Genomic DNA, 683,440 nt, shown 5'->3' with positions numbered 1-683,440 from the left:
GCCTGCAAAGCACATGTGCAAAATGCCCTATCACAATCACAAAACCCCCTGCCGAAACCGGCGGGGGGTTTTTGCGTTCCAAGCAGTGCAAGGCGACCAGGGCGATAGCCGCGGCCGGAGATTGTCCGACCCTAGGCTGTCCGGCGTCGTATGCCGCAGCATGAACGCGCAGGTGCTGGCGGCCCGGCGATATCCGTCCGCCAGCTGCTTCCGCTACTTTGCCGAAAGCGTGAACGTGCCGCAGGCGGCTGAGACGTAGTCCGGCAGGCTGTCGGCCCAGCACAGTTCGATTCGTGTTCCGTCCACGGTGCCGAAGCCGGAGCCGAACGAATCGGAGAAGATGAAGTTCTTCCCGTCCATCTGAAACACGCCGGCGAACGGTGCTTCCTTGCCGCCCGTGCCGATGACCACGCCCGCGAAGGCGCGTCCGTCCTGCACCTCGATACGGTAGGAAATGACCTTCTCGCCGTTGTAGAGCGTGAGCTTGGAGGGGTCGAAGAACGGCCCCTTGCCCATGCGGGCGGCGGCCATGTCGCCATTGCTGGTCCAGTTTCCGACGACACGCGGTGCGTCGGCCGCGTGAGCCGTCAGCGCTCCAGCCGCCAGCAGCAGCGCGGCTGGGAAAATTCTCTTCATGTGGTGCCCCTCCCTTGCCGGCGGCAGGAGTGCGAAACCGGCACCGCCGCCACGGCAAGTGTCGCCGCGGCACGGGCCGGACACAACGGCCAAGGTTGGGATGGGGCGGGACTCAGCCCCGACTGCGTCGCGCGCGGCCGGGAAGCACCTGGTGCGTGATCCAGTTGGCGATCTCCAGCGTGCGCACATCCTTGCGGATCACCGCGCCGTCGATGCCGTGGCGCCAGGCGAGGGAGGCATTGCCGGGCTCGCGCTCGAAATGCTCTAGGTCGGCGATGAAGGCGGCCTCCTCGTCCTCGTCGGCGAAGAAGCCTTCTGCCACAAGCGAAGGCTGGAGCCGGCGGAAGATGGCGGCCATCTCGCGGAAGGGATATTCGGGATGATACTGCACCCCCCAGCACGTCGTGCGGCCAACCGGAATCTCCGCTGCCTGCACGACGGAATGGTCGTTGCTGGCGAGCAGCCGCGCGCCTTCGGGCAGCGTTTCCACCTCGTCGAGATGGACGGTCATGGCTTCGAACACGGCCGGCTTGCCGTCGAAGATCGGGTGTTCTGCCCCCTCGGCGGTCATGCGGATGCGGCGGCCGAAGCCGACCTCGCGCCCGCGCGGATTGCGCCGCACCGCGCCGCCCGCCGCAACCGTCAGGAGCTGAAGGCCCCAGCAGCTGCCAAAGATCGGCACGTCGGTGGTGAAGGCCGTGCGCATCAGCTCGATCTGCTGCGTGATCTCCGGCCCGCCATGATAGATATTCAGCGAGGAGCCGGTGATGGCGATGCCGTCATAGCCCTCGATGCCGCCGGCATCGGGGAGGTTCGCGCCGGCGTCGGCCGGATAGCAGATGTCCACCGTCACCGCCCCGGGGAAGAGCTCGCGCAGGAGCTGGGCATAGCCCTCGCTCGCCGCCTGTCCACCGAAAGCCACCTGCCGGGCGCGGGCCTCTGCGGTGTTTCCTTCGACGACGAGAAGACGGGCGGCGCTCATGATGATCCTGCGGACTGAGGAAGACTAGGGACCAGCATAAGCTGCAATCTGGCGAAACCGAGAAGGCTTTCGCCCTTTCTTCTCAATGGGGGCGCATCTGCGCGTCGCGCACCAGCAGATAGGCGCCGGAGGCGATGACGATGGCGGCCCCCGCCAGCGTCCACAGGCTCGGGACCTGGCCGAACACCAGCCAGCCGAGCGCGATCATGCTGAGGATCTGCGTGTAGATGTAGGGTGCGAGCGTCGCGGCCGGCGCGCGGGCATGGGCGAGGATGAGCACGAAATGGCCCGCCCCCGCCACCGCGCCGAGGCCCACCATGGCGCCGATCACCGCCGGGTCGCGGGGCGTTTCCCACACGAACGGCAGCGGAATGCTCGCGACCACCGAACCGACGAGCGCGGTGTAGAACAGGGTCGTCTTGCTGGCATCCGTGCGCGCCAGCATGCGCGTGGTGATGGAATAGAGCGCGTAGGTGGCTGCCGCCACCAGCGAGAGGATCGCGGCGGGATGGATGCCGCCGGCGCCCGGCCGCACCACCAGCAGGATGCCGGCAAATCCCACGATGATGGCGAGCCAGCGCTCCAGCCCCACCCGCTCCCCCAGCAGCGGCCCCGCGAACAGGGCCACGAAGAAGGGGATGGAGAACATGATGGAAACGGTCTGGTCCAGCTGCAGGAACTGGAGGGCCGTGAAATTGAGCGCCGTGGTGGCGAACAGCAGCGCCGAGCGGATGATCTGCAGCCCCGGCCGCTGGGTGCGCATCAGCCCGGGCACCGTCCAGGGATTGAAAACCATCAGCGACAAAGCGAAGTGGATCACATACCGCGCCCACACCACGATCAGCACGTTGATATGGGCGCTCAGCCATTTGGCCGTGGTGTCGGTGACCGCGAAGCTCATCACTGCGAGGCACATGAGCGCGATGCCGACCAGCGGCGCCGGGGCCGGCGTGACCTTGCTGTCTCCCGGCGCACGCATGGCGGTCCTCAGTAGGTGGCGCGTCCGCCGGACAGATCGAACACCGCGCCCGTGGTGAAGGAGCAGTCGGCCGAGGCGGCGAACGCGATGGTCGCCGCCACCTCCTCCACCTGCACGAATCGCCCGCGCGGAATCTTGGAGAGCATATAGTCGATGTGCTGCTGGCTCATCTGGTCGAAGATGGCGGTGCGCGCGGCGGCGGGCGTCACGCAGTTCACCGCGATATCGTACTCGGCCAGCTCCTTGCCCAGCGACTTGGTGAGGGCGATCACCCCCGCCTTCGAGGCCGAATAGGCGGAGGCGTTGGGGTTGCCTTCCTTGCCGGCGATGGAGGCGACATTGACGATGCGCCCGTATTTCTGCGCGATCATATGCGGGGCCACCGCGCGGCAGCAGAAGAAGGGGCCGTCGAGATTGATGGCCATCACCTTCTTCCATTCCTCTTCCGGATAGTCCCAGGTCTTGTGGTTCGCCCCGGCGACACCGGCATTGTTGACGAGAATGTCGATGCGGCCGAATTCGGCATGCACCTCGGCCACCGCGCGCTCCACGTCGGCGAGGCGGCTGACGTCCACGGTCACGGGCATCACGCGGGCGCGGCCCAGCTCGTCGGCGGTCTTCACCACGAGGTCGGTGTCGCGATCGAAGATGGCGACGCGAGCGCCGGAGGCGAGGAAGCGCTCAACCACGGCGCGGCCGATGCCCTGCGCGCCGCCGGTGACGATGGCGAAGCGGTCTTTGAGATCGATGGCGTTGGACATGTTTCCCCCGGTGCGTCGCCGATCCGGCCGGCGATCCATAGGTTCTGCCGTTGGCGCGGCGGTTGGGCGGGTCTGGCCTTAATCGATTGAAAATCGATCATCCACGCATAGCGCGGGAGCGGGCGGGAGAAAAGGCCGGTGACGCATGGGGGCGGAGCGCTCCATGCGTCCGGTGCAAGGCGGGCCGGCGCGAGAGGGGGGAGCGCGCCGCAGGCCGCTCAGGCGTCCTCGTCCTCGTCGCCGGGCTCGGCTTCGTCGTCCAGGCCGCCATCGGCGCCGAGGCGCAAGGCGAGGTTCTTCTCCACCTTGCGCAGGAGCTTGCGCAGCCGCTTCTTCTCCTTGCTGTCGAGGCCGAGCACCATCTCGGCCTCCAGCTGGTCCCACACATTGTCGATGGAAGCGCCGCGCTCGCGTCCTGCATCGGTGAGGAAGACCCGCACCAGCCGGCCGTCGCCGTCCGTGGCGCGGCGCTCCACGAGGCCTTGTGTGGTGAGGCGCGCGATGGTCTTGGAGGCCGTGGGCGGGCGCACCCGCAGTGCCGAGGCGAGATCGCCCATGGTGCGGCCGTCCGCCTCGCACAGAAGCTTCAGCACGGATTCCTGCCCCGGAAACAGCCCGAGCGCGGCGAGCAGGCGCGCCGACAGCGCCTTCTGCAGGCGCGCTGTGTGGGTGAGCCTGTAGCCGATGGTCTTCTGAACCGGATCCTTCATGGGTCTCCCCCGCCGTGTCCCGAACGCGAGCGAAGCCGCGCCGGCCGCGCGCCCCCTTTATCCACATGCCGGCTTACAATTTTGCGAAGGTTGAGGCCGAAAAGGCCGGAAAGTGCGTGGTGTCGCGCCTTTAACCGCAGGGCGGTCCGCCCTCTCGCCCCGTTGCACGCCCCATGGTAGCGTCCAGCCCGTGACCGGACCCGATCGCCCCCCCCATTCCGGCCGCGGCCTTTCCCGCCGCGCGCTGCTCGTCCGTGGTGTCGCGCTGGCGGCCACGCCGCTCGTGGGCATGAGCCTTGCGACCTCGCGCGCGCTCGGCCAGCAGACCGAGGCGGACGTCATCATCATCGGCGCGGGCGCGGCCGGCATTGCCGCCGCGCGGCGCATCGCCGAGGCCGGGCGCAGCTATGTGCTGCTGGAAGCCGCCAAGCAGGTGGGCGGCCGCACGGTGACGGACACCACCCAGTTCGGCGTGCCGTTCGACCTCGGCGCGGCGCGGCTCAACATGCCGGCCGCGCGCCCCATGGCCGCCTTCGGCCGGGCGGAGGGGCTCGACATCTATCGCGCGCCCGATGGCGGCCGGCTCTATGTGGGCGGGCGCGAGGCGGGCGATACCGATTATGAGGATTTCATCGCCACGGTCCGCCGCGGCGAGCGGGCCATCGTCGCCGCCGGCGATGCCAACCGCGACATGGCCGCCTCCCGCGCCTTGCCGGACCTCGGGCCCTGGGGGCCGAGCGCCCGCTTCGTCCTCGGCCCATTCAACTGCGCCAAGGAGCTGGATCAGGTCTCCACCGTCGATGTCTCCCGCTTCGACGAGCGCGAGAGCGAGGACATCTGCCGGCAGGGCGTGGGCACGCTGGTGGCGCAGCTCGCCCGTCCGCTGACGGTGCGCCTCGAGGTGGCGGCGCGTGCCATCGATCTCAGCCCCCGCCTCGTCTCGGTGCAGACCAACAAGGGCACGGTGACCGGGCGCACGGTAATCGTCGCCGTGCCGCCGAGCCTCATCGCGGCGGGCAAGCTGCGCATCGGCCCATCACTGCCGCAGCGCTACCGCACGGCGGTGGAGAAGATCACGCTGGGCGCCTTCGACCACATCGGCTTCCGCCTGCCGCGCAATCCCGGAAATCTTGGTGCCGACGAGCTGATCTATTTCCGCGCCGACGGCCCGCGCGCCTATGCGCTGCGCGCCCGCATCGGCGGCACTGATCTCTACAGCCTCGAAGTGGGGGGCGACGTGGCCACCGGCCTCGCCGACAGCCCGCCCGAGGCCGCCGCGGCCTTCGTGAAGGCGGCGCTGACGCGCGAGTTCGGCGCCGATACCGCCGCGCGCGTCGGCAAGGTATTCGCCACCCGCTGGAGCAAGGAACCGTGGGCGCTGGGTGCCTTCTCGTGCGCCCTACCGGGCTTCGGCAACATGCGCCGCGCGTTCACCGAGACGGTGGGCGGCCGGCTCGTGTTCGCCGGCGAGCACACCCATGAGACGCTCTGGGGCACCGTGGGCGGCGCCTGGCTCTCCGGCGAGCGCGCCGCCAAGCAGGCGCTGGGGCTGTTGGGGGTGCGAACGGGGTGAGGGGGCGGGCGATCCGCCGTCTTCGCCTTCCTTTCCCACCGCCATGCCCAGGCTTGTCCCGGGCATCCACGTGGTTCGGCTGGGAATGGATCTCGGGCAGCAGCGCTAGCGGCACGACGTGGATGGCCGGGACAAGCCCGGCCATGACGGTGCCTTTTGATGCTGAGGCGCATCGCCCAAAAAGCCCGCGTGTCGCCTGAGCGAAGCAACGCCTCAAAGCCTCAGCCCGCTCAGTGCGCGCGGGCGAACATCTCGTTGAAGGAATAGCCGGCGCCGCGCACGGTGCGGATGGGGTCGGACTGGCGGCCGCGATTGATGGCCTTGCGCAGGCGGCCCACATGCACGTCCACGGTGCGCTCGTCGATATAGACGTCCTGGCCCCACACGCCGTCGAGCAACTGCTCACGGGAGAAGACGCGGCCGGGGCTCTGCATCAGGAATTCCAGCAGGCGGAACTCGGTGGGGCCGAGATGGATCTCGCGGCCGGCGCGATGCACGCGATGGGTCTCGCGGTCCAATTCGATGTCGCCGGCACGCAGGAGGGTGGCCACATGCTCGGGCTTGGCCCGGCGCAGCAGAGCGCGCACCCGTGCGAGCAGCTCGGGCACCGAGAAGGGCTTCACCACATAGTCGTCTGCGCCGGTGGCGAGGCCGCGCACCCGCTCGGTCTCCTCGCCGCGGGCGGTGAGCATGATGACGGGCAGGCGCTCGGTCTCCGGCCGGGTGCGCAGGCGCCGGCACAGCTCGATGCCGGAGAGGCCGGGCAGCATCCAGTCGAGGATGATGAGATCCGGCACGCTCTCGCGCAGGCGGGTCTCGGCCTCGTCGCCGCGACCCACGCTCTCGACCCCGTAACCCTCCGACTCCAGATTGTAACGGAGCAGGAGGGTCAACGGCTCTTCGTCCTCGACGATCAGAATACGCGCCGGCACTTTGGTCTATCCGTCACTATCGGGGCTCTCCGCCCCGTCTTCAGGTCTGGTTGATCAGCTCTGAACGGTGGTGGTGCGGCCCGGGAAGGGCAGGGTGGTGTCGCTGGAGGCGTCCGCCTTCGGGCGGCTCTCCGGCAGGTTCTGGCCCGTCACCATGTAGTAGACGATCTCCGCGATATTGGTCGCGTGGTCGCCGATGCGCTCGATGTTCTTGGCGCAGAACAGGAGGTGCGTGCACACGGAGATGTTGCGCGGATCCTCCATCATGTAGGTGAGGAGTTCGCGGAACAGGGACGTGTACATGGTGTCGATGGCGCCGTCGCGGCCCCACACGTCCACCGCCTTGGCCTCGTTGCGGCCGGCATAGGCGTCGAGCACTTCCTTCAGCTGTTCGAGCACGAGGTCGGAGATGTGCTCCACCCCGCGCACCAGCTTCGCCGGATGATACTCGCCCTCGATGGCGATGACGCGCTTGCCCACGTTCTTGGCGAGGTCGCCGATGCGCTCGAGGTCGTTGGCGATGCGGATGGCGGCGACGATCTCGCGCAGGTCGATGGCCACCGGCTGGCGCTTGGCGATGACCAGGATGGCCCGGTCCTCGATCTCGCGCTGCACCTGGTCCACGGTCGCATCGAGCAGCACCACCTTCTGGGCGAGGGCGGTGTCGCGGCGGATGAGGGAAGTGACGCTGTCGGCGACGAGGCGCTCGGCCTGTCCGCCCATCTCGACGACCTTGCGGCCGATTTCCTTCAACTCCTGATCGAAGGAGGCGACGATATGATCCGGCATCTCAGATATCCTTCAATCCGTCAGCCGAAGCGGCCGGTGATGTAGTCGCGCGTCTTGATCTCCTTCGGATTGGTGAAGATCACGTCCGAGGGCGCCACCTCGATCAGCTCGCCCAGATAGAAGAAGGCGGTCATGTCGGCGCAGCGCGCGGCCTGCTGCATGTTGTGGGTGACGATGACGATGGTGAAGTCCTGCTTCAGCTCGTCGATCAGGTCCTCGATCTTCGAGGTGGAGATGGGGTCGAGGGCCGAGGTGGGCTCGTCGAGCAGGATCACCTCGGGCTTCACCGCGATGGTGCGGGCGATGCACAGCCGCTGCTGCTGGCCGCCGGACATGCCGAGCGCCGAGGTGTGCAGGCGGTCCTTGGTCTCGTCCCAGATGGCGGCCTTGCGCAGGCACCATTCCACGCGCTCGTCCATCTGCGACTTGGAGAGCCGCTCGTGCAGCTTCACGCCGAAGGCGATGTTGTCATAGATCGACATGGGGAAGGGCGTGGGCTTCTGGAACACCATGCCGATGCGCGTGCGCACGATGGTGGGGTCCAGCTCCTTGCCGACGATGTTCACGCCGTCGAACATCACCGAGCCCTCGGCGCGCTGGCCGGGGTAGAGGTCGAACATGCGGTTGAACACGCGCAGCAGCGTGGACTTGCCGCAGCCCGACGGGCCGATCATGGCGGTCACGCGCTTCTCGGGAACCTCGAAGTTGATGTTCCGGAGCGCATGGTTGCTGCCGTAGTAGAACTGCAGGTTCTCCACCTTGATCTTGGCGGGAGCCTGCGGCGCATCGGGCTTGGCCCCCACGGCGGACGCGAGATTGAAGGTGGGATCGACGGCTGAAGTCATCTTGTCCTCGCTTGGGCGTATGGCCGTGCTTCGGAGGAATTGCGGAAAGGGCGGAAGGCGGCGGGCCTTGGCCCGCGCCGGAAATCAGTGGCCGCGGGCCAGGAACAGGCGGGACGCCACGTTGAGCACCAGCACGCCCACGGTGATGAGCAGCGCGCCGGCCCAGGCGAGGGAGACCCAGTCGTCGAACGGACTGCCGGCGAACTGGTAGATGGCGATGGGCAGGCTCGCCATCGGCTTCGACAGGTCGGTCGACATGGCGTTGTTGCCGAGCGAGGTGAACAGCAGCGGCGCGGTCTCGCCGGCGGCGCGGGCAATGGCCAGCAGCACGCCGGTGACGATGCCGGCGCGGGCCGCGCGCCAGGTGATGAACATCACCACCTTCCACTGCGGGGCGCCCAGCGCGAAGGCGGCTTCACGCAGGCCGACGGGTACCAGGTTCAGCATGTCCTCGGTGGTGCGCACGATGACCGGGATGACCAGGATGGCGAGCGCCAGAGACCCGGCCCAGCCGGAGAAGCCGCCGAAGGGCACCACCAGCAAAGTGTAGATGAACAGGCCGACCAGGATGGACGGCGCCGAGAGCAGGATGTCGTTCACGAAGCGCGCGGCGGCGCCGATCTTCGTGCCCCTGCCGTTCTCGGCGAGGAAGGTGCCGCAGAAGATGCCGATGGGGCCGCCGATGACCATGGCTATGCCGATCTGGATCAGCGAGCCGACGATGGCATTGAGCAGGCCACCGCCCTGTCCCGGGGGCTTGGTGACCTGGGTGAAGACGTTGGAGCCCAGGGCGGGGAGGCCGCGCGAGAGCAGGGTCCAGAGGATCCAGCCGAGGAGGAACAGGGCGAACACGGCGAAGCCGGTGGAGATCGCCTTGACGGCCCGGTCGGTGGCGCGGCGTGCAGCGAGGGAAGCCATGGTTCTAAAGCTCCCGGGTCAGTCGAGCCGCGAGCGCACGAGCGCCCGGGACAGAGCCAGCACGATGAAGGAGATCACGAACAGGATGAAGCCAAGCTGCAGCAGCGAGGTGAGCTTCAGCGACCCGATCGGGGCCTCGGGGAATTCGTTGGCGATGGTGGAGGCGATGGTCGCGCCCGGTGCGAACAGGGAGGCGGACATGCGCGTCGCGTTGCCGATGACGAAGGTCACGGCCATGGTCTCGCCCAGCGCGCGGCCGAGGCCGAGCATGATGGCGCCCACCATGGCGGTCTTGCCGTAGGGCACCGAGACGTTCTTGTAGACCTCGTAGGTGGTGGCGCCGATGCCGTAGGCCGATTCCTTCAGCATGGGCGGCACGCTCTCCAGCGTCTCCACGAACATGGCGGTGATGAAGGGCAGGATCATCACGGCAAGGATCAGGCCGGCGGTGAGCATACCGGAACCGAGCGGCGGGCCCGCGAACAGGGCGCCGATGACCGGCAGGTCGCCGAACAGGTCGATCAGCGGCGGCTGCACATAAGCGGCGATCAGCGGGACGATGACGAAGAAGCCCCACATGCCGTAGATGATGGAGGGCACGGCGGCGAGCAGCTGCACCGCGACGCCGATGGGCCGCTTGAGCGGCTGGGGCGCGATCTCGGTGAGGAAGAAGGCGATGCCGAAAGAGAGCGGCAGCGCCACGACCACCGCGATGATGGCCGAGAACAGCGTGCCGTAGATCATCACCAGCGCGCCGAAATTCTCGGTCACCGGGTTCCAGGCGGACGACCAGATGAAGTCGAGCCCGAAGTGCTGGAGCGCCGGCAGGCCGCCCTTGAACAGCTCGGCGATGATGAGGCCGAGAAGGATGAGGACGAAGATGCCGCTCGCCCACAGGAGGGTGACGAAGATCGGATCGGCGATCCGCCCCGTGCCCTTGGCCTTGCTGATGGGCTCTGCCGAGCCAGACCGCATGCCGTCCACCGTCGCGTCCATTGTATCCCCTGCCCCGGCTTGTCGATGCGTGTGCGCTACCGGACCTGTCGCCAGATGGAAAAGCGCCGCCCTCCTTCGAGAGCGGCGCGATCTTGTTCAGATCAGAGGACGGGCTTGCCGTCCGGACCCTTCACTTCCGACTTGAAGGCGGCCTTCACCTGCTCGACCACAGCCGCGGGCAGCGGGATGTAGTGCAGGCCCTCGGCGATGTCCGCGCCTTCCTTGGTGTAGGCCCACTCGAAGAACTTCATCACTTCGCGCGAAGCCTCGACGTTGCTCGGGTTCTTCGGCAGCAGGATGTAGGTGGGGGAGACGATCGGCCAGGCCTCGGGGGCCGGGGCGTCGATCATGGAAGCGGCGAAGTCCTTGGCGCCCTTCCAGTCGGCGGAGGCGGCGGCGGCCTGGAAGCCGGCGACCTCGGGGCTGACGAACTTGCCGGCCTTGTTCTGCAGCTGGGTCACGACCAGCTTGTTGGCGGCGGCGTAGATGAACTCGACGTAGCCGATGCCGCCCTTGGTGTTCTTGACAGTGCCGGTGACGCCCTCATTGCCCTTGGCGCCGGCGCCGATCGGCCACTGGACCGAGGTGGCCGAGCCGACCTTGGACTTCCAGTCCGGGCTCACGGCCGACAGATAGGCGGTGAAGATGGAGGTCGTGCCCGAGGAGTCCGAACGATAGACGGGGACGATGGCGTTGGCGGGCAGGGTCACGCCGGGGTTGAGGTCGGCGATGGCCTTGTCGTTCCACTTGGTGATCTTGCCGAGATAGATGTCGGCGAGCACCGGGCCGGTGAGCTTGAGCTGGTTGGTGGTGATGCCGTCGAGGTTGACGGTGGCGACCACCGAGCCGATCACGGTCGGGAACTGCAGCAGGTTGTTGGCCGCGAGCTTCTCGCCCGGGACCGTCGCGTCGGACGCGCCGAAGTCCACGGTGCGGTTGATGATCTGGTTCTGGCCGCCGCCGGAGCCGATCGACTGGTAGTTCAGGGTCGAGCCGGTCTTCTCTTTGAACTTCGCGCCCCAGGACTGGTAGACGGGGGCCGGGAAGGACGCGCCAGCGCCGGTGAAATCGACAGCCTGGGCGCTGCCGGCAAACAGCGAGCCAGCTACGGCGATCACGCCGAGAGCGGTGGTGAGCTTCACGATATCTCTCCTTGCCAAATCGGTTGCCGCTCCGGCAGGAGCCGGGGCAACTGGGCTCAGGACTCTTAGCCCCGGCGCGCCAAGGTTCTATGACGCATCCGTGACGTGGACATGACAGCCTACGCTCTTGCGTTTTCTAGCGTTTTTTCTGAGCTCGGCAAAGCTTCCAGGCGCACGGAGAAGATTGCGCCCTGTCCCAGCTCGCTTTCCACCCCCAGCCGGCCGCGGTGGCGGGCGACGATGTGCTTGACGATGGCGAGCCCGAGCCCCGTACCGCCCTGGTCGCGGCTGGCCGCCACGTCCACCCGGTAGAAGCGCTCGGTCAGGCGCGGCAGGTGCTCCGGCGAGATGCCCGGGCCGAAGTCGCGCACGCTCACCACGGCCGTTCCGTTCTCCCGGGCGAGGCGCACTTCCACCTTCTTCCCGGGGGCGCCGTATTTGAGTGCGTTCTCCACCAGGTTCTCGAACAGGCGGATCAGCTCGTCGCGATCGCCGAGGACTTCCAGGTCGCCGGACTCGCGCACCTGCTCCAGCTCCACGCCCCGGTCGCGGGCGAGGGGGGAGAGGGTGTCGCAGACGTGCGCGATGATGGCGCAAAGGTCCACCTTGGTCTGCGGCTGCACATGGGCGTTCAGCTCGATGCGCGAGAGCGAGAGCAGGTCGTCGATGAGGCGCGACATGCGCCGCGCCTGCGCCGCCATGATGGCGAGGAAGCGCTCGCGCGCGGGGGTGTCGTTGCGCGCCGGGCCCTGCAGCGTCTCGATGAAGCCGGAGAGGGAGGCGAGCGGGGTGCGCAGCTCGTGGCTGGCATTGGCCACGAAGTCCGCCCGCATCTGCTCCACCCGGCGCTGCTGGGTGAGGTCGCGGAAGGTCAGCAGCACGGCGTCCGGCGCGCGCTCGGGGGAGACGTGCAGCCGGAGCGGCACCACATGCGCCTCCAGCCAGCGGTCGAGGGGGATGCGTTCGGCGAACTCCACGCGCCGCGGCACACCGTCCGCCGCCGCCGCGCGCACCGCGTCCAGAACCTCCGGCACGCGCACGACGAAGGAGAGGGGATCGCCCACCCGCGTCGGGCCGAGGGCCAGGGCGACGCGCTGGTTGGCGGTGATGATGTTGCCGGCGGCCGAGAGCAGCAGCGCCGGCTCGGGCAGCGCCGCCACCACCGCGCAGGCCTGCGTGTCCCGCGTCGGGGGCGGAGCGGTCGGCAAAGGCGTCACCACGGGCACCGGCGCCGGCGGGACAGGACGCAGCGACAGCCAGAGCGGCACCAGCAGCACCGCCATCAGGACCGCCAGCAGCGGATCGGTCGCGCCGGAGGCGGCGCCGACGATGACCACCGCCGCGATGGCGCCCACGAGGGCAAGGCTGCGCCGCCCGCTCCGGCCATTGGGCGCGGGAAGCGGCGCTGCGACCGGCGCAGGCGAGGAAAGGGGCGGGGCCGCCAGGGCGGGAGACGGGCGGACGGGCGTGGGCTCCGCAGGGGGGACTGCGGTCATGCCGGCGAACGCGGGGACAGGGTCCGGCAGCGGCGCAGCGGCGGGCGCGCTCTCCGGCAGCGGGGCGGGCGCTAGCACGGTCGCAGACGGTACGGGCGCAACAGGGAGCGTCGCCAGTGGCTCAGGGGCGAACACCTCGGGTGCGGGCGTTTCGGCCGGCCGCGCGCGCTTCTCCGGCGCACGCCGCTCCCGCGCGGGCTTGTCCGGCTCGCGTCCCTCGGCCTCGCGACCTTCCTGCGCTGGCCCTTCCGGCATCATTCTGGCGCGCCCTCCCTTTCGCGTCATCCTACACGGCCCCGCTGCTTCTTCCCGGCGCATTTCGCGACCGCCCGTCCGACCGCCCACCTGTGGCGAATCGCCCCGGCGCGGCGGCCCTTCGATCAGGCTGCGATGCTCGCGCCCCTCCAAGAAGGCATTACGACAACCGACCCTCCGGATATTTGATTGATCGGGGTTTTTTCCAGTCCCGTACGTCAGGCCTGCGCGGAAGGGTTGCGTCCGGGCCCCGGGGCGCGTCTGCTGCGTCATGCCGTTGCAGGAGATGCCCCCGGGGCGTTCCGTCAGGTGTTGGAAAGGCGTGTCGCTCAGGACATGCCCTTGCCCACTGGGCATGCCCATCTGCTATGACGGGAGGGGGCGGAGGAGTTGACTATGGGTCAGGGTCACCGGCGCCGGACGGGCGGATGCGGCCGCCACCGTGCTGTCGCAGGTATTTCGGTGCCGGCGCTCGCCGTCGCGGCCGGGGTGCTGGGCCTTGGACTGCCGTCGGTGTCGCCCGCCAGAGCCGATCCCGTGCCCCTGCCGACCACCGATTTTTCCCTGAAAGCCGACCTCAAGCGCGGTGGCACCATCGACATCGCCCACAGCCAGGGTCGGATGCGGGTGGAGATCCAGAAGCCCAACATTCCCGGCAGCATGGTGGGCATCATCGATCTGAAGGCGCGCAGCATGGTGGTGCGCACGCCCAACCTTCCGACCATGGCGGTGGAGATCGAGCTGCCGCCGGAATACGTGCTGGGCGCCCTCACCGGCACCGGCCTCAGGGTGGGCGAGGACAAGGTGGCGGGCGAGGCGTGCGACCTCTGGAAGATCGATCCGCAGATGAAATCGGCGCTCGGCCCCACCACCGCCTGCATAACGCCGGATGGCATCGCCCTGCGCACGGCGGTGGAGATCAAGGGCACCAAGCAGACGGTGTTCGAGGCGACCACCCTCACCCGCGGGCCGCAGGATCAGGCGCAGTTCCAGCTGCCGCCCGGCATCCAGGTGGTGAAGGTGCCCAAGGGCAAGATCGGCTCCGCCCTCGGCATTCCCGGCCTCGGCGGCGGGCCGGCGGAGGCGCCCCCGGCGCCCGCACCTCAGGCGCCCGGAGCTGCCACAAAGCCCTGACGCCCCTCAGCCGAAGGTCATGGCCACCGGCACGTGGTCCGAAGGCTTTTCCCAGCCGCGGGCTTCCTTCAGCACGGTCATGGCGGTGGCGGAGGGCGCGAGGCTCTCCGACGCCCACACATGGTCGAGGCGGCGGCCGCGGTCGTTCGCCGTGTAGTCGGGCGAGCGGTAGCTCCACCAGGTGAAGAGCTTTTCCTGCGGCGGCACGAAGCGGCGCATCACGTCCACCCAGGGACCGGAGGCCTGCAACGCGCCGAGCCGCTCCACCTCGACGGGGGTGTGGCTGACCACGGTCAGGAGCTGCTTGTGGCTCCACACGTCGGTTTCGAGTGGCGCGATGTTGAGGTCGCCCACCACGATGGCGTGGTCGCCCTTGCCCGCGTCGGGCTTCAGGGGGGGCCAGCTGGTGATCTCGTCGAGGAAGGCCAGCTTGTGGGCGAACTTGGGGTTCAGCTCCGGGTCCGGCACGTCGCCGCCCGCCGGCACGTAGAAATTATGGATGGTCAGCGGCTTGCCCAGCGCGTGCGCGCCATCGAGCGTCACCGCGATGTGTCGGGCATCGCCCTTGCCGCAGAACTCGCCCTTCTCGATGCGCGCGAACGGGCGTTTCGAGAACGTCGCCACCCCGTGCCAGCCCTTCTGCCCATTGAGCGCGATGTGGGGGAAGCCCATGTCGCGGATGGCATTCAGGGGAAACTTGTCGTCCTGACACTTGGTCTCCTGCAGGCACAGGACATCCGGTCGCAATCGCTCCACGGCGGCGCGCACGATGTCGAGGCGGATGCGGACGGAATTGATGTTCCAGGTGCAGACGGTGAGGGACACGGGCAATGGCAGACTGAAATAAGGACGGGAAGACCGACGCTTACACCTGCGCAGGCGGGCGAGGCAAGAAGAAGGGGGTGCACTGAGGGAGGTGCGCGCGTCCGCCCTTACGCAACTCGAGTTTTGCGCGTGGTTGCGCCAACTGTGGCGTCGCTCCCTCCGGGAGTCTCGCAGATCCCGGATCAGCGCTCCGGTCGCGCCCCTGCCCACCATTTCGGCTTGCCGCTTTTCCCGGCAGGCCTACACTGAAGCCTTTCCAGTTCGTGGTTTTTTCCACCCTTTCATTCTTTGATGGATTGAGCGTCATGCACAACAAGAGGCTCGAGGCCTTGCGTGCCAGCCCCGGTGACGAGCGGCGGCCGGCGGATCTGGAGATCATCGCCTCCCAATACGCCATCAAGTTCCGGAAGGTGACGGGGACCCACGTGGTGTTCACCCATCCCGCCGTGCCGAACTGCGTGGCCGTGCCCATGAAAAGCAAGATCCGCGCGGCCCATGTGAAGGCGTTCGTGGCCATGGTCGACCGCATGGACGAGGGCACCGCGCCGGTGCGCGTCCGCACGCTGGCGCCGGGCACGGCGGTGGAGGTCGCCGCCTATCCCTCGGCGATCGCGCCGATCCCGGAGGCCGAGGGTGGCGGGTTCGTCGCCAGTTTCGCGGACGTGCCGGGCTGTCTCGGCGTCGGCGAGACACCCGAGGCTGCGGAGGCGGACGGGCGGCTCGCTCTGTTCGCCGCCATCGATGCCCTGAAGGCCGCCGACCGTGCCCCGCCCGAACCGGGGGCGGTTGTGGGGGTCAAGGCGGAGGCGTGAGGATGCCGGCTCAGCCGCGCCCGCCGCGCTCCTCCAGGAAGGCGGATACCGTGTCGAGCAGGCGGATGGCACCGGGCAACTGGGCGTGGGCTTCCAACTGTTGCGCGGTCTCCGGCTCCAGCGTGCGCCACCACACGATGAAGCGCCCGATCAGCGCGCGGCCGGAGATGGCGTCGAACGCCACGCCGGGGAAGGCATCGAGGCCGAACGCCGCCTCCACCTGCCGGAGGCAGCCATGCACATAGACATGATCCTCGTTCTCCAGCTGATACGGCGCCTCCGGCGCGCGGCGCTCCATGCGCACTTCGCTCAGTTCGGGAATGTAGTCCGCCTTGGTCACGCCGCCTCCGCTCGCGTCGGTCTTTGTTGGTTCGGCGTAGCAGGATCGGTGCCAGCGGCGGGGGCTGAGGCATGAGCGGGGACGATCCCACCGCCGTCGCCGCCGTGCCGGCGCTCCCCATCGCGGGCGGCTTCCGCCTGCTGGTGATGCGCGAGCTGGCGCTGGACGACGGCCCGCCGGCCTATGCGGTGATCGGCCAGACGCTGGTGCGCGCCCCGCCGCGCAGCATCCGCCATGGCGTCGCCTTCGCCCTCGCTTTCGGACCGGACATGATGGCGTGGCTCAATCAGGCGCTGGGCCGCCCCGCCTGGCGGGACGCTTCCGGCGAGACCCAGCGCAACCCGCGCTGGCCGGCCCTTGCCTGGCACCGCGCCCCGCGCACATGGCCGGGCGGGACGCTCACCACCGAATGGAGCGCCGATATCCTTTTCCCGGAGGAGGCCGACCGCGCCGCCTTCGCGCTGGCCTTCGCGGAGGCTCTGGCCGGTCGGGAGCCTGTGTCGGAAACCGCCTAAAGCACGCATCCCTGCGTTTGGAGGGCAAACGGAGGGACGCGTGCTCCAGCTTCACGTTGGAGGGCGATTCACCGATCAGATCGACCTCGATCTGATCGGATCGCGCTCAAGGTCCGCTTTTTGCTTCGCGAGCCGAAGGCCCGCGCCGGCAATTCATTGACTGATTTTGGAGGCCCCCCATGTCGGATGTTGTCGAAACCCGCTCCATTCTCTCCGAGGCCGAGTTCGATCAGCCGGTGGATGTCGTGTGGCGCGCCATCACCGATTCCGAATGGCTCGCCGTCTGGTTCTTTCCCAACGACATCCAGCCGCTGGAGGGGCACAAGTTCACCATCTGGGGCCGGCCCATCGAGCGGTGGGACGGCGAATTCCAGTGCCAGGTTAAAAGCTGCATCCCCGAGAAGGAACTGTCGTTCAGCTGGAAGGGCGGGCATGAGGAGCTGAAGGGGTTCGGCCACTACATCGACACGCTGGTGACCTGGACGCTGACGCCCACGCCCTCCGGCGGCACCCATTTCCGCTTCTTCCACGACGGCTTCGGCACCGATGCCGCCAATGACGGCGTCTTCGACGTCATGTCCAAGGGCTCGCAGAGCGTGCTGCGCACCCTCACGCGGCGCCTGCCGGATCTCATCGCCCACGGGGCGTGAGCGGAAATCGCCTCACGATCGCGCGGAGCGGTGGAACCGCTGCCATAAGGCCGCGTTTACTCTCCGGCTGATTTCTTGTGCCGCCGCGGGTGGCACCAGACCGACGAAACGGAGACGACCATGGGCCAGAGCCTTCCTCTGAATACCCCGACCTCTCTGCGGATCGTGATTGGCGACGCCGAGACCCGGGTGTCCAGTGTCGAGGACGTGGTCAAGTTCCTGCGCCAGCAGGAAGCCGGCGATCTCGCCGATTTCCTCATGGCTGATGGCACCGGCACCAACCCGCCAAGCCTGGGCGATGTGTGCGCCCGCATGGAAGCCCTCTGCGCGATGGTGTGAGGGGCTGAAAGGCTAGTCCGGCTCCCAACCGGGCGGGGCGAGTTCAAACCCTGAAAAATCGAAGGCCGGCGCCACGGTGCAGCTGACCAGCGTCCAGGCCCCGAGGCTTTCCGCCGCCTGCCACGCGAAGGGCGGCACCACGCCCTGCGGCCGCTCGCCGGCAGCGAGATCCGGCCCCAGCATCACATCCCGCTTGCCCCCGGCGTCCGCGATGCGCAGCTTCAGCGGCGCGCCGGCGTGCCAGTGCCAGATCTCCGAGGCATCCACCTTGTGCCAGTGGGAGCGCTCTCCCGCGCGCAGCAGGAAATAGATGGCCGTGGACGCCCCGCGCCCGCCGTCCGCCGCCTTTTCGCGGAACGTCTCGCGGAAGAACCCGCCCTCGGGATGGGGCTGAAGATCGAGCAGCGCGATCACCGCCTCCGCGGTGAGCGCCTGAAGGCCGGTCTCCATCCTTCAGCCCTTGAAGCTGTTCTTGCGCTCGCGCAGCTCGGTGAAGACCTCGGCCGGGTCCGCTCCGGGCATGCCGAGGCGCTCGGCCATGGCCGGATCGTCCGACCGCAGGAAGGGGTTGGCCTTCAGCTCGTCGCCGAGCTTCGAGGGCATGGTGGGCTCGCCCTTGGCGCGCTGCTCCTGCGCCTTGGCATACATGGCCGCCAGGTCCGCATTGTCCGGATCGACCGAGAGGGCGAAGCGGCCGTTGCCCAGCGTGTATTCATGGCCGGAATAGACGTCGAGGTCCTCCGGCAAGGCGCGCAGCCGCTGCAGCGAATGCCACAGCACCGGCGGATCGCACTCCAGCGCCCGCCCGCAGCCGAGCGTGAACAGCGTGTCCCCGGCGAACAGCAGCTTCTCCCCCTCGAAGAAATAGGAGGCCGGGCCGGCGGTATGGCCGGGTGTCTCCAGCACGCGGCCCACCAGCGAGCCCACGGCGACGGGATCGCCGTCCACCACCGCCACGTCGAGGCCGGGAATCTTGTCGGCCTCCGACTTGGGGCCGACGACGGTGGCGCCGTAGCGCGCCTTCACCGCCGTGATGCCCTGAGTGTGGTCGGCATGGTGGTGGGTGACGAGAATGTGAGTGAGGGTCCAGCCTTCCTTTTCCAGCGCCGTCATCACCGGCCCCGGCTCGGGCACGTCCACCACCGCCGTCGCTTCGGTGACGGGATCGTGGATGAGGACGGCATAATTGTCGCTGAGGCAGGGGATCAGGCGGATGTCGGCCGGCACTGTGTCGATCTCCGGGAGAAAGGACGGTCGAGGAAGAACGGGCTTGGCGGCTCGGGTTGCGGACCCGGCGCGCATGATCCTCTATTAAGGGGGTGAGCGGAAGTGTGGCCGGCGGGCCGCTGTCCACAGAGAGGGTGCATGTTTCTCGACGTCGTCGACCTGCGCAATTTCTACGCCCAGCCCGTGGGAATCATGACGCGCCGCCTGCTCGGCCGCGCCATCCGCGCCCGCTTCGACAATGTCACTGGCATGCGCGTGCTGGGGCTCGGCTATCCCACGCCCTATCTCGGCGTGTTCCGCGAGGAGGCGGAGCGCTGCCTCGCCGTGATGCCGGCGGCGCAGGGCGTGGTGCGCTGGCCCTCCGCCGCGCCGACGCTGGCCACCCTCGCGGACGAGACGCTGCTGCCCTTCCCCACATCCAGCATGGACCGGGTGGTGATCGTCCACGCGCTGGAGATGACGCCCAATGCGGCCGAGATGCTGCGCGAGGTCTGGCGCGTGCTGGCGCCGGGCGGGCGGCTTCTGGCGGTGGTGCCCAACCGGCGCGGCGTGTGGGCGCGGCTCGATACCACCCCGTTCGGCAATGGCCGCCCCTTCTCCCGCGGGCAGGTGGTGAGCCTGCTGCGCGAGGCCCTGTTCACCCCCGTGGGCTGGGACGAGGCGCTCTATGCGCCGCCGAGCCGCTGGTTCCTCAATACGGCGGTGGCGTGGGAACGCATCGGCGCGCGCCTGTCACTGCCCTTCTCCGGCGTGCTGGTGGTGGAAGCCACCAAGCAGCTCTACCGCCCCGTCGCCGTCCGCCGCCCCAGCCGCATCGCCGAACCGGCGCTGGAGCCGGTGCTCGTGCCAGGCGGGGTGCCGGCGGGGTGACGTTGCGGTGAAGGTGACGGGAGGCCATATTTCCTTGCATCAGGAGTGAAGCTCATGGCCCGCATCAATCGCGCCGAACCGCGCACGGTGCCCGCGACCAACGTCGCCGCGCGCCGCAAGGGTTTACGCCCGCTGCGGCTCTGGGTGCCCGACACCTCCCAGCCCGGCTTTGCCGAGGAATGTCGCCGGCAGTCGGCTCTGATCGCCAGCGATCCCGCTGAGCGGGATGTTCTGAGTGAGATTGAGGCGGTGGCTGATCACTCGGGCTGGCAGTGGGGCGAGGGGACATCGTCCTCATTGCCTTGCCGGGGGCGTACGGCAAGCCGCGCCCCGCTCTCGTCATCCAATCGGACCTGTTTGAAGGTCATCCCTCGGTGACGGTGCTGCCCATCACGAGCGATCTGCGCGATGCTCCGCTCTTCCGGATCGGGCTTGATCCCACGCTCGAGAACGGCCTGCGTCTCCCATCCGAGATCATGGTGGACAAGGCGCACACGGTGCCGCGCGACAAGATCGGCGTCACCATCGGTCGGGCGAGCGACGCGGACATGCTGCGCGTGACGCAGGCGCTGGCGCTCTTCCTCGGCTTCGCCTGAAAGCCCTACCGCTCCCGCGTCAGCAGAAACACCGCCTGCTCGCCGAGCAAATTCCACACCCACCACGGCATGTTCACCCGCACCCGGTGCCCGGACGAGTCGAGCGCCACGGCTTTCTCGATGCGCGCGTCCAGCAGTTCCACCAAAGCCACGAAGTCGCGGATGGTGCAGAAGTGGATGTTGGGGGTCTCGTACCAGGACATGGGCATGTTGTCCGTCACCGGCATCCGGCCGTTGACGAGCAGATCGAGCCGCGAGCGCCAGTGGCCGAAATTGGGGAAGGACACCACCGCCCGGCGGCCGATGCGCAGCATTTGCTCCATCACCCAGCGCGGCCGGCGGGTGGCCTGGAGCGTCTGGGAGAGGATGACATAGTCGAAGGCGTCGTCGGGATAGTGGGCGAGGTCCACGTCCGCGTCGCCCTGGATGATGGCGAGGCCGCGCGCCACGCCGGCATTCACGCCTTCGCGCGACAGTTCAATGCCGCGCGCGTCGCAATTGCGCGTCGTGGCGAGGAGTTCGAGGAGCGCGCCGTCGCCGGAGCCCACATCGAGCACGCGCGAGCCGGGGGCGACCATCTCGGCCACCACCACGAGATCGACGCGCCCGCCCTGATCGCGGACGGCGCTTTCATCCAGCACCGGCTGGCGCAAGGCGATGCTCACGCGCCCCTCCCGGCCGGCAGGCCCACCGCGCGCGCGGCGCTGTCCAGGAAGCCGCGGGCGATGGCGAACAATTGCGGCTCCTCCAAGAGGAAGGCGTCGTGGCCCTTGTCGCTCTCGATCTCGGTGAAGGAGACGCTGGCGCCGGACGCGTTCAGCGCGTGGACGATGGCGCGGGAATCCTCGGTGGGGAACAGCCAGTCCGAGGTGAAGGAGGCGACGCAGAAGCGCGTCTTCGAACCGCGGAAGGCATTGGCCAGCACGCCGCCATAGTCCGCCGCGAGGTCGAAATAATCCATGGCCCGCGTCACATAGAGATAGGAGTTTGGATCGAACCGCTGCACGAACGATTCGCCCTGGTGGCGCAGATAGCTCTCCACCTGGAAATCGGCGTCGAAGCCGAAGGTGGGCATCTCGCGGTTCTGCAGCCGCCGGCCGAACTTGTTGTGCAGCGACTGGTCGGACATGTAGGTGATGTGCGCCGCCATGCGCGCCACCGCCAGCCCGCGATGGGGCGTCACCCCTTCCGCCAGATAGCGCCCGCCGCGCCAGTCGGGATCGGCCATCACCGCCTGCCGGCCCACCTCGTGGAAAGCGATGTTCTGCGCCGAGTGTCGTGCACCGGTGGCGATGGGCATGGCCGCGAACAGCCGCTCGGGATAGCTCGCCGCCCATTGCAGCACTTGCATGCCGCCCATGGAGCCGCCGGCGACGCACAGGAGCTTCTCGATGCCGAGATGGTCGAGCAGCATGGCCTGCGCGTTCACCATGTCGCGAATGGTGACGAGGGGCATGTCGAGGCCGTAGGGCCGGCCGGTCATGGGATCGGTGGAGGCGGGGCCGGTGGTGCCCATGCAGCCGCCGAGCACATTGGCGCAGATGACGAAGAAGCGCTCGGTGTCGATGGGCTTGCCGGGGCCGACCATGGTCTCCCACCAGCCGGGCTTGCCGGTGACGGGATTGAGGCTCGCGGCGTGCTGGTCGCCGGTCAGCGCGTGGCACACCAGCACCGCATTGGTGCCGGCGGCATTGGGCTCGCCGTAGGTCTGGTAGCCGATCTGCAGGTGGTTCAGCTCGACGCCCGCATCCAACCTGAGCGGGGCACCGGCGCCGAAGCGCACCACGGGGGAATGGGGCTCGTCCGCCTCGCGCCGCGCCTCGGCGGCCGTGTTCGAGGCGACGTCCTTCCGGACGAAAGATGTCATGGGCGAACCAAGCGACGCCCGGACGCGCCTGTCAAGCACCCACACGCCTCACGGCGGCGCGGGCGTGTGCGGCTCAGGATGTGGAGAGCGAGCTTCGCGCGGCGGACATGGCGACCGCGTCGCCTTCCACCACGTCGGCGGTGACTTCGGCGCCCATGAGCACGAGCAGCTTGGCGCGGGCGCGGTTGACGCGGCTCTTGATGGTGCCGAGCGCGCAGCCGCAGACCTCCGCCGCTTCCTCGTAGGACAGGCCCGCCGCGCCCACCAGAACCAGCGCCTCGCGCTGGTCGTCGGGCAGAAGGGCGAGGGCGTCCTTGAGAGAGGTGAGGGTGGCCGACCATTCCTGGCTCGGGCCGATATTGGAATCCTGCTGGGCGAGCGCGGCCATGCCGTCATTCTCGCGCCGACGCTTGCGGATCTCGGTGTAATAGGTGTTGCGCAGGATGGTGAACAGCCACGCACGCAGATTGGTGCCGGGGTCGAACTTGTCCATGTTGGAGAGCGCCTTCAGCAGCGTCTCCTGGACCAGATCGTCGGCCTCCGTTCGGTTGCGGGTCAAAGACCGCGCAAAGGCGCGCACCGCTGGAAGGAACTCCAGCACCTGCGTGCGCAGGGCGGCGGCGTCCATCTCTGTGCGGGTCCTTTCGCTCGGCGCGGGCAGGTCCATCAGGCAGCCTATTCTTTCCGGCAATCGTGACTTTTCTGGCGGCTATGTCCGCCCGGCTCCCGGGTGTGGTCGGCGAAGCGCCCCTTCGCGGAGACGTTTCTCGAGCGTGACCTGAGCCTAACGCTACTGCTGCGGTTCCGGTTCCGCCCGCGGTTCACCGCGGACGGCGGTTCCGGTTACGCCCCTCATAGGCGGCGCGTTCAGGCGCCGCCGTTGCCGGTCCCCGGCCCCGTGCCGGTGGCCTGGCCGCTCTTCTGGCCGCCTTTCTGTCCCGCCTGCGAGGCGAGGGTGCGGTCCCGAGAGAAGCTGCGCTGGTCGTCAGCGACGCTCTGTCCGCCCTTGCGGCCGGCCTCGGCGGCCAGCGTGCGATTCTGGAAGAAGCTGCGTTTCTCGGCCGGGACGCTCTCGCCCCCCTTGCGCGCGATCGCCCGCTGCTTTTCCGCGTCCATCGCCGCAAAGCCGCGCTGGGATGTGCCCTTGGTTCGCGCCTTGTCCATATGCCCTGTTCCTCCGACTGCGATCGGCCGCTCATCGCGGCACCCGGCCGGTTCGATCCGGCGCTGTGTCTGCCGGAGCGAAACGACCCGCACTGAAGCCAATAGGCCGCCCTCCGGCCGGTGGGGTGGCCAGGACGGTCCAAGCAGTAACGAAGCAGGGACGGCTGTGGTTCCGATAAAAACACGCGGACGTCGCGTGTCAGGTCCCGTTGGGCCCGGACCCCCCGGCGGTATCGGGAGAAGCGACTGAGGGACAAGGAAAATCCCCGACGATCACCAGCGTGTCGCCGGAGCTTTTGCGGGTGAGCGTGCCGCCGAGTTGGGTGGCGAAGCCCCCGGCGAGGCCCGAGGGCTCTTCCGGCGCTTCGGCGGTGCCGGTGAGGACGAGGCGCAGGCGGTCGTCGTCCACCGTGCCTGTGATGAGCATGCCGAGGGAGGTGCTGCCGGGCCGCAGCGTCAGACCGAGCACCAGCTCCACCACCATGAGGGCGAGGGGGACGGCCATGTCTGTGGGCAGGCGCGCCTCCTCCGCCTCCACCACGAGGCGCAGATTCTTGTCCGAAGAGCCCTCGATCAGCGAGGCTAGCTCCCCGAGCAACTCGCGCAGGCGCACCTGCGAGCCGTCGTTGGCCTCGTAGAGGATGCGGTGGACGAGGGCGAGGGTGTTCACGCGGGTGCGCAGCTGATCGAAGCGGCGCCGGTCCTCGCCCTTGCCCATCCCGCCGCCATAGAGCGACAGCAGGCTGACCACCACCTGAAGGCTGTTCTTGATGCGGTGGTGGATCTCCCGCACCAGCGCCGTCTTCTCGGCGAGGTTCTCGCGCAGGCGCGCATCGCGCTGACGCACGGCGTACGCCATGTTCTCCACCGACTGGCCGAGCATGCGGAACTCGCTCGGGGCGGCATCGAGCCGTGTGGGGCGGAAGCCGTAATGGCCCTGGGCGTAGACCGCCGTGACCCGGCGCAGATACAGCAGCCAGCGCAGCACAATGCGGTCCACCGCCACCCACAGGGCGATGAGGGACGCCACCATCACCAGCGCCGGCAAGGCGAAGCTCGCCGCCACCGTCACCAGCGTCCAGCCGAACAGCCGGTCGGACGGGGAGGCATAGGCCACCACCAGCCCCTCGCGCCCGAGCGGGGTGGTGGCATAGGTCCAGCGCCGCCCCGAAGGATCGGTGCTCTCCCGCAGTGAATTGTCCGGCGCGGCGAAGGGGGCGGCCTGGAACAGGGCGCCGCTGAGCGCGCGCGCGTTGGAGACCAGTTCCTCCCCCGACGCCGTGAAGACCGCGACGACGCCTTCGGACGGGGGGACCTGCTGGCGCAGGAGATTATCGAGCCAGCCGATCTCGATGCCCAGCGCCAGCCCGCCCTCCAGCCGGCCGGCGGCGTCGCGCAGGGGGAGAAGGCCGACCACCACGTCCCGGTCGGTGGCGGTGCTGCGCACCCGGCCCGACAGGCTGAAGCCGGGCTGCCGGATCGCCTGAAGCCACCAGGCGTCGTCGCTCATATCGGTGTCGGCCGTGGGCAGGGCGGTGCAGGTGAGCTGCCCGGCGGCGTCAATGACGCCGATATTGGCGACGAAGGGCAGGGAGATGGTGGCGCCGCGCAGCGTTGCCCGGCAGGTTGGGCCGGCGGTGCGCACCTCGTCCACATTCTGCAGGGCGTAGAGAACATTCTCCGCCGAGGCGATCACGTTCTGCTGCGAGGCGGCGGCGGCCAGCGCATGGCGCAGCAGGTTCTGCCGGGCATCTTCCTCGGCGGCGGACAGTTGCATCACGCCCTGCACGATGTTGAGGGCGGCGATGGGGGCGAGCGCCAGCAGCACCATCAGGATCAGGCGGCGGCGAACGCTGTCAAACAGGGTCCGGGGCTGGGCGCCGGCGGACGCAAAGAGGGCCGCGCGGTCCCGGCTGCTGGGGCCGACATCGCGCGTCCTGTCCGACTGATCCTCACGCGGAGCGCTTTCACGCGAACCGGTCTCGCGGGATTTGGCGGCCTGCGCCCGTTCCAGATCCATCGTCGCTCCGCCACACCACTTTACTAAGCGCCAGAGAGGCATGCCGCTCCGCACGGATACCTCCGGCGCGAACGCTCGTCCGGCCGTTCGCGATGATCGCCCCGAAAGAGCGATCCGGACGCTGCGCGACGGAACCGCTGGCGGCTCGACCTCGGTACGGCCGCCCATCTTTACGTTACGTTGCCTGCCGAGCGCCCGCGAAATGTCGTTCCGCTCCCGCCGGCCTCGGCTAGGACTATAATGCGATTTGCGGCGCCCGGTTCCACGCGCGTGGAACTTGTCGTGCACGCAAGCGTTACCGGGCTTTGGCTTCAACTTGGCCCAAGACACACGTGGCTCCCAAAGGCCATCACTCCTTCGGCCCGTTCAGCTTGGCAGGGAATTCTCGCATGGCTTCCAATCCGCTTATCAAGCAGCTCCCGTTCCTGCGCCGCTACACGCGCGCCCTGATGGGATCGCAGGCGGCCGGCGACCTCCTGGTACAGAACACGCTGCAGGCGATTCTCGACGGCAAGGTCGCGGTCGATCCCGCGGTGTCGCCGCGCGTCGCGCTCTACAAGGCGTTCCACGAGACGTGGAACCGCCAGCCCACCGGCGGGCAGGTGCCCTCCCGCGCCGATGCGCGCCTCCAGGCCATGGACCCCGGCTCCCGCGTGGCGCTGCTGCTGACCGCCATGGAGGGCTTCTCCTTCGCCGAGGCATCGACCATTCTCGGCACCACCCTGTCCGACGTGGAAGCGCAGGTGGTGGCGGCGCAGCGCGAGATCGACCGCCAGCTCGCCACACGCGTCCTCATCATCGAGGACGAGTGGGTGATCGCCCTCGATCTGAAGACCCTCGTGACCGAGTTGGGGCATGAGGTGATCGGCGTCGCCCCCACCCATTCCAAGGCGGTGGAGCTGGCGCAGGGCGGCAATTTCGGCCTCGTGCTGGCCGACATCCAGCTTGCTGACGGTTCCTCCGGCATCGAGGCGGTGACGGAGATCCTGTCGAGCTTCAACGTGCCGGTGATCTTCATCACCGCCTTCCCCGACCGGCTCCTCACCGGCGAGCGGCCGGAGCCCACCTATCTCATCACCAAGCCGTTCCTCACCGAGACGGTGAAGGCGACGGTGGCGCAGGCGTTGTTCTTCCACGAGGCCCGCGCCGAACCCGAAACCGCGCGCAGCGCCTGAACGAGGGCTCGCGCGCTGAGCGCGTGAGCCGCCTCCCCGCGGAAATCGCGGGGACTACGAACTTTCCCGGGCACGCAATTGCCGTGTCGGTCGTTACACTCCCGAGCGGACCCGGAGCGAGACCCGATTGGCGGCCAGCCGGTCGCCAACGCTCCCACCGCGCCGCGTGACAAACCCTGCCGGAGACAACCATGGTCGACAAGCCGCAGATCGTGACCGCCCCCGCCGCCGAGGCCAACCTGAACGACGTGAAGTCGGACCTCGACCAGCTCAAGGCCGATTTCACCAAGCTGCTGGAAACCCTCGGCAAGACCGCCAAGCACTCGGTGAAGGGCGCCAAGGGCGAGGCCGAGAGCGCCGCCGGCGAGGTGGGCGACTGGGCTGAGGAGCAGTTCCTCACCTTGCGCGAGAGCATCCGCGAGCAGCCCATCACCGCCTGCGCCATCGCTGCGGGCGTTGGCGTCATCCTCGGCCAGATCCTGCTGCGCCGCTGATCGAGTTCCCCGGCGCCGCTTCTGTCGCGCCGGGCCATCACTCTACTCCCGAAGCCGCCGGGCGGGCTCTCCCGCCGGCGGCTTCCGCTTATCCGCTTCCGTTTATCCTTGGCCCTGCGGCCGGAAACCGAGCCGCTCCAGCGCCGCCACCAGCGTGGCGCCGTCATACGGCTTGGAGATGACCCCCACGTCGACGCGGCCGCCGAACATTTGCGAGATGTCCTGCGTGGCATAGCCGGTGGCGACGATGACCGGCAGCTCGGGCGCGATCTCGCCCAGCCGGCGCACCACCTCGTCGCCGCGCATGTCCGGTAGCCCGATATCCACGATGGCGAGCACCAGCGCGTCGCGGCCGATGTCCGCCTTCGCATTGCGCGCGTGGGAGAGCGCCGCCTCGCCGTGGGAGGCGACGGTGACCTTGAAGCCCTGGTCCTCCAGGATCTGGCTCGCCACCATGGCGACGAAAGGTTCGTCCTCCACCAGGAGGACGGCCCCCCTGAGGGCGGGTTCGTCGAGCATTCCGTTCACCTTCGTGACCAGTTCCGACTGGCTGTAGGGCTTGGTCAGGAGCTTCATTCCCGGATCGAGCCGCCCCTGATGGACCACCGCATTGCGCGCATAGGCGGTGGTGAACAGCACGCGGGTGCGTGGCAGCCGCCGCTTCACCTCGTCGGCGAGGCCTCGCCCGTCCATTCCATCGCCGAGACGCACGTCGGTGAAGAGGAGGTCGGGGCGGGCGCCGCGCGACAGGGCGTCGAGGGCGGCTGAGGCGTCTTCGGCCTCGATCACCGTATGACCTGCCTCCCGCAGGGTCGCGGCGCCCATGGTGCGGAGCTGGTCGTCGTCCTCCACCATCAGCACCACGGCGGGCGCGGCGCGGGTCTCGCCATCGGTCCGCGGCGGAGCGGGCTCGGGCACGGAGGGCGTCTCCTCCAGCCGGGGCAGATAGAGCTTCACCGTGGTGCCGTCGCCGCGCTCGGAATAGATCATCACGTGCCCGCCGGACTGCTTCACGAAGCCGTAGACTTGGCTGAGCCCGAGCCCGGTGCCGTCCTTCGGTCCCTTGGTGGTGAAGAAGGGCTCGAAGGCGCGGGCACGCACGTCATCCGACATGCCCATGCCGGTGTCGCTGACGAAGATCGCCACATACTGCCCCGGCTCCAGATCCTCATGCTCGGCGCAATAGGCCTCGTCCAGATAGGCGTTGGCGGTCTCGATGGTGAGCTTGCCGCCGTCCATCATGGCATCGCGCGCGTTCACCGCGAGGTTGAGGATGGCGTTCTCCAGCTGGTTGTGGTCGATCTCGGTGCGCCACAGCCCGCCGGCGAGCACGGTCTCCACCATCACCCGCTCGCCCAGCGCGCTGCGCAGCATGTGGGACATGCCGGTGACGAGGCGGTTGACGTCGGTGGGGCGGGGATCGAGGGGCTGGCGGCGCGAGAAGGCGAGCAGCCGCTGGGTGAGAATGGCGGCCCGGAGCGCGCCCTGCCGGCCGTAATCGAGGAAGCGGCGGATTTCCTGCGTCTTGATCTCCTGGGTGCGGGTGTCCCCCGGGTCGGCTGGCACCCGGCGCTCGGCGGCCTCGATATTGCCGATGATGATGGTGAGCAGATTGTTGAAATCGTGCGCGATGCCGCCGGTGAGCTGGCCCACCGCCTCCATCTTCTGCGCCTGTCGCAGCTGGGATTCAGCGCGCAGGCGCTCTTCCATCTCCTGCTTGAGCAGGGTGTTGGTCTCGGCGAGCTGCATGGTGCGGGCGGCGGCGAGGCGTTCGAGGTCCTCATTGGTGCGCGACAGCGCCTCGCGGGCGGCGACGATCTCGGAGATGTCGGTGCAGCTGCCGTACCAGCGGTCGACGCGCCCGTCCTCGTCGCGCACCGGCACCGCGCGGCAGAGGAACCAGCGATAGCTGCCGTCCTTGGCGCGGAAGCGGCATTCACGCGAGAAGGGGTTGCCGCTGGCGAGGCTCGCCTCCCAGGCGCCCATGACGCCGCCCTTCTCCTCCGGGTGGAGGAAGGCGTGCCATTCCACCACCTCGCCGGGCGGCGCCTCGACGCCGGTATATTCGGCCCAGCGGTGGTTGTAATAGTCGCCGGTGCCGGCCGGGGAGGAGGTCCAGACCATCTTCGGCAAGGCCTCGGCCAGCAGGCGATAGCGCTGCTCGCTGGCAGCGATGGCCTTCTCGGCGCGTTTGCGCTCGGTGATCTCCACCACGATCATGCCGACGAGGCTGATGGCCTCGCTCGAGGTGCGCACCGGGAAATAGCTGACGAGGAAATGGCGCCACACGCCGGGGGCGGCGGGCGTCGCGCCTTCCAGCTCCACGTCCGCGATCACCTCGCCGGTGGCGAGCACCCGCTCCAGCGAGGGCGTCACCGCATCGGCGAGCTGGGGCAGCATGTCGGCAAGGGAGCGCCCGGCATGCTCGCGGGCGGGAATGCCGTCGATGCGCGCCAGCATCTCGTTGACGCGAATGAAGCGCCGCTGGGCATCGAAGAAGGCGAAGCCCACAGGGGCGTGCTGCAGCAGCGCTTCCAGCGTCGCCACCACGGCGGTCTGCTCGGACGCGGCCGAGAGCAAGGCGGCATGGGCCGAATCAAGCCGCCGCAGGGTGGTGCGGACGAGCCCCGCAATGGCCCACACGGCGAAAGAATTGACGGTGAACGAAAGAAGCGAGGCCAGCGCGGACGGGGCGACACCCCCGTCGGGGCCTTCCGGCAGCAGGGCGGCATTGACGCCCACCAGGACGGCGATGGCGGCAAGTCCGCATTCGGCTCCGCACACCAGCGCGACCACGATGATCGCCGGCAGCTGGAGCAGATAGGGCGGGAATTCGACCATCCACGCGATGAGGCCGAGCCTGAGCACCAGCGCCGCCGCCACCACGGTGCCGGCGAAGGCGAAGCGCCACCACAGGGGGCGGGGCTCTGCGATGATTCTCAGGAAGAGGCCCGCGGGGCCTCGACTGGACAGGTCCATGCCTGCTCCCTGTGGCGATCGGGCCGCCACATTGCCCCCGCATGTGCCGCGGGATCAACCGCCGCTGCCCCTGTTCATTCCTGCCCGACCGGGCCGAGTAGACGTGGCGAAGCCGGCCCTGGCCGGAAGCCAGGGTCGGCAAGCCTGTTGTCCCAAGGGCTTGCGGGGTGCGGATGTAAGATCCGCGCCCCGTCCCCCCTCCCGGATCAGCGGGCGACGGGAGCCGTGGTCGCCGGCGGGGTGGCCGGGCGGTTGACGCTGCCGGTGGTGGACGGGGTCGCGTCCATCTCGGTGAAGGTCGGCGCGTTCTTCAGCTCGTCCTTGGTCTTGCGCAGCACCAGGCGGTTCTTGCCGTCGACGCGGGTCATCTCGACCGTCTGGAACGGCACCGCCACATCCTTCTCGCCGATGCCGAGGAAGCCGCCGACGCCGATCACTACGGCCGCCACGTTGCCCGAGCGGTCGATGAGGAGATCGTTGATCTCGCCGAGATTCTCGTCAGCCGGGCCGCGCACCGCGGTGCCGATGAGGTTGGACGCCATATGCTGGTCAGCCATCTGGCGGGTCACGAAGGTGGGCGCCATGCCGGTGGCTGCGGTCGTGGTGGTGCCCATGGTGCCGGTGGGCGCAGCGGTCTGAGCCATGGCGGTGGTGGAAAGAAGAACGGCTGCGGTCGCAGCGTAGATCGGCATCATCTTCATGGTATCCTCCTGGTGAGAACGTGTTCTAGCCCTATGGCCCTGTTCAAGGTGCACCGAAGCACTTGCCCTGAACGCATTCGCGCAAGGCCCTGCTCATCGTGTGCATGAAATGAAGCGCCGGCTCGACTGGCCTGCGCGCAAAGACAAGTTGAAGTCTTCGAGTGGAAGTGTTGTCTCTGCTGGCCTATCAACTCGAACCGCGCCGCCCGGTTCCCTTGCGTTTGATGCGGCCGGTAGGTTCTCTGCGGCCAAGTTCGATCGTCTGCGATCCTCTGGCGTCGGGGTCGCCGATGGCCCGTTGCCATCGGAGTGGCGATGGGATATAAAGCGAGCGCTCGCTCGTTTTTTGCTTTTGGAAGGGCGCACCCATGGATTTCTCGATCTCCCCGGCCCTCGAAGATCTCCGCCGCCGCATCGCTTCGTTCGTCTCGGACGAGATCATCCCGCTGGAAAGCGACCCCGCCGCCTATGACGCCCACGAGAACATCGCCCCCGCGCAGCTGGAGCGCCTGCGCACGAAGGCGAAGGCGGAGGGGCTGTGGTGCCTCCAGCTGAAGCCGGAAAATGGCGGGCTCGGCGTCGGCCGCATGGGCATGGCGGTCTGCTATACCGAGATGAACCGCTCCATCTTCGGCCCGGTGGTGTTCAATTCCGCCGCGCCCGACGACGGCAACATGATGGTGCTGGAAGAGGTAGGCACGGCCGACCAGAAGGCCCGCTGGCTCGCCCCCATCGCCCGCGGCGAGGTCCGCTCCGCCTTCGTCATGACCGAGCCGCACCCCGGTGGTGGTTCCGACCCCTCCATGATGCTCACGCGGGCGGAGAAGCAGCCGGACGGCTCCTATCGCATCTACGGCCGCAAGTGGTTCATCACCGGCGCGGAGGAGGCGGCGCACTTCATCATCGTCGCCCGCACCTCCAATGATGCGCGCAAGGGCCTGACCGCCTTCGCCTTCCATCGCGACGCGCCGGGCTGGCGCATCGTGCGGCGCATCCCCATCATGGGGCCGGAGGAGCATGGCGGGCATTGCGAGCTGGAGTTCGACGGGCTCACCATCCCGCCCGAGGACGTGCTGATGAAGGAAGGCGACGGCCTGAAGGTCACGCAGATCCGCCTTGGCCCGGCGCGGCTCACCCACTGCATGCGGTGGCTCGGTCTCGCCATGCGCTCGGTGGCCATCGCCCGCGACTATGCGGCGGTGCGCGAGGGCTTCGGCATTCGCCTTGCCGATCGCGAGAGCGTGCAGACCATGCTCGGGCGCATCGCCATGGAGATCGAGATCGGTCGCCTCTTGGTCATGAAGGCGGCCTACGAACTGGACCGCGGCGGGCTCGCCCGCAAGGAAATCTCCATGGCCAAGATCAAGGCCGCCAACACCCTGCACCTTGCCGCCGACACCGCCATCCAGATCAATGGCGCCCGCGGCTATTCCAAGGATACGGTGCTGGAGTGGATCTACCGCTATGCCCGGCAGGCCCGCATCGTGGATGGGGCCGATGCGGTGCACGAGATGGTGCTCAACCGCTTCCTGGAGAAGGAAGGCGACGGCTTCTGGAACTGGCCGGTGGCGGGAGACAAAGCGTGAGCGACCAGACCTCCTCCCTCGGCTTCGATGCCGCCGCGCTGGACGCCTGGCTGAAGGCTCGCGTGCCCGGGCTTTCAGGCACGCCGCGCTTCCAGGCCATTTCGGGCGGGCAGTCCAACCCGACCTTCTTCGTCACCTATGACGATCGCGCTTTGGTGCTGCGCAAGCAGCCGCCGGGCGAGCTTCTGCCCTCCGCCCATGCGGTGGATCGCGAATATCGCATCATGCACGCTCTGGCCGGCACCGGCGTGCCCGTGCCGCCCGTGCTCGCTTTGTGCGAGGACAAGTCCGTCATCGGCACCCTCTTCTATGTCATGGAGAAGGTCGACGGCCGCGTGTTCCACGACTGCACCCTGCCGGGCGTGACGCAGCAGGAGCGCCGGGCCATGTACGAGGCCATGGCCACGACGCTGGCCGCTCTGCACAATGTGGACCCGGCCGCCGTCGGCCTCGCGGACTTCGGCCGGCCGGGCAATTACTTCAGCCGCCAGATCGCGCGCTGGACCCGCCAGTGGGACCTCTCGAAGACCCGCGAGGACGCGAACATCGACCGCCTCGTGGCGTGGCTGCCGGAGCATGTGCCGGCGGACGAGACCAGCCGCATCGCCCATGGCGACTATCGCATCGGCAATCTCATGTTCCATCCCACCCGCCCGGAGGTGGTGGCGGTGCTGGACTGGGAATTGTCCACCCTCGGCCATCCCCTGGCGGACCTCGCCCATTGCGCCATGGCCTGGGTCTCGCGGCCGGAGGAATATGGCGGCATCGACGGGCTCGACCTTGATGCCCTGGGCATTCCCGCGCGCGCCGATTTCGTCGCGGCCTATCAGGCGGCGGCGACCCATGGGGCTCAGCTCACCGACTTCCACATGGCCTTCGCTTTGTTCCGCTGGGCGGTGATCTTCGAGGGCATCGCCGCGCGAGCCAAGGCGGGCAATGCGGCGGCCGAGGGCGCGGCCGACACCGGCCGCCTCGCCGAAGCCTTCGCCGCGCGGGCCGCGGCGTTCATCTGAGCGATCAGGTCAGCGCCTTCCGCACGAAGGCGTTGACCTCGGCCGCATAGGCCGGCGCCTCGATGCCGCGCTCGCGATACTTGCTGCGCTTCACGTACCAGTCCTGCAGCAGCGGCTTGATGAGCGTCGCCGCGAACAGCGGGTCGCCGGCCGCGAAGGTGCCGCGCCGCATGCCCTCGGCGACGGCGCCGGCGAGGATGCGCTCGGTGGTGCGCTCGCTCTCCACCGCGCGCTTGCGGGCCTCCGGCGGGAAGGCCTTCGCCTCCATGTAGGCGAAGACGAACCAGGGGTGCATGGCCTCGGTGAGGAGGATGTGGCGCTCGATAAGCCAGGCAAGGTGCCGGGCCGGGTCCGCGCGCACCGCCTCCGGCGCCGCGGCGAGCGCGCCCTCGGCGGCCTCCGCCACCTCCTCCAGGATCATGAGAAGCAGCGTGTCCTTGCTGTCGAGGTAGGAATAGAGCCCGCCCATGCTGAGGCCGGATTCCTCCGCCAGCTGGCGCAGGGTCATGGCGTGGAAGCCGTGGCGGTTGGCCAGCGTCAGCGCCGCCCCGAGGATGCGCGCGAGGTTCGCCACCGCCAGATGGGGCTTGCGCACCTTGATGGCGTCGCGATGCCGGGCAAGGATGCGCGCGGCGCTGGCCTCGAGGGAATGATCCGGCGCGTGAGAGTCCGCGATCTGCGCGTGCGCCGCCTGTTCCTCGCCCAATCGAGACCCCCGCCAAAGCTGTGTGCAGACTGCGGGCGGGCCGGCGAATGTCAAGCGAGGCGCTGCACCGGCGGAATTGTCCCATCCCCTTGCATCATGGCTCTGCCTTCGCTTTGCTGCCGGAAAGGGACCGGAGCCCGTCCGCATGAGCCTTCTGCGCGTTTATGCCCGCACCATCAGCCTCCTCGGGCCGGAGGCCCGGCTGGGGGCGCTGCTGGCCGGCTCGAATCTCGCTCTGGCGGTGTCGCAGTTCGCCGAGCCCATCCTGTTCGGTCGCATCATCGATGCGTTGGCGACCGCCCAGGCCGCCCAGCGCCTGCCGCATCAGGACGACCTTGTGCCGCTGCTGGCCGCCTGGGTGTGCTTCGGCCTGTTCAACATCGGCGCCGGGGTGCTGATCTCGCTCCATGCCGACCGGCTCTCCCACCGCCGCCGTCTCGGGGTGCTGACCCAGTATTTCGAGCACGTGCTGCAACTGCCGCTGAGCTTCCACGGGGAAACCCATTCCGGCCGCCTGCTGAAGGTGATGCTGGAGGGCGTCGACGCTTTGTGGGGCCTCTGGCTCTCCTTCTTCCGGGAGGATTGCGCGGCGATCCTCTCCCTCGTCATCCTCGTGCCGGTGGGCATCTACCTCAACTGGCGGCTGGGATTGGTGCTGATCGTGCTGATGGCGGTGTTCGGCGTCGTCACCGCTTATGTGATCAGCCGCACCGAGGCCATGCAGCGGCAGGTGGAGGAATACAATTCCGACCTCGCCGAGCAGACCTCCGACGCGCTGGGCAATGTGGCGGTCATCCAGAGCTACACACGCACGGAGGCCGAGGTCTCGGGCCTGCGCGACACCGTGAACCGGGTGCTGGCGGTGCAGATCCCGGTGCTGTCGTGGTGGGCGATGGTGTCCATGGCCACGAAGGCGGCGACGACGCTGACCATCCTCGCCATCCTGCTCATCGGCACCTGGCTCTACATGCAGGGCCTCGCCAATATCGGCGACATCGTCACCTACGTGGCCTTCGCCAACATGCTGATCGGCCGGCTGGACCACACGGTGTCCTTCTTCAACCGACTGATGATGTCGGCGCCGCAGCTCGCCCAGTTCTTCGATGTGCTGGACACGGTGGGCGCGGTGCGCGACCGGCCGGGGGCAAAGCCCCTGCCGCCGGTGAAGGGCGACGTGACGTTCGATGACGTGTCCTTCTCCTATGACGGCAAGCGCACGGCGGTGGCGGACGTGTCGTTTCACGCCGAGCCGGGCCAGACCTTCGCCTTCGTCGGCACGACGGGGGCGGGCAAGTCCACCGCGCTCGCGCTGCTGCACCGGGTGTTCGACCCCCAGTCCGGCGCCATCCGCATTGATGGCGAAGACATCCGCGACATCACGCTCTCCTCCCTGCGCCACGCCATCGGCGTGGTGTTCCAGGAGCCGCTGCTGTTCAACCGCTCCATCGCCGACAACCTCAAGGTGGGCAAGCCCGACGCCACCGAGGCGGAGATGCGCGAGGCGCTCGCCCGCGCCCAGGCGCTGGAGCTGGTGGAGCGCAATCCGCTCGGCCTTCAGGCGGTGGTGGGCGAGCGCGGCCGCGCGCTCTCCGGCGGCGAACGCCAGCGCCTGTCCATCGCCCGTGCCTTGTTGAAGAATCCACCCATCCTGATCCTCGATGAGGCGACGAGTGCCCTCGATGCCGCCACCGAGGTCAAGGTGCAGGCGGCGCTGGACGAGGTGATGAAAGGCCGCACCACCTTCGTGATAGCCCACCGCCTTGCCACCGTGCGCAATGCCGACCGCATCCTGGTGTTCGAGCACGGGCGGGTGGTGGAGGCCGGCTCCTTCGACGAGCTGGTGCGCCTCGGCGGGCGCTTCGCGGGATTGGCCCGCGCCCAGTTCATGGCAGGGGCGGAAGAGGCGCCCCGGCCCGCGCCTGCAGTGATCGTCGAGACATGAGCGGGTGCGACAGTCCGGGGTTGCGCACCGTCAAGGACAAGCTGAAGCCTTCATGTAAAGGTTATGCGTTTTAAAGGAGTGCGGCTGAATTGTGGCAGACAAAGCCGGCCCACGACCTGTGCCGGACCGGCCATTGGCTCGCTTCCGCCTTTTCCGCGCAAGCGAAACCGGTTATGGAAGGACAGTTCCTGCGCGCGATTTCTCAACAGGGAGCGGATCGGTTGGCGCCCACGACATCACGTTTCGCCCTCCGAGCCTCGTTTGCAGGCTGCCTGCTGGCCGCTTTCGGGCTTGTGCTTGCTGCCGGTATCCCGGCCCGCGCCAACCCGATCCTGCTGGTGGAAGCCGATACCGGTCGGGTGATCGAGCAGAAGGAGGCCGGGCGTCCCTGGCATCCCGCCTCCGTCACCAAGCTGATGACGGTCTATGTGGCGCTCAACGCCGTGCGCAACGGCCGGCTGAAGTTCGATACACCGATCACCGTCTCGCCCGCCGCGGCGGCGCAGCAGCCCTCCAAGATGGGCTTCAAGGTCGGCACCGTCGTCACCCTCGACAATGCCCTGAAGATGGTTCTGGTGAAGTCGGCCAACGACATGGCCTGGCTGGTGGGTGAGGGCGTCGCCGGCTCCATGCCCGCCTTCGTGGCCGAGATGAACGCCACCGCCGCGCACCTCGGCATGACCGGCACCCATTTCGAGAACCCGAACGGCCTGCCGGACCCGGCGCAGGTGACCACCGCCCGCGACCTCGCCATCCTCGCCCGCGCCATCATCTACCATTTTCCAGAGCAGGAAGCGCTGTTCCGCATCCCGGCCATCAAGATCGGCAAGGTGGTGCTGCGCAACTACAACCGCCTGATCGACCGCTATCCCGGCGCGGACGGCATGAAGACCGGCTTCGTCTGCGGCTCGGGCTACAATCTCGTCGCCACCGCGACCCGGGGCAACAAGCGTCTCATCGCCGTCATCCTCGGCGCCCGTTCCGGCACGGCCCGCACCGAGCAGGCGGCGCTGATGTTCGAGAAGGGCTTCCAGTCATCCTGGTCGGTGTTCGGCGCCGCCGCTCCGCTCCTGTCCGCCATCCCCAACAGCGGCGGGCCGATCTACGACATGCGGGCCGAAGTGTGCGGCGGCAAGCGCGCCGTGACCGCCTCCGAGGCGGACGACGAGCCCGATCCGCAGTCCAGCTCCAGCTTCTCCTTCGCGACGCCCGCTCTGCCCAAGTCCGGCGCGGAGCTGCTGCAGACTTTGCCGCCTTCCATGCCGCCGGTTCCGGTCTATGTGGGCACGCGCAATGCGGTGGAGGATTACGCCACCGCCTACGAGCCGGACCCGCCGAAGAAGCCCAAGGCTGCCGCTGGGTCGAAGCCTGACAGCAAGTCGGCCTCCACCGGCGACAAGCCCAAGACGGGTGGTGAAAAGGCGAGCGGGGATGCGGCGAAGAAGCCGGCGTCCACCGCCGACAAGAAGCAGGCCCAGCCGCAGGGCGCCGTCGCGGCCGGCAGCTCTGCAACGCCGAAGCCCAAGCCGAAGCCCACCCCTGCGCCCGCCAATCCCGAGGCCGCCGCCCCGGCGCCCAAACCGGCGACCTAGGTCGCCGGCTCTCCGGGGAAATTTTGGCGGCATAAGGCGGCAGGTCTTCGCCTGCTGCCAACCTCACCCTTGACCCGGCAGACCGTCTCGTAGAGGCAGGGAGGCAATCCATCCCTCCGTCCGGGAGACACCCCATGCCGGGCTCCTCCGACGCCTTCCCAACGGAAGGCGCATCCGCCGCAGAACCTGTCGCGTCCCGCCGCGGGCCGCCCGATCCCATCGCCGTCACCGTGCTCACCGGCTTCCTCGGTGCCGGCAAGACGACGCTCCTCAACGTGCTCCTCGCCGACCCGGCGCTGGCCGACACCGCCGTGCTCATCAACGAGTTCGGCGAGGTGGGGCTGGACCATCTGTTCGTGCGGCCGGTGGAGGAGGGCATCGTGATGCTCTCGTCCGGCTGCCTGTGCTGCACGGTGCGGGGCGATCTGGTCGCCGCGCTGGAGGATCTGCTGCGCGGCCGCGACAATGATCGCCTGCCGCCCTTCTCCCGCGTCGTCATCGAGACCACCGGCCTCGCCGATCCGGCGCCGGTGATCCACACCCTGATGACCCATCCCTATCTCGGCCTGCGCTACCGGCTTGACGGCATCGTCTGCGTGGTGGACGCGGTGAACGGCGACGCCACCCTCGATGCCCATGACGAGGCGGTGAAGCAGGCGGCGGTGGCCGACCGCATCGTCCTCACCAAGTCCGATCTCGTGGCGGACGCCGAAGGCCGCGCCGCCCTCGAGGCGCTGAAGGCGCGGCTTCATCGCCTCGCCCCGGCGGCGAAGATCGTCGATACGGCGGCCGGGGAAGCGACGGCGGACGCCCTGCTCGGCGCCGGCCTGTTCGACGCCAAGACACGGATACCGGACGTCGCCCGCTGGCTGGCGGCCGAGGACGTGGCGGCGGCGCAGGCCGAGCTCGATCCCTCAGGCCTCGATCCGAACCGGCATGACAGCCGCATCCGCGCCTTCACCCTCGCCACGGACGCCGCCATTCCGGCCTCGACCCTTGATTTGTTCCTGGAGCTGCTGCGCGGCACCCATGGCGCCAAACTGCTGCGCATGAAGGGCATCGTGAAGCTCTCCGAGGAACCGGACACGCCCGTGGTGATTCATGCCGTGCAGCATGTGATGCACCCGCCCGCCCGCCTCGCCGGCTGGCCCGACGACGACCACAGGAGCCGCCTCGTGATGATCGTGCGCGACCTCGATCCCAAGGTGATCGCCCGCCTGTTCAACGCCTTCCTCGGCATTCCGCAGGTGGACATGCCGGACCGCGCCGCGCTCACCGACAATCCGCTGGCCCCTCCGGGGATGGGCCGATGAGCGCGCGCGTTCCCACTCCCGAGGCGGTGCTCTCCTTCTGGCAGGCTGCCGGCCGCGAGAAATGGTTCGGCGGCGGCCCGGCCTTCGACGCGGAGGTGCGCGCCGCCCTGCTGCCGGCCCATGAGGCGGCGGCGCAAAGCGCTCTCGACGGCTGGCAGGGCACGGCGCCCGGCGCGTTCGCCCGCATCATCCTGCTCGATCAGGTGCCGCGGAATGTGTTCCGGGGCACCCCGCAGGCATTCGCCACCGATGCCATGGCGCTGGCGGCGGCGGAGAAGGCGCTGGATCGGGGGTTCGACAAGGACCCGTCCATTCCGGACGCGCTGCGCAGCTTCTTCTACCTGCCCTTCATGCACGCGGAGGACCGGGCGGCGCAGGCGCGATGCGTCGCGCTCTATCGCGCCTTGGGGCAGGAGGAAGGGCTGCGCTATGCGCTCATCCACCAGGAGTGCATCGACCGTTTCGGCCGCTTCCCCCACCGCAACGCCATCCTCGGCCGGGAGACAACGCCGGAAGAGGCGGACTATCTGTCGAACGGCGGCTTCAGCGGCTGAGGCGCGCCAGTGCGCCAGCGCCGGCGGCCCGGCCCGTGGCGATGACCGCCTGAAGGAGGTAGCCGCCCGTGGGCGCCTCCCAATCCAGCATCTCGCCGGCAACGAACACCGGCGGCAGATGCGGCGGCAGGCCCAACAGCGAAAAATCCGGGCCGATGCCATCCCAGGCGATGCCGCCGGCGGACGAGATGGCCCGCTCCAGCCCGGCATGGCCGGTGATGGTGAGCGGCAGCGCCTTCACGAGCCGGGCCAGCGTTGCCGGATCAGGCCGCGCGGGGCCGGTCGCCTCGCGGATGAGCCCCACCGCCACCGGCGCGAGCCCCGCCGCCTTGCGTAGGAAGGTGGAGAGCGAGGCGCTGCCCGGCCCGCCGCCGAGCCGCCGCGCCAGCTCCGCGCCATCAAGGTCGGGCCGTAGATCCACGTGCAGCGTCACGGGGCCGTCCGCGAGCGCCCGCCGGAGCGGTGCGGAGAGGGCGTAGATGGCCCCCCCTTCCAGTCCGGCCGCGCTCACCATGGCCTCGCCCTTCACCGTCACGCCGTTGAAGGTGAGGGCGATGCGCTTCAGGGGCGTGCCGGCGAACTTCTGGCGGAAAACCTCGGACCACGGGACGAGAACGCCCATATTGGCCGGCACGAAATCCTTTACCTCGACGCCGAGGGCGCGCAGCGCCGGCACGAAGCCGCCATTCGAGCCCAGCCGCGGCCACGAGGCTCCGCCGAGGGCGAGGATGACGGCATCCGCCTTCACCTCGGCCGGGCCGTCCGGCGTCTCGAACAGCAGGGCACCGGCGGCGTCGAAGCCCCGCCAGTCATGCCGGGGATGGAAGGTGACGCCGTTCGCCGCGAGCTGGCCCAGCCAGGCGCGGAGCAGCGGCGAGGCCTTGAAGCTCCTGGGGAAGACGCGTCCACTGGAGCCGACGAAGGTCTGCTCCCCCAGCCCCGCCGCCCAGTCGCGCAGGGCCTGCGGCGGGAAGGCGGCGAGCGCGGGGGCGAGGCGCTCCGCCGCCGTGCCATAGCGGGCAAGGAAGGCGTCGGCCGGTTCGGAATGGGTGAGGTTGAGCCCGCCGCGCCCCGCCATGAGGAATTTCCGCGCGGCAGAGGGCATGCGGTCGTAGAGCGCCACCCGGAACCCCGCCGCCGACAACACCTCCGCGGCCGCGAGCCCGGCGGGGCCGGCGCCGACAATGGCGATGGAACGGGAAGATGGGCTCACGATCGGGTCCGCAGGTGCGAGGGGCCGGGCTGGCGTCACATGGGCGGGTGTAAGCACGGCGGCGCGCCGGACGCCAGCTTTCTTGCCCTCGCCCCCGCCTGGGAGCGTGGACGGTGGGGATTTGCCGCCCCGCCCATCGACGTGCGGGCGCGCGATGCTATGTATGGGGTGGGCCGGCGCCGGCCCTGAAGGCGGCCAGATGAGCGACGAGCAGCACAGCGACGACCAGCAGGACGGACCGGGCTTCGACCTCGGCCTGCCCGAAGCTGCGCCGGCTGTCACCGCCGCGCCTGCAGCGGCCTCACCCGGCGCCTACCGGGTGCTGGCGCGCAAATATCGCCCGCAGAATTTCGCCGACCTGATCGGCCAGGAGGCCATGGTCCGCACCCTGCGCAACGCTTTCTCGTCCGGGCGGATCGCGCAGGCTTATATCCTCACCGGCGTGCGCGGCGTGGGCAAGACCACCACCGCCCGCATCCTCGCCCGCGCCCTCAATTACGAACCGGCGGACGGCGCTGCCGGCGGGCCGAGCCTCGATCTCGCGGTGATGGGCAAGCACTGCCGCGACATCATCGAATCCCGCCATGTGGACGTGATGGAGATGGACGCTGCGTCCAACACCTCCATCAACGACATCCGCGAGATCATCGAGAGCGCCCGCTACCGGCCGGTGATGGCGCGCTACAAAGTCTACATCATCGACGAAGTGCACATGCTCTCCACGGCGGCCTTCAACGGGCTGCTGAAGACGCTCGAGGAGCCGCCGGAGCATGTGAAGTTCATCTTCGCCACCACCGAAATCCGCAAGGTGCCCGTCACCGTGCTGTCCCGCTGCCAGCGCTTCGATCTGCGCCGGGTGGAGGCGGGCACGCTGGCCGCGCACCTCTCCGGCATCTGCGCCCGCGAAGGCGTCACCATCGAGCCGGAGGCCCTCTCCATCGTCGCCCGCGCGGCCGAGGGCTCGGTGCGCGACAGCCTGTCCTTGCTGGATCAGGCCATCGCCCATGGCGGAGGCACGGTGAGCGCGGATGAAGTGCGGCGCCTGCTCGGCCTCGCCGACAAGGGGCGCGTGATCGACCTGTTCGAGGCGCTGATGAAGGGCGAGATCGCCCGCGCGCTGGCGGAATTCCGCGACCAGTACGATTCCGGGGCCGACCCCGCCGTCATCCTCACGGATCTCGCGGATTTTACCCATCTCGTCACCCGCCTCAAGATCGTGCCCGATGCGGCGGATGATGCCGCGCTGGTGGAGGCCGAGCGGGTGCGCGGCAGCGAGATGGCGCAGGGCCTGTCCATGCGGGTGCTGGCCCGCGCCTGGCAGATGCTCTCGAAGGGCATCGGTGAGGTGCAGCAGGCCCCCAAGCCCGCGCAGGCGGCGGAGATGGTGCTGGTGCGCCTTGCTTATGCCGCTGATCTCCCGACCCCGGACGATGCGCTGCGCCGGCTGAAGGATCAGCCTGCGCCGTCCGCTTCGCCCTCCTCGCCCTCCCTGCCCTCGGGCGGTGGTGGCGGTGGCGGCCCCCGCCTCTCCCTCGCGCCCCGTCCGGCGGAAGCCCGGCCGCAGCCGCGCGCGGACATCCGCGTCGACGCCCGCGCGGCCATGCCCGCCGAGGGGCCACGGCTCGGCAGCCTTGCCGACGTGGCGGCGCTCGCCGCGGCCCGCCGTGACCTTGCCCTCAAGCACGGCATCGAGACGCAGCTGCGGCCCGTGCATGTGGAGGACGGGCGCATCGAGGTGGCGCTGGTGCCCGGCGCACCGGGCAGCCTCATTCAGGATCTCTCCCGCAAGCTCAACGAGTGGACCGGCCGGCGCTGGATGGTCTCGGTCTCCTCCCAGTCCGGCGGACCGACGCTGGCGGAGGAGAATGCCGCGGTGAAAGCCGAGCGGGAGGAGGGCATCAAGGCCCATCCGCTGGTGGCCGCCGTGCTCGCCCGCTTCCCCGGTGCCGAGGTGGTGGACGTGCGCACCCGCGAGGAGCCCCCCGCCGACGAGGGCCTCGCGCCTTCGGAGGAAGACTATCTGGCCGGCCCCGGTGCCGACGACGAGATCGAATTCTAGACAGGGATGACAGCACCATGCGCGACCTCATGGGCATGATGAAGCAGGCCAAGGAGCTTCAGGAACGCATGCAGCAGATGCAGGCGGAACTGGAGACCGTCGAGGTGGACGGTGCCTCTGGCGGCGGTCTCGTCTCGGTGCGCGTCACGGCCAAGGGTGAATGCAAGGCGGTGCGCATCGACCCTTCGCTGGTGAAGCCGGACGAGGTGGAGATCCTCGAAGACCTCATCGTCGCCGCTCTGGCCGATGCTCGCGGCAAGGCCGAGCGGGTGATGCAGGAAAAGATGCAGTCCCTGACCGGCGGCCTCGCTCTGCCGCCCGGCCTGAAGCTGTTCTGAGGACGGCGTCAGCGCTCCCAGATCATGCCGGCGAGGCGCGGGTCGGCGGAAAACGCCTCCCGCCCGAAGGAGAGCCGCTGGCGCGGCGCCTCGCACACGGCTGAGACGCCCTTGCGGCCCAGCAAGATATGCCACGTCCGACGCTCCACCGGAGCCGGCGCGGCAAATGCCCGGCAGGCCATTACGGCGAGGTTCGCCCCCGCATCGGGATCGCGCCCGGAGCGGTAGCGGATGATCTCCACCGCCGCCGCCCGTGCCACATCCGCGAGATGCTGGCAGGGGGCGTAGTCGATGGGGTGGGTCCAGGCCGCGCTGTCCCTTGAAAGCGGTTCCGCGGTGAGGTCGAGATGGCGCTCCGTCCGCACCTCGGCGGCGAAGGCGGTGTATTGGCTGGCGCTCCGAGGCCAGGGCGTGCCCGGCGATTCCGCGAAGAACAGCAGGCGATAGAAGGCCAACTCTGCCAGCGCCGTCTCCGGCCGTTCGGCGGCGTAATAGACGCCGGGCGTGCGCCCCGCACGGCGGAAGCGCGAGCCGTGGGGGTATGGCGGCTCGTAGCGGAAGGGCGTGAACAGAAGGTAGTCGAGGTGCCGGCACTCCGGCGGGAGGGGTGGCTTGGTGGCCTCGATGAGGTCTTCCAGCACCTTCTGCTCGTCGGTGTCGTCCACCAGCTTGAGCGTGGACGACAGGTGCTGCGCCTCGACCAGCCGCCAGCAGCGCCCGGCATAGGGCCGCGCCTCAGACGATAGCGCGTCGGGCGTCCAGATAGGCGATGACATCCATCAATCCCGGAATGGTCCTGATCTTGTCGATGGGGGCGGCGTCCAGCGCGGTGTTGGGGTTGGCGAGCCATGCACGGGCGATGCGCTCGTCCCCTCCGGCGATGGCGTCCAGCGAGCGGAAGAGGCGGACGAACAGAATGGCCAGCTCGAACGGCTTCGTGCCGGATTCCAGCGCGAACTCGCCCTTCTTCATGCGGGTCAGCGAGGCGGGGCTGAGGCCGATGACGGCGGCGAGGGTCGCCCCCGTCACGCCCAGCCGGTCGGCGGCGCGGAGCACCGCCTTGGTCAGCATGGCGCCCTGGCTCAGCGGCGCGTCGGCAAGAGGGGCAGCACGCATAGGAGCTCCCTGTGCATTCATATAGAAAGAATAGCACGAGAAGATTTCTATGGGAATATCTTCGCACTTGGGAGCGCTGAGGGCCCCCAAAAGAAAAGGGCGGCCTCGCGGCCGCCCTTCTCAATTCAACGCTGATGCGGAGGATCACTCCGCTGCGCCGGCCTCGCCTTCGGAGGCGGTGCGGCCGGCTTCGCGCTCGGCCTTGGCCTTGGCTTCCAGGTCCTCGCCGGTGGTCTGGTCGACCACCTTCATGGACAGGCGGGTCTTGCCGCGCTCGTCGAAGCCCATGAGCTTCACCTTCACCTTGTCGCCTTCCTTGACGACGTCGGAGGGCTTGGCGACGCGCTCGTTGGCCATCTGCGACACGTGGACGAGGCCGTCCTTGGAGCCGAAGAAGTTCACGAAGGCGCCGAAGTCCACCACCTTCACGACCGTGCCCTCATAGATCTGGCCCACTTCCGGCTCGGAAGCGATGGACTTGATCCAGTTGATGGCGGCCTTGATGGAGTCGCCCGAGGCGGAGGCGATTTTGATGGTGCCGTCGTCCTCGATGTTGATCTTGGCGCCGGTCTTCTCGACGATCTCGCGGATCACCTTGCCGCCGGAGCCGATCACTTCGCGGATCTTGTCCACGGCGATCTTCATCACCTCGATGCGCGGGGCATGCTCGCCGAGTTCCGCGCGGGCGGTGGTGAGGGCCTTGGACATCTCGCCGAGGATGTGGACGCGGCCGTCCTTCGCCTGGGTGAGGGCGACCTTCATGATCTCCTCGGTGATGCCGGCGATCTTGATGTCCATCTGGAGCGAGGTCACGCCCTGCTCCGTGCCGGCCACCTTGAAGTCCATGTCGCCGAGGTGGTCCTCGTCGCCGAGGATGTCGGAGAGCACCGCGAACTTCTCATCCTCGAGGATGAGGCCCATGGCGATGCCCGCCACCGGACGGCGCAGCGGCACGCCGGCATCCATCAGCGCCAGCGAGGTGCCGCAGACGGTGGCCATGGAGGACGAGCCGTTGGACTCGAGGATCTCCGACACCACGCGCAGGGTGTAGGGGAACTCGTGCTTGGCCGGCAGCATGGGGCGGATGGCGCGCCAGGCGAGCTTGCCGTGGCCGATCTCGCGGCGGCCGGGCGAGCCCATGCGGCCGGTCTCGCCCACGGAGAAGGGCGGGAAGTTGTAGTGCAGCAGGAAGTGCTCCTTATAGGTGCCTTCCAGGCTGTCGATGAACTGCTCGTCCTCGCCGGTGCCGAGGGTGGCGACCACGAGGGCCTGCGTCTCGCCGCGGGTGAACAAAGCAGAGCCGTGGGCGCGCGGCAGGATGCCGACCTCGGAGACGATCGGGCGCACGGTGCGCACGTCGCGGCCGTCGATGCGGATGCCGTCATCGAGGATGTTCCAGCGCACGATCTTGGCTTCGAGCGCCTTGAACACCTCGGAGACCACCTGCGGGTTCGGCACGGTCGTGCCGCCGATGGCGAGCTCCTCGTAATACTTCTTCACCTTGGACTTGGCGGCGCCGACGGCGGCGTAGCGGTCCTGCTTCTGCTTGATTTTGTAGGCGGCGCGCAGATCGTGCTCGGCGATCTCCTTCACCTTGGCCTCGATCTCCGAGACGTCGAGCGGCGCGAAGGTGCGGGGCTCCTTGGCGGCCTTCTCGGCGAGCTTGATGATGGCCTCGATCACCGGCTGGAAGTGGCGGTGGCCGAACATCACGGCGCCGAGCATGATCTCCTCGGGCAGCTCCTTGGCTTCCGATTCCACCATCAGCACCGCGTCGCCCGTGCCGGCGACCACGAGGTCGAGGGAGCTTTCCTTCACCTCGTCGACGGTGGGGTTGAGCACATATTCATTGTCGATGAAGCCGACGCGGGCGGCGCCCACCGGACCCATGAAAGGAATGCCGGAGAGGGTCAGGGCGGCGGAAGCGGCGACCAGGGCGACCACGTCGGGGTCGTTCTCGAGGTCATGCGCCAGCACGGTGACGACCACCTGGGTGTCGCACTTGTAGCCCTCGGGGAACAGGGGGCGGATCGGGCGGTCGATGAGGCGGGAGACCAGCGTCTCCTTCTCGGACGGACGACCCTCGCGCTTGAAGTAGCCGCCGGGGATGCGGCCGGCCGCGTAGGTCTTTTCCTGGTAGTTCACGGTGAGGGGGAAGAAGTCCTGGCCCGGCTTCGGCTCCTTGGCCGAAACGACGGTGGCGAGAACCTTGGTGTCGCCGTAGGTGGCGAGCACGGAGCCGTCGGCCTGGCGGGCCATCTTGCCCGTCTCGAGGGTGAGGGTGGTTCCGCCCCAGTCCAGCTCTTCGCGGTGGATGTCGAACATGTCTTGCTCTTTCAGTTCAGGCGCGAACGAAAAAAGCCATGAGCAAGACGGCCGGACGCGCCGCGCGAAGCCAAACCCTCATACGGGGGCTCCGACGGTTGCGTCCGGCGATCCTGCCATGGCTTCTTCCATTCACGGACCCGCAGCAGGCCCCATGCCCGCTGCGTATATGCGCCCCCGTGGCGGGGGCGCGCGGCGCCAGCCTGTCGCCGGCCGGCGCCGGAAACCGGCGTCAGCGGCGGATGCCCAGACGCCCGATGAGGGACTTGTAGCGGCCCTCGTCCTTCTTCTTCAGATAGTCGAGGAGGCTGCGCCGCTGCGAGACGAGCTTGAGCAGCCCGCGACGCGAGTGGTTGTCCTTGTTGTGGGACTTGAAGTGCTCGGTGAGGTTGGTGATGCGCTCGGTGAGGATCGCCACCTGCACTTCGGGCGAACCCGTGTCGCCGTCCTTGGCACCAAAGTCCTTGATGAGCGCCTGCTTGCGCTCTGCCGTGATCGACATCGGTCAATCCTTTCAACAGAGAGTGGGAAGGAGCCGGAAGCCCTGGCGCCGGGTCCCTCCAGGAGGTAGCGGCAGGCTCTCGGTCTCCGGTCGGCCGGGCCGGGATGTCGTCCAGCACGGTCGAGGGTGTGCGAAACGCGGGTGCGGTCCAGCGACCGCCCGTTGCCGTTTCCGTATGGTTATCAGCATATTATGCCGCCAACAGGAAACGCGGCGCCCCGAGGGGCACCGTCCGCGCGGCGGACTATAGCCAAATTTCCGCGCCCGGCCAGCGGAATGTTTCGCCGCCTCCGGGCGCGCGCGCCGTCCGTGCCCGGACGGACAATGTCGCTCAGTCGGCGCCCTGGTCGGGCATGTGGCCGGCGGCGGTGATGCCGGCGATGGCGCAGGCCTCGTCATTGTCGGAGGTGTCGCCGGAGATGCCGACCACGCCGATCACCTTGCCGTCGCCGGAACGGATCAGCACGCCGCCCGGCACCGGGATCAGCGAGCCGCCGATGGCGGAGGTGGCGGCGGCGATGAAGAAGGGCTGGTCCTTCGCCCGCTTGAACAGCGCGCGCGAGCCCATGCCCAGCGCCAGCGCACCCTTGGCCTTGCCGAGGGCGATGTCCATGCGGTTGAGGCTGGTGCCGTCCTCGGAGCCGGCCGCCTTGAGCGCGCCGCGCGCGTCGAGCACGCAGACCGCGAGCGGGTTCATGCTGCCGGCCCGGGCATGGGCGAGCGCTGTCGTGACGATGGTCTGGGCCTGATCGAGCTTGAGTTCCGACACGCCTTGGTCCTTTCCCCTTCGGACGCCGGGCGGCGTCGCGATTGCCTCTGACGTCTCCCTCTAGCCCATGCGGCGCCCGATGCGAACCGGGTGGGGAGGGCTGGAAAATCCTCTCCCCCGCGCCCCCGCCGCCGTGCCACCATGGGCGGCCCCGCCCCAGAGATCCGATCCGGGAGAGTCGTCATGATCCCCACGCGGACCGTAGCCCCGCGCCAGAGCCGCGAACCCGGGCATCGTCGCAAGTTCCTGGTGGTGGTGGACGATACCCCGGAATGCGACCGCGCCGTCTATTACGCCGCGCGCCGCGCCGCCGGCACCGAGGGTGGGGTGGTGATGCTGGGGGTTCTGGAGCTTGAAGGCGTCAGCCAGCAATGGCTCGGCGTCGCTGACCTGATGCGGGCCGAGGCGCATGAGGAGATGGAAGCCCGGCTCGCCAAATATGTCGCGCGGGCACGGCAGGTGGCCGGCGTCGCCCCGGAAACCGTGATCCGCGAAGGCGCCCTAGCGGAAGCCATCGGAGCCGTGATCCACGAGGACCGCGACATCGCCATCCTGGTGCTGGCCGCTGGGACGGGAAAGGACGGGCCGGGGCCGCTGGTGGCCTCGCTCGCCGCCGGCCATGCGGCGCGGTTTCCCATCCCCGTTACCATCGTGCCGGGCGCGCTGACCGATCAGGAGCTGGATGGATTGGCCTGAGAGCGTGCACCGCCGGGATGGATCGCTCCATCCCGGCGGTCGCGCGGTCCGGTCGAGAAACGCAAGGACTTGATCCTCGCTCGGGCCGGCGGTTCGAATGTCTGGTTGATCCGGCAGCGGTGGCGGATCGGGCGCTGACGGGCCATCACGATGCGGCGATGGCGGGCTCTTCGGCGCTGGCGTCTCCGTCGACGGGTCGAGGCGGAGCGCGGTCGGCGGCCTTCAACACCCTGCGTGCGGCGCAATTGCGGCGGGCGGGTTCGGGTATGGCGGACGTGCTATGCGCTGGGCGCGGGTCCCGCTGGTTCGCAACGGCAGACTTGCGCCTCCGGCATTTCCGTCTATATTAGCGCCGTCCCCCATGGGGATGCCTCAGCGCCATCGCAGTCGAAGGTGATGAGAGTGGGCCCCGGTCGGGACCCGCTCCTTTTCTGCTTATCCGGTGTCCCACGACATCGGAATGCGCCCTCCGGGGTGCCGCGCGGCCTGATGGCCATATGAATTTCGGGCGCCGGTGCCGAGCCGCCGCGCCCGGCGGAAAATGAACCAGCGGACGACGCCCGGCGAAAAAGCCGGTGCGAAGCGATCCGCGCCCGGAGTGACATGACCGAGATCAACGCCGTGCTCGACGATCCCAACGAGCCGCGCCTCATCACCGAGACCGGAGTGGCGGCCCGCGTCGCCGCCATCGCTTCCGGCGTGCTCGGCGGCCTTGGCTATCGCCTGGTGCGCGTGAAGGTGACGAACCGCGACGGCGGCACCGTGCAGATCATGGCCGAGCGCCCCGACGGCACCATGTCCATCGACGATTGCGAGGCCGCCTCGCGTGCCCTCTCGCCGGTGCTCGACGTGGAAGACCCCATCGCCAGCGCCTACCGCCTGGAAATGTCCTCTCCCGGCATCGACCGGCCGCTGGTGCGGCTGTCCGATTTCGTGCGCTGGGCGGGCCATGAGGTGAAGGTGGAGATGAGTGTGCCGGTGGACAGCCGCAAGCGCTTCCGCGGTATCCTCACCGGTGCCGAGGACGGCGATGCGCTGGTGCGCCGCACCGATGCGCGCGCCGACGAGGAGCCCACCGTCCGCCTGCCCCTGCGCGACATTCACGACGCCCGCCTCGTGCTCACTGATGCCCTCATCCGCGAGGCGCTGCGCGCGGCCAAGGCCGCCGGGCAGGAGCTGGACGAGGACGCCGAGGACTTCCTCGATTCCGAGGTTGATCCGCTGGAGGCCGACGACACGTTCGAGCCGGGCGATCTGGACGGCGAGCCTGCAGAGCAGCCCGCCAAGTCGGCGCGCGGCCCGGTCGCCAACAAGGGTGCCACCGGCAAGGTCGCCGGCAAGAAGGCGAAGAAATCCAAGGTCGCGGGCAAGAAGCCCGATGGAAAGAAGTCCAATGCCAAGAAGAAGGCGGGCCTCGAGACGTCCGCCTCCTCGGCCAACGCCAGCAGCGTGAAGGAGAAGCACTGATGGTCGCCGTCAGCGCAAACCGGCTGGAGCTCCTGCAGATCGCCGATGCGGTCGCGCGGGAGAAGTCCATCGACCGCAGCATCGTGATCGCCGCCATGGAAGATGCCATCGCCAAGGCCGCGCGCTCGCGCTACGGCCAGGAGACGGACATCCACGCCGACATCAATCCGCGCACCGGCGAGCTGCGTCTCGCGCGCCACCTGCTCGTGGTGGACGAGGTGGAGAACACCGCCACCGAGATCACGCTGGATGGCGCCCGTCGCCACAATCCCGCGGCGCAGGTGGGCGACACCATCGCCGACACGCTGCCGCCCTTCGATTTCGGCCGCATCGCTGCGCAGAGCGCGAAGCAGGTCATCGTGCAGAAGGTGCGCGAGGCCGAGCGCGACCGGCAGTATGACGAGTATAAGGACCGCATCGGCGACGTGCTGAACGGCCTCGTGAAGCGCGTCGAGTATGGCAACGTGGTCGTGGACCTCGGCCGCGGCGAAGGCATCCTGCGCCGCGACGAACTCCTGCCGCGCGAGACGGTGAAGACCGGCGATCGCATCCGCGCCTACATCTACGACGTGCGTCGCGAGCCGCGCGGCCCGCAGATCTTCCTCTCCCGCACGCATCCCCAGTTCATGGCGAAGCTGTTCGCGCAGGAAGTGCCCGAGATCTATGACGGCATCGTCGAGATCAAGGCGGTGGCCCGCGATCCCGGCTCCCGCGCCAAGATCGCCGTCATCTCCCGCGACCAGTCCGTGGACCCCGTCGGCGCCTGCGTGGGCATGCGCGGCTCGCGCGTGCAGGCCGTGGTGAACGAGCTGCAGGGCGAGAAGATCGACATCATCCCCTGGAACCCGGACATCGCCACGTTCATCGTCAACGCCCTTGCCCCCGCCGAGGTGGTGAAGGTGGTGCTCGACGAGGATCGCGAGCGCATCGAGGTGGTTGTGCCCGACGCCCAGCTGTCGCTGGCCATCGGCCGCCGCGGCCAGAACGTCCGCCTTGCCACCCAGCTCACCGGCTGGGACATCGACATCATGACCGAGCAGGAGGAGAGCGAGCGGCGGCAGAAGGAATTCGCCGAGCGCACCAAGATGTTCTCCGAGGCCCTCGATCTCGACGAGATGATGGGCCAGCTGCTCACCTCCGAGGGCTTCACCTCGGTGGAGGAGATCGCCTACGTGCCGATCTCCGAGCTCGCCTCCATCGAAGGCTTCGATGAGGACACCGCCGCCGAGCTGCAGTCCCGCGCCCTGAAGCACCTCGCCGAGGTGGAAGAGGCGCTCGATGCCCGCCGCAAGGAGCTGGGCGTCGAGGACGAGGTGAAGGACGTGCCCGGCGTCACCTCCAAGATGCTGGTGGCCTTCGGCGAGAACGACATCAAGACCGTCGAGGACCTCGCCGGCTGCGCCACTGACGATCTCATCGGCTGGAGCGAGCGTAAGGATGGCGAGACCATCCGCCATGCCGGCGCGCTGGACGGATTCGAGTTCTCCCGCGAGGACGCGGAAGCGCTCATCATGCAGGCCCGCGTCACCGCGGGCTGGATCGAGGCCGAGCCTGAAGCCGAGGGTGAAGAAGCCCCGGCCGAAGACGCCTGAGCCTAAGGAGATGACCACTGGTGCTCGCGATACTGGACGAGGACGAGACGGACGGAGGGCCGCGCAGCTTGTCTGCGGCGCGGGCACCCTTGTCGCGCCTGTGCCTCGCCACGCGGCGGGTGCTGCCGGTGGCCGACATGCTGCGTTTCGTGATGGCGCCCGACGGCGCCATCATCCCGGATCTTTCGCGTAAGCTCCCCGGCCGCGGTGCCTGGGTGGGCGCCACGCGGGCCGATCTCGAAACGGCGCTGAAGAAAAAGGCCTTTGGCCGCGCCTTCAAGGGCCGCGGCAAGGCTGCACCCGATCTTGCCGATCTGGTGGATCGGCTTCTCTACAAGGACGCCCTCGCCGCCCTCTCCCTCGCCAACAAGGCGGGACGGGTCGTGACGGGGCACACCAAGGTCGAGGCGGCCCTGGGCACCGGCGATGTGCTGGTCGTCCTCAACGCCAGTGACGCGCGCCCGGACGGGGTGCGCAAGCTCAATGCCCTCCTGCGACAGGTCGAGGCTGCCGGTTTCCGCGCGGCTGCCGTGGTCGATTGCTTTCCCGGCATCGATTTGGACTTGGCGTTAGGGCGGTCAAATGTGGTACATGCGGCGCTGCTCGCGCATCCGACGGCCAAAGGGTTTCTGGAGCGCTGCCACAGGCTCTCGCGCTGGCGGACGGGTACGTCCATCGGCGAGACGCTCGGGCAGGGTCCAAACCCCAGCCATGGCAACGATTTGAGCCATGGTGCTGATCTCCCGCATGACCCCGGCCGGATGCAAGGAACGGATACGGAATGAACGACACCAAGACCCCAGGCGACAAGACGCTGCATCCCGCCCCCGGCAAGACGCTCACGCTGAAGCGCCCGGTGGAGCAGGGAACGGTGCGCCAAAGCTTCAGCCATGGCCGCTCGAAGGCGGTCGTGGTCGAGAAGGTGAAGCGCCGCGTCATCGCCCCAGGTGAGGCAGGCCACGGGAGCGCGCCAGCGGCGCCGGCTCCGGCTGCCCCGCCTGCACAGGCGAAGGCGCCTGCCGCTCCGGCGGCTCCCGCCCGCCCCGCACCGGCTGCTCCCGTTCCGTCCGCTCCGGCTCCTGCCGCGCCTGCACCGGCCGCTCCGGTGGAAGCGAAGGCGCCTGCTGCGCCTCCGGCCGCTCCCGCTCCTGTCGCTCCGGCTGCTGCCGCGCCCGCGCCGGCCGCTCCGGTGGAAGCGAAGGCTCCGGCTGCTCCGGCGGCTCCCGCCCCCACACCTGCTCCGGCGCCTGCGGCTCCGGTCGCGGCCGAGCCGGCTCCTGCCAAGGTCGAGGCGGCTGCGCCCGCCGCTCCCGTGGCCGCTGCTCCGGCTCCCACTCCCGCGCCGAAGCCGGCGGCACCGTCTGCTCCCGCCGCGGCCCGTCCGTCCGCGCCGTCCGGTGCGCGTCCCTCCGAGGGACCGCGTTCCGCGTCCGGCCAGACCTCGCGCCCCGGTTCCGCAGGCCAGTCCTCGTCGCGCCCTGGCCAGCCCTCGCGGCCCGGCCAGCCGCCGCGTTCCGGTGGTCCCGGTTCGGATCGTGACCGCCGTCCCGGTGGTGGTGGTCCGGCCCGTCCCGGCCAGCAGCGTCCCGGCGGTTCCGGCGTGGTGCTGCGTACCCTGACCGAGGAAGAGCGCAACGCCCGCGCCAGCGCGCTTGCCGACGCCCGCGTCCGCGCGGTCGAAGAGCAGCGCATGGCCGAAGAGCGCCGCGCGGCCGAGGAGGAAGCCCGTCGCCGCGCCGAGCGCGAGCGTGCCGAGCGCGCCGAGCGTGAGGCCGCCGAGGCCCGCAAGCGCGAGGACGAGGCCCGCCGCGCCCAGGAAGAAGACAAGAAGCGCAAGGCCGAGCAGGAAGCGCGCAAGCGCTTCGGCGGCGAGGATCAGGGCACGAGCGCCCGTCCCGCCGGCACGACCACCGCGCGTCCGCTCACCCCCCGTCCGGCGGGCACCACCGCTCCGGCCGAGGGTGGCAGCGAGGAAGAGGAACGCCGTGGCGGCGGCGCCGTGCGCCGTGGTCCCGCGCGTCCGGTCGCCCCGGTCAAGGTGCCCCGCGCCCCCGCCGGCCAGGAGAAGCAGCGCGGCCGCCTGACGCTGGTCACCGCCCAGTCGGGTGAGGAAGAGCGCCAGCGTTCGGTCGCCTCGTTCCGCCGCCGCACCCAGCGCATGACTGGCCACCGGCAGCAGGAGAGCAAGGAAAAGATCGCCCGCGAGGTGATCCTGCCGGAGACCATCACCATCCAGGAACTCGCCAACCGCATGTCGGAGCGGGCCGTGGACGTGATCCGCATGCTGATGAAGCAGGGGCAGATGGTGAAGATCACCGACGTGATCGACGCCGATACCGCCGAGCTCATCGCCGAGGATCTCGGCCACACCGTCCGCCGCGTGTCGGAGAGCGACGTCGAGGAAGGCCTGTTCGACACCCCGGACGCCCCCGAGACCCTGCTGCCGCGTCCGGCCGTCGTGACCATCATGGGCCACGTTGACCACGGCAAGACCTCGCTGCTCGACGCCATCCGCAAGGCGAACGTGGTGTCCGGCGAAGCCGGCGGCATCACCCAGCACATCGGTGCCTACCAGGTGACCGCGCCCTCGGGCTCGAAGATCACCTTCATCGACACCCCCGGCCACGCCGCCTTCACCGCCATGCGCGCCCGCGGCGCCAAGGTGACGGACATCGTGGTGCTGGTGGTGGCGGCCGACGACGGCGTGATGCCCCAGACGGTGGAAGCCATCAACCACGCCCGCGCGGCGCGGGTGCCGCTGATCGTGGCGATCAACAAGATCGACAAGCCCGGCGCCAAGCCCGAGCGCGTGCGCTCCGAACTGCTTCAGTATGAAGTGCAGGTGGAGAGCATGGGCGGCGAGACGCTCGAGGTGGAGGTTTCCGCCAAGGAGCATCTCAACCTCGATAAGCTTCTGGAGGCGATCGCCCTCCAGTCCGAACTGCTCGACCTGCGCGCCAATCCGAACCGCGACGCCGAAGGCACCGTGGTGGAAGCCAAGCTCGATCGCGGCCGTGGCCCGGTGGCCACCGTTCTCGTCCAGCGCGGCACCCTGCACGTGGGTGACATCGTGGTGGCCGGCGCCGAGTGGGGTCGCGTGCGCGCCCTCATCTCCGACACCGGTGCCACCGTGGACGCGGCAGGCCCCTCCTTCCCGGTGGAAGTGCTGGGCTTCAACGGCACGCCGGAGGCGGGCGACCGTCTCGCCGTGGTCGAGAACGAGGCCCGCGCCCGCGAGATCACCGATTACCGCCAGCGCCAGAAGCGCGAGAAGGCGGCGGCCCGTTCCGCCACCATCCGCGGCTCGCTGGAGCAGATGATGAGCCAGGTGAAGGCTTCGGGGCGGAAGGAATTCCCCCTCATCATCAAGGGCGACGTGTCGGGTTCGGTGGAAGCCATCATCGGCGCGCTGGAGAAGGTCGGCAACGACGAGGTGCAGGCCCGCATCATCCATTCCGGCGCGGGCGGCATCAACGAAAGCGACGTGACGCTGGCGGAAACCTCCGGCGCCGCGATCATCGCCTTCAACGTGCGCGCCAACAAGGAAGCGCGCGACGCGGCCGATCGGGCGGGTATCGAGATCCGCTACTACAACATCATCTACGACCTCGTGGATGACGTGAAGAAGGCCATGAGCGGCCTGCTCGCGCCCATCAACCGCGAGACCATGCTGGGCAACGCGCTCATCAAGGAGATATTCCTGGTCTCCAAGGTGGGCAAGGTGGCGGGCTGCCAGGTCACCGACGGCATCGTGGAGAAGGGCCAGCACGTGCGCCTCATCCGCGACAACGTGGTGATCCACGAAGGCAAGCTCGCGACGCTCAACCGCTTCAAGGATGCGGTCAACACCGTGAACGCCGGCCAGGATTGCGGCATGTCCTTCGAGAACTACCAGGACATGCGCGCTGGCGACGTGATCGAGTGCTACCGCGTCGAGGTGATCCAGCGCTCGCTGTGACCTGACGACGGGCGCCATGCTCGACGTTTCCGCCTCCGGTCTCTTCCCCGAACGGGAAAAGGCCGGAGGCGTCGACGCTTAACCGGAACGGTACGGTCCAAGCCCGTCCGCTCCACAATCGAGGAGAAGGCGCCACGGCTTTGCCGGCGCCGAACGAAGCAGAAGAAAAAATGAAACCCGACACCCGCACGGGAGGCGGCCCCTCCCAGCGCATGCTGCGCGTGGGCGAGCTTGTCCGCCATGCCCTGGCCGACGTGCTGTCCCGCGGCGACCATATCGATCCGGTGCTCGCCGGGCACATCATCACGGTGCCCGAGGTGCGCATGTCGCCGGACCTCAAGATCGCCACCTGCTACGTCATGCCCCTCGGCGGCAAGGACATCACCCCCGTCATCAAGGCGCTGGCCGACAATGCCCGCCGCCTCCGGGGGGAGGTGGCGCGGCGGGTGGAGCTGAAGAGCGTGCCCGAGCTTCGCTTTCGCAAGGATACGTCCTTCGACGAAGGCGCGCGCATGGATGCTCTCCTGCGCTCCCCCCAGGTGCAGCGCGACCTCGATGGCGAGGATGCGCCCGACCAGAATCCGACCGACAAAGAGACCGACGCCGAATGACCGTCCGAGCCACTGCCGAAGCCGCGGCTGAAGCCGCCGCCGAGCCCATCGTTGAATCCGTTGTCGACACCGCCGTCGCTGCTGAAGCGGTCGAAGCGCCCCACAGCGGCGACGCCCCCCGCCCCAGCCGCGAGCAGGACAACCGCCCCCGCGCGCCCAAGCGCGACCTCGACGGATGGGTGCTGCTGGACAAGCCCACCGGCATGACCTCCACCCAGGCGGTGGCGGTGGTGAAGCGCATCTTCGGGGCGAAGAAGGCGGGCCACGCCGGCACCCTCGACCCGCTGGCCTCCGGCTGCCTGCCCATCGCCTTCGGCGAGGCCACCAAGACCGTTCCTTACGTGATGGATGGCCGCAAGACCTACCGCTTCACCGTGCGCTTCGGCGTCGAGACCGACACGGACGATTCCGAGGGCAAGGCGGTCGAGACCTCGGACCTGCGCCCCTCGGACGACGAGATCATCGCGGCCCTGCCCACCTTCCGCGGCGAGATCATGCAGGTGCCGCCGGCCTATTCGGCGCTGAAGATCGGCGGCGAGCGCGCCTATGACCTGGCCCGCGAGGGTGAGGAGGTGAAGCTGGAGGCGCGCCCCGTCACCATCTTCCGCATCGACCTCATGGAGCGCCCGGACGCCGACCATGCGGTGCTGGAAGCCGAATGCGGCAAGGGCACCTATGTGCGCGCCATCGCCCGTGACCTCGGTCGCATGCTCGGCTCGCGCGGCCATATCTGCCAGCTGCGCCGCGCCTGCGTCGGGCCGTTCCTGGAGGAGCGCCTCGTGCCCCTCGATGAGCTGCGTGACCGCGCCGAGGCCAGTGAAGAGGCGCTGATGGATGCGCTCGATCCTGTGGCGGTGGCGCTGGAGGAGATTCCCCAGCTCAACGTGACGCCGCAGGAGGCCCATCGTCTGCGCTGCGGCCAGAGCATCATCCTGCGCGGCCGCGACGCCCCCATCGTTGAGGGCCATGTGGCGGTGTCCTGCCAGGGCGCGCTCATCGCCATCGGCGACGGCGAGAACGGAGAGGTGTTCCCCCACCGCGTGTTCAACTGGGGCAAGTCCTCCGGCAAATCCTCGAACAGGCCGCCCCGCCGCAACCGCTGACGCCCGTTTCGCAAAGCGAAGCATACGGCATATCTCTTGCCTTCCTTCCGTGGGGCTTACTCACGGAAGGACGATAGATGCTGCGTTTCCGGACGCTTCGAACCTCTCTTGCCGCCGCGCTTTTCCTCGGTCTTGCCGGGGCGGCACCGGCCGGCGCCGAGAGCGTGGTCCGCTATGGCATCTCCATGGCGGACATTCCGCAGACCACGGGCCAGCCTGATCGTGGGGCAGGTGCCTATCAATTCACCGGCTACACCCTGTACGACCCGCTGGTCGCCTGGGAGATGAACGTGTCTGACCGGCCCGGCAAGCTGGTGCCCGGCCTCGCCACCGAATGGAAGGTCGATCCGGCCGATCCCAAGAAGTGGCTGTTCACGCTGCGCAAGGGCGTGAAGTTCCACGACGGCTCGGACTTCAATGCCGATGCCGTGGTGTGGAACCTCGACAAGGTGCTGGACGAGAAGGCGCCCCAGTTCGACAAGCGCCAGTCCGCCCAGGTGAAGACCCGCCTGCCGTCCATCGCCTCCTGGCGCAAGGTGGACGACATGACGGTGGAGATCACCACCAAGGACGTGGATTCGTTCTTTCCCTACCAGATGCTCTGGTTCCTGGTGTCGAGCCCGGCCCAGTACGAGAAGCTCGGCAAGGACTGGGACAAGTTTGCCCAGAACCCCTCGGGTACGGGCCCCTTCAAGCAGGACAAGCTGGTGCCGCGCGAGCGGCTGGAGCTGGTCAAGAACCCCGACTACTGGGACAAGTCCCGCCTGCCCAAGACCGACCGGATGATCCTCATCCCCATGCCGGAGGCGCTGACTCGCACCAACGCGCTGCTCGCCGGGCAGGTGGACCTCATCGAGACCCCCGCGCCCGACGCCGTGCCGCAGCTGAAGTCCGCGGGCATGAAGATCGTGACCAACGTCACGCCCCACGTGTGGAACTACCACCTCTCCGTGCTGCCCGGCTCGCCCTGGGCCGACATCCGCCTGCGCAAGGCGCTGAACCTTGCGGTGGATCGCGACGGCGTGGTGGAGCTGATGAACGGCCTCGCCCAGCCGGCCAAGGGGCAGGTGGACAAGACCAGCCCGTGGTTCGGCAAGCCCACCTTCGACCTCAAGTATGATCCCGAGGCCGCCAAGAAGCTGGTGCAGGAGGCGGGCTACTCCAAGGAGAAGCCGCTCAAGGCCACCTTCATCATCGCCGCCGGCGGCACCGGACAGATGCTGTCTCTGCCCATGAACGAGTTCCTGCAGGCGAGCTTCAAGGAGATCGGCATCGACGTGGAGTTCAAGGTGGTGGAGCTGGAAGCGCTCTACACCGCTTGGCGCAAGGGGGCGAAGGACCCGATGAACGAGGGCATCACCTCGAACAACATCGCCTATGTCACCTCCGACCCGCTCTACGCCCTCATCCGCTTCTTCGATTCGCGGCAGGTGGCGCCGGTGGGCGTAAACTGGGGCTATTACTCGAACCCCAAGGTGGACGCCCTCATCGACGAGGCGAAGCGCACCTTCGACACCAAGAAGCAGGACGAATTGCTCGCCCAGGTCCACCAGCAGGTGGTGGACGACGCCGTTCTGGTCTGGGTGGTGCACGACGTGAACCCGCATGCCCTCTCCCCCAAGGTGAAGAGCTTCGTGCAGGCCCAGCACTGGTTCCAGGACCTCACCACCATCGGCCTTAACTGAGGCCTTTGGTCCAAAAAGAAAGGGCGCCCCGAGGGGCGCCCTTTTTATTCTGGAGGGGCGATCAGAGGATCTGCGCGGCGTCGTCGAAGGCGAGGCGCGGCAGGCGGGGCATCACCTTGGAGGCATCGCCATGGCCGATGGCGGCGATGAAATTGGTCTTGGTGGTGCCGCCGGGGAAGAATTCAGCATCCACCTTCGCCGCGTCGAAGCCGGAGACGGGGCCGACATCGAGGCCGAGCGCGCGGGCGGCGAGGATGAGATAGGCGCCCTGCAGCGAGGAATTGCGGAAGGCGTGGGGCTCGATCATCCCCGGATTGTTGACGAACAGGTCGCGGAACTGCGGGTAGTGCGGAAACAGCTCGGGGATCTTGTCGTGGAAGTCGAGGGCGTAGCCGATGATGGCCACCACCGGCGCGGCGAGGATCTTGTGGTTGCTCTCCGGCAGGGCAGGGCGCAGGCGCTCCTTGGCTTCCGGGGTGGTGAGGAACACGTAGCGGGCCGGCTGGGTGTTGGCGGAGGTGGGGCCGTACTTCACCAGATCATAGAGGGCGCGGACTTCCGCTTCGCTGACCGGGGCATCGGTCCAGCCATTCTGGGTGCGGGCGGAAAGGAACAGGCGGTCGATGGCGGCGGCATCGATGGCCGGGGTGACGGTCTGCGACATGGGGGGCATCCTGTTTGAACCGGCGAAGGCGCGAAGGTGCGCGTGTGGTGCTGAGGACGTAGAACTCCACCCCCGCACCGGCAACGGCCCCGCTTCGCAAGATGCCATTGCATCCGTGCAATGCCGCAACGGGAGGCGCGATTCATCACCGGGACTGATCGGATCGCCACTTCATTTGATGGCGCACGGGCGCGCCGAGGCTCTATAAGTCGCGCCGGCGCACCCGCCGATTTCCCTCCGCGCCGCCACCCCGCTTCGTGCCCGCGAGCAAGTCATGATGTCCCCTGCTGCGCCCGTTCCCGCCTTGCCCGTGGAGGATCCCTATCTGGAGCGTGTGCGCGAGCACGTGCGCGCGCTGCCTGAGAGCGGCATCGTCGAGGTGATGAATTACGGCCGCGATCGGCCCGGCATGATCCCGCTGTGGGCCGGCGAGGGCGACGCGCCCACCCCGCCCTTCATCTGCGAGGCGGCCGCATCCGCCCTCCACGCGGGCGAGACCTTCTACACCTGGCAGCGCGGCCTGCCGGAGCTGCGCGCCGCGATCGCCCGCTACATGAGCGGGCTCTATGGCGTGCCGGAAGCGCCGGAGCGCTATTTCGTCACCGGATCGGGGATGCAGGCCATCCATGTGGCCATGGCCCTTGTGGCCGGGGCCGGGGACGAGGTGATCATTCCCTCCCCCACCTGGCCCAACGCCGCGGCGGCGGCGCAGAAGGCCGGCGCGCGCGCCGTCTATGTGCCCTTCAATTACGGGCCGGAGGGCTTCACCCTCGACCACGACCGGCTGGCTGCGGCGGTGACGCCCTCCACCCGCGCCATCTTCTTGAACACGCCAGCCAATCCCACCGGCTTCGTGGCGACGCTGGACGATCTGAAGGCGGTGCTGTCCCTCGCCCGCCGCCACGGTCTGTGGATCATCGCCGACGAGATCTATGGCCGTTTCTATTACGGCGAAGAGGCGCGGGCACCGTCCTTCCACGACATCATGGACGAGGAGGACCACATCCTCTTCGTCCAGACCTTCTCCAAGAACTGGGCGATGACCGGCTGGCGTATCGGCTGGCTGGAGGCGCACCCGCGCCTCGGCCAGATCATCGAGAACCTCATCCAGTATTCAACCTCCGGCGTCGCCGCTTTCATGCAGCGGGGTGCCATCGCGGCGCTGGATCAGGGCGAGCCCTTCGTCGCCGAGCAGATCGCCCGCGCCCGGCGCGGCCGCGATCTCGTGGGCGATGCGCTGCTCGCTACCGGGCGCGTGGACCTCGTGAAGCCGCCCGGCGCCTTCTATCTGTTCTTCGGCATCGAGGGCCGGCGCGACGTGCGCAGCCTGGGCCTCACTTTGGTGGACGAGGCCAATGTGGGCCTCGCCCCCGGAACCGCCTTCGGCCACGGCGGCGAGGGCTTCATGCGCCTGTGCTTCGCGCGCGGCGATGCGCAGCTCGCCGAGGCGAGCCGGCGGCTCGTCGCCTGGCTGGAGCGGACCGGGCCTGTGGGATCGGACGCCGCGTGAGGGGCTTGCCCTTCAGGATGCGCTCCGCTGCCTCGGCGGCGGTGACGCTGGGGGCCGGCGCCCTCGGCGGGCTGATCTTCGCGCTCCTCGGCCTGCCGGCGGCGTGGATCTCGGGCTCGCTGGTCGCCTGCATCGGCCTTGCGCTGGCGGGCATGCGCATCGACGTGCCGGAATGGCTGCGCTTCCTCGCCTTCGTGGTGCTCGGGACCTCCATGGGCACCATGCTGACGCCGGAGACCTTCGCCCGCGCCGCCACCTGGCCGGTGAGCATGGCCTGCCTCGGCGCCAGCGTGCTCGGCACCATGGCGGGCGGCACCCTCTTCCTTACCCGGGTGGCCGGCTGGAGCCGGGAAAGCGCCTTCTGGGCCTCCGCGCCCGGCGCCTTCGGCACCGTGGTCGCCATGGCGGCGGACACCAATGCGGACCTGCGACAGGTCGCCTTCGCCCAGACGCTGCGGCTGTTCCTGCTGGTGGCGGCTTTGCCCAACGTGCTGGCGGCGCTGGGCATGACGGCGGGCGGCGTGCCGCCGCCACCCCATGTCTCGACCCTCGGCGAGATCGTCGTCCTGTTCGGCGTCTGCACCGCCGCGGCACTGCTCGCGGCGCGGCTGAAGCTGCCGGGCGGCCTCATCCTCGGCGCGCTCGCCGGCAGCGCCGTGCTCCATGCCACGCGCCTGTCCACCGCCGTGCTGCCGGCGGAACTGCTCATCCCGGCCTTCGTGGTGCTGGGGGGAAGCGTGGGCGTGCGCTTCATCGGTACCTCGCTTTCGACCATCCGGGCCTATGTGCTCGCCTCGCTGGGGGCCTTCCTGGTGGCGGTGGCGATCTCGACCCTGTTCGCTTTGCTGGCCGCATGGCTGACGGGCGATGATCTCGGCAAGCTGGTCACCGCTTTCGCGCCGGGAGCGCTGGAGGCCATGACAGCCCTCGGCTTCGCCATGGGCTATGACCCGGCTTTCATGAGCGCGCACCATCTTTTCCGCTTTGCCGGGCTCTCGGTTGCGCTCCCCGTGGCGGCCCGTTTGATGTTCGCCGCCGCCGAGCAGGCGGGGCGGGACCACACGCAATAGTGTCCTGAAACCTCCCTGTCCGATGTTGCAGTGCAGCGTCGGCGGTATCAAACACTCTTCGGCTTCCGCTCCGGGAAGTGTGCGTTGGAGGACGACTTGCGTAGCCTTGATGATCTCGCCCTTCTGGTGGGCCGACTTTGCATCGCCGCTCTGTTTCTGCCGGCGGGAATCGGCAAGCTCGGCAATCTGGCCGGATTTGCGGGCTCCCTCGCTGCCAAGGGAGTTCCGGCGCCGATGGTGTTCGGGGGACTCGCCGCAGCGACCGAGGTGATTGGTGGCCTGCTCCTCATCGCCGGGCTGTGGCCGCGCTTCACCGCGATCTGGCTTGCCGGCTTCACCGTGGTCGCGACCCTTTTGTCGCACCTGTTCTGGACGTTCCCCGAGGCCGCTCAGGCCGGGCAGCAGATCCATTTCTTCAAGAATGTCGCCATCATCGGTGGCTTCCTGTTCTACTTCGCCGCCGGCCCCGGCGCGTTCAGCCTCGGCCGCAAGAAGGCCCTCTGAGGCACCGCGAAGCTCAGCCTTCGCCGTAGCGATGGAGCTCGGAGCCGTGGCGCCTCAGCCACGCCTCCGCCTCCTTGCGGTTGGGGCAGACCTGCTCCACCAGCCGCCAGAAGCGCACCCCGTGGTTCATCTCCAAGCGGTGCGCCACCTCGTGGGCCGCGAGATAATCCAGCACGAAGGCCGGTGCGAGGATCAGCCGCCACGAGAAGGAGAGGTCGCCGCGCGCCGAGCAGGAGCCCCAGCGGCTCGCCGTGTCGCGCAGCGTGAGCCGTCCGACCTCGACCCCGAGCGCCTGGGTGTAGTGCTTGACCGCGGCAGCGAGGTCGCGCCGGGCCTCCTTCTTCAGGAAATCCTGCACGCGGCGCGCCATATACGGCGCCTCGCCGGCCACGCAGAGGGAAGGCATTCCGCGGACCGCCGGCTCGATCCAGACGGTTCCGCGTGCGTCGGGGCGGTGGATGATGCGGTGGGGTTCGCCGCGCAGGGGAATGACAGCCCCATCCGCGAAGGGCACCGCCTCCGGCAGGCGCACGAGGCGGACCCGCACCCATTCGCGATGCCTCTCCACGAAAGCGCGGGCGAAGGAAAGCGCCACATGGGGCGGTGCGGTGAGGGTGACATCGCGGGAGGTCGCGCGAACCCGAAGCGTCAGCCGGCGCGCCTGCGGATGGCGCCGGACCATGACGCGCAGCAACTCGTCGTCGAGCAACAACTCGATCGTCTCCGCGCTGGGCGGGAGCGACGATTTGCGGTCCTCATTGCGAGTCTGGCGGCGAAACAGCATTGGGCAGCCGGGGCAAAGTTACCTCCGGCATCTTCCCAAGAATTTCGCCGCGCCGCCAGTACTAATTCGGCGCAATCCGGGGATAAAGCGCAGTCACATTCTTGTTGAGGGCGAACACGTCCGGCTCTTCCTCCCCCGCGGCCACCGGCGCCGGGCGGTCCGGCATGGGGCGGGCGCGGCCATCCTTGCGGAATTCCTGCGAGAGGATGAAGTCGGAAATGCGCGGCGCGATCTCGGAACGGAAGCGCGAGCCGTTGAAGACGCCGTAATGGCCGACGCCCGGCTGTTCCCAATGGGCCCGCATGTCCTCGGGGATCCGGGGACAGAGTTTGTGCGCGGCCTTGGTCTGGCCGATGCCGGAGATGTCGTCCTTCTCGCCTTCCACCGTCATCAGCGCCACGCGGTGGATGGCATCCGGCTTCACCACCTGGGAGTGATGCATGATTTCGCCCTTGGGGAGGGCATGGGTGATGAAGACATTCTCCACGGTTTCCAGGTAGAAATCCGCGGTCAGGTCCATGACGGCGAGGTACTCGTCGTAGAAATCCCGGTGCTTCTCCGCCGAGTCGCCGTCGCCCTGCACCAGGTGCCGGAACAGGTCCCAATGGGCCTGCAGGTGCCGGTCCAGGTTCATGGACATGAAGCCGTTGAGCTGCAGGAAGCCGGGATAGACCTCCCGCAGGGCGCCGGGGTGCGGCCAGGGCACGGTGGTGATGACGTTGCGGCGGAACCATTCGATGCCGCGGTCCTGGGCCAGCGTGTTCACCGCGGTGGGGGCCTCGCGGGTGTCGATGGGGCCGCCCATGAGCACCATGGAGCGGGGAACGAAGGGGTCTTCCTCCGCCTCCATGCGGGCGATGGCCATCATCACCGGCACGGCCGGCTGGCACACGGCCATGACGTGGCAGTTGCCGCCCATGCGGTGGAAGATGGAGATGAGGTAATCCACATAGTCCGACAGGCTGAAGCGGCCTTCGGACATGGGCACCAGCTTCGCATCGATCCAGTCGGTCACGTAGACGTCGTGGGTGGGCAGCATCGCCTCCACCGTGCCGCGCAGCAGCGTGGCGTGGTGGCCGGACACCGGGGCAACGATGAGCAGGCGCGGCTGCGGGCGGCGCGGCGGATATTCGAACGCGCGCTCGAAGTGCAGCAGGCGGCAGAACGGCCGCTCCCACACGGTGTTGACGTGGATCGGCACGGTCTGGCCGCCGGCCGAGGTGTGGGTGATGCCCCAGTCCGGCTTGCCGTAGCGGCGGGTGGTGCGCTCGAACAGCTCGCAGGCCGCCGCCATGGACTTGCCGATGGTGGTATGCGAGACGGGGTTGATCGGGTTTTTCAGGAACAGACGGCTGGCGTCCGCCATGGCCCGGGATGGGTTAAGCGCAGCGTATCCCATCTCGTACATCCAGTAGAGCGGAGTCGAGAGACCGATGTCGCCTTGCCGCGGCAGCCGGGTGGCACTTGCGAACTCGCCGATTGCCATGAGTGGTCCTCACCATTGCTGGCTGCCTAGAAAGGCGGCACGTTGACGCAAGCGTGAGCCGACTTCCAAGGTTGGTCAATGCCGACAAAAGACATAGACCGCTATTGTTCCGCTGCTATGGCAGTAGGGTCACTATTCCCTTTCGTGAGGCTCGCTTCCACACATCGGGACACCGGAATCGCTACTCCATGACCACCGCCTTTGTAACGCCGCCCCATGGCAGATCGTTCGGCCTGCGCCTCGACACCCTGATTCGCCTGCGCTGGCTGGCCATTTCCGGCCAAATTGCGGCGCTGGTCGTGGTCAATCTCGGCCTCGGTTTCCCCCTGCCGCTGACCTCCTGCCTCGCCGTGGTGGGCCTCTCCGCGCTGGTGAACGTGCTCCTGCGGGTCAAGTATCCGGTCGCCCGGCGGCTTGGTGACGCCGCCGCAGGCCCGCTGCTGGCCTATGACGTGCTCCAGCTTACGGCATTGCTATACCTGACGGGCGGGCTGAAGAACCCGTTCGTGCTGCTCTATCTCGCGCCGGTGATGATCTCCGCTACCGCGCTCGCCTGGAGCACGACGGTGATGCTCGGAATCCTCGCGGTGGCCTGTGCCGGCGCGGTCGGCCTGTGGACCCGGCCGCTGCCATGGGCCGGCGCGGATGTGCCGATGCTGCCGGATCTTTACCTCGCCGGTATCTGGGTGTCCCTGTCGGTGGCGGTGGGGTTCATCGGCATGCATGCGTGGCGCGTGGCCGAGGAGGCGCGGGAACTCGCCGATGCTCTGGCCGCCACGGAGCTGGTCCTGGCCCGCGAGCAGCACCTCACGGCCATCGATGGCCTCGCCGCCGCTGCTGCCCACGAATTGGGCACGCCCCTCTCCACCATCGCCCTCGTGGTGAAGGAGATGCACCGCTCCATCGGCGACAACAGCCCCTATAGCGAGGACGTGGCACTGCTGCGCGACCAGGTCGCGCGCTGTCGAGACATCCTGCAGACGCTGACCTCGCTGAGATCCGGCGACGCGCCGTTCGATCGCATGCCCCTCGCTCTGCTGCTGGAGGAGGTGGTGGAGCCGCACCGCAATTTCGGCATCACCATCGCGGTGTCGGTGAAGGACGATCCCGACGCCCCGGTCATCGCCCGCAATCCCGGGCTGCTCTACGGTCTCGGCAACCTCGTGGAGAATGCGGTCGATTTCGCCGCGACGCGGGTGGATATCAGCGCCCAGTGGACCCCTTCGGGCCTCGATATCGTTGTTGCCGATGACGGGCCGGGTTTCTCGCCGGAAATCTCCGGTCGCATCGGCCAGCCCTACGTCACCTCCCGCGCCCGCGAGCGGCAGGATGCGGACCTTGAGGCGGAAAGCGGCCTCGGTCTTGGCTTCTTCATCGCCAAGACGCTTCTGGAGCGCACCGGGGCCAATTTGACCTTTGAAAACCGCGTCCCGCCGGCCACCGGCGCGGTCATCGGCATCCACTGGCCACGCAAGGCGCTGGCGATCGAGGTGGATGGAGACGCGACAAAGGGACGCGCATTGGATTAATCTACGGGCGGATCGGCGTAAAAGCCGCATCGCTCGTGCTTGTTTGCCGGCATTGCCGATCAGGGATTGAGGAAGACGCGATGAACGAGATGCCTGAGGTGGGGGACGACCGGTCGGTTCTGATCGTTGACGATGATCGGTCCTTCCTCCAGCGCCTCGCGCGGGCCATGGAAGCCCGCGGCTTCGAGGTGACCACCGCCGAGACGGTGGCGGATGGCCTCGCTCGCGTCGAGACCTCGGCCCCGGCTTATGCCGTGGTGGACATGCGCCTCGGCGACGGCACCGGCCTCGATGTCATCTCCGCCCTCAAGAAGAACCGCCCGGGCGCCCGCGCCATCGTGCTCACCGGCTACGGCAACATTGCCACCGCTGTCACCGCCGTGAAGCTCGGCGCCGTGGACTATCTCGCCAAGCCGGCCGATGCGGACGACGTGGTGGCGGCGCTGCTCGCCAATGCCGACCACAAGCCGACCCCGCCCGAGAACCCCATGTCGGCGGATCGGGTGCGCTGGGAGCACATCCAGCGGGTCTACGAGCTGTGCGGCCGCAACGTCTCCGAGACCGCCCGCCGCCTCTCCATGCACCGCCGCACCCTGCAGCGTATTCTGGCCAAAAGGGCTCCGCGCTAGCGGAGCCCGCCAGACAGGGGTTCGGGCGCCGCGCTAGCGGTTCGCCCGTGGCCCTTCTCCTGCGCGTCAGGCGCTCCTGCGGGTCGGCCATGTCATCGCGACGACACCCGCAACCACGCAGGCAAGCCCGATCCAGGCATCGGGCGCCAGCCGCTCGCCAAGGCACAGGATGCCGATGGCCACGCCGATGGGCACCCTGAGATAGGCCTGCGCCGTGGTGCCGATGGAGCCGAGCGTCCGTACCAGCCGGAAATAGATGACGAACCCCAGCGCCGTTGAGAAGACGGACAGCAGCCCGAGCGCCACGAGGGAGCTGGCGCTGGGCGCGAGTATCCAGGGCCGGTCCACGGCGATGCTCACCGGAAGAAGCACCGCCGCCCCGCAGAGCAGGGAGCCGGCCGCCGGCACCATGGGGTCGAGCCCCTTGAACGACCGGCCGAATATGGCGGCGCCGGCATAGCAGACCGTGGCCGCGACGATGGCGAGCTGAGCCCACACTTGCTGGCCAATCCCCTCCAGCGCCTCGAACCCGACGATGAAGCCTGTCCCTGCCAGACCCGCCGTAACGCCCAACAGCTTGCGGGCGGTCACGGCCTCATGCCGGGTCGCGAGGGCCGTCAGCAGGAAGGCGAAGATGGGTGAGGTGGCGTTCAGGATGGTGGCGACGCCCGCGTCCACGGTCTGCTCGGCCCAGGCGATCAGGGTGAAGGGCACGACACTGTTCAATCCGGCCTGAAACAGGAAGCGTGCCCAGCTGGCCCGATCGCCCGGCAGGCGCATGCCGCGCGCCCGGAGGATGGCGGCAAGCAGGCCGCCGGCGATCAGCGTCCGGGCGGCGATGAAGGTCAAAGGCGGGATGGTTTCCACGCCGACCTTGATGAAGGTGTAGGACGCGCCCCAGAGGGTCGAGAGCACCAGCAGCAGAAGAAGCTCGGTGCCGAAGCGGGGTGTTTGGGCCATTGAGGATCCGGTCTCGCGAGGGCATTGGTTGGGCTCTCTAGCGGACGGTGTCCCGGGAATGCTTCGGCGGTGGCCGAAGCGTCCGGTGGTGACGGGCGTGGTTCAGGCGGCTAGCGTCCCGGCATGTCGAACATGGTTTCGGGAAATACCGTTGCCGAAGTCGCCCGCCTCATGGGCGACGTGGCGCGTGCCAACATCCTCTCGGCCTTGATGGGCGGGCAGGCGCTGACGGCGGGCGAACTGGCGCAGCGCGCCGGTGTGACGCCGCAGACCACGAGCGGCCATCTCGCGCGGCTCGCCGAAGCCGAGCTGGTCAAGGTCGAGAAGCAGGGGCGCCACCGCTACTACCGCCTCGCCTCTGCGGAGGTTGCGCAGGCGCTCCACGCCTTGATGACCATCGCCGCGGGCGGGCCGAAGCGCCATCACCCCATCGGTCCGAAAGATGCCGCGCTGCGGCTCGCCCGCACCTGCTACGACCATATGGCCGGCCGCCTCGCCGTGGCCCTTGCCGACAGCCTCTGTGCCAATGGCCATGTGATCCTTACCGATGGGGCGGGCCTGGTGACGGACACGGGCCGCCGCGTCTTCTGCGATTTCGGCGTCACTCTCGATCACGCAGCGCAGAGCCGCCGGCCGCTCTGCCGCACCTGCCTCGACTGGAGCGAGCGCCGGCCGCATCTCGCCGGCCGCCTGGGCGCGGCGCTGCTGGATCGGGCGCTGGATCTGCGATGGGTTCACCGCGCGGCGGACAGCCGGGCGCTGCGGCTGACATCAGCCGGAGAACGCGGCTTTTCCAGCGCCTTCGGCCTCCCGGCCGACTGGCGCGACGCGCCACGGCCGTGATGATTCGACCCTACATCTCCGCCCGCAGCAGGTCCGGGTCGTAGAGCACGGCGAGGCGCATGGCTGCGGCGCGGGCGAAGCGCAGGGTCAGCGCCTTGCGCGTGGCCGGCGGCAAGGGATGGAGCGGGGCGGGCCGGAGGCATTCGGCGCCGAAGGCGTCGGCGACGAACAGGCCGGTCTCCTCGGGCAGGATCTCCACCGGGAAGTCCACCGGCACCGCGAACATCAGCCGGTCGCAGAAATCCCGGTATTCGTGCCACTTGGCGTCGGTGCGGAAGTCCGTCACCGACGACTTGATCTCGATGATGGTGATCTCGCCCTTCGGCCCCATGGCGAGGATGTCGGCCCGCCGTCCGCTCACCAGCGAGAATTCCGGCAGCCCGGCCATGCCCGCCAGCGCCAGATGACGCAGCACCCCGCGCTGGACCGCCCGGGCGGTCTCCGACTGGCGGCCGTCGGGCCGCGGCTCGGGGAGGAGCGCCCGCATCGCCACCTCAGGACACCGCCTTCATCGCCTCGGCCTCGTCGTGGGAGGGCTCGGGCGCGAAGGCGCGCTTGATGGCGGCGTTGAGTTCGCCGCCGAACACGAAGATGGAGGCGGTGAGGTAGAGGAAGACCAGCGCGATCATCACCGAGGCGAGGCCGGCATAGGTGGTGACGTAGTTGGCCGGAAATTCCGCCAGATAGAAGCCGAAGGCGGTGGCCGCCACCAGCCACATGACCAGCGTCACCAGAATGCCGGGCGCCACCTCGGCGAGCTTGCGCCGTCCCGCCGGAAGCCACAGATGCGCCACCAGCAGCGACACCACGAGAATGATGGACGTGGCGCCGAAGCGCAGCACGGTGATGGTGCCCGAAAACCGCTTCAGCGCGGGCACCTGCGCCACCGCCGTCTGCCACAGCAGCGGCCCGAGCACCACGAGGAACGACAGCGCCAGCATGGCGACGGAAGCGATCAGCACGTAGCCGATGGATTCCAGCCGCAGCCAGTACCAGGAGCGCATCTCCTTCATGCCATAGGCCCGGTTGAGGCCGATGCGCAGGCTCTCGACGCCGTTGGAGGAGAAATAGAGGGCGAGCACCACGCCGTAGGTGAGCACATCGGTGCGCACCTGGTTCACCACGTTGTAGATCTCGCGGGAGATGGGACCGGCCACCTGCTCCGGCCAGGTCTCCAGAATGAGCTGAATGGTCTCCTGCGCCAGCGGCCGAAGGTCGAGAAAGCCGGCCAGCGCGGTGACGAAGATCAGGAACGGGAACAGGGACATGAGCGCCGAGAGGGCGATATGGCTGGCGATCGCCCAGCCGTCATCGGCGGAGAAGGTCCAGAACGCATCCAGAACGATATGGTAGATGCGCCGCAGCATGGGGTCTCCCGTTTCAAGTTCACATCGGGCTTTCCGGCGGGAATGGCAAGCGCCGGGCGCGCCCGTCCACCGTTCGGCTGGTGGCGCCGGCCGCCTTCGGTTAGACAGCGAGGACACGTCGCCATCCGATCCGGCGTCCGGACCGGCCGAGATTTCCCATGCCGCGCCAGCCCACTTCCCCGGCTGAACCGCCACCGGCTGCATCCCCGGCCGCCGGGCCTTCTGAGGTCGCGCCCGAGGATGCAACGCCGGAAGCCGCATCCGGCGTTCCCACGCTGCGCGATCGGCTGAGCAAGGTCATCGCCCTCGCCCACCTCAAGCTCGCGCTTCGCGCCACCATCGCCGGCATCGTCACCTATCTGCTGGCGGAGCAGTTTGCCCTGCCCAATGGCTATTGGGCGGTGCTGACCGCGGTGCTGGTGGTGCAGGCGACGCTGGGCGCCAGCCTGTCGGTCGCCATCGACCGGGCGCTGGGCACGCTGGCGGGCGGCGTCGTCGGCGTGGCCGGGGCCATGCTGGCCGGCAAGTCGCCGCTCGAGACCCTGCTCGTGCTCTCGGTGGCGCTGTTCATCGCGGCGGCGCTCGCGGCGCGCTCGACCAGCTTCAAGCTGGCGCCTGTCACGGTGGTCATCGTCATGCTGGCCCATCCCGGCGATGTCGCGCCGTGGCTGTCGGGGCTCACGCGGGTGGCGGAAATCGCGTTGGGCGGGGTGGTGGGCCTGTTGTGCGCCATCCTCATCCTGCCGGAACGCGCGCTCGGCAAGATGTTTCCCTATTGCGCCAAGGCGCTGCGGCTGACCGCCCAGTTGCTGGACCTCGGGCGGGGCGGGCTGCTCGGGCAAGGGATCGACCCTTCGGTCATCGACCGGCTCAACGGCGGGGCACGCCTCGCTTTGCGTGCGGCGGACCTGCGCCTCGTGGAGGTGCGGGCTGAGCAGGCCGGGCGGCTGACCACCCAGACCGATCCCGCGCCCGTGGTGCGCGGCGCCCGGCGGCTGTGGCATTCCGCCATCATCCTGCTGCGCAACGCCGACCGGCCGCTGGACGAGCCCGTCGCCGGCCTCGTCTCCGCCACACTGACGGCCGCGACGACGGCACTCTCCGCCCAGATGTCGGCCATCGCCGACCGGCTGGACGGCCAGCCCGTTGCCGACCTCGCCACCCGCGCCGATGCGGCAAGCGCGGCGGTGGCGGCGCTGGAGGCGCGGGTGGAGGAGCTGAACGCCCAGGGCGCCTTCGGTGCGGTGGGCGCGGAGACGCTGACGGCCCTGTTCTCGGCAGTCTCGGCCTGCGTTCATATGCGGGAGAACCTCGAGGAGCTCGCCGCGCGCCTCGCCGAGGTGCAGGGCGAAGCGCCCTGACGGCTGACTCCGGCCCTCTCCCCTCACGGCGAAAGTCGGATCGACCGCGGCGGCGGATGCCGTATCAAGGCGCATGCGCCGCACCATTTGCGGCGCGGCACCTGATCCGGGCCGATCCCGGCTTTCGTAATCAGGCGTTGCCTTGGCCCGGTTCCGGGGCAAGGATAGGTCAATTGCGCAATGCACAATCAAGGGGGAGAGTCCATGTCCGCCAGCGCCGCCGTTCAGTCCGTGCCCACCGGGGAATTCGACGCCGTGGCGCTCGGGCGTGTCGCGACCGATAGCCTGGAGAAGCTGCTGGCCGAGGCGACCTCCCTGGTGAAGGCCAAGGTGACGGATGGCGGGCGCATCTCTTCCGCTTTGCTGGAGAAGGAGCAGCGCGCCACCCACGGCCTCTCCTGGCTCGCCACCTACGTCTTCTCCGTGCGCGAGCTGGTGCACTATGCCGACCGCCTGACCGAGATGGGCAAGTTCGGCGACACCGAGAAGCTGATCGTGCAGATCGGCCTCGGCGAGTACATCGCGCAGATCCTCGGCGGCATTCCCATGAGCCAGGGCGAGATCGTCCGGCTTCCCGATCTCTACGTCTCCGGCGCGACCATTGCGGCGCTGGCCGCCGAGCCTGCCATCGCGGCGCTGGTGGAGAATGGCAACACGGCGGCCAGCCGCGCCGCGCTCGCCGACATCATCCGCGATGCGCACCTCGCAGGTACCATCGGCGAGGCGGGCCTCGACGAGACCACGGAAGCGATGCGCACCGAGATGCATCGCTTCGTGGAGGCGGAAGTCGCCCCCCATGCCCACGAATGGCACCTGAAGAACGACTACATCCCGCTGGAGATCATCTCCCAGCTCTCCGAGATGGGCGTATTCGGCCTCACCATCCCGGAGGAGTTCGGCGGCCTCGGCCTGCCGAAGGAGGCCATGTGCGTGGTCACCGAGGAGCTGTCGCGCGGCTATATCGGCGTCGGCTCGCTGGGCACCCGATCGGAGATCGCGGCGGAGCTGATCCTCGCCGGCGGCACGGATGAGCAGAAGGGCCACTTCCTGCCCAAGATCGCCTCGGGCGAGATCCTGCCCACGGCGGTGTTCACCGAGCCCAACACCGGCTCGGACCTTGCCTCGCTGCGCACCCGCGCGGTGAAGGAGGGAGACGTCTACAAGGTCAACGGCAACAAGACCTGGATCACCCATCCGGTCCGCGCCGACATCATGACCCTGCTGGTGCGCACCAATCCGGCCGAGCCCGGCTACAAGGGCCTCTCCATCCTGCTCGCCGAAAAGCCGCGCGGCTCCGACGAGAACCCGTTCCCGGCCGAGGGCATGACCGGCGGCGAGATCGAGGTGCTCGGCTATCGCGGCATGAAGGAATACGAGATCGGCTTCGACGGCTTCACCGTGCCGGCGAAGAACCTGCTCGGCGGCGAGGAGGGGCAGGGCTTCAAGCAGCTCATGACCACCTTCGAGAGCGCCCGCATCCAGACCGCCGCCCGCGCCGTGGGCGTGGCCCAGGCCGCCATGGAGGTGGGCCTGAAATATGCCGAGGAGCGCATCCAGTTCGGCAAGTCGCTCATCAACTTCCCCCGCGTCGCCGACAAGATCGTGATGATGGCGGTGGAGACCATGATCGCCCGCCAGATCACCTACTTCGCCGCCCGCGCCAAGGACGAAGGGCGCCGTACCGATCTTGAGGCCGGCATGTCCAAGCTGCTCGGCGCGCGCGTCGCCTGGGCGGCGGCGGACAACGCCCTGCAGATCCACGGCGGCAACGGCTTCGCGCTGGAATATCCGGTGTCGCGCATTCTGTGCGACGCGCGCATCCTCAACATCTTCGAGGGCGCGGCGGAGATCCAGGCGCAGGTCATCGCCCGCCGCCTGCTGGACGGCGGCAACTGAGCGGGCCGGGCAAGGGCGTCATTGAATTTAGCTGGGAGCAAATTTGAAGTTGCGATTTTCGCAACTGAGTGGCACAAAACAAAGAGTGTTTCACGCGAAACACCAAACGGCACCTGCCGGGTGGAGTAAGCGGAAACGAAGGGGGGCGCCCCTCCGGTGGCCGGACAGCGACGCCCCCAAACCGCCCCTTTACGGAGCGTTCACGCACACACCCCAGTGGTACGCCCAAGGGCGGCCACTGCGGTGCATTTTGTCGCATGACGCGACGTCTTCCTTTTAACACATTGCGTCCGAAAGAGTCCACGTGCTCAAGCTGTGGATGTCGGGCATAAGCGATTCATTTCGCTGCGGCTTTTGGCGATTTTGGCGCCAGAAGGTTGTCCTCGGTGCCCTATCTCGCTCCTGAAGGCCGGACCATGAGAAATGTGCCGCTCATCGCGGATGCCGGGCCGGCGGACGAGGCGGCGTGGCGACGGCTCTGGGCCGGCTACAATGCCTGCTATGAGGCGGACGTCGCCCCGCAAGTCATTGCTCGTACCTAGGCACGCATCCTTGATCCCGCGTCCGCGGATGTTCTGCCACCTCGCGCGGCGCGGCGGGCAGTCGGTCGGCTTCTCCATCAGCGTCCGGCATGAGGGCACCTGGGTCACAGCGCCGGTCTGCTATCTGAAAGACCTTTTCGTCGATCCCGCCTGCCGCGGCGGCGGGATCGGTCGCAGGCTGATCGCCGACTTCGTGCGCCTCGGCAAGGAGAACGGCTGGTCGCGCCTCTACTGGCACACAAGGCAGGATAATCCCGCCCGGCGGCTCTACGACAGCTTCGTCGCGGCGGACGATTTCGTCCGCTCCCGCATGAAGCCGTGACCCGGCGGCTCAGGCGAGCCGCGCTGCGTTGTCCTGCGCATAGGTCGAAAGCGCACGCGGCGCATGGCCCGTCAGGGTTTCCACGTCGCCGGTGACGCGCGCCGTCCAGCCCTCGCGGACGGGATGGAAGAGCGTGGCGAGGAAGCGCGCATAGGGCTCAGGCACGCCCGCGCCCGTGAGGATGCCGACGAAGGCGTCGTCGTTCACAGCCGTGTAGGCGATGGGCTTGCCGGTCACCGACGAGAGGATGGCCGCCGCCTCGCCATAGGTCAGCGCCTCGGGGCCGGTGAGGTTGAAGGCGCGCCCGTCGAAGCGATCGGTGGTCAGGGCCGCCGCCGCGCTTTCGGCGATGTCGCGGGCGTCTATGAAGCTCGTCTTTCCTTCGGCCGCCGGAAGGGCGATCACGCCGTGCTCGATGCCGGCCTTCCAGAAGGTGTGGAAATTGTCCGCGAACCAGTTCGGCCGCAGGATCACGAACGGCGTGCCCGAGCGCTCCAGCGCCAGTTCCACCTGCCGGTAGGGGATGGCGTCGTCCGCATCGACGCCGAGCGCGGTCATCAGCACCACCTTCACCTTGCGGGCGGCGGCCGCCTCGATCACGGGCAGGAGGCGCCCGGTGATGTCGAGGGAGCCGGTGGGCGCCAGAAGGAAGAGCCGGTCCACGCCGGCGAAGGCTGTGGCGAAGGTGGAGGGATCATCCATGTCGATGGCGACGCCCTGCGCACCGCCCACGGCCTTGCCCGTGCGGGATGCCGCCTTCACCTGTTCACCCTTGGCGAGAAGGGCCTGCACCAGCGGCTGGCCCACATTGCCATTGGCCGCGAAAACCAGAATCTGACCCGACATGATCGCTCTCCTGCTCGCCGGCGCACGATGGCGCGGGCATTCAAGGATAGGTTTCCATTGGAAACCAGCTTCCGATTGGATACATACTCTTGGTCGAGCAAGCCCAAAAGAGAGCACCTTGAACTCACATGGTCACTTCCGGGAAACCGCAGGGCGCGCCTGAGCCGGCCGGTGAGAGCTGCCGGCTTCCGTGGCCCTTCGATGTCTATGAGGCGCAATGCCCGACGCGCATGGTGCTGGACCGCATCGCCGACAAATGGGCGGTGCTGATCCTCGACCGGCTGCGCGACGGCCCCGTGCGGTTCAACCACCTCAGGCGGGACATCAAGGGCATCTCGCAGAAGGTGCTGTCGCAGACGCTGAAGAAGCTGGAGCGCGACGGGCTTCTCTCGCGGGCGGTCTTCCCCACCGTGCCGGTCACGGTGGAATACGCGCTGACGCCGCTCGGCCGGACGCTGACCGACGCGGTGGCGGCCATCGCCCACTGGGCCGAGCGCAACATGGATGCGGTGCTGGCAGCGCAGGCCGCCTATGACGCCCGGGCGGGGGGCGATCCGGGCTGACGGCGAAGCGGGGCGCTAGTCCGCCGCCTCCCCGTCCGCTTCCTCGTTCCCCGGCACATATTCCAGAATGTCGCCGGGCTGGCAGCCGAGGGTTTCGCAGATGCGCGCCAGCGTGTCGAAGCGCACGCCGCGCACCTTGCCGGACTTGAGAAGGGAAACGTTCTGCTCGGTGATGCCGATGCGCTCGGCAAGCTCGCGCGAACGCATCTTGCGGCGCGCCAGCATCACGTCGAGATTGACGATGATGGGCATGGTGCTCCCATAGCCTCCCCGCTCAGACGAAGCTCGCGTTTTCTTCGGCGATGCGTGCCGCCTCACGCATGACCGCCCCCACTCCGATGACGAGCAGGCCGACGATCACCGCCACCACGTCGTGGCTGGAGATCGAGACGGCGATGGCGCGCGTGCCCGGCGGATTGTTGAGGGTGAGGGCGATGCTCAGCGCCGCCCCGATGAAGGGGGCGAGCAGGCCCTGGAGCGCGACAGCCGCGCCGAAGCGCTCCAGCCGTACCGCCAGCAAAGCGGAGATGATCTCGCCGCGGCCGAAATCGCGGAAGATCTGGCGCACCTGAAGCAGGCCGTAGGCGAGGATGCCCAGCGGGATCGCGGAGATCGCGAGGCCGGCGGACAGGCTCGCGCCATCCAGCGCCACCGGATGCCCGGCGAGGCCGATGCGCGGGACGATCACCCGTTCCACCAGCCCAGGCGACAGCCAGATGCCGAGGCCGGACGCCATCAGCAGCAGAAGGATCACGAGGGTGGCGATCGAGAGGGTGCGGCCGAGGCGCACCACGCGGTGAAGTCTGGGGTCGATGCGATCTGAAGACATGCGAGCTTTCCTTGACGCATTCATTTTTTATCGTAAAACAGTAATTATTCAACCCAAAATGAGAGATCGGATGCGTTTCTTTCTCGCCCTCTCGCGTCCCTTGCGGACGCTTGCCTTGCTGCTGGCCGTCCTTTGTGTGGGCGCCTGCTCCCATGTTCCCGTCAGCTCCCTGCCGCAGCTGGCCACCCTCGATCTCGAAACGGCTGATCTGACCGTCCTGCGCGCCGCCGTGCGTGCGCCCAAGGAGATCGTGGCGGTGCCCGGCGGGGCGTTCGTGGTCATGTCCTACTGGCGCCAGGGCGATGAGGCCCGCAAGACGACCGTGCAGGCGGCGCTGGAGGTGGAGACGGACCCGAAGGCCCTCGCGGCGCTCAAGGAGGAGGAGCGCGCGGGCATGCGCATCACCCTGTTCCGGCTGACCGACGAGGGCCGACGCAAGCTGGAGGCGGCGCGCAGCGAGGCGCTGGCGCTGAAATCGGACGAACTGGCGAAGGGACGGCGCGCGAGCGGATCGCTCGCGGTTTCCGCGGAGGGCTGCGTGCGCGGCGCGTTACCCGCCGGACCGCTGCTGCTCAGCACTTATCTCCGGCTGAAGCCGGGCGGCAATTTCGTGACGCTGATCCAGGACATCGACCTCAGGACGCTCCTCGCCCAGGCCGGCAGCGACGAGAGCGCCATGAAGCCATGCGCAAATTGAAGCCCTGCACCAATTGAGCGGGGCCTACGCCTCGCCGGCCGGCGGAATCTCCACTTCCACGGCGTCGTGGCCGGTCAGGCGGAAGAAAGCGCGTAGGGCCTCCGGCGTGAGCACGGTGGTGCGGGCATTGGTGAGCGGGTGGCAGCCCACGAAGTCGGCGCGCATGAGCGCCGCATCGATGGCGAAGCGGACCCGGCCTTCCGTATCGTTGGCGAGCGCGAGCAGGCTCACCGAGCCGGGCAGGATGCCGAGATGCTCCATGAGCGCCTCGGGCGAGGCGAAGGAGAGCGAGCCCTTGGCCCCCAGCGGGCCGCGCAGGGCCTTGAGGTTCACCGGGGTATCCTCGGCGAGTGTCAGCAGGAAATAGGTCTTCTTCCCGTCGCGCAGGAACAGGTTCTTGGTGTGGGCGCCGGGAATGTCGCCGCGCAGCGCCTGGGATTCGGCCACCGTGTGGACGGGCGGATGCTCGTAGGTGGTGCCGGAAATGTCGTTCTGCGCGAGGAAGGCGAGAAGGGTGTCGGGCGTGTGGGGCATGGGCCGGTCGGTCTTGGCGGGGAAGACGCCAGCCTTAGACCCGCGCGGCCGCTTCGGGCAAGCGCTCCGGACCATTGCGCCGGCCAACGTCTCGCGCGCAACACGTCGCCGGTCTGGAACGCAAGAAAAGGCCGCCGGCTCGCCTGGAGCCGACGGCCGGTATGGTTCAGCGCAGCTGGGTGAGGCAGGCGCCGGCCGCCTCGGCGGCGGGGCGGGCGCCGCTCATGGAGACGGCGCCGGACTGCACCAGGGCCTTGGTCTTCTCGGTCACGAGCGCGCGCGGATCGGCAGCGCTGGCGAAGCCCGGGGCAGCGGCGGCATAGATGGCCTTGGCGTCGGCACCGAGATTGGCGGCGCACTGGTCGGCCGAGGCCTTGTCGGCAAGCGCGGGGGCGGCGCAGGCGAGGGTGAGGGCGGCGGCGCAGAGCAGGGACTTCATGGGGTGTTGCCTCCAGTGGATTTCAGAACGCGCGATCAGCGCACGCCGACGCGGTTGACCGGACCGCCGGCATTAACTCCGACTCCGGGTGCGACACCGACACCGGGCGCACCGACGCCGACGCCGGGGGTGACGCCCACGCCCGGGGCTCCGGCGCCCGGCACGCAGCCTGCGGGATAGCCGGGACGGGTGCAATGGACGGCCGCGCGTGCCGCCGGGGCGGTGGGACGGGCGACGCAGCCCTTCGGCACGCCGACCGTCCTGCAATAGACGACGGCGCCGGCAGGGGCGGTCGTCGCGAAGGTGACGATGGTGGCCGGCGGCAGTGCGGCGAGGGTGGCGGCGAGGAAAGCGGAACGTGTCAGCAGGCGCATGGCAGCCTCGGCATCCTTAGCAGACACCTGTGCGTGACGCCCGGGTTGACATCGCGCCGAGGTGACTTCGGGTCAGCTAGGCGTCATCCTGTTATACCGCAATGGCGATTCTTGGCCCCACTGGCGGCGGGCCGTTGCGGGACGATGTGTCGGAGGCGCGGGTGCTGGGGCTGGTGGCTGTGCGGGCTGGGACGGCCGTGGACTGGCTCAATGCGGCGTGCGGTGACGAGGCGCGGGGCGCGATCCTCGCCCATCCCGCCTTCCCGCGGGCGGTCGCCCAACTCGTCGGCCAGATCAGCGCGCTCTACAGCGGCAACAGGCTGCTCAACCGCGTGCTCAGTGATCGCGGCCGCAACATGTTCGGCCTCATGGTGCTTTATCTCGACGCTTTGCCGCCGGCCGAGGGCGGCGGGCTCACCGCCGCGCGGATCGTGGCCCTGTGCACCTCCACCGGCCTGTGCAGCCGGGGCCGCGCGAAGGCGATGCTCGCCCTCATGCGCTGGGGCGGATATCTGACGTCGGCGGAGCCGGCCGAGGATCGCCGGGTCAAGCCGCTGATGCCGCAGGAGAAGCTCGTTACGCTCCAGCACCAGCGGTGGCGCCTCGTGTTCGAGGCCGGCAGCGCGTTTGATCCGGAACTCGCCCGGCTCGCCCCCCGCCTCGCGGATCCCGCCTTCACGCGGGTTCTCGCGGTGACGCTGGGTGAGGCCTTTCTCTCCGGCTTCCGGCCCGTCTCCGCCGCCCCGGAACTGCTCGATCTGGTGGACCGCGACGGCGGCCTGATGGTGCTCCTCGCTTTGTTCACCGCCGAATCCGCCCGCGAAGAGCCGCCTTCCATCGCCAATCTCTCCCGCCGCTTCCACCTGTCGCGGGCCCATGTGCTCGATTTGCTGCGCCTGAGCGAGGAGCGTGGCTTGGTGGAACGTGGCGCGCGCGGTACGGGCTGCCTCTCGCCGCTCGGACGGGACGCGGTGGAGCGCTTCTTCTCCTCCATCTTCGCCGTGATGTCCGGTGCCGCCCGCGTCGCCGAGGCCCGTCTTCTCTCCGCGTGAAATCACCTTCGCCCGGAACGCCCTTTCGCTCCTGCACAATTTCCTTAAGACTAAGGTCGAAAGAGACGTGCGCCGCAGCAGCGGACGAGTCCGGGGGAGTCGGATGACGAATTTGGCACTTTCGAGCGGCCTCGCGCCGCGCGCAGAGGACGTGAAGGACCAGCCACTGCGCGACGACATCCGGCTGCTCGGCCGCATTCTCGGTGACACCGTCCGCGACCAGGAAGGCGACGAGGTGTTCGACCTCGTGGAGCGCATCCGCCAGCTGTCCATCCGCTTCCACCGCGACGACGACCAGGCGGCCCGCGACGAGCTGGGCACCCTTCTGGGGGCGCTGCCGGCCGACCGCTCCCTCGATACCATCCGCGCCTTCAGCTACTTTTCCCACCTCGCCAACATCGCCGAGGACCAGCACCACATCCGCCGCAACCGTGCCCACGCCATCGCCGGCTCGGCGCCGCGTGCGGGCAGCCTGGCCTATGCCTTTTCCCGCGCGGAGCAGATGGGGATCGACCGCGAGACACTGGCGCAGTTCTTCTCCGGCGCGCGCATGAGCCCGGTGCTCACCGCCCACCCCACCGAGGTGCGGCGCAAGAGCACGCTCAACCGCGAGATGGAGATCGCCGCCGAGCTCGATCGCCGCGAGCGCGTGGTGCCCACCCCGCAGGAGCGGGAGGAGGGCGAGGAGATCCTGCGCCGGGCGGTGCTGACCCTGTGGCAGACGGCGCTGCTGCGCCGCATCAAGCTGACCGTGCTGGACGAGGTGGCCAACGGCCTCTCTTATTACGACTACACCTTCCTCACCGAGGTCCCGCGCCTCTATTGCGCCATCGAGGACCGCCTCGCCGAGGCGGGGGACGAGGTGCAGCTCCCCTCCTTCCTGCGCATCGGCAGCTGGATCGGCGGCGACCGCGACGGCAACCCCTTCGTCACCGCCGAGGTGCTGAAGGAGACCGTGCGCCTGCACCGCGACCGAATCCTCGCCCATTACGAGGAAGAACTGGTGGCGCTCGGGGCGGAACTGTCCCTCGCCCAGCGCCTCGTGACCGTATCCGATGCCCTAACGGAACTCGCCGCCCGCTCGCCGGACCGCTCCCAGGAGCACCGCGAGGAGCCCTATCGCCTCGCCCTCGCTTACGTCCTGGAGCGCCTGCGCCAGACCGCCCGCAAGCTGCGCGGCGAGCCGCTGGCGACGATCGAGGCGCTCGCGCCCTATGCCACGGCGCAGGAGTTCCGCACCGACCTCGACGTGATCCACGACTCGCTCGTGGCGAACGGATCGAAGGTGCTGGCCCGCGGGCGGCTGCGGCTGCTGCGCCGGGCGGCGGACTGCTTTGGCTTCCATCTCGCCTGCATCGACCTCAGGCAGAACTCGGACGTGCACGAGCGCGTCGTCGCCGAGCTGCTGGAGAAGGCGGTGCCCGGCACCGATTATGCGGGCCTCGATGAGGAGGCGCGCATCGCGCTGCTGCTGAAGGAGCTGGCGACGCCCCGGCCGCTCGCCTCGCCCTTCATCGCCTATTCGGAAGAGACCTGCTCCGAGCTCGACATCCTGCGCGAGGCGGCTGCGGCGCACCATGCGCTCGGGCGGGAAGTGATCCCCAACGCCATCATCTCCAAGGCCGAGGGCGTCTCCGACCTTCTGGAGGTGGTGCTGCTGTTGAAGGAGGTCGGCCTTGTCGCCAGCGACGGGACGGGGGGCCTTGCCAGCGAGGTGAACATCATCCCGCTGTTCGAGACCATCTCGGACCTGAAGGCCTGCGCCAAGGTGATGGACCGCGCCTTCTCGCTTCCCGCCTACCGCAAGCTGGTGGCAAGCCGCGGCGCCGAGCAGGAGGTGATGCTCGGCTATTCGGACTCCAACAAGGATGGCGGCTTCGTCACCTCCGGCTGGGAATTGTACAAGGCGGAGATCGGCCTCATCGAGGTGTTCCGCGAGCACAAGGTGCGCCTGCGCCTGTTTCACGGCCGCGGCGGCTCGGTGGGTCGCGGCGGCGGGCCGAGCTATGACGCCATCCTCGCCCAGCCGGGCGGGGCGGTGAACGGGCAGATCCGCATCACCGAGCAGGGCGAGATCATCGCCTCCAAATATTCGAACCCCGATGTGGGCCGCCGCAACCTCGAGATTCTCGTCTCGGCGACGCTGGAGGCCTCCCTGCTCCAGCCGCAAAACAAGGCGCCGCGCACCGAATTCCTCACCGCCATGGAGGACATCTCGGATACGGCGTTCGCGGCCTATCGCAACCTCGTCTACGAGACCGAGGGCTTCGAGGACTATTTCTGGTCCTCCACCGTCATCAACGAGATCGCGACGTTGAACATCGGCTCGCGCCCGGCCTCGCGCGCCAGGACGCGGTCCATCGAAAAGCTGCGCGCCATTCCGTGGGTGTTCTCCTGGGCGCAGTGCCGGCTGATGCTGCCGGCCTGGTACGGCTTCGGCACGGCGGTGGAGGCCTTCGTGGCGCGCCGGCCGGACTATGGCCTGTCCTTCCTCAAGGCGATGCAGCACGAATGGCCCTTCTTCCGCACGCTCCTGTCCAACATGGACATGGTGCTGGCGAAGAGTTCGCTCGCCATCGCCTCGCGCTATGCGGAGTTGGTGCCGGACGTGGAACTGCGCACCGCCATCTTCGGCCGCATCCGCGCCGAATACGAGCTGACGCTGAAGCATCTGCTCGCCATCATGGACCAGCAGAAGCTGCTGGAGGGCAATCCGCTGCTGGACCGCTCCATCCGCAACCGCTTCCCCTATCTCGATCCGCTGAACCACCTGCAGGTGGAACTTCTGCGCCAGCACCGCGCCAGCCCCGGTGACGACAAGGTGCTGCACGGCATCCAGCTCTCCATCAACGGCATCTCGGCCGGCCTGCGCAACTCGGGCTGAGGGCGGCCGCGACCTGTCCCGTTCCGGCACAGGCCGGGACGGGCGGCGGGGGCGCAGCGGGAACGGGGCGTGACCGAATCGGCCGCGACCGGATTTTCCGGGTTCGTTCTGTCTCTGTGACGGCACTTCCTTCGGCGCGGGGTCTTCCCCGAGGCTTCGCTTGGCGCTCTAATCGAAACGATTAGGGAAGGCCCGACTCCGACGGCCACGCCCCAACAGAAGCAGCCCAAGGGATTTCGTATGCCCCTCACCCTCGGCGTCATCGCCGACGACTATACCGGCGCCTCCGACCTCGCGAACACGCTGTCAAAGGAGGGCGTGCGCACCGTCCAGACCATCGGCGTGCCGGATGCCGCGCTGGCCCTGCCCGATGCCGACGCGGTCGTCGTCTCGCTCAAGAGCCGCTCCATCCCGGCGGACGAGGCGGTGGCGCAGTCTCTGGCGGCCTATGCGTGGCTGAAGGGGCGGGGCGCGTCGCATATCCTGTTCAAGGTCTGCTCCACCTTTGATTCCACCGACGACGGCAATATCGGCCCCGTCACCGACGCCCTGCGCCTCGCCACCGGCGCCGCCATCGTGCCGGTGACGCCGGCTTTCCCGGAGACCGGGCGCACCGTCTATATGGGCCACCTCTTCGTCGGTGACGTGCCGCTGAACGAGAGCCCGCTCAAGGACCACCCCCTCAACCCCATGACGGATTCGGACCTGAAGCGCGTGCTCGCGCGCCAGAGCGCCGGTCGGGTCGGGCTGGTGCCGCTGAAGGACGTGGCGGCGGGGGCCGATGCGGTGTCCGCCCGGCTGGAAAAGCTGGCGCTGGAGGGGCGCACGGCGGCCATCGTAGATGCCGTGTTCGACCGGGATCTGGAAGCGGTGGGCATCGCGGCGGCGGCCCTGCCGCTCTCCACCGGCGCCTCGGGCCTCGGCCTCGGACTGGCGCGCGCGCTCATCGCGGACGGGCGGGTGCTGCGGCAGCAGAGCGACGGCGCGGCGCTGGCGGCCGGCATCGGCGGCTATGCGGCCGTGGTCGCGGGGAGCTGCTCCAAGGCGACGCTGGAGCAGATTGCCATTGCGGAAGGTCAGATGCCGGTGCTGCGGCTCTCCGCCGAACGGCTCGTCACCCATCCCGAGGCGGAGGTTGCCGCCGCTCTGGACTGGGCGAAGGCCCGTCTCGCATCCGGGCCGGTGCTCATTGCCGCGAGCGGGGCGCCCGAGCAGGTGGCCGAGGTGCAAGCCCGCTTCGGCCGCCATGCGGCGGGCGTCGCCATCGAGCACGGCACGGCGGCCATTTCCGAGGGGCTGGTAGCGGCCGGCGTGCGCCGGCTCGTTCTGGCCGGCGGGGAAACTTCCGGCGCGAGCGTGGACCGGCTGACGATCCCCGCCTTCCTTGTCGGCCCGGAGATCGCCCCCGGCGTGCCGCTGCTCCGCACCGAAGGCCAGCCGGGCGAACCCATGGTGCTGGCGCTGAAGTCCGGCAATTTCGGCGGGCCGAACTTCTTCGCGAAGGCGTTGGGGATGATGGGGGTGGGGTGAAAGGTTCGCCCGAGTAACCGGCCAAGCCGACGCACAGAAGAAAGCCCGGCTGAACGGGGCAGTCCGCTCGGCCGGGCTTCGTCCGCGGGTCACGTCGCGGAGCGTTCTTCAATTTTGACGTATGCGGCGCTCTGCCCAGATGGGCGAGCCCCGGCTCAGTCCCCTCCTCAGCCGCCGTGGGCGGCGCCGGAATGCGGGTCGGTATCCGAGAACGGGCTGGAAGCGGTCGCTTCCGCGTTGTCGCGGAACTGCTGAGCGCGCTGCTCCTGGATGCGGGAGCTGGCGGCCTGACGCTGGAGGCTCACAGGCGCAGCATTGATCGGCAGGCGGGCCTCATCGCTATATGCGGCGGCGGCGACAGCGTGCGCTTCGTTGTTCAGTGCGGTCACGTATTCGTCGGCGAATGCGGAAGTCGCGGAGGCGGAAAGTCCCGTGGCAATCAACGCCGCCGCAATAATCTTCGCAGTGTTCAGGGTCTTCATGGTCTTTTTTCCTATACATCCACCAGTACACGAGGTGGCGACGAGCCGTATGTGATCGGCTTCGTCTCGTTGCGAACTTATGTATTCGGAAAATTATCGCAAATCACGACGGCGTGTGCGCTGCAATAACAAAATTGTCATCGTCATCGGTGCGGAGATCGCTTTGCATTCGTGCACATGAGCGCGGAATTTATCTCCACATTGCGGAAAACGGATGCGATTTATACTTATATCGTTTGTCTACAAACATTTCATTTTATCTATATATTACAATAAGAATGAATGCAATTTCCCTGATTATATGAATATGTGAACCGCGTTTCCAGCGATCTCCTAAGTGTTCAGCGCAGTAAAAAAGCTCCGGCATCTTGCGGTGCCGGAGCTGTGCAGGCGGGTGAGCGGTCTGGAGGCTGGTCTGGGCCCGGAATAGTGGGTTGGCCGCCTCCTACTCCCCCGGCTGGAGCGCGTGGGGGGCGTGCGCGGCCGGCGTGCTCCCTGCCGGGCCGTGCCCATGCTGAGTGAGCGGCCGGTTGCCGGCCAGGCCCCGCAGCATCACGTAGAAGACCGGCGTGAGGAAGATGCCGAACACCGTCACGCCGATCATGCCGGCGAACACCGCCGTGCCCATGGCCTGCCGCATCTCCGCACCCGCACCGATGGAGGTGACGAGGGGCACTACGCCCATGATGAAGGCGAGGGAGGTCATCAGGATGGGGCGAAGCCTCAACCGGCTCGCCTCGATGGCCGCCTGGACCGGCGTGCGGCCCTCGAATTCCAGCTCGCGGGCGAATTCCACGATCAGGATCGCGTTCTTCGCCGAGAGCCCCACCAGCACCACGAGGCCGATCTGGGTGAAGACGTTGTTGTCCCCGCCCGCGAGCCACACGCCGGTCATGGCGGCGAAGAGGCCGGTCGGCACGATCATGATGATGGCGAGCGGCAGCATCAGGCTTTCGTACTGCGCCGCCAGCACCAGGAAGACGAGGAAGATGGCGAGCGGGAACACGAACACCGCCGAATTGCCGGCCAGGATGTCCTGGTAGGTCAGCTCGGTCCATTCGAAGGAGAAGCCCTTGGGCAGGGTCTCCTTGGCGATCCGCTCCACCGCCTGCTGCGCCTCGCCCGAGGAGAAGCCCGGGGCGGCGCCGCCGTTCACGTCGGCGGAGAGGAAGCCGTTGTAGCGCATGGCCCGCTCCGGCCCCGCCGACGAGCGCACCTTGAGCAGCGCCGAGAGCGGGATCATCTCGCCGGTCTGCGAGCGCACCTTCAGCGTGCCCACGTCCTCGGCGCGGGCGCGGAAGGGGGCATCGGCCTGGACGCGCACCGTGTAGGTGCGGCCGAACTTGTTGAAGTCGTTCACATAGGACGAGCCGAGATAGATCTGCATGGTCTCGAACACGTCGGTGACGGCCACATTCAGCTGGCGCGCCTTCACCCGGTCGATGTCGGCGAAGAGCTGCGGCACGTTTACCTGATAGGAGGAGAACAGGCCGGCCAGTTCCGGTGCCTGCCGGGCGGCGCCGAGGAAGGCCTTGGTGGCCTCGTCGAGGGCGGCATAGCCGAGGCCGGCGCGATCCTCGATCTGGAACTTGAAGCCGCCGATGGTGCCGAGCCCCTGCACCGGCGGGGGCGGGAACATGGCGATCATCGCATCCGGGATGCCGGCGAACTTGCCGTTCAGCTTCATGGCGATGGCATTGCCGTTCAGCGACGGGTCGCGGCGCGCCTCGAATTCGTCGAGGCCGACGAAGACGATGCCGGAGTTGGACGAGTTGGTGAAGCCGTTGATGGACAGGCCCGGGAAGGCGATGGCCGACTTCACGCCCGGCTCCTTCAGGGCGATGTCGCTCATCTTGCGGATCACCTCCTCGGTGCGGTCGAGGGTGGCGCCATCGGGCAGCTGGGCGAAGCCGACGAGATACTGCTTGTCCTGCCCCGGCACGAAGCCGGGGGGCACCGCCTTGAACAGCACGCCGGTCATCGCCACCAGCACGATGTAGAGGCCGAGCATCAGCACCTTCTGCCCGATGACGCGGCGCACGATGCCGCCATAGGCGCCGGAGCCGCGCACGAAGGCCTTGTTGAAGCCGCGGAAGAACCAGCCGAAAAGCCGGTCCATGGTGCGGGTGAGCCAGTCCTTCGGCGCGTCATGACCCTTCAGCAGCAGTGCCGACAGAGCGGGCGAGAGGGTCAGGGAGTTGACGGCCGAGATCACCGTCGAGATGGCGATGGTGAGGGCGAACTGCTTGTAGAACTGGCCCGTCAGGCCGGTGATGAAGGCGAGCGGCACGAACACCGCGATCAGCACGAGGGCGATGGCGATGATGGGGCCGGACACCTCGCGCATGGCCTTGTAAGTGGCCTCGCGCGGGGAGAGTCCGCCCTCGATGTTGCGCTCCACATTCTCCACCACCACGATGGCGTCATCCACCACGATGCCGATGGCGAGCACCAGGCCGAACAGCGTCAACGCATTGATGGAGAAGCCGAACACGTACATCACCGCGAACGTGCCGACGATAGAGACGGGCACCGCGAGCAGCGGGATGATGGAGGCCCGCCAGGTCTGGAGAAACACGATCACCACCAGCACCACCAGCGCGACGGCTTCCAGCAGCGTGTGGACCACGGCGTCGATGGAGGCGCGCACGAACTGGGTGGTGTCGTAGACGATGGAATAGTCCACGCCCTCCGGCATGTTCGCCTTGATCTCGTCCATCACGAGCCGGACGTCGTCGGCGATGCGGATGGCGTTGGAGCCGGGCGCCTGGAAGATCGGCACGGCCACCGCCTGGGTGTTGTTGAGCAGCGAGCGCAGGGCATATTCGGACGCACCAAGCTCGATGCGCGCCACGTCCTTCAGCAGCACGATCTCGCCGTTGGTGCCGCTCTTCACCACGATGTTGGCGAACTCCTCCTCGTTGGCGAGGCGGCCCTGCGCGTTGATCGAGAGCTGGAGATCGAGACCCGGCGCCCCGGGCGATGCGCCGACCACGCCGGCCGCCGCCTGTACGTTCTGGGCGCGGATTTCGCGCACCACGTCGGCGGCGGAAAGGCCGTGCTCGGCCACCTTCTGCGGGTCGAGCCAGATGCGCATGGAATAGTCGCCGGCGCCGAACAGCTGCACCTGCCCCACGCCGTCGATGCGGGCGAGGCGGTCCTTCACGTTCAGCACCGCGTAGTTGCGCAGATAGGTCGTGTCGTAGCGGTTGTTGGGCGAGATGAGGTGGACGACCATGGTGAGGTCGGGCGAGGACTTCACCGTGGTCACGCCGAGGCGCCGCACTTCTTCCGGCAGGCGGGGCTCAGCCTGCGAGATGCGGTTCTGGACGAGCTGCTGCGCCTTGTCCGGGTCGGTGCCCAGCTTGAAGGTGACGGTCAGCGTCATGATGCCGTCGGTGGTGGCCTGGCTCGACATGTAGAGCATGCCCTCGACGCCGTTGATGGATTCCTCCAGCGGGGTCGAGACCGTTTCGGCGATCACCTTGGGGTTGGCGCCGGGATAGGTGGCGCGCACCACCACCTGCGGCGGCACCACCTCCGGATATTCGGAGATGGGCATGGCCCGCATGGCGATGAGGCCGGCGAGGAAGATGAGAACGGAGAGCACGCCGGCGAAGATCGGGCGGTCGATGAAGAATCTGGACAGGTTCATGGAACCCTCCCGCCTCGGGGCGGCTGGATGAAAGGGGCGGAACGCGGGACGCAACCGGCCGTCCCCGCAGCGGTCTGCGCGCGGGGTCGGTTCGGCAATTGGGGGTGAGGGGCTGCGCCGGACGAGGGGGCGATTACGCCCGGCGCAGCCCTCTCCCGACCCCCTCCGTGCGGGGAGGGGGCGAGGCGAATTCGCTGGAGGCCCTCCCGGTCTTGGCCGGGAAGGCGGTACGTCAGTTCGTGCGGGTCGCCGCCGCTTCGCTCACGCGCATGGCGACGGGTTCGGGCGTCACCGCCGCGCCGGGGCGCACCCGGTGCAGGCCGTTGACGACCACGCGCTCGCCGGCCGCAAGACCGTTGGTGACGACACGCAGGCCGTCCACGGGAGCGCCGAGGGTCACCTCGCGCCACACGGCCTTGTTGGAGGCATCGACCACGAACACGAACTTCTTGTCCTGGTCCGTGCCCACGGCCCGCTCGCTCACGAGCACGGCGGGCGCGGCCTTGGGCTGGCCCATCTCCAGCCGCACGAACTGGCCCGGCAGGAGTCGTCCGTCCGGATTGGAGAAGCGGGCGCGGACCCGCACCGTGCCGGTGCGCGGATCGACCTGGTTGTCCACCAGCTGCATGACGCCTTCCACCGGCGGCACGCCGGAGGCGAGGGTCATCAGCACTGGGATCTGGTCGAGCCGGTCGGCCACGTCCCCGCCGCCGCCGAGCCCGGCGAGGGCACGGGCGACGGTCGCCTCGTCGGCGCTGAAGCTGGCGTAGATGGGATCAACCGAGACGAGGGTGGTGAGCACTGGCGCGCCGGGGCCGGCGGCCACGAGATTGCCCACCGTGATCTCCGACTTGCCGACCCGGCCCGACACGGGGGCGCGGACCTTGGTGTAAGAGAGGTTGAGCTTCGCCGCGGCGAGCTTCGCCTGCGCGGCCCTGAGCCCGGCCTCCGCGGCGCGCTGGCCGTTGAGGCGCTCGTCCAGGGTGCTCTGGGAGAGCGTCTTGGTGGTGAACAGCTTCTCGCCGCGCTCCAGCTCGTTGCGGGCTAGGTCGAGGCGGGCCTGGACGGAGGCGACCTGCGCCTCGGCCTCGGCCACGTCGGCCTCATAGGGCTCGGGATCGATGGAGACGAGGAGTTCGCCCTCCCTCACCAGCGCCCCCTCGCGGAAATGCACCGCCTTGATGGCACCGGCGACGCGGGATCGCACCTCCACCCGCTCCACCGCTTCCAGGCGACCGGAGAAGGTGTCGAACAGGCGCGCATCGCGCTGCTCCACGGTGGCCACCGAGACCGGCACGGCCGGCGGGGCCGCCGCCGCGGCGGGCTTGTCGGCATGGGCGCCGCCCTCCTTGGGCAGGCCATAGAGCACGCCGAACACCGCGAGGAGCGCAGCGGTGCCCAGCAGCAGGGCCTCCCGCAGGCGCGGCTTCCTTGCGGCGGGCTTGGTGGACTGGAGGGTGGGGGGCGTGTCGTTCGGAGCGGAATTCGGGGCGGTCATGAGGGCAGTCCTTGGCGGTCGGTCTGTCAGAGGACGGCCGGATCGGCCTTGAGCCGACCGGACCGTGAAGCGGGACGCGTGGAAACGAAGAAATCGCGGAACAGGTCGCGCATCGCGCTGCTCCAGGCGGCCGGTTTCGGCGCCGGACACGAAATGCTGTCGGGCCATTCGGTCGGCCCCGGCAGGATATGCACGCAGGTGAGCACGCCGGCCGAGGCGAGCGCGTCGGCGTAGCGCCGGCTCTCGTCGCACATGGGGCAGTCCTCCGCGCTCACCACCAGAGCCGGCGGCAGCGCGCCGAGGCGGGAGGAGGCGAGGGGCGCGGCATAGGGATGGGCCGCCTTCTCGGGCGAGCCGAGATAGGTCTGCCAGCCGTCCGCCCACTTGCAGCCGCAGCTGCCGGCATCGGCGCGGCGGATGGAGGCGGTGGCGAGGCTGGGATCAAGCATGGGCGAGACGAGAATCTGCCCGGCGATGGGGGGGGAGCGCTGGTCACGCGCCATCATGGCGAGGCCGGCGGCGAGGTTGCCACCCGATTCCTCCCCCGCGAGATAGAGCGGTGCGCCGCGCCCGGCGAGGGCCGCCCGGCGGCGGTAGACGTCGGTGACGGCGGCAAACAGCGCGGTGAGGGCGAAGGGAAACGGGTGCTCGCAGGCAAGCGGATAATCCGCCGAGACCACCACCGCCCCGGCCGCCGCGAGAATGCCGGAGATATAGGCCCCGTATTCCAGATTGCCGCTGGTGAACGCGCCGCCATGAAGGTGGAAGACGAGCGGCGCGAACCCCTTCGCCGGACGCGACCCATAGAGCCGCGCCGGCAGCGCGCCGGTCCCGGTCTCGAGGGTGATGGTCTGGCTGATCGGGGTCATCTGTCTCGTCCTTGCGTGCGCATGAGCCGATCCGCGGCTCTCACGCCCTTGTGCGATGCAGAAACCATATTGGCGATCTAGAAGGGGATAAACCGCGAGTTCATGAGTTCATTGTTCACACGAAGGAACAATGGTGCATTTGAGGGCCGAGGATGGACCAGCTTGCTGCAATGCGCGCCTTCACCCGCGTGGTGGAAACCGGCAGCTTCACCCGCTCCGCCGACCTCCTGCGGATGCCCAAGGCGACGCTGACCAAGCACGTCCAGACGCTGGAGGCGCACCTGCAGACCCGCCTCCTCAACCGCACCACGCGCCGGGTGACGGTAACGCCCGACGGGGCGGCCTATTACGAGCGGGCGCTCGCCATTCTCCACGACATCGACGAACTCGACGGCTCGCTCTCTTCGGCGCAGGCGGTGCCGCGCGGCAAGCTGCGCATCGACATCTCGCCTTCCCTTGCCACCCGGCTGCTGATGCCGGCGCTGCCGGATTTCGTCGACCGCTATCCCGACATCACGCTCGACGTGGGCTGCACCGACCGGCCCGTGGATCTGCTTAGCGAGAATGTCGACTGCGTGATCCGCGTCGGCGAGATCCAGGATCCGAACCTCGTGGCCCGGCGCATCGGCGTGCTGCGCTTCATCACGGTAGCCTCGCCCGGCTACATCGCGCGGTACGGCGCCCCGCAGCATCCCCTCGATTTCGAGGAGACGCACAAGCTGATCCGCTATTTCAGCGCCCAGAGCGGCCGGTATCACCCCTTTGACTTCACGCGGGGCGACGAGGTGGTGGAGCTGTCCGGGCGCTACAGCGTCGCCACCAATGACGGCAATGCCTACATCGCCGCCGCGCTGGCCGGGCTCGGGGCGATCATGTCACCGGTTTTCCAAGTGGAAGAGCACCTTGCGTCGGGCACGCTGGTGCCGATCCTCACCGAGTGGGAGGCCGGCGAAATGCCCATCCACGTGGTCTATCCGCCCAGCCGGCATCTCACCAGCCGGCTGCGCGTGTTCGTGGACTGGGTGGCCGAGCTCTTCGCCCGTTCCGAGGTTACCCGCCGCCGGGCGGCGTGAGCGCGCGGACTAGTCGTCCGAATAGCGCTGCTCGCCCCACGGGTCGCCGCGCATGTGATAGCCGCGCTCTTCCCAGAAGCCGGCCTTGTCGCGGGCGATGAACTCGATCGCCTTGATCCACTTGGCGCTTTTCCAGAAATAGAGGTGCGGCACCACGAGGCGCGCCGGGGCGCCGTGCTCCTGCGTCAGGGGCCGGCCTTCCCAGCTGTGGGCGATGAGCGCGTCCTCGGAGGCGAAGTCGGCCAGGAGCAGGTTGGTGGTGTAGCCGTCATAGCTGTGCAGCATCACCGCCGCCGCATGGGGCGCGGGGCGCGCCACTTCGAGCAGGTCGCGGGTGAGCACCCCTTCCCACGTATTGTCGTAGCGCGACCAGGTGGTGACGCAGTGGATGTCGCTGAGGCTGCGGCTCTGGGGCAGCGCCGAGAAGGCGGCCCAGTCGAGCGAGAGGGCGTTCTTCACCGCGCCGGTAACGTCGAGGCGGAAGGATTCGCGCGTCACCACGGGCTGGAGGCCGAGGTCGAGCACCGGCCAGTCGCGCACCAGATGCTGGCCGGGCGGCAGGCGCTCGGCATCCGGGCGGGCGATGCGGCCGGTCAGGAAGCGGCCTTCCTCGGCCCAGCGTTGCTTGGTGGTGGTGAGCTTGGTGTCGGGGGGGAGCGCGTCTTCGCTCATGGTGGGGCAGCTCCAGGCGAACGGAGCCGCATGATGCCACGGCCGTGGCCGGTGGGGAAATCGCCCGGCTTGCCCTGTCGCCGCATGTGTGGGAGAGGCACGCCCGAAGGACCGGTGACACCATGAGCATGGCCGAGACCGGCGGGGCGGCCCCCGCCGCATTCCCTGATCTTCTGCCCGCCCTGCGGCCGCTGCTGCCGGAACTGCGCGGCACACTTAACGCCAATGCGCCGCTCGCCGATTTCACCTGGTTCCGCGTCGGCGGCCCGGCCCAGCTCCTGTTCCTGCCGGCCGATGCCGACGACCTCGCCTATCTCCTGTCCCATATCCCGGCCGATCTGCCGGTGACGGTGATCGGCCTCGGCTCCAACCTCATCGTGCGCGATGGCGGCGTGCCCGGCGTGGTGATCCGCCTCGGCCGCGGCTTTACCGACGTGAGCGTCGAGGGCACGCGCATCGTCGCGGGCACCGGCGTGCCGGACGTGAAGGTGGCGCGCGCGGCGGCGGATGCGGGGCTCGCCGGCTTCTCCTTCCTGCGCGGCATTCCCGGCGCCATCGGCGGCGCCCTGCGCATGAATGGCGGCGCCTATGGTGGCGAGACCAAGGACGTTCTGGTGGAGGCGGAGGGCGTCACCCGCGCCGGCGCGAAGGTGCGGTTCACCAATGCCGACATGGGATTCACCTACCGCCATTGCGGCGTGCCGGATGACGTGATCTTCACCCGCGCCGTCTTCGAAGGCCGCCCCGGTGATCCCACGGAGATCGCGGCCGAGATGGCCAAGATCACTGAGAGCCGGGAGGCGACCCAGCCCATCAAGAGCCGCACCGGCGGCTCCACTTTCAAGAACCCGCTCGGCACCAGCGCCTGGAAGCTGGTGGACGCCGCCGGCTGCCGGGGCCTCATCATCGGCCGCGCGCAGGTTTCGGAGCTGCACACCAACTTCCTCATCAATCTCGGCGGCGCTACGGCGGCGGAGATCGAGGGGCTGGGCGAGGAGGTGCGCCGGCGGGTGAAGGAGACCTCCGGCGTGACGCTGGAGTGGGAGATCAAGCGGATCGGCCTTCCGCTCCCGCCGGCCTGAGCTATTAGCAAAACCTAAAACCGGACCGCGCCATGGTGCTGGCGCAAAGCTGCTCTCTTCAGAGCAGGCGCCGGCGCGCGCCGGATTCGGAACGGGAATGACGTCGATGGCCAAACACGTGGCGGTGCTGATGGGCGGATGGTCCTCCGAGCGGGAGGTGTCGCTCAATTCCGGCGCCGCCTGCGCCGCCGCCCTCGAAGGCGCCGGCTACCGCGTGACGCCGGTCGACGTGGGCCGCGATGTCGCCGAGGTGCTGGCGCGGCTCAAGCCGGACGTGGTGTTCAACGTGCTGCACGGCGCGCCGGGCGAGGACGGCACCATCCAGGGCATCCTCGAAATCCTGCGCATCCCCTACAGCCATTCCGGCGTGCTGGCCTCGGCGCTCGCCATGGACAAGGCGCAGGCGCGCATCATGCTGGCCGCCGCCGGGGTGCCGGTGGCGAAGGGCGGGCTGGTCAGCCGGGCCGCGGCCGCCAAGGCCCATGCCATGGAACGGCCCTACGTGCTGAAGCCCAATACCGGCGGCTCCAGCGTCGGCGTCTTCATCGTGCGCGAGGATCAGGAGCATCCGCCGCAGGAATTGACGCGCGAGGACTGGACCCTCGGCGAAAATCTTCTTGTGGAGGAATTCATCGCCGGGCTCGAGCTGACCTGCGCCGTGATGGGCGACAAGGTCTTCGATGTCATTGAAATCGAATCGACGCAGGCGTTTTACGATTACGAAAGCAAGTATGCACCGGGCGGCTCGCGCCACATCCTTCCGGCCCGCATTTTACCTGAAATTTACCAACGGGTGCAGATGTTAAGCCTCACGGCGCATCGAGCTCTCGGGTGCCGGGGGGTGTCGCGGAGCGATTTTCGCTTCGACCCGTCGAAGGGCGATGCCTCTGGCCTCGTCTGTCTCGAGGTCAACACCCAGCCCGGCATGACGCGGACGTCTCTGGTGCCAGAACTGGCCGCTCACGCGGGCATCTCATTCGGCGAGCTTGTGACATGGATGGTGGAGGACGCGTCGCTGGATCGCTAGGACCCCGCCCCGGCGCGGGCAGGCGACCCCCGCAGCGCCCCGGTGCAGGCTATGGCGCAAGGCCCGATGCCGCGCCCCGCGCCCCCGCGCCGCCCCCCGGGCGGCACAAGCGCCTCGCCATCGACACCCGGCCCGCCAGCCGGCTCGCGCTTTTCCTGCGCCGCCTGTCGGTGCGCATGTCCACCTCGCGCCTCGGCCGGCGCAGCGCCAGCCTCCTCGCCATCGCGGTGATCGGCGGCTTCTCCGCCTACGGCACGGTGCTCGGCGGCCATGTGGAAGAGGCGAAGGGCATTGTCATCGACGTGGCGGACGCCGCCGGCAACCTCGCCGGCTTCAAGGTGAAGGAAGTCAACATCGCCGGGCACAATCACGTCACGCCGGCGCAGATCCTGGAGACGGCGGGCATCAAGTCCTCCACGTCCATCCTCTTCCTGAACGCGGACGAGATGCGCGCGCGCCTCGAGGCGATGCCGTGGATCGCCAGCGCCAGCGTGCGCAAGTTCTATCCCGACCGGATCGAGATCGCGATCACCGAGCGCCAGGCCTATGCGCTCTGGCAGGTCAATGGCGAGATCAAGGTGATCGCCCGCGACGGCATCCCCATCGCGCCCTATTCGGACGATCCGCGCTACGTGCAGCTGCCCATCGTGGTGGGCGAAGGCGCGCAGAACCATGTCGGCGAGATCGTCGACGCGCTGGCCCGCCTGCCCGCTCTCAAGGAACAGGTGCGCGCCGCCATCTTCGTCGCGGAGCGGCGCTGGACGCTGAAGACCCGCAACGGCATCGACGTGCGCCTGCCGGAAGAGAATCTGGAGGGCGCCCTCGTCGCCCTCATGGACCTCGACCGCGAGAAGAAACTGCTCAGCCGCGACATCACCATCGTCGACCTGCGCCTGCCGGATCGCGTGGTGGTGCGCCAGTCCGACGCTGCCGCCGCCGCCCGCGCCGAAATGCTCAAGGCCCGCGCCAAGGCAAAGAAGGGAGGCCCCGCATGAGGGGACGGCTCGCCCAGGGCTTCGCGCCGAAGATGCGCCCGCTGCCGCCGAAAAAGGGCGGCATCGTCGGGGTGCTCGACATCGGCACCAGCAAGGTGGTTTGCGCCATCGCCCGGCTGAAGCCGCGCGGCGCATCCGACGTGCTGACGCGGCGCACCCACGCCATCGACGTGCTCGGCATCGGCCACACCCGCGCCCACGGCATCAAGGGCGGGGCGGTGGTGGACATGGCGAAGGCGGAACTCGCCATCCGCCAGGCGGTGGACATGGCCGAGCGCGCCTCGGGGGTGCAGATCGCCTCGGTGGTGGTCGGCGTCTCCGGCGGCCGGCTCGCCTCCCAGCACTACGAGGCCGCGGTGCGCCTCTCCGCCCCGGCGGTGGAGGAATTCGACATCCGCCGGGTGCTGGAAGCCGCCTCCACCTATGCGGTGGGCGATGGCCGCGCCGTGATGCACGCGCTGCCGGTGGGCTATTCGCTGGACGGCCGGCGCGGCATCGGCGAGCCGTGCGGCATGCTCGGCCGCGAGCTTGGCGCCGACATGCATGTCATCACCGCCGACCTCACCGCGCTGAAGAATCTCGTGCTGTGCGTCGAGCGCTGCCATCTCTCCATCGAGGCCATGGTGGCGGCGCCCTATGCGGCGGCGCTCTCCTCGCTCACCGACGACGAGATGGAACTGGGCGTCACCCTCATCGACATGGGCGCCGGCACCACCACCTTCTCCATCGTCGCCGGCGGCCACTGCGTCTATGTGGACGGCGTGGCGCTGGGCGGCCAGCACATCACCAACGACGTGGCCCGCGGCATGCCCGCGCGCCTTGCCGATGCCGAGCGTCTGAAGGCGCTGCACGGCGCCGTGGTGGCGGTCTCCTCCGACGATCACGACATGCTGACCGTGCCGCCCTTGTCGGGTGATTCGCGCGACCAGCCGCACATGGTCCCGAAGTCCCGGCTCGTCACCATCGTGAAGCCGCGGGCGGAGGAAATCGTCGAACTGTTGCGCGATCGCCTCAGGGCCTCCGGCCATGCCGGGGATGCCGGCCGGCGCATCGTGCTCACGGGCGGCGCGGCGCAGCTTCAGGGGCTTGCCGATCTCGTGGCGCGGGTCATCGGCCCGCAGGTCAGAATCGGCCGCCCGCTTGGCGTTTCCCGTCTTCCCGAGGCTGCGCGCGGCGCGGCCTTCGCGGTGACGGCAGGTCTTCTCGTCTATCCGCAGGTGGCAGGGCTCGAGCATTTCGAGCCGCGCCGGCGGCAGGCGGCAGTGGGTGAGGGACCGGGCTATTTCGGTCGCGTCGGCCGCTGGCTGAAGGACAGCTTTTAGACATGGTTAACGAAAGCTGCCGTAACAAAGAGGTCATCAAGGATTCGCGAGCGGCGGACAGGGCCGATCGGGACGGAGCAATAGCATGACGATCAACCTTCAGATGCCCGACATTCGTGAGCTTCGTCCCCGGATCACGGTGTTCGGTGTGGGCGGCGCCGGCGGCAACGCCGTTAACAACATGATCACCTCCGGGCTCCACGGCGTGGAGTTCGTGGTGGCGAACACCGATGCCCAGGCCCTCGCCCTCACCAAGGCCGAGCGCGTGGTGCAGATGGGCGTGGCGGTGACCGAGGGTCTCGGCGCCGGCTCCCAGCCGGAGGTCGGCCGGGCCGCCGCCGAAGAAGTCATCGACGAAATCCGCGACCACCTGTCCGGCTCGCACATGGTCTTCATCACCGCCGGCATGGGCGGTGGCACCGGCACCGGCGCTGCCCCCGTGGTGGCCCGCGCGGCCCGCGAGCTCGGCATCCTGACTGTCGGCGTGGTGACCAAGCCCTTCCACTTCGAGGGCCAGCGCCGCATGCGCGTCGCCGAGCACGGCATCAGCGAGCTGCAGAAGAGCGTCGACACCCTCATCGTCATCCCGAACCAGAACCTGTTCCGGGTGGCGAACGAGAAGACCACCTTCGCCGACGCCTTCGCCATGGCCGACCAGGTGCTCTATTCGGGCGTCGCCTGCATCACCGACCTGATGGTGAAGGAAGGCCTCATCAACCTCGACTTCGCCGACGTGCGCGCCGTGATGCGCGACATGGGCAAGGCGATGATGGGCACGGGCGAAGCCTCCGGCGACAAGCGCGCCATCCAGGCCGCCGAGGCCGCCATCGCCAACCCGCTGCTGGACGAGACCTCCATGCGCGGTGCCGGCGGGCTGCTGATCTCCATCACCGGCGGCAAGGACATGACCCTGTTCGAGGTGGACGAGGCCGCGACCCGCATCCGCGAGGAAGTGGACCCCGACGCCAACATCATCCTCGGCGCGACCTTCGACGAGATGCTGGACGGCATCATCCGCGTCTCGGTGGTGGCCACCGGGATCGACCCGGCGGTGATCCCCGAGCAGCTCCAGCCGGTCGCCGACCGCTTCCCTGAGCTCGCCGGTCGCAAGATCTCCAACGCCGGCCGGGCTGCCGTCGAGGCCACCCGCGAGGCGCAGATCCGCAGCGCCGTGGCCGCGATCCAGGCCGAAGACCTGATCGCCATGGAAGACGCCGCCCAGAAGGGCCAGGCCCCGCAGGCCTATGCGCCCCAGTCCTATGCCCCGCCGGCCCAGCCCCAGCAGGCTCCGGCCGACCGCGCCGTCGCCATCGACGACGTGACCATCCGCACCGCGCCGCCCAAGCCCACCTATTTCGCCGAGCCGGAGCCCGCGCCCCAGCCCGCGCCGATGGTGGAGGACGAGTTCGCCCCCTACATCCCGCCGGCCGGCCAGCGTCCGCGTTCCCCGCGCATGCCCCGTGTCGACGAGCTGCCGCTGCCCGCGCAGAACCAGATCCGCGCCCAGCGGGGTGAGCCGCCGGTGGAGCAGGCCCAGCCGGACAAGAAGCGCATGACCCTTCTGCAGCGTCTTGCGCACGTTGGTCGCCGCGAGGAGCCCGAACCCGAGCCCGCGCGCCGCGAACAGCCCAGCATGCGGGCCCCCGAGCGTCGTCCCGAGCAGCAGCGTCCCGATCCCCGCGGTGAAGGCCGTGGCGAGCCGCGCGATGCCCGCCCGACCATGCCCTCGCGTGGCGGTGAGCCGCCGGTGTCCGAGTTCGCCAAGCGTCCGCCCATGCGTCCGGCCGCCGAAGTGCCCTCGCGTCCCGGCCCGCACCATGACGACGACCAGCTGGAAATCCCGGCTTTCCTGCGTCGCCAGGCGAACTGAAGTTCGATGAAGGCTTAGCCGGCGCCGGTCTCCCCGGTGCCGGCTGCCGGCCGCCCTCCGGCCGTTTTCGCGTCCATTCCGCGGCAGCCGATCAGACGCCCACGCGCTGGCTTGAGCACGCTGCAACCTTGTGGCTTTCGCGCCACATCTCTCCCGATTCGTGTGGCTTCACCCCTGCGGAAGGCTGTAACAGAGGCCTCTCCGGCACCTTGAAACTTGCCGCTAACTATCTGATAGTTAATGGGAAATTGATAAAGGGTGTTCGTAACAGAGGGTAAGCAAGCGTGATTTGGCGTCACCCCCCGTGACGACTAGGGTGCACCCATCCTGAGGGACCGACTCGCCGACTGTGTTGACAATTTCTTTGTACAACCGGGGCGAAAGTTGGGACCCAAAGTGAAGGTTTGAGGGAAGGAGTGCGGCAAGCGGGACACACCCGTTAGCCGGAAACTTCCCCGAAACGGGACGCACCAAAGATGCAGACCACTCTGGCTCGTGAAATCGCACTCAAGGGTGTCGGCGTTCACGCCGGGGTCGAAGCGACCATCACCCTGAAGCCCGCGTCCGCGAACACTGGTGTCGTCTTCATCCGCTCCTTCGCCGATCAGGCGCCCCGCAAGGCCACCGTCAGCCGCCGTTCCGTGCAGGCCACCGACCTCGCCACCGTTCTCGGCGATCGCTCTGGCGCCCTTGTCTCCACCGTCGAGCACGTCCTCGCGGCCCTGAGCGGCCTCGGCGTGGACAATGCCACGGTCGAGATCGACGGCCCCGAAGTTCCGATCCTCGACGGCAGCGCGGGCGATTTTGTGGCCGCCATCGACGCCGCTGGCGTCACCGAAGTGCGCGGCCGCCGCAAGTTCCTCAAGGTGCTCAAGCCCGTCCGCGTCGAGAACGGCGCGTCCTTCGGCGAGCTTCTGCCCTACGAAGCCGGTTTCCGCCTCGAGGTGGAGATCGAGTTCGGACACGATCTCATCGGCCGCCAGCGCTTCGCCGCCACCATGTCTCCGGCCGTGTTCCGCCGTGAGCTGGCTTCGGCCCGCACCTTCGGCTTCCTCAAGGATGTGGAGCGCCTGCGCTCTGCCGGCTACGCCCGCGGCGCCGCCCTTGAGAACACGGTCTGCCTCGACGAGAGCGGCGTGCTGAACCCCGACGGCCTGCGCTTCTCCGACGAATTCGTCCGCCACAAGGCGCTCGACGCGGTGGGCGACCTCGCCCTCGCCGGGATGCCCCTGATGGCGCGCTACCGCTCCTTCCGCGGCGGCCACAAGCTGAACTTCCAGGTGGTGGACGCCCTGCTCGCCGACCGCGCCAACTATGCCATCGTCGAGGCTCCGGTCCGGCCCGTCCGCGACACCGTGGGTGCCGAGATCGGCGTGTCCAGCCCGGTGCCGGTGTTCGCCCCGGAAATCTGATCTTCCTCGCATCCTGAAGCTGCGGCGCCCCCTCGGGCGCCGCTTCTGTTTTGGCCGCCTGCGTCGCGGGCTCTGGCAGCCGCGCGCTTGCGAAGTTTTAACCTCGTCTCGATTTAGATGCCGCTCGCACCTCGCGCTGCGTGAGCCGGCGTGGCGGGGCGGCCACACTCCTGTCGCCGAAGGCGGGTGGGAGCGTCGGCCGCCACATTGCCGACTGAAAGCACCGATAGCGCGGAGGGGCTGTTTTCCTGCCGTGGCCGTGGGCGCGGGGGCCGAGGCATTCCGGACGCATGTAGGCGATGCCTGCGGCGGGCGGAAGTGAGGAAACGAGCAGGGGAGCGTGTCGAGGAGTGGGCGGAGGCGCCCGGCTGGCAGCCTGCCGGCCGAGCGGTTTTACCCGGCGCGATCCTTCGGTTACAAGCGGCGCCTTGAGGCGCGGGACGGAAGCTGAACCGTGATGCGATTCTTGAACGATGTCCTGCCCATGCGCACCCTTCTGCGAGGTGCCGCGCTGGCGTCCGCGCTCGTGCGCGGCGGGATGCTGGTGCTTGCCTTGGCCATGGGTCTCCTCGTCTCCGGCTGTGCCAGCGACAAGGACGACACCATTCCCCCCGACGAGCCGGCCGAGAAGATTTACAACGAGGGCCTCACCTTGCTGCGCCGGCAGGAGCCGGAAAAGGCAGCCAAGCGCTTCGAGGACGTGGACCGGGCCCACCCCTATTCGGAATGGGCGCGCAAGGCGCTGCTCATGACCACCTACTCGTATTTCGAGGCGGGCAAGTACGACGAGGCCATTGGCGTCGGAAAGCGCTACATCGCGCTCTATCCCGGCTCGGCTGACGCGGCCTATGCCCAGTATCTCGTCGCTTCGGCGCTCTACGAGAACATTCCCGACATCACCCGCGACCAGCGCAAGACGCGGCAGGCCCTCGACGCGCTCGAGGCCGTGGTGCGCAAGTATCCCAATACGGAATACGCGGCCACCGCGAAGCGGAAGATCGAAGTCGCGCGCGATCAGCTCGCCGGCAAGGAAATGGCCATCGGCCGTTACTATCTGGAGCAGCGCAACTACACGGGCGCCATCAACCGCTTCAAGGTGGTCGTGACCCAGTACCAGACCACGCGGCAGGTGGAGGAAGCCCTCTATCGCCTCACCGAGTGCTACATGGCCATGGGCATCATCGGCGAGGCGCAGACGGCGGCCGCCGTGCTTGGCTATAACTTCCCCGACAGCTCGTGGTATAAGGACGCCTACAAGCTGGTTCAGTCCGGTGGGGCCGAGCCGCAGGAGAACAAGGCGTCCTGGATCAGCCAGGCGTTCAAGAAGATGGGGCTTGGCTGATATTCCATGCTGGCGACGCTCTCGATCCGGGACATCGTCCTCATCGAGAAGCTCGATCTCACCCTGTCGGAGGGCCTCACGGTCCTGACCGGTGAGACGGGTGCCGGCAAATCGATACTGCTCGATGCCGTGTCCCTCGCCCTCGGTGGGCGGGGTGACGGCGCCCTGGTGCGCCACGGGCAGCCCAAGGGACAGGTGACGCTCACCTTCGATCTCGCCCTCGACCATCCCGCCCACGACATCCTTGCCGCCGCCGAACTGCCCGACGAGGGGCCGCTGGTGATTCGCCGCATCCAGATGGCTGACGGGCGCACCCGCGCCAGCGTCAACGAGGAGGCGGTGAGCGTGCAGACGCTGCGCCTCATCGGCGCGAGCCTCATCGAGCTGCACGGCCAGCACGCCGACCGCGCCATGGTGGATGCCGCGAGCCACCGGCTCCTGCTCGACGCCTTCGGTGGCCTCGCCGCGCAGGTCGCGGCCGTGGGCGACCTCTGGCGGGCATGGCGGACCGCCCTTGCCGAGGCGAAGGACGAGCGGGAGCGGCTGGAGATCGCCGCCCGCGAGGCCGACTTCATTCGTCACGCAGTGGAAGAACTCTCCGCGCTGGGCCCGGAGCCGGGCGAGGAACTGGCCCTGTCCGAGCGGCGCACCGCCATGATGCGATCGGAGAAGATCGCCGGCGATCTCGACGAGGCGCTGGATGCGGTCTCCGGTGGCAGCTCGCCCATACCCTCTCTGGCTGCCGCCGTGCGCCGGCTGGAGCGCCGGGCGGGCGAAGCGCAGGCGCTGGTGCGTCCGGCGGTCGAGGCCATCGACCAGGCGCTGGATGCGCTGGAGACGGCGCGCCAGCATCTGGAAGCCGCCCGTGCCGATGCGGCGTTCGACCCGCGCGAGCTGGAGCGGATCGAGGAGCGGCTGTTCGCGCTCCGCGCCGCCGCGCGCAAATATCATGTCAGTGCCGACGACCTGCCCGCCCTCGCCGCCCGCTACCAGTCCGACCTGGAGCGCCTCGACCGCAGCGCCGCGACGCTGGCGCGGCTGGAAGCGAGCGTGAACGAGGCCGGGGCAGCCTATCACGCCGCCGCGGAAGAGCTCTCCCGTGCCCGCCACAGCGCGGCCGCCGTGCTCGACAAGGCCGTCGCGGCGGAGCTGCCGCCGCTCAAGCTGGAGCGGGCGAGCTTCATCACCCGCGTCACCAGCGATCCCGCCGCGGCCGGGTCGGCCGGGCACGATCAGGTGGAATTCTGGGTGCGGACCAATCCCGGCACGCGGCCCGGCGCGCTGATGAAGGTGGCCTCCGGCGGCGAGCTGGCGCGCTTCCTCCTCGCGTTGAAGGTGGTGCTGGCGGATCGCGGCTCGGCTCCGACGCTGATCTTCGACGAGATCGACACCGGCGTGGGCGGCGCGGTGGCGGACGCTATCGGCCAGCGCCTCGGTCGCCTCGCGGAGCGGGTGCAGGTGCTGTGCGTCACCCACGCGCCGCAGGTGGCCGCCCGCGCGCGCAACCACCTCCTCATCGCCAAGGCGAGCGCCCAGGACGTGGTGGACCCGGACGCGCCCGTAACCACCCGCGTCAACGCCCTCACCGCCAGCACGCGGCGCGAGGAGATCGCCCGCATGCTCGCCGGCGCGACCGTGACGCAGGAGGCGCGGGCCGCCGCCGACCGCCTGCTGAAGGCGGCGCGCTGACCGGCTCCTGACGGCGCTTCAGTCCGCGTCCGGCTTCGATTGCCGCATGGATTTCACCTGGCCCCGCCGGTCCTTGGCGGCAAGGCGCCGTTCCTTGGAGGCGAGGGTGGGCCGCGTGGGCCGCCGCACGGGCATGACCACCGTGGCGGCGCGGATCAGCTCCACCAGCCGCTCGATGGCATCTTCCCGGTTGCGCTCCTGGGTGCGGAAGCGCTGGGCCTGGATGACGATGACGCCATCCTGCGTCATGCGCCGGCCGGCGAGGCGGGCGAGGCGCATCTTCACGCCCTCGGGCAGGTTGGGCGAGCGCGCCGCATCGAAGCGCAGCTGGACCGCGCTCGACACCTTGTTGACGTTCTGCCCGCCCGGCCCGGACGCACGCACGAAGGCGAGCTCGATCTCGTCCTCGGCGATGGCGATGCGGGGCGTGATCTCGATCATGGCGCCCTCTCCTGAGGGCGCAGCTTATGCACGGCCCGGCGCGGCCTGCCAACGCTCAGATGGCGTGGCGATTCGCGGTGGGGCCGAAATGCTCCACATAGCGGGGGCTGATGACCGAGACCGGCAGGATGATGAGAACGTCGGTGGTGCCGAACTGGTGGTCCACCACCGCGCCGTCGCCGACGAAGCCGCCGAGCCGCAGATAGCCCTTGATGAGGGGCGGCAGGGCCTGCAGCGCCTTCTTCATGTCGATGTCGGCCTTGGCCATGCGGTCCATGGAGACATGCCGGCCTTCGACGGCCCGCGCGCGCCATTCTTCCGGGGCCATGGCGTTGTGGTGCAGGAAGGACAGCGGCAGGTCGAGTTCCGCCGGATCCGTGCCCTCAAGGCTGGCGCAGCCGAACATGGCGTCGATCTTGTTGCGCAGGATGTAGGTCCACACCCCGTGCCACAGCAGCTCGACGGTCCGCTTGTTGCGGTAGGGCTTGAGCACGCAGGAGCGGCCGAGTTCCAGGAAGCGCAGGGTCGGATGGGCGGCGATGACCCCGCCCACGTCGAACTCGCCCTGGGTGTAGAAGCCGCCATGGCGGTTCGCCACCTCCTGCCGCAGCAGGCGGTACGTGCCGACCACCTTGGGCTTGCGCCGGCCGAGAACGATCTTCCCGGCGTCGTGGTCCAGCACCAGGATGTGGTCGCAGATGGTGTCGAAGCTGTCCATGTCGCGCCGGGCGAGGCGCGTGGTGGCGTCGGGCGTGGCCGACATCTCCTCGTAGAACACCTTGTAGCGCAGGCGCTGGGCGCGGCGCACGTCGCGCGCGGTGCGGGCGAGCCGCACCTCAAGCGCGCCGAGCCGGCCGAGGACGATGCTCTCGGGCTCTGTCGGCACCGCATCGCGGTGGCGCAGGCCCGAATAGGCGCGGAAATCCGTCACCAGCTTCTGCGGCCCGGGGAGCACCGGGCGGCCGGCGGGCGTCGCCTGCTGGGCGCGCAGGAAGGGGAAGGCGCCGGGCTCGGTGCCGACCATAGGCGCGGCGCCCTCGCGGCCGAAATCCTTCTTCAGGTCCTTGGCGAAGTCGCGGGCGAAATCCCGCGCGGCGTCGCGGGCGACGTCGAAGCCGCGGCCGAACAAAGCTGGCAGGTTGAAGCCGGGATCCGGTTGTCCCATTCGTTTCATCGCAACGACCCCCACTCCGGGCCGCCGCCGTCGGCGGGCGTGCCTCAACCAACGCTGGTATCGCCCTTCCGCCAGTCCGCCGCCGGGTCTTCCGGCCCGGCCGACGCGCCGCATTGGCTGCGAGGAGCGACCTGGAAGATGGCCCGCTTTTGCGGGTGCCCAGGACTTGAACGCCAGCATCACCATAGTTTTCCGACGCCACTGTGACAATGGGTGGACCGGTCGCGCCAGAGCCTTGCGATCGCGCCTTGCCGCTACGGTGCCCCAGGTGTTAGCGGCAGGGTGACGGCGCGTCGGCGCCTGTGATTCGTTGGGGGACACCATGACTTTCACGCGCATGCACCTTTCGGCCGCGCTCCTCGCCAGCTTCGCTTTTCTCGCGCCGGCGGGGGCGCAGGCGCAGCAGCGGCCGATGCCGGTGGAGGTGACGCAGGTGTTCGTGCAGGGCATCGGGCAGGTCAACGTGCTCGCCTACAAGGCCAAGTTCGTGTCGGCCGATCCCGTCACCCGCCGCGTGGTGCTGGAAGACCCCGCCGGCCGCCGCTGGGCGGTGATCGCGCCCCCGCTGCTCGGCGACCTCTCCTTGTACCGGGTGGGCGAGAACCTGCTCATCCGTGTCGCGCCGGGCGTCGTCACCGCGCTCGGCAAGGCGCATCAGGGCAAGCCGGGCGAGGTGATGGCCGAGGTCGCCATCAATGACGGCCTGCCGGGCTGGCCGGAGGGCTTCGGCATCCGCGAGGTCACGCTGACCTCCATCTTCGTGGGTCTCGACCCGGCCGCCGGCACCGTCACCTTCGAGGGTCCGGACGGCAATGTCCGCGTGGTGCGGGCGGCCAACGACAAGGTGCTCGCGGACGTGCAGAAGGTGCAGCCGGGCGACCTCGCCCAGATCACCTATATCGAGGGCCTCGCCGTCAACGCGATGCGTTGAGGCGGCGGTCGTTCCGCTCCCGGTCTAGGCCGCCGCCCGGGGCCGTTCGGCCGCGGCGCGATAGGCGAGGGCTTCCGCCAGATGGCGGCGGCCCACCCCCTCCGCACCTTCGAGATCGGCGAGGGTGCGCGCCACCTTCAGCACGCGATGGTAGCCACGGGCGCTGAGTCGCATGGCATCGGCGGCATCGCGGAGCAGCACCGCCCCGGCCGAATCGGGCGTCGCCACCGTCTCCAGCAACGGCCCGGAGGCCTCCGCATTGGTGCGCACATCGGGCCGGCCGAGGGCGGCGTAGCGCTCCAGCTGGATTTCCCGCGCCATGGCGACGCGCGCCGCCACCTCCCGCGAGCCTTCGGCCGGCGCCGGCAGCACGAGGTCCGAGGCCGAGACCGATGGCACCTCCAGATGGATGTCGATGCGGTCGAGGAACGGCCCGGAGAGCCGCGCCTGATATTCGTCGGCGCAGCGCGGCCCGCGCTTGCAGGTGAAGCCCGGCTCGCCGGCGCGACCGCAGCGGCAAGGGTTCATGGCGGCGATGAGTTGGAAGCGCGCGGGATAGGTGACGCGATGGTTGGCGCGGGCGATCAGCACCTCGCCCGTCTCCAGCGGCTGGCGCAGGGAATCGAGCACCTGCGGGGCAAATTCCGGCAGCTCATCGAGGAACAGCACGCCATTGTGGGCGAGAGAGACCTCGCCCGGCTTCGCCTTGGCCCCGCCGCCCACCATGGCCGCCATGCTGGCGGAGTGGTGCGGGGCGCGGAACGGGCGCCGGTCCATCAGCGCGCCGTCCTCGATGGTGCCGGCCACCGAGGCGATCATGGAGACGTCCAGCATCTCGGCCGGCGCCAAAGGCGGGAGGATGGAGGGCAGGCGCTGCGCCAGCATGGACTTGCCGGCCCCGGGCGGGCCGACGAACAAGAGATTGTGGCCGCCGGCCGCGGCCACCTCCAGCGCCCGCTTGGCGGTCTCCTGGCCCTTCACGTCCCGAAGGTCGAGCATAATATCTCCCGGCGGCTTCATCCGTGGCTCGGGCCGGCCCATCACCTGGCGGCCGGTCATGTGGTTGGCGAGCTGGATGAGGGATTGCGGGGCGAGGATGTCCATGTCCGGGCTGGCCCACGCGGCTTCGGCACCGCAGGGGGCGGGGCAGATGAGGCCGTGGCCCCGGGCGTTGGCGCCGATGGCCGCCGGCAGCACGCCTGCCACGGCCGCGATGGCACCGTCGAGCGCCAGCTCACCCACCACCGTGAAGCCGGAAAGCGCGTCACCGGGAATGGCGCCGATGGCCGCCATCAGGCCGAGCGCGATGGGCAGGTCGTAGTGGGAGCCTTCCTTGGGCAGGTCGGCGGGTGCCAGATTCACGGTGATGCGCCGCGCCGGAAGGGCGAGTCCTGATGCGATCAAGGCCGCGCGCACCCGCTCCTTGGCCTCGGTGACCGCCTTGTCCGGCAGGCCGACGATGGTGAAGGCCGGCAGGCCCGCGGCCACATGCACCTGCACATCCACCGGGCGCGCCTCGACGCCCTCGAACGCGACCGTCGCCACCCGCTGGATCACAGCCGCCCCCTGCCTGCTGCCTGTCTGCATCTCAAGGTAGCGGAGGGTCCCCACGCAGGCAAGAACGAAAGCGGAACAGGCGTGCTTGCGCCCGGCACCGCCGCGTCTATGCTGGAGGTAGCAAGAGGATTGGGAGAACGGAAATGGCCGCCGAAGGTGCAGGCGTGCGCAGTCATGAGGCTCATGTGGTCGAGATGTTCGGCCCGCAGGCGGCGGCCTATGTGGCGAGCGCCGTCCATGCGCGGGGCGCTGATCTCGATGCCCTGAAGTCCCTGGTGGAGGAGGCGCGGCCCGCCCGGCTGCTCGATCTCGGCTGCGGCGGCGGGCATGTGAGCTTCACCGCCGCGCCCTTCGCAGGCGAGGTGGTGGCCTACGATCTGTCCGAGGACATGCTGGGCGCCGTCGCGGCCGAGGCCAAGACGCGCGGCCTTGCCAACATCGCCACGCGGCAGGGCGTCGCCGAGCGCCTGCCCTTCGCCGATGGCAGCTTCGACATGGTGGCCTCGCGCTACAGCGCGCATCACTGGCGCGACGTGCCGCAGGCGCTCGCGGAGGTGCGGCGGGTGGTGAAGGCCGGCGGACAGTTCGTCATGATGGACGTGATCGCCCCCGAATGGCCGGTGGCCGACACTTTCCTGCAAACCGTGGAGTTGCTGCGAGATCCCTCCCACGGGCGGGACTACAGCGCCTCCGAATGGACCCGCCTCGCCGAGGAGGCGGGGTTCCGGGTGGTGCGCACGGCGCACCGGCGCCTGAGGCTGGAGTTCGCCTCCTGGGTGGCGCGCATCCGCACGCAGGAACTGCACGTCGCCGCCATCCGCTCGCTGATGGCGGGCGCGAGCGCGGATGTGGCGGCTCATTTCGAGTTCGAGGCGGACGGCTCCTTCTCCATCGACACGCTGACGATGGAGCTGGAGACGGCCTGAGCCGGCCTATTTCTTCTCCAGCATCAGGCGGCCCTGCTTCTGGATGAGATCCTTCGCCTTGCGGGCGACCAGATCCAGCATGAAGGGCAGCTCCACGGAGAGATGCACCGCGTCGTCCGCCACCTGGAGCTTGCCGCTCGCCGTCTGTCCCAGCGCGGCGATGCGGAAGTTCAGGTGATCGCCCGTCCAGTTTTCTTCGATAATGGAGATGTGGCGCGAGAAGCGCTCGCGTACCCCTGACAACCCCACTTGCAGGCGCCGTGTCGCCTCGGCCTTGCCCAGGCGGTGGGGGATGGAGGCGGTGAAGGGCTGTCCCATGAATCGGTCCTGTTATGTCCCGGCGGTGCGTTTCGTGGGACAGCGCCTGTCCCCGCACAGCGGTTCGCGCGGCGGGCCTTGGGGGCCGCCGCGACAAAGTTGGAGCTTGAGGGCTGGTGTGGCCTCAGGCGGCGCGGCGGGCCTCGATGCGGTCCCAGATCTGCGCGGCGATGTCCGGTCCGCCCAGCCGCTTGATGGCGCGCAGGCCGGTGGGGGAGGTCACGTTGATCTCGGTGAGGTTGCCGTCGATCACGTCGATGCCGACGAAGATGAGCCCCTTCTCACGCAGCGAGGGGCCGATGCGGGCGCAGATTTCCAGTTCGCGATCAGTGAGGTCGGTGGGCCGCGCCGCACCGCCGCGCACCATGTTGGAGCGTAGGTCGCCCTCGCTCGGCACCCGGTTCACCGCGCCCGCCGCCTCGCCGTCCACCAGGATGATGCGCTTGTCGCCGTGCTTCACCGCCGGCAGGAAGCGCTGGATCACCCACGGTTCGCGGAAGGTGGCGGAGAAGAGATCGTAGAGCGAGCCGAAATTGAGGTCGTCGGCGGTGAGGCGGAACACGGCGGCGCCGCCATTGCCGTAGAGCGGCTTCATCACCACGTCGCCGAACTCGGCGCGGAAGGCCTTGATCTCGGCGAGGTCGCGCGAGATCAGGGTCGGCGGCATCAGGTCCGGAAATTCGGTGACGAAGATCTTTTCCGGCGCGTTGCGCACATGGCCGGGGTCGTTCACCACCAGCGTCTTCGGGTGGATGCGCTCCAGCAGGTGGGTCGCCGTCACATAGGCCATGTCGAAGGGCGGATCCTGACGCATCAGCACCACGTCCATCTCGGTGAGCGGAATGCGCTCGCGCGCGCCGAGGGTGAAGTGGGCACCGGCCTCGTCCTGAACGGTCAGCGGCTCCACGGCGGCGAACACTTCGCCGTCGCGCATGGCCATGCGGTCGGGCGTGTAGTGGAACAGCGCATGGCCCCGCCGCTGCGCCTCCAAAAGGAGGGCGAAGGTGGAATCCCCTTGAATATTGATGCTGGCAATGTGGTCCATCTGGACCGCGACCTTCAGGGCCATGGCAATCTCCCGCTGCCCCATGGGGGCTTGGATCCTATCTATAGTCGGGCGGCGCCCACCGCCACTCGGCTCACACGTCCATCTCGAAGGCACCGGGCAGGTGCTCGGCCTCTCCGGTGCGGGCGAGCAGCACGGCGTCGAAGCGCATGTTCAGCGCAGAAAGCTCGGGGTGCTCCGCGAGGTAGGCCTCCGCCGCCGCCGCGATGCGCCGGCGCTGGCGGGGCTGCAGGGAGAAGGCGGCATCATCGAGCCGCGCCCGCAGCTTCACCTCGCAGAAGACCAGCAGATCCCCCTGCCGTGCGATGAGGTCGATCTCGCCCGCCTTGGTGCGCACCCGCCGGGCGAGGATGTGGAATCCGTGGGCGCCGAGCAGCGTCGCGGCGCGCTCCTCCCCGGCAAGGCCGCGATCGTGGGCCGCGCGGCGGCGCAGCTTTCCCGCGTCGGGCGGAGGGCCAGCCGGCGTCTCAGGCATCCGCGTCGGCGTCCCCACCCTTCGCCTGCGTGATCGCGAGGGCGCGGGCATAGACCTCGCGCTTCGGCCGGCCGGTGGCGCCGGCGACGGCAGCGACGGCATCCTTCAGGGACGTGTCCTTCAGGGCGCGGATGAGCGCCGCATCCACGTCCGCATCGCCAGCCGCCTCTTCCAAGGGCGGCCCGATGACGAGGACGATCTCGCCTTTGGGCGGCTCGGCGTCCGCATAATGGGCGGCGAGGGCGGTCAGGTCGGCGCGCCGCACCTCCTCGAACGCCTTGGTCAGCTCGCGGCATACGGCGGCGGGGCGCGGGCCGAGTACGTCGGCAAGGTCCGCGAGGCTCTCTGCGAGGCGCGGGCCGGTTTCGTAGAAGACGAGGGTGCCCGGCACGCCGGCGAGGGCGGAGATGCGGTTGCGGCGCTGGCCGGCCTTGGGCGGCAGGAAGCCGTCGAACAGGAAGCAGTCGGTGGGCAGGCCCGCCGCCACCAAGGCCGCGAGCAGCGCGGAGGCGCCGGGCACGGGGTGCACGGGGAAGCCCGCCTCGGCTGCCTCCACCACCAGCTTGAAGCCGGGGTCCGACACCAGCGGCGTGCCGGCATCCGAGATGAGCGCCACCCGCTCGCCGGCGGCGAGACGGGCGAGCAGCTTCGGCCGGGCGCTGGCGCCGTTGTGGTCGTGATAGGCCACGAGATGCGTCTGGATGCCGTAGCGGTCCAGCAGGCGACGGGAGATGCGGGTGTCCTCGCAGGCGATCACGTCGGCCGCCGCCAGCGTCTCCAGCGCGCGCACCGTCACGTCGGCGAGGTTGCCGATGGGCGTCGCGACCACATGCAGGCCCGGCGAGAGGCCGGGGGCGGGCAGGGTGGAGCCGGCGAGGAGGAAGGTCTTCACGACTCCCGCGGCGCGGCCTTCGGGGCGGCTGTGCGGGTGCGGACGATGGGGCGTGGTCATGACCCCCACCATAGTCCCGCCCGCGCCGGACGGGAACGGCCCCGCCCGCATGGCTTCACGCCATTTGTCGCGCTGCGGCGACCACCGCCTGCCCAAAGGCAAGGCCGCCGTCATTGGCCGGCACGTGCGACGGGATGAGGGGCGTGAGGCCGCGCGCCCGCAGCCGGGCGACGGTTTCCTCCAGCAGCCGGACATTCTGGAACACGCCGCCGGACAGGGCGACGGCGTGGATGCCGGCCTCGTCCGCCGCCTTTGCCGCGACCGAGACGAACGCTTCCGCCAGTCCGGCATGGAAGGCGGCGGCCATGGCGGGCCGGGGGCGCCCGGAGGCAATGTCGGCGAGGAGGGCGCGCCAGAGCGGCGCGGGGTCGATCTCCATGAGGTCGCCCTGCGCGGAGATGGCGAAGGGATAGGGCGCCGCCTCGCCCTCCGCCACGGCTTCCAGCGCCATGGCCGCCTCGCCTTCATGGGAGAGCCGGTCGGGCGCGAGGCCGAGGAGCGCCGCCACGGCATCGAACAGGCGGCCGGCGGAGGAGGCGCGGGGGGCGTTGAGGCCCTTGTCGATCATCGCCCGCAGGGTGGGCACCGGCTTGCCGGCGAACAGCGCGGCGAGCCCTGCGTCCCCGTCCACCGCCGCGCGGCGGAGCGCGCGATCCAGATGGGCGAGCAGCACCCGCCACGGCTCGCGGCTCGCCGCATCTCCGCCGGCGAGGGGAATGGGGGAGAGGCGGGCAAGGCGGCGGCTCTCGCGATAGTCGCAGACCAGCACCTCGGCGCCCCAGACGGTGCCGTCGTCTCCCATCCCCAGCCCGTCGAGGGCGATGCCCACCACCTTGCCGTCCGCGCGCCGCCAGCCATTCTCGGCCATGGTGGCGGCGATGTGGGCATGGTGATGCTGCACGCTTTCCAGCCGGAGCCCGCGCGCCTCCGCGAGGGCGGCGCCCAAGCGGCTGGCGCGATAGTCCGGGTGGAGGTCCGCCGCGATCACCTGCGGCGTGTGGGCGAAGAGGGCGGAATAATCGGCCAATGCGGTCTCGAAGGCGTCGCCGGTGGCCGGCTCGTCGAGGTCGCCGAGATGGTGGGAGAGAAGGGCGCGGGCGCCGTGGGTGAGGCAGAGCGCGCTTTTGAGCTCGCCGCCCATGGCGAGCACCGGCGGCGCCCCCTCGAAATCCTCCGGCAGTGCGAGGGGGAGCGGCGCGAAGCCCCGCCCCCGCCTGATCACGCGCAGTCTGCCGGCGGCAAAGCGCGCCACGCTGTCGTCCAGCCGGCGGGCGATGGGGCGGTCGTGCAGGAGGAAGCCGTCCACGATGCCGGCAAGGCCGGTGCGGGCCTCGTCGTCGCGGAAGATCTGTGGCTCGCTTGAACGGTTGCCGGAGGTCATCACAAGTGGCCGGCCGGCCGCCGCGATCAGCAGGTGGTGCAGCGGCGTATAGGGCAGCATCAGGCCGAGATGGCTCTGGCCCGGCGCGAGGCCGGGGGGAAGGCCCGCATCCGGCCGGAGCGGCAGCAGCAGGATGGGTGCGGAGGGGGCGAGCAGCGTCGCCTCTTCCTCCGGTGAGATGACGCAGAGGCGGTGCGCAGCGGGAAGGTCCGCCATCACCGCCAGCGGCTTGGTGGGGCGGTGCTTGCGGGCGCGCAGGATGGCGACGGCGTCGGCATCGGTGGCGTCGCAGGCGATGTGGAAGCCGCCGATGCCCTTCACCGCGAGGATGCGTCCCGCCCGCAACAACTCGGCGGCATCGTGGATGGGATCGGTGGAGGTGATCTCCGCCCCCTCCCGTTCCAGCCAGAGGCGTGGGCCGCAGGCGGGGCAGGCGATGGGCTGGGCGTGGAAGCGACGGTCCGCGGGGTTCTCGTATTCCGCGCGACAGGCCGGGCACATGGGAAAGCCGGCCATGGTGGTCGCGGGCCGGTCATAGGGCAGGCCGGCGACGATGGAGAAGCGCGGGCCACAATCCGTGCAATTGGTGAAGGCGTAGCGGTGTCGCCGGGCGGTGGGATCAGCGATCTCCGCAAGGCACGCCGGGCAGGTCGCCACATCCGGCACCACGCCGATGGAGACGGTGCCGGCCCCGCTCTCAACGATGCGGAAGCCCGGCTCCGGCAAAGCGGCCGGACGGCGCTCCACCCGCTCGATGCGCGCCAGCGGCGGCGCCTTGGCCACCAGAGCCGCGGCGAAGGCTTCGAGGGCCGCCCGCGGGCCGCCCGCATGGATCAGCACCCGCCCGCCGGCATTGGAGACGGTGCCGTCGAGACCGAGGCGCAAGGCGAGGCGATAGACGAAGGGCCGGAAGCCCACGCCCTGCACGATGCCGGAAATCTCGATGGTCTCGCCCAGCGCCCCGTCCATTTCGCCCGCGTCCATGACCCCTCAATGCACCGTGCAGACCATGCAGGGATCGAACGAGCGCACGATGTGCTGCACGGCGAGGGGCGTCGTCTCCCCCTGCCGCACCGGCGCGCCGACGAGGGCGGTTTCCAGCGGTCCGGGCTGGCCGGAGGCGTCGCGGGGGGAGAAGTTCCAGGTGGTGGGGGCGATGATCTGGTAGCGTGCGATGCGGCCGCGCTCCACCACCATCCAGTGGCCGAGCGCCCCGCGCGCCGCCTCGGTGAGGCCGAAACCGCGCCCCTCCTGCGGCAGGGATCCCTGTGCGCACCAGGGCTCGCCGGGCCTCAAGGCCCGCACCCAGTCTTCCATGGCGAGGAGCGTGCGCGCGGCCTCGATCAGCCGCCCGACGACGCGGGCGCGGACGTTGGCCCCCTCCTTCGCCGCGAGGTCGCGGGCGAGGGGCTGGCCGGCGATGACCTGTCGGGCGAAGGCGCCGGTCTCAAAGGGCAGGCCCGAAAGGCGCGGGGCCTTGCACCAGGTGTAGCCCGTCTCGTCGGCGCCATCGGGAAAGGTCGAGCCCTCGAACGGATGGTGCGGCGCCTCCCGCCCCTCCATGCGGGCGAAGGAATGATCCTCGGCGATGGCCGAGGTGTCGACCGAGCCGAGGCGACCGCCTGCGAAGGTGCCAGCCGCATAGAGCCGGCCCTCCTCCTGCGGATAGGCGCCGTAGGAGAGGAAGCGGTCGTCGGCCCGGCCCAGCGCGGCGAGGCCGAGGTCTTCGGCGATGGTGAGGAACAGGCGGAAGTCGCCGTCCGGCCCCCTCAGGCGCCAGGCGTCCAGCTCTTCCGCGTCGGCGAGCGCCGCGACGCGCTCGAGCGGGGCGCCGAAGAGGCGCGCCTCAAGGTCCGCCCGCACGGAACCGAGGGTGGCCAGCAGCCGCATCTTGTCCCGCGCGTCCGCCCCCTTGGCGACGCCGCCGGGCTGGAGCGCCAAGGTGTGCGGCCAGCGACCGGCGAGCAGGCCCATGACGTGGAGGAGTGTCGTGCGGGTGGCCAGGGCATCGCGCACGCTCAGCCCGTGGGCCGCCTTGAACCGCCGTTCGGCCTCGGCGAACCACGGCCGGTCGGCATAGGCCGCGCGGGCGAAGTCCGGCATGAAGAAGACGTGGAAGTGGGTGAGGTGGTCGGCCACGTTCTCGGTGGCGAGGATGAGGTTGGTGGCGACGCGCCCGTTGTCGGTGGGAACCACGCCCTCCAGCGCCGCCAGCGCCAGCGCCGCCGCGTGCGACTGTGACACCGAGCAGATGCCGCAGATGCGTGGCGCGATCACCAGAGCGTCGCGCGGGTCGCGCCCTTCCAGGATGCGCTCGAACCCCCGGAACAAGGGCGAGGAGACGAAGGCCTGCCGCACGGCGCCATCAGCCACGTCGAGGCGCACCTCCAGGTCGCCCTCCACGCGGTTGAAGGGGCCGACCACGAGCCGTTTGGTACCCTCGTTCATCTTTTCCTGATGTCCCGGACGGCGGGCGGGGTGACGACATGATCGCTCACCGCATTGCGGCGCAGGCGCTCGGGCGTCGCCGCCTTGGCGAGGGATGACAAAGCGATGAACCAGGCCTTGGGCATGTCGGTGGGCAGGCCCACGGGGATGCCGCCGATCTTCGGCGTCTCGATGAAGGCGTGGCCCGGCTCCTCGAACTCGGGCGCGGTGCAGTTGATGCAGGCATGGCCGCCGCGGGTGCAGGAGCCCTCACCGTTCCACAGGCGGGTGTTGCAGTCCGCATGGGCCTGGGTGCCGAGGCAGCCGAGATGCTCCATCATGCAGCCGAGGTCGCTCATCTTCTCGGCGCTGGCCTTGTACTCGTAATATTCGTTGCGCGGGCAGCCATGGTGCACGAGGTGGTCGGCGTAGAAGCGCGGGCGGCCGTAGCTGTCGAGGTCGCCACCGTGCAGAAGGCCGGCGGAGAGCAGCATCAGCGTTTCCGTCACCCAGTTGGGATGGGTCGGGCAACCGGCGACATTGATGACCGGTAGGCCGGCACGGGCGCGGAATTCGGCGCCGAGCGCGCCACCCGGCCGGCGCCCGTCATATTGCAGGCCGCAGGCATCGGCCGGATTGACGCCCGCCGCCGTCACCCCGCCATAGGCCGCGCAGGTGCCCACCGCCACCACATGCTCCGCCACGGCGGCGAGCCGGCGCACCCAGTCGATGGTCGGCGTGTCGGTTCCGGCGAGCGTATGGAAGCGCCCGGTGCCGTTCGGCCCGCGCAAGAGCGCGCCCTCGATGCACAGGGCGTCGAGCCGGATATCGCCGGAAAGCACCGCCTCGAAAAGGGCGATGGCCTCGTCCCCCGTCTCCTCCGAGAGGGTCGGGTGCCACAGGAAGCGGATGTTGGCGGAGGCCAAGGTCGCGGCGAGGTCCGGCGCCTCGGCGCAGAGCAGCGACATGGTGCAGCCGCCGCAGCCGCCCGACTGCAGCCAGAGCACGGTGAAGGGTGCGTTTCTCATGGGGCTGCCGGGAGCACGAGGGAAAGGATGGCGCCACCTTCGGGATGGTTCGCGGCTTCAAGCCGCCCTTCATGCTCCTCAGCGATGCGGTAGCAGATGGAGAGGCCGAGGCCGGTGCCCTTGCCCACGGGCTTGGTGGTGAAGAAGGGGTCGAAGATGCGGTCCATGAGGGCGTCGGGAATGCCCGGCCCGGTATCGCGCACCCGAACCGCCACCTGCAGCCCGTCCGGCGTCTCGAAGCGCGCGCCGGTGATCTCCAGACGGCGGTCGGCGCGGCCCTCCATGGCGTCCACGGCGTTCTGCACGAGGTTCATCATCACCTGATGGATATGGCCGGGATGGCCCACCGCCTCCAGCCCCTCGGGCACGGCGACCGTGATGGGCAGGTCCGGCATCTGGGATTTCGCCACCCAGTCCACCGCCGAGCGGACCACGCCGGCGAGGTCGAACACCTCCCGCGCCTCGCGCCGGTCGGAGGAGAAGCGGCGCAGGTCCGCCACGATGTCGCGCACCCGCTCGGCGCCCTCCAGCATGCCGGAGAGGGTGGCGGGGATGTCGGACAGCGCCCGGTCGATGCGCAATTCCCCCCGTGCCTTGGCGAGGGCGGTCGCGTCTGCGCCGGCATGGACCTGATCGAGATAGGCGATCAGCCGTTCGGCATAGCGCTTCATCGCATGGGCGTTGCCGTAGACGAAGGAGATGGGATTGTTGAGCTCGTGCGCGACGCCGGCCACGAGGCGGCCGAGGGACGCCATCTTCTCCGCATGGACCAGCTGCTGCTGGGTGCGCTTCAGATGCTCGTGGGCCTTGGCGAGGGCACCGTAGGCGGCGCGCAGCTCGCCGATGGGGCGGCCCACCAGCACGATGCCCACCGCCCGTCCACGCGGATCGAACCTCAGCGCGCCGTTGACCGCGATGGCGAGCGGCCCGTCCGGCGTCGCCAATGTGAACTCGCGGTCGGCGATGCGCTGGCGACGCGCGACGGTGGCGAGCACGTCGGCCGCCGTGGTCTCGGAGGAGGGGTCGAGCAGATCGGACAGGGGACGGCCGAGGAGGGCGTCGGCCCTGAGGCCGAAGGCGCGCTCGGCGGCGAGGTTCACCTGCTCCACCCGGCCGGAGAGGTCGCACGCCACCAGCACGTCGGTCATGGAGCCGAGGAGGCCGGCGATGAAGCCCTGCGCTTCTTCAAGCGCGGTGTTCTTGGCCTCCAGCTCTACCTGCTGGCGGACCAGCTCCGCATAGGTCTCGTCCATCTTGCGGATGACGGCGATCCACGCCTCGTCCGCATCGATGGCGCCGAAGTCCGACCCCGCCCGCGGCAGGGAAAGCGCGCCGGCGAGCGGACTGTCGGGCAGCTGTTCCCTCGGCGTATCCTTGCGCCCGGACATGGGCATGAGCGGTCCCCGTCGGAGGAAGTGACCGCGAAGCGTAGTCCCGCGGGTGGTACCGGCGCAATGCGCCCCTCAGCGACCCTCCACGCCGTCCCGCAGCGCGCGCAGGCGATCATAGACGTCGGGGAAGGCGTCGAGCTTGGTCACGCCCACCATGCGGATATAGGCGGTGGGTCCGAAACGGATCCACTGCACCACCTTGATGGGCACGCCGGTGCGGGCGTCTGCGCCGGTGGCCATCACCTCGAAGCCGGCCTGTCCGTTGATGCGCTGGGGCTCGGCCCGGTCGAGCTTGAGATCCTTCACGCCGGGAATGGTGGAGAGGGCGCGCAGGGCGAACTGGCGGCGCTCGTCGTCGCGTGGCGCGCCGCCGGCGATGGAGACGACGAACACCGGCTGGTCGGGGCCGTCCAGCACATCCTTCGGCCCATCGGTCAGGAGCAGCGTGGTGCCGCCCAGCGCCCGCACGGGGCGGAAGCCGGCGAGATTGGTGACGGCGAAGGGCAGGGAGTTCGCCTGATCGGCGACGCTCCGGAACGTGATGGTGGAGAGCGCCTGCCGCACCACCTTGTCGGGATAGGTGGAGAGGCCCGCCTCCGGCACCTGCACGGTGACGATGCCCGTGCCCTTTTCGCTGCCCACCAGCAGCACCCATTTGCGCACGGTGACCGGCCCTGCGGTCTGACGGCCGATGAACAGGACCGCCTTCGCGTCCTTGAGCGGGAAGTCCTCGCGGTCTTCCAGGGTCACGCCCCGCGTGTTCAGGGCCTGTTCGCTGAAGCCGGGCAGAAGCTGGTCATAGGCATCGGCCGGCATGTCCACGACCAGGATGGAAGACTTCGTCGCGTCGTCCTCGAAGCCGGCGAACTGATTGCTCTCCACCATGCCCGGCGGCGGCACGAGGCCGAGGGCCGAGCCGCGCGGAAACATCACCTCCGTCGCACCCGCCGGCAGGACCAGCGCGAAGGCGAAAAGGACAGCAAAGGCGGCGGAGAGGAAGGCGGACTTGGAAGCGAGGCGCATCGAGGGCTCCGGCGGGACCCGGCCAAAGCGGGCCTTCGCCTGCGGGCCGGTCTGCCTGTGTCCGGCGGCAATCCGGCTTTTCTGTGAATGACGTGGCGGAAAAGTGGCCGATCACGCGGCGGTGACGCGCCGCAGCGTGAGATTGAAACGCCCGCCCTCCTCGACCAGCCGGGAGGTGCCGGGCAGCAGGCGGTCGATGCCGTGGAAGGCGAGGCGGCTCGGTCCCGACAGCAGGAAGACGTCGCCCGATGAGAGGTGGATGGAGCGCGTCAGCCCCCGCCGCGTCTCGCCCCCCACGCGGAAGATGGCGGTATCGCCCAGCGACACCGACAGCACCGGCGCGGTGAAGTCCGCCTCGTCGCGGTCCTGGTGCAGGCTCATGCGGGCGTCCGGCGCATAATAATTGATGAGGCACGCCTCGGGCGGCGGCGCCCCGCCGGCGAGATGCTCCCACAGGTCCATCAGTTGCGGCGGCATGGCCGGCCAGGGTCGGCGCGTGTCCGGGTGGAAGCTCTGGTAGCGGTAGCCGGCGGCATCCGACACCCAGCCGAGCGGCCCGCAATTGCTCATGCGCACCGAGAAGGGCTGGCCGGAGCGCGGCATGGTGGGGGTGAAGAGGGGCGCTTCGGCGAGCACCACCCGGATGTCGGCGAGCAGCGCCGCCTGCGCCTCCCGGTCCAGCGCCTCGCGGAACCAGAGGGCGCCGGGCTGGAGTTCGAGGGGAGCCGGCGCGACCGCCGCAGATCCCGTCATCGGCCGGACGTCGCGATCTTTGCGCACGTGATGTTCGCGCACAGGATCTTGGCGGATTGAAGAGGAAGCGGCAGCGGCATGGTGGCTTTCCCTTGTCCTGGCGCCGGTTTTAACAAGGTAGTAACTATATATTTCATCTGAAGTTTCGGCCATATGCCGACAGAATCCACGCGGACGATGTCTTCTCGGGGCGGGGCTCGGGAAGAGGAGTTGTCGTCATGCGCAATCATCTCCTGTCGAATGGTCTTTTCCCTCGTGGTCGGACGCGTCCGCTGCTGATGGCCGGCCTTGCCGCCGTCGCCTTCGTGCCAATCGTGTTCGCCGGCGGTGTCTCCCCAGCGTCTGCCCAGACCACGGTGGCGGTGCCCGGCGGCTATGTGACGTTCACGCCGGTGCAGCGGCGCTACATCGAGACCTATGCGGTGCGCCACCCGGTTCCGCCGGCTTACATCCCCGGCGGCTTCGTGGCGGAGGTCGGGGCGGTGGTGCCGCCCGATGTCGACCTGCGCCGCTTCGGCGACGGGCCGGAGTCCTATGGCCGCTACGGACAGGCGGTGGCGCAGCCGGGATATGAGCCCGATTTCGACGATGATGGCGGCTACCAGACGCTGGACCAGGCCGGATACGCGCCGGACGCCGGCCTCTCCCAATACCGCTACGTCACATTGCCCGGCAATGAGGCGGCGGTGGTGGAGCCGCGCTCGCGCCGGATCATCCTGATCGTGGAGTAAGGCTCCGGCCGCGTGGCGGCGGCGCCGTGCCTCGGGCATAGTGCCGCCGGCCATCCGGCCGGTTCGAGGGAGGCGCCGATGGGCCCGCACGGGAAATTCTACTGGAACGAGCTTCTGACCGACGATGTGGAGAAGGCGCGGGCCTTCTATTCCGCGACGCTGGGCTGGACCTTCAGCGAGATGCCCATGGATGGCGGCCACGCCTATTATGTCGCGACCCTCGGCGGCGAGCCGGTGGCCGGGATGATGGACAAGACCGACATCCTGCCGCCCCAGGTGCCGCCCCACTGGTTCAGCTACATCAATGTGGACGATGTGGGTGCGCGCGTGGAGCTTCTGAAGGCCGCGGGCGGGCAGGTGGTGCGTGAACCGTTCGACATTCCCGGCGTCGGCCGCATCGCCATCGTCTGCGACGCCACTGGCGCCCCCTTTGGCATGATGACCGCCGCCGACCAGGGATAATCCGCCGTCGCGGTCCTGAGCTCAGGTGAGAAGGTCTGCCGCCACCAGCCGGCGGACCGCGACCCTGTCCATGTCCGCAAGGGCGGCCTTAAGCGAGTCGTCCACGTCGATGGACCGGCAGGCGTCCTCGATCACGGAGGTGGTAAATCCGTGCCGCGCGGCATCCACCGCCGACCACGAGACGCAGAAATCGAGGGCGAGGCCGGCAAGATAGACCGTATCGATCCCCCGCTCCCGGAGGTATCCGGCAAGGCCGGTGGGCGTGGTGCGGTCGGCCTCGTAGAAGGTGGAATAACTGTCGATGCCCTTGTGGTGGCCCTTGCGGACCACCAGTTGCGCATGGGGCACCTCAAGGCCCGGCGCGAAGCCGGCGCCGGGCGTGCCTTGCAGGCAATGGTCCGGCCACAGGATCTGCGGGCCGTAGGCAAGGTCGATCATGTCGTAGATCGCCCGGCCGGGATGGGTCGAAGCGAAGGAGATGTGCCCCTGCGGGTGCCAGTCCTGCGTCAGGACGACGTTGCGGAAGCCGGCGGCGAGCCGGTTGGCGAGGGGCACCACTTCATGGCCGCCGGGTACCGCAAGGGCACCGCCGGGCAGGAAGTCCACCTGGAGATCGACGAGGATGAGAGCTGCGCGCGGATCGGCTCCAGGACCCGGCACGGCGGTTGGCTTCGAAAGGGCCATCCGATTTCCTCGCGCGGCTGTGAAAAATGGAGCGTGGCGCCTGCTACCACGCCTTGCGGGGCCAAATCACCCCCCCTATATGCGCCTCGATCGCCGTTTTCGCGGCGAACCCCAATTCTAAGTTTCAGGGGGCCGGCGGATCGGTCGCGGGAGGGGCTCGCGACGTTCCACCTCGGGCGCCGCAAGGGCCCGGTCGGCCTGCCGGCAAGGAGAACCATATGGCCAAGATCATCGGTATCGACCTCGGCACCACCAATTCCTGCGTTGCGGTGATGGAGGGGTCCACCCCGAAAGTCATCGAGAACGCCGAGGGCGCGCGCACCACGCCCTCCATCGTCGCCTTCACGGAAGACGGCGAGCGTCTCGTCGGCCAGCCTGCCAAGCGGCAGAGCGTCACCAATCCCGAGCGCACCTTCTTCGCGGTGAAGCGCCTCATCGGCCGCCGCTACGACGATCCGACCGTCGAGAAGGACAAGAAGCTCGTTCCCTACTCCATCGTGCGCGCCGACAACGGCGACGCGTGGGTCGAGGCGGACGGCAAGAAGTATTCGCCCTCGCAGATCTCCGCCTTCATCCTGCAGAAGATGAAGGAGACGGCCGAGTCGTTCCTGGGCGAGAAGGTGGAAAAGGCGGTCATCACCGTCCCCGCTTACTTCAACGACGCCCAGCGCCAGGCCACCAAGGACGCCGGCCGCATCGCCGGTCTCGAGGTGCTGCGCATCATCAACGAGCCCACCGCGGCTGCTCTGGCGTATGGCCTCGACAAGAAGTCGGCCGGCACCATCGCGGTCTATGACCTCGGTGGCGGCACCTTCGACGTGTCGGTGCTGGAGATCGGCGACGGCGTGTTCGAGGTGAAGTCCACCAACGGCGACACCTTCCTCGGTGGCGAGGACTTCGACATGCGCCTCGTCGGCTACCTCGCCGATGAGTTCAAGAAGGAGCAGGGCATCGACCTGCGCAACGACAAGCTCGCCCTCCAGCGGCTGAAGGAAGCCGCCGAGAAGGCCAAGATCGAGCTGTCGTCCGCGACGCAGACCGAGATCAACCTGCCCTTCATCACGGCGGATGCGACCGGTCCGAAGCACCTCACCATGAAGCTCACCCGCGCCAAGTTCGAAGCGCTGGTGGACGACCTCATCCAGCGGACCGTCGAGCCCTGCCGGCTCGCGCTGAAGGATGCCGGCCTCACCGCCGGGCAGATCGACGAGGTCGTCCTCGTCGGCGGCATGACCCGCATGCCCAAGGTGCAGGAAGTGGTGAAGCAGTTCTTCGGCAAGGAGCCCCACAAGGGCGTCAACCCGGACGAGGTGGTCGCCATTGGCGCCGCCATCCAGGCGGGCGTGCTCCAGGGCGACGTGAAGGACGTGCTGCTGCTTGACGTGACCCCGCTGTCGCTGGGCATCGAGACGCTGGGCGGCGTGTTCACCCGCCTCATCGACCGCAACACCACCATCCCCACCAAGAAGAGCCAGGTGTTCTCCACGGCTGAGGATGGCCAGACCGCGGTGACGATCCGCGTGTTCCAGGGTGAGCGCGAAATGGCGGCGGACAACAAGATCCTCGGCCAGTTCGACCTCATGGGCATTCCCCCGGCGCCCCGCGGCGTGCCGCAGGTGGAGGTGACCTTCGACATCGATGCCAACGGCATCGTGCAGGTCTCCGCCAAGGACAAGGGCACCGGCAAGGAGCAGCAGATCCGCATCCAGGCCTCGGGCGGCCTGAATGACGCCGACATCGAGAAGATGGTGAAGGACGCCGAGGCCCACGCGGCCGAGGACAAGAAGCGTCGGGCCCTGGTGGAAGCCAAGAACCACGCGGAAGCCCTCGTCCACTCCACCGAGAAGGCCGTCGCGGAGCATGGCGACAAGGTCGGCGCGGCTGAGAAGGGTGCCATCGAGGCGGCCTTGGCCGATCTCAAGTCCTCGCTGGAAGGCGATGATGTGGAGGCGATCACCGCCAAGACCAACACCCTGGCCCAGGCCTCCCTCAAGCTCGGCGAGGCCATGTATGCGGCCCAGCAGGGCGGCGCGGAGCCCGGCGCGGCCAAGAAGGACGACGTGGTGGACGCCGAGTTCACCGAGGTCGACGACGACAAGAAGAAGTCGGCGTGACTTTAAAAGAAACCGGCGGGCGACCCCCGCCGGTTTTCTCGCCGCAGTCGCGGCAATTTGATTCGCGCCGTTTCAGGCGTTATTTCCCGGGCTGACCGGGCGCAGGCCGGACACAGCGCCGACCCTCCTTCCAGATGCTGAGCGGGGTGCGTGAGGCTGGGGACCGGCATCCGATCGCTATTGCAGCGCGATCGGGCGAGGCAAGCGCCAAAGTGGCAGGTGAAGGCAGACGATGGCCAAGCGCGACTATTACGAAACCCTCGGCTGCGATCGCGGCGCCGACGAGACGGTGCTGAAGGCCTCCTACCGCAAGCTCGCCATGAAGTGGCATCCCGATCGCAACCAGGGCGATGCGGAAGCCGAGGTGATGTTCAAGGAGGTCAACGAGGCATACGAGGTCTTGAAGGACCCCCAGAAGCGCGCCGCCTATGACCGCTTCGGCCATGCCGCGTTCGAGAATGGCGGGGGCGGCCCCGGCTTCGGCAACGATTTCGCCTCCTCCTTCGCCGACATCTTCGACGATCTCTTCGGCGGCGCCATGGGCCGCGGACGTGGTGGTGGCGGCGGCCAGCAGCGCGGGCGCGGCTCGGACCTGCGCTACAACATGGAGATCACCCTTGAGGAAGCGTTCGTCGGCAAGACAGCGCAGATCAAGATCCCCACCTCCGTCGCCTGCGAGGCCTGCAACGGTTCCGGCGCCAAGCCCGGCACCCAGCCGAAGGCCTGCCGCACCTGCGGCGGCGCCGGAAAGATCCGCCACGCGCAGGGCTTCTTCACCCTGGAGCGCACCTGCCCCACCTGCCAGGGCCGCGGCAGCGTCATCGAGGACCCGTGCGGCGCCTGCGCCGGTGCGGGGCGCGTGACGCGCGAGCGCACCCTCTCCGTGCAGATTCCGCCCGGCGTCGAGGACGGCACCCGCATCCGCCTCGGCGGCGAGGGCGAGGCCGGCGTGCGCGGCGGACCGGCGGGCGACCTCTACATCTTCCTGTCCATCGAACAGCACGCCTTCTTCCAGCGGGAGGGGGCGGACCTTTATTGCCGCGTGCCCATCTCCATGGTCACGGCGGCGCTGGGTGGCGCGGTGGAAGTGCCGACCATCGACGGCGACAAGACCAAGGTGAAGATCCCCGAGGGCACCCAGTCGCAGAAGCGCTTCCGCCTCTCCGGCAAGGGCATGCCCATCCTGCGTTCGCGCTCCGCCGGCGACATGTATGTGCAGGTGGTGGTGGAGACGCCGCAGAAGCTGACCAAGCGTCAGAGGGAGCTCCTCGCCGAATTCGACAAGGAAAGCTCCGGCGAGACCCATCCCGAATCCGCCGGCTTCTTCGCCAAGGTGAAGGAATTCTTCCAGGGCGCGGCCGGCGAGGGGGCGTGATCGGCGCCGGCGGTCAGCCGGCGCGCGCCGCTTCCATGCATTGGGCGATGCCGTCGGCATAGGACGTCTTCGCGACGGGGCCGATTGCCCGTTCGAGGGCGCTGCCGTCGAAGATCACCGGCGTGGTCATCAGATAGTGCATCTCCACGAGTTCGCGCATGACCGGATCGAACAGGCCGGCGAGGCGCAGCATGGTCTTACCCGCGACCATGAGTTTCGGCGCGCGCCCGGCGAGGGCGAAGGCCTGCCGGGCCACCTCCCGCACCGTGATGGTGCCCGCCCCCGCGAGATTGTAGCTGCGGCCGAAAACGTCCTCCCGGCCGAGCAGGGCCCGCACCACCGGTCCCACGTCCGGCACGAAGACGAATTCGTGGGGGGTGTCGATGGGCCCCACCACCTTGGCCCGGCGCCCCGCCGCGGCGGCGGCGAAGAGGTCGGCGAGGAAGCTGCGCTCCACGCCGGGGCCGTAGAAATCGGGCAGGCGCAGGATCAGGCCCTTGAGCGCGCCGCGCGCGTCCGCCTCCATCAGGATGTCTTCCTGCTCCTTGCGCATCTGCCCCTTGAAGGTGTGCGGCATGCGCGGATGGCTCTCGTCGATGCGCGCCGCCTGCGGCCGGCCAAACGGATAGGCGGTGCCGATGAGCAGCACCCGCCGCACCCCTTCCGCCTCAGCCGCCTCGATCACGGCCCGCATGAGACGGGGGTGGAGGCGGAAGGCGTCATAGGGCACGCCCACCATGTACACGAGCGTATCCATCCCGCGCACGGCTGCGCGCAGGCTCGTCATGTCCTCCGGGTTCCAGACGCGCGGGGTGGCGAGCGGATGCCCTTGGAAGGCGGCGGAGAGGCCGGCGGCGGAGCGCCCGACGACGGCGAACGGCGTGCCGGCCGCGCTCAGGGCCTGGGCGATGCTGCCGCCGACGGCGCCGGTCGCCCCGACGAGTGCGATTCGGGGCGCGTTCACGGCTTGCAGGGGAGCGGGGGAGGTCATTAAGGTGATGTCCTGAACAGTGTTCACTAAACATCGTTCATAAACTGAACATCGTTCATGTCAAGCGGCAGGGATCCGTCGTGTCCGAAGTGAAGTCCTCGCCCCCACCCGTCGGCGGCTCGCCGCGCGCCCGCCGGAAGGAAGACGCCCGCGCCCGGATCCTCGCCGAGGCGCGCCGGATCGTTCTCGACCAGGGGTTTGAAGCGCTCACCATGCGCCGGATCGCCGAGGCCGCCGGCTATTCGGCCGCCGCGCTCTATCTGCATTTCGAGAATCGCGAGGCCATCGCCCGCGAACTCGGCGAGGCCGGCATGCGCGCGCTCCTTGAAGCTTTGGCCGAGGCCGGCAAGACGGTGGACCCACTGCAGCGGCTCAAGGCCTTGGGGCTCGCCTATGCGGCGTTCGGGCGCGCCGAGCCCGAGACTTACCGGCTGATCTTCATGGAGCCGGGATTCGCGACCACCGCCCTGGGCGGCAAGGATGCGGCCGGGGCAGCGGCCTTCGCGCTTATCGGCGGCGTGTTCCAGGATCTCGCCACCGCCGGACGGCTGCGGGACGGGCTCGACCTGGAGGGCCTTGCCCTGACCTTCTGGATCGTCCTGCATGGCATGGTCAGCCTCAAGCTGACCTGCTCCGCCTTTCTCGTCGCTCCCGAGGAGGCTCTCCTAGCGGCAGCCCTCGACAACCTGCTTCACGGGGCCCTGCGCCCGAACCGCGAACCTTGACCCGGCCCCCTTTCCCGTCTAAGCGCCTGATATCCGACCCGCTCGGGCGCCCGAGGTGCAGTTGATGCTCCAGTCCCACGACCACCGCAGGCCGCTCCAGAAGCCCCTGCTCCAGAAGCCGAACCTCAAGGACGAGGTGCGTTTCCTGCAGTCGTGGTTCCAGAATCCGCTCAAGACCGGCGCGGTCGCGCCTTCGAGCCCGGCGCTCGCCAAGATGATGGCGAGCTACCTCGATCCCAAGATGGACGGCCCGGTCATCGAGCTTGGACCCGGCACCGGCCCGGTCACCAAGGCGCTGCTCCAGCGCGGCTTTGCCCCCGAGCGCCTGTTCCTGATCGAGTACAATCCCGAATTCTGCGCCCTGCTGCGCCTGCGCTATCCCGGCGTCACCGTCATCAACGGCGATGCCTACCAGCTCGGCAAGACGCTGAAGGACCGCCTGCCCGGCAAGGCGGTGGGTACCGTGTCCTCGCTGCCGCTCTTCACCATGCCGGAGAGCGAGCGCCATCGGATGGTCAACGAGGCGTTCGACCTCTCCCATTCCGGTATGCCTTTCGTGCAGTTCACCTATGCGGTGGTCTCGCCTGTGCCGCTGCTGCCGGGCGCCATCGAGGGCGAGCGTTCGCCGCGGGTGTGGCGCAACATCCCCCCGGCCCGCGTCTGGGCCTATCGCCGGCCCTGATCCTCTTCCCGGCCGGTCCGGCGCCGGCCTTACGCCGCCGGTGCCGCCCGTGACGGATTTCCTGTATCTGACCCATCCCCAGGTCCAGGTGGACCCCGCCGTCCCCGTGCCGCGTTGGGGCCTGTCCGCTGTCGGGCGGGCGCGCACGCTGGCCTTCGCCGCGCGCTTCGATCTGTCCGGCATCAGCCATGTCATCTCCTCCACCGAGGAGAAGGCGAAGGAGACGGCAGCGCTCCTCGCGGCGCCCCTCCGGCTTCCGGTCGTCATCCGCGACGGTATGGAGGAGAACGACCGCTCCGCCACCGGATACCTGCCCGAAGCCGAATTCCAAGAGATGGCCGACGCCTTCTTCGCCCGCCCCATGGAGAGCGTGCGGGGCTGGGAGCGGGCGGTGGACGCGCAGGCGCGCATCGTCGCGGCGGTGGAGGCGGCGCTCGCGGCCTATGGAGGGGCGGGACAGCGCCTTCTCTTCGTCGGCCATGGCGGCGTGGGCACCTTGCTTCTGTGCCACCTGGCGGGCTACCCCATCTCCCGCGTCCACGACCAGCCACCGGTCGGGGGCGGCTGCTGGTTCCGCGCGGGTCCCGCGCGACGGCCGGACCGCTGGCGCGCAATGGAGGAGACGGCATGACGCAGGTTGTTCAGGGCACCCCGATCCGCGCGGATGTCCGCGACAAGCTCATCGTCGCCCTCGACTATCCCTCCGTCGCCGCCGCCGAGGCCGCGGTCGCCCAGCTTGGCGACGTGGTGAGCTTCTACAAGATCGGGCTGGAGCTGGCGGTCTCGGGCGGCATCGACCTTGCCACGGACCTCATCGCCGCCGGCAAGAAGGTGTTCCTCGACCTCAAGCTCCACGACATCGGCAACACGGTGGAGCGGGCCACCGCCGCCGCCGCCGAGCGGGGCTTCGACATCCTCACCGTCCACGCTTATCCCATGACCATGGCCGCCGCCGCGCGCGGTGCCGCCGGGAGCAAGCTGGAGGTGCTGGGCGTCACCGTGCTCACCTCCTATGACGATGCCGACCTCGCCGCCACCGGCGTCGTTGGCGGCGTCACCGAGACGGTGCGCCTGCGCGCCGGGCAGGCGCGGGATGCCGGCATCGCCGGCGTCATCTGCGCCCCCACCGATGCCGCCATGGTGCGCGCCATCCTCGGTCCCGACCGCCGGGTGGTGACGCCGGGCGTGCGGCCGAAGGGTGCGGCGGTGGGCGACCAGAAGCGCATCGCCACGCCGGCCGAGGCGCTGGCGGCGGGCGCCGACCGCATCGTGGTGGGCCGGCCGGTGACGGCGGCCGAGGATCCGGTCGCGGCGGCGCAGGCGATTCTTGCCGAACTTCAGGGCGCGTGACGGGGGCGGAGCGATGGCGAAGGGCTACTGGTTCCTCAATCTGGATGTGGTCAACCCGGTGGACTACATCACCTACCGGGAGGCAAACCTCGCTTATGCGCGGACGCACGACTTGCGCTTCGTCATCCGCGGCGGGGATTTCGAGCAGCTGGAAGGCATCAAGCGCCATCGCAACGTGCTGGTGGAACTGCCCTCCTACGACGACGCGCTGAGCCTCTACAACCAGCCCGAATACCAGCGCGTGCGCGACCTGCGCCGCAACACAGCCATCGCCGACCTCGCGGCGGTGGAGGGCTATGACGGCCCGCAGCCCTCGCCGGCCCCGCCGCCCGAGGGCACGGCGGATCATCCCCGCGGCTACTGGATGGCCAAGGTGGATGTGACCGATCCCGAGCGCTACAAGGATTATGTGGCGGCGAATGCCGAGCCGCTCGCCGAACACGGCGCCTGGTTCGTCGTGCGCGGCGGGCGCAACCACTTGCTGGAAGGCCACGGCCGTTCGCGGTACGTCGTTATTGCGTTCAAGGACGTGGCAACGGCGCGCGCCTGCTATTTCTCGCCGGGATACCAGAAGGCGCTGGCCATCCGGCAGCAGGTTTCAGTGGCCGACGTCATCATCATCTCCGGCTATACCGGGCACGAGGCGGCGCCCGTCTGAGGGTGGCCTGTTCGAGGGACTTTATCCGTGACCGATCTGCGCATCGTCATCGCCGGGGCCGGCGGCCGCATGGGCCGCACCCTCATCCGCGCCATCGCCGAGAGCGAGGGGCTGAAGCTCGTGGGCGCCCTGGAATATTCCGGTTCCGCCCATCTTGGCGAGGATGCAGGCCTGATGGCGGGTGCGGGCCCGAACGGCGTCACCGTTGAAAGCGACGTCGCGCCCTCGCTGAGCGGCGCCGACGTGGTGATCGACTTCTCCACCCCCGCCGCGACGGTGCGCCTCGCCGGCCGGCTCGCCGAGGCCGGGATCGCCCATGTCATCGGCACCACCGGCCTGTCCAACGAGGACAATGCGGCCATCGCCGATGCGGCGCTCCGCACGGTCATCGTCAAGTCCGGCAATATGAGCCTCGGGGTGAACCTCCTTGCCGCTTTGACCCGCCGGGTGGCGGCGACGCTGGGCGACGATTTCGACATCGAGATCGTGGAGATGCATCACAACCGGAAGGTGGATGCCCCTTCGGGGACCGCGCTGCTTCTGGGCGAGGCGGCGGCGGCGGGCCGCAACCGCAAGCTCGACGATTGCTCCGAACGCGGCCGCGACGGCATCACCGGCCCGCGGGTGAAGGGCAATATCGGCTTTGCCAGCCTGCGCGGCGGCTCGGTGGTGGGCGAGCACATGGTGATCTTCGCCGGCACCTCCGAGCGCATCGAACTGGTCCACAAGGCCGAGGACCGCGCGCTCTTCGCCAATGGCGCGCTCGTCGCCGCCCGTTGGACGAAATGCGGAGAGACCAAGCGGGAGCCGGGGCTCTATTCCATGGCCGACGTGCTCGGCCTTGCTGATTTCTGAGTGTCTGGAGACTTTTCATGTCGGATCGCATCCTCGTCCTCGTCCGTCACGGGCAGAGCGAGTGGAACCTGAAGAACCTTTTCACCGGCTGGCGTGACCCCGACCTCACCGAGCAGGGCGTCGCGGAGGCGAAGCGGGCGGGCGCGCTCCTGAAGGCCGAAGGCCTGAAGTTCGACGTCGCCTTCACCTCGCTCCTCTCCCGCGCCCAGCGCACCCTGTCGCTGGTGCTCGGCGAGATGGGGCAGGAAGGCGTGGAGACGCTGGCCAGCCAGGCGCTGAACGAGCGGGACTACGGCGACCTCTCCGGCCTCAACAAGGACGACGCCCGGGCCAAGTGGGGCGAGGAGCAGGTGCATGTGTGGCGCCGCTCCTACGACATCCCCCCGCCCGGCGGCGAGAGCCTGCGCGATACGGTGGCCCGCACGCTGCCCTATTACAATCAGGAGATCCTGCCGCGCGTGCTGAGGGGCCAGACCACGATCGTGACCGCCCACGGCAATTCGCTGCGCGCCCTCATCATGGTGCTGGAGAAGCTTTCTCCCGAAGGCATCATGAAGCGTGAGGTGCTCACAGGCGTGCCGATGGTCTACCGGATGCGCGCCGATTCCACCGTCGAGGACCGGCGCGACCTCGCGGTCTGAGGACGCCTGCGGAGGCGGCCGGTTCGCCGGCCGCTTTCCTCCAATGCGCTCAGCTGCGCCGCGCGGCCACGAACCGGGCGGCTTCGGCGAGGATTTGGCCGCGCGCGCCGAACGGCGCAAGGGCGTCCGCCGCTTCCGCCACGAGACGGTCCAGCAGCCGGCGCGCCTCGGGCAGGCCGAGGCGGGAGACCAGCGTCGCCTTGCCGGCGGCGGCATCCTTGCCCACCTTCTTGCCCACCTCTTCCGCCGTGCCTTCCACGTCGAGGATGTCGTCGGCGATCTGGAACGCCGCGCCCAGCGCCCGCCCATAGGCGAGGAGCGCCGCGCGCTGGCCCGCGTCCGCGCCGCCGAGGAGCGCGCCCGCCTCGGCCGAGACGGCGAGCAGGGCGCCGGTCTTCATGGCCTGCAGGTCGCGGATGGCGTCCTCGCCGTGGGCGAGGGGCGTGCCGCCGGAAAAGCGCCCTTCGGCGGCGAGGTCCAGCATCTGCCCGCCTACCATGCCGCCGATGCCCGCCGCCCGCGCCAGCGCCCGCACCAGCGCTATGCGCACGGCCGGATCTGGATGGGCGTCCTCGCCGGCCAGCAGGTCGAAGGCGAGGGTCAGCAGACCGTCGCCGGCGAGGATGGCGGTCGCCTCGTCATAGGCCTTGTGGACGGTGGGGCGGCCGCGGCGCAGGTCGTCGTCGTCCATGGCCGGCAGGTCGTCATGGACGAGGGAATAGCAGTGCACGCACTCGATGGCGGTTGCGGCGGTGACGGCGGCTTCCGCCGTGAGGCCGAACAGGGCCGCCCCCTCGATCACCAGGAAGGGCCGCAGCCGCTTGCCGCCGCCCAGCGCGCCGTGGCGCATGGCGCCCATCAGGCGCTCCGGCCGCAGCCGTTCGCCGGGCAGCGCCGCATCGCCGAGCGCGGCGGCGAGCCGGGTTTCGGTGATGGCGGCGGCTGCGTCGAGCCGATCCTTGAGGGAAGAGGTCACCGTTTGGCCTAGCGTGGCTGAGAAGGGCAAGGTGGGAACGCCCAAGCGGGGCGCACCGTTGACGGGGGCCACCGGGTGCCCCAACCAGGGGGCAAGGTCAAGCCGCATGGCGGTGGGGAGGGCTGAGGATGATCCGTCTGGTGCTTCGGGTGGTGCTCGTCCTCGCCGCCATCCCGCTGCTGCTCGCCGTCCTCTACAACGTGGTCAATCCTGTCTCGACGCTGATGATCGGCCGCTGGATCACGGGCGAGCGGGTGGAGCGCGTGTGGACGCCCATCGAGAAGATGTCGCCGGCGCTGGTGCGCACCGTCATCGCCTCGGAGGATGCGAGCTTCTGCCAGAATATCGGCATCGACATCGCCGAGCTGCGCGAGGCCATCGAGAAGGCGGACGATCTCGAGGACACGCGCGGCGCCTCCACCATTCCCATGCAGATCGCCAAGAACCTGTTCCTCTGGCCGGGGCGGGACTACATCCGCAAGGCCATCGAGATGCCGCTCGCCATCTGGCTCGATCTGGTGGTGAGCAAAAGGCGGCTGATCGAGATCTATCTCAACATCGCCGAATGGGGCCCGAACGGGGAATTCGGCGTGGAGGCGGGGGCTCGGCGTGCCTTCGGCATCCCGGCCGCGCAGGTGGAGGCCCGGCAGGCGGCGCTGCTGGCGGTGATGCTGCCCAATCCCCACCGGCGTGACGCGGGCAACCCCACCGCCGGGGTCCAGCGGCTCGCCGCCCGCCTGCAGGCGCGGGTGCCGAAGGAGGGGCCGGAACTGGTCGCGTGCCTCGGTCCGCTGCGCTGAACCCGCGCCCCGCTTGATTGTTGGCCCGACACGCGCCACATGGGGGACGTCGCGCCGTTCCGGCTGAACCACCGGGCCCGGCGGTATTTTTCTCCTGCCGGCCCGCCTGAATGACCCAATCACAAGCCCCCGTGCCCGCGTCCGCCCCCCGCAAGATGAGCCCGTGGCTCAAGATCGGCCTGGAGATCGGCCCGCTGGTGCTGTTCTTCATCGCCAACGGGCGCGGCGGCATCTACGTGGCGACCGGCGTCTTCATGGTGGCGACGCTGCTGGCGCTCGGCGCCATGTGGGTGCTGGCGCGGCGCATCGCGGTGATGCCGCTGGTGTCGGCGCTGGTGGTGATGGTGTTCGGCGGCCTGACGCTTTGGCTGCAGGACGACCATTTCATCAAGCTGAAGCCGACCATGGTGAATGCCCTGTTCGGCGTGCTGCTGCTGGGCGGGCTCTACTTCAAGAAGCCGCTCCTGCCCTACGTCTTCGATGGGATGGTGAAGCTCACCGAGGAGGGTTGGCGCAAGCTCACCATCCGCTGGGGCATCTTCTTCCTGGTCATGGCGGTGCTCAACGAGATCGTGTGGCGGTCGGTCTCGACCGACACCTGGGTCACCTTCAAGACCTTCGGCTACCTGCCGCTGACCTTCGCCTTCGCCATCGCCCAGGCGCCGCTGATGAGCCGCTACGAGCTGAAGGACAGCTCCGGCACCCAGTGATGCCGCGCGGAATTTCACTCGACCGCCGTTGACGGCGTCGCGCTATGTCCCCATAAGCCCGAAAGAGGGCGCTCCATGCTGACGAAAAAGGGAAAATACGGTCTCAAGGCGGCGGTCCACCTGGCGCGTCTGCCGCCTGGCGGCTCCACGCAGGTGGCTGACATCGCCGAGACCAACCAGATCCCGAAGAAATTCCTCGACGTGATCCTGGGCGAGCTGCGCAACGCCGGCTTCCTGTCGTCCAAGAAGGGCAAGCTCGGCGGCTACCGGCTGGCCAAGCCCGCGGACGACATCATCGTCGGCGAGATGATCCGCGCCCTCGACGGGCCGCTGGCGCCCTTCCCCTGCGCCAGCCGCAACGCCTACGAGCCGTGCGAGGATTGCGACATCGCCACCTGCGAGGTGCGCCTGCTCATGGTGCGGGTGCGCGACGCCATCGGCACGGTGCTCGACACCTACACCCTCGCCCAGATGCGCGATCTCTCCCAGGAGCAGCTCGCCTCCTTCGTGGACTACATCTGAAGCCCGCGCGGCGCTTGAGCGAAGGCAACCCAAGCCCGCGCGGCGCCTGAGCCGAAACAAACCGATTCCTCGCTGTTCTTCCCTTTGTCATCGCCCGCCTTGTGCGGGCGATCCACCGTGGTGCGCCACGGTGCCCGGATTGCCGGGGACAGGACGAGTGGAGGCGTGGATCCCCCGGACGAGCCGGGGGATGACGGGCCGGCAATGGCGGCTTCCCTCACTGCTGCGCGGCGAGGAAGGTGCGGAAGCGGGCCAGCGCCACGGCGAAGAACAGCGCGCCGATGCCGAAGGTGGCGGCGAAACGCGGCCATACCGTCTCCAGCCCGGCCCCGCGATAGAGGATGGCCTGCGCGAAGGCCACGAACTGGGTGGAGGGCGAGGCCTGCATGCTCACCTGCAGCCATTGCGGCATGCTCTCCAGCGGCGTGAACCCGCCCGACAGCATGTTCATGGGCAGCACCACCAGGAAGAACAGCAGCCCGAACTGCGGCATGGAGCCGGCAAGCGTGCCGAGGAAGATGCCCAGCGACGCGGTGAAGAACAGATAGAGCGCGGCCCCCGCAAGGAACAGCGGGATCGAGCCCGCGATGGACACGCCCAGCACCCACTTCAGCACCGCGACGAGGCTGACCAGGGTTGCGACGAGGATCACCGCCCCGTTCGCCACCACCTTCGCCAGCATGATCTCGGACGGCCGCACCGGCAGCACGAGCAGATGCTCCAGCGTGCCGTGCTCGCGCTCGCGGATCAGCGCGGCGCCGGCGAGCAGCACCGAGAGCATGGTGATGTTGGTGATGAGGCCCATGGTGCCGGTGAACCAGGAGGATTCCAGCCCCTGGTTGAAGGCGGCGCGGATCTGGAGATTGACCGGGCTCGCCACCCCTTCGGAATGGCGCAGCACGAAGCGGTTCACCTCGGTCTGGAAGATGGCGGAGATGTCGTTGGCGCCGAGCCCGGCCTGCATCAGCGCCGTGGCGTCGATGAGCAGCTGAACCTCGGGGCTGCGGCCGGCGAGCACGTCCGCCTGGAAGTTGGGCGGGAAATTCAGCACGAAGGTGTAGCGCGCCGCGTCCATCATCGGGTCCACGTCCTGCGGGGCGATGGGTACCGGGCGCTGGAAGGAGGGCGGCAGCAGCGCGTCGAGGATGGCGTTGGAGAGGGCGGAATTGTCCTCGTCCACCACCGCCACGGCGGCGCGGTTGAGGTCGTGCTTCATGCCGTTGGCCTGCAGCACGATGGCGAGGGTGAAGGCGTAGACCACCAGCACCAGCAGCGCCCGGTCGCGCCACAGGCCGAGCAGTTCCTTGCCCACCAGCCAGCGCACGTTGCCGAGGGGCAGGCGGCGGGGGGCGGGGGCTTTCGCGGAGGGAGCAGGCGCGGCCATGTCAGGTCTCCTGCTTGCGAAGGATGAGGAAGGCGATGGCGAGCAGCGCCGGCCAGAAGGCGGCGGTGGCCATGATGAAAGGCAGCAGCTCGGTAAAGCTCAGCCCCTTGGTGAAGGCGCCCACGCTCACCCGCATGAAATAGGTGGTGGGAAAGAAGGTGCCGAGCACCCATCCCCCGCCCTCCAGCGAGGTCACCGGCTGGAGCATGCCGGAGAATTGCGTCGCGGGCATCATGGTGCCGATGGCGGTGCCGAACAGCGCCGCCACCTGGGTGTTGGTGAGGGTGGAGGAGACGAGCCCGATGGCGGTGGTTGCCAGCACATAGGCGAAGGCTCCCAGCGCCAGGCCGAGGAATGAGCCCTTCAGCGGCACCCCGAACAGGAACAGCGCCATCAGCACCATGACGACGAAATTGAACAGCGCCACCCCCACATAGGGCGCCTGCTTGCCGAGCAGGAATTCCAGCTTCGTCACCGGGGTGACGTAGAGATTGGTGATGGAGCCCAGCTCCTTCTCCGTCACCACACCGAGCGCGGTGAGGATGGCCGGGATGAAGATGAGCATCAGCGCGATGTTGGCCGGCACCATGGCATCGAGGCTGCGGAACGACTGGTTGTAGCGGTAGCGCATCTCCAGCCCCGCGAAGGCTGAATAGGCGCGCCCGGCCGCCTGCGCCGCATCGGCGAGGAAGAGGGTGTGAACCGCCTCCACATAGCCCTTGATGGTCTCGGCCCGGAACGGCATGGCGCCGTCGATGGTCACAAGCACCTCGGTCTGCCGGCCGGAGCGCAGGTCGGCGCCGAAGCTCGGCGGCAGTTCGATGGCGAAGGCGATGGCGTTGGATTTCAGCCGCCGGTCGAGGTCGTCGGGCGAGGTCAGCGGCGGCTGGATGCGGAAATAGGTGGAGTGGGCGAAGCCGTCGATATAGGCGCGGCTTTCCGGCGTCTGGTCGCGGTCGAGCACGGCGAAGCGCAGGCGGTCCACGTCCAGCGTGATGCCGTAGCCGAAGATGATCATCAGGAAGGCCGTGCCGAGCAGCGCAAAAGCGAGGCGCACCGGGTCGCGCTTCAGCTCCAGCGTCTCGCGCCAGGCATAGGCGGCGAGGCGGCGGGGGGAGAAGGCGGAGGGGCGCCCGGCAGGCCGTGGCTGGGGCGGGGGCAGGCGGGCCTCGGTGCCCGCGGCGCGTCCGCCCATTTCCATATAGGCGACGAATGCCTCTTCCAGGCTGGTTGCGTGCTGCGCCTCTTTCAGGGCCTGCGGCGTGCCGGTGGCGATGACGCGGCCGGCATGCATGAAGGAGATGCGGTCGCAGCGCTCCGCCTCGCCCATGAAATGGGTGGAGACGAAGATGGTGACGCCCTCATCCCGGGAGAGCCGCTGGAGGTGATCCCAGAAGCCGTCCCGGGCCACCGGATCGACGCCGGAGGTGGGCTCGTCGAGGATCAGCACCTCCGGCTCGTGCAGCACCGCCACCGCCAGCGACAGGCGCTGGCGCACGCCAAGGGGCAGGCCGTCAGAGAGGGCGTCGAGATGGTCCTTCAAGTCGAAGGTGGCGACGAGATCGGCGATGCGTTTGGCCGCCGCCTCCTCGGGCAGGGAGAACAGGCGGGCGTGCAGCTCCAGATTCTGCCGCACGGTGAGCTCGCCATAGAGCGAGAAGGCCTGCGACATGTAGCCGACGCGGCGGCGGGTCTCGATGTCCTTCGGGTCCACCGGCACGCCGAACAGGAGTGCCTCGCCGGAACTCGCCGGCAGAAGGCCGGTGAGCATCTTCATGGTGGTGGACTTGCCGCAGCCGTTGGAGCCGAGGAAGCCGAAGATCTCGCCGCGGCGGATGGTGAAGCTCACATCGTCCACCGCCACGAAATCACCGAAGCGGCGGGTGAGGCCGCGGGATTCGATGGCCACCGGCGCGTCGGCCGGAATGGCCGCCACCGGGAGCGCGGCTTCGCCGTCGCCGCGCTGGCCCTCCGGGAGCAACGCGATGAAGGCGCGCTCCAGCGTCGGCTGGCCGGTGCGGGCGAGGTGCTCGGCCGGGCTGCCGTCGGCGAGGATGCGGCCCTGGTCCATAAGCACCACGCGGCCGAAGCGGGCGGCCTCCTCCATGTCGGCGGTGGCGACGAGGAGGGTCAGGTGCGGCCGGTCGGCGCGGATGGTGTCGACGAAGTCCCAAAACTGGCGGCGGGAGAGGGGATCGACGCCGGTGGTCGGCTCGTCCAGCAGCAGGAGGTCGGGGTCATGCACCAGCGCGCAGCACAGGCCGAGCTTCTGCTTCATGCCACCCGAGAGCTTGCGCATGAGCCGGTCGGCGAAGGGGTCGAGCCCGGTGGCGGCAAGCAGCGGGGCGACGCGGGCGCCCTTGGTCGCCGCATCCTCGCCGAACAGGCGGGCGAAGAAGGCGATGTTCTCGGCCACCGAGAGGTTGGGATAGAGGTTGCGCCCCAGCCCCTGCGGCATGAAGGCGATGCGCGGCTGGGCTTCTTCCCGCGCCTTGCGCGACGCGAAGTCCGCGCCCAGCACCTCGACCCCGCCCTTTTGGATGCGCTTTGCCCCGGCGATGAGGCCGAGGAGGGTGGACTTGCCCACCCCGTCCGGCCCCACGAGGGCGACGGCGGAGCCCTCCTGAATGGCGAGGTCTACCCCGTCCACCGCCTGCGTCCGGCCATAGGCGTGGCGGATGCCGGAGAGCCGGACGGCGTCCGGGCGTGCCGCCGGAGCGGCCTCGCTCACTTCTTTGCTCCCGTATCCTTCGCTCCGGCGTCCTTTCCGGGCTCGCCGAATTCCTGCACGAGGTCGGAATCGAGCCAGGCGGGCCATTGGGCGGCGGGATCGAGCCGCACATAGCCGACGCCGGTGACGCCGGTCTTCACCTGCTCCAGGTACTTCTCCACCAGCGGCCGGGCGACGCGGAGCTTGACGCGGAACATCATGCGGTCGCGCTCGCGCTGGGTCTCCACCTGCTTGGGGGTGAACTGGGCGCGGGCCGAGACGAAGGAGACGGCGGCCGGCACCGCCCGGTCGGGCAGGGGCTCCAGCAGCAGCCGCGCCGGCGTGCCGACCCCGATGCGTCCGGCGTCGGCGGCGGGCAGGAAGATGGTCATGTAGACGTCGGAGAGGTCGATGAAGGTCAGCACCTTGCCGCCCGCGCCCAGCACCTCGCCAGGCTCGGCGAGCCGGTAGATGACCCGGCCGGACTTGGGGGCGATGAGGGTGCCGTCGGCCACGAGGCGCTTCAGGCGGTCCACCTCGGCTTCCGCCGCGCGGATGGCGCTCTCGCTCGCCGCAAGGCTCGACTGGGCGGCGGCGAGCGCGGCGGCGGCAGTGAGCTTGGTGGTGCGATACTGGTCCACCTTCTGCTCGGTGGCGAAGCCCTTGGCGACCAGCGTCTCCTGCCGCTCCAGTTCCTTGGTGGCGAGGTCCAGCTCGCCCTTGCGCTGCTCCACCACATGGAAGGCGGTGTCGCGGGACTGGCGCGCCTGCGCCGCCTGCGCGTCCGCCGTGCGCAGGGCCGCCTCGAGGTCCGAGACGTCGATGTGCGCGATGACCTGCCCCTGCTTGATGAAGTCGCCTTCCTCGGCGAGCACGTCCAGCAGGCGGCCGGCGGCCTTGGTGGCCACGTCCACCTCGGTGGCCTCGATGCGCCCGTTGCCTTCGGCGAATCCGGGGGGCAGCGCACGGCTGCGGTGCGCGAGATACCACGCTCCGGCGCCGCCTGCGGCCGCGAGGGCGACGATGACGGCGAGGATGGCAAGGGAGCGCTTCATGAGGACACCTTCAGGGGGCTGGCACGCCCCCGCGATGCCGATCGAGAATGGCACTCCCGCGGGGCGTCGGGAACCGTCTCTGTGTCAACACTTTACCGCAGCGCACGCGTCTGGCGTTGATTGAGGTCAACGGCTGTTCACCTGCCGTCCACCTCCCGCTGCAAGGCGATGGCGCCCGCCGGGTTGCGCACTTTCGCACCGCCGATGAGGTAGAGGAAGACATCGCGCGTGTCGGCCTTCTTTCCCTTCGCGGCCTTGGCCGGCGTCCCCGCCTGCGGCAGGCCGTCGGGCACCTTGCCGGCCTCCCAGTCCTTCGCCGCCTTGGCCCAGCGCGCGAGGTCGGCGGCGCCATAGCCGGTCTCGATCTCCTCGGCGGTCTGCTGGAGGCGGGCATAGGTGAAGTCCGCCGTCAGGTCGGCGATGGCGGGATAGGTCTCATGATCGGCGAAGACGATGGCGACGCCGTGCTTCCGTGCCAGCTCCACGAATTCGGGTACGACGAAGGAGGGATGCCGCACCTCCAGCGCGTGGCGCAGCGCGACACCCTCGTGCGCCTTTGGCAGCAGCGCGATGAAGGCGGCCATGTCGTCCGGATCGAAGGCTTTCGTCGCCGCGAACTGCCAGTTGATGGGGCCGAGCCGGTCGCCCATCTCGACGATGCCGCTGGTGATGAACTTGCCGACGCTCTCCTCCGCCTCCGCCAGCACGCGGCGCTGGGTGACGTAACGCGTCGCCTTGAGCGCGAACACGAAGCCGTCCGGCACCTGCCGCGCCCAGTCGGCGCAGGATTTGGCGGAGGGCGTGCGATAGAAGGTGCCGTTGATCTCGATGGTCTTCAGCACGGAGGCTGCGTGGGGCAGCTCCTTCGCGTGGGGCAGGCCTTCCGGATAGAAGACGCCGCGCCACGGCTCGAACGTCCAGCCGCCGATGCCGACGCGTATGGCCATCGCTTCCTCCTTGCGCATCCGGCCGTTACGGCAGCGGCAGGACGTGGGAATATTTCACCTGTTCCAGCGCGAAGGAGCTTTCGATGGAGGCGATGCCGTCGAGCCGCGTGAGCTTTTCCTTCAGGAAGCGCTCATAGGCGTCGAGATCGGCCGCCACCACCCGTAAAAGGTAATCGCGCGGGCCGGTCATCAGATAGCATTCCAGCACCTCCGGCCAGCCCCGTATGGCGGCGGAGAACGCATCCAGCGCCTCCTCCTGCTGGCGCTCCAGCTTGATGGAGACGAAGACGCTCACCGGCAGGCCGGCCTTGCGCTGGTCCAGCACCGCCGCATAGCGCGAGATGAGCCCCGCCTCCTCCAGCGCCTTCACCCGCCGCAGGCACGGCGAGGGGGAAAGCCCCACCTCGCCGGACAGTTCTGCGATGCTCTTGCGCCCATCCGCCTGCAGGACGGCGAGGATCTTCCGGTCGATGGCGTCGAGGCGCATGATCCTGCTCCGTCGGCTGCGTCACGCGGCATTTTATGGCGCAGGTCGCGGCAAGGTAAGGCCGCTTCGACCGGAAACGCCGCTCCGCCCACGCTACAATCGGGTTGCGGCGGGTGCTCCGGCCCGCCGGCTGAAGAAGAACCCGCCGAAGATCAAAGCGCCGAGGAAACGCCATGGCCTCCCCCCGTTCCGCCGCTCCCACCCCCCGGACCCCGCTCGCCCCGCCCTCGGCCGCCGATCTCGCGGTTTTGGCCGAGCTGGAGAAGAAGGTGCTGTGGCTGGCGAGCTGGATGATCCACAACGCCAATCACCTCAGGCCCGGCACCGACGGCCTGAAGGTCGGCGGCCACCAGGCCTCCTCGGCTTCGCTGGCCGCCATCATGTGCGCGCTCTATTTCCATGTGCTGCGCCCCGAGGACCGGGTGGCGGTGAAGCCCCACGCCAGCCCCATCTTCCACGCCATCCAGTATCTGTTCGGCCGCCAGAGCCGGGAGCGGCTGGAGAATTTCCGCGGCTTCAAGGGCGCGCAGTCCTACCCCTCGCGCACCAAGGATGCCGACGACGTGGACTTCTCCACCGGCTCGGTGGGCCTTGGCGTGGCGCAGACGCTGTTCGCCAGCCTCGCGCAGGACTACGTCCACGCCCACGGCCTCGCCGGCGGCCGGCCCAAGGGGCGGATGATCGCCCTCGTGGGCGATGCCGAGCTGGACGAAGGCAACGTCTTCGAAGCGCTTCTGGAGGGCTGGAAGCACGAGGTGCGCAACACCTGGTGGATTATCGACTACAACCGCCAGAGCCTCGACGGCGTGGTGCGCGAAGGCCTCTACGAGCGCTTCACCGGCATCTTCGAGGCGATGGGCTGGCAGGTGGTCGTGCTGAAATACGGCACCCTGCAGCAGGCCGCCTTCGCCGAACCCGGCGGGGAGGCGCTGAAGCGCTGGATCGACACCTGCCCGAACGCCGAATATTCCGCGCTCACCTTCCAGGGCGGTGCTGCCTGGCGCAAACGCCTGATGGACGACCTCGGCGACCAGGGCGAGGTGTCCGCCCTCATCGCCCGGCGCTCGGACGCCGAACTCTCCGCGCTGATGACCAATCTCGGCGGCCACGACATCGCTTCCCTCATCGCCGCCTTCGACGCCATCGATCACGACCGGCCGGTGGCCTTCCTCTGCTACACGGTGAAGGGCTTCGGCCTGCCGCTGGCCGGCCACAAGGACAACCACGCCGGCCTCATGACTCCGACCCAGATGGAAGCGCTGCGCGCGTCCATGAATGTGGGCTCGGGCCGCGAATGGGAGCCGTTCGAGGGGCTGAAGCGCCCTGAAGGCGAGCTGCGCGCCTTCCTTGATCGCGTGCCCTTCGCACAGGGCGGTCCGCGCCGCTATGCCGACCCCGCGCTCAAGGTGCCGGCGCTCGCCCCGCCGCCCAATCCCAGCATTTCCACCCAGGCCGGCTTCGGCCTCATCCTGCAGGACCTCGCCAAGGGCGAGAGCCCGCTCGCGGACCGCATCGTCACCACCTCGCCGGATGTGACCGTCTCCACCAATCTCGGGCCGTGGGTGAACCGGCGCGGCCTGTTCGCCCATGAGGCGTTGGCCGACGTGTTCCGGCGCGAACGCATCCCCTCCACCTTCGCCTGGGAGTTCTCGCCGAAGGGCCAGCACATGGAACTCGGCATCGCCGAGATGAACCTGTTCCTGACGCTCTCCGCCTTCGGCCTCTCCCATTCCCTGTTCGGTGCCCGCATCGTGCCGGTGGGCACGCTCTACGATCCCTTCATCTGCCGCGGGCTCGATGCGCTGAACTATGCCTGCTACCAGGATGCCCGCTTCATCCTCGTCGCGACGCCCTCCGGCATCACCCTCGCCCCCGAGGGCGGGGCGCACCAGTCCATCGCCACTCCACTCATCGGTATGGCGCAGGATGGCCTCGCCGCCTTCGAGCCGGCCTTCGTGGACGAGCTGGCGGTGCTGATGGAATTCGCGTTCGATTATGTGCAGCGGGACGGCGAGGGCGCCGCCGACGAGCGCAACTGGCTGCGCGACGAGACAGGCGGCTCCGTCTATTTCCGCCTCTCCACCCGCCCGCTGGAGCAGCCGAAGCGCGTCTTCAGCGATGCGCAGAAGCGCGCCATCGTGGATGGCGCCTATTGGCTGCGCGAGCCCGGCCCCAATTGCGATGTGGTGATCGCGGTGCAGGGCGCGGTGACGCCCGAGGCCATCGATGCGGTGGCCCTCATCGCCGAGGACCGGCGCGACGTGGGGCTCCTCGCCGTCACCTCCGCCGACCGGCTGAACGCCGGCTGGACCGCCGCCGCCCGCGCCCGCGAGCGCGGGTTTGTGGGGGCGCAGAGCCATGTGGAGCGGCTGCTGTCGCCCTTGCCGCGCCATTGCGGGCTCGTCACCGTCATCGACGGGCATCCCGCGACTTTGGGCTGGCTCGGCGCCGTCGCCGGCCACCGGGTGCGGGCGCTGGGGGTGGAGCATTTCGGCCAGACCGGAACGCTGTCCGACCTCTACGCCCATTACGGCCTCGACACCGCCGCCATCATCGCCGCCGCCCAGGGCATATCGTCGGGCCGGCCGCTGCGGCACCTGAAGGCGGTGTGAGGCGCGACGCCCCATAGCGTCTCTGGGCTCCGGCGGCCCGAGCGACCGCTCCCCGTGTCCGCCGTGAAGATCGGTTCGTGTCTTCACGACGGACCTTTGCGCGACCGCTTGTCCTTCGCTCCAACGTCCGCTAGAAGCGCAGAACCACGCCACCGGCGCCCACGGATCCCTCGCGGACCTCCTCCGGCGCCGGCTCTGCGGAGAGGTGGCAGAGTGGTCGAATGCACCGCACTCGAAATGCGGCATACGGGCAACCGTATCGGGGGTTCGAATCCCTCCCTCTCCGCCAGATGCCTGTTTCCCACCATCCCTGAAAGCCTCAGAATGTAACGCCCGCAAGGCTTTCATCGGCCTTGGTGTTTCTCGGTGTCTCACCCCATACCCCTGCATCGCGGTTTTGCGTTGGGGGTAGCGTCGGGGTAGCTTTCGGGGGCGTCTTTCACGCCCCCAACGCGAGCACTCCGATGGCCCTCAAACTCAATAGGCTGAACGCCCGACAGGTGGCGACCATCACCAAGCCGGGCCGGCATGCAGATGGGGGAGGCCTATACCTCGTCGTAGAGCCATCAGGGTCGAAGAGGTGGGCCTTCCTGTTTCGTTGGAAGGCCGACCCCTCCCAGCCGGGCACTGGTAAGCTGAGGGAGATGGGGTTGGGCAGCGCCGTAGGCGTTTCGCTTGCGGCGGCGCGTGAGGCGGCCGTTAGGGTAAGGGAAGCGCTGGCGCAGGGGCGTGACCCCATCGCGGACAAGAGGGCGGCCGAGAGCCGTATCAAGGTGCCCACGTTCGGCGAAGTCGCAGAGGCACACATCGCCGCCATGGCGCCGGCATGGCGCAATCCGAAACACGTAGACCAGTGGCGCATGACGCTCAGTGTGGAGCGTGGTGAAGATGGCACATACCTCGATACGGGGTATTGTCAGACCCTGCGCCTCCGACCCGTCGATTTGATCAGCGCCGAAGATGTGCTCGCTGCCCTGACGCCCATCTGGAACACCAAAAACGAGACGGCCAGCCGTGTCCGGGGCAGGATTGAAGCCGTGTTGGACGCAGCCAAGGCCAAAGGACTGCGCTCGGGTGAAAACCCCGCGCGCTGGAAGGGGCTTCTGTCGCTCGCACTCCCGAAGAGGCAAAAGCTCCAGCGCGGGCATCATGCCGCCATGCCGTATTCGGTGGTGCCGGCCTTCGTGAAGCGGCTGCGGCTCGTCCGTGGCATGAGCGCATTTGCCCTTGAGTTCGCCATCCTGACGGCCGCGCGTTCCGGTGAGGTGCGGGGTGCGCGCTGGGGTGAGGTGGACCTGAAGGCCAAGGTGTGGACCGTGCCGGCGGCACGCATGAAGGCTGGCCGTGAGCACCGGGTCCCTATGTGTCCACGTGCCGTGGAAATTTTGGAGACGTTGGCGCAGGTCAAGCAGGAGCCTGACGATTTGATCTTCCCCGGCCAACGGAAGGGTGCGCCGCTCAGCGATATGTCGCTAACGGCCCTCTTGCGGCGGTTGAAGGTCGAGGCCACCGTCCATGGCTTTCGGTCTTCCTTCAGGGACTGGGCGGGTGACGCCACTGCATTCCCGCGCGAGGTCGCAGAGGCAGCGCTGGCCCATGCCATAGGGGATGCAACGGAAGCCGCCTATCGCCGTTCCGACGCTTTGGAGAAAAGGCGACAGATGATGGATGCGTGGGGTGCGTTTGTCGGATGATGTGGTCGCGGACAATAAGTTCGCAGAACGCCCCAGCTTGGATGGGCGCGGTGATCGTGCCTGCGCAACTTAGGATCGCTCTGCAATGGAGCTAGTTATCGGAATGAGTTTCGATCGGGTGCAGCTTTGGGTCGGAACGGTCGGCGGATGCTTGGCCATCGTGCTGGGCGTTGTAAAGCTTTGGGAGACCTTTCTTAAAGACCGGCCACGATTGAGGACAAGCTACAGCTTCAGCACGGCTCCAGGCGATGAGGACACCATAACGATCTTCAACATTTCGCCCACTCCCGTGCAGGTGATCAACTGGACTCTCCAATGGGAGCCAAAGGGGTGGCGGCACCGTGAGCGGGGCAAAATCGACGTCACGCCTGATGACGGGGGAGGGGCTTTCAAGATCGGCCCGAGGGACAGCTACGTCCTCGGCTTCGATGAGCGGGACAAATTTGATTGGGGCTACCGGGCTTCAGAGGGTCGGCGCCTCACATTGACGTTGTACACGTTCGTCACGCGTAAACCCATCCGTCTAACGGTGTCAGGATAGGTCCCATCCTTTGTGGGCAGTGCTCCGTCGCGGCTGCATGGGGCCTAACTCTCATCGGGTCGCAATCATCAAAAATGGCCCATTAGCGCTGAGGGGCAAAGCGCTATGGCGCCGGCCGAGGCAAATACAATTCACCCGTTGGCCGGTTGATCAGCGCCGGGTATGCCAGTGGCTGGCCAGCCCGGCAGGCTGCGTTCGGCGGTTCGGCAATGATGGGCAGCCAATGATCGGTCTACCACCGGCTATTTCTTCTTCGCCTGTGCCGCTGCCCGCTCCTGATTGAGGGTGAAGAGGCGGGCCAGCACCTCGTCGTCCGGGAGGTCGGCCGGCCAGCCGTAGGCGGCGGCGACGGCTTCGTCGAGGGCCTTGTGGGCGTTGGCGAGCCACGTGGGGCGGGCGTTGTATAGGTTGGTGAGGGTGCGCTTCTTCAGCTCCCTCTCCGCCTCCGGGTTCACGGGCAGGATGCGGTCTGGATATCCTGGCACGACCTCCGGCTCCCGGCGCACGAGGTCAGCCGGATTGAGCCAGTTCTCGCGCAGCTCGTTGAGCCGCGCCGCCGACTTGGCGATGGCGATGGCGCGGGGGTCGACTTCATAGGCGACGGCGGGGATGTTTGGCGTGAGGTCTTCGGGAAAGGGGAAAGTGTCAAAGCAATCTCCCGGTGTGTAGATCGGATCGTTGCCCACTCCGTGAAACTGGCAATTGGCGAGCGTCCAGAGATTGTGGATTCGGCCGCTTAAAATGCCAAACATTACGTCACTCTCGCTATCAATTATTATAACGCGAGTGTCGGGAATTGCGGGGCACTCTATCCACCGGAATATTCTGTGCTTTGTGACCAAGCCGGTTGCGAGTATACGATTTTTGTTCTTGATGAGCGTCCTTATTTCAATTCCTGACCGGCGAAATTTCCACCATTTCTTACGGGATTTGGTTCTTTCTCTGTCGGCTAAATCACCTTGTAGGTTCCTCAAAAAATGGAATGGCGCTTCATACAAAGAGGCATCGTCTTCATCCAATTCATCGAAATCAATTATCCATTGTTCAGAATCCCGTAAGAATACATCTCGCACGGTATAATACCGTTTTACAACGTCGGAGTTATGGCGTCCGTTGGGGTTGAGCGGAAGGCGCAGCATGTTGATCGCGCTGCTTCGATCGATCTCGAAAGGGCCCCCCTTTTCGATTCCCCGAATCGCCTTCTTTTATTGTCAATCAACGCTTTTCGTTTTGTCATGGAGAATGAATAAGATTTCAAATCTCCGCCGATGGCCTGAACTTTAAGGCCATCAAGAAACGCGCTGTCGCTATTTTCAGAATTGCAGACGATAAGCGAAACACGAACGGCAGCCCCGTCAACTACCCACGGTTCGTCACTTAGTGCAAATGTAATTGGCGCCAATTTGTACAGTATATCGCCAATTAGTCGATTGGACGGGCTCCGAATCATGTTTGTTGCGACAAATCCAACGCGCTTCGTGTGCCTCGAAATGGCGATTGATGCCTGGAAAAACCAGTATACAACGAGATTAATTGCGGGGCTGCCGTTCGGCAGGATGCTGCGCAGCTTCCGCACATAGTCAGCTCCTAGTCGATCTGGCATCCACTTAGCACCCAAAAATGGCGGGTTGCCGATAATTACATCAGTCTCCGGCCATTCCGCCCTGGATCCATCTTTGTTCAGTAGGGCATCCCGGCACTCGATCGTCTCCAGCGGCTTGAGCACCGGGTTCTCTTGGGCCGGGAACCCGTTCTTTAGCATCCACTGGATTTCGCCGATCCACACCGAGACACGGGCCAGTTCGGCCGCATAAGGGTTAATTTCTATCCCCCGGACTACCTCCGGCCCGATCGTGGGGAAGTCACGTTCCAGCCCAAGGGCTTCGGCTTCCACCTGGGCGCGGTGCTCCAGATCCTTAAGCGACCGCAGCGCCAGATAGAGGAAGTTGCCGGAGCCACAGGCCGGGTCCAGCACCCGAAACGCCCTGAGGCGCTTCAAGTACGCGCGATGAAGCTGTTCCGCCGCGTTCAGCGCTCTTGTCCGGGCGGCCAAGGCGGAGCCTCGCAGCAGTTTCTCACGCGTCTGTTTCGGAGCATCTTCCAGCAGCTTCTCGATCTTCGCTTTCGTTTCCGCCCATTCGGCTGCGAGGGGCGCGATGATGACCGGCTCGATGATCATCATGATCTTGTCGCGGTCGGTGTAATGCGCCCCGAGCTGGCTGCGCTTGTCCGGGTCGAGTCCCCGCTCGAAGAGGGTGCCGAGGATCGATGGGTCGATATCGCCCCAGTAGCGCTTGGAGGCCTCATGCACGAGGCGGATTTCGCCCGGGGTGAGGGGGAAGACGCGATCGTTGTCGAAGAGGCCGCCGTTGAACCACGCCACCTTTTCAAACCCGATGCGGCCGCCCGTGCTCATGGCGCGGAACAGGTCACGGGCGAACGCCTCGAACTCGGCCGGCTCCTCCAGCGCCCGCTCCAGCATGCGGGAGAACATGCCCTCCTTCAGCAACTTCACGTCTTCCGCGAACATGCAGAAGACGAGGCGGTTAATGAAGTGCGCCACCTCTTCCGGCTCGTCGTATCGCGCCCTGAGCGAGCGAGCGAGTTCGGCGAACTTGCCGGCCACTTCCTCGGTGAGCTGCTGGCGGGTCTTGGTGGGCCGCAGCGCCTCGGGGTCGGCGAAGGCCGCCTTCAACCACTGCCGCTTTTCCGCATCCTCCAGCTCGGCGATGGGGATGTCGTAGGTCTTGGAGACCGAGTTGGTCCAGTTGGTGTGGATGCGGATGGTGGTGCCGATGTCCGACACGATGAGCAGCGGCGGATTGTCGAGGGCCACCGCATAGCGCTGGAGCTGGAGCAATGCCGCGTCGAGATTGGCGCGGGTGCCCTTGTATTCCCACGCGAAATGGCCGCGCTTGAACACGTCGGCAAAGCCGTGGCCGCCGCCGGTCTTGGTAGCGCCGACCTCGAAGCCGTAATCGAGCCCGGCGGCATCCACCTCGGCCGGCGTCTTCTCGCCGAGCAGCCGGCACAGATCGAGGAAATGCTCCTGCGCCGCAGCCCGCTCCTTCAGCTTCGAGTTCTGCCACTTGGTGATGAACTCATGCGGCGTCATGCTACAGACCGTCCCCCGGCTCGGCGTGTTGTCCCGTTCTAGCGCAATCTTGGATGGACGCCAGAGGTGGCTCGGGCTGGCGGGTTATACAGTCCGGCTGCCGCCCCGTTGTCGCAAGGAGGTTCAGCTCCCGCCCGCGCATGGCTGCGAACGCTCGTCGTGGAGGCCTCTACGAGTGAAGAGCTACGAGGATCGTCGTTCGGCAGGACTGGGGGTCACGCTGGAGCTGCATGTTGGGGCGGCTGCCGATATAGGCGCACCACGCTGCTCTGGCGGATAACGTGATGAGCTACATGATGGCAATTTCAAAAAACAAAAACCCAACGCGCTACATTCGCGATGGGTTTTCGTGAGCCGTAAGGCTCGGCTGGTTGGGAGTTCCAGTACCCTAAATATAGATGGTGCATCGTCGCTAGACAATGCTGGTCAGGCGCTCCAGAACGACTTTCCGCAGATGGTCCATGTGGGCGGCCTGTTCCTCATGGGACAGCCGGACTCCACGCTGGGCCGCGAAGTCAACCAGTTCGGCGCGGCTCATGCTGGCATCGTGGGCACGATGGCCGGCGTCCGGCTGAAGCGGCAGTTCGTCTTCGTCGTTTTCACTATGATCGACCGGGCCGGGGGTATGGGCCTTCAGTTCCTTCCCGTCTTCACCCTGATGAGGGCCGGCGCCAGCAACGTTCGTGGTCATCGTCGGTCTTCTCCGCTGTGGATGCGGCCAGCGCGTTGAGGCGCCGGCCATGGGGATCATTCGGCGGCGACGGCCTGCGGGACGATCGTGAAATCCTCGATCTCCTCGACGGCCGGCGGGGCGTCGGGGCGCAGGGGCGGGATGTCGAGATCGGCGAGGCGTGCGCCGTAGACGGGCGCCCGCCACGGGCGGACCATGCGCCGCTCGCAGGTCGCAAGGTGGACGGGGAGCGCGTGGGTGCCGAAGCCGGTTTCCGCCGTGATGTGTCCGGTCCGCCCATCACGGGTGTGGACCTTGGCCTCATCAACCGGAGCACCGCCTTCGCCGATCCACCGCTTCACCACCCCAGTGGCCACGATGGTTTCGGCGGTGCCGGGGATGTCGCGGACGAGCGCTTCGGCCTCCCGTTCCAGCGGCTCGGCGCCGGCCGGCAGGTCGCGGTTGACGGAGGCCACGAGTTCGTCGGCCTCGGCGACAAGACGCTGAAGGCGCAGAAGGGCTTCACGTGCGGGCGTGTAGTCGGCCAGCACAGCATCGGCCGCCGCCCGCTGCGCGGCCTGCGCGCGGGCGTAGGCTTCGCGCTTACCCTTCTCAGCCGCCTCCAGTCGGGCCGTCTCCAGCCGGTCACGGACCGCGATGAGCGCGGTCTCGGCGTCCATCAGATCATCCCGGGCGGTGCCGATGGCAGACCTGTGCGCCAGCCGGGCCTCCTCACCAGCGAAGATCATGTCGGCGCGCTGGCCCTCCAGACCATTGAGGCGGGCACGCGCGGCATCGACGGCCTTCTCGGTATCGGCCAACAGCTTCTCAAGGGCGGGCACCGTAGGGGACTTGGCGGCCTTCGGCCCGAAGGCGCGGGTCAGGGTGTCATAGATGTTCATGATTTTCCTCAGTTCTCTTTGGTCTGGTTGGTGTCGGTGTCGGTGTCGAACGTCAGCGGCTTCGCGGTGACGAGAGCGGCGTGCTCGAAGAGCAACGCCAGATCGTCACTGGCCGTGGTGGGGTCTTCATTCATCGTTGTCGGTCTCCATCATGGTCTCGTTGTTGTGGGTGCCCGCGAGCGCGGCGAATTTTCGCGAGGCGGCGAGGAGGATGGCGTCCGCCTCGGCCTTGATTGCCTTGCGGAGGGACACGTCGCGCGTGGTCTTGGCGGGAAGGCTGTCGAGCCCCACGCGGAAGGTCGCCACGATGGCGTCAACCACCGCCTCGGCTTCGGTCAAATCGATCACCCGCCCCTCAGCCTCAGCGTTCCGCAGCTCCGCCGCCCGGCGCTTTTCCCGAACGAGGGCGAGCTGTTCACGGTGCAGATCGTTGGTCCGACTGCCCTTCCGGGCCTCTGCGAGCATGTTGCGGATGGACTCAGCGAGCAGGTACTTCCCACGCCCGGACCGCACCACGACGCCGCGCTCCGCATGGTTACGAATAGTCTTCGGGGTCACACCGAGGAAGGCCGCCAGTTGATCGGCCGTCAACTCGTTGGTGAAGAGAGTTTCCGTCATGTATTTCATCTCTCGGAAACGGAAAATGGGTTTGTCACAGGGCAGAAACGCTTAAAAAGAACGCTGCCACGGCAGCGCGGGAGGGGGTGGCCTCGGAAGGACCCGTGCCCCTGCGCGCCAATGGATGCCGCCGCAAACCGCGTAGGAGGGCCAAGGGCCAGGAATTCGCGGGGGCGTGACACTGCCGCTGCCCGAGATGTCCGTGCGACTCCTCGGCACGTTCTGGCTGGGGTGCACTTCATGCGACGGCGCCGGGGCCCTAGACCGGCGGGGGCGCCACGCGTCCCGCCACCTGCTCTTCCAGATCGAGCCCCCGACGATGAGGGGGCGGATGTTGGCAGCCGTTACGGTCCGGAGGTCCACGTGGTGCTTGGCGCTTACGTAAGAGGCCGGGTGGAGCATCAGGCTTCATCCCGAAGTGCGGCTTCTGCGGACGGGCGCTTCGACAGGATCATTCCCGGATGCGCGTTCACGAATGCCGCCGGACCGGAAGGGCGGATCGGGCGGGGCCGGGACACGCTTACGCCTGCCGGCCGCCTGCACGCGGGCCAGGGTCTCGCGGCAAGCCTCCTCTGCATTGGCGCGGATGCGTTCCGGCCTCATCTCGATCCGTGCGACCGCGCGGGTATCCTCACGGCCGACCAAGCCGGCGTGCAGGCTCGCATCGTGGTGCTCGATCACGCTGCGATCCATCACGCCGCACCCCCGAGTTCAGGGGCCGACTGGGGCGGGACGGGCGGGATGTAGGCGAACGTGTGCACGTCATAGACGGAGCGGGCCACGGCCTGCCCCTTGCGGCTGACCATGAGCATCCCGAGCCGCGTGAGGTGGTCGATATAGCCGGCCTCGATCATCCGGCGCAGCGAGGACCAGACGGCAGGGAGGGGCGCGCCCACGTCTTCGGAGACCATATGGGCGGCACACGCACCGAGCGCGACCGCAAGGACGACGGCGGCATCGAAATTGGGATCGGGCGACATGGCGATGAGACCACTAAGCGCGACGGGCGGACGGCGCGGCATGAGCAATGCTCCTGTTGATGGCGGTGAAGATCGTGCCGGGCAGGCGGCTTGGCGCCGCCCGGCGGGGGGTGAGGGCGGTCGACGGGAAAAGGCGGATGACTCCATCCGGTCCGGCCGGGGTGTGGGGGCTGCCAGCCCCCACGGTCTCGCGCGCCTCAAGTGCGCGTCCGGTGTGCGCCACAGGAGCCGGCGTGGTGGCGCCCTGCCGGGTCTCAAAGGCCGGTTCGTGCACATCGGGCGGGTTCTCGGTACCGGAGTGGACGGCACCGGCGACGGCACCACGCTGCACCTCCGGCGCCTGTGCGAGCGGCGAGGGCTGAGCCGGGGCATAGGTGCCGCGCCCGGTTCGCATGATCGCGCCGGCCTTCACCAGACGGGAGAGGAGCGGCTTGAGGGTGCTACGCGACAGACTGGTGGCGGCAACGATGTCGGCAATCGTGACCGCGCCGGCCTCGACGGCGGCGCGGACGGCATCGGGCTGGGAAAGGTTGCAGATCACGTCATCCCCTCCCCTTCGGGGGAAACGATGACGCGTCGCTGCAACCTTCTTCGCCTCGCGGTACCGGCGCGATGCGGCGCGCCAGCCTGCCCGCCTCCACTCGCGCCGGAGGGCGCTATGCTGCTCACTGGACAGATCGACCGGACAGAACGGCACGGTGGTGCCCCCGGCCCGCATCGCCTCCACTTCGTTAGCGTGCAGGCGCAGGAGCCGCCCCGCTTCGCGGTCGCCCATCAATTCGTCCGGCGTGCGGTAGCTCACCACGTCCAGCACGACATCGTAAATCTGGTCGTCCGTGATGGCATCACGCCACTTGCGCGGCAGCCAGTGTTCCCGGATCGCGATCACGTCGAAGGTGTAACGCCGCCCGCCGCCATCGGCGTGCCGGAGTGCGTCGGCGACGCACTCCACGTACCGGGCGATGGCGATCTTAGTGGGCACCTCACCTGCGCCTGCGCGCCAGTTCGCGATGGAGTGGACAGCCGCGAGGCGGTTGATGGCGCGCCAGAACAGGCCGGCATCGCGGCCTTCAGGAACGCGGAGGCGGGGGCGGAAGGCGCGGGGGGCCCGCACGGCGGCGGCCATCAGCGCTCCCCCATGGCGACGAGCAGAGCCTCGACAAAGGTGTGGAAGCCGCCGTCCTGACGCAATCCACCAGTCGTCGCGACGAAAAACAGCCAGAGATTACCAAGTCCGGTAATCGCGGCGTTGACACCGTAATCCGAAGCGAAGTACATAGTCAGTGTTCCATGTTGATGGTGGCGATGTTTGACGACATTGCCGATACAAATCGAAGCGGCGCCCCTGCAGGGGCGCCGTTTTCGTTTGTATTGTTGTCAGGTGTGCGGCGCGATCTTCGCCGGGGGCAGGTTATCGATCAGGCCATGGATTTCGCTGATATCGAAGCGGACCGACTTGCCGATCTTCCGGCCGGTCAGCTTGCCAGCGCCCATCAGGCGATAGATGGTTCCACGCGAGACCTTGAGGATGTTCTGCACTTCGGGGATGGAAATCAGTCGCTTTTCGGGAGTCATGTTAAGCCGTCATAGGTCGTTTCGGACGGCTACCAATTATGCTCACAAGTCCAACGGGCAAAAGAGACGGTTGCCGACCGTTATGTCATTTCCCTTAACAAAGAACGTGATTAAGCACATGAAAAATAAAGATAAATGGCATCTTTTGCCATATGCGACTGGAGACGCGCGGTGCACAGGTGGCGGTTATTCCCCCCAAGCGGTATGGATTGGAATCAAATCGGCCGAGGCTCTAATTACATCCACCCTGTCCGCTGCTTGGCATGACCGTCCCGACGTGGCGTTTGGAAGCCTCTGTGCTGTGCGACGGATGAAATCCTGAACGCCCTGATAGGTGTTGGGGTGTTTGTTGGGGTGAAAGAATTTACAGAAATATTTTCTAAAATAAAATCATGTAGATATGTGAAAAATTCCTTCCTTGAAATCCCAGCAAAAGAGCCTGCCGCGGCTCGAGGCGGATGGACGCCGGCCCGTCATCGGTTGAGGTGACTCAGAACACCCCCGTCAGAACTTCATCCGGGCGGAGAGGACGGCCTCGAACGGAGCCCCCACGGCGACGCCGAGGTTGTTGGTTCCGATGGACGACACGTAGTAGGTCGTGTCGAACAGGTTCTTCACGTTGAGCTGGACCGTGAGCGGGGTCACCGCCCAGGGGGTCGGCTTTTCGATGGTGTAGGCGACCATGGCGTCGAATACGACGTAGCCTGGCAGCCAGAAGTTGTTGGCCGCCGAACCCGGCGCCTCGCTCTGGCCGTGGAAGCCGCCACCCACCTTCAGGGAATTCTCGGCCCACACCTTGCCGAAATCGTAAGTCGCGAACAGCGAGAAGGTGTGCGCGGCGACGTTGGCCGGCACGTTGCCCGCATATTGGGGATCCTCGACGATCTTCGCGTCGGTGTAGCCGTAGCTCGCGATGAGATTGATCTGGTCCGTGACGGCGCCGGAAATGTCGAACTCGAAGCCCCGCGAGCGCACCTTGCCGGCGGTGCGGGCGAAGGTCTCGCCGTTGATGACCTCGTTGTAGAGCACATTCTCCTTCTCGATGTTGAAGATGGCGACGGTGCCCGTGAGCCCCTTCAGCACCTCGAACTTCATGCCGGCCTCGTAGGAGACGCCGGTCTCCGGCGGCAGCGAGCCGATCTCGCTGGCGATGGAGATCTGCGGCACGAAGGAGGTGGCGTAGTTGGCATAGAAGGAGAGCTTGTCGGTGGGCTTGTAGACGAGGCCCGCCCGCGGCATGAACTCGCCGCCTTCGCCATCCGTATTGAGGTTGAACGGGCGGCCCTTGCCGGCGGTCTGCGTGTACCAGGCATAGCTGCCGCCGGCGACGACGATCCATTGGTCGGTCAGGTAGATCGCATCCTGCGCATAGCCGCTGTAGAGGGTCTGGTTGGCCTGCTGGTCGCTGTCGGCGGCGGAGACGGTGGTGCAGGCGGGCAGGGTGCCGTACACCGGGTGGTAGATGTTGAAGCCCTTCTTGTTCTTGCAGCGGATCATGTCCGTGCGCAGCACGTCGTAGTCGTTGACGTTGGCGCCGAACAGCAGCTCGTTCTTCATGCCGGCGATCGTCACGGTGCCGGTGAGGTCGGCGCGCAGGTTCTGGTCGTGCTGGGTGGAATCCTGGGTCGCGTCCGCCCGCCGCGTGAGGATGCCGGTTGAGGGATCGTAGGCGATCACGCGGGCCTGGTTGTCCGCGTAGACGTCCTGGCTCCAGGCATAATTCACCTTCAGCTTCCAGGCATCGTTGAAGGCGTGCTCGACACCGGCGAGCACGAGGTCGGACGTGCCGTTGGTGACGTTGTAGGGCTCGTCGAAGCGGATGCGCCGGTCCACCGGTACGGCCTTGCCAGTGGTCAGATCGAAGATGGTCCCGCGGTCGAACGGCACGGAATATTCGCGGTGGGTATAAGCGAGGGTGGCCGTGGTGTTCTCGCCGTACCAGGCCAGCGAGGGCGCCAGGATGCCCTGCTCGATGTCGCCGAAATTGCGCCAGTAGTTCTGGTCCTGCCACTCGCCGATGAAGCGGAAGGCGAGTCCCGTGCCGTTGATGGGGCCGGTGACATCGAAATCGCCGTATCCCCCGCCGAAGCTCGACAGCGAGCCGTTGAGATAGGCGTTGAAGGTCTCCTGCGGCTTCTTGGTGATGACGTTGATGATGCCGCCCGGCTCCTGGATGCCATAGAGGGTGGAGGCCGGCCCCTTGAGCACTTCCACCCGGTCGGTGGTGGCGTTGAAGCTGCGCGGCAGCACGGTGCGCAGACCGTTGGTGAGCACGCCGCCGTCGCGATTGTCGCCGAAGCCGCGGCGGATGAAGGCGTCCTGCGTGCCGCCGAGCGTGTTGGCCACCGTCACGTTCGAGATGTTCTGCAACACCTGTTCGAGCGTGGTGGCGTTCTGATCCTGGATGACCTCCTGCGTCACCGTGTTGATGGCCGCTGGAATGTCCAGCACGGGCATCTGGGTGAGGGTGGCGGTGGAGGTGGTGATGGCCCGGTAGCCCACCACGACGCCGTCGCCGCGTTCGGCATTCACCACGATGGTCGGAAGGTCGGTGTCGGACCCGGGGACATCCCAGGCGGGCGGGGCGGCGGGTTGCGCGGGCGGCGGCGTCTGGGCCGCAGCACTGCCGGCGCCGAGCTGAGCCAGCACAAGCAGTGAGGCCGAAAGGGATAGGCGCGCGCCCAATGGCAAAGGAGAAGTCATCAGTCCCAAAATCCCGGTCCGAGCCGCGCGGCGGCGAGAGCCGATCCGCGTTCGTGTCAGGCCGAGTTCTTCAAACCCAGATGTAGTAGTAAATTCTGGAACCCATCAAAGGCGCTGGAATGAAAGCTTGCGCGCATCCAAGCCGAAGATGCACTCCAATGCAAATGAGGTTAGCTTCGCGACAGAAAATCCCGCGGATGTCCCTCAGTCCAGCGTTGTCATGAAGCGGACAACTCACATTTAAATTATTCCAATATAAATATGCTGCACCCCGCATGACCGCCTATTGTGGATGAGTTTGGATTTCCTCAAACATGTCCGGCGTCACGCGCTTTGACTACTACATGGGCGCGCGACACAGGAGAGGGGGCGAGGCCAACGGTCGGCGCCGGTTTTTAGCCGCGGGCACTGCGGCGATCAGATATTGCGAGGAAGCTGTGCGGAACACGGCGCGGGCGGAAGATGTCACGGGAGCGGAGGCCGTCCGCTTGCGCATCGACACGCTCAAGGCCGGATATGGCCAGCGACTGGTGGTGGACGGGGTGAGCTTCACCGTCGCGGCCGGCCGCATGACGGCGCTCATCGGTCCCAACGGCTCCGGAAAGTCCACTCTGCTCGCAACCATGGCGCGCCTGCTCCAGCCGATGGGCGGAACAGTCCTGCTCGATGGTCGCGCGGTGCATGGGCAGCCGACGCGGGCGCTGGCGCGGGAACTGGGCCTCCTGCCCCAGAGCCCATTGGTGCCGGAGGGGCTCACCGCCTACGAGCTGGTATCCCGCGGGCGCCATCCCCATCAGGGCTTCCTCAGCCAATGGAGCGACGCGGACGATGCGGCCGTGGAGGAGGCGATGCACCTCACCGGCACGCGCGACTTCGCCGCGACGCCGGTGTCAGCGCTCTCGGGCGGGCAGCGCCAGCGCTGCTGGATCGCCATGGCCATGGCGCAGCAAACGTCGGTGATCCTGCTGGACGAGCCCACCACCTTCCTCGACCTGCGCTATCAGGTGGAGGTGCTGGATCTGCTCGCCCGCCTCGCGCGCGATCTCGGACGCACCGTGGTGGTGGTGCTGCACGACCTCAACATGGCCCTCGCTTATGCCGACACCGTGCTCTGCCTGAAGGACGGGCGCATCCGCGCCGTGGCCGGGGAGGGCGGAAGCCTTGCTGCGGCGGACGTGGCCGACATTTTCGGCGTGGAGGTGGAGGCGCTCGTCCATCCGCGCACCGGCAAGCCGGTGTTCGTGCCCCTCGGCGTTACACGCGGAGCGGGCACGTGAGCCTCGCGGTGACGGGCCTCGCCACCAACCGGCCCCGGAGGCGGGTCGCGCGCCCCGTCCTCATCACATCGGGCCTCATGCTGCTGCTCGTCGGGCTGGCCATCGCCCATCTCGGCTTCGGCGCGCGGGCCATCGCGCCGGAGGTGGTGGTGCGTGCGCTGATCGCCTTCGATGCCGACAGCTTCGACCACAACGTGATCGTCGAGCTGCGCCTGCTGCGGCTCCTCGCGGCGCTGGTGGTGGGGGCGGGGCTCGGCCTCACCGGGGCACTCATCCAGTCCGTCACCCGCAACCCGCTGGGTGAGCCCCATGTGCTGGGGCTGAACGCCGGCGCGGCGCTGGCGGTGGTGACGACGCTCACGCTGTCCTCCATCCTCGGGCCGCTATTGCCGGCTTCGGCGCTCGCCGCCGCGCGGCCGCTGGTGGCTGGCCTCGGGGCGATGCTTCTGTGCGCGGCTGTGCTCGGCATTGCCGCGCTGGGGCGCACCGGCATGACGCCCCTGAAGGTGACGTTGTGCGGGGTCGCCTTCTCCGCCTTCGCCGCGGCCCTCACCTCCGCGCAGTTGCTTCTGGACGACCAGACGCTCGCGACCGTGCGCCTGTGGCTCGCCGGAGACCTGTCCGGCCTCAGCTATGGCGCGCTGTGGGCCGCCTTGCCGCCCGCCATTGCCGGCCTCGCGCTCGCGCTGGTGCTCGCGGGCCGGCTCGATGCCTTGGCCATGGGCGATCAGGTGGCCGCGGGGCTGGGAATCCATGTGGCGCGCACCCGTCTCATGGCGCTCGTCGCCGCCGGTCTGCTCTGCGGCGCGGCCGTCTCGCTGGCCGGGCCCATCGGCTTCGTGGGACTGGTGGTGCCTCATGCCGTCAAGGCGCTGGGCGTGCGGGACATGAGGGGCGTGCTGCCCCTGAGCGCGCTGACCGGCGCGTCGTTGCTGGTGGCGGCGGACCTCGCCGCGCGCAGCCTGTTCGCGCCGCGGGAACTGGCGACCGGCATCGTGACGGCGCTCGTCGGCGTGCCCGTCTTCATCGCTCTCGCGGCACGGCGGCGACCATGAGGACCGTCGCCCGCGCGGCGGGCTACCGGCGGCTCAGCGCCGGCCCCGTGCGCCTGCGCCTGCGGCCACGGGCAGCGGGGGTCGCGGCAGCGCTCGTGGCGCTGATCTGCGCCGGGGCCGCTTTCGCCCTCGCCTCGGGCAGCCTGCCTATTCCCCTGCGCGCCGTGATGGCGGCGCTCCTCGCCGGCGACGTGCCGCCAGAGGTGGCCCACGTGATCACCGGCGTGCGGCTGCCGCGGGTGGTGCTGGCCCTGATCGCGGGCGCCATGCTGGGCCTCTCCGGGGCCGCATTGCAGGCCCTCACGCGCAACGGGCTCGCCGATCCCGGCCTCGTGGGGGTGAAGGAGGGAGCGAGCCTCGCCGTGCTGGTGCTCATCCTCGCCTTTCCGGCCCTCGGGGCGGCGTGGCGGCTGCCGGTGGGCATGGCGGGCGGGCTCGCGGTGGCGCTCGCCGTGGTGCTGATCGCCCGCGACCTGTCGGGCGTGCGTTTCGTGCTGGTGGGCATCGGGGTGTCGTGGCTGCTGGCCTCGGCACTGCTCGTCTTCATCACCACCGCCGACATCAACGATGTGGAGACGGCGCTCGTCTGGCTCGCCGGCAGTCTTCATGCCGCCGAGTGGACGCTCATCCCCGCCCTCGCGGTGTGGGGCGCGCTGGGCGCGGGCGCGCTGTTCGCCACCGCCCGCGCCGCCGACGTGGCGCTGCTGGGCGACGCCGCCGCCACCGGGCTCGGCGTGCGCCTCCAACGCACCGGCCTGTTCGGGCTGGCGGCGCCGGTGCTGATGACTGCGGCTGCGGTGTCCTGCGTGGGCAGCCTCGGTTTCGTCGGCCTCATCGCCCCGCACATGGCGCGGCTGGTGGTGGGTGGCGGGCAGGCTGCGGTGCTCGCCGCCAGTGGTCTCCTCGGCGCGGCGCTGGTGCTGGTGGCGGACACGGCCGGCCGTCTCCTGTTCGCCCCGCTGCAGATCCCCGCCGGCATCGTGATGACGCTGGCCGGCGTGCCGCTCTTCCTTTTCCTGCTGTGGCGGCGGCGCGACCAGATATGACCGGATCCAGCCCATGATCGCCCTGCTCCGCCTCGCGGCCCTCGCGCTCGCCTTCGCCGTCCACTTGGCCCCCGCCCACGCGCAGACCCGCTCGTTCACCGACGATCTCGGCCGGACGGTGGAGGTGCCGGTGCGCCCGCAGCGCATCGTCTCCCTGCACGACCTCGACATCACCCTGCCGCTGATCGAGCTCGGCGTAATGCCGGTGGCCAGCCATGGCCGGGTGCGGCCGGACGGCACGCGCTTCCTGCGCGCGGGGAAGCTGCTGACCGGCGTCGATTTCGACACCGCGCCCATCGCCTTCATCGGCGCCAACGCCATCGACATCGAGGCGGTGGCCGCGGCGAAGCCCGACCTCATCATTACGTCGCCCACCCGCGACACGCCCGTCTCGCAGCTGGAGCGCATCGCCCCCACCGTCAGCATCGAGCACCTGAAGGGCGGGCCGGACGCCATCTATGGGAAGCTCGCCGCGCTCACCGGCACCGAGGGCCGGCTCGCGACGCTCAAGGCGCGCTATCAGGCGCAGATCGTGCAGCTGCGCGGGCTCGTCGACACGGCGAGCATCACCGTCGTGAGCTTCCAGGCGAACCAGGGCAAGATCACCGTCTTCCATACCGACCGCGCCCTCGGCAGGGTGCTGCGCGATGCCGGCTTCCGCTTTCCGAAGATCGTCGAGGGCATCCCTGAGGGGGGCCGCATGGACGTGAGCGCCGAGCGTCTGCCCGACCTTGAGGCCGATCTCGCCTTCGGCACCTTCCGCTCCGACCTCGGCCATGGGCCGGCGGTGGAGATGGCGGACATGGAGAAGGTGATGCCCGGCTGGTGCCGCCTGATGAAGGCATGCCGGGAGGGCCGCTACGTGCTGCTGCCGCGGGATGAGACCATTTCCAATACCTTTGCCGCGCTCAATCTGGTGGCGGCCGTGGTGGAGGCTGAGGTCATCCGGCTCCGGCTCGCGCGCCGCTAGCGTGAACCGACATCACTTCGGACTCGTTCCAAACATTTGCGCACGCATGGAAAACCGCGTTCGCCTGTGCCAGCATCCCCGCCTCGGAAGGCAGGTGGGGCAGGGCCGGCAGGGGGATGACGTCACAGGGACGCAAGGCCAGGACGGACAGGTTCGGCGCGCGGCTGCGCAGCCGGGGCGCGAGTCTCTCGCCGCAGCTCAAGGTCGTTGCCGACTACATCAACGAGAACCGCCGCACCGTGCTCGGCCAGTCGGCGCTAGAGATCGCGGCGGAGACCGGCACCTCGGACGCCACCGTCATCCGCGCCGTGCAGGCGCTTGGTTTCGACGGACTGAAGGACCTCAAGGGCACGCTCGCCGGCTTCCTGGGCGGCATCGTCTCCTCGGCCGACAAGATGACCTCCACGACCGAGCAGCTTGCCCGCGATGTGGACGCCTCCATCGATTTCGTCCGCGCCGGACACATGGCAGGCATCGAAGAGGTCACGCGCCCCGAGAATCGGCGGGCCATCGCGGCGGCCATCGAACTGATGCGCGCGCGCGAGGGGATCGGCATCTTCGGGATCGGCGCCTCCGCCATTCTCGCAGACTATGTCGCCCGTCTCCTGGTCCGAAACGGCCGTCATGCCTACGCGCTGAACCGCACCGGCATCGCGCTCGGAGAGCAGTTGCTCGCCATGCGGCGCGGCGACGTGCTCATCATGATGGGACAGGCCAGCGCCCATCGCGAGGGCGTGGCGGCGCTTGAGGAGGCGCGGCGGCTGGACGTGCCGATGATCCTGCTCACCGGCGCCGCCTCGCCCGCCTTCGGCAAGCAGGCCCAGGTGGTGGTGAAGGTGCCGCGGGGCAAGTCGGAGACTGTTCCGCTGCACGGGGTGGTGCTCGCCTGCCTGGAGATGATCGTGTTCGGCCTCGCCGCGGCGGAGCCGGAACGCTCGCTTCGGTCGCTGGAGCGCCTGCACGTGCTCTATGAAGACATCCGCCGCCCCCCGCGCGGGAATTGAAGAGCGGCGAAGGCCTTGTCTATTGGTTGCTGCCCCGGCATGAGCCGGAAGCATCCGGCGCTTGGCTGTGGAGCTCCCCGCGCCCGCTTTCACCTCGGCGAAGCTGAGAACCACCAGAGCGATTCCCGGCAGCGCCCGCGCCCGATCATGGCGTGGTGGCACCCACCTTCCCTCAACCTTCCGAGACGTGGTTCACCGCGTCGCGGAGGATGTTGGCGACCGCCTGGGGCAGGGACAGCAGCGACATGTGGCTCGCCACCAGTTCCACCGTCTGGGCGTTGATGCGGCGGCCGAGATCGCGCTGCAGTTCCACGCTCACCGCGCGGTCCTGACTCGACACAATGTACCAGCTGGGACGGTCGGCCCAGGCCGGCGTGCTGATCTTGTCGCTGAACGTGGTCAGCGAGAGCGGGGTCTGCACGGCGGAGAGCACGCGCGCGTCCTGTTCGGGAAGGTCCTGCGCGACATTGGCGATCCAGCTCGCCTCGCTCATCTTGAGGAAACCCTCGCCGAACGGGGTGACGCCGCCGAGGCCGGGCGGGGTGGGATACGCATTCACCTGGTCGCCGGTCGACTGGCCGGCATCGGGGGCGAACGCCGCGACATAGACCAGAGCCTTCACCTTCGGGTCGTTGCCGGCCTCGGTGATCACGGTGCCACCCCAGCTGTGGCCAACCAGAACCACCGGACCGTCGATGGTGTCGAGCGTGCGCCGGGTGGCGGCCACGTCATCCGCGAGAGAGGTGGTGGGGTTCTGCACCGCAACGACGGCAATGCCCTCGCGCTGGAGATAGGGGATGACGAGGCGCCAGCTGGACGCATCGGCCCAGGCCCCGTGGACGAGGACGACGGTGGCTTCTTTCGAGGTGGTGGTCATCGTCGTGTTCCTCTTGGATTGAAGGGTGGTCTCGATCGACGGGGCGTCAGCCGCGCCAGCCGTCGAGGAAGTCGAGGAGGAGGCGGTTGACGGCCGCCGGCTGTTCCTCATGAGGAAGATGGCCGCAGCGCTCGATGGGGACGGCGACAAGGTTTTCGGCCATCTCGGCCCACACCTGCGCCATGTCGAAGCTCTTGCCCACTGCGCCGAAGTCCGCGCCCCAGAGCGAGAGCACCGGGCAGGCGATTTTCACCTGCGCGTCCACGAGGTCCTGCGCATTGTCCTCGGCATTGGCGCGGTAGTCGGCCATGGCGCCCCGCACGGCGCCGGGGGCGCGGTAGGCGGCGACATAGGTGTCGAAATCCGCGCCGCTGATCGTGTGCGGGTTGAAGCACCAGTCGGAAAAGAAGTGGCGCAGCCAGAGGTCCTCGCGCCCGGCGATCAGCGCCTCGGGCAGGTCGGGCACCAGATGGAACATGAAGAACCAATAGGCCTTGGCGATCTGCGCATTCATGGAGCCCGCGACGATGCGGGTCGGCACATTGTCCATCACCACAAGCCGGTCGAGCCGTTCGGGATGGTCCTTGGCGAAGCGGGTGGCGACACGGGCACCGCGGTCATGGCCGACCAAGGCGATCTTCTCGATATCGAGGCTATCGAGGAGCGCGACGAGGTCGTTCGCCATGGTGCGCTTGTCGTAGTCGGCAGCGGGCTTGTCGGTTTCGCCATAGCCGCGCAAATCGGGAGCGATGACGCGGTAATGCGCGGCGAGTGCCGGGATCTGGTGGCGCCAGGCGAAGCTGGTCTCGGGAAAGCCGTGCAGCAGCACGACGGGAGCGCCCGCACCCGCTTCCAGATAGTGCTGGCGAATGCCGTTGGCGCGAACTGTATGGTGGCGGATCTCGGTCATCGGATGTGCTTTCGGGATGGCGGCGCGGGACGGGGCGGTTTTGAGACGCCGTCCCGGCGGTCGGGTCCGCCGGCCGCGGCGCATGGAAAGTCCATGCAGCCGGTGAGACACCGGGCGCGATGGGCCATTCTCAATCTGCTTGGTGGACGCCGTGGAATGCTGTTTTCACGAGCGAACTTAGCGGCTTGCGGGCGCGGGTGTGATACGGTCGCCGGATAAGGATTATATCGCGAGCCGTTAGAATGGATTTCCTCGCCCTGTCGATCCTTGCCGAGGTGGCCGGGGGGAGCAGCCTGTCCAAGGCGGCCCGGACCTTGCGCATCACCCCCATGGCGGCGACGCGCCAGCTCTCCGCGCTGGAGACCGAAGTGGGCGCCCGGCTTGTCCACCGCACCACCCGCTCGCTTGCCCTCACTCCTGAGGGCCAGTCCTTCCTGCCGCATGCACGGGCCCTGCTCGAAGAACGCGCCAGCGCCTATGCGAGCGTGCGCCCGGTGACGGAAGGCGGCTTCGGCCTGCTGCGGCTCACCAGCTCGGTCGCCTTCGGGCGCAAGGTCATCGCGCCCATGATCCCCGACTTCATGCGCGCCAACCCGGCGCTGAAGGTGGATCTGATGATGACCGACAGCCTCGTCGACCTCGTCACCGAGGGGCTGGACCTCGCCATCCGCATCTCCAAGCTGAACGACAGCAGCCTGGTCGCGCGGCGGCTCGCCGATAATCCGCGCGTGTTGCTTGCCTCACCGGACTATATGGAACAGCACGGCGTGCCGGAGAGACTGAGCGATCTCGCGCGGCACGAATGCCTCGCGGTCAGCGGGACGACGCACTGGTCTTTCAAGACTGCTGAACTCTTGACCACGGCAAGGATCGAGGGGCGGTTCTCGGCCAATTCCATCGAAGGCCTGTTGCAGGCCTGCATGGGCGGACTGGGTGTCGCCAACCTGTCCCTTTGGTTTGTGCGGGACGAGATCGCCGACGGCCGGGTGAAGGTCATCGAACTTCAGGACGCACACCCCGAGCCGCTGGATGTCTGGGCCGTCTATCCCACCAGCCGGATGGTGCCGTCGAAGGTCCGCCTGTTCATTGACGCGCTGGCGGCTCGGCTGAAGAGGTGAGCGCGATGTCTCAGTGTGCTCCCTGGTGTGGACACGGCAGGTGGTCGATGCCGAGCAGCCGTGCGGGATTGTCTTTCATCATCTTGCGCACGTCTGAAAATGGCATGCCGAGATCGAGGAAGGTGCCGGCGAGCATGCGAAGGGTTTCCGAGGCGGGCGGAGACCATTCGAAGAAATAATCGGTGGTGATGATCGCTCGGTCAGCGCTGATCTCAGAGACGATCTCCATGGCCAGCTTGGGCGAGATGCGCTGGAACTGGGGCAGCATGCCGAGGGTGCAGAATTCGCAGACGGCATCAAGCGCAACCATGTCCCGAATTTCCTCGCGCGAGGCGGCGACAGAGTTGCTGTCGGGATGGGAAAACACCACGGACTCGATGCCGTAGTCCTTCGCCTTTTGAGCCACGGCAATGCTCTCCTTCGGCGAGATGTGGGCGGTGCAGACCAGCATCTTGTGCTCGGCGGCCACAGCGAGGCACTCGCACACTTCGGGACGCACCCGCCCGCTCTCGTCGGTCGCCCTCAGGCCGGCCTCGCGCGTGAGGCCCGCGGCGCGGGGGAGGATGTGGCCGAGGTGCCGCGACATGCCGCCCCGCTCCCGGTCGTGGGCCGCGCCCCATGTGGGGAAGAACATCACCCGGGCGCCCTGACGCGCGGCCGTCTCGACGGCCAGCGGGCTGAAGCCACCTGCGATCGGGTTCAGCGTGATCGAGGCATGGACATCGATGCCCGGCACCAGCCGGCGCAGGTGATAGGCGCGCCCGACGGTCGGCCACATGTGCGACTTCAACACGATCCCGGCCATGCCCGCGGCGCGCGCGATGGCGAGCTCGTCCCAATCCTCATGCCGTGTCCGATGATCGAAGGCTATTTCCGGATAGCCGTGATGGTGCAGGTCGATGGCCCCTCGCACCAGCTCATCTGCCGGCGAGGGACCTCCCGGCGGCATGGGATACGGGAATTCGCTCATGACTTTCGCCTCTCCAGGATCGTCGCCTCGAACGCCTTGATCTCCGGAAGGCCGAGCGCCGCGTTCGTTTCGGAAAGGCTCGCCATGCGGTCCATCCAGGGGCGGGAATCGCCGCTCGCCTTCAGGTCGGCGAGGAAAGCCGAGACCTGCCGGACCGTGATGCGCACCGTGGAGCTTGGGAAGATCACGATGGCGAAGCCCATGGCCTCAAGCTCCGCAGCAGGGAAGAGGGGCGTCTTGCCGCTTTCGGACATGTTCACCATCAAGGGCCCATCAAGCTCGCGGCCGATGATGCGCAGCTCCTCGGCGGATTCCGGCCCATCGACGAACAGCACGTCGGCACCTGCCGCGCGAAACTTGCGGCAGCGGGAAAGCGCGGCTTCCAGGCCGTGGGGACCGCGGGCATCGGTGCGCGCGATCACCACCGTGTCGGCCCGGCGGGCGGCCAAGGCGGCGTCGAGTTTGCGCAGGGCGACGTCCTCAGGCTCGACGATTTTTCCGTCCATGTGTCCGCATTTCTTCGGCCACGCCTGATCCTCGATCTGGACCGCCGCGACCCCGAGCGCCTCCATGCCCCGCACCGTGCGCGCGACATTGGCCACATCGCCATAGCCGGTGTCGCAATCCACAATCAGCGGGATATCGGTCACCTGCCGCGTGGCGCGCACCAGCTCGGCCTGCTCCGCATAGGCAACGAGCCCGATGTCGGGGACGCCATGGCGCGCCGCGGCCGCGGCATACCCGCTGACATAGGCGGCCTCGAAGCCGGCGCCCTCGATGAGCTTCAGCTCCAGGGGTGAGCCTCCGCCGGGCACGACCAGGATCTCCGGCCGGGCGAGGCGGGCGCGCAGAAGCGCTGCGGGATGGGGCAATGCGACCTCCTCGGTTTGTGGGGACGGCGCGCCCTGCTGCGCGGCGCCTCAGCGGGCCTCGCGGGTCCGGTGGGCAGGTGTGGCCCAGCGTTCCAGCCGGCCGATCATCCAGTCGAGGCCGCCGGCGAGAACGAGGACGATGAGCACCCCGAAATAGACCTGCGGCGTCTGGAACATGGTGCGGTACTGGGTGATCAGGAAGCCGATGCCGCCGGTGGAGGCGAGCATCTCCGCCACCACCACGCCGATGATCACGAGCGCGCCGCCGAGACGTAGGCCGGCGACGAGCGCCGGCAGGGTCGCGGGGATCATCACCTCGAGGATCTGCTGGCGCCGGCTCGCGCCCATGCTGCGCGCCGCGAGCAGGAGGCGCTCGTCGACGAGCTGCACGCCCGCCGCCGTCGCCAGCGCCATGGGGAACAGGCCGTACATGCCGCCGAACCAGATCTTGGATTGTGGGCCGATGCCGATCCAGGCGATCAGGATCGGATAGATGACCACGAAGGGAATGGCATAGGCCGAGGACAGCAGCGGAAGCAGGGTGAGCCGAAGCCCCCGCACGCTGCCGAGGACCAGCCCGATGACGCCCCCGCCCGCATAGGCGATGACGAGGCCCGCCGCGATCTCGCCCAGCGTCGTCAGCAGGGCCGGCGCGAAGATGCCGAACGAGGTGAAGCCGACCTCGATGGTGGCCGAGAAGGGCGCGAGAATGACCGGCGGCACCAGCCCCGCCCGGGGCAGGATTTCCCACGCGGCGATCAGGCCGGCGAGGAGCAGGAGCTGGAGCTGCCGGACGCTGACGAGCGGGCGCGCGGCCCCGGATGCGTCGGAGGTCATGTCAGTCCTTCCGGATGAGGCGCCAGATGTGATCGCGCAGGCGCCCGAACTTCTCCGTCGCCATCATCTCGTAGGTGCGCGGACGCGGCAGGTCGATCTCGATGCGTTCGAGGATCCGCCCAGGCCGATGGCTCATCACCACGACCTCGTCGCACAGATAGACCGCCTCGGTGAGACTGTGGGTGACGAAGATCACCGTCTTGCGGCGCTTCTCCCAGATGTTCAGCAGCTCGTTGCCCATGGTCATGCGGGTCTGCTCATCAAGGGCGGCGAAGGGCTCGTCCATGAGCAGGATGTGCGGGTCCTGGCAGAAGCCGCGGGCGATGGAAACGCGATGCCGCATGCCGCCCGAGAGCTGATTGGGCAGGCGGTCCTTGAATTCCGAGAGGCCGACGAGGTCGAGGAAGGCGTCCGCGCGGGCGCGCCGCTCGGTCTTGCCGATGCCGCGCACCTTCAGGGGAAATTCGACATTCTCCCGCGCGGTCTTCCACGGCAGAAGGCTTGCCTCCTGGAACACCACGCCGACGCGCTCTGGATCGGGCTTGGAGAGCAATGTCCCCTCCACCAGGATGCGCCCTTCGCTCGGCTGCATCAGGCCCGCGAGCATGAGCAGCATGGATGACTTCCCGCAGCCGCTCGGCCCGACGAGACCGACGAAGCGCCCCCGCTCGACCGTAAAGTTCACGTCGTCGAGCGCCTTCACGCCGCCGGCGCCATAGGTGTGGGTGATGTGCTCCACGGCGACATCGGCGGGCATGGGTGCGGCCCGGCCGGCACCGGCGGCGCCGCGTTCATCACTCGCCGCGTCGAGCTTGCCGGCCATCAGCCTCGCCATTTTCCGACCTTTCTCTCGTAGGCGCGCAGGGCCTCGTTGACGGTGATGCTGAGCAGGGAGACCAGGAGGACCCCCGCATAGAGGTCCGGCATCTGGAAGGTCTGCCCCCAGGTCGCGATCCGGGCGCCCATGCCGGCGCGCGCCACCGCCATTTCGGCAAAGACCACGCCGGTGATGGAGAAGATGACGCCGAGCCGCATGCCTTCGACGATGAACGGAAGCATCGAGGGCCAGTAGATCTCTGCATAGATCCGCGCGCGCGAGGCACCGTAGGCGCGGGCGAGCTTCACCAGCTCGGGCTCGACGCTCGTCACGGCCGCAACAGTGCTGATGACCAGGACGAAGATGGCCTGGAAGACGCCGAACGCCACCTTCTGCCCGAAGCCGATGCCGAACAGCAGGATGAAGGCCGGCAGGAATACCGATTTCGGAACGCTCGCCAGGAAATAGAAGAAGGGCTTGAAGACCCGTCCAATATAGTCGTTTTCGGCGAGGAGCAGGCCGCAACCCACCCCGAGCGGTGCGACGATGGCGAAGGCGAGGGCGACCTCGCTCGCGGTGATGGCGAGATCCTTCATCACGCTGCCCTCGGAGAGCAGCGTGATAAGCTGCTTCAGGACCTCGGAGAACGGCGGCAACAGCGTCGGATCGGCGAGGCCGAGCCGCGGCGCGAATTCCCACAGGGCCGCGACGAGCGCCACGGCCCCGAACTGCACGGCGCGGATGCGCCAGCTGTGCGGCGGTGCGGTCATGACCGGTCAGGGCGAAAGCGGAGTGACCGGCACGAACTCGGTGGTGTAGAGCGAGGTTGCCGGTGGCAGCTCCTTCATCCCGGCCAGCGTCGCAAGCTTGAGGGATTCCTCGACCCACTCCTGCTTGAACGCACCGTCGGCGGAAAGACCCTTCACCGTATTGTCGAACTCTTCGCCGGCGACGGCTTCGCCGAATTTCGTGGCCTCATCGATGAACTTGACCGTCCATGCGCGGTTTTCCTGCATGTAGCGGACGGCACCATAGAAGGCCGCGAGGAATTTCTTCACCGCCTCGGGCTTCTTCGCGATGGCCTCGTCGGAGGCGACCCAGACATCGGGGACGTTGGGCTTCATGGCTGCGCCGAGGTCGACGACGACGCGTCCCAACCCCGAGCTGGCGATGCGGTAGGACACCGGCGGGAAGGCAACCACCGCGTCCACATTCTTGGCCGTCAGGTTCGGAATGAGGCCCGAGCCGCCGACAGGCACGCGGGTGAAGGTGCCGCCCGACTGGCTCTCCACCCACAGGGCAAAGAAATCGGTGGCGGCGCCGGGCGAACTGGTGCCGACCTTCTTGCCCACCAGATCCTTGATGGTCTTGATGGAAGAATCCTCGCGCGACATGACCCACCATCCGCGCGGCGTGATGGTGCCCGCGCTGATGATCCTGGCCTTCACGCCCCGTGCCCGGGCCAGCGCCAGCCCCGGGGGGATGAAGTTGACGATGTCGGCCTCGCCGGCCGCAAGCGCCTCCATGGAGGCGCTGCCGCCCTGGTAGCCGGAGAACTCGACGTCCACGCCCGCCTTCTTGAACAGGCCGAGCTTCTCCGCCGCCATGATCGGCAGGACCGGGCCATAGTTCGGCGTGCCGCCGACGCGCAGCTTCGGGTTCTGCGCGCTTGCGGGGGATGCGAACGCCAGCAGCGCAATGCCGGCGGCACTCAGGAATAGGCGCCTCGTGGCCGAGATCATCTTCGTCCTCCCAGATGTGGTTGGGCCTCTTGTTGATCGAGGCCTCTGCACGCGTCGTCGCAAATGGGCCGGCGGGCTCCCTGCTTCAGGGAACGGCGCTGTAGCGGGTCTCCAATTGGTCCCAATGATCCTTGGCGACCGCCTTCTGGCGTTCATCGAACGTGGCGAGCCGGTGGCTGACGCTGGTGAGCGAGCCGTCCCGCTTCAGCGCCTCAAGAACCTCGTAGGAGGCCTTCAGCGCCGCCTGCAAAGCGGCGTTTGCGTAGAGCACCAGCGAGAAGCCCATCTGCGCCAGCTGCTCGCGCCCCGGATCGGGCGTGCGACCGCCAAAGACGATATTGGCGATCTGCGGCACGGGAAGTTCGCGCGGGATGCGGGCCAGCTCTTCGACGGTGACGGGCGCTTCGACGAAGGTCATGTCGGCACCCGCTTCGACAAAGGCATGGGCGCGTTCCATCGCCCGGTCGAAGCCTTCCACGGCGGCGGCATCGGTGCGGGCGATGATCTGGATGTCGCCATTGATCCGCGCGTCCACCGCCGCCTTGATCTTCTGGACCATCTCGGCGGTGGTGATCACTTCCTTGCCCGAGAAGTGCCCGCACTTCTTGGGAAAGACCTGATCCTCGATCTGGATTCCCGCGGCCCCCGCGCGTTCCAGCATGCGGATGGTCCGCACCATGTTCACCGCGTTGCCGAAGCCGGTGTCGGCATCCACGATGATGGGAAGGGAGACCGCGTCCGCGATGGCGGCCGTTGCCTCCACGACCTCTGTCAGGGTGGTCAGGCCGATGTCCGGCGCGCCTAGGGCCATGTTGGCGATGCCGGCGCCGCTGACATAGATGGCGTCGAAGCCGAGGTTCTCGATTACCCGCGCGAACATGGCATTCGCCGTGCCCGGCACGGTGATGGCCGCTCTGCGGGCGACCAGATTTTTTAGAACGAGCGCGGATCGCATCCGTTTCCTCTCGCCGCGGCAGGGACAGTGTCGCCAGCTAGACCCAGCCTCTGACAACTGTCAACAGTTTTGCGTTTCCGCCCGCTGCGCGAGCTTCTTCAGCAGTTGCAGGAGTGATATGGTGGTTGCAGCCTATTTTATCGGGATTCCTGTTTGCAGGGGTGCCCTTCAACGCGTGAGAGGTGCAGCCATGGCCACCCGGCCGACCCCGCTCCATTCCGATCCCCAGTCGGGGCCTGGCGTCATCGAGCCCATCGCGTTGACCTCGCTGGCGGAAGAGGCCTTCGTGAAGCTGGTGCAGGTCATCACGTCCGGTCGATATCAGCCGGGCCAGCGCCTGTCCGAATCGGAGCTCGCGCGCCAGCTGGGCATCAGCCGGGGGCCTCTTCGCGAGGCGCTGGGGCGCCTTGAGGGGCGCCTCGTGATGCGCACGCCGCGCATCGGTATCCGCGTCATCGACTTTCGCCCGGAAGAAGTCTCTCAGCTTTTCATCGTTCGCGAGGCCCTGGAAGGGATGGCAGCGCGGCTCGCGGCTGAACACATGACTTCGTCGGAGATCGCAGCACTGGGCGCGCTTCTGGAAGAGCATGGGCGGCAGCAGGATATCTCGTCCGGGCAGGCCTATCACCAGGGCATCGGCGACGATGACTTTCATTTTGCCATCATCAAGGGCGCCCGCTGTGAGCAACTGGAGCGGCTTCTTCTGGACGGCCTCTACTATCAGCTCCGCCTGCACCGGCTGAGGGCGAGCGCGCAGCCCGGCCGGGCCAAGGAGGCCTTCGGCGAGCACCGGGAAATTCTCGCGGCGCTCCTCAGCCGAAGCCCGGATGCCGCCGAAGGCTGCATGCGGCGGCACATCCGCAATGCGCGCTTGAATGCCTTGTCCTCGATCCAGGCCTCCGCCGCGGCACCCCGCGACGCGCGGCGCCAGCAACGTTCCTCCTGAAGGCTTGCTCTGCCCGGGGCGGGCTGTTTGCGCGCTTCATTTCATGCAGACAGTCCGCGACGAAAAGTTACGTAAAATCGGCCAATCACGGCTCAATCTGTCGGCAATTTCGGAAAACTGTTGACAGTTTGGAGCGCGCATGGGACTGACTTGACCATCCGCACGTCGATGCGGCGACAACAATAATGGTAGCGGCAGCGTTTGCGTGGCTGCGCCGGTCCCGCCCGAAGGGCTGCCCGGCGCCCGCGAGTCTCCCGTTGAGAGCTCCAGCCATCAAGCGTCCAAACAACACGCCGCACCTATGGGAGGTGTCGATGGTCTCGCGGCGAACAGTCTTGTTTGGCGGCGCGCTGGCGCTGACAGGTGCCGGCTCGGGACGAGCGAGCGCTCAGGTTCAGCCCATCAAGATCGGCGTGCTCGAAGACATGTCGGGCGTGTTTTCGGATCTCGGTGGGAATGGCACGACGATCGCGGCCCGGATGGCGGTTGAGGATTTCGGCGGAAAGGTGCTGGGACGCCCCATCGAGATCGTCAGCGGCGATCACCAGAACAAGCCGGACCTCGCCCTTTCCATCGCGCGCAAATGGTACGACATCGAAGGGGTCGGCCTCATTACCGGCCTGACCAACAGCGCGGTCGCGCTCGGTGTGCAAAAGCTTGCAGCCGACAAGAACAAGATCAACATCGTCCAGAATGCCTCGACGGATGTCTTGATCGAGCAGGACTGCTCCCCCAACGCCATCATCTGGAACTGGACGGCGCGCACCATCGTCCGCCTCACGGTCGAGATGGCGATGAAGACCAGCGGCAAGACCTGGTACTTCATCGTCTCCGACTATGCGGGCGGCCGCATCATGGAGGATGAGGCGACCCCTCTGATCAAGTCTGCGGGCGGCGCCGTGCTGGGAACCTCGCGCCCCCCGGTGGGCGAGGCCGATTTCGCATCCCATCTGCTCACCGCCCAGGCCTCCAAGGCGGAAGTTCTCGGGGTGGTGACTTTCGGGCAGGACTTCGTGAACCTCCTGCGCCAATGCGTCGACTTCGGAATTGTCAGGACGATGCGTCCGGTGGCCCCGTTCGCCTTTCATTCCGACCTGAAGGCGGTGGGTCCGCAGGGCATCCAGGGCATGCCGGTGGCCGCGCCCTTCTACTGGGACCTCAATCCCGAGACCCGCGCCTTTTCCGATCGCTTCCGCAAGCTGACGGGCCGCCCGCCGGATGTCGGGCATGCCGGCACCTACAACGCGTTGATCCACTATTTCAAAAGCCTGAAGGCTGCGAATACCGATCAGACCGCGGATGTGCTCGCCGCCATGCGGAAGATGCCCATCAACGACATGTCCACGAAGGATGGCTTCATCCGCGGGGACGGCATGGTGGTGCGTCAGATCTACCGGTTCGTCGGCAAGACCCCGGCGGAATCGAAAGACCCCTGGGATCTCCTGAAGTTCGTGGACACCGTTCCGAAAGAGGCGGCGTTTCCCGAGCAGAAGGATCCCAAATGCCGTCTCCTCAAGGCGTGATGGCAGCTCACAGGTGGTGAGGTTCGAGGTCGTCCCCACAGGGTGCGCGGGCGGCAGGTGAGGGTGTGGATCGGGGAGTAGGGCTTTGGCCGCGCAGCGTTCCATTCCAGCAGTCTTCATGCGCGGCGGCACGAGCAAGGCGCTCATGTTCCACGCGCGCGACCTGCCTCCCGATCGGACGACCTGGGACGCGCTGTTCGTGGCGGCGATGGGGAGCCCGGATCCCTATGGCCGGCAGTTGGATGGCATGGGCGGGGGGCTCTCCTCCCTGTCCAAAGTCTGCGTGGTCGGGCCCTCCCAGCGGCCCGACGCGGATGTCGACTACACGTTCGCGCAGGTTGCCATCGGCGCGCCCCGCGTCGACTACAGTGGAAACTGCGGAAACATGACTTCGGCCGTCGGGCCGTTCGCTGTGGATGAAAGGATGGTCGCTCCGCCGGAGGACGGCGAGGCGCGTGTCCGCATCTTCAACACCAACACCAGCAAGCTTATCCACGTGACCTTTCCCGTCGAGGACGGGTGTGCGCGGTTCGACGGCGACCTGGCCATTCCCGGCGTGAGCGGGACGGGCGCGCCCATCCGGCTCGATTTCATCGATCCGGGCGGGGCTTCGACCGGCAGGCTGTTGCCGACCGGAGCCGTGCGCGACGTGCTGGATGTGCCGGGCCTGGGACGGCTGGAGGTCTCCATGCTGGACGCGGCCAATGCGGCCGTCTTCGTGCGGGCCGAAGACGTGGGCCTCACCGGCCACGAGGCGCCCCAGGCGCTGGACGCGCGCGCCGACATTCTTGCAAGGCTCGATGCCATCCGCTGTGCGGCGTCGGTCGCGATGGGCATCGCGCCGGATATCGAAGCCGCGCGGCGGATCCCCGTCATCCCCTTCATCTGTTTCGTCGCCTCCGCGGAGGGCGACACCGAAGGCGATTTCGTCATCCGTGCGATCTCCAATGGCCAGCCGCATCGCGCGCTGCCGCTTACCATTTCGCTGTGTGCGGCTGCGGCGGCACAGATGGACGGGTCGGTCGTCGCCGAATGCCGCCGGCCGGAACGGTCCGCGGGACCCATGCGGCTGGCGATGCCCGCTGGCGTCCTCACGGTCGATGCCGACGTGGTGCGGACACCGGACGGCTGGCAGGTGCGCAGCGGCAGCTTCTACAGGACCGCGCGGCGACTGTTCGACGGCCGGGTCTGGATTCCGGGACACATCTACAGGTCAGCCGAGGGCCGAGCGTGAAACGCGCTCCCGCCGGCGCGAGCCTGTGAGCAGAGATCTGACAAGGGGTATCGATGAACGAGAATAGCCCTCATCCCAAGAGCAGCATCCCGAACCCTTTCCGGGTGGCAATACTCGACGATTACCAGGGTGTGGCTGCGCGGTTCTGGCCCGAGGGCGCCATCGCAGGCGTTGAAACGGTTGCCTTCTCGGATCACGTGGCGACGTCCGAGGATCTGGTCCGGCGCCTGCGCGGCTTCCATGCGGTCATGCGCATCCGCGAGCGGACCGCCTTTCCGGCGGACGTCATCAACGCCTTGCCCGAGCTGAAGGTGATCCTCGCGACCGGTATGCGCAATGCCCGCTCCATCGACCTCGCTGCTGCCGACGCACGCGGGATCGTCGTGTGCGCGACGGATGCGCTGCACCAGACCACCGTGGAGGTGACCTGGGCGCTAATCTTCTCGCTGACGCGCCGCATGCCGCAGGAGACGGCCTCGCTGCGCGCGGGCGGCTGGCAGATCGGTCTCGGCCGCAACCTCGCGGGGCTCACCCTTGGCATCGTCGGGCTGGGCAATATGGGCATTCCCGTCTCCCGCATCGGCCAGATCCTGGGAATGAAGGTCGTTGCCTGGAGTCCCAACCTCACCCCCGAGCGCACCGCGCCCCACGGGGTGGAATGCGTGTCCAAGTCCGATCTGTTCCGCATGTCCGACGTGATCACGATCCACATGCCGTTGACGGATGCGACGCTCGGCCTCGTCGGCGACACGGAGCTCGCGGCGATGAAGAGGGATGCGGTCATCATCAACACGGCGCGTCCCCAGATCGTCAACGAGGAGGCGCTTGTCCGCGCCCTCCTGGAGCGCCGGATCGGCGGCGCGGGTCTCGATGTGTTCGAGATCGAGCCGCTGCCGAAGGATCACCCGTTCAGAACGCTCACGAACGTGGTCGCCACGCCGCACATCGGGTTCGTCACGGAAGCGAACTACGAGATCTTCTACGGGCAGACGATCGAGAACCTGCGCGCCTGGCTCGCCGGCGCGCCCATCAACCAGATCACCGCCGCCCGCCCCTTCCTGCCGGACTCGCAGGTCGCACGACAGATGTTTGCAGCGGGTCACGTCTGACCGGCCCCGAAACGCATCCAGGACATCGCCGGAGTTTCGCATGACGCAATACAAGCTCTTCATCAACGGCCAATGGGTCGAAGAACCGGGGCAGGAACGCTTTCCCGCCATCAACCCCTACACGCGCGAGGAATGGGCCTCGCTGGCGCAGGCCAGCGACCAGCAGGTCGCGGACGCCATCGCGGCGGCCCGCACGGCGTTCGAGACCCATTGGTCCAAGACCTCCGGCGCCGAGCGCGCGCGGCTGATGAACAAGCTCGCCGACCTCTTGGCCGCGGACGCGCCGCGCATGGGCCGGCTGGAGAGCGCGGACAACGGCAAGGTCATCCGCGAGACGCAGAGCCAGATGCTGTTCGCGGCGCGGCAGTATCGCTTCTTCGCCGGCTATGCGGACAAGCTCTGGGGCAAGACCATCCCGCTCGATCAGCGCGACACGCTGGACTACACGGTGCGCGATCCCATCGGCGTGTGCGTGCTGATCACCGCCTGGAACTCGCCCATGGGGCTCTTGTCCAACAAGCTCGCCCCCGCTCTGGCCGCCGGCAATTGCGTGGTGATCAAGCCCTCCGAGCACGCGTCGGCGACCACGCTGGAGTTCGCGAAACTGGTGGAGGCCGCGGGCTTCCCGCCCGGCGTCGTCAATGTCGTCACCGGCGACGCGCGGGTGGGCAAGGCGCTGCTGGCCTCGGGCCGGATCGACCGCGTGAGCTTCACGGGAAGCCCCGGCGTGGGGCGCGAGATCGCGGCCGTGGCGGGCCGGGCCCTGGTGCCGGCCACCCTGGAGCTGGGCGGCAAGTCGCCCAACATCATCTTCGACGATGCCGACCTCAAGAAGGCGATCATCGGCGCGCTGGCCGGCATCTTCGCCGCCACCGGCCAGACCTGCATCGCCGGATCGCGCCTGCTGGTTCAGCGCGGCGTCTACAACCAAGTGGTGGAGACGCTGGTGGAGCGCGCGGGCCGCATCCGGCTCGGTGACCCCTGCGATCCCGCGACCGAGATGGGCACCGCCGCCAACGAGCCCCAGTTCGCCCGCATCCTCGGCATGATCGAAGCTGCCAAGCGGGATGGCGCGACCCTCGCCGCCGGTGGCGGCGCCGCCGAAGGCCCGGGGCTCGGCAAGGGCTTCTTCGTCCAGCCGACCATCTTCAAGGATGTCCAGAACGACATGACCATCGCCCAGGAGGAGGTGTTCGGCCCCGTCCTGTCGATCCTGCCGTTCGATACCGAGGAAGAGGCCATCGAGATCGGCAACAACACCCGCTACGGCCTCGCCGCCGGCGTGTGGACGGAAAGCCTGCAACGCGCCATGCGCGTTTCACGGTCCATCCGGGCCGGCACGGTCTGGGTGAATACGTATCGCGCGGTCGCCGTGCAGGCGCCGTTCGGGGGCTTCAAGGAGAGCGGCTTCGGGCGTGAGCGCGGCGACGTGGCGCTCGATGAATTCACCAGCATTCGCAACGTGATGATCGATTTTTCCAACGAGGAGCGCGATCCGTTCGCGGTCAAGCTATGATCGAGCACGCTTACGATGTCGTTGTTGTCGGCTGCGGCATTGCGGGCCTGTCCGCTGCTGTCTCCGCCGCGGAGACCGGGCGCCGCGTGGCCGTCCTCGAGCGCTCCTGCATCGAGGAGCGGGGCGGCAACACGCGCTGGACCGAAGCCTTCATGCGCATGAAGAACGAAAACGAAGTCTCCGACGACTTCGAAGAACACTTCATGCAGAACGCGGGATGGAACCTCGATCCGTCGCTGATCGCGGAAACCGGCCGTCCCTATGCGGATTGGTCCCCCATCGTGAAGGCGCTCTCTTTCACCGATCCGGAAGTGATCTCGACGCTCGCGCGGGAGGCCGGCCCGACGCTCTCCTGGCTTCGGGGTGCCGGGATCAAATTCTCCGACATGGCGACGTATCTCATCACGTCATCCACCACCCGCATCTGCCCGGTGGGCGGGGGCCTCGCCTTGGTCGAGGCGCTTGCTGCCGCCGCCGAGAAGCTCGGCGTCGACTTCCATTACGAGACGAGCGCGCGCGGCCTCGTACGTGCCGAGGACGGGTCGGTCGCCGGGATCATGGCGCAGACGGGGGATGGCATGCGCCGTTTCCTCGGCAAGGTGGTGCTCGCCTGTGGCGGGTTCGAGGGCAATTCGGAGATGCAGGCGCGCTATTACGGGGCGCAGGCGCGCTATATCCGCCCCGTTGCCCGGGGCGGCTACTACAATCGCGGCGAGGGCATCAAGATGGCCCTCGAAGCCGGAGCGGCGCCCTGCGGCGACTACACCGAATACCACGCCGAGCCCATCGATCCCCGGTCGGGCCAGTCCGAGCCCATCGTCTTCGTGTTTCCCTATGGCATCCTGGTGGATCGCGACGGCCAGCGCTTCGTCGACGAGGCGTCGGGCACGGTGGATACGATCTATGAAAACATCGCCCGCCTGATCGGGCGGCTGCCGGGCGGAACCGCCTATGTGATCTGCGATGCGCGGTTGGACGATGTGCCGAACTGGCAGCGCACCGTGCGGAGCGACAAGAAGCCGTTCACGGCGGACACGCTGGAAGAGCTCGCGCTCCAGCTCGACATCCCGCCGCAGAAACTTGCCGCGACGGTGGCGGCCTTCAACGCCGCAACGCGGCCGGGCACGTTCAAGCCGCTCGAGTGCGACGGGCTTTCGACCGAGGGCATTTCGCCGCCAAAGTCGAACTGGGCGCTGCCCCTCGCTCAGGGGCCGTTCCGCGCGTGGCCGATCAGCTCGGCCAATTGCTTCACCTTCGGCGGGCTGCGCTGCAATGCCAATGCCCAGGTGGTCGACCACGACGGCCAGCCCATCGCCAATCTCTACGCCGCCGGCGAGACCATGGGCATCTATTACGGCCGGTATACCGGAGCGACCTCGGTGCTCCGGGGGGCCGTCTTCGGCCGGATCGCCGGCCGTCACGCCGTCGGCGCGAACTGATCCACCAGCCGGAGGCGGGGTCATGCGGCTCGACCAAATGGTGTCTGTTCTGCGCAGCAAGAATGCCGGGCCGCTGGTCCTCACGTTCGACCTCGTCTTTCCCGACGAGGAGCGCTTCAACCACGTGGCGGCCGCGGCCGAGGCGCTGCGCGCCGAGGTCGCCCGGCGCTATGGCGAAGCGCTGGAGCGGGTCGCCGTTCACATCTACCGGCCGGCGCTCGCCATCAAGATATCGATCCCCCGAAAGGTGATGTCGGGCGATCCCGGCGACCGGGACGTCTACGGCGCCCAGCAGCATGTGCCGCTCCTTGGAATAGAATTATGAACGCAATCGAGGCCCTTCTCGACGACATCGCTTCCGGCCGTCGGCGCAGCATCCGGATCCTCGGGGCGTCGGGTCAGCTCGGCTATGGCATTCCCGCGGCGGCATTCGAGGCCGGCCTTGCGCGCCGTCCCGACATGATCGGCTGCGACATGGGGTCGATCGACATCGGACCGGCCTATCTCGGCAGCGGCAGGATGGCCACCTCCCGGGCCAGCACGAAGCAGGATCTGCGCCGGGTCCTCGGCGGCGCGCGGCAGCTGGGCATTCCGCTGGTGATCGGTTCTGCCGGATCGGCGGGCGCCGCGCCCCATCTCGAAGGCACGCTGGAGCTGGTGCGGGAGATCGCGGCGGAAGATGGCCTGTCCTTCACGCTCGCCTACATTCCCGCCGACATCTCCCGCTCCGTCGTCAAGGCGGCGTTGCGGGACGGCCGTATCAGGCCGATGGATACCATGCCCGATCTGAAGGAAGCGGATGTGGATGCCGCGGCTCACATCGTCGGGCAGATGGGTGTGGAGGCCTTCCAGCGCGCCCTGCGGACGGGCGCCGACGTGATCATTGCCGGCCGCGCCTGCGATACCGGGATTTTCTCCGCCTTGCCGATCATGGCCGGCCTTCCGGTGGGGCTGGCGATCCACATGGCGAAAATCGTCGAATGCGCGTCCCTCTGCTGCCGTCCCGGCGGACGTGACGCGATCTTGGCGACGATAGACAGCGAAGGGTTCGAGCTTGAGAGCATGAACCCCGAGCGCGCCGCGACCCCGGCCTCCGTGGCCGGCCACAGCCTCTATGAACAGGCCGACCCTTTCACCATCCGCGAGCCGGCCGGGGCAGTCGATCTCTCCAACGCCCGCTTCGAAGCGCTGGACGCGCGGCGTACCCGCGTCTCCGGCGCGGAGTTTCACCCCGCTCCGCGTCAGACCATCAAGCTGGAGGGGGCCGTCGCCATCGGATCGCGCGCCGTGCTGCTGTGCGCGGCGGCGGATCCCAGCTTCATTCACCGCATTGCGGGGGTGGTCGACCGGATCAAGGACGTGGTGCGTGACCTCGTCTGCGAGAACGCGCCGGAAGACTACCAGCTCGCCTTCCGCCTCTATGGCATCGACGGCGTCCGCCCCCTCGACGTCGACGGCGTGCCGCCCTCTCCCCATGAAGTCTTCATACTCGGTGAGTGTCTCGCGCCAAACCCGGAGCGAGCCATGCAAGTGATGCGAACGACCAAGCAATATCTGCTGCATCTGGGGTTCGAGGGGCGCATGTCGACCGCCGGCAATCTGGCGTTTCCCTTTACGCCCCCGGAGGTCGATCTCGGGCCGGCCTACCGGTTCAATATTTATCACATCATGGAAGTCGACGACATTTCGTCTCTGTTTCCACTGCGACATGAGAAGATAGACAGCATAAATCAGGTAAATGCGGTGGCCTAGACCATCAGGCGCTGGCTGTGCTCCCGGGTGGTGCGCTTCAGGAACTGCCACACCGCCTGCACGCGCGCGATCCGTTTCAGCTCGGTCGGCATCATGACCCAGTAGGTCCGCTGGAAGCTGACCTCGCTGCCCAGCACCGGGCTGAAGGCCTCGTCCTGACCGACGAGGTATGACGGCAGGATGGCGATGCCGCCGCCCGATGCGACGATGGCCATCTGGGAGAAGATGCTGGTGCTTCGGATGCCGGGATTGTTGGACTGCACGAGATTCCAGATCACCGGAAGCCCCTTGGCCGGACCGCTCTCCTCGATATAGCTGACGAAGTGGTGGTCCTTGAGATCGGACAGGCGCCTGATCGGCTTGTGCGCGGCAAGGTAGGACGGCGATGCATAAAGGCGCAGCGTGTAGTCGTAGAGCTTCGTGATGAGGTAGGGGCCGCGCTCCGGGCGGTCGATGGTGATGACGATATCCGCCTCATTCCGCGCGAGAAGGATCGGGCGGGGCTGCACGATCAGGTCCACCCGCAGATTCGGATGCTGCTTGCGCAGTTCGGCGAGATCCGTGGGGAGCACGCCGACGCCGTAGCCTTCGGTGCAGCCCACCCGGACGATGCCCGAGACCGATGGCCCGGGGGCCGTCTCCTCCTGGTCCATGTTCAGGAACAGGTCTTCGATGGCCTGCGCTTCCACCAGCAGGTTGCGCCCGCGCAGCGTCAGTTCGTGGCCGGCATGGGTGCGGGTGAACACGGGCGCGCCGACGGCCAGTTCAAGCCGCTGGATTCGCCGGGCAACCGTTGTGTGCTTGACGTCCAGGCGGCGGGCCGCCTCGGTCAGCGTGCGCGTTCGCGCCAGCTCAAGGAAGAACCGCAGATCGTCCCATTCCATCGCCGCGGCCCCGCATTGTGCCTATTTGCACACTAGCCTCACATTTCGCGGCACTTCAAGCGCGCGTGCCGTGTGTTACCAACTTCCCGTGGGTACCGATCCACCGAGCGCAGCTGCGAACCCAGCCAGACGCTCAGGCCGATGCAATGCGGCGGCTGAAAACGGACGGACCGAGGGAGCAGGTTTATGTCCAGGATTGCCTTTCTCGGCATTGGGAACATGGGTTTCCCGATGGCGGCCAACCTTGTGCGCGCCGGCCACGAGGTGCACGCATTCGACATCTCCATCGAGGCCCGGCATCGCATCGCGGCGCTGGGCGCACGGGCTGCGGAAAGCCCGCTCGAGGCCGCCGAGGGCGCGGACATGGTCATCACCATGGTGCCCAACAGCCGCGCGGTTGCGGACCTCTATCTCGGCCCCGCGGGGCTGCTCGCGAACCTCCAATCCCGGCCGTTCCTTGTGGACTGCTCGACCATCGCGCCGGAGGCGGCGCGTGATGTCGCATCCGCCGCCGGGCGGGCCGGATTCACCATGCTCGATGCGCCGGTCTCCGGCGGCGTGCAGCGCGCCGCCGAAGGCACGCTGAGCTTCATGGTGGGCGGCACGGAAGACGCGCTGGCACAGGCGCGGCCGGTGCTGGAGCAGATGGGGCGGTTCGTCTTCCACGCCGGCGGCAGCGGCGCGGGACAGGCGGCGAAGATCTGCAACAACATGCTGGCGGCGGTCACCATGGCGGCAACCGCCGAGGTGATGGAGCTGGGCGCGCGCAACGGCCTCGACGCCGCCGTCCTCACCGCCATCATGCAGAAGAGTTCCGGCGGCAACTTCTTCCTGGAGCGCTGGCATCCCTGGCCGAACGTGCTGCCGGATTCGCCCTCCAGCAAAGGCTACGCCGCAGGCTTCCAGCTTGCGCTGATGCTCAAGGACCTCGGCCTCGCGCTCGACAGCGCCCGGGCCAATGGCGCGGCGGTGCCCCTGGGGGCGCTTGCGCAGAGCCTCTACGCCCTGCGCTCCAAGGAAGACGGCGCGCCCGCCTTGGACTTCTCCTGCATCCAGACCCTCTACACGCACCAGGCCTGATCGCGGCCGCCCCCCAATCCAAGGAGTTCATCCCGTGTACGGCATCGACCACTACATCGGCGGCACCTTCAGCCGCGGCTCCGGCACCCGTTCCGGACCGGTGTTCAATCCCTCCACCGGCGAGGAGATCTATCGCTGCAACTACGCGGACCGCGCCACCGTGGACGAGGTGGCCAAGGTGGCCGTCGCGGCCGGCCGGGCCTGGGCAGCCCAGTCGCAGACGCGGCGCCTGCAGGTCATCTTCAAGATGCGCGAGCTGGTGATCGCCAATATCGAGGCGCTCGCCGAGATCACCGGCCTCGAGCACGGCAAGACCATCGATGATGCCAAGGGCGAGATCGGTCGCGCGGTGGAGGCGCTGGAGTTCGCCACCAACGCGCCGCAGGTGACCAAGGGCGAATACTCCGTCAACGTCGGCGGCGGCATCGACACCTTCTCCATCCGCCAGCCGGTGGGCGTGGTCGGCTGTATCGCGCCGTTCAACTTCCCGGTCATGGTGCCGCTCATGATGGGCGCCATGGCTGTGGCTGTGGGCAATGCGGTGGTGGTGAAGCCGTCCGAGCGCGTTCCCGGTGCCACCGCGCTCGTCAGCGAGCTGTGGAAGAAGGCGGGCCTGCCCGACGGCGTGTGGAACGTGGTGAACGGCGACGCCGAGGTGGTGAACGCGATCCTGGAGCACCCCTCCATCGCCGCCATCAGCTTTGTCGGGTCCACGGGCGTCGGCGAATACATCTATCAAAAGGGCTGTTCCCACAATAAGCGTGTGGCGGCCTACACCGGCGGCAAGAACCACATGGTGGTGATGCCGGACGCGGACCTCGAGGCTGCTGCTGCTGCCTTCATCAGCGCCGGCTACGGCTCCGCGAGTCAGCGCTGCATGGCGATCTCGCTGCTGGTGGCGGTGGGCGACCAGACCGCCGACAAGCTGCGCGCCCTCATCGTGCCCATGGTGGAGAAGCTGCGGGTCGGCTCCTACAACGACAAGTCCGCCGATTTCGGCCCGCTCGTCACCGCGGCCGCCAAGGCCACCGTCGAGGCCGCCATCGACCGCGCCGTCGCGGAGGGCGCGGAGCTGGTCGTGGACGGACGCGTCTCGGTGGAAGGCCGCAACGGCTTCTATGTGGGGGCGTCCCTGGTGGATAACGTCACCACCGACATGCAGATGTGGAAGGAAGAGATCTTCGGCCCCGTGCGCGGCATGATGCGCGTCGCCTCGCTCGACAAGGCCATCGAGGTCGTGAACGCCCACGAATACGGCAACGGGGCGGTGATCTTCACCCGCAACGGCCGCGCGGCGCAGCGCTTCTACATGGAGGTGGAAGCCGGCATGCAGGGCGTGAACGTGCCGGTGCCGGTGCCGGTCGGCCACCACAATTTCGGTGGCTTGCGCCGCTCCAAGTTCGGCGACGCCCACATGTTCGGCCCGGATGCCGCGCGCTTCTACACCAAGATGAAGACCATCTCCCAGCGCTGGCCCGAGCCCGACGCCTCCCTCGATCACGCCGTCTCCATGTCCTTCCCGAGCAACGGCTGAGCAGAGCGGAACGGGGGCCGGCGGGCCAGGGGCGCGCGCCCCGCCGCCGGCGTCCCGGACCGCGCACGCATAGCGGCGAGGGGACGAAACACCCCTCGCACCTGCCGAGGCCGACAAAGGCCCGGTCAAGACAACACAATACAATAAACAAAGATGGAGGAACGCCGTGAAGCTTATGACTTCCCTTGCCGCGCTCGTCGCTTCCGTATCCTTGTGCCAAGCTGCGGATATTTCCGGCGGCGTGGTCAAGATCGGGGTTCTGAACGACCAGTCGGGCGTCTACGCCGATTTCGGCGGCCGCACCTCCGTCGATGCGGCACGCATGGCGGCCGAAGAATTCACGGCCAAGCACAAGGACATCAAGGTCGAGATCATTTCCGCCGACCACCAGAGCAAGGTGGACGTCGCCGTCGCCACGGCGAAGCAGTGGTTCGAGGTGGACGGCGTGGACGCCATCGCCGACTTGACCAATTCGGCGGTCGCCATCGCGGTGAACACCATGGGCCGGGACCTCGGCAAGGTCACGTTGATGACCGCGCCCTTGACCACGGCGCTGACCAACGAATCCTGCTCTCCCACCGGCTTCCACTGGGGCTGGGACACCTATTCCCAGTCCGTGGGAACGGCGTCCGCTCTGCTCGATCGCGGCGAGAAGGATTGGTTCATCCTCGCCGCCGACTACGCCTTCGGCGCGGCCATGACGGCCGAGCTCGACCGCGTGGTTACGGCGAAAGGCGGCAAGGTCGTCGGCCAGGTGAAGCACCCGCTGGGCGCCAACGATTTCTCCTCCTTCCTGCTGCGGGCCCAGGCCTCCAAGGCGCAGATCATCGCTCTGGCCAATGGCGGCATGGACACCATCAACGCCATCAAGCAGGCCGGCGAGTTCGGCATCGCCGCCGGCGGCCAGAAGCTGGCCGGCCTCGCCGTGGTGATCAGCGATGTCCACGCGCTGGGGCTGAAGGCGGCACAGGGCCTGATCGTCACCACCCCGTTCTACTGGGACCATAACGCCCAGACCCGCGCCTTCTCCAAGCGCTTCCAGGAGCGCACGAAGCGGATGCCCGGCGTGGTGCAGGCCGCGACCTATTCCGCCGTGCTGCACTATCTCCAGGCGATCGCAGCCGCCCGCACCGACGACGGCAGGAAGGTTGCCGACAAGATGCGTGAGATGCCGGTTCACGATGCCTACGCGCCCAACGGCCGGATCCGGCCCGATGGTCGCATGGTGACGGACATGTACCTCGTGGAAGTGAAGACCCCCGCCGAATCCAAGGGTGAGTGGGACTACTTCAAGGTTCTCGGCAAGATCCCGGAGGCCGACACCGCGGCGCCGCTCTCCGCCTCCCGCTGCCCGCTCGTCAAGACTGCGGCTCAGTCCAAGTAGTCGCTGTCGAAGGAGAGGCAGGTTCTCGTTTGGCGGTGGCATGACGGATCGTGACACCGCCAAACGCCCTGAATGGACGCGATCACAGATCGACGGACGGAGGCCGAACAATCGGCATGACCGCGGCCTGGAAGAGGTTCGGGCTGTCCATGAAAAGATGGAAGCGCGCCATACGACCGGTGCGATTGTCCTGATCCCCTGAGCCGGGGCGCCATCGAGACGCCCCGGCTTCGATGGGTGGCAACGTTCCCACTATTCGCCCGCCTGAAGCGGGCGCTCCACCGCTGCAACGGCAATGCCTCTGCCGCAGCCCGGATGCTCAAGGTGGGGCGCGGCCAGTTCGAATACCGGCTGCGGCAAGGCGATGGACCGCCCGATCGGCTGGGGCGGGGTCGCCCGGCGCCGCAACGGCGCCTCTCGAGGCGCCGTTGATCGATACTCCGGCCTTGAGTGGGTGATGCGCGTCGGCAGAGCCTAGTGGCCGGCCATGCCCTTCACCGGAACGACGGATTTGAGCGGCTCCTCGTTGACGATGAGCTTGAACAGATCGGGCCGGGAATAGTGTCCATTCACGTCGTGATCGAACTGGGCACGGGTGATGTCGTCGGTGTCGATGTCCGCCGTGAGAATGGTCTCGCCGCTGAAATCCGGTCCGGCGATGATGTTGCCGAGAGGGCCAACAATCAGGCTGCCCCCGCGCATCAGGACATCGTCGTCATTGTCGGTGATGGTATTGCGGATATCGCCGGGAAAATTCCCGCGGGACATATATTGGCAGGCCGAGAGGACGAAGCAGCGGCCTTCCATGGCGACGTGCTGCATGGAGGGGGCCCAGGTGTCGCGATCATCGGCGGTCGGGGCGCAATAGAGCGCGATGCCCTTGCTGTACATGGCCATGCGGAGCATGGGAACGTAGCTCTCCCAGCAGATGACCGCGCCCATCGGCCCCCAGGGCGTATCGACCGCCGCGAGCGTCGATCCATCGCCGCTGCCCCAGACGAGCCGCTCTGCCGCGGTGGGCAGGGTCTTCCGGTGCTTTCCAAGCAGGCTCCCATCCGGCCCGAAGAACAGCGCCGTGCAATACAGCGTGCCGCCATCCTTCTCGATGACCCCCATCGTCAAATAGATGCCGGCTGCGCGCACCGCGCTGCCCAGGCGCTCGGTCGCAGGCCCGGGCACGGCGATGGCGCGGGAGGCATAGCCGAGAAACTCCTCGCGCGTGCCCGGCCGGCGCATGCCCACACAGATCTGGAAGTCGGCCCCCTTGGGATAGCCGCCGATGAACGCCTCCGGAAACACCGCGACCGCGACGCCCTTGCTGCCGCACTCGGCGATCAGGCGTTCCGCCTTCCGGAGAGTCGCTTCACTGTCGGCGCCTTCCGTCGCAGCCTGCACGACAGCCACCTTCAACTTGGACATGTCATCTCCTTGCCGCCGGATGCCGCCGGCGGCTTCGTTCTGTTCCGAGGAGGGGAAACGGGCGCCCACCGGAGCGATCCGATGGGCCGGGTGCGAGGGTGTCAGCCCTGCGTGATGTCCTTGTCCCGGGTCTCGGGAAGCATGAACCAAAGGACGAGGAAGCAGGCGAGTGAAACGCCCGCCAGATACCAGGCGGGAATGTTGGGGTCGCCGGTCATGCTGATGAGAGCTGCGGCGAGAAACGGACCAGGACCGGCAAGGACGGCCAGCGCCACGTTGTGGCCGACGGCTGCCCCGGTGGAGCGGATGGAGGCGGGGAAGACTTCCACCAGCAGGACCACATCCATCACGGCCGTGATGGCGACGAGGATGGCGAGGATCGCCAGCGCCGTCAGGATGAGGGCGGTGCTGCCCGTATTCATCATGAGGAAGATGGGATAGGCGAGCAGCGTCAGCCCACCGGCCGCGAAGAGCAGCAGACGGCGACGCCCCACGCGGTCACTCAGCAGTCCGATGATGGGATGCGAGATCGTATAGATGACGAGCGCGATGCTGCACAGCCAGAGCGAGCTGGATTTGCTGAGCCCCACGGTCTGCGTCAGGTGGTTGTTGGCGTAGGTGATGAAATAATACAGCGACACGCCAAACAAGGACGCGAACGCAAAGCTGAGGATGAAGGCGCGAACCTTTTCGCCGCGCGCGACCTCCTGGACATTGCCGGTCGCACGGCGGTGCTCCAGCTCCACATAGACGGGCGTATCGCTGAGCTTGCGCCGGATATACATGGCGACGGCGGCCATGATGATGGAGGCGATGAACGGCAGGCGCCAGCCCCAACTGGCGAGTTCTGCCGGCGTCAACGTGGCGGAGAGCGTCGCGGCCAGTGCCGTGCCGGTCAGAAAGGCGATGCCGGCAGTGCCGGTAATGACGCTCGCGGCGGTGGCCCGGCGATGGCTGGGCGCGCTCTCGACGATATAGATGCCGGCGCTCGACCATTCGCCGCCGACCATCATGCCCTGCAGAAACCGCAGGACGATCAGGAGGATCGGTGCGGCAATGCCGATGGCAGCATAGCCCGGCAGCAAGCCGATCAGCGTGGTGACGAGCCCCATGCCGAAAACGGTGATGATGAGGACGGCCCGGCGCCCCATGCGATCTCCCACCGGGCCGAGCACCACGGCGCCCAGCGGACGCGACAGGAAGCCCACCGCAAACACGGCCAGTGAGGACAGAAGCGAAACGCCCGGCGCGGCCGAGGGGAAGAAGGTCTGGCCGATGGTCGCGGCGAAGTAGCCGTAAATGGCGAAGTCGAACCATTCCATGAAATTGCCGATGCCGACGGCAACGGCACGTTTCTTCATGTCGATCTTCTGGCCGCCCTCCGATGGGGCGTGCGGGCGCGTCTGCGCCAGATCCAGGGTGCTCACCGATGTTCCCCATTTTTGATTTCGGTGGGCAAAGGATAGGGATTAGACACAATCTATCAAACTGATAATATAAATTCCCATGATTAATGTTGCTAATATCAATCGCCTCGACCTCAACCTCCTGCTCGTTTTCCATTGCCTGATGATGGAGCGCAGCGTCACGCGCGCCGCCTCGAACCTGAATGTCACGCAGGGGGCGATCAGCTCGGCGCTGAAGCGGCTGCGGCTGCAATATGAAGACCCGCTGTTCGTGCGGACCGGCACCGGAATGGTGCCCACCCGCCGCGCGCTCGAAATCGCCCCCAAGGTCGTCGAAGCGCTGACCGCCGTGACCGCCACCTGTGCCTCGACCAGCCGCGCGCGACAGGACACGCCGCAAAGGGTGTTCAACATCGCCATGTCGGACGACATCGAAAGCTATCTGTCACCCGACTTCGTGGAGGCCTCGCGGGAGCAGGGCATCTCGTTTGCCTTCCACCAGACGAACAGCACCTTGTGGAAGCAGACCCTCTCGGACCCGGACATCGACCTCGTCCTGTGCGCTGAACCGAAGGAACTGACGTCCCAGTTCTCGGCGCAGGTTCTTTTCTCGTCGTCCTATTCGTGCCTCTACGATGGACCGCGATTGAACCTGAAAAGCCCGCTGAGCCGGGAAGATTATCTTTCCCATGAGCATGTGCGCATATCGTTCGATGGGCGCCGTGGTTTTGTGGATGACCTGCTGGAGAGCGAAGGTATTCGCCGGCACGTCTGTGCGTCGTTCACGCATTTCGGGGGCATTCTGCCCATTCTGGCCTTCGGGCGCGCGATCGCGACCCTGCCGACCTTCGCGGCCTATTCCTACGCCCGCATCGCGCGGCTCACGGTGAGCCCTGTTCCCATCTACGTGCCCTCGTTCCGCATCTTCATGGTCTGGAACGTGAAGCGAAATGGCGACCCGCACAATCAATGGCTGCGCAATCTCGTGGTGGACCGGACGCGGCGGCTGCAGCATGTATCGAGCCCTTGAGGCCTTCACGGCGCCGCGCCGGTGGCCTCGGAAATGGGCCTATGACGCCCACACGGGGGGATTGCCGATCGATGTGCGCAAGGCGTCGGTGAAGGCGCGCACCTTCGCGCTGGGCTGGGGCAAAGCGCGAAGGAGGTAGATGCCCGTGGATCCTTCGTTCCAGGGCTCGCCGCCGAGCGGCAGGCGCACGAGCTTGCGGGACTTCACGTCCGGACCGACGACCCAGCTCGGCAGAAATGCGATGCCTAGACCCGCCTCGGCCGCCGCGCGCTGGGCTTCGAAATCATCCGAACGAAAGCTCACCGTTCCATTCCCGGCATGGCCGGCCGGGCAGCCGAGCACATCGCGCCAGCCGAGGAGATCGGCGCCGTGCAGCTTGTCGATCAGCCGGTGGGATGACAGGTCTTCTGCGCTGTCGGGCCTGCCGGCCCGCGCCAGATAGACCGGGCTCGCCACCAGCAGCCGCGCGAGGGGCGCCACCTTGGTCGCGATCAGCGTGCTGTCGGTCAGCGCGCCCATGCGGATGACGACGTCGAGGCGCTCGACGACCGGATCGGCCAGCCGCTCCGTCAGATCGAGTTCGACGTGCAAAGCGGGATGCTCGGCCTGCAGGGCCGCGACGACCGGCAGCACATAGCGCTTGCCGAAGGAGGGGAAGCAGGCGATCCGCAATGTGCCGGAGACGGAGCCATCGAAGGCGGCGACCTCCGCATGGGTGTCGGCGAGTTCGTCCAGGTGCCGCTGCGCCCGCTCGTGGAGGCGCTGGCCGGCATCGGTGAGGGTGAGCGCCCGCGTCGAGCGGATGAAGAGCGCGACCCCCAGATCCTCCTCCAGCGCATCGATCTGACGGACGATCGCCGAAGGCGTCACGGCGCGGCGCCGGGCGGCTCCGGAGAAGCTCCCGGCCCGGACGACATCCACGAAGGTGGCGAGGAATTCGGCGAAATGGGGTCTCATCTTTGCGATCCGGGCAAAGCCATTTGCAGGAGGCTCCGGCTTATCGCCGATGCCGGACACTCGCATATTCGCCGCGTCAACACAGCGGCGGCGCCCCGCCATTCGGCCGGATTCATCGCAGTCGCAGAGCGCCAGCGTTCCATCTCGCAAGATATCACGGGGTCACGGAGATATTGAAATACGCCGGCCTTGAGCCGCGCGTGACCCTTTCTGCTTCGTTCCCCCACGTATCGGCGCCCGTCGCACGCGGGGCATCCCGTTCAAACGCATATCGAGAAGGCAAGACCATGAAAATTCTGACCGACAAGATCCTCTCCCAGTCGGCCTATACTGCGGAGATCGACGTTCCTTTTGAAAAGATCGACATCGCAGAATGGCTGTTCAGCCTGCCGGAAGCGGAATATCTGCGCTGCTGCCCGCCGGATCACATCGGCTCCGGCGTCACCACCACCGACGATGGCCGCCGCATGGTGATCAATGTGGAGATGATCGGCACCGGCCTCGTCATCCAGCACTACATCGCCGAGGAGGCGACGGCGAACTATTGCCGGATGAACTCGATCTCCGACGTGTTCACGCCCGTCGGCCGCACGCAGGTCAATGTGCTCTGGGAGCTGATGGCCGAGGAGATCGAGGGCGGCAGGACCCGCTACACCAACCGTGTCACCTCGCGCCCGACCGACGTGTTCATGGATTTCCTCGCCGCGCACGGCCAGACCTTCGAGCAGGCGGCCGTCGCCCGGCAGGAAGCCGGTGGCGATCACAACCGCCGGGAGACGCCGCTCTTCGCCGCCAGCATCGGACGCCGTGCGCTCGCCAGGGCCGCGGCGAAATGAAAGCCATCGTGTTCGATGCGTTCGGCCCGGCCGACGTGCTCCATCTCGGCGACGTGTCGATGCCGGAGGTTCGCCCAAGCGATCTTCTGGTCAAGGTGCACGCCGCCGGCGTCAACCGCGCCGATCTGTTGCAGCGTCAGGGCTATTACGGCCGGCAGAGCTATGGCGAAAGCGATTTGCTCGGGCTGGAAGTGGCCGGCGAGGTTGTGGCTGTCGGCAGCGATGTTGCCGACGTCCGCATCGGTGAGCGCGTGATGGCCATCGTCGGCGGCGGTGCCTATGCCGAATATGCCCGTGTCGATCGGGGCATGGCGGTGCGCATTCCGCCGGATCTCGACGATCTCGGCGCGGCGGCTGTGATGGAATCCTTCGTCACCGCCTGGGAGGCCGCCGTGCATCTGGGCGGGACGGCGAAGGACACGTCCATCCTCGTCCATGCGGCGGCGGGCGGGGTCGGCTCCGCCGTGGTGAAGATCGCCCACGCCCTCGGCGCCCGCGTCTTCGCCACCTCGAACGCCGAGCGACGCGACGACGTTCTCGCCCTCGGCGCGGAGGCGGTTTTCGACTATCGGTCCGAGGACTTCGAAAAAGGCGTGCGCGATGCCACCGGCGGGACAGGGGTCGACGTGGTCGTCGACTTCGTCGGCGGCGACTACCTCCCGCGCAATCTGCGGAGCCTCGCGCCGGGCGGTCGTCTCGTTCAGGTCGGCCTGCTGGGAGGGCAGGACAGCACGACCATTCCGCTGGCCCTCCTGCTGCACAATCATCTTCGCCTCATCGGGACGGTGATGAAATCGCGGACGGCGGACGAGAAGCGCGCCATGGTGCGGCGCTTTGCGGAAGGCGCGCTGCCTTTGTTCGCCGACGGCCGGCTGACGCCGCTGGTCGGCAGGGTCTATCCCCTCGCACAGGCCGCCGAAGCGCACCGCGCCATGGAAGAGGGCGGCGGGTTCGGCAAGGTCGTGCTGAAGGTCGCGGAGTAGAGCCGCGGCGAACCCTCCGCGTGCCCAGCTTCAACGTGGCGATTTCAAGCCGGCACCGGCCCGGGCTAGTGTGGGCCCGAACCGGGGTGGGGGAGGGGCGGGGATGACCGAGCAGGGGGTGCTGCGCATATCCATCGGCGTCACCCTGCTGCTGGCGCTGCTGGGCATCGTGTTCGGCCTGCTGTCGGGCTCCTATGCCATCGTGTTCGATGGCGTCTACGCCCTCACCGACGCCAGCATGACGGTGCTCGCCCTCGTGGTGGCGCGGCTGATTGCGACCTCCACCGCGCCGGGGGCGTCGGCCAAGGGGCTCGTGGCGCATTTCACCATGGGGTTCTGGCATCTGGAGCCCATGGTGCTGGGGCTCAACGGCATCCTGCTCATGAGCGCGTCGGTCTATGCGCTCATCAATGCCGTGGGCAGCCTCATGTCGGGCGGACGGGCCCTCGATTTCGATCAGGCGATCCTCTACGCGGTGATTACCGTGGCGGTGGCGCTCTTCATGGCGCTGTTCGTGCGGCGGGCGAACCGGACGATCCGCTCCGATTTCCTCGCCCTCGATGCCAAGGCGTGGCTGATGTCGGCCGGGCTCACCTTCGCGCTGCTCGTGGCCTTCCTCGTCGGCCTCGCGGTGCAGGGTACGCCGCGGGCGTGGATCTCGCCCTATATCGATCCGGTGGCGCTGGCGGTGGTCTGCCTCGTCATCATCCCCCTGCCGTTCGCCACGGTGAAGCAGGCGCTGGCGGACATCCTCCTCGTCACCCCGCCGGCGCTGAAGGAGCATGTGGATGCGGTGGCCGCCGCAATCGTCGCGCGCTACGGCTTCCTCTCCTTCCGCTCCTATGTCGCGCGGGTGGGGCGGGGGCGGCAGATCGAGCTTTACTTCATCGTGCCCCAGGGCTGGCCGGCCATGCGGCTGGAGCAGTGGGACGTGATCCGCGACGAGATCGGCGCCGCCATCGGCGACGACACGCCCGACCGCTGGCTGACCATCGCCTTCACCACCGATCCGGAATGGGCGGACTGAGCCTTCGGTGCCGTTTAAATTGGTCAGGCCAATTTTCCACTTGCGGCATGGCGTCACTCCGTTCATAGAGTTTTCCCGCGCCTTATGGCGATATTGGACTGACCAATATCCCGATGCCGCGCGGGAGCCGCCCCTTGGCCGACCTGACCGACACCATCGAAGCCCTCATCGCCGAACGGGGCCTTCAGCCCGGCGCGCGCCTGCCGGCCGAGCGGGCGCTGGCGGCGGAGCTGAACGTGTCGCGGCCCACGCTGCGCGAGGCCATCCGGCATCTTGCGAGTCGCGGCCGGCTGGTGAGCCGCAGGGGCGGGGGCACCTATGTGGCCGCGCCGGCCGATGCGCCGCTGGCGCAGGCGCTCGGTCCGCTGGCGGCGGAGGCGGCAGGGGAGCCGGGCTACTGGCACGACGTGATGGAAATCCGCAAGTCGCTGGACGCGGACATGGCCTTCCACGCCGCGCTGCGCGCCGGCCCGCAGGACAAGGCGAACCTTCAGGCGGCGCTGGAGAATGTCATCTCCGCCGGCGCCACCGATGCAGCCACGCAGGCGAAAGCCGATTCCGCCTTCCACATGGCGGTGGCGGAAGCCTCCCACAATGCGGTGATGCGGCAGGTGATGGCGGGCCTCTTCGACCTGCTGCGCCACTCCATCTCCCGCAGCCTCGAAAAGCTCTACCTCATTGCGAGCACCGCGCAGGCGCTGGACGACCAGCACCGCGCCATCGCCGCCGCCATCATCGCGGGACGGCCCGAAGAGGCGCGCAAGGCCGCGCTGCTGCATCTCGAATTCGTCGAGGAAACCCTGCGGGAGATCGAGGACGACGCGGCGCGCCGCCGTCGCTCGTCCCGCGTCGCCCAACGCCAGAACCAGCAAGAGAAAGAACTGACGCCGTGATCATCTCCTCCGCCTCGGACTATCGCGAAGCCGCCCGCCGGCGCCTGCCGCCCTTCCTGTTCCATTACATCGACGGCGGCGCCTATGCGGAAGTGACGCTCGGGCGCAACGTCTCCGACCTCACCCAGCTCGCGCTGCGCCAGCGCGTGCTCAAGAGCGTGGGCGACGTGGATCTGTCCACGACGCTGCTCGGCGAAAAGCTCGCCATGCCCATGGCGCTGGCCCCGGTCGGCCTGTGCGGGATGTTCGCCCGCCGTGGCGAGGTGCAGGCGGCCAAGGCCGCGCTCGACAAGGGCATCCAGTTCACCCTCTCCACCGTCTCGGTGTGCCCCATTGAAGAGGTGCGCGCCAAGGTGGAGAAGCCGTTCTGGTTCCAGCTCTATGTGCTCAAGGACCGCGGCTTCATGAAGAACGCGCTGGAGCGCGCCTGGGCGGCGGGCATCCGCACGCTGGTCTTCACCGTGGACATGCCGGTGCCCGGCGCGCGCTATCGCGATGCCCATTCCGGCATGTCCGGCCCCAATGCCGCGGTGCGCCGCATGGTGCAGGCCGCGCTTCATCCCTTCTGGGCCTATGACGTGGGCCTGATGGGCACGCCGCACGATCTCGGCAACGTCTCCGCCTATCGCGGCAACAAGACCACGCTGGAGGATTATGTCGGCTGGCTCGGCGCCAATTTCGACCCCTCCATCGGCTGGCGCGATCTCGAATGGATCCGCGAGTTCTGGAAGGGCCCGATGGTCATCAAGGGCATCCTCGATCCGGAGGACGCCGAGGACGCGGTGCGCTTCGGCGCCGACGGCATCGTGGTGTCGAACCATGGCGGCCGGCAGCTCGACGGCGTGCTTTCTTCGGCCCGCGCGCTGCCGCCCATCGCCGACAAGGTGAAGGGGAGCCTCGCCATCCTCGCCGATTCCGGCATCCGCTCCGGCCTCGACGTGGTGCGCATGGTGGCGCAGGGGGCGGACGGCGTGCTGCTGGGCCGCGCCTTCGTCTATGCGCTGGCGACCGACGGCCAGAAGGGCGTGGAAAACCTGCTCGATCTTTTCGCCAAGGAGATGCGGGTGGCCATGACGCTCACCGGCGCGCGCAACCTCTCGGAAATCTCCAGCGAAAGCCTCGTGCGCGAGGTGGAACAGCCGCTGAAGAACATCTCCGCCGCGGCGGAGTGAGGGGAGGGAGCTCAGCTACCCCACCAACCGCTCCGCGCGGTCGCGCCTTACGCTCCTCGGGGCCGGCTTTGGCCGACCTCGACTTTCATGGACCCGCGCCCGGCATCAGCCGGCGGGCTTGTCCTTCGGCCCGTAGGCGGCCAGGAACACCCGGACGGCGCGGCCGACCGTGCGTTCGATGTCCTCGGGCGTCGGCCCTTCCGACACGCCGAACATGAGCGCCTTCACCTGATTGCCCTGGCAGAGGTTGAAGAACTCGAAGGCGGCGGCCTGGCAGTCGTCCACGTCCAGCCGGCCCAGCTCCACCTGCCGCTGAAGCAGCTCGGCGAGGCGGCGGCCACCGTGGCACGGGCCGGTCTCGAAGAAGGTCTGGCCGATGGCTGGAAATTTCTCCGCCACGCCGAACACCATGCGCACGAGCCGGATGTGGTTCGGCCGGATCATCATGTTCATGAACGTGACGCCGATGCGCCGCAGCAGGCTCTCGACATCCGCATCCGCCTCGTCGAACTCGAACAGGCGTTCGGCGGACTGGCGGCGGTCGGCCTCCACCAGCGCGCGGAACAGGTCCGCCTTGCTCTGGAAATAGACGTAGATGGTGGCCTTGGAGACCGCGGCCGCGCGGGCGATCTCGTCCATGCTCGCGCCATCGAAGCCCTTGTGGAAGAAGACGCGGCGCGCGCCGTCGATGATGTCGAGGCGCTTCTTCGCCTCCATATCCTGTTCGGCGGGCGAGGGGGCGTTCCCGTCCGTGGCGCGCTCCTTGGCGCGTTCGAGTGCCTCGTTCATGTCCGCCCTCCTTCGGCGGGTTCCTGCATGGGACCGTTCCAACATTTTGTCAAAGTAATTGACTAAACCGTTCAGTTCAATATAGTGCCCGCAGATTTTGACTAAACCGTTCAGTCAGGCCCCAGCTGGCCGGGAGAGACCAAGGTGGCTCAGATCATCAAGAAGGAAGCGGCGGCGCCCGCTCTTGCACCCGAACCGCAGCCGGATGCCCAGTCCGAAACCCCCTCGGCTGGCGTGACCGTGCTCAAGGCGCGGCGGGAGGAGACCCATCCCGCCGCGCCTGCGGTGGAAGCGGAGGCTCCGGCGCCCGCCAAGGCGCGCTCGCGCAAGCCCTTCATCTTCGGCACGGTCCTCGCCGTCCTTGCGGTGGCCGGCGGCTGGTATGGCCTCAACTGGTGGCAGGTGGGCCGCTTCCAGGTGTCGACGGACGACGCCTATGTGGCGGCCGACACGTCCGTCATCGCGGCGAAGGTCGGCGGCTACGTGAAGAGCGTGGACGTGGACACCAACCAGTGGGTCAAGGCCGGCGACGTGATCGCCCGCATCGATGACGGCGACTATCGCCTCGCCCTCCAGTCGGCGGAAAACAAGATCGCCACCCAGGAGGCGACCCTGTCCCGCTTCGACCAGCAGGAGACGGCGGCCCGCGCCACTGTCGACCAGATGAAGGCGCAGCTCGCCTCGGCCGAGGCCGACCAGAGGCGTGCGCAGGCGGAATTCGACCGGCAGGACAAGCTCGCCCGCTCCGACTTCGCCAGCCGCTCCACCCTCGACAATGCCCGCGCCGACAAGGACAAGACCGCCGCCAGCGTCGAGGCCGCCAAGGCCGCCATCGCCTCCGCCGAGGCGCAGGTGGTGGTGCTCGCCGCGCAGCGCACCGAGGCCTCGCACGTGCTCGACGAGCTGAAGACCGCCCGCGACCAGGCGAAGCGCGACCTGGACTTCACCGTCGTGCGCGCCCCCATCGACGGGGTGGTCGGCAACCGCGCCGCGCAGGTGGGCCAGCTGGTGCAGACCGGCACGCGCCTCGTCGCCGTGGTGCCGCTGGAGAGCGTCTATGTGGACGCTAACTTCAAGGAGACCCAGCTCGGTCGCCTGAAGCCCGGCCAGAGCGTCAACGTCTATGTGGACGCCTATCCGGACCACGACTTCGCCGGCAAGGTGGTGAGCGTGTCGCCGGCCTCCGGCTCGGTGTTCAGCCTGCTGCCGCCGGAGAACGCCACCGGCAACTTCACCAAGATCGTGCAGCGCATTCCCGTGCGCATCGCCATTGATCCCAAGGTGCTGGCCAAGCATGAGCTGCGCCCCGGCATGTCGGTGACGGCGACGGTGGACACCAAGTCCGCCCCCGCCACCTCCACGGCCGCCGCGCCCACCCCTTCGCCCGCGTCCTGACGCGCGCGCCCTGAGCCCGGGACAGGAGTCGCGGCCATGGCCGACACCCTGACACTGAAGCCATCCGCAGCTGGCGCCGGCGCCCCTCCGGCCGCCCCCTCCGCGCATGTGGACGGGCGGCGCATGTTCGCCTTCCTGTGCATGGTGTTCGGCATGTTCATGGCGATCCTGGACATCCAGATCGTCTCCGCCTCGCTGGCCGAGATCCAGGCCGGCCTTGCCGCCTCCTCGGATGAAATCTCCTGGGTGCAGACCAGCTACCTCATCGCCGAGGTGGTGATGATCCCGCTCTCGGGCTTCCTGTCGCGTGCGCTGTCCACCCGCTGGCTGTTCGCGGCCTCGGCGGCGGGCTTCACGATCATGAGCTTCATGTGCGCGACCGCCTCGTCCATCAACGAGATGATCGTCTATCGCGCGCTGCAGGGCTTCCTCGGCGGCGGCATGATCCCCACCGTCTTCGCCGCCGCCTATTCGGTGTTCCCGCGCGAGAAGCAGCCCATCGTGGCGCCCATGATCGGCCTCGTGGCGACGCTGGCGCCCACCATCGGCCCGACGGTGGGCGGCTATCTCACCGACCTGTTCTCCTGGCACTGGCTGTTCCTCATCAACGTCATCCCCGGCATGTTCGTGGTGCTGGCGGCGGTGACGCTGATCGACTTCGACGAGCCGGACTTTTCGCTGCTCGACAAGTTCGACTGGTGGGGCCTGCTGTTCATGGCGGGCTTCCTCGGCAGCCTCGAATTCGTGCTGGAAGAGGGACCGACCAACGACTGGTTCGAGGACCAGTACATCGTCGCCTTCGCCATCGTCTGCGCCGTGTCCTCCCTCGCCTTCTTCGCCCGCGTCTTCTCCACCGACCATCCGGTGGTGGATCTGCGCGCGTTCGAGAACCGCAATTTCTCCATCGGCTCGGCCTTCAGCTTCATCATGGGCATCGGGCTCTATGGGCTCACCTATCTCTATCCGGTCTTCCTCGGACGGGTGCGCGGATACTCGGCGCTGCAGATCGGCGAGACCATGTTCGTCACCGGCATCGCCATGTTCGTCACCGCGCCCATCGCCGGGCGGCTGATGACCAAGATCGATCCGCGCATCATGATGGGCGCGGGCTTCGCCGCCTTCGCGGTCGGTACGTGGTGGGTGACCTTCATCACCAAGGACTGGGACTTCTGGGAGCTGTTCGTCCCGCAGATCCTGCGCGGCGTCGGGCTGATGATCGCGATGATCCCCATCAACAACATCTCGCTCGGCACCATGCCGCCGGCGCAGATGAAGAATGCCTCCGGCCTGTTCAACCTCATGCGCAATCTCGGCGGCGCGGTGGGCCTCGCGCTCATCAATACGGTGCTGAACAACCGCTGGGACCTGCACATCGCCCGGCTGCACGAGCATGTGGAATGGGCGAGCGCCACGGCGGTGGAGCGGCTCGATACCATCACCGCCGGCTTCGCCAAGCTCGGCTCGGACGCCTCGGCGGCGGCGCTGAAGCAGATGGCCGCTTTGGTGCGCCAGCAGGCGCTGGTGATGGCCTTCGCGGACGTGTTTTACCTCCTCACCTTCCTGTTCTTCGCGCTGGTGATCGCCTCGCCGCTCATGCGCCGGCCGAAGCCCGGCGCCGGAGGCGGCGGGGGCCACTGAAGGGTCCGGCCGCAGACGCCAGTCTCCCTCGTCATGGCCGGGCTGGACCCGGCCAATCCCGCGCGCCGAGGCGGCCTGACGCTTCCGTGATCCCATTTGCGGAACCGCACGTTCTCACTCGCGTTGGAAGCCGGTTCGGCCGGGCTGGTCTGGCAGGCCGAGCCGATCCGTGCGCATCCTGACGGCAACGGCCCTGCGCGCCGCACCACATCCGATTCCAGCCACAGGCACCCATCCGAAGGAGGATCAGGCACCCATGGCGAGCCCCCATGATCTCGATATCAACCGGCGCGACGTGATCCTCGCCGGGGCCGCAACGGCGGTCGCCTCCTCCCTTCCCGGCGGTACCGCAGCCGCGCCTGCGCCGCTGCTGGCGGGGTCCGGCCCCAACCATGCGACGGTCTCCCTCACGGTCAACGGCGTGATCCGCGAGCTGGAGGTGGACACCCGCACCACGCTGCTCGATCTGCTGCGCGAAAACCTGCACCTCACCGGCACCAAGAAAGGCTGCGACCACGGCCAGTGCGGCGCCTGCACGGTGATCGTGGACGGGCGGCGGATCAATTCCTGCCTGTCGCTCGCGCTCATGCACGAGCACCAGAGCGTCACCACCATCGAGGGGCTGGGCTCACCCGACCAGCTCCACCCCATGCAGGCGGCCTTCGTGGAACATGACGGCTACCAGTGCGGCTATTGCACACCGGGGCAGATCTGCTCGGCGGTGGCGGTGATCGCCGAGGTGAAGGCGGACATTCCGAGCCACGTCACCGAGGATCTCACCGCGCCCATCGACCTCAGCGAGGCGGAAATCCGCGAGCGGATGAGCGGCAACATCTGTCGCTGTGGCGCCTATTCCAACATCGTGGAGGCCATCGTCGAGGTGGCCGGGAGGCGCGCATGAAGCCCTTCACCTACGAGCGCGCCTTGACCCCGGCTGACGCCGCGGGCGCGGCTGCCTCGACCCCCGGCGCCCGCTTCATCGCCGGCGGCACCAATTTGCTCGATCTCATGAAGCTCCAGATCGAGACGCCCGCCCACCTCATCGACGTGAACGGCCTCGGCCTCGACCGCATCGAGGCGAGCGAGGACGGCGGCCTGCGCATCGGCGCGCTGGTGCGCAACACGGACCTGGCCGCCGACGCGCGGGTGCGGCGCGACTATCCGGTGCTCTCCCGTGCCTTGCTGGCGGGCGCCTCCGCCCAGTTGCGCAACAAGGCGACCACCGCCGGTAACCTCCTCCAGCGCACCCGCTGCCCCTATTTTTACGACCCCGCGCAGGCCTGCAACAAGCGTGCGCCGGGCAGCGGCTGCGCGGCCATGGGCGGCTATTCGCGCCAGCTCGCCATCATCGGCGGCAGCGACGCCTGCATCGCCACCCATCCCAGCGACATGGCGGTGGCCATGCGCGCCCTCGATGCGGTGGTGGAGACGATGGGGCCCACCGGCGCCACCCGGCAGATCGCGATGGCGGACTTCCATCGCCTGCCCGGCGATACCCCGCACATCGAGACCGCTTTGGAACCCGGCGAGCTCATCACCGCCGTCACCTTGCCGAAGCCGGCGGGCGGGCGGCAGGTCTATCGCAAGGTGCGCGATCGCGCCTCCTACGCCTTCGCCCTCGTCTCCGTGGCGGCGGTGATCCAGGCGGACGGATCGGGGCGCATCGCGCTCGGCGGCGTGGCGCACAGGCCGTGGCGGGTGGAAGAGGCGGACGCCGAGCTGCCGCGCGGCGCGAAGGCGGTGTCCGAGCGCCTGCTCGCGGGCGCCAGGCCCACGCCCGAGAATGCGTTCAAGGTGACGCTCGTGGAGCGCACCCTCGGGGCCGTGCTCGCGGACGGGAGGAACTGAGCCATGAAGTTCGAGACCCCTGCCGCCGACAACCCCATCGACCAGCTGAAGATCATCGGCCAGCCGGTGTCGCGCATCGACGGGCCGTTCAAGACCACCGGCACCGCGCCTTATGCCTATGAGCGGCATGACGTGGCCCCCAATGCCGCCCACGGCTTCGTGGTGGGCGCGACCATCGCCAAGGGCCGCATCACCGGCATCGACACCGCGGCGGCGGAGGCGGCGCCGGGCGTCGTCACCGTGGTCACGGCCGCCAATGCCGGGCCGCTGAAGAAGGGCAGCAACAATACGGCGCTGCTCCTCGCCGGCCCGGAGGTGGAGCACTATCACCAGGCGGTGGCGCTGGTGGTCGCCGACACGTTCGAGCAGGCCCGCGCCGCGGCCGCGCTGGTGAAGGTGGACTACGCCCCCGCCGCCGGCGCCTTCGATCTCGGCAAGGCCATGGACAGCGCCGTGAAGCCCGAGAAGGGCGACGGCCAGGGCGGGCCGGCCGACACTGCGGTGGGCGACTTTAACGGCGCCTTCGCCGCCGCCCCGGTGCGCCTCGACGCCACCTATTCCACCCCCGACCAGTCCCACGCCATGATGGAGCCGCACGCCTCCACCGCCGCCTGGGAGGGCGACCGGCTGACGGTGTGGACCTCCAACCAGATGATCGAATGGGGCCGGAGCGATCTGGCGAAAATGCTCGGCCTGCCCAAGGACAGGGTGCGGATGATCTCGCCCTATATCGGCGGCGGCTTCGGCGGCAAATTGTTCGTCCGGGCGGATGCCATGCTCGCGGCTTTGGGCGCGCGGGCGGCGCGGCGGCCGGTGAAGGTGGCGCTGCATCGCCACCTCGTGGCCAACAACACCACCCACCGCCCCGCCACCATCCAGCGCATCCGCATCGGCGCCGGGCGGGACGGTCGGATCACCGCCATCGGCCATGAGAGCTGGTCCGGCGACCTGCCCGGTGGCGGGCTGGAGACGGCGGTGAACCAGACGCGCCTGCTCTATGCCGGCGCCCATCGCCTCACCGCCATGCGGCTCGCCACCCTCAATTTGCCCGAGGGCAACGCCATGCGCGCGCCCGGCGAGGCGCCGGGCCTGATGGCGCTGGAAATCGCCATGGACGAGATGGCGGAGAAGCTGAACCTCGACCCGGTCGAATTCCGCGTCCTCAACGACACCGAGCGCGATCCCGAAAACCCCGACCGCCCCTTCTCCCAGCGCCAGCTGGTCGCCTGCCTCCGCCTCGGCGCGGAACGGTTCGGCTGGAGCCGGCGCAATCCCAAGCCCGGGCAGGTGCGCGACGGCGACCAACTGATCGGCATGGGCATGGCGGTGGGCTTCCGCAACAACCTCCTCATGAAGTCCGGCGCGCGGGTGCGGCTCGACGGCGAGGGCCGGGTGACGGTGGAGACCGCCATGACCGACATCGGCACCGGCAGCTACACCATCCTCGCCCAGACGGCGGCGGAGATGATGGGCGTGCCGCTGGACAAGGTGCGCGTGGTGCTCGGCGATTCCGCACTGCCCGCCTCCTGCGGTTCCGGCGGGCAATGGGGCGCCAACAACGCCACCTCCGGTGTCTATGCCGCCTGCATGAAGCTGCGCGAGGACGTGGCCCGCAAGCTCGGCTTCAATTCCAAGGAAGCCGTCTTCGCCGATGGCGAGGTGCGGGCCGGCAACCGCGCCGTGCCGCTGGCGCAGGCGGCGGGCGCGGAGGGGCTGACGGCCGAGGACACCATCGAATATGGCGACCTCGCCAAGCGCTACCAGCAATCCACCTTCGCCGGCCATTTCGTGGAGATGGCGGTGGATGCGGCCACCGGCGAGGCGCGGGTGCGCCGCATGCTGGCGGTGTGCGCCGCCGGGCGCATCCTGAACCCCAAGACCGCCCGCAGCCAGGTGATCGGCGCCATGACCATGGGCGTCGGCGCCGCATTGTTCGAGGAACTGGCGGTGGACACGCGGCACGGCTTCTTCGTCAATCACGACCTCGTCGGCTACGAGGTGCCCGTGCATGCGGACATCCCGCATCAGGAGGTGATCTTCCTCGACGAGACCGATCCCATCTCCTCGCCCATGAAGGCGAAGGGCGTGGGCGAGCTCGGCCTGTGCGGGGTGGGCGCTGCGGTGGCCAATGCGCTCTATAACGCCACCGGCGTGCGGGTGCGGGACTATCCCATCACCCTCGACAAATATATCCACCGCCTGCCTGAGGTGGGGTGAGCGGGAAAATGCGCGCGCGACTGTCGGGAGTGTCCCGCGCCGTCCGTCCTTCAGGGGGACGGGCGGCGCCGCCGCCCTGGAAGGGAGATCAAGACATGCCCGGAACCGCGCGCCTGCACCGCATCCTCACCGCCAGCCCGGAGAAGGTCTATCGCGCCTTCATCGAGGCCGATGCGCTCGCCAAGTGGCTGCCGCCCAACGGCTTCACCTGCACGGTGCATCATCTCGATCCTGTCGTGGGTGGAACCTTCCGCATGTCCTTCCGAAACTTCACCACCGGCCACAGCGATGCCTTCGGGGGTGAGTTCCTGGAGCTCATTCCGGGCGCGTTGGTGCGCTACACCGACCGCTTCGACAATCCCGCCTTGCCCGGTGACATCGAGGTGACGATCGCGCTGAAGAAGGTCTCCATGGGCACCGAGGTGGACATCACGCAGTCCGGTATCCCCGACATCATTCCCGTCGAGGCCTGCTATCTCGGCTGGCAGCAATCCCTGCGCAATCTGGCGAAGCTGGTGGAGCCGGAGATCAACCAGTAGGGCTCAGGCGCCGCGCGGGCCTCCTCACATCTGCGCCCAGCTCCTGAGCAGGTTGTGATAGACATTGGTGAGCTGGAGCACTGCCGGCTCCTCGTCCGGCAGGCGGCTGCGCACCGCCATGATGGCGAGGTCGAGGTCGTAGAGCAGGGCGCGGCGACCATCGTCCGGGATCATGGACTGGGTCCAGAAGAAGGAGCCCCAGCGGCTGCCACGGGTGATCTCGCGCACGCTGTGCAGGCTGCTCGCGGGATAGACCACCGCATGGCCGGCCGGCAGCTTCACCTCGTGGACGCCGAAACTGTCCTCGATCAGCAGTTCGCCGCCGTCATAGTCAGCGGGATCGGTGAGGAAGACGGTGGTGGAGACATCCGCCCGCATCCGCCGGCCCGCACCGGGGATGGCACGGATGGCGCCATCCACATGGGCGCCGAACTTCATGCCCACGTCGTAGCGGTTGAACATGGGCGGCAGCACATGGAGCGGCATGGCCGCGGAGTTGAAGACCGGGTTGCGGCCGAGCGCGCGCAGGATGAGGTCGCCCAGCTCCAGCGCCTCGGCCGAGTCCACGGGGATCTGCAAATTCTGCTTGGATTTCGCCGCCTGCTCGCCGGCCGTCACGCGGCCGTCCACCCACGGGGAGGCCTCCAGCACGCGGCGGCAATGGGCGACCTCGGCGGCTGTGAGCAGGTTCGGGATTTCAACAAGCATCGCGCATCCAGGAACGGGGAGCGGCGGCCCGGCCATCTGACCGCGCCGCCGGATCGTGAGGGGTCAGCGAAGGGCCACTAGAAGGTGTAGCCGACGCTCAGGGTGAAGGAGCGACCCGAGGCGGGAATGGCCCGGTTGCCCCAGCCGGCCGAATAGTTCAGCGCGTTGGTGAGGTTGTATCCGTTGAGCGCCACCCGGTAATTTTCGTGCTTGTACGAGATCAGCGCATCGAGCGAGAAGGTCTCGGGAATGATGGCCGTGTTGGCGCTGTTGGTGAAATAGCCGTCGGCATAGGTGATGCCGCCGCCCACCAGCAACTGGCCCGGGATCATCCGCACCACGCCGCCCTTGATGAGGTCGTAGGTGGTCCACAAGGTGAAGTTGTTGGGCGAGACGAAGGGCACCTGATTGCCCACATAGCTCAGCGTGGTCGAGGTGAGGATTTCGCTGGCGTAATAGGCGTAGCCGGCCTGGATGGTCCAGGCGTCGGTGATGGTGCCGGTCACGCCCAGCTCGACACCCTGCACGCGCTGGTTCTCGCCGCTCTCCACGGAATCGCCGGTGACGGGATCGGTGTAGAAGACGTTGCTCTTGTCGATGCGGAAGAGCGCGGCCGTGAGGCCCAGCCTGCCGTCCAGCACCGAGACCTTGGCGCCGGCCTCCCACGTCTCGTTGTCTTCCGGCGAGAGATTGTTCTGCACGGGATTGACAACGGTCACGTCGTTGGTCGGGAAGCCGCCCTGCGGGCTGAAGGACTTGGCGTAGGAGACATAATAGGTCTGGGTCTTGGTGGGCTCCCAGATCAGCGAGGCCTTGGGGCTGAAGAAGCGGGTGTCGGAATCCGCATAGATCCAGGTGCCCTTGCTTTTCAGGCAGCCCGGCACGGTGGAGGTTCCCTGCGCGTCCACGCACCAGTATTTGTAGTCGGTGGAGTAATTGTCCCAGCGGATGCCGCCGAGGATGGAGAGCTGGTCGGTGAACCAGATGCGATCGCTGGCGAAGGCGCCGAAATCGTAGGTGTTGCTGATCTTCTGGCCGTTGTTGCCAAACGGGTTCTCATAGAGGAAGTAGCCGGTCGTATTGGCGTAGACCGGGTTCCAGATGGTGGAGAGGCCCTTGCTGCCGGAGAGGGCAATCAGGTTGCGGCTGTCGTTGACGAAGTAATAGTCGATGCCCGCCACCAGCTCATGCCGCAGGAATCCGGTATTGAACTTGGCGACCATGGTCGCGACATTCTCGGCTGCGAGGCTCTCCTGCAGGTAGCCCGGATTGCCGCCGCCGAAGGTGATGGCCGGATTGTTGCCCGCGAAGAACTGGCCGGTGCAGCTCGCGGCATAGGTCTTCGGCGTCGCGGGCACGGTGTTGGTGGAGCCGTTGCTGCAGCCGGGGACGGAGGTCGCGAAATCACGCGTGTAGTAACCGACGCGGCTGTCGTTGGTGAAGGTCAGCCAGTCGTTGATCTCGTTCTTGTAGTTCGCCGTGAACATGTTGGTGTCGGTGATGTCACGGTCGGTCTCCTTGCCGTAGAAATTGGAGCGCGGCACGCCCCATTCCGTCACCGGCTGGCCGACGGCACCGAACTTCTTCACGTCGTTGAACAGTGGCGTCACCACGGGCACGCCATAATCCGGCGTGCGGTCGCCGTGCTGGTAGAGATAGTTGAGATAGAGCGTCTGGTTGGTGCCGAGGCCGAAGCCTAGCGAGCCCATGAGGCCGTAGCGGTTGGCCTCCACATGGTCGCGGTCCACGATATCCTGATCGTTGAACATGCCGACGATGCGGGCCGCCGTGGTGTCGTCGATCTGCTTGTTGAAGTCGAACACGCCGCGATAGAGCGGGCCGGAGCCGAACTGGCCGTCCACGTCATACTTGTCGCCGCGATGCGCCTGCTTCAGCTGCATGTTGATGGCGCCGCCGGTGGTGCCGGAGCCGAAGCTCTCCGAGCTTGGCCCCTTGAACACCTCCACATTCTCGTAGGCGAAGCTGTCGCGCACATAGACGCCGAAGTCGCGCAGGCCGTTGACGAAGACGTCGCCCTTGGCCTGGAAGCCGCGGATGCGGAACTGGTCGCCGTTCATGCCGCCGCCGCCCTCGCCGATGCCGACGGTGACGCCCGGAACGTTGCGCAGCGCCTGCTCCAGCGTCGTCACGCCCTGCTGCTGCATGGTCTGCTGGGAAATGACGGTGACGGTCTGCGGCGTGTCCTGGAGGGTGCCGGGCAGGCGCGAGAGGCCGGTGGTCGCCTCGAGCGAATTGACCGGCTCGCCATCGGCGTCGACGACGATGGTCGGCAGGTCCGCGTCGGTGCCCGAGGGAGTGGATGCCTGCTGCGCGAAGGCCTCCGCCAGCGGCACCGCCGACAGGGTCATCGCAAGGCCGGCGCTCACCGTCGAACGCGACATGGCGGGCCGAAGTGTGCTCAACGCTCCCATGATCTTTCCCCGTAAGGTGAGAAGGCCCGGCAATCGGCGACGGCGCGCCACGGGCTCACATCGTCAATATTTGAGAGATGAGGATGTTCGCGAATAAGTTGTGATGAAATATCTGGTAGAAACGAATGGCTTCAAGAGTCAGTCCTGATCTGTCCGGCGTGATCTTGGCTGTAGGGAGTCTCTGGCCGCTCTCGTCAGGGCCATGTAATCGCGGTCATCAATCTGTTGCAGGAGGTATAAGGTCGACACATTCCGCAGCGCAACGATTATGTTTTTGATCGGGTCTAAGAAAGGCGGAAAAACGGCTTATGGAGACGATGTAATACGCGGTGCTACACATGATTACATCGGCTATAGCCATTCCAATTCATAATTCTTCCATTTAAGAACTGCCGTCGCCGTATTGACAGGGCGGCCCGGTGCGACGGTCAATCGCCCGTCTTCCGACCCCTCGGGGACGGCGACGGGGCGGCAGCATGAACGAGCGGATTTCCTACAGCGCCCTGAAGGGCATGAGCGTGGATGAGCTGCGCGCGGAGCTTTCCGCCGAGCCGGCGCGGAGCGCCGCGCTGGTGCGGGCGGCGGCACACAATGGCATCCGCAGCGCGCAGGTGGTGTATGGCCAGATGCTGCTGGATGGTACCGGCGTCCCGCGCGATCCGCAGGCCGCGTACCGCTGGTTCGTCATCGCCGCCGATGCGGGCAGCCTCGACGGCGTGAACATGGTGGGCCGCTGCCATGAGCTGGGCTGGGGCGTGCCGCGCGACCTCGACGCGGCCGGGCACCGCTATCGCGCGGCGGCCGTTGAGGGGCATGTCTGGGCGCAGTTCAACCTCGGGACGCTGCTGGTCAATGCGGACGATTTCGCCGCTGATCCCGCGCGCGCGCTCGACTGGTTCGTGCGGGCGGCGCGGCGGGGGCATCCCAAGGCGATGGCCATGGTCGGCCGCTTCCTGGAGCAGGGCTGGGGCCGCCCAGCCGATCCGGCAGCGGCGCGCCGCTGGTATCGCCGCGCGGCGCTGGGCGGGGATTATCGCGGCCAGTTCGATCACGCCCGCACGCGCTATGCGGACGGCGCGGCGGAAGAGGGCATCGCCTGGTTCGCCCGCGCCATCGAGACCGCCGTCCCGGACTTCTGCCGGCTGGCGGCGGAGGGCTTGCGCGCGTCGGGCGATCCCGCCCTCGTGGCCATCGCGGATCGGGCGCTGGAGCGGGTGCGCCAAGCCGAGACGGATGAGGCCGAGGCGGCGCAGGCGGCGGCCGCGCAGCGGGAGGCGGCCGCCCGCAAGGCGCGTCCGCGGCGCGGCTTCGGCCGCTGGCTGCGGCGGCGGTGAGGGCGCGTCAGTCCCGCGCCAGCGCGGTCACCGGGTCGAGCCGCGAGGCATTGCGCGCGGGGAGATAGCCGAAGCCGACCCCGATGAGGCTGGAGCACACCACGGCGGCGATGATGGAGCTCGCCGAATAGATCAGCGTGAAGTTCGAGCCCGAATAGGCGAACAGCACCCCGAACCCCAGCGCCAGCGCGATGCCGGTGACGCCGCCCACGAGGCACACCAGCACCGCCTCGATGAGGAACTGGTTGAGGATGTCGCTGCGCCGCGCGCCCACTGCCATGCGCACGCCGATCTCGCCCACCCGCTCCGACACCGACACCAGCATGATGTTCATCACCCCGATGCCGCCGACGATGAGGGAGATGACGGCGATGGCCGCGATCAGCACCGTCATGGTCTCGGTGGTGGCGGTGATGGTGTTGCGGATGTCGTCGGTGTTGATGATGAAGAAGTCCTTGGTGCCGTGGCGCTGCGTGAGGAAGCGCGTCACCTGCTGCTCGGCCACATCCATGGGCGCGTCGTCGGCCACCTTCACGGTGATGGAGCGCAGCGAATTGGAGCCGACGAAGCGGGACTGCACCGAGGTGTAGGGCAGGTAGACGGAGAGGTTCTGGCTGGAGCCGAACCCGCCCTGCTGCGGCGCCGCCACCCCCACCACGCGGGCGAACACGTCGCCGATGAGGATCACCTTGCCGAGCGGCCCGCCGGGCACGTCCGCGAACAGGGTCTTGCGCGTGTTCTCGTCGATCACTGCCTCGAGGGTGCGGGCGCGCACGCTGTCGGCGTCGAACAGCCGGCCCTGTGTCAACCGCACGCCCTTGGCGGCGAAATAGCCGTCGCCCACGCCGTTGATGAGGGCGCTGGCCTCGGTGCCGCCGAAGCGCACGGTGGTGGATTTGGACACGGTGGGCGTCACCGCCGCCACATAATGCTGGCGGGCGAGGGCGTCGGCGTCCGCCACCACCAGCGTGGTGATCTTGCCCGATCGGGTATCGCCGAAGGTGCGGCCGGCGAAGATCTCCAGCGTGTTGGTGCCGAGGCTGGAGATGTTGGCGAGCACCTTCTGCCGCGAGCCCTCGCCCAGCGCCACCACGCACACCACCGAGGCGATGCCGATGATGATGCCGAGCATGGTGAGGAAGGTGCGCAGCCGGTGGGCGTTCATGGCCAGCAGCGCCATGATGAAGGCCTCGTAGAGCCGGTCGCCGAAGGCTCGCCAGCGCGCGAGGCGCGAGGCCGGTGCCGCGGCGGGCTTGGGCTCGCTCACGATGCGGGTGCGGGCGGCGGCCGAAGGGCGGTCGGCGACGATCTCGCCATCGCGGATCTCGATCACGCGCTGGGCCCGCTCCGCCACCTTCATGTCGTGGGTGACGATGATGATGGTGCGGCCTTCCGCGTTCAGCTCGTCGAGGATGCGCAGCACCTCGGCGCCGCTGCGGGAATCCAGCGCGCCGGTGGGCTCGTCGGCGAGGATCACGTCGGCGCCGTTCATCAAAGCGCGGGCGATGGAGACGCGCTGCTGCTGGCCGCCGGAGAGCTGCCCCGGGCGGTGGCCGGTGCGATCCGCCATGCCGAGCCGCGCGAGGATGGCTTCGGCCCGCTCGCGCCGCGCCTCGGCATTGGCGCCGGCATAGACTGCGGGGATCTCCACATTGCCCAAAGCGGAGAGTTCGCCGAGCAGATGGTAGCGCTGGAAGATGAAGCCGAAATGCTCGCGCCTGAGCGCGGCCAGCTCGTCCGGCTCCAGCGCCGCCGTCTCCTTGCCGCTCACCCGGTAGCTGCCGGAGGTGGGCCGGTCGAGACAGCCGAGGATGTTCATGAGCGTCGACTTGCCGGAGCCCGAGGCGCCGACGATGGCCACCATCTCGCCGCGGGCGATGTCGAGGTCGAGGCCCTTGAGCGCGGCAATGGTGCCCTCGCCAGAGGGATATTCGCGCCACACGCCCTTGAGCTGGATGAGCGGCGCCGCGCCCGCTTCCGCCGAGGGCACCGCAAGGGAGACGTTTAGATTGGGGGCGTTCATGCCGCGGTCCCCATCCTACAGCCCGCCCATGGGCGGCGGCCGCCGCGGCGGGCCGCCGGCGCTCCCGCCGGGCGCTCCACCCACGGCCTCGCCCGTCACCACCCGCTCGCCCTCCGCGAGGCCGGAGCGGATCTCCGCCGTCACCTTGTCGTTGAGGCCGACTTCCACCGGGCGGCGCTCCACCGTGCCGTCGCCATGCAGCACGCGCACGCGCCAGCCCTTGCCGGCCCGCTCCAGCGCGGTGGAGGGCACGGTGAGCACGTTCTCCGCCCGGCCGAGGATGATGTGCACCTCGGGCGTCATGTAGGTGCGCAGGCGCCCCTTCGGGTTCGGCACGTCGAACACGCCGATATAATAGATCGCCGACGACGTCGTAGAGGACGAGGAGGACGACGACGAGCTGCTGCTGGTGGTGGAGAAGCTGCTGTCGCTCTTCAGGCTCTCCGGCGCCGGCTCGATGAAGCCGAGCTTGGCATTGTGCCGCTCGTCCGGCGCGCCCACCACGGTGAACCACAGGGGCATTCCCGGGGCGACCTTGATGATGTCGGCCTCGGAAATCTCGGCGCGCACCGTCATCACGTCGAGCTGGCCGAGGATGGCGACGGTGGGCGCGGTCTGCGTGGCGTTCAGCGTCTGGCCCTGCTGCGCCACGAGGGCGAGCACGGTGCCGTCCACCGGTGCGGTGATCTGCGTGTAGCCGAGATTGGCGCGGGCGGTGTCCACCGCCACCTGCGCCGAGATGATCTGCGCATCCAGCGCGGCGAGCTGGGCGCGGGTCACCTTCACTGCGGAATCGGCCGCCTCGAAATCCGCCTGCGAGACCGCCTTTTGAGCCACCATGGTCTTCTGGCGGGCCAGCGTCTGCTCGTTGAGGACGAGGGTCGCCTCCTTCTCGGCCTTCTGCGCGCGGGTGTTGGCGAGGGCGGCCTCGGCGGTGCGCAGGGAATTCTCCTGGGTCACGGAATCGATCTGGGCGATGAGGTCGCCCTTCTTCACCTCATCCCCCAGCTTCACCTTGATGGAGAGGATGCGGCCCGAGGCCTGCGAGCCCACCGCCACGAGGTTGGAGGGCTTCAGCGTGCCGGAGGCCAGCACCGTCTCCTCCAGATTGCCGCGGGTGACGGGCGCGGTCATCAGCCCGGTGCCGGGCACCGGGGCGGTGTAGCGGCTGTAGCCGTAGGCGCCGGCGGCGATGAGGAGCGCGAGCAGTCCCCAGCGCCATAGCCGGCGGCGGGGCTTCTTCTTCGTGCGGGTCGCGCCGGCGGCCGGCGCCGTGCGGGTTTCGTCGAGGGGCGGCAGGGCATTCACGGTCGGGCGCTCCCGTCACTGCTCGCGGGCGGCACGATGCGGGCGAAGTGGGGGCCGGTGTTCTGGTCCACCACCTCGGGCTTCGAGGTGTCGACCACCCCGTCCCAGCCGCCGCCGAGCGCCTTGTTGAGGGCGATGTAATATTTGGTGGTCGCGACCCGGCTCTGAATGAGCTGGGTCTGCGCGGAATAGAGCGAGCGCTCGGCCGTGAGCACGTCGAGGAAGCTCGTGGAGCCGTTCTCGTAGAGCGTCCGGGAGAGCCGCGCCGCCTCCCCGTAGGAGGTGACGGCGATGGTCAGCTTGCCGGTCTTGAGGCGCTGCTGGGAGAGGGAGACGGAGGCGTTCTCCACGTCCTCCAGCGCCGTCAGCACGCTCGCCCGGTAGGCGATGAAGGAGACGTCGCGGTTGGCCTCCGCCACGTCCACCAGCGCCTTGAGCTGGCCGCCGGTGAAGATCGGCACAGTGAGCGTCGGCCCGAACGCCCAGCTGATGGACGAGGCGCGGCCGAGATTGCCGAGCTGCGAGCCGGTGGTGTCGATGTTGCCGGTGATGCTGATGGACGGGTAGCGGTTCGCCTCCGCCTGGCCGATGAGGGCGGTGGTCTGGCCGAGCTGCCGTTCGGCCGCCCGCACGTCCGGGCGGTTGGTCAGCACGTCGGCGGGAATGCCGCGCGGCACCGGCAGGCGCGGGGTGGGGATGGGCTTGACGCGCGACAGCCGCAGCATGAGCGCCGCCGGCGGCTGGCCGGTGAGCACGGAGATGCGGTGGATGGCCGCCGCGAGGGAGGCTTCCAGCTCCGGGATGTTGGCCTCGGTGGAGGCGACGAGGCCGGAGGCGTTGGCGAGGTCCACGGCCGAGGCGGCGCCCGCATCGAGCTTGCGCCGGGTCAGCGCCTCCGTCTCCTTCTGCGAGGCGGCGGTGCGGCGGGCGAGGGCGATCTGCGCCTGGTAGCCGCGCACGTCGGCATAATAGGAGGCGACATCGCCCACCAGCGTCAGCAGCGCGGCGTCGAGGTCATTGACCACCGCATCCACATTGTAGGCCGCCGCCTCAACCCCCCGGCGGTTGGCGCCGAACAGGTCGATCTCCCAGCTGGCGTCGAGGCCCGCCTGATACTGGCCGTAGCCGTTGGACACGGTGATGTCGCCATTGGGACTCACCCCGCCGCCGCTGTCGCCCCGTGTGCCGGACGCGTTGCCGGTGACCTGCGGGAACAGCGTTCCCACCTGCTGGCGGTAGGAGGCGCGGGCGGCCCGCACATTGGCCTTCGCGGTGGCGACATCGAGATTGCCGGCCACCGCCTCCGCCATGAGGGCATCGAGCATGGGATCACCCATGCGCCGCCACCACGCCTTGAGCTTAGGGGCCGGCTCCCCCCGCTTCGCGCTCGCTCCCCAGTGGCCGGGGAGGGTCACGGCTGGCGTGTCGTATTCCGGCCCGACCGCACAGGCGGAGAGCGTCAGCGCCGTCAGCACCCCGAGGGCAAGGCTGCCCACGGCGGCCCGCAGGGGTCTGCGCGGGGAGCCGCCGGCGGGGGAGGGGGTCGCCGGGCCTGATTGGCCGTCTGAACGATGCACGCGCAACCTGCCTTCCCGCCCCGAATCTGAACCTGACACTGAACTCGACACTGAACCTGCACCTGAATGCCGGCCTGACACCCACCTGACACCCGGTGAAACTGCGCCACTATGGGGCATCAGTTGAACGTGTCCACGCGGACCCGCCCCTCGGCGACCCACTGCCCGATCTCCGCCCGCGCGGCCTCCGGCTTCAGCCCGCCCTCCGTCACCAGCACCTCCGCAAGGGCCTCCAGCACCGCGTCCGACATGGCCCGCCGACCGCAGATATAGACGATGGCCTTGGTCTCAACGAGCCATTCGAATACCTCCGGGGCATGCTCCCGGAGCCGGTCCTGCACCCGCGCACCGTCGTCGGGATCGCGCGAGAATGCAGTGTCCATACGGGTTAGCGTGCCATCGACGAGGGCCTCCTCGAACACATCGCGCCACAGGAAATCGCCGTCACGATGGCGGTTGCCGAAGATCAGCCACGCCGGCCCCGCCCGCCCCGAGGCGCGGCGCTCCTCGATGAAGCCGGGGAAGGGGGCGATGCCCGAGCCGGCGGCGATCATCACGATGGGCCATCGCGGGTCGGTCGGCGGATTGAATCCGGGATGCGGATCAAGCCGGGCCTCGACCGTAACGCCTTGTTCTGCCTCACGTAACAGAAATCCGGAGACCCGCCCGAGCCGTCGCGCGCCGTCCTCTGCGGTCCATTCATGGAGCCGGACGGTAAGGGCGATGCGGCGCGGATCGACACGGCTGGAACTGCCGACCGAGTAAGAGCGCGGCCGCTCCCCGGCACCCGCCGCGATCCGCACCAGATCGCCGGGCCGGAACGCGATGTCCTGCGTCCCTTCCAGCCAAATCTTCCATGTTTCCTGGGTGTTACCGGTGCCGGGCACATCGAGGCGCTGGCGGTCGGCGACGGTCAGGGCGACCGGCGGCGGGACCGCGGGCAGGCCGGCAATCTTGCAGTTCAGCGCAAGTTCGCTGCGCACCGTGTCCACCCAGCCGAGGAAGGCGCCGGAGGGATCACCATCGGCCTCCCGGAGCGGCAGCGCCTCGACCGCGCCCGCCGCCATCAGCGCCGCCTTCAGGCGCTGGCCACCGCCGCAGAAATGGGCGTAGCTGCGGTCGCCGAGGGCGAGCACGGCGAAGCGTACCCCCTTGAGATCGCTTGATTTCAGCTGCCTGAGCAGCGCACGGGTGCCGTCCGGCACCTCGCCCTCGCCGGTGGTGGACGCAATGAGGAGGACGAGGGGAAAGCGGGCGATCTCGGCCGGTTTCAGCGCGCCGATGGGCGCGAGCGTCGCCTTCTCCCCGCCCGCAATCAGTCCTTCGAAGACCAGCCCCGCCAGACGCGTGGCGGTGCCGGTCTGGCTGGCGTGCGCGACGAGGATATCGCCGCCCGCCGCCACCGGCCGCACCCGGTTGCGGGCCTTGCGCCGGACCCAGGACCAGAGGCCCGTAACCGTAAGCCCCAGAAGGACCAGAGAAATTCCGAAATTGATGGCGCCCGACCACGCCCCGCCCCAGGTACCCTCATGGATCTGCTTGACGAGGCTCGGGCCGCCGACGAGCGGCGTGACGCCGCTATCGGTGACCACAAAGCCGCCCCCGTTCCCGCCCGTCGCATCCGGCGCAATCTGCAGCATCACCGTGCCGCCGCGAAACCGGCGGGCTCCGGCGAGACGCTTCAAATCGAGATCGCGCCCGGCAATGGCGAGGGCCTGGCTGATGGCCACCGGCGGCTTGGTGCGTGGCAGTTCGGGGCGCGAGCCGGTGCCGATATGGAGCGAGAGCATCACCGCCGTGACCGGCGAGGTCAGCGTGAGCGGCAGCAGGAGCCAGCCCATGGCGGTGTGCCAGCCCATCAAACTGTTGCGGAAGCGCAGCCAGGCGAGGAAGGGCCCGGCCACCATGATCCCGAGCATCAGGAAGCTCGCCACCTCCACCACGATGCCGAGGCCGAGCAGGAGCGTCTTGTGCAGCCCCTCGGCCGTGCGGAAGATGTCGATGCCGCCGGCGGGGGCGGGCGTGTGAGCGCCGCTGGCCATGTCCCAGCGGCCGGCCACCGCCGGGTCCTGGGCCATGACCTGGAGCGCGCGGCCACCCTCTATTACGCTGATCCCGCCCGGCTGCCCGGCCTTCTCGATGGCGCCGACGAGCTGGCTCAGGGCCGCCACATCTAGCGTGGCTCCCGACCGCGGCCCTTGCCCGCTGTTCACGATGGGCCGGAAGGACAGCACCGCGCCGGTGAGGATGATGACGAGGAAGATGGGCGTCAGGATCAGCGCGATCCAGCGATGGAGAAGGATCAGCGTGCGGCGCACGGCGGCAAACGACATCTTTGCAACTCCAGACGAAACCTGAGCGTGCTGGCTGGACGCGCGGGGCGGTCTGGCTTCGGGTTCGCTGCGGATGTTCATGCCTCATCCGCGTCCGGAAAATTTGTCCCGCAGCGGTCGCTTCGTAAATGTTCGTCCCACGTGGCGGTGCTGATACAGTTGGATACAATTTCACAGTGGCCCGGTGCCCGCCTGTCGGCTCAAGTCGCATCGAAGGGAATTGGCGGCACGCCCGGCGTCCACTCCCCAGAGAACAGCAGCCCCACGGCAATATGGAACGCACGCCGCACATCCTCGTCGTCGACGATCATCGCGAGATCCGCGAACTCCTGGCCAAATACCTGACGCGGAACGGGTTTCGGGTCAGCGTCGCATCCGGCGGCGTGGACATGCGCCAGCAGATGCGCACCGGCACCTTCGACCTCGTGGTGCTGGACATCATGATGCCGGGCGAGGACGGGCTCACTTTGTGTCGCCAGCTGCGGCAGGCGAGCGACATTCCCGTGGTGCTCCTCACCGCAGTGGCGGAGGAGACGGACCGGATCGTCGGGTTGGAACTGGGCGCGGACGATTACGTCACCAAGCCGTTCAATCCGCGCGAGCTGCTCGCCCGCATCCGCGCGATCCTGCGGCGAGCGCAGGGGCCGGCGCGGGGGCAGCAGGGCGATCCCGCGCTTTATCGCTTCGACCGCTGGCAGCTCGATCCTGGCCGGCGCCTGCTGCTGGATGAGACGGGCAGCGAGGTGCGGCTCGGCAGCGCCGAGTTCCGCCTGCTGCTGGCCTTCGTCACCCGCCCCTCGGTGGTGTTGTCGCGCGACCAGCTTCTGGACATCACCGCCGGCCGTCCGGCCCAGGTGTTCGACCGCAGCATAGACAACCTTGTGAGCCGCCTGAGGCGCCGGATCGAGCGCGACCCGCAAAATCCCACCCTCATCAAGACGGTGTGGGGCGACGGATACGTCTTCGCCGCGCCGGTGGAGGTGGAGGCGTGAGCGGGCGGCTGAAGTGGCTCCTGCGGTTCCTCTGGCCGGGCAGCCTCGCCGGGCGGCTGGTGCTGCTTCTGGTAGCGACGCTGGCGCTGGCGCAGGTGCTCCTGGTGCTGGTGCTCCAGAACGAGCACGACGCGGTGGTGGCGGGCATCGTGCGCGGGCAGGCGCTCAGCCAGACGGTGACGCTCACCCGCCTCATCGAATCCATGCCGCAGGAACAGGCCGACCGTCTGGCCGGCGCCTTCACCACGCGCGGCACCTGCGCCTGGGTTTCCGCTGACCCGCCCGACCCGCACGAGATGACCTCCACGGAGGAAGGGCTCGCCCGCCTCCTGTCGCGGCGCCTGCACGGCGTCGGCAATGGAGCGCCGGCTGTTCACATCGATACCGACGGCCTGTGGAATCGCCGCTGCCCCGAGCGCAGCAGCGAGGACTTTCCCTGGCTGCGCCGCGGCACGGGCGGCCCCAGCCAGCCGCTGCGGCCGGGACTCGGAGTGGTGGCGCTCAGCGTGCCGCTGTCGGGCCAGCGCTGGCTGCATGTGGATGCGGTGGTGGGCCTGCCGGGCATCTGGAGCCGGCCCATCGTGCTCTCCTTCCTCATCTCGGCGCTGGCCGTCTCGCTGGTGACGGTGGCCTGCGTGCGCTTCCAGACCCGCTCCCTGCGCTCCCTCGCCGACGCTTCCGAACGCTTCGGCCGGGGCGAGAGCGTCCCGCCGCTCGATGTGCGCGGCCCCTCCGAGGTGGCGGCGGCGACGCAGGCCTTCAACACGATGCAGCAGCGGCTCAGCCAGTTCGTGCGCGACCGCATGCGCCTGCTCGCCGCCATCAGCCATGACCTGCGCACGCCGCTCACCACCCTGCGCCTCAAGGCGGAGTTCGTGGACGATGCGGAGGTGCGCAACGACATCGTTGCCACCATCGACGAACTGGTCGCCATCTGCGAGGCGACCCTCGCCTTCACCCGAGCCGAAGCGACCAGCGAGGAGACCCGGACGGTGGACATCGAGGATCTGTGCGCGGACGTGGTGGAGGAGTTCGCCAGCGTCGGCGCCGATGCCCGGATGGCGGACCCGATGGCGGCTCGCGTCCTGCTTCCATGTCGGCCGGTTGCCATGCGGCGCGCCTTGCGCAATCTCGTGGACAATGCGGTGCGCTATGGGCGCCGCGCCGAAGTCACCGTGGGCCAGACGGGGGCGGGCGCGGTCTCCATCCGGGTCGAGGACGAAGGGCCGGGCCTGCCGGAAGATCGCTTCGAGGAGGCCTTCCAGCCGTTCGTGCGGCTGGAACCTTCGCGCAGCACCGAGACCGGCGGCATCGGCCTCGGCCTCGCCATTGCCCGCAGCATCGTCAAGGCCCATGGCGGGGAACTGACCCTCGCCAACCGCCCCGGCGGCGGCCTCTGCGCCGAGATCGTGCTTCCGACGGCCGAGCGGAGCTGAAGGTCCGATCTTCAGCCCACTAGCCGCGGCAACGTCTCAATCGTCCTGCATCTCCAGCTCGTAGAGCGCGGCGTCGGGCGTCGCGAGCGGGGCGGAGAGGGTGGCTTTGAGGGCGGTGGCGAAGAACAGGGGCGGCGCCATGGTGCGGGCGAGGGCGACCACCTTGTCCTTCAGCTCGGCCACTTTCGCGGGGTTCTGGGCCGAGAGGTCGGTCTTCTCCTCCGGATCGGCGTCGAGGTCGAACAGCTCCACCTTCGGCGGCAGGAGAACGTGCCAGACGAGCTTCCACTTGCCGTCGCGTACGGCGCCCGTGGTGGGCTCCACGTTGTAGACGACTTCGCCGCGGCCGGGATCGCCCGCCGCCAGCGCCGCCCAGGCATCCGTGCCGTCGAGGGGCTTCGACTGCTTGAGGTCCGCGCCCGCAAGCTTCGCCAGGGTGGGCAGCATGTCTACGACATGCATCACCCCATCCGCCTGCCCGGGCTTGATGCGGCCCGGCCAGTTGGCGAGCGCCACGACGCGGGTGCCGCCTTCATAGAGGGAGCCCTTGCCGTCGCGATAGGGGGCATTGCTGGCAGGCGGGTCGCCGGCCAGCGCCCCCTCGCCTACGAACATCTTGTTGCGGGTGCCGCCATTGTCCGAGTGGAAGACGATGAGGGTGTTATCGCGCATGCCCCGCGCGTCCAGCGCCGCGACCACCTTCCCGATCTGCTCGTCCATGGCGGTGATCATCGCCGCATAGGCCCGGCGCGAGGGATCGGCGATGTGCGCATACATGTCCAGATAGCGCTGAGGTGCCTGGAACGGCGTGTGCGGGGCGGTGAAGGCGAGATAGAGGAAGAGCGGCGTCTTGGGGTCGTGCGCGCTGAGCTGCCGCGCCGCCTCGGCGCCGAACAGCTCGGTGTCGTAGCCCTCTTCCTTCACCAGCGTGTTGTCGCGATACCAGTCCGTGACGCCATGGGCTTCATGCTTGAAATGGTCGATCTCGCCCACCAGCGGACCATAGAAGCTGTCGAAGCCGCGCTGGCGGGGCCAGTATTTCCTATCCGCATGGCCGAGGTGCCACTTGCCGACGAGGGAGGTGCGGTAGCCCACCTCCTTCAGCGCCTGGGGCAGCAGGAATTCGTCGGTGGCCAACCCGTAGGTGCCGCCGGAAGGCACCACGCCCACCTGCAGGCCGTAGCGCAGTGGATAGCGCCCGGTCATCAGCGCCGCGCGGGTCGGTGTGCACAAGGGCTGGGTGTAGAATTGGGAGAGCTTCGCTCCGTCGGCGGCGAGGCGGTCGAGGTTCGGCGTCTTGATGTCCGAGCCGTGGAAGCCCACGTCGGCGAAGCCCAGATCGTCGGCGAGAATGTACAGGATGTGCGGTCGGGTCGCGCCCTGCGCCCGCGCCCCGGGGGCGAGCAGGGAGAGGCCGGCAACGGCTGCGAGGAAGCCCGCGCTGCCCGCCAGCACGTCGCGGCGGCTCGGCGCTTGTTCTTCTGTCTTCTCGGTCCGATCGGTCACTTGAAACCTCGTCAGCTGGTGAGGCGACGCACACACCGGAAGCCGATGTGCGTGGAGCCCGTATCGACGGATTGCGGCTGGCGCGCGGCCGGCCGATAGCGGCGGCAATAGCTGGGCGCACACAGGTGCGAGCCCCCCTTGAGCACCTTGCGCGGCAAAGCGAGACCGGGCGCGACCCAGTCCAGGCTGTCCTCGAGCGCGCCGCCGCGCGGGTTCCGGGGCAGGCAGCAGGCCTTCGCCGCGGGAGCGGGATGGCGCGGGCGATACCAGTCGTCGGTCCACTCCCAGACATTGCCGATCATGTCGAGGAGGCCGTAGCCATTGGGCGGGAAGGCGGTTACGGGAGAGGTGCCGACGAAGCCGTCCTCGGCGAGGTTCTCCACTGGAAAGCGCCCCTGCCAGGTGTTGGCGCGGTGGACGCCGTCGGGCGCCAGTTCGTCCCCCCACGCAAAGGCTGCTCCCTCGAGCCCGCCACGGGCGGCGAATTCCCACTCCGCTTCCGTGGGCAGCGCCTTGCCGGCCCATGCGGCATAGGCAGCGGCGTCGGTATGGCAGACGTGGACGACGGGATGGTCCTCGATGCCGGAAAGATCGCTGCCGGGGCCCTGCGGGTGGCGCCACGAGGCGCCGGGCACGAACTGCCACCAGCGTGTCCAGTCGTCGGGATCGCCTGCATCGATGGGCATGCGAAATACCAGCGAGCCGGGCACCAGCAGGTCGGGGTCGGCGCCGGGATAGTCCTCCGCGCGGGGCGTCTGCTCGGCGACCGTGACGTAGCCCGTCGCGGCGACGAAGCGCGCGAAGGCACGGTTGGTGACGGGGGTGCGATCCATGAGGAAGGCATCCACATGCACCTGATGGACGGGAGCCTCTTCCGGATAATGATCGTCCGAGCCCATGCGGAACAGTCCGCCGGCGATCCGGATCATCTCCGGATCGCCGGCCGCGGCTGGTGCGTCCTCGACGGAGCCAGTCCCCTGATGTGCGACGGTGCAGCTCTGCCCGTCCATGACCTCTCCGCCAGCGACCGTTCCGCTCTCGGCCTGGGCCCGTTCATGTCCCCCGCATGCCACGGTCTTAGCCGGCTTTTGCTCTAGCGGCAGGGGCGGGGGCTTCTCAATTGCCATTTGGCGCCACGAAAGCTCAGCGGTCCATCCGCGCGGCCGTTCGGAAGGCGAGGGGCGTGCGGCCTTCCCAGCGCCGGAATGCGCGGACGAAATGCGCCGGATGGCCATAGCCCAGGGCGCGCGACACCGACGCGACCGGTGTCGTCGATCCGCCGAGATAGAGCCGCGCCTGTGCATGCCGCCAGCTGTCCAGCTGCAATTCGTAGGACGTACCCAGCCGGGCGAGTCGCCGCTGCAGGGTGCGGGGCGAGAGGCCGAGGCTGCGGGCCGTATCTACGAGGGAGAGGGTGCCGGTGAGAGCGGTGCTGTCGAACAGGGCCTCGATCATCGCGATGAGGGCGTCGTCGCCCAAGGACACGGGCGCGGGAGGCAGGTTGGCCGCGGTGCCTTCGGGAGACGGGACAAACAGCAGGTTGGGCTGGTCGAGCCAGCGGGCATCGAACCTGATCTCGATGCCGTCGCCCGCGCCGAAGCTGACGCCGGCATTGAGCCGATCCTCGTAAAGCGTTGCCGGCGCCTTGGCGCGATGGGCGAAGCGCAGGTGCACCGGCCCGGCCTCCGCGCCCGCGATGGCGCGCAGCGCGCGCAGGGTGAAGGCGCCGATGCCCTCGTTCAGCACCTGCGCGTGCTCGGGATCGCTGTCGGCGAGGCGATGGCGCCAGAGGGCGACACCGTCGCGCTCCTCGATCGCAACCGAGACGCCGCCCTGCAGGTCCGGCATTTGGTGGTGAAGGGCGGAGAAGCAGTCGCGCAGGGTGCGGCCGGCGAAGAGGGCGCGACCTGCAAGGCCCAGCCGCATGGGGTCGGCGGCATCGGCGAGATCAAGCCCGATGGTGGCCTCGCCGCTGCGCCGGGCGAGGTGGAATAGCAGGGTCGAGATCTGGCCGCGGGCTACGACGCGATCGCCGCCGAGCGAAGTTTCATCGCAATCACGGGGCGTCGCATCGGCAAGCCCGGCCCGGCCGAACAGCGGCGCGAGCGGCACGCCCCGGACGTCGGCGACCTTCGGCAGCATGTGGACGAGCGAGAGCCGGATCGGATGGCGGTCCCACATGGGCTGCGGACTCCAAATCGGCGGGCATCAGGGCCCGGTGTGTCGGGCGTTCATCGCCCGCGACCGGTCTCCGGATGATCCGGCGCCCCCCTGCCTTTGAACCCCACCTCCGACGTCTTGGTCAAGTTCCGGTTACGTCACCTGTTGGAGGCAGTTCGGCAGGCTCAGAGCCCGCCGAACCAGGCGCCGAAATAGCCGGCATAAAGCTCCGGTGCCTCCAGGTTCATGGAATGGCCGATGCCGGGCACGGCGACGAAGCGGCAATCAGGCATCAGCGCGGCCATCTCCTTCAGGTCCGCTTCCTTGATCACCACGTCGCGCGTCCCCCAGACCACGAGATGGGGATGGCGGATGGAGGCCATTTTCCCCTTCAGCTCGCCGCTCTTCGCCTCCTTGGTGAGGGTGTCGGGCGTGCCGAACCAGATGCCGTCGGAGACCGCCCAGACCTGATCGACAATCTTGTCGAACAGGCCGGCGCGCGGGCCGGCATCGGGAATGAAGCGGGCGGGGGCGTTTGCCAGCGTCTCGTCCACGAACAGGCTGGGCGCGGTTGCGGCCATGATCTGGCGGGTGAGGTCGAGGCTCTCCTTCATCTGACCGAAGAAGGCGGACTGCTCGGGCGGGAAGTCGATGCCCTGCGGGCCGACAGGCGAGAGCGAGAACACCCGGCCGAAGCGGTCCGGCTGCTTCAGGAGCATGCGCGTGGAGATGATGCCGCCGGTGGAGTGGGTGGCGAGGTGGCAGAAGGAGATGCCGAGCGCATCGAGGGCCGCGATCATGTCGTCGGCATGCTGGGCGATGGAATAGTTGGAGAAGTCGGCGGCGGGCGCCGGCTTGTCGCTGTCACCGCATCCGCGCCAGTCCACCGCCACCGTGCGCACGCCGCGCGGGAAGTGGGGCGCCGCCAGCTCGATCCACTCCTTGCTGGCGAGATTGCCGTGGATAAAGAGGACCGTCGTGTCCCCCGCGCCCCATTCCCGGTAGGCGAGGCGAAGGCCGTTCACGTTGAGCGTCTGCATGGAGGCCTCCTTCTGGCGTGCGGGGAAGGCTTGCGCTCAGATATCGGAGCGCAAGCCCGCGGTTTCGTCCGGCGCCTACTTGTTCAGGCCGGTCGGTGCCGCAGCCTTGGCCGGGGCGGCCTCCGCAGCGGCGGGGGCGCCGTGGATAAGGCGGTCGATGGTGGCTGGCGCGCCGGTCGGGACGCGCCCGGTCTCCACGAAGTCCACCACATCCTCGGCGAAGGCGACCGGCTCGTCCGTGTGGATGAAGTGGGCGGTGCCGGGATAGATCTTCACCTGCACGTCGCGCCCCGCCGTGTTCATGCGGCGCATGAACGGCAGGACGAGCTGGCGGGAGAGATCGGTGAGCCCGTTGAAGGCGGTGCCGGGGATGAAGGGCTCCTTGTCGCCGAAGGCGAGGAAGATGGGCACCTTGATCTCGGTCAGCCGCTTGTAGAGGCTCTTGGGATCCTTCTCCTGCAGCTCCGCCACCATCGAATAGATGTCGAAGGTGAAGACATCCACCCATTGCTGCAGTTCGCGCGGATCGCCCTTGATCATGCCGATGCGCTGGGCGGTGTGCAGGCGGGCATATTCGCTGTCGCGCAGGAAGTAGCCGCTGCGCTGGGGCGTCACCGCCCCGGTGACGGGATCGCGGCTGCGGAAGTGGTAGAAGTCATCGATCTGCTGGGCAGTGAGGTTCTTCTCCCGCTCGCGCAGGCCGGTCTGGTCCCACGCCTTCTTCCAGGCGTCGAAATCGTGGGCGAAGGCGGGATCGAACAAATCGAGCTTTTTGCCCGGCGCGATCGTGACCTCGCGGGGATATTCCTCAAGACCGGCCGGTGCTTCGAGGATCAGCTTGGTCACCGCCTCGGGCCAGGAGAGGGCATAGCCGAGCACGATCTGCCCGCCCATGGAATGGCCGAGATAGGCGGCCTTCGGAACCTTCAGCTGGTTCACCACCACCTCATGCAGCACGTCGCGCATGTCCTGCAGGGTGCGGGCGGGGCTCTTGTCGAGGTTGCCCGGGCCGGACATGCCGTAATGGGGCATGTCCACGGCGATCACGCGCAGCCCGCGCTCCAGGGCGATGCGCATGATGTTGCCGTAGTGGCCGCCGAACGCGCCCTTGCCGTGGACGATGACCAGCACATCCGGATCGGCGGCCGTGCCGGCATATTCGTCCATGTAGCCGATGTCCCATTCGACACCGCGGCTGTCCTTCGCCTTGGTCTTCTTCACCGGGAAGGGATAGGTGACGAAGCTGTTCCAGAACGACTTGTCGGGGGTGATGTCGGCCGCGACCGAGGGCGTGCGGTAGGTCTTCGCGGCCATCTCGCGATTGCGGGTGAGGCGGGAGACGTCGCCGAGGAAGGCGGCGACGGTCGGATCGAACTGGCGGTTCTTCAGAATGGGGAAGACGCCGTAATGGGCGACCGGGCTCTTCTCATGCACGAAGTCGGCGCCGGGCACCTTCTCGACCGTGCGCTTGGCGCGGTCGAAGGTGAGCCATTGGTCGTTCTCGATGTGCATCACGAGGGTGCGCGCCTTGATGCGCTTCAGCTCGGCATTGATGTTGTAGGTCTCGCCGGCGCGGTTGCGCCACAGCAGGTCGACCGCATCGAACAGCAGCGAGCGGGCGGCGATGGAGGCGCCGGCCTGCGGGTTGGGCGGGTTCCAGTAGAACACATCCCGCTGCACCGTCGACCAGTCCTGCTGGGAGCGGTGCTGGAAGTCGAATCCGGTGAGGTTGAGGATCGACCAGCCGAAGGCGACGCCCTGGTTGGGGTGCTTGTCCTTGGGCAGGTTGTAGTAGTTGCCGCCGGTGGCGCGCCACTGCGGGTCGCTCTCGATGGCGGCCGACATGAGCTGGAAGGTCCAGTTGCCGACCGGGTCCTCGCCGTCCGACTGGCTGGTGCCGCCGATGGGCATCAGGCCGTCCATGAAGTCGGGATGCATCACGCCCCAGACATAGGTCTGGGTGGCGCCCATGGAGACGCCGGTGACGAGGGAGGCGCGGGCCACCTTCAGATGGTCGCGCAGCATCCGGTAATTGGCCTGCACCATGTCCTGGTAGCTGTATTGGGGGAACTTCTGCCCAAGCCCTTCCGAGGGCTTGCTGGTGCCCCACAGGCCCAGGGCGTCCACCAGCACCACGTAATACTGGTCGGTGTCGATGGGCTTGCCCGGCCCGATCACCGAGCCGCCGGAAAGCGCCGTGCCCTCCACCCATTGGGCATACATGTCGGTGGCGTCGCCGGAATAGAAGGAGTTCACCACAACGGCGTTGGTGATCTCGCCCGCGGCGTTGCGCTTCGGCGTCCCCAAAGCGATGTAGGCGGTCTTCACCGGCCCGCCGCCGAGGGATTCCAGCGTGGTGCCGCCTTCCCCGCCGTTCACCCATTTGTCTGGGCTCGACAGGTCATAGCGGCCGCCGATCCTGAAGTTGGCGACCTCGTAGAATTTCTTGAGCTGGCAAAGCCGCTGCTGCGAGCACGTGCCGGTGAGGGGCGGCTGCGGCGCCTGAACCGCCGGGGCCGGTGTGGCCGGCGTCTGGGCATAGGCGGCAGGGGTGGTCGCGGACAGGGCCGTCGCGGCGAGCGCGAGGCCCAAGGCTATGGCATACCTCATGTTTCCTCCTGCGGCCGGTCTTTGTCATCGCCGCCGTCCGGAGGAGAGAACAGCATGCCCGCGCGCCCAAGGGAAGCATGGCCGTTGGGAGGGTCCGCGCAACCTGTGGGCGGCGCGAACCCCCTAGCCGCCGTAGCGCCGCGCCGCCTCGATGGCGAGGCCGGTGCCCACCGAACCGAAGGTGTCGCCTTCGATCACCCGGGCCTGGGGGACGCAGGCGCAGATGGCCGCGCGCACATGGGCCAGCCGGGTCGAGCCGCCGGTGAGAAACAGGGCGTCGATGGCCTCCGCCTTGAGCCCCGCCGCCGAAAGGCACGACGCGATGCGCCCGGCGATGCGCTCGGCGAGGAGGCCGGTATGGGCGATGAGATCGTCATGGGAAATGCCGACCGAAAGCCCGGCCTCAAGCACCGCGAGATCGAGCACCGTGTCGCCGTCCTCCGCGACGCGGATCTTCGCCGCCTCCACGTCGAGGGCGAGGCCGTGGCCGCGCTCCTCCTCCACCGCGCGGGCAAGGCGGGAGACCAGCTCCGGCCGCGCCGCGGCGCGCTCCAGCTCGCGGATCGAGCGCGCGGTGCGCCCGTCATAGAGCCGGTTGATGGCCGACCAGGTGGCGAGGTCGTGATAGAGCGCCGCGGGCATGGCGAGCCCCTTGCGCTTCAGCGGACTGCCATGGCCGAGCAGCGGCATCACCACGGCGAGCGACAGGTGCCGGTCGAAATCCGTGCCGCCGATGCGCACGCCCTCATTGGCGAGGATGTCGGAGGCGCGGTCGGCGCGGTTCTGGTGGCCGCGATCAATGCGCACGATGGAGAAGTCCGAGGTGCCGCCGCCAATATCGGCGATCAGCGCCAGTTCCTCGCCAGCCACCTGCCGCTCGTAGTCGAGGCTGGCGGCAATGGGCTCGAACTGGAACGAGAGGGCGGTGAAACCGATGTCGCGGGCGATCGAGCCCAGGGTCTCCTCGGCGCGCTTGTCACCGTCCGCATCGCCGTCCACGAAATGAACCGGTCGACCGAGGACGACTGCGTTCAGCGCTCCGCCCGCCTCGGCCTCGCCGCGGGCCTTCACCTCGGCGAGGAATTCGCCGATGACGCCCTTGAAGCCGAGCCGGCGGCGGCCGACCGGCGTCGTCTCCTCGATGAGGGAGGTGCCGAGCACCGATTTCAAGGCCCGCATCAGGCGGCCCTGTTCGCCGCCCACATAGGCGGCCATGGCGGCGCGGCCCACCAGAGGCGCGCCGGTCCAGGGGAAGAAGATGGCGCTCGGCAGCGTATCCGCGGTGCCTTCCAGCCGCGCGAGGCGCGGGCCGTTGGGTCCGTTCAGGCCGAGGGTTGTGTTGGAGGTGCCGAAATCGAGGCCGCAGGCGGTCATCGGGGCCTCCTTGCCGTATGCGGGTGCGGAAGGCAGGGCTAGCTAGACCAAGTCTCGCTGCAGCGCAAGAGAAAGCAGCGGCACGCCCCGGGTGGATGCCGTCACCCGGGGCGGTGTTCGTCCTCAGAAATGGTAGCCGATGCTCATGAACGGCCCATGCATGGTGGTGTTGTACCGGAAGTCGCGGGTGGGCGAGGTGATGGATTCGTAATCGGTGTAGAGGGCCCGATAGCCGAGCGCCGTCGACCAGGATTCATTCCAGTTGTAGCCCACCGCCACGAGGCCCTGCGCCGAGAGCTTGGAGCTCGCCGGCAATCCGAAACCGCCGACGTCCGCCAGAGCGTTCAGGAACCACTGCTTGTTGAGCTTCCATTGCAGCGCTAGGCCGAACGTCGGGTCGAGCCAGTCCTTGGTGTCCGACTCGGAAATGGCGAAGGGCACGAAGATGGAGCTGAGGGACGTGTTGGCCGACAGGCGCTGATAGCGGAAGCCGGCCGTTGCGGAGAGGTCGAAATCGGCATCGCCCACGGGAAGCCGGTAGCCGGCGGCGCCGGACAGGATGAACAGGCGCTGGGAGAAATCGAGGAGGGGCTGGCCGGCGGTCGACAGGTTCTTGTTGGTGCCGAGCTGCGACCAGAACACGTCCGCGAACAGGGTCCAGTTGTCCTTCTTGGCGATGAAGTTGCCCATCACCGCGCCCTGGAAGTTCTGCATCACGTCGCCGAAGGTGATGTCCACCGGAATGGCCGGCAGGCGGCGGACGCCGATGTCGCCGTCGATGCCGGTCGCCCACAGGTACAAGGTGGCCTGATACTGCCAACCGGAAGCCGCCTGGGGCTGCGAAGCGGGTGCCGCGCCGAGGTCCGACGCATGGACGGGACGTGCGGCTGCCATCGCCAGCATCGCGCCCGCGACCAGCATGGCGAGCGCGGCGCGCAATCCCGTTCGCGCCCCCCGGCGCGTGCGGGCCATGCCGTCTGCCGCGGCCGAGCGGTGTGCAGCCGTTGTTTCGAACTGATGCCCCCGGACCATAATTCCCCCGTCTTGAGCGGCGCCGTCTCGCGGCGCCCCGCCGGGTCTTGTCACGCGCCGGCCGCGCCATCCTAGCGCAGCCGCGTGGGCGGAACTGCCCCGCCCACGCTATTCCCGGCCGGGTGTGGCCGCGCTGCCACGGCGGCGTCGGCTTGCGCAAGGGCCGTTCTGAAGAAATGCGGGTTTTCGCGTGCGTCGTTGCAATCATTGACGTTTCGTCATGGGGCCTGCGTTCGCGCGGGTGTGAAGCCAACTCCCCACGCTGCGCCGGTTTTGATCTTGCGCGCCACGGCGAAAGCGTGTGAACAGGCCTCGTCGCTGTCCGGCTTGCGCGGCGGCGGCCGCCGCTAGGGGTCGCTGGTAGCAAGGTCGGTCGAGACTGTGATCGGAGACGAGGGCGCCCGTGACCACGACACTGCCTCTGGTGCGCGCCGCGGCCATCGCGCCGCTGATGGTCTGGCTGCGCGACTGCGGCTATCCGCTCGACCAGATGCTGCTCGACGCCGGATTGCCGGCCGGGCTCATCGAGGATCGCGACCGTCCGATCCCGCTGATGGCCGGCATCCGCCTGCTGATGGAGGTCGTGGCGCGGGAGGGGCAGGACGTGCCCTGCCGCATGGTCGCCCATGCCGGGATCGAGGAGCTTGGTCTCCTCGGCCAGATCGTCATGTCCTCCCGAACGCCGCGGGAGGCCTTCACCAAGGTCGAGCGGGCCTATCTGCATCACGGCTCTCACGAGCTGTTCACCCTGACGCCCGGTTCCGGCAACGGCGCGGTCCGCCACGCGTTTCGCGTGCCCGTGGACTGCGAGCGCCTGTCTTTCGTCCAACAATATGTGGCCGCGCTGATCCGCACCGTGGTCCTGCGCACGGGCCATGAGGGCCAGCTGATCGAGCGGGTCGAACTGACGCCTCACCCGCGCAACGGGGTGGAAGGCGTGAGCGCCGAGTTTGGTTGCGAGGTGATGCCGTCGGCGAACCGCACCGTGACCATGGTGTTCTCCGACGCGGTGCTCGACCGGCCCTATGTGAACGGACGCCAGGTTGCCGACGTCGTCATCCCCGCAGGTTCTGCCGTGATCCGCGGCGACGGCACGCTGGCCGGCTCGATCACCACCATTCTGCCGGGCCTGATGGAGGCCGGCGCGGAGCCGGGCCTCGCCAACATCGCCGAGCTAGCTTTCATGAGCCGGCGCACCCTGCAGCGCCGGCTGGCGGCCGAGGGGACGAGCCTTTCGGATCTGATCGACAAGATGCGGGCCGAACAGGCCATCGCGCGCCTCACCGCCAGCGGCAATGCCATCCGGACCGTGGCGGCGGAGGTGGGCTATGGCTCCAATGCCAGCTTCAGCCGCGCCATCCGCCGCTGGACGAAAACCTCGCCCAGCCGCCTGAGGCGCAGTGCCCACGACGGTCGCACGACCGCCGGCGACGAGGCGGAATAGGAGCTAACGCCGGCGTGGTTTCGCGCCCGGGTGCGGAACGGGTTCCGGTTCCCTCTCCGTCTCTCCGTGGAACGAACACTGGCCGTGGTCGGCTAGCGTCTCGATCACGCGGCACTCCGCCACCCGGCCGTGGGCGCAGGCCTGGACCATGTGCTCCAGCTCTGCCTCCAGCGCCTTGAGCGAGGAAATCCGCCGGCGCACCTCGTCGAGACGGGCGCCTGCGATGGCGTCGGCCTCGGCGCAGGACTGGTCGGGGCGATCCTGCAAGGTCAGCAGTGTCCGGATGGCGTCGAGCCCGAAGCCCAGCTCGCGGGCATGGCGGATGAAGGCGAGGCGCTTCACCTGCGCGTCGTCATAGAGCCGGCGGTTGCCCTCGCTGCGCGGCAGCTGCGGCAGCAGGCCGGTCTCCTCGTAGAAGCGGATGGTGGGCACCTTCACGCCGCTGATGCGGGCGGCATCGCCGATGGTGAGGTGCGCCTGCACCGGGGCCATGGGGCTTGCTCCTCTAGTTACTAGAGCATCTAGGCTGCCACCATGACCAAAGGAAAGGCGGCATCATGACAGCCGGGCAGGTTCAGACCCGCTATCGCGTCTCGGGCATGGATTGCGCGTCCTGCGCAGCGAAGATCGAGGCCGTCGCAAGCCGTCTGGACGGGGTGGCGGAGGCGAGCGTGTCCGTGGCGGCGGCGACCTTGGTCGTGCGGCACGTTTCTGGTGCCGATCTCTCGGCCTTGCCGGCGCGGCTGAAGCCCATGGGCTATGGCCTCGCGCTCGCGAACACCGAGCCCACCCACGCGCCGGCTCCGGTCTCGGCACATGACGCCTGCTGCGGGCATGATCACGGTTCCGACCTCGGGAGCCACGACCATGGCGGCCACCACCACGCGGACCATTCCCACGCGGACCACGACCACGCCGGCCACGATCATTCCGGCCATCCAGATCAAACGGCGACTGCCGCAGGCCACGATCATGCCCAGGGTGCGGAGATGGGCGCGGGCGGCTTCTGGTCCAATGGCAAGCTGCGGCTGACCCTTGCCAGCGGTGCCGCCTTCGCGGCGGCGTTCCTGGCCGGCCTCGTCCTGCCGCAGGTTCAGACGCCCCTGTTCATCGCCGCGATGCTGGTCGGCCTTGTGCCCATCGCCCGCCGCGCGTTCGCCGCGGCGGCCGTCGGCATGCCCTTCACCATCGAAACGCTGATGACCATCGCGGCCGTGGGTGCCGTCATCATCGGCGCGGCGGAGGAGGCTGCAGCCGTCGTGTTCCTGTTCCTTGTCGGCGAACTGCTGGAAGGCTTCGCGGCGGGCCGGGCGCGCGACGGAATCAAGGCGCTTGCCGCGCTGGTGCCGAAGACGGCGCTGGTGGCGCGGAGCGGCGATTTCGTGGAAGTGCCGGCGGCGCAGCTCGCGATGGGCGACACCATCCTCGTGCGCCCGGGCGACCGCATTGCGGCCGATGGCGAGATCGTCGCGGGAGAGGGCGGAATCGACGAGAGCATGGTCACCGGCGAGAGCGCGCCCGTGACCAAGGGCGTGGGCGCGATTGTCTTCGCGGGCACCGTCAACGGCGATGCGGCGCTCACCGTGCGTGTCACGGCGACTGCCGAGGACAACACCATCGCCCGCGTGGTGAAGCTGGTGGAAGAGGCGCAGGAGGCCCGTGCGCCCACGGAGCGGCTCATCGACCGTTTCTCGCGGGTCTATACCCCCGCTGTCGTGGTCATCGGCGCGCTGGTGGCGACCGTCCCGCCGCTGCTGCTGGGCGGGGACTGGGGCGAGTGGGTCTATAAGGGGCTCGCCATCCTGCTCATCGGCTGCCCGTGCGCGCTGGTCATCTCCACGCCTGCCGCCATCGCATCGGGCCTCTCCGCCGGCGCGCGCCGCGGGCTGCTCCTGAAGGGCGGCGCGGTGCTGGAGACGGCAGGCAAGGTCACCGTGGTCTGTCTCGACAAGACCGGCACCCTGACCGAGGGACGGCCGAAGGTGACGGACGTGATCGGCCTCGCACTGCCCGAGCCGGAGGTGCTGCGCCTTGCTGCCGCTCTGGAGGGTGGATCGAGCCATCCCCTGGCGAAGGCCATCCTGGAGCGCGCGGCCGCCGAAGGCCTGGCCCTTCCCGTCGCGAGCGATGGCCGTGCGCTGGGCGGCAAGGGGGTGACGGGCCTCGTCGAGGGGCGCGGTGTGTTCCTCGGCTCCGTCGCGGCGGGCGCGACACGGGCGGCGCTGGATCGCGATTTGGAGGCCCGCCTCGCGGCGTTGAACGACGAGGGCAAGACCGTGTCCCTCCTCATCGTGGACGACGCGCTGGCGGGCGCCATCGCCATGCGCGACGAGCCGCGCGCCGATGCGGCGGCAGGACTTGCGGCGCTCAAGGCGCGCGGGCTGCGCACGATGATGTTGACGGGCGACAATGCCCGCACCGCCGCCGCCATCGGCCGCGCGCTCGGCATCGAGGTGCGCGCCGGGCTTCTGCCGGAGGATAAGCAGCGCATCGTCTCCGAGCTGAAGCGGCAGGGTGAGATCGTCGCCAAGGTGGGTGACGGCATCAACGATGCTCCGGCACTGGCTGCCGCCGATATCGGCATCGCCATGGGTGGCGGCACCGACGTGGCGCTGGAGACGGCGGATGCCGCCGTGCTGCATGGCCGCGTCCGGGACATTGCCGGCATGATCGACCTGTCCCAGCGGACCATGCGCAACATCCGCCAGAACATCGGCATCTCGCTGGGGCTGAAGGCCGTGTTCCTGGTCACCACCGTCGCCGGCATCACCGGCCTGTGGCCGGCCATCCTCGCCGACACCGGCGCGACCGTGCTGGTGACCGCCAATGCGCTGCGGCTTCTGCGACGGACGGAGGGATGATGCCCCTCGTCACGTCGGGATGCTGAGGCTCCACATCGCGTCGAACATGGACGCCTGGAAGGCCGCGAACTCTGCGCTGTCGATGATCATGCCGTAGCTTTCGCGGGCGGAGGAGATGAGCGCGACCTTGTTGCCGTAGATGAAGCAGGTCATCGCCAACTGATGGGCCGGCGGCGCGTAGCGCAGCTCGCGCCGCTGCTCCTGGCTTGACGGCCAGATGGGGGCGATGTCGCGCTCCGCCGAGCGGATGACGTGCAGCCAGATGCCCCGCCGCGCACGCTCGGTGAGATAGCGCTCCATCTCGTCGAGGCCCGGCTCGGCCATCAGCTCTTTCATGGAAAGCGTCGCCCGCAGCACCGTATCACCGCCGGAAAGGGTGTCCCACAGCGTGGTGCGGATGCCCTCCGGGCCGGGATGGAAGCGCACGTTCGGCTTGCCGGTCTCGTGGTGGTACATGGACCGCAGCACCGGCATCACGTCTTCCAGCATCTGCCGGCGCGCCTCGATGCGCTCCAGCAGCACGCCGGGGTCCTGGGCGACCACGAAGCGTCGCTTGCCGTGGTCGACGAACCGGATCAGCCCCTCTTCCTCCAGCTTCGCCAGCGCGTCGTGCGCCGTGGTCCGCGCGAGCCCGGCCTTCGCCGCCACCTCGGTAATGGACGCGCCGCCGAGGCCCACCGCCGTCAGATAGAGCTTGTAGAGAGTCCCGGTGATGCCGATCCGGGCCAGCTTCTCTTCGATGTCCGCCGTCACTGTCACTTTCCCCCGATGGATGCAGCATGTCCGATCTCGTCGGCGACGTCCATCGTCGGTTTTAGCCGATAAAAATACCGACGCAGCGCCCAAAGAATGAGCGCGCTGATGCTCGTTTGATCGCATTTGTCAGTACTATTGCCCTATCAATCATCAATTTCCGGGCCTGCTGGAATTGACGGAAATGACCGACATATCTTAGCCTTTGGACATGGCTGATCGCACTGACGTGCCGCCGGCTGGCGGAGTGAGGGAGGATGTCTCGATGGGAGCGAACGCTGAAGCGGGCGCGATGACGGCAGTTCCCGACAGTTCGGCCTCGGCGGCCCGGAAAATGCCTTGGAGCCGGCTGCTCGCCGATAAGTCGGTCCGTGCCGGCCTCGGGCTCGCCGCCTTCTTCGCCTTCTGGCAGGCGGTGACGGGGCTCGGCCTCGTGGACGGCTTCCTCCTGCCGTCGCCTTTCGCTGTGGCGCAGGCGCTGTGGGAAATGGCCCTTGATGGTTCATTGTGGATCCATCTCGCCGCCAGCCTTCAGCGCGTCGCCGTCGGCTTCCTGCTCGCCTGCGTGGTCGGGCTGGCGCTGGGTCTCGTCTGCGGCTGGTGGCGCTCGGTGTCGGATTTCGTGCGGCCGGTCGTGGAGGCGCTGCGGCCGATCCCGCCGCTGGCGTGGATCCCCATCACCATCCTCTGGTTCGGGCTCGGGGATGCGGCGTCCTACTTCCTCGTCTTCCTCGGTGCCGTCTTTCCGGCCTTCGTTGCCACTTACACCGCGGTGCGTGGGCTTGATCGCAACCAGATGAACGCTGCCCTGTGCCTCGGTGCCAAGCCCTGGCAGCTGTTCTGGGACGTGCTGATCCCCGCCTCGCTGCCGATCATCCTGCCGGGCCTGCGCATCGCTCTCGGCGTCGGCTGGATGTGCGTCGTGACGGCGGAGCTGATCGCCGCGCAGACCGGCCTCGGCTACCTGATCCAGCAGTCCCGCATGCTGTTCCAGATCAACAACGTGGTGGCCGGCATGGTCACGATCGGCCTCGTCGGCTTCGCCATGTCCGCCATCCTCGAGCGGATCGAGCGGCGGGTGAATGCCTGGGCCCCCTCCGAGCGCAACTGAGGAAAGCGAAGGAATAGCCATGCTTGCCAACGCCTCCCTCATGTCTCCCGCCGCGCCGGGCCTTGCGCCCCAGTTTTCCCCCGAGGACGTTCAGATCGACATCCGCAATGTCGGCAAGGTCTATGGGTCCAAGGTCGAGGCACCGGTCATCGCGCTTGATGGCGTGACGCTGCGCATCCGGCGCGGCGAGTTCATCTCGCTGCTGGGGCCGTCCGGCTGCGGCAAGTCCACCTTGCTCGGCATCATCGCGGGCTTCCAGTCCGCCACCAGCGGGCAACTGCTCCAGGATGGCCGGCCGATCACCAAGCCCGATCCCTCGCGCACGGTCGTGTTCCAGGACTACGCCCTGTTCGGCTGGATGACGGTGCAGCAGAACGTGGAATTCGGCCTCAAGGCCAAGGGCATGCCCAAGGCCGAGCGGGCCGAGATCGCCCGCGCCCTCATCGCCACGGTCCGCCTGAACGGGTTCGAGGACAAGTTTCCGCACCAGATGTCCGGCGGCATGAAGCAGCGCGCCGCCATCGCCCGGGCGCTGGCGCCCGACCCCGACATCCTTCTGATGGACGAGCCGTTCGGCGCCCTCGATGCGCAGACCCGCGTGCTGCTGCAGGAGGAGATTGCCCGCATCTCCTCGGAGGCCGGCAAGACGGTGATCTTCGTCACCCACGGCATCGACGAGGCAGTGTTCCTCGCCGACCGCGTGGTGGTCATGAGCCCGCGTCCGGGACGGGTGCGCGAGGAGGTTCTCGTTCCGCTGCCGCGGCCCCGCACGGCCGAGATGCGGTCCGATCCATGGTTCGTCTCCACGGTCAACGACCTGTGGGAAACGCTCAAGCCGGAATGGCAGAAAGGGGAATAATCGTGACCTCAGGACTTTCGCGCCGCCGTTTCGGCCAGCTGGCCGCCGGCTTTGCCGCCTCCCTTCCATTGGCCGCCCCATCGATCCTGCGCGCGCAGGAAGGGGACGTGGTCCGCATGTGCTGGTTCAACACGACCACCGTGTCGGCCCAGATCGCCCATGTGCTGATGCGCACGGACATCCCCGCCCGCAACGGGCTGAAGATGGAGATGATCCAGCTCGCCGCCTCGCCGGCCATCACCGAGGCGCTGGTTTCCGGTGCGGGTGACGTGGGCACGCTCTCCGATTTCGCCGCCGTGACCACCATGGCCATCGGCGCGCCGGTGACGACCGTGTCCTCCCAGGCCCGCTTCCGCTCCGCGGTGCTGGCGACGAAGAAGTCCGGCATCACCAAGATGGCGGACCTGAAGGGCAAGCAGGTCTACGGCACCTTCGGCATCACCGCGTTCCAGAATGCGCAGGATGCCGTGCTGAAGGCCGGCCTCGTGCCCGGCAAGGACATGACCTTCGTGAACGTCGGCCCGGCCGAACTGGCCGATGCCGTGGGCGCGCAGCGCATCGATGCCTTCTTCACCTACGATCCGTTCGTGAGCTTCTTCGAGAGCACGGGCAATGCGGTCGTCGTCTCGGAGAATCTGAGCCCGGTCATCGTGCTCGCCGCCAACAACCGTTTCCTGCAGAAGCCGGATGTGCTGCGCCGTCTGCTGCTCGCCAATGCGCAGGCCCTGTTCTTCGCTGCGCAGAACAATGACCTTGCCAACAGCTGGTTCCGCTCGCTGGAGCCGGCCAAGAACATTCCCGAGCCCGTGCTCCAGAAGGCGTCGAGCTACGATCCGGCGTGGAGCGCGAAGACCTTCACCGACATCAAGGTGGCACTGTCCCCCGCCCAGATCGCGCAGATGGAGACCCTCGCCAAATGGGGCGTGGAAGCCAAGCTCCTGCCGCGTCTCCCGGATGTGCCGAAGTTCGTCAACACGGCCATCGCCGGCGAGGTGGACAAGGAGATCGCCACCGGCAGCTTCGATGTGAAGAGCGTGAAGATCCTTCGCGCCTGAGGCTACCGTCCGTCACCATGGAGACGATGGTCCCGCCCCGCGCGAGGGCCATCGTCCGCCAGCTGGCAGGCGCGCCTGACGCCGGCCGCAGGGACATCATGACCGATACCCAGACACAGGCAGCCCCGCCCCCGGACGGCCCCGCCACGCGCCATTTCGACTTCAGCCTCCTCTCCGCCGAGATGCGCTACAGGCTGCTGGCGTCCACCGTCCTGCCGCGACCCATCGCGTGGGTCGTCACCATGAGCGCCGACGGCGTCGTGAACGCCGCGCCCTATTCCTTCTTCAACGTCTTCGGTGCGGACCGGCCGGTGGTCGCCCTCGGCATTCTGGCACGGCCGGAGCCGGAGAAGGACACGGCCACCAACATCCGCGCCACCGGGGAATTCGTCGTCAATCTCGTCCCCCATGCCCTCGTCGAGGCCATGAACGCGACCTGCGTGGATGCGCCGCCCGAGGTGGACGAGATGGCGCTGGCGGGCCTTTCCGCCGCCCCCAGCATCGGTGTGCGTCCACCGCGCATCGCCGAATCCCCTGTTGCCCTCGAATGCCGGATGACCCATCTGCTGGAGACCGGCCCGGGCCAGCTTCTGGTCGTCGGCGAGGTGTTGCACGCCCACTATGCCGCCCATGTACTGACCGGCGATCCAGCCCGCCCGCGCGTGGACGGCCTTGCCCTCGATCTCGTCGCCCGGATGCACGGCCCGACGGCCTACACGCGCACGCGCGACCTCTTCGACCTCGATCGCCCGCTGTGGAACGGCGCAGCACACAACAAGGAATGAGCGAAATGCCCAGGATCAAGGTGGCCGCTGTCCAGGCCGCAACCATCCCCTTCGACGGCCCTGCCGCGACCCAGCGCACCGTCGCCCTCATCGCCGAGGCTGCCGCCACGGGGGCGAAGATCGCGGTATTCCCCGAAGCCTTCATCGGCGGCTATCCCAAGGGGCTGGATTTCGGCTGCAGCGTCGGCCGGCGGACGGCTGAGGGGCGGGCGGATTTCGTCCGCTACGTGCGCGGCGCCATCACCGTGCCCGGGCCGGAAGTGGACCAACTGGCGGCGGCCTGCGCGGAGCATGACATTCATGTCGTGGTCGGCGTCATCGAGCGGGACGGCGGAACGCTCCATTGCACCGTGCTCTATCTCGGCCCCGATGGTCTTCTCGGCAAGCATCGCAAGGTGATGCCGACCGGCTCCGAGCGCCTGGTGTGGGGCTTTGGCGACGGCTCCACCCTGACCGTGGTCGATACGCCCCACGGCAAGCTCGGCGGCGCCATCTGCTGGGAGCATTACATGCCCCTGCTGCGGGCCGCCTATTACGGCAAGGGCGTCGAGATCTGGGCCGCGCCCACCGCCGACGACCGGGAAACCTGGATCTCCACCATGCGGCACGTGGCCATGGAGGGCCGCTGCTTCGTCATCAGCGCCTGCCAGGTGATGCGCCGCTCCGACTTCCCCGAAGACTATGCCAGCCGCATCGAAGCCGCCCCCGACGCCTGGATGATGCACGGCCGCTCGGTGATCGTCGGTCCCCTCGGCGAAGTTCTGGCCGGGCCTGTGCTGGACGAGGAGACCATCCTCACCGCCGAGATCGACCTGGACGACATCATCGGCGCCAAGCTGGATTTCGACCCCATCGGCCACTATGCGCGGCCCGATCTGTTCAGCCTCAATGTCGACGAAGCGCCGCAGCTCCCCGTCATCGCCCGCGGCGAAGGCTAGGGCGCGCAGGTCTACAGCGTTCCACGGCAGGTTCGAAGAGCATCTCCGCCGGCAGAAGCTGGCGGGGATGCACTACGTTGCCTTTACGCACAGACGCTGCGGCTTCCGCCTCTGGTCTTGAGAACAGTCGACGATGTGGGAATTTGATTGGTGGAGCCGAGGGGAATCGAACCCCTGACCTCTGCAGTGCGATTGCAGCGCTCTCCCATCTGAGCTACGGCCCCGAACCGTGGGAGGCGCCATTTATGATTTGGCGCCCTATGCTGTCAAGCGTGGAAAATCCCGGCGAGGACGGGATCTTCAGCCTGTCCACCGTTCCGCGTCACACCGTCTTCGGTCCGTCCATGCGCCGGCCTCTCAGCACCACGTAGATGGCCGGGATGACCAGCACGGTCAGCGCCGTGGAGGAGGCGAGGCCGAACAGGAGGGAGATGGCGAGGCCCTGGAAGATCGGGTCGGTCAGGATCACCGCCGCGCCGATCATCGCCGCCAAAGCCGTGAGAAGGATGGGCTTGAACCGGATCGCGCCGGCCTGGAGCAGCACCTCCTCGAGCGGACGACCGGGCGTGCGGGCGTGGCGGATGAAGTCCACCAGCAGGATGGAGTTCCGCACGATGATGCCGGCGAGCGCGATGAAGCCGATCATGGACGTGGCCGAGAACGGGGCGCCGAACAGCCAGTGTCCGGTCATGATCCCTATGAATGTCAATGGGATAGGCGTCAGGATGACGAGCGGCAGCTTGAACGAGCCGAACTGCGCCACGACGAGGATGTAGATGCCGAGGATGGCGACGATGAAGGCGCCGCCCATGTCGCGGAACGTGACCCACGTCACCTCCCACTCGCCGTCCCACAGGAGGGTCGGCTTCGTCTCGTCGGAGGGCTGGCCGTGGAGGGCGATCTCCGGCTTCGGCAGCGATCCGAAATCCATGTTTTCCAAGGCTTTCGACACGGCCATCATGCCGTAGACCGGGGCTTCGTAGGCGCCGGCGAGGTCGGCTGTCACCATCTCGGCGGGGCGACCGTTGTGGCGGAAGATGGGGAAGGAGGCGGGTTCGCGGACGACGCGGACCACGTCGCCGAGTTCCACCACGCCGCGCCCGCCGGGCAGGGCGTTGGCGGGGACGGGGGTCGCCAGGGTGCGTTCGTCTACAGCCTTGTTTCCCTTCGACATTTCGAGCCGGATCGGGATCGGCGCCCGGCCGCCGCCGCGGTGGGAATAGCCCAAGGTGCCGCCGGCGAAGATGCCGCGGATGGCATCGTACACATCCCCTTGTTCCACCTTGTAAAATTCGAGGTTGTCCTGGTCGATGGCCAGGCGGACGCGCTCCCCGGGGGTGCCGAAGCTGTCGTCCACGTCCACGATAAACGGAACGCTTTCAAAGGCTTGCCGCACCTTTCGGGCGACTGCGCGGCGGGTGTCCGGATCGGGGCCGTAAATCTCGGCGAGGAGGGTTGCGAGCACCGGCGGGCCGGGGGGCGGCTCCACCACCCGGAGCGACGAGCCCGGCGGAAGTGCTATTAATTTCAGTCGGTTACGGACATCGAGCGCGATCTCGTGGCTGGAGCGGGAGCGCTCGCCCTTCTCCTTGAGGTTGATCTGGATGTCGCCCTGCTTCGGCGCGGACCTGAGGCCGTAGTGGCGGACCAAGCCGTTGAAATTGAAGGGTGCGGCGGTGCCGGCATGGGTCTGGAAGGAAACCGACTCCGGCAGGTCCGACAGCGCGTTCACCATGGCATTCAGGGTGGAATCGGTGCGTTCCACAGGGGTGTCAGCCGGCATGTCCAGAATGACGGCCAGTTCGGTCTTGTTGTCGAACGGAAGAAGCTTCACCGTCACCGCGTGGGTGTAGAAGAGGCTGAGGGAGGCGAGGGTCGCCACCCCCACGGTGGCGAGGAAGGCACCCGCCCGCGCGCGGGAGGCGAGGATGGGGCGGGCCACCCGCACATAGAAGCGCCCCAGCCGCCCGCCGTCGGCAGCTTCGCCATGGTCGCCATGGGAACCGTCACCTTGCCCCGCCCGGCCGGCGATCTTCAGCATCAGCCAGGGGGTGAGGACGACGGCGACGAAGAAGGAGAAGACCATCGCCGCCGAGGCGTTGGCGGGGATGGGGCTCATATAGGGGCCCATCATGCCCGAGACGAACAGCATGGGCAGGAGGGCGGCCACCACGGTCAGCGTGGCGACGATGGTGGGATTGCCCACCTCCGCCACCGCGTCGATGGCGCCCTGCGTCCGCGAGCGCCCGTCCTTCATGGCCCAGTGGCGGGCGATGTTCTCGATGACGACGATGGCGTCGTCCACGAGGATGCCGATGGAGAAGATGAGCGCGAACAGGCTCACGCGGTTCAGCGTGTAGCCCATGAGGCGGGCGGCAAAGAGGGTGAGGAGGATGGTGGTGGGGATGACCACGGCCACCACTAGCGCCTCGCGCCAGCCGATGGCGAAGCCCACCAGCACGACGATGGAGAGGGTGGCGAGGCCGAGATGCAGCAGCAGCTCGTTGGCCTTCTCGTTGGCGCTCTCGCCGTAATTGCGGGTGACCTTCACCTCCACGTCGGCGGGGAGGGTGGAGCCGTGCGCGGCCTCTATCTGGCGCAGCACCTCCTCGGCGATGACCACCGCATTGGTGCCGGGGCGCTTGGCGATGGCCAGCGACACCGCCGGGCGCCGGGTGAGGCCATCAGGCCCCTTCTCGATATGGGTGACGTAGTGCTCGGCCGGCTGGGTGGCGAGGGTGACGTTGGCCACGTCGCGCACATAGACGGGGCGCCCATCGCGGGAGGTGAGGAGGATGCCGCCGATCTCGGAGGGGGTCTGCAGGGTCTGGCCGGCGACGAGGGTGCGCTGGCCGGCGGCCTCGCGCACGGTGCCGGTGTTGAAGGTGCGGTTGGCGCCTTCCAGCTTGCCCTGCAGCTGGGCGAGGGTGATGCCGTAGAGGGACAGGCGCTCGGGATCGGGCGCGACGCGGATCTCCTCCGGCTGCTCGCCGACGATGTAGGTGAGGCCGATATCGGGCAGCTTGGAGATGTCGGCCTGAAGCTCCCGCGCGACGCGGGTGAGGTCGTTGGCGGTCCAGCGGCTCGCGGCCTCGGGCTTGGGCACGAGGGTGAGCACGAGGATGGCCACGTCGTCGATGGATCGGCCGACGATCAGGGGCTCGGTGATCCCAACCGGGATGCGGTCGAGATTGGCCCGCACCTTCTCGTGCACGCGCAGGATGGCGGCATCCGGGCTGGTGCCGGTGAGGAAGCGCGCGGTGACGAGGACGCCGTCGTCCTCGGTCTGCGAATAGACGTGCTCCACCCCGTCGATGGCCTTGACGATGGTTTCCAGCGGCTCGGTGACGAGCTTCGCCGCATCCTCGGCCTTCAGCCCCTGGGCCGAGACGCGGATGTCCACCATGGGCACGGAAATCTGCGGCTCTTCCTCGCGCGGCAGGGTGATGAGCGCGATGAGGCCGAAGGCGAAGGCCGCGAGCAGCAGCAGCGGGGTGAGGGGGGAGGCGATGAAGGTGCGCGTGAGCACGCCGGCGATGCCGAGGGGGCGGTTCTCGCCCGAATGGGTCTCGCCCTTGGAGATCTCGCTCATGGTCAGCGCCCTGCCGCGGAGATCACGTCGCCGTCCTTGAGGCCGGTGAGAATTTCCACCCGTTCGCCGTCATCGCCGGCAAACCGCTCGCCGAGGATGACGGGCACGTCGAGCGGGCCGCCAGCGGTGGCCAGCGTCACATAATCGATGCCGTGCTGCGTGCGGATGAGGGCGGCGGGAACGGCCAGCACCGAGCGCCGGCCGATCTCCACCCACACCAGCGTGCGCTCATTGACGAAGTAGCTGCCGAGGCCATCCACCTCCACGTCCGCCATGACGCGGCCGGCGGAGATTTCCGGATAGACCTTCACGATCCGGCCTGGCCGGGCGGTGGCGGGCGTTCCGGCCTTGTCCTGCGAGATGCCGCGCTCGCCGATGCGCACCGTGCCGCCCTCGCGGATGGAGGCGGCGTGGCGCTCGGGCAAAGACAGGCGGAGGGAATAGGGGCCGGAGGCGACGCGGGCGATCTCGTCGCCGGCCAGAACCACGCTGCCGGGCGTGACCGGAACGGTGAGGACGCGGCCATCGGCGGGGGCGAGCACGGCGCCCTCGCGGGCGCGCTGGAGGATCACGGCGCGGTCGGCTTCTGAGGCCGTCACCTGGTTGGTGGCGACATCGAACTGGGTTTTTGCGGTATCGAGCCGCGCCTGGCTGGCGACGCCGCGGGCGACGAGTTGCTGGGCGCGGTCCAGCTCGATCTTCGCATTGTCGAGCTGGGAGGTCAGCTCCTTGATCCTGGCGTCGGCGGCGTTGAGGGTGAGGGCGTTCTTGTCGTCCACCACCAGGGCGATCTCGTCGCCCTCCTTCACCTTGTCGCCTTCGGAAACGGTGACGGAGCGCACGGTGCCGCCGATGCGCGCCCGGGCGGGCACCACGGTGCGGCTCTTGACCTCGCCGAAGACGCCCTTCAGCTCCGGCACCTCCACGCTGCGCACGGTGAAATCGGCGGCGCGGGCGATGCCGGACGCAGGCAAAAGGGCAGCCATCGCCACCGCGAAGGCCGCGGCGGGCGGGATGAAGCGCAGGGACATGGGTTGCTCTCTCTGCCCGGCCTCGTGCCGGGCGGGGGTTCGGTTCCGGGTGTTCAGGTGAAGGCGACGCCGGGCTTCACGCCCAGCTTCTTGAGCAGGATGGCCGCCGGGCAGAAGCCGGTGACGGACGCCTGCATCAGGTTCGCGCCCACGAAGGCGGTGAGCCAGAAGAAATAGGGCGACACGGTGAGGCCGAGGCCGAGCGACGCCAGCACCATGAAACCCGCAAACATCATGACGATGCGATCGACAGACATTATGCTGCTCCCGAAATCCTGCTTCGTCGGGGCGCGCCGTTCGGGCGCCCCTTGCGTGCGGGCTTCCCCGCGTTGCCATTGCATCTAACATTCAATTATCATAAATTCAAGACTATGAATGTTGTTGAGATGATCCCCGCCTCGGAGCAGGCGGCCGAACTCATGCGCAGCCTGTCCCACCCGCAGCGCCTGCTGGTTCTGTGCGCGTTGGTGGATGGCGAGAAATCGGTCGCGCAGCTCCGCGACGAACTCGCCATCGAGCAGGTGCCCATGTCGCAACAGCTCATGCGCCTGCGCGCGGACGGCCTCGTGGAGGCACGGCGCGAAGGCACGAGCGTGTTCTACCGCATCGCGCGGGAGGAGGTGCTGGCGGTGATCGCCGCGCTTCACAAGGCGTTCTGCCCGAACCGGGTGGAGTGCTGAGGGGCAGCCCTCGCACGTCGGACACGCTGTCGCTTGTCCCGAGAACCGCTCTCGCGCCCCGGACGCATGGAGCGCAGCGGAATGGTTCCACACAGGCCGTCATGGCCGGGCTTGTCCCGGCCATCCACGTGGTGCGGCCGGAAACATCATTCGGACATCGTCCCATCGGCCCGACGTGGATGCCCGGCACAAGGCCGGGCATGACGATGGAGTTGCGGCGAGGCTCCTACTTGCCCGCCAGACAGGCCCTTACGCTGGCCGCCAGACGGCCGTGCGCTTGATTTCCATGTCCTCCAGCTCCCGCGTCACCGGGACGGAATATTCGGCCAGCTTCGTCAGCCGGTCCTTGGGCAGATAGGTGCGGCCGGGATCGCCGATGAGCACGCCGGCGCCGCGCGCCGCGAGGGCGAGGAGCCAGGCGAAGACCTTTTCCGAAAGATCGCGCTCATAGGCGATATCGCCCGCGAGCACCGTGTCCCAGCCCTCGTCGCGCCCGATGAGGTCGTCCTGCACGGGGGAGAGCGCGACGCCGTTCGCCGCCCCGTTGAGAGCGATGGCGGCCACCGCGAACGGGTCGATGTCGGCGCAGGTGACAAAGGCCGCCCCCGCCTTCATGGCGGCGATGCCCACCAGCCCGGAGCCGGAGGCGAAATCCAGCACGCGCTTGCCGCGCACCGTCTCGGGATGGTCCAGCACATGCCGCGCGAGAGCCTGCCCGCCTGCCCAGGCGAAGGCCCAGAAGGGCGGCGGCAGGCCGAGTTCGCCCAGTTCCTCCTCGGTGCGATGCCAGATGGGCACCGCCTCATCGGCCACATGGAGCGAGATCTCCGGCACCAGCGGCACCGGGCGCAGGCGTGTCTCGGCGCGGATGAAGGCGTTGGGATCGCTGATCGCGCGGCTCACGCCTTCAGGCCGCCCATGGCGCAGACGAGGGCCCATTCCTCGTCCGTCACCGGCTGCACCGAGAGGCGGGAGAACTTCATCAGCGCCATCTCCGAAAGCCGCGGCTCGGCCTTCACGGCGGCGAGGGTGACGGGCGTCTTCAGCGGCTTCACCGCCTTGATGTCCACCATCACGAACTTGCCGGTGGGGTCGGAGGGGTCGGGATAGGCCTCCTTGATGACCTCGACGATGCCGACGATCTCCTTGCCTTCGTTGGAATGGTAGAAGAAGCCGGTGTCGCCGATCTTCATGGCGAGCATCTGCTGCTTGGCGAGGTGGTTGCGCACCCCGTCCCAATGGGTGCCCTTGGCGCCGGCCTTCACCTGCATCTCCCAGGACCATTTGAAGGGTTCGGACTTGTAGAGCCAGTGGGCCATGGCAATGCTCGCGTTCGCAATCGATTGAGCGGATGTGCCGTTTCCCGCCTTGCTTGGCAAGGCTTCTTGTCATGGCTTGCCTGCGACGCGCGAGGCCTTAATCTCCGCCGCGGCGGCGCGGGCGAATCCCGCTGCATCACATCAAGGAAGAGCACATGGTCTACGAGGTTGCCACGCTCGACATCAAGGAAGGCTCCGAGGCGGCCTTCGAGGCGGCGGTGAGGGAGGCGGCGCCCTATTTCCAGAAGTCGCGCGGCTGCATCGGCATGTCGCTGGCGCGCGGTGTGGAGACGCCCACGCGCTATCATCTCCTGGTCACCTGGGAGAGCGTGGAGGACCACATGGAGCACTTCCGCAACTCGCCCGAGTTCCAGGAGTGGCGCCGCCTCGTCAGCCCCTACTTCGCCAGCCCGCCGTCGGTGGAGCACACCACTGGAGTGGCCACCTACTTCTGAGGTGCCCGGCTTCTGAAGGCTTTCCCCGCCCCCTTTGTCCCGGGGGGCGGGGCCCTACGCAGTTTCCCGGAGTTGTTGGCTATTCCCGATCGTACATAGCTTGTTCCATCTCAATGCTCCGGCTCCGGCTTTTGGCCAGCGTGCCGGATCGCCCGTTTGGGGCGCGACGCATTTTTGGAGGCTTGCCGTGGCGATCGCTTCCGGGACGGACCCCGCGTCCGATGGTCCTGCCGCCTTTTTCCGTGCCCAGCACGCCGCCTTCGGCGCGACCCTCGGCGCCCATGCGGGCTCGGCCGAGATCGTCGACCGCATCTGGATGCAGGCCTTCTCCAGTTACGAGCACAATGTGGCCGAGCAGGCGAAGGATCTGCCGCCGCTGGCCTGCCACAAGGGCTGCGGCACCTGCTGCCGCATCCAGGTGGCGGCGACCATGCCCGAGGTGCTGATGGTGGCGCGCTATGTCCGCGCAATGTCCGAAGGCTTCCGCAAGGTAGGCATCGACCTGCCCGCCCGACTCGCCGCCGCGCAGGCCACCGCGCCCGCCGCCTCCGGCACCATGGCGCTGGGCGGGGAATGCCCGTTCCTCGCCGAGGGCATCTGCGTGATCTATCCGGTGCGTCCGCTGGCCTGCCGCGGCCACGTCTCGTTCGATGCCGAGGCCTGCATCGCCGCGCTGGAAGGCGAGGCGGACGAGGTGCCGGTCTCCGAATCCCATCGCACGGTGCGGGCGCTGGTGCAGGGGGCGCTGCAATCGGCCCTGCGCGATGCCGGCAAGCCCTGGGCGCTCTACGACCTGCTCGGCGCGCTGCGCATCGCGCTCGCCCACCCCGACGCCGAAGCCGCCTTCCGCGCCGGCGAGGACGTGCTCGACCCCGCCATCATCGCCCATGTGAGCCGCGAGGAGATGGGCCGCACCTTCGACCGGCTGAAAGCCTGAAACCCGCGCGGCGCTTGAGCGAAGACCGCGAACAAAGCCCTCGCGCCATTTCCTTCTCGCCGTCATCGCCCGCCTTGTGCGGGCGATCCACTGGGCCGACCGAGGGGTGGCGGGAGTGATGCGCAGCGGGACGGGCGGCGGGGTGGATCCCCCGGACGAGCCGGGGGATGACGGCTGTGAAGCTGAGAAGAGGCGCTGCCTCTCACTCCGCCCTTTGCGGCCTCGCCATCAGCGCCTCGATGGCGCCGTCGATGCCGAGGCGGCCGGCGAGCACCGCGTCCACGGCGGCGCTGACGGGAACGTCCACGCCCTTCGCCGCCGCCATTTCCACCAGCACGCTGGCGGTGAAGGCGCCTTCCGCCAGCTTGCCCGCCCCCGCCTCGCCCGCCCCCAAAGCGCGGCCGAAGGCGAAGTTGCGCGATTGCGGGCCGGAGGTGGTGAGGATGAGGTCGCCGAGGCCGGAGAGGCCGGTGATGGTCTCCGGCCGTGCGCCATAGGCGGCGCCGAAGCGCATCAGTTCGGCAAAGCCCCGCGCCACCAGCGCGGCCGCGGCGCTCGCCCCCAGCCGGCGGCCGGAGACGATGCCGGCGGCGATGGCCAGCACATTCTTCGCCGCCCCGCCGATCTCGGCGCCGCGCACATCGGTGGAGTGATAGAGCCGCAGCGTGGACGAGCCGAGCGCCTGCGCGAGATCCTTCGCCAGCGTCCCGTCCCGCGCCGCCAGCGTCACCGCTGTGGGGAGGCCCGCCGCCACATCGGTGGCGAAGCTTGGGCCGGAGAGCACGGCGGGCCGCGCGCCGGGCAGGGCCTCGGCGATCACCTCGCTCATGAAGGCGCGGGTGCCGCGCTCGATTCCCTTGGCGCAGGAAATGACCGGCATTCCCGCCGGCACGCGGGCGCCGAGATGCCCCAGCGCTTCCCGGCAGGCCTGCGCCGGCACCACCAGCAGCACGGCGTCGCAATCGGCCACCAGATCGAGGTCCGACACGGGCGAGACGGCGGGATCAAGGGCAATGCCCGGCAAATCGGGCCGGTTCTCGCGGGCCGCCGCCATGTCGGCCATGGCCGTGGCGTCGCGCCCCCACAGCACCACTTCGCGCCCGGCGCGGGCGGCGGCATTGGCGAGCGCGGTGCCCCAGGCGCCCGCGCCCATCACGCCGATGCGGCGAAAGCTGGAACCCGACACCGTTCAGGCCCGCGCGGTGGCAGAGGCGGCGGCCGCCGGATCGAGCGGCCAGCGGGCGCGCGGGCTCACGTCGAGCCGGTCGCGGATGCCCCGGGCCAGCCGCTCGGCCCCGGCCCAGGCGATCATGGCGCCGTTGTCGGTGCACAGCACCGGCGCCGGCATGGCGAAGCGGGTGTTCAGCTCGGCCGCCACCTTGGCGAGGCTTTCGCGGATCATGCCGTTGGCGGCGACGCCGCCGGCCACCACCAGCGCGGTGGGGCCGCGCCCCAGCCGGTCGCGGAAGGCGCGGGCGCCGGCGCGCACGCGGTCGGCGATCAGGTCCACCACTGCCGCCTGGAAGCTGGCGCAGAGGTCGGCCACGTCCTCGTCCGAGAGCGGGGCGAGGCGGTCCGCCTCCAGCCGCACGGCGGTCTTGAGGCCGGAGAGGGAGAAATCGGGCTCGCGCCGCCCCAGAAGCGGGCGCGGGAAGGCGAAGCGGGCGGAATAGCCGTGCTTGGCCTGCTCCTCCACCTGCGGTCCGCCCGGATAGGGCAGGCTCAGCATCTTCGCCACCTTGTCGAAGGCCTCGCCCACCGCGTCGTCCAAAGTGGTGCCGAGGCGGGTGTATTTGCCCACATCCTCGATGGCGAGAAGCTGGGTGTGGCCGCCCGAGACGAGCAGGAGCAGATAGGGGAAGGCGACGCCATCGGTGAGGCGGGCGGTGAGCGCGTGGGCTTCCAGATGGTTCACCGCGACCAGCGGCTTCTTGGCCGCGAGCGCGATGGCCTTGGCGGTGGTGAGGCCCACGATGACCCCGCCGATGAGGCCGGGGCCGGCCGCCGCGGCGATGCCGGAAAGCTCGGAATAATCCACGTTCGCCTGCCGCATGGCCTCGGCGATCACATGGTCCAGCACCTCCACATGGGCGCGGGCCGCGATCTCCGGCACCACGCCGCCATAGGGCGAATGGATTTCCACCTGCGAGCGGATGACGTTGGAGCGGATGTCGGATGCGCCCGAGGGCGAGCGCGTCACCACCGCGGCCGACGTCTCGTCGCACGTGGTCTCGATGCCGAGCACCATGAGATCGGGCAAACCTTGATCCTCCAGAGCCTTGCGCGCCGCCATTGCGCTGCGCCGCAACGCCGCCTATCCCGTTTCGAATCCCTCGCGCATTCTACGCATCCCTGAACGAGAATACGAAATTGGAAGAAATGTCCGGCGGAAAATCCCCTGTCGCGCCTCCAATCTTGCGCATCGGCACCCGTGGCAGCCCGCTCGCTCTGTGGCAGGCCCATGCGGTGCAGGCGGCCCTCGCTCAGGCGCTGAACGTCGCGCCGGCCGAGGTCGCCGTCGAGGTCATCCGCACCACCGGCGACCAGATTCAGGACCGGGCGCTCTCCGAGGCCGGCGGCAAGGGGCTTTTCACCAAGGAGCTTGAGGAAGCGCTGCTGGATGGCCGCGTGGACCTCGCCGTGCATTCCGCCAAGGACGTGGCCACCTATCTGCCCGAGGGCCTGCACCTCGCCGGCTACCTGCCGCGCGCCGATGTGCGCGATGCGCTGATCCTGAAATCCGGCGCCGGCCTCGCCGATCTGCCGGCCGGCGCGCGGGTCGGCACCGCCTCGCTCCGGCGCGAGGCGCAATTGCGGCGCCTGCGGCCGGACCTCAAGGTCGAATTGCTGCGCGGCAATGTCCACACCCGCCTCGCCCGGGTGAGGGACGGGGATTTCGACGGCACGCTTCTCGCCCTCGCCGGCCTCACTCGGCTCGGCCTCGCCGAGGTGGCGAGCGCGGTGCTGGCGACATCGGAATTCCTGCCGGCGGTGGGGCAGGGGGCCGTGGCCATCGAATGCCGCGTACATGACCCCGCCACCAATGCCGCCATCGCCGCCATCGCCTGCCGTGACACCGGCATCGCGCTGGCCGCCGAGCGCGCGTTCCTGACCGCGCTCGACGGCTCCTGCCGCACCCCCATCGCCGGCCTCGCCAAGGTGGAGGGCGACCAGGTGCGCCTCTCCGGCCTCGTCATGACGCCCGATGGGGCGGATGCGGCGGAAGCCTCCGGTGCGGCACCCATTGCCGATGCCGCCGCGCTCGGCACGGCGCTGGGCACGCAGCTGCGTGCCAGCGCCCCGGCTCGCGCGCTGGGATTGTGAGTTTTCGGCGTGGCCGTTTCGGTCGCGCCCCATTTCGGGTTTCGGGCGCGGCTGCCGCCGCGTCCGGTGTTTTTCGGCGCGGCACGGGTCGCGTCGGCCGTTGTTCTGCCCCGCTCTTCCGCTCGATTGATTTTGCCCATGCATGTTCTCGTCACCCGGCCGCTGCCTGCGGCGAACCAGACCGCCAAGCGTCTTCGGGCGCTGGGGCATGACGTGATCGTCGATCCCATGCTGCGGATCGCCCCCACCACGACACCGTTGCCGGATCGCCCCTTCGATGCGGTGGCCTTTACCTCCATCAACGGGGTGACGGCCTTCGCCGCCCATCCTGACGGCAAGCGCTTCCTGCATCTGCCGGCCTTCGCGGTGGGGCCGCGCACGGCCAAGGAGGCCCGCGCCATCGGCTTCGCCCAGGTGACCGATTGCGACGGCGACGCCTCGGCATTGGCCGGGCGCATCGCGGCGGTGCTCCCGTCCGGCGCGCGGGTGCTGAACCCGGCGGGGGAGGACCGCGCCGCGGATCTCGCCGGCCTGCTTGCCGCCCCCGGCATCTCGCTGGACCTCGCCATCGTCTATGCCGCCGAACCGGCCGATGCGCTGAGCGAAGAGGCCCGCGCGGCGCTGGCGAGCGGAACCGTTAAGGCCGCGCTGCACTTCTCCCAGCGAACGGTGAAGACACTGCTCAGGTGCGTCGAAGGCGCGGGGCTTAACGACACGTTGACCGGTGTGAGGGAACTGTGCCTGTCCGAGCAGGTGGCCGAGCCGTTCGTTCGCAAGGGTCTGGCGGTGGAAGTCGCCGCCGCGCCCAATGAGGACGCATTGTTCGCGCTGCTGTGACGCGGCTGTGAGGGACGGGGGCGGGCGCCGCGGTTGCGGCCCGGCCCCGGCCGGTCTATCCCGGTCCCGAAGACGGGTCCGAACCCAATAGGGAGGCACGAGCGACGCCGATGGCCACCAATACGCCGGCGAGCGACGATCCGAAGGCGGAGAACTTCTCCTCCCGACCGCCCCGCACCCCGCCCACGCTTGATTTGAAGGCGCAGGAGATCGCCCGCGCGCCCGTGGCGTCCGAGCCGGCCGCGTCCGGCACGCCGGCTGAAGAGCCTGTGGCGGCCCCCGCCTTGGCTGACGCTTCTGCCGGCACTGAAGCCCCCGAGAAGAGCGCCGAGCAGGTGGCCGAGACCGAGGTTCGGCAGGACGGCGACACGCCGGCCGACCCCCCGCCCCCGCCGCATCCGGCTCCGGAAGCCCCCCGCAAGGGCGGCGGTGGCACCGTGTTTGCGGCGCTGATCGCCGGCCTCATCGGCGGTGGCGCGGCGGCCGGCGGGCTGTGGTACGCCCTGCCCATTCTTTATCCGCCGGCCCCGGTGGCCGCGCCGAAGGTCGATCTGTCGCCGCTGCAGTCGCGCATCGCCGCGCTGGAGGCCCGGCCCGCCGTCGATCCCCGGGCCATTGCCGCCCTCTCCGAGCGGCTCGATCGCGACGAGGCCGCGCTCAAGGCGGTGCAGGACGCCCTCGCCGGGCTGAAGGCCGCGCCCGCCGCCGCGCCGTCCGCTGCCCCCGCAGCTCCCGCCATCCCTCCGGCGCTTGTGAAAAGCGTGGACGATCTCAAGACCGCCGCCGAGCAGGGCCGCGAGGCGCTGGCCGCCTTGCGCCGCGACGTGGACGCCCTGAAGGGCAGCGACAGCGCCCTGCGCACGGCGGTCGCCGCCGCCACCACCGGCACCCGCGAGGCCGGCGCCAAGGTGGAGGCTCTGGCTCCTAAGGTGGAGGCTCTGGCCCCGCAGGTGCAGGCGCTCATCGGCGCCACCCAGTCGCTCGCTCCGCAGGTGCAGGCCCTCGCCACCCAGACCCAGGCCCTCGGGCCGCAGGTGCAGGGGCTGGAGAAGCAGGCCGAGGCCATCGGCCCGCGCTTCGATGCGCTGAAGACGCAGATCGAGGAGGCGAGCGCCGCCGCCACGAAGTTCAACCGCACGGCCTCCAGCCTCGTGGTGGTCGCCGCCTTCCGCGATGCAGTGGTCTCCGGCCGTCCTTTCGCCGCCGAGCTTGCCGCCGCCCGCGCCACGCTCGGCGCCAATGCCGGCCAGCTCGACGCCTTCGCCGCGGCGGCCGAGAAGGGCTTCGCGCCCTCCGCCGCGCTCGCCGCCCGCCTCGCGCAGGAAGGGGCCGCCGCGCTCGGCGCCGCCGCTCCCGCCCCGAGCGATGCCAGGGCCTCGCTGGTGGACCGCCTGATGTCCTCGGCCGAAAGCCTCGTGAAGGTGCGCCCCGCCACCGGCCCCGGCTCGGTGGATTCGGAAGGGCTCATCGCCACCGCCGTCACCCAGGTGCGCGCCGGCCAGCTCGACGAGGCCCTGAAGACGCTGAAGCAGCTGCCCGAAAGCGTGCAGCAGCGCCTCGCCGTTCTCCGCGACATCGAGGCGCGGGCCGCCGCGGTGCGTGCCGCCGGATCTCTCTTCCAGCAGCAGCTGGCCGCCATTTCGGGGAAGGTGCCGTGATCCGCCTCGTCCTGCTCCTCATCCTCCTCGCCGCCGCCGCCTTCGGCGTCTCCTGGCTCGCCGATCGGCCGGGCGAGATCGCCGTGGTGTGGGAGGGCTGGCGGGTGGAGACCACCGTGCCGGTGGCCCTCGCCGTCATCGCGGTCGTCTCCGGCGTGCTGCTGCTGCTCTGGCGGCTGCTCTCGCTGCTCGTTCGCTCGCCCAAGCTGATCGCCGCCTTCTCCCGCCGTCGCAAGCGCGAGAAGGGCTGGCAGGCGGTCTCGCGCGGCCTGCTCGCGGTGGGCATCGGCGACAATGCCGCCGTGCGTCAGGCGCGCCATGACGCCGCGCGGCTCCTGCCGCACGAGCCGCTCACCCATCTCCTCACCGCCCAGGCCGCCCAGCTCGACGGCAAGCCGGAAGTGGCCATCGCCGCCTTCCGCGCCATGGTGGACGATCCCTCCACCCGCCTCCTCGGCCTGCGCGGGCTGCACATGGAAGCCCGCAAGGCCGGCGACAAGGCCGCCGCCTATGCCATCGCCGAGGAGGCCGCTTCGGCCGCCCCGACGCTCGGCTGGGCCGCCGATGCGGTGATCGAGGCGCGCTGCGCCGCCGGGGACTATGCCGGCGCCCGCGCGGTGCTCGAACGCCAGATGGCGCAGAAGGGCATCGACAAGGCACAGTACAAGCGCCGCCGCGCCGTGCTGCTCGCCGCCGAGGCCATCGCGCTGGAGCAGACCGATCCGCTGGTCGCCCGCGAGAAGGCGGTGGAGGCGGTGCGCCTCGCGCCCACCCTCGTGCCCGCCGCCGCCTGCGCCGGCCGCCTGCTGGGCGCCGCCGGAGAGCTGCGCAAGGCGGCGAAGATCGTCGAGACGGCGTTTGCCGCCAACCCGCACCCGGAACTCGCCGACGTGGAGGCGTATCTGCGTCCCGGCGATGCGGCCCTCGACCGGCTGAAGCGCATCCGCACCCTCGCCAACCGGGCGCCCTCCCAGCGGGAAAGCGCCATCGCGCTCGCCCGCGCCGCCATCGATGCGCAGGAATTCCGCCAGGCCCGCCTCGTGCTGGAGCCGCTGCTGGACGATCCCAGCCAGCGCGTCTGCCTGCTGATGGCAGAGCTGGAAGCGGCCGAGCACGCGGATATCGGCAAGGCGCGCGAGTGGACCGCCCGCGCCGTGCGCGCCAATCGCGATCCCGCCTGGATCGCCGATGGCGTGGTCTCCGACCGCTGGGCGCCGGTTTCGCCGGTGTCTGGTCGCTTGGACGCCTTCGTGTGGGAGGTTCCGCCCGGTGTCTCCGCCACCCCGATCCTGGAGCACGAGGCGGAGCGGGTGAAGGCGGCCATTGCCGCGGTGCGCGCCAGCGAGGAAGCCAAGGTCGCCGAGAAGAAGATCGCGGAGCAAAAGCTCGCCGAGAAGAAGCTGGCCGAGCTCAAGGCTGCGGAGCCCAAGCCGGCCGAGTCCGCGCCGGCCGCTTCGGCCGAAGCTGTTGCTGCCGGGGCGCCGGTGGTGGTCGTCGAGGTGCCCGCGCCTGTCGCATCGAACCCTCCCGAGCCCAAGGGGGCCGAACCCAAGGCCGTCGAGCCGGTGCCGGTCATCCTCGCCCCGCCCGCCGGCAATGGCGCGGACGCGCGCGGCCGGTCGCGGCAGAACGGCAAGCCAGAGAACGGAAAGAAGGCCGACGCCATCGTCGCCTTGCCGCCCCTGCCGGATGATCCCGGCCCCGAGGCGGATGCGACGGAGGAGCCGGACCCCAGCTCCAAGTCCCGGCGCCTGATGGGGCTCTGAACCACCCGTTTCCCTTCTCCCCTCGCGGGAGAAGGTGGCGCGCGGCGTATGCCGCGTGGCGGATGAGGGGGCTGGCTCCGGTCCTCACAAGGTGCGGCAACCGGAGAGGCATACCCCTCACCCCGGCCCTCTCCCGCAAGGGGAGAGGGGGCGCTGATGGATGGTATGGCTCTCCCACGGCGGATGAGGACGCCGGTTCCGGTCTTTACGGCGGTGCGGCGAAGGGGAGAGAGGCCCCCGAGAGTCCCCTTGCATCGGCCCCTCGATCAGCCTTCGCCTTGTGGCCGCCCCGCGCCGATGCTATGCGGCCCGGATGACCGCCACCGCCCAGAAGCACATCCGCAACTTCTCCATCGTCGCCCATATCGACCACGGGAAGTCGACCCTCGCCGACCGCCTGATCCAGATGACCGGCGGGCTCTCCGAGCGCGAGATGACGGAGCAGGTGCTCGACAACATGGATATCGAGCGCGAGCGCGGCATCACCATCAAGGCCCAGACGGTGCGCCTCTCCTACAAGGCGCTGGACGGCGAGACCTACGTCCTCAACCTCATCGACACCCCCGGCCACGTGGACTTCGCCTATGAGGTGAACCGCTCGCTCGCCGCCGTGGAGGGCTCGCTGCTGGTGGTGGACGCCTCCCAGGGCGTGGAGGCGCAGACGCTGGCCAACGTCTACCAGGCCATCGACAACAACCACGACATCGTGCCGGTCCTTAACAAGGTGGACCTGCCCGCCGCCGAGCCGGAGAAGGTGAAGGCGCAGATCGAGGACGTGATCGGCCTCGACGCCTCCGACGCCATCGGCATCTCCGCCAAGACCGGCCTCAATGTCGATCAGGTGCTGGAAGCCATCGTCACCCGCCTGCCGCCGCCCATGGGCGACCGCGAGGCGCCGCTGAAGGCGCTGCTGGTGGACAGCTGGTACGACACCTATCTCGGCGTGGTGGTGCTGGTGCGCATCGTCGACGGCGTGCTCAAGAAGGGCCAGCGCATCAAGATGATGGGCTCCGGCGCCGTCTATGACGTGGACCGCGTGGGCGTGTTCACCCCCAAGATGGTGGTGATGAGCGAGCTGGGCCCGGGTGAGATCGGCTTTCTCACCGGCTCCATCAAGGAAGTGGCGGACACCCGCGTCGGCGACACCATCACCGAGGACAAGCGCCAGACCGACGCCGCCCTGCCGGGCTTCAAGCCGGCCCAGCCGGTGGTGTTCTGCGGCCTGTTCCCGGTGGACGCGGCCCAGTTCGAGGATCTGCGCGCCGCCATGGGCAAGCTGCGCCTCAACGACGCCAGCTTCTCCTTCGAGATGGAGACCTCCGCCGCCCTCGGCTTCGGCTTCCGCTGCGGCTTCCTCGGGCTGCTGCACCTGGAGATCATCCAGGAGCGCCTCGAGCGCGAGTTCAATCTCGACCTCATCGCCACCGCGCCCTCGGTCATCTACCAGATCGAGATGACGGACGGCACGACCATCGATTTGCACAACCCGGCCGACATGCCGGACGTGGTGAAGATCGAGGAGATCCACGAGCCGTGGATCCGCGCCACCATCCTCACCCCGGACGATTATCTCGGCTCCGTGCTGAAGCTCTGCCAGGACCGGCGCGGCAACCAGATCGAGCTGACCTATGTGGGCGCGCGCGCCATGGTCACCTATGACCTGCCGCTCAACGAGGTGGTGTTCGATTTCTACGACCGGCTGAAGTCCATCTCCAAGGGCTACGCCTCGTTCGACTACCAGATCACCGAATACCGCCCCGGCGACCTCGTGAAGATGTCCATCCTCGTCAATGCCGAGCCGGTGGACGCCCTCTCCATGCTGGTCCACCGCACGCGGGCCGAGGCGCGCGGCCGAGTGATGTGCGAGAAGCTGAAGGATCTCATCCCCCAGCATCTGTTCAACATCCCCATCCAGGCCGCCATCGGCGCCAAGATCATTGCCCGCGAGACCATCAAGGCCCTGCGCAAGGACGTGACCGCCAAGTGCTACGGCGGCGACATCACGCGCAAGCGCAAGCTTCTGGACAAGCAGAAGGAAGGCAAGAAGAAGATGCGCCAGTTCGGCAAGGTGGAGATTCCGCAGGAAGCCTTCATCGCCGCGCTGAAGATGGACGAGTGAGGAAGACTTTGCCTGCGCCGCGAATCGGCGCAGGCTTCGCCGCGCTGATCGTCCCATGGGAGGATGCGTCATGGCGAAGTTCGAGGTTTATAAGGACAAAGCCGGCGAATTCCGGTTCCGCTACAAGGCGTCCAACGGCGAAGTGATGTTCGCCTCCGAGGGCTACAAGGCCAAGTCCTCCGCGATGGAAGCCATCGAGTCCATCAAGAAGAACGTGGCGTCCGCCACGGTCGAAGATCTCAGCAAGAGCTAGCCGTTCTGCGAGATCTGGCCCTCCTGCCGCGCGGCCGCGGGGGCACCGTCGGGTCGTGCCGGCGCAGCCGTGGTGCGCGCCGGCCGTGACTTGCCCGATGCAGCCGCCTTTCCTTTCCGGCCCACGCGCCCCTTGCGCTTCATCCACCACACCGCGACGCCGGTGATGGCGAGGCCGGCGATCACCACGCCCATCACGGCGATGATGATGCGCCCCGTCAGGCCGAAGACGCGGCCCGAATGGATGGGGAACTGGAGCTGGATGAAGACATCCCCTGCCGTGCCCACGCCCGGCAGGCTGGCGCTGCGGAACGCTCCCGTCGCGCCGTCGAAATAGAGCCAGCGCCTGTCCATGGGGTCGTCGTGATCGCCGAAGGCGACGCCGAACACCCCATAATGGGGCGAGTAGAAGATCTCGCCCGCCGGCTCCTGCCAGCCCCGTCCGCGCGCCTCCTTCAGCCCCGCCTCCAGCACGGTATCGAAGGAGAGGGTGCGCTCGCGCAGGGGCGCCAGCGGTCCGCCGGAGAAGGGCGTGGGCGTGAGCTTCGAGACGAGGCCCACCACCGGCTCCACCACCTCCTGCCGCAAATTCATGGCCACCGAGGACAGAGCGAGGGCGATCAGCACCACGAACAGCCAGAGCCCGGCCGCCCGGTGCAGGTCGATGTTGAGGCGGAAGGCACTGCCGCCCTTGATGGTGAAGGCGGATCGCCATTTGGTGAGGAACGGCCGCCCGCGCGGCAGGGTCAGCGCGAAGCCGACGAAGCCGTCCACCAGCCAGAGCAGCGCCACCCCGCCCATGAGCAGCGTGCCATAGATGCCGGGCAGGCTCAGATTGTGGTGCAGTTCATAGAGGAAGGGCATGATCTTGAGCGCGGAGAAGCAGCACGCGCCCCACAGGCGCGCCGCTAGCACCTCGCCGCTCACCGGGTCCACCAGGAAGGTATCCGCCGGGATCGGCACCGGCTCGCCCGTCGCCGGATCGATGCGCCCGAGGGCCGCGACCTCCGCCGCCTCGCCGGCTTCGTGGGGCAGCGACAGGTACCAGACACGAAAGTCGGGATGGCCGGCCTCCACCGCCCGCGCCAAGGCGTCCGGCGACAGCGGCGTGCCCACGGCGGTGGCGCGGTAGGCGGAGGGGTTCAGCCACTCGTCCAGCTCGTGGTGGAAGGCGAGGACGCTGCCGGTCAGCCCGGCGATCACCAGGAACAGCGCGGTGGACAGGCCGAGGATGCGGTGCGCCCACACCAGCCCCGGCCGCAGGGTGAAGCGCTTCGCCGGCGCCGGCTTCGCCCCGGGGCTCACCAGCGATAGCGCACGGAGGCGATCACCGAGCGTCCCTGCTGCCAGTACCAGTAGCCTTCGTTCAACAGCGCGTTCTGCTGCCCGAAGACGTTCTTCGCGTTCAACTGGAAGTTCCAGTTGTCCTTCTCATAATAGAGCGCGGCATCCACCGGATATTGCGCGCCGTTCTTGTAGAGATTGTTGGTATCCGACCAGAACGGACCGATATAACGGATGCCGCCGCCCACGCCGAAGCCCTTCCAGTCGCCGTCCTGCACGGTGTATTTCGCCCAGAGCGAGGCGATGTGCGCGGGCATGTTGGGCGGCGTGTTGCCGATGGTCGGAACATCGAGGCTGTTGATGATGCGGCCCTGGGTGAAGGTATAGGCGGCGGTCAGATCAAGCCCCTGCGCCAGCTCCACCAGCGCCTCCGCCTCGAAGCCGCGCACGCGCACGTTGCCCACCGGGAGGTAGAAGAAGCTCACCGGGTCCGGCACGGCGTAATTGTTCTGGGTGATCTGGTAGGCTGACAGGGTGAAGAAGCTGCGCCCGCCCTTGGGCTGATACTTCACGCCCGCCTCGTACTGCTCGCCGCTGGACGGCTCCAGAAGCTGGCCGCTCTGGTCCACGTTGATGGAGGGCAGGAAGGACGTCGCATAGCTCACATAAGGCGAGACGCCGTTCTCGAACGCATAGAGCAGCCCGGCCTGCCAGGTGAAGGCCTGGTCGTCGCGGCCGGCGGTCTCGATGCCGAAGCTGCTCTGGCTGGTGGAGGCGAAGTCCTGCCGCCCGCCGATGAGGAAACGCCAGCCGTTGCCGAATGCCATCTGGTCCTGAAGATAGAGCCCGACCTGATTGAGCCCCGCGCCGTCCCGCGACGTGATGGCCGGCATGACCAGGAGGTTGGGCACGTTGGGGTTGAAGATGTTCACGTCCCCCGCCGGCCCGTCGCCCATGCCGTAGGAGCTGTCCAGCCAGAGATAGTCCACGCCGCCCAGCACCTTGTGCTCGACCGGGCCGGTGGTGAACTTGGCCTGCAGCTGGTTGTCGGCCTGGAAGCTGTTCACGGTCTCGATGTAGTTGGTGGCCGTCATGGAGATGAGCGGCCCGTTCATGACGCCGTTGGCGTCCGTCCACATGCTGTGATTGTCGATGTGGCCGTAGCGGACGTTTTGCTTGGCGCTCCACACGTCGTTGAAGGCGTGCTCCAGCTGGTAGCCGATCTGCTCCTGCGTCTGCTGGATGGCGTTGTAGGTGGTCCCCATGGGGATGCGCGTGAGCATCGTGGGGGTCTGCCAATACTGAGTGTTCGAGGGCGTCCGGCTGTCCAGCACGGTGCCGAGGATGGTGAGGCGCGTGGTGTCGTTCTGGAAGGTCACCGCCGGCGCGAGGTAGAGCGCGTTGTTGGTGCTGTAGCTCACAGTCCCGTCGGCGGCGCGGGCGACGCCGGTGAGGCGGTAGAGCACGCTGCCGTCCGCGTTGGCCCGGCCGCCCACGTCGAACGCGGCCTGCGACCATGCGGGATCGCCGAGCTGGCCTTCCACTTCCGCGAACGGCGTGTCCACCGGCATCTTGGAGATGCGGTTGATGAGCCCGCCCGGAACGGTCTGGCCGTAGAGCACGCTGGCGGGGCCCTTGATGACGTCGATGCGCTCAAGGCCATAGGTCTCGGTGCGCCAGGAGGCGAAATTGGCGCTCGGCTGGGCGAGGCTGTCGCGGAAGTTGCCGCGCGACGACACCGAGAAGCCCCGGATATAGATGTCGTCGAAGCGGGGATCGTAGCCATAGGAGCCGGTGAGCACGCCGGCGGTGTAGGAAACGGCATCCACCACGTTCTGGACGCCGCGGTCGTCCATCTCCTGCCGGGTGACCACGGAGACGGAACGCGGGGTATCTATGAGCGGCGTGTCGGTCTTGGTGCCGGCGCCGGAGCGGGTCGCCACATAGCCCTCCACCGGCCCCCAGGCGGTCTCGGCCACGCCCTCGACGTTCACCGTGGGCAGCGCGACGGACGGCGCCGCCTCCTGCGCCTGCGCCATGCCGAAGCTGACGGGCACGATCAAGGCGGAGGTGGCGAGCAGAGATCTGGCGGCAAACGCAATGGTCGTGAATGGTTTTCCGGCGAGACTCTGCCGGCTGTTGCGACCCAAAGAGCCCTTGTTCCGGCGGCGATGATCGTACGGATGAGGTGTAAAGACGGGCATCGCGGGGCTCGACGCAATTGAGACGACTTCCTGCTCTTTTATTAATCAGATACCGCTGGGGCAATATGCGGGGGATGATGTCGGGTAATATTGGATTGTCTCAAAACGATAACTGTTCTGATCTTTTCAAAGAATCGAAATAGACTAATTCCAGCTAATGCCGTTTCCTCCCTGCGGCGCGACGGGCTGGACGGGTCGGGGCGGGCCGCCGTGGCACGCCTTGTGCTTTGCTCACCGCGACGCGGCCGCCTGGTCCATGCCTGTGGTCGGCAAGGGGGAAGAGATGGATTCGAGCCTGCATGCGGCTCCCGCGGTGCCGGCCGGCTACGGTCTGGAGACGGTGGTGCGCCACACCTATGAGCGCACCCGCACCGACACGTCGGGTGCGCTCGCCGACTACATTCCCGAACTGGCGCTGGTGGACCCGGATCGCTTCGGCATTGCCGCCGTCTCGGTGGAGGGGGAGGTGGTCTCGGTGGGGGATGCCGACGTGGCGTTCACCATCCAGTCGATTTCGAAGGCATTTGCCTTCTGTCTCGCCCTTGAGGTGGCTGGCCGCGAAAAGGTGCTCTCCCGCGTCGGGGTGGAGCCTTCGGGGGATGCCTTCAACGCCATCGTCTTCGATGCCGAGACCAACCGGCCCTTCAACCCCATGGTGAATGCCGGGGCCATCACCGTTTCGGGCCTGCTGGTGGAGCATCTCGGCGCCGAGGCGCTGGATTTCGTTTTGGACCGCTTCTCCGCCGCAGCCGGGCGGCGGCTCGTGGTGGACGAGGCGGTGTTCCGCTCGGAGGCCGAGACGGCGCACCGCAACCGCGGCATCGCCCATCTCCTCACCAGCGCCGGCGCGCTCACCGCCGGGGTGGACGCGACGCTGGACCTCTATTTCCGCCAGTGCTCAATATTGGTGACGGCCGGAGACCTCGCCCGCATGGGGGCGACGCTCGCCAATATCGGCGAGAACCCGCTCACCGGCACGACGGCCTTCGCGGTGGATGCTGTGCGCTCCACGCTCGCCGTGATGTTCACCTGCGGGATGTACAATTTCGCCGGCAACTGGGCCTTCGACGTGGGCGTTCCGGCCAAGAGCGGGGTGGGCGGCGGTATCCTCGGGGTGGTCAACCGCCAGCTCGGCATCGCCACCTATTCACCCCGTCTCGATGGGCGGGGCAATTCCGTGCGCGGCATCGCCGCCTTCCGGGAACTGGCCGAGGAACTGGGCCTGCACCTGTTCGACCCCACCAACCGGGGGTCCGCCATGCTCACCGCCTTTGGGCGGTGAGCTTTTCAAGGTGATTTCGCCGCCTTTGGGCGGTGAGCTTTTCAGGATGCTTCAGCGCCCTCGGGCGCTGGGCTCGAAAAGAAGGGCGCGGGGCCCCTCAGATCACGCGCAGCGCACGTAGACCATGGTGCCGTAGCGCTTGGCCACTTCCGGATCGACGAACTTCAGCACCAGGATGTTGTTGTCGAAGCGCACCACCTGACGGTCGCGCTCGCCGCCGGCCGGGTCGTCGGGCGGGCCGATATAGACCGGGCCGTTGCCCACCTGCTTGGAGACCAGCTCGGTCAGCTTGTTGTCGTCGGCGAGATACATCATCACGCCGCCATTGGTGCCTGCGGTAATGACGTAGGGCTGGTTGCCGCAGGAGGCCTTGGCCTGGGCTTCGGTGCGCGTGGCGTCGTCCGGGCGGTGGTAGGCGGCAAGGCCCCAGCGGCCGACGAGGCGGTCGGGCGGGATCGGGCTGGTATAGACCGGGCGCGCGGCCGGTGGCGGCGCGGAGGGGGTCGTCTCGCAGCCGGCGAGGCCGAGGGCCAGCACGGTGAGGGCGGCGCCGGCCAGCGCGGCGCGCGGCCGCCCGAAGGCCGTCCATCCGAAAGCGGACCGCCCGAAAGCAGACTTGGATCCCGCAACCATCTTCGTCATGTGCTTTCCGAGGCCTCCCGCCGCCTGGAACAAGAATGCGACCACCCAGACAGTCGCCTGACCATAAAGGCTTGCGCCGTCGTCGTCGATGCCGTCTGCATCCGCCCCCGTCCGCCGTCAAGCCTCAGCTCCCAAAGAGCTTATCCCACGGCTCGTTACCGCTTTGCTAGCTCCCTGATTGCTGCAGCGCGCCTTGACGTTGGCCGGGCGCGCCCTTATCTCCGCGACGAGCTTGGCACTCTTCATTCGGGAGTGCCAGAACGGCGGGCCAGTGCCCGCGCTCCCCTCGAAGAGGTAACGACCCATGTCCTTCCGTCCTCTGCACGACCGCGTGGTCGTCAAGCGCATCGAAGCCGAGCAGAAGACCGCCGGCGGCATCATCATCCCCGACACCGCCAAGGAAAAGCCCCAGGAGGGCGAGGTGATCGCGGTGGGCGCCGGTGCCCGTGACGAGAGCGGCAAGCTCGTCCCCCTCGACGTGCAGGCCGGCGACCGCGTGCTGTTCGGCAAGTGGTCCGGCACCGAGGTCAAGATCGACGGCCAGGACCTGCTCATCATGAAGGAAAGCGACATCCTCGGCGTCATCGCCAAGTGAGCTTGGCCAAGTGATGTGCCGTGTGAGTTGCTGAGCCGCTCCACAGAAACAGAATCATAAGGAGGCCGTCATGGCTGCCAAAGAAGTGAAGTTCTCTTCCGACGCGCGCGAGAAGCTCCTGCGCGGCGTCGATATCCTCGCCAACGCCGTAAAGGTCACCCTGGGTCCCAAGGGCCGCAACGTGGTGATCGAGAAGAGCTTCGGCGCCCCCCGCATCACCAAGGACGGTGTGTCGGTGGCCAAGGAGATCGAGCTCGAGGACAAGTTCGAGAATCTCGGCGCCCAGCTCGTGCGTGAGGTCGCCTCCAAGACCAACGACCTCGCCGGCGACGGCACCACCACCGCTACCGTTCTGGCCCAGGCCATCGTGAAGGAAGGCGCCAAGTCGGTCGCCGCCGGCATGAACCCGATGGATCTGAAGCGCGGCATCGACCTCGCCGTCGCCGCGGCCATCGCCGACATCCGCGCCCGCGCCAAGAAGGTCTCGTCCTCCGCCGAAGTGGCGCAGGTCGGCACCATCTCCGCCAACGGCGATGCCTCCATCGGCGAGATGATCGCCGGCGCCATGCAGCGCGTGGGCAACGAGGGTGTCATCACCGTCGAGGAAGCCAAGACCGCCGAGACCGAGCTCGAAGTGGTCGAAGGCATGCAGTTCGACCGCGGCTATCTCTCTCCGTACTTCATCACCAATGCGGAGAAGATGATCGCCGATCTGGAAGAGCCCTTCCTCCTGATCTTCGACAAGAAGCTCTCCGGCCTCCAGCCGATCCTGCCGGTCCTCGAGGCCGTGGTGCAGACCGGCCGTCCCCTCGTCATCATCGCCGAGGACGTGGAAGGCGAGGCGCTCGCCACCCTCGTGGTCAACAAGCTGCGCGGCGGCCTGAAGGTCGCGGCGGTGAAGGCTCCCGGCTTCGGTGATCGCCGCAAGGCGATGCTCGAGGATATCGCCATCCTCACCGGCGGCACCGTGATCTCCGAGGATCTCGGCATCAAGCTCGAGAACGTCACCATCGCCCAGCTCGGCCGCGCCAAGAAGGTCATCCTCGAGAAGGAAAAGACCACCATCGTGGACGGCGTCGGCGAGAAGGCCGACATCGAGGCCCGCGTGAACCAGATCAAGGCGCAGATCGAGGAGACCTCCTCGGACTACGACCGTGAGAAGCTCCAGGAGCGTCTGGCCAAGCTCGCGGGCGGCGTCGCGGTGATCCGCGTCGGCGGCTCGACCGAGGTCGAGGTGAAGGAGAAGAAGGACCGCGTTGACGACGCGCTCAACGCCACCCGCGCCGCGGTGGAAGAAGGCATCGTTCCCGGCGGTGGTGTCGCCCTGCTCCGCGCCAAGGCGGCGGTGGAGAAGGTCACCTCCGACAACGCCGACATCAAGGCCGGCATCAAGATCGTCCTGCGCGCCCTCGAGGCCCCCATCCGCCAGATCGCCGAGAATTCTGGCGTGGAAGGCTCCATCGTGGTGGGCAAGGTGCAGGAGTCCAACGATCCGTCCTTCGGCTTCAACGCCCAGACGGAAGAGTATGTGGACATGATCGCCGCCGGCATCGTCGATCCGGCCAAGGTCGTGCGCACCGCGCTCCAGGACGCCGCCTCCATCGCGGCCCTGATCGTCACCACCGAGGCGCTCGTCGCCGAGCTGCCCAAGCGCGACTCCGGCATGCCCTCCATGCCCGGCGGTGGCATGGGCGGCATGGGTGGCATGGACTTCTGATCCATCCCCCGGTCCAGAAATGAGAGAGGGCGCGGCTTCGGCCGCGCCCTTTTCTTTTGGGCTGTGCGGTACAGACGAGCGATGGGGCGACGCTGCTCCCCTCTCCCCTTGCGGGAGAGGGGCTGGGGGTGAGGGGGCTGCCTCCACATGTCCGATGCCGGTTCGGGCGGCGCGATACCCCTCACCCCAGCCCTCTCCCGCAAGGGGAGAGGGAGCCCCCCGCCGTTAGGTCCCGCAGAACGTCCGGTACCCCTCCATGGAGGGCGGCAGCCCCGCATAGGCGGTGAATTCCGGCTGCTCGTCATAGGGCCGCGCCAGCACCGTGTTCAGCCGCTCGAAGGGGCCGAGGTCGCCGCGCTCGATGGCGGCGGCGATGACCTCTTCCACCAGATGGTTGCGGGGGATGAAGAGCGGGTTCACCGCATCCATCCCGGCGCGGATGTCGGCGCCGGATCGGCCGGTCTCGGCGAGGCGCGCGCGCCAGCGTTCGGCCCAGGCGTCAAAGGCCGCCCGGTCGAGGAACAGGTCGCGCACCGGCCCGCCTGCCTCCGCATCCTCCGCGAGCGCGCCGAGGCGGCGGAAGGTGAGGGTGAAGTCGGCCTTGGAGCCGTTCATCACGTTGAGGAGGTCATGGGCGAGGGCCACATCCTCTTCGCTCGCCTCCGGCAGGCCGATCTTGGCGGCAAGCCCGGCGTGGTAGGCCGCATAGAAGCGTGCGGGGAAGGTGCCCAACGCCGCATTGGCGGCGGCGATGGCGGCCTCCCGGTCCTCTCCCATGATGGGGATCAGGCATTCGGCGAAGCGGGCGAGGTTCCAGTGGGCGATGTCCGGCTGGTTGCCATAGGCATAGCGCCCCATCTCGTCGATGGAGGAGAAGACCGTGTTGGGGTCGTAGGCGTCCATGAAGGCGCAGGGGCCGTAATCGATCGTTTCCCCCGAGACCGACATGTTGTCCGTGTTCATCACCCCATGGATGAAGCCGACGCAGAGCCACCGCGCCACCAGCGCCGCCTGCCGGCCGATCACGCCGTCAAGCAGAGCGAGATAGGGGTTCTCCGCCCCCGCGAGGTCGGGATAGTGGCGGGCGATGGTGTAGTCGGCGAGCTGCTTCACCGCGTCGAACGCCTTGCGGGAGGCGAAGAACTGGAAGGTGCCGATGCGGATGTGGCTCGCCGCCACCCGTGCCAGCACGCCGCCGGGCAGGGCACGATCGCGCACCACGCGCTCGCCGGTGGTCACTGCCGCCAGTGCTCGCGTGGTGGGAATGCCCAGCGCCGCCATGGCCTCGCTGACGATGTATTCGCGCAGCACCGGCCCGAGCGCGGCCCGCCCGTCGCCCCGGCGGGAGAAGGGGGTGGGGCCGGAGCCCTTCAGCTGGATGTCGCGGCGCAGCCCGTCCCGGCCCACCACCTCGCCGAGCAGGATGGCGCGGCCATCCCCCAGCTGCGGCGAGAAATGGCCGAACTGGTGCCCGGCATAGGCCAGAGCGATGGGCTCCGCCCCCTCCGGCACGGCGAGGCCGGCGAACACCGCCACGCCCTCGGGCGTCGCAAGATGGGCGGGGTCGAGGCCCAGCAGCTCGGCGAGGGCGGCGTTGACCTTCACCAGGGCCGGCGCCTCGACTGGCGTCGGCAGGACCGGCGCATAGAAGCCGGCGAGGTCGCGGGCATAGGAATTGTCGAACGGGAAGGCAGGGCCCGTCTTGAGGGTCGGCTGTGTGGTGCTCATGGGGCAATCTCCGCCGGGCTCGAAATGGGCAGTCCCGGACCGAACGATGGGAAAAGCCTGCCGGGTTCGTCCCGGTGTGTCCAGATTTGCGGTGTCGTCATGCCCGGGTTAGTCCCGGGCATCCACGTCGGGCCGATGGAGCGGTTAGCCCGGAATGTGTGCCCGGCCGGGCCACGTGGATGGCCGGGACAAGCCCGGCCATGACGGGGGTGCGGGGTGGACGTGCTGCCCGCGGCGGATGATCGTCCCAACGCGGGCTTAAGCCACGGCGTAGAGCGGATGCTCGCGCCGCAATTCCTCCTGCAGCACCTCCTCCACCTTCTGCAGCGCCGGCGGGCGGGCGCCGGGGCGGGTGTAGAGCAGGAATTCCATGTCCGGCAGCGCCGCGCGGTCGAGGTCGGCGACCACGGCGAGGTCCGGCCGAAGCGCCCGCGGCGAGCGCACGGTGACGCCCATGCCCGCCCCCACCGCCGCCATCAGGCCCGGCAGGCTGGGGCTGGTGAAGGCGATGCGGAACGGTCGCCCTGCGGCGTTGAGCGCGGCGATGGCGGCGGTGCGACAGCTGCACGGGTGCTCGAACAGCACGAGCGGCACCGGCGCCTCCCGGTCGAGGCGCAGCTGCCGCGCCGCGATCCAAACCATGGATTCGCGCAGCAGCAGGGAGGCCGGCAGCTCACTCTCGCTGCGAAAGCCCACGGCCACGTCCAGCTCCTCGGCGCGCAGCATGTCGAGCATGTGGGTGGTGGTACAGACGCGCACGGTGATGGGCGCCTGCGGGAAGCTGGCCGAGAGCCGGTAGAGGATGCGCTGGAGCACCTGCTCGCCCACATCCTGCACGAAGCCCAGGCGCAGCGGCTGGGCGAAGGCGCCATGGACGTGCTGGGTGAGGATGCGGTCATTGAGATCGAGGAGACGCCGCGCGTCCTCCAGGAAGGCCGCCCCCCGCGGGGTGGGCGACACGGCCCGCCCGCGCCGCTCCAGAAGCGAGAAGCCCACCGCCTCGGCGAGGCGGTCCATCTGCAGGCTCACCGCCGACTGGCTGCGACCCACCTTGCGCGCCGCCGCGGAGATGGAGCCGAGGTCGGCCACGGCGGCGAAGCTGCGGATGAGGTCGAGATCGAGATTGCGGATCATGATATGAGATTAGCAAAACTCTGGGATTTTAGAATTCAATTTTTCTCATGAGTTGGGGCGGCGTACAAGGAGCCATCGCGGCCGATGCCAAGCATCGCGCCGATGGAGGAAGAGATGCCCATTCTGAACGTGCAACTGTCCGGCACCCCGGACGCCACCCTCGCGGCGAAGGTTGCCGCCACCCTGTCCGATCTCACCGCCCGCATCCTGCGCAAGGACCCGAAGGTGACGGCGGTGGCCGTCTCCTTCGTCCCGGCGGAGCAGTGGTTCGTGGGCGGGGAGGCGCTGTCGGCGAAGGGGCGCTCGTCCTTCTCCCTCGACATTCTCGTGGTGGATGGCACCAACACCAAGGACGAGAAGGGCGCCTATCTGGAAGCGGTGTTCGCCGCCATGTCCGGCCTGCTGCCGAACCTGGACGAAGAGAGCTACATCCTCGTGCGCGAGGTGAAGGCCGATGCCTACGGCTATGGCGGGCGCACCCAGGAAAGCCGCTATGTGGAGAAGAAGCTCCGGGCGGCGTGAGTGCGAGCCTCTTAAAACAAAAGGGCCGGCGTGGTGCGCCGGCCCTTGAAGGCAATTGTGGCTCGCCTCACTTGCCGGCGAGCAGCGGCGCCAGTTCCTTGTCCCACTCGGCGATGCCGAGGGCGCCGGAGACCTTCTTGCCGTTGATGAAGAAGGTGGGGGTCGCGTTCACGCCCAGCTCCTTGTTGGCGTAGAGGGCGCTTTCCTGCACCTTCTCGCCGAGCTGCTGGTCGGTGAGGCACTTCTCGAAATCGGCCTGGCTCATGCCGGCCTGCTTGGCAACGGCGAGGAGGCCGGCGGCGGGATCGGTGCTGTAGGCCCAGGTCTTCTGCGTCTCGAACAGGGTCGAGACCATCGGGAAATATTTGTCCTCGGGCATGCAGCGGGCGAGCATGAAGGCGGCGGTGGCCACCGGCTCGAACGGGAATTCGCGGAAGATGAAGCGCACCTTGCCGGTGTCGATGTACTTCTTCTTCAGCTCGGGGAAGGTGCCGGTGTGGAAGGCGGCGCAGTGGCTGCAGGTCATCGAGGCATATTCGATGACGGTGACCGGCGCCGTGGCGCTGCCCAGCGCCTTCTCCGGTAGGGGGCTCGCGGCGGGCGCGATCAGCTTGGCCTGCTCCACCGTCTGGGCCGCGGCCGGATCAAACGACAGGGGCAGGCCGAGCCCGGCCGCCAGCGCGGCGAGACCTGCGGTGACCAGGAAACGGCGGCGATCGACAATCATGGACATCTCCGAATGGTCCGGCGGCTGGCGACCGGGCTTTCCCGATCTTGGCCGCATCGCCGGTTCCGTTAGGGCATCAGAATAGGAAACGGGGTCAGTCCGGCGCTGCACCGCCGAACCTGCATGAGAGCTTTCGCGCTCTATCATGTCGCCCTTATGGCGGGAAAGGCCTGCGCCGTCCGGCCGAGATAACGGACCGGTGAACGCCGCCGGCGCGCCGCGCGCCTCAGCCGCCGCTCCGCTCGCGCCGCACCAGCGCGCCGAGCTTGGCGAGGGAGTTCGCCAATGCCTCGTCCTCGAAGGCGCCGATCTCCTCGTTGAGCTCCTGCCGCACGGCCGCCACCGCCGCCTTGTCGGGCTTCGGCGGCACGGGAGGCGGGGCGTGGCGCGGCGGCACGGGGCCTTGGCGCAAAGTGAGCCGGCCGACGCAGCGCCAGCCGAAATAGGCGTTGATTCGCTCCACCACCACGCCGGCGGCATATTGCAGCTCGATGGCGTAGGCGCCCTCCACCCGTACCACGAGGGTCGCCGCCGCCCCGTCCTCCCGCGGCCATTGCAGCTTGAGGGGGATGCAGCGGGGCGCGAGGTCCGGGCCGACGATCTCGTCCCAGTGGGTCACCACCTCCACCACCGAGAAGCCGGCGCGGCCGCACAGGTCGCTGATCCCCGGCGCCACGAAATCGGCGAGGGGGCGCGGGCCACGATAGCGGCGGGTGAAGTTGGACGTGTTCAAGGCGTCTCCGGCGAACGGATGGGAATGGTGGACGATGTGGTGTCGGAGCCCCTTGCCCCGGCACGCGGGCGCGGCCACCTTGGCCGCATGACATCCTCCCCCGCCGCACGCGCGGCCGCAAGCGGTGCCCAAAAGTCCGGAACCGGAGCCCCGGCTCCCGCCGCGCTCCTCGCCTGGTACGACCGCCACCGCCGCCGCCTGCCCTGGCGCGCCGAGCCGGGCCGGCAGGCCGATCCCTACCACGTCTTTCTCTCCGAGATCATGCTCCAGCAGACCACGGTGAAGGCCGTGGGGCCGTATTTCACCGGTTTCCTCGCCCGCTGGCCGACGGTCTCCCACCTCGCCGCCGCGCCGCTGGAGGAGGTGCTCTCCGCCTGGGCGGGGCTTGGCTATTACGCCCGCGCCCGCAATCTGCACGCCTGCGCGCAGGCGGTGGTGGCGCGCCATGGCGGGCGCTTTCCGGACGACGAGGCGGCCCTGCTCGATCTGCCCGGCATCGGCCCCTATACGGCGGCGGCCATCGCGGCCATCGCCTTCGACCTCAAGGCGAGCCCGGTGGACGGCAATATCGAACGTGTCGTCTCACGGCTCTATCGGGTGGCCGAGCCGCTGCCCGGCGCCAAGCCGCGCATCAAGGCGCTCGCCGCCGCGCTGACGCCCGCTAAGCGACCGGGCGATTTCGCGCAGGCGATGATGGATCTCGGCGCCACCATCTGCACGCCGCGTTCGCCCGCCTGCTCGCTCTGCCCGTGGATGGAGCCGTGCGACGCGCGGGCGGCGGGGGACGCCGCGCTCTATCCGGTGAAGGCGCCCAAGGGCGAGAAGCCGAAGCGGGAGGGCGTCGCCTTCCTCGCCGTGCGGGCGGATGGCGCGGTGCTGCTGCGCACCCGGCCCGACAAGGGGCTTCTGGCGAAGATGACGGAAGTGCCCTCCACCCCCTGGGGGCCGAAACCAGAGGCGCCGGAGGCGCACGCGCCCCTCAAGACCCGCTGGCGGGCGCTGCCCGGCGCGGTGGAGCACGTCTTCACCCATTTCGCGCTGACGCTGAAGGTGCTCCGCGCCGATCTGCCGGCCGGAACGCCCGCTCCGGAGGGTCACCGCTGGGTAACGCCGGACGGGTTCGATGCGGAGGCCCTGCCCTCGGTCATGCGCAAGGTGCTCGCGCATGGGGGCGTGGAATGAACCAAGTGCCCGTGAGCCTGACTCACGGGCACTTGGTCGAGCCCGCGCGGCGCTTGAGCGTAACCCACTCGGTATCGGTCAAAGACCGAGACCGGCGGTCAAGAGATTATTCGGCGGCGATGCCCATCTCCGCCCGGAGGCGGGCGCGCAGGATGTCGATGGGGTGGCGGCGGCCCGCCTCTTCCACATGCCAGAAGGTCCAGCCATTGCAGGCCTCCGCCCCCTGGGCGAGGGCGCCGACGCGATGGATGGAGCCCACGTTCGGGCTGTCGGCCAGCGAAATGGTGCCGTCCGCCCGCACCACGGCGCGGAAGCGGCCCTTGGCGTCGGTGAGTTCCGCGCCGGGGGTGACGAGGCCACGCTCCACCAGAGCCGAGAAGGCGACACGCGGGGCCTCCCGCGCGCTCGGCGGGGCGACCAGCGCCTCTTCCGACAGCGGCTCAACGGCGTCGATGCGCTGGCGCGCCGCCTCGGCATAGGTCTCTTCGCGCTCGATGCCGATGAAGGACCGCCGCAGCCGCTTCGCCACCGCGCCCGTCGTGCCGGAGCCGAAGAAGGGGTCGAGCACCACGTCGCCGGGCTTGGTGGAGGACAGGAGCACGCGGGCGAGCAGCGCCTCGGGCTTCTGGGTGGGGTGGAGCTTGCGGCCCTTCTCGTCCTTCAGCCGCTCCTGCCCGGTGCAGAGCGGGAAGAGCCAGTCGGAGCGCACCTGCACATCCTCGTTGCCGGCTTTCAGCGCCTCGTAATTGAAGGTGTATTTCGAATCGGCGCTGCGGGCGGCCCAGATCAGGGTCTCGTGCGCATTGGTGAAGCGCCGGCCCCGGAAGTTGGGCATGGGGTTCGCCTTGCGCCAGATGATGTCGTTGAGGATCCAGAAGCCCAGATCCTGCATCAGCGCGCCGACGCGGAAGATGTTGTGATAGGAGCCGATGACGAAGAGCGTGCCGTTGGGCTTCAGCGCCCGCCGCGCGGCCAGCAGCCAGGCGCGGGTGAAGGCATCATAGGCCGCGAAGCTCTCGAACTGGTCCCAATGGTCGTCCACCGCGTCCACGCGGCTTTCGTCCGGCCTCTTCAGCTCGCCACCGAGCTGGAGGTTGTAGGGCGGATCGGCAAAGACGAGATCGACCGAGCCGGCGGGCAGGGCCGCCATGCGGGCGATGGTGTCGCCGATCAGAATTTCATTGAGGGGGAGAGCGCGGTCCGAAACCGCTCCCCGAGGTGCGGCCGGTGGGGCCGCCAAGGGGGCGATTGCGGGATACTCCGGACGACATTGACGCGCCGTCCGCCCGGCCGCCCCCTTGGCCACACTACGCATGACGCAACCCTACGCAACGCTTACTCACGATCGTGAGAATGGCGGTGATGGGTTAAGGTGGAGTTTCCATGCGGCAGATGATGCCAAAGATGCTTTTTTGCTGCAGTGCCGCAGAAATTGGCAGCGCTGACTTCCGTGACCAAGGGCGACCTGATATTTATCAACGGGTCAAGTTCGGAAATGCTGGGACATGCCCACCAGGCCTCTCTAGTCAGCGGAGCGGCTGGCTGGACCCGGTGATGGACGGGGCAAAGAACGGCGCGACCCCGGGGGCGGGATTCCAAATGGTCAATTCATCACGTCCACTTTCGCTGGGCGCCAAGCTCGAGCTTGACGATTTCAGACCTTCCGGGTTCGATTTTCTGAGGCTGATCCTCGCGCTTTCCGTTCTCGTGCCTCATGCCGCGACCATCGCTCAGGGTGAAGCCTTCGGAGAAGAGTTCTTCAACGGTACGTTCGCACCCTATTTCCAGCTTGTCCTTCCAGCCTTCTTCATTCTGAGCGGATTTCTGGTCTCCGGAAGTATGTTCCGATCCAAGACCCTCGTAATGTTCGCCGGGCTGCGCTTCATTCGCATCTATCCGGCACTTATGGTGGAGGTCATTCTCTCGGCCTTCATCATCGGCCCATTAGTCACTGTTCTTCCCCTCAGAGAATATTTCACGGACCCGCTGTTTTTCCGCTATCTGGTCAACGTGACTGGCCATATTACGTATTGGCTGCCCGGCGTTTTCGTGAACAATCCGAAGCCGCTCATCGTGAACTGGCAGCTCTGGACCGTTCCGTGGGAATTGATGTGCTACGTCGCGATCTCCATCCTGATCGTGATCGGGGTCAAGCGCCGGCGCGTCCTGGTGTTTCCGGCCCTCGGGCTGCTTTTGTTCTATTGCATCTTTGTGGAGGTGGTCCGCCCGGCGATGGCAGGGGCTCATCCCTTCGTTGCTCTCGTCGGGCACGTTTCCGGCCGCGAACTGATCGTGTGCTTCCTGCTCGGCGTGGCCTTGTTTCTCTATAAAGATGAAATTCCCTGGGACTGGCGCCTCTTCGTCGCCGCCCTTCTGCTTGCCGTTTTTTTCACGACCTACATTCCGGTCGGGCACTATATAGGGATGTTTTTTGCGGCATACGCGACGATCTTCCTCGGATTGTGCAATCCGAAACGCCGCGCATTCGTCGGCTTGAGTGACTATTCGTATGGCATCTATCTTTACGGATACGTCATTCAGCAGTTTATCGCCGACGTTTTGCCTTTCAGCCGCGTCTGGTACCTCAATTTGCTCTTCGCCGTCCCGCTGTCCATCCTGTGCGGCGTGATGTCGTGGCACTTCGTGGAAAAGCCGGCCATAAAGCTGCGCACCCATCTCAAGACGCTTGAAGAATATTGGATTCGCATTTCCCGCCGGGGAGCGGATGCGGTCCGGGCAATGGCCGGGCGGTAGGGGCGCCCGCTTGTCGGGCATTGGATAAGCGTCCGCCTTCGCAGGGAAGGCCGGCGGAGGGCGGCCGAGCGTGGTCGCGCGCTCTGCCGCAATGCGGCCCCAGGCGTCTTCGTAAATCAGCGTGTCACGGCCTTCACGATGGCCTCTGCCACCAGTTCCGCCATGCAGGCGCGGCCCTCGGCGGGGGAGCGCGCGGAGGACTGGAGATAGGAGGTGGCGCCGTATTGCTGCACCACGTTCATGCGCTCCTTGTCCGACACCGCGTCGATCTGCTTCACGATGCGGCCGTAGAGGTGCTCGTGGTCCACGCCCGGCACGAAGGGCGGGTCGATGAGGACGAGGTCGATGTTGCGCCCGCGCAGCCAGTCGGCCGCCTGCTCCAGCGTGTGGGCGAAGCTTTCCGGATCGGTGGCGGCGAGCGCGTCGGCGGTGCCGACCTGCCAGATGATGAGGTCCGGCGCCACCCGCTCAACGGCGGAGCGGATGCGGCCGAAATCATCCCGCGCGAGGCCCTGCGTCGCGCCCTCGTCGATGATGGTGAATATGATGTTCGGCAGCCGGCGGCTCAGTTCCACCTCAAGGCGGCTGCGCTTCTTGTCCGACAGCGCCTGACGGTCGGGCTGGGGGCCGATCATCAGGATGCGCACGGGGGCCGAGCGGTCCACCAGCCGCTCGGTGCGGCCGAGATCGCTGTCGAAGGTGAGGAAGATGTCCGGCACCCGGCAGGCGGTGGAAATGGCGGCCCCGGCCGCGAGCGGGCACAGCAGCACCCATGCGGCGAGAACGGCGCCGGCTGCGCGCCTCACTGCCCGTGCGCGAATGCCGGGGCCGGAGAAGCGGCACCGGGCGTCGCCTGGAGGGATGACGCCTGCGTCGGCTTGCGGCCGCGCGCCTGCCATTCGAGCGCCCATGCGAGGGACCACTGGAGCGAGAAACCTGCGGCAACGATTAGCAAATCCACGGCCAGCGCGCCATCGACCAGGGGGCGCACCACCTGCGCGCCGAGGCTGAGCACGGTGCCGAGGCAGAACACCGGCAGCGCGTGGCGGCCCATGAGGATGAGCGGCGCGGCCGACGCGCTCTTCTTCAGCCAGGCTTCCAGCGGCAGGCGCGACACGCAATAGGCCAGCGCCAGCACGTGCAGCAGGCGCGGCAGAGCGAGGTTGGTCTTGTCGAAATCCCACAGGAAGGGCGGCACGGGGGACAGATCCGGCGTTACCGGATAGCCGAGCACGGCCCACACCAGCGCCACCAGCAGATAGAGCGGCGCGGCGACGTCCAGCACCCGGTGGGCGGCGGAGCGCAGGCCCCGATCCATCAGCGCGCCGATGACGAGGCCGCAGGTGAACAGGAGCTGCCACGCCAGCGGATTGAAGAACCAGCCGCCCGGCCCGGGCCACACCGGCAAGGCGAGATCGGCGATCTGGGTGACGAGATAGAGCGTGAGCGAGACCACAAGGGCAAGGCCCAGGCTGCGCCGCGCCAGCAGCAGCAGGACCGGCGCCAGCAGCAAAAGCCCCACATAGAGCGGCAGGATGTTGAGATAGCCCGGCTGGTAGGTGAGCAGCCCGATGCCCACGAGGGATTCCAGCGGATATTGCGGGATGATGTCGAGGTGCATCCATTCGAGCATGCGCTCGTCGCCGGTGAGCACCACGAAGCCGCCCACCACCACCACGGACATCACCACCAGCACCAGATGGGCGGCATAGAGGGTGAAGGCGCGCATCCACACCCTTGCCGTGGTGCGCACACGCTCGCCGGCGGAGAAAGGCCGCAGATAGGCGAAGGCGGCGGAGATGCCGGCGAGGAAGACGAACAGCTCGGCCGCATCCGAGAAGCCGAAATTGCGATAGGTGAAGCCGCCGAAGACGTGGCCGGGAATATGGTTGATGAAGATCGTCAGCAGGGCGAAGCCCCGCCAGAAATCGATGCTCACCAATCTTTGCCCGCTCTGCGACACGCCCAGGAGCCTCCCGATTTCATTGCCGCGCATGTCCCCCCGGCGAGGGGGCGCCATAGGGCGGCAAATGCTTTGGGGGCCGGAAGGTTCCGCCTTGCCCGTGAGTCATCGCGCCGCACGCCAAGCCGGGAGAGGCTGGTGCGCGGCGGTGTCGGAAGTGTGAATCCCCGGGTGGGGCGACGGTAAATTGCGGTAACGCTACTCGGCCGCCGCCTTCAGCTCGAGCACGGTGGGCAGGCCGTTCATCTGCGCCAGCACGTCGGTGATCTGCGGCACGTTCTTAGCCCCATTGCCGAGGCCCTCGGCCGCCGCATACAGGTTCTTCACCGTGGCGCTGATGAAGGCGGAGGCGCCGGTGTTGGTGGCGAGGTTGGTGACGTAGCGCATGTCCTTGTGGGCGTTGGTGATGGTGAAGCGGTGGGCGTTCACGTTGCCCTCCAGCACGTAGCCCATGAAGGTCTGGTAGAAGCCGCAATCCATGCGCGAGCCACGGATGACGCTGTCGAAGACCTCCGCCGTCACCCCGACCTTGCCGGCGATGGCCAGCGCCTCGGCATAGATGGCGCCGTAGCCCAGCGACAGGAAGTTGTTGAGCAGCTTCATGGTGTGGCCCGCGCCCGGCGCGCCCACGCGCACGATGCGGCTGGCGAAGGCCGCCACCACCGGCTCGATCACCGCGAACGCCGCATCTTCCGCCCCCACCATGGCGGAAAGGGCGCCTTCCTCCGCCTGGATCGGCGTGCCGCCCAGCGGCGCGTCGCACAGGAAGATGCCGTCCTTGGCGAGCTCTGCCGCCAGCGCCATGGTCAGCGTCGGCTCGGAGGTGGAGGTGTCGATGATGTGGAGGCCGGCCTTGGCGGCCTTCAGGATGCCGTTCTCGCCGTTGAGCACCTCATTCACCTGCGGCGCGCCGGTGACGCAGAGCACGATCACGTCGCACTGGGCCGCCATCTCGGCGGGGGTCTTCACCTCGGTGGCGCCGCGGGAGACCAGATCCTCCACCGGCGCACGGTTGCGGTGGCCCATGACGGCGAGCGGGAAGCCCTTGGCGAGGATGTTCTTCGCCATGCCGTGGCCCATGAGGCCGACCCCGATGAAACCAACCCGCGTACCCGCCATGGCGTCCTCCCGATTCGTATCGTCGCAGCTGTCGTTGCCGTTGCCGCTAAATCGTTTAGCATGGCCGAAAGGACGGCGCGAGACGCGACAGATCCGCTATAGGGATGGCCCATGGACGAGACGATTCCTCCTCCGCCGGGTGCCGCTCACCCCGGTGCATCTCCCGCCGGTGCGCCCATCGGCAAGGTGACGCTCCAGGGCCTCGCCCGCGAACTGGGGCTGTCCACAGCCACCATCTCGCTGGCCCTGCGCGACAGCCCCATGGTCGCCGAGGCGACGCGCCTGAAGGTTCAGGAGGCGGCGCGGGCGCGCGGCTATGTGGCGAACCGTGGTGCCGCCGCGCTGCGCACGGCGCGCACCAACATCGTCGCCCTCGGCCTGCATGACATCGTGAACCCCTCCTTCACCGAGCTTCTGGCGGCGGTGGAGGATGCCCTCTCCGAGGCCGGCAAGACCGTGCTTCTGGGCGTGAGCCAGGAGGATGTGGCGCGCCAGACCCGCACGCTGGGCACGCTGGCGGAATATCGCCCCGACGCCTTCCTCGTCTCGCCGGCCGCCCATTCGCGGGTGGAGGACCTGAAGGCGCTCGCCTCCACCGGCATCGCCGTGGTGCAGGTGACGCGCGAGATCGAGGGCTCCGGCTTCGACTTCGCCGGCTCCGACGACGTGACCGGCGTGGCGCTGGGCGTGGCGCACCTGGTGGCATTGGGACACCGGCGCATCGGCATGATCGGCGGCTTCGGCGCCATCTCCACCGGCCGCAAGCGCTTCGCCGGATACAAGGCTGGCCTTGCCGCTGCCGGCATCCCGCTCGATCCGACGCTGGTAAGGGAAGGGCCGGGCCTGCGCGCGGAGGGTCGCAAGGCCATGGCCCGCCTGCTCGCGCTGGACGAGCCGCCCACCGCCGCCGTGTGCTTCAACGACCTTTCCGCCTTCGGTGCGCTGATGGAGCTGCAGGCGGCCGGGCTCACCGCCGGCCGGGATTTCTCCCTGGTCGGTTATGACGACATTGAGGAGGCGCGGGTGTGGCATCCGCCGCTGACCACGGTGCACACCTTCATTCCCGAATATGGCCGCGCCGCCGCGACGCTCGCCCTCAAGCGCATCGCCGATCCCGGACGACCGGTGGAGCGGGCGGTGATGACGCCCGAGCTGGTGGTGCGCGCCAGCACCTGCGCCCCCGTGCCGGTGAAGCGCCGGCCCCTATGATCGTTCAGGTCACCGAGGCCGACGATCCGCGTATCGCCGGTTTCCGCGCCGTGCGCGAGCGCGATCTGGTGGGGCGGCAGGGCGGCTTCATGGCCGAGGGCGAGGTGGTGCTGCGCCTCCTCGCCGGCCGGCTGGGGACACGCGGCGGCCATCGCCTCTCCTCCGTGCTGCTGTCGCAGGCGCAGGCGGAACGGCTGTCCGATCTCATCGCCGCGTTGCCCGAAGACCTGCCGGTTCATGTGGCGCCGCAGGCGGTGATGGACGCCATCGTCGGCTTTCACATCCATCGCGGCATCCTCGCACTGGGCACGGCGCGGCCGCTGCCGGAGGTGGGCGCGCTGCTCGACGGGCTGGGGCCGCGCGCGCTGGTGGTGGCGGCCCTTGGCCTCACCAATCACGACAATATGGGCGGCATCTTCCGCAACGCCGCGGCATTCGGCGCCGATGCGGTGATCCTGGATGAGGCCTCGTGCGATCCGCTCTATCGCAAGGCGATCCGCGTCTCCGTGGGGGCGAGCCTCGTGGTGCCGTTCGCGCGGGTGCCCGATGCCGGCGTGCTCATCGCGCTTCTCGCCGCGCGGGGCTTCGAGGCGGTGGCGCTTTCGCCGTCCGGGCGGGAAACGTTGTCCCGTCTCACCCGCCCGCCGCGCGTCGCCGCACTGTTCGGCACGGAGGGGCCGGGCCTTCCGGATGCGGTGATGGCGCGGGTGCGCACGGTGGCCATCCCCATGGCCGAGGGCTTCGACAGCCTCAACGTCGCCACCACCTCGGGAATCGTGCTGCACCATCTGGCCGGGGTCTAGGCCCGCCTAAGCGCCTCAATGCCCGCGCGAGGCGAGGTGGCGGTGGAGCGTGGAGCGGTGGATGCCGAGGCGGCGGGCGGCGCGGGAGATGTTGCCGTCGCATTCCTTCAGGGCGGCATCCATGGCGGCGCGGGTGACGCTGCCGAGATCGCCGGACAGGCCGGGCGCGGGATCTCCCGCCTGAGACGCCGGGAGCGATGATGCGGCGGCGGGCTGCGCAGGGCTGCGCAGATCGGTTGTCCTCACGTCGGCGGGCAGCGCCTCCGGCCCCACCGTCTCACCCGGCTCGGCGAGGGCGAGCAGCACCTTGAGCACGCCGGTGAGTTGGCGGAAATTGCCCGGCCACGTATGGCGCGCCAGCGCCTCGCGGCACGCGGGCGACAGCAGGGGCGCATCCGCCCCGGGGCCGGCCATGTCGCGCCACAGCCGCTCCACCAGCGCTTCCCGGTCGGCGAGGCTGCGCAGGGGTGGCAAAGTGACGGTGTATTGGGCGATGCGGAAATAGAGGTCGGCGCGGAAGCTGCCCTGCTCCACCAGCATCTTCAGATCGCGGTGGGAGGCGCAGACGAGGGCGAAATCCACCTTCACCGCCTTGCCGCCGCCGAGCGGCGTCACCTCCCGCTCCTGCAGCACGCGCAACAGGCGGCTCTGCAGGCCCAGCGGCATGTCGCCGATCTCGTCGAGAAACAGCACGCCGCCGTCCGCCTCGCGGAACAGGCCCTTGAAGCCGGCGCGGCGGGCGCCGGTGAAGGCGCCGTCCTCATAGCCGAACAGTTCGGATTCGATGAGCCCTTCCGGCAGCGCGGCGCAGTTCACCGCGGCGAAGGTGCGGTCCGCGCGCGGTCCGCGGGCGTGGATCTGGCGGGCGAACACCTCCTTGCCGGAGCCGGTCTCGCCCTGGATCAGCACGGGCACGCCCGCATTCATCAGCCGGATGGCGCGGCCCAGCGCCTGCTCGGTCTCCGCATCGAAGCTGGGGCCGGCGGGGGCCGGGGTGGGAGGCGGCGCGATGGCGGGCGCTGCCGCCATCCGCACGGGGGCGGGGGCCTGCCGCTCCAGCCGCAGCATGACGGCGCCGTTGGGCGTGCGGGCGCGGCGGGCATCGCCCGGGCGGCCGAGGCTGCCCTCGAACAGTTCGGAGAAGCGCCGCGCGCCCAGCGCATCCCAGCCGAGGCCGAGCAGAGAGAGGCCGGGGCGGTTGGCGGCGACGAGGCGGTGGTCCTCGAACACCAGAACACCCTCGCGCGCTGTGCCGAGGAAAGAGGGGTCGGCGTGGAAGCGCACCACGTCCCGGCCGGGGAAGGCGCCCTCGAACAGGCGATGCTCCACCTGCCCCACGGCCAGCTCCACCAGCGCCAGCGCATGATGATGCGGCACGGCGGCCGGGCCGGAGAGGTCGAGCAGGCCGACCAGCTCGCCGAAGGGATCGTGGATGGGGGCGGCGGCGCAGGTGAGGATGCCGTGCGGCTCGGCATAATGCTCGGCGCCACGCACCTCGATGCCCCGCCGCTCGATGAGCGCCGTGCCGATGGCGTTGGTGCCGCTGTCCGCCTCGCTCCAGCTCACGCCCGGCCGCAGCGCCACCTGCGCCGCGCGGTCGGCGAAATCGGCGCTGCCAACGGTGTCGAGCACGAGGCCGGTGGGATCGGTGAGGATGACGATGCCGCCCGCGGCGCTGGCGCTGAGGTGCAGCGCCTCCAGCTCCGGCCGGCAGCGGCGGCGCAGCGCCTCATACCGCTCGCGGCGGATGGACAATTCCCCCTGCGTCAGCGGCTCGGCCTTCAGCCGGCCGCCCACGGGCAGGCCGCGCTCGGCACAGCGGGTCCAGGAGCGGATGATGGGAAGGGCAAGCGCCTGCTCCGCCCCGGGCGCGCCGGAAAAGAACCGGCGGCGGGCGGTGAGCAGCTCGTCCGGTGGCGGCACCGGCGAGAGGGGCGGAAATGGCGCAGGCATGCGTCCCTCGGCTCGTTTCGCTTCCCCAACGCGACATTATACGGTGCCGACTGTCGCATTTTGCGACAGGTGTCGCGGCACCCTGTTCTTATGCGCGACAGTCTCGCACGACTATTCGTCGCGCGTAAAGTCGGGCTTCTGCGTAGGTCCGTCTGGCGCCGACAAAATCAAGATGTGACAGGATCTTCCCGCGCTGCAAATAAAGGCGTGCGGTGCAGCTTCGAGAACTGGCACGGCCGCTGCAAACCCTCTGGCACCACCCATGGGAGGGAATAATGAACAGACCAGCCTTTCTCTCGAGCGCCCACACCTCGCCCTTCAAGCCGCGCTACGGCAACTTCATCGGCGGCACCTTCGTCGAGCCGGTGAACGGCCGTTATTTCGAGAACACCTCCCCCATCACCGGCAAGGTGATCTGTGAGGTTCCCCGCTCCGACGAGCACGACATCGAGCGCGCGCTGGACGCCGCCCATGCCGCCAAGAAGGCCTGGGGTCGCACCTCCGTCGCCGACCGCGCGCTGGTGCTGCTGAAGATCGCCGACCGGCTCGAGGCCAATCTCGAACTCCTCGCCCGCGCCGAGACCTGGGACAACGGCAAACCGATCCGCGAGACGACCCTGGCGGACATCCCCCTCGCCATCGACCATTTCCGCTATTTCGCCGCCTGCGTCCGTGCCCAGGAAGGCACGCTGGGCGAGATCGATCACGACACCATCGCCTATCACTACCATGAGCCCCTCGGCGTGGTCGGCCAGATCATCCCCTGGAACTTCCCCATCCTGATGGCCGCGTGGAAGCTCGCCCCGGCGCTCGCCGCCGGCAATTGCGTGGTGCTGAAGCCGGCCGAGCAGACCCCCGCCAGTATCCTCGTGCTCGCCGAGCTCATCGCCGACCTGCTGCCCCCCGGCGTGCTCAACATCGTCAACGGCTTCGGCCTCGAGGCCGGCAAGCCGCTCGCCTCCTCGCCGCGTATCTCCAAGATCGCCTTCACCGGCGAGACCGGCACCGGCCGGCTCATCATGGGCTATGCCGCGCAGAACCTCATTCCGGTGACGTTGGAACTGGGCGGCAAGTCGCCCAACATCTTCTTCGCCGACGTGGCGGCCGAGGATGACGACTTCCTCGACAAGGCCGTGGAAGGCTTCGTCATGTTCGCCCTCAACCAGGGCGAGGTCTGCACCTGCCCCAGCCGCGCGCTGGTTCAGGAGAGCATCTTCGACAAGTTCATGGAGAAGGCGCTCGCCCGCGTCGCCGCCATCAAGCAGGGCTCGCCGCTCGATCCCTCGACCATGATCGGCGCGCAGGCTTCTTCCGAGCAGATGCACAAGATCCTGTCCTACATCGACATCGGTCGTGCGGAAGGCGCGCAGGTTCTGGCCGGTGGCGAGCGCAACATGCTCACCGGCGAGCTGGCGGATGGCTTCTACGTGAAGCCCACCGTGTTCCTCGGCAAGAACAACATGCGCATCTTCCAGGAAGAGATCTTCGGCCCGGTGGTCTCCGTCACCACCTTCAAGGACGAGGAAGAGGCGCTGCACATCGCCAACGACACCCTCTTCGGCCTCGGCGCCGGCCTGTGGACCCGCGACGGCTCGCGCGCCTACCGCGTCGGCCGCGAGATCGAGGCGGGCCGCGTGTGGACCAACTGCTACCACGCCTACCCGGCCCACGCGGCCTTCGGCGGCTACAAGCAGTCCGGCATCGGCCGCGAGACCCACAAGATGATGCTCGATCACTACCAGCAGACCAAGAACCTGCTGGTCAGCTATTCGCCCAAGAAGCTCGGCTTCTTCTGAGCGGCGATCCGACTGCCCCCTCCCGGGGCTTAACCGGGGGTGGCCGTGGCCCCGCGCGCGTTTGTTTCACCGTCCCATCGGCGCGCGCGGTGGCCTCAAAAGCGGCCATCCCCGGCTTTTCCTTTGCGTGAGTGAGTAAAGAAAAACACGGAGGGCCGACAGCCATGCGCTTCGACCGCAGACCCGTTTCCCCCGGGTCTGCGGCGTCGGTGTTTGGGGGCGCCCCGGACCAGCGACGGCGTAGCTGGAGCGCCGATCCGGGGTCCAGGAGAAAAACCGCGCAGCGGGCAATGCCTTGCCGGTGGCTGGACAGCGAAGCGCCTTCGGCAGTCCCTTGCGCTGGATTCCGGCTCTCCTTCCGCTCCGCTGCGCTCCGTTGCAGTCGGCCGGGATGCGAGGGCGCGCGCGAGACCGCAGGACGATCGGGTGCCTACCCCTTCCCCGCCTTCAGCAGCGCCAGCAGCCCCGTCAGCAGGTCCACCGGCGTCGGCGGGCAGCCGGGGATCTTGAGGTCCACCGGCACCACGGCCCCGGCGCCGTCCGTCACCGCATAGCTGCCCGCGAAGACACCGCCATTGATGGCGCAGTCGCCGGCCGCCACCACCCATTTCGGGCCGGGCGTGGCGTCATAGGTGCGCTTCAGCGCCTCGGCCATGTTCTTCGCCACCGGGCCGGTCACCAGCAGCACGTCCGCATGGCGGGGCGAGGCGACGAAGCGGATGCCGAAGCGGTCGAGATCGTAGAAGGCGTTGCCCAGCGCGTGGATTTCCAGTTCGCAGCCGTTGCACGAGCCCGCATCCACCTCGCGGATGGAGAGGCTACGGCCGAGCCGCGCGCGGGCGGCGGCGTCCAGCTCGCGCGCCAGCGCTTCTACCGCCGCGTCGTCCGGGGCGGCCTCGGTGAGGGGGGCCTTGAGGAGGCCCTGGAGCAGGAGCTTCCGCATCAGAGATCTACTCCCGAATAGGAGCAGTTGAAGGATTTGTTGCAGAGGGGGAAGTCGGCGACGATGTTGCCCTCGATGGCCGTTTCCAAGAGCGGCCACTGGAACCAGGAGGGATCGCGCAGATGCGCCCGTCGCACGCGCCCGTCGCCCTCCAGCGCCACGAAGGCGAAGACATCGCCCCGGAAGCTCTCCACCAGCGCCACGCCCTCGCCGCCACCCGCCGGCACAGGCACGATGATGTCGCCCTTGGGCAGTGTGTCGAGGAGGCGGATGATGAGGCCGAGGCTTTCCTCCACTTCGCGGATGCGCACCCACACGCGGGCGTTCACGTCCCCATCCGTGCGCACGGGCATCTCGAACGGCAGGCGGTCATAGGGCGGATAGGGCAAGGCGCGGCGGGCGTCGAAGCCGCGGCCCGAGGCGCGGCCGACGAAGCCGCCAGTGCCGAAGGTGCGCACATAGTCCGGCTTGGTGAAGCCGGTGCCCACGGTACGGTCCTGCAGCGAGGCGGTCTCGTCATAGAGCCGGACGAGGGCAGGGAAGGCGCGGCGCACCTCGGCCACCATCGCCTTCACGCCTGCGATCGCCTCCGCCGGTATGTCCTGCGCGACGCCGCCGGGCACCACGCGGTCCATCATCAGCCGGTGGCCGAAGGCACGGGCGGAGGCGCGCAGCACGCGCTCGCGCAGCACGCCGCAATGGGCCAGCATGATGGCGAACGCAGCATCGTTGCAGATGGCGCCGATGTCGCCGAGATGGTTGGCGAGGCGCTCCAGCTCCGCCATCAGACCGCGCAAGGCATGGGCGCGCTCCGGCACGGCGACCCCGCGGGCGGCTTCCACGGCGCGGCAGAAGGCGAGCGCATAGGCCACCGTGGCATCGCCCGAATGGCGCCCGGCGATGCGGGCGGCTTCCTCCGGCGTGCGGCCGGCCATCAGGCCTTCCGTGCCCTTGTGGACATAGCCGAGGCGCTCCTCCAGCCGCACCACCGTCTCGCCATAGGCGGAGAAGCGGAAATGGCCGGGCTCGATGATGCCGGCATGGACCGGGCCGACCGGGATCTGGTGCAGCCCCTCGCCCTCAACCGGCAGCACGGGATAGGCCTCGCCCGCGCCCGCATCGGGGGTGGCGGCGCCGAGCGGCGCGCGCACGCCCCAGCGGGCATGATCCAGCCACGGGCGCAGATCGGGCGCGCCCACGGGCGTCAGGCCAAAGAGATCGCGGATGGTCCGCTCCAGCCGCGCGGCGGGCGGATGGTGGCGTGCCACCGAGGGAAAGGCGCCGGTGGGGCAGGGGAGGCTGGCGAGGGCGAGGCGGCCGGTTTCCTCCTCCAGCAGCGCCATGTGGACGGCACCGCTATCCCCGAACAGAGCGGAGAGGGTGAGCCGGCCAGCGGCCAGCTCCGCGCAGAGGCCGTTCCATTCGGCCTCGTTCACGCTCACGCGCGGCCAGGGGCGGCAGGTGGAGCCGTTGCGGGCGAAGAGATCGGAGAGGTTGACCATGCCGCCCTCCTAGCCCAGCACCGCGGCCACGTGGCGGAACCACGCGACCAGTTCCGGCGGCAGATAAAGCCCGGCGGCGAAGACCAGAGCGAGGTGCACGCCCATGGGCACATAGCTCGCCTTCACCGGATCGGTGCCCGGGCTCGGCTCGCCGAAGGCGATGGCGGAGAGCTTCACCATCAGCGCCCCGAAGGCGATCAGCAGCCCCAGGACGAGGATCAGCGCCAGCCACGGCCGCGCGGCGAAGGCGCTCGTCACCACCAGAAACTCGCTCATGAACACGCCGGCCGGCGGCAGGCCGGCAATGGCCACGACGCCGGCCACCAGGCTCCAGCCGAGCAGCGGGTGGGAGGTGGTGAGCCCGCGGATCTTCGCCAGCTCCTGCGTGCCCTTCACCTGACAGGCATGGCCCACGGCGAAGAAGATGGCGGACTTGGTGAGGCTGTGCATGGTCATGTGCAGCAGCCCGGCGAAATTCGCCAGCGGCCCGCCGAGCCCGAAGGCGAAGGCGATGATGCCCATGTGCTCGATGGAGGAATAGGCGAACAGGCGTTTGATGTCGCGCCGCCGGTACAGCATGAAGCCGGCCAGCAGCAGGGAGCCGAGGCCCATGGCCATCATCAGCGGCCCCGGCGCCAGCGTGCCGGGATGGGCGGCGAGCAGCGACTTGAAGCGCAGCACCGCGAACAGCGCCACGTTGAGCAGCAGGCCCGACAGCACCGCCGAGATGGGGGTGGGACCTTCGGAATGCGCATCCGGTAGCCAGGCATGGAGCGGCGCGAGGCCCACCTTGGTGCCGTAGCCGAGCAGCAGGAAGACGAAGGCGACGTTGAGCAAAGCGGGGTCGAATTCGCGGGCGTGCTTCATCAGCACGCTCCAGATCATCCCGTCCGTGCCTTCGCCCACCACGGGCTGCGCCACCATGTAGACGAGGATGGTGCCGAACAGGGCAAGCGCGATGCCCACCGAGCCGAGCATGAAGTATTTCCACGCCGCCTCGATGGCCGCCTCGGTGCGGTAGAGGCCGACCATGAGCACGGTGGTGAGCGTCGCCACCTCGATGGCCACCCACATGACGCCGAGATTGTTGGAGAGCAGCGCCAGCGTCATGGCGCCGAGCAGCACCTGATACATGGCGTGGTAGAAGCGCAGGTTGAGCGGCGTCAGCCGCCCGGTCTCCAGTTCGTGGGCGATGTATCCCGCGCTGAACCAGGCGGTGGTGAAGGCCACGAAGGTGTTCAGCACCACGAAGACGATGTTGAGATCGTCGACGATGAGGAACGGCCCCTGAATCCGCGGCGCGCCGAGCAGCAGCAGCGCCAGCGCGAAGGTGAGGCCGCAGGCGGCGACATTGAGGAATGCCCCCACCCGATAGGAGGGCACCAGCGCCAGCAGCACCGCGCTTGCGGCCGGCACGGCCACCAGCAGGGGGGCGGGATCTACGAGGAGACCGGACAGAAGGTTCATGCGCGCCCTCCCCGGAAGCGGTCGAGGGCGTCCACGTCCACGGTGTCGAACCGTTCGCGGATGCGGAACAGGAAGATGCCGATGACGATGAGGGCGATGAGCACCGAGAAGGCGACGGAAATCTCCACCACCAGCGGCATCCCCTTGGCACCAGTGGCGGCGAGGATGAGGCCGTTCTCCAGCGACATGAAGCCGATGACCTGACTGACGGCATTGCGCCGCGTCACCATCATCAGAAGGCCGAGCAGCACCACGGAGAGGGCGAAGGCGAGGTCTTCCCGCGCCAGCGCATCCGCCGCGCCGCCCACCGCGGCGGTGGCCTTCAGCATGACGACGAGGGAGAGCGCCACGAGAGCGATGCCGGCGAGCATGGTGGGGCCGATGGAGACCACCGTCTCCACCTGCCGGTGGATGCCGAGGCGGGCCACCATCCGCGCCAGCGCCAGCGGGATCACCACCGCCTTGAACACGAGGGCGATGGCGGCGGTGACATAGAGGTGCGGCGCATCCTGCGCCAGCGCCTGCCAGCCCACGGAGAGGGACAGCACCACCGCTTGAAGCGCGAAGACTTTCAAAAGCGCATAGAGCCGGTCCTGATAGAGCATCAGGAAGCTGATGAGCACCAGCGCGCCGGCGAACAGATGGGCCACGTCGAACACGAGGCTCGCCGAGAGGGCGGCGTCCAGCGGCGTTCCGTGCGCGATTTCCAGCGTGCGGTCCATCACAGGATCCTCGACACGAAGAGGAGCAGGGTTCCGAGCAGCCCCAGCATCAGCGCGGCGCCCAAGAAGTCCGGCACGCGGAACACCCGCATCTTGGCAATCGACGTCTCGAACACCGCGAGCAGCACCGCGCCCGCCGCGAGCTTCGCGCCATAGCTCGCCATGCCCAGCAGCACCGCGCCGGCTCCGGCGCCGGCCGGCGCCAGCCCCCACGGCAGGAACACGCAGGCGACGAGGGAGATGAAGAGCAGCAGCTTCAGCTGCGCGGCCAGTTCGATGAGCGCGAGGTGGCGGCCGGAATATTCCAGAACCATGGCCTCATGGACCATGGTCAGCTCCAGATGGGTGGCGGGATTGTCCACCGGGATGCGCCCGTTCTCCGCCACCGCGACGATGGCGAGCGCCACCAGCGCCAGCGCCAGCGACACGCGCAGGCCGACGCCCGCGACCATCACCGAGGCGATGGTGGAGAGCTGGGTGGAATGGGCGACGAGGGCGAGGGAGAAGACGATCATGATCATCGCCGGCTCGGCGAGGGAGGAGATCATCACCTCCCGGCTCGATCCGATGCCGCCGAAGCTGGTGCCCACATCCATGCCCGCCAGCGCGAGGAAGAAGCGGGCCGAGCCGAGCAGCGCGGTGATGACGATGAGGTCCGCCGACCAGGAGAAGATGAGCCCGGTGCCGAAGGTGGGCACCAGCGCCGCCGCCACCCACGTCGCCGCGAAGAGAAGGTAGGGCACGGCGCGGAACAGCCAGGAGGCGTTGTGGGCCAGCACCGCCTCCTTGTTCAGGAGCCGCGCGAGGTCGCGATAGGGCTGGAACACGGAGGCGCCGCGCCGCCGGGTGAGGCGCGCCTTCACCTTGCGCACGAGGCCGGTGAGCAGCGGCGCCAGCGCCAGCACCAGCAGCATCTGGGTGCCCTGCACCAGAAGGTTCGCCATCATGTCCATAGCGCCAGCACCAGCAGCAGGAGGACGAGGGCGCCGAAGACCAGCGCCAGATATTGGCGGATGGTGAGATATTGCAGGCGGTTGGCCCGCGTCGCGATGCGCTCCACCAGCCCGGCCAGCGGCAGGAACAGGAAGGCCCAGGCGGGATCGCGCGCGGTGATCTCGATGCGCGCCGGGGCGAGGGAGCCGGGCGGCGGCATCTCCACCCGTTCGCGCGCGGCGAACAGGGTGCGGGCGAACACCCGGCGGATGGGCTGGGCGAAGGAGCCGGCGGAATATTGCGTCACCGGATCGGCATTGGGAAAGCCGCAGTCCCACGGCGGCGCGCGGCGCACCGCGCCGGTGGCGAGCCGGTGGATGATGAAGGCGGTGAGCAGCGCCGAGGAAGCGATGAAGAGGAAGACGAGGAGGCCGTTATAGGACGAGCGGCTTTCCGCGACGGGCACGATGGAGAGCCACGCCACCTCGCTCTGCGCCGGCATCCTCACCCCGACCAGCGCCGTCACCGCCGGCTGCAGCGCATCGATGACGAGGCCGGGGAACAGGCCGGCGGCGACGCAGATGCCGGCAAGGGCGAGCATGGCGGCGCGGGAGAAGGCGTCCACCTCATGGGCGTTGGCCGCCTGCTCGCTGCGTGCGCGGCCGAGGAAGACGATGCCGTAGAGCCGCACGAAGCACGCCGCCGCCAGCGCCGCGGCCAGTGCCAGCAGGGCACCCGCCGCGGGCACCGAAAGCTTCAGCCCCCAGGCCGGCAGCTCGGGGCTGAGCAGGATGGCCTGGAACACCAGCCATTCGGAGGCGAAGCCGTTGAGCGGCGGCAAAGCCGAGATGGCGGCGGCGCCGATGAGCATGGCGACCGAGGTGACGGGCATGCGGTGGATGAGCCCGCCGAGGCGGTCCATCACCCGCGATCCCGTGGCGGTGAGCACGGCGCCGGCGCCGAAGAAGAGCAGGCTCTTCATGGCCGCGTGGTTGAACACGTGGAACAAAGCCGCGGTGAAGGCCAGCGCCGCCGCGCTGCCGAAGCCCGAGGCCTTGAAGGCGAGGGCGAGGCCGAGGCCGACGAAGATGAGGCCGATATTCTCGATGGTGGAGAAGGCCAGCACGCGCTTGGTGTCGCTCTGCAGCAGCGCCTGCAGCACGCCGACGACGCCGGCAATGGCGCCCGCGACGATCACCGGAATGCCCCACCACCAGTCCGGCGGGCCGGCGAGATCGAACACGATGCGGATGAAGCCGTAGACGGCCACCTTCGTCATCACCCCGCTCATGAGCGCGGAGACATGGCTCGGCGCGGCGGGGTGGGCGAGCGGCAGCCACACATGGAGCGGCACGAGGCCGGCCTTCGATCCCGCGCCGAGCATGGCGAGCGCCAGCACCACCGCTCCCGCCCAGCCGGTGGGTGGCGCGGCGCGCATGGCCTCAAAGGTGAAGCCCCCGCCGCTCCCCGCCAGAAGGCCGAAGGCCAGCATCAGCGCCAGCGTGCCGAACGAGGCCATGAGGATATAGACGAGGCCCGCCTGCACATTGCCGGCCTCCTTGTCGTGGGAGACCACCAGCGCCCAGGAGGCCAGCGACATGAATTCCCATGCGAGGAGGAAGGTGTAGGCATCAGCCGCCAGCGGCACGAGGCTCATGCCGGCGAGGAAGGCCGGGAAGAAGGGCAGCACCCGCTCGGGCGCATGGTCGTGCCGGCCGTAGCCGAGGCCGTAGAGGCTCGCCGCCGCGCCGCCGAGATTGACCACGAACAGGAAGACGGCGGAGAGCGCGTCGAGCCTGAGATTGGCGCCGATCCACGGAATGCCCAGAGGCAGCACGAGGCCCCCCGTGGGGCCCGGGATGGCGGTGAGGGCGGAAACGGCGGCAAGAAGCGTCACCGCCAGCGCGCCGCCATAGACCACGGGGCGCCCGTAAGGTCCGCGCGCCAGCGCTGCGCCGGCCACCGCCAGCAGCAGCAGGGCGGCCACCGCCGCGAGCGCGACCAGAAGCTGGAATGTGGGAGCGAGGGTCATCTCACTCCCCCGTCACGCGCGGCGCCTTGAGGCGCACACCGCGCCCGCCGCCGTCGCTCATCACACCTTCGCCGATGAGATCGACGCCGGCGGCATCGAGCGCGCCCACCAGCTTCATCAGCGAATCCACGTTGCCGCGGATCACGCCGTCGCTGGCTTCCATGCGCTGGATGGTGGGGAGCGAGAGGCCGCACAGGCCGGCAAGGGCGCGCTGGTCGAGGCCGAGAATGGCGCGGGCGGCACGGAGCTGGGCAGCAGTAATCATGATCGCCAACGGCAGGCGTGAAGCGTGATTTATGCTGCTTACACCCGGTCTATTAAGCGATCAAGCATTATTAGTGATGTTTAAAACATCACATCGTCGCGAGGGCGGGCGCTGGGGTCGGCGCCCGCCCTTGCCGCGCGGCTCACGCCTCGCGGATGTCGTTGGCAACCCGCGCGAGGATCTCGACGATCCGCGTTTCGGCGCCGCGATTCTGCTCCAGCTTCTCGCGGGAGACGTCGCGCAGGTTCTCCAGCGCGGCTTCCACCAGGCGGGGCAGCTCGGCGCCGTGGCTCGGGCCGTTCTCGCTCCAGCCCATCCACTTCTTCACGCGGCCCATCTTGAGGCCGATCTCGGACAGCCGGCCGATGATGGCGTCGGCGAAGTCGCGGTTCTCGGCGAGATAGGCGCGGCCTTCCTCGGTGATGGCGTAGCGCTTCTTGGAGCCGTCCGCCTCGGCGGTCACGTAGCCCGCCTCTTCCAGGAAGGTGAGGGTGGGATAGACCACGCCCGGGCTCGGCGAATACCAGCCGGCGGTCTTCTCCTCGATCAGCTTGATGATCTCGTAGCCGTGGCGCGGCTGCTCGGCGATGAGCGACAGGGCCAGAAGCTTGAGGTCGCCCTGGGCCAGCATGCGGCCGATGCGGAACATGTCGCCGCCGCCGCGCCCGCCGCGTCCGCCACCACCGCGATGGCCACCGAACTCGCCATGGCCGCGGCCGGCGAACTCATGCTCTGCCATCTCGCGGCCGCCAAACTCACCGCCCATTTCGCCGCCAAAGCCGCGGCCACGGCGGGCATCCCGCCAGTCTCGTCTGCATCCGAACATTCGGAAGTCTCCTTAGATATGTCGTTAGATATAGCGACGATGGTTATATCGTTCGATATATCTATCTCGCAAGAGGGCTCTCCGAGAATTCCGTTCAGGCTTTCTGAAGGCCCGTGCTTGCAGGATCGGCCGGATCGCCGGAGTGTTCCCGTATGGCCATGACCGACCAGGACAGAGCCGCCCGCGCGGCCCACGGCCTCGCCGCTGCCGCCGCGCCCGATGTGGCGGCAGCCGTCGAGGGCTGGCTGGCGCGGCTCGCCCATGAGCGCCGCCTCTCGCCCAAGACGCTGGAGGCCTATGCGCGCGATCTCTCCGTTGTGCTGCTTCGGCTCACCGACCATCTCGGCAAGCGCCCGACGCTTTCCGACCTCGCCGCTCTGACACCAGCGGATGTGCGCGCCGTGCTCGCCTCCCGCCGGGCCGAGGGCGTGGCGCCCCGCACGCTGGTGCGCCTGCTCGCCGCCGCCCGGTCCTTCGGCCGGCATCTGGAGCGGGAAGGGCAGGGCAAGGTGGGGGCGCTCACGGCGGTGCGCGCGCCGAAGGTGCCGAAGGGCCTGCCCAAGCCCGTCTCCGTCGCCGCCGCCCGTGCGCTGGCCGATCCCGATACCCGGGCAGGCGAGGCGCGGGAGGCTTGGGTGCTGGCACGCGACGCGGCGGTCATCGGCCTGCTCTACGGAGCGGGCTTGCGCATCTCTGAAGCGCTGGGCCTGACGGCCGGGATGCTGTCGCCCGGCACGACGCAGATCACGGTAACGGGGAAGGGCAACAAGACGCGCATGGTGCCGCTGATTGCCCCGGTCCTCGCGGCGGTCGAGACCTATCGCGGCCTCTGTCCTTATCCTCTGGCGCCGGACAAGCCGCTGTTCCGCGGGGCCAAGGGCGGGCCGCTCTCGCCGCGCATCGTGCAATTGGCGGTGGAGCGGATGCGCGGCGCGTTGGGCCTTCCCGACAGCGCGACACCCCACGCTTTGCGCCATTCCTTCGCCACCCATCTCCTGTCGCGCGGCGGCGATCTGCGCGCGATTCAGGAACTGCTCGGTCACGCCTCCCTCTCCACCACGCAGATCTATACGCAGGTGGATGCCGCCGCCCTCATGAATGCCTGGCGCGCCGCCCATCCGAGGGCGCGCGCGTCATCAGGAGCCAAGGCATGACGTTCACGCCCATCCGCCCCGTCATCGAGCATCTGTCCGTCACCACGGTGGACCTTCCCCGGGCGGTACGCTTCTACGACGCGGTGCTGGCGCCCCTCGGTCTGGTGCGGGTGGCGGATTATGACGAGCCGGAGGGCGCCTCCGCCTGTTGGGGGCCGCCGGGCACATTGCCGGCGCCCGAAGGCGTGCCGGGCGCGGCGCCCTTCTGGGTGCAGTTGCGCGACGGGCCGGTGAGCCCGCCACCGGGCACCCACATCGCCTTCTGCGCGGCGGACCGGGCGGCGGTGGAGGCCTTCCATGCGGCAGGTCTCGCCACCGGTGGGACGGACTACGGCGCGCCAGGGCTGCGGCCCCAGTATGGCCCCGGCTATTACGCCTCGTTCCTCATGGACCTGGACGGCTGGCGCATCGAGGCCGTGACCTACGTTTAGAAGCGGCAAAGCCATTTGCCGGCTGTGGGCCGGCGGCGGTCTGCCCTTTCAATGCTGGTAAACGCTCCGTTATCCTTCGCAAGTGATTCGCGGCGCGCCACAGAGAGGCTGCGGCAACCGCAGGGCAGGGGAAGGACACCGGGGCGAATGGCGGAGCGCATCCGGAGGAGCGGCGCGCGGCGCCCGGCGCGCGGGCGCAGGCAGGGGCCCGCCCCGGCGACGGGATGCGCGAACTTCTGCGTCGGCACCCGCACCGCGCTGTTCGGCGGATTTCTCCTCGCCACCACCGCCCTCGCCGGCACCCCGGCTTCCGCCGACGGCTGGACCATCGCCATGAGCGCCGCCGAGGCGCTGTGGCCGGTGATCGCCTTGTCGGCCTGCGCCGTCGCCGGCCTCGTCGCCTTGCGGTCCCGTCGGGTGGCCGCCGATCTCGGCGCGCGTATGGACAAGGCCGAGGCCGAGGCCCGCGATGCCGGTGCCGCCGCTGCCCGGGCCCGGGCGGAAGCCCATGCCGCGCGCATCCTCCTCACCGCCGGCGCACCCGCTTTCATGGCCTGGAGCGGCCGCACCCTGCCGGTGGATGTGCACGGCGCGACGCCGGAAGCCTTCCGCGCCAGCCTCGGCGCTGCCTCCGTCGCCCTCGACCAGGCGCTGGAGGAGTTGCGCCGGGAAGACGGCACCGTCTCACAATTGGTGGAGACCCCGGCCGGTCCCGCGCGTCTGGAAGGCCGCAGCCTCGGCGGCGCGGGCGTTCTGCTTCTGCGTCCGGCCGATGCGGCGGAGGCCTCCGCAAAAGCCGAGGCCGCCGACTTCGCCGAGGCGGAGCGGATGGCCCATGGCCTCGCCGCCGCACTCGATGCGGCCGCGGCGCCGGCTTGGCTCCGGCGGCCGGATGGCATGCTGGTCTATGTGAACCCCGCTTTCGCCACCGCGGTGGGCGCGCCTTCGGCAGCGGAGGCGCGCACGGCCGGTCTCGATCTGCTCGACGCCCGCATCCGCAGCGCCGCTTTGACCGCCGAAGGCACGGCCGGCACGTTCCGCCAGCGGGTGAAGGCGGTGGCGAGCGGCCAGCGCCGGCAGATGGATGTGGTGGAGGTGGCCGGGCCCTTCGGCACCGCCGGCATCGCCATCGACGTGACCGGCGAGGATGTGGCAAAGGCCGAGACCGCCCGCACGGTGGCTGCCCACCAGCGCACGCTGGACCAGCTGACGACGGCCGTTGCCATCTTCGGCGCCGACGAGCGCCTCGTCTTCCACAACGCGGCCTATGAGCGCCTGTTCGATCTCGCCCCCGGCCTCCTCGACCAGCGCCCGCCGGAGAACGAAATCCTCGAAGACCTGCGCCGCCGCCGCAAGGTGCCCGAGCAGGCCGACTTCCGCGCGTGGCGCGCGCAACTGCGCGAGGCCTATCGCGCCATCGAGCCGGTGAACGACTGGTGGCACCTGCCCGGCGGGCAGATGCTGCGCGTGGTCATCACGCCCAATGCCGAAGGCGGCATCACCTATCTGTTCGATGACCTCTCCGAGCATCTGGCGCTGGAGAGCCGCTACAACAGCCTCATCCGCATTCAGGGCGAGACGCTGGACGGCCTCGCCGAGGCTGTGGCGGTGTTCGGCGCGGACGGGCGGCTCAATCTCTACAATCAGGCCTTCCTCGCGCTCTGGTCCCTCGACGCGCAGGCCATGGGCGACAAGCCCCATGTGGACGCGGTGGCCGCCATGTGCCGCCCGCTCTACGGCGAGACGGCCGCCTTCTCCCGCATCCGCCAGGCGGTGACGGCCATCGGCCCGCGCGATGCCACCACCCTGCGCATCGAGCGGCCGGATGGCCGCGTGCTCGACGGCGCCACCCAGCCGCTGCCGGACGGCGGCACCATGGTGACGTTCCGCGATGTCACCGACAGCGTGAAGGTGGAGCGGGCGCTGACCGAGCGCGCCGAGGCGCTGGAGGCGGCGGACAAACTGAAGAACGCCTTCGTCGGCCATGTCTCCTATCACCTGCGCACGCCCCTCAACACCTTGATGGGCTATGCCGATATGCTGCGTGAGGGCCTTGCCGGCCCGCTCAACGACCGCCAGCGCGACTATCTCGACCACATGCGCCAGTCCTCGGACCTGCTGCGCGCCCTCATCGACGACATTCTCGACCTCGCCACCATCGATGCCGGCGCCATGGAGCTGGACCTCGCCGAGGTGGACGTGCGCGAGCTGGTCCTCTCCGTCGCCGAGGCGGTGCGCGACAGCGTGGACGAGGCGCGGCTTTCCCTCGCCGTGAACATCGATCCCGCCGCCGGCGTCTTCGTCGCCGATGCGCGGCGGCTGCGGCAGATCCTGTTCAATCTCCTGTCCAACGCCATCGCCGTCTCGCCCGAGGGCGGCACCGTGACGCTCGGCGCCAACCGGCGCGACGGGGCGCTGGTGTTCACCGTCCGCGACGAGGGGCCGGGCGTGCCGGCGGAGGTCAAGGAGACGCTGTTCGACCGCTTCGAGAGCCGCAGCGCCGGCCCGCGCCATCGCGGGGTGGGCCTCGGCCTCGCCATCGTGCGCTCGTTCGTGAGCCTGCATGGCGGCTCGGTCACGGTGGGGCCGGCCTCGGCCACGCGCGGAACGCTCGCCACCTGCATTTTCCCGCTCGACGGCGAGCGCCGGCGGGAGGCTGCCGAATGAGCATCGTGCTGGAACGCCTCGAAGGGCAGCCGGTTGCCTGCCGCGTGGTGCTGAAGGACCTCGCCGCCACCAGCCGCCTCGCCTCGCTGATCGCCAGCTGGTTCGGGGGCAAGGACACCATCACCCTCACCGGCGATCTCGGCGCCGGCAAGACGGAACTGGCCCGCGCGCTCATCCGCGCCTTCGCCGACGATGCCGGCGTGGACGTGCCCAGCCCCACCTTCCCGATCCTGATCTCCTACGACTTCCCCCGCGGCCGGGTGGTGCACGCCGACCTCTACCGCATCCAGGAGCCGGACGAGCTGGACGAGCTCGGCTGGGACGAACTGCGCGAGAATGCGCTCCTCATGGTGGAGTGGCCCGAGCGCGCCGAGGAGCGTCTGCCGGCCGACCGCCTCGACGTGGCGCTCTACCTCGCCGCCGGCACGCGGGACGCGGCCACGCTCGGCCCGGAGGCGCGCATCGCTATCGTCACCGGCTATGGCAGCTTCGGCCCGCGCCTCGACCGGTTGATGATCGCCCAGTCGCTCATCGAGCAGAGCGGCTTTGCCGAGGCGGCCCACCGCTTCCTGCAGGGCGACGCCTCCGCCCGCTCCTACAGCCGCCTCGTGCTCGGCGACCGCTCGGCCATCGTGATGAACGCGCCGCGCCAGCCGGACGGGCCGCCACTGAAGCGCGGCCTGCCCTACAGCCAGCTCGTCCATCTGGCGGAGGATGTGAAGCCGTTCGTCGCCATGGACCGGGCGCTGCTGGCGCAGGGCCTGTCCGCGCCGCTCATCTATTCGGCAGATCTGGAAGCCGGCATCCTCGTGCTGGAAGATCTCGGCCCGGAATTCGTGGTGGCCGGCACCCCGCCCGCCCCGGTGCCGGAGCGCTATCGCCTCGCGGTGGAAGTGCTCGCCACCCTGCACAGCCGGCCGCTGCCGCGCACGCTGAACATCGCGCCAAGGGTGGAGCGGGCGCTGCCGTCCTACGACGTCGCCGCCATGCTCACCGAAATCGACCTGATGCTGGACTGGTACCTGCCGTCCCGCGGCATCCGGCTCGACGGGGTGGTGCGGGAGGAATTCCGCCTGCTGTGGCGCAGCGCGCTCAACCCCGCCATGGCCGAGCCGCCCACCTGGGTGCTGCGCGACTATCACTCGCCCAACCTCATCTGGCTGCCCCAGCGGGAGGGCCTGCGCCGCATCGGCCTCATCGATTTCCAGGACGCGGTGATGGGGCCGGCGGCCTACGACGTGGTGTCGCTGGCGCAGGATGCGCGGGTGGACGTGCCGGAAGAGCTGGAGCTCGAACTCGTGCGCCGCTACGTAGCGATGCGCCGCGAGGCGGACCCCACCTTCGACCCGCGCGGCTTTGCCCGCACCTATGCGCTGATGGGCGCCCAGCGGGCCAGCAAGATCCTCGGCATCTTTACCCGCCTCAACGATCGCGACGGCAAGCCGCATTATCTCCGGCACCTGCCGCGCATCCGGCGCTATCTCGCCCGCTGCCTCGCCCATGAGGAGTTGGGATCGCTGCGCATGTGGTATGAGGCGGTGCTGCCATCGAAGGACCTCTCCGCGTGACCGCTGCCCCCGACACGCTGCTTGACGCGCCCGCCGCCGGAACCGTCCGGATCGATACTGCCATGGTGCTTGCTGCCGGCCTCGGCACACGGATGCGCCCCCTCACCGACACCCGGCCCAAGCCGCTGGTGGAGGTGGAGGGCCGCCCGCTGGTGGACCATGTGCTGGACCGTGTCGCTGCCGCAGGCATTCCGCGCGCCATTGTCAATTTGCACCACCATGCCGACCTGCTGGAGGCGCACCTCAAGGCGCGCGCGGGCGCTCCCGAAATCCTGCTCTCCGACGAGCGCGGGGTTCTGCTGGAGACCGGCGGCGGCGTGCGCAAGGCGCTGCCGCTGATCGGCGATACGCCGTTCCTCGTCATCAATTCCGACACCATCTGGATCGAAGGCGCGCGTCCGAACCTCGTGCGGCTCATGGAGCAGTTCGACCCGGAGCGCATGGACGCGCTGCTGCTGCTCGCCTCCGCTGCCCATTCCATCGGCTATGACGGCATGGGCGATTTCCAGATGGACAAGCTCGGTCATCTGGAGCGCCGGGGCGAGCGCACCATCGCCCCCTTCGTCTATGCCGGCGCCGCCATTCTCAAGCCGGAGCTGTTCGACGGCACGCCGGAAGGCGCCTTCTCGCTGAACCGCGTGTTCGACCGCGCGGGCGCGGCAGAGCGGCTCTACGGCTTGCGGCTCGACGGCATCTGGATGCATGTGGGCACGCCGGACGCTATCGCCTTGGCCGAGGACGCCATCGAGCGGTCGAGCGATTGAAGCCCCCTAAAGCCCGCGCGGCGTTTGAGCGGGGACCACGAGAAAGCCCGCGCGGCGTTTGAGCGAAGAGGCGCTCGCGCCTCGACAGGAGTGAAGCCGTGCCGCGCGTGCTGACCATTCCGCCTTCCGCGCCTTTCCTGCCGGTGCTCGCGCGCGCCCTGCTGGATGGCGCGCTGGTGGAGGGCTTCGCGCCGCGTAACGATCCACTCGCGCTGGCCGGCGCCACCGTCTTCCTGCCCACCCGCCGCGCCGGGCGGCTGTTCGCCGAGGCGCTGCTGGAAGCGTCGGGCGGAACGGCGCTGCTGCTGCCGCGCATCGTGCCCCTCGGCGACGTGGACGAGGATGCGCTCGCCTTCTCCGAGGATGCCCCGGTGCTGGCCGCGCCCCACGCCATCGCGCCGGTGCATCGCAGGCTCGTGCTGGCGCGGCTCGTGGCGCACTGGCGCGATACGCTGTCCAAGGCGGTGGAGCGGGAGGCGGTCGCCGCCGGCACTGCTTCCACCTTCGCGCTGGCCGATGCGCTGGGCTCCCTGTTCGACGATCTGACCACCGCCGGCCTCGGTGTCGAGCGAATGGATGGGCTCGTGCCGGACGAGCTGGACCGCTATTTCAAGGTGGGGCTTGATTTCGTGCGCATCGCCCGGCGCGCCTTCTCCGCCTATCTGGCAGAGGAAGGGCTGGTGGAGCCCGCCGCCCGCCGCGACGCGCTGGTGGATGCGGAGGCGCGCCGGCTGACGGCGCTGGGCACGGCGGCCGGGCCGGTGATCGCCGCCGGCTCCACCGGCTCCATGCCGGCCACCGCGCGCCTGCTGAAGGCCATTGCCAGCCTGCCCCATGGCGCCGTGGTGCTGCCGGGGCTGGACCTCGACCTCGATGCGCCGTCCTTCGATCGGCTGGCCGATCCCGTGCTCGGCGCGCCCGATCATCCGCAATACGGCCTCGCCCGTCTCCTCGGCACCCTCGGCGTGGAGCGGCGCGAGGTGATCCCGCTGGCACCGCCGGCCCCCTTCGGTCGCGAGCGGCTGATGGGCGAGGCCCTGCGGCAGGCCGAGACGACCGACCTCTGGGCCACCCTTCCCGAGCGTCTGCCCCCGGAAGGTCTCGCCGCCGCCATGGCTGGCATCAGCGTGGTCGAGGCGGACGATCCCCGTGCCGAGGCGTTGGCCGTCGCCCTCCTGCTGCGCGACAGCCTGGAGCGCCCGGGCGAGACGGCGGCCCTCGTCACCCCCGATCGCGATCTCGCGCGGCGGGTGGCGGCGGAGATGGCGCGCTTCGGCGTGGCGCTGGACGATTCCGCCGGCACGCCGCTGGCCGATGCCCCGGCCGGGCGTCTCGCCGGCCTGCTGGTGACGGCGGCGGCCGAAGGGCTGGCGCCGGTGCCGCTGTTCGCGCTCCTCACCCACCCGCTGGCGCGCTTCGGTCTCGATGGGCAGGGAAAGGCCGACGCGGTGGCTGCGCTGGAACTGGCCACCCTGCGCGGACCCCGCCCCGCCGCCGGCATCGCCGGGCTTCGCGCGGCGTTGGACGCGCACGATCCGGAAGGCTACCGCCGCTCCGATCCGCGCAGCCGCATCGATGGCACAGCGGTCGCTGCCGCGCGCGATCTGGTGCAGCGGCTGGAGGCGGCTCTCGGCCCGCTGCTGGCGCTGGGCGACCGGCCCGGCGCCGTTCCCCTCGACGAACTCGTCGCCGCCCATCGCGCCGCGGTGGAGGCCGCCGCCGGCCGGCTCGATCCCGAGGCGGAAGACGCCGCGGAGGCGGCACTGGCCCGCACGTTCGAGACGCTGGAGCGCGTGGCTGGCGATGGCCCGGCCCTCGACCTCTCATCCTATGCCGATGCGGCGGGCGCGCTCTTCTCCGACACCATGGTCCGCCCGCGCGCGGAGCCCCATGCGCGCATCCGCATCCTCGGCCCGCTGGAGGCGCGCCTCGTCCATGTGGACCGCATGGTGCTGGGCGGTCTGGTGGAGGGCTCCTGGCCGACCATTCCCGAGACCGACCCCTGGCTCAGCCGGCCCATGCGGGCGCAACTGGGGCTGGACCTGCCGGAGCGGCGCATCGGCCTTTCCGCCCACGATTTCGCGCAAGGCTTCGGCGCGCGCGAACTGGTGCTGAGCTTCGCCGCCAAGGTCGGCGGCACACAGAGCGTGCCCTCGCGCTTCGTGCAGCGGCTGAAGACCGTGGCCGGGGAGGCCGAGTGGAACGCCGCCCGCGCGCGCGGCGCCCGCTTCGTCCGGGCCGCCCGTAGCCTCGACGAGGCGCCCGCCGTGCCCCGCGCCACCCGTCCAGCGCCGGCGCCGCCGCTGGAGCTGCGCCCGCGCCGGCTCTCGGTGACGGAGATCGAGACCTTCCTGCGCGATCCCTATTCCATCTATGCCCGCCACGTGCTCGGCCTGTCTCCGCTCGACGACCTCGACGCCCCGCCGGGCGGCGCGGAGCGGGGCAGCGCGCTGCACGAGGCGGTGGGCCGCTTCACCCAGGCGTTTCCCGATGAGCTGCCCCCCGACGCGCTGGCACAGCTGATCGAGGAGGGCGCCCGCGCCTTCGCGCCGCTGAGGGCGTTCCCGGCCGAGCACGCTCTGTGGTGGGCACGGTTCGAGCGGGCGGCGGCTTTCCTCGTCGCCTTCGAGCGCGAGCGGCGCCTCCATCTGGACCACATCGTCGCCGAGACGAAGGGCAGCCTCGACATTCCGCTGGCCGCCTCCACCTTCCGCCTCACCGGCCGCGCCGACCGCATCGAGATCAAGCGCGACGGGACGCTCGCCATCATCGACTACAAGACCGGCACTGCGCCGAGCGCCAAGCAGGCGGCCTCCCTGTCCCCGCAGCTGCCGCTGGAAGCGGCCATGGCCCGTCGTGGCGGCTTCGAGGGTGTGCCGGGCGCGCCGGTGGAAGAACTCACCTATGTGGAGCTGAAGGGCGGGGCCGACGGCGGCGCGGAAAAGCCGGTGAAGGTGAAGGACCGCTCCACCCACGATCTCGCCGAGGATGCCCTCGCGGGCCTCGAAAGCCTGCTGAAAGCGTTCGAGAACGTGGCGCAGGGCTATCGCTCGCTCGCTGCGCCGCAATGGTCCGGCCGCTATGGCGACTATGACCACCTCGCCCGCGTGCGCGAATGGGCGCTGGCCGGGGAGGAGGGCGAATGAGCAGCCCCGATCTGGCCCGCGATCCCAAGTCCGAGGCCACCCGCCGCCAGTCGGAAGCCTCCCACCCCGCCGTGTCCGCCTGGGTCTCGGCCAATGCCGGCTCGGGCAAGACGCATGTGCTCGCCCGCCGTGTCATCCGCCTGCTGCTCGCCGGCACGCCGCCGGGGCGCATTTTGTGCCTCACCTATACCAAGGCGGCGGCGGCCAACATGGCCAACCGCGTGCTCGCCATCCTCGGCCGCTGGGCGCGCATGGACGATGGCGCGCTCGATGCCGCCATCGCCGAGACGGTGGGCGAGGCGCCGGATGAAGCTCTGCGCGCCCGCGCGCGCCGGCTGTTCGCGGCGGCGCTGGAGACGCCGGGCGGGCTGAAGATCCAGACCATCCACGCCTTCTGCGGCGGCCTTTTGCACCGCTTCCCGTTCGAGGCGGACGTGGCGGCCGGCTTCCGCGAGCTGGACGAGGTGGCCCGCCGCGAGCTGATGGCGCGCATCCGCGCCGACCTCGTGGTGGCGGCGAGCCTTGCCCCCGCGTCCCCGGCCGGCGAGGCGCTGGCGCGGCTGACCGAGGAAATGTCCGACAGCGGGCTGACCGGCCTCATCGAGGCGGCGGTGGCGCTGCGGGCGCGCATCTCCCCCCTGGGTGACACGCCCGCTGCCCGCCGCGCCGCCGTGGCGCGGGCGCTTGGGCTGCCGGCGGGACTGACGGTAGCGGATGTGGAAGCCGAGATGCTGGCGAGCCCGCATCTGCCGCGTTCGGAATGGGAAAGCGTCGCGGCGACGCTCGCCACTTCCGACAAGGCCACCGACCGCAAGCGCGCCGACGACCTCGCCGCCGCTGCTGCCGCTGGGGACGACGCTTCGGCGCTCGCCGCCTATCGCGGCGTCTTCTTCGGCAGCGATGGGCCACGCTCCGACAAGAACCTGCTCACCAAGGGCATGGGCACGCGCGAGCCGGACCTTCTCGTCCGCTTCACCGCCGAGCGCGACCGCCTCGCCGGCCTGGACGACCGCCTCAAGGCGGCCTGGACGCTGGAGCGCACCGGCGCGGCCCTCACCCTCGGCGCCGAGGCCTGCCGCCGCTACGAGGCGGAGAAGGCGGCGCGGGGCCTGCTGGATTTCGACGACCTCATCACCAAGGCCGCGGCCCTGCTCGCCGAGCAGCCGACCTTCGTGCAGTTCAAGCTCGACCAGGGCATCGACCACATCCTCGTGGACGAGGCGCAGGATACGAGCCCCGAGCAGTGGAAGGTGGTGGAGGGCCTCGCCTCCGACTTCTTCTCAGGCGAGGGTGCGCGGGCGGGCGTGACCCGCACCATCTTCGTGGTGGGCGACGAGAAGCAGTCCATCTTCTCCTTCCAGGGCGCCGATCCGCGCGCCTTCGGCGCCATGCGTGCCACGTTTGAGCGCAAGGTGGGGGCGGAGGGCTTCCGCCGGGTGGAGCTGCCCCATTCCTTTCGCTCGGCGCCGGGCGTGCTGGAGGCGGTGGATGCCATCTTCAAGAGCGAGGTGGCCCATGCGGGGCTGACGCTGGATGGGGTGGGGCCCGTCCACGCCGCCATCCGCGCCGATGCGCCGGCCCTGGTGGAGATCTGGCCCACTACCGTGCCCGAGCCCCATCCTGAGCCGGACAATTGGCGGCGGCCGCTGGACGAGGTGCCCTCCGATGATCCGGTGAGCCGGCTCGCTGCGCGCATCGCCGGGTTCATCCAGGCGGGGATTGCGAACGGCCTCGCCATCCCCTCCCGCAACGGGCGGCCCATGCGGGCCGGCGACGTGCTGGTGCTGGTGCGCCGGCGCGGGCGGGTGTTCGAGGCGGTTATCCGCGCATTGAAGGAATTGAAGGACCCGCGCGTGCAGGTGGCCGGCGCGGACCGGCTCGTGGTGCCGGAGCACATCGCCGCCCTGGACCTGATGGCGCTGGGCGACGCGCTGCTCTCGCCGCACGACGATCTCTCCCTTGCGTCGGTGCTCAAGAGCCCGCTGTTCGGCTTCACCGACGACGATCTCATGGCCCTGTGCCCGCAGCGGAAGGGCACGCTCGCCTCCGTGCTCGCCACCTCCGACGATGCGCGCCACCGCGCCGCCGCCGCCCGCCTCGCCGGCTGGAAGGGCGAGGCGGAGGGGCTGCGGCCGTTCGATTTCTACGGCCGCGTCCTCGGCCGCGATGGCGGGCGGCGGGCCATGCTGGCGCGGCTCGGGCCGGAGGCGGCGGACGTGCTGGACGAGTTCATGGCGCTCGCCCGCACCTATGAGGGCGCCGAGCCGGCGAGCCTTGCCGGCTTCCTCGCCTTCCTCAGACGCGGCGGGGCCGAGACCAAGCGCGACATGGAGAGCGGCCGCGACGAGGTGCGGGTGATGACCGCCCATGGCGCGAAAGGGCTGGAGGCGCCCCTCGTCATCCTCGCCGACACGGTGGACATGCCCCGCCCGCGGATTGCCGGCGGCCTGCTCACCTTGCCGGGGGAGGGGGTGCCGGTGCTGGCGCCGCGCAAGGCGGAAGACCCGGAGGTGCTCGCCACCGCCCGTGCCACGGCCGCCGCGCGCGAGCTGGAGGAATATCGCCGCCTGTTCTACGTCGCCCTGACCCGCGCCGAGGACGCGCTGGTGATCTGTGGCGCCGAGACCCGTGCGCCGGCCAAGGACAAGCCCCACGCCCGGCCCGAGGGGTGCTGGTACGACCTCGCCCGCGCGGCGCTGGAGCCGGACGCCGACGAGGGTGAGCCGCTGGGCTTCGAGGGTAAGGTGCTGCGCTGGCGCAAGGGGCCGGGGCTGAAGGTGGCGGAGGCGGGCGCGCCCGTGCCAGCGGCGGTCGAGGAGGCGGAGGCGCTATCGTTCCCCAATCCCCCGCCGCCCGAGCCAACCTTGCGGCGCCTGCGTCCCTCCGGCATCGACGGCGCGGAGCCTCGACCGGAGCGACCGGCCATGCCGGCGCCGCTGCCCGAGAGTGCGCTGTCCCCCCTCGTGCGCGGCGATCTGGTCCACCGCCTGCTGGCCGGCCTGCCGGAGGTGGCGGCGGCCGAGCGGGAGGCGGCGGGCCTGCGCCTGCTGCGCCATGCGGCGGATGGGGTGGACGAGGCGGCGCACCGGGCGATTCTCGCCGAGGCGCTCGGCGTGCTCGGCCATGCGCCGCTCGCGGAGCTGTTCGGCGCAGGGAGCCGGGCCGAGGTGCCGGTGATCGGCCGCATCACGGGTGGGGGCGGGGAGGTGTTCGCCGTCAACGGCCGCATCGACCGGCTCGTCGTCCTGCCTGACCGTATCCTTGTGGCCGACTTCAAGACCGATCGGACACCGCCCGGGGACCCTGCGGAGGCCGGCGAAAGCTATGTTTCCCAACTTGCGGTCTATGGCGCCATTCTGTCGCAGGCGTTCGGTGGGCGGCCGGTGGAGGCACGGCTTGTCTATACGGCCGGGCCGCTGGTGGTGCCGCTCGCCGCCTCCCGGCTCGGTGCGGCGCTGGACCGGCTGGGGGTTCCGTCCCCGCCTTTCGCCTCCCTCGGCGTCAAGGGCGCGTGAACCCGCCTTGACGGGGAGGGGAGCGGCTACCTACGTTCTCCCCAACATCCAGTGGTTCTCCCCGTTCTGCCCTACGAGGTATGTCATGGCCGTCGAGAAAGTTTCCGATCAGAATTTCGATCAGGACGTGCTGAAGTCCAGCGCGCCGGTCATCGTCGATTTCTGGGCGGAGTGGTGCGGCCCCTGCCGCATGGTTGCCCCCATCCTGGAGGAAGTGTCCGGCGAGCTGGGCGAGAAGGTCCGCATCGTGAAGCTGAACGTGGACGAGAATCCGCAGACGGCATCCAAGTACGGCATCATGTCCATCCCCACCCTGCTCCTCTTCAAGGACGGCAAGATCGCCTCCCGTCAGGTGGGCGCCGCCCCCAAGGCGAAGCTGGTGCAGTGGATCAACGGCTCGATCTGAGCTTTTCCAGCCTCCGAATGCGAAAAAGCCCCCGTCACCGGGGGCTTTTTTGCGTTTGGTCCGGTGACACAAGCTTCAGCCGTGGCGTTCCAGCATCTTGCCGGAGGCGGCGACGCGCTCCACCGCGAAGGCGGATGCAGGGCGCACCCGCCACGGGCGGTCGAGGCAGAGGCTGGCATCGTTGAGCCGGGCGGCCTCCGCCTGCGCCTCGCTTTCGTTGGCGAAGCGATGGGCCTCGCGCGGGAAGAAGGCGCCGCCGGGGATGATGACGGCCTCTCCTTCCTGGGTATCGATCCGGGTTTCGCTGCCGTCGAAGAAAATCCATCCGCACGGCGCACCCGGTACGGCGCGGGCGACCAGATGGGCGAGGGAGAGGGGAACGCGGCGGCGCGAAGGCTGCCAGCGCGGCATACGGAAACTGAACATCGGACCCGTTGTCCTCTATCGCCCCTGAGGTGTCTTCCCAGTGGAAATGCTCTAGAGGGCCGGACCGTTCCAACCTGCGACGCGATGAACGTTTACAGGATGTTGCCCAGTGCGAGGCTCAAGCGGGCGGAATCGTGCAGCCTCAATAGCTGACGGCGGCGAGATAGAGCCCCGCCGCGGGGGCCATCGGGCCGCAGCGGGTGCGGTCGGCGGCGGCGAGGGCGGTGGCGAGATCGTCCGCACTCCAGCGGCCTTCCCCCACCCGCATCAGCGAGCCCACCATGGAGCGCACCTGATGATGCAGGAACGACCGGGCCGAGGTGACGACCCGGATTTCGTTGCCGTGGCGGGATACGTCCAGCTGGTCCAGCGTCTTCACCGGCGAGGCGGCTTGGCACTCGGCGGCGCGGAAGGTGGAGAAATCGTGCTTGCCCAGCAGCCGCTGCGCCGCCGCGTGCATGGCCTCCGCATCGAGCTTCTGGGGAATGCGCCACGCCCGGTCGCGGTCCAGCGCGAGATCGGGGCGGCGGTTGACGATGCGGTAGAGATAGTGCCGCTTGGTCGCGGAGAAGCGGGCGTCGAAGCTGTCCGGCACCCGCTCGGCTGAGAGCACGGCCACCGGGTGGGGCCGAAGCTGGGCCGTCATGGCGTCGCGGACCGTGTCCGTGCGCCACTCCTTGGCAAGGTCCACATGGGCCACCTGCCCGGTGGCATGGACGCCGGCATCGGTGCGCCCGGCGCCCGCCACCGTCACCTTTTCCCCGCAGAAGCGCTGAAAAGCCTCGGCCAGCACACCCTGCACGGTGGGCAGGTCCGCCTGCATCTGCCAGCCGGCGAAGGGGGTGCCGTCATATTCGATGGTGAGCTTATATCTAGGCACTTCCGGCTAATTCCAACGGAGAGAACGCTCGTGGCACTTATTGAGAATTTTGTCAGGCAGGACAAAGAGCGGTTCAAAGTTCATGAGGCCATTGAGGCACACGTTTGCTCCTTCGAAGCCGAGGGTGGGCGGGTACTTCAAATCGACACCTATGGCCGTGGCACGAGAGCCAACCCGCACAAGATAAGCCAATCGGTGCAACTGGATCGCCGGAGCGCTGGACAGCTCTATGAAATTCTGAAGGCCGAATTCGGCTTCAAGTGAGCTGCGACCCAGGTGCGAGCTTGTTTCCCCTTAGGAAGGTTTCCGCCCCCATGGGCTGCTTGCCCGCCTTCTGCAGTTCCACGAGCCGCACCGCCCCCGCGCCGCAGGCGATGGTGAGGCGGTCATCCAGTGCGGTGCCGGGCGCTGCGGACCCCTCTGCCAGCGTCGAGCGCAGCACCTTCACCCGCGCCTCCTCCGCTCCGAGGGGGAACCAGGCGCCGGGGAAGGGGGAGAGGCCGCGGATGTGGTCGTGCACCTCCTGGGCGGGCTTCGACCAGTCGATGCGGGTTTCGGCCTTCTCGATCTTGGCGGCATATTCCACGCCGGTCGCCGGCTGGGGCGTGAAGGCGAGGCCGCCGCGCTCCAGCGCGGCCAGCGCCCGGCCCATGAGGTCTGCGCCGATCACCATCATCCGGTCGTGCAAATCCCCGGCGGTCATGTCCGCCCCGATGGGGATGCGCTCCACGAGGCCCACGGGGCCGGTGTCCAGCCCGGCCTCCATCTGCATCACCGCGACGCCCGTCTCCCGGTCGCCGGCCATGATGGCGCGCTGGATGGGCGCGGCCCCGCGCCAGCGCGGCAGCAGGGAGCCGTGCAGGTTCAGGCAGCCGAGGCGCGGCGCATCGAGGATGGCCTGCGGCAGGATGAGCCCATAGGCCACCACCACCGCCACGTCCGCCTCGTGGGCGCGGAAGGCCTCCGCTGCCTCCTCGCCCTTCAGGCTCTTGGGCGTGAACACCGGCAGGCCGAAGCGCTCGGCCACCGCATGGACGGGGGAGGGGGTGAGGTCGAGCCCGCGCCGGCCGGCCGGGGCAGGCGCGCGGGTGTAGACCGCGACGACCTCATGGCCGCGCCCGACGATCTCCGAGAGGGTGGGGACGGCGAAATCCGGCGTGCCCATGAAGACGATGCGCATGAACCCTCGTGCCCCGTGATCTCCCGCCGCGGCGGGATCAGGCCTCGGCCTTGTGCTTCGCCTGCTTGGTGAACTTCTTGATGACGCGGTCGCGCTTCAGCTTGGAGATGTGATCGATGAAGAGCACGCCGTTGAGGTGGTCGATCTCGTGCTGCACGCAGGTGGCGAACAGGCCCTCGGCCTCCACCTCACGCGTCTTGCCCTCGATGTCCAGGAAGCGCACCGCCACCTTCGCCGGGCGCTCCACCTCCTCGTAATATTCGGGGATGGAGAGGCAGCCCTCGCTGTAGACGGAGGTCTCCTCCGAGGCGGCGATGATCTCGGGATTGATGAGGGCGATGGGCTTCTTGTTCTCGCCGTCGCGCGCGACATCGATGGTGATGACGCGGCGCTGCACACCCACCTGTATGGCCGCCAGCCCGATGCCGGGGGCGTCGTACATGGTCTCGAACATGTCCTCCACCAGCTTGCGCACCTCGCTGTCGATGGTCTCGACCGGGGTGGAAAGCGTGCTCAGCTTGGGCTCGGGGATGATGAGGATGGGCCGGATCGTCATTCGAGCGAGATAAGCGAAGCTGCCGCATAGGTCAACATGTTCGCCGTTTGTTCAAGGAAGAGAATCACGTAAGAAGAGAAGGTTCACGCAAGAGCAAGGCATGCCGGTTGTGCTGTTCACCTTCGGCGGACGGCCCTTCACCGTGGCCGAGGCCGCCGCGGTCGCCGCGGCGGTGCTGGCGCTGCTGCTGTTTCTGGTGCTGGTGAGCCTCGTGCGCCAGTCGCGGGCGCGCGCCGCCGTGGTCGCCGAGGAGGCGCTCCGGCGCGACGAGATGGACCGCCGCCTGCGCGAATTGGTCCGCGTCCAGTCCGAGACCGCCGGCCGCGTGCAGAGCATGACGGAGATCCTCGCCCAAAGGCAGAGCGAGCTCGCCCGCGCCGTCTCAGACCGCCTCGACCAGACCTCCCACCGGCTGGGGGAGACTCTCTCCACCGCCGCCCGCGCCACCCATGAGAGCCTGACCCGCATCGCCGAGCGCCTCGTGATGGTGGAGACGGCCGAGCGCACGCTCGGCGATCTTTCCGCGCAGGTGGTTTCGCTGCGCGAGACGCTGGCCAACAAGCAGGCGCGCGGGGCCTTCGGGCAGGCGCGGATGGAGGCCATCGTCGCCGACGGCCTGCCGCGCGGCAGCTTCGCCTTCCAGTACACCCTCTCCAACGGCAAGCGGCCGGACTGCGCCATCTTCCTGCCGGGGGATCCACGCCCGCTCCTCGTCGATTCCAAATTCCCGCTGGAAGCCGTCACCGCCTTCCGCGAGGCGCCATCCGCCGAGCACCGCAAGGCTGCGGGCCAGCGCCTGCGTAACGATCTGCTGAAGCACGTCTATGACGTGGCCGAGCGCTATTTCATCCCCGGCGAGACGCAGGACGTGGCGCTCATCTTCGTGCCGTCCGAATCCGTCTATGCCGAGATCAGCGAGCATTTCGACGGTGTGGTGCAGGAGGCCTACCGGTTGCGGGTGGTGCTGGTTTCGCCCTCCTTGCTGATGCTGGCCGTGCAGGTGGTGCAGGCCATCGCCAAGGATGCCCGCATGCGCGAGGAGGCCGACCGCGTGCGCGCGGAGGTGGCCGCACTGGTGGACGACGTGAGCCGCCTGCGCGAGCGGGTGGGCGACCTCGCCAAGCACTTTTCCCAGGTGGGCGACGACGTGCAGCGTGTCATCATCTCCGCCGACAAGATCGCCCGGCGCGGACTGCGGCTGGAGCAGCTGGATTTCGACACGCCCGGCCCGGCGCCCTCCGCTCCGCCCGAGTGAGAGGGCTTCATGCCGAAGCACCGCATCTACACCACCAGCTTCGCCAGCGTTTATCCCCTCTATGTCGCCAAGGCCGAGCGCAAGGGGCGCAGCCGGGCGGAGGTGGACACGGTCATCCGCTGGCTGACCGGATATTCCGATGCGGAGCTCATCGCCTTTCTCGCCGGAAAGACCGATTTCGAGACCTTCTTCGCCGAGGCGCCCGCGCCAAACCCGGCCCGCGCGCTCATCACCGGGATGGTCTGCGGCGTGCGGGTGGAGCAGGTCGCCGAGCCGACCATGCGCGAGATAAGGTATCTCGATAGGTTGATCGACGAGCTGGCGCGGGGGCGCCCGCTGGAGAAGATCCTGCGCAAGGGCTGAGCCCTGTTGATGTGGCTCCTGTCGGGGCTGCGGCATCTTGCGCCGCGACGCCCAAGGCGGGATGCTGGAGGCCGAAATGAATCACGCGCCGGTTGTGGCGCGCCCGTGACCCTTAAGGACGAAATGCCCGAACTGCCCGAGGTGGAAACCGTCCGCCGCGGCCTGATGCCCGTCTTGCAGGGCGCCGTGATCGAAAGCGCCGAGGCGCGCCGCCCGGACCTGCGCTGGCCGCTGCCTGAGAATTTCGCCGAACGCCTCGCCGGCCGCCGCGTGGAGGCCATCGGCCGCCGCGCCAAATATCTGCTCGCCGATCTGGACGGCGGCGAGGTGATGATCCTGCACCTCGGCATGTCCGGCTCCATCCGGGTCGAGGGGACGGAAACCCGCCGGCCCGGCGCCTTCCATTATCCGCGCGCCGCGGCCGGCCCCCACGATCATGTGGTGCTGCACCTCGCCGGCGGCACCACCGTCACCTTCAACGATCCGCGCCGCTTCGGTGCCATCCTGATCGTTCCCTACGACCGGCTGGAGAGCCATCCGCTCCTCGCCGGGCTCGGCCCGGAGCCGCTGGGCAACGCCTTCCATGCGGACTATCTCGCTTCAGCGTTCGCCCGCCGCAATACCGCGCTGAAGGCCGCGCTGCTGGACCAGAAGCTGGTGGCGGGGCTGGGCAACATCTATGTCTGCGAGGCCCTGTTCCGCGCCGGCCTCTCGCCGCGCCGCCTTGCGCACACCATCGTCACCAAGGACGGCAAGCCGACGCCACGGGTGGAGCGCCTCGTCACCGCCATTCGCGACGTGCTGCGCGAGGCCATCCAGGCGGGCGGCTCCTCCCTGCGCGACCACAAGCAGGTGAGCGGCGAACTCGGCTATTTCCAGCACACCTTCCGCGTCTACGGCCGGGAGGGCGAGCCCTGCCGCACCCGGCATTGCAAGGGCATCGTCCAGCGCATCGTGCAAGCCGGGCGCTCTACCTTCTATTGCCCGGTCTGCCAGAGATAGCGCAGCGCCGCACGGCCGCTGTGCGAGGCTGCCACTTCGCATCAAAGCCGGGACACGCTAGAGCACGTCACCCGTGTGCGCGAAGCGCCGCCGAGGCTATCGACCGGTGTCACGCCGGCTGAGGAGGAGATAGGGATGGCTTACGAGACGATCCTGTTGGAGGTGGACGAGCGGGTCGGCATCATCCGGCTGAACCGCCCGCAGGCGCTCAACGCGCTCAACGCCCAGCTCATCAACGAGCTGAACGCCGCCCTCGACGTGCTCGAGGCCGACCGCGCCATCGGCTGCATCATCCTCACCGGCTCGGAGAAGGCGTTCGCCGCCGGAGCCGACATCAAGGCGATGCAGAACTTCACCTATCCCGACACGTATCTCGACGACTACATCACCTCCTGGGAGCGCCTCTCGCGCACCCGCAAGCCGGTGATCGCGGCGGTGGCCGGCTTCGCCCTGGGCGGCGGCTGCGAGCTCGCCATGATGTGCGACTTCATCCTCGCCGCCGACACCGCGAAATTCGGCCAGCCGGAGATCAAGCTCGGCGTCATGCCCGGCTCGGGCGGCACCCAGCGCCTCACCCGCTTCATCGGCAAGTCCAAGGCCATGGAAATGTGCCTCACCGGCCGGCTGATGGATGCCGTGGAAGCCGAGCGCTCTGGCCTCGTCTCCCGCATCATCCCCGCCGCCGAGCTGATGACCGAGGCGCTGAAGGTGGCCAAGGTGATCGCCGGCATGTCGCTGCCCGTGGCTATGCAGACCAAGGAGGCGGTGAACCGCTCCTACGAGACCTCCCTCGCCGAGGGCATCCGCTTCGAGCGCCGGGTGTTCCAGTCCCAGTTCGGCCTCGCCCACCAGCAGGAAGGCATGAGCGCCTTCATCGAAAAGCGCCCGCCCGACTTCAAGGCCTGACGGCAAGGCGGGTGTCGCCCAGCCGGCCGCACCCGCCTTCCCCATCTTTCCGCGGAAGAGCGCAAAGAGCGTGTTGACAAGCAAGCCGCCCCCCCTCTATGTGTCGCGCTCCCAGCCGGCCACAACCGGACGGGGCCCAGGTGGCGGAATTGGTAGACGCGCTGGTTTCAGGTACCAGTGGTGAAAGCCGTGGAGGTTCGAGTCCTCTCCTGGGCACCATTTTGCCATCCACAGACGTCTTGTAACGTCCAATTGCGATGGTAGATCAAGTGGTTAGCCCCCTTTGATTGTCTCCCGGGGTCCACGGTGGTCCGATTGAATCTCGCGCACGCGTAGGCATGCTTGTAGGCATCGATTGTGTGCCTACAGCGAGATGCCTACATATGCCTCTCACGGATCTGGCGTTGCGCAACGCCAAGCCAAAAGACAAGCCGTACAAGCTATTTGACGGCGGTGGCCTGCACCTTCTTGTTAACCCGAATGGTAGTCGCATCTGGCGCCTCGCCTATCGATTCGCGGGCAAGCCGAAGCAGCTCTCGTTTGGCCCCTACCCCACCGTTCCCCTCGTCGAGGCGCGCCAAAAGCGGGAAGAGGCCAAGAGGCAACTTCTCGCTGGCGAGGATCCTTCCGCGGTCCGCAAGCTGGAGAAGGTTGCGGCCAGCGTGTCTTCCGCCAACACGTTTTCGGCCGTAGCCGAGGAATTCATAGAGCGCCTGAAGGGGCGAGGAATTGCCGAAGTCACTCTAGCTAAGAAGCGCTGGCTTCTTACGGATCTAGCAGGCCCCAGCTTGGGCCACCGGCCGATAGCTGAAATCTCCGCCTTCGAGATTCTATCCGTGTTGCAGCAGGTTGAGCGGAGTGGCCGGCGAGAGACGGCGCGTCGCCTGAGGTCATCGATAGGGGCAGTGTTTCGCTTCGCCATCGCGACACTCAGAGCCGAAACCGACCCAACCTTCGCACTGAGGGACGCGCTGGAGCGGCCAAAGGTGCGCCACTTATCGGCTCTCACAGATCCCAAGGCGCTGGGCGGCTTGATTCGCGCCGTTGACGAATACACCGGCTGGCCTACGGTCAGGTCGGCGCTCTTATTCACCGCACTGACATTCGCCAGGCCGGGCGAGGTGCGGGGCGCTCGATGGGGTGAGGTCGATGTGGAAAGGGCGACCTGGAGCATTCCAGCGGAACGCATGAAGATGCGCCGACCGCACGTCGTACCCCTCTCTCGCCAAGCGCTGGCGGTGCTCGCCGATATCCGCCCGCTGACCGGCGCCAGCGAGTTGATCTTCCCTTCGATCCGCTCGAACAAAAAGCTCCTGAGCGAAAACGCCATGAACTCGGCGCTGCGCCGCATGGGGTTCACCCAGGACGAGATGACCTCCCACGGGTTCCGGGCGGCGGCCAGTTCGATCCTGAACGAGCATGGGCACTCTCCCGATGTGATCGAGGCGGCCCTGGGGCATCTGGACAGCAACGAAGTGCGCCGAGCCTACAACCGCGCGACCTACTGGCCAGAAAGGGTTGTGCTCATGCAGGTGTGGGCGGACCTCCTGGACGAGTTCCGCGGGATGAATGGGAAGCGGACTTAAAGTGGGCCATACACGTAACGCGACCGGCCGGCGGTTCTAATCGAAAAATCGATGAAGATCTGAAATTTAATTGATGGAGGTCGAAATGTCATCTCATCCGGGAAAAGAAACGGTCGAGCAGCAATCTGCCTACAATGATGAGGCAACGCACCGTCGATTCGTAATTTCCGATGAACGTATTCGATATTGGTCAATTCTAGACTCCTGGACCGCTTCAGAAGCAGCGGCACTGATTCTTCTCTTGGATCCAGATCGTGTAGATTCAAAATATATCGCGCTTATGCCGGAAACCAGCGTAATTTCGCAGAAATTCAAAGACAATAAGAGAGTTATAGAGAGATCAGATGAGTTAACAGGCGATGATACACCAAAAGAAATAATAGAAGCGCTCATTATAAAAGGAATTCCTGTTCCAGAAAAATTGCAAAACGCGGTCAAAGTGTATGAAGAGGCGAGCTCATACAAATTGAATCTGCTAAAAGTTGCAAATAAAAAACTTAAAAATGATGTTGAAATATTAAAAAAGAGCCTAAATGAAAAAAGAATAGATAGCATGAAAAAGATAATAGCCTATTTCTCGATTATGACAAAAGACTATATACCGGGCAAAAATAGCAGAATACATCAAATGGTCGAAAAAGATTTAAAGGACGTTGGGGTAACGATAACTCATGACACAGTTAAGTCGGTTTTGGACGACTGCGCAGAGCTCATCGCTGAGGAGGGGGATATCGATCGCTTGATCGAGACGGCTAGCAAGCGTGTAAAGAAGTCCGAATTCGGAAAACATTAAACGACTTCGGGCACATAGCGGGGTGCTTCTGCCAAAACCATGACGGTCCAAAAAAGGAGCGTTCATGGACGTGAAGCCGTTCAATCCCAACGCGTTGCTTCGACTTCATCAGATTGTCGGAGCTCGGGGTCTAATACCGATCTCACGGTCGAAGTGGTATTCGGGTATTCAGTCGGGGGAGTTTCCGAAGCCGGTCAAACTCGGCTCTCGGGCTGTTGCATGGCGTGCCTCAGACATCGCCTTGCTTATCGAAAAGGGTGTGGGCGATGGCCGCTGACCAGAATCCCGGTCACGGTAACTGCAGTCGCTCGATACTCTCGATGTCCAAGCAACTGCTCAGCTCGACCGGCGTTGATAGGTTCAGGCCCGATGATCGCATTGCCGATCGCAGGAAGCTGATCCTGGCACTGTTTATTCGCCCCTCCGAAGGCCTCCGTAGAAGCGGCAGGCCTCGGAAGTAGCCGCAAAACACTCGCCCTTCGCCAACATCTGCACGCGCGCTCCGGCGCGCGCGCAGGCCCTTGTCTGCTGTCACGTGAGCCATCGATGGCTCACATCACCTCAGGAATCCCACATGACGCGCGCACGCACGACCCCTTGGGTCCAGCCTATCGAGATCCATCGCAACATTGACGACGACGTTCACTCGGTAAAACTCGCTTTCGGAACCGTCAGTGGTGGCCGGGCGACCTCGATTATTTCTCGATCCCAGATCGACGACCCCCGCGGAGCGAAGCGAGTTCTCGCAGCGAGAGGCGCCCGCATACCCGAAGATTGGCTCGAGGACCTGCAGTTGGCGCTGAAAGCGGAGGGGTGTGACGTCGTTAGTTCGACGAGCATCCTTGGATGGCACGGCCGGTCTTACCTTTTCCCAGATCGTGCCGTTGGCCGTGGCCGCCGGTTGGTCCCCACTAACCCCCTGCCGGTCCGCCAATGCGCGAAGGGCAAGACCAAGGCATGGCGCGAAGGGCTAGCTGAGGCGTGTGCAAGCTCCAGCTATCTCACCTTCGCGGTCAGCGTGGCGTTCGCGGGCTGTTTGCTGCGGCCAGTCGGCCAGGACGAAGGAGCCGTCTTCCACTTCATCGGGGAGTCGTCGACGGGGAAGAGCCTGGCATCGACGGCGGCTCAATCCGTCATCGAGAAGGCCGGACGAGAGCGTTTACGCACCCATGATCTGACGGGCCGTGCTCTCGAAGAGGAGGCTGCTCGCTGCAACGACTCACTCCTCGTCCTCGACGAACTGGGGCGCATCGAAGGAACACCTGCCAAGCGCCTTCAGCACGTCCAGAACCTCGCCTACAAGATGACCGGCGGGCAAGGACGCCAAAGATCCAGCCGTGCGGTCTCCGACTTCGATTTGCGCAACGTCCACTACCTCATTTTCGGGTTGTCGTCGGGAGAGGAGCCCCTGGATGGCTCGGGCATCCGACGGCGGAACGACGGCGAGCAGGTTCGCCTGATCGGCATTCCCGTGCCGACGCGTGACGAGGGCGGGATTTTTGACCTGGAGCTGTCCGGAGAGCGTCGAGCGCAATTGGCCCGCACCGCGGAGTCTGCGATCTGTGACAACTATGGCCGCCCCATCCGGCGCTTCGTTCGGCGGTTCGTCGCTGACCCCAAGGGCGCGGAGAGGGCCCGCGAACATGTCGAGCGGTTCATGGCCAGGGCTGTAACGGCTCCCTCACCCTTCGCCGAGCGGTTCGCCCGCAAGTTCGCGGTGGTGTACGCGGCCGCCATGCTCGCCGCGCAATATAAGGTAGCGCCGTGGACCAAGAAGGCGGCCGGAGCTGCAATCCGGAAGGTGCATCGGCAGGCTTGGGAAATTGTGCGACCTGCCGGCTCTGCTGCCGACGACATGCTGGTGTGGTTGCGCGCTCACGCAAGCGACCCAAAGCTGTTCCCCAAGGTGGGGATGGGGATGAAGGTGCGTTCGGGCAGGGGCAAGACCATGTTCGGGATTCGTCGTGAGATCTCGGGCGTGTCAGGGCTGGCACTCCTGCGCGATCGGCTGCCGGATATCGTGCCAGCGTGGCAGGCGGACGGTGTGTTGGCTTCCCTCAAGGCGCGCGGGTATCTCCTACCCGGCAAGGAGGCGGGGCGTTATGTGCGCCAGATCCGCGTGAAAGGCATGCATCCGCCCCGGCGCGACTATGTCGTGTTCGATCTCGCGCGCATTGAGGGGAACGCCAAGGGCGTGCCCAAGAGCAAATCTGACGCCGCCTAGTCTGGTGGCTCACATGAGCCTCACTTTTTGGCCCCGCGCGCGCAGCGCGGGGCCTTTTTGTATGGACACGCGATCATGGTGCGGCGGCACGCGCTCTAATTTTCAGAAAGCACGCCGTGAGGGTGCAAATCGCAATTCTGTAAATCAATGGCATCAGCGAATATCGATCGATGATTGGGTTTTCGACGTCGACCGTATCGCCTCCGACAGCTTCATGTGGGCCGAAACACGCTCCGCATATGAGGAGTCATGTCTGAATGAGACGAGGAGTCACGTTTGAAGAGTGAAGTCTGAATCAGGTGTTTCTGAAAGACGGTTTCATTGAAAATGAGCATAAATGCAATAAAGTTTGGATTCAGATATAGCTGAATGACTCGATAGTTCGATAAACATGCAATGCATAGCCTATCGATGCATCAACTATTCAGTGCATAAATATTGGCCGCCTTATATCGCATGTCTGCGATATATCTTTTATTTATTCAAATATGCATTTGCATAATCGAATATTGTAAATAGACATCGTGTTCATAATGTATGGATATTTGCGATGTCGAAGAAATGCGTTGAGGATTTTCGCTCGGGGTCGGCTCGTGTCGAGGGCGTTGCTAGCAGCTACGGCAAATGGGTCGAAGACCATATCGCCGATGGCTACACTGGCTACCTGGTGACATTCATGTTCAAGAATCTCTATGCCGGAACGCAGGCGGGCAAGATCGATCTCATGCATAAGGATATCGAGAGGGTCTATTCGCGGGTGGCGCATCGCTTCGCGCATCATCCAGACAAGCCTTCCCAGCGCCGGTATCTGCCCTTGCTGGTCGCCTCGCCCGATCTGCCGGTGTTCAAGACGGACAAGATGTCTGTTGCTGATGTCGCCTTGAACGATGGCCTGCATGAGCATGGCATCTTGCTCGCACCCATGGAATCCCGGTTCAGGTACGAGCTGGCCACCTGGGTTAGGGAAAATGCGCCTTGGCTCATGAAGGATACCCGCCTTCAGCGCATTCACTGCGTCCGGCTCGACACGGCCCCGGGGAAGGCCACGGGGTACGCGTTGAAGGCCAATGGACGGAGCTTGCCTGAAGATAGCCTGCTCGTCCTGCCCAAGGCGCTGAGCGAACGCGGTCAGTCAACGGATCGCGGCTACGACGAGGCTGTGAGGTCCGCGCAGGGGTGTTCGCTACTGCGGACTGGTCGCAAGAGCTACTGATCGAGAGGCGGACTCTTAGCTCCATCACCCCGCCTGCAGAAATCCGATGCTTCAGATGGCTGCATCTCTTGCCAGATTGAAAAATCTGCGCTTGAGAAGCGGCCATCTTTTTTGTCTGGGGTGGAAAATGTCGAACGATGATCACGTAAATGACGCGGGCACTCTTCTCGGGAATGTTGCGGATATTGTAGCGGCATTCGTTGGAAATAACACGGTGCCTACGGCGGAGCTCCCTGCACTTATTGCCAGCGTTCACGCCAGCCTCAGCACCCTCGCGGCTCCCCAGCCCGAAGCGGTCGTCGAACTCGTGCCGGCTGTGCCGGTGCGCAAGTCGATCACGCCGGACTATATCGTCTGTCTCGAAGACGGCCGGAAACTGAAATCATTGAAGCGACATCTCCTCGCGGCGTTTGGGATGACGCCTGAAGCCTACCGGGATAAGTGGGGCCTGCCGAAGGACTATCCCATGGTGGCCCCGAACTACGCTGCTGCACGCTCTGAGATGGCGAAGCGGATCGGGCTGGGACAGATCCGCAAGGCTGTCGCCGAGGCGCCTGTTGCTCGTGGTCGCGCGTCGACGGTCAAGACCAAGCGCAAGGCGTAGGGAGCGCTATTCGCCTTCCTGCGACCGCCAGCCGGGTTTGTGCCTTGGTCGAACTGACCAAGGCTGCATTCGTACCCGATGATGGGAAGCCGACAGGACAAAAGAAAGGGGCGGCCGAAGCCGCCCCTTTCTTCGTACTCACCGTGTATCCGCCTCAGACTGCCACCCTGCACTCCGGGTGGATTGGGGCGACCTGCGTGATGGGTCGCGTGAAGGTGGGGTAGTCCTTGTAGTCGCGCCATTCGAGCGTGACGTGGCTTTCGCTCCGGGCCACAACCACGGCCTCCCACCAGCCATCGTACTGGCCATCGGTGAACTCCGGCGCGAGAACCACGTCGCCCTTCTGCAGCCCCGGCCAGTGCTTGGCGCCCTCCTTGATGACGACGCTGATCAGCGCCTCGCCGCTGGCCGTGTCCGTCGACTTGGCAAGCATGGCAGCGGCCTTCTTGCGCGCGGGCGCCTTCGGCTCGCTCTTCGCAACATCGGCCTCAGCAGCCTTCTCATTCGATTGGGCAGGCGTGGCCACCTTGCCCTGCGTCTCGGCGATGGCGACTAGGCGCTTGAAGATGTCCTGGCGGACGCTGGTGAGCAGCGGGCGGTCGTTCTCGCCGAAGCGTCCGGCGGGGATGGCGGCGATGAGATCGGCGTCGTCGCCCTCCGAGAAGAACACGACAGATGCGCCGTTCTTCACGCCCGCGGCGGTGGCGCGTTCGGCATCGACCGAAGAGAATCGGCCAGCCTGAGCCTTGCCAGCCCAGTTTTTGGAGAAGAGAACGCACGCGAGAATGGATGTATGATTGGTCATATGAAGTGCTCCGAAATTTAGCGCTAGCTTAGCGCTGTGCAATATTAACATTATGACATTACATTTGTCAACTAAAAATTTTTAATTGGTTGCGGTGACTTTCGGGCGCGCAATTCCCGGAAACCGAGGGCCGAGCTCCACTTAGGGCAGGCTCGGCGATCGGAGTTCGGTGATGGAGGAGGAATGCGAACGGCTGCTCTTCGATTTGGCCCGATGCTCCGGGACGACCCGCTGACGTTGGCTGCGGGCCTGACAGAAGTCAGCCTCGGGACGAGATCCATAGCCCCACACGTGAGCGCCTGAATCTGACCGAGGAGATCGACTGATGGCGCGCAGCGTGGACGGCTCCTCGGAACCGGCGAAAAGGGGGCGATGCGTTTGAGTGGAATCGGACCAATTGCGGCAAGCTTGGCACCCGCTGCATACCCTGGTCGATCGAGGTGGCCTGCCTCGTGCCATCGTAATGACCTGAGCCAAATAGCACGACAGCATCGAACCGCCCGGTGCCGTCGACACGGCGCACCCGGTCCGGCATTGGCAAGGACAGCCTCGCAGATGGCCCGACGTGCTTCACCACGACGAAAATTCTGACCTCAGGCGGTGTCGGAAGGGACCTGGCCAGTGGGACGAGGGCCGTAGGTTCAATCTCCAAAGGACCTGACAGTACCAACTCGAAGAAACAGCGATCAAGCTCTTGCCACGTGCGCGGGCGCTAATTACGGCGCCCGCGCACGGCATTTAAGTCTATTCAGCTGCGGATACGAACGGTGTGGAACCGGAATTTGAGTACTGACGGTCCCAATCGGCAACGGTGCCGATGCTCTCCATCGATTTTTCGAAGACGATCGTGCTGTCCTCCATCACCGCCCGCGGATTGAACCCTTCGTCGGCAATGACGCCGTGGACGCGGCGGCGCTGCATGCCCATGTTGCCACCGTCATAGATCGGCAGGACTGAGGCCTCGCGCAGGAAGCGGCCGAACGGATATTCGGTGCTCAGGCTGTTCACGCCGACCACCTGCATGCACTTGTAGATGACGTCGAACATGGCTTCGGTCGTGTTGATCTTGCACATGGCGCCGACGAGCTCGGCATGCTGCTCGTGCTTGTCGAGATAGTCCGAGGCGCGCCAGCAGAAATAGCGGGCCGACTCGATCTTGGCGGCGCAGTCGCCGAGAATGTAGCCGACATTCTGGAAGCGGATGATCGGCGTCAACGAGCCCGCAGTGTTGGCCTTGCAGAACTTGAGGGCTGCTTCGTAGGCCGAACGCGCCATGCCCACCGCCGCGATGCCCGCCACAGGGCCGGACCAGGCGAAATTGCGGTTGATAACGAAATCGCCATTGCCGGCCGCGCCGGGCAGGAGATTTTCGACGGGAACGCGCGCATTGTCGAACGTGATGAGGGCGTTGGACGCGGTACGGTGCCCCTCCTTGTTGAGAAATTCATACGTGATGCCGGGCGTTCCGCGCTCGACCACGATGGCGGAGAGGCCCTTGGTGCCGCCGACGTCGCCATCGGTTCGCACGATCACCGTCTGCGCATTTACACCCTTGGCATCCCAGCCGCCCGCCGAAGACCACTTCTTCCGACCATTGAGAATATAGACGTCGCCGTCACGGGTCGCGGTCAGGCCGATGCCCGCGGGCCGGGGGAACGGGTTGTCGAAATTCGCAGTGCCGCCCGTGCCGCCCGGAGGCTCGCCGGCGGTCCAGCCACCGAGGAATTCGCCAGTCGGGTCGGAGGTTGCCGCGCCGATGAAGCGCTTCTTCTGCTCCTCGGTGCCATACCAGGAGACCGGCATCAGGCCGAGGCCGTTGCAGAGCACGGTGCAGGCAAAACCAGGATCGATTGCGCAGATCTCTTCGGCCGCGATGGTGAAATCGAGACACGAGAGACCGCCGCCGCCATATTCCTTGGGCAACATGGCCATGGCGATGCCGGCCTTGTAGGCTTCGACATAGGCGCCCTTCGTCTTGGCATGGGCCAGCAAAGGATCCGGCTCGCGATCAGCGTCGGGTATGACGGGAGCCAGCACGTTCTCCGCGAATTCGCGGGCCATCGTCTGGATCTGGCGTTGTTCGGGCGACATGGTGAAGTCGATTGCCATTGAAGTTCCCCTTCGTTGTTGTGCTGCTCGCACCATCGATGGCCGCGCAGACCCGTTCGCCGCGACGGGTGTCGGGCGTGGCGGAGAGGCGATATCGGGACGGCGTGCGAACACTCAAATGCTAGTTTCGACATAAAAAACTGTCAAAAGATTCTTGTGATTAAAAGGGCGCCAGGCCATGCCCGTTTGGGCGGCTCCGCAACGGCGATCCGCATCCCCTCTAGCCCTTGGCGAGATGCGTTGTGGAGTAAGGGCTTCGCTTCTATGATGGCTCAAGTATGATATGAGGATTCAACTGTGCTCAGCGGGGGAGAAACCCAGCGGCGGCTGCTTGCGCAGCTTCTTGAAGTCAAATCCGGCCTCTCTGTCGATGAACTGGCCGGGCGGCTGGACATCAGCCGCAGCGCCGTCAAGCAGCATTTGTCGGGCCTGGAGCGCGACGGCTATGTCGCACGAGGCTCGGCCCGCAAGACTGGCGGCCGGCCGGGCCAGATTTATGTGCTGACCGAAAGCGGGATCGGCATCTTCCCCAAGCAATATTCCTGGTTCTCGCGCATCCTGCTTCAGACGCTGCGTGGGCGCATCGGCGAAGCCGACCTTGGCGAGTTCATGTTCAACCTCGGGGTCGACATGTCGGCCATGGCGCTGCCGCGCATCACCGGCAAGACGCGGATCGAGCGCATCGCCGAAATCGTTCGGATCATGAATGAAACCGGCTTTGTGGCGCAGACCGTTCCTGACGAGGAGCCAGGCAAACTTCCGCGCATCGAGTGCCGGAACTGTGTCTATCACGACCTGTCGAAGGATTATCCGGAGGTCTGCCAGTTCGACATCGGGTTCATCAGCGGCCTGATGGGAGCGGGCGTGGACCAGGAGGAGTGCATGCAGCGGGATGATGGGCAGGTCTGCCGCTTCCGCTTCGTTCCCCTCGCCTGACTGCGGCCGGCAGCGCTATCTCAGAGTCTTGTCGAATGGTGTCGGCGCTACGTCCATGAAGGCGCGCGGATCGAAATCGGGGTGGCGCATGACGGACCAGATCTTGCGCATCTGCATGCCCAGATTGCCCGCATCATAGAGGGGGAAGACGGCGGCTTCACGCAGGTAGCGCTCCAGCGGATGCCGCCGGTCGAGGGCGTTCACCCCCATCACCCGCATGGCCCCGAATACGGCGCCGAACAACGTTTCTCCGCAGAAGACCTTTGCCATGGCGCAGATGGCATGGCCTTGGCTCTCATTGCGGTCGAGATAGTGCGCCGCCTTCCACGCGAAGGCACGGCAGGCCTCGATCTTCATCGCCACGTCCGCGAGCGCATAGCCGACCGCCTGGTGGTTGATGATCGGCTCCGGGCCGCCGGCTGTGTGGGTCTTCGCCCAGTCGAGCACATATTCATAAGCAGATCGCGCGACCCCGACTGCGGCAATGGCGGCCACCGGGCCGGACCAGGTGAAGGCGCGGGCAATCGCCAGGTCGCCATCGCCGATCGCAAAGGCGTTCTCCGCCGGCACGCGGCAATCCTGGAAGACGATGGAATTGTTCTGGCAGATGCGGTGGCCGATCTTGGAAATAGGCGGCTCGTAGACGACACCGGCCGTGCCCCGCGGCACAATGATCGCCGACAGGCCCTCCGTGCCGCCATGCTTGGGGGCGGTGCGGACGATGCAGATATTGACGTTTGCGCCGGCCAGATCCCAGCCGCCTGCGTTGCAAGGCCAGTATTTTCGGCCATTCAGGATATATTCGCCGTTCTTGCGGTCATGGGTCGCTGTCAGCGAAACCCCCGCCGGCCATGGCGCAGGATGGTCAAAATTGGCGGTGCCCCCGGGCGATCCCGCCGCCTCGCTAACCGTCCAGGCGGCAAGGTACTCGCCGCGCGGGTCGCTCGTTGCCGCCGTCAGCCATTTCTGCTTCTGCCGCTCGTTGCCAAACCACACCAGTGGCATGAGGGCGAGGCCATTGACCAGAAGGATTGTCGCGAAGCCAGGGTCCACCGCGCAGATCTCCTCTGCGACCACCTGGAGATCAAGGGCGCTGGTGCCGCCGCCGCCATAGCGCTTGGGGATGAAGCCCATGGCGAAGCCCAGCTTGTAGGCTTCCACGTAGGCGCCTTTCACGCCCTGGAAGGCCTTCTGCGGGTCCGCCTCCTCGTCGGCCTGCCGGACGCGCGGGGCAAGGATATCGTTGGCGAATTCCCGCGCTATGGTCCGCAGGCGCCTCTGGTTGGCCGTGAGCGTGAAATCTATCGCCATCATTGGCCTCCCAAGCGCCATGCCTCTTTTGAGCAATTTATATGCCAAAAGCTCGACGAGGTTCTCGATAAGCCCCGTCTCGCTCTCGCCACCGGTGCCGCGCGAGGCAACAAAGAGATGCCCATAGTCACGTAATCGCAGTCATCTGTGAGGTCGTTCGAAGCGAATGCGACTGCGCATATGAGTGCTCCACTCAGGCGTCGCGCGCTCAGCGGACGGGCCGCGCAGCGGGTGCCGAGGCCTCCGTCTCATCCCCTCACGCAAGCCGGCAAGCATGAGGGAAACTAATCCATACAAAACCACAAATCGTTTGTCGTGCCATAACATGCGTGAAACCATGATCTCGAGAATAAGCAGAGATTTAGTGGGATGCAGACGGCCGGTCGCGAAAAAACAATAGGCCACATAGTGGCAAGGCGGACATTGAATTCGGCCGTTATCGAGCTGAAAATCGACATCGATGATGCGCGTTTTATCGTTCCATATGAAGCCGGTGCGCATATAGACATTCACATTCCCGAAGTTGGCGTGCGGCAATACTCACTCGTCCGGCCGTATAGTCCAGGTGAGCCGTATGTCGTGGCGGTACAGGCTGCGCCGGACGGGCGCGGAGGATCGCGGTGGGTCCACCAGCATCTTCACGTCGGCGCCACGGTCGAGATCGGTGGGCCCCGCAACCATTTCCCGCTTCGCCCGGCGGAGCGGACCCTGCTCATTGCCGGCGGAATCGGCCTGACCCCGCTCATCTGCATGGCGGATACCTGCGAGCGCGAAGGGCGCGCCTATGACCTTGTCGTGTGCAGCCGGCGCGAGGAGAACGTCGTCTATTTTGAGGAACTCCTGGCGCCGCGCCGCCATGGCCAAGTGAAGTTTGTGCTGGATGACGGAGATCCCTCCCGCGGTCTCGACGTCGCGTCCCTGCTACGTGCGCAACCAGCGGGGACTCACGTCTATTGTTGCGGGCCAGCCGGCCTGATGACGGCCGTGAGCCGGGTTGGCACGGAGATCGGAGGGCTGAGCCTGCACTTCGAGGCATTCAGTGCGGCGCCGCTTGCTGCATCCGAAGCGCAGGAGGCGCCGTTCACCGTCTCGTGCGCGCAAAGCGGCGTCACCGTCGAAATCAGGCCGGGCGATACGATCCTCGACAGCCTCCTGGCGGCGGGTCTCGACGTCGACCACTCCTGCCGGGAGGGCTATTGCGGCACCTGCTTGACGCGTTGGCTTTCCGGCGAACCGATCCACCGCGACACCTGCCTTGGAGAGGTGGAGCGCAGCCGCTACGTGGCAGTGTGCACGGCCCGCGCCGAGGCCGGATCGGTTCTCGTTCTCGATATCTGAAACCTTCCGGGCGACATGACATGACGAAGAAAATCACCTGTGCATTCGGCGTCGATGTAGATGCGGTTGCCGCGTGGATAGGCACGTTCGGCGGTGCGGATTCCCCGCACGACATTTCTCGCGGCCTCTTTGCGGGCGAGGTCGGAAGCCTCCGGCTTCTCGACCTGTTCGATCGCTACGGCCTGAAGACCACCTGGTTCATCCCCGGTCATTCGGTCGAGACGTTTCCGGCCGAGATGGCGCAGGTCGCGGCACGCGGACACGAGATCGCGCTGCATGGCTACACCCATGAGAACCCGCTCGCCATGTCGCCGGCTCAGGAGGCAGACGTCCTGGATCGTTGCATCGAGCTTTTGACCGGCCTCGCCGGGCGGCGGCCCGTGGGCTATGCCGCGCCATGGTGGGAGCTGAGCCCCAACACCCCCGGCCTTCTGATGGAACGTGGCATTCTCTACGACCACTCCATGATGCATAGCGACTTCTCCTGCTATCGCCTGCGCGTGGGCGACAACTGGACCGCCATCGACTATGGCCAGCCGGCATCGAGCTGGATGAAGCCCCTGTCGCGGGGCAAGGAGACGGCGCTGATCGAGATTCCCGTGAGCTGGTATCTCGACGACCTGCCGCCCATGATGTTCATCAAGAAGTCACCGAACAGCCATGGCTTCATGAACCCGAAGGACATCGAGGAACTGTGGCGTGAGCAGTTCGATTGGGTCTACGAGGAACTGGACGAAGCCGTCTTCTCCTTCTGCCTTCACCCCGACGTCGCCGGCCGGCCTCAGGTACTGCGCATGCTGTCGCGGCTGATCGAGCACATGGCGCGGCTTCCGGGCGTCGAGTTCACGACGCTGGAGACCATTGCCCGCGAATTTGACCGCGCCCACCCCTTCGCTGGCTGATCCCATGTGCGGCATGTGCGGCATATGGAGCGGCATGGGCCATTGGTCGAGCCCCGGCAGGCACCCCGCAGGCAGGGGGCGCGATCCGCTTCCCGCCGCCGCGCGCATGGCCCAGGCCCGCGCGCTTGCGATGATCTGCGCCCACGCCGGCATCGCGGTGCGGGACTGGATGCTGACCTCGTGGATCCTTGAGGACAGGGCCGGCGGCGCATTGATCGTCGAAACACTGCCTGAAGTTTGGGAGGGAGTCGCGCGCCTGTCGGGTCGTCCCGTCGACCCCCTGGACGACGCCTTCATCGCCTGCATGGAGGCCGGCACAGCCGGCACACGATGATCCGGTCGGCAGGCGATCTCCGCCTTCCCGTGTTCATCGTCACCGGCTACCTCGGCAGCGGCAAGACGACCTTCCTGCGCCGGGCGCTCGATGATCCCGCCTTCACGCGTTCATTGATGCTCGTGAACGAGGCTGCGGCCCTCGGCGTGGACGACCATCTCCTGCGAAACGATACCGGCGCAGTCGCGCTGCTCGCCAACGGGTGCCTGTGCTGCCGCATTGATCGTGGGGTCAAGGAGGAACTGCACGGGGTGCTTGCCCTGCATCGCACGCGGAAAGACTTCGATCGTGTGATCCTGGAGTTGAGCGGGCTCGCGGACCCGTTGGCGGTGATTGCGACCATCACGTCGGACCCCTATCTCAATGGCCAGCTGCGGATCGCCCTCGTCGTCACGCTCGTCGACGGGGTCCACGCCCTGGAGAGCCGCGATGCCGCAGAGCACCGGCGCCAGATCGAGGCCGCCGACGTCGTCCTGATCACCAAGACCGATATGGCCGACCCGGACGCGTTGGCGGCAGTGGACGCCTACGTGGCCCAGATCCAGCCACTCGCACCCTGCCGTCCGGCTGCCGAGACGCGGTTCGGCTGGCTCGTCGAGCAGGCCGGGGGCCTCAGGGCAGACCGCATCGCCCACCGTGCCTTCGCCGGAGGCTGGCGGGGGGAGCGCTTCCGGCCCGCCGTGCGGCCGCCGGCCGACGCCTTTGCATGTCGACCGACGGGGCCGCAGACCTTCTGCCTGCGGGTGGAGCAGCCGCTGGACTGGAGCCGCCTCGCGCTGTGGCTGTCGCTGCTGCTGCACCGTCATGGCAACCGCATCCTGCGCATCAAGGGCTTCCTGACCCTGAAGGGAGCGGAAGCGCCCGTGCTCATCAATTGCGTCCGGCACATCGCATATTTCCCCGAGCACATGGAGCGGGAGGGAGATGCGAACCTGCCGTCTTTCCTCGTGTTCATCGTGGACGGCCTGCCCGAGGAGCGGATCGCCCGTTCGTTCGCAGCCTGTGTTGGCGAAGGGGCTGCTGCGTGGGAGACGATGCCCCCGTCAGCCAGAGAACACGTTGAAATCCGCTGATCCAGGGGGTTAGAGTTCCGGCATGCTGGCGCTTCACATTCGACATGGCCTTTCAGGACGTGATGCCATCGCGGGCCGCCAATGAAGCGCCGCCTGCCGCCGCTGCTGGCTCTGCGCGCATTCGAGGCCGCCGGTCGCCATCTAAGCTTCTCCAAGGCTGCCGACGAACTCAACGTGACCCAGGGCGCCATCAGCCGGCAGATCAAGCTGCTCGAGGACTTCCTCCACGCGCCGCTCTTCCGGCGCCTCACCCGGCAGGTGGAACTGACACCCTTCGGCCAGAGCTATCTCGCCGCCGCGATCTCGGCGCTCGATGAAATCGAGCGCGCCACGGTGCAGAGCCTGCAGGAAGCGCGCTCTCTCTCGGTCAGCGTCCTGCCGACCATCGGCGTCCTGTGGCTGATGCAGCGGCTCACCACCTTCATGATGACCTATCCCGAGATTCGCCTGCAGGTCTCGTCCTCGCTGGAGCCCGTGAACTTCAAGAGGGAGGGCGTCGATGTGGCGCTGCGCGTCGGCAAGCTTCCGGGTGCGACCTTCGATCCGAACGCCCCGCAGATCGACTTCCGGATGACGGAGACCTGGGACGACGTATCCGTCACCCCCCTTTGGGAGGACCGTATCACGCCGGTGATGAGCCGCCGGCTGTTCGAGCAGCATGGCCCGCTCTTCTCGCTTGAGGACCTCGGGCGTTTCCGACTGATCCACAACCAGAAGCGCCCGGACTGCTGGGCCGCCTGGCTCCACGCCGCCGGTGTCGGCCCCACGCAAGGCGCGGGGCGCGTGGATGTTGGCCATTCCTTCATGGCGGTGATGGCCGCGCGCGACGGGGAGGGCATCGCCTGCGTGCCCACCATCGAGATAGACAACGTGGACTGGCGCGACGAGCTGGTGAAGCCGTTCGACCTCAGCGTCCGCAGCGCTGGCGGATACTATCTGCTCTGCCCGAAGGATAAGGCTCTGACGAGCGAGGTGAAGCTCTTTTCAGGGTGGCTGGTTGGGCAGTATTGAGTGCGTGCGCCGTCCGGCAGCCGCGCGCTCGCGCCTCAGTCGAGCAGTTCGATACGATCACCGGCCGCGATCCTGCCGCCGGCCGCGACCTCTGCGTAGATCCCGAGGTCGCCATGGCCCTGATAGTCGCGGATGGCGATGGGCAGGTTGACGTCGCGAACCGCCCGGACAGGGTCGACGTTGGTCGCCGCACATCTTTTGGTTCGCCGGACGACCTGCAGCACCACCTCGCCGATGCGGAGGCGCCGCCCCACCCAGTCCAGCTCGCTCCACGCCGCCAGACCCTCGAAATAGAGGTTGGCACGAAAGCGGAGGGGGTCGAGAGGCAGGGCGAGATGAGCCGACAGATCCCCGACCGTAGTGAGGTTGATGAGCGAAATGGAGCGCATGAGCGCCACCGAATGCACGCTGACATCGGTGAACTGGTGGCCGGGGGAATGGACGACTTCGGGCTCTCCCGGTAGCGGCACGTTCACAACGCCGCCGAGGTATCCTGCCAGTGCGCCCCGCCCTGCTGCATCGTCGAGCGCGAAGGTGCGCACGTCCCTTCCATCACGGATTTCCAGCCGATCGGGCGCCTCCATGAGGCGCGACGCCAGCCGGGCGAGGCTCTCATGCTTCGCCAGCATGAGGAACTGCGTCTTCGGCGCGGGCTTCGGTGCGGACGGGTCGAACTGCAGCGACCCGTCCGTCACCGCGTAGGCGCGATCACGCGGAAAGCCGAAGCCGGCCTCCAGCACCACCTCGCCCATGGCTTCGGCCGAGAGACCCTTCACCGGATAGCGGAACAGATTGACGATGCGCATTCTGACCTCGAACGAAAGAACGGGCGCGGCGGCCGCTCCAGCCACCGCGCCTTCGCCTCACTTGACGGCGGCGCAGGCGCCGGGAACCATGGGAGAGAAGGCATCCGCGGCAGCAACCGTGGTCAACGGAGCGTAGTAATCCCACGGAGCCTTGGATTCCGAAGGCGTCTTCACCCGCATCAACTGCATCTCGTGCTCATGAAGGCCATCCGGCCGGATGCGGCCGCCCCTTGAGAAAAAATCGTTGATGGGCTCGGCCTTCATCTGGGCGACGACTTCAGTTCCGGCATCGGTCCCCGCCTTATCGGCGCTCCTGAGATAGTGCAGGGCGGCCGAATACATGCCCGCCTGGACCATGGTCGGCATCTTGCCCATTCGCTCCTTAAAGCGCTTTGCGAACTTGCGCGTCTCTTCATCCCGGTCCCAGTAGAAAGCGGTGGCAAGCAGCAGATTTTGCGCCTGGGTCAGCCCCATGCTGTGCACGTCGGTGATGAAGGTAAGCAGGGTCACCACCCGCTGTCGACCGGTGTTCGAGATGCCGAACTCGGTTGCCCCCTTGATGGCGTTGGTGGTGTCCGAGCCGGCGCTGGCAAGGGCGATGATCTTCGCATTGGAAGCCTGCGCCTGAAGCAGGAACGAGGAAAAGTCGGCTGTGTTCAACGGAAAGCGGACGCTGCCGAGCACCTTGCCCCCGCTCGCCTTGACCACGTCGGCGGTGGTCTTTTCGAGGCCATGCCCGAAGGCGAAGTCCACGGTAAGAAAGAACCAAGTGTCGCCCCCATCCCGCACGATCGCTTTGCCAACGACGTTGGAGAGCGCGTTCGCGTCGTAGACGTACTGGATGCTGTTAAGGGTGCAGGAATCGGTCGTGAGCTTCGGCGTGCTGACACCGCCCAGAATCACTACCTTGTTCTTTTCCTTCGTCACACCCGCGACTGCAAGGGCGACAGCGGAATTCGAAATGTCGAATATGGCATCTACCTTATCGACATCGTACCAGGACCGGGCGATGGAAACCCCCACGTCGCTCTTGTTTTGGTGGTCCGCAACGACCACTTCCACGGGCTTTCCGCCGAGCGCCCCGCCAAAGTCCTCCACCGCCATCTTCACCGCCGTGAAGGAGCCGTTGCCGGCATAGTCGGCATAGGGGCCCGACATGTCGGTGAGGACACCGAGCTTGACCACCCCGTCGGAGAATGTGGGATTGCTGCCGCTTTGCGCATGCACTTCCGTTAAGGAAGAAGCGCTCGCGAATAACGCCACTGTTAAAGCAATTGAATTTAATTTGATCATGTTCATACCCCGTTCCACGGTCCCTGGGGGTTTTCCTTCTCGTTGACGACTGAATCCCACTGGACGGTCGCCGGTCACAAGCCATTTTTTAGCGCTAACGAATGAGCTAAGCTCATCGGTCGCTGCGACGGCCCGCTACCGCCGCGGAGGTTGACCCTGCTTTCACGTCGACGCTCGATGCCCCATTCTCGAATTGGCGCTAACAACGATATGATACGGCAGTCACCCGATTGCCCGGATGTATCTAAATTTAAAATATTTGAGACGCGTATCAATTCAAGTGAAATCAATCGCTTGCGCGTCTCGAATTATAGTCTCATAATGCATTCATGATCATCGGCTATGCGCGCGTATCTACTGACGGACAGACGCTAGACAGCCAGATCGAACACCTCAGGACAGCGAACTGCCAGAAAGTTTTTTCTGAGACGGCGAGTGGCGCCAAGACAGATCGGCGCGAACTGCGACGCTGCATCGCTTCGCTCAAGGCCGGCGACGTTCTCATTGTTGTTCGGCTCGACCGCCTGGCGCGCTCCACGCGTGATCTGCTCAATGTGCTCGCCGAAGTGAGCGAGCGGGGCGCCGCCTTCAGGTCCCTTTCCGATGCCTGGGCCGACACCACCACGCCCCACGGAAGGCTCATGCTGACCGTGCTCGGCGGCTTGGCGGAGTTCGAGCGCGAACTTATCAAGACCCGCACAGGCGAAGGACGCATTCGCGCCAAAGCGCGGGGCGTCAAGTTCGGGCGCAAAAGCGTGCTCACTGCCGATCAGCGTGCCTATGTCGCCAAGCTGCGCGCTGAGGGTGAAAGCGTGCGGCAGATCGCCCGCGTCATGGGCGTGAGCACGGCCACTATCGGGCGCATTGCTCCGGCCCCCTAAAGGGCATGGCTCCGTAGGACATCTTGGCGCTCGTCGAGATCATCCGTAAGCGTCGTCCTGCCCTCACCTTTCGCCGGTCAGGCCAAGGTGGCGATGGTCCGAGCCTGGAGGGCTTGGGCATACAACGATTTCAGAACTTACGCTTAAATCTAGCGCCGAGGAGCCGGAGCGCCGGTTCGAGGTTTTCTCCGGAGCGGGGCGTCGTCAGGAGCTTTGGGCTTGGAGCCATGGTGAGTGCCGTGGCGCGGCGCCATGCGTTGTCGCCACAGCTACTGTTCACCTGCGCCGTGAGGCGCGCGAGGCGAGCGAGATGATCCCGGCTTTCGTGCCGGGGGTGGTTGTTTCGGAACTGGTTCCCGCATCTGAGCCGTCCGCCGCACCGTCACGGCCGAAGTGGCACGGTCGACAACGTTGCGCGGCGGCGATCGAGATCGTTGTCGCCGGGGGCCGGGTGACGATTGAGAACGGGCCCTCCTGCCTATGCCCTAAGCGCGCTTTGCACGAGTCGGGTCGCCGAAGGAAGGTTTCCCCGCACCAGCAATTCGTTGACGGGAATGACTGGTATCTCGCCCCACCTCTCGCGCATATCTGCGATGGCGGGATCAGCCGGATGCTCGCCGGTCAGAGCACCCGCGAGCGCTATCGCGAAGCGCCTTCCATCAGCGCGCGTTGCCAGGATTGGGATCGTGACAGAGCCGATGCCGGGTACTCTAACTTCCTCATCCAGCGCAAATGCGACGCCATCCGTCTGACGCTCGAGATCTTGGTGAAGCAAACGACTCGAGAACCGGATACGGCGGGCATTGAATGGCTGCATCTCTCCGCTAATGAGATAGTCGAGTAGTTCCGCCCCAACGTGTCGATCAAGCAGCCCATGCTCGAACTTGTTCTTGAAGCTCCGCAGACAGCGATAGCAGGACGCGTCGCAGTCCTCGGGACAGGTCTTCATCAGAGTCAGTGCCCGTTCGAACAGTTCGCTGCCGCAGTGCGCGACTTGACTGGCGAATCCGGCGCCGCCCGGAAGCGTGTCATAGAGGAATATCTCCGCTTCGAGCCCGCTCTTCCCCGCCGGGGTCAGCGCAGGTCGATACTCAGCCATCAACTCACCGGGCTCGATTTGGAGCATGGAGGACGCAGCCTTGGCCAGCGCTTCACTGACCGTCCGCAGCGCCACATCCGTGGGGTAGAGGCCGGGCTTGAGCGTGAGCGGTGCGGCAACCTTAAGTGAGAATAGGGCGATGTCGGTTATGAAATCTGTGCCAAGCACCAGCCCACGGGTCGTGCCGCTCCCTGGACATTGCGGCTCCTTCTCATCCGGAAACGGCTTCTCGTGCGGGCCGCTAAGCGCCGCCGATGCCTCAACGGAGGCTTCGATCCGCCCGCACTTGGTGCAGTAGTTGTAACCCTCTTGTTTTGGCCCCGTATTTGAGACTAGCAGGTGTTTGCGATCGGGCATTGCTCGGATCCGATCGTTCACCGGTACCCACTTCTCATAATCTGCCGGAGTAGGCATCGTTAGCTTCGCCCGCGTCGCGTGAGCCGTCTCGGGCATGTCGTCCGGCGAGGTCATCTCCTCCTCGTAAACGGGATGCGCAAATCCTGGCGGACGCATCCAAAAATGGGTTGGGCCGAAAGTGCCCTCACTGCCGCATGCACGACAATCGTGCGCGACCCCCGGCTTAAGCCCGGAGTCGAGTGGCACGGTCTCGGCAAAATGGCACTCCGAACACTCCCGATAGAGTCGTCGATTCTGCCATGCGTCGAAACGGTCGTTGGGCATCGGCGCATAGATCGCCCCCGACGTGTAGCATTTGCCCGAGATCCATACGGTCTTGCCGGGCGCGTACTGCGACAGTGCGACGGGCAAGGACTGCGACGGCGCAAACTTCATTACCGGCCGAAACGACGTCGAGCGATCGATATCAAAGACGTTGAAGGTCGCGACGTCGGTCGGAAACGCGTAGCGCGGAAGTACGCCGCGGTATAGCAAGCGGTCAAGCAACTTACCCGTTAAAGCTTTTTCAGGGGGCGCCTCCTCACCCTCCTCTTCGGGAACTTCGGGTGCCTCCCCCGGGTACTCCTCGACGGTCTTTTCGCCACCGAGGGATTTGGAACTCAATGCCTCATCGACTGCCTTCAGAACGTCCGGCACCATCCCCTTCAGGAGGGTCTCGCGGTCGTCATCTTGCAACTCATTGGGGATCCAGTCGGCCACGCGGGCCCGCAATTCTGCCTCGTGCGTTTTGAGCCAATTGGCGAAATCCATCCTGTTGAGAATTTCGGTTCCAGATTTAAAGCCTTCGACGGTGCCCAGCACGGAGAAGAGGCTCGGATCGGCATCAGGGTCGAATCCGGGTACCCTATCCTGGTGATAGCTTTGGAGCAGGAAGGCTCGGATATGTCGCTGTACGATGTCCGCATTGTTGAGCGTCAGCTTCGGATCGACGACAGGGCCAGCGATCATGGCCTCGGGCTGGCTGAAATAGTGTTCATCGTGACTGTCGGCGCTGCCGAAAGCAACCACGGTCGCGACCGCATTGCCTCGACGCCCCGCGCGGCCTGCGCGCTGTTGATAGTTGGCCCGCCCTGGCGGCATGTTGCGCAAGGCGACGCCCGACAATGCGCCGATGTCGATACCGACTTCCATGGTCGTCGTGCTCGAGAGCACGTCGATCGCAGTGGATCGCTTGGCTGCCGCTCCCCAGTCGAGTGCGACGTCCTGGAATAGCAGTTCATTCTCCTCGGCGCGCGAGAACACGTCCTCGCTTTGCGGGGCATTCAATTGGGCAGTGTGTTCTGCAGCGATGAGCGCCATCGGCTTCCGATCGGGATCGGTCAGTGCCGCCACGACGGGGTTGCGATAGTACCCCTTGCGCGCGGTGAAAACGGGGTCTTCCAAGGGATTGAGTGGAGCAACATTGGTGCTGGCGCAATCGAGGCAATGCGCGATCCGTGACATCGGACGGTGAACCGACCGGCAATCGCCGCATCGCACCCACGAACCCTCGAGTTCGAGAGAGAGATTCTTGCCGACAAGCCGTTTGAACCCGCTCTCCATCTCTTCGGTGAAGATCAACATCAATGGCTGTTGCCAGGTCTTATCGAACAGTTTGCGCGTGGCGCTGTCGGGGATCACGCGCTGCATGGCCCGGAACGTGCTTTTTTGTGCCCGGACGCTTGTGCCACGCCCTTTCGGACGCTTATACCATGTCGGTGGCATCGCGTTCAGCCAGAAGCCATTCGAGCGCCAACAGCGCAACCAGGCGCGGGCCAGACCGATCTTATCCTCGTTCGTTTCGGCAAGGCCGGGAATGACGGGCAGCGCGTGGACCGCCGTCACCTTGTCGGCGCTCTCACGAAGCGAAGCGAGGGCCAGGGCTTCGAGTCCCAGATAGCGGTCCTGGACTGTCTTTACGATATCATCGAGCAGCGCCTGGGGCACCGGGTCGCTCCGGTGCTTCACCCACAGCATCATCAGCTTTGCTGAATCCTCCAGTGCGCCATCGTGCACGGCCGCAGCGATCTCGGTATCCGTGGCGAAGGTCTCGCCGGGCTTCAATTCGGGTCTCAGCCGCACACCCAATGCTTTGGAAGCAAGGATTACGGCTACGTAGAGGTCGCCCAGATTGAGCATCGAGGCAACCATCGGCTGCTGGCGAAGCTTGTCGAACCCCCATACGATCAACGAGCGCAACGCATCGCGGACCGAGTAGAGCTGAAGGTTTGGTGCCAGACGCGCCGCGACCTGGCGCGAGTCGGAAAACACGAGCACCTTGCGGCCGCGCAAAGGGGCAAAACTCGTTGCCTCCTGCGGACCGGGTGGCTGGACCTGAATCTGACGCGCGACGAGCGCCTGGAAGGGTTGATCGCCTTTGGTCTGGTGATCTTGCACCGATGTTCGCCCGAACGCGGCGGTCTCGCCGCACACTGCGCAGGGCGTAAACTGCCCCCGCACTTCCGCGCGTGCATCCACCACGCCGTCCTCATCCGTCGGCGGCGTGGTGCGATCCTTCCGTAGGTAGACGGTGCGGCTGCGCGGACCGGGAACTGGTGGGTTGAGCCGACCGGTCTCGAGGTCGTACTCCGCCAATTCGACGAAATCGGTCAGCCGAGGTTCAGCCAGGAGCAGATCGAGGTCGAGCAGTGGTGCTGTCTCGATCCCTGGCATCTTGAGGCGGCGCCCCGGCTCGGACCAGAGCGCACTCGGCATGTCGATGTCGTCCGAGTGGGCCCGGGCATGGGCGGCACCACAGTTGCGGCAGGTGTAGAATTCCAGCACCCGCGAACCACATCCGCAAACTTCACGCGGCTGGCTGTACATACGACCGCACACCCCCGACCGATTCTCCGGCGCGACCTCTGAACATTCGGGATCCATGCACACCCACAGGCCGGGCAGTCCGCGATAGAAGTTGTGAATCCGGCAAGGCAGAAGGCCGGCCGCGTCCGCTGACTCTCGCGCTACGCTGCCGAGCGCGAGCAGCGATGTTACGGCTCGGTTTGCAAGGTCGGGGGCATCTGGAAACAGCGCTGCTCCCAGATCGGCCACCGCGCGCGCCGCCTTCATCGTCATGTTCACGAGCAGACCCAGTGGTGCAAAGGTTTCAAGCGCCACGAACAGACTCTTCTCCAGATCCGCAGATTGAGCCACGTGTCGGTGCGCTAGAAGTGGCGCGACGGCGGCCCGGCGTTCGGCCTCGTCTGGCGAATAGAACTTGTCGAGATCGATTGCCGCGAGAACTTCGGCATCCGCGGCCGTACCGGGAGCAGCATGTGATCGCAAATCGAGGTCACCGACCACGGGCAGGAAACTCTCAACCGGCGCACCGGACAATTGTGCACCGAACTCGCCCCCTTTGGCCGTGTCCGAAAAGCTGGCGGTCGCGCAGATGACCTGGAAGCGCTTGACGGGAATGCCGAGCCGGGCGCGCAAGCGGCGGAGGAGCAGGCCGACCTCTGCCCCAGCGGCGCCTCGATAAAGGTGAGCTTCGTCCAGAACGACGGTGAACTTCTCGTCCGGGTTTTTGGCGAGCCATGCACTGGTCTGGTCGAAAATCGTCCGTTCAATCGGACGCATCAGCATGTATTCGAGCATCGAATAGTTGGTGACGAGAAGATCGGGGGCCGCGGCTTGCGCTTCGTGGCGGGTGATCAGTTCACTGTCATCGGGTAACGTCACGGCGCGAAGAGGTTCACCGGTCTTGCGATTGACCCAGTCCGTGCCCTTGGCGCCAAACCATTTTTCGAGATCGGGCTTGGCTGGCCATTTTCCACGTTCTTGCAACTGGCGGCGCAGCTTCGCCGCGCGCTTCTGGTCGTCTGAAGCTGGACCAGAAGCTTGGCGCTCGATCTCGACATAGAAGCTCTCGAACGACGCGAGTTTCTTGCTGTCTCGTTTTCCCGATCTGACACCGGCATAGGGTGTGCGGCTCGTATAGCGCGCAAAGGTGGGCGGCCGACCGGCCCACTCGCTGAACAACTTGACCAGCCGTGGGTCGCCAAAGATGGCGCGCAACCGGCCCAACTGGTCGTTTACGAGAGCATTCATGGGGTAGAGCAGCAGTGCACGAGCGCCCCGCTGATCGCGGAACGCCTCTGGATGCTCGGCCGCTTCGCGTGCAAACTTGCCGAGGATCGGCAGCAGAAACGATTCCGTCTTACCTGAACCGGTACCGGTCATGATCACGATGTTATTGCCATCGATCAGCGCATGACGGATCGCATCGCCCTGATGGCGATAGGGCGGATCGAACAGGAGCCGCGCGTTGTCGCCGTCCCGTTTTGCGAGCGCGGCGTAGACGGCCAGGGCCGCGGGTGGAAGACCCGCGATATCTGCGAACCTCTGTCCGACCTGATATTTGGGGGTCGATTCCAGATAAGGAATCTGATGGGTGACGCCAGCACGGTCGAGCAGTGTTCGGCGCTGCTCGATGAGCGCCGCATCCCCGATGTGATAGGTTGCCTCGATGTAATCTTTGAGCGACGAATGCAGTTCGTCGATCGTCTCTTGAATCGTCCGCGCCATCTGCCCCTTGCCCCGCTATTCTTCAGATTCGAAATAGAGATAATCGCGCAGAAATGTCCGTTCTGGATCCGCTTGATTTGCGGGCACCCGAAACGACATCAGGCAATTCTCAGGCCTGAGTTCTTCACCCACGACCGTGAGGCGCCGCCGCGCCCAACTCGGCAGAGGAAAAAAGAAGTCGAACTCCGCGTATCCGTCAGTCTGGCGAACGCGATAGCGCTGAGGTCGACCCGCGCGCGCGTCGAGGGCCAGCTGAATCCGCCACGCGCTGTCACAAGCTCGCCAACGGCTGCCGGGGAGCGGCAGATCGATCAAGGCTTCGAGTTCGCCGACATTGAACCGGCCGTATGCCCACAAGTCCGCACCGTAGGCTTGCGGTCGGCGAAGGATGAACGAACCGGTCTGGCGCAGAGGCGCGCGCCAGCGATCCCGGTAGCGCCGCGTTTCCACCGTCCAGTCGAGGATGCGCATATCCGTCGTATCGGAAATTGGCGATCGCGCCCGGAGCTTGGCATCCATGTTCGCGAGCAGGGTACCGGCATCTTCCTGCTTCGGCATCTTCAGCCAGTTGTCGAGCGACAATTGCCGGAATCCGATGCCGTCGAGCAGAACAGAAAGATCTTCGCCCTCAAGCGCCGCGATCGTCCGTCTCGCCCCGCGGGCCTTCACCCGTTCTCGCAGTTCAGCCGGCAGCGGCAATGGATCGTCGCTTGCCAGCCCCGCGAGGAACGCAGTCCCCGATGGGTGAATGATGAAAGTCGGTGGAGCGGCAAACAACCAACTCGCCTTGACGGTCTCGTCCAGCGTCGTGACGTCACTGAGTTCCAGAAGGTCCCCCACCGCAACCAGAGCATCAAGCAAGCGCTCGATCTGGTCGGTGAAACTGTCATCAATCGCGACGATGTTGCGATGGCTTTCGATGACCGATGCGATCAGCGTGCGTGGTGAACACGGGCAATGATAGCCCGCCAATCGGCGCAGCGTAGCAATCCAATACGCATCATCGGTGCCGACGCCGACGGGCAGTTGCAATGCTTCCCGGGCGGACTCTATAACAGCAGCGGACGAGACAACGCTGATCATTGGCGATCATGCTCCCCGGAGTCCAACTGCGAACCGGCCGGTGTTGCAATGCTAAGCAATCGCGCTGCGCGGAGCATGAACGGCACCGCTCTGAGTGCGCTCAAATGTGCCGTGAGTCCGTCGGTCCAAGGTCCACCCTCATCGAGCCACCCCGCGATTGCAAAAGACGCGGCGGCGGCGCCGTGGGGAACCGTGCTGTAGCGCTGAGCCAATGCCTCGACTTCCGCGATGCGTTTTGCCAGCGGCATGGAGCGAAACTTCTCTATGTCCCGGGCGATGACAAAATTGAATGCCGGCGGTGCTCCCATCTGCGACCCTAGGTCCTTCAGGTCTTTTGGACCCTTCTGCGATTGCGAATATCGAGCCTCTGCCGCCGCCCAGTCTGCGCCGAACAGAAGTGCTGCCAATCTCCGCTCAAACGTTTTGATGACCGCCTGTTGGCGTGAGGCCACGAGAGGTCCGACGAGCTTTGCGCCCCGCCAGAGTTCCATTAATGCCGACAGTTGCCCGATCGGATCCTCGCTGCCGGTGTTCACGGCAATCTCCGGCGCGATCACCAGGCCAGACAAACTGCCGAGGGTCTGCGGCATGCTGACGACAAGCGCTTCCGTTCTGTTTCCGTAGGAGGCGACACACAGACCTCCTTGCTCACTGGGGTAGAAGTCTGCCTCCAGGTCTTTTGCGTTGAGTTCGATCGCGCTTGCGGGTCGTGCAAATGAAAAAAGCTGCGCGACGACGGGATCGTTACCACCATGGTCGTCTATGAGGCGTAATGCCGTTCGATTAGCACCGCGATGCCAGACCCACCGCAGGGGCGCCACCTCGCGATGAAGCGGCATCCGCCAACACCCGCTCGCGTCACCGTCGATAACGAGCCGACCTGATGTCGCCGTAAGATAGGCCCACGGATCGGTTTCCCTCTTTAGGAACCCGGACAACGCGCGCACCCAAGTCTCTCTGGTTATCGGCAGCGGAAGGGCCGCGACCTGTTCCGTCGCAAGAATGCTGCCGGCAGCATCAAGCAACTCCACGCAAATGCGAACCTGCTGCTGGGCGGGACCGAGCGCCTGGATGTTCACCTCGCCCTTCCAGAACTGGTCAAGGCTTGGCTCGGCAGGTTCGGCGGTGATCGCCAGGCCGCTGTGGTTCGTCGTTCCCGCAATCCACGGCTCGGGCGGCCGAACGGTCAGCGCGATGTAGCCGGCCGCCGCCTTTGGCGCATCGCCAATCTGCGATCGCGCTTCTACGGACAGCGTGTGCGGGCCAACATCCAAGTCAGTAAGCTTCAGAAAGATCGGGGACCCCCCGTTCGCCGGGACCTCCAGTACGGCACCCCCATCGAACTGAACGGCATAGGCTCTGACCGAATGATCGGCTTCGAGAGAAAGGCACGGGTTCTCGCCTTCCGTCCATTCGGCGAATCCTTCGCCATCCCAGCGCCGTGCTTCCAGACCAGCCGGCGCGATCCGTATTGACTGTCCGACGCCAAGGCCCATGGCGCGCAGTGTCGTGATTGCATCCTCTGAGAGATGCGGAGGCAGGTCGAAGCCGATGGCCGTTGCGCCGGTGACCACGACCGTGACGGGCGCACCGATCTGCCCCGTCGCTATTGGGGCATCAGAAACGAGCACATAACTTTGGCCCGGCCTCACCATCCGCCCGATGACTTGACGCGCCAGTCCATCCGCTCCAACGCGAAATAGCCAGATCGGCCCTGTTGTGATGCACCCGTCCGCGGCCAGCAGTTGCGCCAGCATTGGCGGCGGATCGCTGAACTGAACGATTGGCCGATCGGCAGCCGGCCACGACGCGAGAAGGCGCCGTTGATCTCCCAACATCAACCAGCCGGGTGGCATCAGCCCCGGCGAGCCGCCAACACTGCATCGCGCCCGCCGCAGATACGCGCCGAACTCGGGGGAAAGATCGGCGATCGGCCGCAGCGATGGGAGTTCGATCCAAGGCTTCCATTCGCCAGGGGCGGCACGCCGCAGTGTCAGGGCCGGCCGGATATAGGGCTGGGCCGCGGCAACCGCGATTCGCGGCGCAGATGCGTTGCCAGAACTTCCCGAAATCTGACGCGCTGTTCCCTTGAGTTGATAGCGCTCGACTACTTGTCGTGCGTCCCTGAGCCAGGCCCGCGCCGCACTCGCCTTTTGAAGATCGGCAACGATCCGCTCGAGCGTGACCGGCAGCACGAACTGGGCAACGGCCTCCGTCCGCCCTACCAACAGCGCCAGAACTATCCGACCCGCGATTTCTTCTTGTTCGAGGAAGTTGCGGAAACGAGACGGAGCATCGTGCGATACGCCGGCCAGGAAGCGACCGATCCTGGCGGGATCGTCGCCGAGCATTTTCGCGAGCGGATAGCGCCAGTGATACAGCGCACGAGCGAGATGAGATTGCAGATCTCGCGGCAACAGCGCGTGCGTAATGGGCCAGGCTATGATCGAGAACCAGGAGGCCCAGGCTCCTGTTGGCCTCAGACCTGCATACTTCTTATGAAACCGTCCGAACCAACGACGCAGTTGGCGGCGATCGACAAAATTCCGCCACTCTGGCGTTCGTCGCTCGAATGTCGTCCAGTATTCATCGCCGTCATATTCGTAGCCCTGTTCGGCGGCGTAAATGACCCAGACGAGCCAGGACTGTCCGGCTTCTTCGCTACCCAGCGACCTGTTGAGCAACTTTCCGACGATGCTTCGTTCGTCCGCGTTAAGACCGTGTTCAATGGCGAAAACTGGAAGACCGTTCGCGCGCCGCGCTTCAGCGAGTGCGGCGAAGTGCGCCTCGAGACGTTTCTGCCAACCACCAAGGGTCTCGCCCCAGCCGGCGTGCGATGCGCTACCGAGCGACCGCACTGCGGGTCCGCCATATATGATCGTTCAACCTTGCCCCCCACCAACTGCGCGAGTCCTAATTTGGCGCGCGTGCACATTAACCCCACGTGTATCTATGCGGGAAATATTTAGGAATGCTAGTCTCCCGATGTGAGACCTCGCAATGCCCGCGGGGAGTGAAAGCGCGGCCGGATTCGTCGTGACGGGTCGAGTGCTGGGAGAGAGGTTCCCGGCGCCCATCGAGGAGATCCGCGATGCCAGACACGCAGCCTCCGCTCACCCAGGTGCCGACTGGATGAGCCTCTATGCAACATCACCAACCAGATCATCGCCGAGTTGAAGGACGTCCAATTGCCCAGGGGCGCCGTCATAGAGCACGGCTTTTCCAGCCAAGACAGGCTCACCTTCCACCAGGCCATCGGACTCGGCGACAACGACCGCAAGGGCGAGGGCGGCACAACAGTCGCCGAGGCTAGACCGCTTCGCCCTTGACAGCGAGGAGGCGCGCCCGCGAAACCGACGAGGAGGCCGTTGCGATCCCGCTACTGATCCGAGGAAGCGCGCGCCTTTACCACTTTAGCTTATGGCCTGCCATCGATCGATGGGAATCCGCTGCGAAATTGGCGTTGACGCTACTCGACGCTGTTGGGTCTCGCGGCAGATCAGGGGCCGATTGGAAGGCTCAGTTGGCCGTCTGCATCAGCGTGAAGGAGAGCGAGCACGCTTGTGGGACCAAGCGGCGATAAATTAGCGAGCGTCTCCTCCCGCAGAACGCGCTTACTGAGCCAACGTCGACGCCACGCGGCGGCTACGCTGCGGACGTCAGCGGATCGAGTGTCGACGTCTGCAAGTCCCATGAGCGCGTCACGCGCGTTTGGGTCGAGTTCACAGGCGTAGAACAACCGAGGCGTGGCGTGATGCAGGATCGCGTCACTCTTCAATCCAAGGGCATCGAGGCCCTCGCGAATCTCCCGAAGCCGTGGGCTCGTTCCCTCACCAAACCGATTATTCACCCTGCGCGCGTCGTGGCGAAGAAGCGCCATGCTGCGAAGTGCCTGGGCCGTTTCGGCGCCGAGGTGGAGTGTTCCGAACCCCCCAGTCAGGCTCTCTCCGATCGCACCCCAGCGTAGATCGTGGTCAAGTTCAGGGTGATCCCGACGTGAAAGGGTTAGACGATTGTACTGACTGGAGCCAACACCATAGAGCGAAGTGGTCGTCAAGATACGCAAGTCGGCTGGTTTGGTAATCGGGCGGCCCGCCATCTGCGAGGCAATGACGCTGACTTGTCCACCATAGCGCTGCGCGTATGCATCGGCGATCTCGCGCGACGCTAGCAGCAGCGCCACCAGCTTTCCACCGAGGAGTTGATTGTAAGGGTGCACGGCGCCGCAGATGCTCACATCGGCGATCTGGCTGGACAATCCGGCTTTGCGGAATTCCGCAAAAGCAATGTCGAGAGCGCGCTGTCCAGTACTCGAAGTGAACAAACCTTCCAGCCCGGACACTGGATCGCGCTCCAGGCGTGCCGCTGTAAAAATGCGCTTAGCGAAGAGCAATTGAGACAAATTCTCAGCGCGCTTTCGCACGAAGAGCAGGTCGTCTGAGGCCCGCTTCCAGTCGATATCGTCGCCCGCGCTCTTTACCTCGCCCCGATGAGGCTTCACGCGGCCGTCTTCGCCACGGTGCTCCTCGAAGTGCCGCCGTAATTGAGCCGCCCGCGCCGCCGCGGCTCCGGCCGCCCGCTGTTCAAGGCGAAGGCACACCGCCTCGGACGGCCATCTGATTTCCTTACCCGTCACCAAGTCATCAGATCGTATCCCCTGCAGGGAGTCGGAAACGCGGCCGGAAAGAGCGGCGCCGAGTGCGGCGGCGTCCCACCGCCCAGTCTGCACGTGGTTCTGCGCGGCGTCCCGTAACCAACCTATCCACATGTCCCGGCAGGCAAGGCGCATGACCGGACTAGCCAGCATGGCGATGCCCATGATCGGCCGTAGTGGCCTCGCAGCGTTCCGAATCAGTACGAGCATCTGGCGACCAGGAGTCGCGCGGTACTCATGAGCCCATGTATGCCGGAAGTATCTCCAGATGTCGGTCAGGGCGAGTCCAGTGTCTGGGCACTTCGCCCCCGCCTCGCAGATTTCCACGACCGGGTCGAAAAGCCGGCCGAGGGCCGCTTCTCGGTCGGCGTCGCTGAGATGCAGAATCGATCGCAATTCCCGAGCGAGGTCGGCACCGTTGTCTACCAGATCCAGCACCGAACATCGACCAGCGGTGCGAGCGGTGCGCCGCTCCATACGGGTGAGAAACTGTTGAACCGACGGCTCGGCGAGTTGCCGCTGACGGGCGGCCTGCAAGGAAGCGCGCACACGCTGTTTGATGTCCTCGATGCTCTGCTTGTTCTCGCGCCCGATACCCGGCGGAGCGAAGGTAATCCGACCCTGGGCAAAATCGATCTGCCAACCCTGCTCGTGCAAGTCCGCGATGAGTAGGCAGATGGCGCGCAACTTGAGGCTGTCGCCATCATCGACGAACCGCCGTGCGAGCGAACGGAGTTCATTAGCAAAGCTGGGCGGAACGCTGCTTCCAAAGTCGAGTACGTCGTGCAGTCGGTCGCGCTCTCCCGGCGCCAGATGGGGCGAGAAGAGCCGGTGCCGTCCAGGACCGTACAGATTCTTATCCGCTGTCACCCGACCTCCAGAAATGCCCAAGGGCTCGACTACCCCCCGTCTATTTTATGGCCGATCGTACTCGAACTGCTAGCGGGCATCGCCCCAAACGCCCGCCCCAATGTCCCCGGCTTCACTGGAAAGCAGATGTAGAGCAAGCATTTCAAGCGCTTGGTTAAGGCGCTTCGACCAAGGTGACAATTGCTCTGTCGGGTCGGCTCGGCTTGCTGCACCGTCCAGCACGGCGTCGCCAAACGCGAAAAGCATTACCTCTAACGCCGCCCGCAGTTCGGGAGTGACAGTCGGCGCATCATAGACGTCGCTGAAGAAGCGATGCGCCGTGTTGAGCCGCAGCGTTCGACCGCCGCTTGTGTAGTCGATCTGGAAAAACGGTTCGTCCGGCCTCCGCTCCAGCACCGTACGATAACGTGGCGAGCGCAAATTGAGGTTTCCTTGCTCTTCCGGCAACGGCGCCGGAATGCCCATGGCACGCTCCGACAAGCGACGTTCGCCCGGCGACGGCGAAAGGACACGGGCGCGACGGTCGAGTTTGGCGTCTTTGACCTTGGCCCTAAGTTGCTCGATCGCCTTCGGTAGGCCCGCCTGCAACAATAGTTCCCACGCGAAGGGTGACAGGGTCACCTGCTGCTTCGACGTGGTGACTCCAAATGCCTCGTCGAGGGTGGCTGAGAACTCGACTTCCACCCTGATGTAGCGGTCGTTGTTGATGAAGGTCGCCCAGGGGGTCCGAGTCTGCACATCGATCAGGCGCCCGTTTCGGCTGAAAATAACGCCGTGATAGTCTTTCATGATGGGAAAGCGATCGTTGGCGTTCATACCCACCGCGTCCCGCGCCTTGTCGATCGAGCCGAAACTCGGCGGAAGCCACGCGTAACGCAGCGTGACGGTGCCTAGGTATGTGCCGTCGTCGGGATTGCGGGCCTCAACCGTAACAGGGTCGAGAGACACGGCCCTATCCTCGTCGCTGTCATGGAACCTGAACCCCGAGGTGACGAACAGCGGGTCGATTGGATCGACGTACTGTCGGTCCACATATAATGCGGCACCGCCCCGCAGCTTATGGTATGTAACGCCGAACTGGCGGCAGAGATTTTCTCGTAGTCCCAGCGCCGTCGTCCACTCGAGACGGTCGAGTTTTTCAATGAGGATGATGGTCCCCGATCTCCAGCCGGTGGGGTAGGTGGATGCGACTGCTTCGGCGATGAACGCCGGTAGTTCGGCCGGCTGCGCGGGCGGCACTATGATCTCGCCCGACCGGTTTGTGTAGTCACCAGCGGTGAGAAGATCGAGGTCCACCGTCACTGCGTGGATGAGGCCGTTGTCCACTGCCGAATAGACGGTGAAGCGCCGACCGAGGCTGACCGAGGCACAGGGTAGACCGTAGCCATATCGTCCGAGCCCGTTGCGATTGTTCTCGCGATGAGTGCCGCCCCACATCACCGCCATGCGGATCATACCGGGGTCCATGCCGTGGCCGTTGTCCAAGACGGCCAGTTGGGAGGGCTTCTTGACCGAGCCGCCTCCGAAGCCGAACAAGACGTCTACGCGGTCGGCATACGCTTGAATTGAATTATCGATCAGTTCAGCTAGCGCATTGCCGTTGCTCCGATAGCCGAGGTCGCGGATGCCGCGGACGAAAGCTTCCGGTACGATAAGCCCGAACTTTGAGCGCGTACCGCCCTCCTCTAGGTAAGATCGCTGAGCCGCGAGTGCGGACGCGAAGGTTGCGCACCGAAGCGAACCGCGGGCGCCGATCACGATCGCACCGCCGCGGGACATTTGGCGCTATGCTGGTCGATGCGACGGTGGAGCACGAAGCGGCTGATGCCCGCTAGCATCGCAGCGTCCACCAGCCGCTTGTCCGACTGGATGAGGCGAAGCGCCTGCTGGGCCAGATACTTCTGCTGGCGCTCGAACTCGGTAAGTAGGCGGTCGCTGATCTGGATATCGATGGTCATCGTCATCCTCCGTGTTCCCGGCACGTGGTCCGCTGGTCAAAACCTCCTTAGGCCAATCTATCCGCAGGATGTGCGGAGCGCAGTGCGATTTTTCAGAAGGGCGGGAGTTGGTTGAGCGGCGGGGGCGCAAAAGAGGGCTTAGCCCTCTTGCTCGCACGCGTGGTGGATCTGCCGCACCGTGTCGACGACATCGCTTGGAAGAGCGGAGAAGGGCATCTGAGCCGACTGCGCGACCGCGCCGACAGATGTGATCGCAACCGAAAGCAAGGCCGCCACAAACACGGGTTTGTGGCGGTAGACGCCGGGGGCGCCTCTGCTGGCCGTCATGACTGTCCCCCTTCGGTTGCCGTTATAAGGCCGCAGCAGCAGACAGCTCGATCCCCCAGCGGGACGCGGCGAACTGAGCTTCGAGGCTGTCGGGCTTGGCGAAGACCCAGCCGTGGTTGAGCAAGTTCTTGCCCGTGTACTCGTTGCCCTTGAGGCCGAGCCAGACCACCAGCCCCACGTCGACAACGAACAGCAGCGGCACGAGACCCTCGCGCGCGTCGGCGCTCATGGGGATGATGCTGATCAGAATGACGAAGACTCGCCAAGCCGCCATGAAGGCGCCGAGGCCATAGAGCTGGCGCAGGAACAGCGGCAGGCCGAAAACCCCGGAGAACAACACCAGCACCCAGCTGAAGCCGATCTTCACAGCCTTCAACTCACCCGTCTTCGGGTTCTTGAACGCGACCTTCATGTGATCCCCCAATGATGTGATGTGAAACGGGATGCTCAGCGCGCGGCGCTGGCGGTCGGCGCAATGACGCCGTCCTTGAGCATGAAGCCGGCAGAGCCATCGGCGAGGGCGCCCGGCACGAGTTCTGCCTCGGCCTCGCCCTGTGGCTGGATCTTTGCGATGGGTGCCGTCCAGGCCAACGTCGCGCCGGGGCCGACCTTCCGGCAGTCGCCCGAGGCGGTGAAGGCCGTAAGCGTCTGCCGGCGGGCAGGACCCGGCCGCTGCGACAGGATCGCGGCCATCTGCTGCGGCGTGCGGCAGAACAGCGTGACCTCAATGACCCGGCAGGTGCGGCCTTGCTGGCAGTCGTCAGAGGCCACAGGTTCCGGCTGCGGTGAAGGGGACGGGGATGCAGAGGCTTGTGGTCTCTGCTGAGGCGGCTGCTCCGTCGTGATGCCCTTGGCCTTCATGAGCCGGAGCTCGACCTCGGCCCGTTCGGTCAACGCCGCGTTCAGTAGCCCTCGAAGCCGAACCCCATCGCTGCCCTTGTCCTCGAATTTCAGACGGGTGCGGTAGAAGTGGACGGTCCTATCCAACTCAGTGCGCTGATACTCCAGCCGCTCAATCTCGTCTGCCCGGTCGCGTTCAGCACGCCGCCTGGCTTCCTGCTCTTCCTGCTGCCGGCGCTCGACCTGGCGCGCCGCCTCTTCGGCCCGCAATCGCTCCTCACGGGACTGCTTCTCTTCGGCCTCTTTCCGTACCGCCTGTTCGGTCAGGGCAGCGACAGCGCCTTCCTCCGCCGTCGACAGGCGAGCGTCATACCTGTCAAAGCCAGCGGATCGGCCTTCGCGGCGAGCAGAAGGCGCCGGGCCGATGGGACCGCTCCCGCGGCCTCCACGAATGTGCCACCAGATACCTCAGTGGGCGCTTCGATGTCATGCTCTTCAAGGCGAGAGAGCTTATCGACAATGCTGCGCAGGACGGCCGCTGCGTGCTGCACCTTCGGGTCGGCCATCTCCGACGGCGATACCCATTCGCCTGCGAAGCGGGTCCGCATGGATTTTGCGAGGCCAGCGAGCTGATGGTCCATGGACATGCTGTCGGTGAAGGCAATCTGGAACAGCCTCATCTGGGCACTACACAGCTCGTCGTTCGAAGCCGGCCGGCGCGCCAACTCTTCCGGACTTTGCGGCTCCCGCGACCTGGGCATCCGGTCGATGGATGTTTGGGCTGGTGTCCGGTCCGGGAGCAACTGGCCGTTGATGAACAGGTTGGCGCAGGTCCCGCCTGCGGCCTCCAGGACACGGCTGTCGAAGCCGCTTCCCCCGGTCGTGGCCATCGCCCGAAGACCGGACATCAGCAGATAGTTCTGGACCTCAAACGCGTTCAGGCCGTCCGGCAGCAGGTATTTTTGCTCGAAGATGCGGTCCTTGTAGCCGAACTCGACGCCGCGCTGGGCCATGGCGGGCGCTGGACCGAAAGCGGCGAGAATGACAGCTGCGAGCGTCGCATTATGGAAATTGGCTGAGAGTTTCATGGTTGCGCTTGTGCACATAATGGACAACTATTAATATACATTTTGTTCGTAGACGGCACAAGGGGTGCCATGAACATTTTGTTCTCATGGATCTCTTCGCAGCCAATCTTCGAGCCCGTGCCGCGGCGCTCAATCTCTCCAACGCCGAAGCCGCCCGCCGGGCCGGCCTGAACGAGCGTCGCTACTTCCATTATGTGAGCGGGGCGAGGGAGCCGGACTTGGCGACGCTGGTGAAGATATCGAAGGCGCTGGGCACGACGCCCGATGCGCTGCTCGGCGTGAAGCGCGAGCCTGAAGACCTACCCGAGCCGACGGAGCGCTCGAAGCTGATCGACCGCATGGTGTCGGCCGTGAACAATCTGGACGATTACGAGCTGGCCATCGCGGTTCAGCAGGTCGAAGTCATCCTGCGCCTCCAGGGCGAGAAAGTTGCGGCGGCGAAGGCCGAGAAGGGGTAGGGGAGGGGCTTCAGGCCCCTCATGCTCTCGTGCGCGCGAGGGCAAATTTGCGCAAGATTATTTCAAAAGAGGCATCGAACCCCTTCTGCAACCTATCGCGTAGGCATATTCGTAGGCGTCGACATTATCCACACTAAAATTTATGCATTCAAATCAAAATGATAATGAATTAATTCGAGTCCTCTCCTGGCACCACCCACTCTCTGAGCACCCGAAAACATTGATTGTTTTTGTGCTGCGTTCCCGGCCGCATACGGTGGGGAGGAGTGGGAAAGATCAGCTCACCGTTTGCCGGCACCAAGTGGTGCATGGCGTCGCCGGAAAGGCGCTTGCGGTGGCCTTCTTCCCGTAAGCGGCGGCCTGCTTTGGGCTCTCCCGTCTCCATAGATCGCCAATGAGCTGAGGCTCCGTCGCGTCGTTCTCTGCGGCGATACTGGCGCCCGCGATTGCGCAGCGCGTGGGCGGAGCAATGCGGCGGGGGCTGTTGGGGGGGCTCTGAGACATGGGAGGCTGTCCCGCGCATCGGGCGCTTCGGCGGGTGAGGGATTGATGCGCCAGCCGCGCCTGGCCCGGCCTGAACCCAATAACCTCGAACCCCAACCTCATACAGCCAGCGCGCCATCCCGCATCCGCTGCCGGATCAGCTCCTGGACGTCACCTGACGCGCCCCCTGTTCCAGCACCGCATCGAGGCCGAGTTCCGGATGGAGGTCCGCGACCACCGCGATGTCCTCCTGGATGCGGGCGATGATCCAGTCTCGCACCTCGGTGACGATCGCGCGCGTGGCCTTGTCGCGCGAGCGCACGAACTGGCAGTGCCGCCCGGTCGTCATGAGGCGCGGGCTGGCGGGGATGAGCATCTTGTTGCGCAGCCAGTGGCAGATCACGTTCAGCCAGCCCAGCGCCACGCCCTGCCCCAGCAAAGCGGCCTGCACGACGATGGCGTAGTCCGAGAAGATCATGGAATTGATCGCCGACTGTGACGCCTCGGGAAAGAAGAGGTGCGACCAGTCGGGCTGTGCTTCGCTCAGGAAGATGAGGGTTTCTTCCGTCGACTTCATCGGCCCGCGGTGGGCCTCGCTGTAGCCGGGGCTGCAGATGGGCAGGAGTGTCTCGGGCATGATGTAGGCCGCCTCGTGCCGCTCGTCCGGCCCGTTCACGAAGCGCATGCCGAGATCGACGTCGGTGACCGGTCCCGTCAAGGCGGACATGATGAGTTCGAACCGAAGCTCCACGGTCGGGAAGGTCCGCTTCAGCTCGGCCATCCGCGGCATGATCCAGTGCGTAGTGAAACCGGTCGAGACCGAGAGGGTCACGGTATCCACGCCGGCATTGCGGTCCTCGATTTCGCGCAAAGCGTGCTCGATGCCGGAAAATCCCCGCGAGATGGCTTCGTAGAGAATGAGCCCGGGCTCGGTGAGCGTCACGCCACCGGGCAGGCGGTTGAACAGCGCGGTGCCGATGTGGTCCTCAAGCCGGCCGATCATGCGGCTGACGGCGGCGGGCGTGACATTCAGCTCGCCGGCGGCGCGGGCGAAGCTGCCGCAGCGGGCCGCAGCCTCGAACGTGAAGAAGCCATTCATGGACGGCAAGGCGAGGCGGATTTTACGCATTTACATGATGTAACTTAGCCGGGATTTTTTTTCAATTGAACCCGGCGCGCAAGATTGGTCTTCTACGCCGCAACGAAGGTCCACAAGGGCCGATAAAAGCCAGAGACACAGGGGACGGCATCGCGATCACGGATCGGCTTGCGCCAGCGCGCGGGCCTGTTCGTCCGGTGACACATGCGATGTAACGTTGCCGCGTTGCTTTTCAGAGCGGGGCACGATGATTAGGCCTGCATCTTCCGGAACAGTCGGCGTATCCATCCGGAACGCCACCAAACGCTACGCCGGGTTCTGCGCCCTTGATGACGTCAGTCTCGAGGTGGCGCCCGGCGAATTCGTCTCCGTGCTCGGACCGTCCGGGTCGGGCAAGACGACCTTGCTCGGCATCCTCGGCGGCTTCGTCCAGCCGACCTCCGGGTCGGTGTTTCTTGGCGAGCGGGACATCACCTTCGCCCCGCCGCACAAGCGCGACATCGGCATCGTGTTCCAGAACTACGCGCTCTTCCCGCACATGAGCGTCGCCGAGAACGTGACCTTTCCGCTTCGCGCCCGCCGCATGCCGAAGTCCGAATGGCCGGCCAAGCTCAAGGCGGCGCTGGAGATGACGGAGCTGGGCGGGTTCGGCGACCGCAAGATCCATGAACTGTCGGGGGGCCAGCGCCAGCGCGTCGCGCTTGCCCGGGCCATGATCTTCGAGCCGCGGCTGATCCTGATGGACGAGCCGCTTTCGGCCCTCGACAAGCAGTTGCGCGAGACGATGCAGATCGAGCTCAAGCACCTGCACCGCCAGCTTGCCGCCACCATCATCTACGTGACCCACGACCAGCGCGAGGCGCTCACCATGAGCGACCGCATCGCCATCATGAACAAGGGGCGTGTGGTCCAAGTGGATGCGCCGGAGCGGCTGCACGACCATCCGGTGGATTCCTTCGTCGCCGGCTTTATCGGCGAAGCGACGCTCTTACCGGTGTCGCGCATCGACGACCGTTCGGTGGACCTCGGGGGCACGCGCATCGTCTCGGCGCGGCCGATCCCGCACAATCTGAAGCTGTTCCTGGCCGTGCACTCCGAGAAGCTCACGGTGGTGCAGGACGGCGCGGACACCTCCGCGAACATCCTCTCCGGCACCGTTTCGGAAACGCTCTACCAGGGCGAGAGCGTGCGCATCTTCGTGGATCTGGACCACGGCGCCCGCCTGAGCCTGAGGGTGCCGAGCAATCACGAAAACCGGTCCCGGATGAAGTCGCCGGGCGAACGCATCGCCGTCCGGCTGCATCCGGACGACACCATCGTGGTGCCTCAGGCGCCCTGAGACCCCGCTCCCCAATTCGACGTCCACAAGGAAAGCGTAAGATGAAGCTCTCTCAGTTCAAGGTCCTGACGTTCGACGTGGTCGGCACGCTCATCGACTTCGAGACGGGTGTCCTGAACGCCGTGCGCGCGCTGGGCGGTCCGAAGGCGGCGGCGGCCAGCGACGACGACATCTTCGAGCCCTACAAGCGCGGCCGCGACAAGTTCTATGGCCGCTCCTCCTTCGCCATGAAGGACGTCTATCTCTCCCTCGCCGCCGAACGGGGCTTCCAGAACGACGAGGCCACCGCGGAGGCCTTCCAGCTCGCCGTCCTGCGCTGGCCGGCCTTCGCGGATTCGGTGGATGCCCTGCGCCGGCTGCGCAAGAACTTCCGCCTGGTCGCCATGACCAATGCCGACCGGACGGCCTTCTCGGCCTATTCGGCGACCCTTGAGAACCCCTTCCACGACAGCGTGACGTGCGACGAGACGGGCTGCGCCAAGCCGGATCCGCGCTTCTTCGCCTTCAACAAGGGGCGCCAGTCCGCGCACGGCTTCCGCCAGTCGGAAATCCTGCACGTGGCGCAGAGCCAGTATCACGACATCGGCGTCGCCAAAGCCGAGGGCTACACGACCTGCTGGATCGAGCGGCGCCAGGGCCTGAAGGGCTTCGGCGGCACGCCCGACCCGAAGGTGCTGACCAAGCCGGACTTCCACTTCTCCACGCTGAAGCAGCTCGCCGATGCCGTGGACGCGGAACTCGACACCGCGCGCGCAGCCGCCTGAGCGAGAAGGCAAAACCTCATGGTCACCCCCGCGCTCCCGACCGACATCCCCTCGCTGTGGCAGGCGACTTCGGTCGCGCGTCCCGCATTTGCGAGCGCGAGCGGGGACCAGAGTTTCGACGTGGCAGTGATCGGTGGCGGCTATACCGGCCTCACCACCGCTCACTATCTGTCCAAGGCCGGGCTGTCGCCGGTGGTGCTGGAGGCCAACGTCGTCGGCTGGGGCGCCAGCGGGCGCAACGGCGGCGTGGTCTCCGGCAAGTTCCGGCTGGGCTTCCGCGACATCGCCAGCCGGCATGGCATCGAGACGGCCCGCCGGATGCACGATCTCGGGCTTGAGGCCATCGCGCATGTGGGCGAGATCATCGCGGAGCTGGGCATCGAGGGGGCGGACTACCAGCCCACCGGCTCGCTGCGCTGCGCCCACAATGCGCATACGCTCGAACAGCTCAAGACCGAAGCCGAGTGGCTGCGCAGTGCGCTCGCAGACACGGCGATCTCCATCCTGAGCGCAGAAGAGGTCGCCGCGGAGACGGGCTCCCATGGCTTCACCGGCGGCATGCTGAACACCCATGGTGGGGTCGTCCACCCGCTCAATTACGTGCTCGGCCTCGCCGTCGGGCTTAAGGCGGCGGGGATCGCCATCCATGAGCGCTCGCCCGTCCTGAGCCTGCGCCGCGAGGGGGCGGGCGTGGTGATCGAGACGCCGGCGGCGTGCATCACCGCGCGGCAGGTGGTGATCGCCACCAATTCCTATTCGGACCTGACGCCCGCCACCGCCGCCGTGCGCACCTCCATCATCCCGTTCCGTTCCGCCATGATCGCGACCGAGCCGCTCACCGGCACACCCGGCGCGCATCTGCTGCGCACTGGACGCAGCTACACCGAGACCCGGCGCATGATGCGCTGGTTCCGGAAGGCCGGCGATCGCCTGCTCTATGGCGGCCGCGGCGCCTTCGGGAAGACCGATCGGGAAAGCGCGTTCACCGCGCTGGAAAAGGCGATGGTGCGGCAGTTCCCCGAGCTTGCTCAGGTGAAGGTGACGCACCGCTGGTCCGGCCTCGTCGCCATGACGCTGGACAGTCTCCCCCATCTCGGACGGCTCGACGACCGGGTGGTCTACAGCGTGGGCTATAACGGCACCGGCGTCGCGCTGGCCTCCGGCATCGGAAGGCATGTCGCCGACCTGGTGACGGGGCGCCAGCCGGATCTCGGCCTCATCACCCGGCAGCCGCTGCACCCCATTCCGTTCTATGCCCTGCGCGAGCCCGCGGTGCGGCTGGTCGCAGGGGCCTATCAATTCCTCGACGCCATCGGAAGATGACGGCGGACGAGCAGACGGCTTCCAGAAGGCAAGGGCCCGAAGCGGCCAAGAGGAGAAAAGGCATGCGCTTTTCAGTCTCGATCCCGGTGATGACCGCGGCTCTGGCCCTGTCGGTGGCGACCGCCTCTGCAGAGCAGATCACCTTCGTCTCGCAGGGCGGCGCGTATCAGGAGGCCCAGACCAAGGCCATCCTCAACCCCGCCGCCAAGCTGCTGGGCATCACCATCAACCAGGACAGCGCCCCGGATGCCTGGCCGGTCCTGAAGACCCAGGCCGCCACCGGCAAGCCCATCTGGGATGTCATCGACGCGCCGACCACCATCTGCGTCCGCGGCGGCGACCAGGGCATGGTCGAGAAGCTCGATTTCTCCAAGATTCCCGCCGCGGCGTCCATGCCGGCACAATACAAGACGCCGTATTCGGTGGCCTACGAGTTCTATTCCTCGGTGCTCGCCTACAACAAGAAGAAGTTCGCCAGCAAGGCGCCGCAGACCTGGGCGGACTTCTGGGACGTGAAGGCCTTCCCCGGCACCCGTGCCCTGCGCAACCATCCGCAGGCCACCATGGAAGCCGCCTTGCTCGCCGATGGCGTGCCGGCCGACAAGCTCTATCCGCTCGATGTGGACCGGGCCTTCAAGAAGCTGGAGCAGATCAAGCCGCACATCACGGTGTGGTGGACCTCCGGCGCCCAATCGGCCCAGCTCCTGGCGGATGGCGAGATCGACATGGAGATGGCCTGGAACGGTCGTGTCGCCGCGGTGATGAAGGAAGGGGCTCCGGTGAGCTTCACCTTCAACCAGGGCCTGCTGCAGGAAACGTCCCTGTGTATCGTGAAGGGCGCACCGAACCTCGAGACCGCCTACAAGTTCGTGAACGCCGCCATGACGCCGGACATCCAGGCGAACTTCCCCGCTTATATCGACTACGGTCCGGGCAACCCGGCCGCCTATGCCACCGGCAAGATCTCGCCCGAGCGCGCGACCCAGATGCCGAGCGCGCCGGAGAACGCGGCCAAGCAGGTGCTGGTGTCGCAGGCCTGGTGGGCCTCGCCCGCCGGCGAAGACGCCATCAAGCGCTGGGCTGGCTTCGTCCAGAAGTAGGCCTGCGGCCCCGGATCGCTTCACACTCGCCGCGAATGCCGTGAAGCGATCCGGCCCATGCGGCCATGCACCTCGCGTGGCGGGCCAGCGCCCGCCCCGCAAGAATGCTCCACAAGACTGCTCCAGGAGCTTGCCATGTCGGCATCGTCATCTGATCCGTCGGTCGTCCACAAGAGGCAGGAACAGCGTCTCGTCCTGCTGCTGCTCGCGCCCTCGCTTGCCGTGGTCGGCTGCCTGCTCATCGTGCCGCTGTGCTGGCTCGTCTGGCAGTCGGTGCGCCAGGACGGCGCCTTCACGCTGGCGCACTATGCGCGGTTCTTCAGTGATGCCGTCTACTGGACGACCTTCCTGCAGACCTTCCGCATCGCCTTCATCGTCACCGCGGCGACCGTGCTTCTCGGTTATCCCATCGCCTATGTGGCCGCCGGCGCATCGCGGCGATGGAGCATCTTCATCCTCGCGATGGTCATCCTGCCGTTCTGGACCAGCGTTCTGGTGCGGGCCTACGCCTGGCTGATCCTGCTGCAGCGGCGCGGCCTCGTGAACTCGGTGCTGACCGATTTCGGGCTGATCCAAAACCCGCTGGCGCTCGTCAACAACGAGTTCGGCACCGTGATCGCGACGGTGCACATCCTCCTGCCCTTCATGGTGCTGCCGCTCTACGCCACCATGCAGAAGATCCCGGCTGAACTCACCATGGCCGGCGCGAGCCTTGGCGGCACGCCGTTCTATGTCTTCACGCGGGTGTTTCTGCCCCTGTCGCTGCCCGGCGTCGTGGCCGGCATGGTCCTCGTCTTCGTGCTGACGCTCGGCTTCTATATCACCCCGGAGCTGCTGGGCGGCGGGCGGACCTACATGGTCTCCATGCTCGTCTCGCGGAATATCGAGGTCTACAACGAGTGGGGCGCCGCCTCCTCCATCAGCATCGTGCTGCTCGCCTGCGTCTTCCTCGTCTTCCGGCTGGCGAGCCTCATCATCCCGTTCGAACGCATCATGGGGGCGCGCTGATCATGTCCCTCTCCCGCATCATCCTCTACGTGGCGGTGGGCCTCATCCTGGTCTGGCTGATGGTCCCCGTCCTCATCATCGTGCCCATGTCCTTCTCGGGCGCCCGCTTCCTCGCCTTCCCGCCGCCTTCTTGGTCGTTGCGCTGGTATGAGGCCTATCTTGAAAGCGCCGCCTGGATGCAGGCGACGCGGGTCAGCCTGATCCTCGCTGTGTCGAGCGCGATCATCGCCACGGTGCTGGGAACGGCGGCGGCCTACGCGCTGAACCTCAGCACGTCGCGCCTGGTGCGCAGCCTGCAGGTGGTGCTGCTCCTGCCCCTCGTCGTGCCGATCGTGATCACGGCCGTCGGCGTCTTTTTCGTCTATGCCAATGTCGGACTGCTCGCGACCATGAGCGGCCTGATCCTCGCCAACGTCATGCTCGGCCTGCCGTTCGTCATCATCTCGGTGCTGACGGGCCTCAGGAAGTTCGATCCGGCGCAGGAGATGGTGTCGCGCAGCCTCGGCATGAACCGGCTGCGCACCTTCTTCATCGTGACGCTGCCGCAGATCCGCCCCAGCGTCATCTCGGGCCTGCTGTTCGCCTTCATATCGGCGCTGGACGAGACGGTGGTCGCCATCTTCATCTCTGGCGGCGAATACCAGACGCTCACCAAGCGCATGTTCACGGCGCTGCGCGACGAAATCGATCCCACCATCGCCGCCATCAGCACCCTTTTGACCGCGATTTCCTTCCTCATGGTGATCCTCGTCTCCCTCAGCGCACGGACCGCGCCGCGCAAGAACGCCGACGCCTGAGACCGCGCACGCCCCGCATCTGCGTGGCGGCGGCCCAATCCGGCCGGCGCCCGCTCTCCCATTGCAGTCCCCATCTGCCGCCTGGAACCGCGACCCATGAGCAACCTCATCGCCTTCGACCTTGCCGCCCCCGGACCCGCGCGCGAGAGCAAGCCCGTGCCCGACCGGCTGATCGCCGGTGATCCGAGCTACAAGACCTGGGAGATCGCGGCGGCCGGCCACAAGGATATCCGCACCGGCATCTGGGAGGCGACGCCGGGCGTCACGCGCTCCATCAAGGGCGAGACCTGGGAATATTGCACCATCCTGTCGGGCGTCGTGGTGTTGACCGAGGATGGCGGCACCCCGCGCCGCTTCAGCGCGGGCGACACCTTCGTGCTGCGGCCGGGCTTCGTCGGGACCTGGCAAACGCTCGAGACCGTGCGCAAGCTGTGGGTTGCCGTTTCCTGATCCCGCCCCCTCACTCCGTCAGGTCCTGCCCATGGCACTCCTCTACATGGCCGATCCCGCCCGCGGCGAAGTCTGGCGCCGGCTGATCGGCGAAATGGCGCCGGATATCGACGTGCGCATCTGGCCCGACATGGGAGACCCGGCCGACATCCGCTGGGTCGCCGTCTGGGATGTGCGGGTGGATCTGGCGGCGACGTTTCCGAACCTCGAAGTGATCTTCTCCACCGGTGCCGGCGTGGATCATCTCGACCTCACCCGTATCCCGCCGGGCATTCCCGTGGTGCGCATGGTGGAGCCCGGCATCGTCGAGGGCATGGTCGAGTATGTGACCATGGCGGTGCTCGCGCTCCACCGCGACCTGCCGACCTATATCGACCAGCAGAAGCGGAACCTCTGGGTGCCGCACTATGAAACGCCGGCGGCGCAACGGCGCGTCGGCGTCATGGGGCTCGGCTCGCTGGGTCAGGCGGCGCTTGGGGGCCTCGCGACATTCGGCTTTCCGCTCGCGGGCTGGAGCCGTTCGCCGCGGGATATCCCGAACGTGGAGACCTTCACCGGCGAGGCCGGGCTCGCCCCGTTCCTTGCCCGCACCGACATCCTCGTCTGCCTGCTGCCGCTCACCGCCGAGACGCGGGGCATTCTCGATGCCCGCCTGTTTGCTCAACTGCCGGCGGGCGCCCGCATCGTCAATGCGGGGCGCGGTGGCCATGTGGTCGCAACGGACCTCATCGCCGCCCTTGATGCCGGCAGGCTCTCGGCGGCGGTGCTCGATGTTACGGAGCCGGAGCCCCTGCCGCCGGAGCATCCGTTCTGGAGCCATCCGCGCATCCTGCTGACCCCGCACGTGGCAAGTCTCACCCGGCCGGAGACCGCCGTGGTCAGCCTGCTCGAAAACCTCCGTCGCCACGCCGCGGGCGAGCCGATGATCGGCCTCGTCGAACGCAGCCGCGGCTATTGAAAGCCTTCGCCCATGTCCCTCGCCGCTGACCCCAACCTGCACCTCGCCGACCCGAGCCTCCTCGTGGAGGCGGCCTTCATCGGAGGGCAATGGAGCGCCGCCGATGACGGTGCGACGTTCGCTGTCGAGGATCCCGCAACCGGCAAGGCCGTGGGCACCGTTCCCGCCTGCGGCGCGGCCGAGACGCGGCGTGCCATCGCGGCGGCGGAGGCCGCATTCCGTTCCTGGCGCAATGTGCCGGCCGCCGAGCGGGCGCGCCTGCTGGAGCGCTGGAACGACCTCATCCTCGCCAACGCCGCCGACCTCGCGCGGATCATGACGGCCGAGCAGGGCAAGCCACTCGCCGAGGCGGAGGGGGAAGTGCGCTACGGCGCCTCTTTCGTGAAGTGGTTCGCCGAGGAGGCGCGGCGCATCTACGGCCGCACCATCCCGGCGCCCGGCGCCGACCGGCGCATCCTGATGCTGGAGCAGCCCATCGGCGTCACCGCGGCCATCACGCCCTGGAATTTTCCCATCGCGATGATCACGCGCAAATGCGCACCGGCTCTTGCCGCCGGCTGCACCATGGTCATCAAGCCTTCGGAACTGACACCGTTTTCCGCTCTGGCGGTGGTGAAGCTCGCGGAGCGGGCCGGCATTCCCGCCGGCGTCATCTCCGTGGTTACGGGCCTGCCGGCGGCCATCGGCGAGGAGCTCACCTCCAACCCCACGGTCCGCAAGATCTCGTTCACCGGCTCGACCCGTGTCGGCGCCCATCTCATGCGCGCTTCGGCGGGAACGCTGAAGAAGCTGAGTCTGGAACTGGGCGGCAACGCGCCCTTCATCGTCTTCGACGATGCCGATCTCGACCTTGCGGTGGAGGGGGCCATGGTCTCGAAATTCCGCAATGCCGGACAGACCTGCGTGTGCGCCAACCGCATCCTGGTGCAGGCCGGCATCCATGACGCCTTCGTCGCCCGCCTCGGCGCGCGGATCGCCGCGCAGAAGGTCGGGCCGGGCACGCTGCCGGGTGTCGGCATCGGCCCGCTCATCAATCGGGCGGCGACCGAAAAGGTCCGGGCGCACGTGGCTGACGCGCTGGCCAAGGGTGCGCGCGTGGCGCAGCAGGCCGACACGTCCTGCGCGGAAGGAAATTTCGTGGCGCCGCTCCTCCTCACCGGCGCCACCACCGACATGCTGCTGGCCAATGAGGAGACCTTCGGCCCGGTCGCCCCGGTGTTCCGGTTCGAGACCGAGGCGGAGGCGATCGCCATCGCCAACGGAACCCCCTATGGGCTCGCCGCCTATTTCTTCACCGAGGACATGCACCGCGCGTGGCGGGTCGGCGAGGCGCTGGAATTCGGCATGGTGGGTCTCAACACAGGCGCCATTTCCATGGAGGTGGCGCCCTTCGGCGGCGTGAAGCAGTCCGGGCTCGGCCGCGAGGGTGGCTATCTCGGCATCGCCGAATATCTGGAGCCCAAGGCCTTTCATATGGGTGGGCTGCGCCTCACGGCGCCCGTCTGACCCCAATCTCACACATATCGCAGGGAAACGTGACCATGGCCGGACGACACTATCGCATCGCCGTCATCCCCGGAGACGGCATCGGCAAGGAAGTGATGCCCGAGGGCGTGCGCGTGCTGGAAAAGGCGGCGGCGCTCTATGGCTTCAGCCTCGATCTCAACTGGCACGACTTCGCCTGCTGCGACTACTACGCCCGCCATGGCGAGATGATGCCGGCGGACTGGAAGGATCGGGTCGGCACCTCGGACGCCATTCTGTTCGGCGCGGTGGGCTGGCCGGACACGGTGCCGGACCATGTCTCGCTGTGGGGATCGCTGCTCCAGTTCCGACGGGAGTTCGACCAATATGTGAACCTGCGCCCGGTCCGGCTGATGCCGGGCGTTCCCTCGCCCCTCGTCGGCCGCAAGCCGGGCGATATCGACTTCTGGGTGGTGCGCGAGAACACGGAGGGCGAATACACCTCCATCGGCGGGCGCATGTATCCGGGCACGTCCCGCGAGCTGGTGATTCAGGAAACCGTCATGTCGCGCCACGGTGTCGACCGCGTCCTGAAATTCGCGTTCGAGCTGGCCATGCGGCGGCCGAACCGGCACCTCACCTCGGCCACCAAGTCGAACGGCATCGCGATCACCATGCCCTATTGGGACGAGCGGGTGGAAGCGATGGCGGCCTCCTATCCGGAGGTGCGCACCGACAAGTACCACATCGACATCCTCACCGCGCAGTTCGTGCTGCATCCGGACCGGTTCGACGTGGTGGTCGCCTCCAACCTGTTCGGCGACATCCTCTCCGATCTCGGGCCCGCCTGCACCGGCACCATCGGCATCGCGCCCTCCGGCAACATCAACCCCGACCGCACCTTCCCCTCGCTGTTCGAGCCGGTGCACGGCTCCGCGCCCGATATCGCCGGCAAGGGCATCGCCAATCCGGTGGGCCAGATCTGGTCGGCGGCGATGATGCTGGAGCATCTCGGGGAAATGGATGCCGCCGCTGCCATCGAGCGCGCCATCGAGCGGGTGCTGGCCGAACCTGCGGGCCGCACCGCCGACATCGGCGGGACCGCCAACACGCTGAGCTGCGGAAAGGCAATCGCCGATGCCCTCGACTGACGCCCGGCAGCGGCCTGCGTTGCCCGCGAACTCCCTTCAGGTCCTCGACCGCGATCACCTCATCCATCCGGTCATGTCGTTCCGCGGCCATGAGAAGCACGGCGTCACCGTGCTGCAGTCCGCCTCCGGCATGTTCCTGCGGGATGCCTCGGGGCATGAGCTGCTGGATGCCTTCGCCGGCCTGTGGTGCGTGAATGTCGGCTACGGGCAGGAGAGCATCGTGGAGGTGGCGGCGGAGCAGATGCGCCGCCTGCCCTATGCCACCGGCTATTTCGGCTTCGGCTCGGAACCTTCCATCCGCCTCGCGGCGCGCCTCGCGGAGCTGGCGCCGGAGGGGCTGGACCATGTCTATTTCACCCTCGGCGGATCGGACGCTGTGGACAGCGCGGTCCGCTACATCACGCATTACTTCAACTCCACCGGACGGCCGGCGAAGAAACACTTCATTTCACTCGAGCGCGGCTATCACGGCTCGTCTTCCACCGGGGCAGGTCTCACTGCGCTGCCGGCGTTCCATGCCCATTTCGATGTGCCGACGCCACGCCAGCACACCATCGCCTCGCCCTATCCCTACCGCAACCCGGCGGGCGGCGACCCTGCAGCGGTGATCGCCGCCTCCGTCGCCGCATTGGAGGCGAAGGTCGCCGAGCTCGGGGCCGAGAGCGTGGCCGCCTTCTTCTGCGAGCCGGTTCAGGGCTCGGGTGGGGTGATCGTCCCTCCGCCCGGCTGGCTGAAGGCCATGCGGGAGGCCTGCACGCGCCTCGACATCCTGTTCGTGGCCGACGAGGTCATCACCGGCTTCGGCCGCACGGGGCCGATCTTTGCCTGCCACGCGGAGGCGGTGTCGCCGGACCTGATGACCGTCGCCAAGGGCCTGACGGCTGGCTACGTGCCCATGGGCGCGGTGCTCATGTCGGACCGGATCTATCAGGCCATCGCCGACGGTCTGGCGCCAGAGGCGCCCATCGGGCACGGCTTCACCTATTCCGGCCACCCGGTGAGCGCGGCGGTGGGGCTGGAGGTGCTGCGCCTCTATACGGAGGGGGGAATCCTCGCCAATGGAGAGGCCCGCGGGCCGGCCTTCGCCTCAGGGCTCGCCGGTCTCCTCGATCATCCGCTGGTGGGCGACGCGCGCTCGCGCGGGCTGCTCGGGGCACTGGAGCTTGTGCGCGACAAGGCCACCAAGGCGCGCTTCGATCCTGCCGTGGAGCTGCCGCGCCGCCTGTTCGAGGCGGGCTACCGCAACGGCCTCATCTTCCGCGCCTTCGCCGACGGCACGATCGGGCTCGCGCCCGCACTGACCTGCACGGCCGACGAGATGGAGCTGCTTCTGTCGCGCCTCAGACGAACCCTGGACGACGTGCTAGACGACGCCGAAGTGAGGGCCGCACTCGCCTAGCCGGGAGCCCCGGAACGCATCCTTTCCGGTGACCTCCGCCATCACTGCGGGCAGTCCGGTCGCGGGCAAAGAGTGGGGGGTTATGTCACCCGGCGCTTGGCGAGCTTGCGGGCCAGCGTGCGGCGGTGCATGCCGAGACGGCGGGCGGTTTCGGAGACGTTGAAATCCGTCTCCGCCAGTGTCTCGTGGATGCGCTCCCACTCCAGCGTCTTGATGGAGCTCGGTCGCACGCCGAGGGGCACGTCCGGGTTGCCTCCTTGCCGCGCGAACGCCTCCTCGATGTCGTCGGCGTTGGACGGCTTCGCGAGGTAGTGGCAGGCCCCGAGCTTGATCGCCTCGACCGCGGTCGCGATGCTGGCGAAGCCCGTCAGCACCACGATCTTCATGTCCGGATCGAAGGCCCGCAGCTGCTGGATGCATTCGAGGCCGGAGGCGTCGAACAGCTTCAGGTCCACCACCGCGCGGCCGGGGTGGAAGCCGGTGAGCACCTCGGGAAGGTCGCCGATGCGCCCGCACTGCCGCACGCTGTAGCCCCGGCGCTCGAACGAACGCTGGAGCGCACGGGCGAAGGTCGCGTCGTCCTCGATCAGAAGCAGGTCCCGTTCACGCGACATCGGCATAATCCACGGCAAGGGCCTCCAGCGGCAGGCGCAGCTCGACGAAGGCGCCGCCGCCTTGCAGGTTGCCGGCCTCGATATCGCCGCCCAGCTTGCGCAGCACATTGATGGTGAGGAACAGACCCAACCCGCGCCCGGCCTCGCCCTTGCTGGACTGGAACGGCCGGCCGAGCTGGGCGAGGGCATCGGGGGCGAAGCCGGGACCCTGGTCGGTGACGCGGATCACGAGGTCTTCCCCCTCTTCCGCCGCCCGCACGCTGATGCCGGCGGGGGAGGCCTCCAGCGCATTGTCGAGCACGTTGAACAGCGCCTGCTGGATCACGCCGTCGCCGGTGATCGCGGCCCCCTTCGAGGTCGCGTTGGCGTAGTCTAGGGCGCTGGGGCGGCGGCTCTGCACCCAGCTTTCCACCATCTCGTCCAGGAAGTCCGACAACGGGCTGCGCTGGGCCTCCTCGGCCCGTGCCTCGCCCGCGACCATGAGAATGTGCGAGACGATGGACTTGCAGCGGCCGATCTCGGTCTGCATCTCCGCCAGCTCCTCGGCGAACGCCGGATCATCGCGGAAGCGCGGCATGTGCTGCCAGTCGTTGAGGATGACGGAGAGCGTCGCCAACGGCGTGCCGAGCTCGTGGGCGGCGCCCGAGGCGAGGAGGCCGATACGCACGATGTGCTCCTCTTCCGCTGCGCGCCGCCGGGCCTCGGCGAGGTGCGCATCGCGCCGGCGCAGATTGGAGGTGATGCGGGTCACGAACGCCACGGCGAGCACCGAGGCGAGGATGAAGCATAGGAACATGCCCTGCACGTGGAGATCGAAGAACGTGCGCTCGCCGTGATGATGTCCGCCGGCATGGGTGCCGAAATCGATGGGCCGGTAGAAGTGGGTCAGCCAGATGAAGGACAGGCTGGTGACCAGCACGATGACCCAGGCCATGGGCGGCGCGAGCAGCACTGCGCCGAGGATCACCTGCAGCAGGAACAGGGAGATGAAAGGGTTGGTGGCGCCGCCGCTCAGATAGAGCTGCAGGGTCAGCGCAGCCACGTCGAGCAGCAGCTCGATGCCCAGCTCGGTCTGCGTCACCTCCACCGCGCTGAGCGCCCGGTGAAGGCTGACGAGATTGAGCCCGACGAGGAAGAGGACGACGAGCCCCATCTCGGCCAGCGGCAGGGAGATGCCCAGCCACAGATGCACCAGGCCGATGGCCGCGATCTGCCCCGCCACCGCCAGCCAGCGCAGCGATATGAGCAGTCGCAGATTGTCGCGCGTGGCGTCGCTCTCGATGGCCGTCACGCTCATGCCGACGTCACTCCCCGGTTGCGGCAGCTGGACCGCGACCACTATCGCCCCGGCGGCCCGCGAGGCAACGCGACCTTTGCGCCCCAGCGGCACTCCGTACCTCGCGCGCCGGGGTCATTTCACCGTCGCCGCAGTGGCGGAGGCGGCCTGCCGGCGGGCCTCCTCGGCCTTGCGCATGTAGTCCAGCGTCTTGGCGCGGACCATCTCGCGATGCTCGCTCACCGCCGCCTCGCGATAGAGGTGCCGCCCGGCGCCCATCAGCACCACCACCACCAGCATCAGCGAGGCGGCAAGGCCGAACATGCGGCCGATGGCGCCATCCGGCCCGCGGATCTCGCGGATCATCACCACGCACAGCGCCAGCGACACGAGGATGGAAAAGCCGAACAGGCCGAAGGCGCCGGCCTGCGACCCACTGGTGTGCGGCAGGGTGAAGAGGGCGACAGGGCCGACGAGGAACTGGGCCATGGTTGGCCAGAACGCCCAGCGATAGCCGAGGCGGATCAGCTCGGCCCGGCTGAAGCCGGTCTCGGCGATCTCCGCATCGCTCCGCCGGCGGAACAGCCACACCAGAAACAGGCCCACCATGGCCGGGCAGGCCAGCAGGAAATGGGCGTAGCGCGGCAGCACGTTGGGCAAGGCGAGGGCGGAGAGGAAACCGTGCACGCTCCCCCATTTCTCGGGAAACAGCATCAGATTGACGTTGGCGAGGAAGATCAGGGGGATGAACAGGAAGAGCAGGCACGCGACACCGGAAATGGCGATGTGCAGGGCCTTCATCGCCTCCATGCCGTGCCAGAGATATTTGTGGATGTAGGTGAGCACGAAGGCGATCACCACAAGCGGGATGATGGACACCCACAAAGCGCCGGTGAGCGCGTTCGCAGTATAGAAATAGACCGTATAGAGGGTGTTGATCGCCAGCAGCGGCCCCACGCCCAGCACCACCGCGATGCTCTTGTTGGCGGTGATGGTGGAGGCGATTTGATAAGCGAGGCGGTCGTAGCGCTTCTGCCTCAGCCCGCGCACTTCATAGATGAAGGACAGCAATGCCCCGCCCACCATGAAGTTCACGAAGGCGATGTGCATGAGGAAGAAGACGATCAGCACCGCCACCAGCACCGGCTCCGGCGCCGGCATGGGCAGGGGAATGTCGTTGGGAACGGGAATGTTGGGGTTCATCGCGTGCCGGTCTCCCGCGTGAGGGGCGTTGCGGAGGCCTGGGTGAGGGGTGGGGTGCCGGTGAGGGCGGCGCGCAGCGTCGGGGTGATGACGACGACGCCCGCCTGCTGGGCGCCGGGGATCGGCGCGCTGTTGTGCTGGAGGTGCTCGAGATAGGCGCCCATCAGCTCCAGCTCCCGCGCATTGCCGGGAAAGGGCGGCATGAAGGGCTGGGCCTCGTGCATGTTCTCGATGTAGCCGGCGGTGAGTTCGCTCTTCCAGGGCTGGTCGCCGAACATGCGTTGGAGATGGCCGGTGATGGAATTCACGCCGTGCCCGGTGTGGCAGCGCGAGCAGGTGTTCATGAACACGTCCTTGCCGGCCCGGATGCGCGTCAGCAGCGCCGCGCGCTCAGGCGCGGCAAGGCCCTCGGGCAGGCCGCTCTTCTCGGCGTCCGTCAGCGGGTTGGAATAGGTGGCATAAGCGAGCACGCCGTCGCGCTGGAGCAGGGCGTAATCATCCACCCTGAAGCCGTTGGCATACATGTAGCTGCCGATGACATAGGGCTTGCGGACGAATTCGCGCACCCGCTCGAAGTGTCCGGTCATCCACAGGATGGCGACGAACGGCACGATCAGGACGACGCGCGGCAGGAGCTGAGGCCGGGCGATCGCCCATTGCACCACCGCGAGGATGGCGACCACGGTGACCACCGCGATCTCCAGAAACTTCTGCTGCCACTCGGCGAATTGCAGGCTGGCCAGCGCCACGCCGAAATTCTCCCGCATGGCCTCGGGCACGACCGCATAGTACCAAAGCCCGCCGGCCAGAACGAGCGGCGCCGCCACCAGCGTCCAGACCGCGATGGCCCGGAGCGCCGTCGCCCGGAAGGGATCGTCCCGCTTCACGAAGAAGGGCACGAGGAACATGGCGATGACCCCCGCCATGGCAGCCGCGAGCGGCGTGCGGAAGGCGAGTTGCGGCAGGTAGACGGGGTTGGTGAACCCGCTCCACAGGGTGTGCTGGGAGAGCCAGTTCCCCGGGTCCATCATGAAGCCGAGGATGGAGACGATGATGGCCATCGTCACCCATGAGAAGAAGGCGAGCGCGAAGCCGAGGCGGATGTGGCGCACCTTGGCGGCGCCCGTCGCCCATGTCTTCCAGGTGAGCGTATAAGCGAGGATCAGGCAGACCTCGGTGATGAATACCAGCCATTCCACGAACCACGCCCAGAAGAAGACGCGGATGAGGCTGGCGATGGAATAGGGGTTCACCAGCGACACCGACAGCCAGATGCCGACGCCGGTCAGCGCCCCCACGGTGGTGGTGATGAGGAAGGCGACGAACAGGATACGGTAGGCGAGCCGGTCCCAGCGCGGATCGCCGCGCCGGTGGCCGTACCATTCCATGGCCGCGACAAGCGGCATGAGGCCCACCGCGAGGCCGTGGTTGATGAGCACATGCAGGATGGCGATGGTGGCGATGAGGCCGCGATTGCCGAGGATATCGAGGTGGAAGACGGGAAAGTCCATCAGGCCCTCGCGGCTTCGGGCGTGGCGTCCGCGCCATCGCTCGCGCCGAGTGCAAGTAGGGCGAATTCGATGGTGAACAGCACGAGGCCCATCGTGTGGGCGAAGCTGCCGGGGGCGTGGCCGACGACGAGGCTGATGGCGAGCGCGGCAAGCGCAGCGGCGATGGCCGGCGGCGCGAGCATCACGGCGAGATCGTAGGGGTGAAGGGTCAGCTGGTTCCGGTCCACGCGCCGCAGGGCCCGGACCAGCACCGCCGCCGCGCACAGGAGGACGGCGGCGCCGCCGATGAAGCGGAACAGTTCGGCATTGCCGAGCAGGATCAGGATGGCGGTGAGAAGCAGGGCATTCACCACCGCGAGCCGGTCGGGCCGGGCGGCAAGCCAGGCTCCAAGCCCAGCCCCAAATCGAGCCCCAAGCCCGGAAAGAAAATGGGCAGTCATCATTGGTCCGTCGTGCTGTGTTCGCGGAGGACCCAACTATGGTCGGGCACCCGCACGGCACGATTGGACAAACGGTCCAAGCCGGTGCTTCAACGCGCACCAGTGGAGTGGCCGAAAGGCCAAGGCCGGGACCGGATTTGCGTGCGGTACCGGCCTTGGCGAAGCGCTATTTCGGAACGGTCTTGCTGGCGAGCGCGCGGGCGCGGTCGTCCATCAGCTCAAACCACATGGCGTTGAGTACGGCGAAGGCGGCCGCCAGCGGCAGGCCGAGCAGCCAGGCGAAATACCACATCTTTGCGCTCCCTCAGTAGGCGTGGCCGGAGCCGTCGGCGATGGCTTTCGCGTCCACCTTGCCCCACAGCACGCGGTAGACCCACGTGGTGTAGGCGAGGATGACCGGCACGAAGACCACGGCGCAGACCAGCATGATGAACAAGGTGAGATGGCTCGAGGACGCATCCCACACGGTGAGGCTCGACCGCGGGTCGATGGAGGACGGCAGGATGAAGGGGAACATGGAGAGCCCCACCGTCGAGATGATGCCGAAGATGGCGAGCGCGCTCGCGAGGATCGCGCCGATCTCCCGCCGTGCGCGCAGCGCCGCGAAGGATGCCAGCGCGCCGGCGATGCCGAGGAACGGCCCGGCGATGATCCACGGCCGCGCCCCATAGTTGGCGAACCAGGCGTGGGGCGACAGCTCCGCCGCCTTGGCGAGCGGATTGGAGGGGCCGTCCTTCGCGATCTCGCCGACGATCCGGTAGCCGCTGACGCCGAAATAGAGCCAGACCCCGCCGAGGATGAAGAGCAGGGCGGTGACGAGCGCCGCTGTGCTGCCGATGGTGCGGGCCCGCGCCTCCACCTCGCCTTCCGTCTTCAGCACCAGCCAGTTGGCCCCGTGCATCACCAGCATCGCGACGCTCAGCAGGCCGCACAACAGGCCGTAGGGGTTCAGCAGCTCGATGAGGGTGGTGCCGTCATAGAAGATGCGCAGCTCGTCATTGAGGTGGAAGGGCACGCCCTGCAGCACGTTGCCCACGGCGACGCCCATGACCAGCGCCGGCACCAGCCCGCCCACGAACAGCGCCCAGTCCCACGCCGTGCGCCAGGCCGCGCCCTCGCGCTTCGAGCGATACTTGAAGCCCACCGGCCGCAGGATCAGCGCGAAGAGGATGGCGAACATGGCGAGGTAGAAGCCCGAGAAGGACACCGCATAGAGCGGCGGCCATGCGGCGAAGATGGCGCCGCCACCGAGGATGAGCCACACCTGGTTGCCCTCCCAGACCGGGCCGACCGTGTTGATGACCACGCGCCGTTCCAGATCGGTGCGGGCGACGAAGGGCAGCAGCATGCCGGTGCCGAGATCGAATCCGTCCATGATGGCGAAGCCGATGAGCAGCACGCCGAGCAGCAGCCACCAGATGACGCGCAGGGCGTCGTAGTCGATGAGGGTGTGAAGGATCATGGCAGTCACTCCGCGGCGGCGAATGCGGGGGGAATGAGCCGGGCCTCGGGGGCTTCGTCCGGCTCCGGTCCCTTGCGGATGGCGCGGAGCATCAGCGTCATCTCGACGACGATCAGCACCGTGTAGATGGCGGCGAAGCCGGCGAGCGTCGCCAGAACCGTCCCGGCGCCGAGGCTGGAGACGGCGGCGGCGGTGGGCAGCACGCCCTCGATGATCCAGGGTTGGCGGCCCACCTCCGCGACCACCCATCCCAGCTCCGCGGCGATCCACGGCAGCGGGATGGCAAGGACGGCGACCCAGAGCAGCGTGCGGCTGCGATCCAGCCGCCGCCGTGCGGACAGGTAGAAGACGAAGGCGGTGAAGGCGATGAAGAAGAAGCCGAGCCCCACCATCATCCGGAACGACCAGAACAAGGTCGGCACGTTCGGCACCGTGTCCCAGGCGGCCTGGTTCACCTGCGCGGCCGTCGCCTTGCGCGGGTCGTCCACGTAGCGCTTCAGCAGGAGGGCGTAGCCGAGGTTGCCGCCATTGTCCTCGAACGCCTGCTTCACCGCGGGCGCAATGGCCGCGCTGCTGCCGGCGGCGCGGATCTGCTGGAGCGCATCGAAGGCGACGATGCCGCTCTTGATGCGGGTTTCGGCGTGGCCGACCAGTTCCTCGATGCCGGGAATCTGCGTCGTCAGCGTGCGCGTTGCGATGAGGCCCAGCACCCACGGCACGCGCACCGCGAAGCGCGTCTCGCGCGCCGCCTGGTCCGGCAGGCCGACGATGGTGAAGCCGGCCGGCGCGGGCTCGGTCTGCCACATGGCCTCGATGGCAGCGAGCTTCATCTTCTGGTGCTCGCCGTCGAGATAGCCGCTCTCGTCGCCCAGCACGACCACGGACAGGGACGCGGCAAGGCCGAAGGAGGCCGCCACCGTCATGGACCGCTTCGCGAGATCGATGTGCCGGCCCTTCAGCAGGTACCAGGCGGAGACGCCCAGCACGAAGAAGGACGCCGTGACATAGCCGGCCGAGACCGTATGCACGAACTTCGCCTGCGCCACCGGATTGAACAATACGGCATAGAAGTCGGAGACTTCCATGCGCATGGTCTGCGGGTTGAAGGCCGCGCCGGTGGGGTTCTGCATCCAGCCGTTGGCGATGAGGATCCAGAGCGCGGAAAGGTTCGAGCCCAGCGCCACGGCATAGGTGGTGACGAGATGTCCCACCTTCGACAGCCTGTCCCAGCCGAAGAAGAACAGGCCGACGAAGGTCGCCTCCAGGAAGAAGGCCATCAGGCCTTCAATGGCCAGCGGTGCGCCGAAGATGTCGCCCACATAGTGGCTGTAGTAGCTCCAGTTCATGCCGAACTGGAATTCCATGACGATGCCGGTGGCCACCCCCAGAACGAAATTGATGCCGAACAGCGTGCCCCAGAACTTGGTCATCTGGCGCCAGATGGGCCGGCCGGTCATCACATAGACCGTCTCCATGATGGCGAGCAGGACCGAGAGGCCGAGCGTCAGCGGCACGAAGAGAAAATGGTAGAGCGCGGTCACGGCAAACTGCAGCCGTGAGAGGTCGACGGTATCGAGGATCATGGGATCTGCCGGGACGGTCCGGTCTCCTTGTCTCCGGCTGCACCCTGCGGCGCGGCCGGATTGATTTCGGGTGGGTCGACATGGGGCAGATCTCGTGTGCGCTCATGGCGTAAGCAGCGGCTCGTAGCGCGCGTCCGTGAGCGTCTTCAGGAAGGCGACGAGCGCATCGATGCGCCGGTCGTCGAGGGCGGGCGCGTCCAGAAGCTCGGCGCGCGAAAGCGTGCCGCCGACTTCGGGGGGAGCGAATGGACGGCCGGTCTCGGGGTTGATGCGGCGCGTGTCCGACTTGGTGACATAGCTGTTGTAGAAAAGGATGACCGTGCGCAGGTCCTGGAACACGCCGTTGTGCATGTAGGGGCCGGTGACAGCGACATTGCGCAGGGTCGGCACCTTGAACCGGCCGTCCTGCCGGCGGTCCTTCAGGTGACGACCGGCGCGCAGGCCGTGATCGGTGGGCGCGCGCAGGTCGGGGTTCGCCGGCACGCCGATATTGTGAAACTGGTAGTTCGAGAAGATTTCCGTGCGACTGCCCTGCGGCTCGATCTGGTGGCAGAGGTGGCAATTGGTGAACTGGGTGGAAAAGAACAGGACGCGGCCCAATTCTTCCTGATCCGTCATCTTGTATTCGCCGCGCAGGTAGCGGTCATATCTCGAATCGAAGGGCGAGACCTCCGGGCTGCGCTCATAGGCCGCCAGCGCCTCGGTCAGCGCGGCGAAGGCGCGGGTGTCGCTGGCGAGGACATCTGCACCGAACAGCCGGCCGAAGGCATCCACATAAGCCGGCTTTTCCTTCAGCCGCGCCACCACGCTCGCCTTGCTCGGCATGGCCATCTCGACGGGGTTGAGCAGCGGTCCCCCGGCCTGCGCCTCCAGTGTGTCGGCGCGGCCATCCAGAAACTGGCCGCCGACATAGCGGCCCAGCTCGTCCCGGTGAAAGCGCGGCGCGGAGGCCGCATAGCTCGTCGTCGGGGCGTTGCGCACGCCGCGCGAGCGGCCGTCCGATCCGAGGGAGACGGCGCCGCCCGCGGTGTCCTTGCGTGGGTCGGCGAAGCCGTGGGCCGGGTCATGGCAGGTGGCGCAGGACTGGTTGCGTCCGACGGAGAGGTCGGGGGCGGAGAACAGCATCGCGCCCAGCGCGATCCGCTCGGCTTCGTCCGCTCCGGCGCGCGCACAGGGTGGCGCGAGCGCGATCAGGAGCCCTGTGGCTGCGGCAACGATGACGCGTCCTGCGGGGTGCCGCCTCGATCTTCCAGACATGGCCTCGGCGTCCATTCGCACCGTGGCCTTGTCGCCGCGTTGCGGTACGCCAGCCATTGGACAAAACGCCCGAGCGCGCTCCTTTGGCCGGCGCGAGAGGCCCGCCGTCATCGGCCGCGTCGGAGCCGGGCGCGATCGACCTCATCGCCGCGCCATCGCCCCGGCCCCCCGGATCTGTGAACTTTTCACGACGCGATGGCGCCTCGCAGGGGGTTGCGCAACGGCGCGACTTGGCCTGTAGAGAGGCAGCGGGCGCGAAGCGATGCCCGTCCTACGGGAGCTGGAGACCAAGATGGCCGACCTCATCATCATTGCCTATGATTCCGAGGCCAAGGCGGAGGCCGCGCGGCAGGAGCTGCTCAAGCTCCAGAAGGAATATCTGATCGAGCTCGGCGACGCCGTGGTGGCGGTGCGTCAGGAAGACGGCTCCATCAAGCTGCACCAGATGATCAACACCACCGTCGCGGGCGCCGCTTCGGGCGGCCTGTGGGGCGGGCTCGTCGGCCTTCTCTTCCTCAATCCGCTGCTCGGCATGGCCATCGGCGCCGGTGCCGGTGCGCTCGCCGGCAAATTCACCGATGTCGGCATCAATGACGACTTCATCAAGCAGGCGAGCTCCGCCCTCGGCCCGAACCAGGCGGCGCTGTGCGTGCTCGTCGGCAAGGTGACGGCCGACAAGGTGGTCGCCGACATGGCCCAGTTCGGCGGCACCGTGCTGCAGACCAGCCTCTCCAAGGAGCAGGAAGAAAAGCTCCAGGCCGCGCTCAAGGGCGTCTGAGACCACGGCACAGGGGGCGCCGTCCGAACGGGCGGCGCCGCTCAATCCAGCCGCTGCCGCGCCAGCCATTGGCGCGGGGTGGTGCCGAGTTCCGAACGGAAGGCGAGGCGCAGCGCTTGCGCGTCCGCAAAGCCGCAGCGCTGGGCGATGGCGTCGAGGCCGCGAGCGCCTGAGGCCAAGAGGTCCTGCGCCTGCGCCAGCCGCGCCCGCTTCAGCCAGTCGCCGAGGCTGCCACCGGTGCGTGCGCGGATGTGGCGGGTGAGGCTGCGGCGGCTCATGCCCATGTGGGCCGCGAGATCGTCGAGCGCGGGCGTCGCCGAGGGGGCGGCCCGCAGGGTTTCCAGCAGCTCGGTCACCCTTTGGTCCGCCGGCGTGGCGATGGTCGGCCGCGCGATGATCTGCGGCTGCGCGCCGGCCCGCTGCGGCGCGACCACGAGATGGCGCGCCACCCGGTTCGCCTCGCCCACGCCGGAGAGCCGCGCCATGAGGTGCAGGCAGCAATCGAGACCCGCGGCGATACCGGCGGACGTCAACACCTGGCCTTCGTCCACGAACAGGGCGCCGGCATCCACCCGCACCTCGGGATAACGCTCCGCAAAAGCCTGCGCCCGTGCCCAATGGGTGGTGGCGCGCCGGCCCTGGAGCAGGCCCGCCTGCGCGAGGCCGAAGGCGCCGAGGCACAAGCCCACCACCAGCGCGCCACGCGCGTCCGCCGCTTTCAGTTCCGCGACGAGGGCCTCCGGCACCGGCTCGTCCGCATTCCGCCAGCCGGGCAGGATGACCACGTCCGCCGCGCGGGCTACCGATAAGGGGTGCGGCGCCTCGATCACGAGGCCGCCGGTGGCGGACAGGCGGGGCGCTTGCGCGCACACATCGACGCTGTGGCCGCCGGCGAGGAAGGGCTCGCCGAACACCGCAAGCGGCGTGGACAGCATGAAAGGGCTGATGCCGTCATAAGCGAGGATGGCAAGGCGCATTGGCCCAATCTACATCATTCTTGTCCATCAGGCCACTGATCGCCCGGCCGGCGCGGCTCTAGAAGGGGGCATTCGCAGGAGCACGACATGAGCCGCACCCTTCTCGTCATCGACATCCAGCAGGATTATTTCCCCGGCGGCGTGCTGCCGCTCTGGCAGGCGGAGGAGACCGAGGCGCGCATCGTCGCCGCCATCGGCAAGGCGCGGACGGCGGGCGACCGCATCGTGCTTGTGCGCCACGTCTCCGCCGCCCCGAAGGGCCTGTTCGCGGCGGATGGGCCGGGCATCGCCATCCGCCCCGCCATCCTTGCGGCGGCGGGGGACGCGCCCGTCGTCACCAAAAGCTTCGCCGATGCCTTCCAGGAGACGGACCTTGCCGCGCATCTCGCCGGCACGGACGAGCTCCTCGTGTGCGGAATGATGACGCAGAACTGCGTCGTCTTCACCGCACTGTCGCGGGATGCGGACGGCTTTTCGGTGAAGGTGATCGGCGACCTGTGCACCGCCCCCGTCGAGGTGGTGCACCGCATCGCCCTCAACGCCATCGGCTCGAAGACGACGCTCGTCACGGCCGCCGAGGCCGGGCTCGCCTGAGCCGGGCGGGGACGGCCCCTCAGGCGAGGGCGTCGATGAAGTGCGCGAAACTCTCCAGCGGCTCGCGCACCGTCTCGAAGCTGTTCTCCGGCGCCGCGGGGTCGGCGTGGCCGAGCGCCATGCCGCAGATCACCATCTCGGTGTCGGGGATCGCGAGGCGCTCAGCGATCACCGTGCTGTAGAGCATGAAGGCGGCCTGCGGACAGGTGTGGAGGCCGACGCCGCGCGCCGCGATCATGATGTTCTGGAGGAACATGCCGCAATCGAGCCAGGCGCCCCGCTCCATGTCGCGGTCGATGGTGAAGATGAGGCCCACCGGCGCATCGAAGAACAGGAAATTGCGGGCGTGCTGCTGCCGCATGCGTCCGGTTTCGGTCTTTCCGATGCCGAGAGCGCCGTAGAGGTCCCAGCCCACCTTGCGGCGGCGGGCCAGATAGGGCTCGCGCCATTTACGGGGGTAATAAGCATATTCCTCGGCGCCGCGATCGCCGGAAAGGGAGAGCGCGTGCAGCTCGGCCGTCAGCGCCGCGAGGGGCGCACCGCGCAGCACCCGCACGCGCCAGGGCTGGATATTGGAGCCCGAAGGCGCGCGGGCGGCAAGCTCCAGGATCCGCGCGACGGTCTCGTCTTCGACCGGCGTCGGCAGGAAGACGCGGATGGAGCGGCGCGAGCGGATCGCCTCCTCGACGGAGAGGGGCGGCACGGCGGTAACTGTGGGAAGGGTCATCGGGCAGAGATCACCGGCAACGAACGGGCCCAAGCGGGCGGCGCGGAAGGTAGCGCGTGCGCGGCGGTCGTTGAAGGGGAGCGTGCCCGAGGAGAGAGACAGGGGGCGGACCCGGTATGCGCCCCGGGTCCGCCCTGAGAGCGGCGATCGAAAGAGCCCCCGCGCCCGTCCGATCGCCCGATCGCGCAGATGAAGCGCGCGCCCGCCGCCAGCAGGCGCGCTGCCGGCTAGAAGGTGGCCTTCAGGCCCGCATAAGCGGAGAAGGGCTGGCCCGGCGACTGCATCTGCGGATTGTTGAGGCCAAGATATTCCGTGTCGAAGAAGGTGCCGTAGGTGGCGTACTTGGCGTTGAACAGATTGTTGATGTAGCCGAACACCTGGATGTTGTCCGTCACCTGATAGGAGGTGTGGATGTTGGCGACCCAGTATCCCGGCAGCATGGGCGCCTGGTTGGCGTCGTCACCCACATAATACTGGCTGGAGACGGCGATCACGTCGCCGCCCACCTTCCACTTGGGCGTCACCATATAGTCGAGGCCGAACTTCAGCGTCTGCGCCGGGATGCCGGGGATGGTGTCGCCCGGCGTCACAAGCACCTGCTCGTCCACCGCATAGGGGTTGTTGGGGGAGGCGAGATAGCCGGTGAACTGGTAGGTGGCGTTGAGATAGGCGTAATTGGCGTAGAACTTCCACGGCCCGTTCACATACTGCATCTCCGCCTCGAAGCCCTGGCGGCGGGTGGCGGGGACGTTGGTGAAATAGCCGTAGCCGGTCTGCTGGCTGGCCAGTGAGATGATGTCGTTGTCGCTGTCGACGCGATAGACGCCGAGCTTCCAGTTCACCTTGCCGCCGAACAGCATGCCGTTGCCGCGCAGGCCCACTTCGTAGGTGTGCGAGACCACCTGTTCCAGCGGCGGGTCCGCCACCAGAGAGTTTTCGAGCAGGCACGGGCGGTTGGGATCGGCGCAGTTCAGCTCCAGCGGGGTGGGCGCGCGGTTGGATTCCGAATAGCCGCCGTAGAGCGTCGCCTCGGGGGTGAGCTTGTAGGTGAGGCCGATCAGCGGGTTGATGCGGGCGAAGGTGTAGTCGCCGTTGAGCTGCGGGCTCGTTCCGGTGGCATCCTGCATGGAGATCTGCGCGATGTTGAGGCGCGCGCCGACCGTCAGGGTCGCCCGGTCGGTCATGTCGAAGGCATTGGTGGCGTAGAGGCCGTAATAGGTGGCGCTCGCATTGAGGTCCACCGGCAGATAGAAGACCTGATACTGCTCCGGCAGGGAATAGTCCGGAATGTTGTGCAGGTATTTTCCGAGGCCCACCACTTCCAGTGTATTGGTGTTGGTGATTCCAAGCTCGGTATTGGACCGGAAATTGATCTGGCTCGAATCCACGCTGCCGCCGACGACGAAGTAATTGTCGTGGCCGAGCAGCTTGTCGGTGTTGGTCGCCTGCACCGAGCCGCCATAGGTCGTGGTATCGGTCCAGGTGCGGTTGATGACGCCGTAGAGCTGGTTGGGGCCGAGCGCGGTGAAGGGGATGGTGTTGCCGTTCTGGTCATAGAGGACCATCTGGCTGCGGAACGCCGCATAGGAGGGATTGGTGACCGGATTGCCGCCGCCGGGTGGGCCGGTGAACTGGTCCTCCTCCAGGCACATCTTGGTGTTGCCGACGCCCGGATTCCACTTGTTGGAGCAGGCCTCGAGATCCGCGTCGTTGCCGTCCACATGCGACTGGCTGAACTTGCGGGCATAGAGGTTGCCCTGCAATTGCCAGGTATCGGTCAGGTCGTGGCGGCCGTTGAGGGCGATGAGGCCCATGTCGTTATTTGTCGTCTGCGGCCAGGTGTAGATGGAGTTCCAGTTCTGGTTCAGCATCTCCACCGGGGTGGGACCCACCACGCCGAGATTGGTGGTGGCGGCGCTGGCGACGAGGTGAACCTCGGTCTTGTCGTTCTTCCAGCCGAGGTCGCCGTAGAAGCGGGCGAGGTCGGACGGCGACTGAAGCCGCCAGCCGTCGGAATGCACCGCGTCGGCCGCGATATAGACGCCGAAGCCGTCCTTCTCGCCGCCATACTGGATGTTGCCGCCGATCTGGCCGAAGGACCCGCCCTGGATGCTGCCTTCGAAGCCGTGATAATTGAATCCGTTCTTCATCTGGATGGAGACGGCGCCGCCCAGCGCGTTGAGGCCGAAGGCGGGATTGTTGGAGAACACCTCGGCGCGGCTGATGGCGACCTCCGGGATGAGGTCCCAGTTCACCGTGTCGCCGAAGCCCTCGTTGAGGCGAATGCCGTTCTGGTAGACGGCGATGCCCTGCGGCGTGCCCTGCAGGGGCGAGGCGGCGAAGCCGCGATAGCGGAAGTCCTGGAAGAAGGCGTTGCCCTGCACATCCGAGGTGTTGGCGCTGGGCGTGTACTGGAACAGGCCGTCGGTGACGGCGAAGGAATTCAGCCGGTCGAACTGGTCGGCGCCGATGATGGTGACGGAGCCGGGCACCTTGTCCGCATCGATGCCGGTGCCGGAGAGCGGGGTGGTGGCGACCACCTCCACGGTACCGAGCTGGAGGGTGCCGGACGAATCGCTCTGCTCCTGCGCGACGGCCGGGAAGGCCGCGAGCAGCGCAGCCGGCACCGCCGCGGCGGAGAGGCCGAGCGCCACGGCCATGGCGCGACGCGAGGTGCTTGCCGCGGCCGTCTTGCCGGCTGTCGATTTTCCGGGAGCCTCGCGGCGGGACGCCACCCGCTGCGAATGTGCGCTCCGTGAGGCCCCGCTCTCGCGCTCCCCGTGCATCGCCCGCCCCTTTCAGCCCTCGTCCGACCGGGGCCGTTTTTTTGGCGGTGTGACGTCGCCGAGATGACCCGCGCCGGGCGCCGGGAACCGTGTGGGTCGTCACACCAGAATTCTACCACGATGAAACCATAAGCGCGCCCGAAGTGCCGTCAATCGCACGCGCTGCTGAGAATCCTCTTAGGATTTCAAGGTGTGTCTTCTAGGGAACGCTGCCGGGAAATTCGGGAAGATTCGGCAAAGAAAAACCGGGAACATTTGGCAATGCAGGCCGGCTCGGTCCGTTCGTCGCGTCTTCATCGACTATAGGCCGGGCCGACAACGCTTGTCCCGTTCGATTCTTCTGCGCCGTGTACGGGTGTGAACGACAGGACGGGCCGGGTAAAAGCCGGCCCCCGCCCCTCAGCAGCCGGCGTCAGCATCCGCCACATGGGCGACGATCCCCGTCCGGCCCGGAGCCACATGCTCGGCCATGGTGTGCCGGTCGGGGAAGCCGCCATTCTGGGCGCGGAAGGGGATGGGCGTGTCCGTGAACAGCCCGCCGAGCCGCTGCCGCCAACTGGCCTTCGCCGCCTCCACCTGCTCGGCGCTGGTGAAACGTCCTGCGCCGTAGACGGCGTGGACGGGCAACACCTCCATGCCCGGATAGAACAGGGCGCCGTGGGTGAGGGGAAACAGCAGCTGGTCGATGGGGCCGTTGATGCCGCGCGGGCCGTAGTCGGCGGCGGGGCCGCCCGTCAGCACGTTCACCAGCGCTCGCTTGCCCTTCAGGATGCCCTCGCCGTAGCGGTGCTCGTTGGTGCCGTTGCTGTAGCCATAGGCGAAGCCGAAGGCATAGACGCGCTCGATCCAGCCCTTGAGGATGGCGGGGACGCCATACCACCAGAGCGGAAACTGCAGGATCACGGCATCGGCGGCGAGGAGCTTGTCCTGCTCCGCCACCACGTCGGGCGTCTGCCGGCCTGTGGCATAAGCGTGGCCCGATTCGGCGACGAAGGAGAGCCGTTCCGGGTTGGCGCGGCTCGGGAAGTCGTCGGCATCGAACACCGCCTTCCAGCGCATGCCGTAGAGATCGGACGTGAGAATGCGGTGTCCCTCGGCGGCGAGCGTCTCCACCGTCACGTCCACCAACTGGCGGGTGACGGAGGCGCGCTCCGGGTGAGCGAAGACCACGAGAACTGTCTTGGACATGATTGAAAACTCCCTGGCCCCCGCTGCGGCCGGAGCCGGCCGGAGCCGCGCGGGGGCGACGCTTCGAAGCTAGGTCGCGTCGTGCTATCTATGAAATCGCATCTCTTCTGAATTGGCATAACCAAAATGGATACCAGCTGCCTCGACCTCAATCTTCTGGTCACGCTGGAGGCGCTGCTCGCCGAGCGGAACGTGACGCGGGCGGCGGCGCGGCTGCATCTCAGCCAGCCGGCGGTGAGCGCGCAGCTCGCCCGCTTGCGCGACCTGTTCGATGATCCGCTTTTGGTGCCGGCCCGGCGGGGCATGACGCCCACCGTCAAGGCGGTGGAACTCGCCGGCCCGCTCCGCGCCGCGCTGGACCAGCTGCGCGCCACGCTGGAGGCGCGCGACTTCGATCCGGCGACGGCGGACCTGACCGTCACCATCGCCTGCTCGGACTATATCCAGGCCGCGGTGGTCATGCCGCTGGTGGTGGCGCTGCGGGCGCGGGCGCCGGGGGTGCGGGTGGCCGTCCGTCATCTGGTGCCCGATCTGATCGAGCAGCAGCTCGCTTCCGGCGAGACCGACCTCGTGCTCACCACGCCCCGGCCGACGCAGGCGCGTCTGCGCGCGCAGCACCTGTTCGCGGAGACTTATGTGCTGATCGGCCGGCGCGGCCATCCGCGCCTGCGGCGGGGCCTGTCCATCGAAGCCTATGCCGAGCTGGAGCATGTGATCGTGTCGCCCAGCGGCGGCCAGTTCCGCACCCCCGTGGATGAGGGCCTCGCCGCTTTGGGCCACCGGCGCAACGTCGTGATGTCGGCCGCCTCGTTCCTGTTCATTCCGGAGATCGTCGCCGCGAGCGACCTTGTGGCGCTGGTGCCCCGCCGCCTGCTGCGCGATTCGCCCGCGCGGCTGGTGATGATCGAATTGCCATGGCTCGCCGAAGGGTTCGATGTGGACCTCATTTGGCACGAACGCACCCACGGCCATGCCGGCCAGCGTTGGCTACGCGCCCTCATCGCCGAGGTCGCCGGCGCGGCGCCGTCCGTACCCTAGGCCGGGCCCGTCGCCGCAGCGCTCGGCGCCTACACCAATGCGGAGCCGCATTACTTGCAGACCACCGGCTTCCTGCTGGACCCGGAGGGGCGGGTGGTGAACGCCGTCTATTCCAGCGGCCCCATCGGCCGGCTGGTGGCCGAGGACGTGATCGGCATGGTCGCCTATCTCAAGTCCAAGGCCTGAGGCTCTGCCGCCACCCGCGCCGCATCAGGCGCGGGCGAGGCCGGCGGCGATCTTCTCGGCGATCATCAGCACGGGAATGTTGGTGTTGGCGGTGGGCAGGCGCGGCATGGCGGAGGCATCCGCCACATAGAGGTTCTCGCTGCCGATCACCTTGCCGGTGGGGTCGAGCACCGCCTGCGGGTCGTCCGGCGCGCCGAGGCGGCAGGTGCCGCTGGCGTGCCAGACGCCGAACACGCTGCCGCGCACGAACGCCTCCAGCCGCGCCTCGTCCACGACGATCTCCGTCAGCGAGACACCGCCGGACATGAAGCGCTTCAGCGCCATATGGCGCAGCGCCGCCGGCACGTCGAGCAGTGCGCCCAGCGCCTCGGCGAGGAGCGCGTTGGTGCGGGACACGCGGCTCAGGCGTTTCACGAAGGGCGAGAAGGCGGCGGGGAAGACATCCCCCGCATCCAGGCTCAGCGCCTCGCAGACGAGGAGGGAGAAGAGGGTGCGCACGCCCGCCTTCATCCGCGCGAGGTCGCTGGGGTCGTCCAGCAGGTTGAGGTCGGCCTGCGGATAGGCGCGCGGATCGCCCGAGACGAGGCGCACGGAGCCGCTGGACTTCGGGCGGTTGCACCACAGGAAATAGAGCCCCAGCCGACGGCCGAGCCCGTGCCAGCCCGCCCGCGCCGAGGCGGTGGCGTAGAGGTCGGAGGCCTCGCCCCCCTCCACGCCGGAGGAGAACCGCAGGGCGGCGAAGCTGGCCCGGCGATAGGTCATGGGCAGGCGTAGCCGCTCCGGCAGATACTGGCAGAAGGTGAGGGTGGGATGGTCGCGCAGGTTCCGCCCCACGGCGGGCCGGTGGATGGCCACGGGCAGGCCGAGAGCGGCGAGCGCCACCCCGTCGCCGATGCCGGCGCGCATGAGGATGGCCGGCGTCTGCAACGCCCCCGCCGTCACCACCACGCGCCCGGCGGCGACTTCGGTGACGGCGCCGTCCCGCTCCACCTCGACGCCCGCGGCGCGGGCGCCGTCCATCCTGAGGCGCAGGAGACGCGTGCGCGGCCAGATCACAAGGTTGGGCCGGGCGCGGGTGGCGGCATCGAGATAGCCGACGGCGGCGGAGACGCGGCGGTCGTGCTCATTGTTGAAGGCGGGCGGAAACACGCCGTCCTCGAACTCGCCGTTCTGGTCCAGCCGGCGCGGCAGGCCGCTCGCCGCAAACGCGTTCGTGGCCGCCTCGGCGAAGGGCGGCCAGCCGGGCGGCAGGATACGGCGGATGGGAATGGGGCCGTCTTTGCCGTGCAGCGGGCCGCCGCAATCCAGATCGCGCTCGAGCTTGATGAAGAAGGGCAGCACGTCGTCCCAGCCCCAGCCGGCGGCGCCTAGGGTGGCCCATTCGTCATAGTCGCGCGGCAGGCCGCGATTGGCGGATTGCACGTTGATGCTGGAGCCGCCGCCCATGACGCGCCCCTGCTCATAGGCGCGCGATCCCCGCGCGCCGTCTGGCCGGCGGGCGGTGAAGGCGGAGAGGCCGGGCCAGACGAAGCGGTCGCCGTGGAACAGGCCCATGGGATAGCTGTCGGCGATGGCGTCGGGCACGGCGCCGGGCGGGGTGTCCTCCCCCGCCTCGATCAGGAGGACGCCGTGGGCGGGGTCGGCCGAGAGCCGGTTCGCCATGACGCAGCCGGCGGAGCCGCCGCCGACTATCACCGTGTCGAAGAAAAGCATGTCGGGAATGGGGGCGCGGGCGGGCATCAGACCACCCCGGCCTCCTGGTAGATGTGCTTGATCTCCATGAAGTCGATCAGCGCATCATAGCCGTGCAGCCGGCCGAGGCCGCTACGGCGATAGCCGCCCGTCTCGGCTTCCGCGAACAGCTTGTTGTGGTCGTTGATCCACACCGTGCCGTTGCGCAGCGCCCGGGCCACCCGCATGGCCCGCGCGCCGTCGCGGGTCCATACGCTGGCGGAAAGGCCATAGTCCGTGTGATTGGCGCGCGTCACTGCGTCCCTTTCGTCGGCGAAGCGCTCGATCACCACCAGCGGGCCGAAAATCTCCTCCTGCACGAAGAAAGCGCCCGTGTCGGCATGGGCGAGGAGGGTGGGGGAGAGGAAGCTGCCCTTTTCCAGCGCGCCGCCGGGGCGGCTGCCGGCGAGCACCACCTCGTCGGCGAGCGCCATGGCTTCTTCCGTCTTGCGCTCCACCTGCCCGCGGGAGGCTTCGTCGATGAGCGGGCCCATCTGGCTGCCCTCGGCCGCGCCGGGGGCGATCTTCAGGCTGGCGAGGGCACCCTTGAGCGCTGCCTTCATGGCCTCATAGCGGCTCTCGTGGACGAGGATGCGCCGCGCCGCCGTGCATTGCTGGCCGGCGATGATGGTGGCCGCCGCCGCGAGCTTCGGCGCCACGGCCTCCACGTCCGCATCCTCGAACACGAGGCAGCAGGATTTGCCGCCCAGCTCCAGCGACAGCTTCTTCATGGTGGGGGCGGCGTCGGCCATGATGCGGGCGCCGGTGGCGTTGGAGCCGGTGAAGGAGATGACATCCACGTCCCGCGAGGCCACCAATGTGCGCGCCACATCGTGCCCCGTCTCGGTCACGAGGTTGACGACGCCGCGCGGCAGGCCCTCCACCTGCGCCAGCGTGCGCAGGATCTCGGCGGTGACGAGGGCGGTCTGGGTGGCGGGCTTCACCACCGCCGTGCAGCCGGCGGCGAGCGCAGGCGTCAGCGCGCGGATGAGCAGGACAGCCGGCGCGTTCCACGGGATGACGAGGCCGGCGACGCCCGCCGGCTCCTTCAGCAGGGTCGAATAGGAGCCCGGCTCCACCTCGAACACATGGCCGGGGATGTAGCGCGTGATGCCCGCATAATAGCGGATCTCCGAGACGGAGCCGGCGATCTCCCCGCGCGACTGGGCCAGCGGCTTGCCGTTCTCGGCAGTGAGCAGGCGGGCGAGGGCCTCCGCTCGTCTTTCCATGGCATCGGCCCAGCGCAGCATCACCATCTGCCGCAGACGCGGGGCCTGCGCCCATTCCGGCAGCTCGAAGGCCCGCCGTGCGGCGGCGATGGCCGCCTCGGCGTCCGCCGCCCCGCTCGCCGGGAAATGGCCGAGCACCGCGCCGGTGGCGGGATCGAGGCTCGGCGCGGTCTCACCGGAGAGCGCGCCTTGCCAGATGCCGTCGATGAGGTTCTGGGCCGCGAGCGGGGCGATGGCGTTCATGGATCCTCCCGGCCGTCCGCGACGGCCCTTATTGGTCAGCCGTGCGGTCTCAGCCGTGACCCGCCTTCAGCGCCGCCGCGCGCAGCGCGGTCAGCGTGGTCGAGGGGGTGATGGCCTCAGGGTCGATGACGAGTTCGAGCAGCGCGGGCTTCCCGTGCTCGGCGGCGAAGGCGCGGGCGCGGGCGAAGGCGTCGGCGAAGGCCGCCGTCTCCTCCACCTTCTCGCCGAACGCGCCATAGGCGCGGGCCAGCGCCGGAAAATCCGGGTTCTCCAGCGTCGTCGCGTAGACACGGCCGGGATATTCGCGCTCCTGATGGGCGCGGATGGAGCCGTACATGTTGTTGTTGACCACCAGCACCACCACGCCCGCTTTGTACTGGCAGGCGGTGGCGAGCTCCTGCCCGCTCATGAGGAAGCAGCCGTCGCCGGCGAAGCAGATCACCTCGCGGTCGGGGTGGTGGAGCTTGGCAGAGATCGCCGCCGGCAGGCCGTAGCCCATGGCGCCGGAGGTGGGAGCGAGCTGGGTGCGGAAGCCGCCATAGCGGTGGAACTTGTGCACCCAAATGGCGTAGTTGCCGGCGCCGTTGGCGAGGATGGCGTCCTTCGGCAGCACGTCGCGCAGATGCATCATCACCGCGCCGAGATCGAGCCGGCCGGGCATGGCACCGGGCGTCTGGTCGGCCTCGTAGGCGGCGCGCGCGGCCCGCACCTCGTCGCTCCACGGCATCCGCGAGCGCCAGCCGGCCGGCCCCTTGGGCTTCAGCGCGGCAGCGGCGGCGGAGAATTCCGGCATGCCCGCATTGATGGGCAGGTCCGCCTGATAGACTCGGCCCAGCTCGTTCGGGTCGGCATGAACGTGCACGAAGCGCTGCGCCGGGCGCGGCACGTCGAACAGGGTGTAGCCGTTGGTGGTCGTCTCGCCGAGGCGGCCGCCCACGGCGATGATGAGGTCGGCGTCGCGGATGCGGGCGACGAGGGCCTTGCTCGGGCCAAGGCCCGCATGGCCGATATAGTTGGGGTGGGTGTTGTCGAGGATGTCCTGGCGGCGGAAGCCCGCCGCCACCGGCAAATCGAACGCTTCCACGAAATGCGCGAAGTCGCGGCAGGCGGCCTTCGTCCAGCCGCCGCCGCCCACCAGAACGAGGGGCCGCGCGCTCTCGCCGATCATGGCGGCGAGGCGCGCCATGTCCTCGGTGCCGGGATGGGCGGCAACGCGGCGATAGGCTTCCGCATCCGCCGTCTCGCAGGTGTCGGAAAGCACGTCCTCGGGCAGCGCCACCACCACCGGACCGGGGCGGCCGGAAGTCGCGACATGGAAGGCGCGGGAGACGAGTTCGGGGATGCGCTCGGGGCGGTCGATCTCCACCACCCACTTGGCCATGCCGCCGAACATGGCGGGATAGTCCACCTCCTGCCACGCCTCGCGCTGGCGCATGTGCGAGCCCACCTGCCCGATGAACAGGATCATCGGGGTGGAATCCTGCGCGGCGGTGTGGACGCCGATGGCCGCATGGCTCGCGCCCGGTCCGCGGGTGACGAAGCAGATGCCGGGCTTCGCGGTCAGCTTGCCGTAGGCCTCCGCCATGTTGGCGGCGCCGGCCTCGTGGCGGGTGACGATGGTCTGGATCGCGCGGTCCGCTCCAGCGAGGGCGTCGATGGCCGCGAGGAAGCTCTCGCCGGGCACGCAGAACACGCGTTCGACACCGTGGATCTTCAGCGCCTCCACCAGGATTTCGCCGCCGGAGCGCAAGGTCTTCGTATTCGCCATGGTCCTGCCCGTGTCTGGTCTTGCCCGGCACGACCGGGCGGGCGAGAGCCGCGCGGGTGGCGCGACTCTCTGGTTTGAGGGAGGCTCAGCCTAGCGGAAATTGCCCTTGGTTTCCGGGATGATGAGCGTACCCACAAGGTAAAGCGCGAACACCGCGACGGCGAAGATGGAGAGCGACATGGGCAGGTCCGACGGCGTCGCGCTGGCCAGCGAGACGAAGGTGGGCATCATGCCGCCGATGGCGAAGCCGATGTTCCAGGACAGGCCCGTTCCCGAGGCGCGCATGGCGGTGGGGAAGCGCTCGTTGAGGAAGATCAGCACCGGCGCGTAGCCCGCATTGCCCATGAAGGCGATGCCGAGGGCATAGAGCACGATGGTGGAGAGGTCCGTCGCCTTCGCCATGCCGAGATAGAAGGTCGGCAGCAGGATGATGGCGGCGACGCCCACCAGCATGAAGGTCTTCTTGCGGCCGATGATGTCGCTGAGCGCGCCCACCAGCACCGCCGAGATGAGGGCGGACACCGAGCAGGCCATCAGGATGTAGGACGAGGTCTGGTTCGGCAGCTGGTTGATGAGCTTCAGGAAGGTCGGCATGTAGCCGGAGGTGAGGTAATAGCCCGCGCCGCCGCCGATGGTGATGAGCAGGTTCACCAAGAGCACGTTGCGATAGCCGCCCGCAAACAGGGCCTTGAGCGGCGCCTGGCTTGCGGTGCCCGCGGCCTTCTTCGCCGCCTTCTGCTTCTGCATCTCCTTCCAGTAGGGCGATTCCTCAAGGTTCCGGAAGATGAACCAGCCGAGGAAGGAGGAGAGCAGGCCGGAGAAGAACATCACCCGCCAGCCGGTCTCCGCGAAGGCCTCGCCCGGGAACAGGGTGGAGGTGACGAGGAAGACGATGGAGGCGAGCAGCGCACCGATGCCCGCGCCGCCGCCACCGACGAGGCCGGACATGAGGCCGCGCCAGTTGGCCGGCACCGATTCCGTGCCGATGGTGTGGGTGGAGGCCACCACGCCGCCCACGAACACGCCCTGCACGAGGCGCAGCAGCAGGAAGATGACGGGGGCGATGGCGCCCACCTGGTGGATAGTCGGCAGCAGGCCGAAGGCGGCGGTGGAGAGGCCGACGCCGGTGATGGCCACCAGCATGGCGCCCTTGCGGCCGTGCACGTCGGCATAGTGGCCGAACAGCGCCGAGCCGATGGGCCGCATCAGCAAGGTCACCGCGAAAGAGGCATAGACCGCCGCCAGCGACCAGGTGGGATGGGTGGAGGGGAAGAACAGCTGCCCCACCACCGGCGCCACATAGAGCAGGATGAACAGGTCGAACAGATCGAGCGACCAGCCGAGCACGGATGCGATGATCGCGCTGTTGCGCTGGCGGCTCCCCACCGCGATGGCGGCGGGGGCGAGGGATGTATCCTGAACAGACATCGGCGTTTCCTCCCGGCCCCTGAGGGGCTTGTTGTGTTGTCAGAAGCCCTTGAACGCGGGCTTGCGCTTCTCGTGGAAGGCCTCGACGCCCTCCTTGAAGTCATGCGACTGCCGCAGGCGGCTGTAGCAGTGGCCTTCCAGCTCGATGGCGATGGAGAGCGGGGAATCCTCGGTGTCGTTGAGCAGCTTCTTCGCCGTGCGCTGTGCCATGGGCGAGAAGGCGCGCAGCTCGTCCACGAGGGCGTCGGTGGCCTTCTCGAGGTCCGCGTCGGCCACCTTCTCGGTGGCGATGCCCCAGTCGAGGGCCTGCTGCGCGCTGATGCGCTTGGAGCGCATCACGATGTCCTTGGTGCGGGTGATGCCCACCATCATCTGCAGGCGCGCCGAGCCGCCGGAGCCGGGGATCTGGCCGAGCTTCTGCTCGGGCAAAGCGTATTGGGTGGTGTCGGTAACGATGCGGAAATCGCAGGCGAGCGACAGTTCGAAGCCGACGCCGAAGCAGAAGCCGCGGTTGGCGGCGATGACCGGCTTCGAGGCGCGGAAGGGAGCCGCGATGTTCCAGGCGAGCTTGGAGACGGTCTCCGGGGAGGCCTCCATGAAGCCCTTGATGTTGCCGCCCGAGGAGAAGTGCTCGCCCACCGCGCGCACCACGATGACTCGCACGCGCTCGTCTTCGTCCAGCGTCTCGAACACGAGGCGCAACTGGTCGCGCTGCGGCATGGAGACGATGTTGAAGGGCGGGCGGTTCAGGACGATGTCGGCGCGCTCGCGGGCTTCATCGATCTCGACGCCGAACCCGTCCAGCTTGGCGAGGCGGGGGTCGGCGAAGGTGTAGGCAACGGCCATCTTGGACTTCCTTCTGGATGATCCGGGATTTGCGGGAAAAGATCAGGCGGCGGAGTGAGCGGCGTCCGCCTCGGCTACGTATTCGCCGGCGACGAGCTGGCGGCGCAGCAGCTTGCCCACCGGGGATTTCGGGATTTCGGCCACGAACACGAAGCGGCGCGGGCGCTTGAAATTGGCGAGGCCGGAGGTGCGGCACCAGGCGTCCAGCTCGCTCGCTTCCACCGGCGCGGCGCGCTTGACAAAAGCGACGACGACCTTGCCCCACTTCTCGTCGGGCAGGCCCACCACCGCCACCTCGGACACGGCGGGGTGCAGGGAGAGGCAGCTTTCGATTTCCACCGGCGAGACGTTCTCGCCGCCAGTGATGATCATGTCGTCCACCCGGCCGGTGACGAAGAGGTCGCCGTCGGCGTCCACGAAGCCGGTGTCGCCGGTGAAGTACCAGCCGTTGCGCAGCGACTTGGCGTCGGCCTCGGGGCGGCGCCAGTAGCCTTCGAAGGATTCATCCCCGGCCAGCAGTGCGATGATCTCGCCTTCCTCCCCCTCCGCCGCGATTTCATCGGCGGACTGGGCGCCGAGGCGCACCACGCGTACCATCTGGTTGATGCCCGCGCGGCCGGCCGATCCGGGCTTGAGGATGGCCTTCTGGTCGATGGTGAAGGTGTAGATCTCCGAGGAGCCGTAATGGTTCACGAACAGCTCGGGCGAGAATTCCGCATCGAGCTTTTTCAGAAGACCATCGGTCATGGAGGCGCCGGCAAAGCCCAGCTTGCGCACGCTCGACACGTCGGTGGCGGCGAAGGCTGGATCGTGCACGAGGTCGTGGTAGAGGGTCGGCACCAGATAGAGGTTGGTGACGCGCTCGCGTTCGATCAGCGCCAGCGCGCTCTTCGTGTCGTAGCGCGGCAGGCACACGAAGGTGCCGCCGATGACCGACATGGCGAGGAGCGAGCGCACCCCCATGGTGTGATAGAGCGGCATGACGCCGAGGGTCACTTCTCCCCGCCGGTAGAGGTTCTGCGCCACATGGGCGATGCCCGCCGCCCGCTCCGCCCGGTGGCGGCGCGGCACGCCCTTGGGGCGGGAGGTGGTGCCCGAGGTGTAGAGCATGATGGACCAGGCGTCCGCGCCCGCCCGTGGCATGGGCTCCGGCGCGGCCTCGGCCAGAAGCGCGGCGAAGGGCACGGCGCCGTCCAGGCTGGTGCCCACGGCGATGGTCAGCAGCCCGGTGGCGCGCGTCGCGCCCCGGACGGCCTCGGCGGAGACCTCTTCGAACACCAGGGCTTTCGCCTCGGCATTCTCCAGTGCGAAGTCGATCTCGTCGGCCTTGCTGCGCCAGTTGATGGGGGTGATGACGACGCCGGCGAACTGGCAGGCCCAGTGCAGCGTCGCCGCCTCGAAGCGGTTCTGCAGCACGCTCACCAGATGGTCGCCGGGCTTCAGCCCCAGCCGGTCGAAGGCCGCGACCAGCGCGCCGATCTTGGCCAACCAATCGCGGTAGGTGAGGCGCAGGTCGCCGTCCACGATGGCGATGGCTCCGGGATCACGCGCCACGCTGGCGAGGAAGCTGGTGCCGAGGTCAAGCATGGGCGGGTTCCCCCTGGGCGTCTCGAAGCTCCGCGGCCGCTTCCAGCGCGGCGCGGACGATGGGCGTGTATCCGGTGCAGCGGCACAGATGGCCGGAGAGGAGATCGCGCACGGCCTCCTCGCTCGGGTCCGGCTCCGCCTTCAGGAACACGTCGAGCGACATGAGGATGCCGGCGGTGCAGAAGCCGCATTGCAAAGCGTGGTGGCGGCGGAAGGCGGCCTGAAGAACGGAGAGGCGATCCGGCGCGGGGGCGAGGCCTTCGACGGTGCGGATGGCGCATCCCTCCACCTGCACGGCGAGCGTCATGCAGGCGCGGGTGAGCATCCCGTCCACATCCACGGTGCAGGCGCCGCAGACGCCGTGCTCGCAGCCCACATGGGTGCCGGTGGCGCCGATCTCGTGGCGCAGGAAATCGGAAAGCAGAGTGCGCGGGGCGGCCTGCCCCGCCACCGGGCGGCCGTTGAGGGTGAAGCGCACGGTGTGGCGCGCGGCGGCGCTCAGGCGCGGCATCTTTTGGCCTCCTCGATGGTGGCGCGGCCGATGCGGCGCACCAGCTCGCGGCGATAGCGGGCGGTCGCGTGCACGTCGTCGCGGGCGTCCAGCTCCCACGCGAGGGCATTGAGCGCGTCGTCCAGCGCCGAGCCGTCGAGGAGCGGGAAATCGCGCGCCACCGGCATGTCGGCGACGCCGCCCACGCCGAGGCGGATGCCGGTGGCCGACACCAACGCGGCGCAGGCGACGATGGCGAAATCGCCATGGCGGCGCGCGATCTCGCGGAAGGCGGTGCCCTCGCCCTTCGGCGTGGGGAAGGAGACGGCCTCGATCATCTCGTCGTCGGCCTTGGCGGTCGCCATCATGCCGGTGAAGAAGTCGTCCGCCGCCACCGTGCGGACGCTCTTGGCGCTACGCAGATGCACATGGCCCTTCAGCGTCACGAGACAGAGCGGCAGCTCTGCGCTCGGGTCCGCATGGGCGATGGAGCCGCACACGGTGCCGCGGCTGCGGGTCTGGGCATGGCCGGTGAAGGGCAGCGCCTTGGCGATCAGCGGGGCGGCGTGCTCCAGACCGTCGGCGGCGAGGAGCCGCGCCTGCCGCACGCCGGCGCCGATCTTCAGCGCGCCCTTCTCCTCTTCCATCCGCGCGAGGGGCGCGACGCGCATGATGTCCACCAGCACCTTGGGCCGGGCGAGGCGCATATTGAGCATGGCCATGAAGGACATGCCGCCGGCGAGGATGCGGGCGTCGGAGCCCTCCTCGCGCAGCACGGCAAGCGCCTCTTCCACGCTCTCGGCGCGGACATAATCGAAGGCCGCGGGCTTCATCGCGCGTCCCTCCACAGGAGCGCGGAGAGCCGGGCGAGGAGCCGGCAGACGAGGCCGCCATCCTCTGCTGCGCCCCCGCCCGCCTTGCGGGCGAGGGCCGCGAAGAACTGGCCGATGATGACCTTGGCCGCGCCGTCCAGCAGCCGCCCGCCGACGCTCGCCACCTTGCCGCCCACGAAGGCCTCGTAGGTGTAGGACAGCTCGGTGCCGCCGGCTCCATCCGGGTTGAGCGTGATGCGACCGGAGCCGCCGCCGAAGCCGAGGTTGCCGTCCACCTTGCCGGAGAGCGTCACGGCCTTGGGCGGGTCGAGGTCGGAGAGGGCAACCTGCGCCTTGTAGCGGCCCTTCACCGGGCCGATGCCCAGCGTCACGTCGGCGGTGAATTTCGTATCCGAGACTTTCCGCACGTCGTGCGCGCCGGGGATGATGGCGGCCAGCGTGTCCGGGTCCAGCAGCATGGCCCACACCGCTTCCGGCGGAGCGGCGATACGGGCCTTGCCGGCGCCGCGCATGAGCCGCTCGCCTTTGCCGGAGGGAGCCGGCGCAGGCGCGGCGCGGGCGCCCGCAGGAGCCGGCGGCTCGGCACCGTGGATCAGCGCCGCGAGGGCGGAAGGGACCAGCGGGAGGCGCACGTCGGAGATCCTCAGCGCATCCGCCACCGCATTGGCGAGGCAGGCGGGGGTGGACATGCAATTGCCTTCGCCCACGCCCTTCGCCCCCAGCGGCGTGAAGGGGGAGGGGGTCTCGGTGTGGACGATGACCGGCTCGGGCACCTCCATGGCGGTGGGCACGAGATAGTCGGCGAAGGTGCCGGTCAGGAAGCTGCCGTCCGCGCCATAGGCGTATTCTTCCAGCAGCGCGGCGCCGAGCGCATGGGCGAAGCCGCCGCGGATCTGCCCGTCCACCATTCCGGGGTGCAGGATGGTGCCGCAGTCGTGCGCGGTCACGTAGCGGTCGATGCGGATGGCGCCCGTGTCGCGGTCGATCTCGATGCCGCAATAATCGAAGATGAAGCCGTGGCAGAGGGAGGAATTGATGTGGTCGCCCTCATCCGCTGCGGTGAGTTCCGGCGGCGTCCAGAACACCGTCTCGCGGATGGTGGGCGCGACGCCTTCCGGTAGTTGCGCCGGCGACCAGTGGGAGAGCGCGGCGACGCGGGAGAACGGCACCGCATTGGCGGGGTTCGAGCGGGCAGCGATCTTGCCGCCTGAGAACATCACGTCCTCCGCCGGCACGTTCAGTTGCGCGGCCGCGACGCGGGCGAGGCGCGCCGCGATGCGGTCCGCCGCGAGCTTGGCGGCCCCCGCCACGGCGGCGGCGAAGCGGCTGGCATAATTGCCGGAGGCGATGGACCAGGCGTCCTTGGCGGTGTCCATCTCCGCATTCACGCGGATGTCGCAGGGCTTCAGCCCCAAAACGTCCGCCACCACCTGCGAGAGCACGGTGCGGTGGCCCTGGCCCTGGGGCACGGAGGCGACATGCACCGTGACCGAACCCACCGGATCGATGGCGATGGTGGCGGTCGCCTGCGCGCCGTTCTTCGGCCCAGCCTTGTGACGCTCGGCGGGGGTAAGGACGGTGGCGATATAGCCCATGTTGGAGACGGACGGCTCCACCACGGCGGCATAGCCGATGCCGTAAATTCGCCCCTCCGCCCGCGCCGTCTCCCGCCGTGCCACAAGCTCGGCGAGGTCGCCGGCCTGAAGGCCCAGCTCCAGCGTCTTCCGGTAATCGCCGGAATCGAGCAGCGCGCCGGAGGCGGTGCGATAGGGGAAGGCGTCCGCCGGCACGAGGTTGCGGCGGATCACCTCCAGCGGATCGAGTCCCAGCTCCACGGCGATGCGCTGCATCAAGCGTTCGAGGGCGAGATAGACTTGCGGGCCGCCGAAGCCCCGGTTGAGGCCGGTGGGGCATTTGTTGGTGACCACCACGCGGTTGCGGACGGTGAGGTTCTGGATGTCGTAGGCACCGGTGAGGTTGCCGTGCATCCGGTACAGCGTCGCCGGCTCGGGCGCGCGCAGATGGGCGCCGCAATCTTCCACCTGATCGTAGTCGAGGGCGGTGATGCGGCCGTCCGCCGTCACCGCGGCGGTGAGCGTGGTGGCGCGGTTGGTGGCGGAGACGGACGCCATGAGGTGTTCGAGGCGGTCCTCGATCCACTTCACCGGCCGGCCGGATACGCGCGCCGCCACCGCGCCCAGCACGATGTAGGGGAAAATGCCCTGCTTGATGCCGAACGAGCCGCCGCTGTCGCGGGGCGTGCGCAGGCGCAGGCGATTGCCCGGCACCTTCAGCGCCCGCGAGATCACCGCATGGATGGAGAAAGGGCCCTGGAAATTGGCAAGGACATCATAGGCGTCCTCGTGCGGGTCGTACTCGGCCACGAGCCCGTAAGTCTCTATGGGCGTGCAGGAATTGCGGGGGTAGCGCACCGAGATCGCGATGCGGTGCGCCGCCTCGGCGAACGCTGCATCGGGGTCGCCATAGCGGAAGCTGCGGTCGGAGGCGATGTTGCTCGGGAAGCCGTCGTGCAGCAGCGGCGCGCCCGCGTCCATGGCGGCGAGTGGGTCCACCACGGCCGGGCGCATCTCGTAGGAGACCTCGATGAGGTCGAGGGCATCCTCGGCCACATAGCGGTCTTCGGCGACCACCAGCGCCACCGGCTCGCCAACGAAGCGTACCCGGTCCACCGCCATGGGCCAGCATTCCACCGGCGCCTTCACGCCCACCACGAGGGAGGTGGTGAGCCCCGCCACGTCCGCCCCGGTGAGCACGGCGGCGACGCCGGGCAGCGCCTTGGCGGCGGTGGTGTCGATGGAGAGGATGTCGGCATGGGCGTGGGGTGCGCGCAGGATCGCCATGTGGAGCGTGCCGGGCTTCACGCCCAGATCGTCCAGATAGCGGCCGCCGCCGGTGAGAAGGGCGGCATCCTCCACGCGCTCGATGGCGCGGCCGACCCATCCCCCCGCCTTGTCGTGCGGCGTGTCCAGCATCCCGGCGCTTCCCCTTTTTGCCCCGCAGGTGCGGCGGCTTTGGTTGGCGGGAAGGTGCCGGGACAGGGCGGCGCGGACCATGCCGAGCCGTCTCAGCTTTTACCGAGGAGTCTCATTTGCCGTTGTGCGATGCGATGAGAGATTCGCGGGGCGCTGCGCCTTTAAATCGAGCGCGGACATGCACTTCCCGCGATGCCCCGGCCTCACATTGCGATGCGAGAGATGGCGCGGAATTCGCTCGGCGTCACGCCGGTATGGTCGCGGAAGAAGCGGGTGAAGTGGGAGGGCGCGGCAAAGCCGAGGCGCTCGCCGATATCCGTGAAGCTGCCGTCCTCGGCGGTGACGGCAGCCACCGCCGCCTCCACCCGCATGACGTTGAGATAGATGCGCGGCGGGACGTTGGTGGAAGCCTCGAACAGGCGGAAGAAGTGCGCCCGCGACAGGCCGGCCTCCTTCGCCAGCGTCGACGTGTCCACCTCCTCGGCGAGGTTGGCGCGCATGCCATCCACCACGCGGCGGATGCGCCAGTCCATGCGGCGCTGGCCATCGAGGGCGCGGATGGAGAAGCTGCGCCAGGGGGTGAAGCGCTCCACCACGGCGATCATCAGGTCGGCCAGCAGCGCCTCGTGGACAGCCTTGGCATCGGGCTCGGCCATCATGGCGGCGGCAAGGTCGTGGGTGAGGCGGTGGATGCGCGGCGAGACCTCCCCGCCCGGCTGCGCGAAGAAGCCGGCGCCACCCGAGGCGACCCAGCCGGGGCGGAAGGTCTTCAGCCAGTCCGGCTCGATATAGAGGGCGAGGATGATGGTCTTGGGCCGGTTGGGATCATGCACATAGGCATGGGGCTCCCAGCCGTTCACCAGAACGCACGAACGGTCGGTGAGGGGGACGAGCCCCTCGCCGACCGCGAATTGCGTATCCGCGCCCTCGACCTTGAGGAGGACGTGGCAGTGCGGATGCGCATGGCGCACCAGCGGGCGGTCCATGTCCAGAAGGGCGACCCGCCCGAAGGCCCCGTGCGCGATCCGGAGCGCGTTCGACATCCGGCCTCTTTCTCCGCCTATCGCATCTCCGGCGAACCTGGGCTCGCCGGAGATGCGATAGGATATTAACGAGACGCATTTTCTTCACGCGAACCGCAAATCACTTCGCTTGAAAATGCTTTAGGCTTTCGCCTTCCAGGGGATCAGCATCCGCTCGATCTCGTCGAGGATGACGGAGAAGACGAAGCCGAGCAGCGCAATAACCAACAGCCCCACATACATGGTGTCAACCGTCAGCACCTGCCAAGCGTTCCAGATCATGTAGCCGATGCCGTCGGAGGCGGCGACCATCTCCGAGATGGCGATGAGGATGAGGCCCATGCCCATGGCGAGCTTTACCCCGGCCATGATGGAGGGCAGCGCCCCCGGCAGCGCGATGGTGCGGAACACCTGCCAGCGGCTGGCGCGGTAGTTGTGGCCCACGTCCAGATAGATCTTGTCGATGTTGGCGACGCCCATCACCGTGTTGATGAGGATGGGATAAAAGGCGCCCAGCGCCACCATCACCACCTTGGACATCTCGCCGAGGCCGAAGATGAGCAGCACCAGCGGCAGGATGGCGCTCTTCGGGATCGGGTAGGTCGCCGAGATCAGCGGATCGATAGCCGCGCGCAGCGGCTTCGAGATGCCCATGGCGAGGCCGAGGAACAACGCCGGCACGCCGCCCAGCAGCATGCCCAGGAAGAGGCGGCGCAGGCTGGCGAGGAGATTGGTCCACAACTCGCCTGACGCGACGAGCGCCCCGAAGGTGTGGACGATGCTGGAGGGCGGCGGGAAGAAGCGGGCATCGACCAGCCCCATGCGCGCCGCGGCCTCCCACAGGCCGAGCAGAGCGAGGGGCGTGAGAAGCCCGATGAAGCGCTCGCCGAGGAGGCCGGTTCTTTTCGCCATCACTTGCCTCCCTCTGCATTCATGCGGGCGCGCTGCACCTCGTCGCGCAGCTGCTCCCAGATGTGGAACACCAGATCGCCGTAGGCGGGATCGTGGCGCAGTTCCAGCACGTTGCGGGGGCGGGCGAAGGGCACATCGATGATGGCTTTCTCGCGCCCCGGATTGGCGGTCATGATCATGATGCGGTCGCCCAAAGTCACCGCCTCGTCCACCGAATGGGTGATGAAGACCACGGTCTTGTTGGTGGCCTCCCAGATGCGCAGCAATTCCTCATGCAGCAGCATCTTGTTCTGCTCGTCGAGGGCCGAGAACGGCTCGTCCATGAGCAGGATTTCCGGATCGTTGGCGAAGGCGCGCACGATGGAAACGCGCTGGCGCATGCCGCCGGAGAGCTGGTTGGGATAGCGGTCGCGGAAGCGGTAGAGGCCGATGCGCTCCAGCCAGAGCTTCACGCTTTCCTCCACGTCCTTCTCGGCGACCCTGCGCATTCTCAGGCCGTAGGCCGCGTTGTCGTAGACGGTCATCCAGGGAAACAGGCTGTCGCCCTGGAAGATCATGGAATTCTCCGGCCGGGTGGGGTCCGTCCGGTTCAGCTTCATGGTGCCTTCGCTGACGCTCTCCAGCCCCGCGAGCATCCGCAGGAGGGTGGTCTTGCCGCAGCCGGAGGGGCCGACGATGACGAAGAACTGGCCCTGCGGGATGTCGAGGTCGATACCGTCCACCGCCACGAAGCCGGACGAGCCGAAATACTTGCGCACGCCGCGCAGGGAGATCTGCACCGGTGGCGCGGCTTCCACCGGGTTCGGCTTCACGTTCAACATGCTCACGACGGCCATCGATCTGTCCTCCGGATGCCGGATGGGGCGGTCGCCCAAGGGGGAGGGGTAGGGGCGCCCGCGCGCGTCAGTTCTGGGCGGCCTTGTAGGGACCGAGCGCCTTCAGGGTGTTCTCGGCGAACGAGGTGTCCACCACGTCGGAGACCTTGGCCGGGCGCTCCAGATAGCCGTTCTCGGTGAAGAACTTGAGGTCTTCCGCCATGCTCGCCACATCGACCTTGCCGTCCGGGTCGATGCCGTTCGGGATCATGGTCTTGAACAGTTCGGCGTCCTTCAGGCCGGTGGTGCGCATGATGGTCTTGATGACCTCGTCCGCGCCCTTGCCGTCGAACTTTCCGCCCGCGGTGGCGTCGTTGAAGATGCGGGCCGCCTTCACATAGGCGTTCATGAAGCGCTGGGCGACGTCGCGGCGCTTGGCGATGAAGTCGCCGCCATAGAGCAGCACGGCGACCTGCTGGTTGGGATAGCCGTCCACCACGAAGCGCACGGCGACGCCGTTGTTCACCGCCTGGGTCACCGAAGGCTCGGTGGTGATGGCGGCGTCGATGGCGCCGGTGGTGAAGGCGGCGATCTGCTGGGGATAGCCGATGTAATTGTGGCTCACGTCTTTGTACGTCAGCCCGGCCTTGGCGAGGATATGCGCCATCTTGGCGTTGGTGGCCGCGCCCGGTCCCACCGAGCCGACGCGCATGCCCTTGAGGTCGGCGATGGTCTTCACCTTGCCTGAGTCCACCAGCTCCTTGCGGACCATGAGCGGCATGTAGTCGTAATGGACCGGGGTGGAGCCTTTGTCCGCCACCACCTTGATGTCGATGCCGCGGGCGGCGGCATTGTAGAGGCCGGCGGAGGAGGCGCCCGCGCCCACGTCGATCTGGCCCGCGCCCAGCGGGGCGACCATCTTCGGCCCGGAATCGAAGGCGATCAGCTGCACGTCGAGGCCTTCCTCGGCGAAGATGCCGCGCTCGATGCCGAGGTGGAACACCACGTCCGACACCACATTGTTGATGCCGACCTTCACCTTGTCGGCGGCCTGCGCGGCGCCGGCGGAGGCGAAAGCCATCGCCAGCGCTCCGGCGCAGAAGAGGCGGCGGGTCGTCGTCCTGAACATGGAAATCCTCCCGGTCTGGTGGCCGGGGCGTTGAGTGCCCGGCTTCTGTGTTGGTGCGCGGACTTGGGTCCGCGCCGGCTTCGGGTCAGGTCAGGAGACCTGGGCGACGATGCGGGCGAAGGCGGCGTTGGGGTCCTTCACCAGCGCGTCGGAGAGGTCCACGCTCTCCTCGCCCTTCACGCGGATGCGGCGGAAGGCGAGGGGATCGTCGGAGAGGGGGGCGGTGGCATCGAGGCCGAGCTTGGCGCTGATGCCGCCTGCATCGGTGGAGGGATCGAGCTTGGAGCCCAGCGCGCCGGAGACCACCACCATGTCGCGGTCGGCCTGGAAGCGGGTGGCCACCGCCCACTCGATTTCGTCGGCGCTGGAGATGTCCACGTCCTTGTCCACCACCACCACCTGCTTCACGTCATAGTGGCCGCCGAAGGCGCAGAGGATGATGTTCTTGGCCTCGCCCTCGCGCTCCTTGTCGATCTTGACGACGAGGTGATAGCGGCAGGTGCCGCCGCGGGTGAGGCGCACGTCCAGCACGTTCGGGAAGGACCGCTTGAGGTGCTGCAGCAGCGTCGCCTCGCGCGGCACGCCGCCCAGCACCAGATGCTCGAACGAGCCGCCGACGATGGTGTGATAGATGGGGTGGCGGCGATGGGTCACCGCATCCACCTCGATCACCTCGCGGGCGGCGCGCGGGCCGTAATATTGCGGGAACTCGCCGAACGGGCCTTCCGGCTCGCGCACTTTGGGCAGGATGCGGCCTTCCACCACGATCTCGGCGGCGGCCGGCACGCGCACCGAATTGGTCTTGCACTTCACCACCTCGACCGGACGGCCGAGGAGCGAGCCGGCGATCTCCATCTCGTCCTCGTCCAGCGCGCAGATGGCCTGCGAGGCGAGAAGCAGCGCCGGATGGGCGCCGATGACGATGGCGATCTCCAGCGCCGCGCCCGCCTCTTCCGCCATGCGATAATATGCGAGCGTATGGCGCGGCAGCAGCAGCACGCCGATGCGGTTCGGACCGCTGATCTGGCAGCGATGGATGGAGACATTCTGCACGCCGGTGACGGGATTGCGCGCGATCAGCAGGCCCGCGGTGATGTAGGGGCCGCTGTCCAGCTCATTGTGGGAGGGGATGGGGAGCTGGGTGAGGAGATCCACCTCAGTATGCACCACCTCCTGAACCGGGGCGGAGGTGACTTCCACGCACGGCGTCGGCTTCGCGGCGGCGGCGAGAAAGTGGGGCAGCAGCTGGTCCTCGGTGACACCGAGGGCATCGGCGACCCACGCGCGCTGGGTAAAGAGGTTCACCACCACCGGCATGTCGTGCGCCTTGCCATCCGCGCCCACGGGATGGGGGAACAGCACCGCCTTGTCGCGCTCGGTGCGCTTCGCCACGGCGGCGAGATTGTCGGCCAGCGGCAGGTTCTCCCGCGCGACCGCCAGCCGGCCCCGCGCGGCGAGATCGGCGAGCCAGGTGCGCAGATCGGGGGGCGTCTGCGCGGCGGGACGGGGGCGGGGGTCCAACATGGGTCTCAGGTTCCGCTGGTCGGGAATGGGGGCATTCAGCTGGCGGGGGCGATCTGGCGCAGGGGGGCCTTGCGGCGGCGCGGGCCGCTCTCCTCGCCCCAGCGGCGCACCGCGCCGACCTCGATGTCGAACAAATCGAGCACCCGCCCGACCGTGTGGTCGATCATCTCTTCGAGACTGGCGGGGCGGGAATAGAAGGCCGGCATGGGCGGGGAGATGATGGCGCCCATCTCCGACACCTGGGTCATGGTGCGCAGGTGGCCGGTGTGCAGCGGCGTCTCGCGCGCCATCAGCACCAGGCGGCGGCGCTCCTTCAGCACCACGTCGGCGGCGCGGCTGAGCAGGCTGGAAGTGACCCCGGACGCGATCTCGGACATGGAGCGCATGGAGCAGGGCGCCACCACCATGCCCATGGTGCGGAAGGAGCCGGAGGAGATGGCGGCGGCCATGTCGTCGTTGGAATGGCAGACGCTGGCGAGGGCCTTCACCTCCGCCACCTTGCGGTCGGTCTCGTGGGCGAGGGTGATCTCGGCGGTGCGGGACATGACGAGATGCGTCTCGATGCCGGCCGCGCGCAGAAGCTCCAGCATCCGGACGCCGTAGATCACGCCGGAGGCGCCGGAGATGCCGACGACGAGACGCTTGTGATCCTGCATGGCATCCCCTTCGCGCACTGGTGCCTGACGCCAGCCCTGAGGCGGCGGAGGCCGGACGGGGGATGTGGGAAAGGCAAGACGCATCGTTCGGGCGCCACGCGCCCGTCCTTGCCGACGATCCCTCCCCGCCACGGGCCGTTCCGGCCTTCTGGGCGACGGCTCCATGAGCCGGTCATCGAGTCATAGACAAAAGGATGTAATCACTGCAAATAATGAATGATTATCGACTTCATCATTAGCGCTGATTTCAGGCGGCGCCGCCGCGACAGTGCGAAGGAACCTCCGCCATGGACCTCAGGCAGATGCAGTATTTCCTGTGCCTCGCGGAGACCGGCAACGTGACCCGCGCGGCGCGCCAGCTCAACATCGTGCAGCCGGCGCTGAGCATGCAGATCGCCAAGCTCGAAGCCGAGTTCGGCAAGAAGCTGTTCGACCGCACTGCCCACGGCGTCTCCACCACCCCGGCGGGGGAAGCGCTGGCGCGGCTCATCTCGCCCATCGTCCGCGATGTGGAGCACGCCATGCAGGAGATGGCGCGGCTCGACGGGCGGGTGTCTGGCCGGGTGGTGGTGGGGCTCATCACCTCGGTGGCGCAGAGCACGCTGGCGAATTCCTCCGCCACCGTCGCCGCGCGCTATCCCGACGTGGAGTTCTCCGCTTGCGAGGGCTACACCGAGACCATGATGGACTGGGTGACGACCGGCCAGCTCGACCTCGCCATCATCAACGTGCCGCGGCAGAAAAGGGGGCTCGCCTCCCAGCACATCCTCGACGAGGAGATGGTGTTCGCCGTGCGCACGGATGCGCCCCTCAAGGTGCCCGGAAACCTCGGTTTTGCCGATCTGGGCGGGCTCGATCTGGTGCTGCCCTCCAAGCGCCACGGCCTGCGCGCCATCCTCGAGGCGCAGGCGGCGGAAGCCGGGATCGAGCTGAAGCCGCGCATCGAGATCGACACGCTTTCCGCGATCTGCGAGGTGGTGGCGACCACCGATCTCGCCACCGTGCTGCCCACCATCGCTTTGCATCAGGTGCTGGCGGCGGGACGGGTGCGCGGGCATCGCTTCGCCACCCCGCTCACGCGCTCCATCGCCGTGGTGCACCACCCGCGCCGGGCTATCTCGGCAGCCGCCCATGCGGTGGTGGAGGTGATCCGGCAGGATCTGGTGGATGCCGCCACCTCCGCCGCCACCTTCGTGCGGTCCCCCGCGCCTCCGCCCTCCGCGCGGCGGCGCGGGCGGAGCAAGATCAGCCGTGATGATCTCCCCGATAATCCGTAATTATTTGCGGTGATGGCTGCGTGCGCTCTACCACAGCGCAAACGAGACAAGACGGGGAAACGCCATGGCGAACGTGGCCGGAGAACGTGGCGTGAGCGAACACGCCGTTTCGCGCACCGCTGCCACCATCCCTCCCGCCGCCACGCCGGCCGCAGCGTGGGGTGCCGGCTCCGGCACCAGCGCCGCCGCGCGGCTGAAGCAGCGGATGCCGACGCTGGATTATCTGGACCGCGCCGCCCGCCGCCGCATCCCGCGCTTCGCCTGGGACTTCCTGGAAGGTGGCACCGGCGCCGATGTCGGCATCGCCGAGAACCGCGCGGCGCTCGACGCCGTGAAGCTGGTGCCGCGCTATGGCGCGCCCGGCCCGGTGGAGACCGGCCTCGACCTCTTCGGCACCCGTTATGCCGCGCCGCTCGGCATCTCGCCGGTGGGCGTGGACGGCCTCGTCTGGCCCGGTGCCACCAAGCTTCTCGCCAAGGCGGCGGCGAAGGCGCGCATTCCCTATGTGGTCGGTACGCTGGCCAGTGCCTCCATCGAGGAGGTGGCGGCCATCGCCGGCGACTGCACGTGGTTCCAGCTCTACGGCCTGCCGGGGCGGGACCATCTCGTCACCATCGATCTGGTGCGCCGGGCCGAGGTGGCGGGCGCCCGCGCCCTCGTGGCGACGCTGGACGCGCCGGTGCGCTCCAAGCGCCCGCGCGACCTCAATAACGGCCTCGTCGTGCCCTTCCGTACCACGGCGCGGACGGTGCGCGACGTGGCCCTCGCCTGGCCGTGGGCGCTGGCGCTGGCGAAGGCCGGCACGCCGCAATTCGCCAACATGGCGCCCTATGTGGCGGCGCCGGCGACGCTGCCCAAGACCGCCGGCTTCGTGCAGAGCGAGATCAAGGGCACGTTTTCGTGGGAGGCGGTGAAGCGGCTGCGCGATGCCTGGCCGCGTGCGCTGGTGATGAAGGGCATCCTGCACCCCACCGACGCGGAGCTGGCGATCTCCATCGGCGTGGACGGCATCCTCGTCTCCAACCACGGCGGCCGCCAGCTCGATGCCGCGCCCGCCGCCATCGACGTGCTGCCGGCCATTGCCGCCGTGGTGGGGACACGGGCGACCGTCCTCTACGACAGCGGCATCCGCTCCGGCCTCGATGTGGTCCGCGCGCTGGCGCTGGGGGCAACCAGCACCTTCTGCGGCCGCGCCTTCCTCATCGGCCTCGCCGGCATCGGCGACGGCGGCGCGGATTATGTGGCGGAGCTGCTCATCGAGGAAGTGCAGGTGGCCATGGGCCAGCTCGGCGTGCGCGATCTGGCCGCGCTGAAGGGCGTGGAGCGCCGCCACGAGCGGGCCTTCGCGTTCAGGCCATAACTCAGGTGGGGGCGGCCTCATGACCCCCGGCAAGGTGCTGCGCGCGCTGAGGCTCAGATCGCGGATGCGATGGCCCGTACGGCGGCCTCTTCCTCAGGGCGAAGCGGTCGCGCGGCGAAGGACGCCACCACCTGCGCCATGGCGGCGAAGGCGAGCGCCGCCGCATCGGTCTGGGGCGGTGCAGGCGGGCCGTCTGCGAGGGCGCCCAGCTCTTCCAGCTCGATGATCTCGGCGGCGATCTCGATGGCCTGCACCTGCGCGCGCAGCTTCGCCGTGCGGTCGTCCGGTGCAGGGCTGGGGCCGGTCTTCAGACGGCGGCGCACGGTGCGCAGCGCCTTCACCACCTCGCTGTGCCACTCGGCCACGCGCGCCCGCGCGGCGGCGATGTCGGTGGCGCTCACCTCGCGCCGCAGCACGGCCCCGCGCCAGGCGGCGAAGAGGAGGATGTTGACGTCGAGCCCGGTCGCCTCCTGCAAGGCGAGGCAGGCGGGCGGCACGCCTTCGCGGGCATAGAGGGCGAGGGCGAAGTCCTTCAAGGTGGGGGTCTCGTCCGCCATGGTTGCGCCCTTTCTCGTCTCCCCCGAAGCCTTAAGGGAGGGGCGCGAGCGGCGCAATTCATCCGCATTGCCGCGCGGCCGGAAGGCTGCTTCACTCCGCGAAAATGGAGGCGCGCTCATGGCCGGTGCCGGAGACAGGATTTCGCCGAAGACCTTTGTGCTCGTCCATGGCGCGTGGCATGGCGGCTGGTGCTGGCGGGACGTGGAGGACCTGTTGCGGGCGCGAGGCCATCGGGTGTTCACGCCCACGCTCACCGGCCTCGGAGAGCGGCGCCATCTTCTCGGCCCCGACATCAGCCTCTCGACCTTCGTGGCCGACGTCACCGGCGTGATCGAGGCGGAGGAGCTTCGGGACATCATCCTCGTCGGCCACAGCCATGGCGGGGCGGTCATCAGCGGTGTGGCGGATGCCATGCCGGAGCGCATCCGCGCCCTCGTCTATCTCGACGCCACCATCCTCAAGAACGGCGAGAGCGCCTTCGGCGTGCTGCCGGCGGAGGTGGTGGCGGAGCGGCGACGGAAGGTGGCGGAAGCGGGCGGCATCGCCATGCCGGTGCCGGAGGTGACGGCCTTCGGCGTCCCCGTCGACCATTCCCGCGCGGACTGGGTGCGCCGCCGCCTGACGCCCCATCCGGTGGGCTCCTACGAGAGCCCACTCGCACTCTCCCATCCCGTCGGCAACGGGCGGCCCTGCACCTACATTTCCTGTACCGACCCGCTCTATCTGCCCATGGAGCCCGCGCGGGCCTATGCGCGGCAGGCCGGCTGGACTTTCATCGAGATGCCCACCGGCCACGACGCCATGGTGCTGGAGCCGGAGGCGCTGGCGGGGCTGCTGGAAGGCGTGGGGTGAAGCCTCAGTACTTTAGCTTGGCATAATAGGAGGTCGCCGCCGCCGCCCGCGCCTCGCCCAATGTGCGGATGCCGCGCGCGCGGAGCAGGGGCAGCAGCTTCAGGAAGATGTCCGCCGTCACCAGCGCATCACCCAAGGCGGTGTGGCGGCCGGAGACAGTGACGCCGAGGCGGCCGGCGATGGCTTCCATGCTGTGGCTTTCCTCGCCCGGATGGGCGAGGCCGGCCAGCAGCAGCGTGTCCAGCACCGGCTGGTCGAAGGCGACGCCGCTCGTCTCTTCCTTCAGGGTGAGGAAGCGCATGTCGAAGGCCACGTTGTGGCCCACCAGCACGGTCTCCGCCGCGAAGGCGTGGAAGGCGGGCAGCACCTCGCCGATGCGCGGCTTGCCCCGCACCATCTCCGGCCGGATGCCGTGCACCGCGATGCCGGCCTCGGGGATGGAGCGGCCGGGGTCCACCAGTTGGTCGAAGCATTCGCTGGCGAGGATGCGTCCGTTGACGATGCGGGTGGCGCCGATCTGGAGGATCTCGTCGCCGCCGGCCGGGTCGAGGCCGGTGGTCTCGGTGTCGAACACCGTATAAGCGAGGTCGCTCAAGAGGCGGTCGTCGCTGGCATGGCTGCCGGCGCTAGCGGCGAACAGGTCGAAATCGAAATAGGCCGGCCGGCTCTCCGCCGGGGCCGCCGCCTCGGCATGGCCCTCGGAAGCGGCCGGTAGCAGGAAGCGGAAGCAGGCGCCGGTGCCGGAGCGCGCCCGCTCCAGCCAGAGCTCGCCGCCATGGCGTTCCACCACGTCGCGGACGCAGAGCTGGGAGGTGCCGCCCATGGGCGTGCTCTGCCAGCCGCCGCCTCCGGTGGCCGCACGGGCGTCGGCGAAGGCGAGGTCGAGATGCACCCGCCCGCCCGCCGGGGTCAGGCGCAGCGCGAAGGCGGGATCGGCCCCGCCCTCGGCCTCCGCCACGCGGGCGGCGAGGAAGGCGAGGGCGCCGATGAGGGCGAAGCTGTCTACGCTCAGCCAGATGTCCGCATCCACCTGATCGGTTGCCACGGCATGGCCGGTGTCGGCGGCAATGCGGCGTGCGGCGGCGGCGGCGAGGTCCGCGCCCAGCATGTCCTGCAGCGGCCAGCGGCTGCCCATGTCGCCCGTGGCATCGGCGGCCAGCGACAGGCGGGTGCCGAGCCCCATCACCTCGTCGCGCACCACGGCCTGGAACCGCTCGCGGTCGGACGCGTCGAGGTCGGGATAATCCAGCATGTCGAGGGCCGCCTGCATGGCGGCGAGCGAGGCACGGGCGGATTCGTTGAGGTCGATGAGGGTACGGTCCTGCCGGGCGCGGGCCTCGTATTCGTCGGTGATGTCGTCGAGCAGCAGCACGAAGCCGGTGATCTGCTGGCCGGTCACCGCGCCGCCCGCCTCGGCCCGCACCGGGGCAAGCAGCACCCGCACCAGATGGCCCAGCGGCGTGGTGGTGACGAAGCGGGCGGAGGGCCGCGCCTCGCCCCGGCCCATCAGCCGCTCCACCGTCTCGCGCGCATGGTCCATCAGCGCGCGGTCGATGACGGTGTGGATGGAGCGGCCGAGGCCGATGGGATCGGCGCTGACGCCCTCCGCCGTTCCGGCCGTGCGGAACAGGCGGCGGAAGAGGGTGCGGGCGCGGGCGTTGTAGAGGAGGATGCGGCCTTCGAGGTTCAGCACCACCACGGACTGCTCCAGCTCCGCCATCAAGGCCGCGAGCTGGTCGCGCTGGAAGGCGACGTCGCGGCTCGCCTCGGCGACGAGCCGGGCCATGTCGTCCTGTAGCGTGCGGCGCTGGGCGGCGAGATCGTTCACCACCTCGGCCAGCGCCTTCAGCCCGGCCGGGCCGGTGACCGGAACGTGAGGCGCGGAAGGATCGCCCGCCAGCACCCGCGCCACATCGGCGAGACGGGCCGGCGCCTCGGCATGGATCCCGTAGAACCGCCGCGCGAGCAGCCCGGCACCGGCGGAGAACAGAACCCACCACAGCACCAGAACCATGCCGTGGCTCTCGGCCACCGGGGCGAGGGCGCCGAGAAGCGCGGAGCGCGCATCCCCATCCAGCGCCATCAGCAGGAAGCCGGCGCCCAGCACCAGCCACAGCGCAAGGGCGAGCCCCGGCAGCAGCATGGCCAGAACAGCGCCCATCCCCCGCGGCAACCTCATGCAGGAAGGCTCCCGGCGGGCGGCTCGGCCAGCATGTCCTTCACCTTCTGCATCAGCTCGCGGGTGGAGAAGGGCTTGGTGACATAGGCGTCCGCCCCGGCGCCGACGCCGCGGGCCATGTCGGTCTCGCGGCCCTTGGCGGTGAGCATGACGATGCGGGTGGAGCGCACCTCGGCATCCGCCCGCACGGCCTCGCACACGTCGAAGCCGCTCATGCCCGGCATGGTGGCGTCCAGCAGCACGAGGCGCGGATGCTCGCGGCGGATCGTCTCCAGCGCCTCGCGTCCGTCGCGCGCCACCAGCACGGCGAAGCCCTCGCGCTTCATCATGAATTCCAGCGAGACGACGATGTTGGGCTCGTCATCGGCAATGAGCACCTTGGCCCCCTGGGGGCAGGGCGCGGGCGTCGGTCCCGTCTCCACTGCGATCTCCCTGTCCATGGCGTTTCCTCCTCATGTGGTCTCTTCGGCTTCTGCCGACGTTGTTTGTGTCGGGGCGTTCGCCCCTTGGGACCGGAGCGGCAGCCGGAAGGCGAAGCATGCGCCTTTGCCCGCCTTCTGATCCAGCCAGATCTTTCCGCCGAAATGATCCACGATCCGGCGGCTGATCGGAAGCCCGAGCCCGGTTCCGGGCGGGCGGTTCAGGGCATCGCCGCCCTGGCGGAACTTCTCGAAGATGGTGTCGCGGTCGGCGGGCGGTACGCCGGGGCCGTTGTCCTCGACCTGCACCTCCAGCCCATCGGCGTCGGCCAGAAGCCGCACATCGATGCGCCCGCCTTGCGCCGGCACGAATTTCGCGGCGTTGGAGATGAGGTTCAGCATCACCTGGGTGAGGCGGTCGGGGTCGGCCTTCACGGACGGCACCGCGGCGGGGGCGGTGAGCACGATCTCGGCCCCCTTGGTGCGGGCGAGTTCCGCGGTGGCCTTCACCGCGTCGGCGACGAGGGCCTTGAGGTCCACGTCGGTGCTGTGCCACTCGGCATGGCCCGATTCGATCTTGGCCATGTCCAGCACCTGGTTGACGAGCCGCCCCAGCCGCTCGCTCTCCCCCACGATGATGCGCAGGAAGTCCTGCCTCTGCTCGGCCTCCATGTCCGGCGTGTCCAGCATCAGCTCGGACAGAGCGCGGATGGCGGTGAGCGGGGTGCGCAGCTCATGGGTCACGGACGACATGAAGTCGTCCTTCAGCTCGTCCAGCGTGCGCAACTGGGCATTGGCGGCGGAGAGTTCGGTGGAGGCGATCTCCAGCGAGCGGGATTTCTCCTCCAGCGCGCGGGCATAGACGCGCAGTTGGGAGGCCTCGTTGAGGATGTCCATCACGTCGCCGGCGTTGAGCGGCTCCTCGTCCGCCACCGCCGCCACCAGCACGCGGGCCGAGGCCGCGCCGACCGCACCGGCAATGCGGCGTTCCACGATGTCCACGAGGCGGGCATCGGCGGTGAGGTCCGCCACGTCGCCGGTGCCGCTGTCGCGGGCGTGGTCCTCGAAGATCTGACGGGCGGTATCCGCGCCCAGCAGGCGGCTGGCGAGGGCCTCGAGGTCGGCCCGATGGGCGCGGCCGCGCCAGAAGACGGGATCGGCGGCGCTGCGGCCGCGGGCGAACACGTCGACGAACAGCAGCGCTTGGCTCGCCTCCCGCCCGGACGGCGCGCGCCAGAGCGAGAGCCCCACATAGAGCACGCCGTTGACAAACAGGCTCCAGAACAAGGCGTGGGAGAGGTTGTCGAGGCCGGAGAGGCCGAACAGCCGCTCCGGCGCCAAGGCGGCGATGCCGAACGGGCCATGGGTGAGGAAGGCGGCGTCCATCCAGCCGGATTTCGCCACCGAGGGCAGCATCAGCGTATAGGCCCACACCGCGAAGCCGCCGAGGAGCCCGCCCAGCGCGCCGAGGCGCGTGGCGCCGCGCCAGTACATGCCGCCCAGCAGCGCCGGGGCGAACTGCGCCACCGCCGCGAAGCTGATGAGGCCGATGGAGACCAGCGCATAGGCCTCCCCCGCCACCACGAAATAGAGATAGCCGAGCAGCAGCACGCCGAGGATGGCGGCGCGGCGGATGTTGAGGAGCAGCCGCGTGAGGTCGCCCCCGTCCGCGCGGATGAGCTTGAGGCGCAGCAGCGCCGGCATCACGAGGTCGTTGCAGACCATGGTGGAGACGGCGATGGTCTCGACGATGAGCATCCCCGTCGCCGCCGAGAGCCCACCCACATAGGCGATGAGCGCCAGCCCGCCCGCCCCGTGCGCCAGCGGCAAAGTGAGGACGAAGGTCTCCGGGTCCGCGCCCTTGCCGAGCAGCACGAGCCCGCCCAACGCCAGAGGCAGGACGAAGATATTGATGGCAAGGAGATAGGCGGGAAACACCCAGGCGGCGCGTTTCAGGTGCCGCTCGTCCACGCACTCCACCACCATCATCTGGAACTGGCGGGGCAGCAGCAGCACGGAGAGGCCGGAGAGCAGGGTGAGGCTGAACCACTGCGCCCAGGCGAAATTGCCCGCCCCCGAAAGCGTCAGCAGGCCCTTCACCCCCGGCAGCGCCGAGGCGCGGGCCCACACGTCCGAGAAGCCGCCGAACAGGCCGTAGGTGACAAAGGCGCCCACCGCGAGGAAGGCCACGAGCTTCACGAGGGATTCCGCCGCCACCGCCGCCACCATGCCCTCGTGCCGCTCGGCGCTGTCGAGGTGGCGGGTGCCGAACAGGATGGTGAACAAAGCGAGGGCGAGCGCCACCAGCAGGGTACCGTCCTGCCACCAGCTCGGTGCCGCCGCATGGGCGCCGGTGGCGGTGAGCACGGTGTAGCCGGCGGAGACGGCCTTCAGTTGCAGGGCGATATAGGGGACGATGCCGACCACGGTGATCAGCGTCACCACCGCCGCCACCAGCGGGCTCTTGCCATAGCGGGAGGCGATGAAATCGGCGATGGAGGTGATGCGGTAGGTGTGGGCGATGCGGATCATCTTGCGCACCACCACCCACGCCACCAGCATCACCAGTGTGGGGCCGAGATAGATGGGCAGGAACCACACGCCGGTGGTGGCCGCGCGGCCGACGCTGCCGAAATAGGTCCAGGCGGTGCAATAGACCGCCAGTGACAGGCCGTAGACCCACGCATTGCCGATGAGCGAGCGGCCCTCCCGGGCGCGCCGGTCGGCGAAGGCGGCGACGGCGAACAGCGCCGCCAGATAGAGCGCGGCGACACCGATAACGAGGGCGGGGGAGAGGGCGGGTCCCATCGCGCCGCCTCAGTGCTCGTCCGGCTCGGCCGGGAGGAGGGGCGCGGCCGAGCCGGTCCCCCGCCGCTCGCTGGCCAAGGCCAGCGCCGCGATCAGCGCGCCCCAGATGGCGAACAGCGCCACCGGCAGCAGTGGCAGGCCGAAGACGGTTGCCTCCGTGTCCCACACCGCCAGCAGCGGGAAGTTGAAGGCGAGCATGCCCAGTGCCGCCAGCGCGATCAGCACCTGCCGGTCCGGTCCTTGGCGGTCCGGCCCGCGCTCGCGCCCTCCCGGCGGCTCGGCAGGCTCTGCGGAGGCGCGGCCGGGGCTCATAGGGCGTCGAACCGGTAGTGGCGGGAGAGCCATTGCTTGAAGCCGCGCACGATGGCGAGGGCCTCCTTCAATGCCTGCCGGTCCAGCGTGCCGAGGTCGGCGAGGCGCAGCGCGTTGCTGGGCGGCCGGCCGTCGGCGATCTGCCTGAGGTTACTGGAGAGCTTCATGCCCATGAACAGGCGCAGCGCATCGGTGAGATCGCGGGCGAAGCCCTCGTCCATGTGCCCGGCCGCCACCAGAGCGGCGAGCCGGTCGGCGGTGCCGAGGGCGGTGATGCGGTGCTCCAGCGCCAGCGCCCGCACGCCGTGGACGAGGGGGAAGATGCCGAGCTTCTTCAGGTCCACCTCTGCCGCGCCGCGCCCGGTGAGGCCGGGCAGGCGGCTCCACCAGCTCCCGCTCTCGCCGAAGCGATCCACCGCCTGGGCGAAGCGGGCGAAATAGCCGTGGTCGCCCATCATCAGGAAGTCCACATTCGCCCGCGCCGCCGCGGCCAGGGAGGCATCGCCCGCCACCGCCACGGCATCGAGGAAGATGGCGAGGTTCATGGGGCCATCCTGCACGCCGCCGTGGATCCAGTCCTTCAGCGTCTCCTTGAAGGCGGACAGCGCCTGGCACCAGGTCGGCCGGCTCAGCATGACGCCGCCGGGGCAGGGGGGATAGCCGAAATCGATGAGCGCGGCGGTGAAGCGGGCGGTGACGTCGTCCAACCCCGCGAAGGCGAAGCCGTCCCTGAGGATCAGGCCGTTGTCCTGATCGGTCTTGATGATCTGCTCGCCGCGCCCCTCGCTGCCCATGACGATGAGGCAGGAATTGGCGCGCAGCTCCTCGGGCGCCAGCAGATCCCACAGGCGGCGGAAGACCTGGGCGTTGAGTTCGCCCACCAGCGCGGCGATCACCTCCACCCGTACCCCGTCGGCGCTGAGCACGGCGACCATGCTGTCGATCTGCCGTGCGGCGGCCTTCAGCTCGTCGAGGCTGCCCGCCTGGGCAGCCTCCAGGGCGATCAAATGGGAGTGGTTGGCGACGAAGGCCATCAGGTCGAGCTGGCCGAGCACGCCGAGGATGCCGTCCCCGCCGGCGGCCCGCCCGCCGCCCTCGCGCACGAGCAGGCGGTGGATGCGGTGGCGCAGCATGAGGATGAGCGCCTCGAACAGCTCGGCGTCGGGCGCGATGCACCACGGCTCGAAGGTCGCGACCTCGCGCACCATGAGGGCCGAGGGAGGCGTGTCGCGGGTGAGCGCGTCGCGCAGGTCGGTGGTGGTGAAGATGCCGATGCGGTCGCCGTCGCGCACCACGGCCTCGCTGAGGCGGCGGGCGGAGAGATCGCGGCAGAGGGAGACGAGGTCGGTCGCCCCGTCCACGAAGAAGGGCTTGCGCAGATAGACGTCGCGCACCCGCGAGGTCATGAGCGAGACCAGCTCGCGCCGGTCCCGTTCTGACGGCGATGCCCGCCCGGGGGCGGGCGGGCCGGACGCTGCGGGGGCGTCCTCGGGACCGTGGGGGTCTGTGCCCCGGGCCGTGGCGGCCCGGGGTTCATCCTCCCGGCGGTCCCCGTTCGGGGGGCCGGTCATGGGGTCCGGCCGTGGCATGGTCTCAGCCTAGCACGGGGTCAGTGCCCCGACGCCTCCGATGCACCGATGCCCGTCTCGGAGCGCACTTCCTGCGCCGGGAAGCCGGCGCGGTCGATCTTCGCCCGCTGGCTGTTATCGAGGATCGAGAACAGCCAGATGCCGACGAAGCCGAGCGTCATGGAGAAGAGCGCCGGCGAGGTGTAGGGGAAGGGCGCGGAGCCGGCCGGGTTGCCGAGGGTGGCTTCCCACACCGAAGGCGAGAGCACGGTCAGCAGCACCGAGGACAGGAGCCCCAGGAAGCCGCCGATGACGGCGCCCTTGGTGGTGCAGTCCTTCCACAGCACCGACATGAACAGCACCGGGAAGTTGGCCGAGGCGGCAACCGCGAAGGCCAGCGACACCATGAAGGCGATGTTCTGCTTCTCGAAGGCGATGCCGAGCAGCACCGCGAGGATGCCGAGGGCCACCGTGGTGGCGCGCGAGACCTTCAGCTCCGAGGCGCTGTCGGCCTTGCCCTTCTTGATGACCGTCGAATAGAGGTCATGCGACACCGCCGAGGCGCCCGACAGCGTGAGGCCGGCCACCACCGCGAGGATGGTCGCGAACGCCACCGCCGAGATGAAGCCGAGGAACACGTTGCCGCCGACCGCATGGGCGAGGTGCACCGCCGCCATGTTGGAGCCGCCGATGAGGCCGCCCTTGGCGTCGAGGAACTCCGGATTGGTCAGCACGAAGGTGATGGCGCCGAAGCCGATGATGAAGGTGAGCAGGTAGAAGTAGCCGATCCAGCCCGTGGCCCACATCACCGACTTGCGGGCTTCCTTGGCGCTGGGCACCGTGAAGAAGCGCATGAGGATGTGCGGCAGGCCGGCGGTGCCGAACATCAGCGCCATGCCGAAGGAGATGGCCGAGATCGGGTCCTTGATGAAGGTGCCCGGACCCATGATGGCCTGGCCGGCGGCAGCCGCGGCCTGCGGCGTGGTGCCGGGCTTGGCGGCGGCGAGATTGGTCTTCACATCGACCGCGGCGGCGAACATCTTCTCGGGCGAGAAGCCGAAGCGCCAGAGCACCATGAAGGCCATGAAGGAGGCGCCGCCGAGCAGCAGGCAGGCCTTGATGATCTGCACCCAGGTGGTGGCCGTCATGCCGCCGAACAGCACGTAGACCATCATCAGCGCGCCGACGATCACCACCGCCATCCAGTAGTCGAGGCCGAACAGCAGCTTGATGAGCTGGCCGGCACCGACCATCTGGGCGATGAGGTAGAACGCCACCACGACCAGGGTGCCGGAGGCGGCGAACACGCGCACCGGGGTCTGGGCGAAGCGGAAGGCGGCGACGTCGGCGAAGGTGAACTTGCCGAGGTTCCTCAGGCGCTCCGCCATGAGGAAGGTCAGGATCGGCCAGCCGACGAGGAAGCCGATGGAGTAGATGAGGCCGTCATAGCCGGAGGTCATCACCGCGGCGGAGATGCCGAGGAAGGAGGCGGCCGACATGTAGTCGCCCGCGATGGCGAGGCCGTTCTGGAAGCCGGTGATGCCGCCGCCCGCGGTGTAGAAGTCCGCGGCGGACTTGGTCTTCGCGGCCGCCCACTTGGTGATGTAGAGCGTGCCCATCACGAAGACGGCGAACATGGTGATTGCGGTCCAGTTGGTGGACTGCTTGTCGGCCTGCCCGAGATCGCCGCCGGCGGCGAGCACCAGCGTGGGGGCAAGGACGAACGCCGCCAGGGCGCCGATGGCGAGCGCGCGGCGGGCGTAGGACGTCGGGAGCGTCGCGGTCACTTGAGCGCCTCCTGCTTGATCTTCTCGGAGAGCGCGTCGAATTCGCCGTTGGCGCGGCGCACGTAGATGGCGGTGATGAGGATGGTGAAGACGATCACGCCGAAGCCGATCGGAATGCCCCAGGTCATCACGCCGTCACCGATGCGCGCCGCCAGCACATCCTTGCGGAAGGCGATGAGCAGGATGAAGCCATAATACACGATGAGCATGGCCAGGGTGAGGATCCACCCGAAGCTCGAACGGCGCGCTTTGAGCGCCTTGTAGTTGGGATCAGCCGCAATGCGTGCGGCCACGGAGTTTTCCATGGGTCGCGCCTCCCTGAAAGCCCTAGGTACCCCAAGGGCCCCGGTTGTTATCTCGTGATCGACCTTGGCCTTAGACGGCCTCGTCACCCTGCACTCTGTACCAGAGCCGATGGCCCGCGCTAGTTGAGGAAACCCCGTACTTTCGGCCATACGCCGAATGTATTGTGCAGTGCGCTGCGCGCTTCTGTGGAACGCGCGGGAATCGATGATCTGCAAATGGTTGGCGTCGATATTGACGTTTTATTACGTGGCGTGGCGGGCTTTTTTCCGGGCAGGAAACGGTGTTTTTGCAGGAGGGCGGTCCCCTAATACTTTCGGGTGAGGGATGACCCGGATTGGCCTTTGGTCGTAATTCTGACGTTGGGGAAGGGGTCGGCCGGCGCGGCTCCAACGCGATCTGGCGGCGCCTCCCCGTGCTCCCGTTTCCGTCCGGTGTTACAGGTGGCGCAGGGACGAAACCGGGGGGACACCATGGGCAGGACCGTATCGCTGCGCTCGGACGCGCTGTCGGCGGAGATTTCCACGCTGGGCGCCGAGCTTCGCGCGCTTGCGGACGCCGAGGGCCGCGCTCTGCTGTGGCACGGAGATCCGGCCTTCTGGACCGGCCGCGCGCCGCTGCTGTTCCCCATCGTGGGCGAGCTGCCGGACCTCACCCTCGTGCACGAGGGCAAGGGGCACCCCATGCGCCGGCACGGCTTCGCGCGCTTTTCCGAGTTCGAGGTGGTGGCGGAGGCGGCCGACCGCGCCACCTTCCGCCTTCTGCCCACTGAGGCGACGCGGGCGGAATACCCGTTCGATTTCGCGCTGGAGGTGACCTTCGCGCTGGACGGCGCGACGCTCGCCATGGAGGCGGTGGTGACGAATCCCGGCCCCGGCGTGCTGCCGGCGAGCTTCGGCTACCACCCCGCTTTCCTCTGGCCGCTGCCCTATGGCGGCACCCGCGCCGAGCATCGGGTGATCTTCGCCGAGCCCGAGCCCGCGCCCATCCACCGCCCCGTCAACGGCCTGCTCTCCCGCGCCAGCGAGCTGAGCCCGGCTGCCGACGGCGTGCTCAAGCCGGATGACGCCATGTTTGAGCGCGACGCGCTGATCTTCCTCGGCCTCAATTCGCACCGGCTCCAGTATGGCGTGCCGGGCCGGCCGGGGCTGGACATCACCTTTCCCGGCATGCCGGACCTCGGCATCTGGACCAAGCCCGGCGCGCCCTACCTCTGCATCGAGCCGTGGTCCGGCTATGCGACGCCGGAGGGCGATACCCGCCCGTTCGTGGAGAAGCCGGGCCTTCTCCACATCCCCGCGGGCGAGGAACGCCGCTTTGTGATGAACGTGTCCCTCATCCCCGAGGTGGCGGCCTAGGGGTGGCTAAGTGCCTTTGCCGCCGCGCGGTTTTGGCGTGCATGCGGCAAAGCTCAAGGCATCATCCCCCGCCGGTTGGGGCTGCCATGCGTCATGCCCCTTGATGGAACGCGCCGGGTTTGCTTCCATCACGGGTATGACCACCGGCCTGATCGAGATCCGCAGGGCCAAGCCCGCCGACGCCAAGGCGATCGCGGCGGTCCATGACGACGCGTGGCGCACCGCCTATCGCGGCATCATCCCCGGCATCGAGCTGGAGCGTATGGTGGAGCGGCGCGGCCCGCGCTGGTGGGATGCCGCCATCCGCCGCGGCAGCCGCCTCTCCGTCCTGCTCGTGGGCGAGGATATCGCCGGCTACGTGAATTACGGCGGCAACCGCGCCAAGGCGCTGCCCTATGGCGGCGAGATTTACGAAATCTACCTCCACCCGCAATATCAGGGCCTCGGCTTCGGCCAGCGCCTGTTCGCGGCGGCGCGGCGCGATCTCGCCATTGCGCGGCTTGGTGGTCTCGTGGTGTGGGCGCTGGCGGAAAACGAAAGCGCCGTGGGCTTCTATCAGGCGTTGGGGGGGCAACCGGTCGCATCCTCGACCGAGCAGTTCGGTTCGAAAACGCTGGACAAGACCGCCTTCGCTTGGCAGCGGTAGCGCCCGGACGGGCACCCGCCCGTCGGGTCCGAAGCGCCTGCGCAGCCCTGCGTGGCGCGGATTCGACTTTGGTCGGAGCGGACCCGAAGTCCCGCAGCCAGTGTCAAGAGCGAGCATCCCATGCGCATCGACGCGATCCCGATCGGCAAGAACCCGCCCCACGACGTGAACGTGCTGATCGAAGTCCCGATCGGCGGGGAGCCGATCAAGTACGAGATGGACAAGGCCGCGGGCACCCTCTTCGTGGATCGCTTCCTCTATACCGCCATGCGGTATCCCGGAAACTACGGCTTCATCCCGCACACCCTCTCCGGCGACGGCGACCCCTGCGACGTGCTGGTGGCCAACACCCGCGCCATCGTGCCCGGCGCGGTCATCTCGGCCCGCCCGGTCGGCGTGCTGCTGATGGAGGACGAGGCCGGCATGGATGAGAAGATCATCGCCGTGCCCTCCTCCAAGCTCACCAAGCGCTACGACAAGGTGCTGAACTACAACGACCTGCCCGAGATCACCCTCAAGCAGATCGAGCACTTCTTCGAGCACTACAAGGATCTGGAACCCAACAAGTGGGTGAAGATCGTGGGCTGGCGCGACGCCGCCGAGGCGCAGAAGCTGATCCTCGAAGGCATCGAGCGCGCCAAGGCCGAAGGCAAGGAAGGCTGAGGCCTTCCCTCCCTCGTCTCAGGTCATCGCCGGCGCTCTCCGGCTTTCGCCCCGTCGCCCTCCGGCTTGACCGGAGGGCCGTTCCCCGGACAAGCGACGGCGCAGCCGGAGCGCTGATCCGGGGTCCAGCGCAAAAGCGCCGCGCAGCGGGCAACGCTTGAGAGCGCCGGGATTACGAAGCGCCTTCGGCGGCCCCCTTGCGCTGGGCCCCGGCTCGCATTGCGCGTTCGCTCCATGCGTCCGGGGCGCGAGGGCGTCTCACGCCGGCGCCTTCGACTCCAGAATGAGTTTGCGGATTTCCGGCAGGCAGGAGCCGCAATTGGTGCCGGCCTTGAGCCGCGCCCCCACCGCCGCCGCATCGGCGGCACCTTCCCGAATAGCGGCGAGGATGGTGTCCTTCGGCACCCCGAAGCAGGCGCACACCAGCGGACCGCAGGAAGCATTCGCGCCCGCCCGGCGGCCGGAGAGCACGAGGCGCCGGTCGGCGGCCGAGACCTCGGACGCCAGCAGCCCCTTCAGCGCATCCCACGCCACGCGCTGGCCGGCGGCGCCGATGAACACCGCGAAATCAAGCCGCCCGTCCGCATCGAAGGCGGCGGCGCGATAGAGGCCGGAGGGCGTGTCGCTCAGCTCGGCCACGTCGGCCGGGCCTTCCGCCGTCACCCACTGCGCCCAGTCCTGCGGCCCCATGCGGCCGGCGATGCGCCAGCCATAGCCTCCCTCCAGCGCCGCGCGCGCCCACCACACGCCCTCCGGCAGGGCCATGGGGCGGCGCGCCAGAACGAAGCCCTCGAACGGGGCGGCGTAAGGGGAAAGCGCGGCGGGCGTTGCCTTGGCGTCCGGCTGGCCGGAGATCGGATCGGTCACCGCATGCACAAGCGCGCCGACGCGGCCATCGGACGAATTCGCGTGGCTCCAATGAATGGGCGCGAACAGGGTGCCTGGCCGCTGGCCGGCGTCCACCACCACCTCCAGCACCGCGCGGCCGTGGGCGCTCGTCACCTCGGCCAGCATCCCGGTCGCCAGCCCCAGCGGCGCGGCATCGTCCGGATGCACCGCGACGAACGGTGCCGGGATGTGCGCGCCGAGCCGGGGGGCAAGGCCGGTGCGGGTCATGGTGTGCCACTGGTCGCGGATGCGGCCGGTGTTGAGCAAGAATGGGTAGGGGCCCGCCCCCTCCGCCGCCGCGACGGGACGCGGCGCCACAAATCTTGCGCGCCGGTCCGGCGTGAAATAGCCGCCGTCCGCGAACAGGCGCGGCGTGCCCTCCGCCCGGTCAGCGGGCAGGGGCCATTGCAGCGGCGTCATGTCCTCATAGGCGGTCTCGGAGAGGTCGGCGAAAGCGGAGATGTCGAAGTCGCGCGTGCCGCCGTTCTCGAAGCCGGACAGCGCCGCGTGCTCGCGGAAGATGTCTGCCGGCCCGCGCCAGGGGAAGGCATCGCCGAAGCCGAGGCGCTCGGCCACGCCCTTGAGCGCCCACCAGTCCGCTCTCACCTCGCCGGGGCGGGGCAGGAAAGGGCGCTGGCGGGAGATGCGGCGCTCGGAATTGGTGACGGTGCCGTCCTTCTCGCCCCAGGCGGCGGCCGGCAGCATCACATGGGGGCGGCAGGCGGCGGTATCGTTGGCCTGAACGTTCTCGGACAGGACGAACAGCTCCAGCCCCGCGAGGGCTTCGCGCACGGCGTCCGCCTCGGGCAGGCTCACGGCGGGGTTGGTGCCCATCACCCACAGGGCCTTGATCTCGCCCCGGCCGATGGCGGCGAACATGTCCACCGCCTTCAGACCCTCATGCTCCGCCATGTGAGGTGAGCCCCAGAAGCGGCGCACGCGGTCCACCTCGGCGGGGGAGAAGCCCATATGGGCGGCGAGCTGGTTGGCGAGCCCGCCCACCTCGCGCCCGCCCATGGCATTGGGCTGGCCGGTGAGGGAGAACGGCCCCATGCCCTCCCGTCCGATGCGGCCGGTGGCGAAATGGCAATTGAGGATGGCATTCACCTTGTCGGTGCCCACCGCCGACTGGTTCACCCCCTGCGAATAGCAGGTGACGGTGCGCTGCGTTTGTGTGAACAGCGCGAAGAAACGTTCCACGTCCTCCACCGCCAGCCCGCAGGCGCGCGCGGTGGTTTCGGCATCGGGCGCCATCGCGCGGGCGGCGGCGAGCGCCTCGGCAAAGCCCGTGGTGTGCGCCTCCACATAGGGGGCATCGAAGGCGGGGCTCTGCGCCAGATGCACGAGCAGGCCGGAGAAGAGCAGCGCATCCGTGCCGTGGGCCAGCGGCAGGAACAGGTCCGCCTCGGCCCCCGTGTCGGTGCGGCGCGGATCGATGACGACCAGCTTCGTGCCCCGCGCCTTGCGCGCCGCCTCCATGCGGCGGAACAAAACGGGATGGCACCACGCCGTGTTGGAGCCGGTGAGGACGATGAGGTCCGCCCGGTCCAGATCCTCATAGCTTCCCGGCACCGTGTCCGAGCCGAAGCCGCGCTTGTGGCCGGCGACGGAGGAGGACATGCACAGGCGGGAATTGGTGTCCACGTTCGCCGTGCCGAGGAAGCCCTTGGCCAGCTTGTTGGCGGCGTAATAATCCTCGGTCAGCAACTGGCCGGAGAGATAGAAGGCCACCGCCTGCGGCCCATGCCGGTCGATGATGTCCCTGAGGTCGCCGGCGATGCGGTCGAGCGCGTCGTCCCAGCTCGCGCGGGCAAGCACGCCGTCCGCGCCGCGCACCAGCGGATGGAGCAGGCGGGTTTCGAGCCCCAGCGTCTCGCCCAGCGCCGCGCCCTTGGAGCACAGGCGGCCGAGATTGGCGGGGTGGTCATGATCCCCTTCCACCAGCGCGCCGCCGCGCCCGTCCGGCGTCGCCTTCACGCCGCAGCCGACGCCGCAATAGGGGCAGGTGGTCTTCACCGAAGGGGGCGAGGCGAGCGGGGCGTTCATGCCGATCCTGCCTGAGGCTGGGCGATCATTTCTAGCTCAGTACACATCGGCCTGATAGCGCCCGGCGGTCTTGAGATCGGCGACGAATTTTGCCGCCGCCTCGGCCGAGAGCCCGCCATGGGCGGCGGCTACATCCGCAACGGCCTGCTCCACGTCCTTGGCCATGCGCTTGGCATCGCCGCAGACATAGAAATGGGCGCCGCCCTTCAGCCAGCCCCACAGCTCGGCGCCGGCCTCGCGGATCTTGTCCTGCACATAGACCTTGCGGTCGCCGTCGCGGGACCATGCGGTGTCCAGCCGGGTGAGGCAGCCGGCGGCCTGAAGGCCGGAAAGCTCGTCCTCATAGAAGAAATCCGTCTCACGCCGCTGGTGGCCGAAGAACAGCCAGTTGCGCCCCGGGGCCTTGGTGGCCAGCCGCTCGTGGAGAAAGGAGCGGAACGGCGCGATGCCGGTGCCGGGGCCGACCATGATGACGTCCTTCGCCAGATCCTGCGGCAAGGCGAAGCCGTGGGCCTTCTGGATATAGGCCTTCATCCGCGTGCCCGGCGCGAGGCGGTCGCCGAGGAAGGTGGAGGCGACGCCGAGCCGCGTGCGGCCGTCGCAATCATAGCGGACCGCATCCACCGTGAGGGTGAGGCGGCCGGGCGTGGCGACGGGGCTGGAGGAGATGGAATAAAGGCGCGGCTGCAGCGGCTCCAGGCACTCGATGAGGGCTTCCGGATCGGGCCGGATGCCGGGGAATTTCTGCAAGGCCGCCAGCACGTCGAGGGTGGCGGCATCGCCGTCCGGATCCTCGCCATTGGCGAGCGCGCGGGCCTTCACCTTGCGCTCGCCGCCGACGAGGTAGGAGATGAGGGTGAAGAGCGCGTCCGGCGCCGATTTCAGGCACACTTCGCGGGCCAGCACCTCGGCGAGCGTGTGGCCGGCGATGGGGAAATCGGCGGGGGCGTGCAGCGCCTCCAGCACGGCCGCGACGAGGCCGGGATCGTTCACCGGGAAGACGCCGAAGCTGTCGCCGGCGGCATAGTCGATGCCGGAGCCGGCAAGGTCGAACTCCACATGCCACGTCTCCTTCTCCGAGCCGGCTTTGTTGAGGCGCGTGCGGGAGAGGAAGGTGACTTCGCCGGGATTTTCGCGGGTGCCGGTGGCGGCGGGCGCCGCGTGGACGACGGCCGGGGCGGGGGCTTCGGCAACAGGCGCGGCCTCGGCGGGGGCGGAGGTTTCCGCCGCCAGCTGCTTCAGCATGCGCAGCGTGTCCTTGCCGCCGGGGGCGCAGAGGTTGAGCTTGCTCTCGGCGCCGCTCGCCAGGGCCTTGGCGTAGCTCTCGCAGACATAGCCGCATTGGCCGCAATCCTGCTGCGCCATGGCTGCCATCATGCGCCGGGGCAAAGGCTTGCCCTCGGCCAGCGACATGCGCTCGGAAAGCGGCATGGCGGGGTCGTGCCAGGGCGCGCCATCGTCCTCCTCGGCGACGGCTGGCGCGGAGATGTCCGGCATCAGCGCCGCCGCGTCGCCGGCCGAGAGGGCCATGGGGGCGGGCGCCGTCTCGGTGGAGAGGATGGCGGCGAAGAAGCCGTTCAGCCACGCGCGCTGCTCCGCCGTGAAGGGGGCGCTGTCGGGCAGGACCGGGACGATGGGGGGGCGGGACTGGAGGCTCATGGGGCGTGTCTCTGGATCAGGAGAGCGCCTGCGGCGCTCGTGTCTTGCGCTGGGCCCCGGCTCGCATTGCGCTGACGCTCCATGCGTCCGGGGCGCGAAGCCGGTCTCGTGTCCCGGCCGACTGAAACGAAGCGGAGCGCAGTGGAAGGAGAGCCGGGACCCAGCGCAGCACGTCGCGCAGCGGCAAATTCCTTCTGCCTTGCTCGCTCATGCCGTCGCCGCCAGCGCCTTCAGCGCGTCGGGGTCGAGGCGGCGGGTGAAATCGGCGAAGGTCTCGCCCGCGGCGCGATGGGCGACCCAGCTTTTCAGCAGGCGTTCCACCACGGCCGGGGCGTCGTCCGCCGGCACGTTCTGGTAAAGCTCGCGGGCGATGGCGGCCGCGCTGCCGAAGCCTCCGCCGACGAGGATGTGATAGCCGTCCACCGTGTCCCCGTCGTCATTGACGGGCACCCGCGCCCCGATCAGCCCGATATCGCCGATATAATGCTGGGCGCAGGAATTGTGGCAGCCGGTGACATGGATGTTCACCGGCTCGTCGAGGGCGACCCGCTCTTCGCAGTGGGCGAGGATGGCCCACGCGGTGCCCTTGGTGTCGGCCGCCGCGAAGCGGCAGCCCTTCGCCCCCGTGCAGGCGACGATGCCGGCCTGGAGCGGTGTTGCCTTCGTGCTGAGGCCGAGGGCTTCCACCGCGTCCATGACGGCAGCGATATCCGCATCGGCGACGCCGGAAATGAGCAGGTTCTGCCAGACGGTGAGGCGGATGTCGCCATCCCCGAAGCGCGCCGAAATGTCAGCGAGGCCGCGCATCTGCGTCGCGCTCATGCGGCCCACGGGGGTGGCGATGCCCACATAGTTCAGGCCCGCCTGCTTCTGCGGGTGGACGCCGAGATGAGCGAGCCGGTCCGGCTCCGCGCGCGGCTTCACCGCCTCGGCGGCAAGGCGGGTGAAGGGGCGGCCGAGCTTTCCTTCCACCAGCTTCAGGAATCCGTCGAAGCCCATGGAATCCAGCACGTATTTCAGCCGCGCCTTCTTGCGGTCGGTGCGGTCGCCGGTGTCGATGAAGGCGCGTACGATGGCCGCCGCCACGTCCACCGCCTCCTCGGGGCGCACGACGATGCCGGTGTCGCGGGCGAAATCCTTGTGGCCGGTGATGCCGCCCAGGACGAGGCGCAGCCACACGCCGGGGGCGATGCCGAAGCCGTCCACCACCTCCACCGCCTGGAAGCCGATGTCGTTGGTGTCCTCCAGCGCGCCGATGGTGCCGGCGCCGTCGAAGGCCACGTTGAACTTGCGCGGCAGGCCGTACATGTCGCGGCTGTTCAGGATGTAGTGGTGCCACGCGCTCGCCAGCGGGCGGGTGTCGAGGAGTTCCTGGGGGTCGATGCCGGCGGTGGGGGTGCCGGTGACATTGCGGATGTTGTCCGCGCCGGAGCCCTTGGCCGTGAGGCCGAGGGAAACCAGCCCCTCCAGCACGGCGATGCCGTCCGTCGGCGGGATCTCGCGGATCTGGAGATTGGCGCGGGTGGTGATGTCGGTGAACCCGCCGCCATGGCGCTCGGCAATGTCGGCGACGCCGCGGAACTGCCAGTGGGTGAGGATGCCGCCAGGAATGCGCATGCGACACATGAAGCTGTCCTGCGCCGGCGCCACGTAGAACAGGCCGTGATACTTCCAGCGCAGCACGTCTGGCCCCTTCGGAAAGGTGCCCTCGCGGGCGGCGGCCCGCATGCGGTCGTAGGCGTCGAGGCCCAGTTCCTCGCGCTTGGCCTTCTCCTCGGGGGTGAGCTTCCTGCCCTCGGCCTCGGTGCGCGCCATGGCGCGGTGGCTGGCGGCATCCGGCCCGGTCGTCTCGGCGACAGGCGCGGCCGAAGGCGCGGGGGCAGCCCCCCGGGCGATCTGCACGGCCTTGGCGCCGGAGACGAAGCCTTCCAGATAAAGCTTCTGGTCGAGGGTGAAGTCGGCGCCCATGGGGTTTCCTTTCTTTTTCTTGTCAGGCTGCGGCCGCCACCGCATCGCGGCCGAACGCAAGCTCGGTCCGCATGGCGGCGATGGGGGTGCGGCGGGTGATGAGGTCGAGGTAAAAGAGGCCGTCCGCCGTGTCGCCGAACAGCACGGCGCCGGCGAGCCGGCCATCCTTCACGATGAGCCGGCGGTAGACGCCGAGCCCGCGATCGGTGAGCACGATGTCCTCGGTGCCCGGCCCTCCCGTCACATCTCCGGCGGAGAAGACGGGCACGCCCGACACCTTGAGATTGGTGGAGACGACGGAGCCCTCATAGCGCGCATCCTCCCCGGCGAGGCGGCGGGCGAGCACGCCGGCCTGCTCATAGGCCGGGGCGACGAGGCCATAGGTCATGCCGCGATGCTCGGCGCATTCGCCGATGGCGAAGATGTCGGGATCGGACGCGGCGAGGGTGTCGTCCACCACGATGCCGCGCTTCACGTCCAGCCCCGCCGCGCGGGCGAGGTCCGCATTGGGGGTGACGCCGCAGGCCACCACCAGAATGTCGGCGGGAATGACGCGGCCGTCCTTGAGGCGCAGGCCGGTGACGCGGGTGTCGCCTTCGATGGCCTCGCTCGCGGCGCCCAGCAGCACCTCGATGCCCTTGGCCTCCACCGCGCGCTTGAGGAAGGCACCGGCGGCGGCGTCGAGCTGTCGCTCCATCAGCCGGTCCTGAAGGTGGACGAGGCGGGTCTCGACGCCCGCGCCGGCCAAACCGGCGGCGGCCTCGATGCCGAGCAGCCCGCCGCCGATGACCACGGCGCGCGTGCCCGGCACGGCGGCGGCGGCGAGCAGGGCCTCCACGTCGTCGAGATCGCGGAAGGTGTGGACGCCGGGAAGGTCCATGCCCGGCAGCGGCAGGCGGATGGGGTGGGAGCCGGTGGCGAGCACCAGCTTGCCGAAGGGCAGGCGGCGGCCATCGGCGAGGATCACGTCGCGCGCGGCGCGGTCGATGGCGGCGGCGGGGGTGCCGTATTGCAGGGTCACGCCACGCTCGCGCCACCAGGTGGCGGGCTTCATCTCCGCCTCGGCGGCCGTCATGTGGCCGGCGAGCACCTCGGAGAGGAGCACGCGGTTATAGGCGAGGTGCGGTTCCGCCCCGATCACCGCCACGGCGTGGCGGCCGAGCGCGCGCCGCGTCAACTCCTCGCAGAGCTTCGCGGCGGCCATGCCGTTGCCGATGACGAGAAGGGGCTCGCTCACGCTGTCCTCCTCACTCGGCCGGAACCGGCGCCTCGGCGGAGGCGGCGATCATGACGGAGGAGAGGATGCCGTAGGCCTCCACCCAGGCGTCCTTGGTCTCGGGCGTGAAGTCGGGGCCGATGCCGCGCTCCAGCGTCCAGATCAGCGCGGCACCGACGGGGGCGTAGTGTTCGTCCTTCACGCCATAGGCCACGTGTTTGCGGGCGAGGCTCTCGGCGGCGGGGACGATCTTCGAGAGGTCGTTGAGGCCGGCGACGACGAGGCCGAGCGTCGCCATGAGCTTGGCGCCCTGGAGGCTCATGTCGCCCTTGAACAGGGGCTTCACCTCGGGCGCGATCTCGAACAGGCGGCCGTAGAAGAGGGCGGCGGCTGTGTCGGCGATGGGCACCACCTTGCGGAACGAATCCTGGATCAGCTCGATCTGGCTCGGGGTCAGGCTCATGACAAAATTCCTGATGAAGGGCGCACGAACCCGCGCGCGCCGGTTGGGCACGTGGTGTCGGCGGACCGCGGAGTGGCGCGGGCAGGCCCGCGCCTGGTGTCAGGTCAGGCGGCCTCGACGAAGCGGTGGCGCTCGTGGAGGAATTTCAGCACCGCCTCGCGGGCCTTGAGGTAGGTGGCGTTGGTCACCAGATCGAGGCGCTTGCGCGGACGCGGCAGGTTCACCTCCAGCACCTCGCCCACATAGGCGGACGGGCCGTTGGTCATCATCACGATGCGGTCGGAGAGCAGCACCGCCTCGTCCACGTCGTGGGTGATCATGAGGATGGTGTTGCCCAGCGTGGCGTGGATCTGCATCACGCTGTCCTGAAGATGCGCGCGGGTGAGCGCATCCAGCGCGCCGAAGGGCTCGTCCAGCAGCAGCACCTTCGGCTCCATGGCGAGCGCCCGGGCGATGCCGACGCGCTGCTTCATGCCGCCGGAGATTTCGGACGGGCGCTTGTCCTTGGCATGGCCCATCTGCACCAGGTCGAGATTGTGCAGGGTCCAGTCGTGCCGCTCGGCGCGCGAGCGGGTGCCGGAGAACACCTTGTCCACCGCGAGGCGCACATTGTCGTAGACGGTGAGCCAGGGCAGCAGCGAATGGTTCTGGAACACGACGGCGCGGTCCGGGCCGGGCGCGTTCACCTCCCGCCCGTCGAGGATCACCCCGCCGGTGCTCGCCCGGGTCAGCCCCGCGACGATGTTGAGCAGCGTGGACTTCCCGCAGCCGGAATGTCCGATGATGGAGATGTACTCCCCCTTGGCGATGTCGAGGGAGACATCGCGCAGCACCTCGGTGGTGGCGGCGCCGCGGGAGAAGGTCTTGCCGATCTGGCTGAGCTCGAGATAGGCGGGCATCGAAGCCTCCTTGAAGATGGGGTCGGGCGGGCTCAGGAAGCCTGCGTGCCGCGGGTGACGAAGGAGCCGATGCCGGCCACCAGGCGGTCGAGCACGAAGCCGACGAGGCCGATGTAGACGAGGGCCACGATGATGTCGGGCAGGCGGGAGGAGTTCCACGCATCCCAGATGAAGAAGCCGATGCCGACGCCGCCGGTGAGCATCTCCGCCGCCACGATGGCGAGCCAGGACAGGCCGATGCCGATGCGCAGGCCGGTGAAGATGTAAGGCGCCGCCGAGGGCAGCATGATCTTCCAGAAGAATTCGAGCGGGTTCAGCCGCAGCACCTGCGCTACGTTCCGGTAATCCTGCGGGATGTTCCGGATGCCCACCGCAGTATTGATGATGATCGGCCAGATGGCGGTGATGAAGATCACGAAGATGGCGGAGGGGTTCGAATCCCGGAACGCGGCGAGCGCGATGGGCAGCCATGCCAGCGGCGGCACCGTGCGCAGCACCTGGAAGATGGGATCGAGCCCGCGCATGGCCCACACCGACTGGCCGACCACCGCGCCGAGCGCGATGCCCGCCACCGCCGCGAGTCCGAAGCCCACCGCCACGCGCTGGAGCGAGACCAGAACGCGCCAGCCGAGGCCGATATCCTGCGGGCCGGCGACGAAGAACGGGTCGAGGATGAGGTCCTTCGAATCCGCCCAGATGCGGCTCGGCGCCGGCAGGGTGGCGCCCGCGCCGGAGCACAGGATTTCCCAAAGGAGGCCGAGCAGCACCACCATTACCAGCGGCGGGATGACGGTGGCGGCGACGGACTTCGCATAGCCGGGCCAGCGGGACGGACGGCGGACGGCGGCAGGTTTCATCTTGACGACTTCTGCTGTCCCGGAGCGTCGGACCTCGCGGGGCGGCTCCTTCAAGGCGGTGACGGACATGGGCACTAGCTCCGGGTCTGGATATCGGGAGAAGCCCTCTCCCCGCGGGGAGAGGGCGGGCCAGTGAGGCTCAGGCCTCGACGCGCTTGATGCCGAGGCTCTTCAGGTAGGCCTGCGGATCGGCGGGATCGAAGACCTTGCCGTCGAAGAAGGTTTCCTTGCCGCGCGACGACGTGGCGGGGATGTCGCCGGCCGCGACGCCCAGCTCCTTGGCCGCCTCGCGCCAGATCTCCTCGCGGTTCACCTTGGCGACGAGGGCGTTGATGTCGATGGACGGGTCGAACTTGCCCCAGCGGATGTCCTCGGTGATGAACCAGGCATCATGGCTGCGGAAGGGATAGGAGGCGTGGTCCATCCAGAACTTCATGTACTGGTCGGAATTCTTCACGACGCGGCCGTTGCCGTAATTGATGTCGCCGATGGCGCGGCCGTAGATGTCGGAGACCGGCACGTTGAACCACTGCCGCTTTCCGACGATCTCGGACATCTCCTTCTTGTTTTCCATCTTGTCGCACCACTGCTGGGCCTCCATGACGGCCTTGAGGATGGCGCGGGTGGTGTTGGGGTTCTTGTCCACGAAGTCGGCGCGCATGCCGAGCGCCTTCTCGGGATGCTCTTTCCAGATCTCGCCGGTGGTGCAGGCGGTGAAGCCGATCCCCTGGTTGACCAGCTGCTCGTTCCACGGCTCGCCCACGCAGAAGGCGTCCATGTTGCCGACCTTCATGTTGGCCACCATCTGCGGCGGCGGCACCACGATGGTGGAGACGTCCTTGTCCGGATCGATGCCGGCCGAGGCCAGCCAGTAGCGGATCCACAGATCGTGGGTGCCGCCCGGGAAGGTCATGGCGATCTTTACTTCCTTGCCCTCGGCCTTCTTCTTGGCGAAGGCCTCCTTGAGGGCGCCGGCATTGGCCGTGACCTTCAGGTCCTTGTATTCGTTGGAGACGGAGATGGCCTGCGCGTCGAGATTGAGCCGCGCCAGGATGTACATGGGGGTGGGCACGTTGTTCTGCGTCACCTTGCCCGTGGAAATGAGGTAGGGCATGGGGGTGAGGATGTGCGCGCCGTCGATGCCGTTCTTCTCGCCGCCGAGCACGAGATTGTCGCGGGTGGCGCCCCACGAGGCCTGCTTCACCACCTCCACGTCGGGCACGCCGTGCTTGGCGAAGAAGCCCTTCTCCTTGGCGATGACGAGGGGCGAGGCGTCCATGAGCGCGATGTAGCCGAGCGTCGCCTTGGTGGTTTCCGGCGTCGCCGCATAGGCCGCCGGCACGCCGCCGGGGAACGCCATGCGGATGCTCTCGAACAAGGCGGCGGTGCCGAGGGCGGCGGCGGTGCCCTTGAGGAGCGAGCGGCGCGAGACGCCGGTGGCCTTGGCGTCGGGCGTGGCGGTGGAGGCGGTCTCGTTGGGTCCGGACTTGGAAGCGTCGCTCATGTTCTTTCCCCTGGATCGGCAAAGGCGGACGAGGAGACCCGAAACGAAAAAAGCCGCGGACATGCTCACGACCTTCCGGTCATGGCTGTCAGCGGCTCTGCTGCGGGTCCCATCGTTGGGACGAATATGGGGCGCGGTCATCATCGACTGCGCCGGACTGATAAAAGCAAGTGATGGGCCAACTGCGCCCGGATGCTTAGGGCTTTGATTCTGAGATTGAATTTCGACTGATGAAAAATTGGGCGTGCGCGGTGTCTGCACTTCCGTTGTTCATCTAGTGATGCAGATGCCTGCGAAGTGTGCGCTGCGGCACGGCTTGGCCGTTGGGTTGGCGGGCTTCCCCGCCCCGGCGACGCGCGCGTTCGGCGGGTGCCACGGCTCTTGTTCCTGGCCGCCCCCTCGGGCATCGTGCGCGCCTTCGATCGACCCCCGATCCAGACCTCTGATCGCCGCTGCCGCCGGACCTTTGAAGGACGCCCCATGTCCCCCTCTCCCCGCCCCCTCAAGCCCGGCGACCATGTGTTCCTGGTGGATGGCTCGTCCTTCGTGTTCCGCGCCTATTTCCAGTCCATCAACCAGGACCGGAAGTACAATTTCCGCTCGGACCGGCTGCCCACGGGTGCGGTGCGGCTGTTCTGCACCAAGCTGTTCCAGTTCGTGCGCGACGGGGCGGTGGGCATCCGCCCCACCCACCTCGCCATCGTGTTCGACAAGTCGGAGGATTCGTTCCGCAAGGAGCTCTACCCCGACTATAAGGCAAACCGTTCCGAGCCGCCGGACGAGCTGATTCCCCAATTCCCGCTCATGCGCGAGGCGGTGCGCGCCTTCGGCCTCATCCCGGTGGAGCAGGCGCGCTACGAGGCGGACGACATCATCGCCACCTATGCCGAGCAGGCGGTGAAGGCCGGGGCGGACGTGCTCATCGTCTCCGCCGACAAGGACCTGATGCAGCTCATCGGCCCCAAGGTCGCCATGTACGACCCCGCCTCGGGCGAGAGCGGCGGGCGTGGGGCGCGGCCGGAGCGGCGCATCGGCCTCGGCGAGGTCGTGGAATATTTCGGCGTCCCGCCGGAGAAGGTCACGGACGTGCAGGCGCTGGCCGGTGATTCCACCGACAACGTGCCCGGCGTGCCCGGCATCGGCATCAAGACCGCCGCCCAGCTCATCGCCGAATATGGCGACCTGGAAACGCTGCTCGCCCGCGCCGGCGAGATCAAGCAGCCCAAGCGGCGCGAGTCGCTCATGAACAATCAGGACGCCGCGCGCATCTCCAAGCAACTCGTCACGCTGGTGCGCGACGTGGCGGTGGAAGTGCCGCTGGAAGACCTCGTGCTGGAGGACCCGGACGCCAGGCGCCTCATCTCCTTCCTCAAGGCCATGGAATTCACCACCATCACCCGCCGCGTGGCCGAGGCCTATGGCGTGGAAGCCGGCGAGGTGGACCCGGACCCCAAGCTGGCGCCCAGCGGCGGCGATCTCTTCGCCCCCGCCGCGCCCCACGCCGCAGACGGCGAAGCGCCCGCCGCCGTCGCCCAGCCGGGCGCTGCCCCCGCTGCCCCCAGCGGCACACCCACCCCCTCCGATCTCGCCCACCAGCGCGCGCAGGCCGCGCGGGCGACGCCGGTGGACCGCAAGGCCTACCGCACCATCCTCGATCTCGCCGAGCTGAAGGCGTGGTGCGCGAAGGCCATCGACCTCGGTGTCGTTGCCTTCGACACCGAGACCAATTCCCTCGATCCTATGCAGGCGGACCTCGTGGGCGTCTCGCTGGCGCTCTCGCCCAATGAGGCCTGCTACATCCCGCTGCTGCATCAGGGTGCGGGCGACGGCCTGTTCAGCGAGGGGCTGCTGCCGGGGCAGATTTCGCTTGGCGATGCGGTCGCGGCGCTGAAGCCGATGCTCGAGGACAGGGGCACGCTCAAGATCGGGCACAATGTGAAGTATGACGAGCTGGTGCTGGCCCGCCACGGCATTCAGGTCTCGCCCATCGACTGCACGATGTGCATGTCCTACGCGCTGGACGCGGGCCGGAACGGCCATGGCATGGACGAGCTTTCCGTCCTCCATCTCGGCCACCAGCCCATCGCCTATTCCGAGGTGACGGGGAAGGGCAAGGCGCAGATCACCTTCGACAAGGTGGCGCTGGAGCCCGCCACCGCCTACGCCGCCGAGGATGCGGACGTGACGCTGCGCCTGTGGCAGGTGCTGAAGCCCCGCCTCGCCGCCGAGGGCCGGACCACGGTCTACGAGACGCTCGAACGTCCGCTCATTCCCGTGCTGGCGCGCATGGAATCCCGCGGCATCGCCATCGACAAGGCCATTCTGGCGCGGCTCTCCTCCGAATTCGCACAGGGCGCGGCGCGGGTGGAGGATGAGATCGCGGAGCTGGCCGGTGAGCGGCTGAACGTGGGCTCGCCCAAGCAGATGGGCGACATCCTGTTCGGCAAGATGGGCCTTCCCGGCGGCACCAAGACCGCCACCGGCATGTGGTCCACCAAGGCCACCGCACTGGAGGAGCTGGCCGAGCAGGGCCACAAGCTGCCGCAGAAGATCCTCGAATGGCGCCAGCTCTCCAAGCTGCGCTCCACCTATACGGACGCGCTGCCGAACTTCGTGCACCCGCAGACCAAGCGCGTCCACACCTCCTATGCGCTGGCGGCCACCACCACGGGGCGGCTCTCCTCCTCCGATCCGAACCTCCAGAACATCCCGGTGCGCACCGAGGAAGGCCGGCGCATCCGCCGCGCCTTCGTGGCGGAGGAGGGCAATCTCCTCGTCTCGGCCGACTATTCGCAGATCGAATTGCGGCTGCTCGCCGAGATCGCCGAGATCCCGGCACTGCGGCAGGCCTTCACGGACGGGCTGGACATCCACGCCATGACGGCCTCCGAGATGTTCGGCGTGCCGGTGAAGGACATGCCGGGGGAAATCCGGCGGCGCGCCAAGGCCATCAATTTCGGCATCATCTACGGCATCTCCGCCTTCGGCCTCGCCAACCAGCTGGGCATTCCGCGCGAGGAGGCGGGGCAGTACATCAAGCGCTATTTCGAGCGCTTCCCCGGCATCCGCGACTATATGGAGGAGACCAAGACCTTCTGCCGCGAGCACGGATATGTGGAGACGCTGTTCGGCCGGCGCTGCCACTATCCCGACATCGCGGCGAAGAACCCGTCTCTGCGCGCCTTCAACGAGCGCGCCGCCATCAATGCCCGCCTCCAGGGCACCGCTGCCGACATCATCCGCCGCGCCATGATCCGCATGGAGCCGGCGCTGGTTGAGGCGGGCCTGTCCGCGCGGATGCTGCTTCAGGTCCACGACGAACTGGTGTTCGAGGTGCCGGAGGCCGAGGCCGAGGCGACCATTCCCGTCGTGCGCCACGCCATGGAGAGCGCGGCGGTGCCCGCCGTCCATCTCGCCGTGCCGCTGAAGGTGGACGCGCGGGCGGCGAAGAACTGGGAAGAGGCGCACTGAGGGGCGGCGTCTGGGCCGACTGCAACCCGCCTTTTCGCTGTCATGCCCCGGCTTGTCCGGGGCATCCACTAGGCCGACGGCCGCTCAGCGCATGCTGGCACCGCGCCCGGCCACAGGTGGATCCCCCGCACAAGGCGGGGGATGACGTCGGGAGGGAGCGAGACCGCCCGAGATGGTTGACGCATCCGCCCCCCAAACTGCTAAACACCCGCCATCCCCAACAAGAGGACACATCATGAGCATCGAACGGCTCGACAAGGGCGCCCGCATGAGCGAGGCGGTGATCCACGGCAACACCGTCTATCTCGCCGGCCAGGTGGCCGAGGGGCCGGACGTGGAGAGCCAGACGAAGGCCGTGCTCGCCTCCATCGACAGCCTGCTGGCCCGCGCCGGCACCGACAAGTCGCGCATCCTCACCGCCACCATCTGGCTGTCGGACATCAAGAATTTCGCCGGCATGAACAGCGTGTGGGACACCTGGGTGGACAAGGCCAATCCCCCCGCCCGCGCTACCAGCGAAGGCAAGCTCGCCGCGCCGCAGTTCCTGGTCGAGATCATCGTCGTCGCCGCCCGCGGCTGATCTTCAAGTCCCCGCGCGTTGATCCCCGGCGCGCGGGGACTTACCTTTGGTCTTTCGCAGTACCGGAGTCCTCGACCCATGGCCGCCCCCGGCGCCGAATCCAGCAGCCCCCGTGCCCCGCGTGAGACGCGGCAGGCGCGCATGGAGGCGCTTGCCCGCCTGCCGGTGTTCTTCGGGCTCGAGGGCCGGCGCGTGCTGGTGGCGGGCGGCGGCGAGCCGGCGGCCTGGAAGGCGGAGCTTCTCTCCGCCGCCGGTGCGCGGGTGGAGGTGATCGCCCCGGCCGTCTGCGAGGACATCTGGCGGCTGGCCGGCGCGCCCACCCACGGCCCCATCGCCGTGCATGTGCGCGACTGGCATTCGGACGACATCGAGGGCGCCGCCCTCGCCATCGGCGATTTCGAGGATGCGGCCGAGGCCGAGCGCTTTTCCGCCGCCGCCCGTGCGGCCGGCGTGCCGGTGAATGTCATCGACCGGCCGGCTCTGTGCGACTTCACCTTCGGCGCCATCGTCAACCGCTCGCCCCTCGTGGTGGGCATCTCCACGGACGGTGCCGCCCCCGTGTTCGGACAGGCGGTGCGGGCCAAGATCGAGGCGCTGCTGCCCTCCGGCTTCCGCGCCTGGGCGCAGGCGGCGAAGACGTGGCGCGCGGCGGTGACCGAGCGCGGCCTCTCCTTCCACGCCCGCCGCGCCTTCTGGGAGCGGTTCGCGGCAAAGGCCCTTTCCGAGCCGCATCGCGCGCCGGAGGAAGCCGACCGCGCCGCTCTGTTCGCCGCCATCGAGATTGAGGGCACCGCCCCGCAAGGCCGCTCGGGCGCCGGCGGTTCCGTGGTGCTGGTGGGCGCCGGGCCGGGCGATCCCGAGCTTCTGACGCTGAAGGCCGTGCGCGCGCTGCAATCGGCGGACGTGGTGCTCTATGACGACCTCGTTTCCGGCGCGATCCTCGATTTCGCCCGGCGCGAGGCGAAGAAGATGCTGGTGGGCAAGACCGGCTACGGCCCCTCCTGCAAGCAGGACGACATCAACGCGCTGATGGTGGAGCTGGCCCGCGAGGGCCGCCGCGTGGTGCGCCTCAAGGGCGGCGAGCCCATGATCTTCGGCCGGGCCGGCGAGGAGATCGCCCATTGCCGCGCGGCCGGCGTGCCGGTGGAGGTGGTGCCGGGCATCTCCTCCCCGCAGGGCGCGGCGAGCCGGCTGGTCACCTCCCTCACCCACCGCGACCACGCGCGGCGGCTGCAATTCGTCACCGCCCATGCGCGCGACGGGAAGCTCCCCGCCGATCTCGACTTCAAGGCCCTCTCGGATAAGGCGGCGACCACCGTCGTCTACATGCCGCGCCGGACCCTGCCGGACCTCGTGCGCAACCTGCTCGCCGCCGGCATCGAGCCGGCAACGCCCGCCGTGGCGATCTTCTCGGTCACGCGGCCGGAGGAGAAGGTGGTGATCGCCACCGTCGCCAGCCTCACCGAGGCGGTGACCCGCGCCGTGGACGCGGGGGCGGAAGGCCCCTGCCTCGTGCTCTATGGCCATGCGCTGTCGGAAGTGGCGGCGCAGGATCTGCCGCAGGCGGCCGAGGCGGCCCGCGGCTAGCTGCCTGAACCCCTTTCAATATGCGAACGCCGGCGCTGAGGGCTCAGCGCCGGCGTTCTGCTTCGTGGCGGGCGTCAGGCTTGCTGCTCGCTCCGGAGCACGGGCACGGCCAGCGCCTCCGTGGGCTCGGGCATGGCGACGGGCGGGCTCGCCTCGCCGGCCAAAGCGGCGGTGAAGCGGGCGTGGTCCAGCTCGCCTTCCCAACGCGCCACCACCACCGCGGCGACGCCGTTGCCGATCATGTTGATGACCGCTCGCGCCTCGCTCATGAAGCGGTCGATGCCGAGGATCAGCGCCATGCCGGCCACCGGGATGGTCGGCACCACCGAGAGCGTGCCCACGAGGGCGATGAAGGACGCGCCCGTCACCCCCGATGCGCCCTTGGAGGTGAGCATCGCCACGGCGAAGATGGCCATCTGCTGGGTGAAGGAGAGGTCCGTGTTGGTGGCCTGCGCCACGAACAGGGCGGCCAGCGTCATGTAGATGGACGTGCCGTCGGTGTTGAACACGTAGCCGGTGGGCACCACGAGGCCGACCACGGGCTTCGGCACGCCGGCGCGCTCCAGCTTCTCCATCAGGCTCGGCAGGGCCGAGTCCGAGGAGGAGGTGCCGAGCACGATGAGGATCTCTTCCTTGATGTAGGCGAGGAACTTCAGCACGCTGAAGCCCGCCCACCAGCAGACCGCGCCGAGCACGCCGACCACGAAGATGGCGCCCGTTAGGTAGAAGGTGCCGATGAGCATCATCAGCGGCCCGAGCGAGGCGACGCCATATTTGCCGATGGTGAAGGCCATGGCGCCGAACGCGCCGATGGGGGCGAGGCGCATGATGACGTTCAGCGCCCCGAACACCAGATGGGCGCCGGCCTCGATGGTGTCGCGCACCGGCTTTCCGCGATCGCCGAGATGCGAGAGCACGTAGCCGAACAGCACCGAGATCAGCACCACCGGCAGGATGTCGCCACGGGCGAAGGCATCCACCACCGTGTTGGGCACGATGTTGATGAGGAAGTCGGAGATGGACTGGTCCGCCGCCTTGCCGGCGTAGGCCTTCACCGCCGCGCTGTCGAGGGTGGCGGGATTGGCGTTGAAGCCCGCGCCGGGACGCACCACGTTGGCGACGATGATGCCGATGGCGAGGGCGATGGTGGACATCACCTCGAAATAGAGCAGCGCCTTGCCGCCGACGCGGCCCACCTTCTTCAGGTCGCTCATGCCGGCGATGCCGGTGACCACCGTGCAGAAGATGACGAGGGCGACGATCATCTTGATGAGCTTGATGAAGACATCGCCGAGCGGCTTCATGTCCACCGCCACCGCCGGCCACAGATAGCCGACGATGATGGCGAGGGCGATGCCGATGAGCACCTGGATGTAGAGCACCTGATACCAGGGTTTGCGTCGGCGGGCGGCGTGGGCTGTGTGGGCCATTGGGGCTTCCTCCGGGTGGGCGGGCGGGGCTGCGCTGCCCTCGTGTTGGTCTTGTGTTCTTGGGGGCAGTTACGGTTTCAGGGCGTTCCGGCGACAGCCGCCGGCACGGGGGTTGCGGGCGTGGCGGGGGCCAGCGGCATCACCAGCAGCACCACGGCCGGCGCGGTGCCGGCATTGCGCAGCTGGCGGGCCTCGCCGGGGGCGAGGCGGCAGGAATCGAGGCGGGCGAGCCGCACCTCCTCGATGCCGTTGGAGAGGAGGAGCTCGCCCTCCAGCACTAGGTAGATCTTCTCGACGTTCGAGCCGTCGAGGGTGGTGCCGCCGCCCGGCGCCAAAGTGGAGAGGCCGAGCCAGACGGTGTCCGCCGGTCCCGCCTCGCGCCCCTGGAGGCGCCGCATCTCCATCAGATGATGGCCTGGGGCCTCATAGGCGGGCGCGGCGTCGATGCGCACGACGTGCATGGCTCACGCCTCCGGCAGCAGGAGCACGCGGTCCTGCGACGATCCCATCACCGCCGCATAGGCGGCGCGGGCTTCGGTGAGGGGGAAGAGCGCGCGCTCGTGGATGGGGAAGGGTTTCAGCGCCCCCGCCGCGAAGCCCGGCGCCAGCGCCGCCAGGAGGCGGCCCGTCTCCACCGAGTTCAGGGCGATGGTGTCGATGCCCACATAGGTGTGGCGGCCCTTGTAGAAGGCGAGGATGTCGAAGGTGACGAAGCGCTCGATGGCGGCGATGAACACCGCGCGCCCGCCCACCGCCATCGCCTTCTGGCCGATGTCGTAGAAGGGATCGCCCACCGTGTTGAACACGATGTCGGCGCCCTTGCCTTCGGTCAGGTCGCGCACGCGGGCGGGCACGTCCTCGGCGCTCGCATTGAGCACGAGGGGCGGCACGAGGGCATCGCCGATGAAGGGCTCCGCCCGCCGCACCACGCCGATCACGCGGGCGCCGCGCCAGGCGGCGATCTGCGCCACCGCCTGCCCGACCTTGCCGTTGAGGCCGAGCACCAGCACCGTCTCGCCGGGCTGCGGCAGGCCGGCGCGGCGAAGGCCTTCCCAGGCGGTGACGAAGGGCACGCCGATGCCCGCTGCCTCGCGCAGGGAGATGCCCTGCGGCACCTCCACCACGGCGTCGGCCTCGACGATCATGTGGCTGGCCTGCGCGCCGTCCTGGCGGATGCCGAGGTCGCCGGAGGAGCCGAACACGTTGCGGCCCAAAAGCGCCTCGGGGCCGGCCACCACCGTGCCGGAGAAATCCCGGCCGGGGGTGCGGGGGAAGACGGCATAGGGCATGAGCCCGGTGGCCGCCTTGGCATCGGAGGGGTTCACCGCGGCGGCGGCGATCTTCACCACCACCTCATCGGGGCGGAGCGCGCGCAGGGGCGCCTCTTCCATCACGAGGTCGATGGCGGCGTAGCTGTCGGCCTTCGCGTTCAGCCGCAGGCCCCGGCGGACGATGGGGGCGATCTGCGGACGTTCGGCAACGAGAGTCATGGCAGGCAGAGTCATGGCGTGATCCGTCATTCGGCGGCGGCCGGAGCGCGCTCCGGACGGGCGGGGGCGAGGCCGAGCAAAGCGCGGGCCTCGGATGGGGTGGCGATGGTGCCGCCGAGCGCCTCGACGATGCCGCGCGCCTTGGTGACCAGCGCGGCGTTGGAGGGGGCGAGCACGCCGCGATCGAGATAGACGCTGTCCTCCAGCCCCACCCGCACATGGCCGCCGGAGAGATAGGACATGGCCACCATCGGGAATGCAGCGCGGCCGATGCCGATGGCGGTGAAGGCCGTGCCGGCCGGCAGCAGGTTGCGGGCGTAGAGCACGGTTTCCGGCGAGGGCTGGAAGCCGTAGCGCACGCCCATGACGAAGGAGGCAAGCACGGGGCCGGCAAGCGTGCCGTCGGCCAGCAGATCGTGCAGCAGGGCGATGTCGCCGGAATCGAACAGCTCGATCTCCGGCTTCACCCCGGCTTCAGTGATCACCTTGGCCATCCGCCGCACATTGGCCGGCGTGTTGATGACCACCGCGCTGCCCGAATACATGGTGTTGAGGTCGAGGGTGCAGATGTCCGGCTTCAGCGCCGCGATATGGGCGACGCGCTCTTCCGGCGGCAGCAAAGTGGTGCCCGGCGCGGCGACCTTGGGATCGTCGGCGGAGGGCACGAAGCGCCCGCCCGGCCCGGTGGTGATGTTGAGGATCACGTCCGGGTTGCCGGCGCGGATGAGGCGGATGGTCTCCTCATAAAGCGCGAGGTCCATGGAGGGCGCGCCGGTGGCGGGATCGCGCACATGGATGTGCACCACCGCCGCGCCGGCATCGGCGGCCTCCAGCGCGGAGGTGGCGATCTCAGCGGGCGTGATCGGCAGATGGGGCGTCTGGTCCGGCCGTGTGAGGTTGCCGGTGATGGCGCAGGTGATGAACACCCGGGGCAGGGGCGCGCGCATGGGTTCGGCTTTCCTCAGAGGGCCCGGCCGCCATCGACCTGGATGGTGTGTCCGGTCGAAAAGCCGAGCATGGTGGCGCAGGCGGTGATGGCGGCGGCGATGTCCTGCGCGTTGCCGATCCGCTTGAGCGGGGTGGAGGCGCTGACCTTGTCGTTGAAGTCGGCGCCGCGTCCGGGCACGAACTCGGTGTCCACCACCCCCGGCGACACGGCGAGCACGCGGACCTCCGGCGCGAGGGCGCGGCCCAGCGCCTTGGTCATCACGTCGATGCCGGCCTTGGCTGCGCAATAGGCGATGGAGGAGCCTACGGCGGTGAAGGCGGCGATGGAGGAGATGTTCACCACAAGCCCGTCCCCGGAGGCCTTCAGCAAAGGCGCGAAGGTGCGGATGGTGGCGAACTGGCCGCGCCAGTTCACCTGCAGCATCCGGTCGATCAGCTCGTCGGTGAGCGCATCGAGATCGGCGTGGGGCACCGGCTTGGTGAAGCCGGCCGCATTCACCAGGATGTCGAGGCGGCCATAGCGGGCGGCGATGGCATCACGCAGCGCCACGAGGGACGGCGTGTCCACCACGTCGGCGACGAAGGCGGCATGGCCCTCGCCCAGCTCGGCGACAAGGGCGGTGGCGGCCGCCGTGTCCTTCTCGGCGGCGAGATGGCTGATGACCACCTTCGCGCCGGCCGCCTTCAGCATGCGGCTGGTCTCGGCACCGATGGCGCCCGCGCCACCCACCACGAGGGCGACCTTGCCTTCGAGCGAGCGCGGATAGGTGGGGCTACGGCCGATGGCGGCGGCCGGGGGAGCGGGGGAATGGTCGCGCGGCGACACTGCGTCGGTTCTCACCGGCGTCTCCTTTAAGGGTTCGCGAAGATCGGGAAGGGGGAGTGCGCCGCCGCTCAGCGGATCGGCGGCACCGGCAGCTTGGCCTCGCCCGGCTCCATGACGAAGGCATAGTCGAGCCGGTACCACGGCGCGCCCGCATCGGGGGCCGGCGGCGTGCCGCGGCCTTCGGCGAAATCGCCCACCAGCGCGCGGGTGACACCGAAGACCACGTCGCTGTCGAGATGGCCGTCGTCATCGACGAAGACCTGCGTGATGAGCGTCTTGTAGCCCGGCCGGTAGGCGAGGAAATGCAGGTGCGCCGGGCGGAAGGGGTGGCGCTTCTGCGCCTTCAGCAGGTCGCCCGCCGGGCCGTGGGTGGGCACCGGATAGCCCGCCGGCTTCACCGAGCGGAACCAGAAGCGCCCCTCGGCATCGGTGCGGAACTTGCCGCGCAGGTTCATGTCGACCTGGTCGGGGTCCTGGTTCTCGTAGAGGCCCACGGGCGAGGCCTGCCACACATCCACCTCCACGCCGGCGAGCGGACGGCCCTCCGGATCGGTGACGCGGCAATGGGCGAACAAGGCCGGGCCGGGCGTCGGCGAGCGCAGGATGGAGCCGCCATTCTCGGTCTGCGGCGAATGCATGCGCCAGAACGGGCCGAGCAAGGCGGCGGCGGTCTCGGTGGCGCCGTTCTGGCCGTTGTTCAGCAGGCACACCAGCGTCGAGAAGCCGATGATGTCGGAGAACAGCACCGCCTCGTTGTGGCAGTCGTTGGTGGCTTGTCCGATGCGGTTGAGAAAGTCGAGGCCGAGCTCGAACTCGGCCTCGGTGAGGCGCACCTCCCGGGCGAAATCGTGCATGTGGCGCACGAAGGAAGCCATGACCTGCCTGAGGCGCAGGTCGGGGGCCTTTGACATGGCGTCGAGGACGACGTCGGTGAGGGTGGACGCATCCTCGATGATGTGGGAGCGCGGCTTCAGCTGCGCCTCCAGCATGTCCAGTCCGGTCGTTTCCAGTCCGGTGATCTCCAGTCCGGCAACCATTGGCGTTCCTCCGCGCTTTGTCGCGTGCGCTTGTTGTGCGATCGATTGCACGATAATGCGCGAGCGATTGCACAAGTCAAGCGCCGAATCGCGGCGCGGGCCGGACGACGTCAAAAGCGGGATCAGGCGGGGCGGGTGGAGCGGGGCTTGCGCGGTGCCTTTGCCCGGGCTTCGGCCGCCGCGCCGCGCGGCGCGGCGGTGGAGGCGCGGGCGATCAGCCGGGCGGGCACGAGGGCGAGGGTCGGCGGCGTTTCGGGCTGCGCGATCTGGTCGAGGAGGATGGAGGCGGCGCGCGCGCCCATGGCCTCATGGCCGATGCGCACGGTGGTGAGGGGCGGGGCCACCATGTCCACCAGCGGCATGTCGTTGTGCCCGACGATGGAGAGGTCCTGCGGGATCCTCAGCCCGCGCTGCTGCGCCTCCTGATAGGCGCCGAGCGCGATGAGATCGTTGCTGGCGGCAATCGCCGTGATGTCCGGCCAGCGGTCCAGCAATTCGGCGGCGGCGACCCGCCCCGCCTCGCGATTATAGGCCGTGGCGGTGGTGACCGCATCGGCCGGAAGGCCCGCCGCCGCCATGGCGTCCGCGAAGCCGCGCCGGCGCAGCACGCCGGTGGAGAGCCGCTCCGGGCCGGCCAGATGCCCGATGCGGCGATGCCCGAGCCCGGCGAGATGCGCGACGGCGACCGCGATGCCGCCCGCATCGTCGCTCACCACCGTGGAGGCGCGCAGGCCATCCTCGCCGCGATTGACCAGCACGGTCGGCACCCCCGCCTTGAGGCAGAGGGAGACGGTGGCATCGTCGCGCTTGGCGGTGGCGAGCACGAGGCCATCCACACGCCGGGCGATGAGCTTCTCCACGATGTCGGCCTGCCCGGCCTCGTCCTCGCCGCTGTCGGCGACCATCATGGAATAGCCGCGCGCGGCGAGCGTCGCGCCGATGCCGCCGAGGATGGGGGCGAACACGGGATTGGCGAGGTCCGGCACCACCACGCCGATGAGGCGGGAGCGCCCCGTGCGCAGGGAGGAGGCCACCGCATCCGGCCGGTAGCCCTGCCGCCGCGCCTCCGCCTGCACCTTCTCCACCACATCCGCCGAGATGCGCCGGCTCTGCTCCGGATCGAGCGCGCGGGCGACCGTGGAGCGATGCACGCCCACGGCATCCGCGACGGACTGGAGCGTCGCGCCCCGGGCGGCGGCAGGCGGCTTGTGGTCTTTCCTGGGCATGCGCGTGGTACGTGATCCGGCGATTCGCTCTGGCGACCCCCACGATACAAGCTTCCCCGCCGCGCGCACGCGGCAAGCGCGCCGCGGGCGATGAGACGCACCGGCCCCCGCCGTCTGCGGCGGGGGCGCCGTGTGGCGTCCGCTCAGACGAGGAGCGGACCACCGGCGTGGCCGGGGTGGAGCGCGTCCCGCAGGTGGGTGGCGATGGCCTCCATCCCGTCCGCGATCTGGTGCGCGGTCGCCGTGCCGGCGCCGTGGCCCGACAGGTCGCTCCACAGGGTTTCCAGCACATGGGTGACGGCGGGATCGATCTGGGCCGCCAGATGCGCGATCTCGGCGCCAGCCCCCTCGAAAGCGCCGGCGGGGCCATGGGCGTGGGCGGCTTCCAGCGCGGCGGCGCGCTTTTCCAGCACGTCGAACAGTTGAGGCGACGCCTCGCTTACGCCGGACAGGCTGGCCATCGCCGAGGCCCAGAGCTCCGGACCCGACGCGGGGGCAGCTGCGGCCGTGGATTCCGGCGCGAGGGCGAAGCTTGCAACCATGGGCGTCGCGCCGCCCGTGCCGGTGAGGGTGACGCTCACATTCTGGGTGACGGTGCCGCCATGGTGGTCGTCCAGCGTCAGCGCGAAGGTCTCCACCTTCGTCTGGCCGGCCGCCAGCGGCTCCACCTTGGTCTCGTCCACCACATAGGACCACACCACGGCGCCGGTGCCGTTCATGTCGCTCACAACCTTGGCGGAAAGCGTCCCCAGCGCTCCGTCCGGCGCGGCGACGCTCACCGCGTGGGTGTCCTTGGCATCCGCATCGGCGAAATAGAACGTGCCGGCCGCACTCAGCGTCTTGCGCGCCGCGTCCTCGGTGAGCGTGGCGCTGGTGACGGAGGTGGCGGGGATCGACGCCATGAAGACGTCGGAGGCATTGTTCACGTCGTTGGCGACAAGATTGGTCGCGTCGGATGCGAAGATGACGTGTGCGCCATCGGGCGTGAAGACGGGGTCGCTGCTGGCGCCATTGGCCTCGGGCGCAATCCGGGTGATCGCCCCCGTCTGAAGGTCGGCCACGAAGATGTTCGAGACGCCCCCGGTGTTGCCCGGCAATGTCGATTCAGAGGACGAGAAGACGATCTTGGTGCCATCGGGTGAGAATGAAAAGCTGTCGCCGACGGAACCATCATTCGGGAGAACCCCGCCGGGTGAACTCACGCAGGTGACCTCGCCGGTCTCGATATCCTTCAGATACAGATGGGTGCCCCAGACTTCGCCCCCCGGTGTGACCGAGCTTTCATTGGACACGAAGGCGATCTTGGTGCCGTCCGGCGAGAATTGGGGGAGGATTTGATGCGCGGTCGCCGCGGTAACGTACGTTACGTCGCTGCTGTTGAGATCCTTGATATATATGCACTGGCTGTCGCTACCGAACTTCGGGCCCGACTGATCGCCCCAGGCAACGAACACGAGTTTGGTGCCGTCCGGTGAAAAGTCGGCATTGAAGCCGCGTGTCGCGTTCGAGGGGTTCGCCTCGTTGATCGCGATCTGAGTGGCGATGCCGGTTTTGAGATCTTTTACATAAAGCCCACTGCCATCGGTGTCTCCGGGCAGGTTAGGAACGCCGGCAACGAAAACCATCTTGGTGCCGTCGGGCGAAAAGACGGGGTCTCCACTGCCTCCTGGAATCTCTCTTCCCGTTGAATTTGTCGAGACGCGTGTGACTGCACCCGTACTAAAGTCTCTGATGAAGATATCGCTTCCCTCGTTCGTGTCGCGTGCCACGAGGTTTGATGCGGTCGACACGAAGGCGATCTTTTGCCCGTCAGGCGAGAATGCGATGTCTGTCGCCCCGGGGGCACTCACGAAGGCGCCGGGGTCTCCGCCGAGGAATGTGACTTCGCTGGTCCGGATGTCGACCGAGGTGAGACGTGTAGAGCCCATATCTCCTGTCGACTCAAAAGCCACTTTGGTGCCGTCGGGAGAAACAGCGATGCTCGAAATGTCTTCGTAAAAAGAGCCGGCGGCAATCTTCGAGATGGGACTAGCCGGGCTGGCCGAGATAATTGTCGGCGCGCGGTCTTCGAACGCGAGCGTAAGATGCGCCGTAGTCGAATTTTTTTCTGTATCAGTGACCGTAATCGCCACATCCTTGGTTTGGGGCTCGGGGCTGAGCGACCGATTGCTGTAGGAAATCTGATCTATAAGACCACTCATTTGAGAGTCAGAGATGGCGACATTGCTCTTGAAGGTCAAGGAAAGGTCATGGCCCATGACCCCTTCGGCCGATACCGTTCCGACAACTTTTCCGTCGAGATACAGTTTTGTGCCGACGATGCTGAATGCACCTTCAGAAAGATAAATCAAATCATCCGTATTTCCGTCGCTTAAATGTACGGTTAGCTTTCCACCCTTGAATCCCGTTCCATCCGGATTGGAAACGTGCGCGTCTCCGTCGATGACCACGCCTTGGGAGGCTGTCGACAGGATGTGCGACGAAACGGGCCCCAGGTTGGAGAACACCGGTGCGTCGTTCTCCGCCTTCACCTTCAGCTGCATGGTCGCGGAGATCGAGCTGTGCTCGGCGTCGACGGCGGTGAAGGTCACCGCGTGGGCGGCGGCGGAGGGGGTGTTGCTGGGGTTGGAATAGGCGATGGCGCGGGCGAGGGCCGTGGCGGCGTCATCGCTGACCGGCTGGTCGAAGCTGACCGTGATCGTGGAGCCGGAGACAGTCTCCGTGCCGATCCGCGCGCCGTTGTAGAAGACGACCGTGGCGCCGGTGCCGGCATCGCTCCCGAGCGTGATGCCGCCGACCGCGGCGATGGAAAGATGGTCGTCCACCCCCGCATTGGCCAGCTTCACGGTGAGGCTGCCGCCCTGGAAGCCGGTGCCGTCCGGATTCTTGAGGGTGACGTTGGAGTCCAGCACCACCGGGCCGGCGTTTACGGTGTTTTCCGCAAGCGTCTTCGACCGGTCGAGCCCCCCAAAAGCGGGCGCCTTCGTCTTCGTGGCCATTTTGTGCAACTTCCCTGACAGTCACACAAGCAGGAGTAGCCGTGACGGGTGCCAGGGTCCACCTCGGATCGAGGGGCGCGCGGACAAATCTTGTATTGCAGCGCGAAGACTACTGACTTTACGTATCGGAATATGACGTTGCGGAATATCGTGACTTGAACGACTTTCCGGATGCATGCCCGGGATCTCGCCCGGGCATGATCTTCATGAAGCGCGTGTCGCCTCACATGTTGGGATAGTTCGGCCCGCCGCCGCCCTCGGGGGCGGTCCAGGTGATGTTCTGGTTGGGGTCCTTGATGTCGCACGTCTTGCAGTGGACGCAGTTCTGCGCGTTGATCTGGAAGCGCGGCGCGTCCGCCCCCTCCTCGATCCACTCATAGACGCCGGCCGGGCAGTAGCGGTTGGAGGGGCCGGCATAGATGTCGTGCTCCGACGCCTTCTGCAGGGCCATGTCCTTCACCACCAGATGCACCTGCTGGTTCTCCTCGTGATTGGTGTTCGAGAGGAACACCGAGGAGAGCTTGTCGAAGGTCAGCACGCCGTCGGGGCGGGGATAGGTGATCTTCTTGCAGTCCTTGGCCGGCTTCAGGAAGGCGGCGTCGGTCTTGCCGTGCTTCAGCGTGCCGAACAGCGAGAAGCCGAAGGTGTTGGTCCACATGTCCAGCGCGCCCAGCGGGATGCCGAGGAAGGTGCCGAACTTCGACCACAGCGGCTTCATGTTGCGCACCTTCTTCAGGTCCGCGCCGATGGCCGAGGAGCGCCAGGCCGCCTCGTAGCTCGCGAGCTCGTCGTGGCTGCGCTCGGCGGCAAGGGCGTCGAGCAGGTGGTCGGCCGCCAGCATGCCGGAGAGCACCGCATTGTGGCTGCCCTTGATGCGCGGCACGTTCACGAAGCCCGCCGCGCAGCCCACCAGCACGCCGCCGGGGAAGGAGAGCTTGGGCACGCTCTGCCAGCCGCCCTCGGTGATGGCGCGGGCGCCGTAGGAGATGCGCTTGCCGCCCTCGAACGTGTCCTTGAACAGCGGATGCGTCTTGAAGCGCTGGAACTCGTCGAAGGGCGAGAGCCAGGGGTTCTGGTAGTTGAGGTGGACCACGAAGCCCACCACCACCTGCTCGTCGTCGATGTGATAGAGGAAAGCGCCGCCGCCGGTCTTGGAATCCAGCGGCCAGCCGAAGGCGTGCTGCACGAGGCCGGGCTTGTGCTTCTCCGGCTTCACCTTCCAGAGTTCCTTCAGGCCGATGCCGAACTTCGGCACGTCGCGGCCCTCGCCCAGATTATACTTGGCGATGATCTTCTTGGTCAGGTGCCCGCGCGCGCCCTCGGCGAACACGGTGTAGCGGCCGCGCAGTTCCATGCCGCGGGTGAATTCGGGCTTCTGCTCGCCCGTCTTGTCCACGCCCATGTCGCCAGTGGCGATGCCGATCACCGCGCCCTTGTCGTCATAGAGGATCTCGTCGGCGGCGAAGCCGGGATAGATCTCCACCCCCAGCGCCTCGGCCTTCTGGGCGAGGAAGCGGCAGACATTGCCCAGCGAGCCGACGTAATTGCCGTGGTTGTTCATCAGCGGCGGCATGGCGAAGTTCGGCAGCTTCACGCCGCCGGCCGGGCCGAGCAGATAGAAATGGTCGTCCGTGACCTGAACGGTGAGGGGTGCATCCGCCTCCTCCCGCCAGCCGGGGATGAGGGCGTCGAGGCCGATGGGATCGACGACCGCGCCGGAGAGGATGTGGGCGCCGACCTCGGAGCCCTTCTCCACCACCACGACGGAAACGTCGGTGCCGCGCTCGGCCGCCTGCTGCTTCAGGCGGATGGCGGTGGCCAGGCCCGCAGGGCCGGCGCCGACCACCACCACGTCGTAATCCATGCCCTCGCGCTCAGGCAGTTCCGCCGCGCTCATACTCCGGCTCCCGTGTGTCAATCCCGTTGATTGGACTTTTTCCACGACACGCCGGCAAAGACAACCGCGGATTGCCCCTTAGGGCAACATCTTGCCGTATGTGGGAACATAATGCCGTTATGCCGAAAACAGTGGACGCACCCGGCCGGGCGGGCTACGCGCCGGCAGCGCCACTGCCGTGCGCAGATGTCTTTCAAAGGTGCCCTTACCCACGGCGCCGTTCCCGCCTAACCTCGGGGGGCAACCCTGAGGAGGCCGCCCATGAGCGCCCCAATGAGCGCCCCAATGAGCCCCGACGACGTCCGCGCCTTCGCCAACCGTCTCATGGACGAGGTATGGCGCCCGTTCGACCACACGGCGCTGCCGCGCTTCTATCATCCGGACGTGGTGGGCCATCACCGCGCGCAGACGCTGGCGCTGGCGGACATCGCCAATCGCCTGCAGTGGGACGTGCAGAATTTCGGCAACCCGGTCTATGACATCCGCGACATCGTGGCCGAGGCGAACCGCTTCGCCATCCGCTTCCTCTATTCCTGCACCATGATCGGGACGGAGGAGGTGTTCGCCACCGAGGTGATCTATTTCTACCACCTGCGCGATGGGCGGATCGCCGAGTTCTGGCTGCTCTCCGGCATCGATTTCGATTACAAGCAGCGCCCCGTCTGAGCGTTCCGGCGGGCCTGCGGAAGCATTTTCACGCGAAGCAGATCGCTTCGCGTGAAGAACATGCGGCAACGATCTAGAGTGAGCGGATGGACGTGACCGCCGACCGAGACTTCGACGACTGGGCCGACATTCTCGCTTTCCACTGGGAGGCGGGCGTGGACGTGGCCATCGGCGAGGTGCCGGTGGACCGCTTCGCCGAGAGCGCCGCCGAGCCGAGCCGGCCCCGGGCCCCGGCCGCTCCGGCGCGCGATTCCGCCGCAGGCGCAGCAGGCCTTGCGCCGAGAAGCCCGGCCCCGTCCCGCAACCAGCCCGCTTATCCCTCGGCGCCGGCGACGCCCACCCTGGTCACCCAGCCGCCGGACGAGGCGGTGATGGGCGCGCGCGAGGCCGCCCGGGCCGCCGCGAGCCTCGACGAGCTGAAGGCGATCCTCGACGGCTTCGAGGGCTGCGCCCTGAAGCGCACCGCGAGCCGGCTGGTGTTCGCCGATGGCAATCCGGCCGCCAAGGTCATGTTCGTGGGCGAGGCGCCCGGCCGCGACGAGGACCAGCAGGGCCTGCCCTTCGTCGGCCGCTCCGGCAAGCTGCTGGACCTGATGCTGGCCGCCATCGGCCTCGACCGCACCAGCGCCTATATTGCCAACGTCATTCCCTGGCGCCCGCCGGGCAACCGCACGCCGACGCCGCAGGAGACGGCGGTGTGCCTGCCCTTCATCGCGCGGCAGATCGAGCTGGCGGACCCGGACATCCTGGTTTGCCTTGGCGGGCCTTCGGCGCAGGCGCTGCTTGGCACCACCGAGGGCATCACCAAGCTGCGCGGCCGGTTCATGGATTACGACACGGGCACCCGCACCATCCGCGCCATCGCCACCTTCCACCCGGCCTATCTGCTGCGCACGCCGCTGGGCAAGCGCTTCGCCTGGCGCGACATGCTGGCGGTGGAGGCGCTGCTGGCGGGGAAGGGCGGGGCCTGAGGGGCGGGGGCGGGCCCTGCCTTCACGCCGCGGCCAGTTCTTTTCCGATCTTAGCCTTTGTCATGCCCGTGCTTGTCCCGGGCATCCACGTCGGGCCGAGGAATCTCGCGTCAAAAGGTGTTCCCAGCCGTACCACGTGGATGGCCGGGACAAGCCCGGCCATGACGACCGTTCCGGGCGATCATCGCGCGATAGGAACGGCCCCTACTTCCCGTACCCCAGCGGGGCGCTGACCAGCGAGGAGTTGCGGTAGCGGGGGTCGGAGGTGACTTCCTCGCCCACCCAGTCGGGCAGCTCCACCTGCTGGTCGATGCCGTCCAGCTCCACCTCGGCCATGACGAGGCCGTCATTCTCGCCCTCGAACACATCCACCGTCCACAGACGGCCGGCATGCTCCACGGCATAGCGGGTCTTCTCGATCAGCGGCCGGGCGCACAGCGTCTCCAGCATGATCCGGGCGTCCTCGACGGGGATGGCATATTCGAATTCGGCGCGGGACAGGCCCTGCGTCTTGCCCTTCACGGTGATGAAGGCATCGCCGTCGGCGATGCGGATGCGCACCGTCGCCCCCTCCTGCGAGAGGTAGCCCTGACGGATCGGCGTCGCGCGCGCACCGGCTCGCCATGCGTTGGAGGTCACGAGGAACTTGCGCTCGATCTCGACGGGCATCTTTGGGCCGGCTGGACTGTGAATATCCCAGCATAGACCCAAGGGGGCGCCCCTCGTCCAGTCCCGCAGATGGCGACCAAGACCCGATCCGGTCGAAGAAAACGATTTCAGGCTGCCGCATGCGTCAACAGGCAGCACCTTACGATGTGCCGACGCTGGTCAGGCTCACGTTTCGCAGATGCGGGAGCGCGCGCGGAACGTGCGCTCCCGTTTGTGTTGCACGCGTCAGGCGTGGACCTTGGACTTGCTGCTCTTCGCCGCCCCGGTGTCGAGGTCATCCCGCGAGGGCGGGTTGGTGGCGCCGATGGTGGTGATGCGCATGATGTTGGTGGTGCCCGGCTTGGCGAAGGGCACGCCGGCGGTGATGGCGAGGCGGTCGCCCGGCTTGCCGAGGTCGTGCTCCACCGCGGTGCGCACGGCGGTATCCACCATCTCGCCGAAGGAGTGGATGTCCTCCTTCATGTGCACGGCGTGGACGCCATAAGAGAGGGCGAGGCGCCGGGCGGTCTCCACCTTGGGGGTGAGGCCGAGGATCGGGATGGCCGGCCGCTCGCGGGCGGCGCGCAGGCCGGTGGTGCCCGAGAGAGTGAAGGCGACGAACGCCGAGGCATCCACAGCGATGGCCGCCTGATAGGTGGCCTTGGTCACGGCGTCGCCGATGGTCTTGCCCCATTCCGCCTGGGTGGCGTCCAGCACCTGCCGGTAGCCGGGATCGCGCTCCACGTGGCGGATGATGTCGTCCATGAAGGTCACGGCCTCCACCGGGAACTGGCCGGCGGCGGTCTCGGCGGAGAGCATCACGCAGTCCGCGCCCTCATAGACGGCGGTGGCCACGTCCGACACCTCGGCGCGGGTGGGCACGGGGGCGGTGATCATGGATTCCAGCATCTGCGTCGCCACGATCACCGGGCGGCCATACTTCCGGGATTCCGCGATCATGCGCTTCTGCAGCGCCGGCACCTCGGCCAGCGAGATTTCGACGCCGAGGTCGCCGCGCGCCACCATGATGGCGTCGGAGAGCTCCACCAGCTCGGTGAGATGCTCCACCGCGGCGGGCTTCTCCATCTTCAGCATGATGGCGGCGCGGTCCTTGATGAGGCCGCGCGCCTCGTGGATGTCCTCCGGCCGCTGCACGAAGGAGAGGGCGATCCACTCCACCCCCGCCTCGCAGGCAAATTCCAGGTCGAGGCGGTCCTTTGCCGTGAGCGGCGAGAGGGGCAGCACCACGTCCGGGATGTTGAAGCCCTTGTTGTTGGAGAGCTTGGTGCCCGCCACCACCTGGGCCTCCAGGAAGCCGGCGCCCTTCTTCACCACCTTCAGGCGCACCTTGCCGTCGTCGCACAGCACGGTGGAGCCGACGGTGAGGGCTTCGAGAATGTCCGGATGGGGGATCGGCACGCGGGTTTCGTCGCCGGGGCGGTCCACGTCGGCGTCGAAGTGCAGCACGTCGCCGGGCTTGAGCGCGATGGAGCCGTCCTTGAAGCGGCCGATGCGGAGCTTGGGGCCCTGCATGTCGGCGATGACGCCGATGGGCCGGTTCATCTCCTTCTCCAGCCGCCGGATGCGGGCCAGCACCTCGCCGTGATCGGCCTGGGTGCCGTGGGAGAAGTTGAGGCGGAACACGTCCACGCCGGCAAGGAACAGCGCCTTCAGCTTCTCCTCGCTGTTGGAGGCGGGCCCGACCGTGGCGACGATCTTGGTGGCGCGCTGGCGCTTGAGGGTGTGGTGGCGCTTGTTGGGCATGGTTCGTCCTCCGGCTCGGCGCGTTCGCGCTCGGTTCAACGCGTTTTAGGCGGCATCATGCGCGCCTTTGATGTACGCATAAAGTCGCATAAACGGCAGCAAGGCTGACCGTTGCGGACAGGTCAGGCTTCCGCTTCGCCCCCCGTGCGGCGCCGGAGGTGGGGGGCGCAAATTGAAGCGGCGGAGGCGCGCCGGGAACGCTGTCGGCGCGCCTCTTCCGAAGGGGCCGCGCGGACCCGTCCGGGGTGCCGGCGACGCGGGGCAGGGAACGCGCCGCGCGTCGCCAAGGGTGTCGTGGCTCTGGGAGTGGTGGGGCGCCCTCAGGCGTCCGGGGCCACCTTATGGTTGGCCATCAGCTCGAGGGCCTTGACCATGGCGGAGTGGTCCCACTTGGAGCCGCCATGGGCGGCGCAGGCGTTGAACAGCTCCTGGCAGGTGGCGGTGTTGGGCAGGCTCACGCCCAGCGCCTTGGCGCTCTGGAGCGCAAGGTTCAGGTCCTTCTGGTGCAGCTCGATGCGGAAGCCCGGATCGAAGGTGCGCTTCACCATGCGGTCGCCGTGGATCTCGAGGATCTTTGAGGAGGCGAAGCCGCCCATGAGCGCCTCGCGCACCTTGGCCGGGTTGGCCCCCGCCTTGGACGCGAACAGCAGAGCCTCGCCCACCGCCTCGATGGTCAAAGCGACGATGATCTGGTTGGCCACCTTGGTGGTCTGGCCGTCGCCATTGCCGCCGACGAGGGTGATGTTCTTGCCCATCTTCTCGAACAGGGGCTTCACCTTCTCGAACGCGCCGTCCGGCCCGCCCACCATGATGGTGAGGGAGGCGGCCTTGGCGCCCACCTCGCCGCCGGAGACCGGGGCATCGAGATAGTCGCAGCCGAGGGCGTTGATCTTCTGCGCGAAGCCCTTGGTGGCGACCGGCGAGATGGAGCTCATGTCCACCACGATCTTGCCGGCCGACAGGCCTTCGGCGACGCCGCCCTTGCCGAACAGCGCCTCTTCTACGTGCGGGGTGTCCGGCACCATGGTGATGATGATGTCGGCGTGCTTCGCCACCTCGGCGGAGGAGGCGCAGGCGGTCGCGCCCTTTGCGGTCAGCGCCTCCGGCACCTTCACCACGTCATAGACGAACAGCGTGTGCCCGGCGTCGATGAGGTGGCCGGCCATGGGGCCGCCCATGATGCCGAGGCCGATGAATCCCACGTTCATGTGCGTTTCTCCTGAAGAGTGCTTGTTGTCCTGAAGCGGGCAGCCGCTCAGCCCTTGTAGGGGGCGAACCAGCCGATGCCTTCGTCGGTCGTGGTCTTCGGCTTGTATTCGCAGCCGATCCAGCCGTCATAGCCGGTGTCGTCGATGGCCTTGAACAGGAAGGGATAGTTGATCTCGCCCGTGCCCGGCTCGCCGCGGCCGGGATTGTCTGCCAGCTGGATGTGCTTGATCCGGGCGATGTTGTTGCGGATGGTCGGGGTGAGGTCCCCTTCCATGATCTGCATGTGGTAGATGTCGTACTGGAAGAAGATGTCGTCCGCGCCAACTTCATCCAGCACCGCCAGCGTCTGCTTGGTGTTGTGCAGATGGAAGCCGGGGATGTCGCGGGTGTTGATGGCCTCGACGACGAACGGGATGCCCGCCTTCTTCAGCTCCGCCGCGGCGAACTTCAGGTTCTTGACGAGGGTCTCATGGACCTTCTCGGTCGGCACGTCCTTGGGGGTGAGGCCGGCGAGGCAGTTGATGGCCTTGGTGTTCAGGGCCTTCGCATATTCGATGCCCTTGCCGACGCTGTCCTGGAACTCGCCCTCGCGGCCGGGGATGCAGGCGATGCCGCGCTCGCCCGCCGCCCAGTCGCCGGCCGGCAAATTGTGCAGCGCCTGGGTGAGGCTGTACTTCGCCAGCTTCTCGGCCAGCACGTCCTTCTCGAAGGGATAGGGGAAGAGATATTCGACGCCCGTGAAGCCGGCATTTGCGGCCTTCTCGAAGCGGTCGAGGAAATCGATCTCGTTCCACAGCATGGTGAGATTGGCGGCGAACTTGGGCATGCGTCTCTCCGCGGGCTGAGCCGTTGTGGCGCACTGTCATGCCCCGGCGGGGCCGGGGCATCCAGGCTTTTTTAAATCGATAAGAGTGTTTCCACGCCGGCCTTACTCGGCCGGCTCCAGGGAACGAACCTCGCTGAGCGGGACGTCGAGGACTTCCTCGAACTCGTTCACGGCGTTGATCTCGACGCCCATGGCGATGTTGGTCACGCGCTCCAGGATGAATTCCAGCACCACCGGCACCTGATGCTCGTCCATAAGCTTCTGGGCGTTGGCGAAGGCGTCCTTGAACTCGTTGGGCGTGCGCACGCGGATGGCCTTGCAGCCGAGGCCCTCGGCCACCGCCACATGGTCCACGCCGTAGGCCCCGACTTCCTCCGAATTGATGTTGTCGAAGGAGAGGCTGACCTCGAAGTCCATGTTGAAGCCGCGCTGCGCCTGACGGATCAGGCCGAGGTAGGAGTTGTTCACCACCACGTGCAGGTAGGGCAGCTTGTGCTGGGCGCCCACCGCCAGCTCCTCGATGAGGAACTGGAAGTCGTAGTCGCCCGAGAGCGCGACGATCTTGGCGTCGGGCCGCGCGGCGCGCACGCCGAGGGCCGCCGGCAGGGTCCAGCCGAGGGGGCCGGCCTGGCCGCAATTGATCCAGTGGCGCGGATGGTAGACGTGCAGGAACTGCGCGCCGGCGATCTGCGAGAGGCCGATGGTGGAGACGTAGGTGACGTCCTTGCCCAGCGCCTCGTTCATCTCCTCATAGACGCGCTGCGGCTTCAGCGGCACGGCGTCGAAGTGGCTCTTGCGCAGCATGGTCTGCTTGCGGGAGAGGCATTCGTCGGCCCACGCCGTCCAGTCGGGCAGCTTGCCGGCCGCCTTCAGTTCCTTCGCGGCGGTCACGAACAGCTCCAGGGCCGCCTTGGCGTCGGAGACGATGCCGAAGTCGGGGCCGAACACGCGGCCGATCTGGGTGGGCTCGATGTCCACGTGGATGAACTTGCGGCCCTGGGTGTAGACCTCCACCGAGCCGGTGTGGCGGTTGGCCCAGCGGTTGCCGATGCCGACCACGAAGTCGGAGGCCAGCATGTTCGCATTGCCGTAGCGATGCGAGGTCTGCAGGCCGCACATGCCGGCCATCAGCGGATGGTCATCGGGGATGGTGCCCCAGCCCATGAGGGTGGGGATGACCGGGATGCCGGTGAGCTCGGCGAACTCCACGAGGAGGTCGGAGGCATCGGCATTGATGATGCCGCCGCCGGCGACGATCAGCGGCCGGTCGGCGTCGAGGATCATCCCCATCGCCTTGTCGATCTGCGCCCGCGTGGCGGACGGCTTGTAGACCGGGAGGGGGGCGTAGGTGTCCTCGTCGAACTCGATCTCTGCCATCTGCACGTCGATGGGCAGGTCGATGAGCACCGGGCCGGGGCGGCCGGAGCGCATGACGTGGAACGCCTGCTGGAACACCATGGGCACCAGGGCCGGCTCGCGCACGGTCACCGCCCACTTGGTGACGGGCTTGGCGATGGATTCGATGTCCACCGCCTGGAAGTCTTCCTTGTAGAGGCGGGCGCGGGGCGCCTGGCCGGTGACGCACAGGATCGGGATCGAGTCCGCCGAGGCCGAATAGAGGCCGGTGATCATGTCCGTGCCGGCGGGGCCGGAGGTGCCGAGACAGACGCCGATATTCCCGGCCACCGCGCGGGTGTAGCCCTCGGCCATGTGGGAGGCGCCCTCCACGTGCCGGGCGAGCACGTGGCGGATGGAGCCGCGCGCCTTCATGGCGGAATAGAGGGGGTTGATGGCCGCACCCGGAACGCCGAAGGCGCAGGTGATGCCTTCCTTCTCGAGAACACGGACGGCGGCGTCGACGGCGCGCATGCGGGCCATGGCAGTCCTCCCTTGGGGTCTTATTGCTTCGTCCTCACGGGCCGCGATCCTCAATGGACCGTTATGCGGGTTTTTCGCGGCCTTGGACTTTCGTCTTGGATACGCCCGCGTCGTTTTCGCTTCTATGGGAAGAAACGGAATGACATTCGTGCCGTCTGAGCAATAATGCTGCGGGGCGCACCCGCTGCCCGCCTCGGGCGGTGACAGGGTGTGGCAAATGGGGGAGGGCGGTATGCTGGAAGGTCGGCGGAAGGGGCTCGCGGCTCTGGTCCTCGGGGCCGTGGCGGCGACGGTTTTCGTGTCGGGCGCCGGCGCGCAGGCGCTGAGCGAATTGTCCTGCAAGGCGCTGTGGTACCAGCGCAACGCGGTCTATGCGGAGCAGGGCTATTGCTTCAAGACCAAGGACGCCATCGCCACCTTCGGTGCCCGTTGCTACGCGCCGTTCGGCAAGCTGACGCCGGACCAGCAGCGCTTCGTGAACGAGGTGCAGGCCTGGGAGGCCCGCAAAGGCTGCCGTTGAGGGCGCTGCCGCTGAGCCGGCTTGCGCTGGCGGGCCGCCGTTAACCGGCGCATCCGGCAGTTGCGAGAAGATCGCAGAGGGCCGCGACGATCCCGCGCGGCATGCTATAGATACCGTCCCGCCCCGTCGGGGCCCCGTGCGGTCGTCCGCCCGCTGCTCCGCCCGACCGAACCCGAACGACATCGCCGGCGCCCATGACCGACATCGCCACGCGCGTCTACAACCACACCTGGAAGATCGACCCCATCGTGCGGTCCGTGCTCGACACGGACTTCTACAAGCTCCTCATGGGCCAGACGATCTTCAACCGGCACCGGGCGACCCGCGTCACCTTCGGCATCCATAACCGCTCCACCTCGGTGCGGCTGGCCGACATCATCGACATCGGCGCCCTGCGCGAGCAGCTCGACCATGTGCGCTCGCTCTCGCTCACCCGCGGCGAGAGCACCTGGCTGCGCGGCAACATGTTCTACGGCAAGAGGCAGATGTTCTCGCCGGACTATGTGGCCTGGCTCGAGGCCTTCCGCTTCCCCGCCTATCACCTCGAAAAGTGGGACGGCCAGTACGAGCTGACCTTCGAGGGACCGTGGGTGGAAACCACCATGTGGGAGATCCCCGCCCTCTCCATCATCAACGAGCTGCGCTCGCGCGCCGTGCTGAAGGACATGGGCAAGTTCGAGCTGCAGATCCTCTATGCCCGGGCCATGGCGCGGGTGTGGGAGAAGGTGCAGTTCCTGAAATCCCTCGCCCCCATCAACATCGCCGATTTCGGCACCCGCCGCCGCCACGGCTATCTGTGGCAGGACTGGTGCGTGCAGGCGCTGATGGAAGGGCTGGGGGAGGGCTTCCTCGGCACCTCCAACTGCCTCATCGCGCTCAGGCGCGAGGTGGAGGCCACGGGCACCAATGCCCACGAGCTGCCCATGGTCTATGCGGCCCTCGCCCGCAACGACGACGAGCTGCGCTGGGCGCCCTACCAGGTGCTCGCCGACTGGCAGGACGATTATGACGGCAATCTGCGCGTCATCCTGCCCGACACCTACGGCACCAGCGGCTTCCTCGAACGCGCCCCCGACTGGGTGACGCACTGGACCGGCATCCGCATCGACAGCAAGGACCCCATCGCCGGCGGCGAGGAGGCCATTGCGTGGTGGAAGTCCCGCGGGCAGGACCCGCGGGAGAAGCTCGCCATCTTCTCCGACGCCCTCGATGCGGAGGAGGTGGCGCGCATCCATCGCACCTTCTCCGGCCGCATCCGCCTCGGCTTCGGCTGGGGCACGCTGCTCACCAACGATTTCCGCGGCCTGGCCCCGAACGGGGCGCTCGACCCCATCTCCATCGTCTGCAAGGTGGTGGCCGCCAACGGCCACCCGGCGGTGAAGCTCTCCGACAACCCCACCAAGGCCATGGGCCCGGCCAGTGAGGTCGAGCGCTACAAGAGGGTGTTCGAGGTGGGCGAGCAGGAAGTGCGCACCGCCCTCGTGTGAGGTGTGCGGCGCGCCCTTCCGCCGGCTCAGTTCTTCAGCGCCGCCGTCCCGTCCACCGCTGCCGGGAACGGCAGGTCCGTGACCAGCCGCGCGCTCGGCTTGTCCTGGGCGAAGATGGCGTCGAGATCGAGGGTCAGGAAGGTCGTCCGGTGGGCATAGTCCGAGATGACCATCCGGTTGTGGGTGAGATCCTTGATGGCCACCCACTGTGTGTAGTCGGAGACCACCGTTTCACCGTCCTTGCTCTGGGCGACCCCGAGCGGAATATCCACCGTGTTCAGGATGTGGCCGATGGTGGTGATGGCGTCGGCGCCGTCCTTCGGCTGGGCCATGGAATGGCGCATGAAGGCCGCCCGCACGAAGCGCGAGGGCGGGGTGAAGTCCCCCGGCAGCCCGGTGGCACCGCCGCCCTGGCCGATGGCCGTGACATTGGCCGTGCCGAACCGGCGGTCGTTGACGCCCATGGTGGAGAGATTGAGGTAGTTGCGCAGGTTCAGCAGGTGCCAGTCATAGGGCGGCGAATTGGTGAGGACGCTCGCCACGTTGTCGTGGATCTGCAGTTCGCCGCCCACATATTCCACGATGATGCTGGCGCCCGAGCGGTCGGTGAAGACCATGTGGATGGTGGGCGGGGTCGGCCCGCTCGGCAGCGACGCGTCGGCCCAGACCTTCGTCTTCTCAAGCGCGGCGCGCACATCGGCCACCGAGCCGTGCATGCCGAGCGCCCAGGCGCCGAAGCCGAGGATGGAGACGTAGGACGTGTCCGCCTTGGTCACCGTCTGGTAGGTGGTGAAGCCGGGCAGGAAATTGCCGCTCATGCCGAGGCCGGCCGCGTTCTGGCCCTCGATGATGGCACCGCCGGGAATGACCTCGGCGCTGATGCCGACGGCCGAATAAAGTGTCGCCACCTTCTTCTCGGGCAGGCCGAGATCGGTCGGGGCGGTCAAGGTCAGCGTGGTGCCCTTGGGGATGCTCTTGAGCGTCCATTTCATGTCGAACGCCCATTCCATGGTGCGCCCGGCGATCACGGTCTTGTCCGCCGCGACCACGTTCACCGCCGTGCACGCCACGGCGAGACCGGCATTCTGGATGGGAAGGAATGCGGCGAGGGCTGCCGCCAGGATGCGTTTCAAGGGTGCTTCCTCCGTTAGGGTGCCGCCGATCGCCGCTTGGGCCCCGGCCGTGACTTGAGCAGGGAAAGGCTGACGTCTGATGAACGGGCACGGCGCCAAGCGGGGTGCCGGGCGGGCGTGAATTCGCTTTAAATGCATCGAGTTTGTAGTATAATAAATGGATATACAGTTTTTCGATGTTTATTGGAGATGACGATGGCGACGCTGCGACTCGGCGATGTGGTGCCGGATTTCGAGGCCGTGACGACCGAAGGCCCGATCAAGTTTCATGAGTGGCTCGGCGATAGCTGGGGCATCCTGTTTTCCCACCCCAAGAACTTCACCCCGGTCTGCACCACCGAGCTGGGGCAGGCGTCCCACCTCAAGCCCGAATTCGACAAGCGCGGCGTGAAGCTGCTGGGCCTGTCGGTGGATGCCATCGACAATCACCCGGCCTGGGTGGGCGACATCAAGGACGCCACCGGCGCCACCCTGAACTTCCCGCTGATCGCGGATTCCGACAAGAAGGTCTCCGACCTCTACGACCTCATCCACCCCAATGCGAGCGACACCGCCACCGTCCGCTCGGTGTTCATCATCGGCCCGGACAAGAAGCTGAAGCTGTCGCTCACCTACCCGGCCTCCACCGGCCGCAACTTCGCGGAAATCCTGCGCGTGGTGGACAGCCTGCAGCTCACCGCCAAGCACTCGGTGGCGACGCCGGTGGACTGGAAGCAGGGCGACGACGTCATCATCGTCCCCTCGCTCTCGGACGACGCCGCCAAGGAGAAGTTCCCGGACGGCTGGAAGACTGTGAAGCCCTACCTGCGCGTGGTGCGCCAGCCCGGCGCGTGAGTCGCGTCTTTGCATGACCGTCGCTCTCCGGCTTGACCGGAGGGCGACGCGGTGCCCCGGACAAGCGACCGCGCAAGCCGGAGCGCTGATCCGGGATCCAGCGCGCAAGCCCCGCGCAGCGGGCAAAACCTGAGAGCGGCAGGATTACGAAGCGGCTTCGGCGGTCCCTTGCGCTGGGCCCCGGCTCGCATTCCGCTCACGCTGCGTGCGTCCGGGGAACGGGCGCGGAGAGGCCCCCGCGCCGGAAGCGGCCTCAGGCCGACATGATGTAGTCGCGCAGCTGGGCGCTCTCGCGCTCCATTTCCTCCACGCGATACTTCACCACGTCGCCGATGGAGATGATGCCCACCAGCTTGCCGCCGGCCACCACGGGCACGTGGCGGAAGCGGCCGCGGGTCATGCGTTCCATGATCTGGGGCACGGTCTCGTCGGGGGCGCAGGTGACGACCGCCTTGGTCATCAGGCCGGCCAACGGCTCGCTGAGCACGTCCACGCCGCGCTCGCCGATGAGGCGCACCACGTCGCGCTCGGAGATGATGCCCTCCACCCCCATGTTCGCATCGGTGACGACGATGGCGCCGATGCGGTTGCGCGCGAGGCTCGCCACGGCATCGCCGAGGGTGGCTTCGGGGGACAGGGTGACGATGTCGTTGCCCTTGCGGCTCAGGATGACGGTCACGGACATAGGCGCATTCTCCCTAGCTGGTGGATCCAGGGGCCCGCTCCGCCGGCGGGGCCTTCTCTGGAAACGATCCGGACAGGGATGATCCCTCGCATCGCAGTGCGACGCAAGCGCGCAGCGCGCCCTGTGCACCCCGACCTTGGCACTAGAAACCGGCTCAGGCCCTGCGTCGGCGCGGGATCGGATCGAACAGGGGAAACAGCAGCAGGCCGGCGACGAAGCCGCCGATATGGGCCTGCCAGGCCACCTCCGCGCCCTCCGTCCCGGGCAGGGAAACGCCGAAGGCGAACAGCAGGTTGAAGGCGAACCACGCGCCCACGAAGATCAGCACCCGCTTGTCGCTGAAATTCTCCTTCAGCGAGCCCGCCGGCTGGTGATCGGAGAAGATGGTGCGGTAGCTGGACAGCGCGCCGCCCGGCGCGAAGGCGAAGCGCACTGCCGCCGCCATGGTGCCGGAAATGGCCGCCGAGGCGCCGATGAGCGGCGCGATGGCATCGGGATTGGCGAGATAGTGCGCCCCCGCGCCCGCCGCCGCCGTCACCACGCAGAACAGCACGAACCGCCCGGAGCCGAATCGCCGCGCCACCGGCGTGCCGAAGGCCAGCAGCCAGACGAGATTGACGATGAGGTGCATCCAGTTGGCGTGGAGCAGCGCATAGGTCACCACGGTCCACAGCTTCGGGCCGATGCCGCCCGGCAGATAGAACATGGTGTCCGGCAGCGAGTAGCGGGCCGGGATGAAGGCGAAATAGGTGAGCAGCTCGATATCCGCATCCTCGGAGAGGAGCAGCACGCGGACGGCGTGGATCAGCACCAGCCCAAGCGTCAGCACCGCCACCGCGCCGGGCACGTTGAAAACGGGCTCCCGATGCGATGTGCCGGGATGGGTGGGGCGGTCGAGCACGTCCTGCACATAGGAGCCGCCGCCCCGCGCGGCAAGGGAAAAGCGTGGCGGAGCCACCCCTCTCCCCTCGCGGGAGAGGGGCCGGGGGTGAGGGGGCTGGCGCCGCTCGTCCCGACTTCGGTCAAGGGGAGAGAAAGCCCCTCACCGGGGGGAGCTGGGGAAAACACCCGCGCAGCGGGACAAGGCCTGAGAGCGGTGGGATCAGGAAGCGCCTTCGGCGGTCTCTTGCGCTGGACCCCGGCTCGCATTCCGCTTCGCTGCATGCGTCCGGGGCGCGAGGGAGCTTCGCCCCCTACAGCGCGTAGCGCAGGCCGAAGCGCACTTCCTGCGCCGTGGTATTGCCCAGAGCGAGGCCGCCCGCATAAGAGGGGCTGCCGAGGTCGAGATAGCGATAGCCGAGATCGAGGCTGAAGCTGCTGCTCACCGCGAAGGACACGCCCGCGCCCGCCGCCCAGGCAAATTCCCAGGAATTGCCGGCCGGGCTCAGGGCCGCAGGCGCGCTCAGCGAATCGATTGCGAAGCCCGCGCCGATGCTCAGATACGGCGTGAAGCCGGCAAGGGTGATGATGTCCCAGTAGACGCTGGCGAGCCCCACCGTGGCGCTGGCGCCGACCCCGGGTCCGATGGGGGAGAGGCTGGCCGCACCAAGGGAGAGATATTCGATGCTCACTTCGGCGCGCAGGAACGGGAAGAAACGATAGCCGATGCCGCCACCCAGCGACCAGCCGGCGCCGTAGACGTCGAGCCCGGTGGGCAGGCCGAGATAGGAGAGGCTGGCGCTGCTCGTGGGGACGTAGCCCACGTCCGCACGGACATACCAGCCGGAGGCGGCATCCTCGCTCACCGCGGGGGCGGCGAGGGAGAAGTCGCCGGGCTTGCCGAGCGAGGCCATCATGGCCTCCATCTCGGCGTCCGCCTTGTCGGCGGCATGCGCCGCGCCGGTCAGCGCCATCATCGCGAGAGAGGCCAGAAGAAGATGCCCGGCCCGACCAAACACACCCATCATGACGACCCGCCCGAGAAATGCTCTGGAGGCAGGTGTGCCACGGGGAGCCTTAAAGCCGGATTAACCCTGATGAAGAGTTAAGCTCTGGCGCGGCAAGGGAATTCGGAGCAGCGGCAGCGCGTCTTCGTGCCGTGTCGTGGCCATCTCTCACCACCGTCATCCCCCGGCTTGTCCGGGGGATCCACCCATCGGCCTGCGCGCTGTCTGCCGGTTCATCCCGGCCCAACCGTGGATCGCCCGGAACCCGGCTGCTGCCGGGTTCCGTCCTTGAGAACGGAAGTCGGCAGAACCCGACTTCCGGACACGCCGGGCGATGACGGAGGAGAGGGGTGCACCGGCGTTGCGTTGCGGTCCGGTCCCCCCGGTCAGGCCGGAGGGCGACTGCTGCGGACGAATGCGCCCCGCTCAGGCGGCGGCGCGCTGGAGGGCGTCGATCACCTCGTCCACGACGGTCTCCACCAGATCCCTGTCGTCGCCCTCGCCCATCACGCGGATGACCGGCTCGGTGCCCGAGGGGCGGATGAGTAGGCGGCCGTGGTTGGAGAGGCGGCGCTCGGCGTCGGCGATGGCGATCTTCACCTTCTCGTTTTCCAGCGGCGCCCCGTCGAGATAGCGCACGTTCTTGAGGATCTGCGGCAGCGGATCGAACCGGTGGCAGACTTCGGAGACCGGCTTGTCCTGCCGCGCCACCACCGCCAGCACCTGAAGCGCCGCGACGAGGCCGTCGCCCGTGGTGGAATAGTCGGACAGGATGATGTGGCCGGATTGCTCGCCGCCCACATTGTAGCCATCCGCCCGCATGCGCTCGAGCACGTAGCGGTCGCCCACCCCGGTGCGGGCCATCGTGATGCCCTCGCCGGCGAGGTGCCGCTCCAGCCCGAGATTGGACATGACGGTCGCCACCAGCCCGTCGCGGGCGAGGCGTCCGTCTTCCTTGAAGCTCTCGGCGATCACGGCCATGAGCTGGTCGCCGTCCACCGTGTGACCCTTCTCGTCCACGATCATCACCCGGTCGGCGTCGCCATCGAGGGCGATGCCGATGTCGGCGCGCACTTCGCGTACCTTGGCGGCGAGCGCGGCGGGGGAGGTGGAGCCCACGTCCCGGTTGATGTTCATGCCATCCGGCTCGACGCCGATGGAGATCACCTCGGCGCCCAGCTCCCACAGGGCCTCCGGCGCCACGCGGTAACCGGCGCCGTGGGCGCAGTCCACCACCACGCGGATGCCCTCGAACGACTGGTTCCGCGGCAAGGTGCGCTTGGCATATTCGATATAGCGGGCGTGCACGCCCTCCAGCCGCCGGGCGCGGCCGATCTCGGCGGGCTTGGCGAGGCGCTTGGCGAGGTCTTCGTCGATCAGTTCCTCGATCTCGCGCTCCACCTCGTCGGAGAGCTTGAAGCCGTCCGGGCCGAACAGCTTGATGCCGTTGTCGTCGAACGGATTGTGCGAGGCGGAGATCATCACGCCGAGGTCGGCGCGCATGGAGCGGGTCAGCATGCCCACCGCCGGCGTCGGCATGGGGCCGAGCAGCAGCACGTCCATGCCCACCGAGGTGAAGCCGGCCACCAGCGCGTTCTCGATCATGTAGCCGGACAGCCGCGTGTCCTTGCCGATGACCACCCGGTGGCGATAGTCGCCGCGTTGGAACACCAGCCCCGCAGCCATGCCCACCCTCAGCGCCAGATCCGCCGTGAGCGAGGCATTGGCGCGCCCGCGCACGCCGTCCGTTCCGAAATACCTGCGCGACATGGTCCCTCTCGTCGCCGTGAATCCCGACGCGCCGTGCCCCCGCCGGCGGCCGCTGGTCCTGCCTTTAGCATCCGGGAGCCGCCGCGCGGCATCACGTCTCGTGACGCTCCGCAACGCGCACATCCGCCTGAGCTTCGGGCAGGCCCCTTCTGTGAGCAGACTGACGGAATTGTTCAGAACGTCGCTCCCGTTGCAAGTGCGAAGGCGCCGGGCCGGCCGGGGCGGGCGCCATTCCTTGCGAAAAGGTTAAGGGGTAGGTGCCGGCCCCGGCGGACAGCGCCCGAGCCGGCCCGGCGATTGCACCGCATCAGGGTGAATGCTACCCCTCGCCGAATCTTCCGGAGACTTCCTGTGACTGCTGCCCTCGACGTCCTCGCCATTGGCAACGCCATCGTCGATGTTCTCTCCCGCGCCGAGGAGGATTTCCTTTCCGCCAACGGCATGGCCAAGGGCGGCATGGCGCTCATCGACGAGGCGCGGGCGGAGGCGGTCTACGCCGCCATGGGCCCGGGCACCGAGGCCTCCGGTGGCTCGGCCGCCAACACCGCGGCGGGCGTCGCCTCGCTGGGCGGCAAGGCCGGCTTCATCGGCAAGGTGAAGGACGACGTGCTCGGCACTGTGTTCGGCCACGACATCCGCGCCGCCGGCGTCGCCTATGGCACCCCCGCCGCCGCCGATGGCCCGGCCACCGCGCGCTGCCTCATCCTGGTGACGCCGGACGGCGAGCGCACCATGAACACCTATCTCGGCGCCGCGCAGAACCTCGTGGTCGCCGACATCGACGCCGCCATGGTGGAAAGCGCGGCCGTCACCTATCTGGAAGGTTATCTGTGGGACCCGCCGGCGGCCAAGGAGGCCTTCCTCGCCGCAGCCAGGATCGCCCACGGCGCCGGCCGCAAGGTGGCGCTCTCCCTCTCCGACACCTTCTGCGTGGACCGCTACCGCGCCGAGTTCAAGAACCTCATCATCTCCGGCACCGTGGACCTCGTGTTCTGCAATGAGGGCGAGCTGAAGTCGCTCTACGAGACCGCCGATTTCGACGCGGCCGTGGTGGCCCTACGCCGGGATGCGAAGGAAGCCGTGGTGACGCGCTCGGAAAAGGGCGCCTCCTTCGTCACCCGCGCGGCGGTGGTGAGCGTGCCGGCCCATCCGGTGGAGCACGTGCTGGACACGACCGGCGCGGGCGACCTCTTCGCCGCCGGCTTCCTCACCGGCTACACAAGCGGCCTCGACCCGGCCACCAGCCTGCGCCTCGGTGCGCTGGCGGCGGGGGAGATCATCGGCCAGATGGGCGCCCGGCCCCAGCGCCCCCTCATCGACCTCGCCCGCGAGGTCGGCCTCATCTCTTGAACGGTCTCATCTCGTGAGCGACCCCACCCCGTGAGCGACCTGCCCGCTGCCCCGGAGGACGCCGGCCTTCCCGCCCCCGGCGCGGATGCGGCCGAACGGGCGCTCGCCGCCATCGAGGCGAAGGCCCCGCTCATCATGGTGCTGGGCGGCGCGGGCACGGGCAAGACCACCTTCCTGCACGAACTGAGGAAGGCCCCACGCGGCCGGCAGGTGGTGCTGGCGCCCACCGGCGTCGCGGCGCTGCAGGCGGGCGGGCAGACCATCCATTCCTTCTTCGGCATTCCGCCGCGCCTTCAGAACCCGGACGAGGTGAAGCCCCGCGCCCAGGTGCGGCGCCTTCTGAAGAAGCTCGACCGGGTGGTGATCGACGAGATCTCCATGGTGCGGGCGGACCTGCTCGACGCGGTGGACATCTCGCTGCGCATCGCCCGCGACAATTCCGAGCCCTTCGGCGGGGTGCAGATGGTGCTGGTGGGCGATTTCCTCCAGCTGCCCCCCGTGGTGCCCTATGCCGAGCAGGAGATGCTGGGCCGCATGGGCTATGAGGGGCCGTTCGCCTTCCATGCCAAGGCGCTGGACGGGCGGGAGGTGACGGGCGTGCCCTTCACCTTCGTCCACCGCCAGACCGACCGCGCCTTCATCGCCATGCTCGACGCCTTGCGCCGGGGCCGCGGCGCCCGCGAGGCGGCGGAGGCGCTGAACGAAGCCTGCGTGCGCCCCCACCGCGAGGGCACGCAGCCCGTTCTCCTCACCCCCACCAATGCCCGCGCCGACGCCTACAACGCCCGCGGCCTCGCCGCCCTCTCCGACGAGGGGCGCGAATTCGGCGGGCTGCTCAAGGGCGAGTTCGGGCTGGAGGGCGACCGCCTGCCGGTGGCGGAAAAGCTGGTGCTGAAGCGCGGCGCCCGCGTCATGGCCCTGCGCAACGATCCCGCCCGGCGCTGGGTGAACGGCTCGGTGGGCACGGTGACCGGCCTCGGCCCCCATTCGGCGCTGGTGAAGCTCGATTCCGGCCCCAGCGTGGAGATCGAGGCCTTCACCTGGGAACGCATCCGCTACGGCTGGGACGAGCCCGGCGGCCGCCTGGATGCGCAGGTGGTGGGCACCTACACCCAGCTTCCGCTGGCCCCCGCCTGGGCCCTCACCATGCATAAGGCTCAAGGCCTCACCCTCACCGACGTCCGCATCGACTTCGCCGACGGCGCCTTCGCGCCCGGCCAGGCCTACGTGGCCCTCTCCCGCGCGCGGACGCTGGAAGGCCTCTCGCTGGTGCGGGCGATCACCGGGCGGGATGTGCGGGTGGACCGGCGGGTGGCGGAGTTTGTGGAGCGGTTTGAGGGGTGAGGGGCATTAGCATAAGGGCAATCAGATGTTGGATGCATCCAGAGCCAAAACGAATTTTCCCGCCTGAGCCTATACTCAATCAAAAGCGGTTCTTAGGTCTGGTCTGAAAGTGTATTTGGGAGGAACATAAAGTAGGGATCTTGCAAGAGGCTTGCGCGGATCTCGGCTTAAGGGCATCGAGAAACATGCATTCCGCATAACAATTTGCGCAGAATTTTCATTGACTGTGATTTTAAACGGGTCGCTCCAATAATTTCGTTCGTTTTCGCTGTAATTCGATATTTTTTCGCCGGCTAAAATAATTTGAGACGTTACTGGAATATTTTTAACGAATGAATTGGGGTTGAAATATTGGGATCTCATTAAAAGTCCGCTGGTTAAAAGTGATATTTGATATCCAAACTCCCTGAATAAAGCTAAATATCCGACCGAAAATAAAGAAATTTGATGACGCGTACTAATTATAGTTTCATTCAGGTCAGACTGAATGAATTCTCGAATTGATGGGTCATAATATTTTCCCTTCCAGCTATTGCATCCATTTCCCGGTATTTTTCTGTTCTTTATAATTAGCGGGCGACGGCATAACAACGTGAGTCCGCTACGCTCATTTTGTGGGATAGCCAGTCGTGCTTCCGGCGGGTCGCACGCTAGCGCTTGTTTCGGAATTATATGTTCAACCGAAAAGTCTTCAAAGCCAAGGCGCCTGAAGCAGGTGGGGCATAAGAGCAGATCGTTATCTGAAAAATACGGGACCAAACTAGTTAGATCGCCCCGCATTCGATGCCAAAGTCTCTGTTTTATCGACGGTATATCGATCTCGCTCATCGCCGCCTGCCAAGAGGTTCTTGTTTCTGATTGTATTCCTTCAGGGCCTCATTGAGGCCTAACTAATATGAGCTTTGGAAAATAAGTCTCGTACCGTCCTACATCCCGCGTCATCAGATCATACCCCGCCACGGCCGCATGTGCGCCAATGAAAAAGTCCGGCAGTGGGGAGGTGCGTGCGCCGCCGCGTCGGCGATAGGTCTGGAAGCATTTGCCGGCGAGGAATGCGGCCTCGAAGGGAATGGCTTCGCGCTCGATCAGTTGGGCCGGCAAGGCCGCTTCCAGATCCTCGATACGGGAAAACCGCACCGAGACTTCCGCATAGACCACGGCATTGATGACAAGGCGGTTCCGGTCCGCTGCCGCGGCAAGGGCGGCGCTGGACCAGTCGAACCATTTGGGGTCTTCGGTCAATACATCCAGCAGGATGTTACTGTCGATAAAGACCGTGCCCATCACCCTTTCCGCGTCAGCGCCATGATGGCATCGGTGGAAAGAGCGACGTCGCCGCGACCGCGCATCTGGCGCACGAGGCGCGCGCCGCGGCTTTCCTTCCGGGCTCGCGTCGGCCGCAGGGTGACGACCTGCCCGTCGAAGCTGAATTCCACTTCGGTGTCTGGCAGCAGGCCGGCCTTGGTCCGGATGTCGGCCGGGATCGTGACCTGGCCCTTGGATGTGATGCGCACGATCGCCTCCACAATTTCTTACTTTAGATTGTAAGAATGATTGCGGCCCTCTGCAAGGCGAGTCCGTCCACGAGCGCCTGCCAGACGACTTCGGAGCGCTCAATTCAGACGGTATTATAGTGCTATTGTCGTGTCGCCGGCCTCCTGCCGCCCGACTGTCAGCTGAACTGCCACCCTAACCCCACCGATACCCCCACCGAACACCCGGTGAAACACCCCCGGAACAGGCGGTCAGGCCGCCCTGCCAGGACAGGGCAGGCCCTTCGGCCGGCGTCCCTCAGTCCCAGATCTGGAACATGTTGTCGCCTTCGGTGCGCGAGGCGGGATTGCCGTACATTACGCCGCCATGGCAGGCTCCGCGGGAATCCACGGCGATCCAGGGATGTGTTCCATAGGTCGGCTGCACCACATTCGAGTGCGGCATGAGCGTATGATACTTCTTCCACTCGCCGTTGAAGTCGATCCACATGATGTTGAGCGGAATGTTCGATTCATTTACGAACATCACCTTCACCGGCGCATTGCTGTTCTGCGAGCGGATGGTGCCGAAGGGTGGGCAGTTCTTGCCGTTGGTCGCGTTCTGCTGCGGGGCAGGGGGCGGGGACGCCTTCTGGCCCCGGTTGCGCGCGCACTCCATGGCCTTGTCCAGCGCCTGGGCGGCCCCTGCCAGCTTGAACGTCTGCTCCCCCCGGTCCAGGTTCACCGAGAATTCCGGCAATGTTCTGAAGGCGTTAACCTGGTCGCCATTGATCATCATGGAGGCCCAGCCATCCCCCTCCGCATGGAACGTCCCCATCTCCGCCGCCCCGCCGAAGCCGTAATAGACATCCATCGGCCCGGAGACATTGCCATAGTAAGGCACCCCGATCTGCCAGGATTTCCCATCCGTCCCAATGCGGAACTGCACCTTGCCGTTGTCGATGTCGGCCGCGCAATAGCCGAACCGGTTGCCGTCATAGACCACCGAGATGGTCCAGCGCCCGGCGCGGTCATAGGCCTGCTCCTGCGCCATGGCCGGCAGCGCCGCGCCGATGGTCGAGAGGGTGAGGAAGCCGGCAAAAATCCGTGTCCTGAAAGTCACTTGTCCGCTCCCCCGCCCGGGTATGGTTAACGCGGGGTTAATATTTTCGCCCCCCTTCACTGTCAAGCTCGCGGCTGGTCGCGGAGGGGCAGGCATGCCTCGCCGAGGTCGCGGGAGATGGCCTATAAGCGGGCAGTTCCAGCGGCAGGTCATCATGTCAGACGAGCGCGAAGCATCCCCCCTCATCACCTTCGACGATTTCCTGAAGGTCGATATCCGCGTCGGCACCATCGTGGCGGCGGAGCCCTTCCCCCAGGCGCGCAAGCCCGCCTTCAAGCTGACCATCGATTTCGGGCCCGAGATCGGCGTGAAACGGTCGTCGGCGCAGATCACCGTGCATTACACGCCGGAGGATCTGGTGGGGCGGCAGGTGGCGGCGGTGGTGAATTTCCCGCCGCGCCAGATCGGCCCCTTCATGTCGCAGGTACTGACCCTCGGCTTTCCCGACGAGAACGGCGCGGTGGTGCTGATCTCGCCGAGCCTCAAGGTGCCGGACGGCGGCCGCCTGTTCTGATCCTCACGCCTGCGCCCAGCGCTCGGATTTGAACGCGGTGGCAATGGCTTGCGCGCGGGCGAGTGCGATATCGTCGGTGTCGAGCCCGCCTTCTTCGAGGCTGGCGCAGGCGTCACGGGCGGCCCGCAGCAGCTCCACCTTCGGGTGGGTTTCGCCCATGCGATCGCCATGGCCGAAATAGTCGCAGGTGGCGACCAGCATCAGCGCCTCGAACAGCTCGGGATCCCGGAAGGCTCCCGTGCGGTCCAGCATGGCGGCCAGCGGCCCTGCGCGGACCGGCGAGGCGCGCTGCACCCGCTCGCATTCGTGGAGGGACAGCAGCGCGAGGTCGCGGCAGCGCTCGGGCACGTCGTAGCGGTCGCAGGCGGCCGCGATGCGTGGGATGGCGCGCTCGATGTGGCGATAGTGGACGGGTAGATGCTCGCGCGGGGAATCCGATTTCCCAGCGTGCATCAGCAGCAGTGCCGTGCGCACCTCCAGCGGCGCCGCCCGTCGCCCCGCTTCGTTGAGCGAGGCGACGAGGAGGACCCCGAGGTCGATCTCGTCCGCGGTGTCGGTGATCTGCGGGATGCCGAAGACCGCGGAGATTCCCGGGAAGAGCTGTTCCAGCACCCCGCATTCGCGCAGCGCCTTCACCATGGCGCCCGGCCGCGCTCCCATCAGCCCGCGGGAAAATTCCGCCCAGATGTCGCCGGGGGCGAGACCATCGAGCGCCCCGACCTCCATCTGCTCGAACATCATGTCGAGCGTCTCCTCGTCCGCTTCGCTCCCCTCGGCCAGAAGCGCGGCGAGGCGCAGCAAAGCGAGGCCCGGATGGGTCTGGGCGAAATCCGAGGGCTGGAAGGGTGGAGGCGGGGGCAGCTTGTCCATCCCTCCAGTGGATCATCAGCCGGCGAAGAGGGGCAAGCCCAAGCTTCGGGCATGCCCAAAGAATGGGCTAGACTGGGATGCGCACGGTCGCCCTGAGGCCCCCCATGGGGCTGTCGGAGAGCTGGATGTCGCCGCCATGGGCGCGGGCGATGTCGCGCGCGATGGAGAGGCCGAGGCCGGAGCCACCGGCATCCTGGTTGCGCGCATCGTCGAGGCGCAGGAAGGGGCGAAACACCTCCTCGCGCTTCTCCTCGGGAATGCCGGGGCCGTCGTCATCCACGGTCACGATCAGGTAGCGCGCATCCCGCGTGCCGGAGATGGCGATGCGGCGCGCATGGCGCACCGCATTGTTCACGAGGTTACCAATGCAGCGCTTGAGCTGGTCGGCCTTCACCTCCACCAGAGGTGGTCCCATGAAGCTCGCCGTGGCGGTGGCGCCGTCGCGCTCGGCATTGAGGCGCAGGTCCTCGATCAGCTCTCCCATGTCGGTGAGGGCGGCCTGCTCGCCGGGGTCGCCGCGGGCGAAGGCGAGGTAGGCTTCCAGCATGCCCTGAAGCTCGTCCACATCCTTCTTCAGTGCCTCGCTTTCGCCCTCCGGCAGGAAGGCCAGCTCCAGCTTGAAGCGGGTGAGGATGGTGCGCATGTCGTGGGAGACGCCGGCGAGCATGGTGGTGCGCTGCTCGATCTGCCGCTCGATGCGCCGCTTCATCTCCAGGAAGGCGATGGCGGCCCGCCTGACCTCACGGGCGCCGCGGGGGCGGAAATTCTCCACGTCGCGCCCCTTGCCGAAGGCCTCGGCGGCGTCGGCCAGGTTCTCGATAGGGCGGATCTGGTTGCGCAGGAACAGGATGGCGACGGCCAGCAGCACCAGCGAGGTGCCGACCATCCACAGCAGGAAGATGTGCGAGTTGGAGGCGTAGGCCGCATTGCGCGGGGCGAAGATGCGCAGCACCGCGTCATCCATCTTCACCCGCACTTCGATGAGCATGGAACGGCCCACGGTGTCGAGCCAGAAGGGCTGCTTCAGGCGGAGGCCGATCTCGCGGGAGAGGGCGGCGTCCAGCACCGAGAAGAAGGGCTTTGGCCCCGGAGGTGGCAGATCGGTGGGCGGCAGCACCGCTACGTTGAGTGATAGGTTGCGCGAGGCGAAAGAGCGCAGGGCGATGTGGTCGTTGGCCTTGGGCAGCATGTCGTAGAGCGAGACGACAGCGGAGATGTCCTGGCTGACGGCGGCGGAGAGGCGGCGCGTCACCACATTGTAGTGGCGCTCCATGAAGACGAAGGCCAGCACCGATTGCAGGATCACCATCGGTGTGACGATGATGAGAAGCGAGCGCGGATAGAGCCCTTTCGGCGTCACCCGGTTGAACCAGGCGGCGAAGCCGTTGGTGGTGTCTCTCAGCCAGACGAGAACCAGCCTCGCCCAGTGCCGGACGCCTGAAGGACTCTCCGCCACGCTCAAGGCGTCACCACCAGCCGATAGCCGATGCCGCGCACCGTCTGGAGATAGACGGGATTGGCGGGGTCGCGCTCGAGCTTCCGGCGCAGGCGGTTCACCTGCACGTCGACGGCGCGCTCGCTCGCCGCTCCGCCGCCGGCCAGCGCGAGGCGCTGCACCGTATCGCCGGGCGCCTCGGCCAGCGCCCGCAGCATGTCGCGCTCGCGCTCGGTGATGCGCACGATCTCGCCGTTGCGGGTCAGCTCGCCGCGTTCCAGATGGAAGGCGAACTCGCCGAAGCGCACGCTCTCGATGGCCTTCTGCGGCGGCGGCAGGGCGCGCTTGAGGATGGAGCCGATGCGCAGCAGCAGTTCGCGCGGCTCGAAGGGCTTGGCGAGGTAGTCGTCCACGCCGGCTTCGAGGCCGGTGATGCGGTCGGCGGTCTCCGAACGGGCGGTGAGCATGAGGATGGGAACGGCAGAGCCGCGCCGCAGGTCGCGGGCGAGGTCGAGGCCGCTCTCGCCCGGCATCATCACGTCGAGGACCAGTAGGTCGAAGGCGAGGCCCTCCAGTCGCGCCCGCGCCTCGGCGGCGGAGGCGGCGGTGCTGACGCGATAGCCGTTCTCAGTAAGGAAGCGGGACAAGAGCGTACGGATGCGGCTGTCGTCGTCCACCACGAGCAGATGGGGGGCGTCGTCGGCCAAGGCGACGGTCGCGGCCTCAGCCATGGTGCGGGGCCTCCCGGAAAGCGCGAAGGATCATCTGGGTCTCGTTTTCTGGTGGCCGCATCGGCGGCAGGAGCCGGGAGTCAGGAACCTGGCGGCAAAGATCAGCGGCAGTTCGCGCTTCACCCACGCCGCGCCCGTGCGGAGCGATCCGCCCGCTCGATCAGTCGCTCCACGGGCACACGATCCTCCGGGTCGATCATGGCGAGAAGAAAGCGCCGCACCGTGTCCCGGCCTTCCGGTCCGCTGGCTTCCAGCGCGGTCTCGATGCGCCGGCTCTGCAGCGCCACGAACTCGCGCGCAAGGGTCTCGCCTTTGGCGGTAGGAAACAGCAGGCGCTGACGCCGGTCGGAGGCGCCGGCCCGGCTCTCCACGAAGCCTTCATCCACCAGTTCCCGCAGCACCCGGCCCAGGCTCTGCTTGGTGATGCGCAGGATGTCGAGCAGGTCGGTTACGCGCATCCCCGGATGCCGGTTGACGAAATGGACCACGCGATGGTGCGCGCGCCCGAAGCCGATGGGCGCTAGGATCTCGTCCGGATCGGCCACGAAATCGCGATAGGCGAAGAACAGCAGCTCGACAAAATCCACCAGCGGTGCGGCCTCGACAGACGTCGGAGCGGGGGCATCGGCGGCGGTCTTGGGTGCGTCCGTCAGGGCGAGCGCGGAATTTATGTCAGCCATGTTGACTTTTTTCGTTTTGATCGTTACCCAAAGAGCGTGTTCCACGAAATGATCGGTCGCGGGCATCGCCCAACTGGTTCGATCGTTTCGCGGCTTTGCCGGCTTTGTAAGCAGGCGTAAAGATATCCCCATGCGGGACCGCTGGAAAGCTGCGGTGACGCAGGGGGGAAGCTGCGCGCACGACGCGGTCTGAACAGGAGTTGAGAAGATGAGCGCTCAGGGTGTCCCCTTCGACCAACGTGACGGCTGGATCTGGTACGACGGCGTCTTCGTGCCGTGGGCCGATGCCAAGCTGCACGTGCTGTCCCATGGCCTGCACTACGGCAGCACGGTGTTCGAGGGCGAGCGCGCCTATGGCGGCGAGATCTTCAAGAGTGCCGAGCATTCCGAGCGCCTGCGCCTCTCGGCCGAGATGCTCGACTTCACCATCCCCTACACCATCGGCGAGATCGACGCCGCGAAGAAAGCGACGCTCGAGAAGAATGGTCTCGTCGACGCCTATGTCCGCCCGGTGGCGTGGCGTGGCAGCGAGATGATGGGCGTCGCCGCCCAGAAGAACACCATCCACCTCGCCATCGGCGTGTGGGAGTGGCCGAGCTATTTCGATCCCGAGCAGCGCCTCAAGGGCCTGCGCCTCGATCTGTCCGAGTGGCGCCGTCCCGATCCGGCGACCATCCCCTGCCGCGCCAAGGCCGCCGGCCTTTACATGATCTGCACCATCTCGAAGCACCGGGCCGAGCGCCGCGGCTTCGCCGATGCGCTGATGCTGGACTATCGCGGCTACGTGGCCGAGTGCACCGGCGCCAACGTGTTCTTCATCAAGGACGGCGTGATCCACACCCCCACCCCGGACTGCTTCCTTGACGGCATAACCCGTCGCACGGTGATCGACATCGCCCGCCGTCACGGCATCGAGGTTGTGGAGCGCCACATCAAGCCGGAGGAACTGACCGGCTTCTCCGAGTGCTTCGTCACCGGTACGGCGGCTGAAGTGACCCCGGTCGGCTCCATCGCCGACTGGACCTTCACCCCCTCCGGCATCACCCACCAGCTGATGGATTCCTATTCGGCTGAGGTGCGCCCGAAGCAGCAGGCGGCCTGAGCGCCTGAGATTTGCGACGGATAAAGGGGCGGCGCCGGCATCGGCGTCGCTCCTTTCCGTTGGGGGAGTTGACGCACGCGTCCTGTCCGGCCAAACCTTGCCGGGTGAGCGATACGCCCCCCCTCTCCCTTCTGAAGCGCGGCCTTCACCGTCTCGAAGGCCTTCCCATCGTCGGCCCGCTGCTCGCCTCGGTGAGCACCATGGAGCGGGCGACGCTGGTCGTCGTCGGCTTCATCGCTTTCGCCTTCTATCTTTTCCTCGTCGTCGCCGACGAGGTGACGGAAGGCCCGCCCGGCAGTCTCGACCGGGGCATCCTCCTCGCGCTGCGCAATCCCGCCGACCCGTCCGATCCCCTCGGCCCGCCCTGGGTGGAGGAGATGATGCGCGATCTCACCGCGCTCGGCGGCACAAGCGTGCTCACCCTGCTGACGCTGGCAGTGATCTTCTTCCTCATCCTCACCCGCAAGCGCCATGCGGCGCTGCTTGTGGCGGTGTCGGTGGCAGGCGGAACGATCCTGTCGCAAGGCCTGAAATGGGGCTTCGACCGCCCCCGGCCGGACCTCGTGCCCCATGGAATGTCGGTCTATTCCCAGAGCTTTCCCTCGGGCCACGCCATGCTCGCCGCGGTGGTCTACCTGACCCTCGCGGCCCTGCTCGCCCGCACGCAGAAGCGCACGCGGGTGAAGCTGTTCCTCCTGGGTGGGGCGGCGGCGATCACCGTCATCGTCGGCATCAGCCGCATCTATCTGGGCGTGCACTGGCCCACCGACGTGGTCGGCGGCTGGGCGCTCGGCGCCGCCTGGGCCTCCACCTGCTGGCTCGTCATGCTGTGGCTGCAGCGCAAGGGCGGGGTGGAAGGAGAGGCGAACGGATCGGGCGCCTCTCCCCGGGACTAAACTGAAGCCTCAGTCGAACAGGCTGGAGACCGATTCCTCGTGCGCGGTGCGGGCGATCGCCTCGCCGATGAGCGTGGCGATGGAGACGACGCGGATGTTGCGCGCCACCCGAACGGCCTCGGTGGGCAGGATGGAATCGGTGATCACCAGTTCCTTCAGCTTGGAAGCGGTGACGCGCGCCACCGCTCCGCCCGAAAGCACGCCGTGGGTGATGTAGGCAGTGACTTCCTTGGCGCCGCGGGCGAGCAGCGCATCGGCCGCATTCACCAGCGTGCCGCCCGAATCAACGATGTCGTCGACCAGGATGCAGGAGCGGCCCTCCACATTGCCGATGACGTTCATCACCTCGCTCTCGCCCGGCCGCTCGCGGCGCTTGTCGACGATGGCGAGCTGGGCGTCGATGCGCTTGGCGAGCGCGCGGGCGCGGACCACGCCGCCCACGTCCGGCGACACGACCATGACGTTGGAAGTGTCGAACCGCTCCTTGATGTCCCGCACCATCACGGGCGCGGAATAGAGGTTGTCGGTCGGGATGTCGAAGAAGCCCTGGATCTGCCCGGCGTGCAGGTCCAGCGTCATCACGCGGTCGGCACCGGCGTGGGTGATGAGGTTGGCGACCAGCTTCGCGGAGATGGGCGTGCGCGGGCCGGGTTTGCGGTCCTGGCGGGCGTAGCCGAAATAGGGCAGCACCGCCGTGATGCGCTTGGCCGAGGCGCGGCGCAGCGCATCGATGATGATGAGCAGCTCCATCAGGTGATCGTTGGTCGGGAACGAGGTGGATTGCACCACGAACACGTCCTGTCCGCGCACGTTCTCCTGGATCTCGACGAAGATCTCCATGTCCGCGAAGCGGCGGACCACCGCCTTGGTGAGCGGCGTCGCAAGATAAGCGGCGATGGCTTCAGCGAGCGCGCGGTTGGAATTGCCCGCGACGAGCTTCATGGGACCGTTCTCCGCTGACATTGGGACGCTCCGCCCGGCACCGGGCCTGATCGAAGGGTCGGAAACGAGACTTGTCCGGCTCTGATAGGCGGGCCGTCACAATGTTGTAAAGAGCCACGGCGTGGCAGAAGGCGGGGCCACCCCATCGTCCGCGCCGGCTGTTGCTGGAATGTCGTGTCGCCCGGTCAGTTCGCGGCGTATCCGAGGACCGTGCCGGACGTTTCGAGGGCCGCCACGGGCACTCCGGCAGGATCGGGCCGGATCGCGGGCTCGGCCGTCGCGGGCTTTTCGTCCTGCGCCGCGGGAGCTGAGGCGGTGGCCGTGGCGACCGGTGCGGGCGCCGTGCCGCCGACGCCGAGCGTTTCGGCGAGACTGGCCATGGACTTGTCGGCGATGCGGGCGAGCACCTTGTCGTCGCAGGCGGCCCAGCCGTCCGCGACCTTGCCCTTCACCCGCCCGGCCGGCTCTTCGCCGGAAAGTCGGGCGACCCGGTTCTGGTTGCGGTCGTAGACGTCCCAGGCGTAGGCCACTGTGGCGGTGCCCTTCTGGACGTGCATGGCGAGGTAGCCTTTGACCCGGTAGGCGGCGCCGCTGGAGCGGGAGGCAACCGCCACGCGCCGCGTCTCCGCCTCGGAATTGAGCTGACCCACAAGCTTTTCGAAGGTGGCCTGGGGCGGCCCGTCGATGCTGTCGAAGGCGACCGCGCCGCCACCGCCGGAGTTCGCCATGCCCGAGCCGTCGGTCTGGCAGGCACCGAGGGCGAGGCACAGGGCCAGCCCGGCAAGGCGAAGTGGGGAGATGAAGCGGCGTGCCGCATGGGGAGTTCCCGCGCGTTCCGCTGCTGCGTCCACGACCCCTGCCACTGATACCCGCATGACGGCTCCCGGCGTTGAGCTTGTCGCCGAAGGGGTAGCGGGAAATGGCGGCCGGGTCCAGAAAAACGGTTAAAGTGCGGTTAACGGCTGCAGGAAATACCGGAAGGTCAGTGCCGGCCGCGGGATGTGGTTGATGGCTCCTTAAGCCTTCCGCCGCCTCAGCCCAGCGACTGGAGAAGGCCGAGCAGGCGCACCGAGCCCTCCGGCCACGGCCCATAGCCCGCCTCGGCGTTGATGTGCCCGGCATCGCCCGCATCGACGATGGCCGCCCCCCAGTCGAGCGCGAAGCCTTCGGCGCGGCGATAGTCGCAATAGGGATCGGTCCGGCTCGCCACCAGCACGGAGGGGAAGGGCAGGGGCGCCGTGGGTACCGGCGCAAAGCCGGCGATGGCGGGGTCGATGTCCGCCCGATCGATGTCGGGCGGGGCGACGAGGAAGGCCGCCCTCACCTTGCCCGCCGGCAGCAGCGGTACGGCATGGACGAGGGTTGGCACGCCGAGCGAATGGGCGATCACCACTACCGGCTTGTCCGCCGCCGCCACCGCTTCGGCCAGGCGGCGCGGCCATTCCGTTGGGTCGGGCCGGTCCCAGTCGGCCTGCATCACCCGCCGGGCGGCGGAGAGGCTGCGTTCCCATCGGCTCTGCCAGTGGTCGGGGCCTGAGCCCTGCCAGCCGGGGACGATGAGCAGGACGGCATCGGAAGATTTCATCGGTATTTCCGCAACGTCAGGCGAGGGTGATGGCGGCCATCAGCCGGCCGTAGTCCGGCTCTTTGCGGTGGGTGGTCCGGCGATAGGAGAAGAAGCGCTCTTCGTCCGTATAAGTGTCGAGGCCGAGGTCCTGCACTTGCCCCACGCCCGCCTGCTCGAGCCTGAGGCGGATGAAGCCGGGCAGGTCGAACAGGGAATGGTGCGCCCGGTCGGCGGGGGCGAAGAAGCGGGCGAAGCCCTTGTCCTCGGAGAGGAAACGCCCGACGAATTCCTCGCCCACCTCGTAGCTCGGCTGGCGGATCAGCGGCCCGATGACGGCGCGGATATTGGCGCGCCGCGCCCCGAGTTCCTCCATACGTGCGACGGTCCCGGCGACGATGCCGCCGACCGCCCCCTTCCATCCGGAATGGGCGGCGGCCACCACCCGCGCGCCGGGATCGGCGAACAGAATCGGCCCGCAATCGGCGATGGAGATGGCGGCGGCGATGCCGGGCGTCGCGGTGACGACCGCGTCGGCCTTGGGTGCGGTCTCGCGGGTCCACGGCTCGGTGGCGACCACCGCGTCAGCGGAATGGACCTGCCAGCAGGCCAGGAGGTGCGAGGGCGCGACGCCCAGCGCCTCGGCCATGCGGGCGCGGTTCTCCGCCACGGCGGCGGGATCGTCATTGGAGCCGGTGCCGCCGTTGAGGCTGTGATAGATGCCCTGCGAGACGCCGCCCCGACGGGTGAAGAAGGCATGGCGGATGCCGGGCAGGGCGCTGAGCAGGGGCGCCTCGATCTTCATCGGTTGAACTCCTCGGACGGGTCGAATGCGGGCGGCGTGCCTAGGTGAGGATGGGCGAGCGCGAGCACCTTGAACAGCCGCCCCATCTCGCCATCCCCCGTTCCGGCGAGGCGGCGCGCTGCCGCGGCGATGGCGGCCGCGGCCTCGGGCGCGGCATCGCGCATCAGCCGGTCGGCACGGGCGGCAAGGCCGAGGCGGGCGAGGAAATCGCCTTGCTCCAGCGGCCCGAACGCCTTTAGCCCGGCTTCCTGCCCCAGCAGGGCAAGGCGGGCGAAGTCCACATGAGCGGTGAGATCGGCCTCGCCGGGATCGGCGAGGGGATCGGCGAAGCGGTGGGCCTTGAGCGCTTGCAATGTGTCGCCATGGCCGCCGGCATGGCCGTAATCGATGGCGAGGGCGATACCCCCCTCGGCGGCGATGCGTCCGGCCAGCGCACGCGCGGGTCCGCTTTCCATCACTTCCAGGACGGCGCCCGGTGAGGGCAGCGGCAGGTGAGCGGCGAGGGTGGGCGCCATGCGGGAGGGGGCGGCGTCGAGGCCGAAGGTGAGTTGTCCCTGGGCACCGACGCCAACCCTGCGCTCATGCCAGCCCGCGCCGGTCCATACATACTGATCCACCGGCAACGCATCGAAGAACTCGTTGGCCAGGACGATGGCCGGTCCAGCGGGCACATCCTCGATCCGGGCGTGCCATGAGACCCGCGCGCCGGTCCGCTCCTCATGTGCCACGAGCGCCCGCGCCTGCGCCTCGCGCAGCACCGGGCTTGTCTCCACCAGATGGATGCGCGCCGCCGCGCCGAACGCCGGCACGAGACGCGCCGCGCGCAGGGCATCGGCCATGAGGGTGCCGCGACCCGGGCCGAGCTCCACCAGCCGGAACAGGCCCGGTGCGCCCATCTGCTGCCAAGCGGCCACCGCCCACAGGCCGAGAAGCTCGCCGAACATCTGGCTGATCTCGGGGGCGGTGGTGAAATCGCCCCGCGCGCCGAGGGGGTCGCGCGTCACATAATAGCCGTGCCGGGAATGGCCGAGGCAGAGCCCCATGTAGCGGCCGACGGGCATGGGACCTTCGGCGGCGATCAGCAGCCGAATTTCCTCTTCGAGGGGCGTGGTCACGGCGCCGGCTTGCGCTTCAGCGCGTAGAGCAGCAGGCCGAGGCCGGCCAGCACCAGCGGCACCGAAAGCCACATGCCCATGGTGGTGCCGAAGGCGAGATAGCCCAGCTGCACGTCCGGCTCGCGGAAGAATTCGCCGATGATGCGGCCGATGCCGTAGCCTATGCCGAAGATGCCCGCGGCGACGCCCGGGCGCCTCAGCTCGCCGCTGCGCACCACCAGCAGCATGATGAGAAAGAGGACGATACCCTCCAGGCCCGCCTCATAGAGCTGGCTCGGATGGCGCGGCGGGGGGCCGCCGTGGGGGAAGACGATGGCCCACGGCACATCCGCCGGCCGGCCCCACAGCTCGCCATTGATGAAATTGGCGAGCCGGCCGAAGAACAGCCCAATGGGCGCCACCACGGCGGCGACATCGAGCATCGAGAAGACGGGGATGCGGCGGGAGCGGGCGAACAGCACGAGCGCGAGCAGCGTTCCGGCGAGCCCGCCGTGGAACGACATGCCACCCTTCCACACGGCGAAGATGTCCGCCGGGTTCTGCGCGAAGAAGGCCGGATTGTAGAACAGCACATAGCCCAGCCGGCCGCCCAGGATCACACCCAGCGTCGCCCAGAACAAAGCGTCGTCGAGATCCTGAGGGGTCATGGGCGAGGTGCCGCCCCACAGCGCCGGGCGGGAAACCAGCCGTCGCGCCAGCAGCCAGCCGATGACGAGGCCGGCGATATAAGCGAGCGCATACCAGCGGATGGCCAGCGGTCCGACCTGGATCAGCACCGGATCGATGGCGGGGAAGGGCAAAGCGAGGGTGGGCATTGTCTCCCCGTATGGCGGCACCGGCGCGCCATCTGCCGCGACCGGCCGGAGCGCGTCAAGCCACCGGCGCCGGCGCCTTCGGTCGCGCCATATTTTCCCTTGGGTCAGGTGGTATCTCGGGACGAAACCGGAGGAGCACGCCATGGAAGCGCAGACGGAGCGGGAGCAGTCTCCGGAAGAATGCTGGCTGAGGCGGCTCGTGGGCGAATGGAACGTGGAGGCGCCGGCGCCGGACGGCGAGGGCACCATCAAGGGGCGCGAAACGGCGCGCCTTTTCGGCAGCTGGGTGCTGCTGGAAGGCTCCTCTCAGATGCCAGACGGCAGCGTCCATGCGAGCCTCATGACGCTCGGCTTCGATCCGGCGCGCGGCAGGGTGGTCGGCAGCTGGGTCGGCTCCATGATGAGCCATCTGTGGGTCTATGAAGGCGGGCTCGATGCGGCCGGGACGACGCTGACCCTCGACACAAGCGGTCCCGCCATGGACGGCAGCGGCGCCAGCGCCGACTATCAGGACGTCATCACCTTCGAGGGTGAGGACACACGCACCCTCACCTCGCGCCAGCGCCAGCCGGATGGCGCGTGGCGTGACCTGTTCTGCGTCCGCTACAGCCGCGAGGGCTGACAGTCGGTGACGCGGCTGTGCGATGTTGCGCTGCACCCTTGCGTCGCGCCCGCTCTGTCGCCATGTTCGCCGAACCGGCCTGCGCCGGACAGATTTTGCCGCGAATGACGCGGGCTTGGCCTCAGGAGGCTCCCATGACCCAGACCACCGGTCGCCTTTTCGACGAGATGGCGCGTCTCGTGAACGATGCCGCTGGCGTGGCCCAGGGTGTTCGCCGCGAGGCCGAGACGGTCATGCGGTCGCAGATGGAACGCTTCCTGCGTGACATGGACCTCGTGAAGCGCGAGGAGTTCGAGGCTGTGAAGGACATGGTCGCCGAGGCCCGCATGGAAAATGAGCGCCTCTCCGCGCGCATCGCCGTGCTGGAGGCGAACCTGCGCATCCACACCCATCCTACCGCCTCCGGCCCGACCGGCCCGGAGACCGAAGTGCCCAGCGGAGCCGCCTGACACCTTCCGCAGCGGAATATTCGGCGACTTCCCGCCCCTGCGACAAAAGGGCACTGAACGGGTGGCGCACACACAATCTGTCGTAGCGGGGAAAACTTTACCCGCGATATACTGATTTTCGTGGCGATTCGGAGCCGGTTCGTCGTAGCGCTCGAATACGACGGGGCGCAGCCTCGCCAGGATGCTCTCTTGAAGGACACGCTCTTTCGGGACATGTCCTGACGGCGAGCCTCCGAACGGCACGCCGCATGCGCATGCCCTGGCTCCTGTCTGCCCGTGGCCTGTCACACGGAGTGCCGCTTTCGACCCTCTCCGCGTTCCTCACACCGCGAGGTCGAGGCCATGTCTCTCATCGACATCGAAGCCGATGCGCCGGCGAACCCCGTTGATCTCGTGGAGCAGCTCGCTGCTCTGCGCGACTGGTCGTTCGAGCGCTCCGACGAGGACGAGATCACCCTCTCGCTCGCCAGCCGCTGGACGGACTGCCATGTCTCGTTCCAGTGGATGGATGAGCTCGAGGCGCTCCACGTGGCCTGCGCCTTCGACTTCAAGGTGCCGGAGGGGCGTCGCCCCGAGGTGCTGAAGCTCCTCGCTCTCGTCAACGAGCAGATGTGGCTGGGCCATTTCGACATGTGGTCGCAGGAAGGCGTCATCATGTTCCGCCATGCGCTCGTGCTGGCGGGCGGCGCCACCGCCTCGGACCGGCAGTGCGAGGCCATCCTCGATGCCGCCCTCGATGCGGTCGAGCGCTACTATCCCGCCTTCCAGTTCGTGGTCTGGGCCGGCAAGACCGCCCGTGAGGCCATGGACACGGCCATGTTCGAGACTGTCGGCGAGGCCTGAGCCTCGCCACCGGGGCCGGCGGCAGCCGGCCCTCTGGTTCCCGCTGTTGGTGCAATCCCCGCCGCCGATGTGGCGCGGGGCGTGAGCCTCCTCTATGTGATGTCCTCTGCGGGGCCCGCGGACGCGGGCGTGCCCGTAGAAGGTCCGGTTCAAGAGGCGGTCATGAGCGAGAGCGTGCTGAAATCCCTGTCTGGTCCGGTGGTGCTGCTCGGCTGCGGCAAGATGGGCTCGGCCATGCTGGAAGGCTGGCTCAAGCTGGGCCTCCCGGCGGACAAGGCCGTGGTGCTCGATCCCAACCTGACGGCCGAATCAGCGTCGGCGCTCGCGGCCAAAGGTGTCTTGGTCAATCCCGCGCACGCGGCCATCGCCGCGCCGTCCGTCCTGCTCCTCGCGGTGAAGCCGCAGGTGGCGCCCGAGGCGCTGCCGGCGGTCGCCGCGCTCGTGAAGCCGGGTACCCTTGTCGTCTCGGTGATGGCCGGGCGCACCATGGCGTTCATGGGCAACATCTTCGGCGCGGATGCCGCGATCGTGCGCTCCATTCCCAACACCCCGGCCGCCATCGGGCGTGGTGTGAGCGTCGCGGTGCCCTCGCCCGGCGTGACGCAGGTGCAGAAGGATCTCACCGCCGCGCTGCTCGGTGCCATCGGCATCGTCGAATGGGTCGATGACGAGGCGCTGATGGACGCCGCGACCGCGGTCTCCGGCTCCGGTCCCGCTTATGCCTTCCTCCTCGCCGAAGTGATGGCGCAGGCGGGCGCGGCCGCTGGCCTTCCGGCGGACCTCTCCGCCCGCATCGCCCGCGCGACCGTGGCCGGTGCAGGGGCACTGATGGACCAGTCCGACCTTTCCGCCGCGACGCTTCGCCAGAACGTGACCTCCCCGGGCGGCACCACGGCGGCGGCGCTGGCCGTTCTCATGGATGAAGGCCGCGGCTTTCCGCCCTTGATGGTGGAGGCCGTCGCCGCCGCCACCCGGCGCGGCAAGGAACTCGCCGGCTGAGGGGCATCGTCTCTTATCGAGGAGTAGGGCCATGACTGCGGAGACCGCGCGCGAGGCCTGCCTGCGCAGCTTTCTCGATCTTTTGGCCGAGAAGCCGTTTCGCGCCATCTCGCTGTCCGAGGTGGCCGCGCATTGCGGCGTGCCGCTGGCGCAGATGCGTGCGTCGTTCGCATCGAGCGATGATCTCCTCGCCGCCTTCTTCCGAACGACCGATCGGCAGGTGCTTGCCGAGGGCGGCCCCGAAAGCGACGATCTGGCGGGGGAGGGGCCGCGCGAGCGGTTGTTCGAAGTGCTCATGCGCCGCCTCGATGCGCTGGAGCCCCACAGGGAGGCCATACGCGGCCTCACCCGCTCCGCCCGTCGCGATCCGGCCCTCGCGCTGACGCTGCTGCGCCTTTCCGAAGGCTCCCAGCGCTGGATGCTGGCCGCGGCCGGCATCGATTGCGCAGGCCTGTCCGGCAGCGTCAGGGCCAAGGGGCTGGCTGTTCTGTTCGCCCGCGTGCTCGACACCTGGCTCAAGGACGAGGATCCGGGCTTGGCGCCCACCATGGCCGCGCTGGACCGCGAGCTGGAGCAGGGCGGCAAGCTGCTCGGGATGCTGGACAACCTCGCCTACATCGCCATTCCCTGGCGCAAGCGCCGCGCCTCGTCCCAGTCCACCGATGCTCCGGCGGAGGAGCCGGCGCCCGCCGCCTGAGGGGGGTGCCCCACCTTGCTCCCGCGCCGCCGGCCTGCCATGGGTCAGGCATGAGCGCCCCCCGCGAAGAGCCCATTGCCCTCTACATCGACGCCGACGCCTGCCCTGTGAAGGAGGAGGCATACAAGGTCGCCTTCCGCCACCACATCCGTGTGCTGGTGGTGGCCAATGCGCCGCTCATGGTGCCCCGCCATCCGCTGGTGGAGCGGGTCATCGTGCCTGCCGGACCGGACGCGGCTGATGACTTCATCGCTGCCCGCGTTTCGCGCGGGGATGTGGTGGTGACAGCCGACGTGCCGCTCGCCTCCCGCTGTGTCGCTGCCGGGGCGGCGGTGATTGCGCCGGATGGTCGACCCTTTACCGCCAATTCCATCGGCATGCAGCTCGCCACCCGGAACCTGATGGAAGATCTGCGCTCGGCCGGCGCCATCACCGGAGGTCCGAAGCCGTTCTCGCCGCGCGCGCGGTCCGAATTCCTCTCCGCCCTCGATCTCGCCATCGTGCGGCTGAAGCGGGCCGGCTTCCGCCCCGCGCCGCCGCCCGAGGCCGGGTGACGATCAGAAGCACTCTTCCTCCAGCCTTTTCAGGTCGGTCAGCGCGACCTCGTCCTCGTGCTCCTCGAATAGCTCGACCATGTAATAGACGTGGGAATGGAGCAGCAGCAGCTTGTCGCAGATCGTGGCGCCGCCCGCCTCCGCGGCTGCCAGCCGGGCCTTGAAGCGGTCCCAGAAGGCGTTGCCGTGGGCCGGGTCGTCGATGTAGCGGAACAGGTGCGTGAGCACCACCTTCATGTTCCCCTCGAAATCGATGCCCTGGAAGGTCAGGTAGCGGTCCGGCGCTTCGAGCGCGAAGGGCAAAGCGGGAAAGCCGGCGGCAGCTTCGGTCATCCATCGTCCTCCATCGGGCGCCGAAGCGCGTCGGGGAGACCATGGGCGGCGAAGGGAGCCGGCTTCAAAGCAGAAGGCGCGATCCACGAGCGTCCTGCACCAACGGCATCAGGGCTGCACGAACGGCAGTCGGCTCCGCGCCTCAGACACCCAACCGCCGCCGGATGTCCGCTACCTTGCCCCGGCTGACCGGGACCCGTGTCTCGCCGGCATCCGCCATGACGAGATGCCAGCCGCCGTCCTCACGAGCGGCGGCGCGGACATGGCGCATATTGACGAGATAGCGCCGATGCACGCGCACGAACTGGCCCGGATCGAGCCGGCGCTCCAGATCGGCGAGCGGCCTCGGGCAGAAGGCGGAGAAGGTGGCGGTGCGTGCCTCCGCATAGTGCCCCTGCGCCACCAGGAAGGCGACTTCGGTCACGTCGATGAGGCTGATGAGGTCGCCCTTGCCGCGCACCAGCGGGAGTTTCATGAGGGGGCACAGAGCCGCCGTGGCCTCCGCGCCCGCCACCGCCAGACCGTCCACCTCCAGATCGGCCCCGGGGGTGCGGCCCATCATGGGCGCCTCGACCAAGGCATGGATCATCATCAGGAAGCCGTCGGGCGGGGCGTCCGGTGCTGCCTCGAGCCGGCTGACCTTGGCGACCAGCGTGCCCATGGCGGTGGTCACCACCAAAGAGGAGGTGCCGTCCTGCGAGGTGCGGGCCCGCTCGACGAGAAAGGCCACCTTGTCCCGCGCCTCTCCGGGATGCAGCGAGAGGATATCCACACCCGCGAGCCGCTGCCCCGGCGGCGCGAGCAGCCGCATCGCCACCGGATTGACCGAACGGATGTGCAGATCCGCGTCGAGCAGCACGACGCCGACCGGCGTGCGCTGGAGACGGTATTCAAATGACTGTGCGGTGGCGAGAGACGGGCTCGCGCGGGGTGTGACGGCCATAGCTCCCCATCGGGCTCCCGATCCAGTGCCCCATCGGGCGGGGGTATCCTACGCCGGGTGGCCCCCATGCCAAGGCCGAGCCGCCCCAAAAACGCCCGTTTGCCACGATGAGGCCGCATGGATACTTTACGCGCCCTCGTCCCGGTGCGGCGTCGCCGGCAAGGTCCTGCTTCGGCAGGCCATCCCCAAGTCCTGGATCCCGAAGCTCTCAGCTCATGACCGACATTTTCCACGAGATCGAGGAAGACCTCCGGCGCGATCGCCTGCGCAAGCTCTGGGACCGTTTCGGCGGCGTCATCATCGCCGCCTGCGTGCTGGTGATTCTCGCCGCGGCGGGCTGGAGCGGCTACCAGTACTGGCGCCATGAGCAGGCGGTGAAGGCCAGCGAGGCCTATCAGAGCGCCGTCGCCCTCTTCGATGCCGGCAAGATGCAGGAGGCCGAGACCGCCTTCGCCGCCATCGCCAAGAGCGGGCCGGCCGGCTACCGCACCCTCGCTCTGTTCCGCGCCGCTGCCGCCGCCACCGCCCGCGACAAGGCGGCCGGCATCGCCGCCTTCGATGCCATTGCCGCCGACAATTCCGTGCCGCCGCTCGCCCGTGACCTCGCTTTGGTGCGTGCCGCCCTGCTGGTGGTCGATACGGCCGGCCTGCCGGAAGTGAAGCAGCGCATCGGCGGCATTGCCAACGGCACCGGCCCGCTGCGCCACTCGGCGCGCGAGACGCTGGCGCTGGCCGAGCTGAAGGCCGGCGACCTTGCCGCCGCCAACAAGACCGCCACCGACATCACCACCGACAGCGACACCCCGCCCGGTGTCCGTTCTCGGGCCGAGCTCATCCGGCGGCTCACTGCCTCGGCCACCGCCCCCGCGGGTGAAGCGGCCGCGGGCACCGCGCCGACCCAGTGAACCCCGTGAGGAGCCGCATGACCGCGCCGCGCATGAGGAGGACAAGCTTGATGATGGCACGCCCTGTCACCCGCAGCCTGCGCCTCGCGCTCGCGCTCGGCCTTGCCTTGACGGCGGCCGGCTGCGAGACGCTGGAGAACCTCAACCCGTTCGACCAGAAGAAGCCGCCGGTGCCAGGCACCCGCACCCCGGTGTTCCCGAACGGCGTGCCGGGGGTCGACTATTCGTCCGGCCTCGGTCAGCCGAGCAACGCCAACGCTCCCATCGACAATCTGCCGGCGACTCCCCCGAAGGGGAAGCCGCAGCAATAATCCCTCAGACCTGAAGCCGACCGCCGGCCGCGAGCCCATTTCATGACCTTTTCCCTGGCTATCGTCGGGCGCCCGAACGTCGGCAAGTCGACGCTGTTCAACCGCCTCGTGGGCAAGAAGCTCGCGCTGGTGGACGATCGCCCCGGCGTCACCCGTGACCGCCGCGAGGGCGAGGGGCGGCTGGGCGACCTCACCTTCCGCATCGTCGACACCGCCGGTCTCGAGGAGGCGACACCCGCGAGCCTGGAAGGGCGCATGCGCGCCCAGACCGAGGCGGCCATCGGCGATTGCGATGCCATCCTGTTCATGATCGACGCCCGCATCGGGCTGACCCCGACCGACCGCGCCTTCGCTGATCTGGTGCGCAAGGCGGGCAAGCCGGTCATCCTTGTCGCCAACAAGAGCGAGGGGCGGGCCGGCGAGGCCGGGACACTGGAAGCCTTCGGCCTCGGCCTCGGCGATCCCATCCCGCTCTCCGCCGAGCATGGCGAGGGCCTCTCCGACCTTTACGACGCCCTCTGCGACGCTCTGCCCGAGCAGACGCGGCTGGAGGAGGAGGATGAAGAGGAAGAGGGCGACGCGGACGAGGTGCCCGTCGAGGGGGAGGCCGAGCCCGAGAAGCCCCGCCGGCCCATCAAGGTGGCGGTGCTCGGCCGGCCCAATGCCGGCAAGTCCACCCTCATCAACAAGCTGCTCGGCGAGGATCGCCTTTTGACCGGCCCCGAAGCCGGCATCACCCGCGATTCCATCTCGGTGAACGTGACCTATGCCGGCATTCCGCTAGAATTGTTCGACACCGCGGGTCTCAGGAAGCGCTCGCGCATCGACGACAAGCTGGAGAAGCTCTCGGCCGCCGACGCGCTGCGCGCCATGAAGTTCGCCGAGGTGGTGGTGATCCTCATCGACGCGACCCGCCCGTTCGAGGAGCAGGACCTGCGCATCGCCGATCTGGTGGCGCGCGAGGGACGGGCCCTCGTCATCGGCTACAACAAGGCGGACCTCGTGCCCCGTGGCGGCCTCGCCACCCGCCTGCGCGAGGAGATCGACCATCTGCTGCCGCAGGTGAAGGGCGTACCGATCGTCCCCCTCTCCGGCCTCATGGGGCATGGCCTCGACAAGCTGGTGGCAGCCATCGCGAGCGCCCACAAGGTGTGGAACAAGCGTGTCGCCACCAATCCGCTCAACCGCTTCCTGCAGCAGGTGACCGAAAACCATCCGCCGCCGGCGGTGTCCGGGCGGCGGATCAAGTTGCGCTACATGACCCAGCCCAAGGCGCGTCCGCCGTCCTTCGTGCTGTTCTGCTCGCGCACCGATGCGGTGCCGGAGAGCTACATCCGCTATCTGGTGAACGGCATCCGCGAGACGTTCGATCTGCCCGGCGTGCCGATCCGGCTGACGCTGCGCGAGAAGGACAACCCTTACGCCGATTGAGGTCAGCCCTTCAGAAAGGCGGCCTGATCGAAGATCTCGCCGAACTGGGTGCCGACGCAATCCGGCTCCGGGTGCTTCACCGGAACCGGTCCGACCGCCGCATCGAAGATGTCCGGGCGGTAGACGCCCATGGCCTCGCGCGCGGCGTCGGCGGCGAATTCGCCCTGACCGGCGGCGACGATCTGGGCATACATCCAGAGCGCATGGTCCGGTGACGGCCGGTTGGCGCCGTCGCGGTTGAGCACCAGATAGTCCGGATGCGACCTGAGCACGCCGCCCGGAGCGGTGTGAAGCCTCCCATCCAGGGTGCGGCGGAGGATATCGGCCGGCAGATTGAGGTGGCGTGGCTCGCCCAACAACTTGGCGAGATCCTCATGGTTGGCCGGGTCCTCACACCAGCGGGCGGCGGCGTAGAGGGCGCGCACGAGGCGGTGCAGAACCTCCGGCTCGGCATTGGCGAAGCGGGCATGGACGCCCAGCACCTTCTCCGGCACCCAGCCAAACAGCTCAGCCCCCAGCACCGCGATGCGCCCGACGTCCGCATCAACTGCCACCGAATTCCAGGGCGAGCCCACCGAGAATCCGTGGATGAGCCCGCCGCGCAGGCTTTCCGCCATGAAGGGCGGGGGCACCACCACGAGCCGCACGTCGCGGTCCGGGTCCACCCCGCCGGCCTTCAGGAAATGGCGGATGAGGTAGGTGTGTGTTGAGAAGGAATAGACCGCGGCGAACACCAGCGGGTCACGCCCCTCTGCCTTTCTCTGCCGCACCACCTTGCCCAGGGCCAGCGCCGCTCCGGGGGCTGTGGCGAGGTCTTCGCCCACCTCTCCCATAGCCGCATAGACGTGCTTGTCGATGGTGATGGCGCTGCCATTCAGGTTGAGCGCGAAGGGCACCACCAGCGGCACCCGCACATGGCCGAGGCCGAGCGAGGAGGCGATGGCGAGCGGCCCCAGCATGTGGGCGCCATCCAGGAGGCCGATATTCACCTTGTCACGGATGTTGGCCCAGGAGACCTCCTTGTGCAGGTCGATCTCGATGCCCTCGGCCATGGCGAAGCCGCGTTCGGCGGCGGCGATCAGTACGGCGGCGTCGGTCAGGGGGATGAAGCCGATGGCGAGGCGTCTCATCGCAGAAGCTCCGCGGCGGTGATGATGGACTGGGCGATGTCGACGATGCGCTTCTTCTCGTTCATGGCGGTGCGGCGCAGGAGGTGGTAGGCGGCCTCCTCGTCGATGCCCTTCATCTTCATGAGCAGCATCTTGGCCCGGTCGATGGCCTTGCGCTCCTCCAGCTGGGTCTTCGCCTCCTCAAGTTCCGCCTTGAGGCGGGCGAAGGCGCGGAAGCGGGAGATGGTGGTTTCGAGGATCGGCTTCACCCGCTCCTTGCGCAGCCCATCCACCACATAGGAGGCGACGCCCGCCTCGATGGCGTCCTCGATGGTCTTGCTGTCGGTCTGGTCCACGAACATGGCCACCGGCCGCTTCACCTCGCGGCTCACTTGGAACATCTGCTCGATGGTGTCGCGGGAGGGATCTTCGAGGTCGATCAGGATCACGTCCGGATCGATGGCGTAGATGCGCTCCAGGAGATTGTTGCGGCCGGTGATGCGCAGCACCGTCTCGAAGCCCGCCTCCTTGAGGCCCTCCTCCAGGATGGCGGCGCGCACGTCGCTCTCGTCGACGATCACGATCCTGAGGGTAAGGTCGTTCGCCATGGGGGTCCGGGGTGGGGCTGTCCGCTGGGGCTGGCGGACTCGGATGATACCTCACCTTCCGGAGCCGGTGCGGTCAAGCCTTCCCGTGCGCCACGCCGAGGCCGCCTCGTGACGGGTGCCATGGACCTTGCCCCCAAGTCCTTCTAGAACGCGCGCGGTGGAGCGCGGCGGCAGGCCGGCCTGCGGCGATCCGCTCCAGTTCGTTCCCGTCCCGGCCGCTGTTGCGGCGCCCCGCCGGGCACCTTGAAGGCGTCCATGCGCGACCTTGCCGATTACACGCCCGCCGAATGGCTCGCGCTGACCCCGCTCGCCCAGCGGCTGCGGCGCGCCCGCAACGTGCTGGTGGATCGCATCTACGCCCGCCGGCAGGCCCCGGAGCAGGGGGAGGTGGTGGCGCGCATCGCCGCCGAGCGGGCGCCGGTGGTCGCCTTCACCGTCGCCTTCAACCTGCCGGACGCTGTGGATCTTCTCGCCGATGCCATGGCGCGCTTCCTGCCGGGGACGCCGCTGGTGGTGTGCGACAATTCCACCGACCCAGCCGCCCGTACGGCCATCGCTGCGCTATGCGCGCGGCGCGGGCTGACCTACTGCCCCTTGCCGCCGACGCCCTATCGCGGGGCGCGCAACGGGTCCCGCTCCCATGGCGTGGCGCTGAACTGGATCTATGCGAACCTCATCCGGCCCGCCGCCCCGCGCGCCTTCGCTCTGCTCGACCACGACCTGATCCCGCTGGAGCCGACCGACCTTGCGGCGCGGCTCGCGGGCCAGCCCTGCTACGGCATGGTGCGCGAGGGGGAGGGCAATGACGCCTGGTATCTGTGGCCGGGCTATTGCGTCATCGATTTCGCTGCGGTGAAGGCCCTACCGCTCGATTTCGGCACCGATACGCCGCTCACCCTCGACACCGGCGGGCAGAACTGGGGCGTGCTCTACCGCCACCTCGACCTCGCCTCGCTCCGGATGTCGAGCCGTCGGCGGGTGCATCTCGCCGACTCGGCAACCGGTGAGATGGAGCCTTTCCTGCTGGCGGACGGCTGGCTCCACGTGGGCGGCGCCGGCCATCGCGGCGGCGGAGCGGGGGCGCTTGAGCGGGTGCGGCAGGCCTATGAGGCCGATCCCGACGGGCTGATCGCGCGCCTCAGGGCGAGTCCGGAGCGGCTCAACGCATAAAAAAGCGCCGCCGGCTGGGCCGACGGCGCGTTTACTCAGAAGAAGGGGCCGCGCCTCACTCGGCGGCGGCGGGAGCCTTGGCGCCCTTGGCCTTCTTGCCGCCCTTGGCATCGGTCGTGCGGTCCTGCCGCTCGGCGATACGGGCAGACTTGCCGCGGCGGTCGCGCAGGTAATAGAGCTTGGCGCGACGCACCTTGCCGCGACGGACCACCTTGATGGAATCGATCAGCGGCGAATAGACCGGGAACACGCGCTCCACGCCTTCGCCATAGGAAATCTTGCGGACGGTGAAGCTCTCGTTCAGGCCACCGCCGGAACGGGCGATCACCACGCCCTCGTAGGCCTGCACGCGGGTGCGCTCGCCTTCGACCACCTTCACGTTCACAGTCACGGTATCGCCGGGCTGGAACTCGGGAATGGCCCGCTTCTCGGCGAGCTTCGTCGCCTGTTCGGCTTCGAGCGTCTGGATAATGTTCATTGTCGCCAACCTCTTGGTGCCGCTTCGGAGCATGTCGCCCCGGCGCCACGTCGTGTCGTTTTAAGTTAAGGGACGCGGCTCCATACAGGAGAAAAGGAGCGCTGTCATTCCCTTTCCTTCATGGATCCGTCACCCGCCGGGGGAAGAAGGTCGGGCCGGCGCGCGCGCGTGACGGCTTCCGCCTCGGCCTGCCGCCAGCGGGCGATGCGGGCATGATCGCCCGAGGTGAGCACCTCGGGGATGCCCTTGCCCTCGAACAGCTGGGGCCGCGTGTATTGCGGATATTCGAGCAGGCCGTGGGAGAAGCTCTCGTCCGTGCCGCTCTCGACCTTGCCCATGACACCGGGAATGAGCCGCACGCAGGCGTCGAGAAGCAAAAGCGCCGCCGCCTCGCCGCCGGAGAGCACCACGTCGCCCACGCAGACCTCCTCGAGGCCGCGGGCCGCGACGATGCGCTCGTCCACCCCCTCGAACCGCCCGCAGAGGATGACCGCGCCCGGACCCGCCGCAAGCTCACGCACGCGGGCCTGCGTCAGCGGCCGGCCGCGCGGGGTCATCAGCAGGCGGGGGCGGGCATCGTCCGCCCCGGAAACCGCGTCGATGGCGCGGGCGAGCACATCGGCCCGCATCACCATGCCCGGGCCGCCGCCGGCGGGGGTGTCGTCCACCGAGCGATGGCGATCGAGGGCGTGGTCGCGAATCTGCACCGCCTCCAGTCCCCACAGCCCGTTCGCCAGCGCGCGGCCGGCGAGCGCATGGCCGAGCGGGCCGGGGAACATCTCCGGATAAAGGGTGAGGACACTGGCGCGGAAAGTCATGGGGAGAAATGGGCGCGGGGCGGGGGCGGTGTCAAATCCGCGTGCGCCTCAGCCCTCCTTGTCCTCGCCGGCCTCGGGCTCGGGGTCGCGGCGCTCGACGAAGGCTTCGGCGACGACCAGCCGGCCCGCCTTCACATCCACCACCGGAACGGCGGCGCGGGTGAAGGGCACCATGAGCGTCTTGGCCCGGATGCCCGGGAGGGCAGGGGCATATTCAAGGATGTCGCCGGCGCCGAAATCGTGCAGGGCGGTGACGGTGCCGATGCGCAAGCCGGCTTCGTCCTCCACGGCGAGGCCGATCAGGTCCGCATGATAGAAGGTGTCCTCGTCCTCCGGCGCGGGCAGGGCCTCGCGAGGGACATAGAGGTCCACGTTGGTCAGCGCCTCGGCGGCGGTGCGGTCGGCGACGTTGGCGAGGCGGGCGACGAAATGGTCCTTGGCCGCGCGCAGCGCCGTGATGCGATAGCGGGTGCGGCCGGTGGCATCGGTGAGCGGGTCATAATCGAGGATCGCGGCCGGATCCTCGGTGAAGACGAACAGCCGCACCTCGCCCCTCACGCCATGGGGGGCGCCGATGCGGGCGACGAGGACGCGGTCGGTCATCTGATCTCCGGTGCTGTGCGCCTTCAACGGGTTGGCGGCGGCGGCAGCGGCTCTAGCCCTTATGGGAGCGCTTGCCAAGCGGAAGGCCGCGCGTCTTACGCCACGCGTCGCTTTCGCGCTCCCCCGACGTCCATCGGATGCTTGCCCGCCGGCGGCGGCTGAGGCACCTTGCGCCCCCATGTCGAGCCATGCCCCCCAACCCATCCTTCTCGATGCGGTCCGCCTCTCCGGCCTCCTGGACCGCATCGCCGCCCGCATCGGCGCAGCCCATGTGCGCACCGACGCCCATGACCTCGCCCCCCATCTGGTGGAGGGGCGGGGCCTCTACCAGGGAACGACCCCGGCGCTGGTCGAGCCTGCCAATACGGAGGAAGTCGCCTTCGTGGTCGCCGCCTGCGCCGAGGCCGGCGTGCCGGTGGTGCCACAGGGCGGCAATACCGGCCTCGTGGGCGGGCAGGTGCCGTTCGGCGCGCTGCTGCTCTCGCTGCGCCGGCTGAACCGCGTCCGCGACCTCGATCCGGTGGATCTCACCGTCATCGCCGAGGCCGGCTGCACGCTGCATCAGGTGCAGCAGGCGGCGGAAGGGGCGGGCTGCCTGTTCCCGCTGTCCATCGGCTCGGAAGGCTCCTGCCAGATCGGCGGAAACCTCTCCACCAATGCCGGCGGCACGGCCGTGCTGCGCTATGGCAACATGCGCGAACTGTGCTTCGGCCTTGAGGTGGTGCTGCCGGACGGGCGCATCTGGAACGGGCTTTCGCGCCTGCGCAAGGACAATACCGGCTACGCTCTGAAGGATCTCTTCATCGGAGCCGAGGGCACGCTCGGCATCATCACGGCCGCCGTACTGCGCCTTTTCCCCGCGCCCCGCGCCCGGGCGACGTCGATGCTCGGCATCCCTGATCCCGAGACCGCGCTTTCCCTGTTCCGCCGCCTGCGCAATGCCGCCGGCGACAGCCTCACCGGTTTCGAGATCATGCCGGACTTCGGCATGGAGATCGTGCTCAAGCACATGCCCGGCTCGGTGCGCCCGCTTGCGGAGCGGCACCCCTGGTACGTGCTCGCCGAACTCACCTCCACCCGCCCCAACGACGACCTCTCCCAGCTCGCGCTCGACACGTTCGAGGCGGCGTTCGAGGCGGGCGAGATCGAGGATGCGGTGGTGGGCTCCTCGGAAGCCCAGTGCGACGCGCTGTGGAAGCTGCGCGAGGATCTTTCCGACGCGCAGAAGTTCGAGGGCGGCTCCATCAAGCACGATATCTCCGTGCCGGTGTCCAAGGTGCCCTTTTTCATCGCCGAGGCGACCCGCCTGTGCGAGGCGCACATGCCGGGCCTGAGGGTCTGCGCCTTCGGCCACATGGGCGACGGCAACATTCACTACAATCTCAGCCAGCCCGAGGGCATGGACAAGGCCGCCTACCTTGCCACCTGGGAGGAGTTCAATCGCATCGTCCACGATCTCGTGGCCTCGCTCGGCGGCTCCATCTCGGCGGAGCATGGCATCGGCATCCTCAAGCGCGAGGAACTGCCCATGTACAAGGACAAGGTGGCGCTGGAACTGATGGCGGCCATCAAGCGCGCCGTGGACCCGCGCGGCCTCGCCAATCCTGGCAAGGTGCTGCTGGATTGAGCAGGCAGGCGCGGCTCATGGGCCGCGCCTGTTTTCCGGCCGTCTGCGGCTCAGGCGCCGCGTGGTTTCTTGGCGTTGCCTTCTCTCAGGCGCCGCGCGGGCTTATCGGGGAGGGCAGAGCCCCTAGTCCGGCCGGCGGCGCACCGCGAAGGCAGTGCCGACCGCAACGGCGAGGGCGGCTGCAGCGCCTGCTATCACCATGCGCGGATGGTGGTGGTCCAGCATCAGGCCGAACAGCAGCGGGCCCACCAGCGAGCCGATGTCGAAGCCCGAATAGACGATGCCGAACACCTTCCCCGTGGCCCCGGCGGGCGCAGCGCCGCGCACCAGCACGTCGCGCGAAGGGGTGGTGAGCCCCATGAAGAAGCCAACCAGCGCGATCAGCCCCACCGTCACCTCAGGGGCCGCCTGAAGCCAGGCGGCGAGGAAGCCGAAGACCGCCGCGGCAGCAAGGCCACCCATGGCGATCTGGTGGTGCTGGGCCGAGCGATCCGCCACATGCCCGCCGATGGCGACGCCCGCGGTATTGCCCACCTGGAACAGCGCCACGGCCAGCGTCGCCAGCGCCACCGCTGCGCCGAAGCCTTCCTGCAGCGCGACGATGGAGAAGCTCTGCAGGCCGGAGAGGGCCACGGAAGTGAGGGTGAAATAGAGGAAGGCCATCAGCACCACAGGCATGGCCAGCACCTGCAGGAACGACAGCGGTGCGCCTCCTGCCGCCGCATGGACGGCGCGTCCCGCTGGCGCGCGCAGCGGCCCGCGGAAGACGGCGAGCAGGAGCCCGACCAGCAGCACCAGCAGCCCCATGGCGATGAGCGCCGTGCGCCAGCCGAAATGGGCGCCGATCGCGGCGGATACGATGGGCGACAGGCCGAAGCCGACGCTGCCGGCGATCACATGGGCGGCGAAGGCGCGCCCGAGCCGGGGCGCCGCCACCTTGTGGCTGAGGATGGAGAGGTCGGCCGGGTGGTACACGGAGTTGCCGAGACCGGCGAGCGCGGCGAGGGGCAGCAGCAGCAGATAGGTGGGCGCAAAGCCCATGGCCGCCGTCGCGGCACCCTGGGTGAGGATGCCGGCGAGCAGCAGCCGGTCGGCGCCGAAACGGTCCACCAGCACGCCGGCCGCCACCTGCCCGCCGCCCGAGAACAGATAGAAGACAGAGAGCACCAGCCCCAGCTCGATGAAGGAGACCTGGAGGTCGGCCCGCATCATGATGAAGAGCGGGGCGAGCGCGAGCTGAAGGAAATGGCTGCAGAAATGAGCGCTGCAGACGGCGCCGATGGAGGAAACCTCGGCCGCGGGCCAGCGGGCCGCGCGCGCTTCGATGGACATAACAAGCCTCTCCGTCCCCGGCGGGGCGCCGGGATCAGACCGGCACGGCTGCGCCGCCCCGGATGCTGCGTTTCCCCCTCTCTGGTCGGCTGGAAGCCGTTGCGCCGGCGCTTTCACGCGTCAGCGGTCGACCTCCGGTGAGGGTTGGCTCCCTCGATGCTTCAGGCACGTGTTTCCAAGACCCTGCCGGGCACGCTTACCGCCTCGGCGCGCCGCACGCACGCATATTCTGCCGTGCACTCGCACTGGCGCAGCATCAGGCGTCAAACACGCGGACAAGGTCAGCGGGTGCGGCGCGGGCCGTGGCCGCCGAAGTAACGCAGGGTCAGGCAGGTGATGTCGTCGGCCTGCGGCGCGCCGCGCTCGAAGACGTGCACCGCCGCCAGCACCCGTTCGTTCAGCTCGGCCACCGACCAGTCGGCAGCGCCGCTGCGCAGCAGGTCTTCGACCCGCTCTTCGCCATAGGGCTGCTCGTCGATGTCGAAGGCCTCGGTCACGCCGTCCGTATAGAGGAAGAGCGTGTCGCCGGGGGCTAGGTGCAACTCGTGCTGCTGGTAGACGAAGCCTTCAAGCACCGCCACCGCCATGCCGCCGGTGGAGGGCACGGTGGTGACCTCGCCGGAACGGGCGATGCGATAGGGCAGGTTGTGCCCGGCATTCACGTAGGTGACCTTGCCCGAGGAGAGGTCCACCACGCCATAGAGCACGGTGACGAACAGCATCTGCTCGTTTTCCACCGCGAGCAGGTCATTCAGGCGGCGGATGCAGCCCGCCGGCGAGCGTTCGAACAGCGCGGTGGAGCGCAGCAGGGTGCGCGAAATAGCCATGAACAGGGCGGCCGGCACGCCCTTGCCCGAGACGTCCGCCACCACGAAGCCGAGCGTGGTGTCGTCGATCATGAAGTAGTCGTAGAAGTCGCCGCCCACCTCGCGGGCCGGCGTCATCTGACCGTGCACGGCGACGCGTGCATCCGGTGGGAATTCCTTGGGCAGGATGGCGAGCTGCACCTGCCGGGCGATCTCCAGCTCCTGCTGGAGGCCGGCGAGCTTGGTCTTGGTGATGAGGGCCTCGCGCAGCTCCACCACCATGGAGGAGAGGCGGGTGTGCTGCTCGACGATGCGCCGGGAGAGATCGTGGAGCACGCGGGCGACGCGCTTCAGCTCGTCGTCATTCTCGTTCTCCTCGCCCTTGGCGAGCAGGGCCAGAACCTCTTCGCGATCGGTGGGGTCGATGGCATCGGCGAGCGCTTGCAGCTCGCCAGAGATCACCACCTCCTGCCGCCGCCGCACGCGCTCGCGCTGGCGCCGGCTCTCGGCCAGGGCCTGCACGTTGCCGCGCAGCGCCACCACCGCCTCGGCGATGCGGCCGATCTCGTCATTGCCGGCATGGCCCACCGTGACCGAGGTGTCGCCGCGCGACAGGGCCTGCAGCACGTCGATGGCCGATTCCAGGGGGCGGAAGCTGTACCAGAGGAAGACATTGAGTCCGACGACGCCGAGCAGCACGAGCCCGATGGCGCCGGCCACGGCCGACTGGCGAATGAAGGCGGTCGCCTGCACCGTCTGCGTGGTGTCCTCCAGGCTCACGAGCGCGCCCACGGCACTGCCGCTCACGTCCGCGACCGGAATGGAGGTGACGTTGTAGTTGCGCCCGTCGAGCATCAGCTGCTCGGCGGTCGGCCGGCGGGGCGTGATGGAGACCTTGGCCCGTTCCCACAGGCGGAAATCGGTGCTGGCGACCACCCGCCCGCGCAGGGTGATGAGGGTGGTGGCAGCGCTGATGCCGCGGGCGAATCGCTCCATGCCGAGGGCGGCGTCGCGCCCGAGCACCAGCACGGCCCGGCCCCGGCCGGGCAGTTCCACGGTGCGGGTGGTGATGACGATCACCTGCGAGCCGCTGATCTGCCGCAGCCCGGAGAGCACCTCACCCTTGAGCGCTCTGTCGAGGCTGCCGGCGTCGAGGATGTAGCGGGCATTGGTGGTGCCGTCGCTGAACACCACCTCGCGGTCGGCCGCCACCACCTCGAAATAGGTAGCGGGGTCGTCGATATCGATGCCGACCTCCCGGATCGCCGCGGCGATGCCCGGACGGTCCGAGAAGCTCAGCGCGATGCGGAAGGGCGATGAGGTGTCGATGCGCTCGAGGATGCGGGCGAGGTTGGCGGTCTGGAAGGCGACGATCTCGCGCCAGAGGACGGTCTGCCCCTCGATGGCCAGCTCGCCCTCGCGGGCCTGGGCGACGCGGTCGCGCAGCACCGTGGCCCCCCAGATGCCCAGCATGAGCACGGTGAAGCCGGTGGCGACGATGAGAGTGATGCGGGTCCGCAACAGCATCACGACCCCCGCACCTTGTCGGCGCGGCCGGGCGGCGCCATGACCTCGCGCCGGACCCGTTCCACGTCCGGCCTGAGCCCGCCGTCGAAATCCACCGCCAGAAGCTCCTCCGCATAGGCCTCGAACACGGATCGACGCTCGGCGACCCTGCGGTTGCCGTGCTCAAGTTCCCGGAAGGCGCGGCCCACGGCCCCCCGTGCGCTATGGCGTCGGCGGTGCTGCATCATCACGTCGCGGTCGCCATAGTGGCCATTCACCGCCTCGGCGAGGCCGTTGGCGAGGCGGGCGCGGGCGCGCTCGAGCGCATTGCCCACCAGCAGGCCCGCGGCCAGCGCGGCCAGCGCCGCGCAGACCGTCACCACCACCGCTGCCTTCAGGCCGATATCGGCGAAGGAGGTGGCGAGGGCGGCGGGATTGGTGGTGACTTCTACCGCCGCCACCGTATTGCCGTCCACCACCACGGGTGCGCTCACCGAATCGGTGCCGGAATGCTCGCCGATGGCGCTGCGAATTTCGCGTCCGTCCGATCCGCGCAGCACGATCTGGGTCAGGCCCGGGGTGCGGGTCAGCGTCTCGGAGAGGTGCTGTTCCACGCCGGGAAGGAGCTTCAGGGGAATGCCGAAGCGCGCCGCCTTCTCGAACTGCTGGGCAAGAGTGCGGGCGACCGAGGTGCCGATCACCAGCGCGTCGCGGCGCGCACTCTCCTCGACCCGGGCGCGATAGCCGTTGAGGAGCACCGCCGCGGCGATGCCACCGAGGACGAGGGTAAGGATGAGGGCGAACAGCCCCGTAACGAGGCGCGCGCGGCCGCTCTCGGCGATCTCAGGCGGCATCGTCGAGCGCTCCAAGCTGGCCGAGGCCGCGGTCTACCCTGGCCTCGGCATCGCGCCAGCTCTTCACGGTGGCCTCGGCAAGCGGCGTGAGGCCACCATCGTCGCCGGTGGATCCGCCTTCGCCGCGCAGCACCTTTGCCACCCGGTCGAACGGCCGCGTCAGCATGTGGACGAACGCCAGGGCGGCAATGATGGCGGCGACCGACGCGGCAAGCGAAAGCAGCCCTGTGCGGATCAGAAGGTCGAGGCCGAGCCGGTCGGAGCGGGCGCTGCGCGCCTCGTCCGACACCGTGACCGAAATGCCGCCGGCGACGCCGAGGTCGTTCTCGAAGCGGGTGCCGAACACCGTGTCGCCGCGCTCGGCGGCTGCCCACTGGTTGTCGTCGGCGAGGCGCTTCACCCAGTCCGGGCTCACCTCCTCGCCGATCACGCTGCGGTCTGTGGAATAGATGGCGCGACCGGCGGAATTGAAGATGTCGATGGCCAGGATGGAAGGGTCGCCCGCCTTCTCGCGCTCGATGCGCGGCTGAAGCAGGGAAATCTGGTCGAGGACGAGGCCGATGGAGAGATTCGCCTCGGTAGAGGCGCGCAGCGTGCCGAGCAAATTGGCGACGCGCGCACGCTCGATCTCCTCGCCCACCCGGTCGCTGGCCGAGAACGCGATCACCGCCACCGCCACCACCGCGGCGGTCACGGATACGACGGCGACCAGGATGAGCCGGCTTACGAAAGTCATGCAGGGAACTTCGGTGGGATGGACGGCCGGACGTTAACCGCGCACTCGCAGCCAAACCAGACAAAAAACTGCCCTGCGACCAAAAAAACCTGCATTGTCAGCTTGCTTTTCGTGGCATGAAGGTCGGGCGGGGCGGGGTCGGACCATAGGGCAAGGGGCCACGGGTTCGGCGCGAAAGTCGAGACGCCAAGGGTCGAGCGCGAAGGGTCATGAGGCGGACCACACTGGGGCTCATCATCGTGTTCGCGTTGATCGCGGCCGCGTGCGTCGCCTTCGGCGCCTATTTTTCCTACGTGACACTTATAAACGCGCACCGCGGGGTCATTGAGGCCCGTTGCGGCATCGCTGCTCAGCGGGTGGTGGACGTGGCGGAAAAGGCCGCTTCCCTCGGCATCGCCCTTCCCGCGCAGCAGGCCCTGACCGCGGTGCTGGAGCGGGAGACCCGCGTGGAGGATGCGATCCGCTCCATGGATCTGACCGACGAGCACGGCATCGTCCTCTACTCCAGCGAGCCCGGCCGCGTCGGCCTCGATACGACGCGGGACAACGAGCGCGGCCTGACCCGCCCTGTACGCAACGATATCGGCCAGAGCCTCGGCCGCGTCGTGGTGCGCTATGACACCAAAATCCTCACCGATGGCGCCTCGGCGCTGGCGTCCGACCTCAGGCGGATTTCGCTCCCGACCCTCCTGTGGGCCGGTGCGGCAACCCTGGTCATCGGCCTGCTTCTCGCCGCTTTGCTGCAGCGGGCGGTCCGGCGTGCCGCGGAACCGCATCTGTGGCCGCCCGCCGCCCGCGCCGCGCTCGCTTCGGTTGAAGAGGCGCACCGCACGACCCAGCCGCCGGCCGCCGGCGCAACCGGTGGGGGCGCCGCATGATCGGCCTGCGCGGCGGCATCTCCATCGCCATCGTCATCATCCTGTGTTCGGCTCTGGCCGTGATCGGCTGGGGCGCGGAACAGGCGGCCCAGCGCACCATCGCACCGGAAATCGTCGCCAAGGCGAATTCGGTGGGCCGCGCCGCCGCCGACCTCGTCCAGCGCGCGGCAGTGGTTGGTGTGCCGTTCGACCGGCTGGTTGGCGTGAACCGCTATTTCGACGACTTGCGGGCGGCCAATATCGAATTCACCCAGATCAGCCTGAACGCTGCGGGCGGCAAGGAACTGGCGCGGTCCGGCGAGGCCTCGTCCGGCGGCGACGCGCCACGGGTCTTCGTGCCGGTGGAGGATGCCGACGGCCATCGCCTGGGCGACGTGATGATCGTGGTCGATCCCAGCGTCGTGTCCCAGCAGGTTGGCGCGGTTCTGGTCGACGTCGCCTTCATCGGCATCGTCGCGCTGCTGGTGGCGCTGGAACTGGTGGCTCTCGTCGTCGGCACCCGCGGCCTCGAATCGCTGGTGGCGGTGGAGCGGCGGCTGAAGGCGCTGAAGCGCGGCGTGCTGTCCCGTCAGGAGGGCGGCGCGGGCGCTGCCGGCGACCTCATCCTGCCCATCGATCGGCATGTGGAAACGCTCGCCGAACGCCATCTCGCCCTGCGCGCCGAGGCGGAGCGCAGGGGGGACGGCGAGGCCATCGCCCGGCTTGACGAGATCGAGGTCCGCACGGGCCTTGGCCGGGTCCAGGCGGCCGAGAGCGAGGCCGCCATCGCGGTGCGTCCGGCCCTGTTCCTGTTCATGCTGGCGGAGGAACTCACCCGCCCGTTCCTGCCGCGTGCCGCGCAGGCCCTCGGCGTGCCCGCGGGCTTTGGTCCGGACATGTCGGCCAGCCTGCCCATCGTCGCCTTCATGGCCGTCGTGGCGCTGTGCCAGGTGCCGTTCGCCTCCTTGTCCGAGCGGCTCGGCCGGCGCCCCGGCTTCCTCGCCGGCGCGGCGCTGGCGGCGGCCGGCTATGTGGTGTCGGCGATCAGTCCGCATTATGACGTCTTCCTCGCCGGGCGCGTCGCCACGGCGGTGGGCTATGCGCTGGTGTTCGTCTCCGCCCAGGGCCACGTGGTGGACCTGTCCTCCGGCGCCGCCCGCAGCGCGGCTCTGGCTGTGTTCGTGCGCGCCATCATGGTGGCGAGCCTGTGCGGGCCGCCTATCGGCGGCGTCATCGCCGACAGGCTCGGACCGGGCGTCGCCTTCGGGACCTCGGCCGGTCTTGCCTTGGTGGCACTTCTGGTGGCGCGACTGACGCTGCCGGCCGCGGAGCGGCATCGCAGCGTGGCCAATGTGGGGCTCGCCGATCTCAAGGCTGCGGCGCGCGCGCCAGGTCTGATGTCCCTGCTCCTCGGCTGCGCCTTCCCCGCCAAATTCCTCTTCGCGGCCCTCTGCTTCCTGCTGGTGCCGCTGGAGCTGCAGCGCGAGGGCTTCTCCTCCGCGGCCATTGGCCGCTTCCAGATGATTTATCCGGTCCTCATGGTGATCGGGGTGCCCTTCTTCGCCGCCCTGGCCGACCGCTTCAGCGCCCGCGCCGGTTTCGTGGTGGCGGGCGGACTGGTGTCTGGCATCGGCGCCATGGCGGTGCTGCTCCATCCCTCCGTGGCGCTGATCGTGGTGGCGCTGGTGGCGCTGGGCTGGGGACAGGCCATGTCCATCGCCTCCCAGTCGGCGCTGGTCGCGGATACCGCCACCAGCATGGGGGCGGGCCGGGCGGCCGGTGTGCTGGGCCTGTTCCGGCTGGTGGAGCGGTCCGGCAACGCCGCCGGTCCCGCTAGCGCCGGCTTCCTGCTTTCGACCTTGGGCTTTGCGTCGGCTACCGGTTTTCTCGGTGCTGTGGCGGTAGCCGGAGCTGTGTTATTTGCGCTATCCGGACGCAGAATCTTCGTCCATCATTCGCGCCGCCCATCCTCTGCGGCCGCCTCGGAAGGGAGTTCCGCCTGATGGATCGCCGTTCCCTCCTCGCACTCGGCCTCGGCGCGGGTGCTGCGGGGCTGGTGGGCTCTGTCCCCGGCGCCTTCGCCCAGACCAACGGCACGAACGGCCAGCCGCGACCAGCCGGCGCGCCTGCGCCTGCGCCAGCCGCCCGTGGCGACGCGTTCCGCGTCCTGATGCTCACCTTCCGCGGTGATACCGACGTGGAGCGCGGCTTCCGCGACTACTTCGCGGCCAACGACATCAAGGTCGAGTTTATGACCCGCGACGTGGAGCGGGACGCGAGCAAGGTGAAGCCGATCCTCGCGGAAGTGCTGCCGACCTTCCGGCCGAACCTCATCTATACCTACGGCACGCCCCTTACTCTCGGTGTCGCCGGCCCCTATGACGCGCCGCCCACCGCCGGCTTCGTGCGCGACATCCCGGTGGTTTTCGCCCTGGTGGCCGCGCCGGTGCAGGTGAAGATCGCGCCTTCGCTCGCCTCTTCGGGGCGCAACGTGACGGGCGCGGTGCACGTGGTGCCGACCGACGTGCAGTTGCGCGCCATGCAGAGCTACAAGGCCTTCAAGAAGGTCGGCGTGATCTACTCGCCGAACGAGAGCAACTCGGTTGCCATCATCGACGAGATGAAGGCCTTCGCCGGTACGATCGGTGCCGAGGTCCTGGCCCAGCCCCTGACCATGGTCGGCAACAAGCCGACCGGTGACGGGGTCGAGGATTTCGTGCGGAACCTGAAGGCGCAGGGCGCCGAGTGGCTCTACCTGCCGGCCGACACCTTCCTTGCCACCATCTTCGACCGGGTGGGCCCGGCGGCGCTGGCGGCGGGCCTGCCCACCTTCGGCGCGACGGAATTCTTCCTGCGCGAGGGGCTGGGGCTTGTCGGGCTCGTCAGCCGGTATTATTCGGTGGGCCAGCTCGCCGCTTCCAAGGCGGCCGAAATCCTGGTGCAGCACGTGCCGCCGCAGGACATCCCGATCGAGACGCTGAAGCGCTTCGCCCTCATCATCAACATGAACGTGGCCAAGCAGCTCGGCGTCTATCCCCCCATCGCCATGCTCAATTATGCGGAAGTAATCACGTGATGAACGCCCTGCGCGAGGCCGCGCCGACCTCTACGCTGACGCAGCGCATGCTCGGGCCGGGCGATCTCGACGCGATCGACACCCTTCATCATCTGGCCATCGGGCCGCTGGTTCGCCCGGAAGTGGTGAAGCCGGAAAACCGTTCCTACTTCGAAAGCATCCTCAGCGGCCGCGGCCTGGTGATCGGGCTCTATGACGGCCCGCTGCTCGCCGCTTACGGCATCCTGCAGCACGACCATGCGCCCAAGGACGGGCCGCACAAGATGCTCGGGATCGATCCCGCCTTGTCGGTTGGCCGGTTGGCCGGCGCCTCGGTGCACCCGGCCTATCGCGGGCGGGGACTGCAGCGCGTCCTGATCGCCGCCCGCGTCGATGCGGCGCCGGCCGACATGGTGCTGTTCTCCACGGCCGCGCCGGTGAACACGCCGAGCTGGGCAAGCCTGCTCTCCGAGGGCTTCCCCATCTACGACATCCAGCTCTTCTTCGGCGGCTATGCGCGCTATGTGATGGTGCGCGACTTCACCACCTTCGATCCGCAGGAGACCCTTCTCGTCGATCCCCTGGACACGGCGCGCCAGAAGGAACTCTTCGCCGAGGGCTGGCACGGCTACGCCCGCTGCCGCACCGATTCCGGGGCTGCCGGCGTGCTCTACGCCCGCCCCCGTAAGGCCTGATACTTCAGCCGGCGGCCCCGTCCGGGCCTCTGCTCCGCGTCACGAAACTATCGTATGATTCGCTGAATCTGTGCCCGCGCGGTGCGGGCATCCCGATCCAGAGAGATACTGGCCCCATGAAGATCGAGAGGACCCCCCTCGGCCCCGACATCATCCTCGTCCGCCTCGAGGGCCGGCTGGATATTGCCGGCGCGGCAGCGGTGGAGCCGGAGTTCAAGTCGTCCTGCGAGGCCGCGCGCGTGCTCGTGGTGGACCTGTCGAACACGCCGTTCATGGCCTCCATCGGCATCCGCCTGCTGCTCGCCGGCGCCAAGGGGCTGCATCGCAAGGGGGGAACCATGGGGCTGTTCGCCTGCGACCCCCAGGTGGAGAAGGTGCTGCGCGCGACTGGTGTCGACCAGCTCGTCGGCATCCACGCCACGCGGGACGAGGCGCTCGCGGCGGCGGGCGTCTCTCCGGCAACCTGACGGCGGATCCCATGGCGACGCCCGAGGCCGGAACCCTCGTATCGACCATCGATGTGGGCGCGCGCATCGACGACATCACCGACGCCACCGGCTGGCTCGGCACGCTGGCCGATGAGCAGGGCTGGCCTGATGCCACCCGCTTCGCGCTGGAGCTGAGCCTCGAGGAGGCCCTGACCAACGTCGTCTCCTACGGCTTCGCCGGGACCGACCGGCAGCCTCGGATTCGAATCGAGTGTTGGCGCCTGCCGGAAGGCCGGGTGGCGGTGCGCCTCATCGACAATGGGGTGCCGTTCGATCCCACCAGCATCGCCGAGCCGGTGGTGCCGGATAGCATCGAGGACGCCAAGATCGGCGGCCACGGCGTGCAGCTGATGCGCCATTTCCTCGAGACCCTCGACTACAACCGCGAGGGCGAGGAAAACCGGCTGACACTGGTGGCCAAGCCGGCCGGGTGAGACTGCTCACAAGAGTGTCGCACTCCGCGGTCTATGGTGGCCGGTCGGGGGATCGTGCCGCGGCATCCGCGGAAACTTGAGCGCGTCTGCGGCTTTCCTCTGGTGCCGCTGGGTCTTTTTTATCGATGCTTGTCATTGCCGAGCTCCTGGCCGGCCTCGGCCTTCTGTTCGTCGGCCTCAAGGCCATGGCCACCCACCTGCAGCAGGCCACGGGCCGCAAGGTGCGTGCACTGCTGCGCCGGGCGACGCGCTCCCCGGTGATGGGGCTGCTGTGCGGGACGCTGGCGGGCGTGGCCACACAATCCTCCAACGCCGTCGCGGTCATCAGCGGCAATCTCGTGCGCGGCGGCGCCTTCACCACGCGCGATGCCATCCCGGTCGTCGCCGGCGGCAATGTGGGCACCGCGGCGCTGGTGTTCGTGGCGGCGATTGATTTCCGCCTGCTCGTGCTCTACATCGTCGGCCTGGTCGGCATCGCCTTCCATTTCAAGCTCGACCGCCGGCGCGGCATGGCGCAATGGATGGGCGTCGCCTTCGGCCTCGCGCTGGCCCTGCTGGGCCTTGACTTCATCAAGCAGGCGCCACGGGCGCTGGATATTGCGTCCGTCGCGGGCAGCCTTGCCGACCACCTGACGCCGCTCCTCGGCTTCTTTCTGGGGCTTGCAGTTTCCGCCGTCAGCCAGTCATCCTCGACCCCCACGATCCTCGTCTTGGCGCTGATGCAGGCCGGAATTCTCGGTCTCCACGATGCGGTCTTCATCGTGCTCGGCGCGAACCTCGGTTCCGGCTTCGCGGCCATTCTCTCTGCCGGCGGGCTGGAGGGGACCGGCCGCCAACTCTGCTATATCCATGTGCTGGTGAAGGCCGTGGGCTGCCTCATCGTCGGGGCCTTCTTCGGCTTTGGCGAAGTCGTCGGCTTCGACGGGTTCGCTGCCCTCTCTGCTGTGGGCAACGACACGGCGTCCATGTCCCTGTCGGTCCTGTTCCTCGCCCTTCAGGTGGCGGGCGCGATCCCGGTCGCCTTCGCGCGGGGGCTTTCTGAGAAATTCGCCGCCGCCATGAGCCCGCCGACGCTGGAAGATGGCGCCTCCCGCCCGCGCTTCATCCATGACGATGCGCTGGCCGATCCCTCAACCGCCCTCGATCTCGCGGTCAGCGAGACCCTGAGACTCATCAAGCTCCTGCCGATCCTGCTGCCGGACCTCGACCAGAAGGACAACGGCGACGCCGGTGAGCGGCTGGCCCTGTGGCGTGGCGCCGCCTCGGTGGGCCTTGCCGTGGACCAGTTCATTTCGGAGCTCATCGCCGTCGGCCTCGCCCGCGACAGTCTCGAGGTCGCCCTGCATCACCAGGCGCTGGTGGAGAACGTGCGCACCCTCCAGGACACGCTGCACGACTTCACCGAGGTGGTGGAGGGCTTTGACGAGGTGCCGCCGCTCGCCTTCGCCCTCTCCGAGTCGTTGCGAGCCATCACATTGTCCCTCGCCGACGCCACCGATGGGCCGGCCGATGATCTCGACCTCATCATCGCGCTCTCCGGTGATCGATCGGAGATGCTGAACCGCATCCGCCGTCAGCTTGCCGCTACGGCACTCGACGCCGGCGCGGACGCGCGGCAGCTGCTGCTCGCCACCAGCCTGTTCGAACGGGCGATCTGGCTGGTGCGGCGCAGCGCGATTGCGTTGCGCATGCCCGAGAATGAGGATAATCCGGTTCGTCCGGCCGCCGCGGAGGCGGAGATCAAGCGAGTAGAGGCCGATGCACATCGAACGTGAGCAGGTCGGAAGCGACGTGGTGCTGAAGGTGGCGGGGCGTCTCGACACGCCGAACGCCAAGCCGTTCGAGGCGAGCCTGATGGAAGTCGTGTCCATGACCGATGGCGGGATCGTGGTGAACCTCGCCGGCGTGGACTACGTGTCCTCCTCCGGCCTGCGGGCACTGCTGGTCGCCGGCAAGGCCATGCGCGGGGCGAAGCGCAAGCTCGCGCTCTCGTCGCTGCAGCCGCAGATTCGTGAGGTGTTCGACATCTCCGGCTTCTCGACCCTGTTCGAGATCAACTGATCAAGCCGGGTCGCTGGGCGGGAGCGGTCGCAAGGATGCTCTAGCCTCCCGCGACCGGCGCCCACAGCACGTCCTCGATCCGCCGCGCCCCGCTCGCCAGCAGGGCGAGCCGGTCGAAGCCGAGCGCGCAGCCGCTTGCCGGAGGCATGAGGGCCAGCGCCGCGAGGAAATCCTCGTCGAGCGGATAGCGCTCGCCGTACAGCCGCTTCTTCTCGTCCATGTCGTTTTCGAAGCGCCGGCGCTGTTCGGCTGCGTCCGTCAGCTCGCCGAAGGCATTGGCCAGCTCCAGTCCGCAGCAATAGAGCTCAAAGCGTTCGGCAAAGCGCGGGTCGTCCGGCTTCGGCCGGGCGAGAGCCGCCTCGCTCACGGGATAGTCGGTGAGGATGGTGGGGTGGCCGAGGCCCAGATGAGGCTCGATCTTCTCCACCAGCACGCGCGAGAAGACGTCCCCCCAGGTGTCGTCGGGCGCGGTGCGGATGCCGGCCTCGGCCGCGGCGCGGGCGAAGGCGGCGGCATCGGGCGGGGCGCCGGGAGCCGGCAGAAGGGCTTCGAGGTTCATCTCTGCATGACGGGCGAAGGCCGCGACGAGCGTCAGGCGCTCCGCCAGGGCGAAGGGATCGCAGGCCTTGCCGCGATAGTGGAAGGCCGAGACCCCGCCCGCCTCGGCGGCGCGGACGAGGAGGATGGCGCAATCCTCCATCATCGCCGTGTAGGGCGCGCCGGCGCGATACCATTCCAGCATGGTGAATTCCGGATGGTGCGCCATGCCGCGCTCGCGATTGCGGAAGACGCGGGCGAACTCGAAGATCGTCGGCTCCCCGGCTGCCAGCAGCTTCTTGGCGGCGAACTCGGGCGATGTGCGCAGATAGAGCCGGCGCATCGCCCCGTCCGGCCCAACCAGGTCCGTGCCGAAGGCGTGGAGGTGTGTCTCGTTCCCCGGCGAGACCTGAAGCACCGGTGTCTCGACCTCGATGAATCCGTCTTCCGTGAGGGCTGCGCGCACGGCGGCAGCGATGCGCCCGCGCGCGAGCAGAAAGGGGCGGCGATCCGCATGAACGTCCGGCCGCCACCACGGAGGGGAGGGGGGAACCGGCGAGGAACTCGATACCGCCATGACATAGGGTCCTCGTTGCGGCCACCTGTCTTGCTAGCCGCTGGTGCGGCCCAGAGCCGGAAAGACGGGGGCAAGACTGGCGTTGCGCGCCATTATCGCTATGGTGCGCGCCGAACCAGCCAGACGGCGCCGCCGTCCCCCATTTTTCAATCGGCGCGGGCGCCGCGCATCTAGGTCAAGGAAGAGCCGACGTGGTCAAGGTTATCGCCAGCACCCTGCGCAAGGGCAACGTGGTCGACATCGACGACAAGCTGTACGTTGTTCTCACCGCCGAGAATATCCATCCCGGCAAGGGCACGCCGGTGACGCAGCTCGACATGCGCCGCATCTCCGATGGCGTGAAGATCTCCGAGCGCTACCGCACCACCGAGCAGGTGGAGCGGGCCTTCGTGGAAGATCGCCCGCACACCTTCCTCTACGAGGATTCCGACGGCTACACCTTCATGAACCCGGAAAACTATGATCAAGTGACCGTGCCGAAGGATGTGATGGGCGACCAGTCCGTCTATCTCCAGGAAGGCATGGAATGCATGCTCTCCACCCATAACGGCGTGCCGATCGCCATCGAGCTTCCGGCCCGCGTGGTGCTGGAGATCGTGGACACCGAGCCGACCGTGAAGGGCCAGACGGCCTCCTCGTCCTACAAGCCGGCCGTTCTTTCCAACGGTGTGCGCACCATGGTGCCGCCGCATGTCTCCGCCGGTACCCGCGTGGTGGTCATGACCGCCGATGCCTCCTACGTCGAGCGGGCCAAGGACTGACCTTCGTGCGATGCCCCGGAAGGGCACATTTCAGCCCTTCCGGTGTTCCCCAATGCCTTGCTGCGGTGCGTGGAACTTTTTTTTCCGCGGCTGGTTGAACCCGGACATGGCCCTGTGGGGACATGCAGTCAGCCAAGGCGTAGAAGAATGATCTTGTCGGGAAGGCGGGTTCTCGTCGTTGAGGACGAGTATCTCGTGGCACTGGGGCTCGACGACAATCTCAGGTCGCTGGGCTATACCGTGGTCGGGCCGGTCGCGAGCCTCGCCGCTGCGGTCACAGCCGCTTCGTCTGAGCAGATCGATGCCGCCATTCTCGACGTCAATCTCGCCGGAGAGCCGGTTTATCCGGCCGCCGCGATCCTTGCCGAACGCGGCATCCCCTTCATCTTCTGCTCGGGCTACACTGGAAGCGTGCGCATGCCGGCGGAGTTTGCCGACGCGCCGCGGGTCGCCAAGCCGTATACCAGCCGCGTCATTGCCGACGCCCTCGCCGACCTGATCGGGGCGGGAGCGGGCTCGGGGGGTGGTTCAGGCGGCGGCGATCACGGGAGGCGGAACGTATCCGCCTCCAACGATATCTAATCCTTCAAAAAGCTCAGCTCAGGCCGCGCCGGTCGCCTTGTTGGCCTCGGCCTTCGGTCCGCCGCGGGCAACTCCCACCATGGCCGGACGCAGCACCCGCTCGCCGATCACGTAGCCCGCCTGGACCACCTGCACCACAGTGCCGGTCGGCACACTCGGATCCGGCACCTCGAACATGGCCTGGTGGAGGTTCGGATCGAACTTCTCCCCCTTCGGCTCGATCTTGCGAATGCCGTGCTTCTCCAGCGCCTTGACCAGACCGCGCTCGGTCAGTTCCAGCCCATCCAACAGCGCCTTGAAGCCGCCTTCGGCGGTCGCCTTGGCCTCCGCCTCCACCGAGCCGAGGGCCCGGGCAAGATCGTCCGCCACGTTCAGCACGTCGCGGGCGAAGGAGGCGATGCCGTAGGTCTTGGCGTCCTGGATTTCCTTCTCGGCGCGGCGGCGCACGTTCTCCGCCTCCGCGAAGGCGCGCAGGAACTTGTCCTTGAGGCTAGCGATCTCGCCTTCCAGACGCGCCTTGTCGCCGGCCGGATCGCCGATGGCGGCGTCCGCCATGGCGGTGGCTTCCGCCTCGGCGGTCGCCTCGTTCACCTGCGCATTGCCCTGCGCGGTACCGTTTTCGCTTGCGTCGCCGCCGGTCTCGGGCGCGCGCTTCTGCTCGCTCATCCGGTTACTTCCCCTGCCTTGAGATTCGCCCGGGGTCACCATGCCGCCGGGCAAAGGCCAATCGTCCCGGCGCATATCGGGGCGATGGGGGGAAAAATCAAGTCGTAGTGATCCTTATCCCTCACGCCGCGTCCGCGCCCGGTGCACCGAGGATGCGGCTGACCAGCCGAGCGGTGAAGTCCACCATGGGGACGATGCGGCCATAATTGAGCCGGGTCGGGCCGATGACACCGAGCACGCCCAGCACCCGGCCCTGCCCGTCGCGATAGGGTGCGACGATGGTGGAGGAGCCGGAGAGGGAGAACAGCCGGTTCTCCGAGCCGATGAAGATGCGCAGCGCCTGCGCCTCCTCCGCCCGGCCGAGCAGTTCGGAGACCTCGCGCTTGGTCTCGAGATCGTCAAACAGCAGGCGGATGCGCTCCAGGTCCTCCAGCGCGCGCAGATCCTCCAGCAGTTTCGCCTGCCCGCGCACGATGAGGGTGCGCTCGCCGGGCCCGTCGCCGGACCAGGAGGCAAGCCCGGCCTCCACGACGCGCGCGGTGAGGGCATCGAGATCGCGGTTGAGCTCGGCGAGGAGGCTGTCCATCTCCTGCCGCGCATCGGAGAGGGTACGGCCGCGGATGCGGGCGTTGAGGAAATTGGTCGCCTCGGTGAGGGCGGAAGCCGGCAGGCCCGGGGGCAGCGCCAGCGCGCGGTTCTCCACCTGCCCGTCCTCGGACACGAGGATGACGAGGGCGCGGCCCGGTTCCAGCGGAACGAACTCCACATGCTTCAGGCGCGGGTCCGTCTTGGTGGCGGTGACGACCCCGGCACCGCGGGCGAGGCCCGACAGCAAGGCGGAGGCTTCCTGCAGCACGCCTTCCACCGTTGTGGTCCGTGCGGCGGCAAGCACCTGCGTCTCGATATTGGCCCGGTCGCGCTCGTTGACGTCGCCCACCTCCATCAGAGCATCCACGAAGAAACGCAGGCCGCGCTCGGTGGGCAGGCGACCGGCGCTGGTGTGGGGGGCATAGATGAGGCCGGCCGCCTCCAGGTCCGCCATCACGTTGCGAACCGAGGCGGGGGACAGCGTCATGGGGATCAGGCGGGCGATGTTGCGCGAGCCGACCGGCTCCCCGGTGGCGAGGTAACTCTCGACGATCTGGCGGAAAATCTCGCGCGAGCGCTGGTCGATTTGCGCGAGGCCGCCGGACGACAGGGGCAGGAACGGATCGAGCGCCACGGGTTCAGCCTTCGAAGCAAAGGATTTTGCTGTCCCTAATGTGTCCCTCGCGGGGGCTGGGTTCAAGCGCCGGGCGGGCGTCGTCGCGCGCCTTGCTTTCCTCTGGGCGCGCGGCGCTCTAAAAGGAGCGCCCATGACGCACAATGAGGTATCCATCATGCGCCCCAGCAAGCGCGCCCCCGACGAGATGCGCGCGGTGTCCTTTGAACGGGGCGTGATGCGCCACGCGGAAGGCTCCTGCCTCGTGAAGTTCGGCGACACCCACGTTCTCGTCTCCGCGACGCTGGAGGAGCGCCTGCCGCCGTGGCTGAAAGGCCAGGGACGCGGCTGGGTGACGGCGGAATATTCCATGCTGCCCCGCGCCACCCATGACCGCACCCGTCGCGAATCCACCACCGGCAAGCAGTCCGGTCGCACCCAGGAAATCCAGCGCCTGATCGGGCGTTCGCTCCGCTCGGTCACGGATCTCGTGGCGATGGGCGAGAAGCAGATCACCATCGATTGCGATGTGCTCCAGGCCGATGGCGGCACCCGCACTGCTTCCATCACGGGCGCCTGGATCGCCCTCCATGACTGCCTGAGCTGGATGAAGTCCCGCTCCATGATCAAGGAAATGCCGCTCAAGCAGCATCTGGCGGCGGTTTCCTGCGGCATCTACGAGGGCACGCCCGTGCTCGACCTCGACTACGCCGAGGATTCGGTGGCTGAGACCGACGCCAATTTCGTCATGACCGGCACCGGCGGCATCGTGGAAATCCAGGGCACGGCGGAAAAGACGCCGTTCACCCAGGACGAACTGCTGTCGCTGCTCTCCCTCGCCCGCTCGGGGGTCGATCAGCTCGTTTCCCTGCAGAAGCTGGCGGTGGGCTGATGTCGCGCCAGCTCACCGGCCAGCTCGTTGTGGCGACCCACAATCCGGGCAAGCTCATCGAGATGAAGATGCTCCTCGAGCCGCACGGGGTGGAGGCGATCGCTGCCGGCGACCTCAACCTGCGTGAGCCCGAGGAGACCGAGGAGACGTTCGCCGGCAACGCGCGGCTGAAGGCTGTGGCGGCGGCGAACGCGTCGCAGCTGCCGGCCTTCGCCGACGACAGTGGGCTCGTCATCGACGCCCTCGGCGGCGCGCCGGGCATCCACACCGCCCGCTGGGCGGGACCCGACCGCGATTTCGAGATGGCCATGGAGAAGGTGGAGGCCGAACTTCAGAAGGTCGGCGCCACCGAGCCCGCCCAGCGCCATGCCCGGTTCGTCTCGGCACTCTGCATCGCTTGGCCGGATGGGCATCTGGAGGAGTTCGAGGGCACCGTGGACGGCACCCTCGTCTGGCCGCCCCGCGGCGCCAAGGGTTTCGGCTACGATCCCATGTTCCTCCCCGAGGGCCATGTGAAGACCTTCGCCGAGATGACCGCGGACGAGAAGCACGGCATGCCGCCCAAGGGCTTCGGCCTCTCCCATCGTGCCCGCGCCTTCCTGAAGCTCTCGAAGGCGTGCCTGAAGGGGTGACGACGATCTCGAACACCGCGCCCTCCGTGAGCGCTCCGGCACACCCTCTCCCGTTCGGGAGCGAGGGTGTCGCCGATACGGCGGGCGGCTTCGGGGTCTACGTCCATTGGCCATTCTGCAAGGCCAAGTGCCCCTATTGCGACTTCAACAGCCACGTCCGGCTCGTGCCGCCGGACGAGGCGCGCTATATCGCGGCCTTCCGGCGCGAGATCGCCCACGCGCGGGCGCTGTCGGGACCGCAGAGGGCGCAGACGGTCTTTTTCGGCGGCGGTACGCCCTCCCTCATGGCACCCGCCACTGTGGGCGCGATCCTGGAGGCCATCAACGAGGCCTGGCCGCTCACCGCCGATGCAGAGGTGACACTGGAGGCGAACCCGACCTCCGTGGAGGCGGAGCGGTTCCACGGCTACCGGGCCGCGGGGGTCAACCGCGTCTCCCTCGGCGTTCAGGCGCTGGACGATGCGGACCTTCAGGGGCTCGGGCGGATGCACTCGGTGGCGGAGGCGCTGGCCGCCGTCGCCATCGCGCGTCGAGCCTTCGATCGCGTCTCCTTCGATCTCATCTATGCCCGCCCGCGCCAGACACCGGATGCCTGGGCGGCGGAGCTGCGGCGCGCGCTCGGCGAAGGCTGCGAGCACCTGTCCCTCTACCAGCTCACCATCGAGCCGGGTACGCCGTTCGAGCGGCTGTACGGCGCCGGAAAGCTCATTCTTCCCGATGACGATCTCTCCCGCGCCCTCTGGGACGTGACGCAGGAGGTGACGGCGCAGGCTGGCCTTCCCGCCTACGAGGTTTCCAACCATGCCCGGCCGGGGGCCGAGGCGCGGCACAATCTCGTCTACTGGCGCTATGGCACCTACGCCGGCATCGGCGCCGGAGCCCATGGGCGGCTGGTGTCGGGCGACATGCGCCACGCCACCTTCACCGAGCGGTCGCCGGAAGAGTGGCTGAAGCGGGTGGAGGCGGACGGGCACGGCGTCATTTCCGACGAGACGCTGTCGGCAGCCGAGCAGGCGGACGAGATGCTGCTCATGGGCCTGCGCCTGACGGAGGGCGTGGACCTCGCCCGTCATGCCCGCCTCGGCGGCCGCATCGATCCGGAACGCCTCGCCACGCTGGAGGCGGAAGGGCTGGTGGCGTTCAAGGACGGCCGGCTGCGCGCGACCGCGGCCGGCTTCCCGGTCCTCAACGCTGTCATCGCCGCGCTGGCGGGGTAGGCTCGCCGCGCGGGAACGCTTGCCAACGCCGCCCCGCCTGCTTAAGTCCGCGTGGGGCTTGAGACTGCCTGCCGAGGAACGCGCACCATGTCGTTGGATGCCGACCAGATCGTCGAACGCCGCCGCCTTCGGCGGAAGGTCACATTCTGGCGGGTGCTCGGGGTGCTCGGCGTCGTCGCCGCCGTGGCGGTGGGCGTGTCGGCCCTGATCGGCCGCGACATTCCCGCCTCCTCGCCCCATGTGGCGCGGATCATGATCGGCGGCATCATCCGCAACGATCGGGAGCGGGTGGAGCTTCTGGAGGAGATCGGGCGGTCCCGTGCCAGCGCCGTCATCCTGTCCATCGACAGCCCCGGCGGCACCGTGACGGGCTCCGAGCAATTGTTCGACGCGCTCCGCCGCCTCGCCGCCAAGAAGCCGGTCGTTGCCGTGGTGGAGGGCGTCGCCGCCTCTGGCGCCTATATCGCGGCGCTGGGCGCCGACCACATCGTGGCCCGCCGCAATGCGCTGGTCGGCTCGGTGGGCGTGATCTACCAGTTCCCCAACTTCACCGAGCTGCTCAAGACCGTGGGTGTGACCATAGAGGACATCAAGTCCTCCCCGCTCAAGGCCTCGCCCAATCCCTATACGCCGGTGACGCCTGAGGCGCGCGCCGCCGTGGATTCGCTGGTGAAGGACAGCTACGCCTGGTTCAAGGATCTCGTCGGCGATCGCCGCAAGCTCTCTGATGCCAAGCTCGCCAACGTTTCCGATGGCCGCGTCTTCACCGGTCATCAGGGCCTAGAACTCCAGCTCGTGGACGAACTCGGCGACGAGCGCACCGCCCGTGCGTGGCTCGCCCGGGAGAAGGGCGTGAGCGAGGCTCTCAAGGTACGCACCTGGCGCACCAAGGAGGTTGGCGACGAATTCGGCTGGCTTCTGGGCACCGCGCGCGGGGTCGTGAGTGCGCTCGGCTTCCCGCAGGCGGCAGCGCTCCTGACGGATGCGGCGAAAGGCGCGCTGGAGCGCGGTCAACTTGACGGTCTGTTGGCCCTCTGGCACCCTCGGAGCTAGGGTTAGGGTCGCTTTTACAAGCGCTTGGCGGCCATCCGTCAGCACCGATAACAATGCCGGACGTCCGGCCGCCCACCGCCCGCCATTGAGGGCTATGGCTCGCTTTCGGCGGATGATTTCGAGGGAACTGGGGCCAAAATGATCAAGTCCGAGCTCGTCCAGAAGATCGCCGAGGCCAATCCGCACCTCTACCAGAGGGACGTGGAGAACATCGTCAACGCCATCTTGGAGCAGATCGCTTCCGCGCTGGAGCGGGGGGATCGTGTGGAGCTGCGCGGCTTTGGCGCCTTCTCGGTGAAGAAGCGCGACGCCCGTGTGGGGCGCAACCCGCGCACCGGCAAGCAGGTGGACGTGAGCGAGAAGACCGTTCCCTATTTCAAGACCGGCAAGGAGATGCGCGAGCGTCTCAACGCTGGAAAGTAGGCCCCGTGAGCCGCTTCCTCTCCATCCTCATCGGCCTGCCGCTGGCGATCCTCGCCGTGGCTCTGGCCGTTGCGAACCGCAAGCCGGTGACGCTCTCCCTTGATCCGTTCTCGCCGGATCATCCCGCCCTGTCGGTGACGCTGCCGCTGTTCGCGATCATTTTCGCGGCGGTGATCGTCGGGGTCATCGCCGGTGGGGCCGTCACCTGGGCGCGGCAGGGCCGCTATCGTCGCGAGGCGCGCGCCGCCCGCCGCGAGCACAAGCGGGCCGAGGCTGCCCGCCCGGCCCCTTCCTCGCAGCTCGGCTTGCCCGCGCCGCGGCACTGACCGTTCTTCTTTCGCTCTGTTTCGAGCTTCAGGAGCCGTCCCGTGCGAACGGGGCGGCTCTTTCGTATGGGCTCACGCCCGCTTGCCGTCGGGACGAGCGAGGTGGCGCCGTGCGATGGGGAGCACGAGGTGTACCATGCCCATCACCATGGGCGGCACCGCCAGCAGCGTCGAGGCCCAGATGGGCCATCCCGCGGTGATGGGCGAGAGGAGCGCCAGAATGGCATTGATGAGGGCGTAGGCGCCGATCATCATCAGTCCCAGAAAGCGCAGGTGTGCGAGAATGGCGAGGCTGCTCATGGCAACGGTTCCTGAGGCGATGCGTACCTAAACGAAACGATCCGTTCCGATATGGTTTGATATATACGGTCCGTTTCGTTATGCAAGAGGAAATTGGCGAAAGGCCCATCCGATGCCCGAGACCAGCCCCGCAGACCGTCGTCGCTCATCCATTGGCGCGCGGCGCAATCCGGATGCGGAGGCGGCGATTCTGACGGCAGCCCGGGCACTGCTCGCGGAGCGCGGATATGCCGGCTTCTCCATCGAGGAGGTGGCCCGTCGCGCCGGGGCCGGCAAGCCGACTATCTATCGCTGGTGGGCGACCAAGGCGGACCTGCTGATCGACGTCTACGCGGCGGAGAAGGCGAGCCACATGGCCCTGCCCGATACCGGCGCCCTCTGGAGCGACCTTCTCGCCTATACCCGTGCGTTGTGGGGCTTCTGGCGGGACACGCCGTCGGGCAGCATCTTCCGGGCGCTCATCGCCGAAGCCCAGACCACCGACGCCGCCCTTTCCGCCCTGCGCGACAAGTTCCTGCCCGACCGGCTCCGCGACCTCTGCCACATGTTCGAGCGCGCAGCGGAACGCGGGGAGATCCCTGCGTCGGAGATCGACGATCGCGTTGGCCTCTATATCGGCTTCAACTGGCTGCACCTGCTGACCGACCGGCTCGCCGATGATGCGCCGGCCATCGAACGCACGGCACGGCTCATCGCCGGCCAGCGGCCGGGCCGCACCTGAGCGCCGGTTCGGCGTGAGGCGCCGTCAGTAGAAGCCGACGGGGAACCAGCGCAGATAGAGGTCGGTGTAGACGCCCTTTTCCCAGATGCGCTGGAGGGCAAAATCCACGGCGTGGCGCAGCGTATCGTTGCCTTCCTTCACCGCCACAGAGAAGCCATCGCCGAAGAAGCGGCTTTCGGTGAAGGGGCCGCCCACGAAGCGGCAGCAGGCGGCGCTGTCGGTGCCGTTCAGCCAGAGCGCCAGGGTGATTCCGTCGCCGAACAGAAGGTCCACCTGCCCGGCTTTCAGCGCCTCCTGGGCCGCCTTGAGATCGGGATAGGGGCGGATGGCGGCTTCGTTGAAGAAGGAGCGCAGATAGGCTTCGTGCGCGGTGCGGCTCACCACGGCCACCTTTTTGGAAGCCACCTCCTCGGGTGTTGCCTTCGCCAGTATCTCCTGCTTGCGGCCCACGAAGCGCGCGGGCGTGCCGAGGTAGCGCTCGGAGAAGTCCAGCGTCGCCCGGGAGGCCGGGGTGGCGACGAGGCCGGCGATCGCCGCTTCCGCCCGGCCCTGGTCCACCACATCCGCCACGTCAGCGAACGCCGCGGTCTGGAAGCTGCAGGTGACCGAGAGTTCTGCGCAGATCGCCCGCGCCAGATCGATGTTGAAGCCGGAAAGGGCTCCGGTGGAGTTGATGAAGTTGAAGGGCGGGTAATCGTCCGTCGTGACGAACCGCAGCTCCTTCGGGAGCTTGGCGGCGTCGGGGCGCTCGAGCCGGCGCTCCACATTCCAGAAATTCGGAACCACCACCGGCGTGATGGCGATCTTATCCGCTCGCTCCACCAGCGGCGGGGGGCCGCCCTGCGCCGGCCTCGCCGGCGGCTGCTGAGCCACCGCCGCTGTTGCCGTCAGCGCCACCACGGCCAGAACCAGAGCGTGGAGGCCGGCCCGACGCGAGGGTGTGCGGCGGGCGGCAGGGATGCTCAGGAAAGAGGCTGGTGGAAGCATTGCGGCAAGCTTACCCTAGGGTTGCATGAGGGTCGGGGCATGGTGGGGGATGCCGGGGCCGCCCGCAAGGGGCGGAGCCATGTAAGCCATGATGCGGGCGAGGACCATCGCGACCTTGGGCGGGACCTGCTCCGCGCTCGAGACGACGGGGCGGCCTCCGCCCCGCTGCCGGCATCCATCGCGAGCGCCCTGCCGGCCTCGGAGCTTCGTCCCTATCGCGATCACGTGGATGCTGACGAATTGCGTGCCGCCGCAGCGCGCGCCCGGCTTGTAGGGGTTGGCGTCGACGAGGTGCTTGTCGCCTCGGGCGTGCTCGATGACCAAACCGCCACACGTCTGCTCGCCCGCGACCTCGGTCTTTCCGTGGCCACGCCGAACCTCGCCAGCCTGCCGGATGACCCCGCTGTGGCGGAGGCCGTGCTGCGCACCGGCACTCTCGTGATCGGGACCGGTAGCGGGCGCCCGCGCTTCGTGATGGCGGCGCGGGGCCGCATCGTCCAGCGCCTGCGTCGGGCGCTGAAGCGGGATGCGGGCCTCGCCTCGCGGGTGGAGCTGATCAGCCCGGCGGCGCTCGCCCGGCGCGTCGGCGCTGTCTGCGCCCCCAGCTTCGCCGCCGCCGCGACGGGGCGCCTCGTCCTGGCCGATCCGTTCAAATCGGCATCGACGCTGCGGCCCGGCCGCATCGTCGGGCTCGCGGCCGCCGCCATCGGCCTGCCGCTCGCGCTGCTGCTGGCGCTGGCACCGGAAATGGGCCTTCTCGCCGTTCAGGCGGCGCTTTCACTCGTCTTCCTGGCTTGGATCGCCCTGCGCTTCGCCGGCTGCATCTATGTGCCGCCGGAGGAGCCGCTGCCGGTGCTCGATGCGCGTTCCCTGCCGGTCTATTCGCTCCTGGTGCCGCTCTATGACGAGGCGGCGAGCGTGCCGTGGCTGGTCGCGGCCCTCTCGGCGCTCGACTATCCCCCCGAGAAGCTCGACATCAAACTCGTCGTCGAAGCGGACGACCATGCCACCCGCGCCGCCATCACCGCACTGGAGCTGCCGCCGCATATGGCGGAGGTGGTGGTCGCGCCGGTCGGGCCGCGCACCAAGCCGAAGGCACTTGAAGCGGCGCTGCCCTTCGTCCGCGGCAGCATCGTCGCGATCTATGACGCCGAGGACCTGCCGGAGCCCGATCAGCTGCGCCGGGTGGTCGCCGCGTTCCGTGCGGGCGGGCCGAAGGTGGGCTGCGTGCAAGCGCGGCTGTGCATCGACAATGGCGGTGACAGCTGGATCTCAGCCCAGTTCGCCGCCGAATATGCCGGCCAGTTCGACGTCCTGCTGCCGGCGCTCAGCGCCCTCGGCCTGCCTATTCCGCTCGGCGGCACCTCGAACCATTTCCGCCGCCGCGTCCTCGATCAGGTGGGCGGATGGGACCCTTACAACGTCACCGAGGACGCCGACCTCGGCATCCGTCTCGCCCGCGCCGGCTGGCAGACCCGCGTCATCTCCTCCACCACATTTGAGGAGGCGCCGGTGACGCGGCGCGCCTGGATCGGCCAGCGCACGCGCTGGCTGAAGGGCTGGGCGCAGACGCTGCTGGTACACGGCCGCAGGCCCCGGGCACTGGTGCGCGACCTCGGTCCGGCAGGCACGATCGCGCTGATTCTGCTTTCGGCGGGCCCCTATGCGGCGGCGCTGGTGCACCCGCTGTGCCTCGCTTTCCTCATAGCCGACATCGTGCGCGGCGTTGCCGGCCTGCCGTGCACCCGCATGGCGGAGGTGGTGACGAGCGCGCTCACCTACGCCACCCTCGTCACCGGCTATGCCGGCGCAGCCGCGACCATGACCGTAGGGCTGGGGCGGCGGGGCATCAGGCCCGGCTGGTGGACGGTCGCGAGCATTCCCTTCTACTGGCTCTTGCTCTCGGTCGCGGCTTGGAGGGCGGTGATAGAGCTGATCCGCAGGCCGTACCACTGGCAGAAGACCGAGCATGGCGCCGCCCGTCGGGGCGGGGGCGGGGGGCTCAGAAGTAGCGCTTCAGCTCCGCCGCGGCCTCGGCCGGAGGGCGCTTGGAGTTGAACGGCGCGACGAAATTGCCGTCCTTGTCCATGAGATAGACCACGGCGGTGTGGTCCATGGTGTAGTCGCCGTCCTTCAGCGGCACCTTGCGGGAATAGACGCGGAACTCCCGCTTGATCTGCTCGGTCGCCTCCGGCGTCCCGGACAGTCCGACAATCTGCGGCGAGAAGCTCGAAACATAGGATTTGAGCACGTCCGGCGTGTCCCGCTCCGGGTCCACCGAGACGAAGAAGGCCTGCGCCTTGCTCGCGTCCGGGCCGAGCGCGTTGAAGATTTCCGACATCTCGAACAAGGCCGTCGGGCACACGTCCGGGCAGTGGGTGAAGCCAAAAAAGATGAGCGTGGGCTTGCCCTTGAGGGCGGCTTCGGTGATCGGCCGCCCGTTCTGGTCGGTGAGGCTGAAGGGCCCGCCCACGGCTGCCTGCCCCGTCACCTTCGGCGGCGGCTCCGGCAGGAAGAGGGTGACGGCGGTGACGAGGATGAGGGCGCCGGCGGCGAAGGCGGAGAACAGCGCAATGATTTTCGTGCGTGGCGACATGTTTTCAAGGCCTTGGGGGCGGTCGGTTAAGTCTCAGAGGCAGGCGGCAAAACCGGCGCTCAGGAGATCGAAGAACACGGCCGCGCCGTAGCGCGCCCACAGCGCCAGCCCGCCGGCACAGAACGCGGCCAGGGCCACGCCGAGGCCGATGAGACCGGCGCGGCCCATGCCCGGTCCAGCCGCGACCGCGCCATCGGCGTGCGGTGCAAGCCGTTGCGAAACCTCGGTTTCCTGGGACAGGGTGACGGACATGGCGCGCCGGTTGGGATGAAACGTCAGGCGGCACGATAGCGCGGGCGGCGGTATTTATCCAATCCGCGCCGGTCAATCGCCCGTGACAGGGCGCCTCACCAGCGGTCGGAAGGGGGCGCGCCCTGCCATTCGGCGATGCGGCGCAGGGTGGCGGGGGTGGTGTCGTCAGGCAAAGCGTCGGGCGGGAAGAAGTCGGCGGCGACGATTTCGAGGTTCCGCTCGGGCCGCGGGCCGATGGTCAGCCGCGCCGCGCGGTACAGGACCACGTGGTCCCGCCCTCCGACCAAGGGATTGAAATAACAGCCGGAAATGGTGAGGGGCCCTTCGGCCTCCACATTGGCTTCCTCGCGCAATTCGCGCCGCGCCGCCTGTTCGGCGGTCTCGCCCAAATCCACCCCTCCGCCGGGAAGATGCCAGCCGGACACATAGGTATGTCGGACCAAAAGGAGCCGGCCGGCCGGGTCTGTGGCTAGTACCCGGACACCGAGAGTCATGCCGTGGCGCATGCGGCGGAGGAGGGGGAGGGGGGAGAACATGGGCCGAGCATAGCCCCTCCTGACAGGGTGGAAAGAGTGGTTCACACCACCCTGTCAGGTGTGTTCACACCCCCTATTCGGCGGCGTTCGGGAGCGGTTCAGGCCTGACCCACCGCAAAACCGGCGCGCGGGCGGCGCGGGTCTCGTCGAGACGACGGCGGGGGGCATAATGGGGGGCGCCGAGGAAGCGCTCCTTGTCCCCCGCCTTGGCCGCCATGGCGAGGTCGCGCAGGGCACCGAGGAAGAGGTCGAGGGAGGCCTTCGATTCGCTCTCCGTCGGCTCGATCAGCATCGCCCCGTGGACCACCAGCGGGAAGTAGACCGTCATGGGGTGGTACCCCTCGTCGATCAGCGCCTTGGCGACGTCGAGGGTGGAGATGCCGGTGCCCGCCAGCCACGCATCGTCGAACAGGGCCTCGTGCATGGCCGGGCGCTCGGCGAAGGGGGCGCTCATGACGTCCATCAGGCAGGCGCGGACATAGTTGGCCGAGAGGACGGCGTCCTCCGAGGCCTGCCGCATGCCGTCCGCCCCGTGGGAGAGCATCCACGACAGGGCGCGCACGAACATGCCCATCTGGCCGTGGAAGGCGCTCATGCGGCCCAGCGCCTGCGCGGCGCCCGTCGATCCTTCGTCCTCCACCAGCGCCAGCCCGTCCGCGGTGGCGACCAGCGCCGGCACCGGGGCAAACGGCGCGAGAGCCTCGGAGAGCACCACCGGGCCGGCGCCCGGACCGCCGCCGCCGTGGGGGGTGGAGAAGGTCTTGTGCAGGTTGATGTGCATGGCATCGACCCCGAGGTCGGCGATGCGCACCTTGCCGAGGATGGCGTTGAAGTTGGCGCCGTCCGAATAGAAATAGGCGCCGGCCTGATGCACCGCCTCCGCAATCGCCACCACGTCCCGCTCGAACAGGCCGCAGGTGTTGGGGTTGGTGAGCATGAGGGCGGCCACCTCCGGCCCCAGCGCGGCCTTCACCGCCTCCGGGTCCACCGTGCCATCGGCGCGGGCGGGGATGGAGCGCACCTCATAGCCGATGAGGGCGGCGGTGGCGGGGTTGGTGCCGTGGGCGCTCTCCGGCACCAGCACCACGTTGCGCTGCGCCTCGCCGCGCGCCGCATGGGCGGCCTTGATGGCCATCATGCCGCACAGCTCGCCGTGCGCGCCCGCCTTGGGGGTGAGCGCCACGGCTTTCATGCCGGTCAGCTCCAGCAGATAGCGCGACAGCTCCGCCATCAGCTCCAGCGCACCCTTCACCGTGGAGAGGGGCTGGAGCGGGTGGATGTCGGCAAAGCCGGGCAGCCGCGCCATCTTCTCGTTGAGGCGCGGGTTGTGCTTCATGGTGCAGGAGCCGAGCGGAAACAGCCCGCTGTCGATGCCATAGTTCATGCGCGAGAGGCGCACGTAATGGCGCATGGCCTCGGGCTCGGAGAGGCCGGGCAGCTCCAGCGGCGCGGTGCGTGCGTGGGCGCCGAGCCGGTCCTTGAAGGGGGCGGGCTCGGGGATGTCCACGCCCGTCACCTCGGTGCGGCCGATCTCGAAGATCAGCCCTTCCTCAAGGTCCAGCCCCCGGTTGCCGGTGAAGGTGACGGGGCCTTCGCTGGTGCCCCCGACGATGTGCGGCGTCGTCGCGCCACGGCCTTCGCGGTTCATCACAGCACCTCCTTCAGCGCGGCGGCGTAAGCGGCGCGATCGTCTTCTGTCGTCGTCTCGGTGGCGGCGACGAGGATGAGGTCGTCGAGGCCCGGCAAATCCTGCGAAATCTTGGGAGCGAGGCGGGAATAGGGGACGCCGCCGAGAATGCCCTTCGCGGCCAGCTTCTCCACCACGTCCGAAGCCTTGCCCGGCACGCGCAGGGTGAATTCGTTGAAGAAGGTGTCGTTGAGCACGCTCGCCCCCGGCACGGCGGCGAGCCGCTCCGCGAGGTCGCAGGCGGCCGCGTGGTTGGCGCGGGCCAGCCGTGTGAGCCCGGTCTGGCCGAGCAGGCTCATATGGATGGTGAAGGCCAGCGCGCACAGGCCCGAATTGGTGCAGATGTTGGAGGTCGCCTTCTCCCGGCGGATGTGCTGCTCGCGGGTGGACAGGGTAAGCACGAAGCCGCGCCGGCCTTCCGCATCCACCGTCTCGCCGGCGAGGCGGCCGGGCATCTGCCGCACGAACTTCTGCCGCGTGGCGAACAGGCCCACATAGGGGCCGCCGAAATTCAGCGCGTTGCCGATGGACTGGCCCTCGCCGGCCACGATGTCGGCACCCTGCGCCCCCGGCGGCTCGATGAGGCCGAGGCTGACCGCCTCGGTGAACACGGCAATCAGCAGCGCGCCGGCCTTGTGGGCCGCCTCGGCGATGGGCTTCAGATCCACGATGTTGCCGAACACGTCCGGCGACTGCACGACCACGCACGAGCAGCCCGCATCGATGGCGGCGATGATGTCCTCCCCGCCCGTGGGCACGGGGGCCAGCGCCACCACCTCGTCCGCCGCATAGCGCGAGACGGTCTCGATGGTCGCGCGATAGTGCGGGTGGAGATTGCCGGCGAGCAGCGCCTTGCGGCGCCGGGTGACGCGGTGGGCCATCAGCACCGCCTCGGCTGCGGCGGTGGAGCCGTCATACATGGAGGCGTTGGCCACCTCCATGCCGGTCAACTCGGCCACCTGCGTCTGGAACTCGAAGAGATATTGCAGGGTGCCCTGCGCGATCTCCGGCTGGTACGGCGTGTAGGACGTGAGGAATTCGGAGCGCTGGATCAGGTGGTCCACGCTCGCCGGCACATGGTGGCGATAGGCGCCGGCGCCGACGAAGAAGGGCACCGAGCCCGCCGGCACGTTCTGCGCGGCGAGGCGGGCGAGCGCGCGCTCCACTTCCATCTCGCTCTTGTGGAGCGCGAGGCGCGGCAGCTCATGCTCGCGCTGGGCGGCGGGAATGTCGGCGAACAGATCGTCCACCGAGGGCACGCCGATGCGCGCCAGCATCTCGGCGCGGTCATCGGGGGTGAGGGGAAGATAGCGCATGATGCCGCTGATCCCGTTTCAGGCGATGGTGAAGCTCGGGGTGATGACCACCTCCGAGCGCAGGGAATTGGCCACGAAGCATTCGTCGTGGGCCTTGTCGTGCAATGCCACCACGTCTTCGGCCGTCGGCGTCTTGTCGCCGGAGAAGACGATGGCGGGGTTGAGCGCGATGCGGGAAATCCAGGCCTTGCCCCGCTCGGTCTTGCCGAACGCGGCCATCACCTTGTCCTCGTAGACGTCGATGCAGAAGCCGCCGCGGCGGGCGAAATCCAGCACGAACAGCATGTGGCAGGCGGAGAGGGAGGCGGCGAGCGCCTCCTCCGGGTCCACCGCATCGGCCTTCGACAAGGGCAGGCGGACCACTGCGGGCGAGGACGAGCCGGGCACGGTCAGCCCGTCGAACTTCCATTGGTGCGCGCGGGGATAGCGGCCGTCCGTGAAGACGGCGTCGCCGCGTTCCCAGCGAACGGTGGCAATGGGGGTGTCGTCGCTCATGGTGTCCGCCTTTCCGCGCGTCAGAGCGTGTCCAGATAGTCCTTGTAGGCGTGCTCGTTCATGAGCTCGTCGAACTCGGCGGGGTTGGAGAGCTTCAGCTTCAGGAACCAGCCCTTGCCCTCGGCATCCTCATTGACCAGGCCGGGGGCGCCTTCCAGCTCGGAATTCACTTCCACCACCTCGCCGGAGATGGGGGCATAGACCTCGCTCGCGGCCTTCACGCTCTCGACGACGGCGGCTTCCTTGCCCTTCTCCACCGCCTTGCCGATCTCGGGAAGCTCCACGAACACCACGTCGCCGAGCTGGCCCTGGGCGTAGTCGGAGATGCCGACCACCGCCACGTCGCCGTCGATGCGGACGTATTCGTGGTCCTTGGTGTAGCGCACGGTCATGGTCAGCCCCCGGTTTTCTGCTTGCGCGCATAGCGCGTGGGTACGAAGGGAAGAGCGGTGACGACGGCCGGCAGGGCCTTGCCGCGCACCATGATGTCGAGGCGCGTGCCGGGCGCGGACAGCGCCGGCGGCACATAGCCCATGGCGATGGGGGCCTGCAGCGTCGGGGCGAAGCCGCCCGAGGTGACGCGGCCGACGATCTCGCCCTCGGAGGCGATCTCCGCGCCCTCGCGGGCCGGCGCCCGGCCCTCCAGCTTCAGGCCGACTCGCACGCGGGCCGGGCCTTCCGCCAGCTCGCGCTGGATGCGGCTCGCGCCAGGAAAGCCGCCCTCAAGCCGCCGCCGCTTCTGGATGGACCAGACCAAAGCCGCCTCCACGGGGGAGGTGGAAAGATCGATGTCGTGGCCATAGAGGCAGAGCCCGGCTTCCAGCCTGAGGCTATCCCGGGCGCCGAGGCCGATGGCCTTCACCTCCGGCTCGGCCAGCAGCGCCGCCCAGAGCGCGGGCGCATCCTCCGCCGCGACGGAGATCTCGTAGCCGTCCTCGCCGGTATAGCCGGAGCGGGAGACCTCCACGGGCACGCCGTCGAAGGCGAGGGGCAAGGCGGTCATGAAGTCGAGGTCCGCCGCCTCTGGGCAATGGCGGGCCAGCACGGCCGCCGCCTCTGGCCCCTGAAGGGCGAGGAGCGCCCTCTCGGGGCGCTGCACCAGCTTCACGGCGTCGGGGAGGTGGGCTTCGATGTGGGCGAAGTCGTCGCCCTTGCAAGCGGCGTTGACGACCAGGATCAGGGTGCCGTCGGCCTCAGGGTCCGCCGGGCGGGTGGCCATGAAGTCGTCGCGGATGCCGCCGTCTTCGGCCGTGAGCTGGGAATAGCGCTGCCTGCCGGGGGCAAGGTTCACGAAATCCGCCGGGGCGAGGGCTTCCAGCGCCCGCGCGGTGGTCTCATGGTCCGGACCGACGAGCAGCGCCTGGCCCATGTGGGAGACGTCGAACAGGCCGGCATGGGTGCGGGTCCAGGTGTGCTCCGCGAGGATGCCCTCGGGATACTGGACCGGCATGAGGTAACCCGCGAACGGGACCATGCGCGCGCCGAGCGCCACGTGGGCGGCGGCCAGCGGGGTTTCGAGCAGAGGCTCGGAGGAGGAATGCGAATCGGGGGACGATGCCAATGGAGGCTCCGGGACGAACAGCGCCAATTTCCGGGCGTTGCAGACCCCACCGATACGGTGGTCCTGCGCGACCCGCGCGGCGCCCCCTCTGTCTGCCGACCTGAGAGATTTCACCGCGCCTCGTGGAAGGGCACGGCTTACTCCTTCGGTGAGCCCAGCCGCGCCCGTGAAGGCGCAGCACGGCTGCTTTCCAGAGTTTCGTCCCCCTGCGGCCCTTTTTGCCTGAGCGGTTCCGGGGCGGTTGCGCCTTCGGCGCCGGCCCACCTCACCTGAGGCAGCCGGTCTCTCCCGCAGGGATCGTCCGATGTCGCGTTCCCTCTGCCCTTTTCGCCGGGGCATCCGGAACGCGGGTGCAGCATAGGCGTTTGCCGCCCGGCGTCAACGCACGAGCGGGGGAGCCCGTCACACGCCGTCGCGTTGACGCCGGGCGGCTGCATTTCTAAGTTCGCGCTCCTTTTCCGGAGCCTGTCATGTCCTCGTCCGAAGCCTCGCTTGCCCCCGCCGACCCGGCTCAGCTTGCCGCCGAGCTGAAGACCGTCGCGGAAACGGCCACCGCCTGGCCGTTCGAGGAGGCCCGCAAGCTGGTGGAGCGGCTGAAGAAGCGGCCCAAGGAGGAGGTGCTGTTCGAGACCGGCTACGGCCCCTCGGGCCTGCCGCACATCGGCACCTTCGGCGAGGTGGCGCGCACCACCATGGTGCGCCACGCCTTCCGCATCCTCACCGAAGACAAGGTGAAGACGCGCCTTCTGTGTTTCTCCGACGACATGGACGGCATGCGGAAGATTCCCGAGAACGTGCCGGACCCGGCCGCGCTCGTGCCCTATCTCCAGATGCCGCTCACCAAGGTGCCGAACCCCTTCGGCGGCGACTATCCGAGCTTCGGCGCGCACAACAACGCCATGCTTCGGCGCTTCCTCGACACCTTCGGCTTCGACTACGAATTCGCCAGCGCCACCGAATACTACTTCTCCGGCAAGCTCGACGCCGTGCTGCTCAAGGCCGCCGAGAAGTACGACGAGATCATGGCCGTCATGCTGCCCACCCTCGGCGAGGAGCGGCAGGCGACCTATTCGCCCTTCCTGCCCATCTCCCCCACCTCGGGGCGCGTGCTCTACGTGCCGCTGAAGAAGGTGGACGCCAAGGCCGGCACCATCACCTTCGACGACGAGGACGGCACCGAGCTGACCCTTCCCGTCACCGGCGGCAAGGTGAAGCTGCAGTGGAAGCCGGATTTCGGCGCCCGCTGGGCGGCGCTCGACGTCGATTTCGAGATGTTCGGCAAGGACCACCAGACCAACGCGCCCATCTACGACAGGATCTGCCAGATCCTCGGCGGCACCGCGCCGGAGCATTTCGTCTATGAACTGTTCCTGGACGAGAAGGGCCAGAAGATCTCCAAGTCCAAGGGCAACGGTCTCACCATCGACGAGTGGCTGACCTATGCGAGCCCGGAAAGCCTCGCGCTCTACATGTTCCAGTCGCCCCGCTCGGCGAAGAAGCTGCACTTCGACGTGATCCCGAAGGCGGTGGACGAGTATTTCAACTTCCTCGCCCGCTATCCGCAGCAGGACTGGAAGCTGCGCTTCGGCAACCCGGTCTATCACATCCATGCCGGCAACCCGCCGGATGTGGACATGCCGGTGAGCTTCACCATGCTCCTCAACCTCGCCTCGGCCTCCAACACGGAGGACGAGAGCGTGCTGTGGGGCTTCCTGAAGCGCCACGTGCCCGGCGTGTCCGACCAGACGCACCCCAAGCTGCACGAGCTGGTGGGCTATGCGGTGCGCTACTTTCATGATTTCGTGAAGCCCAACAAGGTCTTCCGCACCCCCGACGAGGTGGAGCGCGACGCCCTCACGAAGCTCGACGCGGCGCTGGCCGCCCTGCCGGCGGGCGCGAGCGCCGACGACATCCAGACCGTGCTCTACGACGTGGCGCGCCCCATCCCGCGCTACCAGGACCTCAAGGCCAAGGGCGCCACGCCCGAACGGCCGGGCGTCTCGGTGGAGTGGTTCAACACGCTCTATCAGGTGCTCCTCGGCCTGGAACGCGGCCCCCGCTTCGGCTCCTTCGTCGCCATCTACGGCATCGCCGAAACCCGCGAACTGATCCGCAAGGCGCTGGCGGGAGAACTGGCGGCGGCGTGAGCGGAGGCGCGGCGGGTGGCTTGAGCGGGTTCTGCGCTCACATACTCCTCGCCTTTCGCCGTCCTGCTCCCTCTCCCCTTGCGGGAGAGGGCTGGGGCGAGGGGGGTCGCGCCCTTCGTCCCGATGCCGGGCTGCCGATGCCAGCCCCCTCACCCCCGGCCCCTCTCCCGCAAGGGGAGAGGGGAGGCCCATAGCCCGGCAACGCAACGGTTTGAGGTATTCGCGCCATCTCGTCATGGCCGGGCTCGTCCCGGCCATCCATGTGGCTCGGCAGGGCACGGCTTCCGAAGGCTGCCCTATCGGCCCGACGTGGGTGCCCGGGACAAGCCCGGGCATGACGGCGGATAGGCTTGAGCGGGTTCTGCGCTCACATGCTCCTCGCCTTTCGCCGTCCTGCTCCCTCTCCCCTTGCGGGAGAGGGCTGGGGTGAGGGGTGTCGCGCCCTTCGCCCCTGATGCTGGATTGGCCGCGCCAGCCCCCTCACCCCCGGCCCCTCTCCCGCGAGGGGAGGCGCCTGAGTGCAGTAACGCAACGGTCTGAGGTATTCGCGCAACCGTCATGGCCGGGCTTGTCCCGGCCATCCACGTGGCTCGGCCGGGCACAGCTGCCGAAGGTTGCTCTATCGGCTCGACGTGGATGCCCGGGACAAGCCCGGGCATGACGGCGGGCAGGCTTGAGTGGGTTCTGCGTCGACGGTCTTCTCGGCTTCCGCAACTGTCATCGCCCGGACGCGCCGGGCGATGACGGCCGTTTGAGAAGCCGCTTACGCTGGCATCTGGAAGCTGAGCAGCTTCTTCTGCGGGAAGTCGTAGAGCTTGCCGGATTCCATGAAGGTGGGCAGGCACAAAGGCAGAATGGCCTCCGCCGCATCTTCCGGCGCCGGCAGGCTGGACGGGTCTTCGCCGGGGAAGGCCTTGGCGCGCATCAGGGTGCGGATGGGGCCGGGGTTGAAGAGGTTCACCTTCAGATTGCCTGATACGCTCTCGTCCGCCCAAGTGCGGGCCATCACCTCGAGGCCCGCCTTGGTGATGGCGTAGGGCCCCCAATAGGCGCGCGCCTTGCTCGCCGCGCCGGAGGTGACCACCACAGCCCGGCCGGCCGGGGAAAGCTTCAGCAGCGGATCGAAGGAGCGCACGCAGCGCCAGTTGGCGGTGAGGTTCACCGCCACCGTGTCCTCCCAGTCCTTCGGGAAGACGTGGCCGAGCGGCGAGAGCGGGCCGAGCACGCCGGCATTGGCCACATAGATGTCGAGCCGGCCGTAGCGCTCGTAGAGCGCGCCGCCGAGCCGGTCGATGCCGTCGGAATCCTTGAGGTTCAGCGGCACCAAAGTGGCGCTGCCGCCAACGGCACGGATATTGTCGTCCACCTCCTGCAGCCCGCCTTCCGAGCGGCCCACGCACACCACATGCGCGCCGGCTTTGGCCAGCGCCACCGCGGTGGCGGCGCCGATGCCGCGCGTGGCGCCGGTGACGAGGGCGATCTTTTCGGCAAGCGGCCGGTCGGTCACGGTCGGATGTCCTTTTGTTCGTGGACTCAGCTTCTGGGGCTCAGCTTCTGGCCCGGATCTCCACCGAGAGCGCGGAGCGCTCGGCCGGACCGTGATACACCGCCTCGATGTTGTTGCCATCGGGGTCGAGCACGAAGGCGGCGTAATAGTCCGCGTGATAGGGGCGCAGGCCCGGCGCCCCGTTGTCCGTGCCGCCGGCGGCGAGGGCGGCATCGTAAAAGCGCTGCACGGTCTCGCGGTCCGGAGCCTGGAAGGCGAGGTGGGCACGGCCGGTCAGCGGCTCGCCCGTGCTCACGAACAGTTCGTCCGCATAGAAATAGCCGTCCCCGTCCATCACGGGCACGCCCAGCGCGGCGAGGGCCGCGCCATAGAAGCCGCGCGCGGCCTCAAGGTCGCGCACCACGAGCTGTATGTGATCGATGAGCCGGCCGCGGTGCCAGGTGTTCATTTCAACCATGGACGCCTCCTTCCGTTGCGGCAGTTATGCCGCCGCTCCGGAGACGCCGCAAGGCAGAGGGGTGTTCCCCTCAGCTTGCTTCGGCGAGCAGGGAGAGCTGCTGCTGGGCCACCGCGCCGGCGCGGTCGGTCAGCGGGGTCGGATAGTCGCCGGTGAAGCAGTGGTCGGTGAATTGCGGCTTCACCGGGTCGCGCCCCTCGAAGCCCATGGCGCGATAGACGCCGTCCACCGAGAGGAAGGCCAGCGAATCCGCGCCGATATAGCGGCGCATGCCTTCCAGGTCGTGGGTGGCGGCGAGCAGCTTGTCCCGGTCCGGCGTGTCGATGCCGTAATAATCGGGGTGGGTGATGGGCGGGGAGGCGATGCGGAAATGCACCTCCTTGGCGCCGGCATCGCGCATCATCTGCACGATCTTCACCGAGGTGGTGCCGCGCACGAGGCTGTCGTCCACGAGGACGATGCTCTTGCCCTCCACCACCGAGCGGTTGGCGGAATGCTTCATGCGCACGCCCTGGTCGCGGATGGACTGGGTGGGCTGGATGAAGGTGCGGCCCACATAGTGGTTGCGGATGATGCCCAGCTCGTAGGGGATGCCCGAGGTCTGGGAGAAGCCGATGGCCGCCGGCACGCCGGAATCCGGCACCGGGACGATCACGTCCGCATTGGCCGGGCTCTCCGTGGCCAGCACGCGGCCCATATTCTTGCGCACCTGGTAGACGGAGCGCCCGCCCACCACGGAATCCGGCCGGGCGAAGTAGATGTACTCGAAGATGCAGGGCCGCGGCGCCATCTCCGGGAACGGCTTGAAGGACTGCACGCCCTCCTCGTCGATCACGATGACCTCGCCATTCTCGATGTCGCGCACATAGCGCGCGCCGATGATGTCGAGGGCGCAGGTCTCGGAGGCGAGGATGGGGGAGCCGTCCAGCGAGCCGAGCACCAGCGGGCGGATGCCGAGGGGGTCGCGGGCGCCGATGAGCTTCTTGTTGGTGAGCGCCACCAGCGAATAGGCGCCTTCCAGCGTGCGGATGGCGTCGATGAAGCGGTCGACGAAGCGCGGCTTGCGGGAGCGCGCCACGAGATGGAGGATCACCTCGGTGTCCGTGGTGGACTGGGTGATGGCGCCTTCGCGCACCAGCTGGCGACGGAGCGTGAGGCCGTTGGTGAGGTTGCCGTTGTGGCCCACGGCGAAACCGCCGGCATCGAGCTCGGCGAACAGCGGCTGCACGTTGCGCAGCAGGGTCTCGCCGGTGGTGGAGTAGCGCACATGGCCCACCGCGCTGTCGCCGGGCAGGCGGGCGATGACGCCGGCATCGGAGAAGGCATCGCCCACGAGGCCGAGGCGGCGCTCGGAATGGAAGCGGCGGCCGTCATAGGAGACGATGCCGGCGGCTTCCTGTCCGCGATGCTGGAGGGCGTGGAGGCCGATGGCGGTGATCGCCGCGGCCTCGGGGTGATTGTAGATGCCGAAGACGCCGCATTCCTCGCGGAGGCGATCGCCGTTCAGGTCGAGATCGAGATCGGCGCGACCGCCCGCGAGGGGTTCGCCATCCGCGCGGAAAGAGTCTCCGCCGGCCACTGAGATCGGCCCGTCACATCCCAAGTCCATCATGCACCCTCCGCGCGGGCCGGTCAGGCAGCGCCGTGCGAGCTTGCGCCGGGAGGTCGGACCGGGAACACCCATAGCGCGGAAGGCTCAGCGCCCCCGCGTGGATGTCCCGGCCGGCCGGCCGGTCAGTTGCTGCCCCCAAAAGAAACCTACCGCTGTCCCCCCGTCGGGGCGGCCGGGGCGGCAGGCGTGTCGCCCTCCTCTGCGGCGGGCGGCTTCTTCAACTTGTTCAAAATGGTGTTTTCAGGGTCATCCGGCAACTGCGCCTTCAGCCACTCCCCCGCTTTCGTGATGGCGGGCAGCGATTTTGCGTTGGCGACCCACGGCGGCTGCTTCTCCGGCGGCACCAGCCAGTTGAAGAACAGCAGCGCGATCACCATCAGCAGCAGCCCGCGGGCGAGGCCGAAGGCGAAGCCCAAAGTGCGGTCGAGGGCGCCGATTCGGCTGTCGAGCACCAGGTCCGAGATGCGCGCGGTGACGATGGAGGCAATGAGCAGCGTGCCGAGGAACAGCAACGCCACCGTCACCGCAAGAGCTGCCGAGTCCTGCGAGATGTATTGCTTCACCACAGGCAGAGCGGACTTGTAGAAATAGACGGTGACGCCGGCCGCGACAGCCCAGGACAGGATGGAGAAGACTTCCCGCAGAAAGCCGCGCACCATTGCCAGGATGCCGGAAATCAGCATCACCGAGAGAACGATAATGTCGAGCAAGGTTATGGGCATCGGCGCATCGATCCGTGATGGGCGCACCGCCGGACGCGCATGCGCGCGACCCGCCCACCCCCGGAGAGCCCAGCCGCGGGGCTGATATAGCTTGCGCGCCCGCCCGCGTCACCTTTCCTCGTCGTCGCCCCAATCCGCATGCTGGACAGCCCTTTGCGGGGGATTGCGGTCGTTCGAGCCCCGCGTTTCGCGCATGGCAGTGTCGCGCGTCTCGCGCGGAGCGCGGCGGGGCGCGCTGGCCGCGATGCCCGCCACCAGCTCCGCCAGAGAGGACACCGGCCGCACCGAGACCGGCGGGTCGAGCCCGTCGAGGCCGCCGGAGGGGATGACGGCGCTGGCGAAGCCGAGCTTCGCCGCCTCCTTCAGCCGCGCCTGCGCCTGCGACACCGGACGCACTGCGCCGGTGAGGCTCGCCTCGCCGAAATGCACCGCATCCGCCGGCAAGGGCGCGCCGGTGAGGGAGGAGACGAGGGCGGCGGCCACCGCGAGGTCCGCCGCCGGCTCGCCGATCTTCAGCCCGCCGGCCACGTTGAGATAGACATCGTGGCCGCCGAGCCGCACGCCGCAGCGGGCATCCAGCACCGCCAGCACCATGGAGAGGCGGTTGGGGTCCCAGCCCACCACCGCCCGGCGCGGGGTGCCCAGCGAGGAGGGGGCGACCAGCGCCTGGATCTCCACCAGCACCGGGCGGGTGCCCTCCATGCCGGCGAATACCGCAGTACCCGGCGCGCCGGCGTCGCGGTTGGAGAGGAACAGTTCGGAGGGGTTAGCCACCTCGGACAGGCCGCGCCCGGTCATCTCGAACACGCCGATCTCGTCGGTGGGGCCGAAGCGGTTCTTCTGGGCGCGCAGGATGCGAAACTGGTGGCCGCCATCGCCCTCGAAGGAGAACACCGCGTCCACCATGTGCTCCACCACGCGCGGGCCGGCGATCTGCCCATCCTTGGTGACGTGGCCGACGAGGATGACGCAGGCGCCCGTCTGCTTGGCGTAGCGCACCAGCAGCTGGGCCGAGGTGCGCACCTGCGTGACGGTGCCCGGCGCGCTCTCCACGCTGTCCGACCACATGGTCTGGATGGAATCAATCACGACCATGTGAACGGGCGGGCCACCCGACAGGGTGGCGATGATGTTCTCCGCATTGGTCTCGGCGGCGAGACCCACCTCGGCCTTCTCCAGCCCGAGTCGCTGGGCGCGCAGGCGCACCTGGTCCACCGCCTCCTCACCGGAGACGTAGACGACCCGCTGCCCCCGCTGTGCCAGCGCGGCCGAGGCCTGCACCAGCAAGGTGGATTTCCCGATGCCGGGATCGCCGCCGATGAGCAGGATGGAGCCGGGCACGAAGCCGCCGCCCGCCACCCGGTCCAGCTCGCCGATGCCGGAGACGAGGCGCGGGGCGGGCTTGGCCGTGCCCTCCAGCTTCTCCAGCACCACCGCGCGGCCCTTGCGGCCGGAGCGCTGCGCGGCGGGCACGCTGGCGGCCACCGCCACCTCCTCGGAAATGGTGTTCCAGCCGCCGCACGCTTCGCACTTGCCCTGCCAGCGCGCATAAACCGCGCCGCAGGACTGGCAGATGAAGGACGAGTCGCGCCGGGCCATGAGCATCACCCTCGGCGCGGGCGGGCCGGCCGGGTCTGGAGGAAGCGCCCCGAATCTCGGGCAATGTTCTCTATATACCCCATCGCTGCCCTATGGACCTGCCGTGGCCGCCGGCTTCGCATCCGGGGTTGCGCGGCGGCTGCGGCGCATCCCCAGATGGCGGGAACGGGGCACCTCTGCTAATCACCGTGCGCTGCCCTTCTCCGTCACGTCAGGGGATCGCCCGTGTTTCGAGACAGCCCTGCTCCCGCACCCACGCCGCAAGAGCCGGCCCGGCCGGTGCCGTCCGCCGACCAGCCCGCCGAATGGGTGCGCGCGGCCGTCGATCCCGCGGCCTTCACAGCCGAGCAGCAGGCGCTGGGGCGGGTGTGGACCTTCCTCTGCCTCGACGGGGAGGTGGCGCAGGACGGCCAGTGGTTCCGCACCGATCTCGGCGGACGCTCCGTCTTCATCCAGCGCTTCGGCGACCGGCTGCGCGGCTTCGAGAATGTCTGCGCCCACCGCTTCCATCCCATCCGCCGCGAGCGGAGCGGGAAGGGGGCCATGGTCTGCGCCTTCCATCACTGGCGCTACAATGCCGAGGGGCAGGCACTGGGCATTCCGGTCTGCGACGAGGCCTATGGTTGCCTGCCGAAGCAGCTCAACGCGCATCTGAAGCCCATCGAGGTGGAGGCGTTCGCCGGCCTCGTGTTCGGCCGCTTTCCCGATCCGGAGGGGGAAACGCTCGCGGACTTTCTCGGCGATGCCGCGCCCATGCTCGCCGCGCTCTGCCCGCCCGGGAGTACCTTCACCCGCTTCGGCGGGGAGGTGCCGGCCAACTGGAAGTTCCTCACCCACGTGACGCTGGACGACTACCATATCGTCGCCGTCCACCCCTCCACCTTCGGTGCCAACGGCTATCTGAAGGCGAAGGAGGTGACCTATGCCCGCTTCGGCCGGCACAGCGCCTATACCACCGAGCCGGGGGACGACCCGCTGGCGGGCGTGCTCGCCGATTGCCGGGCCGGCACCTACCGCGCCCGCGATTATCTGATCGTGAACCTGTTCCCCACCTTCGGGGCGTCCCAGTTCCACACCATCGATCTCCTCGGCCGCTCCTATTATTCGGTGATGGTGCTGCGCTATGCGCCGCTGGCGCATGACCGCTCGCGGCTGGAGGGCTGGCTCATCGATGGCCCGATCGCGCCGCCGCGGCCGGGGCTGCTCGGCGTGTTCGACCGCTTCGCGCAGAAGATGATCGCCCGCATCGTCCCCTTCTTTGCACGCCGCGTGCTCGCCGAGGACAATGCGGTGTGCGAGGGCCAGCAGAGCGTCGCCCGCCAGATCACCGAGGACCAGCGCCTCAGCCCCGCCTTCGAAAAGCGCATCGGCTGGTTCGAGGAGACCTATGCGGCGGAAGTGTCCGCCGCACGGGAGACCGCCCCCTCTCAGCCGCCGATGTAGCGGCGGGCGTAGCGGGCGCCGAGGGAGGTGAGCACCTCGTAGCCGATGGTGCCGGAGCGGGCGGCGAGGTCGTCCACGCTGATGCCGTCGCCGAGGAACACCGCCACGTCGCCCCGCTGCACGGCATCCTCGGGCAGGTCGGTGATGTCGAGGGTGGCGAGGTCCATGGAGACGCGCCCGACGAGATGGCAGCGCCGGCCGGCGACGATGGCCTCCACCCCCTTGGCGAGGTCGGAGGAGCCGGCGGCGCGGAACAGCCCGTCCGCATAGCCGATGGACACGGTGGCGAGGCGGCTCGGCCGCTTCAGCCGCTCGGCCGCGCCGTAGCCCACGGTCTCGCCGGCCGCGACGTTGGAGATCTGGATGATCTTCACCTCCAGCCGCACCGCCGGGCGCAGCGGAGGAACGCCGGTGATGGCGACGCCGCCATAAAGGAAGATGCCCGGACGGACCAGCTCGAAGCGGAAATCCCGGCCGAGCAGGGTGCCGGCCGAATTGGCCAGCGAGCCCGGCACGCCGCGGAAGCGGCGGATCACGTCCGCGAACACCGCGCGCTGGCGGGCGGTGAGCGCGTGGCCGGGTGTGTCGGCGCAGGCGAGGTGGCTCATGACGAGGCTTGGCGTGAAGCCGAGCATCTTGCGCGTGCCGGCGAGCTGCACCGCCTCGTCCACGGACAGGCCGAGCCGGTTCATGCCGGTATCCACATGGATGGCGGTGGGCAGGTCGGCGCCCTGCGCGCGACAGAAGTCGCTCCATTCGGTGATCTCGGGCACCGAGCCCAGCACCGGCCGCAGGTTCGCCGCCACATGGTCGGCGGCGGTCTCCGGCAACAGGCCGTTGAGCACGTAGATCACCGCCTCGGGCAGCAGCCCGCGCAGCTTCAGCGCTTCCTTGAAATGGGCGACGAAGAAGGTGCGGGCGCCGGCCTTCCACAGGGCCGGGGCGACGCGGTCGATGCCGAGGCCATAGGCATTGGCCTTCACCACCGCCGCGCATTCGGCCGGGGCGGAGAGGGCGGCCAGGGTGCGCCAGTTGTCGGCGACGGCGCTAAGATCGATGGTGAGAACAGCGCCCGCCTCGCGCTCTTCGCGCGCGGCCTGTTCTGCGGCAGCCTCGGTCGTGGCGGAGTCCTCCGTTGCCTGCGGTTCGCCGGTCAGTGGCGATCCGGCAGGTGGTCCTCCCGCGCCAGGTTGGAGAAGCGGGTGAATTGCGGCTCGAAATGCACCTTCACCGTCCCCGTCGGGCCGTGGCGCTGCTTTCCGATGATGATTTCGGCCGTGTTCTCGGCCGCCTTCATCTCGATCTCCCACTTGAACCACTCCTCTGTGCCGGGCTTCGGCTCCTTGCTTTTAAGATAATACTCCTCCCGGTAAACGAACATGACGACGTCGGCGTCCTGCTCGATCGAGCCGGATTCACGCAGGTCCGAAAGCTGCGGCCGTTTGTCGTCGCGGGCTTCCACCTGACGCGAGAGCTGGGACAGGGCCATGACCGGCACCTGCAGCTCCTTCGCCAGGGCCTTCAGGCCCGTCGTTATCTCGGTGATCTCCTGCACGCGGTTCTGCGACGACGCCTTCGAGGAGCCGGAGAGCAGCTGGAGATAGTCGATGACCATGAAGTCCAGCCCGCGCTGGCGCTTCAGCCGCCGTGCCCGCGCCACCAGCTGGGCGATGGAGATGCCGCCGGTGTCGTCGATATAGAGCGGGATGGTCTGCATGGTCTGGGCGGCGGCGGCGAGCTTGGAGAACTCGCTTTCCGAGATGTCGCCGCGGCGGATCTTGTAGGAGGCGATCTCCGCCTGCTCGGCGAGGATACGGGTGGCGAGCTGCTCGGCCGACATTTCCAGCGAGAAGAAGCCCACCACGCCGCCGGAAACGGTCTCCGTGGAGCCGTCCGGCCGGGTCTCGCCGCGATAGGCGGCGGCGATGTTGAAGGCGATGTTGGTGGCGAGCGAGGTCTTGCCCATGGCCGGTCGGCCGGCGAGAATCACAAGGTCCGACGGCTGGAGGCCGCCCATCTGGTGGTCGAGGTCGTCGAGGGCGGTGGCGATGCCGGAGAGGTGGCCATCACGCTGGAAGGCCTTGGAGGCCATGTCCACCGATTCGCGCAGCGCCTCGCCGAAGCGCTGGAAGCCGCCGTCATAGCGCCCGGTTTCGGCGATCTCGTAGAGGCGCTTTTCCGCCTCCTCGATCTGGTCCTGCGGGGTGGCGTCCACCGGGGCGTCGTAGGCCTCGTTGACGATCTCCTCGCCGATGCGGATCAAGTCGCGCCGCACCGAGAGGTCGTAGATGGTACGGCCGTAATCCTCGGAATTGATGACGGTGGTCGCCTCCGCCGCGAGGCGGGCGAGGTATTGCGGCCCGGTGAGGCCGGCCACATCCAGGTCCGCGGGCAGGAAGGTCTTGATGGTGACCGGCGTCGCCAGCTTGCCGGCGCGGATCAGCGCCGAGGCCAGCTCGAAGACGCGGGCATGGATGGGCTCGTAGAAATGGCGCGGCTCAAGGAAGTCGGAGACGCGGTAGAAGGCCTCGTTGTTGACGAGGATGGCGCCCAATAGCGCCTGCTCGGCCTCCACATTGTGTGGCGCCTGGCGGTAGGTGGGTTCGAGGTCGCCCTTGTCCGACAGATCGAGCATGAAGCCGACAATCCCCTGATTGGGCAATTCTTGGGTTTGGGGAGGTGGTGTAGCAAGATCGAATGCCCCAGCGCCAGCAGCGCGCGGGCGGATTTTTCCCCCGTGGATGACAGTGGGGATAACGGGCAAAGCCCCGCCGGCTAAGAGGGCCGGGAACCGCCGCGCGCCTCCACGCGTCATTCCCGTGATGCAGCAATTCGCCGGGCCAAACGTGACAAAAGGGCGACGCAGCTTGAACGGGGCAGAAACCGAGCCGCGGCGCGGATTTTGCGCGGTATTCTTTGCCAGCCGGCGCAAGGTGCGCTACAGGCTTGCCGCGGCGGCACTTAGGGGGAAAAGTGATGCGTTCTGTCCAGTCCGGAACGTCGCGGGCGGCCGCGCGTGGGGCACCCGCGTTGCGCGCGCGGATGTTGATGACGGCCCTTGTCGTCCCGTCGCTTCTCGCATCCTCTCTGGCGCTCGCCCAAGGCGATCCGCTGGCGCCGCCCTCCGATCTCGGCGCGGGGCCGCTGCCGGTTCCGATCGACGGAACCGCCATCTACGGACAGAATCAGCCGCCGCCCGAAGGCTACATGGCCGTTCCGGTGCCGCCCTCCACCTGCTCCGGCGTGCGTCAGGTGGTGAACTCGCAGGGCTTCATCCTCGTCCCCACCGGCGGCGGCAACGCGCAGCGCTATGTGCGCGACCAGCGCTATTGCCAGGATGACCAGAGCACCTCTCCGGCCTGGATGCCGACTTCCGACAATCCGCGCTGCTTCGTCGGCTACACATGCGGCGAGGCCAACAATGACGGCGGCAACTGAAGTCACCCCTTTCTGAGAGCGGCGCCGGCCATGCGTGTCACCCCTGACAGCGTGCTCTTCATCACGATCGACTCCTGCCGTTACGACACGTTCGTCGCGGCCAATGCCCCGGCCATGAAGAAGGTCTCCGCCCTCTACAAGGCGCAGGCGCCGGCGCATTTCACCTATGCCTCCCATGCCGCCATGTTCGCGGGCTTCACGCCCGGCGTGGCGGAACTGCCGACGCCGTTCCTCAATCCGAAGTTCGCGCGGCTCTTCCGGCTGGATCGCGCCGGGGCGGCGGGCCATGCCCGGCCGGGCTTCTCGGTGAGCGGTACCGACATCGTGGATGGCTTCCGCAATGCCCGCTACGCCACCATCGGCGCGGCGGCCATGGGCTGGTTCGATCCGAAGACGCCGGTATCCAAGAAGCTCACCGGCAGCTTCGAGCAGTTCCTGTTCACCGGCGACAAGGGCATCGCCACCCAGCTCGCCTTCATCGAGAAGCAGGCGGCGCGGGAGACGCGGCGCAACCTGTTCGTGTTCCTCAATGTGGGCGAGACCCATGTGCCCTATTATTTCGAGGGCGCGCCGTGGGACCGCACCGACAATCCCTGCCTGCCGTTCCAGAAGGTGGACCGCGCGGCCGAGTGCCGGGAGCGCCAGCGCCTGTGCTGCGAATATGTGGACCGCAAGCTCGCCCCGCTGCTGGAGAGCTTCGCCGACGCCACCATCGTGGTGTGCGGCGACCATGGCGACTGCTGGGGTGAGGACGGCCTGTGGGAGCACGGCATCTCCCACCCCATGACGCTCACCGTGCCGCTGCTCATCCGCTATCAGGGCCGCCCGGTGGAGGACCTGCCGGTCTGACCGTTTGTCAGGTCACGTCATCGCGCTCGTGGACCTCGCGCTCATGCGCCTGCCACTGCTGGGCGGAGGGCGGGACCAGAAGGCTCAGGGCGGCGGGGGCGAGGGCGTAGCGCAGGGGCAGGCTCTCGCGGGTGACTTCTCCATCGGTCGCCACCCAGGCGCGGCGGCGCCGGGCATGGATGGTGACGCGCCGCGCGGAGAAAGAGTGGATGCCCGGCGCGCCGCGCCAGGCGTCAACGAGCACCTCGGCCCCGGTGCGCAGCCGCGCGAGGGTGCCGCGATCCTCCGCCACCAGCACCTCCAGCTGTCCGCCATCGAGGCGCGAGCGGTGCCAGCCCGAGGCGTCGAAGGCGTTCACCGTGACGAGGGCGGCATAGGCGTCGATGGATTCGCGGGCGCCCGCCACCTCCACCTCCAGCGACATCCGCCCGGAGCGGAACACCGCCCGTCCCAGCGCCATGAACCAGCCGAAGGCGCGGCCGCGGTCGCGCAGCTGCTCGCGGGCCATGGCCATCTGGCTGAAGAAGCCGACCCCGGACACGCCGTGGAACGGGCGGCCATTGAGGGTGCCCAGATCGACCCGCATGGGCTTTGCGTCATGCAGCGCCTCCAGCGCGCCCATCAAATCGCGCGGCAGGCCGATGTCGTAGGCGAGGAGGTTCATGGTGCCGAGCGGCAGCACGCCCAGCGTCACGTCGGTATTGGCGAACACCGAGGCGGCGTAGGAGACGGTGCCGTCTCCGGCCCCCACCACCACCGTGTCGTAGCCCTCGTGCGGGGCCGAGGCGATCGCCGACGCCATTGCATCGCCTTCCGCTACCACCACGTCCACGTCGAGGTCCGGCCGGGTAAGGGCCTCATCCACGATGTCGCGCACCTTGTCGGGTCCCATGTCGTGGACGGTTCCCGCTTTGGCATTGAGTACGACCCGCATTCGCCGCATCGTGGCATCCTCCAGACCGGCACAAGCGTTGGCACGGCCGGGTTGTTCCCTTTCGTCCTGCCGTTCCCGCGACGGCGGGCCCGCGAAACCGAGGTGCATCATGTCCACCGCCCCGACCGGAGCAAAGGGCTCCTCCATCCTCCGGCTGCGCGCCGGGCTGCTGGTGCTCGTGGTTTCGGTGCTGCTGTGCTGGGTGGGCGGGCATTTCGTGGCCCGCCAGTTCGGCCTCGGCCTCGGCTGGGCCATCCTGATCGCGCTCGCCATCTGGGTCGGCGTCGGCATCCTCATCGCCCGGCTGGACACAAAGATCTATTACGGCGTGGCCCTCGCCGTGACGCTCTTCCTCGCCTACCTCGTCTACGACTTCACCCGCTCGGCGCTGGACTGGTCCAGTGCCGTCGCCCTCACGCTGGCGGTGCTGGCGACGGCGCTGCTTGCCTTCACCTTCCACGATTTCCGGCGGCTGAAGCACGAGCTGCGCCTGTGGGCCTACCGGCGCTAGGGCAACTTCGTGTTGCGTCGCAGCGGGTTGCGCACTGCACAAGGCGGGGCTCAGGCTTGACTTTCCCGCAAGGGAATTATCCAAGTAGGCGCAGGGCGGCCGATGCGACCTAGGGTGGCGGGCGGCTGTGCCGCCTCCAGATCACGCGCCCGGTCGCGGGCGGCTGTGGACGGAGCATGTCGGACGGACGCCTTTACATCTTTGCCGGACCCATCGTCTCGCTGCTGATCGCCCTCGTGTTCCTGCTGGTCTGGCTGCACGATCGCGAACGCCGCTGCGGGTTGTATTTCGCGTCCGCCTTCTGCGCCTACACGCTCGCGGCTCTGATCCAGATCACCGGCATCCCCCGTGAGGCGGGACCGAACGCGGTGGTGTCGGCCATCGTCTACACCTTCGCCGTCCTCACGCTGGTGGAGGGCGTGCTGGTGCGGTTCGGCCGCGCCGGGTCGGGAGGGCTGCTGCTGGTCATCGCCTGCGCCATCGTCGCGCTGGTGTTCTATTTCTTCTATCTCGACCGCGATCTCGTCGCCCGCATCTACGTGCAGAATTTCGGCTACGGCATCATGTTCGTCGTGGCGGCACTGCAGATTCTCGCCATCGAGCGGCGGCGGCCCATCGACCGGCTGCTGTTCTGGGCCTTCCTGCTGTTCGGCCTGCACTTCTTCATCCGCACCGGCCTCACCATGCAGATGTCCGGCGACCTCTTCGAGATCGACCGGATGCGGGAGAACGGGGCGGACCCCTCGGACATCGCCGCCTTGTTCCGCGCGACGCCGTTCTGGCAGGTGCTGAACTTCTCCCTGCTCATCAGCGGCCTGCTGCTCGCCCTCGCCTTGCTCGGCTCCATCGCGGCGGACGCCATCGACGAAATCCGCCGGGAGGGGCGCTCCGATGCCCTGACCGGCCTCGGCACCCGCCGCGACTTCATGGAGCGGGCCCACGACATTCTCGCCGATCCCGGCGCGCGGCCGGTGACGCTCATCGCGTTCGACATGGACCGCTTCAAGCAGATCAATGACGATTTCGGCCACAGCGCCGGCGACCGGATACTCGCCGTCGTCGGCGGGCTGATCCTTCACGAGACCTCGCCCCGCGATGCGGCGGCGCGCCTCGGCGGCGAGGAATTCGTCGTGCTGCTGGCGCGCACCAACCGCGTCGGCGCCTCCCGCGTCGCCGACCGGCTGCGCGCGGAGTTGGACTTCGCCCGCCTCTCCGTGCTGCCGCCGCACGCCACCGTCACCGCCAGCTTCGGCGTGGCCGAGCGACACGAGGGCGAGAGCCTCGACAGCCTGATGAGCCGCGCGGACGGCCTCGTCGAGATCGCGAAGCGCGAGGGGCGCGGCGGCCTCGCCACTGACGCGCCGGTGGGCGAGCGGGAGCCGGAGGATCACGAGTCGCCCGACGCTGACGCCGGCTCGGACGCGGATGCGCAGGATGACGCGGCCGACGCGCCGGAGGCGCCATCCCTCCCCCGGCAGAGCGAGCGGCGGGTGCGCTGAGCGGCCGGGCTTGATCTTGATCAAAGTCCCGGCGCCGCGCCCTGCCTTAGCTTTCCCCCATAAGCATTTTGGGGGGAAACCATGCCTGCACAGACCGCCATCTGGCTCACCGTCGTCGTCGCCGCCTTCGGTGGCTTCGCTGTCGTCCTTGCCTGGGCCGATCACTACACCGCCGGCAAGCGCTGAGACCGAGGGCAGTCCGGCCCCGCTCACGTTGCAGGCGGGCCGGCGCGTGCCTAATCTGCCCCGGCGGCACTCGCCGGGGGCTCACCATGATCGGATCTTCGAGGGGACCATCTCCCGCGCCGCAGCGGCGGGGCGGGGCTGTCGCGGCCGCCTTCGGGCTCGCCGCGCTCGCGCTGGTAGCGGGGGCGCCTGCGGCCCGGGCCACGGGGACGCTCGATTGCAGCATCGAGGATGCCGCGGTGTCCTTCACCGCGCAGACGGCCTTTTCCCACGGCATGGGCGGCAGCTTCAACAATTTCCGCGCTGAGCTGGAGGTGAAGCCGACCGGCAAAGGCGCGTCCCCGTTCGGGAAGCTGGAGCTGGATGGCGATGCGCTGGTGCACCACTGGTTCAAGGACAACGAGGTGCGGCTTCACCTCTATCGCGATCTGCCCGATCCCAAGGCCGGCTCGGCTGAGCTGGTGATCGAGACCAAGGGCCGGGGCAAGGAGGCCGAGAGCTTCGCCGGCCGCTACGTCCTCACCCTCGCCACGGTGGATGCGGACGGCAAGGAAAAGACCCGCACGCTGAAGGGACGCGCCACATGCTCCGCCGGCTGATCGCCGCTCTGCCACTCGCCATCGCGCTCACGACGCTCCCGGTCGCTGCCGGCCCGGACACGCTGCCACCCTTCGCCTGCACCGGGCCGTTCGCCCCCGATACCGACGAGGCGGCGCTGATCCGCCAGTTCGGCCGCGCCAACGTGGTGTTCCGCACCATTCCGGCCGCCGAGGGCGAGATGGTGAAGGCCACCGTGCTGTTCCCCGACGACCCGTCGCGCCGGGTGGAGATCATCTGGCTCGACGAGAAGAAGCGGCGGCGGCCGGGTGATGTGATCGTCCATGATCCCGGCCCGTGGCGCACGCCCGAGGGCATCGGCATCGGCGCGACGCTGGCCGAGGTGGAGAAGGCGAACGGCAAGCCCTTCACCCTCTCCGGCTTCGGCTGGGACTATGGCGGCTCGGTGCTGGACTGGGATGGCGGCCGCTTCGCCCGCACCACCGGCGGCTGTCGACTGCTGCTGAGGTTCGAGCCCCCCGGTACCTATGAGGGCGACGTGGACGGCGACCGGGAGTTCCGCTCCGACAACAAGGACATGCGGGCGGCAAAGCCGGTCGTCTACCAGATGCTGCTGAGCTACGGCGGCGAGTGAGCGACTTCGCGCCGGCCCTGTGCTAAAGGGGCGGCATGTCGCCCCCCGCCAGATCCCGGCCCGCGCCAGCCGCCGCGCATGAGCCTGCCGTACCGGCCGAGCCTGCTCCGCCCGCCGCGCCGTTCTGGCGGACGAAGACCCTCGCCGCCATGACCGGCGCGGAATGGGAAAGCCTTTGCGACGGCTGCGGCCGTTGCTGTCTCGTCAAGCTGGAGGACGAGGATTCAGGCGCCATCGCCTATACCGACGTCGCCTGCCGCCTGTTCGACGCCGGCTCCTGCCGCTGCAGCGACTATCCCAACCGCTCCGAGATCGTGGCCGATTGCGTGCGTCTCACCCCCGAGGCGGTGGAGAGCATCGGCTGGCTGCCGCCCACCTGTGCCTACCGGCTGGTGCGCGAAGGCAAGGACCTGCCGTTCTGGCACCCGCTGGTGTCGGGCACGCGGGACACGGTGGTGAGCGCCGGCATCTCGGTGCACGGCCGCGTGGCGGGGCTCGAGACGGAGTTCGGGCTGTTCGAGCTGGTGGACCACATCGTCAACTGGCCGACCCGCTGGCCGCGCGGCGCCAAGGGCACGCAGACGGGGACGCAGGCGCCTGCCAAGCGCGCCCGCACGCGGCCCAAGCCGGGCGCTTAAGAGAGTCGGGCGCGTAAGAGTCGGGCGCGTAAGAGCCGGGCGATCCGGACGGGCGCCTGACGGCGCCTATTCCGCCGCCGTGCTGGTCTTCTTCTTGCGGGTCTCCGTCGGCGCCGGCTCGATGAGGTGGCGGCATTCCTCGGCGGTCAGCGGCTCGCCGAACACGACGCCCTGGCCGTATTCGCAGCCGAAGCGGGTCATCTCGGCGGCTTCCGTTTCCTTCTCCAGCCCCTCGGCCATCACGTCCATGCCGAGGTCGTGGGCAAGGTCGATCATGGCGCCGACGATCACCGGGCGGGCAGCGCGGGACGGGCCCTTGGCCACCGAGCGCACGAAGCGCGGGTCGATCTTCACGCTGTCGAAGGGGAAGCGCTGGAGATAGGCGAGGGAGGAATAGCCGGTGCCGAAATCGTCGAGGCACAGGCCCGCGCCCAGCTCGCGCATGCGGCCCAGCACCACGGCGGCATATTCCGGGTTTTCCATCACCAGGCTCTCGGTGACTTCCAGCTTCAGCGAGCCGGGCGCCACCGTGTTGCGGGCGAGCACCGATTTCAGGTCCTGGATCAGATCGTGCCGCAGCAACTGGCGGGACGAGACGTTGACGTGCATGAACAGCGGCGGGTCCACGCGCAAGAGGCGCTGCCACTGGCCGAGCTGGCGCGCCGCGCGGTCGAGCACGAACAGGCCGAGATCGAGGATGAGCCCGGTCTCCTCGGCGAGCAGGATGAATTCCGAGGCGGCGAGTTCGCCCAGGCGCGGGTGGTTCCAGCGCATATAGGCCTCGAAGCCGCCGATGGCCCGGTCGCCGAGGCGCACGATGGGCTGGTAGCGGACCGAGATCTGCTCCTTCTCCAGCGCCTCGCGCAGTTCCTGCTCCAGCACCACGCGGTCGATCTTCTGCTGGCGCATGGCCGGGCGGAACACCTCGATGCGATCGCCGCCGATGCGCTTGGCGTAATACATCGCCAGTTCGGCGTCCTTCAGCACCTCGTCGCGCTTCACCTGATCCGGCCCTGACAAAACGAGGCCGATGGAGGCGGTGACGAACACTTCCCGGTCGGCGAAGGCGATGGGCGCGCGCAGCGAGCGGCGGAGCGTGTCGGCGAAGGTGGTGATGCGCTCGGCGTCGCGCTCGGACATCAGGATGATGCCGAACTGGTCGCCGGAGATGCGGGCCAGCGTGTCCTGCGGCTTGAGAAGCCGCGTCATGCGGCGGGCGACAGTGAGGAGGATGGAGTCCGCCACCGCCATGCCCACCTGCACGTTGAGCTGCTTGAAGCGGTCGAGGTCGATCACCATCACCGTCGGCTTCACCTTGTCGTCGAGGCGGGCGGTGACGAGGGCCTGGTGCAGCCGGTCGAGGAACAGTTCGCGGTTGGGCAGGCCGGTTAGGTTGTCGCGCACCGCGTCGTGCAGCAGGCGCTCGGCGGCGATGCGCTCGCCGGTCACGTCGGTGAGGGTGCCGATGCAGCGCACCACCTCGCCGTCCGCGCCCACCACCGGGCGGGCCTTGAGGTTGAAGGTGAGATAGTGGCCGTCGATGGCGCGCAGCCGGAAATCCTGGTCGATGCGGCCGCGGCGCTGGTCGATGATGCCGTCCAGCGTGGCGCGGAAGCGGTCGCGGTCGGCGGGGTGCAGCACCTCCAGCCAGCCGGCGGCCTCGGTCTCCAGCGAATGGCGCTTCAGGCCCAGCGCCTCCTCCGCCTCGGGGGAGGTGTAGATGCGGTCGGTGTCCACATCCCAGTCCCACACGATGAGGCCGGAGCCGGCGAGCGCCAGGGCGCGGCGCTCCAGCTCGGAGGTGGAGCCCTGGATGCCGCCGATGCCGGCGAAGGCGTGCTGCATCACCGTGAAGCCGATGAGCATGACGATGAGCACGAGGCCGCCGGAGAGGGCCGGGGCGGCGAGGTCGTTGGTGACGAAGCCGGCCACCGTCAGGCCCGCCATCAGCACCCACACCACCAGCAGCGACCAGGTGGGGATGATGAGCACCGCGCGGTCGAAGCCGTGCTGTGACAGCCAGATCACCACGCCGAAGCCGGCCACCGCCACGGCGAGCAGCGAGAGGCGGGCGATGCCCGCCGCCACCGGCGCATCCAGCAGCGCCACCACCACGAGGGCGGCGAGGAAGACCAGCCAGCCGGCGGCGACGTGGACGTAGCGCACATGCCAGCGGTTGAGGTTGAGATAGGCGAACAGGAAGACCAGCAAAGTCGCGGTGAGGATCGCCTCGCCCGCCGCCCGCCAGAACTGCTCGGCGATGGGCGAGAGGCCGAACACCTTCGACCAGAAGGCGAAGTCGAGGCCGATATAGCCGAGCACCGCCCAGGCCAGCGCCGCGGCGGCCGGGAACATCACCGAGCCCTTCACCACGAACAGGATGGTGAGGAACAGCGCCAGCAGGCCGGCAATGCCGATGACGATGCCGTGGTAGAGGGTGAAGGCGTTCACCCGGTCCTTGTAGGCATCGGGCTCCCACAGCTGCAGCTGGGGCAAATTGGGCGAGCCGAGCTCCACCACGAAGGTGACGGTGGAGCCGGGATCAAGCGTGATGAGGAAGACGTCCGCATCCGGCGCCGACTGGCGTTCCGGCTTGAAGCCCTGGCTGGGCGTCAGGGAGAGGATGCGGCGGTTGCCGAGGTCGGGCCAGAACAGGCCGGAGCCGGACATGCGGTAGTGCGGCGCGACGATGAGGCGGTCCACCTGCTCGTCGGTGTTGTTGGTGAGGGCGAAGGCGATCCACTCGCCATGGCTGCGCCCGTCGGAGGTCGGCACCTCGATGCGGCGCACGACGCCCTCGGCATCCGGGGCGGTGGAAATCTGGTAGCGGCCATCCTCGGTGGTCTGGCGCTCCACGGCGGGGAGCAGGTCCACCACCTTGGCATCGAGCCGGAGCGCAATTGCCTCCATCGCCTGCGCGCTGCCGGTGAGCGCACAGAGCATGAGGAGGAGCGCCACGGGCAGAGCGAGGACGCCGGTGAGAAACGACCGCAAATTCAGGTCTCCGCATCCGGCATCGAACCGGACCGATCAGCCTTGGAACATGCCCGAAGCGGAATGCGGCGCGCTTGGATCAGGCGCGGCACGGCGACGGACGCTGGTTTCACCTTGGGGCCATCAGGATGGGAAAACGCCACCACGCACCACGGAACATCACGCAAGGTCAACCGCGCCGGCTTGTGTCGAAGAGGCTGCGCCGCGGTCCACACCGTGAATCATCTATCCAAGCGTTGCGGCCGGAGCAAGGCGCACGCGCTCTCTGGCATCGTTCCAGACTGGAAAGAGGGGCCCCGGAACGACGATGCGCGCCCTTGGGGGGCGCGCATCGCGGATCGGGTGATCTGTTCGCTCAGAAGAAGCGGCGGGCGGCGTCGCGATCCTCGGCGAGGGGCGCGGGCTCGCGCGAGAGGCGGGCGGCCTCCTCGCGGCGCACATATTCGGAGAACGGGTCGAGGGCGGCTTCCACCGCTTCCTCGGCCTGGGCCGAGACCACTTCCAGCGGCTGCGGCTGGGCCTGCACCGGGGCCGGGCGGGCGACGGGCGCGACGGGAGCCGCCTCCACCGGAACGGCGCGGTCGGAATCGGTGGTGCGGCTGGCCTTGGCATCGAGCCACGGCAGCGGATAGGGCGAGGCGATGAAGGCTACGCCGTCTTCCTGCTCCCAGGCAATCATGTAGACGGCCTCTTCGGCCGGCATGCCGGGCAGGGAGAACATCTGCGGGATGTCCCGCGCGGTGCCGGTCCAGCCGATGGTGTGGGCCAGCTGGAAGGCTTCGTCGAGGAAGGCGGTCACCGCCGCAAGGCGGTCGGCGCGGAGCGACTGGGTGAAGTCCACATCCAGAAGACGGCGCAGATACGCCTCCACGCTGTCGCCGGCCGCCCACTGGGAGCCGGAGGCGAACTGGTAAACATAGACGCGCGGATTAGCCATCACGCAGCTCCGAATAACCACTACTGGGCGCTCCTCATATCAAAGGAGTCCCGGAAACACAAAAGTGCGTCCAAAGAGCATGCGCCGTGCCGGTTGCATGGCAACTAAGCCGGCGCCTTGTTCTCCTTGCGGGAGGGAGGTACGCACTGGCGGTAGGGTTCCATTCAATCTGAGGGGACCCTGGTGCATCCTGAGGCCGGGATGGTTAATTCTTCGTTGCAGGTCTGCGGACGCAAGGTCATGCCCGCGGCCGGGCGATATTGTAGAAAGAGGCCATGCAGATGCCTCCCGCCCCCGGCACCGATCCGAAAAGCCACGGCCTGTGGGCGATGACCGCCCCGCCGCCCGCCGAAACCGCGCCGCTCGCGGGCGCCGCGCGCGCCGACGTGGCGGTGGTGGGCGCCGGCTATACCGGCCTTGCCGCCGCGCTGCGTCTCGCCGAGGCGGGCGCGCGGGTGACGCTGCTGGAGGCCGCCGGCATCGGCTCGGGCGGGGCAGGGCGCAATGTGGGCCTCGTCAATGCCGGGCTCTGGGTGAGGCCCGACGACATCGTCGCCACCCTCGGGGTCGAGCGGGGCGAGGGGCTGCTTTCGCTCCTCGGCGGGGCGCCGGCGGAGGTGTTCGCCCTCGTCGCCCGCCACGCCATCGCCTGCGAGGCGACGCCCAACGGAACGCTCCATTGCGCCGTGGGCCGCGCCGGGCGCGCCGAGATCGAGGCCCGCGCCGCCCAGTGGCAGGCGCGCGGCGCGCCGGTGCACCTGCTCGATGCCGACACGGCCCGCACGATAATCGGCGGCGGCACCTATCGCGGCGCGCTCAAGGACGACCGGGCCGGCACCATCCAGCCCCTCGCTTATGCCCGCGGCCTCGCCCGCGCGGCGATGGGCGCCGGCGCGGTGATCCATACCACAAGCCCGGTGCGGGCGGCGGAGGAGGGGGCCGGCGGCTGGCTGTTGCGCACCGATGGGGGCGCGCTTGCCGCGGACTGGATCATCGTCGCGGGTGATGCCTACAGCTTCGGACCGTGGGAACGGCTGGCGCGCGAGCAGGTGCCGCTGCCCTATTTCAACTTCGCCACCCCGCCGGTGCCCGAGGCCCTGCGCGGGCGCATCCTGCCCGGCCGGCAGGGCATCTGGGACACGCAGCAGGTGCTCACCTCCCTGCGCTACGATGCGGCCGGGCGGCTGGTGTTCGGCAGCATCGGCGCGCTCGCGGGGATCGAGGCCGGGGTGCATGCCGCCTATGCCCGGCGGGCGCTGGCGCGCCTGTTCCCGGAGCTGCCGCCGGCGCCGTTCGAGGCCGGCTGGTTCGGCACCATCGGCATGACCGACGATGCCCTGCCGCGCTTCCGACGCCTCGCGCGGAACGTCGTCTCCATCAGCGGCTATAACGGCCGGGGCATCGGGCCGGGCACGGTGTTCGGCCGGCGGCTGGCCGATCTGGTGCTGGGGCGCATCCGGGCTGAAGAGGTGCCGCTGCCGGAGCGCGATGTGACGGTCCCGCGCTGGCGGGCGGCCAAGGGGGCCTTCTATGCGGCCGGTTCCGCCGCCGCCCATCTGGTGGGCGAGCGGCGGCCGGCCTGACTTGGCCAGTCTGACTTGGCCGGCCAGCCGCGCAGGAGGCGGCTATTCCTCCGTCACGCTTTCCCATGTTGCGTGGCGGGTATGGGGCCGCTTCGCGAGGCGGTCGGTGATGGCGTCGAGCTCGGCGGGGACCACCGAGGTGGTGACGAGCTTCGCCACCAGCACCACGGCGCCGTCGGTGCCGAGTTCCTCGTCCACGTCGCGCACGAGATATTTCTCAGCTTCCAGCGTGTCGATGAGCACGTCGCGCAGATCGGCGGCGGCGGCGGAATCCACCGTGAGGCGCACCTCGTAGCTGACTTCCGAGCGGCGGGCGTCGAGGGGCGCGCGGTCGATGGCGCGGGCGACGGGACGCAGCACCGTGTTGCCGGCGATGATGATGAAGGTGATGAGCCCCGCCTCGGCGATGCGGTCGGTACCGGCGCAGGCGCCGACGGCGGCCGAGCACCAGAGCGTCGCCGCGGTGTTGAGGCCGCGCACATTCATGCCTTCCTTCATGATGACGCCGGCGCCGAGGAAGCCCACGCCCGTCACCACGTTGGCGGCGACGCGCATGGCGTCGGTCGGTCCGCCGAGGCTGGAGGCGAGATCGACGAAGGCGGCGGAGCCGACGGCCACGAGCACGTTGGTGCGCAGCCCGGCGGTGCGCTGGCGATACTGCCGCTCGGCGCCGATCAGCGTGCCGAACAGGAAGGCGGCGGCGAGGCTGACCACGGTATCGAGGAACTGTGCCCCGTGGAAATTGGAGACGAACTGCACCCGAAACTCCTTACCTGCGGCGGGCCTCCCGGCCGGCCGTGCACCGCTGCGCGCCGGAGACGGCCTTGCCCAATATGATGGCGAAGCCATGGTCGCCCGGCACCAAAAACCTCGTCCCGGGCCATCACTTCACATCCCTGCGCGCCGGATTGTCGCGCCAGCGTGGAACTGCTAAAAACCCGCCCCATGCGACGCACGTGTGACCATCGCTTCAGCCTCGACCGGGCCGCCCATTGCGGCGCCGGGCCGTTCGCGCGCACGACGATGGAGTTCGCGGCGGTCCCCGACCATGTGCGCCTGCCGGGCCGTTTCTTCGGCCGCTTCACGACAGCGGCCTCCTCGGTGCTTTGACGCCCGCATGGTGACGCGCCCATAAGCGGCGCCACGGATACCGCCCCCCATCGTTACCGGCCCGGCCGCACCGACGCGCGCCGGCCTTTCCTCAGGACACGACGCGATGAACGCCCCGGTCAACGGCCCCAAGACGCTCTACGACAAGATCTTCGACGACCACGTCGTCTCCCGGCAGGATGACGGCACTTGCCTGCTCTACATCGACCGCCACCTGGTGCACGAAGTGACCAGCCCCCAGGCGTTCGAGGGCCTGCGCATGACCGGCCGCAAGGTGCGCGCGCCGCAGAAGACCCTCGCCGTGGTGGACCACAACGTCCCCACCACCGACCGCACCTTGCCGAACCCGGACCCGGAGAGCGTCGCCCAGATCGCCGCGCTCGCCGAGAACACCAAGGAATTCGGCGTCGAATATTATGACGGCTTCGACAAGCGCCAGGGCGTGGTGCACGTGGTCGGCCCCGAGCAGGGCTTCACCTTGCCCGGCACCACCATCGTCTGCGGCGACAGCCACACCTCCACCCACGGCGCGTTCGGCGCGCTCGCCCATGGCATCGGCACGTCCGAGGTGGAGCATGTGCTCGCCACCCAGACGCTGATCCAGAAGAAGGCGAAGAACATGCGCGTCACCGTCTCCGGGCCCCTGCCCGAAGGCGTCGGCGCCAAGGACGTGGTGCTCGCCATCATCGGCACCATCGGCACGGCGGGCGGCACCGGCTACGTCATCGAATATGCCGGCGAAGGCATCACCTCCCTCTCCATGGAAGGGCGGATGACCGTCTGCAACATGTCCATCGAGGGCGGCGCCCGCGCGGGCATGGTGGCCCCCGACGAGAAGGCGTTCGAGTATCTCAAGGGCCGGCCGAAGTCCCCCAAGGGCGCCGACTGGGATGCCGCGCTGCGCTTCTGGCAGACCCTGCGCTCGGACGAGGGCGCGCATTTCGACGCCGAGATCCATCTCGACGGCGCCAATTTGCCGCCCATCGTCTCCTGGGGCACCAGCCCCGAGGACGTGGTCTCGGTGGAAGGCTTCGTGCCCGATCCCGCGCTCATCGAGGACGAGGGCAAGCGCGCCGCCAAGATCCGGGCGCTGGGTTATATGGGCCTCTCCGCCGGCACCAAGATCACCGACATCACCATCGACCGCGCCTTCATCGGCTCCTGCACCAACGGGCGCATCGAGGACCTGCGGCAGGCGGCGGCCATCGCCCGCGGCCACAAGGTGAATCCGAACGTCTCCGCCATGGTCGTGCCGGGCTCCGGCCTGGTGAAGGAGCAGGCCGAGGCCGAGGGTCTGGACAAGATCTTCATCGAGGCGGGCTTCGAGTGGCGCGAGCCGGGCTGCTCCATGTGCCTCGCCATGAATGCCGACCGCCTCGCCCCCGAGGAGCGCTGCGCCTCCACCTCGAACCGCAATTTCGAGGGCCGTCAGGGCTTCAAGGGCCGCACCCACCTCGTCTCCCCCGCCATGGCGGCGGCGGCGGCCATCGCCGGCCACTTCGTGGACGTGCGGAACTGGCCGAAGGCGTGAGCGCTTTCCCTTACTGAGCACGGACGGCCGGGCCTCATCGCCCGGCCGTTTTCGTTTCCGGGCCTCACTCCGCCAGTTGGTAGGTGAGGGGGAGCCAACGATAGGCTGTGCCCGCCCGCTCCACATAGCCCACCGACGGGAAGGACGTGTGATAGCCCACCACCGGGATGCGGTCGGTGGCGGCCATATCGTAGATGCGCTTGCGGGTGGCGGCGCCCTGCGTCTTGTCCATATCGAACAGGGCGTGCCACTCGGGATGGGCCAGCGACGCCACCTCGTGGTGGGCGCAGTCGCCCCAGATCAGCAGCCGCTTGCCCCCGCTCTCCAGGTGGAACGCCAGATGACCGGGCGTGTGCCCGAAGGCTTCCACCGCATGGATGCCGGGCACGATCTCGGCGCCCGGTCGCACCCGGGTGACGCGGTCGGCGAAGGGGGCGAGGTTGCGGGCGAACACTTGCGCGGTCGCGTGTTCGAGGCTGTCGGGCGCCGCCGCGCGCCGTTCGGGCGCGGCCCAGAAGGAATATTCCGCTTCGCCGATGACGTAGCGGGCCTTGGGAAACACCTCCTTGCCCGCCTCCACCAGCCCGCCGATATGGTCCACATGGGCGTGGGAGAGCACCACCACGTCCACCTGCTCTGGGGCATAGCCGGCGGCGGCGATCTGTTGGGTGAGCCATCCGCCGTTCGGCCTCGGGATGAAGCCGTTCGCGCCGTTGCCGGCATCGAACAGCACGAGCTGCGCGCCGGTATTCACCAGCGTGGGGGTGAAGCCGGGCCGGAAGCGCTTTTCCGGCAGCAGGCTGGCCTGCATCAGCGCCGCGACCTCCCCGGCCGGCCGGTCCTCGCCGACGATGGGCCACGGGCCGTCGATCATGGCGGCGGCGTCCAGCACGGTCGTCACCTCGAACGCGCCCAGACGGAAGCGGAAGGGCGTGACGGGGAGGGCGCCGCGCTCGGGCGCCGTTGCGCTGGCCCGGCCCGGGCGCAGGAGGGCCGGCGCGGCGATGGCGGCGGCAAGGAGGGCACGGCGGCTGGGCGCGCCGGGCCGGAATGGCATAGCCGGATCTGTCTGCATGGCGGTCCCCCTGCGGGCCGCTTTGTGCAGCCCGTGGCGATGTGATGAAGTGCCGGCGGGAGGAGCCTAGGCATGGGCACGCGGCCCCGCTTGTACGAACGTGCTGCGACGGGGCAGGACCTCGGGCCGCTCTGGTTCTTGGATGCGGGCCGGACCTTCTTCGCCGGGCCGCTCAACTACAATGCCCCGCACCAGCACGGCGCCCCGGTGTTCCTGGCCGGGCTCTACGGGCCGTTCGGGCTCAGGGTCCAGGGCGGCAGCTGGCAGGCGTGCCGCACCGCGCTCGTGCCGGCCGGGATGTTGCATGAGCTGGACGTGGGGGGCGAGCCCATCGCGGTCTTCTATCTCGAGCCGAGCATCGACGGCGCCCATGCGCTCGCGCCTCTGGTGGCCAATGCGCGCGAAGAACAGGGCGCCCTCTTCGGCGGCGGCAACGCGCTGCCACTGCTGCGCGAATTATGGGAGGCGCCGGACGCGGCCGGCTGGGCCGGCGAGGCCCTCGCCGACATGGTGGATGTCTCCCGCCGCCGCGCCCGTGCCGGGCTCGATCCCCGCATCCAGCGGGTGGCGGCGGCGATGGCCGACGCGGAGCGCGTGCCGGAGCTTGCCGCCCTCGCCCGCAAAGTGGGCCTGTCTCCCTCGCGCCTGCAGCACCTCTTCACCGCCGAGATGGGCGTGCCCTTCCGCCGCTACCGTGCCTGGGGGCGGATGCGGCGGGCCATCGCCGAGATCGCCGACGGCAGCAGCTTCACCGCCGCCGCCCATGCGGCCGGCTTTGCCGACCAGGCCCATTTCACCCACGACTTCCGCCGCACCTTCGGCGCGGCGCCGTCCCAGAGCCTGCGCGGCGTGCGCCTGTGATCCGGCGTCAGCCCACCCAGTCGAGGCCGATGTCGAGGATGGGGGCGCTGTGGGTCAGCCAGCCCACGGAGATGAGGTCCACGCCCGATGCCGCGATGGCCGGGGCCGTCTCGCGGTTCACCCGGCCCGAGGCCTCGGTGAGCATCCGCCCGCCGACCATGCGCACGGCCTCGGCGAGGGTGGCGGGGGGCATGTTGTCGAGCAGCACCGCGTCGGCGCCCAGCGTCAGCAATTCCTCGAGCTGGGCGAGGGTGTCCACTTCCACCTCCACCTTCACCATGTGACCGGCGCGGGCGCGCACGCGCTTCACCGCCTCGGCCACCGAGCCGGCAATGGCGACGTGGTTGTCCTTCACCAGCACCGCATCATCGAGGCCGAAGCGGTGGTTGGCGCCGCCGCCAGCGCGCACGGCGTATTTCTCCAGCGCGCGCAGGCCCGGCGTGGTCTTGCGGGTGCAGACGATCTGCGCCTTGTGGCCCGCCACCGCATCCGCCAGCGAGGCGGTGGCCGTGGCGATGCCGGAGAGGCGGCAGGCGAGGTTGAGGCCGGTGCGCTCGCCGGTGAGCAGCGCGCGCGAGGGACCCTCCACCTCGGCGAGCACGGTGCCCGGGGCGACACGCGCGCCGTCCGCCACCACGGGTGTGAAGCGCACGTCCGGGTTCAGCAGGCGGAAGGCGAGGCGGGCGCAGTCGAGCCCCGCCACCACGCCGTCCTGACGGGCGGCCAGCACGAGGCGGCTGACGTGTCCGGCCGGCACCACCGCATCGGTGGTGATGTCCCCGGCGCGGCCGAGATCTTCCAGCAGCGCGGCGCGGACGATGGGCTCCACCATCAGTTCGGGGAGCGGGTCGAGGGCGGCCATGGCGGCTCCGTTCGATGGGATCATTTCCCCGTTTCGCGGAACGGGGAAATGGTCCACGTTATTGAGTTGACGCATTTTCTTCACGCGAACCGGTACCCACTTCGCTCGAAAATGCTTTAGGCAAAAGCGAGGTCCGGCACGCGCACGCGCCGGGCGGCGGCGAGCGCCGCGGGAAGGGTGATGCGCGAGCGCCGGGCGATCGGCGCGGTGTCGGGAAAATCCGTGCGCGCATGGGCGCCGCGACTCTCGGTGCGGGCGAGGGCCGAGGCCGCCATCATCAGGCCGACGCGGGCCGGGGCGGCGGCCGGGGTCGCGCTTTCGGCCAAAGGCAGCAGGCGCTGGAGCGCCGCCGTCAGCCCCTCCGCATCGCGGGTGACGCCGACCAGCCGCGAGACGATGGCGCGGGCCGGAGCCGCGTCCGCCGCCGGGGGCAAAGCGGACGGGGCGGGGACGATCGCGCGTCTGGCCGCGCGGCCGGCGATATCGTTTGCCGCGTCCCGCCCGCACACCACGGCTTCCAGCAGGGAGTTGGAGGCGAGGCGGTTGGCGCCGTGCAGGCCCGTGGCGGCACACTCGCCCGCCGCCCAGAGGCCGGGGACGGTGCTGCGGCCATGTGCGTCCACCGCGATGCCGCCCATGTGGTAGTGCGCGGCGGGGCGGATCGGCACGAGATCGGTGGCCGGATCGATGCCGGCGGCGCGGCAGCCCGCCGCCACCTGCGGGAAGCGGGTGGCGAAGCGCGCGCCGAGGCTGGCGCGGGCATCGAGGAACACCTCGCATCCGGCCACCAATTCGCGCCAGACGGCGCGGGCCACCACGTCGCGCGGCGCCAGCTCCTTCCCCGGCACGTGTTCGAGAATGCGCCGGCCGCTGCCGTCCACGATGAGCGCGCCTTCCCCGCGCACCGCCTCGCTGATGAGCGGGAGGGGGCGGGCGGGCGTGGCCAGCGCGGTGGGGTGGAACTGCACGAATTCGAGGTCCGCGAGCTCCGCCCCGGCCTCGGCGGCCAGCGCGATCCCCACGCCCCAGGAGGCGACGGGATTGGTGGTGTGTTCGTAGAGCGCGCCGACACCGCCCGTCGCCAGCACGAGGCGGCGTGTGGTGAGCACCCGCGCGCCCTCGGCCGTGGCCACGAGCAGGCCGCAGACTTCGCCGTCGCGCATCAGGATGCGCCGCGCCTCGCCTTCGACAAGCGTGATGGAGGGGCAGGCGCGGGCGGCTTCCGACAAAGCGCGCACCAGTTCCCGCCCGGTGCCGTCGCCATCCGCATGGACGATGCGGCGCCGGCTGTGGGCGGCTTCGAGGCCGAGCAGCAGGCCGCCGGCCGCGTCGCGATCGAAGCGCACGCCGAGGCGTTCGAGGGCGGCGATGGCCTCCGGCCCGGCGGACAGGATGCGGCGGGCGGCCTCGGCATCGCAGAGGCCGTCGCCCGCCGCCAGCGTGTCCGCGAGGTGGAGGGCGTCATCGTCATCCAGCCCGACGCTGGCGGCAATACCGCCCTGCGCCAGCGGGCTGGAGCCATCCGCGCCGAGCGGGGCGCGGGTCACGAGCACCACCGGCTCGGGGGCGAGGAAGAGGGCGGCCGCGAGCCCGGCGATGCCGGCGCCGATAATGACCGGCTGGCCATCCATCACGCGGGTCACAGCGCCAGCATCCGCTCGACCGAGCCCCGGGCGCGCGCGGCGATCTCGGGGTCGATGGTGACTTCGTGGAGGTTGTTCTCCAGCGCTGCCCGGATGTTGCGCAGCGTGATCTTCTTCATGTGCGGGCAAAGATTGCAGGGGCGCACGAAGTCGATGTCGGGATAGTGGACCGCCACGTTGTCGGCCATGGAGCATTCGGTGAGAAGCACCACGCGGGGCGGGCGCTTCTCGCTCACATAGTCGCTCATGGCGGCGGTGGAGCCGGCGAAGTCGGCTTCCGCCACCACGTCCGGCGGGCATTCCGGGTGGACGAGCACGGTGACGCCGGGATTGGCGGCGCGCAGTTCGCGCACGTCGGCGGCGGTGAACAGCTCGTGCACCTCGCACTGGCCGGCCCAGGAGATGATGTCGATGCCGGTTTCGGCAGCGACGTTCTTCGCCAGATACTGGTCCGGCAACATGATGACCCTGGGCACGCCGAAGGACTTCACCACCCGCGCCGCATTGCCCGAGGTGCAGCACACGTCCACCTCGGCCTTCACGGCGGCGGAGGTGTTCACATAGGCGATCACCGGCACGCCGGGATGGGCGGCGCGCATGAGGCGCACGTCGGCGGCGGTGATGGAATCGGCCAGCGAGCAGCCGGCGTCCTGATCCGGGATGAGCACGGTCTTGCCCGGGTTCAGCAGCTTCGCCGTCTCGGCCATGAAGTAGACGCCGGCGAGCACGATCACGTCCGCATCCACCCGCATGGCCTCGCGGGCCAGCGCCAGGCTGTCGCCCACAATGTCGGCGACGCAGTGGAAGATTTCCGGCGTCTGGTAATTGTGCGCGAGGATGACGGCGTTGCGCTCGCGCTTCAGCCGGAGGATGGCCTCCGCGTCCTCGGCCAGGAAGGCCCAGTCGGCGGGCGGCACCACCCGTCGGATCTTCTCATAGAGGGGCGCAGTGCGGGCGAAAGCCTCGGCCAGCGCCTCGGGCGTGGCTTGAAGCGCGGGGCGCGCGGCGGGGACGGCAGAGAGGGCGGATACGACCATTGTCTATACTCAGTTTGAGCATATGGTGGGCATATGCTTATCCTGAGCATAAGTCTTGTCAAGAGCGTGCGAGGGGCAATTTGGTCCCAGCGAAGGCCCGCTCCTCCACCACCGCATGGCGGAAGCGGAAGAGTTTCGCAGGCCGGCCAAGGGTTTCGGTGGTGGCGCCGCCGGCTTCCTCCACCAGTTCCTGCTGCTCCATCAGCCGGCGAAAATTCTGCTTGTGCAGCGTCCGCCCGGCGATCGCCTCCACGCAGCGCTGCAGCTGGAGCAATGTGAAGGTGGGGGGCATCAGCTCGAACACCACCGGGCGGTATTTGATCTTGGCCCTGAGCCGCGCGATGGCGGTGGCGAGGATGCGCCGGTGATCGGCGATCATCGCCCGGCCGGCGCCCGCGGCCTCCTCCCGCCCCTCGCGGCGCAGGCGCTCGGCGACGATGCCGGCCTCGAAGAGCAGTTCGTAACGCTGGAGGGTCAGCTCCTCGTTCCAGGTCGCGCCGTCGAGCCCGAAGCTGATGGCGGCGCGCTGGCGGCGGTGGCTGCGCTCCGCCGCCGAGGGGGCAGATTCGGCCCAGGCGGCGAGGGCTGGCGCCAGCGTTGCGGCGATGACGGGGGGCGGGCCGTCGCGGTGGTCCTCCCACGGGAAGTATTCATACCAGCCGTGCCACTCGGCGGCGCCGGCCGTGGCCGCCTGCTCGCGGGCGAGGCCGAGATAGGAGATGGAGATGGTGCGCGCGGCGCTCTCCGCCCCTGCGCGGTCCTTGTCGGCAAAGGTGTAGAGCTGCTCGAGATAGCCGAGCGGATGGTGGGTGCGCTGCTCCACCCAGTCGCGCAGGCCCTGCTGGAGCGAGCGGTGGGCCAGCTCGAACGGGCCGGACGGCAAGGCGGACCCGTGCTCCACCGTCATCACCCGCGGCTCGCCGCCCGTCACGGCCGCGAGCACGGCGATGAGGTCGACGACGACGGATCGGCTGGCGGACCTCGGCATGAAGCTCCCGAAGGCGGTAGGCGGGCGATGGGCGGGCCATCCGCCCGCGTCTTCGGGATATCATGGCCGCGCCGGGCTGCGAAGGCGCGCCGTTAGCGCCTTCAGGGGCAGCACCTCAGGCGGACTGCACCGCCGCGCGGGCGACGGCGAGGCGCACGCCGTCCTTGCCCTGCTGCTTCACCTCGTACATGGCCGTGTCGGCGAGGCGGATCAGCTCGTTCTCGTCCGTGGAATGGCGCGGATAGAGCGCGATGCCGATGCTGGCGCCGACGCTGACCGTATAGGCCTGGTCGTTGTAGGAGACGATATAGGGCTCGCGCAGCATCTCGCACAGGCGCTGGCCCTGGGCGTGGGCGGCATCACCATCGGTGAGGTCCACCATGATGACGGCGAATTCGTCGCCCGACAGACGGACGGCGAAATCCTCCTGCCTGAGGTTTCCGCGCAGCCGGTTGGCGATGGCGCAGAGCAGCTTGTCGCCGACCCCGTGGCCGTGCCGGTCGTTGACCTGCTTGAAGCCGTCGATGTCGATGTAGAGCAGGGCGAATTCCCGCCCGTGGCGCTGCGCCTGCGCGCGCGCGCGGGTCAGGTGCTCCACGAACAGGATGCGGTTGCCGAGGCCGGTCAAGGCGTCGTGGGTCGCCATGTGGCGGATCTGCTTCTCGACCCGGCGGCGCTCCTCGATCTCGATCTCCAGCTGCCGGTTGCGCTTCTCCAGCTCTTCCAGCGCGCCCTTCAGGCGCAGCTTGGAAATGTGCAGGTCGAGAAAGACCGTGACCTTGGAGAGGAGCACGGCGTCGTTGATGGGCTTGGCGATGTAGTCCACCGCGCCGAAGGTGTAGCCCTTCAGCCGGTTGATGTCGTCATGATAGGCGGCGGTCACGAACACGATGGGGATGTCGCAGGTGTCCGGGTCGTTGTTGAGGAGGGAGGCCACCTCGAACCCGTCCATGTCCGGCATCTGCACATCGAGCAGGATGAGCGCGAAGCGGTGGTCGAGGCAGAGCGCCAGCGCCTCGTTGCCGGAATGGGCCTCGTAGATCTCGGCCTTCACCGGCGCGAGCAGGCGGCGCATGCCGACGAGATTCGCACGCACGTCATCGACGACGAGGATCTTGGGCAGGTCGGCCGTGCTCATTCGGCCATCCTCGGTCTCAGGGGCCCGCTCAAGCCGGCGCGCGGGTTGCGGCCGAACGTGGTGAGCGCCGCGGCGAGCACGGCCAGCGGGGCGCAGAGGTCCGCGCCGGCGCACTGAAGTGCGGCCAGCGGCATGGTATCGACCTCGGCTTCTGACGGCTCCTGCACGAGGGCACGGCCTCCTAGTTCCCGAATGCGCTTCAGTCCCTCGGCTCCGTCGCTGCTGGCGCCGGTGAGGACGACGCCAGCCAGAGCGTCACCGTAGGCCTCGGCGGCGCTGGCGAACAGAACGTCGATTGCGGGACGCGAATAACATACCCGTGGGTCAACCGAGAGTGAAAAACGTCGGTCGCGCCCCACCTCTAAGTGGTACCCGCTGGGTGCGACATGAACAAGGCCGCCGGAAAGCGGGCATCGCTCCTGCGCCAGGACGACGGTCCGGCCGGAGAGGCGGGCGAGGATGGTGTGGAGCATGTCCGGCCCGTCCGCGCCCACATGATTGACCACGGCGATGCCGACATCGGGCCCGGCATCGAGCGCGGCCAGCAGGCGTCCGAGGGCCGGAGGCCCGCCGGCAGACGCGCCGATCACGATGGCGCGCGGTGCGGGCTCCGCCCCCGCGCACGGGGGGGAACGGACCGGGGATGGTTCCATCGCCCGCCCGTCCTCCTGTCAGCGCCGCGGCCGGCTCACGGCGTCACAGCCAGGGCTGCTCGGCGCCCTTGGCGGCTTCGTACTGGTCGATGGCCGGCGCCTTCTGAAGGGTGAGGCCGATATCGTCCAGCCCCTCGACCAGGCAGCGCTTGCGGAAGGGGTCGATCTCGAACTTGACCACGCCACCGTCCGGGCCGCGGATTTCCTGAGCCGGCAGGTCGATGGTGAGGGTGGCGTTGGCGCCGCGCTCGGCGTCGTCGAACAGCTTGTCCAAGTCGTCCTTGGAGACGACGATGGGCAGAATGCCGTTCTTGAAGCAGTTGTTGTAGAAGATGTCCGCGAACGACGTGGAGATCACGCAGCGGATGCCGAAGTCGAGCAGCGCCCACGGCGCGTGCTCACGCGAGGAGCCGCAGCCGAAATTGTCGCCGGCGACGAGGATCTTGGAGGAGCGGTAGGCGGGCTGGTTCAGCACGAAGCCGGGGTTCTCGGCGCCGTCGTCGAGATAGCGCATCTCGGAGAACAGCCCCTTGCCGAGGCCGGTGCGCTGGATCGTCTTCAGATACTGCTTGGGGATGATCATGTCGGTGTCGACATTGACCAGCTTCATCGGCGCCGCGACGCCCTCCAGGACCGTGAACTTCTCCATGGGACCTTCTGCCTTGTCTCGTCTGTCGGGTCTCGTCTGCCGGGCTTCGGTGGCCGAAAGCCCGGCGGCGCAGCCCGTGTAATACGGAGCGCCGGACGCGCCCCGCGGGGCGCACCCTCAAAGACCATCCATAACAGGCACGCTTGGCCTTGCACAGCGCCTTGGCCGGGCGGGGCCTGCACGCCCCGTTCAGGGGGCGAGGCGTTCCGGCAGCATGCGCTTCAGCACGTCGTCCTTGAGCACCACGTGGTGGAGCACGGCGGCGGCCGCATGCAGCACGGCGAGGATGATGACGGCATTGGCCATCAGCTCGTGGATCTCCTGCACCTGCTTGCCCAGATCGCGGTTCACCGCGATGGGCGAGGGAATGGTGAAGAGCGAGAAGAAGGACACGGCGTTGCCGCGCAGGAAGGCGAGATAGACGCCGAGCGCGAGCGTGGCGATGAGCGCGAGGTAGAGCAGCCCGTGCACGATGTGCGAGGCGATGGCCACCGGCCGGCTGATCTGCGTCGAGGCCGGCGGGTTGCGGCCGAAGATGCGCACGGGGATGCGCACCGCCAGGAGGGCGATGAGGAGGAGACCCACCGAGATGTGGACCCACCACACCATGCCCCGCGCCGGGGTGCCCCGCGCGAAGAAGGCTTCCAGATAGGTGACGCCGAACGCCGTGAACACGGCGATGGCGGTAAGCCAGTGCAGGGCGCGCAGAGCGGGCCCATAGCGGGTCAGGCTGGTATCGACGGGCATGGAGGCCTCCTTCTTTGGAGTCATTCTAGAAAGTGGGAGGCCAAGGTCTAGTGCGAAGGGCGTGTTGTCCCTGCGGTCAATTGGCCCGGTCCTCGATCGCCTCCATGTCGTCGTCGCTGAGGCCGAAATGATGGCCGATCTCGTGCACCAGCACGTGGGTGACCACGTCGCCGAGGGTTTCCTCGTTTTCGGCCCAGTAATCGAGGATCGGGCGGCGATAGAGGAACACCATGTTGGGCATCTGCCCGGTCTGGGCCACCGCCCCACCCTGCGCGCGGCCGATGCCGTGGAACAGGCCGAGCAGGTCGAAAGGGGTTTCTGCGCCCAACTCGTCCAGCACCTCGTCGGTGGGAAAGTCCTCCACCTTGATGACCAGGCCCTGGCAGAGGGCGCGGAACGAGTCCGGCAGGCCGGCGAAGGCCTCTTCCGCCAGCTGCTCCAGTTCTTCCAGCGACGGGGCCTCCACATCGCGCCATCGGCTCTTCGACGGTACGCCGGTCAACGACATGCTTCCCCTCCTACCGGTTACATCCGCGTTACTTCATATTGCGCCGCAACATCACGCGCCGCTGAAGTCGTCGCCGGGGCGGCCCCGTTGGGGACTGTTGCACGCCCGGCGTCACGGACCCGTGACTTTCCTGAACACTTCGTTAACGCAAGCATCAAACAGGGTTCAGGGTGACTTGGTTAAGGAACTCTTAATCCACCTGCATCGTTGTCGGTGCAGAACGGGATCTTACGGGATCTGGGAGTAAAGCCATGCTGCGCAAGATTGCTGTCACCGGTGCTCTGGTGTCCATCCTTGGTATCGCTGCGTTTTTCGCCCCGCACGAGGCGAGCGCGGCGTCTGTCGCGACGGTCGTGGGCTCGGTCTTCTGAGTCAGCGGAAGATTGTGCGGGCCTTTTGTGCCCTGGTCGATCACGCGATTGTGATGCCATTGGAGCCGGTTCAAAGTTGCTCGTCTCTTGGATGCAACAGCTCCGATTTGTCTTCGCAGGTGCGAAATGCACCGCGGGGACGGGACGTGGCGAGCCGCAAAGGCTTGCCGCGCGGGAATTCCATGTGCTTGAGCGCAGCGGGCCCGATGCCCGCAGGCGGGGCTGGGTGATTCGCGCAAGGCGGGCCTGACAGTCCCGGCGGGGCTGACCCTCATTCTGTCGCCGCCCGCACCAGTTCCTCTTCGGCTTCCGCAAGCAGCGCCTCGTTGGCATCGCCGCCCACGCTCTCCCGCCCGATTTCCAGCAGCACCGGCACGGCCAGCGGCGACACGCGCGGCAGCGGCTGGTGCACCACATGCCCGCGGATGCGCGCCAGCATCTCCCCGAGACGCTTCACGTCCAGCAGCCCCGTCGCCGCGTCCGCCCGCGCGGCGCGCAGCAGCAGGTGGTCCGGCTCGTGCCGGCGCAGCACGTCATAGATCAGGTCGGTGGAGACGGTGACCTGTCGAGAGGTCTTCTCCTTACCCGGAAACCGCCGCTCGATGAGCCCGGCAATGACGGCGCAATAGCGGAACGTCCGCTTCATCAGCGCGCTTTCGGCAAGCCACGCCTCCAGGTCGTCACCCAGCATGTCCTGATCGAACAGATCGTCCAGCGAGAGCCGCCGGTCGCTGATGGCCGCCCCCATATCGCCGGCCGCATAGACGGCGAGGGCGTAGTCATTGGCGACGAAGCCCAGCGGCTTCAGCCGCGCGCGCTCCAGCCGGCGGGTCAGAAGCATGCCCAGCGTCTGGTGGGCGAGCCGGCCTTCAAAGGGGTAGGTGACGAGGTAATAGCGCCCCGACCGCTCGAACGTCTCGACCAGAAGATCGTCCCGGCCGGGCAGGCGGGACTTGGCCTTCTGCAGTTCCAGCCAGTCGCGCACCTGGGGCGGCAGCGCGGCCCAGCGCTCCGGCGCGGAGAGCAGCGCGCGCACGCCGGCGGCGAGGAAGGTGGACAAGGGGAACTTGCCGCCCGCATAGGCCGGCACCTTCGGCTCGGTGGCGGTGGTGCGCGAGACATAGACCTCGTCCTCCACCAGCACCTCGTAGCGTAGGATCTCCCCGGCGAAGACGAAGGTGTCGCCAGGCACCAGCGTCTCGACGAAATACTCCTCCACCTCGCCCAGCAGCCGCCCGCCGAAGCGCACCCGGCCCGCCACCCCGGTCTTGGCTGCCCCGCGCGCCGAGACGAGGCGTACCTTGAGCATGGAGGCTTCCACGATGGTGCCCACATTCAGCCGGTAGGCCTGCGCGATCATCGGATTGGCGACGCGCCACAGGCCGTCCTTGGTGCGGCGGATCTTGGCGTAGCGCTCATAGGCGCGCAGCGCATAGCCGCCGGTGGCGACGAAATCGAGCGCCGCATCGAAATCCGCGCGCGAGAGCGTCCGGTAGGGCGCGGCCGAACGCACCTCGCCATAAAGCGCATCGGCGGAGAAGGGTGCGGCGCAGGCCATGCCGAGGATGTGCTGGGCCAGCACGTCGAAGGCGCCCTGCCGCTCGGGCGGAGTGTCCTGCGCGCCCGCCTTCACCGCCTCCAGCGCCGCCCGGCATTCCAGCACCTCGAAGCGGTTGGCCGGGATCAGCACGGCGCGGGAGGGCTCGTCCAGCCGGTGATTGGCGCGGCCGATGCGCTGCATGAGGCGGGAGGCGCCCTTGGGCGCGCCCACATTGATGACGAGGTCCACATCGCCCCAGTCGATGCCGAGGTCGAGGGACGAGGTGGCCACCACCGCTTTCAGCTTTCCGGCCGCCATGGCCGCCTCGACCCGCCGCCGCTGCTCCACCGCCAGCGAGCCGTGATGGAGCGCGATGGGATAATTGAGGTCGTTGATGCGCCAGAGCTCCTGAAACAGGAATTCGGCCTGCCAGCGTGTGTTCACGAAGACGAGGGACAGCTTGTTGGCGCCGATCAGCTCGTAGATCTCGGCGAAGGCGTGCTGGGCCGTGTGGCTCGCCCACGGCATGCGCGCCCGGCTCTCCAGCATGGAAATGTCCGGCGCCGCTCCGCCCGCGGCGATCACGAGATCGGCCAGCGCGGGCTCGGCCGCGTCCTCATCCTGCGGCACCAGATAGCGCCTGAGGTCGTCGGGCTCCGCCACGGTGGCGGAGAGGCCGACGCATTGCAGGCCGGGGGCGATGGCGCGCAGCCGCGCGAGGGCGAGGGACAGCAGGTCGCCGCGCTTGGAGGTGACGAGGGCGTGGAGCTCGTCCAGCACCACGCGCTTCAGGCCGGAGAAGAGATGCTCGGCATCCTTCGAGGCGAGCAGAAGGGAGATCTGCTCCGGCGTGGTGAGGAGGATGTGCGGCGGGTCGCGCCGCTGCCGCTGGCGACGGGAGGCGGGCGTATCGCCGGTGCGGGTCTCCACACGGATGTCGAGCCCCATCTCCTCCACCGGGGCTTCCAGATTGCGGGCGATGTCCACCGCCAGCGCCTTCAGCGGCGAGATATAGAGCGTGTGCAGGGGCGAAGCCGGCCGCTCCGCCTGCCAGCGGGCGAAGGGCACGGCCGCCTCGCCGGTGTCGGTATCGCCGGCCTCGGCCACCGGGGGCGCGGCGGGCTTGCGGGCCTTCTTCTGCGGGCGGTTCAGCTCGATCAGGGTCGGCAGGAAGCCGGCCAGCGTCTTGCCGGCGCCCGTGGGGGCGATGAGCAGCACCGAGTGGCCGCTCTCGGCGGCGGAGATGAGGTCGAGCTGGTGCGCCCGCGGCGCCCAGCCCCGCGCGCGGAACCAGCCGGCGAACGGCTCGGGAAGGCCGGATGCCGCCTTGGACATGGTCCCGCCGGTCTTGGGTGCTTGGGTCTTGGTCGCTCTGGCCACGAGGCAAAGATAGGGCGCCGGACACCGTTTCGCGATGCCCCGGTCCCGGCAACCATCCTTAATCGGCCGTCAACCAACGCGGGGGCATGGTGCGGGAAATGTCCCGTCCCGGAGTATGCGTCCCATGATGTCGCGCGCCGACCGCACCGTCTTGAGCGAATGGTGGTGGACGGTGGACCGTGCCCTGCTGGCAAGCCTGGTCGGGCTGATGGTGATCGGCATCATCCTGTGCCTCGCCGCGAGCCCGGCGGTGGCCGCCCGCCTCAACATCGCCGACCCGTTCCACTTCGTGAACCGGCAGGTGCTGTTCCTCATCCCCGCCGCGGTGGTGATGGTCGCCACCTCGTTCATGTCGCCCCGCACCATCCGACGCACCTGCGTGGTGGTGTTCGGCGTGTTCTTCGTGCTGCTGCTGGCGACGCTCGTGTTCGGGCCGGAAGTGAAGGGCGCGCGGCGCTGGCTCACCATCGCCGGCATCACCGTGCAGCCGTCGGAATTCATCAAGCCGGCCTTCGTCATCCTCGCCGCCTGGCTGTTCGCCGAGAGCACCAAGCGGCCGGAGATGCCGGCGACTTTGTTCGCCTTCCTCCTGCTTGGCAGCGTGCTCGGGCCGCTGGTGAAGCAGCCCGACTTCGGCCAGAGCCTGCTGATCTGCCTTGTCTGGTCGTCCCTGTTCTTCCTCGCCGGCCTGCGCTGGATCTGGATGGTGGGGCTGGTCGGTGTCGGCGCGGGCGGCGGCTTCATCGCCTACATGACCGTGTCCCACGTGCAGAAGCGCATCAACCGCTTCCTCAACCCGGATTCCGGCGACACCTACCAGATCGACGCGGCGCTGAACTCGTTCCGCAGCGGGGGCTGGTTCGGCACCGGGCCGGGCGAGGGCACCATGAAGCGGATGCTCCCGGACGGCCACACGGACTTCGTGTTCGCGGTGGCGGGCGAGGAGTTCGGCATCATCCTGTGCCTCATCATCCTCGCTCTGTTCGCCTTCATCCTGCTGCGCTCGCTCTCGCGCGCCTCGAAGGAGAGCGATCCCTTCACCCGCTTCGCCATCACCGGCCTCGCGCTGCTGTTCAGCCTGCAGGCCTCCATCAACATGGCGGTGAACGTCCATATCGCGCCGGCCAAGGGCATGACGCTGCCCTTCATCTCCTATGGCGGCTCCTCGCTCATCTCCATCGCCTTCGGCATGGGGATGCTGCTGGCCCTCTCGCGCAAGCGGCCCGGCGCCGCGGCGCTGGCGCGGCTCAGCGAGGGGCACGGCGATGCGCGCCGGGGCGAGAGCCTCGCCCGTCCGGTGTCGCCGCCGCCCGCGGCGCTGGCGGACCCGGCCTGATCGCGGCGCGCGGACGCGGAACCGCCGCATTGCCGGGGCACTGCGGCGCGTGCGCCAGATGCTCCGGCCGCGCCGCTGCCCGGCAGCCCGAGGGGGTAATGTGACCGATCTCGTCCTTCTCGCCGCCGGAGGCACCGGCGGCCACCTGTTTCCCGCCGAGGCGCTGGCCGCCGTGCTGACCCGGCAGGGCTTCACGGTGGATCTCGCCACCGACGCCCGCGCCGCCCGCTATGCCGGGCACTTCCCGGCGCGGGAGCTGCACGTGCTGCCGGCCGACACGGTGCGCGGGCGCTCCCCCATCTCGCTTGCCCGCACCGGGCTCGCGCTCGCCTCGGGCTTCGTCTCCAGCCTCGCCTTGCTGCGCCGGGTGAAGCCGGTCGCGGTGGTGGGCTTCGGCGGCTATCCCACCGTGCCGCCGCTGCTGGCGGCGAGCTTTTCCGGCGTGCCGAGCATCGTGCACGAGGCGAACGGCGTGATGGGCCGGGCCAACCGGCTGCTGGCGCGCCGCGTCACCGCCATCGCCACCGGCTTTCCCGGCGTGGTGGGTGCTGATCCCGCGCTCAAGGCCAAGGCGGTGTGGACCGGCAATCCCCTGCGCCCCGCCGCCATCGCCGCCGCGGCCACGCCCTATGATCCGCCGGTCCCCGGTGGCGACCTCCACGTGCTCGTCTTCGGCGGCAGCCAGGGCGCGCGGGTGATGTCCGATGTGGTGCCCGAGGCCATCGCGCGGCTCGGCGCGGATCTCAGGGCCAGCCTCGTCCTCGTCCAGCAGGCGCGGGAAGAGGATCTGGACCGGGTGCGGGATACCTATGCCCGGCTCGGCGTGCGGGCCGAGGTGCAGACCTTCTTCGACGATTTGCCGGCGCGCATGGCGGGCGCCCATCTCGTCATCTCCCGCTCCGGCGCCGGCACGGTCGCGGAGCTGGCCGCTTTGGGCCGGCCCTCCATCCTCGTGCCGCTGCCCCATGCGCTGGACCAGGACCAGGCGGCCAATGCCCGTTCCCTCGCCGACGTGGGGGCGGCGCTGGTGCTGCGGCAGGTGGAATTCGAGCCGGACCGGCTGGCACTGGAACTCAATACCTTTGCCACCGAACCCGCATCATTGACGCGGATGGCCGATCGGGCCAGAAGCCAGAGCGTGCTTGACGCCGCCGAGCGGCTGGGCGGTCTCGTCCGGCATCTGGCGGGCGGCGGCGCGGTCGCAACCTTCAGGGGAAACAGCGCATGAAGCTGCCGTCCGGCCTCGGCTCCATCCACTTCGTCGGCATCGGCGGCATCGGCATGAGCGGCATCGCCGAGGTGCTGCACAATCTCGGCTACGACGTGCAGGGATCGGACGTGGCCGACAGCGCCAACGTGAAGCGCCTGCGCGAGCACGGCATCAAGGTGATGATCGGCCATGCCGCCGCCAACGTGGACGACGCCGAGGTGGTGGTGGTCTCCTCCGCCATCAAGCGCGACAATCCCGAGCTGATGGCCGCCCGCGCCAAGCGCCTGCCCGTGGTGCGCCGCGCCGAGATGCTGGCCGAGCTGATGCGGCTGAAGAGCTGCGTCTCCATCGCCGGCACCCACGGCAAGACCACCACCACCTCGCTGGTGGCGACCCTGCTCGACGCCGGCAATTTCGATCCCACCGTCATCAATGGCGGCATCATCAACGCCTACGGCACCAATGCCCGCCTCGGCGACGGCAACTGGATGGTGGTGGAGGCGGACGAGAGCGACGGCACCTTCCTGAAGCTGCCCACGGAAGTCGCCATCGTCACCAATGTGGACCCCGAGCACCTCGACCACTTCAAGACCTTCGACAAGGTGCAGGAGGCGTTCAAGGCGTTCGTGGAGAACGTGCCCTTCTACGGCTTCGCGGTGATGTGCATCGACCATCCCGTGGTGCAGGCGCTGGTGGGCCGCATCGAGGACCGCCGCGTCATCACCTATGGCGAGAACCCGCAGGCCGACGTGCGCCTCGTGGACGTGGACCTCAAGGGCGGCGTCACCAAGTTCGGCGTGGTGTTCCGCAACCGCGCGGGCGAGACCGTGCACGAGATCCGCGGCCTGCGCCTGCCCATGCCCGGCAAGCACAACGCGCTGAACGCCACCGCCGCCATCGCCGTCGCGCATGAGCTGAAGGTGCCGGACGAGAAGATCATCGAGGCCATTTCCCAGTTCGGCGGCGTGAAGCGGCGCTTCACCCGCACCGGGGAGTGGAACGGCGTGACCGTGTACGACGATTACGGCCACCACCCGGTGGAGATCGCCGCCGTGCTCAAGGCCGCCCGCGCGGCGAGCGAAGGGCAGGTGATCGCCGTGGTGCAGCCGCACCGCTACACGCGCCTCGCCTCGCTATTCGACGAATTCTGCACCTGCTTCAACGATGCCGACCATGTGGTGGTGGCGCCGGTCTACACGGCCGGCGAGGCGCCCATTCCCGGCGTCGACCGGGACCATCTGGTGCAGGGCCTCATCGCCCACGGCCACCGCTCGGTGACGGCGCTGGAAGGGCCGGAGCAGCTGGCCGGCATCGTCGCGGGCCTCGCCAAGCCCGGCGACTACGTGATCTGCCTCGGCGCCGGCTCCATCTCCGGCTGGGCCTATGCCCTGCCGGCGGAGTTGCAGGCACTGAAGCCGGCGGCCTGAGCGCCGCCGGCCGGGGCCGGAGTCAGACCAGGACTTCGCGGTCCTTCAGCACCACCGTGCCGTCCACCGTCACGATGGGGTGGCGGATAACCAGGTCCACGTGGCCAACGGCGCGGATGCTGCTGCCGAAGGTGATGCCGTTGCCGATGCCGAGGTGCAGGGTGCCGAACTCGCCCTCGTCCTCCAGTTCGACGCCGCGGCCGATCTTGGCCTTCGGGTTGAGGCCGACGCCCAGCTCCACGTGGCAATACATGTTTTCGTCGCCGTAGGACTTCAGCAGATCGGCGAGCTTGCGGCCGTCCTTCGCCGCGGTGTCGATGTCCACGATGCGCCCGTTCTCAAGGGTGATCTGGAACGGCTCGAGCACCTCGCCGCCGGGCACCACCGCCCCGTCGATGACGGCGACGCCATTGGTGGAATGCTCCACGGGAGACACCGCGGTCTCGATGCACGGCGGCGGGGAGATGGTGCCCGGCTTGTGGCAGATGCCGGTCTGTGGCACCGCGTGGCGGCCGCGGATGTCGAGCGTGAAGTCGGTGGCGCCGTCATTGCTGGTGACGCGCACGCTGCTGCCGCGCTCGAAGGCGCCGGACAGGCGCATGATGATCTCCGACTGCTTCACGAAGTCGATGTCGAGGCTGCCGTCGAGGAACATCTTCTCCTGGCAGCCCGGAAAGAAGATGAGCCGCGCGCCGGCGGCGCTCGCGGCCTTGCGCGCGTTGGTGTGGTTCACCGAGAAGGTGGTGGGGGCGACGATGGCGTCGGCCGCCTTCATGGCCTCCGCGATCACCTTCGGCAACTCCTCGCCGTGCCGCGTGCGCGGCTTCATTACCAGCATGAAGGTGTCCGCCCCGCGCTCGATGCCGGCGAGGGTGAAGAGATTGCCGACCGCGATGTTGTCGGCGTCGGTCAGGACCAGCAGCTGCTCTCCGGCCCGGATGGCGAGGCAGCTGTCGAGGATGTTGCCGATGGACCGCATCATGGCCATTTTCTCGATCATCGCTTGCCTCTCAAAAGTTCAGTGCATGCGCCTTTGCGTAGGCGGTGCCGCGTTCAAAATTGTATACACTCGACAAAGTGCGCGTCAACGCCGGTGCGGCTCGGCGCCTGTTCCGCTGCCGTCTGGACCGCTGCGGCGGTCGATGTACACTCACCCGATGTAAACGGGGGCCCGAGGGGCGATTCGGGCGGGTCAGGGGATCAAGTCGGTGCCAGAACGGGGCAGATCGAGGGGGGGCGCCTGCGGTTGGGCGCAGCACGGCCAGGGGAGGGGTGGCGCGCATGCGCAGGCCGGTACCCATGGGCATTAGCCGTCCTCGCCCGATCCCCGTGCCGTCGCGTGGCCGCACGGCGGGTCGCCTCGCCGCCGAGACGGAGGCGGACATCACCCTGCCGGACGTGCTGGGATCGGAGATCGCCACCGTCCTCGAACGGCGCATCATCTATCTCGACATCGCTCCCGATGCCCGCGTGACCGAGCAGGAGGTCTGCGACGAGTTCAACATCTCCCGCTCGCCCGTGCGGGAGGCCTTCCGCCAGCTGGAATCCACCGGACTGGTGGTGCGCCTTGCCCGGCGGGGCATCCGGGTGAAGGAGCTCAGCGTCGCCGATCTCGACGACATCTACGCCTGCCGTACCCCGCTGGAGGGCATCGCCTCCGGCCTTGCCGCCAAGCGCGCCACCAAGGAGGACCTCGCCACCATGCAGGGCCACCTGAAGGCCATGCAGGCGGCGCTGAAGGCCGGCCATGTGCGCGAATTCTTCCTGCACAATGTGGGCTTCCTCACCGTGATGCACGAGGCGGCCGGCAACAAGATGCTGGTGCGCATCCTTTCGGTGATCGAGAAGCAGGCCATGCGCTATCGCTATCTCGCCCATATCGAGGACGAGACCATGCTGCTGCTCGTCCACCAGGGCCTCACCGAGGTCTATGCCGCCATGGTCGCGCGCCAGCCCGCGAAGGCGAAGGCGGCGCTGGTGCGCACCATGATGCAGTCGCAGAAGACCATTCGCGGCGTGGTCCGCCGCCATCTGTCGAGCCCGCGCGCCGCCGACGACTGAGCGCTGGCCCCGCGCTCAGGCCGCCGGGGCGGCGCGGGTCTTCACCCACGCATAGGTGTCATCGAGCGCCGCGCCGAAGCGGTCGAGGATCATGCCGATCTCCGCCTCGGTGATGATGAGGGGCGGGCAGAAGGCCAGCGTGTCCTCGATGGCGCGCAGGATCAGGCCATGCTCCTGCGCCCGCGCGTGCAGATAGGCCGCCACCTGCCCGGGCGGGTCGAACTTGGTCTTGCGCGCCTTGTCCGCCACCAACTCCACGCCGGCGATGAGGCCGACGCCGCGTACCTCGCCCACAATAGGATGGTCGGCGAAGCGGCTGCGCAGCCCGTCCTGAAGGGCGGGCGCGATGGCGGCGGCGTGGGCGATGAGGCCGCGCTCCTCGATGATGCGAAGGTTTTCCAAGGCGACCGCGGTGGCTACGGGATGCCCGGTGGCGGTGAAGCCGTGCCCGAAGGCGCCGATGCGGTCCGAATTGTCGGCGATCACCTGGTAGACCTGATCGCTGAGGACGATGGCCGAAAGCGGCATGTAGGACGAGGTGAGCTGCTTGGACAGCACCATGAAGTCCGGCGAGATGCCATAGCGGTCGCAGCCGAACGGCGTGCCCAGGCGGCCGAAGCCGTTGATGACCTCGTCGGCGACCATCAGCACGTCGTGGCGCCGGCACACGGCCTGGATCTTGGTCCAATAGGTTTCCGGTGGCGGCATCACCCCGCCGGCGGCCATTACCGGTTCGCCGATGAAGGCGGCCACCGTCTCCGGTCCCTCGCGCAGGATCATCGCCTCCAGCTCGTCGGCGAGCCGCGTGGCGAAGTCCTCCTCGCTCTCACCCGGCAGCGCGTTGCGGTAATGGTGGGGGCAGGTCAGATGCAGGAAGCCGGGCAACGGCAGGTCGAAGTCCCGCTGGTTCATGGGCAGGCCGGTCATGCTGCCGGCGATGATGGTGATGCCGTGATAGGCGCGGGCGCGGGAAATGATCTTCTTCTTCGCCGGGCGACCGAGAGCGTTGTTGTAATACCAGATCATCTTGACGACGGTGTCGTTGGCTTCCGATCCGGAATTGGTGAAGAAGACTTTGGTCAATCCCTCCGGCGTCATCTCCACCAGACGCTCGGCCAGCTCGATGGCGGGGGCATTCGATTTGTGGGAAAACGTGTGGTAATAGGGGAGGGCCTGCATCTGCCGGGCGGCGGCCTCCGCCAGCCGCTTCTCGCCGAAGCCGAGGGCGACGCTCCACAGCCCCGCCAGCCCCTCGATATAGGCCTTGCCCTGGTCGTCATAGACGTGAATGCCCTCGCCGCGGGTGATGATCATCGGCCCCTGGGCTTCGTGGCGGCGGGCATTGGTGTTGGGATGAAGAAGGTTGGCAACGTCCCGCACGTGCAGCGAGTTGGACTGGTCGGTCATCGAAATCTCCTGCGGAGGACGGGGCGTTCGTGGGGTGGCGGTCGGACACGGCGCGGGTACGCCGTCGGTGCGGGGAGGGGTGGCGGCCCCGCGTCCCGGCCGGTGAGGCGGGAAGGCGACGAAGGCTGTCATTCCGTCCGAATTTGTATACAATCGACGAAAATGTCAATGTAGGAGCGCGTCGTGTCGGAGCAGGTCGTGTCGCAGCAAGTCGTCCCGGGGCCGGGTGCCGTCGTCAGCCACGCGGTGGTCGAGCCGCACTGGATCGATTTCAACGGGCACATGAATTATGCCCAGTATGTCGGCGCCTTCGATGCCGCCTCGGACGTGCTCCTCGCCGAGCTGGGCCTTGGTCCCTCCTATCGCGCGCGCACCGGTCGCACCACCTATGTGGTCGAGGCCCATCTCACCTACGACCGCGAGGTGAAGGAGGCCGATCCGCTGGAGATCCACACTTTCCTCGCCGGAGCCGACGACAAGCGGCTGCATCTTTACATGCGCATGTTCCACGCCACCACGCGCACCCTCGTCGCCACCAACGAATTGCTGTGCCTTCACGTGGACCAGAGCGGGCCCGCCGCCCGCGCCGTCGTCTTCACGGCCGAACAGGGCGAGCTGATCGCCGCCATGGCCGGCGCCCATGCCCCCCTCGTCCGCGACGTTCCCCTCGGCAAGGGCATCGGCCTCAAGGGCCGGCGGGCCAGCGCCGGCTGAGTTCTAGCGGCCGAGATAGGAGCGCAGCACGGCAGGGTTGTCCACCAGCCCGGCCGCGGGGCCGGAGAAGGCGATCTCGCCGTTCTGGAGGATGTGCGCGAACTCGGCCACCGCCGCCGCGACGCCGATGTTCTGCTCCACCAAAAGAATGGTGAGCCCGCGGGCGTTGAGGGCGAGGATGGTGTCCACCATGTCCCCCACCACCGAGGGGGCAAGGCCCGCGGATGGCTCGTCCATGAGCAGGCACTTGGGCTTCGCCATCAGCGCGCGGCCGATGGCCACCATCTGCTGCTCGCCCCCCGACAGGGCGCCCGCCGGCCGGCGTTTCTTGGCCGTGAGCTTGGGAAACAGCGTGTAGATCTCCTCGAGATCGGCGCGGATCTGCGCCCGGTCGCTGCGGGTGGCTGCGCCGAGTTCCAGATTGTCGTCCACGCTCAGGCTCGGCCACACCTCGCGGCCCTGCGGCACCTGCACGATGCCGGTGCGCACGAAATCGTAGGCGGTGAGCCCGGCGCATTCCGTCGCGCCGAAGCGGATCGAGCCCGAGACGGGGCGCACGAGCCCCGTCAGGGTGTTGAGCATGGTGGTCTTGCCCGAGCCGTTGCCGCCGAGCAGCGCCACGATGCGGCCCTCCGGCACGTCGAACGACACGTCGCGCAGGACCTGGGTCAGCCCGTAGGAGACCTTAAGATGCTGAATGACGAGCACGCAGTTCCTTTCCGAGGTAGGCCTCGATGACATTGGGGTCGTTGCGCACCGCCTCGGGCTTGCCGTCGGCGATGATCTGGCCGGAATTCAGCACTGTCACCTCGTCGCACACGTCCATGACGAGGCGGATGACGTGCTCGATGAGCACCAGCGTCACGCCCTTGTCGTCGCGGATGCGCCGCAGCAGCAGGTCGAATTCGCTGAGGCGATTGAGGCTGAGGCCCACCGCGGGCTCGTCCAGCAGCACCACCTTGGGCTCGCTGATGAGCGTGCGGGCGATCTCCACCACCCGCTGCTGGCCGAACGAGAGCTGGTGCCCCGGCCGGTCGGCGAAGTGCGCCATGCCGACGAATTCCAGCGCCAGCCGCGCCGCCTCCTCGGTCCGCTCCTCCTCCTCCCGGCACGAGGGCAGGCCAAGGCCGGCGGCGAACAGGCCGGTCACGGTCTTGCGGTGCAGGCCGCACATGAGGTTCTCGAGCACGGTCATGCCCTTGAACAGCTGCGAGGTCTGGAAGGTACGGCCGATGCCTCGTCGCGCGATGGTGCTGGGCTTGAGGCCGGTCACCACCTCGCCGTCCAGCACCACCTGACCCTTGTCCGGCCGGTGGATGCCGCAGATGACGTTGAGCAGCGTCGTCTTGCCGGCGCCGTTGGGTCCGATGATGCCGCGGATCTCGCCTTCGCCCACGTCGAGATCCACATGATCCAGCACGTGGACGCCGCCGAAGCTGACGCCGACGCCCCTGAGCGCGAGCATGGAGCGGCTCATGACGCCCCCCTTTCCTGCGCCGGCGGCGCCAGCGGAAGGGAGGTGGGCGGCTCCGCCGGGGGAAGGGCCCCGGCGCGATGCAGCGGCTCCTCCCAGCCGGGGATGTGGCGCTTGATGACCGAGACGATGCCGCCGCGCATGAAGATGATAAAGACGAGCAGCAGGGCGCCGAACACCACTTCCTGCGCGCCCTTGAACTCGCGCAGCAATTCCAGCACCAGGATGATGGTGCCGGCGCCGAGCACGGAGCCGGCGATGGAGCCGAGCCCGCCCACCACCACCATGGCCTTCTGCAGCACCATCTGGAACAGGTCGTAGCCTTCCGGCGAGACGAAGTTCAGCATCTGGGAATAGAGCCCGCCGGCGATGCCGGCGTAGAAGGCGCTCAACCCGAAGGCCAGCGCCTTGTAGCGCAGGAGATCCACGCCGAGGGATTCGGCTGCCACCTCGCTGTCGCGCACGGTGATGAAGGCCCGGCCGACGCGCGAGGTCACGATGTTGCCGGCGAACCAGACCATGGCCACCATGATGACGAGGCTGAGATAGTAGAGCCCCTGCCGGTGATCCACCGGCAATGGCGCGAACGACACCTGCGGGGTCTTGAAGCCGCCGGCCCCGAAGGTCACGCCCTCCCAGTGGAGGAATACCCATTGGGTGAACTGGGCGAAGGCGAGGGTGGAGAGGGCGAGATACAGCCCGCTCAGCCGCAGTGCCGGCAAGGCGAGGGTGAGGCCGACCGCGGTGGCGATCAGCGCACCGGCGGGAAAGGCGATCAGGAAGGGCCAGCCGAAATGCACCTGCAGCAGGCCGGTGCCGTAGGCGCCGATGCCGAACATGGCGGCGTTGGCGAAGGCGAGCTGGCCGGCGTAGCCGAGCAGGAGATTAAGCCCGACCGACAGCAGGATGTAGATGAAGATCAGGTTTGCCACGAACAGATGGTAGGGGTTCGCCCCGAGCGGCAGGAGCGCGGCGACAAAGACGAGCGCGAGCATCACGTTGCGACGGCGCAGCAAAGAGAGGGGCATCAGACCCTCCGCACTTTGTGGAAGCTGAGCAGCCCGGTGGGCCGGATCAGCAGCACCAGCATGATGGCGATGAAGGCGGAGACCTCCATCATGCTGGAATGGATGTAGCCGCCGGCCAGCGCCTCGACGATGCCGATGGCGAGGCCGCCCACGACGGCGCCGGGCAGGCTGGTGAGTCCGCCCACGACGGCGGCGGCGAAGCCCTTGATGAAGAACGAGAAGCCCATGTCCGGATAGAGCAGGGTCAGCGGCGCCGCGAGCACGGCGGCGGCGGCGGCAACCGCCGCGCCGGTGCCGAAGGCGAGGGTGTAGATGCGCTCGATGCGGATGCCCACCAGCGTGGCGGCCTTCGCATTGTCGGCGGTGGCCTGCATCATCTTGCCGATGCGGGTGAAGCGGAAGAAGGCACCGAAGGCGACCATGATGGCGATGGCGCCCGCCAGCACGGCGATCTGCTGCGGCACCAGCACGATGTCGCCCAACATGATGGGATCGGTGGAGGTGATGGGCGGGAAGGAGAGATAGTCCCCCTTGCCACCCCAGATGATCCGCCCGATGCCCTTCAGCATGAAGGAAATGCCCACCGTCGCGAGGACGATGGCCACCACGTCGGCCCGCAGCAATGGGCGGAAGGCGATGCGATCGATGGCGCAGCCGAGCACGAAGCCGACGAGGACGGCGCCGGCCAGGGCCAGGGCGAAATCGAAGCCGAACTGGACATGGATCGACCAGGCGATGAAGCCCGCCACCATGAACAGCTCGCCCTGGGCGAAGTTGATGACGCCGGTCGCCTTGTTGACGACCACGAGCCCGAGGGCGACGAGGGCGTAGAGCGCCCCCGTCGTGATGCCGCTCAGGAGCAGATAGCTGAGCATGGTCATGGCGATCACTCGACGTGGGTGATGCTCTGCACCTTGATTGGACCGCCGGGTTCCTTGGAGATCCAGGCCGGGAACTTGTTGCAGCGGTGGTCGGTCTGCGAGCAGGAGATCGGGCCGGGATAAACGTCGATGGCGAGGTCCTTCAGGCCGGCGAGGGCGTCGATCAGCTTCTCGCGGGTGAGGTCCGGTCCGGCGCGCTTCAGCGCCTCCACCAGCGCCTGGGCGGCGCCGATGCCGAACAGGTTGAAGTTGGAGAGGCGATCGCCGGGGAACTTGGTCTCGATGAGCGTGCGCCACTTGTCCACGGCCGGGTCGGTGGGGGTGTATTTCACCATGGAGATGGTGGTGAACTTGGCGGTGGCGCCGGGCACGCCCACCTGATCCTCGAAGGCGGCCGGATCGCCGATGCCGGTCTGGCCGACGAGGATCGGCTTGAATCCGAGCTTCTGCGCGTCGCGGGCGAAGATGGCGGCGGGCTTGGGGAACAGCACCATGATGACGGCGTCGGCGCCGGTGGCCTTCAGGCGCAGCACCTGGGCGGTGGCGTCGTTGGCATCGGGCGACATTTCCTCGTCGGCCACCGGGGTGATGCCCTTGGCCTTGAAGGCTTCCATGAGCGGCAGGTAGCGCGCGCGGCCCCAGGAATCGCGCATGGAGACGACGGCGATCTTCTTGGCGCCCTGCTGGAGCGCGAAGGCGAGCTGGGCCTGGCTCTCGATGCTGGAGGTCAGCGCCATGGAGAAGATGTTGGCGGCGGGCGGCTGGGTGATGCCGTCGTGCACGGAGGCCACCACCACGAACGGGATCTTCGCCTGCTCGATGGTCTCGCGGGCGGCAAAAGTGGCGTTGGAGCAGCCGCCACCGATGAGGGCGAACACCTGTTCCTGATGGATCAGCTTCTGCACCGCGGTGATGGCGGTGGCGGGATCGCACCGGTCGTCCTCGCGGATGAGCTGGAGCTTGCGGCCATTGACGCCGCCGGCCTTGTTCACCTCGTCGAAGACCACGTCGATGCCGTTCATGGCGAGCTTGCCATAGAGATAGCCGGGACCGGTGAGTGCGCCGAAGGTGCCGATCTTGATGGCATCGGCGCTCACGCCGGGCTGCCCCTGCGCGGCGGCAGCCCCCACGCCGGCGCCGAGGGCGACCAGCACCGTCGCGGCCCAAGTCAGTCGGGTCATGCGAGACATTCAGTTCCCCTCGTGGTGTGAGAAAAGGCTGGAAGGCAGGTTCTTGTTTTAAGGTCGTGCGGCGGGCCGGATGCGCGGCCCGCCGGTCATGCGGTTGCCGCGTCGCGGGGCGGCGGGGCGCCGAGCACGTCGGCCGTGTGCTCGCCGAGGCGCGGCGCCGGCCGGCGCACGGCGCCCGGGGTTTCCGAGAGTTTCACGGTGACGCCGAGGGTCTTCATGGCCCCGGCGCTGGGATGAAGCGTATCCACCACCATCTCGCGGGCGAGGATGTGGGGATCGGCGAGCACCTCGTCGAACTCCAGCACGGGGCCGCAGGGGATGCCGCCCGCCTCGAGCGCCGCCAGCCAGTGGGCCGACGGCTTCTTGGTGAACTGCGCCTGCAGCAGCGCGATGAGGGTGTCGTTGTTGGCGACGCGATCGGCATTGGTGAGGAAGCGCGGATCGCTCTTCAGCTCGGGTGCGCCGAGGATGTCGCACAGGCGCTCCCAGAAATTCTGCTGCGCCGCGCCGAGCGTCAGCCAGCCGTCCTGCGTCTGGATGATCTGGTAGGGCGAGCTGCCCCGGTGGGCCTGGCCCAGACGCTCCGGCCGTGTGCCGGTGGCGAAGACGTGGGCCGCCTCGTAGACGCCCAGCGACAGGGCTGAATCGAGCAGCGAGGTCTCCACCATCTGTCCGCGGCCGGTCTTGTGGCGCGCCTCGACGGCGGCGAGGATGCCGAAGGCGAGGAACATACCGGCGGCGACATCGGAGATGGCGATGGGCAGGCGGTGGGGCGGCCCATCCTTCGCGCCGGAGACGCTCATCAGGCCCGACATGCCCTGCGTGACGAGGTCGAAGCCGCCCCGCATGGCGTAGGGACCATACTGGCCGAAGCCGGAAATGGCGGCATAGATCAGCCGCGGATTACGCGCCGAAAGCGCCTCGTAGGAGAGGCCGAGGCGCGCGAGTGTTCCGGGGCGGAAATTCTCCAAGAGGATGTCGGCGCCGTCCACCAGCGCGAGGAAATCGGCCTTTCCCCGCTCGGACTTCAGATCGAGCGTGATGGAGCGCTTGTTGCGGTTCCACAGCATGAAGGGCGCGCTTTCACCGCCCACGTAGGGTGGCATGCTGCGCGCCTCATCCCCGGTGCCCGGCCGCTCGATCTTGATCACGTCCGCACCGTGATCCGCGAGAAGCATGGCGCAGTACGGGCCGGAAAGGTGGCTCGACAAATCCAGCACCCGTAAGCCTTCGAGGGCACCTGACATGGATCTTTCGCCTCCGTGAGAATTTGTACATTGTACACGAAATGAGAATGCCGCATAGTGTTTGTGCTTGGTCAATAAATGCGCAATGAGGAATTCGGTGGCAGAGCAAGACACGGACATCCTGGTTTCCGTCGAGGCCGAAGGCCTGGCGGTGGTCACGCTCAACCGACCGGCGCGACGCAATGCCGTCAGCCTCTCCATGTGGAACCGGCTGGAAGCGATTTTCCTCGACCTCAAGGCCCAGCCGGAGGTGAAGGCGGTGATCCTCACCGGCGCCGGCGGGCAGTTCTGCGCCGGGGCCGACATCTCCGAATTCTCCAAGGTGCGGTCGGACGCGCAGAGCGGGCGCATCTACGAAGCCGCCACCGAGCGCGCCGCCCGCGCCATCCGCGATTATCCGCGCCCGACCATCGCTGCGGTGTCCGGCTTCGGCGTCGGCGGCGGCTGCGGGCTCGCTTTGTGCTGCGATTTCCGCGTGGGGGATGCGACGACGCGCATGGGCATTCCCGCCGCGCGCCTCGGCATCGTCTACGGCGCCCTCGACACCTTGCTGCTGCATCGCCAGGTGGGCTTCGCCAACGCCAAGCGCGTGCTGTTCTCGGCGCGCTTCTTCGAGATCGACGATTGCGTCGCCATGAAGCTCGTGGATGTGCGCGCCGACGGCTCGGCGCTCGACGGCGCCCGCGCGCTGGCGGACGAATTCCTCGACAAGGCGCCCATGTCCATCGAGGGCGCCAAGGCGGTGCTCGAGATGATCTCCGCCGGGGAGGCGGAGGCCCGCGAGGCGGAGATCCTCGCCATCATGGATCAGGCCATGGAGAGCGAGGACTACCGCGAGGGCGGTCGGGCCTTTCTGGAGAAGCGCAAGCCCCGCTTCATCGGGCGGTGAAGGAGCGGATGATGGCTTGGCTCGGCGTCGACGTCGGCGGCACTTTCACGGATCTGGTCCTGTTCGATCGGGAGACCGCGCGGCTTGAGGTTCTCAAGACGCCCTCCACCCCGAAAAATCAGGCAGACGGCATCCTCACCGGCGTGGAGCGGCTGGCGCTCGACCCCGCCTCGCTGGAGCGCATGGTCCACGGCACCACGGTGGCCACAAACACCGCGCTGGAGCGGGATGGGCCGCGCCTCGCCGTGGTCTCCACCCGAGGCCATCGCGACGTGCTGGTGGTGGGCCGCGGCAACCGCATGGCCATGTACAACATCAAGGCGCCGCCCAACCGGCCGCTGATCCCGCGCTCCCAATGCTTCGAGGTGGACGAGCGCATCAAGGCCGACGGCTCCATCCATCGCCCGCTGGACGAGCGGCAGGCGGAAGAGCTCGGCGACCTCCTGTCGGCCGAGGGCTACACCGCGGTCGCGGTCTGCTTCATCAATGCCTATGCCAATCCCGCCCACGAGCGGCGCTGCGCCGAGATCCTCGCGGCGAAGCTGCCCGGCGCCTCCATCACCACGTCGAGCGCGGTGCTGCCGGAATATCGCGAATATGAGCGCTTCTCCACCGCGGCCCTGAACGCCTATGTGGGGCCGCGCATGCGCCATTATGTGGGCGACCTGCGGGGGCGGCTGGAAAAGGCCGGCATGCGCGCGCCGCTGACCATCATGAGTTCCAACGGCGGCTCGCTGCCGGCCAAGCGCATCGAGGAACTGCCGGTCCTGTCCATGCTGTCGGGTCCGGCGGCGGGGGTGATCGCCGCCACCCACGTGGGCCGCGCGGCCGGCGTGCCGGATCTCATCACCTGCGACATGGGCGGCACCTCCACCGACGTGTGCCTGGTGCGCGGCGGCGAGTTCGACATGACCACCGAGGGGCGCGTGGGCGCCTTCCCGGTGAAGATCCGCCAGATCGACATCAACACCATCGCGGTGGCGGGCGGCAGCATCGCCAGCGCCACGGCGGGCTTCCTCAAGGTGGGGCCGCGCTCGTCCGCCTCCATGCCCGGCCCGGCCTCGTTCGGGCGCGGCGGGCAGGAAGCGACCGTCACCGACGCCAATGTGGTGCTGGGCCGCCTGCGCACCGACCGTCCCCTTGGCGGCGAGATCCATCTCGATCGCGCGGCGGCGGTGGAGGTGGTGGGCCGCCTCGCGGCGCAGCTCGGCCTCTCTGTCGAAGCCATGGCCGAGGGCATCCTGAGGATCGCGGCCGTCTCGCTCGCCGGCGCCATCAAGGAGGTGTCGGTCATGCGCGGCATTGATCCGCGCGATTTCGCCCTCCTGCCGTTCGGCGGGGCGGGGGCGCTGCATGCGGTGGACGTGGCGGTCGAGCTCGGGATGAAGACCGTGCTGGTGCCGCCGCTGCCTGGCAATTTCTCCGCCTTCGGCCTGCTGGTGGCGGACCTCCGGCGCGATCTGGTGCAGACCCGCGTGGTGTGCACGGACGAGGCGCCCGTCGCGGCGGTGCGCGATCAGCTCAAGGCGCTGGTGGCGGATGCGCAGGAGGAGCTCGCCGAGGCCGGCTACGGCGCCGACCGCACGCGCTTTTCCGCCAGCCTCGACATGCGGTATGCCGGCCAGTCCTTCGAGCTTTCGGTGCCGGTGGCGCTCGACGTCGCCGACATGGCCGAGATCGAGCAGGCCTTCGCCCGCGTCTATGCCGCCCGCTACGGCGCCCCCACCGCGGCGCGGGTCGAGATCGTCAGCTATCGCGTGGCCGCCTGGGGCCTCTCCGAGAAGCCCGTGCTGCCCCCCGTCGATCCCACGGGGCGCGGCCTGGAGGCGGCCCGCACGGGCACCGGCGAGGTGGTGTTCGGCGGCATCGCCCACCCGACCCAGATCCTCGCGCGGGACCTCTTGCCGCCCGGCATGACCCTGGAGGGCCCCGCCCTCATCGAGGAGGCCGGCTCGACCACCGTCGTGCCGCCCGGCTGGACGGTGGCGCTCGACGCCATCGGCTGCCTCGTGATGCGACAGAAGTGAGGACGCGGCCGTGACCATCGATCCCATCACCCTCGAGATCCTCACGCAGGCCCTCATCTCCACCGTGCGGGAAATGCGCGCCACCGTGTGCCGCACCGCCAGCTCCGTCGCCATCTACGACGCCAAGGACTTTTCCTGCGGCCTGTTCGCCCCTGACAGCCAGGTGGTGGCCCAGTCCGAGGATATCGGCTCCCACGTGGTGCCGCTGCCGTGGTCCGTGCGCACCGCCATGGAGAAGATGGGCGCGGGCCTGAAGGAAGGCGACGTCATCCTCGTCAACGACCCCTATACGGGGGGCACCCACCTCAACGACGTCACCGTGATCTATCCGGTGTTCCGGGAGGGGCGGCTCGTGTTCTTCCCGGCGGTGCGGGCGCACTGGGCGGACGTGGGCGGCATGGTGCCGGGCAGCATGTCCGGCAAGGCCACGGAGATCTATCAGGAAGGCATCCGCATCCCGCCCATCAAGATCATCGAGGCTGGCCGCACCAACGAGGCGGCACAGGACCTGTTGCTCGCCAACATGCGGGTGCCCGAGGAGCGGCTCGGCGACCTCAACGCCAGCTTTGCCGCCTGCCGCGTCGCCGAGATGCGCGTGCACGAGCTGTGCGACCGCTACGGCCTCGACGTGCTGCTGGCGGCGGTGAAGATGGACCTCGACCGCGCCGAGGCGCGCATGCGCGCCTGCATCGCGGCGCTGCCGGACGGGGACTTTTTCTACGAGGACTATCTTGAAACCTACATGGGCGGTCATTTCGAGCCGCTGCTGCTGCCGCTGAAGCTCTCCATTCGCGGCGATCGCATGGTGGCGGACTTCACCGGCGCCTCGGCTCAGGTGCCGTTCCCGGTGAACTCGACGGCGGCGGTCACCTCCGCCTCGGTGTTCATCACCGTGAAGTCGGTGTTCGATCCGCAGGCGCCGCTGAACCAGGGTTCGTTCCGCCCCATCGACGTGATCGTCCCTCCAGCCTCCATCGTCAACGTGCAGCGCCCGGCCCCCGCCGGCTCCCACGGCGAGATCAGGAAGCGCGTCATCGCCACCATGGTGGGGGCGCTGTCCCAGGTGGTGCCGGACATGGTGGCGGGCGACCTGTGCCGCACCTCCTTCCACAATCTGCTCGGCGGCTACGATCCGCGCACCGGCCGCGAATGGGTGCATTACGAATGGTCGGCGGGCGGCAACGGCGCGTTCCTGGAGGATGACGGGCCGAGCGCCATGGCGCCCATCGACTGGGGCGACCTCGTCACCGTCCAGTCCTCCGAGGTGATCGAGCTGCGCATGCCGCTGCTGGTGGAAAGCTCCCGCCTCGCGGTGGATTCCGGCGGTGCCGGCCACACCCGCGGCGGCCTCTCCATGCAGCGCGGGCTCAGGGTTCTGGCGCCGGAGACGCGCTATTCGCTGCTCTCGGACGGCGCCGTGGTGCCCTCCTTCGGCGTGCGCGGCGGACTGCCGGGCTTTCCGGTCGGCTCCTGGATCGACCGCGACGGCGAGATCGAGGATTTCGACACGCCCGGCAAGATCGCCGGCCATGCGGTGGAAGAGGGCGCCATGGTGGTGGTGCGCTCGGCGGGCGGCGGCGGCTATGGTGATCCGCTGACGCGGGATCCGGCGCGGGTCGCCCTTGATGCCTCCGAAGGCTACATCTCGGCCGAGGCCTGCCGGCAGCTCTACGGCGTCGTGCTGGACAATCGCGGCGAACCCGATGCGGTGGCGACCATCGCCTTGCGCAAGCGGCTGGAGGCCTCCCGCTTCAAGCTCACCGCCGTGGCGGATGAGAACACCTTCGAGCCGGGCGCGGTGAGCCGGCGGCGCATCATGCGCATCAACCCTTCTGATGCACGTGCGGCCGGCCTCGAGGAGGACGAACTGGTGGAGATCGACGCGCGCATCGCCGCCGCTCTGCGCGGATGGGTGCGCATCGATCCGAGCGTTGCGCCCGGCACGCTGCCGTGTGACGCGCGCAGCCTCGCCATCCTCAAATGCGCAGCGGGCGCGCGGGTCGAGCTGCGGTCCGTCCTCTCGGCGGTGCGTCCGCGCGTGGTCATCGCGGCGGAGGCGGCGGAATGAGCGGCGGCGCCATCCTCGTCACCGGCGTCGGCGGCCTGCTCGGCGGCGCAACGGCACGGCGGCTGCACGCTGCGGGCCGGCGGGTGATCGGGATGGACACGCTGCCCGTCACCGACCTGCCGTTCCCGGTCCTGCGCCACGATTTGCCGGACCCGCACGGCTGGCACGCCGCCATCGCCCGGCATGGCGTGGACGCAGTGATCCATGCCGGCGGCATCTCCGGTCCCATGGTGCTGCGCGACACGCCGGCGCGGATCTGCACCATCAACCTGCAGGGCCTGGTGGATCTGCTGGAGGCGGCCCGCGTGCACAAGCTGCGCCGCGTGGTGTGGTTCTCCTCGGTCAATGCCTATGGCCCGCGCGCGAGCCTTGATCCGGTGGACGAGACGGCGGCCCTGCATCCCGACACGGTCTACGGCGCCACCAAGGCAGCCGGCGAGGCGCTGATCGAAGCCTTCCGGACGGAGCACGGGGTGGATGCGGTCGCCCTGCGGGTCGCCTCCTGCTACGGCCCCGGCCGGACCACCGCCTGCCTCATCCGCACGCTGGTGGAGGACGCGCTGGCGGGCCGGGTGACGGCTGTGCGGCCCACGGACCGCAGGACGCGCCAGCACGTGTTCGTGGACGATGTGACTTCCGCCATCGTCGCGGCGCTCGACGCGCCGGCCCTGGCGTCCACCGCCTACAATATCGGTCCCGGCCGCGCCCAGGAGCTGGACGAGATCGTCGCGGCGGTGCGCGAGGCGGTGCCCGGCGCACGCGCCGAGCTGAGCGAGGACGGGCTCGCCTGGAACGTGTTTCCCCTCGGCCCGCTCTCCATCGCGGCGGCCCAACGGGACCTCGGCTTTCTTCCATCCACGCCGCTCGCCGAAGGCGCGCGCCGCACACGGGCATGGGTCGAAATGAGGGGGCAGGCGTGAGTCTTGCGAGCGATCTCGACTTCACCGGTCGGCGCGTCCTGATCACGGGCGCGGCCAACGGCTTCGGCGCCGCCATGGCCGCCCTCTATGCCGAGCACGGTGCAAGCCTCGTGCTGGCGGATCTGGAGGCGGAGCCGCTGCGCGCCGTGGCGTCCCGCCTCGGCGCCGAGGCTCTGGTGTTCGACCAGGGCGATCTCGCCTCGGTCGCGGATTTGGCGGCCCAGGCGGGGGAGGTGGACGTGCTGGTCAACAATGCCGGCATTCTCGTCGCCAAGCCGCTGCTCGACACCGACCTCGCCGACGCGGCGCGCCTCGTGAACGTCGACTTCCTCGGCGTGATGGCCCTCATGCAGGGCATCGGCCGCGGCATGGTGGAGCGCCGGTGTGGTGTCATCCTCTCCATCAGTTCCCAGACCGCGTTTTGCGGCGGCGAAAACCGCGGCGTCTATGCCGCGGCCAAGGCCGCCGTGTCGCAGCTCTCGCGGGCGGTGGCGGTGGAATGGGGCCCTTACGGCGTTCGCGTCCTGTGCCTCGCACCGGGCCGCGCCCTGACCCGCATGACCGCGGAAACGGCACGTGCCGATTATTCGGGCGACCGTGGGCTCGCCCGCGTGCCGCTGGGCCGCTGGGGCACGGCGGAGGAGGTGGCCAAGATGGCCTTCTTTCTGACGAGCGATGCCGCCGCCTATGTCACCGGCGAGACCCTCATCGCCGATGGAGGATATGTCTTGGGTTGAATAAATGGCGAATGCAGGTGGCTGAAAATTATGTATTTTTGCTGATTTGAAAAGAAAATATCAGATTTAGAGAGGCGCTAACAAAGCTAAGTCAGGGCATTAACGTTCGTCCATGCGCCCGCAGATTCTGAGTTCATGGCATTTGAATTGCATTTGTATTTGTCCAAGCAACGCGTATCGCCGGATCAACGGCAATTTCGATCTGCCTGAGCGTTTTGCAAGGGCGGGCCGGATTGCCCCATCGAGGTGAGGACAATGGCTTTCATCCAGTTGCGGGACGTCACCAAATCGTTTGTCTCGCCACGCAATGGACGGCTCTCCGTCGCGGTGAATCGCTTCAATCTCGACATCGAGCGGGGCGAGTTCTTCTGCCTGCTCGGGCCGTCGGGATGCGGCAAGACCACGGTGCTCGGCATGATGGCCGGCTTCGAGAGCGCCACGTCCGGCGAGATCCTGCTGGACGGCAAGCCGGTGCGCGGCCCGGCGCGCGATCGCGGCGTGGTGTTCCAGGGCGATGACAGCCTCTATCCCTGGCTGAACGCGCAGGAGAACATCGAGTTCGGCCTGCGCATGTGCGGTGTGCCGAAGGCCGAGCGCCACGAGCGGGCGCGCGCCGCCCTGCGCCTCGTCGGCCTCAACGGCCAGAATGAGAAATATCCCGCCGAGCTGTCCGGCGGCATGAAGCAGCGCATCCAGATCGCCCGTGCCCTGGTCAACGAGCCCAAGATGCTGCTGATGGACGAGCCCTTCGGCGCGCTCGATGCGCAGACGCGCTACATCATGCAGCGCGAGCTGCGCAAGATCTGGCTTGCCACGCAGAGCACGGTGCTCTTCATCACCCACGACGTGGACGAGGCGATCCTGCTGGGCACGCGGGTGGGCGTCATGTCGGCCGGGCCGGGGGGAACCCTGCGCGAGGTGGTCGATATCGACCTCAAGGGTGAGCGGGACCGGACGGACCCGCAATATTCCAAGTATTTCAATGTCGTCTACAACATCATCCGGGACGAGGTCGCGAAGGCGGCCCAGGGAGTGGCCGCATGAGCGCCGTTGAATCCCGCCTCGCCGCGCAGCGGCCGCGCTCCATGATCCTGCGCCGTGCCGGCGATCTCCTCGCCGCGGTCTGGCCGGCCACGGTCGGCTTTATCGGGCTGCTGGTGGCCTGGCACGTGGCCTCGGTGTTCCTGGTGCAGTCGCTGCTCTTCCCGCCGCCCCACCTCATGTTCCTGAAGGCGTGGGAGCTGTTGAAGAGCGGCGTGCTCATCGATCACATCACGGGGAGCCTGATGCGCATCGTCATCGGCTTCGTCCTCGGCTCGTTGATCGCCATTCCCATCGGCCTCGCTATCGGCAGCTTCAAGATCGTGCGCCAGCTGGCGGAGCCGTGGACCGAGTTCCTGCGCTTCATTCCTTCGGTGGCGATGATCACCATCGCCGTGATCTGGTTCGGCATCGGCGAGGAATCGAAGATCTTCCTCATCATCTACGCCACCGTGTTCATCGTCATCCTGAACACGGCGGCCGGCGTCGCCTCCATCGCGCCCAACAAGGTGCGGGCGGCGCAGTCGCTCGGGGCGAGGCCCTGGCAAATCTTCCTCTATGTGAGCCTGCCGGCGACCGTGCCGTTCATCCTCACCGGCATGCGCCTCGCCATGGCCAATTCCTTCACCACCATCGTCGCGGCCGAGATGATCTCGGCCAACGAGGGCCTGGGCGTGATGCTGTGGAACGGTCGCATGTTCATGCTGGTGGACGAGATCTTCGTCTCGCTGTTCTGCCTGGGCGTGCTCGGGCTTCTGACGGACCGGCTGTTCCGCTGGGCCATCTTCCGCTTCGCCGGGCGCTTTTCCCCGGTGGCGTAGAGCACGCGCCCGGCCCGCATGGCGCGCGGGCCGGCGACCCTTCTTGAAAGTGGGAGGGCGGCCTCAGGGCGGGCCGCGCTCCGGGCTCGCGCCGCGCTCGGCTTCGCGCGGCGGACGCGGGCATAGACCGGCGGGCGGCCTTCGCCCTTCGCAATTGAGACCAACCAACCAGAGGGTTCATCATGACCATGCTGAAAACGACGGTCCGTGCCGCGATCACGGCAGCGGTGCTGGCCCTGTCCTCGGCCGTGGCGCCGGTGTTCGCCCAGACCAAGATCACCATCGGCACGGGCGTCGATCCGTCCTTCTCCGCCTATTATGTGGCGAAGCTCGCCGGCATCTTCGAGAAGAACGGCCTCGACGTGCAGCTGAACACCGGGCCGAGCGGCTCGGCCATGGTGGCCTTCGTCATCCAGAACCAGATCCAGTCGGCCTTCGGCGCCGAGCAGGCGGGCATCCAGAACTTCAACATCGACCCCAACGTGGTCGTGGCCGCCGAAGGCGCCCAGATGGGCCAGTGGTACGGCATGGTCGCGCGGGGCTACACCAGCCTCGAGCAACTGAAGGGCAAGCGCATCGGCGTCGCCCGCGGCTCCGGCAGCGAGGTGTTCTGGCTGGCGATGGTGGACAACCTGAAGCTCAACCCGAAGGACTACACCATCGTCCAGGTGGAGGCCCCCGAGATGATCGCCGCCATGGAGCGCGGCAACATCGACGCCTTCACCAGCTGGGAGCCCTGGCTGACCCGCGCCGTGAAGGCCATTCCCGACGCCAAGGTGGTGGTGAATTCCGACGGCATCCTCAGCCCCCGCGTCTATGTCTACGTGAACAAGGGCTGGGCCGAGAAGAACAAGCCGGCGGCGCAGGCCTTCATGCGCTCCATGGTGGAAGCCAGCGACCTCATCACCAAGGACCCGGAGGCGGCGGCGGGCCACGTGGCCACCTTCCTGAAGCTCGACAAGGCGCTGACCCTGGAGCTGGTGAAGAAGGTGCGCTTCGACATGCGTCTCGACCAGGGCTCGATCAACAATTTCGAGCTGCAGGAAGCCCAGCTCAAGGGCCTGGGCAAGCTCGCCAAGCCGGTGGACTGGAAGAACTTCGTCTATCCCGACCTCCTCAAGGAGGTGAAGCCGGCGGCGGTGAACTACGAGCTGCCGAAGCCCAAGTCCTGAGCACGAAGATCGCGTCCTGAAAGCTCCTGCCCGCGCCATCCGCACGGGCCGGAGCGCAGGCCACCACCGCCGTGACCGGGGCGTTCCGGCCCCGGCGAGGCCTTCGCGAAAGCCCCGAGCCTGTCCCAAGTGGAACGATGACGTGATCGCATCTGAACCCCCGGGCCGGGACGCGGCCCGCTCACCCGACCGGAGCGGCGAGCGCGGCCAGGTGGCGCTCGTCGACGGTGACGCCGAGGCCGGGGCCTGCGGGGCATCCTACGCGCCCGTCCTGCACCGTCAGCGCCGTCGTCGTCGGGTCCTCGGCGAGCCACAGATTGCCGAGGCTGAGGCCCCAATCCACGTTGGGCACGGCGCAGGCCGCATGGACCATGGCGGATGCGGCAAGGCTCGATTCCATCATCATGGCGAGGTTGACGCTGAGGCCCAGCAGATCGCACAGGGCGCCGGCTGCGACCACCTGAGTGATGCCGCCGAGCTTGATGGTCTTGAGGCTGGCGCCGCCGATGGCCTTCGCCTCGTGATGGCGCAGGATGTCCGAGAGGGCATGAATGCTCTCGTCGGCCCCGATGGGCACGGGCGAGCCGGCCGCGACGGCGGCGAGCCGCGCGAGGTCGCCGGCGGGCGTCGGCTGTTCGAGGAATGCGAGGCCGAACGGGGCGGCGGCGCGGGTGAAGCGCAGCGCGCTCTGCACATCCCAGCCCATGTTGGCGTCGGCGGCGATGAGGCAGTCCTCGCCCAGGGCCGCGCGCAGGCGACCAACCGTCTCGGCCTCTGCATCAACCGAAGTGAGGCCCACCTTCAGCTTGAAGCGGCGTACGCCCTGCGCGTGCAAGGCCAGCGCATCGGCCACGTCGCGCTCCGCCTCGCCGGTGCCGCCGATGAGCCACAACGGTTCCACGCTGCGCCGAAGCGCGCCGCCCAGGAGATCCACCGCCGGAACGCCGGCCATGCGGGCGGCGAGGTCGAGCAGCGCCATATCCACCGCGGCGAGCGCACCGCGATTGCCGTACATCGCCCGGCGAATGCCGGCGCAGGCGGCCGAGCGGTCAGCCACCTCGCGGCCGATGAGCTGTGGCGCGATCATCTCGCGCACGGCGGCGGCCATGCCCGTGAGAGTTTCGCCCGACATGACCGGGCTCGCCGCCGCCTCGCCCCAACCTTCCATGCCGTCGCGCGCCCGTATCCGCACGAAGAGCACCGGGCCGGAATCGATCCGATAGGTGGACATGACGAGCGGCTTCTTCAGCGGCAGACAGGCCGGGAAGCAGTCCACGCTGACGATCTCGCTCGCCCGTCCGCCCGGCACCGTGGCGCGGTCGGCTTCTGCCATGCTCATGGGACGTCTCTCGTCTTGGGGGCTCAGGGCGCGCGCGCGTCGCGCCGCTGCATTGATAGTATATTGTATCCGATTTGCACCCTGAGGCGCCAGCCCGCCGCCGCATGGCCGCGGGCTGCGCGCTACGGCCCGCCTTTGCGTGCGGGGCGGAACGGGCGACAACGATGTGAGGCTTTCCGGTGATCGAACGAATGAAGCGCGGTCCGTCCGAATTCGTGGTGCCGAAGATGATCGGCGCGGAAGTGGCGCGCGCCTTCGCGGAGCACATCGTCTACCTGCGCTGGCCGCCCGGGATGCGGCTGATCGAGGAGGATCTGTGCGCCCATTTCAACGTCAGCCGCTCGCCGGTCCGCGATGCCTTCCAGATCCTGGACGGGGAGGGGCTGATCACCCGGGCGGCGTGGCGCGGGGTGCGGGTGGCGCCCATGAGCGTCGCCGACCTCGATGAGATCTACAAATGCCGGGTCGCGCTGGAAGGACTCGTCGCGGCCGAGGCTGCGCGCAATGCGGGCGAAGCGGATCTCGCCCTGCTGTCGACGTTGCTGACGGAGATGGACGCGGCGCGGGCGGATCAGGACGTGGAGGTCTTCTTCGACCGCAACGTCGCCTTCACGCGCACGCTCCACAAGGCCTCGGGTAACGGCACCCTCTCCCGGGTGGTTTCGGGCATCGAGAAGCAGGCGCTGCGCTATCGCTATCTGGCGCACCAGAACACGCACGAGATCATGGACGTGGTGTGCGCCGGCGACCGCAAGGTGTTCGAGGCCATCGCCGCCCGCAAGCCGGATCTCGCCCGTCGCGCGGCTGTGAAGCTCATCCGCCACGCGCATCAGGTCATCGCCCGCGTCGTGGCCGAATTCGAGGAGGCCGAACAGGCCAACGCCCCGAGATCCCGCGCGCCCTCGCCGGTGTGACCGCCGGTCCCTTTCTTCACCCTCCGATCACTCTTTTCGCAACGGGAGCGGCCCATGGCCTATGTGACCACCGATGACGGCGTGAAGCTCTATTACGAGGAGGCGGGCAGCGGAACGCCGGTCATCCTGGTCCACGAGTTCGCCGGCGACCTGCGCAGCTACGAGACCCAGCTGCGCTATCTCGGCAAGCGCTACCGGGTGATCGCCTTCAATGCCCGCGGCTATCCGCCGTCCGACGTGCCGCCGGACGTCTCCTCCTACTCGCAGGCCCGCGCCGCCGACGATATCGTCAGCGTGATGGACGGGCTCGGCATCGCCAAGGCCCATGTGATCGGCCTGTCCATGGGCGGCTTCGCCACCCTCCATTTCGGCATCCGTCACCACGATCGCGCGCTCTCCCTGTGCATCGGCGGCTGCGGCTATGGCGCGGAGCTGGAGGAGCAGGCCCGCTTCCAGAGCGAGGCCGACACCATCGCCGCCTATATCAGCGAAGTGGGCATGCCGACCTTCGCCGAGCGCTACGCCTACGGCCCGACGCGGGTGCAGTTCGAGAACAAGGACATGCGCGGCTTCCTGGAGTTCAAGCAGATCCTCGCCAGCCACGATGCGTTGGGCTCCGCCAACACGCAGCGCGGCGTCCAGCGCTTCCGGCCCTCGCTCTACACTCTCGTGGAGGAGATGAAGCGCATCACGGCGCCGACGCTGGTCATCACCGGCGACGAGGACTGGCCCTGCCTGCTGCCGGGCATCCTGATGAAGCGCAGCATTCCCTCGGCGGCCCTTTCGGTGATGCCCAATTGCGGGCACGCGATCAACATCGAGGAGCCGGAGGAATACAATCGCATCATTGGCGAGTTCCTCGCCCAGGTGGATAGCGGGCGCTGGCCGCTGCGCGATCCCCGCGCGGTCAGCGCGTCCATCACCGGCATCAAGTGACGACAAGGCGGCGGCCTGCAGCAGCGCCGCCGCCTTTCCCTCATCGTCTCACATGGCGGCGTAGCCGCCGTCCACCAGCAGGTCGGCGCCGGTCATGAAGCTCGATGCGTCGCTCATGAGGAACAAAGCGGCGGTGGCGATCTCCATGGGCTGGCCGAGCCGGCCGAGGGCGTGCTTGGGCGCGTTGTAGAGCCTGGCGGTTTCAAGATCGCCGTGGCGCAGCAGCATGCGCCGGGTCTCGACGGCGCCCGGCGAGAGCGAGTTGACGCGGATGCCGGCCTCCGCATGGTCCAGGGCCATGGCCTTGGCGAGCTGGATGAGCGCGCCCTTGGCGGCGCAATAGCCCGGCCGGCCCTTGGCCGCCACATGGCCCATCTGGGAGGCGATGTGGACGATGCTGCCGCCCCCCGCCGCGATCATGTGGGGCAACACCGCGCGGCTCATCAGATAGGTGCCGGTGACCTGCACGGCGAACAGGCGGCTCCACTCATCCGGCGCAAGATCGAGGATGCTGCCGGTGGGATCGTCGTTGGACGTGCCGTTGACGAGGCCGTGGATGGCGCCCCATCGCGCCGTGACGTCCCCCACCGCCGCGCCCACCTGGGCCGCATCGGTGACGTCGCAGGCGATGGCGATGGCCTCCCCTTCGGCGGCTGATATGGCCGCCACCGTGTCATGCGGCGGCGTGAGGTCGAGGCACGCGACCCGCGCGCCGGCGGCGGCGAAGCCGCCCGCGATGGCCGTGCCGATGCCGCCGCCCGCACCGCTGACGATCACGGTGCGCCCGCTCAGGCTGAATGCGTCTTGGATCGTTCCGGCCATCTCTCGCTCCCGAAGCGCCCGGGCGGCGGCAATGCGCGCCCGCCGGGCATGTTGTGTGATGAGGCGCGGCGCGCTCGCGGCGTCAGGCGGCCGCGGGCGGGGCTCCCCGGTACCAGGCCAGATAATCCGCGAAGGCCTCGGCCGGGCCGAAGCGGGCGCGAAAGCCGATGTCGTCGGCGAGCCGCTCCACGCGGAACGGTGGCCGGGCGAGGGGCGCGGCGGTGCCGACATTGTGGCGGGCCGCATCGTCAGTCATCTCATAGGTGAAGCCGGGGAGCGCCGCCTTGAGCCGCGCGCACCAGTCCAGCAGCGACCACCGCCCGCCGGTGGCGAGATGATAGACGTCATGGGCCGGGGCAGGGGCGTCGAGCAAGGCGGCGACCGCGTCGGCGATGTCGGCGGCATAGACCCAGTCGTCGGGCAGGCCGGGCCGGAACACCGCCGTCTCCCCCGCCGCCGCGCGCTGGAGCAGTTGGAGCGGCACGCTCAGGGTATCGCGCACGCCGGTGTCGTATTCCCAGCGGCCGAAGACGACGCCGAGGCGGCCCACGACGACATCGAGGCCGCGCGTCTGGCGATAGCGCACCGCCACCCGCTCGGCGGCATATTTGGTGATGCCGTAAAGGGATTCGGGCACCGGGGGGAAGCTCTCGTCCAGCGCCTCCACGCCGGCCGGCACGGGGCCATAGACCGATCCGGTCCCGAGCTGCACCACGCGCCGGATGCCGCAGGCGAGGGCGGCCTCCAGCACGTCGATGGTGCCGCCCAGATTCACCTCGGCGATGGTGCGCGCGGCGCGGCTTTCCCGGTCGATGCCGGCGGTGATGGCGGCGCCGTGGACCATGCGGGTTACGCCATGCGTCTTCAGCGCATCGACGACGGCCGCCCGCGCGCAGACATCACCAGAAACCATCACAAGGCGCCCCGGAAGGCCGGCGAGATGGGCCGCGGCGGCGGGGGGCGGGGGCGCCGGGCCGAACAGCACGACGGTCTCGCCCCGCGCCAGCAGGGCCGATGTGATGTTGAGGCCGACGAAGCCGGAGCCGCCAGTGATCATGATCGTCATGGGATGTCCTCAGGCCGCCGCCAGCGCGGCGAAATCATCGACGGCGCGGCGGATGGCATCGGCGACGCTCGCGCCCGCAAGTTCGTGGGCGAACAGCTCGAACTCGTAGGGGCCGCCATAGCCGCATTGCGCCAGAAGGCGCAGCAGTTCGGTGGTGTCCACGCAGCCCTGCGAGAGCGGGCAGCGGGCCGGCAGCAAAGCGGGATCGCGCGGCTGGGCGACACCGGAGAGCTGCACCAAAGTGAGCCGCGCGATGGAGCGGGCGAGCACCGGCTCCAGGTCCGGATCCCACCAGGAATGAAAGACATCGAGGATGAACCCGAGCCCGGGATGCGCCCCGCACAGGGCCTCGGCCTGGGTCAGTGTGTTCACCGTGGACTTGGTGGGAATGCGGATGGGATGCATGGTCTCGAGCCCGAGGCGGACGCCCCGCGCCTCGGCCGCCGCGCAAAGCTCCGGCAGGGCGGCATCGACGGCGCGGCGGGCGCGCGCGAGGTCACCGGGCCGCTCCGTCCCGAGGTCGCCAAGGCCGCCGCCGATGGTGACCAGCGTGCCGGCGCATAGCACCGCTGCCGCCTCGATCAGCGCGGCATTGATGGCCACCTGCCGCTGCGCCCGCGCCGCATCACCCCACAGGAAGAAGCCGGCGCTGTTGACGGAAGACACCGCAAGGCCCCGCTCGTCCAGCATGCGCTTGAGATCGGGCAAGGCCACCTCTTCGAGTGCGCGTTCGGTTAGCCCGACGCCGGTGGCGCCGGCGGCCGCGCAATCGTCCAGGAAGCGCTCCAGCGCATAGCCGGGCGGGGCGATGTAGTAATTGATGGACAGGCCCATCACGGCAGCGGTCTCCGGCTGGAAAAGCCCGTCATGGGGCAAGGAGGGTGGGGCTGTCGGGGGTCCAGCGCACGCGCACCCGGGCCCCCGCGCCGAGGGGTGCCTCGCGGCCGTTGTTGGCGGTGTCGGAGATGATCCGGCCCATGGCGCCGAGGTCGACGGTGCGCTGGATTGTCGGGCCGAGATAGGTCTCCTCCACCAGCATCCCCTCCATGCCGCCGCCGGAGGCCTCGGCCGCCACCACTTCCACCCGCTCGAAGCGCAATGCCACGAATACGGGGCTGCCCACTGCGAAGGCTGGCGGGACGCGGCAGGGGAAGGGCGTGCCGCGGATCATCACCTCGCCCGCCCCTTCCGGCGGGTTGAGGGAAACGGTGCCCTCATAGAAGTTCGAATGGCCCATGAATTCGGCGACGAACCGGCTCGCCGGCTGCTCGTAGATGTCGCGCGGGGCGCCCACCTGCTCGATGCGGCCCCGGCTCATCACCGCGATGCGGTCGGACATGGAGATGGCCTCGCCTTGGTCGTGGGTGACGAAGACGAAGGTGCCGCCGATCTCCCGGTGCAGCCGCTTCAGCTCGTCCTGCATCTGCAGGCGCAGCTTCAGGTCGAGCGCGCCGAGGGGCTCGTCCAGCAGCAGCACCTCGGGGTCGTTCACCAGCGCGCGGGCGAGGGCGACGCGCTGGCGCTGGCCGCCGGACAATTGGTCGATGCCGCGCCCGCCGAAATCGGCGAGGCGCACCATGTCGAGAGCCTCCGCCACGCGCCGGTCGATGGTGGCGCGGGGCTGGCGGCTCATCTCCAGACCGAAGGCGATGTTCTGGGCCACGGTGAGGTGGGGGAACAGTGCGCCGTGCTGGAAGACCATGTTGGTGCGCCGCTCGAACGGCCTGCGGTCCAGCATCGGCTTGCCGCCGATGAGGAGCTCGCCGCGGGTCGGATGCTCGAACCCGCCGATGATGCGCAGCAGGGTGGTCTTCCCGCAGCCGGAGGGGCCGAGGAGGGAGAAGAACTCCCCCTTGCGGATGTCGAGCGTGGCGGCTTCCAGGGCTGTCGTGCCCTGGAAGGTCTTGCCGATGCCCCTGAGGGACACGGCGATGTCCCGGGCAGCGTGCGCCGAGGTCTTCTCGGCGGCCGCCGCCGCGGTGAAGGGCATGGCAAGAGCGTCGGTCATGCGGCGCTCTTCACCCGGCTCCAGGTCTCGATCCACATGTTCATGTTGGTCGGGAACTCGAGCTGGTAGTGCTTCACGCTGCCGTCGAATAGGCCGTAGCCGTAGCGCTTGCGCTGGTCCGGGGTCATGTTTTCGTCGCCGAAGGTGGTGGCCGAGAGATAGCCGCAGCCCTCGGTGAGCGCCCGCGAATAGGCTTCGCCGATCATGGCATTGATGACCGCGTGGGCACCCTCCACGTTCTTGCAGTCCTTGGGGATGTAGGAGGCGTTGATGAGGGAGAGCACGCCCTCCTTCGGCCAGGCGCCGGTGATGTTGTAGCCGCGCTTCTGCAGCTCGTTGCGCATGGGCGCGATGCCGTAGCACACGTCGATCTCGCCGTTGGCGAGCAGGTTCGAGCCCTGGGCGAAGGTGGAATAGAAGGTGCGGACGTTCTTCTTCTTGGAAATGAGGAACTTGGCCACCTCGTTGAGCTGGTTGCGGTCCATCTTTTCGGGCTCGGCGTGGCCGAGATAGAGGCCGGCCGCCATGAGCATCTGGTGCGCCACGTCCCACCAGCCGATGCGGCCGGCATACTTGTCCTCGAACAGCAGCGACCAGGACTGGGTATAGGGGTCGTCGTCCGGCACGACGGCGCGGTTGTAGAGGATGGAATCGAAGCCCCAGCTGTGCGGCACCATGTAGACCTTGCCGTCCCGCTCGCCGATGCCGGCCTTGGACGGGGCGTTGATGTTCTTCATGTTGGGGATCAGCGACAGGTCGATGGGCTGGACGCGCTCCTGCCCCGCCTTGGCGCCCATCACCACCGGCCGGGAGAAGGCGAACGAGCTGTTCATCAGGTCGTAGCGCGCCCCGCCCGGAGCGGTCAGGCGCGACACCGTGTCGGTGCCGGACATGAACGCGCCCTCGCTGATCTTCACCTTTGACTGTTCCTCGGCGATGGGCTTCAGCGTCGGGCCGAGCATGGCATTGACCATGAGGGCGGTGACTTCGCCGGATTGGGCGAAGGCGGGCGTGCGCAGGCCGGTGCCGGCCAGCATGGCCGCGGCTCCGCCAAGGACGGTCCGCCGGCTCAGCCGGGGCAGATGAAGGACGTCCGTCTCGAGGGTCATGGCTTATCCTCTGGTTGGTTCTTGTGAACTCAGCGGCGCGGCCGGTCGGCGCGGGCGGACGCGGCAAATCCGGCGAGGGAGACCAGCATCGAGATCACCATGATCACCACGCCCACCGCGGGCAGGAACGGCGCCATCTGGTCGGACAGGAGCGACCACAGATGCACGGGGACGGTGCGCTGGCTGCCGATGGAGAACAGGGTGCGGATGAACTCGTCGAAGGAGAGGGTGAAGGCGAACATGACGGTCGCCACCACGCCCGGCTTGATGACGGGGAAGACGATGCGCCGGAAGGCCATGAAGGGGCGGGCGCCGAGATCGGCGGCGGCCTCCTCGATGCTGCGGTCGAAGCCGTGCAGCCGCGGGAACAGCGTGAGGAAGGCGAAGGGCAGCACCCAGGTGACGTGCACTGGCAGGGCCGTGGTCCACACGCCGAACGGAATTTCCGCGTAGCCGAAGAAGATCAGATAGATGATGCCGCCGACGATGCCCGGAATGAGGATCGGCAGCAGGATGATCTTCATCAGCAGGCCCTTGAAGGGGAAGTCCTGCCGAAAGCCCATGGCCAACATCAGCGCCAGCACCGTGGCGATGAGCGCGCTGGCGATGCCCAGCATCACCGAATTGGCGATGGAGGCGAGCATCTTCTGCGATCCGAACACCTCGCCGTACCAGCGCAGCGTCGCCCCCTTCATCGGCAGGCCGATGGTCTGGGACTCGTTGAAGGACAGAACCAGCAGCAGGAGGATGGGCAGGTACAGCACCACGTAGAACAGGCCGGCATAGACGGCGAGCACGGCGCGGCGGATGCGCCCCGCGGTGTCGGCGGGAGGGGCGGCCTCGGTGGCGAGGTCGGCGCGTGTCGCGGTGCTCATGTCAGCCTCCGATGAACACGTCGTTGAGCCGCACCTTGCGGCCGAACAGGACGAGGCAGAGGGTGACGACCACGATCAGCACCACCGACAAGGCGGCGCCCAGCGCCCAGTTGTTGGTGACGGTGTACTGGGGCGCGATCACGTTACCGAACATGATGCCGCTGGTGCCGCCCACCAGTTGCGGCGTCACGTAGGCGCCGCAGGCCAGCAGGAACACCATGATGCAGCCCGACAGCACGCCGGGCATGGAGAGCGGCAGCACCACGCGGCGGAAGGTGCGAAACGGTCCCGCGCCGAGATCCGCCGCGGCCTCGATCAGCTTGGGGTCGATGCGGTCCAGCGACAGGTAGATCGGCAGCACCATGAACAGCGTGTAGACATAGACCAGCGCCACATGGGTGGTGCCCTCGGTGTAGAGCAGCCAGTCGAGCGGCTCGCTGATGATGCCGAGATGGAGCAGCACCGCGTTCACGAGTCCGGTGCGGCCCAGCATGGGCAGCCATACGAAGGTGCGCACCACGTAGCTCGACCAGAAGGGCAGGAAGAGCAGCACCAGATAGGTGCCCTTCACCGCGGGCGGCCGCGTGGCGAGGAAATAGGCCATGGGGTAGGAGATGAGCAGCGACAGCGCCGTCACCGTCACGGAGATGCGCAGCGTCTGCAGCAGAACCCGGAAATAGATGGGGTCCTCCAGGATGACCCGGTAATTGTCCAAAGTGAGGTCCGGCGTCGTGCCGAAGATGCTTGACGTCCAGAAGGACATGGCGAAGAGAAGCACCACCGGCGCCACGGCGAAGACCAGCAGCCAGATGGTGGCCGGCATGATGAGGAGCAGGTTCCTCTTGCGTGCGTCCAGTCTCATCCCGTTGCATCTCTTTCGCGGGTTTCCGGGCTGGCGAAACGCCATGCCGGATCGTCGGTTGGGCGCTCAGATCACGCCGGCGTGCCGCAACTGCTCCCTCTCCTCGGCGCCGATTCCCAGCTCCGCCAGGATCTCCGCCGAATCCCCGCCGGGATCAGACGCCGCCCGGCGGACCGAGGCCGGGGTGCGGGAAAGGGTGATGGGGGTCGCCACCAGGCGAATGTCGCCGAGCTGCGCATGGGCGAGCGGGGCCGCCATCTGCACGTGCTCCACCTGCGGATCGGCGAACACCTGGTCCATGGCGTAGATCGGCCCCGCCGGCACGTTGTGCCGGGCGAGCAGGTCGATCCATTCGCGCGAGGTGCGGGTGGCGAAGATGGCGGCGAGCTCTGCCATCAGCGCCGCGCGGTGGCGCAGGCGCAGGTCCTGCACCGCATAGTCGGGATGGTCCTTGAGGTCGGCGCGGCCGATGGCCCGGCACAGGTCGGCCCATTGCGCCTCGCCGCCCACCCCGATGTTGATGTGGCCGTCGGCGGTGGGCAGCACGCCCATGGGCGTGGAATAGGGATGGTCGTTGCCCATGGCGCGCGGCACGCGGCCTTCCACCAGATAGCCGGCGGCCTGGAAGTCGGTCATGGCGATCATCGCCTGGAGCAGGGAGGTCTGCACCCACTGCCCCTGGCCGGAGCGCGCGCGCTCGGCCAGCGCCACGAGAATGCCGATGGCCGCGTAATTGCCGGCGGAGCTGTCCGCCACCGGGATGCCGGCCCGCATGGGACCGCCGCCCTTCTCGCCGGTGATGCTCATCATGCCGCCCATGCCCTGGGCGATCTGGTCGTAGCCCGCGCGCGTGCGGTAGGGGCCGGACTGGCCGAACCCCGAGATGGACGCGAGGATGATGCGCGGGTTCACCGCGGCGAGGGCTTCGTAGGAGAAGCCCAGCCGCTCCTTCACGTCGGGCCGGAAATTCTCCACCACCACGTCGGCCGTCTTCACCAGCTCCATCAGGATAGCGAGCCCCTGCGCCGTCTTCAGATTGAGAGCGATGGAGCGCTTGTTGCGGTGGAGGTTCTGGAAGTCGGCGCCGAGCCGGGGGCCCACCACGTTGGGGTTGGGGTCGGCGCCCGGCGGGGCTTCCACCTGGATCACGTCGGCGCCGAAATCGGCAAAGATCCGGCAGCAGGTGGGCCCGGCACGCACCCGCGTCAGATCGATGATGCGCAGGTGCGCGAGGGCGAGAAGCGGGTCGGCCGCGGTCATGCGCAACGCTCCTGAAGGGATGCCCCGGTGCAGACGGGCGGGCGGCGCTCGTCCCATCGGGTGAGGCTCTGGTAGGTGGCGGCGAGGCGCAGCAGCGCCATCTCGCCGCCGGGCCGGCCGATCACCTGCATCGCCAGCGGGGTGCCGCGGCGGTCGAAGCCGACGGGAATGGCGATGGCCGGCAGGCCGAGGGCGTTGACGAAGCGGGTCAGGCTGGTCATGGCGTAGAGCGTGCGCGGGGCGAAGTCCGGGTCGTGGGGATCGACCACACTGGCGAGCGGGGTGGGGAAGGGCATCACCGGCAGCACCGCGGCGTCGGCGGTGCCCAGCGCCGTGAGGAAGGCGTCGCGCAGGCGCGGCTGCGCGTCCCGCGCGGCCGCCAGCGCCGTGTCGGAAATGGCGAGCCCCTTGCCGATCCGCCGCATCAAGGCGGGGTCGGCCGGCTCGGTCCCAGCGCCGTGCGCGCCGTGGATGCGGGCGGCCTCGGCCTGCATGATGGTGAGTGCGGCGGCATCCGCCGCGGCCATGGGGCCGGCGCAGTCCACCGACGCGTGGCCGATGCCGGCGCGGTTCAACACCTCCAGCGCCTCCCGCAGCGCGCGGCGCACCGGCTCTGCGGCGGGGGCGACGGCGTTGTCCAGAACGGCCAGCGAGCGGATGGCGGGGACATCGGCGGCGCCGGTGAGCGCGCTCCACACGCGCAGCAGGTCGCCGGCGTGGCGCGCCATGAAGCCGATCACGTCGAGGCTCGGCGCCAGCGGCATGGCCCCCGTGTCCGGCAGGATGCCCCATCCGGGCTTGAGGCCGACGATGCCGCAGCAGGCGGCCGGCACCCGGACCGAGCCGCCGGTGTCCGAGCCGACGCCGAGATAGGCGGCGCCTGCAGCCACCATCGCCGCCGAGCCGCTCGATGAGCCGCCGCTGACGATGCCCGGATGCCAGGGATTGCGGGTCCGGCCCAGCGCCGCATTGTAGCCGGAGGGCTCGTAGGCGAGGGCGCTCAGGGTGGTGACGGCGATCTCGCAGCCGCCGGCCGCATCCAGGCGGCTGAGGATGGCGGCGTCCTTCTCGGCGGGGCCCGGTACGCGGCAGCCGCCCCATTCGGCCCGACGCACGGCGCGGTCGAAGATGTCTTTGGTGACGTAGGGCATGCCCATCAGCGGGCCCGATACCGGGCGTCGCGCCGGCGACAGGCAGACCGTGGCATTGAGGCGCGGCCCCATCGCCGCAGCCGCCGCGGCGCAGCGGCCGATTTCGGCGGAGCGGGCGGTTGCCGCGAGATCGAACCATCCGGCGCGGAAAGGCTGTTCCAACGGTTTCATCCCTGCGCCGGGAGCGGCGCCGTGTCGTCGGGATGAAAGGGTTTCACTCGCCTCGTCATCGATAAAGGCGAATTAAGACAATGACGATTCGCAAAATTAGAATTGGTCAGGCGGTGAGCAGAAACGACAGCAGTCTCTGGGCCGGTGGGTCCAATTCAGGCACTTGGCGCACGCACAGCACAAAATTTCGCACCGCCCAGGGCTCGTCGATTTCGATGCCCTTGAGCCCGTAGGCCGCCTTGACTGGGCGCAGCGCCGGCTCGGGCAGCACGCCGATGCCGAGGCCCTGGCTCGCCATGAGGGCCATGGCCTCGAAGCTTGCCGCCTGCACGCGCACCTTAAGGGGCGCGCCGAGGAGGCGCGCCTGCTCGGCGAGGATGCGGCGCACCGCAGTGCCGTGGCCGAGGCTGACGAAATCCTCCCCCACGAAGTCCACGAAGCGCAGCTTGTCGTTCTGCGCCAGGGGATGGGAGAGCGGCACGCCCAGCACCAGCCGATCGCCGCCGAATGGGAAGGTTTCCAGCGGCTGGGTGTCGGCGCCGCTCACCACCAGGCCGATGTCGGCCTGCTTGCTGCGCACCATCTCCAGCGTCGCCTCCGTGTCGCGCTCGTCGAGGTCGAGCTTGATGTCGGGATGGGCGGCGGCGAAGCGGGACAGGTCGAAGGCAAGCCGGGACAGCAGCACCGAGCTGGACGAGGCCACCCGCACGTAGCCGCGCAGGCCGGATTCATATTCGCTGAGCAGGTGGTCGGCGCGGTCCACCAGATGCAGGATTTCCCGGGCGAAGCGCAGGAAGGTCTGCCCGGCCGCCGTGGGCTGGACGCCGTGGGGCGTGCGGTCCAGTAGCGGAGTGTGGGCGTCGTGCTCCAGCAGCTGGATGCGCCGGGTCGCTGCCGAGGGTGCGATGCACATGCGCTCGGCGGCACGCGACAAATTGTTCAGCTCGCAGGCCGCGACGAACAATTGCAAGGTCTTGAAATCATTCCGGTAGATGGCCGCTCTCCCGCGCGCCGCGCCCTGTGGACACTGGCGCGGGATGGACCAGCGCGCAAGAGCAAGGTCCGCGCGACAGCCTCACCGGGCCCATCTCCCGTCCCACCCCATCTGCCCGTCACCGGGGCCGAGGGGGCGGACCCGCGGGACGCGCGACACGGGTCGCGTCCCGCGGCGCCGGTCACTTCTTCGGCAGGGCTTCCAGCACGTCGTCGAACGTGCGCAGGCCGGTGCGGGGGGAGTTCACCAGCACCGCCATGTTTCCGGGGGCGTGCTGGTTCTTCCACATCTTGGTGTGCGCCTCGGGGATGCGGTCCCACGGGAACACTTCCGACATGCAGGGGTCCACGCGCCGGTCGATGATGAACTGGTTGGCGGCGGAGGCCTGCTTGAGGTGGGCGAAGTGCGAGCCCTGGATGCGCTTCTGGCGCATCCACACATAGCGGGCGTCGAAGGTGATGTTGAAGCCGGTGGTGCCGGCGCAGAACACGATCATGCCGCCGCGCTTACCCACCAGCGTCGACACCGGGAAGGTGCTCTCGCCGGGGTGCTCGAACACGATGTCCACGTCGCGCTTGCCGGTGATGTCCCAGATCGCCTTGCCGAACTTGCGGGCTTCCTTGAGCCACTCCGCATATTCAGGCGAGTTGACCGTGGGCAGCTGGCCCCAGCACTTGAAATCCTTGCGGTTGATGACGCCCTTGGCGCCGAGGCCGAGCACGTAGTCGCGCTTGGTCTCGTCGGAGATGACGCCGATCACGTGCGCGCCCGAGGCGGCGGCGAGCTGCACGCCGAACACGCCGAGGCCGCCCGAGGCGCCCCACACCAGCACGTAGTCACCGGGCTTCACCGTGTGCGGCGGGTGGCCGAACAGCATGCGGTAGGCGGTGGCCATGGTCAGGGTGTAGCAGGCGCTCTCTTCCCAGGTGAGGTGCTTGGGGCGCGGCATGAGCTGGCGCGCCTGCACGCGACAGAACTGGCCGAAGGAGCCGTCCGGCGTCTCATAGCCCCAGATGCGCTGGGAGGGGGAGAACATCGGGTCGCCGCCGTTGCACTCCTCGTCGTCCCCGTCGTCCTGGTTGCAGTGGACGACCACCTCGTCGCCGACCTTCCAGCGCTTCACCTTGGAACCGACAGCCCAGACGATGCCCGAGGCATCGGAGCCGGCAACGTGGAACGGCGCCTTGTGCACATCGAACGGGGAGATCGGCTGGCCGAGACCGGCCCAGATGCCGTTGTAGTTCACGCCGGCCGCCATCACGAGCACGAGCACGTCCTGCTCACCCAGCTCCCAGGTCGGCACCACCTCCAGCTGGAACGACTGCTCCGGCGGCCCGTGGCGGTCGCGGCGGATGGTCCAGGCATACATGTTGGCAGGCACGTGGCCGAGCGGCGGAATCTCGCCGAGCTCATAAAGGTCCTTCACCGGTCCCTCGTTCGTATTGGCGGCTGCCGTCTGGGCCATGGCTGTCGTCCTCTCCTCAAGTGGACCGTTCGGTCGCGTCGTTAAGTCCCTATCTCGCAATGCAGCGTAGCAGAGAAAAAATCCAAGGCGATAGTCATTCTCAACCCCGACATTCGGCCATGTGGCGCTGCGGCAGGGGAGAATGAGGGGCCATGGCCGCGCTGGCGTTTCCGGCGGCGGCGCGCCCCGCTAGAGTGGCGCTGTTCCGCGCCGGACGGCCGGCGTCGACACAAGGGGATGGGAGACGTTCATGGGCATCATCTGGATGATCATCGTCGGGGCGGTCGCCGGCTTCCTGGCGGGCCAGCTCTTCCAGGGCTACGGCTTCGGCCTCCTGGGCAACATCGCCGTGGGCATCGTCGGCGCCATCATCGGCGGGTTCCTGTTCGGCGGCGTCTTCGTGGTGGGCGGCGTGATCGGCCAGATCATCTCGGCGACGCTGGGCGCGGTGATCCTCCTGTTCGTGATCTCACTGGTGAAGCGCTAGCGCGCTGGCCCGCCGCCGGCCCCGTGCTGCGCCATCGTTCGACGGGTGAGCACGGTGCCGGGCCGGGGCCTTCGTGGCGCCGCTTGTGTAAGGAAGAGCGGGTCAGGACGCCTTCTGGACATCCTCGCGCTGGAAGGAGATGCCGCATTTCTTCTGGATGGAGACCTGCTCGATGGCGTCCATCTCGCCCTTGAGCCGCGCCAGTTCCGCGGTCTGCGCATCGTCTCCGCCCACGAGAAAGGCGGCGGGCCAGAAGATGACCACGGCCACGGTGGTCGCCACCGCGTCGCTCGTGGCGCGATTGTTCTGGGCGCCGGTGAGGGCGATGGCGCGGGCCGATATGCGCTCGGCTTCCTGCGCGAGCTGCTGGCAGCTGTAGCTCTGGAACTGCATCGGCGAGACATAGGCCGCCGAGACCTTATCGGCCGATTTCGCGCATGCGGCGGACGCCAGCGCCGCCATGAGAACCACCACGTGCCGCACTCTTGTCCCCCCGGATCCGAAGCGGGCAGAAGGCTAGCATCAACACAACTAAAAAGAGAAATTAATTAATGGTTCAACCTCAGGGGCAGGCGCGGCGGGTGCCGAATCGAGGGTGAACGGCGCCCCGTCGTGGCGCCCTGCACGGGCCAGCCGCCGTCCGGTATTGGAAAAATTTCCCATCGACGGCGCGCGCATTGCGACGCACAATCGCGGCAAATATCCAAAAGCGATGGATGGGGATTAGGAAATGGTGGTCCGCGACAAACCCTGGCTCTTCCGCACCTATGCGGGGCATTCCACCGCCGCGGAATCCAACAAGCTCTACCGCTCCAACCTCTCCAAGGGCCAGACCGGCCTGTCCGTCGCCTTCGACCTGCCGACCCAGACCGGCTACGACAGCGACCACCCCCTCGCCCGCGGCGAAGTGGGCAAGGTGGGCGTTCCCATTTCCCACCTCGGCGACATGCGCACCCTGTTCCAGGGCATCCCGCTCGCCGAGATGAACACCTCCATGACCATCAATGCCTGCGCGGCGTGGCTGCTCTCGCTCTACATCGCCACGGCCGACGAGCAGGGGGCGGACCGCTCCAAGCTCCAGGGCACGACGCAGAACGACATCATCAAGGAATACCTCTCGCGCGGCACCTATGTGTTCCCGCCCGCGCCCTCCATGCGGCTCACCAAGGACACCATCATCTTCACCACCGAGCATCTGCCCCGGTGGAACCCGATGAATGTGTGCTCCTATCACCTGCAGGAAGCCGGTGCGACGCCGGTGCAGGAGCTGGCCTTCGCGCTGGCCAACGCCATCGCCATCCTCGACACGGTGAAGAAGTCCGGCGAGGCGGAAGGCGCCGTGTTCGGCGAGGTGGTGGGGCGCATCTCCTTCTTCGTGAATGCGGGCATGCGGTTCATCACCGAGATGTGCAAGATGCGCGCGTTCGTGGACCTCTGGGACGAGATCTGCGTCAACCGCTACGGCATCACCGACGCCAAGCAGAAGCTGTTCCGCTACGGCGTGCAGGTGAACTCCCTCGGCCTCACCGAGCAGCAGCCCGAGAACAACGTCTACCGCATCCTCTTGGAGATGCTGGCCGTCACCCTCTCCAAGAAGGCGCGCGCCCGCGCCGTGCAGTTGCCGGCCTGGAATGAGGCGCTGGGCCTGCCGCGCTCCTTCGACCAGCAATGGTCGCTGCGCATGCAGCAGGTGGTGGCCTATGAGACCGACCTGCTCGAATACGGCGACATCTTCGACGGCTCCACCGAGATCGCCAAGAAGGTGGAGGAGCTGAAGGCCGAGGCGCGCGAGGAACTGGCCCGCATCGAGGGCATGGGCGGCGCCGTCGCGGCCATCGAGAATTCCTACATGAAGCAGCAGCTGGTGGAGTCGAACACCCGCAGGCTGGAGGCCATCGAGCGCGGCGACCAGGTGGTGGTGGGCGTCAACCGCTGGACCGAGAGCGAGCCCTCGCCGCTGACCACTGGCGAAGGCGCCATCCTCACCGTGCCGGAGGGCGTCGAGGCCGAGCAGATCGCCCGCCTTCAGGCGTGGCGCGAGGCGCGCGACGCCAAGGCGGTGGACGCGGCGCTGGCGGCGCTGAAGAGCGCGGCGCAGGAAGGCCGCAACATCATGGAGCCCTCCATCGTCTGCGCCAAGGCGGGCGTGACGACGGGCGAATGGGGCACCTGCCTGCGTGAGGTGTTCGGCGAGTACCGCGCGCCCACCGGCGTCGGCCGCGCCGCGCGCGTGGACACGCAGGGCCTTGAGGAGGTGCGCAAGAACGTGGATGCGGTCTCCGAGAAGCTCGGCCGCCGCATCAAGTTCCTGGTCGGCAAGCCTGGCCTCGACGGCCATTCCAATGGCGCCGAGCAGATCGCCGTGCGCGCCCGCGACTGCGGCATGGAAGTGGTCTACGAGGGCATCCGCCTGACTCCGGCCGAGATCGTCAACGCCGCGCTGGAAGAGGGCGTCCACGTGGTGGGCCTCTCCATCCTCTCCGGCTCACACGTGCCGCTGGTGCGTGACGTGATGGAGCGGATGCGGGCGGAAGGCCTCTCCGACGTGCCTGTGGTCGTTGGCGGCATCATCCCGCCGGAGGACGAAGCCCAGCTCAAGGGCTTCGGCGTCGCCGCCGTCTACACGCCGAAGAATTTCGAGCTGAACCGCATCATGGCGGACATCGTGACCATCGTGGACCGGGAGGCCCAGAAGGCGGCCTGACCGGCGGGGGGCACGCCCCGCGCGGCCGTTTCAATCCGGCAATGCCCGGCTCTATCATGTCCCGCGTCCGGACTGCGTGATCCGGCACGGGGGAAGCATGAGGACGGCTTTCGTCGGGTTGTTTTGCGTGGCCATCGCGGCGGGCGCTTCCGGCATCGCACGGGCAGCCGAGGTGCCTGCTCCACCTGCCGCCGCACCTGCCACGGCTCCGGCCGCCAATCCCTATGCCGGCCTGCCGAAGGTGGTGGCCAAGGCGGTGAAGGAGCTGGAGGCGGCCTGCCGGGCGGAGGGGGGAACGCCCAGTTGGAACCCGAAGACCGTCTTTGACGTGGTGAACGTCTCGCCGGATGGCCGTCCGGACTATCTCATCGATACCCACGCCATGGAGTGCGAGGGCGGCATCACGCCCTGGATCGGCTCCGACGGCTTTCGCCACGTCCTCTTCATCTCCACCGGCCCCGGCCGCTGGACCCGGGCCTTCGACCGGGGCGCGCGCGGCTTCGACATCATCGCGCCGAAGGGCGGCGCGCGGACGCAGGTCATCGTCTTCTCCCACTCGGCCTATTGCACGCGGCCGAATCCGGAGCGCTTCATGCGCTGCACCCAGATCTTCGAATGGCGGCGCGGCAAGCTGCGCAAGGTCTCGGAAGAGTGGTTCGAGGGCTGAGGCGCCAGACTTTGCTTGCATCGGCGCAATGGCGCCTTGCACCGGGCGCGTCCATATTTGGGACAACGCCCAGCCGGGCAGGGCAGAGACCCCGCCCGGCGCGAAGGAGCCCCATCATGACCATCGCCGTCCCCGCCGGCTCGACCGGCCCGCATTCCATCCCCACCACCGACCTGTCCGCCGGGATCGCGCCGCATGACCTCGTGCTCGGCGCCGTCAGCCTCGCCAGCCCGGACCCAGGCCGCCTCCTCGCCTTCTACCGCGACCTCCTCGGCCTCGATGTGCTGGCCGAGGGCGAGGCGACGGTGCTCGGCGCGGGTGGCAAGCCGCTGGTGGAGATCCTTTCCCGCCCCTCGGCCCCGCCGGCGCCGCGCCGGGCGCCCGGCCTGTTCCACATGGCCATCCGCGTGCCGGACCGCGCCAGCCTCGCCGCGCGGCTCCTCGCGCTGCACGGGGCGGGCCTGCGCCTCGGCGCCTCCGACCATCTGGTGAGCGAGGCGCTCTATGTGGACGATCCGGACGGCAACGGCGTCGAGATTTATCGCGACCTGCCGCGCGCGGAATGGCCGGTGCAGCCCGACGGCTCCATCGCCATGCAGACCCTGCCGCTCGATCTCCAGGCCCTCGCCCGCGAGGCGAAGACGGCGGGCGGACCGGCCCCGGCCGGGACAGACATGGGCCACGTCCACCTCAAGGTGAGCGACCTCGACGCGGCCAAGCGCTTCTGGGTGGACACGGTGGGGCTCACCATCATGGCCCGCTATCCCGGCGCGCTGTTCGTGAGCGCCGATGGCTATCACCACCATGTGGGGCTGAACGTCTGGCAGTCGGGCGGCGCCCCCGTCCCGGTGGCGGGAACGGTGGGGCTGGACCATTTCACCGTGACGCTGGCCGCCGATGCCTTCGCCGCCCTGGCCGCCCGTCTCGCCGCAGCCGGCGTGGAAGCACAACCGTCGAACGACGGCGCACTGCGGGTGACAGATCCCTCCGGCAACGGGGTGAAGTTCCGCGCCGCAGCGTGACGCTGGGCCAGGGCTCAGCTACCCTCGGCGGGCACCGAATCGCACATCCGCGCCGGTGCGGGCCGGGGGGCCTAAGCCATGATGTCGCTGCCGTTCTTCGGCGTGTTCCTCGCCCTCGCGGCGACGCTCATGGGCCAGCGCATGGCCGCGCTCGCGCTCTGGGTGCTCTCGGTGGCGACGATGCTGGTGCTGTTCCGCCTGCACGTCACCGATCCACTCAATATCGCACTGTGAGGCAGGCCATGGACACCGGCCTCACCCTCGCGGACCGATTCCGGGTGCTCAACGCGCTCGGCCTCCTTGCCGTGTCGGCGGTGCTCATCGCCGCCTTTTTCGACCAGCTCGTGTTCAATGATCTGCCGTGCCCGCTCTGCCTGCTGCAGCGCGCCGGCTTCGTCTGCGTGGCCGCCGGGCTCGCGCTGAACGTGAAGTTCGGCCCGCGGCCTTCGCACTACGCCATCATGATCCTGTCGGCGCTGGCCGGCGGGGCGGTCTCCACCCGGCAGACGCTGCTGCACATCATCCCCGGCGAGGGCGCCTATGGCGACGCCTTCTTCGGCCTGCACTTCTATGCCTGGGCGCTGGTGCTGTTCGCCGTGTGCGTGCTCGGCTCGGCCGTGCTGCTGCTGTTCGACGGCCAGTTCGAGCGGCAGTCGGCCGACGCGCCGATCCATCGCCCGCTGCTCGGCACCGCCGCCATCGTGCTGGTGCTGCTGCTGGCCCTGGCGAACGGCGTTTCCACCGTGCTGGAATGCGGCTCGGGCCTGTGCGCCGACAATCCGACCAGCTACCAGCTGATTCAGGACGGCACCCTCAACCGCCTGATCGGGCGCTGAGGCCGAAAGGCCGAAACTTCGGCCGCGGCCGAAACATCTCACGGCGCCGCTTGGGTCATCACGGATTGTGATGGTTTGCGCTGTGAAATTCGATTTCCCTCGCCCCTCGCCTCGGGTTAGAGGAGGGGGCCCGCAGGCCGTCGCAATAAAAGGGGACGGACGGCACTCCCGGCCAACAGGTCATCGCATGGCGCATCGCACAGGTGCGCCTAGGGAGAAGACATGTCCGCCACTCCGGTCCGCCCCAGCCGTTTCGCCCTCTATGACGCCCCCTATGTGCTGCTGACCCTTGTGGCCCTATTGTGGGCCATCAACCTCGTGGTGGGGCGCTACATCGCCGGGCACATCCCGCCCATCACGCTCGCCATGGTGCGCTGGATCGGCGCGACGCTCATCCTGCTGCCGTTCGCCTGGAAGCAGATCGTCCGCGACCTGCCCATCATCCGGCGCAACCTGCCGCTCCTGGTGCTGCTCTCGGCCACCGGCATCGCCTCCTACAACGCCATGAGCTATTACGGCCTGCAATACACGCAGGCGGTGAACGGCCTGCTGGTGCAGTCCACGGCCCCGCTTCTGGTGGCGGTGTGGACCTTCGTGCTGTTCCGGGAAAAGCTCAGCCTCGGCCAGGCGGCGGGGGTCATCACCTCCCTCGTGGGCGTGATGGTCATCATCAGCCACGGCGACCTCGACACCTTCCTGCATCTGAAGCCCAATATCGGCGACGTGGTCATCATCGTGGCGCTGGTGATCTACGCCCTCTACGCGGCGATCCTGCGCAAGCGCCCGCCGCTCGGCCCGCTCTCCTTCCTCGCCACCATCATGGCGCTGGGCTCGCTGCTGCTCTCGCCTTTCGCGCTCTGGGAATATCTCAACGGCAAGGTGCTGCCGCTGGACCACGTGACCTTCTTCACGCTGGCCTACGTGATGACCGGCCCGTCGCTGGTCGCCTACCTTTTCTTCAATCGGGGTGTGGAACTCGTGGGGGCGAACGCGGCCGCGCCGTTCCTGCATCTGCTGCCGGTGTTCGGCACTGCGCTCGCCATCGTCTTCCTCGGCGAAACCATGGCCTGGTACCACCTCGCGGGCTATGCGCTGGTCATCTCCGGCATCGCGCTGGCGACGCTCTCGGCGCGCCGGCGCATGGCCCCGCACTGAGGCGCGTGCACAGATAGGGGGCGAATTTCCTCTTCAATCCTTCTTCACCCCCGCCTATGCATTCTGCGGCGGGGTCGGAAGGGGTTGAGGATGCTGGAGAAGCTCACCGAGCGGTCGTGGTTTGCCGATCTGAAGATGCAGACCAAGGCGGGGCTGATCGTCGGGCTCCTCATCGCCATGTTCATGCTGCTGCTCGGCGCCAACTGGGTCACTGCCCGCATGGCGCAGGAGCAGGAGCGCCGGGTCGAGACGATCCGCCAGGTCAGCGTGCTGACGGCCGACGCCATGCGCGCTTTCAATCGCCGCCAGCTCGAGCTTCTGCGCAGCGCGCTCGCCGACCCCCGCAATCTCAAGGCCCGGCTCTCGGCCTCGACCACGCTCACCAATGAGAAGCTCGCGGCGTTGCGGGCGGCGGTGGTGGCACAGCCCATGCTCCTGCCCTTCGCCGAGCGCGCGGGCCGGATCGCCGGCCGCTGGGTCGATGCGGTGGCGGCGCCCGTGCTGGCCGCCTCCGAGAGCGGCGACCCTGCCGCCATGGATGCGGCGCTTCGGGTCTTCCTCGCGGCCGAATCGAGCGAGGAGGGCTATCGCGGCATCATCGGTGCCCTCGACGAGCTGAGCGCCGCCGCATCCGCCGAGATCGTCAGCGCCCAGGCGGATCTCGACCGGGCCGATGCCATCGTCGGTACCATCGACATTATCGCGCTGGTGGCGACCCTCTGCGTCGCCATTGCGGGCGTGTTCCTCGGCGCGATGTTCATGGCGCGGCCGCTGCGCCGGCTTGCCGAACAGATGACCCGGCTTGCGGAGAATGATCGCACCATCGAGGTGTCCTATGCCGAGCGCAAGGACGAGGTGGGCACGCTCGCCCGCGCGCTCAAGGTGTTCAAGGCGACCTCCATCGCGGCCCACGACACCGACTGGGTGAAGAGCGGGCTCAACAACATCGCCGCCCGCCTCCAGGCGCAGGAGGATCCACGCGACTTCGCCGATGCGCTGCTGACGGAGCTCGCGCCGCTGCTGGGCGCGGGGGTCGGGGTGTTCTACGCCCATGACGAGGCGGCCGGCCCGGAGGGATCGGCGCTGGAGCTGGTCGGCAGCTATGCCTTTTCGGAGCGGCGGCATCTGTCCACCCGCGTGCGCATCGGCGAGGGGCTCGTCGGCCAGTGCGCGCTGGAGCGGAAGACCATCGTCCTCTCTCCCGCGCCGGCCGACCATCTGCGCATCCGCACCGGCACCGGCGAGGCGTCGGCGCACTCCATCGTCGCGGTGCCGCTGGTGCTCAAGAAGCGCCTGCTCGGCGTCATCGAGCTGGCGCTGCTGGCGCCGCTGGAGGAGCGCGCCCGCCGGCTGCTCAACGAGGTCGCGCCGCTGGTCGCCCTGTCGCTGGACAATCTCGTCCGCGCTGCCCGCACCCGCGAATTGCTGGAGCAGAGCCAGAAGCAGGCGCAGGAGCTGCGCGTCGCCGAGGAGGAACTGCGCACCCAGCAGGAGGAGCTGCGCGCCACCAACGAGCAACTGCACGAGCGGTCCCAGCGCCTCGCCGCCTCCGAGGAAGAGCTGAGGGTTCAGGCGGACGAACTGCAGGCCTCCAACGACGTGCTGCGGCGCTCCTCTCAGGAAATGACCGCGCAGAAGGAGCTGCTGGAGGCGCTGAACCAGCAGATGGAGGCGCGGGCCGAGGAATTGCTGCGGGCCAACGAATACAAGTCCCAGTTCCTCGCCAACATGTCCCACGAGCTGCGCACGCCGCTCAACAGCCTGCTCATCCTGTCCCAGGACCTGGCCGAGAACCGCACCGGCAACCTTGATGCCGACCAGGTGGAGGCGGCGAGCATCATCCACTCGTCCGGCTCGAACCTGCTGCGCCTCATCAACGACATCCTCGATCTCTCCAAGGTCGAGGCCGGCAAGATGGAGGTGGTGCACGAGCCGGTGAAGGTCGCGAGCGTGGCGCAGCGGCTGGAGCGCAATTTCCGGCGCCTCGCACAGGAGCGCAAGCTGCGCCTTGCGGTCTCCGTCACCGACGCGCCCGAGCTCGTGTTCACCGATCCGGGCAAGCTGGACCAGATCCTCACCAACCTCGTCGGCAATGCGCTGAAGTTTACCATGCAGGGCCGGGTCTCCGTCACCTTCTCGAAGGACGAGGCGGGCAAGACCCTGAAGGTGGCGGTGGCCGACAGCGGCATCGGCATTCCCGAGGACAAGCTCGGTGCCATCTTCGAGGCGTTCGAGCAGGTAGACGCCTCCACCCGCCGCCAGTTCGGCGGCACCGGCCTCGGCCTCGCCATCACCCAGCGCCTCGCTCGTCTACTGGGCGGCAGCGTGACCGTGGAAAGCGCGCTCGGCCAGGGCTCCACCTTCACCTTGGAGATTCCGGTCGGCGAGCCGTTGCCGGAAGAGGACGGCGAGGCGGCGCCCGCGCCCGCGCCGCAGCCGGCGATGGATGCTCGGCAGGTGGCCTTCGACACGAGCCGGCAGGAGCGCGAGGCCGCCGGCCTCTCCGGCCTGCCGCCGGTTCCCGCCGTGAGCGTGGAGGACGATCGCGACCGCCTCACCCCCGGCGCCACCGTGATCCTCGTGGTGGAGGACGACCCGGTGTTCGCCCGCACGCTGGTGGGGCTGGTGCGGCGCAAGGGCTATCTCGCGCTCGCCGCCGGCGACGGTGAGAGCGGCCTCGCCCTCGCCCGGACCTACAAGCCCACCGGCATCCTGCTCGACGTGATGCTGCCGGGCCTCGACGGCTGGACGGTGATCGAGCGGCTGAAGGCCGATGCCGCCACCCGCCACATCCCGGTGCATTTCGTCTCGGCGCTGGACGAGAGCCGGCGCGGCCGCGACCTCGGCGCCGTGGGCTTCCTCACCAAGCCGGTGAGCGCGGACCAGCTCTCCGAGGCGCTCGGCCTCCTCACCCATTATTCCGCCGATCGTCCCCGCCGCGTGCTGGTGGTGGACGACGACGCCGCCGCCCGCCACGCCGTGCGCACCCTGCTCGCCCGGGAGAAGGCGCAGATCGTCGAGGCGGCGAGCGCCGAGGCCGCCCTTGAGGTGGTGGCGCAGGGCGATCTCGACTGCATCGTGCTCGATCTCGGCCTGCCCGGCATGTCCGGCTTCGAGCTGATCGAGCGCCTCGCTGACGGCGGCAAGCATGTACCGGTGGTGGTCTATTCGGGCCGCGACCTCACCACCGAGGAGCGCATGAAGCTGCGCGCCTTCACCGACGCCATCGTGGTGAAGGGCGCCCTCTCGCCCGAGCGCCTGTTGGACGAGGTGTCGCTGTTCCTCCACTCCGTGCAGCGCGAGCCGGAACAGCTCGCGGCCAATCCGGACGGCGATCTCGAAGGCCGCAAGCTGCTGCTGGTCGACGACGACATGCGCAACATCTACGCTCTCGCCAAGGTGCTGCGCGCGCGGGGCGTCAACGTGGTGCTGGCGCAGGACGGCGCCAAGGCGCTGGCGCAGCTCGACGAGCAGCCGGATATCGAGATCGTGCTGATGGATGTGATGATGCCGGTGATGGACGGCTACGAGGCGATGACGCAGATCCGCGCGCAGCCGCGGTTCGCCAAGCTGCCGGTCATCGCCCTCACCGCCAAGGCCATGAAGGACGACCGGGAGAAGTGCCTCGCGGCAGGTGCCAGCGACTATCTGGCCAAGCCCGTGGACGTGCCGAAGCTCCTGTCCATGATCCGCACCTGGCTCGCCGCGCGATGACCGGGCCTGACGATACCGACGACCAGGACGATCCGCCGCCCCCGGCGGCGACGGCCGGCGCGCGGGATGCGCTGGCGCTGGAGACCATCGAGGTGGACCTGTTCGTGGAGGCGCTGTTCCGCCGCTACGGCTACGACTTCCGCGACTATGGCAAGGCCTCGCTGACGCGGCGGGTCCGCAACCTCGCCACCGGCTTCGGCGCGGCGACCATCTCGGACCTCACGGCGCGGATGCTGCACGCGCCCGAGCGGCTACCGGACATCATCTCCGGCCTCTCGGTGCCGGTGTCGGAATTCTTCCGCGATCCGCATGTCTTCCTGGCGCTGAAGGAGCGGGTGTTCCCGCTGCTCGCCTCCTATCCGGAGATCAATATCTGGCAGGCCGGCTGTGCCCATGGGGAGGAGATCTATTCTCTCGCCATCCTGCTCACCGAGGCGGGGCTTTACGAGCGCACGCGCATCTTCGCCACCGACATCTCGAAGGCGGCCCTCAACCGCGCCGCGGAGGGAATCTATCCCCTTCAGGAGGCGCGCGAGGCCGGCCGGCGCTATCGCGCGGCGGGCGGGTCGGCGAGCTTTTCGGACTATTTCCACGCGCGCTACGAGCTGATGAAGCTCGACCAGCGCCTCGCCGCCAACGTCACCTTCGCCGAGCACAACCTCGTCACCGACGGCGTGTTCTGCGAGGCGCACCTCGTGCTGTGCCGGAACGTGCTGATCTATTTCACCACGCCGTTGCAGGACAAGGTGCTGCAACGCTTCGCCCAGAGCCTGGTGCGCGGCGGCTTCCTGTGCATCGGCACCCGCGAGAACCTTGAATTCTCGCAGGCGCGCAATCGCTTCCAGCTGATCGACGGCGCCGCCCAGCTCTACCGGCTGCTGCCGGGGGCGGGGGGCGCCTAAGGCCTCAGCCCTTCACATAGACCCGGGTGCCGAGCGGGACGCGCTCGTACAGGTCGATGATGTCCTGGTTGAGCAGGCGGATGCAGCCCGAGGATACCTGCTGGCCGATGCTCCACGGCTCGATGGTGCCGTGGATGCGGAACATGGTGTCGCGATCGCCGTCATAGAGATAGAGCGCGCGCGGGCCGAGCGGGTTGGTCTCGCCACCCGGCAGGCCGTTCTGGTAGGGCCCATAGCGCGCGGGCTGGAGGCGCACCATGTTGGCGGTGGGCGTCCAGTGGGGCCACTTCTCCTTGCGCTTGATGGTGGCCCAGCCGCGGAACGAATAGCCCTGCTTGCCGACGCCCACGCCGTAGCGGATCGCCGTGCCGTTGCGGCCAATGAGGTAGAGAAAGCGCTCGTTGATGTCGACCACGATGGTGCCGGGCGCATAGCCGGCCGGGGCCGGAACCTCTTGCCGCAGCCACTTGGGGTCCACCTCGGAGAGGTCCACCGCATCCACCGGGAAGGGCTCGCCGTCCACCGGGCCGTACATCATGTTCGCGCGGCTTAGCGGCGCCGGCGGCGGATTGGTGACGCACGCGGCCAGCGCCAGCGGCGCGCCCATGACGAACAGGCGGCGTCCCATCACGGGCACGTCGGCACTCTTCACCATTTCGGCCGTAGCTCGGGAAGCCTTGACCAGAACCTTCGGGAACAACCGGGGCAGGAACCGAGGCATGCTTTGACCACTCAGACGATGCGAGACCCTACGACGCACACAACGCACGACGCCGCGCTTCAGTTTCCTGTCTGCGCTCCGTTGCATTGAAGCCGGATAAGGTGGCGTTAAGGTTAACGCCCGGAGGTTGGAGTCCAACCTTGGGCGGGGCTGCCCAGCCATTTCCCTGATCTAGCATCTTCCCGCCGATACGGGGTGGCGCATGGGCCACACCCGGCCCGCCATGTGCATCGCACAAACGTGAAAGTCCTGTTGGCGACGCTGCGTCAGTCGGCTCGCCCCAGCTTCGGGCAAGCCTCGCGGCCTAGCCCTTTGCTGGCATCGCGCGCTGCACAGGGCGGCGCTGAAGCGGCGCGGCATCGCCGCCCAGGACAGGACGAACAGCATGACGGCAAGCGCGCTGCGGGCCAGGCCCGAACCCGTGCATTCCGGGCGAGATACGGCAGCCAGGGAATTCGGCACGGTGGCCACCGGCATGGCGGCGCAGCTGATGGCGGCTCTGCCGTGGGGTGTGCTGTTGTGCGAGGGCCGCAACCTTGCCGTGGTTCAGGCCAATGCAGCCGCCGCCGAGCTTCTGAACACCGTCGCCTCCGGCCTCGTCACCTCCCCGGCGGCGCTGCCGGGGCTGCCCCTCGCCCAGCTGCACCCGGCGCTGGCCGATCTCGGCCGCCACATCGCCGAGCCCGGTTTCCTGCCGCATGAAATGACCCTCGCGGTGGCCGGCGAGACGCTGGCGGTGACCGTCTCCGCCCTGCGCGACCGGCACGGCGTCGTCGCTTATGTGATGGTCACGCTGCGCGCCGACACCGCCCGCGCGGCGCAGGAGGCGCGGGCGCAGCGGCTCCAGCAGATGATGGAGAACATGCCGGTGAACATCATGACCTGCGATCGCGAGACGCTGGTCATCGACTATGTGAACCGCACCAGCATCGAGACCCTGCGACGCATCGAATCCCACCTGCGGGTGAAGGCGGACCAGATGCTCGGCACGTCCATCGACGTGTTCCACAAGCATCCCGAGCGCCAGCGCGGCCTGCTCGCCGATCCGGCGAACCTGCCGCACAACGCCCGCATCCGGGTGGGGCCGGAGACGCTGGACCTGCGCGTTTCCGCCATCTTCAGGGCTGACGGCAGCTATGACGGCCCCATGCTCACCTGGGACGTGGTGACCGCCGCCGTCGCCACCGCCGAGGGCGTGACCGAGGTGGGGGAGGATATGTCCCGGACCTCCGAGGCCAGCCAGTCGGCCTCCGCCGAACTGCTCCAGCTCACCGAGCGCACCGAGCAGATGGCCACCACCGTGTCGTCCGCCGCGCAGGAGATGTCCGCCTCGTTCAGCGGCATCTCGCACCAGATCGAGCGCGCCAGCACCATGTCGCAGGAGGCGACCCAGCGCGCCGCCCGCACCAACGAGCTGGTGGAGAGCCTCGCCACCAGCGTCGGACGCATCGGCAACGTCACGACCCTCATCGAGAAGATCGCCGCCCAGACCAACCTCCTCGCGCTGAACGCCACCATCGAGGCGGCGCGCGTGGGCGAGGCCGGCAAGGGCTTCGCGGTGGTGGCGCAGGAGGTGAAGGCGCTGGCGCTCCAGACCGCCAAGGCGACGCAGGACATCCGCCATCAGGTGGAGCAGGTGCAGCAGGATGGCGGTGTCGCGGCCGAGGCCGTGTCCGACATCACCCAGAGCATCTCCAATCTGGGCGGCCTGTTCGTGGAGCTGTCGGCCGCCATGGCACAACAGTCCTCCACCTCGCGCTCGGTCTCCGACAGCATCGACGGCGTTTCCCATGCCGCCTCCGACATCCGCCGCGCGGCGGTGGGGGTGCGCGCCATCGCCGATCAGGTGGCGGGCTATGCCGATCGCCTGCGGCGCGAGGTTTCGGCCCTGCTGCGCCGTTGATCCCGCAAGGTTTCACGCAAACGGATGCACGGCCCTTCGCCAGACCGTGCGCCGCCTCGCCCCGCCCGGGCGAGGGGTGACGGCCCGCCCGCTTCCCCCGGGCGGGCCGCACGCCGTTCGATGGTCCGCGCGTGTCAGCCCGGCTCGAGGCCGAGTTCCCGGCAGGTGCCCTCGCTCTCGCGGGCCAGCTGGTCGAAATGGGCGGCGCGGTTGTTGCCCGCGCGCCAGAAGAAGCCCATGTCCCGCGTCGCCGGCCAGCCTTCCACCGTGAGCAGAGCGATGTGATCCTGCACGCGGAATTCCGAGCGCGCGTAAAGCTCCGGGAACAGGGACAGGCCCATGCCCATGATGACCATCTGGCGCAGGGCATCGAGGCTCGTGCCCTCGTAATCCTCCCGCACTTGGGCGCCGGACGCCGCCGCGAGCGCCCGCGCGCTCTCGAACAGCTGGTGCCCGCGCCCGAGCGTGAGCAGCCGCTCGCCCTTGAGCTGGCCGATCTCCACGCTGCCGCCGTCCGCGAGGCGGTGGTCCTTGCCCGCGCCGAGATAGATGGCTTCCCGGCACAGCCGACGGAAGGTGAGCACCGAGGCGGACAAAGGCTGCGGGCCGAGGCCGCAATCGAGGTTGCCGGCGGTGACCTCCCGCTCGATCACCGAGGGGCGCTCCTCGCGGATGTAAATCTGCAGCCCCGGATAGCGCCGGTGCAGCACTGGCAACAAATGGGGCAGGAAATAGGGCCCGAAGGTCGGCGCGACGCCCAGCCGGATGAGCCCGCCCAGATTGTCGGCCCCGGTGGCGGCGGTGGCGACGATATCGTCCAGCGCCTGGAGGATGGAGCGGGCCGAGGCGATGACCCGCTCGCCGATGGCGGTGGGGATGACCCGGCCGCGCGTACGGTCGAACAGGGGCGTGCCGAGTTGTTCCTCCAAAAGCGCCACCTGCACCGAGAGGGTCGGCTGCGAGACGTGGCAGCGCTTGGCCGCCGCGCCGAAATGCCCGGTCTCGGCGAGGGCCACGACATATTCGAGCTGGCGATGGCGCGGCCGGAAGGGCATGGTGGCTTCATAGTCCAGAGCTATTAGCAATATAGCGACTATGGATTGGAACTATCAAGTGTCCTGCCCCATTCTTTCCCCATCGAAAGGAGGTTGTCGTGGACCAGTTCATGAAATCGCTGACGACGCGCCACAGCCTGATCGAGGAGGAAATCTCCTCCGAGCAGACGCGGCCCGAGCCCGATCGCACCCGGGTGCTCGCGCTGAAGAAGATGAAGCTCCGCCTGCGCGACCAGATCGAATATCTGCGCCGGGAGGGGGCCGACATGGCCCGCGTCGTGGTGGTCCGCCGCAAGAGGTGGGCCGAAATGCCTCTCAAGCCGGCGCGATAGGCGCCATCCGTCCCGCGCGCCCCGAGCGCCCGGACCCTTTCCCTCAACACACGAGGTCCGGGCCCCTCTGACGGGCGCGGACGCGGCCCGGCCTGCCCCCATCTGCCCCGGGGCGGGCCGGGTCCGTGCCCGCCCGCCATGTCGGTCCTCCTATCCGGTTTCCTGCCCGGCGCCCTGATCCTCGCGGGCGGTCGCCGCAGGCCACTGACAGGACCGTCCCATGGACCAGCTGATCGCTCTTCTCTTCCTTGATGTCGCCGGCAAGCCGCTCTGGCTCTGGCTCGGCTTCCTCGCCATCGTCTTTGCCCTGCTCGCCTTCGATCTCGGCGTGCTCCACCGCGACTCGCGGGAAATTGGCATCGCCGAAAGCCTCAGGCTCTCTGTCTTCTATATCGCCGTGGCGGCCGTGTTCGGCGGCTGGATCTGGGCCTCCATGGGGCCGCAGGCCGGCATGCAATACTTCACCGGCTATGCCATCGAGAAGGCGCTCTCCATCGACAACGTCTTCGTCATCTCGCTGATCTTCAGTTACTTCGCCATTCCCCGCGCCTATCAATACCGGGCGCTGGTGTGGGGCATCATCGCCGTTTTGGTGCTGCGCGGGCTGATGATCGGCGTGGGTGCGGCGCTGGTGCAGTCCTATGACTGGGTGCTGCTGCTGTTCGGCGCGTTCCTGGTGGTCACCGGCATCAAGATGCTGTTCGCCAGCGAAGGCGAGACGGACATCTCGCAGAATGCCGCGCTGCGCTTCCTCACCAAACGGATGCGGGTGACGCAGGAGCTGCACGGCGAGCGCTTCTTCGTGCGCCAGCCCCATCCCGTCACCGGCAAGGCCGTGCTGTGGGCGACGCCGCTATTCCTCGCCCTCGTGGTGATCAATATCGCTGACTTCGTGTTCGCGGTGGATTCGGTGCCGGCCATCTTCGCCATCACCACCGACACCTACATCGTGTTCACCGCCAACATCATGGCCATCCTCGGCCTGCGCGCCCTCTACTTCGCGCTGGCCGCCATGGTCTACCGCTTCTCGCACCTGAAGTACGCGCTGGCCGGCGTGCTTGTCTTCATCGGCGGCAAGATTTTCTGGAGCCACTTCTTCGGCAAGGTAGACCCGGCCATCTCGCTGGGCGTGACGGTGGCCATGATCGCCGCCGGCATCCTTTTCTCCCTCTGGCGCACCGGCGGCGGGACGGATGTGAAGCACGCGGCGTGATCGGCCGCCTGAAACGAAAGAAGCCCCGTCCGGCCGGACGGGGCTTCTGTATTTTTAGGTGGGTATCAGGCTCAGAAGGCGAGGGCTTTCGCCGCCTTCACCTGCGGCAGGGCCTGCACCTTGGCGAGCAGCTCGGCCGGCACCGCGCCATCCACTGCCACCAGCGCGATGGCATCGCCGCCCGCATGGTCGCGGCCGAGGGCGAAGGTGGCGATATTGATGCCGGCATCGCCGAGCAGGCCGGCGAAGCGGCCGATGAAGCCGGGCTTGTCCTCGTTGGTCACGTAGACCATGGCGGGGGCGAACTCGGCATCCACCTTGATGCCCTTGATGTTGACGATGCGCGGATGGCCGTCCGCGAACACCGTGCCGGAGACGGAGCGCTCGAACTTCTCCGTCACCACCGTCACCGTGATGAGGCTCTCATAGTCGCCGGTGGCGGCGCGGGTGGTCTCCTCGATCACCACGCCGCGCTCCTTGGCGACGGAGGGCGCCGAGACCACGTTGATGTCGGCGAGCGCCGGGCGCAGCAGGCCCGCCACCGCCGCCGAGGTCAGCGCCTTCACCTTCAGGTCCGCCACCGCGCCCTCATAGATGATGCGCACGGTCTTGATGTCGGTGTCGGTGAGCTGGCCGGCGAAGGAGCCGAGCTTTTCCGCAAGCTCGATGAAGGGCTTGAGCTTCGGCGCCTCTTCCGCGGTGATGGAGGGGAAGTTCACCGCGTTGGAGATAGCGCCGGTGAGGAGATAGTCGCTCATCTGCTCGGCGACCTGCAGCGCGACATTCTCCTGCGCCTCGGTGGTGGCGGCGCCGAGGTGGGGCGTGCACACCACGTTGGGATGGCCGAACAGCGGGTTGGTCTCCGCCGGCTCGATGGTGAACACGTCGAAGGCGGCGCCGGCCACATGCTTGCTGTCGAGCGCGGCGCGCAGCGCCTCCTCGTCCACCAGGCCGCCGCGGGCGCAGTTGATGATGCGCACGCCCTTCTTGGTCTTGGCGAGGTTCTCGGCCGAGAGGATGTTCTTGGTCTTCTCGGTGAGCGGCGTGTGCAGCGTGATGAAATCGGCGCGGGCGAGGAGGTCGTCCAGCTCCACCTTCTCCACGCCGAGGTCGAGGGCCCGCTCGGGCGAGAGGAAGGGATCGAAGGCGATGACCTTCATCTTCAGCCCCACGCCGCGCTCGGCGACGATGGAGCCGATGTTGCCGCAGCCGATGATGCCGAGGGTCTTGCCCGTGACCTCGACGCCCATGAAGCGGTTCTTCTCCCACTTGCCGGCCTGGGTGGAGGCGTCCGCCGCTGGGATCTCGCGGGCGAGGGCGAACATCATGGCGATCGCATGCTCGGCGGTGGTGATGGAATTGCCGAACGGGGTGTTCATCACGATCACGCCCTTGGCGGTCGACGCCGGCAGGTCCACGTTGTCCACGCCGATGCCGGCGCGGCCGATGACCTTGAGGCGGTTGGCCTTCTCCAGGATCCTCGGCGTCACCTTGGTGGCCGAGCGGATGGCGAGGCCGTCATAATTGCCGATGATCTCGGCCAGCTTGTCCTTGTCCTTGCCGAGGTCGGGCTGGAAATCCACCTCGACGCCGCGGTCCTTGAAGATCTGGATGGCGGCGGGGGAGAGCTTGTCGGAGATGAGAACGCGGGGTGCCATGGGATGGGCTCCGTTTCGCGAATGGGATGGGCCGGGCATGCGCGGCCGTTCGCGCGTCACCGGCGTGGACCTCGCCCGCTTGCGGGGGAGGAGAAATGGGATCGTGCGCCACCTGGGGCTCTCCCCTCTCCCCTTGCGGGAGAGGGGCCTGGGGTGAGGGGGACCCCGCGGCGTGAGGAGCGGTGCTTTCGGCGAGGGCTTTACCCCTCACCCTAACCCTCTCCCGCAAGGGGAGAGGGGACGCGTCGCCTCTAGCCGAACGGTTTGCCTAAACTCACTCAACCAGTCTCACCCGGCCGAAATCACGCAGCCTTGGGCAGCGCGGACTTCGCCTCGGTGAAGGCCCAGTCGAGCCAGTGGGTCAGGGCTTCCACGTCGGCACGCTCGACGGTGGCGCCGCACCAGATGCGCAGGCCGGGAGGGGCGTCGCGATAGGCGCCGATGTCGTAGGCGATGCCGCCCTTCTCGAGGCCGGAGGCGATGGCCTTGGCGAAGGCCGCCTGCGCGTCGGCGGGCAGCGCGGTCACGTCCGCATCCACCACCTTCAGGCACACCGAGGTGTTGGAGCGCGTCACCGGGTCCTTCGCGAGGAAATCCACCCACGGGGTGCGGTGCACCCACTGGGCGATGGCCTCGAAGTTGCGGTTGGACCGCTCCTGCAGCGCCGAGAGGCCGCCGATGTTCTTCGACCACTTGAGCGCATCGAGATAGTCCTCGACGCACAGCATGGACGGGGTGTTGATGGTCTCGCCCTCGAAGATGCCCTCGATGAGCTTGCCGCCCTTGGTCATGCGGAAGATCTTGGGCAGGGGCCACGCCGGCTTGTAGCTCTCCAGCCGCGCCACCGCGCGGGGGGAGAGGATGAGCATGCCGTGGGCCGCCTCGCCGCCGAGCACCTTCTGCCAGGAGAAGGTGACCACATCGAGCTTGGCGAAATCGAGCTTCTGCGCGAACGCCGCCGAGGTGGCGTCGCAGATGGTCAGGCCCTCGCGGTCGGCCGGGATCCAGTCCGCGTCCGGCACCATGACGCCGGAGGTGGTGCCGTTCCAGGTGAAGACCACGTCGTGGGTGAAATCGACGCTCTTGAGGTCCGGCAGCTCGCCATAGGGGGCGGTCAGCGCGCGCGCATCGGTGAGCTTGAGCTGCTTGACGACATCCGTCACCCAGCCCTCGCCGAAGCTTTCCCAGGCCAGCATGTCCACCGGGCGCGCGCCGAGCACGGACCACAGCACCATTTCCACGGCGCCGGTATCGGAAGCGGGGACGATGCCGATGCGGTAGTCGGCCGGGACTTCCAGCACCTCACGGGTGAGGTCGATGGCTTCCTTCAGCTTCACCTTGCCGACCTTGGCGCGGTGCGAGCGGCCGAGGGGAGCGTCGGACAGGCCTTCCAGCGTCCAGCCGGGACGCTTGGCGCAGGGGCCGGAGGAAAAATTGGGGTTCTCCGGACGCGTGGCCGGAGCAGGATTCGTCGTCATGTGGTCCATCCTTACAGATGGGCGCCTCCCGTTGGGGGGAGGTGTCCCACGGATGGGGTTACGCCTGAGGGCAGGGGGCGTCAAGGGTGATGAGGGTGTCCGTACTAGGATGTTCCCTTAAGCGACATCGCGGGAGGACACCCGGGGATGGGCCGTATGATCGATTCAATGAGTCGCTCTTGAGGTGCGATTCCAAAGTTCTTTTTGACAAATTTCAAATGAGAATCGTCGACCGCATATGAGAAACGAACGGCGGAACGGACAATATGTTGATTAACTTCTTTAGCGATTTGTCTCAGTGGGGCATGATTTAGATATTCAATCATTTTATCATCAGACGTCGCGACAAATAGTCGGGTCGGATCGATCGGAATTGCTAAATGGCCGTTGGGTTTTATGAGTCCATTCGTTCTGATGATCGGCCTGTCTGATGTCATTAATGGGACGCACTCCTTTGAAAGTTGGACGATTTTCCAATGCATATTATTTATTGTTTGTCCAACTCTGGCGTTATCGATAAGTTTAATTAATGTATTATATCCGTGTATTTCGACTTCGTGAATAGGCCGACTCATTAGGTATTCAGAAAATGTTTCAGGATCGCTTGCAGAGCGTCTGCTTTGATACTCCATTTCTTCAGTCTCATCCGTCCGTATAAATTCGATTTTCCACCAATTTTTTAGAATATCGATATCTTCGGGGCAGCGTAGTAAGAGAGATAATAGGAAGCGTGTCCATGCGCTTCTCAGTCGTGCATTTAATGTTACGTTTCCTTGATTCAACTGCCTTAATGCATCAGCAGCTAAAGAATCGACCGGGCGAAAAAATTTGCATTCGATCTGCTGCTTGAGATGGGGAGGAAATCCTTCTAGCTGATAGAGTCCGTCTACAAAGCCCGTTGCCTTAGGGCTCCTCCTGAGTGGCTTAACGGCACCACCATTCCTACTGTACTGACAAAGGCGGCCATCTGGGCTAACCCATCCCTTCAAGTAAAACTCTGGAATATAGTGGTGTCGTTGGGGTAAATCGGATGCCATAGGGGTCACGGCCTCTGATCAGCTAGCTCCACCCGCCGCGCCTTCACCCGCACCCCCACGAACGCCGCGATGAACACGCCCGTCATCAGCAGCACGATGGTCGGCGCCGGGGCGCTGTCGAGGAAGAAGGAGAGATAGACGCCGGCCAGCGAGCAGGAGACCGCCACCAGAACTGACACCGTGAGCATCCAGCCGAAGCGCTTCGTCACCAGGAAGGCGATGGCCCCCGGCGCGATCAGCAGGGCCACGGCGAGGATGATGCCCACGGCTTTGAGCGCCGCGACGATGGTCAGCGAGAGCATCACCAGCAAGCCGTAATGCAAAAGGCCGGTGTGGAGCCCCACCGCCTTCGCCTGCGCGGGGTCGAAGGCGTTCAGCAGCAAATCGCGCCATTTGGCCAGCAGCACCAAAGTCACGAGGCCGGCGATGATGGCGCTCTCGGCGATGTCGCCCCAGCTCACGCCCAGCATGTCGCCGAAGAGGATGTGGTCGAGGTGCACGTCGGTCTGGATCTTGGTGTAGAGCACCAGCCCCAGCCCGAACATGCCGGAGAAGACCACGCCCATCACCGTGTCTTCCTTCACCCGGCTGTTGGCCTTGAGATAGCCGGTGCCGAGGGCGCAGATCATGCCCGCCACGAAGGCGCCGAAGGCCAGCGGTAGGCCGGCCATATAGGCCAGCACCACGCCCGGAAGCACGGCGTGGGAGACCGCATCCCCCATCAGCGACCAGCCCTTCAGCACCAGGAAGCAGGAAAGCAGCGCCATGGGCACCGCCACCAAGGCGGCGATGACGAGGGCGGTCTGCATGAAATCGAACTGGAAGGGGGCAAGAAGGGTCATGCCGCGCCCTCCTTCAGCGCTGCCGCCGCCTGCCGCCGCGCCGCCAGCACGCCGTGCTTGGGGGCGAAGACGAAGGCCAGGAGGAAGATCAACGTCTGCAGCACGACGATGATGCCGCCCGTCGCCCCGTCGAGGAAATAAGAGGCATAGGCCCCCACGAAGCAGGTGGTGGCGCCAATGGCCACCGACAGGGCGATCAGCCGGGGAAAACGGTCGGTGAGGAGATAGGAGGTGGCGCCCGGCGTCACCACCATGGCGATGACGAGGAAGGCGCCCACCGTCTGCAACGCGGCCACCGTCGAGGCGGCGAGCAAGGTGAAGAACATCACCTTGAGCGCCGTGGGCTTGAGGCCGATGGAGCGGGCGTGGCTCTCGTCGAAGAAGGTCACCATCAGGTCCTTCCAGAACACCAGCAGCAAAGCGAGCGAGACGAAGCCGATGATGGCGAGTTGCAGCGTGTCCGCGGGCGAGATGGCCAGGATGTTGCCGAGCACGATGGTCTGCACGTTCACCGAGGTCGGCGACAGCGAGACCATGAACAGGCCGAGCCCGAAGAAGGAGGTGAAGATGAGGCCGATGACGGCATCCTCCTTCAGCTTGGTCCGCTCCTGCAGGAACAGCATCGCCCCCGCCGCCAGCGCCCCGGCGAAGAAGGCGCCCACCGAGAAGGGCAGCCCCAGCATGTAGGCCCCGGCCACGCCCGGCACGATGGAATGGGAGAGGGCATCGCCGATCAGAGACCAGCCCTTGAGCATGAGGAAGGCCGAGAGGAACGCGCACACGGCGCCCACCAGCGCCGACACCCACATGGCGTTGACCATGTAGGAATAGGAGAAGGGTTCGAGGAGGAGGGTCATGGCGTGCCCCCTTGGCGCCGGTCAGTATCCCGGCCGACCGCAGCGGAGCGTGAGCGCAGCGGAGGGAGAGCCGGAATCCAGCGCAAGGACATGCCGAATGCGCCTTGCCGCGGAGGTCGCCGGACTGGGCCTGCTGCGCAGGAGACTTGCGCTGGGCCCCGGCTCAGCGCTCCAGCTGGGCTGTCGCTTGGCCGGGGCGCGAGGGCGGCGTGATCTGCGCCCATCACCCGATCCCCTCGCTCGAGCCCGCCGTGCCGCTCTGGGCGGGGCGGTCCTTGTAGAGGACGAGGGGGCGCTCGTCGTCGGTGAGCACGCCCAGCGTGCCGGGCGTGGCGGCGTGGCTCTCGTCCAGCACGAAATGGCGCAGCACGCCGCCGAAGGCCTTTTCGAGGTTCGCCTGGGTGAACACCTCGGAGGTGAGGCCGTAGGCGAGCACGGTGCCCTTCACCAGCACCGTGCGGTCGCAGAATTCGGGCACCGAGCCGAGATTGTGGGTGGACACCAGCATCACCCGCCCTTCGTCCCGCAAGGCGCGCAGCAAAGCGATGATGGCGTCCTCGGTCTTCACGTCCACGCCGGTGAATGGCTCGTCCAGCAGGATCACGCGGGCATCCTGCGCCAGCGCGCGGGCGAGAAAGACGCGCTTCCTCTGCCCGCCGGAGAGCTCGCCGATCTGCCTTTTCCGGAAGTCCAGCATGTTGACGCGGGAGAGCGCCGCCTCCACCGCCGCGCGGTCGGCGGCGCCGGGAATGCGCAAGAGGTTCATGTGGCCGTAGCGGCCCATCATCACCACGTCCTCGACGAGGACGGGGAAGGTCCAGTCCACCTCCTCGGCCTGCGGCACGTAGGCGACCACGTTGCGCTTCAGCGCTTCCGGCACGCTCAGCCCCAAGATGCGCACCTCGCCCCGCGCCGCCTTGAGGAAGCCCATGATGGTCTTGAACAAGGTGGACTTGCCCGAGCCGTTTACCCCCACCAGCGCGGTGATGGTGCCGATGGGAATGGCGAAGCTCGCATCGCGCAAAGCGGTGTGGCCGTTGCGATAGGTGACGGTGACATGCTCGACGAGGATGCCGGCGCCGGCCTCGGCGAGGGCCTGCCGGGTGAGGGGGGCGTTCATGGCACCACCTTGCCGGTCAGGCCGGCGGCGATGGTGCCGCTCGTCACCTTCAGGAGGTCGAGATAGGTGGGCACCGGGCCGGAGGGGTCGGAGAGGGAATCCACATAGAGCACGCCGCCGTAGCGGGCCCCCGTCTCCCGCGCCACCTGCCTGGCCGGCTCGGCCGAGATGGTGCTCTCCGAGAAGATGACCGGGATGTGGTCCTTCCTGATCAGGTCCACCACGCGGCGCACCTGCTGGGGGGTGCCCTGCTGGTCGGCGTTGATGGGCCAGAGATAGAGCGCCTTCAGCCCGAAGTCGCGGGCGAGATAGGAAAAGGCCCCTTCGCTGGTGACGAGCCAGCGCTGCTCCGCCGGCACCTTCTCCAGCTCGGCGCGGATCGGGTCGATGGCGGCGGTGATCTTCGCCTTGTAGGCGGCGGCGTTGGCGGTGTAGGTCGCGGCGTTGGCCGGATCGTACTTCACCAGCGCGTCGCGGATGTTGTCCACGTAGATCAGTGCGGCGGACGGCGACATCCACGCATGGGGATTGGGCTTGCCGCTATAGGGGCCGTCCGTGATGCCCATGGGCTCCACGCCCTTCGAGACCACCACGCTCGGCACGTTCTTGAGGCGGGAGAAGAATTTCTCGAACCACAATTCGAGGTTCAGCCCGTTCCACAGGATCAGGTTGGCCCCCTGCGCCTTGATGAGGTCGCCGGGCGTGGGCTGGTAATTGTGGATCTCGGCGCCGGGCTTGGTGATGCTCTCCACCTGCGCGGCGTCGCCCGCCACGTTCTTCGCCATGTCGGCGATGACGGTGAAGGTGGTCACCACCTTGAACGGCGCCGCCGCACGGGCCGGCGCGGCGAAGGTCACCGCCGCGGCGGCGAGGAGAAGCGCCGGAAAATGCCGGCGGGACAGGACAAAGGCGTCGGGCACGGGAATGCTCCGGTCCGGCGGTCGTGACGGGTGCGGCCGCCTTAGTTGCGATCAATTCGCAAAAACTACCGCACCCTTCCTGCAATTGCAAATTATTCGCAATAAAGGTCGAGCTACAGCGTCTCTTTTTGCGCCGCAGCAGCGGGCTCCGCAAGGCCCGGAGCCGCTTCGCCCGAAGGCCCGGAGGGGAACGGAACCGAAGGGTCGGCCCGGTTTCCGCCCTCCACCGCCTGCTCGGCCGCAGCCGCCGCGGCGATATCGTTCTGCGAGGTCTCCAGCACGTGCGCCAGCATGCCGCGCGCCACTTCCCGCTCGCCCATGATGATGAAGTTGGCCCCGCTCTGGCGCAGGTGCTCCACCTCCGCATCCGAATGGGCGCGGGCGACGATCTCGATGCCGGGATTGAGCTGGCGCGCCTTCTTCAGCACGTTGCTGGCCTCGAACCCGTCCGGGATGGCGAGGATGATGCGGCGCGCCCCCGCGACATTCGCCGCGGTGATGGCGGGGGCCGAGGCGGCGTTGGCGTTCACCGCCTCGAGACCTAGGCGCTTCAGCTCCTCCAGCCGGTCGCCCTGGTCCTCGATGACGAGGAACGGCGTGCCCGCCGCCTTCAGCCCGTCGGCCACGAGGCGGCCCACCCGGCCATAGCCGACCAGCACGGTGTGGTTGGTGAGCGCCGTCTCAGGCAGGGCCGGCACGGGCTTGGGGGCCGGGGCAGGCGCGGCGGCGGGGGCCTTTTCGGGCCGCAGCGGCGCCTGGCGTGCGCGGTAGCGGTCCAGAACCAGGAAGAAGAAGGGATTGGCGAGGATGGAGATGATCGCCGCCGCGAGGATCAGGTCGCGTCCTTCGGCCGGCAGCAACTGCAGGTCCACGCCCAGCGCCACGAGGATGAAGGAGAATTCGCCGATCTGCGCCAGCGAGGCGGAGATGGTGAAGGCGGTGGAGTTGCCGTAGCCGAACGCCCGCACGATGAGGAAGGCGGCGATGGACTTGCCGAACAGCACGATCAGCACCGTCACCAGCAGCGGGATCGGGCTCTTCAGCACGATGGAGGGGTCCACCAGCATGCCCACCGAGACGAAGAACAGCACGGCGAAGGCGTCGCGCAGGGGCAGCGTCTCCTCGGCGGCGCGATGGGAGAGGGGGCTCTCGCTCAGCACCATGCCGGCGAAGAAGGCGCCGAGCGCGAACGACACGCCGAACAGCTTGGCCGAGCCGAACGCCACGCCCAGCGCGATGGCCAGCACCGCCAGGCGGAACAGCTCGCGCGAGCCGATATGGGCCACCCAGTGCATGATCCAGGGAATGACGCGGCGGCCCACCACCAGCATCAGCACCACGAAGCCGGCGACCTTCACCAGCGTGACGGCGAGGGTGGTCCAGACATCGCCGCCCAGGCCCAGCCAATCGATGGTGCCGGTGGTGACGGTCCGTCCGCCCAGCGCGCCGGACAGCGCCGGCAGCAGCACGAGGGCGAGGACCATGGCGAGGTCCTCGACGATGAGCCAGCCCACCGCGATGCGCCCCTGTTCGCTCTCCACCATGCGCCGCTCCTGCAGCGCGCGCAGCAGCACGACGGTTGAGGCGACCGACAAGGCGATGCCGAAGACGATGCCCGCCCCGAGGCTCCAGCCCATGGCCCAGGTGAGGCCGATGCCCATGGCCGTCGCCACGCCGATCTGCACGATGGCGCCGGGTATGGCGATGGCTTTCACCGACAGCAGGTCGGACAGGGAGAAATGCAGGCCGACGCCGAACATGAGGAGGATGACGCCGATCTCCGCCAGCTCCAGCGCCAGATGCTCATCGGCGACGAAGCCCGGCGTGAACGGGCCCACGAGGACGCCGGCGAGGAGATAGCCGACCAGCGGCGACAGCTTGAGGCGCTGCGCGACGGCACCGAGCACGAAGGCGAGCACGAAGGCCCCTACGAGGGTCGCAATGAGCGGCGTGTCGTGGGGCAAGCGTGTCCTCCATGCGGCAATGGGCGCCACTCAGCGCCCCCGGGGCGCAGCATGACGGCAGGGTCTGGGATGAGGGTCAAGCGGCGGATGCCGTTACCCGTTTGCCATCATGCGCGCGGAAGACGGCACTGTCATGGCATGGGTGCCGGAACGGAAACTTTCTTGCGCGCCGCGCGGGTCGGTTCGCCGGCCGCGACCTTGCCGTGGCCCGCCCTGTCCTCTAAGACGCCCCGACCCCTGCATTTACCGAGCGGGACACGGGTCCGGAAGCATCATGGCCAAAGAATTCAAGCCGAAGGCGCGGCTCCCGCGCGGCCTTGTCGACCGCACCGGCGCGGAGCTGTCCGCCACCCGCGCCATGCTGGAGAAGATCCGCGCCGTCTATGCGCTCTACGGCTTCGAGGCGCTGGAGACCCCGGCCATCGAATACACCGATGCGCTCGGCAAGTTCCTGCCGGACCTCGACCGGCCCAATGAGGGCGTCTTCTCCTTCCAGGACGATGACGAGCAGTGGCTGTCGCTGCGCTACGACCTCACCGCGCCGCTGGCGCGTTACGTGGCCGAGCATTTCGAGCAATTGCCCAAGCCCTATCGCTCCTACCGGGCGGGCTACGTCTTCCGCAACGAGAAGCCCGGCCCCGGCCGCTTCCGCCAGTTCATGCAGTTCGATGCCGACACGGTGGGCGCCCCCTCGGTCGCGGCCGATGCCGAGATCTGCATGATGGCCGCCGACACGCTGGAGGCGGTGGGCATTCCGCGCGGCTCCTATGTGGTGAAGGTGAACAACCGCAAGGTGCTCGACGGCGTGATGGAGGCCATCGGCCTCGGCGGCGACGAGAATGCCGGCCGCCGGCTCACCGTGCTCAGGGCCATCGACAAGTTCGACAAGTTCGGCGCCGAGGGTGTCGCGCTCCTGCTCGGCCCCGGCCGCAAGGACGAGAGCGGCGACTTCACCAAGGGCGCCGGTCTCGATGACCGGCAGGCGGCCGTGGTGCTCGCCATGCTCACCGGGAAGGGCGTGCGCGCCACCGATGTGGGCGTCGAGGTGGAGCTGGACGACGTGCAGCTTGCCGCAGCGCTCGCCGGCAATGCCGCCTTCCAGGAGGGCATGGCCGAGCTGAACGACATCCGCACCCTGCTCGCCGCCGGCGGCTATCAGGACCGGGTGAAGATCGACCCCAGCGTGGTGCGTGGCCTCGAATATTACACCGGCCCCGTCTACGAGGCGGAGCTGACCTTCGAGATCACCGACGAGACCGGCCGCCCCGTGCGCTTCGGCTCGGTGGCCGGCGGGGGGCGCTATGACGGCCTCGTCGCCCGCTTCCGCGGCGAGAAGGTGCCGGCCACCGGCTTCTCCATCGGCGTCTCCCGCCTGCTCGCGGCCCTCGCTTTCCTCGGCAAGATGGACGCGGACGCCGAGGTCGGCCCCGTCGTGGTGCTGGCCATGGACAAGGAGCCCGCCCGCATCGCCGACTACATGAAGATGGTGTCCGAGCTGCGCGCGAACGGCATCCGCGCCGAGATGTATCTCGGCGGCGCCGGCATGAAGGCGCAGATGAAGTATGCCGACCGCCGCGGCGCCCCGGCCGTCATCATCCAGGGCTCCAACGAGAAGGATGCGGGCGAGGTTCAGATCAAGGATCTGGTGGAAGGCGCCCGCATCGCTGCCGGCATCGCCGACAATGCGGAGTATCGCGCCGCCCGTCCCGCCCAGTTCGCGGTGAAGGAAAGCGAGATGATCGCCGCCATCCGCGACGTGCTGGAGCGCCGCGCGGCGCCCTCGCTGGGATTGGACGACTGAGCCTTTCTACCGTCCCCTGAACGAAAAAGGGCCCGCCTCCAGCCGGAGGCGGGCCCTTTTCTGTCTGGTTCCCCGCCTCAGAGATAGGCGAGGCGGCGGTCGCGGCGGCGGTCCTGCACCGGCTGGTAGGCGATGCGGGCGTGGGTCTGGCAATAGGGCATGCCCGGATTGGCCTTGCCGCCGCAGAAGTGGAAGCTCTCGGTGCCGGGCTCGCCCAGCGGCCAGCGGCAGGTGCTCTCGGTGAGCTGCATGATGGTGCAGCCCTGGGCCATGGGCACCACGTTGTCGCTCATCACGGGGGCGGGCGCCGGTGCCTCTTCCGGTGCCTCGTCCAGGTCGGCCGCGAGGGCGGTGTTGCCGATGGTGGTCGGCCGCTGCGGCCTCGCCTGATTGTCGGGGCGCCCGGCGGGTGCGCCCATCGGTCCACCCATGGGGCCGGCCTTGGCCGGCGCCGTTCCGCTGGCGCGGGGACGCGCCGGGGCAGGGGCGGCCTTCGCCCGGCCGGACAGGCCGAGGCGGTGCACCTTGCCGATGACGGCATTGCGCGTCACCTCGCCGAGCTCCGTGGCGATCTGGCTCGCGGAGAGGCCTTCGCTCCAGAGCTTTTTCAAGAGTTCGACGCGCTCGTCATTCCAGCTCATCGCTCTTCTCCATTTGCCGCATCTACTTGCCGCATTTCAACCGGCAGCATCTCAAGAACGCCGCGGGCGCCGGAAACGCTCGGCGCCGCTTCAGCCATGGGCGGGAACGCCGGTTCGGGCGCGTCCCGGATCGTGATTTCCGCAAGGCGGACTCCCTCCCCGTTCCCGTGCGCGGCAAAGCGCTCGGATGGACCCGGATCGCGGTTCCTGGAAGAGGGTTCCTGATGCCCCTGCGCACGACATCTCGTGGCTGACCTTCAAGAACCTACAATATGGCCGGTCCCCGCAACAGAGTCGGCAAGGGGTCGCGAAGCGTTTTCCCCAGCTCCTTAAGGCTTCGTTTACCCTTACGCGGCCGGACGTCGCGGTTGCGATTCGCATCTTGGCGGGCGATCGGTTGACCTCCCGCGCGTGTTCATTAGAATCGGGAGGTCGGGCCGCCCCCGCTTGGGCGGCCTTTTTTAGTTTGTGCGCGCGGCATGGCCACAGCCCTGCTGTCGCACAGTGTTCGTCAACCCGTGCAACCTCGAGGCCAGGAAGCCTGCATCGAAGTCCCCTAGGAGGATAGTGTGATCACCCCCGTTCTGCCGACCTACGCACGCATCGACCTCCAATTCGAGAGGGGAGAGGGCTGCTGGCTCGTCACGACGGACGGGCGACGTTTCCTCGACTTCACCGCCGGCATCGCCGTGAACGTGCTGGGCCACGCCAATCCCTATCTCGCCGCCGCGCTCTCCGAGCAGGCGACGAAGCTGTGGCACGTGTCCAACCTGTTCCGCATCCCGGGCGCCGAGAAGCTGGCCGCGCGGATGACGGCCGCAACCTTCGCGGACACGATGTTCTTCACCAATTCCGGTGCGGAAGCGCTGGAGTGCGCCATCAAGATGGCGCGCCGCTACCAGTATGTGAGCGGCCATCCGGAGAAGAACCGCATCATCACCTTCGAGGGCGCCTTCCACGGACGTACGCTGGCGACCATCGCCGCCGGCGGCAACCCGAAATATCTCGAAGGCTTCGGTCCGGACCTTCCGGGCTTCGACCAGGTGCCGTTCGGCGATCTCGACGCCGCCCGCGCCGCCGTGACGTCCGAGACCGCCGCCATCCTGGTGGAACCGGTGCAGGGCGAGGGCGGCGTGCGCGTGCCGCCGGCCGGCTTCCTCGCCGGCCTGCGCCAGCTGTGCGACGAGAACGGCCTGCTGCTGGTGCTCGACGAGGTGCAGAGCGGTGTCGGCCGCACCGGGCGGCTGTTCGCCCATGAGTGGACCGGCATCACGCCGGACATCATGTCGGTGGCCAAGGGCATCGGCGGCGGCTTCCCCATGGGGGCTTGCCTTGCCACCGAAGAGGCCGCCAAGGGCATGACCGTGGGCACCCACGGCTCCACCTATGGCGGCAACCCGCTGGCCATGGCGGTGGGCAATGCGGTGCTGGACGTGGTGCTGGAGGATGGCTTCCTCGATCGCGTGAACCGCGTCGCCGGCCGCTTCCAGCAGCGCCTCGCCGAGCTGCGCGACAGCCATCCGGCCGTCATCGCCGAGCTGCGCGGGCAGGGCCTGCTGCTCGGCATCAAGGCCGCCGTGCCGGCGCCCGATCTGATCGCGGCGCTGCGCGAGGAGGGCATGCTGGTGCCCGGCGCCGCCGAGAACGTCATCCGCCTCCTGCCGCCGCTCACCGTGAGCGAGGAGGAGGTCGCCATCGCAGCCGACAAGATCGAAGCCGCCTGCCGGCGCATCGAGGCGCGCCTCGCCGCCGATCCGGTGAAGGGGGCGGCCGAATGAGGGGGAATGGGGTGCGTCATTTTCTCGACCTGTCCGAGATCCCGGCCGAGGAGCTGCGCCGGGTTCTGGACTTCTCCAAGGACCTGAAGGCCCGTCGCAAGGCGGGTGAGCCGGTGGAAAAGCCGCTCGCCGGCAAGTCGCTGGCCATGGTGTTCGACAAGCCGTCCACCCGCACGCGCGTGTCGTTCGACCTCGCCATGCGGCAGCTGGGCGGCGAGACCATCATGCTCACCGGTCAGGAGATGCAGCTCGGCCGCGGCGAGACCATCGCCGACACGGCCCGCGTGCTGTCGCGCTTCGTCGACGCCATCATGATCCGCATCCTGGACCATGACGACCTGACCGAGCTCGCCAAATACGCCACGGTGCCGGTCATCAACGGCCTCACCCGCATCTCCCATCCCTGCCAGGTGATGGCGGATGTGATGACCTTCGAGGAGCATCGCGGCCCCATCACCGGCCGTTCGGTGGCTTGGACCGGCGACGCCAACAACGTGCTGGCCTCGTGGGTGCATGCCGCCGACCGCTTCGACTTCACCCTGAAGGTGGCGACGCCCAAGGAATTGTCGCCGCGCCAGGCGCTGAAGGATTTCGTGAAGCGCGCCAAGGCCAAGGTGAAGTTCATGCGCGACCCGGAAGAAGCGGTGGAGGGCGTGGATTGCGTCATCACCGACACCTGGGTCTCCATGGGCGACAAGGAGGCCGAGCGCCGCCACAACATCCTCAAGCCCTATCAGGTCAATTCGGCCCTGATGGCGCGGGCGGACAAGGACGCCATCTTCATGCACTGCCTGCCCGCCCATCGCGGGGAGGAGGTGACGGACGTGGTGATGGACGGTCCGCAGTCCGTGGTGTTCGACGAGGCGGAGAACCGCCTGCACGCCCAGAAGGGCGTGCTCGCCTGGTGCTTCGACGCGGTGGGCGGCTGAGCCTTCCGCAGCGGGGACATTGCGAGCCGGGTTGAAACGGCCCGGCTCGTGAATATGTGTGGGGCCAGACACTTGAAACCATGCAACCCCCTGGACCCATGACCGTGCGCTGAGCGCTGGCACGCGGGTCCGGCACGTCCGGAGACCTTTCATGAAGGGCGAGCGCACCCGCACCGCCACCCGCGCCGCTTCCGAGGCGACGCAGGACGATATCGTTACCGCCTTCCAGGTGGATGCCCTCGACATCCGCGGCCGCACGGTCCGCCTCGGCCCCACGCTCGATGCGCTGCTCGCCCATCACGCCTATCCGCCCGCGGTGAAGCGCGTGGTGGGAGAGGCGGTCACGCTCGCCGTGCTGCTCGGCTCCTCGCTGAAGTTCGAGGGCCGCTTCATCCTCCAGACCCAGACCGACGGGCCGGTGGACATGGTGGTGGCTGACTTCGTGAGCCCGGACAAGATCCGCGCCTATGCCCGCTACGATGCCGATGCTTTGGCCGAGGCCGAGCGCCGCAACGAGACCTCGCCGGCGGCACTGCTGGGCCGCGGCCATCTCGCCATGACCATCGACCAGGGCATCAGCACCAATCGCTATCAGGGCGTGGTGGCCCTCGACGGCTCGGGGCTGGAGGCGGCGGCGCACGAATATTTCCACCAGTCCGAGCAGATCCCCACCCGCGTGCGCCTCGCCGTGGGCGAGGAGATGAAGCCGGGCGGCGCGGAGTCCAGCTGGCGCGCCGGCGGCCTGCTCGCCCAGTTCCTGCCGCAGGACGCCTCCCGCGCCCGCATGGCCGACCTCTCCCCGGGCGACGCGCCCGAGGGCGTGGAAGAGCACAAGGTTGACGAGGACGACGCCTGGGTGGAGGCCCGCTCCCTCGTCGGCACGCTGGAGGACGTGGAGCTGATCGACCGCGACCTCTCCTCCGAGCGGCTGCTCTACCGGCTGTTCCACGAGCGCGGCGTGCGTGTGTTCGATCCGCTGCCCATCGCCGCGCGCTGCTCCTGCTCGCGGGAGAAGGTCTCCGGCGTCCTCGCCTCCTTCGGCCCGGAGGAGCGGCGGGAGATGATCCAGGACGACGGCAAGGTCACCGTGACCTGCGAATTCTGCGGCCGCACCTACAAGTTCACCGCCGAGGAGGTTCTCGGCCAGGCGGACGGGTGACACTTTAGGTGTGCCTTCGTGCTCCGCTTTGGTGGGCGGGGGTAAGAGGCGGCGCCCGCGCCGCAAGAGCCGTCATCCCCCGGTTCATCCGGGGGATCCACCCTTCCGCCTGTCGGCGCCCAGCCATTAAGGCTTAGCGTCAGACCACCAGTGGATCGCCCGGACAAGCCGGGCGATGACGGTTGAGCGGTGGAGACTCACGGATGATGACAGCGGACGGGGAGTCCCTCACATCTCCTCCGCCGTCTTCAGCAGGAACGCATAGAGCGCTTCCGCCGCGAGGCCGATGTCGGCGGGGGCGGCGTATTCGCGGGGGTTGTGGCTGCCGTTCTCCGAGCGCACGAACAGCATGGCCATGGGCATCACGCCGCGAAACACCATGGCATCGTGCCCGGCGCCCGAGGGTAGCCGCACCACGGGAAGCTGAAGGCCCTCCACCACCTTGGCCATGCGCTCCTTGAGCGGGCCATGACACGGCGCGGCGGGCACTTCGTGGCCGATGTCCACGCTGGCCTTCACCCCGCGCCGCTCCGCGATATCGGCCACGGCGGCGCGGATGTCGGCGACGGCGCGGATGCGCAATTCGTCGGAGAGGGCGCGCACGTCGAGGGAGAACTGCACCTCGCCGGGCACCACGTTCACTGCGCTGCCGGCGATGAGGAGCGTGCCCACGGTGGCCACGAGCTCCTTGCCGTCGGCGCGGCCGCGCGCCTCCACGGCGAGGATCATCTCGGCGGCGGCGGTGAGGGCGTCATGGCGCATGGCCATGGGCAGGGTGCCGGAATGGCCGGCCTCGCCCCGGATGCGCACATGCCCGCGCGAGGCCCCGGCGATGCCAGTGACGATGCCGAGCGGCGCGCCCGCGGCCTCCAGCACCGGCCCCTGCTCGATATGCACTTCCACATAGCCGAGCGTGTCCGCCGGATCGCGCCGGCAGTCAGCGACGCGATCCACCGGCGCGCCGAAGGAGCGCAGCGCCTCCATGCGGGAGATGCCCTGGGCGTCCACGTCCTCGAGGCTCTTCGGATCGAAGATGCCGGCCATGGCCTTGGAGGAGGTGAGGGTGGAGAGGAAGCGCACGCCCTCCTCGTCGGCGAAGGCCGCGACCTCGATGGCGAAAGGCAGGCGGATGCCCTGCTGCTTCAGCGCCTCCACGGCGGCGATGGCGGTGAGCACGCCGAGATTGCCGTCATAGATGCCGGCATTGCGCACGGTATCGATGTGGGAGCCGAGGACGAGGGTCTTGGCATTGGCACGGTCGGCGGCATAACGGCCGACGATGGAGCCGGTGGCGTCCATATGGACCTGCGCCAGCCCCGCCTCCCGCATCCAGAACGACACCTGCGCCGCCGCCCTTTTGTGGGCGGGGGTGAGGGTCAGGCGGGTCATCTCGCCGGGCACGTCGGTGCAGGCGGCAAGCTCCTTCAGACGGGAGACGATGACCTCGCCGTCGAGGGGAGAGGGGAGCGGGGCGGAGCCGGGGGCAGATCGGGACACGGAGAAAACCTTGTTCAGGACGCGGCCGGCAGCATCTGGGACAGGCGCAGCAAGGCGATGCGCTCGATCTGCGCCAGCGCCTCGGCCACCTCGGTCTCGCGGTCATGGGCGAGCCGGCGCTCGAAGGCGGCGAGGATGTCGGCCTTGCTGCGTCCGCGGATGGCCATGATGAAGACGAAGCCGAACTTCGCCTTGTAGGCGTCGTTCAGCGCGGTGAACCGGGCCTTTTCCTCCGCCGTGAGCTGGTCGAGGCCGGCGGAGGCCTGCTCGGCGGCGGAATCGGCGGTCAGCAGCTTTGCCTCGGCGAGCTTGCCGGCAAGGTCGGGATGGGCTTGGATGACCCCCATCTGCTTCTCGGCCGGAGCCGCGCGCAGCACGGCTGCCAGCGCTTCGTTGAGGCCCTCGGCGGTGTCGGCGCGCGTGGTGAGGCGGCGGTCATAGGCGCCTTCCGCGATCCAGGGCGAATGCTCGTAGACGCCGCCGAACCGCTCCACGAACAGGCCGCGCGGCATGTAGGTGGGCCGGTATCCCCCCGCCGGCGGGTGATGGGCGATCCAGTGGCGGGCGATGTCGAGGCGGCGCGCCACCCACACCTTCTCGTGCCCGGCGATGTAGTCGAGGAAGCGGGCGAGGGCCTGCGCCCGGCCCGGCCGGCCCGCGAGGCGGGGGTGGAGGCCGATGGACATCATGCGCGGGGCGGTCGCGCCCTCGGCATAGAGCAGGTCGAAGCTGTCCTTCAGATAGTCGAAGAATTCCGTGCCGTTGGAAAAGCCCGCCGCCACCGAGAAGCGCATGTCGTTGGCGTCCAGCGTGTAGGGCACCACGAGCTGCGGGCCGCGCGGCCCATAGATCCAGTAGGGCAGCTCGTCCGCATAGCTGTCGGCCACATAGAGGAAGCCGCCTTCCTCCATCAGCAGCGGCACGGTGTGTTCCGCCGAGCGGCCCTGGTAGAAGCCGAGCGGACGGGCGCCCGTCACCTGCGTATGCAGGCGCACCGCCTCCTCGATGTGCTCGCGCTCGGCGTCGCGGGTGAAGTCCTTGTATTCGATCCACTTGTAGCCGTGGCTCGCCAGCTCCCAGCCGGCCTGCTGCATGGCCGCGACGGCATCGGGATTGCGGGCGAGGGCGGTGGCGACGCCATAGACCGTCGCCGGCATGTTGCGCTCGCCGAACAGGCGCAGCAGCCGCCAGATGCCGACGCGGGCGCCGAACTCGTAGACGGACTCCATGTTCATGTGCCGCTGGCGGGGCCAGGGCACGGCGCCGATGATCTCGGACAGGAAGGCTTCCGAGGCATTGTCGCCATGGAGGACCGAATTCTCGCCGCCCTCCTCGTAATTCACCACGAACTGCACGGCGATGCGCGCATCCCCCGGCCAGTGGGGATGGGGGGGATTGCGGCCGTAGCCCACCAGATCGCGCGGATAGGGCTTGCCGGTGACGGGATCGGTGGGGATGCCGGAATTATCGCGTCCGGTGAAGGGGGCGGGCATGGGCTCAGGACCCCCGATAGGTGGAATAGCTCCACGGGGCGCACAGGAGCGGCACGTGATAATGCCCTTCGATCAGGGTCACGCGCAGGGGCACCACGTCGAGGAAGGGCGGGTCGGCCACCGGCGCGCCGGTGGCGCGGAAATGGGCGCCGATATGGAAGACCAGTTCATAGGTGCCGGGGATGAAGTCGTCTCCCGCCAGCAAGGGGGCATCGGTGCGACCGTCCGCATTGGTGCGGCGGGTGGTGACGAGGGTGCGCCCGCCATCGGCCGCCAGCCGGTAAAGTTCCACCGCCACATCGGCGGCCGGGCCACCGGATACCGTATCGAGCACATGAGTGGACAGCCGCCCCATCGCTTCCTCGTCTCCTGATCCGAGCGCTCATGTCCCGGTCGAAGCCTTGCGGATGCAGGGCAGGGGGCCGGGCGAACGCTCCGCTGCGCGGCAGCATAACCCGCGCTTGGCCGATCCATTTTCCAAAAAAATCGGAAGATATTCCGATTACCAAACGTATTTTCCCCGCGCAGGATTTGATCTCCAATGAGGCATGCCGATGAGTTGGGCAATGCCCGTTCGGAGCCGCGCCGGAGCGTTGCCGTCGCCAATAATTTTGAAGAACGCCCTTCCCGCATCGACGGCCCATTCCATTGGGGGACCTCATGTCACAAACCGTTCATCCCGTTGACGAAGTCTTGCCCGCACCGAAACTCGCGGTGCTCGGCCTCCAGCATGTGCTGGTGATGTATGCCGGCGCCGTCGCGGTGCCGCTCATCATCGGCCGCGCGCTCAAGCTGCCGCCGGAGCAGGTGGCGTTCCTGATCTCGGCCGACCTGTTCGCCTGCGGCCTCGCGACTCTCGCGCAGTGCCTCGGCTTCCTCGGCGTCGGCATCCGCCTGCCGGTGATGATGGGCGTCACCTTCGCCTCCGTCGGCCCGATGCTGTCGATGGCGAACGATCCGTCCATCGGCATTCTCGGCATCTACGGCTCGGTGATTGCCGCCGGCATCTTCGGCATCATCGTTGCGCCCTTCATCTCGCGCCTGCTGCCTCTGTTCCCGCCGGTGGTCACGGGCACCATCATCATGGTGATCGGCATCTCGCTCATGCGGGTGGGCATCAACTGGGCCGGCGGCGGCATCCCCTTCCTCACCCAGACCATCGACGGCAAGGTGGTCCAGGTGGCGAACCCGAATTACGGGCAGCTTCAGGGCCTCGGCATCGCCCTGTTCGTGCTGCTGGTGATCCTCGCCCTCATCCGCTTCGGCAAGGGCTTCGTCGCCAATGTCGCGGTGCTGCTGGGCATCGTCGCCGGCGCCGTTTTGTCCACCGCCCTCGGCATCATGCATTTCGAGAAGGTGGGCGCGGCGGCCTGGTTCGACGTCATCCTGCCGTTCCACTTCGGCATGCCCACGTTCCACCTCGTGCCCATCATCACCATGTGCATCGTGATGATCGTGGTGATGATCGAGTCGCTGGGCATGTTCCTCGCCCTCTCCGACATGACCGGCAAGCCGGTGGACGAGAAGGCGCTGGCCCGCGGCCTGCGCGCCGATGGCGTCGGCACGCTGCTCGGCGGCATCTTCAACACCTTCCCCTACACCTCCTTCTCGCAGAACGTGGGTCTCGTCGGCGTCACCGGCGTGCGCTCGCGCTGGGTGACGGTGACGGGCGGCATCATCATGCTGGGCCTCGGCCTGCTGCCGAAGATGGCCGCTTTGGTGGAGGCGGTGCCTCAGGTGGTGCTGGGCGGCGCGGGTCTCGTGATGTTCGGCATGGTGGCGGCCACCGGCGCGCGCATCCTCACCGGCGTCGACTTCAAGACCAACCGCAATAACCTCTTCATCGTCGCCATCTCGGTGGGCTTCGGCATGATCCCGCTGGTGTCGCCCAACTTCTTCAAGGCGCTGCCGCATGAGCTGCACCCGCTGCTGGAGAGCGGCATCCTGCTCTGCGCCATCGTCGCCGTGGTGCTCAACGTCTTCTTCAACGGCGTGAAGAAGAGCTCCACCGAGGAGATCGTCGCCGCCGCCAAGCAGGCCGAGGCGCACTGAGGTCCGGTCAGGGGCAAGCCGGGGGGCGGATGCATGTCGGTGTCGAAAGGCTCAGGCCGGCAGCCGCTCCCCGATCTTGGCCAGCTCCCGGGCGATGTAGCGCCGCCCCTCCTCCACCAGCATATCGGCGAAGGCCTTCACCTTCAGCGGCACCAGCTGGCGGGCGGGGTAGAGCACCGCCAGCGTCGCCGGCTGGGGCGGGTTCTTCTCCAAGAGCGGCACGAGGCGGCCGTCCGCGAGGGCGTCCGCCACCTCGAACCGCGGCTTCACCACGATGCCGCGGCCCTCGACGGCCCACACCGTCAGCACGTCGCCGTCGTCGGCCTCCAGATGGCCGGTGACGGGAACGGCGAGGTCCCGGCCCTCGTCGGTGAGCATCCAGCGCAATTCCCGAAGGCTCGCGAACCGCAGGAGGAGGCATTGATGCGTGAGCAGATCCTGCGGCCGCTGCGGCACGCCGGCCCGCTCCAGATAGCTGGGTGCAGCGCACACAATGCGCTCGACCTGCGCCACCTTGCGCATGATCATGCTGGAATCCTCGAAGGTGGCGAGGCGCAGCGCCACGTCGATGGATTCGGCGATGAGGTCGAGGGTATGTTCCGACAGGCGCAGGCGCACGTCGATCTCGGGATGGATTTCCTGGTAGCGCGCGGCCACCTGCGCCACCAGCCGCCGGCCGAGATGGAGCGGCGCCGTCACCCTGAGCGCGCCGCGGGGCAGGGCGCCCAATTCCGAGACATTGCTTTCCGCGGCCTCGATGAGGCGCAGGGCCTCGGTGATCGCCTCGTAATAGACGCGCCCCTGCTCGGTCAGGCTCATGCGGCGGGTTGTGCGGTTGAACAGCCGGCAGCCGAGGTGCTTCTCCAGCATCTGGATGCGGTGGCTCACCACGTTGGCGGAGAGATGCAGGCGACGGCCGGCCTCCGAGAAGCTCTCGCTCTCCACCGAGGCGACGAAGGCCTTCATGTTCTCCAGCACGCTTCGTCACCCCTCACCCGACGCCACAAGAACGATACCCACGCCACGGGCCGGGGCCAATGGTCCCCGCCGGCGGGCGTGACAGGGGCCAATGCGCCCTCCTCTTCCAGCCACGGGATCTGAAACGGCAATGGAACCCATCCTCCACGAGTATGGCAGCCTGCTGCTGCGCTGGACGCACATCATCGCCGGCATGGCGTGGATCGGCTCGTCCTTCTACTTCATGCACCTTGATGCCAGCCTGAAGGCCTGTGCCGACATCCCGCCCGGCAAGGGTGGCGAGGCGTGGGAGGTGCATGGCGGCGGCTTCTATCAGGTGAAGAAGTATCTGGTGGCGCCCGATTTTCTCCCGGAGGAGCTGGGCTGGCACAAGTGGCAGTCCTACGCCACCTGGATCACCGGCTTCTTCCTACTCATCTGGGTCTATTACTACCAGTCCTCGATCTTCCTGATCGACCCGGCGGTGATGAACCTGAAGCCCATCACCGCCCTCGTCATCGGCCTCGGCGGACTCGCGGCGGGGTGGATCGCCTATGACCAGCTCTGCCGCTCGAAGCTCGGCGACAAGCCGCTGGTGGTGGGCATCATCGTGTTCGCCGGCGTGGTGCTGGCCGCGTTCCTGTACCAGCAGGTGTTCTCGCCCCGCGCCGCCTTCATCCATACCGGCGCGCTGATGGCGACCATCATGAGCGGCAACGTCTTCTTCGTCATCATCCCCAACCAGCACAAGGTGGTGGCGGCGCTGAAGGCGGGGGAGGTGCCGAACCCCTATTACGGCAAGACAGCCAAGCTCCGGTCCGGGCACAACAACTACTTCACCCTGCCCGTCGTCTTCCTGATGATTTCCAACCATTACCCGCTGACCTATTCCACGCCCTACGCCTTCGTCATCGTGGCGCTGGCGCTCGTGGCGGGAACGGTGATCCGCTATTTCTACAACGAGCGGCACGCCGGGCGCGGCGACAAGGCGTGGTGCTGGCTGGTGGCGGCCGTGTGCCTGATCCTCGCGATATTCATCTCGGCGACCACCACGCCCGCCGGCCGCATGGCGCTCGGCCTGCCGCCGCTGGTCTCCCCGGCCTACGCCAGGAGCGGGCCGGCGGTGGACGTGCCGGTGGACATCCAGAACGTCGTCATGGGCCGCTGCGCCATGTGCCACGCCGCCGAGCCGGTGTATGAGGGCTTCGCGGTTCCCCCGCGCGGCATCGTGCTCGACACGCCGGAGGCCATCGCGAAGAACCGCAAGCTCATCCTCGTCCAGGCGGGCCTCACCCACGCCATGCCGCCCAACAACATCACCGAACTGTCCGACGAGGACCGGGCCATGCTGAAGGAATGGGCCTCCGGCAAATAGACCGCATCCCCCTCGCCCCCTGAAGCAATTCCCGCAAAAGTGCATCGCGGTTTTGCGAAAGGAATTGCGTAGAATCCGAGTCCGAGAGAACCGGCGGGCCGTGGCCCGCCCCAAGAACAAGGAAGACGTCATGTCCACCGCCGACGCCGACACCCTCCGCAGCCTGATCGCCGAGCGCACCGAAGCGCAGCGCCAGTTCCTGGCGGAGCTGGTGAAGGTGCCTTCCGACAATCCCCCCGGCGATTGCGCCCCCCATGCGGCGCGCGCCGCCGAGCTGCTGGAAGCCCTCGGCTACACCGTGGAGCGCCATGCCGTGCCGGCCGACCGGGTGAAGGCGGCGGGCATGGTCACGGCCACCAACCTCATCATCCGCCACCGGTTCGGTGAAGGCACCGTGGTGGCGCTGAACGCCCATGGCGACGTGGTGCCCCCCGGCGAGGGCTGGACCAAGGACCCCTACGGCGCCGAAGTGGTGGACGGGCGCATGTATGGCCGCGGCGTAGCGGTCTCCAAGTCCGACTTCGCCACCTATGCCTTCGCCCTCGACGCCCTGAAGCGCTCCGGCCTGCCGCTCAAGGGCACGGTGGAACTGCACTTCACCTATGACGAGGAGATCGGCGGCGAGGTGGGGCCGGGCTGGATTCTCGAAACCGGGCTGACGAAGCCGGACTATGCCGTCTCGGCCGGCTTCTCCTATGGCGTCGTGGTGGCGCACAATGGCTGCCTGCACCTTGAGGTGGAGGTGATCGGCAAGTCGGCCCACGCCGCGCTGCCCTTCACCGGCATCGACGCGCTGGAGGCGGCCACCAAGATCCTTACCGCGCTCTATGCCTATCGCGACACGCTGCAGGGAAAGGTCTCGGACGTGCCGGGCATCGGCTCGCCGCAGCTCACGGTGGGGCTCATCTCCGGCGGCATCAACACCAATGTGGTGCCGGACCGCGTCACCTTCCGCCTCGACCGCCGCATCGTGCCCGGCGAGAACCCGGAACAGGTGGAGGCCGAGGTGCGCGGCGTCATCGCCACGGCGCTGGAAGGCTCGAAGGCGAAAGCGGAGGTGCGGCGCATCCTCATCGCCCGCCCACTGGTGCCGGACGATAAGGCCATGCACCTCGCCGGCGTCATCTGCCGCAATGCTTCCGCCGTCACCGGCGAGGAGGTGAAGACCACCGGCGTGCCGCTCTATACGGACGCGCGCCTCTATGCCGAGGCCGGCGTGCCCGTGGTGCTCTACGGTGCCGGCCCGCACACCATTGAGGAGGCCAACGGCCACCGGGCGGACGAGAACCTGCTGCTCTCGGACCTCGACAAGGCGACGCTGGTGATCGCGCTGACGGTCGCTGACCTGCTGGGCTGATCCCATCGGCCTCGGTTTCAGGCCGAGGCCGCGCCCGCGCGTCGCGCGCTTTGGCCGCCCTCCGGTCCGCCGGCGGGCGCCGGGCGTCAGCCCTGCTCGGCGAGAAGTTGCGCTACCGCCGCGCGCAGCTCGGGAAAGCCCTGGCCGGTATTGCTGGAGGTGGGGAAGATCTTGGGATAGGCCGCCGGCCGCCGGCGGATCTTCTCCTCCACCCCGGCGATCACCGAGGGAAGGGCGCTCGGCTTCACCTGATCCACCTTGGTGAGGATGATGGCGTAGGAGACGGCCGCCTTGTCGAGAAGATCGAGGATCTCCTCGTCCACCGGCTTGATGCCGTGGCGGGAATCGATGAGCACGAAGACGCGGGCAAGGTTCACCCGGCCGCGCAGATAGTCCTTGATGGTGCGTGTCCAGGCATCCACCTTCTCCTTCGGCGCCTTGGCGAAGCCGTAGCCCGGCATGTCCACCAGGCACAGCTCCGGCCCTACCCGGAAGAAGATCAGCTCCTGCGTCCGCCCCGGCGTCACCGAGGTGCGCGCCAGCGCCTTGCGGCCGGTCAGCGCGTTGACGAGGGACGACTTGCCCACGTTGGAGCGGCCGGCCAGCGCGATCTCCATGCCCTGCATGGGCGGCAGCACATCGACGGTGGGCGCCGCAGAGATGAACTGCCAGTCGCCGGCAAACAGGAGGCGGCCGGGCTCCAGATAGGGATCGGCTTCGGCGGCGGGGGAAGGGGTGTCGGTCATGACGCCTTATCCTAGAGCAGGGCGGCGGGCGCAAGGCGAGAGCGCTCGTGGCGAGGCGCGCGCCTCCGATTACCGCCGGCCCTGGCCCAGGAAGGTTTCCGCAAACCAGCGGTCCAGCGTCATGGGCGGCTCCTGCTGGGGCGGGGGCGGCGGCATCTGGCCGACCACGGCCGGCGGACGGTCGTCCGGCAAATCGGCGGGCGGCAGGTAGGTGGCGCCCGGCTGACCGTAGCCGTTTCCGCCGAAGCCGTAGGATCTCAGGCCGCCCGGAAGCTCCGCCACCGGCACGCCCTGATGGGCCGCCTTCATCACGCGGCTCCAGATCTCCACCGGCAGGTTGGCACCGGAGGCCTTCTTGGTGGGCGAGGAATCGTCATTGCCGAGCCAGACCGCCGCCACGTACTTGGCGGTGTAGCCGACGAACCAAGCGTCGCGGTAATCCTGCGAGGTGCCGGTCTTGCCGGCCGCTTCCCAGCCCGGGAGGTCGGCGCGGCGGGCGGTGCCGGCGGCCAGAGTCTGGGTCATCATGTGGTTCATCATCGCCACATATTCGGAGGCGACCACGCGGCCCATGCCGGTGACGTTGCGTTCATAGAGTGGCTTGCCGTCCGGCCCGATCACGCTGTCGATGACATGGGGCATGACGCCGAGGCCGCCATTGGCGAAGGGCGTATAAGCGCCCGCCAGCTCCAGCACCGACACTTCCGAGGTGCCCAGCGCGATGGAGGGGTTGGGGTCGAGGTTCGAAGAGATGCCCATGCGATGGGCGGTCTGCACCACCGCCTTGGGGCCGAACTCCAGCACGAGGCGCACCGACACCGTGTTCAGGGAGAGCGCGAGCGCGGTGGTCAGCGTCACCGGGCCGCGATAGTCGCGGGTCGAGTTCTCCGGCCGCCAGCCCTTGAGCTGGATGGGCGCATCCTCGCGCACGCTCTCCGGCGTCAGGCCGTGCTCGACGGCGGTGAGATAGATGAAGGGCTTGAAGGCCGAGCCCGGCTGCCGCCGGGCGGTGACGGCGCGGTTATACTGGCTGTCCGCATAGGAGCGGCCGCCGATCAGCGCCTTCACCCCGCCGTCGGGATCGAGCACCACGATGGCGCCCTGGCCGACGCCGTATTTGGTGCCGGATTTCGCCAGCGTGTCCTCCAGCGCCGCCTCGCCCGCCTTCTGCAGGGCGGGATCGATGGTGGTGCGCACCACCACGTCGCCCGGCAGCTCGCCGTCGCCGAGCACGGAATCCAGCTGGTCCATGACCCAGTCAGCCACATAGCCGGAGGAATCGGGCATGCCGCTGCGGGCGAGCTGTGCCGGGCGCCCCTGGGCGGTGCTCGCCATGTCGGCGGTGATCATCTTCTGGTCGCGCATGGCGGCCAGCACCAGATTGGCGCGGGCCTGCGCGCCCTTGAGGTTGCGCGTCGGCGCCAGGCGTGAGGGCGAGTTGACGAGCCCGGCCAGCATGGCGGCCTCGGCCAGAGTCACCTGCCGCGCGGACTTGCCGAAATAGCGCTGGGCGGCAGCTTCCACACCATAGGCGCCGGCGCCGAAATAGACGCGGTTCAGATAGAGGTCGAGCAGCTGGTCCTTGGTGAACTTGTGCTCCAGCCACAGGGCCAGCACCAGCTCCTGCATCTTGCGCGAGGCCGTGCGTTCCTGGGTGAGGAACAGGTTCTTGGCGAGCTGCTGGGTCAGCGTCGAGCCGCCCTGCCGCAGCCGCCTTGAGGTGAGGTTGGTGACAAGGGCGCGCGCGAGGCCTTCGGGATCGAGGCCGAAATGGCTGTAGAAGCGCTGGTCCTCGATGGCCACGAAGGCCTTGGGCAGATAGGGCGGCAACTCGCCGATGGGCACGGCGACGCCCCCCATGTCGCCGCGTGTGGCGATGGTCTTGCCGTCCGCCCCCTGCACGGTGACGGTGGGCGGACGCTTGGGGATCATCAGCGTCTGCATGGACGGCAGCTTCGACGCCTCGTAGGCGATGACGCCGGCGAGGGCGAGCAGCGCCCACACGCCCAGGATGAAGCCCCATTTCACCAGCCGGAACACGAGACGCCCCCCTCCGCCACGGCGGGGCCGGCGGGGCGGTGGCTCGGAGCGGCCGCGGCGCGGGGCGGGATCGGGACGCATGTCGGGCTCGGCCTTGGCCTTGGGCCGCGCGGCCGCCTTGCGGGCGGGGCGGGGCGGTTCCGGGGGCGGTGCGGCGGAGCGGTCGCGCGGGTCGAGGCGGATGTCGAACAGGGATTCGGGCCGCTCCATGAGCGGCTCGCGCCTCATGCCGTCCCCCCGTCCCTGTGCGGTCATTCCAATTCCCGTCGCATAGCCGGCCTGCCTTCGGGCCGCGCGGCTCCTTCCACCACCAAAATGGGGCGAAGATCAGCCGCTGGGGCAGATGGTGCCCGCCTGACCTCAAGGAAGCGTTACGCGGCAAGCGTTTTCGCGGGTGGTCTTCCGGCGGTCGCCCTAGGGGCACTTGCTCCAGTAGCCCACCGTCTTCGCCGGCGTGGTGTAGAACCAGCAGGTATTCGGCGCCGGGGCCGGACCCACGAGCGGCGTGGCGAGGCCGCCCGGCAGCACGCCGAGCGGCGCGCCGGAGCCGGGCTGGCCGCCGATGGGCGTGTTGGTGCGGAACGGCGCGGGCTTGATGATGGGATCGGTGGGCACCACTGGCTTCGGCGCCGGCAGCTTCGGCCTGGGCGTGACGACCGTGGGCGCCCGCGGAACGGTCGGTGCTGGCCGCACCACGGGCCGCGGCGCCGGCCGCTGGATCGGGGGAATGACCGCCGCTCCGCCCACGATGGGCGTGCCCACACCCGTCGCGGCCAGGGCACCGGCCGGCGCTAGCGCCATCGCAAGCGCCACCGCGCCATACATGACCTTGCGGCATGTTTGGCCGGTCCCGGTGCGAAGCTGTCCGTACGGCATGTGTTCCATCACAGAAATATAGGTTCCGCTGCGGCCGATTCGAGAGCGACCAATGAACGCCGCTCGCGGCCGGGCGCTGATTGCGGTACAGATGAGGGCTCCTGTCCTTCGTGCTTCCAGATCGCCGAGCAATGCCCACCGTCCGTTCCTCCAAGGTCAACCGCGTCATCGGCGAACCCTTCGAAGGCCAGGCCCTCAAGGCCGAGATCCGGGAAATCGCTTCCGCCCACAAGGGCCGCGACCTCGATTTGCGCAACGCCGTCGTCGCACGCCTCAAGAAGGGCATGCAGGAAGGCCGCGCCGCCGCCGAGCGCCTGCTGCTGGAAGACGGCTGCGGCCGCTGCTGCGCCATGCGCCTCTCCGCGCTGCAGGATGCGGTCATCACCAGCGCCTATGAGGTGGCAACCACCTTCCTCTATCCGGTGGACAATCCCTCACGCTCCGAGCGCATGGCGGTGGTGGCGGTTGGTGGATACGGCCGCGGCATGATGGCGCCGGGCTCCGACACCGACATCCTGTTCGTGCTGCCCTACAAGCAGACGGCCTGGGGCGAGAGCGTCGCCGAGGCCATGCTCTACATCCTCTGGGACCTCGGGCTGAAGGTGGGCCACGCCACCCGCTCGGTCGATGAATGCCTGCGGCAGGCCCGGGCCGACTTCACCATCCGCACCTCCATTCTCGAAGCGCGCTTCCTCGTCGGCGACAAGGCGCTGTTCGAGGATCTGGAGAAGCGCTTCGACAAGGAAGTGGTCGAGGGCACTGGCGCCGAATTCGTCGCCGCCAAGATGGCCGAGCGCGAGGACCGCCTGCGCCGCTCCGGCCAGTCGCGCTACCTCGTCGAGCCGAACGTCAAGGAGAGCAAGGGCGGCCTCCGGGACCTGCACACGCTCTTCTGGATCTCCAAATACGTCTACCGGGTGCAGACCGCGAGCCAGCTCGTCGCCAAGGGCGTGTTCACCCGCGAGGAGGCGAACCTCTTCAAGAAGTGCGAGGACTTCCTGTGGTCCGTGCGCTGCCACCTGCACTTCCTCACTGGCCGCGCCGAGGACCGCCTCTCCTTCGACCTGCAGCGGGAGATGGCGCTGCGCCTCGGCTATACGGAGCATCCCGGCCAGAAGGACGTGGAACGCTTCATGAAGCACTATTTCCTCGTGGCGAAGGATGTGGGCGACCTCACCGCCATCCTCTCCGCCGCGCTGGAAGAGCGCCACGAGAAGCCGGTGCCGGGCCTCAAGGGCATGGTGGAGCGCTTCCGCGCCGGCTCCCGCCGCATCACGCTGAAGGACACGACGGACTTCATCCTCGACCATGACCGCCTGAACGTGGCGGACCCGGAGGCGTTCAACCGCGACCCGGTGAACCTCATCCGCATCTTCCACGTGGCCGACAAGCGCAACCTCGCGCTGCATCCCGACGCCAGCCAGCTCGCCGCCCGCTCCCTCGGCCTCATCGATGCGAGCGTGCGCGAGAATCCAGAGGCGAACCGCCTGTTCCTGGAGATCGTCACCTCCAAGGACGCGCCCGAGACGGTGCTCAGGCGGATGAACGAGGTGGGCGTGCTGGGGCGGTTCCTGCCGGAGTTCGGCAAGATCGTCGCCATGATGCAGTTCAACATGTACCACCACTACACGGTGGACGAGCACCTGCTGCGCTGCATCGGTATCCTCTCGGAGATCGAGCGGAAGGTGAACCCGGAGAACGGGCTCGCCAACGAGCTCATGGGCACGGTGAAGAACCGCAACCTGCTCTATGTCGCCCTGTTGCTGCACGACATCGCAAAGGGGCGCCCGGAGGACCACTCGGTGGCCGGCGCCCGCATTGCCCGCAAGCTCTGCCCGCGCTTCGGCCTCTCCCCGGTGGAGACCGAGACGGTGGCCTGGCTGGTGGAGCAGCACCTCGTCATGTCCACGGTCGCCCAGTCCCGCGATCTCTCCGACCGCAAGACCATCGAGAATTTCGCCTCCGTGGTGCAGAACCTGGAGCGCATGAAGCTGCTCACCATCCTCACCACGGCCGACATCAAGGCGGTGGGGCCGGGCACCTGGAACGGCTGGAAGGCGCAGCTCCTGCGCACGCTTTATTATGAAACCGAGCCGGTGCTCACCGGCGGCTTCTCGGAAGTGGACCGGGGCAAGCGCGTCACCGCCGCCCAGTCGCAGTTCCGCTCGGCCCTCTCCGACTGGGACGACGAGAAGGTGGCGGCCTATGTGGCGCGCCATTATCCGCCCTACTGGCTGCGCGTGGACCTCGAGACCAAGCTGCGCCACGCCCGCTTCGTGGACGAGGCGGAGACGGCGGGCCGCTCCATCGCCACCCATGCGTCGCTGGAGCCGGGCCGCGGCATCACCACGCTCACCGTGCTGGCGCCGGACCATCCCAAGCTGCTCTCCATCATCGCCGGGGCCTGCGCCGCGGCGGGCGCCAACATCGTGGATGCGCAGATCTCCACCACCACGGACGGGCTGGCGCTGGACACCATCGCCATTCGCCGCGCCTTCGACCATGACGAGGACGAGCTGCGCCGCGCCAACCGCATCCGGGAAGCGGTGGAGCAGGCGCTCACCGGCGAGGTGCGCCTGCCGGAGGTGATGGCCAAGAAGCTGCCCAAGGGCCGCCGCACCTTCACGGTGGAGCCCGAGGTGACGGTGAACAATTCCTGGTCGAACCGCCACACGGTGGTGGAGGTCTCCGGCCTCGATCGGCCGGGGTTGCTGTTCGCCCTCACCAACACCCTGTCGCGGCTCAACCTCAACATCGCCTCGGCCCATGTCGCCACCTTCGGCGAGCGGGCGGTGGACGTGTTCTACGTCACCGACCTGATGGGCGCGAAGATCACCGGCGCCGCGCGCCAGTCCACCATCCGCCGCGCCCTCGTCTCGGTGTTCGAGGGGCCGGTGGAGGACGAGGAGCCGGCCCGCCGGGTCGCGCGGGGGTGACGGGCCGCCGCGGCGCGGGCGGGAAGGCCGTTTTTTCGCCGCGCTCGCATGGCTCAGATGCCAATCGTTTGCACCTTGTTTGCACTTGGCGACGGTGCGGCATACGTTCTGCCGCGCCTCCTTCCGACCCCACGGCCGAAAACCGACGATCCCGATGACCGACGACCTCCTCCTCGATGCCTCCGACGCCGCCCGTGCCGAACGCGCGGCGACGCGCGTCGTGGTGGCCATGTCGGGCGGGGTGGATTCGTCCGTGGTGGCGGCGCTGCTCGCCCGCGCCGGCTATGACGTGGTGGGCGTCACCCTCCAGCTCTACGACCATGGCGAGGCGGCGCACCGGGCCGGCTCGTGCTGCGCGGGGCAGGACATCTATGATGCCAGCGAAGTGGCGCGCACGCTGGGCATTCCGCACTATGTGCTCGATTATGAAAGCCGCTTCCGCGAGGAGGTGATCGACCGCTTCGCCGCGAGCTATGCGGCCGGCGTCACCCCCATCCCCTGCGTGGACTGCAACCGCACCGTCAAGTTCCGCGACCTGCTCGCCACCGCCGAGGAACTGGGCGCGCGTTTTCTCGCCACCGGCCATTACGTGGCGAGCCGCGCGCTACCCGGCGGCGGGCGCGGCCTGTTCCGCGCGGCGGAAGAGGCGCGGGACCAGTCCTATTTCCTCTATGCCACCACCACTGCCCAGCTCGACAAGCTGCGCTTTCCCCTCGGCGAGATGCAGAAGGCGGACGTGCGGGCGCTCGCGGCCGAATTCGGCCTGCCGGTGGCGGAGAAGCCGGACAGCCAGGACATCTGTTTCGTGCCCGGCGGCGATTATGCCGAGGTGGTGCAGCGCCTGCGGCCCGAGGCCGGCGAGGCGGGCGACATCGTGCATCTGGATGGCCGGGTGCTGGGCCGCCACAAGGGCGTGCTCCATTACACCATCGGCCAGCGCAAGGGCCTCGGCATCGCCACGCCCGAGCCGCTCTACGTGATCTCCATCGATGCCTCCCGGCGCGAGGTGCGGGTCGGCCCGCGCGAGGCGTTGGCGGTGCGGGCCATTTCCATGGCCGACGTGAACTGGCTGGGCGACATCCCCTTCGCCGCGGCGCTGGATGCCGAGGCCGAGGTGTATGTGAAGGTGCGCTCCACCCGTCCCCCGGTACCGGCGCGCCTCGGCCGCACGGCGGATGGCACCCCGGCCGTGCATCTCGCGCTCGGCGAGGAAGGCGTTGCGCCGGGGCAGGCCTGCGTGCTCTACGATGCCCCCGGCGCCGGTGCCCGCCTTCTGGGCGGTGGCACCATCGTGAAGGCGGAGCGGGTGGCGAAGGCGGTCGCGGAGGTCGCCTGAGGATGCGGGGCGGGAGAGACGGCAATGGCGGTTCAGTACGATCTCGAAGGCCAGAAGAAGGCCTATGCCAAGTGGGCGCCCATCTATGACAAGGTCTATGTGAAGCTGCTGGCGGACGCCCAGCGCAAGACCTCCGCCGCCGCTGCCGCCTGCGGTCCCGACATTCTGGAAGTGGGCGTCGGCACCGGTCTGGTGCTGCCCTATTACCCCGCCGGCTGCCGCGTCACCGGCATCGATCTGTCCTTCCACATGCTGCAGAAGGCGGTGGAGAAGAAGGTGGAGCGGGGCCTGAAGCAGGTGGGCCTGCTCTGCGCCATGGACGCCTGCAAGCTCGGCTTCGCCGACCACAGCTTCGACGCCGTCACCGTGCCCTTCGTCATCACGCTGGTGCCCGACCCCGAGGGCGCGCTGGACGAGATGTACCGCGTGCTGCGGCCGGGCGGCGAGATCGTCATCGCCTCCAAGCTCGGGGCGGACGAAGGCGCGACCATGCACATCGAGGCGGCGCTGGCGCCACTGGTCAAGAAGGTCGGCTGGAGCATCGCCTTCAAAGCCAGCCGGCTGCGCAACTGGGCGGCCAAATACCCCGACATGGAAGTGGTGAGCATCGCTCCCGTCTTCCCGGTGGGCTTCTTCAAGATGGTGCGCATCAAGAAGAAGGCGGCCTGAGCCTTTCGGCCGCAAGCCTTCTGTTCACAGGGCGCGCGGGGATTCTTGACACCCGCGTGGCCCCGCCTCTATATGCGCGTCTCCTGACGCAACTTGCGTCGGATGTGTGTTGTGGCAGCGTAGCTCAGTCGGTGAGAGCGCCGGATTCATAACCCGGAGGTCGGCGGTTCAAATCCGCCCGCTGCTACCATCCATTCCCTGCCTCCAAATTCTCATCACGGCGCGACTTCATCGAGAAATGCGCGCACGGCCGCGCGCGTCTGCGCGGCTCGCCCCACCAGCAGGTGGCCGCCGGTGTTGTAGGCGATGAGCCGGGCGCCGGGGATACGCGCCGCCGCCACCTCCGCAGCCGGCAACGTGTTGAAGAGATCGTCCCGCGCCGAGACGATGAGGGTCGGTGCCGTGATGCGCTCCAGCGGCAGCACGGGGTGCGGGCAGGCGCTGTCGAGCCGGATGCCGGCCGCGCGCTCGGACACCGGCGCGATGGCGGCGGCGATCTTGAGCACGCGGGCGCGTTCCTGCTCGCCCGCTTGAGCGAGGAGCGCCGGCCGCACGCCCACGAAGCGGATCACCATCGAGGGGCCGAGGGCGCCGATCAGCCACCAGAAGAAATCGCCCCCGGCCTTCACGATGGCGAAGGCGAGCCGGCTGCCTCCAATGGGGTCGGTCGCCACCGGGCTGTGCGGCGCGTCGAGGGCCGGCACCAGCAGCACCAGCGCCCGCACCTTGTCCGGATGGCGAACGGCCAGCGCCGCGGCCGACCGCGCGCCCGCCGACAGACCCATCACGATCACCTTGTCGAGGCCGAGATGGTCGAGCAGGGCGGCATGGGCATCGGCCTGCGCGGCGATGCCGCCGTCCGGCGCATCCACTCCTGCGGCGGGCGTGCCGGTGCGCAGATAGCCGAAGCGCGAGGGCGAGATGAGGCGGAAGCCGCCGCCCATCAATTCGTCCGCGAAGAACAGGCCATGGTCGAACCCGCCGCCCGCGCCATGGATGGAGAGCAGCACCGGGCCCGTGCCGCGATCGGCATATTCCACCACGCCGCCCGGCAGCGCGGCCATCTCGCTGCCGGAGGCTACGCGCGCGAGGGCCTGCTGGTGGAACACCCTGAATTTGCGGGCGACCACCACGGCCAGCGCCAGCACAGCCGCGCCGACGATCGCAAAGATCAGTTCCATGAAGTCCCCCGCGGCCCCGGCCCGGCGACCGCCGGCTTGGTTGGCCGCGCGCGGACGCTTCCGCTATAGGTAGCCCGGCGCAGCCGCAGGGTCACGGCGCGCGAGGAGGGGCCATGACATTCATCGAAGCCGTTCGCAGCTGCCTGAGCCAATATGCCGGCTTCCAGGGACGGGCGCCCCGCAGCGAGTTCTGGTGGTTCTCCCTGTTCACGCTGCTGGTGGATCTGGCCATCATGCTCGTCGGCGGAATGCTGATAAGCGGGACGATCATGAACATTCAGGCGAACGGCGAGAGCGTCGCCAGCTGGTACGCCATGACCGCGCCGAACTGGATGATGAGCCTCGCCCACCTCGCATTGTTCCTGCCCACCCTCGCCGTGACCGTCCGGCGCCTGCATGATGTGGGACGGAGCGGCTGGTGGATCTTCATCATGCTGGTTCCGCTCTTCGGCCTGCTGCTGCTGCTGTTCTGGTGGGTGCAGCCCTCGCAGCCCCAAACGAACGCCTACGGCCCTTCGCCGCTGCCGGCGCGGTGATCTGCGCTCCATAGCAAAAGGCCCGCGAGCTTCCGCCGCGGGCCTTTTTGTTGGCTGAGTGAAGGGCGAACTGGCGTCCCTCAGGTCTCGTCCGCTCGCGTGCGGATCCACTCGATGATGCCGGAGAAGTCCTTGCCCTCGTTCCCTTCGGCCGCGAAGGCGGTGTAGAGGGCGGTCGCCGCGGCGCCCAGCGCGGTGGCGGCGCCGGCCGTCTCCGCGGCTTCCTGCGAGAGCTTCAGGTCCTTCAGCATGAGGGCCGCCGCAAATCCCGGCACATAGTTGCGGTTGGCGGGGCTGGTGGGCACTGGGCCGGGCACCGGGCAATAGGTGTTGATCGACCAGCACTGGCCGGAAGAGGTGGAGGCGACGTCGAACAGCGCCTGGTGGGAGAGGCCCAGCTTCTCGGCCAGCACGAAGGCTTCCGAGGCGGCGATCATGGAGATGCCGAGGATCATGTTGTTGCAGATCTTCGCCGCCTGGCCCGCGCCGGCGCCGCCGCAATGGACGATCTTCTTGCCCATCAGCTCCAGGATGGGCTTTGCCGCCGCGAACGCCTCGTCCGTGCCGCCCACCATGAAGGTGAGCGTGCCCGCCTCCGCCCCGCCGACACCGCCGGAGACGGGGGCATCCACGCTCGCATGACCCGCCGCCTTGGCCGCCTCGTGGAAGGCCCGGGCGGAGGCGACGTCGATGGTGGAGCTGTCGATGAAGAGCGTGCCGGGCTTTGCCGCCGCGAACAGGCCGTCCGCGCCGGTGGTGGCGCCCACCACATGCTTGCCGGAGGGCAGCATGGTGACGACCGCATCGGCGGACGCCACGGCCGCCTTGGCGCTGTCGGCGATGGTGACGCCCTTGGCCTTCGCCGCCTCCAGCGCGGCGGGCATAAGGTCGAAGCCGGTGACGGCGTGGCCGGCCTTCACGAGGTTGGCGGCCATGGGCCCGCCCATATTGCCGAGGCCGATGAATGCGATGGTGGCCATGATGGTTTCCTCCCGAATTGGGTGCCGCCGCTGCAGCTATCTATGGTTTTCGCCGCCGTCATGGCCGGGCTTGTCCCGGCCATCCACGTCGTTCCGCCTGCACGGAGCGCAGACAGAGCATCCGGCCTGTCCACGTGGATGGCCGGGACAAGCCCGGTCATGACACCGCGCGTGGGACGCCGCGCGTGAGACGCGCCCCTCAGTTCCCCTGCGCGATCAGCGCGCGGGCAACGATGAGGCGCATGATCTCGTTGGTGCCTTCGAGGATCTGGTGGACCCTGAGGTCGCGCACGATCTTCTCGATGCCGTAGTCGGCGAGGTAGCCGTAGCCGCCGTGCATCTGCAGGGCGTCGTTGGCCACCTCGAAGCCGCGATCAGTGGCGATGCGCTTGGCCATGGCGCAGAGCTGCGTCGCGTCCGGCGCCTTGGCGTCGAGCGCGGACGCCGCGCGCCACAGGAAGGTGCGGGCGGCTTCCAGCTCGGTGGCCATGTCGGCGAGGCGGAATTGCAGTGCCTGGAATTCGTCGAGGCGCTTTCCGAAGGCCTTGCGCTCACGCATGTAGGAGAGCGCCTTTTCCAGCGCCGCCTGTGCCCCGCCAAGCGAGCAGGCGCCGATGTTCAGCCGGCCGCCGTCGAGCCCGGCCATGGCGATCCTGAAGCCTTCGCCCTCTTCGCCCAGCCGGTTCTCCACCGGCACCTTGACGCCCTCGAAGGTGACGGTGCGCGTGGGCTGCACGTTCCAGCCCATCTTGCGCTCGTTGGCGCCGAAGGAGAGGCCCGGCGCGCCCGCCTCGATGACGAGAGTGGAGATGCCCTTCGGCCCGTCGCCGCCGGTGCGCACCATCACCACATAGATGTCGGAGGAGCCGGCGCCGGAGATGAACTGTTTCTGGCCGTCGACGATGTAATGGTCGCCGTTGCGCACCGCCTTGGTCTTCAGCGCTGCCGCGTCCGATCCCGCGCCGGGCTCGGTGAGGCAGTAGGAGGCGAAGTGCTCCATGCTGGCGAGGCGGGGCACCCACTTCCTGCGCTGGTCGTCGTCGCCGAAGCGGTCGATCATCCAGGTCGACATGTTGTGGATGGAGAGATAGGCGGACGTGCCGGGGCAGCCGGTGGCGAGCTGCTCGAAGATGAGCGCCGCATCAAGGCGGGTGAGGCCGGAGCCGCCCACATCCTCTTTCACATAGATGCCGCCCATGCCGAGCGCGGCGGCGGCGCGCAACTGCTCGACAGGGAAATGCTTCTTCTCGTCCCATTCCACGGCATAGGGCGCGATCTGCTCATTGGCGAAATCGCGCGCCATGTCCCGGATGGCGATCTGGTCCTCGGAGAGGGTGAACATGTTGGGGGCGCCTTCGTGCGAGCCATCCAATGCCCGCCGAGATATGCACCCGACGGACCCGCCGATGCCAGAGCCGCCCCGCCCTGTGGACGGAGCGGCTGATCCGGCGTGTCAGCCCATGGTGGGGATCACGAAGTCCGCGCCATCCTTGATGCCCGAGGGCCAGCGGGAGGTGACGGTCTTGGTCTTGGTGTAGAAGCGCACGCCGTCCGGGCCGTGCTGGTTCAGGTCACCGAAGCCGGAGCGCTTCCAGCCGCCGAAGGTGTGATAGGCGAGCGGCACCGGGATCGGCACGTTGATGCCCACCATGCCCACATTCACCTTGGAGGCGAAGTCGCGGGCGGCATCGCCGTCGCGGGTGAAGATGGCAACGCCGTTGCCGTATTCGTGCTCGGTGGGAAGGCGCAGGGCCTCCTTGTAGTCCGGCGCGCGCACCACGGAGAGAACGGGGCCGAAGATCTCTTCCTTGTAGATGCGCATGTCGGCGGTCACATGGTCGAACAGGCAGCCGCCCATGTAGAAGCCGTTCTCATAGCCCTGCATCTTGAAGCCGCGGCCGTCCACCAGCAGCTGCGCGCCTTCCTGGACGCCGAGGTCCACATAGCCGCGCACGCGCTCCAGCGCCTCGCGCGTGACGAGCGGGCCGAAGTCGGCGGAGCCGTCCGTGGACGGGCCGATCTTCAGGTTCTCCACGCGGGGAACGAGCTTCTCCAGCAGCTTGTCGGCCGCCTCGGGGCCCACCGGAACCGCCACGGAGATGGCCATGCAGCGCTCGCCGGCGGAGCCGTAGCCGGCGCCGATGAGGGCGTCCACGGCCTGGTCCATGTCCGCGTCGGGCATGATGATCATGTGGTTCTTGGCGCCGCCGAAGCCCTGGATGCGCTTCCCGTTGGCCGCGCCGCGGGCATAGATGTACTGGGCGATGGCCGAGGAGCCGACGAAGCCGATGGCGTGGACGTCGGGATGGTCCAGCAGGCCGTCCACGGCTTCCTTGTCGCCGTTCACCACATTGAGGATGCCGGGGGGAAGGCCAGCTTCCAGCATCAGCTCGGCGAGGTGCATGGGCACGCCGGGATCACGCTCGGACGGCTTCAGGATGAAGGCGTTGCCGCAGGCGATGGCCGGGCCGAACTTCCACATGGGGATCATGGCCGGGAAGTTGAACGGGGTGATGCCGGCCACCACGCCCAGCGCCTGGCGCATGGAATAGATGTCGATGCCCGGGCCGGCGCTGTCGGAGAAGTCGCCCTTCATGAGGTGCGGGATGCCGATGGCGAACTCGATCACCTCGAGGCCGCGCTGGATGTCGCCGCGGGCGTCGGGCACGGTCTTGCCGTGCTCGCGGGCGAGCAGGTCCGCCAGCATGTCGTAGTCGCGGTGCACCAGCTCCAGGAACTTCATCAGCACGCGGGCGCGGCGCTGCGGATTGGTAGCTGCCCAGGCGGGCTGCGCGGCCTTGGCGTTGGCGACGGCGGCGGCGAGCTCGTCCTTGGAGGCGAGGGCCACGTGGCCGACCACGTCGCCCGTCATGGGCTGGTAGACGTCGGCGAAACGACCGGACGTGCCGGGCACATGCTTGCCGCCGATGAAATGGCCGATCTCACGCATGATGCGGGTGCCTCCTTGGGCATCTTCTGGGGAATGCGTTTCCAATGCGGCGCCACCGCTTCCCGGCAGCGTTCGTTGGCCGGCACACTGCCCTATCTTTTTGTGCACAGCTACGGCAATCTCCGCACCATTGATGTGCACCCTTTCACAGTCCCGAGAGCCATGCCCGGCGGCGATTTCGAGTGGTCCGACCTCACCTTCTTCCTCGCGGTGGCGCGGGCCGGACGGCTCACGGTGGCGGCGGCGCGGCTGAAGGTGGAGCACTCCACCGTGAGCCGTCGCATCGCTGCACTGGAGGCGGCGCTGGGGGCGAAGCTGTTTGACCGGCGCCCCCACGGCTATGCGCTGACCGCCGCCGGGGATCGCCTGCTCGCCGCAGCCGAGGGCATGGAGACGCTGGCACTCTCGGCGCAGGGCGAGATCGCCGGATCGGACCTCGGCGTCTCCGGCACGGTGCGAATCGGCGCGCCGGACGGCTTCGGGACATTCTTCCTGGCCCCGCGCATCGGGGCGCTCTCGGATCTGCACCCAGAGCTGGACATTCAGCTCCTCGCCATGCCGCGGCTTTTCTCCTTGTCGAAGCGCGAGGCGGACATCGCCATCTCGCTCTCGCGGCCGAAGGAGGGGCGGCTCCACGCGCGCAAGCTCACGGACTACCGGCTCGGCCTCTATGCCGCCCGCGCCTATCTGGAGAAGCATGGGGCCATCGAGAGCCGCGCGGCGCTCCAGCGTCACCGCTTCATCGGCTATGTGGACGACCTGATCTACGCGCCCGAGCTGGATTACGTGCCTCTGGTGGCCAAGGACCTCAGGGTGCGCCTGAAAAGCTCCAGCCTCGTCGCCCAGATGACGGCGACCCGCGCGGGGGCCGGCGTGTGCGTGCTCCCGCGCTTCATGGCTGATCTGTTCGCCGGCGAGGGGCCGGAGGGGCTGGTGCCGATCCTGCCCACGGAGGTGGGGCTGACGCGCACCTTCTGGCTTCTCACCCACACCGACACCCGCGACCTCGCCCGCATCCGCGTCGCCGCCGATTTCATCGCGGAGGCGGCGCAGAAGGGCAGGGGGGTGCTGATGCCGGGGTGAGGCGGCGGCGCTCTACTTCAGGCGCCAGTATTGGTCGGACGGCCCGCCAGCCACCTCGCATGTGGCGAGCTGCAGGCGCGTGCCGTTGGCGGTGGCGGGGGCGCCGCGCACATCGAGACACAGGCCGGACAGGCGATGGCGGATCAGCCCCTCCTTGGTGAACTGCCACTGCTGGTCGGTGGTCGAGCCATTGGGGTTCCGCCCGGAAAGCTCGCAATCGTAAAGGATCAGGGCGGTCCCAGCCTTGATGCCGGGAGCGCCGGGCACGTCGATGCACTTGCCGGAAAGGGCGTTGCGGATGAAGCCTTGCGGCAAGACTTCCCACATCTGGTCGGTAGGCGTCCCGTTGGGGTTCAGCCCGGAGAACTCGCAGGTATAAAGGATCAGCGGCGCGCCATTCTTGGTGCCGGGGGCGCCGGACACGTCGATGCACTTGCCCGAGAGCTGGTTGACGATGAACTTGCCCTGCGCGCTCGCCTCGCCCGCGCAGAAGAGCCCCGCCGTCGACAGCGCGGCGGCGAACAGCCAGTTTCCGATCTTCATGAAATCCCCCATCCCGGCTGTCAGGCCCGACCCTTGTTCCCCGTCAAGCCTGGCCGTAACGTCATTCTCATAGCAAGGTCCGAGCGGAGGCAATATGCTCCGCACCTTGACTGGCTCCCCCTCTCCCCCTATAGGAGCCGCTTCCCGATAGAGCGGGTGAGTGCACGCGGGTCTTCTGGCCCCGACGCGTTCCCCGCGCCATACGAAGAAAAAAGGACTTTCGCCATGTCCCGGCGGTGTGACCTGACCGGCAAGGGGGTTCAGAGCGGCAACCTCGTGAGCCACTCGAACCGCAAGACCAAGCGCCGGTTCCTGCCGAACCTGTGCAATGTGACGCTGGAGAGCGAGACGCTGAAGCGTTCCGTGCGCCTGCGCATCAGCGCCAACGCGCTGAAGAGCGTGGATCACCGCGGTGGCCTCGACGCTTTCCTCGCCAAGGCCCGCGACGAGGAGCTGTCTCCCGTTGCCCTCGACCTCAAGCGCCAAATCGCCAAGGCCGTCGCTGCCGCTGCCGCGGCCTGAGCCTTCGGGTTTCCCGAGACGTTTTGAACCGCGGACGGCAACGTCCGCGGTTTTTCGTCGTGGGTGCGTTCCTCAGCCAAGGGGCGTGCCGCCGCCCGCGCTGCGCCCGGCCACGGCCCAGTAGGCAAGGCCTCCGCCGGCACCGGCGATGAGAAGGTCGATCGTCACCCGCGCCAGCAGCGGATCACCGAGAGAATCGGTGACGAGGGAGAAGCCCAGCCAGCCCGCCGCGGCCCAGATCGCGCCGGCCGCCACATGGGCCAGCGGATGGCGCAGGCTTTTCCGTTCCGAGACGGCGATCCACACCAGTGCCGGCACAAGTCCGCATACGGCAGCGAGCAGATAGGCGAAGCCAGCGGACGCGATCGCCACGCCATAATACAGCGCCAGCCCCTCGGACGCGCCGGGAGCGGGCGCTATCCGGTCCATGGCGACGCCGACAAGCGGCAGCAGGCTTACGGTGACGAGGACGGACGCGAGATAGGCCAACGCCAGACGACCCGTGCGCCGGGCCGCACCGGGGTCGTTGGCGCCGGGACTCATCTGGGAGGCGACTCAGGGGAGGGCGGCGACAGATCCGGCCGGCGGGGCGGCGGGGGCAGGGCGCCGGCCCGCTCGGCGGGCGAGCGCAGGATGGGCTTGAAGAAGCCCGCCGTGGAGCCTGCCACCAGCCAATAGGCAAGGCCGCCGGCGAGCCCCGCCGCCACCACATAGAAGGGATCACCCGCCACCGCCGTCGCGCCATCGGTGGGCGCGAAGAGCTGGGCGCCGATCCAGGCCGAGACCACGCCATTGGCCACGTGGAACATCCACGAGCGGATGGCGAAGGCCTCCGAAAACAGGATGCCCACCGCCGCCACCAGCCACATGAGCATCAGCAGCATGAACAGCACCACCACGGTGGTGACGATGGCGACGATGAAGCCCAGCGCCCGGTCACCGGGATCGGCGGCGGTGAACAGCGAGCCGATGCGCCACTCCCCGATGAGGATCACGCACGCTCCCGCGATCACCGACGCGAAATAGCCGAGCGGCACCAGAACGAAGCGCAGCAGCAGGCGGACGAGGTTGTCCATGGGCTCAGGCGGTCTCGGGAAGGTGGCAGACGGCTTCCACGTTGAGACCATCGGGATCGAACACGAAGGCCCCGTAATAATTGGGGTGATAATGCGGGCGCAGGCCGGGCGCGCCATTGTCCCGCGCACCGGCGGTGATGGCGGCGGCGTAGAAGGCATCCACCGCCGCGCGGTCCGTCGCGGCGAAGGCGAGATGCAGGTGCCCGGTGGCGACCGGCGCATCGCCGATCCAGAAGTCCGGCTTGCCGGAGCCGATCACGCCGAAGCCGATATAATGATGCCCGCCCGGCGGGCTCGCCTCCATGAGGATGCCGTAGCCGAGGGGGGCCAGCGCCGCGAGGTAGAAGGCGCGGGACCGCGCCACGTCGTGAACCGAAATCCCCACATGGTCGAGCATGGCACGCGTCTCCGGAAAGGGGCGGGCGCTATTCCGCCTGGGCCATCATGGCGCGGTAGGCGAGGCGCTCGCGGGCGGTGAGCTTCTCGCTCTCGCTCTTGAGCTGGCCGCAGGCGGCGAGGATGTCGCGGCCCCGCGGCGTACGCACCGGGCTCGCATAGCCGGCGCGGAACACGATGTCCGAGAAGCGCTCGATGGTCTCCCAGTCCGAGCACTCATATTGCGTGCCCGGCCAGGGGTTGAAGGGAATGAGGTTGATCTTGGCCGGCACCCCTTCGAGCAGCTTCACCAGCGCGCGGGCATCGGCGGGCAAGTCGTTCACACCCTTCAGCATCACGTATTCGAAGGTGATGCGCTTGGCGTTGGAAGCGGCCGGATAGGTCCGGCAGGCCTCCATCAGCTCCTTGATGGGGTATTTCTTGTTGATGGGCACCAGCACGTCGCGCAGATCGTCGCGCACCGCGTGCAGCGAGATGGCCAGCATGGGGCCGACCTCGGAGCCCAGCCGCTCGATCTCCGGCACCACGCCAGAGGTGGAGACCGTGATGCGCCTTCTGCCGAGGCCGAGGCCGTCGCCGTCCGAGAGGGTCTCGATGGCTTCCTTCACGCTGTCATAGGCGTAGAGGGGCTCGCCCATGCCCATGAAGACGATGTTGGTGACGAGCCGGTCGCCCTCGGTGGGCAGGCCGGGGCCGACGGCGCGCTCGCGGCCCGGATAGTCGCCCAGCCGGTCGCGGGCCACCATCACCTGCGCCACGATCTCGGCGGCGGTGAGGTTGCGCACGAGGCGCTGGGTGCCCGTGTGGCAGAAGGAGCAGTTCAGCGTGCAGCCCACCTGCGAGGAGACGCACAGCGTGCCGCGGTCGCTCTCGGGGATGTAGACCGTCTCGATGTCGTGCGGCCGCTCGCCCGGATGGTCCGCCGGGAAGCGCAGCAGCCACTTGCGGGTGCCATCCTGCGATACCTGCTCTGCCACGATCTCGGGGCGGGCGAGCGTGTAGGCCTCTTCCAGCCGCGCGCGCAGGTGCTTGGAGACGTTGGTCATCTCCGAAAAGTCGAGGGCGCCGCGCAGGTAGATCCAGTGCCAGAGCTGGTTGACGCGCATGCGCCGCTCCGAGCCCTTCACGCCGATGGCGTCGAGCGCGTCGCCCAGCTTGTCCCGGTCGAGGCCGACGAGGGACGCGCGCGCAGGCGCAACCTCGGGAGCCATGGGGGGCACGGCGGTTTCAGGCGTGAGCGTGGGGTCGGGCATGGCTTCGGACGTGGACATCATCCGCCACACATAATCCCTCGCGGCCCACCTTTCCACGGGAAGAATGCGGGAGCCGCCCCGCGTCCGCCTCAGGGCTTGGTCGGGCCGGCCCCGTCGCTCTCGGCGAGCAGCGCCTTCAGCCGGGCTTCCTCGGCCGCCGAAAGGCGGGGCGCCGGGGGCGCGGCGCTGCGGCGGCGCAAAGCGAGGATGGCACCCAGGCCGCCCAGCAGCAGCACAAGGATGGGCGCGCCCCACAGAAGCGCGTTGCGCCAGGACATGCGCGGGCGCAGCAGCACGAACTCGCCGTAGCGGGCCACCATGAAGTCCAGCACCTGGCTGTCGCTGTCGCCCGCCTTCAGCCGCTCGCGCACGATGATGCGCAGGTCTTTCGCCAGCGGCGCGTCGGAATCGTCGATGGACTGGTTCTGGCAGACCATGCAGCGCAGTTCCGCCGAGATGGTGCGGGCGCGGCTTTCCATCACCGGATCGCCCAGCACCTCGTCCGGCTGCACGGCGAAGGCCGGGCTGCCGAGGGCGAGGAGGAGAAGGAGGGCGGAGAGGAGGGCGCGCGGGTTCGGTGCCATGGCGTTCACTCCGCCGGCGCCACGGCCTGGCGCTGCTTCTTCGCCGCCGGACGTGGGGCGCCCACCCTCAGGCGCCGGTCGGCGAGGGAGAGCACGCCGCCCAGCGCCATCACCACCGCGCCGAGCCAGATGAGCGTCACGAACGGCTTGAACGTGGCGCGGACGGAGACGTGACCGTCGGCGGCTTCCTCGGCCATGCTCACATAGAGCTGGCTGAAGCCGAACGTGCGCAGGCCCGCCTCGGTGGTTGCCATCTGTCGCGCGGCGAAGGTGCGGCGGGAGGCTTCGATGGTGCCGTCCGGAACGCCGCCGTCGCGGATGGAGAAGACGGCGGTGCGGGCGCGGAAGTTCGGCCCGGTGCGGTTTTCCAGCCGGTCGAGGGTGAGGGTGCGCGAGCCGATGGTGATGGTGTCGCCGAGCTTCACCGCAGCGATCTTCTCAAGGCTCCAAGAGGTCTCGCAGACGATGCCGAGCAGGCACACGCCCACGCCGAAATGGGCGATGGCCGTGCCATAGGCGGAGCGCGGCACGCCGGCGAGCCGGGCGAGCGCCACCTTCGCCCCCACGCGGCCCAGGCCGGCGCGTTCGGCGAGGTCGGTCAGGGCGCCGAGCATGATGAAGGCGGCAAGGCCCACCGCCAGCGGCGCCAGAACCGGGCCGCCGGTGGTCGCTGCCGCCGTCACCACCGCCGCGACGATGGCGAGCCCCGCGGCGAGCATCAGCCGCTGCGCCGCGCCGAGGATGTCGCCGCGCTTCCAGGCGAGCAGCGGGCCGAACGGCATGGCGAAGACGAGGGGCAGCATCAGCCCGCCGAACACGAGATTGAAATAGGGCGGGCCCACCGTGATCTTGGCGCCGGTGAAGGCTTCCAGCGCCAGCGGATAGAGCGTGCCCACCAGCACCGCGGCGGTGGCGGCGGTGAGGAACAGGTTGTTGAACACCAGCGCCCCCTCCCGCGAGATCGGCGCGAAGAGGCCGCCCTGCTTCAGCTCGGAGGCGCGGAAGGCGAACAGCGCGAGTCCGCCGGCGATGAAGAAGGTGAGGATGCCGAGGATGAACACGCCGCGCGCCGGATCGGTGGCGAAGGCATGGACCGAGGTCAGCACCCCCGAGCGCACCAGGAAGGTGCCCACCAGCGACAGCGAGAAGGCGAGGATGGCGAGGAGGATGGTCCACACCTTCAGCGCGTCGCGCTTCTCCATCACCACGGCCGAGTGCAGCAGCGCGGTGGCGGCGAGCCACGGCATGAGGGAGGCGTTCTCCACCGGATCCCAGAACCACCAGCCGCCCCAGCCCAGCTCGTAATAGGCCCAGTAGGAGCCCACCGCGATGCCGAGGGTGAGGAACACCCAGGCCGCCAGCGTCCAGGGCCGCACCCAGCGCGCCCAGGCGGCGTCGATCCGCCCCTCGATCAGCGCCGCGATGGCGAAGGAGAAGGAGATGGAGAGCCCCACATAGCCGAGATAGAGCAGTGGCGGATGGATGGCGAGGCCGGGGTCCTGCAGGATTGGGTTGAGGCTGCGCCCTTCGGCCGGCGGGGGCACGATCCGCGCGAACGGGTTGGAGGTGAACAGGATGAAGGAGAGGAAGGCCGCCGCCACCGCGCCCTGCACCGACAGCACCAGCGCCTTGAGCCGGTCCGGCAGGTTGGCGCCGAACACCACCACCAGTGCGCCGAAGATGGCGAGCACGAACACCCACAGCAGCATGGAGCCTTCGTGGTTCCCCCATGTGGAGGTCACGCGGTAGACCAGCGGCATCTGGGAGTGGGAATTCTCCACCACGTTCACCACCGTGAAGTCGGAGGTGACGTAGAGCTGCACCAGCGCGCCGAAGGCGAAGGCGACGAAGCCGAACAGAGCGAGGGCGATCGGCCCCGCGGAGCCCATCAGCACGGCATCGCCGCGCGCCGCGCCCCAGGCCGGCAGGATCACCTGCGCGAGGGCCAGCGCGAAGGCGAGGGCGAGGGCGTATTGCCCGATCTCGGCGATCATGCCTCAGCTCCCGGGTTGGCGGGTGGAGGGGGAAGCGGCACCGGGCGCGGGCGCCCCGTCCTTCCAGTGGCCCTGCTGCTTCAGCGCGTCGGCGACTTCGCGGGGCATGTATTTCTCGTCATGCTTGGCAAGCACGCTGTCGGCCTTGAACTGGCCGTCCGGCTGGAGCGCGCCTTCGGCCACCACGCCCTGACCCTCGCGGAACAGGTCTGGCAGGATGCCCTGATAGGCCACCTTCACCGTGGCGTTGCCGTCGGTGATGGAGAAGGTGGTCAGCGTGCCGGCCTTGGTGACGCTGCCGGTTTCCACCAGCCCGCCGAGCCTGAGGCGCGCACCGGGCGTCACCTGCTTCTGCGCCACCTCGGTGGGGGTGCGGAAGAAGACAATGGTGTCGTTGAGCGCCGAGAGGATGAGGCCGGCGGCGAGCGCGAGCACGCCGAGCCCGGCGCCGATGAGGATCAGCCTGCGCTGCTTGCGCGTCATCCTTTTCCTCCTGTCGGGAGGGCCTTCTCCGCCGCGTCGAGACGGGCGAGGGCCGCCGGATCGTCCTTGAAGGCGGCGCGCGCCGTCTTGAGCGCGGCGTCTGCCTTGTCCTTGTCGCCGAGCACGCCGTAGGCGCGGATCAGCCGCTCCCAGCCGTCAATGTCGTTCGGCTCCTTGTCGAGCCGGGCGGCGAGACGGTCCACCATGCCACGTATCATGGCGTTCCGGTCCTGCGGCGACATTTGGGCGGCCGCATTGACATCGGCGGCACCGGGACCAGGTGTCGCAGGGGAAGCGGCCGCGGGCGGGACCGTGCCTCCAACCCGAGCCAGCGCTTCCGCCACCACGGGCCGGTAGGGGGCCGAAGCCGGCGTGCGGGCGAGCAGGTCGCCCCAGATGCGCGCCGCATCCTGCGTGCGCCCGTCCTGCTCGGCGGCGAGGCCGAGGAAATAGGCGGCGCGCGGCTCAGCCGGGTTCAGCGCGAGCGCGGCGGCGAAGGCCTTGGCGGCATCTGCGGTGACGAGGCCGTCCGCCGCCACGACCAGCGCGTCGCCGCGTGCCGACAGGCGCTCGGCGGTGGGGCCGAGGATGCGGATCGCTTCGCCGTAGGCGCGGGCGGAATCCTCGGGCCGGCCGAGGCGCAGATAGATGGGGGCGAGGATTTCATAGCCCTGCCCGTCATTGGGGTTCTTCTGGAGGTGCTCCTCCACGCGGCGCACCAGGATCGCGACGTCGCTGCGATCCGGCGTCGCCGACAGACGCTCGGCGAGCGGGGCACCGGGAATGCCGGGCGAGCCCATCACCGCATAGAGCGCGGCGGCGCAGACCGGGACGAAGACGAGCGCCACGATGGCGGCCGCGCGCCGGCGCCGGCCGGCCACGGCAGGGTTGGCGGAGGCGGCATCGGCCGCTGCGTCTGCGGCCAGCATCCGCCGGGCGACCTCGATGCGCGCGGCCTCCGCCTCGGCGGCGGGCAGGCGGCCGGACTTGGCATCGCGGGCGAGTTCGGCGAGCTGGTCGCGATAGACGGCGAGGTCCGCGTCCCGCGTCGCCTTCATGGTGCGGGCGCGCGACAGCGGCCACAGCACGGCGAGGGCCGCGACGGCGGTCATGAGGGCGAGGGCCGTGAACAGAGGGAGTGAAATCATCACCTGCGAGCCGTTAGCGGCTGACGATCGTCGTGCATAGGCCACACGCCGTCCCAGCGGCGCGGAGCCGCAGGCGATCAGGCGTTCGTGACCGATCCGCGCCAGATCGACACCGTCCGGGCGATCCGGTACACCAACGCACGGCGCGCCGCATCGTGCAGCGCAACAGCGCGGAGGAGACGCGGATGGGCCTGTTCGACCAGATGATGGGCGGCATGCTGTCCAACATGCTTGGCCGTGCCGGGCCCGAGGGTGCCGGCGCCCTCATCGACACGCTCCTGAACGGCCCCATGGCCACGGCACTGCCCGGCATTCTCGACGGGGCGCTGGCGAAGACGCCTTATGGCAGCATCGAGGGCGTGCTGGCGCAATTGCACGAGGCGGGGCTTGCGCACGAGGTGGAGAGCTGGCTTTCCACCGGCCCCAACGTGCCGGTGAGCGCGGACGAGATCGTCAACGCGCTCGGCGCCGAACCCCTCAACGCCATTGCGAACGGCCTGGGCCTCCAGCCGGAGATGCTGCCGGAACTCCTGGCCAAGCACCTGCCGGCCATCATCGACCGCTTCAGCCCCAACGGCGTGCTGGATCTTCCTGGCCGGTGATTGCCTGGCCGGTGATTGCCTGGCCGGTGATTTCCGGGACGGTGAGTGTCGGGACGGAGATTTCCGGGACGGGCTTGGCCCGTCCCTTCCGCATCATCTGAACGCGCTCAGCGGCATCCGCTCAGCCGACTTCGCTCAGCCGCGTCCCTCACTTGCACTCCTGCGCCACCCGATCGATGGCCTGCCCGAGGCCGACCAGCGAATATTTGTCGGTGGTCACGTTGCCGCGCAGGGAGGTGGACGCGACCGTGAGGTCCTTGCCGCGCTTCATGGCTTCCACGAGCTTGGATTCGTCCGCCACGTTGCGCACCCAGGCGCCTTGATCCTTCGTGTAGAGCTGGAGCGTCGCGTTGCCGACCGTGAGGGTGGCGTCGGAGCCCTCCTTCAGGGGGAATCCCATGGTGACGGTCACTTCGTTCTTCACGTTCTCACCGGGACGGGTGGAGATGAAGAAATAGGCCGGATCGCGCTTCAGCCCTTCGGGTGAACGGGTTTTCGGCTGGGAGATGGCGTAGCAGACCTTCGGACTGGAGGTGGAGACGTAGACGCTCCAGTCGCCGAACTGAGCCACCGCCTTCGACTGAGGCTGACCCTGCGCTGCGGCCGGGGCGGCTGCGGCACAGGCGAGGAACATGCCCAGGAGAGCAGGATGGACACGAGGAAGCGTCATGGCTTCTCCTAAATCGCTGGGGCCCTTTAAGGCAAACTGACTTCGGGCTGGCCGCCGGCTGTCGGGTAGCTGCGCAGGCGGTCAAAAAAATGGCGGGGTGGTCTTGCGTTTTCCTAACCCAAAGGCTCGGCTCCGCTCAATGCGCCGGACGTGCGAATTCGCCCGATTCGTTGCGCCATGGGACTTTGCGAGACTGTCCGGCCGCTCGGTGAAGCGCAAGGCGCAGGGTTCGTAAGGGGCCGGTGCCGTCGCGGAAGGGCGTATTTACCCCGTGCTTCCACCCGGTTGGGTTAATTTTTGGTAATCCGGTCCCGTTCATGCGGGAGAGAAGGAGCGTTCATGAAAGCGGTGGTGTGCGCGCGCCATGGTGCCCCCGAAACCCTTGAGATTCGCGACCTGCCGCAGCCGGAACCCGGTCCCGGCGAGGTGCTGGTGAAGGTCGCGGCCATCGGCCTCAATTTCTTCGACACGCTCATCATCCGCGATCTCTACCAGGTGAAGCCCGAGCTGCCCTTCTCCCCCGGCGCGGAATATGCCGGCCATGTGGCGGCGCTGGGCGAGGGCGTCACCGGCTTTGCCGTGGGCGACCGGGTGTGCGGCTATCAGACCTACGGGGCGGCGCGCGCGTATGTCGCGGCACCCGCCCAGTTCCTGGCCAAGGTGCCGGATGACCTCGACCTCGTGAAGGCGGCCGGCCTCATCGTCACCTATGGCACGGCGCTCTATGCCCTCCGGGACCGCGGCGAACTGAAGGCGGGCGAGCGGCTCGCCGTGCTCGGCGCCTCGGGCGGCGTGGGCCTCGCGGCGGTGGAACTCGGCCGGGTGCTCGGCGCCCGCATCATCGCCTGCGCCTCCTCGCCGGATAAGGTGCGCTTCGCCCTGGAGCACGGCGCGGACGAAGGCTTCGACTACGCCTCCGGCGACCTCAAGGCCGCGCTCAAGGCCTTCGGTGGGGAGAAGGGGCTGGACCTGGTCTACGACCCCGTGGGCGGCGACATGGCCGAGCAGGCCCTGCGCGCGCTGGGCTCGCTCGGCCGCTTCCTGGTGGTGGGCTTTGCCGCAGGCGAGATCCCGAAGATCCCGCTCAACCTGCTGCTGGTTAAGAATTGCGACGCGCGCGGCGTCGCCTTCGGCACCCATGCCCGGGCAAATCCCGGCTGGCTGCGCGACGCGGTGGCCGAATTGATGAGCTATGCGCGGGACGGACGCATCTCCGCGCATGTGGACAAGACCTTCCCGCTGGAACACTGCGCCGAGGCCCTCGGCGAGATTTCCGGGCGCCGGGTGAAGGGCAAGGTGGTGCTCACCATCGCGGACTGAAGCTCAGGCCGGTCGGTCGTCCTCTGTGGTCGGCCGCCCGTCGGGATCGAGGGCGGCCCGCGCCGCCTCGTAATGCTCCGGCTTCACATGGCCCGAGAGCAGCTTGAGCGCGCCCATCAGCACCGCCGCGTCGTCGCCGAAGCCGATCAGGGGCAGGAGATCCGGCGTCAGGTCGAACGGCAGGATGAAATAGGCGAGCGCGCCGAACAGGGTCGCCCGCACACGCAGCGGCGTCTGGCGGTCGAGGGCGGCGTAATAGCTCGCCACCGCGTCTTCGGCGAAGGGAACGTGCCGGGCCGCGCCGCGCATCTTCTTCCAGAAGCCCTTGCGGACGTTGGCTTCGTCTTCGGCCACCTTGTCGCGCTCGGCGCCGGAGAGCCGGTCGAAATCATCGGGGTTCAGCGTGTGCGTGGTCATGCGCAGTGAAATGGGGACCGCCCGGCCGGCCGCAAGGGTAGGGGGCTAGAGGAGGGGGTAGGCCGCTTCCACCAGATAGGGGCCGCCGCCAACCGAATCCCGCGAGGAGAACAGCACGAAGCGCGGCACGCGGAACGGCGGGGTGCGGAAGGAGCCGCGCGCGGCAAGGTAATCCGCCACCTGCCGCGAGGAGGCGTCGCGCAGCCGGGCGAGGGTGACGTGGGGCTTGTAGTTGCGTTCCGCGCCGAGGCCGAGGCGCTGCATGATGCGCTCCTGCTCGGCCTGCAGCTCCATCAGCGCCGCATTGGCCTTCACCGCCGCGAACACCGCGCGCGGCTTGTGGCCGCCGAACTGGTCCAGCCCGTCCAGCGCGATGTCGAAGGCGGGGCGGCGCACCTGGCCCAGCATCAGCATGATGTCGCGGCCGGTGGCGTCGTCCACGTCGCCGATGAAGCGCAGGGTGACGTGGTAGTTGTCCTGGTCGATCCAGCGCGCGCCGGACAGCCCGCCCCGCAGCATGGAGAGGCCGAGCCCCACCTCTGGGGGGATCTCGATGGCGGTGAACAGTCGCGGCATTGAACCCTCCGCGATGGCCGGCGGAATGGTGCCGGTCTCACGAGCGACCGCGGCGCAACCGCGGGCCCAACGCTTGCAGTGAAGGAGATTCGCGCGCCGAAGGAAAGGGCTCTGCCACGCCTTCGGCGACGCTGAAACAAACCGCCCGGCCGGAGCCGGGCGGAATGTCGGGGGCTCAGCGCTGGCCGGGCCGCGGGCGGTTCTGCGGCGCCGCCCTCTGCTGCGGCATGGCCCGCGGCTGCGGACGCATCTGCTGGGGCCTCATCTGCTGCGGCCGTTGCTGGGGCCGCATCTGCTGGGGCCGCTGTTGCGGGCGCATCTGCTGCGGCCTTTGCTGGGGCCGCATCTGCTGGGGCCGCTGCTGCGGACGCACCTGCTGCGGCCGGTTCTGCGGCCGCACGTTGGCTGGCCGGTTCGGCTGTGCCGACGGTCGGTTGGGCCGGTTGGGGCCCGCGTTCGGATAACCGGGCCGGTTCGGTCCGGCACCGGGATAGCCGGGACGGTTCGGTCCAGCGCCCGGGACACCGGGCTGGCCGGGACGGCCTGGACGGCCGGGTCCGACGCCGGGTGTGCCGGGATAGCCAGGACGGCCGGGACCCGCGCCGGGCTGGCCAGGGATGTTGCCGGGCATGCCCGGCCGGCCGGGGCGACCGGGGCCGACGCCGGGTGTGCCGGGATATCCGGGACGGCCGGGACCCGCGCCGGGCTGGCCGGGGATGTTGCCGGGCATGCCGGGGCGGCCGGGACGACCGGGTCCGACGCCGGGCGTGCCAGGATAGCCGGGGCGACCCGGTCCCATGCCCGGACCGCCCGGATATCCGGGACGGCCGGGGGCACCGGGAACAACGGGCATTCCAGGACGGCCGGGACCGACGCCGGGGCCACCGGGATAGCCGGGTGTGCCGGGACGCCCCGGACCACCGGGATAGCCCGGACGGCCGGGGGCTCCGGGAACGAGAGGCATTCCGGGACGGCCGGGACCGACGCCCGGTCCACCCGGATATCCGGGCATTCCGGGACGGCCGGGTCCACCGGGACCACCCGGTGCTCCGGGTCCACCGGGCCAGCCGGGACGGCCGGGGCCTCCAGGACCACCGGGCCCACCAGGACCACCGGGCCAGCCGGGACGTCCCGGACCGCCGGGGCCACCAGGGCCACCCGGCCAACCGGGACCGCCGGGGCCACCCGGACCGCCGGGCCAACCCGGACGTCCGGGACCGCCAGGACCGCCAGGGCCACCCGGCCAGCCGGGACGGACCGGCGGCGGCACGCCGGGACGGCCGGGACGCCACGGTCCGGGTCCCCAGACCGGGGGCCTGCCGCCACCCCAGCCCGGACCCCAATAGGGCGGTCGCACCCAGCGCGGCGGCACGACCCACACCGAGTTCCACGGCCGGTTGTTCCAGCCCCAGTTGTTGTTCCAGTAGGAGCCGACCAGCACGCCGGCGCCGAACGCCAGGGCACCGGTGGCGAAAGTGGTGAACACCTCCGAGCTGTCGTAGGCCGGCACGTAGATCCGCTCGGGATCGGCCGGCTGGATGTAGATAGTGCGCGCGGGGCCGCTGCCACCGCCGCTGCTCGTGGGAACCTCCTGCGTCGTCACCACCTGCTGCGGCGTCGTCTGCAGATTGCCGACCGCCTGCGCCTTGGCGCGCAGCATCTGGATGGTGTTGGAAACGTCCTGCGGCTGCGTCGAGAAGGCGAGGCCGAGGGATTCCGCCCATTCCATATGCTCGTGGAACAGGATGATGACGTCCGGAAAGCGCACCAGCGCCTTCACCGAGGAATCCCAGTTGAAGGCATCCACGGCGGTGAAGTTGCGTTCCTGGACGGGGCCGGGATTGGCGATGATCCAGTTGTAGGCTTCCACCAGCTGTTCCGGGAACAGGGTTGCCGGGAACAGGATGGCGAGCAGCGGGTCCGGATAAAGCGCCACCGGGCCGAGCAGATATTCGAGCTCGCTGAGCGAATAGGCCGGCTGCACCTGATCGCCCGCCTGGGGCGGCGGCAACGGCTGGCCCTGCGGCGCAGGCGGGACGGCGCCGGGCTGGACGGCCGGAGGCCCTCCCTGCGGATAGCCCTGGGCGCCCTGCGGCCCGGGGGGCGGTGTCTGGGCGAGGGCCGGGTAGATGGTGGACCAGCCGAACACCGCCGCGACGGCGATGCGCGAAAGGTTTCCCGTCCGCCCCTTGACGCAGTTTCTTACGGATATGCCACCCATGCGGCCCTCCTTGTGGCGGCGTTTTGACCGAAGGTTAGACCTGTCGGCGCCACCGTGTCCTTGATGTTGCTCTATTTCTTGCGAGGCCTGCTCAGGGCAGGGGCACGAGGATTTCGATCTCCAGCGCCTCGGGGGAGGCGGTCAGGAGATCGGTGCGGTAGCGCTCGATATAGAGGTCGTTCTGCTCGACGTTCTTTTCGTCGAGATAGTTGGCGATCTGCTCGTAGGTGTTGTCCATGTCGCCGAACGAGCCGGTATGGACGAACCGCAACACCTTGCCCGCGAAGGAGCCGCCGAGCTTCATGGGCTCCGCCGGCTTCTGCGTGGTGGTGCCCGAGAACGGCACCTGCACCTCATAGTCGAACCCGCGGTCGTCGCTGGTGTTGTACATGACGAACACTTGGCCGGCCTGCGTCAGGCCCAGCCGCTTCAGCTCGGTGTCGGCCTTGCGGACGGCCTCCACCAACTTGTCATAGGCGTCTTCCCACGAGGACGAGCCCGAGATCGTCAGCACCGGTACCGGCGACAGCGTCAGTTCGTCCGGCGCAAAGGTGGATGCGGCGGGCGCGCCGGGCGTGACGGGGGTCGTCTCCACCTTCTTCGGGTCCACCACCGGCGGCGGGGTCAAAGCGTCCGGCCCCTTCTGCGGGGCCTGCGCCGCCGCGGGAGCCACCAGCGCCATCATCAGCCCGAAAACAACCGCCGCCCGTCCGAGCCTTGTCCCCCAAACGCCCGTCATCGTCCATCCTCCCGCGAGCCGAAGGGCCGCGACGCACTCTGTCTAGCATGTTCTCATGCCGCAGTTCGGCGCCATTGCGGCGGGTTGCAGGCGGCGCGGGGGTGGTGTGATGGACGGAACGGCGCCATATAGGGCAAAGACCTATCAGGACAGCCCCGGACGCCCGTGAACCCGCTCAGCCACCGCCCCTTCGTGAAGATGAATGGTCTCGGCAACGAGATCCTCGTCCTCGACCTGCGCGCCGATCCGGTGGAAGTGCCGCCCGCCGCCGCGCGGGCGCTGGCGCGGCCTTCCGTGCTGCCGTTCGACCAGGCCATGGTGCTCTATCCGCCGCGCCGCGCCGACACCGCCGCCTTCGTGCGTATCCTCAACAATGACGGCTCGCTTTCCGCCGCCTGCGGCAACGGCACACGCTGCATCGCGGCGCTGGAGGCCGAGCGCACCGGCACGCCCCATGTCTTGTTCGAGAGCGAGGCGGGTCTGCTTGACTGCACCGTGCGCCCGGACGGGCAGGTGAAGGTGGACATGGGCGCCCCCCGCCTCGGCTGGCGCGACATTCCGCTGGCCCATGATGTGGGCGACACCGCCTCCGTCCTCGTGCCTGGCTTCGAGCATCTCGGGCCGGCGGTGATGGTGAGCATGGGCAATCCCCACGCCATCTTCTTCGTCCCCGATGCTGATGCCATGGATGTCGAGGGCCTCGGCGCCGCGCTGGAGCATCATTCGCTCTTCCCCGAGCGCGCCAACATCTCGTTCGCCAGCCTCACCGCGCCGGACCGCATCCTGCTTCATGTGTGGGAGCGCGGCGCCGGCCGGACCCGGGCCTGCGGCACCGCCGCCTGCGCCACCGCCGTCGCCGCCGTTCGTACCGGCCGCACCGGCCGAGCCGTCACGGTGACGCTGCCCGGCGGGCCGCTGGAGATCGAATGGCGTGAGAGCGACGGCCACGTGTTGATGACCGGCCCGGTGGAGCACGAGTTTGCCGGCACCCTCACCCCCGCCATGCTGGGGGAGGCCGCCTGATGGCGGAGGGGCCGGGCGTGCAAAGAGGCGTCGAGGTGGTCAACTTCGGCTGTCGCCTGAACGCGCTGGAAGGCGATGGCATCGCCCGCGCCGCCACGGCCGCAGGGCTCGATCGCGCCTTGGTGGTGAACACCTGCGCCGTGACGGCCGAAGCCGTGCGGCAGGCGCGCCAGGCCATCCGCCGTGCCCGTCGGCGTGATCCGTCCCTCCGCGTCATCGTCACCGGCTGCGCCGCGCAGACCGAGCCCGCCACCTTCTCCGCTATGGGCGAGGTGGACCTTGTGCTCGGCAATGCCGCCAAGACGAGCGCCGAGACGTGGGCGGGCGCCCGCACTTCTCTGGATTTCGGCGTCTCGGCCGAGCAGAAGGTGCAGGTTCAAGACATTTCCGCCGTGCGCGAGGCGACGCCCCATCTCGCCGACCGGTTCGAGGGGCACACCCGCGCTTTCGTCGAGGTGCAGAACGGCTGCGACCACCGCTGCACCTTCTGCATCATCCCCTTCGGCCGCGGCCCCTCGCGCAGCGTGCCCATGGGCGCGGTGGTGGCGCAGGTGGCGCGGCTCGTCGCAAGCGGGCATGGCGAGGTGGTGCTGACCGGCGTCGATCTCACCGCCTATGGCGCCGACCTTCCGGGCGCGCCGACCCTCGGGCGGCTGGTGCGGGCGGTGCTCGCCGGCGTTCCCGAGCTGAAGCGGCTGCGCCTCTCCTCCATCGACGCAGTGGAGGCGGATGCCGAGCTGATGCGCGCGCTGGCCGAGGAGGAGCGGCTGATGCCGCATCTGCACCTCTCGCTCCAGTCCGGCGACGACCTCATCCTGAAGCGCATGAAGCGCCGCCACAGCCGGGCAGAAGCGCTCGCCTTCATCGCCGCGCTCCGGCAGGCGCGGCCGGACGTGGTGCTGGGTGCCGACATCATCGCCGGCTTTCCCACCGAGACCGAGGCGCAGGCCCGCGCCACGCGCGACTTCGCGGAGGAGGCAGGCCTCGCTTTTCTCCACGCCTTCCCCTATTCCGCCCGGCCGGGCACGGCAGCGGCCCGCATGCCGCAGCTTGCCCCGGCGCTGGTTACCGAGCGCGCGGCGCGGCTGCGTGAGACCGGGGCAGGGCTGCTGCGCCGGCACCTGTCGGCCGAAGTCGGCCGGCGCCGCACGGTGCTGGTGGAAGCGGGCGGGCGCGGACATACCGAACATTTCACCCCGGTGCGCCTCTCCGGCGCGGCCGTGCGCGGCAGCCTCGCCGATCTGAGGATCGCCGGGCACGACGGCGCGCGGCTCATCGCGGCGTGACGCATTTCATGGGATCTCGGGCATGAGCCAGCAGGACGGCGGAAACGACAAGAAGAAGCGCGGCTTCTGGGGCTGGCTGAAGGGCGAGCCGGCGGCCGAAACGCCTGTTGCGCCGGAGCCCGCTCCCATCGAGCCGGAGCCTGCTCCCTCGGACGTCGCACCGGAACCGCCCGCACCGGAGCGGGTCGAAAGCGTTGCCGCCGAAGTTGCGGAGGTGCCTGCGCCCGAGCCCGTCGCATCCGAGCTGGTTGCCGCGATCAAGGAGCAGCCGGTCGCCGAGGCGGAGCCCGAGCCCGTCGTCGAGGTCACGCCCGAGCCTGAGCCGACCGCCGAATCCTCCGCGCCCGATCTCCCTCCGCCGGCGGAGGAACCCGCAGCCCCGGCCCCGGAGCCGCGCAAGGGCTTCTGGAGCCGCCTCGCGTCGGGTCTTGCCCGCACAGCTTCCAGCCTCGGCCAGGGCATCACCGACCTCGTTTCCAAGCGCAAGCTCGATGCGGCGACGCTGGAGGAACTGGAGGAGGTGCTGATCCGCGCCGACCTCGGCGTCGAGACTTCCATGCGCATCGTCGAGGACGTGGGGCGCGGCCGGCACGACAAGATGATCTCGGCCGAGGAGGTCAAGAGCCTCATCGCCGCCGAGGTGGAGCGCATCCTCGCTCCGGTGGCCACGCCGCTGGTGTTGGACACCGCACACAAGCCGTTCATCCTGCTGATGGTGGGCGTCAACGGATCGGGCAAGACCACCACCATCGGCAAGCTCGCCTCCCAGTGGCGCGCCGAGGGCCGCAAGGTGGTGCTGGCCGCCGGCGACACCTTCCGCGCCGCCGCCATCGAGCAACTGAAGGTGTGGGGCCAGCGCACCGGCGCCACCGTCATCGCCCGCGAGCAGGGCGCCGATGCGGCGGGCGTCGCCCATGACGCCATTACCGAGGCGCGCGCCCAGAACGCGGACATCCTGATGATCGACACCGCCGGCCGGCTGCAGAACCGCACCGAGCTGATGGCCGAGCTGGAAAAGGTCGTCCGGGTCATCAAGAAGCAGGAGCCCACCGCGCCCCATGCGGTGCTTCTCGTGCTCGACGCCACCGTGGGCCAGAACGCGCTTTCGCAGGTGGAGGCCTTCGCGCGCATCGCGGGCGTCACCGGCCTCGTCATGACCAAGCTCGACGGCACGGCGCGCGGCGGCATCCTCGTGGCCATCGCGGCGAAGCACAAGCTGCCCATCCATCTCATCGGCGTGGGCGAGGGGCAGGACGATCTCCAGCCGTTCGCGGCGCGGGATTTCGCACGGGCCATCGCCGGGCTGGAATGAGGTTTTTCGTGCCTGTGCGGTAGCACTCTGCCGCCCTGCTGCCGTTTCGGCACGCGGCGGTTGCGAATCCGCCGTTCCTCGGGAAATGTCGGCCTTGGGCGCCGCCGTGCGCCATCCCGAGGATCGCCACAATGACCCCTCCCACCCGCCGCCTGTTCTCCCTGTCGCTGGTCGCCGGCAGCCTTCTGGTCCTCGCCGGAGCGGCCTCGGGCGCGGAGACGACGCCGCTGTTCAAGATCGTCACGGTGAAGGACGAGATCGTCGTCGGCCTCGCGCCGCAGGACGTGACGGCGCTCGGCGGCAGCGACGTGACGGCCATCGGCCGTGTGCTGAAGGCGAAGGGCGAGGTGACGCTCTGGCGCTATGCGGTGCGCAAGGGGGCGGACGGGGCGCTGGAGCAGGCGCCGGTGGCGCGCGTCAGCATTCTCGGCAATGACAGCCTGCGGGTCGAACCCTACACCACCCCCTTGAAGATCATCGCGCCCCAATGAGGCGCCTGCTTTTCCTCGCCCTCGCGGCGCCGGTGCTGGCGGGCGAGGCCCGTGCGGAAGACCCCGCTTGGGTCGCCGCCGCCACGGCGCACCTGCCGAAGACGCTGGTCGCAGGCCGCGTGCTGCGCGCGGGGGAACTCGGCCAGACGGCGCTGATCGCCGTCTTTCCCGCCGGCGCGGATGATCCCGGGACGCCGGGCAGCGCCTTCGCGCCCGGGCAGGTGCTGGAGGTGACGCTGGCGCCGGAGGGCGATGGCCGGAAGGTTGTCTCCGCCACCGTGCGCCTGCGCACCCCACAGGACCCGGCCGGCGACGATCCCTTCGCGGAGGATCAGGCGGAAATCCTTGCCGGTCTCGCGAAGCAGAAGGCGGAGCCGGGGGTCGAGCGCTGCCATATCCGGGCATGGTCCATCGACAAGAGCCGCAAGGGCCTTGCCGTGCGGGCGGCGCCCTCCGCCACGGCCAAGGTGGTCGGCACCCTCGCCCCGCCGCGCCACACGCCCGAGTCCGGACAGGGCGAGGACGACAGCTGGCACGTGGAGTTCGAGATCACCGGCTACAAGGACGGCTGGTTCCGCATCCGCAATGCCACCCCGCCCGGCGCGCCCTATGACGATCCACCGCCCCGCTCCTATCCGAAGACCTATAAGGGCGCCGGCTGGATCCCGGCGGACAAGGCCGGCGGCGCCTATGCCAACACGCAGATGCCGGTGATGCGCCTGCATCAGGCGCCCAGCGTGGATGCGAAGGACATCCCGCCCGGCGATGATGCGGCCGACCCCTCCGGCAACCTGCCCATCGACGGCACGCTGGAGCGCCTTTACGCCTGCTCGGCCAACTGGGCGCTGACGAAGAGCCGGGATGGCAAGCGCGGCTGGTGGCGCGGCATCTGCTCCAATCAGGTCACGAACTGCAGCTGAGGATTTAGCTGCGGGGCAGGGCCAGCAGGTCCACATGGCCGATGACGCAGCACTGCGCCATCGCCCGCGCCCGATGCCAGTCCGCGGCGATCGCGGCCGGCACGCGACCGCTTTCCACCGCCGCCTGTGCGGTGCCTTTCGCCAGCTCGGCGATCAGCTGCCGATCGCCGGTGTCGAGCAGCCAGGGGCTATTTGCCGTCTCGATGGCATAGCCCGCAGCTTCAAGGGCCTCGCCGAGGACGGTGGCCGCATCCGCGCCTGCGGCGGGGCCGAAGCCCTTGTCGGTGGCCTGATGGGCGCGGAAGGCGTCCGCGATGTCGGCATCCGCCGGATGAGGAGGCGACCACGCATCCCGGCCGTCGCAGGTCAGCACCGCATGGAGCACCACGCCGCTGCCGGCGAACGCTGCCCCGAAGCGTCGGCACCAGTCCGCCGACACGAGGTCGTAGAAGGCCGATGCGGTGACGAGATGGGGCCGGAACGCCAGTGGCGCGGCGGGGTCGGCGGCGATGTCGCGCAAAGCGAATTCCACCGTCACCTCTTTCCCCGCGAGATCGAGCACCAGCGTTCCACCATCCTCCCGCCAGCCGTCCGCGAAGGCGCGAAAGGCGGTCCGGGCGGCTTCGGCAAGGGTGTCGTCGTGGTCCACCAATATCCAGTGCTGGCGCGGTCCGAGCTTCGGCGCGAGGGCCCGGAGATTGGAGCCGGAGCCAGCGCCGAGATCGACGATGCGCTGCTCCGCGAGGGGAGAGAGCCGGGCGACGAGTTTCGCCTCGAGCGCTGCCGCGCGGGCGCGATGGTCGGCGATCTCCCGCAAGGAGAGCCAGTCGGCGGAGAAGGTCGCGGCAGGGGCGGGGGTGAATTCGCTCATCGCTCGGCGACCTCCATCAGGACCCGGCTGATCACGGCGACGGTGTCGGACCAGTCGGGCAGGGCCGTGCCGGCGGCGAAGGCGGCATCGGCCATCGCCCGCCGGCGCGGGGGATCGACGAGCAGCGCGCGCAGTGCCACGCCAAGGGCCTCCGCATCGCCAGGAGCGACCTTGAGGCCCGCCCCGTCGGGAACGGTCTCGCCCGCCGCGCCGCCGGTGGTGCAGATGACGGGCAAGCCGCGCCGCAGCGCCTCGGCCAGCACCATGCCGTAGCCCTCATAGAAGGAGGGATGGACGAAGATGTCGGCGGCGGCATAGGCCTCGTCCAGCGCCGCCACATGGAGCGCGCCGGCGAGGCGGATGCGGGGGCCGAACCCGGCCGCGCGCGCGGCGATCTCCCGCGCCGTCTCAGGCTCGAAATCCGGGCTGCCGACGATGGTCAGCGTCCACTCGAGATCCCTGAGGCGGTCGAGGGCGTCGAGCAGCACGCCATAGCCCTTGCGGGGCGTCAGCGATCCCACCGCGATGAGCCGGGGCGACTGGCCGTCCGCCGGCACGCGGGCCGCGGGGGCGGTGCCGGGCAAGGCGAGGGTGATCTTCTCCGGCGGCACGCCATAGCGCTCCACCAGCATCCGCCGTGTTTCGGGGCTGACGGCGATGACGGCGGCTGCGGCGGCCAGCGCCCCGGCCTCGCTCTCCAGCAGGCGGGCCGCCACCTCCTCCGAGAGGCCAGTCTCCAGCGCGAGGGGATGATGCACCAGCGCCACCACGGGCCGTCCGAGCCGCCGCAGGGCCTCGCCCGGCAGGGCGCCGAGGGCGAGGCCATCCGCCAGCAGCACGGTGCCGGACGGTGTCGCGGCAAGAGCGGCGAGCGCCGCCCCGATCTCGTCCGTCGTGGGAAAGGGGAAGCCGCCCTTGAGCGAGAGCGGCAGCACATCGAAACCCTGCGCCTTGAGACCGGCAAGGATGCGCCGGTCATAGGCATAGCCGCCGCTGGGAGTGTCGATGTCGCCGGGATGAACCAGCGCCACCGCCGGCCGCGCGGGAGCGCTCACTCGGCAGGGCCGATGTCGGCCTCGTACCAGGCGCGGGCGACGTGGGATTCGTGCAGCGACACCCGGATGCGCACGATGCCGTCGCCCCCGGCGCCGAGATCGCCGGAGCGGGCGGCGGCGGCCATATGGTCGAACACGTGGCGGGCCAGCACCTCGGTGGTGGTATTGCGGCCGGCGAAGGCGGGCACCTCGTCGAGATTCTTGTAGTTGAGCGGGCCGAGCACGCCCTTCAGCGCCTCATGGGCGCGGGCGATGTCCACCACCACGCCTTCTTCGGTCAGGTCCTCGCGATAGAAGGCCACATCCACCACGAAGGTCGCCCCGTGCAGCGCCTGCGCCGGGCCGAACAGGTCGCCCCGGAAGGAATGGGCGATCATGATGTGGTCCCGCACCTCTACCGCGTACATTGAATGTCCTTTCTGTCCGGTGGTCCGGCCTCAGCCATACCTGACGACGGTGGCGATCCCTTCCGCTCCGGCTGCGAGGATACGCGGCAGCCGGGTCGGCAGATCATTGAAGGCGACCTCCTCGGTGATGAGCGCATCGAGATGGTCGTCGGCGAGGAGGTCCAGCGCCTTGAGGAGGCGGCGGCGGCGGCTCCAGCGGGGGCGGCGGGCCGGGCTCACCGCCCCCACCTGCGAGGAGACGATGGCGAGGCGCTTGTGGTGGAATCCGCCACCCAGCGCCACGTCCACCGGCCGGTCGCCGTACCAGCTCATCTCGATCACGCGGCCCTCGTCGCCGCAGCAGGCGAGGCAGATGTTGAGGCCGGCCGAGGAGCCCGAGGTGTGGAAGACGAGATCGGCATCGAGATCGGCCGGGCCGGGCTCGGCGGGCAGGAACCGCGCGCCGAACGTCGCGGCCACAGACGCGCGGGCGGGGTCGGTGTCCACCACCGTCACCTCCGCGCCGGGCAAGCCGCAGCACAGATAGGCGACCAGCAGGCCGACGAGCCCCGCGCCCACCACGACGATGCGGTCTCCGGGGCCGGCGCCGCCGTCCCATACCGCGTTGAGGGCGGTTTCCATGTTGGCGGCGAGGGTGGCGCGCCGCGCCGGCACGGCGTCGGGCACCGGGGCCAGCATCTCGGGCAGCGCGACGAAGCGCTCCTGATGGGGCGCGAGGGAGAAGACGCGGCGGCCGACCAACTCGGGCGGCCCCATTTCCACCTCGCCGACGGCGCAATAGCCGTACTTCACGGGAAACGGGAACTCGCCTTCCTGCAACGGCGCGCGCATGCGGGTGCGGTGAACGGGATCGGTAAGGCCCGCCGAAACCAGCCGCTCGGTGCCGCGGCTGACCGCGCTATAGAAGGTGCGAACCTGCGCTGTCGCCTCGTCCACGGCCGGCAGCACGCCGGGTCGCAACTCGCTCACGCCGGGCGCCACGTACCAGAGCGCGCGGGCAAAAACCGAAGCGTGGCAAGTTGACGCAGGATGAACGGCCATGCTTTGGCTCTCGTATACGCTTGGGGTTTCGTCGCCGCGGGCCGCCGGCACCCAGGGAGCTATGCATGTCTTCAAGGTCCGGTCCACTGTCCACGCTTTCCGAGAAACACGCACCTGCGTCGGCGACGCTGATGCCGGCCTTGATCCAACCGCTCTCAACGCTCCGGCGGCGCCGTCAGTTCATGCTCGTCGCAAATGTCGCGACGGTCGCCCTCGTCCTCGCCGGCATGGTGGCGCTGGGCGCCCATGACGGTTTCTCGGTGGTGGATGGGCTGCTGCTGGTCTGTGCGCTGGCTATCACGCCCTGGAATGCCATCGGCTTCTGGAATGCGGCGGTGGGTCTCTATTTGCTGCACGGGCGGCGCCGGGGCGTCGAGGCCGCCGCGCCCTTCCTCGCCCCGCCTCTGCCCGAAGGGCCGATCACCGCCCGCACCGCCATCCTGCTCACCGTGCGCAACGAGGACCCCTCGCGGGCGCTGGCGCGGCTGAAGGCCGTGAAGGCGGATCTCGATCTGTCCGGCCACGGCGGCGCCTTCGACTTCCATGTGCTCAGCGATACCTCGCGGCCGGAAATCGCCGCCGCCGAGGAGGCGCTGGTGGCGGCGTGGCGGGCGCAGGAGGGGCCTTCCCGCATCTTCTACCGCCGCCGGGCCGACAATGCCGGCTTCAAGGCCGGCAACATCCGCGCCTTCTGCACGGATGCGGGCGAGCGCTACGACTTCATGCTGCCGCTCGATGCCGACAGCCTGATGGGGGCGGACACGATCCTCTCCATGGTGCGCCTGATGGCGGCCTATCCGCGCCTCGGCATTCTCCAGAGCCTCGTGGTGGGACTGCCCTCGCAGAGCGCGTTCGGCCGCATCTTCCAGTTCGGCATGCGCCACGGCATGCGCAGCTACACCCTCGGCGCGAGCTGGTGGGCGGGGGATTGCGGGCCGTTCTGGGGGCACAATGCGGTGATCCGCGTCGCCCCCTTCCGCGACGCCTGCCACCTGCCCGAGCTTCCCGGCGGCCCGCCGTTCGGTGGACCCGTGCTCTCCCACGATCAGGTGGAAGCGGTGCTCATGCGCCGCGCCGGCTACGAGGTGCGCGTGCTGCCGGTGGAGAGCGAGAGCTATGAGGAGAACCCGCCGGCCGCCACCGATTTCGTCGGCCGCGACCTGCGCTGGTGTCTCGGCAATCTCCAGTATCTGCGCCTGCTGACCGTACCGGGCCTTGCCGCGAGCCTCCAGCCCATGAGCCGGTTCCAGCTGGTCTGGGCCATCCTGATGTTCGTGACGGTGCCGGCGCATCCGACGCTTCTGGCGCTGCTGCCGCTGGCGGCGGCGGAGGCCGGGCCGGCCTATCCCACCGTCCTCGCCCTCGCGCTCTACGGGGGCATGATGGCCATGGCGCTCCTGCCCAAGCTCGCCGGTGTCGCGGACGTCCTGCTGACCACGGGCGGCGTCGCCCGCTATGGCGGCGCATTGCGCTTTGCCGGCTCGGTGGCGGTGGAGCTGGTGTTCTCCTTCCTGCTCAGCGCCATCACCGCCATGGCTGTGACTCTGGAGATGGTTCGCCTGCTGCTGGGCCGGGTGCGCGCATCCTGGCGGGCGCAGGCGCGCGACGGCCATGGGGTGGACTTTGCCCATGCGGCCCGGGCGTTCTGGCCGCAGACGGTGTTCGGCCTTGCGGTGCTCGTCGCGCTGCTGGCGGTGCAGCCGGTGCTGGCGCTGTGGGCGGCGCCGGTTCTGGCGGGCTATGTCCTCGCCATTCCCTTCACCATGGCCACCGCGGATCCGCGCCTCGGCCGGCTCTGCGTGCGCCTTGGCCTGTGCGCCGTGCCGGAGGAGTTCCGCCCCAGCCGGGTGCAGCGCCTGCTCGTGGGCGAAAGCTTCGAGGCCCGCCGGGCGGCCTGATCCGAGACGGCGCAGAAACGAAAAGGCCGGGCGCGAGCCCGGCCTTTCCTGTTTGGTGCGATGGGGGCGGATCAGCGCCGGCCGAAGCCGCCGCCAAACCCTCCGCCGAAGCCGCGGCCTCCACCGAAGCCGCCGCCACCAAAGCGGTCTCCGCCGCCCCAGCTGCTGCCGCCGCCGAAGCGATCGCCGCCGCCGAAGCCGCCGAAGTCGCGGTCGAAGCCGCCGGAGCCGAAGCTGTCGCCGCGGCCATAGGCGTCGCCGCCGAAGCCGTCGCCGCCATAGCTCGACACACGCTGGTTGCCCCAGGAGCGGGCCTGTTCCTCGCGGTCGAGGCTGGAGGTGTCGCGGGTGGTGTTCTGCCAGCCCGAAGTGGTGTGCTGGCTCCAGCTGCCATTGTCGTTGTGCTGGTAGACGTTGCCGTCGTGATCCACCGCCACATGGCCGTTGTCCCAGGCCACCGCGTTGCCGGTCTTGGCATTGCCGGCGACGCCGCGGCTGTTGACGTTCACGTTGCCGTTCTTGTCGGTCACGCCGGTCTGGGAGGCGTGATAGGTGCCGGTGGTGGGGTTGGCGCCGGTGGATTCACGGCCGGCGGCGGCATTGCCGGTATAGGCGTTGCCTTCCACCCCGGCGCGGCTTTCGCCGCGGGCTCCGGTGGTGGGGTTGTAGCGGGCGTTCTCCCGGCCGGCGGCATAATTGCCGGAATAGGGATTGAACGCGGCGCCCGAGCGGCCGGCGAAGTTGGTGCCGTTGGCCGTGGTGCCGTGCCAGTCGCGGCCCGACCAGTCGGTGCCGTTCCAGGTGGTGCCCCAGGCGTGGTTCACCGTCGCGGCGCCGCCCCAGCGGCCGTAGAGGTTGGTCTGGTTCAGGTTGGTGTAGCCCCAGTGGCCGCCCCACGGGCCGTAGGGTCCATAAGGTCCATAAGGTCCATAGGGATGCCAGTAGGGACCCCAATAGGGATAGACCGCCGCGCCCCAGCCCCAGCCGGCGGCGAAGCCGAAGGCGAAGCCGGTGTCGAGGCCCAGCGCGAAGCCGGCGCCGACGCCGTAGGTGACGGGGCAGGAATACCAGTCGGCAAAGCCGGCATAGCCGACGCAATTGTAGCCGGTGCCATAGACCACCGTGCCGCCGGGCGCGACGACGACGCCCATATAGCCGGGGGTGTAGCCCACCACCACCGCATCCGGCGTCGAGCCGTAGATGCGGACATAGGTGACGTAGTGCATCGGCGAGGACACCGGGATGGTGTAGATCACGTCCGGCACCACATCGGCGACCCGCCAGGGGCCGGCCGGATCGACCGCCACGAACCAGGCGCCGTTGTTGACCGCATAGAAGCGGTCAGGCGCGAGGCGGATCACCGGCGTCGCGGTGTTCACCGCATAGGCCAGCGCGGTGCCGCTGATGGGCTCGAACTTCGGCGCGCCCTCAAAGGCGACCTTCAGCTCAACGCTCCGCTTCACCGTGGCCGTCTGCGGGATGGTGGCGGCGATGGCCGCTTCCTTCGCCTGCGGCGTGCCCGCGACCGAGACCAGCACGTTGGCCTTCGGATCGTTCGGCGAGATCTTCGAGAAGTCCTTGGGCAGCGCGTTGCTGGCGACGAAGGCCCACGGCCCCTTGAGGTCGGGCGCCTTGAACCAGCGTCCCGAAATCAGGACGTAGTAGGAATTGGAGGTGGTCTCCATGAACACCGCATGATCGGCATTGTTCATGGTGAGCAGGTTGGTGCCCGCCACGGGGAGCATCTGCGGCTGGCCGTCGGTCTGGATCAGCTCGGTCGGCTTGGTGACCGCGATGATGGCCGGGGCCGGGTTGATCGGCTTCTTCTCGTTGTTGAGCAGCGGATCGGCCGGGGTCTCGGCGATGGCGGCCTTGCCGGCGGAGGCGAGGGCATCGGAGACCTGCGGCGTGACGATCCAGGTGCCGGTGAGTCTGGGCGTCTCGTACCAGTGGCCGGCGGCTTCCAGATGATAGGTGCCGGCATCGTCCTTCAGCAGCAGCGGGCGGGTGTTGATGACCCGCTGGAAGCCGCTGACACCCTTGATCGGCCGCAGCACCGGCTCGCCGGAGATGGGGATGAGGACGGTGGTGGTGGCGGCGAACAAGATCTGCGGCGGGGTGTTGTCCACCGGCTGGGTCTGGACCTTGGCCAGTTCCTGGTTGACCGCATAGCTCGCCTGGAGCTGGTCCAGCGGCATGGTCATGCCGTCGGGGGGCAGGCGGGTCTGGAGGGCCGAGCGGATCTCGCTCGCCTTGCCCGGCTCGGTGGGCACCTGCACGCCTTCGATGGTGAAGGTGGCGAAATGGACGAGGCCCGCCGGCTTGTCGATGGCGACGCGGGTGGAGAACTTCACCATGCCGTAGGTAGGCGCGCCGGTCTTGGCGCCGATGGCGACCGCGGCGCGGCCGGACATGGTGTCGCCGGTCCAGGCATCGATCTGCGGCTGGTAGAGCTGGAGCACCTGGTTGTCGGGCAGGTCATAGACGCGCGGCCAGGTCGGCGGCGCGGAGGGCGCGGCCGCGGGCTGGGCCTGCGCCTGAGGTGTCGACTGGGGTTGCTGGGCGTCGGCCGTCGCGGTCCACAGCGTCGCAGCTGCAACCAGCGCTGCGGCTGAGGCGCCGGTCCAAAGTCGCTTCATGAACTCCCTCCCTCCCCGAACGCCGGGGCGGGGCACACCTACCATGTTCGCGGGCGAACGTCAGCGTGGCGGGAGGCTCCCGGCGGTTGCACCCCCCGATCGTGGCGCGCGAGGGGTGAAGCTCAGCCAGGCCGGGCGCAGCTGCGCTGCCAGGACAGGCGCGGGCCCTCCCAAGAGAGGCTGATGCTCTTGCGCGCCGGGCAGGCCCGCGTCGCAGCATCCGCCCCGCCGCGATCCCAATAGTCGCGCCACTGATAGGCGACGTCGCGCGCCGCGGGCTGATCCGCCTTCGCCATGGCGGGAGCGGCATCGCCGGGGAAGGCGCGCACGAGGTCGCCGCCACCCCAGGCGGCGATGGCGATGAAGGTGGTGGCGGCAGCCGCAATCAGGGAGGTGGTCTTCATGGCAGGGTCCGGGGCAGCTCTTTGTTCGACGTCGCGTGGCCGGCTTAGAACGCCGGACCGGGGCAGGTCGTCCCCTCAATGGAGGATGTTTTCACCTTGCTTGTACGACGCC

Annotated in this window: 618 protein-coding genes, 4 tRNA genes, 1 pseudogene and 1 riboswitch; of the genes and pseudogenes, 281 read left to right on the top strand and 342 right to left on the bottom strand. The window is 68.2% G+C overall.

All coding sequences use genetic code 11. The annotated features are described in order from the left end of the window. Positions 1 to 213 precede the first annotated feature (213 nt). From FHT36_RS09380 to FHT36_RS09360, 5 genes are all read right to left on the bottom strand, one after another. The gene (locus FHT36_RS09380; protein WP_169122175.1) at positions 214 to 636 is read right to left on the bottom strand and encodes a hypothetical protein; all 423 of its coding nucleotides are present in this window, start codon (positions 634 to 636) and stop codon (positions 214 to 216) included. Between the two features lie 112 nt (positions 637 to 748). Further along, complete coding sequence (locus FHT36_RS09375) at positions 749 to 1,618, bottom strand: type 1 glutamine amidotransferase (protein WP_169122174.1); 870 nt, start codon at positions 1,616 to 1,618, stop codon at positions 749 to 751. Positions 1,619 to 1,700: 82 nt separating this feature from the next. Next, complete coding sequence (locus FHT36_RS09370; protein ID WP_169122173.1) at positions 1,701 to 2,597, bottom strand: DMT family transporter; 897 nt, start codon at positions 2,595 to 2,597, stop codon at positions 1,701 to 1,703. An 8-nt stretch (positions 2,598 to 2,605) separates the two neighbouring features. After that, positions 2,606 to 3,358, bottom strand: coding sequence for an SDR family NAD(P)-dependent oxidoreductase (locus FHT36_RS09365; RefSeq protein ID WP_169122172.1), 753 nt, complete (start codon positions 3,356 to 3,358; stop codon positions 2,606 to 2,608). A gap of 218 nt (positions 3,359 to 3,576) precedes the next feature. Beyond that, positions 3,577 to 4,068: a MarR family winged helix-turn-helix transcriptional regulator gene (locus tag FHT36_RS09360; protein WP_169122171.1), complete on the bottom strand. Its 492-nt coding sequence runs from the start codon at positions 4,066 to 4,068 to the stop codon at positions 3,577 to 3,579. A gap of 190 nt (positions 4,069 to 4,258) precedes the next feature. On the opposite strand from FHT36_RS09360, the gene FHT36_RS09355 reads away from it, so the two are divergent. After that, the gene (locus FHT36_RS09355) at positions 4,259 to 5,641 is read left to right on the top strand and encodes an FAD-dependent oxidoreductase (RefSeq protein WP_348644409.1); all 1,383 of its coding nucleotides are present in this window, start codon (positions 4,259 to 4,261) and stop codon (positions 5,639 to 5,641) included. Positions 5,642 to 5,871: 230 nt separating this feature from the next. Here FHT36_RS09355 and phoB read toward each other — a convergent pair whose 3' ends face one another. From phoB to FHT36_RS09320, 7 genes are all read right to left on the bottom strand, one after another. Beyond that, entirely contained in the window at positions 5,872 to 6,573 is a 702-nt protein-coding gene (gene phoB / locus FHT36_RS09350; protein ID WP_024281354.1) for a phosphate regulon transcriptional regulator PhoB, read from the bottom strand. 54 nt (positions 6,574 to 6,627) lie between these two features. Beyond that, the gene (phoU, locus tag FHT36_RS09345) at positions 6,628 to 7,362 is read right to left on the bottom strand and encodes a phosphate signaling complex protein PhoU (RefSeq protein WP_169122170.1); all 735 of its coding nucleotides are present in this window, start codon (positions 7,360 to 7,362) and stop codon (positions 6,628 to 6,630) included. A gap of 20 nt (positions 7,363 to 7,382) precedes the next feature. Next, entirely contained in the window at positions 7,383 to 8,207 is an 825-nt protein-coding gene (pstB, locus tag FHT36_RS09340; RefSeq protein WP_169122169.1) for a phosphate ABC transporter ATP-binding protein PstB, read from the bottom strand. Between the two features lie 84 nt (positions 8,208 to 8,291). Beyond that, positions 8,292 to 9,125 carry a phosphate ABC transporter permease PstA gene (pstA, locus tag FHT36_RS09335; protein WP_169122168.1) on the bottom strand — a complete coding sequence of 278 codons (834 nt, stop codon included), beginning with the start codon at positions 9,123 to 9,125 and terminating at the stop codon, positions 8,292 to 8,294. A gap of 18 nt (positions 9,126 to 9,143) precedes the next feature. Next, a complete protein-coding gene (gene pstC / locus FHT36_RS09330) occupies positions 9,144 to 10,121 on the bottom strand; it encodes a phosphate ABC transporter permease subunit PstC (RefSeq protein ID WP_169122167.1) in 978 nt (325 codons plus the stop codon). A gap of 101 nt (positions 10,122 to 10,222) precedes the next feature. Continuing rightward, positions 10,223 to 11,263, bottom strand: coding sequence for a phosphate ABC transporter substrate-binding protein PstS (pstS, locus tag FHT36_RS09325; RefSeq protein WP_169122166.1), 1,041 nt, complete (start codon positions 11,261 to 11,263; stop codon positions 10,223 to 10,225). 119 nt (positions 11,264 to 11,382) lie between these two features. Beyond that, positions 11,383 to 13,017, bottom strand: coding sequence for an ATP-binding protein (locus FHT36_RS09320; RefSeq protein ID WP_246702096.1), 1,635 nt, complete (start codon positions 13,015 to 13,017; stop codon positions 11,383 to 11,385). A gap of 459 nt (positions 13,018 to 13,476) precedes the next feature. Here FHT36_RS09320 and FHT36_RS09315 point away from each other — a divergent pair, with 459 nt between their 5' ends. After that, a complete protein-coding gene (locus FHT36_RS09315) occupies positions 13,477 to 14,148 on the top strand; it encodes a hypothetical protein (protein WP_169122165.1) in 672 nt (223 codons plus the stop codon). 6 nt (positions 14,149 to 14,154) lie between these two features. Here the strand turns inward: FHT36_RS09315 and FHT36_RS09310 are convergent, their stop codons facing one another. Further along, positions 14,155 to 14,973, bottom strand: coding sequence for an exodeoxyribonuclease III (locus FHT36_RS09310; RefSeq protein WP_169122164.1), 819 nt, complete (start codon positions 14,971 to 14,973; stop codon positions 14,155 to 14,157). Positions 14,974 to 15,278: 305 nt separating this feature from the next. Here FHT36_RS09310 and FHT36_RS24840 point away from each other — a divergent pair, with 305 nt between their 5' ends. Beyond that, positions 15,279 to 15,785: a hypothetical protein gene (locus FHT36_RS24840; RefSeq protein WP_348644407.1), complete on the top strand. Its 507-nt coding sequence runs from the start codon at positions 15,279 to 15,281 to the stop codon at positions 15,783 to 15,785. A gap of 10 nt (positions 15,786 to 15,795) precedes the next feature. On the opposite strand, the gene FHT36_RS09295 is transcribed toward FHT36_RS24840, so the two are convergent. Next, complete coding sequence (locus FHT36_RS09295) at positions 15,796 to 16,125, bottom strand: hypothetical protein (RefSeq protein ID WP_348644406.1); 330 nt, start codon at positions 16,123 to 16,125, stop codon at positions 15,796 to 15,798. Between the two features lie 71 nt (positions 16,126 to 16,196). Between FHT36_RS09295 and FHT36_RS09290 the strand changes: the two genes are divergently transcribed. The 3 genes from FHT36_RS09290 to FHT36_RS09280 all read left to right on the top strand — a co-directional run bounded on the left by FHT36_RS09290 (position 16,197) and on the right by FHT36_RS09280 (position 17,629). Continuing rightward, positions 16,197 to 16,640 (top strand): hypothetical protein, encoded by a 444-nt coding sequence (locus FHT36_RS09290; RefSeq protein ID WP_169122163.1) that lies wholly within the window; start codon positions 16,197 to 16,199, stop codon positions 16,638 to 16,640. A gap of 179 nt (positions 16,641 to 16,819) precedes the next feature. Beyond that, positions 16,820 to 17,290 (top strand): SRPBCC domain-containing protein, encoded by a 471-nt coding sequence (locus tag FHT36_RS09285; protein ID WP_169122162.1) that lies wholly within the window; start codon positions 16,820 to 16,822, stop codon positions 17,288 to 17,290. 120 nt (positions 17,291 to 17,410) lie between these two features. Continuing rightward, the gene (locus FHT36_RS09280; RefSeq protein ID WP_169122161.1) at positions 17,411 to 17,629 is read left to right on the top strand and encodes a hypothetical protein; all 219 of its coding nucleotides are present in this window, start codon (positions 17,411 to 17,413) and stop codon (positions 17,627 to 17,629) included. A gap of 12 nt (positions 17,630 to 17,641) precedes the next feature. On the opposite strand, the gene FHT36_RS09275 is transcribed toward FHT36_RS09280, so the two are convergent. After that, positions 17,642 to 18,079, bottom strand: a complete 438-nt coding sequence (locus FHT36_RS09275; RefSeq protein ID WP_169122160.1) for a cupin domain-containing protein — start codon at positions 18,077 to 18,079, stop codon at positions 17,642 to 17,644. Positions 18,080 to 18,082: 3 nt separating this feature from the next. After that, the gene (gloB, locus tag FHT36_RS09270) at positions 18,083 to 18,856 is read right to left on the bottom strand and encodes a hydroxyacylglutathione hydrolase (protein ID WP_169122159.1); all 774 of its coding nucleotides are present in this window, start codon (positions 18,854 to 18,856) and stop codon (positions 18,083 to 18,085) included. 138 nt (positions 18,857 to 18,994) lie between these two features. Here gloB and FHT36_RS09265 point away from each other — a divergent pair, with 138 nt between their 5' ends. The 3 genes from FHT36_RS09265 to FHT36_RS09255 are packed head-to-tail and all read left to right on the top strand — an operon-like array spanning position 18,995 to position 20,322. Then, positions 18,995 to 19,726, top strand: coding sequence for a class I SAM-dependent methyltransferase (locus FHT36_RS09265; RefSeq protein ID WP_169122158.1), 732 nt, complete (start codon positions 18,995 to 18,997; stop codon positions 19,724 to 19,726). A 54-nt stretch (positions 19,727 to 19,780) separates the two neighbouring features. Continuing rightward, entirely contained in the window at positions 19,781 to 20,104 is a 324-nt protein-coding gene (locus FHT36_RS24835; protein ID WP_169122157.1) for an antitoxin MazE family protein, read from the top strand. Continuing rightward, the gene (locus tag FHT36_RS09255; RefSeq protein ID WP_169122156.1) at positions 19,999 to 20,322 is read left to right on the top strand and encodes a type II toxin-antitoxin system PemK/MazF family toxin; all 324 of its coding nucleotides are present in this window, start codon (positions 19,999 to 20,001) and stop codon (positions 20,320 to 20,322) included. Before FHT36_RS24835 ends, FHT36_RS09255 begins: the two co-directional genes overlap by 106 nt. A gap of 5 nt (positions 20,323 to 20,327) precedes the next feature. Here FHT36_RS09255 and metW read toward each other — a convergent pair whose 3' ends face one another. The 5 genes from metW to FHT36_RS09230 form a co-directional block, all read right to left on the bottom strand. Further along, on the bottom strand, positions 20,328 to 20,981 hold the full coding sequence (gene metW, locus FHT36_RS09250; protein ID WP_169122256.1) for a methionine biosynthesis protein MetW: 654 nt from the start codon (positions 20,979 to 20,981) through the stop codon (positions 20,328 to 20,330). Between the two features lie 2 nt (positions 20,982 to 20,983). Beyond that, the gene (locus FHT36_RS09245) at positions 20,984 to 22,189 is read right to left on the bottom strand and encodes a homoserine O-acetyltransferase (protein ID WP_169122155.1); all 1,206 of its coding nucleotides are present in this window, start codon (positions 22,187 to 22,189) and stop codon (positions 20,984 to 20,986) included. Positions 22,190 to 22,262: 73 nt separating this feature from the next. Next, complete coding sequence (locus FHT36_RS09240) at positions 22,263 to 22,817, bottom strand: sigma-70 family RNA polymerase sigma factor (protein ID WP_169122154.1); 555 nt, start codon at positions 22,815 to 22,817, stop codon at positions 22,263 to 22,265. Positions 22,818 to 23,056: 239 nt separating this feature from the next. Beyond that, on the bottom strand, positions 23,057 to 23,353 hold the full coding sequence (locus FHT36_RS09235; protein ID WP_024281337.1) for a general stress protein: 297 nt from the start codon (positions 23,351 to 23,353) through the stop codon (positions 23,057 to 23,059). A 199-nt stretch (positions 23,354 to 23,552) separates the two neighbouring features. Continuing rightward, the gene (locus tag FHT36_RS09230) at positions 23,553 to 25,373 is read right to left on the bottom strand and encodes a sensor histidine kinase (RefSeq protein ID WP_169122153.1); all 1,821 of its coding nucleotides are present in this window, start codon (positions 25,371 to 25,373) and stop codon (positions 23,553 to 23,555) included. 389 nt (positions 25,374 to 25,762) lie between these two features. On the opposite strand from FHT36_RS09230, the gene FHT36_RS09225 reads away from it, so the two are divergent. Both FHT36_RS09225 and FHT36_RS09220 read left to right on the top strand, forming a co-directional pair. Continuing rightward, entirely contained in the window at positions 25,763 to 26,548 is a 786-nt protein-coding gene (locus FHT36_RS09225; RefSeq protein WP_169122152.1) for a response regulator, read from the top strand. A 191-nt stretch (positions 26,549 to 26,739) separates the two neighbouring features. Continuing rightward, entirely contained in the window at positions 26,740 to 27,042 is a 303-nt protein-coding gene (locus FHT36_RS09220) for a YqjD family protein (protein WP_169122151.1), read from the top strand. A 102-nt stretch (positions 27,043 to 27,144) separates the two neighbouring features. On the opposite strand, the gene FHT36_RS09215 is transcribed toward FHT36_RS09220, so the two are convergent. Both FHT36_RS09215 and FHT36_RS09210 read right to left on the bottom strand, forming a co-directional pair. Beyond that, positions 27,145 to 30,021, bottom strand: a complete 2,877-nt coding sequence (locus FHT36_RS09215) for a response regulator (RefSeq protein WP_169122150.1) — start codon at positions 30,019 to 30,021, stop codon at positions 27,145 to 27,147. Between the two features lie 206 nt (positions 30,022 to 30,227). Continuing rightward, positions 30,228 to 30,722: a PRC-barrel domain-containing protein gene (locus tag FHT36_RS09210; protein WP_169122149.1), complete on the bottom strand. Its 495-nt coding sequence runs from the start codon at positions 30,720 to 30,722 to the stop codon at positions 30,228 to 30,230. Between the two features lie 368 nt (positions 30,723 to 31,090). On the opposite strand from FHT36_RS09210, the gene FHT36_RS09205 reads away from it, so the two are divergent. Then, complete coding sequence (locus tag FHT36_RS09205) at positions 31,091 to 32,308, top strand: acyl-CoA dehydrogenase family protein (RefSeq protein WP_169122148.1); 1,218 nt, start codon at positions 31,091 to 31,093, stop codon at positions 32,306 to 32,308. After that, positions 32,305 to 33,321, top strand: coding sequence for a phosphotransferase family protein (locus tag FHT36_RS09200; RefSeq protein WP_169122147.1), 1,017 nt, complete (start codon positions 32,305 to 32,307; stop codon positions 33,319 to 33,321). Before FHT36_RS09205 ends, FHT36_RS09200 begins: the two co-directional genes overlap by 4 nt. 4 nt (positions 33,322 to 33,325) lie before the next feature. On the opposite strand, the gene FHT36_RS09195 is transcribed toward FHT36_RS09200, so the two are convergent. Then, entirely contained in the window at positions 33,326 to 34,027 is a 702-nt protein-coding gene (locus tag FHT36_RS09195; RefSeq protein WP_237354827.1) for a TetR/AcrR family transcriptional regulator, read from the bottom strand. Between the two features lie 145 nt (positions 34,028 to 34,172). Between FHT36_RS09195 and FHT36_RS09190 the strand changes: the two genes are divergently transcribed. The 4 genes from FHT36_RS09190 to FHT36_RS09175 all read left to right on the top strand — a co-directional run bounded on the left by FHT36_RS09190 (position 34,173) and on the right by FHT36_RS09175 (position 39,428). Continuing rightward, positions 34,173 to 35,969 carry a glucan ABC transporter ATP-binding protein/ permease gene (locus FHT36_RS09190; protein ID WP_169122145.1) on the top strand — a complete coding sequence of 599 codons (1,797 nt, stop codon included), beginning with the start codon at positions 34,173 to 34,175 and terminating at the stop codon, positions 35,967 to 35,969. Positions 35,970 to 36,262: 293 nt separating this feature from the next. Then, complete coding sequence (locus tag FHT36_RS09185; protein WP_348644405.1) at positions 36,263 to 37,561, top strand: D-alanyl-D-alanine carboxypeptidase family protein; 1,299 nt, start codon at positions 36,263 to 36,265, stop codon at positions 37,559 to 37,561. A 134-nt stretch (positions 37,562 to 37,695) separates the two neighbouring features. Continuing rightward, complete coding sequence (locus tag FHT36_RS09180) at positions 37,696 to 38,874, top strand: GTP-binding protein (protein WP_169122143.1); 1,179 nt, start codon at positions 37,696 to 37,698, stop codon at positions 38,872 to 38,874. Next, complete coding sequence (locus FHT36_RS09175) at positions 38,871 to 39,428, top strand: DUF924 family protein (RefSeq protein WP_169122142.1); 558 nt, start codon at positions 38,871 to 38,873, stop codon at positions 39,426 to 39,428. Before FHT36_RS09180 ends, FHT36_RS09175 begins: the two co-directional genes overlap by 4 nt. Here FHT36_RS09175 and FHT36_RS09170 read toward each other — a convergent pair. After that, entirely contained in the window at positions 39,418 to 40,644 is a 1,227-nt protein-coding gene (locus tag FHT36_RS09170) for a TIGR03862 family flavoprotein (RefSeq protein ID WP_169122255.1), read from the bottom strand. The genes FHT36_RS09175 and FHT36_RS09170 overlap by 11 nt on opposite strands. A 196-nt stretch (positions 40,645 to 40,840) precedes the next feature. On the opposite strand from FHT36_RS09170, the gene FHT36_RS09165 reads away from it, so the two are divergent. Continuing rightward, the gene (locus tag FHT36_RS09165) at positions 40,841 to 42,700 is read left to right on the top strand and encodes a DNA polymerase III subunit gamma/tau (RefSeq protein WP_169122141.1); all 1,860 of its coding nucleotides are present in this window, start codon (positions 40,841 to 40,843) and stop codon (positions 42,698 to 42,700) included. A 17-nt stretch (positions 42,701 to 42,717) separates the two neighbouring features. Beyond that, the gene (locus FHT36_RS09160; protein WP_169122140.1) at positions 42,718 to 43,038 is read left to right on the top strand and encodes a YbaB/EbfC family nucleoid-associated protein; all 321 of its coding nucleotides are present in this window, start codon (positions 42,718 to 42,720) and stop codon (positions 43,036 to 43,038) included. Positions 43,039 to 43,046: 8 nt separating this feature from the next. On the opposite strand, the gene FHT36_RS09155 is transcribed toward FHT36_RS09160, so the two are convergent. The 5 genes from FHT36_RS09155 to FHT36_RS09135 all read right to left on the bottom strand — a co-directional run bounded on the left by FHT36_RS09155 (position 43,047) and on the right by FHT36_RS09135 (position 47,750). Continuing rightward, positions 43,047 to 43,814 carry an RES family NAD+ phosphorylase gene (locus tag FHT36_RS09155; RefSeq protein ID WP_169122139.1) on the bottom strand — a complete coding sequence of 256 codons (768 nt, stop codon included), beginning with the start codon at positions 43,812 to 43,814 and terminating at the stop codon, positions 43,047 to 43,049. Then, a complete protein-coding gene (locus FHT36_RS09150; RefSeq protein WP_169122138.1) occupies positions 43,774 to 44,154 on the bottom strand; it encodes an antitoxin Xre/MbcA/ParS toxin-binding domain-containing protein in 381 nt (126 codons plus the stop codon). The genes FHT36_RS09155 and FHT36_RS09150 overlap by 41 nt, the downstream gene beginning before the upstream one ends. A 144-nt stretch (positions 44,155 to 44,298) precedes the next feature. After that, positions 44,299 to 46,479: a polyribonucleotide nucleotidyltransferase gene (pnp, locus tag FHT36_RS09145; RefSeq protein ID WP_169122137.1), complete on the bottom strand. Its 2,181-nt coding sequence runs from the start codon at positions 46,477 to 46,479 to the stop codon at positions 44,299 to 44,301. A 232-nt stretch (positions 46,480 to 46,711) separates the two neighbouring features. Beyond that, complete coding sequence (rpsO, locus tag FHT36_RS09140; protein ID WP_024281319.1) at positions 46,712 to 46,981, bottom strand: 30S ribosomal protein S15; 270 nt, start codon at positions 46,979 to 46,981, stop codon at positions 46,712 to 46,714. 331 nt (positions 46,982 to 47,312) lie between these two features. Next, on the bottom strand, positions 47,313 to 47,750 hold the full coding sequence (locus tag FHT36_RS09135) for a heme-binding protein (protein ID WP_169122136.1): 438 nt from the start codon (positions 47,748 to 47,750) through the stop codon (positions 47,313 to 47,315). Between the two features lie 183 nt (positions 47,751 to 47,933). Between FHT36_RS09135 and FHT36_RS09130 the strand changes: the two genes are divergently transcribed. The 8 genes from FHT36_RS09130 to FHT36_RS09095 all read left to right on the top strand — a co-directional run bounded on the left by FHT36_RS09130 (position 47,934) and on the right by FHT36_RS09095 (position 58,862). Further along, on the top strand, positions 47,934 to 48,446 hold the full coding sequence (locus FHT36_RS09130; RefSeq protein WP_169122135.1) for a universal stress protein: 513 nt from the start codon (positions 47,934 to 47,936) through the stop codon (positions 48,444 to 48,446). Between the two features lie 603 nt (positions 48,447 to 49,049). Beyond that, the gene (rimP, locus tag FHT36_RS09125; protein ID WP_169122134.1) at positions 49,050 to 49,913 is read left to right on the top strand and encodes a ribosome maturation factor RimP; all 864 of its coding nucleotides are present in this window, start codon (positions 49,050 to 49,052) and stop codon (positions 49,911 to 49,913) included. Further along, a complete protein-coding gene (gene nusA / locus FHT36_RS09120; protein WP_169122133.1) occupies positions 49,913 to 51,505 on the top strand; it encodes a transcription termination factor NusA in 1,593 nt (530 codons plus the stop codon). The genes rimP and nusA overlap by 1 nt, the downstream gene beginning before the upstream one ends. Positions 51,506 to 51,525: 20 nt before the next feature. After that, positions 51,526 to 52,290 carry an RNA-binding protein gene (locus FHT36_RS09115; RefSeq protein ID WP_229645151.1) on the top strand — a complete coding sequence of 255 codons (765 nt, stop codon included), beginning with the start codon at positions 51,526 to 51,528 and terminating at the stop codon, positions 52,288 to 52,290. After that, positions 52,287 to 55,463, top strand: coding sequence for a translation initiation factor IF-2 (gene infB / locus FHT36_RS09110; RefSeq protein ID WP_169122132.1), 3,177 nt, complete (start codon positions 52,287 to 52,289; stop codon positions 55,461 to 55,463). Before FHT36_RS09115 ends, infB begins: the two co-directional genes overlap by 4 nt. Before the next feature lie 170 nt (positions 55,464 to 55,633). After that, a complete protein-coding gene (rbfA, locus tag FHT36_RS09105; RefSeq protein WP_169122131.1) occupies positions 55,634 to 56,074 on the top strand; it encodes a 30S ribosome-binding factor RbfA in 441 nt (146 codons plus the stop codon). Then, complete coding sequence (truB, locus tag FHT36_RS09100) at positions 56,071 to 57,177, top strand: tRNA pseudouridine(55) synthase TruB (RefSeq protein WP_169122130.1); 1,107 nt, start codon at positions 56,071 to 56,073, stop codon at positions 57,175 to 57,177. Before rbfA ends, truB begins: the two co-directional genes overlap by 4 nt. Positions 57,178 to 57,254: 77 nt before the next feature. Then, positions 57,255 to 58,862 carry an ABC transporter substrate-binding protein gene (locus FHT36_RS09095; protein WP_169122129.1) on the top strand — a complete coding sequence of 536 codons (1,608 nt, stop codon included), beginning with the start codon at positions 57,255 to 57,257 and terminating at the stop codon, positions 58,860 to 58,862. Between the two features lie 61 nt (positions 58,863 to 58,923). Here FHT36_RS09095 and FHT36_RS09090 read toward each other — a convergent pair whose 3' ends face one another. Further along, a complete protein-coding gene (locus tag FHT36_RS09090) occupies positions 58,924 to 59,526 on the bottom strand; it encodes a malonic semialdehyde reductase (RefSeq protein WP_169122128.1) in 603 nt (200 codons plus the stop codon). Between the two features lie 274 nt (positions 59,527 to 59,800). Here FHT36_RS09090 and FHT36_RS09085 point away from each other — a divergent pair, with 274 nt between their 5' ends. The 3 genes from FHT36_RS09085 (at position 59,801) to FHT36_RS09075 (ending at position 62,610) form a co-directional block, all read left to right on the top strand. Beyond that, positions 59,801 to 61,036, top strand: coding sequence for a pyridoxal phosphate-dependent aminotransferase (locus tag FHT36_RS09085; protein ID WP_246702095.1), 1,236 nt, complete (start codon positions 59,801 to 59,803; stop codon positions 61,034 to 61,036). 17 nt (positions 61,037 to 61,053) lie between these two features. After that, positions 61,054 to 62,106 (top strand): AbrB family transcriptional regulator, encoded by a 1,053-nt coding sequence (locus FHT36_RS09080; RefSeq protein WP_169122127.1) that lies wholly within the window; start codon positions 61,054 to 61,056, stop codon positions 62,104 to 62,106. Positions 62,107 to 62,202: 96 nt separating this feature from the next. After that, positions 62,203 to 62,610 (top strand): DoxX family protein, encoded by a 408-nt coding sequence (locus FHT36_RS09075; RefSeq protein WP_169122126.1) that lies wholly within the window; start codon positions 62,203 to 62,205, stop codon positions 62,608 to 62,610. A gap of 13 nt (positions 62,611 to 62,623) precedes the next feature. Here the strand turns inward: FHT36_RS09075 and FHT36_RS09070 are convergent, their stop codons facing one another. Together FHT36_RS09070 and FHT36_RS09065 are read right to left on the bottom strand one after the other, a co-directional pair. Continuing rightward, positions 62,624 to 63,322: a M48 family metallopeptidase gene (locus FHT36_RS09070; protein WP_246702094.1), complete on the bottom strand. Its 699-nt coding sequence runs from the start codon at positions 63,320 to 63,322 to the stop codon at positions 62,624 to 62,626. Positions 63,323 to 63,455: 133 nt separating this feature from the next. After that, positions 63,456 to 64,880 (bottom strand): polyhydroxyalkanoate depolymerase, encoded by a 1,425-nt coding sequence (locus tag FHT36_RS09065; protein ID WP_169122124.1) that lies wholly within the window; start codon positions 64,878 to 64,880, stop codon positions 63,456 to 63,458. Between the two features lie 188 nt (positions 64,881 to 65,068). Between FHT36_RS09065 and FHT36_RS09060 the strand changes: the two genes are divergently transcribed. Continuing rightward, positions 65,069 to 66,409 (top strand): ActS/PrrB/RegB family redox-sensitive histidine kinase, encoded by a 1,341-nt coding sequence (locus FHT36_RS09060; protein WP_169122123.1) that lies wholly within the window; start codon positions 65,069 to 65,071, stop codon positions 66,407 to 66,409. A gap of 80 nt (positions 66,410 to 66,489) precedes the next feature. Next, positions 66,490 to 67,038, top strand: coding sequence for an ActR/PrrA/RegA family redox response regulator transcription factor (locus tag FHT36_RS09055; protein ID WP_169122122.1), 549 nt, complete (start codon positions 66,490 to 66,492; stop codon positions 67,036 to 67,038). A 66-nt stretch (positions 67,039 to 67,104) separates the two neighbouring features. Here the strand turns inward: FHT36_RS09055 and FHT36_RS09050 are convergent, their stop codons facing one another. Next, positions 67,105 to 67,998: a DMT family transporter gene (locus tag FHT36_RS09050; RefSeq protein WP_169122121.1), complete on the bottom strand. Its 894-nt coding sequence runs from the start codon at positions 67,996 to 67,998 to the stop codon at positions 67,105 to 67,107. 132 nt (positions 67,999 to 68,130) lie between these two features. Here FHT36_RS09050 and FHT36_RS09045 point away from each other — a divergent pair, with 132 nt between their 5' ends. After that, positions 68,131 to 68,841: a helix-turn-helix transcriptional regulator gene (locus FHT36_RS09045; protein WP_169122120.1), complete on the top strand. Its 711-nt coding sequence runs from the start codon at positions 68,131 to 68,133 to the stop codon at positions 68,839 to 68,841. Positions 68,842 to 68,851: 10 nt separating this feature from the next. Here the strand turns inward: FHT36_RS09045 and FHT36_RS09040 are convergent, their stop codons facing one another. Beyond that, entirely contained in the window at positions 68,852 to 69,328 is a 477-nt protein-coding gene (locus FHT36_RS09040; RefSeq protein WP_169122119.1) for an MmcB family DNA repair protein, read from the bottom strand. 7 nt (positions 69,329 to 69,335) lie between these two features. Continuing rightward, positions 69,336 to 70,208 (bottom strand): YihY/virulence factor BrkB family protein, encoded by an 873-nt coding sequence (locus tag FHT36_RS09035; protein ID WP_169122118.1) that lies wholly within the window; start codon positions 70,206 to 70,208, stop codon positions 69,336 to 69,338. Positions 70,209 to 70,366: 158 nt separating this feature from the next. On the opposite strand from FHT36_RS09035, the gene FHT36_RS09030 reads away from it, so the two are divergent. From FHT36_RS09030 to FHT36_RS09020, 3 genes and pseudogenes are all read left to right on the top strand, one after another. Further along, positions 70,367 to 71,569, top strand: a complete 1,203-nt coding sequence (locus FHT36_RS09030; RefSeq protein ID WP_169122117.1) for an FUSC family protein — start codon at positions 70,367 to 70,369, stop codon at positions 71,567 to 71,569. Positions 71,570 to 71,773: 204 nt separating this feature from the next. After that, a complete protein-coding gene (locus tag FHT36_RS09025; RefSeq protein ID WP_169122116.1) occupies positions 71,774 to 73,465 on the top strand; it encodes an acyl-CoA dehydrogenase family protein in 1,692 nt (563 codons plus the stop codon). A gap of 416 nt (positions 73,466 to 73,881) precedes the next feature. Then, positions 73,882 to 74,329 (top strand): annotated as a pseudogene (locus tag FHT36_RS09020) (N-acetyltransferase family protein). A gap of 9 nt (positions 74,330 to 74,338) precedes the next feature. Here FHT36_RS09020 and FHT36_RS09015 read toward each other — a convergent pair. After that, positions 74,339 to 75,175, bottom strand: a complete 837-nt coding sequence (locus FHT36_RS09015) for an SDR family oxidoreductase (RefSeq protein ID WP_169122115.1) — start codon at positions 75,173 to 75,175, stop codon at positions 74,339 to 74,341. A 230-nt stretch (positions 75,176 to 75,405) separates the two neighbouring features. Between FHT36_RS09015 and FHT36_RS09010 the strand changes: the two genes are divergently transcribed. Further along, a complete protein-coding gene (locus tag FHT36_RS09010) occupies positions 75,406 to 75,738 on the top strand; it encodes a helix-turn-helix domain-containing protein (RefSeq protein WP_229646796.1) in 333 nt (110 codons plus the stop codon). A 15-nt stretch (positions 75,739 to 75,753) separates the two neighbouring features. On the opposite strand, the gene FHT36_RS09005 is transcribed toward FHT36_RS09010, so the two are convergent. Both FHT36_RS09005 and FHT36_RS09000 read right to left on the bottom strand, forming a co-directional pair. Beyond that, positions 75,754 to 75,990, bottom strand: a complete 237-nt coding sequence (locus FHT36_RS09005; protein WP_169122113.1) for a helix-turn-helix transcriptional regulator — start codon at positions 75,988 to 75,990, stop codon at positions 75,754 to 75,756. Between the two features lie 22 nt (positions 75,991 to 76,012). After that, positions 76,013 to 76,567, bottom strand: a complete 555-nt coding sequence (locus FHT36_RS09000; RefSeq protein WP_169122112.1) for a DUF2975 domain-containing protein — start codon at positions 76,565 to 76,567, stop codon at positions 76,013 to 76,015. A gap of 70 nt (positions 76,568 to 76,637) precedes the next feature. Between FHT36_RS09000 and FHT36_RS08995 the strand changes: the two genes are divergently transcribed. Then, entirely contained in the window at positions 76,638 to 77,264 is a 627-nt protein-coding gene (locus FHT36_RS08995) for a hypothetical protein (protein ID WP_169122111.1), read from the top strand. 24 nt (positions 77,265 to 77,288) lie between these two features. Here FHT36_RS08995 and FHT36_RS08990 read toward each other — a convergent pair whose 3' ends face one another. From FHT36_RS08990 to FHT36_RS08980, 3 genes are all read right to left on the bottom strand, one after another. Further along, positions 77,289 to 77,798 carry a prolyl-tRNA synthetase associated domain-containing protein gene (locus FHT36_RS08990; RefSeq protein ID WP_169122110.1) on the bottom strand — a complete coding sequence of 170 codons (510 nt, stop codon included), beginning with the start codon at positions 77,796 to 77,798 and terminating at the stop codon, positions 77,289 to 77,291. Between the two features lie 166 nt (positions 77,799 to 77,964). Further along, positions 77,965 to 78,237 carry a hypothetical protein gene (locus FHT36_RS08985; protein ID WP_169122109.1) on the bottom strand — a complete coding sequence of 91 codons (273 nt, stop codon included), beginning with the start codon at positions 78,235 to 78,237 and terminating at the stop codon, positions 77,965 to 77,967. Between the two features lie 35 nt (positions 78,238 to 78,272). Beyond that, positions 78,273 to 78,611, bottom strand: a complete 339-nt coding sequence (locus FHT36_RS08980) for a hypothetical protein (protein WP_348644404.1) — start codon at positions 78,609 to 78,611, stop codon at positions 78,273 to 78,275. A 101-nt stretch (positions 78,612 to 78,712) separates the two neighbouring features. Between FHT36_RS08980 and FHT36_RS08975 the strand changes: the two genes are divergently transcribed. The 3 genes from FHT36_RS08975 to otnK all read left to right on the top strand — a co-directional run bounded on the left by FHT36_RS08975 (position 78,713) and on the right by otnK (position 84,077). Beyond that, complete coding sequence (locus tag FHT36_RS08975) at positions 78,713 to 79,663, top strand: hypothetical protein (protein WP_169122108.1); 951 nt, start codon at positions 78,713 to 78,715, stop codon at positions 79,661 to 79,663. A 103-nt stretch (positions 79,664 to 79,766) separates the two neighbouring features. Continuing rightward, positions 79,767 to 82,547, top strand: coding sequence for a phosphoenolpyruvate carboxylase (gene ppc / locus FHT36_RS08970; RefSeq protein ID WP_169122107.1), 2,781 nt, complete (start codon positions 79,767 to 79,769; stop codon positions 82,545 to 82,547). 240 nt (positions 82,548 to 82,787) lie between these two features. Then, positions 82,788 to 84,077, top strand: coding sequence for a 3-oxo-tetronate kinase (otnK, locus tag FHT36_RS08965; protein ID WP_169122106.1), 1,290 nt, complete (start codon positions 82,788 to 82,790; stop codon positions 84,075 to 84,077). Between the two features lie 167 nt (positions 84,078 to 84,244). On the opposite strand, the gene FHT36_RS08960 is transcribed toward otnK, so the two are convergent. From FHT36_RS08960 to FHT36_RS08945, 4 genes are all read right to left on the bottom strand, one after another. Continuing rightward, the gene (locus tag FHT36_RS08960) at positions 84,245 to 84,559 is read right to left on the bottom strand and encodes a hypothetical protein (RefSeq protein WP_169122105.1); all 315 of its coding nucleotides are present in this window, start codon (positions 84,557 to 84,559) and stop codon (positions 84,245 to 84,247) included. 445 nt (positions 84,560 to 85,004) lie between these two features. Further along, positions 85,005 to 88,214: an efflux RND transporter permease subunit gene (locus FHT36_RS08955; RefSeq protein WP_169122104.1), complete on the bottom strand. Its 3,210-nt coding sequence runs from the start codon at positions 88,212 to 88,214 to the stop codon at positions 85,005 to 85,007. 232 nt (positions 88,215 to 88,446) lie between these two features. After that, the gene (locus FHT36_RS08950) at positions 88,447 to 89,712 is read right to left on the bottom strand and encodes an efflux RND transporter periplasmic adaptor subunit (protein WP_169122103.1); all 1,266 of its coding nucleotides are present in this window, start codon (positions 89,710 to 89,712) and stop codon (positions 88,447 to 88,449) included. A gap of 26 nt (positions 89,713 to 89,738) precedes the next feature. Further along, positions 89,739 to 90,581: an alpha/beta hydrolase fold domain-containing protein gene (locus FHT36_RS08945; protein WP_169122102.1), complete on the bottom strand. Its 843-nt coding sequence runs from the start codon at positions 90,579 to 90,581 to the stop codon at positions 89,739 to 89,741. Between the two features lie 152 nt (positions 90,582 to 90,733). On the opposite strand from FHT36_RS08945, the gene FHT36_RS08940 reads away from it, so the two are divergent. Next, positions 90,734 to 91,654 (top strand): LysR family transcriptional regulator, encoded by a 921-nt coding sequence (locus FHT36_RS08940; RefSeq protein WP_169122101.1) that lies wholly within the window; start codon positions 90,734 to 90,736, stop codon positions 91,652 to 91,654. A gap of 9 nt (positions 91,655 to 91,663) precedes the next feature. Here FHT36_RS08940 and FHT36_RS08935 read toward each other — a convergent pair whose 3' ends face one another. Continuing rightward, positions 91,664 to 92,326, bottom strand: a complete 663-nt coding sequence (locus tag FHT36_RS08935; protein ID WP_169122100.1) for a sulfite oxidase-like oxidoreductase — start codon at positions 92,324 to 92,326, stop codon at positions 91,664 to 91,666. Positions 92,327 to 92,448: 122 nt separating this feature from the next. Between FHT36_RS08935 and murB the strand changes: the two genes are divergently transcribed. From murB to recN, 8 genes are all read left to right on the top strand, one after another. Then, positions 92,449 to 93,408 (top strand): UDP-N-acetylmuramate dehydrogenase, encoded by a 960-nt coding sequence (murB, locus tag FHT36_RS08930; RefSeq protein ID WP_246702093.1) that lies wholly within the window; start codon positions 92,449 to 92,451, stop codon positions 93,406 to 93,408. A 106-nt stretch (positions 93,409 to 93,514) separates the two neighbouring features. After that, complete coding sequence (locus FHT36_RS08925; RefSeq protein WP_024281278.1) at positions 93,515 to 94,435, top strand: D-alanine--D-alanine ligase; 921 nt, start codon at positions 93,515 to 93,517, stop codon at positions 94,433 to 94,435. 176 nt (positions 94,436 to 94,611) lie between these two features. Continuing rightward, positions 94,612 to 95,430 (top strand): cell division protein FtsQ/DivIB, encoded by an 819-nt coding sequence (locus FHT36_RS08920; protein WP_210257634.1) that lies wholly within the window; start codon positions 94,612 to 94,614, stop codon positions 95,428 to 95,430. Continuing rightward, complete coding sequence (gene ftsA, locus FHT36_RS08915) at positions 95,427 to 96,752, top strand: cell division protein FtsA (RefSeq protein WP_210257633.1); 1,326 nt, start codon at positions 95,427 to 95,429, stop codon at positions 96,750 to 96,752. The genes FHT36_RS08920 and ftsA overlap by 4 nt, the downstream gene beginning before the upstream one ends. Positions 96,753 to 96,837: 85 nt before the next feature. Further along, positions 96,838 to 98,622: a cell division protein FtsZ gene (gene ftsZ / locus FHT36_RS08910; protein WP_169122099.1), complete on the top strand. Its 1,785-nt coding sequence runs from the start codon at positions 96,838 to 96,840 to the stop codon at positions 98,620 to 98,622. A gap of 476 nt (positions 98,623 to 99,098) precedes the next feature. Next, positions 99,099 to 100,034: a UDP-3-O-acyl-N-acetylglucosamine deacetylase gene (gene lpxC, locus FHT36_RS08905; protein ID WP_169122098.1), complete on the top strand. Its 936-nt coding sequence runs from the start codon at positions 99,099 to 99,101 to the stop codon at positions 100,032 to 100,034. A gap of 484 nt (positions 100,035 to 100,518) precedes the next feature. After that, positions 100,519 to 101,376: an outer membrane protein assembly factor BamD gene (locus FHT36_RS08900; RefSeq protein ID WP_237354789.1), complete on the top strand. Its 858-nt coding sequence runs from the start codon at positions 100,519 to 100,521 to the stop codon at positions 101,374 to 101,376. 6 nt (positions 101,377 to 101,382) lie between these two features. Next, entirely contained in the window at positions 101,383 to 103,065 is a 1,683-nt protein-coding gene (gene recN / locus FHT36_RS08895; RefSeq protein ID WP_169122097.1) for a DNA repair protein RecN, read from the top strand. Positions 103,066 to 103,083: 18 nt separating this feature from the next. On the opposite strand, the gene arfB is transcribed toward recN, so the two are convergent. Both arfB and FHT36_RS08885 read right to left on the bottom strand, forming a co-directional pair. Next, positions 103,084 to 103,506: an alternative ribosome rescue aminoacyl-tRNA hydrolase ArfB gene (arfB, locus tag FHT36_RS08890; RefSeq protein ID WP_169122096.1), complete on the bottom strand. Its 423-nt coding sequence runs from the start codon at positions 103,504 to 103,506 to the stop codon at positions 103,084 to 103,086. Between the two features lie 55 nt (positions 103,507 to 103,561). Then, positions 103,562 to 104,680: a GNAT family N-acetyltransferase gene (locus tag FHT36_RS08885; RefSeq protein WP_246702092.1), complete on the bottom strand. Its 1,119-nt coding sequence runs from the start codon at positions 104,678 to 104,680 to the stop codon at positions 103,562 to 103,564. 322 nt (positions 104,681 to 105,002) lie between these two features. Here FHT36_RS08885 and FHT36_RS08880 point away from each other — a divergent pair, with 322 nt between their 5' ends. Next, entirely contained in the window at positions 105,003 to 105,611 is a 609-nt protein-coding gene (locus tag FHT36_RS08880) for a hypothetical protein (protein WP_169122095.1), read from the top strand. Between the two features lie 24 nt (positions 105,612 to 105,635). Here the strand turns inward: FHT36_RS08880 and FHT36_RS08875 are convergent, their stop codons facing one another. Beyond that, complete coding sequence (locus FHT36_RS08875) at positions 105,636 to 107,168, bottom strand: YifB family Mg chelatase-like AAA ATPase (protein ID WP_169122094.1); 1,533 nt, start codon at positions 107,166 to 107,168, stop codon at positions 105,636 to 105,638. A 143-nt stretch (positions 107,169 to 107,311) separates the two neighbouring features. On the opposite strand from FHT36_RS08875, the gene FHT36_RS08870 reads away from it, so the two are divergent. Further along, positions 107,312 to 108,094 carry a class I SAM-dependent methyltransferase gene (locus FHT36_RS08870; RefSeq protein WP_210257631.1) on the top strand — a complete coding sequence of 261 codons (783 nt, stop codon included), beginning with the start codon at positions 107,312 to 107,314 and terminating at the stop codon, positions 108,092 to 108,094. A gap of 6 nt (positions 108,095 to 108,100) precedes the next feature. On the opposite strand, the gene FHT36_RS08865 is transcribed toward FHT36_RS08870, so the two are convergent. The 10 genes from FHT36_RS08865 to FHT36_RS08820 form a co-directional block, all read right to left on the bottom strand. Next, positions 108,101 to 108,412, bottom strand: coding sequence for a polyhydroxyalkanoic acid system family protein (locus FHT36_RS08865; RefSeq protein WP_169122093.1), 312 nt, complete (start codon positions 108,410 to 108,412; stop codon positions 108,101 to 108,103). A gap of 124 nt (positions 108,413 to 108,536) precedes the next feature. After that, positions 108,537 to 109,481: a glutathione synthase gene (gshB, locus tag FHT36_RS08860; RefSeq protein WP_024281265.1), complete on the bottom strand. Its 945-nt coding sequence runs from the start codon at positions 109,479 to 109,481 to the stop codon at positions 108,537 to 108,539. A gap of 70 nt (positions 109,482 to 109,551) precedes the next feature. Then, positions 109,552 to 109,953 carry a YraN family protein gene (locus FHT36_RS08855; protein ID WP_169122092.1) on the bottom strand — a complete coding sequence of 134 codons (402 nt, stop codon included), beginning with the start codon at positions 109,951 to 109,953 and terminating at the stop codon, positions 109,552 to 109,554. Continuing rightward, a complete protein-coding gene (rsmI, locus tag FHT36_RS08850) occupies positions 109,946 to 110,905 on the bottom strand; it encodes a 16S rRNA (cytidine(1402)-2'-O)-methyltransferase (RefSeq protein WP_169122091.1) in 960 nt (319 codons plus the stop codon). The genes FHT36_RS08855 and rsmI overlap by 8 nt, the downstream gene beginning before the upstream one ends. A gap of 55 nt (positions 110,906 to 110,960) precedes the next feature. Then, entirely contained in the window at positions 110,961 to 113,270 is a 2,310-nt protein-coding gene (gene hypF, locus FHT36_RS08845; protein ID WP_246702091.1) for a carbamoyltransferase HypF, read from the bottom strand. 6 nt (positions 113,271 to 113,276) lie between these two features. Beyond that, positions 113,277 to 114,734, bottom strand: a complete 1,458-nt coding sequence (locus tag FHT36_RS08840; RefSeq protein ID WP_169122090.1) for a nickel-dependent hydrogenase large subunit — start codon at positions 114,732 to 114,734, stop codon at positions 113,277 to 113,279. Continuing rightward, a complete protein-coding gene (locus FHT36_RS08835) occupies positions 114,731 to 115,741 on the bottom strand; it encodes a HupU protein (RefSeq protein ID WP_169122089.1) in 1,011 nt (336 codons plus the stop codon). The genes FHT36_RS08840 and FHT36_RS08835 overlap by 4 nt, the downstream gene beginning before the upstream one ends. Next, positions 115,738 to 117,135, bottom strand: a complete 1,398-nt coding sequence (locus FHT36_RS24680; RefSeq protein WP_169122088.1) for a sensor histidine kinase — start codon at positions 117,133 to 117,135, stop codon at positions 115,738 to 115,740. The genes FHT36_RS08835 and FHT36_RS24680 overlap by 4 nt, the downstream gene beginning before the upstream one ends. 69 nt (positions 117,136 to 117,204) lie before the next feature. Beyond that, positions 117,205 to 118,155 carry a hypothetical protein gene (locus FHT36_RS08825; protein ID WP_169122087.1) on the bottom strand — a complete coding sequence of 317 codons (951 nt, stop codon included), beginning with the start codon at positions 118,153 to 118,155 and terminating at the stop codon, positions 117,205 to 117,207. A 111-nt stretch (positions 118,156 to 118,266) separates the two neighbouring features. Further along, a complete protein-coding gene (locus tag FHT36_RS08820) occupies positions 118,267 to 118,908 on the bottom strand; it encodes an alpha-ketoglutarate-dependent dioxygenase AlkB (RefSeq protein ID WP_169122086.1) in 642 nt (213 codons plus the stop codon). Between the two features lie 218 nt (positions 118,909 to 119,126). On the opposite strand from FHT36_RS08820, the gene FHT36_RS08815 reads away from it, so the two are divergent. Both FHT36_RS08815 and FHT36_RS08810 read left to right on the top strand, forming a co-directional pair. Continuing rightward, positions 119,127 to 119,639, top strand: a complete 513-nt coding sequence (locus tag FHT36_RS08815) for a hypothetical protein (protein WP_169122085.1) — start codon at positions 119,127 to 119,129, stop codon at positions 119,637 to 119,639. 78 nt (positions 119,640 to 119,717) lie between these two features. Further along, on the top strand, positions 119,718 to 120,101 hold the full coding sequence (locus FHT36_RS08810; RefSeq protein WP_169122084.1) for a VOC family protein: 384 nt from the start codon (positions 119,718 to 119,720) through the stop codon (positions 120,099 to 120,101). A 21-nt stretch (positions 120,102 to 120,122) separates the two neighbouring features. Here FHT36_RS08810 and pncA read toward each other — a convergent pair whose 3' ends face one another. After that, positions 120,123 to 120,785, bottom strand: coding sequence for a bifunctional nicotinamidase/pyrazinamidase (pncA, locus tag FHT36_RS08805; RefSeq protein WP_169122083.1), 663 nt, complete (start codon positions 120,783 to 120,785; stop codon positions 120,123 to 120,125). A 218-nt stretch (positions 120,786 to 121,003) separates the two neighbouring features. Between pncA and dnaK the strand changes: the two genes are divergently transcribed. Beyond that, positions 121,004 to 122,899, top strand: a complete 1,896-nt coding sequence (gene dnaK / locus FHT36_RS08800) for a molecular chaperone DnaK (RefSeq protein WP_169122082.1) — start codon at positions 121,004 to 121,006, stop codon at positions 122,897 to 122,899. A gap of 232 nt (positions 122,900 to 123,131) precedes the next feature. Next, a complete protein-coding gene (dnaJ, locus tag FHT36_RS08795; RefSeq protein ID WP_169122081.1) occupies positions 123,132 to 124,274 on the top strand; it encodes a molecular chaperone DnaJ in 1,143 nt (380 codons plus the stop codon). Positions 124,275 to 124,287: 13 nt separating this feature from the next. On the opposite strand, the gene FHT36_RS08790 is transcribed toward dnaJ, so the two are convergent. Further along, positions 124,288 to 125,265, bottom strand: a complete 978-nt coding sequence (locus FHT36_RS08790; protein WP_169122080.1) for an NAD-dependent epimerase/dehydratase family protein — start codon at positions 125,263 to 125,265, stop codon at positions 124,288 to 124,290. An 80-nt stretch (positions 125,266 to 125,345) separates the two neighbouring features. Here FHT36_RS08790 and FHT36_RS08785 point away from each other — a divergent pair, with 80 nt between their 5' ends. The 7 genes from FHT36_RS08785 to FHT36_RS08750 all read left to right on the top strand — a co-directional run bounded on the left by FHT36_RS08785 (position 125,346) and on the right by FHT36_RS08750 (position 130,176). Further along, positions 125,346 to 125,990 carry a TetR/AcrR family transcriptional regulator gene (locus FHT36_RS08785; protein WP_169122079.1) on the top strand — a complete coding sequence of 215 codons (645 nt, stop codon included), beginning with the start codon at positions 125,346 to 125,348 and terminating at the stop codon, positions 125,988 to 125,990. Between the two features lie 64 nt (positions 125,991 to 126,054). Continuing rightward, positions 126,055 to 126,672, top strand: coding sequence for a class I SAM-dependent methyltransferase (locus FHT36_RS08780; RefSeq protein ID WP_169122078.1), 618 nt, complete (start codon positions 126,055 to 126,057; stop codon positions 126,670 to 126,672). A gap of 49 nt (positions 126,673 to 126,721) precedes the next feature. Beyond that, positions 126,722 to 127,303, top strand: coding sequence for a histidine phosphatase family protein (locus FHT36_RS08775; protein WP_169122077.1), 582 nt, complete (start codon positions 126,722 to 126,724; stop codon positions 127,301 to 127,303). Beyond that, positions 127,300 to 128,022, top strand: coding sequence for an orotidine-5'-phosphate decarboxylase (gene pyrF, locus FHT36_RS08770; RefSeq protein ID WP_051678918.1), 723 nt, complete (start codon positions 127,300 to 127,302; stop codon positions 128,020 to 128,022). The genes FHT36_RS08775 and pyrF overlap by 4 nt, the downstream gene beginning before the upstream one ends. Before the next feature lie 13 nt (positions 128,023 to 128,035). Continuing rightward, the gene (locus FHT36_RS24830; RefSeq protein WP_324255529.1) at positions 128,036 to 128,680 is read left to right on the top strand and encodes a DUF1330 domain-containing protein; all 645 of its coding nucleotides are present in this window, start codon (positions 128,036 to 128,038) and stop codon (positions 128,678 to 128,680) included. A 27-nt stretch (positions 128,681 to 128,707) separates the two neighbouring features. Beyond that, the gene (gene dapB, locus FHT36_RS08755) at positions 128,708 to 129,535 is read left to right on the top strand and encodes a 4-hydroxy-tetrahydrodipicolinate reductase (RefSeq protein WP_169122076.1); all 828 of its coding nucleotides are present in this window, start codon (positions 128,708 to 128,710) and stop codon (positions 129,533 to 129,535) included. A 17-nt stretch (positions 129,536 to 129,552) separates the two neighbouring features. Continuing rightward, on the top strand, positions 129,553 to 130,176 hold the full coding sequence (locus tag FHT36_RS08750) for a 2,3-bisphosphoglycerate-dependent phosphoglycerate mutase (RefSeq protein WP_169122075.1): 624 nt from the start codon (positions 129,553 to 129,555) through the stop codon (positions 130,174 to 130,176). A gap of 49 nt (positions 130,177 to 130,225) precedes the next feature. Here the strand turns inward: FHT36_RS08750 and FHT36_RS08745 are convergent, their stop codons facing one another. Then, positions 130,226 to 131,152 carry a polyprenyl synthetase family protein gene (locus FHT36_RS08745; RefSeq protein ID WP_373878150.1) on the bottom strand — a complete coding sequence of 309 codons (927 nt, stop codon included), beginning with the start codon at positions 131,150 to 131,152 and terminating at the stop codon, positions 130,226 to 130,228. Positions 131,153 to 131,280: 128 nt separating this feature from the next. Between FHT36_RS08745 and FHT36_RS08740 the strand changes: the two genes are divergently transcribed. From FHT36_RS08740 to FHT36_RS08730, 3 genes are all read left to right on the top strand, one after another. Beyond that, positions 131,281 to 131,952, top strand: coding sequence for a transglycosylase domain-containing protein (locus FHT36_RS08740; protein WP_169122074.1), 672 nt, complete (start codon positions 131,281 to 131,283; stop codon positions 131,950 to 131,952). A 110-nt stretch (positions 131,953 to 132,062) separates the two neighbouring features. Further along, positions 132,063 to 132,662 carry a septation protein A gene (locus FHT36_RS08735; protein WP_169122073.1) on the top strand — a complete coding sequence of 200 codons (600 nt, stop codon included), beginning with the start codon at positions 132,063 to 132,065 and terminating at the stop codon, positions 132,660 to 132,662. A gap of 75 nt (positions 132,663 to 132,737) precedes the next feature. Next, positions 132,738 to 133,184, top strand: coding sequence for an Rrf2 family transcriptional regulator (locus tag FHT36_RS08730; RefSeq protein ID WP_169122072.1), 447 nt, complete (start codon positions 132,738 to 132,740; stop codon positions 133,182 to 133,184). A gap of 217 nt (positions 133,185 to 133,401) precedes the next feature. Here FHT36_RS08730 and FHT36_RS08725 read toward each other — a convergent pair whose 3' ends face one another. The 5 genes from FHT36_RS08725 to FHT36_RS08705 all read right to left on the bottom strand — a co-directional run bounded on the left by FHT36_RS08725 (position 133,402) and on the right by FHT36_RS08705 (position 139,770). Continuing rightward, positions 133,402 to 134,568 (bottom strand): ABC transporter permease, encoded by a 1,167-nt coding sequence (locus tag FHT36_RS08725; RefSeq protein WP_169122071.1) that lies wholly within the window; start codon positions 134,566 to 134,568, stop codon positions 133,402 to 133,404. 1 nt (position 134,569) lies between these two features. Continuing rightward, positions 134,570 to 137,299: a ribosome-associated ATPase/putative transporter RbbA gene (gene rbbA / locus FHT36_RS08720; RefSeq protein WP_348644403.1), complete on the bottom strand. Its 2,730-nt coding sequence runs from the start codon at positions 137,297 to 137,299 to the stop codon at positions 134,570 to 134,572. Further along, positions 137,296 to 138,333 (bottom strand): HlyD family secretion protein, encoded by a 1,038-nt coding sequence (locus tag FHT36_RS08715; protein ID WP_169122069.1) that lies wholly within the window; start codon positions 138,331 to 138,333, stop codon positions 137,296 to 137,298. Before FHT36_RS08715 ends, rbbA begins: the two co-directional genes overlap by 4 nt. A gap of 137 nt (positions 138,334 to 138,470) precedes the next feature. Continuing rightward, entirely contained in the window at positions 138,471 to 139,280 is an 810-nt protein-coding gene (locus FHT36_RS08710) for a DUF72 domain-containing protein (RefSeq protein WP_210257629.1), read from the bottom strand. 25 nt (positions 139,281 to 139,305) lie between these two features. Then, a complete protein-coding gene (locus FHT36_RS08705) occupies positions 139,306 to 139,770 on the bottom strand; it encodes an Lrp/AsnC family transcriptional regulator (protein WP_024281234.1) in 465 nt (154 codons plus the stop codon). A gap of 170 nt (positions 139,771 to 139,940) precedes the next feature. Between FHT36_RS08705 and FHT36_RS08700 the strand changes: the two genes are divergently transcribed. The 4 genes from FHT36_RS08700 to FHT36_RS08685 all read left to right on the top strand — a co-directional run bounded on the left by FHT36_RS08700 (position 139,941) and on the right by FHT36_RS08685 (position 144,614). After that, positions 139,941 to 142,379, top strand: coding sequence for a transketolase (locus FHT36_RS08700; RefSeq protein ID WP_246702090.1), 2,439 nt, complete (start codon positions 139,941 to 139,943; stop codon positions 142,377 to 142,379). Positions 142,380 to 142,578: 199 nt separating this feature from the next. After that, positions 142,579 to 142,668: transfer RNA gene (locus FHT36_RS08695), tRNA-Ser, on the top strand. 175 nt (positions 142,669 to 142,843) lie between these two features. Beyond that, complete coding sequence (locus FHT36_RS08690) at positions 142,844 to 144,073, top strand: site-specific integrase (protein WP_169122067.1); 1,230 nt, start codon at positions 142,844 to 142,846, stop codon at positions 144,071 to 144,073. A 103-nt stretch (positions 144,074 to 144,176) separates the two neighbouring features. Then, a complete protein-coding gene (locus tag FHT36_RS08685) occupies positions 144,177 to 144,614 on the top strand; it encodes a hypothetical protein (RefSeq protein ID WP_169122066.1) in 438 nt (145 codons plus the stop codon). Positions 144,615 to 144,856: 242 nt separating this feature from the next. Here FHT36_RS08685 and FHT36_RS24190 read toward each other — a convergent pair whose 3' ends face one another. From FHT36_RS24190 to FHT36_RS08635, 12 genes are all read right to left on the bottom strand, one after another. After that, positions 144,857 to 145,300 carry a class I SAM-dependent DNA methyltransferase gene (locus FHT36_RS24190; protein WP_210257628.1) on the bottom strand — a complete coding sequence of 148 codons (444 nt, stop codon included), beginning with the start codon at positions 145,298 to 145,300 and terminating at the stop codon, positions 144,857 to 144,859. A gap of 401 nt (positions 145,301 to 145,701) precedes the next feature. Further along, a complete protein-coding gene (locus FHT36_RS08680; protein ID WP_210257627.1) occupies positions 145,702 to 147,729 on the bottom strand; it encodes a DNA methyltransferase in 2,028 nt (675 codons plus the stop codon). A gap of 412 nt (positions 147,730 to 148,141) precedes the next feature. Then, positions 148,142 to 148,420 carry a hypothetical protein gene (locus FHT36_RS08675; RefSeq protein WP_169122065.1) on the bottom strand — a complete coding sequence of 93 codons (279 nt, stop codon included), beginning with the start codon at positions 148,418 to 148,420 and terminating at the stop codon, positions 148,142 to 148,144. Between the two features lie 56 nt (positions 148,421 to 148,476). Beyond that, positions 148,477 to 149,301 carry a hypothetical protein gene (locus FHT36_RS08670; RefSeq protein ID WP_169122064.1) on the bottom strand — a complete coding sequence of 275 codons (825 nt, stop codon included), beginning with the start codon at positions 149,299 to 149,301 and terminating at the stop codon, positions 148,477 to 148,479. Positions 149,302 to 149,309: 8 nt separating this feature from the next. Next, on the bottom strand, positions 149,310 to 149,435 hold the full coding sequence (locus FHT36_RS24675; RefSeq protein WP_281408759.1) for a hypothetical protein: 126 nt from the start codon (positions 149,433 to 149,435) through the stop codon (positions 149,310 to 149,312). Next, a complete protein-coding gene (locus FHT36_RS08665; protein WP_169122063.1) occupies positions 149,428 to 149,919 on the bottom strand; it encodes a type IV toxin-antitoxin system AbiEi family antitoxin domain-containing protein in 492 nt (163 codons plus the stop codon). The genes FHT36_RS24675 and FHT36_RS08665 overlap by 8 nt, the downstream gene beginning before the upstream one ends. A gap of 408 nt (positions 149,920 to 150,327) precedes the next feature. Continuing rightward, positions 150,328 to 150,612, bottom strand: a complete 285-nt coding sequence (locus FHT36_RS08660; RefSeq protein WP_169122062.1) for a hypothetical protein — start codon at positions 150,610 to 150,612, stop codon at positions 150,328 to 150,330. Continuing rightward, the gene (locus FHT36_RS08655; protein WP_169122061.1) at positions 150,612 to 150,941 is read right to left on the bottom strand and encodes a hypothetical protein; all 330 of its coding nucleotides are present in this window, start codon (positions 150,939 to 150,941) and stop codon (positions 150,612 to 150,614) included. The genes FHT36_RS08660 and FHT36_RS08655 overlap by 1 nt, the downstream gene beginning before the upstream one ends. Next, on the bottom strand, positions 150,913 to 152,025 hold the full coding sequence (locus FHT36_RS08650; RefSeq protein ID WP_169122060.1) for a type IV toxin-antitoxin system AbiEi family antitoxin domain-containing protein: 1,113 nt from the start codon (positions 152,023 to 152,025) through the stop codon (positions 150,913 to 150,915). Before FHT36_RS08650 ends, FHT36_RS08655 begins: the two co-directional genes overlap by 29 nt. Next, positions 152,025 to 152,177, bottom strand: coding sequence for a hypothetical protein (locus FHT36_RS08645; RefSeq protein WP_169122059.1), 153 nt, complete (start codon positions 152,175 to 152,177; stop codon positions 152,025 to 152,027). Before FHT36_RS08645 ends, FHT36_RS08650 begins: the two co-directional genes overlap by 1 nt. A 99-nt stretch (positions 152,178 to 152,276) precedes the next feature. After that, positions 152,277 to 152,474 carry an AlpA family transcriptional regulator gene (locus FHT36_RS08640; protein ID WP_169122058.1) on the bottom strand — a complete coding sequence of 66 codons (198 nt, stop codon included), beginning with the start codon at positions 152,472 to 152,474 and terminating at the stop codon, positions 152,277 to 152,279. A 504-nt stretch (positions 152,475 to 152,978) separates the two neighbouring features. Next, on the bottom strand, positions 152,979 to 155,177 hold the full coding sequence (locus FHT36_RS08635; protein WP_169122057.1) for a TonB-dependent siderophore receptor: 2,199 nt from the start codon (positions 155,175 to 155,177) through the stop codon (positions 152,979 to 152,981). A 488-nt stretch (positions 155,178 to 155,665) separates the two neighbouring features. Here FHT36_RS08635 and FHT36_RS08630 point away from each other — a divergent pair, with 488 nt between their 5' ends. The 5 genes from FHT36_RS08630 to FHT36_RS08610 all read left to right on the top strand — a co-directional run bounded on the left by FHT36_RS08630 (position 155,666) and on the right by FHT36_RS08610 (position 160,529). Next, positions 155,666 to 156,454: an ABC transporter ATP-binding protein gene (locus FHT36_RS08630; RefSeq protein ID WP_246702089.1), complete on the top strand. Its 789-nt coding sequence runs from the start codon at positions 155,666 to 155,668 to the stop codon at positions 156,452 to 156,454. Next, on the top strand, positions 156,451 to 157,509 hold the full coding sequence (locus FHT36_RS08625; RefSeq protein WP_348644402.1) for an iron ABC transporter permease: 1,059 nt from the start codon (positions 156,451 to 156,453) through the stop codon (positions 157,507 to 157,509). Before FHT36_RS08630 ends, FHT36_RS08625 begins: the two co-directional genes overlap by 4 nt. Next, positions 157,506 to 158,555, top strand: a complete 1,050-nt coding sequence (locus FHT36_RS08620) for an iron ABC transporter permease (protein WP_169122056.1) — start codon at positions 157,506 to 157,508, stop codon at positions 158,553 to 158,555. Before FHT36_RS08625 ends, FHT36_RS08620 begins: the two co-directional genes overlap by 4 nt. Before the next feature lie 13 nt (positions 158,556 to 158,568). After that, positions 158,569 to 159,525, top strand: a complete 957-nt coding sequence (locus tag FHT36_RS08615) for an ABC transporter substrate-binding protein (protein ID WP_169122055.1) — start codon at positions 158,569 to 158,571, stop codon at positions 159,523 to 159,525. A gap of 116 nt (positions 159,526 to 159,641) precedes the next feature. After that, positions 159,642 to 160,529: a MurR/RpiR family transcriptional regulator gene (locus tag FHT36_RS08610; RefSeq protein WP_169122054.1), complete on the top strand. Its 888-nt coding sequence runs from the start codon at positions 159,642 to 159,644 to the stop codon at positions 160,527 to 160,529. A gap of 172 nt (positions 160,530 to 160,701) precedes the next feature. Here FHT36_RS08610 and FHT36_RS08605 read toward each other — a convergent pair whose 3' ends face one another. Together FHT36_RS08605 and FHT36_RS08600 are read right to left on the bottom strand one after the other, a co-directional pair. Continuing rightward, positions 160,702 to 161,406 (bottom strand): alpha/beta fold hydrolase, encoded by a 705-nt coding sequence (locus tag FHT36_RS08605; RefSeq protein ID WP_169122053.1) that lies wholly within the window; start codon positions 161,404 to 161,406, stop codon positions 160,702 to 160,704. Positions 161,407 to 161,452: 46 nt separating this feature from the next. After that, entirely contained in the window at positions 161,453 to 162,316 is an 864-nt protein-coding gene (locus FHT36_RS08600) for an alpha/beta fold hydrolase (RefSeq protein WP_169122052.1), read from the bottom strand. Positions 162,317 to 162,558: 242 nt separating this feature from the next. Between FHT36_RS08600 and FHT36_RS08595 the strand changes: the two genes are divergently transcribed. Continuing rightward, the gene (locus FHT36_RS08595) at positions 162,559 to 163,434 is read left to right on the top strand and encodes a LysR family transcriptional regulator (protein ID WP_169122051.1); all 876 of its coding nucleotides are present in this window, start codon (positions 162,559 to 162,561) and stop codon (positions 163,432 to 163,434) included. 10 nt (positions 163,435 to 163,444) lie between these two features. Here FHT36_RS08595 and FHT36_RS08590 read toward each other — a convergent pair whose 3' ends face one another. The 7 genes from FHT36_RS08590 to FHT36_RS08560 all read right to left on the bottom strand — a co-directional run bounded on the left by FHT36_RS08590 (position 163,445) and on the right by FHT36_RS08560 (position 169,627). Then, positions 163,445 to 164,404: a DUF6282 family protein gene (locus tag FHT36_RS08590; RefSeq protein ID WP_169122050.1), complete on the bottom strand. Its 960-nt coding sequence runs from the start codon at positions 164,402 to 164,404 to the stop codon at positions 163,445 to 163,447. After that, positions 164,401 to 165,276, bottom strand: a complete 876-nt coding sequence (locus FHT36_RS08585; protein WP_169122049.1) for an oxaloacetate decarboxylase — start codon at positions 165,274 to 165,276, stop codon at positions 164,401 to 164,403. Before FHT36_RS08585 ends, FHT36_RS08590 begins: the two co-directional genes overlap by 4 nt. Before the next feature lie 48 nt (positions 165,277 to 165,324). Then, positions 165,325 to 166,113, bottom strand: coding sequence for an ABC transporter permease (locus FHT36_RS08580; RefSeq protein ID WP_169122048.1), 789 nt, complete (start codon positions 166,111 to 166,113; stop codon positions 165,325 to 165,327). A gap of 1 nt (position 166,114) precedes the next feature. Then, positions 166,115 to 166,948, bottom strand: a complete 834-nt coding sequence (locus FHT36_RS08575) for an ABC transporter ATP-binding protein (protein WP_246702088.1) — start codon at positions 166,946 to 166,948, stop codon at positions 166,115 to 166,117. Next, positions 166,936 to 167,700, bottom strand: coding sequence for an ABC transporter permease (locus FHT36_RS08570; protein WP_169122047.1), 765 nt, complete (start codon positions 167,698 to 167,700; stop codon positions 166,936 to 166,938). Before FHT36_RS08570 ends, FHT36_RS08575 begins: the two co-directional genes overlap by 13 nt. 6 nt (positions 167,701 to 167,706) lie before the next feature. Beyond that, positions 167,707 to 168,672, bottom strand: coding sequence for an ABC transporter substrate-binding protein (locus FHT36_RS08565; protein ID WP_169122046.1), 966 nt, complete (start codon positions 168,670 to 168,672; stop codon positions 167,707 to 167,709). Positions 168,673 to 168,757: 85 nt separating this feature from the next. Beyond that, positions 168,758 to 169,627 (bottom strand): oxaloacetate decarboxylase, encoded by an 870-nt coding sequence (locus FHT36_RS08560; protein WP_169122045.1) that lies wholly within the window; start codon positions 169,625 to 169,627, stop codon positions 168,758 to 168,760. A 190-nt stretch (positions 169,628 to 169,817) separates the two neighbouring features. Here FHT36_RS08560 and FHT36_RS08555 point away from each other — a divergent pair, with 190 nt between their 5' ends. From FHT36_RS08555 to FHT36_RS08520, 8 genes are all read left to right on the top strand, one after another. Beyond that, complete coding sequence (locus FHT36_RS08555) at positions 169,818 to 170,573, top strand: GntR family transcriptional regulator (RefSeq protein ID WP_169122044.1); 756 nt, start codon at positions 169,818 to 169,820, stop codon at positions 170,571 to 170,573. Between the two features lie 185 nt (positions 170,574 to 170,758). Beyond that, the gene (locus tag FHT36_RS08550) at positions 170,759 to 172,096 is read left to right on the top strand and encodes an ABC transporter substrate-binding protein (RefSeq protein WP_169122043.1); all 1,338 of its coding nucleotides are present in this window, start codon (positions 170,759 to 170,761) and stop codon (positions 172,094 to 172,096) included. An 85-nt stretch (positions 172,097 to 172,181) separates the two neighbouring features. Continuing rightward, a complete protein-coding gene (locus FHT36_RS08545) occupies positions 172,182 to 173,330 on the top strand; it encodes a 2-methylaconitate cis-trans isomerase PrpF family protein (protein ID WP_169122042.1) in 1,149 nt (382 codons plus the stop codon). A gap of 53 nt (positions 173,331 to 173,383) precedes the next feature. Next, a complete protein-coding gene (locus FHT36_RS08540) occupies positions 173,384 to 174,439 on the top strand; it encodes a D-2-hydroxyacid dehydrogenase family protein (protein ID WP_169122041.1) in 1,056 nt (351 codons plus the stop codon). A gap of 40 nt (positions 174,440 to 174,479) precedes the next feature. After that, positions 174,480 to 175,955 (top strand): aldehyde dehydrogenase, encoded by a 1,476-nt coding sequence (locus FHT36_RS08535; protein ID WP_169122040.1) that lies wholly within the window; start codon positions 174,480 to 174,482, stop codon positions 175,953 to 175,955. Next, the gene (locus FHT36_RS08530) at positions 175,952 to 177,394 is read left to right on the top strand and encodes an FAD-dependent oxidoreductase (protein WP_169122039.1); all 1,443 of its coding nucleotides are present in this window, start codon (positions 175,952 to 175,954) and stop codon (positions 177,392 to 177,394) included. The genes FHT36_RS08535 and FHT36_RS08530 overlap by 4 nt, the downstream gene beginning before the upstream one ends. Positions 177,395 to 177,416: 22 nt before the next feature. After that, positions 177,417 to 177,719, top strand: a complete 303-nt coding sequence (locus FHT36_RS08525) for a DUF4387 family protein (RefSeq protein ID WP_169122038.1) — start codon at positions 177,417 to 177,419, stop codon at positions 177,717 to 177,719. Further along, positions 177,716 to 179,146 (top strand): acyclic terpene utilization AtuA family protein, encoded by a 1,431-nt coding sequence (locus FHT36_RS08520; RefSeq protein ID WP_210257626.1) that lies wholly within the window; start codon positions 177,716 to 177,718, stop codon positions 179,144 to 179,146. Before FHT36_RS08525 ends, FHT36_RS08520 begins: the two co-directional genes overlap by 4 nt. Here FHT36_RS08520 and FHT36_RS08515 read toward each other — a convergent pair. Continuing rightward, positions 179,143 to 180,030, bottom strand: coding sequence for a LysR family transcriptional regulator (locus FHT36_RS08515; protein WP_169122037.1), 888 nt, complete (start codon positions 180,028 to 180,030; stop codon positions 179,143 to 179,145). The two genes, FHT36_RS08520 and FHT36_RS08515, sit on opposite strands and share 4 nt — an antisense overlap. A 186-nt stretch (positions 180,031 to 180,216) precedes the next feature. On the opposite strand from FHT36_RS08515, the gene mmsB (FHT36_RS08510) reads away from it, so the two are divergent. From mmsB (FHT36_RS08510) to FHT36_RS24930, 4 genes are all read left to right on the top strand, one after another. Next, entirely contained in the window at positions 180,217 to 181,110 is an 894-nt protein-coding gene (gene mmsB / locus FHT36_RS08510) for a 3-hydroxyisobutyrate dehydrogenase (protein WP_169122036.1), read from the top strand. A gap of 34 nt (positions 181,111 to 181,144) precedes the next feature. Continuing rightward, entirely contained in the window at positions 181,145 to 182,644 is a 1,500-nt protein-coding gene (gene mmsA / locus FHT36_RS08505; RefSeq protein ID WP_169121527.1) for a CoA-acylating methylmalonate-semialdehyde dehydrogenase, read from the top strand. A gap of 175 nt (positions 182,645 to 182,819) precedes the next feature. After that, positions 182,820 to 184,028 (top strand): ABC transporter substrate-binding protein, encoded by a 1,209-nt coding sequence (locus FHT36_RS08500; RefSeq protein WP_210257670.1) that lies wholly within the window; start codon positions 182,820 to 182,822, stop codon positions 184,026 to 184,028. Positions 184,029 to 184,265: 237 nt separating this feature from the next. Then, entirely contained in the window at positions 184,266 to 184,460 is a 195-nt protein-coding gene (locus FHT36_RS24930; RefSeq protein ID WP_210257625.1) for a helix-turn-helix domain-containing protein, read from the top strand. A 42-nt stretch (positions 184,461 to 184,502) separates the two neighbouring features. Here FHT36_RS24930 and FHT36_RS08490 read toward each other — a convergent pair whose 3' ends face one another. Both FHT36_RS08490 and FHT36_RS08485 read right to left on the bottom strand, forming a co-directional pair. After that, positions 184,503 to 185,447: a carbon-nitrogen hydrolase family protein gene (locus FHT36_RS08490; protein ID WP_169122034.1), complete on the bottom strand. Its 945-nt coding sequence runs from the start codon at positions 185,445 to 185,447 to the stop codon at positions 184,503 to 184,505. A 101-nt stretch (positions 185,448 to 185,548) separates the two neighbouring features. After that, positions 185,549 to 186,874: an MFS transporter gene (locus FHT36_RS08485; RefSeq protein WP_210257624.1), complete on the bottom strand. Its 1,326-nt coding sequence runs from the start codon at positions 186,872 to 186,874 to the stop codon at positions 185,549 to 185,551. Between the two features lie 79 nt (positions 186,875 to 186,953). Between FHT36_RS08485 and FHT36_RS08480 the strand changes: the two genes are divergently transcribed. Further along, complete coding sequence (locus FHT36_RS08480) at positions 186,954 to 187,883, top strand: LysR substrate-binding domain-containing protein (RefSeq protein ID WP_281408758.1); 930 nt, start codon at positions 186,954 to 186,956, stop codon at positions 187,881 to 187,883. 39 nt (positions 187,884 to 187,922) lie between these two features. On the opposite strand, the gene FHT36_RS08475 is transcribed toward FHT36_RS08480, so the two are convergent. After that, positions 187,923 to 188,840: a LysR family transcriptional regulator gene (locus FHT36_RS08475; RefSeq protein ID WP_169122033.1), complete on the bottom strand. Its 918-nt coding sequence runs from the start codon at positions 188,838 to 188,840 to the stop codon at positions 187,923 to 187,925. A 287-nt stretch (positions 188,841 to 189,127) separates the two neighbouring features. On the opposite strand from FHT36_RS08475, the gene FHT36_RS08470 reads away from it, so the two are divergent. The 5 genes from FHT36_RS08470 to lldD all read left to right on the top strand — a co-directional run bounded on the left by FHT36_RS08470 (position 189,128) and on the right by lldD (position 193,751). Further along, on the top strand, positions 189,128 to 189,676 hold the full coding sequence (locus FHT36_RS08470) for a hypothetical protein (RefSeq protein WP_169122032.1): 549 nt from the start codon (positions 189,128 to 189,130) through the stop codon (positions 189,674 to 189,676). Next, positions 189,673 to 190,659 carry an NAD(P)H-quinone oxidoreductase gene (locus tag FHT36_RS08465; protein ID WP_169122031.1) on the top strand — a complete coding sequence of 329 codons (987 nt, stop codon included), beginning with the start codon at positions 189,673 to 189,675 and terminating at the stop codon, positions 190,657 to 190,659. The genes FHT36_RS08470 and FHT36_RS08465 overlap by 4 nt, the downstream gene beginning before the upstream one ends. Before the next feature lie 103 nt (positions 190,660 to 190,762). Then, on the top strand, positions 190,763 to 191,686 hold the full coding sequence (locus tag FHT36_RS08460; RefSeq protein WP_169122030.1) for a cation diffusion facilitator family transporter: 924 nt from the start codon (positions 190,763 to 190,765) through the stop codon (positions 191,684 to 191,686). A 134-nt stretch (positions 191,687 to 191,820) separates the two neighbouring features. Then, positions 191,821 to 192,579, top strand: coding sequence for an FCD domain-containing protein (locus tag FHT36_RS08455; protein ID WP_210257622.1), 759 nt, complete (start codon positions 191,821 to 191,823; stop codon positions 192,577 to 192,579). Further along, positions 192,576 to 193,751, top strand: coding sequence for an FMN-dependent L-lactate dehydrogenase LldD (gene lldD, locus FHT36_RS08450; RefSeq protein WP_169122028.1), 1,176 nt, complete (start codon positions 192,576 to 192,578; stop codon positions 193,749 to 193,751). The genes FHT36_RS08455 and lldD overlap by 4 nt, the downstream gene beginning before the upstream one ends. A 105-nt stretch (positions 193,752 to 193,856) precedes the next feature. On the opposite strand, the gene FHT36_RS08445 is transcribed toward lldD, so the two are convergent. Next, on the bottom strand, positions 193,857 to 194,540 hold the full coding sequence (locus FHT36_RS08445; protein ID WP_169122027.1) for a TetR/AcrR family transcriptional regulator: 684 nt from the start codon (positions 194,538 to 194,540) through the stop codon (positions 193,857 to 193,859). Between the two features lie 144 nt (positions 194,541 to 194,684). Here FHT36_RS08445 and FHT36_RS08440 point away from each other — a divergent pair, with 144 nt between their 5' ends. The 6 genes from FHT36_RS08440 (at position 194,685) to FHT36_RS08415 (ending at position 202,177) form a co-directional block, all read left to right on the top strand. Then, complete coding sequence (locus FHT36_RS08440) at positions 194,685 to 195,935, top strand: HlyD family secretion protein (protein WP_169122026.1); 1,251 nt, start codon at positions 194,685 to 194,687, stop codon at positions 195,933 to 195,935. A 36-nt stretch (positions 195,936 to 195,971) separates the two neighbouring features. Then, the gene (locus tag FHT36_RS08435; RefSeq protein WP_169122025.1) at positions 195,972 to 197,573 is read left to right on the top strand and encodes a DHA2 family efflux MFS transporter permease subunit; all 1,602 of its coding nucleotides are present in this window, start codon (positions 195,972 to 195,974) and stop codon (positions 197,571 to 197,573) included. A 256-nt stretch (positions 197,574 to 197,829) separates the two neighbouring features. After that, positions 197,830 to 198,474 carry an aldehyde dehydrogenase iron-sulfur subunit PaoA gene (paoA, locus tag FHT36_RS08430; RefSeq protein WP_169122024.1) on the top strand — a complete coding sequence of 215 codons (645 nt, stop codon included), beginning with the start codon at positions 197,830 to 197,832 and terminating at the stop codon, positions 198,472 to 198,474. Further along, positions 198,471 to 199,421, top strand: a complete 951-nt coding sequence (locus FHT36_RS08425) for a xanthine dehydrogenase family protein subunit M (RefSeq protein WP_169122023.1) — start codon at positions 198,471 to 198,473, stop codon at positions 199,419 to 199,421. The genes paoA and FHT36_RS08425 overlap by 4 nt, the downstream gene beginning before the upstream one ends. A gap of 3 nt (positions 199,422 to 199,424) precedes the next feature. Then, positions 199,425 to 201,638: an aldehyde oxidoreductase molybdenum-binding subunit PaoC gene (paoC, locus tag FHT36_RS08420; RefSeq protein ID WP_169122022.1), complete on the top strand. Its 2,214-nt coding sequence runs from the start codon at positions 199,425 to 199,427 to the stop codon at positions 201,636 to 201,638. Between the two features lie 95 nt (positions 201,639 to 201,733). Further along, on the top strand, positions 201,734 to 202,177 hold the full coding sequence (locus FHT36_RS08415; protein ID WP_169122021.1) for an SRPBCC family protein: 444 nt from the start codon (positions 201,734 to 201,736) through the stop codon (positions 202,175 to 202,177). Positions 202,178 to 202,201: 24 nt separating this feature from the next. Here the strand turns inward: FHT36_RS08415 and FHT36_RS08410 are convergent, their stop codons facing one another. Together FHT36_RS08410 and FHT36_RS08405 are read right to left on the bottom strand one after the other, a co-directional pair. Next, positions 202,202 to 202,885 (bottom strand): Fe2+-dependent dioxygenase, encoded by a 684-nt coding sequence (locus FHT36_RS08410; protein WP_169122020.1) that lies wholly within the window; start codon positions 202,883 to 202,885, stop codon positions 202,202 to 202,204. A gap of 77 nt (positions 202,886 to 202,962) precedes the next feature. Further along, positions 202,963 to 205,317 carry a TonB-dependent siderophore receptor gene (locus FHT36_RS08405; RefSeq protein ID WP_246702086.1) on the bottom strand — a complete coding sequence of 785 codons (2,355 nt, stop codon included), beginning with the start codon at positions 205,315 to 205,317 and terminating at the stop codon, positions 202,963 to 202,965. Positions 205,318 to 205,793: 476 nt separating this feature from the next. Here FHT36_RS08405 and FHT36_RS08400 point away from each other — a divergent pair, with 476 nt between their 5' ends. Further along, positions 205,794 to 206,651, top strand: coding sequence for a tetratricopeptide repeat protein (locus tag FHT36_RS08400; protein ID WP_169122019.1), 858 nt, complete (start codon positions 205,794 to 205,796; stop codon positions 206,649 to 206,651). Positions 206,652 to 206,658: 7 nt separating this feature from the next. Here FHT36_RS08400 and FHT36_RS08395 read toward each other — a convergent pair whose 3' ends face one another. The 4 genes from FHT36_RS08395 to FHT36_RS08380 form a co-directional block, all read right to left on the bottom strand. After that, on the bottom strand, positions 206,659 to 208,674 hold the full coding sequence (locus tag FHT36_RS08395) for a MacB family efflux pump subunit (RefSeq protein ID WP_210257621.1): 2,016 nt from the start codon (positions 208,672 to 208,674) through the stop codon (positions 206,659 to 206,661). Positions 208,675 to 208,689: 15 nt separating this feature from the next. Then, positions 208,690 to 209,982: an efflux RND transporter periplasmic adaptor subunit gene (locus tag FHT36_RS08390; RefSeq protein WP_407077063.1), complete on the bottom strand. Its 1,293-nt coding sequence runs from the start codon at positions 209,980 to 209,982 to the stop codon at positions 208,690 to 208,692. Then, positions 209,979 to 211,478 carry an efflux transporter outer membrane subunit gene (locus FHT36_RS08385; RefSeq protein WP_348644400.1) on the bottom strand — a complete coding sequence of 500 codons (1,500 nt, stop codon included), beginning with the start codon at positions 211,476 to 211,478 and terminating at the stop codon, positions 209,979 to 209,981. Before FHT36_RS08385 ends, FHT36_RS08390 begins: the two co-directional genes overlap by 4 nt. Positions 211,479 to 211,678: 200 nt before the next feature. After that, positions 211,679 to 213,892 carry a sulfite reductase flavoprotein subunit alpha gene (locus FHT36_RS08380; RefSeq protein WP_169122017.1) on the bottom strand — a complete coding sequence of 738 codons (2,214 nt, stop codon included), beginning with the start codon at positions 213,890 to 213,892 and terminating at the stop codon, positions 211,679 to 211,681. A 272-nt stretch (positions 213,893 to 214,164) separates the two neighbouring features. On the opposite strand from FHT36_RS08380, the gene FHT36_RS08375 reads away from it, so the two are divergent. Both FHT36_RS08375 and FHT36_RS08370 read left to right on the top strand, forming a co-directional pair. Further along, entirely contained in the window at positions 214,165 to 214,884 is a 720-nt protein-coding gene (locus FHT36_RS08375; RefSeq protein WP_169122016.1) for a response regulator, read from the top strand. Then, the gene (locus FHT36_RS08370; protein WP_348644399.1) at positions 214,881 to 216,320 is read left to right on the top strand and encodes an ATP-binding protein; all 1,440 of its coding nucleotides are present in this window, start codon (positions 214,881 to 214,883) and stop codon (positions 216,318 to 216,320) included. The genes FHT36_RS08375 and FHT36_RS08370 overlap by 4 nt, the downstream gene beginning before the upstream one ends. Positions 216,321 to 216,356: 36 nt before the next feature. On the opposite strand, the gene FHT36_RS08365 is transcribed toward FHT36_RS08370, so the two are convergent. The 7 genes from FHT36_RS08365 to FHT36_RS08335 all read right to left on the bottom strand — a co-directional run bounded on the left by FHT36_RS08365 (position 216,357) and on the right by FHT36_RS08335 (position 225,982). Then, positions 216,357 to 217,826 (bottom strand): arylsulfatase, encoded by a 1,470-nt coding sequence (locus FHT36_RS08365; RefSeq protein WP_169122015.1) that lies wholly within the window; start codon positions 217,824 to 217,826, stop codon positions 216,357 to 216,359. A gap of 11 nt (positions 217,827 to 217,837) precedes the next feature. After that, on the bottom strand, positions 217,838 to 218,836 hold the full coding sequence (locus FHT36_RS08360) for a formylglycine-generating enzyme family protein (protein ID WP_407077062.1): 999 nt from the start codon (positions 218,834 to 218,836) through the stop codon (positions 217,838 to 217,840). A gap of 133 nt (positions 218,837 to 218,969) precedes the next feature. Continuing rightward, positions 218,970 to 220,007, bottom strand: a complete 1,038-nt coding sequence (locus tag FHT36_RS08355) for an AraC family transcriptional regulator (RefSeq protein WP_169122014.1) — start codon at positions 220,005 to 220,007, stop codon at positions 218,970 to 218,972. A 164-nt stretch (positions 220,008 to 220,171) separates the two neighbouring features. Beyond that, a complete protein-coding gene (locus FHT36_RS08350) occupies positions 220,172 to 221,026 on the bottom strand; it encodes an alpha/beta fold hydrolase (RefSeq protein WP_169122013.1) in 855 nt (284 codons plus the stop codon). A gap of 75 nt (positions 221,027 to 221,101) precedes the next feature. Beyond that, the gene (locus FHT36_RS08345) at positions 221,102 to 223,636 is read right to left on the bottom strand and encodes an alpha/beta hydrolase (protein ID WP_169122012.1); all 2,535 of its coding nucleotides are present in this window, start codon (positions 223,634 to 223,636) and stop codon (positions 221,102 to 221,104) included. Positions 223,637 to 223,759: 123 nt separating this feature from the next. Continuing rightward, positions 223,760 to 225,010, bottom strand: coding sequence for an Hsp70 family protein (locus tag FHT36_RS08340; RefSeq protein ID WP_169122011.1), 1,251 nt, complete (start codon positions 225,008 to 225,010; stop codon positions 223,760 to 223,762). Between the two features lie 123 nt (positions 225,011 to 225,133). Then, positions 225,134 to 225,982: an outer membrane beta-barrel protein gene (locus tag FHT36_RS08335; RefSeq protein ID WP_169122010.1), complete on the bottom strand. Its 849-nt coding sequence runs from the start codon at positions 225,980 to 225,982 to the stop codon at positions 225,134 to 225,136. A 463-nt stretch (positions 225,983 to 226,445) separates the two neighbouring features. Between FHT36_RS08335 and FHT36_RS08330 the strand changes: the two genes are divergently transcribed. Continuing rightward, complete coding sequence (locus FHT36_RS08330) at positions 226,446 to 227,486, top strand: AraC family transcriptional regulator (RefSeq protein ID WP_169122009.1); 1,041 nt, start codon at positions 226,446 to 226,448, stop codon at positions 227,484 to 227,486. Positions 227,487 to 227,489: 3 nt separating this feature from the next. Here FHT36_RS08330 and FHT36_RS08325 read toward each other — a convergent pair whose 3' ends face one another. After that, entirely contained in the window at positions 227,490 to 227,978 is a 489-nt protein-coding gene (locus FHT36_RS08325) for a helix-turn-helix domain-containing protein (RefSeq protein WP_169122008.1), read from the bottom strand. Between the two features lie 65 nt (positions 227,979 to 228,043). Here FHT36_RS08325 and FHT36_RS08320 point away from each other — a divergent pair, with 65 nt between their 5' ends. Next, entirely contained in the window at positions 228,044 to 230,347 is a 2,304-nt protein-coding gene (locus FHT36_RS08320) for a heavy metal translocating P-type ATPase (RefSeq protein WP_169122007.1), read from the top strand. A 9-nt stretch (positions 230,348 to 230,356) separates the two neighbouring features. On the opposite strand, the gene FHT36_RS08315 is transcribed toward FHT36_RS08320, so the two are convergent. Then, positions 230,357 to 231,100, bottom strand: a complete 744-nt coding sequence (locus FHT36_RS08315) for a TrmB family transcriptional regulator (RefSeq protein ID WP_229645477.1) — start codon at positions 231,098 to 231,100, stop codon at positions 230,357 to 230,359. Between the two features lie 334 nt (positions 231,101 to 231,434). Between FHT36_RS08315 and FHT36_RS08310 the strand changes: the two genes are divergently transcribed. The 5 genes from FHT36_RS08310 to FHT36_RS08290 all read left to right on the top strand — a co-directional run bounded on the left by FHT36_RS08310 (position 231,435) and on the right by FHT36_RS08290 (position 235,848). Further along, positions 231,435 to 232,211 carry an ABC transporter permease gene (locus FHT36_RS08310; RefSeq protein WP_246702085.1) on the top strand — a complete coding sequence of 259 codons (777 nt, stop codon included), beginning with the start codon at positions 231,435 to 231,437 and terminating at the stop codon, positions 232,209 to 232,211. 19 nt (positions 232,212 to 232,230) lie between these two features. After that, entirely contained in the window at positions 232,231 to 233,070 is an 840-nt protein-coding gene (locus tag FHT36_RS08305; RefSeq protein ID WP_169122004.1) for an ABC transporter ATP-binding protein, read from the top strand. Between the two features lie 2 nt (positions 233,071 to 233,072). Beyond that, positions 233,073 to 234,125: an ABC transporter substrate-binding protein gene (locus tag FHT36_RS08300; RefSeq protein ID WP_281805565.1), complete on the top strand. Its 1,053-nt coding sequence runs from the start codon at positions 233,073 to 233,075 to the stop codon at positions 234,123 to 234,125. Positions 234,126 to 234,223: 98 nt separating this feature from the next. Next, positions 234,224 to 234,910 (top strand): flavin reductase family protein, encoded by a 687-nt coding sequence (locus FHT36_RS08295; protein WP_169122002.1) that lies wholly within the window; start codon positions 234,224 to 234,226, stop codon positions 234,908 to 234,910. A 5-nt stretch (positions 234,911 to 234,915) separates the two neighbouring features. Then, positions 234,916 to 235,848, top strand: coding sequence for a carbon-nitrogen hydrolase family protein (locus FHT36_RS08290; RefSeq protein ID WP_169122001.1), 933 nt, complete (start codon positions 234,916 to 234,918; stop codon positions 235,846 to 235,848). Positions 235,849 to 235,996: 148 nt separating this feature from the next. Here FHT36_RS08290 and FHT36_RS08285 read toward each other — a convergent pair. The 4 genes from FHT36_RS08285 to FHT36_RS08270 form a co-directional block, all read right to left on the bottom strand. Next, a tRNA-Ala gene (locus FHT36_RS08285) sits at positions 235,997 to 236,072 on the bottom strand. A gap of 98 nt (positions 236,073 to 236,170) precedes the next feature. Beyond that, positions 236,171 to 239,440 (bottom strand): efflux RND transporter permease subunit, encoded by a 3,270-nt coding sequence (locus tag FHT36_RS08280; RefSeq protein ID WP_169122000.1) that lies wholly within the window; start codon positions 239,438 to 239,440, stop codon positions 236,171 to 236,173. Positions 239,441 to 239,442: 2 nt separating this feature from the next. After that, on the bottom strand, positions 239,443 to 240,471 hold the full coding sequence (locus FHT36_RS08275; RefSeq protein ID WP_246702084.1) for an efflux RND transporter periplasmic adaptor subunit: 1,029 nt from the start codon (positions 240,469 to 240,471) through the stop codon (positions 239,443 to 239,445). 53 nt (positions 240,472 to 240,524) lie between these two features. Next, positions 240,525 to 240,728, bottom strand: a complete 204-nt coding sequence (locus tag FHT36_RS08270) for a DUF2892 domain-containing protein (RefSeq protein WP_024281123.1) — start codon at positions 240,726 to 240,728, stop codon at positions 240,525 to 240,527. A gap of 129 nt (positions 240,729 to 240,857) precedes the next feature. Here FHT36_RS08270 and FHT36_RS08265 point away from each other — a divergent pair, with 129 nt between their 5' ends. Then, positions 240,858 to 241,151 (top strand): helix-turn-helix transcriptional regulator, encoded by a 294-nt coding sequence (locus FHT36_RS08265; protein ID WP_246702083.1) that lies wholly within the window; start codon positions 240,858 to 240,860, stop codon positions 241,149 to 241,151. A gap of 249 nt (positions 241,152 to 241,400) precedes the next feature. Here FHT36_RS08265 and FHT36_RS08260 read toward each other — a convergent pair whose 3' ends face one another. Together FHT36_RS08260 and FHT36_RS08255 are read right to left on the bottom strand one after the other, a co-directional pair. Continuing rightward, positions 241,401 to 242,090: a methyltransferase gene (locus FHT36_RS08260; RefSeq protein ID WP_169121998.1), complete on the bottom strand. Its 690-nt coding sequence runs from the start codon at positions 242,088 to 242,090 to the stop codon at positions 241,401 to 241,403. Continuing rightward, positions 242,051 to 242,470: an EVE domain-containing protein gene (locus FHT36_RS08255; RefSeq protein WP_169121997.1), complete on the bottom strand. Its 420-nt coding sequence runs from the start codon at positions 242,468 to 242,470 to the stop codon at positions 242,051 to 242,053. The genes FHT36_RS08260 and FHT36_RS08255 overlap by 40 nt, the downstream gene beginning before the upstream one ends. A gap of 155 nt (positions 242,471 to 242,625) precedes the next feature. Between FHT36_RS08255 and FHT36_RS08250 the strand changes: the two genes are divergently transcribed. Both FHT36_RS08250 and FHT36_RS08245 read left to right on the top strand, forming a co-directional pair. Continuing rightward, on the top strand, positions 242,626 to 242,925 hold the full coding sequence (locus FHT36_RS08250) for an antibiotic biosynthesis monooxygenase (RefSeq protein ID WP_169121996.1): 300 nt from the start codon (positions 242,626 to 242,628) through the stop codon (positions 242,923 to 242,925). 187 nt (positions 242,926 to 243,112) lie between these two features. Beyond that, positions 243,113 to 243,862 (top strand): YkgJ family cysteine cluster protein, encoded by a 750-nt coding sequence (locus FHT36_RS08245; RefSeq protein ID WP_210257620.1) that lies wholly within the window; start codon positions 243,113 to 243,115, stop codon positions 243,860 to 243,862. Positions 243,863 to 244,064: 202 nt separating this feature from the next. On the opposite strand, the gene FHT36_RS08240 is transcribed toward FHT36_RS08245, so the two are convergent. Then, the gene (locus tag FHT36_RS08240; protein WP_348644397.1) at positions 244,065 to 245,048 is read right to left on the bottom strand and encodes an NAD(P)H-dependent glycerol-3-phosphate dehydrogenase; all 984 of its coding nucleotides are present in this window, start codon (positions 245,046 to 245,048) and stop codon (positions 244,065 to 244,067) included. A 3-nt stretch (positions 245,049 to 245,051) separates the two neighbouring features. After that, positions 245,052 to 246,155: a tRNA (adenosine(37)-N6)-threonylcarbamoyltransferase complex transferase subunit TsaD gene (gene tsaD / locus FHT36_RS08235; RefSeq protein ID WP_169121995.1), complete on the bottom strand. Its 1,104-nt coding sequence runs from the start codon at positions 246,153 to 246,155 to the stop codon at positions 245,052 to 245,054. A gap of 86 nt (positions 246,156 to 246,241) precedes the next feature. Between tsaD and hemC the strand changes: the two genes are divergently transcribed. The 6 genes from hemC to FHT36_RS08205 all read left to right on the top strand — a co-directional run bounded on the left by hemC (position 246,242) and on the right by FHT36_RS08205 (position 253,819). Beyond that, positions 246,242 to 247,186: a hydroxymethylbilane synthase gene (gene hemC, locus FHT36_RS08230; protein WP_169121994.1), complete on the top strand. Its 945-nt coding sequence runs from the start codon at positions 246,242 to 246,244 to the stop codon at positions 247,184 to 247,186. Between the two features lie 138 nt (positions 247,187 to 247,324). After that, complete coding sequence (locus FHT36_RS08225; protein ID WP_169121993.1) at positions 247,325 to 248,023, top strand: uroporphyrinogen-III synthase; 699 nt, start codon at positions 247,325 to 247,327, stop codon at positions 248,021 to 248,023. A 110-nt stretch (positions 248,024 to 248,133) separates the two neighbouring features. After that, on the top strand, positions 248,134 to 249,681 hold the full coding sequence (locus FHT36_RS08220; RefSeq protein WP_169121992.1) for a hypothetical protein: 1,548 nt from the start codon (positions 248,134 to 248,136) through the stop codon (positions 249,679 to 249,681). Then, a complete protein-coding gene (locus FHT36_RS08215; RefSeq protein ID WP_169121991.1) occupies positions 249,678 to 251,447 on the top strand; it encodes a heme biosynthesis HemY N-terminal domain-containing protein in 1,770 nt (589 codons plus the stop codon). The genes FHT36_RS08220 and FHT36_RS08215 overlap by 4 nt, the downstream gene beginning before the upstream one ends. 313 nt (positions 251,448 to 251,760) lie before the next feature. Next, complete coding sequence (gene lepA, locus FHT36_RS08210; RefSeq protein ID WP_169121990.1) at positions 251,761 to 253,566, top strand: translation elongation factor 4; 1,806 nt, start codon at positions 251,761 to 251,763, stop codon at positions 253,564 to 253,566. Between the two features lie 70 nt (positions 253,567 to 253,636). After that, a complete protein-coding gene (locus FHT36_RS08205) occupies positions 253,637 to 253,819 on the top strand; it encodes a DUF1508 domain-containing protein (protein WP_169121989.1) in 183 nt (60 codons plus the stop codon). Here FHT36_RS08205 and FHT36_RS08200 read toward each other — a convergent pair. Both FHT36_RS08200 and FHT36_RS08195 read right to left on the bottom strand, forming a co-directional pair. Then, the gene (locus FHT36_RS08200; RefSeq protein WP_210257619.1) at positions 253,816 to 255,123 is read right to left on the bottom strand and encodes a PepSY-associated TM helix domain-containing protein; all 1,308 of its coding nucleotides are present in this window, start codon (positions 255,121 to 255,123) and stop codon (positions 253,816 to 253,818) included. The two genes, FHT36_RS08205 and FHT36_RS08200, sit on opposite strands and share 4 nt — an antisense overlap. Further along, the gene (locus tag FHT36_RS08195) at positions 255,120 to 257,159 is read right to left on the bottom strand and encodes a TonB-dependent siderophore receptor (protein WP_348644413.1); all 2,040 of its coding nucleotides are present in this window, start codon (positions 257,157 to 257,159) and stop codon (positions 255,120 to 255,122) included. The genes FHT36_RS08200 and FHT36_RS08195 overlap by 4 nt, the downstream gene beginning before the upstream one ends. Positions 257,160 to 257,589: 430 nt before the next feature. Between FHT36_RS08195 and glsA the strand changes: the two genes are divergently transcribed. Next, positions 257,590 to 258,588: a glutaminase A gene (glsA, locus tag FHT36_RS08190; protein WP_169121987.1), complete on the top strand. Its 999-nt coding sequence runs from the start codon at positions 257,590 to 257,592 to the stop codon at positions 258,586 to 258,588. Between the two features lie 102 nt (positions 258,589 to 258,690). Here the strand turns inward: glsA and FHT36_RS08185 are convergent, their stop codons facing one another. After that, positions 258,691 to 259,230, bottom strand: coding sequence for a hypothetical protein (locus tag FHT36_RS08185; protein ID WP_229645552.1), 540 nt, complete (start codon positions 259,228 to 259,230; stop codon positions 258,691 to 258,693). A gap of 304 nt (positions 259,231 to 259,534) precedes the next feature. Between FHT36_RS08185 and groES the strand changes: the two genes are divergently transcribed. Beyond that, a complete protein-coding gene (gene groES, locus FHT36_RS08180; protein ID WP_024281106.1) occupies positions 259,535 to 259,825 on the top strand; it encodes a co-chaperone GroES in 291 nt (96 codons plus the stop codon). Between the two features lie 70 nt (positions 259,826 to 259,895). Then, complete coding sequence (gene groL / locus FHT36_RS08175) at positions 259,896 to 261,542, top strand: chaperonin GroEL (RefSeq protein WP_029556584.1); 1,647 nt, start codon at positions 259,896 to 259,898, stop codon at positions 261,540 to 261,542. 225 nt (positions 261,543 to 261,767) lie between these two features. Here groL and FHT36_RS08170 read toward each other — a convergent pair whose 3' ends face one another. Together FHT36_RS08170 and FHT36_RS08165 are read right to left on the bottom strand one after the other, a co-directional pair. Beyond that, the gene (locus FHT36_RS08170) at positions 261,768 to 263,270 is read right to left on the bottom strand and encodes a YdiU family protein (protein ID WP_169121986.1); all 1,503 of its coding nucleotides are present in this window, start codon (positions 263,268 to 263,270) and stop codon (positions 261,768 to 261,770) included. A gap of 258 nt (positions 263,271 to 263,528) precedes the next feature. Beyond that, entirely contained in the window at positions 263,529 to 264,404 is an 876-nt protein-coding gene (locus tag FHT36_RS08165; RefSeq protein ID WP_169121985.1) for a LysR substrate-binding domain-containing protein, read from the bottom strand. Positions 264,405 to 264,518: 114 nt separating this feature from the next. Between FHT36_RS08165 and FHT36_RS08160 the strand changes: the two genes are divergently transcribed. Further along, entirely contained in the window at positions 264,519 to 264,926 is a 408-nt protein-coding gene (locus tag FHT36_RS08160) for a 4-oxalocrotonate tautomerase family protein (RefSeq protein ID WP_169121984.1), read from the top strand. A gap of 67 nt (positions 264,927 to 264,993) precedes the next feature. On the opposite strand, the gene FHT36_RS08155 is transcribed toward FHT36_RS08160, so the two are convergent. Both FHT36_RS08155 and FHT36_RS08150 read right to left on the bottom strand, forming a co-directional pair. Beyond that, complete coding sequence (locus tag FHT36_RS08155) at positions 264,994 to 265,653, bottom strand: DsbA family protein (protein WP_024276938.1); 660 nt, start codon at positions 265,651 to 265,653, stop codon at positions 264,994 to 264,996. A gap of 226 nt (positions 265,654 to 265,879) precedes the next feature. Further along, the gene (locus tag FHT36_RS08150; protein WP_210257618.1) at positions 265,880 to 266,386 is read right to left on the bottom strand and encodes a DUF721 domain-containing protein; all 507 of its coding nucleotides are present in this window, start codon (positions 266,384 to 266,386) and stop codon (positions 265,880 to 265,882) included. A gap of 87 nt (positions 266,387 to 266,473) precedes the next feature. Between FHT36_RS08150 and mutY the strand changes: the two genes are divergently transcribed. Beyond that, complete coding sequence (mutY, locus tag FHT36_RS08145) at positions 266,474 to 267,568, top strand: A/G-specific adenine glycosylase (protein WP_169121983.1); 1,095 nt, start codon at positions 266,474 to 266,476, stop codon at positions 267,566 to 267,568. Positions 267,569 to 267,674: 106 nt separating this feature from the next. On the opposite strand, the gene FHT36_RS08140 is transcribed toward mutY, so the two are convergent. After that, complete coding sequence (locus FHT36_RS08140; protein ID WP_281408757.1) at positions 267,675 to 268,883, bottom strand: site-specific DNA-methyltransferase; 1,209 nt, start codon at positions 268,881 to 268,883, stop codon at positions 267,675 to 267,677. 68 nt (positions 268,884 to 268,951) lie between these two features. Between FHT36_RS08140 and FHT36_RS08135 the strand changes: the two genes are divergently transcribed. Then, positions 268,952 to 270,322 carry an acyltransferase gene (locus tag FHT36_RS08135; RefSeq protein ID WP_169121981.1) on the top strand — a complete coding sequence of 457 codons (1,371 nt, stop codon included), beginning with the start codon at positions 268,952 to 268,954 and terminating at the stop codon, positions 270,320 to 270,322. A gap of 116 nt (positions 270,323 to 270,438) precedes the next feature. On the opposite strand, the gene FHT36_RS08130 is transcribed toward FHT36_RS08135, so the two are convergent. The 3 genes from FHT36_RS08130 to FHT36_RS08120 all read right to left on the bottom strand — a co-directional run bounded on the left by FHT36_RS08130 (position 270,439) and on the right by FHT36_RS08120 (position 273,497). Further along, positions 270,439 to 271,128 (bottom strand): SGNH/GDSL hydrolase family protein, encoded by a 690-nt coding sequence (locus FHT36_RS08130; RefSeq protein WP_169121980.1) that lies wholly within the window; start codon positions 271,126 to 271,128, stop codon positions 270,439 to 270,441. Then, the gene (locus FHT36_RS08125) at positions 271,125 to 272,261 is read right to left on the bottom strand and encodes an OpgC domain-containing protein (RefSeq protein ID WP_169121979.1); all 1,137 of its coding nucleotides are present in this window, start codon (positions 272,259 to 272,261) and stop codon (positions 271,125 to 271,127) included. Before FHT36_RS08125 ends, FHT36_RS08130 begins: the two co-directional genes overlap by 4 nt. A gap of 222 nt (positions 272,262 to 272,483) precedes the next feature. Continuing rightward, positions 272,484 to 273,497, bottom strand: coding sequence for an NAD(P)-dependent oxidoreductase (locus tag FHT36_RS08120; protein WP_348644412.1), 1,014 nt, complete (start codon positions 273,495 to 273,497; stop codon positions 272,484 to 272,486). A gap of 18 nt (positions 273,498 to 273,515) precedes the next feature. Between FHT36_RS08120 and FHT36_RS08115 the strand changes: the two genes are divergently transcribed. Beyond that, positions 273,516 to 274,613: a LacI family DNA-binding transcriptional regulator gene (locus FHT36_RS08115; protein ID WP_246702080.1), complete on the top strand. Its 1,098-nt coding sequence runs from the start codon at positions 273,516 to 273,518 to the stop codon at positions 274,611 to 274,613. Continuing rightward, positions 274,610 to 275,416: an RNA methyltransferase gene (locus tag FHT36_RS08110; RefSeq protein WP_169121977.1), complete on the top strand. Its 807-nt coding sequence runs from the start codon at positions 274,610 to 274,612 to the stop codon at positions 275,414 to 275,416. Before FHT36_RS08115 ends, FHT36_RS08110 begins: the two co-directional genes overlap by 4 nt. A 15-nt stretch (positions 275,417 to 275,431) precedes the next feature. Here FHT36_RS08110 and FHT36_RS08105 read toward each other — a convergent pair whose 3' ends face one another. Continuing rightward, entirely contained in the window at positions 275,432 to 277,369 is a 1,938-nt protein-coding gene (locus FHT36_RS08105; protein ID WP_169121976.1) for a sigma-54-dependent Fis family transcriptional regulator, read from the bottom strand. A gap of 275 nt (positions 277,370 to 277,644) precedes the next feature. Between FHT36_RS08105 and adh the strand changes: the two genes are divergently transcribed. After that, positions 277,645 to 279,165 (top strand): aldehyde dehydrogenase, encoded by a 1,521-nt coding sequence (gene adh, locus FHT36_RS08100; protein ID WP_169121975.1) that lies wholly within the window; start codon positions 277,645 to 277,647, stop codon positions 279,163 to 279,165. A gap of 430 nt (positions 279,166 to 279,595) precedes the next feature. On the opposite strand, the gene FHT36_RS08095 is transcribed toward adh, so the two are convergent. The 8 genes from FHT36_RS08095 to FHT36_RS08060 all read right to left on the bottom strand — a co-directional run bounded on the left by FHT36_RS08095 (position 279,596) and on the right by FHT36_RS08060 (position 287,768). Then, positions 279,596 to 280,108: an NADH-quinone oxidoreductase subunit B family protein gene (locus tag FHT36_RS08095; RefSeq protein WP_169121974.1), complete on the bottom strand. Its 513-nt coding sequence runs from the start codon at positions 280,106 to 280,108 to the stop codon at positions 279,596 to 279,598. Continuing rightward, the gene (locus FHT36_RS08090) at positions 280,108 to 281,610 is read right to left on the bottom strand and encodes a nickel-dependent hydrogenase large subunit (protein ID WP_169121973.1); all 1,503 of its coding nucleotides are present in this window, start codon (positions 281,608 to 281,610) and stop codon (positions 280,108 to 280,110) included. The genes FHT36_RS08095 and FHT36_RS08090 overlap by 1 nt, the downstream gene beginning before the upstream one ends. Positions 281,611 to 281,619: 9 nt before the next feature. Beyond that, on the bottom strand, positions 281,620 to 283,077 hold the full coding sequence (locus FHT36_RS08085) for a hydrogenase 4 subunit F (RefSeq protein WP_169121972.1): 1,458 nt from the start codon (positions 283,075 to 283,077) through the stop codon (positions 281,620 to 281,622). Continuing rightward, positions 283,074 to 283,799 (bottom strand): hydrogenase-4 component E, encoded by a 726-nt coding sequence (locus FHT36_RS08080; RefSeq protein WP_156026286.1) that lies wholly within the window; start codon positions 283,797 to 283,799, stop codon positions 283,074 to 283,076. The genes FHT36_RS08085 and FHT36_RS08080 overlap by 4 nt, the downstream gene beginning before the upstream one ends. Continuing rightward, complete coding sequence (locus FHT36_RS08075; RefSeq protein WP_393984103.1) at positions 283,799 to 284,746, bottom strand: respiratory chain complex I subunit 1 family protein; 948 nt, start codon at positions 284,744 to 284,746, stop codon at positions 283,799 to 283,801. The genes FHT36_RS08080 and FHT36_RS08075 overlap by 1 nt, the downstream gene beginning before the upstream one ends. Beyond that, positions 284,743 to 286,764 carry a hydrogenase 4 subunit B gene (hyfB, locus tag FHT36_RS08070; RefSeq protein ID WP_169121970.1) on the bottom strand — a complete coding sequence of 674 codons (2,022 nt, stop codon included), beginning with the start codon at positions 286,762 to 286,764 and terminating at the stop codon, positions 284,743 to 284,745. The genes FHT36_RS08075 and hyfB overlap by 4 nt, the downstream gene beginning before the upstream one ends. 1 nt (position 286,765) lies before the next feature. Continuing rightward, positions 286,766 to 287,029, bottom strand: a complete 264-nt coding sequence (locus FHT36_RS08065; RefSeq protein ID WP_169121969.1) for a helix-turn-helix domain-containing protein — start codon at positions 287,027 to 287,029, stop codon at positions 286,766 to 286,768. Between the two features lie 142 nt (positions 287,030 to 287,171). Continuing rightward, on the bottom strand, positions 287,172 to 287,768 hold the full coding sequence (locus FHT36_RS08060) for a PadR family transcriptional regulator (protein WP_169121968.1): 597 nt from the start codon (positions 287,766 to 287,768) through the stop codon (positions 287,172 to 287,174). A 239-nt stretch (positions 287,769 to 288,007) separates the two neighbouring features. Between FHT36_RS08060 and FHT36_RS08055 the strand changes: the two genes are divergently transcribed. The 8 genes from FHT36_RS08055 (at position 288,008) to trxA (ending at position 301,506) form a co-directional block, all read left to right on the top strand. Beyond that, on the top strand, positions 288,008 to 289,009 hold the full coding sequence (locus tag FHT36_RS08055) for a tyrosine recombinase XerC (RefSeq protein WP_169121967.1): 1,002 nt from the start codon (positions 288,008 to 288,010) through the stop codon (positions 289,007 to 289,009). Then, on the top strand, positions 289,006 to 289,440 hold the full coding sequence (locus tag FHT36_RS08050; RefSeq protein ID WP_169121966.1) for a VOC family protein: 435 nt from the start codon (positions 289,006 to 289,008) through the stop codon (positions 289,438 to 289,440). The genes FHT36_RS08055 and FHT36_RS08050 overlap by 4 nt, the downstream gene beginning before the upstream one ends. 147 nt (positions 289,441 to 289,587) lie before the next feature. Continuing rightward, positions 289,588 to 292,107, top strand: coding sequence for a PAS domain-containing sensor histidine kinase (locus FHT36_RS08045; RefSeq protein ID WP_169121965.1), 2,520 nt, complete (start codon positions 289,588 to 289,590; stop codon positions 292,105 to 292,107). Then, a complete protein-coding gene (gene tsaE / locus FHT36_RS08040; RefSeq protein ID WP_169121964.1) occupies positions 292,104 to 293,675 on the top strand; it encodes a tRNA (adenosine(37)-N6)-threonylcarbamoyltransferase complex ATPase subunit type 1 TsaE in 1,572 nt (523 codons plus the stop codon). Before FHT36_RS08045 ends, tsaE begins: the two co-directional genes overlap by 4 nt. A gap of 62 nt (positions 293,676 to 293,737) precedes the next feature. Then, the gene (locus FHT36_RS08035; protein ID WP_169122221.1) at positions 293,738 to 294,439 is read left to right on the top strand and encodes a nucleotidyltransferase family protein; all 702 of its coding nucleotides are present in this window, start codon (positions 293,738 to 293,740) and stop codon (positions 294,437 to 294,439) included. A 98-nt stretch (positions 294,440 to 294,537) separates the two neighbouring features. Further along, positions 294,538 to 297,585 carry a double-strand break repair protein AddB gene (addB, locus tag FHT36_RS08030; RefSeq protein WP_169121963.1) on the top strand — a complete coding sequence of 1,016 codons (3,048 nt, stop codon included), beginning with the start codon at positions 294,538 to 294,540 and terminating at the stop codon, positions 297,583 to 297,585. After that, positions 297,582 to 301,100 carry a double-strand break repair helicase AddA gene (gene addA, locus FHT36_RS08025; protein ID WP_169121962.1) on the top strand — a complete coding sequence of 1,173 codons (3,519 nt, stop codon included), beginning with the start codon at positions 297,582 to 297,584 and terminating at the stop codon, positions 301,098 to 301,100. The genes addB and addA overlap by 4 nt, the downstream gene beginning before the upstream one ends. Before the next feature lie 85 nt (positions 301,101 to 301,185). Continuing rightward, entirely contained in the window at positions 301,186 to 301,506 is a 321-nt protein-coding gene (trxA, locus tag FHT36_RS08020; RefSeq protein WP_024276966.1) for a thioredoxin, read from the top strand. A gap of 75 nt (positions 301,507 to 301,581) precedes the next feature. Here trxA and FHT36_RS08015 read toward each other — a convergent pair whose 3' ends face one another. Together FHT36_RS08015 and truA are read right to left on the bottom strand one after the other, a co-directional pair. Further along, complete coding sequence (locus FHT36_RS08015; RefSeq protein ID WP_169121961.1) at positions 301,582 to 301,932, bottom strand: hypothetical protein; 351 nt, start codon at positions 301,930 to 301,932, stop codon at positions 301,582 to 301,584. A 142-nt stretch (positions 301,933 to 302,074) separates the two neighbouring features. Next, positions 302,075 to 302,812 carry a tRNA pseudouridine(38-40) synthase TruA gene (gene truA, locus FHT36_RS08010; RefSeq protein WP_169121960.1) on the bottom strand — a complete coding sequence of 246 codons (738 nt, stop codon included), beginning with the start codon at positions 302,810 to 302,812 and terminating at the stop codon, positions 302,075 to 302,077. A gap of 30 nt (positions 302,813 to 302,842) precedes the next feature. Between truA and FHT36_RS08005 the strand changes: the two genes are divergently transcribed. After that, positions 302,843 to 303,076, top strand: coding sequence for a methionyl-tRNA formyltransferase (locus tag FHT36_RS08005; protein WP_169121959.1), 234 nt, complete (start codon positions 302,843 to 302,845; stop codon positions 303,074 to 303,076). Here the strand turns inward: FHT36_RS08005 and fmt are convergent. Both fmt and def read right to left on the bottom strand, forming a co-directional pair. Next, entirely contained in the window at positions 303,069 to 303,992 is a 924-nt protein-coding gene (gene fmt, locus FHT36_RS08000; RefSeq protein WP_169121958.1) for a methionyl-tRNA formyltransferase, read from the bottom strand. The two genes, FHT36_RS08005 and fmt, sit on opposite strands and share 8 nt — an antisense overlap. Before the next feature lie 37 nt (positions 303,993 to 304,029). Continuing rightward, positions 304,030 to 304,548, bottom strand: a complete 519-nt coding sequence (def, locus tag FHT36_RS07995; protein WP_169121957.1) for a peptide deformylase — start codon at positions 304,546 to 304,548, stop codon at positions 304,030 to 304,032. 100 nt (positions 304,549 to 304,648) lie between these two features. Here def and FHT36_RS07990 point away from each other — a divergent pair, with 100 nt between their 5' ends. The 11 genes from FHT36_RS07990 (at position 304,649) to FHT36_RS07940 (ending at position 314,494) form a co-directional block, all read left to right on the top strand. Continuing rightward, a complete protein-coding gene (locus FHT36_RS07990) occupies positions 304,649 to 305,803 on the top strand; it encodes a DNA recombination protein RmuC (RefSeq protein WP_169121956.1) in 1,155 nt (384 codons plus the stop codon). Positions 305,804 to 305,812: 9 nt separating this feature from the next. Beyond that, positions 305,813 to 306,166 (top strand): DUF2200 domain-containing protein, encoded by a 354-nt coding sequence (locus tag FHT36_RS07985; RefSeq protein ID WP_169121955.1) that lies wholly within the window; start codon positions 305,813 to 305,815, stop codon positions 306,164 to 306,166. Between the two features lie 123 nt (positions 306,167 to 306,289). After that, positions 306,290 to 307,168, top strand: a complete 879-nt coding sequence (mutM, locus tag FHT36_RS07980; protein WP_169122220.1) for a bifunctional DNA-formamidopyrimidine glycosylase/DNA-(apurinic or apyrimidinic site) lyase — start codon at positions 306,290 to 306,292, stop codon at positions 307,166 to 307,168. Between the two features lie 135 nt (positions 307,169 to 307,303). Further along, positions 307,304 to 308,074, top strand: a complete 771-nt coding sequence (locus FHT36_RS07975; RefSeq protein WP_169121954.1) for an enoyl-CoA hydratase — start codon at positions 307,304 to 307,306, stop codon at positions 308,072 to 308,074. A 134-nt stretch (positions 308,075 to 308,208) separates the two neighbouring features. Beyond that, a tRNA-Leu gene (locus FHT36_RS07970) sits at positions 308,209 to 308,293 on the top strand. Between the two features lie 164 nt (positions 308,294 to 308,457). Further along, positions 308,458 to 309,660 carry a phage integrase central domain-containing protein gene (locus FHT36_RS07965; RefSeq protein WP_169121953.1) on the top strand — a complete coding sequence of 401 codons (1,203 nt, stop codon included), beginning with the start codon at positions 308,458 to 308,460 and terminating at the stop codon, positions 309,658 to 309,660. An 85-nt stretch (positions 309,661 to 309,745) separates the two neighbouring features. After that, on the top strand, positions 309,746 to 310,453 hold the full coding sequence (locus FHT36_RS07960; RefSeq protein ID WP_169121952.1) for a hypothetical protein: 708 nt from the start codon (positions 309,746 to 309,748) through the stop codon (positions 310,451 to 310,453). Positions 310,454 to 310,517: 64 nt separating this feature from the next. Beyond that, positions 310,518 to 310,730 carry an AlpA family transcriptional regulator gene (locus tag FHT36_RS07955; RefSeq protein WP_169121951.1) on the top strand — a complete coding sequence of 71 codons (213 nt, stop codon included), beginning with the start codon at positions 310,518 to 310,520 and terminating at the stop codon, positions 310,728 to 310,730. 297 nt (positions 310,731 to 311,027) lie between these two features. Then, complete coding sequence (locus FHT36_RS07950) at positions 311,028 to 312,677, top strand: DUF927 domain-containing protein (protein ID WP_169121950.1); 1,650 nt, start codon at positions 311,028 to 311,030, stop codon at positions 312,675 to 312,677. A 550-nt stretch (positions 312,678 to 313,227) separates the two neighbouring features. Beyond that, positions 313,228 to 313,890 carry a hypothetical protein gene (locus tag FHT36_RS07945; protein ID WP_169121949.1) on the top strand — a complete coding sequence of 221 codons (663 nt, stop codon included), beginning with the start codon at positions 313,228 to 313,230 and terminating at the stop codon, positions 313,888 to 313,890. A 127-nt stretch (positions 313,891 to 314,017) separates the two neighbouring features. After that, positions 314,018 to 314,494 carry a MucR family transcriptional regulator gene (locus FHT36_RS07940; protein ID WP_169122219.1) on the top strand — a complete coding sequence of 159 codons (477 nt, stop codon included), beginning with the start codon at positions 314,018 to 314,020 and terminating at the stop codon, positions 314,492 to 314,494. A gap of 154 nt (positions 314,495 to 314,648) precedes the next feature. Here the strand turns inward: FHT36_RS07940 and FHT36_RS07935 are convergent, their stop codons facing one another. After that, positions 314,649 to 315,299 (bottom strand): hypothetical protein, encoded by a 651-nt coding sequence (locus tag FHT36_RS07935; RefSeq protein ID WP_169121948.1) that lies wholly within the window; start codon positions 315,297 to 315,299, stop codon positions 314,649 to 314,651. A gap of 744 nt (positions 315,300 to 316,043) precedes the next feature. Next, a complete protein-coding gene (locus FHT36_RS07930) occupies positions 316,044 to 317,408 on the bottom strand; it encodes an acyl-CoA dehydrogenase family protein (protein ID WP_169121947.1) in 1,365 nt (454 codons plus the stop codon). A 297-nt stretch (positions 317,409 to 317,705) separates the two neighbouring features. Between FHT36_RS07930 and FHT36_RS07925 the strand changes: the two genes are divergently transcribed. Continuing rightward, the gene (locus tag FHT36_RS07925; RefSeq protein WP_169121946.1) at positions 317,706 to 318,344 is read left to right on the top strand and encodes a winged helix-turn-helix transcriptional regulator; all 639 of its coding nucleotides are present in this window, start codon (positions 317,706 to 317,708) and stop codon (positions 318,342 to 318,344) included. A gap of 15 nt (positions 318,345 to 318,359) precedes the next feature. Here the strand turns inward: FHT36_RS07925 and FHT36_RS07920 are convergent, their stop codons facing one another. After that, the gene (locus FHT36_RS07920) at positions 318,360 to 319,655 is read right to left on the bottom strand and encodes an acyl-CoA dehydrogenase family protein (protein ID WP_169121945.1); all 1,296 of its coding nucleotides are present in this window, start codon (positions 319,653 to 319,655) and stop codon (positions 318,360 to 318,362) included. 369 nt (positions 319,656 to 320,024) lie between these two features. On the opposite strand from FHT36_RS07920, the gene FHT36_RS07915 reads away from it, so the two are divergent. The 5 genes from FHT36_RS07915 to FHT36_RS07895 all read left to right on the top strand — a co-directional run bounded on the left by FHT36_RS07915 (position 320,025) and on the right by FHT36_RS07895 (position 324,313). Next, positions 320,025 to 320,993 carry a PDR/VanB family oxidoreductase gene (locus FHT36_RS07915; RefSeq protein ID WP_169121944.1) on the top strand — a complete coding sequence of 323 codons (969 nt, stop codon included), beginning with the start codon at positions 320,025 to 320,027 and terminating at the stop codon, positions 320,991 to 320,993. Between the two features lie 20 nt (positions 320,994 to 321,013). Continuing rightward, on the top strand, positions 321,014 to 321,895 hold the full coding sequence (locus FHT36_RS07910; RefSeq protein ID WP_169121943.1) for a polysaccharide deacetylase: 882 nt from the start codon (positions 321,014 to 321,016) through the stop codon (positions 321,893 to 321,895). A gap of 106 nt (positions 321,896 to 322,001) precedes the next feature. Further along, positions 322,002 to 322,229 carry a hypothetical protein gene (locus FHT36_RS07905; RefSeq protein WP_169121942.1) on the top strand — a complete coding sequence of 76 codons (228 nt, stop codon included), beginning with the start codon at positions 322,002 to 322,004 and terminating at the stop codon, positions 322,227 to 322,229. A 29-nt stretch (positions 322,230 to 322,258) separates the two neighbouring features. Next, positions 322,259 to 323,302, top strand: coding sequence for a GTP-binding protein (locus FHT36_RS07900; protein ID WP_169121941.1), 1,044 nt, complete (start codon positions 322,259 to 322,261; stop codon positions 323,300 to 323,302). 81 nt (positions 323,303 to 323,383) lie between these two features. Continuing rightward, positions 323,384 to 324,313: a LysR substrate-binding domain-containing protein gene (locus FHT36_RS07895; protein ID WP_169121940.1), complete on the top strand. Its 930-nt coding sequence runs from the start codon at positions 323,384 to 323,386 to the stop codon at positions 324,311 to 324,313. 35 nt (positions 324,314 to 324,348) lie between these two features. Here the strand turns inward: FHT36_RS07895 and FHT36_RS07890 are convergent, their stop codons facing one another. After that, the gene (locus tag FHT36_RS07890; RefSeq protein WP_169121939.1) at positions 324,349 to 325,119 is read right to left on the bottom strand and encodes an MOSC domain-containing protein; all 771 of its coding nucleotides are present in this window, start codon (positions 325,117 to 325,119) and stop codon (positions 324,349 to 324,351) included. Positions 325,120 to 325,176: 57 nt separating this feature from the next. Then, positions 325,177 to 326,418 (bottom strand): ABC transporter substrate-binding protein, encoded by a 1,242-nt coding sequence (locus FHT36_RS07885; protein WP_246702078.1) that lies wholly within the window; start codon positions 326,416 to 326,418, stop codon positions 325,177 to 325,179. Positions 326,419 to 326,741: 323 nt separating this feature from the next. Between FHT36_RS07885 and FHT36_RS07880 the strand changes: the two genes are divergently transcribed. Then, positions 326,742 to 327,293, top strand: coding sequence for a recombinase family protein (locus FHT36_RS07880; RefSeq protein ID WP_169121938.1), 552 nt, complete (start codon positions 326,742 to 326,744; stop codon positions 327,291 to 327,293). Between the two features lie 478 nt (positions 327,294 to 327,771). Here FHT36_RS07880 and FHT36_RS07875 read toward each other — a convergent pair whose 3' ends face one another. The 9 genes from FHT36_RS07875 to FHT36_RS07835 form a co-directional block, all read right to left on the bottom strand. Then, complete coding sequence (locus FHT36_RS07875) at positions 327,772 to 333,318, bottom strand: DEAD/DEAH box helicase (RefSeq protein WP_169121937.1); 5,547 nt, start codon at positions 333,316 to 333,318, stop codon at positions 327,772 to 327,774. A 15-nt stretch (positions 333,319 to 333,333) separates the two neighbouring features. Then, a complete protein-coding gene (locus FHT36_RS07870) occupies positions 333,334 to 334,401 on the bottom strand; it encodes a hypothetical protein (RefSeq protein WP_169121936.1) in 1,068 nt (355 codons plus the stop codon). Continuing rightward, the gene (locus tag FHT36_RS07865) at positions 334,398 to 337,259 is read right to left on the bottom strand and encodes a hypothetical protein (RefSeq protein ID WP_169121935.1); all 2,862 of its coding nucleotides are present in this window, start codon (positions 337,257 to 337,259) and stop codon (positions 334,398 to 334,400) included. Before FHT36_RS07865 ends, FHT36_RS07870 begins: the two co-directional genes overlap by 4 nt. 641 nt (positions 337,260 to 337,900) lie before the next feature. Then, positions 337,901 to 339,925 carry a Druantia anti-phage system protein DruA gene (locus FHT36_RS07860; protein WP_169121934.1) on the bottom strand — a complete coding sequence of 675 codons (2,025 nt, stop codon included), beginning with the start codon at positions 339,923 to 339,925 and terminating at the stop codon, positions 337,901 to 337,903. Positions 339,926 to 339,994: 69 nt separating this feature from the next. After that, positions 339,995 to 341,704: an ATP-binding protein gene (locus FHT36_RS07855; protein ID WP_169121933.1), complete on the bottom strand. Its 1,710-nt coding sequence runs from the start codon at positions 341,702 to 341,704 to the stop codon at positions 339,995 to 339,997. Continuing rightward, positions 341,680 to 341,883 (bottom strand): hypothetical protein, encoded by a 204-nt coding sequence (locus FHT36_RS07850; protein WP_169121932.1) that lies wholly within the window; start codon positions 341,881 to 341,883, stop codon positions 341,680 to 341,682. Before FHT36_RS07850 ends, FHT36_RS07855 begins: the two co-directional genes overlap by 25 nt. A 349-nt stretch (positions 341,884 to 342,232) precedes the next feature. Continuing rightward, positions 342,233 to 342,622 (bottom strand): hypothetical protein, encoded by a 390-nt coding sequence (locus tag FHT36_RS07845; protein WP_169121931.1) that lies wholly within the window; start codon positions 342,620 to 342,622, stop codon positions 342,233 to 342,235. Positions 342,623 to 342,657: 35 nt separating this feature from the next. After that, positions 342,658 to 343,320 carry a hypothetical protein gene (locus tag FHT36_RS07840; RefSeq protein ID WP_169121930.1) on the bottom strand — a complete coding sequence of 221 codons (663 nt, stop codon included), beginning with the start codon at positions 343,318 to 343,320 and terminating at the stop codon, positions 342,658 to 342,660. Between the two features lie 53 nt (positions 343,321 to 343,373). After that, entirely contained in the window at positions 343,374 to 344,138 is a 765-nt protein-coding gene (locus FHT36_RS07835) for a hypothetical protein (RefSeq protein ID WP_169121929.1), read from the bottom strand. 86 nt (positions 344,139 to 344,224) lie between these two features. Between FHT36_RS07835 and FHT36_RS07830 the strand changes: the two genes are divergently transcribed. Beyond that, the gene (locus tag FHT36_RS07830) at positions 344,225 to 344,596 is read left to right on the top strand and encodes a helix-turn-helix domain-containing protein (RefSeq protein ID WP_169121928.1); all 372 of its coding nucleotides are present in this window, start codon (positions 344,225 to 344,227) and stop codon (positions 344,594 to 344,596) included. A gap of 640 nt (positions 344,597 to 345,236) precedes the next feature. Here FHT36_RS07830 and FHT36_RS07825 read toward each other — a convergent pair. Further along, positions 345,237 to 346,208 (bottom strand): LysR family transcriptional regulator, encoded by a 972-nt coding sequence (locus tag FHT36_RS07825; RefSeq protein ID WP_169121927.1) that lies wholly within the window; start codon positions 346,206 to 346,208, stop codon positions 345,237 to 345,239. A 217-nt stretch (positions 346,209 to 346,425) separates the two neighbouring features. Here FHT36_RS07825 and FHT36_RS07820 point away from each other — a divergent pair, with 217 nt between their 5' ends. From FHT36_RS07820 to FHT36_RS07770, 11 genes are all read left to right on the top strand, one after another. Continuing rightward, the gene (locus FHT36_RS07820) at positions 346,426 to 347,517 is read left to right on the top strand and encodes an ABC transporter ATP-binding protein (RefSeq protein ID WP_169121926.1); all 1,092 of its coding nucleotides are present in this window, start codon (positions 346,426 to 346,428) and stop codon (positions 347,515 to 347,517) included. Positions 347,518 to 347,558: 41 nt separating this feature from the next. Continuing rightward, positions 347,559 to 348,281, top strand: a complete 723-nt coding sequence (locus tag FHT36_RS07815) for an HAD-IA family hydrolase (protein ID WP_169121925.1) — start codon at positions 347,559 to 347,561, stop codon at positions 348,279 to 348,281. An 18-nt stretch (positions 348,282 to 348,299) separates the two neighbouring features. Continuing rightward, on the top strand, positions 348,300 to 349,604 hold the full coding sequence (locus FHT36_RS07810; protein ID WP_169121924.1) for an FAD-binding oxidoreductase: 1,305 nt from the start codon (positions 348,300 to 348,302) through the stop codon (positions 349,602 to 349,604). A 62-nt stretch (positions 349,605 to 349,666) separates the two neighbouring features. Beyond that, positions 349,667 to 350,704: an ABC transporter substrate-binding protein gene (locus FHT36_RS07805; RefSeq protein ID WP_169121923.1), complete on the top strand. Its 1,038-nt coding sequence runs from the start codon at positions 349,667 to 349,669 to the stop codon at positions 350,702 to 350,704. A 135-nt stretch (positions 350,705 to 350,839) separates the two neighbouring features. Then, positions 350,840 to 351,712, top strand: a complete 873-nt coding sequence (locus FHT36_RS07800; protein WP_169121922.1) for an ABC transporter permease — start codon at positions 350,840 to 350,842, stop codon at positions 351,710 to 351,712. 2 nt (positions 351,713 to 351,714) lie between these two features. Further along, on the top strand, positions 351,715 to 352,509 hold the full coding sequence (locus tag FHT36_RS07795; protein ID WP_169121921.1) for an ABC transporter permease: 795 nt from the start codon (positions 351,715 to 351,717) through the stop codon (positions 352,507 to 352,509). A gap of 96 nt (positions 352,510 to 352,605) precedes the next feature. Continuing rightward, entirely contained in the window at positions 352,606 to 352,959 is a 354-nt protein-coding gene (locus FHT36_RS07790; RefSeq protein ID WP_169121920.1) for a cupin domain-containing protein, read from the top strand. Between the two features lie 31 nt (positions 352,960 to 352,990). Next, a complete protein-coding gene (locus FHT36_RS07785; RefSeq protein ID WP_169121919.1) occupies positions 352,991 to 353,917 on the top strand; it encodes a glyoxylate/hydroxypyruvate reductase A in 927 nt (308 codons plus the stop codon). A 12-nt stretch (positions 353,918 to 353,929) separates the two neighbouring features. Further along, the gene (locus FHT36_RS07780; RefSeq protein WP_169121918.1) at positions 353,930 to 355,423 is read left to right on the top strand and encodes an NAD-dependent succinate-semialdehyde dehydrogenase; all 1,494 of its coding nucleotides are present in this window, start codon (positions 353,930 to 353,932) and stop codon (positions 355,421 to 355,423) included. 35 nt (positions 355,424 to 355,458) lie between these two features. After that, positions 355,459 to 356,532, top strand: a complete 1,074-nt coding sequence (locus tag FHT36_RS07775; protein WP_169121917.1) for a tartrate dehydrogenase — start codon at positions 355,459 to 355,461, stop codon at positions 356,530 to 356,532. A gap of 19 nt (positions 356,533 to 356,551) precedes the next feature. Continuing rightward, a complete protein-coding gene (locus tag FHT36_RS07770; protein WP_210257664.1) occupies positions 356,552 to 357,931 on the top strand; it encodes an aminotransferase class III-fold pyridoxal phosphate-dependent enzyme in 1,380 nt (459 codons plus the stop codon). 80 nt (positions 357,932 to 358,011) lie between these two features. On the opposite strand, the gene FHT36_RS07765 is transcribed toward FHT36_RS07770, so the two are convergent. From FHT36_RS07765 to FHT36_RS07725, 9 genes are all read right to left on the bottom strand, one after another. Then, positions 358,012 to 358,545, bottom strand: a complete 534-nt coding sequence (locus FHT36_RS07765) for a response regulator transcription factor (RefSeq protein WP_169121915.1) — start codon at positions 358,543 to 358,545, stop codon at positions 358,012 to 358,014. Next, on the bottom strand, positions 358,535 to 359,842 hold the full coding sequence (locus FHT36_RS07760; RefSeq protein WP_169121914.1) for an ATP-binding protein: 1,308 nt from the start codon (positions 359,840 to 359,842) through the stop codon (positions 358,535 to 358,537). The genes FHT36_RS07765 and FHT36_RS07760 overlap by 11 nt, the downstream gene beginning before the upstream one ends. A 114-nt stretch (positions 359,843 to 359,956) precedes the next feature. After that, on the bottom strand, positions 359,957 to 361,024 hold the full coding sequence (locus FHT36_RS07755) for a cytochrome C (RefSeq protein ID WP_169121913.1): 1,068 nt from the start codon (positions 361,022 to 361,024) through the stop codon (positions 359,957 to 359,959). After that, on the bottom strand, positions 361,021 to 362,535 hold the full coding sequence (locus FHT36_RS07750) for a cytochrome c (RefSeq protein ID WP_169121912.1): 1,515 nt from the start codon (positions 362,533 to 362,535) through the stop codon (positions 361,021 to 361,023). Before FHT36_RS07750 ends, FHT36_RS07755 begins: the two co-directional genes overlap by 4 nt. Then, on the bottom strand, positions 362,535 to 362,885 hold the full coding sequence (locus FHT36_RS07745; protein WP_169121911.1) for a hypothetical protein: 351 nt from the start codon (positions 362,883 to 362,885) through the stop codon (positions 362,535 to 362,537). Before FHT36_RS07745 ends, FHT36_RS07750 begins: the two co-directional genes overlap by 1 nt. Before the next feature lie 256 nt (positions 362,886 to 363,141). Further along, positions 363,142 to 363,267 carry a cytochrome bd-I oxidase subunit CydX gene (cydX, locus tag FHT36_RS07740; RefSeq protein ID WP_169121910.1) on the bottom strand — a complete coding sequence of 42 codons (126 nt, stop codon included), beginning with the start codon at positions 363,265 to 363,267 and terminating at the stop codon, positions 363,142 to 363,144. Between the two features lie 12 nt (positions 363,268 to 363,279). After that, a complete protein-coding gene (gene cydB / locus FHT36_RS07735; protein ID WP_169121909.1) occupies positions 363,280 to 364,437 on the bottom strand; it encodes a cytochrome d ubiquinol oxidase subunit II in 1,158 nt (385 codons plus the stop codon). A 5-nt stretch (positions 364,438 to 364,442) separates the two neighbouring features. Then, complete coding sequence (locus FHT36_RS07730; RefSeq protein WP_169121908.1) at positions 364,443 to 366,020, bottom strand: cytochrome ubiquinol oxidase subunit I; 1,578 nt, start codon at positions 366,018 to 366,020, stop codon at positions 364,443 to 364,445. A gap of 102 nt (positions 366,021 to 366,122) precedes the next feature. Beyond that, entirely contained in the window at positions 366,123 to 367,277 is a 1,155-nt protein-coding gene (locus FHT36_RS07725; RefSeq protein WP_169122217.1) for a cytochrome-c peroxidase, read from the bottom strand. A 262-nt stretch (positions 367,278 to 367,539) separates the two neighbouring features. On the opposite strand from FHT36_RS07725, the gene FHT36_RS07720 reads away from it, so the two are divergent. After that, a complete protein-coding gene (locus tag FHT36_RS07720) occupies positions 367,540 to 368,055 on the top strand; it encodes a DUF1269 domain-containing protein (RefSeq protein WP_371744982.1) in 516 nt (171 codons plus the stop codon). Positions 368,056 to 368,096: 41 nt separating this feature from the next. Here the strand turns inward: FHT36_RS07720 and FHT36_RS07715 are convergent, their stop codons facing one another. Continuing rightward, complete coding sequence (locus FHT36_RS07715) at positions 368,097 to 369,032, bottom strand: GlxA family transcriptional regulator (RefSeq protein WP_169121907.1); 936 nt, start codon at positions 369,030 to 369,032, stop codon at positions 368,097 to 368,099. Positions 369,033 to 369,119: 87 nt separating this feature from the next. On the opposite strand from FHT36_RS07715, the gene FHT36_RS07710 reads away from it, so the two are divergent. Continuing rightward, a complete protein-coding gene (locus FHT36_RS07710; protein WP_169121906.1) occupies positions 369,120 to 369,626 on the top strand; it encodes an isochorismatase family protein in 507 nt (168 codons plus the stop codon). Between the two features lie 19 nt (positions 369,627 to 369,645). Here FHT36_RS07710 and FHT36_RS07705 read toward each other — a convergent pair whose 3' ends face one another. From FHT36_RS07705 to FHT36_RS07695, 3 genes are all read right to left on the bottom strand, one after another. Continuing rightward, positions 369,646 to 370,353 carry a nitroreductase gene (locus FHT36_RS07705; RefSeq protein ID WP_169121905.1) on the bottom strand — a complete coding sequence of 236 codons (708 nt, stop codon included), beginning with the start codon at positions 370,351 to 370,353 and terminating at the stop codon, positions 369,646 to 369,648. Positions 370,354 to 370,580: 227 nt separating this feature from the next. After that, positions 370,581 to 373,013, bottom strand: coding sequence for a TonB-dependent receptor (locus FHT36_RS07700; RefSeq protein WP_169121904.1), 2,433 nt, complete (start codon positions 373,011 to 373,013; stop codon positions 370,581 to 370,583). Between the two features lie 525 nt (positions 373,014 to 373,538). Continuing rightward, positions 373,539 to 374,327 (bottom strand): NAD(P)H-dependent oxidoreductase, encoded by a 789-nt coding sequence (locus FHT36_RS07695; RefSeq protein ID WP_169121903.1) that lies wholly within the window; start codon positions 374,325 to 374,327, stop codon positions 373,539 to 373,541. A 126-nt stretch (positions 374,328 to 374,453) separates the two neighbouring features. Here FHT36_RS07695 and FHT36_RS07690 point away from each other — a divergent pair, with 126 nt between their 5' ends. Next, on the top strand, positions 374,454 to 375,365 hold the full coding sequence (locus tag FHT36_RS07690) for a LysR family transcriptional regulator (RefSeq protein WP_169121902.1): 912 nt from the start codon (positions 374,454 to 374,456) through the stop codon (positions 375,363 to 375,365). A 54-nt stretch (positions 375,366 to 375,419) separates the two neighbouring features. After that, the gene (locus tag FHT36_RS24670; RefSeq protein ID WP_281408755.1) at positions 375,420 to 375,551 is read left to right on the top strand and encodes a hypothetical protein; all 132 of its coding nucleotides are present in this window, start codon (positions 375,420 to 375,422) and stop codon (positions 375,549 to 375,551) included. Positions 375,552 to 375,575: 24 nt separating this feature from the next. Here FHT36_RS24670 and FHT36_RS07680 read toward each other — a convergent pair whose 3' ends face one another. The 15 genes from FHT36_RS07680 to FHT36_RS07610 all read right to left on the bottom strand — a co-directional run bounded on the left by FHT36_RS07680 (position 375,576) and on the right by FHT36_RS07610 (position 394,757). Beyond that, on the bottom strand, positions 375,576 to 377,291 hold the full coding sequence (locus tag FHT36_RS07680) for a GMC family oxidoreductase (RefSeq protein WP_210257616.1): 1,716 nt from the start codon (positions 377,289 to 377,291) through the stop codon (positions 375,576 to 375,578). Further along, complete coding sequence (locus tag FHT36_RS07675) at positions 377,291 to 378,754, bottom strand: aldehyde dehydrogenase family protein (protein ID WP_169121901.1); 1,464 nt, start codon at positions 378,752 to 378,754, stop codon at positions 377,291 to 377,293. The genes FHT36_RS07680 and FHT36_RS07675 overlap by 1 nt, the downstream gene beginning before the upstream one ends. Positions 378,755 to 378,803: 49 nt before the next feature. Then, positions 378,804 to 380,522 carry a thiamine pyrophosphate-binding protein gene (locus tag FHT36_RS07670; RefSeq protein ID WP_169121900.1) on the bottom strand — a complete coding sequence of 573 codons (1,719 nt, stop codon included), beginning with the start codon at positions 380,520 to 380,522 and terminating at the stop codon, positions 378,804 to 378,806. Between the two features lie 90 nt (positions 380,523 to 380,612). Beyond that, the gene (locus tag FHT36_RS07665) at positions 380,613 to 381,950 is read right to left on the bottom strand and encodes an MFS transporter (RefSeq protein WP_169121899.1); all 1,338 of its coding nucleotides are present in this window, start codon (positions 381,948 to 381,950) and stop codon (positions 380,613 to 380,615) included. 39 nt (positions 381,951 to 381,989) lie between these two features. After that, positions 381,990 to 382,796, bottom strand: a complete 807-nt coding sequence (locus FHT36_RS07660) for an enoyl-CoA hydratase/isomerase family protein (protein WP_169121898.1) — start codon at positions 382,794 to 382,796, stop codon at positions 381,990 to 381,992. A 42-nt stretch (positions 382,797 to 382,838) separates the two neighbouring features. Beyond that, a complete protein-coding gene (locus FHT36_RS07655) occupies positions 382,839 to 384,383 on the bottom strand; it encodes an AMP-binding protein (protein ID WP_169121897.1) in 1,545 nt (514 codons plus the stop codon). Further along, positions 384,376 to 384,894: a (2Fe-2S)-binding protein gene (locus FHT36_RS07650; RefSeq protein ID WP_169121896.1), complete on the bottom strand. Its 519-nt coding sequence runs from the start codon at positions 384,892 to 384,894 to the stop codon at positions 384,376 to 384,378. Before FHT36_RS07650 ends, FHT36_RS07655 begins: the two co-directional genes overlap by 8 nt. Further along, the gene (locus FHT36_RS07645; RefSeq protein ID WP_169121895.1) at positions 384,882 to 385,706 is read right to left on the bottom strand and encodes a xanthine dehydrogenase family protein subunit M; all 825 of its coding nucleotides are present in this window, start codon (positions 385,704 to 385,706) and stop codon (positions 384,882 to 384,884) included. The genes FHT36_RS07650 and FHT36_RS07645 overlap by 13 nt, the downstream gene beginning before the upstream one ends. Further along, positions 385,703 to 388,699, bottom strand: coding sequence for a molybdopterin cofactor-binding domain-containing protein (locus FHT36_RS07640; RefSeq protein ID WP_169121894.1), 2,997 nt, complete (start codon positions 388,697 to 388,699; stop codon positions 385,703 to 385,705). The genes FHT36_RS07645 and FHT36_RS07640 overlap by 4 nt, the downstream gene beginning before the upstream one ends. A gap of 203 nt (positions 388,700 to 388,902) precedes the next feature. Beyond that, the gene (locus FHT36_RS07635; RefSeq protein WP_169121893.1) at positions 388,903 to 389,742 is read right to left on the bottom strand and encodes an AraC family transcriptional regulator; all 840 of its coding nucleotides are present in this window, start codon (positions 389,740 to 389,742) and stop codon (positions 388,903 to 388,905) included. 120 nt (positions 389,743 to 389,862) lie between these two features. Further along, a complete protein-coding gene (locus tag FHT36_RS07630) occupies positions 389,863 to 390,633 on the bottom strand; it encodes an ABC transporter permease (RefSeq protein ID WP_169121892.1) in 771 nt (256 codons plus the stop codon). Then, positions 390,633 to 391,469 (bottom strand): ABC transporter ATP-binding protein, encoded by an 837-nt coding sequence (locus FHT36_RS07625; protein ID WP_169121891.1) that lies wholly within the window; start codon positions 391,467 to 391,469, stop codon positions 390,633 to 390,635. Before FHT36_RS07625 ends, FHT36_RS07630 begins: the two co-directional genes overlap by 1 nt. Before the next feature lie 67 nt (positions 391,470 to 391,536). Continuing rightward, positions 391,537 to 392,577 carry an ABC transporter substrate-binding protein gene (locus tag FHT36_RS07620; RefSeq protein WP_169121890.1) on the bottom strand — a complete coding sequence of 347 codons (1,041 nt, stop codon included), beginning with the start codon at positions 392,575 to 392,577 and terminating at the stop codon, positions 391,537 to 391,539. Positions 392,578 to 392,667: 90 nt separating this feature from the next. Beyond that, complete coding sequence (locus tag FHT36_RS07615; protein WP_169121889.1) at positions 392,668 to 394,101, bottom strand: UbiD family decarboxylase; 1,434 nt, start codon at positions 394,099 to 394,101, stop codon at positions 392,668 to 392,670. Between the two features lie 35 nt (positions 394,102 to 394,136). Further along, complete coding sequence (locus FHT36_RS07610; protein WP_169121888.1) at positions 394,137 to 394,757, bottom strand: UbiX family flavin prenyltransferase; 621 nt, start codon at positions 394,755 to 394,757, stop codon at positions 394,137 to 394,139. A 287-nt stretch (positions 394,758 to 395,044) separates the two neighbouring features. Here FHT36_RS07610 and FHT36_RS07605 point away from each other — a divergent pair, with 287 nt between their 5' ends. Both FHT36_RS07605 and FHT36_RS07600 read left to right on the top strand, forming a co-directional pair. Next, entirely contained in the window at positions 395,045 to 396,034 is a 990-nt protein-coding gene (locus FHT36_RS07605) for a LysR family transcriptional regulator (protein WP_169121887.1), read from the top strand. 91 nt (positions 396,035 to 396,125) lie between these two features. Beyond that, positions 396,126 to 397,394 (top strand): alpha-hydroxy acid oxidase, encoded by a 1,269-nt coding sequence (locus tag FHT36_RS07600; protein WP_210257615.1) that lies wholly within the window; start codon positions 396,126 to 396,128, stop codon positions 397,392 to 397,394. 53 nt (positions 397,395 to 397,447) lie between these two features. On the opposite strand, the gene FHT36_RS07595 is transcribed toward FHT36_RS07600, so the two are convergent. Then, positions 397,448 to 397,951, bottom strand: a complete 504-nt coding sequence (locus FHT36_RS07595) for a TIGR02444 family protein (RefSeq protein ID WP_169121885.1) — start codon at positions 397,949 to 397,951, stop codon at positions 397,448 to 397,450. 118 nt (positions 397,952 to 398,069) lie between these two features. Between FHT36_RS07595 and FHT36_RS07590 the strand changes: the two genes are divergently transcribed. Further along, the gene (locus tag FHT36_RS07590; protein WP_169121884.1) at positions 398,070 to 398,804 is read left to right on the top strand and encodes an alpha/beta fold hydrolase; all 735 of its coding nucleotides are present in this window, start codon (positions 398,070 to 398,072) and stop codon (positions 398,802 to 398,804) included. Positions 398,805 to 398,808: 4 nt separating this feature from the next. Here the strand turns inward: FHT36_RS07590 and FHT36_RS07585 are convergent, their stop codons facing one another. The 7 genes from FHT36_RS07585 to FHT36_RS07555 all read right to left on the bottom strand — a co-directional run bounded on the left by FHT36_RS07585 (position 398,809) and on the right by FHT36_RS07555 (position 408,182). Beyond that, positions 398,809 to 400,965 (bottom strand): exonuclease domain-containing protein, encoded by a 2,157-nt coding sequence (locus tag FHT36_RS07585; RefSeq protein WP_210257614.1) that lies wholly within the window; start codon positions 400,963 to 400,965, stop codon positions 398,809 to 398,811. Positions 400,966 to 400,979: 14 nt separating this feature from the next. After that, complete coding sequence (locus FHT36_RS07580) at positions 400,980 to 401,423, bottom strand: response regulator transcription factor (protein WP_168462217.1); 444 nt, start codon at positions 401,421 to 401,423, stop codon at positions 400,980 to 400,982. Positions 401,424 to 401,435: 12 nt separating this feature from the next. Beyond that, on the bottom strand, positions 401,436 to 404,210 hold the full coding sequence (locus FHT36_RS07575; protein WP_169121882.1) for an ATP-binding protein: 2,775 nt from the start codon (positions 404,208 to 404,210) through the stop codon (positions 401,436 to 401,438). A 9-nt stretch (positions 404,211 to 404,219) separates the two neighbouring features. Beyond that, positions 404,220 to 404,522 (bottom strand): hypothetical protein, encoded by a 303-nt coding sequence (locus FHT36_RS24185; RefSeq protein WP_210257613.1) that lies wholly within the window; start codon positions 404,520 to 404,522, stop codon positions 404,220 to 404,222. Then, positions 404,519 to 405,928 (bottom strand): putative nucleotidyltransferase substrate binding domain-containing protein, encoded by a 1,410-nt coding sequence (locus FHT36_RS07565; protein WP_246702076.1) that lies wholly within the window; start codon positions 405,926 to 405,928, stop codon positions 404,519 to 404,521. The genes FHT36_RS24185 and FHT36_RS07565 overlap by 4 nt, the downstream gene beginning before the upstream one ends. A 203-nt stretch (positions 405,929 to 406,131) precedes the next feature. Next, complete coding sequence (locus FHT36_RS07560) at positions 406,132 to 407,832, bottom strand: cation acetate symporter (RefSeq protein ID WP_229646878.1); 1,701 nt, start codon at positions 407,830 to 407,832, stop codon at positions 406,132 to 406,134. Positions 407,833 to 407,873: 41 nt separating this feature from the next. Continuing rightward, a complete protein-coding gene (locus tag FHT36_RS07555) occupies positions 407,874 to 408,182 on the bottom strand; it encodes a DUF485 domain-containing protein (RefSeq protein ID WP_169121879.1) in 309 nt (102 codons plus the stop codon). 471 nt (positions 408,183 to 408,653) lie between these two features. Between FHT36_RS07555 and FHT36_RS07550 the strand changes: the two genes are divergently transcribed. The 3 genes from FHT36_RS07550 to ppa all read left to right on the top strand — a co-directional run bounded on the left by FHT36_RS07550 (position 408,654) and on the right by ppa (position 410,847). Continuing rightward, the gene (locus FHT36_RS07550; RefSeq protein WP_169121878.1) at positions 408,654 to 409,538 is read left to right on the top strand and encodes an aldose 1-epimerase family protein; all 885 of its coding nucleotides are present in this window, start codon (positions 408,654 to 408,656) and stop codon (positions 409,536 to 409,538) included. 136 nt (positions 409,539 to 409,674) lie between these two features. Then, a complete protein-coding gene (locus tag FHT36_RS07545) occupies positions 409,675 to 410,184 on the top strand; it encodes a GNAT family N-acetyltransferase (protein ID WP_029556674.1) in 510 nt (169 codons plus the stop codon). Between the two features lie 120 nt (positions 410,185 to 410,304). Next, complete coding sequence (gene ppa, locus FHT36_RS07540) at positions 410,305 to 410,847, top strand: inorganic diphosphatase (protein ID WP_169121877.1); 543 nt, start codon at positions 410,305 to 410,307, stop codon at positions 410,845 to 410,847. 258 nt (positions 410,848 to 411,105) lie between these two features. On the opposite strand, the gene FHT36_RS07535 is transcribed toward ppa, so the two are convergent. From FHT36_RS07535 to FHT36_RS07500, 8 genes are all read right to left on the bottom strand, one after another. Continuing rightward, positions 411,106 to 413,781, bottom strand: coding sequence for a nitrate reductase (locus FHT36_RS07535; protein ID WP_169121876.1), 2,676 nt, complete (start codon positions 413,779 to 413,781; stop codon positions 411,106 to 411,108). A 36-nt stretch (positions 413,782 to 413,817) separates the two neighbouring features. Beyond that, positions 413,818 to 415,440, bottom strand: a complete 1,623-nt coding sequence (locus FHT36_RS07530; RefSeq protein ID WP_169121875.1) for a sulfite reductase subunit alpha — start codon at positions 415,438 to 415,440, stop codon at positions 413,818 to 413,820. A gap of 207 nt (positions 415,441 to 415,647) precedes the next feature. Beyond that, positions 415,648 to 417,408, bottom strand: a complete 1,761-nt coding sequence (locus tag FHT36_RS07525; protein ID WP_169121874.1) for a NirA family protein — start codon at positions 417,406 to 417,408, stop codon at positions 415,648 to 415,650. A gap of 22 nt (positions 417,409 to 417,430) precedes the next feature. Further along, positions 417,431 to 418,645, bottom strand: coding sequence for an FAD-dependent oxidoreductase (locus FHT36_RS07520; protein WP_169121873.1), 1,215 nt, complete (start codon positions 418,643 to 418,645; stop codon positions 417,431 to 417,433). A gap of 10 nt (positions 418,646 to 418,655) precedes the next feature. Then, positions 418,656 to 419,081, bottom strand: coding sequence for a globin family protein (locus tag FHT36_RS07515; protein WP_169122213.1), 426 nt, complete (start codon positions 419,079 to 419,081; stop codon positions 418,656 to 418,658). 110 nt (positions 419,082 to 419,191) lie between these two features. Further along, positions 419,192 to 419,986 (bottom strand): ABC transporter ATP-binding protein, encoded by a 795-nt coding sequence (locus FHT36_RS07510; protein ID WP_169121872.1) that lies wholly within the window; start codon positions 419,984 to 419,986, stop codon positions 419,192 to 419,194. A gap of 32 nt (positions 419,987 to 420,018) precedes the next feature. Continuing rightward, positions 420,019 to 420,912, bottom strand: coding sequence for a nitrate ABC transporter permease (gene ntrB, locus FHT36_RS07505; protein WP_169121871.1), 894 nt, complete (start codon positions 420,910 to 420,912; stop codon positions 420,019 to 420,021). Between the two features lie 70 nt (positions 420,913 to 420,982). Further along, a complete protein-coding gene (locus FHT36_RS07500; protein ID WP_169121870.1) occupies positions 420,983 to 422,347 on the bottom strand; it encodes a CmpA/NrtA family ABC transporter substrate-binding protein in 1,365 nt (454 codons plus the stop codon). A 480-nt stretch (positions 422,348 to 422,827) separates the two neighbouring features. On the opposite strand from FHT36_RS07500, the gene polA reads away from it, so the two are divergent. The 3 genes from polA to cysG all read left to right on the top strand — a co-directional run bounded on the left by polA (position 422,828) and on the right by cysG (position 427,985). Beyond that, complete coding sequence (gene polA / locus FHT36_RS07495; protein WP_169121869.1) at positions 422,828 to 425,818, top strand: DNA polymerase I; 2,991 nt, start codon at positions 422,828 to 422,830, stop codon at positions 425,816 to 425,818. Between the two features lie 235 nt (positions 425,819 to 426,053). Further along, positions 426,054 to 426,398, top strand: coding sequence for a RidA family protein (locus tag FHT36_RS07490; RefSeq protein WP_029556685.1), 345 nt, complete (start codon positions 426,054 to 426,056; stop codon positions 426,396 to 426,398). 78 nt (positions 426,399 to 426,476) lie between these two features. Further along, a complete protein-coding gene (gene cysG, locus FHT36_RS07485; RefSeq protein ID WP_169121868.1) occupies positions 426,477 to 427,985 on the top strand; it encodes a siroheme synthase CysG in 1,509 nt (502 codons plus the stop codon). A gap of 74 nt (positions 427,986 to 428,059) precedes the next feature. Here the strand turns inward: cysG and FHT36_RS07480 are convergent, their stop codons facing one another. The 9 genes from FHT36_RS07480 to FHT36_RS07440 all read right to left on the bottom strand — a co-directional run bounded on the left by FHT36_RS07480 (position 428,060) and on the right by FHT36_RS07440 (position 439,838). Further along, complete coding sequence (locus FHT36_RS07480) at positions 428,060 to 429,415, bottom strand: dicarboxylate/amino acid:cation symporter (RefSeq protein WP_169121867.1); 1,356 nt, start codon at positions 429,413 to 429,415, stop codon at positions 428,060 to 428,062. 77 nt (positions 429,416 to 429,492) lie between these two features. Then, positions 429,493 to 429,876: a cupin domain-containing protein gene (locus tag FHT36_RS07475; RefSeq protein WP_169121866.1), complete on the bottom strand. Its 384-nt coding sequence runs from the start codon at positions 429,874 to 429,876 to the stop codon at positions 429,493 to 429,495. 3 nt (positions 429,877 to 429,879) lie between these two features. Beyond that, the gene (locus FHT36_RS07470) at positions 429,880 to 430,920 is read right to left on the bottom strand and encodes a zinc-binding alcohol dehydrogenase family protein (RefSeq protein ID WP_246702075.1); all 1,041 of its coding nucleotides are present in this window, start codon (positions 430,918 to 430,920) and stop codon (positions 429,880 to 429,882) included. 11 nt (positions 430,921 to 430,931) lie between these two features. Then, the gene (locus FHT36_RS07465) at positions 430,932 to 431,852 is read right to left on the bottom strand and encodes a 3-keto-5-aminohexanoate cleavage protein (RefSeq protein ID WP_169121864.1); all 921 of its coding nucleotides are present in this window, start codon (positions 431,850 to 431,852) and stop codon (positions 430,932 to 430,934) included. 14 nt (positions 431,853 to 431,866) lie between these two features. Then, positions 431,867 to 432,694, bottom strand: a complete 828-nt coding sequence (locus FHT36_RS07460) for an SDR family oxidoreductase (RefSeq protein ID WP_348644395.1) — start codon at positions 432,692 to 432,694, stop codon at positions 431,867 to 431,869. Between the two features lie 53 nt (positions 432,695 to 432,747). After that, positions 432,748 to 433,668 (bottom strand): dioxygenase, encoded by a 921-nt coding sequence (locus tag FHT36_RS07455; RefSeq protein ID WP_393984295.1) that lies wholly within the window; start codon positions 433,666 to 433,668, stop codon positions 432,748 to 432,750. 170 nt (positions 433,669 to 433,838) lie between these two features. Next, complete coding sequence (locus FHT36_RS07450) at positions 433,839 to 434,942, bottom strand: LacI family DNA-binding transcriptional regulator (protein WP_169121863.1); 1,104 nt, start codon at positions 434,940 to 434,942, stop codon at positions 433,839 to 433,841. 143 nt (positions 434,943 to 435,085) lie between these two features. Beyond that, entirely contained in the window at positions 435,086 to 437,941 is a 2,856-nt protein-coding gene (locus FHT36_RS07445) for a VCBS domain-containing protein (protein WP_169121862.1), read from the bottom strand. 223 nt (positions 437,942 to 438,164) lie between these two features. Beyond that, positions 438,165 to 439,838 carry an electron transfer flavoprotein-ubiquinone oxidoreductase gene (locus FHT36_RS07440; RefSeq protein ID WP_169121861.1) on the bottom strand — a complete coding sequence of 558 codons (1,674 nt, stop codon included), beginning with the start codon at positions 439,836 to 439,838 and terminating at the stop codon, positions 438,165 to 438,167. A 285-nt stretch (positions 439,839 to 440,123) separates the two neighbouring features. On the opposite strand from FHT36_RS07440, the gene FHT36_RS07435 reads away from it, so the two are divergent. Both FHT36_RS07435 and FHT36_RS07430 read left to right on the top strand, forming a co-directional pair. After that, a complete protein-coding gene (locus FHT36_RS07435; RefSeq protein ID WP_169121860.1) occupies positions 440,124 to 440,504 on the top strand; it encodes an ester cyclase in 381 nt (126 codons plus the stop codon). Positions 440,505 to 440,590: 86 nt separating this feature from the next. Then, positions 440,591 to 441,475, top strand: a complete 885-nt coding sequence (locus tag FHT36_RS07430; RefSeq protein ID WP_169121859.1) for a uracil-DNA glycosylase family protein — start codon at positions 440,591 to 440,593, stop codon at positions 441,473 to 441,475. 204 nt (positions 441,476 to 441,679) lie between these two features. Here the strand turns inward: FHT36_RS07430 and FHT36_RS07425 are convergent, their stop codons facing one another. The 5 genes from FHT36_RS07425 to gcl form a co-directional block, all read right to left on the bottom strand. After that, a complete protein-coding gene (locus FHT36_RS07425; RefSeq protein WP_169121858.1) occupies positions 441,680 to 442,144 on the bottom strand; it encodes a CYTH domain-containing protein in 465 nt (154 codons plus the stop codon). Between the two features lie 225 nt (positions 442,145 to 442,369). Beyond that, entirely contained in the window at positions 442,370 to 443,887 is a 1,518-nt protein-coding gene (gene pyk / locus FHT36_RS07420) for a pyruvate kinase (protein ID WP_169121857.1), read from the bottom strand. Between the two features lie 320 nt (positions 443,888 to 444,207). Next, a complete protein-coding gene (gene glxR / locus FHT36_RS07415; protein ID WP_169121856.1) occupies positions 444,208 to 445,095 on the bottom strand; it encodes a 2-hydroxy-3-oxopropionate reductase in 888 nt (295 codons plus the stop codon). Between the two features lie 47 nt (positions 445,096 to 445,142). Continuing rightward, positions 445,143 to 445,922: a hydroxypyruvate isomerase gene (hyi, locus tag FHT36_RS07410; RefSeq protein ID WP_169121855.1), complete on the bottom strand. Its 780-nt coding sequence runs from the start codon at positions 445,920 to 445,922 to the stop codon at positions 445,143 to 445,145. Between the two features lie 102 nt (positions 445,923 to 446,024). Further along, the gene (gene gcl, locus FHT36_RS07405) at positions 446,025 to 447,800 is read right to left on the bottom strand and encodes a glyoxylate carboligase (protein ID WP_169121854.1); all 1,776 of its coding nucleotides are present in this window, start codon (positions 447,798 to 447,800) and stop codon (positions 446,025 to 446,027) included. Positions 447,801 to 448,032: 232 nt separating this feature from the next. Between gcl and FHT36_RS07400 the strand changes: the two genes are divergently transcribed. After that, the gene (locus tag FHT36_RS07400; protein WP_169121853.1) at positions 448,033 to 448,320 is read left to right on the top strand and encodes a YARHG domain-containing protein; all 288 of its coding nucleotides are present in this window, start codon (positions 448,033 to 448,035) and stop codon (positions 448,318 to 448,320) included. Between the two features lie 194 nt (positions 448,321 to 448,514). After that, a complete protein-coding gene (pncB, locus tag FHT36_RS07395) occupies positions 448,515 to 449,807 on the top strand; it encodes a nicotinate phosphoribosyltransferase (RefSeq protein WP_169121852.1) in 1,293 nt (430 codons plus the stop codon). 26 nt (positions 449,808 to 449,833) lie between these two features. Here the strand turns inward: pncB and FHT36_RS07390 are convergent, their stop codons facing one another. Continuing rightward, on the bottom strand, positions 449,834 to 450,940 hold the full coding sequence (locus tag FHT36_RS07390; RefSeq protein ID WP_169121851.1) for a choloylglycine hydrolase family protein: 1,107 nt from the start codon (positions 450,938 to 450,940) through the stop codon (positions 449,834 to 449,836). 195 nt (positions 450,941 to 451,135) lie between these two features. Between FHT36_RS07390 and FHT36_RS07385 the strand changes: the two genes are divergently transcribed. Next, positions 451,136 to 451,774, top strand: a complete 639-nt coding sequence (locus tag FHT36_RS07385) for a peroxiredoxin (protein WP_169121850.1) — start codon at positions 451,136 to 451,138, stop codon at positions 451,772 to 451,774. A gap of 253 nt (positions 451,775 to 452,027) precedes the next feature. Here FHT36_RS07385 and FHT36_RS07380 read toward each other — a convergent pair whose 3' ends face one another. The 4 genes from FHT36_RS07380 to glmM all read right to left on the bottom strand — a co-directional run bounded on the left by FHT36_RS07380 (position 452,028) and on the right by glmM (position 456,115). Beyond that, the gene (locus FHT36_RS07380) at positions 452,028 to 452,459 is read right to left on the bottom strand and encodes a CBS domain-containing protein (RefSeq protein ID WP_169121849.1); all 432 of its coding nucleotides are present in this window, start codon (positions 452,457 to 452,459) and stop codon (positions 452,028 to 452,030) included. Between the two features lie 154 nt (positions 452,460 to 452,613). Continuing rightward, entirely contained in the window at positions 452,614 to 453,417 is an 804-nt protein-coding gene (locus FHT36_RS07375) for a rhomboid family intramembrane serine protease (protein ID WP_348644394.1), read from the bottom strand. Positions 453,418 to 453,652: 235 nt separating this feature from the next. Next, positions 453,653 to 454,366: an outer membrane protein gene (locus FHT36_RS07370; protein WP_169121848.1), complete on the bottom strand. Its 714-nt coding sequence runs from the start codon at positions 454,364 to 454,366 to the stop codon at positions 453,653 to 453,655. Positions 454,367 to 454,771: 405 nt separating this feature from the next. After that, positions 454,772 to 456,115, bottom strand: coding sequence for a phosphoglucosamine mutase (gene glmM / locus FHT36_RS07365; protein ID WP_169121847.1), 1,344 nt, complete (start codon positions 456,113 to 456,115; stop codon positions 454,772 to 454,774). 351 nt (positions 456,116 to 456,466) lie between these two features. Between glmM and FHT36_RS07360 the strand changes: the two genes are divergently transcribed. Both FHT36_RS07360 and FHT36_RS07355 read left to right on the top strand, forming a co-directional pair. Further along, complete coding sequence (locus tag FHT36_RS07360; protein ID WP_169121846.1) at positions 456,467 to 457,465, top strand: adenosine kinase; 999 nt, start codon at positions 456,467 to 456,469, stop codon at positions 457,463 to 457,465. Between the two features lie 30 nt (positions 457,466 to 457,495). After that, positions 457,496 to 458,809 (top strand): DEAD/DEAH box helicase, encoded by a 1,314-nt coding sequence (locus FHT36_RS07355; RefSeq protein ID WP_348644393.1) that lies wholly within the window; start codon positions 457,496 to 457,498, stop codon positions 458,807 to 458,809. Positions 458,810 to 458,884: 75 nt separating this feature from the next. On the opposite strand, the gene FHT36_RS07350 is transcribed toward FHT36_RS07355, so the two are convergent. From FHT36_RS07350 to FHT36_RS24825, 4 genes are all read right to left on the bottom strand, one after another. Then, complete coding sequence (locus tag FHT36_RS07350) at positions 458,885 to 459,637, bottom strand: hypothetical protein (RefSeq protein WP_169121845.1); 753 nt, start codon at positions 459,635 to 459,637, stop codon at positions 458,885 to 458,887. A gap of 48 nt (positions 459,638 to 459,685) precedes the next feature. Further along, entirely contained in the window at positions 459,686 to 460,093 is a 408-nt protein-coding gene (locus FHT36_RS07345; protein ID WP_169121844.1) for a type II toxin-antitoxin system VapC family toxin, read from the bottom strand. Continuing rightward, entirely contained in the window at positions 460,093 to 460,323 is a 231-nt protein-coding gene (locus tag FHT36_RS07340) for an AbrB/MazE/SpoVT family DNA-binding domain-containing protein (protein WP_169121843.1), read from the bottom strand. The genes FHT36_RS07345 and FHT36_RS07340 overlap by 1 nt, the downstream gene beginning before the upstream one ends. Positions 460,324 to 460,600: 277 nt before the next feature. Beyond that, positions 460,601 to 461,404 (bottom strand): hypothetical protein, encoded by an 804-nt coding sequence (locus tag FHT36_RS24825; protein ID WP_169121842.1) that lies wholly within the window; start codon positions 461,402 to 461,404, stop codon positions 460,601 to 460,603. A gap of 154 nt (positions 461,405 to 461,558) precedes the next feature. On the opposite strand from FHT36_RS24825, the gene FHT36_RS07330 reads away from it, so the two are divergent. After that, positions 461,559 to 461,918, top strand: a complete 360-nt coding sequence (locus tag FHT36_RS07330) for a tRNA-binding protein (protein WP_169121841.1) — start codon at positions 461,559 to 461,561, stop codon at positions 461,916 to 461,918. Positions 461,919 to 461,921: 3 nt separating this feature from the next. On the opposite strand, the gene FHT36_RS07325 is transcribed toward FHT36_RS07330, so the two are convergent. From FHT36_RS07325 to FHT36_RS07310, 4 genes are all read right to left on the bottom strand, one after another. After that, on the bottom strand, positions 461,922 to 462,788 hold the full coding sequence (locus tag FHT36_RS07325) for a tRNA nucleotidyltransferase (protein WP_169121840.1): 867 nt from the start codon (positions 462,786 to 462,788) through the stop codon (positions 461,922 to 461,924). A gap of 67 nt (positions 462,789 to 462,855) precedes the next feature. After that, complete coding sequence (locus FHT36_RS07320; RefSeq protein ID WP_229646880.1) at positions 462,856 to 464,190, bottom strand: ATP-binding protein; 1,335 nt, start codon at positions 464,188 to 464,190, stop codon at positions 462,856 to 462,858. 56 nt (positions 464,191 to 464,246) lie between these two features. Further along, positions 464,247 to 464,954 (bottom strand): response regulator, encoded by a 708-nt coding sequence (locus FHT36_RS07315; RefSeq protein ID WP_169121839.1) that lies wholly within the window; start codon positions 464,952 to 464,954, stop codon positions 464,247 to 464,249. A gap of 119 nt (positions 464,955 to 465,073) precedes the next feature. Then, on the bottom strand, positions 465,074 to 465,634 hold the full coding sequence (locus tag FHT36_RS07310) for a MarR family winged helix-turn-helix transcriptional regulator (protein ID WP_169122207.1): 561 nt from the start codon (positions 465,632 to 465,634) through the stop codon (positions 465,074 to 465,076). 208 nt (positions 465,635 to 465,842) lie between these two features. Here FHT36_RS07310 and FHT36_RS07305 point away from each other — a divergent pair, with 208 nt between their 5' ends. Next, positions 465,843 to 466,736, top strand: coding sequence for a branched-chain amino acid aminotransferase (locus FHT36_RS07305; protein WP_169121838.1), 894 nt, complete (start codon positions 465,843 to 465,845; stop codon positions 466,734 to 466,736). 104 nt (positions 466,737 to 466,840) lie between these two features. Beyond that, complete coding sequence (locus FHT36_RS07300; protein ID WP_229646478.1) at positions 466,841 to 467,632, top strand: phosphatase PAP2 family protein; 792 nt, start codon at positions 466,841 to 466,843, stop codon at positions 467,630 to 467,632. A 9-nt stretch (positions 467,633 to 467,641) separates the two neighbouring features. Here the strand turns inward: FHT36_RS07300 and FHT36_RS07295 are convergent, their stop codons facing one another. The 6 genes from FHT36_RS07295 to lgt all read right to left on the bottom strand — a co-directional run bounded on the left by FHT36_RS07295 (position 467,642) and on the right by lgt (position 472,873). Next, positions 467,642 to 468,595: a ribose-phosphate pyrophosphokinase gene (locus tag FHT36_RS07295; protein WP_024277085.1), complete on the bottom strand. Its 954-nt coding sequence runs from the start codon at positions 468,593 to 468,595 to the stop codon at positions 467,642 to 467,644. Positions 468,596 to 468,759: 164 nt separating this feature from the next. Further along, positions 468,760 to 469,449 carry a hypothetical protein gene (locus FHT36_RS07290; RefSeq protein ID WP_210257610.1) on the bottom strand — a complete coding sequence of 230 codons (690 nt, stop codon included), beginning with the start codon at positions 469,447 to 469,449 and terminating at the stop codon, positions 468,760 to 468,762. A 158-nt stretch (positions 469,450 to 469,607) separates the two neighbouring features. Next, positions 469,608 to 470,159, bottom strand: a complete 552-nt coding sequence (locus tag FHT36_RS07285; protein WP_169121837.1) for an alpha/beta hydrolase — start codon at positions 470,157 to 470,159, stop codon at positions 469,608 to 469,610. A 16-nt stretch (positions 470,160 to 470,175) separates the two neighbouring features. Continuing rightward, on the bottom strand, positions 470,176 to 470,943 hold the full coding sequence (gene pgeF, locus FHT36_RS07280) for a peptidoglycan editing factor PgeF (protein WP_169121836.1): 768 nt from the start codon (positions 470,941 to 470,943) through the stop codon (positions 470,176 to 470,178). Further along, on the bottom strand, positions 470,940 to 472,058 hold the full coding sequence (locus FHT36_RS07275; RefSeq protein WP_348644391.1) for an SAM-dependent methyltransferase: 1,119 nt from the start codon (positions 472,056 to 472,058) through the stop codon (positions 470,940 to 470,942). The genes pgeF and FHT36_RS07275 overlap by 4 nt, the downstream gene beginning before the upstream one ends. After that, on the bottom strand, positions 472,055 to 472,873 hold the full coding sequence (gene lgt, locus FHT36_RS07270) for a prolipoprotein diacylglyceryl transferase (protein WP_169121835.1): 819 nt from the start codon (positions 472,871 to 472,873) through the stop codon (positions 472,055 to 472,057). The genes FHT36_RS07275 and lgt overlap by 4 nt, the downstream gene beginning before the upstream one ends. A 142-nt stretch (positions 472,874 to 473,015) precedes the next feature. Between lgt and FHT36_RS07265 the strand changes: the two genes are divergently transcribed. The 6 genes from FHT36_RS07265 (at position 473,016) to FHT36_RS07240 (ending at position 477,037) form a co-directional block, all read left to right on the top strand. Further along, the gene (locus FHT36_RS07265; RefSeq protein ID WP_169121834.1) at positions 473,016 to 473,495 is read left to right on the top strand and encodes a DUF1579 domain-containing protein; all 480 of its coding nucleotides are present in this window, start codon (positions 473,016 to 473,018) and stop codon (positions 473,493 to 473,495) included. A 134-nt stretch (positions 473,496 to 473,629) separates the two neighbouring features. Beyond that, on the top strand, positions 473,630 to 473,944 hold the full coding sequence (locus FHT36_RS07260) for an accessory factor UbiK family protein (protein ID WP_169121833.1): 315 nt from the start codon (positions 473,630 to 473,632) through the stop codon (positions 473,942 to 473,944). 342 nt (positions 473,945 to 474,286) lie between these two features. Further along, positions 474,287 to 474,787: a YbjN domain-containing protein gene (locus FHT36_RS07255; protein WP_029556717.1), complete on the top strand. Its 501-nt coding sequence runs from the start codon at positions 474,287 to 474,289 to the stop codon at positions 474,785 to 474,787. Between the two features lie 162 nt (positions 474,788 to 474,949). Beyond that, on the top strand, positions 474,950 to 475,786 hold the full coding sequence (gene proC / locus FHT36_RS07250; RefSeq protein ID WP_169121832.1) for a pyrroline-5-carboxylate reductase: 837 nt from the start codon (positions 474,950 to 474,952) through the stop codon (positions 475,784 to 475,786). Between the two features lie 31 nt (positions 475,787 to 475,817). Further along, positions 475,818 to 476,483 carry a TetR/AcrR family transcriptional regulator gene (locus tag FHT36_RS07245; RefSeq protein ID WP_210257609.1) on the top strand — a complete coding sequence of 222 codons (666 nt, stop codon included), beginning with the start codon at positions 475,818 to 475,820 and terminating at the stop codon, positions 476,481 to 476,483. A gap of 50 nt (positions 476,484 to 476,533) precedes the next feature. After that, complete coding sequence (locus FHT36_RS07240; protein WP_169121831.1) at positions 476,534 to 477,037, top strand: YaiI/YqxD family protein; 504 nt, start codon at positions 476,534 to 476,536, stop codon at positions 477,035 to 477,037. A 3-nt stretch (positions 477,038 to 477,040) separates the two neighbouring features. Here FHT36_RS07240 and cowN read toward each other — a convergent pair whose 3' ends face one another. Then, positions 477,041 to 477,370 (bottom strand): N(2)-fixation sustaining protein CowN, encoded by a 330-nt coding sequence (gene cowN, locus FHT36_RS07235; protein WP_169121830.1) that lies wholly within the window; start codon positions 477,368 to 477,370, stop codon positions 477,041 to 477,043. 142 nt (positions 477,371 to 477,512) lie between these two features. Beyond that, positions 477,513 to 478,313 carry a LytTR family DNA-binding domain-containing protein gene (locus FHT36_RS07230; protein WP_169121829.1) on the bottom strand — a complete coding sequence of 267 codons (801 nt, stop codon included), beginning with the start codon at positions 478,311 to 478,313 and terminating at the stop codon, positions 477,513 to 477,515. 215 nt (positions 478,314 to 478,528) lie between these two features. Between FHT36_RS07230 and FHT36_RS07225 the strand changes: the two genes are divergently transcribed. From FHT36_RS07225 to der, 3 genes are read left to right on the top strand one after another with little or no spacing between them, the layout of a single operon-like run. Next, positions 478,529 to 479,218, top strand: a complete 690-nt coding sequence (locus FHT36_RS07225; RefSeq protein WP_169121828.1) for a tetratricopeptide repeat protein — start codon at positions 478,529 to 478,531, stop codon at positions 479,216 to 479,218. Between the two features lie 50 nt (positions 479,219 to 479,268). Beyond that, positions 479,269 to 479,529, top strand: coding sequence for a hypothetical protein (locus tag FHT36_RS07220; RefSeq protein WP_169121827.1), 261 nt, complete (start codon positions 479,269 to 479,271; stop codon positions 479,527 to 479,529). Positions 479,530 to 479,571: 42 nt separating this feature from the next. Further along, the gene (gene der / locus FHT36_RS07215) at positions 479,572 to 480,960 is read left to right on the top strand and encodes a ribosome biogenesis GTPase Der (protein ID WP_169121826.1); all 1,389 of its coding nucleotides are present in this window, start codon (positions 479,572 to 479,574) and stop codon (positions 480,958 to 480,960) included. 2 nt (positions 480,961 to 480,962) lie between these two features. Here der and FHT36_RS07210 read toward each other — a convergent pair whose 3' ends face one another. After that, complete coding sequence (locus tag FHT36_RS07210; RefSeq protein WP_169121825.1) at positions 480,963 to 482,090, bottom strand: CmpA/NrtA family ABC transporter substrate-binding protein; 1,128 nt, start codon at positions 482,088 to 482,090, stop codon at positions 480,963 to 480,965. Next, positions 482,087 to 482,677, bottom strand: coding sequence for an ANTAR domain-containing response regulator (locus FHT36_RS07205; protein WP_024277102.1), 591 nt, complete (start codon positions 482,675 to 482,677; stop codon positions 482,087 to 482,089). Before FHT36_RS07205 ends, FHT36_RS07210 begins: the two co-directional genes overlap by 4 nt. A gap of 255 nt (positions 482,678 to 482,932) precedes the next feature. Here FHT36_RS07205 and FHT36_RS07200 point away from each other — a divergent pair, with 255 nt between their 5' ends. Beyond that, positions 482,933 to 483,847 (top strand): hypothetical protein, encoded by a 915-nt coding sequence (locus tag FHT36_RS07200; RefSeq protein ID WP_169121824.1) that lies wholly within the window; start codon positions 482,933 to 482,935, stop codon positions 483,845 to 483,847. A gap of 55 nt (positions 483,848 to 483,902) precedes the next feature. Here the strand turns inward: FHT36_RS07200 and rplS are convergent, their stop codons facing one another. From rplS to rimM, 3 genes are all read right to left on the bottom strand, one after another. Then, positions 483,903 to 484,325, bottom strand: a complete 423-nt coding sequence (gene rplS / locus FHT36_RS07195) for a 50S ribosomal protein L19 (protein ID WP_169121823.1) — start codon at positions 484,323 to 484,325, stop codon at positions 483,903 to 483,905. A 104-nt stretch (positions 484,326 to 484,429) separates the two neighbouring features. Next, positions 484,430 to 485,143: a tRNA (guanosine(37)-N1)-methyltransferase TrmD gene (trmD, locus tag FHT36_RS07190; protein WP_169121822.1), complete on the bottom strand. Its 714-nt coding sequence runs from the start codon at positions 485,141 to 485,143 to the stop codon at positions 484,430 to 484,432. Positions 485,144 to 485,191: 48 nt separating this feature from the next. After that, positions 485,192 to 485,746: a ribosome maturation factor RimM gene (rimM, locus tag FHT36_RS07185; RefSeq protein WP_169121821.1), complete on the bottom strand. Its 555-nt coding sequence runs from the start codon at positions 485,744 to 485,746 to the stop codon at positions 485,192 to 485,194. A gap of 178 nt (positions 485,747 to 485,924) precedes the next feature. Here rimM and FHT36_RS07180 point away from each other — a divergent pair, with 178 nt between their 5' ends. Beyond that, entirely contained in the window at positions 485,925 to 487,373 is a 1,449-nt protein-coding gene (locus FHT36_RS07180) for an FAD-binding oxidoreductase (RefSeq protein ID WP_169121820.1), read from the top strand. A 123-nt stretch (positions 487,374 to 487,496) separates the two neighbouring features. On the opposite strand, the gene FHT36_RS07175 is transcribed toward FHT36_RS07180, so the two are convergent. From FHT36_RS07175 to FHT36_RS07160, 4 genes are all read right to left on the bottom strand, one after another. Further along, a complete protein-coding gene (locus tag FHT36_RS07175; protein ID WP_169121819.1) occupies positions 487,497 to 488,705 on the bottom strand; it encodes an MFS transporter in 1,209 nt (402 codons plus the stop codon). Positions 488,706 to 488,986: 281 nt separating this feature from the next. Then, positions 488,987 to 491,038: a SpoIIE family protein phosphatase gene (locus tag FHT36_RS07170; protein WP_169121818.1), complete on the bottom strand. Its 2,052-nt coding sequence runs from the start codon at positions 491,036 to 491,038 to the stop codon at positions 488,987 to 488,989. Further along, complete coding sequence (locus tag FHT36_RS07165) at positions 491,038 to 491,871, bottom strand: hypothetical protein (RefSeq protein WP_169121817.1); 834 nt, start codon at positions 491,869 to 491,871, stop codon at positions 491,038 to 491,040. The genes FHT36_RS07170 and FHT36_RS07165 overlap by 1 nt, the downstream gene beginning before the upstream one ends. Next, positions 491,861 to 492,607: a hypothetical protein gene (locus tag FHT36_RS07160; protein WP_169121816.1), complete on the bottom strand. Its 747-nt coding sequence runs from the start codon at positions 492,605 to 492,607 to the stop codon at positions 491,861 to 491,863. The genes FHT36_RS07165 and FHT36_RS07160 overlap by 11 nt, the downstream gene beginning before the upstream one ends. A gap of 209 nt (positions 492,608 to 492,816) precedes the next feature. Between FHT36_RS07160 and FHT36_RS07155 the strand changes: the two genes are divergently transcribed. The 8 genes from FHT36_RS07155 (at position 492,817) to FHT36_RS07120 (ending at position 500,197) form a co-directional block, all read left to right on the top strand. Continuing rightward, the gene (locus tag FHT36_RS07155; RefSeq protein ID WP_169121815.1) at positions 492,817 to 493,485 is read left to right on the top strand and encodes a hypothetical protein; all 669 of its coding nucleotides are present in this window, start codon (positions 492,817 to 492,819) and stop codon (positions 493,483 to 493,485) included. Further along, the gene (locus FHT36_RS07150; RefSeq protein WP_169121814.1) at positions 493,482 to 495,467 is read left to right on the top strand and encodes an MFS transporter; all 1,986 of its coding nucleotides are present in this window, start codon (positions 493,482 to 493,484) and stop codon (positions 495,465 to 495,467) included. The genes FHT36_RS07155 and FHT36_RS07150 overlap by 4 nt, the downstream gene beginning before the upstream one ends. Further along, positions 495,467 to 496,540, top strand: a complete 1,074-nt coding sequence (locus FHT36_RS07145; protein ID WP_169121813.1) for an ABC transporter substrate-binding protein — start codon at positions 495,467 to 495,469, stop codon at positions 496,538 to 496,540. Before FHT36_RS07150 ends, FHT36_RS07145 begins: the two co-directional genes overlap by 1 nt. Beyond that, complete coding sequence (locus FHT36_RS07140; RefSeq protein ID WP_169121812.1) at positions 496,540 to 497,214, top strand: hypothetical protein; 675 nt, start codon at positions 496,540 to 496,542, stop codon at positions 497,212 to 497,214. The genes FHT36_RS07145 and FHT36_RS07140 overlap by 1 nt, the downstream gene beginning before the upstream one ends. A gap of 116 nt (positions 497,215 to 497,330) precedes the next feature. Further along, complete coding sequence (locus FHT36_RS07135) at positions 497,331 to 497,681, top strand: STAS domain-containing protein (protein WP_169121811.1); 351 nt, start codon at positions 497,331 to 497,333, stop codon at positions 497,679 to 497,681. A gap of 11 nt (positions 497,682 to 497,692) precedes the next feature. After that, a complete protein-coding gene (locus FHT36_RS07130; protein WP_169121810.1) occupies positions 497,693 to 498,136 on the top strand; it encodes an ATP-binding protein in 444 nt (147 codons plus the stop codon). 125 nt (positions 498,137 to 498,261) lie between these two features. Beyond that, positions 498,262 to 499,911 carry a Na/Pi symporter gene (locus tag FHT36_RS07125; RefSeq protein WP_169121809.1) on the top strand — a complete coding sequence of 550 codons (1,650 nt, stop codon included), beginning with the start codon at positions 498,262 to 498,264 and terminating at the stop codon, positions 499,909 to 499,911. Further along, entirely contained in the window at positions 499,895 to 500,197 is a 303-nt protein-coding gene (locus FHT36_RS07120; protein WP_024277119.1) for an STAS domain-containing protein, read from the top strand. Before FHT36_RS07125 ends, FHT36_RS07120 begins: the two co-directional genes overlap by 17 nt. 40 nt (positions 500,198 to 500,237) lie before the next feature. Here the strand turns inward: FHT36_RS07120 and epmA are convergent, their stop codons facing one another. Next, entirely contained in the window at positions 500,238 to 501,311 is a 1,074-nt protein-coding gene (gene epmA / locus FHT36_RS07115) for an EF-P lysine aminoacylase EpmA (protein WP_169121808.1), read from the bottom strand. 191 nt (positions 501,312 to 501,502) lie between these two features. On the opposite strand from epmA, the gene efp reads away from it, so the two are divergent. Together efp and FHT36_RS07105 are read left to right on the top strand one after the other, a co-directional pair. Further along, positions 501,503 to 502,072, top strand: coding sequence for an elongation factor P (gene efp, locus FHT36_RS07110; RefSeq protein WP_169121807.1), 570 nt, complete (start codon positions 501,503 to 501,505; stop codon positions 502,070 to 502,072). 147 nt (positions 502,073 to 502,219) lie between these two features. Next, positions 502,220 to 502,654, top strand: coding sequence for a response regulator (locus FHT36_RS07105; protein WP_246702074.1), 435 nt, complete (start codon positions 502,220 to 502,222; stop codon positions 502,652 to 502,654). A gap of 18 nt (positions 502,655 to 502,672) precedes the next feature. On the opposite strand, the gene grpE is transcribed toward FHT36_RS07105, so the two are convergent. Together grpE and hrcA are read right to left on the bottom strand one after the other, a co-directional pair. Next, positions 502,673 to 503,320, bottom strand: coding sequence for a nucleotide exchange factor GrpE (grpE, locus tag FHT36_RS07100; RefSeq protein WP_169121806.1), 648 nt, complete (start codon positions 503,318 to 503,320; stop codon positions 502,673 to 502,675). A gap of 121 nt (positions 503,321 to 503,441) precedes the next feature. Continuing rightward, entirely contained in the window at positions 503,442 to 504,542 is a 1,101-nt protein-coding gene (gene hrcA / locus FHT36_RS07095; RefSeq protein ID WP_169121805.1) for a heat-inducible transcriptional repressor HrcA, read from the bottom strand. 157 nt (positions 504,543 to 504,699) lie between these two features. On the opposite strand from hrcA, the gene rph reads away from it, so the two are divergent. The 6 genes from rph (at position 504,700) to FHT36_RS07065 (ending at position 509,064) form a co-directional block, all read left to right on the top strand. Beyond that, entirely contained in the window at positions 504,700 to 505,413 is a 714-nt protein-coding gene (rph, locus tag FHT36_RS07090; protein WP_169122204.1) for a ribonuclease PH, read from the top strand. Further along, the gene (rdgB, locus tag FHT36_RS07085; RefSeq protein ID WP_169121804.1) at positions 505,413 to 506,045 is read left to right on the top strand and encodes an RdgB/HAM1 family non-canonical purine NTP pyrophosphatase; all 633 of its coding nucleotides are present in this window, start codon (positions 505,413 to 505,415) and stop codon (positions 506,043 to 506,045) included. Before rph ends, rdgB begins: the two co-directional genes overlap by 1 nt. Positions 506,046 to 506,071: 26 nt before the next feature. After that, positions 506,072 to 507,262, top strand: a complete 1,191-nt coding sequence (gene hemW / locus FHT36_RS07080; protein ID WP_169121803.1) for a radical SAM family heme chaperone HemW — start codon at positions 506,072 to 506,074, stop codon at positions 507,260 to 507,262. Between the two features lie 87 nt (positions 507,263 to 507,349). Beyond that, on the top strand, positions 507,350 to 508,315 hold the full coding sequence (gene sppA / locus FHT36_RS07075; protein WP_169121802.1) for a signal peptide peptidase SppA: 966 nt from the start codon (positions 507,350 to 507,352) through the stop codon (positions 508,313 to 508,315). 138 nt (positions 508,316 to 508,453) lie between these two features. Then, positions 508,454 to 508,738, top strand: coding sequence for an integration host factor subunit beta (ihfB, locus tag FHT36_RS07070; protein WP_169121801.1), 285 nt, complete (start codon positions 508,454 to 508,456; stop codon positions 508,736 to 508,738). Positions 508,739 to 508,743: 5 nt separating this feature from the next. Next, positions 508,744 to 509,064 (top strand): lipopolysaccharide assembly protein LapA domain-containing protein, encoded by a 321-nt coding sequence (locus tag FHT36_RS07065; protein WP_169121800.1) that lies wholly within the window; start codon positions 508,744 to 508,746, stop codon positions 509,062 to 509,064. A 72-nt stretch (positions 509,065 to 509,136) separates the two neighbouring features. On the opposite strand, the gene FHT36_RS07060 is transcribed toward FHT36_RS07065, so the two are convergent. Continuing rightward, complete coding sequence (locus tag FHT36_RS07060) at positions 509,137 to 509,364, bottom strand: hypothetical protein (protein WP_169121799.1); 228 nt, start codon at positions 509,362 to 509,364, stop codon at positions 509,137 to 509,139. Between the two features lie 112 nt (positions 509,365 to 509,476). Between FHT36_RS07060 and FHT36_RS07055 the strand changes: the two genes are divergently transcribed. Further along, on the top strand, positions 509,477 to 510,085 hold the full coding sequence (locus tag FHT36_RS07055; RefSeq protein WP_169121798.1) for a TetR/AcrR family transcriptional regulator: 609 nt from the start codon (positions 509,477 to 509,479) through the stop codon (positions 510,083 to 510,085). Between the two features lie 24 nt (positions 510,086 to 510,109). On the opposite strand, the gene FHT36_RS07050 is transcribed toward FHT36_RS07055, so the two are convergent. Next, positions 510,110 to 511,072 (bottom strand): transporter substrate-binding domain-containing protein, encoded by a 963-nt coding sequence (locus tag FHT36_RS07050; protein ID WP_246702073.1) that lies wholly within the window; start codon positions 511,070 to 511,072, stop codon positions 510,110 to 510,112. Between the two features lie 39 nt (positions 511,073 to 511,111). Between FHT36_RS07050 and FHT36_RS07045 the strand changes: the two genes are divergently transcribed. Then, on the top strand, positions 511,112 to 513,130 hold the full coding sequence (locus tag FHT36_RS07045; protein WP_169121797.1) for a glycosyltransferase: 2,019 nt from the start codon (positions 511,112 to 511,114) through the stop codon (positions 513,128 to 513,130). Here the strand turns inward: FHT36_RS07045 and FHT36_RS07040 are convergent. The 8 genes from FHT36_RS07040 to gcvT form a co-directional block, all read right to left on the bottom strand. Beyond that, positions 513,075 to 513,668 (bottom strand): SCO family protein, encoded by a 594-nt coding sequence (locus tag FHT36_RS07040; RefSeq protein WP_169121796.1) that lies wholly within the window; start codon positions 513,666 to 513,668, stop codon positions 513,075 to 513,077. The genes FHT36_RS07045 and FHT36_RS07040 overlap by 56 nt on opposite strands. Before the next feature lie 33 nt (positions 513,669 to 513,701). Next, on the bottom strand, positions 513,702 to 513,920 hold the full coding sequence (locus tag FHT36_RS07035) for a hypothetical protein (RefSeq protein WP_169121795.1): 219 nt from the start codon (positions 513,918 to 513,920) through the stop codon (positions 513,702 to 513,704). Between the two features lie 95 nt (positions 513,921 to 514,015). Next, complete coding sequence (locus FHT36_RS07030) at positions 514,016 to 514,414, bottom strand: NUDIX domain-containing protein (RefSeq protein ID WP_281805877.1); 399 nt, start codon at positions 514,412 to 514,414, stop codon at positions 514,016 to 514,018. A 115-nt stretch (positions 514,415 to 514,529) separates the two neighbouring features. Continuing rightward, positions 514,530 to 516,104 (bottom strand): aminomethyl-transferring glycine dehydrogenase subunit GcvPB, encoded by a 1,575-nt coding sequence (gcvPB, locus tag FHT36_RS07025; RefSeq protein ID WP_169121793.1) that lies wholly within the window; start codon positions 516,102 to 516,104, stop codon positions 514,530 to 514,532. Then, positions 516,104 to 517,459, bottom strand: coding sequence for an aminomethyl-transferring glycine dehydrogenase subunit GcvPA (gene gcvPA, locus FHT36_RS07020; protein ID WP_169121792.1), 1,356 nt, complete (start codon positions 517,457 to 517,459; stop codon positions 516,104 to 516,106). The genes gcvPB and gcvPA overlap by 1 nt, the downstream gene beginning before the upstream one ends. 18 nt (positions 517,460 to 517,477) lie before the next feature. Then, positions 517,478 to 517,954 carry an OsmC family protein gene (locus tag FHT36_RS07015; protein WP_169121791.1) on the bottom strand — a complete coding sequence of 159 codons (477 nt, stop codon included), beginning with the start codon at positions 517,952 to 517,954 and terminating at the stop codon, positions 517,478 to 517,480. Positions 517,955 to 517,974: 20 nt separating this feature from the next. Continuing rightward, positions 517,975 to 518,346, bottom strand: coding sequence for a glycine cleavage system protein GcvH (gene gcvH / locus FHT36_RS07010; protein ID WP_169121790.1), 372 nt, complete (start codon positions 518,344 to 518,346; stop codon positions 517,975 to 517,977). Between the two features lie 2 nt (positions 518,347 to 518,348). Further along, positions 518,349 to 519,515 (bottom strand): glycine cleavage system aminomethyltransferase GcvT, encoded by a 1,167-nt coding sequence (gene gcvT, locus FHT36_RS07005; protein WP_169121789.1) that lies wholly within the window; start codon positions 519,513 to 519,515, stop codon positions 518,349 to 518,351. Between the two features lie 199 nt (positions 519,516 to 519,714). Beyond that, a riboswitch (glycine riboswitch) is annotated at positions 519,715 to 519,816 on the bottom strand. Positions 519,817 to 519,985: 169 nt separating this feature from the next. Here gcvT and FHT36_RS07000 point away from each other — a divergent pair. Beyond that, on the top strand, positions 519,986 to 521,662 hold the full coding sequence (locus FHT36_RS07000; protein WP_169121788.1) for a lysine--tRNA ligase: 1,677 nt from the start codon (positions 519,986 to 519,988) through the stop codon (positions 521,660 to 521,662). Positions 521,663 to 522,425: 763 nt separating this feature from the next. Here FHT36_RS07000 and FHT36_RS06995 read toward each other — a convergent pair. The 5 genes from FHT36_RS06995 to radA form a co-directional block, all read right to left on the bottom strand. Further along, on the bottom strand, positions 522,426 to 523,169 hold the full coding sequence (locus tag FHT36_RS06995) for an SDR family NAD(P)-dependent oxidoreductase (RefSeq protein ID WP_229646407.1): 744 nt from the start codon (positions 523,167 to 523,169) through the stop codon (positions 522,426 to 522,428). Positions 523,170 to 523,209: 40 nt separating this feature from the next. Beyond that, positions 523,210 to 523,626, bottom strand: a complete 417-nt coding sequence (locus tag FHT36_RS06990; protein ID WP_169121786.1) for a VOC family protein — start codon at positions 523,624 to 523,626, stop codon at positions 523,210 to 523,212. 70 nt (positions 523,627 to 523,696) lie between these two features. After that, on the bottom strand, positions 523,697 to 525,238 hold the full coding sequence (gene purF / locus FHT36_RS06985) for an amidophosphoribosyltransferase (RefSeq protein WP_371744973.1): 1,542 nt from the start codon (positions 525,236 to 525,238) through the stop codon (positions 523,697 to 523,699). A 146-nt stretch (positions 525,239 to 525,384) separates the two neighbouring features. After that, positions 525,385 to 525,960: a CvpA family protein gene (locus tag FHT36_RS06980; RefSeq protein ID WP_024277148.1), complete on the bottom strand. Its 576-nt coding sequence runs from the start codon at positions 525,958 to 525,960 to the stop codon at positions 525,385 to 525,387. Positions 525,961 to 526,068: 108 nt separating this feature from the next. After that, positions 526,069 to 527,559, bottom strand: coding sequence for a DNA repair protein RadA (radA, locus tag FHT36_RS06975; protein ID WP_169121785.1), 1,491 nt, complete (start codon positions 527,557 to 527,559; stop codon positions 526,069 to 526,071). Positions 527,560 to 527,838: 279 nt separating this feature from the next. On the opposite strand from radA, the gene FHT36_RS06970 reads away from it, so the two are divergent. Then, positions 527,839 to 529,002: a Rieske 2Fe-2S domain-containing protein gene (locus FHT36_RS06970; protein WP_169121784.1), complete on the top strand. Its 1,164-nt coding sequence runs from the start codon at positions 527,839 to 527,841 to the stop codon at positions 529,000 to 529,002. Here the strand turns inward: FHT36_RS06970 and alr are convergent. Further along, positions 528,987 to 530,060 carry an alanine racemase gene (gene alr / locus FHT36_RS06965; protein ID WP_229646874.1) on the bottom strand — a complete coding sequence of 358 codons (1,074 nt, stop codon included), beginning with the start codon at positions 530,058 to 530,060 and terminating at the stop codon, positions 528,987 to 528,989. The two genes, FHT36_RS06970 and alr, sit on opposite strands and share 16 nt — an antisense overlap. A gap of 95 nt (positions 530,061 to 530,155) precedes the next feature. Next, positions 530,156 to 531,637: a replicative DNA helicase gene (locus tag FHT36_RS06960; protein WP_029556768.1), complete on the bottom strand. Its 1,482-nt coding sequence runs from the start codon at positions 531,635 to 531,637 to the stop codon at positions 530,156 to 530,158. Between the two features lie 413 nt (positions 531,638 to 532,050). On the opposite strand from FHT36_RS06960, the gene FHT36_RS06955 reads away from it, so the two are divergent. Further along, positions 532,051 to 532,440 (top strand): hypothetical protein, encoded by a 390-nt coding sequence (locus tag FHT36_RS06955; protein ID WP_169121783.1) that lies wholly within the window; start codon positions 532,051 to 532,053, stop codon positions 532,438 to 532,440. Positions 532,441 to 532,470: 30 nt separating this feature from the next. Beyond that, positions 532,471 to 533,289, top strand: a complete 819-nt coding sequence (locus tag FHT36_RS06950; RefSeq protein ID WP_169121782.1) for a hypothetical protein — start codon at positions 532,471 to 532,473, stop codon at positions 533,287 to 533,289. A 7-nt stretch (positions 533,290 to 533,296) separates the two neighbouring features. On the opposite strand, the gene FHT36_RS06945 is transcribed toward FHT36_RS06950, so the two are convergent. Next, positions 533,297 to 534,223, bottom strand: a complete 927-nt coding sequence (locus tag FHT36_RS06945; RefSeq protein WP_237354497.1) for a diacylglycerol kinase family protein — start codon at positions 534,221 to 534,223, stop codon at positions 533,297 to 533,299. Positions 534,224 to 534,332: 109 nt separating this feature from the next. Between FHT36_RS06945 and FHT36_RS06940 the strand changes: the two genes are divergently transcribed. The 5 genes from FHT36_RS06940 (at position 534,333) to FHT36_RS06920 (ending at position 538,249) form a co-directional block, all read left to right on the top strand. Next, positions 534,333 to 534,734 carry a hypothetical protein gene (locus FHT36_RS06940; protein WP_169121780.1) on the top strand — a complete coding sequence of 134 codons (402 nt, stop codon included), beginning with the start codon at positions 534,333 to 534,335 and terminating at the stop codon, positions 534,732 to 534,734. Positions 534,735 to 534,910: 176 nt separating this feature from the next. Further along, the gene (locus FHT36_RS06935) at positions 534,911 to 536,233 is read left to right on the top strand and encodes a diguanylate cyclase (protein WP_169121779.1); all 1,323 of its coding nucleotides are present in this window, start codon (positions 534,911 to 534,913) and stop codon (positions 536,231 to 536,233) included. A gap of 272 nt (positions 536,234 to 536,505) precedes the next feature. Next, entirely contained in the window at positions 536,506 to 537,018 is a 513-nt protein-coding gene (locus FHT36_RS06930) for a hypothetical protein (RefSeq protein ID WP_169121778.1), read from the top strand. After that, entirely contained in the window at positions 537,003 to 537,611 is a 609-nt protein-coding gene (locus tag FHT36_RS06925; protein WP_169121777.1) for a hypothetical protein, read from the top strand. The genes FHT36_RS06930 and FHT36_RS06925 overlap by 16 nt, the downstream gene beginning before the upstream one ends. Positions 537,612 to 537,646: 35 nt before the next feature. Beyond that, a complete protein-coding gene (locus tag FHT36_RS06920) occupies positions 537,647 to 538,249 on the top strand; it encodes a YcgN family cysteine cluster protein (RefSeq protein WP_169121776.1) in 603 nt (200 codons plus the stop codon). Positions 538,250 to 538,315: 66 nt separating this feature from the next. Here the strand turns inward: FHT36_RS06920 and FHT36_RS06915 are convergent, their stop codons facing one another. Then, positions 538,316 to 541,192 carry an EAL domain-containing protein gene (locus FHT36_RS06915; RefSeq protein WP_246702113.1) on the bottom strand — a complete coding sequence of 959 codons (2,877 nt, stop codon included), beginning with the start codon at positions 541,190 to 541,192 and terminating at the stop codon, positions 538,316 to 538,318. 406 nt (positions 541,193 to 541,598) lie between these two features. Then, a complete protein-coding gene (locus FHT36_RS06910; protein ID WP_169121774.1) occupies positions 541,599 to 542,180 on the bottom strand; it encodes a hypothetical protein in 582 nt (193 codons plus the stop codon). Positions 542,181 to 542,455: 275 nt separating this feature from the next. Between FHT36_RS06910 and FHT36_RS06905 the strand changes: the two genes are divergently transcribed. Continuing rightward, positions 542,456 to 543,763, top strand: coding sequence for an NAD(P)/FAD-dependent oxidoreductase (locus FHT36_RS06905; RefSeq protein ID WP_407077061.1), 1,308 nt, complete (start codon positions 542,456 to 542,458; stop codon positions 543,761 to 543,763). Positions 543,764 to 543,805: 42 nt separating this feature from the next. Here the strand turns inward: FHT36_RS06905 and FHT36_RS06900 are convergent, their stop codons facing one another. Continuing rightward, positions 543,806 to 544,522, bottom strand: a complete 717-nt coding sequence (locus FHT36_RS06900; protein ID WP_169121773.1) for an MgtC/SapB family protein — start codon at positions 544,520 to 544,522, stop codon at positions 543,806 to 543,808. Between the two features lie 186 nt (positions 544,523 to 544,708). Here FHT36_RS06900 and FHT36_RS06895 point away from each other — a divergent pair, with 186 nt between their 5' ends. Both FHT36_RS06895 and leuC read left to right on the top strand, forming a co-directional pair. Continuing rightward, positions 544,709 to 544,873 carry a hypothetical protein gene (locus tag FHT36_RS06895; protein WP_169121526.1) on the top strand — a complete coding sequence of 55 codons (165 nt, stop codon included), beginning with the start codon at positions 544,709 to 544,711 and terminating at the stop codon, positions 544,871 to 544,873. Between the two features lie 106 nt (positions 544,874 to 544,979). Continuing rightward, complete coding sequence (gene leuC / locus FHT36_RS06890; protein WP_169121772.1) at positions 544,980 to 546,404, top strand: 3-isopropylmalate dehydratase large subunit; 1,425 nt, start codon at positions 544,980 to 544,982, stop codon at positions 546,402 to 546,404. Positions 546,405 to 546,468: 64 nt separating this feature from the next. Here the strand turns inward: leuC and FHT36_RS06885 are convergent, their stop codons facing one another. After that, positions 546,469 to 547,479: an MBL fold metallo-hydrolase gene (locus FHT36_RS06885; RefSeq protein ID WP_246702072.1), complete on the bottom strand. Its 1,011-nt coding sequence runs from the start codon at positions 547,477 to 547,479 to the stop codon at positions 546,469 to 546,471. A gap of 72 nt (positions 547,480 to 547,551) precedes the next feature. On the opposite strand from FHT36_RS06885, the gene FHT36_RS06880 reads away from it, so the two are divergent. After that, on the top strand, positions 547,552 to 548,340 hold the full coding sequence (locus FHT36_RS06880) for an AraC family transcriptional regulator (RefSeq protein WP_169121771.1): 789 nt from the start codon (positions 547,552 to 547,554) through the stop codon (positions 548,338 to 548,340). A 7-nt stretch (positions 548,341 to 548,347) separates the two neighbouring features. Here FHT36_RS06880 and nadC read toward each other — a convergent pair whose 3' ends face one another. The 10 genes from nadC to FHT36_RS06830 form a co-directional block, all read right to left on the bottom strand. Continuing rightward, the gene (gene nadC / locus FHT36_RS06875) at positions 548,348 to 549,202 is read right to left on the bottom strand and encodes a carboxylating nicotinate-nucleotide diphosphorylase (RefSeq protein ID WP_169121770.1); all 855 of its coding nucleotides are present in this window, start codon (positions 549,200 to 549,202) and stop codon (positions 548,348 to 548,350) included. A 116-nt stretch (positions 549,203 to 549,318) separates the two neighbouring features. Then, the gene (locus FHT36_RS06870) at positions 549,319 to 550,833 is read right to left on the bottom strand and encodes an L-aspartate oxidase (protein WP_210257653.1); all 1,515 of its coding nucleotides are present in this window, start codon (positions 550,831 to 550,833) and stop codon (positions 549,319 to 549,321) included. 8 nt (positions 550,834 to 550,841) lie between these two features. Beyond that, positions 550,842 to 551,882 carry a quinolinate synthase NadA gene (gene nadA / locus FHT36_RS06865; protein ID WP_246702071.1) on the bottom strand — a complete coding sequence of 347 codons (1,041 nt, stop codon included), beginning with the start codon at positions 551,880 to 551,882 and terminating at the stop codon, positions 550,842 to 550,844. Positions 551,883 to 551,940: 58 nt separating this feature from the next. After that, complete coding sequence (locus FHT36_RS06860; protein ID WP_169121768.1) at positions 551,941 to 552,870, bottom strand: NrtR DNA-binding winged helix domain-containing protein; 930 nt, start codon at positions 552,868 to 552,870, stop codon at positions 551,941 to 551,943. Between the two features lie 115 nt (positions 552,871 to 552,985). Continuing rightward, complete coding sequence (locus tag FHT36_RS06855; protein WP_169121767.1) at positions 552,986 to 554,008, bottom strand: diguanylate cyclase domain-containing protein; 1,023 nt, start codon at positions 554,006 to 554,008, stop codon at positions 552,986 to 552,988. Further along, the gene (locus FHT36_RS06850; protein WP_210257607.1) at positions 554,005 to 554,598 is read right to left on the bottom strand and encodes a chemotaxis protein CheB; all 594 of its coding nucleotides are present in this window, start codon (positions 554,596 to 554,598) and stop codon (positions 554,005 to 554,007) included. The genes FHT36_RS06855 and FHT36_RS06850 overlap by 4 nt, the downstream gene beginning before the upstream one ends. A 106-nt stretch (positions 554,599 to 554,704) precedes the next feature. Next, complete coding sequence (gene leuD, locus FHT36_RS06845) at positions 554,705 to 555,310, bottom strand: 3-isopropylmalate dehydratase small subunit (RefSeq protein ID WP_169121765.1); 606 nt, start codon at positions 555,308 to 555,310, stop codon at positions 554,705 to 554,707. A gap of 189 nt (positions 555,311 to 555,499) precedes the next feature. Next, positions 555,500 to 556,057: a cytochrome b gene (locus FHT36_RS06840; protein WP_229645577.1), complete on the bottom strand. Its 558-nt coding sequence runs from the start codon at positions 556,055 to 556,057 to the stop codon at positions 555,500 to 555,502. Between the two features lie 76 nt (positions 556,058 to 556,133). Further along, positions 556,134 to 556,565, bottom strand: coding sequence for a metallopeptidase family protein (locus FHT36_RS06835; RefSeq protein ID WP_169121763.1), 432 nt, complete (start codon positions 556,563 to 556,565; stop codon positions 556,134 to 556,136). 642 nt (positions 556,566 to 557,207) lie between these two features. Continuing rightward, entirely contained in the window at positions 557,208 to 559,811 is a 2,604-nt protein-coding gene (locus FHT36_RS06830; RefSeq protein WP_169121762.1) for a ligase-associated DNA damage response DEXH box helicase, read from the bottom strand. 169 nt (positions 559,812 to 559,980) lie between these two features. On the opposite strand from FHT36_RS06830, the gene ftsW reads away from it, so the two are divergent. From ftsW to murC, 3 genes are read left to right on the top strand one after another with little or no spacing between them, the layout of a single operon-like run. Continuing rightward, positions 559,981 to 561,192: a putative lipid II flippase FtsW gene (ftsW, locus tag FHT36_RS06825; protein ID WP_169121761.1), complete on the top strand. Its 1,212-nt coding sequence runs from the start codon at positions 559,981 to 559,983 to the stop codon at positions 561,190 to 561,192. Between the two features lie 58 nt (positions 561,193 to 561,250). Next, positions 561,251 to 562,420, top strand: a complete 1,170-nt coding sequence (murG, locus tag FHT36_RS06820; protein WP_169122197.1) for an undecaprenyldiphospho-muramoylpentapeptide beta-N-acetylglucosaminyltransferase — start codon at positions 561,251 to 561,253, stop codon at positions 562,418 to 562,420. Beyond that, positions 562,417 to 563,829: a UDP-N-acetylmuramate--L-alanine ligase gene (gene murC / locus FHT36_RS06815; RefSeq protein ID WP_169121760.1), complete on the top strand. Its 1,413-nt coding sequence runs from the start codon at positions 562,417 to 562,419 to the stop codon at positions 563,827 to 563,829. The genes murG and murC overlap by 4 nt, the downstream gene beginning before the upstream one ends. 22 nt (positions 563,830 to 563,851) lie before the next feature. Here the strand turns inward: murC and FHT36_RS06810 are convergent, their stop codons facing one another. Further along, the gene (locus tag FHT36_RS06810) at positions 563,852 to 564,829 is read right to left on the bottom strand and encodes an aminopeptidase (RefSeq protein WP_169121759.1); all 978 of its coding nucleotides are present in this window, start codon (positions 564,827 to 564,829) and stop codon (positions 563,852 to 563,854) included. Between the two features lie 299 nt (positions 564,830 to 565,128). Between FHT36_RS06810 and FHT36_RS06805 the strand changes: the two genes are divergently transcribed. Then, on the top strand, positions 565,129 to 565,890 hold the full coding sequence (locus FHT36_RS06805; protein WP_169121758.1) for a GntR family transcriptional regulator: 762 nt from the start codon (positions 565,129 to 565,131) through the stop codon (positions 565,888 to 565,890). A gap of 15 nt (positions 565,891 to 565,905) precedes the next feature. Here FHT36_RS06805 and FHT36_RS06800 read toward each other — a convergent pair whose 3' ends face one another. After that, the gene (locus FHT36_RS06800) at positions 565,906 to 567,297 is read right to left on the bottom strand and encodes an aspartate aminotransferase family protein (RefSeq protein WP_169121757.1); all 1,392 of its coding nucleotides are present in this window, start codon (positions 567,295 to 567,297) and stop codon (positions 565,906 to 565,908) included. Between the two features lie 183 nt (positions 567,298 to 567,480). On the opposite strand from FHT36_RS06800, the gene FHT36_RS06795 reads away from it, so the two are divergent. Continuing rightward, on the top strand, positions 567,481 to 568,011 hold the full coding sequence (locus tag FHT36_RS06795; protein ID WP_169121756.1) for a thioesterase family protein: 531 nt from the start codon (positions 567,481 to 567,483) through the stop codon (positions 568,009 to 568,011). Positions 568,012 to 568,014: 3 nt separating this feature from the next. Here the strand turns inward: FHT36_RS06795 and FHT36_RS06790 are convergent, their stop codons facing one another. The 6 genes from FHT36_RS06790 to FHT36_RS06765 form a co-directional block, all read right to left on the bottom strand. Further along, positions 568,015 to 568,719: an ABC transporter ATP-binding protein gene (locus FHT36_RS06790; protein WP_169121755.1), complete on the bottom strand. Its 705-nt coding sequence runs from the start codon at positions 568,717 to 568,719 to the stop codon at positions 568,015 to 568,017. Continuing rightward, positions 568,697 to 569,488 carry an ABC transporter ATP-binding protein gene (locus FHT36_RS06785; RefSeq protein ID WP_169121754.1) on the bottom strand — a complete coding sequence of 264 codons (792 nt, stop codon included), beginning with the start codon at positions 569,486 to 569,488 and terminating at the stop codon, positions 568,697 to 568,699. The genes FHT36_RS06790 and FHT36_RS06785 overlap by 23 nt, the downstream gene beginning before the upstream one ends. Then, a complete protein-coding gene (locus tag FHT36_RS06780; RefSeq protein WP_169121753.1) occupies positions 569,485 to 570,513 on the bottom strand; it encodes a branched-chain amino acid ABC transporter permease in 1,029 nt (342 codons plus the stop codon). Before FHT36_RS06780 ends, FHT36_RS06785 begins: the two co-directional genes overlap by 4 nt. Further along, positions 570,513 to 571,394: a branched-chain amino acid ABC transporter permease gene (locus FHT36_RS06775; protein ID WP_169121752.1), complete on the bottom strand. Its 882-nt coding sequence runs from the start codon at positions 571,392 to 571,394 to the stop codon at positions 570,513 to 570,515. The genes FHT36_RS06780 and FHT36_RS06775 overlap by 1 nt, the downstream gene beginning before the upstream one ends. A gap of 5 nt (positions 571,395 to 571,399) precedes the next feature. Next, positions 571,400 to 572,575, bottom strand: a complete 1,176-nt coding sequence (locus FHT36_RS06770) for an ABC transporter substrate-binding protein (RefSeq protein ID WP_169121751.1) — start codon at positions 572,573 to 572,575, stop codon at positions 571,400 to 571,402. A 95-nt stretch (positions 572,576 to 572,670) separates the two neighbouring features. Then, positions 572,671 to 573,831, bottom strand: coding sequence for a CaiB/BaiF CoA-transferase family protein (locus FHT36_RS06765; protein ID WP_169121750.1), 1,161 nt, complete (start codon positions 573,829 to 573,831; stop codon positions 572,671 to 572,673). Between the two features lie 97 nt (positions 573,832 to 573,928). Between FHT36_RS06765 and FHT36_RS06760 the strand changes: the two genes are divergently transcribed. From FHT36_RS06760 to FHT36_RS06725, 8 genes are all read left to right on the top strand, one after another. Beyond that, a complete protein-coding gene (locus tag FHT36_RS06760; protein ID WP_169121749.1) occupies positions 573,929 to 574,720 on the top strand; it encodes an enoyl-CoA hydratase-related protein in 792 nt (263 codons plus the stop codon). 11 nt (positions 574,721 to 574,731) lie between these two features. Continuing rightward, on the top strand, positions 574,732 to 576,747 hold the full coding sequence (locus FHT36_RS06755; protein WP_169121748.1) for a hydantoinase/oxoprolinase family protein: 2,016 nt from the start codon (positions 574,732 to 574,734) through the stop codon (positions 576,745 to 576,747). A gap of 10 nt (positions 576,748 to 576,757) precedes the next feature. Beyond that, positions 576,758 to 578,815, top strand: a complete 2,058-nt coding sequence (locus FHT36_RS06750) for a hydantoinase B/oxoprolinase family protein (protein ID WP_169121747.1) — start codon at positions 576,758 to 576,760, stop codon at positions 578,813 to 578,815. Further along, complete coding sequence (locus tag FHT36_RS06745) at positions 578,812 to 579,735, top strand: NAD(P)-dependent oxidoreductase (RefSeq protein ID WP_169121746.1); 924 nt, start codon at positions 578,812 to 578,814, stop codon at positions 579,733 to 579,735. Before FHT36_RS06750 ends, FHT36_RS06745 begins: the two co-directional genes overlap by 4 nt. Beyond that, the gene (locus FHT36_RS06740; RefSeq protein WP_169121745.1) at positions 579,732 to 580,472 is read left to right on the top strand and encodes an SDR family oxidoreductase; all 741 of its coding nucleotides are present in this window, start codon (positions 579,732 to 579,734) and stop codon (positions 580,470 to 580,472) included. The genes FHT36_RS06745 and FHT36_RS06740 overlap by 4 nt, the downstream gene beginning before the upstream one ends. A gap of 255 nt (positions 580,473 to 580,727) precedes the next feature. After that, positions 580,728 to 581,516 carry an ABC transporter ATP-binding protein gene (locus FHT36_RS06735; RefSeq protein ID WP_169121744.1) on the top strand — a complete coding sequence of 263 codons (789 nt, stop codon included), beginning with the start codon at positions 580,728 to 580,730 and terminating at the stop codon, positions 581,514 to 581,516. After that, positions 581,513 to 582,334 carry an ABC transporter permease gene (locus FHT36_RS06730; protein ID WP_169121743.1) on the top strand — a complete coding sequence of 274 codons (822 nt, stop codon included), beginning with the start codon at positions 581,513 to 581,515 and terminating at the stop codon, positions 582,332 to 582,334. The genes FHT36_RS06735 and FHT36_RS06730 overlap by 4 nt, the downstream gene beginning before the upstream one ends. Positions 582,335 to 582,516: 182 nt before the next feature. Further along, a complete protein-coding gene (locus FHT36_RS06725) occupies positions 582,517 to 583,506 on the top strand; it encodes an ABC transporter substrate-binding protein (protein WP_169121742.1) in 990 nt (329 codons plus the stop codon). Positions 583,507 to 583,687: 181 nt separating this feature from the next. On the opposite strand, the gene FHT36_RS06720 is transcribed toward FHT36_RS06725, so the two are convergent. Continuing rightward, positions 583,688 to 584,845 carry a mandelate racemase/muconate lactonizing enzyme family protein gene (locus FHT36_RS06720; RefSeq protein WP_169121741.1) on the bottom strand — a complete coding sequence of 386 codons (1,158 nt, stop codon included), beginning with the start codon at positions 584,843 to 584,845 and terminating at the stop codon, positions 583,688 to 583,690. A gap of 191 nt (positions 584,846 to 585,036) precedes the next feature. Between FHT36_RS06720 and FHT36_RS06715 the strand changes: the two genes are divergently transcribed. Together FHT36_RS06715 and FHT36_RS06710 are read left to right on the top strand one after the other, a co-directional pair. Beyond that, on the top strand, positions 585,037 to 585,759 hold the full coding sequence (locus tag FHT36_RS06715) for a GntR family transcriptional regulator (RefSeq protein WP_169121740.1): 723 nt from the start codon (positions 585,037 to 585,039) through the stop codon (positions 585,757 to 585,759). A 54-nt stretch (positions 585,760 to 585,813) separates the two neighbouring features. After that, complete coding sequence (locus FHT36_RS06710; protein ID WP_169121739.1) at positions 585,814 to 586,695, top strand: alpha/beta fold hydrolase; 882 nt, start codon at positions 585,814 to 585,816, stop codon at positions 586,693 to 586,695. A 48-nt stretch (positions 586,696 to 586,743) separates the two neighbouring features. On the opposite strand, the gene FHT36_RS06705 is transcribed toward FHT36_RS06710, so the two are convergent. The 11 genes from FHT36_RS06705 to ccrA all read right to left on the bottom strand — a co-directional run bounded on the left by FHT36_RS06705 (position 586,744) and on the right by ccrA (position 598,478). After that, the gene (locus FHT36_RS06705; RefSeq protein ID WP_169121738.1) at positions 586,744 to 587,517 is read right to left on the bottom strand and encodes an SDR family NAD(P)-dependent oxidoreductase; all 774 of its coding nucleotides are present in this window, start codon (positions 587,515 to 587,517) and stop codon (positions 586,744 to 586,746) included. A gap of 82 nt (positions 587,518 to 587,599) precedes the next feature. Beyond that, positions 587,600 to 588,583 carry an NAD(P)-dependent oxidoreductase gene (locus FHT36_RS06700; protein WP_169121737.1) on the bottom strand — a complete coding sequence of 328 codons (984 nt, stop codon included), beginning with the start codon at positions 588,581 to 588,583 and terminating at the stop codon, positions 587,600 to 587,602. Between the two features lie 9 nt (positions 588,584 to 588,592). Beyond that, the gene (locus tag FHT36_RS06695) at positions 588,593 to 589,417 is read right to left on the bottom strand and encodes a sugar phosphate isomerase/epimerase (protein ID WP_246702109.1); all 825 of its coding nucleotides are present in this window, start codon (positions 589,415 to 589,417) and stop codon (positions 588,593 to 588,595) included. 31 nt (positions 589,418 to 589,448) lie between these two features. Next, complete coding sequence (locus tag FHT36_RS06690; protein WP_169121735.1) at positions 589,449 to 590,591, bottom strand: ABC transporter ATP-binding protein; 1,143 nt, start codon at positions 590,589 to 590,591, stop codon at positions 589,449 to 589,451. After that, positions 590,588 to 591,700 carry a PotD/PotF family extracellular solute-binding protein gene (locus tag FHT36_RS06685; RefSeq protein ID WP_169121734.1) on the bottom strand — a complete coding sequence of 371 codons (1,113 nt, stop codon included), beginning with the start codon at positions 591,698 to 591,700 and terminating at the stop codon, positions 590,588 to 590,590. The genes FHT36_RS06690 and FHT36_RS06685 overlap by 4 nt, the downstream gene beginning before the upstream one ends. Positions 591,701 to 591,729: 29 nt before the next feature. Next, on the bottom strand, positions 591,730 to 592,575 hold the full coding sequence (locus tag FHT36_RS06680) for an ABC transporter permease (RefSeq protein ID WP_169121733.1): 846 nt from the start codon (positions 592,573 to 592,575) through the stop codon (positions 591,730 to 591,732). A 1-nt stretch (position 592,576) separates the two neighbouring features. After that, complete coding sequence (locus FHT36_RS06675) at positions 592,577 to 593,437, bottom strand: ABC transporter permease (protein WP_169121732.1); 861 nt, start codon at positions 593,435 to 593,437, stop codon at positions 592,577 to 592,579. A gap of 66 nt (positions 593,438 to 593,503) precedes the next feature. After that, a complete protein-coding gene (locus FHT36_RS06670) occupies positions 593,504 to 594,697 on the bottom strand; it encodes a CaiB/BaiF CoA-transferase family protein (protein WP_169121731.1) in 1,194 nt (397 codons plus the stop codon). Next, a complete protein-coding gene (locus tag FHT36_RS06665; protein ID WP_169121730.1) occupies positions 594,694 to 596,010 on the bottom strand; it encodes an amidase in 1,317 nt (438 codons plus the stop codon). Before FHT36_RS06665 ends, FHT36_RS06670 begins: the two co-directional genes overlap by 4 nt. A gap of 115 nt (positions 596,011 to 596,125) precedes the next feature. Then, complete coding sequence (locus tag FHT36_RS06660) at positions 596,126 to 596,989, bottom strand: LysR family transcriptional regulator (RefSeq protein ID WP_210257606.1); 864 nt, start codon at positions 596,987 to 596,989, stop codon at positions 596,126 to 596,128. A gap of 205 nt (positions 596,990 to 597,194) precedes the next feature. Next, complete coding sequence (gene ccrA / locus FHT36_RS06655; RefSeq protein WP_169121729.1) at positions 597,195 to 598,478, bottom strand: crotonyl-CoA carboxylase/reductase; 1,284 nt, start codon at positions 598,476 to 598,478, stop codon at positions 597,195 to 597,197. Between the two features lie 250 nt (positions 598,479 to 598,728). Here ccrA and FHT36_RS06650 point away from each other — a divergent pair, with 250 nt between their 5' ends. Beyond that, positions 598,729 to 598,965, top strand: a complete 237-nt coding sequence (locus FHT36_RS06650; protein WP_169121728.1) for a GlsB/YeaQ/YmgE family stress response membrane protein — start codon at positions 598,729 to 598,731, stop codon at positions 598,963 to 598,965. Between the two features lie 102 nt (positions 598,966 to 599,067). On the opposite strand, the gene FHT36_RS06645 is transcribed toward FHT36_RS06650, so the two are convergent. After that, entirely contained in the window at positions 599,068 to 599,439 is a 372-nt protein-coding gene (locus tag FHT36_RS06645; protein WP_348644388.1) for a hypothetical protein, read from the bottom strand. A gap of 256 nt (positions 599,440 to 599,695) precedes the next feature. Between FHT36_RS06645 and FHT36_RS06640 the strand changes: the two genes are divergently transcribed. From FHT36_RS06640 to FHT36_RS06605, 8 genes are all read left to right on the top strand, one after another. Further along, positions 599,696 to 601,669, top strand: a complete 1,974-nt coding sequence (locus tag FHT36_RS06640; RefSeq protein ID WP_169121727.1) for a protein meaA — start codon at positions 599,696 to 599,698, stop codon at positions 601,667 to 601,669. 127 nt (positions 601,670 to 601,796) lie between these two features. After that, positions 601,797 to 602,336, top strand: a complete 540-nt coding sequence (locus tag FHT36_RS06635; RefSeq protein WP_169121726.1) for a hypothetical protein — start codon at positions 601,797 to 601,799, stop codon at positions 602,334 to 602,336. Between the two features lie 116 nt (positions 602,337 to 602,452). Then, a complete protein-coding gene (locus FHT36_RS06630) occupies positions 602,453 to 603,358 on the top strand; it encodes a VOC family protein (RefSeq protein WP_169121725.1) in 906 nt (301 codons plus the stop codon). Positions 603,359 to 603,436: 78 nt separating this feature from the next. After that, positions 603,437 to 603,592, top strand: coding sequence for a DUF5993 family protein (locus tag FHT36_RS06625; protein WP_029556801.1), 156 nt, complete (start codon positions 603,437 to 603,439; stop codon positions 603,590 to 603,592). A gap of 8 nt (positions 603,593 to 603,600) precedes the next feature. Beyond that, complete coding sequence (locus tag FHT36_RS06620) at positions 603,601 to 604,194, top strand: disulfide bond formation protein B (protein WP_169121724.1); 594 nt, start codon at positions 603,601 to 603,603, stop codon at positions 604,192 to 604,194. A gap of 222 nt (positions 604,195 to 604,416) precedes the next feature. Next, positions 604,417 to 605,349 (top strand): DMT family transporter, encoded by a 933-nt coding sequence (locus FHT36_RS06615; RefSeq protein ID WP_169121723.1) that lies wholly within the window; start codon positions 604,417 to 604,419, stop codon positions 605,347 to 605,349. A gap of 90 nt (positions 605,350 to 605,439) precedes the next feature. Further along, positions 605,440 to 609,063 (top strand): response regulator, encoded by a 3,624-nt coding sequence (locus FHT36_RS06610; protein ID WP_169121722.1) that lies wholly within the window; start codon positions 605,440 to 605,442, stop codon positions 609,061 to 609,063. Further along, on the top strand, positions 609,060 to 609,965 hold the full coding sequence (locus FHT36_RS06605; RefSeq protein WP_169121721.1) for a protein-glutamate O-methyltransferase CheR: 906 nt from the start codon (positions 609,060 to 609,062) through the stop codon (positions 609,963 to 609,965). Before FHT36_RS06610 ends, FHT36_RS06605 begins: the two co-directional genes overlap by 4 nt. A 4-nt stretch (positions 609,966 to 609,969) precedes the next feature. Here FHT36_RS06605 and FHT36_RS06600 read toward each other — a convergent pair whose 3' ends face one another. Further along, positions 609,970 to 610,620: a L,D-transpeptidase gene (locus tag FHT36_RS06600; RefSeq protein WP_169121720.1), complete on the bottom strand. Its 651-nt coding sequence runs from the start codon at positions 610,618 to 610,620 to the stop codon at positions 609,970 to 609,972. 451 nt (positions 610,621 to 611,071) lie between these two features. Here FHT36_RS06600 and FHT36_RS24370 point away from each other — a divergent pair, with 451 nt between their 5' ends. Then, entirely contained in the window at positions 611,072 to 612,589 is a 1,518-nt protein-coding gene (locus FHT36_RS24370; RefSeq protein WP_246702068.1) for a methyl-accepting chemotaxis protein, read from the top strand. 134 nt (positions 612,590 to 612,723) lie between these two features. Here the strand turns inward: FHT36_RS24370 and FHT36_RS06590 are convergent, their stop codons facing one another. Continuing rightward, positions 612,724 to 613,644 carry a hydrogen peroxide-inducible genes activator gene (locus tag FHT36_RS06590; RefSeq protein ID WP_169121719.1) on the bottom strand — a complete coding sequence of 307 codons (921 nt, stop codon included), beginning with the start codon at positions 613,642 to 613,644 and terminating at the stop codon, positions 612,724 to 612,726. Positions 613,645 to 613,742: 98 nt separating this feature from the next. Here FHT36_RS06590 and FHT36_RS06585 point away from each other — a divergent pair, with 98 nt between their 5' ends. After that, on the top strand, positions 613,743 to 613,976 hold the full coding sequence (locus tag FHT36_RS06585; RefSeq protein ID WP_169121718.1) for a YdcH family protein: 234 nt from the start codon (positions 613,743 to 613,745) through the stop codon (positions 613,974 to 613,976). A gap of 220 nt (positions 613,977 to 614,196) precedes the next feature. After that, positions 614,197 to 615,189 (top strand): TerC family protein, encoded by a 993-nt coding sequence (locus FHT36_RS06580; RefSeq protein ID WP_169121717.1) that lies wholly within the window; start codon positions 614,197 to 614,199, stop codon positions 615,187 to 615,189. 71 nt (positions 615,190 to 615,260) lie between these two features. Here FHT36_RS06580 and serA read toward each other — a convergent pair whose 3' ends face one another. From serA to ybaL, 8 genes are all read right to left on the bottom strand, one after another. Further along, a complete protein-coding gene (gene serA / locus FHT36_RS06575) occupies positions 615,261 to 616,847 on the bottom strand; it encodes a phosphoglycerate dehydrogenase (RefSeq protein WP_169121716.1) in 1,587 nt (528 codons plus the stop codon). 302 nt (positions 616,848 to 617,149) lie between these two features. Beyond that, complete coding sequence (locus tag FHT36_RS06570; protein WP_169121715.1) at positions 617,150 to 618,325, bottom strand: phosphoserine transaminase; 1,176 nt, start codon at positions 618,323 to 618,325, stop codon at positions 617,150 to 617,152. Positions 618,326 to 618,429: 104 nt separating this feature from the next. Beyond that, entirely contained in the window at positions 618,430 to 619,362 is a 933-nt protein-coding gene (locus FHT36_RS06565; RefSeq protein ID WP_169121714.1) for a DUF4238 domain-containing protein, read from the bottom strand. Positions 619,363 to 619,367: 5 nt separating this feature from the next. Next, positions 619,368 to 620,204 carry a metal ABC transporter permease gene (locus tag FHT36_RS06560; RefSeq protein WP_169121713.1) on the bottom strand — a complete coding sequence of 279 codons (837 nt, stop codon included), beginning with the start codon at positions 620,202 to 620,204 and terminating at the stop codon, positions 619,368 to 619,370. Continuing rightward, entirely contained in the window at positions 620,201 to 621,061 is an 861-nt protein-coding gene (locus FHT36_RS06555; protein WP_169121712.1) for a metal ABC transporter permease, read from the bottom strand. The genes FHT36_RS06560 and FHT36_RS06555 overlap by 4 nt, the downstream gene beginning before the upstream one ends. Positions 621,062 to 621,284: 223 nt before the next feature. Further along, positions 621,285 to 622,181 (bottom strand): manganese/iron ABC transporter ATP-binding protein, encoded by an 897-nt coding sequence (locus FHT36_RS06550; protein ID WP_169121711.1) that lies wholly within the window; start codon positions 622,179 to 622,181, stop codon positions 621,285 to 621,287. Beyond that, positions 622,178 to 623,038 (bottom strand): metal ABC transporter substrate-binding protein, encoded by an 861-nt coding sequence (locus FHT36_RS06545; protein ID WP_348644411.1) that lies wholly within the window; start codon positions 623,036 to 623,038, stop codon positions 622,178 to 622,180. The genes FHT36_RS06550 and FHT36_RS06545 overlap by 4 nt, the downstream gene beginning before the upstream one ends. A 176-nt stretch (positions 623,039 to 623,214) precedes the next feature. Continuing rightward, positions 623,215 to 625,065 carry a YbaL family putative K(+) efflux transporter gene (gene ybaL / locus FHT36_RS06540; RefSeq protein ID WP_169121710.1) on the bottom strand — a complete coding sequence of 617 codons (1,851 nt, stop codon included), beginning with the start codon at positions 625,063 to 625,065 and terminating at the stop codon, positions 623,215 to 623,217. Between the two features lie 271 nt (positions 625,066 to 625,336). On the opposite strand from ybaL, the gene hisS reads away from it, so the two are divergent. After that, positions 625,337 to 626,866 carry a histidine--tRNA ligase gene (gene hisS / locus FHT36_RS06535; protein WP_394104935.1) on the top strand — a complete coding sequence of 510 codons (1,530 nt, stop codon included), beginning with the start codon at positions 625,337 to 625,339 and terminating at the stop codon, positions 626,864 to 626,866. 77 nt (positions 626,867 to 626,943) lie between these two features. Here the strand turns inward: hisS and FHT36_RS06530 are convergent, their stop codons facing one another. Beyond that, positions 626,944 to 627,507, bottom strand: coding sequence for a GcrA family cell cycle regulator (locus FHT36_RS06530; protein WP_169121708.1), 564 nt, complete (start codon positions 627,505 to 627,507; stop codon positions 626,944 to 626,946). 569 nt (positions 627,508 to 628,076) lie between these two features. Between FHT36_RS06530 and FHT36_RS06525 the strand changes: the two genes are divergently transcribed. From FHT36_RS06525 to FHT36_RS06515, 3 genes are all read left to right on the top strand, one after another. Continuing rightward, entirely contained in the window at positions 628,077 to 629,285 is a 1,209-nt protein-coding gene (locus FHT36_RS06525) for an aspartate aminotransferase family protein (RefSeq protein ID WP_169121707.1), read from the top strand. After that, complete coding sequence (gene argF, locus FHT36_RS06520; protein ID WP_169121706.1) at positions 629,282 to 630,214, top strand: ornithine carbamoyltransferase; 933 nt, start codon at positions 629,282 to 629,284, stop codon at positions 630,212 to 630,214. The genes FHT36_RS06525 and argF overlap by 4 nt, the downstream gene beginning before the upstream one ends. A gap of 151 nt (positions 630,215 to 630,365) precedes the next feature. Next, positions 630,366 to 631,373 carry an Hsp33 family molecular chaperone gene (locus FHT36_RS06515; protein WP_169121705.1) on the top strand — a complete coding sequence of 336 codons (1,008 nt, stop codon included), beginning with the start codon at positions 630,366 to 630,368 and terminating at the stop codon, positions 631,371 to 631,373. A 228-nt stretch (positions 631,374 to 631,601) separates the two neighbouring features. Here FHT36_RS06515 and FHT36_RS06510 read toward each other — a convergent pair whose 3' ends face one another. The 3 genes from FHT36_RS06510 to uraH are packed head-to-tail and all read right to left on the bottom strand — an operon-like array spanning position 631,602 to position 634,718. Further along, on the bottom strand, positions 631,602 to 632,870 hold the full coding sequence (locus tag FHT36_RS06510) for an allantoate amidohydrolase (protein ID WP_348644387.1): 1,269 nt from the start codon (positions 632,868 to 632,870) through the stop codon (positions 631,602 to 631,604). A gap of 14 nt (positions 632,871 to 632,884) precedes the next feature. Continuing rightward, complete coding sequence (gene puuE, locus FHT36_RS06505; RefSeq protein WP_169121704.1) at positions 632,885 to 634,363, bottom strand: allantoinase PuuE; 1,479 nt, start codon at positions 634,361 to 634,363, stop codon at positions 632,885 to 632,887. Between the two features lie 4 nt (positions 634,364 to 634,367). After that, positions 634,368 to 634,718 (bottom strand): hydroxyisourate hydrolase, encoded by a 351-nt coding sequence (gene uraH, locus FHT36_RS06500; protein ID WP_169121703.1) that lies wholly within the window; start codon positions 634,716 to 634,718, stop codon positions 634,368 to 634,370. A gap of 305 nt (positions 634,719 to 635,023) precedes the next feature. Between uraH and FHT36_RS06495 the strand changes: the two genes are divergently transcribed. After that, a complete protein-coding gene (locus FHT36_RS06495; protein WP_169121702.1) occupies positions 635,024 to 636,415 on the top strand; it encodes a nucleobase:cation symporter-2 family protein in 1,392 nt (463 codons plus the stop codon). Between the two features lie 51 nt (positions 636,416 to 636,466). Here the strand turns inward: FHT36_RS06495 and FHT36_RS06490 are convergent, their stop codons facing one another. Next, the gene (locus tag FHT36_RS06490; RefSeq protein ID WP_229643417.1) at positions 636,467 to 637,393 is read right to left on the bottom strand and encodes a LysR family transcriptional regulator; all 927 of its coding nucleotides are present in this window, start codon (positions 637,391 to 637,393) and stop codon (positions 636,467 to 636,469) included. 130 nt (positions 637,394 to 637,523) lie between these two features. Between FHT36_RS06490 and FHT36_RS06485 the strand changes: the two genes are divergently transcribed. Further along, entirely contained in the window at positions 637,524 to 638,747 is a 1,224-nt protein-coding gene (locus tag FHT36_RS06485; RefSeq protein WP_169121701.1) for a urate hydroxylase PuuD, read from the top strand. A gap of 130 nt (positions 638,748 to 638,877) precedes the next feature. Next, complete coding sequence (locus FHT36_RS06480; protein ID WP_169121700.1) at positions 638,878 to 640,104, top strand: ArgE/DapE family deacylase; 1,227 nt, start codon at positions 638,878 to 638,880, stop codon at positions 640,102 to 640,104. An 86-nt stretch (positions 640,105 to 640,190) separates the two neighbouring features. Here FHT36_RS06480 and yihA read toward each other — a convergent pair whose 3' ends face one another. The 3 genes from yihA to FHT36_RS06465 form a co-directional block, all read right to left on the bottom strand. After that, positions 640,191 to 640,850, bottom strand: coding sequence for a ribosome biogenesis GTP-binding protein YihA/YsxC (gene yihA / locus FHT36_RS06475; protein ID WP_169121699.1), 660 nt, complete (start codon positions 640,848 to 640,850; stop codon positions 640,191 to 640,193). 69 nt (positions 640,851 to 640,919) lie between these two features. Continuing rightward, positions 640,920 to 643,118, bottom strand: coding sequence for a transglycosylase domain-containing protein (locus tag FHT36_RS06470; RefSeq protein WP_237354459.1), 2,199 nt, complete (start codon positions 643,116 to 643,118; stop codon positions 640,920 to 640,922). A gap of 186 nt (positions 643,119 to 643,304) precedes the next feature. After that, the gene (locus FHT36_RS06465) at positions 643,305 to 643,766 is read right to left on the bottom strand and encodes a hypothetical protein (protein ID WP_169121697.1); all 462 of its coding nucleotides are present in this window, start codon (positions 643,764 to 643,766) and stop codon (positions 643,305 to 643,307) included. A gap of 131 nt (positions 643,767 to 643,897) precedes the next feature. Here FHT36_RS06465 and FHT36_RS06460 point away from each other — a divergent pair, with 131 nt between their 5' ends. The 4 genes from FHT36_RS06460 to FHT36_RS06445 all read left to right on the top strand — a co-directional run bounded on the left by FHT36_RS06460 (position 643,898) and on the right by FHT36_RS06445 (position 648,897). Continuing rightward, a complete protein-coding gene (locus FHT36_RS06460) occupies positions 643,898 to 646,702 on the top strand; it encodes a [protein-PII] uridylyltransferase (RefSeq protein WP_169121696.1) in 2,805 nt (934 codons plus the stop codon). Between the two features lie 154 nt (positions 646,703 to 646,856). Next, positions 646,857 to 648,038, top strand: a complete 1,182-nt coding sequence (gene mnmA / locus FHT36_RS06455) for a tRNA 2-thiouridine(34) synthase MnmA (protein WP_169121695.1) — start codon at positions 646,857 to 646,859, stop codon at positions 648,036 to 648,038. A gap of 24 nt (positions 648,039 to 648,062) precedes the next feature. Beyond that, positions 648,063 to 648,707: a class I SAM-dependent methyltransferase gene (locus FHT36_RS06450; protein WP_169121694.1), complete on the top strand. Its 645-nt coding sequence runs from the start codon at positions 648,063 to 648,065 to the stop codon at positions 648,705 to 648,707. 113 nt (positions 648,708 to 648,820) lie between these two features. Beyond that, positions 648,821 to 648,897, top strand: a tRNA-Met gene (locus FHT36_RS06445). A 25-nt stretch (positions 648,898 to 648,922) separates the two neighbouring features. Here the strand turns inward: FHT36_RS06445 and FHT36_RS06440 are convergent. Then, positions 648,923 to 649,888: an alpha/beta fold hydrolase gene (locus tag FHT36_RS06440; RefSeq protein ID WP_169121693.1), complete on the bottom strand. Its 966-nt coding sequence runs from the start codon at positions 649,886 to 649,888 to the stop codon at positions 648,923 to 648,925. A 113-nt stretch (positions 649,889 to 650,001) separates the two neighbouring features. Here FHT36_RS06440 and FHT36_RS06435 point away from each other — a divergent pair, with 113 nt between their 5' ends. Continuing rightward, positions 650,002 to 650,424: a DUF805 domain-containing protein gene (locus FHT36_RS06435; RefSeq protein ID WP_169121692.1), complete on the top strand. Its 423-nt coding sequence runs from the start codon at positions 650,002 to 650,004 to the stop codon at positions 650,422 to 650,424. Between the two features lie 80 nt (positions 650,425 to 650,504). Here the strand turns inward: FHT36_RS06435 and mmsB (FHT36_RS06430) are convergent, their stop codons facing one another. From mmsB (FHT36_RS06430) to FHT36_RS06420, 3 genes are all read right to left on the bottom strand, one after another. Beyond that, positions 650,505 to 651,404, bottom strand: coding sequence for a 3-hydroxyisobutyrate dehydrogenase (gene mmsB / locus FHT36_RS06430; RefSeq protein ID WP_169121691.1), 900 nt, complete (start codon positions 651,402 to 651,404; stop codon positions 650,505 to 650,507). A 199-nt stretch (positions 651,405 to 651,603) separates the two neighbouring features. Next, positions 651,604 to 652,746: an isobutyryl-CoA dehydrogenase gene (locus FHT36_RS06425; RefSeq protein WP_169121690.1), complete on the bottom strand. Its 1,143-nt coding sequence runs from the start codon at positions 652,744 to 652,746 to the stop codon at positions 651,604 to 651,606. Positions 652,747 to 652,857: 111 nt separating this feature from the next. Then, positions 652,858 to 654,354 (bottom strand): CoA-acylating methylmalonate-semialdehyde dehydrogenase, encoded by a 1,497-nt coding sequence (locus tag FHT36_RS06420; RefSeq protein WP_169121689.1) that lies wholly within the window; start codon positions 654,352 to 654,354, stop codon positions 652,858 to 652,860. A 162-nt stretch (positions 654,355 to 654,516) separates the two neighbouring features. Between FHT36_RS06420 and FHT36_RS06415 the strand changes: the two genes are divergently transcribed. Then, positions 654,517 to 655,437: a LysR family transcriptional regulator gene (locus FHT36_RS06415; RefSeq protein WP_169121688.1), complete on the top strand. Its 921-nt coding sequence runs from the start codon at positions 654,517 to 654,519 to the stop codon at positions 655,435 to 655,437. A gap of 12 nt (positions 655,438 to 655,449) precedes the next feature. Here the strand turns inward: FHT36_RS06415 and FHT36_RS06410 are convergent, their stop codons facing one another. Next, complete coding sequence (locus FHT36_RS06410) at positions 655,450 to 655,980, bottom strand: RICIN domain-containing protein (protein ID WP_169121687.1); 531 nt, start codon at positions 655,978 to 655,980, stop codon at positions 655,450 to 655,452. A gap of 225 nt (positions 655,981 to 656,205) precedes the next feature. On the opposite strand from FHT36_RS06410, the gene rpmB reads away from it, so the two are divergent. Next, positions 656,206 to 656,502 (top strand): 50S ribosomal protein L28, encoded by a 297-nt coding sequence (gene rpmB, locus FHT36_RS06405; RefSeq protein ID WP_169121686.1) that lies wholly within the window; start codon positions 656,206 to 656,208, stop codon positions 656,500 to 656,502. 72 nt (positions 656,503 to 656,574) lie between these two features. Here the strand turns inward: rpmB and FHT36_RS06400 are convergent, their stop codons facing one another. From FHT36_RS06400 to ccmI, 8 genes are all read right to left on the bottom strand, one after another. Further along, complete coding sequence (locus tag FHT36_RS06400; RefSeq protein ID WP_169121685.1) at positions 656,575 to 657,045, bottom strand: hypothetical protein; 471 nt, start codon at positions 657,043 to 657,045, stop codon at positions 656,575 to 656,577. Continuing rightward, complete coding sequence (locus FHT36_RS06395) at positions 657,042 to 657,578, bottom strand: hypothetical protein (RefSeq protein WP_169121684.1); 537 nt, start codon at positions 657,576 to 657,578, stop codon at positions 657,042 to 657,044. Before FHT36_RS06395 ends, FHT36_RS06400 begins: the two co-directional genes overlap by 4 nt. 4 nt (positions 657,579 to 657,582) lie before the next feature. Beyond that, positions 657,583 to 657,975 (bottom strand): VOC family protein, encoded by a 393-nt coding sequence (locus FHT36_RS06390; protein ID WP_169121683.1) that lies wholly within the window; start codon positions 657,973 to 657,975, stop codon positions 657,583 to 657,585. Between the two features lie 28 nt (positions 657,976 to 658,003). Beyond that, positions 658,004 to 659,227: a 23S rRNA (adenine(2503)-C(2))-methyltransferase RlmN gene (gene rlmN / locus FHT36_RS06385; RefSeq protein WP_210257651.1), complete on the bottom strand. Its 1,224-nt coding sequence runs from the start codon at positions 659,225 to 659,227 to the stop codon at positions 658,004 to 658,006. Positions 659,228 to 659,316: 89 nt separating this feature from the next. Continuing rightward, positions 659,317 to 659,811, bottom strand: coding sequence for a cytochrome c-type biogenesis protein (locus tag FHT36_RS06380; RefSeq protein ID WP_169121682.1), 495 nt, complete (start codon positions 659,809 to 659,811; stop codon positions 659,317 to 659,319). Positions 659,812 to 659,816: 5 nt separating this feature from the next. After that, on the bottom strand, positions 659,817 to 661,805 hold the full coding sequence (locus FHT36_RS06375) for a heme lyase CcmF/NrfE family subunit (protein ID WP_169121681.1): 1,989 nt from the start codon (positions 661,803 to 661,805) through the stop codon (positions 659,817 to 659,819). Between the two features lie 3 nt (positions 661,806 to 661,808). Further along, positions 661,809 to 662,288 carry a cytochrome c maturation protein CcmE gene (ccmE, locus tag FHT36_RS06370; protein ID WP_169121680.1) on the bottom strand — a complete coding sequence of 160 codons (480 nt, stop codon included), beginning with the start codon at positions 662,286 to 662,288 and terminating at the stop codon, positions 661,809 to 661,811. Beyond that, the gene (gene ccmI, locus FHT36_RS06365; protein ID WP_210257605.1) at positions 662,285 to 663,436 is read right to left on the bottom strand and encodes a c-type cytochrome biogenesis protein CcmI; all 1,152 of its coding nucleotides are present in this window, start codon (positions 663,434 to 663,436) and stop codon (positions 662,285 to 662,287) included. The genes ccmE and ccmI overlap by 4 nt, the downstream gene beginning before the upstream one ends. A gap of 155 nt (positions 663,437 to 663,591) precedes the next feature. On the opposite strand from ccmI, the gene FHT36_RS06360 reads away from it, so the two are divergent. Further along, positions 663,592 to 664,038 carry a YidB family protein gene (locus FHT36_RS06360; protein WP_169121678.1) on the top strand — a complete coding sequence of 149 codons (447 nt, stop codon included), beginning with the start codon at positions 663,592 to 663,594 and terminating at the stop codon, positions 664,036 to 664,038. A gap of 148 nt (positions 664,039 to 664,186) precedes the next feature. Here the strand turns inward: FHT36_RS06360 and FHT36_RS06355 are convergent, their stop codons facing one another. Continuing rightward, positions 664,187 to 664,708, bottom strand: coding sequence for an invasion associated locus B family protein (locus tag FHT36_RS06355; protein ID WP_169121677.1), 522 nt, complete (start codon positions 664,706 to 664,708; stop codon positions 664,187 to 664,189). Positions 664,709 to 665,047: 339 nt separating this feature from the next. Here FHT36_RS06355 and FHT36_RS06350 point away from each other — a divergent pair, with 339 nt between their 5' ends. After that, positions 665,048 to 666,028 carry an NADPH:quinone oxidoreductase family protein gene (locus FHT36_RS06350; protein ID WP_169121676.1) on the top strand — a complete coding sequence of 327 codons (981 nt, stop codon included), beginning with the start codon at positions 665,048 to 665,050 and terminating at the stop codon, positions 666,026 to 666,028. Positions 666,029 to 666,031: 3 nt separating this feature from the next. Here FHT36_RS06350 and FHT36_RS06345 read toward each other — a convergent pair whose 3' ends face one another. The 4 genes from FHT36_RS06345 to FHT36_RS06330 all read right to left on the bottom strand — a co-directional run bounded on the left by FHT36_RS06345 (position 666,032) and on the right by FHT36_RS06330 (position 669,981). After that, positions 666,032 to 666,445 (bottom strand): YkvA family protein, encoded by a 414-nt coding sequence (locus FHT36_RS06345; RefSeq protein WP_169121675.1) that lies wholly within the window; start codon positions 666,443 to 666,445, stop codon positions 666,032 to 666,034. 45 nt (positions 666,446 to 666,490) lie between these two features. Beyond that, positions 666,491 to 667,021 carry an RNA 2',3'-cyclic phosphodiesterase gene (gene thpR / locus FHT36_RS06340; protein WP_169121674.1) on the bottom strand — a complete coding sequence of 177 codons (531 nt, stop codon included), beginning with the start codon at positions 667,019 to 667,021 and terminating at the stop codon, positions 666,491 to 666,493. 175 nt (positions 667,022 to 667,196) lie between these two features. Further along, positions 667,197 to 669,242, bottom strand: coding sequence for a DUF3300 domain-containing protein (locus FHT36_RS24660; RefSeq protein WP_169121673.1), 2,046 nt, complete (start codon positions 669,240 to 669,242; stop codon positions 667,197 to 667,199). A 91-nt stretch (positions 669,243 to 669,333) separates the two neighbouring features. Continuing rightward, positions 669,334 to 669,981 carry a GyrI-like domain-containing protein gene (locus FHT36_RS06330; protein WP_169121672.1) on the bottom strand — a complete coding sequence of 216 codons (648 nt, stop codon included), beginning with the start codon at positions 669,979 to 669,981 and terminating at the stop codon, positions 669,334 to 669,336. Between the two features lie 165 nt (positions 669,982 to 670,146). On the opposite strand from FHT36_RS06330, the gene dapF reads away from it, so the two are divergent. From dapF to FHT36_RS06305, 5 genes are all read left to right on the top strand, one after another. Further along, a complete protein-coding gene (gene dapF, locus FHT36_RS06325; RefSeq protein WP_169121671.1) occupies positions 670,147 to 671,004 on the top strand; it encodes a diaminopimelate epimerase in 858 nt (285 codons plus the stop codon). Further along, on the top strand, positions 671,004 to 672,290 hold the full coding sequence (gene mtaB / locus FHT36_RS06320) for a tRNA (N(6)-L-threonylcarbamoyladenosine(37)-C(2))-methylthiotransferase MtaB (protein ID WP_169121670.1): 1,287 nt from the start codon (positions 671,004 to 671,006) through the stop codon (positions 672,288 to 672,290). The genes dapF and mtaB overlap by 1 nt, the downstream gene beginning before the upstream one ends. Before the next feature lie 22 nt (positions 672,291 to 672,312). Next, a complete protein-coding gene (gene ftsY, locus FHT36_RS06315) occupies positions 672,313 to 673,602 on the top strand; it encodes a signal recognition particle-docking protein FtsY (protein ID WP_169121669.1) in 1,290 nt (429 codons plus the stop codon). A gap of 131 nt (positions 673,603 to 673,733) precedes the next feature. Beyond that, the gene (locus FHT36_RS06310; RefSeq protein WP_246702067.1) at positions 673,734 to 674,093 is read left to right on the top strand and encodes a hypothetical protein; all 360 of its coding nucleotides are present in this window, start codon (positions 673,734 to 673,736) and stop codon (positions 674,091 to 674,093) included. Next, the gene (locus FHT36_RS06305) at positions 674,090 to 675,013 is read left to right on the top strand and encodes an SH3 domain-containing protein (protein WP_246702066.1); all 924 of its coding nucleotides are present in this window, start codon (positions 674,090 to 674,092) and stop codon (positions 675,011 to 675,013) included. Before FHT36_RS06310 ends, FHT36_RS06305 begins: the two co-directional genes overlap by 4 nt. 4 nt (positions 675,014 to 675,017) lie before the next feature. Here FHT36_RS06305 and FHT36_RS06300 read toward each other — a convergent pair whose 3' ends face one another. From FHT36_RS06300 to FHT36_RS06285, 4 genes are read right to left on the bottom strand one after another with little or no spacing between them, the layout of a single operon-like run. Beyond that, entirely contained in the window at positions 675,018 to 675,884 is an 867-nt protein-coding gene (locus FHT36_RS06300; protein ID WP_169121668.1) for an SAM-dependent methyltransferase, read from the bottom strand. Then, entirely contained in the window at positions 675,881 to 676,939 is a 1,059-nt protein-coding gene (locus FHT36_RS06295) for a glycosyltransferase family 4 protein (protein ID WP_348644386.1), read from the bottom strand. Before FHT36_RS06295 ends, FHT36_RS06300 begins: the two co-directional genes overlap by 4 nt. Next, the gene (locus FHT36_RS06290) at positions 676,936 to 677,346 is read right to left on the bottom strand and encodes a 6-carboxytetrahydropterin synthase (RefSeq protein WP_169121667.1); all 411 of its coding nucleotides are present in this window, start codon (positions 677,344 to 677,346) and stop codon (positions 676,936 to 676,938) included. The genes FHT36_RS06295 and FHT36_RS06290 overlap by 4 nt, the downstream gene beginning before the upstream one ends. 30 nt (positions 677,347 to 677,376) lie before the next feature. Continuing rightward, on the bottom strand, positions 677,377 to 678,387 hold the full coding sequence (locus FHT36_RS06285; protein WP_210257604.1) for a zinc-binding alcohol dehydrogenase: 1,011 nt from the start codon (positions 678,385 to 678,387) through the stop codon (positions 677,377 to 677,379). 65 nt (positions 678,388 to 678,452) lie between these two features. Here FHT36_RS06285 and mdoH point away from each other — a divergent pair, with 65 nt between their 5' ends. Next, positions 678,453 to 680,285 (top strand): glucans biosynthesis glucosyltransferase MdoH, encoded by a 1,833-nt coding sequence (mdoH, locus tag FHT36_RS06280; protein ID WP_169121666.1) that lies wholly within the window; start codon positions 678,453 to 678,455, stop codon positions 680,283 to 680,285. 71 nt (positions 680,286 to 680,356) lie between these two features. On the opposite strand, the gene FHT36_RS06275 is transcribed toward mdoH, so the two are convergent. After that, positions 680,357 to 682,924, bottom strand: coding sequence for a carbohydrate-binding family V/XII (locus FHT36_RS06275; RefSeq protein WP_210257603.1), 2,568 nt, complete (start codon positions 682,922 to 682,924; stop codon positions 680,357 to 680,359). 122 nt (positions 682,925 to 683,046) lie between these two features. Beyond that, positions 683,047 to 683,328 carry a hypothetical protein gene (locus FHT36_RS06270; RefSeq protein WP_169121665.1) on the bottom strand — a complete coding sequence of 94 codons (282 nt, stop codon included), beginning with the start codon at positions 683,326 to 683,328 and terminating at the stop codon, positions 683,047 to 683,049. Positions 683,329 to 683,440 lie beyond the last annotated feature (112 nt).

The sequence above is a fragment of the Xanthobacter sp. SG618 genome (genome assembly GCF_012932745.1).
Taxonomy (GTDB): domain Bacteria; phylum Pseudomonadota; class Alphaproteobacteria; order Rhizobiales; family Xanthobacteraceae; genus Xanthobacter; species Xanthobacter flavus.
Note: the sequence above shows the minus strand (reverse complement) of the source record. Positions and strands in the feature narration are given on the sequence as shown.

Bases quoted from the DNA above. Each gene is read 5' to 3' on its own strand.
- FHT36_RS09380 (WP_169122175.1), bottom strand. From the start codon at position 636: ATGAAGAGAATTTTCCCAGCCGCGCTGCTGCTGGCGGCTGGAGCGCTG.
- FHT36_RS09375 (WP_169122174.1), bottom strand. From the start codon at position 1,618: ATGAGCGCCGCCCGTCTTCTCGTCGTCGAAGGAAACACCGCAGAGGCC.
- FHT36_RS09370 (WP_169122173.1), bottom strand. From the start codon at position 2,597: ATGCGTGCGCCGGGAGACAGCAAGGTCACGCCGGCCCCGGCGCCGCTG.
- FHT36_RS09365 (WP_169122172.1), bottom strand. From the start codon at position 3,358: ATGTCCAACGCCATCGATCTCAAAGACCGCTTCGCCATCGTCACCGGC.
- FHT36_RS09360 (WP_169122171.1), bottom strand. From the start codon at position 4,068: ATGAAGGATCCGGTTCAGAAGACCATCGGCTACAGGCTCACCCACACA.
- phoU (WP_169122170.1), bottom strand. From the start codon at position 7,362: ATGCCGGATCATATCGTCGCCTCCTTCGATCAGGAGTTGAAGGAAATC.
- pstB (WP_169122169.1), bottom strand. From the start codon at position 8,207: ATGACTTCAGCCGTCGATCCCACCTTCAATCTCGCGTCCGCCGTGGGG.
- pstA (WP_169122168.1), bottom strand. From the start codon at position 9,125: ATGGCTTCCCTCGCTGCACGCCGCGCCACCGACCGGGCCGTCAAGGCG.
- pstC (WP_169122167.1), bottom strand. From the start codon at position 10,121: ATGGACGCGACGGTGGACGGCATGCGGTCTGGCTCGGCAGAGCCCATC.
- FHT36_RS09320 (WP_246702096.1), bottom strand. From the start codon at position 13,017: ATGATGCCGGAAGGGCCAGCGCAGGAAGGTCGCGAGGCCGAGGGACGC.
- FHT36_RS24840 (WP_348644407.1), top strand. From the start codon at position 15,279: ATGCACAACAAGAGGCTCGAGGCCTTGCGTGCCAGCCCCGGTGACGAG.
- FHT36_RS09290 (WP_169122163.1), top strand. From the start codon at position 16,197: ATGAGCGGGGACGATCCCACCGCCGTCGCCGCCGTGCCGGCGCTCCCC.
- FHT36_RS09285 (WP_169122162.1), top strand. From the start codon at position 16,820: ATGTCGGATGTTGTCGAAACCCGCTCCATTCTCTCCGAGGCCGAGTTC.
- FHT36_RS09280 (WP_169122161.1), top strand. From the start codon at position 17,411: ATGGGCCAGAGCCTTCCTCTGAATACCCCGACCTCTCTGCGGATCGTG.
- FHT36_RS09275 (WP_169122160.1), bottom strand. From the start codon at position 18,079: ATGGAGACCGGCCTTCAGGCGCTCACCGCGGAGGCGGTGATCGCGCTG.
- FHT36_RS09265 (WP_169122158.1), top strand. From the start codon at position 18,995: ATGTTTCTCGACGTCGTCGACCTGCGCAATTTCTACGCCCAGCCCGTG.
- FHT36_RS24835 (WP_169122157.1), top strand. From the start codon at position 19,781: ATGGCCCGCATCAATCGCGCCGAACCGCGCACGGTGCCCGCGACCAAC.
- FHT36_RS09245 (WP_169122155.1), bottom strand. From the start codon at position 22,189: ATGACATCTTTCGTCCGGAAGGACGTCGCCTCGAACACGGCCGCCGAG.
- FHT36_RS09240 (WP_169122154.1), bottom strand. From the start codon at position 22,817: ATGGACGCCGCCGCCCTGCGCACGCAGGTGCTGGAGTTCCTTCCAGCG.
- FHT36_RS09235 (WP_024281337.1), bottom strand. From the start codon at position 23,353: ATGGACAAGGCGCGAACCAAGGGCACATCCCAGCGCGGCTTTGCGGCG.
- FHT36_RS09230 (WP_169122153.1), bottom strand. From the start codon at position 25,373: ATGGATCTGGAACGGGCGCAGGCCGCCAAATCCCGCGAGACCGGTTCG.
- FHT36_RS09225 (WP_169122152.1), top strand. From the start codon at position 25,763: ATGGCTTCCAATCCGCTTATCAAGCAGCTCCCGTTCCTGCGCCGCTAC.
- FHT36_RS09220 (WP_169122151.1), top strand. From the start codon at position 26,740: ATGGTCGACAAGCCGCAGATCGTGACCGCCCCCGCCGCCGAGGCCAAC.
- FHT36_RS09215 (WP_169122150.1), bottom strand. From the start codon at position 30,021: ATGGACCTGTCCAGTCGAGGCCCCGCGGGCCTCTTCCTGAGAATCATC.
- FHT36_RS09210 (WP_169122149.1), bottom strand. From the start codon at position 30,722: ATGAAGATGATGCCGATCTACGCTGCGACCGCAGCCGTTCTTCTTTCC.
- FHT36_RS09205 (WP_169122148.1), top strand. From the start codon at position 31,091: ATGGATTTCTCGATCTCCCCGGCCCTCGAAGATCTCCGCCGCCGCATC.
- FHT36_RS09190 (WP_169122145.1), top strand. From the start codon at position 34,173: ATGAGCCTTCTGCGCGTTTATGCCCGCACCATCAGCCTCCTCGGGCCG.
- FHT36_RS09180 (WP_169122143.1), top strand. From the start codon at position 37,696: ATGCCGGGCTCCTCCGACGCCTTCCCAACGGAAGGCGCATCCGCCGCA.
- FHT36_RS09175 (WP_169122142.1), top strand. From the start codon at position 38,871: ATGAGCGCGCGCGTTCCCACTCCCGAGGCGGTGCTCTCCTTCTGGCAG.
- FHT36_RS09165 (WP_169122141.1), top strand. From the start codon at position 40,841: ATGAGCGACGAGCAGCACAGCGACGACCAGCAGGACGGACCGGGCTTC.
- FHT36_RS09160 (WP_169122140.1), top strand. From the start codon at position 42,718: ATGCGCGACCTCATGGGCATGATGAAGCAGGCCAAGGAGCTTCAGGAA.
- FHT36_RS09155 (WP_169122139.1), bottom strand. From the start codon at position 43,814: ATGTCATCGCCTATCTGGACGCCCGACGCGCTATCGTCTGAGGCGCGG.
- FHT36_RS09150 (WP_169122138.1), bottom strand. From the start codon at position 44,154: ATGCGTGCTGCCCCTCTTGCCGACGCGCCGCTGAGCCAGGGCGCCATG.
- pnp (WP_169122137.1), bottom strand. From the start codon at position 46,479: ATGTTCGACATCCACCGCGAAGAGCTGGACTGGGGCGGAACCACCCTC.
- rpsO (WP_024281319.1), bottom strand. From the start codon at position 46,981: ATGTCGATCACGGCAGAGCGCAAGCAGGCGCTCATCAAGGACTTTGGT.
- FHT36_RS09130 (WP_169122135.1), top strand. From the start codon at position 47,934: ATGATCCCCACGCGGACCGTAGCCCCGCGCCAGAGCCGCGAACCCGGG.
- rimP (WP_169122134.1), top strand. From the start codon at position 49,050: ATGACCGAGATCAACGCCGTGCTCGACGATCCCAACGAGCCGCGCCTC.
- nusA (WP_169122133.1), top strand. From the start codon at position 49,913: ATGGTCGCCGTCAGCGCAAACCGGCTGGAGCTCCTGCAGATCGCCGAT.
- infB (WP_169122132.1), top strand. From the start codon at position 52,287: ATGAACGACACCAAGACCCCAGGCGACAAGACGCTGCATCCCGCCCCC.
- rbfA (WP_169122131.1), top strand. From the start codon at position 55,634: ATGAAACCCGACACCCGCACGGGAGGCGGCCCCTCCCAGCGCATGCTG.
- truB (WP_169122130.1), top strand. From the start codon at position 56,071: ATGACCGTCCGAGCCACTGCCGAAGCCGCGGCTGAAGCCGCCGCCGAG.
- FHT36_RS09095 (WP_169122129.1), top strand. From the start codon at position 57,255: ATGCTGCGTTTCCGGACGCTTCGAACCTCTCTTGCCGCCGCGCTTTTC.
- FHT36_RS09090 (WP_169122128.1), bottom strand. From the start codon at position 59,526: ATGTCGCAGACCGTCACCCCGGCCATCGATGCCGCCGCCATCGACCGC.
- FHT36_RS09085 (WP_246702095.1), top strand. From the start codon at position 59,801: ATGATGTCCCCTGCTGCGCCCGTTCCCGCCTTGCCCGTGGAGGATCCC.
- FHT36_RS09080 (WP_169122127.1), top strand. From the start codon at position 61,054: ATGCGCTCCGCTGCCTCGGCGGCGGTGACGCTGGGGGCCGGCGCCCTC.
- FHT36_RS09065 (WP_169122124.1), bottom strand. From the start codon at position 64,880: ATGGCAATCGGCGAGTTCGCAAGTGCCACCCGGCTGCCGCGGCAAGGC.
- FHT36_RS09060 (WP_169122123.1), top strand. From the start codon at position 65,069: ATGACCACCGCCTTTGTAACGCCGCCCCATGGCAGATCGTTCGGCCTG.
- FHT36_RS09055 (WP_169122122.1), top strand. From the start codon at position 66,490: ATGAACGAGATGCCTGAGGTGGGGGACGACCGGTCGGTTCTGATCGTT.
- FHT36_RS09050 (WP_169122121.1), bottom strand. From the start codon at position 67,998: ATGGCCCAAACACCCCGCTTCGGCACCGAGCTTCTTCTGCTGCTGGTG.
- FHT36_RS09045 (WP_169122120.1), top strand. From the start codon at position 68,131: ATGGTTTCGGGAAATACCGTTGCCGAAGTCGCCCGCCTCATGGGCGAC.
- FHT36_RS09040 (WP_169122119.1), bottom strand. From the start codon at position 69,328: ATGCGGGCGCTCCTCCCCGAGCCGCGGCCCGACGGCCGCCAGTCGGAG.
- FHT36_RS09035 (WP_169122118.1), bottom strand. From the start codon at position 70,208: ATGCTGCGGCGCATCTACCATATCGTTCTGGATGCGTTCTGGACCTTC.
- FHT36_RS09030 (WP_169122117.1), top strand. From the start codon at position 70,367: ATGCCGCGCCAGCCCACTTCCCCGGCTGAACCGCCACCGGCTGCATCC.
- FHT36_RS09025 (WP_169122116.1), top strand. From the start codon at position 71,774: ATGTCCGCCAGCGCCGCCGTTCAGTCCGTGCCCACCGGGGAATTCGAC.
- FHT36_RS09015 (WP_169122115.1), bottom strand. From the start codon at position 75,175: ATGTCGGGTCAGATTCTGGTTTTCGCGGCCAATGGCAATGTGGGCCAG.
- FHT36_RS09010 (WP_229646796.1), top strand. From the start codon at position 75,406: ATGGTGCTGGACCGCATCGCCGACAAATGGGCGGTGCTGATCCTCGAC.
- FHT36_RS09005 (WP_169122113.1), bottom strand. From the start codon at position 75,990: ATGCCCATCATCGTCAATCTCGACGTGATGCTGGCGCGCCGCAAGATG.
- FHT36_RS09000 (WP_169122112.1), bottom strand. From the start codon at position 76,567: ATGTCTTCAGATCGCATCGACCCCAGACTTCACCGCGTGGTGCGCCTC.
- FHT36_RS08995 (WP_169122111.1), top strand. From the start codon at position 76,638: ATGCGTTTCTTTCTCGCCCTCTCGCGTCCCTTGCGGACGCTTGCCTTG.
- FHT36_RS08990 (WP_169122110.1), bottom strand. From the start codon at position 77,798: ATGCCCCACACGCCCGACACCCTTCTCGCCTTCCTCGCGCAGAACGAC.
- FHT36_RS08985 (WP_169122109.1), bottom strand. From the start codon at position 78,237: ATGAAGTCCCTGCTCTGCGCCGCCGCCCTCACCCTCGCCTGCGCCGCC.
- FHT36_RS08980 (WP_348644404.1), bottom strand. From the start codon at position 78,611: ATGCGCCTGCTGACACGTTCCGCTTTCCTCGCCGCCACCCTCGCCGCA.
- FHT36_RS08975 (WP_169122108.1), top strand. From the start codon at position 78,713: ATGGCGATTCTTGGCCCCACTGGCGGCGGGCCGTTGCGGGACGATGTG.
- ppc (WP_169122107.1), top strand. From the start codon at position 79,767: ATGACGAATTTGGCACTTTCGAGCGGCCTCGCGCCGCGCGCAGAGGAC.
- otnK (WP_169122106.1), top strand. From the start codon at position 82,788: ATGCCCCTCACCCTCGGCGTCATCGCCGACGACTATACCGGCGCCTCC.
- FHT36_RS08960 (WP_169122105.1), bottom strand. From the start codon at position 84,559: ATGAAGACCCTGAACACTGCGAAGATTATTGCGGCGGCGTTGATTGCC.
- FHT36_RS08955 (WP_169122104.1), bottom strand. From the start codon at position 88,214: ATGAACCTGTCCAGATTCTTCATCGACCGCCCGATCTTCGCCGGCGTG.
- FHT36_RS08950 (WP_169122103.1), bottom strand. From the start codon at position 89,712: ATGACCGCCCCGAATTCCGCTCCGAACGACACGCCCCCCACCCTCCAG.
- FHT36_RS08945 (WP_169122102.1), bottom strand. From the start codon at position 90,581: ATGACCCCGATCAGCCAGACCATCACCCTCGAGACCGGGACCGGCGCG.
- FHT36_RS08940 (WP_169122101.1), top strand. From the start codon at position 90,734: ATGGACCAGCTTGCTGCAATGCGCGCCTTCACCCGCGTGGTGGAAACC.
- FHT36_RS08935 (WP_169122100.1), bottom strand. From the start codon at position 92,326: ATGAGCGAAGACGCGCTCCCCCCCGACACCAAGCTCACCACCACCAAG.
- murB (WP_246702093.1), top strand. From the start codon at position 92,449: ATGAGCATGGCCGAGACCGGCGGGGCGGCCCCCGCCGCATTCCCTGAT.
- FHT36_RS08925 (WP_024281278.1), top strand. From the start codon at position 93,515: ATGGCCAAACACGTGGCGGTGCTGATGGGCGGATGGTCCTCCGAGCGG.
- FHT36_RS08920 (WP_210257634.1), top strand. From the start codon at position 94,612: ATGTCCACCTCGCGCCTCGGCCGGCGCAGCGCCAGCCTCCTCGCCATC.
- ftsA (WP_210257633.1), top strand. From the start codon at position 95,427: ATGAGGGGACGGCTCGCCCAGGGCTTCGCGCCGAAGATGCGCCCGCTG.
- ftsZ (WP_169122099.1), top strand. From the start codon at position 96,838: ATGACGATCAACCTTCAGATGCCCGACATTCGTGAGCTTCGTCCCCGG.
- lpxC (WP_169122098.1), top strand. From the start codon at position 99,099: ATGCAGACCACTCTGGCTCGTGAAATCGCACTCAAGGGTGTCGGCGTT.
- FHT36_RS08900 (WP_237354789.1), top strand. From the start codon at position 100,519: ATGCGCACCCTTCTGCGAGGTGCCGCGCTGGCGTCCGCGCTCGTGCGC.
- recN (WP_169122097.1), top strand. From the start codon at position 101,383: ATGCTGGCGACGCTCTCGATCCGGGACATCGTCCTCATCGAGAAGCTC.
- arfB (WP_169122096.1), bottom strand. From the start codon at position 103,506: ATGATCGAGATCACGCCCCGCATCGCCATCGCCGAGGACGAGATCGAG.
- FHT36_RS08885 (WP_246702092.1), bottom strand. From the start codon at position 104,680: ATGAAACGAATGGGACAACCGGATCCCGGCTTCAACCTGCCAGCTTTG.
- FHT36_RS08880 (WP_169122095.1), top strand. From the start codon at position 105,003: ATGACTTTCACGCGCATGCACCTTTCGGCCGCGCTCCTCGCCAGCTTC.
- FHT36_RS08870 (WP_210257631.1), top strand. From the start codon at position 107,312: ATGGCCGCCGAAGGTGCAGGCGTGCGCAGTCATGAGGCTCATGTGGTC.
- FHT36_RS08865 (WP_169122093.1), bottom strand. From the start codon at position 108,412: ATGGGACAGCCCTTCACCGCCTCCATCCCCCACCGCCTGGGCAAGGCC.
- gshB (WP_024281265.1), bottom strand. From the start codon at position 109,481: ATGGCCCTGAAGGTCGCGGTCCAGATGGACCACATTGCCAGCATCAAT.
- FHT36_RS08855 (WP_169122092.1), bottom strand. From the start codon at position 109,953: ATGCCTGAGACGCCGGCTGGCCCTCCGCCCGACGCGGGAAAGCTGCGC.
- rsmI (WP_169122091.1), bottom strand. From the start codon at position 110,905: ATGACCACGCCCCATCGTCCGCACCCGCACAGCCGCCCCGAAGGCCGC.
- hypF (WP_246702091.1), bottom strand. From the start codon at position 113,270: ATGGACGCGGGCGAAATGGACGGGGCGCTGGGCGAGACCATCGAGATT.
- FHT36_RS08840 (WP_169122090.1), bottom strand. From the start codon at position 114,734: ATGAACGAGGGTACCAAACGGCTCGTGGTCGGCCCCTTCAACCGCGTG.
- FHT36_RS08835 (WP_169122089.1), bottom strand. From the start codon at position 115,741: ATGAGAAACGCACCCTTCACCGTGCTCTGGCTGCAGTCGGGCGGCTGC.
- FHT36_RS24680 (WP_169122088.1), bottom strand. From the start codon at position 117,135: ATGCCCATGTCCGGGCGCAAGGATACGCCGAGGGAACAGCTGCCCGAC.
- FHT36_RS08825 (WP_169122087.1), bottom strand. From the start codon at position 118,155: ATGCGCCTCGCTTCCAAGTCCGCCTTCCTCTCCGCCGCCTTTGCTGTC.
- FHT36_RS08820 (WP_169122086.1), bottom strand. From the start codon at position 118,908: ATGACGGGATCTGCGGCGGTCGCGCCGGCTCCCCTCGAACTCCAGCCC.
- FHT36_RS08815 (WP_169122085.1), top strand. From the start codon at position 119,127: ATGCGCAATCATCTCCTGTCGAATGGTCTTTTCCCTCGTGGTCGGACG.
- FHT36_RS08810 (WP_169122084.1), top strand. From the start codon at position 119,718: ATGGGCCCGCACGGGAAATTCTACTGGAACGAGCTTCTGACCGACGAT.
- pncA (WP_169122083.1), bottom strand. From the start codon at position 120,785: ATGGCCCTTTCGAAGCCAACCGCCGTGCCGGGTCCTGGAGCCGATCCG.
- dnaK (WP_169122082.1), top strand. From the start codon at position 121,004: ATGGCCAAGATCATCGGTATCGACCTCGGCACCACCAATTCCTGCGTT.
- dnaJ (WP_169122081.1), top strand. From the start codon at position 123,132: ATGGCCAAGCGCGACTATTACGAAACCCTCGGCTGCGATCGCGGCGCC.
- FHT36_RS08790 (WP_169122080.1), bottom strand. From the start codon at position 125,265: ATGACCTCCCCCGCTCCCCTGCAAGCCGTGAACGCGCCCCGAATCGCA.
- FHT36_RS08780 (WP_169122078.1), top strand. From the start codon at position 126,055: ATGCTCCAGTCCCACGACCACCGCAGGCCGCTCCAGAAGCCCCTGCTC.
- pyrF (WP_051678918.1), top strand. From the start codon at position 127,300: ATGACGCAGGTTGTTCAGGGCACCCCGATCCGCGCGGATGTCCGCGAC.
- FHT36_RS24830 (WP_324255529.1), top strand. From the start codon at position 128,036: ATGGCGAAGGGCTACTGGTTCCTCAATCTGGATGTGGTCAACCCGGTG.
- FHT36_RS08750 (WP_169122075.1), top strand. From the start codon at position 129,553: ATGTCGGATCGCATCCTCGTCCTCGTCCGTCACGGGCAGAGCGAGTGG.
- FHT36_RS08740 (WP_169122074.1), top strand. From the start codon at position 131,281: ATGATCCGTCTGGTGCTTCGGGTGGTGCTCGTCCTCGCCGCCATCCCG.
- FHT36_RS08735 (WP_169122073.1), top strand. From the start codon at position 132,063: ATGACCCAATCACAAGCCCCCGTGCCCGCGTCCGCCCCCCGCAAGATG.
- FHT36_RS08730 (WP_169122072.1), top strand. From the start codon at position 132,738: ATGCTGACGAAAAAGGGAAAATACGGTCTCAAGGCGGCGGTCCACCTG.
- FHT36_RS08725 (WP_169122071.1), bottom strand. From the start codon at position 134,568: ATGGCCGCGCCTGCTCCCTCCGCGAAAGCCCCCGCCCCCCGCCGCCTG.
- FHT36_RS08715 (WP_169122069.1), bottom strand. From the start codon at position 138,333: ATGAAGCGCTCCCTTGCCATCCTCGCCGTCATCGTCGCCCTCGCGGCC.
- FHT36_RS08710 (WP_210257629.1), bottom strand. From the start codon at position 139,280: ATGGCCATACGCGTCGGCATCGGCGGCTGGACGTTCGAGCCGTGGCGC.
- FHT36_RS08700 (WP_246702090.1), top strand. From the start codon at position 139,941: ATGGCCTCCCCCCGTTCCGCCGCTCCCACCCCCCGGACCCCGCTCGCC.
- FHT36_RS08690 (WP_169122067.1), top strand. From the start codon at position 142,844: ATGGCCCTCAAACTCAATAGGCTGAACGCCCGACAGGTGGCGACCATC.
- FHT36_RS08685 (WP_169122066.1), top strand. From the start codon at position 144,177: ATGAGTTTCGATCGGGTGCAGCTTTGGGTCGGAACGGTCGGCGGATGC.
- FHT36_RS08680 (WP_210257627.1), bottom strand. From the start codon at position 147,729: ATGACGCCGCATGAGTTCATCACCAAGTGGCAGAACTCGAAGCTGAAG.
- FHT36_RS08675 (WP_169122065.1), bottom strand. From the start codon at position 148,420: ATGACCACGAACGTTGCTGGCGCCGGCCCTCATCAGGGTGAAGACGGG.
- FHT36_RS08670 (WP_169122064.1), bottom strand. From the start codon at position 149,301: ATGAACATCTATGACACCCTGACCCGCGCCTTCGGGCCGAAGGCCGCC.
- FHT36_RS24675 (WP_281408759.1), bottom strand. From the start codon at position 149,435: ATGAATGAAGACCCCACCACGGCCAGTGACGATCTGGCGTTGCTCTTC.
- FHT36_RS08665 (WP_169122063.1), bottom strand. From the start codon at position 149,919: ATGACGGAAACTCTCTTCACCAACGAGTTGACGGCCGATCAACTGGCG.
- FHT36_RS08660 (WP_169122062.1), bottom strand. From the start codon at position 150,612: ATGGATCGCAGCGTGATCGAGCACCACGATGCGAGCCTGCACGCCGGC.
- FHT36_RS08655 (WP_169122061.1), bottom strand. From the start codon at position 150,941: ATGCCGCGCCGTCCGCCCGTCGCGCTTAGTGGTCTCATCGCCATGTCG.
- FHT36_RS08650 (WP_169122060.1), bottom strand. From the start codon at position 152,025: ATGGCCGCCGCCGTGCGGGCCCCCCGCGCCTTCCGCCCCCGCCTCCGC.
- FHT36_RS08645 (WP_169122059.1), bottom strand. From the start codon at position 152,177: ATGTACTTCGCTTCGGATTACGGTGTCAACGCCGCGATTACCGGACTT.
- FHT36_RS08640 (WP_169122058.1), bottom strand. From the start codon at position 152,474: ATGACTCCCGAAAAGCGACTGATTTCCATCCCCGAAGTGCAGAACATC.
- FHT36_RS08635 (WP_169122057.1), bottom strand. From the start codon at position 155,177: ATGACTTCTCCTTTGCCATTGGGCGCGCGCCTATCCCTTTCGGCCTCA.
- FHT36_RS08620 (WP_169122056.1), top strand. From the start codon at position 157,506: ATGAGGACCGTCGCCCGCGCGGCGGGCTACCGGCGGCTCAGCGCCGGC.
- FHT36_RS08615 (WP_169122055.1), top strand. From the start codon at position 158,569: ATGATCGCCCTGCTCCGCCTCGCGGCCCTCGCGCTCGCCTTCGCCGTC.
- FHT36_RS08610 (WP_169122054.1), top strand. From the start codon at position 159,642: ATGACGTCACAGGGACGCAAGGCCAGGACGGACAGGTTCGGCGCGCGG.
- FHT36_RS08605 (WP_169122053.1), bottom strand. From the start codon at position 161,406: ATGACCACCACCTCGAAAGAAGCCACCGTCGTCCTCGTCCACGGGGCC.
- FHT36_RS08600 (WP_169122052.1), bottom strand. From the start codon at position 162,316: ATGACCGAGATCCGCCACCATACAGTTCGCGCCAACGGCATTCGCCAG.
- FHT36_RS08595 (WP_169122051.1), top strand. From the start codon at position 162,559: ATGGATTTCCTCGCCCTGTCGATCCTTGCCGAGGTGGCCGGGGGGAGC.
- FHT36_RS08590 (WP_169122050.1), bottom strand. From the start codon at position 164,404: ATGAGCGAATTCCCGTATCCCATGCCGCCGGGAGGTCCCTCGCCGGCA.
- FHT36_RS08580 (WP_169122048.1), bottom strand. From the start codon at position 166,113: ATGACCTCCGACGCATCCGGGGCCGCGCGCCCGCTCGTCAGCGTCCGG.
- FHT36_RS08575 (WP_246702088.1), bottom strand. From the start codon at position 166,948: ATGGCGAGGCTGATGGCCGGCAAGCTCGACGCGGCGAGTGATGAACGC.
- FHT36_RS08570 (WP_169122047.1), bottom strand. From the start codon at position 167,700: ATGACCGCACCGCCGCACAGCTGGCGCATCCGCGCCGTGCAGTTCGGG.
- FHT36_RS08565 (WP_169122046.1), bottom strand. From the start codon at position 168,672: ATGATCTCGGCCACGAGGCGCCTATTCCTGAGTGCCGCCGGCATTGCG.
- FHT36_RS08560 (WP_169122045.1), bottom strand. From the start codon at position 169,627: ATGCGATCCGCGCTCGTTCTAAAAAATCTGGTCGCCCGCAGAGCGGCC.
- FHT36_RS08555 (WP_169122044.1), top strand. From the start codon at position 169,818: ATGGCCACCCGGCCGACCCCGCTCCATTCCGATCCCCAGTCGGGGCCT.
- FHT36_RS08550 (WP_169122043.1), top strand. From the start codon at position 170,759: ATGGTAGCGGCAGCGTTTGCGTGGCTGCGCCGGTCCCGCCCGAAGGGC.
- FHT36_RS08540 (WP_169122041.1), top strand. From the start codon at position 173,384: ATGAACGAGAATAGCCCTCATCCCAAGAGCAGCATCCCGAACCCTTTC.
- FHT36_RS08535 (WP_169122040.1), top strand. From the start codon at position 174,480: ATGACGCAATACAAGCTCTTCATCAACGGCCAATGGGTCGAAGAACCG.
- FHT36_RS08530 (WP_169122039.1), top strand. From the start codon at position 175,952: ATGATCGAGCACGCTTACGATGTCGTTGTTGTCGGCTGCGGCATTGCG.
- FHT36_RS08525 (WP_169122038.1), top strand. From the start codon at position 177,417: ATGCGGCTCGACCAAATGGTGTCTGTTCTGCGCAGCAAGAATGCCGGG.
- FHT36_RS08520 (WP_210257626.1), top strand. From the start codon at position 177,716: ATGAACGCAATCGAGGCCCTTCTCGACGACATCGCTTCCGGCCGTCGG.
- FHT36_RS08515 (WP_169122037.1), bottom strand. From the start codon at position 180,030: ATGGAATGGGACGATCTGCGGTTCTTCCTTGAGCTGGCGCGAACGCGC.
- mmsB (WP_169122036.1), top strand. From the start codon at position 180,217: ATGTCCAGGATTGCCTTTCTCGGCATTGGGAACATGGGTTTCCCGATG.
- FHT36_RS08500 (WP_210257670.1), top strand. From the start codon at position 182,820: ATGACTTCCCTTGCCGCGCTCGTCGCTTCCGTATCCTTGTGCCAAGCT.
- FHT36_RS08490 (WP_169122034.1), bottom strand. From the start codon at position 185,447: ATGTCCAAGTTGAAGGTGGCTGTCGTGCAGGCTGCGACGGAAGGCGCC.
- FHT36_RS08480 (WP_281408758.1), top strand. From the start codon at position 186,954: ATGATTAATGTTGCTAATATCAATCGCCTCGACCTCAACCTCCTGCTC.
- FHT36_RS08475 (WP_169122033.1), bottom strand. From the start codon at position 188,840: ATGAGACCCCATTTCGCCGAATTCCTCGCCACCTTCGTGGATGTCGTC.
- FHT36_RS08470 (WP_169122032.1), top strand. From the start codon at position 189,128: ATGAAAATTCTGACCGACAAGATCCTCTCCCAGTCGGCCTATACTGCG.
- FHT36_RS08465 (WP_169122031.1), top strand. From the start codon at position 189,673: ATGAAAGCCATCGTGTTCGATGCGTTCGGCCCGGCCGACGTGCTCCAT.
- FHT36_RS08460 (WP_169122030.1), top strand. From the start codon at position 190,763: ATGACCGAGCAGGGGGTGCTGCGCATATCCATCGGCGTCACCCTGCTG.
- FHT36_RS08445 (WP_169122027.1), bottom strand. From the start codon at position 194,540: ATGAACGAGGCACTCGAACGCGCCAAGGAGCGCGCCACGGACGGGAAC.
- FHT36_RS08435 (WP_169122025.1), top strand. From the start codon at position 195,972: ATGGCCGACACCCTGACACTGAAGCCATCCGCAGCTGGCGCCGGCGCC.
- paoA (WP_169122024.1), top strand. From the start codon at position 197,830: ATGGCGAGCCCCCATGATCTCGATATCAACCGGCGCGACGTGATCCTC.
- FHT36_RS08425 (WP_169122023.1), top strand. From the start codon at position 198,471: ATGAAGCCCTTCACCTACGAGCGCGCCTTGACCCCGGCTGACGCCGCG.
- paoC (WP_169122022.1), top strand. From the start codon at position 199,425: ATGAAGTTCGAGACCCCTGCCGCCGACAACCCCATCGACCAGCTGAAG.
- FHT36_RS08415 (WP_169122021.1), top strand. From the start codon at position 201,734: ATGCCCGGAACCGCGCGCCTGCACCGCATCCTCACCGCCAGCCCGGAG.
- FHT36_RS08410 (WP_169122020.1), bottom strand. From the start codon at position 202,885: ATGCTTGTTGAAATCCCGAACCTGCTCACAGCCGCCGAGGTCGCCCAT.
- FHT36_RS08405 (WP_246702086.1), bottom strand. From the start codon at position 205,317: ATGGGAGCGTTGAGCACACTTCGGCCCGCCATGTCGCGTTCGACGGTG.
- FHT36_RS08400 (WP_169122019.1), top strand. From the start codon at position 205,794: ATGAACGAGCGGATTTCCTACAGCGCCCTGAAGGGCATGAGCGTGGAT.
- FHT36_RS08395 (WP_210257621.1), bottom strand. From the start codon at position 208,674: ATGAACGCCCCCAATCTAAACGTCTCCCTTGCGGTGCCCTCGGCGGAA.
- FHT36_RS08380 (WP_169122017.1), bottom strand. From the start codon at position 213,892: ATGTCGTTTGCCGCCGTGCGCCGCACGCTGATCCTTCTCCATCGCTGG.
- FHT36_RS08375 (WP_169122016.1), top strand. From the start codon at position 214,165: ATGGAACGCACGCCGCACATCCTCGTCGTCGACGATCATCGCGAGATC.
- FHT36_RS08360 (WP_407077062.1), bottom strand. From the start codon at position 218,836: ATGGACGGGCAGAGCTGCACCGTCGCACATCAGGGGACTGGCTCCGTC.
- FHT36_RS08355 (WP_169122014.1), bottom strand. From the start codon at position 220,007: ATGTGGGACCGCCATCCGATCCGGCTCTCGCTCGTCCACATGCTGCCG.
- FHT36_RS08350 (WP_169122013.1), bottom strand. From the start codon at position 221,026: ATGCAGACGCTCAACGTGAACGGCCTTCGCCTCGCCTACCGGGAATGG.
- FHT36_RS08345 (WP_169122012.1), bottom strand. From the start codon at position 223,636: ATGAGGTATGCCATAGCCTTGGGCCTCGCGCTCGCCGCGACGGCCCTG.
- FHT36_RS08340 (WP_169122011.1), bottom strand. From the start codon at position 225,010: ATGACCGCCTGCGGCCTCGATTTCGGCACCTCCAACACAACCCTCGGC.
- FHT36_RS08335 (WP_169122010.1), bottom strand. From the start codon at position 225,982: ATGGCCCGCACGCGCCGGGGGGCGCGAACGGGATTGCGCGCCGCGCTC.
- FHT36_RS08325 (WP_169122008.1), bottom strand. From the start codon at position 227,978: ATGGCCCCGGTGCAGGCGCACCTCACCATCGGCGATGCCGCCCGCATC.
- FHT36_RS08320 (WP_169122007.1), top strand. From the start codon at position 228,044: ATGACAGCCGGGCAGGTTCAGACCCGCTATCGCGTCTCGGGCATGGAT.
- FHT36_RS08310 (WP_246702085.1), top strand. From the start codon at position 231,435: ATGCCTTGGAGCCGGCTGCTCGCCGATAAGTCGGTCCGTGCCGGCCTC.
- FHT36_RS08305 (WP_169122004.1), top strand. From the start codon at position 232,231: ATGCTTGCCAACGCCTCCCTCATGTCTCCCGCCGCGCCGGGCCTTGCG.
- FHT36_RS08295 (WP_169122002.1), top strand. From the start codon at position 234,224: ATGACCGATACCCAGACACAGGCAGCCCCGCCCCCGGACGGCCCCGCC.
- FHT36_RS08290 (WP_169122001.1), top strand. From the start codon at position 234,916: ATGCCCAGGATCAAGGTGGCCGCTGTCCAGGCCGCAACCATCCCCTTC.
- FHT36_RS08280 (WP_169122000.1), bottom strand. From the start codon at position 239,440: ATGAGCGAGATCTCCAAGGGCGAGACCCATTCGGGCGAGAACCGCCCC.
- FHT36_RS08275 (WP_246702084.1), bottom strand. From the start codon at position 240,471: ATGTCCCTGCGCTTCATCCCGCCCGCCGCGGCCTTCGCGGTGGCGATG.
- FHT36_RS08270 (WP_024281123.1), bottom strand. From the start codon at position 240,728: ATGTCTGTCGATCGCATCGTCATGATGTTTGCGGGTTTCATGGTGCTG.
- FHT36_RS08265 (WP_246702083.1), top strand. From the start codon at position 240,858: ATGATCCCCGCCTCGGAGCAGGCGGCCGAACTCATGCGCAGCCTGTCC.
- FHT36_RS08260 (WP_169121998.1), bottom strand. From the start codon at position 242,090: ATGGGCCCTCGTCTGCGCCATGGGCGGCCTGAAGGCGTGAGCCGCGCG.
- FHT36_RS08255 (WP_169121997.1), bottom strand. From the start codon at position 242,470: ATGGCCCACTGGCTCTACAAGTCCGAACCCTTCAAATGGTCCTGGGAG.
- FHT36_RS08250 (WP_169121996.1), top strand. From the start codon at position 242,626: ATGGTCTACGAGGTTGCCACGCTCGACATCAAGGAAGGCTCCGAGGCG.
- tsaD (WP_169121995.1), bottom strand. From the start codon at position 246,155: ATGGCGGCGCGCAAGGCTCTGGAGGATCAAGGTTTGCCCGATCTCATG.
- hemC (WP_169121994.1), top strand. From the start codon at position 246,242: ATGTCCGGCGGAAAATCCCCTGTCGCGCCTCCAATCTTGCGCATCGGC.
- FHT36_RS08225 (WP_169121993.1), top strand. From the start codon at position 247,325: ATGCATGTTCTCGTCACCCGGCCGCTGCCTGCGGCGAACCAGACCGCC.
- FHT36_RS08220 (WP_169121992.1), top strand. From the start codon at position 248,134: ATGGCCACCAATACGCCGGCGAGCGACGATCCGAAGGCGGAGAACTTC.
- lepA (WP_169121990.1), top strand. From the start codon at position 251,761: ATGACCGCCACCGCCCAGAAGCACATCCGCAACTTCTCCATCGTCGCC.
- FHT36_RS08205 (WP_169121989.1), top strand. From the start codon at position 253,637: ATGGCGAAGTTCGAGGTTTATAAGGACAAAGCCGGCGAATTCCGGTTC.
- glsA (WP_169121987.1), top strand. From the start codon at position 257,590: ATGGATTCGAGCCTGCATGCGGCTCCCGCGGTGCCGGCCGGCTACGGT.
- FHT36_RS08185 (WP_229645552.1), bottom strand. From the start codon at position 259,230: ATGACGAAGATGGTTGCGGGATCCAAGTCTGCTTTCGGGCGGTCCGCT.
- groES (WP_024281106.1), top strand. From the start codon at position 259,535: ATGTCCTTCCGTCCTCTGCACGACCGCGTGGTCGTCAAGCGCATCGAA.
- groL (WP_029556584.1), top strand. From the start codon at position 259,896: ATGGCTGCCAAAGAAGTGAAGTTCTCTTCCGACGCGCGCGAGAAGCTC.
- FHT36_RS08170 (WP_169121986.1), bottom strand. From the start codon at position 263,270: ATGAGCACCACACAGCCGACCCTCAAGACGGGCCCTGCCTTCCCGTTC.
- FHT36_RS08165 (WP_169121985.1), bottom strand. From the start codon at position 264,404: ATGATCCGCAATCTCGATCTCGACCTCATCCGCAGCTTCGCCGCCGTG.
- FHT36_RS08160 (WP_169121984.1), top strand. From the start codon at position 264,519: ATGCCCATTCTGAACGTGCAACTGTCCGGCACCCCGGACGCCACCCTC.
- FHT36_RS08155 (WP_024276938.1), bottom strand. From the start codon at position 265,653: ATGATTGTCGATCGCCGCCGTTTCCTGGTCACCGCAGGTCTCGCCGCG.
- mutY (WP_169121983.1), top strand. From the start codon at position 266,474: ATGACATCCTCCCCCGCCGCACGCGCGGCCGCAAGCGGTGCCCAAAAG.
- FHT36_RS08140 (WP_281408757.1), bottom strand. From the start codon at position 268,883: ATGCGTAGTGTGGCCAAGGGGGCGGCCGGGCGGACGGCGCGTCAATGT.
- FHT36_RS08135 (WP_169121981.1), top strand. From the start codon at position 268,952: ATGCGGCAGATGATGCCAAAGATGCTTTTTTGCTGCAGTGCCGCAGAA.
- FHT36_RS08115 (WP_246702080.1), top strand. From the start codon at position 273,516: ATGGACGAGACGATTCCTCCTCCGCCGGGTGCCGCTCACCCCGGTGCA.
- FHT36_RS08110 (WP_169121977.1), top strand. From the start codon at position 274,610: ATGATCGTTCAGGTCACCGAGGCCGACGATCCGCGTATCGCCGGTTTC.
- FHT36_RS08105 (WP_169121976.1), bottom strand. From the start codon at position 277,369: ATGCCTGCGCCATTTCCGCCCCTCTCGCCGGTGCCGCCACCGGACGAG.
- adh (WP_169121975.1), top strand. From the start codon at position 277,645: ATGAACAGACCAGCCTTTCTCTCGAGCGCCCACACCTCGCCCTTCAAG.
- FHT36_RS08095 (WP_169121974.1), bottom strand. From the start codon at position 280,108: ATGCGGAAGCTCCTGCTCCAGGGCCTCCTCAAGGCCCCCCTCACCGAG.
- FHT36_RS08090 (WP_169121973.1), bottom strand. From the start codon at position 281,610: ATGGTCAACCTCTCCGATCTCTTCGCCCGCAACGGCTCCACCTGCCGC.
- FHT36_RS08085 (WP_169121972.1), bottom strand. From the start codon at position 283,077: ATGAACCTTCTGTCCGGTCTCCTCGTAGATCCCGCCCCCCTGCTGGTG.
- FHT36_RS08080 (WP_156026286.1), bottom strand. From the start codon at position 283,799: ATGGACCGCACGCTGGAAATCGCGCACGGAACGCCGCTGGACGCCGCC.
- FHT36_RS08075 (WP_393984103.1), bottom strand. From the start codon at position 284,746: ATGATGGCGAACCTTCTGGTGCAGGGCACCCAGATGCTGCTGGTGCTG.
- hyfB (WP_169121970.1), bottom strand. From the start codon at position 286,764: ATGACCCTCGCTCCCACATTCCAGCTTCTGGTCGCGCTCGCGGCGGTG.
- FHT36_RS08065 (WP_169121969.1), bottom strand. From the start codon at position 287,029: ATGATTACTGCTGCCCAGCTCCGTGCCGCCCGCGCCATTCTCGGCCTC.
- FHT36_RS08060 (WP_169121968.1), bottom strand. From the start codon at position 287,768: ATGGCAGAGCATGAGTTCGCCGGCCGCGGCCATGGCGAGTTCGGTGGC.
- FHT36_RS08055 (WP_169121967.1), top strand. From the start codon at position 288,008: ATGGCCATGACCGACCAGGACAGAGCCGCCCGCGCGGCCCACGGCCTC.
- FHT36_RS08050 (WP_169121966.1), top strand. From the start codon at position 289,006: ATGACGTTCACGCCCATCCGCCCCGTCATCGAGCATCTGTCCGTCACC.
- FHT36_RS08045 (WP_169121965.1), top strand. From the start codon at position 289,588: ATGGCGGAGCGCATCCGGAGGAGCGGCGCGCGGCGCCCGGCGCGCGGG.
- tsaE (WP_169121964.1), top strand. From the start codon at position 292,104: ATGAGCATCGTGCTGGAACGCCTCGAAGGGCAGCCGGTTGCCTGCCGC.
- FHT36_RS08035 (WP_169122221.1), top strand. From the start codon at position 293,738: ATGGTGCTTGCTGCCGGCCTCGGCACACGGATGCGCCCCCTCACCGAC.
- addA (WP_169121962.1), top strand. From the start codon at position 297,582: ATGAGCAGCCCCGATCTGGCCCGCGATCCCAAGTCCGAGGCCACCCGC.
- trxA (WP_024276966.1), top strand. From the start codon at position 301,186: ATGGCCGTCGAGAAAGTTTCCGATCAGAATTTCGATCAGGACGTGCTG.
- FHT36_RS08015 (WP_169121961.1), bottom strand. From the start codon at position 301,932: ATGTTCAGTTTCCGTATGCCGCGCTGGCAGCCTTCGCGCCGCCGCGTT.
- fmt (WP_169121958.1), bottom strand. From the start codon at position 303,992: ATGCGCATCGTCTTCATGGGCACGCCGGATTTCGCCGTCCCCACCCTC.
- def (WP_169121957.1), bottom strand. From the start codon at position 304,548: ATGACGATCCGGCCCATCCTCATCATCCCCGAGCCCAAGCTGAGCACG.
- FHT36_RS07990 (WP_169121956.1), top strand. From the start codon at position 304,649: ATGCCGGTTGTGCTGTTCACCTTCGGCGGACGGCCCTTCACCGTGGCC.
- FHT36_RS07985 (WP_169121955.1), top strand. From the start codon at position 305,813: ATGCCGAAGCACCGCATCTACACCACCAGCTTCGCCAGCGTTTATCCC.
- mutM (WP_169122220.1), top strand. From the start codon at position 306,290: ATGCCCGAACTGCCCGAGGTGGAAACCGTCCGCCGCGGCCTGATGCCC.
- FHT36_RS07975 (WP_169121954.1), top strand. From the start codon at position 307,304: ATGGCTTACGAGACGATCCTGTTGGAGGTGGACGAGCGGGTCGGCATC.
- FHT36_RS07965 (WP_169121953.1), top strand. From the start codon at position 308,458: ATGCCTCTCACGGATCTGGCGTTGCGCAACGCCAAGCCAAAAGACAAG.
- FHT36_RS07960 (WP_169121952.1), top strand. From the start codon at position 309,746: ATGTCATCTCATCCGGGAAAAGAAACGGTCGAGCAGCAATCTGCCTAC.
- FHT36_RS07955 (WP_169121951.1), top strand. From the start codon at position 310,518: ATGGACGTGAAGCCGTTCAATCCCAACGCGTTGCTTCGACTTCATCAG.
- FHT36_RS07950 (WP_169121950.1), top strand. From the start codon at position 311,028: ATGACGCGCGCACGCACGACCCCTTGGGTCCAGCCTATCGAGATCCAT.
- FHT36_RS07945 (WP_169121949.1), top strand. From the start codon at position 313,228: ATGTCGAAGAAATGCGTTGAGGATTTTCGCTCGGGGTCGGCTCGTGTC.
- FHT36_RS07940 (WP_169122219.1), top strand. From the start codon at position 314,018: ATGTCGAACGATGATCACGTAAATGACGCGGGCACTCTTCTCGGGAAT.
- FHT36_RS07935 (WP_169121948.1), bottom strand. From the start codon at position 315,299: ATGACCAATCATACATCCATTCTCGCGTGCGTTCTCTTCTCCAAAAAC.
- FHT36_RS07930 (WP_169121947.1), bottom strand. From the start codon at position 317,408: ATGGCAATCGACTTCACCATGTCGCCCGAACAACGCCAGATCCAGACG.
- FHT36_RS07920 (WP_169121945.1), bottom strand. From the start codon at position 319,655: ATGGCGATAGATTTCACGCTCACGGCCAACCAGAGGCGCCTGCGGACC.
- FHT36_RS07915 (WP_169121944.1), top strand. From the start codon at position 320,025: ATGCAGACGGCCGGTCGCGAAAAAACAATAGGCCACATAGTGGCAAGG.
- FHT36_RS07910 (WP_169121943.1), top strand. From the start codon at position 321,014: ATGACGAAGAAAATCACCTGTGCATTCGGCGTCGATGTAGATGCGGTT.
- FHT36_RS07905 (WP_169121942.1), top strand. From the start codon at position 322,002: ATGGCCCAGGCCCGCGCGCTTGCGATGATCTGCGCCCACGCCGGCATC.
- FHT36_RS07895 (WP_169121940.1), top strand. From the start codon at position 323,384: ATGAAGCGCCGCCTGCCGCCGCTGCTGGCTCTGCGCGCATTCGAGGCC.
- FHT36_RS07890 (WP_169121939.1), bottom strand. From the start codon at position 325,119: ATGCGCATCGTCAATCTGTTCCGCTATCCGGTGAAGGGTCTCTCGGCC.
- FHT36_RS07885 (WP_246702078.1), bottom strand. From the start codon at position 326,418: ATGAACATGATCAAATTAAATTCAATTGCTTTAACAGTGGCGTTATTC.
- FHT36_RS07880 (WP_169121938.1), top strand. From the start codon at position 326,742: ATGATCATCGGCTATGCGCGCGTATCTACTGACGGACAGACGCTAGAC.
- FHT36_RS07875 (WP_169121937.1), bottom strand. From the start codon at position 333,318: ATGGCGCGGACGATTCAAGAGACGATCGACGAACTGCATTCGTCGCTC.
- FHT36_RS07870 (WP_169121936.1), bottom strand. From the start codon at position 334,401: ATGATCAGCGTTGTCTCGTCCGCTGCTGTTATAGAGTCCGCCCGGGAA.
- FHT36_RS07855 (WP_169121933.1), bottom strand. From the start codon at position 341,704: ATGTCCCGCGGCGGTGCGATCGTGATCGGCGCCCGCGGTTCGCTTCGG.
- FHT36_RS07850 (WP_169121932.1), bottom strand. From the start codon at position 341,883: ATGACCATCGATATCCAGATCAGCGACCGCCTACTTACCGAGTTCGAG.
- FHT36_RS07845 (WP_169121931.1), bottom strand. From the start codon at position 342,622: ATGAAGGTCGCGTTCAAGAACCCGAAGACGGGTGAGTTGAAGGCTGTG.
- FHT36_RS07835 (WP_169121929.1), bottom strand. From the start codon at position 344,138: ATGAAACTCTCAGCCAATTTCCATAATGCGACGCTCGCAGCTGTCATT.
- FHT36_RS07830 (WP_169121928.1), top strand. From the start codon at position 344,225: ATGGATCTCTTCGCAGCCAATCTTCGAGCCCGTGCCGCGGCGCTCAAT.
- FHT36_RS07825 (WP_169121927.1), bottom strand. From the start codon at position 346,208: ATGCGTAAAATCCGCCTCGCCTTGCCGTCCATGAATGGCTTCTTCACG.
- FHT36_RS07820 (WP_169121926.1), top strand. From the start codon at position 346,426: ATGATTAGGCCTGCATCTTCCGGAACAGTCGGCGTATCCATCCGGAAC.
- FHT36_RS07815 (WP_169121925.1), top strand. From the start codon at position 347,559: ATGAAGCTCTCTCAGTTCAAGGTCCTGACGTTCGACGTGGTCGGCACG.
- FHT36_RS07810 (WP_169121924.1), top strand. From the start codon at position 348,300: ATGGTCACCCCCGCGCTCCCGACCGACATCCCCTCGCTGTGGCAGGCG.
- FHT36_RS07805 (WP_169121923.1), top strand. From the start codon at position 349,667: ATGCGCTTTTCAGTCTCGATCCCGGTGATGACCGCGGCTCTGGCCCTG.
- FHT36_RS07800 (WP_169121922.1), top strand. From the start codon at position 350,840: ATGTCGGCATCGTCATCTGATCCGTCGGTCGTCCACAAGAGGCAGGAA.
- FHT36_RS07795 (WP_169121921.1), top strand. From the start codon at position 351,715: ATGTCCCTCTCCCGCATCATCCTCTACGTGGCGGTGGGCCTCATCCTG.
- FHT36_RS07790 (WP_169121920.1), top strand. From the start codon at position 352,606: ATGAGCAACCTCATCGCCTTCGACCTTGCCGCCCCCGGACCCGCGCGC.
- FHT36_RS07785 (WP_169121919.1), top strand. From the start codon at position 352,991: ATGGCACTCCTCTACATGGCCGATCCCGCCCGCGGCGAAGTCTGGCGC.
- FHT36_RS07780 (WP_169121918.1), top strand. From the start codon at position 353,930: ATGTCCCTCGCCGCTGACCCCAACCTGCACCTCGCCGACCCGAGCCTC.
- FHT36_RS07775 (WP_169121917.1), top strand. From the start codon at position 355,459: ATGGCCGGACGACACTATCGCATCGCCGTCATCCCCGGAGACGGCATC.
- FHT36_RS07765 (WP_169121915.1), bottom strand. From the start codon at position 358,545: ATGTCGCGTGAACGGGACCTGCTTCTGATCGAGGACGACGCGACCTTC.
- FHT36_RS07760 (WP_169121914.1), bottom strand. From the start codon at position 359,842: ATGAGCGTGACGGCCATCGAGAGCGACGCCACGCGCGACAATCTGCGA.
- FHT36_RS07755 (WP_169121913.1), bottom strand. From the start codon at position 361,024: ATGAACCCCAACATTCCCGTTCCCAACGACATTCCCCTGCCCATGCCG.
- FHT36_RS07750 (WP_169121912.1), bottom strand. From the start codon at position 362,535: ATGGACTTTCCCGTCTTCCACCTCGATATCCTCGGCAATCGCGGCCTC.
- cydX (WP_169121910.1), bottom strand. From the start codon at position 363,267: ATGTGGTATTTCGCCTGGCTGCTCGGCCTGCCGCTGGCGGCCGCCTTC.
- cydB (WP_169121909.1), bottom strand. From the start codon at position 364,437: ATGATCCTTCACACCCTCATCGACTACGACGCCCTGCGCGTCATCTGG.
- FHT36_RS07730 (WP_169121908.1), bottom strand. From the start codon at position 366,020: ATGATCCTCGATACCGTCGACCTCTCACGGCTGCAGTTTGCCGTGACC.
- FHT36_RS07725 (WP_169122217.1), bottom strand. From the start codon at position 367,277: ATGTCTGGAAGATCGAGGCGGCACCCCGCAGGACGCGTCATCGTTGCC.
- FHT36_RS07720 (WP_371744982.1), top strand. From the start codon at position 367,540: ATGCCCGTCCTACGGGAGCTGGAGACCAAGATGGCCGACCTCATCATC.
- FHT36_RS07715 (WP_169121907.1), bottom strand. From the start codon at position 369,032: ATGCGCCTTGCCATCCTCGCTTATGACGGCATCAGCCCTTTCATGCTG.
- FHT36_RS07710 (WP_169121906.1), top strand. From the start codon at position 369,120: ATGAGCCGCACCCTTCTCGTCATCGACATCCAGCAGGATTATTTCCCC.
- FHT36_RS07705 (WP_169121905.1), bottom strand. From the start codon at position 370,353: ATGACCCTTCCCACAGTTACCGCCGTGCCGCCCCTCTCCGTCGAGGAG.
- FHT36_RS07700 (WP_169121904.1), bottom strand. From the start codon at position 373,013: ATGGCCGTGGCGCTCGGCCTCTCCGCCGCGGCGGTGCCGGCTGCGCTG.
- FHT36_RS07695 (WP_169121903.1), bottom strand. From the start codon at position 374,327: ATGTCCAAGACAGTTCTCGTGGTCTTCGCTCACCCGGAGCGCGCCTCC.
- FHT36_RS07690 (WP_169121902.1), top strand. From the start codon at position 374,454: ATGGATACCAGCTGCCTCGACCTCAATCTTCTGGTCACGCTGGAGGCG.
- FHT36_RS07680 (WP_210257616.1), bottom strand. From the start codon at position 377,291: ATGCCCGCCCGCGCCCCCATTCCCGACATGCTTTTCTTCGACACGGTG.
- FHT36_RS07675 (WP_169121901.1), bottom strand. From the start codon at position 378,754: ATGAACGCCATCGCCCCGCTCGCGGCCCAGAACCTCATCGACGGCATC.
- FHT36_RS07670 (WP_169121900.1), bottom strand. From the start codon at position 380,522: ATGGCGAATACGAAGACCTTGCGCTCCGGCGGCGAAATCCTGGTGGAG.
- FHT36_RS07665 (WP_169121899.1), bottom strand. From the start codon at position 381,950: ATGTCTGTTCAGGATACATCCCTCGCCCCCGCCGCCATCGCGGTGGGG.
- FHT36_RS07660 (WP_169121898.1), bottom strand. From the start codon at position 382,796: ATGGCCGTTGCCTACACCTTCGCCGACCCCCGCCTCGCCAAGCTGGAC.
- FHT36_RS07655 (WP_169121897.1), bottom strand. From the start codon at position 384,383: ATGCTTGACCTCGGCACCAGCTTCCTCGCCAGCGTGGCGCGTGATCCC.
- FHT36_RS07650 (WP_169121896.1), bottom strand. From the start codon at position 384,894: ATGCCGCGCCTGAGCGCCGCCGCGCGCCACACCGTGCGCTTCACCCTC.
- FHT36_RS07645 (WP_169121895.1), bottom strand. From the start codon at position 385,706: ATGAAGCCCGCGGCCTTCGATTATGTCCGCGCCGAGAGCGTGGAAGAG.
- FHT36_RS07640 (WP_169121894.1), bottom strand. From the start codon at position 388,699: ATGCTGGACACGCCGCACGACAAGGCGGGGGGATGGGTCGGCCGCGCC.
- FHT36_RS07635 (WP_169121893.1), bottom strand. From the start codon at position 389,742: ATGTCGAACGCGCTCCGGATCGCGCACGGGGCCTTCGGGCGGGTCGCC.
- FHT36_RS07630 (WP_169121892.1), bottom strand. From the start codon at position 390,633: ATGGCGAAAAGAACCGGCCTCCTCGGCGAGCGCTTCATCGGGCTTCTC.
- FHT36_RS07625 (WP_169121891.1), bottom strand. From the start codon at position 391,469: ATGGCCGTCGTGAGCATGTTGAACGTGAAGCCGAACCCGGTGGAAGCC.
- FHT36_RS07620 (WP_169121890.1), bottom strand. From the start codon at position 392,577: ATGTTCAGGACGACGACCCGCCGCCTCTTCTGCGCCGGAGCGCTGGCG.
- FHT36_RS07615 (WP_169121889.1), bottom strand. From the start codon at position 394,101: ATGTTGGACCCCCGCCCCCGTCCCGCCGCGCAGACGCCCCCCGATCTG.
- FHT36_RS07610 (WP_169121888.1), bottom strand. From the start codon at position 394,757: ATGCAGGATCACAAGCGTCTCGTCGTCGGCATCTCCGGCGCCTCCGGC.
- FHT36_RS07605 (WP_169121887.1), top strand. From the start codon at position 395,045: ATGGACCTCAGGCAGATGCAGTATTTCCTGTGCCTCGCGGAGACCGGC.
- FHT36_RS07595 (WP_169121885.1), bottom strand. From the start codon at position 397,951: ATGGCGGACGAGACCCCCACCTTGAAGGACTTCGCCCTCGCCCTCTAT.
- FHT36_RS07590 (WP_169121884.1), top strand. From the start codon at position 398,070: ATGGCCGGTGCCGGAGACAGGATTTCGCCGAAGACCTTTGTGCTCGTC.
- FHT36_RS07585 (WP_210257614.1), bottom strand. From the start codon at position 400,965: ATGGGCGCTGTTCTGGCCATGCTGCTGCCGGGGCTCGCCCTTGCGCTG.
- FHT36_RS07580 (WP_168462217.1), bottom strand. From the start codon at position 401,423: ATGGACAGGGAGATCGCAGTGGAGACGGGACCGACGCCCGCGCCCTGC.
- FHT36_RS07575 (WP_169121882.1), bottom strand. From the start codon at position 404,210: ATGGGACCCGCCCTCTCCCCCGCCCTCGTTATCGGTGTCGCCGCGCTC.
- FHT36_RS24185 (WP_210257613.1), bottom strand. From the start codon at position 404,522: ATGAGCCCCGGCCGCGCCTCCGCAGAGCCTGCCGAGCCGCCGGGAGGG.
- FHT36_RS07565 (WP_246702076.1), bottom strand. From the start codon at position 405,928: ATGACCTCGCGGGTGCGCGACGTCTATCTGCGCAAGCCCTTCTTCGTG.
- FHT36_RS07555 (WP_169121879.1), bottom strand. From the start codon at position 408,182: ATGGAAAACTCCGTGGCCGCACGCATTGCGGCTGATCCCAACTACAAG.
- FHT36_RS07550 (WP_169121878.1), top strand. From the start codon at position 408,654: ATGGGCAGGACCGTATCGCTGCGCTCGGACGCGCTGTCGGCGGAGATT.
- FHT36_RS07545 (WP_029556674.1), top strand. From the start codon at position 409,675: ATGACCACCGGCCTGATCGAGATCCGCAGGGCCAAGCCCGCCGACGCC.
- ppa (WP_169121877.1), top strand. From the start codon at position 410,305: ATGCGCATCGACGCGATCCCGATCGGCAAGAACCCGCCCCACGACGTG.
- FHT36_RS07535 (WP_169121876.1), bottom strand. From the start codon at position 413,781: ATGAACGCCCCGCTCGCCTCGCCCCCTTCGGTGAAGACCACCTGCCCC.
- FHT36_RS07530 (WP_169121875.1), bottom strand. From the start codon at position 415,440: ATGAGCCTCCAGTCCCGCCCCCCCATCGTCCCGGTCCTGCCCGACAGC.
- FHT36_RS07525 (WP_169121874.1), bottom strand. From the start codon at position 417,408: ATGGGCGCCGACTTCACCCTCGACCAGAAGCTTTATCTGGAAGGCTTC.
- FHT36_RS07510 (WP_169121872.1), bottom strand. From the start codon at position 419,986: ATGCCCGCCTATCTCGAGCTCAGCCAGATCGGCAAGACCTTCTCCCGC.
- ntrB (WP_169121871.1), bottom strand. From the start codon at position 420,912: ATGTCCGTCACCGCCTTGAAGGAGCCGCCCCGCGAGGTCCGACGCTCC.
- FHT36_RS07500 (WP_169121870.1), bottom strand. From the start codon at position 422,347: ATGAGCGACGCTTCCAAGTCCGGACCCAACGAGACCGCCTCCACCGCC.
- polA (WP_169121869.1), top strand. From the start codon at position 422,828: ATGTCCCCCTCTCCCCGCCCCCTCAAGCCCGGCGACCATGTGTTCCTG.
- FHT36_RS07490 (WP_029556685.1), top strand. From the start codon at position 426,054: ATGAGCATCGAACGGCTCGACAAGGGCGCCCGCATGAGCGAGGCGGTG.
- cysG (WP_169121868.1), top strand. From the start codon at position 426,477: ATGGCCGCCCCCGGCGCCGAATCCAGCAGCCCCCGTGCCCCGCGTGAG.
- FHT36_RS07480 (WP_169121867.1), bottom strand. From the start codon at position 429,415: ATGGCCCACACAGCCCACGCCGCCCGCCGACGCAAACCCTGGTATCAG.
- FHT36_RS07475 (WP_169121866.1), bottom strand. From the start codon at position 429,876: ATGCACGTCGTGCGCATCGACGCCGCGCCCGCCTATGAGGCCCCAGGC.
- FHT36_RS07470 (WP_246702075.1), bottom strand. From the start codon at position 430,920: ATGACTCTGCCTGCCATGACTCTCGTTGCCGAACGTCCGCAGATCGCC.
- FHT36_RS07465 (WP_169121864.1), bottom strand. From the start codon at position 431,852: ATGCGCGCGCCCCTGCCCCGGGTGTTCATCACCTGCGCCATCACCGGC.
- FHT36_RS07455 (WP_393984295.1), bottom strand. From the start codon at position 433,668: ATGCTGGAGGCGCAGCTGAAGCCGCGCTCCCACATCATCGAGGATGCG.
- FHT36_RS07450 (WP_169121863.1), bottom strand. From the start codon at position 434,942: ATGCCCAGGAAAGACCACAAGCCGCCTGCCGCCGCCCGGGGCGCGACG.
- FHT36_RS07445 (WP_169121862.1), bottom strand. From the start codon at position 437,941: ATGGCCACGAAGACGAAGGCGCCCGCTTTTGGGGGGCTCGACCGGTCG.
- FHT36_RS07440 (WP_169121861.1), bottom strand. From the start codon at position 439,838: ATGAGCGCGGCGGAACTGCCTGAGCGCGAGGGCATGGATTACGACGTG.
- FHT36_RS07435 (WP_169121860.1), top strand. From the start codon at position 440,124: ATGAGCCCCGACGACGTCCGCGCCTTCGCCAACCGTCTCATGGACGAG.
- FHT36_RS07430 (WP_169121859.1), top strand. From the start codon at position 440,591: ATGGACGTGACCGCCGACCGAGACTTCGACGACTGGGCCGACATTCTC.
- FHT36_RS07425 (WP_169121858.1), bottom strand. From the start codon at position 442,144: ATGCCCGTCGAGATCGAGCGCAAGTTCCTCGTGACCTCCAACGCATGG.
- pyk (WP_169121857.1), bottom strand. From the start codon at position 443,887: ATGCCCAACAAGCGCCACCACACCCTCAAGCGCCAGCGCGCCACCAAG.
- glxR (WP_169121856.1), bottom strand. From the start codon at position 445,095: ATGAACGTGGGATTCATCGGCCTCGGCATCATGGGCGGCCCCATGGCC.
- hyi (WP_169121855.1), bottom strand. From the start codon at position 445,922: ATGCCCAAGTTCGCCGCCAATCTCACCATGCTGTGGAACGAGATCGAT.
- gcl (WP_169121854.1), bottom strand. From the start codon at position 447,800: ATGGCCCGCATGCGCGCCGTCGACGCCGCCGTCCGTGTTCTCGAGAAG.
- FHT36_RS07400 (WP_169121853.1), top strand. From the start codon at position 448,033: ATGCTGGAAGGTCGGCGGAAGGGGCTCGCGGCTCTGGTCCTCGGGGCC.
- pncB (WP_169121852.1), top strand. From the start codon at position 448,515: ATGACCGACATCGCCACGCGCGTCTACAACCACACCTGGAAGATCGAC.
- FHT36_RS07385 (WP_169121850.1), top strand. From the start codon at position 451,136: ATGGCGACGCTGCGACTCGGCGATGTGGTGCCGGATTTCGAGGCCGTG.
- FHT36_RS07380 (WP_169121849.1), bottom strand. From the start codon at position 452,459: ATGTCCGTGACCGTCATCCTGAGCCGCAAGGGCAACGACATCGTCACC.
- FHT36_RS07370 (WP_169121848.1), bottom strand. From the start codon at position 454,366: ATGATGGGTGTGTTTGGTCGGGCCGGGCATCTTCTTCTGGCCTCTCTC.
- glmM (WP_169121847.1), bottom strand. From the start codon at position 456,115: ATGTCGCGCAGGTATTTCGGAACGGACGGCGTGCGCGGGCGCGCCAAT.
- FHT36_RS07350 (WP_169121845.1), bottom strand. From the start codon at position 459,637: ATGAGCGAGATCGATATACCGTCGATAAAACAGAGACTTTGGCATCGA.
- FHT36_RS07345 (WP_169121844.1), bottom strand. From the start codon at position 460,093: ATGGGCACGGTCTTTATCGACAGTAACATCCTGCTGGATGTATTGACC.
- FHT36_RS07330 (WP_169121841.1), top strand. From the start codon at position 461,559: ATGTCAGACGAGCGCGAAGCATCCCCCCTCATCACCTTCGACGATTTC.
- FHT36_RS07325 (WP_169121840.1), bottom strand. From the start codon at position 462,788: ATGGACAAGCTGCCCCCGCCTCCACCCTTCCAGCCCTCGGATTTCGCC.
- FHT36_RS07315 (WP_169121839.1), bottom strand. From the start codon at position 464,954: ATGGCTGAGGCCGCGACCGTCGCCTTGGCCGACGACGCCCCCCATCTG.
- FHT36_RS07310 (WP_169122207.1), bottom strand. From the start codon at position 465,634: ATGGCTGACATAAATTCCGCGCTCGCCCTGACGGACGCACCCAAGACC.
- FHT36_RS07305 (WP_169121838.1), top strand. From the start codon at position 465,843: ATGAGCGCTCAGGGTGTCCCCTTCGACCAACGTGACGGCTGGATCTGG.
- FHT36_RS07295 (WP_024277085.1), bottom strand. From the start codon at position 468,595: ATGTCAGCGGAGAACGGTCCCATGAAGCTCGTCGCGGGCAATTCCAAC.
- FHT36_RS07290 (WP_210257610.1), bottom strand. From the start codon at position 469,449: ATGCGGGTATCAGTGGCAGGGGTCGTGGACGCAGCAGCGGAACGCGCG.
- FHT36_RS07285 (WP_169121837.1), bottom strand. From the start codon at position 470,159: ATGAAATCTTCCGATGCCGTCCTGCTCATCGTCCCCGGCTGGCAGGGC.
- pgeF (WP_169121836.1), bottom strand. From the start codon at position 470,943: ATGAAGATCGAGGCGCCCCTGCTCAGCGCCCTGCCCGGCATCCGCCAT.
- lgt (WP_169121835.1), bottom strand. From the start codon at position 472,873: ATGCCCACCCTCGCTTTGCCCTTCCCCGCCATCGATCCGGTGCTGATC.
- FHT36_RS07265 (WP_169121834.1), top strand. From the start codon at position 473,016: ATGGAAGCGCAGACGGAGCGGGAGCAGTCTCCGGAAGAATGCTGGCTG.
- FHT36_RS07260 (WP_169121833.1), top strand. From the start codon at position 473,630: ATGACCCAGACCACCGGTCGCCTTTTCGACGAGATGGCGCGTCTCGTG.
- FHT36_RS07255 (WP_029556717.1), top strand. From the start codon at position 474,287: ATGTCTCTCATCGACATCGAAGCCGATGCGCCGGCGAACCCCGTTGAT.
- proC (WP_169121832.1), top strand. From the start codon at position 474,950: ATGAGCGAGAGCGTGCTGAAATCCCTGTCTGGTCCGGTGGTGCTGCTC.
- FHT36_RS07245 (WP_210257609.1), top strand. From the start codon at position 475,818: ATGACTGCGGAGACCGCGCGCGAGGCCTGCCTGCGCAGCTTTCTCGAT.
- FHT36_RS07240 (WP_169121831.1), top strand. From the start codon at position 476,534: ATGAGCGCCCCCCGCGAAGAGCCCATTGCCCTCTACATCGACGCCGAC.
- cowN (WP_169121830.1), bottom strand. From the start codon at position 477,370: ATGACCGAAGCTGCCGCCGGCTTTCCCGCTTTGCCCTTCGCGCTCGAA.
- FHT36_RS07230 (WP_169121829.1), bottom strand. From the start codon at position 478,313: ATGGCCGTCACACCCCGCGCGAGCCCGTCTCTCGCCACCGCACAGTCA.
- FHT36_RS07225 (WP_169121828.1), top strand. From the start codon at position 478,529: ATGACCGACATTTTCCACGAGATCGAGGAAGACCTCCGGCGCGATCGC.
- FHT36_RS07220 (WP_169121827.1), top strand. From the start codon at position 479,269: ATGATGGCACGCCCTGTCACCCGCAGCCTGCGCCTCGCGCTCGCGCTC.
- der (WP_169121826.1), top strand. From the start codon at position 479,572: ATGACCTTTTCCCTGGCTATCGTCGGGCGCCCGAACGTCGGCAAGTCG.
- FHT36_RS07210 (WP_169121825.1), bottom strand. From the start codon at position 482,090: ATGAGACGCCTCGCCATCGGCTTCATCCCCCTGACCGACGCCGCCGTA.
- FHT36_RS07205 (WP_024277102.1), bottom strand. From the start codon at position 482,677: ATGGCGAACGACCTTACCCTCAGGATCGTGATCGTCGACGAGAGCGAC.
- FHT36_RS07200 (WP_169121824.1), top strand. From the start codon at position 482,933: ATGCGCGACCTTGCCGATTACACGCCCGCCGAATGGCTCGCGCTGACC.
- rplS (WP_169121823.1), bottom strand. From the start codon at position 484,325: ATGAACATTATCCAGACGCTCGAAGCCGAACAGGCGACGAAGCTCGCC.
- trmD (WP_169121822.1), bottom strand. From the start codon at position 485,143: ATGACTTTCCGCGCCAGTGTCCTCACCCTTTATCCGGAGATGTTCCCC.
- rimM (WP_169121821.1), bottom strand. From the start codon at position 485,746: ATGACCGACCGCGTCCTCGTCGCCCGCATCGGCGCCCCCCATGGCGTG.
- FHT36_RS07180 (WP_169121820.1), top strand. From the start codon at position 485,925: ATGTCGAGCCATGCCCCCCAACCCATCCTTCTCGATGCGGTCCGCCTC.
- FHT36_RS07175 (WP_169121819.1), bottom strand. From the start codon at position 488,705: ATGTCCATCGAAGCGCGCGCGGCCCGCTGGCCCGCGGCCGAGGTTTCC.
- FHT36_RS07170 (WP_169121818.1), bottom strand. From the start codon at position 491,038: ATGCTGTTGCGGACCCGCATCACTCTCATCGTCGCCACCGGCTTCACC.
- FHT36_RS07165 (WP_169121817.1), bottom strand. From the start codon at position 491,871: ATGCCGCCTGAGATCGCCGAGAGCGGCCGCGCGCGCCTCGTTACGGGG.
- FHT36_RS07160 (WP_169121816.1), bottom strand. From the start codon at position 492,607: ATGACTTTCGTAAGCCGGCTCATCCTGGTCGCCGTCGTATCCGTGACC.
- FHT36_RS07155 (WP_169121815.1), top strand. From the start codon at position 492,817: ATGAGGCGGACCACACTGGGGCTCATCATCGTGTTCGCGTTGATCGCG.
- FHT36_RS07150 (WP_169121814.1), top strand. From the start codon at position 493,482: ATGATCGGCCTGCGCGGCGGCATCTCCATCGCCATCGTCATCATCCTG.
- FHT36_RS07145 (WP_169121813.1), top strand. From the start codon at position 495,467: ATGGATCGCCGTTCCCTCCTCGCACTCGGCCTCGGCGCGGGTGCTGCG.
- FHT36_RS07140 (WP_169121812.1), top strand. From the start codon at position 496,540: ATGAACGCCCTGCGCGAGGCCGCGCCGACCTCTACGCTGACGCAGCGC.
- FHT36_RS07135 (WP_169121811.1), top strand. From the start codon at position 497,331: ATGAAGATCGAGAGGACCCCCCTCGGCCCCGACATCATCCTCGTCCGC.
- FHT36_RS07130 (WP_169121810.1), top strand. From the start codon at position 497,693: ATGGCGACGCCCGAGGCCGGAACCCTCGTATCGACCATCGATGTGGGC.
- FHT36_RS07125 (WP_169121809.1), top strand. From the start codon at position 498,262: ATGCTTGTCATTGCCGAGCTCCTGGCCGGCCTCGGCCTTCTGTTCGTC.
- FHT36_RS07120 (WP_024277119.1), top strand. From the start codon at position 499,895: ATGCACATCGAACGTGAGCAGGTCGGAAGCGACGTGGTGCTGAAGGTG.
- epmA (WP_169121808.1), bottom strand. From the start codon at position 501,311: ATGGCGGTATCGAGTTCCTCGCCGGTTCCCCCCTCCCCTCCGTGGTGG.
- FHT36_RS07105 (WP_246702074.1), top strand. From the start codon at position 502,220: ATGATCTTGTCGGGAAGGCGGGTTCTCGTCGTTGAGGACGAGTATCTC.
- grpE (WP_169121806.1), bottom strand. From the start codon at position 503,320: ATGAGCGAGCAGAAGCGCGCGCCCGAGACCGGCGGCGACGCAAGCGAA.
- rph (WP_169122204.1), top strand. From the start codon at position 504,700: ATGCGCCCCAGCAAGCGCGCCCCCGACGAGATGCGCGCGGTGTCCTTT.
- rdgB (WP_169121804.1), top strand. From the start codon at position 505,413: ATGTCGCGCCAGCTCACCGGCCAGCTCGTTGTGGCGACCCACAATCCG.
- sppA (WP_169121802.1), top strand. From the start codon at position 507,350: ATGTCGTTGGATGCCGACCAGATCGTCGAACGCCGCCGCCTTCGGCGG.
- ihfB (WP_169121801.1), top strand. From the start codon at position 508,454: ATGATCAAGTCCGAGCTCGTCCAGAAGATCGCCGAGGCCAATCCGCAC.
- FHT36_RS07060 (WP_169121799.1), bottom strand. From the start codon at position 509,364: ATGAGCAGCCTCGCCATTCTCGCACACCTGCGCTTTCTGGGACTGATG.
- FHT36_RS07055 (WP_169121798.1), top strand. From the start codon at position 509,477: ATGCCCGAGACCAGCCCCGCAGACCGTCGTCGCTCATCCATTGGCGCG.
- FHT36_RS07050 (WP_246702073.1), bottom strand. From the start codon at position 511,072: ATGCTTCCACCAGCCTCTTTCCTGAGCATCCCTGCCGCCCGCCGCACA.
- FHT36_RS07045 (WP_169121797.1), top strand. From the start codon at position 511,112: ATGGTGGGGGATGCCGGGGCCGCCCGCAAGGGGCGGAGCCATGTAAGC.
- FHT36_RS07040 (WP_169121796.1), bottom strand. From the start codon at position 513,668: ATGTCGCCACGCACGAAAATCATTGCGCTGTTCTCCGCCTTCGCCGCC.
- FHT36_RS07035 (WP_169121795.1), bottom strand. From the start codon at position 513,920: ATGTCCGTCACCCTGTCCCAGGAAACCGAGGTTTCGCAACGGCTTGCA.
- FHT36_RS07030 (WP_281805877.1), bottom strand. From the start codon at position 514,414: ATGACTCTCGGTGTCCGGGTACTAGCCACAGACCCGGCCGGCCGGCTC.
- gcvPB (WP_169121793.1), bottom strand. From the start codon at position 516,104: ATGAACCGCGAAGGCCGTGGCGCGACGACGCCGCACATCGTCGGGGGC.
- gcvPA (WP_169121792.1), bottom strand. From the start codon at position 517,459: ATGCGCTATCTTCCCCTCACCCCCGATGACCGCGCCGAGATGCTGGCG.
- FHT36_RS07015 (WP_169121791.1), bottom strand. From the start codon at position 517,954: ATGAGCGACGACACCCCCATTGCCACCGTTCGCTGGGAACGCGGCGAC.
- gcvH (WP_169121790.1), bottom strand. From the start codon at position 518,346: ATGACCGTGCGCTACACCAAGGACCACGAATACGTCCGCATCGACGGC.
- FHT36_RS07000 (WP_169121788.1), top strand. From the start codon at position 519,986: ATGTCCTCGTCCGAAGCCTCGCTTGCCCCCGCCGACCCGGCTCAGCTT.
- FHT36_RS06990 (WP_169121786.1), bottom strand. From the start codon at position 523,626: ATGGTTGAAATGAACACCTGGCACCGCGGCCGGCTCATCGATCACATA.
- purF (WP_371744973.1), bottom strand. From the start codon at position 525,238: ATGATGGACTTGGGATGTGACGGGCCGATCTCAGTGGCCGGCGGAGAC.
- FHT36_RS06980 (WP_024277148.1), bottom strand. From the start codon at position 525,960: ATGCCCATAACCTTGCTCGACATTATCGTTCTCTCGGTGATGCTGATT.
- radA (WP_169121785.1), bottom strand. From the start codon at position 527,559: ATGGCCCGGCGCGACTCGTCCTTCATCTGCCAGTCCTGCGGCGCGGTT.
- FHT36_RS06960 (WP_029556768.1), bottom strand. From the start codon at position 531,637: ATGCTCGATCTGTCGGACAAGGGCGACCTCGAACCCACCTACCGCCAG.
- FHT36_RS06955 (WP_169121783.1), top strand. From the start codon at position 532,051: ATGACGGCCCTTGTCGTCCCGTCGCTTCTCGCATCCTCTCTGGCGCTC.
- FHT36_RS06950 (WP_169121782.1), top strand. From the start codon at position 532,471: ATGCGTGTCACCCCTGACAGCGTGCTCTTCATCACGATCGACTCCTGC.
- FHT36_RS06945 (WP_237354497.1), bottom strand. From the start codon at position 534,223: ATGCGGGTCGTACTCAATGCCAAAGCGGGAACCGTCCACGACATGGGA.
- FHT36_RS06940 (WP_169121780.1), top strand. From the start codon at position 534,333: ATGTCCACCGCCCCGACCGGAGCAAAGGGCTCCTCCATCCTCCGGCTG.
- FHT36_RS06935 (WP_169121779.1), top strand. From the start codon at position 534,911: ATGTCGGACGGACGCCTTTACATCTTTGCCGGACCCATCGTCTCGCTG.
- FHT36_RS06930 (WP_169121778.1), top strand. From the start codon at position 536,506: ATGATCGGATCTTCGAGGGGACCATCTCCCGCGCCGCAGCGGCGGGGC.
- FHT36_RS06925 (WP_169121777.1), top strand. From the start codon at position 537,003: ATGCTCCGCCGGCTGATCGCCGCTCTGCCACTCGCCATCGCGCTCACG.
- FHT36_RS06920 (WP_169121776.1), top strand. From the start codon at position 537,647: ATGTCGCCCCCCGCCAGATCCCGGCCCGCGCCAGCCGCCGCGCATGAG.
- FHT36_RS06915 (WP_246702113.1), bottom strand. From the start codon at position 541,192: ATGCTCTGTGCGCTCACCGGCAGCGCGCAGGCGATGGAGGCAATTGCG.
- FHT36_RS06910 (WP_169121774.1), bottom strand. From the start codon at position 542,180: ATGGCTAATCCGCGCGTCTATGTTTACCAGTTCGCCTCCGGCTCCCAG.
- FHT36_RS06905 (WP_407077061.1), top strand. From the start codon at position 542,456: ATGCAGATGCCTCCCGCCCCCGGCACCGATCCGAAAAGCCACGGCCTG.
- FHT36_RS06895 (WP_169121526.1), top strand. From the start codon at position 544,709: ATGCGACGCACGTGTGACCATCGCTTCAGCCTCGACCGGGCCGCCCAT.
- leuC (WP_169121772.1), top strand. From the start codon at position 544,980: ATGAACGCCCCGGTCAACGGCCCCAAGACGCTCTACGACAAGATCTTC.
- FHT36_RS06885 (WP_246702072.1), bottom strand. From the start codon at position 547,479: ATGCAGACAGATCCGGCTATGCCATTCCGGCCCGGCGCGCCCAGCCGC.
- FHT36_RS06880 (WP_169121771.1), top strand. From the start codon at position 547,552: ATGGGCACGCGGCCCCGCTTGTACGAACGTGCTGCGACGGGGCAGGAC.
- nadC (WP_169121770.1), bottom strand. From the start codon at position 549,202: ATGGCCGCCCTCGACCCGCTCCCCGAACTGATGGTGGAGCCCATCGTC.
- FHT36_RS06870 (WP_210257653.1), bottom strand. From the start codon at position 550,833: ATGGATGGCCAGCCGGTCATTATCGGCGCCGGCATCGCCGGGCTCGCG.
- nadA (WP_246702071.1), bottom strand. From the start codon at position 551,882: ATGGTCGTATCCGCCCTCTCTGCCGTCCCCGCCGCGCGCCCCGCGCTT.
- FHT36_RS06860 (WP_169121768.1), bottom strand. From the start codon at position 552,870: ATGCCGAGGTCCGCCAGCCGATCCGTCGTCGTCGACCTCATCGCCGTG.
- FHT36_RS06855 (WP_169121767.1), bottom strand. From the start codon at position 554,008: ATGAGCACGGCCGACCTGCCCAAGATCCTCGTCGTCGATGACGTGCGT.
- leuD (WP_169121765.1), bottom strand. From the start codon at position 555,310: ATGGAGAAGTTCACGGTCCTGGAGGGCGTCGCGGCGCCGATGAAGCTG.
- FHT36_RS06840 (WP_229645577.1), bottom strand. From the start codon at position 556,057: ATGCCCGTCGATACCAGCCTGACCCGCTATGGGCCCGCTCTGCGCGCC.
- FHT36_RS06835 (WP_169121763.1), bottom strand. From the start codon at position 556,565: ATGTCGTTGACCGGCGTACCGTCGAAGAGCCGATGGCGCGATGTGGAG.
- FHT36_RS06830 (WP_169121762.1), bottom strand. From the start codon at position 559,811: ATGTCCAAGGCGGCATCCGGCCTTCCCGAGCCGTTCGCCGGCTGGTTC.
- ftsW (WP_169121761.1), top strand. From the start codon at position 559,981: ATGATGTCGCGCGCCGACCGCACCGTCTTGAGCGAATGGTGGTGGACG.
- murG (WP_169122197.1), top strand. From the start codon at position 561,251: ATGCTCCGGCCGCGCCGCTGCCCGGCAGCCCGAGGGGGTAATGTGACC.
- murC (WP_169121760.1), top strand. From the start codon at position 562,417: ATGAAGCTGCCGTCCGGCCTCGGCTCCATCCACTTCGTCGGCATCGGC.
- FHT36_RS06810 (WP_169121759.1), bottom strand. From the start codon at position 564,829: ATGATCGAGAAAATGGCCATGATGCGGTCCATCGGCAACATCCTCGAC.
- FHT36_RS06805 (WP_169121758.1), top strand. From the start codon at position 565,129: ATGGGCATTAGCCGTCCTCGCCCGATCCCCGTGCCGTCGCGTGGCCGC.
- FHT36_RS06800 (WP_169121757.1), bottom strand. From the start codon at position 567,297: ATGACCGACCAGTCCAACTCGCTGCACGTGCGGGACGTTGCCAACCTT.
- FHT36_RS06785 (WP_169121754.1), bottom strand. From the start codon at position 569,488: ATGAGCCGCTCCATGCTCGCGCTCAGGGGCGTCGGCGTCAGCTTCGGC.
- FHT36_RS06780 (WP_169121753.1), bottom strand. From the start codon at position 570,513: ATGCCCCTCTCTTTGCTGCGCCGTCGCAACGTGATGCTCGCGCTCGTC.
- FHT36_RS06775 (WP_169121752.1), bottom strand. From the start codon at position 571,394: ATGACCATGCTCAGCTATCTGCTCCTGAGCGGCATCACGACGGGGGCG.
- FHT36_RS06770 (WP_169121751.1), bottom strand. From the start codon at position 572,575: ATGACCCGACTGACTTGGGCCGCGACGGTGCTGGTCGCCCTCGGCGCC.
- FHT36_RS06765 (WP_169121750.1), bottom strand. From the start codon at position 573,831: ATGTCAGGTGCCCTCGAAGGCTTACGGGTGCTGGATTTGTCGAGCCAC.
- FHT36_RS06755 (WP_169121748.1), top strand. From the start codon at position 574,732: ATGGCTTGGCTCGGCGTCGACGTCGGCGGCACTTTCACGGATCTGGTC.
- FHT36_RS06745 (WP_169121746.1), top strand. From the start codon at position 578,812: ATGAGCGGCGGCGCCATCCTCGTCACCGGCGTCGGCGGCCTGCTCGGC.
- FHT36_RS06735 (WP_169121744.1), top strand. From the start codon at position 580,728: ATGGCTTTCATCCAGTTGCGGGACGTCACCAAATCGTTTGTCTCGCCA.
- FHT36_RS06730 (WP_169121743.1), top strand. From the start codon at position 581,513: ATGAGCGCCGTTGAATCCCGCCTCGCCGCGCAGCGGCCGCGCTCCATG.
- FHT36_RS06725 (WP_169121742.1), top strand. From the start codon at position 582,517: ATGACCATGCTGAAAACGACGGTCCGTGCCGCGATCACGGCAGCGGTG.
- FHT36_RS06720 (WP_169121741.1), bottom strand. From the start codon at position 584,845: ATGAGCATGGCAGAAGCCGACCGCGCCACGGTGCCGGGCGGACGGGCG.
- FHT36_RS06715 (WP_169121740.1), top strand. From the start codon at position 585,037: ATGAAGCGCGGTCCGTCCGAATTCGTGGTGCCGAAGATGATCGGCGCG.
- FHT36_RS06710 (WP_169121739.1), top strand. From the start codon at position 585,814: ATGGCCTATGTGACCACCGATGACGGCGTGAAGCTCTATTACGAGGAG.
- FHT36_RS06705 (WP_169121738.1), bottom strand. From the start codon at position 587,517: ATGGCCGGAACGATCCAAGACGCATTCAGCCTGAGCGGGCGCACCGTG.
- FHT36_RS06700 (WP_169121737.1), bottom strand. From the start codon at position 588,583: ATGACGATCATGATCACTGGCGGCTCCGGCTTCGTCGGCCTCAACATC.
- FHT36_RS06695 (WP_246702109.1), bottom strand. From the start codon at position 589,417: ATGGGCCTGTCCATCAATTACTACATCGCCCCGCCCGGCTATGCGCTG.
- FHT36_RS06690 (WP_169121735.1), bottom strand. From the start codon at position 590,591: ATGACCGACGCTCTTGCCATGCCCTTCACCGCGGCGGCGGCCGCCGAG.
- FHT36_RS06685 (WP_169121734.1), bottom strand. From the start codon at position 591,700: ATGACCCTCGAGACGGACGTCCTTCATCTGCCCCGGCTGAGCCGGCGG.
- FHT36_RS06680 (WP_169121733.1), bottom strand. From the start codon at position 592,575: ATGAGCACCGCGACACGCGCCGACCTCGCCACCGAGGCCGCCCCTCCC.
- FHT36_RS06675 (WP_169121732.1), bottom strand. From the start codon at position 593,437: ATGAGACTGGACGCACGCAAGAGGAACCTGCTCCTCATCATGCCGGCC.
- FHT36_RS06670 (WP_169121731.1), bottom strand. From the start codon at position 594,697: ATGACCGCGGCCGACCCGCTTCTCGCCCTCGCGCACCTGCGCATCATC.
- ccrA (WP_169121729.1), bottom strand. From the start codon at position 598,478: ATGGCCCAGACGGCAGCCGCCAATACGAACGAGGGACCGGTGAAGGAC.
- FHT36_RS06650 (WP_169121728.1), top strand. From the start codon at position 598,729: ATGGGCATCATCTGGATGATCATCGTCGGGGCGGTCGCCGGCTTCCTG.
- FHT36_RS06640 (WP_169121727.1), top strand. From the start codon at position 599,696: ATGGTGGTCCGCGACAAACCCTGGCTCTTCCGCACCTATGCGGGGCAT.
- FHT36_RS06630 (WP_169121725.1), top strand. From the start codon at position 602,453: ATGACCATCGCCGTCCCCGCCGGCTCGACCGGCCCGCATTCCATCCCC.
- FHT36_RS06625 (WP_029556801.1), top strand. From the start codon at position 603,437: ATGATGTCGCTGCCGTTCTTCGGCGTGTTCCTCGCCCTCGCGGCGACG.
- FHT36_RS06620 (WP_169121724.1), top strand. From the start codon at position 603,601: ATGGACACCGGCCTCACCCTCGCGGACCGATTCCGGGTGCTCAACGCG.
- FHT36_RS06615 (WP_169121723.1), top strand. From the start codon at position 604,417: ATGTCCGCCACTCCGGTCCGCCCCAGCCGTTTCGCCCTCTATGACGCC.
- FHT36_RS06610 (WP_169121722.1), top strand. From the start codon at position 605,440: ATGCTGGAGAAGCTCACCGAGCGGTCGTGGTTTGCCGATCTGAAGATG.
- FHT36_RS06605 (WP_169121721.1), top strand. From the start codon at position 609,060: ATGACCGGGCCTGACGATACCGACGACCAGGACGATCCGCCGCCCCCG.
- FHT36_RS06600 (WP_169121720.1), bottom strand. From the start codon at position 610,620: ATGGTGAAGAGTGCCGACGTGCCCGTGATGGGACGCCGCCTGTTCGTC.
- FHT36_RS24370 (WP_246702068.1), top strand. From the start codon at position 611,072: ATGACGGCAAGCGCGCTGCGGGCCAGGCCCGAACCCGTGCATTCCGGG.
- FHT36_RS06590 (WP_169121719.1), bottom strand. From the start codon at position 613,644: ATGCCCTTCCGGCCGCGCCATCGCCAGCTCGAATATGTCGTGGCCCTC.
- FHT36_RS06580 (WP_169121717.1), top strand. From the start codon at position 614,197: ATGGACCAGCTGATCGCTCTTCTCTTCCTTGATGTCGCCGGCAAGCCG.
- serA (WP_169121716.1), bottom strand. From the start codon at position 616,847: ATGGCACCCCGCGTTCTCATCTCCGACAAGCTCTCCCCCGCCGCCATC.
- FHT36_RS06570 (WP_169121715.1), bottom strand. From the start codon at position 618,325: ATGACGACGAATCCTGCTCCGGCCACGCGTCCGGAGAACCCCAATTTT.
- FHT36_RS06565 (WP_169121714.1), bottom strand. From the start codon at position 619,362: ATGGCATCCGATTTACCCCAACGACACCACTATATTCCAGAGTTTTAC.
- FHT36_RS06560 (WP_169121713.1), bottom strand. From the start codon at position 620,204: ATGACCCTTCTTGCCCCCTTCCAGTTCGATTTCATGCAGACCGCCCTC.
- FHT36_RS06555 (WP_169121712.1), bottom strand. From the start codon at position 621,061: ATGACCCTCCTCCTCGAACCCTTCTCCTATTCCTACATGGTCAACGCC.
- FHT36_RS06550 (WP_169121711.1), bottom strand. From the start codon at position 622,181: ATGAACGCCCCCCTCACCCGGCAGGCCCTCGCCGAGGCCGGCGCCGGC.
- FHT36_RS06530 (WP_169121708.1), bottom strand. From the start codon at position 627,507: ATGAGCTGGAATGACGAGCGCGTCGAACTCTTGAAAAAGCTCTGGAGC.
- argF (WP_169121706.1), top strand. From the start codon at position 629,282: ATGAGGGGGAATGGGGTGCGTCATTTTCTCGACCTGTCCGAGATCCCG.
- FHT36_RS06515 (WP_169121705.1), top strand. From the start codon at position 630,366: ATGAAGGGCGAGCGCACCCGCACCGCCACCCGCGCCGCTTCCGAGGCG.
- puuE (WP_169121704.1), bottom strand. From the start codon at position 634,363: ATGCCCGCCCCCTTCACCGGACGCGATAATTCCGGCATCCCCACCGAT.
- uraH (WP_169121703.1), bottom strand. From the start codon at position 634,718: ATGGGGCGGCTGTCCACTCATGTGCTCGATACGGTATCCGGTGGCCCG.
- FHT36_RS06495 (WP_169121702.1), top strand. From the start codon at position 635,024: ATGTCACAAACCGTTCATCCCGTTGACGAAGTCTTGCCCGCACCGAAA.
- FHT36_RS06485 (WP_169121701.1), top strand. From the start codon at position 637,524: ATGGAACCCATCCTCCACGAGTATGGCAGCCTGCTGCTGCGCTGGACG.
- FHT36_RS06480 (WP_169121700.1), top strand. From the start codon at position 638,878: ATGTCCACCGCCGACGCCGACACCCTCCGCAGCCTGATCGCCGAGCGC.
- yihA (WP_169121699.1), bottom strand. From the start codon at position 640,850: ATGACCGACACCCCTTCCCCCGCCGCCGAAGCCGATCCCTATCTGGAG.
- FHT36_RS06470 (WP_237354459.1), bottom strand. From the start codon at position 643,118: ATGAGGCGCGAGCCGCTCATGGAGCGGCCCGAATCCCTGTTCGACATC.
- FHT36_RS06465 (WP_169121697.1), bottom strand. From the start codon at position 643,766: ATGCCGTACGGACAGCTTCGCACCGGGACCGGCCAAACATGCCGCAAG.
- FHT36_RS06460 (WP_169121696.1), top strand. From the start codon at position 643,898: ATGCCCACCGTCCGTTCCTCCAAGGTCAACCGCGTCATCGGCGAACCC.
- mnmA (WP_169121695.1), top strand. From the start codon at position 646,857: ATGACCGACGACCTCCTCCTCGATGCCTCCGACGCCGCCCGTGCCGAA.
- FHT36_RS06450 (WP_169121694.1), top strand. From the start codon at position 648,063: ATGGCGGTTCAGTACGATCTCGAAGGCCAGAAGAAGGCCTATGCCAAG.
- FHT36_RS06440 (WP_169121693.1), bottom strand. From the start codon at position 649,888: ATGGAACTGATCTTTGCGATCGTCGGCGCGGCTGTGCTGGCGCTGGCC.
- FHT36_RS06435 (WP_169121692.1), top strand. From the start codon at position 650,002: ATGACATTCATCGAAGCCGTTCGCAGCTGCCTGAGCCAATATGCCGGC.
- mmsB (WP_169121691.1), bottom strand. From the start codon at position 651,404: ATGGCCACCATCGCATTCATCGGCCTCGGCAATATGGGCGGGCCCATG.
- FHT36_RS06425 (WP_169121690.1), bottom strand. From the start codon at position 652,746: ATGTTCACCCTCTCCGAGGACCAGATCGCCATCCGGGACATGGCGCGC.
- FHT36_RS06420 (WP_169121689.1), bottom strand. From the start codon at position 654,354: ATGCGTGAGATCGGCCATTTCATCGGCGGCAAGCATGTGCCCGGCACG.
- FHT36_RS06415 (WP_169121688.1), top strand. From the start codon at position 654,517: ATGCCCGGCGGCGATTTCGAGTGGTCCGACCTCACCTTCTTCCTCGCG.
- FHT36_RS06410 (WP_169121687.1), bottom strand. From the start codon at position 655,980: ATGAAGATCGGAAACTGGCTGTTCGCCGCCGCGCTGTCGACGGCGGGG.
- rpmB (WP_169121686.1), top strand. From the start codon at position 656,206: ATGTCCCGGCGGTGTGACCTGACCGGCAAGGGGGTTCAGAGCGGCAAC.
- FHT36_RS06400 (WP_169121685.1), bottom strand. From the start codon at position 657,045: ATGAGTCCCGGCGCCAACGACCCCGGTGCGGCCCGGCGCACGGGTCGT.
- FHT36_RS06395 (WP_169121684.1), bottom strand. From the start codon at position 657,578: ATGGACAACCTCGTCCGCCTGCTGCTGCGCTTCGTTCTGGTGCCGCTC.
- FHT36_RS06390 (WP_169121683.1), bottom strand. From the start codon at position 657,975: ATGCTCGACCATGTGGGGATTTCGGTTCACGACGTGGCGCGGTCCCGC.
- rlmN (WP_210257651.1), bottom strand. From the start codon at position 659,227: ATGCCCGACCCCACGCTCACGCCTGAAACCGCCGTGCCCCCCATGGCT.
- FHT36_RS06380 (WP_169121682.1), bottom strand. From the start codon at position 659,811: ATGGCACCGAACCCGCGCGCCCTCCTCTCCGCCCTCCTTCTCCTCCTC.
- FHT36_RS06375 (WP_169121681.1), bottom strand. From the start codon at position 661,805: ATGATCGCCGAGATCGGGCAATACGCCCTCGCCCTCGCCTTCGCGCTG.
- ccmE (WP_169121680.1), bottom strand. From the start codon at position 662,288: ATGACGCGCAAGCAGCGCAGGCTGATCCTCATCGGCGCCGGGCTCGGC.
- ccmI (WP_210257605.1), bottom strand. From the start codon at position 663,436: ATGATTTCACTCCCTCTGTTCACGGCCCTCGCCCTCATGACCGCCGTC.
- FHT36_RS06355 (WP_169121677.1), bottom strand. From the start codon at position 664,708: ATGACGCTTCCTCGTGTCCATCCTGCTCTCCTGGGCATGTTCCTCGCC.
- FHT36_RS06350 (WP_169121676.1), top strand. From the start codon at position 665,048: ATGAAAGCGGTGGTGTGCGCGCGCCATGGTGCCCCCGAAACCCTTGAG.
- FHT36_RS06345 (WP_169121675.1), bottom strand. From the start codon at position 666,445: ATGACCACGCACACGCTGAACCCCGATGATTTCGACCGGCTCTCCGGC.
- thpR (WP_169121674.1), bottom strand. From the start codon at position 667,021: ATGCCGCGACTGTTCACCGCCATCGAGATCCCCCCAGAGGTGGGGCTC.
- FHT36_RS24660 (WP_169121673.1), bottom strand. From the start codon at position 669,242: ATGGGTGGCATATCCGTAAGAAACTGCGTCAAGGGGCGGACGGGAAAC.
- FHT36_RS06330 (WP_169121672.1), bottom strand. From the start codon at position 669,981: ATGACGGGCGTTTGGGGGACAAGGCTCGGACGGGCGGCGGTTGTTTTC.
- mtaB (WP_169121670.1), top strand. From the start codon at position 671,004: ATGGCGGAGGGGCCGGGCGTGCAAAGAGGCGTCGAGGTGGTCAACTTC.
- ftsY (WP_169121669.1), top strand. From the start codon at position 672,313: ATGAGCCAGCAGGACGGCGGAAACGACAAGAAGAAGCGCGGCTTCTGG.
- FHT36_RS06310 (WP_246702067.1), top strand. From the start codon at position 673,734: ATGACCCCTCCCACCCGCCGCCTGTTCTCCCTGTCGCTGGTCGCCGGC.
- FHT36_RS06305 (WP_246702066.1), top strand. From the start codon at position 674,090: ATGAGGCGCCTGCTTTTCCTCGCCCTCGCGGCGCCGGTGCTGGCGGGC.
- FHT36_RS06300 (WP_169121668.1), bottom strand. From the start codon at position 675,884: ATGAGCGAATTCACCCCCGCCCCTGCCGCGACCTTCTCCGCCGACTGG.
- FHT36_RS06290 (WP_169121667.1), bottom strand. From the start codon at position 677,346: ATGTACGCGGTAGAGGTGCGGGACCACATCATGATCGCCCATTCCTTC.
- FHT36_RS06285 (WP_210257604.1), bottom strand. From the start codon at position 678,387: ATGGCCGTTCATCCTGCGTCAACTTGCCACGCTTCGGTTTTTGCCCGC.
- mdoH (WP_169121666.1), top strand. From the start codon at position 678,453: ATGTCTTCAAGGTCCGGTCCACTGTCCACGCTTTCCGAGAAACACGCA.
- FHT36_RS06275 (WP_210257603.1), bottom strand. From the start codon at position 682,924: ATGAAGCGACTTTGGACCGGCGCCTCAGCCGCAGCGCTGGTTGCAGCT.
- FHT36_RS06270 (WP_169121665.1), bottom strand. From the start codon at position 683,328: ATGAAGACCACCTCCCTGATTGCGGCTGCCGCCACCACCTTCATCGCC.